Source organism: Roseinatronobacter bogoriensis DSM 18756 (genome assembly GCF_004366635.1).
GTDB lineage: Bacteria > Pseudomonadota > Alphaproteobacteria > Rhodobacterales > Rhodobacteraceae > Roseinatronobacter > Roseinatronobacter bogoriensis.
In genome coordinates this window covers 311,449-1,007,313 of record NZ_SORN01000001.1, presented here as the reverse complement: position 1 = coordinate 1,007,313, position 695,865 = coordinate 311,449, and the positions used below count along the sequence as shown (strand labels likewise).

The 695,865-nt window shown below is 59.7% G+C and carries 662 protein-coding genes, 7 tRNA genes, 1 pseudogene and 3 riboswitches; of the genes and pseudogenes, 308 read left to right on the top strand and 362 right to left on the bottom strand.

The genetic code is table 11. The features are described 5' to 3' along the window. Positions 1-872 (bottom strand): helix-turn-helix domain-containing protein (locus EV660_RS04690; protein ID WP_134047581.1); only part of this gene is annotated, 872 nt, incomplete at its 3' end. A gap of 374 nt (positions 873-1,246) precedes the next feature. On the opposite strand from EV660_RS04690, the gene EV660_RS04685 reads away from it, so the two are divergent. Beyond that, entirely contained in the window at positions 1,247-1,711 is a 465-nt protein-coding gene (locus EV660_RS04685) for an SspB family protein (protein ID WP_071481195.1), read from the top strand. A 98-nt stretch (positions 1,712-1,809) separates the two neighbouring features. After that, the gene (gene fumC, locus EV660_RS04680; RefSeq protein WP_071481196.1) at positions 1,810-3,204 is read left to right on the top strand and encodes a class II fumarate hydratase; all 1,395 of its coding nucleotides are present in this window, start codon (positions 1,810-1,812) and stop codon (positions 3,202-3,204) included. 56 nt (positions 3,205-3,260) lie between these two features. Here the strand turns inward: fumC and EV660_RS04675 are convergent, their stop codons facing one another. After that, positions 3,261-3,716, bottom strand: coding sequence for a putative pterin-binding protein (locus EV660_RS04675; RefSeq protein ID WP_134013841.1), 456 nt, complete (start codon positions 3,714-3,716; stop codon positions 3,261-3,263). A 726-nt stretch (positions 3,717-4,442) separates the two neighbouring features. Between EV660_RS04675 and EV660_RS04670 the strand changes: the two genes are divergently transcribed. Both EV660_RS04670 and EV660_RS04665 read left to right on the top strand, forming a co-directional pair. After that, on the top strand, positions 4,443-4,952 hold the full coding sequence (locus EV660_RS04670; RefSeq protein WP_244927305.1) for a phosphatidylglycerophosphatase A family protein: 510 nt from the start codon (positions 4,443-4,445) through the stop codon (positions 4,950-4,952). After that, the gene (locus EV660_RS04665) at positions 4,949-5,434 is read left to right on the top strand and encodes a CinA family protein (protein ID WP_071481198.1); all 486 of its coding nucleotides are present in this window, start codon (positions 4,949-4,951) and stop codon (positions 5,432-5,434) included. Before EV660_RS04670 ends, EV660_RS04665 begins: the two co-directional genes overlap by 4 nt. On the opposite strand, the gene EV660_RS04660 is transcribed toward EV660_RS04665, so the two are convergent. Next, a complete protein-coding gene (locus EV660_RS04660) occupies positions 5,425-5,871 on the bottom strand; it encodes a type II toxin-antitoxin system RatA family toxin (RefSeq protein WP_071481199.1) in 447 nt (148 codons plus the stop codon). The two genes, EV660_RS04665 and EV660_RS04660, sit on opposite strands and share 10 nt — an antisense overlap. Before the next feature lie 63 nt (positions 5,872-5,934). Here EV660_RS04660 and hpt point away from each other — a divergent pair, with 63 nt between their 5' ends. The 4 genes from hpt (at position 5,935) to EV660_RS04640 (ending at position 9,253) form a co-directional block, all read left to right on the top strand. After that, positions 5,935-6,471 carry a hypoxanthine phosphoribosyltransferase gene (hpt, locus tag EV660_RS04655; RefSeq protein WP_071481200.1) on the top strand — a complete coding sequence of 179 codons (537 nt, stop codon included), beginning with the start codon at positions 5,935-5,937 and terminating at the stop codon, positions 6,469-6,471. A gap of 81 nt (positions 6,472-6,552) precedes the next feature. After that, positions 6,553-7,011 carry a c-type cytochrome gene (locus EV660_RS04650; protein WP_071482201.1) on the top strand — a complete coding sequence of 153 codons (459 nt, stop codon included), beginning with the start codon at positions 6,553-6,555 and terminating at the stop codon, positions 7,009-7,011. 61 nt (positions 7,012-7,072) lie between these two features. Then, a complete protein-coding gene (locus tag EV660_RS04645; RefSeq protein WP_071481201.1) occupies positions 7,073-7,954 on the top strand; it encodes a c-type cytochrome in 882 nt (293 codons plus the stop codon). Between the two features lie 207 nt (positions 7,955-8,161). Further along, the gene (locus EV660_RS04640) at positions 8,162-9,253 is read left to right on the top strand and encodes an AI-2E family transporter (protein WP_084635126.1); all 1,092 of its coding nucleotides are present in this window, start codon (positions 8,162-8,164) and stop codon (positions 9,251-9,253) included. 3 nt (positions 9,254-9,256) lie between these two features. On the opposite strand, the gene EV660_RS04635 is transcribed toward EV660_RS04640, so the two are convergent. From EV660_RS04635 to EV660_RS04625, 3 genes are all read right to left on the bottom strand, one after another. Continuing rightward, positions 9,257-9,841: a 5-formyltetrahydrofolate cyclo-ligase gene (locus EV660_RS04635; RefSeq protein ID WP_084634946.1), complete on the bottom strand. Its 585-nt coding sequence runs from the start codon at positions 9,839-9,841 to the stop codon at positions 9,257-9,259. Between the two features lie 108 nt (positions 9,842-9,949). Continuing rightward, complete coding sequence (gmk, locus tag EV660_RS04630; RefSeq protein ID WP_071481203.1) at positions 9,950-10,597, bottom strand: guanylate kinase; 648 nt, start codon at positions 10,595-10,597, stop codon at positions 9,950-9,952. A gap of 4 nt (positions 10,598-10,601) precedes the next feature. Continuing rightward, the gene (locus EV660_RS04625) at positions 10,602-11,504 is read right to left on the bottom strand and encodes a YicC/YloC family endoribonuclease (RefSeq protein ID WP_311638411.1); all 903 of its coding nucleotides are present in this window, start codon (positions 11,502-11,504) and stop codon (positions 10,602-10,604) included. A 203-nt stretch (positions 11,505-11,707) separates the two neighbouring features. Here EV660_RS04625 and EV660_RS04620 point away from each other — a divergent pair, with 203 nt between their 5' ends. Both EV660_RS04620 and hisA read left to right on the top strand, forming a co-directional pair. Continuing rightward, positions 11,708-12,298 (top strand): PAS domain-containing protein, encoded by a 591-nt coding sequence (locus tag EV660_RS04620; protein WP_084634948.1) that lies wholly within the window; start codon positions 11,708-11,710, stop codon positions 12,296-12,298. A gap of 108 nt (positions 12,299-12,406) precedes the next feature. Further along, positions 12,407-13,129: a 1-(5-phosphoribosyl)-5-[(5-phosphoribosylamino)methylideneamino]imidazole-4-carboxamide isomerase gene (gene hisA, locus EV660_RS04615; RefSeq protein ID WP_071481206.1), complete on the top strand. Its 723-nt coding sequence runs from the start codon at positions 12,407-12,409 to the stop codon at positions 13,127-13,129. Between the two features lie 3 nt (positions 13,130-13,132). Here the strand turns inward: hisA and EV660_RS04610 are convergent, their stop codons facing one another. From EV660_RS04610 to glmU, 3 genes are read right to left on the bottom strand one after another with little or no spacing between them, the layout of a single operon-like run. After that, a complete protein-coding gene (locus EV660_RS04610; RefSeq protein ID WP_071481207.1) occupies positions 13,133-13,822 on the bottom strand; it encodes a DNA alkylation repair protein in 690 nt (229 codons plus the stop codon). Continuing rightward, entirely contained in the window at positions 13,819-15,636 is a 1,818-nt protein-coding gene (gene glmS / locus EV660_RS04605; protein WP_071481208.1) for a glutamine--fructose-6-phosphate transaminase (isomerizing), read from the bottom strand. The genes EV660_RS04610 and glmS overlap by 4 nt, the downstream gene beginning before the upstream one ends. Positions 15,637-15,641: 5 nt before the next feature. After that, positions 15,642-16,991 carry a bifunctional UDP-N-acetylglucosamine diphosphorylase/glucosamine-1-phosphate N-acetyltransferase GlmU gene (glmU, locus tag EV660_RS04600; RefSeq protein ID WP_071482203.1) on the bottom strand — a complete coding sequence of 450 codons (1,350 nt, stop codon included), beginning with the start codon at positions 16,989-16,991 and terminating at the stop codon, positions 15,642-15,644. Between the two features lie 325 nt (positions 16,992-17,316). On the opposite strand from glmU, the gene EV660_RS04595 reads away from it, so the two are divergent. The 4 genes from EV660_RS04595 (at position 17,317) to EV660_RS04580 (ending at position 20,861) form a co-directional block, all read left to right on the top strand. Then, entirely contained in the window at positions 17,317-17,730 is a 414-nt protein-coding gene (locus EV660_RS04595) for a universal stress protein (RefSeq protein ID WP_071481209.1), read from the top strand. Between the two features lie 23 nt (positions 17,731-17,753). Next, on the top strand, positions 17,754-18,170 hold the full coding sequence (locus EV660_RS04590) for a universal stress protein (RefSeq protein ID WP_071481210.1): 417 nt from the start codon (positions 17,754-17,756) through the stop codon (positions 18,168-18,170). Positions 18,171-18,319: 149 nt separating this feature from the next. Next, complete coding sequence (locus tag EV660_RS04585) at positions 18,320-18,736, top strand: universal stress protein (RefSeq protein ID WP_071482204.1); 417 nt, start codon at positions 18,320-18,322, stop codon at positions 18,734-18,736. 85 nt (positions 18,737-18,821) lie between these two features. Then, entirely contained in the window at positions 18,822-20,861 is a 2,040-nt protein-coding gene (locus tag EV660_RS04580; RefSeq protein ID WP_071481211.1) for an ASKHA domain-containing protein, read from the top strand. A gap of 417 nt (positions 20,862-21,278) precedes the next feature. Here EV660_RS04580 and EV660_RS04575 read toward each other — a convergent pair whose 3' ends face one another. Then, positions 21,279-21,914, bottom strand: a complete 636-nt coding sequence (locus EV660_RS04575; RefSeq protein ID WP_071481213.1) for a hypothetical protein — start codon at positions 21,912-21,914, stop codon at positions 21,279-21,281. 241 nt (positions 21,915-22,155) lie between these two features. Between EV660_RS04575 and infC the strand changes: the two genes are divergently transcribed. Continuing rightward, positions 22,156-22,644, top strand: coding sequence for a translation initiation factor IF-3 (gene infC / locus EV660_RS04570; RefSeq protein ID WP_246028972.1), 489 nt, complete (start codon positions 22,156-22,158; stop codon positions 22,642-22,644). 63 nt (positions 22,645-22,707) lie between these two features. Here the strand turns inward: infC and EV660_RS04565 are convergent, their stop codons facing one another. The 4 genes from EV660_RS04565 to EV660_RS04550 all read right to left on the bottom strand — a co-directional run bounded on the left by EV660_RS04565 (position 22,708) and on the right by EV660_RS04550 (position 25,832). Next, entirely contained in the window at positions 22,708-23,262 is a 555-nt protein-coding gene (locus EV660_RS04565) for a carboxymuconolactone decarboxylase family protein (RefSeq protein ID WP_071481214.1), read from the bottom strand. Next, positions 23,259-24,584, bottom strand: coding sequence for an aspartate aminotransferase family protein (locus tag EV660_RS04560; RefSeq protein ID WP_071481215.1), 1,326 nt, complete (start codon positions 24,582-24,584; stop codon positions 23,259-23,261). The genes EV660_RS04565 and EV660_RS04560 overlap by 4 nt, the downstream gene beginning before the upstream one ends. Next, on the bottom strand, positions 24,581-25,462 hold the full coding sequence (locus tag EV660_RS04555) for a MurR/RpiR family transcriptional regulator (protein ID WP_071481216.1): 882 nt from the start codon (positions 25,460-25,462) through the stop codon (positions 24,581-24,583). Before EV660_RS04555 ends, EV660_RS04560 begins: the two co-directional genes overlap by 4 nt. A gap of 70 nt (positions 25,463-25,532) precedes the next feature. Continuing rightward, positions 25,533-25,832, bottom strand: coding sequence for a hypothetical protein (locus EV660_RS04550; RefSeq protein WP_071482206.1), 300 nt, complete (start codon positions 25,830-25,832; stop codon positions 25,533-25,535). Between the two features lie 192 nt (positions 25,833-26,024). On the opposite strand from EV660_RS04550, the gene EV660_RS04545 reads away from it, so the two are divergent. The 14 genes from EV660_RS04545 (at position 26,025) to EV660_RS04480 (ending at position 36,951) form a co-directional block, all read left to right on the top strand. Further along, positions 26,025-26,891, top strand: a complete 867-nt coding sequence (locus EV660_RS04545) for an HpcH/HpaI aldolase/citrate lyase family protein (protein WP_071481217.1) — start codon at positions 26,025-26,027, stop codon at positions 26,889-26,891. Between the two features lie 5 nt (positions 26,892-26,896). Further along, positions 26,897-27,457: an NnrU family protein gene (locus EV660_RS04540; protein WP_071481218.1), complete on the top strand. Its 561-nt coding sequence runs from the start codon at positions 26,897-26,899 to the stop codon at positions 27,455-27,457. Beyond that, a complete protein-coding gene (locus EV660_RS04535) occupies positions 27,457-27,660 on the top strand; it encodes a DUF1737 domain-containing protein (RefSeq protein ID WP_084635128.1) in 204 nt (67 codons plus the stop codon). The genes EV660_RS04540 and EV660_RS04535 overlap by 1 nt, the downstream gene beginning before the upstream one ends. A 74-nt stretch (positions 27,661-27,734) precedes the next feature. Continuing rightward, positions 27,735-28,763: a MaoC family dehydratase gene (locus EV660_RS04530; RefSeq protein ID WP_071481219.1), complete on the top strand. Its 1,029-nt coding sequence runs from the start codon at positions 27,735-27,737 to the stop codon at positions 28,761-28,763. Between the two features lie 277 nt (positions 28,764-29,040). Further along, complete coding sequence (gene sdhC / locus EV660_RS04525) at positions 29,041-29,424, top strand: succinate dehydrogenase, cytochrome b556 subunit (protein ID WP_071481220.1); 384 nt, start codon at positions 29,041-29,043, stop codon at positions 29,422-29,424. Positions 29,425-29,436: 12 nt separating this feature from the next. Then, complete coding sequence (gene sdhD, locus EV660_RS04520; protein ID WP_071481221.1) at positions 29,437-29,817, top strand: succinate dehydrogenase, hydrophobic membrane anchor protein; 381 nt, start codon at positions 29,437-29,439, stop codon at positions 29,815-29,817. A gap of 9 nt (positions 29,818-29,826) precedes the next feature. Beyond that, positions 29,827-31,632 (top strand): succinate dehydrogenase flavoprotein subunit, encoded by a 1,806-nt coding sequence (gene sdhA / locus EV660_RS04515; RefSeq protein ID WP_071481222.1) that lies wholly within the window; start codon positions 29,827-29,829, stop codon positions 31,630-31,632. After that, on the top strand, positions 31,629-31,943 hold the full coding sequence (locus tag EV660_RS04510; RefSeq protein WP_084634951.1) for a hypothetical protein: 315 nt from the start codon (positions 31,629-31,631) through the stop codon (positions 31,941-31,943). Before sdhA ends, EV660_RS04510 begins: the two co-directional genes overlap by 4 nt. 10 nt (positions 31,944-31,953) lie before the next feature. Continuing rightward, a complete protein-coding gene (locus EV660_RS04505) occupies positions 31,954-32,733 on the top strand; it encodes a succinate dehydrogenase iron-sulfur subunit (protein ID WP_071481223.1) in 780 nt (259 codons plus the stop codon). 134 nt (positions 32,734-32,867) lie between these two features. After that, entirely contained in the window at positions 32,868-33,488 is a 621-nt protein-coding gene (locus tag EV660_RS04500) for a COG3904 family protein (protein ID WP_071481224.1), read from the top strand. 31 nt (positions 33,489-33,519) lie between these two features. Beyond that, positions 33,520-33,720 carry a hypothetical protein gene (locus tag EV660_RS04495; protein WP_071481225.1) on the top strand — a complete coding sequence of 67 codons (201 nt, stop codon included), beginning with the start codon at positions 33,520-33,522 and terminating at the stop codon, positions 33,718-33,720. Beyond that, positions 33,720-34,568 carry an urea carboxylase-associated family protein gene (locus EV660_RS04490; RefSeq protein WP_071481226.1) on the top strand — a complete coding sequence of 283 codons (849 nt, stop codon included), beginning with the start codon at positions 33,720-33,722 and terminating at the stop codon, positions 34,566-34,568. The genes EV660_RS04495 and EV660_RS04490 overlap by 1 nt, the downstream gene beginning before the upstream one ends. Positions 34,569-34,622: 54 nt before the next feature. After that, complete coding sequence (lepA, locus tag EV660_RS04485) at positions 34,623-36,422, top strand: translation elongation factor 4 (protein WP_071481227.1); 1,800 nt, start codon at positions 34,623-34,625, stop codon at positions 36,420-36,422. After that, positions 36,415-36,951, top strand: a complete 537-nt coding sequence (locus EV660_RS04480; protein ID WP_071481228.1) for a hypothetical protein — start codon at positions 36,415-36,417, stop codon at positions 36,949-36,951. The genes lepA and EV660_RS04480 overlap by 8 nt, the downstream gene beginning before the upstream one ends. A gap of 403 nt (positions 36,952-37,354) precedes the next feature. Here EV660_RS04480 and EV660_RS18560 read toward each other — a convergent pair. After that, a tRNA-Tyr gene (locus EV660_RS18560) sits at positions 37,355-37,438 on the bottom strand. Positions 37,439-37,594: 156 nt separating this feature from the next. Here EV660_RS18560 and rlmB point away from each other — a divergent pair. The 3 genes from rlmB to EV660_RS04465 are packed head-to-tail and all read left to right on the top strand — an operon-like array spanning position 37,595 to position 39,952. Beyond that, positions 37,595-38,383, top strand: a complete 789-nt coding sequence (rlmB, locus tag EV660_RS04475; protein ID WP_071481229.1) for a 23S rRNA (guanosine(2251)-2'-O)-methyltransferase RlmB — start codon at positions 37,595-37,597, stop codon at positions 38,381-38,383. Beyond that, a complete protein-coding gene (locus tag EV660_RS04470) occupies positions 38,352-39,374 on the top strand; it encodes an aldose epimerase family protein (protein WP_071481230.1) in 1,023 nt (340 codons plus the stop codon). The genes rlmB and EV660_RS04470 overlap by 32 nt, the downstream gene beginning before the upstream one ends. After that, positions 39,374-39,952, top strand: coding sequence for a DUF2799 domain-containing protein (locus EV660_RS04465; protein ID WP_071481231.1), 579 nt, complete (start codon positions 39,374-39,376; stop codon positions 39,950-39,952). The genes EV660_RS04470 and EV660_RS04465 overlap by 1 nt, the downstream gene beginning before the upstream one ends. Here EV660_RS04465 and purN read toward each other — a convergent pair. Both purN and purM read right to left on the bottom strand, forming a co-directional pair. Then, positions 39,936-40,529, bottom strand: a complete 594-nt coding sequence (gene purN / locus EV660_RS04460; RefSeq protein WP_071481232.1) for a phosphoribosylglycinamide formyltransferase — start codon at positions 40,527-40,529, stop codon at positions 39,936-39,938. The two genes, EV660_RS04465 and purN, sit on opposite strands and share 17 nt — an antisense overlap. Beyond that, positions 40,526-41,572 carry a phosphoribosylformylglycinamidine cyclo-ligase gene (purM, locus tag EV660_RS04455; protein WP_071481233.1) on the bottom strand — a complete coding sequence of 349 codons (1,047 nt, stop codon included), beginning with the start codon at positions 41,570-41,572 and terminating at the stop codon, positions 40,526-40,528. The genes purN and purM overlap by 4 nt, the downstream gene beginning before the upstream one ends. 139 nt (positions 41,573-41,711) lie before the next feature. Between purM and EV660_RS04450 the strand changes: the two genes are divergently transcribed. The 6 genes from EV660_RS04450 (at position 41,712) to EV660_RS04425 (ending at position 47,513) form a co-directional block, all read left to right on the top strand. Next, positions 41,712-42,599: an MBL fold metallo-hydrolase gene (locus EV660_RS04450; RefSeq protein WP_071482209.1), complete on the top strand. Its 888-nt coding sequence runs from the start codon at positions 41,712-41,714 to the stop codon at positions 42,597-42,599. A 60-nt stretch (positions 42,600-42,659) separates the two neighbouring features. Continuing rightward, positions 42,660-42,736, top strand: a tRNA-Ile gene (locus EV660_RS04445). Positions 42,737-42,999: 263 nt separating this feature from the next. After that, positions 43,000-44,019 (top strand): amino acid ABC transporter substrate-binding protein, encoded by a 1,020-nt coding sequence (locus tag EV660_RS04440; RefSeq protein WP_071481234.1) that lies wholly within the window; start codon positions 43,000-43,002, stop codon positions 44,017-44,019. A gap of 108 nt (positions 44,020-44,127) precedes the next feature. Beyond that, positions 44,128-45,399: an amino acid ABC transporter permease gene (locus EV660_RS04435; protein ID WP_071481235.1), complete on the top strand. Its 1,272-nt coding sequence runs from the start codon at positions 44,128-44,130 to the stop codon at positions 45,397-45,399. A gap of 1 nt (position 45,400) precedes the next feature. Beyond that, positions 45,401-46,699, top strand: coding sequence for an amino acid ABC transporter permease (locus EV660_RS04430; protein ID WP_071481236.1), 1,299 nt, complete (start codon positions 45,401-45,403; stop codon positions 46,697-46,699). A gap of 10 nt (positions 46,700-46,709) precedes the next feature. Then, a complete protein-coding gene (locus EV660_RS04425) occupies positions 46,710-47,513 on the top strand; it encodes an amino acid ABC transporter ATP-binding protein (protein WP_071481237.1) in 804 nt (267 codons plus the stop codon). Positions 47,514-47,767: 254 nt separating this feature from the next. Here the strand turns inward: EV660_RS04425 and EV660_RS04420 are convergent, their stop codons facing one another. Continuing rightward, the gene (locus EV660_RS04420; RefSeq protein ID WP_342773509.1) at positions 47,768-47,992 is read right to left on the bottom strand and encodes a succinate dehydrogenase assembly factor 2; all 225 of its coding nucleotides are present in this window, start codon (positions 47,990-47,992) and stop codon (positions 47,768-47,770) included. A 44-nt stretch (positions 47,993-48,036) separates the two neighbouring features. Beyond that, on the bottom strand, positions 48,037-48,456 hold the full coding sequence (locus EV660_RS04415; protein WP_071481239.1) for a helix-turn-helix domain-containing protein: 420 nt from the start codon (positions 48,454-48,456) through the stop codon (positions 48,037-48,039). Positions 48,457-48,546: 90 nt separating this feature from the next. Between EV660_RS04415 and EV660_RS04410 the strand changes: the two genes are divergently transcribed. After that, the gene (locus tag EV660_RS04410; protein WP_071481240.1) at positions 48,547-49,749 is read left to right on the top strand and encodes a pyridoxal phosphate-dependent aminotransferase; all 1,203 of its coding nucleotides are present in this window, start codon (positions 48,547-48,549) and stop codon (positions 49,747-49,749) included. A gap of 63 nt (positions 49,750-49,812) precedes the next feature. Here EV660_RS04410 and mraY read toward each other — a convergent pair whose 3' ends face one another. The 8 genes from mraY to EV660_RS04370 all read right to left on the bottom strand — a co-directional run bounded on the left by mraY (position 49,813) and on the right by EV660_RS04370 (position 59,365). Next, complete coding sequence (gene mraY / locus EV660_RS04405; RefSeq protein ID WP_071481241.1) at positions 49,813-50,898, bottom strand: phospho-N-acetylmuramoyl-pentapeptide-transferase; 1,086 nt, start codon at positions 50,896-50,898, stop codon at positions 49,813-49,815. Positions 50,899-50,901: 3 nt separating this feature from the next. Further along, positions 50,902-52,332, bottom strand: coding sequence for a UDP-N-acetylmuramoyl-tripeptide--D-alanyl-D-alanine ligase (locus tag EV660_RS04400; RefSeq protein ID WP_071481242.1), 1,431 nt, complete (start codon positions 52,330-52,332; stop codon positions 50,902-50,904). Then, complete coding sequence (locus EV660_RS04395; protein ID WP_071482210.1) at positions 52,329-53,804, bottom strand: UDP-N-acetylmuramoyl-L-alanyl-D-glutamate--2,6-diaminopimelate ligase; 1,476 nt, start codon at positions 53,802-53,804, stop codon at positions 52,329-52,331. Before EV660_RS04395 ends, EV660_RS04400 begins: the two co-directional genes overlap by 4 nt. An 87-nt stretch (positions 53,805-53,891) precedes the next feature. Further along, positions 53,892-55,673, bottom strand: a complete 1,782-nt coding sequence (locus tag EV660_RS04390) for a peptidoglycan D,D-transpeptidase FtsI family protein (protein WP_071481243.1) — start codon at positions 55,671-55,673, stop codon at positions 53,892-53,894. Beyond that, entirely contained in the window at positions 55,670-56,044 is a 375-nt protein-coding gene (gene ftsL, locus EV660_RS04385; RefSeq protein WP_071481244.1) for a cell division protein FtsL, read from the bottom strand. Before ftsL ends, EV660_RS04390 begins: the two co-directional genes overlap by 4 nt. Before the next feature lie 7 nt (positions 56,045-56,051). Next, entirely contained in the window at positions 56,052-57,044 is a 993-nt protein-coding gene (gene rsmH / locus EV660_RS04380; RefSeq protein ID WP_071481245.1) for a 16S rRNA (cytosine(1402)-N(4))-methyltransferase RsmH, read from the bottom strand. Further along, positions 57,041-57,565 carry a division/cell wall cluster transcriptional repressor MraZ gene (locus tag EV660_RS04375; protein ID WP_084634955.1) on the bottom strand — a complete coding sequence of 175 codons (525 nt, stop codon included), beginning with the start codon at positions 57,563-57,565 and terminating at the stop codon, positions 57,041-57,043. The genes rsmH and EV660_RS04375 overlap by 4 nt, the downstream gene beginning before the upstream one ends. Positions 57,566-58,294: 729 nt before the next feature. Continuing rightward, positions 58,295-59,365 (bottom strand): Mrp/NBP35 family ATP-binding protein, encoded by a 1,071-nt coding sequence (locus tag EV660_RS04370; RefSeq protein ID WP_071482211.1) that lies wholly within the window; start codon positions 59,363-59,365, stop codon positions 58,295-58,297. Positions 59,366-59,498: 133 nt separating this feature from the next. Between EV660_RS04370 and EV660_RS04365 the strand changes: the two genes are divergently transcribed. Continuing rightward, on the top strand, positions 59,499-59,924 hold the full coding sequence (locus EV660_RS04365) for an HIT family protein (RefSeq protein ID WP_071482212.1): 426 nt from the start codon (positions 59,499-59,501) through the stop codon (positions 59,922-59,924). A gap of 219 nt (positions 59,925-60,143) precedes the next feature. Continuing rightward, entirely contained in the window at positions 60,144-60,356 is a 213-nt protein-coding gene (locus tag EV660_RS04360) for a DUF1127 domain-containing protein (protein WP_100319177.1), read from the top strand. Between the two features lie 331 nt (positions 60,357-60,687). Here the strand turns inward: EV660_RS04360 and EV660_RS04355 are convergent, their stop codons facing one another. Continuing rightward, positions 60,688-63,069: an ATP-dependent helicase gene (locus EV660_RS04355; RefSeq protein WP_071481247.1), complete on the bottom strand. Its 2,382-nt coding sequence runs from the start codon at positions 63,067-63,069 to the stop codon at positions 60,688-60,690. 114 nt (positions 63,070-63,183) lie between these two features. Here EV660_RS04355 and EV660_RS04350 point away from each other — a divergent pair, with 114 nt between their 5' ends. Next, a complete protein-coding gene (locus EV660_RS04350) occupies positions 63,184-64,344 on the top strand; it encodes an alpha-hydroxy acid oxidase (protein ID WP_071481248.1) in 1,161 nt (386 codons plus the stop codon). A gap of 86 nt (positions 64,345-64,430) precedes the next feature. Continuing rightward, entirely contained in the window at positions 64,431-67,874 is a 3,444-nt protein-coding gene (locus EV660_RS04345) for a pyruvate carboxylase (protein ID WP_071481249.1), read from the top strand. A 63-nt stretch (positions 67,875-67,937) separates the two neighbouring features. Here the strand turns inward: EV660_RS04345 and fliP are convergent, their stop codons facing one another. Genes fliP through fliF form a run of 4 tightly spaced genes read right to left on the bottom strand, consistent with a single transcriptional unit; the run spans position 67,938 to position 71,116 of the window. Beyond that, positions 67,938-68,675 (bottom strand): flagellar type III secretion system pore protein FliP, encoded by a 738-nt coding sequence (gene fliP, locus EV660_RS04340; RefSeq protein ID WP_071481250.1) that lies wholly within the window; start codon positions 68,673-68,675, stop codon positions 67,938-67,940. Between the two features lie 5 nt (positions 68,676-68,680). Beyond that, positions 68,681-68,953 carry a FliM/FliN family flagellar motor switch protein gene (locus EV660_RS04335; protein ID WP_071481251.1) on the bottom strand — a complete coding sequence of 91 codons (273 nt, stop codon included), beginning with the start codon at positions 68,951-68,953 and terminating at the stop codon, positions 68,681-68,683. Next, positions 68,940-69,548, bottom strand: coding sequence for a FliH/SctL family protein (locus EV660_RS04330; RefSeq protein WP_071481252.1), 609 nt, complete (start codon positions 69,546-69,548; stop codon positions 68,940-68,942). Before EV660_RS04330 ends, EV660_RS04335 begins: the two co-directional genes overlap by 14 nt. Beyond that, positions 69,545-71,116 (bottom strand): flagellar basal-body MS-ring/collar protein FliF, encoded by a 1,572-nt coding sequence (fliF, locus tag EV660_RS04325; protein ID WP_071481253.1) that lies wholly within the window; start codon positions 71,114-71,116, stop codon positions 69,545-69,547. Before fliF ends, EV660_RS04330 begins: the two co-directional genes overlap by 4 nt. A 117-nt stretch (positions 71,117-71,233) precedes the next feature. Between fliF and EV660_RS04320 the strand changes: the two genes are divergently transcribed. The 6 genes from EV660_RS04320 to EV660_RS04295 all read left to right on the top strand — a co-directional run bounded on the left by EV660_RS04320 (position 71,234) and on the right by EV660_RS04295 (position 77,651). Next, positions 71,234-71,722: a flagellar basal body-associated FliL family protein gene (locus tag EV660_RS04320; RefSeq protein WP_071481254.1), complete on the top strand. Its 489-nt coding sequence runs from the start codon at positions 71,234-71,236 to the stop codon at positions 71,720-71,722. Positions 71,723-71,730: 8 nt separating this feature from the next. Beyond that, complete coding sequence (locus tag EV660_RS04315; protein WP_071481255.1) at positions 71,731-72,183, top strand: hypothetical protein; 453 nt, start codon at positions 71,731-71,733, stop codon at positions 72,181-72,183. Then, positions 72,180-72,752 (top strand): MotE family protein, encoded by a 573-nt coding sequence (locus EV660_RS04310; RefSeq protein ID WP_071481256.1) that lies wholly within the window; start codon positions 72,180-72,182, stop codon positions 72,750-72,752. The genes EV660_RS04315 and EV660_RS04310 overlap by 4 nt, the downstream gene beginning before the upstream one ends. A gap of 120 nt (positions 72,753-72,872) precedes the next feature. Next, positions 72,873-73,742: a flagellar motor stator protein MotA gene (gene motA / locus EV660_RS04305; RefSeq protein WP_084634960.1), complete on the top strand. Its 870-nt coding sequence runs from the start codon at positions 72,873-72,875 to the stop codon at positions 73,740-73,742. 3 nt (positions 73,743-73,745) lie between these two features. Further along, entirely contained in the window at positions 73,746-76,016 is a 2,271-nt protein-coding gene (locus tag EV660_RS04300) for a hypothetical protein (RefSeq protein WP_100319178.1), read from the top strand. Between the two features lie 294 nt (positions 76,017-76,310). Then, positions 76,311-77,651, top strand: coding sequence for an ATP-binding protein (locus EV660_RS04295; RefSeq protein WP_071481259.1), 1,341 nt, complete (start codon positions 76,311-76,313; stop codon positions 77,649-77,651). Here the strand turns inward: EV660_RS04295 and EV660_RS04290 are convergent. From EV660_RS04290 to EV660_RS04280, 3 genes are all read right to left on the bottom strand, one after another. Next, positions 77,639-79,108, bottom strand: coding sequence for a carboxypeptidase M32 (locus tag EV660_RS04290; protein ID WP_071481260.1), 1,470 nt, complete (start codon positions 79,106-79,108; stop codon positions 77,639-77,641). The genes EV660_RS04295 and EV660_RS04290 overlap by 13 nt on opposite strands. Then, positions 79,105-80,259 (bottom strand): heme A synthase, encoded by a 1,155-nt coding sequence (ctaA, locus tag EV660_RS04285; RefSeq protein ID WP_071481261.1) that lies wholly within the window; start codon positions 80,257-80,259, stop codon positions 79,105-79,107. Before ctaA ends, EV660_RS04290 begins: the two co-directional genes overlap by 4 nt. A gap of 87 nt (positions 80,260-80,346) precedes the next feature. Beyond that, on the bottom strand, positions 80,347-81,108 hold the full coding sequence (locus EV660_RS04280) for an RNA methyltransferase (RefSeq protein ID WP_100319179.1): 762 nt from the start codon (positions 81,106-81,108) through the stop codon (positions 80,347-80,349). A gap of 126 nt (positions 81,109-81,234) precedes the next feature. Here EV660_RS04280 and EV660_RS04275 point away from each other — a divergent pair, with 126 nt between their 5' ends. Continuing rightward, on the top strand, positions 81,235-81,852 hold the full coding sequence (locus EV660_RS04275) for a thiamine phosphate synthase (RefSeq protein WP_071481262.1): 618 nt from the start codon (positions 81,235-81,237) through the stop codon (positions 81,850-81,852). A 311-nt stretch (positions 81,853-82,163) separates the two neighbouring features. Here the strand turns inward: EV660_RS04275 and olsA are convergent, their stop codons facing one another. The 3 genes from olsA to EV660_RS04260 form a co-directional block, all read right to left on the bottom strand. Further along, positions 82,164-82,982, bottom strand: a complete 819-nt coding sequence (olsA, locus tag EV660_RS04270; RefSeq protein WP_232727290.1) for a lyso-ornithine lipid O-acyltransferase — start codon at positions 82,980-82,982, stop codon at positions 82,164-82,166. After that, positions 82,979-83,782: an L-ornithine N(alpha)-acyltransferase gene (gene olsB, locus EV660_RS04265; protein WP_100319180.1), complete on the bottom strand. Its 804-nt coding sequence runs from the start codon at positions 83,780-83,782 to the stop codon at positions 82,979-82,981. Before olsB ends, olsA begins: the two co-directional genes overlap by 4 nt. Before the next feature lie 118 nt (positions 83,783-83,900). Further along, complete coding sequence (locus EV660_RS04260) at positions 83,901-84,056, bottom strand: DUF3553 domain-containing protein (RefSeq protein ID WP_342773508.1); 156 nt, start codon at positions 84,054-84,056, stop codon at positions 83,901-83,903. Between the two features lie 93 nt (positions 84,057-84,149). On the opposite strand from EV660_RS04260, the gene EV660_RS04255 reads away from it, so the two are divergent. Both EV660_RS04255 and EV660_RS04250 read left to right on the top strand, forming a co-directional pair. After that, positions 84,150-84,728 (top strand): histidine phosphotransferase family protein, encoded by a 579-nt coding sequence (locus EV660_RS04255; protein WP_168800666.1) that lies wholly within the window; start codon positions 84,150-84,152, stop codon positions 84,726-84,728. A 215-nt stretch (positions 84,729-84,943) separates the two neighbouring features. Beyond that, positions 84,944-85,216, top strand: a complete 273-nt coding sequence (locus EV660_RS04250; RefSeq protein ID WP_071481264.1) for a glycine zipper 2TM domain-containing protein — start codon at positions 84,944-84,946, stop codon at positions 85,214-85,216. 67 nt (positions 85,217-85,283) lie between these two features. Here EV660_RS04250 and EV660_RS04245 read toward each other — a convergent pair whose 3' ends face one another. Both EV660_RS04245 and serB read right to left on the bottom strand, forming a co-directional pair. Beyond that, the gene (locus EV660_RS04245; protein ID WP_100319181.1) at positions 85,284-86,447 is read right to left on the bottom strand and encodes a M20 aminoacylase family protein; all 1,164 of its coding nucleotides are present in this window, start codon (positions 86,445-86,447) and stop codon (positions 85,284-85,286) included. A 114-nt stretch (positions 86,448-86,561) separates the two neighbouring features. Next, the gene (serB, locus tag EV660_RS04240) at positions 86,562-87,437 is read right to left on the bottom strand and encodes a phosphoserine phosphatase SerB (RefSeq protein ID WP_071481265.1); all 876 of its coding nucleotides are present in this window, start codon (positions 87,435-87,437) and stop codon (positions 86,562-86,564) included. Positions 87,438-87,603: 166 nt separating this feature from the next. On the opposite strand from serB, the gene EV660_RS04235 reads away from it, so the two are divergent. The 3 genes from EV660_RS04235 (at position 87,604) to EV660_RS04225 (ending at position 91,233) form a co-directional block, all read left to right on the top strand. After that, the gene (locus EV660_RS04235) at positions 87,604-88,761 is read left to right on the top strand and encodes a phosphoserine transaminase (RefSeq protein WP_071481266.1); all 1,158 of its coding nucleotides are present in this window, start codon (positions 87,604-87,606) and stop codon (positions 88,759-88,761) included. A gap of 66 nt (positions 88,762-88,827) precedes the next feature. Further along, positions 88,828-90,423 carry a phosphoglycerate dehydrogenase gene (gene serA, locus EV660_RS04230; RefSeq protein WP_071481267.1) on the top strand — a complete coding sequence of 532 codons (1,596 nt, stop codon included), beginning with the start codon at positions 88,828-88,830 and terminating at the stop codon, positions 90,421-90,423. A 72-nt stretch (positions 90,424-90,495) separates the two neighbouring features. Further along, on the top strand, positions 90,496-91,233 hold the full coding sequence (locus tag EV660_RS04225; RefSeq protein ID WP_071482215.1) for a metallophosphoesterase: 738 nt from the start codon (positions 90,496-90,498) through the stop codon (positions 91,231-91,233). On the opposite strand, the gene htpX is transcribed toward EV660_RS04225, so the two are convergent. From htpX to EV660_RS04195, 6 genes are all read right to left on the bottom strand, one after another. Further along, positions 91,230-92,117, bottom strand: a complete 888-nt coding sequence (gene htpX / locus EV660_RS04220) for a zinc metalloprotease HtpX (protein WP_071481268.1) — start codon at positions 92,115-92,117, stop codon at positions 91,230-91,232. The genes EV660_RS04225 and htpX overlap by 4 nt on opposite strands. A 116-nt stretch (positions 92,118-92,233) precedes the next feature. Next, positions 92,234-92,791, bottom strand: coding sequence for a hypothetical protein (locus EV660_RS04215; protein WP_071481269.1), 558 nt, complete (start codon positions 92,789-92,791; stop codon positions 92,234-92,236). Between the two features lie 62 nt (positions 92,792-92,853). After that, positions 92,854-93,849 (bottom strand): adenosine kinase, encoded by a 996-nt coding sequence (locus tag EV660_RS04210; protein WP_071481270.1) that lies wholly within the window; start codon positions 93,847-93,849, stop codon positions 92,854-92,856. Beyond that, a complete protein-coding gene (gene nth / locus EV660_RS04205) occupies positions 93,846-94,490 on the bottom strand; it encodes an endonuclease III (protein ID WP_071481271.1) in 645 nt (214 codons plus the stop codon). The genes EV660_RS04210 and nth overlap by 4 nt, the downstream gene beginning before the upstream one ends. A gap of 386 nt (positions 94,491-94,876) precedes the next feature. Beyond that, a complete protein-coding gene (locus EV660_RS04200; protein WP_071481272.1) occupies positions 94,877-95,641 on the bottom strand; it encodes a tRNA1(Val) (adenine(37)-N6)-methyltransferase in 765 nt (254 codons plus the stop codon). Next, positions 95,634-95,849, bottom strand: coding sequence for a putative signal transducing protein (locus tag EV660_RS04195; RefSeq protein ID WP_071481273.1), 216 nt, complete (start codon positions 95,847-95,849; stop codon positions 95,634-95,636). The genes EV660_RS04200 and EV660_RS04195 overlap by 8 nt, the downstream gene beginning before the upstream one ends. A 54-nt stretch (positions 95,850-95,903) precedes the next feature. On the opposite strand from EV660_RS04195, the gene EV660_RS04190 reads away from it, so the two are divergent. After that, on the top strand, positions 95,904-96,905 hold the full coding sequence (locus EV660_RS04190; RefSeq protein ID WP_071481274.1) for a polyprenyl synthetase family protein: 1,002 nt from the start codon (positions 95,904-95,906) through the stop codon (positions 96,903-96,905). On the opposite strand, the gene EV660_RS04185 is transcribed toward EV660_RS04190, so the two are convergent. The 3 genes from EV660_RS04185 to EV660_RS04175 form a co-directional block, all read right to left on the bottom strand. Further along, positions 96,899-97,738 carry a 4-(cytidine 5'-diphospho)-2-C-methyl-D-erythritol kinase gene (locus tag EV660_RS04185; protein ID WP_375781708.1) on the bottom strand — a complete coding sequence of 280 codons (840 nt, stop codon included), beginning with the start codon at positions 97,736-97,738 and terminating at the stop codon, positions 96,899-96,901. The genes EV660_RS04190 and EV660_RS04185 overlap by 7 nt on opposite strands. Continuing rightward, positions 97,738-99,450, bottom strand: coding sequence for a tetratricopeptide repeat protein (locus EV660_RS04180; RefSeq protein ID WP_134013844.1), 1,713 nt, complete (start codon positions 99,448-99,450; stop codon positions 97,738-97,740). The genes EV660_RS04185 and EV660_RS04180 overlap by 1 nt, the downstream gene beginning before the upstream one ends. Before the next feature lie 122 nt (positions 99,451-99,572). Continuing rightward, complete coding sequence (locus tag EV660_RS04175) at positions 99,573-101,219, bottom strand: electron transfer flavoprotein-ubiquinone oxidoreductase (protein ID WP_071481277.1); 1,647 nt, start codon at positions 101,217-101,219, stop codon at positions 99,573-99,575. 262 nt (positions 101,220-101,481) lie between these two features. On the opposite strand from EV660_RS04175, the gene greA reads away from it, so the two are divergent. The 4 genes from greA (at position 101,482) to EV660_RS04155 (ending at position 104,144) form a co-directional block, all read left to right on the top strand. Further along, positions 101,482-101,952, top strand: a complete 471-nt coding sequence (greA, locus tag EV660_RS04170) for a transcription elongation factor GreA (protein ID WP_071481278.1) — start codon at positions 101,482-101,484, stop codon at positions 101,950-101,952. A gap of 1 nt (position 101,953) precedes the next feature. Continuing rightward, positions 101,954-102,937: a hypothetical protein gene (locus tag EV660_RS04165; RefSeq protein WP_071481279.1), complete on the top strand. Its 984-nt coding sequence runs from the start codon at positions 101,954-101,956 to the stop codon at positions 102,935-102,937. A gap of 173 nt (positions 102,938-103,110) precedes the next feature. Beyond that, positions 103,111-103,818, top strand: a complete 708-nt coding sequence (locus tag EV660_RS04160; protein WP_071482216.1) for an AzlC family ABC transporter permease — start codon at positions 103,111-103,113, stop codon at positions 103,816-103,818. Further along, complete coding sequence (locus EV660_RS04155) at positions 103,815-104,144, top strand: AzlD domain-containing protein (RefSeq protein WP_071481280.1); 330 nt, start codon at positions 103,815-103,817, stop codon at positions 104,142-104,144. Before EV660_RS04160 ends, EV660_RS04155 begins: the two co-directional genes overlap by 4 nt. Here the strand turns inward: EV660_RS04155 and EV660_RS04150 are convergent. The 10 genes from EV660_RS04150 to coxB all read right to left on the bottom strand — a co-directional run bounded on the left by EV660_RS04150 (position 104,115) and on the right by coxB (position 113,184). Then, complete coding sequence (locus EV660_RS04150) at positions 104,115-105,545, bottom strand: FAD-binding oxidoreductase (RefSeq protein WP_071481281.1); 1,431 nt, start codon at positions 105,543-105,545, stop codon at positions 104,115-104,117. The two genes, EV660_RS04155 and EV660_RS04150, sit on opposite strands and share 30 nt — an antisense overlap. A gap of 108 nt (positions 105,546-105,653) precedes the next feature. Continuing rightward, complete coding sequence (locus EV660_RS04145; protein ID WP_071481282.1) at positions 105,654-106,241, bottom strand: GNAT family N-acetyltransferase; 588 nt, start codon at positions 106,239-106,241, stop codon at positions 105,654-105,656. Next, on the bottom strand, positions 106,241-107,503 hold the full coding sequence (locus tag EV660_RS04140) for a M16 family metallopeptidase (protein ID WP_071481283.1): 1,263 nt from the start codon (positions 107,501-107,503) through the stop codon (positions 106,241-106,243). Before EV660_RS04140 ends, EV660_RS04145 begins: the two co-directional genes overlap by 1 nt. Beyond that, the gene (gene thrC / locus EV660_RS04135; protein WP_071481284.1) at positions 107,500-108,888 is read right to left on the bottom strand and encodes a threonine synthase; all 1,389 of its coding nucleotides are present in this window, start codon (positions 108,886-108,888) and stop codon (positions 107,500-107,502) included. Before thrC ends, EV660_RS04140 begins: the two co-directional genes overlap by 4 nt. 14 nt (positions 108,889-108,902) lie before the next feature. Further along, complete coding sequence (locus EV660_RS04130) at positions 108,903-109,586, bottom strand: SURF1 family protein (RefSeq protein ID WP_071482217.1); 684 nt, start codon at positions 109,584-109,586, stop codon at positions 108,903-108,905. Positions 109,587-109,664: 78 nt separating this feature from the next. Next, the gene (locus EV660_RS04125; RefSeq protein WP_071481285.1) at positions 109,665-110,468 is read right to left on the bottom strand and encodes a cytochrome c oxidase subunit 3; all 804 of its coding nucleotides are present in this window, start codon (positions 110,466-110,468) and stop codon (positions 109,665-109,667) included. Positions 110,469-110,507: 39 nt separating this feature from the next. Next, positions 110,508-111,089 carry a cytochrome c oxidase assembly protein gene (locus EV660_RS04120; protein ID WP_071481286.1) on the bottom strand — a complete coding sequence of 194 codons (582 nt, stop codon included), beginning with the start codon at positions 111,087-111,089 and terminating at the stop codon, positions 110,508-110,510. Then, positions 111,086-111,286 (bottom strand): hypothetical protein, encoded by a 201-nt coding sequence (locus EV660_RS04115; protein ID WP_071481287.1) that lies wholly within the window; start codon positions 111,284-111,286, stop codon positions 111,086-111,088. The genes EV660_RS04120 and EV660_RS04115 overlap by 4 nt, the downstream gene beginning before the upstream one ends. Next, complete coding sequence (cyoE, locus tag EV660_RS04110) at positions 111,286-112,260, bottom strand: heme o synthase (protein ID WP_071481288.1); 975 nt, start codon at positions 112,258-112,260, stop codon at positions 111,286-111,288. The genes EV660_RS04115 and cyoE overlap by 1 nt, the downstream gene beginning before the upstream one ends. Before the next feature lie 48 nt (positions 112,261-112,308). Next, positions 112,309-113,184, bottom strand: coding sequence for a cytochrome c oxidase subunit II (coxB, locus tag EV660_RS04105; RefSeq protein ID WP_071482218.1), 876 nt, complete (start codon positions 113,182-113,184; stop codon positions 112,309-112,311). 228 nt (positions 113,185-113,412) lie between these two features. Here coxB and tldD point away from each other — a divergent pair, with 228 nt between their 5' ends. The 5 genes from tldD (at position 113,413) to EV660_RS04080 (ending at position 120,244) form a co-directional block, all read left to right on the top strand. Then, entirely contained in the window at positions 113,413-114,834 is a 1,422-nt protein-coding gene (tldD, locus tag EV660_RS04100) for a metalloprotease TldD (protein WP_071482219.1), read from the top strand. A gap of 97 nt (positions 114,835-114,931) precedes the next feature. Then, a complete protein-coding gene (dprA, locus tag EV660_RS04095) occupies positions 114,932-116,071 on the top strand; it encodes a DNA-processing protein DprA (RefSeq protein WP_084634968.1) in 1,140 nt (379 codons plus the stop codon). Between the two features lie 183 nt (positions 116,072-116,254). Then, a complete protein-coding gene (gene topA / locus EV660_RS04090) occupies positions 116,255-118,825 on the top strand; it encodes a type I DNA topoisomerase (protein WP_071481290.1) in 2,571 nt (856 codons plus the stop codon). A gap of 80 nt (positions 118,826-118,905) precedes the next feature. Then, the gene (locus tag EV660_RS04085; protein WP_071481291.1) at positions 118,906-119,601 is read left to right on the top strand and encodes a CoA transferase subunit A; all 696 of its coding nucleotides are present in this window, start codon (positions 118,906-118,908) and stop codon (positions 119,599-119,601) included. Between the two features lie 13 nt (positions 119,602-119,614). Beyond that, positions 119,615-120,244 (top strand): CoA transferase subunit B, encoded by a 630-nt coding sequence (locus tag EV660_RS04080; protein ID WP_071481292.1) that lies wholly within the window; start codon positions 119,615-119,617, stop codon positions 120,242-120,244. Between the two features lie 18 nt (positions 120,245-120,262). Here the strand turns inward: EV660_RS04080 and EV660_RS04075 are convergent, their stop codons facing one another. Next, entirely contained in the window at positions 120,263-121,135 is an 873-nt protein-coding gene (locus EV660_RS04075; protein WP_084634970.1) for a lytic transglycosylase domain-containing protein, read from the bottom strand. Positions 121,136-121,477: 342 nt separating this feature from the next. On the opposite strand from EV660_RS04075, the gene EV660_RS04070 reads away from it, so the two are divergent. The 12 genes from EV660_RS04070 (at position 121,478) to EV660_RS04015 (ending at position 133,420) form a co-directional block, all read left to right on the top strand. Then, positions 121,478-121,708: a Flp family type IVb pilin gene (locus EV660_RS04070; RefSeq protein ID WP_071481293.1), complete on the top strand. Its 231-nt coding sequence runs from the start codon at positions 121,478-121,480 to the stop codon at positions 121,706-121,708. A 206-nt stretch (positions 121,709-121,914) separates the two neighbouring features. Next, entirely contained in the window at positions 121,915-122,748 is an 834-nt protein-coding gene (cpaB, locus tag EV660_RS04065; protein WP_071481294.1) for a Flp pilus assembly protein CpaB, read from the top strand. A 313-nt stretch (positions 122,749-123,061) separates the two neighbouring features. Continuing rightward, on the top strand, positions 123,062-124,426 hold the full coding sequence (locus tag EV660_RS04060) for a type II and III secretion system protein family protein (protein ID WP_071481295.1): 1,365 nt from the start codon (positions 123,062-123,064) through the stop codon (positions 124,424-124,426). A gap of 37 nt (positions 124,427-124,463) precedes the next feature. Beyond that, positions 124,464-125,087, top strand: a complete 624-nt coding sequence (locus tag EV660_RS04055) for an OmpA family protein (protein WP_071482221.1) — start codon at positions 124,464-124,466, stop codon at positions 125,085-125,087. Between the two features lie 297 nt (positions 125,088-125,384). Further along, positions 125,385-126,611 (top strand): CpaE/TadZ family protein, encoded by a 1,227-nt coding sequence (locus EV660_RS04050; protein WP_071482222.1) that lies wholly within the window; start codon positions 125,385-125,387, stop codon positions 126,609-126,611. 13 nt (positions 126,612-126,624) lie between these two features. After that, complete coding sequence (locus tag EV660_RS04045; RefSeq protein ID WP_071481296.1) at positions 126,625-128,091, top strand: TadA family conjugal transfer-associated ATPase; 1,467 nt, start codon at positions 126,625-126,627, stop codon at positions 128,089-128,091. 3 nt (positions 128,092-128,094) lie between these two features. Beyond that, positions 128,095-129,063 (top strand): type II secretion system F family protein, encoded by a 969-nt coding sequence (locus EV660_RS04040; RefSeq protein WP_071481297.1) that lies wholly within the window; start codon positions 128,095-128,097, stop codon positions 129,061-129,063. 41 nt (positions 129,064-129,104) lie between these two features. Further along, positions 129,105-130,085 (top strand): type II secretion system F family protein, encoded by a 981-nt coding sequence (locus EV660_RS04035; protein ID WP_071481298.1) that lies wholly within the window; start codon positions 129,105-129,107, stop codon positions 130,083-130,085. A gap of 2 nt (positions 130,086-130,087) precedes the next feature. Beyond that, positions 130,088-130,672 (top strand): tetratricopeptide repeat protein, encoded by a 585-nt coding sequence (locus EV660_RS04030; protein ID WP_375781700.1) that lies wholly within the window; start codon positions 130,088-130,090, stop codon positions 130,670-130,672. A 20-nt stretch (positions 130,673-130,692) separates the two neighbouring features. Then, positions 130,693-131,550 (top strand): tetratricopeptide repeat protein, encoded by an 858-nt coding sequence (locus tag EV660_RS04025; protein WP_071482224.1) that lies wholly within the window; start codon positions 130,693-130,695, stop codon positions 131,548-131,550. Further along, a complete protein-coding gene (locus tag EV660_RS04020; protein ID WP_071481299.1) occupies positions 131,550-132,053 on the top strand; it encodes a prepilin peptidase in 504 nt (167 codons plus the stop codon). The genes EV660_RS04025 and EV660_RS04020 overlap by 1 nt, the downstream gene beginning before the upstream one ends. Before the next feature lie 56 nt (positions 132,054-132,109). Then, positions 132,110-133,420, top strand: coding sequence for a P-loop NTPase family protein (locus EV660_RS04015; protein WP_071481300.1), 1,311 nt, complete (start codon positions 132,110-132,112; stop codon positions 133,418-133,420). A 5-nt stretch (positions 133,421-133,425) separates the two neighbouring features. On the opposite strand, the gene EV660_RS04010 is transcribed toward EV660_RS04015, so the two are convergent. Next, positions 133,426-133,926, bottom strand: a complete 501-nt coding sequence (locus EV660_RS04010) for an Lrp/AsnC family transcriptional regulator (RefSeq protein WP_071481301.1) — start codon at positions 133,924-133,926, stop codon at positions 133,426-133,428. Between the two features lie 169 nt (positions 133,927-134,095). Here EV660_RS04010 and trxB point away from each other — a divergent pair, with 169 nt between their 5' ends. Beyond that, entirely contained in the window at positions 134,096-135,037 is a 942-nt protein-coding gene (gene trxB, locus EV660_RS04005) for a thioredoxin-disulfide reductase (protein ID WP_071482225.1), read from the top strand. A 327-nt stretch (positions 135,038-135,364) separates the two neighbouring features. Here trxB and EV660_RS04000 read toward each other — a convergent pair whose 3' ends face one another. Next, positions 135,365-135,820 (bottom strand): NUDIX domain-containing protein, encoded by a 456-nt coding sequence (locus EV660_RS04000; protein WP_071482226.1) that lies wholly within the window; start codon positions 135,818-135,820, stop codon positions 135,365-135,367. A 79-nt stretch (positions 135,821-135,899) separates the two neighbouring features. Here EV660_RS04000 and EV660_RS03995 point away from each other — a divergent pair, with 79 nt between their 5' ends. After that, a complete protein-coding gene (locus EV660_RS03995; RefSeq protein ID WP_375781701.1) occupies positions 135,900-136,610 on the top strand; it encodes an esterase/lipase family protein in 711 nt (236 codons plus the stop codon). A 17-nt stretch (positions 136,611-136,627) separates the two neighbouring features. Here EV660_RS03995 and ruvB read toward each other — a convergent pair whose 3' ends face one another. From ruvB to ruvC, 3 genes are read right to left on the bottom strand one after another with little or no spacing between them, the layout of a single operon-like run. After that, positions 136,628-137,665 carry a Holliday junction branch migration DNA helicase RuvB gene (gene ruvB / locus EV660_RS03990; RefSeq protein WP_071481303.1) on the bottom strand — a complete coding sequence of 346 codons (1,038 nt, stop codon included), beginning with the start codon at positions 137,663-137,665 and terminating at the stop codon, positions 136,628-136,630. A 3-nt stretch (positions 137,666-137,668) separates the two neighbouring features. After that, a complete protein-coding gene (gene ruvA, locus EV660_RS03985) occupies positions 137,669-138,340 on the bottom strand; it encodes a Holliday junction branch migration protein RuvA (protein ID WP_071481304.1) in 672 nt (223 codons plus the stop codon). Next, entirely contained in the window at positions 138,337-138,840 is a 504-nt protein-coding gene (gene ruvC / locus EV660_RS03980; protein WP_071482228.1) for a crossover junction endodeoxyribonuclease RuvC, read from the bottom strand. The genes ruvA and ruvC overlap by 4 nt, the downstream gene beginning before the upstream one ends. A 234-nt stretch (positions 138,841-139,074) precedes the next feature. On the opposite strand from ruvC, the gene EV660_RS03975 reads away from it, so the two are divergent. Continuing rightward, positions 139,075-139,284, top strand: a complete 210-nt coding sequence (locus EV660_RS03975) for a DUF1127 domain-containing protein (RefSeq protein ID WP_071482229.1) — start codon at positions 139,075-139,077, stop codon at positions 139,282-139,284. A gap of 124 nt (positions 139,285-139,408) precedes the next feature. On the opposite strand, the gene EV660_RS03970 is transcribed toward EV660_RS03975, so the two are convergent. From EV660_RS03970 to EV660_RS03955, 4 genes are all read right to left on the bottom strand, one after another. Then, a complete protein-coding gene (locus EV660_RS03970) occupies positions 139,409-139,801 on the bottom strand; it encodes a hypothetical protein (RefSeq protein ID WP_071481305.1) in 393 nt (130 codons plus the stop codon). A 127-nt stretch (positions 139,802-139,928) separates the two neighbouring features. Next, positions 139,929-140,795 (bottom strand): 50S ribosomal protein L11 methyltransferase, encoded by an 867-nt coding sequence (locus EV660_RS03965; RefSeq protein ID WP_071481306.1) that lies wholly within the window; start codon positions 140,793-140,795, stop codon positions 139,929-139,931. 153 nt (positions 140,796-140,948) lie between these two features. Then, complete coding sequence (msrA, locus tag EV660_RS03960) at positions 140,949-141,599, bottom strand: peptide-methionine (S)-S-oxide reductase MsrA (protein ID WP_071481307.1); 651 nt, start codon at positions 141,597-141,599, stop codon at positions 140,949-140,951. A gap of 60 nt (positions 141,600-141,659) precedes the next feature. Continuing rightward, the gene (locus EV660_RS03955; protein ID WP_184409727.1) at positions 141,660-143,858 is read right to left on the bottom strand and encodes a primosomal protein N'; all 2,199 of its coding nucleotides are present in this window, start codon (positions 143,856-143,858) and stop codon (positions 141,660-141,662) included. Between the two features lie 85 nt (positions 143,859-143,943). Between EV660_RS03955 and fsa the strand changes: the two genes are divergently transcribed. The 8 genes from fsa (at position 143,944) to queG (ending at position 150,690) form a co-directional block, all read left to right on the top strand. Then, entirely contained in the window at positions 143,944-144,597 is a 654-nt protein-coding gene (gene fsa, locus EV660_RS03950; RefSeq protein WP_071482231.1) for a fructose-6-phosphate aldolase, read from the top strand. A gap of 58 nt (positions 144,598-144,655) precedes the next feature. Continuing rightward, complete coding sequence (locus EV660_RS03945; RefSeq protein ID WP_071481308.1) at positions 144,656-145,372, top strand: DUF484 family protein; 717 nt, start codon at positions 144,656-144,658, stop codon at positions 145,370-145,372. After that, positions 145,369-146,307, top strand: coding sequence for a tyrosine recombinase XerC (locus EV660_RS03940; protein WP_071481309.1), 939 nt, complete (start codon positions 145,369-145,371; stop codon positions 146,305-146,307). The genes EV660_RS03945 and EV660_RS03940 overlap by 4 nt, the downstream gene beginning before the upstream one ends. Positions 146,308-146,430: 123 nt before the next feature. Continuing rightward, positions 146,431-147,060, top strand: a complete 630-nt coding sequence (locus tag EV660_RS03935) for a CDP-alcohol phosphatidyltransferase family protein (RefSeq protein ID WP_375781709.1) — start codon at positions 146,431-146,433, stop codon at positions 147,058-147,060. Between the two features lie 71 nt (positions 147,061-147,131). Next, the gene (locus EV660_RS03930) at positions 147,132-148,007 is read left to right on the top strand and encodes a 3-hydroxybutyryl-CoA dehydrogenase (RefSeq protein ID WP_071481310.1); all 876 of its coding nucleotides are present in this window, start codon (positions 147,132-147,134) and stop codon (positions 148,005-148,007) included. 90 nt (positions 148,008-148,097) lie between these two features. Further along, positions 148,098-148,862 carry a monofunctional biosynthetic peptidoglycan transglycosylase gene (gene mtgA, locus EV660_RS03925; protein WP_084634972.1) on the top strand — a complete coding sequence of 255 codons (765 nt, stop codon included), beginning with the start codon at positions 148,098-148,100 and terminating at the stop codon, positions 148,860-148,862. Between the two features lie 61 nt (positions 148,863-148,923). After that, positions 148,924-149,589 (top strand): FtsZ-binding protein FzlA, encoded by a 666-nt coding sequence (gene fzlA / locus EV660_RS03920; protein ID WP_071481311.1) that lies wholly within the window; start codon positions 148,924-148,926, stop codon positions 149,587-149,589. A 24-nt stretch (positions 149,590-149,613) separates the two neighbouring features. Beyond that, positions 149,614-150,690 carry a tRNA epoxyqueuosine(34) reductase QueG gene (queG, locus tag EV660_RS03915; protein WP_071481312.1) on the top strand — a complete coding sequence of 359 codons (1,077 nt, stop codon included), beginning with the start codon at positions 149,614-149,616 and terminating at the stop codon, positions 150,688-150,690. A gap of 48 nt (positions 150,691-150,738) precedes the next feature. On the opposite strand, the gene zapE is transcribed toward queG, so the two are convergent. After that, the gene (gene zapE, locus EV660_RS03910; protein WP_071482234.1) at positions 150,739-151,833 is read right to left on the bottom strand and encodes a cell division protein ZapE; all 1,095 of its coding nucleotides are present in this window, start codon (positions 151,831-151,833) and stop codon (positions 150,739-150,741) included. A gap of 124 nt (positions 151,834-151,957) precedes the next feature. On the opposite strand from zapE, the gene sseA reads away from it, so the two are divergent. Genes sseA through EV660_RS03895 form a run of 3 tightly spaced genes read left to right on the top strand, consistent with a single transcriptional unit; the run spans position 151,958 to position 154,553 of the window. After that, positions 151,958-152,803, top strand: a complete 846-nt coding sequence (sseA, locus tag EV660_RS03905; RefSeq protein WP_184409739.1) for a 3-mercaptopyruvate sulfurtransferase — start codon at positions 151,958-151,960, stop codon at positions 152,801-152,803. Further along, entirely contained in the window at positions 152,800-153,360 is a 561-nt protein-coding gene (locus EV660_RS03900; protein ID WP_071481313.1) for a GNAT family N-acetyltransferase, read from the top strand. The genes sseA and EV660_RS03900 overlap by 4 nt, the downstream gene beginning before the upstream one ends. A gap of 11 nt (positions 153,361-153,371) precedes the next feature. Next, complete coding sequence (locus EV660_RS03895; protein WP_071481314.1) at positions 153,372-154,553, top strand: amino acid aminotransferase; 1,182 nt, start codon at positions 153,372-153,374, stop codon at positions 154,551-154,553. A 176-nt stretch (positions 154,554-154,729) separates the two neighbouring features. Here EV660_RS03895 and xseA read toward each other — a convergent pair whose 3' ends face one another. After that, the gene (gene xseA / locus EV660_RS03890) at positions 154,730-156,145 is read right to left on the bottom strand and encodes an exodeoxyribonuclease VII large subunit (protein WP_071481315.1); all 1,416 of its coding nucleotides are present in this window, start codon (positions 156,143-156,145) and stop codon (positions 154,730-154,732) included. 75 nt (positions 156,146-156,220) lie between these two features. On the opposite strand from xseA, the gene purD reads away from it, so the two are divergent. After that, positions 156,221-157,483 (top strand): phosphoribosylamine--glycine ligase, encoded by a 1,263-nt coding sequence (gene purD / locus EV660_RS03885; RefSeq protein WP_071481316.1) that lies wholly within the window; start codon positions 156,221-156,223, stop codon positions 157,481-157,483. Between the two features lie 334 nt (positions 157,484-157,817). Here the strand turns inward: purD and EV660_RS03880 are convergent, their stop codons facing one another. Together EV660_RS03880 and EV660_RS03875 are read right to left on the bottom strand one after the other, a co-directional pair. After that, a complete protein-coding gene (locus EV660_RS03880) occupies positions 157,818-158,228 on the bottom strand; it encodes a hypothetical protein (RefSeq protein WP_071481317.1) in 411 nt (136 codons plus the stop codon). Next, complete coding sequence (locus EV660_RS03875; protein ID WP_071481318.1) at positions 158,225-159,259, bottom strand: alkane 1-monooxygenase; 1,035 nt, start codon at positions 159,257-159,259, stop codon at positions 158,225-158,227. The genes EV660_RS03880 and EV660_RS03875 overlap by 4 nt, the downstream gene beginning before the upstream one ends. A 150-nt stretch (positions 159,260-159,409) precedes the next feature. Here EV660_RS03875 and ftsY point away from each other — a divergent pair, with 150 nt between their 5' ends. Next, entirely contained in the window at positions 159,410-160,498 is a 1,089-nt protein-coding gene (ftsY, locus tag EV660_RS03870; RefSeq protein ID WP_071481319.1) for a signal recognition particle-docking protein FtsY, read from the top strand. Here the strand turns inward: ftsY and EV660_RS03865 are convergent. Then, a complete protein-coding gene (locus tag EV660_RS03865; RefSeq protein WP_071481320.1) occupies positions 160,489-161,067 on the bottom strand; it encodes a YqgE/AlgH family protein in 579 nt (192 codons plus the stop codon). The two genes, ftsY and EV660_RS03865, sit on opposite strands and share 10 nt — an antisense overlap. Positions 161,068-161,229: 162 nt before the next feature. Here EV660_RS03865 and EV660_RS03860 point away from each other — a divergent pair, with 162 nt between their 5' ends. Then, a complete protein-coding gene (locus EV660_RS03860; RefSeq protein WP_071482236.1) occupies positions 161,230-162,030 on the top strand; it encodes a protein-disulfide reductase DsbD domain-containing protein in 801 nt (266 codons plus the stop codon). Here the strand turns inward: EV660_RS03860 and EV660_RS03855 are convergent. The 4 genes from EV660_RS03855 to EV660_RS03840 form a co-directional block, all read right to left on the bottom strand. Further along, positions 162,006-165,431 carry an efflux RND transporter permease subunit gene (locus EV660_RS03855; RefSeq protein ID WP_071481321.1) on the bottom strand — a complete coding sequence of 1,142 codons (3,426 nt, stop codon included), beginning with the start codon at positions 165,429-165,431 and terminating at the stop codon, positions 162,006-162,008. The genes EV660_RS03860 and EV660_RS03855 overlap by 25 nt on opposite strands. Positions 165,432-165,434: 3 nt before the next feature. After that, positions 165,435-166,934, bottom strand: coding sequence for an efflux RND transporter periplasmic adaptor subunit (locus tag EV660_RS03850; protein ID WP_071481322.1), 1,500 nt, complete (start codon positions 166,932-166,934; stop codon positions 165,435-165,437). Positions 166,935-167,019: 85 nt separating this feature from the next. Continuing rightward, positions 167,020-167,562 (bottom strand): molybdenum cofactor biosynthesis protein B, encoded by a 543-nt coding sequence (moaB, locus tag EV660_RS03845; RefSeq protein ID WP_071481323.1) that lies wholly within the window; start codon positions 167,560-167,562, stop codon positions 167,020-167,022. Next, positions 167,559-168,356 carry a uracil-DNA glycosylase gene (locus tag EV660_RS03840; RefSeq protein WP_071481324.1) on the bottom strand — a complete coding sequence of 266 codons (798 nt, stop codon included), beginning with the start codon at positions 168,354-168,356 and terminating at the stop codon, positions 167,559-167,561. Before EV660_RS03840 ends, moaB begins: the two co-directional genes overlap by 4 nt. 97 nt (positions 168,357-168,453) lie before the next feature. Here EV660_RS03840 and EV660_RS03835 point away from each other — a divergent pair, with 97 nt between their 5' ends. The 5 genes from EV660_RS03835 to EV660_RS03815 all read left to right on the top strand — a co-directional run bounded on the left by EV660_RS03835 (position 168,454) and on the right by EV660_RS03815 (position 172,596). After that, entirely contained in the window at positions 168,454-169,422 is a 969-nt protein-coding gene (locus tag EV660_RS03835; protein ID WP_071481325.1) for an aspartate carbamoyltransferase catalytic subunit, read from the top strand. After that, positions 169,415-169,885: a hypothetical protein gene (locus EV660_RS03830; RefSeq protein ID WP_084634974.1), complete on the top strand. Its 471-nt coding sequence runs from the start codon at positions 169,415-169,417 to the stop codon at positions 169,883-169,885. Before EV660_RS03835 ends, EV660_RS03830 begins: the two co-directional genes overlap by 8 nt. A 38-nt stretch (positions 169,886-169,923) precedes the next feature. After that, positions 169,924-171,195, top strand: a complete 1,272-nt coding sequence (pyrC, locus tag EV660_RS03825) for a dihydroorotase (protein ID WP_232727291.1) — start codon at positions 169,924-169,926, stop codon at positions 171,193-171,195. A 3-nt stretch (positions 171,196-171,198) separates the two neighbouring features. Then, positions 171,199-171,807 (top strand): glycerol-3-phosphate 1-O-acyltransferase PlsY, encoded by a 609-nt coding sequence (gene plsY / locus EV660_RS03820; protein WP_071481326.1) that lies wholly within the window; start codon positions 171,199-171,201, stop codon positions 171,805-171,807. A 231-nt stretch (positions 171,808-172,038) separates the two neighbouring features. Continuing rightward, positions 172,039-172,596, top strand: a complete 558-nt coding sequence (locus EV660_RS03815; RefSeq protein WP_134047580.1) for a PRC-barrel domain-containing protein — start codon at positions 172,039-172,041, stop codon at positions 172,594-172,596. A gap of 453 nt (positions 172,597-173,049) precedes the next feature. Here the strand turns inward: EV660_RS03815 and truB are convergent, their stop codons facing one another. The 3 genes from truB to rbfA are packed head-to-tail and all read right to left on the bottom strand — an operon-like array spanning position 173,050 to position 175,147. Then, on the bottom strand, positions 173,050-173,958 hold the full coding sequence (gene truB / locus EV660_RS03810; RefSeq protein ID WP_071481328.1) for a tRNA pseudouridine(55) synthase TruB: 909 nt from the start codon (positions 173,956-173,958) through the stop codon (positions 173,050-173,052). Between the two features lie 30 nt (positions 173,959-173,988). Beyond that, a complete protein-coding gene (locus tag EV660_RS03805; RefSeq protein ID WP_071482239.1) occupies positions 173,989-174,741 on the bottom strand; it encodes a phosphodiester glycosidase family protein in 753 nt (250 codons plus the stop codon). Next, entirely contained in the window at positions 174,725-175,147 is a 423-nt protein-coding gene (gene rbfA, locus EV660_RS03800) for a 30S ribosome-binding factor RbfA (RefSeq protein WP_071481329.1), read from the bottom strand. The genes EV660_RS03805 and rbfA overlap by 17 nt, the downstream gene beginning before the upstream one ends. Before the next feature lie 112 nt (positions 175,148-175,259). Between rbfA and dapB the strand changes: the two genes are divergently transcribed. From dapB to EV660_RS03785, 3 genes are all read left to right on the top strand, one after another. Continuing rightward, positions 175,260-176,060, top strand: a complete 801-nt coding sequence (dapB, locus tag EV660_RS03795; protein WP_071481330.1) for a 4-hydroxy-tetrahydrodipicolinate reductase — start codon at positions 175,260-175,262, stop codon at positions 176,058-176,060. 60 nt (positions 176,061-176,120) lie between these two features. Continuing rightward, positions 176,121-176,474 (top strand): hypothetical protein, encoded by a 354-nt coding sequence (locus EV660_RS03790; protein ID WP_071481331.1) that lies wholly within the window; start codon positions 176,121-176,123, stop codon positions 176,472-176,474. 70 nt (positions 176,475-176,544) lie between these two features. After that, a complete protein-coding gene (locus tag EV660_RS03785) occupies positions 176,545-177,051 on the top strand; it encodes a DUF1643 domain-containing protein (RefSeq protein ID WP_071481332.1) in 507 nt (168 codons plus the stop codon). 384 nt (positions 177,052-177,435) lie between these two features. On the opposite strand, the gene fabA is transcribed toward EV660_RS03785, so the two are convergent. Continuing rightward, the gene (fabA, locus tag EV660_RS03780; protein WP_071481333.1) at positions 177,436-177,945 is read right to left on the bottom strand and encodes a bifunctional 3-hydroxydecanoyl-ACP dehydratase/trans-2-decenoyl-ACP isomerase; all 510 of its coding nucleotides are present in this window, start codon (positions 177,943-177,945) and stop codon (positions 177,436-177,438) included. Between the two features lie 136 nt (positions 177,946-178,081). Here fabA and irr point away from each other — a divergent pair, with 136 nt between their 5' ends. Next, positions 178,082-178,522: a Fur family transcriptional regulator Irr gene (gene irr, locus EV660_RS03775; protein WP_232727293.1), complete on the top strand. Its 441-nt coding sequence runs from the start codon at positions 178,082-178,084 to the stop codon at positions 178,520-178,522. A gap of 6 nt (positions 178,523-178,528) precedes the next feature. Here irr and EV660_RS03770 read toward each other — a convergent pair whose 3' ends face one another. After that, a complete protein-coding gene (locus tag EV660_RS03770) occupies positions 178,529-179,419 on the bottom strand; it encodes a DMT family transporter (protein ID WP_071482241.1) in 891 nt (296 codons plus the stop codon). 106 nt (positions 179,420-179,525) lie between these two features. Between EV660_RS03770 and EV660_RS03765 the strand changes: the two genes are divergently transcribed. Continuing rightward, positions 179,526-179,888 (top strand): CidA/LrgA family protein, encoded by a 363-nt coding sequence (locus tag EV660_RS03765; protein ID WP_071481334.1) that lies wholly within the window; start codon positions 179,526-179,528, stop codon positions 179,886-179,888. After that, positions 179,881-180,597 carry an LrgB family protein gene (locus EV660_RS03760; protein WP_071481335.1) on the top strand — a complete coding sequence of 239 codons (717 nt, stop codon included), beginning with the start codon at positions 179,881-179,883 and terminating at the stop codon, positions 180,595-180,597. Before EV660_RS03765 ends, EV660_RS03760 begins: the two co-directional genes overlap by 8 nt. A 78-nt stretch (positions 180,598-180,675) precedes the next feature. On the opposite strand, the gene smpB is transcribed toward EV660_RS03760, so the two are convergent. The 5 genes from smpB to EV660_RS03735 form a co-directional block, all read right to left on the bottom strand. Further along, complete coding sequence (gene smpB / locus EV660_RS03755) at positions 180,676-181,149, bottom strand: SsrA-binding protein SmpB (RefSeq protein ID WP_071481336.1); 474 nt, start codon at positions 181,147-181,149, stop codon at positions 180,676-180,678. A gap of 33 nt (positions 181,150-181,182) precedes the next feature. Further along, positions 181,183-181,890: an NYN domain-containing protein gene (locus tag EV660_RS03750; RefSeq protein ID WP_071481337.1), complete on the bottom strand. Its 708-nt coding sequence runs from the start codon at positions 181,888-181,890 to the stop codon at positions 181,183-181,185. A 68-nt stretch (positions 181,891-181,958) separates the two neighbouring features. Then, positions 181,959-182,453, bottom strand: a complete 495-nt coding sequence (locus tag EV660_RS03745; protein ID WP_071481338.1) for a GNAT family N-acetyltransferase — start codon at positions 182,451-182,453, stop codon at positions 181,959-181,961. Then, entirely contained in the window at positions 182,446-182,817 is a 372-nt protein-coding gene (locus EV660_RS03740; protein ID WP_071481339.1) for a hypothetical protein, read from the bottom strand. The genes EV660_RS03745 and EV660_RS03740 overlap by 8 nt, the downstream gene beginning before the upstream one ends. A 29-nt stretch (positions 182,818-182,846) precedes the next feature. Further along, positions 182,847-183,974: an S-(hydroxymethyl)glutathione dehydrogenase/class III alcohol dehydrogenase gene (locus EV660_RS03735; RefSeq protein WP_071482242.1), complete on the bottom strand. Its 1,128-nt coding sequence runs from the start codon at positions 183,972-183,974 to the stop codon at positions 182,847-182,849. Positions 183,975-184,119: 145 nt separating this feature from the next. Between EV660_RS03735 and EV660_RS03730 the strand changes: the two genes are divergently transcribed. The 3 genes from EV660_RS03730 to argF all read left to right on the top strand — a co-directional run bounded on the left by EV660_RS03730 (position 184,120) and on the right by argF (position 186,846). After that, positions 184,120-184,455 carry a DUF2794 domain-containing protein gene (locus tag EV660_RS03730; RefSeq protein ID WP_071481340.1) on the top strand — a complete coding sequence of 112 codons (336 nt, stop codon included), beginning with the start codon at positions 184,120-184,122 and terminating at the stop codon, positions 184,453-184,455. 213 nt (positions 184,456-184,668) lie between these two features. Further along, complete coding sequence (locus EV660_RS03725; protein WP_071481341.1) at positions 184,669-185,844, top strand: aspartate aminotransferase family protein; 1,176 nt, start codon at positions 184,669-184,671, stop codon at positions 185,842-185,844. A 75-nt stretch (positions 185,845-185,919) separates the two neighbouring features. After that, entirely contained in the window at positions 185,920-186,846 is a 927-nt protein-coding gene (argF, locus tag EV660_RS03720; RefSeq protein ID WP_071481342.1) for an ornithine carbamoyltransferase, read from the top strand. A gap of 360 nt (positions 186,847-187,206) precedes the next feature. Here argF and EV660_RS03715 read toward each other — a convergent pair whose 3' ends face one another. Then, the gene (locus EV660_RS03715) at positions 187,207-188,418 is read right to left on the bottom strand and encodes a TsoY family (seleno)protein (RefSeq protein ID WP_071481343.1); all 1,212 of its coding nucleotides are present in this window, start codon (positions 188,416-188,418) and stop codon (positions 187,207-187,209) included. 208 nt (positions 188,419-188,626) lie between these two features. On the opposite strand from EV660_RS03715, the gene smc reads away from it, so the two are divergent. Together smc and EV660_RS03705 are read left to right on the top strand one after the other, a co-directional pair. Next, the gene (gene smc, locus EV660_RS03710; RefSeq protein WP_071481344.1) at positions 188,627-192,079 is read left to right on the top strand and encodes a chromosome segregation protein SMC; all 3,453 of its coding nucleotides are present in this window, start codon (positions 188,627-188,629) and stop codon (positions 192,077-192,079) included. 62 nt (positions 192,080-192,141) lie between these two features. After that, on the top strand, positions 192,142-193,383 hold the full coding sequence (locus tag EV660_RS03705; protein ID WP_071481345.1) for an MFS transporter: 1,242 nt from the start codon (positions 192,142-192,144) through the stop codon (positions 193,381-193,383). 106 nt (positions 193,384-193,489) lie between these two features. On the opposite strand, the gene EV660_RS03700 is transcribed toward EV660_RS03705, so the two are convergent. Continuing rightward, positions 193,490-194,665, bottom strand: a complete 1,176-nt coding sequence (locus tag EV660_RS03700) for a TIGR03862 family flavoprotein (protein WP_168800277.1) — start codon at positions 194,663-194,665, stop codon at positions 193,490-193,492. 101 nt (positions 194,666-194,766) lie between these two features. On the opposite strand from EV660_RS03700, the gene EV660_RS03695 reads away from it, so the two are divergent. The 6 genes from EV660_RS03695 (at position 194,767) to lnt (ending at position 201,007) form a co-directional block, all read left to right on the top strand. Continuing rightward, a complete protein-coding gene (locus EV660_RS03695) occupies positions 194,767-195,504 on the top strand; it encodes an endonuclease/exonuclease/phosphatase family protein (protein WP_198510637.1) in 738 nt (245 codons plus the stop codon). A gap of 31 nt (positions 195,505-195,535) precedes the next feature. After that, complete coding sequence (gene miaB, locus EV660_RS03690; protein ID WP_071481347.1) at positions 195,536-196,855, top strand: tRNA (N6-isopentenyl adenosine(37)-C2)-methylthiotransferase MiaB; 1,320 nt, start codon at positions 195,536-195,538, stop codon at positions 196,853-196,855. A gap of 175 nt (positions 196,856-197,030) precedes the next feature. Further along, on the top strand, positions 197,031-198,047 hold the full coding sequence (locus EV660_RS03685; protein ID WP_071481348.1) for a PhoH family protein: 1,017 nt from the start codon (positions 197,031-197,033) through the stop codon (positions 198,045-198,047). Beyond that, positions 198,019-198,573 carry an rRNA maturation RNase YbeY gene (gene ybeY, locus EV660_RS03680; RefSeq protein WP_184409729.1) on the top strand — a complete coding sequence of 185 codons (555 nt, stop codon included), beginning with the start codon at positions 198,019-198,021 and terminating at the stop codon, positions 198,571-198,573. The genes EV660_RS03685 and ybeY overlap by 29 nt, the downstream gene beginning before the upstream one ends. A gap of 15 nt (positions 198,574-198,588) precedes the next feature. After that, positions 198,589-199,461: a transporter associated domain-containing protein gene (locus EV660_RS03675; protein WP_071481350.1), complete on the top strand. Its 873-nt coding sequence runs from the start codon at positions 198,589-198,591 to the stop codon at positions 199,459-199,461. 25 nt (positions 199,462-199,486) lie between these two features. Next, the gene (gene lnt / locus EV660_RS03670) at positions 199,487-201,007 is read left to right on the top strand and encodes an apolipoprotein N-acyltransferase (protein WP_071481351.1); all 1,521 of its coding nucleotides are present in this window, start codon (positions 199,487-199,489) and stop codon (positions 201,005-201,007) included. 41 nt (positions 201,008-201,048) lie between these two features. Here the strand turns inward: lnt and EV660_RS03665 are convergent, their stop codons facing one another. Continuing rightward, positions 201,049-202,089, bottom strand: coding sequence for a hypothetical protein (locus tag EV660_RS03665; protein ID WP_071481352.1), 1,041 nt, complete (start codon positions 202,087-202,089; stop codon positions 201,049-201,051). Between the two features lie 63 nt (positions 202,090-202,152). Next, complete coding sequence (locus tag EV660_RS03660; RefSeq protein WP_071481353.1) at positions 202,153-203,778, bottom strand: AMP-binding protein; 1,626 nt, start codon at positions 203,776-203,778, stop codon at positions 202,153-202,155. A gap of 194 nt (positions 203,779-203,972) precedes the next feature. On the opposite strand from EV660_RS03660, the gene EV660_RS03655 reads away from it, so the two are divergent. Then, the gene (locus EV660_RS03655) at positions 203,973-204,710 is read left to right on the top strand and encodes a Hint domain-containing protein (RefSeq protein WP_071481354.1); all 738 of its coding nucleotides are present in this window, start codon (positions 203,973-203,975) and stop codon (positions 204,708-204,710) included. A gap of 237 nt (positions 204,711-204,947) precedes the next feature. Beyond that, positions 204,948-205,610 carry a Hint domain-containing protein gene (locus tag EV660_RS03650; protein WP_071481355.1) on the top strand — a complete coding sequence of 221 codons (663 nt, stop codon included), beginning with the start codon at positions 204,948-204,950 and terminating at the stop codon, positions 205,608-205,610. Positions 205,611-205,646: 36 nt separating this feature from the next. Here the strand turns inward: EV660_RS03650 and EV660_RS03645 are convergent, their stop codons facing one another. From EV660_RS03645 to EV660_RS03615, 7 genes are all read right to left on the bottom strand, one after another. Continuing rightward, positions 205,647-207,842 (bottom strand): 3-hydroxyacyl-CoA dehydrogenase NAD-binding domain-containing protein, encoded by a 2,196-nt coding sequence (locus tag EV660_RS03645; RefSeq protein ID WP_071481356.1) that lies wholly within the window; start codon positions 207,840-207,842, stop codon positions 205,647-205,649. A gap of 15 nt (positions 207,843-207,857) precedes the next feature. Next, positions 207,858-209,069, bottom strand: coding sequence for an acetyl-CoA C-acetyltransferase (locus EV660_RS03640; protein WP_071481357.1), 1,212 nt, complete (start codon positions 209,067-209,069; stop codon positions 207,858-207,860). Between the two features lie 12 nt (positions 209,070-209,081). After that, positions 209,082-209,711, bottom strand: a complete 630-nt coding sequence (locus EV660_RS03635; RefSeq protein ID WP_084635134.1) for a glutathione S-transferase family protein — start codon at positions 209,709-209,711, stop codon at positions 209,082-209,084. 268 nt (positions 209,712-209,979) lie between these two features. Then, positions 209,980-210,192, bottom strand: coding sequence for a hypothetical protein (locus EV660_RS03630; protein WP_071481359.1), 213 nt, complete (start codon positions 210,190-210,192; stop codon positions 209,980-209,982). A 59-nt stretch (positions 210,193-210,251) separates the two neighbouring features. Then, positions 210,252-212,027, bottom strand: coding sequence for an acyl-CoA dehydrogenase C-terminal domain-containing protein (locus EV660_RS03625; protein ID WP_071481360.1), 1,776 nt, complete (start codon positions 212,025-212,027; stop codon positions 210,252-210,254). 12 nt (positions 212,028-212,039) lie between these two features. Beyond that, positions 212,040-212,438 (bottom strand): MerR family transcriptional regulator, encoded by a 399-nt coding sequence (locus EV660_RS03620; protein ID WP_071481361.1) that lies wholly within the window; start codon positions 212,436-212,438, stop codon positions 212,040-212,042. 118 nt (positions 212,439-212,556) lie between these two features. After that, positions 212,557-212,937 (bottom strand): MerR family transcriptional regulator, encoded by a 381-nt coding sequence (locus EV660_RS03615; RefSeq protein WP_071481362.1) that lies wholly within the window; start codon positions 212,935-212,937, stop codon positions 212,557-212,559. Between the two features lie 130 nt (positions 212,938-213,067). Here EV660_RS03615 and EV660_RS03610 point away from each other — a divergent pair, with 130 nt between their 5' ends. From EV660_RS03610 to EV660_RS03600, 3 genes are read left to right on the top strand one after another with little or no spacing between them, the layout of a single operon-like run. Continuing rightward, a complete protein-coding gene (locus EV660_RS03610) occupies positions 213,068-213,490 on the top strand; it encodes a PaaI family thioesterase (protein ID WP_071482244.1) in 423 nt (140 codons plus the stop codon). Beyond that, positions 213,487-213,990: a PaaI family thioesterase gene (locus EV660_RS03605; RefSeq protein ID WP_071481363.1), complete on the top strand. Its 504-nt coding sequence runs from the start codon at positions 213,487-213,489 to the stop codon at positions 213,988-213,990. The genes EV660_RS03610 and EV660_RS03605 overlap by 4 nt, the downstream gene beginning before the upstream one ends. Continuing rightward, positions 213,980-215,308, top strand: coding sequence for an MATE family efflux transporter (locus tag EV660_RS03600; protein ID WP_071481364.1), 1,329 nt, complete (start codon positions 213,980-213,982; stop codon positions 215,306-215,308). Before EV660_RS03605 ends, EV660_RS03600 begins: the two co-directional genes overlap by 11 nt. A gap of 52 nt (positions 215,309-215,360) precedes the next feature. Here the strand turns inward: EV660_RS03600 and EV660_RS03595 are convergent, their stop codons facing one another. From EV660_RS03595 to EV660_RS03580, 4 genes are all read right to left on the bottom strand, one after another. After that, positions 215,361-216,419, bottom strand: coding sequence for a quinone-dependent dihydroorotate dehydrogenase (locus EV660_RS03595; RefSeq protein WP_071481365.1), 1,059 nt, complete (start codon positions 216,417-216,419; stop codon positions 215,361-215,363). Next, positions 216,416-216,754, bottom strand: coding sequence for a DUF952 domain-containing protein (locus EV660_RS03590; RefSeq protein ID WP_071481366.1), 339 nt, complete (start codon positions 216,752-216,754; stop codon positions 216,416-216,418). The genes EV660_RS03595 and EV660_RS03590 overlap by 4 nt, the downstream gene beginning before the upstream one ends. 40 nt (positions 216,755-216,794) lie before the next feature. Beyond that, positions 216,795-217,250, bottom strand: a complete 456-nt coding sequence (locus EV660_RS03585) for an Lrp/AsnC family transcriptional regulator (RefSeq protein WP_071481367.1) — start codon at positions 217,248-217,250, stop codon at positions 216,795-216,797. Positions 217,251-217,335: 85 nt separating this feature from the next. After that, positions 217,336-217,794, bottom strand: coding sequence for an Lrp/AsnC family transcriptional regulator (locus EV660_RS03580; RefSeq protein WP_071481368.1), 459 nt, complete (start codon positions 217,792-217,794; stop codon positions 217,336-217,338). 132 nt (positions 217,795-217,926) lie between these two features. Here EV660_RS03580 and ilvC point away from each other — a divergent pair, with 132 nt between their 5' ends. Then, positions 217,927-218,949, top strand: a complete 1,023-nt coding sequence (gene ilvC / locus EV660_RS03575) for a ketol-acid reductoisomerase (protein WP_071481369.1) — start codon at positions 217,927-217,929, stop codon at positions 218,947-218,949. A gap of 243 nt (positions 218,950-219,192) precedes the next feature. On the opposite strand, the gene EV660_RS03570 is transcribed toward ilvC, so the two are convergent. After that, a tRNA-Leu gene (locus tag EV660_RS03570) sits at positions 219,193-219,277 on the bottom strand. Positions 219,278-219,478: 201 nt separating this feature from the next. Here EV660_RS03570 and EV660_RS03565 point away from each other — a divergent pair. Further along, positions 219,479-219,985, top strand: coding sequence for a Hint domain-containing protein (locus EV660_RS03565; protein ID WP_071481370.1), 507 nt, complete (start codon positions 219,479-219,481; stop codon positions 219,983-219,985). On the opposite strand, the gene EV660_RS03560 is transcribed toward EV660_RS03565, so the two are convergent. Beyond that, complete coding sequence (locus tag EV660_RS03560; protein ID WP_071481371.1) at positions 219,974-221,650, bottom strand: NAD(P)H-hydrate dehydratase; 1,677 nt, start codon at positions 221,648-221,650, stop codon at positions 219,974-219,976. The two genes, EV660_RS03565 and EV660_RS03560, sit on opposite strands and share 12 nt — an antisense overlap. Positions 221,651-221,835: 185 nt before the next feature. Here EV660_RS03560 and EV660_RS03555 point away from each other — a divergent pair, with 185 nt between their 5' ends. Continuing rightward, a complete protein-coding gene (locus EV660_RS03555) occupies positions 221,836-222,174 on the top strand; it encodes a P-II family nitrogen regulator (RefSeq protein ID WP_071481372.1) in 339 nt (112 codons plus the stop codon). Positions 222,175-222,234: 60 nt separating this feature from the next. After that, positions 222,235-223,641 carry a type I glutamate--ammonia ligase gene (gene glnA, locus EV660_RS03550; RefSeq protein WP_071481373.1) on the top strand — a complete coding sequence of 469 codons (1,407 nt, stop codon included), beginning with the start codon at positions 222,235-222,237 and terminating at the stop codon, positions 223,639-223,641. Positions 223,642-223,791: 150 nt separating this feature from the next. Here glnA and pheS read toward each other — a convergent pair whose 3' ends face one another. From pheS to EV660_RS03535, 3 genes are all read right to left on the bottom strand, one after another. After that, the gene (gene pheS / locus EV660_RS03545) at positions 223,792-224,874 is read right to left on the bottom strand and encodes a phenylalanine--tRNA ligase subunit alpha (protein WP_071481374.1); all 1,083 of its coding nucleotides are present in this window, start codon (positions 224,872-224,874) and stop codon (positions 223,792-223,794) included. A 68-nt stretch (positions 224,875-224,942) separates the two neighbouring features. Next, the gene (mgtE, locus tag EV660_RS03540) at positions 224,943-226,346 is read right to left on the bottom strand and encodes a magnesium transporter (protein ID WP_084634976.1); all 1,404 of its coding nucleotides are present in this window, start codon (positions 226,344-226,346) and stop codon (positions 224,943-224,945) included. Positions 226,347-226,648: 302 nt separating this feature from the next. Further along, on the bottom strand, positions 226,649-228,124 hold the full coding sequence (locus tag EV660_RS03535; protein ID WP_071481375.1) for a bifunctional diguanylate cyclase/phosphodiesterase: 1,476 nt from the start codon (positions 228,122-228,124) through the stop codon (positions 226,649-226,651). A gap of 216 nt (positions 228,125-228,340) precedes the next feature. On the opposite strand from EV660_RS03535, the gene EV660_RS03530 reads away from it, so the two are divergent. Further along, positions 228,341-229,822: an NAD-dependent succinate-semialdehyde dehydrogenase gene (locus EV660_RS03530; protein WP_071481376.1), complete on the top strand. Its 1,482-nt coding sequence runs from the start codon at positions 228,341-228,343 to the stop codon at positions 229,820-229,822. Between the two features lie 38 nt (positions 229,823-229,860). Here EV660_RS03530 and lpxK read toward each other — a convergent pair whose 3' ends face one another. The 5 genes from lpxK to phaZ all read right to left on the bottom strand — a co-directional run bounded on the left by lpxK (position 229,861) and on the right by phaZ (position 235,870). Continuing rightward, complete coding sequence (gene lpxK / locus EV660_RS03525) at positions 229,861-230,865, bottom strand: tetraacyldisaccharide 4'-kinase (RefSeq protein ID WP_071481377.1); 1,005 nt, start codon at positions 230,863-230,865, stop codon at positions 229,861-229,863. After that, positions 230,865-232,067, bottom strand: a complete 1,203-nt coding sequence (locus tag EV660_RS03520) for a 3-deoxy-D-manno-octulosonic acid transferase (RefSeq protein ID WP_071481378.1) — start codon at positions 232,065-232,067, stop codon at positions 230,865-230,867. The genes lpxK and EV660_RS03520 overlap by 1 nt, the downstream gene beginning before the upstream one ends. A gap of 182 nt (positions 232,068-232,249) precedes the next feature. Continuing rightward, positions 232,250-233,032, bottom strand: a complete 783-nt coding sequence (locus EV660_RS03515; protein ID WP_071481379.1) for an inositol monophosphatase family protein — start codon at positions 233,030-233,032, stop codon at positions 232,250-232,252. Further along, on the bottom strand, positions 233,019-234,380 hold the full coding sequence (locus EV660_RS03510; RefSeq protein ID WP_375781703.1) for a TldD/PmbA family protein: 1,362 nt from the start codon (positions 234,378-234,380) through the stop codon (positions 233,019-233,021). Before EV660_RS03510 ends, EV660_RS03515 begins: the two co-directional genes overlap by 14 nt. Positions 234,381-234,589: 209 nt before the next feature. Next, positions 234,590-235,870, bottom strand: coding sequence for a polyhydroxyalkanoate depolymerase (gene phaZ / locus EV660_RS03505; protein WP_071482247.1), 1,281 nt, complete (start codon positions 235,868-235,870; stop codon positions 234,590-234,592). 180 nt (positions 235,871-236,050) lie between these two features. Here phaZ and EV660_RS03500 point away from each other — a divergent pair, with 180 nt between their 5' ends. From EV660_RS03500 to phaR, 3 genes are all read left to right on the top strand, one after another. Further along, the gene (locus EV660_RS03500) at positions 236,051-237,811 is read left to right on the top strand and encodes a PHA/PHB synthase family protein (RefSeq protein ID WP_232727294.1); all 1,761 of its coding nucleotides are present in this window, start codon (positions 236,051-236,053) and stop codon (positions 237,809-237,811) included. A gap of 135 nt (positions 237,812-237,946) precedes the next feature. Then, positions 237,947-238,393 carry a Phasin gene (locus EV660_RS03495; protein WP_071481381.1) on the top strand — a complete coding sequence of 149 codons (447 nt, stop codon included), beginning with the start codon at positions 237,947-237,949 and terminating at the stop codon, positions 238,391-238,393. Positions 238,394-238,532: 139 nt separating this feature from the next. Then, on the top strand, positions 238,533-239,078 hold the full coding sequence (gene phaR / locus EV660_RS03490; RefSeq protein ID WP_071482248.1) for a polyhydroxyalkanoate synthesis repressor PhaR: 546 nt from the start codon (positions 238,533-238,535) through the stop codon (positions 239,076-239,078). A 56-nt stretch (positions 239,079-239,134) separates the two neighbouring features. Here the strand turns inward: phaR and EV660_RS03485 are convergent, their stop codons facing one another. From EV660_RS03485 to EV660_RS03450, 8 genes are all read right to left on the bottom strand, one after another. Next, a complete protein-coding gene (locus tag EV660_RS03485) occupies positions 239,135-240,430 on the bottom strand; it encodes an NAD(P)/FAD-dependent oxidoreductase (protein ID WP_071481382.1) in 1,296 nt (431 codons plus the stop codon). Further along, positions 240,427-241,785: a glutamine synthetase family protein gene (locus EV660_RS03480; protein ID WP_071481383.1), complete on the bottom strand. Its 1,359-nt coding sequence runs from the start codon at positions 241,783-241,785 to the stop codon at positions 240,427-240,429. Before EV660_RS03480 ends, EV660_RS03485 begins: the two co-directional genes overlap by 4 nt. After that, on the bottom strand, positions 241,782-242,486 hold the full coding sequence (locus EV660_RS03475; RefSeq protein ID WP_071482249.1) for a type 1 glutamine amidotransferase: 705 nt from the start codon (positions 242,484-242,486) through the stop codon (positions 241,782-241,784). The genes EV660_RS03480 and EV660_RS03475 overlap by 4 nt, the downstream gene beginning before the upstream one ends. Before the next feature lie 90 nt (positions 242,487-242,576). After that, on the bottom strand, positions 242,577-243,896 hold the full coding sequence (locus EV660_RS03470) for a glutamine synthetase family protein (protein ID WP_071481384.1): 1,320 nt from the start codon (positions 243,894-243,896) through the stop codon (positions 242,577-242,579). 3 nt (positions 243,897-243,899) lie between these two features. Beyond that, positions 243,900-244,751 (bottom strand): ABC transporter permease, encoded by an 852-nt coding sequence (locus EV660_RS03465; RefSeq protein ID WP_071481385.1) that lies wholly within the window; start codon positions 244,749-244,751, stop codon positions 243,900-243,902. Between the two features lie 103 nt (positions 244,752-244,854). Continuing rightward, a complete protein-coding gene (locus tag EV660_RS03460; RefSeq protein ID WP_071481386.1) occupies positions 244,855-245,736 on the bottom strand; it encodes an ABC transporter permease in 882 nt (293 codons plus the stop codon). 68 nt (positions 245,737-245,804) lie between these two features. Beyond that, on the bottom strand, positions 245,805-246,536 hold the full coding sequence (locus EV660_RS03455; RefSeq protein ID WP_071481387.1) for a transporter substrate-binding domain-containing protein: 732 nt from the start codon (positions 246,534-246,536) through the stop codon (positions 245,805-245,807). A 34-nt stretch (positions 246,537-246,570) separates the two neighbouring features. Continuing rightward, positions 246,571-247,344, bottom strand: coding sequence for an ABC transporter ATP-binding protein (locus EV660_RS03450; RefSeq protein WP_084635135.1), 774 nt, complete (start codon positions 247,342-247,344; stop codon positions 246,571-246,573). A gap of 177 nt (positions 247,345-247,521) precedes the next feature. Here EV660_RS03450 and ettA point away from each other — a divergent pair, with 177 nt between their 5' ends. The 4 genes from ettA (at position 247,522) to EV660_RS03430 (ending at position 251,022) form a co-directional block, all read left to right on the top strand. Next, complete coding sequence (gene ettA, locus EV660_RS03445; RefSeq protein ID WP_071481389.1) at positions 247,522-249,177, top strand: energy-dependent translational throttle protein EttA; 1,656 nt, start codon at positions 247,522-247,524, stop codon at positions 249,175-249,177. 7 nt (positions 249,178-249,184) lie between these two features. After that, entirely contained in the window at positions 249,185-249,877 is a 693-nt protein-coding gene (locus tag EV660_RS03440) for a hypothetical protein (protein ID WP_100319184.1), read from the top strand. A gap of 25 nt (positions 249,878-249,902) precedes the next feature. Then, positions 249,903-250,319: a BrnT family toxin gene (locus tag EV660_RS18815; protein WP_071481391.1), complete on the top strand. Its 417-nt coding sequence runs from the start codon at positions 249,903-249,905 to the stop codon at positions 250,317-250,319. 268 nt (positions 250,320-250,587) lie between these two features. Then, the gene (locus tag EV660_RS03430; protein WP_232727295.1) at positions 250,588-251,022 is read left to right on the top strand and encodes a BLUF domain-containing protein; all 435 of its coding nucleotides are present in this window, start codon (positions 250,588-250,590) and stop codon (positions 251,020-251,022) included. A gap of 6 nt (positions 251,023-251,028) precedes the next feature. On the opposite strand, the gene EV660_RS03425 is transcribed toward EV660_RS03430, so the two are convergent. Continuing rightward, the gene (locus EV660_RS03425) at positions 251,029-251,544 is read right to left on the bottom strand and encodes a D-galactarate dehydratase (protein ID WP_100319185.1); all 516 of its coding nucleotides are present in this window, start codon (positions 251,542-251,544) and stop codon (positions 251,029-251,031) included. An 83-nt stretch (positions 251,545-251,627) separates the two neighbouring features. Here EV660_RS03425 and moaA point away from each other — a divergent pair, with 83 nt between their 5' ends. Next, positions 251,628-252,632, top strand: coding sequence for a GTP 3',8-cyclase MoaA (moaA, locus tag EV660_RS03420; protein WP_071481393.1), 1,005 nt, complete (start codon positions 251,628-251,630; stop codon positions 252,630-252,632). A gap of 159 nt (positions 252,633-252,791) precedes the next feature. Here the strand turns inward: moaA and EV660_RS03415 are convergent, their stop codons facing one another. From EV660_RS03415 to dapD, 6 genes are all read right to left on the bottom strand, one after another. Continuing rightward, entirely contained in the window at positions 252,792-253,892 is a 1,101-nt protein-coding gene (locus tag EV660_RS03415; protein ID WP_071481394.1) for a pyridoxal phosphate-dependent aminotransferase, read from the bottom strand. A 45-nt stretch (positions 253,893-253,937) separates the two neighbouring features. Next, a complete protein-coding gene (locus tag EV660_RS03410; RefSeq protein WP_071481395.1) occupies positions 253,938-255,464 on the bottom strand; it encodes a cryptochrome/photolyase family protein in 1,527 nt (508 codons plus the stop codon). Next, positions 255,458-256,123 (bottom strand): SDR family oxidoreductase, encoded by a 666-nt coding sequence (locus EV660_RS03405; protein WP_071481396.1) that lies wholly within the window; start codon positions 256,121-256,123, stop codon positions 255,458-255,460. Before EV660_RS03405 ends, EV660_RS03410 begins: the two co-directional genes overlap by 7 nt. Positions 256,124-256,194: 71 nt before the next feature. Next, positions 256,195-256,407, bottom strand: a complete 213-nt coding sequence (locus EV660_RS03400; RefSeq protein ID WP_071482251.1) for a DUF2798 domain-containing protein — start codon at positions 256,405-256,407, stop codon at positions 256,195-256,197. Positions 256,408-256,489: 82 nt separating this feature from the next. Beyond that, a complete protein-coding gene (ileS, locus tag EV660_RS03395; protein WP_071481397.1) occupies positions 256,490-259,408 on the bottom strand; it encodes an isoleucine--tRNA ligase in 2,919 nt (972 codons plus the stop codon). A 201-nt stretch (positions 259,409-259,609) separates the two neighbouring features. Then, positions 259,610-260,440, bottom strand: coding sequence for a 2,3,4,5-tetrahydropyridine-2,6-dicarboxylate N-succinyltransferase (dapD, locus tag EV660_RS03390; RefSeq protein ID WP_071482252.1), 831 nt, complete (start codon positions 260,438-260,440; stop codon positions 259,610-259,612). A 90-nt stretch (positions 260,441-260,530) separates the two neighbouring features. On the opposite strand from dapD, the gene EV660_RS03385 reads away from it, so the two are divergent. The 4 genes from EV660_RS03385 to EV660_RS03370 all read left to right on the top strand — a co-directional run bounded on the left by EV660_RS03385 (position 260,531) and on the right by EV660_RS03370 (position 262,791). Beyond that, positions 260,531-261,346, top strand: coding sequence for an LOG family protein (locus EV660_RS03385; RefSeq protein ID WP_260161907.1), 816 nt, complete (start codon positions 260,531-260,533; stop codon positions 261,344-261,346). A 172-nt stretch (positions 261,347-261,518) separates the two neighbouring features. Continuing rightward, a tRNA-Thr gene (locus EV660_RS03380) sits at positions 261,519-261,594 on the top strand. Positions 261,595-261,828: 234 nt separating this feature from the next. Beyond that, the gene (locus tag EV660_RS03375) at positions 261,829-262,656 is read left to right on the top strand and encodes an MBL fold metallo-hydrolase (RefSeq protein ID WP_084634978.1); all 828 of its coding nucleotides are present in this window, start codon (positions 261,829-261,831) and stop codon (positions 262,654-262,656) included. 60 nt (positions 262,657-262,716) lie between these two features. Next, positions 262,717-262,791, top strand: a tRNA-Asn gene (locus EV660_RS03370). A gap of 115 nt (positions 262,792-262,906) precedes the next feature. Here EV660_RS03370 and EV660_RS03365 read toward each other — a convergent pair. From EV660_RS03365 to EV660_RS03245, 25 genes are all read right to left on the bottom strand, one after another. Next, the gene (locus EV660_RS03365; RefSeq protein WP_071481399.1) at positions 262,907-263,143 is read right to left on the bottom strand and encodes a hypothetical protein; all 237 of its coding nucleotides are present in this window, start codon (positions 263,141-263,143) and stop codon (positions 262,907-262,909) included. 148 nt (positions 263,144-263,291) lie between these two features. After that, complete coding sequence (locus EV660_RS03360; RefSeq protein ID WP_084634979.1) at positions 263,292-264,431, bottom strand: phage major capsid protein; 1,140 nt, start codon at positions 264,429-264,431, stop codon at positions 263,292-263,294. A gap of 22 nt (positions 264,432-264,453) precedes the next feature. Next, entirely contained in the window at positions 264,454-265,908 is a 1,455-nt protein-coding gene (locus EV660_RS03355; protein ID WP_071481400.1) for a hypothetical protein, read from the bottom strand. Continuing rightward, on the bottom strand, positions 265,905-266,045 hold the full coding sequence (locus EV660_RS18555) for a hypothetical protein (protein ID WP_157798945.1): 141 nt from the start codon (positions 266,043-266,045) through the stop codon (positions 265,905-265,907). The genes EV660_RS03355 and EV660_RS18555 overlap by 4 nt, the downstream gene beginning before the upstream one ends. Continuing rightward, entirely contained in the window at positions 266,042-266,404 is a 363-nt protein-coding gene (locus EV660_RS03350; protein WP_071481401.1) for a hypothetical protein, read from the bottom strand. Before EV660_RS03350 ends, EV660_RS18555 begins: the two co-directional genes overlap by 4 nt. 461 nt (positions 266,405-266,865) lie before the next feature. Next, a complete protein-coding gene (locus EV660_RS03345; RefSeq protein WP_232727297.1) occupies positions 266,866-268,008 on the bottom strand; it encodes an AAA family ATPase in 1,143 nt (380 codons plus the stop codon). Further along, the gene (locus EV660_RS03340) at positions 268,005-268,214 is read right to left on the bottom strand and encodes a hypothetical protein (protein WP_071481402.1); all 210 of its coding nucleotides are present in this window, start codon (positions 268,212-268,214) and stop codon (positions 268,005-268,007) included. Before EV660_RS03340 ends, EV660_RS03345 begins: the two co-directional genes overlap by 4 nt. After that, the gene (locus EV660_RS03335; RefSeq protein WP_244927306.1) at positions 268,214-268,606 is read right to left on the bottom strand and encodes a hypothetical protein; all 393 of its coding nucleotides are present in this window, start codon (positions 268,604-268,606) and stop codon (positions 268,214-268,216) included. The genes EV660_RS03340 and EV660_RS03335 overlap by 1 nt, the downstream gene beginning before the upstream one ends. Next, a complete protein-coding gene (locus EV660_RS03330; protein ID WP_071481403.1) occupies positions 268,603-268,836 on the bottom strand; it encodes a hypothetical protein in 234 nt (77 codons plus the stop codon). The genes EV660_RS03335 and EV660_RS03330 overlap by 4 nt, the downstream gene beginning before the upstream one ends. Further along, the gene (locus tag EV660_RS03325; RefSeq protein ID WP_071481404.1) at positions 268,833-269,114 is read right to left on the bottom strand and encodes a hypothetical protein; all 282 of its coding nucleotides are present in this window, start codon (positions 269,112-269,114) and stop codon (positions 268,833-268,835) included. Before EV660_RS03325 ends, EV660_RS03330 begins: the two co-directional genes overlap by 4 nt. Next, on the bottom strand, positions 269,114-269,320 hold the full coding sequence (locus EV660_RS03320; protein ID WP_157798946.1) for a helix-turn-helix domain-containing protein: 207 nt from the start codon (positions 269,318-269,320) through the stop codon (positions 269,114-269,116). The genes EV660_RS03325 and EV660_RS03320 overlap by 1 nt, the downstream gene beginning before the upstream one ends. 88 nt (positions 269,321-269,408) lie before the next feature. Beyond that, positions 269,409-270,050 (bottom strand): hypothetical protein, encoded by a 642-nt coding sequence (locus EV660_RS03315; RefSeq protein ID WP_071481406.1) that lies wholly within the window; start codon positions 270,048-270,050, stop codon positions 269,409-269,411. Then, entirely contained in the window at positions 270,047-271,381 is a 1,335-nt protein-coding gene (locus EV660_RS03310; protein WP_084634981.1) for a tyrosine-type recombinase/integrase, read from the bottom strand. Before EV660_RS03310 ends, EV660_RS03315 begins: the two co-directional genes overlap by 4 nt. Before the next feature lie 752 nt (positions 271,382-272,133). Beyond that, complete coding sequence (locus EV660_RS03300; protein ID WP_071481407.1) at positions 272,134-273,060, bottom strand: Bug family tripartite tricarboxylate transporter substrate binding protein; 927 nt, start codon at positions 273,058-273,060, stop codon at positions 272,134-272,136. Positions 273,061-273,087: 27 nt separating this feature from the next. Beyond that, on the bottom strand, positions 273,088-274,017 hold the full coding sequence (locus EV660_RS03295) for a tripartite tricarboxylate transporter substrate binding protein (RefSeq protein WP_071482259.1): 930 nt from the start codon (positions 274,015-274,017) through the stop codon (positions 273,088-273,090). A gap of 57 nt (positions 274,018-274,074) precedes the next feature. After that, positions 274,075-275,592, bottom strand: a complete 1,518-nt coding sequence (locus EV660_RS03290; RefSeq protein ID WP_071481408.1) for a tripartite tricarboxylate transporter permease — start codon at positions 275,590-275,592, stop codon at positions 274,075-274,077. 3 nt (positions 275,593-275,595) lie between these two features. Continuing rightward, positions 275,596-276,048: a hypothetical protein gene (locus tag EV660_RS03285; RefSeq protein ID WP_134013846.1), complete on the bottom strand. Its 453-nt coding sequence runs from the start codon at positions 276,046-276,048 to the stop codon at positions 275,596-275,598. 503 nt (positions 276,049-276,551) lie between these two features. After that, positions 276,552-277,976, bottom strand: coding sequence for an AMP-binding protein (locus EV660_RS03280; RefSeq protein WP_071481411.1), 1,425 nt, complete (start codon positions 277,974-277,976; stop codon positions 276,552-276,554). Further along, positions 277,969-278,814, bottom strand: coding sequence for a GNAT family N-acetyltransferase (locus EV660_RS03275; RefSeq protein ID WP_071481412.1), 846 nt, complete (start codon positions 278,812-278,814; stop codon positions 277,969-277,971). Before EV660_RS03275 ends, EV660_RS03280 begins: the two co-directional genes overlap by 8 nt. After that, positions 278,811-280,130 (bottom strand): hypothetical protein, encoded by a 1,320-nt coding sequence (locus tag EV660_RS03270; protein ID WP_071481413.1) that lies wholly within the window; start codon positions 280,128-280,130, stop codon positions 278,811-278,813. The genes EV660_RS03275 and EV660_RS03270 overlap by 4 nt, the downstream gene beginning before the upstream one ends. Continuing rightward, positions 280,127-281,227: a BtaA family protein gene (locus EV660_RS03265; protein ID WP_071481414.1), complete on the bottom strand. Its 1,101-nt coding sequence runs from the start codon at positions 281,225-281,227 to the stop codon at positions 280,127-280,129. The genes EV660_RS03270 and EV660_RS03265 overlap by 4 nt, the downstream gene beginning before the upstream one ends. Next, positions 281,214-283,631, bottom strand: a complete 2,418-nt coding sequence (locus EV660_RS03260) for a PEP/pyruvate-binding domain-containing protein (protein ID WP_071481415.1) — start codon at positions 283,629-283,631, stop codon at positions 281,214-281,216. The genes EV660_RS03265 and EV660_RS03260 overlap by 14 nt, the downstream gene beginning before the upstream one ends. Next, positions 283,631-284,536 (bottom strand): UbiA family prenyltransferase, encoded by a 906-nt coding sequence (locus EV660_RS03255; RefSeq protein WP_071481416.1) that lies wholly within the window; start codon positions 284,534-284,536, stop codon positions 283,631-283,633. The genes EV660_RS03260 and EV660_RS03255 overlap by 1 nt, the downstream gene beginning before the upstream one ends. Continuing rightward, entirely contained in the window at positions 284,533-285,720 is a 1,188-nt protein-coding gene (locus tag EV660_RS03250; RefSeq protein WP_232727299.1) for a hydroxymethylglutaryl-CoA reductase, read from the bottom strand. Before EV660_RS03250 ends, EV660_RS03255 begins: the two co-directional genes overlap by 4 nt. Positions 285,721-286,512: 792 nt before the next feature. Further along, a complete protein-coding gene (locus EV660_RS03245; protein WP_071481418.1) occupies positions 286,513-287,295 on the bottom strand; it encodes a hypothetical protein in 783 nt (260 codons plus the stop codon). Between the two features lie 336 nt (positions 287,296-287,631). Between EV660_RS03245 and EV660_RS03240 the strand changes: the two genes are divergently transcribed. Next, the gene (locus tag EV660_RS03240; RefSeq protein WP_071482260.1) at positions 287,632-288,183 is read left to right on the top strand and encodes a fasciclin domain-containing protein; all 552 of its coding nucleotides are present in this window, start codon (positions 287,632-287,634) and stop codon (positions 288,181-288,183) included. An 87-nt stretch (positions 288,184-288,270) separates the two neighbouring features. On the opposite strand, the gene EV660_RS03235 is transcribed toward EV660_RS03240, so the two are convergent. The 6 genes from EV660_RS03235 to dctP form a co-directional block, all read right to left on the bottom strand. Further along, entirely contained in the window at positions 288,271-289,245 is a 975-nt protein-coding gene (locus tag EV660_RS03235) for a quinone oxidoreductase family protein (RefSeq protein WP_071481419.1), read from the bottom strand. A 2-nt stretch (positions 289,246-289,247) separates the two neighbouring features. Further along, positions 289,248-290,762: a malonate--CoA ligase gene (locus EV660_RS03230; protein ID WP_071481420.1), complete on the bottom strand. Its 1,515-nt coding sequence runs from the start codon at positions 290,760-290,762 to the stop codon at positions 289,248-289,250. A gap of 43 nt (positions 290,763-290,805) precedes the next feature. Next, the gene (locus tag EV660_RS03225) at positions 290,806-292,089 is read right to left on the bottom strand and encodes a malonyl-CoA decarboxylase domain-containing protein (RefSeq protein ID WP_071481421.1); all 1,284 of its coding nucleotides are present in this window, start codon (positions 292,087-292,089) and stop codon (positions 290,806-290,808) included. Then, a complete protein-coding gene (locus tag EV660_RS03220; RefSeq protein WP_071481422.1) occupies positions 292,086-293,402 on the bottom strand; it encodes a TRAP transporter large permease in 1,317 nt (438 codons plus the stop codon). The genes EV660_RS03225 and EV660_RS03220 overlap by 4 nt, the downstream gene beginning before the upstream one ends. Next, positions 293,402-293,950, bottom strand: coding sequence for a TRAP transporter small permease subunit (locus EV660_RS03215; RefSeq protein ID WP_071481423.1), 549 nt, complete (start codon positions 293,948-293,950; stop codon positions 293,402-293,404). The genes EV660_RS03220 and EV660_RS03215 overlap by 1 nt, the downstream gene beginning before the upstream one ends. 73 nt (positions 293,951-294,023) lie before the next feature. Further along, positions 294,024-295,016 (bottom strand): TRAP transporter substrate-binding protein DctP, encoded by a 993-nt coding sequence (gene dctP, locus EV660_RS03210; protein ID WP_071482261.1) that lies wholly within the window; start codon positions 295,014-295,016, stop codon positions 294,024-294,026. A 184-nt stretch (positions 295,017-295,200) separates the two neighbouring features. On the opposite strand from dctP, the gene EV660_RS03205 reads away from it, so the two are divergent. The 5 genes from EV660_RS03205 to EV660_RS03185 all read left to right on the top strand — a co-directional run bounded on the left by EV660_RS03205 (position 295,201) and on the right by EV660_RS03185 (position 300,306). Beyond that, complete coding sequence (locus EV660_RS03205) at positions 295,201-295,878, top strand: GntR family transcriptional regulator (RefSeq protein ID WP_071481424.1); 678 nt, start codon at positions 295,201-295,203, stop codon at positions 295,876-295,878. Positions 295,879-296,002: 124 nt separating this feature from the next. Then, positions 296,003-297,352, top strand: coding sequence for a UDP-glucose dehydrogenase family protein (locus EV660_RS03200; RefSeq protein WP_071481425.1), 1,350 nt, complete (start codon positions 296,003-296,005; stop codon positions 297,350-297,352). Continuing rightward, positions 297,349-298,377 (top strand): SDR family NAD(P)-dependent oxidoreductase, encoded by a 1,029-nt coding sequence (locus EV660_RS03195; protein ID WP_071481426.1) that lies wholly within the window; start codon positions 297,349-297,351, stop codon positions 298,375-298,377. The genes EV660_RS03200 and EV660_RS03195 overlap by 4 nt, the downstream gene beginning before the upstream one ends. 140 nt (positions 298,378-298,517) lie before the next feature. Beyond that, positions 298,518-299,210, top strand: coding sequence for a hypothetical protein (locus EV660_RS03190; RefSeq protein ID WP_100319187.1), 693 nt, complete (start codon positions 298,518-298,520; stop codon positions 299,208-299,210). A 19-nt stretch (positions 299,211-299,229) separates the two neighbouring features. Beyond that, entirely contained in the window at positions 299,230-300,306 is a 1,077-nt protein-coding gene (locus tag EV660_RS03185) for a glycosyltransferase (RefSeq protein WP_071481428.1), read from the top strand. A 627-nt stretch (positions 300,307-300,933) separates the two neighbouring features. Here EV660_RS03185 and EV660_RS03180 read toward each other — a convergent pair. From EV660_RS03180 to bhcA, 6 genes are all read right to left on the bottom strand, one after another. After that, the gene (locus EV660_RS03180) at positions 300,934-301,752 is read right to left on the bottom strand and encodes a glycosyltransferase family 2 protein (RefSeq protein ID WP_211116204.1); all 819 of its coding nucleotides are present in this window, start codon (positions 301,750-301,752) and stop codon (positions 300,934-300,936) included. Between the two features lie 26 nt (positions 301,753-301,778). Beyond that, the gene (locus tag EV660_RS03175) at positions 301,779-302,993 is read right to left on the bottom strand and encodes a glycosyltransferase (RefSeq protein WP_071481429.1); all 1,215 of its coding nucleotides are present in this window, start codon (positions 302,991-302,993) and stop codon (positions 301,779-301,781) included. A gap of 123 nt (positions 302,994-303,116) precedes the next feature. Continuing rightward, a complete protein-coding gene (gene bhcD, locus EV660_RS03170; RefSeq protein ID WP_071481430.1) occupies positions 303,117-304,079 on the bottom strand; it encodes an iminosuccinate reductase BhcD in 963 nt (320 codons plus the stop codon). A gap of 53 nt (positions 304,080-304,132) precedes the next feature. Further along, positions 304,133-305,296, bottom strand: a complete 1,164-nt coding sequence (gene bhcC / locus EV660_RS03165) for a 3-hydroxy-D-aspartate aldolase BhcC (RefSeq protein WP_071481431.1) — start codon at positions 305,294-305,296, stop codon at positions 304,133-304,135. 15 nt (positions 305,297-305,311) lie between these two features. Further along, the gene (gene bhcB, locus EV660_RS03160; RefSeq protein WP_100319188.1) at positions 305,312-306,283 is read right to left on the bottom strand and encodes a beta-hydroxyaspartate dehydratase BhcB; all 972 of its coding nucleotides are present in this window, start codon (positions 306,281-306,283) and stop codon (positions 305,312-305,314) included. 53 nt (positions 306,284-306,336) lie between these two features. Continuing rightward, positions 306,337-307,527 (bottom strand): L-aspartate--glyoxylate aminotransferase BhcA, encoded by a 1,191-nt coding sequence (bhcA, locus tag EV660_RS03155; protein WP_071481432.1) that lies wholly within the window; start codon positions 307,525-307,527, stop codon positions 306,337-306,339. A 178-nt stretch (positions 307,528-307,705) separates the two neighbouring features. Here bhcA and bhcR point away from each other — a divergent pair, with 178 nt between their 5' ends. Further along, complete coding sequence (gene bhcR / locus EV660_RS03150; RefSeq protein ID WP_232727300.1) at positions 307,706-308,551, top strand: HTH-type transcriptional regulator BhcR; 846 nt, start codon at positions 307,706-307,708, stop codon at positions 308,549-308,551. A 99-nt stretch (positions 308,552-308,650) separates the two neighbouring features. On the opposite strand, the gene EV660_RS03145 is transcribed toward bhcR, so the two are convergent. After that, the gene (locus EV660_RS03145; protein WP_134013848.1) at positions 308,651-309,448 is read right to left on the bottom strand and encodes a hypothetical protein; all 798 of its coding nucleotides are present in this window, start codon (positions 309,446-309,448) and stop codon (positions 308,651-308,653) included. 405 nt (positions 309,449-309,853) lie between these two features. Between EV660_RS03145 and EV660_RS03140 the strand changes: the two genes are divergently transcribed. Next, positions 309,854-310,840, top strand: coding sequence for a phosphoribosyltransferase (locus EV660_RS03140; protein WP_071481434.1), 987 nt, complete (start codon positions 309,854-309,856; stop codon positions 310,838-310,840). Between the two features lie 487 nt (positions 310,841-311,327). On the opposite strand, the gene EV660_RS03135 is transcribed toward EV660_RS03140, so the two are convergent. Both EV660_RS03135 and EV660_RS03130 read right to left on the bottom strand, forming a co-directional pair. Next, entirely contained in the window at positions 311,328-312,545 is a 1,218-nt protein-coding gene (locus tag EV660_RS03135; protein WP_157798947.1) for a glycosyltransferase family 2 protein, read from the bottom strand. A 502-nt stretch (positions 312,546-313,047) separates the two neighbouring features. After that, the gene (locus tag EV660_RS03130) at positions 313,048-314,265 is read right to left on the bottom strand and encodes a glycosyltransferase family 2 protein (protein ID WP_157798948.1); all 1,218 of its coding nucleotides are present in this window, start codon (positions 314,263-314,265) and stop codon (positions 313,048-313,050) included. A gap of 224 nt (positions 314,266-314,489) precedes the next feature. Here EV660_RS03130 and EV660_RS03125 point away from each other — a divergent pair, with 224 nt between their 5' ends. Beyond that, on the top strand, positions 314,490-316,001 hold the full coding sequence (locus tag EV660_RS03125; RefSeq protein ID WP_071482264.1) for a lipopolysaccharide biosynthesis protein: 1,512 nt from the start codon (positions 314,490-314,492) through the stop codon (positions 315,999-316,001). 156 nt (positions 316,002-316,157) lie between these two features. Here the strand turns inward: EV660_RS03125 and EV660_RS03120 are convergent. Both EV660_RS03120 and EV660_RS03115 read right to left on the bottom strand, forming a co-directional pair. Next, positions 316,158-316,233 (bottom strand) — tRNA-Ala (locus EV660_RS03120). A gap of 94 nt (positions 316,234-316,327) precedes the next feature. After that, the gene (locus tag EV660_RS03115) at positions 316,328-316,636 is read right to left on the bottom strand and encodes a TIGR02300 family protein (protein WP_071482265.1); all 309 of its coding nucleotides are present in this window, start codon (positions 316,634-316,636) and stop codon (positions 316,328-316,330) included. A gap of 146 nt (positions 316,637-316,782) precedes the next feature. On the opposite strand from EV660_RS03115, the gene EV660_RS03110 reads away from it, so the two are divergent. After that, positions 316,783-317,526 carry a M48 family metallopeptidase gene (locus tag EV660_RS03110; RefSeq protein WP_246028971.1) on the top strand — a complete coding sequence of 248 codons (744 nt, stop codon included), beginning with the start codon at positions 316,783-316,785 and terminating at the stop codon, positions 317,524-317,526. On the opposite strand, the gene thpR is transcribed toward EV660_RS03110, so the two are convergent. The 4 genes from thpR to EV660_RS03090 all read right to left on the bottom strand — a co-directional run bounded on the left by thpR (position 317,487) and on the right by EV660_RS03090 (position 320,686). After that, positions 317,487-318,047: an RNA 2',3'-cyclic phosphodiesterase gene (gene thpR, locus EV660_RS03105; protein WP_071481437.1), complete on the bottom strand. Its 561-nt coding sequence runs from the start codon at positions 318,045-318,047 to the stop codon at positions 317,487-317,489. The genes EV660_RS03110 and thpR overlap by 40 nt on opposite strands. Positions 318,048-318,059: 12 nt before the next feature. After that, positions 318,060-318,383, bottom strand: coding sequence for an antibiotic biosynthesis monooxygenase family protein (locus tag EV660_RS03100; protein ID WP_071481438.1), 324 nt, complete (start codon positions 318,381-318,383; stop codon positions 318,060-318,062). A gap of 51 nt (positions 318,384-318,434) precedes the next feature. Next, positions 318,435-319,694, bottom strand: a complete 1,260-nt coding sequence (locus EV660_RS03095; RefSeq protein ID WP_071481439.1) for a vWA domain-containing protein — start codon at positions 319,692-319,694, stop codon at positions 318,435-318,437. A gap of 77 nt (positions 319,695-319,771) precedes the next feature. Beyond that, complete coding sequence (locus EV660_RS03090; protein ID WP_071482267.1) at positions 319,772-320,686, bottom strand: AAA family ATPase; 915 nt, start codon at positions 320,684-320,686, stop codon at positions 319,772-319,774. A 195-nt stretch (positions 320,687-320,881) separates the two neighbouring features. On the opposite strand from EV660_RS03090, the gene EV660_RS03085 reads away from it, so the two are divergent. From EV660_RS03085 to EV660_RS03075, 3 genes are all read left to right on the top strand, one after another. Next, on the top strand, positions 320,882-322,855 hold the full coding sequence (locus tag EV660_RS03085) for a heme lyase CcmF/NrfE family subunit (RefSeq protein ID WP_071481440.1): 1,974 nt from the start codon (positions 320,882-320,884) through the stop codon (positions 322,853-322,855). Then, on the top strand, positions 322,852-323,316 hold the full coding sequence (locus tag EV660_RS03080; protein ID WP_071481441.1) for a cytochrome c-type biogenesis protein: 465 nt from the start codon (positions 322,852-322,854) through the stop codon (positions 323,314-323,316). Before EV660_RS03085 ends, EV660_RS03080 begins: the two co-directional genes overlap by 4 nt. 69 nt (positions 323,317-323,385) lie before the next feature. After that, a complete protein-coding gene (locus EV660_RS03075; protein WP_071481442.1) occupies positions 323,386-324,162 on the top strand; it encodes an enoyl-CoA hydratase-related protein in 777 nt (258 codons plus the stop codon). Between the two features lie 212 nt (positions 324,163-324,374). Here EV660_RS03075 and ccmE read toward each other — a convergent pair whose 3' ends face one another. The 4 genes from ccmE to EV660_RS03055 form a co-directional block, all read right to left on the bottom strand. Beyond that, positions 324,375-324,842, bottom strand: coding sequence for a cytochrome c maturation protein CcmE (gene ccmE, locus EV660_RS03070; RefSeq protein WP_071481443.1), 468 nt, complete (start codon positions 324,840-324,842; stop codon positions 324,375-324,377). Positions 324,843-324,854: 12 nt separating this feature from the next. Next, on the bottom strand, positions 324,855-325,883 hold the full coding sequence (gene argC, locus EV660_RS03065) for an N-acetyl-gamma-glutamyl-phosphate reductase (RefSeq protein WP_071482268.1): 1,029 nt from the start codon (positions 325,881-325,883) through the stop codon (positions 324,855-324,857). A gap of 87 nt (positions 325,884-325,970) precedes the next feature. Then, the gene (locus EV660_RS03060; RefSeq protein WP_071481444.1) at positions 325,971-326,783 is read right to left on the bottom strand and encodes a glutamate racemase; all 813 of its coding nucleotides are present in this window, start codon (positions 326,781-326,783) and stop codon (positions 325,971-325,973) included. A gap of 72 nt (positions 326,784-326,855) precedes the next feature. Then, entirely contained in the window at positions 326,856-330,272 is a 3,417-nt protein-coding gene (locus EV660_RS03055) for an indolepyruvate ferredoxin oxidoreductase family protein (RefSeq protein ID WP_071482269.1), read from the bottom strand. Positions 330,273-330,429: 157 nt separating this feature from the next. Here EV660_RS03055 and EV660_RS03050 point away from each other — a divergent pair, with 157 nt between their 5' ends. The 4 genes from EV660_RS03050 (at position 330,430) to grxD (ending at position 334,705) form a co-directional block, all read left to right on the top strand. Next, entirely contained in the window at positions 330,430-331,323 is an 894-nt protein-coding gene (locus EV660_RS03050; protein ID WP_071481445.1) for a LysR family transcriptional regulator, read from the top strand. Positions 331,324-331,855: 532 nt separating this feature from the next. Next, positions 331,856-334,021, top strand: coding sequence for a phosphoribosylformylglycinamidine synthase subunit PurL (purL, locus tag EV660_RS03045; RefSeq protein ID WP_071481446.1), 2,166 nt, complete (start codon positions 331,856-331,858; stop codon positions 334,019-334,021). A 52-nt stretch (positions 334,022-334,073) separates the two neighbouring features. Next, the gene (locus EV660_RS03040) at positions 334,074-334,316 is read left to right on the top strand and encodes a BolA/IbaG family iron-sulfur metabolism protein (RefSeq protein WP_071481447.1); all 243 of its coding nucleotides are present in this window, start codon (positions 334,074-334,076) and stop codon (positions 334,314-334,316) included. 29 nt (positions 334,317-334,345) lie between these two features. Beyond that, positions 334,346-334,705 carry a Grx4 family monothiol glutaredoxin gene (gene grxD, locus EV660_RS03035; RefSeq protein ID WP_071481448.1) on the top strand — a complete coding sequence of 120 codons (360 nt, stop codon included), beginning with the start codon at positions 334,346-334,348 and terminating at the stop codon, positions 334,703-334,705. Positions 334,706-335,053: 348 nt separating this feature from the next. On the opposite strand, the gene EV660_RS03030 is transcribed toward grxD, so the two are convergent. Further along, complete coding sequence (locus EV660_RS03030) at positions 335,054-337,159, bottom strand: ComEC/Rec2 family competence protein (RefSeq protein ID WP_071481449.1); 2,106 nt, start codon at positions 337,157-337,159, stop codon at positions 335,054-335,056. A gap of 62 nt (positions 337,160-337,221) precedes the next feature. Between EV660_RS03030 and gltX the strand changes: the two genes are divergently transcribed. The 5 genes from gltX to EV660_RS03005 all read left to right on the top strand — a co-directional run bounded on the left by gltX (position 337,222) and on the right by EV660_RS03005 (position 342,560). Next, positions 337,222-338,622: a glutamate--tRNA ligase gene (gltX, locus tag EV660_RS03025; RefSeq protein ID WP_071481450.1), complete on the top strand. Its 1,401-nt coding sequence runs from the start codon at positions 337,222-337,224 to the stop codon at positions 338,620-338,622. A gap of 84 nt (positions 338,623-338,706) precedes the next feature. Further along, a complete protein-coding gene (locus EV660_RS03020) occupies positions 338,707-340,002 on the top strand; it encodes a citrate synthase (protein WP_071481451.1) in 1,296 nt (431 codons plus the stop codon). A gap of 350 nt (positions 340,003-340,352) precedes the next feature. Beyond that, complete coding sequence (locus EV660_RS03015) at positions 340,353-341,075, top strand: hypothetical protein (protein WP_071481452.1); 723 nt, start codon at positions 340,353-340,355, stop codon at positions 341,073-341,075. Between the two features lie 35 nt (positions 341,076-341,110). Beyond that, the gene (gene mazG, locus EV660_RS03010; RefSeq protein WP_071482270.1) at positions 341,111-341,938 is read left to right on the top strand and encodes a nucleoside triphosphate pyrophosphohydrolase; all 828 of its coding nucleotides are present in this window, start codon (positions 341,111-341,113) and stop codon (positions 341,936-341,938) included. After that, complete coding sequence (locus EV660_RS03005; protein WP_071481453.1) at positions 341,925-342,560, top strand: DUF1638 domain-containing protein; 636 nt, start codon at positions 341,925-341,927, stop codon at positions 342,558-342,560. The genes mazG and EV660_RS03005 overlap by 14 nt, the downstream gene beginning before the upstream one ends. A 64-nt stretch (positions 342,561-342,624) precedes the next feature. On the opposite strand, the gene EV660_RS03000 is transcribed toward EV660_RS03005, so the two are convergent. The 3 genes from EV660_RS03000 to EV660_RS02990 are packed head-to-tail and all read right to left on the bottom strand — an operon-like array spanning position 342,625 to position 345,903. Next, on the bottom strand, positions 342,625-342,852 hold the full coding sequence (locus EV660_RS03000; protein WP_071481454.1) for a sulfurtransferase TusA family protein: 228 nt from the start codon (positions 342,850-342,852) through the stop codon (positions 342,625-342,627). Beyond that, positions 342,849-343,103, bottom strand: a complete 255-nt coding sequence (locus tag EV660_RS02995) for a hypothetical protein (RefSeq protein ID WP_071481455.1) — start codon at positions 343,101-343,103, stop codon at positions 342,849-342,851. The genes EV660_RS03000 and EV660_RS02995 overlap by 4 nt, the downstream gene beginning before the upstream one ends. Beyond that, positions 343,087-345,903 carry a bifunctional [glutamate--ammonia ligase]-adenylyl-L-tyrosine phosphorylase/[glutamate--ammonia-ligase] adenylyltransferase gene (locus tag EV660_RS02990; RefSeq protein ID WP_071482271.1) on the bottom strand — a complete coding sequence of 939 codons (2,817 nt, stop codon included), beginning with the start codon at positions 345,901-345,903 and terminating at the stop codon, positions 343,087-343,089. The genes EV660_RS02995 and EV660_RS02990 overlap by 17 nt, the downstream gene beginning before the upstream one ends. A gap of 306 nt (positions 345,904-346,209) precedes the next feature. Here EV660_RS02990 and EV660_RS02985 point away from each other — a divergent pair, with 306 nt between their 5' ends. The 8 genes from EV660_RS02985 to EV660_RS02950 all read left to right on the top strand — a co-directional run bounded on the left by EV660_RS02985 (position 346,210) and on the right by EV660_RS02950 (position 353,308). Then, entirely contained in the window at positions 346,210-347,271 is a 1,062-nt protein-coding gene (locus tag EV660_RS02985) for a TRAP transporter substrate-binding protein (RefSeq protein ID WP_071482272.1), read from the top strand. 109 nt (positions 347,272-347,380) lie between these two features. Then, positions 347,381-347,983 (top strand): TRAP transporter small permease subunit, encoded by a 603-nt coding sequence (locus tag EV660_RS02980; protein WP_071481456.1) that lies wholly within the window; start codon positions 347,381-347,383, stop codon positions 347,981-347,983. Positions 347,984-348,041: 58 nt separating this feature from the next. Next, positions 348,042-349,397, top strand: a complete 1,356-nt coding sequence (locus EV660_RS02975) for a TRAP transporter large permease (RefSeq protein WP_071481457.1) — start codon at positions 348,042-348,044, stop codon at positions 349,395-349,397. 81 nt (positions 349,398-349,478) lie between these two features. Beyond that, positions 349,479-350,072 (top strand): LysE family translocator, encoded by a 594-nt coding sequence (locus EV660_RS02970; RefSeq protein ID WP_071481458.1) that lies wholly within the window; start codon positions 349,479-349,481, stop codon positions 350,070-350,072. 63 nt (positions 350,073-350,135) lie between these two features. After that, positions 350,136-351,458: an omega-aminotransferase AptA gene (gene aptA, locus EV660_RS02965; protein WP_071481459.1), complete on the top strand. Its 1,323-nt coding sequence runs from the start codon at positions 350,136-350,138 to the stop codon at positions 351,456-351,458. A gap of 4 nt (positions 351,459-351,462) precedes the next feature. Then, positions 351,463-351,930, top strand: a complete 468-nt coding sequence (locus EV660_RS02960) for a YbaK/EbsC family protein (protein ID WP_071481460.1) — start codon at positions 351,463-351,465, stop codon at positions 351,928-351,930. After that, complete coding sequence (locus tag EV660_RS02955) at positions 351,927-352,361, top strand: RDD family protein (RefSeq protein WP_071481461.1); 435 nt, start codon at positions 351,927-351,929, stop codon at positions 352,359-352,361. The genes EV660_RS02960 and EV660_RS02955 overlap by 4 nt, the downstream gene beginning before the upstream one ends. 89 nt (positions 352,362-352,450) lie before the next feature. After that, positions 352,451-353,308, top strand: coding sequence for an arginyltransferase (locus EV660_RS02950; RefSeq protein ID WP_071481462.1), 858 nt, complete (start codon positions 352,451-352,453; stop codon positions 353,306-353,308). Between the two features lie 48 nt (positions 353,309-353,356). Here EV660_RS02950 and EV660_RS02945 read toward each other — a convergent pair whose 3' ends face one another. The 15 genes from EV660_RS02945 to EV660_RS02875 all read right to left on the bottom strand — a co-directional run bounded on the left by EV660_RS02945 (position 353,357) and on the right by EV660_RS02875 (position 367,359). After that, on the bottom strand, positions 353,357-355,189 hold the full coding sequence (locus tag EV660_RS02945) for an SLC13 family permease (protein WP_071481463.1): 1,833 nt from the start codon (positions 355,187-355,189) through the stop codon (positions 353,357-353,359). 83 nt (positions 355,190-355,272) lie between these two features. Beyond that, positions 355,273-356,199 (bottom strand): DMT family transporter, encoded by a 927-nt coding sequence (locus EV660_RS02940; RefSeq protein ID WP_071481464.1) that lies wholly within the window; start codon positions 356,197-356,199, stop codon positions 355,273-355,275. Further along, positions 356,186-357,043 carry a TIGR00282 family metallophosphoesterase gene (locus EV660_RS02935; RefSeq protein ID WP_071481465.1) on the bottom strand — a complete coding sequence of 286 codons (858 nt, stop codon included), beginning with the start codon at positions 357,041-357,043 and terminating at the stop codon, positions 356,186-356,188. Before EV660_RS02935 ends, EV660_RS02940 begins: the two co-directional genes overlap by 14 nt. A 394-nt stretch (positions 357,044-357,437) precedes the next feature. After that, positions 357,438-358,196, bottom strand: coding sequence for an energy-coupling factor ABC transporter ATP-binding protein (locus tag EV660_RS02930; RefSeq protein ID WP_071481466.1), 759 nt, complete (start codon positions 358,194-358,196; stop codon positions 357,438-357,440). Next, entirely contained in the window at positions 358,193-358,918 is a 726-nt protein-coding gene (locus tag EV660_RS02925) for an energy-coupling factor transporter transmembrane component T family protein (RefSeq protein ID WP_071481467.1), read from the bottom strand. The genes EV660_RS02930 and EV660_RS02925 overlap by 4 nt, the downstream gene beginning before the upstream one ends. Beyond that, entirely contained in the window at positions 358,911-359,534 is a 624-nt protein-coding gene (gene cbiM / locus EV660_RS02920; protein ID WP_071481468.1) for a cobalt transporter CbiM, read from the bottom strand. Before cbiM ends, EV660_RS02925 begins: the two co-directional genes overlap by 8 nt. Next, positions 359,521-359,985, bottom strand: coding sequence for a hypothetical protein (locus tag EV660_RS02915; RefSeq protein WP_071481469.1), 465 nt, complete (start codon positions 359,983-359,985; stop codon positions 359,521-359,523). Before EV660_RS02915 ends, cbiM begins: the two co-directional genes overlap by 14 nt. Beyond that, a complete protein-coding gene (locus EV660_RS02910) occupies positions 359,969-360,688 on the bottom strand; it encodes a hypothetical protein (RefSeq protein WP_071481470.1) in 720 nt (239 codons plus the stop codon). Before EV660_RS02910 ends, EV660_RS02915 begins: the two co-directional genes overlap by 17 nt. Positions 360,689-361,169: 481 nt before the next feature. After that, positions 361,170-361,883, bottom strand: coding sequence for a bifunctional 2-polyprenyl-6-hydroxyphenol methylase/3-demethylubiquinol 3-O-methyltransferase UbiG (ubiG, locus tag EV660_RS02905; protein WP_100319191.1), 714 nt, complete (start codon positions 361,881-361,883; stop codon positions 361,170-361,172). Further along, the gene (locus tag EV660_RS02900) at positions 361,870-362,679 is read right to left on the bottom strand and encodes a methyltransferase family protein (RefSeq protein WP_071481471.1); all 810 of its coding nucleotides are present in this window, start codon (positions 362,677-362,679) and stop codon (positions 361,870-361,872) included. The genes ubiG and EV660_RS02900 overlap by 14 nt, the downstream gene beginning before the upstream one ends. Continuing rightward, a complete protein-coding gene (locus EV660_RS02895; RefSeq protein WP_232727302.1) occupies positions 362,669-363,661 on the bottom strand; it encodes an NAD(P)/FAD-dependent oxidoreductase in 993 nt (330 codons plus the stop codon). The genes EV660_RS02900 and EV660_RS02895 overlap by 11 nt, the downstream gene beginning before the upstream one ends. Positions 363,662-363,759: 98 nt before the next feature. Beyond that, a complete protein-coding gene (locus EV660_RS02890) occupies positions 363,760-364,770 on the bottom strand; it encodes a YeiH family protein (RefSeq protein ID WP_071481473.1) in 1,011 nt (336 codons plus the stop codon). A 68-nt stretch (positions 364,771-364,838) separates the two neighbouring features. Then, positions 364,839-366,020 carry a UxaA family hydrolase gene (locus tag EV660_RS02885; protein WP_071481474.1) on the bottom strand — a complete coding sequence of 394 codons (1,182 nt, stop codon included), beginning with the start codon at positions 366,018-366,020 and terminating at the stop codon, positions 364,839-364,841. Between the two features lie 11 nt (positions 366,021-366,031). Continuing rightward, positions 366,032-366,328, bottom strand: a complete 297-nt coding sequence (locus EV660_RS02880) for a UxaA family hydrolase (protein ID WP_071481475.1) — start codon at positions 366,326-366,328, stop codon at positions 366,032-366,034. 32 nt (positions 366,329-366,360) lie between these two features. Then, positions 366,361-367,359: an Ldh family oxidoreductase gene (locus tag EV660_RS02875; protein WP_071481476.1), complete on the bottom strand. Its 999-nt coding sequence runs from the start codon at positions 367,357-367,359 to the stop codon at positions 366,361-366,363. Between the two features lie 114 nt (positions 367,360-367,473). Between EV660_RS02875 and EV660_RS02870 the strand changes: the two genes are divergently transcribed. After that, a complete protein-coding gene (locus EV660_RS02870; protein WP_071481477.1) occupies positions 367,474-368,208 on the top strand; it encodes a GntR family transcriptional regulator in 735 nt (244 codons plus the stop codon). A gap of 254 nt (positions 368,209-368,462) precedes the next feature. Here the strand turns inward: EV660_RS02870 and EV660_RS02865 are convergent, their stop codons facing one another. The 8 genes from EV660_RS02865 to EV660_RS02830 all read right to left on the bottom strand — a co-directional run bounded on the left by EV660_RS02865 (position 368,463) and on the right by EV660_RS02830 (position 376,282). Further along, the gene (locus EV660_RS02865) at positions 368,463-369,452 is read right to left on the bottom strand and encodes a zinc-dependent alcohol dehydrogenase (protein ID WP_071481478.1); all 990 of its coding nucleotides are present in this window, start codon (positions 369,450-369,452) and stop codon (positions 368,463-368,465) included. A gap of 8 nt (positions 369,453-369,460) precedes the next feature. Next, positions 369,461-370,219 carry an SDR family NAD(P)-dependent oxidoreductase gene (locus EV660_RS02860; protein WP_071481479.1) on the bottom strand — a complete coding sequence of 253 codons (759 nt, stop codon included), beginning with the start codon at positions 370,217-370,219 and terminating at the stop codon, positions 369,461-369,463. Then, positions 370,206-371,417 carry a DegT/DnrJ/EryC1/StrS family aminotransferase gene (locus EV660_RS02855; protein ID WP_071481480.1) on the bottom strand — a complete coding sequence of 404 codons (1,212 nt, stop codon included), beginning with the start codon at positions 371,415-371,417 and terminating at the stop codon, positions 370,206-370,208. The genes EV660_RS02860 and EV660_RS02855 overlap by 14 nt, the downstream gene beginning before the upstream one ends. A 4-nt stretch (positions 371,418-371,421) precedes the next feature. Beyond that, complete coding sequence (gene hpsN, locus EV660_RS02850) at positions 371,422-372,741, bottom strand: sulfopropanediol 3-dehydrogenase (RefSeq protein ID WP_071481481.1); 1,320 nt, start codon at positions 372,739-372,741, stop codon at positions 371,422-371,424. 66 nt (positions 372,742-372,807) lie between these two features. After that, positions 372,808-373,854, bottom strand: coding sequence for an ABC transporter substrate-binding protein (locus EV660_RS02845; RefSeq protein WP_071481482.1), 1,047 nt, complete (start codon positions 373,852-373,854; stop codon positions 372,808-372,810). Positions 373,855-373,889: 35 nt separating this feature from the next. Beyond that, entirely contained in the window at positions 373,890-374,687 is a 798-nt protein-coding gene (locus tag EV660_RS02840; protein ID WP_071481483.1) for an ABC transporter ATP-binding protein, read from the bottom strand. Between the two features lie 22 nt (positions 374,688-374,709). After that, entirely contained in the window at positions 374,710-375,495 is a 786-nt protein-coding gene (locus tag EV660_RS02835) for an ABC transporter permease (RefSeq protein ID WP_071481484.1), read from the bottom strand. A 4-nt stretch (positions 375,496-375,499) separates the two neighbouring features. After that, positions 375,500-376,282 carry an ABC transporter permease gene (locus tag EV660_RS02830; protein ID WP_071481485.1) on the bottom strand — a complete coding sequence of 261 codons (783 nt, stop codon included), beginning with the start codon at positions 376,280-376,282 and terminating at the stop codon, positions 375,500-375,502. Between the two features lie 136 nt (positions 376,283-376,418). Here EV660_RS02830 and EV660_RS02825 point away from each other — a divergent pair, with 136 nt between their 5' ends. The 15 genes from EV660_RS02825 (at position 376,419) to EV660_RS02755 (ending at position 394,641) form a co-directional block, all read left to right on the top strand. Then, entirely contained in the window at positions 376,419-377,438 is a 1,020-nt protein-coding gene (locus EV660_RS02825) for a LacI family DNA-binding transcriptional regulator (protein WP_071481486.1), read from the top strand. A 128-nt stretch (positions 377,439-377,566) separates the two neighbouring features. Then, a complete protein-coding gene (locus EV660_RS02820) occupies positions 377,567-378,592 on the top strand; it encodes a GlxA family transcriptional regulator (RefSeq protein ID WP_232727303.1) in 1,026 nt (341 codons plus the stop codon). A gap of 199 nt (positions 378,593-378,791) precedes the next feature. Further along, positions 378,792-379,751, top strand: a complete 960-nt coding sequence (locus tag EV660_RS02815; RefSeq protein WP_071481487.1) for a PstS family phosphate ABC transporter substrate-binding protein — start codon at positions 378,792-378,794, stop codon at positions 379,749-379,751. 74 nt (positions 379,752-379,825) lie between these two features. Continuing rightward, on the top strand, positions 379,826-382,450 hold the full coding sequence (locus tag EV660_RS02810; RefSeq protein WP_071481488.1) for an ABC transporter permease subunit: 2,625 nt from the start codon (positions 379,826-379,828) through the stop codon (positions 382,448-382,450). Positions 382,451-382,471: 21 nt separating this feature from the next. Then, positions 382,472-384,220, top strand: coding sequence for a phosphate ABC transporter permease PstA (gene pstA, locus EV660_RS02805; RefSeq protein WP_084635141.1), 1,749 nt, complete (start codon positions 382,472-382,474; stop codon positions 384,218-384,220). A 9-nt stretch (positions 384,221-384,229) separates the two neighbouring features. Beyond that, the gene (pstB, locus tag EV660_RS02800; protein WP_071481489.1) at positions 384,230-385,036 is read left to right on the top strand and encodes a phosphate ABC transporter ATP-binding protein PstB; all 807 of its coding nucleotides are present in this window, start codon (positions 384,230-384,232) and stop codon (positions 385,034-385,036) included. 6 nt (positions 385,037-385,042) lie between these two features. Further along, positions 385,043-386,071: an ATP-binding protein gene (locus EV660_RS02795; RefSeq protein ID WP_071481490.1), complete on the top strand. Its 1,029-nt coding sequence runs from the start codon at positions 385,043-385,045 to the stop codon at positions 386,069-386,071. A 62-nt stretch (positions 386,072-386,133) separates the two neighbouring features. Continuing rightward, positions 386,134-386,841, top strand: coding sequence for a phosphate signaling complex protein PhoU (gene phoU / locus EV660_RS02790; RefSeq protein ID WP_071481491.1), 708 nt, complete (start codon positions 386,134-386,136; stop codon positions 386,839-386,841). A gap of 4 nt (positions 386,842-386,845) precedes the next feature. Further along, complete coding sequence (gene phoB, locus EV660_RS02785; RefSeq protein WP_071481492.1) at positions 386,846-387,538, top strand: phosphate regulon transcriptional regulator PhoB; 693 nt, start codon at positions 386,846-386,848, stop codon at positions 387,536-387,538. 258 nt (positions 387,539-387,796) lie between these two features. Beyond that, a complete protein-coding gene (locus EV660_RS02780) occupies positions 387,797-388,693 on the top strand; it encodes a class II glutamine amidotransferase (RefSeq protein ID WP_071481493.1) in 897 nt (298 codons plus the stop codon). 3 nt (positions 388,694-388,696) lie between these two features. Beyond that, positions 388,697-389,380 (top strand): GltB/FmdC/FwdC-like GXGXG domain-containing protein, encoded by a 684-nt coding sequence (locus EV660_RS02775; RefSeq protein ID WP_071481494.1) that lies wholly within the window; start codon positions 388,697-388,699, stop codon positions 389,378-389,380. Positions 389,381-389,392: 12 nt separating this feature from the next. Then, positions 389,393-390,736 (top strand): FMN-binding glutamate synthase family protein, encoded by a 1,344-nt coding sequence (locus EV660_RS02770; RefSeq protein WP_071482275.1) that lies wholly within the window; start codon positions 389,393-389,395, stop codon positions 390,734-390,736. 76 nt (positions 390,737-390,812) lie between these two features. Further along, complete coding sequence (glnT, locus tag EV660_RS02765; RefSeq protein ID WP_071481495.1) at positions 390,813-392,132, top strand: type III glutamate--ammonia ligase; 1,320 nt, start codon at positions 390,813-390,815, stop codon at positions 392,130-392,132. 126 nt (positions 392,133-392,258) lie between these two features. After that, positions 392,259-393,368 carry an AAA family ATPase gene (locus tag EV660_RS02760; RefSeq protein ID WP_071482276.1) on the top strand — a complete coding sequence of 370 codons (1,110 nt, stop codon included), beginning with the start codon at positions 392,259-392,261 and terminating at the stop codon, positions 393,366-393,368. A 1-nt stretch (position 393,369) separates the two neighbouring features. Beyond that, a complete protein-coding gene (locus tag EV660_RS02755; protein ID WP_071482277.1) occupies positions 393,370-394,641 on the top strand; it encodes a vWA domain-containing protein in 1,272 nt (423 codons plus the stop codon). On the opposite strand, the gene EV660_RS02750 is transcribed toward EV660_RS02755, so the two are convergent. Further along, positions 394,627-395,322 (bottom strand): hypothetical protein, encoded by a 696-nt coding sequence (locus tag EV660_RS02750; protein ID WP_244927310.1) that lies wholly within the window; start codon positions 395,320-395,322, stop codon positions 394,627-394,629. The two genes, EV660_RS02755 and EV660_RS02750, sit on opposite strands and share 15 nt — an antisense overlap. Positions 395,323-395,463: 141 nt before the next feature. Between EV660_RS02750 and EV660_RS02745 the strand changes: the two genes are divergently transcribed. Both EV660_RS02745 and EV660_RS02740 read left to right on the top strand, forming a co-directional pair. Beyond that, the gene (locus EV660_RS02745) at positions 395,464-396,186 is read left to right on the top strand and encodes an SDR family NAD(P)-dependent oxidoreductase (protein ID WP_071481496.1); all 723 of its coding nucleotides are present in this window, start codon (positions 395,464-395,466) and stop codon (positions 396,184-396,186) included. Continuing rightward, entirely contained in the window at positions 396,186-396,941 is a 756-nt protein-coding gene (locus EV660_RS02740; protein ID WP_071481497.1) for an SDR family NAD(P)-dependent oxidoreductase, read from the top strand. The genes EV660_RS02745 and EV660_RS02740 overlap by 1 nt, the downstream gene beginning before the upstream one ends. Before the next feature lie 81 nt (positions 396,942-397,022). On the opposite strand, the gene EV660_RS02735 is transcribed toward EV660_RS02740, so the two are convergent. From EV660_RS02735 to EV660_RS02720, 4 genes are all read right to left on the bottom strand, one after another. Continuing rightward, positions 397,023-398,315: an NAD(P)/FAD-dependent oxidoreductase gene (locus EV660_RS02735; protein ID WP_071481498.1), complete on the bottom strand. Its 1,293-nt coding sequence runs from the start codon at positions 398,313-398,315 to the stop codon at positions 397,023-397,025. Next, a complete protein-coding gene (amaB, locus tag EV660_RS02730) occupies positions 398,305-399,804 on the bottom strand; it encodes an L-piperidine-6-carboxylate dehydrogenase (protein ID WP_071482279.1) in 1,500 nt (499 codons plus the stop codon). Before amaB ends, EV660_RS02735 begins: the two co-directional genes overlap by 11 nt. A gap of 256 nt (positions 399,805-400,060) precedes the next feature. Continuing rightward, a complete protein-coding gene (locus EV660_RS02725) occupies positions 400,061-400,486 on the bottom strand; it encodes a universal stress protein (RefSeq protein WP_071482280.1) in 426 nt (141 codons plus the stop codon). Positions 400,487-400,854: 368 nt separating this feature from the next. Then, positions 400,855-401,700 carry an EAL domain-containing protein gene (locus EV660_RS02720; RefSeq protein WP_084634991.1) on the bottom strand — a complete coding sequence of 282 codons (846 nt, stop codon included), beginning with the start codon at positions 401,698-401,700 and terminating at the stop codon, positions 400,855-400,857. A gap of 179 nt (positions 401,701-401,879) precedes the next feature. Here EV660_RS02720 and argH point away from each other — a divergent pair, with 179 nt between their 5' ends. From argH to EV660_RS02700, 5 genes are all read left to right on the top strand, one after another. After that, positions 401,880-403,268 (top strand): argininosuccinate lyase, encoded by a 1,389-nt coding sequence (gene argH / locus EV660_RS02715; protein ID WP_071481499.1) that lies wholly within the window; start codon positions 401,880-401,882, stop codon positions 403,266-403,268. Beyond that, positions 403,268-403,405, top strand: coding sequence for a hypothetical protein (locus EV660_RS18550; protein WP_157798949.1), 138 nt, complete (start codon positions 403,268-403,270; stop codon positions 403,403-403,405). The genes argH and EV660_RS18550 overlap by 1 nt, the downstream gene beginning before the upstream one ends. Then, complete coding sequence (locus EV660_RS02710) at positions 403,402-403,716, top strand: DUF2834 domain-containing protein (protein ID WP_071481500.1); 315 nt, start codon at positions 403,402-403,404, stop codon at positions 403,714-403,716. Before EV660_RS18550 ends, EV660_RS02710 begins: the two co-directional genes overlap by 4 nt. Positions 403,717-403,816: 100 nt before the next feature. Beyond that, entirely contained in the window at positions 403,817-405,085 is a 1,269-nt protein-coding gene (gene lysA, locus EV660_RS02705; protein ID WP_071481501.1) for a diaminopimelate decarboxylase, read from the top strand. Positions 405,086-405,115: 30 nt separating this feature from the next. Further along, positions 405,116-407,608: a DUF4175 domain-containing protein gene (locus tag EV660_RS02700; RefSeq protein ID WP_071481502.1), complete on the top strand. Its 2,493-nt coding sequence runs from the start codon at positions 405,116-405,118 to the stop codon at positions 407,606-407,608. A gap of 246 nt (positions 407,609-407,854) precedes the next feature. Here EV660_RS02700 and rpsD read toward each other — a convergent pair whose 3' ends face one another. The 4 genes from rpsD to EV660_RS02680 form a co-directional block, all read right to left on the bottom strand. Further along, positions 407,855-408,475 (bottom strand): 30S ribosomal protein S4, encoded by a 621-nt coding sequence (gene rpsD / locus EV660_RS02695; RefSeq protein ID WP_071481503.1) that lies wholly within the window; start codon positions 408,473-408,475, stop codon positions 407,855-407,857. 185 nt (positions 408,476-408,660) lie between these two features. Beyond that, positions 408,661-409,692, bottom strand: coding sequence for a Hint domain-containing protein (locus EV660_RS02690; protein WP_071482282.1), 1,032 nt, complete (start codon positions 409,690-409,692; stop codon positions 408,661-408,663). Between the two features lie 124 nt (positions 409,693-409,816). Continuing rightward, complete coding sequence (locus tag EV660_RS02685; protein WP_071481504.1) at positions 409,817-410,455, bottom strand: response regulator transcription factor; 639 nt, start codon at positions 410,453-410,455, stop codon at positions 409,817-409,819. A gap of 23 nt (positions 410,456-410,478) precedes the next feature. After that, the gene (locus EV660_RS02680) at positions 410,479-413,361 is read right to left on the bottom strand and encodes a PAS domain-containing protein (protein WP_071481505.1); all 2,883 of its coding nucleotides are present in this window, start codon (positions 413,359-413,361) and stop codon (positions 410,479-410,481) included. A gap of 157 nt (positions 413,362-413,518) precedes the next feature. On the opposite strand from EV660_RS02680, the gene map reads away from it, so the two are divergent. Next, positions 413,519-414,331, top strand: a complete 813-nt coding sequence (gene map / locus EV660_RS02675; protein WP_071481506.1) for a type I methionyl aminopeptidase — start codon at positions 413,519-413,521, stop codon at positions 414,329-414,331. On the opposite strand, the gene EV660_RS02670 is transcribed toward map, so the two are convergent. Both EV660_RS02670 and EV660_RS02665 read right to left on the bottom strand, forming a co-directional pair. Next, the gene (locus EV660_RS02670; protein ID WP_071481507.1) at positions 414,288-415,208 is read right to left on the bottom strand and encodes a YihY/virulence factor BrkB family protein; all 921 of its coding nucleotides are present in this window, start codon (positions 415,206-415,208) and stop codon (positions 414,288-414,290) included. The two genes, map and EV660_RS02670, sit on opposite strands and share 44 nt — an antisense overlap. After that, entirely contained in the window at positions 415,205-415,516 is a 312-nt protein-coding gene (locus EV660_RS02665; protein ID WP_071481508.1) for an H-NS histone family protein, read from the bottom strand. Before EV660_RS02665 ends, EV660_RS02670 begins: the two co-directional genes overlap by 4 nt. A 435-nt stretch (positions 415,517-415,951) precedes the next feature. Between EV660_RS02665 and cobT the strand changes: the two genes are divergently transcribed. The 3 genes from cobT to EV660_RS02650 all read left to right on the top strand — a co-directional run bounded on the left by cobT (position 415,952) and on the right by EV660_RS02650 (position 422,854). Further along, positions 415,952-417,820, top strand: a complete 1,869-nt coding sequence (gene cobT, locus EV660_RS02660; protein WP_071482283.1) for a cobaltochelatase subunit CobT — start codon at positions 415,952-415,954, stop codon at positions 417,818-417,820. Between the two features lie 418 nt (positions 417,821-418,238). Next, on the top strand, positions 418,239-419,453 hold the full coding sequence (locus EV660_RS02655) for a metallophosphoesterase family protein (RefSeq protein WP_100319195.1): 1,215 nt from the start codon (positions 418,239-418,241) through the stop codon (positions 419,451-419,453). Next, positions 419,453-422,854: an ATP-binding protein gene (locus tag EV660_RS02650; RefSeq protein WP_071481509.1), complete on the top strand. Its 3,402-nt coding sequence runs from the start codon at positions 419,453-419,455 to the stop codon at positions 422,852-422,854. The genes EV660_RS02655 and EV660_RS02650 overlap by 1 nt, the downstream gene beginning before the upstream one ends. On the opposite strand, the gene EV660_RS02645 is transcribed toward EV660_RS02650, so the two are convergent. From EV660_RS02645 to EV660_RS02635, 3 genes are all read right to left on the bottom strand, one after another. Next, positions 422,849-424,060: a DUF1501 domain-containing protein gene (locus EV660_RS02645; protein ID WP_071481510.1), complete on the bottom strand. Its 1,212-nt coding sequence runs from the start codon at positions 424,058-424,060 to the stop codon at positions 422,849-422,851. The two genes, EV660_RS02650 and EV660_RS02645, sit on opposite strands and share 6 nt — an antisense overlap. A 9-nt stretch (positions 424,061-424,069) precedes the next feature. Beyond that, complete coding sequence (locus tag EV660_RS02640; RefSeq protein WP_071481511.1) at positions 424,070-425,431, bottom strand: DUF1800 domain-containing protein; 1,362 nt, start codon at positions 425,429-425,431, stop codon at positions 424,070-424,072. A gap of 373 nt (positions 425,432-425,804) precedes the next feature. Beyond that, the gene (locus EV660_RS02635) at positions 425,805-426,764 is read right to left on the bottom strand and encodes an acetyl-CoA carboxylase carboxyltransferase subunit alpha (RefSeq protein WP_071481513.1); all 960 of its coding nucleotides are present in this window, start codon (positions 426,762-426,764) and stop codon (positions 425,805-425,807) included. A gap of 127 nt (positions 426,765-426,891) precedes the next feature. On the opposite strand from EV660_RS02635, the gene EV660_RS02630 reads away from it, so the two are divergent. Next, positions 426,892-428,364, top strand: a complete 1,473-nt coding sequence (locus EV660_RS02630) for a Y-family DNA polymerase (RefSeq protein ID WP_071481514.1) — start codon at positions 426,892-426,894, stop codon at positions 428,362-428,364. Here EV660_RS02630 and EV660_RS02625 read toward each other — a convergent pair. The 12 genes from EV660_RS02625 to EV660_RS02570 all read right to left on the bottom strand — a co-directional run bounded on the left by EV660_RS02625 (position 428,346) and on the right by EV660_RS02570 (position 441,789). After that, on the bottom strand, positions 428,346-430,154 hold the full coding sequence (locus EV660_RS02625; protein WP_071481515.1) for an ABC transporter ATP-binding protein: 1,809 nt from the start codon (positions 430,152-430,154) through the stop codon (positions 428,346-428,348). The two genes, EV660_RS02630 and EV660_RS02625, sit on opposite strands and share 19 nt — an antisense overlap. Before the next feature lie 71 nt (positions 430,155-430,225). After that, the gene (locus EV660_RS02620; RefSeq protein WP_134013852.1) at positions 430,226-430,633 is read right to left on the bottom strand and encodes a hypothetical protein; all 408 of its coding nucleotides are present in this window, start codon (positions 430,631-430,633) and stop codon (positions 430,226-430,228) included. Between the two features lie 38 nt (positions 430,634-430,671). Further along, positions 430,672-431,052, bottom strand: a complete 381-nt coding sequence (gene csgH, locus EV660_RS02615) for a curli-like amyloid fiber formation chaperone CsgH (RefSeq protein ID WP_071481517.1) — start codon at positions 431,050-431,052, stop codon at positions 430,672-430,674. Between the two features lie 58 nt (positions 431,053-431,110). Beyond that, positions 431,111-431,554, bottom strand: a complete 444-nt coding sequence (locus EV660_RS02610; protein WP_100319196.1) for a hypothetical protein — start codon at positions 431,552-431,554, stop codon at positions 431,111-431,113. A 255-nt stretch (positions 431,555-431,809) separates the two neighbouring features. After that, entirely contained in the window at positions 431,810-433,225 is a 1,416-nt protein-coding gene (locus tag EV660_RS02605; protein WP_071481518.1) for a hypothetical protein, read from the bottom strand. After that, the gene (locus EV660_RS02600) at positions 433,222-434,298 is read right to left on the bottom strand and encodes a family 8 glycosyl hydrolase (protein ID WP_071481519.1); all 1,077 of its coding nucleotides are present in this window, start codon (positions 434,296-434,298) and stop codon (positions 433,222-433,224) included. Before EV660_RS02600 ends, EV660_RS02605 begins: the two co-directional genes overlap by 4 nt. After that, a complete protein-coding gene (locus EV660_RS02595; RefSeq protein ID WP_071481520.1) occupies positions 434,295-436,598 on the bottom strand; it encodes a cellulose biosynthesis cyclic di-GMP-binding regulatory protein BcsB in 2,304 nt (767 codons plus the stop codon). Before EV660_RS02595 ends, EV660_RS02600 begins: the two co-directional genes overlap by 4 nt. Next, the gene (bcsA, locus tag EV660_RS02590) at positions 436,595-439,027 is read right to left on the bottom strand and encodes a UDP-forming cellulose synthase catalytic subunit (protein WP_071481521.1); all 2,433 of its coding nucleotides are present in this window, start codon (positions 439,025-439,027) and stop codon (positions 436,595-436,597) included. Before bcsA ends, EV660_RS02595 begins: the two co-directional genes overlap by 4 nt. A gap of 16 nt (positions 439,028-439,043) precedes the next feature. After that, entirely contained in the window at positions 439,044-439,589 is a 546-nt protein-coding gene (locus EV660_RS02585) for a hypothetical protein (RefSeq protein WP_134013854.1), read from the bottom strand. Between the two features lie 544 nt (positions 439,590-440,133). Continuing rightward, on the bottom strand, positions 440,134-440,451 hold the full coding sequence (locus EV660_RS02580; protein ID WP_071481522.1) for an HPF/RaiA family ribosome-associated protein: 318 nt from the start codon (positions 440,449-440,451) through the stop codon (positions 440,134-440,136). Between the two features lie 71 nt (positions 440,452-440,522). Beyond that, positions 440,523-441,005, bottom strand: a complete 483-nt coding sequence (locus EV660_RS02575) for a dihydrofolate reductase (RefSeq protein ID WP_071481523.1) — start codon at positions 441,003-441,005, stop codon at positions 440,523-440,525. A gap of 4 nt (positions 441,006-441,009) precedes the next feature. After that, on the bottom strand, positions 441,010-441,789 hold the full coding sequence (locus EV660_RS02570; RefSeq protein ID WP_071481524.1) for a thymidylate synthase: 780 nt from the start codon (positions 441,787-441,789) through the stop codon (positions 441,010-441,012). Between the two features lie 121 nt (positions 441,790-441,910). On the opposite strand from EV660_RS02570, the gene EV660_RS02565 reads away from it, so the two are divergent. Both EV660_RS02565 and EV660_RS02560 read left to right on the top strand, forming a co-directional pair. Then, positions 441,911-442,333, top strand: a complete 423-nt coding sequence (locus tag EV660_RS02565; protein WP_071481525.1) for a VOC family protein — start codon at positions 441,911-441,913, stop codon at positions 442,331-442,333. 359 nt (positions 442,334-442,692) lie between these two features. Beyond that, positions 442,693-443,430, top strand: a complete 738-nt coding sequence (locus EV660_RS02560) for a rhomboid family intramembrane serine protease (protein ID WP_232727304.1) — start codon at positions 442,693-442,695, stop codon at positions 443,428-443,430. Between the two features lie 97 nt (positions 443,431-443,527). On the opposite strand, the gene tpiA is transcribed toward EV660_RS02560, so the two are convergent. The 11 genes from tpiA to EV660_RS02505 form a co-directional block, all read right to left on the bottom strand. After that, on the bottom strand, positions 443,528-444,268 hold the full coding sequence (tpiA, locus tag EV660_RS02555) for a triose-phosphate isomerase (RefSeq protein WP_071481527.1): 741 nt from the start codon (positions 444,266-444,268) through the stop codon (positions 443,528-443,530). Positions 444,269-444,319: 51 nt separating this feature from the next. Further along, positions 444,320-444,712, bottom strand: a complete 393-nt coding sequence (locus EV660_RS02550) for a HesB/IscA family protein (RefSeq protein ID WP_071481528.1) — start codon at positions 444,710-444,712, stop codon at positions 444,320-444,322. A gap of 4 nt (positions 444,713-444,716) precedes the next feature. Beyond that, positions 444,717-445,286, bottom strand: a complete 570-nt coding sequence (locus EV660_RS02545; RefSeq protein WP_071481529.1) for a sugar O-acetyltransferase — start codon at positions 445,284-445,286, stop codon at positions 444,717-444,719. Next, a complete protein-coding gene (locus EV660_RS02540) occupies positions 445,286-445,642 on the bottom strand; it encodes an SUF system Fe-S cluster assembly protein (RefSeq protein ID WP_071481530.1) in 357 nt (118 codons plus the stop codon). Before EV660_RS02540 ends, EV660_RS02545 begins: the two co-directional genes overlap by 1 nt. A gap of 98 nt (positions 445,643-445,740) precedes the next feature. After that, entirely contained in the window at positions 445,741-447,045 is a 1,305-nt protein-coding gene (hslU, locus tag EV660_RS02535) for an ATP-dependent protease ATPase subunit HslU (protein ID WP_071481531.1), read from the bottom strand. Next, complete coding sequence (gene hslV, locus EV660_RS02530) at positions 447,042-447,593, bottom strand: ATP-dependent protease subunit HslV (RefSeq protein WP_071481532.1); 552 nt, start codon at positions 447,591-447,593, stop codon at positions 447,042-447,044. The genes hslU and hslV overlap by 4 nt, the downstream gene beginning before the upstream one ends. A 104-nt stretch (positions 447,594-447,697) precedes the next feature. Continuing rightward, on the bottom strand, positions 447,698-448,018 hold the full coding sequence (trxA, locus tag EV660_RS02525; protein ID WP_071468372.1) for a thioredoxin: 321 nt from the start codon (positions 448,016-448,018) through the stop codon (positions 447,698-447,700). Between the two features lie 36 nt (positions 448,019-448,054). Continuing rightward, positions 448,055-451,408, bottom strand: coding sequence for a double-strand break repair helicase AddA (gene addA, locus EV660_RS02520; RefSeq protein ID WP_071482286.1), 3,354 nt, complete (start codon positions 451,406-451,408; stop codon positions 448,055-448,057). Beyond that, positions 451,398-454,331, bottom strand: a complete 2,934-nt coding sequence (locus tag EV660_RS02515; protein ID WP_071481533.1) for a PD-(D/E)XK nuclease family protein — start codon at positions 454,329-454,331, stop codon at positions 451,398-451,400. Before EV660_RS02515 ends, addA begins: the two co-directional genes overlap by 11 nt. 15 nt (positions 454,332-454,346) lie before the next feature. Then, the gene (gene tsaE, locus EV660_RS02510; RefSeq protein WP_071481534.1) at positions 454,347-454,850 is read right to left on the bottom strand and encodes a tRNA (adenosine(37)-N6)-threonylcarbamoyltransferase complex ATPase subunit type 1 TsaE; all 504 of its coding nucleotides are present in this window, start codon (positions 454,848-454,850) and stop codon (positions 454,347-454,349) included. A 55-nt stretch (positions 454,851-454,905) separates the two neighbouring features. Next, positions 454,906-456,573, bottom strand: coding sequence for a cytochrome-c peroxidase (locus tag EV660_RS02505; RefSeq protein WP_232727305.1), 1,668 nt, complete (start codon positions 456,571-456,573; stop codon positions 454,906-454,908). Positions 456,574-456,758: 185 nt separating this feature from the next. On the opposite strand from EV660_RS02505, the gene selD reads away from it, so the two are divergent. Then, the gene (gene selD / locus EV660_RS02500; RefSeq protein ID WP_071481535.1) at positions 456,759-458,927 is read left to right on the top strand and encodes a selenide, water dikinase SelD; all 2,169 of its coding nucleotides are present in this window, start codon (positions 456,759-456,761) and stop codon (positions 458,925-458,927) included. 13 nt (positions 458,928-458,940) lie between these two features. Here the strand turns inward: selD and mnmH are convergent, their stop codons facing one another. The 3 genes from mnmH to EV660_RS02485 are packed head-to-tail and all read right to left on the bottom strand — an operon-like array spanning position 458,941 to position 463,271. Next, on the bottom strand, positions 458,941-459,999 hold the full coding sequence (gene mnmH / locus EV660_RS02495) for a tRNA 2-selenouridine(34) synthase MnmH (RefSeq protein ID WP_071481536.1): 1,059 nt from the start codon (positions 459,997-459,999) through the stop codon (positions 458,941-458,943). 42 nt (positions 460,000-460,041) lie between these two features. Then, on the bottom strand, positions 460,042-462,573 hold the full coding sequence (locus tag EV660_RS02490) for an ABC transporter permease (RefSeq protein ID WP_071481537.1): 2,532 nt from the start codon (positions 462,571-462,573) through the stop codon (positions 460,042-460,044). Further along, positions 462,570-463,271 carry an ABC transporter ATP-binding protein gene (locus EV660_RS02485; protein ID WP_071482288.1) on the bottom strand — a complete coding sequence of 234 codons (702 nt, stop codon included), beginning with the start codon at positions 463,269-463,271 and terminating at the stop codon, positions 462,570-462,572. The genes EV660_RS02490 and EV660_RS02485 overlap by 4 nt, the downstream gene beginning before the upstream one ends. A 79-nt stretch (positions 463,272-463,350) precedes the next feature. On the opposite strand from EV660_RS02485, the gene EV660_RS02480 reads away from it, so the two are divergent. Continuing rightward, the gene (locus EV660_RS02480) at positions 463,351-463,989 is read left to right on the top strand and encodes an arylesterase (protein ID WP_071481538.1); all 639 of its coding nucleotides are present in this window, start codon (positions 463,351-463,353) and stop codon (positions 463,987-463,989) included. Positions 463,990-464,112: 123 nt separating this feature from the next. Then, positions 464,113-465,279: a methionine adenosyltransferase gene (gene metK / locus EV660_RS02475; protein WP_071481539.1), complete on the top strand. Its 1,167-nt coding sequence runs from the start codon at positions 464,113-464,115 to the stop codon at positions 465,277-465,279. Positions 465,280-465,389: 110 nt separating this feature from the next. Here the strand turns inward: metK and EV660_RS02470 are convergent, their stop codons facing one another. Then, positions 465,390-465,596 carry a YgaP family membrane protein gene (locus tag EV660_RS02470; RefSeq protein ID WP_071481540.1) on the bottom strand — a complete coding sequence of 69 codons (207 nt, stop codon included), beginning with the start codon at positions 465,594-465,596 and terminating at the stop codon, positions 465,390-465,392. Positions 465,597-465,866: 270 nt separating this feature from the next. Between EV660_RS02470 and copM the strand changes: the two genes are divergently transcribed. Next, on the top strand, positions 465,867-466,178 hold the full coding sequence (copM, locus tag EV660_RS02465) for a CopM family metallochaperone (protein ID WP_375781710.1): 312 nt from the start codon (positions 465,867-465,869) through the stop codon (positions 466,176-466,178). A gap of 52 nt (positions 466,179-466,230) precedes the next feature. Here the strand turns inward: copM and EV660_RS02460 are convergent, their stop codons facing one another. From EV660_RS02460 to groES, 5 genes are all read right to left on the bottom strand, one after another. Next, on the bottom strand, positions 466,231-466,740 hold the full coding sequence (locus EV660_RS02460) for a DUF2383 domain-containing protein (protein WP_071481542.1): 510 nt from the start codon (positions 466,738-466,740) through the stop codon (positions 466,231-466,233). Positions 466,741-466,799: 59 nt separating this feature from the next. After that, complete coding sequence (locus tag EV660_RS02455; RefSeq protein ID WP_071482289.1) at positions 466,800-466,973, bottom strand: DUF1328 domain-containing protein; 174 nt, start codon at positions 466,971-466,973, stop codon at positions 466,800-466,802. Positions 466,974-466,984: 11 nt separating this feature from the next. Further along, the gene (locus EV660_RS02450; protein ID WP_100319197.1) at positions 466,985-467,182 is read right to left on the bottom strand and encodes a hypothetical protein; all 198 of its coding nucleotides are present in this window, start codon (positions 467,180-467,182) and stop codon (positions 466,985-466,987) included. Positions 467,183-467,641: 459 nt separating this feature from the next. After that, positions 467,642-469,297, bottom strand: a complete 1,656-nt coding sequence (gene groL / locus EV660_RS02445) for a chaperonin GroEL (RefSeq protein WP_071481543.1) — start codon at positions 469,295-469,297, stop codon at positions 467,642-467,644. Positions 469,298-469,342: 45 nt separating this feature from the next. Then, positions 469,343-469,630, bottom strand: coding sequence for a co-chaperone GroES (gene groES, locus EV660_RS02440; RefSeq protein WP_071481544.1), 288 nt, complete (start codon positions 469,628-469,630; stop codon positions 469,343-469,345). A 240-nt stretch (positions 469,631-469,870) separates the two neighbouring features. Between groES and EV660_RS02435 the strand changes: the two genes are divergently transcribed. From EV660_RS02435 to EV660_RS02420, 4 genes are all read left to right on the top strand, one after another. Next, positions 469,871-470,788 (top strand): manganese-dependent inorganic pyrophosphatase, encoded by a 918-nt coding sequence (locus EV660_RS02435; protein ID WP_071481545.1) that lies wholly within the window; start codon positions 469,871-469,873, stop codon positions 470,786-470,788. Further along, positions 470,785-471,666 carry a TIGR01459 family HAD-type hydrolase gene (locus EV660_RS02430; RefSeq protein WP_071481546.1) on the top strand — a complete coding sequence of 294 codons (882 nt, stop codon included), beginning with the start codon at positions 470,785-470,787 and terminating at the stop codon, positions 471,664-471,666. Before EV660_RS02435 ends, EV660_RS02430 begins: the two co-directional genes overlap by 4 nt. A 236-nt stretch (positions 471,667-471,902) precedes the next feature. Next, entirely contained in the window at positions 471,903-472,346 is a 444-nt protein-coding gene (locus EV660_RS02425; RefSeq protein WP_071482290.1) for a MaoC family dehydratase, read from the top strand. Between the two features lie 30 nt (positions 472,347-472,376). Then, positions 472,377-473,294 (top strand): bifunctional riboflavin kinase/FAD synthetase, encoded by a 918-nt coding sequence (locus EV660_RS02420; protein ID WP_071481547.1) that lies wholly within the window; start codon positions 472,377-472,379, stop codon positions 473,292-473,294. A gap of 7 nt (positions 473,295-473,301) precedes the next feature. On the opposite strand, the gene EV660_RS02415 is transcribed toward EV660_RS02420, so the two are convergent. Next, positions 473,302-474,912 (bottom strand): peptide chain release factor 3, encoded by a 1,611-nt coding sequence (locus EV660_RS02415; RefSeq protein ID WP_071481548.1) that lies wholly within the window; start codon positions 474,910-474,912, stop codon positions 473,302-473,304. Between the two features lie 934 nt (positions 474,913-475,846). Next, positions 475,847-476,164, bottom strand: coding sequence for a TraR/DksA family transcriptional regulator (locus EV660_RS02410; protein WP_071481550.1), 318 nt, complete (start codon positions 476,162-476,164; stop codon positions 475,847-475,849). 112 nt (positions 476,165-476,276) lie between these two features. On the opposite strand from EV660_RS02410, the gene hisF reads away from it, so the two are divergent. The 3 genes from hisF to EV660_RS02395 all read left to right on the top strand — a co-directional run bounded on the left by hisF (position 476,277) and on the right by EV660_RS02395 (position 478,325). Continuing rightward, entirely contained in the window at positions 476,277-477,038 is a 762-nt protein-coding gene (gene hisF, locus EV660_RS02405; RefSeq protein ID WP_071482291.1) for an imidazole glycerol phosphate synthase subunit HisF, read from the top strand. Beyond that, on the top strand, positions 477,035-477,349 hold the full coding sequence (locus tag EV660_RS02400) for a phosphoribosyl-ATP diphosphatase (RefSeq protein ID WP_071481551.1): 315 nt from the start codon (positions 477,035-477,037) through the stop codon (positions 477,347-477,349). Before hisF ends, EV660_RS02400 begins: the two co-directional genes overlap by 4 nt. Positions 477,350-477,416: 67 nt before the next feature. After that, a complete protein-coding gene (locus EV660_RS02395; protein ID WP_071481552.1) occupies positions 477,417-478,325 on the top strand; it encodes an SMR family transporter in 909 nt (302 codons plus the stop codon). Here the strand turns inward: EV660_RS02395 and EV660_RS02390 are convergent. The 5 genes from EV660_RS02390 to EV660_RS02370 all read right to left on the bottom strand — a co-directional run bounded on the left by EV660_RS02390 (position 478,320) and on the right by EV660_RS02370 (position 481,886). Beyond that, positions 478,320-478,790: a CoA-binding protein gene (locus tag EV660_RS02390; RefSeq protein WP_071482292.1), complete on the bottom strand. Its 471-nt coding sequence runs from the start codon at positions 478,788-478,790 to the stop codon at positions 478,320-478,322. The two genes, EV660_RS02395 and EV660_RS02390, sit on opposite strands and share 6 nt — an antisense overlap. Before the next feature lie 216 nt (positions 478,791-479,006). Next, a complete protein-coding gene (locus EV660_RS02385; RefSeq protein WP_211116205.1) occupies positions 479,007-479,333 on the bottom strand; it encodes a nitrile hydratase accessory protein in 327 nt (108 codons plus the stop codon). Beyond that, positions 479,320-479,979 (bottom strand): nitrile hydratase subunit beta, encoded by a 660-nt coding sequence (gene nthB, locus EV660_RS02380; RefSeq protein ID WP_071481554.1) that lies wholly within the window; start codon positions 479,977-479,979, stop codon positions 479,320-479,322. The genes EV660_RS02385 and nthB overlap by 14 nt, the downstream gene beginning before the upstream one ends. Beyond that, entirely contained in the window at positions 479,976-480,584 is a 609-nt protein-coding gene (gene nthA / locus EV660_RS02375) for a nitrile hydratase subunit alpha (RefSeq protein WP_071482293.1), read from the bottom strand. The genes nthB and nthA overlap by 4 nt, the downstream gene beginning before the upstream one ends. 93 nt (positions 480,585-480,677) lie before the next feature. Beyond that, positions 480,678-481,886, bottom strand: a complete 1,209-nt coding sequence (locus EV660_RS02370; RefSeq protein ID WP_071481555.1) for a hydantoinase/carbamoylase family amidase — start codon at positions 481,884-481,886, stop codon at positions 480,678-480,680. Positions 481,887-482,107: 221 nt separating this feature from the next. Here EV660_RS02370 and EV660_RS02365 point away from each other — a divergent pair, with 221 nt between their 5' ends. From EV660_RS02365 to EV660_RS02355, 4 genes are all read left to right on the top strand, one after another. Next, complete coding sequence (locus tag EV660_RS02365; protein WP_071481556.1) at positions 482,108-482,497, top strand: hypothetical protein; 390 nt, start codon at positions 482,108-482,110, stop codon at positions 482,495-482,497. Positions 482,498-482,743: 246 nt separating this feature from the next. Further along, positions 482,744-482,914 carry a hypothetical protein gene (locus tag EV660_RS18545; protein ID WP_157798951.1) on the top strand — a complete coding sequence of 57 codons (171 nt, stop codon included), beginning with the start codon at positions 482,744-482,746 and terminating at the stop codon, positions 482,912-482,914. 514 nt (positions 482,915-483,428) lie between these two features. After that, positions 483,429-484,355 (top strand): UTP--glucose-1-phosphate uridylyltransferase, encoded by a 927-nt coding sequence (locus EV660_RS02360; RefSeq protein WP_071481557.1) that lies wholly within the window; start codon positions 483,429-483,431, stop codon positions 484,353-484,355. A 347-nt stretch (positions 484,356-484,702) separates the two neighbouring features. After that, positions 484,703-486,058 (top strand): efflux transporter outer membrane subunit, encoded by a 1,356-nt coding sequence (locus tag EV660_RS02355; RefSeq protein ID WP_071481558.1) that lies wholly within the window; start codon positions 484,703-484,705, stop codon positions 486,056-486,058. 28 nt (positions 486,059-486,086) lie between these two features. Here EV660_RS02355 and EV660_RS02350 read toward each other — a convergent pair whose 3' ends face one another. Further along, positions 486,087-487,205 (bottom strand): glycosyltransferase family 2 protein, encoded by a 1,119-nt coding sequence (locus EV660_RS02350; RefSeq protein WP_157798952.1) that lies wholly within the window; start codon positions 487,203-487,205, stop codon positions 486,087-486,089. Positions 487,206-487,305: 100 nt separating this feature from the next. Here EV660_RS02350 and EV660_RS02345 point away from each other — a divergent pair, with 100 nt between their 5' ends. Genes EV660_RS02345 through EV660_RS02335 form a run of 3 tightly spaced genes read left to right on the top strand, consistent with a single transcriptional unit; the run spans position 487,306 to position 491,574 of the window. Next, the gene (locus EV660_RS02345) at positions 487,306-489,459 is read left to right on the top strand and encodes a GumC family protein (protein WP_071481560.1); all 2,154 of its coding nucleotides are present in this window, start codon (positions 487,306-487,308) and stop codon (positions 489,457-489,459) included. Further along, positions 489,452-490,705 carry a polysaccharide biosynthesis/export family protein gene (locus tag EV660_RS02340; RefSeq protein WP_084635002.1) on the top strand — a complete coding sequence of 418 codons (1,254 nt, stop codon included), beginning with the start codon at positions 489,452-489,454 and terminating at the stop codon, positions 490,703-490,705. Before EV660_RS02345 ends, EV660_RS02340 begins: the two co-directional genes overlap by 8 nt. Further along, on the top strand, positions 490,702-491,574 hold the full coding sequence (locus EV660_RS02335; RefSeq protein WP_071481562.1) for a glycosyltransferase family 2 protein: 873 nt from the start codon (positions 490,702-490,704) through the stop codon (positions 491,572-491,574). Before EV660_RS02340 ends, EV660_RS02335 begins: the two co-directional genes overlap by 4 nt. Here the strand turns inward: EV660_RS02335 and EV660_RS02330 are convergent. Together EV660_RS02330 and EV660_RS02325 are read right to left on the bottom strand one after the other, a co-directional pair. After that, positions 491,571-492,515 (bottom strand): glycosyltransferase family 2 protein, encoded by a 945-nt coding sequence (locus tag EV660_RS02330; protein WP_071481563.1) that lies wholly within the window; start codon positions 492,513-492,515, stop codon positions 491,571-491,573. The two genes, EV660_RS02335 and EV660_RS02330, sit on opposite strands and share 4 nt — an antisense overlap. Beyond that, complete coding sequence (locus tag EV660_RS02325; RefSeq protein WP_071481564.1) at positions 492,512-493,765, bottom strand: O-antigen ligase family protein; 1,254 nt, start codon at positions 493,763-493,765, stop codon at positions 492,512-492,514. The genes EV660_RS02330 and EV660_RS02325 overlap by 4 nt, the downstream gene beginning before the upstream one ends. 147 nt (positions 493,766-493,912) lie before the next feature. Between EV660_RS02325 and EV660_RS02320 the strand changes: the two genes are divergently transcribed. Beyond that, positions 493,913-494,695, top strand: a complete 783-nt coding sequence (locus EV660_RS02320; RefSeq protein WP_071482294.1) for a family 16 glycosylhydrolase — start codon at positions 493,913-493,915, stop codon at positions 494,693-494,695. A gap of 73 nt (positions 494,696-494,768) precedes the next feature. Next, on the top strand, positions 494,769-495,458 hold the full coding sequence (locus tag EV660_RS02315) for a sugar transferase (protein ID WP_071481565.1): 690 nt from the start codon (positions 494,769-494,771) through the stop codon (positions 495,456-495,458). On the opposite strand, the gene EV660_RS02310 is transcribed toward EV660_RS02315, so the two are convergent. Together EV660_RS02310 and EV660_RS02305 are read right to left on the bottom strand one after the other, a co-directional pair. Next, positions 495,452-496,489, bottom strand: a complete 1,038-nt coding sequence (locus EV660_RS02310) for a glycosyltransferase family 2 protein (RefSeq protein ID WP_071481566.1) — start codon at positions 496,487-496,489, stop codon at positions 495,452-495,454. The two genes, EV660_RS02315 and EV660_RS02310, sit on opposite strands and share 7 nt — an antisense overlap. After that, the gene (locus EV660_RS02305; RefSeq protein ID WP_071481567.1) at positions 496,486-497,649 is read right to left on the bottom strand and encodes a glycosyltransferase family protein; all 1,164 of its coding nucleotides are present in this window, start codon (positions 497,647-497,649) and stop codon (positions 496,486-496,488) included. Before EV660_RS02305 ends, EV660_RS02310 begins: the two co-directional genes overlap by 4 nt. A 334-nt stretch (positions 497,650-497,983) precedes the next feature. On the opposite strand from EV660_RS02305, the gene sthA reads away from it, so the two are divergent. Then, on the top strand, positions 497,984-499,420 hold the full coding sequence (gene sthA / locus EV660_RS02300; RefSeq protein ID WP_071481568.1) for a Si-specific NAD(P)(+) transhydrogenase: 1,437 nt from the start codon (positions 497,984-497,986) through the stop codon (positions 499,418-499,420). 65 nt (positions 499,421-499,485) lie between these two features. Here sthA and EV660_RS02295 read toward each other — a convergent pair whose 3' ends face one another. From EV660_RS02295 to EV660_RS02265, 7 genes are all read right to left on the bottom strand, one after another. After that, entirely contained in the window at positions 499,486-500,163 is a 678-nt protein-coding gene (locus EV660_RS02295) for a 5'-methylthioadenosine/S-adenosylhomocysteine nucleosidase (RefSeq protein ID WP_232727307.1), read from the bottom strand. Further along, complete coding sequence (locus tag EV660_RS02290; protein ID WP_071481570.1) at positions 500,124-500,546, bottom strand: universal stress protein; 423 nt, start codon at positions 500,544-500,546, stop codon at positions 500,124-500,126. Before EV660_RS02290 ends, EV660_RS02295 begins: the two co-directional genes overlap by 40 nt. Before the next feature lie 94 nt (positions 500,547-500,640). Further along, the gene (locus tag EV660_RS02285; protein ID WP_071482295.1) at positions 500,641-501,798 is read right to left on the bottom strand and encodes an amidohydrolase; all 1,158 of its coding nucleotides are present in this window, start codon (positions 501,796-501,798) and stop codon (positions 500,641-500,643) included. 78 nt (positions 501,799-501,876) lie between these two features. Then, positions 501,877-502,830 (bottom strand): MBL fold metallo-hydrolase, encoded by a 954-nt coding sequence (locus tag EV660_RS02280; RefSeq protein WP_071481571.1) that lies wholly within the window; start codon positions 502,828-502,830, stop codon positions 501,877-501,879. Position 502,831: 1 nt separating this feature from the next. Further along, positions 502,832-503,746 carry an MBL fold metallo-hydrolase gene (locus EV660_RS02275; protein WP_232727308.1) on the bottom strand — a complete coding sequence of 305 codons (915 nt, stop codon included), beginning with the start codon at positions 503,744-503,746 and terminating at the stop codon, positions 502,832-502,834. A 211-nt stretch (positions 503,747-503,957) separates the two neighbouring features. Next, complete coding sequence (locus EV660_RS02270; protein ID WP_071481573.1) at positions 503,958-504,248, bottom strand: HU family DNA-binding protein; 291 nt, start codon at positions 504,246-504,248, stop codon at positions 503,958-503,960. Positions 504,249-504,401: 153 nt separating this feature from the next. Further along, the gene (locus tag EV660_RS02265; RefSeq protein ID WP_071481574.1) at positions 504,402-505,883 is read right to left on the bottom strand and encodes an AMP nucleosidase; all 1,482 of its coding nucleotides are present in this window, start codon (positions 505,881-505,883) and stop codon (positions 504,402-504,404) included. Between the two features lie 130 nt (positions 505,884-506,013). Between EV660_RS02265 and EV660_RS02260 the strand changes: the two genes are divergently transcribed. Genes EV660_RS02260 through dxs form a run of 4 tightly spaced genes read left to right on the top strand, consistent with a single transcriptional unit; the run spans position 506,014 to position 510,019 of the window. Further along, a complete protein-coding gene (locus EV660_RS02260) occupies positions 506,014-506,949 on the top strand; it encodes a histone deacetylase family protein (protein ID WP_071481575.1) in 936 nt (311 codons plus the stop codon). Beyond that, on the top strand, positions 506,946-507,185 hold the full coding sequence (locus EV660_RS02255; protein WP_071481576.1) for an exodeoxyribonuclease VII small subunit: 240 nt from the start codon (positions 506,946-506,948) through the stop codon (positions 507,183-507,185). Before EV660_RS02260 ends, EV660_RS02255 begins: the two co-directional genes overlap by 4 nt. After that, positions 507,182-508,057, top strand: coding sequence for a polyprenyl synthetase family protein (locus EV660_RS02250; RefSeq protein WP_084635006.1), 876 nt, complete (start codon positions 507,182-507,184; stop codon positions 508,055-508,057). Before EV660_RS02255 ends, EV660_RS02250 begins: the two co-directional genes overlap by 4 nt. 45 nt (positions 508,058-508,102) lie before the next feature. After that, entirely contained in the window at positions 508,103-510,019 is a 1,917-nt protein-coding gene (dxs, locus tag EV660_RS02245; RefSeq protein ID WP_071481577.1) for a 1-deoxy-D-xylulose-5-phosphate synthase, read from the top strand. Positions 510,020-510,033: 14 nt separating this feature from the next. Here dxs and EV660_RS02240 read toward each other — a convergent pair whose 3' ends face one another. Beyond that, positions 510,034-510,474 (bottom strand): winged helix DNA-binding protein, encoded by a 441-nt coding sequence (locus EV660_RS02240; RefSeq protein ID WP_071482297.1) that lies wholly within the window; start codon positions 510,472-510,474, stop codon positions 510,034-510,036. Between the two features lie 264 nt (positions 510,475-510,738). Here EV660_RS02240 and EV660_RS02235 point away from each other — a divergent pair, with 264 nt between their 5' ends. The 3 genes from EV660_RS02235 to EV660_RS02225 are packed head-to-tail and all read left to right on the top strand — an operon-like array spanning position 510,739 to position 513,289. Beyond that, a complete protein-coding gene (locus tag EV660_RS02235) occupies positions 510,739-511,497 on the top strand; it encodes a 5-oxoprolinase subunit B family protein (RefSeq protein ID WP_071482298.1) in 759 nt (252 codons plus the stop codon). Next, positions 511,497-512,516, top strand: a complete 1,020-nt coding sequence (locus EV660_RS02230) for a 5-oxoprolinase subunit C family protein (RefSeq protein WP_071481578.1) — start codon at positions 511,497-511,499, stop codon at positions 512,514-512,516. The genes EV660_RS02235 and EV660_RS02230 overlap by 1 nt, the downstream gene beginning before the upstream one ends. Then, positions 512,513-513,289 carry a LamB/YcsF family protein gene (locus EV660_RS02225; protein WP_071482299.1) on the top strand — a complete coding sequence of 259 codons (777 nt, stop codon included), beginning with the start codon at positions 512,513-512,515 and terminating at the stop codon, positions 513,287-513,289. Before EV660_RS02230 ends, EV660_RS02225 begins: the two co-directional genes overlap by 4 nt. 588 nt (positions 513,290-513,877) lie before the next feature. Here EV660_RS02225 and EV660_RS02220 read toward each other — a convergent pair. The 4 genes from EV660_RS02220 to EV660_RS02205 are packed head-to-tail and all read right to left on the bottom strand — an operon-like array spanning position 513,878 to position 518,269. After that, positions 513,878-514,705 carry a hypothetical protein gene (locus EV660_RS02220; RefSeq protein ID WP_071481579.1) on the bottom strand — a complete coding sequence of 276 codons (828 nt, stop codon included), beginning with the start codon at positions 514,703-514,705 and terminating at the stop codon, positions 513,878-513,880. A gap of 8 nt (positions 514,706-514,713) precedes the next feature. Continuing rightward, positions 514,714-516,303 (bottom strand): acyl-CoA synthetase, encoded by a 1,590-nt coding sequence (locus EV660_RS02215; RefSeq protein ID WP_071481580.1) that lies wholly within the window; start codon positions 516,301-516,303, stop codon positions 514,714-514,716. Further along, the gene (locus EV660_RS02210) at positions 516,300-517,469 is read right to left on the bottom strand and encodes an acetyl-CoA acetyltransferase (protein ID WP_071481581.1); all 1,170 of its coding nucleotides are present in this window, start codon (positions 517,467-517,469) and stop codon (positions 516,300-516,302) included. The genes EV660_RS02215 and EV660_RS02210 overlap by 4 nt, the downstream gene beginning before the upstream one ends. Next, entirely contained in the window at positions 517,466-518,269 is an 804-nt protein-coding gene (locus EV660_RS02205; RefSeq protein WP_071481582.1) for an IclR family transcriptional regulator, read from the bottom strand. Before EV660_RS02205 ends, EV660_RS02210 begins: the two co-directional genes overlap by 4 nt. Positions 518,270-518,451: 182 nt before the next feature. Here EV660_RS02205 and EV660_RS02200 point away from each other — a divergent pair, with 182 nt between their 5' ends. From EV660_RS02200 to EV660_RS02185, 4 genes are all read left to right on the top strand, one after another. Next, on the top strand, positions 518,452-519,456 hold the full coding sequence (locus EV660_RS02200) for a DctP family TRAP transporter solute-binding subunit (RefSeq protein WP_071482300.1): 1,005 nt from the start codon (positions 518,452-518,454) through the stop codon (positions 519,454-519,456). 68 nt (positions 519,457-519,524) lie between these two features. Beyond that, positions 519,525-520,013: a TRAP transporter small permease gene (locus tag EV660_RS02195; RefSeq protein WP_071481583.1), complete on the top strand. Its 489-nt coding sequence runs from the start codon at positions 519,525-519,527 to the stop codon at positions 520,011-520,013. Next, entirely contained in the window at positions 520,006-521,340 is a 1,335-nt protein-coding gene (locus tag EV660_RS02190) for a TRAP transporter large permease (RefSeq protein WP_071481584.1), read from the top strand. The genes EV660_RS02195 and EV660_RS02190 overlap by 8 nt, the downstream gene beginning before the upstream one ends. A 13-nt stretch (positions 521,341-521,353) precedes the next feature. Next, positions 521,354-522,103, top strand: coding sequence for an SDR family NAD(P)-dependent oxidoreductase (locus EV660_RS02185; protein WP_071481585.1), 750 nt, complete (start codon positions 521,354-521,356; stop codon positions 522,101-522,103). Positions 522,104-522,203: 100 nt separating this feature from the next. Here the strand turns inward: EV660_RS02185 and EV660_RS02180 are convergent, their stop codons facing one another. Further along, positions 522,204-523,046, bottom strand: coding sequence for a cobalamin B12-binding domain-containing protein (locus EV660_RS02180; RefSeq protein WP_071481586.1), 843 nt, complete (start codon positions 523,044-523,046; stop codon positions 522,204-522,206). Positions 523,047-523,184: 138 nt separating this feature from the next. Continuing rightward, positions 523,185-524,162, bottom strand: a complete 978-nt coding sequence (locus EV660_RS02175; protein WP_071481587.1) for a LysR family transcriptional regulator — start codon at positions 524,160-524,162, stop codon at positions 523,185-523,187. 108 nt (positions 524,163-524,270) lie between these two features. On the opposite strand from EV660_RS02175, the gene EV660_RS02170 reads away from it, so the two are divergent. The 11 genes from EV660_RS02170 to EV660_RS02120 all read left to right on the top strand — a co-directional run bounded on the left by EV660_RS02170 (position 524,271) and on the right by EV660_RS02120 (position 534,591). Continuing rightward, entirely contained in the window at positions 524,271-525,137 is an 867-nt protein-coding gene (locus EV660_RS02170; RefSeq protein WP_071481588.1) for an ABC transporter permease, read from the top strand. Continuing rightward, positions 525,137-525,922 (top strand): ABC transporter permease, encoded by a 786-nt coding sequence (locus EV660_RS02165; RefSeq protein WP_071481589.1) that lies wholly within the window; start codon positions 525,137-525,139, stop codon positions 525,920-525,922. The genes EV660_RS02170 and EV660_RS02165 overlap by 1 nt, the downstream gene beginning before the upstream one ends. 38 nt (positions 525,923-525,960) lie before the next feature. After that, complete coding sequence (locus EV660_RS02160) at positions 525,961-527,103, top strand: ABC transporter substrate-binding protein (RefSeq protein ID WP_071481590.1); 1,143 nt, start codon at positions 525,961-525,963, stop codon at positions 527,101-527,103. A gap of 115 nt (positions 527,104-527,218) precedes the next feature. Continuing rightward, the gene (locus EV660_RS02155; RefSeq protein ID WP_071481591.1) at positions 527,219-528,292 is read left to right on the top strand and encodes an ABC transporter ATP-binding protein; all 1,074 of its coding nucleotides are present in this window, start codon (positions 527,219-527,221) and stop codon (positions 528,290-528,292) included. A gap of 5 nt (positions 528,293-528,297) precedes the next feature. Beyond that, complete coding sequence (locus tag EV660_RS02150; RefSeq protein ID WP_071481592.1) at positions 528,298-529,632, top strand: aminotransferase family protein; 1,335 nt, start codon at positions 528,298-528,300, stop codon at positions 529,630-529,632. Between the two features lie 4 nt (positions 529,633-529,636). Continuing rightward, positions 529,637-530,566, top strand: a complete 930-nt coding sequence (gene kce, locus EV660_RS02145) for a 3,5-dioxohexanoate:acetyl-CoA acetone transferase (protein WP_071481593.1) — start codon at positions 529,637-529,639, stop codon at positions 530,564-530,566. Next, positions 530,556-531,050: a GNAT family N-acetyltransferase gene (locus EV660_RS02140; protein WP_084635007.1), complete on the top strand. Its 495-nt coding sequence runs from the start codon at positions 530,556-530,558 to the stop codon at positions 531,048-531,050. Before kce ends, EV660_RS02140 begins: the two co-directional genes overlap by 11 nt. Continuing rightward, on the top strand, positions 531,047-532,063 hold the full coding sequence (locus tag EV660_RS02135; protein ID WP_071481594.1) for a histone deacetylase family protein: 1,017 nt from the start codon (positions 531,047-531,049) through the stop codon (positions 532,061-532,063). The genes EV660_RS02140 and EV660_RS02135 overlap by 4 nt, the downstream gene beginning before the upstream one ends. Next, complete coding sequence (locus tag EV660_RS02130) at positions 532,060-533,091, top strand: dipeptide epimerase (RefSeq protein ID WP_071481595.1); 1,032 nt, start codon at positions 532,060-532,062, stop codon at positions 533,089-533,091. The genes EV660_RS02135 and EV660_RS02130 overlap by 4 nt, the downstream gene beginning before the upstream one ends. Continuing rightward, a complete protein-coding gene (locus EV660_RS02125) occupies positions 533,084-534,124 on the top strand; it encodes an N-acetyltransferase DgcN family protein (protein WP_071481596.1) in 1,041 nt (346 codons plus the stop codon). Before EV660_RS02130 ends, EV660_RS02125 begins: the two co-directional genes overlap by 8 nt. An 86-nt stretch (positions 534,125-534,210) precedes the next feature. Further along, complete coding sequence (locus EV660_RS02120; protein WP_375781705.1) at positions 534,211-534,591, top strand: winged helix-turn-helix domain-containing protein; 381 nt, start codon at positions 534,211-534,213, stop codon at positions 534,589-534,591. A 49-nt stretch (positions 534,592-534,640) separates the two neighbouring features. Here the strand turns inward: EV660_RS02120 and fnrL are convergent, their stop codons facing one another. Then, complete coding sequence (gene fnrL, locus EV660_RS02115; RefSeq protein ID WP_071481597.1) at positions 534,641-535,393, bottom strand: transcriptional regulator FnrL; 753 nt, start codon at positions 535,391-535,393, stop codon at positions 534,641-534,643. A gap of 53 nt (positions 535,394-535,446) precedes the next feature. Here fnrL and hemN point away from each other — a divergent pair, with 53 nt between their 5' ends. Further along, on the top strand, positions 535,447-536,802 hold the full coding sequence (gene hemN / locus EV660_RS02110) for an oxygen-independent coproporphyrinogen III oxidase (RefSeq protein ID WP_071481598.1): 1,356 nt from the start codon (positions 535,447-535,449) through the stop codon (positions 536,800-536,802). 325 nt (positions 536,803-537,127) lie between these two features. On the opposite strand, the gene EV660_RS02105 is transcribed toward hemN, so the two are convergent. The 6 genes from EV660_RS02105 to EV660_RS02080 all read right to left on the bottom strand — a co-directional run bounded on the left by EV660_RS02105 (position 537,128) and on the right by EV660_RS02080 (position 544,893). Further along, positions 537,128-538,342, bottom strand: coding sequence for a glycosyltransferase (locus EV660_RS02105; protein ID WP_071481599.1), 1,215 nt, complete (start codon positions 538,340-538,342; stop codon positions 537,128-537,130). A gap of 16 nt (positions 538,343-538,358) precedes the next feature. After that, a complete protein-coding gene (locus EV660_RS02100; RefSeq protein ID WP_071481600.1) occupies positions 538,359-539,963 on the bottom strand; it encodes an ABC transporter ATP-binding protein in 1,605 nt (534 codons plus the stop codon). Next, a complete protein-coding gene (locus tag EV660_RS02095; RefSeq protein WP_071482303.1) occupies positions 539,960-541,066 on the bottom strand; it encodes an ABC transporter permease in 1,107 nt (368 codons plus the stop codon). The genes EV660_RS02100 and EV660_RS02095 overlap by 4 nt, the downstream gene beginning before the upstream one ends. 105 nt (positions 541,067-541,171) lie before the next feature. Continuing rightward, complete coding sequence (locus tag EV660_RS02090; protein ID WP_071481601.1) at positions 541,172-542,260, bottom strand: microcin C ABC transporter permease YejB; 1,089 nt, start codon at positions 542,258-542,260, stop codon at positions 541,172-541,174. Positions 542,261-542,262: 2 nt separating this feature from the next. After that, positions 542,263-544,200: an extracellular solute-binding protein gene (locus EV660_RS02085; RefSeq protein WP_071481602.1), complete on the bottom strand. Its 1,938-nt coding sequence runs from the start codon at positions 544,198-544,200 to the stop codon at positions 542,263-542,265. Between the two features lie 186 nt (positions 544,201-544,386). Further along, positions 544,387-544,893: a c-type cytochrome gene (locus EV660_RS02080; RefSeq protein ID WP_071481603.1), complete on the bottom strand. Its 507-nt coding sequence runs from the start codon at positions 544,891-544,893 to the stop codon at positions 544,387-544,389. Between the two features lie 122 nt (positions 544,894-545,015). Between EV660_RS02080 and EV660_RS02075 the strand changes: the two genes are divergently transcribed. Next, the gene (locus EV660_RS02075; RefSeq protein WP_071482304.1) at positions 545,016-545,849 is read left to right on the top strand and encodes a prephenate dehydratase; all 834 of its coding nucleotides are present in this window, start codon (positions 545,016-545,018) and stop codon (positions 545,847-545,849) included. Positions 545,850-545,959: 110 nt separating this feature from the next. On the opposite strand, the gene EV660_RS02070 is transcribed toward EV660_RS02075, so the two are convergent. From EV660_RS02070 to EV660_RS02050, 5 genes are all read right to left on the bottom strand, one after another. Next, a complete protein-coding gene (locus EV660_RS02070) occupies positions 545,960-546,553 on the bottom strand; it encodes a glutathione S-transferase family protein (RefSeq protein ID WP_071481604.1) in 594 nt (197 codons plus the stop codon). A 24-nt stretch (positions 546,554-546,577) separates the two neighbouring features. Continuing rightward, positions 546,578-547,600, bottom strand: a complete 1,023-nt coding sequence (holA, locus tag EV660_RS02065; RefSeq protein ID WP_071481605.1) for a DNA polymerase III subunit delta — start codon at positions 547,598-547,600, stop codon at positions 546,578-546,580. Next, positions 547,597-548,085 (bottom strand): LPS assembly lipoprotein LptE, encoded by a 489-nt coding sequence (lptE, locus tag EV660_RS02060; RefSeq protein WP_071481606.1) that lies wholly within the window; start codon positions 548,083-548,085, stop codon positions 547,597-547,599. Before lptE ends, holA begins: the two co-directional genes overlap by 4 nt. Next, positions 548,072-550,651, bottom strand: a complete 2,580-nt coding sequence (gene leuS, locus EV660_RS02055) for a leucine--tRNA ligase (RefSeq protein ID WP_071481607.1) — start codon at positions 550,649-550,651, stop codon at positions 548,072-548,074. Before leuS ends, lptE begins: the two co-directional genes overlap by 14 nt. Before the next feature lie 82 nt (positions 550,652-550,733). Next, positions 550,734-551,243, bottom strand: a complete 510-nt coding sequence (locus EV660_RS02050; RefSeq protein ID WP_071481608.1) for a DUF3576 domain-containing protein — start codon at positions 551,241-551,243, stop codon at positions 550,734-550,736. A 292-nt stretch (positions 551,244-551,535) separates the two neighbouring features. Here EV660_RS02050 and EV660_RS02045 point away from each other — a divergent pair, with 292 nt between their 5' ends. From EV660_RS02045 to EV660_RS02035, 5 genes are all read left to right on the top strand, one after another. Then, positions 551,536-552,561 (top strand): porin, encoded by a 1,026-nt coding sequence (locus EV660_RS02045; RefSeq protein WP_071481609.1) that lies wholly within the window; start codon positions 551,536-551,538, stop codon positions 552,559-552,561. Positions 552,562-552,645: 84 nt separating this feature from the next. Beyond that, positions 552,646-552,798 (top strand): hypothetical protein, encoded by a 153-nt coding sequence (locus EV660_RS18540; RefSeq protein WP_157798953.1) that lies wholly within the window; start codon positions 552,646-552,648, stop codon positions 552,796-552,798. Positions 552,799-552,945: 147 nt separating this feature from the next. After that, positions 552,946-553,089 carry a hypothetical protein gene (locus EV660_RS18535; protein WP_157798954.1) on the top strand — a complete coding sequence of 48 codons (144 nt, stop codon included), beginning with the start codon at positions 552,946-552,948 and terminating at the stop codon, positions 553,087-553,089. 69 nt (positions 553,090-553,158) lie between these two features. Continuing rightward, complete coding sequence (locus EV660_RS02040) at positions 553,159-553,437, top strand: porin (RefSeq protein ID WP_100319198.1); 279 nt, start codon at positions 553,159-553,161, stop codon at positions 553,435-553,437. Between the two features lie 6 nt (positions 553,438-553,443). Beyond that, positions 553,444-554,091, top strand: a complete 648-nt coding sequence (locus EV660_RS02035) for a YggS family pyridoxal phosphate-dependent enzyme (RefSeq protein ID WP_071481611.1) — start codon at positions 553,444-553,446, stop codon at positions 554,089-554,091. A gap of 100 nt (positions 554,092-554,191) precedes the next feature. On the opposite strand, the gene EV660_RS02030 is transcribed toward EV660_RS02035, so the two are convergent. After that, positions 554,192-554,701: a L,D-transpeptidase family protein gene (locus tag EV660_RS02030; protein WP_071481612.1), complete on the bottom strand. Its 510-nt coding sequence runs from the start codon at positions 554,699-554,701 to the stop codon at positions 554,192-554,194. After that, positions 554,698-555,786 carry a GTP cyclohydrolase II gene (ribA, locus tag EV660_RS02025; protein ID WP_071481613.1) on the bottom strand — a complete coding sequence of 363 codons (1,089 nt, stop codon included), beginning with the start codon at positions 555,784-555,786 and terminating at the stop codon, positions 554,698-554,700. Before ribA ends, EV660_RS02030 begins: the two co-directional genes overlap by 4 nt. Positions 555,787-555,955: 169 nt before the next feature. On the opposite strand from ribA, the gene EV660_RS02020 reads away from it, so the two are divergent. From EV660_RS02020 to EV660_RS02000, 5 genes are all read left to right on the top strand, one after another. Beyond that, positions 555,956-556,642, top strand: a complete 687-nt coding sequence (locus EV660_RS02020) for a response regulator transcription factor (protein WP_071481614.1) — start codon at positions 555,956-555,958, stop codon at positions 556,640-556,642. Between the two features lie 226 nt (positions 556,643-556,868). Continuing rightward, positions 556,869-557,657, top strand: coding sequence for an exodeoxyribonuclease III (locus EV660_RS02015; RefSeq protein WP_071481615.1), 789 nt, complete (start codon positions 556,869-556,871; stop codon positions 557,655-557,657). A 64-nt stretch (positions 557,658-557,721) separates the two neighbouring features. Further along, a complete protein-coding gene (gene trxA / locus EV660_RS02010; protein WP_071481616.1) occupies positions 557,722-558,630 on the top strand; it encodes a thioredoxin in 909 nt (302 codons plus the stop codon). Between the two features lie 27 nt (positions 558,631-558,657). Further along, positions 558,658-559,299 (top strand): LON peptidase substrate-binding domain-containing protein, encoded by a 642-nt coding sequence (locus tag EV660_RS02005; RefSeq protein ID WP_071481617.1) that lies wholly within the window; start codon positions 558,658-558,660, stop codon positions 559,297-559,299. Continuing rightward, positions 559,296-559,490 (top strand): Trm112 family protein, encoded by a 195-nt coding sequence (locus tag EV660_RS02000; RefSeq protein WP_071481618.1) that lies wholly within the window; start codon positions 559,296-559,298, stop codon positions 559,488-559,490. Before EV660_RS02005 ends, EV660_RS02000 begins: the two co-directional genes overlap by 4 nt. Before the next feature lie 423 nt (positions 559,491-559,913). Here EV660_RS02000 and mutT read toward each other — a convergent pair whose 3' ends face one another. The 3 genes from mutT to EV660_RS01985 all read right to left on the bottom strand — a co-directional run bounded on the left by mutT (position 559,914) and on the right by EV660_RS01985 (position 562,549). Next, positions 559,914-560,312 (bottom strand): 8-oxo-dGTP diphosphatase MutT, encoded by a 399-nt coding sequence (mutT, locus tag EV660_RS01995; RefSeq protein ID WP_071481619.1) that lies wholly within the window; start codon positions 560,310-560,312, stop codon positions 559,914-559,916. Beyond that, a complete protein-coding gene (argJ, locus tag EV660_RS01990; protein ID WP_071482305.1) occupies positions 560,309-561,559 on the bottom strand; it encodes a bifunctional glutamate N-acetyltransferase/amino-acid acetyltransferase ArgJ in 1,251 nt (416 codons plus the stop codon). Before argJ ends, mutT begins: the two co-directional genes overlap by 4 nt. A gap of 132 nt (positions 561,560-561,691) precedes the next feature. Next, on the bottom strand, positions 561,692-562,549 hold the full coding sequence (locus EV660_RS01985) for a peptidylprolyl isomerase (RefSeq protein ID WP_071482306.1): 858 nt from the start codon (positions 562,547-562,549) through the stop codon (positions 561,692-561,694). 223 nt (positions 562,550-562,772) lie between these two features. Here EV660_RS01985 and secA point away from each other — a divergent pair, with 223 nt between their 5' ends. Together secA and EV660_RS01975 are read left to right on the top strand one after the other, a co-directional pair. Continuing rightward, positions 562,773-565,463 (top strand): preprotein translocase subunit SecA, encoded by a 2,691-nt coding sequence (secA, locus tag EV660_RS01980; protein ID WP_071481620.1) that lies wholly within the window; start codon positions 562,773-562,775, stop codon positions 565,461-565,463. A gap of 112 nt (positions 565,464-565,575) precedes the next feature. Further along, positions 565,576-566,625 carry a hypothetical protein gene (locus tag EV660_RS01975; protein ID WP_071481621.1) on the top strand — a complete coding sequence of 350 codons (1,050 nt, stop codon included), beginning with the start codon at positions 565,576-565,578 and terminating at the stop codon, positions 566,623-566,625. Between the two features lie 4 nt (positions 566,626-566,629). On the opposite strand, the gene radC is transcribed toward EV660_RS01975, so the two are convergent. Further along, positions 566,630-567,367 (bottom strand): RadC family protein, encoded by a 738-nt coding sequence (gene radC / locus EV660_RS01970; RefSeq protein ID WP_071482307.1) that lies wholly within the window; start codon positions 567,365-567,367, stop codon positions 566,630-566,632. 238 nt (positions 567,368-567,605) lie between these two features. Here radC and EV660_RS01965 point away from each other — a divergent pair, with 238 nt between their 5' ends. Further along, the gene (locus EV660_RS01965; RefSeq protein WP_071469383.1) at positions 567,606-567,902 is read left to right on the top strand and encodes a hypothetical protein; all 297 of its coding nucleotides are present in this window, start codon (positions 567,606-567,608) and stop codon (positions 567,900-567,902) included. 223 nt (positions 567,903-568,125) lie between these two features. Beyond that, positions 568,126-568,467 carry a YjfI family protein gene (locus EV660_RS01960; protein WP_071481622.1) on the top strand — a complete coding sequence of 114 codons (342 nt, stop codon included), beginning with the start codon at positions 568,126-568,128 and terminating at the stop codon, positions 568,465-568,467. Here the strand turns inward: EV660_RS01960 and dnaJ are convergent, their stop codons facing one another. Then, positions 568,468-569,628 carry a molecular chaperone DnaJ gene (gene dnaJ / locus EV660_RS01955; RefSeq protein WP_071481623.1) on the bottom strand — a complete coding sequence of 387 codons (1,161 nt, stop codon included), beginning with the start codon at positions 569,626-569,628 and terminating at the stop codon, positions 568,468-568,470. A gap of 71 nt (positions 569,629-569,699) precedes the next feature. Beyond that, positions 569,700-571,616, bottom strand: coding sequence for a molecular chaperone DnaK (dnaK, locus tag EV660_RS01950; protein WP_071481624.1), 1,917 nt, complete (start codon positions 571,614-571,616; stop codon positions 569,700-569,702). Between the two features lie 262 nt (positions 571,617-571,878). Between dnaK and EV660_RS01945 the strand changes: the two genes are divergently transcribed. After that, entirely contained in the window at positions 571,879-573,000 is a 1,122-nt protein-coding gene (locus EV660_RS01945) for a baeRF11 domain-containing protein (RefSeq protein WP_071481625.1), read from the top strand. Positions 573,001-573,051: 51 nt separating this feature from the next. Here EV660_RS01945 and EV660_RS01940 read toward each other — a convergent pair whose 3' ends face one another. Both EV660_RS01940 and EV660_RS01935 read right to left on the bottom strand, forming a co-directional pair. Then, on the bottom strand, positions 573,052-575,058 hold the full coding sequence (locus EV660_RS01940) for a M3 family metallopeptidase (protein WP_071481626.1): 2,007 nt from the start codon (positions 575,056-575,058) through the stop codon (positions 573,052-573,054). 141 nt (positions 575,059-575,199) lie between these two features. Next, entirely contained in the window at positions 575,200-575,934 is a 735-nt protein-coding gene (locus EV660_RS01935) for a FadR/GntR family transcriptional regulator (RefSeq protein WP_071482308.1), read from the bottom strand. 135 nt (positions 575,935-576,069) lie between these two features. Here EV660_RS01935 and EV660_RS01930 point away from each other — a divergent pair, with 135 nt between their 5' ends. The 3 genes from EV660_RS01930 (at position 576,070) to acuI (ending at position 578,679) form a co-directional block, all read left to right on the top strand. After that, positions 576,070-576,846 (top strand): DUF2182 domain-containing protein, encoded by a 777-nt coding sequence (locus EV660_RS01930; RefSeq protein ID WP_071481627.1) that lies wholly within the window; start codon positions 576,070-576,072, stop codon positions 576,844-576,846. Continuing rightward, positions 576,843-577,490: a DUF1326 domain-containing protein gene (locus EV660_RS01925; protein ID WP_100319199.1), complete on the top strand. Its 648-nt coding sequence runs from the start codon at positions 576,843-576,845 to the stop codon at positions 577,488-577,490. The genes EV660_RS01930 and EV660_RS01925 overlap by 4 nt, the downstream gene beginning before the upstream one ends. Positions 577,491-577,686: 196 nt before the next feature. After that, the gene (acuI, locus tag EV660_RS01920; RefSeq protein ID WP_071481629.1) at positions 577,687-578,679 is read left to right on the top strand and encodes an acryloyl-CoA reductase; all 993 of its coding nucleotides are present in this window, start codon (positions 577,687-577,689) and stop codon (positions 578,677-578,679) included. Positions 578,680-579,413: 734 nt separating this feature from the next. Here the strand turns inward: acuI and EV660_RS01915 are convergent. Continuing rightward, positions 579,414-579,881 (bottom strand): ATP-binding protein, encoded by a 468-nt coding sequence (locus EV660_RS01915; RefSeq protein WP_157798955.1) that lies wholly within the window; start codon positions 579,879-579,881, stop codon positions 579,414-579,416. An 80-nt stretch (positions 579,882-579,961) separates the two neighbouring features. Then, positions 579,962-580,318, bottom strand: coding sequence for an STAS domain-containing protein (locus EV660_RS01910; RefSeq protein ID WP_071482309.1), 357 nt, complete (start codon positions 580,316-580,318; stop codon positions 579,962-579,964). 90 nt (positions 580,319-580,408) lie between these two features. On the opposite strand from EV660_RS01910, the gene EV660_RS01905 reads away from it, so the two are divergent. From EV660_RS01905 to EV660_RS01870, 8 genes are all read left to right on the top strand, one after another. Beyond that, positions 580,409-581,587, top strand: coding sequence for an acetyl-CoA C-acyltransferase (locus EV660_RS01905; protein ID WP_071481631.1), 1,179 nt, complete (start codon positions 580,409-580,411; stop codon positions 581,585-581,587). A 95-nt stretch (positions 581,588-581,682) separates the two neighbouring features. After that, positions 581,683-582,141: a GAF domain-containing protein gene (locus EV660_RS01900; RefSeq protein WP_071481632.1), complete on the top strand. Its 459-nt coding sequence runs from the start codon at positions 581,683-581,685 to the stop codon at positions 582,139-582,141. A 13-nt stretch (positions 582,142-582,154) separates the two neighbouring features. After that, positions 582,155-582,982: an alpha/beta hydrolase gene (locus EV660_RS01895; RefSeq protein WP_071481633.1), complete on the top strand. Its 828-nt coding sequence runs from the start codon at positions 582,155-582,157 to the stop codon at positions 582,980-582,982. A gap of 70 nt (positions 582,983-583,052) precedes the next feature. Continuing rightward, positions 583,053-584,195, top strand: coding sequence for an ABC transporter substrate-binding protein (locus EV660_RS01890; protein WP_071481634.1), 1,143 nt, complete (start codon positions 583,053-583,055; stop codon positions 584,193-584,195). 64 nt (positions 584,196-584,259) lie between these two features. Continuing rightward, a complete protein-coding gene (locus EV660_RS01885; protein ID WP_071481635.1) occupies positions 584,260-585,177 on the top strand; it encodes a branched-chain amino acid ABC transporter permease in 918 nt (305 codons plus the stop codon). A gap of 1 nt (position 585,178) precedes the next feature. Beyond that, positions 585,179-586,147, top strand: coding sequence for a branched-chain amino acid ABC transporter permease (locus EV660_RS01880; RefSeq protein WP_071482310.1), 969 nt, complete (start codon positions 585,179-585,181; stop codon positions 586,145-586,147). After that, complete coding sequence (locus tag EV660_RS01875) at positions 586,140-586,895, top strand: ABC transporter ATP-binding protein (protein ID WP_071481636.1); 756 nt, start codon at positions 586,140-586,142, stop codon at positions 586,893-586,895. The genes EV660_RS01880 and EV660_RS01875 overlap by 8 nt, the downstream gene beginning before the upstream one ends. Further along, on the top strand, positions 586,892-587,581 hold the full coding sequence (locus EV660_RS01870; RefSeq protein ID WP_071481637.1) for an ABC transporter ATP-binding protein: 690 nt from the start codon (positions 586,892-586,894) through the stop codon (positions 587,579-587,581). Before EV660_RS01875 ends, EV660_RS01870 begins: the two co-directional genes overlap by 4 nt. Positions 587,582-587,632: 51 nt before the next feature. Here EV660_RS01870 and EV660_RS01865 read toward each other — a convergent pair whose 3' ends face one another. From EV660_RS01865 to nadA, 7 genes are all read right to left on the bottom strand, one after another. After that, entirely contained in the window at positions 587,633-588,499 is an 867-nt protein-coding gene (locus EV660_RS01865) for a DMT family transporter (protein WP_071482311.1), read from the bottom strand. Between the two features lie 10 nt (positions 588,500-588,509). Continuing rightward, positions 588,510-589,886 carry an MATE family efflux transporter gene (locus EV660_RS01860; RefSeq protein WP_071481638.1) on the bottom strand — a complete coding sequence of 459 codons (1,377 nt, stop codon included), beginning with the start codon at positions 589,884-589,886 and terminating at the stop codon, positions 588,510-588,512. A 41-nt stretch (positions 589,887-589,927) separates the two neighbouring features. Then, a complete protein-coding gene (locus EV660_RS01855; RefSeq protein WP_100319275.1) occupies positions 589,928-590,833 on the bottom strand; it encodes a nickel/cobalt transporter in 906 nt (301 codons plus the stop codon). After that, positions 590,833-591,492, bottom strand: coding sequence for a DUF1007 family protein (locus tag EV660_RS01850; protein ID WP_071482312.1), 660 nt, complete (start codon positions 591,490-591,492; stop codon positions 590,833-590,835). Before EV660_RS01850 ends, EV660_RS01855 begins: the two co-directional genes overlap by 1 nt. A 143-nt stretch (positions 591,493-591,635) precedes the next feature. Next, the gene (gene nadC / locus EV660_RS01845) at positions 591,636-592,484 is read right to left on the bottom strand and encodes a carboxylating nicotinate-nucleotide diphosphorylase (protein ID WP_071481640.1); all 849 of its coding nucleotides are present in this window, start codon (positions 592,482-592,484) and stop codon (positions 591,636-591,638) included. Further along, positions 592,481-594,049: an L-aspartate oxidase gene (locus EV660_RS01840; RefSeq protein WP_071481641.1), complete on the bottom strand. Its 1,569-nt coding sequence runs from the start codon at positions 594,047-594,049 to the stop codon at positions 592,481-592,483. Before EV660_RS01840 ends, nadC begins: the two co-directional genes overlap by 4 nt. A gap of 3 nt (positions 594,050-594,052) precedes the next feature. Further along, entirely contained in the window at positions 594,053-595,102 is a 1,050-nt protein-coding gene (gene nadA, locus EV660_RS01835) for a quinolinate synthase NadA (protein ID WP_071481642.1), read from the bottom strand. A gap of 307 nt (positions 595,103-595,409) precedes the next feature. Here nadA and EV660_RS01830 point away from each other — a divergent pair, with 307 nt between their 5' ends. Next, complete coding sequence (locus tag EV660_RS01830; protein ID WP_375781706.1) at positions 595,410-596,981, top strand: trimethylamine methyltransferase family protein; 1,572 nt, start codon at positions 595,410-595,412, stop codon at positions 596,979-596,981. Between the two features lie 71 nt (positions 596,982-597,052). Here the strand turns inward: EV660_RS01830 and EV660_RS01825 are convergent, their stop codons facing one another. From EV660_RS01825 to ychF, 5 genes are all read right to left on the bottom strand, one after another. Continuing rightward, positions 597,053-599,452, bottom strand: a complete 2,400-nt coding sequence (locus EV660_RS01825; protein WP_071481643.1) for a TRAP transporter permease — start codon at positions 599,450-599,452, stop codon at positions 597,053-597,055. Positions 599,453-599,552: 100 nt separating this feature from the next. After that, on the bottom strand, positions 599,553-600,527 hold the full coding sequence (locus tag EV660_RS01820; protein WP_071482314.1) for a TAXI family TRAP transporter solute-binding subunit: 975 nt from the start codon (positions 600,525-600,527) through the stop codon (positions 599,553-599,555). Positions 600,528-600,729: 202 nt separating this feature from the next. Continuing rightward, positions 600,730-602,097, bottom strand: coding sequence for a sigma-54-dependent transcriptional regulator (locus EV660_RS01815; protein ID WP_071481644.1), 1,368 nt, complete (start codon positions 602,095-602,097; stop codon positions 600,730-600,732). Next, a complete protein-coding gene (locus tag EV660_RS01810) occupies positions 602,094-603,986 on the bottom strand; it encodes a sensor histidine kinase (protein ID WP_198510641.1) in 1,893 nt (630 codons plus the stop codon). The genes EV660_RS01815 and EV660_RS01810 overlap by 4 nt, the downstream gene beginning before the upstream one ends. Before the next feature lie 88 nt (positions 603,987-604,074). Continuing rightward, on the bottom strand, positions 604,075-605,172 hold the full coding sequence (gene ychF / locus EV660_RS01805) for a redox-regulated ATPase YchF (protein ID WP_071481645.1): 1,098 nt from the start codon (positions 605,170-605,172) through the stop codon (positions 604,075-604,077). 169 nt (positions 605,173-605,341) lie between these two features. On the opposite strand from ychF, the gene trpA reads away from it, so the two are divergent. Beyond that, entirely contained in the window at positions 605,342-606,133 is a 792-nt protein-coding gene (gene trpA / locus EV660_RS01800) for a tryptophan synthase subunit alpha (protein WP_071481646.1), read from the top strand. 74 nt (positions 606,134-606,207) lie between these two features. Here trpA and dalA read toward each other — a convergent pair whose 3' ends face one another. Beyond that, positions 606,208-606,756, bottom strand: a complete 549-nt coding sequence (gene dalA, locus EV660_RS01795; RefSeq protein WP_071481647.1) for a divisome-associated lipoprotein DalA — start codon at positions 606,754-606,756, stop codon at positions 606,208-606,210. 334 nt (positions 606,757-607,090) lie between these two features. Between dalA and EV660_RS01790 the strand changes: the two genes are divergently transcribed. Beyond that, complete coding sequence (locus EV660_RS01790) at positions 607,091-607,291, top strand: hypothetical protein (protein WP_071481648.1); 201 nt, start codon at positions 607,091-607,093, stop codon at positions 607,289-607,291. Positions 607,292-607,547: 256 nt separating this feature from the next. On the opposite strand, the gene hemH is transcribed toward EV660_RS01790, so the two are convergent. Next, positions 607,548-608,651, bottom strand: a complete 1,104-nt coding sequence (gene hemH, locus EV660_RS01785; RefSeq protein ID WP_084635152.1) for a ferrochelatase — start codon at positions 608,649-608,651, stop codon at positions 607,548-607,550. 74 nt (positions 608,652-608,725) lie between these two features. Continuing rightward, the gene (locus EV660_RS01780) at positions 608,726-609,568 is read right to left on the bottom strand and encodes a methyltransferase domain-containing protein (RefSeq protein ID WP_071481649.1); all 843 of its coding nucleotides are present in this window, start codon (positions 609,566-609,568) and stop codon (positions 608,726-608,728) included. A gap of 29 nt (positions 609,569-609,597) precedes the next feature. Between EV660_RS01780 and EV660_RS01775 the strand changes: the two genes are divergently transcribed. The 4 genes from EV660_RS01775 to EV660_RS01760 are packed head-to-tail and all read left to right on the top strand — an operon-like array spanning position 609,598 to position 611,959. Further along, a complete protein-coding gene (locus EV660_RS01775; RefSeq protein ID WP_084635012.1) occupies positions 609,598-610,359 on the top strand; it encodes a ComF family protein in 762 nt (253 codons plus the stop codon). A 40-nt stretch (positions 610,360-610,399) separates the two neighbouring features. Further along, entirely contained in the window at positions 610,400-610,657 is a 258-nt protein-coding gene (gene grxC, locus EV660_RS01770; RefSeq protein ID WP_071481650.1) for a glutaredoxin 3, read from the top strand. Between the two features lie 10 nt (positions 610,658-610,667). Continuing rightward, on the top strand, positions 610,668-611,513 hold the full coding sequence (locus tag EV660_RS01765) for a carbon-nitrogen hydrolase family protein (protein WP_071482318.1): 846 nt from the start codon (positions 610,668-610,670) through the stop codon (positions 611,511-611,513). Then, entirely contained in the window at positions 611,510-611,959 is a 450-nt protein-coding gene (locus tag EV660_RS01760; RefSeq protein WP_071481651.1) for a MarR family winged helix-turn-helix transcriptional regulator, read from the top strand. The genes EV660_RS01765 and EV660_RS01760 overlap by 4 nt, the downstream gene beginning before the upstream one ends. 21 nt (positions 611,960-611,980) lie before the next feature. On the opposite strand, the gene EV660_RS01755 is transcribed toward EV660_RS01760, so the two are convergent. Then, positions 611,981-612,967 carry a complex I NDUFA9 subunit family protein gene (locus tag EV660_RS01755; protein ID WP_071481652.1) on the bottom strand — a complete coding sequence of 329 codons (987 nt, stop codon included), beginning with the start codon at positions 612,965-612,967 and terminating at the stop codon, positions 611,981-611,983. 154 nt (positions 612,968-613,121) lie between these two features. Here EV660_RS01755 and EV660_RS01750 point away from each other — a divergent pair. Continuing rightward, positions 613,122-613,208: transfer RNA gene (locus EV660_RS01750), tRNA-Leu, on the top strand. 79 nt (positions 613,209-613,287) lie between these two features. Here EV660_RS01750 and EV660_RS01745 read toward each other — a convergent pair. After that, positions 613,288-613,506: pseudogene (locus EV660_RS01745) on the bottom strand (cupin domain-containing protein); the annotation flags it as partial. Between the two features lie 191 nt (positions 613,507-613,697). Between EV660_RS01745 and EV660_RS01740 the strand changes: the two are divergent. After that, positions 613,698-614,384, top strand: a complete 687-nt coding sequence (locus EV660_RS01740) for a GntR family transcriptional regulator (protein WP_232727309.1) — start codon at positions 613,698-613,700, stop codon at positions 614,382-614,384. 98 nt (positions 614,385-614,482) lie between these two features. On the opposite strand, the gene EV660_RS01735 is transcribed toward EV660_RS01740, so the two are convergent. The 6 genes from EV660_RS01735 to EV660_RS01710 form a co-directional block, all read right to left on the bottom strand. Further along, the gene (locus EV660_RS01735) at positions 614,483-616,069 is read right to left on the bottom strand and encodes a gamma-glutamyltransferase family protein (RefSeq protein ID WP_071481654.1); all 1,587 of its coding nucleotides are present in this window, start codon (positions 616,067-616,069) and stop codon (positions 614,483-614,485) included. A 1-nt stretch (position 616,070) separates the two neighbouring features. Continuing rightward, positions 616,071-617,396, bottom strand: a complete 1,326-nt coding sequence (locus tag EV660_RS01730; protein ID WP_071481655.1) for a TRAP transporter large permease — start codon at positions 617,394-617,396, stop codon at positions 616,071-616,073. 31 nt (positions 617,397-617,427) lie between these two features. Beyond that, positions 617,428-617,943: a TRAP transporter small permease subunit gene (locus EV660_RS01725; RefSeq protein ID WP_071481656.1), complete on the bottom strand. Its 516-nt coding sequence runs from the start codon at positions 617,941-617,943 to the stop codon at positions 617,428-617,430. A gap of 5 nt (positions 617,944-617,948) precedes the next feature. Then, positions 617,949-619,037: a TRAP transporter substrate-binding protein gene (locus tag EV660_RS01720; protein ID WP_232727311.1), complete on the bottom strand. Its 1,089-nt coding sequence runs from the start codon at positions 619,035-619,037 to the stop codon at positions 617,949-617,951. A 391-nt stretch (positions 619,038-619,428) separates the two neighbouring features. Then, positions 619,429-620,679, bottom strand: a complete 1,251-nt coding sequence (locus EV660_RS01715) for a M20 family metallo-hydrolase (RefSeq protein WP_244927311.1) — start codon at positions 620,677-620,679, stop codon at positions 619,429-619,431. Continuing rightward, positions 620,654-621,316 (bottom strand): DUF1028 domain-containing protein, encoded by a 663-nt coding sequence (locus EV660_RS01710; RefSeq protein WP_071481658.1) that lies wholly within the window; start codon positions 621,314-621,316, stop codon positions 620,654-620,656. The genes EV660_RS01715 and EV660_RS01710 overlap by 26 nt, the downstream gene beginning before the upstream one ends. 105 nt (positions 621,317-621,421) lie before the next feature. Here EV660_RS01710 and EV660_RS01705 point away from each other — a divergent pair, with 105 nt between their 5' ends. The 5 genes from EV660_RS01705 (at position 621,422) to EV660_RS01685 (ending at position 627,608) form a co-directional block, all read left to right on the top strand. After that, the gene (locus EV660_RS01705; protein ID WP_071482321.1) at positions 621,422-622,999 is read left to right on the top strand and encodes an ABC transporter substrate-binding protein; all 1,578 of its coding nucleotides are present in this window, start codon (positions 621,422-621,424) and stop codon (positions 622,997-622,999) included. A 93-nt stretch (positions 623,000-623,092) separates the two neighbouring features. Further along, entirely contained in the window at positions 623,093-624,040 is a 948-nt protein-coding gene (locus EV660_RS01700) for an ABC transporter permease (protein ID WP_071481659.1), read from the top strand. Between the two features lie 13 nt (positions 624,041-624,053). Continuing rightward, positions 624,054-625,916 carry a dipeptide/oligopeptide/nickel ABC transporter permease/ATP-binding protein gene (locus EV660_RS01695; protein WP_071481660.1) on the top strand — a complete coding sequence of 621 codons (1,863 nt, stop codon included), beginning with the start codon at positions 624,054-624,056 and terminating at the stop codon, positions 625,914-625,916. Continuing rightward, complete coding sequence (locus tag EV660_RS01690) at positions 625,913-626,866, top strand: ABC transporter ATP-binding protein (protein WP_071481661.1); 954 nt, start codon at positions 625,913-625,915, stop codon at positions 626,864-626,866. The genes EV660_RS01695 and EV660_RS01690 overlap by 4 nt, the downstream gene beginning before the upstream one ends. Next, entirely contained in the window at positions 626,835-627,608 is a 774-nt protein-coding gene (locus tag EV660_RS01685; protein WP_232727312.1) for a FadR/GntR family transcriptional regulator, read from the top strand. Before EV660_RS01690 ends, EV660_RS01685 begins: the two co-directional genes overlap by 32 nt. A gap of 82 nt (positions 627,609-627,690) precedes the next feature. On the opposite strand, the gene EV660_RS01680 is transcribed toward EV660_RS01685, so the two are convergent. After that, positions 627,691-628,059, bottom strand: coding sequence for a hypothetical protein (locus tag EV660_RS01680; RefSeq protein ID WP_100319200.1), 369 nt, complete (start codon positions 628,057-628,059; stop codon positions 627,691-627,693). A gap of 54 nt (positions 628,060-628,113) precedes the next feature. Further along, positions 628,114-628,315: riboswitch (cobalamin riboswitch) on the bottom strand. A gap of 391 nt (positions 628,316-628,706) precedes the next feature. On the opposite strand from EV660_RS01680, the gene EV660_RS01675 reads away from it, so the two are divergent. Next, positions 628,707-629,261 (top strand): hypothetical protein, encoded by a 555-nt coding sequence (locus EV660_RS01675; protein ID WP_071481663.1) that lies wholly within the window; start codon positions 628,707-628,709, stop codon positions 629,259-629,261. Positions 629,262-629,388: 127 nt separating this feature from the next. Next, positions 629,389-629,820: a hypothetical protein gene (locus EV660_RS01670; protein ID WP_134047579.1), complete on the top strand. Its 432-nt coding sequence runs from the start codon at positions 629,389-629,391 to the stop codon at positions 629,818-629,820. A gap of 25 nt (positions 629,821-629,845) precedes the next feature. On the opposite strand, the gene EV660_RS01665 is transcribed toward EV660_RS01670, so the two are convergent. The 5 genes from EV660_RS01665 to glnH form a co-directional block, all read right to left on the bottom strand. Continuing rightward, positions 629,846-630,784, bottom strand: coding sequence for a MurR/RpiR family transcriptional regulator (locus tag EV660_RS01665; RefSeq protein WP_134047578.1), 939 nt, complete (start codon positions 630,782-630,784; stop codon positions 629,846-629,848). Next, the gene (locus tag EV660_RS01660) at positions 630,732-631,760 is read right to left on the bottom strand and encodes a C45 family autoproteolytic acyltransferase/hydrolase (protein WP_071481665.1); all 1,029 of its coding nucleotides are present in this window, start codon (positions 631,758-631,760) and stop codon (positions 630,732-630,734) included. Before EV660_RS01660 ends, EV660_RS01665 begins: the two co-directional genes overlap by 53 nt. Further along, positions 631,753-632,484: a glutamine ABC transporter ATP-binding protein GlnQ gene (gene glnQ / locus EV660_RS01655; protein ID WP_071481666.1), complete on the bottom strand. Its 732-nt coding sequence runs from the start codon at positions 632,482-632,484 to the stop codon at positions 631,753-631,755. Before glnQ ends, EV660_RS01660 begins: the two co-directional genes overlap by 8 nt. Further along, entirely contained in the window at positions 632,481-633,137 is a 657-nt protein-coding gene (glnP, locus tag EV660_RS01650; protein ID WP_071481667.1) for a glutamine ABC transporter permease GlnP, read from the bottom strand. The genes glnQ and glnP overlap by 4 nt, the downstream gene beginning before the upstream one ends. Before the next feature lie 92 nt (positions 633,138-633,229). Beyond that, positions 633,230-633,970 carry a glutamine ABC transporter substrate-binding protein GlnH gene (gene glnH, locus EV660_RS01645; protein WP_071481668.1) on the bottom strand — a complete coding sequence of 247 codons (741 nt, stop codon included), beginning with the start codon at positions 633,968-633,970 and terminating at the stop codon, positions 633,230-633,232. Positions 633,971-634,348: 378 nt separating this feature from the next. On the opposite strand from glnH, the gene EV660_RS01640 reads away from it, so the two are divergent. Further along, positions 634,349-634,609, top strand: coding sequence for a hypothetical protein (locus tag EV660_RS01640; RefSeq protein WP_071481669.1), 261 nt, complete (start codon positions 634,349-634,351; stop codon positions 634,607-634,609). 22 nt (positions 634,610-634,631) lie between these two features. Here EV660_RS01640 and EV660_RS01635 read toward each other — a convergent pair whose 3' ends face one another. Beyond that, the gene (locus EV660_RS01635; protein ID WP_084635015.1) at positions 634,632-635,105 is read right to left on the bottom strand and encodes a sigma-70 family RNA polymerase sigma factor; all 474 of its coding nucleotides are present in this window, start codon (positions 635,103-635,105) and stop codon (positions 634,632-634,634) included. Positions 635,106-636,225: 1,120 nt separating this feature from the next. Here EV660_RS01635 and EV660_RS01630 point away from each other — a divergent pair. Together EV660_RS01630 and EV660_RS01625 are read left to right on the top strand one after the other, a co-directional pair. After that, positions 636,226-636,609: a glycosyltransferase family A protein gene (locus tag EV660_RS01630; RefSeq protein WP_071481670.1), complete on the top strand. Its 384-nt coding sequence runs from the start codon at positions 636,226-636,228 to the stop codon at positions 636,607-636,609. A 129-nt stretch (positions 636,610-636,738) separates the two neighbouring features. Further along, entirely contained in the window at positions 636,739-637,116 is a 378-nt protein-coding gene (locus EV660_RS01625; protein WP_071481671.1) for a hypothetical protein, read from the top strand. Positions 637,117-637,150: 34 nt separating this feature from the next. On the opposite strand, the gene EV660_RS01620 is transcribed toward EV660_RS01625, so the two are convergent. From EV660_RS01620 to EV660_RS01595, 6 genes are all read right to left on the bottom strand, one after another. Continuing rightward, positions 637,151-638,065, bottom strand: coding sequence for a LysR family transcriptional regulator (locus EV660_RS01620; protein WP_071481672.1), 915 nt, complete (start codon positions 638,063-638,065; stop codon positions 637,151-637,153). Positions 638,066-638,077: 12 nt separating this feature from the next. Beyond that, on the bottom strand, positions 638,078-638,842 hold the full coding sequence (locus tag EV660_RS01615) for a sulfite exporter TauE/SafE family protein (protein ID WP_071481673.1): 765 nt from the start codon (positions 638,840-638,842) through the stop codon (positions 638,078-638,080). Positions 638,843-638,852: 10 nt separating this feature from the next. After that, complete coding sequence (locus tag EV660_RS01610) at positions 638,853-640,355, bottom strand: tripartite tricarboxylate transporter permease (protein ID WP_100319278.1); 1,503 nt, start codon at positions 640,353-640,355, stop codon at positions 638,853-638,855. 32 nt (positions 640,356-640,387) lie between these two features. Beyond that, positions 640,388-640,879 (bottom strand): tripartite tricarboxylate transporter TctB family protein, encoded by a 492-nt coding sequence (locus tag EV660_RS01605; RefSeq protein WP_071481675.1) that lies wholly within the window; start codon positions 640,877-640,879, stop codon positions 640,388-640,390. Between the two features lie 109 nt (positions 640,880-640,988). Beyond that, complete coding sequence (locus tag EV660_RS01600; protein WP_071481676.1) at positions 640,989-641,969, bottom strand: Bug family tripartite tricarboxylate transporter substrate binding protein; 981 nt, start codon at positions 641,967-641,969, stop codon at positions 640,989-640,991. A 112-nt stretch (positions 641,970-642,081) separates the two neighbouring features. Continuing rightward, positions 642,082-643,731 carry a thiamine pyrophosphate-binding protein gene (locus EV660_RS01595; RefSeq protein WP_232727313.1) on the bottom strand — a complete coding sequence of 550 codons (1,650 nt, stop codon included), beginning with the start codon at positions 643,729-643,731 and terminating at the stop codon, positions 642,082-642,084. 247 nt (positions 643,732-643,978) lie between these two features. Between EV660_RS01595 and EV660_RS01590 the strand changes: the two genes are divergently transcribed. Genes EV660_RS01590 through EV660_RS01560 form a run of 7 tightly spaced genes read left to right on the top strand, consistent with a single transcriptional unit; the run spans position 643,979 to position 649,883 of the window. Next, positions 643,979-644,710, top strand: coding sequence for a succinate dehydrogenase/fumarate reductase iron-sulfur subunit (locus EV660_RS01590; RefSeq protein ID WP_071481677.1), 732 nt, complete (start codon positions 643,979-643,981; stop codon positions 644,708-644,710). Next, entirely contained in the window at positions 644,707-645,045 is a 339-nt protein-coding gene (locus EV660_RS01585) for a succinate dehydrogenase (protein ID WP_071481678.1), read from the top strand. The genes EV660_RS01590 and EV660_RS01585 overlap by 4 nt, the downstream gene beginning before the upstream one ends. Continuing rightward, entirely contained in the window at positions 645,045-645,386 is a 342-nt protein-coding gene (sdhC, locus tag EV660_RS01580; protein WP_071481679.1) for a succinate dehydrogenase, cytochrome b556 subunit, read from the top strand. Before EV660_RS01585 ends, sdhC (EV660_RS01580) begins: the two co-directional genes overlap by 1 nt. Before the next feature lies 1 nt (position 645,387). Next, positions 645,388-647,151 (top strand): L-aspartate oxidase, encoded by a 1,764-nt coding sequence (locus EV660_RS01575; RefSeq protein WP_071481680.1) that lies wholly within the window; start codon positions 645,388-645,390, stop codon positions 647,149-647,151. Positions 647,152-647,162: 11 nt separating this feature from the next. Then, complete coding sequence (locus EV660_RS01570; protein WP_071482324.1) at positions 647,163-648,119, top strand: fumarate hydratase; 957 nt, start codon at positions 647,163-647,165, stop codon at positions 648,117-648,119. Continuing rightward, positions 648,116-648,781: a fumarate hydratase C-terminal domain-containing protein gene (locus EV660_RS01565; protein WP_071481681.1), complete on the top strand. Its 666-nt coding sequence runs from the start codon at positions 648,116-648,118 to the stop codon at positions 648,779-648,781. The genes EV660_RS01570 and EV660_RS01565 overlap by 4 nt, the downstream gene beginning before the upstream one ends. A gap of 1 nt (position 648,782) precedes the next feature. After that, entirely contained in the window at positions 648,783-649,883 is a 1,101-nt protein-coding gene (locus EV660_RS01560; protein WP_071481682.1) for a sulfite oxidase, read from the top strand. Between the two features lie 14 nt (positions 649,884-649,897). Here EV660_RS01560 and EV660_RS01555 read toward each other — a convergent pair whose 3' ends face one another. The 3 genes from EV660_RS01555 to EV660_RS01545 form a co-directional block, all read right to left on the bottom strand. Beyond that, complete coding sequence (locus tag EV660_RS01555; protein ID WP_071481683.1) at positions 649,898-650,641, bottom strand: sulfite exporter TauE/SafE family protein; 744 nt, start codon at positions 650,639-650,641, stop codon at positions 649,898-649,900. Then, positions 650,638-651,540: a LysR family transcriptional regulator gene (locus tag EV660_RS01550; protein WP_071481684.1), complete on the bottom strand. Its 903-nt coding sequence runs from the start codon at positions 651,538-651,540 to the stop codon at positions 650,638-650,640. The genes EV660_RS01555 and EV660_RS01550 overlap by 4 nt, the downstream gene beginning before the upstream one ends. Positions 651,541-651,663: 123 nt before the next feature. Continuing rightward, on the bottom strand, positions 651,664-652,059 hold the full coding sequence (locus EV660_RS01545) for a RidA family protein (protein WP_211116206.1): 396 nt from the start codon (positions 652,057-652,059) through the stop codon (positions 651,664-651,666). 573 nt (positions 652,060-652,632) lie between these two features. On the opposite strand from EV660_RS01545, the gene EV660_RS01540 reads away from it, so the two are divergent. Further along, the gene (locus EV660_RS01540) at positions 652,633-654,531 is read left to right on the top strand and encodes a calcium-binding protein (RefSeq protein WP_071481686.1); all 1,899 of its coding nucleotides are present in this window, start codon (positions 652,633-652,635) and stop codon (positions 654,529-654,531) included. 43 nt (positions 654,532-654,574) lie between these two features. Here the strand turns inward: EV660_RS01540 and cobF are convergent, their stop codons facing one another. The 6 genes from cobF to cbiE all read right to left on the bottom strand — a co-directional run bounded on the left by cobF (position 654,575) and on the right by cbiE (position 659,785). Continuing rightward, entirely contained in the window at positions 654,575-655,327 is a 753-nt protein-coding gene (gene cobF, locus EV660_RS01535; protein ID WP_071481687.1) for a precorrin-6A synthase (deacetylating), read from the bottom strand. Beyond that, the gene (gene cobA / locus EV660_RS01530; protein ID WP_071481688.1) at positions 655,324-656,049 is read right to left on the bottom strand and encodes a uroporphyrinogen-III C-methyltransferase; all 726 of its coding nucleotides are present in this window, start codon (positions 656,047-656,049) and stop codon (positions 655,324-655,326) included. The genes cobF and cobA overlap by 4 nt, the downstream gene beginning before the upstream one ends. Before the next feature lie 91 nt (positions 656,050-656,140). Beyond that, positions 656,141-657,448: a cobyrinic acid a,c-diamide synthase CobB gene (locus tag EV660_RS01525; protein ID WP_071481689.1), complete on the bottom strand. Its 1,308-nt coding sequence runs from the start codon at positions 657,446-657,448 to the stop codon at positions 656,141-656,143. Beyond that, positions 657,445-658,230, bottom strand: coding sequence for a precorrin-4 C(11)-methyltransferase (gene cobM, locus EV660_RS01520; protein WP_071481690.1), 786 nt, complete (start codon positions 658,228-658,230; stop codon positions 657,445-657,447). The genes EV660_RS01525 and cobM overlap by 4 nt, the downstream gene beginning before the upstream one ends. Continuing rightward, positions 658,227-658,604, bottom strand: a complete 378-nt coding sequence (locus EV660_RS01515; protein WP_084635019.1) for a cobalamin biosynthesis protein — start codon at positions 658,602-658,604, stop codon at positions 658,227-658,229. The genes cobM and EV660_RS01515 overlap by 4 nt, the downstream gene beginning before the upstream one ends. Further along, positions 658,586-659,785 carry a precorrin-6y C5,15-methyltransferase (decarboxylating) subunit CbiE gene (cbiE, locus tag EV660_RS01510; protein WP_071481692.1) on the bottom strand — a complete coding sequence of 400 codons (1,200 nt, stop codon included), beginning with the start codon at positions 659,783-659,785 and terminating at the stop codon, positions 658,586-658,588. Before cbiE ends, EV660_RS01515 begins: the two co-directional genes overlap by 19 nt. On the opposite strand from cbiE, the gene EV660_RS01505 reads away from it, so the two are divergent. Next, positions 659,784-660,515, top strand: a complete 732-nt coding sequence (locus EV660_RS01505) for a cobalt-precorrin-6A reductase (RefSeq protein WP_084635020.1) — start codon at positions 659,784-659,786, stop codon at positions 660,513-660,515. The genes cbiE and EV660_RS01505 overlap by 2 nt on opposite strands. A gap of 95 nt (positions 660,516-660,610) precedes the next feature. Here EV660_RS01505 and cobJ read toward each other — a convergent pair whose 3' ends face one another. The 13 genes from cobJ to EV660_RS01440 form a co-directional block, all read right to left on the bottom strand. Next, entirely contained in the window at positions 660,611-661,357 is a 747-nt protein-coding gene (gene cobJ, locus EV660_RS01500) for a precorrin-3B C(17)-methyltransferase (protein WP_071481693.1), read from the bottom strand. Beyond that, entirely contained in the window at positions 661,354-662,079 is a 726-nt protein-coding gene (cobI, locus tag EV660_RS01495) for a precorrin-2 C(20)-methyltransferase (RefSeq protein WP_071481694.1), read from the bottom strand. Before cobI ends, cobJ begins: the two co-directional genes overlap by 4 nt. Beyond that, the gene (locus EV660_RS01490; protein WP_071481695.1) at positions 662,076-662,705 is read right to left on the bottom strand and encodes a precorrin-8X methylmutase; all 630 of its coding nucleotides are present in this window, start codon (positions 662,703-662,705) and stop codon (positions 662,076-662,078) included. The genes cobI and EV660_RS01490 overlap by 4 nt, the downstream gene beginning before the upstream one ends. Then, positions 662,705-663,826 carry a cobalamin biosynthesis protein CobG gene (locus tag EV660_RS01485; RefSeq protein WP_071481696.1) on the bottom strand — a complete coding sequence of 374 codons (1,122 nt, stop codon included), beginning with the start codon at positions 663,824-663,826 and terminating at the stop codon, positions 662,705-662,707. Before EV660_RS01485 ends, EV660_RS01490 begins: the two co-directional genes overlap by 1 nt. Then, complete coding sequence (cobN, locus tag EV660_RS01480; protein WP_071481697.1) at positions 663,819-667,043, bottom strand: cobaltochelatase subunit CobN; 3,225 nt, start codon at positions 667,041-667,043, stop codon at positions 663,819-663,821. Before cobN ends, EV660_RS01485 begins: the two co-directional genes overlap by 8 nt. Before the next feature lie 6 nt (positions 667,044-667,049). Then, on the bottom strand, positions 667,050-668,087 hold the full coding sequence (gene cobW, locus EV660_RS01475; RefSeq protein WP_071481698.1) for a cobalamin biosynthesis protein CobW: 1,038 nt from the start codon (positions 668,085-668,087) through the stop codon (positions 667,050-667,052). Beyond that, entirely contained in the window at positions 668,080-668,469 is a 390-nt protein-coding gene (locus tag EV660_RS01470) for a DUF1636 family protein (protein ID WP_084635021.1), read from the bottom strand. Before EV660_RS01470 ends, cobW begins: the two co-directional genes overlap by 8 nt. 53 nt (positions 668,470-668,522) lie before the next feature. Further along, on the bottom strand, positions 668,523-669,137 hold the full coding sequence (locus tag EV660_RS01465; RefSeq protein WP_071481700.1) for a HupE/UreJ family protein: 615 nt from the start codon (positions 669,135-669,137) through the stop codon (positions 668,523-668,525). An 18-nt stretch (positions 669,138-669,155) separates the two neighbouring features. Then, positions 669,156-669,776, bottom strand: a complete 621-nt coding sequence (locus EV660_RS01460; protein WP_100319202.1) for a cytochrome c — start codon at positions 669,774-669,776, stop codon at positions 669,156-669,158. A gap of 131 nt (positions 669,777-669,907) precedes the next feature. Beyond that, positions 669,908-670,127: riboswitch (cobalamin riboswitch) on the bottom strand. 459 nt (positions 670,128-670,586) lie between these two features. Then, a complete protein-coding gene (gene bluB, locus EV660_RS01455) occupies positions 670,587-671,210 on the bottom strand; it encodes a 5,6-dimethylbenzimidazole synthase (RefSeq protein WP_071481702.1) in 624 nt (207 codons plus the stop codon). Between the two features lie 75 nt (positions 671,211-671,285). Further along, on the bottom strand, positions 671,286-672,374 hold the full coding sequence (locus EV660_RS01450; RefSeq protein ID WP_084635023.1) for a FecCD family ABC transporter permease: 1,089 nt from the start codon (positions 672,372-672,374) through the stop codon (positions 671,286-671,288). Between the two features lie 2 nt (positions 672,375-672,376). Next, positions 672,377-673,312, bottom strand: a complete 936-nt coding sequence (locus EV660_RS01445; protein WP_071481703.1) for an ABC transporter substrate-binding protein — start codon at positions 673,310-673,312, stop codon at positions 672,377-672,379. After that, entirely contained in the window at positions 673,309-674,100 is a 792-nt protein-coding gene (locus tag EV660_RS01440) for an ABC transporter ATP-binding protein (RefSeq protein ID WP_071481704.1), read from the bottom strand. The genes EV660_RS01445 and EV660_RS01440 overlap by 4 nt, the downstream gene beginning before the upstream one ends. Positions 674,101-674,234: 134 nt before the next feature. After that, a riboswitch (cobalamin riboswitch) is annotated at positions 674,235-674,431 on the bottom strand. Between the two features lie 212 nt (positions 674,432-674,643). Between EV660_RS01440 and EV660_RS01435 the strand changes: the two genes are divergently transcribed. The 8 genes from EV660_RS01435 to EV660_RS01400 all read left to right on the top strand — a co-directional run bounded on the left by EV660_RS01435 (position 674,644) and on the right by EV660_RS01400 (position 682,095). Then, on the top strand, positions 674,644-675,117 hold the full coding sequence (locus EV660_RS01435; RefSeq protein WP_198510642.1) for a putative pterin-binding protein: 474 nt from the start codon (positions 674,644-674,646) through the stop codon (positions 675,115-675,117). Then, positions 675,114-676,448, top strand: coding sequence for a sensor histidine kinase (locus EV660_RS01430; RefSeq protein ID WP_071481705.1), 1,335 nt, complete (start codon positions 675,114-675,116; stop codon positions 676,446-676,448). The genes EV660_RS01435 and EV660_RS01430 overlap by 4 nt, the downstream gene beginning before the upstream one ends. A gap of 18 nt (positions 676,449-676,466) precedes the next feature. Further along, positions 676,467-677,420 carry a response regulator gene (locus EV660_RS01425; RefSeq protein ID WP_071481706.1) on the top strand — a complete coding sequence of 318 codons (954 nt, stop codon included), beginning with the start codon at positions 676,467-676,469 and terminating at the stop codon, positions 677,418-677,420. 104 nt (positions 677,421-677,524) lie between these two features. Beyond that, positions 677,525-677,917, top strand: coding sequence for a hypothetical protein (locus tag EV660_RS01420; protein WP_071481707.1), 393 nt, complete (start codon positions 677,525-677,527; stop codon positions 677,915-677,917). A 47-nt stretch (positions 677,918-677,964) separates the two neighbouring features. After that, positions 677,965-678,924, top strand: a complete 960-nt coding sequence (locus tag EV660_RS01415; protein WP_071482329.1) for a hypothetical protein — start codon at positions 677,965-677,967, stop codon at positions 678,922-678,924. Beyond that, complete coding sequence (locus tag EV660_RS01410; RefSeq protein WP_071481708.1) at positions 678,921-680,432, top strand: DUF2259 domain-containing protein; 1,512 nt, start codon at positions 678,921-678,923, stop codon at positions 680,430-680,432. The genes EV660_RS01415 and EV660_RS01410 overlap by 4 nt, the downstream gene beginning before the upstream one ends. Before the next feature lie 107 nt (positions 680,433-680,539). Beyond that, positions 680,540-681,571, top strand: coding sequence for an OmpA family protein (locus EV660_RS01405; RefSeq protein WP_084635027.1), 1,032 nt, complete (start codon positions 680,540-680,542; stop codon positions 681,569-681,571). A gap of 164 nt (positions 681,572-681,735) precedes the next feature. Continuing rightward, the gene (locus tag EV660_RS01400; protein ID WP_071481709.1) at positions 681,736-682,095 is read left to right on the top strand and encodes a hypothetical protein; all 360 of its coding nucleotides are present in this window, start codon (positions 681,736-681,738) and stop codon (positions 682,093-682,095) included. Between the two features lie 42 nt (positions 682,096-682,137). Here the strand turns inward: EV660_RS01400 and EV660_RS01395 are convergent, their stop codons facing one another. Beyond that, positions 682,138-682,908 (bottom strand): hypothetical protein, encoded by a 771-nt coding sequence (locus EV660_RS01395; RefSeq protein WP_071481710.1) that lies wholly within the window; start codon positions 682,906-682,908, stop codon positions 682,138-682,140. 136 nt (positions 682,909-683,044) lie between these two features. Here EV660_RS01395 and EV660_RS01390 point away from each other — a divergent pair, with 136 nt between their 5' ends. The 3 genes from EV660_RS01390 (at position 683,045) to EV660_RS18530 (ending at position 690,862) form a co-directional block, all read left to right on the top strand. Further along, entirely contained in the window at positions 683,045-685,762 is a 2,718-nt protein-coding gene (locus EV660_RS01390; RefSeq protein ID WP_071481711.1) for a VWD domain-containing protein, read from the top strand. A gap of 173 nt (positions 685,763-685,935) precedes the next feature. Continuing rightward, positions 685,936-688,602, top strand: a complete 2,667-nt coding sequence (locus EV660_RS01385; protein WP_071481712.1) for a dockerin type I domain-containing protein — start codon at positions 685,936-685,938, stop codon at positions 688,600-688,602. Between the two features lie 154 nt (positions 688,603-688,756). Continuing rightward, on the top strand, positions 688,757-690,862 hold the full coding sequence (locus EV660_RS18530; RefSeq protein ID WP_071481713.1) for a dockerin type I domain-containing protein: 2,106 nt from the start codon (positions 688,757-688,759) through the stop codon (positions 690,860-690,862). A 39-nt stretch (positions 690,863-690,901) separates the two neighbouring features. Here EV660_RS18530 and EV660_RS01375 read toward each other — a convergent pair whose 3' ends face one another. Further along, the gene (locus EV660_RS01375; RefSeq protein ID WP_071481714.1) at positions 690,902-691,741 is read right to left on the bottom strand and encodes a SapC family protein; all 840 of its coding nucleotides are present in this window, start codon (positions 691,739-691,741) and stop codon (positions 690,902-690,904) included. Positions 691,742-691,775: 34 nt separating this feature from the next. After that, positions 691,776-695,759, bottom strand: a complete 3,984-nt coding sequence (locus EV660_RS01370; protein WP_071481715.1) for a hypothetical protein — start codon at positions 695,757-695,759, stop codon at positions 691,776-691,778. Between the last annotated feature and the right edge of the window lie 106 nt (positions 695,760-695,865).

Below are 695,865 nucleotides of genomic sequence, written 5' to 3'. Positions count from 1 at the left end.
GGCGCAACATATCGACCTTCCTTGATCTTCGAGGCAAAGAACGAGGCAATGTCTCTCAGCTCTGCGCCCTCAGATGACTGGATCACATTTCCGGGCCGTGACTGTGGATGCTGTGTCCAGCGACGTTCCTCGAGCCATCTGTCCGACCTTGCGAAGTAATGCCGGTCCTTCCCGATCGTCGCATTTACCCTTTCTGCGCTTGAGATAATCCATACCGGATCGACCCCTGAAACAACCGCCTCAACGAATAGCCGCTTGGACTTTTCGAAGTCTCTTGGCTTTGGATAGGTTTTCCAGAATCGATCAAAAGCTTCTGAAACATCATCACCGGCGCAGCCGGTTTCTGCCTTTGTATGTTCCATAGTATGTTCATCCTTATATAGGGGGGTGCATTTTTGCGACCTTTTAGCCGCACCAGTGCTGCCTTTATCGGCTTTCTGATTGGTGCAAATTTGCGACCTTTTTTCAGGATCATAGCGCGGCGTTTCTGCGACCTTTGAGGCCGGCTGCGACGATGGCAACGGCACCACATTGGAAGGCCCCAAAAACATGTAACCGGACTTTCGGCCGCGACCTTTGCCGACCACGCGCTCGAGTAATCCGCCCTCGATCAGATCTGCGATCGCGCGCCGCGCCTTATCCTTGTTCCATCCAAGGAAGGCGCAAATTTCACGTAATGAGGGGTTACACTGGCCGGTCTGGTCATTCGCCCATTTCACCGACAGCGCGCTTGCGAGTGTCTTTGCCCGGTCTGTAACATCGGCTTGCAGCGCACGCTTGAGCCACTCTAGGCGATGATGTGTGCGGTGTACAAGGCGCGGATCAGGCTCGGCCCGGTCTGACGCGCGCTGGATCCGGAGGGTATCGCTCATAACCGACCGCCCTTTCCGCTTGAGCAGCAAGGCTTATTGAGGTATGGATATACCGTCCTGATTGGTCTTTTCTGACCGTCCCAAACCCCTCGAGCGCTGCCCTTGCTCGAGGGGTTTTGTTTTGCCTCACTTGTTTTACAGTATCTCGGTTCGTTCTGTGCCTGTTCTGTGTCTGTCCGGAATCTGCTGAAAATCGCATCTGACTGAATAGATTTGCGATTTGCCGATTGCAGCGGAAGCCTGCACTTTCATCAATTGCATATCCAGTCAGTGCCGTCCTTGGTCGCAGTGCAGAAAACTGATGCGACCTGTCGTGTCAGGGCTTTTCTTCCGCCGGGAAACGCCTATGCTGTTCCTCAAGGAAGAGAGGGCGCATGACACGCGGAATCGATTACGGCAATCTTATGCATGATGCCATGCGTGGGCTGATCCGCAAGGTGATGGACGCAGTCGCGCAAAACGGACTGCCCGGCGATCATCATTTCTTCATAACAATCGACACAAGCCATCCAGACATGCAAATGGCGGATTGGTTGCGTGCGCGATATCCGGAAGAAATCACGCTGGTCGTCCAGCATTGGTTCGAAAACCTTGTTGTAGATGATGATGGCTTTGCAATTACCCTCAATTTCGGGAATGCGCCTGAACCGCTTTATGTGCCGTTTGACGCGATCTCGACCTTCGTTGACCCCTCAGTCGAATTCGGCCTGCGATTCGAATTGCATAGTGACGAATATGACGACGAAGACGATGAGGACGAAGAGGCGCCGATGATGGAAGACGCGCCTCAGGAAGAGAAAACTGGCGAAGTTGTCAGCCTTGACAGGTTTCGCAAGTAAATTTCATACAGCGCAGTATGCAACGGCATACTGATTGATTTCCTGTCTTGCACGGGCTAAGGACTGCATCGGATTTATGCCGCCAAGGAGCCCAACGCATGACCGCGACCCGCACAGAGACTGACAGTTTTGGCCCGCTGGAAGTACCAGCAGACAAATATTGGGGCGCACAGACACAGCGCTCTATCCTGAATTTCCCCATTGGCTGGGAACGCCAGCCTGTGCCGATCATCCGCGCACTCGGGGCAGTCAAATGGGCCTGTGCCTTGGTCAATCGCGAACAGGGCACACTGGATGCGCGTCTGGCAGATGCGATCACAAAGGCGGCTGAGGAAGTCTTTCAAGGCAAGTTCGACGATAATTTTCCGCTTGTGGTCTGGCAGACCGGATCTGGCACGCAGTCGAACATGAACGCCAATGAGGTGATCTCGAACCGCGCCATCGAGATACTGGGCGGAAAGATGGGATCGAAAGATCCGGTCCATCCGAATGATCACTGCAATATGGGGCAGTCGTCAAATGACACATTCCCCACCGCGATGCATGTCGCAATCGGGATGTTGGCGCGCGATGTGCTGCTGCCCGGTCTGCAAAAGCTTCACGCCGCACTTGCCGCCAAATCCGAGGAATTCAAGGATATCATCAAGATCGGGCGCACCCACACACAGGACGCCACCCCTTTGACTCTGGGGCAGGAATTCGGCGGCTATGCGCATCAGGTCAAGATGGGCATTGCACGTATCGAGATGTGCCTGCCCCATATCTACGAACTGGCACAGGGCGGCACAGCCGTCGGGACGGGCCTGAACACACGCAAGGGCTGGGATGTGAATGTCGCCAGTCATATCGCACAGATCACGGGCTTGCCCTTCGTCACGGCCCCCAACAAATTCGAAGCCCTTGCTGCGCATGATGCAATGGTCATGTTCTCTGGTGCGCTGAAAACCGTTGCGGCATCGCTGTTCAAGATTGCAAATGACATGCGCCTTCTGGGGTCAGGGCCGCGTTCGGGTCTGGGAGAGTTGATCCTGCCGGAGAATGAGCCCGGCTCCTCAATCATGCCCGGCAAGGTCAACCCGACGCAGGCCGAAGCGCTGACGATGGTCTGCGCGCATGTCATGGGCAATGATGCAGCAGTCGGATTTGCCGGGTCGCAGGGACATTTCGAATTGAATGTCTACAACCCGATGATGAGCTATAACGTGTTGCAAAGCATGCAGCTTTTGGGTGATGCCGCATCATCATTCACGGACAACATGGTTGTAGGCACCAAGGCAAATGTCGAACGCATTGACCGCCTGATGAAAGAGTCGCTGATGCTGGTGACAGCACTTGCCCCGACAATCGGATATGATAACGCGACAATGGTTGCCAAAACTGCCCACAAGAACGGCACAACCTTGAAGGAAGAGGCGATCCGCCTTGGCTTTGTCGATGCCGAAACATTCGATGCCGTGGTGCGCCCGGAAGACATGATCGGGCCAAAAGGTTGATTTCTCAAATGTCGCACAACACGCTATTCTCGCGTGTTGTGCGACACCCAATCTTGTCAGAAATTGATTTTCAGGCGTACGACTTGCCACACGCTTTTGGCATAATGCGTTTCTGTGCGCAGCCGCGCATCGCTATCATAATCGAAAATCAGCCAGAACGGGCCTTGGGCCCGAACAGGCATGGGCCGATGATTGCGGTGAAAGGCCAGCAACGGGCGTGCACTGAGGATGGTTTCAAAGCTTATCGTCGCTGAGTAGCCGTCCATTGCGTCAAGTGTCACAGAACCGCCGCGTGCGTTCAGTCCCACCCCCAATTCGGTCAGCAGATCAGCCAACAAGACCCCGGAATAGACATCAACGTCTTGTGTCCACACGGTGGAGGTTGCGATGTCCGTCAGGCCCAGTTCGACAAGGTCAGATACTGTCTTGACGATCGGCTGCTCTTGATCTGCAAGAAAAATCTGCAAGCTTTGCGCCGGAGCGCGGCTTGCATGTGTTCCGAACCCAAACATAATCAGAATCGGGAAAACCAGCGCAAAACTGCGCAAGAAATCTCCGTCACTGCAATCGGATTTGGATTGTAAATTCGCCAAGCGCATAGACACACCGATTACCAGCTGAGTGCTTCCCTTATGTCAGGCGGTGCAAAGTACACTCTTGCCAGTACAAATGCCATAGTAGCAGGCTTTCTTGGGCTGGCCATATAGTGTTCGGCGTCTGACTAAAGATACGAACTGACACCTTCGAGAGGGCGTTGCGGACGGTGGATGGTTTCGACGAGCCGAGAAGCGTCGGGCCGCGGTGCGTCGATCCAAGATTCAATCTGTAGCGTTTTATGCTGGCCAAATTCGCGCAAGATCAGATCGTTGCGCAGATGGCAGCCAAATCGCCGTGCCGTGGGGGCGGCCCTTTGAGTCGCGGCGGCCTTCGGCCTTTGTTCCGCGCAGCTGAATAGCTCCAATGTCCCGCAACGCGGGCCTTGCCCACTCATTGCAGCACCTTGTGTCGGTTTCAGAACAGGGACGCACGGAAAACAATTTCACCTTGAATTCACCCTTCAATCGCCCCTGAGCCGCGATGACGCATATCCGTTGGACAAGCCCAACATGGGCACAGTCACACCACACTGGCCGTTTTGTGACCGGCACTTTGGCGCCCCCATCCCTTCCAACCTTTCACTGCTTCCGCTATGGCATGCAAAACTATTTAGACTGCCTTAAACGCGGCAAGGAGATGTTATGCAAAAGGCAATGACAGCGACACGGCTGATAGCAACTTTCTTCGGCGCGGGCCTGTTGCGACCCGGGCCCGGCACTTGGGGAACAATCGCCGCTTTGCCTGTCGCGTGGGGGTTGCATCTGGCGGGGGGCTTCTGGGCGCTTGCGCTTGGAACTGCGGTTGTGTTCCTGCTTGGCTGGTGGGTCACAATCCAGGAAACGCGCGGAATGTCCGACCCCGACCCGTCAGAGATCGTGATCGACGAAGTTGCCGGAATGTGGCTGGCGCTGTGGCCGGTCTCGCTAGGGGCCATGATACAGGGCGTTCCAATCACAGCACTCTGGCCAGGTTGGGTTGTCGCATTCCTCGCGTTCCGCGCCTTTGACATCTGGAAACCCGGCCCGGTCGGATTGGCGGACCGGATGCACACACCGCTTGGCGTTATGCTTGACGACATTATCGCGGGGGCGCTTGCGGCAATGGTCGTGGCCGTCTTTGCCGTGATCGCACATGGCGTGATGGGGGTATGAGCGCGGCGCAATTGCTTCAGGCGGCCCGCGAGCGTGGGATTACGATCGCAACCGCAGAAAGCTGCACAGGCGGGCTGATCATAGCCGCGCTGACGGATATTGCGGGATCATCTGATGTCGTGGATCGTGGCTTTGTGACTTATTCAAACCGCGCCAAGCAAGAGATGCTGGGGGTCAGCGTGGCGAGTTTGCAAAAATATGGGGCCGTGTCGGAAGAAGTGGCTGCCGAAATGGCGCAAGGTGCGTTAGAGCGCGCCGACGCGGGTCTGACCATTGCCGTGACCGGAATCGCCGGTCCAGGCGGGTCCGAATTCAAGCCAGAGGGGCGCGTTTGCTTTGGCTTAGCCCATGCAGCGGGCACCCGGACGCAAACGGTTGAATTCGGGGCAATCGGGCGCGCACAAGTCCGCGCGGCGACCGTTGCACATGCCATAGGCATGATGCTGGGCGCACTCGAAAATCCGCCGCCCCCTCAGCCGTAAAGGGCCTTTGCACGGGCCTCGAACGCACCGACGACGCGCCGCATGGCCTGATCGAAGACCACACCAATCAGCTTTTGCAAGACCGGGTTGCGAAACTCGAAATCCACATGGAAATCCACAATGCAACCGGCATCTTGTGCGGGTTTGATATGCCAATGGGACAGCATGTATTTGAAAGGGCCATCCAGATAGGCGGTGTCGATCTTGCCCTGATCCGGATATAGTTTCACCCGGCTGCCAAAGCGTTCACGGAACACCTTGAAGGAAATCACCAGATCCGCCTCGATCTCTTCGCCACCCTCGATGGGCTTGCGCGAACGGATGCGGGCCGCCGCCGTCCAAGGCAGAAATTCCGGGTATCGCGCGACATCGGCAACCAGATCATAGATCTGTTCTGCGCTATAGGGCATGTGGCGATATTCGTGATGGCTGGGCATGGTCCACTCTTTCCTGTCGCGCGCACATGTCCTAAAGTCAGCGAGAAAAATCAAGGGGCTGATATGACGCAGAATGCCTATGTCATCGACAAGATGATCAGTGCGAAACAGATTGCCGCAAGAGTGGAAGAGCTTGCAAGAGAGATTTCACGCTCTTTTGCAGGCACAGAAAAGCTGGTGGTTGTGGGTTTGCTGCGCGGATCTTTCGTGTTTATCGCGGATCTTGTGCGCGAGATTGACCTTCCTGTCGAAGTCGATTTTCTGGAAGCGTCAAGTTACGGCAACGCAACACAATCCTCTCGCGAAGTGCGCATCCTGAAAGATCTCAGCGGCAAGATCGCGGGCCGCGATGTGCTGGTCGTCGAGGATATTGTCGATACCGGCTTCACACTAAGCCATGTTGTGCAGATGCTGATCGCGCGCAACCCTGCAAGGCTGGAAGTCTGCGCGCTTCTGGACAAACCTTCGCGGCGCGAAGTCGATATCAAGGCCACATGGACCGGGTTCGAAATACCTGATGAATTCGTGGTGGGATATGGCATCGATTATGCCCAACGAAACCGCAACCTGCCCTATATCGGAAAGGTGAGTTTCATCTAAAGCATTGATAACGCGCCCGTGAATATGAATTTCCCTTCGAAGGCGCTAGCGTGCCAAGATATGCAACAAGGAGAATATCATATGACATTCAGAACACTTTTGGGAAGCGCTGCACTCAGCTTGGCCGTGGCACTTCCAGCGCTTGCAGATGAAAACCCTGCCATCGAACAGCGCCAGGGGCAGTTCAAGCTATACGTGCATAACTTTGGCTTGCTTGGGGGCATGGCGCAGGGCCGCATGGATTATGATGCAGACATGGCCCAGACCGCCGCAGATAACCTGTTCCATCTGACCCGCCACGACCAAAGCCGCCTGTGGCCAGAGGGGACTGATTCGATGAGTGTGGACGGGACACGCGCGAATCCCGCCATCTGGGACGATCTGGATGATTTTGTGATGAAATTTTCAGCATTGCAGGATGCAGCGGAGAATCTGCAATCCGTTGCGGGTGATGGGCTGGATGCCATGCGCGCAGGATTTGGCCCCGTTGGACAGGCCTGTCAGGCATGCCACGAAGCCTATCGGGACGAGGCCAGCTAAGCCCGTTCCTTCGCATCTTGCCAGCCCGACCTCGGGCTGGCGCAATCAGATCGGGTGAAAAATGCGGAATTTGCTTTTGGGTGTGGCCGCCATTGGTGTGATCGGCGGCACCGCGTTATGGGCGCTCAGCGCTCCCAAGCTACTCGATGCCACCACCCTATCCAGCCTGTCAGGGGACGCCGCGCAAGGCGAGGCGATCTTTCACGCGTCCGGCTGTAGCTCTTGCCATGTTGCGCCCGAACGCGATGCAGACCCGCTTGTCCTGTCAGGCGGGCGCGAATTCGCGTCGGATTTTGGCACATTCGTTGCCCCGAACATCAGCCCTGACCCAGAACACGGCATCGGCAACTGGACAGCAGAAGAATTCATCAACGCGGTCATGCAAGGTGTCTCACCGGATGGGGCGCATTACTATCCGGCCTTCCCTTATACCAGCTATACCCGCGCAGACCCTCAGGATTTCGCGCATCTCTATGCCTTTATGATGACCCTGCCGGCGGATGCGACCCCATCGCAGCCGCATGATCTGCGCTTTCCCTTCAACATCCGTCGCAGTGTCGGGCTGTGGAAAACCCTGTTCCTGCGCGACGACTGGGTTGTGACAGGAGAGTTGAGTGCCGAAGAAGAGCGCGGGCGCTACCTGTCCGAAGCGCTTGCGCATTGCGCCGAATGCCACACGCCACGCAACGCGCTTGGCGCATTGGATCATGACCGCTGGTTTCTTGGCGCACCCAACCCATCTGGCACGGGCAGAATTCCACCCATCGCCGGAGATGCGTTTACCTGGACCGCATTTGACATCAGCGCCTATCTGGAATCGGGCCTGACACCTGACTTCGATGTTGTCGGCGGCTCGATGGCACCTGTTGTCCGAAGCTTGCAAAATCTGGAGAAATCCGAACTGGATGCGATTGCGGCCTATATCCTGCGTGCCGGTCAATAGGGCGGTGCCGCGACAAAGGTTCTGCATGAAAACCCTTCAAAATGCTGCGCATGGACTTGTGCGGACAGGTGCTGCGGACCATAGTATTGTATATGCCAGAGCCATCACGAGATCTAACGCGCCATGCCTGAAGAGAACCGATCCGCACCACTCAGCGCTGTTGCGCGTCTGACTTTCACGGAAAAGTTCCGTCTACAGACATGGTTGATGGGGATCATCGCCTTTGCAGTCGTGCTGTTCTTGCTGGTGCAGGCCAAGTTCATCCTGATCGCTTTGGCGATTGCTATCATCTTGTTCTCGCTCACGTCTGACGCGATCAACTCTATCTCCAAACTGCGCATTGGCCCGTTCCGCATTGCCAATTGGGTTGCTTCAATCGCTGCGGTGTTTCTGATCGCTTCCAGCCTGCTGACGATGGCTGGGCTTGTGATATCGCAGTTGAACACTGTTCTAAGCACCACCCTGTCCTATACCGATGACGCCCAGCGTGCGATTGCCCAGATATTCAGCTGGATGGGCGAAGATGTGGAACAATCGGTCCTTCAGACCGTGCGCAGCATCGAAATTTCCAGCTATTTACGCTCTGCTGCCGGTCAGGCAGGGACGATCTTGTCTCAGGTTGTGCTGATTATCCTGTTCGTGGGCTTTCTTTTCGCCGAACGGGTCTGGTTCGGAACCAAACTTGAGAAGCTGATGGCGGATGAGGCGCAGGCGCGCAGGGTCAGCGCGATTATCGGGTCAATCATCCGGCGGGTGAACCGCTATCTGCTAGTGAAAACGCTGATCTCATCAGTCACGGGCTTTGCCATCTTCCTGCTGCTTAGCGTGTTCAACCTGCAATTCGCCGCAGCAATGGGTCTTCTGACCTTTGTGCTGAATTACATCCCCTCGGTCGGGTCTATCATTGCGACGCTGATCGTGACGCTGGTGGCCTATATTCAGGTGCCCGAACCCCAGACCGCCGTGCTTATTTTCGTGATTGCGGGCATGACCCAATTCATGCTGGGTAATGTCATCGACCCAATGCTGATGGGCAAGACCTTGCGCCTGTCCTCCTTCGGGATCATCATTTCGCTGGCCTTCTGGGGCGCGGTCTGGGGCATTCCCGGCATGTTCCTTGCCGTGCCCTTTATGGTGGCGGTGATGATCGTGTGTTCACATATCCCCTCGGCGAGGCCCGTTGCGGTACTTCTCTCGCGTGAGGGTTTGCCTGAGGAAGAATTTCCGCTGACCCCGATCATCGCACCCACTGAGACACCGGCAGAGCGCCCCCTGAGCCGCGCAGTCGGGGCAGAGTAACCCCTACGGGACTATCACACCGGACGGTGTGACAATGGCATTCAGCGGCTGATCAGTCGCATCGCGCGGGACAAGCCCGACTTCCTGTTCGTCAAAGGCAAACCCGACAGCCAGAGCCGGACCGCGCGCGCGCAAACCCTGCAAGGTGCGGTCGTAAAACCCACCCCCATAGCCCAGCCGGTAACCGCCCCTGTCAAAGGCCAGCAAGGGCACGATCAGCACCTGAGGCGTAAGCAATTCGCGCGCAACGGGAGTCCGCGCCTTGAACTGGCCCTCGACCATCTCTGCCTCTGGGGTCCAGCGGTGAAATTCCAGCGGCTGCGCCTTTGCCACGATCACCGGAACACAAACCGGGCCGGGATGGGCTGTCATGGCCGGGATCGGGTCGATCTCACTACGCATTGGCATATAGCCAGACAGGACGACTTGCCCAAGTTCGCCTGAGAGTTGCGCCTCAAGCCATCGGGTCAGGTGCATATTCGCGCTTTCGATACGCTCTGATGCACCAGATTCATGGAACGCCTGCCCGCGCAGCTTTGCCATGCGCTGGCGCAATTCCGCCTTTTGTGTCGTGACTGTATCGATCATTTGGCACCCTCGCTTTGGGTGTCAGGCTGGCCCAGCGCTTAGCCCAGTGCAAGCGCATATCCGACCACAGACAGCCGCCCCGCGACCTGTGACCGATCAGCGCCGCTGTCAGCTATGCGCCGCTCGCGTGTCGAATTCGCGGTTCAAACCACGGACAAATTCATTCAGCCCGGTCTGACGTTCGCGCCGCAAGCGCTCTGACTGCACGATCCCGCGCAACGCTGCCTCGGTTGCATCCAGATCGTCATTGATCAGAACATAGTCATATTCGGCCCAATGGCTGATCTCATCGCGTGATTTGCGCATGCGCCCATCAATCACATCATCGCTGTCTTGTCCGCGCATCCGCAGCCGTGCATCCAATTCAGCAATCGAGGGGGGCAGCACAAAAATAGAAACGACATCCTTGCCAAGTGTCGAATTGCGCACCTGTTGCCCACCCTGCCAGTCGATATCGAACAACATGTCGCGCCCCTCTTGCAGGGCGGCGTCAACAGGCGCCTTGGGCGAACCGTAGAAGTTTCCGAACACCTCGGCATGTTCCAGCATCTCACCCTGTGCAATCATGTTTTCGAAATCATCACGCCGGGTAAAAAAATATTCCCGCCCGTCCACTTCGCCTTCACGCGGGGCGCGGGTGGTTGCGGAAACCGAAAACCGAATGGTTGGGTCCCACTCCATAAGACGGCGCGCAAGTGTGGATTTGCCAGCGCCTGAAGGGGATGAAAGGATAATCAGCAAACCACGACGCGCCATAGCCCTACTCCACATTCTGAACCTGTTCGCGCATCTGGTCGATCACAGCCTTGAGGTCAAGCCCGATGCGCGTCATCTCCAGATGCTGGGCCTTCGAACACAGCGTATTGGCTTCGCGGTTGAATTCTTGTGTAAGAAAATCCAGTTTCCGGCCGACAGGTTCATCTGCCAGCACCAATGCGTGCCCCGCCGCACAATGCGCGTCCAGCCGGTCAAGCTCTTCGGCCAGATCCGCCTTGACGGCCAAAAGCGCCAATTCCTGTTCGATGCGGGCCGGATCACTGCGGCTCTGGTCCTGAACTTGGGCCAGTGCCTTGCGAAAATGTGCAGCCATGTCAGCCGCGCGCTGGTCCAGCAATGCGCGCGCAGCTTGCGTCAGACGCGCGATTTCATCAAGTTGCGCTGAAAGCACCTGTGCCAGTGCCTGCCCCTCGCGCTGGCGCATGGTCATGAACGCATCCAACACTGTATCGAAATCTTCCAGCAAGAGGGTATCAAGACGATCTGAGGCCAGCGCGGCCAGATCTGGCCCCTGCGCCAAAACCCCGCGCCACCCCAAAAGATCCAGTGCTGTCGGCGCTTGCAGCGAAAGGCCTTTTTCCTGAGCGGACACCTGAACCTGATCCAGTGCTGCCAGCAGATCTGCGAGGATGGCAGAATCGATTCTGGCCCCAGCCTGTCCTTGTGACACGCGAAGGCGCAACCCCAGCGTCACATTGCCCCGCGCCACCCTGGCTGACAACTTGTCGCGCAGGGGCTTTTCCAGCCGCCCCAACCCTTCTGGCAAGCGCAGCCTGAAATCCAGCCCGCGCCCGTTTACCGCGCGCAGGTCCCATTCCCATTCAACGATTTCAGAATTCAGGGCCTTGGAAACAGCCCCGCCAGCATAACCTGTCATAGAATGCATGCTGTTCCTTTCCAAAACCCGAAATCATCAAGAGCGGCCCTTAACCAATTGCGCAGATTTTCGCAGAATTCGAACAAAATTTGAGGTATTAAGTCCTTGTTAAGAGCGCTCGATCTCGCGCTAAGTAAATCCTGCGGCGCAATCCGTCAACCAAGCCAAGCCAGACCGCGACCAAGAAGGCGAAAGACAAGAAGGTTAAATAAATGACTGAGAATTTGCAAAATTCCGGAACACCGTCACAAGACGGGCTTGGCAGCTATTCAATGATTTCACGCGTCTGCGCCTATTGGTCCAGCCTGCGCGAGGATGGCGCTATCCCAAAACGCAGCGCAATCGATGCCGCAGCACTTGGCGTGGCACTGCCGCATATCTTTCTTGCGGAAATGATAACGCCGCGAATAGCCAAGATGCGCATTTGCGGGCACCAGATAGAAGACCTGCAAGGGCTGGATATGCGCGGGATGCCAGTTGCCGCCTTGTTCATGAGTGAAGCGCGTGGCCAACTGTCCGAGGCGCTGGCACAAGTCGCTTTGGGTGCGCGTGTGACCTTGTCGCTGAAGTCTGCAAAGCGCATGGGTCAGCCCGAAATGACAGCAACATTGGCGCTGCTGCCCCTTGCCGACCCGGCAGGGAAAATAACCCGCGTTTTGGGCGTGCTGGAACGGCAAGGTGCCGTGGGGCAATTGCCGCGCCGTTTCGACCTGGCCACGCCATTGCAACTGACCAGAGAATTGCCCGTTACGAATGCGCCAATGCGCCCTGCATTGCGCGTTATTCAGGGCGGTAAGGTCTGAACGCTCTGCCCGCGACGCAAGAAAGCTGGCAAATCTAGGGAGAATGCGGTTTTCCTGCCTGTCGCACCGCGATAAGAGACACTTATCGCGGCAAACAAGGTAACGCTCATGATCCTCTACCCTGCAATCGACCTGAAAGACGGGCAATGTGTGCGTCTGTACAAAGGTGAAATGACCCAGGCGACGGTGTTCAACGACGACCCCGCCGCGCAGGGTCGCGCATTTGCACAGCAAGGCGCAGAATGGTTGCATCTGGTCGATCTGAATGGCGCATTCGCAGGGACGCCGGTCAATGCGCACGCGGTCGAATCCATATTGGATGCCGTCACAATCCCCTGCCAGCTTGGGGGTGGGATCCGCGATATGGCGACGATTGAAGGGTGGCTGAAACGCGGTTTGCAGCGTGTCATCCTTGGGACAGTCGCGGTCGAGAACCCGGCGCTGGTGCGCGAAGCAGCAGCCGCGTTTCCCGGTCAGGTCGCCGTGGGCATTGATGCGCGCGAAGGCCGTGTGGCAACCAAGGGGTGGGCTGAAGAAACGAATGTCAATGTCATCGATCTGGCGCGCCAGTTCGAAGATGCCGGGGTCGCAGCGATCATCTATACCGATATCAACCGCGACGGCGCGATGCAGGGACCGAATGTCGATGCAACCGCAGCGCTGGCACGCGCGGTGACGATTCCGGTCATTGCCTCGGGCGGGGTGTCACGGCTGGAAGACCTGATTGCGCTGCGCGATTGTGGTGCAAAACTGGACGGCGCCATTTCCGGGCGCGCGCTTTATGATGGCAAGCTGGATCTGGCAGAGGCGCTGGCAGTCCTGAAAGCCTAGGCGCTACTGCGCCGAAATAAGGCGCAGCGCCTCGATCTTGGCACCTTTGGTCAGGGCAGCGCCCGGCCCTTCTACAAATTGCACTACGCGATCAGGGTCGCGGCGCGACAACTCGCGCAGCCACCATCCAATGGCTTTCTGGATAAAACGGTCGCGGTCGGGGACATACCCCTCTGCCCATATCAGCACACGGTCGCGCACGGCCAGATCTTCCGCTTTCGGGTGTGGCAATCGCGCCCAAGGCAACGTCATCACCAAGGCGGCGCGGCGCGTCCACATGTTGGCGCTTTGTGTCCAACCCTCGACCTCATCCAACCGGGCAGGCGCGGCCTGTAGGCGCTTGGCCCCGGCAATCGAGGCTGCATCTGCCAGTGCCCAACTGTCAAAGCCCTGCGCCCAATCGGAGATCATCGTCCACACAGGCGCATCATCTGGCCGGATGCGCGCTTGTGTCAGCAGTTTGGCCGCCAGAATGCAGCCCTCATGCACCTCGCCTTGCCACAAGTCTTGCGCCAATGCACAGCGTGTCGGCAGATCCAGATTTGCGCGCAGACCGCGTGCCAACTCATCCAGCGCGGCGGCAGGCACCCCCAGAAACACCCGGTAAGTCTTGTGATAGGCGGCCATCTCGGCGGCTTTGGCGCTGTCGCCCATTTCGGCCAGCGTGGCGATCAGGTCTTGAGGTGTTGTCATTCCACAGTCACCGATTTCGCCAGATTGCGCGGCTGGTCCACATCCGTGCCCCTGTGCAGCGCGGTGTGATACGCAATCAGTTGCGCAGGAACCGCATAGACAATCGGCGCAATGAAATCGGGGACAGTGGGCATTTGCAGCCAGAAGGGCACATCACCCGCCGCCGCCAAGCCCTGCGCATCCGAGATGAGCAACACCTTGCCCTGTCGCGCCATGACTTCTTGCATGTTCGATACAGTCTTGTCGAACAGGGCATCATAAGGCGCAAAAACAATGACGGGCAGATCGGTGTCGATCAAGGCGATGGGTCCGTGCTTCAACTCGCCCGCAGCATAAGCTTCGGCATGTATATAGCTGATTTCCTTAAGCTTCAGCGCCCCTTCAAGCGCAAGCGGGTACATAACCCCACGCCCCAGAAACAGGACATCACGCGCTTGCGCCAAGGCCTCGGACATGCGGCGGATCTCTTCTTCGCGGTCCAGCGCTTGCGCGACAAAGCCCGGCAGCATCCGCAACTCGGCAACCCGCGCCGCAAATGCCTCGGCGCTCAGGAAGCCGCGCTCCAGCCCGGCCTTGAGGGCGAGCATAGCCAAGACCTGCAATTGCGCCGTGAACGCTTTGGTCGACGCAACGCCGATTTCTGGCCCGGCATGAATAGGCAACGCCACATCGCTTTCGCGCGCGATCGACGATGTGGGCACATTGACCACCGACAGCACTTGCGCAACATGCGGGCGGGCATGGCGCAGGGCGGCCAATGTATCTGCGGTTTCTCCTGACTGGCTAACAAATAAGGCCAGATTTGACGGGCCAAGCACCGGATCACGATAGCGAAACTCTGATGCGATATCGAGTTCGACCGCAAGCCCCGCATATCTCTCGAACCAGTACTTCGCCACCTGACAGGCATAGAATGCAGTGCCACAGGCAACCATGATCAGCCGGTCGGCCTTGGCGAAGGCAATCCCTTCGGGCAGGTCGATCCCATCCGCTTTTGGCGCGGCATAGGCGTCCATCGCCGCTTTCAGGACCGCTGGCTGTTCTGCCATTTCCTTGGCCATGAAATGCCGGTGGCCCGCCTTGTCGACGCGTGCAGTATCCACATTGATTCGCGTCATCGGACGGGCTGTCTGCTGATCTTCGGCATCGAATATCTGTGCACCCGCGCGCGTCAGAATGGCCCAGTCGCCTTCCTCCAGATAAGTGATGCGATCTGTCATCTCGGCCAAGGCAATCGCGTCCGATCCAAGATACATCTCTCCCGCGCCATGCCCGATGCATAGTGGCGAGCCGCGCCGCGCGCAGATGATCAGATCTTCTTCGCCATCAAACAGAAAGGCCAGCGCAAACGCACCTTCCAACCGCTTGAGGGTGGCGCGTGCAGCCTGCACCGGGGTCATGCCCTGATCCAGATATCGGCTGGTCAATTGAACGATGGTTTCCGTGTCGGTCTCGCTGCTGAATTCCGCGCCCTGCAAGGTCAATTCATCGCGCAGCACACGGAAATTCTCGATAATGCCGTTATGCACGACCGCAACACGCCCAGCGCGATGAGGGTGGGCATTGGCGACACTTGGCCCGCCATGCGTGGCCCAGCGCGTATGCCCGATCCCGACGCGGCCGGGCAGTGGGTCATGAACAAGCGTATCGGACAGGTTGATCAGCTTGCCAACCGCGCGGCGACGATCCAGCTTGCCACGATTAACGGTGGCAATCCCCGCACTGTCATAGCCGCGATATTCCAGCCGTTTCAGCGCATCTAGGATAAGTGGCGACACTTCATGATCACCCAGAACACCCACAATTCCACACATTCGCCCTAGCCTTTCGCTTTCGCGGCCTTGGCCGCGCGCAACCTGTCCATAAGCCGTTTGCCCAAACCCGGTTTCGTATCCTGACGCGCGCGCCCCAGCGCCAAGGCACCATCCGGCACGTCCGATGTGATCACAGAGCCGGAACCGGTCAGCGCATCCGCCCCCACGCGCACAGGCGCCACCAGCATGGTGGAAGAGCCGATAAACGCCCCCTCGCCTATTTCCGTGCGGTGTTTGAACACGCCGTCGTAATTGCAGGTCACTGTCCCGGCGCCAAGATTGGCGCGCGCGCCGATGCTTGCATCGCCCACATATGACAAGTGATTGACCTTCGCCCCCTCGCCCAGTTCGGCATTCTTGATCTCGACAAAATTGCCCACGCGCACATCCTCGGCCAGTTCTGCACCGGGGCGTAGCCGGGCATAGGGGCCGACCACGGCACCGCGACTGACATGTGCACCTTCAAGATGGCTGAAGGCGCGGATCGTGGCACCGCTCTCAACCGTGACATCTGGCCCGAATACGACGAATTGTTCCACCACTGCACCGCGCCCGATGAAAGTGTCTTGCGCGAAATAGACCGTCTCTGGCGCAAAAAGAGTCACGCCATTCTCCAACGCTTCGGCGCGGGCGCGCGTCTGAAACACGGCTTCGGCCTGTGCCAGTTCACTGCGGGTGTTGATGCCCAATGTCTCGGCCTCAAGGCAGGTTACAACACCTGCGGACAATCCTTGCGCCGCAGCCAGCGCAACGATGTCGGTCAGGTAATACTCGCCCGCTGCATTGTCATTGCCAACCTGCGCAATCAGGTCGAACAGGGTCGCGCGGTCCGCGCAAATAACGCCACTGTTGCACAGGGTGATGGCGCGCTCTGCCTCTGTTGCGTCCTTGAACTCGACGATCCGGGCCAAAGTGTCGCCATCCACGACCAGCCGACCGTAGCGGCCGGGATCTGCTGCCTCAAAACCAAGAACGACGATGTCATGGTGCTTGCGCGCCATGATCATGGCCTCCAGCGTCTCTGGCCGGATCAAGGGCGTGTCTCCATACAGCACGACCACATCGCCTGACATGGACGCCAGCGCCTCGCGCGCCTGATCGACGGCATGGGCCGTGCCAAGCTGCTTATCTTGTCGTACAACTATCGTGCTGTCGTCTTCGGCAGCGACCACTTCCGCCACTGCATCGCCGCCATGCCCGACCACCACAACCACGCGCTCCGGGTCCAGCGCGCGCCCGGCGCGCATCGCATGTAGGACCAGCGGCACAGACCCCAGCGGATGCAGCACCTTGGGCAAGTCAGACTGCATGCGACTGCCCTGCCCAGCAGCCAGAATGACAAGTGAAACCGTCATGAAATTGCGTATCCTGCCTGTAAATTCTGCTCTATTCTTGGCGCAGATACCGGCATAGTCGCAAGGGCCGCAAGGGTCACGTGTCATTTCAACCTGTAACACAGGCAAGAATGTGCCGCACTTCTTGCTTGCTGCCGTCATGACTGGCCAAGCTCGGCTTGGCGAAACCATCCCGCTTTCACAAAGCCCTTGAACCGTCACCGCGTGTCCTGTGTCATATGGCGCACAAAATACTTTAACCTTTCGGACGGTTTGACCGAAATCAACGACTGTGCTCAGCTTGATGTGCAAGATAGCTTTGCGCAACAGGAAAGGAGAGGCCAGCATGTATGGCAGAATTATCGTGGCTGTCGATCTGGAACATATCGAACAGGGCCGCGCGCTATTGGAACGCGCTGCAACATTTCTGGATGAGGGGGGCGAGATCCGGTTGCTTCATGTGCTTGAAGATGTGCCGGGCTATATCGCCGCCGAACTTCCCAGCGACATCTCGGAACGCCGCCGCGCAGAGGCCGTGGTCGAGTTGCGCGCCATGATCGACCCCAAAGCAGATATCCGCATCGCATATGAGGTGCGCCGCGGTGCGGCTTCCGGGCAGATATTACAAGCCGCCGAGGATTCGGGCGCAGAGCTGATCATGATCGCCAGCCACAAGCCGGGGCTGCGGGACTATTTTATTGGCTCGACCGCCGCGCGCGTGATACGTCATGCAAAGTGCTCGGTTCTTGTGGAACGCTGAATCATAACAACAGGAAAACCAACATGTATTCTTCCATTCTGATCGCCGCCGCCCTTTTCAACGAAGGGGCCACCACGCGCGCCGCACTTGCGAAAGCGCAAAACCTGCTGAATGAAGGCGGCAAGATCACGCTTGTCCACGTCATTGACGAGGTGCCCGGTTACGTCGCGGCCTCTATCCCCAAAGAGCATCTGAGCGCGCGCCGGCGCGAGGTTGAAGAACAGCTTGCCGTTATCGCGAAACTGGCCCCCGGTGTTGAGGTGAAAACCGTTATCCGCGAAGGCCAGCCATCGGCATCCATTCTTGGCGCCGCGAAAGAGGCAGGCGCAGACCTGATCATGATCGCCAGCCACAAGCCCGGCCTGAGTGATTATTTCATCGGTTCTACTGCGGCACGCATCGTGCGCCATGCACAAGTCTCGGTGCTGGTCACGCGCTAAGCCCGCCGCAATGCGCCATGCTTGTACCGGGCAGTTTGCTATGCCCGGCACAAGCATTGTCTTGCGGGGGGCTGCTGTGCCATGCTGCGGCTAGGGAATGCCCGCAATAGCGCCGCATGGACGCAAAAAGTATACTGAAGGGAGTGATCATGTATAAGTCAATCGTTGTGGCGGTAGCGCTGTTCAACAAGGGCGCAACCAGCCGGGCATTGATCCAGAAAGCGAACAAGCTGGTCGATCCGGATGGCTCCATCACGCTGGTGCATGTGCTTGATGAAGTCCCGGCTTATCTGGCCGCGGCGGTCGCTCGGGAACAATTGCTGCAACATCGCAAGGCCATTCGCGAACAACTCGAAGCGCTGTCTTCAGTTGCGAAGGCCAAGAATGTCGATGTCGATATTCGCGGGGGGCGCCCTTCGGAGAATATTCTGGCCTGTGCGGAAGATTGCAAAGCCGACCTGATCATGATCGCCAGCCACAAGCCGGGCATGAGCGATTACTTCATCGGCTCGACCGCAGCGCGGGTTGTGCGGCATTCTCAGGTATCGGTGCTTGTCGCGCGCTGACGGTATTTTGGCATAGTATGCCGCGATCCGGCCTTTCCTCTGGCGCTCAGACGGTTATCTGAGGGTTCAGTTCAGGAGGGACGGCATGTCAGATGCACTTGTAATCTTTACACCTTCGGGGAAACGGGGGCGCTTTGCCCTTGGAACCCCTGTCCTGACCGCTGCGCGGCAGCTTGGTGTGGATCTCGATTCGGTATGCGGCGGGCGTGGCATCTGCTCGAAATGTCAGATATCACCCGGCATTGGCGAGTATTCAAAGCACGGGGTCACAGTCGCAGCCGATGCGCTGTCAGAGTGGAATGCGGTCGAACAGCGATACCACGACAAACGTGGCCTGAAAGAAGGGCGGCGTCTGGGCTGTCAGGCCAAGGTCATGGGCGATGTTGTCATCGACGTGCCCGCTGAAAGCCAGGTGCACCGTCAAGTCGTGCGCAAGGCCGCTACAGCGCGGGCCATGACGATGGACCCAGCAACGCGGCTTTACTTCGTCGAGGTGCAGGAACCCGACATGCACGAGCCTTCGGGCGATTTCGAGCGACTGGCCAAGGCACTGCGCACAGAGTGGCAGGTGCCGGAAATCACTGCCGGACTGGATGTGCTGCGCAAATTGCAGCCCACCTTGCGCGAAGGGAAATGGCGCGTCACTGTCGCCCTGCACAAGGACCATAAACCGGGACCGCACCGCGTGCTGGACATCTGGCCCGGACTATACGAGGGCGGGTTGTATGGCCTTGCAATCGACCTTGGCTCTACCACCATCGCGGCCCATTTGACCGACCTGCGCACTGGTGAGGTTGTCACCTCCTCCGGAATCATGAACCCGCAGATCCGTTTCGGCGAAGACCTGATGAGCCGCGTCAGCTATGCCATGATGAACCCCGGCGGCGATATCGAGATGACCCGCGCCGTGCGCGAAGGCATGGATACGTTGATCGCTGCCATTACCGAAGACGCACAGATCACCGCGCGCGAGATCATGGAAGCGGTGATCGTGTGCAATCCGGTCATGCACCACCTGTTTCTGGGGATTGACCCGGTGGAACTGGGTCAGGCCCCATTTGCGCTGGCCACATCTGATGCGATTTCGCTGGATATCCGCGATCTGGGCATGAAGGCCATGAACCCCGCGGCGCGCGGCTATCTGCTGCCTTGCATTGCCGGGCATGTCGGCGCGGATGCCGCCGCTGTGGCGTTGTCCGAAAGTCCCGAAACCTCGGAAGATCTGGTACTGGTGGTGGATGTCGGCACCAATGCTGAAATCCTGTTGGGGGACAAGCGGCGGGTGCTGGCCTGTTCTTCACCGACAGGCCCGGCCTTTGAGGGGGCGCAAATCTCTTCCGGGCAGCGCGCAGCCCCCGGCGCGATTGAAAAGATAGAGATTGATCCGGTGACGAAAGAACCGCGCTTTCGGGTTATTGGCTGTGAATTATGGTCGGATGAGGCCGGATTCGACGAGGCCACCGCCCAGACCGGCATTACCGGCATTTGCGGGTCAGGCATTATCGAGGCGGTGGCAGAGATGCGCATGGCCGGGCTGGTCGATGCCTCTGGCCTGATCGGCTCTGCCGAACAGACGGGCACATGGCGTTGCCAGCCCGAAGGGCGCACCCATGCCTATCTGATCCATGACGCAACGGCCACAGGCGGGCCGCGCATAACCGTGACGCAGGGCGATATCCGCGCGATCCAACTGGCGAAATCCGCGCTCTACGCGGGCGCACGGTTATTGATGGATGAAATTGGCACGGACCACGTGGACCGCGTGGTGCTGGCAGGTGCTTTCGGGGCGCATATCAGTTCCAAACATGCCATGGTTCTGGGCATGATCCCAGATGCGCTGCTGAAAAATGTCACCAGCGCGGGCAATGCCGCCGGGACAGGGGCGCGCATGGCATTGTGCAGCATCGCAGCGCGCAACGCGATAGAGGGGACGGTGCGGCGCATCCACAAGGTCGAAACCGCAATCGAGCCGCGCTTTCAGGAGCATTTCGTCAATGCAAATGCCCTGCCCCATGCTGTCGATAAATTTCCCGAGTTAGGCAAGATCGTCACCCTGCCGGATGTCAGCTTCAACACCGGCGGGGGTGATTCTGATGGGGGCCGCCGCAGGCGCCGCAGAGGCTAGTGCTCGCCAGCTGACGAAAGGTTCCCGCTCATGATTCCGATGCTTTCACGAGAGGCGGCTATGCGGGACAAAGGGGACATAGCGAGGCCGGGTGCACAGCCGCGCAGCGCAGGGCCGCGGTGCGGCGATCCAAGGTTTACTCTGTAGCGCTTTATGCTGGCCAAGTCCCTGAAAGATCAAATCGTTGCGCAGGTGGCAGCCAAATCGCCGTGCCGAGGGGGCGGCCCGGCGATGCGCGGCGGCGCTTTGCGCCTTGTTTCCGCGCCGGTCAAAGACTGCAACGCCCTCCAAGCAGTCATCAGGTACCTTGTGTCAGGTGGCAAGCACGAGTTGCGCCTGAGGTGGTAACACGACGCGCAATCAAAAAGGCCCGGACACCAAGTGGCATCCGGGCCTTGCCTCAACATGTTGTCAAGATCAGTTGCCGGTCATCTCGCGCAAGCGCTCGACCACCTGCTCCAGCAGTTCCGGGTTTTCACCCGCAGACTGCAACAGCCCTTCGATGATGCCGCGCTCTGCGACGTTCAGATTGGCTGCATCAATCTGCGCGCGGATGGAATCCAGCGACAGATCAAGGCCAAGATCCTGCAACTCGATAGCCTCTTCGATAGCATCGGCAGTTTCTTCTGCGGCTTCATCAGACAGCGTTTCTTCCGCATCCTGCACTGCATCTTCAACGGCAGACTCGTCGATGGATTCGGCCTCATCACCGACGATGTCATCAACCATCGATTCGACAGGCTCTGTGGTTGCCTCGACTTCGCCTTCTACTGCCTCTTCGACAGTTTCAGCGGCATCTTCTGCAACATCTTCCATCAACTCGTCGGTCGTGGGCTCTTCAACCGCTTCTTCTTCAATGGCAGGCTCTTGCTCAGGTTCCGGCTCGGGCTCAGCAATTTCTGGCTCTTCAATTTCTGTTTCGGTGGTTTCCGGCGCAGGTGTTGTCTCGACGGCAGGCTCGATCACTTCGGGCCCCTGACGTGACTGTATCCCGAACCATATACCGACGGCCGCAGCAGCGGCTGCAATAGCAATTAGAAGGGATTTGTTCATGGTTCTATCCTTCTGAACATTGTTACTCTCTCGCGCGATATGACAAAAGCGGCGGCAGTTGCAATGGGCACTTCGCCGCAGGCAGAAAACAAGCACGTTATCGCCAGTAACCATTGATCTTCGCGCTTGAATTGCGCAACGCTCAGATTTAGTGTAACTCACCGATTTGAACAGAACAAGGAACGACACCATAGCCCGCAGACCGCATAATGCCCCGCCACAACGTGACACCGGACCGCGCGTGAATGACCGCATTCGCGCCACAGAGATTCGCCTGATCGGGGCCGAAGGTGAAAATCTAGGGGTTGTTACACCCGCTCAAGCGATGGCACTGGCCGATGAGGCCGGTCTTGATCTTGTTGAAATCTCTCCCAACGCTACGCCGCCTGTCTGCAAGATCATGGATTTCGGCAAATATAAGTATGAGTTGCAAAAACGCGAAGCGGAAGCGCGCAAGAAACAGCACATCATCGAGATCAAGGAAGTCAAATTCCGCCCAAATACCGACACGCATGACTATGAAGTGAAAATGCGCAACGTTTTGCGGTTTCTCGAAGGTGGCGACAAGGTCAAGGTGACCCTTCGTTTCCGTGGCCGTGAAATGGCACACCAGAACATTGGCGCAGAGCTTCTGAACCGCGTCGCAGCAGATGTCGGCGAGATCGGCAAGGTCGAGAATATGCCCAAAATGGAAGGGCGGCAGATGATCATGATGATCGCGCCGCGCTGACACTCTGCACAAACCCGATACGAAAGCCCGCAATAGAGCATTGCGGGCTTTTTCTATTCTGTTTCACACCATGAGCTCCGGTGCATTACGCGCAAGGTCATCCCGGACACTGGCATCCAGCGGACAGCCTGTCGTTTCGAGCAGAAACCCAAGCGTCAGATACATGCCTGTCGTCGCCATCAGGTCCAGAACTGCGTGCTGCCCGATCAGATCATTTAGTTCAGCCATCTGCTGGGGCGCCAGCCTGTGTTGATCCAACAGCGTGTCGACAGCGCCAGCGAGGACCGCATCTTCTGCCGCCATATCTGCAAGCGGACCGCGCAGGCTCGCGATCCGGTCCTTTGACAAACCGACCTTCAATCCGCGCGCGACATGCTGGTTCCATTCATAGCCGGATGACAGCCTGTGGGCGAGCCGCAGGATCACCACCTCTGCCCTTTCGCGGCCAAGGGCAGTGTTATTGACGATATGCTCACGCAGCCCCGACCATGCGCGCAACAGCGCTGGGTGATGGGCCATCACCCGATAGACATTCAACTGGCCCGCAAAGCCCGTGCGCATATCAGAAATTTCCGCGGGCCAGTTGGCATCTGTTATCGGGGGGAACGCCAGGGTCATGGCTGCAAGGCGGCATTCACCGCCTCGGACAGACGCCCTGTTATCTCGGCCACATCTGAAGGGGTGACGATAAAAGGCGGTGCCAGAAGCACATGATCGCCGCGTACCCCGTCAATCGTGCCCCCCATCGGATAGACCATCAGCCCACGCGCCATTGCTTCAGACTTTATGCGGGCATGAAGTTTGCGCGCGGGGTCGAATGGCGCTTTGGTCTGGCGATCCTCGACCAGCTCGATGGCCTGAAACAGCCCCCTGCCCCGAATATCGCCCACATGCGCATGTTGGCCAAAGGCGGCCTGTAATTGCTGGCGCAATTCCACGCCCATCGCCTGCACATTGGCCAGCAGATTATCCTGTTTGATGACCTTTTGCACCGCAAGCCCGGCTGCGGCGGCCATCGGATGGCCCATATAGGTGTGACCATGCTGAAAGAACCCGCTGCCCTGCGCGAATGCCTGGTAGATCTTCTCACTCAGCAGGGTCGCCCCGATGGGCTGATACCCCCCGCCAAGGCCTTTGGCGATGGTCAGAAGGTCCGGGGATATTCCATCTTGTTCACAGGCATACAGGCTGCCAGTGCGCCCCATACCGCACATGACCTCATCCAAGATCAACAACACGCCGTATTTGTCGCAAATTGCACGGATGCGCTTGTAGTAATCGCCCACTGCAGGCACCGCACCGGCCGTTGCCCCGACCACCGGCTCAGCGACAAAGGCCGCGACCGTATCGACCCCAAGTTCCAGTATCTTTGCTTCCAGCTCGCCTGCTGCGCGGGCGGCGTAATCGGCGTCTGTTTCGCCTTCCCATTGCTCGCGATAAGCGAAGCAGGGCGCGATGTGATGCGCCTCCATCAACAGTGGTTTGAACTGGGCGCGACGCCATTCATTGCCGCCTGCGGCCAATGCGCCCAAAGTGTTGCCATGATAGCTTTGCCGCCGCGCGATGATGTGGCGGCGCTGGGGCTGGCCGGTTTCGGTGAAATACTGCCGCGCCATTTTCAGCGCCGCCTCGACCGCCTCTGACCCGCCAGAGACAAGGTAAACATGACTCAAACCCGCTGGCGCATCTGCAATCAGGGTATCGGCCAATTCCTCGGCTACATCGGTGGTGAAAAAGCCGGTATGCGCATAGGCCAGCCGGTCAAGCTGGGCATGTAATGCGGCAATCACATCCGGGTGGGCATGGCCCAAGCAAGACACCGCCGCGCCGCCGGATGCGTCGATATACTGCCGCCCTTCGGAATCAGTGAAATGCAGCCCCTGTGCCGATACGGCATGACGTGGCGGCGTATGGATGGAACGGTGCAGAAGATGTGTCATTTCGAAGCCTCAAGGGGTTGAGAGATATAAGTATTCAGCGCCGCAAGCTGGCGGTCCAGCCCTTCGAGGCGCGCCAGCGTGCCGGGGTCATCTGCGCGCGCCACAAGGGCCGCCAGTATATCGGCAATCAGGAATGCAGGAGTCATCGCATGCAGAAAACTGGCGCTGTGGGTTGGAACGATCAGACCGACACCCCGCGCCGCGATCAAGGGCGACAAGCGCGAATCCGTCAAGGCAATGATCGGAATATCGCGCGCCTGCGCCTGCAATGTCGCCTCGACCACAGCGCGCGTGTACGGGGCGACACCGCAGACAAAAAGGACATCTTCTGCCCCTGCATGCCACAGCGCATCCAGACCGGTGCCGCCAATGCCATCCAGCAAACTGGCGCGCTCTGTCACCAGCGACAATGCATAATAGAGGTGCCACGCAACCGCATGGCTTGAGCGCCTGCCAAGAATATACACCCGACGCGCCCGAATCATCAATTCGGCGGCCTTGCCGAGAGAGGCAAGCATGTCACCTGCACATAATTCTGCGACCTGCCCCTGCGCCTGTGTCAGCATTTCCAACGCCTGCCCTTCTGCACTCTCTGCACAAAGTGGCAATCGGCCATCGGCCTGCCGCGCAAGCCCGGACGGCGCATGGCGCAAGGCTGCCGCATGTTCAGCGCGCAATGCCTCAAAACCGTCATAGCCAAGCGCCTGCGCAAGCCGCGTCATTGTGGCGGGTTGCACGCCTGCCATGCGCGCCTGCTCGCGCATCGACAGCAATGCGACTTCATGCGGGTTCGCCGCAATCCAGCGTGCGGCCTGTTGCATCCGTGCAGGTAGGCTATCGAGGCGCGCGGCAAGCAATCTGGTGAAGGACTGGGTCATGCGAATAGCACTTAGCACCGCCAGCGCATAAAATCAACATATGATGCATAGTGCGCAACATATGTTTCAATCAGAGTACGACTCCTTTCATCGGCACGAGTGTTTCGGCAGCCTCAAAGGCGGTGCCTGTGGCCAGCATACACATGCGGCCGTCTGCCAGGGTCACGGTGATGGTCCAGTCGGCACTGTCTGCGGCGGCAAAGACCTCCATCACCATGCGCCCCGCAAGCCCGATGGCGCGACGCGTCTGATCCTGTGCGGCCAGCATGTTCAGGACCATATCACGCGGCCCGCATTGCATGGCCTTTGCAAAAGCCGGTTGCGTTCCGGCAAAAAGGAAAAGAGCAAAACTCAAGAAGACAGGGCGCATGAAAAACTCCTCAGGCACGTGGGATGCAGACCCGCCCAGCCTGACAGATGCATGCAAAAACAAGGTTAACCCACCGGCCGGCGCATGTTAGCGCGTGACATTCCGAGAAAATGCTGCAACGCAGCGCATACCCCCTTGCCATTTGTGTCCGGAAATGATGCACAGGCGACAGAAAATTACGAAGGATGACACATGGACACGCGCCCGTTTCGGTCTGTACTTTATATTCCCGGCTCCAAGGCGCGTGCGCTGGAAAAAGCGACGACGCTGGACACCGATGCGATCATCTTCGATCTGGAGGATGCTGTCGCCATTGATGAAAAGGCACGCGCGCGGGTTTTGCTGGCCGAAACACTCGAAAGCCACGACTACGGAAAACGGGCGAAACTGGTGCGGATCAATGCCCTGTCCACCGAATGGGGGCGCGATGATCTGGATGTCATCGCCTCGGTCCGGCCAGAGGCGATCTTACTGCCCAAAGTCGATGAAGCCGTCCATATCGAAGCGCTGGCCCACCAGCTGGATGCCCGGGAAGAAACAGCGGACACCCGCATCTGGGCGATGATGGAATCGCCCAAAGGGGTGCTGAACTCTCATGCCATTGCCTGTGCGCCGCGCATGGCCGGTTTTATCATGGGCACCAATGATCTGGCCAAGGATATGGGCTGCCGCGCGCGCGCAGACCGCCTGCCGATGATGACAGCCCTGCAACTGCCCCTGATTGCGGCCAAATCCGTGGGGATCATTGCAATCGACGGGGTCTATAACGCCTTTCGGGATGAGCAGGGCTTGCGCGCAGAATGCGTCCAGGGCCGCGACATGGGCTTTGACGGAAAAACCCTGATCCACCCATCGCAGCTTGCCATTGCCAATGAGGTCTTCTCGCCGTCCGAGGCGGAAATCACACTTGCGAAACGCCAGATCGAGGCATTTGATGCGGCAACAGCGCGCGGCGAAGGGGTTGCGGTTCTCGATGGCATGATCGTCGAGAATCTGCATATTGTGACTGCAAAGCAAACCCTTGCAAAAGCGCAGGCTTTTGCGGAATTGACGGAGTAGCCAATATGGGAACCTTGATCCTGATCCTTGGGGTCGCACTTTGGGCGGGCGCGCATTTCTTCAAGCGTCTTGCCCCGGAAAAACGCGCCGAAATGGGCGAGGCAGGCAAAGGCGTTGTCGCCGTGGCGCTGCTGATCTCTATCGTGCTGATGGTGATCGGCTACCGCATGGCAGAGCCGACCGTTTTGTGGACCACCCCCTTCTGGATGGTGCATGTCAACAATCTGCTGTTGCTGCTGGCATTCTACCTTTATGCGGTTTCGGGCCTGAAAACCAATCTTCACCGGCGCATCCGGCACCCGCAACTTTCCGGGTTCAAGGCCTGGGCGGTGGGCCATCTGCTGGTTGTTGGCACACTGCAGGGATTGATCCTATTTGGCGGACTGCTGGCCTGGGCGGTGGTTTCGGTCATCCTGATAAACCGTGCCAATCGTGACTGGACCCGCCCGCCCGAGGCACCCGCATGGAAAGAAGGCGCTGCAATTGTCGGGGCATTGTTCCTGATGCTGATTGTTGGCCAGATTCACGGCTGGCTGGGGCCATGGCCCTTTGGGGGGGCTGCATGATGCGCGCCTATCGCCTGTTGACAGCCGAAGATACATCGGAGTTTTGCCATAAGGTCACACAGGCCCTTGCGCAGGGCTGGGAGCTCTATGGCTCCCCGGCCTATGCGCATGACCCTGAAAGCGGGCTGATGCGCTGCGCACAGGCCGTGATCAAGGATGCGGATGTGACCTATTCGCCCGAGCTGAAGCTCGGAAGTCTATAGGTCAGGGGGCTGCCGCCCCCGGCCGCAAGCGGCCGCCCCCGCGAGTATTTGCAAGCAAGAAAATGAGGCAGAACATGAGCAAGACGACAGCGGGGCGGTTTTTCGAGGATTATCGCATCGGGCAGATAATTACACATGCCGTGCCGCGCACTGTGTCGGGCGGGGAGCGCGCGCTGTATCATGCGCTGTATCCTGCGCGCACGGCGCTTTATTCATCGGATGAATTTGCGCGGGACTGCGGCCTTGCGCAAAGCCCGGTGGATGACCTGATCGGCTTTCACATTGTCTTTGGCAAGACAGTGCCGGATGTCAGCCTGAACGCGATTGCCAATCTGGGCTATGCGGAGGGGCGCTTTCTGCAGCCTGTCTATCCCGGCGACAGTTTGCGCAGCCATTCGGAAGTCATCGGGCTGAAGCAGAATTCCAACGGAAAAAGCGGTGTTGTCTGGGTGCGCACACGCGGCGAGAACCAGCATGGTGCCACCGTGCTGGACTATGTGCGTTGGGTCATGGTGCGCAAGCGCAACCCGGATGCGCCTGCGCCCGACCCTGTTGTGCCGGAACTGAACGCGGTGGTGGCACCGCAAGATCTGATCGTGCCAGCGGGGCTGGATTTCACGCGATATGATTTCGCGCTTGCCGGAGAGCCACATCGCTGGGGTGATTACGAAATCGGCGAGCGGATTGATCATGTTGATGGCGTGACCGTCCAAGAAGCCGAGCATATGCTGGCAACACGGTTGTGGCAAAACACCTCGAAAGTGCATTTTGATACGACCCAGCGCGCAGATGGGAAATTGCTGGTTTATGGTGGGCACGTGATTTCCATGGCGCGGGCGCTGTCGTTCAATGGCCTGGCCAATGCGCAGATGATTGCGGCGATCAACGCTGGCAGCCACGCCAACCCGTGCTTTGCCGGAGACACGATACGGGCCTGGTCGGAAGTTCTGGACCGCGCCGAGACAACTGCGCCGGGTGTTGGCGCGTTGCGGTTGCGGTTGGTGGCCACCAAGGGTGCCGCCGGGGTTTTGAAAGACGAGGGTGGCAAATACCATCCTGACGTCCTGCTTGATCTGGATTACTGGGTCTTGATGCCCGTCTGACCCGGCTTGCGCGCGGGAACAGGCATAACGGACGCCGCATGATTCCCGGCGCGACTCTGAGGTGCTTTTCCCTTGGGCTTGCCGCGATAATTTGTGATCACTTAATTCAAACGCGTGATCACAAAACCCCCAAGGAAGAGGATTTTGTCGCAAACATATGTATTTTAACCTGTGCTTTTCACCTGAGTGCGTGACATTCGCGTGAAAATCAGTATGTGAAGCGCATATAGTTCATGGCTGCCATTCCGCAGCCCTGTCGGAGCAAAGGGAGCCTTTCATGGCCGATGTGAACCGGGGCAATCGCCCATTATCGCCACATTTGCAAATATACCGCCTTCCATTGTCGGGCATCACGTCAATTCTGAATCGCATCACCGGGGTTGGCATGACGCTGGCAGCGATCCTGATTGTCTGGTGGTTCGCCGCAGGCGCATTCAGTGCGGAGTATTTCGCCACGGTTGATGGTCTGTTGACCTCGATCCTGGGCTTGCTGGTTCTGATCGGGTCATTGGCGGCACTTTGGTATCACATGCTCAATTCCATACGGCACCTAATCTGGGACACCGGACGCATGATGGATGTCGAAACGGTCGAAAAGACCAGCTATGGCGTGTTCGCTGGAACCGCTGTGCTGACGCTTTTGACCATCATCATCGTCTGAGGAGGCAGGACTATGGGTTTCAAGACAGATTACGCCCGCGTCCATGGGCATGGCGCAGCAGGCGAAGGATCGCATCACTGGTGGTCGCAGCGCGTAACATCCGTTGCGCTTATTCCGCTGACACTGCTGTTCATCTTTCCGTTCGGGCGCACATTGGGCGGTGGACATGAGGCATTTGTTGCCACCTACTCCAATCTCTGGCACGCGTTGGTGGCTGTGTTGTTCATCATCACGGTGTTTGCGCATTTGCAACAAGGTTTGCAGACTGTGATTGAGGACTACGTCCCCAACAAGGCGCAGCGCACTGCCGCGCTTTTGGCCAATACGCTGCTATGCTGGGCCTTTGGTGTGGCTGGTGTGCTGTCGGTTGCAACTGTGCTGTTCAGCGCTTGAGGGAAAGACATGTCTGCATACAAGATTGAAGAACATTTTTACGACGTTGTCGTGGTTGGCGCAGGTGGCGCTGGCTTGCGCGCGACACTGGGGATGGCCGAGCAAGGGCTGAAGACCGCTTGCGTGACCAAGGTTTTCCCGACCCGCTCGCACACAGTTGCGGCGCAGGGTGGCATTGCGGCCAGTCTGGGCAATATGGGCCCGGATAGCTGGCAGTGGCATATGTATGACACAGTCAAGGGCAGCGACTGGCTGGGTGATACGGATGCCATGGAGTACTTGGCCCGCGAAGCGCCCAAGGCCGTGTATGAACTGGAACATTACGGCGTTCCGTTTTCGCGCACCGAGGAAGGCAAGATCTACCAGCGCCCCTTTGGCGGCCATACAACCGAATATGGTGAAGGCCCGCCCGTGCAACGCACTTGCGCCGCTGCCGACCGCACGGGCCACGCCATGCTGCACACGCTCTATGGCCAGTCCGTCAAGCAGAAGGCCGAATTCTTCATCGAGTATTTCGCCACTGACCTGATCATGTCCGAAGATGGGGTGTGTCAGGGCGTGCTGGCGTGGAAGCTGGATGACGGCACGTTGCATCTGTTCAGCGCCAAGATGGTCGTGCTGGCAACAGGTGGTTATGGGCGCGCCTATTTCTCTGCCACTTCGGCGCATACCTGCACAGGCGACGGCAATGGCATGATCGCGCGGGCGGGTCTGCCGTTGCAGGACATGGAATTCGTCCAGTTCCACCCGACCGGCATCTATGGCGCGGGCTGTCTGATTACTGAGGGCGCGCGCGGCGAGGGCGGGTATCTGACCAATTCCGAGGGCGAACGCTTCATGGAGCGCTATGCCCCCACCTACAAGGATCTGGCCAGCCGCGATGTGGTGTCGCGCTGCATGACCATGGAAATCCGGGAAGGGCGCGGTGTCGGTCCGAACAAGGACCATATCCACCTGCACCTGAACCACCTGCCACCAGAGACACTGAAACTGCGCTTGCCCGGAATCTCGGAGAGTGCGCGTGTGTTTGCTGGTGTCGATGTGAACAAGGAACCGATCCCGGTTTTGCCGACCGTGCATTACAATATGGGCGGCATTCCCACGAATTACTGGGGTGAAGTGCTGAATGCCGATAGCGAGAACCCGGACCGCATTGCCCCCGGCCTGATGGCTGTTGGCGAAGCGGCCTGCGCAAGTGTGCATGGCGCCAACCGCCTTGGGTCCAATTCACTGATCGACCTTGTTGTGTTTGGCCGCGCTGCGGCCATCCGTGCCGGGCAGGTGGTCGACCCGAAAGCCGCCAACCCGACGCTGAACAAGGCGAGTGTGGACAAGGCTGTCGCGCGGTTTGACCATTTCCGCAACCTCAACGGGGCGATACCGACGGCTGAACTGCGCCTTGAGATGCAGAAAACCATGCAGGCAGATGCGGCCGTGTTCCGCACCGACAAGACCCTGGCCGAAGGCTGCACGAAAATGAAGGCCGTTGCCGCCAAGACAGCTGATCTGAAGGTCACCGACCGTTCACTGGTCTGGAACACTGATTTGATGGAAACGCTGGAACTGGACAACCTGATGCCATGTGCCCTGACCACAGTGGTCAGCGCAGAGGCGCGCAAGGAAAGCCGCGGCGCACATGCGCATGAGGATTACCCCGATCGCGACGATGCCAATTGGCGCAAGCATACGCTGGCTTGGGCTGACGGGGCAGAAGTGCGGCTGGATTACCGGCCTGTTGTCACCACGCCATTGACCGCCGAAGCCGATGGCGGGATCGACATGAAGAAGATTGCGCCAAAGGCGCGTGTCTATTGATCCGCTTTGCCGCAGTCTGGGCATTGCTGGCGCTGGTCGCTTGTGCAGATGTGCAAGACCAGTTGGCCCGCGATGCCGCGCGCAGTGCCGTGCGCCCTGCCCTGGCCGAGAACTTTCCCGGCATACCGCTGGAACCGGCCAGTCATTGCGTCATCAACAATGCCAGCGCCAGCGAATTGACACGGCTTGCGCTGGCAGCGGGGCAAAGCACTGTCAGCCCCCAGACCAGCGAGCTGGTGGTCGAGATTGCCACACGGCCCGAAACGATTAGATGTCTAGCCACAGACGGGCTTGCCCCGTTCCTGCTTTAAGGAGGCACTCATGGTCCAACTGACCCTGCCCAAGAATAGCCAGATGCGTACAGGCAAGACCTGGCCAAAGCCCGAGGGCGCCAAGAACCTGCGTAAATTCCAGATCTATCGCTGGAACCCGGATGATGGTGAAAACCCGCGCGTTGACACGTATTTTGTCGATATGGATACCTGCGGCCCGATGGTTCTGGACGCCTTGATCAAGATCAAGAGCGAGATTGACCCGACCCTGACCTTCCGCCGGTCCTGCCGCGAGGGGATTTGTGGGTCTTGCGCGATGAATATTGACGGCGGCAACAAGCTTGCCTGCATTTTCGGCATGGATGAGGTGAAGGGCGATATCAAGATCTACCCCCTGCCCCATATGCCTGTGGTCAAGGATCTGGTGCCGGATCTGACGCATTTCTACGCGCAGCATGCCAGCATCAAACCGTGGCTGGAGACTAGCTCTAACACGCCCGCGAAAGAGTGGCGGCAGTCGATCGAAGACCGTGAAAAGCTGGACGGGCTATATGAATGCGTGATGTGCGCCTGCTGCTCGACCTCCTGCCCCAGCTATTGGTGGAATGGCGACCGTTATCTTGGCCCTGCATCGCTGCTTCATGCCTATCGCTGGCTGATCGACTCGCGCGATGAAGCAACGGGCGAGCGTCTGGATGACCTGCATGATCCATTCAAGCTTTATCGCTGCCACACGATCATGAATTGCGCCAAGACCTGCCCCAAGGGGCTGAATCCGGCCAAGGCAATTTCTGAAATCAAAAAGATGATGGTCGAGCGGGTATTGTAAACCTGCTGCCCAATTGCTTCGGAAACCGCGCCCTTGCACACAGGGGCGCGGTTTTTTCGTGCTGTTTCTGACAATGGCGCTATTGCGACAAATCGACCGTAGAAAAATATGTACTTTCCGTGCATCTTGGACAGATGCATGAACGGCCAATCGATATTTATGTGTTGCGCGTCCTACTGGGGCTTGCGCTTATAGGACTTGCGATCATCGGTATTGGCATGGCCCGGACTGAAGCCTTGCCAAAACCGCAACGCATTGCCCCGCCGCCGCAATTCGAATTATCGCTGAGTGATGATGGCCAGTCTTTCGAATTCAACGGGCTGGTGGATTTTGGCATGACCGAGGCGCTTCGCAACATGGTCGCGGCACATCCTCAGATCAAGCGTATGGTGCTGGACAGCCGTGGCGGATATGTCGCCGAAGCGCGGGGCGTGGTCACAGTGTTGCGCGAACACCAGATTGCCACCCATGTCGATGGTCATTGCGCATCGGCCTGTGCCCTCATCTTTGCAGGCGGTTCTGCCCGGTCACTTTCGCCAGAGGGGCAGATCGGGCTGCACGGATATGCGCTACAGCGCGACAATCACTTCGGCATGATCGACCCGGCCGTTGAAATGCAGCGGGATCTGGCGATTTACCGTGCGCAATCCATAGACGAGAAATTTGTCGAAAGGCTGGGAACCCTGCCGCAGAACCCGATGTGGTATCCTGATCATGCCGAATTGCGCGCGGCAGGGATGGTGACAATCCCTTGACCTTGCATCCTGTGCGCCCCACAGTTGAGGCATGATCCTCGTTCTTGGCGTTCTGATTGTCGTTGCACTGATTCTGGTCCTTCAGCCGTGGAAGCGGCGTGAGTGTCGCTGGCGACAGGACACACGCAAACTGGCGGATGGCCGCGTGCTGTTTACATGTGTCGCCTGTGGCGCAGAAACGGCCCTGCCCAAGGGCCGTGAGCCGAGATATTGCCTTGCAGGAGAAAAGTGATGCCAAAGCCCCCAAAGGATGCCGAGGCGCGCCGCGCCGTCGCCCCCGTGATCTGTTATCCGAATGAGACCCTGCGCATTCCCCCGATGGAGCAATACCGCGCCGCACGAACCGGTGCCACACAGACAGGGCGCATTGTCATTCCCCCGCGCGAAGCGCGCTGCTTTTATGTCACCGCCGGTAGCTTCTTTCGCATATCCTGCCCCGAAGGCCCGCAGGTCGGTGATCTGAACCTGTTTGAGGCCCGCAATCTGGAAGAGCGCTTCTATTCCGGCAAGACCCGCGCGCTGCATGGCAGCCATATCCGCACAGGCGACAGGCTTTGGTCCTGCCTGCCCTATCTGCGCCCCATGGCGACCGTTCTGGAAGATTCACTCGACTGGTACGGGGTGGATGAACATGGCGGGCGCGTTCATGACGTGATCGGCACGCGCTGCGACCCGTATACCCACCATCTGCTGAGCGGGCAGGACTATCACCACACCTGCCATTCCAACCTGACGCGGGCATTGGCGGATGAGTTGGAAAAACCCCTGCATGAGGCAGAGGCGCTGGTCCATGATGTGCTTAACGTGTTCATGTGCACCGGCTTCACCCGCGACACCGGGCAGTATTTCATGAAGGCCAGCCCCGCGCGCAAAGGGGATTTCATCGAATTCTTTGCCGAAATAGACCTGCTATGCGCCCTGTCGGCCTGTCCGGGTGGTGATTGCGGAGCGGAACATTCGTCAGATACCGCCCAATGCCACCCGCTGGAAGTGACAATCCATGCCCCCGCGGCCGGTTCGCTGGATGGCTGGTACAGCCCATCGAACAACCGCTATTCGCGCAGGCACGCGCAGAACTGATCTGCGCGTGCAAGGCATATTGACCAGCGCCATTTTCCACTACATACGAGCATCATGACAGAGCTCGCAAATATCCGCAATTTCTCGATCGTGGCGCATATCGACCACGGTAAATCCACGCTAGCTGACCGGCTGATCCAGTCAACCGGCACAGTCGCTGATCGTGACATGAAAGAGCAGATGCTCGACGCGATGGATATTGAGCGTGAACGCGGCATCACCATCAAGGCCAACACAGTGCGCATCGACTACCGCGCCAATGACGGGCAGGATTACGTCCTGAACCTGATTGACACGCCCGGCCATGTGGACTTTGCCTATGAAGTGTCGCGCTCCATGCGGGCGGTGGAAGGCTCGCTTCTGGTGGTGGACGCCTCGCAAGGGGTCGAGGCGCAAACCTTGGCCAATGTCTACACCGCGATAGAGGCGGATCATGAGATCGTGCCCGTCCTCAACAAGATCGACCTGCCCGCGGCCGAGCCAGAGCAGGTGCGCGCGCAGATTGAAGATGTGATCGGGCTGGACGCCTCTGATGCCGTGCTGATTTCCGCAAAATCCGGCCTGGGTATTCCCGATGTGCTGGAAGCGATCGTCACCCGCCTGCCCGCCCCGCAGGGCGACCGCAACGCGCCGCTGAAAGCCATGCTGGTTGACAGTTGGTACGACCCCTATCTGGGCGTGGTGGTGCTGATCCGCGTCATGGACGGGGTCATCCGCAAGGGTGACAACATCAAGATGATGCAGACGGGCGCGAAATACGGCATCGACAAACTGGCGGTGCTGAAACCGGCGATGGTCGATGTGGCAGAGCTGGGACCGGGCGAGATTGGTGTTCTGACAGCCAGCATCAAACAGGTGCGCGACACCAAGGTGGGCGATACCATCACCCATGAGAAAAAGGGCTGCGAAACACCGCTGCCGGGGTTCAAACCCTCCGTGCCTGTGGTGTTCTGTGGGCTGTTCCCGGTCGATTCGGCGGAATTCGAAGACCTGCGCACGGCGATTGAAAAACTCGCCCTCAATGACGCGTCTTTCAGCTATGAGATGGAAAGCTCTGCCGCGCTTGGGTTTGGCTTCCGCTGTGGCTTTCTGGGCTTGCTGCATCTGGAAGTGATCCGCGACCGGCTGGAGCGCGAATATGGCATTGACCTGATCACCACAGCGCCAAGTGTGGTCTATCATGTGCATATGCGCTCGGGCGAGGTGCAGGAATTGCACAACCCCGCCGACCTGCCCGACCTGACCCATGTGGACCATATTGAAGAGCCGCGCATCAAGGCCACGATTCTGGTGCCGGATGATTACCTGGGCGATGTGCTGAAACTTTGTCAGGACCGGCGGGGCATCCAACAGGAACTGACCTATGCCGGCAGCCGCGCGATGGTGGTCTATGACCTGCCGCTCAATGAGGTGGTGTTCGATTTCTACGACCGGCTGAAATCCATCACCAAGGGCTATGCGTCCTTTGACTACGAGATTACCGGCTACCGGCAGGATAATCTGGTCAAGATGCAGATCCTTGTGAATGACGAACCCGTTGATGCGCTGTCGATGATGGTGCACCGTGACCGCGCCGAAGGGCGGGGCCGGGCGATGTGCGAGAAGCTGAAAGACCTGATCCCCCGGCACATGTTCAAGATCCCGATTCAGGCGGCCATCGGCGGCAAGGTCATCGCGCGCGAGACTTTGGCGGCGCTGCGCAAGGATGTGACCGCGAAATGCTATGGCGGCGACGTGACGCGGAAGAAGAAACTGCTGGAGAAGCAGAAGGCCGGGAAGAAGAAGATGCGCCAGTTCGGGAAAGTGGAGATTCCGCAGCAGGCGTTTATCTCGGCGTTGAAGATGGATGGATGAGTTTTTAACGAACAATGCTCTGGAACTTATACAAACGTTAGCTGCGGTATTAGCGGCAGCGCTTGCACTTTGGTCAATTCTGACTGCGCGCAAGATCGCGCAAGACAGTCACAAATTTTCGCGTGAAAACCAGTCAATGATCGATGCGTCTGAGCAGCGGCGCGCCCATGCAGCGACGATCGCAGCGTTTGATGAAGCTATCCATGCGCTAAATATTCACGCTGTTCAGCTCAAAACACGCGTCAGAGAACTGCATCGACGCCACGATAGTATGGGCAAACCCGAAACTGTGACTTCTGTTTCAATTGCAAGAATGGAAGCAATAACAGAATGCAACGATCTGGGAAGTAAGTTGCAAGGCGAGAAAGAGACTTTGTTCCAGAAATTGATTGACGACGTAGAAGACTGGAAGATTGAAGAAATCAGAGCCTTAGATCGCATAAGCGATGTTAGATTTCTATCCAAACGGCAAATCATGATGATTGAAGACATCGAAAACGAACTAAATTATATCCAAACGCGTGAGTAATTGAAGTCATGGGATGCGCTTAAACCTTGGAGTATTATCGAACGAGGTTTCAGCGCGTAATCTTACTTCCGACGACACAACCCTTTGGATGACCCTATCCCTGTAAGAGTGAGCCGCGCAGCGTCGGGCCGTGGTGCGGCGAGCCACGGGCAAAGCTATAGCGCTTTATGCCTGCCACATCCTCGCAAAATCAAAGCTGCGCGCAATGGCCAGCCAAATCGCCGTGCCGGGGGACGGCCCATTGAGGCGCGGCGGGCTGACGCCCTTGACTCCGCGCAGCGTTGTTTCGGCACCGCAAGAAAGCGCGCCGACCACCCGACACTCGGCGACTACGCGTGAGAAAATGAGCAGCGCAGACAGCACTGCCGGAACAGCCCCACCACTCTGATAATTATAGGAAAAGTGGTGGGCGACCCTGGAATCGAACCAGGCGTGGGTCTCCCCGGCGGAGTTACAGTCCGCTGCCGCACCTTGCAGCCCGTCGCCCTAGATGCAGCCCAATTATCGAAGGCACAGGCAGGCGTCAAGGGCACAAAAGCCCCCTGCCCCAACTTCTTGCGCCCCCCATTTCGCCCTTGCACCTGCCCCCCGCTCTGCGCATGCTTGGCCTCTGCCGCTGAAAGATGATGAGAGCGATTATACAATGAAGAAACCCGATTGGGTGATCGACAAGGAACGCGCCAAGCGTGCCAGTGCCGCGGCCACGATCTGGCTGTTCGGCCTGCATGCGGTCGAGGATGCGCTGAAAAACCCCGCCCGCGACAAGCGCCGCCTGATCCTGACGCGCAACGCCGCCGACAAGCTGGCCGATGCGGTCGCGGCCTCGGGCATGGAGCCGGAGATCAGCGACCCGCGCAAATTCGCAGCCCCGCTGGATGCGCAGGCCGTGCATCAGGGCGCGGCGCTGGAAGTGCGCCCGCTGGACTGGGGCGATACGCGCAGCGTCTGTGCGCCAGAAGGGGCGCGCGGGCTGGTTGTGCTGCTGGACCGTGTCAGCGACCCGCATAATGTGGGCGCCATCCTGCGCTCGGCCGAGGTTTTTGGCGCGCAGGCCGTCATTGCCACCCAGCGCCACGCCGCACCCGAAACCGGCGCATTGGCCAAGACTGCCAGCGGCGCGCTGGAACGCCAGCCCTATTTGCGTGTGCGCAATCTGGCAGAGGAGATGGAGCTGCTGAAATCGCTTGGCTATGTGATTCTGGGGCTTGATGGCACGGGCGAGGTCAGTCTGGCCGAAGGTCTCGCGCAATTCCCCCCCGGCCCTGTTGCGCTGGTGCTTGGGGCCGAAGGGCCGGGGCTGCGCGACAAGACGCGCGACACCTGTGATCTGATTGTGCGGATTCCGGCGGTTGGTGATTTCGGCTCGCTCAATGTCTCGAATGCGGCGGCGGTGGGGCTGTATGCCGCGCGCATGGCACAGGGCAACGGGTAGCCAGGTGCAGCAAGGCCAGATCACGGAATTCGGCCTTGCCCCCTGCGGCGGGCAGGCGCACAGGGTCGTGCTGCGCACGGACCAGATGGAAGTTGGCATCCTGACCCTTGGGGCGATCCTGAACAGCGTGCATCTGGCGGGGTTATCGCAATCGCTTGTGGTCGGGTTCGACCGCGCCGAGGCGTATGGCGGCCAGAATATCTATTGCGGTGCGGTTGTCGGCCCTGTTGCCGGACGGTTGCGCGGGGCCGAAGCGATGATTGCAGACCAGCTTTGGCGGTTTGTTCCCAATGACGGTGGGCAGCTTTTGCACAGCGGCCCAGAGGGCGTTCATCAGCGCCTGTGGCAGATCACGGATCTTGGGGCAGCACATGTCACGCTGTCGCTGGAACTGGCCCATTGCGAGGGCGGCTTTCCGGGCAAACGCAGGTTTGACGCATGCTACAGCGTCAGCGGCACCACGCTGGCGCTTGACCTGACAAGTCGCACGGACCGGCCCACGCTGGCCAATCTGGCCCCTCATGCCTATTGGAACCTGAGAGGGCGCGGGCCCCTTGCGGGACACCGGTTGCGCGTTGCAGCCGATCACGTGCTGCCGGTTGGCCCGGAATTATACCCGATTGCAGGGCCGGAGCCTGTTATCGGACGTCTGGACTTGCGGCAGGGTCAGCCGCTGGGACAGCCCCCCGGTTATGACCAGTGTTTTTGCCTGTCGCAGACCCGCCAGCCGATGCGCGCGGTTGCCTGGCTGGACCTGTCTGACCAGCCGAACGCTCCAAGCCTGAGTCTGTCCACGACTGAATCCGGGCTACAGGTCCATGATGGCACCACGGACACGCGCCCCTTTTATGGTGTCGCGCTGGAAAGCCAAGGTTGGCCGGATGCGCCGAACCACAACGGCTTTCCATCTATCCTGCTACGCCCGGAGGATGGTCCTTTGACCCAGAGCACAAACTGGACCCTGAACCCCATGCCTGATGGAGGGAACTGATGTTGCGTTTTGCTGCACTTATCTTGATGCTCGCAACCCTGTCTGGGTGCGCATCAATCTCGCGCGAAGACTGTCTAGAGGGCGATTGGGCCGCAGTGGGAGAGCGTGACGGCGCAGCAGGCCGCGAAAGCGAGGCACAGTTTGCCCGCCATGTCACCGCCTGCGCCAAGGTCGATGTCACACCGGAGCGCAGCTTGTGGGATCAGGGCTATGCACGCGGGCTTGTCACCTATTGCACCCCCCAAAGTGGTTTGCGCGAAGGCGAGGCAGGGCGGCGCTATCGCGATGTCTGCCCTGCTGCGAGCGAAGCGCGGTTTCTGCAAGGATATGAGCTTGGTCTGAGCGCACATCGACAGCGTGCACGGATAGTAGAAATCGGACGTGAAATTGCGCAGCTTCAGGGGCGAGGTTCCATTCTGCCACGCGGGGATTTGAGCGAATCCGAAGCAAGGGCTGCGCAGCGCGAAAGACAAGCAGCTCAAAGAGAAATCATGCTGCTGCGCCTTGATCAGAGCATGGCCCGCGCGCAGCTTTTGCGTATCGAGCGTGAAATACGTGCCTTCAGGGCAGCGTTATAAGCCCGCCCTCGCCCAAGGCCACCCGGCGCAGCACCATCGGGTAAAGCTGGTGCTCCAGCGGCAAAATCCGCGCTGCAAGCCTCTCTGGCGTATCTCCGGGCAGAATTGGCACGCGAGCCTGACCAAGAATAGGCCCGTCATCCAAGGCGGCAGTCACTTCATGCACCGTGCAACCTGCCTCGGCATCGCCTGCCTCAATCGCGCGGGCATGGGTGTTCAATCCCTTGTATTTCGGCAGAAGCGAGGGGTGAATATTCAGCATCCGCCCTTCGAATTGTGCGACGAAATCCGCGCTTAACACCCGCATGAAACCGGCAAGCGCAACCAGATCGGGCCGGGCCGCTTGCAGTGGTTTCAAAAGCTCTGCCTCAAAGGCAGTCCGGTCCCCCTTGAACGCGCGATGATCGACCACAGCCGTCGGTATGCCCATTGCCTGCGCCTTGACAAGGCCCCCGGCCTGCGTGTCATTCGACAGCACAAGGCACACCCGCGCGGGATGGTCCCCCTGCATAGACTGCGCCAGCGCCACCATGTTGGACCCCGACCCTGAAATCAGGATCGCGACGCGCTTGTTCATGCCAATCTACCAGAATAGCGGATTCCCGCGCCTTCGCTGACATGGCCCAGCCGGTGCACCTGCTCGCCCGCGTCGCGCAGCAACTCCGTCAGGGCGTCGGCCTGATCGGCGTCAACCACCAAAACCATGCCAATGCCTGCATTGAAGGTTTTCAGCATTTCGGCCTGATCCAGCCCGCCTTCGGATGCCAACCAGCCAAATACCGCGGGCATGCGCCATGAAGCCAGATCAATCTCGGCGCCCAACCCTTCAGGCAAGACGCGGGGCAGATTTTCCGTCAGCCCACCGCCTGTAATATGGGCCAAGGCATGCACCCCGCCCGCGCGGATCGCAGACAGGGCAGGTTTCACATAAAGGCGCGTGGGCGCCAGCAGATCCTGACCAAGACTGGCGGAACCGAAGGGCGATGGCGCATCCCAGCCCAGCCCCGCCAGTTCCACCACCTTGCGCACAAGGCTATAGCCATTGGAATGGATGCCATCAGACGATAGGCCAAGCAAGACATCACCCAGCCCAACCCCGGCGGGCAGATCCGCGCCGCGTTCCATTGCACCAACGGCGAAACCGGCAAGGTCAAAATCCTTGGCTTCATACATGCCCGGCATTTCCGCTGTCTCACCACCGATCAGCGCACAGCCTGACAGGCGGCACCCTTCTGCAATGCCGGTAATGATGCGTGTGGCCGCTGGCACATCCAGCTTGCCAGTCGCAAAGTAGTCGAGAAAGAACAGCGGCTCTGCCCCCTGACACACCAGATCGTTGACGCACATCGCCACCAGATCAATCCCGATTGTATCCAGATGGTCCGTATCAATGGCGATTCGCAGCTTCGTGCCAACACCATCGGTCGCAGCGACAAGGATAGGGTCCTGATAACCTGCCGCCTTCAGGTCGAACAGCGCACCGAAACCGCCCAGACCAGCCATGACACCCGGACGTGTCGTCGCCTTCGCGGCGGGCTTGATCGCATCTACCAGCGCATTGCCCGCGTCGATATCGACCCCGGCCTGCGCATAACTCAGTCCATTCTTGCTCTCTGACATGGTGACAGCCCCTTGCAGCCGGGTTCAGGTTCAGCCGCGCGATACCCGATCAAGGCTGGCAGGGCAAGCTGCCAAGCCCTTGAAGCACTCAGATGAATGCCTATTTCATATTCAAAGATTTATATTAATGAGGATCAACATGCGAGAGTCATCAGTGCCATCCCCCATCGTGCGCGCCTTCTTTGACCGCCCCACCGGCAGCCTGCAATATGTGTTTCACGACCCCAAAACCCGCCACGGCGCAATCATTGACCCGGTCTGGAACTATTACCCAGAGGCCGGGGCCGTCACCACAGAAAGTGCAGATGAAATCCTGGACTATGTCCAGGCCGAAAAACTGACCATTGACTGGATTCTGGACACACATCCACATGCCGACCATTTCAGCGCCGGGCCATACTTGAAAGAGAAACTTGGCGCACCGCATGGCATTGGCGAAAAGGTGACAGAGGTTCAGAAAATCTGGAAGAAACTGTATAACCTGTCTGATGATCTCTCGACCGATGGCAGCCAGTGGGACAGGCTGTTTGCCGAAGGTGACACATTCATGATTGGCGAAATCCCCGTGAAGGTAATGTTTTCGCCGGGTCATACCCTTGCCTCTATCACGTATGTCGCTGGGGATGCGGCCTTTGTGCATGACACACTGATGATGCCGCCCTCCGGCACCAGCCGCGCAGATTTTCCGGGCGGCAACGCGCTGGACCTGTGGAATTCCATTCGCGAGATCCTCGCACTGCCTACGCAAACACGGCTTTATATCGGGCATGACTACCCGGCTTCTGGCGATGCGCCGCAATATATGGCCACTGTCGCCGAACACAGATTGTGCAACCGCCACGTCAAGGACGGGATCAGCAAGGACGAATTCCTTGCGGCACGACAGGCACGGGATGCGACGCTGAAACTGCCCGCACGGATGCTTGAAGCCCTTCAGGTCAATATACGGGGTGGTCGCCTGCCTGCGCCCGAATCCGACGGCAACTGCTATCTCAAGAAACCGATTGGAAAGTTTTCACCGCGCTGAAAAACTGCATGCTGCGGTCTCTTGACGCCCCGCAGCTTTGCCCTTAGCACCGCATCTGGCGGGCCTGTAGCTCAATTGGTTAGAGCAGAGCGCTCATAACGCTTTGGTTGGGGGTTCGAGTCCCTCCGGGCCTACCACCTTCGGGCACAGGAATTCGTGCCCGATCAGTTGGATCCACTTCGCTTTTCTGTCACTTAGAACAAAAGCCCGATTGCCGCCCAACAAAGCGGCGATTTCTCTAACATCAAACCTCAAAACAAATCTTGACTTGACCTCGTTTAAGGAATCGGGACAAATCTAGTACCGCGTCCAGACACTTATACTGCTGGCCAGGAACTCCCACGATCTCCCGATAATCGGGGCAGACCGCCGCAAAGGCGGCGACAACAGAGAGGTTGAAATGAAAAAAACTGTATTCGTCGGCGCACTTAGCGCCGCGGCATTTAGCGCTGGTCTGGCTCATGCCCAGACGACGTTGGAAACAGTGCAGAATCGCGGTGAACTGATCTGCGGATCGAACACTGGCCAAGCCGGCTTCGGCGCACCGGATGCCAATGGCGTATGGCAAGGGTTTGATGTGGGTTTTTGCCGCGCGCTTGCTGCGGCTGTATTGAATGACCCGAATGCTGTGACCTTTGTTCCGCTGACCAGCCAGACCCGCTTCTCGGCGCTGGCATCCAGCGAGGTAGATGTCCTTGCACGCAACACGACATGGACCTTTGTGCGCGATGTGGACCTGAACCTGACATTTGTCGGCACCAACTACTACGACGGTCAGGGCTTCATGGTCACACGTGATCTTGGCGTCAGCTCGGCGCTGGAACTGGATGGTGCGACTGTCTGCATCGAGACAGGGACAACAACCGAATTGAACCTTGCCGACTATTTCCGCGTCAACAACATGAGCTACGAGCCGGTGCCGGTCGATACAGCGGCCGAAGCCCAGCAGCAGTATCTCGCCGGCGCTTGTGACGTCTACACAACTGACGTGTCGGCACTGGCCTCCAGCCGTGCTGCCTTTGCAGAGCCGGGCGATCACGCCATCCTGCCAGAGGTCATCTCTAAAGAGCCTCTCGGCCCTGTTGTGCGCCACGGCGATGACCAATGGGCTGATATCGTCCAGTGGACATTGTTCGCGCTGATCGCAGCGGAAGAACTGGGCGTAACATCGGCCAATGTCGAAGAGTTGAAGGCTGGTAGCAACAACCCCGAAATCAACCGCCTGCTCGGTGTCGAAGGCGGGTTTGGTGAAATGTTCGGTCTTGACAACGAATGGGCCGCGCGCGCCATCGCAGCGGTTGGCAATTATGGCGAACTGTTTGCAAGCACCATCGGCGACCAGACTCCGATCGGTCTTGCCCGTGGCCTGAATGCACAGTGGACCCAAGGCGGCCTGCTTTACGCACCACCTTTCCGCTGATCTGAAAAATATACGCACCCCATCACGGGGTGCGTTTTTTTCAATAATATCAAGTTGAAGCAGCGACATCTGGCGCGGGAACAACCGTGCCAATGAGTGGGGTCTTTCATGTCTAGCACAACTGATCCGCGCTTGGCGGAAGCAGCGCCAAAGAAGCGGGCCTTTCACCCAAGCATGCTGCTCTACGACCAGCGCTACCGCTCTATCACCATTCAGATCTTTGCGCTATTTCTGTTGATGCTGGGCGCTGCCTGGCTCATCGACAATGTTATCAATAATCTGCGCCTGCTGGGGCGGACATTCAGCTTCAATTTCCTCTGGCAGTCTGCGGGTTACGACATCAACCAACGCCCGATTGAATATAACAGCCAGATGACACATGGCCGGGCAGCGCTGGTCGGTTTTCTGAACACGATCATTCTGGCGATCATGGGATGCGCCCTTGCGACGATTCTGGGTGTGCTTGCCGGTGTGTTGCGCCTGTCCAGCAACTGGATCGTGTCGCGGCTTGTGACGATCTATGTCGAGATTTTCCGCAATATTCCGACCCTGATCTGGATCCTGATTTTTGGCGCCGTTATGGCCGAAAGCATGCCCGCGCCTTCGACATTCCGGGGTGATGATCCTGCATCGAGCATGCTTTTCGATGCCATCGCGATCACCAATCGAGGCGTCTATATTCCGGCCATCATGTTCACGACCGAACTGGGCGTGTTACCCCTTGGCCCCATTTCGCCCTCATGGAACTGGGTGCTTATCCTTGCCGTTCTGGTCGCCGGGGTATTTGCCAACAAGTACCTTATTGCCCATGCCACGCGCGTCCAGAATGCGACAGGCATCCGCCCCAAGACATGGTGGAAATCAATCCTCGTTCTGTTTGGGCCGGTTATCCTGATTTTCATCGGCCTTGGCGCTTATCTTGAATACCCGGAATTGCGCGGCTTCAATTTCGCGGGCGGGACACATCTGCGCAATTCATTTCTGGCAATGTGGCTGGGGCTTGGCATCTATACCGGCGCATTCATCGCAGAGATCGTGCGCGGTGGTATCCTCGCCATAAGCAAGGGTCAGACCGAAGCGGCCTTTGCCCTTGGCCTGCAACCCGGCAAAACCATGCGGCTGGTTATTCTGCCACAAGCCTTGCGGGTCATCATCCCGCCGCTGATTTCGCAATATCTGAACCTGACCAAGAACACCTCCCTTGGCCTGGCTGTCGGGTATATGGACCTGCGTTCTACACTTGGCGGAATCACTATTAACCAGACCGGTCGAGAGCTGGAGGGGATGCTATTGCTGATGGCTGTCTATCTGGCAATCAGCCTGACCATCTCGGGTTTGATGAATGTCTACAATTCCCGCGTCAAACTGAAGGAGCGATGAGATGAGCGATACCCACGCCCAAACCGTCGCCTTTGTGCGCAATGAAATGATCGCCCCCTCAGACCCGCCGGCGCGCGAAGCGGGGGCTGTGAAATGGCTGAGAGAGAACCTGTTTTCAGGTGTCCTCAATACCTTTCTGACTGTCGTTTCCTTGCTCATCGTCTGGTATGCGCTTGCCGCAATCGGGCCTTGGCTGCTGAATTCGGTCTGGACCGCAGGGTCCCTTGCCGAATGCCGCGCCATCCTTGATGGCACCAGTGGCGCCTGTTTCTCGGTCATCACGGATCGCTGGCATCAGTTGCTGTTTGGCTTCTATCCGCCGCAACATTACTGGCGGCCTGTGCTTGCACTTGCGCTGCTATTCGCCGCGCTGGCGCCTGTTCTGTTCACGGCCCTGCCGCGCAAGCTATTGCTTTTTACCGCCATCTATCCCTTCGTCGCCTATCACCTGCTCTGGGGTGGGTCGGTCTGGTTTCCTGTCTCGGTCGCATTGGGCTTTGTCGCGGGTATATTGGCCTATCTGATCGTCGCGCGCGTCAGCACCTTGATCGCCGTTTTCGCAGCCATTCTTGCGCCGGTATTCTGGTGGACCTTCGCGGCTGGAGCATTCGATCAGACCATGAGTGGCATCCTGCCGCTTGGGTTGGAGTTTGTGCGCTCTGACAGGTTTGGGGGGTTCCTGATCTCGCTGATCATCGGCATCTCCGGCATTTCGCTATCACTGCCCATCGGCATCTTGCTGGCACTTGGGCGGCAGTCAGACATGGTGTTCCTGAAATCTGTCTGCGTCGTCGTGATCGAGTTCATCCGCGGTGTGCCGCTGATTACATTGCTGTTCACGGCATCGCTTCTGCTGAACTACTTCCTGCCGCCCGGAAGTGCGTTTGACCTGATCTTGCGCGTGATCATCATGGTAACGCTCTTCGCCTCGGCCTATATGGCCGAAGTCATCCGGGGCGGGCTGGCAGCCCTGCCCAAGGGCCAGTATGAAGCGGCCGATGCGCTGGGGCTGAACTACTGGAAGGCGCAGCGCCTGATCATCATGCCCCAGGCGCTCAAGATCTCGATCCCCGGCATTGTGAACACTTTTATCGGCCTATTCAAAGACACAACGCTGGTCGTCTTCATTGGCCTTCTGGACCCGATTGGTCTGTCCAATGCCATCCGCGCGGATACCAACTGGAATGGGATTTACTGGGAATTGTTCATCTTCATCGCCGCGCTGTTTTTCATCTTCTGTTTCGGCATGTCGCGCTACTCCATGTATCTGGAGCGCAAGCTGAAAACCGACCACAGGTAAGGATATTGTCATGACCGAGATTCAGCTTGATCCAGGCATCGACCGCGAAATTGACACCAGCGCCATGAAAGTGACCGACGAGGTCGCGATCCAGATCACGGCGATGAACAAGTGGTACGGGTCTTTCCACGTGCTGCGTGACATCAACATGACCGTCAATCGTGGCGAACGGATCGTGATCTGCGGCCCCTCGGGTTCCGGGAAATCCACCCTGATCCGCTGCATCAACCGGCTGGAAGAGCATCAGGCCGGACAGATCATCGTCGATGGCACCGAATTGACAGGTGATCTGAAGAATATCGACAAGGTACGCTCTGAAGTCGGAATGGTGTTTCAGCATTTCAACCTGTTCCCGCATCTGACCATCCTGGAAAACTGCACGCTTGCGCCAATCTGGGTGCGCAAGGTGCCCAAGCGCGAAGCCGAAGAAACGGCAATGCATTTTCTGGAAAAGGTCAAGATTCCCGAACAGGCGCTGAAATATCCCGGACAGCTCTCAGGCGGGCAGCAGCAGCGCGTCGCAATTGCGCGCTCGCTGTGCATGAAGCCGCGCATCATGCTGTTTGACGAACCGACATCTGCGCTTGACCCCGAGATGATCAAGGAAGTGCTGGACACCATGATCGCGCTGGCCGAAGAGGGGATGACCATGCTGTGCGTGACCCATGAGATGGGCTTTGCGCAGGCTGTGGCAAACCGTGTGATCTTCATGGATCAGGGGCAGATCGTGGAACAGAACAAACCGCGCGAGTTCTTCAACAACCCCCAGTCGGACCGCACCAAACTGTTCCTGAGCCAAATTCTGGGGCATTGACGGCACAGGACAGGTGTGTGGCCGCTTAGCAGGTCTGTGCCCACGGCACTGTCACGGATTGGTTTTCTAGACGGTATTGCGCGGCTTTTCTGCCGATAGGTACAGACTTAGTACCTTAGGGTAGCGAAGCCGCGCAGCGATGTGCGGCGGGCTGACGCCGTTGACTCCGCGCGTGGTGGATCAATCCCAACACTCCGCCATCCCACTCCGCCAGCATAAAATCGGTCGCATCAATAGACAAACAGGGTAGGAGGCTATCGCCCCACCCCGCTTGCGCGCGCAATCTCTCCTAGCAACGGCATAAGCCGCTCTGGGCGTGTCTTTGTACCCGTGATCCAAAGATACAGATCTTGATCGTTTTCATCCAACAACCGCTCATAGGCATCGAGCTCGTCGGGGCCGAGTTGCCCAATATGCGCATCGGCATAGGGGCCAAGGATCAGGTCCATTTCCTTCATGCCCCTCCGCCATGACCGCATATGCAGTTTTTTCAAACGCGCCTCTTGTGGCGAAACCTCCATGCTCAGAACGCCTCTTTCAGGATCAGCCGCAATTGCTTCTCCGCCTTGCCCATGCGTGTCGCAAGCTGGGTCATCTGTGCACGCATCTGCTGTACGTCCTTGAGAAGCGCCTGCGCGCCCTCGGCCAGCTCCTCGGTTGAGGCAGGTTCCGGCACACCGTCCCCCTCACCCGTCAGCAGCCAGCGAATGGAGACATTCAGCAGCCCCGCCACCATCTGCAATTTATTCGCACGCGGTTCAGAGGAGTCGTTTTCCCAACCCTGCACGGTTTTCAGCTTTACCCCCAGACGGCGGGCAAGCTGGGCCTGACTTAGGCCTTGCGCATCCCGCGCGGCCGTCAGCCTGTCCCCGAATGTGGCATGGTCGCCTGAAAACCAATCCGTCACCTCGGCGCTGTCCGAAACTTGAGGTGTATCTGTCATATCGCATCCTTCCCGATTTTATTATGCTTGAATGGCTGCATGTCGCACCATATGGAATGCACGCCCGAGTTACAAACTGGAGTTTCCCTCATGGCCTTCCTGTCTGACACATTATCCCGCGTGAAGCCTTCGCCGACCATCGCTGTCACAACCAAGGCAGCCGAACTGAAAGCCGAGGGCCGCGATGTGATCGGACTCGGCGCTGGTGAGCCTGATTTTGACACGCCCCAGAACATCAAGGACGCGGCAAAAGCGGCCATTGATGCAGGGAAAACGAAATATACCGCTGTCGATGGTATTCCCGAGTTGAAAAAGGCCATCTGCGCGAAATTCAAACGCGACAACGGGCTGGACTATTCGCCCGCACAGGTGACCATCGGCACCGGCGGCAAGCAGGTGCTGTATAACGCACTGATGGCCACGCTGAATGCAGGCGATGAGGTGGTGATCCCTGCGCCATACTGGGTCAGCTACCCCGATATGGTGCTGCTGGCAGGCGGCGAGCCGGTGATTGCCGAAGCCACAGCTGAAACGGCCTATAAATTGACACCAGAGGCGCTGGAGGGCGCCATCACCCCGAAAACCAAGTGGCTGATCTTCAACTCTCCCTCCAACCCGACAGGCGCGGGGTACACATGGGACGAATTGAAGGCGCTGACCGATGTGCTGATGCGCCACCCCCATGTCTGGGTCATGTCCGATGACATGTATGAACACCTTGTCTATGACGATTTCAAATTCTGCACACCTGCTCAGGTTGAACCCGGATTGTATGAGCGGACCCTGACAGTCAATGGCGTGTCCAAAGCCTATGCGATGACAGGCTGGCGGATCGGCTATGCGGCAGGGCCGGTCGAGGTGATCAAGGCCATGGGCAAGATCCAGTCGCAATCCACGTCAAACCCTTGCTCTGTCAGCCAATGGGCGGCGGTCGAGGCGCTGAACGGCCCGCAAGACTATATTGCCGAAAACAACAAGACCTTTCAGCGCCGCCGTGACCTGGTGGTAGACATGCTGAACGCGGCTGAAGGGATTGTCTGCCCGGTGCCGGAAGGGGCGTTTTACGTCTATCCGTCGATTGCGGGCTGCATTGGCAAGACATCGGCAGGTGGCGCAAAGATCGTCGATGATGAAGCCTTTGCAACGGCACTGCTGGAAGAAACCGGCGTCGCTGTTGTCTTTGGCGCGGCCTTTGGCACATCGCCCTGTTTCCGCGTGAGCTACGCAACCTCTGACGAGGCCCTGCGCGAAGCCTGCACACGGATACAAAAATTCTGCGCCGGGCTAAGCTGATCCGGACACAGGCGGGGGCGCTGCCCCCGCACCCCCGGAGTATTTCCGGCAAGAAAATGAGGATCAGCGGATCTTCAGGGTTGCCAGTCCGATCAGCGCCAGGACCAGTGCAATGATCCAGAACCGGATTACGATCTGTGGTTCTGCCCAGCCCTTCTTTTCGAAATGATGGTGAATCGGAGCCATCAGAAAGACACGCTTTCCGGTGCGTTTGTAATAGAGCACCTGAATGATGACGGACAAAGTTTCGACCACGAAAATACCGCCGACAATACCCAGAACGATCTCATGCTTGATCACCACGGCAATCGCCCCCAGCGCGCCTCCGAGCGCGAGAGAGCCGGTATCGCCCATGAACACGGCCGCAGGCGGGGCATTATACCATAAAAAGCCCAGCCCGCCGCCACAGAGCGCGGCAACGAAGATCAGCAACTCCCCCACGCCCGGCACGTAATGGACATCCAGATATGAGGTGAAGTCGACCCGCCCGACGGCATAGGCAATCACCCCGAGCGTGCCCGCCGCGATCATCACTGGCATGATTGCCAGACCATCCAGACCATCTGTCAGATTCACGGCATTGGCGGCCCCGAGGATAACAAAGGCGGCAAAGGGCACGAAGAACCAGCCCATATTGACCAGCACCTCCTTGAATACCGGCACGGCAAGCTGGCCTGTCAATTCTGTCGGGTGCAGATACATGGCCGCCACAGCCGCAGCGATTCCGATCGTGGTGCCCATCAGCAACCGGACTTTTGCTGGCACGCCTTTCACATTGCCCTTCGAGACTTTGGACAGGTCATCCGCAAACCCGATCAGGCCGAAGCCCACCGTGACAAGCAACACAATCCAGACATAGCCATTGTCCAGCCGCGCCCAAAGCAGCGTTGACAAGGTCAGCGCAGACAGGATCAGAAGCCCGCCCATTGTGGGCGTGCCGGTCTTGGTCAGAAGATGGCTTTCGGGCCCGTCTTCGCGAATAGGCTGGCCATTGCTCTGGCGGCGGCGCAACATGTTGATCAGGGGCTTGCCGAAAATGAAACCGAACACCAAAGCTGTCAGAAACGCCGCACCCGCCCGGAAGGTAATATACCGAAACAGATTGAAGCCCGGAACAGTATCGGCAAGTTCGGTCAACCAAAAAAACATGTTCTACTTTTCCTTTGCGTTGCGCATCTTCACATCAAGATTGCGCAGACGGTCCACCACCCGCGATACGAAGCTGGATTTGGACCCTTTCACCAAAACAATATCACCCGGTGAGACAAGCATATGGACAATGCGCGCCAGATCGTCAGCTTGTGTCACCAGCCGCCCGCGTTTGCGTTGTGGCAGACTGGCATGCAGCGCTGCCATGCGCGGCCCCACACAATGCACCAGATCAACACCACTCATGGCGGGCAGGTCGCCAATCGCCTTGTGAAGGGCGGCTTCCTGTGGCCCGAGTTCCAGCATATCACCCAGAATCGCGATCCGGCGCCCCGGTTGCCCCGATTGGGCACGCGCTGGTTTCAGTGAGGCCAGAAGATCCAGCGCCGCTTCGACAGATGCCGGATTTGCATTGAACGCATCGTCAATCAGGGTGAAATGCAACTGTTCAACTGCGTCCAGCGTGATGGTTTCGCGCAGCCCACGCCCGGAGGGGGGCTGCCATCGGCCCAGCGCCATGGCCGCACGCACCAGATCAAGCCCAAGCGCTTGGGCAACGGCAAGACACCCCAATGCATTCATCCCGAAATGCGCACCGGAATTGGCCAGACGGACCGCCAGACGCGTGTCACCAATCTGGGCGCGCATGACAAGGGCTGTCTCGGTCTGGGTCATGTCATGCATGCGAACCAGATCAGCCCCCGCCCCGAACGGGTAGAGTGTCGCGCCCGCCTGCTGCGCCGCAGCTTCGAGGATGGGGCTGGTGGGCAGGTCACACGGATACACAGCATCACCACCGGGTGTTAGCCCCTTGAAGATACTGGCTTTCTCATGGGCAATTCCATCAAGATCGTCAAAGGCTTCAAGATGTGCCGCCGCGATTGTGGTGATCATGGCGAGATGCGGTTGCGCAAGGCAGGCAAGTGGCGCGATCTCGCCGGGATGGTTCATTCCGATTTCGATCACGGCAAAATCCGCCGCAGGGTCCAGCCGCGCCAGAGTGATCGGCACCCCCCAATGGTTGTTGAAACTTGCCTCGGCGGCATGTGTCTGGCCGAAATCGGACAGCATCTCGCGGAGCATTTCCTTGGTCGATGTCTTACCCGCAGACCCTGTCACGGCGATGACACGGGCCTTGGCGCGCGCACGACCAGCCGCACCAAGCGCCGTCAGCGCTGCCATGACATCTGGCACGATCAGAAGCGGTGCATCCGCGGCCACGCCTTCGGGATGGTGCGATACAAGCGCAGCCGCAGCCCCTTTTTCAAAGGCTTGCGCGACAAATTCATGCCCGTCGCGCGCTGCACTCAGCGCAACAAACAGATCGCCCGGTTGCAGGCTGCGCGTATCAATCGAAATGCCGCTTGCGTGCCAGTCTGACGTTGCGCGCCCACCCGTCGCCTGTGCCGCGTCCTGTGCACTCCATAAGCTCATGCGCGGGCCTCCAGCGCGGCGATGGCCACAGAGGCCTGCTCGACATCATCAAAGGGATAGACCGTGTCACCGACGATCTGTCCGGTTTCATGACCTTTGCCCGCAATCAAAAGCGCATCGCCCGGCCCCAAAGCATCGACCGCGCGCAAGATCGCCTCTGCCCGGTCGCCGACTTCATTCGCTTCGGGACAGGCCAGCAAGATTTCATTGCGAATGACAGCGGGATCTTCGGAGCGCGGGTTGTCGTCGGTCACATAGACCACATCGGCATTTTCAGCAGCCGCCTTGCCCATCAAGGGCCGCTTGGTGCGGTCGCGGTCACCGCCTGCACCAAAGACAACAAGAAGCCGCCCCATCACATGCGGGCGCAAGGCCTGAAGCGCGACTTCTAGCGCCGCCGGGGTATGGGCGTAATCAACAAAAACCGGGGCGCTATTGGCGCGGGTGCCCGCAAGCTGCATCCGCCCGCGCACCCCCTCCAGCCGCGACAGGCGCATTGCCACCTCTCGCATATCGGCACCACAGGCCAGCACCAGCCCGACCGCAGCCAGAACATTTTCGGCCTGAAACCCGCCAATCAGGGGCAGATGCTCTTGATACACACGCCCATCATAAGAAAAGCGTAAAACCTGTCCGGCGGCATCAAATCGTTGCCCCAGAATACGGATGTCGGCGTCTTCATCATGGCCAATCGTCAGCGTACCCTGACCACGCATCTCTGCAATTTCCAGAAATGACGCGCCGGAAGGATCATCTGTGTTAATCACCGCCACTCCGTCATCGGGCAGCACGCGGTCAAAAAGCTGCGCTTTGGCAGCCTGATATGCGGCCATTGTGGCGTGATAATCCAGATGGTCCTGCGTCAGGTTTGTAAAGGCGGCCGCGCATAGCCTTACCCCATCAAGCCTGCGCTGATCCAGCCCGTGGGAAGAGGCTTCCATCGCGGCATGTGTGACGCCGGATCGCGCCATATCGGCCAGCAAGCGGTGCAGGGTGATCGGGTCAGGGGTCGTATGTGCGAGAGGGGCAGAATAGGCCCCCTCAATCCCGGTGGTCCCGATATTCGCAGCCTCATGGCCCAGATGCGCCCAGATCTGGCGGGTAAAACTGGCGACAGATGTCTTGCCATTGGTGCCTGTCACCGCAACCATCTTCTCTGGTTGTGCGCCAAACCAAAGCGCAGCCGCACCGGCAAGCGCCGCACGTGGGTCTTCGGCCAAGACCAAAGCCACATCAGCGCCCGCCAGCACATCGCTTGCAATCTCGGCACCTTCGCGGTCCGTCAGAATGGCAGATGCGCCCATGCGCAAGGCATAGGTGATAAACTCTGCGCCATGCACACGACTGCCGGGAAGCGCGGCGAATAAGCCACCTTCTTTGATCTGGCGGCTGTCAATGGCCAGACCCGTGACAACAGCGTTCCCGCCGCGACTGGGGCTAAGACCCAGGGCCGAGAGCGGACGGGGGGGCAGATCGGTCACGCGCTGGCTCTCCTTGCCTACAAGATCGGGGTAGCGCCTGTTACCCCAGTTTGGACTGCGTGTTCAATGGCCCTGTGCTTATCTGGCAAGGCCCAATGTGGCATTTGCGACATCCAGCGAGACAGGGCGCAGACCAAGTAGTGGGGCTACGCGACGCGTGATCTCTGCCGAAACGGGAACGGCTGTCCAACCGGCAGTGCGGCGCGGCTCTGGCCCGGTGGTGTCAACCGGCTCGTCCAGTGTGACAACCAGCACATAGCGCGGCTCATGTGCGGGAAAGACGCTAGCAAAGGTCGCGAGCACAGCATCTTTCTTGTAGCCGCCCCCCCGCGGATTGGGCTTGTCGGCTGAACCGGTCTTGCCCCCGACCGGATAGCCGGAAATGCGCGCGAAAGAGGCGGTGCCTTCCTGCACAACCTGATGCAACATGACCTTTTTCTGCTCTGACGTACGCTCAGATATGATCTGCGGCCCCGTTTGCACCCTGTCCTGACGCAGCAAGGTTGGCGTCACCTTACGCCCGCCATTGACAAGCGCAGCATAGCCTGCCGCCAGTGCCAGCGGGCTGGTGGACATGCCATGCCCGTAGGAAATGGTCATCACCGACAGGTCTGACCAGCGGTCAGGCAGAAGCGGTCGCGCACGCGCGGCTTCCGCCAGTTCCAGCGGCATCGTGTCCAGCAGACCGAATTTGCGCAGGAATTCCTGCTGCCGCTCTGCCCCGATGGACTGCATGATCCGCGCTGTCCCGATATTGGACGATTTGACCATCACATCCTTGACCGACAGTTCAGGCCCGTAGTTGCGGAAATCGCGAATACGAAAGCGCCCCCATGTCAGCGGACCGCGCGTGTCGATGATCGAGTCGGGCGTGACAAACCCCTCATCCAGCCCCTGCGCGACGGCAAAGGCTTTCATGACCGACCCCAACTCGTAATACCCCTGCACCGCACGGTTGAACAACGGGCTGTCCGCCGGTTCCCCTTCAGTAGGTGGCGCAGGCCGGTTATTTGGGTCGAAATCAGGCAGCGAGACAAGGCTGATCACTTCACCGGTGAAGACATCCATCAACACCGCGGTTGCGCCGTGCGCGTTCAGCATCTGCTTGCCGCCCTCAAGCACTTCGGTAACGGTCGCTTGCACCGTCAGGTCAAGCGACAACTGCAAGGGCTGGTCAATCTGCGCCGGGTCGCGCAGCCGTTCGTCAAAAAACAACTCTGTTCCGGCAACACCGATCACCTCGGCGGCGCGCACACCTTGTTGCCCGAACGTCGCGCCCCCCAGAACATGGGCGGCCATGCGGCCATTTGGATAAAGCCGCATCTCGCGCGGGGCGAATAGCAAGCCCGGCTCGCCGATATCATGCACCGCTTGCATCTGTTCGGGCGACAACCGCGTTCTGATCCATGCGAATCGCCGGTTTGGATCGGTGAAGCGGGCGGCCATGCGCTGCGCATCAATATCAGGAAAAATCTCGGCCAGCGCATGGGCCGCGCCTTCGGGGTCAACCATACGATGCGTTTCAGCATACAGCGCATGCGTGCTCAGATTGGTTGCCAGCACGCGGCCCTCACGGTCAAGAATATCCGCGCGTGCGCTGGAAATATCTTCTGGCAGGCCACGCGCCAGCTCCAGCGGCTCGGTCGCGGCCAACAGGCCCATGCGCGCGCCAAGGACAACAAAGGCACACATGAACATCAGCGCGACCGCAAGCAAGCGTGTCTCTGCCCGACCGCGCGCCTGATCGCGCGCCGCTTCCTGCCGCAACCTGCGGTTTTCACGCTCAATCAGGTCCGGGTTTTCGCCTGTTTCCCGCGCGCGCAAGACGCGGGCCAGCGGGCGTAAGGGGGTACGGATCATGGCAGCACCTCCTCTGCATAGGCCGATAGCTGCTCAATCTCTCCCGATAGTTCAATCGTATCAAACACGTCTGTACGGGCCGCCGGCATGGGGTAGGCCACCTGACCGATTTCACCAAAATGGGTGCCGGTGATCGGCACCAGCTTCAACCGCTCGAAATTCAGATCGACCAGTTCACGCAGACGGTCAGGCCGATTCAGGTAAGCCCATTCCGCGCGCTGAATGCTGAGCGCCTCGTTCAGTGCGACGATTTCTCTTTCCAGCGCCCTTTGCGCATTCATGGCCTGCTGGGTCATGTGATTCTCACGATATGCCCACGCAGCCAGAGCGATCACTCCCAGCGCCGTGCACAGATACAGCAGACTTCTCATTCCTACCTCACCTTGATCTTTCCAGTGTCAAACGGGGAAGCCCCAGAATTTGCCGATCAACAGGTTCTGCCGGGCCGTCCAGACGTTCCGCCATGCGCAGCCGGGCAGAGCGCGCGCGCGGGTTCCGGGCAAGTTCTTCGGCATCCGCACTCACGCCGCGCCGCTCTATCAGGCGAAACCGCGGCGCTTCGGTCGGGGCTTCGGGTGCAAACCGGTTGGCACGCCCGCCCTGCCCCGCACGCGCGGCCAGAAAACGTTTGACGACACGATCTTCCATCGAATGAAAGCTGACAACGGCCAGCTTTCCGCCGGGTTTAAGGGCGCGCTCGGCCGCTTCCAGTCCTGCAACAAGGGCATCAAACTCGGCATTGACGGCGATCCGCAACGCCTGAAAGCTACGCGTGGCGGGGTGGCTTTGGCCCGGTTTCGGCCTTGGCAGGCAGCCGCTGACAATCGCCGCAAGCGTCAGCGTTGTTTCAATCGGCGCGTCCTGACGTGCGCGCGCAATCGCACGCGCTATCCGGCGTGACGCCCGTTCCTCGCCGAAATGATACAGAATATCGGCAAGTTCCCCCTCATCCAGATCATTGACCAGATCACGCGCAGACAGGCCCTCTTGCGACATGCGCATATCCAACGGGCCATCCTTGGCAAAAGAAAAGCCGCGCTCGGCCTGGTCCAACTGCATGGAAGACACACCAAGGTCCAGCACAACGCCATCAACCTGACCGCCGGCATGTTGGTCAAGCTGGGCGAAATTTCCTGCGACCAACCTTATCCGTTCCCCATAGGCCGCCGCCCAGCCCTCGGCCATTTGCAGCGCCAGCGGGTCACGGTCCAGCCCGATCACCTGATCCGCCCCTGCCTCCAGCAGGGCGCGCGCATAACCGCCAGCGCCCAGCGTGCCATCCAGCCAGACCCCGGTTATCGGCGCAAGATGCGCAAGAATGGGGTCAAGCAGGACAGGTATATGCGGGCTATCGGAATTGCTGGACATCATGGATCAAGGCGCGGACTGCGCGACGGATTGGGCAACAGGACTCGCGGATCATAATCAGGGCCTTTGCCCATCATCAGGTTCTCGGTCTGGGAACTGTAGGTTGCCTCGAAAGTGGCTTCTTTCCAGATCTGGAAATGGTCGTTGCGCCCCATAAAGCGGGCCTTTTCATCTGCGTCTAGCTCCAACTTCTCGCGCAGATAATTGGGCAGAATGATACGCCCGTCTTCGTCAATCTGCGCCTCGATGGAATTGGCGTGATAGGTCAGTTCCATCAGGCTGCGCTCGGAGGATCCGGGCTGCATCATATCAATGCGGTCCTCGATCTCTTCCATTGCGGTGATGGTGAAACAATCCAGACGTTTCTGATATTCCAGCCCGGCCACGATGATGAAGTTGGGGCGCAGGCCCTCTTTCCAATCCGGGTCGCCCTGTTCAATCACACGCCGGAAGGAGGCAGGGACCGAGACGCGGCCCTTTCCATCCACCTTCTGGTGAAACGTGCTTCTGAACCTGCGTGCCACTGCCCGGCGGTCCTTTAATCAATGCCGCGCCCGGGATTGGGTCGGCGCAAATGAAAACGGCGGATCGAGCTGCTGCCAGTGCTCGATCCGCCGACTGTCCCATCGCTGGGTGCCCGGTTGGCGCTCGCTCCTTGGGGGAAGGAGGGGGATGCTGCTCGCGAGCGCGCCGGATCTATTTTCTTCTTTGATAAAGCGGGTGCCTGTATGAATTGTCTGCCTCGGTTGGGGTCTTGCTGCCCCGTGCTGCCCGTTTATCTTGCTAACCGGAATGACATGGAACTTCATGGTCATCAAGAAAAAAGATCATGACATCCACCCACCCCAAGAGCCATGCGGTGAAGATTCAGCCACAAAATCCGGCGCGTGTAGCTAGAATATAGCTATATGTTGTGAGAACAAATTTAGAACTGACCAAAATAGGGTTAACCTGAATTCCGCGCACGGGCACAAAACTCCAGACCATAAAATTCCAACGCTATCGCGTAAACAGGCAGAATGTTGCTAATGAGCAACGGTTTTTGTGCCGAAAATATTCGAGACTCGCAGCCAAGGCCGCAAAAACATCGCTGTGAGCTTCGAATCACGCCGAATCACAGCGCAGTGATTCGGCAAAGAGGGTCTCGTGAACGGAATTTCCAATGCGGACCATGAAATCCCGGCGACCACCATCAGCGGGTGCCATGAGATTCCATGGCGTTGATCGTGGGCAAGGTTGCAGACGCTTCCAGACTAAAGACTCTCGATCACCCGTGCCGCCATACGCTCATAGGCTTTCGCAACCGGGCTGTCAGTTGCCGCGACAGGAACGCCCCCATCGCCTGCAAGGCGCACCTCCACGCTCAGGGGCAACTCGCCCAAAAACGAAAGCCCCTGCTTCTCGGCCTCAAGTCGCACACCGCCTTCCCCGAAGATATGCTCCTCGTGGCCGCATTTGGGACAGATGAAGGTGGACATATTCTCGATCAGGCCAAGGACAGGTGTTTTCAAGGTGTGGAACGCCCGCAATGCCTTGCGCGCATCCAGCAAGGCCACATCTTGCGGCGTGGATACGACAATCGCGCCACGCACGTCGAATTTGGAACACAGCGTCAGTTGAATATCACCTGTGCCCGGCGGCATATCGACGATCAATACATCCAGCGCGCCCCATTCCACCTGTGTCAAAAGCTGCTGCAAGGCCCCCATCAGCATCGGCCCGCGCCAGATCACGGCGTCATCTTCTTTCAGCATCAGCCCGATTGAGATCATGGTGACACCATGCGCCTTCAGTGGAATGATGGACTTGCCATCGGGCGATGCCGGCCTGCGGTCTACGCCCATCATACGCGGCTGGCTAGGGCCATATATATCCGCATCCAGCAACCCTACGCGCAATCCATGCCGGGCCAGGGCAACCGCAAGGTTGGAAGCAACGGTTGATTTGCCGACCCCTCCTTTGCCAGAGCCAACCGCAATAATATTCTTCACACCCGGTACAGACTGCTTGTCAGGTTGCTGTGTCGGATGCCGCCCCAACTTCAGAGAGGGCGCAGCCTTGTCCGATTTGGCCGCCGGGCCATGCGCGGTCAGGGCGACGGACACGCGGTTCACACCTTGCAGCGCGGAAATGGCGTCCTCTGCGGCCTTGCGCACCGAGGCGAGTTTCTGTGCCGCTTCCGGGCTGTCGGCCTCTATCACAAAACGCACGGCCCCTTCGTCAACAATCAGCGCGCGCACCAGATCGCGCGAGACAAGTGTGCCGCCATCAGGCAGTTCCACTTTCTCAAGCGCGGTCAAAACATGTTCGCGTGTTACTGTCATGGCGTGTTCCCCCTTATCTTTCCGGGGGAACATGGCCATTTTTGCGCCAACGGCAAGCCCACAAGCGGATCTGCGACTCAATTGCACAGCAACAATCGCTGTGCCAAAAAAGAAAAAATTCTTGGAGGGTCGCTTGGAAAACTGTCTTTTCTGCAAGATCGCCGCAGGCCAGCTTCCTGCATACAAGATATATGAGGATGCCGATATCCTCGCCTTTCTGGACTTGCACCCCATCCGTGAAGGTCATGCCCTCGTGATCCCGAAAGAACACCATGTCTGGTTCGAGGATCTGCCCCCGGCATTGGCAACCCAGATGACAACATGCGCGCAACAGATCGCCCGCGCCATGAAACAGGTTTACCAGGTAGAACGGGTCGCCATGTTCTATACCGGGATTCATGTGCCCCACGCCCATGCCCATGTCGTACCCATGCACCACGTGCATGATGTCACATCAGCCGCATACTTGCGCGAGGGGCCAGACAGCTTCACCACCCCGCCGCAAATTCCGGCCGAAACGATGGCCGAAGTCGCTGCCTTGCTGCGCAGAACCCTCTGACCGGCAGTTCGGAATGCCAAGCTACATGTTTTCTGCAAGCGCTTTGAGCGCCTTATGCGCTGTTTGACCAAATGGTAAGCAATTTAAAAATTACCTAGCGTAAACATGACGTCAGCGCATAGCCGCATTGCAGCAAATTCCATTGTGCAGTCGCAGCAAAATGTTATCTTCAACTCAACGCGGGAAAGATAGCCGCACAAAGTCGAAGGTAGCGTAACGATGACGCACACTGTTGAAAATCTAAGCGGTTTGGACGGAAATTTCAGTTTCGGGTCCCTGATGGCGCGCATGACCGACAAAATCAGCCGCCGCCGCGTATACAATAAAACCCATGCAGAGCTGAGCCAGCTCAGCACGCGGGAGTTAGATGACCTCGGGATTTCCCGGTCCATGATTTCGCGCCTCTCCTACGAGGCTGCATACGGAAAATAAGAGTTTCGGGCCTTTCTCCTCCTCCTCCCTGAAAGGCCTGAATGCGACGGTGACCCCTCCTCCTCCCTTGAGGTCACCGCCACACATTCCGGCAAGGGCCAAAAGCCCAAAACCGGAGACGAGACGTCGCCCCACTCCTCCTCCCTTGGGGTGCACGTTGGAACGATCTGGCCCTCCTCCTCCCTGGCCATGTCGTTCCGTGAATACCCGGCCTTTTGGCCGAAAAGCTTGCTAGGGCCCTTTCCTCCTCCCTAGGGTCTTGCAAAATTGGCGACAGTCCCCTCCTCCTCCCTGGGACTGTCGCCTTTTTCATTTCCAGTCTTGTGTAGGGTCAGAACGGCACGTCATCGGCCTGTTCTGCAGGGACGATGAATTTCGCCACAACATGGCGCGCACCCGATTTCTCGAATTCGATAAACAGCTTGTCCCCCTCGACCAGAGAGACGCGGCCATAGCCGAATTTCTGGTGGAAAACCCGCGCCCCAATCTCGAAGGCGGGTGCGGATGTCCCGTCAATCACCATATTGCGCGCCTCACGCGGTTGGCTGACCGGGCGTTCATTGGCCGATTGCAACCGCCGCCACCCCGGCGAATTATAGACATCGGCACGTTGCGCGCGATCTTCAATCGTGCTGGCAACATGTCCCATCCCGCCACCATACAGACCGGGCGGGGTCAACACTTCGACATGCTCGGCGGGCAATTCATCGACAAAGCGCGACGGCATCTGCGACTGCCATTGGCCATAGACGCGCCTGTTTGCGGCGAAACTGATCGTGCAAAGCTGCTCGGCACGGGTAATGCCGACATAGGCCAGCCGCCGTTCTTCCTCTAACCCCTTTAGCCCGGATTCATCCATAGAGCGTTGCGAGGGGAACAAACCGTCTTCCCATCCGGGCAGGAACACGACCGGAAATTCCAGCCCTTTGGCACCATGCAAGGTCATGATGCTGACCTTGGCCTCTGAGTCATCGCTGTCATTATCCATGATCAACGCAATATGCTCCAGAAACCCTTGCAGGTTCTCGAAGGATTCCAGCGCCTTGATCAGTTCCTTTAGGTTTTCCAGCCGCCCCGGCGCTTCGGGTGTCTTGTCGTTCAGCCACATCTCGGTATAGCCCGACTCTTCCAGAATCTGCTCTGCCAGTTCGATATGGTTTTGCGCATCTCCGTCCGGGCGCACGATCTCGATCAGGTCATCTTCCGCCTCGGCAACGCCTGTCGTGCCAACCGCCCTGTGCCAGCGCGCGATATTCTCGACCAGCGCGCGCAATTGCCCCGCGCCCTTGCCCTTGATCTCACCCGCCTCGATCGCAAGTGCCGCACCTTGGACCAGCGACACATCATGCGCTCGCGCCACGCGCTGGATTGTCTGCTGCGCCTTGTCACCCAAGCCCCGTTTGGGGGTATTGACGATACGCTCGAACGCCAGATCATCGCCCGGACTGACCGCAAGGCGGAAATACGCCATGGCATCGCGGATTTCCATGCGTTCATAAAAACGCGGCCCACCGATCACACGATACGGCAGGCCAATCGTCAGAAAACGGTCCTCGAACGCGCGCATCTGGTGGCTTGCACGCACAAGAACCGCCATCTGGTTCAAGCTGAAGTAGTTTAACCCGCGCGTGCCGCGGCTCAAATCCTCGATCTGCTCGCCGATCCAGCGCGCCTCTTCCTCGCCATCCCAATGGCCGATCAGCCGCACCTTTTCACCCGCACGCGCTTCGGTCCACAGGGTCTTGCCAAGCCGGTCCTCGTTCCCGGCGATCACTTGCGACGCTGCGGCCAGAATATGCGGGGTAGAGCGGTAATTCTGTTCCAGCCGCACGACGGTAGCGCCGGGGAAATCACGCTCAAAGCGCAGAATATTGCCCACTTCGGCCCCGCGCCAGCCATAGATCGACTGGTCATCATCGCCCACACAGCAAATATTCTTGTGCCCTTCCGCCAGCAGGCGCAGCCACAGATATTGCGCGACATTGGTGTCCTGATACTCATCGACCAGAATATAGCGAAAGCGGTCCTGATAGCTTTTCAGCACATCGGGGTGGGCCTGAAAGATCGTCACGCAATGCAGCAGCAGATCACCAAAGTCACAGGCATTCAGGGTTTTCAGCCGGTCCTGATAGGCGGCGTATAATTCTGTCCCGCGATTGTTGAACGCGTTGGCCTCAGCGCTTGGCACCTGATCGGGCCGCCATGCGCGGTTTTTCCACTGATCAATGATTGACGCCAGCAACCGCGCGGGCCAGCGCTTGTCGTCGATATTGGCCGCAGCGATCAATTGTTTAAGCAAGCGTAGCTGGTCGTCACTGTCCAGAATCGTGAAATTGGACTGCAACCCCACCAATTCCGCATGGCGGCGCAGAAGTTTTGCGCTGATCGAATGGAAGGTTCCAAGCCAGGGCATGCCCTCGACAGCCTCGCCCAGATAGCCGCCAACGCGCAGTTTCATTTCGCGCGCGGCCTTGTTGGTAAAGGTCACTGCCAGAATCCCCGAAGGATAGGCACGGCCAGAATTCAACAGATGCGCAATCCGCGCGGTCAGGGCCTTGGTCTTGCCCGTGCCTGCCCCTGCCAGCATCAGCACCGGGCCATCCAGTGTTTCGACAGCCTGACGCTGCGCCGGGTTCAACCCGTCCAGATAGGGTGCAGGGCGCGCGGCCATCGCGCGGGCGGAAAGCGGAAGATCGGCATTGAAATCTGACATGGTGCGGACTCTAGCGCGGCCAGCCCCGCAGGGGAAGCGGTGTTCTGCATGTGTTCCAGAAGATTTTGCGCATAGCCATTGGCAAGCGCTGCGCGCCGGATATAGTCGCACCTCATGAGCCCTGATCTGCGCTACCCCGCCTTGTCCGATCTGAAAGCCACGTGCAAACGCCGCGTGCCGTGGTTCGTTTGGGAATATCTGGACAGCGCAACGGGCCGCGAGTCGGTCAAGCCGCGCAACCGCGCTGAATTGGATAAGGTACTGTTTCGCCCGGCCATATTGCGCGGGGCTATCGTGCCGGACCTGAGCACCCGGTTTCTGGGGCAGGACTACGCCATGCCCGTTGGGGTCGCGCCAATTGGCATGTCCGGGCTGATCTGGCCGGGCGCAGAAGCCGCGCTGGCAGGCATGGCGCAAGGCACCCGCCTGCCCTATTGCCTGAGCACCGTTGCCACGCGCCTGCCCGAAGAGATTGGCCCTATCGCGGGCGATATGGGCTGGTTTCAGCTTTACCCACCCAAAGACCCTGCAATCCGCGCCGATATCCTGACCCGCGCGCACAAGGCGGGGTTTCGGGTGCTGGTATTGACGGTTGATCTGCCCGGCCCCTCTCGGCGCGAGCGGCAGTTGCGCGCGCAGCTTGCCATTCCCCCCAAACTGACCCCGGCGATGCTGTGGCAAATCGCGCAGCGCCCTGCTTGGGCACTGGGAACCCTGCGCCACGGCCAACCCCGCCTGCGCCTGATGGAAGATTACCTGAAACTCGATGGCAACGCCCCCTCGACCGCCCATCCCGGCTATCTGCTGCGCGCAGCCCCGGATTGGGATTATCTGCACGCCGTGCGCGCCTTGTGGGAAGGTCCGCTTGTGGTGAAGGGGGTTCTGGACCCACAAGATGCAGACCCTTTGCGCGCCGCCGGGGTCGATGCGATCTGGGTGTCCAATCATGGCGGGCGGCAATTCGACGGTGCGCCCCCCGCGCTGGATGCCCTGCGGCAAATTCGCGCGACACTCGGCCCGGAAATGCCCCTGATCTACGATGGCGGAATTGAAACGGGCCTTGATGTGCTGCGCGCACTCGCCTTTGGCGCTAATTTTACCATGATGGGACGCGGGTGGCATTACGCGCTTGGGGCCCTTGGGGCACAGGGGGGCAGCCATCTGGCACAGATCCTGCGCGACGATATGGCCAGCAACATGATGCAAATGGGCATCACCCGCCCCGAACAAGCCGCAACGCAGGGATGGGCACCCAGCCCCGCCCCTGAATCCTAACGAACTGTTGCAAATGCTTTACGATCACGCAGAAATCAGTCTAGAAACCTGACCAAGACCAGCGCTTTTTCTTCAAAGGGACACATATGGCCGCGTTCAAGAAAATTCTCATCGCCAACCGGGGTGAAATCGCCATCCGCATCATGCGGGCTGCAAATGAACTGGGCAAGCGAACTGTCGCTGTCTATGCAGAAGAGGACAAGCTTGGGTTGCATCGCTTCAAGGCAGATGAAGCCTACCGCATCGGCGAAGGGATGGGGCCGGTTGCAGCCTATCTGTCGATTGATGAGATCATAAGGGTTGCCAAAAGCTCTGGCGCGGATGCCATCCACCCCGGCTACGGTCTGCTGTCGGAGAACCCCGAACTGGTCGAAGCCTGTGTTGCGAATGGGATCACCTTTATCGGCCCCAAGGCCGAAACCATGCGCGCCCTTGGTGACAAGGCCAGCGCGCGGCGCGTTGCGATCGAGGCCGGTGTGCCGGTTATTCCTGCAACGGACCTGCTTGGCGACGATATGGACGAAATCCGCGCCATGGCCGACAAGATCGGCTATCCGCTGATGCTCAAGGCCAGCCATGGCGGCGGCGGGCGCGGTATGCGTGCGGTCAACGGCCCCGAGGAACTGGAAGCAAAGGTACGCGAGGGCCGGCGAGAGGCCGAGGCCGCCTTTGGCAATGGCGAAGGGTATCTGGAAAAGATGATCCAGCGCGCGCGCCATGTCGAGGTTCAGCTTCTGGGCGATACGCATGGCAATCTGTATCACCTGTATGAACGCGACTGCACCGTGCAGCGGCGCAACCAGAAAGTGGTCGAGCGCGCGCCCGCGCCCTATCTCAGCGAGGATCAGCGCGCCGAGATCTGCCAACTGGGTCTGAAAATCGGGCGCGCCGTCGGCTACCAGAACGCTGGAACCGTCGAATTCCTGATGGATATGGACGAAGGGAAATTCTATTTCATCGAGGTCAACCCCCGCGTTCAGGTCGAACATACCGTGACCGAAGAGGTGACGGGCATCGACATCGTCAAGGCGCAGATCCGCATCGCCGAAGGCGAAACCCTGTCCGAAGCGACAGGCACGCCCTCTCAGGGCGATGTGACCCTGTCAGGCCACGCGGTTCAATGCCGGATCACGACCGAAGACCCGCTGAACAACTTCATCCCCGATTACGGACGCCTGACCGCCTATCGCAGCGCCACAGGCATGGGCATCCGGCTTGATGGCGGCACAGCCTATGCAGGCGGCGTGATCACGCGCTATTACGATTCGCTGCTGGTCAAGGTCACAGCCTGGGCCCCGACCCCGACCGAAGCCATTGCCCGCATGGACCGCGCCTTGCGCGAATTCCGAATTCGGGGGGTCAGCACCAATATCGCCTTTGTGGAGAACCTGCTCAAACATCCGACCTTTTTGGATATGAGCTACACCACCAAATTCATCGACACGACCGAGGATCTGTTCCATTTCCGCAAACGCCGCGACCGGGCAACCAAGATCCTGACCTATATCGCGGATATTACCGTAAACGGGCATCCGGAAACTGTCGGTCGCGCAAGACCGCATGAGGGCCTGAAAACGCCTGTTGCGCCAAAGGTATCCGGCACCCCGCCACGCGGGGCCAAGCAGATTCTGGATGAACAAGGGCCTCAGGCCGTTGCCGACTGGATGGCGGCGCAAAAGCAGCTTTTGCTGACCGATACCACCATGCGCGATGCGCATCAGTCACTGCTGGCCACGCGGATGCGCTCGATCGACATGATCCGTGTTGCCCCGGCCTATGCGCATATGCTGCCGCAACTTTTCTCGGTCGAATGTTGGGGGGGCGCGACCTTTGACGTGGCCTATCGCTTCTTGCAAGAATGCCCCTGGCAGCGCCTGCGTGACCTGCGCGAACGTATGCCCAATCTGATGACGCAAATGCTGCTGCGCGCCTCGAACGGGGTGGGCTATACCAATTACCCGGACAATGTGGTGCAGTTCTTTGTGAAACAGGCCGCCGAAACCGGCGTGGATGTCTTCCGCGTTTTTGACAGCCTGAACTGGGTCGAGAACATGCGCGTGGCCATGGACGCCGTCATCGAGGCTGGCAAGGTCTGCGAAGGCACGATCTGCTACACGGGCGATATCCTGAACCCGGATCGCGCGAAATACGACCTGAAATACTATGTCGCCATGGGCAAGGATTTGCGCGATGCAGGGGCGCATGTTCTTGGGTTGAAAGACATGGCTGGCCTGCTGAAACCTGCGTCTGCCCGCATTCTGGTCAAGGCGCTGAAAGAGGAAGTGGGCCTGCCAATCCATTTCCACACCCATGATACAGGCGGGATCGCAGGTGCAACAATCCTTGCCGCCGCCGAAGCCGGTGTGGACGCAGCCGATGCGGCGATGGATTCCTTCTCTGGCAACACCTCTCAGCCAACACTCGGTTCCATCGTCGAGGCCCTGCGCTTTACAGACCGCGACACGGGTCTGGACATGAAGGCTATTCGCAAGATTTCGGATTACTGGGAAGATGTGCGACTGCATTACGCCGCGTTTGAATCTGCCCAGCAGGCCCCCTCTTCCGAAGTCTATCTGCACGAAATGCCAGGCGGGCAGTTTACCAATCTCAAGGCGCAGGCGCGCTCGATGGGGCTGGAAGAACGCTGGCCGGAAATCGCGCGGACCTATGCCGATGTGAACATGATGTTCGGCGATATCGTGAAGGTCACCCCTTCCTCCAAGGTGGTCGGCGACATGGCCCTGATGATGGTCAGCCAGGGCTTGACCCGCGCCGATGTCGAGAATCCGGACAAGGATGTCAGCTTCCCGGATTCTGTCATTGACATGCTGCGTGGCAATCTGGGCCAACCCCCCGGCGGCTGGCCAGAGAAAATTCTGCACAAGGTGCTGAAAAACGAGGCCCCGCAGACCGAACGGCCCGGAAAACACCTGCCCCCGGTTGATCTGGAAGCCGTGCGCGCAAAGCTGATCGAGGATCTTGAAGGACTCAAGGTCGACGATGAGGATCTGAACGGATACCTCATGTATCCCAAAGTATTTCTGGATTACATGGGCCGCCACCGTGTCTATGGCCCGGTGCGGACCCTGCCAACCCGAACATTCTTTTACGGAATGGAACCCGGAGAAGAGATTTCCGCCGAAATTGACCCGGGCAAGACGCTTGAAATTCGCCTTATCACCCTTGGAGAGACAACCGATGATGGTGATGCGAAAGTGTTTTTCGAATTGAACGGACAGCCACGTACAATTCGCATCCCCAATCGCGAGGTCAAGGCAAAGACTGCGCAGCGTATGAAGGCAGACCCGGCAAACCCGGACCACATCGGCGCGCCAATGCCGGGGGCGATTGCCTCTGTCGCGGTCAGCGCTGGCAAGACAGTCAAGGCGGGCGATCTGTTGCTGACGATTGAGGCCATGAAGATGGAAACGGGCCTTCATGCCGACCGCGATGCGACCGTGAAAGCGGTGCATGTGCAACCCGGTGCCCAGATCGAAGCGAAAGACCTGCTGATCGAACTGGAAGGCTAACTAAAAAGACGCGCGCGCAGCGGCCACTGGCCAAACTGCGCGCGCTATTGTGCCTGGGGTTACTTAGAAATAGCTGCGCACAAGCGCTTCTGAAATCAGTCGCCACCCATCTGCAATAACAAAGAACGACAGTTTGAAAGGCAACGAAACGATGGCTGGCGGCACCATCATCATGCCCATCGACATCAACACCGCCGCAACGACCAGATCGATAATAAGAAACGGCAGGAAAACCAGAAAGCCGATCTGAAAGGCGCGCGCCACTTCACTCAACATGAAAGAGGGCACCAGCACCGAAAGTGGCGTATCAACTGACGGGGCGGTTTCCACACCGGGGCGCAGACTGGCAAGGCTCTCGAATGTCGCGGCATCCACGCGTGCCAGCATGAAATGACGAAACGGCTCTACTACCTGCACGAAAGCTTCATCCGGACCGATTACCCCGTCATTCAAGGGCACAATCCCCGCCTGCCATGCCGCCACGAAGACAGGTTCCATCACGAAATAGGTCAGAAACAGCGCCAGTGACACGATCAGCATGTTGGGCGGCGACTGCATCAGACCCAGTGCCTGTCGCAGGATCGCAAGCACCGTGACGATGAAGGGGAAACAGGTCACCATCACAAGAATGCCCGGTGCAAGGCTCAGAAGTGTCAGAACCAGCAGCAGTTGCACCGTGCGGACACTCAGCGCGCCACCATCGCCGAAATCGACACTGATCTCCTGCGCATGTGCCGCAAGACCACCAGAAACCAGAAAGATGAAGGCCAGCAGAGCGATATGTAATATGGGGTGTCGCATGGTGCCTACAGCGCGTCACGCAAATCGATGATCTCGGTCAGCCGCACGCCAAGAAAGCCCGCCTGCTCGCCTTCCAGTTCCTGCAACATGCCGCGCGCGATCAGCTTGTCGCCGATATAGAGTTCAACCGGGTCATCAACCCTGCGATCCAGAACGAGCACCGAGTCGCGCCGCAATTTCATCAAATCGCGCACGATCGGGCGCGCGCGCCCAACGGAAATCGCGATCTCGATCGGAACCTGATTAAGAATGCCGCTGGTCAGGTCACGCTCTTCCATATGCTGTCTCCTGTTCGATATTTGTGCCGTAATGCTGCGCGAACATCTCGCGCATTTTATGAAGAAGGCCACTCAGGTCGATGTCGCGTTCCTGACTGTCCAGACGAAGTGATAGTTGAGACTCAGAGAAACTGGGTTCTTCGACCAGCTCGATCTTTATCTGGGTGCAGGATGCGACCACCTCTGCCAAACGCTCTCGGGCGCCAGGGGCGCAAACAAGCTGCACATCGGCACGCGTGTTCTGTGCGACCACGGCCGCCAGCTCTGCCGAGAGAAAAGCAGGCAAGGCAAGACGTACTGCCTCTGGCAACAGCTTTTCCAGCATCGCATGCGTCAGCGCAAGGAATGACCCGACCAGCGCCTGATGCGCTTCATTATAGCTGAAACCGATTGCCTGTAGCGCCTCTTGCGCTGCGATAGTGCGCAATTCATCTTCATTGCGCATCTGCTCCAACGCATCCTGCCAGCCTGCGGCATAGCCTTCCTCATAGGCTTGCTCACGCAGTTTTTCGGCCTGAAACCTGTCAAGCAGCGGGGCCTCGGCGTCTGCATGACCCAGATCGAAAACTTCAAGGTTCAGCATGGCTTGTTTCATGACGGTTCCTTGCGTTCGTCCATCCAGTGCCGCAACACCTGAACCGAATCGTCTCCGCGTTCCGCAATCAGACGGCGCATCCGCTCAACAGGGTCGTCTATTTGCTCAAAGGCATCGTTGCCCATCGGCTCGAATTGTGTAGGACTCGCAGTCGCAGGCTCCAACAGCGGCGGGGAAAATGGCTCGAATGGGTCTTCTGCGGCGGCATTTCCCTTCGCCTCGGTAATGGCACGCAGAATCGGGCGAAGCACAAAGAGTGCGATCACGATCAGCGCAGCAAGCAGGAATGCCCATTTGATCAATGACATAAGGTCCAGATTATTGAGCGAAAAGAACCCCGTCCGTGCCTCGGTTCCGATGGCGGCCACCGGCTCGAATGGCAGCGAGCGCAGCGTGATGACATCGCCTCGCGCTTCATCAAACCCGACAGCCGAAGCCACCAGTTCACGCAAGGCTTCCAGTTCTTCGGGCGGGCGGGGGGCCCATGAAAGCGTGCCATCCTCGGCAGGGCTGCGCACACCGTCTATCAATACCGCAACGGTCATACGGCGGATAGAACCGGGGTTGCGCTCAATCTCGCGCCGCGTTTCGGAGACTTCAAAATTCGTGCGTTGGCGGGTTTGGGTTTCGCGCGATTCTGAACTGCCATCTGCCGATGCTGCGTCGCCGTCGGGCAGATTGCTGGCAACAGTAACGCCTTGTTGACGCGAATCAGTGCTCGTGGTGCTGTTCTCTTCCACTTCACTGCTGATCGCGACGCGCGTGTCGGGGTCAATCCGGCGCTCGTGGATAATTTCCTTGTCAGTCAGCGTCTCGATGCTCAACTCGACCACGGCGCGACCATGGCCAACATGCGCTTCAAGAAGACGCTCTACATTGCGGCGTAGTTCCTGGCTGCGGTCACTGCTGGACGCTGCGGGCGAAGCATCTGTTTCGGGACCGTAGACAAGCCCACCCGCACCATCGATCACCGACACGTGGTCCGGGGTCATGCCAGCCACGGCAGAGGCGACAAGAAACCGGATCGCGCGTGCCTGCGCCCCGCTCAGCACAGCAGAGGTTGTGGTAACTGTTACCGATGCCGTCGGCACGTTGTCACGCCGGAAACCGGCAGAGCTGGCCTGCGCAATATGGACACGCGCCGTGCGGATATGAGAGCTAGCGACGATTGTTCGCGCCAACTCACCCTCTTTGGCCCGCCAATATGCAGCATCGAACATCTGCGATGTGGTGCCAAACCCGGTCAGCGACTCAAGCAGTTCATAGCCTGAATGCGAATTGGCCGGCAGTCCATTCGCCGCCAGCATAAGCCGCGTCTCGTCACGCAGCCGCGACGGCACAAAAATTGCATCCGCGCGCACATCATAGGCAATGCCCCGCGCCTCCAGCGTCTGAATGACCTCGCCCGCGGCCGCTTCTTCCAAGCCCGAATAAAGAAGCGACATGCCCGGCGCGGTCGCAACTTTCACAAGCATCATGATCGTCGCGAACATCGCGACGCTGGCGCCAATGGCCATAATGCGCCGTTTTCCATCCAATGCGTTCCACACGGATAAAAGCTGCTGCACTGCGAATCTCCTTCATATCGGCTTCTGCCGTCAAAGGGGTTTTCGCAGCCATCGCTTAACATTCGGTTAGTCACATTGTGCGAAAACAGGGAAGTCCGAAATTAATGGAAAATTGTCATGTCCGAACTCACAGACCCGACAGACGCGGCCGCAACGCAGTCGTCCAAGAAGGGAAAACTCCTGCCGATCCTGTTGGGTCTGGTGGGGGCCGCCAGCCTGGGCGGCGGGGCCTTCTATGCTGTATATACAGGGCTTGTGCTGTCACCGAATCCCGACCAGCCCACAGCGCCTGCGCATGTCGTAAAAGATTTCAGTTTTGTGCCGATCGACGTGATTACCATCTCGCTCCCCCCCCAAAGCGGCGCACGGTTTTTGCGATTCGCCGGGCAGATCGAGGTCGCGGACTCCTCTCTTGAGACGATGATGCATATGCAACCTCGGTTTATCGACCTTATAAACACCTATCTTCACGCGGTCGATATTGATGACCTCAGAGAGCCCGCTGCCCTGATACGGCTGCGCGCGCAAATCCTGCGCCGCCTCCAGATGATTGCAGGTGACGGGCATGTGCGGGATTTTCTCATTACTGAATTCATACTTGATTGAGGGATAAAATGGAGATTTTGATTGACCTTGCAGTTGCCTGTGCGGCGCTCCTTGCTGCGGCCTATTGCCTGCTTTTGTCGCGTCGACTGCGCGCTTTGACACGTCTGGACAGTGATGTGGGCAAGGCGATTGCCGTTTTGTCCAAGCAAGTAGATGATCTGACCAAGGCCCTTGTCGCGGCTGAGAAATCCAATACCTCGGCTGGGGCAGCGCTTGGCCAGCAGATTTCGAAGGCGGAAGCAACTGCCAGACAGCTTGAATTGCTGATGGCTGCCGGTCAGGCGGGCGGCCTACAGACCGCAACACGCTCAAAGGACGGGAACGACTTTCAACCTGAACACAACTCTGCATCTCCGGAAGAAGACGAGTTCAGCCCGATACACCGCACCCCGACGCGCATCGCGTCAGAGCCTCGTCGGCGTGTCCTGCGCCACCGAGAATACGCGGGAGATGGGGTATGACCGCCACATCCCAAAGCAGTCGCTCGGGTGTCATGCTGATTCTGGCGGGCTTGTTCTTCCTAGCGGGGCTCTCACGCATCGGGCTTGGCGTGGCAGAGGTTCTTGCAGCAGACACGCGCATTGAAGAGCCACCGGCAGCACTGCCGGTCGAACAGGAAGCGACCGATCCCGGCGATTTGTATGCCGCCCTTCAGGCGCGCATGGCCCAACTGGACGCCCGGGAGAAAGAGTTGCAAGAGCGCGCCAATACCCTGCGTGACGCAGAAGCAGAGTTGCGCAACAATATCGAACAACTTGTCGAAGCTGAGGCTAAACTCACGGCCACTTTGCGCCTGACCGAAACTGCGGCGGAGGATGACCTCAAACATCTGACGACAGTTTTCGAAAGCATGAAACCCCTCCAGGCCGCAGAACTTTTCTCGCAGATGGACACCGAATTTGCTGCCGGATTTGTATCAAGATTGCGGCCGGAATTCGCTGGAGAGGTGATGTCTGCGCTCGATCCGCTGACAGCCTACGGCATCAGCGCCGTCCTTGCCGGCCGGCATGCCAGAACCCCGCGCAACTGATCGGCAAAACAACCGCGCGCGGGTAAGCGCATCTTAATATTCACGTGCGAGACTTAGCTGGATGGATGAGCGCGTCTGCTCACCAATCTGACCACCCCTGCCCAGATTGATAGGTATATCGTGTTTGCGTTAGTTGGAATTCTTCTTGTCTTTGGAATGGTCTTTGGTGGCTACCTTGGTTCTGGTGGTACGATGGGCATTATCCTGAAAGCCTTGCCTTTTGAGATTGTCATGATCGGCGGCGCTGCGATTGGCGGGTTTATTCTTGGCAATGACTCTGGCACGGTCAAAGCAACGGGCCGCGATATGGGACGCATATTCAAAGGCGTCAAATGGGCGCCCGATGATTATCGCGATCTTCTCTGCCTGATGTTCGAATTGATCTGGCTGTCGAAACAGAATCCTGTCGCCGTCGAAGAACACATCGAGGCGCCAAACGACTCGAGCATTTTCTCTCGTTATCCAAAGCTTCAGGCGGATTCCGACGTGATGGAGCTGATCTGTGATACATTGCGCGCCGCCTCTATGAACTACGATGATCCACATCAGGTGGAAGAGGTTCTGGATAAACGGCTGGACGCGCGCAAGCATCACGCGCTCCATACCAGCCACGCCGTGCAGGTTGTCGCTGACGCACTGCCTGCTTTGGGAATCGTCGCCGCCGTGCTTGGCATCATCAAGACCATGGGATCGATTGATGAACCGCCTGAAATACTTGGCGCAATGATCGGCGGAGCCTTGACTGGTACATTTCTTGGCGTGTTTCTTGCGTACGGCTTTGTGGGGCCTATCGCAGGGCGCATGCGTGCAATCGTGGAAGAAGACGATCATTTCTATCAGCTTATCCGCGAAGTCATGATTGCCAACCTGCATTCCCATCCGGCAAATATCTGCATCGAGGTTGGCCGACAGAATGCGCCGCATCACTATCGTCCAGACTTCAGCGACCTCGAAGCCGCCATGCGCGAACTCAAGAAAAACGCGGCCTGACCCATGCGACGCTTTTTTCGGGTGCTGACCATATCTCTCGCAAGCCTCGTGCCTGCCGCAGCTTCGGCGCAGCCACAATCCGTGCAGGTCCAGGCCGGAGAACATGCCGATTACACAAGGCTTATCCTCAACATCCCTGCACAAAGCGACTGGAGTCTTGTCCGAGATAGCGTTTCCGCGCGACTGGAGATTGCGGGCGATGACGTGGAGTTTGATCTGTCACAGACTTTCTCACGCATACCAAGAACCAGATTACGCGACATACGCGCCTCTGAAGCCGGGCTCGACCTTTACCTGGCATGTGAGTGCGATGTTCAGGCCCGCGAAGATATCCCTCAATTCCTGATCATCGACATTATCGGGACACGGAATGATGCTGTCTACGCACCACTTACAGCCCCCCGCCCTGCTGTACGCCCGAACAACCTGATACAATCCCCGTCCGGCGACACCCCGGACCCACGACGCGCGGGCCAGATGCTTGCACGCGCACTTCGCGGCGAGACAAAGCGTTCGGGACCCGCACCAGCAACGATTGGTCTGACAGATGCGCCTGCACTGTCACGTTTGCTGGCCCAGCAGGTAACCTTGGGCGATGACACACCGCCCCAGTCACAAATCACACATGAAATCAGCCAGGTCCTTGCCAGTTCCGTGTCATCCGGAATCTTGCAACCCGTCAGTGATTTTTCGCTCGCGCCCTCACCAGCAGGCCCGCCCTTCTCCAAGGACCCGCTGGCTGATGCGCATTTCGCCGTTGTGACGGGCGATCGAACCAAGCTATCCGAAAGAGGGCAGAGCGTTACAGAATGCCCTGACAGCAGCTTTTTTGACCCGTCTGCGTGGAACATCCCGATAGACCGTTCCGAGCCATCCTTTCGGTTCCAAGACCTGTTCAACGCATTGGATCAGGTTGATGAACAACAGGTCCTGGAACTGGCAAGGGAATTCTTGTTCGTCGGCTTTGGCGCAGAGGCCCGTCTGGTCTTGTCTCTGCTTGAAGCGCCACCGGAACACACGCAGATCCTTGCTGCGATCAGCTATCTGGTGGACATCTCAGAGTTGCCGCCGATGCATGATCTTGAGAATTTGCGCGGATGCAGCCCAATGGGCAGCCTCTGGACATTCCTCAGCGCTCCAGATGACGCGCAATCCGAGGGCTTCTCCAGCGATCATCTGGTGCAAGCGCTGCAAAAGCTGCCACCGCGCCTGAGGCTGCATCTGGGCCCGGTCGTGATTCAAAGACTGGTCAGAGCAGGGTTTTCGGAGGAAGCGAAAGTTATTCATGCCGCGCTGGATCGTATCGCAGAACACGATTCTTCGGCGCTGACACTCGCCCGCGTATCGGTGGATTTGCCGAATGTCGCCCCGGAAGAGGCCCAATTTCTTGAAAGAGCGCTGTCACCTGAAAGGTCAGATGATGACCTCCTCTTTTTGCTCAATCGACGCGTAGCAAGTGAAGACCCTGTGGAAAACATAGTTTTGGAGGCCGCAACCACCCGCCTTTTTGCGCTGCGCGGATCGGAAACTGGCCGCGAAATTGCAAGGCTTGTCATCAAAGCCAAGACACAGGCAGGTGATTTTCAAGGCGCATTCGACATTCTGGATGGGCGTGATGCAGCGCTCGACCTTGCCAGCAGCCAGACCCTGCGTGCCCATATTCTTGAAAATGCGGTCACGGACGCGGATGATGTCGGGTTTGTCACGCTCATCTTTGACCAGCGCCCTTGGAGTCTGGCGTATCTGCCAGACTCTCTGGCACAAGACATTTCAGCGCGCCTGCGCCATCTGGGGTTTGATCTGCAAGCCGAATTGATCGACGATGCACAGCTCAAAACGACTTCGGACATGCAATCCACAGCGCAACCGGTGGAACATCTGACGACGACGCGGGAATCTGGCCAAGGGCCGGACGACGAAGGCTTGCCCCTCCTGACAGAGGTAGTCCCCCATGGCGACATTGCACGCGCGCGCGCGGCCCAGTCGTTGCAACGCGCCTCAGAAGAACGTGCTTCGAGGTTCAACGCCGCCCTGCCCGCCGCGGAGGCACCACCAACCGCAACGCAAGGCCTGCCGCAGCGTCCGACAGAACAGGCAGAACCAGTTCCAGAAACAGGCGAAGGGCCGTTTGCGCGCAACCCCGAAGGCCAGCCCCCAGCCCTCGACGCGCTGGCAGAACCGGGATTGTTGTCACAAGGCCGCGATGCGCTTGCACAAAGCGCCGATCTGAGAGCACGCATCCAGACACTACTGGAACCAGCCGCCACGCAATAACCGGGCACGGCAAGGCATGAAGCAAAGGTTTGCGGTGTTTCCACATATGATGGCTTGTATCACGTCGTTCTGTGAGTGATCTGATGCAACACCACACAGGCAATTGGCAAAAGTGCGAAGGCAGCGCAGGATTGCCAGTCCCGTCACCAGCGCAGAGTGACCCCCAGGTCACTCTGCGACCGGCGGCTGCGCGTTTCATTCCGCGTCAACTCAGTCGAAGATGATCGCTTACCAGCCCATATCTTTCGATCATGCTATCTTGTGGGACACATCACCCTTGCATATGGTCCGGTCATGCGGCGTCGATTTTATCAATATCTGTTTCCAGCCAGTTTTTACGGGCGCGCGATCCTGATTCTGATCATTCCGATCATCGCAATCCAGATCGTGCTGTCAGTCGTCTTCATCCAGCGGCACTACGAACGTGTTACCGCACAAATGACCACAAACATTCTGCGCGACATCAGGTTTCTGACAGAACGGCTCAATGCCAGCCCCGCCCCTCAGACCGTCATGGATGAATTGTCCGATCTTGTGGATATTTTGCAAATTGATATCCGGTTGCCATCTGACGACCTTGTTATGCCCGAGCAGGAGCAGGTCGGTCGCTTTGATCTTGCCGGAAGAGAGATCCTTCGTGTGCTGCGCGCGGATCTGTCCTCCTATCGCACGGCTGACCTGACACGGTCATCAAGTACTGTGCGGCTATGGATCGACAGCCGCCACGGCATTCTTGAAATTCAATTGCCGCGCCGTCTGGTGACAACTTCCAATCCGCATCAACTGCTTGTCATCGTGTTTCTTGCATCCGTGCTTATGACGCTGATAGCGTTTCAGTTCCTGAGGCTGCAAATCCGGCCCATTCGCAGGCTTGGTGCCGCAGCCGAGGCCTATGGACGCGGCGAAAGCGTTGCATTGCGTGCGACCGGTGCGCGCGAAATCAGGGCAGCGGCGCATGGCTTTATCGACATGCGCAACCGGATCGAACGCCAGCGCGCACAACAGAAGATCATGCTTTCCGGCGTCAGCCATGACATGCGCACCCCCCTGACGCGGATGCGCCTGATCCTGTCGATGATGCCCGAGGGTGACGATCGCACGGCGCTGGAAATTGAGATTGCCGACCTTGAGAAAAGGCTGGACGGGTTTCTGGACTATACACGCGGTCAGGCACAGGAAGAGCGTCAAGCAACAGACCCGCTGGCCCTGATCGCAAACCTGGTAGAGCGCTATCTTGCGGCGGGCCATGAAATCACATTGACACCCCCCAAAAAGCGGCCAAAGCCGGTCTTTCTGCACGCCGGGAGTATTGCGCGTGCGCTGGACAATCTGATCAGCAATGCGTTGCGACATTCAAACCGCGTGGCCGTGCAACTCTCTGTAAGCCCGGATTGGCTGGAATATTGCGTCGAGGATGACGGCCCCGGCATTCCACCAGAAGATCGCGCGCGCGCCTGCGAACCCTTTGTTCGGCTGGATGAGGCGCGCAATTCCGAGAGCGGCGGAATGGGCTTGGGCCTTGCCATCGCGGCAGAGGCCGCGCGCGCGCATGGCGGCACCCTAGGACTGGAAGACAGTGCAACCTTGGGCGGCTTGCGTGCTGTCTTGCGCCTGCCCGCACGTCAGAGCTTGTAAAGCTCTGTGAATTTGGCCTCAAGGTAATCCATCAGCGGCCCCTCATCCGGGTCAAACCCACAGGCATTGGCAATCGTCTGCCTTGGCCCATTCAAGGCCCCAAATTTTTGCAACCGCGCATTCAGCCAGCCCGTTGCCGCACTGGTATCGCCCGCACTTAACTGGGCATCCAGGTCAGGCAAATCCGCGCGCAATGTCTGGTAGAGGCAGCCAGCATAGATATTGCCCAGCGCATAGGTGGGGAAATAACCAAATAGCCCGACCGACCAATGCACATCCTGCAACACGCCATTGGCAGGCCTGTCCACCGGATAGCCGAAATCGGCCTCAAACCGGGTATTCCACGCCTCTTCCAGATCACCTGCTTCAAGCGCGCCACGGATAAGGGCGCGTTCCAGATCGAAGCGCAGCATGATATGCAGGTTATACTGCACCTCATCGGCCTCGGTCCGGATATAGCCAGTGTTCACACGGTTTGCGGCGGCATAGAAACCATCGGCATCCGCCACGCTGAGCGCGCCGAATTCCTGCTCCATCGCGCCATATAGCCAGCCGCAGAATGCCCGCGAACGGCCAAGCTGGTTTTCGTAAATCCGGCTTTGGCTTTCATGCACCCCCATAGAGACGCCGCGCCCTATCGGGGTCAGCGCATATGCAGCATCTACGCCCTGTTCATAGGCGGCATGGCCCACTTCATGGATCGTCGAATACAGGCAGTTGAAAGGCTCTTCTACAGCGACGCGGGTGGTAATGCGCACGTCATCACCGGACCCGGAAGAGAACGGGTGCACCGCAAGGTCGATACGGCCACGGGTGAAATCATAGCCAAAATGCTCCGCCAGCCTGCGCGAAATGCGCATTTGCCCTTCCTGGGCGAAGTGCCCTGTCAGCGCAGGCGGGGTGTCGGCGCCAAGAATCGCTTCGCGCAAGGCCACCAGCCGGGGGCGCATCCGGTCGAACGTTGCCGCGACCGTGTCGGAACTGGTTTGCGGCTCGTAATCATCCATCAAGGCGTCATACGGGTCGCCGCCCCCTGCAATGGCCTGCCCTTCCTCACGCCTCAGGGCGATCATCTGGGTCAGCCAAGGCAAAAAGGCCGATACATTGCCAGCAAGCCGCGCCTCTTCCCAAGCAGTTTGCGCCAAGGGCGTGATCCGCGCCAGTTCCGATGCAAGTCGCGCAGGAACCTTGGTGTTGCGCGCATAGTCCCGGCGCAATTCTCGCAGGATGGCGGCGCCCGCCTCATCCGGGGCTTCGGCCTGATCCAGCCATTCACCCAGACGCGGATCAGTGCGGCGCGCATGCAGCACCTCTTCCAATGCCGCCATTTCTTCCGAGCGTTGGGCATTCGCACCGCGCGGCATTACGGTTTGTTGATCCCATCCCAGTCGCCCCGAGATCTGGGCCAAGGCTTCGGTCTGGCGCGCAAAGGCCAATAGATCTTGATATGCACTCATGCTGTGGCTCCTTTTGTGCGCAGGCTGTCAAAGCGCGGGAATTGTGCCAGATGGCGCGCGCGAATGATGACGACCCAAAGCAATACCGCTGTTGCCTGATGTGCAATGCCCAATTGCCAGGGCGCACCATACATAACCGTCACAATACCAAGCGCGATCTGCGCGCCCATGATCAGGATCATCGTGTTAAAGGCCGCGCGCGTGGCCGAATGGCTGGATTTGCGCCCCCGCAACCAGGCGATCAGGGCAAAAATCGCCAGCAAATATCCCGCTTTGCGATGGATGAATTGCGTTGTGGCAGGGTTTTCAAAGAAATTCATCCAGAGCGGCTGCATCGCCAGCAGTTCTGGCGGCAGGAAAACGCCATTCATCAAGGGCCAGTCCGTATAGCCCCGTCCGGCGTCAATGCCTGCGACCAGCGCCCCAAGGATGATTTGCAGAAAGGCGAAATGCATCAGCCCCGTAGACATGGAATATAACTTGCCCTCGCGCGCACGGCGTGCCGCGATCAACTCTGCCTCGGGGCGGTTCAGCAGGAAGGTATACCACGCGATCAGCCCCAGAATGACGAATGCCAACCCCAGATGCACAGCCAGCCTGTAAGAGGCGACTGCAACCATCCCCTCAGTCAGGCCAGAGGCCACCATCCACCAGCCAATCGCGCCTTGCACACCGCCCAGCGCCCCCAACATCAGCAAGCGCGGCGTCCAGCCGGTCGGAATACGTTTCGTCAACCAGAACGCCAGAAACCCGATCCCCCAGACCAGCCCGATCACGCGGCCAAGCTGGCGGTGGCCCCATTCCCACCAGTAGATGATCTTGAATTCATCCAGCGTCATGCCGCGATTGACCAGTTGGTACTGGTCGATCTGGCGGTATTTCTCGAACTCTTCCTGCCACATCTCGGCATTCAGCGGCGGGATGGACCCGGTGACAGGGCGCCATTCGGTGATCGACAGGCCGCTATCAGTCAACCGCGTCATGCCGCCAACAACGATCATCAGGCACACCAGTGCAAAGAGCAACATCAGCCAGATTCTGATAGCGCCGCGCGCGCCTTTCGGGTGACGATCAATCACTCCGGTTGTCGGGGCTGTACGGGGGGTAGATGTGTCGCTGACATCTTCAAAAATCGCGCGTTTGCGGGCCATCTGGCGCTCCTGTCTCAGTCTCGCGGAAGCTAGTGTGTGCACGCCTTGGGTTCAAGACAAGAACATCACCCTGCGACAGACAGCGCGTTAGCGCTGCCCCTGCCCGCCAACCAGTTTGCGCAGCATTCCATGCAGGCTTTGCACATCTGCGCGCGTCAGTGCCAGACGCGCCCACATGTTGCGCAGGTTCAGCTTCATGTTCTCGGCCTTTGCCGCCGGAAAGAAGAAACCTGCCTCCTCCAGCCGTTGTTCGAAATGGTCACCCAGCTTCTCGCGCTCAATGGCAGTTGCGAATTCCGTGCCTGCCATCGCCATCACCTCTGGCGGGGTTTCAGCGCCAAGGCGCGCATATTCATAAGCAACCAGCAGCACACATTGTGCAAGGTTCAGCGAATAGAAGGCAGGGTTCACAGGCACAGTGATGATGGCATTGGCGCGGGCAACGTCTTCGTTTTCCAGCCCCGCGCGTTCCGGGCCAAACAGCACCGCAACGCGTTTTCCCTGTGCCGCCATGGCACGGGCCTGAACCATTGCATGTTCTGGCGTCAGCACCGGCTTGGTCAGCCCGCGCCCCCGCGCAGTTGTGGCGAAGACATAGTCACAATCGCCAACGGCTGCGGGCAGATCATCGAACACGCCTGCCCGATCCAGCACCTTATACGCCCCCGACGCCATGGCCGAGGCTTTGGGATTGGGCCAGCCGTCCCGAGGGGCCACCAAACGCATACGCGCGCATCCGAAATTCAGCATCGCGCGCGCTGCCGCGCCAATATTCTCGCCCATCTGGGGGCGCACCAGCACCATATAGGGGGTGGGCGCATCGAATAGCTGATCATCAAGCGGGGTCATGGGGCCTCTGGCTGCTGGTTCAAGACCCTGCCCTTAGCGCCCCTGCGCCGCTGCTTCAAGCGGGCGCGCTTGTTTCCCCCCATTGCGCAGGCTAAGAGGGCGCAGGACTTGCAAAAGAGGCACGCCATGAGCCCTGATAAACCGCAACTGTATCTTATCACCCCGCCCACAATTGATCTGGAGGTTTTTCCAGAAACACTGGCGCGGGTGCTGGATGCGCATGAGGTGGCTTGCCTGCGGCTGGCGCTTGCCACGCGCGATGAAGATACGATCCTGCGCACTGGCGACGCCTTGCGCGATATCGCACATGCCCATGATGTGGCGATGGTGATTTCCGATCATGTGCTGATGGTCGAGCGGCTGGGACTGGATGGCGTGCATCTCAGCGAAACGAATGCCCGCATCCGCAAGCTGCGTGACGACATGGGCAGCGATGCGATTATTGGCGCGTTTTGCGGAACATCGCGCCATGACGGGATGAGTGCAGGCGAGGCAGGCGCAGATTATATCAGCTTTGGCCCGGTCGGTCAGACAGTGCTGGGCGATGGGCAACCTGTCGCGCGCGAGATATTCGAATGGTGGTCCGAAGTCATTGAACTGCCCATTGTCGCCGAGGGCGCACTTAACCTTGACCTTGTCGAATCCTTCGCCCCTGTCACCGACTTTTTCGCCTTTGGCGAGGAAATCTGGTCAGAAGCCGACCCAGTCGCCGCCCTGTCCAGATTGACAGCCCCGCTGCGCTAGTGTTCGCCACCTGACGCAAGATTCCCGCGCCCGATCCGATGCTTTTACGAGAGAAGGCTATGCGGATATAGAGCTGCGCGGAATCAAGGCCGAAGGCCGCCGCGCATCGCCGGGCCGCCCCCACGGCACGGCGATTGGGCTGCCACCTGCGCAACGATCTGATCTTGCGAGGATTTGGCCAGCATAAAGTGCTACAGATTCAACAGTGGATCGCCGCACCGCGGCCCGACGCTGCGCGGCTTTTCGAAACCATCCACCGTCCGCAACGCCCTCCAAGCGGTCATCGGGTCTCTTGTGTCAGGTGGCAAACACTAGGCAGGTGCCGAAAATCCTGCGCGCACGGCGGCTTCGGTCGCCAGCGCGATTTCCTTTCGGTCGGCCATGCCTGCCACTTCGATGGGTTTGTGAAACACCAGTTCAACACGCCCTTGCCTGTGCTGGGCAAGAACGGCCAGCAAATGCCCTGCAAAATCCATATCGCCCCACCACCCATAGAAACGCGGGTCGGCCCCTTGCGGGGCATGGTAGGTCACACTGACCGGCTGAATATGCAGAATATCGCGCAATTCCGGCACAAAGAACGCAGCGAAAAGCGTTGATTTGAAAGGTAGAACCCGCTGCGCATCCGAACTCGTGCCCTCAGGAAAAAACAGCAGCCTGTGGCCCGCGCGCAAACGGGCCTCGAACAGCAGTTTTTGTTGGCTGGCTTCGCGGCGGTCGCGGCGAATGAAAACCGTGCCGGCCGCGCGGGCCAACCACCCGATCCCCGGCCAATCCGCCACTTCCGCTTTCGAGACGAAAAATACCCTGTCGGCAGCATTCAGCACGAAAATATCCAGCCATGACGCATGGTTTGCCACGATCGCCCCGCGCTGGCGCATGGGGTGCCCCTGTATATGCAAAGGCAACCGCATAATCACCAGCGCCAAACGGCAGACGGCCTGCGTGATCCAGGGCGTGATCGGGCGGCGCAAGCCGAACAGGGGCCGCTCGACAGCGCGGAGCACCAGTTTCAGCGCCAATCCCATAAGGATTAGGATGAACAGCGCCCCCCCGCGCCATATGACGCGCGGCCATGCACGCAGACGGATGGCGCTGCGCGGTGGGGGAATGTCCGATGTCCAGGTCACAGCAGGCTGCCCCCATCCCCCGAACGTGCCGCGAATTCCCGTGCTTGGGCCGACATGCGGGCAGTATCGAGAATGATACAGACATCAGTTGTGCGAAACTCCGGGTCCAGATACACCCCCTCACCTATCCCCCCGCCAAGACGCAGATACGCCCGAATGAGCGAGGGCATCTGCATCAAGGCAGTCCTTCGGTCCAGCAGGTCAGCGGCCATGGGTGAAAACCCGTTTTCTTGACGCGCACGCACACGAATTTCGGCCGGGGCAAGATGGTGGTGGTGAAGCCAGCCAAGCGATTGCGCCCAACGCTGCGGATCATCGCCGTGAAAACTGGCCGCGCCGAACAGAATCTCGATGTCATGCCGGATGACATATTGCGCCAGCCCCTGCCAGAGTTGCAGCATCCCGGTTCCCCCCCGGTAAAGCGGGTCAATGCAGGACCGGCCAAGTTCCAGCAAGCGGCGACCAGAGGCACGCAAGCGGCTCAGGTCGAATTCATCGTCGCAATAGAACCTGTCCGTATGCGTCAATCTGGTATCGGGCAACAGACGATACGCCCCGACCACATGATCGAATTGCGCGGCATCGCGCCCCTCGTCTATCAGCAACAGATGGTCAAAGATCGTGTCGAACCTGTCACGTTCCAGCCTGGCGTCATGATCGACAAGCGTGCCGCTGCCACCCATTTCCTCTATGAACACCCGGTAGCGCAGCCTTTGCGCGGCCAGAAGATCTACTTCGGTCTGCGCAAGGCGCACAGCCAACCGACAGGATTGCCCGGCACCCGGTCCCACCAAGCTCATCTAAATCATGTCTCCTGTATCTTTCGCGTATCAATTTCACCCAGAAGCGCCAAAGCTGAACATTTTTGCCTCAGATTCTCTCTTTAGTGAACTTGCTTGCACGTAAAAGTTGTGAAATCTACGCCTCGTCGTTATGAACAATAACAAGTGAGATTTTCGACCCGTTAATTACCTGTTTACCCATTTCGACAAAACTGACCGTAACCATTTCGCCAATACATGATTGAACCTGCCCAATCCCCCATTCTGGATACTGGGGATGGCGCACAAGCATTCCGGGAATTAGTAGATGATGGCTCATAGTGCCACTTTTAACGCCGCGCGCTTCACAGAGCAAACTGGAAACACAATTCCTAACTTGGCTGCGATGGTCGCATCCCGGATTTGCCATGATCTGGTCAGCCCGCTTGGTGCAATTGGCAACGGCCTCGAGTTGATGCAACTCTCGCCACAAGGACAAGGGGCAGAGCTGTCACTGGTCGCGGAAAGCACAGAGAATGCGAATGCCCGGTTGCGATATTACCGCATCGCCTTTGGCACCGTATCTTCCGGACAGTCGATATCGCGCGCCGAGGTTGTATCCATTCTGGATGCCTTGCAAGCGCATCAGAAACACAAAGTCATATGGGCCTGTGACTCCGAACTGTCGCGGAAACAGGTCAAACTGGTTTTCCTGTTGCTGATGTGTCTGGAATCAACAATTCCCTGGGGCGGCGAGATAGAGATAAGCACAACCCCAACCGGCGTGCAGCTTGTTGCCCACTCGCAACGTATGCGGATAGAAGACACTCTCTGGGAAGCGCTGGGAAATGGTGGCGCGATTGGCGAGATGACGTCAGCCAAAGTCCATTTTGCCGTGACAGGCGCAGAGATTGCCGCGCAAGGGTGCTATGTGTCGCTTAGCGAACGCAGCACATCCTTTCATATAGACGTAGCGCTTCAGTAAATCGCTTATCACATCGCCATCCACCCGTCTGCGCTGCTGGATATATGATGCCCAAACCCCGACCCGAGGGCGCTGTGATTGCAGCAATCTTTCGCCAAATCATCAGCTTGGCATAGGAGAGAATTCGCCCATGATCCGAACAAGATGTGACAGACGGCAAGAATCTGTTAATGTGGGGCCATAGAGGAGATGGGCCTAGCCCGAAAGGAGTGAACATGAGAAAGCTTTTCCCCATTACCGTACTTGCCGCGGCGCTGACCCTAGCAGGGTGTCAGATGACCCAGACAGAACGCAGCGTGGTTGGCGGCGTTGCGGGCGCAGCAGGTGGTCTGGCTGTAGGTAACCTGCTTGGTGCCAACACGAACTGGACCATTCTGACAACGGTTGCTGGCGCTGCAGCAGGGACATTGCTGGCGCAGAACACCCGCACTGGCCGCTGTGCCTATGCGCGCGGTGACGGCACCTATTACGAGGCAGCATGCCCCTGATCGACGCGAAATAGCATAGAAAAAGCCCCGGAAAATCCGGGGCTTTTTTTTATTGTTGGATCGATTATCAGGCGGCGGGCATGCGCTGCTCTGCCAATTCCACCCAGAAGCTGCATCCGGCGGGAATGACCGAGTCATTGAAGTCATAGGCCGGGTTGTGCACATCGGCGGTGTCACCATTCCCGACAAGAATATAAGCACCTGGACGTTCCTGTAGCATATAGGCAAAATCCTCGCCGCCCATGACCAGCGGCGCGCTGGCACATTGGCCTGATACTGCACGCGCGGCCGCTGCGGCGTGTTCCGTTTCTGTTTCGGAATTGACCATGACCGGATAACCGCGCCGGTAATCCACATGCGCCTTGGCCCCGAATGCAGCCGCGGTATGTTCGGCCAGCGCCTTGATCCGCACCTCTGCCAGATCGCGCATTTCCTGGCTGAGCGTGCGCACAGTGCCGCGCAGCGTCACATGCTGGGGAATGACATTGAAAGCCTGCGACTCGGTCACGAAAGAGGTGACTGATACCACTATTTCCATCGTCGGGTCGGCATTGCGGCTGACGATGCTTTGCATCGCGACGACCAGATGTGCAGCAGCAACGGTTGTATCAACGCATTGATGCGGCTTCGCAGCATGGCCCCCGCGCCCCTCGACTGCAATTTCGAACTGGTCGGTCGCTGCGAAAAACGCGCCCGGACGGATCGCGAATTCACCGGCTGGCGTGCCTGGCCAATTGTGCATTCCATAGACTTCCTGAATGCCGAACTGCTCCATCATTCCATCCCGGCACATCTCGTCGCCGCCGCCGCCGCCCTCTTCGGCGGGCTGGAAGATGACGACAACCGTGCCATCGAAATTGCGTGTCTCTGCCAGATATTTCGCTGCGCCCAACAGCATGGCCGTGTGCCCGTCATGGCCGCAAGCATGCATCTTGCCCGCCTCTTTCGAGGCATGCGCGACCCCGGTCGCCTCATGGATTGGCAGCGCATCCATATCTGCGCGCAAACCAACCACGCGGCCTGATGCGGTTTTCTTGCCGTGGATTACACCCACGACGCCCGTGCGCCCGATACCCTCGACCACGTCATCACAGCCGAATTCACGCAGCTTTTCAGCAACGATTCCCGCAGTGCGATGACAGTCAAACAACAATTCGGGGTGGGCATGAAAATCCTGCCGCCAGGCGGTGATTTCAGGCAGCATTTCAGAAAATCGGTTCTTTATTGGCATGTTTCTTCCCCTGTCGCGCCAGATTTGGCCGCTTGTGCCAGACACTGGGCGAAGAATGCCACAGTCAAAGGCGCACTGCCAGAAGGCAGAGCAAAAAACTTCACATGTTCACGCTTATGCGCAGAATTCATTCACCCCATAGCCTTGCAGATACAACAGCGCACTGAGATCACCATGATTGATCCGCAAGTCACACTGCGCCGCGACACTGGGTTTGGCGTGCAGGGCAACACCGGCGCCTGCGCGCGACAGCATGCCCAGATCATTCGCCCCATCGCCTACCGCCATCACATTGGCCGGGCCAAGCCCAAGCTCTGCACTGATCGTGTTCAGCGCATCTACCTTGGCCTCGCGCCCCAGAATCGGCTCTGCCACGGTGCCGGTCAATTTGCCTGCCTCAATATGCAGCGTGTTGGCGCGGTGCAGGTCGAACCCCAGCGCCTGCGCGACATGTGTGGTAAAGGCCGTAAATCCGCCCGAAACCAGCGCGGCATATCCGCCATTGGCTTTCATGGTGGCAATCAATTCGCGCCCGCCGGGGGTGAAGGTGATTCGCGTTTCCAGAACCTTGGCAATCACGCTGGCATCCAGCCCTTTCAGCAGCGCCACGCGTTCGCGCAAAGCATCTTCAAAATCCAACTCGCCATTCATCGCGCGCGCGGTGATCCCTGCGACATAGGCCCCGACACCCGCCTCATCGGCCAGTTCATCAATACATTCCTGCCCGATCATGGTGCTGTCCATATCCGCCAGCAACATTTGCTTGCGCCGCCCATCTGCCGCCTGAACCGCCAGATCAATGCCCAGCGGCTGCAAGTCCTGCCAGACCGCCCACAGGTTGCCCGGCATGGCCGCCAGGGAGAATTCGGCCGCGACACCGGGGTTCAGCCAAATGGCCTCCCCTCCGCCCCAGGCATTGCGCAGCGCCTCGACAGTGGTGGCGTCCAGCTTCGGTGTGGCGGGGTTGGTCAGCAGGGTGGCGACATACATGGGCACGGGTCCGGGCAAGTTTCCTATGGTGAACAGGCTGCGTCGTTTTTGCACGCTCAAGCGGCGCTCTAGTGCAATTTTCCATCTTGTGCCAGTCCGGATTGCGCCGTAGACGCGGTGTTGGGACACCCTTCCCCAACGAAGGGCATTTATCTGGAAGGATACCATGTCTATACCTGCTCAACCGGCAAAGCGCCCGGCCAATCCGCGCTTTTCTTCTGGCCCTTGCGCCAAAATCCCCACATTTGAATTGGCAAAGCTTGCTGATGCGCCCCTTGGCCGCTCGCACCGTGCCGCTGTGGGCAAAGCGAAACTGAAAGCCGCAATAGACGGAACACGCGAAATTCTGGGCGTGCCCGCAGACTATCGCATCGGCATTGTGCCGGCATCCGACACGGGTGCCGTGGAAATGGCGATGTGGTCGCTCTTGGGTGCGCGCAAGACCACAATGGTTGCATGGGAGAGCTTTGGCGCAGGCTGGGTCACGGATGCGGTGAAACAACTGAGACTTGATGCCGAGGTAAAGACCGCCGATTATGGCCAGATCGTCGATATGGCCAGCATCGACTATGACACGGATGTTGTCTTCACATGGAATGGCACCACATCGGGCGTGCGTATGCCCAATGGCGACATGATCCCGGATGACCGCGCGGGCCTGACCATCTGCGACGCCACATCGGCGGCCTTCGCGATGGACCTGCCCTGGGACAAACTGGATGTGGTGACCTTTTCCTGGCAAAAGGTGATGGGCGGCGAAGCGGCGCATGGCATGCTGATCCTGTCACCGCGCGCAGTGGAACGGCTGGAAAACTACACCCCGCCCTGGCCCCTGCCCAAGATTTTCCGCATGACCAAAGGCGGCAAGCTGATCGAGGGAATTTTCAAGGGTGAGACGATCAACACCCCGTCCATGCTGGCGGTGGAAGATTACCTTGTCGCGCTGGATTGGGCGCGCGAGATTGGCGGACTGCCAGCGCTTATCGCGCGGTGCGATGCCAATGCCGATGTGATCGCGCAGTTCTGCGCGACACATGACTGGATCGCCAATCTGGCCGAAGACCCGGCCACAGCCTCCACCACCAGCGTTTGCCTGAAATTCACAGACCCCGGCATTGCCGATGGCGCAGCGTTTGCCAAGGCCGTTGCAAAACGGCTTGAGGCGGAAGGTGTCGCATTGGACATTGGCGCATATCGCGATGCGCCCGCGGGCCTGCGCATCTGGTGCGGGGCCACGGTCGAGACTGCGGATATCGCAGCGCTGATGCCCTGGCTGGACTGGGGCTATCATGCCGAGCGCGCGGCACTCGCTGACGCAGCCTGAACACCCTTCAGTGGCGGGCCACCCCCGCCCCTTTTCCCCAAGTCTTTCATTCAAGGAGCCACATCAATGGCACCCAAAGTTCTCGTATCCGACAAACTCTCTGAAACCGCCGTTCAAATTTTCCGCGATCGCGGAATTGATGTCACCTTTGACCCGTCCATTGGCAAGGACAAAGACAAGCTGCGCGAAGTGATCGGGCAATATGACGGGCTTGCCATCCGGTCGGCCACCAAGGTGACCGAAAAGATCCTCGAAGCCGCCACCAACCTGAAAGTCGTGGGCCGCGCGGGCATTGGCGTGGACAATGTCGATATTCCCGCCGCGTCGAAAAAAGGGGTGATCGTGATGAACACGCCTTTCGGCAATTCGGTAACGACCGCAGAACATGCCATCTCGCTGATGATGGCCGTGGCGCGCCAGATCCCCGAAGCCAATGCCTCGACCCATGCAGGTAAATGGGAAAAGTCGCGCTTCATGGGGGTTGAGTTGACGGCCAAGACGCTGGGTGTGATCGGGGCTGGCAATATCGGCGGTATTGTCTGCGACCGTGCGCTGGGGCTGAAGATGAAGGTCGTGGCCTATGACCCGTTCCTGAGCGAAGAGCGCGCGACCAAACTGGGCGTCACCAAGGTCGATCTGGACACACTTCTGGCGCGGGCCGATTTCATCACCCTGCATGTGCCGCTGACCGACAAAACGCGCAACATCCTCTCGGCGGAAAATCTGGCCAAGACGAAAAAAGGCGTACGGATCGTCAATTGTGCACGCGGTGGTCTGATCGACGAAGATGCGCTGGCCGAAGCGCTGAAATCCGGCCATGTCGCAGGCGCCGCCTTGGATGTGTTCGCCGTTGAACCCGCCACTGAAAGCCCGCTTTTCGGCCTGCCAAATGTGGTCGTCACCCCGCATCTGGGCGCATCCACCACCGAGGCGCAGGAAAATGTTGCCTTGCAGGTTGCCGAGCAAATGTCGGATTACCTGCTGTCGGGCGCCGTGCAAAACGCGCTCAACATGCCATCAGTCACTGCCGAGGAAGCGCGGATCATGGGGCCGTGGCTGAAACTGGCCGCACATCTGGGCGCATTTGCAGGCCAGATGACGGATGAACCGATCAAGGCCATCAATATCCTCTATGATGGCAAGGTCGCGGAAATGAACCTTGACGCGCTGGGCTGCGGCGTGATCGCAGGCATCATGAAGGCCACCAACCCCGATGTGAACATGGTGTCTGCCCCCGTGGTCGCAAAAGAACGCGGCGTCCAGATTTCGACAACGACACAAGCGAAATCGGGGGTGTTTGACGCCTATATCAAACTGACCGTGGTCACCGACACGCGCGAGCGGTCGATTGCAGGCACTGTCTTCTCGGATGGCAAGCCGCGCTTCATCCAGATCAAGGGCATCACCATCGACGCCGAGGTGGGCCAACACATGCTGTACACCACGAATGAAGACACGCCCGGCATCATCGGCACGCTGGGTCAGACGATGGGCGAAAACAGCGTCAACATCGCCAACTTCACCTTGGGCCGGTCCGAGGCGGGCAAGGATGCAATCGCGCTTCTGTATCTGGACGCGCCGGCCCCCGAAGCGGTGCTGGAAAAGCTGCGCGCAACCGGCTTGTTCCAGCAAGTGCGCCCGCTTGTGTTTGATGTAGCCTAAAACAGACGCGCCCCGGTCTTGACCCGGGGCGCGCTGCCTGATTGTGTTCGCGCAAACAGAACAGAGGGTTTCATGCGCAGTTATGCAATTGGCGACATTCACGGGCAGCTTGCCTTGTTGCAGCAGGCCCATCGCTGGATCGAGGCCGACCAGAAGCGCTGCGGTGACCCGGATGCGCCCATCATTCATCTGGGCGATCTGGTGGACAGGGGGCCGGACAGTGCGGGTGTCGTCACATATCTGCGCAAAGGTCAGCAAGGCGGTGCGCCTTGGGTCGTGCTGAAGGGCAATCATGACCGGTTGTTCGAAAAATTCCTGACCGACCCCGGCTGGCACGATCCACATATGCGCGCAGGTGTCACCTATCTGCACCCTGCGATTGGCGGTGCCGAAACACTGATGTCCTACGGGCTGTTTCGCCCCACCGCGTTTCATATCAAACGCGCGCGGGAACAGGTGCTGGACGTCATCGCGCCAGAAGATATTGCATTCCTGCAAAACCTGCCGCTCTACCATAGTCACGCGGACGTGCTGCATGTCCATGCCGGAATCCGGCCCGGCGTGCCCTTGGCACAGCAAGACGAGCAGGATCTGGTCTGGATCCGTGACCCGTTCCTGATGGACACGCGCGATCACGGGCAGCTTGTTGTGCACGGTCACACAGCCATCCATGCGCCAACCCATTACCGCAACCGCGTGAACATCGACAGCCGCGCCGGGTATGGCGGCCCGCTGACGGCCATTGTTATCGAACACAGGCAGGTCTGGGTTCTGACTGACTCAGGCCGCGTGCCGCTTGCCCCGCGTTAACCCCACGGGTTCTGGTTGCGTGCGGGCATAGACGAGCGAATGCCACTGTCCTGCGCCAACCGCATCAAGGCTGCAATCCGGTTTTCAGTATTCGGATGCGTTGAAAACAGCTTGTCCCGCTTGTGCACATGCAAAGGGTTGATGATGAACATATGCGCGGTCTGCGGGTTTTCTTCGGCCTTGTCGTAATCGATGCGCGAGGCAAAGCCCTGTATCTTTTCCAGCGCAGCGGCCAGCCAGAGCGGGTTGCCACAAATCTCGGCCCCCACCCGGTCCGCCTCATACTCGCGCGAGCGTGAAATCGCCATTTGCACCACAGCGGCAGCAAGTGGCGCAAGGATCATGACGGCAATAGCAGCAATCGCCCCGCCTGCGCCCTGATTGCGGCCCCCGCGAAAGAACAGCGCGAAATTTGCCAGCATCGAAATTGCACCGGCGAAAGTTGCCGTGACTGTCATGATCAGCGTGTCGTAATTGCGGATATGCGCCAGTTCATGCGCCATCACAGCCGCCACTTCTTCGCGCGACATACGCCGCAACAAGCCGGTCGTTGCGGCCACAGCGGCGTTTTCGGGGTTGCGGCCCGTGGCAAAGGCGTTGGGCTGGTCCTGATCTATCACATAAACGCGCGGATGCGGCATACCCGCATCATCGGCGAGTTGGTGCACCATGCGCTGCAAATCCGGGTGGACCTGACTGTTGCATTCCTGCGCATTATGCATGCGCAACACCGCCTTGTCAGAATTCCAGTACGCATAGGCATTCATGCCCGCCGCGACGGCAAAGGCGATCAGCAGGCCCGCGCCGCCCCCCAACAGATAGCCAACCCCCATGAACAAGGCGGTCATTGCGGCCATCAGCATGGCTGTCTTCATATACCCCATAAACGCTCTCCATCCAGATTCCGCGCTGTCGCGACCATCATATGGGCGGCATCATCCGGCATTGCAAGCGCCGCCAGTGCGGGCATACCGTCGCGGGCGCGGGCTTTAGGAGTGGCCTAGAAATTTTCCATTGCGCGAAAATCAATCTGTTCCAGCAGCGGGATCATAAGTTCTGCATCCACGCCTTCGGCTTGAACCAGAATCCGGTTGGCGACGATGGCTTTCAGGCTTTGATCCTCGCGCAGGAACCGCACGCGGTTGATGCGTTCGACCTGCCCGCCCATCTGCGCGATCATGGTCGAACTGCCCAGCATCATGCCAAGCTGTGCGACCATCGGGTTATCGGCCATCAGGCTGAGTTCAAACCGGCCAGCATCGCCGGAATAGACGGCCTTGGCCATTGTGCCACCGCCCATGAACCCCAGCATCTGCCCGCCTTCGGTGTCGATTTCGCGCGTCCAGCCCTCGGGGGCGGGCGGCAGGAAATTCGCAAGCCCCTGCGCCTTCATTTCGCCCAGCAGGCGCTGCGCCTGCGCCAGTTCATCCTCGGCAAACTGAAAATCACCGTCCTGATAGGCCTCGATCGCTGTTTCCAACGCCTCGATGAACGGGTCGGCATGGGCAGGCAATCCCGCAAGGCAGGCGATGGCGGCAGCAGAAAGCAGGTTTTTCATGGTTTCTCCTCTGGCAAAGCTGCCCTCAGCCTGCCGCAGAGATGCCCGTCATACAAGAAAATTCAGGCCGCAATCAGCCCCGCCCGTTGAAAGGCCCCGCGCAGGTTGGTCTTGGGCCGCGCGCCAAGATGGCTGATCACCTCTGACGCGGCAATGACCCCCATACGCCCCGCCGTTTCCAGATCGCGCCCTGTGGCAAGGCCAAACAGGAACCCGGCGGCAAACTGGTCACCGGCCCCGGTTGCATCCACCGGCACTGTGCGCGTGACCGGAATTTCCAGCTTCCGCCCTTGCGCCAGTATCCAGACCGGGTCACCCGAGCGGGTGCAGACGACCAGCCCGCAATCCTGCACCGCCTGCGCCAGTGCATCATCAAGATCATTTGCCTGATAAAGCGACATCCATTCCTGTTCATTTCCGATCACGTAATCCATGTGATGGGCGACCAGATCGCGGAAATCTGTGCGGTGACGGTCCACGCAGAACGGATCAGACAGCGCGATTCCGGCCTTGCCCCCTGCCCCGCGACACGCCCGCGCCGCTTTCAGAAACGCGTCCTTGCCCTTGTCCTTGTCGAACAGATAGCCTTCCAGAAAGACAATTTCGCTATCTGCCATCACCGCCTCGTCCACATCATCCGGGCCAAGTTCGGCAGAGATGCCCAGATAGGTGTTCATCGACCGCTCACCATCCGGCGAGACAAAGATCATGCTGCGCGAGGTTGGCAATTCCCCACCCGCAACTGGCGGATTGACGAAGCGCGCGCCTGACGCGCCCGTATCAGCCGCATAAAAGCGGCCAAGATCATCATCATTCACCCGCCCGACAAAGGCCGCCTTCAAGCCCAGCTTACCAGCGCCCGCCAAGGTATTGGCGACAGACCCGCCAGATGCCTGTGCACGGTCCTGCATCGCGTCATACAATGTTTCTGCGCGCGTGCGTTCGATCAGCTGCATGATCCCCTTGTGAATATCCATCCGGTCCAGAAACCGGTCATCCACTGTTGTGATAACGTCCACAATCGCATTGCCAATACCGGCAATATCATAGGTCTTCATAGGGTTTTGTCCTCGTATTGGCATAAATCGCGGATCAGGCAGGCCGCACAGGCAGGCTTGCGCGCCTTGCAGGTGTAGCGGCCATGCAGGATCAGCCAGTGATGGGCGTGAAGCTGGTATTCGGCGGGAATGTGGTCTTCAATCGCGCGCTCGACTGCATCGACATCGCGGCCCGGACAAATGCCGGTACGGTTGCCCACGCGAAAAATATGCGTATCGACAGCCTGCGCGGGCATCCGCCACCACATGTTCAGAACAACATTGGCCGTCTTGCGCCCGACCCCCGGCAAAGATTGCAGCGCGGCCCGGCTTGACGGCACCTCGCCGCCATATTGTTCCACCAGAATACGGCTAAGCTTGATGACATTCTTGGCCTTGTTGCGAAACAGGCCAATCGTCTTAATATGCGCGATCAGGCCATCCTCGCCAAGTGCCAGCATCTTTTCCGGGGTGTCTGCAATCTGGAACAGCGCGCGTGTGGCCTTGTTCACACCCGCATCTGTCGCCTGCGCTGACAGCGCCACTGCGACGACCAATGTATAAACATTGACATGTTCCAGCTCGCCCTTCGGCTCTGGGTCCGCTGCGTGAAAGCGACGAAATATCTCGCGGATCGTGGAATAATCGAGTTGTCTGGCCATCGGCTTTCTATGCAATGGTCAGGCGGCAAGGGCAAGGGGCCGCACCATCTGAACCAAGATGCGCGATGATCACTTGGAGGATGTTCTGGATGGTAGGGCTGGGTGCCAAGCCACGCAGCGTCGGGCCGTGGTGCGGCGATCCACGGTATACTCTGTAGCGCTTTATGCTGGCCAAATCCGCGAAAGATCAAATCTATGCGCTGGTAGCAGCCCAATCGCCGTGCCGTGGGGGCGGCCCGGCGATGCGCGGCGGCGCTTTGCGCCTTGATTCCGCGCTGCTGAGAGCACCTGAACGGCGGATGTGTCGCATACTGCAGCCCTTCAAAGCGTCGACGAGCCGCCGCAAGCTGTCGCAGAAACAAAAAGCAATTTGCCGAATAACGAAATCAGCCCAGCGCCATGTCGCGCAGGTCCATTGCCGCGCAATCGCGCAAAACAGCGCGCGCGCTATCGGTGAAAAAATCTCCGTCCCCCAGATGCACGTCGCCCTGATGAATCACCAATGGCGCCAACAGCACGAAGGGCGCGCGCGCCCCCTTGCGGGCCTGCACAATAATGCGCCGCGCAGGGCGCTGCGCGCGCGCCGCCAAGGGCAGCACAATACAAGACGCCCGGCCCGCAAACCCGGCCAGCAACTCGGGCAACCGTTCGGTCAGATGGATCATGGTAATATGGCCGCCATCACGCGTGCGCCGCAGCGCCGTGTCGATCCAGCGCGCAAGCGGGGTGTCCTCGCGCAACGCCTTGTCACGGCCCGCATCCCGCGCCGAAGGGCCTTGGGCGGCGTAATAGGGCGGGTTGGCGATAACATGGTCAAACCGGCGCGCGCGCAAGTCAGTCGGCAACGCTTCCAGATCGGCTTCGACCACCGTCAACGCCGCGCCATTCTCGGCGGCATTGTTCCGTGCGAGGGCTGCATATTCGGCCTGCACCTCCAGCCCTGTGCAATCCAGCCCCGGCACGCGCGCAGCCAGACACAAAGACGCCACGCCCACACCACAGCCCAGTTCCAGAACGCTCTGACCGGCCCTCGCGGGCACACTGGCCGCCAGAAACACCGGATCAGTCGCCGCGCGGTAGCCTTCGCGCGGCTGCCATGCGATCACCTTGCCATCAAGGAAAGCATCCCGCGTCAGGCCCGGTTCAGTCATGCAAGGGGATGCCATTGTCGCGCAGGATGGATACAGCCATGAAATGATCTTCACGCCGGACCAATAGTCGGCGCGGCATCATGCCCAAGGTTGATTCCAGCGTGTGCATATGGACGTCGATATCAAACACCTCTATACCCTCGCCCTGAAGTATGGCCGTGGCGAAGGGAATGATCGTCGGGTCGGTGGTTCGGAGTAACTCTTTCATGCCGTCACCCTATGTCTTCCCACAACGGTTTGTCGAGACAGGACGCAATGCAACATGGACACGCAGCTTTTGACCCAAGCACCACATGAACGCCTGGCTGCGTATCTGGGTAATGATCTGGAACAGGTCAATGCCCTGATCCGTGCGCGCATGGCCTCGGAACATGCACCGCGAATCCCCGAAGTCACCGCACATCTGATAGAGGCAGGTGGCAAGCGAATCCGGCCCATGCTGGTTCTGGCTGCAACGCATCTGTGCAACTATCAGGGTGCGCGCCATCACCATCTGGCCGCCACTGTCGAATTTATTCATACCGCAACCCTGTTGCACGATGATGTGGTCGATGAAAGCCAGCAGCGGCGCGGGCGCGCGACCGCCAATCTACTGTGGGACAACAAATCCTCGGTTCTGGTCGGCGATTATCTGTTCGCGCGAGCGTTTCAGCTGATGGTGGAATGCGGGTCGCTACGGGTTCTGGACATTTTGTCCAACGCTTCGGCCACGATTGCCGAAGGGGAAGTGCTGCAACTCAGCACTGCACAGAATATTGCGACAACCGAAGACCAGTATCTGCGCGTGATCCGGGGCAAGACCGCCGCATTGTTTTCCGCCGCAACCGAAGCTGGCGCAGTCTTGGCAGGGGCACCCGAAGACCATGTTCAGGCCCTGTTTCAATACGGCGATGCGCTGGGAATCAGTTTCCAGATTGTGGACGATTACCTTGACTATGGCGGCGCGGGCGACGGAATTGGCAAGAATATCGGGGATGATTTCCGCGAGCGGAAGGTCACATTGCCCGTCATCCGCGCCATCTCGCAGGCCACGGGCGAAGAGCGTGAATTCTGGGCGCGGGTCATTGGGAAAGGCGTGCAGAATGATGGCGATTTCGAACATGCCTGCGCGCTGATGGCCAAGCATGGCACGTTGGAAAGCACGCGGCTTGAAGCGCTGGCATGGGCCGACCGTGCGAAAGACGCGATTGCGCTGATGCCGGAACATGACCTGCGCGACATGCTGTCAGATCTGGCCGATTACGTGGTTGCGCGGCTTTATTGAGCCGCTGCCAACCCGGTCGCAACAACCCACCAGCCGGGCGCTGCGGCTTTCAGTGATGCTGCGGCACGCTCTGCCTCAAGCTGTGAAGCGTACAGCCCGAAACAGGTTGCACCAGACCCGGACATGCGCGACAGGGCGCAGCCTTTGGTCTGGGCAAGCGCTTGCAAAACCTGCGTGATCTGCGGTGCAATCTGACATGCCGGTTCTTGCAGATCATTGCGCTGCGCGGCCAGAAATTCGAACAGATCGCCAGCTTCTCGCCATTTTGGCAAGACCGCTGGCATCGGTGCATTTTCGCGCTGCGCGAGCGCGCGAAATACCTGTGGGGTTGGCACTTCGACGCGTGGATTGACCAGAACCAACCACACAGGCGGCAGTTCTGGCACAGGGGTCACGGCCTCTCCGATCCCTTGCATCCGGCATGTTTGCGGTGTCAGGCAGACCGGCACATCCGCCCCCAGCCCCAGCACAGCGCGCGGCGCGGGCAGTGCCAACCCGCTAAGGCGCGCAACAAGGCGCAAGCAGGCAGCCGCATCAGACGACCCGCCGCCAATCCCGGAGGCCAGAGGCAAGCATTTCTCCAGTGTCAGCGCCAGATCACTGGCACCGATCAGCCGGGCGGCGCGCAGCACCAGATTATCCGCCCCTGCGCCCAGCCCCGCGCTTTCCGGCCCGGTGATGGACAAGGACAACCCCTGCAATTTGCGCGCCGTCAGCCTGTCGCCTATCGTGGTAAAGACAACCAGTGAATCCAGCAGGTGATAGCCGTCACTACGTCGTCCCGTGACATGCAAGGTCAGATTGATCTTGGCCGGGGCAAGTTCCGACGCGATCATTGCGAAATGTCAAACTCTTCTAGCGCAGGCTCTTTGCCCACTTCGAGCTTGCGACGCACCAGATCGACGTCAAGATCAGGATGGGGCGCAAAAGACAGGGCGCGGCGCCACTGAAAGCGCGCTTCGCGCTTGCGCCCGACAGCCCAATACACATCCCCCAGATGGTCATTCAGGATCGGATCACGTGGCAGCAACTCGACCGCGCGTTCCATCACTGGCACCGCCTCTTCATAGCGGCCCAACCTGTAATAGGCCCAGCCAAGCGAGTCGGTGATATAGCCGCTATCCGGCTCTCCCTCGACGGCGCGTTCGATCATGTCGAGGGCCTCATCCAGATTGCGACGCTGCTCAATCAGCGAATACCCCAGATAATTCAGCACCTGCGGCTCATCCGGGACAAATTCCAGCACACGGCGGAATTCCGGCTCTGCCAGATCCCATTCCCCCATGCGTTCGTATGCGATGGCCCGGGTGTATAACAAAACCCAGTGCCGGGCCTCGACTTCGTCAATCAGATCAATGGCGCGCGTATAGGCGGCTGCGGCCTCGTCATAACGCTCTTCACGGCGCAGCATGTCGCCCAGTGAACTGTGAACAAGAACAGAATCAGGGCGGATCTCGCTGAGTGCAACCAGACTTTCGACCGCTTCATCAACTTGCCCTGACTGATACAGCGCATTGGCGCGACCCAGTTCTGCGCCCAGATATTGCGGATTGTCTTCGGGCATCAGCTGGTAGGTCTGGTCAGCCAGTTCATATTGGCCGGACCGCTCCAGCAATTGCCCAGTCAACAGAATTGCATCGCCATGATCGGGCCGCAGCGCAAGCGCCAGTTGCCCGTATATGATCGGCAGCCAATCGCCCCGCTCTCCGACAAGGGCACTGGCCAAGGTGAAATAGACCTCGGCCATACCATCACGCGCAGACGTAACCGTGGTGAAGGGAATCGGCGCCTCTTCTTCAAGCGCGCGGATCAACAGGGCAACATCGTCGTCGGGCGTGCCGCCGAAGACATTTTCAGCAAGCTCAAGTGCCTGTTCGAACTGACCCAGTTGCGACATGATTGCCAGTTGCGCCAGAACCCCGCGCCGCGACAAGCTGACCTCGGGTCCAGCTTCGCCAGACAAAATCTCTGCCGCGCGTTCCATATCGCCGACAAAAGCATGTGCCAAAGCCTTCTGATACAATGCAAAGGGGGCCAGTTCCGCCCGCTCCGTGATCGCTGCTTCAAATGCTTCAATCGCGTCGGACATACTGCCTTTGCCCAATTCAGCCCAGGCAACCCCCATCGCATCCGTCAAGGGGCCGGAACGCCGCCCCTCGCGCAATTGTTCGACCACAGCGGAATAATCCGAACGCTTGAACTCATCGGCCTGCAAAATGACCGCCGCGACCTGAGACAAGGCGCCAGTGGCAGCGGCCTGCGCTGCCAATTCCGCCGCACGATCAAAATCGCCACTCAGCAACCGGCCCTGTAGCGCCAACTCGCGAAATGTCTCATTCTCCGGGTCGGCGTCCAGTGCCAGATCATAACTATGCGCTATGCGCGCAAAATCATCAGAAGCGACCGCAATGCGCCCGGTCAGAAACGCCGATGCAAGCCCCGGCTGAAGGCTAGCCCCGTCTTCTGCCGCAGCCGGATGAAATGCGACAGGCAGGCAGATCCCCGCAATAGCGACAATTTGCACGAATGGGCTACACAGTTTCACGAGGCATCCGCTCCGTCAGTTTGGGTTTCCCCCTAACACTAGGCCGCACACACCCCGGTGGCAATCGCATTGGCACCGAAACACAACCACAATGGCGCAATCTCACCCAATCGTCACGCGTTTTACATGTTCGGGTAGTTTGGCCCATCCCCACCCTGCGGCGTGACCCAGTGGATATTCTGGCTTGGGTCCTTGATGTCGCAAGTCTTGCAATGCACGCAATTCTGAAAGTTGATGACAAAGCGCGGGTCTTTCCCCTCTTCAGACACCACTTCATAAACGCCGGCAGGACAGTAGCGCTGCGCGGGTTCAGCATATTTTGGCAGGTTGACCGCGATCGGGATAGACGCATCCTTCAATGTCAGATGCGCAGGCTGGTTCTCTTCGTGGTTGGTAAAGGAATAGGCCACATTCGTCAGCCGGTCAAAGGACAGCACGCCATCGGGTTTGGGGTAGTCGATGGGGGCATGTTTCTTCGCTTCGCCCGTTGCGGCCGCATCGCCCTTGTTATGGCCAAGTGTGCCGAACAGTGAAAAGCCCAGCGTATTTGTCCACATGTCCAGACCACCCAGCCCCAGCGAAGAGGCCAAGCCCCATTTCGACCAGATCGGCTTGACATTGCGCACCTTTTTCAGGTCGCGCCCAATGGGGCCCGTGCGTAAAACCGTTTCATAATCGCCCAACTCATCGCCCGCGCGCCCGTCCTTGATTGCCTTATACGCGGCTTCGGCAGCGGCCTTGCCCGACAACATGGCGTTGTGGTTGCCCTTGATGCGCGGAACATTCACCAGCCCGGCCGAACAGCCCAGCAAAACGCCCCCCGGAAAGGTCACTTTCGGGATGGACTGATAGCCGCCCTCGCTGATCGCGCGCGCGCCATAAGCCACGCGCTTGCCCCCTTTCAGCAGTTCAGCAATCATGGGGTGGTGCTTGAAGCGCTGAAATTCCTGATAGGGCGACAGATAGGGATTTTCATAGTTCAGGTGGACCACAACACCCAGATAGACCTGATTGTTTTCCGCATGATAGATAAAGCTGCCGCCACCTGCATTTGAACCAAGTGGCCAGCCCATTGTATGCGTTACGGTTCCTTCGGCGTGTTTCTCTGGATCAATCTCCCAGATCTCTTTCATGCCAAGGCCGAATTTCTGCGGCTCCTTGCCCTTGGACAGATCGTATTTCGCCATCACTTCCTTGGAGAGCGACCCGCGCACCCCTTCGGACAAGAACACATATTTGCCATGCAGTTCCATGCCGGGTTCATACGCTTCGCCGGGGGTACCATCGGGGTTCTTGCCGAATTCCCCCGCGACCACGCCCTTCACCCGCTCGCCCTCATAAACCAGTTCCGAACAGGCCATGCCCGGAAAAATCTCGACACCCAGCGCTTCGGCCTGTTCCGCCATCCAGCGGCAGACATTGGCCATCGAGACGATGTAGTTGCCGTGATTGTTCATCAGCGGCGGCATTGGCCAGTTGGGAATGCGCAACTGCCCGGCCTGCCCCAGCATGTAGAAATTGTCTTTCCTGACCGGCACCTTGATCGGCGCGCCACGCTCTTTCCAATCAGGCATCAGCGCGTCCAGCCCGCAAGGGTCCAGAACCGCGCCCGACAGGATATGCGCGCCAACTTCGGACCCTTTCTCCAGCACCACGACACTCATATCAGCATCTAGCTGTTTCAGCCGGATGGCGGCCGACAGGCCCGCAGGCCCTGCACCGACGATGACAACATCATATTCCATGGCTTCGCGTTCAATGCCGGACATGGGGACTCCTGTTCTTGCGCGTGGCGGGTCATACTGGACACATTCTTTCGCGTAACCCCTAGCGCACCGGCGCAACCCTGGTCAATGCAAACGCGGCGTCGCAGCATTCGCACGCGACATAGGGCCGCAATCCTGACCCGCCAGCCGGGCACGCGCATTCCTCTTGCAATCCAATGTCAGGTGGGTTCAGATGCGAGGTGACAAAAGGACGGCCCCGGCCATTGCTGCGGGCGGTCTTTTTTATAATGCGAGGGGATACAACATGGAAAAACTGCCCCTGACCCGAACAGGTCAGCAAATGCTGGACGCAGAATTGCGCAAGCTCAAGTCCGAAGACCGGCCCGCGATCATTCGCGCCATTGCCGAGGCGCGCGAACACGGTGACCTGTCAGAAAATGCCGAATACCATGCTGCCCGCGAAAAGCAGAGCTTCATCGAAGGGCGCATCAAGGAACTCGAATCCATCCTGTCCCGCGCGGAAGTAATTGATCCGGCGAAACTCTCGGGGACCGTGAAATTTGGCGCAACGGTCAGCTTCGTGGATGAAGACACCGACGAGGAACGCAGCTACCAGATCGTGGGCGAGGCAGAGGCAGATCTGGAAAAAGGTCTGCTGAACATAAAATCTCCGCTGGCTCGCGCGCTGATCGGCAAGGATGTTGGCGACAGCGTCGAAGTGCGCAGCCCCGGTGGGGCCCGCAATTACGAGATTCTGTCCATCACCTACAAGTGACATGAGCGTTCCGCGGCCAGCCCCCTCCCTCGCATCCCCGGACAGAGGCAAGGCGCATGGGCTGACGCCGCGCATCGCGCGCGTTCTCTCGGTCGCGGTCTGGGGGGCGGCGGCTGCGGGCTTCTTGCTGATGGCCGATTTTGCGACAATGGATGCGCTGACGCTGGCCGCCTTGGCACTTGCCAGCTTCATGCCCGCCATCTTTGTGTCATTCGGGCTGCTGGTCGCGGCGGCGGTCGGCGCTCTCAGCCGCGAAGCCCACCATCTTCAGGGTGCGGTTGACGAACTGCGCCGCGCGGTCTTGCAACGCGAAGCCGAGGCCGCCGCGCTGTCGCCCCTTGCCCAAAGCCGCCTTGAAGAACTCAGATCAGCGCAGGAAGAAACGGATACCCGCCTGACCATGTTCTTCTCCCAGCGCAGCCGCGCATCTGCCGCGCCAAAAGATGCGACGGTAATCCACGATCCGCAAACCACCTTCCCGCTAGAGGAAGACGCCACGCTCAACGACGCGCCGCTGCCCCCTGCTGATCTGATCCGCGCGCTGAATTTCCCAGAGAACGAGGGTGATTCCAAAGGCTTCGACTCCTTGCAGCTTGCATTGATGACCCCGCCCGTCGCCCCACTTATCCGGACCGCACAAGATGTGCTGACACGCCTTGCGCAAGAAGGCATCTATATGGATGACCTGCGCCCCGACCGCGCGCGCCCCGAATTCTGGCGCGCCTTCGCACAAGGCAAGCGTGGCGCAATGATCGCGCCTTTGGGCGGCATCCGCGATCGCTCCTGTCTGGCAATCACATCCGCGCGCATGCGTGCTGACCCGGAATTTCGCGCCAATGCGCATCTGTTTCTGCGCGAATTCGACCGTGTTTTTTCGGCCTTCGCCCAAGATGCAGATGACAGCCAGATCACCGCCCTCGCCGACACCCGTTCAGCGCGCGCCTTCATGTTGGTGGGCCGCGTCTCCGGGGTATTTTCGCGCTGAAACACCAGCTTGCACCTGCCCGGTCACGGCGTTACATATCCTGAACATATGAACTAATCTTGGGGCATTTTCTTGCTCCAAATACTCAGACAACCGCTGCCAGATGCGCGGTGCCCAGCAAGTTGGGCATTGCATGCCTCACGCAGAACCAGACCCGCCACAAGGAGGCGCGCATGACATTGCCCAAGGACTTCTGGCAGGGCTTTCGCGATGGCACCCCTTTCATTCTGGTAATCCTGCCCTTCGGCGCAGTATTTGGCGTGGTCGCGACAGAGGCCGGGTTGAACCTTGCGCAGGTGATGGGGTTCTCGGTTCTGGTCATTGCCGGGGCTGCCCAATTCGTGGCCGTGCAGATGATGGTGGACAACGCGCCCGTGCTGATCGTACTTGCAGCCTCGCTTGCCGTGAATCTGCGCATGGCGATGTATTCGGCCTCGCTGGCGCCGCATCTGGGCAAGATTTCGTGGTGGAAACGTGGCGTCGTGTCCTATTTCATGGTCGATCAGGCCTATGCCGCCTCGATCCTGAAATATGAACACACCCCGGACATGACCCCGCAAGGCAAATTTGCCTATTATCTGGGCGTCGTCACGCCGATCTGCCCGGTCTGGTATGCGGCCACATGGGCCGGTGCCAGCCTTGGTACTGCTGTGCCTGCCGGACTGCCGATAGATTTTGCAGTGCCCATCACCTTTCTTGCGCTGATTGTGCCGATGCTGCGCAGCATGGCCCATGTCGCTGCGGCACTGGTGTCGATTATCGGGGTTCTGGTATTTGCAGCCCTGCCGTTCAATCTTGGATTGCTGGTCGCGGCCTTGCTGGCCATGATGGCAGGCGCAGAGGTCGAACGCCGGATCAGCCTGCGGCGGAACCAGCCATGAGCTTCTCGACGGTACAAATCTGGACAATCATTGTCGGGCTGGGGCTTGGCTCCTACCTGTTGCGCCTGTCCTTTCTGGGCATCATCGGCAATCGCGACCTTCCGGAATGGGTGCTGCGCCATCTGCGCTACACGGCGGTTGCGGTCATGCCGGGCATGATCACACCGCTTATCCTGTTTCCAACAGCGACCGAGGGCACATTGGACCCGGTGCGCCTTGGGGCCGCTGTGGCGACAGTCGTGATCAGCTTTCTGACCAGAAACGCAACGCTGACAATCTTCGGCGGCGCAGCAGTGTTATTCGCGCTTCATTTCCTGCTGCATTAGCACGGCACCGGGGTTCATGATCCCATGCGGGTCAAGCGCGTCCTTGATCGCGCGCATCGCGGCCAGCTTGACAGGATCGCCATATGTCACCAGATCCGCGGCCTTCATGCGCCCGATCCCATGCTCGGCACTGATAGAGCCCCCCATCTGGTGCACCAGATCATGCACAAATGTCTTTATCCTGTCGCGCAACGACTCATAGCTGGCGCGGTCACGTCCGGGCGCAGGAAAGACATTGTAATGCAGGTTGCCATCGCCCAGATGGCCAAAGCAATTCACGCGCAGCGCCTCGATCTGCGCAAGGCCCTGCCCTGCACGCTCGATAAAAGGCGCGATGGCCGATAGCGGCAACGATATGTCGTGGCTGGAAATTGCGCCAATATGGCGGTTCGCCTCGGGGATGGATTCGCGCAGATTCCAGAATTCCTTGCGCTGCGCAAGGCTTGCGGCAATCACCCCGTCATGGACCAATCCCTGATCCAGTGCCGCAGCAAACAGCCCCTCCAGCGCATCTGTCGCATTGCGATCCGCTGACAGCCCCAGATCAATCAGCACCATCCAGTCCGGCGCCGCAGCAAAGGGCTGGCGCAGATGCGGCATCGCCTCGGCCAGAAAGACAAGCCCCATCCCACCGATCAGCTCAAAGGCCGAAATACCTTCGCCCAGTCTTGCCTGCGCCAGCGCCAGCAGGCGAAGCGCAGCCTCGGGGCTGTCGACCACCATCAGCGCCGCGCCCTGCACCACCGGGCGCGAGAACAGCCGCAAACTGGCCGCTGTGATGACCCCAAGCGTGCCTTCCGACCCGATCATCAGATGGCGCAGATCATAGCCTGTATTGTCCTTGCGCAAACGGTTCAGCCCGTGCCAGATGCGCCCGTCCGGCAAGACCACCTCCAGCCCCAGAACCAGATCGCGCGCATTGCCATAACGCAGGACATTCACCCCGCCGGCGTTGCACGCCAACAGCCCGCCTATCCGCGCTGATCCTTCTGATGCCAGCGACAGGGGAAACAACCGCCCCGCGTCTTCAGCGCCCGCCTGCACATCGGCTAGAATGGCCCCGGCCTCTGCAATCAGCACATTCTCGGTGGGATAGACCTGCCTGATGGCGCTCATCCGCTCCAGCGACACAATCAGCGGCAACATGTCGCCCTGCCCCACCTGCGCCCCCACCAGCCCGGTGCCCCCGCCATAGGCAATGACCGGCACATGGGCCTCATGGCACGCGCGCAGGATCACGGAAACCTCTTCGACATTGCGCGGCAAGGCAACGGCCCCGGCCTGCCCAGTCATGCGGCCACGTGGCTCTTCCAGATAGCGCGGCGCGGGCGCGGCAAGCGTGTCCGAAGGCAACGAAGCTGAAAGCCTTTCAAGAAACGCGGCATCACATGGCCTCAACATGCTGTCTCCTTTTCCTGCGGGGCTGTGACCGGCGCAATCGCAGCGCAAGGTGCTGTGGCGGCAGCCACAGTGCCGAGGGTGGGCGGGTGGGCGCTGTGATTGTGCCGCTCACAGCCCCGCATCGGTGCGCCCGCGCCTGTCATGGCGCAGATTGGCATAAAGGACATGATTGCGCCAACGCCCGTTAATCTGCAAATAGCTTTGCGCGACGCCCTCATATTTGAACCCCGCGCGTTCCAGAACCCCGCGCGATGCAACATTTTCCGGCAGGCAGGCCGCCTCGATCCGCGACAGGTCCATCACCTTGAAAGCATGATGCACAACGCCGCCGATCGCCTCGCGCATATAGCCCTGCCGCAGATAGGGCGCGCCGACCCAATAGCCCAAGGTGCCCGCCTGTGCCGGCCCACGCCGGATATTGTCCAGCGTGATCGCCCCCAGAAGCCTGTCATCCTCCCGGCGCAGCAAAAACAGCGGCAGGGCAGTGTCGGTCTTGAAACAGCGCGTTGCCCAGGTGACTCGGTTGGTGAACGCACGGCGCGTCAGGTGGTCATCCGACCATGTCGGCTCCCACGGGGTCAGAAAGCCCGAGGACTGGCGGCGCAGGTCCGCCCATTGGCGGTAATCGCTATGCATCGGCAGACGCAGGATCAGCCGTTCAGTCTCGATCCGCAGCTTGCCACGCAGGCCCAGCATCAGGCCGCCAGCCTTTCGCTTAAATGCAGCAGACGTGGCGCGCGCTCAATCGGTCCATAGAGCGCCAGCGCCATGCGGCTGTCGCGGATCAGGTCTTGCGCATGGGCGCGCACGCCCTGCATCGTAACCGCATCAATGCGGGCAATCGCTTCGGAAATATCCGGCACGCGCCCCCAGATCGACAGCAGCTTGGCCAGTCGTTCAGCCCGCGCCGAAGGGCTTTCCAGCCCCATCAACAACCCGGCCTTCATCTGCGCACGGGCGCGCGACACTTCCGCCTCGCTCATATCTTCCGCAGCGCGCCTGATCTCGTCTATGGTCAACCCGGCCAATTCGCCGATCTCTGACCCGCCGGTTCCTGCATAGATAGTGATCATTCCAGTGTCGAAATAGGCCCCCGATTGCGCGAATACCGTATAGCACAGGCCCCGGTCCTCGCGCAGGCGCTGGAACAGGCGCGACGACATCCCCCCGCCCAATGCGCCGGTAAAGACTTGCGAGGTGTAGAACGATTCCGACCGGTAATCCGGCGCCTCGATGGCCAATGCGAAATGCGCCTGCTCCAGCCCCCGCATCTCGCGCCGCTCACCATTGTGAAAGCGTGCAGCCTCTGCCCGTTGCGGGGGCTTGGCCACCATATGCCCGAAAAGCGGTTCCGCCAGACGGACCAGCGCATCATGGTCCACCGCTCCTGCTGCAGACAGGATCATTTGCCCCGGACCGTAATGATCGGCCACAAAGCGACGCAGATCACCTTCGGAAAACCCCGAGACTTGCGCGCTGGGGCCAAGGATTGACCGTCCAATCGGCTGGCTGGGATAGGCCGTTTCCTGCAACCAATCGAAAATGATGTCATCGGGCGTATCCAGCGCCTGCCCGATTTCCTGCAAGATAACGCCGCGCTCCACCTCGATCTCTCGGGCCTCGAATGCGGGGTTCAGCACGATATCGGCCAGAACATCGACGGCAAGCGCCACATCCGCCTTGAGCACGCGCGCATAATAAGCCGTCATCTCGCGCGAGGTATAAGCGTTGATGTATCCGCCCACATCCTCAATCTCTTCCGCGATCTGCAAGGCACTGCGGCGCGCTGTGCCCTTGAAAGCCATATGCTCAAGGAAATGGGCAACGCCATTCTGCTCGGGCGCCTCATGGCGCGCGCCGGCCTCGATCCACAAACCGACCGCAGCAGAATTCAGTCCCGGCATGGGTTCGGTCACAATGCGGAACCCGTTGGGCAATGTGGTGATCTGAACGCTCATACCGAAATCCTGTCGCGTATCAGTGCCTGCACCGCGCCCAGATCATTGGGCAGACGGGTTACACGCTCTGGCCGGTCGAACAGATCGGCCATACGCGCGGGCAAGGCCGGGCGCTGGCCGGTCGCGGCCTCGACCGCATCGGGGAATTTGGCCGGGTGTGCGGTGGCCAGCGTGACCATAGGCGTGGCCGACAGGTTCTGTTCCGCCACATGCACGCCCACCGCCGAATGCGGGCACAGAACCTCACCGGTTTGCTGCGCTATACGGGTGATCGTGGCAGTGGTTTCCTCCTCCGAGGCGCGGCCCGAAGCGAAAGCCTCGCGCAGGAATTCCAGCGCACCTTGCGAAATGTGGAACCCGCCCGTTGCCTTCAATTCATCCATCAGTTGCGCCACAGCCGCCCCGTCGCGGCCATAGGCATCAAACAAGGCACGCTCGAAATTGGAACTGACCTGAATATCCATCGACGGGCTGATCGAGGGCTTGACCCCATCGGTCACATAGCCCCCCGAGGACAACGCGCGGTGCAGGATGTCGTTGTGATTTGTGGCGACAATCAGCTTTTCAATGGGCAGCCCCATCGCGCGCGCAATATAGCCCGCGAAAATGTCGCCGAAATTGCCTGTCGGAACGGTAAAGCTGACAGGCCGGTGCGGCGCGCCCAGCGATACTGCCGCCGAGAAGTAATAGACCACCTGCGCCAGAACCCGCGCCCAGTTGATCGAATTCACCCCTGCGAGGCGCACGCCATCGCGGAAATCAAAATCGTTGAACATGTCCTTGACCAGCGCCTGACAGGTGTCGAAATCACCATCAATTGCCAGCGCGTGGACATTGGCATCATCCGGCGTGGTCATCTGGCGGCGCTGCACGTCAGAGACACGGCCATACGGAAACAGGATAAACACATCCACATTTGCCAGCCCGCGAAATGCCTCTATCGCGGCAGAGCCGGTATCACCCGAAGTCGCGCCGACAATCGTCACCCGTTCGCCCGAACGCGCCAAAGCCGCCTGAAACAACTGCCCGATCAGCTGCATGGCGAAATCCTTGAAGGCCAGTGTCGGGCCGTGGAACAGCTCCAGCAGGAAATGATTGGGCCCAAGCTGTTTCAGCGGCGCGCGCGCAGGCTGTCCAAAACCGGCATAGGCACGCGCAATCAGGTCACGAAACTCTGCATCGCTGAACGTGTCACCGATAAACGGGCGCATCACCAGATAGGCCTGTTCCTCATAGCTTAGCCCGGCCAGCGCCGCGATTTCGGCCTGTGTCATGGGGGGCACATGTTCGGGCAGGTATAACCCGCCGTCACGGGCAAGCCCGGTCAGCATGGTGGCTTCAAATTCCAGAACAGGGGCCGCGCCCCGCGTCGATATATATTGCATGTTTCGCCTGATCCTCAGTCGCGTTGGGCCCTGATACGCCACAGAAAGAAAACTGTCATCCCCAGCCATGCAACTGCCATCAAAAACCATTGCACGGCATAGCCCAGATGCGGGTCGGGTATGGTGACATCATAGACCGGCACAGGGGTAATGACCGGGTCGGCGGGCGCTGCTGCGCGCAGCACAAGATGCACTTCTTCCGTATCAAGCAAAGCTGCCATTTCCGAGACGTCACGCCCGAATAACAGATTGCGCCCCGCGTCATAGCCGGGAGTATGCTGATTTATGTCACGCGGCCAATGCAGGTTACCGGCAAGACGAACTTGTTCTTCCACCTCTGGCGTAAGGCTGGCGCGTGCGGCTTCGGGCAAAAAGCCGCGCTCGACCAGAATACGCCGACCTTCCACAGTCTCGAATGCCTGAACCAGATGAAAACCCGGACCCGATGCCTTTTGCGCCGCCAGAACGAAGACATGCGCAGGCAGAAAACGGCCCTCGACCTCTACCGGAAGGTAGCGGTGCTCTTCTGCGGAAAGCTGCGCAGGCAAGGCGACCGGCGCGTCAAAGATCCGCGCCTCCAATTCCGCGATCAGCGCGGCTTTCTGATCGGCGCGGTCCAGTTGCCACAGGCCCAGCGACACCAGAATCCAGGTGCCTACGATGCCAAACAGAACAGGGGCAATCATCCGGCGCAGCATCTGTTTCCTTTCATGGCTCATATAGCAAAGACGCGCACCCTACGGTGCGCGCCTTGCAAACAATAGCGGCGTCAGGGGTTACATGCCCCAGATATAAACCGCGAAGAACAGGAACAACCACACGACATCGACGAAATGCCAATACCATGCTGCCGCCTCAAAGCCGACATGGCGTTCTGCCGTGAAATGGCCCGCACGCACGCGGAAATAGCAGACTGCCAGAAAGATAGTCCCGATGATGACATGCACCCCATGGAAACCCGTGGCCATGAAGAAATTCGCATAGAACACATCGCCCGCAAAGCTGTAGCCACGCTCGGTGATCAGATAAACGTATTCGTAGCCTTGCAGGAATGTGAAGGCGATTCCCAGCAAAACACCGATCAGCAATCCGTATTCGACATTCTTGCGGCTGCCGTTATGCACCATTTCGTGGTGCGCCCAAGTCACCGCACAGCCAGACAGCAACAGCACCAGAGTGTTGATGATCGGCAGTTCAAACGCATTCACCGCGTAAATTGCAGGCTGGACATATTCGGTGCCGACATACGTATACATCGGGTACATGGCGTGCTTGAAAAAGCTCCAGAACCACGCCGCGAAGAACATGACCTCGGACATGATGAACAGAATGAAGCCATAGCGCAGCCCGATCACCACAACAGGTGTGTGATCGCCGGAATGCGATTCAACAATCACATCCTTCCACCACTCGAACATCACATACAGAACACCCGCAAGCCCCATCAGGAACAGCCACGGGCCGCTGTCATGCATCCACAGGACCGCCCCAAACAGCATGACAAACGCGGAAACAGAGGCCACAAAGGGCCAGATAGATGGGGGCAATACGTGGTAATCGTGGTTCTTTGCATGGGCCATGGATGGTGTTCCCTCGGTTGCTCGTGTCTATGCGCGAGTTCAGTTTGTCATTGCGGGTTCCGGCGCGACATAATCGGCTGGAATATCCGTGGGGTGGAAAGTGTAGGACAGGGTGATCGTATGGGTGCCGCGCGCATCGCGGTCATCCAGAATCTCCGGGTCCACAAAATAGGTGACAGGCATCAGCACGGTTTCGCCGGGTTGCAGTACCTGCAACTCAAAGCAGAAACAGTCGATCTTGGTAAAGAAGCGACCCGCCTCATAGGGAGAAACGTTATAGCTGGCCGTGCCTGCAATCGGTTCGTCCGTTGGGTTATGCGCTTCATAGAACGCCAGGCCTACTTCACCGATGGGAAGCTCTGTCACGCGATCAACGGGTTTGAACGTCCATGGGAAATCGCGCGCGACCGAGGCATCAAAGCGCACGCGCATGGTTTGGTCCAGCACCACGCCTGTTGACGCCGTCGCGGTATTGGTTGTCCCACCATATCCGGTCACGCGGCAAAACAAGTCATATAGCGGCACCGCCGCCCAACCCATCGCGCCCATGAACAGCACAACGCCAACTGTCTGCACTGTGGTTTTCTGAATTCCGGTCAATCTTGCCCAAGTCGCGATCATCTTTGTTGAAACCTCACATTGTCAGGGTCGAGAGCGGGGCGGTAGGAATGGTCAAAGGCTTGTAATGTGCTACCGCCCGAGACTTTGGCGATGGTCAGGCCAAATACCAGCGCGATGAAAGCCATCAGCACCAGCGCCAAGCCGACATTGCGCCCGGACCGACGTCTGTGCAACTCGTGTTCGCGGGTAATCGCCATCAGAACACCTCCAGAATTTTGAATCTCAGTGCAAATTCGGCATAGGCTGGCAGGCGGGCCAGCGCGGCCTCGGCCAGAATCGCGCCAAAATGCACAAACAGATAGTAAAGCGAGAAGCGGAAAACCCGCTTTTCAACGCGGTAGGCATCGGCTTCGGCGCATTCCTCGTCGCGCCGCCAGATCGCCCACGCACCATGCAGGAACACGAGGTTCAGCGCCAGGGCCGTAGCCAGATAAACTGGCCCGCCAATGGAGGTGAACCCTGCGGCAAGTGCAAACGGAACCAGCGCGATAGTATACACCAGTATGTGCGCCCGCGTGGCCTTGCGCCCATGTGTCACTGTCAGCATCGGCACATTTGCCTTGTGGTAATCCGATTTCATGAACAGCGCCAAGGCCCAGAAATGCGGCGGGGTCCACATGAAAATCAGCATGAACATAAGGCAGGCTTCCAAGCTGATGCTGCCTGTCACGGCCACCCAACCGATCATGGGCGGGAATGCGCCCGCCGCGCCGCCGATCACGATATTCTGCGGCGTGGCCCGCTTCAGCCACATCGAATAGATCACCGCATAGAAAAAGATCGTAAAGGCCAACAGAAAGCCCGCCAGCGCATTTGTCGCCAGCCACAGCATGATGACCGACAAGCCAGACAGCGCAACGCCCAGCGCCATCGCCTCTTGCGGGGCAACCTTGCCCGCCGGGATCGGACGCCGCGCGGTGCGCTTCATCACTGCGTCAATATCGGCATCCCACCACATATTCAGCGCACCAGAGGCACCCGCCCCCAGCGCGATGAAGATTATTGCTGCCAGCCCCTCGATCGGGTGCAGCGTGCCAGGCGCGACCAGCAGCCCGACCAGCGCCGTAAACACCACCAGCGACATGACACGCGGCTTGAGCAACGCGACATAATCGCGAAACTCTGCGTCCCCGGTCTGGGCGTAGGGAATATCAGCTCTGGCATCAGACATGTCAGCTATCCAGTCTCGTTTGGCTGTCGGTGCCGCGCAACGCAGCCCTTAGTTAGAAGCGGCCAGTTCGATATGGCGCTCCATCCAGGACGGCGCACCTGCGAATTCGGCACCCTGACGCTCCAGCCACGCGATATACTCGTCCTCGCTCACAACCTTGACCGTTATGGGCATGTAAGCATGATTGATCCCGCACAGTTCCGAACACTGCCCGAAATAAATGCCTTCTTCCTCGGCATTGAACCACAGCTCTGCCAGTCGGCCCGGAATGCCGTCTTGCTTCACGCCGAATGCAGGGATGGTCCATGAATGGATCACATCACCAGCGGTCACCTGCAACACGATATTCCTGCCAACAGGCACGACCATCGCGGTATCTGTCGCCAGAAGATACAGGTCATCGGTATAGCCGTAATCAGCCAGCTCGTCGCGCTCCAGCATGAATTGCGAGAACTGAACACCGTGATCGACATATTCATAATCCCAGTACCACTGAAGGCCGGTTACCTTGATGGTCACATCAGCCTCTGGCATGATCTGCTGATGGCGCAGAGCAGGGAATGTAAACAGCGCGATGAACAGAAGGATCAGCGCGGGAACGACCGTCCATGCCACTTCGATTGGTGTGTTATGGGTAAAGCGCGCGGGCTCGGGATTGGCGCGACGATTGTGGAACACAATCACCCAGATCAGCAGCGCCGTCACAAAAATCGTGACCGGCACGATGATCCACATCAGCAGATTGTCCAGAAACACCACCTCGCGCGCCAGCGCTGTGTAGGGTGTTTGCAATGATGTGCCGTCCTGCACAGGCGCACCAAGCACAGGAAGTTGTGGCAAAAGATCATCTGCGGCAGCCTGAAACGCAGTCAGACCAGCCGTGGCAATAACAGCCGATGACGAAAGGGCTTTTGAAAGTCGCATCTTCGGTTCCCGTTCTTTTTGTTGCGGCAAAAGGCCGCGAATTGCAGCGCGACCCCACCAATGCTGCGGCATGCAATGGAATCCCGTTGAGCTTTGTATTCGTAAAACCATATTAGTCGTGACAGAACAAGCAAAACCGATGCGACAGATTGCCATTTATTGACATAGATCAACGACAGACAGGGCATGACAAGACGCAGCCGGGCAAAACCAGAAAAGGCTATAGCCATGAGTGATAACGATTTTCGACCTTTTGAGGCAGCATTTGACAAGGATGACGCGCTCAGCGTGCTGCGCGCCGCGACCGAAGGTGCAGATGACGGCGAGATTTTTGCAGAAAAGCGGGTATCCGAGTCGATCCTGCTGGATGACCAGCGCATCAAATCCGCCAGCTATAATGCGTCGGAAGGGTTCGGGCTGCGCGCCGTCCGGGGCGAAGTGACCGGCTATGCGCATTCCACACATATGAATATCAACGCTTTGCGCAGGGCTGCGGAAACGGCGCGGCTGGCCGTAACGGATGGCGGCGGCACGCTGGCCGATGCCCCACAGCGCACGAATCAGCGGCTTTATACGGATGAAGACCCCATCGCCGGTGCGGCCTTTTCCGTGAAACTGGACCTGATGCGAGAAGTTGACGACTTTCTGCGCAGCCTTGACCGGCGCGTGGTGCAGGTTTCCGTATCGATGGCCGCCTCGGTCCAGCATGTCGAGATTCTGCGCCCCGATGGCCTGCACCTGCGTGACACCCGCCCGATGAGCAGGCTCAACATCTCTGTCATTGCCGAAGAAAACGGGCGGCGCGAATCCGGCTCGGCGGGCGGTGGGGGGCGCACTGGGCTGGATGGCGTGATGACGCGCGAAACATGGCAGGGCATGGCCCGCGAAGCCTTGCGCATTGCACTTGTGAACCTGGAGGCAGAGCCCGCGCCCGCTGGCGTGATGGACGTGGTGCTTGGCCCCGGCTGGCCCGGCATCTTGCTACACGAGGCCGTGGGCCACGGCCTTGAAGGTGACTTCAACCGCAAGGGCAGTTCCGCCTTTGCCGGGCTTTTGGGCAAACAGGTGGCGTCAAAGGGCGTGACCGTGCTGGATGATGGCACAATCCCGGACCGGCGCGGGTCTATCAGCATTGATGACGAAGGCACCCCATCCGCGCGCAATGTCCTGATCGAGGACGGGGTGTTGGTCGGCTATATGCAGGACCGCCAGAACGCGCGCCTTATGGGTGTGGCCCCCACCGGCAACGGGCGGCGCGAATCCTACGCACATGCGCCCATGCCACGGATGACCAACACCTATATGCTTGGCGGTGACAGCGCGCCCGAAGATATCGTGGCCGGGCTGAAAGACGGGATTCACGCTGTCGGCTTTGGCGGCGGTCAGGTTGACATTACCAATGGCAAATTCGTCTTCTCCTGCACCGAAGCCTACCGCGTCAAGAATGGCAAAGTGGTCGCCCCGGTCAAGGGCGCGACCCTGATCGGCGATGGCGCAACCGCGCTGACGAAGATCCGCGCGTTAGGCAATGACATGGCGCTCGATCCGGGCATGGGCACCTGCGGCAAGGCGGGGCAATGGGTGCCCGTGGGTGTCGGCCAGCCGACCCTGCTGATCGGCGGGCTGACCGTCGGCGGCAGCGCGGCCTGAGGGGCGTATAAAAAAAGCCGGTGCGGCTGCATTCGCGTTTACCTTGCCTTAACCAAGTTGGGGCAAGCTGACCAAAGAATGAGGCGAGGTTGTTGGAATGGCGAAAGATTTGTTTTCTTCTCACCCACCCTTCACCCCACCCACGTCGGAGGAAGACAGGCTTTCCTGGCTTCGCCTCATTCGCTCCCCCCGCGTGGGACCGACGACTTTTCATCGGCTGATGTCCGAACACAAAAGCGCAGAAGCCGCCCTCGACGCACTGCCCGAAATTGCCAGATCTGCCGGTGCAGACCATTATGCCCCCTGCCCCAAAGAGGCTGCAGAAGCAGAGATAGATCTCGCTCGTGCGAAGGGCGCGCGTATGCTTTGTCTGGGGACAGAGGCCTATCCGAGCACGCTTGCCAGCATAAGCGACGCGCCACCGGTGTTGTGGTGCATGGGCCACCGCGCCCCGATCCTGCGCCCGATGGTGGCCCTTGTCGGCGCGCGCAACGCCTCCAGCCTTGGCACGCGCATGGCCCGCACACTGGCCGAAGGGCTGGGGCATGAAGGCTATACCATCGTTTCTGGTCTGGCGCGCGGCGTCGATGCAGCGGCACATCACGCCAGCCTGAAAACCGGGACGATCGCGGTCATGGGCGGCGGGGTAGATGTGATTTATCCCACAGAAAATGCCGTACTGGCCGCTGCAATCGCCGATCAGGGCTTGCGGATGTCCGAACAACCCATGGGCCTGCACCCACAGGCGCGCCATTTCCCCCCGCGCAATCGAATCATCTCCGGGCTGGCACTCGCAGTTGTGGTGGTCGAAGCCGCCGAAAAATCCGGCACCCTGATCACAGTGCGCGATGCCCTTGACCAGGGGCGCGAGGTGATGGCCGTCCCCGGGCACCCGGTCGATGGGCGCGCGGGCGGCTGCAACCGGCTGATCCGCGAAGGGGCAACCCTTGTGCGCCATGTCGAGGATGTCCTCGAAGTCCTGCGCAGATTGCAATCTGCCAAGACCGAAGCGCCCGAACCGGAACAAAACAGCCTGCCGCTTGCCGCACCACCTGACCCGGACAGCCAAAGCCTGCACCAGCGCATTCTGGACCTGCTCGGCCCCAGCCCGGTTGCCGAAGACCTGTTGATCCGCGATCTGAAACTTTCGGCCGCCGCGATCTCGCCCGCGCTGGTCCTGCTGGAAATGCAGGGCAGCGTGCGCCGCCATCCCGGCGGGCTGGTCAGCCGCGCCTGACCCGGTGCGTCACAATAGCATCCAGACCACGCTCAAACGCCGCTCCCGCATGGATTGAACAGCGAGAACGTCTGCCCAATAAGGCGGCGGCAATGACGCCGCGCATTGACATTGACCCCAAGCCTCACACATGTAGGGCCAGTTCAACGGGCCAAAGGTGCCCGGATTTATCAGAGGAATTTCATGGCAGTTGTCGTCGTCGAGTCGCCCGCCAAGGCAAAAACCATCAACAAATACCTTGGCACTGGCTACACTGTTCTGGCCTCTTACGGCCATGTGCGCGACCTGCCACCCAAGGATGGCTCGGTCGATACAGAGCATGAATTCGAAATGTCATGGGAAGTCGCCAGCGATTCCCGCAAGCACCTCAAGGCGATCTCGGACGCGCTGAAAGACGACAATGAGTTGATTCTTGCAACCGACCCCGACCGCGAAGGCGAGGCAATTTCCTGGCACCTGACAGAGGCATTGGCCAAGTCACGCGCGATCAAGAAAACCACCCCCGTCAAGCGTGTTGTGTTCAACGCGATCACCAAAGACGCCGTGACCGAGGCGATGAAGTCCCCCCGCGATGTGGATATGCCGCTGGTCCATGCCTATCTTGCGCGCCGCGCGCTGGACTATCTGGTGGGCTTCAACCTCAGCCCGGTACTGTGGCGCAAACTGCCCGGCGCGAAGTCGGCGGGGCGGGTACAATCGGTCTGCCTGCGCCTGATTGTCGAACGCGAAATGGAGATCGAGGCCTTTCGCGCGCAGGAATACTGGAGTGTCAGCGCCGCCCTGGCCACCCCGCGCGGGCAGGATTTCACCGCCAAGCTGGTCAGCCTTGCGGGCAAGAAGCTGGACAAGTTCGATATTGCAACCGGCGAGGCGGCGGAACTCGCCGTTCAGGCCGTGCGTTCACGTGACCTCACAGTTACTTCGGTCGAGGCGAAACCCGCCAGCCGCAACCCCTCGGCACCGTTCATGACCTCGACCTTGCAGCAGGAAGCCAGCCGCAAATTCGGCATGGGGGCGAAACATTGCATGTCTACCGCTCAGCGCCTCTATGAAGCGGGCTATATTACTTACATGCGTACAGACGGGATCGACATGGCCCCCGAGGCCGTGATGGCTGCGCGCGACGTGATCAAAGCTCGCTACGGGGCGGATTATGTGCCCAAATCCCCGCGCATGTACAAAAACAAGGCCAAGAACGCGCAGGAAGCGCATGAATGCATCCGCCCCACCGATATGGCCGTCAGCCCCGACAAGCTGAAAATCACCGATAATGACCAGCGCAAGCTTTATGACCTGATCTGGAAACGCACGATTGCAGGCCAGATGGAGGCCGCGCGGCTGGAACGCACCACGGTCGAGATTGGCAGCAAGGACGGACAAGTCGGCCTGCGCGCCACAGGGCAGGTGGTGCTGTTTGATGGCTTCCTCAAGGTCTATGAGGAAGGGCGCGATGATGTCATTGATGACGATGACAAGCGCCTGCCGCAAATGGCGCAAGGCGATGCCCTGACCAAACACAGCGTCACCCCTGAACAGCATTTCACCCAGCCCCCGCCCCGCTATACCGAGGCCACGCTGGTCAAGCGCATGGAAGAACTGGGCATTGGCCGACCATCCACCTATGCCAGCATCGTCACCACGATTCAGGATCGCGGCTATGTCACCAAGGACAAGAACCGCCTGATCGCACAGGACAAGGGGCGGCTGGTCACCATCTTTCTGGTCAATTATTTCCGCCGCTATCTGGAATATGATTTCACCGCCGATCTTGAAGCGCAGCTTGACGATGTTTCGGCGGGCGATCGTGACTACAAGGATGTTCTGGCGCGGTTCTGGCGCGACTTCTCGGCAGCAATTGCCGAAACATCCGAATTGCGCATCACCGAAGTGCTGGAAAAGATCGACGAGGTTCTGGCCCCGCATCTCTACCCCCCGCGCGAAGATGGCACCGACCCGCGCGTCTGCCCCAAATGTGGCGCAGGACGACTGAACCTGAAGACCGCGCGCTCTGGCGGCGCTTTCATCGGGTGCAACAATTACCCCGACTGCCGTTACACCCGCCCGCTCGCCGGTGAAGATGGCAATGCGGAATTGTCGGGCGATGGAAAATTGCTGGGCCATGACAATGGCGACCCGATCAGCCTGCGCACAGGCCGGTTTGGCCCTTATGTGCAGCGTGGCGAAGCAACCAAGGAAGACCCCAAGCCCCCGCGCGCCTCTCTGCCAAAGGGCTGGGAGGTGGACAGTATAGACCTGGAACGCGCGCTGATGCTGTTGTCCCTGCCCCGCCCTGTCGGCCCACACCCCGATGATGGCGAGTTGATCGAGGCAGGCATTGGCCGCTATGGCCCCTTCGTGAAGCATGGCAAGAAATATGCCAATCTGCCCGATGTGGACGAAGTCTTTACCATTGGCATGAACCGCGCCGTCGAGGTGCTGGCCTCAAAACCCGAACGCGGCCGCGCCGCCGCAGCAGAGCCGTTGAAAACCCTGGGCGACCACCCCGATGGCGGTGCGCTGGCTGTGATGAAAGGGCGCTATGGTCCCTATGTGAAATGGGAAAAGGTCAATGCAACCTTGCCCAAGGACATGGCCCCCGAAGAGATCACGCTGGAGCAGGCGATTGAACTGGTGAATGCCAAGGCCAGTGCCAAGCCAAAGAAAAAGGCCGCCGCCAAAAAACCGGCGGCGAAGAAGCCCGCAGCAAAGAAGCCGGCCGCCAAAAAGAAACCTGCGACAAAAGCTGCAAAATAAGTGATCGCAGGCGACAGGTTGACTTCGCCGCAACGCCGCGTCACTTATTCCGCAACCATGTGACATGAGGGAGTTGCGCGATGAAAAAGGTCTACGGCTCAGCGAATGAGGCCCTTGACGGGCTGCTATTCGACGGGATGACAATTGCAGCGGGCGGGTTCGGCCTGTGCGGCATTCCCGAATTGCTGATCGACGCCATCCGCGAGGCAGGCACGAAGGATATCACCATCGCATCGAACAATTGCGGGGTGGATGATTTCGGGCTGGGGGTTTTGCTGAAAACCCGCCAGATCAAGAAGATGATGTCCTCTTACGTGGGCGAGAATGCCGAATTCATGCGCCAGTATTTGTCAGGCGAGTTGGAACTGGAATTCAACCCGCAAGGCACGCTGGCTGAACGGATGCGCGCAGGTGGTGCGGGCATTGCGGGCTTTTACACCAAAACTGGCGTGGGCACAGTTATTGCCGAAGGCAAGGAACACAAGGAATTCGGCGGCGAGACCTATATTCTGGAACGCGGCATCTTTGCGGACCTGTCCATCGTCAAGGCATGGAAGGCCGACACAACCGGCAACGCGATCTTCCGCAAGACCGCGCGCAATTTCAACCCGCCCGCCGCCAAATGCGGGCGCGTCTGCGTGCTGGAGGTCGAGGAAATCGTCGAGCCGGGCACACTGGACCCCGATCACATCCATCTGCCCGGCATCTATGTGAACCGGCTGATTCAGGGCCAGCACGAAAAACGCATCGAACAGCGCACAGTGCGCACGGCTTGAGGGGGAAAGACACATGGCATGGGACCGCAACCAGATGGCCGCACGGGCGGCACAGGAATTGCAGGACGGGATGTATGTGAACCTTGGCATCGGGATTCCGACGCTGGTGGCCAATTACATCCCCGAGGGCGTGCAGGTCACGCTGCAATCGGAAAACGGAATGCTGGGCATTGGCCCCTTCCCCACCGAGAATGAAGTGGATGCCGATCTGATCAACGCAGGCAAGCAGACGGTCACGGCGCTGCCAAACACGGCCTATTTCGACAGCGCCGAATCTTTTGCGATGATTCGCGGTGGCAAGATCAACATGGCAATTCTGGGCGCGATGGAAGTGGCCGAGAATGGCGATATTGCCAACTGGATGATCCCCGGCAAGCTCGTCAAGGGCATGGGCGGCGCGATGGACCTTGTCGCCGGGGTCGAGCGTGTGATCGTAGTCATGGACCACACCAACAAGGCGGGCGAGTCCAAGCTGCTTAAGGCCTGTACCCTGCCGCTGACAGCGCAGGGCGTGGTCAAGCGCATCATCACCAATCTGGGCGTTCTGGATGTGGTCGAGGGCGGCTTGAAGATTATTGAATGCGCCGAGGGCGTCACCGAGGACGAAATCCGCGCCGCGACCGAGGCAGCAATCGTCAATTGAACCGTCGCGGGCGGGCGCTTAGCCCGCCTGCCCGATCTTGAACACACAGCCATCTGTTGGCAATTCGGGCACGGTTGCGCATAGACCCCGCGCAACCAGCCATGCGGCCAGCACCTTGGGCACGTAATCGCGCGTCTCGGCAAAGGGCGGCACGCCATTGTTGCGCCGCACGGCCCCTTCGCCAGCATTATAGCCCGCAAGCGCCAGCACCACATCATTGTCGAAATGCGTCAGCAGCCAATCCAGATACTGGATCCCGCCGCGAATATTCTCTGCGCTGTCAAAGGCGTTGGACACGCCAAACCGCTCGGCAGTGGCGGGAATAAGCTGCATCAGGCCCTGTGCGCCAGCTGAACTGACCGCTTCGACACGCCCCGCCGATTCCACCGCAATCACCGCCAGCGCTAAAGCAGGCGAGACATTCGTACCAACTGACGCGCGCAGAATATGCGCACCATGCGCACTGGCAATATCTTGCAGGAACTGCATACGCGGGGCACGCACGGAACGCCCTTCCACCGGCGAATTCAGCGCGGCGACTGCCGACAGAAAGCGGCCGGACTTATCTTCCAGCTTGGGCGAGACTGCCTCCCAGAACCACGCATAGCCCGATGCAGGCGCCTGCCCGCCCGGCGCACGCGGGACAATAACCGGAGCAACCTTGGGGGCGACGGCCAGCATGCGGGCTTGCTCTTCCGGGTCGATCTGAACTGTGATACGTGGCCCTGTCTGAGTCGGGGACACCTGCACACGCCGGAACGAAAAATCCCCCGGCGCGGGTGCAGCAACCGATGGGGGCACCTCTGCCAAGGCGGGCAGCGCCACAGGCGCACTGATGCCAAGGACCGCGCAAGAAACTGCGAGCGGGCGAGAAAGCCGCGAATACAACATCGGATTTACTGCTCTTTCATTATTTTGGGCCAATATGCCGTGTTGAAGCAGCCCTTTCCAGATTTTTCCCGCTTGGGGTGGGGATGCGTGGATTTGGTGTTGCACAGATGCATTTCCGGCGGATTCTCCGCAATGCGGAAACAATCCGGCAGTGAATCAGTAAGCCCCCGTTAATCACGAAACAAAAAAAACTATTAAGAGAGAATAAATCTCCAAATCGTCCGAAACCTGCCCCATTCTCGACACCGTTCAAGGGCTTTATTGTTCTCAGCCAGACGGTGATCCCACCATTAACCAAGTGATCCGAGGCTGAGTAGAAACGTTCAAACCTGGAGAATAAACATGACCTTCTTTGCAAATATCAAGAACTTCGCAGCAGACGAATCCGGCGCCGTGACAGTTGACTGGGTTGTCCTGACAGCCGCCATCGTGGGCCTGGGCATTGCAGTTGTCGCATCGGTGCGCGGCGGTGTGGAAGACATGGGCGAAAGAATTTCCAACTCGCTCAGCGGTGCGACCTTCGACCCAGAGTCGGGCGACCTGACGATCGGCACTGGCGAAGGTGGCAGCTGATCACCCGGACAGGGGTAATTTCCTGATGACCCCATTCAAAGGCCGCAAGCATTGCTTGCGGCCTTTTGCCATGCTGTCACCCTGCGCATCCGCACCGCCACATTCACGCCACAAACCCAGCCTCTTGTTGCCCGAATCCATTGTTATACGCGCCTTAGACTTGAATTGTTTCTGCGCACAGCGCGCAGCGCGAAAAGGATACTGTCATGCGAAGCGTCTTTGCACTTGTACTTGTTGCTGGCCTTGGCCTTGCTGGCTTCGCCGCCATGCAAACCCACAGCTATATAAGCGCCATGCAATCCGAACTGGCGCAGGCGCGTGCGAATGCCAATAATGTCGAAATGGTCAATGTCCTCGTCACGCTGAAAGACCTGCGCTACGGCGAACGCGTCAGACGTGCAGATATCGCGCTGGCCCCCTTCCCGGCCTATGCAGTGCCAGAAGGCGCGCTGACAAACATGGATGAGATGTTCCCTGCCGGAATTGATGAACGGACCGTTTTGCGCACGATGGACCGCCTTGAAATGGTCTTGCCAACGAAACTGACCGCACCGGGCAAGGCAGCAGGCATCACATCGCTTCTCAGCCCTGGCAAACGCGCTTTCACCATTGCCGTCAACCAGACCAGCGGCGTGGCGGGTTTTTTGCGCCCGGGTGATCATGTCGATATCTTCTGGACCGGGCGCAGCAGCAATTCTGGTGAAATAACACAACTGATCGACACACAGGTGCGCATCATCGCAGTGAACCAAAGCGCGGATATGGATCGGGCTGCCGTCGCAACGGACGCACGCACCGTCACGGTCGAGGCTTCGGCAGAACAGGCCGCCGCCTTGGCGCAAGCCCAGAATTCCGGGCGTCTGTCACTTGCCCTTGTCGGGGCAGATGACCGGGCAGCGACCGGCTCAATCGAAATGACCCAAGATCGGCTTCTGGGCATCGTGCGCGAAGAACGGCAGGTAGAGGTGGAGCAGAAATGCCACGTCCGCACCCGTCGCGGCAATGAAATGGTGCTGATCGAAATCCCCTGCACCAACTGATTGGAACCAGGGTTGAGCATGTCTGATTTCTGACAGAAAAGGGGCTGCACACGCTAAGGTTGCAGCCCGTCACCACAAACCAACACCCAGATCACGTGGTCAGGCCGTGATTTTTCCCCAGATATAGCAGCATTGCCAAGTCTTGTTGCGAAAACCACATCAATATCGCCGTCTAAGCACAAGATTATTGAAAAAAAATCTGCTTTGGCGCATAGTTTGGCAAAATTCGGTAAAACAGCAACGATCCGACCTGTCCAAAAATGCCCGTCAGAGGCAGGACAAAGATGAAGAGCAGTTTCAAAAGGCAGGCAACATGAAAATCATTCAAGTAGCGGCGGCAGTGCTGTTATCGGCGAGTTTGGGCGCAGGTTATGCGCCACAGGCCCACGCCCAGTCCGACACTTTCCGTGTAGCCAATGGCGCAGCTGCATCGACTTTGCGCGTTTCGATGAACCGGGCGGTTGTTGTCGAAACCGACAACCCTTTCGCCGAACTCTCCATTGCCAATCCGGGCATTGCTGACATCTCCACGCTCTCGGACAGGTCGATCTATGTTCTGGGCAAGACCCCGGGGCGCACGACGCTGACAATCCTTGGCCCCGATGGCGGACTTGTGTCGAATATAGAGGTTCAGGTCACACCCGATATTGCAGAATTCCGCGAAAGATTGCGTCAGATTCTGCCCAACGAGAAGATCGAGGTCCGCACCGCCAATGACGGGATCGTGCTGTCTGGCACTGTATCCACCGCCGCAAGGCTGGATGCGGCGATTGAACTGGCACAACGCTACGCACCGGACCGTATTTCCAACCTGATGAGCGTTGGCGGCACGCAGCAGGTCATGCTGAAGGTCAGATTTGCAGAAATGCAGCGCGGTATCGGCAAAAGCCTCGGCTCAACCGTGTCGGTCAATGCTGGTTCCACGAACTCTTTCTCGACTGGCGATACATCGACCGTCGGCGGCGCCGACAATGCAGGCGCTCTGGCCCTGCGGCTGGGTGGTGGCAGGCTGACAACGCAGGTTTTGCTGGAAGCGCTGGAAACTCAAGGGCTTTCGCGCACCCTGGCAGAACCCAACTTGACTGCCCTGTCCGGCCAGCAAGCATCGTTTCTGGCGGGTGGTGAATACCCGGTGCCAGTGCGCAACGATGGCGATGTCACCATTGAGTATCGCCCCTTCGGTGTAGAATTGGCGTTCACGCCTCGGGTGCTGGATGACAATGTCATCAACCTGCGACTGGACGCAGCCGTAAGTTCAATTGACGACACTGTTGCCAGCGCAAGATTGCCGGAAGGCGCTGTTGCATTCCGTCGCCGCGAAACCCAGACAACGGTTGAATTGCGCGATGGAGAAAGCTTCGCCATTGCTGGCCTGCTGGAAGATGATTTCCGCGCAAGCTCTCGCAGCGTGCCATGGCTGTCGGAATTGCCAGTCCTCGGTGCCCTGTTTCGCAGTGCCAACTATCAGCGCGACCAGACCGAACTGGTTATCGTGATCACGGCGCATCTGGTCACACCCACGCGCGGCGATGCCCTGATGTTGCCGACCGACCGTGTTCGCCCCCCGAGCGAGCGTGATCTGTTCCTCAGCGGCCGGCTGGCTGCGCCGGGTTCGGGCGCTTTGGGTGAAATTGCCCGCCAGGAATTCGGCGGCTCTTATGGCTATGTTCTGGACTGATCATCTCAGGCCCGAACACTCAAAAAAGGAGCCGGTTATGGCAATTGACAGACGTTTTTTCCTGATCGGAGCTGCCAGCCTTGGCCTGACAGCTTGCAGCGACCCAAAACACTCGTTCAACCGAGAGGCGGGTGCCAGCATAGATGAGGGCGGATTTGGCAATCCGACCATGCATAACACAATGCTGCAATCAGGGCAGATCAGCCTGGCAGAGGTGATGACGCGCCGCTTCCATGCCGAAGTGCCCTCGATGGTGAATTTTGCCTTTGACAGCGCCCATCTGGATGACGAAGCACGCTCAATCCTGCGGATGCAGGCGCATTGGATGCGCCAATTCCCGGAATTGCGCTTCACGATCTATGGCCATACCGATGCGGTCGGAACTGCGGCCTATAATGTCCGTCTGGGCCAACGCCGGGCCGATGCTGTGATGCGCTATCTGGTATCCCAGAATGTGCCGCGCAGCAGCATAATTGCAGTCGTATCGCGGGGTGAAACGCAGCCACTGATTGCGAGCGAGGGGTACGAGCCCGCCAACCGCCGGACAGTGACAGAGATTTCGGGTCTGGTGCGGCGTCACACACGAATGGATGGCCAGTATGCCCGGATAATCCACCGTGAATATGTCGCCAGCGCGACCGAACAGCACCGCCCAGAGTGATCTGGCTGCAAACACCCAAGGCTATCTGACTGGAAAACCCTGCGCCACGTTGTGCAGGGTTTTTCTCACACGACCAAAAGATGATGATCGCACCAGCCACATTGGCGCATTTGAACACTGCTGATGCCTTTGTGACCTCAAACAAGGCAAATCGCCGAACAAATAGAGCAATTCGGCCCAAATCTTGCCAGATTTATAAACAATCATCCGTAGCTACACAGGTGCCATCCTGTGGCAAACCCAGTTTGCAGGAATCGTCGGGTGGCACATCAATGATTGTTTCTTGAGGAATGCGACATGTCCAGCACTGGTGAAGTTGAGCTACAGAAAATCTGTGCCTGCACAATCGCCCGAGATATCCATGATTTCGATCTTCTGATCGAAGATATGGATGCCATTTTTCAAGAAGACTGGGGCAATCTGACATTCCAGGAGGCGCTGGTGTTTCTGGACACGGCCGAAGCCAAAGATCTGGAGTTTCTGGCAATTGCCCTTGATGACAATGATGAGAAAAATCTTGCGCTGATTCGCTCTGTTATCGAGAAAGCAGCGTCGCGTGGCATCCGTATCGTGCTGATCGCAGAAGCTCTGTCGCCGATCCTGCTGCACCAACTGCTTCGCGCCGGGGCACATGATTTCGTCCCCTACCCTCTCCCGGAAGGTGCGCTGAAAGACGCTGTCGAGAAGCTTGAAAAAGCAGAAGAACAGGCGCAAGCGACACCCCAGATTCAAACTCCAAGCGGCAAGAATGGCACGATTTTCGCAGTGCAATCGCTGTCGGGCGGGGTCGGCGGGACCAATTTCGCTGTGAACCTCGCATGGGAACTAAGCTGCCTTGGCCAAGACACGAAGCAGACTGTCTGCATTCTGGATTTCGACTTTCAGTCTGGCGCGGTTTCAACCTATCTGGACATCGCGCGCACCGAGAAGGTCTATGAACTGCTCTCGCAAACGGCGAGCATGGACGAAGACGCGTTTTTTGCGGCATTGCAGACATTCCGCGACAAGCTTCATGTCCTGACAGCCCCGTCGGACATGCTGCCGCTGGACCTGCTGACGCCGGACGAAATTGAACGTGTAATCGCGATGGCGCGTGATCAGTTCGATTTTGTGATTATCGACATGCCCCGGACAGTTGTTCACTGGACCGAAACAGTCCTGAACATGGCGGATCTGTATTTCGCGATGCTGGAACTTGACCTTCGGTCCGCACAAAATGCCCTGCGCATGATCCGTGCGATGAAGGCCGATGGCATATCCATGGAAAAATATCGCTTCATCCTCAGCCGCGCCCCCAAATTTACGGACCTCTCCGGCAAGGCACGTGCCAAGCGGATGGGCGAAAGCCTTGGAATCAGCTTTGCCGTGAACCTGCCCGATGGCGGCACACAGGTGCGCGATGCCAATGACCACGGGCTGCCATTGTCGGAATATGCCGCCAAGAACCCGCTTTACAAAGAAATTTCGAAATTTGCGCGTGCATTGTTCGAAGCTTCCGAATCCGCGTCAATCGCCGCTGAATGATTAGGTAAACAACATGTTCGCACGTTACCGCAAAACAACCGGAACACAGCCGATCAAATCGGTCGAAGCAGCCCCGGATCGCAACAAACCCGCTGCCGGCGGCGCTACGGTTGATCGTGCCAAGCAAGCGAAACCGCAGGCCGCGGCACCATCCCCAACCAGAATCGCGGCCCGCGCTGCGGCACCGGACCGTGCAGAACAGCGCAAACACCGGCTGAACAGCATCAAGTCGGATATGCACAAGCGCCTGCTGGAAAACCTGAACCTCGCCGCATTGGAAACGGCCAGCGAGGCAGAGCTTCGCTCTGAAATCAGCACAATCGTCGCCGAAACACTCGGCGAGATGGAAATCATCCTCAATAGCGAGGAGCGCGCGACTCTTAATCGCGAACTCTATTACGAGGTGATGGGGCTGGGCCCGCTGGAGCCGTTGCTACAGGATGACACCATCAACGATATTCTGGTGAATGGTCCGAAACAGGTCTTTATCGAACGCGCGGGCAAGCTGGAATTGTCCGATGTCACATTTCGGGACGAACGCCACCTGCTGCGCATCATCGACAAGATCGTGTCGGCAGTCGGGCGCCGTGTGGACGAATCCAATCCCTATGTTGACGCGCGCCTTGCCGATGGGTCGCGCTTTAACGCAATGGTCCCGCCTGTCGCCGTGGACGGGTCGCTTGTCTCGATCCGGAAATTCAAGAAAGAAAAACTTTCGGTCAATGATCTTGTGAACTTCGGGGCGTTTTCCCAAGAAATGGCGCTCTATCTGGAAGCGGCGGTGTCCACGCGGCTTAATGTCATCGTCTCGGGCGGGACAGGTTCGGGTAAAACGACAACGCTCAACGCATTGTCCAGTTTTATCGGAAATGAAGAACGCGTCCTCACGATCGAGGATACGGCGGAATTGCAACTTCAGCAGGTTCATGTCGGTCGCATGGAAAGCCGCCCCGCGAATATGGAAGGCAAGGGCGCCGTCACCCAGCGCGACTGTCTGCGCAACGCGCTGCGAATGCGCCCGGACCGGATTATCGTGGGCGAAACGCGGGGCGAGGAAGTTATCGACATGCTTCAGGCCATGAATACAGGTCATGACGGGTCGATGACTACGATCCACGCCAACTCTGCCCGCGACGGGATCAGCCGTCTTGAAAACATGGTGGCGATGGCAGGCATCGACATGCCGCTGCGCGCAGTGCGCAGCCAGATCGGCTCTGCGGTCAATCTGATCGTGCAGGTCTCGCGCCTGCAAGACGGCTCTCGCCGGATGATGTCAATCACCGAGATCACCGGGATGGAGGGTGACATCATCACGATGCAGGAAATCTTCCGCTTCGAGCGTACGGGCCTCGAACCCGACGGCACCATTCTGGGCCATTTCACCGGCACCGGCTTGCGCTCTGCATTCGCTGACCGCTTCAAGCGTTGGGGATATGACCTTCCCAGCAGCATCTACGACGAAGTCCTGGTGCGGAGGTAATTCATGGAACTTTCACTTAGCCCCCTGATTTACCTGTCAATTTTTGGCGCAGTGCTGCTTCTGATCCAAGGTATCTATCTGATGGTTTTTGGCAAGAGCATCGAGCACAGCTCCAAGCTCAATCGACGCCTGGACCTGATCGAAAAGGGCCGTGGCAAAAAAGATGTCATGGAACAGCTGCGCAAAGAGCGGTCAACCCATTCCAGAAAATACTCGATCCCGATCTATGGGCTGATCCAGGAACGCGCGCGCAAGGGCAATATCGCCTTCTCTCCAAACACCCTCATCTTGCTGATGTTCGCCTTGAGCGTGTTCAGCTTTGTCATGCTGACCCTTGCCTCTGATACGGAAGTATCGGCCAGAATCGCGCTGTCTATCCTGTTCGGCTTTGGCGGTGTCTTTTTCTGGATATCCAGCAAGGCAAAGAAGCGGGTGAATGCCATCGAAGAACAGCTGCCCGAAGCAATTGATCTGATGGTGCGCAGCTTGCGGGTCGGGCACCCATTCGTGGCTGCCTTGTCCATCGCCTCGGAAGAGGTGGCGGACCCGCTGGGCAGTGAACTGGGCCTTATTGCCGATGAAGTGTCCTATGGACGTGATGCAGGCGAGGCGATCGCCGATTTTGGCGAACGCGTCGATTTGCAAGACCTGCGTTTTCTTGCCGTTGCTGTGTCGATTCAGTCAAAATCCGGCGGCAACCTGGCAGAGATTCTGGATGGGCTGTCCAAGGTGGTGCGCTCACGGTTCAAACTGTTCCGCCGCGTGCGCGCCATCACGGCCGAGGCAAAGTGGTCGGGCATGTTCCTGTCCGTCTTTCCGATCGCCGCCATGATCATGATCCAGGCAATCAAGCCCGATTACTATGACGATGTTAAAGAAACCCCCCTCTATATGCCTCTGGCGGTCGTGGTCTGCATCTTTCTGATCGTAAATGTGCTGTATATGCGCAAGATGACCGCCATCAAGGTCTAGGCCGATACAGTCCGAAACACCCTACGAAAGGCTTATCGACAATGCTTGAGATGCTGAACACCCCGCTTGGACTGATCACCCTGTCGGCCGTGGGTGGTGCGCTGTTGCTGGTCGTCGGCCTGAGCGCCGTCATGAGCGGCGGGCGCGTCGATCCGATGCAGAAATTTGCCGAACAGGCCAAGCCGAAGAAAGACGCATCCGCGCCGGAAGCGGCCAAATTGCGCCGCAAGGTCGGGCGCGAGTTCAAGTCGCTTGAAAAATACGCGCGCTTTCTAGAGCCGGAAAATGCGTCGGAAATGTCCGAGGCGCGCCAGAAGATGATCCGTGCGGGGTATCTGAGCAAGACCGCTGTGCGCGACTTCGCCGCCTTGCAGTTCATTCTGGCGATCACAGGCCTGATCCTGTCTTTCCTGCTGGTTTTTGTCATCGCGCCAGAGAGTTTTGAAAGCCCGCTCATGCTGGGTATCGCCATGATCGCACCTATGGTTCTGGGATATTTCGGCCCAAGGCGCTGGCTGGAACAGCGCATCGAAGCACGCAAGGAAGAGATCATTTCCGGCTTTCCCGATGCGCTGGACATGATGCTGATCTGTGTCGAGGCGGGACAGTCGCTAGACCAGTCCATCCGCCGCGTTGCCAAGGAAATCGGGTTCGCATATCCGGCACTGAGCGAGGAATTAAGCGCGGTTGGCGAACAGGTCAAAGCGGGGCGCGAGCGCAGCGAAGTCTTGCGCGACATGGCAAAGCGCTGCGATGTCATCGACATCACCTCTTTTGTCACGGTCATGGTGCAAGCGGCGACCTATGGGACGTCCATCACCGATGCGCTTCGGGTCTTTGCAGCAGAAATGCGCGATAAACGGTTCATGCGTGCAGAAGAGAAAGCAAATACCTTGCCCACAAAGATGACTCTGGGCACAATGGCGTTTACTGTTCCGCCGCTTCTGATCATCTTGGTGGGCCCGTCTGTAGTCGGGATCATGAACGATCTGAGTGGCGGAAGCGTCATGCCTGGGATGTAAATTTGCGACCTATCGGCCTATTTCTGGGATTATGCCTGCTGGCAGCCTGCACAGGTGCAGGCCAGAACAGCCACGAAAGTTTGATTGCCAGCGCTGGCCCCGATCAGTTGGGGCCACAGGCCGGTCGTGTCGATGTCATCGAGGCAGTGGATGGGTTGATCGTCGGACACAGGGCAATGGCTGCCGGAGAGTATGAGATCGCCTTGCGGGCCTATCATCGCGCAGCAGGCTCTCAGGGGGCGACGGTCGATGTGCTGTCTGCAATCGGCTCTGCCAATCTGCGCCTTGGGCGCCTGCAACAGGCCGAACAGGACCTGCGCAGGGCGCTGGAACTGGACGAAACATTCGTCCCGGCGCATAATAACCTTGGTGTGGTATTGGCCGAACAGGGAAAATGGGGCGAAGCCAGTCTACATTTTCGCAACGCCTTTGCGTTTGACTCGGGCCGATCTGCTGAAATTCGCGATAATTTGCGTTTAGCCATCGAAAACTCTCAACAAACAGGGTATGGTGAAGAAGAGGCACTTCAGCTTTTGCTGATGCGGCGGGGCAGCGGCAGGTATCTTTTGTTGTCCACGCCACTATGATGAGCAGTGAGGACGCAAAAATGCGCCACCCTATGATATTTGCGCTGCTGGCAGGCAGCGTGTTCGCACTTGCTGGATGCGAAGACAGCAAACAGGCCAGCGTTGGTCGAGCAATCGACACTGTGACTGCAATAGACCAGCAGAATATGGCGGATCTGATGCTTGCCGCCGGCGACCCGGATGAAGCGGTTGCCTATTTCTCCACTCAGGCAGAGGCCGACCCGGAAAATATTCGCAATTTACGCGGCCTTGCCCGGTCACTTGTCCGCGCAGGTCGTACCGCAGAAGCGGTGCCGGTCTGGCAGAATGTGATCAACCACCCCGAAGCCACGAATGATGACCGCGTTTTGCTGGCCGATACCTATATCCGCGCAAATGACTGGGAACGCGCCGAGCAGACGTTGAACGCCGTCCCGCCAACGCATGAAACATTTGACAGGTACCGGCTGGAAGCCATGATCGCGGATGCCAACCAGCAATGGGCGCGCGCGGATCATTTTTATGAAACCGCCGCAGGCCTGACCACGCGTCCTTCGGGCGTTTTCAACAACTGGGGGTTTTCGAAACTGACCCGGGGCGAACCACGCGATGCCGAACGCCTGTTCACACAAGCCCTTCAGCATGACCCGGACCTGTTCACCGCCAAGAATAATCTGGCCCTCGCCCGCGCAGGGCAAGGAAATTATACCCTGCCGGTCGTGCGCATGACCCAGCAGGAACGCGCAATGCTTCTGTACACGATGGCCATCGCCGCCATCCGCAAGGGCGACGAGACCATGGGTCGGACCTTGCTGCAAGAAGCCATAGACACACATCCCCAGCATTATGACGAGGCCGTGCGCGCCATGCGCGCATTGGAAGGCGGGGGGCGTGGCTGATGCTGCTGAATGCCCAGTCGGCCATCTGGTTTTTGCCATTCGTGGCACCCATCGCCCTTTGGGTCGCCTGGAGCGACATGAAATGGATGAAAATTCATAACTACGCCGTATTGGCGCTGGTTGCTGTTTACCTTGTAATCGGCTTGATCGCCCTGCCCTTGCACTCCTGGGCCTGGGGGTGGGCAAGCCTTGCTGTTGTTCTTGTTGTAGGTTTTGTGCTGAGTTCTGTTGGCTTGCTGGGCGCAGGTGATGCGAAATTCGCCGCGGCCATGGCCCCTTTCATAGCCCTTGGTGACCTGAGCCTGTTTCTGATGATGCTGGCCTGTGTCACTCTTGTAAGCTTTGTCGCCCATCGCCTTGCGCGGCGCACCCGCCTTGTTCAGGGGCTTGTCCCTGAATGGGAAAGCCTGCACCGAAGCGAGTTTCCGATGGGTCTGGCGCTGGGTCCAAGCCTGCTGTTCTATCTTTGCCTTGCTACAATCTTCGGCAACGGGACTACCTGATCCAAGGTCGTCTTGCGTGCCGGAGTCCACACTCTCTCGTTGGTAGGGACATAATCATGAACGCCCATCCACCCCAGATCACGGCCCCCCCGGCCATTCGCAGCCTTGAAGCAACAGGCCTCGGCCAGGTCCTGATGCGTGATATTCTGTTGAAAACGATGTTCAGAATGTCGCTTTCAAGTGTCACCAAAATCTCGAAAACGCTGTGCCTGCCCATTCCCCAGACAATCGAGTTGATCGACAACGCGCGCGGCGAACAACTGATCGAAGCTGTCGCCGCAGCCAAGGTCAGCACCTCTTCAGAGGCGCGGTTCCAACTGACGGAGTCCGGCAAGGCACGCGCGCTGGATGCGCTGACACAGTCTGAGTATTATGGCGCTATGCCGGTGCCGCTGGAACAATACGAGCAGCAGATCAAACGCCAGTCCATACGCGACATTCAGATCACGCGCAGGCAGATCAAGATTGCGATGGGCGATCTTATCCTGCCCCCCAGCCTGATCGACGATCTTGGCCCCGCCGTCAGTTCCGGCCGTTCGATCCTGATGTATGGCCCCCCCGGCAACGGCAAATCCTCCATCTCGAATGGTATCCGCGCCGCGATGGGCGACCGCATCTATGTCCCTCGCGCGGTTGTTCATGCCGGACAGGTGATCAATGTCTATGACCCGATTGTTCACACTCAGGTTGAAAGTTCAGACGACAACCCGTCCCTGCTGCGCCAGACCGGAAACCGGTTCGACAACCGCTATGTCTGCTGCGAACGCCCGACCGTTATCACCGGCGGGGAATTGTCGCTTGAAATGCTAGACCTCAAATTCAACCCCGTCTCGCGCACCTATCAGGCGCCCTTGCAGTTCAAGGCAACAGGCGGCGTGTTCATCATCGACGACCTTGGCCGACAGGAAGAGCCGCCGCAAGCCATCGTCAACCGCTGGATCGTCCCGATGGAGATGAATTACGATATTCTGGCGCTACAATCGGGCGAAAAATTCATCGTACCATTCGACACGCTTGTGATCTTCTCGACCAACTTTCACCCAAATGACATTTTCGATCAGGCCGCCTTGCGCCGGATCTTTTACAAGATCAAGATCGACGGCCCCAGCCAATCGGACTTCCTGAAAATCTTTGCAATGGTTGCAAGGAAGCGCAACATGCCGATTGATGAAGAGACGGTGCTGTATCTGATCCAGAAGAAATACCCGACCATCGACAATGTCTATGCCAATTACCAACCGGTTTTCCTGATCGACCAGATGATCGCCATCTGCGATTTTGAGGGGCTGCCTAGGCACATGTCGCCCGCGCTGATCGAGCGGGCGTGGAAAAACATGTTCGTTGAGTCCGAAACCATTCTGCGCTGACGCGCTTATTCCAGTTCGGCGGCGCGTGCCTCAAGCACATCGAAGGGCACGCCCGGTTCTGCCTTGGCGCAGCGGATCACCAGTGACGTCTTGACAGTGATCACATTGTCAGCGGCCAGCAGTTCTTCCGTCAGGAAGCTCTGGAAGCTCGACAGGTCCGGCGTGACGCATTTCAGGATGAAATCAATCTCACCGTTCAACATGTGACACTCGCGCACCAACGGCCAGTCGCGGCAACGCTGTTCAAACCGCGCCAGATCGGCCTCGGCCTGCGAATTCAGGCCAACCATGGCAAAAACCTGCACTTCAAACCCCAGATCCCGCGCATTGACCTGCGCATGGTATCCGCGAATGAAGCCCTGCTCTTCCAATGCGCGCACCCGGCGCAGACAGGGCGGGGCAGAAATACCCACGCGTTTTGCCAATTCCACATTGGTCATCCGCCCATCGGCCTGCAACTCTGCAAGGATCCTCCGGTCAATCGGATCAAGCTTACCGCCTGACATGCTCTCACTCCTGCTTTTTGCACTTCTTTACGCATCATGCAGGGATTGCGCAATAATATTTCAATCATGCGCAATAAATTTAGCCCTTGCCTGCCGCGGCATTCCCCCTCTTGTGCTGGCGGCCACAGCGCTTAGATTGCGCCTGAAATCAGATTTGGGGAATGAACGCATGAGCGACTCGCGCCACACACGGCTATTGATCATCGGCTCCGGGCCTGCCGGATATACCGCTGCTGTCTACGGGGCGCGCGCCATGTTGGAACCGGTTCTGGTGCAGGGTATTCAACCGGGCGGACAACTGACCATCACAACCGAGGTCGAGAACTGGCCGGGCGATACGATGGTAACAGGGCCGGAACTGATGGTTCGCATGGAAGCCCATGCCAAGGAAATGGGCACCGAGATCATCTCGGACCATATCTCGTCGCTGGACCTGTCGCAGCGCCCCTTCACCGCAACGGGCGATAGTGGCACAACTTACACCGCCGATGCAGTGGTGCTGGCCACAGGGGCGCAAGCGCGTTGGCTGGGCCTGCCATCAGAGGAAAAGTATAAGGGCATGGGCGTATCGGCCTGTGCGACATGTGATGGTTTTTTCTATCGCGGCAAGGAAGTCGTGGTTATTGGTGGCGGCAACACAGCCGTAGAGGAAGCGCTGTTTCTGACCAATTTCGCATCAAAGGTCACGCTGGTGCACCGCCGCGACAGCCTGCGCGCAGAGAAAATCCTGCAACACCGCCTGTTCAACCACCCCAAGGTCGAAGTGATCTGGGACCATACGCTGGATCAGGTCATGGGCGACAGTGCCGCCCCCGGTGTTGAAGCCGTGCGCCTGCGCCATGTTACAGATGGCAGCACGCGCGATATCGACTGTGCGGGCGTCTTCATTGCGATTGGCCACAGCCCGGCAAGTGAACTGGTCAAGGACCAGTTGAAGATGCAAGAGGGCGGCTATGTCTGGGTCGAGCCGGGCAGCACACGAACCTCCATCCCCGGTGTCTTTGCCGCAGGCGACCTGACCGACCACACCTACCGGCAGGCCGTCACCAGCGCCGGTATGGGCTGCATGGCCGCATTGGATGCAGAGAAATTCCTCGCCGAACAGGAGTGAGCAGCTTCAAGTCGTGGCGAAGCAGGGTTTTACAGTGCCGAGTTGAACGGCTTTGTTGATGCTCGATCATCGCGGCAAGCTGCGCATCGTCGGGCCGCGGTGCGGCGATCCACGGGCAGATCTATGGCGCTTTATGCCGACCAAATCCGCGCAAGCTCAAATCTGCGCGCTGGTGGTAGCCAAATCGCCGTGCCGTGGGGGCGGCCCGGCGATGCGCGGCGGGCTTACGCCCTTGATTCCGCACAGAATAAATTAACGAATGTCGTCTTCATCCTTCAACTCGCCCCCACACACACAAATATGACCCAGCACGCGCGCCCCAAAGCGCTAGCGCACTATCGGTTCCAACGCATCATACAAAGCGCGCCCGTCCCAAGCGGGCGCGCCCCATGCGATTTCAGGCAGGCTGTCGGGCTTGTAGCGCAAGGCGCGCATGTCCCCCTCGGACACGAAGCGGCGCGAATTGACCACGCCTGCCGGATCAATCCAGCCCGGATCAATCCGCCCCCCGATGATCTCCGCACGAAAATAGATATCAACCTGATGAAACCGGCTGTCGGGATCATGGAACTCATTGATCAGACAGGGCGCACCAACCGCAATCTGCAAGCCGCATTCCTCATGGACTTCGCGGTGCAGATTGTCCGGCAAGGACTGTCCCGGCTCAACCCCACCACCGGGCGCGCACCATAGGTCACTGACACCACCAGGCCAAGCATTCACCAAAAGCAGACGGTTCTGATGCAGGATCACGGCGCGAACGGCCAATCTCGGTTTTGTCATGTCTTGCCTTGCCATTTTGCGTATCGTAACGCTGGTGATGCATTCATTCGCGCCCTATATTATAAAAATGAGAGTTTTCTTGACAGCCCTTCTTCTGGCCCCTGCCCCCGCAATCGCAGATTGTGTTGTCCTGCTACACGGGCTGGCCCGGTCAGAGCATTCCATGCGCGTCATGGAAGAAGCGCTGGACCTGCATGGTTATCAGGTCGTCAATCACGGCTACCCGTCCCGCGCGGCCCCGATCGAGGAACTGATGGAACATGTCGGCATTGCGGTCGGCAATTGTGGCGAAGGGACCGTTCATTTTGTAACCCATTCGATGGGCGGCATACTGGCGCGCGGCTGGCTGGCAAGAAACCGTCCGGAAGCTATGGGCCGCGTGGTCATGATGGCACCGCCCAATCACGGATCAGAACTGGTTGATTTCTTTTCCGATATCGAGGCGTTTTCCTGGATGAATGGTCCCGCCGGGCTGGAACTTGGCACCAAACAGGACGCAACCCCGAACATACTGCCAGAATTCCCGAATTATCAGCTTGGGATCATTGCGGGCGATGTCTCGCTCAACCCGCTGACTTCGGCGCTGATTGACGGGGATGATGATGGCAAGGTTTCGGTCGAAAGCACCAAACTGGCCGGGATGACCGACCATATCGTGCTGCCGGTGACACATACATTCATGATGAACAACCCGATGGTCATTGCCGAAACACTGGAATTCCTGCGCAACGGTGCATTTGATCACGGCATGAGCTTTGGCAACGCGCTGCGCAAACTGGCCAACCCCTGACGGGCTGTCCCCCGCGCTTACTCTTCAAATAACCGTCCCTGAGGGTTGGGCACAGGCGCGGGCAGCCCCAGATGCGCCCATGCTTTTGCCGCCAGCATCCGGCCGCGCGGCGTGCGGGCAATCAGGCCCTGTTGCAACAAGAACGGCTCGATCACCTCTTCAATCGCATCGCGCGATTCCGACAGTGCTGCCGCAATCGTCTCGACACCCACAGGCCCACCGCCATAATTCTCGGCCAGCAGGGTCAGATAGCGCCGGTCTGCCCCATCCAGCCCCAGATGATCGACCCCCAGCCGCGTCAGGGCATTATCCGCCAGCGCTTGCGTCAGGCGGCCATCACCTTCGACCAGTGCAAAATCCACCACGCGCCGCAGCAACCGGCCAGCAATACGCGGTGTGCCGCGCGCCCGCCGCGCAATTTCCAGCACGCCCGCATCCTCTGCCGCGACCCCCAACAGCCGCGCACCGCGTGCAACAATCTGGCACAGCTCTGCCTCGGTATAGAATTGCAACCGCGTCGGAATGCCGAAGCGGTCGCGCAACGGCGTTGTCAGAAGCCCGAGTCGTGTGGTTGCCCCCACCAGTGTGAAAGGCTGCAATTCAATCCGCACAGTGCGCGCCGCTGGCCCTTCGCCGATGACCAGATCAAGCTGGTAATCCTCCAGCGCCGGGTACAGCACCTCCTCCACAGCGGGGTTCAGGCGGTGGATTTCATCAATGAACAGCACATCGCGCTTTTCCAGATTGGTCAGGATCGCGGCCAGATCCCCCGCCTTGGCCAGCACCGGCCCCGAAGTCATGCGAAACCCGACCCCCAATTCGCGCGCCATGATCTGCGCCAATGTGGTTTTGCCCAGACCGGGCGGGCCATAAAACAGCGTGTGATCCATCGCCTCCCCCCGCATCCGGGCAGATTGGATGAACACCTTGAGATTGGCGCGCGCCTCGCGCTGTCCGATGAATTCATCCAGCGATTGCGGGCGCAGCGCCTTGTCCAGCTCGGGGGCGTCTTCGGGCAAGTCCTCGCCGCGCAGGCTGGGGTCGGGCGTTGTCATGGATCAGCCTTTCGGGGCAAGCAGCCGCAGGGCTGCGCGGATCAGGGTTGGCGTGTCGGCATCAGGCGTATCGGCCTGTGCCTCGGCCACGGCGCGGGCCGCGTCAGAGGGGCCATAGCCCAGATTGCCCAAGGCCGACATCGCCTCGGCCACCGCACTGGAACGCGGCGCGGGCGCAGGCGACGCAGGCCGCGGCGTCGCCACTGTCAAATCGCCCTCTGGTGCCGCGCTCTGCGCGGGGGCCGCAGGCGTCTGTTCGGATACGGCCATCAGGGCTGGCGCCTTGTCCTTCAACTCATTTGCGATGCGCAACGCCAGCTTTGGCCCAACGCCGGGCGCCTTGCGCAGCGCAGCACTGTCGCCCAGCGCAATCGCACGCGAAACCCCTTCCGGCCCCAAAGCCCCCAGAATGGCAAGCGATGCTTTCGCCCCCACCCCCTGAACCGAGGTCAGCACCCGGTGCCATTCCTTTTCCAACAGCGTGGGAAACCCAAATAGCTGCATCAGGTCCTCACGCACCACCATATCGATATACAGCGCTGCCGCCTCTCCCCTGCCTGGCAGCGCCATCAGGGTCCGCTCGGACACATACACGATATAGCCTACCCCCCGGACATCCAGCAGCACGTGATCGCTGGCACGGTGGTCAATCACTCCGGTCAGTTTGCCGATCATTGCACCCGCTCCGCCAATTGCATGGCACGCGTCGATTGTGCGTGAAACGCATGGCATATGGCAATGGCCAGCGCATCGGCAGCGTCCGGCCCCTCGATCTGCACTCCGGGCAATTGCATCCGCACCATATGGGCGACCTGCTCTTTTGCGGCCTTGCCGACACCCACGACCGCTTTCTTGACCGCATTGGGGGCATATTCCCCCACATCCAGCCCCGCTTGCGCGGGCACCAGCAGCGCGATGCCGCGCGCGCTGCCCAGTTTCAACGTGGCGACGGCGTCCTTGTTCACAAAGGTCTGCTCGACTGCAGCGGCAGCGGGCGCATAGCAGGCCATCACGCGGGTCAGTTGTTGATGCAGGTCCAGCAGACGCGCGGCCAATGTGCCTGTCGGGTCAGAATGACACACCCCATTGGCCACATGGCGCAGACGCACACCATCTGCATCAATCACCCCCCAGCCCAGATTGCGCAGCCCTGGGTCAATGCCGATTACGCGCATCGCAGCCTCTTGTTTTATTGTTGTGACCTGCTCTTGCACTCAATTAGCACGAAAGGCGAACATCTGCCAAGCGTTTCATCGCAGTCCAAGGGGCAAGACCCGATGCAAGCCATGCTGCGATTGCATAATAGGCTTGCGTTTTTTCATTCTAGTCGCGCACAGGCACTGGGCATATATGGCAAGTATCCGCACAAGATCTGTGCGGTTTGAAAACTTTACCCTATGGAGACCAAAATGGCCTATTACGCACAAAGCCGTATTCATACGGAACAGGTGCTCGCCGGTTTCCAGGGCCTGTCGCTTGGCACTTTATTCGCCACCCTCAAGACCTGGAACGACGAACGCATCACCCGGCGCGAACTGAACGCTCTCTCTGACCGCGAACTTGCCGATGTTGGCCTGTGCCGCGGCGACATTGAGAATGTTGCCAAGGGGCGCTTCTGACGCACCCGGACAGCGCAGCGCTTCTGCCACGGAATACCCCAAGCCGCCCAAATCAGGGCGGCTTTCTATTTGGGCGCAAGGCTCAAGGCAAGGCTCACGATCTGGCCATGTGCTGCATGTGCAATCAGTCTTGCGTGCCAGACATGTTCAAGGGCACGGTCATCCCTTCTGACGCAGCGGGCGCTTGCTCCGCCGAAAATAGCGGCTTGAGCAAAGCTGCAATCGCCGTGGACGCAGGATCAGGGGCGATCGCAAGCGCAATCACACCGCCTTCTGGCTGCGTTTCCATGATCGGGGCGACCATTTGCACATAGGCCTCCTGCCCCTCAAAAGCCATGATGAAGCTTTTGATCAACAGAAGCACCACGCCGAACACAACGAAACTGCCCAGAACAGAAGCCACCACAGACAAACGCCGTTTGCGCGCATACTGGCGATGTCGCGGGTCTTTCTTGATGCTGGCCTGCAAGACTGCAAGCCGGCGTTGTTCAAATTCAGCTCTCTGTGCTTCCGTCATTGTCCTGCCCCAGAAATTCGCTGCGCGCGCATAGGCGCTTCGCCATAAAGTCACGGCAATTACTAGCAGCGGAATTCGGCGAAACTGGGGCAGGCGAAGGGCGATTTCACAGCATATGCTGCGCTTTTCAGCGTTTCAGCGTCAATGTCGTCCATTCGCCAATATCTTCACGATGGTGCAATCCGAAACCCGCCGCTACATAGGCCTCAAGCACCTTTTCGGCCTGTTCCACCAGCAAGCCCGACAAGATGGCATAGCCGCCCGGCGCTGTAACCCGGCCCATTTCCGGCGCAAGCTCGATCAATGGTCCCATCAGGATATTGGCAAAAACCAGATCAAAGGGCGCTGCGGCCTGCAACTCCGGATGATCAAATCCTGTCGCCTCCAGAGAGCGGACACGGTCTGACAGGCCATTGGCCGCCATGTTCACCTGCGCAACCTCGACCGCGATGGCGTCAATATCGCTGGCAAGCACAGGTTCAGGCCAGATTTTCGCCGCCGCCATTGCAAGCACCGCCGTGCCGCAGCCGATATCGACCACATTGCGCCCCTGAAACCCCGCCATATCCAGCCGGTCAAGCGCGCGCAAACAGCCCAGCGTCGTGCCGTGATGGCCGGTTCCAAAGGCCATGGACGCCTCGATCAGCAGGCCAACGCGCCCTTCAGGCAGTTTATCTGCATCATGGCTGCCATAGACGAAGAACCGCCCCGCCTCGACCGGCGACAGGTCGCGCCGCACCTTGGCCACCCAGTCGATTTCTGGCAATTCCGACACCAGAAATGGCGTTGCCCCGAATGCCTGTGCCAGCAGGGTCAATTCGATGTCATCAGGGCATTCGGTAAAATATCCGCCCACTTCCCACAGCCCGGACCCGTCTTCCATCTCGAACACGCCCACGCCTGTGGGTTCCGGGGTCATGTTCTCCATCGCTTCTGACAGGGAATAGGCCGCCTCGGACGAGGTCAGCTTGGTGATGGCGGTGAAAGTGGGCATGGGCTGGCCTTTGCTGGTCTGCGAACAGGGGCCGCGATAGCGGGCAGGCCTGCCCCGGTCAAGCAAAAGCGAAGGCCAACAGGCGGCTGTGCCACGGCTTGGGCGCGCGCGGGTGGGCGGGTGGGCGTGCGCCCAAGCCGTGGCGCAGCCGTCTCAGGCCGACAGGCCGATGGGACAGGTCACCCCGGTTCCGCCAATCCCGCAATAGCCCGCCGGATTCTTGTGCAGATACTGCTGATGGTAATCCTCGGCAAAGAAGAATTCCGGCGCCTCCACAACCTCTGTCGTGATCGCGCCGTACCCTGCCGCCAGAAGCCGCGCCTCATAGGCTTTGCGACTGGCCTCTGCGGCTGCTTTCTGCGCGTCCGAATAGGTGTAGATGCCGGAACGGTATTGCGTGCCCCGGTCATTTCCCTGTCGCATGCCCTGTGTCGGGTCATGCCCTTCCCAGAACCGCTGCAACAGCGCCTCATAGCTGATCTGTGCCGGGTCGAATATGACGCGGACCACCTCATTATGGCCGGTCTTGCCTGTGCAGACTTCTTCATAACTCGGGTTCGGGGTGAAGCCGCCCGCATAGCCCACCATGGTCAGCCAAACGCCGGGGATTTGCCAGAAAATCCGCTCGACCCCCCAGAAACAGCCCATACCAAACATCGCCACCTGAAAGCCCTCGGGCACAGGGGCTTTCAACGGGCGCCCGAAGATGGCGTGGGCTTCTGCTGTCGCAATCGCCTCGGCGCGACCGGGAAGGGCCTGTTCCGGGGTGATCATGCGTGTTTTATCTAGGCCAAATCCGAACATCTCGACACTCCGTTTCTGCATGGGCCTTCAGATAACCCCGTTTCGCCGTTTTGCAACGGCTCAGTAAAAGCTTTGCGGGTCAATATCCACTGCAAGGCGCAGGCCGCGCGGCAGTTTGTGCGGCTTGATCCAGGCCGCAACAGCCGCCTGCAAGGCCGCGCCTTTGGGCGCCTTGACCAGCAACCTGACCCGATGCATGCCCCGAATGCGCGCAATCGGGGCGGGGGCGGGGCCAAAAACCTGCGCACCAATCGCGCGCAGGGGCGCGTCTGCCTGTGCCAGCCGCGTGCCCAGTTCAAACGCTGGCTCCATCGCCGGGGCCGACAGGATAACCCCCGCCAACCGTCCATGCGGGGGCATGCGCAGCGCTTCGCGCTGCGCGGATTCGCTTTGCCAGAACGCCTCTTCCTCGCCCGACAGGATCGCGCGAATGACCGGGTGATCGGGCTGGCTGGTCTGAACCAGCGCACGCCCCGGCTTGTCCGCGCGCCCTGCCCGCCCAGATACCTGCCGCACCAGTTGAAACACCCGCTCTGCCGCGCGCAGATCAGACCCCGACAGGCCCAGATCGGCATCAATCACCCCTACCAATGTCAAATTGGGGAAATTATGGCCCTTGGCCACGATCTGCGTGCCGATGATGATATCCGCCTCACCGCCCGCGATCACGGCGATCTGATCTTTCAACGCGCGGGCAGACCCGAACAGGTCGGATGACAGCACCGCCACCCGCGCGTCAGGCCACAGCGCGCGGGCCTCTTCCTCCAGACGCTCCACGCCCGGCCCGACCGGGGCAAGGCGATCTTCCGCACCGCAAGCCGGGCATTTCACGGGCATCGGCGCAGTTGCCCCGCATTGATGGCACACAAGCCGCTTGAGAAACCGATGCTCGACCATGCGCGCATCACAATCGCTGCACTCTACCTGATGCCCGCACGCCCGGCAAATCGTCAGCGGCGCATATCCGCGCCGGTTCAGAAACAACAACGCCTGTTCGCCCGCAGCCAGCCGCGCAGTGACCGCCTGTTGCAGCGTAGGTGACACCCAGCGGCCAGAGGGCAGGTCTTCGGCGCGCAGATCAATCGCGCGCATCTCTGGCAGGGTATTGGGGCCAAAACGCGCCGTCAGATCAAGCCGCGCGTATTTCCCGGCCCGCGCATTGGCCCATGTTTCCAGCGATGGGGTGGCCGAGGCCAGCACCACCTGCCCCCCCGACATGGCCGCGCGTAACACCGCCATGTCGCGCGCATGATACAACACCCCCTCTTCCTGCTTGTAGGAACTGTCATGTTCCTCATCGACCACAATCAACCCCAGGTCACGAAATGGAAGAAACAGGGCGGAGCGCGCGCCCACCACAAGCTGCGCCGCCCCCTGCCCCACCATATGCCAGCAGCGCCGCCGTTCGCTGAGGGTGACACCCGAATGCCATTCCGCAGGCCGCGCCCCGAAACGCTTTTCAACCCGCGTCAGGAATTCCGATGTCAGCGCGATTTCGGGCAAAAGCACCAGCGCTTGCCGCCCCTGCGCCAGACAGGCGGCGATGGCTTCCAGATACACTTCTGTCTTGCCTGACCCGGTCACCCCTTTCAGCAGCGTGGTGCCGTATGCGCCTGATTGCACCCCGGCCGCCAGCCGTGCCGCCGCCTGTGCCTGATCTTCGCTCAATTCCGCCCCGGCGCGCAGAGGGTCAAGGCGCGGATATGGCTGGTCGCGCAGCGCTTCGCGCTCCAGCAGCGCGCCCGCCTGTACCAGCCCGCGCACCACAGCGGAACTGACGCCCGCCGCCTGCGCCAATTCACCCGGTGTCAGCCCTGCCCCGCCAAAAACGTCGAACACTGCCAGCACCTTTTCGCGCGCCTCGGTGATGCGGGCGGGCGGACTGTCGCTGCGGTATAACAGCTTGCGCGTGGCAGGGCCGCTGCCAAGGTCAGGCACACGGGTTGCCAGCCGCAACATGGCGGGCAAGGGGGTCAGCGTATAGTCGGCCACCCGCGCCAGAAAGGCGCGCAATTCCGCGCGCATCGGCACCGCATCCAGCACCCGGATGATGGCGCGCAGCTTCGCACGCGGAAAACTGCCCTCTGCCGCGCCCCAGACCACCCCCATCACACGGCGCGGCCCCAGCGGCACCTCGACAAAAGCGCCGACCCAGACGCCGCCTTCGGGGGCCAGATAGTCCAGCACACGCCCCAATGGCTCTGCCGTCAGCACCCCGCAGGGCGTGCCTTCATCAAAAAAATCCAGTGAGTCGGTCATTGGCATGGGTCAAGGGGGGTTCCGGCTGGGCAACGCTTCAGGTATGACGCGGGCAAACACTGGCCGCAACCCGAAGGGGCATGACATGAAATTCTTTGTCGATACCGCAGATGTAGACGCAATCCGCGACCTGAACGATCTGGGCATGGTGGATGGCGTGACCACCAACCCCTCTCTGATCCTGAAATCAGGGCGTGACATCATCGAAGTCACACGCGAAATTTGCGGCATCGTCGAAGGCCCGGTTTCCGCCGAGGTGGTCGCACTTGAGGCCGATGCCATGATCGCCGAAGGCCGCAAACTGGCCGAGATCGCGCCGAATATCACCGTCAAACTGCCGCTGACATGGGACGGGCTGAAAGCCTGCAAGGTTCTGTCGGGCGAAGGCAAGATGGTCAATGTCACGCTGTGCTTCAGTGCAAATCAGGCGCTTCTGGCGGCCAAGGCCGGGGCAACCTTCATCTCGCCCTTCATCGGGCGTCTGGATGACATCGCGCTGGATGGCTGCGAGTTGATCGCCGATATCCGCACGATCTACGACAATTACGGGTTCGAGACGCAGATTCTTGCGGCCTCTATCCGCTCTGTGAACCATGTTCTGGATGTGGCGCGCATTGGTGCAGATGTCATGACTGCCCCCCCAGAGGTGATCCGCAAACTGGCTTCTCACCCGCTGACCGATGCCGGACTGGCACAATTCATGAAGGATTGGGAAAAAACAGGTCAAAAAATCCTGTAACCTTTGCTATAGTCCGCCCAACAATACGAACAAGAGCAGTTAACGGACAGGCAAACAGATGACAGGCACAGCACTCAGGCCCGAAGCGGTCGAGGAATTGCGCGACAGGATCCTTGCAGACCCGTCGCTTATTCTGGATGACAAGGACCTTATGCGCACGCTGGTCAGCGCCAGCGAGCGCGGCATGGGCGACAATATCGTGGACCTGCGCGGGCTGGCGATGGAACGGCTTGAAGCCCGGCTTGACCGGCTGGAAGAAACCCATCGCGCCGTGATTGCGGCGGCCTATGAGAACCTGTCTGGCACCAACCAGATCCATCGCGCGATTCTGCGCATGCTGGACCCTGACCAGTTCGAAGGGTTTTTGCGCAATCTGGGCACCGATGTCGTGCAGATCCTGAATGTCGATGCGATCAAGCTGGTTCTCGAAAGCCCCGAGGCCGGGCCAGACCCCGCATTGGAACGCATCTCGGAAGTGCTGCGCGTGGTCCCTGTCGGCTTTATCGAAACTTATATGAGTTCGGATCGCGGGCCGACCACCCGTCAGGTGCTGCTGCGCCAGTCGATCCCGCAAACCGATACGCTTTATGGCGCGAAAGCGCCCGATCTGCGGTCCGAAGCCTGTATGCGGCTGGATCTGGGCGCGCATCGTATGGCCGGAATGCTGGTCATGGCCACCGAAAACCCGCATATGTTCAAGCCCGGACAAGGCACTGATCTATTGGCGTTTTTCGCCGGAATTTTTGAAAGGTCGATGCGGCGCTGGCTGGCATGACAGCATCTGGTTTGCAGCTAAGTGCCGCAATGCGCGATGCCTTGCAGCTTTGGCTGCAAGGGCTGAAAGCCCTCGATGGCGCGTCAGAGCATACGATCACGGCATATGGCCATGATGTTGGCCAGTTTCTGGGGTTTCTGGCGCAGCATCACGGCGGCAGTGCGGGCCTGCGCCAACTGGCCGATGTGACGCAATCCGATATGCGCGCATGGATGGCATGGGAACGCGGCGCAGGGCTTGGCAGCCGCAGCCTTGCGCGCAAGCTCTCCAGCATCAAGAGTTTTGCACGCTGGCTGGCCGAGCGGGAAAATCTGGACATCTCTGCCATTCTCGCCACGCGCGCCCCGCGATTCAGCCGGAAACTTCCCCGCCCTCTCAGCGCCGAGTCAGCGCGCGAGGTGCTGGACAATGCCAGCCTGCAAAGCCGCGAAGACTGGGCAGGGCTGCGTGACACGGCGGTTCTGACACTCCTTTACGGGTGCGGATTGCGCGTCTCCGAAGCGCTTGGCCTGACCGGGCGCGACGCGCCTTTGCGCGCGGCCTTGCGCATTCACGGCAAGGGCGGCAAGGAACGCCTCGTGCCGGTCCTGCCCGTCGCACAACAGGCCGTCACGGCCTATCTGCACGCCTGCCCGCATCCGCAAACCCCTGATGCGCCACTGTTTCGTGGCCTGCGGGGCGGCCCGCTCAGCCGGCGCCATATTGCCAAGGTGATGGAACAGACGCGCCTGCAACTTGGCCTGCCCGCCACTGCCACCCCCCATGCGCTGCGCCATTCTTTTGCAACGCATCTGCTGGCCGCAGGCGGCGATCTGCGCGCGATTCAGGAACTTCTGGGCCATGCCTCGTTGCAATCGACGCAAGTCTATACCGCCGTCGATTCCGGTCGACTGATGGAGATTTATCACGCCGCACACCCCCGCGCGCATGGATGATTGAATCCCGCGCCATGCTTTGCGAAAGAGGGCGCGGAAATGACAGGAAGGAAAGCGTGCGTGTCCCCCAGCCTGAAAGCTTATTCAGTCCATCTGTTCACGGCCACAGGTGCCGTATTTGCCATGCTTGCCCTGCTAGAGGCCGTGCAGGGCGATTGGGCCATGATGTTCCTGTGGCTGGTCGTGGCCTTTATCGTGGATGGAATCGACGGCCCCCTGGCGCGCCGCTACCATGTCAAACAGAACGCGCCAACCGTTGACGGGGTGCTGCTGGACCTGATCATCGACTACCTGACCTATGTTTTCATTCCTGCATTCGCCCTGTTTCAAAGCGGGCTTCTGCCCGGCTGGACAGGCTGGATCGCGATTATCGTCATCACCTTCACCAGCGTTCTGTATTTCGCCGATACGCGGATGAAGACTGACGACAATTCTTTTCAGGGCTTTCCTGCCTGCTGGAACATGGCCGCGGTCGTCATCTTTGCGACCCGCCCGGAATTCTGGGTGATTCTGGCAATCGTGGGCTTTCTGGCCGTTGCCATGTTCACGCAATTGAAATTTATCCATCCCGTCAGAACCGAACGCTGGCGCAACCTGTCATTGCCCATCGCATTGGTCTGGACCGCACTGGCGGGCTGGGCGGCGTGGCTGAATTTCGAACAACCGCAATGGGTGACGCTTGGCCTGATCGTGACCAGCCTCTATCTGATCAGCGTGGGATTCGTGCAGCAGGTCATGCCAGCACGCCGTTAAGGCCATTCGCCCTTGCGCTAGGGCCACGGCCGGACATATGGTCTGGCCATCCAAGGACAGGAGAGCGGAAAATGGACATCAAGACTGTCGGCGTTGTGGGTGCAGGCCAGATGGGCAGTGGCATCGCCCATGTCTTTGCGCTGGCAGGCTATGACGTGCTGCTCAATGACATCTCGGAGGATGCGCTGAGAAAGGCCGTTGACCTGATCGACCGCAATATCGGGCGGCAGGTGTCACGCGGCAAGGTATCTGCCGAAGACAAGGACGCAGCCATGGCGCGGATCCGCACCACCACCAAATTGCCTGATCTTGGCCCGTCCGATCTGATCATCGAAGCCGCGACCGAGCGTGAGACAGTCAAGCAGGCCATTTTCGAAGATCTGCTGCCCCATATCCAGCCGCATACGATCCTGACCTCGAACACGTCCTCAATCTCGATCACGCGATTGGCCAGCCGCACCGACCGCCCAGAACGGTTCATGGGCTTTCATTTCATGAACCCCGTGCCGGTCATGCAACTGGTCGAACTGATCCGTGGCATTGCAACGGATGAAGCCACCTACAAGACCCTGCACGCCGTTGTGGAAAAGCTGGGCAAGACCTCTGCCAGCGCCGAAGACTTCCCCGCTTTCATCGTGAACCGCATCCTGATGCCCATGATAAACGAAGCCGTCTACACGCTGTATGAAGGGGTCGGTTCTGTCAAATCCATCGACGAGTCGCTGAAACTGGGTGCAAATCACCCGATGGGGCCTTTGGAACTGGCCGATTTCATTGGGCTGGACACATGCCTTGCGATCATGAATGTGTTGCATGACGGGTTGGCCGACACGAAATACCGCCCCTGCCCGCTGCTGACCAAATATGTCGAGGCCGGCTGGCTGGGCCGCAAGACCGAGCGCGGATTCTATGACTATCGCGGTGACGAACCCGTGCCGACGCGATAAACCGACACCAGGGCGGATTGACGGCAGCGTGCATTCTCGTCACTGACGCCGGAATGCAGCCACGAGAATCGCAAACCCCATGAGCCCGCCATGAGCCGCGCGTCCAACAAGAAAAAGGCGAAATCCTCCGCCAACGCCAAGGCACGTGCCACGTCGCGCAATGGCGTGTTGCACCGCATTGCCGACGCGCTGCGCTGGTTCAAGCGCAAGCTCTGGCGCATTCTAGGTGTCATTTTCCTGCTTTTGGTCGCTTGGGTGCTGCTCTATCGCTTTGTCCCCCCGCCCGGTGGCATCTACATGCTTCAGGAATACCGGCGCATCGGTGAAATCCAGCGCCAATGGGTGCCGATGGACCGCATCGCGCCGGTGATGGCCCGGTCTGTCATTGCTGCCGAGGATGCGAATTTCTGCCTGCATTGGGGCTTTGACATGGCCGAAATCCGCAAGGTCATCGAATCGGGCAGCACGCGCGGGGCCTCGACCCTCAGCCAACAGACAGTGAAAAATGTCTTTCTGTGGCATGGCCGCGACTGGACCCGCAAGGCGCTTGAATCGGGCCTGACCCTGATGGTCGAGCTGCTGTGGCCCAAGCGGCGCATCCTCGAAGTCTATCTTAATATTGCAGAATTTGATGATGGTGTCTTTGGGGTCGAAGCGGCCGCACAGCATTACTTTCGCGTTTCAGCAAGCGATCTAAGCGCGCTTCAGGCCGCACGGCTTGCTGCGGTTCTGCCTGCCCCGAAAAGCCGTGACGCCGCCAATCCCACACAATTTCTGCGCAGCAGAACCGCCGCGATTGTTGACGGGGCAGCAACAATCGCCCGTGACGGGCGTGCATCCTGTATCGACGGTTGAACTTCGGCGCGCCGCACGGCAAGAGGGGGTATCTGCCGCAATCAGAGGTTCAGCCCCTTTCATGGCCCGACTGTATCATGTCCCGCTCTCTCCCTTCTGTCGCAAGGTTCGTCTGACCCTTGCGGAAAAACGTATCGAAGTAGAGTTGCTGGAAGAGAAATACTGGGAACCCACGCAGGATTTCATGCGCCGCAACCCGGCGGGCAAAGTGCCGGTGCTGCGCCATGACGGCAAGATGCTCAGCGAAAGTCAGGCGATCTGCGAATATCTGGACGAAACCATCCCGAACCCGCCACTTGTGCCGAAAAATCCCGATGCCCGCTATGAAATGCGCCGTCTGTGCACATGGTTTGATGACAAGTTTCATGTCGAGGTGACGTCAAACCTGCTCTATGAGCGTGTGAACAAGAAGATCATGAATGCAGGCTATCCCGACTCGGGGCGGATCAAGATGGGTTCGGCGCGGATCAAGTTCCATCTCGACTATATGGACTGGCTGCTGGGCCAGCGCCGCTGGCTGGCGGGCAATGACATGACGCTGGCCGATTTCACGGCAGCCGCGCATCTGTCCTGCCTTGATTACATCAATGATGTGGACTGGTCGCGCTCGTCGCTGGTGCATGAATGGTATTCCAAGATCAAGTCGCGCCCGGCATTCCGCACCCTGCTGGCCGACCAGTTGCCCGGCTTGCCACCGCCCGCGCATTACACCGATCTGGATTTCTAGCGCGGTTTGGCCCATGTGAAGGGCATGTCAGCAGACCTGAAAACCGCACTTTTGACTGAGGCCCGCGCTGTCGGGTTCGATGCCTGCGCCATCACCCGTCCCGATGCCATACCGCAGGCGCCCGAACGGCTGCGCAGCTTTGTTGATCTGGGCCGTCATGGACAGATGGCGTGGATGGCAGAGCGGATGAGTTGGCGCGCCAACCCTACCGCGCTCTGGCCGCAGGCGCGCAGTATCATCATGCTGGCCGAAAGCTACACGCCGGACTACAACCCGCTTGATCTGCTGGCGCAACGCGAGCGTGGCGTGATTTCCGCCTATGCTTTGGGGCGCGATTATCACGATGTGGTCAAGAAACGGCTCAAACGGCTGGGGCGCTGGCTGATCGATCAGGCGGGGGGCGAGATCAAGGTCTTTGTCGATACCGCGCCTGTCATGGAAAAACCCCTTGCCGCAGCGGCGGGGTTGGGCTGGCAGGGCAAGCATACCAATCTTCTGTCCCGTGATCTGGGCAACTGGGTGTTTCTGGGCGCTATTTTCACCACGCATGACCTGCCCCCCGACGCGCCCGCGCAGGAGAATTGCGGCTCTTGCCGTGCCTGCCTGGATATCTGCCCCACAGATGCCTTTCCCGCGCCGTTCCAACTGGATGCACGGCGCTGCATCTCCTACCTGACGATCGAACATCATGGCCCGGTGCCGCTGGACTTGCGCGAAAAGATGGGCAACCGCATCTATGGCTGCGATGATTGTCTGGCCGTCTGCCCGTGGAACAAATTCGCGCGCTCTGCGTCCGAGGCGAAATATGCCGCGCGCGAAGGCATGGTGGCACCCGATCTGGCCGAATTGGCGGGGCTGGACGATGCGGGGTTTCGCGCGCATTTTTCCGGCTCTCCGATCAAGCGGATCGGGCGCAACCGGTTCGTGCGCAATGTGCTTTATGCAATCGGGAATTCCGGCGCGGCGCGGCTGTTGCCCGTAGCACAAGCACTGACAGACGACCCCGACCCAACCGTGGCAGAGGCCGCCAGATGGGCGGCTGAACGGTTGCAAACGCGGTCAGATGCAGCGCCGGGCGCGCCTGCGCGCCCACGATCCTGACCCCCTCGATGGGGGGAAGGATCGTGCCCCTCCAGCCCCCTCGCCACCTCAACCAGCGTGCGCCTGCCCCCAATCCGCCCCTTGCATCTCGCGCAAGCGGCTGGCCGTGCGCTCAAACTCGAACGCGCCCGCGCCTTCGGTATATAGCTGCTCCGGCACCGCCGCAGCCGAGGCGATCAGCCGCACCTTGCCTTCATACAGCGCATCAATCAGGGTCACGAAACGTTTGGCCTCGTTATAATTCGTGGCCGACAGATACGGGATATCATCCAGCATCAGCACCCGCAGCGCCTGCGCAATCGCCAGGTAATCCCCCGGCCCAAGCGGTTTGCCGCACAACTCCCAGAACCCGGCACGTCCCACCCCGTTATGCGCCTTGGACACCACCACCTCGCGCCCCTTCACCTGCAAATGCAAGGGCGCGCCGGGGTCATGGCCAGTCAATTCATCCCACATCCGCGCCATTTCCACATGCGCAGCCGCATCGGCAGGGCTGAAATAGACCTGCGCGCCTGACAGCCGGTGCTGGCGGTAATCCGTCTCTGACACCAGTTCATGCACCACCATCTGCGTCTTGATGAATTCGATGAAGGGCAGGAACAAGGCTCGGTTCAGCCCGTCCTTATACAGATCATCCGGCACCCGGTTCGACGTGGTCACAATCGCCACCCCTGCGCCCATCAGCCGCTCGAACAACCGCCCCACGATCATGGCATCGGTAATGTCGGTGATCTGCATCTCGTCAAAGGCCAGCAGCCGCACATCCGCGATGATCTTGTCTGCCACCGGGACCAGCGCATCCTCGACCCCGCGTTGACGCGCGGCATGCAGACCGGAATGCACCTCTTGCATGAACGCGTGAAAATGCACGCGACGTTTTGGAACCGCGCCCGCATGTTCGAAAAACAGGTCCATCAGCATGGATTTGCCACGCCCCACCCCGCCCCACAGGTATAGACCCGGCGCAGGGTCCGGCTTGGCGCGGCCAAACAGGCCGCGCAGCCCGCCGCTTTTGGGGGCAGGCTGCGCCAGATAGGCCATGATAGGCGCAAAGAGCGGCAGCGCCGCACGCTGCGCCGCATCAGGCCGAAGCTGGCCCGCCTCGACCCTTTTGTCATAAATCTGTGTCAGAACATCCGTCATGGCGCGCATGGTTACGCCAAAGCTGCGACAGGGGAAAGAGGGTGCAGTGATCTTGCCAGCTACGTCGCGCAAGGTTAGGGATATAGGGGAAATTACCGAACGCACACGCAGATGGGAGTGGCTGATGGACGATCCGAAAACCCTTGTGTCAACCGAATGGCTGGCCGCACATCTGAATGATCCCGATCTGCGCATCCTCGACGCCAGCTGGTATCTGCCCCAGATGGGCCGCGATGCGCGCGCGGAATATGAAACCGCGCATATCCCCGGTGCGCGCTTCTTTGACATCGACGAGATCAGCGACCACCGCTCCGCCTTGCCGCATATGGCCCCCCCGGTCGAGAAATTCATGTCGCGGATGCGCGCGATGGGTGTGGGCGATGGCCATCAGATCGTCATCTATGACGGTATGGGGCTGTTTTCAGCCGCTCGCGTCTGGTGGCTGTTTCGCCTGATGGGCAAGACCGATGTGGCAGTGCTGGATGGTGGCCTGCCCAAATGGCAAGCCGAAGGCCGCGCAATGGAAGATATGCCGCCCGTGCTGCGCGAACGCCATATCACGGTGCAGCGTCAGGCCCATATGGTCAAGGATGTCAGCCAGGTGGCCGCGGCGGTGAAGCTGCGTGACTGGCAGATCGTGGATGCCCGCGCCCCCGAACGCTTCCGCGGTGACGCGCCCGAACCGCGCGAGGGCTTGCGCGCAGGCCATATGCCCGGCGCGCTGAACCTGCCCTTTACGGCGCTTTTGAACCCCGATGGCACCATGAAACGCGGCGACGCGCTGCGCGCGGCCTTTGAAAACGCAGGCGTGGATCTGGAACGCCAGATCATCACCACCTGCGGCTCTGGTGTGACGGCGGCAGTCCTCAGCCTCGGGCTGGAGGTGCTGGGCCACCGCGCCCATGCGCTCTATGACGGGTCATGGTCGGAATGGGGCCAGTTTCCTGATCTGAAGGTCGAAACCGGATGACAACACGTCACGCGGGCGAAACCGTTCCCTATACGGTCACCTTTCTGGAAATGTCCGAACGGCCCCGCTATGGCTGGCCGCATACGCCAAATGGCATGACCGGCGCCTTGCTCAAGGCCGAAAAGCCGCCTGTATGGTATTTTCGCGCGCTCTATGACGCCGTGGGGCGCGACTATGCCTGGACCGATCTGCATAGCAGCGAAGATGACGAGATTGCCGTATGGCTGGATGATGACGATGTTGCGCTTTATTCGCTGATCGACCACGGCTGGCCACAGGGGTTTTTCCTGCTTGACTGGCGTCAGCCCGAAAGCTGCGAGCTGTGCTATTTCGGACTGGTGCCCTCCTCCGTGGGGCGTGGTCTGGGAACATGGATGCTGCGCACGGCGATCCTGACCGCCTGGGCGCGCGAAGGCGTCAAAAGCCTGAGCGTCAACACCTGCACATTGGACCATCCCCGCGCGCTGATCCAGTATCAGAAAAATGGCTTCATCCCTGTGCGTCAGGAAGAGCGGGAACGCAAACTGACCCGCGCATGGACCCCAAAACCTAGCTGAAAGCGGTTATTATGTTCGAAACCCTTCCCAAGCCGAAACTGGATGGCATCATCGCCCTGATGCAGGCCTTTGCCGACGACCCGCGCATGGGCAAGATCGACCTTGGCGTGGGCGTCTATCGCGACGAGGCAGGCCGCACGCCGGTTCTCGAAGCAGTCAAGGCCGCCGAACGGCGCTGCGTCGAGACGCAGGAAAGCAAAAGCTATCTGGCGCTGGCGGGCGATCAGGCCTTTCTGGATGTGATGGAAACCCTGCTTCTGGGCGGGGCTGTGCCAAGCGCGCGCGTGGCCGCTGTTGGCACACCCGGCGGCACCTCTGCCGTGCGCCAGATCTGCGAGTTGATCCGCAGCGCGCGCCCCGAAGCCGTTGTCTGGATCAGCGCCCAGACATGGCCCAACCACGCGCCCCTGATCGCGGCTGCCGGGCTGAAAATGCAGCCCTATCGCTATCTCGACCGTGACAGCGGCGGGCTTGACCATCTGGGCATGTTCGCAGATCTTGAACAGGTCGCAGCAGGCGATGTGGTGCTGCTGCATGGCTGCTGCCACAACCCCACAGGGGTCGATCCAAGCGCACAGGACTGGGCCGAGATTGCGGCCCTGCTGGAACGGCGCGGGGCTGTGCCCTTTGTCGATATGGCATATCAGGGCTTTGGCGAAGGGCTGGATGCCGATGCAGGCGGCCTACGCCACCTGTCCGCGCGCCTGCCCGAAGTGCTGGTCGCGGCCAGTTGCTCCAAGAATTTCGGCCTGTATCGCGAAAGGGTCGGGCTTGCGATGGCTGTGGTACCCGAAGCGCTGAAGGCCAATCTTGCCGCAGCGCTGGCGGGACTTAACCGCCAGTTCTTTGCCTTTCCACCCGATCATGGCGGGCGCGTGGTCAGCACGATTCTGGGCGACACAGACCTGCGCAGACTGTGGCAGGACGAGTTGGAAACGATGCGCGCGCGCGTCGCGCAAAACCGGCAGGCGCTGGCACAGGCGCTGCAGGCAGAAACAGGCTCTGACCGGTTTGATTGCATCACGACCCAACGCGGCATGTTTTCGCTTCTGCCCCTCTCACCCGAACAGGTCGCACGGCTGCGCGCAGAGCATGGGATCTATATGTTGGGGGATGGGCGCGCGAATCTGGCCGGGCTGAATGATTTCAGCATTCCTGTCTGTGCACAGGCCATTGCACAAGTGATGCGCTAGGTTTTTGCCGCCTGACACGAGCGACACTGTGACGGGTTTTTTGGCATTGCCAGCTTTGACCCGCACAGAATCAAGGACGCCAGTGCGCCGCGCCGCACTTATGTCAGGTTCCGAACCCCCAAGAAAAGAGGCGGGGCTCTGCCCCGCACCCCGGAGTATTTCACGCAAGAAAATGATCAGAACAAGCTGCCCTGTTGCGGTGGGGGCGGTGTGGATTTCGGCTTTTGCGCCTTGCCGGATTTTTGTGGCACTGCGACAAGATTGCCATCAGAAAATTCAATCTCCAATGTGGTGACCTTGGCCGCTGTGGTGGCGGAGGTGAGCACGCCCCCCTCTGCATCGCGCACAACCGCATAACCGCGTTGCAATGTGGCAGGGTAGCCCAGCGATTGGCGCAGCCGCTCCAGTGCCGCAAGGCGGGTGGCACGCTGTTCAAGCTGCGCCGCCATTGCGCGGATGGCGCGGGTGCTGCGATCCTCCAGCCTTTCGCGGGACTTGTCGATCTGGAAACGGATGGTGTTGGCCCGCAACCCTGCACTTGTGCTGCGCAATTCTTGCGATTTGCTGGCAATCAATGCGCGCAAAGATCCGGGAAAGCGTTCGGCCCATTGGTCAAAGCGCTGCGTTGCCGGGGCAAGAAGAGCTTCGGCGCGGGGCAGTGCGCGCGACAGATCCGCCAGCCGCTGGCGGCGTTGGCTGACCGCCTGCGCGCCTGCACGGATCAGGCGCGCATCCAGCCCGGCAAGGCCGGCTGCAAGATCGGAATGGACCGGCACGGCAATTTCAGCCGCAGCCGATGGCGTTGGCGCGCGCTGGTCAGAGGCGAAGTCGATCAGCGTGGTGTCGGTTTCATGCCCGACGGCCGATATCAGCGGTATGTCGCTGGCTGCCGTGGCGCGGATGACAATTTCTTCGTTAAACCCCCAGAGATCTTCGATCGATCCGCCCCCGCGCGCGACGATGATCACATCTGGCCGGGGGATCGCGCCGCCCTTTGGCAGGGCATTGAAGCCCGCAATCGCGCGCGCGACCTCTGCCGCGCAGGCCTGCCCCTGTACGGCTACTGGCCAGAGCAGCACATGCACCCCGAACCGGTCATGCAGCCGGTGCAGGATGTCGCGAATCACTGCCCCTTGCGGCGAAGTCACCACCCCCACCACACGCGGCAGATAGGGCAGGCGTTTCTTCCGCTCTGGCGCGAACAGCCCTTCGGCGGCCAGCGCGGCCTTGCGTTTTTCCAGCATGGCCATCAGCGCGCCAGCGCCAGCGGGTTCGATGCTTTCGACTTGAAGCTGGTATCTGGATTGCGGTGCAAATGTCGTCAGTCGGCCGGTGGCGATGACCTCCATCCCCTCCTCGGGCTTGGCCGCCATGCGCGCGACCTGCCCTTTCCAGCTGACACTGGCAATCACCGCGCGGTCATCCTTGAGGTCGAAATACATATGCCCGGTGCGCGCGACGACCACGCGCCCCACCTCGCCGCGCACCCGCACGCGGCCAAATTCCCCCTCCAGCACGCGTTTGACCGCGCCTGATATTTCGGAGACCGAGAATTCGGGTGTGTTGCTGGCGGGTTCGTCAATCAGGTCCATGTTGTGGCCTTTGCTTGTCACGGGCGCAAACCCACCCTAGAACGCGGACGCAAAGGTGCCAAGAGAGGGCGGGCAATGAATATTCTGGTTCTGGGCAGTGGCGGGCGCGAACATGCGCTGGCATGGGCAATCCTGCAAAACCCGAAATGTGACCGGCTGATCTGTGCGCCGGGCAATGCGGGCATGGCAATGATCGCGGAATGCGCGGATCTCGATATCTGCAATGGCAGCGCCGTGGCCAGTTTCTGTGACGAGAATGCGATTGATTTCGTGGTAATCGGCCCCGAAGCCCCGCTTGCGGCGGGCGTGGCCGACCGGCTGCGCGCGGTTGGGATCAGTTGCTTTGGCCCCTCGGCGGCGGCCGCACGGCTGGAAGCGTCAAAGGCCTTCACCAAGGAGATTTGCGCCGCTGTCAATGCGCCCACGGCCGGCTATGCCCATTTCACCGAGGCCGAACCCGCCCGCGCCCATATCCGAGCGCAGGGCGCACCGATTGTGGTCAAGGCGGATGGGCTGGCCGCAGGCAAGGGCGTGATCGTCGCCATGAACGAGGCCGAGGCGCTGGACGCGATTGACACCATGTTCGGCGGTGAATTTGGGGCCGCAGGTGCCGAGGTGGTGATCGAAGAATTCATGGAAGGCGAAGAAGCCAGCTTCTTCGTGCTGGTCGATGGCGAAACCTGCCTGCCCATCGGCACGGCACAAGACCACAAGCGCGTGGGCGAAGGCGATACCGGACCGAATACCGGCGGGATGGGCGCCTACTCCCCCGCACCGGTCCTGAGTGATGCGATTGCGCAAGCCGCGCTGGACCAGATCATCCGCCCCACAATGGCCGAAATGGCGCGGCGCGGCACGCCGTATCAGGGGGTTCTGTATGCGGGCCTGATGATCAAGGACGGCAAGCCACGGCTGGTGGAATATAATGCCCGTTTCGGCGACCCGGAATGTCAAGTTCTGATGATGCGGCTGGGCGCACAGGCGCTGGACCTGATGTTAGCCTGCGCCGAAGGCCGGTTGGACGAGGTTGCCGTGAACTGGGCCGAGGATCATGCCATGACCGTGGTGATGGCCGCCCAGGGCTATCCGGGTGCATATGCCAAGGGCAGCGCGATCAGCGGGCTGGAGGATTGCCCCGCAGACAGCGCGCATATGGTCTTTCACGCAGGCACAAAATCTGAGGGCGGGCGCATTCTGGCCAATGGCGGACGGGTGCTGAATGTGACCGCGCGCGGGGCCACATTGGCCCAAGCGCGCGCGCGGGCCTATGAGATGGTCGATCAGATTGACTGGCCAGAAGGGTTTTGCCGCCGCGATATCGGCTGGCGCGCGCTCTGAGCTTTTGCGCGTGACTTGACGCGCGACAGGGGGCGGGTGGCGCGCAGCGCAAGTTGCGGCTGGGTTTGCGGGACCAAGGGAACGTAGAGGTGCGCGGAATCAAGGCCGCAGGCCGCCGCGCATCGCCGCGCCGCACCCACGGCACGGCGATTTGGCTGCCCCAAGCGCAACGATCTGATCTTTTACGGATTTGGCCAGCATAAAGCGCTACAGATTTGACCGTGTATCGCCGCGCCGCGGCCCGACGTTGCGCAGCTTGTCGAAACCATCCACCGTCCTCAACGGCCAAACCAACGCGGCCCGCCTGCACGGCACGGCAAAAATCGCGCGTGCCCTAAACCCCGACCTCTGGCCCCGGACAGATCAGCGGGCGGGTGCTGCGCTGGACCTCATATAACTCTGTCGGTGCACCGTCGCCCATGAAGCGCGCATTCAGCCCCTCTTCGCCTTGCCAGAAAATCCAGCAATGCTCCTGCTCTGGCGCATCATCATAGGTGAAACATATCTGTTCGTCACGGTCGAACCACCTGCCAACGCGGCACTCTTCCCCGATGAAAGCCCATGTCGTGCGCCGTCCGGGGTGAAATTCCTCTATTCCATAGGCCATGCCATCCAACCCGAATGTCAGGGTGCGTCCGGTGACATACGCCTCGAATTCCGCAGCGCTCATCGGGGTCTGTGCCGCCAACGGCGCGCCCAGGCAGGCTATCAGGGCCAGAATGCCAATTCCCTTGATCCGCTTCATTCACCCACTCCTTGCGCCATACTCAGAACACGCTCGACACGCCGATCCATCATCCTGAACCATAGTGGCGGCACCAATGCAATCACCCCCATTGCTGGCAGGCTATAGGGCAGCATGGGCATATCTTGGGTCAGACGCAATGCCGGATAAATGCGCCCCGGATGCGCGTGGTGGTCGGAATGACGCGTCACATTCACCGCCATCAGCGCCGTGAACCAATGCGGGCTGTTCCAACTGTGATACGCCTCCAGCGGGGCATAGCGGCCATCTGGCAAGACCCGCCGCGCCAACCCGTAATGTTGCAGATAATCCACCATCGCGTGCTGGAATTGCGCATAGGCGCCAAAGCCCACCAATGCCGCTACACCCGCCCAGCCCAGCGCAAGCCAGCCCAGCGCCAGCACCCCCACAGCGCCCCCGATATAGCTGACATAGGGGTTTAGCTGCCCCGACCGGGCGGCACGCGCCGCCTCGATCCGGTAGCCTTCGGTCAGGTTGCGCCACAGGCTGCGGGGCAGATAGCGGTAGAAACTTGTGCCTTTGGGCGGAAAATTCGGGTCTTTCGGCGTGCCGACATAGGCATGATGCAACAATCGGTGCGATGTGGTGACATGGCCATAAAGCATGGAAATGAACACCCATTTGCCAAGGGTGAACAATCCCCGCTGGGTGCGGTGAATCAATTCATGCGCATTGGCAATGCTGACCTGCCCGAAATACAGCCCAAAGCCAAAAAACGCCGCCGCCCGCTCTGCACTGCCCAGCCCTGTTGCACCGGCCACAGCATAGGCCCCGATGCCCAGCAACACGAAATGGCCAAGCGCCAAAGCGACCGAAAGAGCATTGGCCAGCAGGGGGTCATCTTCGCCAGAGGCAGAGAGGGCGGCCGGCTTGATAATCTCGTCCAGAGCGAAAGCGATAACAGAAACATAGGCCAGCGCCAGCCAGACCCATAGGCCGCCCTGAACAGCACCAAGGCCAAGCAGAACAACAGGGACAAGCGCGGCAAGGGCAAAAGGCAAAATGGTCATACTGTTTCCACCGGATTAAGAACTTGCGCAACATATCACGCGTTTTGCCGCAGCACAGCGGCGCATTTTGCCACTGTTTGCGGGTCTGGGGTGCTTTCCAAATCCAACCGCATGAGGTAGCTCTGAACCACGCTAGACAAGGATCAGGGCATGTCTTTTTTCAACAAGCTGAAGGAGCGCATGTTCCGCTCGTCCTCGAAACTGGACGAGGGGCTGGAAGCGCTGGTGGAAGAGGCGGAGGACACCGCAGCGGCTGAAACACAGCCCGCGCAGACGCCCCCGCCCGAACCCACTGTGCAACCAACGCCCGCCCCTGCCCCCGCAGCGCCCGCAGCAGACCCCGAACCCGCCCCGAAACCCGGCTTTATCGGCCGGATGCTCGGGCGCGACGACTCGCCCCGCCGGGTGCTGGATGATGACATGCTAGAGCGGCTGGAAGAGCTGCTGATCCAATCCGACATGGGCGTCGAAACCGCGATGCGCGTCAGCGCCAATCTGGCCGAGGGGCGCTTTGGGCGCAAGATGTCGGTCAATGAGATCAAGACAGCTCTGGCGCAGGAAATCACCCGCATCATGGAACCCGTGGCAAAGCCCCTGCCGCTATATGGCGCGCGCCCGCAAGTGGTGCTGGTGGTGGGCGTCAATGGCGCGGGCAAGACGACGACCATCGGCAAACTGGCCAGCCAGTTCCGCGAGGCCGGGAAATCGGTTATGATCGCGGCAGGCGACACCTTCCGCGCCGCAGCCGTCGAACAATTGCAGGTCTGGGGCACCCGTGCAGGCGTGCCAGTCATGACCGCGCCCGAAGGGTCCGACCCGGCAAGTCTTGCCTATGACGCGCTGGCGCGCGCCAAGGCCGAAGGTGTGGACCTGCTGATGATCGACACGGCAGGACGGCTGCAAAACCGCGCCGACCTTATGGAGGAATTGGCAAAAATCCTGCGTGTGCTGCGCAAACTGGACCCGGACGCGCCGCATAACACGCTGCTGGTGCTGGATGCGACGACAGGGCAAAACGCTCTGAATCAGGTCGATATCTTCCGCAAACTGGCCGATGTGTCCGGTCTGGTCATGACAAAACTGGATGGCACGGCGCGCGGTGGTGTGCTGGTGGCACTGGCGGACCGCTTTGGCCTTCCCATCCATGCGATTGGTGTGGGCGAACAGATCGACGATCTACAGGCGTTTGACCCCGAAGAATTTGCCGCCGCCCTGATCGGCACCGACCTTCAGGCGTGACCCGTCGCGCCTGATAACAGGCGCGGATCAACCCCGATCTGGCCCAGTGCTGCCGACCATTTGGCGCTGTCTTCTGTGGCAAACAACATCGAGGGCGCGGCATCGGCGATCAGCCAGCCCCCTGCCTGAATTTCGCCATCCAGCTGCTCTGGCCCCCAGCCTGCATAGCCAAGCGCGACGATGGACTGCGCAGGCCCCTGCCCGCGCGCCATTTCGGCCAGCACCTCGACCGAGGTGCTCAGCACAATGCCATCCGCGATCTGCAGACTGCCCTCCGCATTGAAAAAATCGGGCGAATGCAACACGAACCCGCGTGATGTCTCGACCGGGCCGCCGAAGTGAACCGGCCCATCCGCCGGATCTTCGCCAAGGCCACGCGCATTTTCCGGCCCATCAAGGTCCAGATGCGCCAGCAGCTTGACCAAGGTCAGATCAGGCAGCGGCTTGTTGACAATAACCCCCATCGCGCCATTCTCGGAATGCGCGCATAAAAACACCACCGAATGCGCGAATCGGGGGTCCGGCATCGACGGCATGGCGATCAGCAGTTTTCCGATAAGATGGGTCATGTCACTCCAGCCGGTGATATTTACACCAACATGCCCGTCTTATCCGGCCTTGCCAAGGGGCGCAGGGCGCGGGCAAATGGGCTTTTGTGTCACAGCCTCGCCAAGTCGCGCCCTTGTGACTTCCCTTCCTGTGCGATGCGGGGAATCTAGGGCGCTATGAATATGCTCCGCTCTTTTCTTGTTGCAACTGCTCTGGTCCTGCCAATGGCGGCTCAGGCGCAAGCCCCGCGCCTGTCGGAAATCTTCGAAGCGAAGATGCGTCCGGGCTGGAAAACCGATACCGGCACCTATATCGCCGCGCTACACTTGCGCCTTGCGCAGGACTGGATCACCTATTGGCGCCATCCCGGCGAAAGCGGCATAGTCCCCACACTCGACACGTCCCGGTCGCGCAACCTGTCAAATGCACGCATTCTGTGGCCGGAACCAAGGCTGTACATCAAGGCTGGCTTTGCAAGCATCGGGTATAGCGACGAAATCGTGCTTCCGATCGAACTGACACCAGAAGATGCCGGACAGCCGGTCGAACTGGATGGCGTCCTGTCGGTCGGTGTCTGCGCAGATATCTGCATCCCGGTCGATCTGGCCCTGAATATCGTGGCGCAAGGGGCTGGCGCGCCAGATACCATGATCTCCTCTGCAATGACCCGCCGCCCGAAAGCCGCGCAAAGCGCTGGGTTGCAAGGAATGAATTGCAGCGTCACCCCCGACAAGCGCGGCTTGCGGCTGAGTGCAAGCTTGCAAATTCCACCCCAAGGGCACGAGGAATTTGTTCTGGTCGAAATGCTGGGCAGCACCATGCCCGCGCGGGTTCTGCCCACCGAACGCAATGGTGACACGCTGACCGGCCACACCCTGTTTCGCACCAAATCCGGCGGTGGGATCGACCGTTCAGCCGTGCGGATCAGCGTCATCAGTGAACATGGCACATCTGTGCATCAGGGCTGCGCCCTTTCGGACTGAGGCCCGCCTCTGGTCCCAAGCCACAGCCCCAGCGCCCCCAGACACCACGCCAGCACAAGGCCCAGCACCGCGCCGCCCATGAACAGGATCATGGCCGCGCGCATCGGGGACTCAGCCAGCGCAGCCATACCGCTTGGCACCAGCATCTCGCCGGTGACAAACACACCGCCAATGGTGGCAAGGAACCACACGCCCAGCACCAGCGCCGCGCCCAGCGGCACCAGCGAGATACCCCGCGCCGGCAATGTCAGGGCACGGCGCAAGGAAACGACCTGTCGGCGCATGTCATGCCCGATCGCCAACAAGGCGGGCACCAGCAACAACACGATGAACATGCCAAAGCCCAGCCCGTAGACCAGCGTTATCACTGTCGGCTGCAGGAATGCGGCTTGGGTCGAATTCTCGAACATCAGCGGCGTCAGGCCCAGAACAGTGGTCAGCGTCGTCAAAAGCACAGGCCGCAGGCGGTCGCAGGTCGCATCAATGATCGACGGAATCAAGCCGCGGTCGCGCGCGTATTGATCCACCGTTGTCACCAGCACGATGGAATCGTTGATGATAATGCCCGCCATGCCCATCATCCCGACAATCGAGAACATCGACATGGCCATGTTCCAGCTTGTATGCCCGTAAATCACCCCGATCAGCCCGAAGGGAATAACCGCCATGACAACCATCGGGCGCAGCCAGCTGGAAAACACCCAAGCAAGGGTCAGATAGATCAGGATCAGGCACAGGCTGATGCCGATCACTGCATCGCTCAGGAATTCGCGTTCCTGCTCTGCCTGTCCCGAAAGCCGGGTGGTGATGCCGAAATCCGCTTCAAGATCAGGCAGGATGCGTTCGGTCAGCAATCGCGTAATTTCGCGCGCGCGTGCCGGGTCATCTTCGGACAGATCACCCGTCACTGTAACAACGCGCACGCCGTTTTCACGCTGAATGCTTGAAAAACCCTGCCGCTCGGTGACAGAAACGATATCGCCCAGTGGCACAAAGCTACCCGATGCCGCGCGCATCATCATACTGTCCAGAAAATCTGCCGCCCGTTCTGACGCGGGCACTTCAACGCGAATGCGCCCTGTGCGCAGCCCGTCAGGAAAGGTCGCCGCCTCAACACCCGACAGGCGGTTGCGCAGATCACGTGACAGCCCCTCAACGGTGAAGCCCAGCGCCTGCCCCTGTGCGGTCAGTTGCAACAGCAACTCTTGCTTGTCATATGGCAGATTATCTTCCAGCCCCGTAATTTCGGGATAAGGGACAAGTGCTGCGCGCAATGCCTCCGATGCCGCTTTCAGCGTCTCGGAATCCCCGCCGCTCAGGTCCACGGACAGCGAATCCCCCCCAGGCCCCGCCCCCCAGGAGCGGAAGCTGAATTCCTCCAGCCGGGGCAGCGCCTGTACTTCGTCCTGCAAGGCCGAGGCGAAGGCGGAAGACGACACCTCGCGCAGATCGGCATCGACCAGATCAATGGAAATCGACCCCAGCAGATCGCTATCCTTGTTTTCAGCAGAAGCCAGCGCCCGCCCGGCATGGCCGCCAAGCTCTGTCATGACAAAAAGCACGGGGCTGGTACCTGTCTCTTCCTCCATGCGGCTGGACAGCGCATCGGTCGCGCGCTGCAATTCGCGCAGCATTTCCAGCGTATCGGCGCGGGTGGCGCCATCGGTCATCACAATATTGCCGGTGATTGACCCCTGCTCTGGCGGGTTGAAAAACCGAAACGGCAGATCACCACGCACCAGATGGGCCATTTGCACCGTCAACAGCGCGATCAATGCCGCCAGAACCGGATAGCGTGCAGCGATGATAAAGCTGATAAAGGGGCGAAATGCCCGCTCGCGCACCCATTGAAACCCGCGATTGACCTGTCGCGAGGGCCAATCATACCACCGCTCTTTCAACCCGCTGGCAATCGCATGATACATGTGGTTGGGCAGGATCAGGAAACATTCAACCAGTGACGCGACCAGAACCGCAATCACGGTCAGAGGAATATCGGCAATCAATGTGCCAAACCGTCCGCCCACCAGAATTAGCGCGCCAAAGGCCAGAACCGTTGTAATCGTGGCGGCAAAAACCGGCTGCGCCATGCGCGTGGCGGCATTTTCAGCGGCTTCAGCCGGGCTTTCGCCCAATTCGCGCGCGCGGTAATCGGCATGTTCGCCCACTACAATCGCATCATCCACCACAATGCCCAGCGTGATGATCAGCGCAAAAAGCGAGATCATGTTGAAACTCAGCCCCATCAGATACATGACCGCAATCGCCGCCAGCATCGCCGCCGGAATGCCTGCCGACACCCAGAAAGCCGTACGCGCATTCAGGAACAGAAACAGCAACACCACCACAAGGCCCAGACCCAGTGTTGCATTCTTGACCAGAATCATGATCCGGCCGGAAATGAACTCTGCCCGCGTCGAGACCAGCTCGAACTTGACGCCTTCGGGCAGATTGCGGTTCATCGCATCAGCCAGTGCCTGCACGCGGGCCTGTATCTCAATCGCATCGCCACGCTCGGAACGGTCCACGCGCAAGGTGATGGCCGGGTCATCGCCCACCCAGAAGGCCCTGTCACGGTCAATGCCACCCTCGCGCAGCTCCGCCACATCGCCAAGGCGCAGCACCGTGCCATCCGCCCGCGTTCGCAGCGCAATTTCCGCCACCTGCTCGGCGGTGCGTCGCTCTGCGCCCGTGCGCACACGCGCCCCGCCAGAAGCAGTCTCGCCTGACGGGTCGGTGCTGACAGTGCTGCGAATGGCCTGTGCAATATCGGCCATGCTCAGGTCATTTTCGATCAGATTGCGGGTCGGCACTTCGACCAGAACCTCGGCGCTGGCAACACCGCGGATCGTGGTGCGGGTGATCCCCTCGTTATACAGCCGCGCGGCAAATTCATCTGCAAACCGCGCCAGTTGTTCCACGGCAACAGGGCCGGTCACGACCACATTCGTGACCCTCTCGCCCCAACTGGAACGGCGCGTTACCGGATCTTCGACATCTTCGGGCAGGGTGCCAACAGCATCCAGCGCATCCTGCACATCCGTACTTGCGCGGCCCATATCCCAGCCGGTTTCAAAATCAATCGTGAAACTGGCCCGCCCCTCGCGCGAGCGCGCAGAGACATTGGTGACCCCATCCACCGCTTGCAGGGCAGGGCCAACAAGCTGGACCACACCGCGATCAAGGTCTTCCGCCCCGGCCCCCGGCCAGCGAATATCGACAGAGATATTGTCCACCACCACATCGGGGAAGAACTGCGCACGCATCTGCGGAATGGCAGCCAGCCCCGAGACGATCATGATCACCAGCAGCAGATTCGCCGCTGTCTTGTGCCGCGTGAAATACCGAAACAATCCAACGGCCTGCACAGCAAGCCTGTCCTTGGTGTCGCGCAGGATCATGGCTTATCCCCCACCCTGCATACGACCGCCCGGACCGCCGCCACCGACATTGCCACTTTCCAAACGTTCCAACATGCTGGCGGGCACGGCCTCTTCTGACAGTTGCGCAATCATGCGCGCGCGCATTGTTTCCGGCATCCGGGTATTGCCCTCGACCTGCGCGATCAATCTGGCCCGCTGTTCGGGGTCCAGCGTGACCATCTCGGGCGCCTCCTGTATCACTTCGCCGGTTGCGGTTTCACGTTGCGGGCGCACCAGAATGCCCGCGCCCAGCGAAGGGCCAATCTCGCGCACAACCTCTTGCCCGGCCAGCGCGCGTGCATCAATCAGCACATCATCCCCCTGACGGCGAAAAACTGTTACAGGTGCCGCACTCAGACGGTTATCGTCGTTGATGAGCAGCACAGACCCTGTCGCGCTGACGGCTGTTGCAGGCAGCAAGGCCACATCTTGCAGCGCGGGTTCATTCAAGCGCACAGTCACGAAATCGCCGGGCCGGAACCCGCGCGGCGCCACCAGTTCCACGAATAGCTGCCGACCGCCCTGCCCCTGTTCCACAGTGGCAGAGGCCCGCACCACCCGCCCCGGCGAAGTAATCTCAAAACCCGCAACCTCCAGCACCACTTCGGCATCGCTGCTCAGGAGGCGACCATCATCGCCGATCAGGCGCAAATACTGCGCGGTCGAGACGCGCACGGACACTTCCAGCAGATCAGGGTCGATGATGCGCCCAAGCTGTTCATTGGTGGTGACAATCCCGCCTTCGGTGATGCTGACATCGGCCAGCGTGCCGCTGAAACTTGCAAGAACGCGGGTGTCGGACAAGCGGCGCTCGGCCTCGCTCAAGGTGATGCGCTGGCGCTCCAGTGCGCTTTCGGCCTGATCGCGGCGCGCAATCGCCTGCGCCTCGGCCTGTCTGCGCCCGACTGCGGCCTGTCGCGCGGATGACAGCGCAAGCTCTGCTTCTTCCAGCGCCGCTTCGGTGGCGACACCACGATCCGCAAGCCCCTGCCGCCGCTCCAATGCGCGCACGCGCAACTCCAACTGTGCTTGTGCTGCGGCCACATCCTCGCCTGCAAGGTCCAGCGCAAGCGTGGCATCGCGCAATTCCGCTTCGGCGCGGGCCAGATCTGTTTGTGCCAGCGCCAGCGCCGATTCAGCATCCGCAGGGTCTATTCTGAACAACAGCTGACCTTCGCGCACCTCGGCCCCATCCTCGAAACCGGGGGCCACTTCCAGAACCCGGCCACCAACCGGCGCGCGCAGCTCCAACGACCGGCGGGTGCGCACTTCACCAAATGCAGACAGGATCGGCGTCACCTCTGCGGGGGTGACTGTCAGCGCGCGAACGGTAAATACCCGCTCGCGCCCTTGGCCCGGCCCGCCCGTCACCTCGGCCCGGCTCTGGATTGCGGTGACAAGCGTGTAGCCGGCATAGGCCAGCGCCGAAAAAGATACAGCCGCAAGAAATAATGCAATCAGGCTGCGGGTCAGAAAACGCATGGCTACTCCAGTTCAGGCGGTGGCGCATACGCAGATTACGCCGCTAAAGCCGCTTCAATTCAATAAACTTGAACGCAACAGCGCGTTACTTCCGTCGCAAATGTTCGTCGAGTCTTGGAAAAATTTCGACAAAATTGCAGGGACGGTGACGAAAATCGAATTGCAGCGACAAAATCTCGTCCCATGCATCCTTGCACGCGCCCGGCGATCCGGGCAGCGCGAACAAATAAGTGCCTTGCGCCACCCCGGCACAGGCGCGCGACTGGATGGCCGATGTGCCGATCTTCTGCATCGAGATGATTGTGAACACCGTGCCAAAGGCTTCGATTTCCTTCTCATACACATCACGATGCGCCTCAACAGTGACATCACGCCCGGTCAGGCCGGTGCCGCCTGTGGTCAGAATCGCGTCAATTCCGGGGTCTGCACACCAGCTGCGCAACTGCGCGGCAATCTGTTCACGTTCGTCGCGCACAATATCGCGCGCGGCCAGAACATGGCCCGCCGCTTCTATCCGCGCGGCCAGCGTGTCGCCGGATTTATCCGCGTCCAGCGTGCGTGTGTCAGACACAGTCAGCACAGCAAAGCGCACCGGCATGAAGGGTTTGGTGTCGTCAATCCGGCTCATGTCAATGTCCTTAGTCGGGCTTGCAAATCCAGCAGATCGGCCCATGCCTCGCGCTTGGCGGCAGGGTTGCGCAGCAGATAGGCCGGGTGCAGCATGGGCAAAGCGGGCCGCCCCGCCACCTCGCGCCATTGCCCGCGAATGCGGGTAATCGCTTCATTGCCTTGCAGCAGGGTGCTGGCCGAAATCCGGCCCATCAGGATCAGGATATCCGGGTCGATCAAGGCGATATGGCGCATCACAAACGGGCGGAACATGGCGCGTTCCTCTGCGCTGGGGTCGCGGTTTTGTGGGGGGCGCCAAGGCAGGATATTGGTGATATACACCGCGCGCGCCGGGTCCGGGTGGTCGCGCCGCATGTCAATCGCCGCCAGCATCCGGTCCAGCAATTGCCCCGCCTCGCCGATAAAGGGCCTGCCAGAACGGTCTTCCTCGCGCCCCGGTGCCTCGCCTACAATCATGACGCGCGCCTGTGGGGTGCCATCACAAAACACCAGATTGCGCGCGCCCAGTTTCAGGTCGCTATGCGGAAAATCTGCAATCGCCGCTTGCAGCGCGTCCAGATCGGGCGCAGCATCGGCCAAGGCCTGCGCCTCGGCCACAGGGTCAATGCTGACACTGGGGGCAGGTGCGGCCGGGGTGGCTGCGGCTTTCGGTTTCGCAATTGGGGCCGGGTCCAGCGCATATCGGTCAACCGGCGCGTCGCACATGGCCTCAACAGCGCCCATCTCGACCTGCCACTCAAGGCAGGCGCGCGCAACATGCCAATCTGTTTCCCAAGGAACCTGCGATACCATGCGCGCAACGTAATACGCGCATGACAGCGGGTAAAGCGGCCTTGTCGTCGCGGGGCACGGTTTCTATAACGGCGCTGGGGCTTCAGGCGGGGGACGCATGGCATTCAAACAGAATCATCTGCTGGGGATCGAACCGCTTCACCCGACAGAGATCACGACCATTCTGGACCTTGCGGAAGAATATGTCGCGCTGAACCGCTCTAGCGAGAAACACGGCACAACCCTTGCCGGGATGACGCAGATCAACATGTTTTTCGAGGCATCCACCCGCACACAGGCCAGTTTCGAGTTGGCAGGCAAGCGGCTTGGCGCGGATGTGATGAATATGGCAATGGCCCAGTCCAGCCTGAAAAAGGGTGAGACGCTGATCGACACCGCGCTGACGCTCAATGCCATGCACCCCGATTTGCTGGTGGTGCGCCATGGCCGGTCCGGTGCGGTCAACCTGCTGGCCGAAAAGGTGAATTGCGCGGTCCTGAATGCGGGCGATGGCAAGCATGAACACCCGACACAGGCGCTGCTGGACGCGCTGACGATCCGGCGCAAGAAAGGCCGCTTGCACCGGCTGAGCATCGCGATTTGCGGCGATATCGCCCATAGCCGCGTCGCACGGTCAAACCTGATCCTGCTGGGCAAGATGGAAAACCGCGTGCGCCTTGTCGGCCCGCCAACCCTTATGCCCAGGGACGTCGAGGAATTCGGCGTCGAGGTGTTCGACGACATGCGCGAAGGGCTGGAAGGGGCCGATGTGGTGATGATGCTGCGCCTTCAGCGCGAACGCATGGATGGCGGTTTTGTGCCGTCCGAACGCGAGTATTTCCACCGCTACGGGCTGGATGCCGAGAAACTGGCCTATGCCAAGGAAGATGCGATTGTCATGCATCCCGGCCCGATGAACCGCGGCGTCGAAATTGACGGCGCGATTGCCGATGACATCAACCGTTCAGTCATTCAGGAACAGGTCGAAATGGGCGTTGCCGTGCGCATGGCGGCAATGGACCTGCTGGCCAGAAACCTGCGCCGCGCGCGCGAACGTCAAAGACTGAGAGAGGCCGCACATGGCTGAGGAAATCCGCGAAAGCAGGCTTGCCGATACAGTGTTCGAGCCGGAACCGGGCGAGAAAATCCTGCGTGAAATCCGGTCTGACAAGGCCACCTATTGGCGCGATCACGGTGTCATGGCGGTGCTGGGCATGGGCGTGGTGGGCATGGTGCTGTCCTTTATCGGCTCTGACCATGTGGCCATCGGCAGCCTTGGCGCTGTGCTGGCGCTGGCCGTGCGCGGGCTGTGGCTGTATTCCGAACAGATGAAATTCCGCTGGGTGCTCAGCAATATGCGCCTTGTCGGGCCGGGCGGGCGACAGGTCTATCTGCTGGAACTGGAAAAGGCGCGGCGGCTGTTTGGCGATATCCAGCTGATCACCAGATCCGGCGACAAGCATCTGATCAAGCATATCGCACAGTCCGAAAATGTCGTCGCCGAAATCGAAGCCGCACGCGACAAACGCGCCAAGCGCAAGGGGGCATGATGGTGCCGCAAGCCCCCCATTCATCAAAGGACACAGATGTGATCTGGTTTCACAATGCACGATTGATCGACCCTGAACAGAGCACGGAGCGCCTGGGTAGCCTGTTGGTCGAAAATGGCGTGATCACAGAACTGGACAGCCCTTGCCCCGAGGGGGCTGATGCGGTCGATTGCGGCGGTAAATGCCTTGCCCCCGGCATTGTCGATATTGGCGTGCAGGTGGGGGAACCGGGCGCACAGCACAAGGAATCGCTGCGCACCGCCGGTCTGGCGGCAGCCAAGGGCGGCGTCACGACTATTGTCATGCGCCCCGACACAACCCCCGCCATCGACACGCCGGAAGTGCTGGAATATGTCACCCGCCGCGCCGAGGCCCGCACCCCTGTCCATATCCGCGCCATGGCCACCCTGACCCGCGCGCGCGAAGGGCGCGAAATGTCCGAGATCGGCTTTTTGCTCGATGCTGGCGCGGTGGCCTTCACCGATGGCGACAAGGTGCTGCACAACACCAAGGTTCTGGCACGCTGCATGAGCTATGCCAAGGGGCTTGGCGCGCTGATCATAGGGCACCCGCAAGATGGCGGGCTGTCTGACGGGGCTTGCGCAACCAGCGGCAAATTCGCATCTCTGCGCGGATTGCCCGCCGTCTCGCCCATGGCGGAACGGATGGGCTTTGACCGCGACATGGGACTGGTCGAGATGACGGGCGTACGCTACCACGCCGACCAGATCACCAGCGCGCGCACGCTACCCGCGCTGGAACGCGCCAAGGCCAATGGGCTGAAGGTGACTGCCGGAATCTCTATCCATCACCTGACCCTGAACGAGTTGGATGTTGGCGATTATCGCACGTTTTTCAAATTCACCCCGCCGCTGCGCAGCGAAACCGATCGCGGCGCGATGGTCCGTGCGGTGGCCGATGGGCTGATCGACATCATCTGCTCCATGCACACCCCGCAAGACGAAGAATCCAAGCGCCTGCCGTTTGAGGAAGCGGCCTCTGGCGCGGTCGGGCTGGAAACATTGCTGCCAGCGGCGATGCGGCTTTACCACTCCGAAGGGCTGGACCTACCGCAGATCTGGCGCGCCCTGTCCTTCAACCCGGCAAAACTGCTGGGGCTGGATTCGGGGCGCTTGTCAGTGGGTGCCCCTGCCGATCTTGTGCTGTTTGACCCAGATGCCCCTTTTGTGCTGGACCGTTTCGCCCTGCGCTCGAAATCCAAGAACACGCCCTTTGACGGGGCGCGCATGGAAGGGCGCGTGCTTGCCACCTATGTCGCGGGCAATTGTGTCTATGAATACAAGGACTGACCCATGCCTGAACTGCTGACACCGCTATGGCTGCTGGGGCTGACGGGGCTGGTCGGCTATATGATCGGCTCCATTCCCTTTGGCGTGGTTGTGGCGCGCGCGATGGGCTTGGGCGATCTACGTGCAATCGGGTCGGGCAATATCGGCGCCACCAATGTCATGCGCACCGGGAACAAGGCCGCAGGCATCCTGACTTTCGCGCTTGATGCGGGCAAGGGCGCAATCGTGGCGCTGATCGCATGGGCATTACTGGGCGAAGATGCGGCACAAGTTGGCGCGCTGACGGCATTTCTGGGCCATCTTTATCCGGTCTATCTGGGCTTCAGGGGCGGCAAGGGGGTCGCAACCTTTATCGGCACAGCGCTGGCGCTGGCATGGCCCGTGGCGCTTGGGGTGTGCGCAATCTGGGCGCTGGTGTTCAAGCTGGGCCGCATCTCATCCCTCGCGGCGTTGCTGGCCAGCGCGCTTAGCCCTGTGCTTGCGCTGGCCTTGGGCTATACAAGCATGGCTGTCCTGTTCGCAGTCCTGACAGCGATGATCTTTTACAAGCATATCGACAATATCCGCCGCCTGTTTTCAGGCACCGAACCCCGGTTTGAACGGAAGAAATAGGCGGCTTCGCCCCTAAATGACTGTTTATAAAACAAATCGGCCAGTGCACCTGCCCCTTGGCAGGTCGGTAAGAACGCGCGCCTTTCTGGCAAAATAGCCCCCTTGGTGGCGAATTTCCGCCCCTTCTGAAGCCCCCACAACCATTGCGGGAACCGAATCCCGCCCTTCTGCCTTCCATAGACACAAGCGTCGCAACGCGGCGCAGAAGTGAACTGTGAAACGGAGATTGACATGTTGAAGAAAATGCTTGCCACCACAGCCCTGAGTGCCCTGCTTGTTGCGCCCGCGCTGGCACAGGACACGGTGCAACCAGATGAGCCGATCGAGGCACCGGCACAGATGGATGACGCGCCCGAAACAACCACCCCGGAAACCGACCCGCTGGACGCCCCGATGGACGAACCAGACGCCGACATGCCTGAGTTTGGCGAGCCTGAAGCCGCCGACCCCGCACCAGAGGCCGACCCGCTACAGGGTGAAGACACCGGCATGCCCGCCACCGACCCGATCTTTGCCGAAGATGTCATCGGTGCCGATCTGGTGGATTTTGAAGGCGAAACCATCGCCTCTGTCGATGATGCGGTCCTAGATGCTTCCGGCAATGTCGAGGCACTGCTGGTCGATGTTGGCGGTTTCCTTGGCTTTGGGGCCCGCACAGTCGCAATCTCGATTGATGATGTGACAATGGAAACCGATCTCGATGGCAATGTGGTGCTGCGCACCGCGCTGACTGCCGACGATCTGGAGAACCTTCCCGAATACGAGGAAGAGCCCGAAGCCGAGATGTAATCCCGGCGGATCAGGTACAAATCCCCTACAGGCAGGCGGCTATCAGCCGCCTGCTTTCGTTGTGGCGGGTCGGTGTCAGACAACGCCTGCCGGATATTTACCGACAGCGACCTGACGCGAGGTATCTGACGGCGGCTTTGAGGGCCGTTGCGGGCTTCGACCGCGCGGAATCGAGGCCGAAGGCCGCCGCGCATCGCCGGGCCGCCCCCACGGCACGGCGATTTGGCTGCCACCTGCGCAACGATTTGATCTTTTAGGGACTTGGCCAGCATAAAGCGCTACAGATTAAACCTTGGATCGCCGCACCGCGGCCCGACGCTGCGCGGCTTTGTACCCAGTGCTTCAATGTCCGCAAAGTCTCGCATAGCGCGGGCACGCATCCTTGCCCAGTATACGAAACCACAAAGGATCAGCGCGCGACCCATGTGTCAGGGTCCGGCTGGCGCTTAGTCCCTAGCCTTGCACAAACACGCGGCTGGGGTGCAATTCGCCCGCCTTGTAGACCCCCACAGCCACAGCACGCCCTTCATAGCTGGCCCAGGCTTCGTCGCCATATTCAACTGATGAGGTCAGCACCATGCCGGGGTTGCCATTGCGCAGCTTCGCCGCCCCTTCCGGCGTGGCAGGCAATTCGGGCAGATCAGACAAGCCCTGCTCCAACGGGCGCAGATAAGTGTCCAGCTCGGGGCTGTGGGCCAGCGCCTCGATCTGCTCCATGCTCAGGCCCTCGCTTGCCTCAAACGGGCCGGACCATGTGCGGCGCAGCCATGCGACATGCCCGTGACACCCCAGCGCCGCCCCCAGATCCCGCGCAATGGAACGCACATACCCCCCCTTGCCGCAAACCATTTCCAACTCAACATGATCGGCATCCGGACGCGCGACAATCTCCAGCCGCTCAACCCATAGCGGGCGGGCGGCAAGCTCCATTTCATCCCCAGCGCGGGCAATGTCATAGGCACGCTCGCCTTCAACCTTGACGGCGGAAAACTGTGGCGGCACCTGCTGGATCTCGCCGCGAAACGCCCCAAGCGCGGCCTCGATCTGGGCATCGGTCGGGCGCTGGTCGGATGTGGCGACAATCGTGCCTTCCGCATCATCCGTGGTTGTAGCCTGCCCCAGACGCACCATGAACCGGTAGCATTTCAGCGCATCGGTAATGTAAGGCACGGTCTTGGTCGCCTCTCCCAAAGCCACGGCAAGAACGCCCGTCGCGGCCGGGTCCAGCGTGCCTGCATGACCGGCCTTCTGCGCCTGAAGCGCCCAGCGCACCTTGTTGACCACTGCCGTCGAAGTGATGCCCGCAGGCTTGTCGATCACCAGCCAGCCCGAAATGGCGCGGCCCTTGCGCTTGCGTCCCATGTCTGTCCCTTATTTCTGTGTCGCGGTCTGCTAGTTGGTCGGCGCAGCAAGGTCAACAACCTTGCCAACGATCGGGCCCAGCAACGTGCCCCAATCCGAGCGCCGCAATTCAGGCGCATGCAACCGCGAAACATTGCCATCAATATAAAGCGCTTGCGGCAGATCCAGATATTCGCGGAAGAACTGCGCGAATTCGTAAAAATTCACTGGCGAATTCGCAATCACAAATACCGCGCGCGTCCCATCCGCCGAAACCCCGACCCCGTTGCGAATAAGCCGTGAGTCGGAATCGCGCAGAAAGCGCGGGTGATAGGCCCCATCAATCACCAGCATCGGCCCCGATTGCGCCGCATATCTGCACTCTGGCGGTGCGGCCGCGAAACTGCGGCTTTCGATCAGGGTAAAGCGGCTTTCCTCAATGCAAAACACACCATTGGGCAAAAGCCCGAAATTGCCCGGCCCCTCGGATGTGACAATGCGCGAAATCTCTTCGCCCTGCTCGACATACAGGCCAACGGGGCGACGGTCCGGGTGATACATGCTGCCATTCATGGCAAAAGCCAGCTTCTTGCCTTCGCGCGCAAGCGCCTCGTCAATGGTTCGGAAATTGCCGTAAACCTGCGTGTCGCGCGCATATAGAAACAGGCGCATGTCATCGCTGCCCTGCGCCCGGCAATAGGTAAAGCTGTGGCCCTGATACTGGGTGTTGGCACATTGCGCGGCGGCGCCCGAGGCGCTCAGGATAAAGGCTGCAAGAACTGCAATACTATTCCTGACTCGCATCATCCTCTGACCCGGCTGCAATATCTCGCTGGACACGTTCATCTTGCAACAATCGGCGCGTTTCATCCATGCGGTCAAAGCTCTCATCCAGTTGAAAGCGCAGATCAGGTGCATATTTCAACGTCAGATCGCGCGATATCTGGTGGCGCAACTCCGATTTGTTCCGCCGCAACGCCGCCAGCGCCTCTTTCTGGCCCTTGCCCCCAAGGGGCATGACATAGGCCGTAGCAATCTTCAGGTCAGGCGAGGTGCGCACCTCGCTGACCGTGATGGCCAGACGCGACAGGTCCGGATCATGGACATCCCCACGCGCCAGCACATCCGACAAACTGCGTCGGATCAGCTCGCCCACGCGAAGCTGGCGTTGTGATGGCCCTTGAGATGTTTCAAAACGACGTGTTCCCATATCCCTCACTTAGGTGAAAGCCCGCAGTTGCGCAACGAGGCTTTGCCATTTTCCGCACCGATGGGTATGCAGACGCGGAAATGTGACTTTGCCAAAGGAATGAGGTGCCGCAATGGTCAGAATTGCCGTGATGGGGGCTTCGGGACGGATGGGGCAGATGCTGATCCGCCTTGTTGATGAGAATGACCTCACCAGCCTGTCAGCCGCGATTGAGCGGGCAGGGCATGACTGGCTGGGCCGCGATCTGGGCGAGGCGATGGGCAGTGCGGCGCGCGGGCTTGTCGTCACCGACGATCTGGATGGCGCGCTTGCCCAATCCGATGCGGTGATCGACTTCACCGCACCCGCTGTGTCAGTAGACCTTGCCGCGCGGGCAGCCGCGGCCGGGATCGTGCATGTGATCGGCACGACCGGGTTCAGCCAGGCAGATCTCAGCGCCATTGCACAAGCCGGCAGAACCGGACGGATCGTGCGCGCGGGCAATATGAGCCTTGGCGTCAATCTGCTGGTCAAGCTGACACAGCAGGTGGCCGCTGCCTTGGGCACGGAATATGACATCGAAATTGTCGAGGCCCATCATCGCCACAAGGTCGATGCGCCCTCTGGCACGGCATTGATGCTGGGCGAAGCGGCCGCCGAAGGGCGCAATATGCGCCTTGATGATGTGGCCGACCGGGGGCGCGACGGGATCACAGGCGCACGAACCCAAGGCGCGATCGGCTTTCACGCCATCCGGGGCGGTGATTACATTGGCGAACATGATGTGATCTTCGCAGGCGAGGGCGAGCGGATCGTGCTGCGCCATGTCGCCTCGGACCGGGCCTTGTTTGCACGCGGCGCGATCCGCGCCGCACTCTGGGCGCAATCGGCGGCACCGGGCGAATATTCCATGCTCGACGTTCTGGGTTTGTGAAACTAATCCGGTTTGGGTCACGTCTCGTATGACTTACGAAGTCAATACGGGGTGTATGAAATGCAAAAACTATCTGGAGTGATGCTTGCACTGCTGGTGGCTGCCACACCGGCATTTGCAGATTTCCGGCCCATACAGGAAGAGAACATGTTTCGCGCACTGGTCGAGGGGCGCGAACTGACGCGCTTTGGCGTCCGGCTGGAAGTGTTGCCGCATGGGGAAATTACCGGGCGGGGCTTTGGCATGAATGTGGGTGGCGAATGGGAATGGCGCGACGGGTATTTCTGCCGGACGCTGGAATTCGGCCAGTCTGGCGACCCGTATAACTGCCAGTTGGTCCTGCAAGACGGCAATACGCTGCGCTTCATCTCGGATCAGGGTCAGGGAGATCAGGCCGATCTGCGCATCCGCTGAACGCGCAGACGGTGCACAAATCCAGCGTTCCCCGATAGACGGCTGCGCAATCCTCCAGTATCACCCCTGCATGATCACACGCACTCATCAGAAGGGCGACGCCGCGTCTCAGGCCGTCTATTCGCCCTGCACACACTACCGCTACCTGCTGACCCGCGAATGGACAGCGGAACAGGGGCGTGTGCTGTTTGTCATGCTCAACCCCTCCACCGCGACCGAGAGGCAGAACGACCCCACAGTGGAACGCTGCGAACGCCGCGCCCGCGCGCTGGGTTTCGGGGCCTTCCGGGTGTGCAATATCTTTGCCTTTCGCGCGACAGACCCCCGCGTGATGCGCGCCGCACCCGACCCCGTCGGGCCTGCCAATGACGCGGCACTTGCCGAAAGCGCCCCCTGGGCCGACCGGATCATCTGCGCCTGGGGCACGCATGGGGCCTATCTCGACAGGGGCGCGCAAGTCGAATCCCTGCTGCGCGCAACCGGCCAGCCGTTGTGGCACCTTGGCCTGACCAAGGACGGACACCCGAAGCACCCGCTCTATATTGGCTATGCGGTGCAGCCAACGCCTTGGAGCTAGTGTTCGCCACCTGACAAATGGTTCCCGCGCCCTAGGAGAGGCAGCTATGCGGGGCGTTGCAGTTACAGCGGGTTTGGTGCAAAGCCGCGCAGCGCAGGGCCGCGGCGCGGCGATCCTCCCTTCAATCTGTAGCGCTTAATGCTGGCCAATTCCCTGAAAGATCAGATCGTTGCGCAGGTGGCAGCCAAATCGCCGTGCCGTGGGTGCGGCCCGGCGATGCGCGGCGGCCTTCGGCCTTGACTCCGCGCTGGTCTAAGCCCGCACAGTCCCCGATACTCGTCACAGGGTATCTTGTGTCAGGTGGCGAACACTAGGCCAGCCCTCTGTCCCTGACCCTCACATCAGGGCCAAGGGCGGGGCATAGCGGCCGAAAAAAGGCCAGCGTCACGCCTCTGACAGCGCGACTTTCATGTCCTTGACCTGATAGATCACATCGCCATCTGCCTCGACAATCCCATCCGCGACCCCCATCGTCAGCCGCCGCGTCTGAATGGCCTTGGTGAAATCAATCTTGTAGGTCAGCAACTTGCGGTCAGGGCGCACCATGCCGGTCAGCTTCACCTCGCCCACGCCCAGCGCATAGCCGCGCCCCTGCCAGCCACGCCAGCCCAGATTGAAGCCGGTCAATTGCCACAACCCGTCCAGCCCCAGACAGCCGGGCATGATCGGATTGCCGGGAAAATGGCATTCGAAAAACCACAGATCAGGGTGAATATCGAATTCCGCCACCACATGGCCCTTGCCATGTGCACCCCCGTCACCGGAAATTTCTGTAATCCGGTCCATCATCAGCATGGGTGGCGCGGGCAGTTGGGCATTGCCGGGGCCAAACAACTCGCCACGCGCACAGGCCAGCAGGCCCTCTTTGTCAAAGGAACTGGGGAAAGCGGACATATCACACTCCTGAAAAGGGTTTTTTATCCTCTATCACTCCGGCCAAACGGCTGACAACCCCGGCCCGCAGCACGGCCACGCATCCTGCGATTGATTTTCATTTGAAATTTGCCGCAATCATCCTTTATATAGATGCATGATGGATCAAGGTTTCGCTTCTCTCTCCGACACGGCCCTTTCAAAAGGGGCGGCTTGGCTTAGCCATGCCAAGGTGCGCCCAACACGCCAGCGCATGTCGCTTGCGGCACTTCTGGTGGGCGATGGCAGGAACCGCCATGTCACCGCCGAAGGGCTGTTTCTGGCCGCGAAATCCAGCGGCGAATCCGTCTCTCTGGCGACCGTCTACAACACGCTCAAGGCGTTTTGCGATGCCGGGCTGATGAATGAAATCACGGTAGATGCAACGCGCTCCTATTTCGACACCTGTGTTGAGGATCATCCGCATTATTTCTGGGAAGATACGCAGGAACTGACCGACGCCCCCACGGGCGAGGTTGCGTTTTCGCGCCTGCCAAAGCCGCCCGAAGGCGCTGAGATTGCGCGGGTCGATGTGATCATCCGGCTACGCCAGCGCTGAAAAAAGTCACTGTTCTGGTATCGCAGCCAGCCTTCGTTTCTGCCTGAACTGCGCCAGCATAACCAGATTTGACACCAGCAAGACGACTATCACCATACCGCCCCCCATAAGTGCCCAAGGCCCGGGATCTTCACCAATGGCAAACCAGACCAGAAGCGGTGCCAGAACCGATTCCAGCAAGATCAGCAACGACACCTCAGCCGAACTCAGGTAACGCGGCCCCAGCACCATCAGCCCGGCTGCAAAGGCAATGAACGCCCCATGCCCCAGCAAAAGCGGCCATTGTTGCGCAACCGGGGCCATGACATCGGTAAAGGGCAGCATCAGCAGCGCCGCGCCGATCATCGCAACCGGCACCGCTGGCAGCATCGACCTTGTGCGCAAGCCCCGCACTGCCGTCAGCGCCGCAGCAAATGATGCCGACACCCCCAGCGCCACGAGATCCCCCTGCCAGCTTGCCCCGGCCCGCTCATGCGACCCCCACAGGATCACCCCAAGTCCAGCAAACACCCCCAGCATCGTCCAGATCATCCGCCGAGAGATCGGTTCCCGCAGCCACAGACGACTGAAGAGCGCGGCAAAAACCGGCATAGACGCGATGATGAACACCACATTCGCCACGCTGGTCAGGGTGATCGCCAGCACAAAACCGGGCGCAGAGACGCCAAAGAACAAAATGTAGAAAAAACTGGGCCGCCCCGCGCGCAGAACCTGCCCCACAGCCCCTGCCCCTTCGCGCAGCAGCACAAAGCCCAGTATCAATACCCCCGCGATCAGCCCGCGCCAAAAGGCGATGGCCAGCGCATCGGCCTCTATCAGCCGGATGAAAAGCGAATCGGGCACAAGGAACAGCACGCCCAGCGTGGTGATCAGCAGCCCCTTGAGATGGTCTGTCATGCGCCAGCTCTGCGCCCCGGACATACCTGTGTCAAGCAGGCAAGTTTTCCCTTTCAGCCCTGAATCCGGGCCAATATGGTCAAGGCTTACAACAAGGCCAAAGCCGATGATCCATGCACTGACCCTGATTCTCGCCTGCCAGCTTGCGGGCGAAGCCCTGACCCGCCTGTTCGGCTGGCCTGCCCCCGGCCCTGTTCTGGGAATGGCGCTTCTGTTTGTCCTGATGTTGGCTTCGGGGCGCGTGGCACGGCTGGTGCAGCCAACAGGCGAAGGCATTTTGCGCCATCTGTCGCTTCTGTTCGTGCCTGCAGGTGTGGGGGTGGTTGGGCATTTGCAACAGCTTGGCACCTATGGTGCGGGGTTTGCGCTGGTGCTGGTCGTCTCAACCGTGCTGGCGCTGGCTGTGGGGGCAGGCGTCTTTGTCATTGTGGTGCGGCTGACCGGCGACAAGGACAAATCCGATGCGTGAATTTGCCGAAATCTGGTCCTATCTGGCCGCAAGCCCGCTGATCTGGCTGACCGCAACGCTGATTGCCTATGTCATCGGCGACACGCTGGCACAGGCCACAGGCCGCGCACCATTGGCCAACCCGGTGCTGATTGCGGTTATCCTGCTTGCAAGCCTGCTCTGGATAACCGGGACCAGCTACGCCACCTATTTTGAAGGGGCGCAATTCGTCCATTTCCTGCTTGGCCCGGCAACCGTCGCGCTGGCCATTCCGCTTTGGCAACAACGCCACGCCGTGCGCCGCGCGTTCGTGCCGATCTGTGCCGCACTTCTGGCCGGGTCTGTCACCGCTGTGCTGTCTGCGCTGGCAATCGGCCACGCCCTTGGCCTTAGCCCCCAGCTTCTGGCAACCCTCGCGCCCAAAAGCACCACAGCGCCGGTGGCGCTTGGCATCAGCCAAAGCCTTGGGGGATCGCCCACCCTGACAGCCGTGCTGGTGATCCTGACCGGGATGATCGGCGCCATTGTCGTCACGCCGCTGATGAATGCCCTGCGCATCCGCGACTGGCGCGCGCGTGGTTTTGCAGTGGGGGTGGCCGCACATGGGATCGGCACCGCGCGGGCCTTTCAGGTCAATCCGCAGGCGGGCGCCTTTGCCGGGATCGGAATGGCACTGAATGCCATGCTCACGGCCTTGCTCGCACCCTGGGCGCTTGGGCTGTTTTTGTGAAAACCCATTTCATCTGCCGAAAAACTATTGCGCCCCGAAAACGCCCGCAACCCTGCCTTTTTTCACTGGGTGAAAAAATCAACCATGCTCTTTGAGCAACCGGCGCTTTTGCTTATCCCAGTCTCGCTTGGCCTCTGTCGCGCGTTTGTCCGCCAGTTTCTTGCCCTTGGCGACCGCAATCTTCATCTTCACCAGCCCACGATGGTTGAAATACATCACCAGCGGTACAAGGGTCATCCCCTCTTTCGCTGTCGCCGCCCAAAGCCGCGCCAGTTCCCGCCGAGAGGCCAGCAATTTGCGCCGCCTGCGCTCTTCATGACCAAAGGTCTTGGCCTGTTTGTAGGGCGCGATATAGGAATTGACCAACCACAACTCGCCATCTTCAACCGTGGCATAGCTTTCGGCAATATTCGCCTGCCCCACCCGCAGAGATTTCACCTCTGAGCCCATCAACATGATCCCGCATTCCAGATCATATTCGATAGCATAATCATACCGCGCGCGGCGGTTTTCAGCGATGATCTTGTAATTCGGGTCTGATTTCTGGGCCATGCGCACGCAGATAAGGGGCGCAAGCCCCGCTGTCTAGGGCTTGAGCCGCACCTGCATCGTATTGCCCGATGATTTGCGCAATTCGAACACGCCCGCACGCGCCACCAACTCGCTCAATTTCGCGCAACCATAATTGCGGCTGTCAAAATCCGGATTGGCCGATACAATGAATTGTCCCAGCTGCCCCAGCGAGAACCATTCCTCATCCTTGTCGATATGCGCCATCGCGGCCTTGATCAGCGGCACCGCCTTGGACGGTGATGCTTTCTTTTCCTGTCGCGATGGGTCCGGTTCCGTTTCAGGCAGGATATTCTCGACAAAGATGAAGCGCTTGCAGGCCTTGCGAAACGCCTCGGGGGTCTTTTGCTGGCCAATGCCATACACATCCAGCCCCTGTTCGCGGATGCGGCTGGCAAGGCGGGTGAAATCGCTGTCGGAACTGACCAGCACAAACCCGTCAAACCGCCCCGAATGCAGCAGGTCCATCGCATCAATCACCAGCGCAATATCGCTTGAATTCTTGCCCACGGTATTCGCGGGCTGGTGATGGGGCACAAGGGCCAGCGTCGGCAGCTTGTCCTGCCAGCCCGACATCTGACTGCGCGAGAAATCACCATAGATCCGGCGCACGCTGGCTTCCCCCAGCGCGGCAATCTCTTCAAAAATCGCCTCGGCCCATCTGGGCGAGGAATTATCGGCATCAATCAGCACCGCTAAAAGCGGTATCCCTGCCCGCGCCATGCCTCTTTCCTTTCATCCTTGTCCAAATATCCCGGGGGAGGCCCCCTGGGGCCGGGGGCAGCGCCCCCTTACAACATCCGATACATCACCAAGGCATCGACATAGCCCTGTTTCGGGTGCCTGAACGCGCCCGGCAAACGGCCAACAACCTCGAACCCGTTGCGCTGCCACAATGCAACTGCGCGGGTGTTGGTTTCAACCACGCAGTTGAATTGCATCGCCCGGAACCCCATTGCGCGCGCTGTCTCCAGCGCATGGGCAATCATCGCCCGTGCGATGCCCTGACCCTGCGCCTCTGCCCCTGTGACAAAGCCGCAATTGCACACATGCGCGCCGCCGCCCTGCTGGTTGGGGCAGATGTAATAGCTGCCCCTCACCTTATCCTGCACTGTGGCGACATAGGCGCGGTGCTTGCCACGGCACCACCAGTCCAGCGCATCCTCCCTGGAGATTGCCGGATCAATCGCATAGGTCTCACCCGCGCGAAACACCGGCTCCAGCAGCGCCCATAGATGCGCGGAGTCCGTATCAGCAAAGGGACGGATCACAAGGTGGTCAATCATCTGCATTTTCCGGGCACTCCGCTTCTTTACGAACGATTGATGTGATCATTTCTGCCAGCGCTCGATCATCAAGATGCAGCGCAAACACGCCGCTATTGATCGGCACCTGAACCACACTTTGCGCGATCACCTTGCCGCAAACCGTGGTCACAACGCGCTCGCCGATCACAGCAGCACTGAATTCGCCAAATTTGAAGCTGTCTTTCGCAGTCATGCGAAAGAACATGCGCTTCGGTCCGCTTGTGTCCAAGGCAATTTCCATATCCTGAAGTTGGATTGCGAAACTGGCTGAAGCGGCCTGAAACCTAAGCGGGATGCCCGCCTCATCAGGGATGGCCGGGCTGGCGACCGCAAGCAAGAGCATCGCATAAAGTGCTTGCGGTCGCAGGAATATCAAAACTCCACCACCGCGCGGATGGATTTGCCCTCATGCATCAGGTCAAACCCTTCGTTGATCTGGTCCAACGTCAGTTTATGGGTGATCATCGAGTCGATCTCGATCTTGCCATTCATGTACCAATCCACGAATTTCGGCACATCGCTGCGCCCTTTCGCGCCGCCAAAGGCCGTGCCCTTCCAGACCCGCCCTGTGACCAACTGGAAGGGCCGGGTCGAGATTTCCGCGCCCGCAGGTGCCACGCCGATAATCACCGACACGCCCCAGCCCCGGTGGCTGCATTCCAGCGCATCGCGCATCACCTTGACATTGCCAGTGGCATCAAAGGAATAATCCACCCCGCCAATCGCATCATCGCCGCGCTGGGTCAGCTTGACGATCTCGGCCACCACATTGTCCACCTTCGACGGGTTGATGAAATGGGTCATGCCGAATTTGCGCGCCATCTCTTCCTTGCTGTCATTCAGGTCCACCCCGATGATCATATCCGCGCCCGCCATGCGCAGCCCCTGAATGACATTCAGGCCAATACCCCCCAGCCCGAACACCGCCGCGGTCGATCCGATCTCGACCCCTGCGGTGTTGATGACCGCGCCAATCCCTGTGGTCACACCGCAGCCGATATAGCAGATCTTGTCAAAGGGCGCGTCATCGCGCACTTTGGCCAGCGCGATTTCCGGCATCACAGTGTGATTGGCGAAGGTCGAACAGCCCATGTAATGGTAAATCGGCGTGCCATCGAGCATCGAAAACCGCGTCGTGCCATCGGGCATCAGCCCTTGACCTTGGGTGCCGCGGATGGCCGTGCACAGGTTGGTTTTGCCCGACCGGCAGGAATAGCATTCGCGGCATTCGGGCGTGTAAAGCGGAATGACGTGATCGCCCGGTTTCAGGGTGGTGACACCTTCGCCCACCTCTACCACAACACCCGCGCCCTCATGGCCCAGAATGGACGGAAACAGCCCTTCAGGGTCCGCGCCAGAACGGGTGAATTCATCCGTGTGGCAAATTCCGGTCGCCTTTATTTCGATCAGAACCTCGCCCGCTTTCGGGCCTTCAAGGTTTACTTCCATGATTTCAAGTGGTTTTCCGGCCTCAAGGGCCACGGCAGCACGTGTGCGCATTTCAGATCTCCCAATATCTTGCCCGGGCCACCTTGGCGCAAATGCAAGGCCGGGTGCAAGCACAAGAACGCCAGTTTGCCGCCCGAAACCGCCCTGCGCAGCAAAGACTTGATTTTCGGCCAGCATCGGCACACACTCCTCCATCATGAACATGCAGACACCCTTTCGCAGCACAGAACAACAGGTCAGCTTTGACCGTCGGGAACTTGGGGTGATCCTTTCGCTCTATGGCCGGATGGTCGCAGCCGGGGAATGGCGCGATTACGGGATTTCCTGCCTGCGCCGCTCTGCCGTGTTTTCAGTGTTTCGGCGCACGGCGGAACATCCGCTGTACCGGATCGAGAAGCACCCCGAGCTGCGCGGCCGTCAGGGCATGTATAGCGTGATCGGGATGGACGGACAGATCCTCAAGCGCGGGCATGATCTGGCGCAGGTGCTGAAGGTTCTGGAACGCAAGATGCTGCGTGTCATCAAGGATTAGGGGATTTACAGCGCCCCGCGCGCTTGCTAATCGGTGAGCATGATCAGTCTGTTCGCCTCTGCACCTGCCCTGCGACGCCGCTAAACGCGCGACCGATCATTCATGCGTATGTCACGGACATACTGCCCCGACCCCCTTCCTTCTTGAAAACCCGTGTTGACTTGCCCGCGCTGCTTTGGCACGTCAATACTTTGCCTGAACAGGACCTTCACCATGACTGCACCTTTTCCTGCGCTATTGCCGACTTATAACCGCACGCCGCTTAGCTTCATTCGCGGCGAAGGCAGCTGGCTGGTCGAGGCGTCGGGCGCGCGATATCTGGACCTGACCTCGGGAATCGCAGTGAATGCCCTGGGCCATGCCCATCCCGCCCTGGTCGAGGTGCTGCATGAACAGGCCCAGGCCTTGTGGCATGTGTCCAACCTCTATCGCATTCCCGCGCAAGAGGCGCTGGCGCAGGCGCTGGTCGATCAGACCTTTGCAGAGACCGCATTTTTCACCAATTCCGGCACAGAGGCCGCAGAACTGGCCATCAAGATGGTGCGCAAATACTGGTCTGACAAAGGCGACGCGCGCACGACCATCCTGACCTTTGAGGGCGCATTTCACGGCCGCTCGACCGGGGCCATCGCCGCTGCCGGGTCCGAGAAGATGACCAAGGGGTTCGGCCCGCTGATGCCCGGCTTCAAGACCCTGCCCTGGGGCGATCATGACGCGCTGCGCGCGGCCCTTGATGACACAGTCGCCGCCGTGATGATCGAACCCGTGCAGGGCGAAGGCGGCATCCGCCCGCTGCCCGATCAATGCCTCAGGGGTCTGCGCGATCTGTGTGACCAGACCGGCGCGCTGCTGGTGCTGGACGAGGTGCAATGCGGCATGGGCCGCACAGGCAAACTCTTTGCGCATGAATGGGCGGGCATCACCCCCGATATCATGATGGTCGCCAAGGGCATCGGCGGGGGGTTCCCGCTGGGCGCAGTGCTGGCCACGGCGCATGCGGCCTCTGGTATGGGGGCGGGCACGCATGGCTCCACCTATGGGGGCAACCCGCTGGCCTGCGCCGTGGGGGCCAAGGTCGTCGAGATCATCACCGCAGACGGGTTTCTGGATGCGGTCAATCGCAAAAGCGCGCTGATGCGCCAGAAGCTCGAAGGGCTGGTCGCCAGCCATCCTGACCTGTTCGAGGATGTGCGCGGTCAGGGGTTGATGCTGGGGTTGAAATGCCGCGCCCCGAATACCGACATCGTCAAGGCCGCACAGGCCGCTTTCGTGCTGACGGTGCCCGCGGCCGACAATGTCATCCGCCTGCTGCCCGCGCTGACCATCACCGAGGAGGAAATCACCGAAGCGGTGACCCGCCTCGAAAATGCAGCCCAGTCGCTGCACTGATTTCATCCTTGTAAAAATATCCCGGGAGCGCGAGGGCAGCGCCCTCGCCCCCAGCGCCGAAAGAAAGTTCAGTCGATGCCGCATTTCCTAGACATTCACACCACCGACGCCACTGCCTTGCGCAGCATGATCAATCAGGCCAAGGCGATGAAAGCCGCCCGCAATGGCAGGCCCAAGGCGACGCCGGATGACGAACAGCCGCTGAAAAACCATATGGTCGCGCTGATTTTTGAAAAACCCTCGACCCGTACCCGTGTCAGTTTCGATGTCGGTGTGCGCCAGATGGGCGGGCAGACCATGGTTTTGTCAGGCTCGGAAATGCAGTTGGGGCATGGCGAAACCATCGCCGATACGGCGCGCGTGCTGTCGCGCTATGTCGATATGATCATGATCCGCACATTCGAGGAAAGCGTGCTGCATGAACTGGCCGAATATGCGTCCGTCCCGGTCATCAACGGGCTGACCAACCGCACGCATCCTTGCCAGATCATGGCCGATATCCAGACCTTTGAGGAACATCGCGGCCCGATTGCGGGCAAGAAAGTCGTCTGGTCGGGGGATGGCAACAATGTCTGCGCGTCTTTCCTGCATGCAGCCGGTCAATTCGGTTTCGATCTGACCTTCACCGGCCCGGAGGCCCTGGACCCCGAGCCTGAATTCGTCGATCTGGCCCGCGCGGCCGGATCGAAGGTCGAGATTATCCGCGATGCGGAGCGCGCCGTCGAAGGGGCCGATCTGGTGGTCACCGACACATGGGTCAGCATGCATGACAGCCAGTCCAACCGCGAACGCCGCCACAACCTGTTGCGCCCCTATCAGGTGAATGACGCGCTGATGGCGCATGCAAAGCCGGACGCGCTGTTCATGCATTGCCTGCCCGCCCATCGTGAGGAAGAGGTGACCAATGCGGTGATGGACGGCCCGCAATCGGTTGTGTTTGACGAGGCGGAAAACCGGCTGCACGCCCAAAAGGCGATCATGCGCTATTGCCTGGGCAAATGATCTGGCAAAACTCCGCGTCGGGCAAGGCGGTGATCTGTTGGTGAGCGTCTTTGGAGATGCAGACATATCGGGCTTGACGCCAAGGCGCGCAGCGTCGGGCCGCGGTACGGCGATGCGCGGTTCAATCTATAGCGCTTTATGCTGGCCAAATCCGCGAAAGTTCAGATCGTTGCGCTGGTGGCAGCCTAATCGCCGTGCCGTGGGGGCGGCCCGGCGATGCGCGGCGGCCTTCGGCCTTGAGTCCGCGCTTCTCGTCTAGCCACATCATCCCCAAAGCCCCAGATCATCACATTGCGCATCATCCCATACATCAAAGGCCGCACCCAAAGGTGCGGCCTTTGTCCAGCGTAGGGCGTGCGGTTATTCCGCCGGAACCGCCTCGATCGTCTTGGGTGTGCCGAAATGGCGGCGGTTGAGATGCAGCACCAGCCAGATCATTGCCAGTTGCGAGGCCAGCGCCACGGCTGTCAGCACCCAGAAGGTCGGCCCGAATTTCGCGATCAGCCCGGCATCGACCAGCCCCTTGTTGACGAAGAAATGGATCAGCACCGCGAAACCGACACCGGGGCAGACCAGCGCGTAAGAGCCGGGCGAATTCTCAGTGCCGAACAAGAAGCGTTTGGCATAGCCCTGACGGATCAGGATCAGCCCGGCAAACAGCAGAAACAGCACTTGTACCGACAGGAAGCGTGCCAGCATGACCAGTGTTTCACCTGCCATCTCGGGCGATCCGAAATGTTCGCCCAGACCATGATTCTGGCGCAGGCTGAGGATGCCCAGAACGGCCAGCAGCGGCACGATGATCGACAGCGTAGGCGCGGTTTCAGGGTTGGCACCGTTTTCCATCATCGAACGCAGGCCAAGGATCATGGCGACAACGGCAATCAGGCCAGAGGTCATCAGGAAGAAGGTCGAAAGAACCAGCCCAAGCCCTGACAGCGCAGGCACTGTGCTGAGCGCGGCAGGCGCGGCAAGGCCAACCCCAACCATCGCAAAGGCAAAGGCCGGAAGCACCTGACCAAAATTGTTATTGGCCGCGCAATTAAACCCGCCTTCGGTCAGCACGCGCCCGATAAACCCGCCATAGAGTTTGAACGCAAAGACCCCGATTGCGACAAAGGCGACAAGTGCCAGCGGGAACAGGTATTCGACCACCGACCACAGCCCCGGCACGAACACCATGCCGATGATGAACAGCACATTGACCGACATCGCCAGCGCCAGTGGCATGGCCATGACCTGGCTTTGGGCGTTGGTCTTGCTGAATTTGGCGAAGGCTTCGGTTTTGGACCATGCCGCATATCGGCGCAGGTTCCAGACAAGCAGTTTCAGGTTCAGAAACGAAAATACCGCAATCCCGATCATTGCCACAACGATCATGCCTTGGGTCAGAACCGGGCCAGCGGCGAATGCTGCGGTGATATCCTCGAACACGGGCACGGTCTTGCCGGGATGGGGAATCCAGTGCATCAGCCACATGAAGAAGGTGACCGCCAGCCCCCCTGCCCCGAGAGAGGCCAGAAAATACAGGGGCGAATAGGTGTCGGATGGACGAGTGCTTTGTAAGGCCATGATCGTGGCTCCCTTTACGAATTCTATAATCTGAATATGTAGATATGTTCTATGTAATGCACCGTGGCGGGTTGTCGCAGCCTATGTGGCGCGAAATCTATATTTTGTGGGCCTTGGCGCACGACCGCCCATATGCTGCGCAAGTGTCTTGACTCAGGGGTCATCTGGATTGAGAGTGGTTGAATTCTGTAGCTGAGTCTGGAAACCCGTGCAGTTCACCCGCCTTCGCCTGAATGGCTTCAAGAGCTTTACCGACCCGACGGATCTGGTGATCCATCGGGGCCTGACAGGTGTGGTGGGGCCAAATGGCTGCGGCAAGTCCAACCTGCTGGAAGCGCTGCGCTGGGTGATGGGCGAGAACCGCCCCACCGCCATGCGCGGCGCAGGCATGGAAGATGTGATCTTTGCAGGCACCGACACGCGCGGCGGGCGTCATTTTGCCGAAGTGCATCTGCAAATCGACAATACCGAACGGCTGGCCCCTGCGGCCTTCAATGATGCCGACCAATTGGATATCGTGCGCCGCATCACCCGCGATGCGGGCAGCGCCTACAAGATCAACGGCAAGGAAGCGCGCGCGCGCGATGTGCAGATGCTGTTTGCCGATGCCTCGACCGGGGCGCATAGTCCCGCGCTGGTGCGTCAGGGCCAGATTTCGGAGCTGATCAATGCCAAGCCAAAGGCACGGCGGCGCATTCTGGAAGAGGCGGCAGGCATTTCCGGCCTGTACCAGCGCCGCCACGAGGCGGAATTGCGCCTGCGCGCGACCGAGACGAACCTCGAACGCATCAGCGATGTGATCGAACAACTGGCCGGGCAGTTGGCGCAATTGTCCCGGCAGGCGCGACAGGCTGAACGTTACCGCCAGATCGGCGCAAGGTTGCGTCAGGTCGAGGGGTTGTTGCTGTATCGGCGCTGGCGCGAGGCCGATCAGGCCCGGCAAGAGGCTGAAAACGCATTGCAAGCCGCCTTGCGTGCCAGTGGACAGGCCGAAATCGCGGCGACACAGGCAAAGGAACAGCGCGAAGCCGCAGAGGATGGCTTGCCGACCCTGCGCGAGGAAGAGGCGATTGCCGGCGCGGTGCTGCAACGGCTGGAAGTGCAACGTGACACGCTGGCCGCTGAAGAAGCCCGCGCCGCCGAGGCGCTGGAGGCGCTGGAGGCGCGAATCATTCAACTGGGCAAGGATATCGAGCGTGAAACCAGCCTGAACCATGACGCGCAGGACATGGTCACCCAGTTGGAATGGGAACAGGCCCAGATCGCCAAGGCCGCCGAAGGGCAGGACGATGCAGTTGACGAGGCGGCACAGATCGCCGCCGAAGCGGCGCAGACGCTGCAAGATCTGGAAACCGCGCTGAGCAGGGCCACCGAAGATGTCGCGCGCCTTGCTGCGCGCCACCAGTCAACCCAGCGCCAGATCAGCGACCTGCATGCCAGCATGACCAAGGCCGAAGGCGCGCGCACGCAGGCCAGCCTGACCAAGGCCGAAGCAGAAGCCGCACTGGCTGATCTGGAAGCCGAACTGGAAGCCGCGCAAGACGAGCTTGAGGCCACGCAAGCCTTGGGCGAGGAAGCAGAGACAACCCTTGTCGAGATCGAGGCCGCGCGCGCGCAGGCGCAGACAGATGAGGCCGACGCGCGCGGCGCATTGGCCGAAGCCAAGGGCGAGGCCGCGACATTGCGCGCCGAACTGGCCGCCCTGTCGCGCCTGCTGGAGCGTGATCGGGGTGATGGCACGCGGATGCTGGATCTGGTGCGCGTTGATGCCGGTTATGAACAGGCCCTTGGTGCGGCACTGGCGGATGATCTGCGCGCGCCCTTGGCGCAAGACGCGGGCTCTGGCTGGGTGGCCCTGCCCGCCTATGATGACGCGTCTGCGCTTAATGCCGGGATAGAACCGCTTGCAGCCCATGTCAGCGCCCCGGATGCGCTGGCGCGGCGTCTTGCGCAGATTGGCATTGTCGCGGCCAGTGACGGCGCACGCCTGCAACCCGGCTTGCGCCCTGGCCAGCGCCTTGTCTCGCGCGAGGGGGATGTCTGGCGCTGGGATGGCCTTTATACTGCTGCCAGCGACGCGCCCAGCGCAACTGCGCTGCGCCTGCAACAGATCAACCGGCTGGAGATCTTGCGCGATGACCTTGCACAGCTGGAGGCAAAGCGCGACACGATGCAGGCAACGCATACCAGTCGCAAGGCGCGGCTGGACGAACTGACACAGGCCGAACGCAGCGCGAGAGAGGCCCGCCGCGCCGCTGATCAACGCCTGACCGAGGCCACGCGTAGCCTGTCGCGCAGCGAAAGCGCGCGCGCGGCTGCGGTGGACCGGCTGGATGCTGCGGCAAGCCAACTGGAGCGGTTGCAACAGGAAATGACCGATCTGGAAGACCTGCTGCAGGAAGCGCACACCCAGCAGGCCGATCTGCCGGAACTGGAGGCAGAACGCGCCCGCACGGACACGTTGCGCAACAGCGTCGAGGGCGCGCGGATCGCCATGATATCACGCCGCGCGGCGGCGGATGAATTGCGCCGTGACGCCACCGCCCGCACCGCCCGCGCGCAGGAGATCACGAAATCGCTCAGCGGGTGGCGGTTGCGGCTGGAGAGTGCCGATAGCCGGATCAGTGACCTGAATGCGCGCAAGGCAAAAGCCGAAGACGACCAGAAAGCCGCGCGCATGGCCCCAGAAGACATGGCTGCAAAGCGCATCGCCCTTGGCGACGAGATTGCAAACGCGGCCCAGCGCCACACTGCCGCCAGAGACACCCTGTTTGCCGCCGAAAACGGGCTGCGCATGGCCACCGAGGCCGAGCGTATGGCCGAGCGCGCCGCCGCTGACGCGCGCGAGGAACGCGCGCGGCTGGAAGCGCGGCGCGACGCGGCGCACGAGACTGTGGCGGTTGCCTCTGACCGGATCGACGAGGAAATGGACTGCGCGCCCGATACGCTGCTGGCGCAGTTGGACACCGACCCCGAAACCATGCCCGATGCCACTGCGCTGGACGAGGAACTGATCCGCCTGCGCCGCGCGCGCGATGCACTTGGCGCGGTCAATCTGCGTGCCGAGGAAGACGCGCGCGAGGTGCAGGCGGAACATGATACGCTTGTGCAGGAAAAGGCCGATCTGGAAGCTGCGATTGCCAAGCTGCGTTCGGGCATAAATGCGCTGAACCGCGAAGGGCGCGAGCGTTTGCTGATCGCCTTTGACAAGGTCAACGCCAACTTTACCACGCTGTTCACGCATCTGTTCTCAGGCGGGGAAGCACGGCTGGTGCTGGTGGAAAGCGACGACCCGCTGGATGCGGGGCTTGAGATCATGTGCCAGCCGCCGGGCAAGAAACTGTCCACCCTGTCGCTTTTGTCGGGCGGCGAGCAGACCCTGACGGCGCTGGCGCTGATTTTCGGGGTGTTTCTGGCCAATCCTGCACCGATCTGTGTGCTGGATGAAGTGGACGCGCCGCTGGATGATGCCAATGTGGCACGGTTCTGTGACCTGCTGGATGAAATGACCCGCCGCGCCGATACGCGCTATCTGATCATCACCCATAACGCGCTGACAATGGCGCGGATGGACCGGCTGTTCGGGGTGACAATGGCCGAACGCGGCGTCAGCCAGTTGGTCAGCGTCGATCTGAAACAGGCCGAAACACTGGTTGCGTGAGCGCTTGACCCGCGCAGAATAATTTCACATGTTCAGGTCTTGATCCGCCCAGAGTATCCGACATGACCCAAGCCCGCGCGCCACTGATGACGCCTGTTTTGATTGGCGGTTGCATCATCATCATGATCAGCTTTGCCATTCGCGCCAGTTTCGGCGTGTTCCAGATACCGATTGCGGAGGAATTCGGCTGGCTGCGCGCCGAGTTTTCGCTGGCCATCGCCATTCAGAACCTGGCCTGGGGGATCGGCCAGCCCATTTTCGGCGCGATTGCCGAAAAGTTCGGTGACCGCCGCGCAATTATTCTGGGGGCGCTGGTCTATGCGGCGGGGCTGGTGCTGTCCTCTTTCGCGGTGACGCCCGGCGCGCATCAGTTTCTGGAAATTCTGGTGGGGTTTGGCATTGCGGGCACGGGTTTCGGGGTGATTCTGGCGGTTGTGGGCCGCGCGGCCTCGGACGAGAATCGCAGCCTTGCGCTGGGGATCGCCACGGCTGCCGGGTCTGCCGGGCAGGTGTTTGGCGCGCCGTTGGCAGAGGTTTTACTGTCATTTTATTCATGGCAAAGCGTGTTCATCATCTTTGCCGCGCTGGTGCTGCTCAGCCTGTTTGCCCTGCCAATGATGCGCAGCCCTGCCCCTGCCAGCCGCGGCGAGTTGGAACAAAGCATGGGCGCCGCCCTGAAACAGGCGTTTCGTGACCCCAGCTTCACGCTGATCTTTCTGGGTTTTTTCTCTTGCGGGTATCAGCTTGCCTTTGTCACAGCGCATTTTCCTGCGATGGTCACTGAGATGTGCGGCCCCATTGCGCCGGACGGGATGCTGGCGGCCTTCGGGATCACGACGACTTCGGCGCTGGGGGCGGTTGCCATCTCTCTGATCGGGCTGGCAAATATTGGTGGCACGATTGCCGCCGCATGGCTGGGCAAGCGCTACTCGAAGAAATATCTGCTCGCCTCCATCTATATGGCGCGCACGGTTGTTGCGGCGGCCTTCATCCTGTCGCCGATCACGCCTGGTTCAGTGCTGCTGTTCTCGCTGATCATGGGGGCGCTGTGGCTGGCGACAGTGCCGCTGACCTCTGGGCTGATCGCGCATATTTACGGGCTGCGCTATATGGGCACGCTGTATGGGATCGTGTTTTTCAGCCACCAGTTGGGCAGTTTTCTGGGCGTCTGGCTGGGGGGCGCGCTGTATGATCTGCATGGCGACTATACGCTGGTCTGGTGGGTGGGGGTTGGTGTGGGGCTGTTCTCGGCCATTGTGCACCTGCCTGTGCGCGAACGCGCACTGAACCTGCGCGCAGCGTGAGAGGTTGCGATCGGTCTGCACTATTTAATTGTGGGCTTTCGCCGCTGGCCGGGTTTGGGGGCGCTGCCCCCTTGCCCCCCGGAGTATTTGCAGCAAGAAAATGAGGTCAGTATTCTGATGCGTGACGGCCTGCCCAATGCCCGGTGGCAAGACAGGCGGTCAAAAGATAACCGCCGGTTGGCGCTTCCCAATCCAGCATTTCACCGGCGACGAAGACACCGGGCCATTGGGTGAGCATGAGGCGGTCATCACATGCGGCGCGGGGGATGCCGCCTGCGGTTGAGATGGCCTCATCCATCGGGTGCGGGCCTTGCAGGGGGATGGTCAGGGATTTGAGCTGAGCCGCCCATGCCTCTGGTGTGGCGGGCAAGGGGCGGGCGCATTCCATGGTGAGGGCGTGGCGCGCCCCCTCAAGGCGGAGCGCGCGGCGCAACCGGTTGGTCGTGGAGAGTTTGCGCGGCTGGCGAGTGAGGCGGGCGGATATTTCGGCGAGGGTCAGGTCAGGGAACAGGTCAAGCGTGAGGGTGGCGCCGTCGCGCAAGGCGCGCGACAGGGCATAGATGCCGCCCCCCTCGACCCCGCGCTGCGAGATCACGAATTCGGCGCGCAGGCTATGGGCCCCGGCCCTGAGGCACGCGCCTTTGATCGGCTGGCCGAAATAGGGGGCCATATGGGCGGACCACGCAACGCGAAAGCCCATATTGGCAGGCTGAAAGGGTGCAAGCGCAATGCCGCGCGCGGTGAGGTAGTCGGACCATGTGCCGTCAGAGCCAAGCCGTGCCCAGCTTGCCCCGCCAAGGGCCAGCACCGTGACATTCGGGGCGAGCGCGCGGGGGCCTTGGGGGGTGGTGAATGTGAAATCCTCCCCGGTCCAGCGCCAGCCGCGGCGCAGGCTGACGCCCTGCCCGTCCAGCCGTCCGAGCCATGCGCGCAGAAGCGGCGAGGCTTTCATCGCGCGGGGAAACACCCGGCCTGAAGTGCCGGTGAACAGGTCTTGTCTCAGCGATGTTGCCCAGTCGCGGATCTGGTCGGGACCGAAGGCGCGCAGCATCGGGGCCAGCCAGTCGGCGGCCTCGGCATAGGTGGCGATCTGCTGGTCCAGGGGCGCGGCGTTGAGCAGGTTCAGCCCGGATTTGCCCGCCATCAGGAATTTGCGCGCAGGTGAAGGTTTGGCTTCGCAAATGACGACGCGGCGGCCCGCCCGCGCGAGGGTTTCAGCGGCCATCAGCCCGGCAGGGCCTGCCCCGATCACCAGCGCGTCGATTGCCTGTTTTTCCTGCATCGCAGCCCTTAACGATTCTGTGAGGTTTGGTACATATTGTGAAACCCGCGCAAAACCCACATATTATTGAAAGAGCAGCCTAGAAACCCCGTATGAGGCCCATGTCCGATCTGATTGTCAGTTCCTACAACATACATAAGGCAGTCGGAACCGATATGCGCCGTGATCCGGCCCGCACGGTGCAGGTTATCCGCGAGATTGGCGCCGATATTGTAGCCTTGCAGGAAGTTGACCGGCGGTTTGGTGACCGCCGGGGTGTGCTGGACCCGGACATGTTGCGCCATGACACCGGGTTGGTGCCAGTGGCCCTGACCGACCGGCTGGGCGCGCGCGCACATGGCTGGCATGGCAATCTGCTGTTGCTGCGCGGCGCAGAGGTGGAAGAGGCGCGGGCCGTCACCCTGCCGGGGTTGGAGCCGAGGGGCGCGATCATTGCCGATATCCGTATCAACGACCAGCCGCTGCGCGTGATTGCCGCGCATCTGGGGCTGCTGCACCAGTCGCGGCTGTTGCAGGCGCGGTTCCTGTCCAAGGCGATTGAGGAAGGCGATGGGCGGCCCACGCTGGTGATGGGGGACTTCAACGAATGGCGGCTGGGGGCGGGCTGTTCGCTGATGCCCTTGCGGCGCGAATTGCGTGCGGTCAAACGCTCTGCCCAGACGATTGCCAGCTTTCCCGCGCAGATGCCAGTCTTGCCACTGGACCGGATTATCGGGTGCAGGCGCGCAGAAATCGGGGATTTGCGCGCGCATGACAGCATTCTGGCGCGCAAGGCGTCCGACCATCTGCCCATTCGCGCTGCGCTGAACTTGCCCCGCGCGCAAAGCGCGGTTATGTGAGCGCAAGTTCCCAAACCGCGCGAGAGGGCCCATGGCCGAAGCAAAGAAGCTTTTCATCAAGACCTATGGTTGTCAGATGAATGTCTATGACAGCGAGCGGATGGCCGAGGCGCTTGGCGCATCAGGCTATGTGACGACCGATAGCGCCGATGACGCAGACATGATCTTGCTGAATACCTGCCATATCCGCGAAAAGGCCGCAGAAAAGGTCTATTCCGAATTGGGACGGTTCAAAACCTTGAAAGCGGCCAACCCGGAGTTGAAGATTGGCGTTGCGGGCTGTGTGGCGCAGGCCGAGGGCGAAGAGATCATGCGCCGCCAGCCGCTGGTTGATCTGGTGGTGGGCCCGCAAACCTACCATCGCCTGCCCGCGATGGAACAGGCTGTGCGCGCGGGACAGCGCGCGGTTGACACCGAATTCCCCGAGGAAGACAAATTCGAGCATCTGCCCAAAGGCCCAAGGGCAATACGCGCCCCCACTGCTTTTCTGACCGTGCAGGAAGGCTGCGACAAGTTTTGTGCCTTTTGCGTGGTGCCCTATACGCGCGGTGCGGAAGTGTCGCGCCCGGTGGCGCGCATTTTGGGCGAAGCGCGTGATCTGGTCTTGCGCGGGGTGCGTGAAATCACGCTGCTGGGCCAGAATGTGAATGCCTATCACGGGGCGGGCGAGGACGGCGATTGGGGCCTTGCGCGGCTGATCCGCGAATTGGCCAAGCTCGACGGGTTGGAGCGAATCCGCTTCACCACATCGCACCCCAATGACATGGAAGAGGATCTGATTGCCGCACATGGCGATGAGCCGAAGCTGATGCCGTATCTGCATCTGCCCGTGCAATCAGGCAGTGACCGCATATTGAAGGCGATGAACCGCAAACATACGGCCGAAAGCTATATCCGGCTGATCGAGCGGTTGCGCGCGGCGCGGCCTGACCTGTTGTTGTCAGGCGATTTCATCGTGGGGTTCCCCGGTGAGAGTGATCAGGACTTTGAGGAGACAATGGCGCTGGTGCGCGCGGTTGGCTATGGGCAAGCCTATAGTTTCAAATATTCCCCCCGTCCCGGCACCCCTGCTGCGGAACGTGCGGGCGTACCTGATGAGGTGGCGTCCGAGCGGTTGCAACGCCTGCAAGCCCTGCTGACTGAGCAGCAATATGCAACGCAGGATGCCATGATCGGGCGTGAGGTTTCGGTCCTGTTTGAAAAACCGGGGCGCGAGGCGGGGCAGATGGTGGGCAAGTCCGAGTATCTGCACGCCGTGCATGTGACCAACCCAAAGGTGCAGATCGGCCAGATTGCGCGCGTGCGCGTGATGGGGCGCACATCTAATTCGCTGGCCGCTGAACTGGTGTGACACGCGCCCTTGCCTGATTCTCACGCAATATCTAGCGCCGGGCTGGCGTGATTGCGCAGAATCTGGCTGGTTCAGCACGGTGCCTTGAAATCAAAGCTTGCGTGGCCATCTGTCCCTTGGCAGCATGAAGACAGCGAGTCGCGGTTGCTTCTGACCGCATCAAAGGGAGAATTGCTTGGGCATCAGCGCCTTGACCCCCCCGCCCCCAGCGACTGGCAACGCGCCATCGCATCTTGAATTTTCCGACAATCGGCTGCTGGTCGATCTGTGTGGGGAATATGACCGCAACCTGACCCATCTGGAAAGTCATCTGGGCGTGCAGATCATCCGGCGCGGCAACCAGTTGGACATCATCGGCACAGACGAGGCGCGCGCGCAAGTCGCGCGCATTCTCGAAGCGCTGTATGAGCGGCTGGAAGAAGGCCGCAGCGTGGAGCCGGGGGATGTGGCCGCGTTGATCAAGCTTGGCACAGCGCCGGAAACCCCGGAAGGCCCGGCCGAGCAGTTGGAGATGTTCCGCACCGGACGGCTGGAAATCCGCACCCGCAAGAAGATCATCGCGCCGCGCACCAAGGCGCAGCAGGACTATACCCGCGCGCTGTTGCAGCATGAGATGAATTTCGGCATCGGCCCTGCGGGCACGGGCAAGACCTATATTGCCGTCGCGGTGGCGGTGCAGATGTTTTCGGACGGGTTGGTGGACAAGATTCTTCTGTCGCGTCCGGCGGTCGAGGCGGGCGAGCGGCTGGGCTTTTTGCCCGGTGACATGAAGGAAAAGATCGACCCGTATATGCAGCCGCTTTATGACGCGCTGAACGATTTTCTGCCCGGAAAGCAGTTGCAAAAGCTGATGGAAGAGCGCCGCATCGAGATTGCGCCGCTGGCCTTCATGCGCGGGCGCACGCTGTCCAATGCCTTCGTGGTGCTGGATGAGGCGCAGAATGCCACCGAGATGCAGATGAAGATGTTCCTGACCCGTCTGGGCGAAGGGTCGCGCATGGCAATCACGGGCGACCGCAGTCAGGTGGACTTGCCGCGCGGCATGCATTCTGGCCTGCGCGCTGCCGAGCGTATTCTGGACGGTGTTGACGGGATCGGGTTTAGCTATTTCACATCTGCCGATGTGGTCCGCCATCCGTTGGTGGCGCGGATCATTCAGGCCTATGAGCGCGACGAGGAACAGGGGGCATAAGCGCGTGCTGGTCGATGTGGTGATCGAAGACCCCCGGTGGAATGAAGACAGTTTGCAAACGCTGGCAGAGGCGGCAGCAGATGCCGCGCTGCGCAAGCTGGGGCATGACCCGTCAGGGTTTGAGGTCGTGCTTCTGGCCTGTGACGATGGGCGCATCGCCGGGCTGAATGCCGGGTTCCGGGGCAAGGCACAGCCAACCAATGTGCTGAGCTGGCCCGAATGGGACCTGTCCGCCGATGCCGAGGGCGATTTGCCGCACCCCCCTGAGGCAGGCAGCGAAGACGACCCTGAACCGCTGGGCAATATTGCGCTATCCTATGACACCTGCACGCGCGAGGCCACGGAACAAGGCAAGAATTTCGACGATCACCTGCGCCACCTGATCGTGCATTCGGTGCTGCACCTTCTGGGATATGACCATATCCGTGACAAAGATGCCGCGCTGATGGAAGAAACCGAGGTTCTGATACTTGCGCAGATTGGGGTATCGGACCCATATGAGGCCGGGGCCGAGATGCCTTTGTGACACTGGAAAGGAAAAATGGGCGATACGACGGACGGATCTAGAGCGGCGCAACGCGCGCTTGAGGATCCCAGAGAGAGTGACACGCGTGGCCTGTTTGGCCGCCTGTTTGATGCTTTGACCCCAGATGATGAGGACAACCCCGACCGGGCGCACGCTTTGGGACAAACCCTGCCGGGGCTGGCCAATCTGCAACGCCTGAAAGTCGAGGATGTTGCCATCCCCAAGGCCGAGATCATCGCGATCGAGCAAGGGGCAGAACTGGCCGATATTGTCACGGAGTTCCGTGAATCCGGTTATTCGCGCATACCTGTCTATGACGAGACGCTGGACAACCCGCTGGGCCTGTTGCTGTTGAAAGACCTTGCCCTGCGCTATGGGTTCAACGGTCATCATGCGATAGACCTGCGCGCCATTTTGCGGCCAATCCTGTATGTGCCGCCTTCCATGCCGCTGTCGGTGCTGCTGCGCAAGATGCAGGCGGAACGCACGCATTTCGCCCTTGTTATCGACGAATATGGCGGTGTTGACGGGCTTGTCACCATCGAAGACCTGCTGGAACAGGTTGTCGGTGAGATCGAGGACGAACACGACACCGAGGATGAGGCCGACATCCTGCGCGAAGGCGCGGCCTCTCTGCTGGCCAATGCCCGCGCCCCGCTGGCGGCGCTGGAAGATGAACTGGGCTTTGCGCTGACCGACCCGGAAGAAGAGGAAGAGATCGACACGCTGGGCGGTCTGGTCTTTCTGCTATCGGGCCGGGTGCCGGTGCGTGGCGAGGTGATCGCGCACCCCTCTGGTCTGGAATTCGAGGTGGTCGATGCAGAACCGCGCCGGATCAAGCGGTTAAGGGTGCATCTGCCGGAAGCCTTGCGTGATACGGCGTCATGACATCTGCTGATTTGACGGTGGGACAATGACAGCACGACTGCGCTGGTCCGAGCGCGCGCGGCTTGCCCTGATCTGTGGCGGGCTGGGTGTGCTGGCGGCCACAGGTCAGGCCCCGCTGGGCTGGTGGTGGCTGTCGTTGGCCGCGCTAGCCGCATTATTTGCCATCCTTCCGATTGACGCGCCGATACGCGCCATAGCGGGCCGGATGTGGCTGGCGGGCACCGGATATTTTGGCGCGGCCCTGTTCTGGATCATCGAGCCGTTTTTCATAGAGCCTGAGATTCACGGCTGGATGGCCCCTTTCGCGCTGGTGCTGATGGCGGGCGGCATGGCGTTGTTCTGGGGCCTTGCAGGTTGGCTTGCGGCATGGCTGGTGCAGGGCCGGATGCGGTTGGTGGCGTTAGCCACACTGATCGTCGCGCTGGAGATGTTGCGCGGCTGGGTTTTTACGGGGTTCCCTTGGGCCATGCTGGGCCACGGGCTGATCGGAACGCCGGTGATGCAGGCGGCGGCCTATCTGGGTGCAGGTGGATTAAGCCTGATTATCGTGCTGGCGGCAGTTGCGCCTGTTCTGGGCCGAAGCTGGGCGATGCGCGGGGCGGGGACAGCGGGCGCGCTGGCCGCCCTCGCCGGGTTGTGGGTCTGGGGCAGTGCGCCAACCAGCCTTCCCGAAGCGCGCGAAAATGTGGTACGACTGGCGCAGCCCAATGCCCCGCAATCCGAGAAATGGCTGGAAGAGAACCGGTTTTTGTTCTTCAATCGGCTGCTGGACCAGACCGAAAGCCCTGCCGAGGCTGCGCCAGAATTGATCCTCTGGCCTGAAACTTCAGTTCCGTTCCTGTTGGAATATGCAGGCGAAGGGCTTGAGATGATCGCAGAGGCCGCCGCACAGCACGGGCCGGACACGCGGGTCGGGTTCGGGGTGCAGCGCATCGAGGATGGCCGCTATTTCAACAGCCTTGCCGTGCTGACCACGCAGGCAGAGGTCACGCATATCTATGACAAGCACCATCTTGTGCCCTTTGGCGAATATATCCCCTTTTCCGAATTTCTGATGGGCACGCCTGTCGGCGGGCTGGCGGGGCGTGCGCTGCTGGGCTACAGCCCCGGCCCCGGCCCTGCCCTGCTGGATCTGGGGCCGCTGGGGGTGGCGCTGCCGCTGATCTGCTATGAGTCGATCTTTCCACGGCACTTGCGGACTGAAACGCGGCCGGACTGGGTGTTGCAGGTCACAAATGACGCATGGTTCGGCGAATTGACTGGCCCGTTCCAGCACTTGGCGCAAGCGCGCCTTCGCGCGGTCGAACAGGGTTTGCCGGTGTTGCGCGTGGCCAATACTGGCGTGTCTGCCTTTATTGACGCGCGCGGCGGCATCGTGGCGGAGCTGGGCTTGGGGGAAACGGGCTATGTGGACGGCACCATTCCCGGTGCCTTGCCGCCCACAGTCTATGCGCGCTTTGGTGACTGGCCCTTGCTGGGGCTGCTGGCGATTTTGCTGGGCGGTGCAGTTGCGGCCAGCCGGATCACGGCGGGCTTACGCCGATAGCATCTCTTAGGCGCGCGTGTCAGGCTGTATCGCCCGAGGGCTCAGCCGTCACAGATATTCAACAGGCTGACCCATTGCCCATCATTGAGCAGGGCTGATTGCGGTGGCTCTCCGGCCATCGGGTCGCCCGCACGCAGGGCCGGTCCAAGCTGATCCAGCGCTGGGTCCAGCGGATAGGGATTATCGACCAATGGGCGGGTGGACAGTTCGGCGCGGGCAAAACGTTCCAGCACGGCGCTTGCCTCTGGCACGGCCAGCGGTTCGCGCAACAGTGCCCGCGCATAGCCTGCCATTGCAGATTCCGGCATTTCCGCCGATGTGAGAAGCCGGAACGTCGCCACCACACCGGCATGGCGCAACAGCGGGTGCATCGGATCATCATCAGCGTTGCGTTGTGCGGCCAGAAGCAAGGCACCGGCAAGCGCTTCGGGGCTTTCAGCTTCGTCCAGCAGGCGGGCATCGAGAAGGAACAACCGCCCCATCACATGCTGGACGCGCGGCTGATCTATGGGCAGGCCGCGCATGACCACGATCTGCGCCGGGGTCTGGAACAGGCGGCGTTGCAGGCTGGCGATAGCAGGGTCGCCATAGGGGCTATGACACACCCGCGCGCCCGCGATGACCAGATCATGGCGCAACCGGTCGGCCAGTTCGACGCGTTTCGCCATTGGCACGACAGAGGCCGTATGATTGACCAGCGCAGGCGGCACGATCAGTGCTGCGGCCAGCACGACCCCAAGGCTGAGCGCGGTCAGAACCGGCCTGCGCAAGCGCGAAAACAGGCTGCGGGGCGGGGACAAGGCGGCTTGCACCACTTTCAGCGCATCAATCAGCCAGTCATCATCCAGTTCCAGCACTTCGCCCGCGTCACCTTCGGGGCTGTAAAGCGCCGGGCGCTTGCCCGGATTCAGGCGCTTCACTGCGGGAAGGGACCAATGGCTGAGCACGATCAGGCTGCGGCTGTCGGCAATGACCAATGTGGATTCGCCGAAACTGACCACCACTTCGCGCCTCTGGTCATCACCAGAGGCGGCCCATAATCCCGGACCTTCGAGTCTGCGATATTGATCGAGCGCGGTCATGCCGCCTGCCTGCTCTTGTTATTTTGCATGATCTTACATCAAGGTGATTCCCAAGACCAGCGCTCAGATATCGCGCACCTGTCCGCGCAACTCGAATTTCTGGATTTTCCCGGTCGAGGTTTTGGGCAGGTCCATGAAGATCACGCGCTTTGGTGTTTTGAACCCGGCCAGTTTGGTGCGGCAAAAGGCGATCAACTCGGCCTCGGTCACATCCACCCCGTTTTTCACCTCGATGCAGGCGCAGGGCACTTCGCCCCATTTCTCATCGGGTTTGGCGACGACTGCGGCAAGTTGCACGGCCGGGTGTTTCATCAAGACGCCCTCCACCTCTACGGAAGAGACATTCTCGCCGCCTGAGATGATGATGTCCTTGGCGCGGTCGGCGATCTTGATATAGCCGTCGCTATACTGGAAGGCGATATCGCCGGAATGGAACCAGCCACCGCGAAATGCCTCGGCGGTTGCTTCGGGGTTCTTGTAATACCCTTTCATCACGCCATTGCCGCGATGCATGATCTCGCCAAGGGCGGCGCCGTCGCGCGTGACCGGCTGCATGGTTTCGGGGGTCATGACGCAGACCCCGTCCATGAAGGGCATGGCAACGCCCGTGCGCGCCTTGACCTCGGCGCGGTCATCATCGGGCAGCGCGTCAAAGCCATCATGCCACAGGCATTCGGTTGCGGGGCCATAGGTTTCCGTCAGCCCGTAAACCTGTGTGACGTTGAAGCCCAGCGGTTCTATCGCGGCCAGCGTGGCGGCGGGCGGTGGCGCGCCTGCGGTAAAGACTTCGACCACATGATCGAAGGGCAAACGATCAGACTCCTGCGCGTTGATGATGGTCTGCAAGACGATCGGCGCGCCCCCGAAATGAGTTGCCCCTTCGGTGCTGATGGCCTGATAGATTCCCCTGGCGGTAATGTCGCGCAGGCAGATGACAGTGCCGCCCAGAACCGGGATCATCCAGGGGTGGCACCAGGCATTGCAGTGGAACATGGGCACAATAGTCAGATAGCGCGGATAAAGCGTCATCCGCCATGAGATGGGTTGTGACAGCGTGGACAGATAGGCCCCGCGATGGTGATAGACCACACCCTTGGGCCGCCCGGTTGTGCCCGATGTGTAGTTCAGCGCCAGACTTTCCCATTCATCCTGTGGCATGATCCACTCAAAACCCGGATCGCCAGAGGCAAGAAATGCCTCATATTCGGTATGTTTGCCGGAAGCGGCAAAGCCTGCCTCTGTGTCGGCAACCTCGATCAGAAGGGGCGGTTGCGAGAGGGTGGCGCAGGCGTCATGCGCAAGGTCAAGAAATTCGGTATCGACCAGCAAGACCTTGGCCCCGCCATGTTCCAGAATATAGGCGACGGTATCCGCTTCCAGCCGGGTATTGATCGCGTTCAGCACGGCCCCACAGGCGGGAATGCCGAAATGCGCCTCGGCATGGGGGGGGATATTGGGCAGAAGCGTGGCCACCACATTGCCCGGCATTACACCGGCCCCCACCAGCGCAGAGGCCAGTTGTGAGACCCTCGCGTAATATTGCGCGTAGCTGCGCCGCGTGTGCCCATATACCAACGCCTCACGCGTGGCGAACAGATCAGCGGCGCGGCGCAGATGTGTCAGGGGCGTCAGTGCCGCATGGTTTGCGGCGGTTTTCTCGAGTCCCGTTTCATTGTCCAACCAACCCATTCTTGCCCCTCCCAAAGCAATAATACCGTCATCTGTTCAGCCGCCCGGCGACCAAAATAGGTCGCAACACCCATCATTGAATCGCATGACACGAAAATGTCCAGAATATATCGCGTTTTTGCCGTTTCGCACTTGCATACAATACTCACAAAATGGGGCCATTGCCCAAAACACTGAGATAAGAGGATACGCTTATGATTTCCCTTGATCCCTCAGTACATCAGTTCGTTGCGCGTATTGGCAGCATTTTCAAAGAGACCAGCCCTGCCCCGTTCTACGAGGCGTTGCGCCCCAATACTGTGGACGACGTCTTGCTTGAAAGTGGCTTGCTTGCGGGAACACTTGTTGCAAATCAGAACGGTTGGGTGCCTGCGGACCAGATTGGTCCGGGTGATCTGGTCCTGACTTTTGACAACGGCATGCAACCTGTCGCCGCAAACCAAAGCGTAACGCTGAAGCGGGCAGACCTGTCCACAAAAAAAGCGTTTACCATGTTTGTACCCAAGGGTGCACTTGGCAACCGTGTCGACATGAACATTCTGCCGATGCAGGAAGTCATCGTCGAATCAGACCGTGCCGAAGCCCTGTATGGTGACCCCTTCGTGCTGATGCCATGCCACCTGCTGGATGGCTATAAAGGCATTCATATGCAGCAATTCGACACAGACCTGCAGTTTTCGGTGCTGCTGTTTGAAAACGAGCAGATCATCCACACCAATGGCGGAATGCTGGCGCTTGGACAAATGCTGCCACATGTGCGCTCCATGTCGGACGGCATGGCGCAATCCAACGCCATTTACCCCCGGCTGACATATGCGGAATTGCTGTATTTGGCTGAATGGCGCCCCCAAGCGTCGGAACGGCACCCGGCTTTCGCAGCACAAAGCCTTGAAGATACCTGGCTGGAGCTGAACACCAAGCTTGAAACCTAGCGCAAGCGCTCAAGCGTCAGGTTCCGGGGTGACGTTAGCGGCACTCCTACAAGGCAATTACAGCGGGCTCGTGCATATCTACGCGGTCCGCTTCTAGGCCGTTCCCCCGCAATATGCTGAACACATTGTTACCTCAATTCAGGCCAAATCTCGTCGCAACAACCTGCCAATGTCTCGGGAACTGCCAGTGTTTTTGGCACCTCTCGTTTGCAGTCCGCCAGATTCGAAGGAACGCACATGTCTTTGCTGTCATCTTCTGTCGAGATGTTCTCTGATCGTCTGAATACTATTCTGGACCTGTCTTCGCGCAGCGCCCGGCCCAAAAAGCCGGCACTGCCCACCAGTGGCGATACGCTGCGCGAGGTTGGGCTGCTGAACGGGACATTGCTTGCCACAGATACCGGATGGTGCCCGATTGAACGCGTGCGGGCGAATGATTCTGTCCTGACCTTTGACAATGGGATGCAACACGTCGTTCAGAACCGCGCAGTTGTCCTTCGCAAAGCGCAGATCCCGGCGGCCAAGGCATTTACAATGTTTGTTCCGGCCGGCGCTCTAGGCAACCTAAGGGATTTGAACATTCTGCCCATGCAGGAAGTCGTGCTTGAATCCGACATTGCCGAAGACATGTTTGGCAACGCCTTCGTGCTTGCCCCCTGCGTTTTGCTTGACGGGTACAAAGGGATCACCAAACACCCGATCATGACGGATCTTTCGCTGCATATGCTGACATTCAAGGCCGAACAAATCGTGCAGGCCGAGGGTGAGGTGCTGATGCTAGCACAAAGTGAGGGGTGCTTCTCTCCCTTTGCGGAATCGGCGATTGCGGCAGAGAGTGTTTACCCGCGCATGACGCAGGCGCAGTTGCTTAAACTCGTTCAGGCAGAAAAAGCCCATTAAAGGCTCCGCGCGACCAATGCCGCGCGGAACGCTTGCTCAGGCCGCTTCCGAGGAAGGCGCAGCATAGAAGCTGCGCCCCCTATCCGCCATTTGGCGCAACAGGACGGGTGTCGTGAATCGCGGCCCAAATCGCGCTGTCAGATCATCGCTGACAGAGGCCGCGAATTCCGCGCCCAGCATATCCAGCCAGCTGAACGGCCCCCCGGACCACGGCGCAAAGCCCCATCCAAGAATTGCGCCCACATCCCCTTCGCGGATATCGGTCAGAACCCCTTCTTCCAGCGCGCGCACGGCTTCCAGCGCTTGTGCAAACATCAGTCGGTGCTGCACAGTCAGCAGGTCGGGCTGATCATCTGCAAGCGGAAAGCGGGTGGCAAGCCCATCCCACAACCCCGCGCGCTTGCCCTTGTCATCATAGCTGTAGAACCCTGCCTTGGCCTTGCGCCCAAGGCGGCCTTGCTCGACCATCCAGAACACCACCTCATCGACATCGCCATCGGGGTAATCTTCGCCCATCGCAGCCCGTGTGGCGCGGGCAATCTTGGCACCCAGATCCAGCGAGGTTTCATCGACCAGTTGCAGCGGCCCCAACGGCATACCCATAAGACGCGCAGCATTCTCGACCAGCGCAGGCGCTACCCCCTCGCGCACCATGCGCATCCCCTCGTTCAGGTAGGGAATGATACAGCGATTGGCATAGAAAAACCGCGCATCGTTGACGACAATGGGTGTCTTGCGGATCTGGCGGACAAAATCCAGCGCCTTGGCCACGGCCCGTTCGCCGGTCTTGCGCCCTTTGATGATCTCGACCAGCAGCATCTTGTCGACCGGGCTGAAGAAATGAATGCCGATATAGTTCTCAGGACGGTCGGACGCTTTGGCCAGATCGGTGATCGGCAGGGTTGAGGTATTGGTGGCAAAGATCGCGTCTTTGCCCAGAACAGCCTCTGCCTTTGCGGTGACCTCGGCTTTCACCTTGGGGTCTTCGAACACCGCCTCGACCACCAGATCGCACCCTTCCAGCGCGGCGTAATCGGTTGTGGGGGTTATGCGGCCCAGCACCTCGGCTTTCTTCTCAGCGCTGACCTTGCCGCGTTTCATGCCCTTGTCCAGAATACCCTCGGCATGGGCCTTGCCCTTGTCGGCAGAGGTTTGTTCGGCATCGATCAGCACGACCTCTATTCCGGCATTGGCCGCAACATAGGCAATGCCAGCGCCCATCATGCCTGCGCCCAGAATGCCCAGTCTGGCAACTTTCTGGTCGTCAAGGGCGGGCCGGTTCGCCCCTTTCTCCAAGGCTTCCTTATTGATGAACAAGGACCGGATCATGGCGCTGGAACTCGGGTTCATCAGCACATGCACAAACCAGCGTGCCTCGATCTTCAGGGCGGTGTCGAAGGGGACCAAGGCCCCCTCATACACTGCCGAGAGCAGCGCCTTGGCGGCAGGGTAAACCCCTTGGGTCTTGCCGTTGATCATGGCCGAAGCGCCCACAAAGGTCATGAATCCAGCCGGGTGATAGGGCGCGCCACCGGGCATTTTATAACCTTTGGCGTCCCAGGGTTTGACCAGATCGGCATCTGCCGCGCCCAGAACCCATTCCTTCGCGCGGGACAGCAGGGTATCGGCAGGCACGACTTCATCAATCAGTCCCGCAGATTTGGCCTTTTTCGGCTCTGACAGCTTGCCCTCCAGCAAGAAGGGTGCCGCGCCCATCGCGCCAAGCTTGCGTGCCAGCCGCGTGGTGCCCCCTGCACCAGGAAAGATTCCGACCATGATTTCAGGCAGGCCGATCTTGGCCTTGGGGTTATCCGCCGCAATAATGCGGTGACAGGCCAGCGGAATCTCCAGCCCGATGCCCAGCGCCGTGCCAGGCAGGGCCGCGACGATCGGCTTGCCACCTTTCAGGGTCTTGGGGTCCATGCCCGCGCGTTCGATCTTGCGCAGGGTCTGGTGCATTGACATGATGCCTTCAAACAGCCCTTTCTCGGGGTGGTCGCCTGCCATTTCCTTCATCTTGGCAATGACATTCAGGTCCATGCCGCCCGCAAAATCCGCCTTGGCCGAGGTGATGATCACCCCTTTGACCGCGTCATCGGCAAGCGCGCTGTCGATATGCGCATCCAACTCGCGCAGACCCTCCATCGACAGGACATTCATCGACTTGTTCGGAATATCCCAGGAAACGGTGGCCACGCCATCGGCGTCGGTGGAATAGTGAAAATCACTCATCTGTCCTGCTCCCTTTTACACGCGCTCAATGAGGGTTGCGGCCCCCATGCCAGAGGCCACACAAAGCGTGGCAAGCCCGGTGCCCTTGCCGGTCCGCTCCAGCTCATCCAGCAAGGTGCCGATGATCATGGCGCCGGTCGCGCCCAGCGGATGGCCCATTGCAATCGCGCCGCCATTCACATTGACGCGGTCCTCGCTGACATCGAAGGCCTGCATGAAGCGCAACACCACGGCGGCAAAGGCTTCATTCACCTCAAACAGGTCAATGTCGGAAATCTGCATGCCAGACTCGCGCAAGATCTTCTCTGTCACCGGCACAGGGCCGGTCAGCATAATCGTGGGGTCGGTGCCGATCTTGGCCGTTGCCCGAATGCGTGCCCTTGGTTTCAAACCATATTTTTCACCGAATGCCTTGCTGCCAATCAGCACGCCCGCGGCCCCATCGACAATGCCAGAAGAATTGCCTGCATGGTGAATATGTTCGATTTGTGAAAGGTGCGGATATTTCATCAGCGCCACTTTATCGAAGCCGGGCATGGTTTCGCCCATATCCTTGAAGGCAGGCTTGAGGGCGCCAAGGCTTTGCATATCGGTGCCGGGCCGCGGGTATTCGTCGCGGTCCAGTATCGTCAACCCGTTGATATCCGTCACCGGCACGACAGAATTCGCGAAGCGCCCCTCCTCCCATGCCAGCGCCGCGCGGCGCTGACTTTCGACGGCCAATGCATCGGCCATCTCGCGGGTGAAGCCATATTCGGTTGCAATGATGTCAGCCGCTATCCCTTGCGGCACAAAATAGCCATCCATGGCGATGGACGGATCAACCGCCACAGCCGCCCCGTCAGAGCCCATGGCAACGCGGCTCATCATTTCAACCCCGCCCGCAACATAGGCCGTACCCGCCCCGCCGCGCACCTGATTGGCGGCGATGTTCACCGCCTCCATGCCCGAGGCGCAAAAGCGGTTGATCGCAAGCCCCGGCACCTGTTCATCGAAATCCGAGGCCATGACCGCCGTGCGTGCAAGGCAGCCGCCCTGCTCGCCCACTTGGGTCACATTGCCCCAGATCACATCCTCGATGGCGCGTGTGTCCAGATCATTGCGTGATTTCAGCGCGTTCAGCGTCAGTGCGGACAGGCGCACGGATGTCACCTCATGCAGGCTGCCATCCGGCCTGCCCTTGCCACGCGGTGTACGAATGGCGTCGTAAATATAGGCGTCTTGCATGTCTGCTCCTCCTCAGGTGCGGTCCGCAGGCGAACCGGGCATCAGGTCATAGGGGTGTTTCCAGCCGGGCAATTCCGCGATGCGGGCCAGCCAATGGTCGATTGCAGGCCATTCGGAACGGGTAAACCCGAACGGCTCCGGGTAATACAGGTAGCCACAGCAGGCAAAATCCGCGAGGCTCGGGGCGTTGCCAACCATCCAGTCACGCGTGGCAAGATGCGCCTCCAGTAGCTTGTAGCTGGCACCCAGCCGCGCCTGTTGAAAGGCAATCACAGCCTCGGGGCGCTTGTGGGCAGGCAGAAAATTCATGAGAAAACGGGTCGATCCAGCGAGCGCGGATAATTTGTGGTTGTCCCAGAACAGCCAGCGCAGCACCTCGCGTTGCTCTGCCTCATCCGCGCCTTTGAACTTGCCAGCGCGCTCGGCAATATGAAGTTGGATAACAGCGGATTGGGTGATGACATCGCCCTGATCTTCCAGCACCGGCACTTCACCCATTGGGTTCAGGGCCCGGAATTCCGGGCTGCGCGTTGCCCCTCCGAAAAAATCCACCCATGCGGGCTGCCACTCGATGCCAGCCATTTGCAATGTCAGCGCGGCCTTGTAGGCATTCCCGCTTTCTCCGAAACAGTGCAGAATCATGGTGCTTTCCTTCTGACGTGGCATTTGATGTCACCGGGTGGATTTGAGTATTTTTGGCAAGAAAATGATCGCGTCCTTCATCTTTGTTTAACCCCCACGCATTAACCTTAACGCACGGTACAGGCTGGAGAGCCGATGACCGTGCAAGGAAATGCCCCGCCTGTCGGCTGCCCGGAGCCGAAGGTTCCAAACAGGGCCGTCGGTCAGGCGGGGTAACATGACACCCCCATTTTCTTGCTTCAAATACTCCCGCCGGAGGCGGAAATTTTCATCTTTTGCGTTCTTCCAGATCAGAATTGAACAGTCTCAGGCGATGGCCAAGAGTGTCAGCATCGGTCACGGAGTCGAAATTTTCGAACAGGAAGGAAATTGCCTCTCCTTCATCAAGGCCAGCATCTTGCGCAAAGCGGCGCAACTTGCGGTAGCCATCTTCGGTCATGGCGATGTTGACGCGGCGTGTCAGCCGGAACCGTTTGGGCATGAGGTTTTCCTTTCACAGTGCAGAAGCGGGGCACGCTGGCCCCGCCTGCCACTTTTGCCTCAGAACTGTTCGGCGTCCAGAGCCATGACCGTGTCAGCCCCAGTTTGAATGCGCGCGAGGTGCAGCGCGGTCGCGGGCAGTTGGCGGGCCATGTAGTAGCGCCCTGTCGCGATCTTTGCCTCGTAGAAATCACGATCCGTGGCCCCGTCATCAAGGGCGGCATAGGCCGCTTTTGCCATCCGCGCCCAGACCAGCCCGAGGCAGACATGACCAAAGAGATGCATGAAATCGCTAGAGCCTGCCAGCGCATCATTCGGCGCTTTCATACCGCGCTGCATGAAGAACATGCCAGCGGCCTGCAGGTCCTTGGAGGCCGCCTTGAGCGGGACCAAGAACCCTTCCAGCCGCGCATCACCTTCGTTTTCCTTGAGGAAGGTCTTTACCATCTCGAAAAAGGCCATGACATGCTTGCCGCTGTCCTGCGCCAGTTTGCGCCCGACAAGGTCCAGCGCCTGCACGCCATTGGCCCCCTCATAGATCATGGCGATACGGGCATCGCGGGCGAATTGGGACATGCCCCATTCCTCGATATAGCCATGACCACCATAGACCTGCTGGGCCTGAATGCACATGTCAAAGCCCTTGTCGGTCAGGAAGCCCTTGATCACCGGGGTCAGCAGAGAGATCAGGCCATCTGCATCCTTGTCCTGTGCGCGGTGGGCGCGGTCGATCAGGCTGGCCCCCCAGAGGGTAAAGGCGCGCGCGCCCTCGACGAAGCTTTTCTGGTCCATGAGCATCCGGCGCACATCGGGGTGCACGATCAGCGGATCAGCCGGGCCATCGGGATTTTTCGCCCCGGTCACGTCACGCCCCTGAAGGCGGTCCAGCGCATAGCTGCGCGCGTTTTCATAGGCGACAACGGCCTGCGCATAGCCTTGCAGGCCCACACCGATGCGCGCTTCGTTCATCATGGTGAACATGGCGCGCATGCCCTTGTGCAGATCACCTATCAGGTAGCCTGTCGCATCATCATAATTCATGACACAGGTGGCATTGGCATGAATGCCCATCTTTTCTTCGATACTGCCCACCGATACGCCATTGCGCGCGCCAAGGCTGCCGTCTTCGGCCACCAGAAATTTGGGCACGATAAAGAGCGAGATGCCCTTCGTCCCTTCGCCCCCGCCCGGTGCCTTGGCCAGCACCAGATGAATCACATTCTCGGCCATGTCGTGATCGCCGGCCGAGATGAAGATTTTCTGGCCGCTAATCTTGTAGCTGCCATCATCTTGCGGTTCGGCCTTGGTGCGCATCAGTCCAAGATCGGTGCCGCAATGGGGTTCGGTCAGGTTCATCGTGCCTGTCCAATCCATCGAGATCATCTTGGGCAGATATGTCGCCTTCTGGTCGTCCGAGCCATGCGCAAGAATGGCCGAGATCGCGCCATGCGTCAGGCCCTGATACATGTTTAGTGCCATATTGGCCGAAACGAAGATTTCGCCCACCGCAGAGCCCATCAGATAGGGCAGGTTCTGACCGCCGAATTCTTCGGGCAGGTCCAGCCCGTTCCAGCCGCCTGCCTTGATCTGGTCAAATGCCTGTTTGAAGCCCTTTGGCGTGTAGACAACGCCGTTTTCGAGCCGGCATCCCTCACTGTCACCGCTGGCGTTGAGGGGCGCGAGCACATCCTGACCAAGCTTGGCAGCTTCGTCCAGAATGGCGGCGGTAAAATCGGCCTCGAGATCGGCATAGCCGGGAATGTCGGAGCGGCTGATCTGCAACAGATCATGCAGCACGAATTGCAGGTCTTTGGTAGGGGCAGTGTAGCTGGGCATGGCGGACTCCGGTTATTCGGCGGCTTTGGGGCTGTCGGCGTTGCGTAATACGCCCTCGCCCCAAGCGAGTTCTTGTTTCAGATCGGCGATGGCCTCATCAAGTTCGGCGCGCTGGCGCTCCATATCGGCCAGTCTCTCGCAGGCGATGTCATAGGTCTTGCGCAACTGCTTGAGTTCGCTGTCATCGCGGTCATACATATCCAGAAGCTGGCGCAACTCTTCGAGGCTGAAGCCGAAGCGCTTGCCGCGCAGGATCAGTTTCAGCCGTGCCTGATCGCGGCGGCTGAACAGCCTGTGCTGCCCGTCGCGTTTGGGAAACAGCAGTTCTTTCGCTTCGTAAAATCGCAGGGTCCGGGGGGTAACACCGAAATCTGCGCACATCTGGCGGATATTTTTGTATTCCAACTCCATTTCTGACCTCCGAACATGACGCCGCACCTGTGGCGGGCGGTTACATGTACATTGGTATACTGAAGTTGACGCGCACGTAAAGTTAAACGCAGCGTCACGGCAGTTTATGACGTGACGTTTAACCTGTGGGGGGAAGCAATTCCGAAGCCTCGCGGCGCAGTTTTTCCAGATCGGCTATGGTTTGTTCCAATTCCTCGGCCTGAAGGCGCAGGGCCACCAGTTGTCGGTCGGCCATGTCCAGCCAGGCGCGCAATTGCGGTTCGGTCCCTTCCTTCTGGTAGATTTCCAGCCATTGGCGGATTTCTTCCAGACTGAAGCCGAAGCGCCTACCGCGCATGATCAGCGTCATGCGCGCGACTTCGCGCGGAGTGTAGAAGCGGTTCCGACCTTCTTTCTCGGGGCTTAGCAATTCGATATATTCATAATAGCGCAAGGTGCGCGGCGTCACATCAAACTGCGCGCACATTTCTTTGAAGGTCAATCGCGTGTCAGTCGTCATTCCGGTGCTCCTTGGCGTAGGGGATAATGCTACGCGGCCTTCGGGCAAGATGCAATTTTGACAGGCGCACTTGCAAATCCCCCCTGTTCGGGCGCAGAAAGGCGCCATCCGGCAACCAGATGGCCCCGACATGAGCAAGCCTGACACGACTGATTTCATCAATGCCCTGCCCTTTGCCCGCGCGCTTGGTATGCAGCTAGAGCAGATTGGCGCTGGTGAGGCGCAGATCTCCATGCTTTGGGACGCGCGTTTTATCGGCGACCCGGCGACGGGAGTGATTCATGGTGGTGCCGTTTCGGCGCTGATGGATACCTGCGGGGGGGCCGCCGTCATGTCCTACCCCGGCGCGCTGACCACGGCGACGATTGACCTGCGCATAGATTACATGCGCGCGGCAACCCCGGGCCAGCGGATTACGGCGCGCGCGCAATGCTATCATGTGACGCGCCGCGTTGCCTTTGTGCGCGCCACAGCCCATGATGAGGATTCTGAGAACCCTGTTGCGACTGCGACCGGGGCCTTTACCTTTGATCGCAAGGAGGGCAGCGCATGAAACGCCCTGAACCCGTCCAGCAAGTCAAGCACCGCCGCGATACTGCCCTGACCACGCTGGTCAATGCCGTGCCCTATGCCGGGTTTCTGGGCATAGCCTTTGAGCGGCATGGTGACGAATTGACGGCTGTGTTGCCCTATGATGAAAAGCTGATCGGCAACCCGGTGTTGCCAGCGCTGCATGGCGGGGTGATTGCATCCTTTTTGGAGGTTGCGGCCATTATCGAGCTGAGCTGGGCAATGCTGTGGGATGAGCTGGAATCCGGCCGCCTGTCACCCGAAAGCATGGCCGAAAACCTGCCGCGCTTGCCCAAGACAATTGATTTCACAGTAGATTATCTGCGCACCGGCCTGCCGCGCGATGCCTATGCCCGCGCGCGGGTCAACCGTTCTGGCAGGCGCTATGCGTCTGTGCATGTCGAGGCGTGGCAGGATAATCGCGCGCGGCTATTCGCGCAGGCGACAGGTCATTTCCTGATGCCACAACGCAATGACGGCTAAACCACAGGCGCTGACCGACCGGCGCATTCTGAAAATTGCCATTCCCATTGTGCTGGCCAATCTGTCGGTGCCCATTCTGGGGGCGGTGGATACGGGCGTCGTGGGCCAGATGGGGGCCGCAGCCCCGATTGGCGCTGTGGGTTTGGGCGCGATTATTCTGGCCTCGATCTACTGGATTTTCGGCTTTCTGCGCATGGGCACGACCGGGTTGGTCGCACAGGCCACAGGCGCGGGCGATCTGGCGGAAAGCGGGGCCATTCTGACGCGCGGGGTCATGATCGGGCTGGTGGCAGGCCTTGTCATGGTGCTGGGGCAAGTGCTGATCATGGAAGGGGCCTTTCGCATTGCCCCTGCAAGCCCAGAGGTCGAGGGGCTGGCGCGCCAGTATCTGAGCATCCGCATCTGGGGCGCACCGGCTACGATTGCGCTTTATGCCGTGAATGGCTGGTTGATCGCGACCGAACGCACGCGCGGGGTGCTGGTGCTGCAACTGTGGATGAACGGGCTGAATATCGTGCTGGACCTGTGGTTCGTGCTGGGGCTTGGCTGGGGTGTGCAGGGGGTGGCGATTGCCACATTGATCGCAGAACTGACCGCGCTGGCGCTTGGGTTATGGCTGTGCCGCGCGGCCTTTGCAGGCGCGCAATGGCGCGATAGGGCACGCGTTTTCGACCGGGTGCGGCTGAAACGGATGTGGGTGGTCAATTCCGACATCATGCTGCGCACGATTGCCTTGCAGGCCGCTATGACAGGGTTTCTGTTCACCTCGGCCGGGTTTGGTGATGTGGAATTGGCGGGCAATCAGATATTGTGGCAATTCCTGATGATCACTGCTTATGCACTGGACGGATTTGCCTTTGCCGCCGAAGCGCTGGTCGGGCAAGCCGTGGGCGCGCGCTCTGTGGGTTTGATGCGGCAAGCCAGCATCCGCGCCTCGATCTGGGCCTTTGGGGCGGCGATGGTGATGGCGCTGGGGTTCTGGGGCGCGGGACCGTGGGTGATAGACCTGATGGCGACCGATACCGATGTGCGGGCCGCGGCGCGGGTTTTCCTGCCCTATGTGGTGGTGTTGTCGGTGCTGGGGCTGGCGGCCTATATGCTGGACGGCATTTTCATCGGCGCCACCGGCACGCGCGAGATGCGCAACACAGTCATTCTGGCCGTTGCCATTTACGGGCTGGTCATCTGGCTGGCGGTGCCGGTTTTTGGCAATCACGGCCTGTGGATGGCGCTTATCGTGCTTAATGTGCTGCGCGGGGTGTTTCTTGGCGTGCTTTATCCACGGCTGGAACGGCGTGTGGGGGCTGCGGGAGGCTAGCGGTTCCGAACCAGGCCTGTGTCTGACTTGCGTGAAGGGACAAAACCGGGGCTTACAGCCACGTGCCGCGCGCTGTGCCAATCGCGTCCGACAGCGTTGCGTGGCCATCGCGGTCCAGCAATTCCAAAAGGCCCCGATTGATCCGTTCGACCAGCGACAGCCCTTCATAGACCAGCGCGGAATAAAGCTGCACTGCAGATGCCCCGGCGCATATCTTGGCATAGGCCTGTTCAGCAGAACCAACCCCACCAACCCCTATGAGAGGCATTTTTCCATCGGTCAGATGGGACAGGCGCGCCAGAACGCGCGTAGACTTTTCGAACAATGGCGCACCAGAAAGCCCGCCTTTTTCCGAAAAACTTGCACTTTTCAAACCTTCGCGCGTGATTGTGGTGTTTGTTGCGATAATTGTATCCACACCGGCGGCTTGCGCCACCTGCGCTATCTCGCCAATCTCTGCTTCGGTCAGATCGGGGGCGATTTTCAGAAAAACCGGGATTTTCCGCGCAAGTCCAGCGCGGGCCTGCATCACACCTTGCAAAAGCGCGGCAAGCGCCTCTGCGCCCTGCAAATCGCGCAGTGCCTCGGTATTGGGTGACGAGACATTGACTGTCGCAAAATCCAGATGCGCGCCGCACAGGCGCAGCACTTCGGCGAAATCATCCGCGCGGTCGGCACTGTCCTTGTTGGCCCCAAGGTTCAACCCAAGGATCATGTCTTTGGGACGCAATGCAAGGCGCTGGACGATACGATCCGCGCCTTCATTATTGAAACCGAAACGGTTGATGACGGCGCGATCCTCTGGCAGGCGGAACAGGCGCGGTCGCGGGTTTCCCTCTTGCGGGCGGGGGGTTGCGGCACCGACTTCGACAAATCCGAACCCTGCCCGCGCAAGGCCCTTCAGCGCCTGCGCGTTCTTGTCGAACCCCGCTGCCAGCCCCACCGGATTTGGCAGATCAAGCCCCGCCAGCCGTGTGCGCAAGCGCGGAGAGTCAACAGGCTGCCCAACAGGCGCAAGTCCGGCTTGCAGCGCCTTGAGCGCCAAGCCATGCGCGGTTTCGGGGTCAAAACTGCGCAAAACAGACATACCGGCTTTTTCAAGGAAACTCATACCAGACCCTCTGGGAAAATATGGCCACTGACCCCGAGGGGCAGCGATGTGTCCCATGTAATATCGGCATGATGCAGCGCGCGATAGAGATGCGGGAATAACGCGCCCCCGCGCGAAGGTTCCCATTTCAGCTCTGCCCCAAGCGCCGTAGCGTCGCAGGCGACCAGAACAAGATCACTCTCACCCGCAAAATGTTTGGCCGCAGTCTCCATGACCTGCTGCGCGGTCGAGAAGTGAATATAGCCATCGGCCAGATCGACAGGCGCGCCCGATGTCTGACCCTGTGTGACCAGATCATTCCATTCAGCACGGCGAAAGATTTTATAGATCAACATGACCTGTCTCTTGCCCAATGCGGGCGCAGAGGTCAATCACTCACAATGGGCCGGGCAAGCGTTCTTCACTGAGCAGGACATTGGCATCCACCGCACCGACCCCCGGCAATGTCATGATGCGCCGTCGCAAAACGCGCTCGAAATCCGACAGGTCGCGGGCGACAACGCGCAGGCGGTAATCATAGAGGCCCAGAACATGCTGCACGGTCTGCACTTCGGGAATGGCGGACACTGCGCGTTCAAAATCGGCCAGACTGACGCGCCCCTTGGCGGCAAGGCTGATCCCCAGAAAGACGGTGACACCAAAACCGAGCGCCGACAGGTCAAGGTCCAGCCGTTCGCGGGCAATCGCGCCGTCTTCGCGCAAGCGCCTGAGGCGGCGCCATGTTGCGGGCTGACTCAGGCCAAGACGGCGGCCTAGCGCGCCTGCGCTTTGCGTGGAATCCAGTGCCAATGCGCGCAGCAAGGCGCGGTCGGTTTCATCCAGATCAATCATCGCTGCCCCTTGGTCTGCGTGCGCGCTCTAAGGTCTGCCCCGGCGCCCGTTGACGGCTTGATGAGTATTTGAAGCAAGAAAATGATCATATCGGCAGGCTTGCGTCTGATTTGATATCGGAAAGGTGCATCAGGGCCTCCAGATCGGCGATATGCGGCAAGGGCAAGATGCGGTCGCGGTAGATTTGCTGATAGTGGGTCATGTCGCGCGCAATGACATTGAGACGAACATCGACCCGCCCGAGGAATGTCTGGATTTCCAGCACTTCCGGGACTGCGCGGGCGGCGGTGATGAATTCATCGAAAGCGCGCGGATTGGTTTTGTCCAGGGTGATGCGCAGGCTGACCTCGACCTGCCAACCCAGCGCGCGCCAGTCGATGACCGCGCGTCTTGCGCGCAGGATGCCGCGCGCGCGCAGCCGTTCAAGACGACGCCAGCAGGTCGCCTCGGTCAGGCCCGCGCGATCGGCCACTTCTGCGGTGCTGGCATCCGGTGCGGCCATCAGTTGGCGCAAGAGGCGTCTGTCTGTATCGTCTATCTGCATGTTTCTTGCGTATTTACAAATTTTACGAATAGTTATTACGTTTTATTGCATATATCCGCGAGGATTGAAACGATTTACAGCGTCTTTTCCGTATACTGCGCCACATGAAGTTCAACCAAGGAGGGACGGCAGATGCGCGTCTATTATGATCGCGATTGCGATGTGAACCTGATCAAGGACAAGAAAGTCGCCATTCTGGGCTATGGCAGCCAGGGCCATGCCCATGCGCTGAACCTGCGCGATTCGGGGGCAAAGAATGTTGTTGTTGCCCTGCGCGAAGGGTCCGCCAGCGCCAAGAAATGCGAAGCTGAGGGCCTGAAGGTCATGGGCATTGCCGAGGCTGCCGCCTGGTGCGATGTCATCATGTTCACCATGCCTGACGAGTTGCAGGCAGAAACATACAAGAAATATGTGCATGACAATCTGCGCGAGGGCGCGGCGATTGCCTTTGCGCATGGGCTGAACGTGCATTTCGGATTGATCGAGCCGAAACCCGGCGTTGACGTGATCATGATGGCGCCCAAAGGCCCCGGCCACACCGTACGCGGCGAATACACCAAAGGCGGCGGCGTGCCCTGCCTTGTGGCGGTGCATCAGGACGCGACCGGCAAGGCGATGGAAATCGGCCTGTCCTATTGCTCGGCCATTGGTGGCGGGCGTTCGGGCATTATTGAAACCAATTTCCGGCAGGAATGTGAAACCGACCTGTTCGGCGAACAGGCTGTGCTCTGTGGTGGTCTGGTCGAGCTGATCCGTATGGGCTTCGAGACGCTGGTCGAGGCAGGCTACGAGCCGGAAATGGCCTATTTCGAGTGTCTGCATGAAGTGAAGCTGATCGTGGACCTGATCTATGAAGGCGGCATCGCCAACATGAATTACTCGATCTCGAACACGGCTGAGTATGGCGAATATGTCAGCGGCCCGCGCATTCTGCCCTATGACGAGACGAAAGCGCGCATGAAGGCCGTTTTGACCGACATCCAGCAGGGCAAGTTCGTTCGTGATTTCATGCAGGAAAACGCCGTTGGCCAGCCCTTCTTCAAGGCCACACGCCGGATCAATGACGAGCATCAGATCGAGCAGGTTGGCGCAAAACTGCGCGCCATGATGCCGTGGATCGGCGCGTCCAAAATGGTCGACAAAGACCGCAACTGACGCACCAGTTCTCGTGACAGGAAAAGCCCACATTCCGCGCGGAGTGTGGGCTGTTTCTTGTTTTGCCTGAGCGGTGAAGTTGCGAATCATACCGCATAGCGCTTTTTCAAGCGGTCTGTGACGTTGGTCGGTGGTAAAAAATTCCCGACATGTCGCAAGCGTCTGCTGAGGGCAATACGGCACACACACCCTGCTTGCCCCCGTCACATCAGGGTACCAGACTGAACCATTAAAATTACAAGATGGTGCGGGTGGAGGGACTTGAACCCCCACGCCTTGCGGCGCCAGAACCTAAATCTGGTGCGTCTGCCAATTTCGCCACACCCGCATCTAGGGCGGTTCCTATCAAACCCGTCCGACAGATGCGAGGGTAAAAACGAAGCGCCCCCAATTATTCAGGCCATTTTTGTGCCCAGTTCTTGCCCAATTCCTTTGGCATTGTCGTCCATATAGAAACAGTACTTAACCTGCGCGCGTTTACCATGTCGTCATACTTTCTCGGTAAGAGGCTCTAAAGGAGATTCGATTGATGTTTGCAGAGAGCATTTCACTTGCCCCGCCGCTGAAAGCACCCGGGAAATTCAAACCTGCTCTGACACATCCGGGCCCGCAGGGGTTTGCGGGTGAAACGGTTCTGCGCACGATTTTCGGCTTGCGCGCTGTCTCGCGGCTGGTGGCAGGTGATCTGCTGCTGGATACGCAAAACCGTATGGTGGAGCTGCGCGGCATCCGTACATATCGGGCGGCACCGGCAGAGGTTGTCCGGGTCGAGCCTTCGGCCTTTGGTTTGGGGCTTGCGCCCGGCCGACTGGACCGCGCGCTGGTTGTCGGCGCGGGGCAAAAGTTGGGGGTCTGCGACTGGCGCACGGAAATCCTGTTTTCGGCCCCTGCCCTTAGCCCGGCGTCAAGACTGGTGGACGGTGTGAACCTGCATCACGCAGATTGCCCGGTGACACTGTTCGAGCTTGCCTTTGATGATGACACGATCATCACGGCAGACGGTATCACCACAATGATCAGCGGGTCAGGCGCCTAAGCGTTGCAAGACTTTTGGCAGGATTTCCGGCAAGTCCTCGGCAATAAGGCCGGGCCCAAAAGCAATCGCCGCTTCGACATGCAGATAGGCCGCCGTTTGCGCCGCATCGAAGGGCGGCAACCCGCGCGCCAACAGACCTGCCACCAATCCTGCCAGCACATCGCCTGACCCTGCTGTGGCCAGCCAGGGTGCGGCGCGCTCACCGACCGCCGCATTGATGCAGGCGCGCCCGTCTGGCGTTGAGATCACTGTGTCCGGCCCCTTGATCAGAACCGTGCACCCAGAGCGGGCAGCAGCATCGCGGGCCGCGTCCAGCTTGGAATATGCGGGGCCTTCGACCGCCGGGGCGTGCAGACGTTCAGCAAGGTCAGGGAACAGACGGGCGAACTCTCCGGCATGGGGGGTCAGCACGCAGCGGTCATGCAGCGCAGCAAAGAGCGCCGGATCACCCGCAATCAGCGTTAACGCATCGGCGTCAAACACTGTCGCGCGCCCCGCCGTCAGCGCAGCGGCGACAAGCGCGCCTTCGCGCGTGCCCAGTCCAAGGCCGGGGCCAAGACAAAGCGCATTGATACGCGTATCTTCCAGCGTATGCGCAAGCGCCTGCGCATCCTCAAGCGGGCAGAGCATCACCGCGTCAAGCCGGGCCGCATTCTCTGGCACTGCATCGGGCGGGCAGCCGACGGTCACAAGCCCCGAGCCGCTTCGCAGCGCAGCGCGCGCGGCAAGCCGTGCAGCACCGCCACGACCCGGGCCGCCAGACAGAATCAGGGCATGGCCATGGGTGTATTTGTGACCCGCAGATTTGCATAGCTTGGGATACAGGCTGTCGGCACCAGCGAGGGCCGAAATCATGCGCGCCAACTGCGCCCCGCCTTTTGTGAAATCAATGCCATGTAGATCAGCCAAAGCACGCTGGCTTTGGTTCGAGCCGCTTTCAAGCCCAATATCTGCCACCACGACCTTGCCACACCGCTCACCCCCCTCAGCCAGAACATGCCCCGGTTTCCGTGCGTGAAAAGCCACCGTCAGATCCGCGCTTATGGCAACACCATCCCTGCCGCCCAGAATGCGCCCCGAATCGGCACAAAGCCCCGACGGAATATCTACTGCAACCACGTATGGCCGCTGACTGCACGCTTGCGCGGCTTCGTTGATCTGCAACGCTTCAAGGCTTTTGCCCAAGGCCGTGATCGGCCTGCTAAGTCCCGTCCCGAACAGCGCATCCACGATCAGCTCAGGGCCGGTCGCGCCGCTGGTCGTCCGGGTCGCCATATCAAGCGCTTTGACCTCTTCCTGTTTAGGCACCGGCATTGAAAGCCGCGCCACCAGTCCCGCCCTGCCCGAGTCAATCCAGCGCTCATATACGTGCCGCGCATCTGGTGGCAGTTTTTCCGGTGCGCCATAAAGAAACACATCCACCAGCCAGCCGCGCTCATGCAGCAGCCGCGCAATAACAAAACCGTCCCCACCATTATTGCCCGGCCCACATAGCACCAGCGCGCGGCGATGCGGGCCTTGCTCAAATTCTGGCCACTGGGCAAACATCGCGGCGACGACACCGCGCCCTGCACGCTCCATCAATTCCAGCCCGGTTACGCTGCCCGACTCGATTTGTGCGGTTTCGATGGCGCGCATTTGTGCAGATGTCAGAATTTCAGTCATCTTGAATTATTCCTCGATTCAAAACCGCCCTCTTTCTGTGCTTTTTGCACATTTTTTAATCTTTTTTGGCTTTTCCTTGATGCGCCACGCACAGCGAATACCCTATCAGATTGTCGCGCAAAGATGGAAATGATCTGAACGCATCAGACCGGCGATGCGGCTGGCAGTAATACGGGAGCGAGGGAATGAAGAAGATCGAGGCCATCATCAAGCCTTTCAAGCTGGATGAGGTGAAGGAAGCCTTGCAGGACATTGGTGTTCAGGGCCTGTCTGTCATCGAAGTCAAGGGTTTCGGTCGGCAAAAAGGCCATACAGAACTGTATCGCGGGGCCGAATATGTTGTCGATTTTCTGCCCAAGGTGAAGGTCGAGGTGGTGTTGCCTGATGAGCAGGTGGACGACGCTGTAGAGGCCATCGTGGCCGCTGCGCGCACCGATAAGATCGGCGATGGCAAGATATTTGTGTCGACCGTCGAGCAAGCAATCCGCATCCGCACCGGCGAAAGTGGCGACGACGCCCTTTAACCAACAGTCATTCCGGGGCTTTCGCTCTGAAAACAGTTCCAAAACCAAGAGGAAAGAGACATGAGTTCTGCTGACGTTCTCAAACTTATGAAAGACGAAGATGTCGCCTATCTGGACATCCGCTTTGTCGACCCGCGCGGCCGTATGCTGCATGTGACAATCATCAATGATCTGGTCGATGAAGATTTTCTTGAAGAAGGCTTCATGTTTGACGGCTCTTCCGTTCCCGGCTGGAAGGGGATCGAAGCATCTGATATGAAACTGGTTTTCGATCTGGACTCGGTCTATATCGACCCGTTCTATGCAGAAAAAACGCTAGCAATCCACGCCTCAATCGTAGAGCCGGACACGAATGAACCTTATGAGCGTGACCCGCGCGGGACAGCAGAAAAGGCCGAAGCCTATCTGAAATCCACCGGGATTGGTGATGTATCCTATTTCGGGCCGGAAGCGGAATTCTTTGTCTTTGACAATGTCAAGTTCAGCGACAAGATCAACAAGGTCAGCTTCGAGGTGGATGCCGAAGAAGCCGCTTGGAACACAGACAGCGACTATGACACTGGCAATATGGGCCACCGCCCCGGCGTCAAGGGTCACTACTTTGCCATGAACCCGATTGACGCCAATCAGGACATGCGCTCGGAAATGCTGACCACCATGAAAGACATGGGCATGAAGGTGGACAAGCACCACACCGAGGTTGCCTCTGCCCAGCATGAACTTGGCCTGATCTTCAGCTCGCTGACCAAGCAGGCTGACGAGATCATGAAATACAAATATGTCGTGCGCAATGTGGCCGATGCCTATGGCAAGACGGCAACCTTCATGCCCAAGCCTGTCAAAGGTGACAACGGCACAGGCATGCATGTGAACATGTCGATCTGGAAAGATGGTAAGCCGCTGTTTGCAGGGGACAAATATGCCGATCTGAGCCAGGAAGCGCTGTGGTTCATTGGCGGCATTCTGAAACATGCCAAATCGCTGAATGCCTTCACCAACCCGTCAACCAACAGCTACAAGCGCCTGATCCCTGGTTTTGAAGCGCCTGTGCTGCGCGCCTATTCGGCCCGCAACCGCTCTGGCTGCATTCGTATTCCGTGGACTGAAAGCCCCAAGGCAAAGCGCGTCGAAGCCCGCTTCCCTGACCCGGTTGCCAACCCCTATCTCGCCTTCTCGGCGCTGCTTATGGCTGGCCTTGACGGGATCAAGAACAAAATCGATCCGGGCCCTGCATCGGATAAGGATTTGTACGACCTTCCACCAGAGGAACTCGAAGGTATCCCAACTGTTTGCGCATCCTTGCGCGAAGCGCTGGAATCGCTTGCGGCTGACCACGACTTCCTTTTGGCCGGTGACGTGTTCACGAAAGACCAGATCCTAGCCTATATTGACCTGAAATGGGAAGAGGTCTATGCCTACGAGCATACCCCGCACCCGGTCGAATATGCGATGTATTACAGCATGTAATCCTGTGTGACTGGAATAGATAAGGCCCCTGCTTTGGCGGGGGCCTTTTCATTGGGGGGCTTGAAGGGCTGCCGCCCTTCAAACTACCCGCCTCAAGGGGGCCACGCCCCCTTGAGAAACCCCGTGGATATTTGGGCAAGAGTGAAAGGATCAGCGGCTGAGCCCTGCGGCCAAAGCTGGTTGGTCCAGTGCTGCGAAACCGTAATGGCGCAGCCAACGCAGATCAGATTCGAAAAACGCGCGCAGATCTGGAATACCGTATTTCAGCATCGCAATCCGGTCGATTCCCAGACCGAATGCAAAGCCCTGCCATTGATCGGGATCAATCCCGCCCGCACGCAGCACTTGCGGATGCACCATGCCAGAGCCGAGGATTTCAAGCCAGTCTTTGCCCTCGCCGATCTTGAGCTGGCCGCCTTCCCAGGAGCAGCGGATATCCACTTCGGCTGAGGGTTCGGTGAAGGGAAAATGCGAGGCACGGAAGCGCAACTCGACTTCGTCAACCTCGAAAAAGGCGCGGCAGAATTCTTCCAGCGTCCATTTCAGTTGCGCCATGGAGATGTCGCGGTCAATCGCCAGACCTTCGACCTGATGGAACATGGGCGTGTGGGTCTGGTCCATATCCATCCGGTAAACGCGGCCCGGCGCGATGACGCGGATCGGTGCGCCCTGAGCCTGCATGGCGCGGATCTGAACGGGGCTGGTATGGGTGCGCAGCACATGTGGCGGGCGGTTGTCACAATCGGCACGGTGCATGAAGAATGTGTCATGTTCTTGGCGCGCGGGATGTTCCGGCGCGATGTTGAGCGCGTCGAAATTATACCAATCGGATTCGATCTGTGGGCCTTCGGCGACCGCGAAGCCCATATCGGCAAAGATGGCCGTCAATTCATCCATGACCTGCGAGATGGGATGGATCGTGCCCGTCGGGCGGGGGCGGCCCGGCAGGGTAACATCCAGCCATTCCGCCTGAAGCCGCGCATCAAGAATCGCATCTTCCAGCCCGGCGCGGCGCGCCTTCAGCGCGGCATCAATCTCGGATTTCAGGCCATTCAGGGCAGGGCCGACCTGCTGGCGCGCCTCGGCATCCATCTGGCCCAGCTCGCGCATCTTGAGGCTGATCTCGCCCTTTTTACCCAGTGCGGCCAGCCGTACTGTTTCAAGCGCGTCGATATCGGCGACGGCGGCGATCTGGTCCAGATATTTGCCGCGAAGCTCTGCAATAGCGTCCATAATCTGCCCTTTGTGCCACCAATTCGTGCGGGGTCAGTTAGCCAATCCCCCCCCGGATTGCAAGCCGCCTAGAGTTCCAGCAGGCGCGCGGCGATGGTAAAGTAAATGATCACGCCCAGCACATCGGCGATGGATGTCACAAGCGGGCCAGATGCGGCAGCGGGGTCGCGGTCGATCTTGGCGAAAATAAAGGGCAGACACATGCCGATCAGCGCCCCCATCAGCACGATGGTGACCATTGCCAGCGCAACCACCAGCGCGATTTCCGGCCCGCCCCGCCAGACGCCGATCAGTGACACAGCCAGCGCCATGGTCAGGCCCAGCGCCAACGCAATCAGCACTTCGCGCGACAGCAGGCGGCCAAAATCGGCCGGGCGCACATCGCCTGTGGCCAGCGCGCGCACCATCAAGGTGGCCGATTGCGTCCCTGCATTGCCGCCAGACGCGATCAGGAGTGGCAGGAAGAACAGAAGCGAAAGATGCGCTGCAATCGTGTCTTCGAAATAGGCAATGCCCGCACCCGAAAAGATATTGCCAAAGACCAGCAGCACCAGCCAGAAGATGCGCGCGCGATAGAGCAGTGCGATAGAGGCATCGGCCACCGACATTTCCAGCGGTTGCACGATCGAGCTTTTGTAGAAATCCTCGGTCACCTCTTCTTCGGTGACGTCCATCGCGTCATCGGCGGTCACGATGCCGACAAGGCGATCACTGTTGTCCAGCACAGGCAGCGCCAGCAAGTCATAGCGGGCGACAAGGCGCGCGGCTTCTTCCTGTTCGTCATCGGCGCGAACCCAGACAGGTTCGGTATCCATGATCTCGGCCACCTGCTGGCGGGGCCGCGCGGTCAGCAGGTCGCGCAGACTGACCACCCCGATCAGGGCGCGCGCCTCGTCGATGATATAGGCATAGTAAATCGTTTCGGCCTCGATCGCCTGCGCGCGAAGTGCCTCGATTGCCTGACTGGTGGTCATCTCGGGCTTCAGCACCGCATAATCCGAAGTCATGACCGAACCAACGGTCCATTCTTCATAGGCGGCAAGGCGACGCAGATCTTCACGCTCGGCCTTGGACAGGGCGGGCAGAATTGCTTCCTGCGCTTCCTCATCAAGCTGCTTGAAAAGGTCCGCGCGCTCGTCATGGCTCATGGCGGTCATCAGGGCGACCAGTTCGCGCCGTGGAATACGGGTTGCCAGATCGACCTGCGCGCGCGGGCGCAGATAGCCCAGCATTTCCGCCTGATCGTGCAAGGGCAACAGACGCAAAACGTCCAGATCATCGCCGTCGTTCAGTTCATCAATCAGGGCAGCAATGTCGGCAAGTTCCTGACTTTCCAGAAACTCTCGGATCGCATCGGTCTGCCCTTCATGCAGCAGGCGCGCAACCTCAATCGCGATGAAGGCGGCGTCAAAGCCAGCGCCCTCGGATTCAGGGTCAAACCGAATATCGCTGAGCGGTGCGTGTTGTGTCATGGCCAACCCCTGTGCCTTGGCGCGAGGGGGGCGCTTGCGGGCCTATGCCCTGCCAGCAGCTCGTATCTCGCGCTGAATTTGTCTTTTGTGCTGCCCCGAATGCGTTATGCGCACCCGACTGGAACCACCGTCCATCTTGTATGCCGTTTCATGACGCCGACCCTCTGCGCCGACCGTGGTGTCGATATGTGGATTTGGCAAGGAAGTCAATTTGGCACAGCGCAAATTGTCCTTTTCAGGGCAAGCGCTTGCGCCTTAGGGTGTGGGCCTGCCGATTTATGCAGCAGGGCGGTCTTGTGCTGTTAGGTCTGTTCAACCCGCTCCTGCGGGCCGGACTGTGACACGACACGATTTCGCCCCTCTGCCTTGGCCCGATAGAGCGCCATGTCAGAGGCCTTCATGATTTCTTCCAGCGATGTGCCATCGCGACCGCGCAATCCAATGCCGGCGGAAACCGTGACCCCTGACAGCACCTGCCCTGATACCGTGAGTGGGATTTCAGAAATCATGACGCGCACCCGCTCTGCCAGCGCGATGGCCGCATCCTCATCGTGGTCAAGGCACAGCAGGATAAACTCCTCTCCCCCAAGCCTGCACGGCGCAACGGCCTTGTCAGACTGGGCCATCATCACCTGTGCCACTTCCTTCAGGACCATATCGCCCGTTTCGTGACCATAAGTGTCGTTGAATTGTTTGAAATGATCGACATCCAGCGAAACAAGCGCCAGGTGGTGCCCGTCACGCTCTGCCATTGCGACCTCTCGCAGGGCGTTTTCCATGAACCAGCGCCTGTTCCAAAGCCCTGTCAGCGCGTCGCGCAGGGATTTTTCCTGCAATTCCTGACGCAAGCGCACATTGGCCACGGCAAGGCTGATCTGCTCGGCGCAGATCAGCGAAATATCCCAACGGTTGCGCAGGACGTCATTGCGCATATGGCGCATTAAGCCGCCCTCTTCGAACCCATCGAACACGATATGCATCAGCCCTATGGTTTCACCATGCGCGATGATCGGCAGGCAGAAATAGGGCGTGCCGGGCTTTTTGACATGATCACACACAAATTCGATCGGTTTGAGGCCGAACGCATAGGCGCGGCCACGGCGCAGGGCCCAGCAGTCATCGGGCAGGATATGACCGGCAAAGCTGGGCAATGTGCCCCAGGATGCGACAAGTTCAAGCATGGTGCGGGACGCATCATAGACATAGAGCGCGCCATCTGCCTCGGGGATGAGGGTATGCATGGCGCGCTTGATGACCATCAACAATTCGTCAAAGGATTTGGCCGAATACAGCCATTCACTGGTCAGGGCCAGCAACTGACGCTCGGACTGGCGCAAGGCTTCGGCATGGCGCATTTCCTCGTTCTGATCTTCCAGCATCTTGCGTTCTGTGATGTCGCGCATGGTCGAGATGAAATGCGTATGCCGCCCCGTCGAATCGTAGACAGGCGTCACCCTCAGATCGACCCAGAAGGCCGCACCGGATTTGGTGTAATTCAGAATATCCACCCTGATTTCGCGGCGCTGCGCACAGGCCGCTTCGATCAGACGCGCTGTATCTGCATCCGTATCGCGGCCCTGAAGCACCGAGCCGGGTTCCTTTCCGGCAATATCGTCAACCCCGTAACCTGTCTGCGATGTGAATGCAGGATTGACCCAAAGCGCCTTGCGCTCCGGGTCCGAGATGATCACGGCGTCCGAGGAATGGCGCATCACAAGATCCGCATAGAATTGCGGTGTATCGGCAACCTGTGCCAAGCCCATATCATCGCCACGCATGTCGCAGCCCCTCACCCAATTGGAACCAGAGTGCAGTCTGACAGTTGAACATTAAGATCCTCTTGCTTTGCAGGAGCATTGCGCATGGGTGACACGCGCCTTGAAACGCGCTAGTCAGACGTTTGAGGCCAACGCGCGCGGTACTGCAACCGTGCCCCACCTTTACTGCTCTGCGTTCAGGACCGCGCGGGCATCTTCAAAAGCCAAGGAGAACATATGCTTGACCATCAATCGACCGACCTGAAATCACGCCTGAAGGACCCCTCCTTGCTGGAAACCCGCGCCTATCTGGCGGGTGAATGGGTGGGCGCAGATGATGGCGCGACATTCGATGTCATCAACCCCGCGCGCGGCGATGTTATTGCGAAAGTGGCCGATCTGGGCCGGGCCGAGACTGCACGCGCCATTGCCGCCGCCGACACGGCGCGCCGCGACTGGGCCGCGCGCACCGGCAAGGACCGCGCGGCCGTGTTGCGCAAATGGTATGAGCTGATGATGGAAAATCAGGAAGATCTGGCGCTGATCCTGACGGCCGAGATGGGCAAGCCCCTGGCCGAAGCACGCGGCGAGATTGCCTACGGCGCAAGCTTCGTTGAATGGTTCGGCGAAGAGGCCAAGCGCGTATATGGCGAAACCATCCCCGGCCACCAGCCTGACAAGCGCATCAGCGTCATCCGCCAGCCCATCGGGGTTGCGGCCTCGATCACGCCGTGGAATTTCCCCAATGCGATGATCGCGCGCAAGGTGGCCCCGGCACTGGCGGTGGGCTGCGGCTTCGTCGCGCGCCCGGCGGCTGAAACGCCGCTTTCCGCGCTGGCAATGGCGGTTCTGGCGGAACGTGCGGGCGTGCCCACGGGCGTGTTGTCGGTTATCACATCCAGCCGCGCGTCGGATATAGGCAAGGAGTTCTGTGAAAACCCGATTGTTCGGAAACTGACATTTACCGGCAGTACCGAAGTGGGCCGGATCCTGCTGCGCCAATCAGCCGATCAGGTGATGAAATGTTCAATGGAATTGGGGGGTAACGCGCCTTTCATCGTGTTTGACGATGCCGATCTGGATGCCGCCGTCCAAGGCGCGATGATGTCGAAATATCGCAATAACGGGCAGACCTGTGTCTGCGCCAACCGCATCTATGTGCAAGCCGGAATCTATGACGCCTTCGCCCAGAAACTGAAAGCGGCGGTCGAAAAACTGAATGTCGGCGACGGGCTGGCAGAGGGCAGCGACCTTGGCCCCTTGATCAATGAAGAGGCGGTCACAAAGATCGAGGATCATATCAGCGATATCGTCGCCAAGGGCGGACAGGTGCTGACCGGCGGGCGCAGGCATGGCAATGGCGGCACTTTCTTCGAGCCGACCGTTCTGACGGGTGTGACCCAAGACATGAAGGTCGCGCAGGAAGAAACCTTTGGTCCGATGGCCCCCCTGTTCCGCTTCGACACGGAGGAAGAGGTCATTGCCCATGCCAATGACACGATCTTTGGTCTGGCCTGCTATTTTTACGCCCGCGACATTGGCCGCATCACGCGGGTTCAGGAAGCGCTGGAATACGGGATTGTCGGCGTGAATACCGGCCTGATCTCTTCCGAAGTGGCCCCTTTTGGCGGGGTCAAGCAATCGGGTCTGGGCCGCGAAGGATCGCATCACGGCATCGACGACTATTTGGAGATGAAATATATCTGCCTAAGCGTGTGACCGGGCCGAACAACAGCAGGGGCATACATGCCCCTGCCCTAGTGCTGCGTGCGCGCAGCCATCAATGCGCCTAGTCGTTCGGAAAGTGGCGTCGGGTCATCAAATTCCAACCTGACAGGCATGGTCAGCACTTTCATACGGAAGCTGGCAGGCAGGCGCACGGCATCTTTTTCCGTGGTGACAAGTTGCGCGCCCAGCGCTTTTGCCTCCAATTCCAGCCGCGCCATCAGCGCATCGGTCAAGGGTTGGTGGTCGCTAAGGGCTTCGGCGCGCAGCAACTCTACCCCTTCGGCGCGCAGGGTGGCAAAAAACTTCTCGGGGCGGCCAATCCCCGCGAAAGCCAGAACGCGCAGCCCTTGCCAGCGCATCCCCATTTGCAGCGGGTGCAGTTGCGCACGCAGGATGGGCAAGCAGTCAGAGGCATAGGCCCTATCGAAACGGCGCTGCATCTCTGGCGCACCGATACTGACGATCATATCTGCACGCGCCAGCCCGACCGTCACGGGTTCGCGCAAAGGCCCGGCTGGCAAAACGCGGGCATTGCCGAACCCAATCGCTGCATCGACCACGATCAGCGACAGGTCTTTGGCCAGCGCCGGGTTCTGGAAGCCGTCATCCATAACCAACACCTCGGCCCCCGCACCAACGGCCTGCTGCGCCGCCACAGCGCGGTCCTGCGCCACCCAGACAGGGGCGAAGGCTGCCATCAACAATGGCTCGTCGCCCACATCGGCGGCGCTATGGGTCCGCGCGTCAACACTGACGGGGCCTGTCAACCGCCCCCCATACCCGCGCGAGATGACATGCGGCTGATGGCCCATTGCCTGAAGCATCTGCACAAGTGCAATGACGGTAGGGGTTTTGCCTGTGCCGCCTGCGTTCAGGTTGCCCACACAGATAACAGGAACAGGCGGGCGATAGGCGGGCGGACGCGCCACGCGCCGTGCAGTTGCTTGCGCATAAAGTGCGGCCAATGGGGCCAGAAGGCGCGCGCGCAAGGCAGGGCGGTCAGGTGCGGTAAACCAGAAGGCGGGTGCACGCATCAGCTTGCCTCCTCGCGTGCGGCAGCGGACAACACGGCATTGATAACGGTATCGGTCGCCTCTGACCCGTTTGAGATGACCTGCCACGCGCGATGCGCCTGATCTGCGGCCTGTTCCGGCCGCAAGGCTGTGCAGATGGCCGATCCAAGGGCATCCGCGCTTTGGATCATCCGGGTCGCGCGGGCTTCGCGCAACAGATCAAACGGCTCTGAGAAGCGCCCGAACATGCGGCCATGCACAATCGCGCAGCCCAAGCCCGCTGCTTCCATCGGGCTGTAGCAGGCCCCCTCGCCGCCAAGGGTGCCGCCCTGAAAACATGCAACCGCCAGCCGGTACCATAGGCCGCGCTCGCCGTCAGTATCGGCGATATAGACTTGGGTTTCCGGTGAGATCTGATCATCTTCCGAACGCAAGGCCGTGATGAAATGCTCGGAAAACATGTCACGCAGGACAGGGCCGCGCATGGGGTCGGCAGGATGCAGGATAAGGGCCAGCCGGTGGCTTTCGCGCAATGCTTCACGATGGGCGGCACGAACCGCCTCTTCTTCGCGTTCGGGCACACCTGCGGCCAACCATACCGTGCGATGACGGAAGTTCTCGGCAAGTTCCTCGCGTTCGGATTCATTGCACCCCAGCGCAACGGGCGTAGCCGATAGCCGCCCGCAAGAAATAAGGGCAGCATTTGACATCCCGGCTTCGCGCCATGCAGAACGCGCACCCTCGCTCGGCAGGCACACTGTCGAGATATGTCCAAGAACCGCGCGGGCAAACCCGGGTACGCGCCCCCAGCGCGACGCAAAGCGCGGGGCATCCGCTTCGGCAAGGATGACAGGAACACCCTCTCGCCCCAAGGCCGTAATCACACCCGCCGGGATATCCTGCGCCACGATCAGCACAGCGGCCACGCGGTGACGCGCCAGAAGTCGGCTGACGATTTCCGGTTCGTCGAAAGGCAGGGCCATACAGACACGGCCGGGCAGATCGGGCGGTTCTTCGGCCCCCTCTGGATAGCTGAGCAGCACAGTGAAGCCCGGTGCCCGTTGCAACAGTGTTTCAGACAGGGCCGACAAGACCTGCGCCGCGCGCGGCTGGTCGCAAAGCATCCAGATCACAGGGCTTGCAAGCCGGTCAAGCGCTGGCGGCATATCAAGACTGCGCCTGCGCGGCATTCGAAAAATCTGGTCGATCAGGGGTGGGGGCATAATGAACGATCAGTCTGAATGTCGAAAGGTTGCACATTTCGCGCGCCCGGCCTGACGCGGCATCAAAACATATGCCCGATGGAATGGCATTGTGAACCCTTCTGTGGCTTTGCACCGATTTTACCTTGTGATACGGCAATTCCGGTCCGGAGAGGAGAGTATTTTCTGCCGCATCTGTCTGCTCAACGGCCCCGCCTGTGGCGCATAAGCGCAGAATGCAAGCCAGAACCGGCTGCGATCACCCCATCTGCGAAAGGTTCGGGCGTGTTGAACAGCACATCTTTGCCCGCAGCATTTGTAATCAGGCCGCCTGCCTCTTCGATCAGCAGGGCGCCAGCGGCAATGTCCCAGTGCCATGTCGGGCGCAGATTGACCATGCCGTCAAACTTGCCTTCGGCCACCAGCGCCAGCCGCCATGCAAGCGAGGGGCGAAAATGCCGGTCAATCGCGGGCAGCCCCCCGGGCCAGTTTGCGCCCGTCATCTGCGCGCGCGTGGCCAGCACCCGCGCACCAGATGGCGAGGCACATGGCGTAACCTCTAGGCGCTGGTCACCAAGAAACGCCCCTTGCCCGCGCGCGGCGGTATAGGTCAGCCCCATCATTGGCAGATGGACGACCGCCGCAACAGGGCTGCCATGCTCAACCACCGCCAGCGCATGGGCAAACCCGCTCTGCCCGTCCAGAAAGGCGCGCGTTCCGTCAATCGGGTCCACAATGAAGACGCGCGCGCAGTTCAGACGGGCGGGGTTGTCGGCACTCTCTTCGGATAGCCAGCCATAGTCGGGGCGCGCGGCCATCAGACGGGCGCGCAGCATTTCGTCTATTTCCAGATCCGCCTCGGAAACCGGGCCTTGGCCTGCGCTCTTTTCCCAAGATTTCGGCCCTTCGCCAAAGTGGCGGCGCGCAATCGCTCCGGCGGCATGGGCGGCAGAGATGAGCAGGGCCAGATCGTCACTCTCCCGCAAGGGTCATCCCTTCGACCAGAAGTGACGGGACGACGCTGGACAGATGGTCGCGCGCATCATTGGCAGGGATGATGCGGGTCAGCATGTCGCGCAGATTGCCCGCGATCGTGCATTCATTGACGGGATAGGCAATCTGCCCATTCTCGACCCAGAACCCGCTGGCACCGCGCGAATAATCCCCTGTTGTGGAATTGATCGTCGATCCGATAAGCGAGGTGACCAGCAGGCCCGTGCCCATTTCCGCGATCAGATCCTCGCGCGATTTGTCGCCCTGCGTCAATATCAGGTTCGAGGTTGAGGGCGATGGCGGCGCAGAGGTGCCGCGCACGGCATTGGCGGTGCTTTCCAGCCCCAGCTTGCGCGCGGTCGCAAGATCCAGAACCCAGGACTGCAAAACCCCATCAGCAACCAGATCCTTGACGCGGCTTTGCAGCCCCTCTGCATCGAACGGGCGAGAGCCGGAACGGCGCACGCGCACCGGGTCTTCGCGCAGGGTAATCCCCTTGGGCAAGACCTGCGTGCCCATCGCATCGCGCAACCAGCTGGAACCGCGCGCGATTGCGCTGCCATTTATCGCACTCAGCAAATGCCCGATCAGACTGGAGGCGATACGCTCATCATACAGCACCGGATAAGCGCCGGTCTTGGGTCTGCGCGCACCGTGGCGTGCAACGGCGCGTTCGGCTGCCAGCAGCCCGACCGATTCCGGGTCTGGCAGGTCGGCCTGAAAAATGCGCCCTTCGCCGCACCAGTCGCGCTCCATCCCGGTGCCTTCGCCACTTATCGCAACACAGGAAATATGGCGCGAGCTGCGCCCATAGCCGCCCTGAAACCCGTTCGTGGCCGCCAGCCAGATCGCTTGTGAGCCATAGGCCGCCGAGGCGGATTGCACCTGCGTCACCCCCTTGACCGATTGCGCAGCCGCTTCGGCGCGGCGGGCATCTTCCTGCAATGTGGCAGGGTCAGGCTCTGGCGCGGGGTCGAACAGTTCCAACCCTTCGGCAGATCGCAGCATGGCAAGCTGCGCCGTATCAGCCAGCCCGGCATAGGGGTCTTCGGGGGCTTCGCGGGCCATTGCGACCGCACGCGCGGCCATTGCTTCGAGAGTTTCGGGACGCGTGTCAGATGACGAGATGCATGCCTGCCGCTGCCCGATAAAGACGCGCAGCCCGATATCCACCCCTTCGGAGCGTTCGGCCTGTTCCAACGTGCCCTTGCGCACATCAATCGAGATAGACCGCCCGTCTATGGCGACGGCATCGGCAGCATCCGCGCCTGCCGCGCGGGCCGCCTTGAGCAGGGCATTGGCAACGGGCGCGAGGGCTTTGGTCAGATCGGTGTCATGCATGCGAAAACTCGGTTTCTCTTATGATTTGGATGGCATCATCTAATGCGCATGGCCCCGAAATGAAATGCCTGCTGACGAAATTTGCGCCAGCGGTACCATCTTGCAGGATGCCAGGCGCGCAGATGCAAGACGCAACACCTTCATCCTACGGTTTGGCAAAACAAAAGGCCCCGGAACCTGTCCGGGGCCTTTTGCTTGTCTTGGGGTGCTTACCCGTTCGAGGCGGCCAGTGTCAGGCGCGCTTTCTGGCCGTCATCGCCCCCCGAATGGGCATCCATGAATTCCATGACCAGCGGGCGGATATTGTTGCGCCATGATTTACCGGCAAAGATACCGTAATGCCCGGCACCGGGTTCCAGGTGGCTGGCTTTCTGCTCTGGTTGCAGGCTTGTAAGAAGATCAAGCGCTGCAAGGCATTGCCCGGGCGCGCTGATGTCATCCTTCTCGCCTTCGACGATCTTGACGGCGACATTGGTGATTTTCGAGAAATCCACCTTGTGCCCGTCAACAACAAAGGCGTTGCGCGCAATTTCGCGGCCCTTGAAGATACGCTCGACCGTCGAAAGGTAGAATTCAGCGGTCATATCCATCACGGACAGGTATTCGTCGTAAAAACGGTTATGCTTGTCACGCTCGCCACCTTCGCCGCGCGCCTCTGCGGTTATCTTGTCGGCAAAAGCCTGCGCGTGGCGGTCCATATTCATCGAGATGAACCCGCCCAGTTGCAAAAGCCCCGGATAAACCAGTCGCCCGACACCCTTATTCTTGAAGCCCACGCGCTGGATTGCCAGATGTTCCAGTTGCCCCATTGTGACACGGCGGCCGAAATCCGTAACTTCGGTCGGTGCGGCATCGGGGTCTATCGGGCCGCCAATCAGCGTCAATGTGCGCGGCTGTGCATCAGGGTCCTGTTCTGCAAGATAAGCCGTTGCGGCCAGCGCCAGCGGCACCGGCTGGCATACAGCAATCACATGCGTATCAGGGCCCATATGACGCATGAAATCCATCAGATAGATGGAATAATCCTCAATATCGAACTTGCCTTCGGACACAGGAATGTCGCGTGCATTATGCCAGTCCGTGACCCAGACCTCGCAATCAGGCAACAGGCTGGCGACGGTCGAACGCAGAAGCGTGGAATAATGCCCCGACATCGGCGCACAGAGCAGCACGCGACGCTTCTTTTCAGGCCGTCCATGCACCTTGAAACGCAGCAGGTCACCGAAGGGGCGCGCAATATCGACCACTTCCTCGACGATATGGTCGCGCCCATCCTCGCCTACAATGCTGGTAATAGCCCAATCAGGTTTGATCACCATCCGCGCAAAGCTGCGTTCAGTCACACGCCCCCATGCGGACATGACCTTGAACATCGGGTTGGGGGCAAGACCCCATATCGGATAAGACGCGAAGGCGCGGGCAGAGGCGCCCATCCACTCATTCGTGTTTCGAATCGACTCCATCAAGTCGTAGGTCGCCATGCCCTTCATGTCTGTCCCCATTCTATACTGACAACATATTCTTCAAATAGATCAAAGAATCGTCGCTTTCATTCGTACCTATGCAAAGCTAAGATCAATGGTGGAGGGCTTTGCTGCACCTGCAAAGAATAGGGGGGATTTCATTCTATGACAACTTCTGAATATGAAGATGATCAAAAAGCAGCGCGGATGAGAGAGAATCTTGCGCGGATCGAAGAACTTACCCAACGCCTGACCGAAGCGCTGGCCCATCGCGCGCCCCCCCGACAAAGCCTGCAAGCCCCCGATTCGGACCTGTTCCTTCATGCTGCAACTGCATATTGGACAGAGATGTTCAAACAACCCTCCAAGGCGTTGGAGCAGCAGTTGGAATATTGGCGAAAGTCGCTGAAGCATCATGTCGAGGCGCAGGAAGTCTTGCGCAAGGGCAAATTACAGGCCCCCGAAGACAACACGCCAGCGGATAGGCGTTTTGCCAACCCGTTATGGAAATCGCACCCTTATTTCAATTACATCAAGCAACAATACATGATCGCAACAGAGGCGATGCACCAGACGGTGCAATCGCTCGACACGATCCCGGACCGCGAGAAGCGCCGGCTGAGCTATTTCACGCAACAGATCACCGACATGATGGCCCCGACCAATTTTTTGGCCACCAACCCGGATGCCCTGATGAAAGCCGTGGAAACCGAAGGTGAAAGCCTTGTTCGGGGCCTTGAAAACCTTGTGCGCGACATAGAGGCGAACAAGGGCGATCTGTTGGTGACACTGGCAGACAAGGATGCGTTTTCAGTCGGCGAGAATATTGCAACAACGCCGGGCAAGGTCGTGTTTCGCAACCGCATGTTCGAGTTGATCCAATATGCGCCGAGCACCGAAAAGGTCCATCGCACGCCGCTGGTGATATTCCCGCCCTGGATCAACAAGTTCTATGTCATGGACCTGAAGCCCCAGAACAGCCTGATCAAATGGATCGTGGACCAAGGCTATACGCTTTTCGTTGTGTCATGGGTCAACCCGGATGTCAGCTATTCGGATGTGGGCCTCGATACCTATGTCGAGGAAGGCTATCTGGAAGCGATCCGCGTCGCGCGCGAGATCACGGACGAGAAACAGGTCAATGTCATCGGCTATTGTATTGCCGGAACGACATTGTCGCTGGTGCTTGCCTTGATGAAGAAACGCAAGGACAAGTCTGTTCGGTCTGCCACATTGTTCACGACATTGACCGATTTCTCGGATCAGGGCGAAGTCGGTGTGTTTCTGGAAGATGATTTCGTCGATGGGATCGAGGCGGAATGCACCGAGAAAGGGTATCTCGACAGTTTCTTCATGTCGCGGACCTTTTCGTTCCTGCGCTCGAATGACCTGATATACGGGCCGGCGATCCGCAGCTACATGATGGGAGAGGCCCCACCCGCCTTTGACCTGTTGTACTGGAATGGCGACGGCACCAACCTTCCGGGGCGGATGTGTGTCGAATACTTGCGCGGCCTTTGCCAGCAAGACCGCTTTGCCAGCGCCAGCTTCCGCATTTGTGGCGAGGATGTCAGCCTGTCAGACGTGGCCCATCCCATTTTTGCCATAGCCTGCGAGACAGACCATATCGCGGCCTGGCGGTCCAGTTTCCGGGGCGTCTCGAAAATGGGCAGCCGTGACAAGACATTTGTTCTATCAGAATCGGGGCATATTGCCGGGATCATCAATCCGCCCAGCAAAAAGAAATATGGCCATTACACCGGGGCCACCCCGGCGGGTGACCCAGAGGCATGGTTGCAAGAGGCCAGTTTCAACGAGGGCAGTTGGTGGCCGCATTGGGAAGAATGGCTGCGCAGACGCTCAGGCGCGCAGATTCCGGCGCGCATTCCCGGCGATTCTTTGCACAAAGCCCTGTGTGACGCGCCGGGCACCTATGTGGTCAGTTCTAAAAACAACGCAATGTCATAGACTTGGCGGCGCTTTGGAAATAAATGCTGCGGCGCAGAAAAAAACCTTGAAATGCTGCATTGCAGCATGCATATTGTGGTCACAGGCAGAGAGCATGAGAGCGATCTGCAATGATCATACTCAAGGAGAGCTGACATGGCTGCTGCAAACACCGATTACACAAAGATGATGAAAGACATGATGGGCGCGTTCCCGATGGACACAACTGCAATGCAGGACATGTTCAAGTCGCAGGCCGCAATCGCAGAAAAGATGAGCAAGGTTGCTCTCGAAGCTGCTGAGAAGTCCACCGAAGTTTCGACCAAATGGACAAAAGCAACGCTGGCCAAAGTTGGCGAGATGTCGACCGTCAAGGACGATCCGGCTGACTACACCAAAGCAATGACCGATTTCACATCGGCTTCCGCTGAAATGGCCGCCGAGCATGTTGCCGCTTTCGCAGAAATCGCGAAAAAAGTGCAGATGGACACAGTTGAACTGATGATGGCTGCTGGCAAGGACATGCAGGAAGAAGCTTCTGCTGCTGTCAAGAAAGCAACTGACACAGCGACCAAAGCTGCAAAGACTGCTTCGGCCAAGTAATTGGCCTAGACAAACCTGGCACGATTTCCTCCCGATTGGTGCCGGAACAAAGGGCGAGCGCGTGACGCTCGCCCTTTCCTTTTGTTCAATCCTCGCCTAGTCTTGCCGCAATGCAATATTCATGGGCGAGGGGGAATCCATGTCAGACACTGCAAAGCCGCTTTTGATCAAGCGCTATGCCAGCCGCCGCCTCTACAATACCGAGACCAGCGATTACGTGACGCTGGAAGATATTGCAGGATTTATCCGCGACGGGCGCGAAGTGCAGATTGTTGATCTGAAGTCCGGTGATGACCTGACGCGGCAATATCTGCTTCAGATCATTGCCGAACATGAAAGCCGTGGCGAAAGCGTGCTGCCGATTGAAGTGCTGAATGATCTGGTGCGCAGCTATACCACGCAAGCGCAAAGCGTCGTGCCCCAGTTTCTGGCCATGTCATTCGAGATGCTGCGCGACGGGCAGTCAAAGATCGTGGAAAACATGACCCGCGCCAATCCGATGTCTGCCATGCCCGGCTTTGAGGAAATGCAACGCCAGCAACAGGCTTTCATGAAATCCATGATGGCTGGCTGGCCCGGAATGCCCAACACTGGGTCAGAGCCGGGGTCCGAGAGTGAAGAGCTGGACGAGATCAAGAAACAACTGGCCGAATTGCAGCAGAAACTGTCAACGCTGAACAAGTAAGGGGCGGCAAGGCGCTGCGCTGGATCACGCCGCACCCCTGACCAGAGGGGCGCGGCCTACAGGCCCAGGCGATCGCGCAGCGAAAACCATGTCATCGCCAGCGCCAGCAGCGGGCTGCGCAGGGCGCGCCCGCCCGGAAACCCGGGCAGATGGACGCGCGCCATTGTGTCAAACTGTTCTGACTGGCCCGCAATTGCAGCGGCTGAAATCTTGCCCGCCATCGTGGCCAGCGCCACACCATGCCCCGAATAGCCCGAGACAGAGACGACATTGGGCGCCAAGCGTAGAAAGCAGGGCAAGCGGGTCATGGTGATTGCAAGCGTCCCGCCCCAGCTATAGTCGATCCGTGTGTCCTTCAGGTGCGGGAACACTTCCAGCATCGGTTTGCGGACAGTCTTGATGATATCGGGGAAGCGGTAGCCATAGCTTTCGCCGCCGCCAAACAACAAACGGCCATCTTCTGACAGGCGGAAATAGTTGATCACAAACTTGCTGTCGGCCACAGCCACATCGCGGTGCAGCACTGTTCCGGGCGCGAGCGGTTCGGTCGCAATGATGAAATTGTTGATCGGCATGACCTTGGCCGCCACTTCTGGCACAAGCCCCCCCAGATAGCCGTTGGCGGCAACGATCACATGGTCCGCTTCAACATGTCCGGTGCGGGTTTTGACCTGCACCTTCGCGCCATGCTGAATGTCGAGGACCAGAGAGTCCTCGAATATCTGCACCCCGGCGGCCTGTGCAGCGCGCGCCAGACCAAGCGCGAAACGCAACGGGTGCAAATGCCCCGCGCCATTGTCAAGCACACCGCCCTGATAGACAGGCGCATTGACGATGGCCTGCATCGCGTCACGATCCAGCGGTGTGATGTCGGTATAGTCATAGTCCCGCGCCAGCTTTTCTGCATAGGCATGGGCATGGGGCACATCGCGCGCGTTCCAATCGGCATGAATGACGCCGGGTTTGAACGGACAATCCATCTGGTGCCGGTCAATCAGGTCGCGCACCAGATCGCGCGCTTCCAGCCCGATATCCCATAGTTTGCGCGCCTCGCTGCACCCGACCATCCGCTCGATACTGTCTTGTTCGATGCGTTGACCCGGACCTACCTGCCCGCCATTGCGCCCCGACGCGCCAAACCCGACACGATGCGCTTCCAGCACCGCAACGCTATAGCCACGTTCCGCCAGATGAAGCGCGGCAGACAGGCCCGTATACCCCGCGCCGATGATGCAAATATCCGCGCGCACCGCCCCATCAAGCGCGAGACAGCGCGCAAGCGGGGTGGCCGTCGCGGCATAGTAGCTTTGCGGGTATTCACCCGCACGGTCATTTGCAAAGAGCAGATTCATACATTCAGGAGCAGATGCTCACGCTCCCAAGGGCTGATGACTTGCAGGAATTCGTTATATTCGTCGCGCTTGACCGCACCGTAGATCTTGCAGAATTCCGAACCAAGAATGTCATGCAGCACGCTGGCCCCGTCGAACATCTCGACCGCGGCGCCCAAGGTCATGGGCAGTTCGTTGTCATCCATATAGGCATTGGTGCGACATTCCTCGCGCGGGGAAAGCTGCTCTTTCAGCCCCAGATACCCACAAGCAAGCGAGGCCGCGATGCCCAGATAGGGGTTGCAATCCATCCCTGCCAGACGGTTTTCGACACGGCGCGCGGCGGGCGAAGAGATGGGAATGCGCAATCCGGTGGTACGGTTGTCATAGCCCCATTCCAGATTGATGGGGGCCGCGAAATCCGGCACATAGCGGCGATAACTGTTCACATAGGGCGCAATCAGCGCGACAGCAGAGGGCAGATGTCGCTGTAGCCCCCCGATAAAATGCATGAATGCCTCGGTGCTTTTGCCGTCATCCGTGGAAAACAGGTTGCGCCCGGTTTTCATGTCCAGCACCGAATGGTGGATATGCATCGCACTGCCCGGCTCGCCCTCGATCGGTTTGGCCATGAAGGTTGCAAACATGTCATGGCGAAGTGCGGCTTCGCGGATCATGCGCTTGAAATAAAAGACCTGATCGGCCAGCGTCAACGGGTCGCCATGCGCCATGTTGATCTCGACCTGCCCTGCCCCACCTTCTTGCAGGATACCGTCGATTTCCAGCCCCATGGCTTCGGCAAAATCATAGATATCGTCAATGACCTTGCCATATTCATCCACTGCCGACATGGAATACGCCTGTCGTGCCGCCGCACGCCGCCCAGTGCGCCCCATTGGCGGAATGATCGGCATGTTCGGGTCTGTATTGCGGGCCACGAAGAAAAATTCCATCTCTGGCGCAATGATCGGCTGCCACCCTTCGGCGTGATACATTTCTATCACCCGCTTGAGCACGTTGCGCGGCGCTGTCGGAATGGGGTTTCCATCGGCATCTTCGGCATCATGGATGATCTGCAAGGTCCAGTCTGCCGTCCAGGGCGCGGCGGTCGCGGTCGAGAAATCGGGGCGCATGATCATGTCAGGTTCCAGATCCGCGCCATCGCGAAACTCTGCCCAGCCGCCCGTGATCGTCTGCAAGAAGATCGAGGTCGGCAGATAATAGGTGGATGCCTCGTCGAATTTGAAGGCGGGCATGGCCTTGCCGCGCGCCACACCCGCCATATCGGCAATGATGCACTCAATCTCATCCAGTCGCCTGCCAGACAGAAAATCCTGCGCTGGCTGAGGTATCATGTCTTTCCAATTACGCGTCATGGTCTCTCCGATCCGGCGGGTGCGGTGGCAAACTGTTTGAAATGCGCGGCAATGCGCTGTGCAACAAGATGAGGATGACGCGCGCCACCCTGTGTGTCCGTGGCGGCGTGCAGCAATTCATCGGGCACGACGCCACGCCCGCGTGTGTCTATCAGGCCCTGGATGAAGCTGTCATCGAATTCCGGATGTGGCTGAACGGAATAGCCCAGCGTGCCATAGGCCAGCGCGGCATGTTCGCAAAATGCGTTCTGCCCGATGGTCTGCGCCCCATCAGGGGGGGTTATGACCTGATCCTGGTGCCAGGCGTTCAGGACCAGCTTTTCGCCCTCAATCTCGTATTCCTGCGCGCCAACGGCCCAGCCACCGTCAAATTTGGCGACCTTGCCGCCCAAAGCCTGCGCCATAATCTGATGGCCGAAACAGATGCCCACAACTGGCAGGCCGGCAGCAAATGCCGCGCGGATGAACTGCTCCAACGGGGCGATGAAGGGATGATCTTCATACACGCCATGTCGAGAGCCAGTGATCAGCCAGCCATCGGCATCATGAACCGATGCGGGGAATTCCATCCCCTCGACATGCCAGGACGCGAAATCAAAGCCATGCCCGTCCAGCAAACGCTCGAACATGGCAGGATAATCGCCCTGCTGCGCCCGCAGGTCTTGCGGTGCCTGACCTGTTTGCAGAATCCCGATTTTCATACCAAGGCCATCCATAATTTGATCAAATTCTACACACCCAATCAGCCCCATGCAAGGGCCAGCCCCGCGCAGATGCAGTTTTTGCCCGCGTCAGACCGATTCCAGATACAATTCCCGCACCGCTTGGTCAGACATGTCTTTCACCCCGGCCATTTCCTGACGCTTGGTGCGGCACATGTTGTCGATCAGCATGGGAACAAAGATGCGCGTCATCTCTGGCGCATGTGAAAACAAATCCAGCGCATCGGACCATGTTGCGGGAATTTGTCGCAGGTCCAGCGCATAGGCATCCCCCGTAACGGGTGCGGGTGGTTGTGTTTGGTCTTCGATCCCGGCCAGCATTGCCCCCAGAACTGCCGCCATCATCAGATAAGGGTTCACATCGCCACCTGCCGTGCGGTGCTCCAACCTGCGCGCCTTGGGCGCGCCCAAGGGCACCCGAACTGACGCGGTGCGGTTTTCATAGGCCCAGCAAACACCCGTCGGCGCATGGGCATGCGGGACCAGACGTTCGTAGCTGTTGAAATGCGGCGCAAAGATCAGGGTCGAGGCAGGCATGGCGGCCAACACCCCGCCAATCGCATGATGCAGCATCTCGGACCCCTCTGGCCCGCCATTGTCAAACACATTGCGCCCTGCCCCATCCAGCAGCGAGGCATGGATGTGCAACCCGTTACCAGACGCACCGGGATAGGGTTTGGCCATGAAACTTGCTGCCATACCATGCTGGCGCGCCAGTCTGCGGACCAGTATCTTGAACAGCCAGGTGTCATCCGCCATTTTCAGCGGATCGACACCGTGATTCAGATTGATCTCGAACTGGCCCGGACCGGCCTCGGACGTGGCCGTGTCGGCCTCTATCCCCATCGCGTCACAGCCTGCATAAAGCGCATCGAAAAAAGCGTTGAATTCATCCAGCATCCGCATGGACAAGGTGGCCGCGCCCATGGCGCGACGCCCGGAAACCGGGCTGGCAGGTGGCAGGAATTCCGGGCCGGAATCATCAATCAGGTAGAATTCCAGCTCGGTCGCGGTCACAGGGTGCAGATCGCGCGCTTTCAGTCGCGCGACAACAGCGGCAAGGGCATGTCGCGGGTCGCCCTCGAACGGGCGGCCATCTTCATGATACATCCACATTGGCAGCATTGCAGCCTCTGGCCCGATCCAGGGCATGGGCAGAAGGCCGCGCTCGGTCGGGCGCAGATACCCGTCCGCATCGCCCGTGGCAAAAACCAGCGGACTGCCTTCGATATCATTGCCCCAGATATCAAGGTTGAGCGCGGAAAGGGGCATCTTCGCCTCTCCACGCATCATTTTGTCAAATTGTGCAGCGGGCACACGCTTGGCGCGCGCCTGCCCATTCAGATCAGGCACCGCAATTCTGATATTTTGCAACCCTTCAGGCCCCATAAGTCACCGGATATACTGTGGACGAAAACGAATGCGCTGGCGGCGTTCCTTCGGCAGATGCCGGTTCAGCCGACGGTTGACCAACCCAAACAGCCCAATAATCGTCAGGGTCAGTAAGACGAAATACCCCGCCACAATCGGGTAGGCCACAAAGGGGTTAAAGGTCTGATCGACGAAATAGCGCGCGTAATAGAATGCCTCTCCAGCCTGCTGTCGCGCAGGAAATGCGGACAGAAAGACCAGCGTGGTGGAATGCGTCAGAAAGATTGCCTCATTGGTGTAGCTGGGCCATGCCAGACGCAACATGGACGGAAACACCACGCGGCGAAACTTGGTAAAAGCGTTCATGCCATAGGCATCTGCGGCCTCCAGATCACCCTTGGGGATGGAACGCAACGCGCCATAAAACAACTCGGCGGAATAGGCGGTGGTGTTCAGGATCAGCACGATCAACCCGCCCACCTGTGCTGTGGTCAGGGCCGAGGTATTGACTGTGAGCGTGACAAACCCCAGCGGAATGTCGATGCCCGTACGCGGCAGCAATACGAAAGCGGAATAGAAGAAAAAGAACTGGATAAAGAGCGGCGAGCCACGGAACACGAAAACAAAGGTGCTGGCCGGAATGCTGAACAGGCGGTTCTCGCTGAATTTTGCCACCGCGACACCGACGGCCAGAAAAAAGCCGAACAGAATGGCCAGACCGGCGAAATAGACATTCCAGATCAGCCCGCTGGCGATCAGGAAAAGTTGGTCACACAAGGTGATGTCAAGATTGCGCGGCAACAGACGTTCGCCAAAATCGCGCCCCAGTGCGCGCAGGATATAGCCCTCGAAGCTCTCGGCGCAGGTTCTCATGTGGCTGCCCCTGACATGCCGGTTCGGGGGCGCTGCCCCCGCGCGCCAAGGCGCGCCCCCCCGGAGTATTTGGAGCAAGAAAATGCACAAGTGCCGGGGCGGGTCATGTTGCGGCCTTTCGCTGACGTTCCCCTGCCGCAGTGGCCTGCCCGCGCGAGAGGCGGTCATTCAGCCGCCCGAACGTACGTTCGGATGCCCATGTCAGGAACAGGTAAAAGCACAACAGCACAAGGAAATACCACACCCGCCAATCAGGATGGGGATATGTGTAGAGCGAGGTTTTCTGACCCCCCAATTCACGCGCCCAATAAACCGCGTCCTGAAGCCCCAGAAGAAACAGCAGCGGCGTGGCCTTGATCAGGATCTGCCAGATATTGGACAGGCCCGGGATGGCATAGACCCACATTTGTGGCAAGACGATGCGGCGAAACGCCTGTCCTCGGGTCATGCCATAAGCCTCTGCCGTCTCGATCTGGGCTTTGGGCACGGCCTGCATGGCCCCGTAAAGCGTATTTGCAGCAAAAGCGCCAAAGACCAGCGCGAAGGCAACAACCGCCATCGAGAAGGCATAGACATCGCGCACCCAGGCGGGGGCATTGACACCGGGAACTTTTGCCTCTCGGCAGACGATGAAATCATTGCCCTGCCGGATCGGCTGGTCCCAATCGGGGCATTGGATCTGGTGAAAGACCCATTCAATCCCCTGCCCCAGTGCGATGGGCACGAACATGAAGAACACGATATCAGGCACGCCGCGCACGATGTTGACATAGCCCTTGCCCAGCCAACTGACTGGCCAGATCCGCGACCGCACGGCCATGGCCCCACCCAGACCCAGCGCCAAGGCAATCGGGGCCGTGATGGCCAGCAGCAGCATGACCATCAGAAATGAGCGGTAGAACGCAAAATGTGTCGCGGTTGTCAGGTAACACGCGAACCATTGCCATTGCGGCAGCGTTGCAGGGTCAGTGCAGAATTCAAACATGTCCGGGGCCCGCGATCAGTGACCAAGGCCCGCATGGGGCGGGCCTTGGTATCAGGGTATCTACAGGCTTAGAACTTGGCGATACCGTCGCCAAACCACTCTTCGATCATCGCGTTGATCGAACCATCAGCCTTCATCTCTTCGATGATGTTGGTAAAGGTCTCGCGCAGTTCGTCATCGGACTGGCGAATACCGGCACCTGTCCCGGCACCGGGATAGAAGTCATCGCCGATGAATTCCAGCTCGCCATTCGAATCTTCGACATAGGGTGTCAGGAACGCTTTGTCGGCCAGCACGGCATCGGCCTCGCCATTGCGCACGGCAGAGATGGTTTCATCCGGCGTCGGGAATTCCAGCCCGTCAGCCGTGCCATCGGCAACCACACCAGCTTGCACAGTGTTGGACTGAACAGCGATCACGCCATTGTCGATCACCGAAGCATCGGTGCCAGCCAGACCCATATAAGCAGACGGGTCCGATGGCAGGTAGTTGGTGGTGAATGAAATCACCTGAGAACGCGCCTCGGTAATGCTCATGCCCGCCATGATCACATCATAATTGCCCGCAACCAGGTTAGGAATGATTGTGTCCCAGTCATTGAGAACCCATTCACAGGTCAGTTCCGCGCGTGCGCAGATCTCATTGCCGAGGTCAATCTCGAACCCGACCACTTCATTATTGTCATTGATGAAGTTCCAGGGGGGATAGGCCCCTTCGGTGCCGATGCGCACCACATCCTGAGCCATTGCGCCAGATGCCATAACGGCAAAGGCGGCGAGTGTGAGGGCAGTTTTCTTCATCTCTTTCTCCCGTGTTGGATTTGGATTGATTGCCTCAGTCCACAAGCGAGTGGCTGAGGAATTGGCGCAGCCGCGGGGATTGCGGCGATTTGAACAGCGACGCGGGTGGCCCCTGTTCCTCGATCCGGCCATCATGCAGGAAGACGACATGATTGGAAACATCTGCCGCAAGGCGCATGTCATGGGTCACGATCAGCATCGTGCGCCCCTCTGCCGCCAGCGCCTTGATGACGCGGATCACCTCTTGCTCCAGCTCCGGGTCCAGTGCCGAAGTGGGTTCATCGAATAGCAGCGCCTCTGGCTGCATGCACAGGGCGCGCGCAATGGCAGCGCGTTGCTGCTGGCCGCCAGACATCTGCGCGGGGTAAACATCGGCCTTGTCGCCGATGCCCACCTTGTCAAGCAAGGCGCGGGCGCGCTGCTCGACCTCGGCGACAGGCTGTCGCAGCACATGAACCGGCGCTTCCATCACATTTTGCAACACGCTCAGATGCGCCCAGAGGTTGAAGCTTTGGAACACCATCGAAAGGTTGGTGCGGATGCGCGTGACCTGCGCGCGATCGGCAGGCTGGCGGTTCAGCCCCTGCCCCTTCCAGCGCACGGGTTCACCCTTGAACAAAATCTCGCCTTGCTGGCTGTCCTCCAGCAGGTTGCAACAGCGCAGCAGCGTGGACTTGCCCGACCCCGAAGACCCTATAAGCGAGATCACATCGCCTTTCTGCGCGTTGATGCTGACCCCTTTGAGCACCTCAAGCTGCCCATAGGACTTGTGCAAATCGCGAATCTCGATAACAGGTTGGCTGGGCATGAGGGCCTTTTTGATCATGTTTCCAGTATTAGCACCGACTGGACGCGGTTTGACAAGCCTTGCCGGGCGCAAAATCTACATTTCCGTCAGGGAAAGCGGAAACTGCGCAAGCCTTGCGCGCCACGCCTGCCCCTTGTAGGGAACACAAAACCCAATTTCGCAGCGGAGTAGCGGCCAATGGCATCAAATCAGTTTGTCTATTTCATGGATGGTGTGTCCAAAACCTATCCCGGCGGCAAGAAATGCTTTGAGAATATCCGCCTGAACTTCCTTCCCGGCGTGAAGATCGGGGTTGTGGGCGTCAATGGCGCGGGCAAATCCACGCTGCTGCGGATCATGGCAGGGCAGGACAAGGATTTCACGGGCGAGGCTTGGGCCGCGAAGGGCGCGCGCGTGGGCTATCTGCCGCAAGAGCCGCAACTGGATGAAAGCCTTGATGTGCGCGGCAATGTGATGCTGGGCGTGGCCGAGAAACAGGCCAAGCTGGAGCGCTACAACGAACTGGCCATGAACTACTCGGACGAAACCGCCGAGGAAATGGCCGCGCTGCAAGATCAGATTGATGCCGAAAACCTCTGGGATCTGGACAGCCAGATTGATGTTGCAATGGAAGCGCTGCGCTGCCCGCCGGATGATGCCGCCGTCACGAACCTTTCGGGCGGAGAGAAGCGCCGCGTAGCGCTGTGCAAATTGCTGCTGGAAGCGCCCGATATGCTGCTGCTGGACGAACCGACCAACCACTTGGACGCGGAAACCATCGCCTGGCTGCAACAGCACCTGATCGACTACAAGGGCACGATCCTGATCGTGACCCATGACCGCTATTTCCTTGACGATATTACCGGCTGGATTCTGGAACTCGACCGTGGCCGCGGCATTCCCTATGAGGGCAATTATTCCAGCTGGCTGGAACAGAAGGCCAAACGTCTGGCGCAGGAAGCACGCGAAGACAAGGCGCGCCAGAAATCGCTGGAGCGTGAATTGGAATGGATCCGGGCAGGCGCGAAGGCCCGGCAGACCAAATCCAAGGCGCGGATTCAGGCCTATGAGGAAAAGGCCGGACAATCCGAGCGCGAGAAGGTCGGACGCGCGCAGATCATCATCCCCAACGGTCCGCGTCTGGGCGCCAAGGTGATCGAGATCGAGAACCTGAAAAAGGGCTATGGCGACCGCCTGCTGATCGAGGATCTGAGCTTTGCCCTGCCCCCCGGCGGGATTGTCGGCGTGATCGGCCCCAATGGTGCCGGCAAATCGACCCTGTTCCGTATGCTGACGGGGCAGGAACAGCCCGATAGCGGCACAGTCGAATTCGGCGACACGGTGAAACTGTCCTATGTGGACCAGTCGCGCGACGCGCTGGACGCCAATAAGACCGTGTGGGAAGAAATCTCTGACGGGCTGGATGTGATCATGCTGGGCGATGCGGAAGTAAACAGCCGCGCCTATGTGGGGGCGTTTAACTTCAAGGGCGGTGACCAGCAAAAGAAAGTCGGCCTGTTGTCGGGGGGGGAACGGAACCGGGTGCATATGGCGAAATTGCTGCGCTCTGGCGGCAATGTGCTATTGCTCGATGAACCGACCAACGATCTGGATGTGGAAACCCTGCAAGCGCTGGAAGCCGCGCTGGAAGATTTCGCAGGCTGCGCCGTGATCATTTCCCACGACCGCTTCTTCCTTGACCGGCTGTGTACGCATATTCTGGCCTTTGAGGGCGAGGCGCATGTGGAATGGTTCGAGGGCAATTTCGCGGCCTATGAAGAAGACAAGAAGCGCCGCCTTGGCCCGGATGCGCTGGAGCCGAAGCGGGTGAAGTATAAGAAGTTTACGAGGTGAGGGGAGAGTGAAGCTATTTCTTGCAAGTTTTACTGCACTCTTTATCACCCTCGCAGTGACTTTGTTTGTTATCAACGTCGGCGCCCCTTGGATTTGGGGCGCCGAGGAGTTTTCAGCTTTTGGAACACTACTCGGAGGAGTAGCTGGTCCACTTGCGTTAGTTTTTGCAGTCTTGCAGCTTACTGAGAATAAGCGATCTGAAATTGAAGGGCGCGCTGAGGAAAGAAAAGCGCGAGAGCTTGGAAATATTCAAGCTGCAATAGACTTGACGACCAAGCGGATTGACGCGATTCTGTCGAAAGAAGATGTAAATATTTCAACCAGTCAGAATAAGATCATACTTGTATCTTTAGAGCATTTGCTCGGGCTTACAGCAACCTCGTTGCCTAATAATCCAGTTCCCAGCTTTTCTGAGATGGAAAAGGTAGCGCAAGACGAAACTCCTCAAGATATTGCAGTCTTTAGGTCGCACCTCTTTGAACGCTGCGCAAAGTTGGCGATCCTTTTTAATCGGCTACGGCACTTGTGTATTGTTCATGATTGCGGAACGATTTCAAATATCAAATGCATGACCTATAGTGCCGAATATGATTGGCCTATGAAATCTCTAAATTTAAAGGGCTATCAAGCCCAAGTGTGGCCTCGATCGGTCGTCGAAATACAGCAAGTAGCCGAAAGCGAAGCCAAGAACACATCTTGACCGTCCGCACATTTGTACATGCATTATGATCAACTTCGCCTGGGACCACGGCAACAACAGCAAGTGCGAAAAGCACGGCCTGACCCGCGCCCAGATTGAGGCCATGTTCCGCGCAGGGCTTCACGTCGCCCCTGACCCGGAACATTCCACCACCGCTGAACAGCGCTTTATCGCTGTTGGCCTAACGCCTGAGGGCCGCGCGGACGTCGATGCCTTTTGCTGGCAGGAAGACAAAATTCTCCCCATCAGCGCCCGCTACATGCACGCCCGCGAGGTCGCCCGCTATGCCCAACCCTCCCCGAAAACCGTCCCCGTCCTGACCACAGACAAGGACGCCGAAGACTTCCTTGATCAAAACCCTTCAACCCTCGATTTCACCCAATTCAAGCCAATGCGCGACAAGTCCCTGCCGAAAACTGCCCCGCCCCCAAAGCGCCCCTAGTGTTCACCCCCTGACGCACGCCGCGCAGCGTTGGGCCGCGGTGCGGCGATCCTCGGTCAGAGCTATAGCGCTTTATGCTGGCCAAATCTGCGCAAGATCAGAGCTGTGTGCGGGTGGCAACCAAATCGCCGTGCCCGTGGGCAGCCCTTTGAGGCGCGGCGGCGCTTCGCGCCTTGATTCCGCGCCAAGACCGGATCAGTCCCACAATGCCGCGCTTGCAAGGCAGCCCCCCTATTTCCGCGTGCATCCCCCGCCCATATGCCGCAAGATGCCCCAGAGCAAAGGGAGCATTGCCACCATGCCAGTTTACCGCATCATCTATTCCTCGCGCCCGTTTGGCTATGACAGCAACATGCTCAACGGTATCCTGATGCAGGCCCGCCGCGCGAATGAACATGATGACATTACCGGCGCGCTGATCTGCCGCGAGGATATTTTTCTGCAACTTCTCGAAGGCCCAGAGGACAAGGTGAAAAACACAATCGCGCGGATCAGGCGCGATGATCGCCATATCGAGGTCCGGATGCATGTCGAAAAACACGTGCAAGAACGCATGTTCGGCAAATGGGCCATGCTGCATGACCCTGTTGCCACATGGATCTGGACCCCGGAAGAGATTGACCATGACGCGCCCGCCCGCGCCAGCGAGGCAGAGGTGACGGGGTTTTTCCAGCGTTTGCGCGATCAGGCCAAAGCGGATTAAGCGCGGTTACTGCGCAAAGACGCGCAGCCGCACCAGTTGTGTCAGCGGCAAGCCAAGACTGTTGAAGGCAGAGAGTGACAACTGGCTGCCGGACCCGGGGGCCGCGCCAGAGGGGCGCAGTTCCACACGCAACGAGGCGCTGCCATCCAGCACCTCCACCCGCCCCTGCGTCACGCTTGTCACCAGCCCTGTCTGCAACCACAGGCCAGATTGGGCGGGGCTGCCAAGGGCGGCCAGCGTTTCGCCCAAGGGCTGCGCACCTGCGGCGGCCGGGGCAAGGGCAGCGGCGCGTTCTTCGGCGCTGACCTGATCAAGCGCTTCGGGGCGCAGACCGGCCTGCCCGAGACTGGCTACCGGAGAGCGGCCCGCCCGTGCCTCTGGTCGGGCCGTGTCGCTGTCGGGGGTCTGGACAGTGGTGGCGGGGTCAGGCTGAACCGTGCGGCCAAAACCGGGGAATTGCGCACAGGCCGCCAACAAGGGCAGCATAGCGCAGAACATGACAAACGGGCGTATACCAGACATGCCCCAGACATACTTCCAAAGCAGGGGGGCGGCAATGGCCTTGCCCCTTGCCGCCGTGCATTGTGATGGTTAGTTTATTGCGCATGACAGCACCGTTGATCGACCCTTTCGCCCGCCCCATCTCATATCTGCGCGTCTCGGTGACGGACCGCTGCGATTTCCGCTGCGTCTATTGCATGGCCGAGAACATGACCTTTCTTCCCAAGAAAGAGCTTCTGACGCTGGAAGAACTGGACCGTATCAGCACCACTTTCATCCGTCTGGGTGTGGAGAAGCTGCGCATCACCGGGGGTGAGCCATTGGTGCGCAAGGGCATCATGACCTATTTTCAGGCCATGCAGCGGCATCTGGACTCTGGCGCGCTGAAGGAATTGACGCTGACCACCAATGGCAGCCAGTTGCGCCGCTTTGCCCGCGATCTGGCGGATTGCGGGGTGCGGCGGATCAATGTGTCGCTTGATACGCTGGATGACAAGAAATTTGCCGATATCACCCGCTGGGGCAGGCTGGCCCAGGTTCTGGACGGGATCGAGGCGGCACAGGACGCCGGGATGCGCGTCAAGATCAATGCCGTTGCGCTGAAAGGGTTTAACGAGGACGAGCTGTTCACCCTGCAAGACTGGTGCGCCACGCGCGGCATGGACCTGACCTTTATCGAGGTTATGCCGATGGGCGATCTGGGCAATGAAGACCGGCTGGACCAATACTGGTCGCTGAAGGACTTGCGCGCGCGACTGGCCGAGCGGTTTACCCTGACCGATCTGGCAGAGCGCACAGGCGGGCCTGCCCGCTATGTCCGGCTGGAGGAAACGGGTCAGAAAATCGGTTTCATCACGCCCATGACGCATAATTTCTGCGAAAGCTGCAATCGCGTGCGCCTGACCTGTACGGGCGAATTGTATATGTGCCTTGGGCAGGAAGATATGGCTGATCTGCGTGCGCCCTTGCGCGCAGACCCAGACAATACACTGCTGGAAGACGCCATTCGCGCGGCAATCCTGCGCAAACCCAAGGGCCATGATTTCGACTATTCCCGCCAAGCTGTGGATGGGCAAGTCTCGCGCCACATGAGCCATACCGGCGGCTGATTCATGGATTGAGGCGTGGGGGTTTTGTGCCCCTCGCAGCACCCTGCGCATTTGCCCTGAAACGCCCGAAGCGCTGCGCCTTAAATTTGAATCACGTGATCGGCGGGATGCGATGGCCGTTCCCCGCAGCGCGCAGATGCAGGAAAGCCAGCGCTACGATCAGATGTCGCGCAGGGCTTGCGGCAAGACCTCGGCAAAGACAGCCATATCGGCAGGCGGCCCCGCAGAAACGCGAATGCACCGGTCATGCGGCGCGACGAAGGGCATGCGCACAAAGACATCGCGCGCCATCAGCGCCTGCACCAGCTTGCGCGCGAAATCCCCGTCACGACCGCAATCCATTGTCACGAAATTCGTGGCCGAAGGCAGGGCATGCAGCCCGTTATCCGCCGCGATTTCTGCCAGCATCTTGCGGGCGGCAGTCAGTTCAGCTTGCACCCGCGCCAGCCAGGTCTGATCATGCAGCGCTGCCAAGGCACCGGCTTGCGCGATACGGCCCACCCCGAAATGGTTGCGGATACGGTCGAACATCGCAATCAACGGGGCCGCGCCGATGGCATAGCCGATCCGCAGCCCGGCCAGACCATAGAGTTTCGAGAAGGTGCGCAAGCGGATCACCTGCGCATTCTCGGTGTTCAGCGCCGGGGCCGTGCCTTCGGGGGCAGCGTCAATATAAGCTTCATCCAGCACCAGAAGCGTGCCCTCGGGCACCGCGTCGATCATACGCTGAACAATCCGGGCGCTGTGCCAACTGCCCATCGGATTGTCAGGATTACAGAAATACAAAAGCTTCGCGCCGACCTCTTCGGCGCGTACAAGCAGTGCGGCGGGGTCTTCGTGGTCATCGCGGTAAGGCACCTTGTGCAACGCCCCACCAAAGCCCGCAACGTGGTAATTGAACGTCGGGTAGGCCCCGTCAGAGGTGACAACCGCATCGCCGGGCGCAACCATCAGCCGCACCAGATTGCCAAGAATGCCGTCAATCCCCTCTCCCACCAGAATATTCTCGGGCGCGATCTGGTGATGGGTGGCCAGCGCCATGCGCAGATCATGACATTCACTGTCGCCATACATCCAAGCCTCGGATGCGGCAGATTGCATTGCGGAAATTGCCTTGGGCGACGGCCCGAACCCGCTTTCATTGGCCCCCAGCCGCGCGCGAAACGGGCGGCCTGTGGCGCGCATATTCGCTTCTGGCCCCACAAAGGGGACAGTGGCAGGCAGGTGCAGGGCCAGATCAGTGAAGCGGATGGTGCTCATGGCGTCATGGATAGGCGAGAGAGAAAGCCGGGGCAAGCAGCAGTTTTACACAAGCGCATCCTTGCTCATGCGCTGCAAAAACGCTTCTGCATCTGCAAGCACGGCTTCGCGGCGCGCATCATCCATCTTGTCAAAGGTGCGGTACATTTGCGCCATACGCGGATTGCCTTCAAACCGTTCGCGGTGCCGGATCAGAAAATGCCAATAGAGCAGATTGAACGGACAAGCGCTCTCGCCAGTCTTATCCTTGACCTTGTAATGACATGACTTGCAGTAATCCGACATCCGGTCGATATAGGCGCCCGAACTGACATAGGGTTTCGACCCGACCACACCCCCATCAGCAAATTGCGACATGCCGATGACATTGGGCGCTTCGACCCATTCATAGGCATCGACATAGACGGCCAGATACCACTCATGCACCTGTGCGGGATTGACCCCCGCAAGCAGCGCAAAATTGCCAGTCACCATCAGGCGCTGGATGTGGTGTGCATAGCCCAGATCGCGTGTTTGCCCAATGGCTTGCGCCATGCAGTTCATGCGCGTCTCAGCGCCCCAATACAGCGCTGGCAATTTGCGCTGATGGTTCAGCGCATTGCGCCGTGGATAGTCAGGCCCCTCCAGAAAATAGATACCGCGCATGAACTCGCGCCAGCCAATGATCTGACGGATGAAGCCTTCGACCGAATTCAGCGGCGCATGCCCGGCGCGGTAGGCGGCTTCGGCTTTCTTGCAGATTTCCAACACTGACAGCAAACCGGCATTCAGGTACAGCGAAATAACCGCGTGATAAAGATGCGGGTCATCTTGCAACATCGCATCCTGATAGGCCCCGAATTCCGGCAATGCATGCGTGATAAAATGATCCAGCGCACGCAGCGCCCCGGCCCTGTCTGTCTGATAGGGGAACGGCCGCAACCTGCCGAAATTCCCGCCAAACCGCGCATCAATCAAATCAAGAACCTCTGCCAGGACTGCATCGCCCTGTACTTTGGGCGGCCCCTTGCGAAACAGGTCTTGTTTGGCGGGCTTGCGGTTGTCATGGTCGAAATTCCATTTCCCGCCCTCGGGCTTGTCGCCCTCCATCAACAGGCCGGTCTTGCGGCGCATCTCGCGGTAGAAATACTCCATGCGCAGGGCCTTGCGCCCTTCGGCCCAAGCCTCGAATTCCTGATGCGAACACAGGAATCGGTCATCTGGCAAAATGCTTACATCCAGGGGTGTATCGCGCAGCGCATTGATCAGGCGGAATTCGCCCGGCTCGGTGGCCAAAACCGCCTTTGCGCTATACTCTTCGGCCCGGCGCAGCAGTTCCCCGGGGATGGAACCGGCATTGGCCGGATCATCCAGCTTGGTATAGGCAACCGTCCAGCCTTTCTCACGCAATTCAGCCGCGAATTTGCGCATTGCCGTGAACAGAAAGGCAATCTTCATCGGGTGATGGGGAACATATTCGGCCTCGGCCGCGACCTCGGCCATGACGACGATATCATGCGCCTTGTCGGCCTTGCGCAGCGCATGAATATCCATGCTGAGTTGATCCCCCAGCACCAGAACCAGCTTCACCATGCGACGACCTTCCCCGCCCAGTCGAAAAACTGGCCCGATTGTTCGGGCGTCAGGCCGTCCATCACGCGGGTCAGGTTGGCCGCTGCCTCTCTCGGCGCCACAGCCGGATGGCGCCCCAGATATTTTTCGGTGAATGGCGTTGCCACGGTCCCCGGGTGCAGTGCCACGCAAATGCTCTGGCGGTGCGTGCGCCCAAATTCGATCGCCGCGCCGCGAATGATCTGGTTCAGCGCCGCCTTGGACGCGCGGTAGCTGTGCCAGCCCCCTGCCCTGTTATCGCCAATAGATCCGACCCGTGCCGACAAGGCCGCCATGACACAAGGCTCATCGCGCGGCAGCAGCGCGACGGCGTGTTTCATCACCAGTGCAGGGCCGATGGTGTTCAGCGCGAATTGCAACGCCATGCCTTCGGAGGACAGGTGCTTTAGCGCCTTTTCAGGGCGATGCCCTGCAATCTCCAATGCGCCAGAGGCAATGATGATGCGATCAAACGGCCCCTCAAGCGCACCAAGGTGGTGTCTGACAGACCCCTCATCGGTGACATCCAGCCCATCTGCGCTGCGCGACAGGCCCGTGACCTGCCAACCCTGTTGTTTCATTTCCGCACAAAGCGCCTGCCCGATCCCCCCGGATGCGCCTATGACCAATGCACGCTTCATGTTTCACCCTTGCTGCCTGTTGCCGTGCAGGTAGCGCCGCGCCGTCCGGCTGCAAGTCTGTGACAGGGCGTTCAGGGCTTGACCAATCGCTCGGCCATTTTGCGCGCAATGGGTCCGACCATGACAGCCAGCGGAACAGCAATCACCCATGCCACCGCCCAGGCACGCAACCAGCGCAGCATGAAATCACCGTCCCACCCGGTATTTACCAAGGTGATGAAGCCCGACATGATGACGGACATCATCGTTCCCATCAGCAGGCCAGTGACGACACGCAGTTTCATATGTTTTCCTTCCATCCGGGTCAGATATAATCACTTATGCGAATATATCTAACCCAAAGACAGGAAGGTCAAGCGGCGTATCTTACTCCAGCGCGGCCGAACAGCGCGCGCAGGTGGCCGGGTGTTTATGTGTGCCAACATCCGGGCTGATCTTCCAGCACCGTTGACACTTCGCACCCTCGGCATGTTCAAAGATCACGCCCACACCCTGCACTTCCGGCAGACGGAAGGCTTCAGCCGGAATTGGATCTGCTGTCAGGGCAATGCCCGAAGTGATGCAGATATCGGCGAAATCCAGTGATTTCAGCGCCGCGAACACCTGATCATCGCGCACATGCACCACCGGCGCCGCCTCAAGCGAGGCACCGATCACCTTGTCGCGGCGATGGATTTCCAACGCAGCCGTCACCACGCGCCGCGCCTGCCGGACCCCAAGCCACTTCTGCGCAAGCGGCTCGTTCAGCCAGTCGGCAGGGGTGTCGGGGAAATCCTGCAAATGCACCGAGGCATCGTCACCGGGAAAACGCGACAGCCAGACATCTTCCATTGTGAACACCAGCACCGGGGCCAGCCATGTTGTCAGCCGGTGGAACAGGATATCCAGCACCGTGCGCGCAGCACGGCGGCGCAGGCTGTCGGCAGGGTCGCAATACAAGACATCCTTGCGAATGTCGAAATAGAAGGCCGACAGATCCGATGTGGCAAAGCTGAACAGCTTCTGGAACACACCCTGAAAATCATAGGCGGCATAGCCTTTGCGCACCTCTGCATCCAGTTCTGCCAACCGGTGCAGGACCCATTGTTCCAATTCAGGCATATCTGCTGGCGCAACGCGTTCGGCTTCGTCAAAGCCTGACAGATTGCCCAGCATGAAGCGCATGGTGTTGCGCAAACGGCGGTAGCTGTCGGCCACCCCTTTCAGGATCTCCTTGCCGATGCGCAGATCGACCGTGTAATCGGATTGCGCGACCCAAAGGCGCAGAATATCCGCGCCGTATTCGTCGATCACCTCTTGCGGGGCAACCGTGTTGCCAAGCGATTTGGACATTTTCATGCCCTTCTCGTCCAGCGTGAATCCGTGCGTCAACACACCATGATAGGGCGCGCGGCCCTTGGTCGCGCAGGCTTGCAGCATAGAGGAGTGGAACCAGCCACGGTGCTGGTCGGTCCCTTCCAGATACAGGTCCGCAATCCCGTCCGCCGCGCCATCTTCACGGTCGCGCAGCACGAATGCATGGGTGGACCCGCTGTCAAACCACACATCAAGAATGTCAAAAACCTGATCATAAGCTTCCGGATCATGCAGGTTTTCAAGGATACGCTCCTTGAATCCTTGCACATACCAGACATCTGCGCCCTCAACCTCAAAGGCTGCCTTGATCCGGCCATTCACCTGCGGGTCGCGCAGCAGGAAATCGGGGTCCGTAGGCTTTGCACCCTTTTTGGTGAAGCAAGTCAGCGGCACACCCCATGCGCGCTGGCGCGACAGCACCCAGTCAGGCCGCGCCTCGATCATCGAATACAGCCGGTTGCGCCCGGTCTGGGGGGTCCATTTCACCAGCCGGTCGATACTCTCCAGCGCGCGGGCGCGGATCGTGTCGCCATGCGTGCCCATGCCGTCATCAAGCGGCTTGTCGATGGCCGCGAACCATTGCGCGGTGTTGCGATAGATCAGCGGCGCCTTGGACCGCCAGCTATGCGGGTAGCTGTGGCGCAGTTTGCCCTTGGCAAACAGCGCGCCCGCATAGGCCAATTGCTTGATCACGGCGACATTCGCACCGCCTTCCTTGCCATCGGGCTTGATGATCACCCCACCCCCGAACAGCGGCAGATCGGTGCGGTAGCTGCCATCTTCCAGCACGTTATAGGTCATCGGCAGGCCATGCTTCAGGCCGATCTGATAGTCATCATCGCCATGGCTGGGGGCCGTGTGGACGAAACCTGTGCCAGCATCATCCGTCACATGATCGCCGGGCAGCATGGGGACATCAAAATCCCATTCGCCCTGTGCACCCTCGACACCCCGGAAAGGGTGGGCCAGCGTCAGGGCGGCCAACTCGTCGGCGCTGACGCTGCGCAGGCGCGTGGCGTGGACCTTCGCTGCCGTCAATGCGCTTTCAGCCAAGGCATCGGCCAGAATGATCGTCGCGCCCAACTCTTCCTTGGCCCCGTCCAGAAGCTCGGACACCTCATACAGGCCGTACTCGATGGCAGGCCCGAAACACACAGCGCGGTTTTGCGGGATGGTCCAGGGTGTGGTGGTCCAGATGACAACCGACATACCCATTTTCTTGCCAGAAATACTCAGATCCGACGCTTGAGGCCCGAAATCAGCGATTGGAAATTTCACCCAGATCGTATGCGACGTATGCTCATGATACTCGACCTCCGCCTCGGCCAGCGCGGTCTTTTCCACGGGCGACCACATTACGGGCTTGGAGCCCTGATAGAGCGACCCATTCATCACCAACTTCATGAACTCATCCGCGATCACCGCCTCGGCGTGGTAATCCATCGTCAGGTAAGGCCGGTCCCATTTCCCGGTAATGCCAAGGCGCTTGAATTCCTCGCGCTGGATGTCGATCCAGCCTTCGGCGAAGCGGCGGCATTCCTGACGGAAATCGACAATATCGACCGCGTCCTTATCCAAACCCGCCGCACGGTATTTTTCTTCGATCTTCCATTCGATCGGCAGGCCGTGACAATCCCAGCCCGGCACATAGCGCGCGTCACGCCCCAGCATCTGCTGGCTGCGGGTGATGAAATCCTTCAGCACCTTGTTCAGTGCGTGGCCGATATGCAGATGGCCGTTGGCATAAGGAGGGCCGTCATGCAGGATGAAGGGTTTGCGCGCGCCGGCAGTGGCGCGCAGGCGCTCATAGATGCCAAGCCGTTCCCAGCGCGCCAGCCATTCGGGTTCGCGCGCAGGCAGGCCTGCGCGCATCGGGAATTCGGTCTGCGGCAGGGAAAGCGTGTCTTTATAGTCAGGGGTGTCAGTCATGGTCGGATACCTTGCGAATTGGAAAAAAGATGCAGGCGCCAAGGCGGGCCCGGCACTCTGGGCGCGTCAGAGTGCCGGGACGCTAATTCGCTGGATGATCCGCAGTCCAAACATGTCGCGCGTTATAGGAGCCATGATGCAAAGGGTCCATAGGGCGCGCGCAACTTTGCAGCGCAGAGCGCGCGCGCCCCGAACCATGCTTTAGTCGCGCAGCAACTCGTTGATGCCGGTTTTTGAACGCGTCTGCGCATCCACCCGCTTCACGATCACCGCGCAATACAAGTTGATCCCGTTTTTTGACGGCATCGAGCCTGCAACCACCACCGAATAGGGCGGCACTTCGCCATACATGACAGCACCGGTTTCACGGTCCACGATCTTGGTCGATTTGCCGATGAAAACCCCCATCCCAAGGACAGAGCCTTCGCGGATGATACAGCCCTCGACCACCTCGGAACGCGCGCCGATAAAGCAGTTATCCTCGATGATCGTGGGGCCGGCCTGCATCGGTTCCAGCACGCCGCCAATGCCGACACCGCCCGACAGATGCACATTCTCACCGATCTGCGCACAGGACCCGACTGTGGCCCATGTATCGACCATTGTGCCGCGCCCGACATGAGCGCCAAGATTCACGAAAGACGGCATCAGCACCACACCGGGCGCGATATAGGCAGACTTGCGCACGACGCAATTTGGCACGGCGCGAAAGCCTGCGGCTTTCCACTGCGCCGCGTCCCAGCCCTTGAACTTGCTGTCGACCTTGTCCCACCAGCCGCTACCCTGCGGCCCGCCCTCATGCGGTTCCATATCCTTGATGCGGAACCCCAGAAGAACGGCCTTCTTGGCCCATTGATTCACATGCCATTCGCCCGACTCGCGGCGTTCAGCCACGCGCAGCGCGCCAGAATCCAGCGCGTCCAGTGTGGCCTCGATCGCGTCACGCGTCGCACCTGTGGTGGACGGGGTGATGGTGTCGCGCATATCCCATGCGGCTTCGATGGCGGTTTCCAATGCGGCAGTGTCGGTCATTGCGGGCTCCGTGGGTATGGTCATCTGTTGGCCTTCGCTATAGCGTTGCGCAAACCAAACCGCAATTGGCCCACGCCAACGGAGGCTTTTTTGACCGAACAGACCAAGAAGCGCCCCTTCCCCGATGCAAGCGAAGATATTCGCTACTGGGACGAGGCCCCCGATACCGCGCAAACCCGCCATCCTGCCTATAAACTCGCCTTCGCCGATCGCGATTTCATGCTGCGCGACGAATTGCGCCCGGTGCGGCTGCAACTGGAATTGCTCAAGCCCGAACTGCTGATGAATGAGCGCGGCATTCAGTCCACCATCGTCATGTTCGGCGGCGCGCGCATTCCCAGACCCGAGCATGCCGACAGCGCGTCGACCAAGACCCTCTCGGAATTGTCCCGCTTTTATGATGTGGCGCGCGAATTTGCGCGGCTGATGACCTTGCGCTCGGTGCAAAGCTACGGACGCGAGGATGTCATTGTCACGGGGGGCGGACCGGGCGTGATGGAAGCAGGAAACCGCGGCGCAAAAGATGGAGGTGGCGTCTCAATCGGCCTGAACATCGTGCTGCCGCACGAGCAGGCCCCGAATACCTATGTCACCCCTGATCTGTGCTTCAATTTCCATTACTTCGCGATCCGCAAGATGCATTTCCTGATGCGCGCCAAGGCGATCACGGTTTTCCCCGGCGGCTTCGGCACACTGGATGAATTGTTCGAAACCCTGACCCTGATCCAGACAGAGCGGATGCACAGAATGCCCTTCATCCTGTTTGGCCGGGAATTCTGGACGCGGATCATCAACTGGGATGCCCTTGCCGAAGCCGGGACGATTGCGCGCGAAGACCTTGAGCTGTTCCATTTCGCGGAAACCGCCGAGGAGGCCATCGCGATTATCGACGACTTCAAGGCATGATCACAGCGGTGCCAGCGCGCGTCTGGGCCATGCAAAGCCCGACAACCGCGCTGGCACCTCGTGATCTGCGTTGGAACATGACAGGCAGATGAAGAATATCTGTTTCCAGATGCAGAAATCAGGTTTTGGGCCTTTACTCAGGAAAGGAATCCGCCTACACGCTGCGCCCAAGGCCCCTATAGCTCAGCTGGTAGAGCAACTGATTTGTAATCAGTAGGTCCGCGGTTCGAGTCCGTGTGGGGGCACCATTTCACAAAATCTGATTGGTTGAATGCAAATCCGCGCGCAGCGATGGCGTGCTCTTAATGGCCATCAATGTGATCTTACGCCCAACCTACAGGCAAACAACACCCGCAAGGTGTAGAATTGAGTAAGGCGTGAGAGTGCAGTACTCTGCACTGCCTTTACAAGTAGATCTTCTGACCGTGACACACTGCCTTGAACCTGATTTGCATGTGATCCGTGCGCCAAACCCCTCTCCCATGACAGGCGAAGGGACCAACACCTATATCATCGGGACAGGTGATGTCTGCATCATCGACCCCGGCCCGGAAAGTGACGCGCATTTCCAAGCATTGCTCAACGCCCTTGCGCAGCGTGGCAGATTGCGCAAGATTCTGGTGACACATTCGCATCTTGATCACTCACCACTCGCGCGCAGGCTTGCACGCCATAGCGGCGCGCCGATTCTTGCATATGGGAACAGCTCCGCCGGGCGTACTGATCGAATGAATGGACTGGCCGATTCGGGCCAAGCAGGCGGCGGAGAAGGTGTTGATCACAGTTTCCATGCCGACAGGACCCTCAAGGACAACGAATCGATTCGGCTTGGGGCGGACGTGCTGCGCGCCATCTGGACACCTGGCCATTTCGGCAATCATCTGTGCTTTGAATGGCGCGGCGCGGTGTTCAGCGGCGATCACGTCATGGGCTGGTCCAGCACATTGGTATCCCCGCCAGACGGCGATATGGGCGCATATATGCGCTCACTGGATCGGTTGAAGGCGGAAGCGCCAAGGCGGCTTTATCCGGGCCATGGCGCTCCGGTTGATGCCCCCCGCGACCGGATCGTCGAATTGCGCCAGCATCGACAGATGCGCGAAGACGCGATCCTGACCCAACTCTTGATCGGCCCGCGCACAATCGCCCAACTGGTCGCCCAGATATATTGCGACACGCCCCCCTCGCTTCAACCCGCCGCCAGCCGGAATATTTTCGCGCATTTGATAGATTTGGAAGAACGCGGTGTGGTCAAAAGCTCTCCGGAAATGTCACCAGGCGCGATTTTCTCACGCTGCGAAAGAGAATGACATTTCGACGCGAAATCGCTCTGGACGCGCCTGATAACACTTGCTATAGCGCTCACGTGTTCCGGCGTAGCTCAGCGGTAGAGCAGTTGACTGTTAATCAATTGGTCGTAGGTTCGATCCCTACCGCCGGAGCCAAAAATCCCCAAGAAAACAAGACGATACGCCAAGCCCGCGAAAGCGGGTTTCGTCCTGTTTTCGGGCTTGTCATTGATTTGTCATTGCTGCGAAAAAATTTGTCACCAGCGCAGAATCAGGCCGCTTTCTTCGCTGTCAAAAACCTTTCCGGCCTATACGCCCGCAACACGGCTTGCGGGTCCACCTGCGCAAGATGACAGACCAGCACAAAGTCGCGTGACCTTATCCATGCCGCATCGGCTGGCGTCTTGGCCTTTGCTGCGTCATCCAATCCAGCGACCAGCACGGCCCGCCATAGGTGCAATTCAGGGTTCACCATCAACAGCCCTCCATAAAAATGGGCGGTCAGCATCCCGCCGATCCGCCCTGTTTGTTTGTGCAGTCAACGCCCTTCTGAAAAACGTCACTGCACCGCCGGGGTTTGCCCACTCACCGGCTTACGGGGTTGCTTTGGAGAATAGGAGCGTCAAAAACTCCGGGCGCAACCTGCCTTACCTCAATCACTCTGGCTCGCTGCCCAGCACCAGCACTTTCACCGCTTCGGGGTTGGTCATGGCACCACCCACGCGACGGCGCACATACCAACGGACAAAGCCCGGCTGCGAATAGATATCACGAACAATCGCAACGCCGATCCGATCAACAATGCTGTATGCCTGCGAGAAATTCCCAAACAGCACGCCGGGCGCATCCGCTGTCAGTGCTGGCATATCTTCCGAAAGCATAATCGGATACCCCAAAAGCCGATCTGGCACGCCCTCGGCCAGCGACGGCTGCAAGAGCGGTCTTGCCTCTGCATCCTTCAGCTTGCGGATACGGTTACGCATCGCGCGGGTCATCATAAAACGCGCACCGGGCAGATAGGGTGCCTTCAGGCTGTCCACCAAATCCATTAGGCTGTCGATTGCGTCGCTGTCATCAGCAGGCAACCCGCCGTCAACGCCGGTGTAAACCGCGCCAATCTCATACGTTGCCGGATCAGCGCCCCAAGTGTGATCCGCATCTGGCACAAAGTCATAATCCAAGATGCCGCGCGGCTGGCCGTTCCCGTCACCGACCATAAAGGCGGCGGCCTCCTGACGCCCAAAGCGACTTCCGATCTTGTCCTGAAGCCACGCTTCCACGTCAAAATCGCTATCCTCCAAAAGCTGAAGGGTCGATGACGGCAACGCATAGTGTTCATGCACCGCAATTTTATGGCGGGTCAGAAACGCCGCTGCGGTCGCATCACGTGGCGCAACCTCTGCAACCCAATCGGACGCGGGTTCATCCCGATCAACCAAAACTTCGATTTCATTGGATTGCGTCGCAAGCACATTTGCCACTTGGCGCATTGGGCTGAATTCGCGCACCAGCTTGAAAATCTGATCGCGCCAATCTTCGCGCACGGTCACGCCTTGGCCGTCATTCGTGACCGAAAGCGTTTTCGTGTCCAAGTCCTTGCCAGTGCGCAACCAGCTTTTCAGCGCCTTGTGTTCCACACCGCCAGCATCACCAGAAAAGCCCTTGCGGGTCCGCGCCATGACAGTTTCGGTCTGCGACAAGCGCCGGTCGAGTTCGTCAACCCGCGCGGTTTGCGATTTGGTAAACGCATCAATCGCGTTTGTAGTTTCTTCGATCATTTTTGTAACGTCGGCCATCTTTGGCCCTCCTGTATTGCAGTTAAAAGGAAACAGCCCATTCCCCGGCTTCCCGCCAGTGGTCAGACCGTGGCCCCCTGCTTCCCACAGGTGAGTCCAGACTACGGACGCGCGGCTGCGCTACCTTCGCGCCGGTTAACACCGTCACGCCCGCAATTGCGTTTGCCCGGTCGTCGTGACTGCCGGGCGGATGATCTATTATGTCCTTCGCGCGGCCTGTGCGGCGCTCAAGGCCAGCAAGCTGCCGCAACGTGGTCTGACAAGGCGGAATTTCAACACGGCCCGAATTCATCGCGGCCAGCAGTTCGATATAAAGCCCGCTGCGGTCGAGTTCGGCCACCTGATACTGAATGCCATGCTTTGCGAATTCATCGCGCGGCCAGCGTCCTGCATATTTGTCACCTGTCACGCGCGTTATATTATAACGCTTCAGGATCGGCACGAATTCTGCGACCGTCTCAGCAGGTGATCCACGACGACCAGTTACCAAGTCGATAACGGCCCCATCCTTTTCAGCGTGCGCAATCGCCATTGAAAATTCATCTCTCCCGCCGCCGCTTGGGTCCACAAAGGCAACATAGCGCGTGCCGATCTGCGCGGGCAGTTCCAAGGGCTTCGGACGTGTCGCGGCTTCGATAACTTGCGGGTCAACGAAAGATGCAATGTCTGACCTGAACATTGCTAGGTATTCCGCACATGCTCTTGCGCTGTCATCCTTCATGGCGTCATCGACAACACGCCGCGGCAATAGCGGGTTCATGGTCCGCGATGGTGCCTGCGCCACTAAAACGCGGCTTTCACTGTCATCGCCATATGCGCGCTTGAAGGTATCCCACAAAACGCCCCGCTTGGCGTAGGGGCTGGATAGCGCAATCAAACGCCCGCCCAACGTCGCCAAGGCTGGCCGAATAGCCGCGATGATTTCACGATCAGGGCTTGAGCCTTCAATATGCCAAAAGGCAATTTCATCGCAGATACACGCCGCCAGCGTATAGCCCCTGACAGAACGGTGTGACGCTGTGGTGATCTCGATCACGCAACGGTTGTTCAGTTCGATCTGTTCTGAATTCTCGCGCTCGACCATACGCCGCAACATCGGGTTTTCATTCACAAGCCCGGACGTGTAGCGCATCACGGCTCGCGCCTGCTTTCGATCAGCAGCGATGACCATGACGGTGGCAACCTCGCCGGGTGCCAGCTTGGCGCGGTAGTCCTGAAACGCTGCGAGATACACCGCCAGAAACGCCGCTGCATGGCTCTTTCCGCCCCTGCGCCCTATGGCTAACCACAACTCAAGGAAAGCCCCCTGTGGCGTCTCTGTGCGCCCTGTAAGGGCTTTGAACGTGTCCAGTTCTGTGGCGTCCAGTTCCAGACCGTCAAACGCGGCCAGCAGCGCCCGCCATGCACTGAAACTCTCGCCCCCAAAGACAGGGCCAAACAGCGCCGGGTCTGTCATCGCTTGGCGTATGTCGATCATGCGCGCCCCCTTACTGCCTGCGCCAGATCGGCCAGCAGTGTAAGCGCCGCCGGGATGGTCAGCGTCACCTGCGCTACCTCTTGCCCATCACGCCAAACATGCAGAACAGGGCCGGGTCTGATCGTGACCAGTATCATGACGCGGCCCGCCCTTTGATGTAGTCTTGCAAGCTGGTCACGTCCTTGGCGCGTCGCTCGATCCCAAGCGTCTTGAGTATGCCTTGAAGCGAATTACAGGCTTGGGTCCACTTGCCAGCGTCAAACGCCTGATAGTCACCATCGGCAAGGGCGCGTTCCTGCACATGAAGCCAATGTTCTAACCATAGCGCCCTCTCGATCAGACTGCGCTGCGAGTAGCTAAGACTGCCCTCGCCGCCCAGATCGTCAGTCATCGCTGCCCATCTTGCACGCATATCCTGTGCAATGGCCGTGCGACCATCCAGCCGGTCAATGTATCCGGCTGCAAACTTGTCGGGTATGGCGTCTATCTTGGGCATATCTAGTGACAAATCCAGTGACAAATTATAGCAGGATTATAGAAATCTGATATTTTTCAGAACCTAAAACCCCTTTGGCAATTGATAGTCTATCAGTTTGCACAAACTTTGCAACGGAATTTGCAAACTGTGAGGGTAGCGGCCCGCGAAAGTGCGTTATGTCGCGCTGAACATAACGCCCTGAATTTCAGTGAGAGAGAAAGCAAATCTTGATCCCTCGCTCCCCGCCCTTTGGTATCTCTGACCATTGGAACCATTTTATCACGCTGGCCTGATATAACTGCCTGCAAGCGTCATCCTGCCCTGCAACCTATTGCGCGCGCTCCCCTCCAAGGGGGTGCGCAGCGCATAGGGGTATGGGGATATATATAGACACACGTTGGACAGGGGGTTGGACAGGGGGTTGGACAATACTTTGGTGATAGGATGGACAAGGGGTTGGACAGGGGTTGGACACATCTTCAGCCCCCATCCGATACTGCAAGGAAGGTGCGGCGTTTGTAGCTTGGCCCATCTTCTTCAATCTTAATCTTTCCATCTGCCAACAGCTTTTCCATTGCTGCGCGCAATACACGTTTGGTGCATTTCTCTGCGTCCTGATGCTCTGAAAACAGCTTGGGTGCATATGTTGGCCCGCCTGCATGATTGACGCGGCGTCCTTGTGCTGTGAACGCCCTTAGCAGATTTAGAAAGACGCGCTCTGCCTTTGCGTTTGCTGCCATTCTATCCAGCCCGGTAACTGGCGCATCTGGCACGAAAACACCTTGACGCCACTTCAGGGATATTTCGCCCCCTATGCGCCCATAGTTTGCTTTCATGGTGCGCAGAATGCGTGCATCCGGGTCGGTTTCGTATCCTTCATCCTTCACGCGTTCCAGATACAAGCGACTGCGCACAGAGTTATTCCAGCCTGTGCTGCCACTCGTGCCAGAACCGCTATTCAGGCCAGATAATGAGGGGTGCGCAAGCATGACAACTGCGCATTCATGGCGGATCGCCAAGCCCCGCAACATGCCCACAAATTGCCGCGCCTGCGCTCTGTCGTTTTCGTTGCCGGGGAATAGATCGGCCAGGGTGTCTAGCACTATCAACGCGGGTGCATCTTCCTGCAACTTGGCGTCAAGTTCCCGATACAGGTATGAAGCCTGTAACGCGCCTGTGCGGCCATTCTGCGCGGCTAGTAGCGCATCTTCGCCCGCTAGGCTGCGAAGGGTCAGGCGGTCAAGGTCTGCGGGTGTGACGCCCTCTGCGCGGCATATGTCTGCAATTCGGCGGTGCAATTCGTCGCGGTCATCTTCGGCGCTGATATACATAGCTGTGCCGGATGCCGTTTGCAGGCCAAGCCATGCTCGTTCAAGGGCTGTGCTGGCTGCAAGCTGTAACGCCAGAAGCGACTTGCCGGTGCCACCATCCCCGCCCAATAGCGTAACAGTGCCGGACGGAATAAGCCCATTAACAAGCCATTGTCGCGCGGGTATCGGCTGGCCTTCCAGTTCTGAAGCAGAAAAGAAAACCGATTGCCTTTTAGGCACGTGGAATTCTTCTTGATATGCGTCATCCGGCGGCATGGGTGGCAGGTTATCGAATGGATCGTGCGCGTTCATGCCGCCCCCCTTGCCTGCAACTCGTCGCGGATAAGGTCGATAGCTACATTGCGCGCAATTTGGCCCGGCCCTCGGAAAACAGACAAAGCGGCGACTGCACTGCGCAAGCTCGCGTCATCAAGATCTTTCACGATCCCATAAGAATGCGCAATGCCAAGCAAGAGCGGTTGAAAGACGCAATCTGCGGGTGTGTTTCCTGTGAGCATCACGCACCCCCCTTACAAAAACGCCCATCAGCATCAACACGCGACAAAAACGCCTGTCGATCTGCGAGGGGGAAAGACTGCCACAAGGCAACAAACAGCCGCTTTCGTGCCTTGACGCCCAGCGCCCGATTGCCCAGCCGCTTCAGGGCTGATGAAAAGTAACATTCAAGTTCTGCCGGGTGCGCACAATCTGCCCACCAGTCTGCATCGCTGCGAATGTCACAGAATGGAAATGCTTTTGGCGGACTGCCTGCGGCCATATCATCCAAGGCCGCTGCCATGATCTGTTTTGCATCGTCCGGGTGGCATTCGCTGATCGCAAAGCACAGCGCTTTAGCCCATTCCGCGCGCATTCGCATCTCATGTGATTTGAAATTGTGATCGGGCTTCATTGCAGCGGCCCCCGAAAAACATCCGCTTCGACCACATCGGCCAAATCGCGCAACATGTCGATTGTCGGGATAATTCCGCACCGCTCCATGTGAAGCGTCAACATCAGTCGGATTGCAGCGGATAGCGCCACGTCCCGGTTAATGTCGCAATCATTGTATTCATCTGTGATGATTTTCTTCAGTCTTGCAGTAAGCTGATCGGCCTGATTTCGTTTTTTGGAAGCCATCATTTCTGCACCTCAGCTTCATCACTTGGATCAACGGTGAAATTTGCAAGCCATCCCGCAAATTCCGCTATGCCGCGAAGGTTCTGCGCTAGGCGTTCGACTTCGCCATGCTCAATCGAAACTTCCCATTGACTGATTTCACCATCATCGAATTCAATATCTTCAGCGCCATCGCCATAAATCATCAAGAGGCGGTCAAGGCGCTTAGCCTTTGCCTGCAAGACGGCTTCAGCATTCTTCAAAACTTCCGCTACATCATCGGGAATAAATGGGCCTTGCATCAAACAGCCCTCCTTGTGCGCGGCTGCGACTGCTCTTGCGCAATTAGCCATTCCTCAATTGCAGCTTTGCGGTAGTAAATCTTCCGCCCGATCCGAATAAATGCTGGTCCAATGCGCTGTGATCGTTCACGCTGCACGCTGCGAACGTTACGCCCGGTAAGTTCTGCATATTGCAGTTCTGTCAGTAGGTCGTTTTGAAAGTCCATGTCTTGGCGCTCCATGTGTGTTTACATGTCGCCAAGGGTAAAGTTTGTCGTTTAGCTAGTAATTGGACAAGACAACGGACAGTTTCGTTTAGCCCTCAAGCCTTTGATACCACTTATTAAATGCGTCTTGTTCGTGAATGCCATTCCCAACTTTAGGGTAAATCCCAAAGGCCGCAACGAAAGCCATCATCGGCAATCCATTTTTCCGCGCCAATGCCTTCAACTTGCTGCCTGCATCGTTTCTAATTTCGGCGGCAGACATTGGGACAACTCCATCCTGCGCCCGCTCGATCAGGTCGGCAATCGCAATCAAGCTGTCATAAGCCGCTTTCATGTGACTGCGCAATTCACCTTCCTGAATCAAGCTATCAAGATGATATGACGCTTCGTCACTCAAGGCCGCATCTAGTTGCGCTGCCATCTTTTCAGATCGGCGCTTAAGGTCATTCTTGAAGCGCCCTATCCCTTTCGTGTTCTTATTCTTGTCAGCGCTAGTTCTTGGGTTGTTCAGGAATTGAAATTGCAGCCGATAGTTCCGCATTATTCCAAGCGCCTGTGAATAAAGCGTCAAGTTTTGCGGCGCTCCGACGCTTTCCAGCGCTTCGATAACAAGGCCAGCAAGATCACTATCAAGGTTGATCTTTTCAACTGCCAAATCGACTTCCCAACCCCCTTCTGTAACGGGACAAATTTTTGGCGGCTGTCCGCCTCGCCCTGAATTGTCGATCATGCCCGCGCCCCCTCAAGTAGCACCACGTTGTCGCCCTTGGCCGCATCCGGGTCATGACCTGCAATGATCGCAGTCAAGCGGCGCTCCCAAGCCTCAAGAGCTGCGCGGCGTTCATCTGTAAAACCGTGCTGATCGTAAACCGCGACGATCCCGCGCTTAGTGTGACCTATCGTCAATTCTGCAATGTCTGGCCTGATCTTCGCGGCGCTCAAGCCTGTGCGCATGGTGCGGCGTAGGTCGTGCGGCGTCCAGTGGCCCCATTGGTCACTTGCCATATTCCCAAGCGCATCGCGGCTGCGCTCTGCGGCCCGCGCAAGGGCCGCATTGGTAATCGCTGCACCCGGTCTAGCCTCAAAAATGAAGCCGCTCCACGGCGCTCTACGGCGCTCTGACAAGCGGTCAATTTCGGCCTTTGCATCTGCGATGATCTGCATCGCGGTATCGGTCAGGTAAACCGTATGCGCGCTGTCTGTCTTGCCCCTGCGGCTGGCCGGGATAGTCCACCAGCGCCCGCTGATTTCATCCTCGCGCATCCCTGCAACTTCGCCCGGACGCTGCCCTGTGACCAACACCATCTTGAGGCAAAGCGCAGTCAGGCGGTGCAAGCCGCATGCTTCGGCATTGGCCCAGAACGCCCTGATTTCATCTGCGGTCAAGATACGCCCGCGCGCCACGGCTTTAAGCGGATCGCGTTTGCCTTCCACTTGGATTGATCCGGGCCTCAAGCCCGCAAGGGGGTTTGCCGCGATGATGTCGCGGTCTGTGGCGTAGTTCAAAAGCCTGCGCGCATATAGCAGCACTTGAGCGGCTGCGCGCGGCGCTGTCATCGCCTTGGCTTCCACCAGTTCGATCACATCGCGGCGTCGAACGTCCGTCACCTTCATGCTGCCGATGTGTGGCACAATATCATTCAGCATATAGCCGCGTATTGCGCCTTCGCTCTTGAGGCCCGTTGCGGCCTTCTTTAGCCAATCCAGCGCCAATTCCTCGACCGTAGGTTCTGCCCGCCTGCGGCGTCTTTCCTCTAGCGGGTCCGCCCCTGCATCAATTTCGCGGCGTAGCTTGCTGGCCTCAAGCCGCGCGGCCTCAAGTGTCCATGTCGGATAGTCGCCTATGGTCTTGCGGCGTTGTTTGCCTTCGGCGGTGTATTGCAGCACGAACGCCACGCCCCCCGCTTGTGTGACACGCAACCCAAAGCCGCGCGGCGCATCCCGGTGGTCATCAAAGAAAAACCGCTGGCCCTTGGCCGGGGCTTCCACAAGGTCGAGATACAAGACGCCATCCTGCGGCCCGTCTTTTTTGCTCGGTTTCTTCGTCGTGAATGTCGGCATGGCTGGCCCCTGTGTTCAAATTGACAACCCGTCTATAGGTCGGTCGCTGCGCCGCTTGTCACTGGATTTGTCACTGTTTGTCACTGCATCCAGTGTCGCCAAGTGTCGCTAACTGTCAATTGACATACGCTTACTGTCACACAAAAACAAGGGCTTGCGCATCATGCCGGAATGATTTGTCACTAAATCAGGGGCTTAAACTAGCCGAAAAAATCGCCTGTTAATCAATTGGTCGTAGGTTCGATCCCTACCGCCGGAGCCAAAAATCTCGAGAAAACATAACGTTTTCAGCTTTCGTGCAAGGGAAGCCCTAGGGGTGTTGGTGCGGTCCGGCAACGAATGAACAACCCTCCCTAATTTGCAGAAAGCGTCAGGGCAATGCCTTGAGCATGCGACAAGCTGGCACTTCGGCATGTGGCCAGAAGGCAAGAATGCGAGAATGCCCGCGTGTGATGCGGCTAACCCCCTGCGTTCCATAGAATCGGCAGGAATGGTCAAGGAAGCCGTGATATCGACTTTGTTTCTGTGGAGAAGGGTCATGTAGCCACCGCTTTGTCTGTCGAGGACGGCGACATGCAAACGGTCTAATAAAACCGGCCTTGCATGATAATGGCTATACGCAGTCTTATACACGCGTCTGCCATGAGACTAGACAAAGCCGCGCGCCGATAACGGTTTGACCTTCACCAGCGCCAGCCAACCGCAGAACACCGCCGACAGCCTATGGCTGTCGGCGGCAAGGATATATCAGATCAATCAGCCATGACTTCTTCAGTCGCTGCACGGATACGGCGCACATTGGCTTCCATCTCTTCCTGACCGATATAGACCACCGGGAAGAAGGTGTTGCCTTCGGTGATTTCCTTGAACGCGTCACTTTCGCTGGCATACTCTGCGGCGGCCATCAGGCGCTCTTTCACATTGTCCGGGGTGCCCGTGGGTACGATGATGGTGCGGTAATCCTCGATGGAATAGTCATAGCCCAGTTCCATCAGCGTCGGCACCTCCGGGTAGAAGGGGCTGCGCTCTGCGGACATGAAGGCCGCGACAACCATTTCGCCCGTCGGCGTGTATTGGGCATGAGTGCCGCCCGAATAGGCAAAATCAACCTCTTTGCCCAACACCAGTGGCGCCATACCACCACCACCACCAGTTGGAACGATGGCCAGATCAAGCCCTTCTTCTTCGGCAATCGCACTGATGATCGCCTCGTCCAGCGGGGTTTGCTGGGCATAGGTCATCTGGTTTTCTTTACCGTAAGCAATAATCTCGTCAAAGGTGCTGAAGGGCTGGTCAGCCGAAGTCACAATGGCGTTCTGACCAATCGCGACAGCTGCCAGATACTCGAAATCGTCGATTTCATATTCAACCGGCGTGATGATCGGTGTGAAGGTCAGCGCCGTGGTCCCGCCGAACAAGAAGGTATAGCCATCCGCTTCGGTATTTGCGAGGCGGGTAAAGGCCACAGCAGAGCCACCACCGGGCTGGTTGACCACATTGACCGGCTGACCAAGGAATTCTTCCATCACATTGGCCAGCACGCGGCCCTGAATATCGGTCGAACCACCCGGATTGAAGCCAATGACCATGGTCAGCGGGCGGGTGGGCCAATCATCGGCAAAGGCCATCGGGGCCGTCATCATGGTTGCGCCCAGAATGGCTGCAAATGTCTTTTTCATGTTACTCTCTCCTGTTTTTTTATGTCTTCAATCGGCCATCAGATCTTCATTCGCGGCACGAATTTCGCGGATCGTGGCCTCAGTTTCCTCTGCATCCATGAAGACGATAGGGTGCAAAGTGTTATCAACCGTAACATCGACGAATGGCTCATGCTCGACCGCAAAGCGGGCAGCATCTTCAAACGCCTGCACGATTTCATCCGGGGTGCCGCCCGGCAGAAAGAATGACCGGAAGTCATCCATGGCATAGGGGTAGCCCAGTTCGACCAGTGTTGGCACATCCGGATAGAAGGGCGAACGCTCGCGCGTCAGAAAGGCCAGCACATTCATCTCGCCCGTGGGGGTGTATTGGGCATGGGTGCCGCCGGAAAAGGCAAAATCGACCTCGCCCCCCAGCAAGAGCGGGGCCATACCGCCGCCGCCACCTGTGGGCACAATGGCCAGATCAATGCCCTCCTGATCGGCAATCAACTGCATGATGGCCTGATCCATTGGCAGTTGCTGCGCATAGGTCATGGGGTTCTCTTTGCCATAGGCGACAAGGTCCTCGAAGCTTTGGTAGGGCGCATCACCGCGCGCGACCACGCCAAACTGTCCCCCGACAAGGGTGCCCGCATAGCGGAAATCATCAATGTCATATTCGGTTTCCGTCACGATGGGCGAAAAGGTCAGGCCAAGCATAACGCCAAACATGAACGTATGGCCGTCGGGCTCTGCGTTCAAAAACCGTGTCAGCGCCACGGCCCCGCCGCCGCCCGGCTGGTTCACCACATTGACCGGCTGGCCGAAATATTCTTCGAGGCTACGCGCCAGAACACGGCCCTGAATATCGGTAGAGCCGCCAGCGGCAAAGCCGATTACCATGGTCATCGGGCGTTCGGGCTGCCAGCTATCAGCCAGCGCCATGGGTGCGCTTAGCATGGTTGCGCCCAAAATTGCGGCAAGTGTCTTTTTCATGAACGGTTCCTTCCAGAAGTGATTTTGCGCCATCGCAAGGCGCAGTCGTCTTGAAAACTATTCTGACGTTGGCGCACCGGCTGCGGCCTTGTCCGTGCGGAACGTGCGAATGATCAGGGTTATCAGCGCGATTGCCGTGCAGGCGATGAAGAACAACGCAATCGGGCGGTTCAGTAGAATCTCCCAATTCCCGCGCGACAGGATGATGCTCTGGCGCAGGTTTAGTTCCAGCATCGGGGTGATGATGAAGGCCACAAGAAAGGTGACAAAACTGTAGTCATATTTCTTCATCAGATAGCCAAGCAGCGCAAAACCCATCAGGATAACCAGACCAAAAGTGCCATAGCCTTGCAGCATCATTCCGGCCAGACAGAAGAAAATCACGATAGGTATGACCACATGCGGTGGCACGCGGGTGATCTGGGCAAAGAACATCAGCCCGTACCAGCCCAGCACCAACATGATCAGCGACGCAAGAATCATGCCTGCAAAGATTGAATACAGCAATTCAGGATTGTCGCGCAGCAGCAGCGGACCAACGGTTATACCGTGGATGGCAAAAGCCCCGATCAACAGTGCCGCCGACACATTGCCCGGAATACCCAGCCCGAATAACGGGATCAGTGCCGCCGGGATCACCGCGTTATCAGCAGATTCTGCGGCCGCAATGCCCTTTGGGTTGCCCTTGCCAAAACTTTCAGGGTCTTTCGCGGCTTTGACGGTCATGCCGTAGGACATGAAAGAGCCCACCGACGGCCCCAGCCCCGGCAGCGCGCCCACAAAGGTGCCGACCCCTGTGCCCCGCAGGATTGTGGGCACGATCTTCTTGAAGATGGGCCAGGTAATGCGGTCACTGGTGTCTTTTTGCAGGGCAACAGACATGTTTTCACGATCATATCGCAGCTTCTCGGATTGCACGAACATTTCCGACAGCGCCAATGTCCCGATCGCGACCGCAATCAGCGGCATGCCATCCATCAACTCGGTATAGCCGAATGTCAGGCGCGGCAGGCCGGTCTGGTTATCAAGGCCGATTGTGCCCAGAAATATCCCCAATCCCCCGGCGGCCAGCCCCTTGAAGACATTGCCACTCGACAGGCCTGCGATAAACACCAGCGCAAAGGCCAGAATGGCGGCCATCTCATAAGGGCCGAACAGCAGCGCAACGCGGGCAAAGGGAATAGCCACGAAAATCAGGATAATCGTGGCCAGAATATCCCCCAGCACCGACGCGATCAGACCCACCTGAAGGGCCGTCTTGGGCTTGCCCTGTTTCGCCATCGGATACCCATCAAGCGAGGTCGCCGCAGAAGACGCCTCGCCGGGCGCATTCAGCAGGATCGCAGAGACTGCGCTACCGGCAGCGGTGCCCTTTGACAACCCGATCAGAAACGAAATCGCGATAAAGGGCGACATGTAGAAGGTCATCGGAATGGCAATGGAAATCGCCACAGATCGCGACAGGCCGGGAATGACGCCGACAATATAACCCAACAGCACCCCGCCACCGATGCCGATGAAGGATGCAAGGGTTAGCGCTTCAGCGGCGGCAGCTCCGACAGCGGAAAAATCCATGTGTTACACCACCCCTACGCGCATCATGTAAACCGACAGAACATACAAAAGCACCACCGGGACGATGGAACAGCCAAGGATCATCCACCAGCGCCGTTCACCCAGCAGGATAAGCATACCGCCAATCAGGAACGCGCCGAACCATGTGATCTTGATGAAGGACATGAACCAGATCGCGACAGCCACATAGGCAAAGGGCCACGCGGCCCAAGCAACAGCCCCCCAATGCAGATCAGCCGTCAATGGAGAAATCCGTGCGCGCAGCATCTGGGCAAGGCCCTTGATGGCGACAATACCGCCGCACACCACCATCAGCCATGCCCCTATGCTAGGCACCAGTTCGGGCGGCATACGCGCAAACGGGTTCGACCCCGCGTAATTCGGGATCATCCAAAACAAGGCCAAAAGCCCAAACCCGGCCACAGCCAAGCCGGACCAGAAATCTGATCTAGGCATACACACCATCCCTAACATTTGCGACTTATATGTGTCGCATTTTCGATAGGCTTGCATATTTGCAGCAACGCACGCAACCCCTTTGTCGGCAGCGCAGCAGGTTTCCCGGTCAGATGCGCAACAATGATCTGGACGCGCACACCGAATGGCCTGGTTGTTACAAATGCGGCAACCCACCCGCCATCGCCGCAAGTTTCCACACCGGACCCGTCAGTAATGAAATGTGTCTTGCACGACTATCCCCCTACTCGATTTCTGACTGCGCGGAAACAAGGCGCAAGGCGCCGCGCTAGGTCATGGTTGTCGTGGCGGCTGCCGGGCGGGATAGCGCTGGCGCTGATTGCCTGAGCCATTCGGGACATGGTTTAGTGCGGGGCGAGAGAGACCACGCCTCAGCCAATCAGCCAGAAAAGCCGCGCGAAAGGCACCACTCCGTCCCGCTTGCCACCCGTGCGGTTCATCCCTTCCACGGCCTTGGCGCTGCGGAAAGCGCGCCGCCTTGATTAATTCAACAATGCGCACAGCGATTTGCGGTCAATCTTTGATCGGTGGCGCTTGTCCATGGGTATGGCCGGAACATGCAAGACACGGTCAATCCCCAGATCAGCGACATGGCGTTGCCAAACTGCCGCCTGCGCCTTGTCCCCTTCGATCACAAGGCAGGCGGCATCTTGCGCCGCCATCAGGGCGCATTGGCGCACACCGGGCCATTGCCGCGCGGCGACCTCGACCGCGAAAGGATAGCGCATGCGACCGCCGATTTTCACATCCGTGCCCATACGCCCCAGCAGCCACAGGCGGCCTTGCGCATCCAGACGCCCCGCATCGCCCGTGCGGTGCCAGACTGTCGCGCCATCACGGATCTTGTTTTCAGCATCATGGGCGGGTTCAAGATAGCCGCAGTTCACATGTGCACCGGCAACCTGAATTTCGTCCTTGTCGATGCGCAGGCGAATTCCCGCAACCGGATACCCGACCAGAAGCCCCTGCCCTTCGTCCATCGCTTTACGGTCGTCCCCTGTTATCTCGGTCGCGTCCAGATGGGCAATCGGCTCCGCCTCGGTCGAGCCATAGACACAGCAGACACCCAGATCAGGCCGCGCTGCCTGCATCCTGTCAATCAGTTCGGGGAAAACAGGGCCACCGCCGGTAAAAACCGTATGCAGCGGCGCATTCCCGCCCGCCTGCACCAACATCTCGCACAAGGACGGGGGGATCAGGGCGCGGGTGACGCGGTTTCGCTGCATCCAGTCGCGCAGTTGCGCAGGGTTCAGCCGGTCAAGGCGAGACATTTTCCAGTTGGGCAAAACCGATGTCTGCCCGCTGGCGATATTGATCAGCACAAAGACGGGAAACGCGACCAGATCGCGTTCGGGCTGCGCGCTGTGCAGCAGTGGCTCAATGGCGTTATGCTGCGCGGCAAGGAAATCATGGCTGCGCGCAATGGCCTTTGGTGCCCCCGTTGTGCCCGATGTGAAGGAAATAAGCGCGATATCCCTGCCCGCCGGAGGGACCATACCGGGGGGCGGCACGGCGCGCTGTTCGGGCCGCAGATGACGCAACCCCCATAATTCCGGCAAGACCCAGCGCAGCAGGCCATACAGGCCGGAGGTGCAAAAGGCGCGCGGTCTGGTGGCGCGCGCGGCATGGCGCAAACCGGCCAGCCCCATGGCCGGTTCGGGCAGCACAGCCATTGCGCCAATGGTCCAGAGCGCGGCCAGCGCGGCATAAAGGTCCGCATCCACCGTCATGGCCAGCAGAACCCTGTCGCCTGCACCAATGCCCTTGCGCTGCCACGCGCTTGCAAACCGCATCCGGCGCGCGTCCAACTCGTGATATGTGACCGCGCGCCCCTTGCCATCCACCAGCGCCACCCGGTCGGGATGGCGCGCAACAGCGGCGGCAAAGTCGCGCAGCAGGTCAGACATCCAGTTTCAGCCCAAGCAATTCATAGCGGCGAAACACCTGCCCACCTTCCTGACGGCTGCGCGCGGCAGAACGGTTGTCGTCATGGATCAGCGCATGAATCATTGTCTGGTACCCCAAGGCGCGGGCGGCGACATGGCAGGCATGCACCATATGCCGCCCCGCACCGGGCACAAAACTGGCATAGGTCTTCAGGATCACGGTTTTCGTGTCCAGCCCTTCGGCATAATTCGGGATTGCGAATAAAAACCCCGCCAAAGCCCCGTCTGGCCGCCGCGCGAAAAAGATCAACTCACGCCTCAGCAGGGGGATGACGGGTTTATACATGTCCAGAAACGCGGCTTCAGCTATGGGCATGTAAAACGCATTGCCTGCAAATGCCTGTGAAGACAGGGCAAACACCTCTCGGAACAAGGCATCCGGGTCGCGCCCGTCCCATGCCTCGACCGTGAAACCGTCAGGCGCAGGCAAGGACGCCGGATCGTTGTTTTCCAAGGACATGCGCGCCGAAAAATACCGCGCAACAGGCTGGAATCCGGCATCGGCAAAGATCAGCGGCTCGTGCGGGCGGTTGGCCGGTTCCATCAGAAAGGCGGGCGAGCCGTCGCTTTCGCTGACAAAGCGGTAGCTGTGCCATGTGTCGCCTGCCATTGGCCCCAACACCCGATCCATGCCCACCTCACGCACCCGCGCCAGTGCCTGTTCCAGCAGCGCCGCCCCCGTCTGTGGTGCCTTGAACGACACATTGCCCAGTGTTGCGGCGCACGCCCCGTCCCAGTCCGGCCCGTTCAGATGAAGGGTCAGGGACGCGCCATCGGTTTTCAGTGTCTCAATCGTCACAGGCTTCCTCCGGCTGGTGGGGGTGTGGCCCCCTGATCCATGACCGCAAGCGCATAATAGGCCAGCGGCAGGATCATGGATAATATCGTCAGCTTCAAAACCCGATGCCTGAAAAACATATCAGGCAGGGCCGCACTGACCGCAGCGCTAAGCGCCAGGCACAGGCAGGCCAGCACCAGAAGCGGTTCGGCCCATAAACTGTGCGGCGGGTTCAGCGCGGTTACAATCTGGCGAAGGGCCAGCAGCGCCGCCGCGATCACCGGCACCCAGACCAATCTGCGCCGCAAGGCCAGCGTGCCCAGCCCCATCACCAGCCCCATTGCGGTCAGGCCATAGAACTGGACCGCGTTCCACCCGACAGCATTGCCAAGCGCCAGCCAGCCGAAACTGAACAACGCCAGCCCTGCCACCATATCCAGATCACCAAAATCATCACCAGCAGGGGTGCGGGCATTGGCCCAAGGGTATGCTGCCAGCACCAGCGCGGGCAGGATCGCGTTTTGCAAATCGACCGAGGCCAGTATCAGAAATATCGCCACGACATAGACCCGCGCGGCATGGGTGGACAGGCCGAAACGCGGCCCGATTGCGCGCGCGGCAATGATGGCCAGAACAAACAGCACGGCAATCACGGCCAGATCACTTAAGTGGCTGTTGCTGTGAACCTCCAGCAGAACCAGCAATCCCAGCGGCAGGAACAGGTTGTCGAACCCCCGCCAGCTTTGGGCCTCGACCAATGCGCCGAAACCGGCGACCAGCAGGGCAAGTGTCAGGATATTCAGGGGCGGCAGGTCCGACAGAAACATCAGGCAAATCAGCGCCACCAGAAGCGTCATGACAAAAAACACCACTGTGCCCTCGACGCTTTTGACCCCCTGTTCCACCTTGAAGCGCCGCGTGCCATAGGCGCTTCCCGCCAGTGCTGCCGCCGCATCGGCCAGTGTCAGCACCGCGATGGGCAGCACATAAAACAGCGCCACACCGTCGGCCAGAAAGAAACAAAGCCCGACGGATATGGCCAACAGGAAATCCCCGTAGGACCGGCGCTCGACACTGTGCACCGCCTCGCCCAGCCGTCCTGAAATTTGCGGCATGCGCAAGATGACCATCATCACCAGTGTCAGCGCAAGGATCATGTAGACGGGCCAGCGGTCCGGGAAAAGCCACGGCAAGCCCATCGCATAGATGCCAGTGCCGACATGCACCAGCTTGCGTTTCACCTCGGCACCGAATGGCAGGCGGCGCGCCAGCGCCATCAACACCACAAGGGCGGCAACCGAGCCTAAAGCAATGACCAGTTGCACAGCGACACTCACCCGACAACTTCCTCGACCACGAAATCGGAATAGAAAAACGCCTTGTCGCGCGCTTTCAAGTCATCCTCCAAGTCGCGCAAGCGCGTCACGCGTGCGGACAGGTGCGCAGGCACCCGGCGAGGGGCCATCATGTTCCAGTAGACCAGCCGCGCATTTGGGGCGGCGGCCCCCAGAATGCTTTCATATACCTGCGCGAAAACGGGCGGGGACATGTATTCGAAAATATCCGACAGGTTGAATCCATGCGCCAACTCGCCGGTGTTTATGAACGCCTCCAACGATCCGGGCCGGATTTCAATCCGGGCGCAGCGGTCGCGGATCGTGTCATAATTCTCTGCGCGCCACGCCATTGGCAGGGCCGCGCCATGCGTGCCCGTGATGATCCAGTGCAGATAGGGGTTTTCCGACGGGTCGGTTTGCACCGCTGCGTGATGGATGCGCCGCGCCACATGCTGCGCGGGGCTGCCCTCGACATGGTCGAAAAACGCCTTGTCCCGCCCCATGCGCCCCATCACAAAGCGCGAGAAAAAGACGTTCAGCAGCGCCCGCCAGCGCCATGTGTTGAACCGCGTGTCAAAGAACGCCTGCCGCCCGTGCCGGTCGCGCGGCACAAATATGGCGTCAAGCGTGGCGCGGCTGTGCACCAGGGGCAGAAACCACGTCCGGAATATCCGGAAATAGCGTTCAAACTTGCCAACCCCGCCCGCCCCGAACCGCGCGACATCTGTGGCAAGCGCAGTCCAGAAGGCCCGCGTTTCAGGGTCAAGCGCCGCCACCACACGCGCCAGCAGCGCCTTGCGCCGCGCGGACGGGCGCGCGCCCATCAGTTCCAGAAATTCGGCATGGGTCAGGGTCGCATAGGCCGCGATGCGCAGCTTCAGGCAGGCGATCTGTGCAGGCGACAGATCGACCACCACAACCTTGGCAGGGTCCAGCAGCAGCATGGCCAGCGCATTATCCCCCGCCGCGCAGATCGACACCAGTGTTTGCCCGCTGCAATCGCCCAGGGCCGCAGTCAGGATATCCGCATCTTCCCACAGTTGGGCATAGCGGATGTGGTCAAAAGCGGCTTTCCCCTCAATCTCAGACTTCGCCAATATGCCTCTCCACCTCGCCGGTTGCACCGTCCACGGTCAGGGTTTCACCATCAGCAACCCAGTGCGTGGCCCCCTTCAGCCCGACCACGCAGGGAATGCCCAATTCGCGCGCCACGATGGCCGAATGCGACAAAAGTGATCCGCGCTCCACCACGATGGCGGATGCGTTCGAGAATACGGCAATCCAGCCCGGATCGGTATGACGCGCCACAAGTATCTCGCCTGCGGCCAGTGATTGCGTGCGCGGGTCGCGGATCACGCGGGCCACGGCGGTCACGCGCCCCGCCGAACAGCCCGTTGCCTTGCGCCGAGCGGATTGGTCTTGCGTCACCGGCACATCGGACCAGATCGGCGCAATGGCAGGGCCACGCAATTCAATACGTTCCGGCGGGTCGGGGCGCTGTGCGGCGGCGGTATCTTCGGCCTTGCGCAAATTGACCAGCGATTTCAGATCGCCCGACAGGCCAAACCCTTCGACCGCGCCCAACACTTCAGATGTGGTCAGGTGAAACACGTCGCGCGGCGACTCCAGCAGCCCGCGCGCGGCGAATTCGCGGCCAAGGGCCAGAAATACGCGGCGCGCATGGCCGAAGATGCGCGTGCGCTCAAAGCGCAGGTTTTCGCGGTCGCGCACGCGGTTTTTCGTCCATGCAATCAGGCCCTTTGCGATCATGCGCTTGAACGGGTTGGCAAACAGCGCGCGCCAATCGGGGTCTTTGGTCTTGTGCGTATCCTGCGCGCCGCGCTGCGCGCTGGCGACAATCGCGGCAAGCAGGCTGGACGGGTCGTCGCGCAAGGTCAGGCTTTCGAGTTTCAACTCCTCGGTGCAGCGGTCCCCGAATTTTTCAAGATAGCTCTCCACCTCTCGGCGCAGGTCGGGATGGGCGTCAAGGCTGGCCATGCCATCCGCGATCAGCCCCGCATCCAGCCCCGCCGCGCGCGCCATCTGTCCCATTTTCATGATGCGCTGCGCGGGTTCCGCCGAAATGATATCGCCCTGCCCGATCATCACATCATTATGCAGGGTCAAACCCTGCGGCCCCAGCCATTTTTCCAACAGATTGCGCGAGGCCCCGAAGGCAATCATGCACAGGAAGTCATTGACCAGCGGCGCATCCCAACGGTCCAGCAAGGTGCTTTCGATCTTGCGATATTCCGCCGCCAGCGCGGTGGGTCCGGCGCGCGCCACATCAACACCGCCATCCAGCGCGGCATTCAGGCGCGTATAGAACCGGCGGCGCGTGCGCGGCAGCACAATCGCCTGCCACACCAAACCGACACCCGCGCGCGCCAATCGGGCATATTCAAGAATGCGCGCGCCGCCCTTGGCCGGTGGTGGGCCAATGCTGTCGGTCACCTCTGGGGGCATGGGCGTGTCCACGCCCATCATCGTTTCCATATAGGCCCTGTTCAGCGAAAACCCGGGCAACAGCGCCAGCGCGCGGTACCAGTTGACAAGGTTGTAATACACCCGCCCGTCCACTCGGCCCAGCATATTGCCAAACACGGCAGAATTCGCGGTGATTATATGGTCCGGCACGCCCAACAAGGCCACGAAGGCCCGATAGACGCGGGCATAGACATGCACCGCAAAGGAATAGGTCAGCGGGCTGACCATGCCCGGATAGCTTTCGACAATATTGGAATTGTCGAAAATCGTCAGCGCGGTATCATCATTCGGGCGCGGCAACAGCGGTGTGGTGATGGGGCGCGATTGCAGGATATGCAGCCCTTCATCATCTATCGCCCACTCAATATCCTGCGGCGCGCCAAACACATCCTCGGCACGGCGGGCGAGTGCGGCAATCTGTTCGGCCTGCGCCACCGTCAGCACGGCAGGCACCGTGGCACATTGCGCCGTGGCCCCGATTGTCCAATCCTCGCCATCCGCTTCGCCGGACACCAGACGCTCGCCCAGTCCGGCAATGGCCGACACCACCACACGATCACGCCGCCCTGTTACGGGATCGGCGGAAAACGCCACACCGGCGGCGCGCGCATCAATCATGCGCTGGACAATCACTGCTGGCCCCTCGGCCCCTGTTTGGGCTTTCAGCGCGCGGTAGGTGGCCACTGTTTCGGAAAAGCCAGATTGCCAGACCCGTCGCGCCGCAACTTCGACCCCGCGGGCGGGCACATTCAGCAGCGTGTCAAACTGCCCGGCATGGCTGTGGGCGGCGCCATCTTCCTGCCGCGCCGAACTGCGCACGGCAAACGGCCCCGCGCCCAGTTTCTCCAGCGCGTCCGCGAAGCCCGCAAGCGGCGCGCCAGTATCGAACGCCTCGGCGCGGATGACGAAAAACGCAGGCGGCGCAAATCCGTTCTCGGCCAAACGAGACAGGGCGGCAGCCTTGCCGCCGACATCCGCGACATCGCGCGCCTGATCCTGCAGGACAATGACCATCAGAACATCCTTACAATCAGCGGCGCAAAACCCGCCAGCGCATAGCAGGCAAAGACCCAAAGCCCTGCCGCCATATCAAGGCGTTTCTGCGCCGCTATGGTGGGCGCTGCCGCATAGGCCGCCGCTGCCCGGATGCACCACAGCGCCCCCGCACCGCCCAGCAGCACCGCGACCCAGACCACACCCGTTGCCGCCCCCACACCGACCAGCAAACCCCAAGACAGCGCGACACATGCAGCCCAGATCAAGGCGCCCTTTTTCGGCCCCCACAGGCCGGAATAGCTTTCAACGCCCGCAATCTCGGATTGTGGTGCCCAAAGTTTGCGCCCGATTTCCAGCACGCAACCATTCACAAAGGACAGCGCCAGAAACAACCAGAGCCAAAAGGCCGGGCCGCCTGCGGGCAGCCATTCCATTGCCGTCAGCAGCAAATCAATCAGCGGCATGATCGCCATATGGCTGAGCAGATACAGCACCGGCCGCGCCTTCAGCCATTCCGGCGCGCCGAATTCTGCCGTCATGGCGGCCAGCCACAGCCACACCCCCCCAAGCAGCCATATAAGCGGCGGGTGCCACGCCCATGCCGCGAAGGCGGTAAGCGGCAGCGAGGCAAGCCCCAGCGACAGCACAGCGCGCAGCGAGATCAGCCCACGCGGGATGGGGCGGTCGGGGCGGTAGCGTTTGTCATCTTCCAGATCCTTGTATTCATCGCAAACCCGCATCTGGAAAAACAGCAGCATTGCCACGGCAAACCCTGCCGCAAAGGCCCCCCAGCCCGGCAGGGGCCGCCCTGCCATTTCGGCGGATACGCTAATGCTCGCGGCAGAAAACACCGCCAGCAAGGGCACGGTCCTGACCAGCGGGAAGCGTTCTTTCTGATAGGTCCAGAGCGCGGCAGGTATCATCTGTGCCGCGCCAGATTTTCATGCGCGCGGGTAAAATGCCCCGCCGCAATCGCCGCCACGATCGAGATTTCGCCGCACAGGCAGGTGGCCGCCACCACTTCGGCCAGCGCCGCGCCATGGCCTGCGCCTTTCAGCCCCAAAATGTTCAGACCCGCCGACTGGCTGGGCAGCGATGTGCCCCCACCGACTGAGCCGACAAGGATATTGGGCATGGTCACACTGCAAAACAGGTCTTGGCCGCGCGCCTCCATGCGGGTGATGCCGATCGCACTTTCGGCAACGCAGGCGGCATCCTGACCCGTCGCAAGATAAAGCGCGGCCAGCCCATTGGCGTAATGTGCCTGCGCGCCCAATTGCCCCGACAGATGCGCCCCAAGATTGGCCACCTGCCCGTAATCCAGCATGGCCTGAACGCTTGTACCAAGGCTGCGTTCCACCACGCCCGCCTTCAGCGTGACCGATGCGCTGACCTTGCGCCCGCGCCCTGTGACCAGCCCCAGAAACGAGGCTTTTTTATCTCCGGAAAAATTACCCTCGATATACCATGCCTTCAGCGCGACAGGGCAGCGCGCCACAATGTCATCGCATAAGGCATTGGTGGCGATTGTCACCATGTTCTGGCCTGCCGCATCGCCGGTCGTGTAGCGGCAGATCAGGAACACCACGTTATTGTCGATCACCGGTTCGACCGAAATCAGCTTGCCATGGCGGGTGGTGGATTCCGCTGCCGCCTTCAACTGGTCAACCTGTGACACGACCCATTCAACGAACAGGCCCGCATTGAGCAGGTTTTCCAAAACAAAGGCCGGTGTGCGGATGACCCCTTCATACAGGATAGCCGTGCTGACCCCGCCCGATTTCGTGGCCGCATAGGCGCCGCGCGCATAGGACGCGACCAGCGCCGCTTCGGTCGTGGCCATTGGCACATGAAAATCGCCATGGGCATTCAACCCGTTGATCCGCAAGGGGCCAATGATCCCGACAGGCAGTTTCACGGTGCCAATGAAGTTCTCGATATTGGCGTTGAACTGCTCTGGCATGGCCAGTGTCAGCGGGTCGGCGATGGCATCACGATCCGACGCATCTGTCGTGGTGGCCAGACGCGCCCAGTATTTCGCGACAGTGGCGCGCGTGGCCTTGCGCACAGGGCGCAGGGTGGTGAACTCCGCATCGCTTGGGAGCATGCGTTCATGCAAAGGGGTGTCGAAAAAACGGGCCCGAATTCTATTCAGCATGTCTTTGACATGAGAAGGAATAGTCATGTGAGCATACCGTTGTTGAAATGACCTGTGCCAAAATACGCACAGGCCGCAGATTGTGTCACCAAATTTCCGAAGTGACAACAAGCGCAGGTGATCCTGCGCATCAGTCGTCAGTCAGGCCCCGCAGAAAACCGGGCCGCGATGCGGCGATCCACCGATAAATCTGTAGCGCTTTATGCTGGGCAGATCCGCGAAAGATCAGATTTCGGCGCAGGTGGCAGCCTTGAAGTCAGCAAAGCCGGATTTTACAGACACAGCGAGGCCTGATGCAAAGCCGCGCAGCGTCGGGCCGCGGTACGGCGATCCACCGCATAAGCTGTAGCGCTTTATGCTTGCCAAACCCCTGCAAGATCAGATCGAAGCGCTTGGGGCAACCAAATCGCCGAGCCGTGGGGGCGGCCCTTTGAGGCACGGCGGCCTTCGGTTTTAATTCCACGCTTTGCGCCTGGCTCCGATCTCCGGGAGGCGGGACTTCGCAGACATTGCGAGGCCGGATGAAAAGCCGCGTAGCGTCGGGCCGCGGTGCGGCGATGCGCGGCGGCCTTCGGCCTCGATTCCGCGCTTTGCGCCTAGCTCCGATCTCCGCGAGGCGGGACCAAGCTGCCGCTGGCCTCTTATGCACCTTTGCTGGTTGTTATTCGATAAAATTTCATTCAATCAAACAGCAAAATAGTTGCGCATCCAAACATATCATAAGTTAAGAATAAAGCATATTTAATCCGGCTTGCTTTCCATTTGATTGGCGTCTTTTCGAACCCGTTCACGACTGTCATTTTCGAAGTTCTCATTTTTCAGCCGCCAAAAGCCAGTAGGATTTCGCTCACAATGGTAAAAATAGTGGTCCATCTTTCTTTGCTTTTCAGCTTTTTCAAGTTCTTTCGGCGAAGGCTTTGCTCTACCCCAAATCCGCAGCGACAGCATGAATGCCTTCCAAAGTACGAAGCCAAGCCCGATAAAACCTAACCACTCGGGGCCAAAAAACTCAATTAGCGCGTATCCAAGAGGGATTGCTACTAGCCATAGTATTAGTAACAATTTCAGTAATTTGACTTGCTTTACTTGTTCTGAAGCCCTCTTCCGTGCTTCTGATTTAACCTCATCATGTGTGCGAAACTTTAAGTCTGCATATACCTCTTGCCAATCAGGAGTAACAAAATACTGCTCAAGATATCTATCCAAATCATTGACGTCCCATGATTGCTTAATCTCGCCACTCTTGGGTGAAACCCAAGCGACTAAAGAACCGCGACCGGAACCAAGCGGACGGAGCATCGCCTCTGCATCATCCCAAGCACTGACCATTAATGGCACAGGATAACGCCCTAGCCAAAATCTGATTTCCTGTTCAACAAAAATACTTACTTCTTCCCAAGAAACTGATTTGAGGAATATGAGATCGAGGGTTGCGAATTTTTGGTTCGACACCGGCGGTCTATACTCTACGAAGTAGGAACCACGGTGTTCCTTGACGCATTCAAAGTGGAGATAATCAGCCATGTTGCTCGCTTCAATTCGTTATCATAAGACACTTAGATTTTCCGCTTGGATTATGCCCTATCTGTAAAACGCGGTCAGCTAAAGAGTGAGCACCAGATTTTGAGTCAATTCAACCCGTGTGTTCGCTGACATCGTATCGATAGCGACCGTCCGTTCAGCCCTCAAAGCGGCAACCTTTTTTTCTAGCATCTGCCAGCAAACACGACCCGCCATTTTCGCCCCATCACCAATCCTGACACAAAGACAGTTTTTCGCCCCCCTCTGAAACTAATCTCTCTGAACGACCGTCCCTTTTGCATCGGCGCATAAGCGCGCGTGACACAAGAGGACGCCAATATGCTCAATACCTTCAAGATAACTGCACTTGCCCTTGGTCTGGGCCTTGCGCCCGCACTGGCTGTGGCCAACCCGATGGTCGGTGGCGCGCCCATGCTGGCCGAACGCAACATTGTCGAGAATGCGATCAACTCGGCCGACCATACCACCCTCGTGGCCGCTGTGCAGGCCGCCGAACTTGCCGATGCGCTGCAAGGCCCCGGCCCGATGACTGTGTTTGCACCAGTCAATGCGGCCTTCGACGCGCTGCCGGATGGCACGGTCGACACGCTGCTCCAGCCCGAAAACCGCGCCATGCTGCAACGAATACTTACATCCCATGTTGTTGCCGGAAACCTGTCCGGCGCTGAAATCATGCGCCGGGCACGCGCCAGCCGCGATGGCTTCTTTCACATGGAAACCCTTTCCGGCGCGCCGCTCAGCGCGCAGGTCCGGGGGCGCAGCCTCTGGATTTATGATCAGTCAGGCAATGCAGGGCGGGTTACAATCAGCGATGTTAACCAGTCCAATGGCGTGATCCACGTCGTTGACAGCGTTCTGTTGCCGCGCTGATTATCCCGTCGGGCAAAGTTGGGCCCGGCGGGCAGGCCCCTCGACCACGACCAGGGTCGGGGGGCCGCTTGAACTGCGTCAATGGCGCTAGACGATCAGGACCGAGCTTCCGGTTGTGCTGCGCGCTTCCATTTGGCGATGGGCCTCTGCCACATCCTGCAAGGCGAATTCCTGCCCGATACGGATCTCGACCTTGCCGCTTTCCACCATCTCGAACAGATGCGCGGCCATTTTCTGGCATGTTTCCTGATGCGCAATATGCACGAAAAGCGTGGGGCGTGTCAGTTGCAGACAGCCCTTTGCCCCCAGAATGCCCAAATCGAATGGCGGCACCTTGCCAGAGGCATTGCCAAAGCTGATCATCATGCCGACAGGGCGCAGACAATCCAGCGACCCTTCGAATGTGGCCTTTCCAACTGAATCCATCACCACATCCACGCCGCGCCCGTCCGTCAATTCGCGCACGCGCGTCACAAAATCCTCGCGCGCGTAATTGATGACCTCTGCCGCGCCGTATTCACGGGCAAGGGCGCATTTCTCGTCTGTGCCTGCTGTGCCGATCAGCCGGATGCCCAGCGCCCGCGCCCATTGGCAGGCAATCAGGCCAACCCCACCCGCTGCGGCATGGAACAGGACCGTATCGCCTGCTTTCAGGGGAACTGTGCGGTGGAAAAGGTATTCGACCGTCAGCCCCTGCAACATCATTGCCGCGCCCGTGCGGAAATCTATGCCATCAGGCAGCCTGCACACCTGTGCCGCTGACATCACCCGCGCATCACAATATGCGCCGGGCGGTGCCGATGCATAGGCAACGCGGTCGCCCTCAGCCAGATGTTGCACCCCCTCGCCCACGGCCTCGACAATACCGGCACCTTCCATGCCCAGCCCATGCGGCAGGGGCAAAGGATAGACGCCAGAGCGCTGGTAAATGTCGATATAATTCAGCCCGCAGGCATGGTGCCGGATGCGCACTTCCCCGGGGCCCGGTTCGCCCAAGGGGCGTTCTACAAATTTCATCACCTCAGGGCCGCCGGGGGCCTCGAAAATCACCGATCGTGCCATTGTCACTGGGCTGGCTCCTTGAACTGGGTTTCATATTGCTGCCGCAAGGCGGCCTTTTGCACCTTGCCCATCGTGTTGCGGGGCAATTCAGGCAAGACGATATAGGCTTTGGGCTGCTTGTAGCGTGCAAGCTTGTCGCGCAAGGCCCCCTCGATCCCGGCAATATCCGGCGCTGTGTCGCCTTGGGCCAGCACAGCCACCACCGCCTCACCGAAATCAGGGTGCGGCAGGCCGATAACGGCGCTCTCTGCCACGCCCGGCATGTCATCCAGCACCATTTCCACTTCCTTGGGGTACACATTATACCCGCCAGAGATGATCAGATCCTTGGCCCGACCAACAATATTGACATAACCCTGATCATCGATCATTCCCAGATCGCCGGTCATGAAGAACCCGTCCTTGCGGAATTCGGCGGCGGTTTTCTCGGGCATTTGCCAATAGCCCTTGAACACATTCGGCCCGCGCACCTCGATCATGCCTGTCTCGCCCTGCGGCAGCTCTGCGCCTGTGTCGGGATCGGCAATGCGCAATTCCACCCCCGGCAGGGCATGGCCCACTGTGCCCGCACGACGCGCGCCCTCATAAGGGTTGGATGTCAGCATATTGGTTTCAGTCATGCCGTAGCGTTCCAGAATGGCGTGGCCCGTGCGCGCCGACCAGGCCACATGCGTTTCGGCCAATAGGGGCGCAGACCCGGACACGAACAACCGCATATGGCCCACCGTGTCGCGGCTCAGGCGCGGGTCGTCCAGCATACGGGTGTAAAAGGTCGGTACGCCCATCATGGTGGTGGCCCGTGGCAGTGCTGCGAAAATCTGCTCGATGTCGAATTTGGGCAGGAAGATCATGCTTGCGCCCGCCAGCAACACCACATTGCTGGCCACGAACAGCCCATGCGTGTGAAAGATCGGCAAGGCATGCAGCAGCACATCGTCCGGGGTGAAGCGCCACAGATCAACCAAGGTCTGCGCATTGGACAGCAGGTTGCGCTGGGTCAGCATCGCGCCCTTGGACCGCCCGGTTGTGCCTGAGGTATAAAGCAGGGCAGTCAGGTCATCTTCTGCGCGTGGCACAGCCGCGAAACTGTCGTCGCAGACTTGTGCGATGGCATCAAAACTGCCCCCCTCACCAAGGCTTTCCAGCCGCACACCAAGCTTGCGGGCCACTGGCGTTAGTGCCTCTATCCGCGCGGGGTCCACCAGCAGCAGGCTTGCCCCGCAATCCGAGACGAAATATTCCAGCTCTTCTGCTGTATAGGCCGTATTCAAGGGCAGAAATACCGCGCCCGCCGTGACAGCCGCGCCATAGACCGCCAGCATCCGGGGGCTTTTGGCGGCCTGCACGACAACCCGCTCGCCCGTTGCGACACCTGCCGCGCCCAGCGCATTGGCATAGCGCGCGATCATGCGATGGAACGCATCCGCACTCAGCACCGTGTCATCGTGCAAATACAGAAATGGACGGTCATTGCCCGAGAGCGGCGCGAATAACGCGTCATACAGGGGGTTTGACATCAGCGGAAACTCCTTCTCGTAAAATTCCTGTGGCACATGCCGGTCAGTCCGGCTTGACGCGTGCCAATTGGCGCATGCTTCGCGTGCTGGCGATCTTGTGCTGGGCGGCGTAGCTTTCGTGATTGGCCTCTACCTGTTCCAGATCATACAGGTAATTCACCATTGCCCCGCATGACTGGCGCAGCCCACGCGCAGAGGTATCGGCCTGTGCGTGTATTTCATGGACCAATGCGCCATTATGCAGATGAAACCGCGCAACCGGGTCGCGCGGGCGCCCCTTGTTGTCCTTGGCCTCCAGCAGATAGCGCGCACCAAAGGCGCGCAGGCTTTGGGCTGCGGCCTTGTCGGCACTGTGATCGGCCTCCAGACAGGACTGCGCGGCACTATCGCCCTGTTCGGCCAATTCACGCATCCATGCGACAAGGCCGGGAATTGGCGACAGGGTGACGAAATTGCGCAGATGCGGGAATTCCTGCTGCAACAACGCGACCACCTGCTTGATCAAGGAATTGCCAAAGCTGATCCCCTTCAACCCCACCTGACAATTTGAAATGGAATAGAAGGTCGCTGTATCGGTTTGGGCGGCATCCAGACAGGTGCGGTCGGGGGCCAGAAGGTTTTGCACCGAATTCGGTATGCCCTTGGTCAGGGCCACCTCAACAAAGATCAGCGGCTCATCAGGCATGGCCGGGTGCAGGAATGCGAAACAGCGCCTGTCCTTCGGGTCCACCCGCGCGCGCAGCGCTTCCCAATCGCCAATCGCATGGACCGCCTCATATTCGATGATCTTTTCCAACAACCGCGCAGGGCTTTCCCAGGTCACCTGTTTCAGCACCAGAAAGCCCCGATTAAACCAGGACTGAAACAGATGTGCGAAATCCAGATCAACCCGCGCAAGTTCCGGCATCTCTGGCAGCAGGCGCAACAGGTCGCGGCGCATACGCACCAACTCTCCTGTGGCACCGGGGGCATGGTTCAACCGGCGCAACAGGCTTTGTCGCTTCGGCTCTGCCGCTTCCAGCAACCATCGCAGGGTATTGGCATCACGGTCCTCGCCGTAGCGCAAAGCGGCCTGCGTGACAGCTTCGGGGGTGATGTCATACTCCTCTGCCAGAAGCGCGAAAAACGCGCGCTTCCCTGTTTCATCAAGCCGCGCATAGGACGCAAGGATATCGCCTGCAAGACGCATGGTCGAAACCTCGCCCTCGCCCGCGATCAGCGCGGCACACATTTCGCGCAGCGGCTTGTCCGATACCGCGCGCAGCGGAACAAAACGGCGTTCTGCCAACTGGCTGAGAAGATCGCCCAAATAACCTGTGCGTGTCATCTTACCGGCCCCATAACAAGATCTGGTAACCATGTGGCGATCCCCGGAAAGACGCACAAGATCACGATTGCAAGAACCATGCAGCCCACATAGGGCATGGACCCTTTGAGGATGGTTTTCAGCTTGATATCGGGCGCGATGGAACTGATCACATACAGGTTAAGCCCCACAGGCGGCGAAATCAGACCGATTTCCATGTTGATCGTCAGAATGACTGCGAACCAGTATGGGTCGAAATCCGCGGCCAGAATGATCGGCAGCAAGATCGGCGCCGCCATCAAGATCACCGCGACCGGCGGCAAAAAGAACCCTGCGATCAGCAAAAAGACATTGACCGCCCCCAGCAGAACCCAGCGGTTCACATCCAGATCGGAAATCCACATCGCGATGGATTGCGTGATGAACAGCGACGACAGCATGTAGCTGAACACGCCCGCAGCCCCGATGATGAACAGGATCATCACCGATTCCCGCGTGGAGTCGCGCAGCACCACCCAAAGCGATTTTGGCGACCACATGCGGTAGATGACAATCGCCATCAACAGACACAGAAGCGCACCGACCGCAGCGGTTTCCGACGGCGTGGCGATGCCGCCATACATGGCATAGAGCACCCCCACGATCACCAGCAGGAAGGGGATCACGCGCGGCAGGATTTCCAGCTTCTCGCGCAGCGAATAGCTGCGGGCCGACATGACAGACAGGCCCGTATTGCGCCAGGTCGAATAGACCGACCACACCATGAACAGCCCCACCAGCATCAGCCCCGGCAGCACACCCGCCAGAAACAGCCGCCCGATAGAGGTTTCCGTGGCAATGCCATAAACGATCATTGTCACCGATGGCGGGATCAGAATGCCCAGCGTCCCACCGGCGGCGATGGACCCTGCTGCCACCTCTTCCGGGTAGCCGCGCTTGCGCATCTCAGGGATACCCATCTTGCCTATGGCCGCGCAGGTCGCAGGGCTGGACCCGGACATGGCCGAAAACAGCGCACAGGCCCCAAGGTTGGACATGACCAGCCCGCCCGGCACGCGGGTCAGCCAGCGTTCCAGCGCTTCATACAGGTCCGCACCTGCCCGCGTCGAGGATATGGCCGAGCCCATGATGATGAACATCGGAATCGACAGAAGTGCAAAGGAATTCAGCTTGCCGAAGAATTTATCAGGCATCAGCTCCAGCGCCCACATCCCCTCGAACAGGACAAGGAACAGGCCGGACACAATCAGCAGGCCGGTCGCAACCGAAACACCGGAAAACAGCACGGCAATGGTCGCAACAGCAACAAGTGCGCCAAGAATAAGCGGGTCCATCAGTCAGCCTCCAGTCCGAAAGCAGTGTCGCGACCTGTCAGCAAGGCCAGCAGATCGGCCAGAAGCTGTAGGATGAAAAGCGCAAAACCCAGTGGCATTGCCAGATAAGGAATCCATAGCGGTGGTCCCCAGACGCTGGATGACCGCCAACCGCGCTGAAAGGCCGTATGCCAATGCTCAAAAGCGTAGAACCCCATGATGCCCAGCACCACAATGCCCGACAGCAGCACGACAATCGCCAGCAGCTTGCGCGGCAAGGGGCTTAGCCACAGGGGCAACAGGTCCACATTCACATGTCCGCGCAGTTTCTGCACATAGGGCAGGCCCAGCATCGTGGCCGCGATCATCAGATAGATCACGGTTTCCGTCTGCCAGATCGTTGACTGGCGCAGAACAAAGCGCACAAAGATCATCTGGCAGGTTATGAAGACTGAGGCGAGGATCATGGACGCTGCGATCCAGCCGCACAGGGTCGACAGACCCCCGATACTGCGGACAAGAAAATCTGCGCCGCGTCGCCATCCGGCGTCAACGGTCGGCAAGGCCATTAGACATGACTCCTGGTAATCTGTGAGAAAAGAAAGTGGGCGCGGCTCTCACCGCGCCCGTGTTACGGGTCGATCACTCGACCGCGAACGCCATATCGAGCAGTTCCTGACCATTCGGAACCTGATCGACGAAAGACGCATAGGCCGACTCCATCGCCAGCGCGCGCCATGCCTCGAAATCCTCGGCCGTCATCTCGGCAATCTCGACGCCGTTTTCCTGATACACTTCGACAGAACGGACATCATCCAGCTTGGCCTGTTCCAGATACCACTCCTCGGCGCGCGCAGCCGCCGCCAGAAGCACCTCCTGCTGTTCCTCGCTCAGGCCCTCGAATGTTGATTTGTTCATCAACAAGGGCTGATACATGAACCACAGCGCAATATCACCAGCCGGCGTGTAGCAATCGACCTGCTCATACAGGCGGAACGACACGAAAGACGAGGAAGAGGTGTTCACCGCATCCAGAACGCCTGTCTGCATCCCGTTATAGATCTCCGAGGATGCCATGGACGAAATGGACGCCCCTGCAGCTGCAAGCATCTGCTCAAACGCGCGGCCCGCTGCGCGGACATTGCGGCCCTCCATATGCTCTGGCCGTGTGATGCAACCGTCCTTGGCCGCAAACCCGCCCGCCAGATAGCCGTGCACCAGAACCATGACATCATCTTCGGCCATCAATTCTTCAAGCCGCTCCATGAAGGGCGAATCGTTCAGTCGCGCGCCGTGGTCATGGTTGCGTACAAGGCCGGGCATCAGTGTCAGGTTGAATTCAGGCCGCTGGCCGCCCGCGTAAGACAGCGGATAAACCGTCATATCAAGCTGGCCACGGCTGACAGGCTGGTACTGCTCAGTCGCGGAGAACAGTGATGCCGAAGGGAAGATCCGGATTGACAGGCCGACATCGGCCTCGTCCAGATCATCCGCGATCATTTGCGCAACCTGATGGCGCAGATCGGCAGTGGACCACTGATGCGACAGGCGAAGCTGTTGCGCCTGTGCCGCCTGCGATCCGACAATGGATGTGATTGCCAGTACAGACGCGGCCGCTAGTGATAAAATTCTCATCTTTTCCTCCCTGAAACTTGGGCGAAGGGTCTCCCTGCCCTTGCGCTGATTCATTGCTCCTCAACAATGTGGATACAGTGAAGGCCATTGAGAATACAAAGTCAAGATTTTTGTATACAATATTGGAATTGCGAAATACACAGTGGTATACTAAGACAAGATCAGAGAAGCTGGGGCACTAGAAATGTCATCGCGCAGAGCCGACAGCGTCCGGGAGGCGCTTGAACATATGATCGTCACCGGCGAGTTGGTGAACGGGGAAAGGCTGGATGAAATCTCGCTTTCCGAAAAATTCGGCTGCTCTCGCACGCCGTTGCGCGAAGCATTCCAAAGCCTCGCCGCGTCGGGCCTGCTGGAACTGATTCCCCATCGCGGCGCTTTTGTGCGCCACCCCGATCTAAGCGACATGATAGAGATGTTCGAGGTCATGGCCGAGCTAGAGGCATTTTGCGGCAGGCTGGCCGCGCGGCGGGTCACACAACAGGACCTTGCAGAACTGTATCGCACCGTGATCGCCTGCGAAGATGCCGTCGCCAACAACGACTCAGACCGCTATTACGCAGAGAATGAAAAGTTTCATCACCTGCTCTACAAGGCGTCGGGCAACCAGTTTCTTGCGGATCAGGCGGGTCAGTTGCACCGTCGCTTGAAACCCTATCGGCGGCTTCAATTGCGGGTCCGGGGCCGGCTGGAACAATCCTTGTCGGAACACCGCGCCATTCTGGAAGCGCTTGAAAATGGCAATGCAGACGACGTCGCTGTGGCCCTGCGCGCGCATGTCGCGGTTCAAGGCGGTAAATTCAACGACCTTATGGCAAGCTACAAAAGCTTTCAGCAAAGCGGGCAGAAATTCGGCACCTGAGCACCACCGCCGTACAGCGCAAAATCCAGCCTGCAACAGGATTAACGTCGGTTCTGGCTTATACTCTCGCACGCAGATATGATACGGGCACATCCGGTAATGCGGGGCAGCGACAGGGCGAGACATGAAAATTGCAATGATAGGTACCGGCTATGTAGGGCTTGTGTCGGGTGTGTGCTTTTCCGACTTCGGGCATGATGTGGTTTGCGTAGACAAGATGCCCGAAAAAATCGCCACGCTGGAACGCGGCGAAGTCCCGATCTACGAGCCTGGCCTTGATGCCGTCATGGCGCGCAATGTCGAAGCGGGACGGCTGACATTCACCACGGACCTCGCTGCCGCAGTCGATGGGGCCGATGCGGTGTTCATTGCGGTCGGCACACCAACCCGGCGCGGCGATGGCCATGCAGACCTGACCTATGTGATGGCAGCCGCCGCAGATATAGCGAATGCCCTGACCGGCTATGCCGTGGTGGTCACGAAATCGACCGTCCCCGTCGGCACGAACCGCAAAGTGGCCGAGGTGATCCGCAAAACCCGTCCTGACGCGGAATTTGACGTGGCCTCCAACCCCGAATTCCTGCGCGAAGGTGCCGCGATTGACGATTTCATGAAACCTGATCGCGTTGTCGTCGGTGTTGAGAGTGATCGCGCGCAAGAGGTGATGGGCGACATTTACCGCCCGCTGTTTCTACGCGATTTCCCCATCGTCTTTACCGACCTCGAATCCGCAGAGATGATCAAATATGCCGCGAATGCCTTTCTGGCCACCAAGATCAGTTTCATAAATGAAATCGCTGCCCTGTGTGAACGGGTGGGCGCAGATGTGAAATCGGTTGCCAAAGGAATGGGGCTGGACGGGCGCATCGGCAACAAATTCCTGCATGCCGGGCCGGGCTACGGCGGGTCATGCTTTCCCAAGGATACCAGCGCGCTGGCGCGGATCGGTCAGGAACATGGCGTGCCGCAGCGGATTACGGAAACCGTGATCGCAGTCAATGACCTGACCAAGCGGCGCATGATCGACAAGGTGATGGACCTGTGTGGCGGGTCTGTGAATGGCAAGACCGTCGCGGTTCTGGGCGTGACCTTCAAGCCTGAAACCGATGACATGCGCGAGGCCCCCTCGCTGACAGTCGTGCCAGCACTGGTGGGCGGCGGGGCGCGCGTGCGTGTGGTGGACCCGCATGGCCGCAAGGAAGGCGAAGCGCTTTTGCCCGGTGTGGACTGGCAGACGGACCCATACGCTGCCGCAGAGGGCGCGGATTGCCTGCTGATCCTGACGGAATGGAACCAGTTTCGCGCACTGGACCTGAAGCGACTGGCCGCGTCGATGACCACGCCCGTCATGGCCGATCTGCGCAATATCTATAGCCGCGATGACGCCCTTGCCGCAGGCTTCGTGAAATATGAAGGCGTTGGCCGCGCCACTGCCCCCGCTCCGACAGATGCGACAAAAGACGCCGCCGAATGAAGCGCGCTTTTATCACGGGAACGGCCGGGTTCATCGGCTTTCATCTGGCCGAGTTGCTGTTGCAGGAAGGCTGGCAGGTCGCGGGCTTTGACGGCATGACCGATTACTATGATGTCACGCTCAAGCGCCAGCGCCATGACATGCTGCACCAGCACGCGCATTTCACCGCAACCGAGGCCATGCTCGAAGATGCAAGCGCGCTTTCGCACGCCGTAACAGATGCCCGGCCCGACGTGATCGTTCATCTGGCAGCCCAAGCCGGGGTGCGGTATTCCATCGAGAACCCGCGCGCCTATGTCGATGCCAATATCATCGGCACGTTCAACTTGATGGAAGCCGCGCGCGAAGCTCAGCCCAAACATCTGCTGATGGCATCGACCTCATCGGTTTACGGCGCGAATACAGACATGCCCTATGCTGAGGCCCACAAGGCCGACACCCAGATGTCATTCTATGCGGCGACCAAAAAAGCCAATGAGGCCATGGCCCATTCCTGGGCACATATCCATGACCTGCCCATCACCATGTTCCGCTTCTTCACGGTCTACGGGCCGTGGGGTCGCCCAGATATGGCCCTGTTCAAATTCACCCGCGCCATTCTGGAAGGCAGCCCCATCGACGTCTATAACCACGGCGAGATGTGGCGGGACTTTACCTATGTCGATGATCTGGTGCGCGGCGTCCGCCTGCTGTTTGATGCCGTTCCGGCCGAAACCAGCCGCGTCGAAGGCGACAGCCTCTCTCCCGTCGCGCCATTCCGCGTGGTCAATATCGGCAACTCAACCAAAGTGCGGCTGGAAGATTTCATCGACCAGATCGAGGCCGCAACCGGCCTGAGTGCCACGCGCAACTATATGGAGATGCAACAAGGCGACGTGCCCGCCACATGGGCCGATAGCAGCCTGCTGATGCGCCTGACAGGCTACCGTCCTGCAACAGATATAGGCGAAGGCGTCGCCCGCTTCGTGCGCTGGTATCGGGATCATTATGTGCAGGGGTCTGATAAAGCCCAGCGCAGAGGCTAGGACGCCATGTCACTATACGCACCGAAGTCCATGCCCTCGGCACGCCCGAATGGACAACGCGCTTGCCCCTGCGCAGCAAAGCCCCTATCAGCATCGCCAGTTTCAAGGATACAGGGCAGCGCCATGTCTGGAGTGCAACAATGAGCGGCGGCTCAGGGCTCGGATATATTCAAAAGCACATCCTCTACAGGCTGCGCCTGACATGGTATCGTGTGACACGGCCCGGCTCTGTGACCAAGGGAAACCCGTACCGACAGATCTGGGTTGACCCCGATACCATCAACAGCACACTGCGCCCCAACAGTTTGAAGCAGGAAGATTATCTGGCACCGCTGCGCAATGGACGGTTTTGCAAATACCGCGCCATCGGCATGGTCGAAGATGGCGATTGGGACACCCATGTCAGGCCCTATGCCCCGCGCAAAGGACTGCTGTTCAAAGCGCTTGAGGATCGATATCACAACAGAAAACCGTGGCAGGAAACCGAGTTTTATGCGTCTGTGGTCGAAAAGGTCGAAAAGGGCCTGCGCCCTTGGAATGATTGCCGCAATCACGATGATATCCTCAACCGTTGCGAACGGGCAGATCGCTTGATCGAAAGCATCAAACGCGACGGCTTCAAGGAAAATGCGCATCCTGTTGTCATCTGTATCGGCAGGCAGGGCGAATTGATGAAATCAGGAAATGGCCAGCATCGCATCATGCTGGGGCTAATGACTGGCAGCAAGATTCCCGTCCTGCCCATCGTCAGACACAAGATATGGGAAGACATCCGTACCGGAAAATCAAAAGATCGATCCATGTATGAAGGCCACCCCGACCTAGCCCCCTAACCCCGGTCCGAGGTGCCATATGGGACATAAGAAATCACCGAGAATCGTCATCTATGTCCGCGCCATTTCTGGTGGGGCGGGCAAAAACGCGGTCAAATACGCGAATATTCTGGCAGAACATGGCAACGATGTCATTCTGACCTGCGGCCATGCCCCCAGCCTGAACCAGTACATCCCCGACCCGTCTGTTCAGCTTGAAGTCTTCGGGACAAAACGCAACCTGTCAGCAGTCGCCCCCTTGCGCCGAATTCTTGCACAACACGACCCCGATATCTGCCTTGTGGTGGATGCAAGCAATCTGCCCGCCATGCTGCTCTCGCTCTCGGCCTGCCCGTCCCGGCCAAAGCTCATCCTGCGCGAAGCGCTGTCCACTTGGGAAAGAACCCAGATGCGCGGGCTGTTCATGCGCAAGTTCAAATGGCTGGTCCACAAGTTCGGCTATCGGCAATGCGACCTTGTCATTGCCCTGACCCAGCAAATGGTCACAGAGCTTCGTAGACATTGGGGCGTACCGGAAAACCGGATCGCCTTGATCCCCAATGGAGTGAGCGTCGAAAAACACCCTGATCCAGTGTGCAACCGCGAAGCCAACAGGATTGTCTGCGTTGCAAGGCTGGAAGAACAGAAGGATATCGCAACCCTGTTGCGGGCTTTTGCGATCCTGCGCCAGGATATCACCTGCAAACTCAGCATTGCAGGCACTGGTCGGCTGGAAAAAGATCTGAAAAACCTGTCGGGAGCGCTTGGAATAGCACAGGATGTCGATTTCCTTGGTCATGTCGATGATACGGAAACGCTTTATGCTGCTGCTCATCTGGCTGTGCTGCCCTCGCTATGGGAGGGTTTTCCGAATGTCGTGATCGAGGCCCTTGCCCAAGGCACCCCCGTAGTTGCAACCAGAATACCCGGTGCAGTGGAAATCCTTGAAAACTCTGGCGCTGGCCTTCTGTGCAAGATCGGCGATCCGCATGATCTTGCAGGAAAAATCTTGCAGGCATTGTCACAAGACTGGGACAGGGCCGCAATCCACAACCGCGCCTATCTTTTTTCGAACGAAAAACTGGAGGAACGTGTATTGAAAGCTGTAAAGGCCTGAGGCCGAGAGAGTCGATGTGCCTTTCATTATTCCATTCGTTTGTGGTGATCCGCTATCGGACAAGACCCAGAACACGCGGAACGCCTCGCGCGCCCTCACAAGGTCGAAGCAGGGACTTCCAAAATCACAGCCGCCAGCAGCAAACTTGAACAATACTATACGCAACCCGCCGTCGCGCTTGTTCGCAAGCTTTACGCGAGGGATTTCGAATTGCTCGGCTATCCGGCTTTTCCCGGCCCTGTGGGGCGCTGACGTAAACCGACCCGGCCGGATTATGTGCAAAACTGGCGCAGTCCCCCACCCGCCTGCACGCCCGTCTTTTGCACCTCATAATAAATTCCGAGTAACTTCTTTCGGGACTTTGCGGACATACAGCACTGGGTACAAAGCCGCGCAGCGTTGGGCCGCGGTGCGGCGGTCCACGGTTGAATCTGTAGCGCTTTATGCTGGCCAAGTCCTTAAAAGATCAGATCTGTGCGCTGGTGGTAGCCAAATCGCCGTGCCGTGGGGGCGGCCCGGCGATGCACGGCGGGCTGACGCCCCTGACTCCGCGCCGGTCAAAGACTGCAACGCCCTCAATGCGCCCCCTCGGCGCTCTTGACCGAACCCTGTGTCGGATCGGAGGCGCTAAACCAATCCCCGAAACCGCTGCGGAATTTGTACCACCGGATCGCCCGGAATCATGCCCGGCTTGTTCAGCGCATACAGCGGACGGACCCAAGTTTGCCTGCGCCGCGCAATAGGGAAATATTTATCCCCCTCTACAGGCGTGGAATTGGTGATGATCGAGAACAGCTTCTCGCGCCGCTCAAGATGCCCCTCCCAGCCCGTTGCAAGCCGGTCCGGGTCAGCGGTCTTGCCCGTCGAGCGCGCGAAATCCACCATTCCGAAATGAAACAGAAACAGATTTCGGTCGATGCGGAAATTCCGCCCCTTGATCCGGTGCATTCCCGAACCCCAAGTCAGCGGGCGGGTGGCAATCGCCGGTTTTGTATACCGCGCCGAGACATGCGCATAGCTGCGCTGGTCCAGAAATGGCTTGTCAGGGTCCAGCGGCGCTTCGTGCCTGAGATGCTGGCCCACATCCAGCCCAAGCGCAGAAATGGCCGCAGGCGGTCGATCAAGGCCAGAGAGATAGTCGCGCAAGCCCAGCTTCAGATCCGGGTCAACCACGATGAATTCATCCACATCCGTCACGATCACCATATCGAAATAGTGAAACAGCCCGCCGGCAATCTTTGACATCACGCGCGCACGCCGCCGCATTGCCGGAACGCGCGGCAGCGGTTGATGCGGCAGGCGGATCACATTCAGAAAACCGGCATCCTCTGGCAGGGTCTGGTCATGTCCATCAAGGATCACAACAAGGTTTTCGCGCCCAAGCGCATCGCCGTAATGCCTGATCCATTTCGTCAGGAACAGGTCATCATTGCGCACGGTTGTCATGGCACATATGGACCGCATTGGCTTCGTCATCCGCGCTTTGCCCCTGAATTTGCGTCAATCTGCTGACGGATCACGGTTTCCACCTTCTGGTAAAGTCGCCGGTAGTCAACCCGTTCCAATGCCGTTTCACGAGCCCGCACGCCCATCTGACGGGTTGTTGCGGGATCAGCAAGCATGGTATTCATTGCCTCACGCATGCCAGACGCGTCCATTTCATCCACCAAGATGCCGGAAATACCCTGCTCGACCAGTTCGGGAATACCCGCGTGGCGGGTGCTCAGGGTCGCAGCACCCGCCGCCATGGCTTCCTGTATTGCACTTGGCAAGCCTTCGGTTTCGCCATCCTGTCCCGTCACAGAATGCAGCACAAATATATCGGCGCGCGACAAATGCGCCCGCACTTGCAGACTGCTTTGCCTGCCATGAAACACAACCCTGTCCCCCAGACCTGAGCTTGCAGCAAGCGCCTTGCACGCATTCAGCAACGGCCCATCCCCCACCATATCCAAACGCGCATGGGGGTGCTGACTTGCGACCGCCAGAAAGCTATCCAGCGTCAGTTTTGGGGCCTTTTTCTCAACAAACCGGCCCACGAACAGCATCTGGCCGGGCGTTTTCTCGCCCGGACTGAACGCCGCGACATCTGTGCCACTGGGCACCACATATGCGTTCGGATGCGACAGCCCCTGTGCCGCCAGATTATCCAGCAGAAACTGCGATACTGCAAACACCCCGGCCAGATTGGGCATCATACGCCGGTACCCCTCAACCCGGCTGGCGCTTTGCAGGTAGCGGCTGGCATCTCGGCCACGGAAATAGCTGAACACCGGAATCCCCATCGCCTTGCAGACAGGCCAGATCGACACCGCCTGAGAACCGAACTCAGCCAGAACAGCATCGACCCTCTCACCTTCCAGAAAGGCCACAAGCTGACGCCGCGACATGCCAAACGGCACGAATGGGGCGCGATACCGATGATAATTCTGCAATAGATGCCACGGTGCCAGCACCAGATCAGCCGGGTTCATCACAGCGCGCAAACGACTGAAAACCGGCTTGCCAAGACTGTCCTGCCCGGTACGGCGGCCACAGACAACAACTGTATTGCCCCCGAACAGCCGCTCGATATGCCGGTTGACGAAGGTTTCACCGCTGCGCAAATAGCGCCCGGTCGCAATGCATAGGCGCGGGCCGGATGCCGCTTTGGCATCTGGCCCACCATTTGATGGCGCAGCCAGCATCACCCCGCCAGCCCGTTCACGTCACGCATCACCACTGTCATTTCTCCGCTCGGGCCGCAATCGGGGTGTTATCGGATGATTTCCCCGCGCATTCAAGCGCTCGCCGGGCGGCCCGCGCCTAATTCAAAACGCAATCTGTTGCGCAAGGCCACGTTCGACAGCCAGTTCCACCGCGCGCGAGGCAACCGCCAGGTCTTGCAAGCCCACGCCTGTGCCATCGAACACAGTAATCTCTTCGGCACCCGCGCGCCCGGCATGTGCGCCGTTAATCACCGCGCCAATCTCTGTAATCGCCCCTTCACTCAGCAGCCCGGCGGCAACCGCATGTTGCGCCTCGCCAATACTGACCGATTGCGCGACCTCATCGGTAAACACCGAAGCGCGCGCCAGAATAGCGGCCTCGACCTCCTGCTTGCCCTTGGTATCCGTGCCCATACAGGCCAGATGCGTGCCGGGGCGAATATGCGCATCTTGCACGATCGCATCAAAACTCGATGTGATCGTGATGATCACATCCGCCTCGGCCCCAAGCTGCTCCAGACTGACCGCCTCAAAAGGCAACCCCAGTTCCGCCGCGGTATCAGCCAGGCGCGACAACATCTCGGGGTGATAATTCCAGCCAATCACCTTCTTGAAGCCGCGCGCCCGCACGGCGGCGCGCATCTGAAACGCACTCTGATGGCCCGCACCAACCATGCCCAACACCTCCGAATCCGCCCGCGCCAGATGCTTGATCGAAATCGCGCTGGCCGCCGCCGTGCGCAGCGCCGTCAACAGGTTGCCGCCCACCATCGCTGTGGGTTTGCCGCTATCGGGGTCGAACAGGTAAACCGTGCTCTGGTGGTTGGGGATGCCGCGCTCTGCATTGCCGGGAAAATACCCGCCCGCCTTGACACCCAGAAGCGCGCCAACCCGGTCCAGCCCCGATTTGAACCCATATTGCCGCCCCTCCCCCAACGCCTCGCGCACGACAGGGAAGTTATAGGCATCACCGCGCGACATGGCGGCAAAAGTGGCCTCGATGGCATCAAAGGCCGATTGCTCATCGACAAGGCCGGGAATGGCGGATTCTGGCACGATCCACATATGGGTATTCCTTCAATTTCAGGGATTTAAGGCCCCAGAAGGGGCCTTGAGTTTCAGTAGGCCTTGCCGCGCGCTGACACGGGCCAGAGCGTTTCCACCTTGCCGCCGCGCACGCCGACATACCAGTCATGGACATTGCAGGTCGGGTCGCAATGCCCTGGAACCAGCCGCAGCTTGTCATTGACCTTAAGCACATCGCCAAGGTCCTCAACAACGCCATGCTCATCCGAACATTTGACATATTTCACATCGTCACGCCCGAAAATCACCGGCAGGCCGCTATCCACCGACTGCGCCTTCAGGCCCGCATCGACAATCGCCTTGCCAGGCTTTGCGCGGCTCATCACGCTCGTCAGGATGAACAGCGCATTCTCCCACTCGCCCTGATCAATGCGCTTGCCATCCTTGTCCAGAATCCGGCCATAATCGGCATCCATGAAGGCATAAGACCCGCATTGCAGCTCGTTATACACCCCCGAATTACTCTCGAAATAATAGCTGCCTGTGCCACCCCCGCCAACTATATCACAGGTGATCCCTTCGGCCTTCAGCGCATCCACCGCGTCCTTGACCTGCGCCACGGCCACGTCGATCTTGGCCTTGCGGTCCTCATAGCTGTCCATATGCTGCATCGCACCCTGATAGGCTTGCAACCCTGCGAATTTCAGCCCCGGCGCCGCGTCAATCGCCTTGGCAATCTCGACCACCGCAGGCGTGGTGGTCACGCCGCAGCGCCCCGCGCCGCAATCAATCTCGACCAGACATTCAATCTGGGTGCCGTGGCGCTGCGCGGCCTCTGACAGATCTGCAACATTGGCCAGATCATCGACACAACAGATCGTGCGCGCGCCAAGCTTCGGCATCCGCGCCAGCCGGTCGATCTTGGCCGGATCACGCACTTGATTTGACACAAGAACATCCTTGATGCCTCCGCGCGCAAACACCTCTGCCTCACTGACCTTCTGGCAGCAAACGCCACAGGCCCCACCCAAAGACTCTTGCAGTTTTGCAACATCGACCGATTTATGCATCTTGCCATGCACGCGGTGGCGCATCCCATGCGCGCGCGCATAATCGCCCATCTTCTTGATGTTGCGCTCCAGCGCATCAAGATCAAGGATCAGACAAGGCGTCTGAATATCGGCCTCATCCATGCCCGGCAGCGCGGGCACGTCATAGCCCACTTCCAGCCCGTCAAACTTGGTTGGTGCATTCATGATCTGGAACTCCCCTTATTTCGTGATCCAGGGCAATGTGTCCATATCGACATTGCCACCAGTGATAATGACGCCGACCCGCTTGCCGGCAAAAACGTCCCTGTTCTTCAGGATCGTGGCCAGCGGCACGGCGCAGCTCGCCTCGATCACGATCTTCATGCGCTGCCAGGTCAGCTTCATCGCATCAATGATCTCCTGCTCTGACGCGGTCAGAATATCGGTGACATGGTTGCTCACAAAATGCCAGGTCAGGTCCTTCAGCGGCACTTTCAACCCGTCCGCTACTGTCACCGGCGCATCATCCGCGATGATATGACCCGCCTTGAAGCTGCGATAGGCATCATCCGCCTGTTCCGGCTCTGCTGCATAGATTTTGACCTGTGGCGCAATATTTGACAGCGTCAGGCATGTCCCTGATACCATGCCACCGCCCCCGATGGGCGCAATCACACAGTCCAGCCTCTCGACCTGTTCCATCAATTCCTTCGAACAGGTCGCCTGCCCCGCAATCACGCGCGGGTCATTATAGGGGTGAACAAATTCGGCCCCGGTTTCCGCCTGAACCCTTGCAAACACTTCCTCACGTGAAGTGGTCGAGGGTTCGCATTCGGTTATGATCCCGCCATAGCCGCGCACAGCATCTTTCTTGGCCTGCGGCGCGGTGCGCGGCATCACCACATGGCACGGAATCCCCCGCCGCCCGGCTGCATAGCTCAATGACAGCGCATGATTGCCGCTTGAATGCGTGGCAACGCCTTTTGCGGCCATCTCATCCGACAGGCCGAACACCGCGTTCGACGCGCCGCGCACCTTGAACGCCCCCGCTTTCTGAAAGTTCTCGCATTTGAAAAACAACTCGGCCCCGGTCAAATCATTGAAATAACTTGAGGTCAGAACCGGCGTGCGGTGGATATGCGGCGCGATCCGCGCATGGGCTGCAAGCACATCATCATAGGTCGGGATATACATATCGGTCATGTCTTTCATCTCACCCTCATTTTCTTGCGAAAAATACTCCGGGGTCCGGGGCAGCGCCCCGGTTACGCCGCTCGGGCAAGCGCAACGCCAGCAGAGTTGCGCAAATACTCCTGCGCGGCTGCAACGCCCGACCCAAGCTGCACATCCCAACCCAGATCCGCCATGCACATCTCTGCCGTGGCCAGCCCGGACAACAACATCACATCACTCAGCATTCCCAGATGCCCGATGCGGAACACCTTGCCGGCAACCTCCCCCAACCCCACACCAAAGGCGACGCCATATTTAGAAGCGGCCAGTTGCACCAGGTCGGTCCCATTGCATCCTTCGGGCACCACAACAGCGGTGACTGTATCCGAATACAGCTCCGGGGTGGCGGCACAGGGCCTCATGCCCCATGCTGCAACCGCGCGGCGGGTGGCTTCGGCCAGGCGGTGATGACGGGCATAGACATTCTCCAGCCCCTCGTCTTCCAGCATCTCTATGGCCTTGGCCAGACCTGCGATCAAACCGACCGCCGGGGTGTAGGGATAGCCCCCTGCGGCATAAGCGGCCAGCATATCGCGGAAGTCGAAGAACGTGCGCGGCAGTGTTGCTTTTTCCATTGCGTTCAAGGCCTTGGGCGACACGCCCAAAATCGCCAGACCGGCAGGCAGCATGAATCCTTTTTGCGAACCGGCAACCGCAATATCCACCCCCCAACCTGCCATATCGAAGGGCATGGACCCGATCGATGACACGCCATCGACCAACAGCAAAGCAGGGTGCCCGGCAGCATCGAGGGCGCGTCGAATGCCTGCAATGTCAGAGCGCACACCCGTTGCGGTTTCATTATGCGTTGCCAGTACAGCCTTGATTTCATGCGCGGAATCGGCGCGCAAGGCGGCCTCTATCTCGGCCAGTGGGGCGCCTTGCCCCCAAGGGGTCTCAATGATCTGCACATCCAGACCGTGGCGCTGACACAGGTCGATCCAGCGATGGCTGAACATCCCGAACCGGGGGGCTAACACCTTGTCACCGCTCGATAAAGTATTGGTGATCGCCGCTTCCCAGCCGCCAGTTCCGGTCGAGGGAAGGATGATGATTTCCCCCTGATCCATTGCCAGAACACGGCGTATTCCGGCAACTGCGGGTTTGAACAGGCGTGCAAAGGCCGGAGAGCGGTGGTCGAGAGTCGGGATGTCGCAGGCCTTGCGAATTTCTTCGGGTATATTCGTCGGTCCTGGAATGAAGACAGGGTTGTGTGTGGACATCGGGCTTACTCCTCCCCCTTGATTTATAAGGACATTATCGGCCCCGGTGCAGGGTTGCAATTTTTTTGAAATTATTTTTTACAGGGCGAAAAATACGGGTTACCCTCTGACACTATTGCAGAATTCTTTTTTCACCGGCTGAAATGCTTTTTCGGAAAACATGAAAAAGAGGCATATCATGGCAGAACCCCGAACCCGTGGCCGCCCCCGCGCCTTTCACGACAAAAGCGAACAGAACACTGTCCAGTCGCTGGACCGCGCGCTGGGTATTTTGCGGGTGCTGTCAGAGAGCAGCGGGCTGACCCTGACCGAACTGGCGCAAGCGGCTGACCAGTCGCCAGCAACGGTCTACAGGGTTCTGAGCACCTTTCAGGCACATGGCATGGTCGAGTTGGAAGCGGAAGGGCAGCGCTGGCATGTCGGCGCGGGGGCCTTCAGGGTCGGGTCTGCATTTCTGCGCCGGACCAAACTGGCGGAACGCGCGCGTGGCGCGATGCAGACGCTGATGCGCGAAACTGGCGAGACGGCCAATCTGGGGGTCGAGGAGAAGGACGAGGTCTTGTTCCTGACCCAAGTGGAAACACATGAGGCAATCCGCGCCTTCTTTCCGCCCGGCACACGCAGCCCGATGCATGTCTCAGGGATCGGCAAGGCGCTATTGGCCTATTACCCCATTACTCGGGTGGCGCGGATCATGGCACAGGGCCTGCCGGGGTTTACCGCGGCGTCCCTGACGGATGGGATCGCGCTGGAGAATGACCTGATCGACACGCGGGCACGCGGCTATGCGATCGACAATGAAGAGCGCACCGAAGGAATGCGCTGTATTGCGGCCCCCATCTTCAACGCCCATGGAGAGCCGGTTGCGGGCCTGTCCATCTCTGGCCCGGTATTCCGGCTGTCACTTGAACGCGCCAAGGATATGGGCGAGTTGGTCCGCACGGCGGCCGCCGGAGTGACAGAGGCAACGGGCGGACGGGTGCCACAAAAGGGCGCGGCGGGATCATTGGCGCGGCCCGGCTGATCTGCGGGGACGTGGCATGTGCTGGAGTTTATCAGCTAAGACAAGATACGCGATGAGCCCATTGCGGACGGTCAAGCTACATTCCAATAGTTCTCAACATTAATTGACTACGCAGTTGGTCATATCTGCATCTATCTTTTCTAGTGCGCTAAAAGGGAGAGCAGAATAATTTGGCTTATTATCCTGACGATGCCGTGCAATGATTAATGTATCTCTAGCAGCCAAAACCACAGACGCATTTATATATTCCTCACTGGTTTTAATACATACCGAATTTTCTTCGCGATGCAACCTAAGCGCGCTGCCAAAAATAAAAGATGCCAATATTAAAGATGTAACTATCCAGCTAATCTTAAATTTTGAAATCCTATCAGGTGAAGCTCCGAATGGGACTGGGGGCATAAAGAAGGTGCTCTGAACTCGGACTCGAAAAAATAGACTGTAGAGCCCCATAAAAGCTAAATACGAAATCAAAATAGTCACCAGAAACAAAGCCAAATTAACTTTTCCAAACAAAAAAATTGAAAAGAGATAGAATCCAAAAAGAACTTCAACGAAGGAACTTCTTGTTCTAAGAAATCGTCTGGAAAGATTTATCAAGTATATTATTTTCCGCCAGAATTCCTTTACTTTCTTCTTGTTCGCGCCCGGAATGTAGCCGCGACTAATGGTTAGCCAGTAGTGAAGAAAGACTCTCATCACGCGAGAAAAAAAGATTGCGGCGATTACATGGATAGAAATCCCAGAGAACAAATTCGCTGCGTCTGCTATTGATAGAAGCGGCCAAAAAGGTGTGGGTATGCCTCTTGAGAATGACCACCAGAATATTGAGACAATCCCAAGCAATGGTAAAACGAGAATGGCAGTGTCTTTAAACCTGAAAAGTGGCTGAATCAACTCATGCCTCCCCCTCGCATGTCTCGAATTTCACACTGCGTAGGCCGTTTGCTTTTTGGCACCTTGCCACTGTGATTTAGGATAAAAGAAGCTACTTGCCAACTATTGTTGTCAGAATCTTCTAAGCCACTGCTGAATGTCCGCTCCGTCCCGCAAAGCAGACCTGTGTGACTTATGGTGGCATCTTGCAACAGGCACAGAACACCATCACTTCGGCGCTGCTAGAGGCCGCCGGACAGGCGGCCATAGCCCTGCGGAGACCGGGTGTTCCAGAAAATCCGGGAACAAAGGGCGCGCGCCGAAGTTTTGAAACTTCATCACACCGCATATTCTGCGGTGACGCGCATGTCTGGCTGCGCGTTTGGCCCGGTCCATAGCCCCAAGGGGCGCAATGTGAGTTGATCTATGCATTATCGTTCTATCAGTGACATGAATGCGGCTATCGTGAAAAACATGCACCGTTTGCCGCGTGATCTTGATCTGGTCGTCGGCGTGCCCCGAAGTGGCCTGCTTGCGGCCAATTTGCTTGCGCTGGCAGGCAACATCCGCATGTCTGACCTGGACAGCTACCTTGAGGGGCGCGTCTATTCGGCCGGGACCACAAAAACCCATAGCCTGCGCAACACGACATCAGGACCGCGCAAGGTGCTGATCCTTGATGACAGCATTCGCACAGGCGAGGCCATGACCACTGTGCGCCAGCGCGTTGCGGCGGCCAATCTTGGCGATACGGTGATCTATGGCGCGGTTTACGGGGCCACGACCCAGCATCCGGAAACCGACCTTGTTTTTGAAGTCGTCCTGCAGCCCCGCATATTTCAGTGGAATTTCATGCATCATGTGGCGCTGGAACATGCCTGTGTCGATATTGATGGCGTGTTGTGTCATGACCCATCTGAAAACCAGAACGATGATGGCGCGGCCTATATCGAATTTCTGAAATCTGCCCGCCCGCTTTATCCGATGACCCGGACCATCGGGGCGCTGGTGACCAGCCGTCTGGAAAAATACCGCCCACAGACCGAAGCGTGGCTGGCCGCAACGGGCGTGCGCTACAATCAACTGGTGATGCTGGACCTGCCCAGCAAGGCCGAACGCCAGCGCCTGGCGGCGCATGGCAGTTTCAAGGCCGAATTCTACCGCAAAAGCGCTTTCGGGTTATTCATCGAAAGCGAGAACGCGCAGGCGCACAAGATTGCCCGCCTGTCGGGCAAACCGGTTCTATGTGTCGAAACACATACGCTGATCGAGCCATCGGCCGTCGCGGTTCTGTCGAGTGTTGCGCGGGCAGGGTCACTTGCGCAGGGGCGCAATACGATCAAGCGGCTTGCGCGCTCGGTTCTGGGGCATGAACGCTATGAGACGCTGAAGGACTGGCGCGCGAACCCCTGATCTGCGCTATCTTCTGCCGCGAGAAGCAAGGGGTGAGTTTTGGGTGAGCCTTCGGGTCGGGAAAATTCCACTATGCGTGCCCGTGCGCCTTGGTTTTGCGCCGGTCAAATCGGGGCAGCCCTCAAACCTGTCGTCAGGTTTCTTTTGACAGGTGCAAAATCCTCGTGCTCGCCACCTGACGAATGGCTCCCGCGCCACACGCGTTTCTTTCGCGATTGGCGGCTATGCGGGACTTTACGGACATAGCGAGGCGGGGTGCAAAGCCGCGTAGCGTCGGGCCGCGGTGCGGCGATCCAAGGCTTACTCTATAGCGCTTTATGCTGGCCAAGTCCCTGAAAGATCAGATCGTTGCGCTGGGGGCAGCCCAATCGCCGTGCCGTGGGGGCGGCCCGGCGATGCGCGGCGGCCTTCGGCCTCGACTCCGCGCAACTGAATGTCCGCAGCGCCCTCAAGCAGTCATCGGGTATCTTGTGTCAGGCGGCAAGCACTAGCTTGCGCGTGACCTTGTGGCCATCCTGCCAAGGTTACGCCCAACAGCGGATTGAAAAGCACACCATGTTGCATGCACATCCATCAGCCGGAACCATGACCTGACGGCCTGTGCCGCGCGCGTCGCATCCAGTTGACGCCACGCAATCTTGATCTCGTGCAGCAATGGGCGCGACAGGGCGGTCAGAATTCTTGTCCGGTCGTCGCGCTCAACGCTGGCTGTGTACAGCTCGTGCAGGATGTCAGGTGCCTCATGCACCTCGGAAATGCCATAGCGGCAGCCCAGCATTCCCGCCAACACATTCAGTTCATCCTGTCGCAGCGGGGTATCGCGCATGATATCGAGCGCGGCATCGAGAGAGTCGATCGCGTCTGGCCACAGTTTCTTGCGGCCCGCGATGACGGATTTCTGAATCAAGGCCATGCGCTGTTCGGCGGCGGTCAGGCGGCGTTTGCTCCAGGGTGGCGGGGCCAGATAGGCGCGTTGCGGCAGGTCAGATATCAATTTCTTCAGCAGATATGCGTCATGCGCGATCCATTTTGCGTTTCTATCGCCCTCTGCGTAGCGGAGGGTTCTGGGACCGCGAAGGCCCGGATGCTGCCTTTGCCGAAGAACCACACTGTCAACGAAAGCCACGGGCCCCTGAATCGCGACACCCAGATGCAAATAATAATCGACTGATGCCAAGACTTTGCTGTCAAAGGGTCGCATCTGTTCCAAGGCATCACGGCGCACAAGGACACATGGATGTCCGGTGATGAAACAGTCCTCCATCAGTCGGACAAGAAATGGCCTGCCATCTTCTGGGTATTCGACAACCTCTTCCCGGCTTTGGAGGGCGCCCTCGTCAAAGCGGGTCATCTTGCCATAGGTTAGCACAAGTTCAGGATTGCGGGCAAAGGGTTCGGTCAGGCGTTCCAGCGCATCGGGCGCGGCGATGTCGTCGTCATCCATGATCCAGACAAGGTCGCCGCCAGCCTTGTCCAGACCTGTCGCAATGGCTGTCAGTTTGCCTGCGTTATCTTGTCTGATATAGGTAATCAGTGCGGCAAACTGTGAACAGATTTCTGGCGTGCGGTCGGTCGAGCCATCGTCAACCACCAGAATTTCCAGCGGCGGTTTGGTCTGTTCCAGTATCGAGGTGATGGAGTCTGCTAGATATCGTTCTCGATTGAAGGTTGGCAGGATCACCGAAACGCGGAGTGACTCTTTCATCATGAATTCCCATTTGTCCGAAATTGGATATCGGCACCATAGCTTGTGTCTGTGTCATCAAATCCGCTGAAAGTGCCGCCTGAGTGTTCTGGTTAGAAATATGGTCTGGCGGCCTTCTGAAACTGCTGGAGCGTGTTGTCGCATCAATACACCTTGGCTTTTCCCTCACACGAAAATTTGGCGCTGAGATATGGGGCGTGAACCCGCGCTGTGGTGAATTGTTCCCGAACAGATTGAAACAGGTGGTCCACGGCGACAGGTTTGCGCGCCAAGCCCGAGTGTTCGCCACCTGACGAAAGGTTCCCGCGCCACACGCGATTCTGTCGCAAGGGGCGGCTTTGCCGGACAAATGGAGCATAGGGTTGCGCGGAATCAAGGCCGAAGGCCGCCGCGACTCAAAGGGCCGCACCCACGGCACGGCGCTGCGCGGCTTGTCGAAACCATCTACCCTAAACAACGCCCTCCCAACAGTCACAGTGTCTCTTGCGTCAGGTGGCGAACACTAGCCTGCGCGCGGGTTTGTCGTCTTTTTTGCAAGATTGCGTCCGAATGCCGATTTCAAAGCGCCCCATGTCGCCGGGATGCCCATCAGCCTTGACCATGATCTGATGATTTGCGCAGCGCGCGTCAGGTCACGGTCGCTGCGGGCAAGCCCGATGTCGTGCAACAGCGGTCGCGACAGGGTGACCAGAATTCTGGTCCGGTCCCTGCGCCCGGCGCAGACCTTGCGAAGACCAAGCAGGATCTCGGGGTTTTGATGCACCTCGGCAATTCCGTAGCGGCACCCCAGCATCCCCGCGAGCACGCGTGTTTCATCTGCGCTCAGGGGTGTATCGGGCAGGATGTTCATGCCCTGTTGCAATGCAGCGGTCGCTTCGGGCCATAATTTCTTGCGGCCTGCGATCACCGCTTTCTGTATCAGCGCAAGGCGCTGCTGCTCTGGGGTCAGCGCGCGCTCTTTCCAAGGGGGCGCGTTTACATAAGCCTGAAGCGGCAGGTCTGCGATCACCTGTTTGAGCAGGTATGTGTCGTGATAGATCCAGTTTGTGCCCCATTCGGCCTGTGCCTGACGGTCGCCCTTGGGGCCGCGCTGCCCCGGATGCTGGCGCTGATGCAGCACCACGCTGTCAACGAAGGCTGCCGGTCCCTGCAATGCAAGGCCCATGCTGAGGTAATAATCGACCGATGAAATAATCGAACGGTCGAAGGGCAGCATGCGCACCAGCGCATCGCGGCGCGCCAGCACACAGGGCGGACCGGCGGCAAAGCCATCTTCCATAAGCTGGACAAGAAAGGGGCGCGGATCATCGGGAGATGCGCCAGGCAGATCCGGTGCATTCTGGCCGGGCGGTTCAATGCGGATTGTATTACCATAGCTCAGGACAAGGGCGGGATTGTCGCGAAATGGTGCCGTCAACCGTTCCAGCGCATCGGATGCGGCGATGTCATCGTCATCCATGATCCAGACAAGCTCTCCCCGGCAATGTTTCAGGCCCGTGGCAATGGCGGTACGTCTGCCAGCGCTGTCCTGATGGATATAGGTGATGAAGGGGGCGAATTCGGCCTCTATGCCCGGTGTGCCGTCGGTTGAGCCGTCATCCACGACCACGATGTCAAAAGGCGGGCGGGTCTGGTCAAGCAGCGAACGGACTGCATCTGCAAGATACATATGCCGGTTGAATGTCGGAATGATCACCGAAACGCGGGGGATATCTGTCATGGTCAACTCTGCTTCCGTTTGCCTGTGGGACAAGCGCTTTGCCTGGGCCAGCTCATGACTGAACAGATGCCAGCTTACGACCGAAAACTGCCACAGCGCCGCTTTGTTCCCAATCAGTTTGGAACATTTAAGGAAATTGGGCATTAACCCTGTCCGCGATCCGAATTCGTGTGGCCAGACACCGGGCCGGTTTCTGGCAACTTGGCAACGATACAGGTTTTCTCTTGCGCCAGAATATCTTCGATCCCCCTGCCGGCTCTCTCAGGTCCAGTGTCGGGCGTGGTGCATTACATACGGCACTGTCGCAAGCCGTCATGCTGGCCACGCAGATCGGGTCGGTTGTGGTGCTGTCGCGATTGTTGGCGCCTGCCGATTTCGGCCTGATCGCGATGTGTTTGCCGATTATCGTTCTTGTCGGGATGATGCAGGATTTCGGGCTGCTTCAGGCGACAGTGCAACGCCCCAATATCCGGCAGGAAGAGGTCAGTTTTCTGTTTTGGGTCAATATTGCGGCAAGCCTGACGCTGGCCACGTTGCTGTTTCTAGCTGCCCCCATGATCGCAGCCTTCTATAACGACGACAGGATCGGCCCGCTTATTGCGGCGCTGTCGGTTATTGTGCTGATCAGCGGCGTGTCGGCGCAACATGGGGCTATTTTGCAACGCAGGATGCATTTTGGAAGGGTCGCCGCAATTTCGGCCACAGGCGCGGTCAGCGCCTTTGGTGTCGCGACGCTCTGGGCGCTGTACAGGCCGGATTACTGGGCGGTGTTTGCGGGTATGGTCGCGGGCACGCTGGTTCCCACCTTACTGACATGGATCAGCGCCGCTTGGCTGCCCAGCCGCCCCAGATGGGTATCGCAAGGGCGGTCGCTTCTGGGGTTTGGTGCGGGGGTCACGGGTTTTAACCTGAGCAATTTTGTGACCCATAACAGCGATAAGGTGCTGATCGGTCGGGCTTGGGGTGTGTTTGAGTTGGGCTTGTATGACCGCGCCTATAAATTGCTGCTTTTTCCCATGCTTCAAATGTCCAACCCGCTTAAACGGGTGATGATTCCAAGCCTGTCACGGTTGCTGGATGAACCACATCGCTATCGCAGTGCCTATCTTCGGGTACAGCGGCTGCTGCTAATCGTGTCCTTGCCGGGGGTGGCCTGTGCCATCGCGCTGGCGGATTCGGCGGTGGAGCTGGCGCTTGGCGCGCAGTGGCAGAACGCGGCACCGATCTTTCAGGCGCTGGGTTTTGCAAGCCTGCTGCATATGCTGAACAGTACATCAGAATGGCTGTTCATTTCACAGGGACGCACACGCGATTTCATGATCTGGGGGGGAATCATGGCGGGGCTGGCGCTTTGCGCCTATGTGCTCGGGTTGCCCTATGGGGCGGTTGGTGTCGCCATCGCGCTGTCTGTTGCGCAATATGTCAAAACGCCGATTCTGTGGGTCTGGCTGTGCCGCAAAGGTCCGGTGGCGTTGCGCGATGTCATTGCGTCTGCGGGGCCGTTGATGCTGGCGGCGCATTTGGCAATCGGCGGGGTGTTCCTGATCCGGCCACTGCTGCCGGAACCGCCAATCCTGACCTTGCTGACAGGTGCAGCGGTGTCATATGGGCTAACGGTTCTGGTCATCAGCGCCTTTCCGACCGGGCGTGCCACATTGCGCGAAGGATGGGAATTGCTGGTCCCGTTCCTGCCCAGAAATATGCGCCCCGCCAGCGCTGTCCCACCTGCCGAATAGGCGATGTCGGACTGGCAGCCTTGGGCCGGACCATGCAAGGCCAGACCGCAATCTGAGCAGGGTCGGAGTGTTGCAAATATCCGGCAACCCCGGCGGGTTACACAGAAAAAGCCCCGCCGGAGCGAGGCTTTTTTCTATCCGGCTTCCCGGTTTATCTGGTGGAGCCAAGCGGGATCGAACCGCTGACCTCTTGAATGCCATTCAAGCGCTCTCCCAACTGAGCTATGGCCCCACTTTTGCAACAACGTATCGTTGCGTTGCCGCCTCATACGAGAGCGCGCAGACCAGTGCAACAAAAAAAACACTGATCTGCCGCTCTCAATCACTCAGTCGTCATCATCCGATGCAACATCGGCCAGATCATCCAGCGCGACAGTATCTTCATCATCATCTTCCAGCAGTTCGTCATCGACTTCGACTGCATCATCGTCATCCACCAGCAGATCATCTTCATCCTTCTCGGATGCGGCCTTGGCTTTCAACGCGGCGGCATTCGCTTCTTCGCGACGATCATTGGTGTCGATCGTGACCACCTTGCCCGTATAGGGGCTGATGATCGGTGATTTGTTCAGGTCATAAAACCGCTTTCCGGTTTCAGGGCAGACCCGCTTAACGCCCCATTCTGGATTGGACATCGACATTTCCTTTGTTCGCGTGCCTTCCTTCAAGCTTGGTGCCGTGCCATAACTCGGTCATGCTGTAAAGACCTGTGAGGCCGGCATTGCCGCTTGCAGGGGCAAATTCCCGCATGGGACAGCCAATATGGACGATAACACCCCCGATGAGAGGGCAGATGCGGGTCGAAAACGGAATTGCGATATTGCAAGGGTCACCCGAGATTGCTGTGCAGTTGCGGCGTTCGGGACAGGCCCGGCGGTTAAGCCTGCGTGTGTCGGGGCTGGACCGGCGGATCACCCTGACCATGCCGCGCGGCGCGCATCTGAACGAGGCGCTGGAATTTTTGCAGGAACGCGAAATATGGCTGCGCACCGCGCTGACGCGACTGCCAGAGCCGACAAGGGTGGAAATTGGCGGGGACATCCTGTTCGGGGGGCGGACCCTGCGAATCACCGCAAGCACCGGGTCGCGCATCCGGGTGCGGGATGCGGAATTGCTGGTCCCGCCTGATCCGACCGGAACGCGGACGGCGCTACGGGTGGCGACCTACCTAAAAGCCAGCGCGCGCGCGGCGCTGGTTCCGGCGGCCACGCGATATGCTCAGGCACTGGGCAAGCCCTTCAGCGCGATCACCTTGCGCGACACGCGGTCGCGCTGGGGATCGTGCACCGCGCAGGGGCGGCTGATGTTCTCGTGGCGGCTGATCATGGCCCCGCCAGAGGTGTTGGACTATGTCGCGGCGCATGAGGTCGCGCATCTGGAGTACATGGATCATTCGCGGGTATTCTGGTCCTGCGTGGCGCAATTGATGCCCGATTATCAGACCTATCGCGACTGGTTGAGCAATAATGGCGCCGTGCTGCACAGCTACAGCTTCACATCGCGGCCCCTTACCGACAGGGGGTAGCGTTCAAGCACATCGTATTCGGCCCCATCCGGGCGCAGATGCGAGCGGAACAGCGCGATGTCCGACACGGTGAACGCATCGCTGCGAAAGCCCATGTCACGGGCCACCGCCGCTTCCAGTTCGGCCTGATTGAAGCTGTCGGGGCGCAGATAGGACAGGGTGACATGCGGGCTGTAGCGCCGTGCCTCCGGGGTGAAGCCTGCGCCGCGCGCCAGATGCATCAGCTTGCGGTTCAGCGCCAGCAATTCCGGCACAGGGGTTACGCGCGCATGAAGGTTATGGGGCGCGCCCTTGCCATACAGCCCCAGCCCTTCAAGGCGCAGCTCGAAATCCGCGACATCAAGGCGCGACAGTTCCTCGTCAAGCGCCTCTAGCTGCGGCATCTGCGCAGTGCCAAGAAAGACCAGCGTGATGTGGAAATTCTCGGGCGGCAGCTTGCGTTTGACCGGCAGCAGAAACTGCTGCAACACAAGCTGGCTGCGGATATGCGTGGGCAGTTCCAGCCCCAGAAAGACACGCATGCAACAGGGCTTTCACTGCGCCGGATAGGTTGCGGCGACGTCATACATCACAGGTTCGAATCGCGCGCAGAGTGCGGCGATGGCGCGGTTGCGCTCGCGCATTTCGGGGGTGCGCAGCATGGCCTGAAAATCCGCCCGCGCGCGCCAGCGCGAATAGGTGCAAATGCGCGTCTGGGCATCGTTGACGTGAAGCGCCGCGCCACGAAAGCCCGGCTGATGGCGAATGACCTTGTCATAGGCGTCTTGCAAGGCTTCGAGTACATCGGTGCAGGTGCCCGGTGTCATCTCGAATGTGGAAATGACGGTCTGCTCGTCACTGGTTGCGCTGATCTGCATCTCGCGGCCCTCCTTGAGCTGATCCTATCGTGACGCAAAGACGCGTCGAGATCAATCATTGAGCAGCGCCATCAGCCGCGCCTTCTCGCCGCGGTCCTGCGGGTCGGAGATGGCCGCCGCCAGGGCTTCGAGCGAGGCGATGGAATGGGCGGCGCGAAATGCATCGACATGGGGCAGCATGGCGCGCACACCCCGCGCGCGGGGTGCGAAATTGTCCCAGCGCAGCAAGGGGTTAAGCCAGATCAACCGGCGCGCGGACAGATGAAGGCGCTCCATCTCATGGGCCAGCAGGTCGGGATCATCGCGGTCCAGCCCGTCCGAGATCAGCAGCACCACTGCGCCCTGCCCCAGAACCCGGCGCGACCAGTCGCGGTTGAAGGCGCGCAAACACCCCCCGATGCGGGTACCGCCCTGCCAGTCCTGCGCCTGCGCGCCCGCCGCGCCCAGCGCGGCATCAACATCGCGGGTACGCAGGTGGCGGGTTATGTTGGTCAGGCGCGTGCCAAAGGTGAAGGCATGCACCTTGGCCCAGCCCTGCCCCTGCCGGTTGGCCACCGCATGGACGAAATGCAGCACCATGCGCGAATATTGCGACATTGACCCCGATATGTCGCACAGCACCACCAAGGCGGGCCAGCGGGTCGCCGGGCGGCGGTGATGCAGCTTCGTGACCTCGCCGCCCTGCCGCAAAGAGGCGCGCAGGGTGCGGCGCCAATCGGGCTGACGGCCGCGCAGATCGGGTTTCAGGCGGCGGGTGGCCAGCGGTTTGACCGGCAGCGACAGCTTTGCCAGCATGCGCCGTGCCTGCGCGGCCTCTTGCGTGGACATCTGTTCGAAATCGAGCGTGCGCAGCCGTTCTTCGCCAGAGGCGGTCTGCGAGGCGTCAATCTGGATTTCGGTATTCTCGCCCTCCTCAGGGGCCTGTGGGCGGTCGGGCGCTTCGGCCCCGTCAAGCAGCGCTTCGGCGGCGCGTTTTGCTGCGGCCTCGGCGGCCTTTTCCTCGGCTACATTGCGGATCGCGGGCAGCATCAGTGACATCATGTGTTCGAGATAGCGCGGGTCGCGCCAATACAGGCGGAAAATCTGGTTGAAGATCAGGCGCTCTTCAGGACGGTTGACGAAAACCGAATGCAGCACCCAGTAAAAATCCGGCTTGCGGTCGAAACCGGCCACGGCCACGGCCTCTATCGCGGCTTGCACCCGGCCGGGCCCGATGGGAAGCCCCGCACGGCGCAGGGCACGCGCGAAATGGGTGATATTGTCGACCAGCTTGCCGTCTTCGGGAATAGCGAGATCAGTATAGCGCGCCATCAGTCAGCGGGGGTTCAGGGGCTTTGCCCCTCTTGGCTGCGCCAATTCACCCCAGGATATTTCAGCAAGGATGAAAATCATGCAGGTTCCAGGGATTGGCGGGCTTCATCGAGGATCTTTTTCGCTTCCATGCCTTGCAGGCGGGCAATGTCATCCTGGTATTTCAGGATCGCACCGAGCGTGTCGGCGATTACTTCGGGGGAGAGTTCGAGCACATCGAGCGCCAGCAGGCATTTCGCCCAGTCGATGGTTTCGGCGACGCCGGGTTTCTTGAACAGATCTTCGCTGCGCAGGCGCTGGACAAAGGCCACCACCTCACGCGAGAGGCGGTCCGAGGCTTCGGGGGCGCGGGCGGAGAGGATTTCGAGTTCGCGCGCGAAATCGGGGTAATCGACCCAGTGATAGAGGCAGCGCCGCTTGAGCGCGTCATGCACTTCGCGGGTGCGGTTGGAGGTCAGGATGACGATGGGCGGTTCAGCGGCCTTGATGGGCCCCAATTCAGGGATGGTCACCTGATAGTCGGACAGCGCTTCGAGCAGAAATGCCTCGAAGGGTTCGTCGGTGCGGTCAATCTCGTCGATCAGCAGGACGGGCGGGCCGCCGGGCTGGGGGCGCATGGCCTGAAGCAAGGGGCGTTCGATCAGGAATTCGGGGCCGAACAGGGTTTTGCGCAACGCGCCCGTGTTGTCCTTGTCGCCCTGCGCTTCGGCGGCGCGAATGGCGATCATTTGGGAAGCGAAATTCCATTCATAGACGGCGGCGGTTGTATCCAGCCCTTCATAGCATTGCAGGCGGATCAGGCGGCGGCCCAATGCGGTGGCGATGGCCTTGGCGATTTCGGTCTTGCCGGTGCCGGGTTCGCCCTCCAGAAATATCGGGCGATTGAGGGCGAGGGCCAGAAACACCACTGTCGAGAGCGCGCGATCGGCGACATAGGATTGGTCTGACAGCAATGCCTGCACGCGCTCTATGCTTGAGCAATCCTGCGTCATGTCTGCTCCCTTCACATGGACTGGGGCAAGGCTGGCCTGCACGCGCCACAGGGTCAAGCCCGCATCGCGGCAAATGCGACCAAAGGACAAGGCCGCGCGCGCCTTGGCACAGCTGACCAATCTGTGACCGAAGGCCGCGCCCCTGATGCATCTAGGGTATTTGCCAGCCGCGCAGTTTGGGCTAGAAGCAGATTCATGATTATAGAACTCGGACATTTCGCCCTGATTCTGGCCTTTGCCGTGGCACTGGCCCAAACCGTAATTCCGCTGGTCGGTGCCCATAAAGGGTGGCGCGACTGGATGGTTGTGGCCAACCCTATGGCCACCGTCCAGTTCCTGCTGGTGGCTTTCAGCTATGCCGCGCTGACCTATGCCTTTCTGGTGTCGGATTTCTCGGTCAAGCTGGTCGTGGACAATTCCCACACGCTCAAGCCATTGATCTACAAGATTTCCGGGGTCTGGGGGAACCATGAGGGCTCGTTGCTGCTCTGGGTGCTGATCCTTGCGCTGTTTGGTGCGTCGGCGGCGTGGTTCGGGGGCAACCTGCCTGCCAGCCTGCAAGCGCGGGTGCTGGCGGTGCAATCGGGCATCACGGCGGCCTTCATGGCGTTTACGATCTTCACATCCAACCCGTTTACGCGGCTGGAATTTCCGCCCTTTGACGGCACCGACCTGAACCCGCTGCTGCAAGACCCCGGCCTCGCCTTCCACCCGCCGTTTCTGTACCTGGGCTATGTGGGGCTTTCGATGGCGTTCAGCTTTGCGGTGGCCGCGCTGATCGAAGGGCGCGTTGATGCGGCCTGGGGGCGCTGGGTGCGGCCCTGGACGCTGGCGGCCTGGGTGTTTCTGACCATCGGCATCGCAACCGGGTCCTGGTGGGCCTATTACGAGCTTGGCTGGGGCGGGTTCTGGTTCTGGGACCCGGTGGAAAATGCCAGCCTGATGCCCTGGCTGTTTGCCGCAGCGCTGCTGCATTCCGCCATCGTGGTGGAAAAGCGCGAAACGCTGAAAAGCTGGACAATCCTGCTGGCAATTCTGGGCTTCGGCTTCTCGTTGATGGGTACATTTATCGTGCGTTCTGGGCTGCTGACCTCGGTTCATGCGTTTGCAATGGACCCCGAGCGCGGTGTGTTCATCCTGATGATTCTGGCTGCGTTCATGGGCGGTGCGCTGACGCTGTTCGCCCTCCGCGCCCCGGTGCTGGAAGCAAAGGGTGTCTTTGCAACGGTGAGCCGCGAGTCTGCATTGGTGATCAATAATGTACTGCTGGCGGTGTCGTCTTTCGTGATCTTTATCGGAACCATGTGGCCGCTTGTGGCCGAGATGCTGTTTGACCGCGTGTTGTCGGTGGGCCCGCCCTTCTTCAACATGGCCTTCACCCCCTTCATGGTGGCGTTGGCGATGGTCTTGCCGATCGGGGCAATGCTGCCGTGGAAGCGCGGAAACCTGACGCGCACGATGCGCCCGCTTTGGGGGCTTGCAGCGTTTTCGGTGGCGATGGGCGCGCTGACATGGGCGCTGCAAACCGGCAATTCGCCGCTGGTGCCGATCGGACTGGCGCTTGGGCTATGGGTGGTTCTGGGGTCACTCGCTGATATCTGGAGCAGAACCGGACGTGGCGCGATAGGCAACCGGATGAAACGGCTGTCGCGCCTGCCGCGTGCGGATTGGGGCAAGTTCACAGCGCATAGTGGGCTTGGAATTTCCATCTTTGCCGTCGCCGCGCTGGTGGGCTGGGAAACCGAGGATATTCGCGTTGTCCAGATTGGCGAGAGTTTCGACAAGGGCGGCTATACGCTGACCCTGACCTCTGTGGACCGTGTTCAGGGGCCGAATTACGTTTCGACCATGGGGACGCTGGAGGCCTATCGCGACGGGCGCCTGATCACCACCTTGCAGCCCGAAAAGCGGTTTTATCCGATTGCAGGCATGCCCACGACCGAAGCGGCGATTGACTATAAAATCCACCGCGACCTGTATATCACCTTGGGCGATCCGCAGGATAACGGGGGCTGGGCGGTGCGCACCTATATCAAGCCATTTGCCAACTGGCTGTGGTTCGGGTGTTTCCTGATGGCGCTGGGCGGAATTTTCAGCCTGTCAGACCGACGCTACAGGATTGCCGCGGGCGCAGAGCGCACGCGGCCTAATGCGGTGCCGGCGGAATGATGAGATTTCGCCTGCTCCTCGCAACGGTCCTGATCGCCTTGGCCAGCCCAACCTGGGCCGTGCAGCCGGATGAGATTCTGGATGACCCGGTTCTGGAATCGCGGGCGCGCGATATTTCGGCTGGGCTGCGCTGTCTGGTGTGCCGCAACGAGTCCATCGACGAATCCAACGCGGATCTGGCGCGCGACATGCGCCTGCTGGTGCGCGAACGGCTGGTCGAGGGGGATAGCGATACAGAGGTGATGTCCTTCATCGTTGAGCGTTACGGTGAATATGTGCTGCTGCGCCCCACCACGGATGGGGTGAATATCATCCTGTGGGTTGCAGCGCCGGTTCTGTTTCTGATCGCGATGCTGTCGGCAGGGCTGTATCTGCGCCAGCGCGGCAGCGCGCCCGAACCGACAAAGGGCGGGCTGAGTGCGGAGGAAGAGAAGCGGCTGAAAGAACTTCTGAAAGACTGACGCACCGTCCGGGCTTTTCCCGGCAGCGCTGCACGGTATGATGATGCAGCAAAATGTCGGAGAATATGCATGGATTATGAAACGCTGCTTGCCCGTCATCAGGAGGGGATCGGGGTGATTACCCTGAACCGCCCTGATGTGATGAACGCCTTGAACAAGCAGATGCGCGCAGAACTGACCCACGCGCTGAAGGATTTGGGCGCGCGCACACGGGTTCTGGTGCTGACGGGCAATGGGCGGGCGTTTTGTTCCGGGCAGGATCTGGGTGACGGGGGCAATGCCGCGCAGATCGATCTGGAACGCACCCTGCGCGAAGAATACGAGCCGATGTTGCGCGCGATATATGACGCGCCTGTGCCCGTGATAGCGGCGGTCAATGGGTCTGCGGCAGGGGCCGGGGCCAATCTGGCGCTGGCGGCGGATGTGGTGATTGCGGCGCAATCGGCCAGTTTCATCCAGGCATTCAGCCGGATCGGGCTGATCCCCGATGCGGGCGGCACATGGTTTCTGCCGCGCCAGATCGGTTTTGCCCGCGCCATGGGCGCGATGCTGTTTGCCGAAAAGATCAGCGCGCAGCAGGCGGTCGAGCTGGGCATGATTTGGGAAATGGCGGAAGATGCACGCTTTGAAGCGGCATGGATGGCGCGCGCACGGGCCTTGGCCGAGGGGCCGACTGTGGCCTATCGCAACATTCGCAAAGCCCTGCGCGCCAGCCTTGCCAACACGTTGGACGGGCAACTTGTGCTGGAAGCCAAACTACAAGCCGAAGCGGGCAAGACTCGTGACTTTCAGGAAGGCGTTCTGGCGTTTCTGGAAAAGCGGCCTGCAAGTTTCGAGGGGCGCTGAGAGTTTTTCCAGCAGCCCCTTTTCAAGACGAATCTTGCGTTGAAAATCTTTGATTGGCGGGTCCAGACCGCCAGTCAGTTGCGCTTATCGAACACCAAAGATCGCCGCACTCATGAAGGTTAGGGAAGCCCCTGGAGCGATGCGGCCTGCGCTATGCAAGTTACGTCGCCACGCGACAAACCACATCGCCGATGGCCGCAGTTGCGCAATATTCAGGTTTGCGGCTCTGGCAGGCTTTGGGGGTCCGGGCCGCGCCATTCGCCCTGCTCGCGCAAGGCTTCCATCACTTCGCGCGGCATATATGTCTCGTCATGTTTGGCAAGGATTTCGCTGGCCTGAAACACACCGTCAATCAGGCGACCCGTGCCGACCATGCCTTCATTCTCGGAAAACAGGTCGGGCAGGATGCCACGGTAATGCACTTCGACCATTGCGGGGCCGTCGGTGACATGGAAACGGACTGTATCGGACTGCCCACGCACGATAGAGCCGGGAACAACCAGCCCACCGATGCGAAACACCTCTGTCGGGGCGGGCGGTTCGGCCACAACCTGTGACGGAGAGCGGAAGAAATTGATCCCGTCACGCATGGCGTAACCGATCAGCAATGTGGACAGGGTCAGTGCCACAGCGGCAACCGCGATAATCTGGATACGGCGGGTTTTCTTCAGGCTCTTCATATCATCCTCGTTTCACGGAAAGAGCGGCGCGCCCATCAGACCTGCCGCCTCGTCCAATCCCAGCATCAAGTTCGCGTTCTGGATGGCCTGCCCGCTGGACCCTTTGCACAGGTTGTCCAGCGCAGCGACCACCAGCGCCCGTCCGGGCACGCGATCCCCAACAACACCGATATGCACGAAATTAGAACCGCGCACATCATGAGTCGATGGTGTTGTGCCAAAAGGTAGCACGCAAATCATTGATTCAGCGCAATACCGGGCCTGCAAAACTTCGTGAAGGCGCGCGGCCTCGCCATCCAGCCAGGCGGTGGCCAGAATTCCGCGGTTGAGCGGGACCAGATGCGGGGTGAACTGGATATGCACCGGGCGCCCGGCAAGCGCCGAGAATTCCTGATCGAATTCACCCAAGTGCCGATGCGTTCCGCCCACGGCATAGGCCTGCGTCCCCTCGGAGAGTTCGGCATGAAGCAGGTTTTCCTTCAGCGCGCGCCCTGCCCCGCTGACCCCGCATTTCAGGTCCAGAATGATCCGGTCCAGATCAATCACCCCAGCTTCGATCAGCGGGCGCAGGATATATTGCCCGGTGGCGGCATTGCAGCCTGTGCCTGCAACCAGCCGCGCGGCACGGATCTGTTCGCGGTAGAATTCGGTCAGGCCATAGACGGCCTCGCGCTGGAGTTCCGGCGCAGCATGGGGTTTGCCATACCATTGCTCATAGGCGGCCGGATCGCGCAGCCGGAAATCGGCGGACAGGTCCACGATTTTCAGATCGCGCGGCAAATCCTTGATCACGGCCTGGCTGGTCGCATGGGGCAGCGCGCAGAAGGCCAGATCAATGCCCGCAAAATCCACATCCTCGATCCGGCACAGATCTGGCAGGTCGAGATGGCGCAGGAAGGGGAAGACCTGCGCCATGGGCAGGCCGGCCTTACGCTCGCCGGTAAGGGCCGTGATTTCCATGTCGGGATGGGTCGATATCAGCCGGACAAGTTCCGCCCCGGTATAGCCGGAAGCGCCGAGGATAGCGATTTTCTTGGTCATCTGTGAGGTCTCTCTGACAGTCGTGGCGCGGGGTGGAATATGGTCCATGCGCTCCGCGCGGGGAGTATTTAAGGCAAGAAAATGGGCTCAGGCCGCTTGAAAGGCGATCTGTCGTCGCAGGAATTGCGTGGCCTTGCGCGAGACGTTGACCGGATCACCTGTTGTCAGAAACAGGCTGTTGCGGCCCGCGCCCAGCATTTCAGGGCGGCGGGTGAGGTAGTCGTCAAGGCTGGCCGCTACAAGATCGGGCTGGGAATAGACATCGACCGATGGCCCGAGCGCTTCGCGGAAGGCATGTTCGACCAGCGGGTAATGGGTGCAGCCCAACACCGCCGCTTGCGGGCGGGGCATGCGGCGCAACAGAGCCTCGACATGGGAATGGACCAGCGCCTCGGCCAATTGCATATCGCCCTGTTCGATCGCATCGACCACACCGCCGCAAGGCTGGGCCTCGACATCGACACCGATGGCGCGGAAGGCCAGTTCGCGCTGAAAGGCGCGGCTGGAGACAGTGGCAGGGGTGGCGAAGAGCGCCACATGCTTGACGGCGACTTCGCGCGGGGGGGAATTGTCGCCCCATTGGCGTTCGGTCAGCGCCTCAATCAGGGGGACGAACACGCCCAGAACACGCTTATCAGCGGGCACCCATGTTTCCTGCATCCGCTTGAGCGCGGCGGCAGAGGCCGTGTTGCAGGCCAGAATGACCAGATCGCACCCTTCGTCCCAAAGCCGTTCAACCCCGGCGGTGGTCAGGGTATAGATGTCTTCGGCATCGCGCACGCCATAGGGCGTGTGGGCATTGTCGCCCAGATAGACAAAGGGCACATCCGGCAGGCGCGCGCTGAGTGCGCCCAGCACGGTCAGGCCACCCAGCCCCGAATCGAATACGCCTACTGCCATTGCGCCTGCCCCAGCCCGATATCTTACGCCCTGCATAAGGCGGCGAGGGGCGAAAATCCAGCCTGTTTGCGCTTATTCGGCGGCCATGCGCGCGGGCGGGTTCCGGAACAGCGCCATGAGTTCCGCGCGGCGCTGTTCGGCGGCGGCGGCATTGCGGTGTTTGACTGGCCCGAAGCCGCGAATTTGCAGCGGCAATTCTGCCAGTTCCACGGCGATTGCGTGGTTTTCTGGGCTCAGGTTTTGCAGGAGATCCTTGATCAGTGCCTCATAGTCGCGGATCAACTGGCGTTCCATGCGCCGCTCTGCCGTATAGCCGAACGGGTCGAGCGGGGTCGCGCGCAGGACTTTGAGCCTGGACAGGATCTTGAAGCCGCGCAGCATGGCAGGGCCATAGCTGCGTTTTGCGGGGCGGCCATCGGGACCGGGGCGCGCCAAAAGCGGCGCGGCCAGATGGAAGCGGGGTGTGAAATCGCCCTCAAACTCTGCGCGGGCCTTGTCGAGCGTGTCCAGATGCAGGCGCGCGACCTCGTATTCATCCTTATAGGCCAGGAGCTTGTGATAGCCCTTGGCGATGGCCGCGCGCAGCTGTGGGTCGGGGGCCTGATCGACCAGCTTGCGGTAGCGTTTGGCAAGGCGCTTGGACTGATAGGCCACCAGATGGCGTTCGCGCAGGGCGATTTTCTCGTCCAGCGAGAGCGGCTTTTGCGTGACCGTATCGGCCAGCGCCTTGGCCGCTGCCTTGGGGTGGACCACAGACCAGCGACCCAGGCTGAAAGCGCGGGTGTTGCCCTCGACCGCGGCCTTGTTCAACTCGATTGCGCGCAGAATGGCCGCTTCGGAGAGGGGCACCAGCCCCATCTGCCATGCCGCCCCCAATGCGATCATGTTCGAGTAGATGCTGTCGCCCAGCAGCCGCTTGGCCAGTTCCGAATAGTCGAACAGATGCAGCTTGTCGCCCAGCCGCGCCTGAAGCGCGATTTGCAGGTCTTCGCCCGGAATGCGGAATTCGGTGTTGCGGGTGAATTCGCCGGTCACGATCTCGTGGCTGTTGACGGCTGCGCCGGTCTGGCCGCTGCGCATGAGGCCCAAGGTTTTTGCGCCTGCGGTGACCACCAGATCACCGCCGATGACGCAATGCGCCTCTCCCACCGCGACGCGAATGGCGCTGATATCGTCTGGCTGGTTGGCAAGGCGGCAATGGATATGCACCGCGCCGCCTTTCTGGGCCAGCCCGGCCATTTCGATCATGCCAGCGCCCTTGCCATCTAGATGGGCCGCCATCGAGATAATCGCACCAATGGTCACGACGCCTGTGCCGCCGACACCAGTGATGACGATGTTATGCGTGCCTTCTATCGGTGGCAATATTGGCGCGGGCAGATCGGGCAGATCAACCGAACGGGTTGCCGCGCGTCGCGGCCTGGCCCCCTCCAGCGTCACGAAGGACGGGCAGAACCCCTTGAGGCAGGAATAATCCTTGTTGCAAGACGATTGGTCGATGGCGCGTTTGCGCCCGAATTCGGTCTCGACTGGTACGATCGAGACGCAATTCGACTGCACGCCGCAATCGCCACATCCTTCGCAGACATCTGTATTGATGAACACGCGGGTGTCGGGGTCGGGGAATTCGCCGCGCTTGCGGCGGCGGCGCTTTTCGGCGGCACAGGTCTGCACATAGACAATGGCCGAGACGCCCTGATAGGCGGCGCAGTCCTTTTGCACCTGATCCAGCGCGGCGCGCTTGTGCCAGCCTGCGGATTTCGGGAAATCGGCGCGGTGGGGTTCTTCCTTTTCGTCAAACACCACCTCGATCTTGCCCACGCCCATTGCGGCCAGTTCATGCGCGATCTGAGAGGGTGACAGATCGCCTTCGTTCTTTTGCCCACCGGTCATGGCGACCGCGTCGTTATAAAGAATCTTGTAGGTGATATTGGTGCCCGCTGCGAGGGCGGCGCGGATGGCCTGAACGCCGGAATGGTTATAGGTGCCATCGCCCAGATTCTGGAACACATGATCACGGGTGGAAAACGGCGCTTCGCCGATCCAGTTCGCACCCTCGCCGCCCATCTGGGTAAAGCCCACGGTGTTACGGTCCATCCATTGCACCATGTAATGACAGCCGATGCCCGCATAGGCGCGGTGCCCCTCAGGCACTTTGGTCGAGGTGTTGTGCGGGCAGCCCGAACAGTAATAGGGCAGACGCGCGGCAAGATCCTTGGCGTTATCGGCGCGCCTTGCTTCGGCCAGCATGGCCAGACCTGCTTTCACGCGCTCGGTACCGCGCCCTTCCTCGATCAGGATTTCACCAAGCTTTTCGGCTATCCAGATCGGGTCGAGGGCGTAGCGCGTGGGGAAGAGTTCCAGCCGCCGTCCGTTTTCCCAAGTGTCGCCCTTGTGCCAGCCATAGACGCGTCGGCCGCGACGGTCATCAAAGATGGCTTCCTTGACCTGCACCTCGATCAGTTTGCGCTTTTCTTCCACGACAACAATCAGGTCCAGCCCTTCGGCCCAGTCATGGAAGCTGTCCATATCAAGCGGGAAAGTCTGGCCGATCTTGTAGGTGGTCACCCCGAGGCGCACGGCCTCTTCCTCGCCTATTCCCAGAAGCGACAGCGCGTGCACAAGGTCTAGCCAGTTCTTGCCTGCGGCGACAAAGCCGATCCTGGCCCCCGGCTTGCCCCAGACGCGCTTGTCCATGCGGTTGGCCCGGCTGAAGGCCTCGGCGGCGAAGCGTTTGTGGTCGATCATGCGCGCTTCTTGTGCAACGGGTGTATCGACAAGGCGGATATTCAGCCCGCCCTCGGGCAGGGCCATGTCCGGCGTGACAAATTGCATCCGGTGGGGATTGCCATCGACCACGGCGGTTGCCTCGACCGTGTCTTTCATGGTCTTGAGGCCAACCCAGACCCCGGCATAGCGCGACAGCGCATAGCCATAATGGCCGTAATCAAGCAATTCCTGCACGCCTGCGGGCGACAGGACCGGCATATAGGCATCGACCATTGCCCAGTCGGATTGGTGCAGGGTTGTCGAGGATTCGCCCGTATGGTCGTCGCCCATTGCGGCCAGAACACCCCCATGCGGTGAGGTGCCCGCCATATTGGCATGGCGGAACACATCGCCTGTGCGGTCCACCCCCGGCCCCTTGCCGTACCACAGGCCGAAAACGCCATCAAAACGGCCTTCGCCGCGCAGTTCTGCCTGCTGGCTACCCCAGAGCGCGGTCGCGGCGAGGTCTTCGTTCAGCCCTTCCTGAAAGCGGATATTGGCCCCCTCAAGCAGGTCTTTGGCGCGGGTCATCTGCTGGTCCACCGCTCCGAGGGGAGAGCCGCGATAGCCGGTGACATAGCCTGCCGTGTTCAGCCCCGCCGCGCGGTCGCGCGCGGCCTGTTGCAGCATCAGGCGCACCAGCGCCTGCGTGCCGTTCAACAAGACGGGTGTTTTCCCGATGTCGAAACGATCTTTCAGCGAAATATCCTGCCGCACCATCTGCACCTCCCACAGGTTGTTGCGCATGAAACAAGCATAGGTCAATATTTCTGACCTACAAAGCAGAATTTTCGATCAAAGCGCTTTTGTGATCGGGCAAAAGGACGTAGAACGAATCGCGCATGTTACCGAAAACAGGGTTTCTGGATATTTCGTCATGGACTGGGACAAGCTTAGAATCTTTCACGCAGTTGCCGATGCTGGCAGCCTGACTCATGCGGGTGAGGTGCTGAAGCTTTCGCAATCCGCAGTCAGCCGACAGATCAGGGCGCTGGAAGAGGGGCTTGATTCGATTCTGTTCCACCGCCATGCCCGCGGCCTGATTCTGACAGAACAGGGCGAATTGCTGTTCGAGGCAACCAAGGCCATGTCGCGCACACTGGAATCCACAGCGGCGCGTATTCGGGATGCAGAAGACGAAGTGTTCGGCGAATTGCGCGTGACCACGACAACCGGCTTTGGCACCCTGTTTCTTGCCCCGCGCCTGCCATCCCTGTATGCGCAATACCCGGACCTGAAGATCGACCTGATGCTGGAAGAGCGGGTGCTTGACCTGCCCATGCGCGAGGCCGATGTGGCCATTCGCATGAAAGAGCCCAGTCAGGCGGACCTGATCCGCAAGCGCCTGATGACAGTGAACATGCGCTTATACGCAACGGCGGAATACCTGCGCGCCAATGGCACCCCCAACACATTGGAGGATCTGGCAGATTTCAGGCTGATCTCGCAAAATATCAGCTCAGCGCAGGTCAGTGTCGGCGCTCAACTTATACGCGAACTAAACGCGCGGCCAGTGCGTTCCAGCTTCACGGTGAATAATTACTTCGGGGTGCTTCAGGCTGTTGTGAACCATTTGGGGATCGGGCTTTTGCCGGATTATGTTTCAGAGGATTTCCCGGATCTGGTACATGTGCTGCCCGATGTGGCCAGCGGGGATATTCCGGTCTTTCTGGCCTATCCTGAAGAGTTGCGCCATTCGCGCCGGATCAGCGCGTTTCGCGATTTTGTGGTGGAAGAAATCGTCGCCTACAGGCGCGGTCGGCAAATCTGACGCGGCGGATATTTGCGTTATAGACGGGTTTTGCCTGAGGCATGAATGCAACGCATAGCGGCAATGTTGCACGCGCAAGATAATTTAACTTGCGTAATGGATGGGCAATAACTTAATGGATGGTCAAGGCACAAGCGACATTTGTCGTGTGTCTTACCTCCCTGTTGGACTTTGGCCGAGCATTTGCTCGGCCTTTTTTTTGGCCAACGGCATTTTTGCTGAAAACTTCCGCAAAACGCGCCCTTCTTGCGGGATTAATTGGCGAATTATGTATTGCGCCTTCACAAGACTCCCCCATGAAACCGGCCAATTCTTCACAAACTGCCTTTTTCTTGCGCACAACCACAGGCTGTGTGAAAAAACTCAGGTCTTGACTCTTCCCCCTGCCACACCCGCTCGGTCAGGCGACAACTTCGGGCTGAATTCGGAAAAATGCGCCCCTGCACGGCCTGTGGCGTGGCCGGAAAACAATTAAAGTCTTTTACCGATGCGCTGCTTTCATTATGACACGCCCAGACCAGCGGAATGAAAAATGACAGAACCTGACCTTACCCCCGACCTGATCAAGGCTCATGGCCTTTCGAATGATGAATATGACCGCATTCTGGAAATTCTGGGACGCGCGCCAAATTTCACCGAGCTTGGCATCTTCTCGGCCATGTGGAACGAACATTGTTCCTACAAATCTTCGAAAAAATGGTTGCGCACCCTGCCCACCAGTGGCCCGCAGGTGATATGCGGCCCCGGCGAGAATGCGGGTGTGGTCGATATTGGTGACGGGCAGGCAGTGATCTTCAAGATGGAGAGTCATAACCACCCCAGCTACATTGAACCCTATCAGGGGGCGGCAACGGGTGTGGGTGGCATTCTGCGCGATGTCTTTACCATGGGCGCGCGCCCGATTGCAGCCATGAACGCACTAAGCTTTGGTGAAACCAGCCATCCCAAGACCGCCCATCTGGTGCGGGGCGTGGTTGAAGGGATTGGCGGGTATGGCAACGCATTTGGCGTGCCGACCGTGGGCGGCGAGGTCCGGTTTCACAAAGCCTATAACGGCAATTGTCTGGTCAACGCCTTTGCTGCCGGTCTGGCGGATGCGGACGCGATTTTCTACTCTGCCGCCAGTGGCGTGGGTATGCCTGTGGTCTATCTGGGGGCCAAGACGGGCCGCGACGGTGTTGGCGGGGCCACGATGGCCAGCGCTGAATTTGACGACACGATCGAAGAAAAGCGCCCGACCGTGCAAGTGGGTGACCCGTTCACCGAAAAGCGCCTGCTGGAAGCCTGCCTTGAATTGATGGCATCGGGGGCCGTGATTTCCATTCAGGACATGGGCGCGGCGGGTCTGACCTGTTCGGCAGTTGAAATGGGCGACAAGGGCGGCCTTGGGATCAAGCTGCAACTGGATCAGGTGCCGCAGCGCGAACAGGCGATGACGGCCTATGAGATGATGCTCTCGGAAAGTCAGGAGCGGATGCTGATGGTGCTGAAACCCTCGATGGAGGGGGAAGCCCGCGCGATTTTCGAGAAATGGGATCTGGATTTTGCCATTGTGGGCGAAACCATTGCAGAAGATCGTTTCCTGATCCTGCAAGGCAATGATGTGAAAGCCGATCTGCCGCTGTCGAAACTGTCGTCCAGCGCGCCGGAATATGACCGCCCCTGGGTGGAGACACCGCCAGCGCCAAGCTTGGGCGATATTCCCGAGATCAGCCCCATGGACGCGTTGCGCACCCTGATTGCGGCACCGTCTTATGCGCATAAGGCCTGGGTCTGGGAACAATATGATACTCAGGTGATGGCCGACACGGTCCGCACGCCCGGCCTTGGGGCTGGCGTGGTGCGGGTGCATGGCACCGACAAGGCGCTGGCCTTTACCAGCGATGTGACGCCGCGCTACGTGCGTGCCAACCCCTATGAGGGCGGCAAGCAGGCCGTGGCAGAAGCCTATCGCAACCTGTGCGCTGTTGGCGCGCGCCCCTTGGCCAGCACTGACAACCTGAATTTCGGCAACCCCGAAAAGCCCGAGATCATGGGCCAGCTTGTCGGCGCGATAAAAGGGATCGGCGCGGCTTGTGAAGCGCTGGACATGCCCATCGTGTCGGGCAATGTCAGCCTGTATAATGAAACGGACGGCCAGCCCATTCTGCCCACCCCCACAATCGGCGCGGTCGGATTGATCGAGACGCTGGACCAGATTATTAGCGGTTTGCCGGAAAACGGTGATCTGGCGCTGCTGATCGGGGCGGGCGCTGGCCATCTGGGCCAGTCGGCCCTGCTGGCCGAAGCTTTCGGTATGGAAGAAGGCGATGCGCCCCCGGTCGATCTGGATATGGAGCGGCGCAACGGCGAATTCCTGCGCGCGAACCGCGCCTTGCTGAATGCAGCGACCGACCTGTCAGATGGCGGGCTGGCGCTTGCGGCCTTTGAAATGGCCGAGGCGGCGGGCATGGGCGTGACACTGGAGTCGGGCCGGATTGACGAATTGTTCGGCGAGGATCAGGCGCGCTATCTGGTAGCCTGCAACTTCGATCAGGCCGAGGCGTTGATGGTCGCGGCCGGTCAGGCGGGCGTTGTCCTGGCAACTGTCGGCCGCTTTGGCGGCGAGATGGTGCAATTTGGCAGCGACAGTGCAGAGTTGTCTGAATTGTCGGCCCTCTATCGCGGTGCCTTTGCCAAGGCCGTTGGTGACGCTTGATCTGTGTACATGGCAGGATTACCTTCGGGGCAGATAGAATAGGAACTGCAAGATGGCCATAACTGTTGAAGAACTCGAAACCCTGCTGAAAGAGGGTTTTCCCGCTGCAAAGATCACCATCACGGATCTGGCAGGGGATGGAAACCATTATGCAGCGGAAGTGATTGATGAGAGCTTTCGCGGCCTGAACCGGGTGCAGCAACAGCGCGCGGTCTATGCCACACTCAAGGGCAAGATGGACGGCAATCACGGCGAATTGCACGCCCTTGCCCTGACCACCAAAGCCCCGGAATAACACAAGAACCACGCCCGAAAGGACCCGAAATGAGCGCCGAAGACCAGATCAAGCAAACCGTCGAAGCCAATGATGTCGTGCTGTATATGAAAGGCACGAAAACCATGCCGCAATGCGGTTTTTCCAGCCGGGTTGCCGGTGTGCTGAACTTCATGGGTGTGGACTATACGGATGTGAATGTTCTGGCCGATGACAGCATTCGTCAGGGCATCAAGGATTACTCGGACTGGCCGACCATTCCGCAACTTTACGTCAAAGGCGAATTTGTGGGCGGCTGCGATATCATAACCGAGATGACCTTGTCGGGCGAGTTGGACCAGTTGTTCGACGCCAATGGCGTCAACTATGACAAGGACGCAGCAGAGAAAATTCGCGAAGCCAATGCCTGATTGATCGGGTGCTTTGCACCTGACGATTGGCACTTCTGGGCTGCGTTGTGCCACCGCCCGACACTGTCGGGCGGTTTGGCTGGCTGGTTGCATTGCTGGCGCGGCAGTATTGTGACAAGCCGCGCATCGCCGGGCTGCGGTGCGGCGCTCCTACCTTGGATCTATAGCGCTTTATGCTGGCCAAACCCCTGCAAGATCAGATCGACGTGCTTGGGGCAGCCCAATCGCCGTGCCGTGGGGGCGGCCCTTTGAGTCGCGGCGGCCTTCGGCCTTGATTCCGCGCTGCTGAATGGCAACTTGATTCCGCAAAGCCCCGCCGCTGTCACGTGCAGGGCGGGTGCATCAAGCTCAGGGGCGCGTCCAGTGACGGTGCCCGCTGGCCTGCGCGACACTGAGGGTTGTCACCACACCGCCCCTTTTTGATAGCGCCAAGGCCCCGCTCGCGCGCAGATCATCCGGGCTGATGATCTGGCACTGTCCCGGCCGCATGTCTGGTTCCTGTGTCACGATGACAATCCGGCCCGGCAGGCAAACGCTTTCCAATTGTGCCAAGCCGCGCTGACCGGCCAGATGCACCACATCAAACCCCGCGCCGCGCAGATGCACAAGCGTATCGCGCGGGTCAAACCCGCTGCGGGCAAAGGCTTCGGCCTGTGTTGCGCTGTCGCCATCCGCCCTAAGCCAGCTTTCAGCAGTGAAACTGCCCGCGCGCGCACGGCTGAGGATGCGTGTGCCGTCGTCCTGCATCAGCCCCACCACTTCAGCCTCGCGCGCGATCAGCAGCATCGGGCGCGGGGTTTCGGCCCAGACCAACAGGGCCAGCGCCATTACCGGCAGCCCTGCCCAGCGCGCGCGTCCTTGCCACACAATCAGCCACAAGGCCCCCAACGCCAGTGCCGGAATCACGCTGGCTGAGGGTTGCGCAACAGGCAAGACCGCCCCATCCAACGCGCTGACAAAGGCGGAGACCTGTAAAATCCAGTCGATCGCAGGTGCCATGATGCGCAAGCCGACCCATTCCAGCCCGATGGGTGCCAGCAGTGCGGCCAGCACAGCGGCAGGCATGACGACCAGCCCCATCAGCGGCACTGCCAGCAGATTGGCGATCAGCCCGTATTCCGCAATCCGATTGAAACTGGCCGCAGCGATTGGTGCAGTTGCAATGCCAGCCACGAGCGAGCAGATCACCACGCTGACGATTGGCCAGCCCCAGCGCGGAAAGCGCCCGCGCCAGCCGCGTTCCCCTGAGAGCCATCGGAACACTGCAACCAGCGCGACCGTGGCGGCAAAGCTCATTTGAAAGCCTGCCTGCACAAGTGCTTCGGGGCGCAAGAGCAAGATCAGCGTGGCGGCCATCGCCACCGAACGCAGAGAGATTGCGCGCCGGTCCAGCAGCACCGCCACCAGCATCACCGCGACCATAATATAGGCGCGCTGGGTGGCGACATTGCCGCCCGAAAGCATCAGGTAAAACGCACCCGCCGCCAGCGCGCCCAAAGCGGCGAGTTTGCGGGTTGGCGCGCGCAAGGCAAAGGCAGGCACCATCGCCATGACCAGCCGCAACAGGCCAAACACAAAGCCTGTCAGCAGCCCCATATGCAGCCCCGAAATGGCCAGCAGATGCGCGAGGTTGGAGCGGCGCAGCTCTTCCATCCGGGCCTGAGCGATGCCGGAACGGTCGCCTGTCAGGATTGCAGCGGCAAAGCCGCCTGTGTCACCGGGCAGATGCGCCTGCACTGCGCCCGAGATTTTCATGCGCAATCGGTGGATGCGCAGCCCCGCCGCGCCAGAATCCGCAGGGGCAAGTGCCAGCACCGGGACGCGGGTATAGCCGACCGCGCCGAGGCGATCAAACCAAGCAAGGCGGCGGAAATCAAAGCCGCCGGGTTCTGACGGGGCGGGTGGCGGGCCAAGATGGCCCGTGGTGGCAACCCGCATGCCCGGTTCGGGGGTAAAAAAGCCCTGCTCGCCATGCAACGATATCCGTACCCGCGCCGGGGTGCGACTGTGCGACACGCGCTCCAGCACGACCTGATCCAGCGTCAGGCGCAGTGCATCTGTGGCAGAGCGGTCGATCTGGACAATCCGCCCTTCGATTGCGCCGAAATAGCGGTATTGCAGCACCGGCGCGGAGACATGTGCCGCGCGCAACCCGGCGGCGAGAAGTCCTGCTGTGACCAAAGCGACGATGAGAACGAGAGGGGCACCCTCTTCCGGGATACGGCGTGACAGCAGCACAGATGCCACCATCAACGCGCCCAGCCCGGCCCATCCTGCGGCTGTTGGTTCGCGCGGCAGCGCAAAATAGAGGCCGATGCCAATGGCCAGCAGCACAGGCACGAACAGAAACAGGCGGCCACGCTGTTCGGCAATGGCGTGCAGCAGGGCCACGGGCAGGCGCCCGGGGCGCGGAAAGGAAAAGGTCAGCACGCGCACCCTTGTTTCCCCCCCCATCCTTGCCTAGAACCCAGTGCAGACCCTGCCGCAAAACTGGTTTCCAAAAGGTTAATCACCCCATGTCCACCCCTGTCGTGACGCGCTTTGCCCCTTCGCCCACTGGTTTTCTGCATATTGGCGGGGCGCGAACGGCGCTGTTCAACTGGCTGTATGCGCGCGGGCGTGGCGGCAAGTTTCTGCTGCGGATCGAAGATACCGACCGCGCGCGCTCTACCCCCGAGGCCACAGAGGCCATTCTGACCGGGCTGACATGGCTGGGTCTGGATTGGGACGAAGAGCCTGTCAGCCAGTTCGACCGCGCCGGCAGACATGCGGAAGTGGCGCATGAAATGCTTGCCTCTGGCCATGCCTATAAGTGTTTCAGCACGCAGGACGAGATTGAGGCATTTCGCGAATCGGCACGTGCCGAGGGGCGCTCGACTCTTTATCGGTCGCCCTGGCGCGATGCCAGCCCTGACACCCATCCCGATGCGCCTTATGCGATTCGGGTCAAGGCACCGCTGGACGGTGAGACTTTGATTGACGATCAGGTTCAGGGACAGGTGCGGATTCGCAATGACCAGCTTGATGATATGATCGTGCTACGCTCGGACGGGACGCCGACCTACATGCTGGCCGTGGTGGTGGATGATCATGACATGGGGGTGACCCATGTCATTCGCGGCGATGACCACCTGAACAACGCCGCGCGCCAGATGCTGGTCTACCGCGCGATGGGCTGGGATGTGCCGGTCTGGGCGCATATTCCCCTGATACATGGCCCCGATGGCAAGAAACTGTCCAAGCGCCACGGCGCGTTGGGGGTCGAGGAATACCAGCGCATGGGCTATCCGGCCGCGGCAATGCGCAACTACCTTGCGCGGCTAGGCTGGAGCCACGGCAATGACGAATTCTTCACCGATACGCAGGCGCAGGAGTGGTTCGATATAAGCGGGATCGGCAAATCCCCTGCACGGCTGGATTTCAAGAAGCTGGACCACCTGACCGCGCAGCATAGCAGTGTTGCCGATGATGCTGCACTGCTGCATGAATTGGAAGCCTATCTTGCCGCAACGGAAGCGCCAGCCCTGAGCGCGGCGCAGCGAGATGGCCTGTTGCGCGCCATGCCCGTGGTCAAGGAAAAGGCCAAGGGGTTTGCGCAAATTCTTGAAAAAGCACATTTTATATTAACCACTCGTCCAATAGAACCGGATGAAAAAGCTGCGGCTGCGCTTGATAATGTATCCCGTAGTATACTGAAGGAATTGACGCCGCGCCTGCGAACTGCTACGTGGGAGCGAGAAATTTTGGAAGGGATCGTCACCGAAGTCGCGCAGGCACATGGTCTGGGTCTGGGCAAGGTGGCGCAACCCCTTCGAGCCGCTCTCGCCGGGCGCACCAGCAGCCCCAGCGTCTTTGACATGATGATGATATTGGACCGCGACGAAACGCTGGGCCGACTTAATGATGCAATAACCTGAGCCGACGCGCCCTTTGGAGTCGTGGCTCGGATCTTAGACCGCCTGCGGGAAAACCGCCCTCAGGCTTTTGGGAAAGGATGAGGAATGGCGAACGGAAGCGAGACGGCAAAGCTGACCATAGGGGACAAGGTAGTTGAACTGCCGATCATAAAGCCATCAGTTGGCCCGGATGTGGTGGATATCCGCAAGCTTTACGCGCAAGGCGACGTGTTCACCTATGACCCCGGTTTTACCTCCACGGCCTCCTGTTCGTCCACCATCACCTATATTGATGGCGATGCAGGCGAATTGCTGTATCGGGGCTATGCGATCGAGGATCTGGCCGAGAAATCGCATTTTCTGGAATGCTGCTATGTGCTGCTTTACGGAGAGCTGCCCTCTGCCGCCGATCTGGAGGATTTTGAAAGCCGCGTGACGCGGCACACCATGATCCACGAGCAGATGCATAACTTCTTCCGCGGGTTCCGCCGTGACAGCCACCCGATGGCGATCATGACGGGTGTTGTGGGCGCGATGTCGGCCTTTTACCACGACTCGACTGATATTAATGACGCTTGGCAGCGCGAAGTTGCCGCCATCCGCATGATCGCGAAAATGCCGACGATTGCGGCGATGGCCTATAAATATTCCATCGGCCAGCCCTTCGTTTACCCGAAGAACAGCCTCGATTATTCGGGCAACTTCCTGCATATGTGCTTTGCTGTTCCGGCCGAGGAATATGTCGTCAACCCGATCCTGAGCCGCGCGATGGATCGGATCATGATGCTGCATGCCGATCATGAACAGAATGCCTCCACCTCGACCGTGCGGCTGGCCGGGTCATCGGGCGCGAACCCCTTTGCCTGTATTGCAGCGGGTATTGCCTGCCTTTGGGGCCCCGCACATGGCGGCGCGAATCAGGCTTGTCTGGAAATGCTGCGTGAGATTGGCACGGTGGATCGCATTCCGGAATTCATTGCCCGCGCCAAGGACAAGGACGATCCTTTCAAGCTGATGGGCTTTGGCCATCGGGTTTACAAGAATTTCGACCCGCGCGCCAAGGTGATGAAGCAATCGGCTGACGAGGTTCTGGGCCTGCTGGGAATCGAGGATAACGAGACGCTGAAAGTCGCCAAGGAGCTGGAGCGGATTGCGCTTGAGGATGAGTATTTCATCTCGAAAAAGCTTTATCCGAATGTCGATTTCTATTCCGGCATCATTCTGGAAGCGATGGGTTTCCCGACCTCGATGTTCACGCCGATCTTTGCCATGTCGCGCACAGTGGGCTGGATTTCGCAGTGGAAAGAGATGATCTCGGACCCGGAGCAGAAAATCGGACGTCCGCGCCAGCGCTACACAGGTGCGCCGCGTCGCGACTATATCGAGATCGAAGACCGCTAGGGTTTCGGTTTTCTTGCAAGGGCAAGGCATCTGGGCGGCTGACCTGCACTATGCAGCCATAGCGGCGCTACGTGGTAAGCCGCGCAGCGTCGGGCCGCGGTGCGGCGATCCGCGATCGAATCTGTAGCACTTTATGCTGGCCAAGCCCCTGAAAGATCAGATCGTTGCGCAGGTGGCAGCCCAATCGCCGTGCCGTGGGGGCGGCCCGGCGATGCGCGGCGGCCTTCGGCCTCGATTCCGCGCCCAATGTGTTTGCCCATCATCCGCACAGCCCCTAAGCTGCCCCTCTCGGGGCAGCGTCTTTATGTCCGCCCCTTGGAACCAAGCTGCGCCAAGTCTATTTGTCAGGTATGAGACAGTCGCTTCCCATCCTGACCCTGCTTGCCACCGTGGCCTTTCTGGCGTCGCCCTTTCTGGCAGACCCGTTCACCGGCTTTGACCCTGACCGCTTCCCGGTGCCCCAAATTGACCCGCCGGTGCAGCCTGCGGGCTATGCCTTTTCAATCTGGGGGCTGATTTACGCATGGCTTGCCGTCCTTGCGCTGGTGGGGGTCACGACACGGCGCAGCGATGCGGCCTGGCAGCCGATGCATCTGCCACTGATACTCAGCCTTGGGCCGGGGGCGTTGTGGCTATGGGTGGCGGGGTTTGCACCGCTGGCCGCGACTGTGCTGATTTTCTGGATGCTGGGCTGTGCGATCTGGGCGTTGCTGCGCAGCCCTGCGCAGGACCGCTGGCTGTTGCGCGTGCCAGTGGCGCTGTATGCGGGCTGGCTGACGGCGGCGGCGCATGTATCGCTGGGCGTGGCACTTGGCGGCTATGGGCTGGCCTCGGGCGAGGTGGCGGCGGTGATCGCAGTGGCAGGGGCGACGCTGGTCGCGCTGGTGGTCGGTTGGCTGCGCGCAGATGCACCAGAATACAGCTTCGCAGTGATCTGGGCCTTTGTCGCAGTCATTGTGGCGAACATGCCCGGCGCCCTGCCGGTTGCGGGGGCCACATTGGTCGCGCTTGCCTTGGTGGTGGCAATGACCGCGCGCGGGCTTTGGGCTGGACAGCAGGCAAGGCGGCTGTAACAGATAGCCCTGACACACAGACAGGAGCGCCGGATATGCCCCATGACCCCCTGATCTTTGCCCCCGATGGCAGCGTCACGCGACTGCGCGCCATCATGCGCGCCCTGCGCGACCCGCAAACCGGCTGCCCCTGGGATATAGAGCAGGATTTCGCCTCGATCGCGCCCTATACGATTGAAGAAGCCTATGAGGTCGCAGATGCCATCGCGCGGCAGGACTGGCCCGCGCTACAGGGCGAATTGGGCGATTTGCTATTACAGGTGGTGTATCATGGACAAATCGCCGAAGAGGCCGGGCATTTTTCCTTCGAGGATATAACCCGCAGCATTTCCGACAAGATGCTGGCGCGGCACCCGCATGTCTTTGGCGAGGAGAGCCGTGATAAAAGCGCCGCGCAACAGGTGGATGACTGGGAAAAGGTCAAGGCGCGCGAGCGCGCGGAGCGCGATCAGGGCGGGGTGCTGGATGATGTGGCCCTTGGCCTGCCCGCGCTGATGCGCGCGGTAAAGCTGCAAAAACGCGCGGCGCGGGTGGGGTTTGACTGGCCCCAGACCGCGCAGGTGATCGACAAGATCACCGAGGAAGCGCAGGAATTGCACGAGGCAAAGGACAGGCTGACACAGGCCGAAGTGACAGAGGAATTTGGTGATCTGCTGTTCGTCATGGCCAATCTGGCGCGACACCTTGATGTGGACCCCGAAGACGCGCTGCGCGCGGCCAATGCCAAATTCACCCGCCGCTTCCGGGCGATTGAGGCGGCGCTGGCGGATCAGAACCGTCGGCCAGAGGACAGCACGCTGGAAGAAATGTATGCTTTGTGGAATGCAGCCAAGGCACGCGAGAAACAAGATGCTACCCGATGACCATATCCTGACCGAAGAGGGGCTTGCGCCGAAGGGGCGTGGGACCATTTTGTTGCTGGCCTGCGGTGCGCTGGCGCGCGAAATTCTGGCGCTGAAGGCGGCGAATGGCTGGACGCATATGGACCTGCTCTGCCTGCCGGCCAATCTGCACCTGTGGCCCGAACGAATCCCCGATGCAGTGGAAAAGGCCGTGAAGGAACACCGCGCAGCCTATGACAGTATCTTTGTGGTCTATGCCGATTGCGGCACCGGGGGACTGTTGCAGGCGCGTTGCGCGCAATTGGGCGTCGAGATGGTGGAAGGCCCGCATTGTTATGCGTTTTTTGAAGGGGTCGAGGCATTTGCCGCCAAGGGCGACAGCGAGATGACCGCCTTTTACCTGACGGATTTTCTGGTGCGCCAGTTTGAGGCCTTTGTCTGGAAACCGATGGGCTTTGACCGCCATCCCGAACTGATCGGGATGATGTTCGGCAATTACACGCGGCTGATCTATCAGGCCCAGACGGATGACCCGGCACTGGATGCCAAAGCGCGCGAATGTGCGGCACGGTTGGGGCTGGACTATGAGCGGCGCTTTACCGGCTATGGGGATCTGGAGCGTGCGCTGGCCGCGCGGGGCTGAGGGGCGCTGCCCCTCTTGGGCCTGCGGCCCAATTCACCCCGGAGTATTTTGCGCAAGAAAATGATCACGCGTGACGGATGTAATAGGCTGTCGCCCCGTCGCGCGGCGTGCTGGAGAGCAACTCATGCCCCGATTCCGCGCAGAAATGGGGAATATCGACCACGGCTGCCGGGTCGCTGGCCAGCACGCAAAGAACCTGTCCGGTTTGCATGGATTTGAGACGCTTGCGCGCCTTGAGGACCGGCAGCGGACACAGCAAGCCGATCGCGTCGAGTTCGACATCGGCTTTCATGCGCGTCTGCGCCTGCCGCGCGGGGGGGATGAGGGGCTGCTGAGCCCTTCTTGCAGCAAAGCGGTCATGGGGTGATCCGGGCTTGAGGCGGCATATTGCTCGATCAGATCCTGCATGGCCTGATGCTGGTCGATTTCTGCGGAGAGGCTAAGCGCCCAGTCGATCAGGATCGAGCGGCATTCGCCATCGGAAATGCCTTCGATGCGGTAGCTTTCGCGGATCAGCCCCTTGGGGTCATTGGCTGGCGTCATGGTCGGTCTTGTCCTTGCACGGGCCATCATTGGCCAGGGTTGACGCTATCAGGTGCTGCGCCTGCGCGCAGCAGTCCTGCAAACGGGTGGCAAGCGCCTCGGTGCTCGGGCTACCTGCTGATGCCAAGATAAACTTCTGTCCGCCCGGGCCAAGCTGGTCAATGTCGGAAATCCTGTCAGCCAGCAAGCGTCCTGTCGCCTGCAATGTCCAGCACAGACGATAGGCGCGCAGGAGTTGTGTTTCTGCCGCAGCATCGAGGATGCCCGCCTTGACGCCTGCGCGCAGCTGCGCTTCGACCCGGCGCGCGGGGTGCCCGGCGCGCAAGGCGCAGAATTGCGCGACAAGTTCGATATCCATCAACCGCCCCGGTCCCGATTTGGCATCCCATATGCCATGCGCGGGTTTCGCCTCGGCAAGGCGCGCGCGCATATCTGCGACATCCTTGCAGACGGTGGGGCCGGTCGATTTCTCGGCCAGAAGGGCACGGCGCAGGGTTTCGATTCTATCGCCCAGCGCGACCGAGCCAGCGACGCGGCGCGCGCGGGTCAGCGCCAGATGTTCCCATGTCCAGGCTTCATTGCGCTGGTAATTCTCGAAGGCCGTGATGCTGGTGGCCACAGGCCCTTGCCGCCCCGAGGGACGCAGGCGCATGTCCACCTCATAGAGGCGGCCTTCGGCAGTGGGGGCGGTGAGCGCGGTGAGAAACGCTTTGGTCAGCCGGGCGTAGTAGCTGCGTGCATCCAGCGGGCGGCGACCTTGGGAGGTTTCCGAGGTGTCGGCGTCATAGATCACGATCAGGTCCAGATCGGACACGGCATTCAGCCGCCCTGCCCCGAGAGAGCCCATGCCAAGCACCGCCGCGCCCTGCCCCGGTGGCGGCCCGTGTTTGGCGCTGAAGTCTGCAACCACCACCGGCCAGAGCGCTGTCAGAACAGCCTCGGCGAGAGAGGCATATTCTGCGCCGGCCTCGAATGCGTCGATCAGCCCGCGCAGATGGTGCACACCGACCCGAAAGTGCCATTCCCGCGCCCAGATGCGCGCGGCATCAAGCTGGCGCTCGTAATCGTCGATCTGGGCAAGCCGGTCGGCCAGTTGCCTGTGCAATTCTGGCGTGCCCGGCCATTGCGCGAAAAAGCCCCCGCCGATCACCGCATCAAACACAGCGGCATTGCGCGATAGATAGGCTGCAAGCCGGGGTGATGTTGCGCATATGTCAACAATCAAGTCGATTAACTGTGGATTAGCCTCGAACAATGAAAAAAGCTGCACGCCCGCTGGCAAGCCGCTGAGAAAGCGGTCGAATTGGACCAGTGCGGCTTCGGGGTCGGCGGCATCGTGCAATTTGGTCAGGATGGTCGGGCGCATCCGCTTGAAGATTTCCTGCGCGCGGTTTGAGCGAAGGGCCGCATAGCTGTGCCAGCCCGCGATCATGTCCTGCGCGGCCTCGGACAGGTCCGGTTCGGCCTCGACCCCGCTGTCGGGGGCAAAGAACCCTTCGGTCAGTTCTGCCACATCCTTCAGCCGCGATTCCAGACGAGAGCGGAAAGCGTTGGTCTGCGCCTCTCCCACAAAGCGGGCGATGCGGTCGAATTCCTGCGGGCTGGAAGGAAGTTTCTGGGTCTGGGCATCCTGCACCATCTGCAAACGATGCTCGATTTCGCGATGCTCGATGTAATGGGCGGTCAGCTTTTCGGCCACGTCATGCGGAATCCAGCCTTTTGCGGCGAGGGCCGCCAGCCCTTCGACCGTGCGCGGGCTGCGCAGATCCGGGTCGCGCCCGCCTGCGATCAACTGGCGGGTCTGGGTGAAAAACTCGATCTCTCGAATACCGCCCTGCCCCAGCTTTATATCATGCCCTTCCAGCGCCAGCGCACCGCCAAGCCCCTTATGGGCCTTGATTTTCAGGCGCATGTCATGGGCATCCTGAATGGCGGCGAAATCCAGATGCTTGCGCCAGACAAAGGGGCGCAAGGTTTCCAGAAAGCGCGCGCCTGCTGCCAGATCGCCCGCGCAGGGGCGCGCCTTGATATAGGCCGCGCGTTCCCATGTGCGCCCAAGGCTTTCATAATAGCGCTCGGCCGCTTCCATCGACAGGCAGACGGGTGTGACTGAAGGGTCGGGGCGCAGGCGCAGATCGGTGCGGAAGACATAGCCTTCATCCGTGTGATCGGATAGAAGCCCGCACAGCTTGCGCGTGACGCGGATAAAGCTGGCGCGCGCGTCGTGATAGTCATCTGCGCTGTAGCGGGACTCATCGAACAGGCAGATCAGGTCGATATCGGAAGAGTAGTTCAACTCTCGCGCGCCCATCTTGCCCATTGCCAGCACAACCATGCCTGCGCCGGTCGCCGCATCCTCTGGCGTGGCCGCGGGCAGTTTCTTGCGCGCGATTTCATCGGCGACCAGCGCGGTGAGCGCGACATGGGTGGCGCGGTCGGCCAGATCGCTCAGCGCGCCTGTGACCTGATCCAGCGTCCAGACTCCGCCCAGATCGGCCAGTGCCGCCAAGAGTGCCACGCGCCGCTTGGCCTGCCGCAACCGGGCCGACAAGTTGGAGAGCGGCACCCCATCCAGCGCGGCCAGTTCGTCACTGACAGTGGCTGCCGGGTCGCGGCCAAGGGCATCTGCCAGCCAATCGCGTTCGCGCGACATGAGGGTGCGCAGATAGGGGCTGCATCCGGCCGCCCCGGCGACAAGGTCTGACAGTTCGCCCGAAAGTTCAGGAAAGCTATCGCGTGCGGAACGCCCGGATTCGGCGTCATAAGGCAGTGGCAAGCGTGTCAGGGAACCAAATGTCATTGTAAAAGAATGCACCGCCATCCGGGCAAGGTCAATTCCTGCAACTGCTTCTGCAAGCGGGAAAAACCGGAGCAGGACATATCAGTTTTAATGATTCGAGGGCCTGATGGTTGCGGTATCGGAAAGTTTTTGCTTGCCAGAATTGGTCAGTTTATTTTACCACCCTTGCAGAGGGAGGAGCGACTTGTCGAAATGAACACTGGCTTGCGCAATTTTGTTGCGCGACAAATGTGCTTTTCTCTTGACGCATCACACCCGAACAGGGTGGATATCGGGACCAAAGTCCAACAACCGGAGGAACAAAAAATGAATAAACTGCTTATCACGACGGCCTTGTCGGCCAGCCTTGTCGCAGGTGCCGTTCAGGCACAGGAGCGTATTCGCTGGCAGGTGCCGATGAGCTTTGCTTCGACTTTGACAGCGCTGGGCGACACGATGCCATGGGTTGCAGACCAGTTGCGCGCTGTTTCCGGTGGCAATATTGATCTGCGCGTGGCCGAGCCGGGCGCCGTTGTGCCGGCATTGTCCATTTTCGAGAATGTGTCCGAAGGCAATATCGATGCTGGCTATAGCTGGATGGGCTATGAATGGGGCACCGTGCCCGCCGCCGCGCTTTTTGGCGCCACGCCTTTCGGCCTTGAATCGATGGAATTCCTTGCATGGATGACCCATCACGGCGGACAAGAGCTGCTCGAGGAGACCTTCCATCAATATAACGTTCACCCTGTACTTTGCGGCACGATCAGCCCGGAGACCGCAGGTTGGTTCCGTTCGGAAATGAACACGGTCGAGGATTTGCAGGGTCTGCGTTTCCGTGCGGCAGGTGTTGGCGGTGAGATCTTTGCCGAATTCGGCATGTCCGTGACATTGCTGCCGGGTGGGGAACTGTATCAGGCGCTGGAGACAGGCAACCTTGACGGGACAGAATTCTCGCTTCCGACTGTGGACGAGCAACTTGGCTTCTATCAGGTGGCCGATTACCTGTATATGCCGGGTTGGCACCAGCCATCAACAAACCAGTTCCTGTATGTGAACCTTGACGTTTGGAACGGTCTGGAAGATCAGACCCGCGCCATGATCGAGACGACCTGCATGGCAGGCAATGCCTATGCCATCGCACGTGCCGAGGCGCTGCAAGGGGCGATCATCACCAGCTTCGAAGAACGCGGCACCAATGTGCGCACCTACTCGGAAGAACAGATCGCAGCCTTCTATGACGCAACCCAGACTGTTCTGGGCCGCTGGTCCGAACAGGACGAAATGTTCGGCCGTGTCTATTCTTCGATGATGGATTTCCAGGCCGAACTGCGTCCGTGGAAAGAACAGGGTTACCTGCCGCGTGATTGGCAGTCCCGGCTGGAAGACTGATCAAATCTGATCTGATATTGGGCCGCGCCTTTGACAGGCGCGGCCCTTTGCCGAATTATGCAGTTGGGCGAGATGCCCAAGATCGCAGCCCTCTCGAAGGAACCAACGCATGTCCCAGACCAATAGCCAATTCGAGATTGACCTTGATAAGGTCGAAGATGCTGGCGCGCGCAGTCACGGGTTGAGTTTTCCCCGGACATGGCTGTCGGACATGATCGAGACGGTCCTTGGCTCGCTCTCCTATGTCCTGAATGCAATCTGGTTCGCGCTGGTCTTGATTATCGTTGTGAACGTGACCATGCGTTACGCGCTTGGGATCAATTATGTCTGGGTCGAGGAGGTGCAGTGGCACATCTACGCTGTGGGCTTCATGTTCGGGATCGGCTATGCCGTGATGCATGATGCGCATGTCCGGGTGGATGTGCTGGCCGCCAATTTCCGCCCCACCTTGCGCGCGTGGATTGAAGCATTTTCCATTGTGGTCATCATCCTTCCGATGTGCTGGCTGATCATCAGCTACGGCATTCCCTTCGTCGAAGCCTCGTATAACCGGGGTGAGCGGTCTTCTGCACCGGGTGGGCTGGCCAATCGCTGGATGATCAAGAGCGTCATCGTACTGGCCTTTGCCTATATCGCGCTTGCTGCATTCGCGCGCTTGTTGCGAGTGAGCTGCTTTCTGTTCAACTTCCCGCGCGCTCGGGTCACAAAATAACTGACTTTTCGCCGGCCCGTCCGCGGCCTGCGCATGGTTTCATCACAGGGAATACGGGATGGAAACGAACGAAATCCTCGTTGTTACAATGCTGGTGTCATTCATTGCCTTGATCTTCACGGGTATTCCCGTGGCCTGGGCGCTGGCTGGCGTGTCAATCGCGTTCAGTTTCATTGCCATATACGGCTTTGAATGGTTCAACTGGGATACCTACTTCCTGACCGATTTCCGCATTTTCGGTATTTTTGTCCAGCGCATCTGGGGGCAGATGTCGAACTGGATTCTGGTCGCGCTGCCGATGTTCATCTTCATGGGGCTGATGCTGGAACGCTCTGGCGTGACAGAGAAGCTGATGGAGAATTTCATCCAGCTTTTTGGGCGTTTCCGGGGCGGGCTGGCCTTGGGCGTGGTGCTGATCGGCATTTTGCTGGCGGCGTCAACAGGCATTGTGGGCGCGTCGGTGGTGTTGCTGGCGCTGCTGTCCATGCCGATCATGCTGAAGCAGGGCTATAACAAGGGGTTTGCCTCCGGGGTTGTTGCTTCGGCCGGAACCTTGGGGATTCTGATTCCCCCCTCGATCATGCTGATCATCATGGCCGACCAGATGTCCGTCTCGGTGGGCAACCTGTTCATGGGCGCGTTGATACCGGGGCTGATGCTGGGGGCGTTTTACATCATCTATATTGTCGGTGCGGCGACCCTTTTCAAAAAGCTGGCCCCGGCCCCGACAGACCTGCCGCCCGTGACATTGAAGCTGGTGCTGAATACGCTGCTGGCCGTGATCCCGCCGCTGCTACTGATCTTTGCGGTGCTCGGCTCGATCTTTTTCGGCATTGCAACGCCGACCGAAGCGGCAGGCGTCGGGGCCTTTGGCGCGACCCTGCTGGCTGCGGCCAATGGGCGGCTGACGCTGGCCGTGCTGAAAGATGTGGGCATGAAAACCACGCTGACCACTTCTTTCATTTTCGGCATCTTTCTGGGGGCCACGATGTTCGCGGTCGTCATGCGCCAGTTGGGCGGGGATGAGTTCATCACCCAGTCGCTGCGCTCGTTGCCCTTTGGCCCGTCAGGCGTTGTGCTGACCATTCTGTTCATCGCATTTCTGGCCGGGTTCTTCCTCGATTGGCTGGAAATCTCGCTGATCATGCTGCCGCTGGTGGCACCGGTTGTCGTGCTGCTGGGCTTTGACCAGATCTGGTTCATTGTTCTGTTCGCGGTGGTGCTGCAAACCTCCTTCCTGACACCGCCTGTCGGCTTTTCGTTATTCTATCTGAAGGGTGTGGCCCCCCCCAGCGTGACGATCATCGACATCTACAAGGGTGTTATTCCGTTCGTGTTATTGCAGATGCTGGCAGTGATGATGGTGTTCATCTTCCCGCAATTGGTGCTGTGGTTGCCAGGGCGGCTCTTGTAAGCGCAACGAAGCAGGATTATCACATATAGACCCCGGCCTTGCGCCGGGGTCTGTTGTTTTATCCATGATCGCGAGGCCATCGTGCTGTTTGATCCGCTGCTTTACAGCTTTGTGTTTCTGGGCCTGTTCTCTCCGGGGCCAAATGTCATCATGTTGACGGCCTCGGGTGCGCGGTTCGGGTTTCAGCGGACCTTGCCGCATCTTTTCGGGGTGGTGCTGGGTGTTGGCGTCATTGCAGGGGTCACGGCGCTGGGCGTGGGGGCGCTTGTGCTGGCCAACCCCGCCTTGGGGCTGGTGCTGCAAGTGCTGGCCGCGGCATGGATTCTGTGGATGGCTTGGGGCTATTTCAACGCCACCCGCCGCCCGACCACCGATGCGCAGGATGTGGGCAACCCCATGACACTTTGGCAGGGTGCCCTGTTCCAGTGGATCAATCCCAAGGTCTGGGCCGTGGCTTTTGCCGCATCAGCCGGATATGGCGCGGGGCTTGCACCGGCATGGGAGGCGGCGCGGCTGGGGCTTTCGTTCAGCAGCGTCAATCTGGGGGTCTGCCTGTTCTGGGCCAGTGCCGGGGCGTTGCTGACGGGTCTGCTGCAATCCCCTGCGCGCTGGCGTATCTTCATGCGACTGATGGCCGGTTTGCTGGCACTTTCCGCCGTGCTGGTTTTTCGCTGAGTGCTTGCCTTGAGGCGCGAATATGATAGCGTCTTTTGATCAAATCTAGCCGGAGAAGTTATCATGGCCCTTGACCGCCCAACCCCGAATGATCTGCGTGCCTTCTGGATGCCATTCACGGCCAATCGCCAGTTCAAGCAAGCCCCGCGTATGCTGGTCGAGGCGGAGGGGATGTTCTACACCACCTCGGACGGGCGGCAGGTGCTGGATGGCACCGCTGGGCTGTGGTGCTGCAATGCAGGGCACAAGCGCCCGCGCATTGTCGAGGCGATCCAGAAACAGGCGGCAGAACTGGATTATGCGCCCGCCTTCCAGATGGGTCACCCCAAGGCGTTCGAGCTGGCAAACCGGCTGGTTGATCTGGCCCCTGATGGGATTGATCATGCGTTTTTCACCAATTCCGGGTCAGAATCGGTCGAGACTGCCCTGAAAATCGCCATCGCTTACCACCGTGCGCGGGGCGACAGTGCGCGCACCCGCCTGATCGGGCGCGAACGTGGTTATCACGGGGTGAATTTTGGCGGCATTTCCGTGGGGGGCATTGTCAATAACCGCCGTCATTTCGGCGCGATGCTGGCAGGTGTCGACCATCTGCCGCATACCCATATCCCGGAAAACCAGTGGACCAAGGGCCAGCCGGAACATGGCGCGCATCTGGCCGATGATCTGGAACGCATCGTCGCGCTACATGGCGCGGACACGATTGCCGCCGTGATTGTGGAACCTGTCGCCGGGTCAACCGGTGTGCTGATCCCGCCAAAAGGCTATCTGCAACGCCTGCGCGAGATAACGGCAAAACACGGTATCTTGCTGATCTTTGACGAGGTCATCACCGGTTTTGGCCGCCTTGGCAGCGCCTTTGGGGCGCAGCATTTCGATGTGATGCCCGATATGATCACCTGCGCCAAGGGGCTGACCAATGGCGTGATTCCAATGGGCGCGGTTTTGACCACGGGCGCGATTCATGACGCCTTCATGCAAGGGCCGGAGCATCTGATCGAGCTGTTTCACGGCTATACCTATTCGGGCAACCCGATCGCATCCGCCGCCGCCCTTGCGACACTGGAAACCTACCGCGAAGATGCGCTGTTCGAGCGCTGCGCCGAAATCGCGCCCTATTGGGAAGAGGCCGTGCATTCGCTGAAAGACCGCCGCCATGTCATCGACATTCGCAATATGGGGCTGATCGGCGCGGTGGAGTTGGAACCGATTGCCGGTGCACCCACGCAGCGCGCGTTCTCTGCCTTTCTGAAAGCCTATGAGAAGGGCATTCTGATCCGCACGACCGGCGATATCATCGCCATGTCGCCACCGCTGATTATTGAGAAGGCGCATATCGACCAGTTGATCGGCACGCTGGGCGAGGTGCTGGACAGTCTGGACTGAGGGTGTGAGCAAATCCCTGAAACGTGTGGCCCGCGTTTTGCAAGACGCGGGCCTGCCCGACACGATCATGGAAGCGGGTGATGCGCGCACAGCGGAGCTTGCGGCAGCGGCCTGCGGCTGCGAGATTGACCAGATCGTGAAATCCATCATCTTCTGCGGGCAGGAGTCCGGCGCGATCCGGCTGTTTCTGACGGCGGGCGGCAACCGCATCTGCGCTGAGAAGGCGTCCGCGCTGGCGGGCGAAGGGTTGGGACGCGCAGATGCCAACCTTGTGCGGGCGACCACAGGTTTTGCCATTGGCGGGGTGTCCCCTGTCGGGCACCTGACCCCGTCGCCCTGCTGGATTGACCCGCGCTTGCTGGATTTCGGGCAGGTCTGGGCCGCAGCGGGGACGCCGCGTCATGTGTTTGCAATTGCGCCAGCAATGCTTATCTCGCTTGCTGATGCAAAAATTGCGGATTTTGTCGAATGAGCCTGCCCGACCCAGAATTACAGCCTGAATTCTACGGTGATGTCCCGCTCAAGCGGGCCTTGGCCTGGGGGATTGATGTGGTTGTGACCCTTGCCCTGACACTCGCGGGGCTGGTGCTGACGCTTTTTGTCAGTGTGTTCTTTCTGCCTGTGCTGTTCGGCGCAGTCTCGATCGGCTACCGCACGCTTATGCTGGCGCGTTACGGGGCGACCCTGGGCATGATGGTCACCGCCCTGAAATGGCGCGGCCTTGACGGGCGCGCGCCTGACCCTGTGACCGCCTTTATCTACGCCGCCATGCATACCGGGCTTTGGACGGTGTTTCCGTTGCAAATCGCCTCTATTGTGATGATCCTGCTGACACCTTACCGACAGGGGCTGCATGATATGGTTCTGGGCACCACGATGTTGCACCGCATCGCCCCCGATTAAGAACTGCCGGATGCCCCTGTCAGGGCACTTGGCGAAAGCCGAAACCCTTGCTAATCTGCACCTATAAAAAATGATTTGAGACCTGTTTGATGCGCCATAGCTTGCCGACGATCCCGCAGTTCTATGTGACTGCCCCCCAGCCATGCCCGTATCTTGACGGGCGGATGGAGCGTAAGCTGTTCACCGCCCTGCAAGGCGAACAGGCCGAGGCGATGAATGACACCTTGTCCAAGCAGGGGTTTCGCCGGTCGCAAAACGTGCTGTACCGCCCCTCTTGCGCGGATTGTTGCGCGTGCCTGTCGGCGCGTATTCGTGTGGCCGACTTTCAGCCCTCGCGCTCGCAGCGCCGGGTGCTGAAGCGCAATAGCGCGATGCAGCGCTATGTGACCAGCGCATGGGCCACCGAAGACCAGTATGACCTGTTCCGCCGCTATCTGGACTCGCGCCATGCTGATGGTGGTATGGCCGATATGGATGTGTTCGAATTCGCCGCAATGGTCGAGGAAACACCGGTGCGCACCCGCGTTCTGGAATATATCGCGCAGGACGAGACTGGCCGACGCCAGTTGCGTGCGGTCTGCCTGAGTGATGTGCTTGATGACGGGTTGAGCCTTGTCTATTCCTTTTTCGACCCGGACCATTCGGCCCTGTCGCTGGGCAGCTACATGATTCTGGATCAGATCGCGTTGGCGCGGAAAGTTGGCCTGCCTTACGTTTATTTGGGTTACTGGGTGCCCGGCAGCCCGAAGATGGATTACAAGGCCAAGTTTTCGGCGCTTGAAATCTACCATGACGGCGCATGGCGTGATCTGGGCGACCCCAGCAGCCATAGCAGCGCAACGCATCCACTCTCTGTCAAGCCGATCGCAGAACAGGTGGCAAGCCTGAACCTTCCAAAGACACTCAGCGCACCCATCACACCCACGCGCATTATCCGCGACCTCTGACAGCGGTTGGCCGCTGATCCCGGTAGCCCCGCGCGGGGTGCAGGCAGATCAGAGCGGCCAGAAGATGGGAATGAAAAACGCGGCTGTGGGGGCCATGACCAAATGCATCGGCAGCCCCACGCGCAAGAAATCCGTGAATTTATACCCGCCCGGCCCATAAACCAAGGTGTTGGTCTGATAGCCGATTGGTGTGGCAAATGCGGCTGATGCACCCAGCATCACTGTGACCACCAGCGGGCGAGGGTCGATCCCGAGTGCCAGACCAAGGCTGATGACAATCGGGGTGAGCACCACGGCCACTGCGTTATTGGTCACCAATTCGGTAAGTGTCAGTGTCAGCATGTAAATGCACAGAATCAACAGAAATGGCGGCAGATTGGTCAGCATGGGAGAGGCACTGCCCACAATCAGTTGCACCGCGCCGGATGCTTCCAGCCCTGCCCCGACACTGAGCATGGCAAAGATCAAAGCCAATAGCCGCCCGTCGATGAAGCTGAACGCCTCATCCGCATCAATGCAGCGGGTCAGCAGAACGATGGCCACCCCCAGAAACGCCATGGGTGCAATCGGCGCGACGCCGAGTGCGGAGAGGCTCACAATCGCCGCAAGCACTGCAATCACGATCGGGGCATGTTTGCGCCTGTAGGCGCGCTCTGTCGGCTTGGTGATATCGGCCAGATTCATGTCCTGTGCCAGCCGCCCGATATCTTCGGGCGCGCCTTCGAGCAGCAGGGTATCGCCCACGCGCACCACCAGATTCTCGATATTCGTGCCGATATTCTGATTGCGGCGATGTACCGCCAGCGGGTAGACGCCATAGCGCCTGCGCAACCGCATCCCGCCCAGTCGCCGCCCCACCATGCGCGAATCCGGCGAGATGAGCACCTCGACGGTCGTCGTCTCAACCGAAGACAGGCGATCCACATCGCGTTGCGGGCCGATCAGGTCGGGGTCTTCGGCTTCTTGCGTGTTGAACTGGGTCACATCGGGGTTTTTCTTCAGCCCCAGGACTTCGGAAATCTGGGTGCGCAGAACCACACGGTCGCCTGCCTGCAACTCGATATCGGTCATCGGCCCCCAGCGCAGCGACGCATCGCCGCGCAGAACATCAATCACGCGCGCGCCTTCGCGCTTGAAGATATCGACATCTGCCAGCTTCAATCCGATCAGCCGCGACCCTTCGGGTATGGCAACTTCGGTAAAGAACTTTGTGCGCGACCGATCAGATAGCAGATCACTCATGGATTTGCGCTCTGGCAGCAGGTGGCGGCCGATCAGGGCCAGATACAGCACGCCCGCCCCGGCCATGATGATGCCAACTTTCGTAATCTCGAACACAGTAAAGGGGGCCAGCCCGTTCGCACGCGCCACACCATCGACAAGCAGGTTGGTCGATGTACCCAGCAACGTAAGCGTGCCCCCCATGATCGAAAGATAGCTGAGCGGAATCAGAACCTTGGAGGCGGAGGTGCCCAGCGTCTTGGCCAGTTTGATGAATACCGGGATCATGACCACGACAATGGGGGTGTTGTTCACAAAAGCCGACATTGCCAGCACGGTCAGGGTCAGCGTAATCAGGGTCAGGGTCGGGTGTTTCTCGACATTGCGCACGGCTGACTGGGTGATCCAGTCCAGCGTCCCCGTGCGCACCAGCGCCCCGACGATTATGAACAGGGCGGCAATGGTCCAGGGGGCAGGATTTGAGAAGGCGGCAAGTGCGGCATCCTTGGGCACAATACCCAAGACCAGCATGCAGATCGCCCCACCAATGGCTGTCACCTCAACCGGATAGGCCTCGCGCAGGAAGGCAATGAACATACCGACCACAATCAGCAAGGCGACGATTGCCTGCGTGGTCCCGCCAAGTTCAATCCCGAACATGACTGTGCCTCCGTCCCTGATGCGCCCGAAATTGGCGTATGAAACATGTGTTTGGCATATTCTGTATCAGATGCAAGTGCGCCCTAGACACCTGGCGGCACGGTTGGGGCAAGTCTGGGGCGGGGTTGCACAAGAAACAGGCCCGCGAACATCAGCAGCAGTGCCAGCCAGACCCAGGAGCCATGCCGTTCGCCCAGAAGCAGTACTGACCACAGCATTGCCCAAGCGGTCACCAGATAGGCCACCTGTGTGGCGAAAACACTGCCTGCGCGGCGCAGCAGCGCGACATATCCGGCATAGGCAAAGGCGCTGGAAGCGCCCGAGACGATCACCGCCAGCAAGGCCGGATTGGCCTGTGCAGGTATGATCGGTTGCCCCGCCGCAAGGGTGAGAGGCCCCATGAACAGCAGCGCCACCACAGACCCGCCCAGCAAGGCCTGCAACGCCCCGGCCTGCGCGCGTGACATATGCGCGACAAATGCACTTTCAATCGCATAGCACAACGGTGCCAGGGCCGAGATGAACACAAAGCCGACCGGAACCGAAGGCGGAAGGCTGCGCTCTGGCAGCACCAACAATGCGACCGCCGCAGCCCCAAGCCCCAGCCCAAGCGCGCGCAACGGGCGAAACCGTTCGATCCGCAATCCAAGCGCCAGTGCAAGTGCGAACATTGGCACAAGCGAGGTCAGCAGCGCGTGTACGCCCGCAGGAATATGGCCTAGCGCCCAGAACCCCGCCAGATGCGGCAGCACAATGCCCAGCAGCCCGACCACGGCATAGAGCAGCAATGACGCCGGGTCGCGCGGAAGCGCGGAGCGCCCGCGCAAGAGTTGCAAGATGCTAAGCATCATTAGCCCGACAGCGCTTTGCCAGAACACAACCGAAAACGTGCCCAGCCCGTCCAGTCGGGCAAAACGCACCAAGGGCGCGCCAAGCCCCCACAGCGCCCCGATCCCCACCAGCGCGGCCAGCGCAATCCCAAGGCGCAAGGGTGTGTCAGGGTTGTGCATTGGGAAAACTGGCTGGCAGATCTACTGGCGCAGGCCCTGCCTGCGGCAACCGCCCGCCAAGGCGCACCATCTCGATGCGCGTAGTCTCGCCGCTGCGGTCATCCGTTTCGATATAAGTGCCAGACACGGTGGCTGCGCCCACGGCAGGTTCAAACCGCGCCCGCGACATGCCCGTGATGAAACGGCGCATAGGTTCATCCTTGTGCATCCCGATGACACTGTCATAGTCGCCGCACATGCCCGCATCGGCCTGAAACCCGGTGCCACCACCCAGAATTTGCGCATCCGCCGTTGGAATATGCGTATGCGTGCCCACCACAAGGCTGGCGCGGCCGTCGCACCAATGGCCCATGGCGTATTTCTCGGATGTGGCTTCGCAATGCATATCCACGATCGCGGCCTGCACCATACCGCCGCGCGGATGTGCGCGCAGAACCGGATCAATTGCCGAGAAAGGGTCGGAATAGGGCTGCTTCATGAACACCTGCCCCAATGCCTGCGCGACCAGCACGCGCCGCCCGCCGGGCGCATCATAGACGCGCGCGCCAAGGCCGGGCGCACCGGATTTGGCGAAATTCAGGGGCCGCAATACACGTGGTTCGGTTGCGATGAATTCGCGCATTGGGCGTTGGTCAAAAGCGTGATCGCCCAGCGTGATGCAATCGGCGCCAGCCTCCAGCAGCGCTTTTGCATGATCGGGCGAAAGGCCCATGCCGCCGGTTGCATTCTCGCCATTGACGACCACAAATTCCAGCCGCCATGCAGCACGCAGGATCGGCAGGTATGCCGCCACTGCCGCACGCCCTGCCCGCCCCATCACATCGCCCAGAAACAGAATCCGCATGGAACATGGCTTAGGCGTCCCGCGCGGCAGGAGCAAGGCGAAAACAGCGTGACACCTGTTCAGGTCCGGGCGTGCAGGCAGCAGGGACAGTATCATTCAGGTATCAGCGGCAGGGACTTGGGGCTTTGCGGAGTTTGACCAGCGCGGAATCACAAGACCAAAGGCCCCGCGCAGCGTCGGGCCTCGGTGCGGCGATGCGCCATTCAATCTGTAGCGCATTATGCTGGCCAAATCCGCGAAAGATCCAATCTATGCGCTGGTGGCAGCCCAATCGCCGTGCCGTGGGGGCGGCCCGGCGATGCGCGGCGGCGCTTTGCGCCTTGAGCCTGCGCTTGGTGCTGTATTCAAGCGTCTGCGAAAGACACGGCGGTTATGCCGCAAAGCAGGCCACAGATCAGCGCCTTGTTTGCTGCCTGTGCTTATGGCGGGCCGTGTCGTGTGGCGTCAGGGAATGGGGCACCTCTTGCCCATGTGCAGCCATCAGCGCGGCATCGCCCAACACATCGCGCGTCGGACCGTCAGCGCAGATGCGCCCCTCATCCAGCACGATCACCCGCGCGCACAGTTCCAGCACCAATTCCAGATCATGGCTTGCAATCAGCATTGCCTGATCCATCCCTGCAAGAAGGTTGATCAAACGGCGACGGCTGCGCAGGTCCAGCGCGGCGGAAGGTTCGTCCAGCAGCAGCAGGCTGGGCTGCATGACCAGCGCACCCGCAATGCAAGCGCGGCGCTTTTCACCGCCGGACAGTTGATAGACGGGGCGCCCCTCCAGCCCGGTCAGCCCGCAGGCGTGCAGCGCATTGGCAACCCGAAGCGCGACCTCCTGCTCGGACAGGCCAAGGTTGCGCGCGCCAAAGGCGACATCTTCCCCCAAGGTCGGGCAGAAAAGCTGATCATCGGCTTGCTGAAACACAAGGGCCACTTCGGGCAGGAATTGTCCTTTGCGCAACAACTGGCCGGACAGGCACACCGTGCCGTCCTGTGGCGCAAGAATGCCTGCAATGGTATGAAACAGGCTGGTCTTGCCCGACCCGTTCGGACCCACGACACCAACACGTGCGCCGCGCGCCAACGAAAAGGTCACATCGGAAAGGACTGACTCCTGCCCTGGCCAGCCGACCGCTACGCGTGACAAGGCCAACAGGGTCATAGGCTGCGATCCAGCCAGAAAAGGGCAACCGCCAACACCGACGCGCCCGATATGCAGGCCCAGTCCAGCGGCCCAAGCGGCGCAACCGGTGCGTTCAGCCCGGCGTTATAGCCGCGCAGGCGCATCGCCGCCCAAAGCTGTTCGGACCGCAACTGCGCCCGGATCAGACTGCTTGCCACCAGAAAAGCATGATCAGGCACAGCCCGCCAGCCCGTTTTCCCACCGCGCAACCGGCGCGCCAATTGCCCACGGGACAGTTGGCCCGCTATCTCTTGCATGTAACGCAAGGTCAGAAATGCGAGATCTGCCATCAAGGACGGAACACCCAGCGCGCGCATGCCCGCCACCAGATCAAAGGGGGACACAGGTGACAACAGGGCCAGAGTCAGCGCGACGATGGCCAGCAACCGCCCGGCAATCAGCGCCCCGGCCTGTGCCCCTTCCAGATACAGGGTGACCGGGCCAAGGCTTGCCAATTCTGTCTGCCCCGAGATCAGCGGCAGGATCAGCAGAAAACCCGCCGCCAACAGCGCCGCGCCGCGCAGCCGCGCCAGATTATGCCGGATCATGCCCGATGCCAGCAAGCCCGCTGCCCCAATCGCAACAAGGACCGGCACCATGACCAGCGATTGCACAGACGCGAAACCAAAGGCCAGCACAAAGGCCACGACAAGGCGCGCGCGGGCCGATAGCAGGATGGGGCTGCATGCGGGATCAGCCATGCGGCAACAACTGCGGCGCTGTGCGGCGCAGCACCCGCAACACGACCAGAACAATAAGCCCCTCGGCCAGAACAAGCGGCAGATGTGCCAGCATGAACACCCACAGCGCTGCCTGCTCGGCGCGGGCATCCAGCGCAGCAGGCATCCCTGCCAGCACAAGCGCCGCGAAAATCACCAGCGCCAGGACCACAGCACCGCTTCCGGCGCAGAGCGCGACCAGATCCGGCCAGCGCCGCCCAGCGCTGCGCCACAGACCAAAGGCCAGCAGGGCGGGCAGCCCAAGGATCAGGCCATTGAGGCCAAGCGTCGTCAGGCCGCCATGACCAAATAGAACCGCCTGCAAGAACAGCCCCACCAGAATTGCCGGGATCGCAAACCAGCCCAGCATCACCCCCAGCAGCCCGGCCAGCATCAGATGGACTGTCGTCGGCGGCACAGGGATTGCCACCAGCGAGGCGGCAAAGAAAACCGTTGTCAGCATGGCTGCGCGCGGGACCACTGAAGAAGGGTCCGGCAGGCGTTTGATGCGCGACAGGGAAATTGTTGCCAGCAAACCGGACCCGGCATAGCCCGCCAGCGCCATTTCCACTGGCATCAGCCCATCAGGCAGATGCATCTTGTTTCCCTTTGCGGCTGCGCGCGAAAAGTGCTGTGCCCAGCGCGCCCCAAGCCACCAGCGCCACCATCAGCGCGCGCTGCGCCCATGTGTCCGGCGTGGATGAGATGGTCATTACTGGCGCATCCGCGCCGATGTCCAGATGCGCCATCACACCATGCCCCGCCTGACGGACCTGAACCGACCAGCGGCCTGCAATGGCATCGGGGATGAACTCGTAGCGCCCCTGCATATCTGCAATGCCCTGCCCCCAGACCTGCGCGGGGTCATCGGGGGCATAGATGAACACCTGTGCCTGCGACATCGGCTCGCCGGTTTCATAGAAGGCATGCAGGCGAATGGCCTGCGTGACCTCTGCCTCCATGATTGCGGCATGAGACAGGGCCGCTGGCGGCGCAGTGACCACCAGCGCCAGACCCAGCAACAGCGCAGATTTACATCGAACTGACATAGCAATGGCCTTCGCCAACATGTCCCACATGCAGATCACCAAACGAGAAATCATGAACCCCACCCGTGGCAAACCTGTCAAAGCCAAGTGCTGCGACATTCGTTTCATCTTCTGCCCCCTTGTCGGCGCGTCCGAACAGATGGTCAAGATGGAAGGTCATCTCCAGATCGCCCGCACTGTCTTCGGTCACGAAACCCTTGCGGGTATCGCCCAGATATTCACCGCAGGCGTGCATGACTGCATCCGCACTGCGCAGGGTGAAGTCCACCTCCTGCCCCTCCTTGCGCGCGACCCCTTCGAGGACCAGAGAATAGCCTTCGATTTCACCGCTTGCTGCCGGCACAAGCGCCCATGACAGCGCGTTATAATGGCCCGGCGCTGCTGGCATTGTGGCCAGTTCCACGCGGTCATCTTCATCGGCATCGATAAGGTCAACGATTACCGGGCCGGAAAAAACCAGCGCATCGCCCGAGATTTCAGGCCCGTCCGCCATGAAGGGCGGGTTTGATTGCCATGCTGTTATCTGATCGAAATTGACCAGAATGCGCGAAAACTCCAGTTCCCAGCCATCGCGCGTCAGCTTTGGCGCAGTGAAACCGGCAGTCGCCAAATCCTCGCCCGAAGCAAATAGCGTCAGGCTATCGGCGTGCAAAGCTGGTGCCATGATGCAGAAAGCTGCGGCGAGACTTGCGATTTTGTGCATGAGCGTGTTCCATTTTCCGGTGTATGAAGATTTTACAAAATCTTCATACCAGTATCGCAGCACGGGTCAAGCGGGTAGGTTTGAATGCAATCAGACACAAGCACGCGGCGGTGCTACATTTCTCCGACCAGTGTGGCGCGATCTGGTGTTTGCTGCCTGAAAGAAGACACCCCATGACTGCTTGGAGGGCGTTGCGGTCTTTGAACTGCGCGGAATCAAGGCGCAAAGCGCCGCTGCGCATCGCCGGGCCGCGGTGCGGCGATCCACGGTTGAATCTGTAGCACTTTATGCTGACCAAGCCCCTGCGAGATCAGATCATTGCGGTTGTGGCAGCCAAATCGCCGTGCCGTGGGGGCGGCCCGGCGATGCGCGGCGGCCTTCGGCCTCGACTCCGCGCAACTGATTTCCACAATGTCCCGCATAGCCGCCTCTCGCAAAGGCATCGCGTGTGGCGCGGGACCCTCTCGTCAGGTGGCGAAGACTAGGAACCGGGATGCGACAGTTTTTGCGCGCTGCCCATATAGATGACTGATGTCAACGGCAATCGCCCAAATTTCAGATCACCGCGCAGGGACATGCCGCGCGGCCCCAACCCGGTAAAGCGCCCCGGCGCCAGCCCGGCAGCCCTCAGGGCCGCGCGCAACTCTGCCGGTGTGATGAACATTTCAGGGTCATGCGTGCCCTTGGGCAAAATGCGCAGCACATCTTCAGCCATGGTGATCGTGACCAGACGCGCCAGCGGATTGCGGTTGATCGTGTCAAACAGGAACAACCCGCCCGGCACCAGCACACGCGCGACTTCTGCCATCACACGAGGCAGGTCTTGCACATGTTCCAACACGTCAACGCAGACCACGGCATCGAAACTGCCCGGCTCATAGGGCAGCGCCTCGCCGATGCCCACATCGTAGCGGATATCAAGCGCCATTTCCGTGGCATGGGCGCGTGCGGCTTCGATTGCCTGTGCGGCGGGGTCAATGCCGGTGACCTGCGCGCCGCGTGCGGCCAGTGCCTCAGCCATGAAGCCGCCTGCGCAGCCCAGATCCAGCACCCGCTTGCCTGCCCAGTCGATCTGGCGATCAAACCATGACAGTCGCCCCGGCACCATCGCTTTCAGTGTGCGGACCCAGCGAATATCATCCGACCACCATTGATCGGCCACCTTGTCATAGATCGTCAGGTCATTGCGGGTCATGTGTCGTTATCCTTGGAACTGCATAAGGGGTGCGGGCGCGGTACTGGGCAAAACCTGCGCCATATCGCGCGGCAAAGCGGCGCTCTTTCAGGCGCGGGGCCAGAAGGCAATAGGCCGTGTAGCTGACAGCCAGAAGCAATTGGTCCGGTGTCCAGACTGGCACAGTCCAGAGCGTGAGCGCGAAAGCCACATAGATCGGCTGGCGGATGATGCGAAACAACCCTCGCGTGGGCATATCGGGAAAGCGCGGCGCGATCCGGCCCATCAATGACATCCAGCCCAGCGCACCGGACTGCACCTCTGCGCCCGCATCAAAGCTGGCTTTCAGCAAGATCAGCCATGATGCCGCATAGGCCGTGCAGACCACCCAGAACTTTGCCCCCTCGGCGCGCCACCACACAATGCCCGAAGGGGTCCAGAGGGTGAAAAGCGCCAGTAATTGCAAAGATGCGATCAACGCATAGGTGGTGGTTGCCAAAGTCGCGCCATATGGGCCGGGCACCAGCCGCGCCAGCACGCGGCTGCCCTTTGCCGTCAGAAAGAGCGAATGCGCCAGCGGGAATTGAATGATCAGTGCAATATTTGCGGCCCATGCATAGGGCTGCGGTACAGTGCCGAAGCTCTCGCTCAGGCCGAAAAACATCGCCACGATCATTGCCAGCACAGCCAGCGCAAAGATGATATGCGTGCTTAGCCCAAGCACCAGCGCCAGTGCGATGCGCCCTGCCCCCGGTGGCGGCTGCATTGCGGCGCGCAACAGGCGCAGCAGTCCCGCAACGCGCGGATCATCCCACATCTGCGCCCCCCGCGATATCGCGCGCAATTGCGCGACCACTTGTCCAGGCGTCCTCGACCCGCGTGCCAAGGCACCAATCGCCCCCCAGATACAGACTGCGATCCGCGCTGCGGAGAAAAGGCTGGCCCAAAGGCTGTGCCGCGCGGGCATAGCGCCAGCGATGGGCGCTGACATGGAGCGCTGCGTCCCGATCCGTGCCGATGACATCACATAGCAGCGGCAGCATCTGCCCTGCGATCAGGTCGGGTGCCCCTTCCAGATAGGTCGCGGACCAGTCTGGCCCGGCCTGCGCAACCCATGTGACAGCCGCATCCCCACGCGCGGGTTTGGCGCTGTTCTGCGCGATCCATGCCAGCGGATGGGTGGGGTCATAACGGTGCAGGACAGGGCGGGGGCTGTCGGGGCTGAATGCGGCCATCAGTGTCAGGCATGGCTGCATCTGGATGCCCGCAACTGCCACAGAAAGCGGATGATCTGCGCCCAGAAGGCGTTCGATCTGGGGGGCAGGAATTGTCACGACCACCTGCCGCGCATGGATGTTCCCCATCGGGGTCGTTGCCGTCCAGCCTTGGCTGGTCCGCTGTAGTGCTGAAACTTCGCAGGACTGGCGTATCTCCAGCCCCTGTGCCAAAGCGCGCACCAGCGCACTCATTCCCGGTGTTCCGACCAGATGGCGCTTGGGCGCGCCGTCTTGCCAGAGCACGGCCCCGGCCTGTTCCAGCCGTTTGGCAAACTCATCGTCCCGTGCGCTGACATACTGCGCGCCATGATCGAAGCTGACCTCGCCCACCGGCAGGGTGACGCGCCTTGTGGCAATGCGCCCGCCAATCCCGCGGCCTTTGTCGAGCAGCAGAACCGACTGCCCTGCGCCGGACAGGGCCTGCGCACAACTGACCCCCGCCATGCCTGACCCGATGACAAGCACATCCCAATGATTGCGGCTGTCTTGCGCCATCTCTCCGCCTTGCAAAGCCCCTCTCATCGCGGAGCTAACGCATAGGCCAGCGCTTTCAAATACAGAAGGGCGCTGTCGGCTGCCGAGCGGTCAATCTGACGCAGCCATAGGCAAGGTCAGCCCACTCAGACGATGGCAAGGAAATAAAGCGCCGCTGAGGCCAGCACCAGCAGCACCAGCGTTTCAATGACCACAATCGCCAGATGCCCGCCGCCCACTGCCGTCAGCGCCTTGAGCGAGGTTTTCACCCCCAGCGCCGCAATCGCCGTGATCAGAAAGGCCCGCGACAGCGTGTCAACCTGCGCCACAAGCGCGCCGGGCAATTCAAACGTGCTGCCCAAAGCCACCAGCGCCAGAAACAACACCATGAACCACGGCAGAAGCGGGATCTTGCCCTGTCCGGCCCCCGGCCCTGCCACGCGCAGCACCAGCACAATGGCAATCAGCACCACAGGCAGCATGGCCACGCGAAACAGCTTGGTGATGGTTGCAATCTCGCCCGCACTGTCCGACACGGAAAAACCCGCGCCCACAACCTGCGCGACATCATGAATGGTTGCGCCAATCAGGAAGCCCTGCTGTATTTCACTGAAGCCAAGCCCCTGAAACAGCAGCGGATAGACCACCATTGCAATGGTGGATAATGCCGTGACCGCCATTACCGTGAACAGCGTGTTGCGTTCGGTCTTGTCATTGGCGGGGATGACCGCTGCAATTGCCAGCGCGGCAGAAGCCCCGCAGATTGCAACCGCGCCCCCCGTCAGCAGTGCAAACCGCCACTGGCGGCGAAACAGCGGTGCTGCCAGAAAACCTGTGCCAATTGTCAGCGCGATCAGCCCGATCAAAAGCCCCGCGCCCTGAAATCCGATCTCGGCCAGATCATCGAACACGATCCGGATGCCCAACAGGCCGACACCCAGCCGCAAAATGAATTTCGAGGCGAATTCAACGCCTGCGCGACACGGCCCATCTTCGTGCAGGAAATTGAACGCCATGCCCAGAAGCAGCGCAAACAGCATCACCGGCGCGCCGTAATGCGCGCCCAGAAAGGCCGCAGCAGCCGCGATCGTTGCAGACAGCATGACACCGGGCAGAAGCGGTGCGCCCCAGGCGCGCAGACGGGTAAGTGCAGACATGCGGTCCTCTAGCACAAGTCAAAGGGCGGGCGAAGCGCCCGCCCCCTTTTTTTCCAAGGTCAGCCAGATCAGGCCGAACGATAGAGTTTCGTCATCGAGAACTCGCGGTGGCCCAGCGCCTCGGCTGCTGTGAAGCGGCCATTTGCCGTGCGCTTGATCATCTCGATCAGTGCATCGCCGGCCTGGTCAATGGTCATGTCGCGGCGCAGAACACCGGTCACATCGACATCAATATGTTCGGACATGGTGCGCAGCGTGCGCGGGTTGCCCGAAATCTTGATGACCGGAACAATCGGGTTGCCGACCACATTGCCCTGACCTGTCGGGAAGGTGTGGATCACATAGCCCGCTGCCGCCATCAGCGTGACGCATTCTGCCGCCGCCGAAGACGTGTCCATGTAGTACAGACCATTGCCTTTGGCCGGGGCCTCTGCGGGTTCCAGCACGTCGATATAGGTGCTGGTGCGGCCAATCTTTTCCAGATTGCCCAGCGCCTTTTCCTCGATCGTGGTCAGACCGCCAAGGATATTGCCCTTGGTGGGCTGGCTGTCAGACAGGTCCGATGTCTTGAACTGTTCAATCACATCGTCCTGATAGGACTGCCATGTTTTCATGAACTTCTCGCCGACTTCCGGGCTAGCAGCACGCTTGACACAGATATGCTCGGCACCGGTGATTTCCGAAGTTTCGCCAAACACGCCATACAGGCCATGCGGCAACAGCTTGTCATACATGTTGCCCACAGTCGGGCAGGAGGACAGGCCGGTGGTGGTGTCGGATTCGCCGCATTTGGTGGACACCCACAGATCGGTCAGCGGGCAGTCTTCCTTTTGCAACTCGGTTGCCCAATGGACATATTCCTTGGCCTTCCACGACGCCTTGCGGATCGTCTCGAAGTCACCATTCTGTTCGATCCAGAACCCTTCGACGGGCTTGCCGGTCTTGGCAATGCCATCAACGATGATCTTGGTCCATTCCGGTTCAATCCCGATCACGATCACAGCGGCCACATTCGGGTTTGCGCCGGTGCCGATGATGGTGCGGAAATGCAGGTCCAGATCTTCGCCGAACTGCAAGCGGCCATAGGCGTGTGGAATTGCCATCGTGCCCTTGACGTTATTGGCCACCGCTTCGCAAGCCGCGTTGGAAATGTCATCCACCGGCAGGATCAGCACATGGTTGCGCACGCCGACACGGCCATTCTCGCGACGCCATGCCTTGACTGTTTCTTGTGTGAAATCAAAAGCCATGATTTGCCCCCTTACCAGCGCTTGGTTTTCAGATTATGGGTATGAACATGGCCGCCGACCTCTGCCGAACCGACCATCTTGCCGATGTCTTCACCATATTTGATGATGGTGTCCCCTGCTTTCAGGTCTTTCAGCGCGACCTTGTGTCCGATGGGAATATCGGCTTTCGCCGTCAGGCGAAAATCAGAGTTATCCTCGGTGCAGACACAGAGCATATCCGTGCCAGCGGTCAGCCCTTCGACCACGACGACCCCGACATTGTCGGCCTTGTCATGGACAAGCAGTTGCGGATGGGAATTTGCTTTCATGGTCCTCTCTCCTTGATTGTCAGTGTTAGTCATCAGCCGCGGGCAAGTGCCGTCAGCGTTTCGTGCAAAGGTTTTGCAACCTCGATTTCACTTTCGCGGGCAGCGCGTTCGGCCATGCGGCGCGCGCCTGGCAGCCGCGCACCGTCCTGCGCCTCGATGGCGGCGAACATCGCCTCGGCGCGGTCGGTGAAACCCGGCGCGAAGCGCGCAGGGTCCAGAACAAGGATGAAATGCGCCAGATCAGGCGCTGGCCCCTTGTCGTCGAACAGGGAGCTGGCCTCATATGCGAAATTCGCCCCCGCCAGACCAGCGGTCAGCAATTCGACCATCAGCGCCAGTGCCGCGCCCTTGGCCCCGCCCGATGGCACCATCGTGCCTGCCATTGCGGCATCTGCGTCAGTGGTGGGGTTGCCATCGGCATCTATGGCCCAGCCTTCGGGAATGGGCTTGCCAGCTTTTTGCGCCAGCATCACCTTGCCGCGCGCCACATGGCTGAGCGACAGATCAATCACCAGCGGCGCCCCGGTTGCACGCGGGGCCGCAAAGGCGATGGGGTTGGTGCCATATAGCGCGCGATTTCCGCCCCAGGGGGCCATAGCCGCTGGCGCATTCGCCAGCGCCAGTGCAATCAACCCCTCGCGGGCAAAAGGCTCAACGGCCTGCCCGGCAACACCGAAATGATGCGAATGCGTAACGGAAACGACAGCAACACCCAGATCCCGCGCCACTTTGCGCGCGGCCTGTGCGCCTGCCTCGATCGCGGCAAAGGCAAGCCCGTATTGCGCATCAACGCGGATCACGGCGCCGTCGCGGGTGACTTGGGGTGCCGCGCTGGCCTTCACCTTGCCCGCCTGCATTTGCGCCGCATAGAACGGAACACGCGCCAGACCATGCGAAGGAAGCCCCTCCTGCTCGGCCAGCACAAGCGCTTGCGCAGCAGGGCGGGCGAGGTTTTCGGGCATTCCCGATGCGGCAAAGGCCGCGATCACCAGCGAGGTTGCGTCTTGCGGCGTGATCTTCACAGTATCCATTCAGCCCGTCCAGTTCCAAAGCCATCGAGTTTTCTTGAAAACTATATAGTTTATATGATAAAGCATTGTCAATGCAGATGTCAGCCGGTTTAGGCACAAAAAGGAAGCCTGCCCATGTCGAACAGTGAACACGCCCCGCGCCCTGTGGCGCAGCCCTTGCACCGCCAGTTGCGCGATCTGATGATGGCGCGGATCGACGCGGGCGAATGGTCGCCCGGCACCTATCTGCCCCCTGAAACCCGTCTGGCCGAAGAATATGGCGTGGCTGTGGGCACGCTGCGCAAGGCGCTTTTGGACATGGCAGCCGAAGGGGTCGTTGTGCGCCGTCAGGGCAAGGGCACGGTCGTGGCCAGCCATGACAGCGATGCGGTGCTGTTTCGGTTTTTCAACCTTCGCAGGCCCGATGGCAGCACCTTGCGCCCTGAAAGCCGGGTTTTGTCACGTGCGCGGGTTCGGGGCAGCGCTGAAGATACAGCCGCATTGGGGCTGGCAGACGGGGCGGAACTGGTCTGCATCACCCGCGTGCGCGAGGCAGAGGGCGCGCCGATTCTCTATGAGCATATCCTGCTTGATGCCGCGCGTTTCAGCGCTTTGGAAACACAGCCCGAAATCCTTCCCAATACGTTGTATCAGTTGTATCAGCTGGACATGGGCGCAACTGTGCATCGTGCGCAGGAAGCGCTGCGCGCCGTGCAGGCAAAGGGCGAATGCGCGCGCGAACTTGGCGTGGCAGAGGGCGCGCCACTGCTGCATATCCGCCGGGTGGCGCTGGATTATGGCGGCGCGCCGATCGAACTGCGCGTGTCATGGGTCAATACCCAGAGCCTGCAATATGAAACGGGGGTGTGAGGCTGGGTGAGGCGTTGCGGAAGGTGGGTTATTGCGACAAGCCGTGCAGCGTCGGGCCGCGGCGCGGCGATCATCCCTGAAACCTGTAGCGCTTTATGCTGGCCAAACCCTCGCAAAATCAAATCTAAGCGCTGGAGGTAGCCAAATCGCCGTGCCGAGGGGGCGGCCCGGCGATGCGCGGCGGCCTTCGGCCTTGATTCCGCGCGGCAGAGCGACAGGCTGATCCTGCAAAGCAGCCACATCGTTCAGCAGCGCTATCGCACCTCCAGCACGATCTTTGCCGCATCCACACGCCCTGAATCGAGATCGGCAAAGGCTTGCGGTCCTTGCTCCAATGCGCGCGCCTCGACCCAGGCTAGCCGACCCAATGCCCCTTGCGCCAAGGCATTCAGTGCCGCAGCAAAATCATCCGGCGTATAGCAATAACTGCCTGTGATGGTGATTTCCTGAAGCGTGATCCGGCGAATGTCATAGCCTTCCTGCCCTGGTAGCAAGCCAACATGCACGATCACACCACCGGGGCGCACCATCCGCGATGCGGCCTGCCGCGTGGCAACAGCGCCCACAGCGTCGATCACAAGATCAAAGGCGCTTTCGCCCGGATCATGGGCCAGCGGGTCAAAGGTTTCGATCCCGTCCTCGCCCTCAAGCATGGCGCGCCGTCCGGCATGGGGTTCGGCCAGATGAATGCTGGCAGCCCCCATATGGCGGGCAATCAGCGCGGCCGCCACCCCGATGGCCCCGCCCCCTTGCACCAGAACGCGGGGGGCTGGCTGGCCCAACCGCTCCAAGCCGATGCGCATGGCGTGCCATGACACCGCGACAGGCTCGCTCAATGCCGCATCGCGCAGGCTTAGGCTGTCGGGCACGTTCAGCAGGTTGCGTTCGGGAATGGTGACATATTCGGCAAAGGCCCCAGGGCGCGGCGGCATGGAGATGATCGCACGGGTCGGGGACAGATGCGGGCGCCCGGCAAGGGCTGCCGGGCAATCCGGGTCCACCACCAGCGGGTTGATCGCCACACGCGCGCCCTTGCGCGGGCCGGATGCGATTAGCCCTGCCGCTTCATGCCCCAGCACCAGCGGCGCAGGGCGGCGGTCGTCATGGCCGTGATAGGCATGCATGTCTGACCCGCAAATGCCCACGGCATGAACGGCGACCAGCACCTCCCCCTCCCCCGGTTCGGGGCGGGGCTGGTCGGTGACGATCATCTGGTTGGGGCCGGTATAGACAAGCGCGCGCATGGTATCCCTCATTTCGCGGTAAATCCGCCATCAACAAACAGGGTCTGGCCTGTGATATAGCCCGCCGCGTCCGAGCACAGGAACACCGTCGCGCCATGCAGGTCTTCCAGCGCGCCATTGCGCCCGATCGCCGTGCGCGCGGCATTGGCCGCGGCAAGGTCCGGGTCATTGAATACAGGTGCCGTCAGCGGCGTTGGAAAGAACCCCGGCGCGATGGCATTGCAGGTGATCCCCTGCCCCGAAAACTCCTGCGCCATAGCGCGGGTCAGTTGCACAATCCCGCCCTTGGCCGCGCCATAGGGGGCGGAATTGGGAAACGCGCGGCTGGATTGCAAGGATGCCAAGTTCAGCACCCGGCCCCAGCCCCGCGCGGTCATGCCCGGTGCGAGATGTTGCAGCAGCAGAAACGGCGCGCGCAGATGCAGCGCCATATGCAGATCGAACGCGTCTGCCGTGACTTCCGCATATGGCTGGCGCAGATTGACGCCTGCCGCATTGACCAGAATATCCACGCCGCCCGTGTCGTTGGCCAGACGTTCCAGCGCGGCCGGATCGGTCAGATCGGTGGGGTGGGCGCGCGCGGTCAACCCGTCCTGCGCAAGCTGCTGGCAGGCCGCATCCAGCTTGGCGCTGTCGCGCGCGGCCAGATGCAGGCTGGCACCCTGCATCCCCAGCGCCCGCGCCATCGCCATACCGATCCCGGAATTTCCCCCTGTAACCAGCGCCTTGCGCCCTGTCAGATCGAACAGATGATCAAGCGCGCCCATGCGGGGTTCCTTCCATATCCAGTGCCGATGCGGCCTTTAACAACGTGTCGGCGATATTGTCGCAGTCGTGCGCGCTCAGCCCAAGGGGAATGCGGATGTCACATAGCGTTGCCTGAATGGCACAGGCGCGCGGCACAAGGCTGGCATCTGCCCCGATCCAATGCGGCGGCGATGAGGTGTAGCCTTCGGGCAGTTCGGTGCCAAACCATTTGACCATGACCCCGGCGCCCCGCGACGCCGCCACAAACCGCGCCATCTGGGCACCATCGGCCCCCGGCAAGCGAAACTGCAACGAGCTTTGCGCATAGGCTTCGGCCTGTGGCCGCCGGGGCAAGGCAAACGCCTGATGCGCGGCCAGTCGCGCGGCGATACGGTCATGGCTGGCATTCCAGTCCGCAACCCGCGCGGGGACCAGGGGCAATTGCGGCAGGGCAAGCGCTGCCACAAGATTGGACATGCGCAAGCTGTAATTCGCGCAGCGGGTTTTCCAATGGTCCATGACCTCAGCCGGGGGCACAGTGCCGTTTTGCGTATAGAGCATGTAGCTGCCCGAATGCAGAATGGCCTGTGCGGCCAGATCAGGGTCATCGGTGACCAGAATACCGCCTTCGCCGGTGTTGATATGCTTGGCTGACTGGAAACTGAAACACCCCGCAAGGCCAAAACTGCCCGTGGGCCGCCCCGCCCAGAATGCACCCAGCGTATGGGCGCAATCCTCGATCAATGCTATTCCTTCCGCGGTGCAGAACGCGGCCAGCGCGTTCATGTCGCAGATATGCCCGCGCATATGCGACAGCAACAAATGCCGCGCGCCACTGCTGCGCGCCTTGGCGCGCAGGTCGTCCAGATCAATGGTCAGGTCTTCGGTAATCTCGACCAGCACAGGGCGCGCGCCGATATGGTCCACTGCGCCGGGCACTGGCCCAAGTGTGAAGGCGTTCATCAGGACCGGATCGCCGGGGCGGACCCCGGCCGCTTTCAGCGCCATGAACATGGCAGAGCCGCAGGAATTCAGCGCCACCGCATAGGCACGCCCGATCAACGCGGCAAAGGCGCGTTCCAGTTGGGCAACGGGTGTGGGGTGCAAGGGGTTTTCAGCGTAACGGTGCAACCGCCCCGAGGCAAGAAGCGCTTGCATATCTGCCAACGCCTCTTGCGGGATTTCGGGCGGACGCCCAAGATCAGCAACCACACCCATCGGATTAAGAGATCGACTCGACCGGCGCGCCAAGGTCGAAATTATGACCGGGGTAGTATTTGGCCAAGCGCGCATCGGCGGTGCGGGCATGGGCTTCCATCCCTTCCAGCCGCGAAATGCGGGCCGTGCGGATGGCCAATTCCTTGCTGGCCTCGCGGTCAGCCTTTTGCCATGTCAGTGGCTTGAGGAATTTATGCACCGACAGCCCCGCCGAATAGCGCGCCGCGTATTTGGTGGGCAGGATATGATTGGGACCAGAGCATTTGTCGCCATAAGCCACGGTCGTTTCCTCGCCCACGAACAGGCTGCCATAATTGGTCAGGTTATCCATCCACCAGTCCAGATCGGCGCAATGGATTTCCAGATGCTCGGACGCGTAATCATCCGACACCTTGACCAGTTCTTCGCGCGTGTCGCACAAGACAACCTCGCCATAATCGCGCCATGCGGCATCTGCGGCCTCTCGCGCGGGTTCGGGCAGGGTTGCGATCAGTTCGGGCACACGGGCCATGACTTTTTCGGCCAAGGCGCGGTCATCGGTGAACAGCCATGCGGGCGATTCATGGCCATGCTCGGCCTGACCGACCAGATCGACGGCCACGATTTCGGGGTCTGCTGTCTTGTCAGCCAGAATGCCAATCTCGGACGGGCCGGCAAAGACATCTATGCCGACCTTGCCGAACAACATGCGCTTGGCCTCGGCCACGAATTTATTGCCCGGACCGACAATCACATCGGCGGGCTGGCCGGTGAACAGGCCATAGGCCATGCTGGCAATCGCCTGCACACCGCCCAAGGTCATGACAATATCGGCCCCTGCCTCGCGCATGGCATAGAGCACATAGGGATGCATCGCGCCGCCGCGATATGGGGTTGAACAGGCCACAACCGTTTTCACGCCTGCCGCCTTGGCTGTTGCCACTGACATGCAGGCAGAGGCGATATGTGCATAGCGCCCTGTCGGTACATAGCACCCGGCCACATTGCACGGCACCCATTTCTGCCCCGCTGTCAGGCCAGAGGGCATGGTCATCTCAAAATCGCGGACCGAATCGCGCTGTGCGAGGGCAAAGCCGCGCACCTGTTCCACAGCAAAGGCGATATCCTGCTTGACCTGTTCAGGCACCTCGGCGGCGCGGGCGTCCATTTCCTCTCGGGTGATCAGGATGGGGCCGTCCCACTTGTCCAGCGTCTTGGCATAGGCGCGCACGGCATCCTCGCCCTCGGCCTCGATCCGCGACAGCATTTCGGTGACCACAGCCTGCGCCTGTGCAGACTCGGTTTCCGGCGTTTTGTCAGCTTTTTTCAGATAGGTGATCGCCATCTTGATCTCGTCATCCTCTGGGGTTGGGACCTGCCACCCGAAACGGGCGGCAGGTCATTGAGTGCATCATTCGTTATTGGCAATGGCCCGCAATTCGGGGTCGTCCATGACCATCTGCATGAAGCTTGGGTTGATGTAATCTTCGGCAGCCGGCGTTGTCTCTGTGGTGCCCACCGAGGTCATGAAGTCGCCAATCGCTGTCAGCCACTGATCGACATCGCTATGCCCGTCCGAGCGGTCCAGAATGGCAAGTTGCTCTTCCAGATTGAAGGTCGGGCGCAGGTCGAATTCGGCGTTGATTGCGTTGTCCGAAATCTCGACCCCGCCATCAGAGTAGAAATCGACCAGATGACGGCGGGCTTCTTCGGGGTTTTCACGCGCCCAGACAACACCGCGCAGGAAGGTTGCCAGAACGGCCGCCACACGTTCGGGGTGCTCTTCGGCAAAGCCGGGGCGCACAACCAATGCGCCGGGCACAATCGCGCCCGCATCCGCACCCGAACACAGGTAGTCGCTATTGGCGCGTTCCTGCAACGTATAGGTGTTGGGTGCCCAGACGCCAGCGAGCCTGCCTTCGCCTGCGATGATGCCGGTAATCACCTGAGCCTGCGCCAGATTGACATATTCCACATCAGACTGGCTAAGCCCCCACTGTTCCAGACAAGACTGGGTCGCGAAATCGACAGTGGAGTTGGTGGTCAGCAAAATCCGCTCGCCACGGATGCTGTCAGGGTCGGCACGGAAACCCTCAATCGCGTCATTGGTGGCCATCAGCGCGTTGCCACGGCTTTCATCATTGGTGATACCCACAGTCTGAAGTCCGAAACGCGCGGCCCCCAGCACAGCCGGAACCGACCCGGTGCCACCCACATCCCAGTCATTGGCCTGCGCCGCCGCGATCTGGGGCGCACCGGCAGGGAAAGTGGTAAAGCTTGGGTCAAGGCCGACATCGGCCCACCAGCCGAATTCGGTCGCCAAATAGAAGGGCAGCGCCCAGTAGAGGGCAGGCTGATAGCTCAGGTTGATGGGGGTCAGGTCTTGGGCCTGCGCAGGTGCATGGGCCGTGAAGCTTGCCGCTGTCGCAAGGGCCAGCGCTTTGAAAGTCAGTTTCATCGGTAGTTCCTCCTCTGTTGTGGTCGTTCAATAGTTCAGGCGTGTTGAGCCGCCTTTTCCTCGCGCAGGCTGCGCCAGATATGCGTGCGCAAATGCACGAAACTTTCGAGATCCATCACATCCTCGATCTTCTCATGGCTGTCCCAGTCCTCGGCATTGCGGATGCTGGCAATGTCCAGCACTTCCTTGATCCGCCCCGGTGCCCGCGTCATGATCGCCACGCGGTCGGCAAGATAGACGGCCTCTTCAACCGCATGGGTGATAAACAGCACAGTGCGCGGGTTCTTGCGCGCAAGGCGCACCAGTTCTTCCTGCATGACCACGCGGGTCTGCGCATCCAGCGCGCCGAAGGGTTCATCCATCAGCAACACATCGGGGTCCAGCACATAGGCGCGCGCAATCGCGACGCGCTGCTGCATCCCGCCTGATAGCTGGTGCGGGAAATGTTTGGCATATTGCGTCAGGTTCATGAGGTTCAGAATGTCCGCGATCCGCGACTCGCGTTCTGACCGGCTGACATTGAGGTTACGCAAGCCCATGTCGATATTGTCATAGACCGATTTCCACGGGAACAGGGCGAATTGCTGGAACACCACAGCGCGGTCGGGGCCGGGGCGCTTGATCGGCGTGCCATCAACCGTGACCACGCCATCGGTTGCAGGCTCGAACCCGGCGACCATGCGCAGACAGGTGGTCTTGCCGCAGCCAGACGGCCCCACAATCGCGACAAATTCCTTGTCGCGTATTTCCATATTGATGTCCTGAAGGGCCTGAAACCCCGTCTCGCGCGGACCGAAGATCTTGTTCACGCCCTTGAACTGGATCACACCCATTCGATTACCCCCATTATCCCTGTCAGTTTTCCAGACCGCGCCTGCGCTGGATGATGCGTTCCACCAGCCGCAGCGCGCTGTCCAGCGCCAGCCCGACCAGCCCGATTGCGACCATCCCGGCCATCACCGTCGTCGTTGAAATATTAGCCTGCCCCTGCACCATCATGTAACCAACCCCGGCCGAAGCCACGATCAGTTCAGCCCCCACCAGCGATTGCCAGCCCAGCCCTGCCGAGACGCGCAGCCCCGAGATGATGGAGGGAACCGACGACGGCAGCAGCACTTCGCGGATCACCCGATGCGAAGGCGTGCCCAGCATGTTCGCCGCCTCGATCAGGCGCGGATCGACGAATTTCGCGCCACGATAGGCGTTGATCACGCAGGGCGGAAAGGCCCCCGCAAAGATGATCATGATCGGCCCGCCAATGCCCGTGCCGAACCACAGCGCCGCGAAGGGCACCCATGCTATCGGCGCAACAAAACGCAGCGCGTCAAACAGGGGCGAGACGATTTCATCCAGAAGCTGATACCACCCCATCAGCAGGCCCAGCGGAATGCCGATCAAGGCCGCCAGCAGGAAACCATAGGCAAAACGCTGGAAACTTGCGAAAAGATGCCCCTGCAAGGTCGCACCGGCAAAGCGACGGTCCAGCAAGGTGGTAAAGCGGTCATACACCTCTACCGGCGAAGGCAGGAAGACATTCGAAATCATCCCGCTGACAGCCAGACCATGCCATAGCCCGATAAAGCTGCCCAAGCCCAATAGCCCCAGAACGACCGATCGTGTGAAGGAGATCTGCTTTTGCATGGGATTATCCTTTCGCAGCCAGAGCGGCGGTATTCCAGCGCAGCGCATAGGCTTCGGCCACCCCCAACAGGCGGGTGGTGCCCCAACCCAGTATGGCGACCGCGATCATCCCCACCAGAATCATGCCCGGATACAAGTCTTGCTGCGCCACGTTCAGAACCCGGCCAATGCCGTAGAACGCGCCCACCAGTTCGGCCGCGACCAGCGTGGTCCATGATGCCTGAAGCGACAGCCGCAGCCCTGTAAAGATCATCGGGCTGGCACCGGGAATCAGGACTTCGCCCACAAAGCGCGTCTTTGGCATGCCCAGCATATAGGCGGCCTCAATCACAGGCCGGTCTATGTTGCGCACACCTGCATAGGTATTGATGACCGAAGGCACGAAGGCCGAAAACCAGATCACCATCATCTTGGCGGCATCACCCAGACCCAACCAGAGAATCGCCAGGGGAATCCATGCCAGCGGCGGGATCGGACGAATGATCAGGAAGATCGGGTTGATCAACGCCTCTGCCGTACGACTCCACCCCATCAGCAGGCCAAGCGGCACGCCGGTAGCAATTGCAAACAGGAAGCCCAGCACAACTAGGCGCAAAGAGTTGTAGACATGCAGCGTCAGGTCGCCACCGCCATAGCCCCGCCCGGATACATGGATGAAGGCTGACCATGTTTCTGCCGGTGACGGAAAACGACCCGAAGGGATCAGGCCCAGCCCCGTGGTCACCGCATACCAGATGACACAGACCACAAGAATCGTAATCAATCCGATTGAAACCCTGCGTGGCACGACATCCCCCCTCAAAGACTATGCAAACGCTTTCATATTTTGCATCAATCTGTCAACTTTAAAATATATATTTATTGTTTTAGCTGAAATTTAAGCTAAAAATGGTAATGTAAATTTTCATGTTTGGGATGAAATAATGTCATCAAGGCGAAAACCCACGCTCGCTGATGTGGCGCGAGAGGCGGAAACCTCTATTGCGACCGTGTCGCGTGCGATGTCGCAGCCGGGGCTGTTGCAGCCGGACACGCTGGAGCGGATTCGCCATGTGGCCGCGCGCTTAGGTTATGTGCCCAACCGCCGCGCCCGCGCGCTGGTATCGGGCCGGTCCAATACAATCGGCGTGGTAGTGCCGACGCTGAATTCACCGATCTTTTCGGCAACTTTGCAGGAAATGCAGCGCGCCTTCAGCGCTAATGGGTATCAACTGCTGATCGCGTCCCATGAATACGATTCCACCAATGAGGCAAGCGCGCTAGCCCAGCTTATCTCGCACGGGGTGGACGGGCTGATTGTCGTGGGCGGTGACAGGCCGCAATCCACCCGGACCCTGCTGGATTCCGCTGGTGTTCCCCTGATCCAGATGTGGGAAGGGCGCGCCGGATGCGACAGGGTGCTGGTCGATAGTTATCAGGCGGGCTATCTGGTCGCGCGGTATCTGATGGATCTGGGGCACAGCCGAATCGGGGTGATTTGCGGCCACCTTCGCAACAACGACCGGCAGGCCGCGCGCGTGAATGGCATCCGTGCGGCTTTGCTGGAGAATGACATCATTCTGGCGCAGACCCAGATCAGTGAGCAACCCCTGACCCTGTCGGCAGGGCGTTCAGGGTGCATGACGCTTCTGGAAATGGTGCCGCGCCCCAGTGCGATTATCGGAACAGCGGATCTGCTGGCCATTGGTGCAATGATTGAGGCGCAGGGTCGCGGCATTGATGTTCCTGAAAGCATTTCTTTTGCCGGGATCGACAATGTCGATTTCGCCGCGCATCTGGCCCCGTCGCTGACCACAGTTGACATTCCGGCCGCAAGGATCGGGGCCGAGGCTGCAGCGCTGATGCTGCTGCGGCTGGAAGCCGGGACGACAATACCCGATCGCAGCGTGCAACTGCCTGTCAATCTGGTCGTGCGCCATTCGACCGGACCTTGCAAAAACTGACATACGCGCTGGGCACGTGTGAGCACTTTGCGCTGCTGAGGTTTTGTGGAAAGCTTGATGTAACAGCGTCATGACGCAAGACCGGCGTTATGGCGCAGTGCGCTGACGGGAAACAGGAAGGTTCAGCAATGCAGCAGCACAGAAACGCGCTACGACAGACTGAAAACCCGCATGTGGGTTTTCTGATCTTTCCCGGTTTCCCCATGGCCTGCCTGACCTCGATGATAGAACCTTTGCGCGCGGCCAATGAGATATCTGGGCGCGAGGCGTTTCACTGGTCGCTGATAACGGAAGATGGCGCGCCAGTGGAAAGCAGCGCCAAGGTTGCGTTTCACCCCTCGGCCGATCTGACTGCCTTGCGCGGAATGACTCATGTGATCGTGTTGTCGCCGCCCAATGGCAGCTTTGCCAATCCGCGCGCGGGCAATGCAGCGTTGCGCGCGGCCGAACGGCACGGCACAGTGCTGGGCGGGGTCAGTGGCGGTGTGTTTCCGCTTGCGCGTGCGGGCCTGCTGGAAGGACACCTGACCTCGGTGCACTGGTGCTATGCCAATGCCTTTGCCAATGAATTCCCGAACCTTCGCACCACAGACGACGTGATCGTGGCCGAAGCGCGGCGGCTGACCGTGTCGGGTGCCGCGGCGGCCTTTGACGCGGCGCTGATGCTGATTGACCAGCGCCTTGGGCCAGAAGTGATGACCGAGGTGGCCTGCTGGTTCCAGCATCCGCTTGTGCGCGGTGCGGGCGTGCGCCAGAAAACTCCTGCCCTGCGCGCTGCGGCAACATCCGATATGCTGCCAGAACCTGTCGCCAGCGCTTTGCAGATCATGTCCGAGAATCTGGAAGACCCGATCAGCATTGCTGATATATGCGACCAGATCAGCCTGTCGCCGCGCCATCTGGAACGGTTGTTCAAGGCGCTGACCGGCAAAAGCCCCTTGAGCTATTACCGCAACCTGCGGCTGGCCGCCGCGCGGCAATTGGTGATGTATTCCAATAAATCCATGACCGAGATTGCGCTTGCCATCGGCTATGCCAGCGCTGGCCCGTTTCGCCAGCGCTATCTGGAAACCTACGGCCTGCCCCCGGATGAAGACCGGCGCAAGATCAACACGTTCCGCGTGCGCGACAACCGCCCCGTACCATCGACCTGACCCACAGATCCGCGACACGTAACCTGCCAATGGCCAGCGCTGGCGCATGCGCGCAGACCGCCGGGCGACTTGTCATATGACTGTTACAAAACCTTAGTATCCCTGTCACATCGCCGCGTTAGGGAAAGGGCGTCGTGCTGATGGTCTGCGTTGGCACGTTATTTGAAAAAACTGACGTCACCACGTGACAGGAGATGACATGACACGTTTTTCGCTGCTGCTTGCCTCAAGCGCGCTGGCCCTGACCACGGCTGCCAACGCCCAGAACGTCGACCCCAACCTGCCCGTTTATGAAGCGGCCTCGGGTGTGTCGGGTAACCTGACATCCATCGGCTCTGACACGCTCAACAACCTTATGACACTTTGGTCCGAAGGCTTCCGCAGCTTCTATCCGAATGTTGCGGTGCAGATTCAGGGTGCCGGTTCGGGCACAGCACCGCCCGCTCTGGTCGAAGGGACCGCCCAATTCGGTCCGATGTCGCGCCCGATGCGTGGCACCGAGATCGAGGAATTCGAAGCGCGTTACGGCTATGAGCCACTGCCAATGCGCGGCGCGATTGATGCAATCGGTGTCTTCGTGCACCGCGACAACCCTGTGACCTGTGTTTCGATGCAGGAAATCGACGCCATCTTCTCGTCCACACGCGCAGGCGGCGCCGATGCCCCCATCACGACATGGGGCGAATTGGGTGCAACCGGCGAATGGGCGGATCGCTCGATCTCGACCTATGGTCGTAACTCTGCCTCTGGCACCTATGGCTATTTCCGCGAAGTTGCCTTGTTTGGCGGCGATTACAGCCCCGATGTCCGCGAACAGCCCGGTTCGTCAACTGTTATTCAGGGCGTTGCCTCTGATATCGGCGGGATCGGCTATTCCGGCGTAGGCTATGGCACGGCTGATGTTCGCGCGCTGGAAATCCGCGGCGAAGATGGCACATGCTACACGACCGAAGATGCCCCGGAAGGCACATACCCGATTGCACGCTTCCTGTATGTCTACATGAATGTAGACCCCAATGCCGAGCTGGAGCCACTGCGCGCTGAATTCGTGCGCTATGTCTACAGCCAGCAGGGCCAGCAGGATGTGGTGCGCGCGGGTTTCTTCCCCGTGACGGCACGCATTGCAGATCTTGATCTGGAAGCCTTCGGCCTGAACTAAGGGTCTGATCGGATCAGGTGGGGTGGCGCGTGCTGCCCCACCCTTTTTTTGTTCTAACGGCATGGACACGCAACATGAGCGATTTGGCCCCCACCACCAGTGAGCGCGGCATGGCTGCACGCAAGCGGCGCATGACAACCCGCGCCAGTGTGAAGATTGGTGAAAACCTTGCAAAGGGGGTTATCACAGTCGGCGGGTTGATGGTGATTGTCGCCGTCCTCGGGATCATGGTGTTCCTGTTTCGTGTTGTCATGCCGCTGATGGCGGGCGGTGAGTTGCAAGGCAACACCCGCTACCAGCTGGACACACAGCAGGACGTGATCTGGATAAATGGGGATGAATTCCAGACACTTGGCATTGCTGTGGCCGCCGAAGGCCGGGTCATCGCCTATCATATCCCCACGGGCACAGAGGTCGCGCGCGAACAGTTTGATTTCGGTGGTGCAGGTGTCACAGCCGTTGCCGGCACCTTGCAGCGCGACCGCGTGGCCTTTGGCTTTGATGACGGAACGGTCCGCTTTGCAACGCTGGGTGTCGAGACAGAGACAACAGCGCGGCGCGCCCTGCCAAGCGGGTTGACACAGATCGACGCACGCGACCGGATGCTGGACGGGCGTGTGTTCACTGAAGTTGGCACAGGGGATTTCAGAACCCTGTCTGCGGTGATCGAATTAGGCGATTCGCAGCAAATCTCGGACCAGCCGATCATTGCGATTGACTACCGCATAGGCGGAACGCGCGAGAGGCCCACCATCGCATTTGCCACTGTAGATGCCGACAACCAGGTGCGGGTCAGCCAGTCGCGCGTGCAGACCAATATGATGACAGGGGAAGAAACCGTCACCACAACAACAACCGAACTGCCACCGCTTGTCGGGCTTGCGGCAGATGCGAGCGTCACCAATCTTTTGCTGTCCGGCACAGGCGACCGTGCCATCGTGTCCAGCAGCGACGGCTATGTGTTCCGCTATGACCTGCGTGACATGAATTCGCCAATGCTGGCCGAAGTGCGGCGCGTGGCCGATGATGGGATTGCGGTCACCGCCATGACCTTTCTGTCTGGTGAAGACACGCTAATCGTTGGGACCGAAGACGGCGGACTGAACGCATTCTTCCGCCTGCAAACCGGCACGGCCGGCACGACCGACGGGCGCGAGTTGATTCGCGCACGCACGCATCGCGCAATGCCAGCGGCGATTGTCGATCTGTCCGAGGCGCAGCGTCAGAAAGAATTTGTTGCCATTGATGCCGAAGGCAATGTCTGGGTCTATCACTCAACCTCTGATCAGGTGCTGTTTGAACTGGCGCGGTCCGGTGATGCCAGCACAGATTCCAGCGGGATGATCTTCCCACGCTCGAACGGTGTGATGCTGGTGTCGCAAGGCGGCGAGGTCGAGGCCTGGCAATACGTCCAGCGCCACCCCGAGGTCACGCTGGGCGTGTTGTTCGGCAAGATCTGGTACGAAGGCTATATGGAGCCGACTTTTGTCTGGCAATCCACTGCCGGGACCGACCTGGCAGAGCCGAAATACTCGCTGGTGCCGCTGATTTTCGGCACGATCAAGGCGGCGACCTATGCCATGCTGTTTGCCGTGCCCATCGCGCTGATGGCGGCAATCTACACGTCTGAATTTGTGGACAGGCGTGTGCGCGGCACCGTCAAGCCAATGATGGAGATGATGGAATCGCTGCCCACGGTGGTGCTTGGCTTCATCGCGGCGCTGGTACTGGCGCCCCTGGTGGAAGAATGGATCGGGGCAGTCTTGCTGGGCTTCTTTGCCTTGCCGACCGGGCTGATGATCGGGGCCGTTGCCTGGCAGGCGCTGCCCGCCAGCACAGCGCTGAAATATGACGGTTTCCCGAAATTCGTGCTGATGGGCCTGTCCATTCTGGTAACCGCATGGGTCGCGGCCAGCCTTGGCCCCGCTTTTGAGCGGGTATTGTTCTACGGCGATTTCAAGGCCTGGACGACAGGACGCATCGGCACTGGTACACCGTTTATGTTCCTGATTTTGCTGCCACTGTCCTATCTGATCATCGGCTGGGCGTTTCGCAAACTGTATGGCCACCACTGGCGCGATCTTATCGGCGGCATGGACCGTTCCCGCGCGGGTATGTTCGACGCGGGGCGCTGGATTGCCATGCTGTTGGGCGCAATGCTGCTGTCCTATGCTTTTGCATCCTTCCTGACACTGATCGGTTATGACCCGCGCGGGTCTTTCATCGACAGCTATCAGCAACGCAACGCACTTGTGGTCGGCTTTATCATGGCCTTTGCCGTGATCCCGAATATCTACACGCTGGCCGAAGATGCGTTGAATTCAGTGCCCGGCCATTTGCGCGCAGCATCACTCGCTTGCGGGGCGACACCGTGGCAGACCGCGCGCTGGGTCGTGCTGCCCACAGCGGCCTCGGGCGTATTCTCGGCGGTGATGATGGGCATGGGCCGGGCCGTGGGTGAGACGATGATCGTGGTCATGGCGGCAGGCAACACGCCGATTATGGAATGGAACATCTTCTCTGGCCTGCGCACGCTTTCGGCCAATATCGCGATTGAATTGCCCGAGGCAGTGAAGGACGGCACCAATTACCGCGTGCTGTTCCTTGCCGCACTCACGCTCTTCATCATGACCTTCATCATCAATACCGGCGCGGAGCTGATCCGCCAGCGCTTTCGCAAGCGCGCCTTCAATCTGTAAATCTTGGGCCTGGGGACAGATATGACCAGCTTGAACGAACAAATGCCACCCGCATCTGGCGCAGCCGGGGCTGCTGGCGTTGCCGCGAAAGACGCTGTGAAGCGCAGACGCGTGCGCCGCTTTTCGGCGGACCTGTCAGCCGCCGGAGAGCCTGCGCTATGGGGGTTTGGCGGCGCATTGGCGCTTGGAATCATCCTGATCGCGGGCTTTCTGATGATGGTGCTGTATAATGGCGCCACAACTTTCTGGCCCAAACCGATTGACAGGATAGAGTTAAGCGATGGCAGCGTCATCGCCGGTGTGGAACGCCGCGGCACGATTTTTCGCCCTGATCTGCCCCGCCTTGACCCCGAGATACGCGCCGAGGTTGAGGCCAATGACGGGTTCGCTTATCGCACTCTGTATCAGACCGCGAATTTCGACCTCTATGGCGACGACTTCCAGTGGGTTGCGGATTTTGAGACGGAAAGCGTCTCGCAGCCAGATGATTTCTATTATTTCGAGCGTCAGACCTGGGGCGTGTTTGTTGGCCGCATTGCGGGGATGCAAATCGCGGGTCAGTCCATGGACTACGACCCCACCGTATTTGCGCGTGAACAGCGCGCTGCGCGCGCGCGGTTCAACGAAATCCGTCAGATCGAACGCAATGAAATCGGGCGTCTGAACCATCTGATAGAGCGCGAACGCCTGAACCAGCGCCGCGCGCTGCTGCGTCAGGGTGAAGAGGCCGCAGCCCCCGAAATTGCCGCTTCACAGGAACGGATCGCCGAATTGCAGGCTGAATTTCAGGTCTTGCAGGCGCGTGTAAACGAAATCCGCGCCCTTGACCAAAGCTACCGCGTAACACTGGAAGAGGTGGGCGGGCGCTCGATCGAGCCGGAGATCAGCCAGATCGTGCGGTTCTTCCCGGCTAATACGATCGGGTTCACCGACAAGCTGGGCATCTATTTCTCACGCTGGTGGGAGTTTGTTTCGACCGAACCGCGCGAGGCCAACACACAAGGCGGCGTGCTACCTGCCATTTTCGGCACTGTCGCCATGACCCTGCTGATGGTGGTCTTTGTGGCGCCCTTTGGCGTGATCACCGCGCTTTACCTGCGTGAATATGCCAAACAGGGGCGCATCACGTCGATTGTACGCATATCCGTCAACAATCTAGCTGGCGTGCCCAGTATTGTTTACGGCGTTTTTGGCCTGGGTTTCTTTGCCTATACGATGGGCGGCACGATTGACCAGTTGTTCTACCCTGAAAGCCTGCCCAACCCGACCTTTGGCAAGGGTGGCATTCTGTGGGCCTCGCTGACGCTGGCACTGCTGACGGTGCCTGTGGTGATCGTGGCGACCGAAGAGGCTTTGGCCGCCGTGCCACGATCCATGCGCGAAGGGTCGCTGGCCTGTGGTGCGTCGAAATGGCAGACCATCCGCTATGTGGTGCTGCCCAAGGCGCTGCCGGGCATCATGACCGGCATGATTTTGGCGATGGCGCGCGGCGCAGGCGAAGTGGCCCCGCTGATGCTGGTGGGTGTGGTCAAACTGGCCCCTGCCCTGCCCATTGACGGCTTTTACCCCTTCATCCACCTTGACCGCAGCTTCATGCATCTGGGCTTTCATATCTTCGATGTGGGCTTTCAGTCGCGCAACTCTGAAGCGGGCAAGCCAATGGTCTTTGTCACCACGCTGCTGCTGCTGAGCCTGATCGTTGCCATGAATGCAACAGCCATCATCGTCCGCAACCGCCTGAAACGCAAATACGCAACCGGCCAGTTCTGAGAGAGCATCATGGACACGATAGAATTCGAACCAACCTCTTACCATGTCAAGAAAAGTGCCGATGGCCCTTGCCTGAGCATCGAGAATTTCAACCTGTGGTATGGTGAATCGCAGGCCCTGTATGACTGCAACATGGAAATCCAGAAAGGGCAGGTCACGGCGCTTATCGGCCCGTCCGGCTGCGGGAAATCCACCTTGCTGCGCTGCCTGAACCGGATGAATGACCTGGTCGACGGGCTAAGGATTGACGGCAGGATCACGGTGGACGGCTTCGACATTTACGGCAAGGGCGTCGATGTGATCGCGCTGCGCAAGCGCATGGGGATGGTGTTTCAAAAGCCCAACCCCTTTGCCATGTCGATTTATGACAACATCACCTACCCGCTGCGGGTGGATGGTGTGACGAAGAAATCCATCCTTGATGAAACTGTCGAACGCGCGCTGCAACAGGCTGCCTTGTGGAAAGAGGTGAAGGACCGCTTGCAGGAAAGTGCGCTGGGGCTGTCAGGTGGCCAGCAACAGCGCCTGTGCATCGCGCGCGCTGTCGCCTCTGACCCCGAAGTGCTGCTGATGGACGAGCCATGTTCCGCACTGGACCCGATTGCAACCGCGCGGATCGAGGAATTGATCGAGGAGTTGAAAGGCACCTATTCCATTGTCATGGTCACGCATTCCATGGCACAGGCCGCGCGGGTGTCGGATAATACCGCTTTCATGTATCTGGGCCGCCTGATCGAGTTTGGCGATACCGAAACGATCTTTACCAATCCGAAGAAAAGCCGCACCAATGACTATGTCACCGGGCGGTTTGGATAACCCTAGATGAACGACACGGCATTGCAGGCCCTGATTTCTGCCTTTCCCGATCCGGTCCTGCTGGCCGATTCCGAGGGGTTTGTGATCGCAGCCAATCCCCCAGCCATCGACCTGTTCGGCGTGCGCATACGCGGGGCACAGCTGCGCGCACATTTGCGCCAGCCCGAGGTATCGGCCATGCTGGAACGGGTTCTGGCCGGGTCTGATGGGGAAAGCGCCAATTTCCATTCGCATGGCGCACAGGCCGAGGCAATCTGGCAGGTCACAGCGCGGCGCATGGATGGTCGGCGAACCGTCATCACCTTGCGCGACATCTCTGATCTGGAAGCAGCCAGCGCGCAAAGACGCGATTTCGTGGCCAATGTCAGCCACGAGTTACGCTCGCCCCTGACCGTTCTGGCCGGGTTTGTCGAAACACTGCAAGGCCCGGCAGGCGACGACCCGCAGGCGCGGGCCGAATTTCTGGGCATCATGGCAGAACAGGCGTCGCGCATGACCGGGCTGGTGGCGGATTTGCTGTCTCTGTCGCGGGTGGAAAGCGTCGAGAAGATCCGGCCACGCAGCGCGGTTGCGCTGGACTCCGTCATCCGCGCAACATTGGCGGCATTGCGCCCGCAGATCGAGAATGCGGGGCTGACAGTGACATGCGATCTGCCTGACCTGCCCGAAATTCCCGGCGATTATGACCAGCTTGTTCAGGTTTATCACAATCTGATCGAGAATGCCTTGAAATACGGCGCCAGCGGCGGTCGGGTCGAGATTACGGGACAGCATCTGGCCACAATGCCCGGCTATGACAGCGCCGTTCTGCGCATTTCGATCAGGGATTACGGCGAGGGTATAGAGCCGATCTACCTGCCCCGCCTGACTGAGCGGTTTTACCGCGTGGACAAGGCGCGCTCGCGCGACAGTGGTGGCACCGGGCTTGGGCTGGCCATCGTCAAACACATTCTGGGGCGTCATCGCGGGCGCCTTGTCATTCAATCCCAGCCTGGGCAAGGGGCGCGATTTGACACTATCCTGCCCTGTAGCTGAAACTTGTCACATCCCTGTCATATCCCGGCAGTATCCCGTACTCGTGGAGAAGGACCAACACCATGAAACCGCATACGCTTTCGGCCTTTGATCGTGATCTTGAAGCCATCAGCCTGAACGTTCTGGCGATGGGCGGGCACGTCGAGGCAGCAATCATGAATGCCGCCCGCGCGCTTGAAAACCGCGACGAAGATCTTGCCGCGCAGGTTGTGCAGGGTGACAAGCTGATCGACGCCGCTGAGGAAGAAATCAACAATCAGGTCGTGCGCCTGCTGGCGCTACGCCAGCCCCATGCTGATGACCTGCGCGCCGCTGTCGCCGTGATGAAAATGGCGGGCGAGTTGGAGCGGTTGGGTGACTACGCCAAGAACATGGGCAAGCGCGTGCCCATCCTGATCAATGCGCCGATCATCGAAGGGGCGGCAGGTGCGCTGCGCCGGCAGGCGCGGCTGGTCGGGCAGATGTTGAAAGACATGCTGGACTCTTTCGCGCGGATGGATGCGGAACTTGCCCGCGATGTCATCAGCCGCGATATTGAAGTGGATGATATGACCAATGCGCTGTTTCGTGAATTCATCACCCATATGATGGAAGACCCGCGCAATATCACGCCATGTCTGCATTACGTCTTTATCGCCAAGAATATCGAACGCATGGGCGATCTGGTCACGCATGGCGCTGAACAGGTGATCTTTGTCACCGAAGGCAGACATGCCGGGCCGCGCGAAAAGGGTCATTCCACAGCGACGATTGCGGCCCCGAAGGAGTAGACTGATGTCCGATGTCGATACCCCGCTGGTTCTGATCGTCGATGACGAACCTGCACAGGTTGCGCTGCTCAGCTACAATCTGAAAGCTGCGGGATTTCGCATTGCAACCGCCAAGGACGGCGAGGAAGCCGTGTTGGCGGTGGCGGAACTAGGCCCCGATGTGATCTTGCTGGACTGGATGTTGCCGCGCCTGTCAGGGCTGGAAGCCTGCCGCCAGATCAGGGCAACACCAGAGGGGCGCGAAGCGTCAATCATCATGGTGTCTGCCCGCTCAGAAGAAGGCGACCGCGTGCGCGGGCTGGATACGGGCGCGGATGACTACATCATCAAACCCTATTCGGTGGCCGAATTGATCGCGCGCGTGCGCGCCAACCTGCGCCGTTTGCGCCCGACCAGCACAGGCCAGGCCCTGCAATATAACGACATTCGGCTTGAACCCGACAGCTACCGCGTGATGCGTGGCAATGAAAACCTGCATCTTGGGCCGACAGAGTTCCGGCTGCTTGCGGCCTTCATGGAACGGCCCGGCAAAGTCTGGACGCGAGAGGCATTGCTGGACCGGGTCTGGGGGCGCGATATTTATATCGACACGCGTACGGTTGATGTGCATGTCGGACGCCTGCGCAAGACGCTATGCGCAGCAGGCGGCGACGACCCCATACGCACTGTGCGCGGTGCTGGCTACGCAATGGGCTGAAGCCCCGCGCCGGTTTCGAACCATCCATCAAATTTACAAAACCGTCACATCAGGCGCGCGAGTCGCGCCAGTGTGGCGCTGACATGCGCCCCTCGATATTGGATTTGCGCATGCATTGCGCCTGTGCATGCAATGGTTTTGCACAAAATTCCGGCAATTTATCACCCGACAGGAAAAAATGTTTCTTGCAAGTTGAACTTATCCGCGGCTACACCTAGTCTGACGTCAAAACTCCAATCCGTAAAAGGAGCAGCACAGATGTGCGGAATTGTTGGATTGTTCCTGAAAGACAAATCTCTGGAACCTGAATTAGGCAAGTTGTTGACAGATATGCTGGTCACCATGACCGATCGTGGCCCTGACAGTGCCGGGATCGCCATCTATGGGGGCGAGACTGCGGGCCAGTCGAAGCTGACCGTGCAGTCAGATCAGGCGGATGCAGATTTTGCCACGCTCGCAGCCGATCTGGGCGCGGCCATCGGCGCGGAAGTTGACCTGCGCCGCGCAGACAGTCATGCGGTTCTAAGCCTGCCTGCCGACAAGGCCGAACATGCCCGCGCCGCCCTCGCCGATCTGCGCCCGGGCCTGCGCGTCATGAGCGATGGCACAAATGTTGAAATCTACAAGGCTGTCGGCCTGCCCAAGGATGTGGCCGCGCGCTTCAATCTGGCGGAAATGTCGGGCACGCATGGCATTGGCCATACCCGCATGGCAACCGAGTCTGCGGTCACAACGCAAGGTGCGCACCCGTTCTCGACCGGGTCGGATCAGTGCCTTGTGCATAACGGCTCGCTGTCCAACCACAACAACTGGCGGCGCAAATTGCGGCGCGAAGGGGTGCGGATCGAAAGCCAGAATGACACCGAAGTGGGCGCGGCCTATCTGACATGGAAGATGAACAACGGCGCCTCACTGGGCGAGGCGCTGGAAGGCACCCTGGACGATCTCGACGGGTTCTTTACCTTCGTTGTGGGCACCAAGGACGGATTTGGCGTGGTGCGCGACCCGATTGCCTGCAAACCCGCCGTGATGGCCGAAACCGATCAATATGTCGCCTTCGGGTCTGAATATCGCGCGCTGGTCAATCTGCCGGGGATCGAGACGGCCCGCGTCTGGGAACCCGAGCCTGCAACTGTCTATTTCTGGAGCCATTGACCCATGCAAACAATTGATCTTGCAACACAAACTCTGCGCGAGATGAACGCGACGCTTCAGGCGCAGAAGGACCAGACCAATGCAACCCAGTGGGAAATTGAAAACCCGCGTGGCGCACATGCGATTGCGGTCGGACTGGATGCCCCCATTGAGGTCACTGTACGCGGTTCCACCGGCTATTACTGCGCGGGTATGAACAAGCAGGCAACAGTCCATGTCACCGGTTCTGCCGGGCCGGGTGTGGCGGAGAACATGATGTCGGGCACAGTCATCATTGACGGTGATGCCAGCCAATATGCCGGAGCGACCGGGCGCGGCGGCCTTTTGGTCATCAAGGGCAATGCGGCATCGCGCTGCGGAATTTCGATGAAGGGCATCGACATCGTGGTGCAGGGCAATATCGGGCATATGTCGGCCTTCATGGGGCAGGCAGGCAATCTGGTCGTCTGCGGCGATGCGGGTGATGCTTTGGGCGATTCGCTGTATGAGGCGCGGCTGTTCGTGCGCGGGTCGGTCAAAAGCCTTGGGGCGGATTGCATCGAGAAGGAAATGCGCCCTGAACATCTGGAAATCCTGCGCGACCTGCTGGCGCGTGCCGGAATAGACGCCAAACCAGAAGAATTCCGCCGCTACGGTTCAGCCCGCAAGCTTTATAATTTTGATGTCGACAACGCTGCGGCTTATTAAGGATACATGGTCATGAATGAACACGACAAACGCATTCCGCAGACTGTGCCCATCCAGTCCGCGACCTTTTCAAACCCGATAAATGCCGAAATCCGGCGTGCGGCGGCGACTGGAATTTATGATATTCGCGGTGGCGGTGCCAAACGCAAGGTTCCGCATTTCGATGACCTTCTGTTTCTGGGTGCCTCGATCAGCCGCTACCCGCTGGAAGGATACCGCGAGAAATGCGACACCCGCGTGACCCTTGGCACGCGCTTTGCAAAAAAACCCATCGAGTTGGATATTCCGGTCACGATTGCAGGCATGAGCTTTGGCGCGCTGTCGGCACAGGCCAAGGAGGCGCTGGGGCGCGGCGCGTCCGCGGCGGGCACCTCAACCACCACGGGCGATGGCGGCATGACGCCTGAGGAACGCGGCCATTCCAGCAAGCTGGTCTATCAATACCTGCCGTCTCGCTATGGTATGAACCCCGATGACCTGCGCCGCGCCGATGCGATTGAAATCGTTGTGGGCCAAGGCGCGAAACCGGGCGGCGGCGGCATGTTGCTGGGCCAGAAGATTTCAGACCGCGTGGCGGAAATGCGCACCCTGCCCAAAGGGATTGACCAGCGCTCAGCCTGCCGCCACCCCGACTGGACCGGCCCGGATGATCTGGAAATCAAGATCCTGGAACTGCGCGAGATTACCGGCTGGCAGGTGCCGATCTATGTAAAGGTGGGTGGCACGCGGCCCTATTACGACACAGCGCTGGCGGTCAAGGCGGGCGCGGATGTTGTGGTCCTCGATGGGATGCAGGGCGGTACCGCCGCCACGCAGGATGTGTTCATCGAGCATGTGGGCCTGCCGACACTGGCCTGTATCCGCCCGGCCGTGCGCGCGCTGCAGGATCTGGGGATGCACCGCGAAGTGCAACTGATCGTCTCGGGCGGGATTCGCACGGGCGCGGATGTGGCCAAGGCAATGGCACTTGGCGCAGATGCCGTGGCCATCGGCACGGCCGCCTTGATTGCACTGGGGGACAATGACCCCAAATGGGAAGCAGAATATCAGAAACTGGGCACCACAACCGGCGCGTATGACGACTGGCACGAAGGCCGCGATCCGGCGGGTATTACCACGCAAGACCCCGATCTTGCCGCACGTCTGGACCCGGTCGAGGCCGGTCGCCGGTTGCGCAATTACCTGAAGGTGATGACGCTGGAAGCGCAAACCATCGCGCGCGCCTGTGGTCACAACCACCTTCACAATCTTGAACCAGAAGACCTGTGTGCCCTGACGATGGAAGCGGCGGCAATGGCGCAGGTGCCGCTGGCAGGCACAGACTGGTACCCGGGCAAGCCCGGCACTGGTTACTGAAACCCGCGCGGGTCAGACACAGGTCTGGCCCGCGTTTTCACTTGTTTAAACACGCGACCAACAGGGACAGGACAGCATGACACAAGATCTTGCAAAATTCGCAGCCGAACGCGGCGTCAAATATTTCATGATCTCTTTCACCGATCTTTTCGGCTATCAGCGCGCAAAGCTGGTGCCTGCACAGGCCATTGCCGACATGCAGGAAGATGGCGCAGGCTTTGCGGGCTTTGCCACTTGGCTGGACCTGACGCCCGCGCATCCGGACATGCTGGCGGTGCCGGACCCGGCGTCGGTCATTCAACTGCCGTGGAAGCCTGACGTGGCATGGGTCGCGGCAGATTGTGTGATGGAAGGGCAGGATGTGGCCCAGGCCCCCCGCAACGTGCTGCGCCGCCAGATTGCCGAGGCCGCGAAGGAAGGGCTGCATGTCAAGACCGGGATCGAGGCGGAGTTCTTCTTGCTGACCCCTGATGGAAAGCAGATTTCCGACCCGTTCGATACCGCCGAAAAGCCCTGCTACGACCAACAGGCCGTGATGCGCCGCTACGAGGTGATACGCGAAATCTGCGACTATATGCTGGAACTGGGCTGGAACCCCTATCAAACCGACCATGAAGACGCCAATGGCCAATTCGAAATGAACTGGGATTTTGACGATGCGCTTGTAACAGCCGACCGGCACAGTTTCTTTAAATTCATGGTCAAATCCGTGGCCGAAGCGCATGGCTTCCGCGCGACCTTCATGCCCAAACCCATTGAGGGGCTGACCGGCAATGGCTGCCATGTGCATATCTCTGTCTGGGACGATGCAGGCAAGAACGCGTTCGCCACCAATAACGGCACTGGCCCCACGGGAGAGTTGGGCCTGTCTGAGCAAGGCGCGCATTTCCTTGGCGGGATCATGAAACACGCCTCCGCCCTCGCCGCGATCACCAACCCCACAGTGAACAGCTACAAGCGCATCAATGCGCCGCGCACCATGTCCGGGGCCACATGGGCGCCCAATTCGGTGACATGGACCGGCAATAACCGCACCCATATGGTGCGTGTGCCCGGGCCGGGGCGGTTTGAATTGCGCCTGCCCGATGGCGCGGCCAACCCCTATCTGCTGCAAGCCGTCATCATCGCAGCGGGCATGAGCGGCATTCATTCCAAGGCTGACCCCGGCAAGCGCTGGGATATCGACATGTATGCCGAAGGCCATAAGGTCGAGGGCGCGCCGAAACTGCCGCTGAACATGCTGGATGCGCTGCGCGCCTATGAGGCGGATTCAGAACTGATGGAGATGATGGGCACCGACTTCTCTGCCGCCTTCCTGAAGCTGAAAAAGCGCGAATGGAATTCCTTCGTGTCCCATTTCAGCCGCTGGGAGCGTGAGAATACGCTCGATATCTGATGCGCCCGCCCCTCTCAGGCTAGCATAGCCTGAGAGGGGGCACACCCGCCAACCGCTTGCGGGGCTTGCCAAGTGGCTGGTCTGGACCAGATACTGGAGCACAGGCATTTCAGCGGGACACAAAAGATCATGGTCAACACCCCCCCTGTCGCAACGGGCCAGGCCCTCAAACTGTTGCATGCAGGCTGGGAGGCGCAGCGCCGCGACGGGTTTCTGGCCAGCTGGATGCTGCATGGCCGCCCCGGCATTGGCAAGACCGAGATTGTCCAGAAATTCGCCCATGACATTGGCGCGCGCCTGTATGACCTGCGCCTGACCACGATAGAGCCGCAAGACCTGCGCGGCCTGCCTTTCTTTGACCTTGAAGCAAAGCGCACTGTCTGGTTCCGGCCCGAAGACCTGCCCGATGACCCGGATGCGCCTTCTGTCCTGTTTCTGGATGAACTGACCGCTGCCGCGCCGCATCTTCAACCCACAGTTTACGGGTTGTTGCAGGAACGCCGCGTCGGCCCGCACAGGCTGCCCGACAGTTGTTTCCTGATTGCAGCGGGCAATATGGTCGAGGACGGGGCGATTGCCTATGAGATGGGAACGGCGCTATCTGACAGGCTGATCCACCTGCGCCTTGGGGCCAGTGCCGATGACTGGTTGCGCAACTATGCCGTGCCGAATGCGCTGGACCCTGCCGTGATCGCCTTTATCCGCACAAGGCCGGAATGTCTGGACACGATCGAGGATGCCTTGCGCCGCGGCGAGATGATCGCCTGCACGCCGCGGTCATGGGCGCGAGTGTCGGAATTGATGCGCACGATCCACGATCGCAGCCTGCGCAACACGGCAATTGCCGGGGTGCTGGGTGAAAGTGTCGCGGCAGAATTCCGGCTGATCGCCGAAGATATTGCCGCAACGGTTCAGCTAGAAGCGTTGCTGGAAACAAAAGACCGCCTGGCGCTCTATCCGGCGGCGCTGCATGGGATGACTGCGCTGGTCTATGCGTTGGTCACGCGGGCAGACGGGCAGAATTTGTCCCGGATCATCGAGATCATGGCCGAATTGCGGGGCTTGGGCAAATTACGCGGCGCGCCCTTCGATGCCATGCCGCTTGCGGAACTTGGCACACACGGGTTTGAACTGCTGATCGCAAAGGCTTTGGAACAGGGCTGGCAAGACGCCTTTCTGACCTCGCCCGCCTATGCCGCTTATGCGCGCGAACGCGATGCGGCGGGCCTTGGCTGAGATGCGCCACTCAACCCGCGCCACCGCAGCCTTGCAGGCGCTGACGGAACAAGACCCCGCGCTGGCCACACTCTCGCTGTGGTGTCAGCACCGCGATGACGACCGCATTTTACTGGCCGAAACCCGGGGCGGTGAAATCCGCTATGGCGCTGGCTTCGAAGCCCTGCCCCTGCACGAACAGATCGGGCTTGCGGGCCATCACATCCTGCATGTGGCCCTGCAACACCCCGGAAGAATGCAGGCCATGGCAGACCGCACGGGGGCGGATTTCGCGCCCGATATCTGGCAGATCGGCTGTGATGCGCTGATAAACGAGGCACTTCTTGCCGCTGGCCACGCCCTGCCCCGCCCGGCGCTGACCCTTTCGGGTCTGTTGACATCCGTGGGCACAAAGCCGGATGCAGGCAACCCGCTGGCCGAATGGGATGCGGAGCGGCTGTATCACCGCCTCAGGCAATCGGGGGGCGGTGGGGCGCAAAATGCCCGTCAGGGCGGCGATACCCAAGCCCTTGCGCGCGCCTATGCCGCGCAACAAGGGTTTCAGCCGGATTTTTCGTCTGCCGACGCTGCTGCAGAGGAAGGGTCTGCACCGGATCATGCCGATACTGGGGATTGGCGCGCGCATCTTGCCCGCGCGCTCTCTGCCGGTCGTGCTGCCGGGGTGGGTCTGGGCGCGCTGGGGCTAAGGCTGGCCGATCTGCCGCAACCGCATGTCCCGTGGGAACTGGTTCTGCGCCGGTTGCTGCTGCGCGCCACGCTTCAGCGCGCCGCCCCCAGCACCGCGCGCCCGGCGCGGCGCTGGCTGGCGCAGGCGGGGTTTGCAGTGCAAACCGGCGTGCCCCTGCCCGCATGGCAGCCCCGCCTGCAAGCCCCGCAAGCAAGCCCGTCGATTGTGGTGGCGCTGGATTGCTCTGGCTCTATCCCCGCGGAGGTCTTGCGCAGGCTGGTCGCTGAAACAGGTGGAATTGCCCGGCGGATGCAGGCCCGCGTGACGCTTCTGGTCTTTGACGAAGACATCCGTAGCGAGAGTGTGCTGGACCCCGCCAACTGGCGCAAAAGTATTGCCACGCTGGACCTGCCCGAAGATGGCGGCACGGATTTTCGCCCGGTGCTGGCGCGCGCCTCGGCGCTGTCTGCCTCGGTTCTGATCGTGTTGAGTGACCTTGACGGCCCGACCGGCGAAAGGCGCCCGAGCTGCCCGGTCATCTGGGCCAGCCCACAGGCGCAGCCGCGCGCCATGCCCTTTGGGCATGTCCTCTCACTCGCCCGCTGAACGCGCCGCCATCAGGGCCGCCATGCGCGCATGGGCGGACACCTGCACCGGCTCGAAGCTGATATCATGTATCTCGATCTTGCGGGCCAGCCCGATGCGTTGCAGCGCGCGTTCGGTCAGAGGGGGTGCGAAGAGCGTCTCCTCGATCAGGGCGCGTTCCTGTTCATCCAGCGCCAACAGCTCCGGCCCCTCGTCCGACTGGACGGATACCAGCGACAAAGGGGCCACGCGCAGCAAGTCGGATTGTTCGATCACCAGATGCAGACAGCCCGATTGCAAGCCGCGCCCGGCAGCGATTTTGGTCAGGATCGCGCGGGCGCGGGCGCGCAGCATATCCAGCCCACTATCGGCCTGTGCCTCGGACACAAGCGCCGCACGTTGCGCGGATGTGGCCCGCAGCAGGCGCGCTTCGACCAGATAGATGGCAATCAGCATCAGGATCGGCGCTTTGGCAATGATGATGGCATAGTCCTGCCAGACCAGTGCTGCGACGACAAAAGGCAGCAAGGCAAGCGCATAGCGCAACACCTCTGTTTCAAACACCACGCGCAACCACAACCGCCAGCCCCCTTTGCGCGGCCACAGGATCGTGCGCCCCAGAAAGCGCCGGGGCAGCCAGCGGATGTCCAGCGCAGTGCGATTGGCAACAGTATCGGGGCTTAGAATGAACATGATCGTCATTATGGTGCTGAATGATGCGCCATCAAGTCGGGTAATGCACCGGGCGCGCAGGTTAAGGCTGCATTGACCTTGTCTACCCCTGTCCCATCTTTGGTTCTGTGCATATACAGAACCAAATCTGTGCAAAAGGGTTGGGCTAGCATGAAGGATTCCGGGAAAACCTGCCTGCTGACAGGGGCCTCTCACGGGTTGGGGCTGGCCTTGGCGCAGGAACTGGTCGCGCGGGGGTATCAGGTGCTGGGGACCGGGCGCCGCCCCTTGCACGACCTGCCCCCGGATTACCCGGATTGCGCCTATCTTCAGGTTGATCTGAGGCAGGCAGATGCAGCAGCACGCATCGCGGAATGGACCGCGCAAGAGGTGCCGGGCCCTCTGCCGCTCGCGATTCTGAATGCAGGTGCGGGACGCTACCGCCCGCTATCCGAAGAAACAGCAGCAGAGATGGCAGAGGTGCTTCAGATCAATTTCGACGCCAATCTGCAATTGACCCAGATGCTGCACCCGAAATTGCAGGGCGGCACGCTGGGATTGATCGGCTCGGTCGCGCATCGGGGCGCGGCGGGGATGCCGGTCTATGCTGCCAGCAAGGGCGCGCTGGACGGGTTCGGCCGCGCATTGGCCGAAGAATGGCGCGGATCGGTTCGGGTGCGCGTGCTGCACCCCGGCCCGGTGGCGACTGGAATGTCAGAACGCGCGGGACGCCCGCGCGACATGATGGACAGCCTGTTTCTGTCACCACGCGCGGTGGCGATGACGCTTCTGGACCGGCTTGACACCCCGCGCGGGGCGGACAGGCAAGTGGTTTCCTTCGCTCAGGTGGGTCGAAACATGCTGTGGCGAAAACTGGCAGGGGGGCGCGCGTGATGAATATCTTGCTGACCGGGGCAGCCAGCGGTCTGGGCGCGGCGCTACTGCATGACTGCATTGCACGAGGTTACAAGATAACCGTTGTTGATATTGACGATTGCCCGCCAGAGATGCCGGACACGGTGACATGGCTGCGCCATGATCTGTCCAGCATCGACCCTGCAAGATGGGATGAGATCGGCACGGCCTTCGCACAACAAGGCCCCTTCGACCTTGCGGTGCTCAGTGCGGGCATCAGTGCAACAGGCCCATTCGAGGGCATCAGCCCACAGGCGCACCGGCAAGTCAGCCGCGTCAATCTGCATGCGCCGATGCGGTTAAGTCTGGAGTTGCAGCAGCGTCGCGCGATGGCACCGGGGGGAAGGCTGGTCTTTGTGGCCTCCTTGTCGTGTTTCACCGGCTATCCCGGCGCGGCCAGCTACGCGGCCAGCAAGGACGGATTGGCCGCATTCGCGCGTTCGCTACGCAAGCCGATGCGGCGGGCGGGCATTGCGGTACAATTGCTATGCCCCGGACCGATGGACACCCCCCATGCCACCCGCTACGCACCAAAGGGTGCCCGCGCTGACCGCCGCATAGCACCGCAAAAGGTTGCGCAGATCGTGCTTGACGCCCCGCGCGGGCGGTTCGTTCTGTTGCCGGGGGCCGGCGCCAAGCTTGCGGCCATGCTCGGTCGATTTGCGCCGGAGTTGATGACGCGGATTATGGGCCGGGTGCTATTTGCCAAGCTCAAGGGCCAGACCACGCTTTAGGCCCGGATTGTTTTGACAAGACCTGCTGCTTTGGTACGCGGAATCAAGGGCATAAGCCCGCCGCGCATCGCCGCGCCGCACTCAGGGCTGGGGCTTGCCACTGCCAAACCGGGCTGCGCCCGCATGGACCAGACTTGCACCAGCCTCGACCCAAAGCGCGCGGGGGGTGGTGAAATGCTCGATATGGCTGGTGACAGGTGCGACCGGCAAGCCCTCTGTGTCACCCCGCAAGAGCGCTTGCACAGCGTTCAGACCGAACACCGTGCCCGGGCCGATACCGCGGCCAGAATAGCCAAAACACGCCAGCGCATCCGGGCCGAAAGCGACAATTTTTGGCAAGTGATCTTTGGTCATGGCGATCCGTCCGGCCCAGCCATGGCGCAAGCTGTACCCTTTCAGCGCCGGGAACACAGCCGAAATCTTGCGCTGCGCCCAAGCGGCATGCAGACCGCCAGCCACCCCCTCACCATTGCCGATACCGCCAAGAATCAACCGCCCGGCCTGATCCATACGCATGGACGACATGACAAGCGCCGTGTCCCAACACCCCTCGCCCCCCGGCAGAATGACCTTGCGCAACGCCTCTGGTAGCGGGTCCGTGGCGTATTGGCTGTAATGCACGGGCACGAAGTGGGGCTGGAATGGCGCAGTGATGCCAAGGTGATAGGCATTGGTCGCAACCAGCACCTTGCGCGCGCGCACAGTGTGGCCGTTGCTGCGCAAGACCCATTCACCCTGCGCGCGCTCAAGGCTGGTCACCGGGCTTTGTATGTGCAGCGCGGCACCAGCCGCCTGCGCCGCCCGTGCCAGCCCCTGCACATAGGCCAGCGGCTGGATCGTGCCTGCGCGCGGGTCGAACAACGCACCGTGGAACTGATCGCTGCCCACCCTTTGCGCAGTCTCTTGCGCATCCAGCAAGCGCAATGGCGCGCCCAGCGCCACCCCCTGACGGTACCTTTCTTGCAGATCGCGCAGGCCCGCCGCAGAATGCGCCAGATGCAAAGTGCCATTGCGCGTGGCATCACACTCAATGCCTTCGCGCGCGATCAGTGCAAAGACCTGCTCTGGGGCCTGCGCCAGCGTCTGGACCAGATGCAGACCGGCTTGTTGGCCCATCTGGTCAATCACGGCTTGCGGTGGCAGCCACAGCCCGGCATTGACCAGCCCGACATTGCGCCCAGACCCACCATGGCCGATCTGCTCTGCCTCCAGCAAGCAAACCGATGCGCCCGCCCGCGCGGCCTCCAGTGCCGCCGCGCAGCCGGTGAAACCGCCGCCGATCACGGCCAGATCAACACTCAGATCATCTGATAGCGGTTGCGCATCAACGCTTTCACGGCTGGTCACCCGCCAGAGGTTCGGCTCAGATGTCAAAGCGCACCCCTTGCGCCAATGGCAATTCAGCCGAGTAGTTCACTGTGCAGGTCTGGCGGCGCATATAGCCTTTCCATGCGTCAGAACCGCTTTCGCGCCCGCCACCGGTTTCCTTTTCGCCGCCAAAGGCCCCGCCGATTTCAGCGCCTGAGGGGCCAATATTGACATTGGCAATCCCGCAATCGGACCCGGATGCCGACAGGAAGGTTTCCGCCTCGCGCAGGTTGAGGGTGAAGATGCACGAAGACAGCCCTTGTGGCACATCATTTTGCATCTCGATCGCCTCTTCCAGCGTGTCATAGCCCATCACATAAAGGATGGGGGCAAAGGTTTCCTCGCGCACGCAGTCGGTCTGGGCGGGCATGTCCACCAGTGCGGGTGTGACATAGGCGCCGCCCTGCGGCACGCCATCGGACACGCTTGCACCACCATGAACGGTGCCGCCATCGGCGCGCGCGCGGTCCAGTTGTTCCAGCATCCGCGCACGTGCGCCATTGTCCACCAGCGGGCCGACCAGCGTGCCGTCTGTGCGCGGGTCACCGACCGGCAGCGTGGCATAGGCCGCTTTCAGTTTTTCAACCAGCCCTTCGCGGATCGAGTTATGCACGATCAGGCGGCGCAGAGAAGTGCAGCGTTGCCCCGCCGTGCCCACAGCGCTGAACACGATCGCGCGCACGGCCATGTCCAGATCGGCAGAGGGGGCAACGATCATGGCGTTATTGCCGCCCAATTCCAGAATTGGCCGACCGAACCGCGCCATGACTTTTGGCCCGACAAGGCTGCCCATCCGGGTGGAGCCGGTGGCAGACACGATGGGCACATCCCGGCTATCGACAAGGGCCGCGCCAAGTTCTGGTCCGCCAATGACAAGCTGGCTTAGCCCCTCTGGGGCATCGCCAAAACGTTCCAGCGCGCGTTCCAGACATTTATGCGCGGCCATCGCGGTCAGCGGCGACTTCTCGGACGGTTTCCAGATGATCGGATTGCCGCAAACCAGCGCCAGTGCGGCATTCCATGACCAGACAGCGACCGGAAAATTGAAGGCAGAGATAATCCCGACTGGCCCCATGGGATGCCATGTTTCTGCCATGCGGTGACCGGGGCGTTCCGAGGCGATGGTCAGCCCATAAAGCTGGCGCGACAGGCCCACAGCGAAATCGCAGATGTCGATCATTTCCTGCACTTCGCCAAGGCCCTCGGATGTGATCTTGCCTGCATCCAGTGTGACCAATGCCCCCAGTTCCGCCTTTGCATTGCGCAATTCCTCGCCCAGCAGGCGGACCAATTCGCCCCGGCGCGGTGCCGGGACATTGCGCCACTGGCGAAAAGCGGATTGCGCGCGGGCAATGATGACCGCCATCTCGTCGGCGGGCGTTTCATGCAGTTGTGCCACTTCGGCCCCGTCGATCGGCGAATATACCGCAAGCGTGCCGCCTGTCAGTTCGGCCTTGGTCAGGCCAGCGGCAGCAAGGGTTGCATCATGGGTCATGGGTGTGGCTCCTTCATCTGTAACGAATAGCCGAATGCCTGTGCGAAGCGCATATTGGATGCAATCGCCTGCATGTCGGCCCTTGGACATTTTCCTGCCCGGTTTCTGGCAGGCACTGGGGCATGTTCATCATTCACATCGACAAATGACAAGCGCCGATCTGCGGCGCACGGGGCGGCGACCAGCACAGGCACGCGGGTAGAGGGCGCTTTGTCAATTGATCTGCGGGCACCCGTTGCCTAAGGCGCGGGCTCGCTTAGTCGCGCACGACATAGACGGATTGCTTTGCATGGCGGACGATCCGCGCGGCATTCGGGCCAAGCAGATAGTCTTTCGCTTCGGGGCGATGCGCGGCAAGAATGATCAGGTCCACATCCAGCTTGTCTGCGGCGCGCAATATCTCGTCATAAATATTGCCATGCAGGATGTGGGGGTGAACTTCGACCGAGCCGGGAACATTCTGTCTGACCCAGTTGCGCAGCGCCTCGCCAAACTGGTGCAGGGCAGTTTGTTCAAAGCCCGCCTTGAAAAACGTCCCCACAAGCGACAGGCCGAAATCCGGCAAGACACTGACAACATGCAATTCCCCGCCTTTGGCCAGCATCTGCTGCGCCTCGGCCAGTGGTTTTATCCATGACGCGGGTGAATTCAGGTCTATTGGCAACAAGATCTTTTTCGCCATGTTCCCCTCCGTTTGCGCTGGTCGCTGCTCCTGTCGCGCCGGGCAAGACATGCCGCCAAGCGTGTTGGCCCGATTGGACATGACACGCAGCACAGAAGCAACCCTAAACTGCGCTTGCCTCGATGTGGCGAAACCGGATGTTGCCGCTGGCACGATATGGCCGCATGGCCGCCGTCGGCGGGATGCTACTGTGGCATAGTCTGAGAGAAAGCCATATGGGCGCGGTTGTGTAGCTTTGCAAACAAAGGTCGTTAGGCGCATGGATGCGCCCAACGGTCCCGTTCGGGTCAAGTAGTTTACCCAAACACCTTAGCCAGAACTGTCCCGCAACCCCGGCAGATTGCCCCCCAAGACTGGTGGTTTTCGCGTTACCCGGTCTGGCGTGGGCGGAGTTGCGACACTTTCCACGGCTCCTGTAGAGAGGGCGCACCGAAATAGTAGCCTTGCAGGCAGTCGACGCCCATTTTGATCAGGGTTTGGGCGTCTTCTGCCGTCTCGACCGACTCGGCGACTGTGAACATGTCGAAATGGCGCGAAATCGAGACCAGAGCCTGAACCAGAATCTGATTGTCGGCCTCATGCGTGATATCGCGGATGAATGACCCGTCAATCTTGACGATATCGAAGTAGAAATCCTTCAGATAGCGAAAAGCCGTGTATCCGGCGCCGAAGTCATCCAGCGCGAAACAAATGCCCCTCTCCTGCATGTCCTGCATGAAACCTGTCACCAGATCAGGCATGAGAATCGCAGAGGATTCCGTGATCTCGAGGATCAGGCGCTCTGCCACATGGGGCCTGTTGCGCAAACCGCGTTCCAATGTGGCCAGCCATTCGGGATACCCGATCGAGCGGGCGGACATGTTGACCGACAGCCTGACCGATGGCTCGGATGCCAGCGTGGCAAGCCCCAGTTCAAGCGCCAGACAGTCGATCCGCCGACCCAATTCGTTGGTTTCGACCGCATGCATGAAATCTCCCGCTGGAATGACACGCCCGGTATGGTCGATGATTCGGATCAGCCCTTCGTAAAATGCAGCGCGCTTGGGCATTCTGGCTTGAACGACAGGCTGAAAGGCCAGCGTCGCGCGCCGTTCATCCAGCGCGGCGCGCACCATTTTCAAAGTGTCTTTGCCTTGCTCGCGCATGGCGCAGGACAGGGGCGAGGAATCAGCAATGTCAATAACGGGTTCGGTCACAAGATGGGGCATTTGCATGGAAATTCTCCGGCTTTTTCCTCACATTGTCGCTGATGCTTTAAGCCCGGGTTAATTCGGCGCCGTTGATTAAAATGCTATGTTTTTTCCCGGCACCCCGCGCCCGGTCGCATTGATTGCCTTTGAAGCATGGCAAGCGTATAGCCGTAGCGAATTTGCGTTTGCACGGGAAACTGACGATGAACACGAAATCGGCAAATACGATGTGGGGCGGGCGCTTCAGTGCGGGGCCCGATGCGATCATGGAGGCAATCAATGCCTCCATCGGCTTTGATAAACGCCTTGCACCACAAGATATCGAAGGCTCGCGCGCCCATGCCGCCATGTTGGCCGCAACCGGGATCATCCGGTCCGAAGACGCTGTCGCCATAGATGCCGGTCTTGCGCAAGTCCTGCAAGAGATCGAGGCAGGGGCGTTCACCTTCTCGACCGCGCTGGAAGATATTCACATGAATGTCGAAGCCCGCCTGAGCGAGATTATCGGCGCGCCCGCCGGGCGATTGCATACTGCGCGCTCGCGCAATGATCAGGTAGCGCTGGATTTCCGCATGTGGGTGCGCGCACAATGCGACGCCGCCATCTCGGGGCTGGATGCGCTGATCCGGGCGTTTCTTGCACAGGCGGAGGCCGGCGCGGATTGGGTCATGCCGGGATTCACCCATCTGCAAACCGCGCAGCCGGTGACCTGGGGGCACCACATGCTCGCCTATGTCGAGATGTTCGCCCGCGACAAAAGCCGCTTCGAAGATGCACGCAAGCGCATGAATGAATGCCCGCTGGGGGCCGCCGCGCTTGCAGGCACATCTTTCCCGATCGACCGCCATATAACCGCACAGGCACTGGGCTTCGACCGGCCAACAGCCAATTCGCTCGATACCGTGTCAGACCGCGATTTCGCGCTGGAATTCCTTGGCGCGGCCTCGATCTGCGCCATGCATCTGTCGCGCTTTGCCGAAGAACTGGTGATCTGGTCCTCGGCACAGTTTCGCTTCGTGCGCATGTCCGACCGCTTTTCGACCGGCTCTTCCATCATGCCGCAAAAGCGCAACCCCGACGCCGCAGAATTGCTGCGCGCAAAACTTGGCCGCATTCTCGGCGCGACAGTGGCCTTGTTCACAGTCATGAAGGGGCTGCCGCTGACCTATTCCAAGGATATGCAGGAAGACAAGGAACAGGTGTTCGATGCCGCCGATAACCTGATTCTCGGCCTTGCCGCGATGGAGGGGATGGTCCGCGACCTGACGGCCAATCGCGCTGCATTGGAACAGGCGGCCAGCGCGGGCTTTTCCACCGCAACCGATCTGGCCGACTGGCTGGTGCGCGCCTTGAACCTGCCCTTCAGAGAGGCGCATCACGTCACTGGCGCGCTGGTCAAGCTGGCCGAAGACAAGGGCTGCGATCTGCCCGACCTGACCTTGCAGGACATGCAGAAAATTCATGGCGAAATCACGCAAGAGGTCTATTCTGTATTGGGGGTGCAGAATTCGGTCGCCAGCCGGACAAGCTATGGCGGCACTGCGCCCGACAATGTGCGTGCCCAGATCGCACGCTGGAAAGAGGGACTTTGATGAAATACACAGTGCTCGCCCTTGCCCTCGCCCTTGCTGCATGCGGGGCCGAAGCGCCGCCGACCTATACAAGCCAGACATCACCCGGTGTGACTGTAAGCGGAGAGGTCATCATGGGGGTAACAACAAAACTATGAGCGCGCTTCGCCTGACATACCTTGCTCTGGCCATCTGGGGCACGATCCACCCGATGTACTGGTTCATCACATGGTTTGTGCAGAATGAATGGTCGCTGATGGCCATGGTCGATGCCTGGCACGCCAATGCCTCGACCACGGGGCTGGTCTGGGACCTGACCATTGCGGCTGTGGCTTTGACGGTCTTTGTGCTGGTGGAAACATGGCAGCGGCGCCGCTTCATCGGGCTGTTGGCCATTCCGGCCACGTTTTGCATCGGCGTGTCATGTGGCCTGCCTCTTTACCTGTTCCTGCGTTCGCGCCCTGATTGACCGGGATATTGTATCCGGGTCATTTTCTTGCGCCAAATACTCCCGCCGGAGGCTCCCGCCCTCTCCCCCCTTCCCCGCCGCCTGACTGAAAGCGCCTTTGATGGATCATTTCCAGTACAAGAATGGTATTCTGCACGCCGAGGATGTGCCCTTGCCCGATATCGCGGCTGCGGTCGGCACACCTTTTTATTGCTACTCCACCGCCACGCTCACCCGTCATTTTCGCCTGTTTGAGGAAGCGCTCTCGGGCATGAACCATCTGGTTTGCTTTGCCATCAAGTCGCTGTCCAATCAGGCGATCCTGCGCACCTTGGGCGATCTGGGTGCCGGGATGGATGTTGTGTCGGGCGGCGAGTATCGCCGCGCTTTGGCTGCGGGCATTCCCGGCGAAAGGATTGTTTTTTCCGGCGTTGGCAAGACCCGCGACGAGATGGGCTTTGCGCTGGCGCATGGCATCCGGCAATTCAATGTCGAATCGGCCGAAGAATTGCGCGTGCTGTCCGGTGTGGCGACCACTCTGGGGGCTGTGGCACCGATCACGCTGCGCGTGAACCCCGATGTGGACGCAAAAACCCATGAGAAAATCGCCACCGGGCGCAAGGAAGACAAGTTCGGTGTCCCGATTTCGCAGGCGCGCGAGATTTATCGGCTGGCCGCATCCTTGCCGGGGATAGAGGTCGTGGGGGTGGATGTGCATATCGGCAGCCAGTTGACGGATCTTGCCCCTTTCGAGGCGGCATTTACCAAAATTGCCGATCTGACCCGCCTCTTGCGCGCTGATGGCCATAGCATCCGGCGTCTGGACCTTGGCGGGGGCTTGGGCATTCCCTATACCCGCTCGAACGAGACGCCGCCCCTGCCGATGGAATATGGCGCGATGATCCAGCGTGTGCTGGGCGATCTGGATGTCGAGATCGAAATCGAACCCGGGCGGCTGATTTCCGGGAATGCCGGGATTCTGGTAGCTTCGGTCCTGTATCTGAAAAAGGGCGAAGGGCGTGACTTCCTGATCCTTGATGGGGCCATGAATGACCTGATCCGTCCGGCCATGTATGGTGCCTATCATGATATCGTACCCGTGGTCGAAGCCACCGCAGCGGTCGAACAAAGCCCGGTCGATATTGTTGGGCCAGTCTGCGAATCAGGTGATACCTTTGCAAAAGGGCGTGATATGCCGCCACTTGTTCCCGGCGATCTTGTCGTCTTCCGGTCTGCTGGCGCTTATGGTGCTGTCATGGCGTCGGAATACAACACACGCCCACTTATCCCGGAAGTTCTGGTGAAAAATGATCAATATGCTGTCATCCGGGCGCGTCCAAGCTTTGACGAGATCATTAATCGCGATACGTTGCCGAAGTGGTTGCGATAATGCCGATCCCGTAACCGCCATCGAGGACCTATGCGCAGACGGAAAGCCCGCCCAAAGACCGATCCGGCCCTGAGCCGCGCCTTGCGCGGGACTCTGGCAGGGTTATGGGCCGAACGGCTGGCGCGCGCATTCTGGCCTTTCACGACCGTTCTTCTGTTTGGCATCGCCGCGCTTGGCTTTGGTGTGCAGGACGTGTTGCCGCCTGTCTGGGCGCTGTCTGTTGTTATTGGTTTTGCTACCGCGTTGCTTGTCAGCTTCGGGCTGGGCATGTGGCGGTTGCGCCTTCCGACTTTGGCCGAGGCCGCTGACCGTCTTGACGCCTCAATGCCCGGGCGACCTATCAGCACGCTTGCAGACGAACAGGCCATCGGCGCGCAGGATACCGCGTCACGCCGCGTATGGGCCGCGCATCTGGCGCGGATGCAAGCGCGGCTGTCACAGGCCCGCGCGGTGAAAGGCGACACCCGTCTGGCGCGGTTTGACCGCTTCGGGTTGCGATATGTGGCGCTGACGGGGTTTGTCGTGGCCTTGTTGTTCGGTGCCCCGTCGCGCGTGTCGGAACTGCCGGAAATTGCCCAGCTTCCGGGGCGCGCCGAAGCGGTGGCGCTTGGCCCGTCATGGGAAGTCTGGGTGCAACCGCCCAGCTATACAGGGCGGCCCAGCCTCTATCTGAACGAAGTGGACCGCGTGCGGCTGGACCTGCCGCAGGGCAGCCGCGTGACGGTGCGGTTCTATGGTCAGCAAGGCATCATGTCGGTGCAGGAAAGCCTGTCAGATCGTGGTGAATATGACCCCACCGACATGGCGCAGGATTTCGAGATCGAGCGCTCTGGCCGCTTGAGCGTGCGTGGCCCGGCCGGGCGCGACTGGGAAGTGGTGGCGCTGGTTGACCAGCCGCCAGAAGTGGCCCTGAGAGGCCGCGCCGAACGCGAACGCGGCGGGCTGATGCGTCAGGATTTCATCGCCAGCGATGATTATGGCGTGGTCGATGGGCAGGTTCATATCGCGCTGGACCTAGAGAATGTCGAACGCCGCTTCGGTCTGGCCACAGAGCCGGAACCGCGCGCGGATCTTGCCTTGCCCTTGCCCATGCCCGCCTCTGGTTCCCGCAACGAGATTGAAGATGCCTTTATCGAGGATTTCTCGCAGCACCCATGGGCAAATCTGCCTGTGACGATTGCGCTGCAAGTCGAAGACGCGCGCGGGCAGACCGACATCACCGAGGCCACGAAGATGGTGTTGCCGGGGCGGCGCTTCTTTGACCCGATGGCGGCTGCGGTTATCGAATTGCGGCGCGATCTGCTGTGGACGCGTGAAAACGCAGCACGGATCGGCGAGGTGATGAAGGCGATCGGGCACCGGCCACAAGATGCGTTCCGTTCCAGCGAAGGGCGCATCAGGTTTTTCGAAACGCGTGACATGCTGCTGGCCAGCCTTGACCACGGCAGCATGGATGATGCGCTGCGCGATGAGCTGTCCGAGAAGATGTGGGATCTGGCTGTCTTGCTGGAGGAAGGCGAACTGGCCGACGCCCGCGAACGACTGCGCCGCGCGCAGGAAATGCTGGATGAGGCCGTGCGCAATGGCGCCGACCCGGCCGAGATTGCCGAATTGATGGATGAATTACGCGAGGCGATGCGCGATTACATGCGCCAGCTTGCCGAGCAGCCGCGCGAACGTGGCGAGCCGCCGATGGATGGCGAAAGCATGGAGATCACGCAGGACCAGATTCAGGAATTGCTCGACCGGATTCAGGAGCTGATGGAAGAAGGCCGCATGGAAGAAGCGGCAGAGCTTCTGGCCCAACTCAATGCCCTGCTGGAGAATTTGCAGGTTGCCGAAGGTCAGGGCAGCGAAGGCATGCCCGGTGATCAGGCGATGGAGGGTCTGGGTGAGACCTTGCGCGAACAACAGGATTTGTCAGACGACACGTTCAATGAATTGCAGGATGAATTCCGCAATGGTGACGACCGCGCAGAAGGCGAGCAAGGCGAAGGCGAACAGGGCGAGAGTGAAGGCGAGGGTCAGGGGGGCAGCCTGAGTGATCGGCAGCGCGGCCTGGCCGAGCAGTTGCGTGACCAGCAGCTTCAGCCCCTGCCCGGCGAAGGCACGCCTGAAGGTGATGCCGCCCTTGAAGCGCTGGAGCGGGCGCAACGCGCGATGGAAGAAGCCGCCGAAGCATTGGAGAACGGCGAGACGGGCGAGGCACTCAGCCGTCAGGCAGATGCGATGGAAGCCATGCGCGATGGAATGCGCGCCATGAACGAAGCCCGCGCGCAGGACCAGCGCGAGCAACAGGGCGATCAGGCGGCGGATGAAACTGGTGATGGCACCAGCCGCGACCCATTGGGCCGCGACCGCAACCAAGGTGGTGAGGTCGGCACGGATGACAACCTGTTGCAGGGTGAAGATGTTTATCGCCGTGCGCAAGATTTGCTGGAAGAGTTGCGCCGCCGTTCCGCCGAACTGGACCGCCCAGAGGCCGAACTGGACTATCTGCGCCGCCTTCTGGATCGGTTCTGACCGATCTGGCGGTAGCCCGTGCACAGTTTCATGCTGTTCGAGAACATGAACCTGTTCGGCTGTGAGCGGCGAGAGCGCCAGATCGAAAAAAACCTCTGCCGCCGGTGAACCATCGTCTTGCCATCACGCTTTCACGCAGCGCACCCACTGACTTGCGCATCTTTTACCGGCCCGCATTGGCGCAACAAAAAACCCCGCCAATCTGGCGGGGTTTTGCAAGACGGGTCTTGTAAATCCGGGCGAAGATCAGTTCTTCGCGTAGAATTCGACCACAAGGTTCGGTTCCATCTGAACCGGGTAAGGCACATCACCCAGCGATGGCGTGCGCACAAAGGTCGCTGTCATCTTCGAGTGATCGACTTCCAGATAATCAGGCACGTCACGCTCTGCCAGACCAACGGCTTCCAGCACGATGGCCAGTTGCTTGGACTTGTCGCGGATTGCGATCACATCGCCTTCCTTGACACGGTAGCTTGGAATGTTGACGCGTGTGCCGTTTACGGTCACGTGGCCGTGGTTCACGAACTGGCGTGCAGCAAAAACTGTCGGCACGAATTTGGCGCGGTAGATCACAGCATCAAGGCGGCGTTCCAGCAAACCGATCAGGTTTTCACCTGTATCACCCTTGACGCGCTCTGCCTCGGCATAGATGCGGCGGAACTGCTTTTCGGTCAGGTCGCCGTAATAGCCCTTCAGCTTTTGCTTGGCGCGCAGCTGGGTGCCGAAATCCGACAGTTTACCCTTGCGGCGCTGCCCGTGCTGGCCGGGACCATATTCGCGGCGGTTGACGGGGCTTTTCGGACGACCCCAGATATTTTCGCCCATACGGCGATCGAGTTTGTACTTGGCAGACGTGCGTTTGGTCACGGCTGATCTCCTTCTGTTTCTGCCCCGGAAGGGGCGATATGAAGGGCGTTGTCCTCTCCCGCTGTGGCGGGCGACAGGTTGCCTCTTGCGAGGACCCCCAACACCAATGAAATCCGGGCGCGTAGGCGCCGCAGACTGCGCGCTTATACAGAGGGTGCGGGTGGTGTCAATGCGCTATGAAGGGTTCAGGCGGCCAGAAGTGCTGCCTCTCCTGCCTCAAGGTAACGGCGCGCAACTGGTCCATAACTTTCGGGCGCTAAGACCCAGGATTCGCACACTTGCCGTAAATCACGCCTGTGCGCGCGCAATGTCTGGGCCGGGGCCATTGCCGGATGAAAGCTTTCAGTTGCAACGCCATTGGCAAAGATGATCTGATGCGACTCAAGCAGAAGGTGCATGTAGACAACACCATGCAGCGCGGGATCTTGGTTAACATTGGTATAGTCGATCATATCGCCTGCCCGCACCAGCACTTCCTCACAACCGAACAGATCGCCCGCCTTGCGACCGCTGACAACGATCCTGTGGGCTGGTGAAACACAAAGGTCTTCAACCGGGCACCCGTCACGCAAGGCACCACGCCGCAACCGGACCGGTCGCAGATGCGGATGCCTGCGCAGGGCAAGGCCGGATAAGGCGGTTTTCCCCAACCACAGCACAGGTTGCAGCCCATTGTCGCGCGTTTGCACCAAATCGCCGGGCCGAAGCCGCGCAACGGGCACGGCCCCCTGCGCCGTGGCGATTGTCGTGTCGGATGCAAAGCAGATGACATCCTGAGGCGGGACATGATCGGCCTGTTGAACCGGGTTGTGATGCGTGATCCAGCACAGCTTGCCCGGTTGCGGGGGCGGTCCTTCAAACACAACAAGCATGTGTTGACCCGAAGCAGCGATCCGGGCCGTATAGCAGGTCTCGCCGTCGGTCAGCCTGAACGCCCCGGCGGGCAATATGTCGATCTCTGACATGCCGTCCGGCGGTGGAATGGTCCCGCATAGGCGCTGCGCGATTGCGCGCGCATTCTCGCGAATATCTTTATGCGTGATCGGATGAACAAGCGGCAGACCCGCGTTGTTGCTGTCAAGCCGGATTGCTGTTCCGTGCCACAGCCAATTGGCCCCGACGCGCAACCAGGATGCGTCCAGCCCGGCCGCACCGTCAATCTGCGTCGCGTTCCATTCGATTGCATACACGCCGCCATGCGGTTTTGATGAAATCATGCCTGCCTCTCGCATGCTGCATTCTTTGGCAGCTTGCACAAAGTGTAACAAGATTTTTACCGAAAAACAAGCGGTTGTGAAATTTCCTGTCGCAGAACACTGTCCTTCGCCACACTCTGCCGGTTCAATTCAACCCTAGCGAAAGCGCGGCCATCACCGCTTGTGTCCGATTATTGACCCCCAACCTGCGACACAGGGTTTTGACATGAAGCTTGATGGTCGGCTCGCTCAGGTTCAGCAAACGCGCGATTTCCTTGTTCGTCATGCCATCACAGAGCGCTTGTAAAACCTCGCTCTCACGTGGGGTCAGGCGCGGGCGGTCTTGTACCTGTCCGGGGATGGCGGCCTGTGCCTCGGTCGCGGGTTCGGCTTCTGTCAGAAAGTCAACGGGGACATAGCGCTCTCCCAGCGCCATGAAACGAATGGCATTCAGAAGCGATTTCGCGGTCATTGTCTTGTGCACGAAGCCGCGCGCGCCCAAGCAAAAGGCCCGTTCAACGACCGCGCGCGGTGCCATGCCAGAAATCAGCGCGACCGGCGGCGCGTTGGGCATATCAAGGATGGACTTCAACCCCTCCAGTTCGTTCATGCCGGGCATGTCATAATCCAGCAAGACCAGATCAAACACTTCGGATCCTGCAATAAGCTGCGCTGCTTCCGAGATATTTCCGGCAGTGACGATCTGGATATCTTTTTCCAATTCGAGAAAAGCGCCCAGCGTGTCTCGAAGAAGCTTGTGATCGTCCGCAATCAGTAGTCGCATGTTTTTGCCTGCGCTTGCATTTGTTATTTTTTCCGCAGCTTTGCTTCATGGAGCGCTTCAACCAGTCGCAGCGCATCAACCGGCCGTTGTAGAACGACCATATTTTCATTTTGCATTTCGCCCGTTGTAAAATGCGAGTCTTTCTTGTCTGTTGTCAATACTATCTGCGTGGCGGGTGCGTAACGTAATAACATATTCACCAACTTTTTAGTGCCCGACATCCCGGTTTTGCTATTCAGTACCACGACGTTGCACAGGGATGGGTCTTCATTCAGTGAGTCAATCGCGTCTTCGGCACTCAGACAACTGACGACTTCGCCACCGGCTGCTGTCAGCATATCGGCAACTTCGGCCAAAGATGTATCATCCTGATCGACAAGCAAAATACTCATCCCACCCAGAACCGCAGCATCGACCTGTCTGGGCTGGCCCGGAATTGGCACCGGCTGGTCCGTATGAGAGGCAAGCGGCCAGAACACTTGCATACATGTCCCCTCGCCCGGCGCAGAGCAGATTTGCAACGCACCGCGATTGGCCACAAGAATTCTGGAAACAATGCTCATGCCCAACCCGGTTCCCCGCTCGCCTTTGGTCGTGAAATACGGGTCCAGAATCCTGGCTTTCACATAATCATCGAGTCCCATTCCCGTGTCGCAGATCTCGACCTGCGTATAACGCATCTGTGGACAGATGGTTCCCACATCGACATCAGGAATATTTTCTGATGGATGAATCTCGCTGACCTGCACCTCGATCCGGCGTTCAGAAGAAGTGTCGTTTGGCAATGCATCGCGTGCATTAATTAGCAGGTTCAACAAGGCCTGCATCAGTTCCGTGCGGTCACAAACGATGTGCAGGGGCTCATTGGGCAGGCTGAGCGACAGCGTTGCATCCCCACCCAGACTTGGGCGGAGCAAATCTGTCGCCTGCTCCACGATGGGACGAATATCGGTTCTTATCTGCTCGATTGCATGGCTACCAAGCTTGCTCATGTTCTGCGCCAAAGACAGAACTTGACTGGTCGCGGCCTCCATCCGTTCAAGATTGTCGGCAATATTTGGACTGACCTTGAGTTTGAGCGTTTCGATGCTGTGCATGATCACCGCAATATAATTATTGATATCATGCGTCAGGCCACTGGCAAGCTGCGCAATCTGTTGGCGGCTTTGTGCAATCTGAAGCTGCTCTCGCAATAGTGCATTGTGTTTTTCTGCTGCCTTGCGCGCAGTCGTCTCTCGTGCGATGGACAGGAAACTGCCATCGTCTTGAACCCAGATCGACAGGTCATAATACCGATCTGCCGCATCCTGCTGTGGAATGGCGAGTTCACCGCGCCATTGGCCCTGGGCATAAAGTTCCGGCAGGATTGTTTCAAAACGCTCGATCACGGATGGCGGGTTGATCATGTGCCATGTCAGCGTCTCGACAGCGGCATCTGCTGATATACTCATCATCCGGCGCATCGCCGGGTTCATATAAGAGAGATAGCCATCTGGCTGCGTGATCGAGATCGCATCCCCTGACATCTCCATCGTGTGGGCATGCTCGCGCAGGGCGCGCGCATTGGCCAGTTTATGCGCGCTCACGTCATAGGCAACGACCATATATCCCTGAATCTCGCCTTCTGCGTTGCGCAAGGGCTGAACATTCAGATCAATCCAATAAGGCAGCCCGGTCCAGCTTAAGGCAGCAATATCGCGGTTGAACTGTTCATCCAGTTCAATCTTTCTGCGTATCTCCTCAACCGGGATGCCTGTCGCCTCTGACAGGCGCAGAATATCGCAAGGGTGTTGCCCAAGCGCATCGTCAAGTGACATTCCTGTTCTTGCGACAGATGCCGGGTTCATCCAGGTCAACCGCCGTTCTTCATCTGTGAGCATGACCAGATTGTTGGAAAGCTCTGCGGCTTGTGCGAGCAGGTGCATGCGATTCGTCTGATGGTATGTCTCTGTAATGTCGCGGACGAAGAACAGATATCCTTTCATGCGCGCCGAATACCGTTTGCCGCGTCGCGTCGCATGCAAGGTGAAGCGTTTGCGCTGGCCATCAATCTCTATCGAATAGCTGAATGTCTGTGACCATTCATCCGTGTCAACCTGCGCCATCGCCTTGCGCACTATTCGCGCGACATGTGCTGGCAAGAACGCCTCTGGCGGCAGGCCGATCACTTCTTCGGGGCTGAGCGCGAAGATCAAGGACGGGCGTTGATAAAACCCGACAACGACGCCTTCCTGATCCGTTTCTATCAGCAACTCTGGCAGAGCAAGGACCATCGACGACATCTTGTCATTGGCGGTCTGGATTTCCGCGCTCAGGTGACTGCATTTTCGTTCAATCTTGCCGCGTTGAAGCGCAAGTCCGATGCTGGCGGCCAAACTGCGCAGGATCGAACTGTCGCGGGCGCTGAATGTCCGTGCAGCCTTGCAATAATCCAGTCCGATCAGGCCGGTAACCTCGTTGCCGGACCACAGTGGTGCGGCAAACATTGATTGTATTTCCTGCTGCACGATCATCTTGTGAAATTCCGACCCGGCGGGAACAGCCTTCACATCCTGCAACAGGAAGACCCCGTGTTTGCGAAATGCCGTCCATAGCATTTCGCCTATGTAATAAGGTGTCTCCTGCAAGTCGGCCTGAACAGATGTTGCCCCAGGTGCAAGCCACTCATGCGTGTTCTGGACAAACAGCATATCTTTCATCTGGAACAGATAGGCCCGATCCGCATCGAAGCTTTGCCCAAGAAGTTCAAGCACTGTCGCGATATCAGCATCCAGCCGGTCAGAGTTGCTGCGTTGCAACAACTCCTGTGCATCTGCAAGGATCTGCAAGGGGTCATCGCCGGTGTTCAGATCATCACTCCGTTCCGACTGGCTGGGGAAAACGCCCATATTCGAGTCCTGTTTCATATTTCACTTCGAGACGCTGACCGTTGCAAGAGAAGAAAAAACATTTGGTTACTTCGCATCCGATTGTGAAAATCGTAGCAAAAGGGCAAGACACGGTCTGGTTTTCCGACGGGCGACCCTCTATTTTCCCCACAAATGAACGATAAGGGGTTGCGCCATGGACGACAAGCATGATGGACGCATGACGAAAGAAGGCATCCGCCTGCATGAAAGCGCAGATTTTGCCGGAATGAACAAGGCTGGTCTGTTGGCGGCAACCATCCTCGATGAAATTGCAGAACATGTCTTTCCCGGACAGACCACGGCAGAGATTGACCGCTTGATCACCGAAAAGGTCGCTGCCGCCGGTGCGCAATCCGCGACAATTGGTTATCGTGGTTACCAGCATGCCAGCTGCATTTCGGTCAACCACGTTGTCTGTCACGGCATCCCCGGCCCGAAGGTTCTGAAATCCGGCGATATCCTGAATATCGACGTCACAGTTATTGTGGATGGATGGTTCGGGGATACATCGCGCATGTTTGTTGCGGGGGAATTGCCGCGCAAGGCCGAGCGTCTTATTCAGGTCACCTATGACGCGCTGATGCTGGGCATAGAAGCCGTGCGCCCCGGCAACACCTTTGGTGACATCGGCCATGCCATTCAGAGCTATGTCGAAAGCCAGCGTATGTCGGTTGTCCGGGATTTTTGCGGCCACGGTTTGGGGCGGGTCTTTCACGCTCCGCCAAATGTGCTGCACTATGGGCGCGCAGGACAGGGGCCACGCCTGGAAGAAGGCATGTTCTTCACAATAGAACCTATGGTCAATCTGGGGCGACCTGAAACAAAGGTGCTGGCCGATGACTGGACGGCTGTGACGCGTGACAAATCCTTGTCTGCGCAGTTCGAACACTCAATCGGCGTGACCGCGACCGGGTTCGAGATATTCACGTTGTCTCCGGCGGGCCGTTTTCACCCGACATGGGCCTGATCGGACCTTGCCACTTCATACGCGCATCTGACGCGGACTGAGCGCGGCGCATCTCTAGCGTCGCATTCAGGACAGCCCCCAAAAGCACCGCATAGGCCGAGATGTAAAACCACATCAACAGCGCGACCACGGCCCCGATAGAGCCATAAATTTCGTTATAATTTCCAAAATTGCTCAGGTAAAAGGAAAAGCCTGCCGACACGGTTACCCAAAGGCCCATCGCCAAGATCAGCCCCGGCTGCATAACCGCGTGAGAGTGATCCTCTCTGTTCGGGCCAATTCGGTAAAACACCCATATCCAAAGGGCGACCAGCCCCAATGATACAAACCAGCGCGTCACCTCTATCATAAAGGCCTGAATGCCGATTATCGGAAAGAATGCGAATAATACAGGCAGGATCAAAATTGAAAGCAAGGCAACAACCCCCACGATCAACATCCCGAATGTGATAACCGCAACGCGCAAAGCGTGCGAGAATCCTGATCTGCGCGGTGTGCCATGAATTGCGCAAAGTCCGACCAGCATGGCATCGACCCCACGGCGCGCCAGAAATAACGCCACAATGACAGAAATCGCGCTGGTCCAGCCAAGCACACCATCATTCGCCCAGACAAGCCGCGTGATCTGATTGCTCATCAATGTATAAGCCGCAGGCGGGACCAGATCCTGCAGCAAGGAAAGCTGATCTTGAATCATGAGCGGATCAGCAAAAAAGCCAAAGACAGAAACCAGCGCCGCGATACCCGGAAAAACCGCAAGAAGCGCGAAAAAAGCCACCCCGGCAGAAAGGAGGCTTATATTTCGTGCAGTCATCGCCGCATACATGTCGGTCGCGAAATTAAATATCGACCGAAAGCTTGGTATCTGTTTGATCAAATGCTCAGGTCTTCAAGCGTTTTGCCTGACTCCAATTCTTCAATGATCCAACGGGGTTTGCGCCCGCGACCTGACCATGTTTGCGACGGATCATTGGGGTTGGCATATTTCGGGGCCACAGGCGCACGTGTTGCTTTCGGGGCTTTGCCGAAAAGCTGATCAATCGTAAACCCGTGCTGGCGAACAACGGCCTCTGCCTCTGCCAGTGCTTTTTTGCGTGCACGCTCCTCATAGGACTCTATCGCCTTTGAAACGTCTTTTTGCAGTTTCTTTAACTCATCAAGTGACAGCGTGCTGAGATCAGTCATGTTTACCCTCAATCGCCATAGCGGCCATAAGTTCATCTCTTGCGACAATCGCACAGATAAAGAAATAATTGCAAGAATTGTTTTGAATCTTCAAAACAGCCTGATTTCTGGATTTTTAATATAAGAAAGCGGAATCCATGCAAATTTTGCGGAGTATTGTCTTTAGTTACCAGGCAGGTCTGAAATAGCAAAGTGGCTTGCATCAACCATGAATTGAATAACTGAAACCTTGCTATACCTGTTTACGCCGCCTTCGGTCCCAAGCTGCGAGAGGCGTTCCGGCAGCGCAAGCGTTTGTGCGACATATACTGCGGGATGTTGCGGCCCGTATTTGGCCCAGTCGTGATTTGCGGCAATAAGTGGCGCGAAATTCTTTCTTTTCCCGCTGCTCTGGTCTATCTCTCGGTCCAGACTGTACAAGCACCGGACCCGCGCATGACCCGCACCGACAACCCAGCCGATCCTTTCAAAAAGGCCCTTTCCGAGGCCGCGCGCACGATGGCAGATGCGCGAGAGATGACGGTGACCTACTCGGTTGACCCCCCCGGCATGAGCGGCGATTCGATGCGTTTGCCGCAAGTCACCCGGCGCATGACCCGCGACGAGGTCTTGCTGGCGCGCGGCACCGCCGACACGCTTGCCTTGCGCCACCGCTACCACGACGATGGCCTGCACGCCCGGTACATGCCTCAGGGGCAGATGGCGCGCGATCTGTATCAGGCCATGGAAGAGGCCCGCTGCGAGGCTGTGGGCGCGCGCCACATGCCCGGGACATCCAAAAATATCGACGCACGCATCGCGCATGAGGCAACCCGCAAAGGTTACAGCCAGATTCGCGACCGGCAGGATGCGCCGCTATCTGTCGCTGCATCCTATATGATCCGCCAATTGGCGACAGGCCGCGACTTGCCCGAAGGGGCCGGCCATGTGCTGGATCTGTGGCGCGGTTTCATCGAGGAACGCGCGGGCGGCACCCTTGACGGGTTGGAAAAGGTTCTGAACGATCAGGCCGCCTTCGCGCGGTTCGCGCGCAAGATGATCGAAGATCTTGGCTATGGCGACCAGCTGGGCGATGACCCGGATGAGACTGGTGACGAAGATGACGCCAGCGAGGATGACAGCGAAGAGCAGGCAGAAGAGCCGGAAAACCCCGACAGTCAGGGACAGGACGAACAGTCAGATGAGGACAGCGACGAGGACAGCCCCGCGCAAGACAGCGCGCAGGCCGATGTCGCGCTTGATGACGACTCGGACGACGAGATGTCTGACGAGGCGCAGATGCCAGAGGCCGACGCCCCGCTGGAACCCCCCGCCCCGCCGCCACATTCCGAAGCCAGCGCCGATTACAAAGTGTTCAGCACAGAGTTTGACGAAGAAGTGCGCGCCGAAGATCTGGCCGAACCGGCAGAACTGGAACGTTTGCGCGCCTATCTCGATCAGCAGCTTGAACCGCTGAAAGGGGCCGTATCGCGGCTGGCGAACAAATTGCAGCGCAGGCTTCAGGCGCAGCAGAACCGTTCGTGGCTGTTCGATCTGGACGAGGGCATTCTTGACGCTGGCCGTCTGGCGCGGGTGGTGGCGAACCCGACCACGCCACTGTCATTCAAGCAGGAAAAAGACACGGAGTTCCGCGACACGGTGGTGACGCTACTTCTGGACAATTCCGGTTCCATGCGGGGGCGGCCCATTTCCATTGCGGCAATCTGTGCCGATGTTCTGGCCCGCACGTTGGAGCGTTGCAATGTCAAGGTCGAGATTCTGGGCTTTACCACCCGTGCGTGGAAGGGCGGGCAATCCCGTGAACGCTGGTTGCAAGAGGGGCGCAGCCTGCAACCGGGCCGACTGAATGACCTGCGCCATATCATCTACAAACAGGCCGATGCACCGTGGCGGCGCGTGCGCCCCAATCTGGGCTTGATGATGAAAGAGGGCTTGCTGAAAGAGAATATCGACGGCGAGGCCCTGGAATGGGCGCATCGGCGCATGTTGGCCCGGCCAGAGGCGCGGCGTATCCTGATGGTCATCTCTGACGGTGCCCCAGTCGATGACTCAACCCTGTCGGTAAATGCCGCCAACTACCTTGAGAAACATCTGCGCGATGTGATCGCGATGGTCGAACGGCGCCGCGCGGTGGAGTTGCTGGCCATCGGGATCGGCCATGACGTGACGCGCTATTATGAGCGCGCGGTCACGATTACGGATGTTGAACAACTTGCAGGTGCCATGACCGAGCAGCTGGCCGCCTTGTTCGACAAGGACCCGCGCGCGCGGGCCCGGTTCCGGGGCATAAACCGCGCGGGGTAACACGGAGCAATGCAGTCACCAGAGCACTATGGCGGCGTTGCGGCTGGTTAGCTCGTGTTCGCCACCTGACAAAAGCTATACAATGACAGCTTCGAGGGTGTTGCAGTCTTTGACTGGCGCGGATTCAAGGGCGTCAGCCCACCGCGCATCGCCGGGCCGCCCCCACGGCACGGCGATTTGGCTGCCCCCAGCGCAACGATCTGATCTTTCAGGGACTTGGCCAGCATAAAGCGCTACAGAGCAAGCCTTGGATCGCCGCACCGCGGCCCGACGCTACGCGGCTTTGCACCCGGCTCCTCTATGTCTCCTTTGTCCCGCCAAGCTGCCGCTTTCAGGCAACCGTACAGCCATATTGGGCACGGCCAGAGCGTGCAGCATACCCCTTGCGGCCCTCGCCTGTGCGTTGCACAGTCGCGTCATGGCATTCCGCTTCATTCACACTGCTGATCTGCATCTTGACAGCCCGCTGCGCAGCCTTGCGCTGCGCGACCCTGATCTGGCGGAACTGATCGCGGATGCCTCTCGCAGCACCTTGCGCAATATCATCGACCTGTGCCTGTCCGAACGCGTGAACGCGCTGCTGATCGCCGGTGATCTATATGACGGCAGTCAGACCAGCATGAAAACCGCGCGATTTCTGGCGGCAGAACTCGCACGGTTGGACGCTGCGGGCATTCGCGCCTTCATCATTCGGGGCAATCACGACGCTATGTCACAGATCAGCCGTGAATTGACCCCGCCACCAAACACTCATGTTTTCGATGGCAGGGCCGGGGTGGAAACCCTCTCGCATGGCACCACCCGGATCGCGATTCACGGGCTAAGCTTCCGCGACCCGCACGCACCCGAAAGCCTGCTGCCAAAATACCGCCCCCCCGAACCCGATGCGTTGAATATCGGGCTGATGCATACCTCGCTCAACGGGGCGGCAGGGCACGACCCTTACGCACCCTGCGCCCTGTCCGACCTTCAGGCTAGCGGGTTTGACTATTGGGCGCTTGGCCATATTCACAAACGCGCCGAATATCCGGGCCAAACCTGTGTCGTCATGCCCGGTATTCCACAGGGCCGCGACATAGGCGAGCCGGGCGCGGGCAGTGTGACACTGGTGCAGGTGGATGATGCGGGGCAAATATCGCTTGAGCCGCGCATCGTATCTGTCGCGGGCTTTGCGCAGGTCAAGGTTGATCTGACCGGGGTTGAGGAATGGCGCGACCTGCAAGGCGCTATGGAACAGGCGCTGGACACGGCGCGCCTGCCATGCCCGCATCTTGTCGCGCGCTTGCGTCTGCAAGGTGACACACCACTGGCACCGCGCCTGCTGCGCGACCGCGATCTTGCACAGGCCGAAGCACAGGAGATGGCGAAAAATCTGGGCGGGGTCTGGGTCGAAAAGCTGGTTCTCGATCTGGGCGCGCGCGCACCAGTCGCTGGCGCGCTTGGGGCGCTCGCCGGGCTGATTGAGAGCGATATTCGCCCCAGTGATGCCTATGCGCAGGCGCTGGAGGGCTTGCGGCGCGATCTCGAAGCCGCCTTGCCCCCAGAGGCACGCGATGCAGTTTCGGACCTTGACCTTGCCACCATGCAAACCGGCCTGTCCGAAGTACTAGAGCGGTTGCGGGGGCAAGGCTGATGCGGATCGACAGGCTGGGGCTGGTGCGCTACGGGCATTTCACCGACACCTCAGTGGTGTTCGCGCGTCCATCTGCCGGAACGTCTGATCTGCATGTGGTCTATGGGCCGAACGAGGCAGGCAAATCCACGCTGTTTTCGGCATGGCTGGACCTGCTGTTCGGAATACCGACACGGACATCCTATAATTTCCTTCACGACAACCGCAGCTTGCGCATTGAGGGCGAAATATCCCACTCAGGTGGCACGCTGTCCATCGCGCGGCTGAAGGGCAGCACGAATACATTGCTGGATGCCGCGACCGAGGCGCCCTTGGCAGAGGCCAGTCTGGGCGCAGCGCTTGGCGGGTTGGACCGCGATGCCTATACCACAATGTTCTCGCTCGATGACGACACGTTGGAAACAGGCGGTGAGAGTATTCTGGACAGCAAGGGTGATTTGGGGCAGTTGCTGTTCTCGGCCAGTGCCGGGCTGACAGAGCTGAGCGAGGCCTTGCGCGCGCTGCATGAAGAGGGGGCCAAATGGTTCAAGCCAGCGGGGCGCAAACACCGGCTTGCCGAGTTGAAAACACGGCTGAATGACCTAACGGCACAGCGCAAAGCGGTTGATTTGCAGGTCAGCGCATGGCGCAAACTGACACAGGCACATGCGCAGGCCGAGGCCGGGTATCGCGATGCCGCCGCGCGCAGGTCGCAGACACAAGCAAAACTAGAACTGTTGCGCCGAGATCTGGATGCAGCCCCAATGCTGGCGCGGATGCAAAAACTGCAAGCGCGTCTGGCAGATCTGCCCGCTGCGCAACCGCTTCCCGCAGACTGGCGCAAGGACTTGCCCGACTGGATGCGCGAAGAGGCAGAGCTTGCCGCCCTGCTGCCAGAGATCACACAGGCCAAGGCCGAAGCCGCGCGCGCATTGGCGCAATTGAAGGATGATCCGGCAGCTTTGGCGGTTCTTCCACGACTGGACATCCTCGAAGGGCAATTCGGTGCCATCTCGCGTCAGCAAGCCGACTTGCCGAAACGACGTGATGAACTGGCAGAGTTGCACGCACGAATGACACGGCTTGCAGACCGGCTGGAGCGACCCGATGTGACCGCCGCACAGGCGGTTCTCGCCCCGAATGTCAGCCAGCGCCTGTCGGACCTGATTGAAACGCATGCTGTTCTGCTTAATGCCGAAAAAACCGCACAGACAGAGTTGGACAAGGCCCAAGCAGGGATGCAAGCCTTGCATAATGAGGCCCCGCTTGACGAAACCGCCCTTGCGCGCCTTGCCCCGCTGGTTGAGGAGTTGCGCCGCGCTGACCTTTCGCGCGCCAAGGCCGATGCTGCCGCAGCATTGGAAACCGCAAAGGGCGGCCTTGAACGTACCCTTGCAGCGCTTGTCCCGTGGCACGGCGATGCCGCGCAGCTCGCCGCGTTGGACCTGCCTTGCCCTGACAGCCTGCGCGCGCAGGACAGCGCCTTGACGCAGGCCATGCGCGACGCGCGGGATGCGCGGGCAGACTTGACCCGATTGCAAGCTGTCGTCGCGCGGCTGGAGGCAGAGCTTGGCCGCGCGGACCCCGTCAGCGCGGGGGATGCGGCTGCAACACGCGCAGCCCGCGATGCTGCATGGCAAAAGCATCTGGCGACCATGACCAAAACCAGTGCAAAGGCGTTCGAAGCCGCAATGCGCGCGGATGATGCGCTTGGGGCCGCACAACTGGAACAGGCGCGCGTGGCAGAACGGCTGGCGGTGCTGCAACAGGAACAGGCCGCCCTTGCACTGGCGGAACAGCACTGCAAAGCCGCAGATCAGCAAGTTACCCGAATGCAGGACGGCGTACGCGCGCTATGGGGCAGGCTTGGGGTCACGGAGGATAGCCGCAGCATTGCAGACCTGATCGACTGGCTGGCACGTCGCGACAAGGCCCTTGACGCCGATGCCGCCTTGCAGGCAGCACAAGCGGCACAACACGCCTTGCAAGACAGGTTGCGTGAGGCTGGAATAGCGCTTTGCGCTGCACTGAAGGGCTTGGGCCGAGAGATGCGGGAGGCAGATTATGCAACCCTTCTGGCCGAGGCAGAGGCGGTTCTTGCGGCAGCGGAAGGGATGCGGCAGGCGGCGCGATTGCGGCGCGAGCTTGAAGCGCGTCAAGCCGCCTTGAACAAGGCCCAAGCCGAACGTGAGGCATGGCAAGCCGAATGGGACAAGCTGTGTGCCACAAGCTGGATCGGCACCCCTGCACCCACACCAGCCGAGATGCGTGCTCATCTGGCGGTGGTCACAGATTTGTCAGCACTTGCCCCACAGGCAGAAACGCTGAACCGCCGGATTGCCCGCATTGAAGAGGATATCAACAGCTTTCATGCCGAACTGTCACAGATTGCACAGCACTTGAACGAAGACCCTGCGCCCGATGTCATGGTCTTGTGGCCGAAGCTGCGCCAGCGGTTGAAGCAGGCACAGGAAACCGAGGCCACCCGCGCACGGTTGCAGGCGGAAGCTGCGCGCGCGCAAAACCGGCTGGATGATCTGGCCCAGCGTCAAGCACGGCTTGCCAGCGCCATCGCCCCATTACAAGCGCATTTCGGCACAGATTCACTTGCCCAGATTGCACAGCAGATCGAGGCCATCAACCGCGCGCAGGAGTTGGCTGAGGAAATTTCCGCACTGCGCCACGATCTGGCAGCGCATCTGCGCGTCACCGATCCGGCGCCAGAAATCGCGCGGCTGGCGGCGCTCGACCCGGATCTGGCCAATGCCGAAGCTGCAACACTGGCCGCCACGCTGGACGCACAGGACGAGGCGCTGCGCACAGCCTATGCCGAACTGGCCCAGGCAGAGAAAGCGATGGAAAGCACCGGTCATGACGGCGCGGCAGCGCGGCTGGATGCAGAGCGCCAGACGCTACTGTTGCAGATCAAGGATGAGGCTGCCCAATTCATGGCGCGACAGGCAGGCGTGATTGCCGTGGAACAGGCGCTGCGGCTTTATCGGGACACGCATCGTTCTGCCATGATGGGACGCGCGGCAGATGCTTTCGCCATGCTTACCGCCGGTCGCTATACCGGGCTTTCCACCCAACCCGACGGGCGGGGCGAGGTTCTGATCGCACAACATGCGAATGGCGCAGGCAAACCGGTGGATACCTTGTCCAAAGGCACGCGGTTTCAGCTATATCTGGCGTTGCGGGCCGCGGGCTATCTGGAACTTGCCACCACGCGCCCCAGCGTTCCCTTCATCGCTGATGACATCATGGAAACATTTGATGACACGCGCGCCGAAGCGGCCTTCAGGATGCTGGCGCAGATGGCGCAGCATGGGCAGGTGATCTATCTGACGCATCACGCCCATCTGTGCGAGATTGCGCAGCGGGCTTGTGGCGATGTGCAGTTGCATGACCTGACCGCGCTATAGCAGCAATCCCGGCGACTCGCCCATATCCAGCGCGGGAAACACTACCTGCGCGACATCGGAGGCGCGCAACCCGAACAGGTCACGCATGGCCCAGGCCGAATAGGCGCGGATATCGCGCAGCGGCATCAGGTCGCGGCCCGCATACATGTCAGCCTCTGCCAGCCCCGGCCAGCCCCCGATCATACGACCGCCCCGGATCGCGCCACCTGCCAGCAGCATCGCACCGCCTGTGCCATGATCCGTCCCACGAGAGCCATTTTCACGCAATGTCCGCCCGAATTCAGTCATCGCCAGAACAGTTGTCTTGCCCCAGACCGGCCCCAGCCCCGCGCGCAGTGTCAGGATTGCCGATTGCAACCGCGCAAGTGCGGGCAGGATCGCGCGGGGTTGGGCGTGATGCGTATCCCACCCCGACAGGGAAAAGCTGGCAATCCGCGTTTCACCCAGCATTTGCCGGGCGATATAGGCGGCCAGACCGTCCGCATCGCCTGCGCTGGTCTGTGCCATCATGCTGCCCATCTCATCGTCTGGAAGCTCAGCCAGTGTTGCACCCGTCATATCCAACGCGGTCTGGCCCGCCTGTGCAAAGAGTGGGTCGGCCTGAAACAGGTGGGACAATAGCAGGCGGCTTTGCGGGCTAAGGCTCAGGTCAGTTCCGGGTTCCCATTGGGTCATGGGCGCGGTGCCTTCAAGGATCAGCATGCGTTCGCGCCCAACCGCAAAGGCCGTGCGTGCATCCGCCCCCGGCAGCAGCGTCAGCAAGCGGTTCAGCCAGCCATCGCGCGACAGCGCGGGCGGCAATTGACCGGCGGTTCCCGCTTCAAGGTGATCCTGCCCGTCAAAATGGCTGCGCCGGTCGCGGTAAGGGGTTGAAGTGGCGGGCACAAAAGCCAGCTCGCCCGCCTGCCACAGCGGCAGCAGCCCGTCCAGCGCGGGGTGCAGAGCAAAGAAATTATCCAGCGCCAGCCCCGGTACATCGGCGGGCGCGCCAAACACATGCGGACGCAGGGCGGCCAGATGCGGGTCACCCACTGGGCGCAACAGGTCCAGACCATCCATTGCGCCGCGCAAAATGATGACAACAAGGCGGTTGTCACCCGGCCCGCCCGCAAGGGCAATGGGGGTGATCAGCGGGCTTGCTGCAAGCGAACAGCCCAGCGCAAGGCTGCGCGAGAGGAAAGCACGGCGGTCGGGTCTATGTCTCATTCTTGCCCCTTACCTGCGGTTGAATTCCGGGGCGGACAGGATCAGCCCGACACCTTGAACGCGCGTCTCGGCCCCGCTGGCGGCGCGGCGCAGCGTGTCGCTGGCCGCATCGGCCATCGCGATATCGACGAAGTCGCGCGGGTCCGGCGCTGCGGGCACGCGCTGCGCCAGCGCCATGGCCCAGTCGATCCGTGCCGCCAGCCCCTGCGGGGTGACCCAATAGGCAGCATCTTCGCCATAGCCTGCGGGGCTTGGCACCTGGTCAAACGGCTCTCCCATTGCTTCCAGCGGACGCGCAAAAAAAACACGGGTCTCGCGGGTGGACATCTCGCTCAACATCTCGCGGGGCAGGTTCAACGCGCGGATGGATGCGGCCATCACCTCGAAGGGCGCGCGGGCCTTTGACAAAGGCGCGTCCCATGCCGCCGGATGTTCCAGCATCGCGCGATACAGCGCCATCAGATTACCGCTGCCATGCAGATAACTGGCCGCCATATGCGCCACAAGTTGCGGGTCAGGGGTGTCACTGATGAAATGGCGCGCCAGCTTGCTGGCCAGATGCTGCGCCGTTTCCGGTCGCAGCGCCAGATCATCCAGAAATTCGGTGATATGGCCCAGCGTCATGGGCCTGCCGCCATAGCGTTTGCCAAAGATTTCGATAAGTCCCGGCTCTGCGATGCGCGGCTCGAAGGTGAACCCTTTTTCCAGCGAGACGGACAGTCCTGTCAGAAGCCGGGCAAATTCTGTGACATCGGATTGCGTATACCCACCTGCACTGCCCAGTGTATGCAGTTCCAGCACTTCGCGGGCCATATTCTCGTTCAGGCCACGCCCGCGCCTGCGCCCCACCCGGCTGAAGGGACCGACTGACACTGTCTGATCCAGATAGACCAACATGACAGGGTGCAGCACCGCCGCGCGCAGCAGCGATTGAAAAGAGCCGGTGATATTGGGCCGGAGCGCCTCTTCGATCAGCGCGGGACGCCCTGCGCGCATGACCCCACCGCGCCGCTGGGCGGCAAAATGATTGGCCCAGAACCGCAACAGACGTTCGGCAAAGCCAGTGGGGGCATAGGCCAGCCGCGCCATCATGGCGCGCAATTCGGCAAAACTTTCGTCACGATCCTTGCGGTTGATCTCTTGCAGGCGGGCGGACAGGGCTGGGTCCTGATCCTCGCGCAGCGCGCGATTGATCATACGCCGTTCCAGCGCGCGGGCGCGTCTGATGTCCCAACTGGTTGCGGCATGATCGGGTGATGAAAGTTCCGGGTGCAAACTGTCTAACAGAGCTGCACCATCCAGCGCTGAACTATGCCCGCCTCCCAATCCGGCCCCGAAACGGATGGCCGCAAGCGTATGTTCTGAAATCATTACATCTGGCCTGCCATTAATGCTGTGATCGTGACATGTCAGGCTGCGCAGTGCAAATCACGTTTGAACAGCGAAGCGACGCGGCGGCGGGCGGCTCTTCCTGTGCCCGTTGTGACGAATCGCCTCTGCTTCTGTGCGCGGAGAGGTTTTCATCTGGACTGCGACATTGTGATGGCTTTGTAAGCGGGATCAAGCTGGCGCTCAGCAGCGCGGAATCAAGGCGCAAAGCGCCGCCGCGCATCGGCGGGCCGCCCCCACGGCACGGCGATTGGACTGCCACCAGCGCACAGATCTGATCTTGCGCGGATTTGTCTGGCATAAAGTGCTACAGATCCAATCGTGGATCGCCGCACCGCGGCCCGACGCTGCGCGGCTAAGCCGCCAACCCTTTAGAACCCATATCAAGGAATTTCTGCCGGCGGTGCTGGCGCAACTCTTCTGGTTTCTTGCCGTCGAGTTCCTTGAGCATGGCCCTGATCGCAGCGCCCACAGCCTTGATCATGGCCGCGCGATCGCGCTGCGCACCGCCCAGCGGCTCGGGGATGATCCGGTCGATGACATCAAGCTTCTTGAGGTCTTGCGCCGTCAGGCGCAGCGCTTCGGCGGCTTCGCGCATCTTTTCGGCATCTTTCCACAGGATCGAAGCGCAGCCCTCGGGCGAGATGACGGAATAGACCGAATGTTCCAGCATGGCGATGCGGTTGGCAGTGGCAAAGGCCACGGCCCCGCCCGATCCGCCCTCGCCGATAATGACCGACACCAGCGGTACCCCCAGCGACAGGCATTTCTGCGTGCAGCGCGCAATCGCTTCCGCCTGTCCGCGCTCCTCAGCCCCTTTGCCCGGATACGCGCCGGGCGTGTCAACCAGTGTAACCACAGGCAAACCAAAGCGATCCGCCAGATCCATCAGCCGGATAGCCTTGCGATACCCCTCTGGCCGCGCCATGCCGAAATTACGCCGCAGGCGTGATTGCGTGTCATGGCCCTTTTCCTGCCCCAGAACGACCACAGCGCGATCTTTCAGCCGTCCAAGCCCCCCGATCACAGCCTCATCTTCGGCAAAGCCGCGATCACCGGCAAGGGGGGTGAATTCGTCAAACAGCGCCTCGATATAGTCGCGGCAATGGGGCCGGTCGGGATGGCGCGCGACCTGACATTTGCGCCACGGCGTCAGGTTGCGGTACAGGTCAACCAGCAGTTTTTGCCCCTTCACATCAAGGGCAGCCGCTTCGCGTTCGACATCCATATCCGGGTTGGCCACGCTCAAGGCGCGCAATTCGGCGGCCTTGCCTTCGATTTCGGCCAATGGTTTTTCAAATTCAAGATAATTCATCGGGGCCTCCGGCGCGGTTTCGCGCGGTTATGCGGCAGCGCGCAGGAATTTGCAATCTGGAAGGCGCAGACTCGACTCAGCCAGCCATGCGGATTAATTGGAACACAAAGTGAACAAATGATGTGCCATGCCCCGCCGTATCCTGTCGCTCTGGTTACCCCGATTCGCATCCAGCCTGTCGCTGCGCCGCCAGCCTGCCACAGGCTGCTTCGCATTGACGGCCAAGGAACGCGGCGCGGACCGGCTGATCTGCCTGAACAGGGAAGCGATGGCGCGCGGGCTGCGGCGCGGTATGGGGCTGGCGGATGCGCGCGCATTGGTCCCCGACTTGCTGACACGCGCAGCCGACCCGATTGGCGAGCGCCAGGCAATGGATGCCCTGCGCCGCTGGGCCACGCGCTATTGCCCCTGGGTCGCGGTTGAGGGCGCCGAGGGGCTTATGCTCGACATCACCGGGGCAGCGCATCTGATCGGCGGAGAGGCTGCGCTGCTGGACGATCTGACCACCCGCCTTGCGCGGATGGGATTTGAAAGCCGCGCCGCCATTGCTGATACGCCCGGCGCGGCTTGGGCAATCGGGCGATATGGGCAGGGTGGCATTGTGCCACAGGGGGCAATAGTGCCCCGGCTGATGCCCTTGCCGCTGGCCGCGCTGCGGCTGGATGCCAGCACGCTGGAAGGGTTGGAGCGGCTTGGCCTGCGTATTATCCGCGACCTGACGCAAGTGCCGCGCGCAGGTCTGGTGCGCCGCTTCGGCACGGCCCCGTTGCTGCGGCTGGATCAGGCACTTGGCAATGTACCAGAACCCATAGCCCCTGCCCCGGAGCAGCCGGTTTTTGCCGTGCGGCTGTCGCTGCCCGAACCAATCGGCCTTATGGGCGACATTCAGGCCGGGCTGGACCGGTTGCTGGACCGGCTGTGCGACCATCTGCGCCAAGCCGAAATGGGCGCGCGGCGGTTATTGCTGGAACTTTCGCGCGTGGATGGGCAGACTATTCAGCTGGAAATCGGGCTGGCGCGCCCGATGCGCGAACCTGCGCCCATGACCCAGTTATTCACCCGCGCGCTAGAAGGGATGGATGCCGGTTTCGGCATAGAGCGGATGCGCCTGAGTGCGATTGCCGTCGATGCGCTGCCAGTCCAGCAGATCACCATCACCGGCGCGAAGGTACAGGATGATCTGGATGACCTGCTGACGCGGCTGTGCAATCGTGTGGGGTTTGAACATGTGCTGCGCTATCTGCCAGCAGACAGCAATATCCCCGAAAAGGCCTTCAGCATTGCGCCTGCCGCCTATAGCACGCCCGCGCGCGACTGGCACAACACGGCCCCGCCCCGCCCACTGACAATCTTTCAACCCGAACAGATTGCCGCCACCGGGCGCGCAGTGCCGCGCCGGTTCAAGTGGCGAGGGCTGTGGTGGGAACGTGTCGCGGCCACTGGACCAGAGCGGATCAGCCCGGAATGGTGGCTGGATGACCCGGCCTGGCGCACAGGCCTGCGCGATTACTGGCGGGTGCAAACAGACCGGGGCGCACGGTTATGGATGTATCACACCCCCCAGCGCGATGGCTGGTATGTTCAGGGCGAATTCGCCTGATCCTGTTCTTGATCCTGCTCGCCGAATTGCAACGCATAGAGCCGCGCATAAGCGCCCCCTTTGTCGAGCAACGCATCATGACTGCCCTGCTCGACCACGCGCCCGCGATCCATGACCACGATCTGGTCCGCATTGCGCACTGTCGACAGGCGATGCGCGATCACCAGCGTTGTGCGCCCTGCCGCCAGACGATCCAGCGCATCTTGCACAAAGGCTTCGGATTTCGCATCCAGCGCGCTGGTCGCTTCATCCAGCAGCAGGATCGGCGCATCGCGCAGCAAGGCGCGCGCGATGGCAACGCGCTGGCGCTGCCCCCCCGAAAGGCTGGACCCGCGCGGCCCGGCCAATGTCTCTACGCCGTTTGACAGAAGCGGCAGGAAATCATCGACATGGGCCGCGTTGAGCGCAGATTGCAAAGCCGCGTCAGAGACGCCTTTCACCCCCATCACGATATTGTCACGGATCGTTTCGTTAAACAGGGCCGTATCCTGACTGACCACTGCGAACAGTTTGCGCAGGGCGGCCAGATCCATCCTCCGCACATCCTGCCCGCCGATCAGAACCTCGCCTGAATCGACATCGGCAAGCCGTGTCAGAAGGCCGAAGACAGTCGTCTTGCCCGCCCCGGAGGGCCCGACGATCGCCGTAGTCTTGCCCGCCGGCGCGAAGAAGGACAGATCGTTCAGAACAGGCTCTGTGTCATAGGAAAAGCGGACATTGCGCAACTCGACCGAGGCATGGTTGCGATCCGGCACAGGCAAGTGCGGTGGCGGCGGGTTGGTTACCTTGGACTGCACCTGCAACAGCGCATATGTGCGTTCAAGCGAGGCAATAATACTCTGCCATTCTGCGGTCAGAGCAGTAATCCGGCGCAAGGGGTCAAACAACAGGCCCAATGCCGTGAAAAACGACATGAACTGCCCGACAGTGCGCGTACCTTCAATGATCTGCGATCCGCCATATATCAGCACCAGCGCCAACCCGATCGCGGCCCCGAAATCCATCAGCGTCGGCACGGCCGATTTTCCGATGGCCGCCCGCGTGGCCTTGCGTACGAAATTGCGCTTGATCTTGGCGAAGCGCCCAACCTCGCGCGCCTCGGATCCGGTCAGTTGCAAGGTCGCGATGCCGTGAAATGCCTCGTTCAGCCGGTTGGAACTTTCAGCCGCCGCAAGGCGCGATTCGGTACTGCGCCGCCGGATCATGCGCTGGATCGCCAGCAATGGCAGGCCCAGCAGCGGAAGGCCCAGCAATGCAATCAATGTCCATTGCCAATCTGTCCATAGCGCAACCCCGAACAGCACGATCACACTGGCACCATCACGCCCCAAACCGGTGATCAGGGACCCGAACACCTTGCGTAGGGCCGCGGAATCGCCGCGCACCCGTTCAATCAGAATGCCCGGTGCATTCAGCATGAAAAAGCCCTGATCCAGTTTGGTCAGATGCGCCAAAAGCATGGTTTGCAGATCTGCGGTCGCCGCCTCGGATTGCCAGGTGATAACGGACTGATGCGCCAGTCGCGCCAGTCCGCGTGCGAAAAAAACCAACGCAAGCGCCACAGCGATAAAGACGATTTGCCCTTGGTTACCGGCGATGAAAACATCGTCAAACATGGGCTGGATAAGATAACTGAACGCCCCCAGCGTTGCGGCCTCTATCACCATGAAAAACACGGCAATGCCAAGAAAATGCAGCCTGTTACGAACGAAGCTGGTCCATATCCAGCGCACGACAGCAGCATCAGCGCGCGCGCGGGCTTTGCGTTTGGACTCTAGGCGGTTTGACACGATCGGTTAATCCTGCTGTTGCATTACAACAGGCCATAACGCCTTTGCCGCTTGGGGAAAAGCCCTGCCATCTACCAGCCAAACTGGATCAGCACGCCGGATTGCCCCCCTGTCTGATGGACATTCGCCTGCGTATCGCGCCCGAACTGAAAGATCATCTGACTGTTATTGCCGCCTTCCTGCACCAGATTGGCACTATGGCCGCTGCCCCGCTGATGGATTTCCGCGCGGTTATTGTCCCCATCCTGACGCACCTGCGCGCTATTGTTGCGCCCCGCCCTGACCTGCCCAGAGGCCGCATGAAGCGCACAAATCTGTGCCACAGGCAGGTTAGAGGCCCGAATGGCAGGCAGATCGCGCGCCATGCAGGCATATTGCGCAAGCGAAGGTGATCTTGCCTGCACCCCGTTTGCCGAAGTGACAGCGATCAAAGCCAGCGCAAGCGCGGGGGCAAGACGTTTCAATGCATTGTCAGACATGCGAAATTTCCTTTCTTCACGGGTCAAACGCGAACAGATCACAATGTAGTGGAACGGCAGGTTTTGGTCTGACCATTTGCCTTGATGGTCAACTCGGCTTCAAACTCATCTGCCCTACCGCTGAAACGCGCCTCGCCCAGCGTCGCCTTCTCGCCTGACTTCAGGTCAAACTCGCCGCCCTGACGAATGGTAGAACGGCCATTGGCGCTGCGTTGGTCGATTTCCAACTGGTAGGTTCCGCGCAAAGGCTGCGCCGCCCGCGCAGAGGCGGTAATGGTGACCTGACGTTGGTTTTCCGACAACTCAAGCGCGCAGACCAAGGCCTCAGATGGCTTTTCCGCGCGGGACGTCGCCAAAGACGCAGTGCAGGCTGCCCCTGTCAAAACCAGCGCGGCAATCGTGTAGGGAATCGCAGACATTGGAACTCTCCTTCTTGCTTGGATGGCCAGGGGCAATAGCCCCCGGCTGGGTTTGGGATCAGTCCTGAATGATCAGCACTACATTTCCGCTGCCATGCTGGGTTGCGGTGGCTGTGTTTCCGCGCCCGGTCTGAATGACACCGACCGCATTGCGATGGCCGCCTTGGGTGACAGTCGCATCATTGCGGCAGCCCATCTGTGACACACCAACAATATTGCGCTGCCCGCCTTGCGATGTGTCGGCCGCGTTATTGCACCCCACCTGCCCGACAACGACACGGTTGCGCGCCCCGTCCTGGGTGTTGAACGATAGATTGCCCCGACCACTTTGGGTAACGGACACCCGCTGGCGGACACCGGTCTGCGATGTGGCAATCTGATTGGCGCGGCCCCACTGGTCCACGCTGACACGGTTCGATCCGGCGTCAGCAGGCAAGGCCACCAACGCGATGGCAAAAGCAAGCGCCGAGCCGGTCATTGAGGGGGAAAATGCAAAGGTCATAAGGGTAACTCCTGGCTGGTGTTTGGCATGGTGCGGGAATGATCCCGCCAAAGATCGGTCGCGGGTTTTCCGCTGTGCCAAACCTGCCGCGCATCCTTGCTGCCAGACAATATCGCCCTGCTGACAGGCGATAACATGGGGGGTGTTATGCGATAACAAAGCAGAACGCGCGCCATATGGGCGCGCGTTTGGCTGGTTTGTCTGTCTGGCCTTCCCCCCCTGAAACGCCTTTGCCGCGCTTGGGTTTATGCGGCCTTATGGCCCGCGCGTCGCGTTAATGCCCTCGCGCGTTTCGGCTGTGGCCAGTTGGGAATGCAGGCGTTCAAATTCACTGCGCGCGTGCTGCCGCTGTCCGGAATTCAGATAGGCATAGGCGCGCAAAATCGCCAGATCACGGCGCAGCGCGCCGTTCAGGTTTTCCAGGGCATTGAAATAGCCGATAGCCTGACGAAAATCGCCAGCACGATAGGCGCGCACACCGCGCTGGTCCAGCACGATCCCCTCCAACTCTTGGTGCTGGCTTTCGGACAGCCGCACCTGAGAAGCCACATGTGCTGCCTGTTCGGTCATGTTCATGGACAGATATGCCAGCGCCAGCCCGAAATGGGCATCGCGCCGCACATTCGGGCCAAGCGCGTCACCTGCCCGTGCCGCTGTCTGAAAGCCTACCAAAGCCTCGGTCGGGCGGTTGTGGCTGAACGCGCACCATGACCGTTCATAAAGCACATCCAGCGACCGCGGCGCGGTCGAGGCGGCCAGACAGCTTGCGTATTGTTCCTGTTCCTTCAGCCGGCGCACTTGCGCAATACGCCCATCACCTTGCAAGGGAAGTGCGCCCGATGCGGCAGGCGCTTGCGCGCGCGCAGGGGCTGCCGCAGGTGCAGGGCTTTGCGGTGCGGGGGCCGCAGCGGGCTGCGTGGATTGCGCTGTTTGCGGCGCGGTGGATGTGCCACCCAGCAAGCGTGCTTCCAATTCGTCAAGCTGTGGCTTTGCCCCCGGATTGAGCTGCCTTGCAACCCCGAACATCTCGCGCAATTCCGCATTCGATGCGATGGCGCTGGATTTCTCCAGTGTGGTCTGCATCTGCGCGTAGCCCTGACAGGATTGCAGGGTATTGCGATAGGTCGCAATGGCCGAACTCTGTTGGTTTGCCAGCACATACATATCGGCCAGAAGCCATGCGTTGTTGATGCGCTCACATGTCAACAGGCTGGGTGTACGGCGGGCGATACTGATCGCCTCGCCTGCGCTGCGACGGCTAACGGCCATATCAAATTCATCTTGCGCCGCGTTCGTTTCCAGCACGCGCAGCATATCTGCTGGCGGCGTCCAGCCGGTTCCGCTCTGGCGGCCCTGCTCGATCAACTGACGCGCCGCGCTGTAATTGCGCTGCTCGATCTGGCGCCAGATTGCGCCTTCATCGACACTGGCCTGTGCTGCGGGTTGTGCGAGTATCTGGTTCAGATCGGATGGGGGCTGCCAATCCGGGAAGGCAATTCTCAGGCGGCGCAGCTCTGCCTGAACCGAAGCAGAGTCGTCTTGTTGCAGATAGTAGCGCAGCGCGCGCAAATCCTCGAAGCCGGCCGTCTGCGTCAGCACAGGACCAGCGGCCAGCACGGCACAGAACACACTGATCGAGAAAATCTTCGACTGCTTCAAGCGTGGTTTCATAGCGGCACACATTCCGGCATAGTTTCATTCGCGGCAAACATAGAAAACAGTTGCAGGGTTGCCGGATAATAGGGCTGTTCGGCCGAGAATGGCGGGATCAGCGCCCCGACATCCTGCCTTGCCGAACACACCACAAGCCCTGCAACCGCCTGATATCCGGGGTCCGCGCTGGTTTCGAGGACGACGCCGGACACAGGCTCCAGCACTGTTGGCGCCTGTAATCCCGGTTGCATATTGCGTTCATAGACCGTTGCCATGCGCCGCACGGCCATATGCTGCTGAAGCCGCGACCAGATCAGAAAGAGCGGCACGCGAATTGCCTCATACCCTGCATTCGCAGACAGGGTTTCAGACGCGATGACCCCACGTTCCGAGATATCAACCCAGTCCGGCACCAGCCCGTCACGCGCGATCTCCTCCAACAGGGCCTCGCCGTGCTGGGCGCAGAGCGCCAGCGCCGTAACCCCTGTGGCGGCGGCCACATCGCGCATGGCCAGTGGCATGTAGTAAGACGGGTTCACGGACAGATGCGTGTCATGGGTGAAGCCAAAGGCCGCGGGCAGGAATATCAGTTTGTCCGACGCGCCCGGCATTGGCCGGATACAACTTGCTTCCAGCGCCTGCGCAATTTCGGCGGCACGCTGAAGGTAGCTGCGATCATTGAACCTTGCCGCAGCGCGCACCAAGGCCCACGCATAAAACAGATCACCGTCAGAGGCGTTGTTGCTGTCCGGGATCGGATTGGCCTGATCCGGCAGGAAACGCCAGGCCAACAACGCATCGGGGCGCACCGCCAGTTGCTGTTCTGTCCAGCGATACATCTGGCGAAATGCAGCCTCGTCATTGAACATTGTGGCGGCCAGCATCCCATAGCCCTGCCCTTCGGAATGGCTGGAATGCTGCTGCAATGTATCGACAACGCGCCCATCCGGTTTCAGAAAGGCGCGCATCCAGCTTTCCCAGACGGGGCGCGCAACAAGCGACAGGTCATTCTGCCCAAGCGCGGATGACTGCCCCGCCATTACAGTTGCCCCGAATGCTGCGCCTGTTGCCAGAAACCCCCGTCGGTTCATGTCTTGTGTTCCCTTGTTGAAATGACCAAGCGCAGCGCCACCAAAGCAGAGAGGGTGGCAATTCCAAGTATCAGAAGCGAATAGAAGACAGGGCGCGCAGAAACGATATTGCCCATCGCGCTACGGAAATTCCGGTGTGACCATGGTTCCAGCATGGCCGGTCTGCGGTCTGGGGCAAGCCAGCTTTCCCAATGGCCATCATGGGTCAGGACCGCAGCCTGTCCGCGCGGCCCCTGCCCATGCAGGCGCGCGCGCACAACTGCGTGGGCAATGTCGCGCATGTCGCTGTCTGGGGCGCGCAGCATCCAGATTTCATCGGGGCGTTCGGCATCAAGCTGGAAAAGGATGGCCTGTCCCCGCTGTTCGGCCAGCCATGCATTCAGCTGGTCACCACTGCTTGGGATAATCCGGTCAAGAACCCATCTGGCGCGTTCATTGACCGCGTCCCAACCGGCACTGAATGCCAGCGACATGCTGCGCCGCTCGACCCGTCTTTGCTGGAACGGGTCGCCAGGGTTTTCAGATACCGACTGCTCATCCGGGACAGTGTTTTGCGACGGCATCAAGACAACATCTTCCAGCAAACGGCGGTTCGCGCTGTAATGCGCGGTGGGAATAGACCCAAGATCGTCCAGTGCGATCAGATGCAGGGTTGAAGGGCGTATCGCAGCGCGCGTGCGCGCCAGTGCCGAACCGAGTGTCAGGATGTCCAATTGGGAATAGGCCCGCCCGCTCATCTCGTTCATGCGCAGGCTCTCGGGAGAGAGCGCCGCAAAGGCAAGGTCCATGTCCGGAATGGACATGGAGGGGCTGTAGGGCACATGCAGCGTAGAACTGTCGAGGATTTGCAGGAAGGGCGTTTCGTTCACTGCGCAGGGCAATGACGGCGGATCGCCGGGAACAAACAGCTCAAACCCCAGAACGTTGGTTCCCGGATGCATCAGCCTGGCCTCGAAATCGATGGGGAAGTTCGAGATGACCGACCCGCTCTGCCCCCCGCGCAAAGGCAACATGCGCACGATCGTGCCATTTATCTTCAACAAAACGGCTGATCCGGCTGGCAGACCGGATGCAAACGCATAATCCAGATTGATGCGCGCCTTGGCCCCGGTCAGCACCAGCCAGTCATCAGGCAGGCGGAAAGCGTGGTTTCGCTGCGCGTAGCGTTGTGAGAAGATCTCGCTCTCGACACCGAACTGCGCGAATGGGACATCACTTGCAGGGGCAATCAGCGTGGGGCGGTTGTCTTGCGCTTGCGCAGTAACGGCGGTTATGCCCGCCAGTAGTCGTTCAGGGTCGGTGCCCTGCGCGACCTCCAGCACCATGACCACGGCCCCATCGCCCGCTTGAATGAACCTGACCTGACTCTCGGCGGCTGGTATGATCGTGACACGTGCCCTGTCGCGCATGTCCGTTTGCGCTGTCCAGTAGTCAGTAAAGTTGATGACCAAAGGCGCGCCAGCAAGGGACTGGTTGAAGCGGTTGACCAGAAAACTACGCCATATCTCGGCCTCGGAGCCCAGAGTGTCGATCCCGCGCACCTCTAGCGCCTGCCCGCCTGAGACCTGCGCGGCAAGCGCCATCATGAAGCCGTCATTGCCGATCAGCGCATTCATATCGCTTCCGGGCGTGTCGGCGGCGACCACAAGGCCGCTGCGCGACAGGTCAATATCCGTCCACAAGGTATAGGACGCTTCCGGACCACAGAATATTCGATGCTGCTGGCGCAGTTCCACTTGCACATGGTTGCGCCCCGTGTGCAGAACACCCGCAGGGATGCGGAATTTTTCGATCCCGACATCTTCGATATGGGTCAGATTGCGGCGACCCAACTCTTGCCCGTTCACAATAACACGCATGTAAGAGCGTTCCGGCAGGTTATTGATCCCGGAAACGGATGCAATCTGCAACAGCGCCTCGTTTCCATCGGCACTGGAATACAGGTCGAAATTGACCCATTCGCGCTCTCCGCTGATCCGTGCAAACCCGTCTTGAACAGGGTAGCCCAGATCTGTGAGGCGCAATGCAGAAACCCAGCCGATATGGGCCGGATGCTCAGGGGTGCTGTCTAGGCGCATCGCGCGCCGTGCTGGATCGGCGCGATCGCTTACATCCAACATGGTGTCGGGGGAAGACAACGCGGCCCCATTGTCTTGCGGTAGCATGATCATGCCGCCATCGACGCCTTGCGCCTGTACAGGCGACACAGTTGAACTGAGGGCTAGCGCGATAGCGGCCATGACTGGCAGGGCCTTCCAGCCGCTTTGGGTCTTGGGGCGGGTGAATGCTGCACTGCTCATGGCCGCGGCTCCAATCCACGTGCAAGAATTTGCATCTGCCTGTGACCGACACTTGTGCCGGGGAAAGGCCCCTGTCCATCGACCCCAAGGGATGGATCAAAGCCGGGATTGGTGATGTCTGGATCAAATGCTTCCCCGAACGCAAGCAGATGGGCAGGTTGCGCCGCCTCGATCTCGCCCAGCCGCGCGCGCTCCTGTGCGGCGCGCCGCCTTGCGGGTTCTGCGCTAAGCGCCTTTACTGTGTGATAGACAGATGTAAACGCCAACCCCGCAACATAGGCCATCCCCTTTAGCAAAGGCATAGGCTTGTTGCGGTCCGCGCGCATCTTCTCCCAAACCGCGCTGTCACCAAAAATCAGATGTGCAATCGTCTCGCGCACGATCATGGGCTGCTCAGGATCATAGCGCACACCAAGAACTAGCCCGGAACTGGTGCGTTCAACATTCTTGACCTGAACGCGAATTGCATTTTCCAGATGGGGTGATTTCGGAAATTCCGGTGTGAAATAAAGCACATAACCCGGTTTGATCGCGGCCATTTCAGCCAGATCCGTATCTGGCCCGGGAATAAGTTTGAGCCCGGCCCCACTGGTAGAGGAGTCGACAATTGTCGCCGCTGAGAAGCTGAATTTGCCATCGCGACCAAAGGCGGCCACGGCAGGGACCTGCATTTCAACCCGCGGAACACCACGACGCTGCTGCCGCTCTGAAATGGCGCGCAATGACGCTGACAGGATCATGAAATTGAACACGGCCCAGCCGCCAACGACCATGAGGATGGTATGATCCCCCGGAAACAGAACCCATCGAATGCCAGCCGCAACCAACCCAAGCCCAACAATCGCCCAAACAACCAACAAGGGCTTGAAAAGTGGTGAGATGAAATTCTCTTCCAGAACCTCGTCTTTTGCGGTCACGTTGAATTTGGCCCCGCGCGGCTTCAGCAATGTCTTGATCACCACGCCTGAAAGATAGGGCGCCTGCGCGGTTTCGTAAATTTCGGACAAAAGGGGCCATCTGACACGGGCATAGAGCGCGTTTTGCACCATGAAGCTGACCGCCATATAGGCGCTCATATAGACCAGCACTTCATTTATGGTCGCAACGAATATCTCCAGCCCGAAAAACAGATAGGCGAGAGGTGCCAGGATAAACGTCATCCGCACCAGCGGAAACAGCCAGAACGTCATGGAGTTGAGGTAACACAACCTTTGGGTCAGGCTCATCCCTTTGCGGCGCAAGGGGTTTTTCAGCATCAAAAGCTGCATCATGCCCGCCGCCCAGCGCCCGCGCTGCTGGATGAAGCTGACAAAGGTTTCAGGCTGCAAGCCTGCGATCATGGCATGGTCGACATACAAGCTTTTCCATCCACGAGAATGGATTTCGAGCGCGGTTTCGGCATCTTCGGTGATCGTCTCGCCCGCAAAGCCGCCCACATCATCCAGCGCCGCACGGCGCAGAACAGAAGCAGAGCCGCAAAAGAACGCGCCGCCCCAGCGGTCAAGCCCACGATGGCCCAAGTGGTAGAACATTTCATTCTCTGGCGGACAATCCGCGCGCAACCCGATATTACGTTCGACCGGATCAGGGTTGAGGAAGAAATGCGGCGTCTGAACCAGAAACAGTTTCGGGTCTTCGACAAAATACCCGACTGTCCGGGCCAGAAAATCGCGCGAGGGGACATGGTCTGCGTCAAACACAACGACCAGATCACCATTCAACCGCTCCAGCGCCGCAGACATATTCCCGGCTTTGGCGTGCTCGTTCCTTGGACGGGTTGAATAGACGACACCCAATTCTGCACAAAGCTGTTGAAGGTCGATCCGGCGCTGGCGCGCAGCGCGCGCGATCTCGGGGTCTTCGTGATTACAACGCTGATCGGTGCCGCCATCATCACACAAAACGACTGTGCGTTTCTGTGGTGGGTAATGCATGTTCTTGGCCGCAGACAAGGTGACAGCCAGCATCTCTGTCGGTTCATTATAGCTGGGGACCAGAATATCGACTGTGGGCAGATTGGCCGCGGACACCTTGGGCGGCAGCGCGCGATCAACCGGATCGGCTGAGATGAAAGAACTGATGAAAAAGACAAATATCGCGTAGGTTTCCACCATGAACAGCGCAACCGCAATCGCGAAAGATACCGGCATATCCATTGGCGGCAGCGTTTCCAGAATACGCCAGAACCAATAGCGCAGCACAACCGCACTGGCGATCGCAAGCAGCAGGAAGCGCGCGAGGATCTTCTTTGAGCAAAATGGTTTGAGCGCGGCCACCATAAGGACCGCAAACACCCCCATTGCGCCCTGAACTAAGGTCGAGGTCGGAATGCTGGCAAGGATCACAAGCGGCACGACCAGCGCGACCCATGCGAGTGCCAGAAATATCTCATTCAGGCTGAGTTTACGGTTGGCGATAAACAAACTCATGAAACACCTGCCATCTTTACAATCCGCCCTGTGGAACGCCCAAGCCGAAGGCCGAAGGCCCCAACGGCGACAATGCTTGCTCAAGCGATCCTGAAACGCAGTTGCGCATCATCAGATCAAGCGCAGTCGCCCCCCGCGGAAGCGCACGCGCACCTGTTTGCGACCGCCGGAATGCCAGAACACAGGTGATGTCACCGCCCGGACGCGCAACTGTATAGGTAATATCGCCATATGGGTCAGAACGCGCGCTTAGCGCCCCATCCGTCACGTTGGAAAAGGGCGAAGGTGTGCCGCCAAATTGCGCCAGTACATCCCTGAGGACCAGCCGCGTCGCGCTGGCGCTGCGCGGCGATTGCGCGCGCAGCAAAATTGTATTCTCGCCCGACAACGATGTGGCATTCGGAAGGGTAATGCGCTGTTCAGTTGCATCGCCCAGATTGCGTTCCATGACCAGAACCGCGCTTGGCGCATTGATATAGGCGCGCGAGGCCGGAACAATCCGATACTCGTTCAGCGCCTCTGCAAGTTCCGTGGGGCTTGTGGTACGGTCTGGCGAAGACATCTGGCATGCGGACAAGGCCGCAACGCACAGCATCAATACCCCGGAAAGCCAAGTGGTGCGGGGCCGGGACGCCAGTTTTGAATGAATACCGCTGCTATGTCTTGTCATGCCCTGCCCGATGGACTGCACGCCACACGACTGCACCCACGCGGGACAACCCCACATGTTGCACACATGGCCAGCGATGGTCGATTGACCAGCCCATTTCCTTGCCTCTGCCTCTCGTCTGTGCCTGCTCTTTAGTGGCCGGTCACAGCTTTTTTATATCTTTAGTAATAACGTTCCTCATTAGGGATAATACATAGTCTATTAAGTTTTTACAATCTTGTCGGGGGTATAGCCCCCATTATTAAACCAACGCATCCGAAGCCTCACAACCCACCCGCGAGCAGTTTGGGACACGTCACACGCCTTCGTGGATCACATGAAAATTTAACCCAACATTTATGGGCAGTTAAAATACGATGCACCAAATACCTGAGATACTAGACTGGCAAAGCTCTGTTGCGTAATGGCCACAAAGCTTTGCCCGTTTTTTTGCTGTTCAGCGGCGCGCGCGCTGTTTTCCCAGCTCACGGTCCAGAATATTGCGCATCTTGTCCACTGCACCTGTCACCGCAGACTGGATTGTGTCAGCGGTATTGGTGGCTGTGACAGGCTGGCGTCCTTCAAGGCGCGCTTCTACCATGCAACGCTTGTCGTCCGGGCCGCTTTTTTCTGCGTTCTGGTCCTGAAGGTGCACTTCGATTCGTGTGATCTGGCCGGAAACAGGCCCCAGCTTCGATTCCAGCACGGTTTCGACAAAGCGAACCACATCCTCCCGCCCGGCGATTGTATTGTCAGTATTGACCTGAATTTGCATGGATACAGTCCTTTCTTGTTACACATTCAAGACTTATGCATTCAGGAACAAAGCTGCAATCGCAGGCCGACCTAGTTGCGTAGAAATTCGTGAATAACGCAGCGCGGCGCATCTGGCCGCAACGGCAGCCGGGCATTCAGCCGCCACTGGCTGGGGTCGATCTGTGGAAAGAACGTATCCGCGTCAGGGACATCCAGACCCACTTCTGTGATCAACAGCCTGTCCGCTTCGGGCAGAAATGCGCGATAGATGCCTGCGCCCCCAATGGCATAGTGGCGAAAATAGCCCGCCGCCCGCGCCTGCTCTACCGCCCGCTCCAAAGGTAAAAACAGCGCCTCCCCCCCCTCTTCTGCTGGACGAGAGGTGACAACGATGTTCAGCCGACGCGGCAAGGGGCGCTTGGGCAGACTATCCCATGTGTTGCGCCCCATGATGATCGCGCCGCCCAGCGTTTCGCGCTGAAAGGCGGCCAGATCCTCGGGCGCGTGCCAGGGTATTGTATTGTTCCGGCCAATGGCGCCATTGCGTGCGCGGGCAACGATCAGGGTCATCATGGCGTTACACCGCAACCGGGGCTTTTATGGCGGGGTCCGGGTCATACCCTTCAAGTTGGAAATCCTCATACCGGAAATCGAATATACTCTCGACATCACGCAGGATCCGCATTTGCGGCAACGGCTTGGGTTTGCGGGCCAGTTGCGTGCGCACCTGCTCCATATGGTTGGAATAGATATGCGCATCCCCCATCGAGTGCACGAATGTTCCCGGCTCCAGCCCGGCTACCTTTGCCAGCATCATCTGCAACAGCGCATAGGAGGCGATGTTGAACGGAACGCCCAGAAACATGTCAGCAGAGCGCTGGTAGAGTTGCAGATGCAACTTACCGCCAAGCACACGCGCCTGCCACAACGTGTGGCAGGGCGGCAGCGCCATATCAGGGACATCGGGCGGGTTCCATGCGGATACGATCATGCGGCGGCTGTCGGGGTTTTCAGCAATCAGGCGCACCAGTTCGGAAATCTGGTCCACGCCCCCGAAATCGCGCCATTGACGGCCATAGACAGGGCCAAGATCGCCTTGCGCATCGGCCCATTCATTCCAGATGGTGACGCCGTTTTCTTGCAGATAACCGATATTGGTGTTCCCTGACAGGAACCATAGCAGTTCATGAATGATAGATTTCAGATGCACGCGCTTGGTTGTGACGAGGGGAAACCCATCAGCCAGATCATAGCGCATCTGCATCCCGAAAACTGACAGCGTGCCAGTGCCTGTCCGGTCATCCGAGGGGACGCCATGATCCAGAATATGCTGCAATCCGTCCAGATACTGTTTCATTTTTCGTCGCGCCTACCAGATGATGTGGGCAGCAGCATAAGCTGGATAAGGTTGATTCTGGAACCCCCATTGAACACCGCCAAAGGCCTGTTATCTTCCCCCCAACATAAGGAGAGAGATCATGCGCTATCTGCACACAATGGTCCGGGTCAAGGATCTGGACGCCTCTATCGCGTTTTACAAGCTTCTGGGCCTGACCGAGACGCGCCGCTATGACAATGAAAACGGGCGCTTTACTCTGGTCTTCATGGCCCCGCCAGACCAGCCGGAATGCCCGGTCGAACTGACGTATAACTGGGATGGAGATGATGGCTTGCCATCCGACAGCCGCCATTTCGGGCATTTGGCGTATTCGGTCAAAGATATCTATGCAAAATGCGCAGAATTGCAGGCGGCGGGCATTACAATCAATAGGCCCCCGCGCGACGGACGGATGGCCTTCGTGCGCTCACCCGACAATATCTCGATCGAATTGTTGCAAGATGGCGATGCCCTCCCCCCGCAAGAGCCCTGGGCAAGCATGGACAGCACCGGGCATTGGTAAACGCTTCTGGCCAGTGCTGCGCGCAGCACTGGCAGAGTTGACCGGCAGCCTGCCTGATTCGTGCAGCAAGGTGTCGGGCCACTACGAATGCGGGCAATGGCCGTAATAGCAGGCGCAACGCCCTCCCCCGCTTGGAAACAAAGCTGATCTGGACAGACGCTTTGTTTCCAAGCATGACAATCTACCTGCGGAAATGCGGCATTTTCGCGGCTTTTCCTTGGCGTATCTGGCGAAATAGGGTTTCATCAGATTAACCAAGTTTCGAAAATTCATGCCGCAGCTTACGGGCGTGCTGCCTGCCCGCCCCCGGAAGCGAAAGATGCGCGGTTCAAATGGTTTGAAAGGACGGCTTGCAGAAGATGAAACTCCTGTCTCGTCAGCACGGCCCGCATAATCAGGACCTGAAGGACTTGCATCGCCTTGAGGAGAGTGTCAAAGCCGCGTTCATGGGTCCACGCAACATTACCTTGCCAACACACGCAAACGCGCCAGCAGTCATCTGGCTGGTTGGCCTGACCTGCCTTGCCGAAGTGGTGCTGACACTGGCCGAGGCTGGTGGACTTGGCGGGCTGGGGCTGCGGCGCTGGCTGGTGATGCATGGTGCCTTCTGGAACGGATTGCTGGCGGGCTGGGAGTCCCTTTATCCGCTTCAACGCGAACTGATGTTCGCGACCTATGCGCTGCTGCATGGTGGTTTGCTGCATCTGATCGGGAATATGGTCGCAGTGCTGGCGCTTGGCGGCATTGTTGTCGCGCGGATCGGGCAAAAGGGGTTCTTGTTCCTGTATCTATTCGCTGCCATCGGGGGGGCCGCTGGCTTTGCCCTGCTGTCAAACAGCGAGTCACCAATGGTCGGGGCATCGGGGGCGGTGTTTGGTCTGATCGGAGCATGGAAGTTCTGGGAATGGCAGATGCGGCGCCATCTGGGCAGCCCGATGCAGCCACTGTTGCAATTCATGCTGGGGCTGGTGGTGCTGAATGTCGTCTTGTGGCTGGCCCTGTCTGGCCTGCTGGCATGGGAAGCACATCTGGGCGGCTTCATCGCCGGGGTCGTGTTCGCGGCAATTGTGACCCCGAACATACGTTACCGGATCTAGGTCACCACATAGAATTGCATCCAGCCGGCGCCCTAAACCTGACTACACAGCGCAGCTTCTGGCCTGTATTACGCATTGCTGACTGCACGCAGCCCACTTAATCCGACGCGCCTTCTAGGGCTGCGATAATCGCCCCGAAATCAGCCGCCTTCAACGAAGCGCCGCCAACCAATGCCCCATCCACATTGGCTATGGCAAAAATCTCGGCCGCGTTGCCCGGCTTTACCGACCCGCCATAAAGCAACGAGATCCCCGCATCCGGCAGTGCAGCGCGCAAAGCATCATGCACTTCAGCAATCTGTTCCAGCGTTGGTGTGCGCCCCGTGCCAATAGCCCAGACAGGTTCATATGCGATCACCGTATTGGCCGATGTCGCCCTTTTCGGCACTGAATCCTTCAATTGTGTCAGCACAACATCAAGCGTCTGGCCGGAATCACGCTCTGCCTCTGTCTCGCCAATACAGATGATTGCAACCAGCCCTGACGCATGTGCAGCGCTGGCCTTGGCCGCAACCAGCGCAGATGTCTCGGCATGGTCTGCGCGACGTTCGGAATGGCCCAGAATAACCTGCCGCGCGCCTGCATCGGCCAGCATTGCGGCGGAAATGTCACCCGTATGTGCACCCGCGTCTTGCGCATGGCAATCCTGCCCGCCAACCATGACCGCAGAGCCAGCCAGCATATCGGCCATCGTGCGCACCAAGGTTGCAGGCGGACATAGAAGAATACCGCATTTCGGAGAGGGGAAGGCTTCGGCAATGGCCCGCGCCTGTTCAAGGTCGGCGCGCGTTCCGTTCATTTTCCAGTTTCCGGCAGCGAGTTTGCAGGCTTGCAACATGACATATCTCCTAATTCATTAAGAGATACGCCGCATGCGCGCGCGATGCAATCAACCGTTGGCCCGGCTTTGCCCCATACGCGCGGTCAATGTCTCTATATCGTCGAATTTTATCGATTCACCGCAACCGCAAGCTTCGGTCACATTGGGGTTGCGGAACTTGAACGCGCTTTCGATCAGCCCCGTCTCATAGTCTATCTCGGTGCCGAAAAGAAACATCTGCGCCATTGGCGCAATGATCACACAGGCCCCGTCCTGCTCTACCAGTTCTTCATGTTCCCGGACTTCAAGCGCTGTTTCCATGGTATATTCCATACCAGCACAGCCGCCTTTCTTGACGCCCACACGCAACCCCTTAGCACCCTCGCGCTCCATCAGGCGCCGGATCTGGCGCACTGCAGCAGGCGTCAGCGTCACAGGGGATTTTCCGGGAATTGCAAACATAGTCTTATCCTTGTCCGTCAGTCTTTGGCAGTATGCGGGCAGGGTTGCCCACCACTGTTGCACCCGCAGGCACATCGCGCGTGACCACTGCGCCCGCGCCAATGATGGCGCCGTCACTGATCGTCACACCGGGCAAAATAATCGCACCGCCCCCGATCCAGACATCGGCTCCGATGCTGATCGGGCGGCCCCATTCCTGAGCCCGAGCGCGAAGCTCCGGGTCGCGCGGGTGGTCGGCTGTCAGAATTTGTACATTTGGCCCGATCTGCGTGCGCGCGCCAATCCGTACCTCACACACATCGAGGATGACGCAGTTGAAATTGACGAAGCACCCCGGTTCAAAATGGATATGCGCGCCATAATCCACATGAAACGGCGCACGAATAACCGCCCCATTCCAACTGCCAAGAAGATCGCCCATGACCGCAGCCCGCGCGGCGTCACCATCTATCGTCTGGTTATAGGCCCGCATAAGGCCCTGCGCCTTGCGCCGGATCGCAACCAGCGTGGCATCGCCCGGATCATAGGGCGCACCTGCCAGCATCTTGTCGCGTTCCGACACGCGGCTGTCCATTACATGAACCCCAGTTCCAGCCGCGCATCGTCCGACATCATGTCCATGCCCCATTGCGGGTCAAAGGTCATTTCCACCTCAACCGATTGAACACCGGGAACAGCGCTCATCGCGTCTACCACCCAGCCCGGCATCTCGCCCGCGACAGGGCAGCCGGGGGCGGTCAGGGTCATGATCACATCGACCTTGCCCTCATCCGACACGGTGATTGTGTAGATCAGCCCCAGATCGAAGATATTGACCGGAATCTCAGGGTCATAGACCGTCTTGCAGGCCTCGACCAGCGGCTCGTAAAGCGGGTGATCGGTGCTGGAGGGCTTGATCAGCAGATCGCCTTCATTCTGTTCCATGCTCATGCGCAGCCTTTCCGCATACTTGGGCGCGGGCCGATGCCGCGCTATACCTGAGCAGTTATATAAGAAAAGAACAGCGCGCGTCCAGTGCTGTCACTTCGTTACAATACGTACCGGCTCAGATCGGCAGAGCGGGACAGATCTCCCAAGTTCTTTTCGACATAGGCCGCATCGACCATAACCTGCTCGCCACTGCGGTCAGGTGCCTGAAAGGACAGTTCCTCGAACACCCGCTCCATCACGGTATACAGCCTGCGTGCACCGATATTCTCGACCGACTGGTTCACATCGGCAGCAATCTTGGCCAGCGCGGCAATGCCGTCTTCGGTAAAGCTGACCTCCAGCCCTTCTGTGCCCATCAGGGCCGTATACTGGCGCGTCAGAGCGTTATCTGTCTCGGTCAGGATGCGCACAAAATCACCCTCAGTCAGGGCGCGCAACTCAACCCGTATCGGCAGACGCCCCTGCAATTCCGGCAACAGGTCCGAAGGTTTGGCGATATGGAACGCGCCAGAGGCGATGAACAGAATATGATCCGTCTTGACAGGCCCGTGCTTGGTGCTCACGGTCGTGCCCTCGATCAACGGCAACAGATCGCGCTGCACGCCCTCGCGGCTGACATCGCCGCCGCGCATCTCTGACCGGGCGCAGACCTTATCGATCTCATCCAGAAATACGATGCCATTCTGCTCGACCGCCTCCAGCGCAGCGGCCTTGACGGCCTCGTCATCCAGCAGTTTGTCGGCCTCTTCCGCCACCAGCAATTCATGGCTCTCGGCAACTGTGATCTTCTTGCGAACCGTGCGCCCACCCATCGCCTTGCCAAACAATTCCCCCAGATTCATCATCTGCCCGCCCTGCTGGCCGGGAATGTCGAACATCGCCCCCATCGGGTTGGAGGTATCGGCGATCTCGATCTCGATCTCGGTATCATCCAACTCACCTGCCAACAGCTTGCGGCGGAACATCTCGCGCGTACCTTCACGCGCGCCCTCACCGGCAATGGCGGCAATCACACGCTCCTCGGCGGCAGCTTGCGCGCGGGCTTTCACATCCTCGCGCATCTGCGCACGGATCATCACGATGGCGCTGTCGAGCAGGTCGCGGATGATCTGCTCCACATCACGCCCGACATAGCCCACCTCGGTGAATTTCGTAGCCTCAACTTTCAGAAACGGGGCCCGGGCGAGTTTTGCCAGACGGCGGCTGATCTCGGTCTTGCCCACGCCCGTGGGGCCGATCATGAGGATGTTCTTGGGATACACCTCTTCCTGCAGGTCGCTGGGCAGTTGTTTGCGCCGCCACCGGTTGCGCAGGGCCACCGCCACCGCGCGCTTGGCGTCCTTCTGGCCGATGATGAAACGGTCAAGCTCACTTACGATCTCTCGCGGGGTCAGGTCGGTCATGCGCTGATCTTCTCCACTGTCAAATTTCCGTTGGTGTACACGCATATATCCGCCGCAATCGCCATCGCGCGCCGCGCGACATCCTCGGCGTTCAACTCGGCCTCCATCAACCCGCGCGCAGCCGCCAGCGCGAAATTTCCACCCGACCCGATGGCGGCGACATCATGTTCCGGCTCCAGCACATCACCTGCGCCGGTGATCACGAACATGTCGCGTCCATCGCTGACAATCAGCATTGCTTCCAGTTTTTGCAGGTATTTATCCGTGCGCCAGTCTTTCGCCAATTCGACACTCGCGCGCGCCAACTGGCCGGGCGTCGCTTCCAGCTTCGCCTCCAACCGCTCCAGCAAGGTAAAGGCATCAGCGGTCGAGCCTGCAAACCCTGCCACAACATCATATCCACCGGGCGATAGCCTGCGCACCTTGCGCGCAGTGCCCTTGATCACGGTCTGGCCCAGACTGACCTGCCCGTCACCCGCCACCACCACTTCGCCGCCGCGCCGCACTGCCACGATGGTGGTGCCATGCCATCCGGGAAACTCGCTCATCGCGCCCTCATTTTCTTGCCGGAAATACTCCCGCCGGAGGCGCATCTTTCCGCACGCACTGCCGCGAGTGGTCCGGGCGCGACTAACGCCGCGCCCCTTGAAGCTTACACAGCGCTGTCGATCCAGCTTTGCAGCGCCGATTTCGGGGCAGCACCTGTCTTGTTGGACACAACCTGCCCGTCCTTGAACAGAAACAGTGCCGGAATTCCGCGAATACCCATCGAGGCCGCAGTATTGGGGTTCTCGTCAACATTGACCTTGGCGATCTTGACCCGGCCATCATATTCGGCGGCCAGTTCTTCCAGTGCCGGGCCAATCTGCTTGCAGGGGCCGCACCATTCTGCCCAGAAGTCAACGACAACAGGAATGTCGGACTGGCGCACTTCGGCATCAAAGGTGGAATCGGTGACAGCTACTGTGGGCATTGGCCCCTCCAATCTGGTTTATGGTTCGCGTTCTAACTATGCCTCGTGCGCAGCGGATTCAAGCACTCCCCGCGCAAGCGCCGTATCAACCAGCGCGGCAGGCAATTCCATCAAAGCGCCGGTCGCTGTCCATAGAAGGGCCACGCGGATCTCGCACCCCTCAAAAACTTGTGCAAGTGCACGCCGATATGCGCCCATCTGTCGCAACAGCCCCTCTGGCACCTCTTGCGGGCTGCGCGGCACCATTCGGTTTGATTTGTAGTCAACAGCCAGAACATGATCCTCGGCAACGACAAGCCGGTCAATCACACCGAACAGGGGCCGCCCCGCCAGGTCTGCCGTGATTTCAACCTCGGCAAGCGTGCCGGGGGCGAATAGCGACGCGTTGCCGGGGGTATCAAGAACCTGCATCGCTTCGCCCACCAGCGCAGCAAGGTCCGCAGGTGCCCCGTCCTCGGTGCTGGCAAGCAAATCAGTTGCAATGTCGTGCCATTGCGCGCGCGGCCATAGCGGCAGGTGTTCCAGCAGCAGATGCAATTGTGTGCCCCGCACCAGCGCCGCATCACCCGCCTCGCCCATATCGCCCGGCAAGGCCTTGGCCCCGCCCAGCGCCGAAGGCGACAGCACGCGCGGGCTTGCCTCAGGCATGGCAGCCCGTTCCCATAGCAGCGTGGGCAGGTTATCTGTGTGCGCAGCGGGCGGGCCAGATGTTTCCGTCGCGCCTGAAGGCCAGTCAAGATGCTGGTGGCGCAGCCCTTCGCCCGTGGGGAAGCGGCACGACACCGGGCCTGCATGCGCCACCCCGTCAGCGATCCGGTTATACCAGCAATCGGGGGATTTCACTGTGCCCGCCCCGGCCACGATCAGCCAGCTTTCAGCCCGCGTCATCGCCACATATAGCAGACGCGCATCTTCCTGTGCCTGAAGATCAGCAGCGGCGCTCATGGCGGTTTGCAAGGCCGCTGGCGCGTCCGTTCTGACACCGCTCCATGCAAGGACGCCATCAATTTCGTACAACTGACGCCGATCTGTCGGGTTGTAGTCAGCGGTGTCGGGCAGAATGACGACAGGCGCTTCCAGCCCTTTCGCGCCATGCACGGTCATGACCCGCAACCGCCCGCCAGCGGCATCGAGTTCACGTTTGATCTGCACATCCCCATGTTCCAGCCATGCCAGAAAACCCGTCAGGCTGGGGGTTTCCAGCCGCTCATAGGCCAGGGCCTGTGCCAGAAACGCGTCTATTCCGTCCTCGGCCTCATTGCCCAGGCGCGAAATCAGACGACGGCGCCCGTCATGGCGGGTCAGCATCCGCTCGATCAGGTCATAGGGGCGCAAATAGTCCGTCTGACGGCGCATGTCATCAAGCACATCCAGCGTCGCAGCGGCACCACTGTCGCGCAATCTGGTCCATAAAAACGCCCCTCCGCGCCCATGCGCCAGCCGAAACAGCGCATCTTCAGACCACCCCAGCAAGGGCGAGCGCAGACAGGCGGCCAGCGACAGATCATCTTCGGGGGTTGCCAGAAACGCCAGCAGCGCGGTCAGGTCGCGCACGGCCATTTCGCCGCCCAGACGCAACCTGTCTGCGCCTGCAATCTCCAGCCCCTCGGCCTTGCAGGCGGCGATGATTTCGTGAAACAGCGCATTGCGGCGGCGCACAAGGATCAGAATATCACCTTCGGTTATGGCCCGCGCGCCATTCTTGTGGGGCAGCGCAATGCGCGCGTCGATCATGGCGCGCAGTTCGGCGGCGATCTTGCGGGCAAGCCTGCGGTGATGGTGCTCTTCGGGCATCACATCGACAGGGTCGAACCAGTCCGGCTTTTCGGGGGCTTCGGGCCGCTCGATCACCGGCCACAGGTCCACCCGTCCGGGCAGTGCGGCATTGAAGGCAATATGCTGTGGCGCACCACCAAGCCCGGTATCATGCGGCGGGCGGAACGTGGCATCAACCGTGCGCAACACGGCATCAGAGGAGCGGAAGGAATGCGCCAGAAGTGCCTCATTCAGGCGCAGATCGACATGGGCCAGCCGCTCGCGGAATTGGGCTTGCATATGGTCGAACACAGCCAGATCAGCACCCTGAAAGGAATAGATCGACTGTTTCTTGTCGCCCACCACGAACAAGGTGCGGCTGGCGTCGCGCGCGCCGATGCCTGCGGTGAATTCCTGTGCCAGTTGTTCCACCACATGCCATTGACCGGGCGAGGTGTCCTGCGCCTCGTCCACAAGAATATGGTCAACCCCGCCATCGAGTTTGAACAACACCCATTGCGCCACTGAAGGATCGGTCAGCAACTGGCCTGCGCGTGCGATCAGATCATCAAAATCCAGCCATGCGCGCGCGGATTTGGCTTGCGTGTAGGCAGGCAGGAACACCCGTGCAAAACGGTGCAGCGCCATAGCACGCCCAAAGGCCACCAGCCCAAGGCGACGGCTGCGCCCCTCCTCGACCCGCGCCATCAACTGGTTCAGCGGGTCTATCAGCGCACCCAAGGCCTTTTGCGTCGCCTTGGTGGGGAAGCTGCCAAGCTTGGCGGTGAACGGCTCTTTGGCACTAGCCCCGGTCAGAAACAGCCCTTCCAAGGCCTTAAGCGCGCTCAGATCAGGCGCGCCCTGCGCGATCTGGCGCAATCTTTCGGCATTCTTCACATCTGTCGTAGACCCCGCCGCAAGAAACGGGATCATCTGGTCAAACAATGCAAATTCGCTGCCCAGAAACACATCTTCCAGAAGCTGCGCCTCGCTGTAGGCGGGCGGCAGGTCGAAGGCGCGGCGCAGCGCCTCTTCGGGCAGATCGCCCTCGAAGTTGCGCGCATGATTGCAGATGTCGCGCAGCAGATCGTCCAGCTCTGCCCCGGTGAAAACACTGGCCAATTCTGCCAGCACCGTCCTCTCTCGTCCCTCGGCCAGATGATCCAGGATCTCGGCACGCAGCGCATGGGCAGAGCGGTCGTCCATTTCGGTAAAGGCGGGCGATAGCCCCGCTTCCAGCGGAAAGCGACGCAAAAGGGCCGCGCAGAAGGAATGGATCGTCTGAATTTTCAGCCCGCCCGGTGCCTCGATCGCGCGGGCGAACAGGCGGCGTGCATCGGCCAGATTACCATCTGCGGTTTCGTCAATACGGCCCAAGGCCGCGTGCAAATCCGCTTCGGGCAGCATGGCCCATTTGCCCAGCAGGCCGAACAGGCGGTTCTGCATCTCGGAAGCGGCGGCCTTGGTATAGGTCAGGCACAGAATGCGCTGCGGCTCCACCCCGCGCAGCAAAAGACGCGCCACGCGGTCGGTCAGAACCTTGGTCTTGCCCGACCCGGCATTGGCCGACAACCAGGTTGAATCCAACGGGCTGGACGCGCGGTTTTGCGCAAGGGTTGCTTCGTCAAACTGCATCTTCATCCCCCACAGGCACAACAACAGGCGCGTCCTGCATCACCCATTCACCAAAGCGCGACAGATGGTCGTAATCCGACACCTCGCGTTCCTGCAGCAACATGCGCCGCGCAGGAAAACCTTTGTCTGGTTCCAGATAGGCGCGGATCAGGTCTTCGAACTGCGCGCGCGTCTGCGCGATCAGCGCGGGCGTGATCTGTGTCATTTCAGGTTTGGGGCTGGACCCAAGCCCCAGATAGGTGATCTGCGCCACCTCGCGCAGGCCCAACGCCTCGAACGCGCCTGCATCGGCCATCATGGCCTGAAGCAAAAGCTGTTTGTCGAAATGTTCCTGCATCTTCCTGGTCGGGGCCTGCCCTGTCTTGTAGTCGATGATATGGATGCGCCCGTCGGGCCATTCGTCGATACGGTCGGGCTTGGCCGACAGGGTAAAGGCCGGGTCTTGCGAGGTCAGCGCGCCACCCTCTTCCAGCATCAGGGCGCGTCCGGGCTGTGACAGATGGAACTGCAAAAACGCATCCGCCGCGCGTGACATGCGCGCCAGCCACAGAATGCGCGCAGCGGGCCAAGGGACTTCGCGCGCCAAAACCACTTCAGCCATGCGCATCAGTTGCGCAAACGGGTCATCTTCCAGTTCGGCGCGGGTGAAATCCTCCAGCACCTTATGCAGCACGGTGCCACGCAGCAGCGCATCGGGGGACGGGTGCAGCGGGTTGAGTTTGCGCAAGCCAAGGACATATTTGGCATAGGTTTCATAGGGATCACGGATTAGCCGATTGATGGCCGTGACCGGCAGTTGCCGTGGTCGCGCGCTGATGGGGGGCGCGGGTGCAGGGCGCGGGGCGCGCAAATCATTGCCGGGAATGGATCGGAAATCGGCATCAAACCCTTGCGCCATCTCCAGCCATGACTGGCCGCGCGCGCGCATTTGTTGCAGCGCGGCTTTCCCCTCTTCCGGCAGCCCGTCCAGCAGGTTGGTCAGACGGTTCAGCCAGCGCGAAGGCACGGTCTGCGCCTCGGAGTTGCGCACAGCGCGGCTGAGGGCAACCTCACGCGCGGCGATGGCTTGCTGAAAGTCATGTGCGGCAAGACCGATCTGGCGTTCGGGCAACAAAAGGCCTGCATCGGCGCGCATCCGGCGGTTCAGCCAGGGGTCAGGGTCAGGCGCTTTGGGCCAGACCCCTTCATTCAGGCCCGCCAGAATGACCAGATCCGCGCCTTGCACCCGCGCTTCCAACGTGCCCCAGATCATGATGCCGGGATGGGCGCTGACAGGCTCGCGCACCTCGAACCCTTGCAGATAGCTGGTAATGAAGGCGTCATAATCGGCGGGGTCCATATCTCCGCCATGGCCTGCCTCGCGCATCAGTTCCGCCATCGCGCGTTGGGCCTGAATGCCCGCGGCAGCTTCCCACAATTCCCCCGTGCCGCCCTGCGGACCGCCTGCCAGCGCCTCGGCCAGTGCCAGATGGATGGCGACATGTTCGGCCAAGGGTCTGGCGGTCGGGTCGGGCATGGGCGGCAAGGTGGCAATCAGCCACTCTGCCCAGTCAGGGCATTTGGCCGATGCGCCAAACCCGCGCAGGAAATCAGCATCCGGGAAGGCGACATTCCTGCGCCGGATACGCAATTCCAGATCGCGTGTATGCAGCAGATGGTCGCCGCGCCCCTCGGCGCTGTGGGTCAAAGGATGCTTGAGCAGCGTCAGCAGCGCCTGTCCGTCCAGCCTGTGGCGCAGGATTGCCGCGACATGGCGCAAGAACCGGCCCGGTGCGGACATGGCCAGCGGACGGCCTGCGCTGTCATCGGGGGTGATGCGCCAGTAATCCAGCGCAGCGGCGACCTGCCGCGTCAGGTCGCGGTCAGGCGTGATGAGGGCTGCGCGCTGGCCTTCCTCTGCCGCATGGCGCAGGCGCAGGGCAATGGCCTGTGCTTCCATCCGGGGGGATGGTGCCTCTATCAGGGTCAGGTTTGCACAGCCTTGGGCGATGCCCTGCAATCGGGGGCCTTCCTGCATCCACTGGTCTGTGACAGGTGCAGGGCGAAGGGCGAGTGACACAAGACGGTTGCGCGCAGGCGCGGGGGCGGCGGTCGGATCCCACACGCGCACCTGATCCGGGGGCAGGTCCAGCGCGTCGCACAGGCGCAGAAAGCGATATTGCGGGTGATCCTCGGGGGCAGTGTCTGTGCCAAGTTCTGCCCATGTGTCAGCGGACATGTCGAAATCAAACCCCGGCAACACAACGGCACCTTGCGGCAACCTTGCCACTGCCTGCATCAGCAAGGCAGTTGTGCCACGCGACCCGGTAGAACCTGCGATGATGATCGGGTCTGCGGGCGGATGAGCTTGCCAGCGCGCAATCAGCGCCTCTGCCTGTGCGCGCAGACGCCCTTCGGCGTCGGGCGCATCAGCCTGCACCACCTGTTCCGCCAGATTGATAAAGGCAAGGCTGCGCGCCCAATGGCCGGAATGGCGGCTGACATCCAGATCACGCAAGGCCGAAAGCGGAACGCCCTCGGCCTGCATTTCGGCAAACAGGCGCGCCAGACTATCGGACAGGTCATATATCGCGCTGCGCGGGGCCAGATCGGGGGCGCTGCGCAAAAGCATGTCAATCAGCCGCGCCAATTCTAGGCGTCTGCGCAGTGGCGGCATCGGCGGGGGCAAGCGGGTTGCCCCTTCAAACAATAGCGGGTCCGTGATCAGGCGAATGCGCGGCAACAGCGCGGGGCCTTGTGCCATCAACGCGTCGCGCAGACGGGTCCGCATGCGCGCCGAATTCACCAGCACTGTGACACGCGCGCGCGCCTCTGGGGGCAAGGGTTGCAAGCGCTGGTGCAATCCAGCAGCCAGAGCTTGGGGAAAATCGACACCACAGGGCAAGGCAAACAGATGCGCGGCGCGGGGGTCATCTTGAAACATGGTGCCGCTCTCCTGTCAGGTGGGTCCGGGCTGGTTGTGCGCCAGCGAGTTCAGCAGGCTGGCCCAGCGCATGTCCGTGGCTGAAAAATGTAACGCACGAAACGCAGGGTCATCTGTGGTTTCCAAAGACAAATGCAGCGCAGATGCAGGCTGAAATGCGCCCAGCCGTTCGGGCCATTCGACAAGGCAAATCGCCTCGTCAAAGGCCTGATCCAGCCCAAGTTCCAGCGCATCATGCGGGTCCGCCAGCCGGTAGAGATCCGTATGCCATAACTCGACCGTTTCCAGATCATAGGTCTGAACCAGTGTGAAACTGGGGGACGGCACATCCTCATAGCGGTCCAAAGCGGCCAGCCGGGACTGGATCAGCGCGCGGGCAAACAGGCTTTTGCCTGCACCAACCGGGCCAGAGAGCAACAGGGCATCGCCTGCACCAAGCCCTGCCCCCAGTCGCGCGGCGATTTCGGCAGTCTGTTCCGGTGAGGTACTGGTTAGTCGAAGGGTGCAGCTATTCGTCATTCCCAACTTGTGCCATGTCTGCCTGACCGCTGCCAGACCAGATTGCGCCCTGCCCCTATTCGGGAACCGGCAGGCCACTGGGCACAGCTTCAGGCACGCCCAGACGCCCTTGCAGTGCCTGCGCGTCATCCAATGCGGACAGAAACGCGATCAGCAGGTCAATTTCATCATCTTGCAAGATCACCAGCGGACGCTGCGCCATGGACCGCGCGGCGGCAGCGGAGATTTCGGCGCGCTGGTGTGCGGCCTGTATGGTCGCATAATCGTCCTCTGCGCTGGCAAGCACTGGCAAAATGGCCTGTGGCTCATAGATTGCAAGCCCCGCCACCGGGTCCAGATGGTGGTGCAGAAAGGCGCGCAAGTCAGAGAAAGCCCCCGCATGCCCCCAAGGGCCGGTTTGCATGACATTGCGCAACATCGGGGTGCGGAACGCATAGGCATCCTGCGGGTCTTGCGTGACCCCGTAGCGCCCAACATCGCGGGTATAGCCATCATCATCACGCTCCTTGCCTGGCCCGATCGGGGGCTGGCCCATCGCGTGAAACTTCTGATCGCTCAGCAACGAGCCAGAGTGACAGAACGCACAATTCGCACGCCCGAAAAACAGGCGCATGCCCTCACCCGCTTCGGACGACAAGGCAGCGACCTCGCGTAGATACTGGTCGAACGGCGTCTGATCTGCGCGAAACTCAAACTCGATAAAGGCAGCAATTGCATTTGCAATTTCGTCTATGGTCACAGGGCCGACTGCGCCGCGCCACTGCGTGAAGGCGCGGTCATATTCCGGCAGCGCATCAATGCGCGCAGCAAGCATCGCCCATGCGCCGTCATCGCCGTGGATGCGCTCTGCCGCGACCGCATCGGCAATCGGGTTTTCACCCTTCTGCCCGGCCATTTCCTCTGCCGAGAGAACCGGAAACAGGGCTTGCGCAGCCAGAAGCGAGTCGAGCGCCATGTAATCCAATGGCCCCTGAGGGGTCAGGAAAGCACCGGGGGTGCCGGGGTCCATTTCAACACGCCCATCATGGAACAGGACAGTCACATCGCGCGCGCCCAGATTCCATAGTGCAGGCGCGTTGCGCGGAATGCGCCTGCTGGCAGCATGACGGCCCACTGGTCTGCGCGCCTGCCCAAGCCCCTGCGCGCCCGCCCCCAACCCAAGCGACACACCATCGCCAGAAGCATGGCGCGGGTGGTGACATGTGGCACAGGCAACATCGCGGTTGCCCGACAGGACCGGATCAAAGAATAGCAAATGGCCGATCCGGGCAAGCTGCTCATCAGGCGCGCGGAAATCCGCATCCGTCAGGGGCGCAGGCAAACCACCCCCCGCGCCCTGTATCTGGCCGGGCGGTGCAGGCCGCGCAGCGGGCCTCGGGGCGTATAGGGGGGCATAGCTTGGGCTGACAACAGGCGGTGCAGCCACCACCTGAATTGGCGCAGGCGCGGCGGGCGCAGCTATGGTCTGTCCAGATGGCGAAAGGAACAAGTCTTGCAGCAACTGGCTGGCTTGCGGGTCGCCCGCTTGCTCCAATCTGCGCAGGGCGGAAAAGGCGGTGAAGAAATCCCCCTGCTGCATAGCTTCAAAGCCTTGGTTCAAGGTCTGCGCCCGCGCAATGGGAACCGCAAGCGCCACGATCAGGCCCGCGACAATCAGGCGGGAAACGGCGACAGCCCCCGCCTTGTTGTGAAAAATGCTTCGTGAATATCTGTTGCTGTGCATTTTGACGGAATCACTGAAATTCAACACAGAAAGTTTACCGCCAGACATGGATTTCACAAAGCCATTCCTAAAGGCTTCGCAAACCTTGGCGCGGATTTGCACAATCTGCCGCAGGAAGCGCCTCTCGTCATCCGGGGCGGGCTGGGTTAAGCAACGAAAATTCGCATGAATAACCGGAGCTGCCGATGTATATGCCTTTGCCCCTGACGCGTGATCTTGTGTTGATCGGCGGCGGGCATACGCATGCGCTGGTGCTGCATCGCTGGGCCATGCACCCTTTGCCGGGGGTGCGGCTGACGGTGATCAACCCAGACCCGGTGGCGCCCTATACTGGCATGTTGCCGGGGTTTATTGCTGGCCACTATGCGCGCGAGGAACTGGATATAGACCTTGTCCGGCTTGCGCGGCGCGCGGGCGCACGGCTGGTGCTGGGCAAGGCGCGCGGCATCGACCGCGAGGCGCGTCTGGTAAATGTGCCCGGTCGGCCCCCAATTCCCTATGACCTGGCCGCGATCGACATCGGCATCACCTCTGATCTGCCCATGATCCCCGGCTATGCGGATCACGCGGTTTCGGCCAAGCCACTTGGGCGCTATGCCCAGCAATGGGACGCGTGGCGCGCCAAGCTGGAACAGGGGGCGGTCCGCGCGCAGATAGTCGTGATCGGCGGCGGGGTCGCCGGGGTGGAACTGGCCTTGGCGATGGCCTATCGGCTGCAAGGCCGCACAGCACAGATCACCATCGTGCAATCTGGCGCATTGCTGCCCAATATCGGCGCGCAAGCGAAGGCCCGGCTGATTGGTCACCTGAAACGCTCTTCAATCACGATCCGCGAACAGGCGCAGGTGTGCGAGGTCACCCAAAAGGGCGTGACGCTGGCCGATGGAACACACATCGCGGCGAGCCTGACTCTCGGGGCGGCGGGGTCGCGGCCGCAAGACTGGCTGCGCGACACGGGGCTGGACCTTACAGACGGGTTCATCACAGTTGATCCATTCCTGCGCTCTGTCACAGATCCAGCAATTTTCGCAGTGGGCGATTGCGCGCATATGGCCCATGCGCCGCGCGCCAAGGCAGGCGTCTATGCCGTGCGTCAGGCGCCCTATCTGTTCGACAACCTGCGCGCCGCACTGGGTGTCGGGCGACTGCGCGCCTACAAGCCGCAGCGCGATTATCTGAAACTGGTGTCGCTGGGGGGCAAGACCGCGCTGGCGGACAAATGGTCGCTGCCGCTGGAAGGGCGCTGGCTTTGGGGGCTGAAAGACCGGATTGATGCCAAATTCATGGGCCAGTTCCGTGACCCGCGCCCGATGCCCCCTGCCCTGCCGCCCGCTTATGCCGTTGGGCTGGCAGAGATGCTGGGGGACAAACCCCTATGCGGCGGATGCGGCGCGAAAATGGGCGCGCAGACGCTGCGCGCCGCCCTGCCAGATGTGGCGCGCGCCGATGTCGAGGCCGGTATTGGCGATGATGCCGCAATTTTGCGTATCGGCGATGCGCGTCAGGTCATCGCAACCGACCATCTGCGCGCGCTGACAGATGACCCGTGGATGATGGCGCGGATTGCGGCCACCCACGCGCTTGGCGATATCTGGGCGATGGGCGCGCGCCCGCAAGCGGCACTGGCACAAGTGACGCTGCCGCATATGGCACCGGAATTGCAGGCCCGCACCCTGCGCGAGGTGATGGCGGGCGCGCAATCCGTGCTGGACCCTGCAGGCGTCGCGCTGATCGGCGGGCATAGCGCGATGGGGGCCGAAATGCAGTTGGGCTTTACGCTCACCGGCCTGCTGGACGGGGCCGCCACCAAAAAGGCAGGCGCGCAGCCCGGCGATGCGCTGATCCTGTGCAAGCCCTTGGGGACGGGTGTCATCATGGCAGCCGAAATGCAATGGGCCGCCCCCGGCGCTGTGGTTGCGAATGCCTTGCAGATGATGGTGCAATCCCAGGCCAAGGCGGCGGAACTGCTGGCACCACACGCCCATGCCATGACCGATGTCACCGGCTTTGGGCTGGCCGGTCATCTGGCCGAGATGCTGGCCCAAGACGGGCTGTCGGCGCAGTTGGACCTTAGTGCACTGCCGATACTGGACGGGGCCGAAGCGCTGATTGCGGCAGGGTACCATTCCAGCCTTGCCGCCGCGAACCGCGCGGCGCTGAGGGCCTTACTGGATGCAGCTGAAACACCGCGCGCGGCGCTTCTGGTTGACCCGCAGACGGCAGGCGGGTTGCTGGCCTGTGTCCCGGCCAAGCAAGCCGAAACACTTGTTGAAAAATTGCAAGCGGCAGGTTTTCAGGCTGCAACCATCGGCGAGATTACGGGCAAGGATGGGCCTCATATCGTCGCTGCGTAAGATGGCATTCGCCTCAGGTGTTTGCAGATTCAAGATATTTCAATTGCTGAAATAGCCGTTCTGCCGCGATTTTCTGCGACTTTTCCGATAAATCAGGCAGATCGAGGCTCAAGACAGGCCGTTGCCCTTTGCGCATGCGCTGATAGCTTGGGTCATAATGCGCCGCAATCAGGCTTTCGGCCAATGTCGCGAAATCACCAGTTGTTACCAACTTGTGCCACGCCTCTATCCGGGCGGCTGGCTGATAGGGGCGCAACCCTTCGATCACGGTGGCCAGCCGGTCGGGGTGCTTGGTAAAGTCGCTATAGACCCGCATGGAATAGGCCGCGCGGGCTGCGACGGGCGCATCGACACGCACACGCGGAGCCGCTTGCATGGCGTGCCACAAGGCCGGTGGCAGACGGATGTTACCGATGCGATTTGACTCTGCTTCGATCAGGACAGGGCGCGCGGGGTCCAGCGCGCAGACCGCCTGCGCCAGATGCGTTTCGAACAGTTTTTGCGACGGTTGTGGCGCCAGCCCGCCAAACAGTGACCCACGATGCCCGGCAAGCGCCTCAAGGTCCAGCACCTGTCCACCCAGCGCGGCCACATGGCCCAGAATTTCCGTCTTGGCGCTGCCGGTACCACCATCAATCAACAGGACGGGGGCCGGAAACACTCCGTCATACAAAAGCGCCTGCACTTGGCGGCGATAGCTTTTATATCCCCCCTCCAGCACCTCGACACGCCAGCCGATCTGGCGCAGGATCGTGGCGAAAGAGCCAGATCGCTGCCCCCCGCGCCAACAATAAACCAACGGCTGCCAGTCGCCGGGTTTGTCCGCCAATGGCCCGAGCAGATGCCGCGCGGCATTCTGTGCCACCAATGCCGCACCCAGCTTGCGCGCCATGAAGGGGCTGTGCTGCTTGTAGATCGTGCCGACACGGGCACGTTCCTCATCATCCAGCACCGGCAGATTGATCGCCCCGGGCAGATGATCTTCGGCAAATTCAGCAGGCGCGCGCGCATCGATAATGGTATCGAAGCGCGCGGTTTGCAGATCTTGCAACGCGTTCAGAACAAAGGCCATGCGTCCCCCCTGCCGCAGCCATGGCCGTAGCAGGTCAAAAGGTCAATCCTGCGCGCGCAGCGTCTGCGCAGGGCGCACCGCCAATGGACGCAACGCAAAGGCCAAGCCCGCCAGCAGCGTTGCGACTATACCACCGATGACAATCGCAATCGCCGAGAACGGCTCGAACTGATAGCTTGCTTCCATCACGAAGCGCATCACCGCCCAGGACGCCAGCGCGGCCGCCGCCAGCGCCACCAGCCCCGCCGCTGCCCCCATCAGCACAGAGCGCAGCGCGAAACTGGCCAGAATGCCCGCGCGCGTTGCCCCCAGGGCTTTCATCACGGCCGCTTCATAAACCCGCGCACGCTCGCCCGCCGCAGCCGCGCCGATCAGCACCACGAAGCCCGTCAGCAGCGTGGCAAGGGCGGCATAGCTGGTGGCCGTGGCCATGGTGGACAGCGCCTCGGTCACGCGCTCGGCGGCTTCGCGCACGCGAATGGCTGTGATGTTGGGGAACATGTTGGACAGGTCACGCAGGATCGCGCCCTCGGCGGCTTCCAGCGCATAGACCGTCGCAATATGGGTATGCGGCGCAGATCGCATCGGTTCTGGCGACATGATCATCACAAAGCCAATGCCCCCGGTCGAGAAATCGACCTCGCGCAGATTGGCGATTTCGGCTGTGATGTTTCGGCCCAGAATATTGACCGTGATTTCATCGCCAACGCCAATGCCCAGTTCGGCGGCCTGCTCTGCGCCGAAACTGACCAATGGCGGGCCGGAATAGTCCTCTTGCCACCAGTCGCCGGCGGTCAGGCGCGTGCCGTCGGGGATGGTCGCAGAATAGCTGATCCCACGGTCACCGCGCAGAACCCAATGACCCGCAGCAGGGTGTTCGCGCGCCGGGATACCGTTGATTTCGGACACAACGCCGCGCAACATGGGCGCTGTTTCCACACGGTCGACATTTTCATCCTCGCTCAACCGCGCCAGAAACCCCTCTAGCTGCGTATTCTGAATATCCAGAAAAAAATAGCTGGGGGCGCGGTCGGGCAGGTCCATCGTAATGGCGCGGCGCAGGTTATTGTCGATCTGTCCAACAGCTGCGAGAACCGTAAGCCCAAGACCAAGCGACAGGATAACCGCCGTGGCCCCTTCGCGCGGGTTGCCAATCGCGCCCATTGCCATGCGCAACGCGGTGCGACCGCGCAGCACACGCGACCGCGCCAGCCTGCGCGCGACAAAGCGCACCCCCAGCGCAGCAAGTGTCAGCACCGCCAAGGCCCCGATAACCCCCGCAGCCGTCGCATAGGCCAGACGCGGCACAGCAGCAAACCTCGCCGCGACCAGCACCAACCCCCCCACCAGCGCAAGCGTGACCAGCATATAGGGCCAGCGCGGCCAGCCCTTCGCGGCCTCTGCCACACCACGGAAAATTGTGGCCGCGCGGACATGTTCCGTCCGTGCCAGCGGCCAGAGGGTGAAGATAAGCGCGGTCAGTGCGCCATAAAGCGCGGCCTCGATCAGTGCGCGCGCCTGCACCGTGATTTCCAGTTCAACCGGAATCTGGTCGGCCACCAGAGGGGCCACCGCGAAGGGTACAACCGCCCCCAGCGCCAGACCCAGAACCAGACCGATCACGGTCAGCACCCCGATCTGCATCAGATACACCGCAAATATCGTGCGGCTTTCTGCGCCAAGCGTTTTGAGTGTGGCAATCACATTGGTCTTGCCGTCCAGATAGGTCCGAACAGCGGCAGAGACACCAACGCCACCAACAGCAAGCCCCGCCAACCCGACCAGCACCAGAAAGGACGAGACACGCTCGATCACGTTGCGGATCTGTGGCGCTGCATTCCGACTGTCGCGCCAGCGCACGCCTGCGCCGTCAAACTGCGTTGTGACAATGCCACGCGCCTGATCCAGCGACTGGTCGGGCAAAAGCATGCGGTAGTTCACCTCATACAGCGTGCCCGGCCCCAGCAATTCGGCATTGTCCAGCGCATCGCTGCGCACCAGCGTGCGTGGGCCAAAGCCGAAATTCGCGCCCAGCCCATCAGGTTCGCGGGTGATATGGGCGCGCAAGGTGAATTCCTGCACACCCAGCCGGAAGGTGTCGCCCATCTCCAGCCCCAAACGTTCGGCGAGGATGCGTTCCATTACCCCGCCGGGTAACCCGTCCTGCACCTCCAGCGCCTGATCCAGCGGGATGGGTGGGTCCAGCCCGACACTGCCCACCAGCGGATAGGCCGCATCCACACCTTTGACCTGCGTAACCGACCGTTCAGCCGTGTCGCCCATGCCAGCAACAGCCATGGACCGGAAATCCACGATCTCGGACACTTGCGCGGCGAACCCGTCCATCCAGTCGCGCTCCTCCGCAGTGGCGAAGCGGTAGGTCATGCGCAATTCGGCATCACCACCCAGAAGCGTGGCCCCTTCGCGCGCAAGCCCGTTATCAATCGCACCGCGTACCGACCCGACCGCGGCGATTGCGCCCACGCCCAAAGCCAGACAGGCCAGAAACACCCAGAACCCGCGCAGCCCACCGCGCAATTCGCGGCGCGCAATCTTCCATGCCACAGAGATCATTCAGCGGCCTCTTTGCGGCGTGTCTCAACGCCTGAAATGCGGCCATCGGCCAAGGTGATCACCCGGTCGCAACGCGCGGCCAGTTCGGGCGCATGGGTGACCAGCACCAGCGTCGCGCCATGGCGGTCGCGTAACCCGAATAACAAATCCATGATTGCCTGTCCGTTGGGGCCATCAAGGTTCCCGGTCGGCTCATCTGCCAGCAGGATGTCGGGGCGCGGCGCGGCGGCACGCGCCAAGGCCACACGCTGCTGCTCTCCGCCTGACATCTGGACGGGGTAATGGTCCAGCCGATGGCCAAGGCCCACGGCACGAAGTTCTTCTTCTGCACGCTCAAAAGCGTCACGTCTGCCAGCCAGTTCCAGCGGGGTTGCGACATTTTCAAGGGCAGTCATTGTCGGAATCAGGTGGAAAGACTGAAACACCACCCCCATATGTTGCCTGCGAAACCGGGCAAGTGCATCTTCGCCAAGGGCAGTCAGATCATGGCCCAGCGCCGAGACTGTTCCCGCCGTTGCACGTTCAAGCCCGCCCATGAGCATGAGGAGCGATGACTTGCCCGAGCCGGACGGCCCGATCAACCCCACGGTTTCACCCCGCGTGACATCCAGCGTGATTGCACGCAAGATATTCACTGGCCCCGCATTGCCCTGTAGGGTCAATTCCACATCCCTGAACGAGAGTACCATGTCCTTCATCCAGACTTTCCTTTTAAAAAACCATTCCCAAGCATATGGGGTTGCGTCCGCATTCGGCAACCGCTGCGCTGCGGCAATCATGTCTTTAACGCTCATTGCCGGCGGTTCTGTCGCAACTGCTGGTGAGGCGCCCATCCGGCTGGTCGCGCTTGGTGACAGCCTGACCCAAGGCTACGGCCTGCCAACCGAAGACGGTTTCGTGCCGCAACTGCAAGCCTGGCTTGATGAACAAGGCGTTGAGGTTGAGGTCATCAATGCAGGCGTGTCCGGCGATACGACCGCTGGCGGGCTGGCGCGGATGGACTGGACCTTGTCCGAACCGGTCGATGCGATGCTTGTCACCTTAGGCGGCAATGACCTGTTGCGCGGCCTGAACCCGTCCGCCAGCAAGGAAAACCTCAGCGGCATTTTGGCGCGGCTGGAACTCGAGGGGATACCCGCGATGCTGGCCGGCCTGCCCGCCCCCGGCAATTACGGGCCGGAATTTCAACTGGCATTCGAGCGTATGTATGTCGACCTGTCTGGGCAGTACAATGTCCCGCTTTACCCCAATTTCATGCAGCCAATGACGGATAAGGCAGATGCAGGGGCCAGTTTCGCAGACCTGATGCAGGACGATCACATCCACCCCAATGCCGAAGGGGTCGCCCTGATCGTCGAAGGGATCGGCCCGCAGGTGCTGGATTTCCTGCGCGGGCTGGATGCACAACCGTCCTGACGGGTGCTTTTCCACACAGTTGTGGTCCGTAACGCTTCTTGCTATGGGCCAACAGTAAAACAACCTTATGACAGGGTTGCTTAGACCAATTCGGTCGAGGCGGCGATAGCAGGCGGATGTACAATGGCAAGACAGAACTACATTTTCACTTCTGAATCCGTGTCCGAAGGACACCCCGACAAGGTTTGCGACCGCATTTCGGACGCGGTGCTTGACGCGCTTCTTGCCGAAGAAGAAACCGCGCGCGTTGCTTGCGAAACTTTTGCCACCTCTTCGCTGGTTGTCATTGGCGGAGAGGTCGGCCTGTCCGACCCGGAACGGCTGAAGGACTACATGGGGCGCATCCCGCAAATCGCGCGCGACTGCATCCGCGATATCGGCTATGAACAAGACAAGTTTCACTGGAACACCTGCCATGTTCTGAACTTCCTGCATGAACAATCTGCCCATATCTGGCAGGGCGTATCGCAGGATGGCGCTGGCGATCAGGGGATCATGTTCGGCTATGCCGTGGATGAAACACCCGAACTGATGCCCGCGCCGATCCAGTATTCACATCAGATTCTCAAACGTCTGGCTGAGGTGCGCAAATCCGGGGCCGAACCGACATTGCGCCCCGATGCAAAGACCCAGTTGTCCTTGCGCTATGAGGGCGGCAAGCCGGTAGAGGTGACACAGCTTGTGCTATCCACGCAGCATGCCAGCGAGGATCAGAAACCTGACGATATCCGCGCGATTGTCGAACCCTATATCCGGGAAGTGCTGCCTGCCGACTGGCTGACCGAAAATACCGAATGGTGGGTCAACCCGACAGGCACATTTGTGATCGGCGGCCCTGATGGCGATGCCGGACTGACCGGGCGCAAGATCATCGTCGATACATACGGGGGTTCGGCCCCGCATGGAGGGGGTGCTTTTTCGGGCAAAGACCCGACGAAGGTTGACCGCTCTGCCGCCTATGCCGCGCGCTATCTGGCCAAAAACGTGGTCGCAGCAGGCATGGCAAAGCGCTGCACCTTGCAGATTTCCTACGCCATCGGGGTGGCCAAGCCGTTGTCGATCTATGTCGATACACATGGCACCGGGCTGGTTGATGATGAAGCGATTGAACGCGCTGTTGCGCGGGTCATGGACCTGACGCCGCGCGGCATTCGCGAGCATCTGGGCCTGAACCGGCCAATCTATGCGCGCACGGCAGCCTATGGCCATTTTGGCCGCGCCCCCGAAGCAGATGGCGGCTTCTCATGGGAACGCACAGACCTGATTGATGCTTTGAAAAAAGAAGTCTGAGTGACAGGGGGGCTTTACCACTTCTGGCAAAGCCGCTTTCATCTGAACTGAACACAGCGTGTCTGGCAAAACCGCCGACACGCTGTCTTTATTTTTGGATTTGCCCCTGCTTAGGGGTTCGTGGCGCAATCGCCTTTCAGGCCAAGCTTACGAAACACCATCGCGGCGGGGCACAGCCCTGTAAAGGCAGACTGGAACATGTTCAGCCCGATGAACACGGTGAACCAGATAAAGAGTGGCGAGACGAATGTGGTCAGCAAAACGCTGATCAGCACCATCACACCGGCAAAGGCAAGGACTGCACGATCGACTGTCATGGGGATTCTCCAATATATAACCTGATTCATACTCGCATGGCCCAACATGTAATTCAAGCATATGAATGTTTGATTTCCAATCGCGGCAACACCTTTCACGCGCTCGTGACTTCCCTTCCAGCTACCGGAGCCTTCTAGAACGCTGCCGACATAAAGGAGGAACGTCACATGAAGCCAATTGCTCTTGCCATCAGCCTTGTCATTGCTGCTGGGGTCGGTGCTGGCGGCTATGCTATTGCATCCAGTCACGGTCACATGGATCACAGCCAAATGGACCATGATGATCATGCAGGCCATCAGCATGAAAGCGCCCAGAGCGCGGATCTGCCCGCCTCAACTCGTGCCTATATGGAAGCCAATGACGCTATGCATAGCGACATGATGATCGAATTCACAGGCGATGCCGATGTCGATTTCATTCGTGGCATGATTCCGCATCATGAAGGGGCCGTTGTTATGGCCGAAATCGTGCTGGAACACGGTTCAGACCCGGAAGTGGCCGAATTGGCGCGTGAAATTATCGCCGCACAGCAAGAAGAGATTGAGTGGATGCGTGCCTGGCTAGAAGCGCGCGGCCACTGAAAATGTCGGGCGCATGACGCCCGACATTCGGCACTCTAGCGCGCGCGTCGGGTCAGGTGCCATGCGCGCGCATCAGCGCATTGATTTCTTTAATATGAAAGGCCAGCATCGCATTTGCCTCGATGCTCTGCCCGGTGTTTCGAGCGTCTTCATAGCCATCAAGAACATGCTTTTCGCCTTCTGCAACGCGGTCCATCACGTTGTCGGACACGTCCTCAAACCAGGACCGTATCTCGATCAGAGAGCTGTTCACTGTGCCGAAAAATGACCCGTCTTCGCCGGGCTCGCGCCCTTGTTTGCGAAGATGCTCGGCCAACTCGCGCTCGTGTTTCTGATGGGTTGCAAGAAACGCATCAGATACCGGTTTGAACTCCGGCTCTGCCTTTTGCGACAGCTTCTTGAAACCAGCGATTGTATCGAGCACGCGAGTGTGCACTTCAGCAATCTTGTCAATCGGGTCACCATTCCCCGGATCTTGCTGCACTCCGGGCGAAGTTTCGATCGGCTCACCGGCATCTGGTGCCAGCTTTGGGTTTAAATGCTTGATATCTTTGGGGTCCATAACACTGCCTTTCTGCGTCAGAGTGAAAAGCCGGTTCTGCTGAACCGGCTTTTGACCTGTCACATCGGTGGTTGCCCTCGCACAGCACGCGCGATCATGGCGACCACAAACAGCACGAGGAAAATAACGAACAGAATTTGTGCGATTGATGACGCCGCGCCAGCAATTCCAGAGAATCCGAGCGCCGCAGCCACAAGTGCAACGATCAGAAAAGTAAGTGCCCAACCTAACATGGTGTATCCTTTCATTCAGCGTCGCATAGGCGACCATTACAAATCCAACGATCTGCCGCGCCCACGGTTCCGTTTGCCCGTAAACAAGTCAGCATGACTGACCCGAGTTCTTTCTGTTTTTCAGGTTTCTCACTGATACAAAAATCCTGCTGCATTGTTTGGTTCGCATTTGCCAGAAGTGAAACTGCGCCGCTTGCGCCTTTTTTCATGCGGGCACTTTGAGGCTAATGTTTGCCGCCAAGACACAAGATACCCGATGAATGATTGGAGGGCGTTGCAGTCTTTGAGTAGCGCGGAATCAAGGCCGAAGGCCGCCGCGACTCAAAGGGCCGCCCCCACGGCACGGCGATTTGGCTGCCCCCAGCGCAAAGATCTGATCTCTCAGGGGCTTGGCCAGCATAAAGCGCTATAGAGTAAGCCTTGGATCGCCGCACCGCGGCCCGACGCTACGCGGCTTTGCACCCGGCTTTGCTATGTCCGCAGAGTCCCGCATAGCCGCCTCTCGTGAAAGCATCGGATCGGACGCGGGAACCATTCGTCAGGTGGCGAACACTACCCACAAACCGCTTTTGTGCACCTGACCAAAACGGACGAAAACAAAAACGCCTATAGAAAAAGGGGCCGAAAAATTTCCGGCCCCTCGTTATTCGTAGTGCTGTGGCAGCAGCTTACATCATGCCGCCCATGCCACCCATGCCGCCCATATCGGGCATGCCGCCGCCTGCGCCGCCCTGGCCCTTCGGCTCTGGCTTGTCGGCGATCATGGCTTCGGTGGTGATCAGCAGACCAGCAACCGACGATGCGTCCTGAAGTGCTGTGCGCACAACTTTGGCTGGGTCGATCACGCCGAACTTGAACATGTCGCCATATTCTTCGGTCTGAGCATTGAAGCCGAACGACTTGTCGTTGCTTTCGCGGATCTTGCCCGCCACAACGGACCCGTCAACACCAGCATTCTCTGCGATCTGACGCAGCGGCGCTTCCAGTGCCTTGCGCACGATCGAGATACCAACCGTCTGGTCGTTGTTCTCGCCGGTCAGACCTTCAAGCGCTTTGCCAGCCTGGATCAGCGCCACACCACCACCGACAACGATGCCTTCCTGCACCGCTGCGCGGGTTGCGTTCAGCGCGTCATCAACGCGGTCCTTACGCTCTTTAACTTCGACTTCCGACATGCCGCCAACGCGGATCACGGCAACACCGCCAGCCAGCTTGGCCAGACGCTCTTGCAGCTTTTCGCGGTCGTAGTCAGAGGTGGTTTCTTCGATCTGCTGACGGATCTGGGAAACGCGTGCTTCGATTTCGGCTTTCTCGCCAGCACCGTCAACAATGGTTGTGTTATCCTTGTTGATCGTCACTTTCTTGGCGCTGCCAAGCATGTCCATCGTCACGCTTTCCAGCTTCATGCCCAGATCTTCGCTGATCACCTGACCGCCGGTCAGAATTGCGATATCCTGCAGCATCGCTTTGCGACGATCGCCGAAGCCCGGTGCCTTGACCGCTGCGATTTTCAGACCGCCGCGCAGTTTGTTGACAACCAGAGTTGCCAGCGCTTCGCCTTCCACATCTTCAGCAATGATCAGCAGTGGCTTTTGCGACTGGATGACCTGCTCCAGCAGCGGAACCATGGGCTGCAACGAGGACAGCTTCTTCTCGTGGATCAGGATGATTGCATCATCCAGTTCCGCAATCATCTTGTCAGGGTTGGTGACAAAATAGGGCGACAGGTAGCCACGGTCGAACTGCATACCTTCGACCACATCGGTTTCTGTGTCCAGACCCTTGTTTTCTTCAACAGTGATCACGCCTTCATTGCCGACTTTCTGCATCGCGTCCGCAATTTGGCGACCGATTTCAGCTTCGCCATTGGCGGAAATGGTGCCGACCTGAGCAACTTCTGCGCTGTCGTTGACAGGGCGTGCAGCAGCCTTGATCGATTCCACGACTTTGGTGGTTGCAAGGTCGATGCCGCGCTTCAGGTCCATCGGGTTCATGCCAGCGGCAACCGATTTCAGACCTTCGCGCACGATTGCCTGAGCCAGAACTGTTGCAGTGGTTGTGCCGTCGCCAGCTTCGTCATTGGTGCGCGAAGCCACTTCCTTGACCATCTGCGCGCCCATGTTCTCGAACTTGTCTTCCAGTTCGATTTCCTTGGCAACCGATACACCGTCCTTGGTGATGCGGGGCGCACCGAAAGATTTGTCGATAACGACATTGCGACCTTTGGGGCCAAGGGTAACCTTTACCGCATCGGCCAGAATATTTACGCCGCGCAACATACGGTCGCGGGCATTGGTGTTGAATTTGACGTCCTTAGCAGCCATCTGGGTGCCTCCTGGGTGTCTGAATTTCTACTTTGCGAAAACGATTCAGGCGATTACGCCAAGAATGTCGCTTTCTTTCATGATCAGCAGCTCTTCGCCGTCGATCGTCACTTCGGTGCCCGACCACTTGCCGAACAGAACCCGATCACCAGCCTTAACAGCCATGTCGATCAACTCGCCCGAATCCTTGCGCGCGCCTTCGCCGGTGGCGATGACTTCGCCCTCTGCGGGCTTTTCCTTGGCGCTGTCGGGAATGATCAGACCGCCCTTGGTTTTTTCTTCGCCCTCAACGCGACGGACGAGTACACGGTCATGCAGCGGTTTGAATGCCATCTGAGAACGCTCCTTTGGTTCCAGGTTGAAAATTTGTTGGCACTCGCCCTGGTCGAGTGCTAACGGCGCAGAGATAGGGATAGCAACCTGAGCTGTCAACATCATTGTGCCGAAAAAAACGCTGCCCCGGCCACAGAAATTTCACCTTGCTTGCATGGCGTGACAAGCATTTGCCGCAGGGCTATAAGCAGCGCAGAAACTGCCCCGGCAGTTACCATAACAACACACGGAATTGCAGCGATGATCAAAGTTTTCGGCCATTACTCTCCCGACACCGACTCGACCGGCTCCCCCCTGATCTGGGCGTGGTATCTGACTCATATCAGCGGCACCCCAGCCGAGGCCGTGCTGTTGGGGGAACCCAACACCGAAGCGAAATTCGTGCTAGAGCATTGGGGCTTCGATCAGCCGGAGATCCTGCAAGACCTTGCGCCCGGCACGCCTGTCGTGATCGTGGACACAAACAATCCCGACGAATTGCCCAAGGGTATTAACGACGCCGATATTCAGGGCATTATTGACCATCACAAGCTGGTCGGCGGGCTGGAAACAAAAGGCCCGATCGACATTACCATCCGTCCGCTGGCCTGCACCGCGACCATCATGTATGACTTGATTGGCAAGCATATGGCGCAGGCCCCACGCGGGGTGAAGGGGATGATGCTGTCATGCATCCTGTCCGATACGCTGGAATTCCGCTCTCCCACCACCACCCAGACCGACCGCGCTGTGGCCCATGCATTGGCAGAGGAACTGGGCGTCGATATCGGCGAGTTGGCCGCGCAAATGTTTGCTGCGAAATCTGATGTATCGGCCTTTTCAGATGCCGAATTGCTGAAGATGGATGCCAAGAAATACAAGGTTGGCGACAAGACTTTCCGCATCTCGGTGCTGGAGACCACTGCCCCCGATCAGATCCTGTCGCGCAAGGATGCGCTGGTTGCGGCCATGCCCGGCGTCGCCGCAGAAGATGGCGCGGATGAGGTCATGTTGTTTGTCATCGACATTCTGAACGAGGAAGCCACGCTTCTGGTGCCCAATGATCTGCTGCGCAAGGTCGCCGAGAAGTCCTTCAACGTGACTGTTACGGGTGACACAGTCGTGCTGCCCGGCGTCATGAGCCGCAAGAAACAGATCATCCCGGTCTTGACGCAGTGACCCGGATCATCTCGGACTTCGCCGAAATCTCGACCAATTACAATCTGGCGCTGGTCGATCTGTGGGGCTGCGTTCACAATGGGGAACGGGTCTACCCCGCCGCCGAAGCCGCACTTCAAGCATTCCGCAAAGCGGGGGGCTGCGTTGTTCTGGTGACAAACTCGCCCCGCCCCACTGCCGGGGTTCAGGCGCAACTGGATGCGATGGGCCTGTCACATGACGCCTATGATGGCATCGCCACTTCAGGTGATGCGGCGCAGGCGGGGATGCTGATGGGCGCTGTCGGGCGGCGTGTCTGGCATCTTGGCCCCGAGAAAGACGACAGCTTTTTCACCACCTTGCCAGACTGGGCGAAGGACCAGCCAGAAATCGAGCGCGTGTCATTTGATGACGCAGAGGGCATTGTCTGCACGGGCCTGTTCGACGAATGGACCGAAACCCCCGAAGAGTATCGCGGCCGATTTCTGTCGGCCAAGGCGCGCGGCTTGAAACTGCTTTGCGCCAATCCCGATATCATTGTCGATTACGGGGACAAGCGCATCTATTGTGCGGGCGCGCTGGCGCAGCTTTATGACCAGATGGGGGGCGAAAGTTTTTATTTTGGCAAACCACACCCGCCGATTTATGATCTGGCGCGCCGTATCGCGACCAGCAAGGGCGTAAAGTTTTCCGAGGATCGCGCAATAGCGATTGGTGACGGGATTGGCACAGACATCAAAGGCGGTCTAGTTGAGGGGATTGATACCCTGTTCATCACGGGCGGGCTGGCGGCGGCTGAGTTCGGTCCGGATGTGGAAAACCCGGACTCGAAGCTGCTGCAAGACTGGACTGCAACACAAGAGATAGTGCCGACATTTGCCATCGGTCGATTGCGCTGACCCCTTGTTTCACCCCAAGGCATTGCCCCATCCTGCACAAGCAGGGTGGGGTTTTTCAGTACGAAAATGCAGCAGGTGCGACATGATTGCGCGCAACATAATTACATCATTTTTACATCTTTTGCACGATTATTACCCAAGGTGGTTGCACGAAAGGCAATGATCGGCTATTGCTGCACTGCAACAACGAACTGGATTCGGGTTTCAGAAGGGTTTGAGCAATGTTGGACAACGGCATGAATGACAATCTTCCCCGGGGCACCATCTGCATCGAGGATCTAGAAATCGGTATGTCGCGCTACCTGCGCAAGGAAATCACCAACCGCGATATCGAGTTATTCGCCGAAGTCTCAACCGACCGGAACCCAGTGCATCTGGATGACGATTACGCCCAAGACACCATTTTCGAAGGACGTATCGCGCATGGAATGCTGACAGCGGGCCTGATCTCGGCAGTGATTGGCGAACAGCTTCCGGGTCACGGCACGATTTATATGGGCCAGACGCTGAAATTCATGGCCCCCGTGCGCCCCGGTGATGTGGTGCTGGCCGAAGTGACCGTGCTGACCATCGATTATGCAAAACGACGCGTCACACTTGAATGTCGTTGCACGGTGGGGGATATGACAGTCCTGAAAGGCGAAGCCACAGTGCTGGCACCAAGCCGCAAATTCGACTAAAGGCGGGGCGTATTGCCCCACAGGGGGCAAATGCAGATTTTTCACCATTGGCGCGACCCTGCCCCAACTGACAAGGGGGCCTCTGTCGCCTTGGGCAATTTCGACGGGGTCCATCGTGGGCACCAGCGCGTCATCGACCTTGCGCGCCTGCCCGATGCGCCACTTGGGATCATCTGCTTTGAACCGCACCCCCGCGAATTCTTTACCCCCGATGCGCCCCCCTTCCGGCTGATGAGTGCAGAAACCCGCGCGAATCGACTCGCGCGGCTGGGTGTCCAGCACTTGTACCAGTTGCCATTCGGGCGCGAGCTTTCCAGCCTCTCTGCTGATGAATTTGCCCGTGATGTCCTGTCACAGGGGCTTGGGGTCCGCCATGTCGTGGTGGGTGCGGATTTCTGTTTTGGCAAGGGCCGTCAAGGCACCGCTGGCGACCTGGAACGCCTCGGCCGCGATTTGGGGTTCAAGGTCACCATCGCGCCGCTGCTGGCCGAGGGGGACCGCGTTTTTTCGTCAACGGCCATTCGCCGAGCCATCACCGATGGGCGCCCGCGTGACGCCGCTGATATGCTGGGCCATTGGCACCGGATCGACGGCGAAGTGCTGCATGGCGAAAAACGCGGGCGAGAATTGGGATACCCGACCGCAAACATGTCAATCACCGGCCTGCACCCCCCGCGTTTCGGGGTCTATGCTGTGCTAGTCGATGTGCCGGATCAAGGGCAGTTCCACGGCGTCGCCTCGATCGGGGTCCGGCCCATGTTCGGAGAGAACCTGCCCAATCTTGAAAGTCATCTTTTCGACTTCAAGGGTGATCTTTATGGTCACCACCTGTCAGTGGCCCTCATTGCACATTTGCGCGACGAGATGCGGTTTGACAGCCTGGACGGGCTGATTACCCAGATGGACGCAGACAGCGCGCAGGCGCGTGCCATACTGGATGCGCTATAGCGCCCTGTCAGGTGCCGTGCATTTCCTTGATCGATGTCAGGCGAATATCGGGGTAATCGCGGGCCACGCGGTCAATATCCCATTGCAGCCGCGTCATGAACACCGGGTCGCCATCACTGTCAGTGGCCATATGCTGTTTGTTGGCGGCAGTGAATTTTTCAACCGCCAGCTTGTCACCGGCCACCCAGCGCGCCGAGGTGAATTGTGTCGGCTCGAACCGAACCGGCAGTCCATATTCCAGTTCAATCCGGCTGGCCAGCACCTCGTATTGCAACTGCCCGACAACCCCCACGATAAAGCCTGACCCGAAAACCGGCTTGAATACCTTGGCGGCCCCTTCTTCGGCGAATTGGGTCAGCGCCTTGTCCAGATGCTTGGCCTTCATCGGGTCGCCTGCGCGGCAGGCTTGCAGCAGTTCCGGCGCAAAACTGGGGATACCGGTGAAGCGCAGCGCCTCGCCTTCGGTCAGCGCATCGCCGATGCGCAATTGTCCGTGGTTGGGAATGCCGATGATATCACCCGCCCAGGCCTCTTCCGCCAGTTCGCGGTCGGCTGCCAGAAACAGCACCGGACTTGCGATGCTCATCTGCTTTTTCGACCGCACATGCAGCAGTTTCATTCCGCGCTCAAAATGGCCCGAGGCAAGACGCACAAAGGCCACGCGGTCGCGATGCTTGGGGTCCATATTGGCCTGCACCTTGAACACAAAGCCTGTGACCTTGTCTTCTTCTGGCGCGATCTGGCGATTTTCGGCCTTCTGAATCTGCGGTTGCGGCGCATAGGCGGCGATGCCGTCCATCAATTCCTTCACGCCGAATGAATTGATCGCTGACCCGAACCAGATCGGGGTCAGATGCCCTTCAAGCACGGATTTCGGGTCAAGCGGTGGCAGCAATTCGCGCGCCATCTCGACCTCTTCGCGCAGTTGCGCCAGCAAATCGGCAGGGATATGCGCTTCCATTGCCGGGTCATCCAACCCGTCCAGCACAATGGTTTCACCCACTTTGTTGCGGTCGGCGCGGTCCATCAGTTCCAGCCGGTTGCGCAGCAGATCATAACACCCTATGAACTCGGCCCCGCGCCCGATGGGCCAGCTTGCAGGGGTTACGTCAATCGCAAGGTTTTGTTGAATTTCATCAATAATATCGAAGGTTTCGCGGCTTTCACGATCCATCTTGTTGCAAAAGGTCAAGATTGGCAGGTCGCGCAACCGGCACACCTCAAACAATTTTCGGGTCTGCGATTCCACGCCCTTGGCCCCGTCAATGACCATCACCGCCGCATCAACAGCAGTTAAGGTGCGGTAGGTATCTTCAGAGAAATCAGAGTGGCCCGGCGTATCCACCAGGTTGAACCGATAGGTTCCGAAATCGAAAGACATGGCCGAAGCCGAGACCGAGATGCCACGGTCCTTTTCCATCTGCATGAAATCCGAGCGCGTGCGCCGCGCCTCACCCTTGGCGCGCACCTGCCCGGCCATCTGGATGGCCCCACCAAAGAGCAGGAATTTTTCAGTCAAAGTCGTCTTTCCCGCATCCGGATGCGAGATGATGGCAAAGGTGCGCCGCCGCGCAATTTCGGGCGGCAATTCGGGGCGGTTTTGTGCGTGATCCAACATGCTGCGCGTATAGGTTAGCGCGCAAAATTCGGCAAGACATACAATGCCAAAGGAAAATTCTCACAAAATCATGAAGTGAACCCCTGTGTTTGGACGGGTTCAATGCTGCGCGGATTTTCTAGGCCTTGGTATAGCGCACCAACGGTTGTGGGTTTTAAAACTGCCGGTCGATGGCGCGCTTAGGATACATCACGGAAGAAAGGTATCACCATGACAGGTTTCTATGTGACTTTACCCACGCTGGCGCTTGCCGCGTTTGCAACAACATCAATCGCGCAGGATGCCCCAGCGGGCGCAGGGGCAACGGGGTGCGATGTCGGCAGCTTCTCGGCAGTGGTTTCAGAAAGGACTGGCGAAGTGTTGTACTGGACAAATTCAACTTGCCCGGCAACAAGCGGCCCCTCTGACAGCCCCGCAAGCGATGATGCTCCCGCGGGCCTTGATATGGGTGACCGCAATGGTAGTGGCTCCGAGGGTGGCTCAAACGGCAGCCCCAGTGTTGAGGAAGGGGGATCCCCCGCCTGAGAATACTGATATGCCCGCAACGATAGGCATTGTGTATTTGCGGTACAGAATGCCCATCGCGGCCCTTACAGCTATGCCCTGTTCCGCATCCAACACAAACTGCCGTCAGGAGTTTTTATAGTCATCCATGCGGGACAAATCTGCCGTTCAGGTGCTCTTAACTGCGCGGAGCAAAGGCCGAAGGCCGCCGCGCATCGCCGGGCCGCACCCACGGCACGGCGATTTGGCTACCACCAGCGCAAAGATCTGATCTTTCGCGGATTTGGCCAGGATAAAGCGCTACAGATTCAACCGCGTATCGCCGCGCCGCGGCCCGACGCTACGCTACGCTACGCTACGTTGCGCTAACGTCGACCGTCCACAACGCCCTCCAAGCAGTCTTCGGGTATCTTGTGTCAGGTGCCGAACACTAGGTTGCACAATCGCGGCAGAACGGGGTGGCAGGCAACAGGTTCAGGCGTTCTTCGCTGATGTCATTGCCGCATTTCACGCAAAAGCCATACTCCCCGGCGTCGATGCGCTTCAATGCGGCATCCAGCATCAGAATTTCCCTTTGCGCCGCATTGCCCAGCGCTTCGAGGGTTTCATCCTCTTCATGTTCGACCGCATTATCTTCCCAATCCGGGCTGCCATGGGTGGCAAGCTCCTGATCGACATGGCTGATCCGCGCAATCAATTCCAGTTTGCGTTCTTTTATCTGGGCAGTGCGTGCGGCGATGTCGGTCATGATTGGCCTCTTGCTGTGTGATGGGTCGATATTCAGCCAGTTTCGCCCCCCTGTCATTGATCCGCATCAAATGCCTCTTTTCTGGCGCGTCGGTGCAGGCTATGACAACGCCATGTTGAAAACCCGCATCATCCCCTGCCTTGATGTCGCCGATGGCCGCGTGGTCAAAGGCGTGAATTTCGTAGACCTGCGCGACGCCGGCGACCCGGTGGAGGCGGCGAAAGCCTATGACGCCGCTGGCGCAGACGAATTGTGCTTTCTCGATATTCACGCCACCCATGAAAACCGCGGCACCATGTTCGATCTGGTAACCCGCACGGCGGAAAACTGCTTCATGCCGCTGACTGTTGGCGGCGGGGTGCGCAGCGTTGAGGATGTGCGCGCGTTGTTGCTGGCAGGTGCGGACAAGGTCAGTTTCAATTCCGCCGCCGTGGCCGACCCGGATGTGGTGGCCCGCGCCGCCGACAGGTTTGGCAGCCAGTGCATTGTTGTGGCGATTGATGCCAAAACCGTCAGCCCCGGCAAATGGGAGATTTTCACCCATGGCGGGCGCAAGCCGACGGGCGTTGACGCAGTTGAATTCGCCCGCACGGTTGCCGCCAAAGGCGCGGGCGAGATCCTGCTGACCTCGATGGACCGGGATGGCACGCGCGCGGGTTTCAACCTGCCGCTGACGCGCGCGATTGTCGATGCGGTGAGCATTCCGGTGATCGCCTCTGGCGGTGTGGGGACATTGGATCATCTGGTCGAGGGGGTGACAGTCGCGGGGGCCTCTGCGGTGCTGGCCGCGTCAATCTTTCATTTTGGCGAATACACAATTGGCGAGGCCAAGGCCCATATGGCTGCGGCTGGCATCCCGGTGAGGGTGTCATGAGCGCGCTGGAGCGGCTGGCCTCCACCATTGCGGCACGGCAAGCGGCGGACCCTGACTCAAGCTGGACCGCGAAACTGCTGGCCAAAGGCCCCGAGAAATGCGCCGAGAAATTCGGCGAGGAGGCCATCGAGGCCGTGATCGAGGCCGTGAAGGGCGACAAGGCGCGCCTGACATCCGAGGCGGCAGATGTCGTCTATCATCTGCTGGTCATGTGCGCGGCACGCGGGGTGACACTGGCCGAGATTGAGGCAGAGCTTGCGCGCCGCGAAGGCACCTCTGGCCTGAGCGAGAAGGCCGCGCGCCAGCCCTAAGCGCCCTTGCCCTGCCCCGCGCCTGGGTATATGCCACACATGTTAACTATCTTCGCAGGTATGCCGAATGAATGAATGGCTGCTTTCGCTTGTCGGCACGCCAGAGGGCGCGCGGCTGGCGACTTTTCTGGCGCTGACGGCTGCACTTGCCCATGCTGTCTTTGGCGCACTTCAGAAAGGCGGGCATGACCCGTGGCTCTCGCGCGGGTCCATCGACCTTTCGCTGGTCGTGCTGTCCGCGCCTATTGCGCTGTTCGTCTTTGGCCTGCCGGACCCGCATATGTGGCCCGTGCTGGTGGGTGTGGTGGTCATTCACTTCATTTACAAAATGGCGATGGCGCTGGCCTATGAAAAAGCGGCCTTTACGGTTGTCTACCCGGTGGTGCGCGGCACTGGTCCGCTAATCACTGTCATTGCCGCGATGCTGTTTTTCGGCGAACAATACACCGCGCTTCAATGGTTGGGCGTGGCGTGCCTGTCGGGGGGGATCTTGCTGCTGGCGCTACGCAACCTGTCGGAAGAACAAATTGATTTGCGCGCGCTGAAAGTGGGGCTGGTCTGGGCGCTGGCAGGCGGCGTGATGGTGGCAGTCTACACCACATATGACGCCTGGGCGATCCGGTTATCAGGCGACCCGCTTGGCTTTCTGGCGTGGTTTTTCTTTCTGTCATCAGTGGATTTCATGATTCTGGGCGCGCTGCGTTACCGCAACATGGCCCAACCGCCGCGCCCCCTGCCCCTATTGCTGCGCGGCCTTGCGGGTGCGCTGATCGCCTATATCAGCTTTGGCGCGGTCATGATCGCCACCCTGATCGGCAAAGTGGGCGAAGCGGCAGTCTTGCGCGAAACCTCGACCGTGTTCGCGGCCTTTATCGGCTGGTTCATCCTGAAGGAGCGCGTAGGCCCACGCAAGCTTGCGTTGATGTGCCTGATCGCGCTGGGGGCCGTGATCATGGAATTGGGCCGCGCGTCATAGGCGCGAGGACAGGATACCAGTATTGATGCCGCCCATCCGCAACTCTCCAAACAGGCGCTGATACTCCATCTTGGGGCACAGGTTCTGCACCACGTCCAGGCCCTGCGCCTGCGCAAGGGCAGCAGCATCGGGGTTGGTAACCCCGATCTGCATCCAGATCGTGCGCAGATTGGGCAGATGGGCCAGCGCTTCTTCAACGATTGGAGGCACATATTCGGACCGGCGGAAAATATCGACCATATCCACCTCTGGCGGGCAATCTGCCAGCGTAGCGCGGACGGTTTCGCCAAGCAGGTTTGCGCCAGCATGACCGGGATTGACCGGGATCACCCGAAAGCCCTTCAGCTTCATGTAGCGCGCCACGAAATAGCTTGCGCGCACTGGGTTTGGCGACACACCGACCACTGCGATGGTTTTGGTACGTTGCAGGATTCGTTTAAGGGTCGCGTCATTAGGTTTGGTCATAAGCGCCATGAAAGCGCGGGCAATCGCCCGGCGCAAGATAAAAAACGCCCGGTCTTGATGACCGGGCGCAGGTGCGGAACGAGGGACAGTAACAAAGAAGACGCGGATGTTCCGGTCCTGCGTCACATGTAATAGGTTGGTACGATTGCGCAAAACTTCCAGTGCCAATCGCGCAACTGTGAGAGATGCGACAAAATGCGCATGGGCCGGTAGGGCTTAATGGCCACTGACGCGGGCTTCCGGGTCGTTGTCCAGCTTGATCGGGTGTCCATGCGGTGTCGCCTGCGCTGCGCGGCGCCATGCCAAGGCAAGATCGGCGCGCTGCGCTTCGGTGGTGCCGGTCTTCTGGTCGATCAACCGTTCCAGCGCAACAACCCAGCACTGATAATACATCGCCCCGTCGCGGGTATCCGCGCCCAGCGCGTCGGAAAGCGCCGCTGTCCATTCGGCCCATGTAAACACGCCCTTTTCATGCAAGGCAAAGGTCATGGCAAATGCCTGCGCCTGCCAAGGCGCGGCAAACGGGTGTTCAGGCCGGTTCAAGGTAGCTCTCCCATGCATCGACAGAGATGTGCAGGCCCGGCTCGGCATCATCGCCCCACAGGGCGCGTCCGTCAAACACGACAGTATATAGCCGTTGCGGCGCTTCGCCCTGACCATGCGCATTTGTATCCGGGAAAACGTGGCCCCCGTGATCTGCCTCGATCATCCCCACGGCACCGCGCACATAGCGCGGCAACCTTGTGTGGCCGCGCTTGTGTATGACCTTGGCGCGCACCTTGTCGCCGGGCTGAAAGCGGGGCGCTGTCTGCAGGGGCCGGTCGGTCGGCCCGCCGCGCGCAAGGGCGGGCGCGACAGCGTCAGCGGGCAATCGCCTTGGATGCGCCGCAGCCTCGGCCACCTGCCCCGTTGCCATCTCCTCTGCGCTGATCAAGCCGTGTTTGACCAGCAGCGCTTCCAGCCCCCTGATCCATATCTCGTAATAGCTGGCCCCGTAATAGACAGCCGGCGGCAGGCTTTCACGGGCATGGCGGCTTTCATCCAGTGTCCAGCGCCCCAAGGCACCGACACAAAGCGTCAGCGCCAGCGCGCGGGCTTCCCACCCGGCATGGAAAACCGGGGCGCTCTCGCCTTCTGGATTGATGGCCCCGAACCCCATCTGGCCGCCCAGATCATGCGGGCCGTTCATGACGGCACCTGCGCAAGTCCGGCCCCGATCATGCTGTCGCGCGTGACCAGCCCGGCCAATTCTGCCTGCGACAACCCCTCGCTGCCAGCAGGCCGTTGCGGGATGACCAGATAGCGCAACTCAGCGGTCGAATCCCAGACCCGCACATTCTGGCCTTCGCGCAGGGTGACACCGAATTCCGCCAGCACCGCGCGCGGCTCATACACCGCACGCGACCGGTAAGCGGGCGATTTATACCATGTCGGGGGCAGGCCAAGGACCGGCCACGGGTAACAGGAACACAAGGTGCAGACGACAAGGTTATGCACCGCATCCGTGTTGAAAACGGCTTGCATATGTTCACCCTGACGCCCCGAAAACCCCATCGAGCCAATGGCCGCCGTGGCATCTTGGGCCAGCCAGTCGGCAAAACCCGGTTCCGACCATGCACGCGCGACGACCTGCGCGCCATTTTTCGGGCCTACATCCTCGGAATAAGTCTGGATGATCCGATCCATCGCGGCAGGGTCTACAAGACCCTTGCGCGTCAGAATTGTTTCCAGCGCACGCACGCGGGCGTCGATCGGGTCCAGATGGTTGTCATGTTCACTGTGGTCATGCGGCATGTCGGTTCCCCCTGCGCGAAGGTACTGAATCATTAAGCTTTCGCAAGTGCGATCACACCAGAAGCGCGCCGCACAGGCGGCGCGACACCCCGATCAATGACCTGCCCCTGCCAGCGCAGGAAGCGCTTGTGCCAGCACGTTCAAACCACACAGCAAATCATCCTCATCTGTGTCTTCCTCAAACGCATGGCTGATTCCGTTGATCGAGGGGACAAACATCATTGCCGCAGGCATAAGCGCCGCGACATTGGTTGCGTCATGCAAGGCGCCTGATTGCATTTCGCGCCATTTTCCAGGTGCAACCTGTTGCGCGGCATCCGCGATTGCGGCGCGCAAAGGCCGCGCCATCGCCACGGGTTCCAACCCCAGCATTTCGGAAAATGACAAGCCCATCCCCATCGTATCTGCGATTTCAGCCGCCGTATCTCGGATCACTTTTTCCATTCGCCCAAGCCGCACGGACTCGCCATCGCGCCACTGCATCGAGAACACGACCTTGCCCGGTACAATACTATGCGCGCCCGGATGCAGGTGAACATGACCGATGGTCCAGACCGATGCTGGCGTGACGACATTGCGCAGCCTGTCATTCAGTGCCGTGTTGAATGCCGAAAGCGCCTGAAACGCATCGCGCCGCAGGTGCATGGGCGTGGTGCCCGCATGGTTTTGCGCCCCTTCGAATGTGATGCGCATATCGCGTATGCCCACGATATCAGTGACCACACCGATGGATTGCCCGGCCTCATCCAGCCACGGCCCTTGTTCGATGTGACATTCGACAAAACCGCTAAACCGCGCCGGATCGACAAAATCCTGCGCCAGATGCGCCATTGCCGCACGGGCGGCCCCAAAGCTGGTTCCGGTGCTGTCGGTCAAGTGATCAGCATGCTCCAGCGACAGGCCACCCGACCAGATCGCACTGCCAGTGGTGACGCCAAAGCGCCCTTCTTCATCCTGAAAGCTGACAACAGAAACAGCTGGCCCACCCGCTTCGCGCGCCGCGCGGGCCAGTTCCAGCCCCATGACAACGCCCAAAGCACCATCCAGCCACCCGCCTTCTGGCTGGCTGTCACTGTGAGAGCCTATCAGCAGGGATTTACCCTCTGACAGCCCCCAGAGGTTGCCAACAGGGTCGAAACGAACATCAAGCCCTGCATCGCGCATACGATCGGCAAGCCATTCACGCGCGGCAATATCTGCGGACGAGTAGGCCGGACGCACGACCCCTTTGCCTGTCCCGGACGCCCCGAAACTCCGAAGCTGGTGCAAATCCTTCAGGAAGCGTTCCCCATCGACGTTCATCTTCTGACCTTTCGAAAACCCGACGCCTTTAAACCAGCGAATACCCCGATAGCCAAGCCTGCTTGAGGATATCGCGCGTTCTGACCGTCGCTTTGCGGGTGACGTGTTATTTGGGGCCAGATAAGCGGAATGCCGCGCTCATGTTGCCAATTGCAATGCCGCCCCTCGCCAAGTCGCGGGGGTATGCGTAACCTTGGCAAAAAACACAGGGGTGGCACATCATGCAGGCACTTATCCACCAGACAAGGATAGACGGGCTACAATTTGCAATTCAGGGGTCAGGTGTGACCCTTGGTCAGGACGTCGCGCTGGAATATGACCAGCAAAACCGTGTGGCTGCTTTCGTGAAATTGCCCGCGCGCTGGTCTTTTGGCTTCAGCAGGAACAAGCGCAAGCAACTTGGCTATCTGGGGCCGGATGCTGCGATGCTGATCACCCCGGCGCTTGAACGACAGGCCCCTTTGCGGGTCCGGATCGTAGAGTTGGAACCGGCACATGCGCGCGAAGAGGGAATTGATCAGGTCAGCGTGTCGATCTGGGGGCGACCCTCTGACCTGCAACCATTGACGCAAGAACAAAGCGTGCAACCGCAAGCACCTTCTGAAGATTAAGCCACCTGCCACATGGGTCCGAAATTGTTTTGACCCTCCTGAGGCGATTGGTGGGACGCGCATAGGAAACCCAAAGCCCGGCACCAGCAAGAATCAACACAACGTGATGCACATTCCCTCAAAAACGTTGGCAGGACGTTGTTTTGACAATCCCTTCGACCCCGGCCTATAAGCCGCCGCGCGCGCGATTCTCAGGCAAACGCACCAAGCAAACCATAAGAAGCTTTGAAAATAAGGCTCCAGAAGATGTCAGACCCAAATTCTCAGGACCAGAAGAAAAACGACACGGATGATGCGGCGCTTGATCGGGAATTGAGAGCGCTTTTTGAGCGCGTGGCAGAAGAACCTGTTTCTGACGAACTGAAACGCCTTGCCCGGACACTTGAAGAGCGGCTGAAGAAGCGCGCGCAGGACTGAAAGCGCCCGGACAGGAATGGCGGTCTTGCGCTCTGTGCATTGATTTAACGCGACAGAATTGCTTGCCTTTCTTAAGCGGCATCAGCAGTGCACACGCAGTTTTTTCAGGCTTTGCCAAGTGATGTGTTGCGCGCCGCTGAACAAGAACAATTACAGATCATGCGAATTTTCAGAACGCCCGAAGCTTTCTGGAACATTTCCGCAGTCTTCTGGTTCTTGGGTTGCGTGCAGTAAAGCTTGGGGAAGATATGCGAATGCGCTTGAATAGGAGTATCCGCTTTGGCAGCGGGAACAGGTCCTGGATTACCATCGTCGGCGGCACAGCAGCCAGACTGGCACCGGCGCAAACGCCAAGCAGGATCGCCAGCCTGAGTTGCACCGAAACGAACAGCACGGTGATCTGACTGGCGGGTTTTGCGCCAGAGAACCACGCCACCTTACACTTAGTATAGCGATTGCCCACACCGCATCCGGGTTGCGGCGTGCTGGGCCGTAAAACAAGGGTTTGTAGACAATGACACATTCAATAGCTTCAGTTGTAATTCCTGCAGCGGGAAAGGGCACACGTCTTTTGCCAGCAACCAAGGCCACCCCAAAAGAACTTCTGAACATCTATGACAGGCCCGCGCTGCAATTCTCTATAGATGAGGCGATTGATCTGGGTGTGCAGCGCATTGTCATCGTCATCCACCCCGACAAGGCAGGAATACGTCGCTATCTGACCCCTGATCGCGCCTTCATTGATGACCTGAATGCATCTGGCAAGACACGTCTGGGCGATGCCTTGGCCAATATCGAGGTGCCCGATCACATCGACGTGGTGTTCGCGGAACAACCGCAGCCTCTGGGTCTTGGCCATGCAGTGCTTTGCGCTGCGGAATTGACCTTGCCGGGCCCGTTTGCCGTGCTTTTGCCAGATGACCTTATCCTTGGCGAAGCTTGCCTGTCGGAAATGGCAGACCACTATACCGGCGGCCATATGATCGCAGCCATGGAGGTTCAGCCAGAAGAGACCAGCAGTTACGGGATCTTTTCGGTGACGCAAGCCTCTATCGGGCGCAGCGTGCTGGTTTCTGGCATGGTAGAGAAACCCCGCCCCGAAGAAGCACCATCACGGCTGGCCGCTGTCGGGCGCTACATTCTGGAGCCACGCATCTTTGAGACCCTGCGCGATATTCCAAAAGGCGCGGGCGGTGAAATTCAGCTAACCGATGCGATTGCGCGCGACGCCGAAAACATTGCACTTCATGCGTTCCGGTTCAGTGGCACGCGCTTTGATTGCGGTTGCCATGACGGCCTTCTGGACGCGGCGATTGCCCGCAAACACCAGGTGAAGGCCGGGCGGAACGGTATTGCGGCCAAGGGTATCTCGGCGCTTTCAATCGGAGGGAAAGTGACAGTCTCTGGTGCTGATGCCGCAGGAGTTTATCAAGCGCGATAACGCCGGATGCGCGTGGGCGAGTAGCCCGCGCGCATGCCGTCATCCGTGTCGTGGCCCGCTTTGCACAGCCAGAACGCGCGAAGAGACGTCCTGATCGGCCATATTCTTGGCATGTTGTGTGAAGTTTGTCCAACTCACCAACCGTTGCAGGGAAACATCACATCCAAACTTTCTTTGTGGCAGTGTGCGCGAGTTGCCACCTTACCCAGAGTTTTTGGCAGGATTTTCAGGAACAAAATTGACCCCCCTCATGTTGCACCGGGGATAATCCGTGGAGAAAGCGCCAAATGCCGTTCAATGCTGCCAAAGCCGTCAAGCCATCCGTAAAAATCGTAATACTTTCAGTCATGCTTGGGGCATGTGCCCAGCCGGGGCCATTCACCACAACGCGGGATTTCACTGTGCCGACTCAGTGGGCGGCCTTCGCGCAGAGCGAGCCACGCATGGTTGATAGCGGTTGGGTTGCGTCCTTCAGAAGCCCGGTGCTGAACCAACTGGTCGAAGATGCAATGAAGAGCAATCGTGATCTGCGCGCCGCTGCGGCACGACTGAGCGAAGCGCAGGCCATCGCGCGACAGGCAGGCGCTGCCGCCATGCCGACGCTGAACGCTGATCTGGGTTTGCGGCGCGATGGCGATGGCAGACCCGAGGATACGGCCAGCGGTGCGCTGCGCATGACCTGGGAAATTGACTTGTGGGGCCGTATACAAGGGCAGCGCATGGCCGCAGGCTATGAGGCCGTTGCCGCAGAGGCCATATTTGAGGCCGCGCGACAGTCGCTTGCCGCAACGGTGGCTTTGGCCTGGATTGACGTAAACGGCAGCGCCCGCTCCTTGCAAATTGCGCGTCAGGAACTTGAAGCGCGTCAAGCCTTGCTTGCCAGCGTCGAGCAACGCATCGAGGCGCAAGAAATTCTGGCCGTCGAAGGCAATTCGGCGCGTGCCGATGTTGCGCGGGCGCGTGACAGGGTTATTGCCGCCGAAGCCGCCGTGGCCAATGGACGGCGCGCGCTTGAAGTGCTGACCGGGCGCTACCCCTCTGGCCGTCTTGATGTTGTGCGCGGCCTGCCTTCTTTGCCCGGAAGTGTTCCAGTCGGCCTGCCCGCCCAGATCCTTGAGCGGCGTCCAGATATTATCGCAGCCGAACGGCGTGTGGCGGCAGCCTTTTATCGCAGCAGCGAGGCAAAGGCCGCGCGGATGCCCAGCGTCTCGTTGTCCGGTGCCATCACATCGCAGCGCGATCCAAGCCGCTTGGCCTGGTCGCTTGTAGGTAATATTTTTGCACCAATCCTTGACGGTGGGCAGCGCGCCGAACAGGTCAGAGTCCGCAATGCGCAGCAGCAAGAAGCGTTGGCACTTTATGGCGCGCGCGCATTGACCGCCTTCCGCGAAGTTGAATCCGCCATTGCCGATGAAGCCGCGCTGCGCCGCCGTCTGAGCTTGCTCAACAGCGCTGCAAGCGAATTGGAAAGCGCCGTCGCCACTGAACGCCAGCGTTTTGAAGCCGGCGAATTGGAAGCCTTTCGTTTGAATGACGTGCGTGTGCGCTATTTCGAGGCGCTGCGCGACGCGCATACAGTGCGCGTTGAGCTGCTGCGCAATCGCGTTGCGCTGCATCTGGCACTTGGTGGGTCGTTTGTCACCGAACTGCCGGCAGCAGCCCCTACACAGCAGGAAACAGCCAGTGCGAACAACACCGATTAGGCACCCTGAAAACCGCGACGGGTCCGGCTTATCCGGGCAGTTTCGACCAGTAAAGTCGGCCCGTCCCCGCGCGCAGCAAGGTTTGCGGCATCAGGCTGACCGGCGCCAGCTTCAGGGCGCGACCGACATGGCCCTTACGCAACAGCCTTGCAGCGCTGGCGGAGCGCATCTTGGCAAGATCGGAGCGGTTTTCCGGGGCAAGCCCATCGGCATCCATTTCCAGCGCGTATGCGATGAAAGTGCAATCGCGCGCTTCCAGTTCATAGGGCCGGTATCCGGCAAGTTCCATCAGCTTGGCGGCGCAGGCAATGCGCAAGTGGCGCAGCTCTGCGGGTTCAAGCCCCGTATCGGCGGCGGCATGGTCAATCATGCTGGCAAGATCACCGGCATCGCGCCAGCGCGGCTGCGCCGGAAGGATGATGTCAGCCGCGCCGCGCCCGCGGCGGCGGGCAGAAAGCGCTGCCAGTTGCGAGCACAGCGCCATCAGGCGGCCATTGACGATAGAGGCCGCAGAAATGCTGCCCGAATGCACCCGGTAAGATCCGACAATCTCGGGCAAACAGACAAGTGCACCCTGTTCGGACAGGCGCCAGTACAGATCGCTATCCTCGGACACGGGGAATGGACGGTAGCCACCAGCAGCCATAAGCGCAGTCCGGCGAACCATGAAGAAGGGCTGCGTCAGCGGCGGCTCACTGGCCGGGGCACGGGCAGGATCGGCATGGGTTTCGAAAGCAGCGCGATGAATGCGGCCGGTCAGCGTGCCATTGGCGCGGATCTCGCGATGCGCGCCGGACAGGGCGACAACATCACGATTGGCCACAAAATATGCAAGTTGCCGCGCGTGGCGGTCCGGGTCGGATATGTCGTCGGCATCAAGGCGGGCGATAACGGGATTGCTGCCAGCGGCAATCCCGGCATTCATTGCGGCCGAAATGCCCGCACCGGGCAGGCTGAGGACAGTAACACGGCTGTCTGCGGCGGCGAACTCGCGCGCGATGGCTTGGGTGCTGTCGGTACTGCCGTCATCGACGATGTACAGACACAGGTCAGGGGCGGTTTGCGCCAGAACCGAGGATACCGCTTCGCCAAGAGTCGCTGCCGCGTTTCTGGCCGGGATGATCACATCACAGGGTGGAAGGGCCATTGTGCTTCCTTCGTTGATAAAGACCAGCGGGGTTTCCGCATGAGGCATCAACATCCCTCAGCCCATTTTGTTTCAGCACTTGTCAAAGGATGGATTTGAGATGACAGGGCCAATCGGAGAAAAAGGCACAGTCTGGCAGGTGGCACCCCCAGCAGGTGCCACGCGCGAGACAGTCACGCTTGACCCCGCACGGGCAATTCGGGCGTTGCGTCGGCAATGGATCGTGATTTGCGCTGCGGCCTTCATCGGGGGGACCATTGCCCTGCTGAACGGAATGGGAACTGTCCCGCGATATGATGCAACAGTGACGATCCTGCTGGACCAGGAACGATCGGAACTGTTGCATCAGGTGTCAGCCCTGCCCAATGCCGTGGTCACGGATGCCGCAATTCAGAGCGAGATGGAAATCATCCGCTCACGCGCTTTAGCGCTTGAAGTTGTGGATGCGCTCAATCTGCATCAGGACGAGGCGTTTCTTGATCCACCAATAGATGCATCTGTGCGGATATTGGGCGCGTTGCGCGGGTTGGCAGCGCCGCTTCTGGTCGGCTCAAGGCAAGATCCGGCCTTCTCACAATCGACCGAGCCGGCAGACCTGGAGCAGTTGGCGCGCGAAGCCGCCGCTTCGATCCTTCTCAATCAGGTCATGGTCGAACGCATTGATCGCAGCTTCGTCATGCGCCTGACATTTACCGGATTTGACGCCCACCAGACAGCAATGATCGCCCGCGCCTATGGCGAAGCCTATACCCAGTTTCAGCTGGCCGGGACCACCGAGATTGCAATCAATGCCGGAAACTGGATCAGAGAACGCCTTGACACGATGGAGCGGCGCAATATCGAAGCGGCAAGCGCAGTTCAGCAGTTTCGCGTTGAAAACAACTTGTTGCAGGCACGTGGCGACCTGCTGTCAGAACAGCAGCAGTCAGAGCTTGCAAGCGCATTGGTCAGGGCCGCAACGGACACTGCCGCTTTGCGCGCCGAATTGGAAAGCTACGAAGCGCTTCTGGACGCGACCCCGGGCGAGATGGCTGCGATTTCCGCGCTCTATGCGGATGGCGATGCGAGCAATCCGCTGATTGCCTTGCGCCGGGAATACCTTGAAACACGGCGCAACCTGCTTCGGGTCACGTCGCAAGCCGGTGCGGACCATCCTCAGGCAACCCGCCTACAGAACGCATTGGACGCGCTAAGCGCGGATATTGCACTGACGCTGGAAGGCGAAGTGACTGCATTGCGCACCCGCTACAACATTGCCAAAAGCCGTGAAAATTCGCTCCGGCAGGAACTTTCCATGGTGACGGATACCGGGAATGGCAATGAAGCGGTGGGCCAGCTGGCGCAGCTGGAAGCGGTTGCCCAGACCTATGCGCAAGTCTACGCCGATTATCTGCGCCGGCATGAAACGACGATGCAGCAGCAGGGCTTTCCCATCGCATCGGTTCAGATCCTCTCGGATGCCGAAGTCCCGCGCGCGCCCTCTAGCCCGCGCAGACTGCGCTTGCTGATATCGGGCATCATGATGGGGGGGCTGATCGGACTTGTGCTTGCAGCAATGCGCGAAATGCGCACAGCCCCGCTTCGAACTGCCACCGAAGTTGCCCTGCATTCGGGCCTGCCCTGTGTGGGGTTGATCCCGCGCAACGCAGATTCCCTTGGCAAGCAGAAAGCCAACAAGGTGACACAGCGCACGGCGACCCGCATGCGTCAGGAAATCGACCGCAAGGTGCCTCTCGCCAAGGGGCGGATCGTCGGGCTGGCCGCGCTTGATGATGGTGGCGATGTCGGATCAGTGGTGGCAGCGCTATGTCAGGCGATGGTGGCACGCTCTGGCTTTGTTGCGCTGGTCGATGCGGGTGGGCTAAGCCCTGCTGCGAAAAACATGCTCTCTCATCTCGAAAATGTTGAAATCGGCAGTTTTGAAGATCTGGAGCAGTCGTTTTTCGAGAAGTATGCCCGCCGCGCCAGTGACGAGGCGCTATCCGACTGGCGCGAGCAGTGGCCATACACGCTAATCGTGATGCCGCCACTCACACATGCTGTCATACAAGACAATGTCTCCAGCATGCTGGACGCAACAGTGCTGAGCATCGCCTGGAACAAGGTGACCGCGAAACTGTTGGTTGAAGCGATGCGGGATCACCGCGACTTCAGGGCTGGTCTTGCCGCAACAGTTCTGGACAGCGCTGATCTGCGTGGCGCGCGGCGCTACATGGACCCAGGTGAATACGAAGCAAGGTTGATCAATGCGTAACATCCTGCAAGCGATACTCATGGTACTAGCCTTTGCCAGTGCCGGACAGGCCGAAAACTATGTTCTGGGGCCACAGGATGTGGTGATGATCCGGGTCGGGCATTGGGATGCAGTTGAGGGGACATATGTCTCCTGGACCGACATGAACGGCGAATATACTGTTGCCCCTGATGGGACTTTGGGGCTGCCGCTGGCGGGCCGGGTTGCGGCGGCCGGCCAGACACCCGAACAGATTTCGGTCGAAATCGCCGCCGCGTTTCGCAATCAGCTGGTCAGCCGCGAAGAGGTGCAGGTCACGGTGGATATGGTCCAGTTTCGGCCGGTCTATGTGCTGGGGGCAGTGCGCACCCCCGGCGCCTATGCCTATACACCGGGATTGACGGTATTTCAGGCCATCGGCCTTGCAGGCGGCATGGCGCAGGGGCGGGTCGAGTTTCAGCGCAATGCGCGCACCGCGCTTGCGTCCTTGGGAAACTATGAAGTACTCAATCTTGCCTTGCTGCGCAGGCTGGCCACTGAAGCGCGCCTGATTGCCGAAAATGAGGACAGCGACGAGATCGAGATCCCGACCCAGCTTCGCAATGCCAGTATCGGAAATGAGCTGATGGCGCGCGAACGCGAGATTTTTGCCGCGCGACAGGCCGCGCTGGCCTCGGCTCTGTCGCAGCTTGACGGCCTAGAGGCCCTGCTTGAACAACAGATCGAGCAGATGACAGTGCAGGTTGCCCTGCGCGAAAGACAGTTGGAGCTTGCTACCGAGGAATTGGACAATATCTCTGACCTTGTGGCGCGTGGCCTGTCGGTTGCGGGGCGTCGGATTGAACTGGAATCGCGTGTGGCAGATCAGGAAGTGCGTTTGTTGGAACTGGCGACAGCACGGCTAAACGCCGAGCAGCGCCTGAACGAGGCCGGTCGCGAGCGGCTGGACCTTGTGAATACAAGAGCGCGCGAAGTGGCCGAGCAATTGCTGACCGTGCGTAGCGAGATAGAGGAATATCGCATCCGCATCAGCACCGAAGCCGCGCTCTATGCAGAGGCAACGCAATACGAGGATGGCTATACGCAAATGGACGGTCTGGGGGCACCCGATATCATGTTGACGCGCGGTGATGCAGAACCCGTGCCGGTGACACGCACTGACAGAATGCAGCCCGGTGATGTGCTGGAACTGGTGGTGCCTTTGCCGGGGCAGGAAACAACCACGGTTGGAAGCGCGCTGCGCCAGATGCCGCTTGCCTTGCAGTGACCGGGCAGACCCAAATTGATGTGTGCATCTGCACCTTTCGTCGCGACAGCGTGACAAAGGCCATCCGGAGCGTGGCCACGCAGGTCTTGCCAAAGGACGTGACATTACGGCTGGTGGTTGCTGACAATGACGAGATGCCGTCAGCCAAGGGGCGCGTGCTGGGTTCTGGCGCGGGCATTCCAGTTGTCTATGTTCATGCCCCCGCAGGCAATATTTCGATTGCCCGAAATGCCTGTCTTGACGCGGCGCAAAGCGAGTTTGTGGCTTTTCTGGATGATGACGAAACCGCACCGCCCGATTGGATTTCCACACTCTGGACCTGCCTTCAAGAAAGCGGCGCAGACGCCGTTTTTGGCCCTGCCCGCGCGCTCTATCCGCCCGATGCGCCTGAATGGATAACCCGCAACGATTTTCTGTCCAACCAGCCGCAACAGCGCAATGGACGCGTTGAAACAGGGCATACCTGCAATGTGCTGATGCGCAAGCCACAGTTACGCTTTCGCGAAGATCTGGGGCGCTCGGGCGGAGAGGATACGGATTTCTTCTTTCGTTTCGCCAGGGACGGGGGGCGCTTTGCTATATGCCCGGATGCTGTGGTCCATGAAGTGGTCGATCCCCGCCGTTTGCGACTGCGCTGGCTGGCGGAACGCCGCTTCGCCGAAGGGCGGCATTACGGGGCGACCGCCCTGTATGGGCGCATGTCCCTGTTCACCACAAGCAGCGCCAAGGCAGTTTATTCAGCGTTGCGCGCCCTGCCCCATCTGGCCAATCCGTCCGGTCTTGCCTTCTGGGGGCTTCGATCGGTGTTTCACGCAGGTGTCTGCTTTGGCGCGCTGGCGGGGGCAACGGGGCGCCGGGCCTATGGCTAAAGGCGCTTGCTCAGGGCTTGCGACAATTGACGCACCAAACGCGGGGTTGCGCTGGGGTGATGAGATAGCACGGACAGGGCTTGCGCGATGCGGCGCTCTCGCAGGGCGGCCATGATGGTTTCGGTGGCGCAAAGTTGCTCGATCTGCGTGGCACGCTTGTACATCAGGGCGCGGATTTCCGGGTCAGATTGAGCTTCTGCAAAGGCGCGATCTACGGCGGCAAGCGCTTCCAGATGCGCCGGATCAGCCCTGTGCGACACTGACGCGTCATGGCGGAAATACAGGTAATCCGGAACCGGCGAAACCCAGACCCGTGCGCCAGCGGCGAAACACGACAAGACAAGATGGAAATCCTCTCCGTTGCGTAGGCTCTCGTTGTAGCGGATGCGGTGCCTTGAGATAAACTCAGTGGATATCAGCGGCTTCAGATAGCCATATGTCCGCCCACCCTGCCCTTCGAAATTGCCAAAGATGTAGCTGCGCAGATCGAGCGGGGCGGGTTCCGTCAGGCTGGTGATAAAGGGCTGGCCAATAGATGCGTCTTCAGATCGGTCCGACTGGCCGATGACTTCTGTCATATTACCCAGAATGACATCTGCCGGGGCAGACTGCGCCAGCGCGCACATGCGCGACAAGCGGTCCGGGCGCATCAGGTCATCCGCGTCCAGCACCGCAACCCAAGGCGCGCGAACATGGGACAGCGCAAGGTTGCGCGCGCCCGCAGGCCCGGCGTTCCGGTCCATCCGAAAGGCCCGGACGCGCGGATCGACAGTCAGCCTTGCGGCGCTGGCAAAGCTGTCATCAGGCGACGCATCGTCAACGATGATGACCTCGACCCTGACCCGCACTTGCCCAAGGGCCGAGGCCACAGCGTAAGGCAGCACGCGACCGGCGCGCCAAGATGCGATGATGACTGAAATTCTTGGCGTTTCGCCCGTCAAGGCGTGACAGCCCGCGTGTAGGAGTCCAACACCGCGCGGCGCTGATCACTCATCTGGACAATGATATATGGCACCAGAAACGATCCCACAGTGTAGGGTGTAAAAAAGTCTATCTCGACACCTGAGCGGATGAAAAAGATGACCGCCAGACCGGCGCAGATCGCCGCTTCGGCGCGCAGGCCGGTATTCATGACAATGCGCAACGTACCGAGCAGAAGCGCCAGCATCCACGCGCCGACAAGCGCTGTCCCCAAAAGGCCCAAGGCAACAAAACTTTCGATCAGGGTGTTGTGAAAGTGAAAACCAGTGCGCGCGGTTATGTAGAATTCTCGCCAGAGGTCCTCTGCTTCGGGCCTGTTGTGAACCCAGAACGCATAATATCCAAGACCCGCAATAGGTCGTTCTTCACCGAACAACACGCCTTGGTTCCAAAGGTAGGTGCGGCCCGTCAGGGTCGTATCCTTGCCGAAGACCTCGAAAACGACGTCCAGCGCGCCCACCTGCGCTGCGATGGCAGCGAGAGCAAGCGCAATACACAGCAGGATAACGATAAACTGTGCCCTTGCACTGACCACGATTTTTGTCACCCCAAGGACAACAAGCGTCGTGAACAGGCCCGCGACAAGGGCAATCGCCGAGGTCGCTGAATCTGAAAGCACAAGCGTCCAGAGAGCAAAGCCAGAGATGAGCAAGGCAACCGGGCGCAGAATGAAAGGCGTGCCGGACATGACCGCATAGGCCAAGGCCAGAAACGCCGTCAGCGACGCATAGAAGCCAAGTTGATTCTTGGATTCAAACGCCCCCTGCATCGCGTAAGATGCGTCTAGGAAGTCATAGGCATAAGCGCCTTCGGAATGCGAGTACTGCAAGATCACCAGCCCACCAAGCACTGTCCCCGCCACCAGACTTCGAACAGAGACAACCCGCGCAGCGATAAGACCACACAGAACTGTCGTGCCGTATTGAATGGACGCGCGCAGGCTAAGGGCCGGCACATCCGACCACAGCACCGACAAGGCCGCAAGGGCTGGAAGCGCCAGAACAAACAGGATCGGGCCGCGATTGACCAGCAACCGCTCCGGGGCAAGCATCAGCAGCGGAAACCAGATCGCATAGAACAACAGCACCGCTTTTTGCCCGTAGATCGTAGAATACGCAAAAACGAAAAGCGAGATCGCAATCGCTGGGACAGCGAAAATGCCGTTTGATGCGGGGTCCAGTATCCGGGCGCGGGGGATGGAAAGACTCATCAATTATCCATAGACTTGGGCCAATGCATGCGGAGGTTCCGCCAGCTAGGGTGAGTAACCTCTAAACACCCGGACTGTTCCCGCCTTTTTGACGGAACATTTCGCAAGCCCTTCTGGTTAGGGCCTCAACAGGAATTGGAGAATGATATGCGCCACGGATATTTGCTTGCAGCCGCGACCACCGCGCTTCTGGCCTTTTCAGCCGCCGCGTCAGATCAGGACGGCTTTGTGGACGAATTTGCAACCCTCGACAGCGAGCGATGGTTCGTCTCTGATGGTTGGGTGAACGGCCCGCACCAGAACTGCCTGTGGTCGCAAGATGCAGTGCTGGTGGAAAACGGTTTGCTGCATCTGTCTGTTGAACAGGCCGAAGACGGGCCGGAAGACTATATCTGCGCCGAAATACAATCGCATCAGCGGTTCGGCTATGGCGTGTATGAGGCCAGAGTTCGGGTGCCATTTGCCACTGGCACAAATTCCAACTTCTTCACATTCATTGGCCCACCGCAAGGCTTGCTGCATAACGAGATTGATTTTGAATTCCTGTCCGCAACAGAGCCGGTCTTGCAGACCAATATCTACTTTGACGGCGAGGGCGGGAACGAAGACCTGACCCCGGTCCCGAATGTTGATGACTGGCTCGATCTTGCCTTCATCTGGGAACCTGGCCGCCTACGGTGGTACATGGATGGCGCCCTGATCCGAACAGAGGAAAGCGACAGGATTCCGGCGATTGAACAGAAAATGTATCTTTCCATCTGGACGACCGATCTGTTGATCGACTGGATGGGGTTGTTCGAGTGGTCGGAGCCCCTGATTTTCCAAGTTGATTGGGTGGCCTTTACGCCCTTGGGAACCGGATGCCTGTTCGACGCATCCATCCTGTGCGATGCAGAAATCCAGTTCGGTGCTCTGAAGCGCGAAGATTAACCCTTTTTTAAGGAACAAAACGAACGGACCCGGACTTTAACCCCACTGAGGCATTCATCAGTGGGGTTTTTGTATGGAAAAGCGGCTGAATTCTTCTTCGTCCCTTCTCATTGCTCCTGCAACCGGGGCAGAGGACGCTGAGAGACCTTCACCCGATACGTTTGTGAAGCAGGTATTCGACCGCCTGATTGCCGCTGTGTCACTCCTCGCGCTCAGCCCGCTTCTTATCATGCTTGCAGTTTTCATTCGCGTAAAAGACCCCGGTCCCGTGTTGTTCGCACATCGGCGTATCGGCAAAGGCGGCAAAGCGTTTTATTGTCTCAAGTTTCGGACAATGACGGTGAACGCAGACCCCATCCTTGCCCGGCACCTTGCAGAACACCCGGAAGCCGCGCAGGAATGGCGCGAAACCCAGAAACTGCGCAACGACCCCCGCGTCACCCCGCTGGGCGCAATGCTACGCCGGACAAGCCTTGACGAACTACCGCAACTTATCAATATCCTGAAGGGCGAAATGAGCCTTGTGGGGCCACGCCCCATCGTCATGGATGAGGTAAGCCATTATGGCAGTGCCATTCGCGACTATATGGCCGTTCGTCCGGGGCTGACTGGGCTTTGGCAGGTGAGCGGGCGCAGTGATGTCGGCTACCGCGAACGTGTGATGCTGGATCAGCAATATGTCCGCCAGCGGAATTTCTGGGTCGATCTGGGAATCATCTTGCGCACTGTATCCGTGGTTCTGCGCCGACAAGGCAGCTACTGATTGCGCACAGCCGACCAGAGCCTTTGCCCGCCAAGATGGCTGGCAAGCTGGCGCAGAAAACCGGCGCTCCACCCCAGATGCATAAGCATGGCCGCTGGGCCAGCCCATAGCACCGCTGCCCGCCGTGCGTCCCACGCCAGCGCTGAGCCATAGCCAAGACATAGCGCCGCCCATAAACCCGCTGGGACGATCAGGGCCAACCAGCCCCAGGCGGGTGCAAGCATCAACCCGGCCAGCCCCACCACCGCCAGCCCCACAGAAGGCGCGACCAGAAGCGGCAAAAACTGCCGCGGGCGTGGCAGTAGGTCATGTTTCAGCAAGGTTTGCGCACGCCCTGCGCCAAAGCGGAAATACTGCAAAAACAGTGCCTTTGCTGTCTGTCTGGGGAAATAGCCCATCTGCGTGCGCCCGCTTAGCCAGATCCGGCCGCCATTGCGGGTCAGCCGGTGGTCAAACTCGGCATCCTCGTTATGGCTTTGGCGCGCATCATATCCACCAATGTCCCGAAATGCGTCCATCCTGATCAGGGCATGGTGACCATGGTCGATGAAGCGCCCACCCTTCCCCATTCGGTGCGCGGCACCACCAGTGCCAAGGCGGCTGTTTTGCGCGGCCGCCACACCTGCCACAAACCCCTGATCTGCCAGAGTGGTCATCGCCACCGTGACCGCCGTTGCGTCTGTCGCGCGCATATCCTCCAGCAAGGCCCGCACAAAGCCACGCGGATAAAGCGCATGTGCATCCGCGCGCAGAAGATGGGTCGCGCCTTCGCCGAATGCAGCAACAGCAAGGTTTATGGCCGCGCTCTGGATACGGTGGGGGTTTTCAATAAAGCGGATGCGCGGATCATCCATCTGACGCACCAGTGTCGGTGTCCCATCGGTGCTGCCCCCATCCGCCACGACCAGAATGGTGCTGGGTGGGGCATCATGCAACAGTGACTGGATGACGCCCTGAATATGGTCGGCTTCATTGAGTGTCGGGATAACAATCAGCAGCCGGTCACAGGATTGGCAGGAAGGAACCGTCATCTCATGACACCCAGTTTCTGGTTGTGGTCGGGCACATTGGCCAGCAGCCTGACAAGGTCAACACAGTCACTCTGATCGGCCATCCACATGCTACGCGGCAGGCGGCGCTGGCGCAGGACAAGGTCGCGGTAATCCTCTGCCCGCACAGACGAAAACTTGTGCGCTACTGCTTCGGCCGACAGGTCGGACAATGGAACGCCAATGTTGTGGCGCACAAGAAACCGCCCCACCTCGCAATTCATGCGCGCGATCAGAACACTTCCGTAATGCACGCTTTCATAAAGACGGTTGGGCAGCAGCCAGTCGGAATTCGCCCCGGCCTCGTAAAAATCCACCCCCCAAGCAAAATGCACACCCGCATAATGCTGGCCCAGATCATCACTGTCATATTGCCCCTCAAACCGCATATGAGCGTGACCTCGGATGAGTGCCGGGAAATCTTCGAACACAGCAGGAGAGGGGCGACCGCGAATGACGACCTCCAGCTTTCCCTGCGCAAGTCGCGCCGCTTCGGTCAGGATGTCGAGTGATTGTTTGCACCGCAGCGCGCCGAACCAGCCAATGCGCCAAGGCGGCCTGGGCATGACGTGCGGGGGCATTGGTGCAAGGCTCTTTGCCCCAAGAGCAGGTCTACCAAGCTCAAGCACACGGTTTTCCACGATGGCGATACGATCGCCAAATACTGCACCAAGATGATGTGTGACAAAAGCAGGCGAACTGGTCAGAACCAAATCGACATGGGGCGCAAGGCGCCGCTCCACGAACCGCAGAACCAGGCCCGCAGCGCCGGGATCGGTCAGCAGACGGTGGATATCAAGGCATTCGAAAACAAGCCGCGGGCGCGTGCGAAATCGCGGTAGCAAACTGACTGCAACGGCCAGCATTTCCAGATTGCGGGCAATCAGAACATTGGGCTGGCCCAGATGCGCCAGAAGTCTGGATCTCTGACGCGCAACAATATGCGCAATCTGCCGCGCCCGTTGTGCCAGTTTACCGTCTGCACTCTGCCCAAGCACAAGTGCATTGGCAAACCCTTCACGACCCGTGGCACTGCGGCTCAGACCTGCGAGAGCCACACGCGCGCCACCTGCGGTCAGCATTGTAACGCGCCGCTTGATCGCGGGGTCGCTCAGATCATGGACGAGGTAGCCAATTTCCATCAGGGCCGCTCTCCGGATTTGGGTGCAATCGTAACCGGAAATTCGATCAGATGTTCCCGAAGCGCCCCGAAGCCTGGCCCTGTGCACTGCGGGCTTTGCCAAGACCGCTCCGCGCGATTATGCGTCCCTTGCCACACGATATGCGCTGACAGTGTTGAGGGTTTTGACATGCCGGACTTGGGCGCATCCGGGCATTCAGGCAATCGCCCCTCAACTATCAGACCAGCGAAAGCCGCGATAATCCGTTCCGGCAAGCTGGCGCTCGTAGTTTTGGGCTGAACGTGACAGATAGCTATGATACGGGCTGAAACAGAAAGGTTTTTCGGGTAGGCAAATGAAAGATTATGATCTGATCATCATCGGCTCTGGCCCTGCGGGCCGGGCCGCGGCAATTCAGGCGGGCAAGTTGAAGCGCCGCGTTCTTGTCATTGACCGCAAGGACCGGCTTGGCGGTGTGTCGGTTCACACGGGCACAATCCCATCCAAGACATTGCGCGAGACGGTGTTGAACCTGTCAGGCTGGCGAGAGCGTAAATTCTATGGCCGCTCCTACCGGGTCAAGGACAAGATCGGCGCCGAAGACCTTAAGGCACGGCTGCACATGACCCTTGATCACGAAGTGGATGTGCTGGAGCATCAGTTCAACCGCAACCATGTTGATACGCTGTATGGTCTGGCACGGTTTGTAGATGCCCATACTGTGGAGGTGGACACCGAAGCGGGCGATGTCACCCGTCTGACGGCAGAGCGCTTTCTGATCTCGACCGGCACAAAGACTTTCCGTCCCGAAACCGTGCCCTTCAATGGCACCAGCATTGTCGACAGCGACGAATTTCTGGAACTGGCACGCATTCCGCGCAGTCTGATCGTGGTGGGTGCGGGTGTGATCGGTGTGGAATATGCCACCATGTTTTCGGCGCTGGATGTGCGGGTGACCCTGATTGAGCCGCGCGAGACCTTTCTGGATTTCATCGACCGGACCCTGATTCAGGATTTCACCCACCAGATCCGCGAGAATGGGGTCGATCTGCGGCTTGGCTCTGCAATCGAGAAGATTGAGGATGCAGGCGATTACGCCGAAGTCACCCTTGTGAACGGACGCCATGTGCGCGCCGAAATGCTGCTTTTCGCGGCCGGGCGTCTGGGTGCAACAAGCAGGTTGAACCTTGCGGCTGCGGGGCTGGCGACGGATCATCGCGGCCGGTTGGAGGTGGACCGCACAAGCTATCAGACGAAGGTTCCGCATATCTATGCGGCAGGCGATGTGATCGGCCATCCCAGCCTTGCGTCTACATCAGTCCAGCAGGGCCGTGTTGCCGCATGTCACGCACTGGACACGCCCACCCTGTCTGAAAGCCCGTGGTTTCCCTATGGGATATACTCGGTTCCCGAAATCTCGACCTGCGGCATGTCCGAGGAAGAAATGCAGGAACGCGGTATTCCCTATGAGGTGGGTGTTGCGCGGTTTCGTGAAACCAGCCGGGGTCATATCATGGGGCTGGAACACGGGATGCTGAAGATGCTGTTCAGCCTCAAGACGCGGCGCGTTCTGGGGGTGCAAATCGTGGGTGAAGGCGCGACAGAGTTGATCCACATCGCGCAGGCCGTGCTGAACCTGAAGGGGACAGTGGATTACTTTGTCAAAAACACCTTCAATTACCCGACATTGGCCGAAGCCTACAAAATCGCGGGGCTGGATGCGTTCAACCGGATGCCCATTCCGGAAGAATACAAGGTCAAGCGCGAGAAAGCCCAATCTGGCCAGACCTGAGTGGGCATTCCTCCCGTTCAGAAACAGAACCGTGGCACCGCGCGCAGTGTGATGGGCACATCCTCTCAGCCCGGCAGGTTTTCCGCCTCAAGCTGCGCGCGCAGCCTGTCCACAGCCTCGGCCAGACGCGCGTCGATGATATGCAGATATTCGGTCCAGCTATGCAGCCCTTCCAGCGGTGCCGCGCCATCCGATATGCCGCGCAAGGCAATCAACGGCACATCAAAGCGCTGACAGGCGCGCAGCACGGCATAGCTTTCCATATCGACCATATCTTCCGCAATCGTCCCGTACATGTCGCCAGAAACGATATTGGCGCCAGTTGACAGGCTGGCGGCGGGCAGACCGGCAATCTGGTAGGATAGCGGCAAGCGCGCGGGCAGGTCCAGAAAGGGCGTCACCCCTTTCTCGAACCCCAGCGCCGTGGCATCCATATCACGGTAAGCCAGCGTATGCGCCTGAAAGACCGCGCATTGTTCCAGCCGCGCCGACCCGGCAGAGCCAAGCGAGACGACAAGATCAGGCAGCCCTTCCGTCGCCTGCAAACCCGCCAGCGTGGCCGCTGTGGACACCGCCCCCTCGACCGGGCCAACCCCGGTCATGACCGGGGTGAATCGCGCGCGCAAGGCGGGGCCATACTCTGCCTCTGCCGCCATCAGGAACAGGACACGATAGCGCCCGAAGGACGTGATCACACATGCACTCATCTGGCCGGTGGCCTGCGCGCGACATGCACCGCGCATTGCGCACGCGCTACAACCTTGCTCGCGGTTGAGCCAAGCAACAGGTTCTGGGTGCCGGGACGATGCGAGGCGATGACGATACAATCCACCCTCTGGGCGCGCGCATGTTCCAGAATTTCATGCGCCGCGTCCCCCTCCGCCACGACAGTCGCGGCACCACTCAAACCTTCGGCCATGCGGCGCATATCGGCCTCGATCGCGTCGTGCATCTCGTCGCGCCAGCCTTCGGGCAGGTAGCTGAGTGCGAAAACAGGTGCAGGTTCCATCACATGGATCAAGGTGATCTGTCCGCCCGGTGCCAGCAGCGCTTTCGCAATCTCCAGCGATGGGGCGGCATCTTTTTCTGCCTCATAGGCGACAGTTACCAGAATGTGAGAATACATATGCGGTCCTCTCTGTGCGGGGCTTATCTCCCATTCTGAGCAGGAAAAACGCCGAATGACCAGCCCTTGCAGTTTGCACCCTGCCTTTATGCCCTTAGTTATCGTGCAAGACCTCTTGCAGCGTTCGGGAGAACACAGAAACACCCGTCGGTATCAGCGCATCAGGGAAATCATAGTCATTGTTATGCAAGGCCGGATGCCCTTCGCCCGCACCCAGAAAGAACAGGGCGGTGCGAGTGGCGCCACTCAGCGCACCAAAATCTTCCGAGGCGCGCATGGGCAAGGCAAAATCACCCCGCGCCACGCCCAAGGCTTCACAGGCGCGCGTGACATGGGTAGCGGCCTGCGGGTCATTGCGGGTTGCATTGAAATGGTCGTGGCGGCTGATTTCCAGCGACACCCCATCGGCATGTTCCTGCGCCGAGGTTGAGATGTCTTGAACAAATGCCTCCAGCCCGTTGTCGTCCACTGTGCGCAGGGTAACAAATGCCTCTGCCTGCGCGGGGGCAATCCCGAAAGCAGGCACACCCATGTTCACATGACATAATGTCGCCAGCCGGAAATCCGGCCCCATTGCCGGTGCAACAGAGTGACGCGCCACCCATGCCATAAGCCCCGCCAGTGCAGCCGCAGGAGAGGCCCCCGTTTCCGGCAGTGACGCATGTGCTTCGCGCCCCTGATAGCGAAATCGCAATCCGACCGAGGCGCAGCTTGCAGGCCCTGCCCCCACGGCAACCGAACCCAGCGCCATGCCCGGCATATTGTGCAGGGCAAAGGCCCAGTCGGGGCGCAGCGCTGCAAACCGCGGGTCATTTAACACGGCACGTGCGCCCGCGCCGGTTTCCTCGGCGGGTTGGAACAGCAAGATCACCCGCCCATGTGCTGGCCGGTTATCCGCCAGCCGTAAACCAAGCCCCGCAAGTATGGCCATATGCCCGTCATGCCCGCACAGATGAGCCACACCGGGAATAGCCGAGGCGTGGTCCAGACCTGTCTGCTCTTGGATAGGCAGGGCATCCAGTTCGGCGCGGAACAACACAGTTGGCCCCGGATGCCCACTATCATAAACAACCGCCAGACCATGCCCGCCAAGGCCCTCGATGATCTGATCGGGGGATGTTGCGCGCAGAAACTGACGAATGAGAGCAGCAGTCCCAGCTTCGTCGCCGGAAACTTCGGGATGCTGATGCAAACGACGGCGCAACGCTGTGAGCGCCGCTATCTGGGTATCTGTCAGGGTGCAGGTGTTCATGTCGCCCTGTTTCGCGCGCCCGATGGACAAAGTCCAGCAGCCCTGCGCACAAAACCTGCGCGCAGGGCCGATCGTCGGTTATTCCCACTCCATCTCGGCAAAGACAACGCCAGCATTGCGCGTTGCCAGTTCCTCAAAGGTATCAAGCTGGATATAGGGCGACTGATCGACATAATAGGCTGTCGTCAGGTCGCCTCCCTCGTCGATATGCTCGGCAATTCGGGCACGCAACCAGACCAGATAGTCATGCGTGTAGCGGCGCACCTGTGCCATGTTGGTGGGGTGGCCGTGGCCCGGAATGACATAGGTTGCGCCCAGCGGTTCAAACGCATTCTCCCATGTATCAATCCAGCACGATGTGCAGGTCCCCTCAAAGATCGGGGGCATACGTTCATGAAAGGCGATATCGCCCGCGATCACCAGCGACTGTTCGGGCAGCCAGACCTGCGTATCACCGGGGCTGTGGGCAGGGCCAAGATGCAGCACTTCGATACGAAAATCGCCCATCGTCAACTCGACCCGATCCTCGAATGTTTCGGTCGGTTGCATCGGAACGGTGCCCTCGGATTTCTCGCGCGCGTAGTTTTGCAGGCTGGCAAATGCCTGACCGGAATCTTTCTCGAACTCTGCCGCCGCATCGACATGGGCCAGAACGGGGACGCCCTGATCGATCCAGTAATTATTGCCCAGCATGGCGTGGCCCTGCCCGTTTTCAGCGACAACCAGCATGACGTCCTGATCGGTCCGAATGCGGATTTCTTCGTGAAGCGCCTGCGCAATCTGATAGGACGCGCCCGAATTGACGACCACGACGCCTTCCCCTGTGATGATGAAGCTCAGGTTATTGTTATGGCCTGAATTCTCATAAGTGGGCGGGGCTGTTGCACCAATGGATGTCCAGACATTCGGGATCACCTCTACCGGTTTGTTATAGAGGACGGACTGAGGGTACTTGTCGGGAATATCCTCTGAGGCCAGAGCAACGCCCGCCCAAAGACATGCAACGGCGCAAATCGCTGATATTGGTTTCATATTAAGCTCCTGCGTGAAAGCGATAACGGTTTTCGGCCAGCCGTTCGGCGCGGCCCATGCCCCCCTCGGGCAGATGGAAGCCAAGGATTGTCAGATCATCTGCCGTGATCCGGTCCAGCAGGCGCAGCCGTGTTTGCGCGGCCTGTTCAAGGTCATGATCAGACCCAGACAGCCATTCGGGCCGCTCAAATGCCAGATGATGGTTTACCAGCGCATCGCCAGTAACAATCAACTGCTGCCCTGCAAAGTTCAGCGCAAAGGACATATGTCCGGGCGTGTGACCGGGGGTCGATATCGCTTCGACACCCGGCAGCACTTCGGCACCATCATCGAACAGGGTCACATGATCCTGCACCTCGACCAGTCGCCGCTGTGCGCCCACCGCAAAGGATTGCCGCGCGGCACCAATGCTTTCGACCGTGTCGGGGTCCATCCAGTACTCCCATTCTGCGCGCCCCATCATTACCTCGGCATTGGGCAGCATGGGTTCATCGAAATCATCCAGCAGTCCCCAGATATGATCGGGATGCGCATGGGTTATGACCAGATGCGTAATGTCATCTGGGCTGACACCCAAGGATTCCATCGCCTGCATCATATGACCAACCGAGGGCATGAAATCCGGCCCCGCGCCAATATCAAACAGGACAACGCGCGGCCCATCGCGCAGCAGCACCAGATTGCAGGGTGGTTCAAGCTGATCGCTATTCAGGTCATAACGGGCCAGAATTTCCGCCAGTTCATCCTGTGGCATATTCTCCAGCATCATGTCCGCAGGCAATTCCAGATACCCGTCGGACAGCATGTCTATGCGCGTCCCGTCCTGTTGCCATGTGGTTCTTGCCTGAAGCTGCCGTGGCAGGGACATCGCCAGCGCCACTGCGCCAGTGCTCTGCATAAAGCTGCGTCTTTTCATTGCCTTCCTCTCCCTCATGCGCAAAGGCGCATGAACTTGTCATGCGTTGCAGTAGCGGATGCGAGGGAGAGCGCATCAAATTGTACCCCAACTGTGGTCCGTCTTTGTGACAGATGCAAGGGCCGATATATGTTGGTACGGCGGCCGAAGGGCTTTTTACGAAAAAGGCCACCCGAAACCGGGTGGCCTTTTCAAAGAATTTTATCGGGACTTAGCCGTTGACCGCGTCTTTCAGGGCTTTCGCGATTGTGACCTTCACTGCCTTGTCTGCTGCCTTGGTCATAGTCTCGCCTGTAGCGGGGTTGCGGACCTGACGCTCTGGGCGGGCGCGGCACATGATCTTGCCTATTCCGGGCAGCGTGATCGCGCCACCGGCAGACACTTCCTGCATGACCAGTTCCGCAACCGCATCCAGTGCAGCGGTAGCAGTCTTTTTGTCGGCATCCATCTTTTCTGCCAATGCTGCGACGAGTTGGGTCTTGGTCATCGGTTTAGCGGTCATCTCGTACTCCTTTGTTATTTTATTCGGCGGCAAAGCTATGCGCCACTCAACTTTATCGTTGCGGGGCGCATCTAGCCCTAGATTTCACCAACAGGCAATCACCCCATAAGCATAAAAAGTCGCTTTTTCGTAGAAAACCTCAGAAAAAATCCCCTATAGAAAGGCTGTTTCGTTAAACGAGCGCAGTTTTCTGCTGTGAATTTTCTCCAGCGGCATTTCACGCAACAGCTCCATCGCGCGAATCCCGATCTGCAAATGACGCGAAACCTGCGTCTTGTAGAAAGACGACGCCATTCCCGGTAGTTTCAACTCGCCATGCAGCGGCTTGTCCGAGACGCAGAGCAATGTGCCATAGGGCACACGAAAGCGGAAACCGTTCGCGGCAATGGTGGCACTTTCCATATCCAGCGCAATCGCGCGCGACTGGCTTAGTCGCTGGACCGGGCCGGACTGGTCGCGCAATTCCCAGTTCCGGTTGTCGATTGTGGCAACAGTGCCCGTGCGCATGATCTGCTTGAGGGCATAACCTTCCAGTTGCGTGACCTGCGCCACGGCATCCTGCAACGCAATCTGAATTTCAGCCAGCGCAGGAATCGGCACCCAGACAGGCAGATCGGCATCCAGCACATTGTCTTCGCGCAGGTAAGCATGGGCCAGCACGAAATCGCCCAGCGCCTGAGAGTTCCGCAACCCCGCGCAATGGCCCACCATCAGCCATGCATGTGGGCGCAGCACGGCGATATGGTCCGTGGCGGTTTTCGCATTCGATGGCCCGACCCCGATATTGACCAGCGTAATCCCCGCCCCATGCGGCCGCTTGAGGTGATAGGTCGGCATTTGTGGCAAGCGCGGCAGGGCGGGTATTTCGCCATCCGGGTCGGTCAGTTCGCAATTGCCGGGCGCGACAAAGGCGGTGTAGCCGCTATCGGGGTCGCGCAACTGATCCCGCGCAAAGGCCTCGAACTCGTCCACATAAAACTGATAGTTGGTAAACAGGATATGGTTCTGAAAATGCTCCGGCTCTGTCGCTGTGTAATGCGCCAGCCGCGCGAGCGAATAATCTATGCGCTGCGCCGTGAACAATGCCAGCGGGCGCGAGCCATCATCATTTTGCGCGCGCTCGCCATTGACGATGTCATCATTGGTTGTGGCCAGATCTGGCACATCGAACAGGTCCCGCAGGGAAAGCGCCAGATCCCCATTTTCAGGCAGGCTGACATCGCCGCGACCGGCCATTGCGAAATGCAGCGGAATTGGAGTCATCGAGGGGCCAATGCTGACTGGCACCCCATGATTCTGCATCAGCAATGCGATTTGTTGGCGCAAGTAATGGCGGAACAGGTCAGGGCGCGTCACGGTAGACGCATAGCTGCCCGGCTCTGACACATGGCCAAAGCTCAGGCGCGAATCGATCTGGTCATAGCGCGATGTCGAGAACCTGATCTCGGGATAGAACGCACGATACCGCGCCGAGGTTTTCTCGCCACTCACGACGCGGTTGAACGCTTCGACAAGAAACCGCGTTGCGTTGGAATAAAGCTCTTCCAGACAGGCCACCGCCTTGTCCGGGTCTGTCATGAAGCGATGCTCGGACGCGGGCGGGGTCAGGATGGACAGTGTTTTATTTGATGACATATGCGTTTCCCTTACTCTCTCCGGCGTCGTGGCCCATGTCTGACACTGGCATTCCCACGCGTAAGCGACAAGCATCAGATAGCACAGAATCGCTCTTCCCCCGCTTGTTCCAATAGATTAGCTTCACGCCATGACGACAGCATATCTTACCCACCCCGATGCCCTTAGCCACCAGACCCCCGCTGGCCACCCCGAGCAAATTGCCCGGATGACGGCGATTGCCTCTGCCCTGAATGCACCGGAATTTGCCGGGCTGATGCGGCTGGATGCGCCCCTTGGGACCGAAGACCAGCTTTTGCTGTGCCACCCCGAACAATATATCAGCCGCATTCGCAAAGCCCTGCCGGCGGCGGGAATCTACCAGCTGGATGCCGACACGCATGTTTCACCCGGTTCCATGAACGCGGCACTGCGCGGCGTTGGCGGGGCCTGCCAAGCGGTTAATCTGGTCATGGAAGGGACGGCACAAAACGCCTTTGTCGGGCTGCGCCCCCCCGGCCATCACGCAGAACGCGCCACACCGATGGGGTTTTGCCTGTTCGGGACGGTTGCGATTGCGGCGTGTCATGCGATGGAACGCCACGGGTTGCAGCGTGTCGCGGTTGTGGATTTCGATGTGCATCATGGCAATGGCACACAGGATCTGCTGTGGGATGAACAGCGCGCCTTCTTCGTGTCCAGCCATCAGATGCCGCTCTGGCCCGGCACTGGCAAGGCGGAAGAGCGTGGCGCATTCAGCAATGTGATGAATATTCCCCTACCCCCCGGCACGGACGGGGCCAGTTTTCGCCGCATCTATGAAGACATGGTCTTGCCGCAACTGGACCGTTTTGCGCCCGAACTGGTCCTTGTCTCCGCCGGGTTCGATGCACATCGCGACGACCCCTTGGCGCAGCTGGAGTTGCTGGAGGATGATTTCGCATGGGTTACCGGCGCGCTATGCGACATTGCCGCGCGCCACTGCGCGGGGCGGCTGGTTTCGGTGCTGGAAGGGGGCTATGACCTCGATGCGTTGGGCCGAAGTGTCGCAGCGCATATCCGTGTCTTGATGGAGAAGGGCGCATGAGTGACAAACCTGTTGCCGAGATGAGCTTTGAAGACGCCCTGCGCGGGTTGGAGGAAATTGTCACGCGTCTGGAACGTGGCGATGTCCCGCTGGACCAGTCGATCACGCTTTATGAACGCGGGGCAGAGTTGAAGAAACACTGCGAAACCCGCCTGAATGAGGCACAGATGCGCGTCGAGGCGATCCGCCTGTCCGAAGACGGCACCCCCAAAGGCACGGAGCCCTTCTCGGCATGAACGGGTTCACCACGGCGCTGGAAGTCGCGGCACAGCTGACCGAGGCGCGGCTTCAGGCCGAAATTGCGGCCCTGCCCGAAAGCAACGTGCGTGCGGCGATGGCCTATGCTGCGCGCGGCGGCAAGAAATTGCGCGGCTTTCTGGTGCTGGAAACCGCGCGGTTGCATAACATCCCCGCCGAAATGGCCGTTCAGGCCGCCGCCGCGATCGAGGCCATCCACGCTTATTCGCTGGTGCATGATGACCTGCCCGCCATGGATGACGACGATCTGCGCCGCGGCCAGCCCACCGTTCATGTGAAATGGGATGAAGCAACGGCTATTCTGGTGGGCGATGCGTTGCAAAGCCTTGCTTTCGGCCTGCTCGCGCGGGGCGATGCTGCGCCCACCCCTGACGCGCGGTTGGCGCTGATCGCTTCCATGGCGCAGGCCGCGGGCGGCGGCGGCATGGTACTGGGTCAGGCGCTGGATATCGCCGCTGAAACCGCATCTGCCCCCTTGTCGCTGGATGCGATCACGGCATTGCAGGCGGGTAAGACCGGCGCATTGATCGAATGGTCTGCCTGTGCGGGGGCACGGATGGCGGGGGCGGACCCGTCACATCTGGCCAATTATGCCCGCGCACTTGGGTTGGCCTTTCAAATTGCTGATGACATCCTAGATGTCGAGGGGGATGCAGCCTTGGCTGGAAAGCGCCTGAACAAGGACCAGACCGCAGGCAAAGCCACCTTCGTTTCGGAACTGGGGCTGGAGGGGGCGAAGATGCGCGCATGCGACCTGATCACGCAGGCGCAGGATGCCTTGCAAACCTACGGCGATGATGCACAGCAGTTGCGCGAGGCCGCGCAATTCGTTATCGCCCGCAGCAACTGACGGACGGGCGCGCGAATGTGACGCGTCGGGAATAAAGGTGCAAACATGGTTCAAACCCCGCTTCTGGACAAGGTCAACACACCTGCCGATCTCAAGGGTCTGAATGACCGAGAGTTGCACCAATTGGCGGACGAGCTGCGCGCCGAAACAATCTCTGTCGTGTCCGAAACTGGCGGGCATCTGGGCGCTGGCCTTGGGGTTGTCGAATTGACAGTGGCGTTGCATGCCGTGTTCGACACGCCGCGCGACCGGCTGATCTGGGATGTGTCGCACCAGTGCTACCCGCACAAGATTCTGACCGGACGGCGCGACCGGATCCGCACGCTTCGCCAGCAAGGCGGGCTTTCGGGCTTCACCAAGCGTTCTGAATCGCCCTATGACCCATTCGGCGCGGCGCATAGCTCAACCTCGATCTCGGCGGCACTTGGCTTTACTATGGCACGCGAATTGGGCGGCGCGCCGGACCCTGCACTGGGCGATGCGATTGCCGTGATCGGTGACGGCTCTATCAGCGCGGGCATGGCGTTTGAGGCACTGAACAATGCAGGCCATCTGGGCAAGCGGATGTTTGTTATCCTTAATGACAATGAAATGTCCATCGCCCCGCCAACTGGGGCAATGTCCAGCTACCTGTCGCGGATTTATGTCGACAAGCCTGCACAGGACCTGAAGCATGCAATGAAAGGGGCGCTGTCCCTTCTGCCCGGCCCCCTTCAGGAAGGTGCAAGGCGCGCGAAAGACCTGCTCAAGCATGTGACAATCGGCGGCACCTTGTTTGAAGAGCTGGGCTTCAACTACCTTGGCCCGATTGATGGGCATGATCTGGACCAGCTTCTTTGGGTGTTCCGTACGCTGCGCGAGCGTGCGGATGAACCGATGCTGGTGCATGTCCTGACCAAGAAAGGCAAGGGGTATGCCCCCGCCGAAGGCGCGGCCGATCGCGGCCATGCGCGCGCCAAGTTCGACGTTGTTACCGGCAAACAGCACAAGACACCGTCGAATGCCCCCAGCTATACCAAGGTATTCGCCGAAAGTCTGATTTCCGAAGCCCAGCGCGACGACAAGATCGTGGCTGTAACCGCCGCCATGCCCGATGGAACCGGCTTGGACCTGTTTGCCAAACATTTCCCGAAGCGCATGTTTGATGTCGCCATCGCCGAACAGCATGGGGTGACCTTCTGCGCAGGGCTGGCCGCAGGCGGAATGAAACCGTTTTGCGCGATGTATTCGACCTTCTTGCAGCGCGGGTATGATCAGGTTGTGCATGATGTGGCGATCCAGCGCCTGCCTGTGCGCTTTGCCATTGACCGTGCGGGCCTTGTCGGTGCGGATGGCGCGACGCATGCTGGCAGTTACGATGTGGCCTATCTGGCCAATCTGCCCGGTTTCGTGGTCATGGCCGCTGCCGATGAAGCAGAGCTGATGCATATGGTCGCCACGGCCGTGGCCCATGATGATGGCCCAATCGCGTTTCGCTTTCCACGCGGCGAGGGCGAGGGCATCGAGATGCCCGAACGCGGCGTGCCGCTGGAAATCGGCAAGGGCCGCATGATCAGGCAGGGCAAGCGCGTGGCGATCCTGTCCTTTGGCACCCGCCTTGGCGAAGTGCTCAAAGCCTGCGAAGCACTTGGCGCCAAAGGAGTCACGCCGACTGTCGCTGATGCGCGCTTTGCCAAGCCGTTGGACCGCGATCTGATTTTGCAGCTTGCCCGCACACACGAGGCGCTGATCACCGTGGAAGAAGGCGCAGTCGGTGGCTTTGGCAGCCATGTGGCGCAGCTACTGGCGGATGAAGGCGTGTTTGATCATGGATTGAAATTCCGCTCTATGGTGCTGCCCGATATCTTCATTGATCAGGCCAGCCCGCGCGCAATGTATGATATAGCCGCAATGAATGCCCCGCATATCGAAGCCAAGGTACTGGAAGTTCTGGGCGTTGCCAAGCTGGGCAAGCAGGCATAGCGCCTACCGCGCGATCAAAGCGCTGCGGCAGCCCTTGCGGCCTGATCATAGGCACCCGACAGGGCGCGCAAATGCGCCGCAATCCGGCTTAGGTCACCCTGATCGTGGCCCAATTGCCGCGCCGCCTGAACCAGCAGCGCTTCGCGGATTTCGCCATATCGCGTGCACAGATCAGCCCCTTTCGGCGTGATGCTGATGGCCTTTTCCTTGCCCTTTCGGCCCGATTGCACCAACCCGTGCCCCACCAGCTTGCGGATGGCATAATTTGCAAGATGGGTGTCTTCGATATTCAGGATCAAGCAAATATCGGCAAGCGTCTTGGGGCGTTCGCGGTGATTGACCAGATGCACGATCAAGATTTCCAGCGGCGACAGCCCCGGCAATCCGGCCGCTGTCATGCAGCGCACGGTCCAGCGCTGAAAGGCATGATTGGCCATTGTCAGCGCAAATTCCAACTCTGACAGCGCGGGCAGCGCTGATTGCGCCAGATGCGCAGAACTGACCACAGGACCAATATCGGGAACCTCTGCCAGCTTCCGGACAGATGGGTCAGGAACCGGGAATTCGGACATGAGGCATTCTCCACATACTCAGACAGGCTCTTGCTTGCCCGAAATCTGATTCTGATATTACATTGACAATTTGTCGATAGTTTGTAAATGTATTTTCTGCATGAACCGTTGCCCTGCATGCGCCAAACCTCTTGCTGGATTGCAGCCATGACACCCTTTCCTGACATAGCAGATACGTTGCACTGGCCGAGGGTTCACACAATCGGCGTGGACGGGATGCTGGTCTGCTTCAGTGACAGGCTTGACGAGGCGGCCAATCGCGCGGCGCTCGCATTTCGAAAGGCGCTTGAAGATGCGGATCTTCAAGGCGTTCTGGAAACCTCGACATCACTGGCATCGGTCTATTTGCGCTTTGATTTGCGCATGACGGATCACGCGGCAATGCGGGCCGCGCTGGACGCTTTGCTGCACGAGGATGACTGGTATATGGCGACACTTCCGACTGGTCGCACCCTGTGGCATGTCCCTGCGGTCTTTGGCACGGAACTTGCCCCGCAACTGGACGAAGCCGCCGCAATGGCAGGGCTTTCCCCTGATCAGGCCATTTCAGCGCTTTGTGCCGAACCGCTGCGGGTGCAGGCGATCGGCTTTGCCCCCGGCCAGCCCTATCTGGGGCAATTGCCCCCGGAATGGGACATTCCACGCCAGACGGGCCTGACCCCACAGGTGCCTGAAGGCGCGCTTGCTGTGGCCATTCGTCAGATGGTGCTGTTTTCTGTTAGCACCCCGACAGGATGGCGGCATGTGGGACAAACTGCGCTGCCCCTGTTCCGACCAGACCAGCCCGAACCCTTCACCCTGCGCCCCGGCGATGATGTCCAGTTTGTCGCTGTCACGCGCGAAGAATTCGAGAATATCCGCCGCAATGACACCTTGGGCGGCGCAACATCGCAGATGGCGGATTGATGCGCAAAATATATGTGCACCGTGCTGGCCCCGGAGTCACCGTGCAGGACTTGGGGCGCGAGGGGTGGCTGTCACAGGGCTTGTCGCGCGGGGGCGCGGCAGATCGGCTTGCCCTTGCTGAGGGGGCCGCGCTGCTGCACCAGCCCACCGAACTGGCCGCGCTGGAAATTGCGGGCAGTTTCCTTAACCTGGAGGTCAGCGCACCTGTACGAATTGCCCTGACAGGTGCCCCCATGCGCGCAGTTTGCGATGGTGCGCCACTTGTCTGGAATGCAAGCCATGCGTTGCCCGGAGGGGCGAGGCTGGAGCTGTCAGGCAGCGAAGGCGGCTACAGCTATGTCCATTTCGGCGGAGGAATTGATGCGCCAGTTATGCTGGGCGCGCGTTCGGCCCATCTGGCGGCAAAGCTCGGGCGGATGCTTGTGGCACAAGACAGCTTGGCGCTTGGTCCTGATAGCGGCAGTCGCACCGGCATGACCTTCACCCCTCTGCCCCGTTTCAACGGCGGCCTGTTGCGACTGGTCGAAACGCCACAGACAAGGCTGTTCAGCCCTGAACAGCGTAGCCGCTTCACCCAGACCGCATTTCGCAAGGATGCCCGCGCTAACCGGATGGGGCAGCGCCTTGTCTGCCCTAGCGAAGGTTTCGGAGCGGATACCGGGCTAAGCATTCTGTCGGAAACCATCGTCCCCGGCGATGTGCAGATCACAGGGGATGGTGCCCCCTTTGTCCTGTTGTCCGAATGCCAGACCACTGGCGGCTATCCCCGTATTGGCACTGTGCTGCCCTGTGATCTGCCGCGCCTTGTTCAAGCCCCCGCCCATGCGGACCTGCATTTCGCCTTTGTCAGTATGGAAGATGCAATCGCACTGGAACGTGCCGAGGCCGACCGACGCGACGGGTTGGGGCGCGCATTGCGCCCCCTGATCCGCAACCTGCATGACATACCGGACCTTCTGGCCTATCAACTTGTCAGCGGGGTGACGCGCGGGGATGAACTGGAGGGATGCAAGCCATGATCACACGGATCGACCTGAATGCAGATATGGGCGAGAGCTTTGGCCCCTGGCCTATGGGGGCAGATTCTGCCCTGCTACAAGTGATCACATCGGCGAATATCGCATGTGGTTTTCATGCTGGCGACCCTGATGTGATGGCGCAGGCGATGGCACAGGCAGTCGAGAACGGGGTGGGTATCGGGGCGCATCCGGGCCTGCCAGACCTGCAAGGCTTTGGGCGGCGGCGGATGCAGATTGCCCCATCAGAGGCCCGCAACATGGTGGCCTATCAGTTGGGGGCCGCGCAGGCGATGGCGCGCAAGGCAGACGGGCACGTGCGCCACCTGAAGCTGCATGGGGCGCTTGCGAATATGGCCGCCGAAGATGCGACATTGGCGCAGGCCTGTTATGAAGGCGCGCTTGCGGTTGACCCTGACATTATCCTGATGGTGATTTCGGGCACGCAACAGGCATTCGCGGCCAGATCGCTGGGCGCGCGCATGGCGCATGAGATCTTTGCCGACCGCACCTATGCCGAAGATGGCTTGCTGATGGATCGCCGCCTGAATGGCGCAGTGATCCATGATCCCGATCAGGTCTGCGCGCGGGTTCTGGCCATGTTGCAAGCTGGCGCGATTATCACCGCGCAAGGCACACATCTGCCCGCACAGATTGATACGATCTGCCTGCATGGCGACACGCCGCAATCTGTCACCCTCGCCAAGGCACTCCGGCGCGCGATCGAGGGCGCGGGGGTCATGCTGCGTCGCTTCGATGGCGAATATGCGTCTTGACGCTGCAACAGTTTCAGACCCGACTTTGGGTCGCGCCTGACGCGCGCTAGTGGAGAAGCTGCGCAAGCGTCATGGATGGCATAGCCCGCGCAAACCCTTCAGCATGGTGCTGCACGACCTGAAATGCGGCATTTCGGCTAGAGGGCTCGACTGGGCGGCCTCAAGTCCGAAGGCCGTCCCATATCGCCACACAATGATCGAGCACCAACTCGGCCCTGCAAGCCGTCACGTTGCACCTTGCGTCGTGCAACCAACACGAGTGTTCGCCGCCTGACACAAGGAACCCTATGGCTGCTTGGCGGGCGTTGCGGACGGTGGATGGTTTCGACAAGCCGCGCAGCGTCGGGCCGCGGTGCGGCGATCCACCGTTTAATCTGTAGCACTTTATGCTGGCCAAATCCGCGAAGGATCAGATCGTTGCGCAGGTGGCAGCCCAATTGTCGTGCCGTGGGGGCGGCCCTTTGAGTCGCGGCGGCCTTCGGCCTTGACTCCGCGCAGAGAACAATTGAGCGGCGAGATAGTCCCGCAGAGCCACCTCTCGTGAAAGCATCGCATAGGGCGCAGGAACCATGCGTCAGGTGGCCAACACTAGCCCAGATCAGGCAAGGCAATGATCAAGACTTCTGCGGTCACACAGATGGCATTCTGCCCCGCCTGCAATCGCCCTGTCTGACCTGCCCCATCGAACCCGACTGATGCGACCTGAAGCACAGTTTCGTGCCCGTGCAGCGCGCCTTCGACAATCAGCAACTCGGTCGCGTAGCTTTCAAGGCGCGTGCCCTGATCAAACACAGTCCCGACCAGACTGCCGATCCCTTCAACCCGCGCGCGCGTGATGTGGTGATCCTGCGCAATCCGTGCGAGTGCTTGGCCAATATCCTGATTTGGGCGCAGGGTTACAAGCAATGAAGCTCCGTCAACAGGCGCGCCCTCTGCCTGCGGTCGAAACAGCGTGAACTGCGTCTCGCGGTCTGGCTGCGCGACCAGCCCAGCCCCGCGCAGCCCCCAGCCCTGCACTGTGACATCCTCAGCAATCAGGCTGTCGTCACACAACACATGGCCCATCCCCTGATCCTGCCACATGGCATGACAATGCACGAAGGCTTGCCCATCCCGAACACCCAGATGCGCGCCGCCATGCTGAATCTTCGCAAGCGGCTGCGAAAATGTCTGACTGTACCAAGCCGCATGCCCGTCACCGGGGGCCGGGGCCGGTGTAACATAATGCAAGGGTGCCAGTGACACCCCGTCAAGACGCAGATACCCATTTGCATATCCCGCCTCTGCAAGCCCCTGCGTGATGGCACGGGTCAGGGTGTGGCCCGCACGCAAGGTCACCTCGATCGGGTCTGCGTGACATGGCACAACATCTGCGCGCCTGTCCGCAATCGGGCCGGGATGGGTGATGGTGCGCATGGCTAACCCTAGCCCCCTTGCTGCGGCAACTGGCCGCGCGCTTCCAACTCCTCGCGGATCATCTTCTTGGTGATCTTGCCATAGGCCGATTTTGGCAACCCATCCCAGAACACCACATGGCGCGGCATCTTATAGCGCGACAGGCGCGGCGACAGCCAGTCAAGCACCGCCTGAGATGTGGGTGCAGCCCCGGCAACCGGCACGCAGACGGCCATGCCCACCTCGCCCCAGACAGGGTCCGGCACCCCCAGCACGGCCACTTCTGACAAGTCGGGGTGCTCCAGCAATTTCTCCTCAATCTCGCGCGGGTAGATGTTGGACCCGCCAGAGATATACATGTCTGACGCGCGCCCCGTCAGGTAGACAAAGCCCTGCGCATCCATATGGCCAAGATCACCCGTCAGGAACCAGCCATTGCGAAAACTTTTCTCATTGGCCTCGGGGTTGTTGAAATACCCCGCAAAGACAGCAGGGCCAATCACGGCAATCTCGCCGGTTTCACCAAAGTCTACTTCCTCGCCTGTCTCGTTCTGGATTTGCACCTGCATCCCGGTGCGTGCAAAACCGCACGACCCGATGCGCATGGCCGCATCATCCAGATGATGATGCGCGGGCGGCAGCACCGTAATATTGCCCGTCACCTCGCCCAACCCGAAATATTGCACCAGAACCGGCCCCAGCTTTTCCAAGGCGCGGATCTGGTCAGCGCGGTACATGGGCGCGCCTGCATAAATGACATAGCGCAGGCTGGAATGGTCATGCGCATCCATGCCGGGGTGTTCGACCAGCAGCTTCACGATTGTCGGCACAGTGAACATGTTGGTCACGCGCCATTTTGACACCAGCGACCAGACCTGATCAGGGTCGAATTTCTCGCCCGCGGGCAGGATGGTTTTCACCCCATGCGCAACTTGCGCCAGTTGGTGAATTCCCGCGCCATGCGACAGGGGCGCCACCACGAGAGAGGCATCTTCCGGCCCTGTTCCCGGCATCAGATCACACAGATGGTTGGTGACAACAAAAGCCAGTTGGCCATGTGTCAGCACCGCCGCCTTGGGCTTGCCCGTGGTGCCAGAGGTGAAGAAGAACCATGCCGGATCATCGCGCTGCACCACGGCAGGCACAGGGACGGCCCCCATATGGCGGGCGACAAGCGCTTCAAATTCAGGGCCGATCAGGATCGTGGCCCTGACAAGGTCCGCGCAGGCCGCCACATGTTCGGGAAACTGCGCGCCGCACAGCAACAGCGTTGCGCCCGATGACTGCGCCAGCCCCGCCAGATCATCCGGCGACAAGCGGTAATTCGCAGGCACCCAGACCGCCCCGACACGCCAGCAGGCGAACATCGCTTCGAACATCTGGTTGCAATTTGCCGATTGCACCAACACGCGGTCACCCTTGGTGATCCCGAATTCCTGCACCAAACCGGCGGCAAAGGCGCTGGCGCGGGCCTCCATCTCGGCCCATGACCATGTTTCGTCGCCCCAAATGAACCCAACGCCATCGCCCAGCCGCCGCGCGCTTTCGGTCAGCAAATGTGACAGGTTCATCACGCGGGTCGAAACCGGTATCACCCCTTGGGACAGATCAAGGCTCATTTCACCCGCTCCAGAACCGAGACATAATTGGCCACGGCAGCGCCGCCCATATTGAACACGCCCGCAAGCTTCGCGCCGTCAATCTGCATATCGCCGGCCTCATTCATCAACTGCATCGCGGCCATGACATGCATCGACACACCTGTTGCGCCAATCGGGTGGCCCTTGGATTTCAGCCCCCCCGACGGGTTGACCGGCAGGCGCCCCGTTTTCTGCGTCACCCCGTCACGGATCACTCGGTGGCCCTGCCCTGCCTCGGCCAGGCCCATCGCCTCATATTCCAGCATTTCGGCAATGGTGAAACAGTCATGCGTTTCAACAAGGCTCAGGTCATCCAGACTGACACCGGCCTGTTCCAGTGCCTTGGCCCATGCCATACGCGCGCCGCGAAATTCCAGCACATCGCGGCGCGACAGTGCCATGATGTCATTGGCCTGTGTTCGTGCGCGAAACCCTATCGCGCGTGGCATGTTCGCCGCTGTCTCGGCATCTGCCAGAACCAGAACCGCAGCGCCATCCGACACCAGCGAACAATCGGTGCGCCGCAAGGGGCCGGCCACACGCGGGTTTTTTTCGGACACAGTGTTGCAGAACGCCAGACCGAAATCCTTGCGCATATGGGCATATGGGTTTGCCATGCCATTGGCGTGGTTCTTGGCCGCGATCATGGCCAGTTCTTCCGACCGGTCGCCATAGCGCTGGAAATAGCCTTGCGCGATCTGGCCGAACAGCCCTGCAAAGCCACCCTCGACATCGGCTTCCTCGGCGCGGTAGCTGGCGCTTAGCAGGATATCCCCCACCTCTGCGGTTGGGGTGGCGGTCATCTTCTCGGCGCCCACCACCAGTGCAATCCGCCCGCGCCCCGCCTCGATGAAATCCAGCGCGCCATGCAGCGCCGCCGATCCTGTGGCGCAGGCATTTTCAAAACGCGTGGCGGGGGTGTGGGCGAAACGCGCGTCCCCCATCGCCACAAGTGCGCCCTGAAAATCCTGTCTCGAGAAACCGTTATTGAACACACCTGCAAAAATGCCGTCCACATCCTCGGCCCCGATCTGCGCATGCGCCAGCGCTTGGGCCACAGCCTCTGCCATCAGGCTTTCAGTGTCGGGATGGTCGGATTTGCCAAAGACCGTATGCCCCCAGCCGATGATTTGTGCCTGTGTCATGTCGTTTTCTTCTGCTGGCTGCGGGTCAATCGCGCCTCGATCGCGCGGGCCGTTTCCCGCAATTTCTGTTCCAGTTCCACCCGGCGCGGGGGCCTCATACGGCTTTCCACTGCGGCGATGGATAACGCGCCCACCAACTGCCCGTCGGGGCCATGCAGGGCCACGCCCAGCCCCCATGAGTCCTCGAAAATCAGCCCGGGATTCAGGGCAATCCCCGCCTCTCGCGTTTGCGCCAATTGCGCGCGCAGGGCATCGGGGGTCAGCAGCGGGTAGTTGCTTGTCAACTCTGAGGAATTTGCCGCAATGACCGCTTCCACCTCGGAATCCGGTAACGCCGCCAGCATGGCAAGTGACCCCGCCCCCACACCAAGCGGATGATGCGCGCCGGGCATCAGCGCATAGGTGCGGATCGGATGCGCGCCATCTTCGCGGTGCAGGCACACGGAATGCAACCCGCGCCGCACAGAAATAAACGCCGCATCGCCTGTGTCGCGCGCCAGACGTTGCACCTGCTCCATCGCCTGCGACAACAACCCGTGCCGACCCTGCGCCAGCAGGCCCAACAGATAAGCGTCTTCGCCCAAATGATAGGTTCGGCTGCCCGCGTCCTGTTCGACTAGCCCCGCGCGCATCAGTGCCAGAACCAGACGCCGCACTGTGGCCTTGTTCAACTTCGAGATAGAGACAAGCCCCGACAGCGAAATGCCCGCAGCCGATTGACGCCCGATCAGCGCCAGAAGCGCAAGCGCGCGATCAACGCTTTGCGCGCCCATAGCTGATTCTGCCGGATCAAGCTTCATAATATGAACCAGTGATTTCTTTCTACACGCCACAATTAGCCTGTTTCACGGTTATATTGTTTTTTAATCAGGCATCTTGCAAGTTTTTCTTGCATTCAGAAAAAAATAAGGTCCACTATCTGGACAATTATCAGAAGCGGCCCCCTGCAGCCTTGGCCGCGACAATGGAGGAGAGGAAGATCATGAGCTTCGCACGCCTATCGGGGACAACCCTTGCCGCGGTCCTTGCGACGACATTCAGCTTTGGCGCAGTCAGCGCGGAAACGCTGCGCCTGTCGCATAACACCGGCGACACGACAACCTGGCATCAGGGCGCCGAGAAATTTGGGGAATTGCTGGCAGAGCGCACTGGCGGCGACATCGAAGTCCGTGTTTTCCCCAATGCCCAGCTTTCGGGCGGCGACCAGATGCGTCAGGCCGAAATGGTCGGGCGCGGCGCATTGGATCTGGTGGTGACATCGGCGATCAACGTGACACCGCTGGTGCCGGAAATGGCCGTTTTCTCACTGCCATATCTGTATTCCAGCTATGAACAGGTAGATGCGACCACACAAGGTGCACCCGGTGAGATGCTGTCCGAAATCCTGCTGGACAAGGGCATTGTCGTGCTGGCATGGGGTGAAAACGGCTTCCGCGAGGTGACCAACAACACCCGCCCGATCCGCAGCCCCGAAGATATGCGCGGGCTGAACATGCGTGTGGCCGGGCCAATGTATATCGACGTGATGAATGCGCTTGGCGCAAACCCGCAGCAGATGCAGTGGGGCGAGACGATGTCAGCGCTTCAGCAAGGCGTGGTTGACGGTCAGGAAAACCCCATCGGTGCCGTGATTATCCCGCAGCAGGTTTATGAAGTGCAGAAATACCTGACAGCATGGCACTATTCCTATGACCCCATCTTCCTTGGCATCTCTCGTGACAAATGGGACAGCTATGACGCCGAGATGCAGCAGATCCTGCGCGAAACGGCACAGGAAGCGATGGCCTATCAGCGCGAGATCACACGCGAAGGCACCGCTCAAGGCATCGAGTTCCTGCGCGAACAGGGCATGGAAGTCTATGAACCCACCGAAGAGGAACTGGCCGCCTTCCGCGAAGCCACACAGCCTGCATTCGACGAATGGGCCGCACGCGTCGGTGACGAGATCGTGGGCGCATTTCAGGACGCTATCGCGGCCGCAAACTAAGTCGTGACAAACCGGCCCGCACCTTGTTGACATGAGGTGCGGGCTTTTTTCATGCAAAGGCGAGGGCCATGATCCGATTGATCCTGCGTGATTTCGAGAAAATCATTTGCGCGATGCTGTTTCTCAGCATGACAGCGCTTGGCTTTGTCAATGTCGTGATCCGCTATGGCACCAATCTTTCCTTTGCCGCGACCGAAGAATTGCTGATCAACGGGTTCTTGCTGCTGACAGTCTTTGGCGCAGCCTTAGCCGCGCGGCGCGGCGAACATCTGGCCGTGACCATGGTGCACGAGCTTTTGCCGCGCCCGCTCTGGCTGCCGATCTTTCTGGTATCGGTCGCCTTGTCGGTCAGCTTGCTGGCCTTTTCGGCGTGGTTTTCATGGGAGGCCATGATGAACATTCGCCGCGTGGGGATGCGCTCCTACGCACTCGGGCTGCCTGCATGGTACTATCAGGCGGCGCTGCCCTTCGGGTTTGGTTTGATCATCATCCGCTATCTGCAATATTCTTGGGAAGCGATGCGCGCAGGCCCGAACCGGATTGTGCCCCATGTTTGAGATGATTGGCATCACCTCTGCGGGCACGCAGATGATCGTGGTCTTTTTCCTGCTGATGGCGCTGCGCGTGCCCGTGGCCTTTGCGCTGGGGCTGTCCGCACTTTACGCCATGTGGAAAATCGGCTTCGGGCTGGAACTGGCGGGCGACCTGATCGCCACCGGCATCACCAAATTCTCGCTGCTGGCTATTCCGTTCTTCATTCTTGCCGGTGTGTTGATGGGCAGCCTTGGCATTGCCGAACGCATGATCCGCTTCTTTCGCGTCGCAGTCGGCGGTTTGCCAGGGGGCATGGGCATTGTCGGCACGGTTGTGTGCCTGTTCTGGGGCGCGGTCAGCGGCTCTGGCCCTGCATCCGTGGCGGCCATTGGCCCGATGATCATCAAGGGGATGGAAGATGACGGTTATGACCGCGCCTTTGCCGCAGGGTTGGTGGTCACAGGGGCCGCGTTTTCCATTGTGATCCCGCCCTCTATCGGGTTGGTGATCTACGGCGTGATTGCCGAAACCTCAATCTCGCGCCTGTTCATCGCGGCCATCATACCGGGCATATTCATGGCGCTGACGATGGTCGCCGTCCTGCCCTTTGCACGCCGCAGAACCGCCTCTTCAGGCAGCCCAAGCCTGCTGACCCTCAGCCCAGATCCCTATGCCGGCCTGCCCCGTGGTCGCGCATTGTGGCTGTCCTTTCGTGAAAGTTTCTGGGGGCTGATGACCCCGGTGGTTATTCTGGGCGGGATTTATTCGGGCATCTTCACCCCGACCGAGGCCGCGATTGTCGCCACTGTCTACGCATTGGGCGTCGGCGGGCTGGCCTACCGCACGCTGACGCTTGCACGGCTTTATGATGCGCTGGGGGTGGCCGCGGCTTCTTCCGCGGTGGTGATGCTGATCGTGGCCTATGCCAGCCTGTTTGGCTGGGTGGTCACAGTGGATGACCTGGTGCGCAGCTATTCCGGCGCGCTCTTGGGGCTTAGCGATCAGGCATGGGTCATCTTGCTGGTGATCATGGTGATCTTGCTGATTGCAGGCATGTTCATGGACCCGGTGACGGTCATGTTCATCGCCCTGCCCATCTTTCTGCCCGTCGCGCGGCAAATGGGTTGGGACCCGGTCTGGTTCGGGGTTCTGGTCATGGTCAATCTGGCCATCGGGCTGATTACGCCACCTGTCGGGATCAACCTGTATGTTGCGGCAAATGTCACGAAACTCAGCATTGAACGGGTTGCCCGTGGCACCATGCCGTTTCTGCTGGCCTCGCTGGTGGGGATTATCGTGGTCGCAGCCGTTCCGCAAATGTCGCAACTGCTGGTAAACTGGCTGCGCTGATGAAGGACACCGCATGAAAACCGCAATCGTAACAGGGGCCGCGCGCGGTATCGGGCTGGCCACGACCAAGTTGTTTCTGGCCGAGGGGTGGCGCGTCGCCATGATCGACCGCGACGCCCCCGCATTGATGGATGCGGCGCAAGGGCTGGATCATGCGCGGCCAATCATCTGCGACGTCTCGGTCCCCGAACAGGTCAACGCCATGACAGCAGAGGTCGCCAAGGCATTCGGACAGGTGGATGCTCTGGTCAACAATGCAGGCGTCGCAGATTTCCGCCCCCTACAGGATACAGATTTCGCCATATGGCGCGAAGTCATGGCAACCAATCTTGACGGGGTTTTCCTGACCAGTCAGGCCGTAATTCCACATCTGAAGGAAACGCGCGGCGCGATTGTGAACATCGCCTCGATATCCGGGTTGCGGGCCAGCACCCTGCGCGTGGCCTATGGCACATCAAAGGCGGCGGTCATTCACTTGACCCGCCAGCAGGCGGCAGAGCTTGGGGAATGGGGCGTGCGCGCCAATTGTGTAGCCCCCGGCCCTGTGGACACCAAGCTGGCGCTGGCCGTGCATTCGCCGGAAATCCGCGCCGCCTATCACGATGCCATTCCGCTGAACCGCTATGGAACCGAGCACGAGATCGCACAAACCATCGTATTCCTGTGTTTGGACAAGGCCAGCTATGTCACGGGTCAGGTCATTGCCGCCGATGGCGGCTTTGATGCTGTCGGTGTGGGCCTGCCTGCGCTGCGCAGCCGCTAGGGCACTGAGCGGACGGACAAGACTGTCGCATCTGCCCCACTCCAATTAGATGGCGCCGAACACAGCCACCCTCTCGACAGGTTCCTGCTTCCTGCTTGCGTCAGGAGATGATGTCTGGTGACAGCATATGGCTCAATGCAGTTTGCGCCTGCTCTGCATTGGTGATGACAAGGTCAAGATCAACCAGCGCTTTCAGCAATGCCTCATCCGTGTCTTCGCCGCCTGCCACAGCGATTATAATATTCGGCAGCGCCAGCCTGATGGCGATTACAAGGCGCACCAACGGGTCAAGCCCAACCGGACTGCTAAGCGACAGCCCGATGACCGTAGGGCGGTTCGCGATGATATACTCGATCAGTTCATCATGGCTTCTGTTAAGCTGGAGGCTGATTTCCCAGCCGACATCACGAAAAACTTCGGCAGCGACGCTGACGCCCAGCGTATGCTGCTCTCCCGGCACATTTGCGAAAACTGCATTTTTCGAAGGGTTCGGATCAACATATTCAGCATCTCGATGCGCGCCCACACTTCGGACCAGCGCATACAGCTTGCCCACTGCCAAGGTGACTTGCAGATATGTCACCTCGCCGGTATCCCATCGCTCGCCCAGCTGGCGCGACGCGGCGGCAATATACTCATACAGATTGCCACGCTCTGCAACGACGGGGGAAAGTTGGTCTTCCAGAAAACGAAGCGCGATACTTGCATCGGGCGCCAGCAGGATATCGCAAAATGTTGCAACCAATTCGGGGTTGGTCGCGTTGGTGGGTTGTGGCGAATTCGCGCCATTCAAATGATCACGTTTTTGCGCCAACCGTTCAACAACTTCTCTGGCAAGCCGTTCCACAGCATCTGGCGCGAGTTTTTGACGCTTTGCAACAAACAGGCTCTGCGTTCGTGTATAGAGTGCGGGATTGATATCGAAGCTGTGCTTTGTATCCATAACTTGTCCCCCCCCAGGGTAGAAAGCATACTCAGATCGACCCCATTTCGTAAAGTATGCAGTTGCATATCGCGCCAAGCGCCATGAGGGCACGTCGTAGCGCGAATTTTGGCTTTGACCACCCCTTCTTTCGAGAAATTACAGGTCCGCTTCCGAGGGGCCGTAGGTGCGTTGTTCAATCGGAATCGCTGCGATCGCATCGCGTAATCTTTGCAGCAAAGATGCCTCTGCGCGGTTCAAAACCGCCTTTGGGTTCCAGACAAGATGCACATCAATTGCAGGCGGGTCATCATAGGGCGGCAAACGCCACAAAAGCCCATCCTGAACGTCGCGCGCCACGACATGTAACGGCAAGGGGCCAATCCCCAGGCCCGCAATCACCATGCGGCGCACCTCTTCCAGATGGCTGGAAGTGCCGATGATCTTCTCGCTCAGCTCGGATTCCGCGCGCAACAAGGTCACAGAGCGCAGCGCGTCATGCAGCCTGTCCGTTTCAAAACTGACCGCAGATTGCCCGCCGAGATCCGTCTTTTGCAGGTTTTCGCGCCCGAAAAGTGGGTGCGAAGGCCCGCAAAACAAGCCAAAGAATTCGCGGTACAGGCGCAGATATTCCAGCTTCGGGTCGCGCCTGTGGACCAGACACACAGCAAAAGACGCAGTGCGCGCCGCGACACTTGCCAACGCCTCTGATGATCCCAGTACCGACAGTGACAGCGTTGCGCGCGGGTGTTGGGCATGAAAATTGGCCAGCACCTGATCAAAAACTGGGCAGACGACATGGCTTGCCACTGCCAGCCGGACATGGCCTGTCACCTCATCCGTGACATCGCGCATCAGGGTTGACAGGCGATAGACCGCGCCATGTATTTCCAGTGACTCTCGGTATAGCAGCGCCCCTGCACGGGTCAGTTCAAACCGGCCCGGAGCGCGGTCAATCAGGCGCTTTCCAATCCGATCTTCAAGCCTTTTCAATGCAGTAGACACAGAGGGTTGCGTCAGGTGCAACCTCCGCGCGGCATCGCTGATAGACCGCGACTGCGCAATCACCACGAAACTGCGCAGCAGGTTCCAGTCCAGATCACGGGTCAGCTTGTCGGCGGTATCAACCTCAGCCATTGATAAAACCTATAGTCATAATCTTAACTATCTATTTGCCTTATGCCGATCAGCTTTGCAAGGTTTTAGCAAGTTGATTGAAACCCCCTGGCAAATTCGGAACCGCCCATGTCCGTAGAAGCCCGCGAAAAGCGGCAACCGTGGATCCTGCTGTCGCCTGCATTGGTGGCTGTGACCCTGCTTTTGCTGGTGCCGCTTCTGTTTATCGTGGTTTATTCCTTCTGGCTGCGCTCTGCGGTTGGGCCGGATATTCAGGGGTTCCACCCGGACAACTGGCAACGCGCCCTGACGGACCCTTTCTATCGCTATATCTTGCTTAACACGCTCAAGATCGCGGCCATAACCACGTTTTTCTGCGCGCTGCTGGGCTACCCGGCGGCTTATTTCATCACCCGCTCCAGCGGGAACAAGCTGATCCTGCTGCTTTTGCTGATGCTGCCCTTCTGGATCAGCTACATCATCCGCACGATGAGCTGGATCAACATTCTTGGCAGTTCGGGCGCGTTGAATACGCTTCTCATCTCAACCGGAGTAACCTCTTCACCCATTCAGATGTTGTATAACGAGGCAACGGTCATCCTTGGGCTGGTGCATTTCCTGTTACCCTTCATGGTGCTGAATATCTATGTCAGCCTTGACGGGATCGACACCAATCTGGAAGACGCCGCCACCTCTCTCGGGGCGACACGCTGGCAGGCGTTCTCGCAAGTCACCTTGCCCTTGTCATTGCCCGGACTGGCCGCAGGGGGCCTGCTGTGTTTCGTGCTGGGCGCGGGCACCTACATCACACCGCTCATCCTTGGCGGGCCGCGCGATGCCATGTTCGCCAATCTGGTGTTCGAAGCGATCATCACACAACTGAACTGGCCGATGGGGTCGGCGCTGTCACTGCTGTTGCTGCTGGTGCTGGGCGCGCTTGTGGCCATCTACAACCGGTTTCTGGGCATGTCACAACTGACAAAGGGGCTTGGATAATGGGCTGGGCTGCAATTCGCGCATATACGATTCTGGTCTATCTGTTCATGTTCCTGCCTGTGGTCGTGGTGGTGTTGCTGTCGTTCAACCAGAACCAGTTTGGCAGCTTTCCCATGACGGGCGTTTCCCTGCGCTGGTTCGAGGCATTGTGGAACAATGACGCGGTGATGCGCGCGTTTCGCACATCCTTGGTTTTGGGCCTGCTGACAGCGCTGATTTCCACAACCTTGGGCGTTCTGGCCAGCCTTGCGCTGGTGCGCTACACAATGCGCGGGAAAAACCTGATCACAACTATCCTGATCGCCCCTATTCTTGTGCCCGAAGTGGTGCTGGCAGTGGCGCTACTGCTGTTCCTGAACTGGCTGGGCATCGGCAAGAGTTTCGCGCTGCTGCTGGCAGGGCATGTCATCTTTACGCTGCCCTTTGTCATTCTGGTCGTGCAAGCGCGGCTGGTCAGTATCCGGCGTGATGTGGAAGAAGCCGCGCTCAGCCTTGGGGCCTCGCCGATACAGACCTTTTTCTCCGTCACCCTGCCATTGCTGATGCCCGCCGTTGCGGCTGGTGCGCTGTTTGCCTTCACGATTTCCTTTGATGATATCACCGGCACATTGTTCTGGAAGCCCGGCGGGGTCGAAACCGTGCCAACGCAGATCTTTTCGATGCTGCGAAACTCCATCAGCCCCGAGATCAATGCCCTTGGCACAGTGATGATCGTCATCACTGTGGGGCTGCCTTTGCTGGGTGCCGCGATTGCGCGCCAGATTTCCATAAAACGCGGCATCTAAGAACCGCAACACCCCCAACCAACAAGGAGATACGAGACATGGACAATACCAAACGTTATGAACGTCTGCTGGAACGCTACCGCAATGGCGACCTTGACCGCCGCAGCTTTCTGGGGCTGATTGGCGCGGCTGGCGTGGCTTACGGCGTGCAGACCCCCTTTGCGAAAATGGCCTTCGCGCAGGATGTGACGCAGGTGCGCTTCGACGGCTGGGGCGGCGTCGTGTCAGAGGCGTTCCGCCGGCACGCCTTCGACCCTTATACCGCAGCGACTGGCATCACCGTGGTTGATGGCACGTTTTCGGGCGGTGACGAATATCTGGCGCAGGTCCGGTCCAGTCAGGAAGGCGAATATAACATCGCCCATCTGTCAGGTGTGTTCGACTATGCGCGCTATGTGAATTTCGGGCTGGATGTCGAACTGAACCTCGACAATATCCCGAATATGGAACTGGTCATGGACGCGCTGACCAATGCATTCCGCGGTATCACGCCCGACCACCTGTCCGCCGTGCCCTATAACTATGGCACCACCGGGTTGGCCTATAACCGCGCCTATATCTCGGATGAAGAAATCCGCGAGAAGGGCGCGTCTATCCTGATCGACCCGGAATATCAGGGTAAGATCGGCGGGTGGAGCGACTGGCGCACACGGCTGTGGTATGCCGCACTGCAAACTGGCCAAAGCCCCAATGACATTCAGGATATGGAAGCCGCATGGGACGCCATTCGCACCCACCGTGACCTTGCACTGAAATACTGGGGGTCTGGTGCCGAATTGATGAGCCTGCTGGCCGAAGAAGAAATCTATGTGACCGAAGGCTGGTCAGGCCGCATTGCGGCGCTGCAAGAGCAGGGCCATGACATCGGCTATTACGACGCGCCCAACAGCTTTGGCTGGCAGGAATGTCTGTTCGTGATCAAAGGCTCGCCGGTCGAGGCTTGTGAAGAACTGCTGAACTTCATGCTGGCGCCCGAAACCTCGATCGCGGTGGCAGAGGGGCAGAACTACCCGCCTGCGCTGGATGGCACCAAGGTCGATCTGGGCGAGAAGATCCCGACCCTGCCCGCCTATGACCCGACTGGTACGCTGGAATCGCTGACCTTTGCCGACCCGGTTTACTGGAACGGGAACGAGGCCGAATGGTCGGAAACCTTTGCCCGCGTGCAGCGCGGTTTCTAAAGGAAAGGCAGGGGGGGTGCCCCCCCCTGCGCCCCCTCCGGGGGGAGTATTTCCGGCAAGAAAATGACATGTGCCGAGATCGGTCTGTCAGATGTTATGCCAAGAAAGGCAGAGTATGGGCGCGGTTAATCTGAACAACATCGTGAAGCGCTTCGGGACATTTACCGCAGTCGAAAAGACCTCGATGGACATACCCGAGGGCAGCTTTACCACGCTGCTTGGGCCATCAGGTTGTGGCAAGACAACAACGCTGCGCATGATTGCAGGGCTGCTGGACCCAACCGAGGGCGAGATCATCATCAATGGCAAACGCGTCAATGATGTGCCGATCCACAAGCGCAATCTGGGATTGGTGTTTCAGAATTACGCCCTGTTTCCGCACAAGACTGTGGCCGAGAATGTGGCCTTCGGCCTGCGCTACCGCAATGTTGCGAAGTCGGAAATCGCGCGGCGCGTGAAGGAAGCGCTGGAGCTGGTGCAACTGCCGCATCTGGGTAATCGATACCCCAAGGCGCTGTCAGGTGGGCAGCAACAGCGCATCGCTTTGGCCCGCGCCATCGTGATCGAGCCGGATGTGCTGCTGCTGGATGAACCACTTTCGGCGCTGGACGCCAATCTGCGCGAGGATATGCGCGTGGAGTTGAAGAATATTCAAGCGCGCATCGGTGTTACGACTGTATTTGTGACGCATGACCAGTCCGAAGCGCTGGCCATGTCCGACCAGATTGTTGTCATGAGCAACGGGCGGGTCGAACAGGTCGGCGCACCGCAAGAGGTGTACAACACCCCTGCCAGCGAATTTGTCGCGCGCTTTCTGGGCGCGTCAAACATCCTTGACGGGCGATGCCTGTCGCGCGGGGGAGAAGGGGCTGTTCTGGAGGTTCCCGTCTTTGGACAAATCACCGTGCCCAGCGCCAAGGCCCCGCATCTGGCAGGCGAAGGTGCCGCCAAGCTGGTGATCCGCGCCGAAAAACTGTTGCTGCGCGACAGTCCGCCCGAAGGTGGCGCGTTTTCAGCCCCTGCGACGGTCGAAACCGTCGATTACCAAGGCCAGTCCGTGCGCTATTTCGTTCGCGCAGGCGATATGCAGTTGCAAGCCATCAACATGATCGACGACCGCCCCTTTCCTGCAGGCGCGCAGGTGCATATGACACTCAGGCCGCAAGATTGCGCGGCCCTTCCCGGATAAATACCATGAGCCATCTATTCTATCAGACAAGTCAGCGCCGCCCCCTGCTGGATCAGGCGCGCGGCGTCTATATGTGGGACGTTGACGGCAAGCGCTATCTGGATGGTTCAAGCGGCGCGATGGTGTGCAATATTGGCCATTCCAACCCCAATGTGCTGGATGCCATGCGCCGCCAGATGGAGAAATCGACCTTCGGTTACCGGCTGCATTTTGAAACTGAAGCATCCGAGCAACTGGCTGCCAGAACTGCCGCGCTTTGCCCTGAAGGCATGAACAAGGTGTTTTTTGTATCGGGCGGGTCGGAAGCGGTGGAATCGGCCATCAAACTTGCGCGCCAACACGCTTTGGCCATCGGGCAAGCTGGCCGGTGGAGGGTGATCAGCCGCAGCCCGTCCTATCATGGCTGCACCTTGGGCGCGCTGGCTGTCACAGGCTACACCCCTCTGACTGACCCTTTCGCACCGATGATGCGCGAGATGCCCAAAATCCCTGCGCCACGCGCCTATCTTGACGGGCTGGACCCCACCGACCCGGCCACCGGCGCGCATTACGCCGCCATGCTGGAGACTGAAATCCTTGCCCAGGGGCCGGGGTCAGTGCTGGCCTTTATCGTGGAACCCATTGGTGGCGCCTCGACCGGCGCATTGGTGCCGCCTGTCGGCTATATGCAAGCAGTGCAGGAGATTTGCCGCCGCTACGGGGTGCTGCTGATCCTTGACGAGGTGATGACCGGCGCGGGGCGCACCGGCCGCTTTCTGGGGCTGGAACATTGGAATCTGTCGCCTGACATCGTGGTTCTGTCGAAAGGCTTTGCGGCCGGATATGTGCCCCTTGGCGCGATTGCCGCGCGCGACGATCTGGTGGGCGCAGTGCTGGAAGGGGGCGGTTTCCTGCATGGGTTCACCTATGCGGGCAATCCGCTGGCCTGTGCGGCTGGCGGGGCCGTGATTGATGAAATCGCACGGCTGGACCTTGTGCAGAATGCAGCCGTGATGGGGGCCGCGTTGCGCCATCGGCTGGATGCGCTGATGACGCGCCACCCGATTATCGGTGATGTGCGTGGTCAGGGCTTGTTGCTTGCCTTCGAGTTGATGGCCGATCCGGTGACCAAAGCCCCCTTGCCCAGCGCCTTGAACGCGCATCAGCGCCTTGTTGATATTGCCTATGAGATGGGACTGATCGTCTATTCCCGCCGCACCCGCGACGGGGTGGAAGGCGATCATATCATGGTCTGCCCGCCCCTGATCGTGACCGAGGCGCATCTGGACGAGATTGCGGACACGCTTGATGCCGCGCTGACCCGTCTGGCCGATGAACTGGCACTTGCAGAAATGGCCTGAAGACATGTCTGGAATTATCATTACCTGCGCCTTGACGGGGTCTATCCACACCCCCAGCATGTCGCCACATCTGCCTTTCACCGGTGCGGATATCGCGCGCCAAGGCATCGAGGCCGCGCACGCGGGCGCGTCCATCCTGCACCTGCATGCGCGTGATCCGGTGACGGGCCAGCCTTCGGCAGCATTGGCGCATTTCAACGGTTTTGTGCCCACACTCGCGCGCGACACGGACGCGGTGCTGAATCTGTCCACAGGCGGCAGTGCTGTCATGTCGCTGGATGACCGGCTGGCGGCGCCCTTGGAAATTGCGCCTGAAATGGCTTCGCTGAACATGGGCACGATGAATTTCGCGCTTTACCCGATGCTGGGGCGTGAGCGTGACTGGTTGCATGATTGGGAAAAACCCTTTCTGGAAAATACCGATGATCTGGTGTTCAAGAACACACCGCGCGACATTGCGCGCATCCTGACCAGCCTCGGGGCAGAGCGTGGCGCGCGGTTCGAGTTTGAATGCTATGATCTGAGCCACCTGTATATGCTGCGCCATTTCGCCGATCGCGGCCTGGTAAAGCCGCCCTTCTTCATCCAGTTCGTTTTTGGTGTGCTGGGCGGCATGGGGCCGGATGCCGAGAATCTGACCCATATGAAACGCATCGCAGACAAGCTGTTCGGGGATGATTATCTGTTTTCCGTGCTGGCGGCGGGCCGGTTCCAGATGCCGCTGATCACCCAATCTGCCGCGATGGGCGGACATGTGCGCGTGGGGCTGGAAGACAGCCTGACAATTGCGCGCGGCCAGCTTGCCCGGTCGAACGCCGAACAGGTGATGAAAATCCGCGAGATTGTCGAGCGCCTTGGCCGCAATGTCATGACCCCCGACGCGGTGCGCGCCACATTGGGGTTAAAGGGCGCGGAGCAGATCAATGCGCGATGATGTGATGATCTTTCGCAAAGTGAGCAACAGCGGCGACCTTGCACGACTGGAAGCGGCCTTGCGCGCATTGAGCGCCGAGCTATCCGAGGACTACGCCACCGACAGCGCCGTGCTAGCCCAGGCGGTTCTGGGCACAGAACCCGCCGCGCATGGGCTTTTGGCATTGCAAGGCGACAAGATCCTTGGGGCGGCGCTTTACAGCCCTGTCTTCTCGACAGTTCGCGGTGCGGCGGGGGTCTATATCTCGGATCTGTGGGTCAGCGCAGAGGCACGCGGGCAAGGTCTGGGCGCAAGGCTCTTGGCGCAAGTTGCGCGCGATGGCGCAGCGCTCTGGCAGGCAAGCTGGCTGAAACTTGCGGTCTATGACCACAGCCATTCCGCCCAACGTTTTTACCAGCGACTGGGGTTTCAGCCTGCAACCGGCATGCAGGAAATGCGCCTTGACCCGCAGCGCGTGGCAGACCTGATCAAGAGGACCGCATGAAAGCCATATTCGACGACCGCCAACGCCTGCATGACCCGCAGCATTACATGGCCAATGGGAAAACCTATCCCAGCCCCGAAGCCCCCGAACGCATCGCGCGCCTTATGGCAGGGGCACAAGCGGCGGGCTGCCAGTTTCAGGCACCCGATGATGCAGGGCTAGGCCCGATTGCCGCGATACACAGTGCGGAATACCTGCATTTCCTGCAAAACATCTACGCACGCTGGCAGCGTATCCCCGATGCAGGTCCAGAGGTGATCCCGAATATCCACCCTGCCGACCGCCGCAACAATTACCCGAAATCCGCGCTGGGTCAGGCAGGTTACCATCAGACCGACACATCCTGTCCGATTGGCGCACATACATGGAAAGCGGCCTATTGGTCCGCGCAATCAGCCATCACTGGCGCTGATCTGGTCGCGGGGGGCGAGCGTGCGGTCTATGTGCTCTCGCGCCCGCCCGGCCACCATGCCTTCACCGATCTGGCCGGGGGGTTCTGCTTTCTGAACAACTCCGGCATTGCCGCCGAACGGCTGCGTGAAAATGGCCTGCGCCCTGCCATTCTGGATGTTGATGTGCATCATGGGAATGGCACTCAGGGCATTTTCTATGCCCGCGATGATGTGCTGACAATCTCGCTGCATGCCGACCCTGACCGGTTTTATCCGTTCTATTGGGGCGCCGCGCAGGAACGCGGAGAGGGGCGCGGGATCGGCTATAACCTGAACCTGCCGCTGCCACGCGGCACAGGTGACGCAGACTATCTGAAAACCCTCGACACGGCACTGGCGCGCATTCACGCCTTTGGCGCTGATGTTATTGTCGTGGCGCTGGGGCTGGATGCGCATATTGATGACCCGTTCAAGGGGCTGGCGATCACCACACCGGGCTTTCAGGTGATGGCAGAGGCGATTGCCCGGCTTGGCCTGCCACTGGTGCTGGTGCAAGAGGGCGGCTATGTCTCTGACGCGCTGTCGGACAATCTGACTGCGTTCCTGAAAGGCGCGTCATGAAGGTTGAATTCCATTCGCTGTATCTGAAAAAACGCTTCCCGCTGCGCATTTCACGCGGTGAGATTCTGGGGGGCGAGAACCTGTTTGTTTCCGTAAGCGACGGCAAGCTGACGGGCTGGGGCGAAATGGCCCCGGGCGAGACTGAGGGCGCAGCCAGCGTGACCGAAGGCCGCGCGCAGCTTGAAGGGTTTTGCGCATCAGGTCTGGACGGTGCCATCCATGATATCTGGGCGCGCGCGCATGTGGGCGGCGTGGGCGCATGCGCATTGGCGGCGCTGGATATGGCACTGTGGGACTTGCGCGCCAAGCAGGCCAATATGCCGCTTTACCGACTGTTGGGGCTGGCGCGGCGCGGCGTGGTGTCTTCGCTGACTGTGGGCATCAACCCGCCCGATGTGGTGCGCGAACGCGTGCCGCTTTTGCTGGCGCGCGGGGCAAAGGCCCTGAAGATCAAACTGGGCAGCACCGACGGAATCGAAGCCGACAAGGCCATGTTTATCGCTGTGCAAGAAGCCGCTGCGGGCAGTGAGGCAGCACTGCGCGTTGATGCCAATGGCGGGTGGTCATTGACGGATGCGCGCCACATGATGGGCTGGCTGGCGGCAAGGGGCGTGGAATATATCGAACAGCCCCTTGTTCAAGGCGCCGAAGATCAGTTGCCCGATTTGTTCCGCGACCGCGCCCTGCCCATATTCGTCGATGAATCCTGCCGCTTTTCCAGTGATATTCCGGCCTTTGCGCATTGCGTGGACGGGGTGAACCTGAAGCTGATGAAATGCGGCGGAATTACCGAGGCGTTGCGCATCGTCGCCACCGCCCGTGCGCATGGGCTGAAGACCATGATCGGCTGCATGGGCGAAAGCTCGGTTTCGATTGCGGCAGGTGCATCGCTATCGGCACTGTTCGACTATATCGACCTCGATTCCCACCTTAACCTTGACCCAGACCCCGCGACGGGTGCGCCATTTGAGCATGGCGTAACCCTTCCCGCAGACCAGCCTGGCCACGGAGGCAGATTGCATGCTTGACCCAACCCAACCCATTGCGCTGTTTGCCGAGGCGACAATGGGCAGTCTGAACGCCAAGATGGCCGAGGGCATCTTGCGCTATGGTCGCAACCCAGTTGTGGCCGTCATCGACAGCACGCAGGCAGGCAAGCGCGTGCGCGATCTGTGCACACTGGACAGCGACATACCCATTATCGCCACCCTCGCAGAAGCGCAGGCGCTGGGTGCGCAGGTTCTGGTGCTGGGCACTGCCCCGTCAGGCGGGCGCTTGCCACAGTCTTGGGTCGCTGTGCTGGAACAGGCGATTGCCGGGGGCATGAGCCTTGTCAACGGAATGCATGACCGCTTGCAACCCATGTTTGCCGACCGCCTCCGCCCCGGTCAGTGGGTCTGGGATTTGCGCGTCCCCCAAGGCGACGCGCCACCAATTGGCATGGCCCGCGCGGCAGCGCTGGACAACACACGCGTGCTGATGGTGGGCACGGATATGGCCATCGGCAAAATGACGGCCGGATTGGAGCTGACCCGCAGTTTGCAGGAGATGGGCCATGATGCCGCATTTCTTGCCACTGGGCAGACAGGTATCGCCATCACTGGCCGTGGCATCCCGCTTGATGCAATTCGCGTCGATCATGCGGGCGGCGCGGTCGAACGTATGGTGCTTGAAGCCGCAAATCACAAGTTTGTCGTGGTTGAAGGGCAAGGCTCTCTCTTGCACCCCGGCAGCACGGCAACCCTGCCTTTGATGCGAGGCAGTGCATGTACGCATATGGTGCTGTGCCACCGCGCAGGGATGGAGACGCTGGATGAACTGGACAGCGTCCGCATTCCCCCATTGCGCGATGTAATTGCCCTGAACGAGGCCGTGGCGCGGGCTGCGGGCGCCTTGACCGCTGCCAAAGTGGTCGCGATTGCGCTGAACACAGCACGCCTCTCTCAACACGAGGCAGAGGCAGCCATTCGACAGGTCGAAGACACCACCGGCTTGCCCACGGCCGATCCTGTGCGCCAGGGCGCGCAAACGCTGGCAAAAGCGGTCACGAGCGCAATATAGCAGGGGCCGTTTGCTGTGGCTTGGCCCCTGTCAGGGTGCCAAGCTGACACTTGCACAGCCCCGCAAGATCGCGCATTCCTGTCGCCATGATGTCACATTCCAACCGCCCCCCACCCCCGACGCTTCGCATCCGCATCGTCTTTGGCAAAGATGGCATGATCGGCCCCGGCAAAGCAGAGCTTCTCGAACGCATCGACCGCTGCGGCTCTATCGCGGCGGCCGGGCGCGAGATGAACATGAGCTATAAGCGCGCGTGGGAATTGATTGGGACGTTAAATTCCATGTTCCATGACCCGGTGGTGGAAAGCACACGTGGCGGAAGCGGCGGCGGCGGTGCTGTGCTGACAGACACCGGCAAGCAGGTTCTGGCGCTGTATCGTTCTTTTGAAGCGCAATGCGCCACCGCAGGGGCGCAACAGCTTGAAAGCCTGCATGCTTTGCTCAAAGATCGTGAAGTGCAGGGCTAGAAACGCATCTTTTACCGAAGCATGCGCTGCGACGCTGCCACTGGACAGTTCAGACCAGAAATCCACCATCTGAATCGTCGCCGGTTTCTTCCAGCAGCCGGTCGAAATCAGGGATGACAATCTGGCGCTTGCCTTCTGTCACGATCAATCCTTCCTTGCGCAAGGCGGATACCTGACGGCTTACCGTTTCCAGCGTAAGGCCCAGATATTCAGACATCGCTTCGCGCGTCAGAGGCAGGTCAAAGCGCAGCTCGCCATCGCTCGCATTCAGTTGCAAGGACGCATCGCGACGCGCGATGATGCAGATCAGGCTTGCGATTTTCTCACGCGCGGTCTTGCGCCCCAATAGAAGCATCCATTCTCTGGCGGCGTCCAGTTCATCCAGCGTCATTTCCAGCAGGCGCTGACCAATATGAGGGGTGCGCAGCATCAAATCTTCGAAGGGTTTCTTGCGAAAACAGCACATGACCAGATCGGTTGCGGCCGTTACATCATAGGCAGACGTTTCACGCCCTGGACGCCCCGCAAAATCGGATGGCAGAAGCAGGCCAACCATCTGACGACGCCCATCTTCCATTGTCTGGCTGAGTGTCGCGATTCCGGTAACGACTGATGCGACGAAATCCATCTTGTCGCCCGCCCAGACAACCGTCTGGCCAGCCTCAAAACTACGATAAAATTTGATCTGCTCCAGCAGGTTAAGTTCTTCAGACTCGCACCGCGCACATACTGCGCGATGCCGTATCGGGCAATCGCCACACTCTTGTGAAATCGGTTGGATCTTCTGGGTAGCTCTGGGCATCTTATTTGATCTGTATCAAGGTGTTTCTAGTTATCTCGGCTAAACGTAACCCTATGCCGCATCTAAAGCAACTTTCAGAGTTAGGTTTGTTTGACGCTCGTGTACCCCGGTACACAAGTTACCCAACTGCTCCTCAGTTTTCCTCCGATTTGTCGGGGGACCTCTTCGCACGTTGGGTTCAACAAATCCAGCCCGGAAGCGCAATATCACTCTATCTTCATGTGCCGTTCTGCCGCAGGCTTTGCTGGTTCTGCGCCTGCCGCACACAGGGGACAAGTTCGGACGCGCCCGTTCTGGCTTATGCCGAATCGCTGCGGGTAGAGTTGGAATCATTCCGCCGAATCCTTCCTGAAGGCGTGCGCCTGTCGCGGCTGCATTGGGGCGGCGGAACGCCCACCATGTTGCCACCAGAATCGATGCGCGCACTTGCCGCGCAGGTGTTCGACATTGCACCGCTGGCCGAAGATGGTGAATTCTCGGTAGAGATTGACCCAAATGAGCTTGACGATGCGCGCCTTGATGCCTTGGCCGAAGCCGGGCTGACCCGCGCCTCTATTGGTGTGCAGGATTTTGACCCCGAAATTCAGGGCATAATCGGGCGCGATCAAAGCTTCGATATCACCAAAGCGACCGCTGATGCGCTTCGCGCACGCGGCATCAAAAGCCTGAACACTGATATTCTGTATGGACTGCCAAACCAGACACAGCGCCGCATGGCCGACTCTGTCCAGAAGCTGATGTCGCTTAACCCCGACAGGATTGCACTTTACGGGTATGCCCATGTGCCCTGGATGGCGCGCCGCCAGCAGATGATCCCATCAGACACCTTGCCCCGCCCTGAAGAACGGCTTGAACTGTTCGAAACCGCGCGCAAATTGCTGCTTTGGGACGGCTATGACGAGATTGGCATCGACCATTTCGCCCGCCCGCATGACGGATTGTCAATTGCGGCCAGAGACGGGAAGTTGCGGCGCAATTTCCAGGGCTATACCGATGACACATCGCCTGTCTTGGTCGGGCTGGGCGCGTCTTCCATCTCGCGCTTTCCACAGGGCTTTGCCCAGAATGCGCCAGCCACTGCCGCATGGAAAAAATGCGTCGAGGCGGGAAAGTTCGCAACCAGTCGTGGCCATGTCTTTACCCCTGCCGACATATGGCGCGGGCGCGCAATTGAAGCGCTGATGTGTGATTTCCGCCTGTCACGGAGCGAGTTGATCAATTCATTCGGCGCAGATGCGGACACGCTGGATGTCCTGATAGACCAGACGGCTCAACGCTTTGGTCAATTCGTCAAGAAAACTGCGGATGCGCTGGAAATAACGCTCGAAGGTCGCCCCCTGACGCGAATGATCGCAACAATGTTTGACGAATACGCGATGGACAAGGCAGGGCATAGCTCGGCAGTCTGACGTTCGGCGCCGGACATAAGGTGCTGCCCCAAAAGGCGCATGGCCGAATTGAGGGGCGTTGCGGACGGTGGATGGTTTCAACAAGCCGCGCAGCGTCGGGCCGCGGTGCGGCGATCATCCCTAGAATCTGTAGCGCTTTATGCCGGCCAGATCCTTACAAAATCAGATCTGAACGCTGGCGTCAGCCAAATCGCAGTGCCGTGGGGGCGGCCCGGCGATGCGCGGCGGCCTTCGGCCTTGATTCCGCGCAACTGACCGTCTGCAAAGTTCCGCAAACCTGCCATCGGGGGCCTTGTCACCAATAGAAAAACCTGATCACCACCCGCTACGGCTGTTCGACAAACCGGATCAGGCGGGGCAGGCAAATGCGCTTGAGGTCATAATTCTCGATGATCGTGCGCCGTGCATTCTCGCGCAGCGGTAAGAAGCGTGCGGGCGCGGCTAGTGCCGTAATCAATGTATCCGACCACCCTTCCACATCGAAGAAATCGACCAGACAGCCATTGACGCCATCCGTTATAAGCTCTTCCACCGGGCCTGTGCGCGACCCGACCACCAGTGCACCAAGGCTCATCGCTTCAATCATGGACCAGGACAGGACAAAGGGCACAGTCAGATAGGCATGCGCCCTGCCAATCTGCAACAGCGTGACGAAATCACGATAGGGAACGCGGCCCAGAAAATGCACGCGCGACAAGTCCAACCGGTCGCGCACCTCACCCAGGAACTGATCCCGATAGCTTCCATTTTTAGGTGCGGCCGAATAACTGGCCCCATCGCCGCCGATGATCACCACCTGCGCCTCTGGCCGGGCATCCAGCACATCTGGCAGGGCGCGCAGAAAAATATGCGATCCACGGTAGGGTTCGATATTGCGCGCGACATAGGTCAGCACCTCGTCGCCCACACGCAAGACCCTGCCATTGGGCAGCCGGTATTGCGCCTGCGGGTCAGGGCTTAACAGATCGGTATCTACCCCATCATGCGTGATTGTGATCTTGGTTCTGAATTCGGGTGGAAAGCTGTCGGCCTGCCATTCGGTCGGGGACAGCGCCGCATCGGCCTGCACCATCGCAAGCGCAAGATGGGCCTTGCGCACTGTGACCGACATGCGCAAGGGCAAGGTCAGTTTGCTGAATTCCGGGTCAAAGCCCACATCCAGCCCTTCGGTCGCATAGAAGAATTCCGCATAGACCAGATTGCGCGCAGTGGGCCAGACTTCGCGCAGGAACAAAGTCTCCCCCCAGCCGCAATGACCGAAAATCACATCGGGCACAAAGCCAAGCTTGTCGCGCATATGCGCTGCCGCAAGGGCAACCCGGTGGGCACGGTCGGTCATGGTGGTAAAGGTTGCCCCAAGTCGCGCCTGCCTTGGGTCAGGTTCCGAAAACGGCATCGTATAGCGATATGTGGGAATCGGGGTTTTCTGCTGGTTCCTGTCGGCCGTCAGTGCCGCCACTTTGTGGCCCCGTGCCTGCAATGCAGGGGCAAGATGTCTGAACTGGCCGGGAAAGTTCTGATGAATAAAGAGAATATTCAAAAGGCCCCCTCAGGCGTCAAGCGGCCCCAATCGCCGTAATATCAAAGGCTGCGGCCAGAAGTTGCCGCGTATATGCGCTTTTGGGGGACTGGAAGACCTGCGCACTCTCGCCCGCCTCGACCACATCGCCCTGTTTCATGACAATCACCTTATGCGACAAGGCCCGCACCACACGCAGGTCATGGCTGATGAACAGATAGGCCAGACCGTGACGGCGCTGGAGCGTGCGCAGCAATTCGACAATCTGCACTTGAACAGTCATGTCCAGCGCCGAGGTCGGCTCGTCCAGCACCACTAACTTGGGGCGCAGGATCATCGCGCGCGCAATGGCGATACGCTGACGTTGCCCGCCAGAAAACTCGTGCGGGTAGCGTTCCATCGTCAAAGGGTCCAACCCAACCTCTGCCATGATTTCGGCGACCAAGTCGCGCTGGGATTTGCCAGCAGGCACACCATGAACACCCAGCCCTTCGGCGATGATCTGTTCAACCGTCATGCGCGGCGACAGGCTGCCAAACGGGTCTTGAAAGACAATCTGCAAATGCCGGCGCAAACTGCGCAGATCAGTGGATTTGCGGCCCTGAATATCCGCGCCCTCGAAAATGATCGGTCCTTCGCTGGAGATCAGCCGCAAGATCGCCAGTGCCAGCGTGGTCTTGCCGGAGCCGGATTCGCCCACGATCCCAAGGGTTTCGCCCGCGCGCAAGGTCAAGTTGGCTTCGTTTACCGCTTTCACATGGCCAACAGTGCGGCGCAGGAAACCGCGTTGAATGGGAAACCAGATGCGCAACCCTTCGGTGCGCAGAATTTCTTGTGCGCCCTCTGGCACCGGGTCAGGCTGCCCGGTGGATTCGGCGGCCAGCAGTTTTTGCGTGTAGGGGTGCTGGGGGTTGTCGAAAATCTGGGCCGTTGGCCCTTGCTCCACAATCTCGCCGCCCTGCATGACACAGACGCGGTCGGCGAAACGGCGCACGATATTCAGATCATGCGTGATGAACAAAAGGCTCATCCCCTCAGCGCGCTTGAGGTCAACCAGCAATTCCAGAATCTGCGCCTGAATGGTCACATCCAGTGCCGTGGTCGGTTCATCTGCAACCAGCAATTCTGGCCCATTTGCCAGCGCCATCGCGATCATGACGCGCTGTCGCTGCCCACCTGAAAGCTGGTGTGGATAGGCCCCCATCCGGCTTTCGGCATCACGAATGCCCACTTTCTCCAGCAGTTCCAGAACCCGCTTGCGCGCGCTGGCACCGCCAAGCCCCTGATGCAGCGCAAGGCTTTCGGTGATCTGCGTTTCAATCGTGTGCAGCGGGTTAAGCGAGGTCATCGGCTCTTGAAAGATAAAGCTGATGTCATTGCCGCGCACTTCGCGCAGGGTCTGGTCGCGCGCGCCGATCAATTCCTGCCCCTTGAACTGGACAGAGCCGCCGATTTGCGCGGAATCCGGCAACAGCCCCACAGTTGACAGCGCGCTGACCGACTTGCCAGACCCGGATTCCCCCACCAGCGCCACCGTCTCGCCCCTGTCGACATGAAAGGACACGCCACGCACGGCGCGCACTTCGCGACCTTCCTGAAGGAAGGTCACAGACAGGTCTTTGACATCCAGAACGCGGCTCATGAGAAGGTCTTTCTGGGGTCAAAGGCATCGCGGACCCCCTCGAAGATGAACACCAGCAGCGACAGCATGATCGCAAAGGTAAAGAAGGCCGAAAAGCCCAGCCACGGCGCTTGCAGGTTGTTCTTGGCCTGAAGCGTCATTTCGCCCAGCGAAGGCGCAGAGGATGGCAGGCCAAAGCCCAGAAAATCCAATGCGGCAAGCGAGCCGATGACGCCTGTGATGATGAAAGGCAGGAATGTCAGCGTCGCCACCATTGCGTTTGGCAGCACATGGCGGAACATGATCTTGGCATTTGACACGCCCAGCGCGCGTGCTGCGCGCACATATTCGAAATTGCGCGCGCGCAGGAATTCGGCACGCACCACGCCGACAAGACCCGTCCAGCCGAACAGTGTCATCAGAAACACCAGCAGCCAGAAATTCATCACGAACATGGATGACAGGATAATGATGACATAAAGCGACGGAACAGAGTTCCACAACTCGATCACGCGCTGAAACAACAGGTCCAGCACGCCGCCGAAAAACCCCTGCACCGCACCCGCCGCAATCCCGATGATCGAGGTCATGGCCGTCACGATCAGCGCGAAGGTGATCGACAGGCGGAAGCCATAGATGATCCGCGCCAGCACATCGCGCGCTGTGTCATCGGTGCCCAGAAGATGCCGGTCATCGGGCGGTGAGGGGGCTGCACGGCCAATGTCGTTGATCGTGTTGTAGCTATAGGGGATGAGTGGCCAGACCATCCAGCCCGCCTCGATTTCCTGGCCATCAACAATGCCGGTTTCGGCCTGAAGCATCGCCTCTCTCGGGTCATCCAGACACAGTTCGGCCCCGCCTGTCTGGATCAGACAGCGCACTTCGGGGTCGCGATACACGGCCTCGGTCCGGAAATCCCCGCCAAAGGTGGTTTCGGCGTAGAAATTATGGATCGGGAAATATAGCTCCCCCCGGAAATTGACCACAATTGGCCGGTCATTGGCGATATATTCGGCAAAAAGCGACAGCCCATACAATACGCCCAAAATGATCAGCGACCAGAAGGCGCGCCGATTGGCCTTGAAGTTCCGCCAACGCCGCCGGTTCAGTGCCGAAACCGTTATTCCGAAACGCCGCCGGGGCGGTGGCATGGTGTGTGCTTCCACGCCTTCGGGCACCTGCTCGGGGCGCGGGGGGGAGACGAAAGTATCAACGCGTTGATCCATGCCTCAGGTCTCCCGCGATTCAAAGTCGATGCGGGGGTCAATCCAGACATACATCAGGTCCGAAATCAGCCCGACCACAAGACCGATCAGACCGAAGACAAACAATGTGCCGAACATGACCGGATAATCGCGCGCCACTGTCGCCTCGAATGCCAACCGGCCCAGACCGTCGAGTGAGAAGATCGTCTCGATAATCAGCGACCCGCCGAAAAACACACCGACAAACACCGCCGGAAACCCGGCAATGACGATCAGCATGGCATTGCGGAAGACATGGCCGTACAGAACCTTTTTCTCCGCCAGCCCCTTGGCACGCGCGGTCATCACGTATTGTTTGCGGATCTCGTCCAGAAAGCTGTTCTTGGTCAGCAAGGTCAGCGTCGCAAAGGCCGAAATGGTCGAGGCGATCACCGGCAGCGTGATATGCCACAGATAGTCCAGCACCTTGCCGATCGGGCTAAGCTGGTCCCACACCTCTTGTGGAGAGGTCAGACCGCGCGCCGGGAAAATCTGCCAGTAAGACCCGCCCGCGAACAATACCAGCAACAGGATTGCAAACAGGAAGCCCGGAATCGCATAGGCCACGATGATGATGCCAGAGGTGAAGGTGTCAAAACGCGACCCGTCACGCACCGCCTTGCGAATACCCAGCGGGATAGAGACGGCATAGGCAATCAGCGTGGACCATAGTCCAAGCGTGATCGAGACAGGCAGCTTTTCGATCACCAGATCCACCACCGAGATGGAGCGAAAATAGCTTTCACCGAAATCAAAGCGCATATAATTCCACATCATATGCAGGAACCGTTCCAGCGGCGGCTTGTCGAAACCGAATTCGCGTTCCAACTGCGCGATGAATTCCGGCGGCAGGCCACGCGCGCCCTGATAGCGCTCATTCTCGACCGCGCCGACATTCACATCCGCCGCGCCACCATCAAATGCGCCAAAGACATTGCCTTGCCCTTCCATCTGGGCAATCACCTGCTCGATGGGGCCGCCTGGCACGAATTGCACCAGAAAGAAATTGATGACCATCACCCCCAGCAATGTGGGGATGATCAGCGCAAGGCGTCGGGCAATATACGCGCCCATGCTTACCTCAACGCGCCAGCAGCGCGCAGTTCTGCGGCGCGGTCTGCATTGAACCACCAGAAATCCATTTCTCCGGTGGAGAAGGGCGGCGTTTCATCTGGCCGCTGGAAAATATCCCAATGCGCGACCCAGACAGTGTCATTGAACCAACCGGGGATCATGAAATGTTCATAGCGCAAAACACGGTCCAACGCCATGAGGGCGGCATCGCGCGTTTCAGGGTCTGGTGCATCCAGTGACAGGTCGATCACCGCATCGACAAGTTCACTTCGCAACCCTGCCGGGTTGAAGACATCATCTGCCGCCTCGGACCCGAAGCGCTGGTGCAGGCCGGTGCCTGTGTCCATGAAGGCGGTATATTGGTCGAAAATCATGTCGTAATCGCGATTACGCCGCCGGTCAGTGTGCTGCGCGGGATCAATGCGCTGGAACCGCGCGTCAATGCCCAGACCTTGCAGGTTCTGGGTGAATGTCTCGATGATCGAATCCATTGTGGCAGACCCGGCTGATGACACAGGAATTTCAATCGTCATCCGGTCCCCGGCCGCATTGCGCAGCACACCTGCATTATCGACCTCCCACCCGGCTTCGGCCAGCAGGGCACTGGCAGCGCGGATATTGCGCCGGTCTGTCAGGCGTGCGGGATCAGAGGCGTGGGGCATGCGCGCAGGCTCGTTCAGGACTTCGTCCGGGACAAGGTCGCCCAGCGATTGCAACAACTCCAACTCCAGCCCCTCGGGCGGGCCATCTGCCTGAAAGCGCGTGCCTTGCGAAAACGAGGCGCGCTGCTGGAACAGGCCATATTGCAGCGTGTCATTTGTCCATTCAAAATTGAAGGCCAGCGATATCGCTTCGCGCACGCGCTTGTCCTGCAAGAAATCGCGTTCCAGATTGAACACAAAGCCCGTGGGTGTGGGCGGAAAGCCAGTTGGCAATTCATCGCGCAGCACATGGCCACGGTTCAGCGCCGGAAAGTCATAGCCAGTCGCCCACTGGCGCGAGTTGTTCTCGGCGCGGAAAGTGTATTCCCCGGTCTTGAAGGCCTCGAACGCGGCGGCACCATCAGCAAAATACTCGATTCGGATTTCATCGAAATTGTGCCGACCACGGTTTTGCGGTAGGTCATTGGCCCAGTAGTCAGGATTGCGGCGGTAAGTGATGCGACGGTTCACCTCGAAACTGTCGAGCATATAGGGGCCGGACCCTGGCGAGATTTCCATCCGCGATTCGTCCAGCCGCGCGCCGGTTTCTTCATACCATGCTTGCGAGAAAACAGGCGTGGCCCCAACTTGATCAATCAGTGAACGGCGCGAGATCCCATCTGCAAAGGTGAACTTCACCGTGTGATCATCCAGCGCCTCGGCACTTGTCACCCTTGCGCTGACCGCTTGCGCATAGGATGGCAGGCCCTGCTCCAGAAACAGATTGTGCGAAAACACCACATCATGCGCGGTCAGGGGCGTGCCATCGGAAAACCGTGCTTCGGGGCGCATATGAAAGATAACCCATTCCTTGGATTCGGGATATTCGACCGTATGCGCCAACAGCCCATAGGCTTCGCCATAAACATCCGCCGGAACCAGCCCGCCGCCCATCGGCTCGGAACTTTCCAGCAGGCTTTCATAGATCGCAGAAGACAGCAGCCCAGCGCGCCCGCGCCGGGTGAAGGGATTCATCGAGTCGAAAGTACCCTGCGCCGAAATCGAGATGCTGCCGCCCTTGGGTGCATCGGGATTCACATAGGAAAAATGCTCGAACCCCTCCGGATAGGTCAGATCGCCATAAAAGGAATAGCCATGCGCCCGAATCACACCCTCTTCCTCGGCGGCAAAACCGGGGCTGACAAGCAATGCTGCAATCAGCAACCCTGCGGCAACGAACGGCATTCGCTGGCGCCCGACAGGGAAGGTCACGGGTTTTGCTATGGACTCGCGGTGCATTGGCAACTCCTCCTGTTATGGCCTGCCTTGCACAGGCTTATCTCTCTTTATTTCGTCTTTGTGCGGTGCTGTCGATACATCCGCAAGTGTTTCGCGTTTTGGACAAGGTAATTTGATTGCGCTTGATGAAAAGAAAACAGGCCGCCCGTTCTGCGGGCGGCCTGTAAAAAAGCGGTGCGTCGAAGCTCAGCTTTCGCTTTCGATATAGGCAATCAGGTTGGCGCGGTCCTGCGCGCTTGGCAGCCCACGATAGTTCATCGAGGTGCCAGGAGTGAGAGCGCTGGGGTTGAGCAGGAATTCGGCCAGAACCTCCGGGGTCCAGACCTCACCAGCCTGGGACAATGCACCCGAGTAATTGAAACCGTCGACAGATGCGATCTCGCGGTTCACAATGCCATGCAGATAGGGGCCCACGCCATTGCGCCCTTCCTCCAGAGCGTGACAGGCCCGACACTGCGACCACAGGCGCGACCCGGCAGCGGCATCGGCAACCTCGAATGCCTCCTCAAAGGTCAGCTCCGCCACAGGCTCTGCAGCGACATCATCCGCGCCTGTGTCGATTATGAACGCCTGTTGCTCACCGGCATTGCGCGGCACATACAAGCCTGATGCAGCCCAGTTGCCGAGCAGAAAGATCAACAGCGCGCCACAAAACGCAGCGACCGCCTTGGTGATTACCATCGTGTCAAACATATCGCATTCCCGTAAATCAGCGAATTTGGATGTATCTATCCGCTTCCCCTTGCAGGTTTCAAGCGGTAGTTTCCGCCACGAAATGCCCAAACCGGCGAAAACATGACTTTGTGAGCGAAAAAATGACAGGAAAGATTGCATTTCAGGGCGAACCGGGCGCGTATTCACATCAGGCCTGCCGCCTGAAGCACCCTGAAATGGAAGCGGTCCCCTGCCGCACATTCGAGGATGTCTTCGAACAGGTCCGTTCTGAACAGGCGGATCTTGCGATGCTGCCGATCGAGAATTCGACTTTCGGGCGGGTTGCAGATATTCACCATCTGCTTCCGGGCAGCGGACTGCATATTCTGGATGAAGCCTTTGTGCGGGTGCATATCAACCTGCTGGCCCTGCCGGGTGTCGAACTGGCCGATATCACCCACGCCATGAGCCACACCATGCTGCTGGGCCAGTGCAGGGCGTTTCTGAAGCAACATGGCATTCACCGCGTGACGGGGGCGGATACGGCAGGCTCTGCGCGCGAAGTGGCGCAACGCGGCGAGCCTTCGCTGGCGGCGCTGGCGTCTGAACTGGCGGGCGAAATTTACGGGCTGAATGTTCTGGCCCGCCACATCGAAGATGAAGGGACCAACACCACCCGGTTTCTTGTGATGGGACGCGAACCGGACAAATCGCGCCGCGGCGTGCATGGCATGATGACCAGCTTTCTGTTTCGGGTGCGCAACATACCGGCCGCACTGTACAAGGCAATGGGCGGATTTGCGACCAATGGCGTGAACATGGTCAAGCTGGAAAGCTATATGGTCGACGGTTCTTTCACCGCGACACAGTTCTTTGCCGAGATCGAGGGCCACCCCGAGGATGACAATGTCGCACGCGCCCTGGAAGAGTTGCGGTATTTCACCTCTTACCTGAATATTCTTGGCACATATCCCGCCGACCCTGCGCGCAGATAACTCGGTTGACCAGACTTGGAGGGCTGTCGCCCTCCAAACCTCCTACCTCAAGGGGGGCGCGCCCCCCTTGAGAAACCCCGCGAGTATTTGCAGCAAGAAAATGCCCAGCGCTAGCCCATCATCGCCAGCACCTTAGCCAGCGGCGCCCGCGCCGTCATACGGGTCAGGTAGTCGGACAGACGCGGCTCATGGATCGGGAATTTGGCCACCCGCGCCCAGATGCCGCAATGCGTCAGGATGATGTCGGGCACAGTCATATCTCGCCCCATCAGATAAGGCCCCTCCCCCATGCGATTCACCAAAGTCTTCTGACTGTTGGTAAATTCCCAGATCAAGGATTCCTTAATCGCGGATTGGCGCAGCTGCTCTGGCAACAAGAAGCTGTGACGCGCCGCCATCCACAAGGCTGCGTCGAATTCGTCCAGAAGGAATTGTGTCAGGCTGTCCTGGCGCGCGCGGTCCAGTGTTCCGGCGGGAAATGTCAGCGCGCCATGCTTGTCGGCCAGATACTGGATAATTGCGGTCGAATCTGTGATCGGTGTTCCGTCTTCGATCAGAACGGGAACCTTGCCGGCTGGGTTAAAACTGACCACACCTTCAGATTGCGGGGCCGCCGGAACATGTTCGTAATCCTGCGCCAGTTCCTCCAGCATCCAGAGTACCCGCGTTGCACGGGAATTCGCGCGACCGATTACGGTATACATGATCCCTCCGGTATTTTGCCTGTTCTAGCGCCGCACCAGCATGGCCAGCCGGATCAGCGCCCGTTCCATGACTGCCATGCTGGGGGCGTTTGAACTTGAGCGCAAGATCAGATCGGCCTCGATCAATTCACCGAGCGCCCGCTCCAAACGTGCCAGCCCCCATTTCTGCGCCTGCCCCAGCAGCCGGTCGCGGCGTGGCCCGAAAATAGGGGGCCGCATACGCTGGATACCGGCGGACGGCCCGCCGGGGTCGCAACTCATGGCGTGAAGGGCGCGGAAATGGCGCATCGACATGATCGCAAGCGTCACCGCCTGCACCCCCTGGGCCTGAAGGCGCACCAGCAATGGTCCTATCTGCGCCGATTGCCCTTCGGCCACTGCGTGCAACAGGTCGTCCACCACGGCCTCTGTACTGGAAGGTGCAACAGCGGCGATGTCTTGTGATTGGAGCGGGGTGTGATCACCATGTTTGTAAAGCGCGATCTTCTCCAGCGTCTGGCGGAAATCGCCCGGATCCAGCGCCCGCGACAACGCGACAAGGTCTTGCATCGCCGCAGAGTCGATTTGCTTCAACCCGGCCTTGTTCAGCGCCGCCTCTATTTCCTCACGCGTGGGTGGATCATCATAGAGCGCGACCGCAGCCGCATGTTTCGCGGCTTCAAACAGCTTGCGCAATTTCGAGCTTGCTTTCAGCGCACCCGCCGTCACGACAAGCTGCGCATCCCCCCCGCGCCAGTCTTGCAACGCCGCTACGAGCGCATCATGGCCCAGATCGGTCGCATCCTCGACCAGCACCACGCGCGGACCGGGAAAGAAGCCCTGCGCCTTGACCGTATCGCGCAACCCTGCGCCACCTTTGCGCAGTTCCGCCCCAGACATCCGCTCTAGCCGCATTTCGGCTTCACCTTGCGGGCCAACCATCGCCGCGACCAGTTCCTGCCGCTTCAGCGCAACGCGCATGGCGTCTTGTCCAAAGATCAGCACACCGGCAAGCTGGGGGTCGGGTTTGGAAATCAGCCGTGCCAGATCGCGCGCGTTCAGCTTCATTCAGACAGCGCCGCGATCAGTCGTGCGACCACCTGATCAGCCAGAATACGCATCAGACGCGCTTCGGCATCCTCTTTTGCCCGCAAGGTTGCAAGCTGGGTATCGGTGGTCGAATAATTTGTGAAGTTGCGCAGGCTGCCTTCGGTCACCACCCTGCCAGTTGTAGTTTCGGTCAACTCATAGGTCACTGTGCCAAGCAGGGTAATCCGGCTGTCGCCCAAGCCGGGAATGCGCGCAGCCCCGCGCTCGGACGTCGATAGGCTGTAGGTCAGGTCAAACCGCGGCGCGGCTGGCCGACCCAACCGGTCTTCCAATGCGACGACGAAATCGAAGTCCCGCGATTGGACAGGATCCGCGACACGCACCTGACCACGCAGCGCCTGCCCAGCGCCCCCCGGCGCATAGGCCGGGCTAAAGCCACAGGCCGCCGCCAATGGCAGGGCCGCGATGCTTAGCAGCAGGTTTCTGCGGTCAGACAACGACATTGACGATGCGCCCCGGCACGACGATCAGCTTCTTGGGCACGCCACCCGCCAAAGCCTTGATCACAGCATCATCTGCCAGCGCGCGTTTTTCAACCTCTTCCTTGGGCAGATCGGCCGGAACCTCGATTTCGCTGCGCCGTTTGCCATTGATCTGGATCGGCAGAATGATCGTGTCCTGCACCAGCATCGCGGGGTCAGCCTTGGGCCATGCAGCTTGCGCCACCAACCCTGCGCCGCCCTGATGCGCCCAGATATCCTCGGCCAGATGCGGGACCATGGGCGCCATAAGCTGCGCGAGCGTGCGCATGGCGGTTTTCTGCGCCGCACCACTGGCCTGCGCTTTCGACAGCGTGTTGGTGAATGCATAGAGTTCGGCAATTGCCTTGTTGAAGGCGAAATTCTCGATCGCCTTGGTGACATCGGCAATGGCGCGGTGCATGGCGCGAATCAAATCGGTGTCGGCCTCGGTCGGCGCGCCATCGGGTATCGCGGCGATTCGGTCGCACAGCATCCAGACACGGTTCAGGTGTTTATACGCGGCCTCGGCCCCTGCACTGGTCCATTCGACATCGCGTTCAGGCGGACTGTCGGACAGGACGAACCAGCGCGCTGTATCGGCCCCAAACGCCTGAATGATATTGACCGGATCGACCACATTCTTCTTGGACTTCGACATCTTGGCCGAGGGGATGATACGCACCTCTTCGCCCGTGGCCTTTAGCCTGCCATCCTCGACATCTTCCGGCAGGTGATAAACAGCACGCCCCTTGTCATCGCGTGTCTGGTAAATCTCGTGCGTGACCATCCCTTGCGTGAACAGCGCGTTGAACGGCTCTGACGCGGTTTCGGGCAGGTGCCCCGTCTTGACCATCGCGCGGGCGAAGAAACGCGAATAGAGCAGGTGCAAAATCGCGTGTTCGATCCCGCCGATATACTGGTCCACATTCATCCAATAGGCGGCATCTTCGGCATTGGTGGGTGTGTCAGCATGGGGCGAGGTGAAGCGCGCGTAATACCACGATGAGTCAACAAACGTGTCCATCGTGTCGGTCTCGCGCCGGGCGGCTGCGCCGCATTTGGGGCAGGCACAATCGCGCCAGCTTGGGTGGCGGTCCAGCGGGTTGCCGGGGACGCTGAAATCAATGGGCTTGCCATCTTCGTCATAGGGCAGCGCGACAGGCAGGTTTTCCTTGCGCTCGGGCACCACGCCACATGTGTCGCAATGCACAACCGGAATCGGGCAACCCCAGTAGCGCTGGCGCGACAATCCCCAGTCGCGCAGGCGGTAATTCGTCACCCCATGCCCCACACCGCGCGATTCGCAAAATGCGATTGCCGCCTCGACGGCCTCTGCGCCGGTCTGCACCTCTTCACCGGCAAAGCCGCGTATGTAGCGCACAGGCTCAGACTTCGGCGGGACAAAGGCCGTGTCGGTTACCGGGGTGTCATTGTCCAGCGCGAAAAACACATCCGGGTGCGCCAGGCCATATTTGCGCGCGAAATCAAGGTCGCGCTGGTCATGGGCGGGGCAGCCGAAAATCGCGCCGGTGCCGTAATCCATCAGGATGAAATTGGCGATATAGACCGGCAATTCCCAGTCATTATCAAACGGGTGGCGCACACGAATACCCGTGTCGAAGCCGCGCTTCTCGGCCTTTTCCAGCGCCTCTTCGGTGGTGCCGATCTTGCGGCACTCGGCCACAAATTCCGCGACAGCACCATCATGGCGTTCCAGATGCCGCGCCAGCGGATGGTCGGGCGAGATACCCACGAAACTGGCCCCAAGCAACGTGTCGGGGCGCGTGGTATAAACCTCGATCCGGTCAAACCCTTCGGGCGCATCGACGGTCGAGAACGCAAATTGCAGCCCGCGCGACTGGCCAATCCAGTTGCGCTGCATCAGGCGCACTTTCTCGGGCCAGTCCTTCAACCCGTCCAGCGCGGTCAGCAATTCCTCGGAATAGTCGGAAATCCGAAAGAACCATTGCGTCAACTCGCGCCGCTCGACCTCGGCGCCGGAGCGCCAGCCCTTGCCGTCGATCACCTGCTCATTGGCCAGCACGGTCATATCAACAGGGTCCCAGTTCACCACCGCATTCTTGCGGTAAACCAGCCCCGCTTCCAGCATGTCGATGAACATGGCCTGTTGCTGGCCGTAATATTCGGGGTCGCAGGTCGCAAATTCGCGCGACCAGTCAATCGACAGGCCAAGCGGCTTCATCTGCTCGCGCATCACGGCGATATTGCCATAGGTCCAGTCGCGCGGGTGGCCGCCCTGTTCCATCGCGGCATTCTCGGCGGGCATGCCGAACGCGTCCCAGCCCATCGGGTGCAGCACCGAAAACCCGACTGCGGATTTATAGCGCGCGACCACATCACCCATCGTGTAATTGCGCACATGCCCCATGTGAATCCGCCCCGAGGGGTAGGGAAACATTTCCAGCACATAATATTTCTCGCGCGCGGGGTCGCGCTGCGCCGCAAAGGCCTGCGCGTCATCCCACGCTTTTTGCCACTTTGTTTCTATCGCTTGCGGGCTGTAGCGCGCGTCATTCTGGCTGGACATCTTGTTTCCTGTGGCTGTGCAATGAAAAAGCCGGGCGCGACCGGCCCGGCATCTTTAGCGCTGTCCTGTTACAAGGTCCAGATCACAGACCGCGATCGCGCACCCGCAACTGACGGGCACGGGTCAGGATGGCATCCTCGACCGAACGAATCGTCTCGCGGCTGGCGGGGCCGCTGGCGGTCATCAGCGCCACATTCAACGACCGCGCATCCAGCGCCGGGTCATTGACCAGAATCGCCGCGCGATAGGCGCGCCCGCCGCCGGGCGGTGTGCCAAAGCCTGTAACAATCACACCAGAGAAGGGGTCAACCGACTGCACTGGCAAGAAATCCAGCACTTCCAGCGCGGCATTCCACAAATAGCGGTTCACCTCGACCGTCTGGCTGGGGGGCTGGTTGTTTGAAAACAGGTCCCAGACTGTAGACTGGCGCGCGGTGCTGTCGGCGATACGCTCCTGCGCGTGAATCTCGGCGGCAGCCGTGCGCGACCGCTCGCCGCCCTGAAAGAAATTTCCAAACCCGCCGCCGCACCCGCTCAGCACGAATGTCAGGCCCAGAACCGTGGTGACGCGCGCAGCACTTTTGTATGTCATTGCAACCATCCCTCATAGACGCGAGATTACGTCTAACTTGTTCACGCCTTTGGAACAAGAGTGTAGCATGACCTGCGCGCAACTGGCGGGCATGCGGGCCGGAATACCCCGCGCAAGGGGTCCGTCAGGGCGGTAGCGCGGGGGTTGCGTGACAAATCTGCACCACGTTTCGGCCCTTGCGAACAGGCCCATCCGCTTTGTCTTGAAAAAACCCTGCGAAAAGATGAAACAGGCTCAGACCTCGCCGCAACTGGTGAGGCGAGGAAATCCTTAAGATAACGAGGGAAAAAAGATGAAAAAGCTTCTTCTTGCTACCACAGCTCTGACACTGAGCGCAGGCGTAGCAGCAGCAGACGTGGCAGTATCGGGCGACGCTCGCATGGGTCTGGAATACAACGGTGACGACGTACAGCTGACAAGCCGCGCTCGCGTCATCTTCACCATGACCGGTGAAACAGACACAGGCCTGGCATTCGGCGCATCGTTCCGCGGCGACCAGATCGGTGGCGCAAACGGCAACACCAACATGAACGCTGGCACAGTGTTCATTTCGGGCGCTTTCGGCAAGCTGTCCTTCGGTGATGTTGGTTCGGCTGCACGTTCGGCTGTTGGCGACCTTCACGGCGTTGGCCTGACAGGTCTGGGCTTCGCAAACGAGTACCCTTTCTTGGATCGTCTGTACGAAACAGCTCAAGCAGCGGCAGCAGGCGTTGATATCTTTGATGAAGCTGCACTGGCTGCATTCGACGCTCCGTTCAGCTACAACACTGCAGCGATGTATGAATACAGCATCGACGCTCTGAGCGTTTACGCATCGGTTGGCCAGTTCAACGTAGCACGTGATTTTGCCATCGCAGGCGATAAGCTGACAGGTATGAACGCAGCTATCGGCGCTCGTTATGATTTCGGTGATTTCGGCGTATCCGCTGGCTACGAAGTGTCTCGCCTGAAGTATGATGATGGCGTTGACTCCGATTCCCTTAACGCAAATCACTTGGTCGTTGGTGTTGATGCAACATTCGAAGGCATCAACGTCAAGGCCATCTATGGCCGCGCCGGTGGCGATCTGGGCGATGCGTTGAAGGACAACTCCGACACGAGCCGTGACCAGTACGGCATCTCGATGAGCGCAAGCTTCGACGCAGTTGGTGTTTCGGCATTCGCTCACCGTGACTTCTTCCGCACCACAAACATCGGTGTTGGCGCAAGCTACGACCTGGGTGGCGGTGCACGCATCGTCGGTGGTGTTCGCAACGAGAACCCCAAAGGTTCCAGCTCGAACACAACTGCTGACTTCGGTGTAGCATTCAGCTTCTGATCTTGATCAGATACCTGATATTGAAAGAGCAGGCTTCGGCCTGCTCTTTTGTTTAAGTAAAAGCAAAAAAAGACGAGCAGCAGGATGATAGCAAAAACAACATGGATGACAGCGGCGCTTTTTGCGTTCGCGTTGGCAGGTTGCGGCACGGCATCGGGGCTGGCAGAGGGCACAGGCCGGGTGTTTGAAGGTGTCGGCGAAGATTTCCGCAGCCTTGGCGGTGCGATCCGGCGCTAAGCGCGGGCCACGCGCCCAACCCTCGCAGGCCAGATGGCGCACAAGCGGGCCTTTGCCCGCTCATTGTCATGTGACGCACTCGGGGCTTCACAGACCCCATGAAATGCGGGTAGATTTGGGAATATCCCAAATATAACAGGCAGGCAGATGAAACCCTTGAAAACCCCATTGCTTGGCATGATCCTTGGCGTCTTTCTGATCGCCGGCTGTGAAACCACCTCGGCGGCGCTGGATGGTGTTGGCGGTGTCTTTGTCGGGGCCGGTCAGGATGTGCGCAGCCTGAGCAGATAGGCAAGGCTTGCACTCTTGCAGCTTGCCCGTCACGCTGGAACGGCCACACGAATCGGAACAGAGGTCTTGATGCGCTGCGCCATATTCGCCCTTATGCTGCTTGCCCTGCCCGCCCATGCCGAAGGGCTTGGACCAAAACTCTCTGGCGATGCGCGCATGGGCTTTGTCTATGACCGTGGCCCCGACTGGGCACAGCAACGCGAAAACGGGCTGCGCATGACCGCCCGCGCCCGCCTGCAATTCGAATTTACCGGCAAAACCGATGGCGGGTTGCGGTATGGCGCCACCTTCCGGCTTGACCCTGACAGGCAGCGCCCCAGATCGCCCACTGTCTTTATCGGAGAATAGGCCCCCATGTCCCTGTCTGATATTCGCGCCCGCATCGCGGCGGCTGAAGCTGCGGCACAGCGCCCCGCAGGCAGTGTGCAACTGATCGCCGTGTCCAAGGAACAGCCCGAGGACCGCGTCTTGCCAGTGCTGGAGGCAGGCCACCGTCTGTTCGGGGAAAACCGGGTGCAGGAAGCCGCCGGAAAATGGCCCGCATGGCGCGAGAGGTTTGGCGCGGTTGATCTGCATCTGCTTGGCCCGTTGCAAAGCAACAAGGCCCGTCAGGCGATGGAGTTGTTTCAGACCATCCATTCCCTCGACCGGCCCAAATTGGCCCAGACCTTCGCGCGGCTGGCGCAGGAACTGGGGCAATGCCCGCAGCTATTTGTGCAGGTCAATACCGGGGCAGAACCGCAAAAGGCCGGTATATTGCCCGAAGATGCCGACCGTTTTATCACAGTTGCCCGCGCGCTGGACCTGCCCGTAATCGGGGTGATGTGCATCCCCCCGGTTGACGAAGACCCTGCCACGCATTTCGCCCAACTGGCCGAGATTGGCGCGCGCAACGGACTGGACGCCCTGTCGATGGGCATGAGCGATGATTTCGAAGTGGCGATTGCGCATGGTGCCACCCATGTCCGCGTCGGCTCTGCCATATTCGGGGCGCGGCGCTGACACGCTGTCTTGCATTGGCGGGCGGAGGAGTGTGTGCGACAAGCGCGGAGTCAAGGGCGACAGCCCGCCGCGCATCGGCATAATCAGGCCAAAGGCAAAGCTACCGCGCAAGCCCCTCTGGCACGATCAACCGCGTGCTGTAGCGGATCAGCGGGGCGATGGCGCGCAAATCCTGCCGCGACAGCGCGATACAGCCCGCAGTCGGCGCGCCCGGCCTGCGCCATTGGTGGATGAAGATCGCAGACCCCCGCCCGCGTTCGGCGCGCGGCCAGTTCCAGCCAGTCAGAATGATCAGATCATAGATCGGGTCCGCCCGGCACAGCCGCTCGTGGCTATGGGGGTATGGGGCGCGGACCATCAGGTTGTAATCCTCATGGCGCGGATCATCCGACCACAAATCGCGCGGACCAATGGGCAGCGCCCAATCGGCAGGCCGCGCGATGCGGTCAGGGCGGTACAGCATCCCAACCAGCCGGTGCACGCCCACAGGCGTTGCCCCGTCCCCTTCGCGCTTGTCGCGCGTCACGCCGCCGCGCCCGATGGTGCAAGGGTAAAGCCGCCCCTGAAACCGCAGCCCTTGCCGCGTCAGAACCATATCTGAGGGTGTCACAGCAAATGCCCCGATTTCGCGGCCTTGGTCGCCAGATAGGCGCGGTTCTCATCCGTCTCGCCCACGCGCAGGGCCACACGTTCCACCACGTTCAGGCCATGCGCGTCCAGCATTTCAACCTTGCGGGGGTTGTTTGTCAGCAGCCGCACCTGCCTGAACCCCATTGTCCGCAACAGGCCTGCACCGATGCGGAAATCGCGCTCATCATCCTCAAATCCAAGTCGGTGATTGGCCTCGACCGTGTCAAAGCCCTGATCCTGCAAGGAATAGGCGCGCATCTTGTTGGCAAGGCCTATGCCGCGCCCTTCCTGATTCAGATACAGCAGCACCCCTGCCCCTTCGCGCCCCATCTGGGCAAGCGCAGCCTGTAATTGCGGCCCGCAATCGCATTTCAGCGACCCCAGAACATCGCCTGTGAAACAGGCCGAATGCAGCCGCGCCAAAACGGGCTTTGTGCGGTCTGGCTGGCCAATCTCGATGGCGTAATGTTCAACCCCGCCATCGCGCGGGCGAAAGATATGTACGCGCCCGGCCTGTGCCGCCACCATCGGCAACCGCGCAGAGATAACCGGCGCAAGCACGGTTTCGCGCTGCAATTCCGCGCGCAACAGTTCAGCGTCCAACATGGTCAGGCCCAGATCCTGCACGGCCTGCATGTCGGGCAGAGGCAAGACCAGCACAGCCGGCAAAAGCTGCGCTGATTTCACCAGCGCCAGCGCCGCACGGTGCAGATCGGCCTGCCCATCGCGCTTGGTCATCAGCGGCCCCTTCATCGGGTGGCGCAAATCATCGGCCGGGTCAGCCAGCGCACGCAGCCATGCGCAATCCATTTCCTGCGGGACAATGACCCGCGCAAGGTCGCCATCATAGGCGCGGGCCTTCAGCGTCTCAGCGCGATGGCGGGTCAGGGCCAGCACAAGTTCCCCGCCCAAGCCACGCAGATCCGCCAGTCGCTGCGGTGTTGCAACCTCTGCGGCGAGTACCAGCGCCGCACCGTCGGGGCCAGACAGCAAGACCGGCACGCCCAGCCGCATATCAGCGCGCGCGCGATTGATCTTTTCAACAAGGGTCAGGGCAAATGCCATATTCAGCACCGTTTCGGAAACAAGGTTGAATGCAGATGTAGCCCGAGTTTGAAAGAAATGAAACAATCAGCCGCATTCTGACACGAGCGCGTGAGAGTTCTGTAGCAAATCTTGTTTCCTGCTGCGCGGCTCCGCATCTGTTCACAATACTACAAACGAAGGTGACACAATGGCAAAGCTGAATAAAATCCTGCTGGTAGATGATGATGATGATCTGCGCGAAGCATTGTCAGAACAGTTGGTTATGACCGATGAATTTGATGTGTTCGAGGCCGCAAATGGTGCAGAGGCCATGGATCAGGTGCGCGCAGGGCAATTTGACATGGCTATTCTGGACGTGGGCTTGCCAGATACTGACGGGCGCGAATTGTGCAAGCGGATGCGCAAGGCGGGCTTCAAATCGCCCGTGATCATGCTGACAGGTCACGACTCCGACGCGGACACGATCCTTGGGCTGGATTCAGGCGCGAATGACTATATTACCAAACCCTTCAAACTGCCGGTGCTGCTGGCACGGCTGCGCGCCCAGCTTCGCCAGCATGAACAATCGGAAAACGCTGTTTTCCAGCTTGGCCCCTATCTGTTCAAACCCGCTCAGAAAATGTTGATTGACGAGAATGAGCGCAAGATCCGTTTGACAGAGAAAGAAACCAATATCCTGAAATTCCTGTATCGCGCGCCCGATGGTGTCGTGCCCCGCGATGTGCTGTTGCACGAGGTCTGGGGATATAATGCAGGCGTGACCACCCACACACTGGAAACACATATCTACCGTCTGCGTCAAAAGATTGAGCCTGACCCCTCCAATGTAAGTTTGCTGGTCACGGAATCAGGTGGCTATCGGCTTGCCTCTTAATTGCCCGGAATCTGCCTTTTCCCGGCCAGACTGAAAGGGGATGTTAAGGTATCAAGGTTAACTCTCTTCTAGACTTCCCTCCTCCCCATTGTGCCGGGGTTAGGCACAAACTCCTCCCTGTTGGACTGCACCGGGCCTTTGGCCCGGTTTTTTTTCTGTCGGCTTTCGGGTTGTCGCGCGGGCGATGTCCGTGCATCTAGAGAGGCGGATCAAACGGAGCTTCTCAATGCGGTTTACTCTTGCGACATGGAATATCAACTCGGTGCGCTTGCGGGCGGAACTTGTGCTGAAACTCTTGCGCGAGGAAGCACCGGATATCCTGTGCTTGCAGGAATGCAAAAGCCCGGTCGAGAAAATGCCTTTCGACCTGTTTGCGCAGGCAGGCTATGGGCATTGGGTGGCACGCGGGCAAAAAGGGTATAACGGCGTGGCGATCCTGTCGCGCCTGCCGCTGGAAGATGCCGGGCATATCGACTGGTGCGGGCGTGGCGATGCCCGCCATGTCGCAGGCAGGCTGGAAAACGGCGTCACCATCCATAACTGCTACATCCCTGCTGGCGGCGATGTGCCCGACCGCAACGTGAACGAGAAATTCGGCCATAAACTGGATACGCTGACAGAAATGCGCGATCATTTTCGTGACAGCCGTCCAGCAAAGTCAATTCTTGTGGGTGACCTGAATATCGCGCCGCGTGAAGATGATGTCTGGTCGCATAAGCAACTGTTGAAAATCGTCTCGCACACCCCGATCGAAGTTGCGCATCTGGGCGATATGCAGGAGGCGGGAAACTGGGTGGATATCACACGCCAGGACATTCCCGAAGGGCAATTGTATTCGTGGTGGTCCTACCGGGCACGCGACTGGGACGCGGCAGACAAGGGCCGCAGGCTTGACCATATCTGGGCCAGCAGCGACATTTCGGCTGCCGGACACGGCTCTCGCATTATGCGACAGGCGCGCGGATGGCCACAACCTTCAGATCACGCACCCGTCTTTGCCAGCTTTGAGGTCTGACCCCTTTCCCTTTGGGCGTTCACAGCCCATATAGGCTGCAAATGAACAACCGATGAGGGTAGACATGCTGGAATTTGGGACGGGCCCTGCAAGCGAAGATGAAAATCTGATATCCGACATCTCTGAGCGCGACTTCATGGCGAAAGTCATCGAGGCCAGTCAGACCGTGCCGGTGATTGTCGATTTCTGGGCGCCGTGGTGCGGCCCTTGCAAAACGCTTGGCCCCGCGCTTGAGGCAGAAGTGCGCGCCGCCAAGGGCAAGGTGCGCATGGTCAAGATCAATGTGGATGAAAACCAGAGTATCGCAGCGCAACTGCGTGTTCAGTCAATCCCGACGGTCTATGCGTTCTTTCAGGGCCAGCCGGTCGATGCATTCCAGGGCGCGCAGCCGCCATCCGCATTGAAGGAATTTGTCAGCAAGCTAGCTGCGATGTCAGGCGACGATGGCGGTTTGGGCGCGGCACTTGATGAAGCGGACGAGATGCTGGAGCAAGGCGCCGTCACCGATGCCGCGCAGGTCTTTGCTGCCGTTCTGGCGCAAGAGGAAACCAATGCGCGCGCCTTTGGCGGGCTTGTGCGTGCACAGATCGCGGCAGGCAGTCTGGATCAGGCCGAAGCACTTTTGGCGAATGGCCACCCGGAACTTGCCAATAGCCCCGAAGTCGATGCAGCGCGTGCAAAACTGGCGCTGGCGCGGCAGGCCGAACAAGCTGGACCGGTGGAAGAGTTGCGCGCCACAGTCGAGGCAGAGCCGGATAACCATCAGGCCCGTTTCGAACTGGCGCAGGCTCTTTATGCCACTGGTCAGGTTGAAGATGCGATCGAGCATTTGCTGGAATTATTCCGCCGCGACAGAGAGTGGAATGATGCAGCCGCCAAGACGCAGCTTTTCACCATATTCGAGGCATTGAAGCCCACCGATCCGTTGGTTGCAAAAAGTCGTCGCCGTTTAAGCTCGATGATATTTGCCTGATCACCACAACGGATTAGGTTGCATGTTATGTCGCGCATAAAAGATCTGCCAGAAATAATCCCGATCTTCCCGCTTCCGGGCGCGTTGCTTCTGCCACGTGCCCGCTTGCCGTTGCATATTTTCGAGCCCCGCTATCTGGCGATGATCGAAGATTGCATGAAGACGCCACACCGATTGATAGGCATGATTCAATCGCGCGATGTGCCCGGAAAGGATGAGAAAACCTTGCACAGTATCGGCTGTGCAGGGCGTTTGACCGCGTTTTCCGAAACCGAAGATGGGCGCTATCTGATCACTCTGACAGGCATTTCCCGCTTCAGGGTCCGCGACGAGGTGTCTGGCTTCACCCCATACCGCAGGACAGAGGTGGACTGGGCAGATTTCAGCCGCGATCAGGGGCAAGAGGAAACTGACCCCGGCCTTGACCGGGACCGTTTCTTTGATCTGCTGAAACGTTTTTTCTCGATGCATCAGCTCTCGACCGACTGGGGCAGCCTCACCGATGCGGAGGATGAGTTGCTGATCAACTCGCTCTCAATGCTCTGCCCGTTCGAGCCGGATGACAAACAGGCCCTTCTCGAAGCGCCTTCGCTGGAAACGCGGCGGGAAACATTGGTGATGCTGATGGAATTTGGCCTTCATGGCGGTGACGACGAGACGGTACAATGACTGACACGCCCCCAGACACGCGGTTGGTGAACCGTATGATGCTTGAAGCGCTGGTCTGTCCGGTCACCAATGGTCGGTTAAACTACGACTCTCAACGCCAGGAATTGATCTCGAAGGCGGCACATCTGGCATTCCCTATCAGAAATGGCATTCCGATCATGCTGATAGACGAAGCGCGCGACATAGACTGACGCGCGGCCAGCTTTCTGCAAGAAGTTCAGCCGCCAGAATAGGAAACGCCCTGATCTTGCGATCAGGGCGATCCGAGTAGAAACCCACGTGCCGGTGTTCAGGCGGCACGTTTGGAGATCGGGCGTCCCGTCAGCAAATTCTGACCTGCCCGAATGACGACAAGGCCGTTTGCAAGTTTGCTTACAAACTCCCCCTGAGCGGTAATGTACTTTCCAATATAAATTGTGCAGATCATTTTCGCGCCCTGTTCTTTATGATCTCAATATGGCTTGAAATCGGCCGAGCGCCAAGGTTCTCGACATTTTTTCACTCAATTTAACCACGATCACAGCACTATTCGCATTTCATCATCGTTTTTTTCGCACAATCTGCAGTTGCCTGCGTCATTGTTTCCATAACCCGAATGCCCGCCAGCTTTTTTGTCAAAGCCAGTCGCGCAATATGGGAATCAGTGGAACATCTGCTGCGGGCATTGGATAGTTGCGCAGATCGACAGGGCGCACCCATTTCAGGGCCTGCCCTTCTCGGCTGGTCACCTGACCTTCCCATTTACGACAGATGAATAGCGGCATCAGCAGGTGGAAATCATCATAGGCATGGCTTGCAAAACTCAGCGGGGCCAGACAACTGGCCCATGTGTCGATGCCAAGTTCTTCGTGCAACTCGCGGATCAGGGCCGCTTCAGGGGTTTCGCCGGGTTCGATCTTTCCACCGGGAAATTCCCACAACCCGGCCATGGATTTTCCTTCGGGGCGTTGCGCCAGCAGGATACGCCCATCGGCATCCACCAATGCCACGGCGGCGACAAGAACCATTTTCACGACCGGTAATCCGCGTTGATTTCGATATATCGGTTCGTCAGATCGCAGGTCCAGACCGTGGCCGCCCCTGTTCCCAAACGCAGATCAACCCCGATCACCAGGTCCTGACCCTTCATATAGCTTGCGCCAAGGTCTTCTTCGTAGCTTGGGGCAACCTGGCCATTCACGGCCACCAGATGCGGGCCGAAACGGATTGACAGGCGGTCGCGGTCAGCCTCTGCACCGGATTTTCCGACGGCCATCACGATACGCCCCCAATTCGGGTCTTCACCGGCCACGGCGGTTTTGACGAGTGGCGAATTGGCAATCGAGAAGGCGACCTTGCGGGCATCCGCGTCGGACCGCGCACCGGACACTGCCACCTCGACAAATTTGGTCGCCCCTTCACCATCGCGCACAACCTGATGCGCCAGATCAAGCATGACAGCACCAAGCGCGGCATCGAAGGCCTTGGCCGCTTCACTATTTGCGACGATTTCCGGCGCATCTGCCTGTCCGGTCGCCGCCACCAGAAGCATGTCCGAGGTAGAGGTGTCACTATCCACGGTAATGCAGTTAAAGCTGCTGCCAGTTTGGCGCGACACAAGCGCTTGCAGGACGGGGCGAGAGATTTTGGCATCGGTGAAAATATAGACCAGCATCGTCGCCATATCCGGCGCGATCATGCCAGAGCCTTTTGCAATTCCCGCAATCCTGACGGGCATCCCTTCAATCTCCAGCGTGGCCGCAGCGCCTTTGGGGAATGTGTCTGTCGTCATGATGGCGCGGGCGGCAGCGGGCAAGCCGCTTTCATCCAGACCCTTCACCAGATCATCCAGCACTGTGATAATCCTTTCATGTGGCAAGGCTTCGCCAATCACACCCGTGGACGAGGTGAAAACGCGGGTTTCGGGCACGCCCAGTTTTTGCGCAACGGCAGCGCATATTTCCTTGACCGACTCTTGCCCCCGCGCCCCGGTAAAGGCGTTGGCATTGCCCGAATTGACAAGAATGCAAGCACCATCGGGACTGTCGCCCGCAATCTTGGCCTGTGCATCCTGCACAGAGGCTGCGGATGTCGCAGAGCGGGTGAACGTCCCGACCATGACGGTGCCCGGGTCTAGCTGCACCAACATGACATCCGTGCGCCCGGTGTAGCGCACACCGGCGGCCGCCGTTGCAAAGCGTGCACCCTTTACCTGAGGTAGATCGGGGAAAGCCGCGGGGGCCAAAGGCGACACAGTCACTTTCTTTACCTCAGGGGTCATCTGCGCTTTCAATGCTGCCTTCAGCGATTTTACTTTGCGTTTGAGCTTCTTCTTCGCGCCCATCTTGGTGCTCCATGACAGAACCGGCCCATGACTCAGGCCGCGATCTGCCATGTCCTACACCGCGCTGGATCAGTCGTCCAGAAGATCGCTGCGCGACAGGACGGATGTATCAACGTCTTCATAATTGCGCTCGATCGTCGCAGCATCGGTTGCGCGCGTCAGGGCCGCTTGCGCTGCCTCACGCTGAAGGTTTTCCTCCAGCGCCTCGCGCACGTCTTCCAGTTCTGGGGCAGAAGACATGCGCGTATCGTTCAACAACACAAGGTGCCAGCCGAACTGGGTTTCCAACGGGCCAAGATACTCGCCCACTTCAAGTGTCTGTACCGCTTGCTCGAATTCAGGGATCATGGCCCCCAGCCCAAACCAGCCCAGCGACCCGCCACCTGCGGCAGCACCATCGATCGAATGTTCGCGTGCAAGTTCTGCGAAATCGGCACCGTCATCCAGCTCTGCGCGCAGTGCGGCAGCTTCTTCTTCCGTCTCGACGATAATATGTGAAGCATTGAATTCAGGTGTCGGCTCGCGCCCATCGAACTCTGTCACGAAGGCAGCATAGGCTTCTTCCACATTCTCTTCGCTGATGGCAGCCATCGCCGCGCGTGTCAGCGCCGCATTGGCGATGAATGCACGCTGTTCGTTCTCGAAGGCGATTTGTTCGCGCGTGCTCAATGTGCCTTCGGCTTCCTGCATGAGGGCGGTCTGCTCGATCAACTGCTCGACCAGCGGCTGGAACAGCGCATCGCCGGGCATGTCGCGGAACTGCTCTGGCAAGCTGTCGCGCGCAGCCAGCAAGTGCCCCACGGTGATTTCAGTGCCGTTCACAGTTGCCAGCACAGTGTCCCGTGTCGGTTCTGTCTGGGCCAGCGCCGGGGTGCTCAGGGCCATCATTGCGGCCACGGCCACGCTGAATCGCGAAAATCCGACCATATTTACATCTCCTTGCAGGGCGCGGTGGGCGCGCATCGTTGACACTTTTGGGGCCGCCCATTACATCGCAGGAAGGTCTGCCTGCTTGGGGGCCGTGCGGTTCACCTGCCCTTCTATGGAAGCCTGCGCGTGCCGACAACCCCGGCGCGGGTGACAGACCATGACGAAATGGTTAGCGGCAGGGCATCTGACCGCTTTTGGATATTAAAAAGGCAGAGGGCGTATGCTGGGTCTTGGAGCGATCACGAAGAAGGTTTTTGGCACGTCAAATGACCGCAAGGTCAAGACGGTGCGCCCGCTGGTCGCGCAGATCAACGCACTGGAGCCCGACTTTCAGGCAATGTCGGATGCGGAGCTTGTCGCCAAAACCGAAGAGTTGAGAAAACGTGTGGCAGACGGCGAAACGCTGGATGCCGTGCTGCCCGAAGCTTTTGCCAATTGCCGCGAAGGGGCGCGCCGCGCGCTTGGCCTGCGCGCCTTTGACGTTCAGCTAATCGGCGGCATTTTCCTGCATCGTGGCAATATCGCTGAGATGAAGACAGGTGAAGGCAAGACGCTGGTGGCCACATTGCCCGCCTATCTGAACGCGCTGACAGGCAAAGGCGTTCATATCGTGACGGTGAACGACTATCTGGCCAAGCGCGACTCGGAATGGATGGGCAAGGTCTTTGCGCGGCTGGGCATGCGCTGTGGTGTTGTCTATTCGCAGCAACCCGATGCCGAGAAGAAAGAGGCCTATGCCGCGGATGTCACCTATGCCACGAATAACGAGCTGGGCTTTGACTATCTGCGCGACAACATGCGCCTGCGCCGCGAGGAAATGAACCAGCGCGGCCATTTCTTTGCCATCGTGGATGAAGTCGACTCGATCCTGATCGACGAGGCACGGACGCCGCTGATCATCTCTGGCCCTGCTGAGGACAAGTCAGACCTGTATGTGAAAGTAAATGGCCTGATTCCGTCACTTCAGCCCGAGCATTTCACCATTGACGAAAAAATCCGTAATGCCACCCTGACCGATGAGGGCAACGAATTCATCGAGGCGAAACTGCATGAGGCGGGTTTTCTGCCGCCGGAGCAGTCCCTCTATGACCCCGAATCCACTTCGCTGGTGCATCATGTCAACCAGGGGCTACGCGCGCATAAACTGTTCCACAAGGACCAGAATTACATCGTCCGCGACGGGCAGGTGGTCTTGATCGACGAATTCACCGGCCGCATGATGGTTGGGCGGCGCCTGTCCGAAGGCCTGCACCAGGCCATCGAGGCGAAGGAAGGTGTCGCGATCCAGCCTGAGAATGTGACCTATGCCTCTGTTACATTCCAGAATTACTTCCGGCTGTATAAAAAACTGGGCGGGATGACCGGGACGGCCTCGACCGAAGCGGATGAATTCCGCGAAATCTATAATCTTGGCGTGGTTGAAATACCGACCAATCTGCCAATCGCACGCCTGGACGAACACGATCAGGTGTACCGCACGGCTGCCGAAAAACTGGACGGGGTGTTGGAAGAAATCCGCGAGGCGAATGCCAAAGGGCAGCCGATTCTTGTCGGCACCACCTCGATCGAGAAATCCGAAGAGCTGGCGGCCATGCTGAAGAAGGCCGGAATTTCGCATAATGTCCTGAATGCGCGCCAGCATGAGCAGGAAGCGCAGATCGTTGCAGATGCGGGCCGCCTTGGGGCCGTAACCATTGCGACAAATATGGCAGGGCGCGGCACCGATATTCAGCTTGGCGGCAATGTGGAAATGCGCGTGCTACAGGCACTGGCCGCAGACCCTGACGCCGACCCAAGCGAAGTGCGCAGCCGCATTGAGAATGAGGTTGCGGACGAAAAGCAGAAGGTTCTGGCGGCAGGCGGGCTGTTTGTTCTGGCGACAGAACGCCACGAAAGCCGCCGGATCGACAACCAGTTACGCGGACGTTCGGGCCGTCAGGGCGACCCCGGGCGCTCGGTCTTCTTCCTGTCACTGGAAGATGACCTGATGCGTATTTTTGGATCGGAACGGCTGGAAAAGGTCCTGTCCACGCTTGGCATGAAAGAAGGCGAGGCGATTGTGCACCCTTGGGTGAACAAGTCGCTGGAAAAGGCACAGGGCAAGGTCGAGGCACGCAATTTCGACATTCGCAAGGAATTGCTGAAATATGACAATGTCATGAACGATCAGCGCCGCGTGATCTTTGAACAGCGCTTGGAGATCATGGAAGCGGACGATCTGTCAGAGATCGTGGATGACATGCGCCATCAGGTGATTGACGACCTGATTGACGAATACATGCCTGCAAAATCCTATGCAGAACAGTGGGACATGGAAGGGCTGCGCGAACAGGTGCGCGAAAAGCTTGGGCTGGACGTGCCCGCGCCCGAATGGGGCGAAGAAGATGGCGTGGATCAGGATGTCGTGCGCGAACGTTTGATCGAGGCCTCTGACGCCCTGATGGAAGAGAAGCAGGGATTGTTCGGCGAAGAAACCCTGCGCAATCTGGAAAAGCAGGTCTTGCTGGAAACGATCGACCGCAAGTGGCGCGAACATCTGCTTACGCTGGATCACCTGCGCTCTGCCGTTCGTTTTCGCGGGTATGCCCAGAAAGACCCGCTGAACGAATACAAGGCAGAAGGGTTCCTGCTGTTTGAGAAGATGCTTAATTCGCTGCGCGAGGACGTGACACGCTACCTGTCGCGCATTCGCCCGCTAAGCGAGGAAGAGCAAAAAGCCATGATGCAGCAGCTTGCCCTGCAACAGCAAAGCCTGAATGTCGCGCAGGAAAACGACGGGCAGTCGCCTGCGCCGCTGGTCGAGGGTTTCGATGAAACGGACCCCGCCACATGGGGCAATCCGGGACGCAATGACCCCTGCCCCTGCGGTTCGGGCAAGAAGTTCAAGCATTGTCACGGCAGCGTCTTGTAATCGGCCAGTCGCAGAGAGTTTGTTTCAAATCCTGCGAAAGTGACCGATTTGCGCCGCATTGATGCCCGAATCGATGCTTATCTCTTAACGAGAACAGCAAACGGGTGTCGTGATGGACAAGAAAATTATTCTCCGGGGTGTTGCAATTCTTTGCACCGGTATCTCGGCTTCGATTTTTGCCGTTAACCAACTCTCCGGGAATTCCAAACCGGAAGGGCATGTCGATTTTGCCCAACTGCAAGCGCAGCCTACAAAAGTGATGGGTGCAAGCCTTGTCGGTGGTAGCGCCAAGCTGAACTTGGGTGAAACTGCAGAACGGGTGGACCTGACGGTCTTGGTTGAGGGCGCGGAAGGCCCGGCCCAACCCTCTCGAAATGCAGGACCAACCGTCACCAACATCATGCAGGTTTCGCAATCAACATCAGAAGATGCGCGCGAGAAAAGCGCCATCGCGACTGCTGAAGAAGGGTGCAGCCCGACCCTCAGCGCGGCCCCGATGGTTGACGCGCTGATCGAACTGTCGCTCGATGCACCATGTCACCCTAATGAGCGTCTGGTCATCAGTCACAATGATCTGGCGTTCAGCGCATCCACCGATGAAGAGGGTCGCTTTTCAGCATATGTTCCGGCACTGGCAACAGAAGCGAAGATAGACGTGTTTCTGGCCGAAGACATTTACCTTCAAGCTGCCGCCTCAGTGCCAGAGGCTGACGACCATGTGCGGGTCGCCCTGCAATGGAGCGGCGAGGCCAGTTTCGCTTTGCACGCCTATCATGACGGTGCCAGCCATGGCGAGAACGGCCATGTTCATGCCTTGAGGCCGTTTGACCCCAATCTGGAAGAATCATTTCTGATTTCACTTGGGGAATCAGGTGGCCCAGAACCGATGGTTGCAGAAATCTATTCGGTCCCAGCGACCTTTGTTGAAAACAGCCGGCTTGAGATAGAGTTTCAATTCAATGAACAGCAATGCGGGCAGGAGTTCACGGCGTTCCTTGCAGATAACCGCACAGACGGCCTCGGCACATTGAAAGAAGTCACTTTCGCTGTCGCAGATTGCCCGACAGATGCCGGACTGGCGATCATGGAAATCGACCTTGGGCACGAGCAATCGGACACCATGCTGAACTCATCGCTGATCCCCGAACAACTGCGGGATTGACGGGTTACAGCAGGCCCTCACTGCGAAAGCTCAACTCACAAGACCTGCCGATGACGATGTGATCGTGCAAAGTGATCGAAAGCGCCTCTGCGGCCGTCCGAATGGCCTGTGTCATGATGATGTCAGCCTCCGATGGGGTAGGGTCACCAGAGGGATGGTTGTGCACGAGAATAAGCGCGGAGGCGTTCAATTCCAGCGCCCGGCGCATGATCTCACGCGGGTAAACCGGCACATGATCAACGGTTCCTTCTGCCTGCGCTTCATCTGCGACCAGAACGTTTTTTCTGTCTAGAAACAAGACCCTGAACTGTTCGGTTTCGCGGTGTGACATGGCCGTGTGGCAATAATCCAGCAAGGCGGACCAGCTTGAAAGCACGGGGCGGTTCAGCACTTTTGCACGCGCCATGCGCTGTGCGCATGCTTCAATCAGCTTGAACTCCGTGATGACGGCCGCCCCCACGCCGTCAACCGCGCGCAGCCGCGCAGGCGGGGCCGCAAGGACAGCGCTCAGGTCGCCGAAAGCATCAATCAATCGCCGCGCCAGCGGTTTGACATCTTGTCGATGCAGCGGACGAAACAAGATCATTTCAAGCAATTCATAATCAGGCATCGCAGCCGCGCCACCTGCGTCGAACCGCTCTCTCAGGCGTTGCCGATGATCCTTCATGTAGGATGGCACCTTGCCCGGGCTTACCTTGTGAGCACCGGGCGCATTGACCGTGCCCTGCGCAAAAAGGGGCATGTTCACATCTGACAGGGCGCGATCGGGACTGGACATGGCACAACAATACGCGGCCATTTCCTAACATAATATTAACTATCATGTTTTTGCTTACAGGCTTGTTGCAAGATTAAATATCTGATGCTAGCATTTTCACAAGTGTGGCATCATCTTGTGAACAAGCAAGTTTCCGCGCACTTGTTGGAGGCATTTGAGCAGTAAGAAACTTAACAAGACTTTATTCACTTGGAGGACTAAAATGAAGAAAATCGCACTCCCGGCACTTGCCTTGGCATTGGCGCCGTTCATAGCGACACCGGCGGCGGCATGGAAAGGACACGTGGTCGAATGCTTTGACAAAGTCTACGTGGCCCCGGAATACCGGACCACAAAGCACATGGTCAAGGCTGCAAAAACCACTCTTGAGTACCGCAATGGCAAGGGTGTCGAGCAGGTATATCGCATGCATTACCCTGCGATCTATGAAGAGAAAAAGCACCTTGTGCGTCCCGGGCATTATGTGATGCGCCCAGCCCCTTGCCGCAAGGGTAACTGATCTGATCGGATCAAAGCCAGCAGGATAACTGGCCAAGCGGGTAACTTGGGCCACTGTGATCCCTCGGCGAGAGCGAATCAGCCAAAACAAATTTCGACGCACAGACCTGTGCGTCGAAACATCATTTTTTATCAGGCCACATTATAACTGGGCGTATCAAGACAGGCGAAGCTGCGCCCGCAATACAAAAGCACATAACCTTGCAAAAGGGACGGAGTGGGCCATGCGGGTAATTTTTCTGATTTTTTCATCGACGCTGCTGATGGGATGCGCCGAATTTTTTAATCGCGGAAACTCTGCTCAGGACTGCCAGCAGGCCAGCCACGCCTTGCGGGTCCACGATTCCCGGATCGAGGCCGCGAGGATGCAGGGCGCCGCCGGGTTCACAACGCCGCTCGCATCGCGCGGATACAATACCTATCATTGCGTCACGGTTTCAGGTGATCAGATTGCCTGTTCTACAGTGCTGCCCGGAGTTCATGCGTCAGATACCGCGCGCCTGAACAGATTGATGCGTCAGCGCAGCACAATCGAGGCCCGCGCTGCGCGGGCCTGCCGTATCTGATCAGCTTTTCATCCCGTCCCAGAAACCCTTGACCTTGTCAAAGAACCCGCTGCTTTCAGGGTTGTTTTCCGCGCTGAGTTTCTCGAACTCTTCCAACAGCTCTTTTTGCCGCGCGGTCAGGTTTACCGGTGTTTCAACGGCCAGTTCGATCAGCATATCCCCATGCGCGCCGCCGCGAAGGGCTGGCATTCCTTTTCCGCGCAGGCGCATCTGCCGACCAGACTGGCTGCCGACAGGCACTTTCACCCGTGACCGCCCGCCGTCGATGGTTGGCACCTCGACCTCGCCCCCCAATGCGGCGCGGGCCATGCTGACAGGCACACGGCAATACAGATTGACATCGTCGCGCTTGAAGATCTGATGCTCTGCAACATTCACGAAGATATACAGATCACCCGGTGTCCCACCGCGCAAACCCGCCTCGCCTTCACCAGACAGGCGAATGCGTGTTCCGGTTTCGACCCCTGCGGGAATATTCACCGACAGGCTGGCTTCCTTCTCGACCCGCCCGGCCCCTGCGCAAGCCTTGCACGGGTTCTTGACGATCTGGCCAGAACCACCGCAGGTCGGGCAACCGCGCTCAACGGTGAAGAAACCTTGCTGCGCACGGACTTTCCCCATGCCTGAACAGGTGGGACAGGTCACGGGTTCGGCCCCGCCTTCGGCGCCAGTTCCATTGCACGAATCGCAGGCTGACAACCGCGGCACCCGGATCGTTTTCTTGGTGCCTGAATAGGCTTCTTCCAGATTGATCCGCATATTGTAGCGCAGGTCAGACCCACGGCTGGCGCGCGACCTTGGCCCACCACGCCCGCCCCCGACAAAATCGCCGAACAGGTCTTCGAACACGTCTGAGAATGCGCTGGCAAAATCAGCATTGCCGCCAAAACCACCGCCGGGCCGTGCGCCGCGTGCGCCAGCGGCACCCATCCCACCATCAAACGCAGCATGGCCAAAACGGTCATAGGCGGCCTTGCGGTCAGGGTCTTTCAGCGCGTCATAGGCTTCGTTTACTTCCTTGAACTGTGCTTCGGCGTCCGGGTTGTCAGAGTTGCGGTCAGGGTGCAGCTCTTTCGCCTTTTTGCGATAGGCTTTCTTCAACTCTTCAGCCGAAGCCGAGCGGCTGACCCCGAGCACGTCGTAGAAGTCGCGTTTTGCCATGTTGTTCTTTCCCAAAAGGGGCCGACCGGCCTGACGGTGTCAGGCCGGTCGGCCATTACAGCATCGCAAGCTTATTTGCGCTTGTCTTCGCCGATATCCTCGAAATCGGCATCGACAATATCATCATCCACGCTGCGCGGTTCATCGTCGCCACCGACATCGCCTGCATCAGCAGCCTCAGTCTGTGCCTTGTAGATCGCCTCACCCAGCTTCATGGATGCTTCGGTCACATTCTGGATGCCGGACTTGATCTTGCCTGCATCCTCGCCTTCCAAGGTATCTTTCAGCGCGGCAATCGAAAGCTCGATCGCCTCTACTGTTGTCGGGTCAACCTTGTCCTTGTGCTCTTCGACGGCTTTCTCGGTCGAATGGATCAGGCTTTCTGCCTGGTTCCGCGCTTCGACCAGTTCGCGCCGCGCCTTGTCTGCTTCGGCATTGGCTTCGGCATCCTGCACCATTTTTTCGATATCATCATCAGACAAGCCACCCGAGGCCTGAATGGTGATCTTCTGTTCCTTGCCTGTACCCTTGTCACGCGCAGAGACATTCACGATACCGTTCGCGTCGATGTCAAAGGTTACTTCGATCTGCGGCATACCACGCGGAGCAGGTGGAATATCTTCGAGGTTGAACTGACCCAGCATCTTGTTGTCAGACGCCATTTCACGCTCGCCCTGGAAAACGCGGATGGTCACGGCGTTCTGATTGTCTTCAGCCGTGCTGAACACCTGCGATTTCTTTGTCGGGATAGTGGTGTTGCGGTCGATCAGGCGGGTGAAAACACCGCCCAGCGTCTCGATCCCCAGTGACAGCGGTGTGACGTCCAGCAGGACAACATCCTTGACATCCCCTTGCAGAACACCGGCCTGAATCGCGGCGCCCATTGCGACAACCTCATCGGGGTTCACGCCTTTATGGGGTTCCTTGCCGAAGAAGCTGGTCACTTCCTCAATCACCTTGGGCATACGCGTCATACCGCCGACAAGAATGACCTCGTCAATATCGCCTTTGGACAGGCCAGCATCCTTCAATGCAGCCGCACAGGGCTTGAGCGAGTTCTTGATAAGGTCACCGACAAGCGATTCCAGCTTGGCGCGTGTCAGCTTCATGACAAGGTGCAGGGGCTGGCCTGTATTCTTGTCCATGCTGATGAAGGGCTGGTTGATCTCGGTTTGGCTGGAAGAGGACAGCTCGATCTTGGCCTTTTCCGCTGCTTCCTTCAGGCGCTGAAGCGCCATCTTGTCAGCAGTCAGGTCAACGCCATTCTCTTTCTTGAATTCGGCAGCAAGGTAATTGACGATCCGCATGTCGAAATCTTCGCCACCGAGGAAGGTGTCGCCGTTCGTCGATTTCACTTCGAACAGGCCATCGTCGATCTCCAGAATGGTGATGTCGAATGTCCCACCGCCAAGGTCATAGACCGCAATCGTGCGGCTTTCTTTCTTGTCCAGACCATAGGCCAGCGCGGCCGCTGTCGGTTCGTTGATGATGCGCAGCACTTCCAGACCGGCAATCTTGCCCGCATCCTTGGTGGCCTGACGCTGGGCGTCGTTGAAATAGGCTGGCACGGTAATGACGGCCTGAGTGACCTTCTCACCCAGATAGCTTTCGGCAGTTTCCTTCATTTTCTGAAGGATAACGGCAGATATCTGGCTGGGGCTGTATTTGTCACCGCGTGCTTCGACCCAGGCATCGCCATTGCCACCGTCAATGATTGCATAAGGGACAAGGTTCTTGTCTTTTTCAACCTCCGCATCGGTCAGCCGGCGCCCGATCAGGCGCTTGACCGCAAAGACAGTGTTGGTCGGGTTGGTGACAGCCTGTCGCTTGGCGGGCTGGCCGACAAGGCGTTCGTTTTCGGTGAAAGCGACGATCGACGGCGTTGTACGCGCGCCTTCGGCGTTTTCGATCACGCGGGGCTGGCTACCATCCATGATGGCAACGCAGGAGTTTGTTGTCCCAAGGTCGATACCAATGACTTTACCCATTTTCGTGCATCCTCTCTCTCAAGCGATGTGGCAGCGGGCTGGTCCTGTCAGGCCCCGGCCCATCTGTTCTGAAACAAACCCCAAGCGGGGTATCTTGGCGCGTATATAGGAAGGGGGTTTGAGGGCTGCAACCGTCACAGGGTCGTGAAATTCACTCAGGCGCGAATTTTCTTCTCTGGCTGGCAAGCGCGCCAGTCAACTTGCGGCTGGGTAAGGAACATGGCATGTGACCCGAAAGGTTTTTATCAGGAGTAGCAAGCAAATGCTATATGTCGACATCCCCACCCAATCCGAGATCAGCAAGCTTGTTGCCGCCCGCGGCGAGGCGTTGATCAGCATCTACCTCAAGACCACACCGGAAACGCAGCATATCGACGCGGCCCGTACCCGCCTGAAACAATTGACGAATGACGCCGTTGCCCAGCTAGAAGAGGTCGGCGTTGCCAAGCGGACCATCTGGCCGATTGAAGAACAGTTGCATGACCTGCTGGATGATGATGATTTCTGGCGCGTGCAGGCCAATTCACTGGCGCTGTTCATCACACCCGACAGCCTGCGCAGCTTTCGCCTGCCAAACCACCTGAACGAAACAGTGCAGGTTTCGGACCGCTTTCACCTTAAACCGCTGTTGCGCGCCGTATCCATGCCACAACACGCTTTTGTGCTGGCACTTGCCGAAAATGAGTTGCGCGTGATCGAGCTCCTGGGCGACCAGCCCGCACAGGAACTGCGCGTGCCCAACCTGCCCAAAGATGCCGCATCTGTGGCGGGCACTGCAAATGTCAATTCGCGCAGCTATTCGGGTCGTCAGGGCGGCGGCGAAGGGCAGAAGCACCATCTGCGCCAGTATTGCCGCCAGATCGACTCTGCGCTGCGCGGCCTGCTGTCGGGCCGGGAAGAGCCGCTGATCATCGCGGCCACCGACCCGTTGCTGTCGATGTACCGTTCAATCAACAGCTACCCGCATCTGGCCGAGGCGGCCATCAACACCAGTCCGGTGCGCATTCCGGCGCATGAATTGGGCGCGCAGGCACGCGAGATCATGGACGGCATCAACGCGGCCTCTATCGCCGATTTTGCGACGCTGTATTCCGCCCGCGAGAACGAGGGGCGTGCCACCACACAGATCGCACGCATTGCACGCGCTGCAACCTTTGGTGCAGTCGATACATTGCTGGTAGATATGGACAGCGTTGTTCCTGGTCTGGTGGATGAAGAGACGGGCGAGATCACAATCGACAAGTCGGAAAGCGCTGTCAGCTACGGTGTTGTCGACGAGATTGCGGGCCGTGTGATTGCCAATGGCGGCAAGGTCATCGCCGTGCGCCGCGCCGACATTCCGCAAGAAGCGGAACTTGCCGCCGTGTTGCGCTACACGATCTAAGCACATTGAGAGCAAATCAAAACAGGGCCGGGTTTTCCCCGGCCCTTTCTTTCAAGCCGCCAACCCGCGCCCCTTGAGCAATGCCTCTACCCCCGGCATCCGCCCGCGAAACGCTGTATAAAGGCGCTCGGCTTCATCACTCCCGCCAGCAGACAGAATGAACTCCTCCAGCCTGCTTGCGGTCGCCGGGTCAAACGCGTCACCTGCTTCACGAAACGCCTCGAAAGCGTCGGCATCCATAACTTCGGACCACATGTAACTGTAATACCCGCTGGAATACCCATCACCCGAGAAGACATGCGCGAAATGGGGCGTTGCATGGCGCATTCGGATTGCGCGCGGCATGCCCAACTCATCCAGAACTTGTGCCTGTTTTTGCATCGGGTCGCCGGGGGGCGGACCATCGTGCAATTCAAGGTCCACCAGTGCCGAGGCCACGTATTCCACCGTTGCAAAACCCTGATCGAAATTTTGCGCAGCAAGCAGACGATCAAGCATATCCTGCGGCATGGCCTCGCCTGTTTCGACATGGCGCGCATGTGTGCTGAGCACTTCGGGCACTTCCAGCCAATGTTCATAAAGCTGGCTGGGCAATTCGACGAAATCACGCGCGACTGAGGTGCCGGAAATCAACCCATAAGTCACATCTGACAGCATCTGGTGCAGCGCATGGCCAAATTCGTGAAACAGGGTGCGCGCGTCATCATAGGACAGCAATGCCGGATCGCCCTTGGCGAAGTTGCAGATATTCACCACGATGGGCCGCACCTCTCCGCCAAGTTTGCGTTGGCTGCGCATGGTCGAGCACCACGCCCCCGACCGCTTGGACGACCGCGCAAAATAATCGCCGATGAACACTGCCATATGGCGACCGTCGCGCGTGACCTCCCATGCGCGGGCGTCAGGGTGATAGAGCGGCACATCCAGCGCGCGGAATTCCAGCCCGAACAGACGATGCGCGCAGTCAAACGCGGCTGCGATCATCGCCTCAAGCGACAGGTAGGGTTTTAGCGCGGTTTCATCCAGATCATGTTCCGCGCGGCGCAGCTTGTCTGCATAGAAACGCCAGTCCCACGGCTCCAACGGGCCTGTTTGCCCATCTGCGTGCAGCATCGCTTCCAGCTTTTGCGCATCCGCAAGGGCCTTGGCGCGTGCCGGTTCCCAGACCTGCATCAGCAAATCGCGCACTGCGTCAGGGTTACCTGCCATTTCGGTTTCCAGCTTGTAGCTTGCGAAATTCGTATACCCCAAAAGGCTGGCGCGTTCCGCGCGCAGGGCCAGCACTTCAGCAGCAATTGCGCGATTGTCGGTCTTGCCGCCATTTGCACCGCGTGCTGTCCACGCTTCATAGGCTCTCTCGCGCAAATCGCGCCGGGTTGAGAATTGCAGGAATGGCACAATGAGAGAGCGGTTCAATGTCACAACATGCCCTTCGCGCCCGCGCTCCTGTGCCGCGGCCCTTGCGCTGGCAATCACGAAATCCGGCAGGCCCGACAGATCGTCGAGCGGCATCATCCAGTCACGCTCATCGGCCAGCAGATTTTGGGTGAACTGCGTGCCCAGAGTGGCAAGACGCGATTTCACCTCGGTCAGGCGCGTGGCGTTTTCACCTTCCAAGGCGGCCCCTGCCCGCACGAACATACGCCGGTACAGCATCAGCACGCGCGCCTGTTCGTCGGTCAGATCAAGGCTGTCGCGCGCGGACCACAGGGTTTCGATCCGGTCAAACAAGGCACGGTTATTGACGATTTCTGACGAATACGCCGACAGCTTTGGCGACAGGTCGCGCTGCAATTCCTCACGCGCGGGATTTGAGTCGCTGCCTGAAAGATTGAAGAACACCCCTGCCACGCGGTCCAACAGATCATCGGCCTGCTCCATCGCCTCTATCGTATTGGCAAAACTGGGCGGTTCGGGGTTATTGGCAATCGCCGCATAGGCCTTGCGACCTGCCTCCATCGCGGCATCGAAAGCAGGCGCAAAATCTTCGTCCGTCAGTAAAGCGAACGGGGGCAGTTCAAAAGGTGTTTGCCACGGGGAAAGTAGCGGATTGGTCATGCTGCACGCCTTGTATGTGATAGTAAGGGCAAGACTAAGCCCGATCCTTCACAGGTTCAATCCGCCACGCCCGAATGGGACATTTCGCGCCGAGCTAAGTTGCTGCCTGAATTGACCAGCGCGGACCCAGGCACAGGTTTTTCAACTTCTATTCCGATCACGCCGCGTTCGGATTTCACTGCCCAACTCTAATGTGTAGGCATTCAGTTCATCCATCGCCGCATTGGCTGCGGCCAAATCCCTGTCTTCCAGTGCACAGGCCAGCGCGCTATGCAACGCGATGATCTGCGCGCGCGATCTTGCGGTATATGTAATCATGTTCATCAGCGGTTGCATCGCCTCCACTGCGCCCGCCAGATGCCAAGACAAGACCGGATTATCCGCCGCATCCACCAGCGCCCGATGAAACGCCACATCTGACGCGCAAAACCCCTCATCCGTCAGCCCGTCAATGGCTTGACGCGCGATTTCAGACCGCAAACGCGCCAGATGTTCGGGGCCGCGCCGGGTGCAGGCTAGGGGCAGACAGGTCCGCTCCAGGGAAAACCGCGCTTCAACAGCGGTTTCGAAATCAACCCTATTCATGGACAGCAAAAGCGTGGCCATCGTGACCATATGTTCTTGGGCCTGTTCGAAATTCAGCCGGTTTACAAAGGCCCCACCCGTCGCACCACGCTGGGTGCGGATCAGGTTTTGGGCGGCCAGCCTTTTCAATGCCTCGCGCACTGTAGGGCGCGACACGCCAAATCGCGCAGCAAGATCCCCCTCTGAGGGCAAGCGCCCGTCAACAGGCAAGTCGCCAGCTATAATCGCATCACGGATGGTCTGCGCGATCTGCTGGGAATAGTCGCGCGCGCTGTCCAGATCAGTTTTCAAATTCATGCCCCCGGCAAATGTAAGACAATTAGTGTTTGCCAGACCATATGTGCCTTGATATGTCTGACATATAAGACTTGTGCCACCCAGCCAACCCCAGACCCGTCACGCCAGTTTCCAAGAAGGCAGGTTTTCATGCAGCTTGCATCCGGTCTGCGCAAACTCCGAGCGCCGCATTGGCTGGGGTTTTACGGGGCTGTTATTCTGGCTTGGTCGCTGCTATATGCCATGCAACTGCCGCCAGACCTGATTGCCGCTGCAAACCTATATGGGGCAGAGTTCTGGGAGGCGTTGTGCCGTATTGAACCCGGCCTTGCTGGCGCGCCCAACATCTTGCTGATGTGGGCACTCATGTCTGCGGCAATGATGGCCCCCACAGCACTTCCGGCGCTCGCCACATGGGACGATCTGGTGCAAAGCGCGAATGCGCAAGGCTTCGGGCTGCTGCTTGGCGGGTATATTCTGGTTTGGCTGGGGTTTGCGGTGCTGGCAACGGGCGCACAGCTTGCCTTGACGGGGGGTGGATTACTGAACCCCTTGGGCGAAAGCGTGAACATCTGGCTGACAGCATTGCTGCTTGCAGGGGCCGGTCTTTACCAGTTCTCGACCCTCAAGGACGCCTGCCTGTCGAAATGTCGCCGTCCGCTGACATTTTTCATCCAGCATTGGAATGAAGGACCGTGGCGTATGGGGCTGCGGCTGGGGGCGGCCTGCCTTGGCTGTTGCTGGGCATTGATGGCGCTGGCCTTTATTGGCGGAACAATGAACCTGCTGTGGATGGGGGGCGCCATGGTGCTGATGACATTGGAAAAGCTGCCCGCAATCGGGGCGATTCTGACACGCCCGTTGGGTTATCTGCTGATCGTATCTAGCGCGGCAGTCGTGTTTTTTGAACTGGGAGGATGGACATGAGCGACATACTGGACAAACCCGCGATTGGCACGGTGCCTTGGGCGATCAAAGGCGAGTTGATCCTGAACTGCAACTGCACTGTGTTTTGCCCCTGCGTGGTCAGTCTGGGCAAACATGCCCCCACCGAGGGCTATTGTCAGGCATGGGCGGGTGTGCGGATCGACACGGGCCATTATGGCGATGACGAGTTGTCCGGGCTGAATGTCGGGCTTTTGCTGGAAATTCCCGGCCTTATGGCGCGCGGCAACTGGAAGGCGGCGGCCTTCATTGACGACCGCGCCGACGATGCCGCCTATGAGGGGCTGGTCAATATCTTCTCGGGCGCAGCACGCGGCACAACGGGGTTGTTCGGGATGCTGGTCAGCGAGTTTCTGGGCGCGGAACGTGCGCCGGTCAGCTATGAGAACGAAGGCGACACGCGCCGCCTGATGGTCGGCAAGAAAATTCAGGGCGAAGTGGTGCCAGTGCGCGGAGCAGACCCGGAGCGCGAGATTGTTGTCACCAATACCGAATACTGGATGGGGCCGGACATCACTGTCGCAACCGCCACCAAGGGCCGCGTGCGCGCCTTTGGCCGTGTCTGGGATTTTGACGGCCGCAGCGCGGAAATCTGTCAGATCGACTGGAAAGGCCCCGGCAGGTGACCCTGCCCTTTCTGTGCCCATCGCGCCGTTCGCGGCGCGCCCGCTTTTCCGAGGGGGGCGAGATTGCGGAAGGCATGGAGCGTATGACCCTTTGAGAGTGGGGCACCGATCTGGTCGCGCATATGCCAGAAAGCCCCGGTCCCGCACTTATCCATGCAGAATTCCGGAACACAGACCACTAAAGAAGGAGAGAATAATGAGCTTCAACGCATTGCTGGTCACAAAGAACGATGAAGGCAAGACCCATGCCGCTGTTACGCAAATCGCCGAAGATCAACTGCCGGAAGGTGATGTGACCGTCGCGGTGGAGTACTCGACCGTGAATTACAAGGATGGGCTGTGCATCGGCCCCGGTGGCGGACTTGTGCGCAATTACCCGCATGTTCCCGGCATCGACTTTGCCGGTACGGTCGAGGCGTCGGACGACACGCGCTATAAACCCGGCGATAAGGTGGTTTTGACCGGCTGGCGCGTGGGCGAGGTGCATTGGGGCGGCTACGCGCAGAAAGCCCGTGTGAAAGCGGACTGGCTGGTCCCCCTGCCCGACGGGCTTAGCACACGGCAGGCAATGGCGGTGGGCACTGCTGGCTTTACCGCGATGCTTGCGGTCATGGCGCTTGAAGAACACCGCCTACGCCCCGGGGACGGTCCTGTGCTGGTCACCGGCGCGGCAGGCGGTGTCGGGTCGGTTGCGGTGGCCTTGCTGGCCGCGCTTGGGCACGAGGTTGCGGCTGTCACCGGGCGGCCAGAGACCGAAAGCTATCTGCGCGACCTTGGGGCCAGCCAGATCGTGCCGCGTGAGATGCTGAATGAAACCGTCAAGCGGCCCTTGGAATCGGAATTATGGGCGGGATGTATCGACGCTGTGGGCGGCGCGATGCTGGCACGCGTTCTGGGGCAGATGAAATATCGCACCTCTGTGGCGGCAGTCGGGCTTGCCGGTGGCGCAGCGCTGCCCGCCACGGTCATCCCATTCCTGCTGCGCGGTGTGAACCTGCTGGGGATCGACTCGGTGCTGCAACCCTATGACAACCGCTTGCGCGCATGGGAACGCATCGCGCGCGACCTGCCAATGGACAAACTGGAAGCAATGATCCAGCCCGCGACACTCGCTGATCTGCCGCAACTTGGCGCTGATATTCTGAAAGGTCAGGTCAAGGGGCGCGTGGTGGTTGATGTCAATACCTGAGGGCCTGCGTACCCCGCGCACCAGAGGTTAAGAAGCTGCGCTGCCCCCAATGGGGGCGCGCGTTATCCGCGCTGAATGCGCCTTCTGACCCTAGGACAAGGCCATGCGAGCAGAGTTTAAAACCGCCGATTTCGGTGCCTCGAATTTCGTGCCGCTCTCCCCCGTGTCCATTCTGAACAGGGCCAGAATCGCCTATGGTCAGAAACCGCCACAGGCAAGATCCAGAATATATCCTGCGAGAGATTGCCCAAACGCTTGGTGCCTCAGGCCAGCCCTGGCCACCGGCGTGCGCCTGACAAAAAGTGGCACAAAAAGCTGCGACAGTCGGCTTTGCGGACTTTGCGGACGGTCAGTTGCGCGGAATCAAGGCCGAAGGCCGCCGCGCATCGCCGGGCCGCCCCCACGGCACGGCGATTTGGCTGCCCCAAACGCAAAGATCTGATCTTTCGCGGATTAGGCCAGTATAAAGCGCTACAGATTTGACCGTGGATCGTCGCACCGCGGCCCGACACTGCGCGGCTTGTCAAAACCAGCCACCGTCCGCAACGCCCCTCGATGCTGTCATTGACATATCTTTACAGGTGCCGGACACCGGAACAAGCGGGTCTGTATTCCAGCAAAACCCTTACCATCACTCCGCACCCAATGGGCAACGCAAAGTGCGGACGCCGCAACCTATCGGTCAAGGCCTTGGATACACCGCGCAAGCGTGTAGTGGCCCAAACACGTTACCTTCAAGACAGGACATGCACTTCGGCGTCATCCTTTGCCATAGCCTGCATGGCAGGCACCGAAAAGCGCAGGATATTTCTGCCGCCTTCGCGCGTATAGCTGAGTTTGTTGGTAAGGCTGTGGATCAGAAACCAGCCATAGCCCCCTTCCGCCAAATCAGCAGGCTCTGGCGGGGCGCGGCCTGCGCCCGCAGGGTCAAAGCTACGCCCGGTATCGGTAATGCGGCAATCGACCGAGGTGCCTTTCACAACCAGATCGCATTCGATCACACCGCCTGCATCACCATAGCTATGCCGCACGATGTTTGTCATCGCTTCAGACAGGACAAGGTCAACATCTTCAACCAGCGCACAGGGCATACACTGAATAGACAAAAACTGGTGCACATGCTGCAAAGCCTCGCGGACGGAGAACAGCGTTCCCTCGCAGCGCAGTCGCAGATCGGCGTTCGCTTCATCCATCCAGATCATTGATTTATCCCCGCGGGCTGATCGGCTTTCTGGTTGGGCCAACAGTTCTTCACGTATGCAAATCATGTCAATCTTCCGAACTATCCGGCGATGCTGAATGTGTCTGAGTCTATGCCATCAATGGCAGGGGCATTGTCGTGAATGCGGAAAACGGTATCCATGCGTGTCAACCGAAAGAGCTTGCGCACGGCAGGCGACAGGGCGGCAATTTCCAGCGGGCGCGTTGGGCCAAGCAGTTTCATGACACCGACAATCGCCCCAAGACCACTGCTGTCAAGAAACTGTACCTGCGACAAATCCAGAATAACCCGGGTGCCGTCCTCAACCACGGTATCACGCATCATGTCTTTGAATATGATGGCCACTGCCGCATCAAGACGCGACTCGAGAATCTTGATGATAACTGCATCCTCAGTCTGAAAATGCCTTATCTGCATATCCACCCCTTTCCTGAGCTTCGATATGGCGAGACTACGCGCAAAGTGTTACCAACAGATTGTTGAACCCGTCTCCAAGGAACTGAAAACATGCATGAAGTAGCCATTCTGGGTGCCGCCCGCACGGCAATGGGCGGATTTCAGGGCGTCTTTTCCGGCTTGGGCGCCCCCAAACTTGGCGGAGCGGCCATAGCAGGCGCCCTGCGTGACGCAGGCATTGATTCGGCGCGTGTCGAGGAAGTGCTGATGGGATGTGTGCTGCCCGCCGGACAAGGACAGGCCCCTGCCCGTCAGGCCGGTTTCGCGGCGGGGCTGAGTGACGCAGTTCCGGCAACCACGCTGAACAAGATGTGCGGCTCTGGCATGAAAGCGGCGATGATCGCGCATGACCAGATTGCGCTGGGTCAGTCCGGGCTGGTGGTCGCAGGCGGCTTGGAAAGCATGTCAGATGCGCCCTATCTTTTGCCCAAAATGCGCAGCGGCGCGCGGATCGGGCATGGGCAGGTGATTGACCACATGTTTCTGGACGGGCTGGAAGATGCCTATGACAAGGGCCGTTTGATGGGCAGTTACGCCGAAGATTGCGCCGAACATTACCAGTTCACAAGAGAGGCGCAGGATGACTACGCGCTGCAATCCCTGTCAAACGCCCTGGAAGCGCAGTCAGGTGGCGCATTCGCACGCGAAATCGCGCCGGTCACCGTGAGCGGGCGCGGCGGTGAGATTGTGGTGTCGGAAGATGAGCAACCCAAATCCGCGCGACCGGAAAAGATACCCCACCTTAAACCCGCCTTTCGCAAGGGTGGCACCGTGACGGCCGCTAACAGCTCGTCCATCTCGGACGGGGCCGCAGCCCTGGTTCTGGGGTCGCGCAAGCTTGCCGAGGCACAGGGCATCGCACCACGCGCCTTTATCCGGGGCCATGCCAGCCATGCGCAGGCACCCGGCTGGTTCACAACCGCCCCGGTTCCGGCCGCGCGCAAACTGTTGGAAAGGCTGGGCTGGGCTGTGTCCGATGTTGACCTGTGGGAAGTGAATGAAGCGTTTGCAGTTGTGCCGATGGCTTTCATGCATGAGTTGGGTTTGCCGCGTGATGTGGTCAATGTGCATGGCGGGGCCTGTGCGCTTGGCCACCCGATTGGTGCGTCTGGTGCGCGGATCATGGTTACGCTTCTGAACGCATTGGAAGCGCGCGGGCTGAAGCGTGGGGTCGCCGCAATCTGTATTGGCGGCGGGGAAGGCACAGCAATCGCCATCGAGCGGCCCTGAGGCCGACCAGATGCGCCCTTGCCCCCATCGAGGGGGCCGGGCGCGTCGCAAGGCGGCGGGGCCGCTTGCTCCAGACAAGATGGAAAGGACACCGAATGCTGGATTATGATGCGCTGGCTGCGCGGATCGAGGCCCTGACCGAGGGCGAGACAGACGCAGTTGCATTAATGGCCACTGTGGCTTGCGAGGTGCATCATTCCGATGCCCGCTTCGACTGGACCGGGTTCTACCGCGTCACGGCCCCCGAAATGCTGAAGATCGGCCCCTATCAAGGTGGTCATGGCTGCCTGGTCATTCCCTTTTCGCGCGGCGTTTGCGGTGCCTGCGCACGCACGGGCGAGGTGCAGCTTGTCCCCGATGTTGAGGCTTTCGCGGGGCACATCGCCTGTGCGAGTTCCACCCGTTCGGAACTTGTGCTGCCAGTGCGCGACGGTGCAGGGCGGCTTATTGCGGTGTTTGACATCGACAGTGACCAGCCCGATGCCTTTGACGAAGGCGACGCGGCGGCGCTGGGGGCAATTCTGTCACAAGTGTTTTCAAGACCGCTGACATAGGCTGGAAGATGTTATGAGCCCTGAAATCGACTGGGATGATGCGTTTGCGAATGGCGCCTATATCGACGGGTCGGCAGAGTATCCGCCGCGCTGGGAACAGGAAGCACAGGCGTTTCGCGCCAGCGCGACACTGCGCCGCGACATCGCTTATGGTCCGCACAGGCGCGAAACCTATGACCTGTTCCTGCCCGAAGCCCCCCCGCGCGGGTTGGTGGTTATCGTGCATGGCGGCTATTGGCTGAAATTCGACAAATCCTACTGGTCACATCTGGCCGCGGGGCCAGTGGCACAAGGCTGGGCCGTGGCGCTGCCAAGCTACACCCTTTCGCCCGAGGCGCACATCCCGCAGATCACCGGCCAGATCGCGCTCGCCATAAACCATGCCGCAGCAGCGGTTGCAGGCCCTATCTGTCTGACCGGCCATTCGGCGGGCGGGCATCTGGTAACGCGCATGATCTGCGATGACACTACCCTGCCATGTCACGTTCTGGACCGGATCGCGCATGTCCTGTCTATCTCAGGGCTGCATGACCTGCGCCCCTTGCTGCACACTCAGATGAACGCAGAGCTTGGACTGACCGACGAGACCGCGCGCAGCGAAAGCGCCGCCCTGCACAACCCCTATCCCGGTATTGCCGTAACGGCATGGGTCGGCGGGCATGAGCGGCCAGAGTTCCTGCGCCAGTCTGCATTGTTGCGCGAAGCATGGGCGCGAAAGGGATGCAATGCGCACCTGCATGTCGCCCCACAGCAGCACCATTTCAATGTCATCGACGGGCTGGCACAGCCTGACAGCCCGCTGACACAGGCCCTTTTGTCGCAAACACCCCCGCTTGCGTAAGAGATTTACTTTTTGAGCGGTTCGGGGCAACACTTACGCAAAGCAATAAATCACACAGGGAGAGTGACGCATGAAAACCCTCAGGACATCTGCCTTGGCAGCCCTGACCCTTGGCGCGATGGTCGGCACGGCACAGGCAGAGACGGTCACCGTCGGCATGATTACCACATTGTCCGGCGGTGGGGCTGGTCTGGGGGTCGATGTGCGCGACGGCTTCCAACTGGCACTGGACATGGCTGGCGAGCATTCGATCAGGCTTGTGGTCGAAGATGATGCCCAGCGCCCTGAACTGGCGGTGCAGATCGCAGAGCGCATGGTCCAGTCGGAACGCGCCGATATTCTGACCGGCATCATCTGGTCAAACCTTGCAATGGCAGTCGTGCCCTCGACCGTGGCGCAAGATATCTTCTACATCTCACCCAATGCGGGCCCATCGCCACTGGCGGGCGCGAATTGTCACCCGAATTATTTCAACGCGGCATGGCAAAATGACATGCTGCACGAAGCCGCGGGCCAGCACGCAAATGTGCTGGGCTATGAGAACACCTTTATCATGGCCCCGAACTACCCGGCGGGCACAGACGCATTGACCGGTTTCAAGCGCTATTATGAGGGCGAGCTGGCGGGAGAGCTGTTCACGCAAGTCGGCCAGACCGATTATGCTGCCGAGATTGCCGAAATTCGTGCCTCTGGCGCGGACTCGGTGTTTATCTTCCTGCCCGGCGGCATGGGGATTTCATTTATGCGCCAATATGAACAATCCGGCGTTGATCTACCTATTGTTTCCGCCGGGTTCAGCTTCGATCAGGATGTCTTGCCAGCAATGGGATCTGCCGCGCTAGGCGTGATCAACACCTCGCAATGGTCGCCCGATCTGGACAATGCCGCCAACGAAGCCTTTGTCAGCGCCTTTCAGCAAGCCTATGACCGCCTGCCTTCGCTTTATGCCAGCCAGGGCTTTGACACGGCAAATCTGATCCTGTCGGCCCTGTCGAGCGCCGATATTTCGGATAGTGACGCCTTCCGCGACGCGCTGCGCGCTGCGGATTTCGCCTCGGTGCGCGGGAATTTCAGCTTTGCGCCAAATCACCACCCGGTTCAGACAGTCTATGTCCGCGAGGTGGTCGAGGTGGACGGTGTTCTGACCAATCGGATCATCGGCACAGCCTTTGAAGAACACCGCGACGTGCATGGTGAAAACTGCAACATGTAAGCGGCGCAATCCCGGCCCCGGTACTTGCCGGGGCCATGACTTCCATTCCCCAAGGTGATGTCGCATGACTCTTGCGCTGGTGCTAGAGCAGCTACTCAATGGCGTGCAATTCGGGCTGATGCTGTTTCTGATGTCCGCCGGCCTGACGCTGGTCTTCGGCGTGATGGGGCTGATCAATCTCGCGCATGGCTCACTCTATATGATCGGCGCATTCCTGTGCGCCGCCATTGCCGGGATGACAGGCAATTTCTGGCTGGGGCTGATGGCGGGCATCGCAGCAGCGGCGGCAGCGGGTGCGCTGATAGAAATTGTCGTGATCCGGCGTCTCTACGCGCGCGACCACTTGGACCAGGTGCTGGCCACTTTCGCGCTGATCCTGATCCTGTCCGAAGGGGTGCGCATGATCTTTGGCCCCTTCCCGCTTTACCTGAATGTGCCCGATATCTTGCGTGGAACAGTTCAATTGGGGATCGTGGATTACTCATTTTACCGTCTGGCGCTGATCGGCTTTGGCTTGGCTGTGGCTGTCGGTCTTTGGCTGCTAATTTCAAAAACCCGCCTTGGCATCCAGATTCGTGCAGGTGAATCCGACCGAGAGATGATCGCTGCCCTTGGGGTGAATATCCGCGCACTTTATACGATCGTCTTTGCACTGGGTGCCGCCCTTGCAGGGCTTGCCGGGGCGCTGGTCGGTGCCATCCAGTCGGTGCAGGTTGGCATGGGCGAGCCGGTGCTGATCCTTGCATTTGTTGTCATTGTGATTGGCGGGATCGGGTCGATCAAAGGCGCTATGGTCGGCGCGCTCCTGGTTGGCGTAATCGACACCATGGGCCGGTTTCTGTTGCCGCGTATCTTTGCCACCTTCATGGACACCTCGCAGGCGATGGGGGTTGGTGCGGCGCTCGCCTCGATGCTGATCTATCTGCTGATGGCGCTTGTTCTGATCTTCCGGCCCAAAGGACTTTTTCCCGCCCATGGATAACTTGCGGAAGGAATGGCTGCTCAATGCCCTGCTGGCACTCGCACTTTTCGCGGTGCCCCTCTGGGCATGGATGGCAAATGAGCCTTTCATCATCACACTGGCCACGCGCATTGCCATTCTGGCCATCGCCGGGGTGGGCCTGAATATTGCGCTGGGGCTGGGCGGCATGGTCAGCTTTGGCCATGCGCTCTACCTAGGCATTGGCGGATATGTGGCCGGGATTGCGGCCCATCATGCCTTTTCAGGCACCACGGTTCTGGGTCTGCCCGGCACCAACCAGATGCTGCCAATCTGGGCTATGGCAATGGCGCTGTCGGGGCTGATCGCGGGGATAGTCGGCGCGCTGTCCTTGCGCACCTCGGGCATTTTCTTCATCATGATCACATTGGCATTTGCGCAGATGGGGTTTTTCTTTACCCTGTCTTGGCCTGCCTATGGCGGCGAGGATGGTTTGCCCATCTTCGTCAGAAACCAGTTTCCCGGCCTGAACACAGCACGACCCTGGGAATTGTTTCTGATCGCCTATGGCGTGCTTCTGGCATCACTTGGGGTCTTTGCAATGCTGCGCGCCGCGCGTTTCGGGGCGGCGCTCATGGCCATTCGCCAGAACCCCGACCGCGCCGCTGCCATCGGCATCTCGCCTTTCGGGGTCAAGCTCGTGGCCTTTGTGCTGTCGGGCATGATCACCGGGCTGGCGGGCGCGATGATGGCCGACCTTACCCGCTTTGTCAGCCCTGCCATGATGGCATGGACCATGTCGGGCGAATTGATCGTCATCATCATTCTGGGCGGTGTGGGCCGCCTGTTTGGCCCGGTGGCTGGCGCGGCCATTCTCGTGGGGTTCGAGGTCTTTTTCGGGGGCGTGAGCGAACACTGGAAGCTCTGGCTGGGCCTTGTGCTGCTGGCGGTCGTGCTGTTTGCGCGCGGCGGGCTGATCGGGCTTATCGCAGGGAGGGCGCAGAATGTCTGACCCGGTTCTGGACCTGCGCGGTCTGTCGAAAAGCTTCGGCGCGCTCAAGGCGACCGATGATGTGAGCCTGACCTTGCAACCGGGCGAAATCCACGCGCTGATTGGCCCGAATGGCGCGGGCAAATCCACATTGATGGGACTTGTCGCAGGCAAGATCGCGCCCGATGCGGGGCACGTCAGGCTGGACGGAACAGAGATTACCACATTGTCTGTCGCCCAACGCGCTAGGGCCGGGCTGGCGCGCAGCTTTCAGGTGTCGTCCCTGATTCCCGACTATTCAGCGCTGCGCAATGTCATGCTTGCACTTCAGGCCCGACAAGGACACAGCTACCGCTTCTTGCGCCCGGTCAACCGTGACACAGCCTTGCGCGAAGGCGCGCGCGCGGCACTCGCGCGCGTCGGCCTTGGCCCCCGCGCCTCGGTCGAAGCCGCAATGCTCAGCCATGGGGAACGCAGGTTGCTGGAAATCGCAGTGGCGCTTGCGATGGCCCCGAAATGCTTTTTGCTGGACGAACCCATGGCCGGGCTGGGGTCAGAAGGGACAGCCCGCCTTGTCACTTTTCTGAACGCGTTGAAACACGAAGCCCCGATCCTGCTGATCGAACATGACATGGATGCGGTCTTCAAGCTGGCCGACCGCATATCGGTTCTGGTCTATGGCCGCATCATTGCAACAGGTGCGCCCGCCGACATCCGCGCCAACCAGCAGGTCCGCGCCGCCTATCTGGGAGAGGAGGCCGCGACATGACCCCCCTGCTCGACCTTGAGAACCTGCAAGTATTCTATGGTGCCTCACAAGCCCTGTTCGGCGTCAGCCTGCAAGTGCACGAAGGGCAGGCCGTCGCCCTGATGGGGCGCAATGGTATGGGCAAATCCACCACCATTGCCACTGCCTGCCGCATGTTGCCCTTGCGTGCGGGCACTGTGCGCTTCGGCGGGCAGGATATCACCACGGCCCCCTCGTTTCGCGCGGCCCGCCTGGGCATTGGCCTGGTCCCCGAGGGGCGGCGCTGCTTCCCCAACCTGACCGTGACGGAAAACCTGATCGCAAGTGCGCGCCCCGGCCAATGGGATCTGGCGCGCGTGCAGCGCTTTTTTCCACGACTGGCAGAACGCAAACAACAACTCGCCGCCACCCTGTCTGGCGGCGAGCAGCAGATGCTGGCCATTGGCCGCGCTCTGATGACCAACCCCCGCCTGCTGATGCTGGATGAAGCAACCGAGGGGTTGGCCCCTGTCATCCGTCAGGAAATCTGGGCCGCGATCACCGCGCTCAAATCCGATGGTCTGTCCATCCTGCTGGTGGACAAGACATTGTCAGAAATCCTGCCCTTCGCGGATCACTGCGTGATCCTTGAACGCGGGGCCGTCGCGTGGCAGGGCCAGCCAAAGGCCCTGTCCCCGGAAATTGTCGCCACTTATCTTGGCGTCTGAGCCATTTTCTTGCTGAAAATACTCAAGCAACGCAAGCCGCGCGCGCCACTGTCACGGTATGCGCGCACGCTGCACCGCCAGAATACCTGCCATGATCACCAGCACGCCAATCACGTCAAAAATGCCAAGCCTCTCGCCCAGCAGAACCGCGGCCACAGCCACGCCGAAAAACGGGTTCAGGAAGTGGAAGGTTGCCGCCTGAACCGCACCGATGCGCGCAACCAGCAGGAACCACACCCATGTTGCCGCAAGCCCCGGCACCAGCACAGTGTAGCTGAACGCCCCCACAAGCTGCCATGTCCAGTTGACCTCGGGCACTTCCAATGCCACCGCTGGCACGATCAGGATGGCCGATCCGACCAGCATTTGCATTCCCACGATTGTCAGCAGGTTGCCCCCGGTCCCAGACGCACCGCGCATGCTCAGCGTGGCCACAGTCAGCGAAACCACACCCAGAACACACAAGGCCACACCAAACAGGTCGATCCCACCAGTAATGCGCGCGCCCATAATCACGGCCACACCGGCAAACCCGGCGAACAGTCCGGCAATCGCCATGGGGCGCAGGTATTCGCGCAAGATCACCCATCCCGCCAGCGCCACCAGCAGCGGCATGGTCGAGGCGATGATGGCCGCGACCGATGCCTCCACTGTTTGCATGGCCACGAAATTCAAGCCCAAATACAGCGCATTCTGAGAGATGCCGAACAGGATTGTCGCGCGCCATTGTGCCGGGGTCAGTGACCAGCTTTGCCCCAGTGCCCGCGCGATTGCGAGGCCGATCAGACCGGATATCAGGAACCGCAGGCTCAGCGCATAAAGCGGAGGGGCATCCGCCACGATCATCCGCGCTGAGGTAAAGGCCGAGGACCACATCAGCGCAAAGGCCAGCCCCATGATGATTGCACGTATATCCAAGAAACTGCCTTTACTTTGCCCAAGGCCGGGCATCAGCCCGGCCCGGTCCGCGCCAGAAGCGCAACATCAACAACAATGCGGCCACAGACAGGCCCACAACCAGCCCGGCCCAGACCCCTTCTCCGCCCCAACCGAACATGATGCCGAACAGATAGCTTGTCGGCAGGCCAACGCCCCAATAGCTGAAGGCGGCGATCAGCATCGGCCCACGCGTGTCCTGCACACCACGCAACAATCCCATCGCCATGACCTGTGCCCCATCAGCAAGCTGAAACACCGCCGCCACGATCAGGAAAGACGCGCCGATGGCAATGATCGCTGCACGCGCTGGCTCGTCAGGGGATAGGAAAAGCCCCACCAGAAACGGACCCGCTGCGATGTAAAGAACCATCGTCGCTGTGGCGAAGGCCATCGAAACGGCCACCGCAACCTTCGCCCCCATGCGCAGCGCGTCCTGATCGCGCTGGCCGCGCGCGCGCCCGACAAGTACCGTGGCCGCGTTGGAAAAGCCCAGATGCACCATGAACAGCATCGCCGTGATCTCCAGCGCGATGCCATGCGCGGCAAGTTCATGGGTGCCAATCCAACCGACCATCACGGTCGCTGCGGAAAACAGCGCCGTTTCGGCCACAAGCGCCACGCCAATCGGCCAGCCCAGCCGCCAGACCTGCCCCATCGCTTGCCAGTCCGGCCGCCAGAAGCGCTGAAACAGCGTGTAGCGCTTCAGGGCGGGTTGGAGCGCGCAATACAGCGCCAGCGCACCGGCAGTGGCCAGATTGACCACGATCGTTGCAATGGCCGCACCGCGCACGCCCATCTCGGGCATCCCGAAATTGCCGAAAATGAACATCCAGTTCAGTCCGACATTCAGAAAGACGGCCCCGACGGTGATCCAGAATGCAACCTGTGTCCGCCCCAGCGCGGCAAGGTAATTTTTTAACACCATGACAATCAGCGCCGGGACCAGTGAAAACCCCAGCAGGCGCATATAGGCTTCGGCCAGCGGAATCACATCTTCCGGCTGGCCAAGGCCGGTCAGGATAGTGCCAGAGAACCAGAATAATGGCAGCGCGACCAGCCCGAAAGCAATAGACAACCACAGCCCCATACGGGTTGCGCGGCGCACTTCGGTTTCCTGTCCCGATGATGCCGCCGTCGCCACCATCGGCATGACAGCATTGGCAAAGCCAGAGCCGAAGGTGAAAACCGCAAAGAATAATGCCGCCCCCAGCACCCCTGCTGCAAGATCGACCACCCCATACCAGCCCAGCATGATTGTATCTGTGACCGCCAGCATGAACTGCGCCAGATGGCTGCCGGCAAGCGGCAGACCCAGCGCCAGAACCTTGCGCAGGTTCGTCCTGAAAATGGTCGGGTTTCCTGTCATCCCGCAGGGTTAGCGCCAAGCGCAAGGCGCGGCAAGACAGCTTAGAATATTTTTAACATGTTCAGCGCTACAAACAGGATGAACAGCCCGGCAAGCGCCTCCAGCGCGGGGCCAAGCAGGCGCAAACGCCCCAGATTTCGTGCCCAACCCAATGCCCCTTCGCGCGCCAGCACCGCGGTCGCGGCGACCGTAATGGTCACCGCTGCCGTACCCAGCGCCATGACAAGAACGGCAACCACTCCCTGCCAGACCAGTCCCATGCGCCAGGTCAGGATCAACACGAAAAGGGCGCCCGTACAGGGCCGTATCGCGATCGCACCGACCAGCATCGCCATGTCACGCCAGTTCTTTGCCTGTGCAACCTCGTGCATGTCCGGGCTGTGGCGGTGGCCGCAGGTTTCGCAATGGCCGTGCATGTGGTGCCCGTGCGCCTGCCCACCTCCGGTCGCCGTAACCGGCGCAGCCATTGTGTAGTGCAGCGCCTTGCGGGTCGCGCGGCTTACCAGCCACAGGCCGATCAGTGCTATGGCAATCAGACTGGCGCGTTCCAGCCAGATATCACCTGCCAGTTGCAAGGCCTCGCGAGAGGCATCAAAGATCAGCACACCGGCATACACCAGCACAATAGCGCTTGCCCCTTGCGCAAGCGAAGAGATCAACCCGATCCCGGCCATACGCCCCAGTGGCGCATCGCTGCCGGCCCCATAGGCCCCCAGAAGAAACTTGCCATGCCCGGGCCCTACGGCATGGACAAAACCATAAGCGAAACACAACCCCCAGAAGGCCATTAACGCCCCCGGGTCACCAGCGCGCAGGGCGCGCAGCCCAAGCGCCATCTGGTCCTGAAACCCACGCTGTGCAGTTTGCGCCCACTGGGTGATCTGGTCCATTCCGCCACCTGCGAGATAGAACAGAGCACTTAATCCCAGCAGGGTAACAATAACCATCAAGGCGCGGGGCATAAGATGCGAACCTCTTCTGCAAACAAGGCACCAACCGCTGGAAAATCAGCCTCTATATCACCACCAGCGCCCAACACCTCGTCCAGCGCAGCTTCCAGTTGCGAACCGGCGGCTTCCCAATCCGGTTCGAACACACGGATGGTGCAATCGCTGCGACCGCGCACCTGTGGTGTGCCGACGATGCCATAACTGGTGTAATATGTCGGATCATACACAGCGATCACCCATTCTCGGGCAGGATCGGGCGGGTCCGACAACAGCCGCAGATGGCGCGACATCAACTGCCCGTCGCGGTAATCGGACTCCCATTCGACCGGGCCACTCAAGGCCAATGGCTCGCCCTCCTGAGTGGCATGTGTATCGCCGTGATAATCCTCGATCCAGTTCATGTCGAACCCGTCCAGCGCAGTGCGTTCCTCATCGCTGATCTCTCCGGTAAAGTCAGGATCAAGCCCCATATCCGAGACAAGCAGCATGGAAAAGAGAGGGTCATAGGCCCATGAAATCCACACCCCCTCAGGCTGGCCTTCAGTGTCAAACACAATCTCCAACTCGACATCGACAAAGATATGGGGATGCGCATGCGCAAGGCTGCCCCATCCGATGGCGCAGCATGTAGCCAGAATGATCTGAAATGATCTCATCCGCCCCTCCGGTTCGGGCAAACCTACAATCTGCATGCAAGCGCCACAAGTCACGCCTCGGCGATCTGCGCCGCGCATCTGTGGCGCGCAAGGGTGGGCGGGTGGGGCGCGTCACAGATGCGCGGCGCAGATCGTCGCTTGTGCTAGAAATCCAGCCCCAGATCCAGCACTGGCGCTGAATGGGTCAAGGCCCCGACAGAGATGAAATCCACCCCCGTCGCGGCAACTTCGGCAATCCGGTCCAACCGCATGGTCCCCGATGCTTCGGTGACCAGCTGTTCCGCCACGCGCTGCACGGCGGCGGTCAGATCCGCCGTTGTCATATTGTCCAGCAAGACCACATCCGCGCCGCCCGTTTCCAGCACCTCATCCAGCTGCGCCAAGGTATCAACTTCAATCTCGATCCGGCGCATATGGCTGGCGCTTGTGCGGGCGGCACGCAAAGCTGGCGCAATACCGCCAGCGGCTGCGATATGGTTGTCCTTGATCAGGATCGCATCCGACAACCCGAAGCGATGCGCGGCCCCGCCCCCATGCAACACGGCCTGTTTCTCGACCAGTCTCAACCCCGGCGTTGTTTTGCGCGTGCAGGTAATCCGCGCGTCTGTGCCCTGCGCCTTGGCGACGAATCGCGCCGTCAGCGTTGCAACCCCGGACAACCGCCCCATGAAGTTCAATGCGACCCGTTCTGCGGCCAGAATGGACAATGCGGCACCCTCAATCGTCATGACCGCATCGCCTGCGCGCACAGTGCTGCCGTCTGGGCGATGGACTTTGACCACAAGCGACGGGTCCACCAAACGGAATGCCAGTTCCGCAAGCTGCCCCCCCGAGATCACCCCGTCTTGCCGCGCATTCAGGGTTGCGCTGTATCGCAGGTCATGTGGAATGACCGCGGCCGAGGTCACATCTCCCGATGGCCCAAGATCTTCAACAAGCGCTGCACGCACAAGCGGTTCAACCAGCAATTCCGGCAAAGGGGAATGGGTCATGTCGCCTCCGTGCAGACAGATTCGCGCAGATGCAGCGCATCGCGAAAGGTCAGGTATGAGCGTTGCGCCTTCTCAGGGTTCGGCTCCGGGTAATCATCGCGCCAATGGGCGCCACGGCTCTCGCAGCGCAAAAGTGCCGCTGCTGTGATCAGCGTGGCCGTCGTACACATATTGACGAAATCGGGCACCCCCAAATTCGCCTGTTCCAGCGCCTTTATACGGGTCAAGGCCAATTGCAGGCCCGCGCCGGTTCGGCGCACACCCACCAGATCAGTCATGAGATGACGCAGCGCAGTCACGGCGTCCGGCTGTGGGGGCACACCGCCAGACTGGAAGTGCAATGTGACCGGCGCAGCAGGCGCGTCACGCGATGACAGGTTATCGCAAATATCCAGTGCAGCCTTGCGAGCAAAAACCAGCGCCTCCAGCACCCCGTTCGAGGCAAGCCGGTTCGCCCCATGCAACCCGGTAGAGGCTGCCTCACCGCAGACCCATAGCCCGGGCAAAGACGCGCGCCCTTGCGCATCTGTGGCGACACCCCCCATATGGTAATGTGCGGCGGCTGCAACCGGGATCGGCTGCGCAACCGGGTCCAGCCCCGCCTTGCGGCAGGCCTCTGTAACTGCCGGAAATCGGTCATGGATCGCCGCGCCAATGGCTGTGCGCGTGTCCAGCGAAGGGCGTTTGCCAGCCTGTGTTTGCGCAAAGACGGCGCGGGCAACAATGTCACGCGGGGCAAGATCTGCCAGATCATGGGCCGAAGCCATGAAATACTCGCCTTCGGAATTGATCAGCCGTGCCCCCGCCCCCCTGAGCGCTTCGGTGGCAAGGGGGGCCGGGTCCAACCCCAGGTCCATCGCGGTGGGGTGAAACTGCACGAATTCCATATCCGCCATTTTCGCGCCTGCGCGCGCGGCCAGCCCCATCACCTGCCCGCGAATGCGCGGCGGGTTGGTCGTCAGCGCATACAGCCCGCCGGACCCGCCGCCCGCCAACAACACCGCTGGCGCATGCAATGCTACAGGCTTCGACACGTTATCCCCGTCCAGCCTTGCCAGCGTCACGCCCGCAACGCTCCCATCCGTGACCACAAGCTCTTGCGCCACCACGCGTTCCATCACTTGTACCGAAGGGGTTGCGCGGACGACTGCAATCAGGGTTTCCATGATCTTGCGTCCAGCCTGATCCCCCTTCACCCGCACAACACGCGCAGTCGAATGCGCAGCCTCGTGGTTCAGGACGTAATCTCCACGCGCATCGCGATCAAATGGGGTGCCCTGCGCAGTCAGGTCGAGGATGTGGCTTCGCGCCGCATCTGTCACCAATTCGGCAATTTTTGCATCCACTGTTCCCGCACCGGCAACAATGGTATCCTGTGCATGCGCCTGCGGCGTGTCGCCCTGCGCCATAGCGGCCGCGATTCCACCCTGCGCCCAAGCCGATGATGCCCCCTCGCCCAGTGTTTCGGGGGAAATGACCAGAACAGGGTGTGGGGCCAGGGCCAGGGCAGCATAAAGCCCGCCCAGACCTGCGCCCACAATCACCACGCGGTCGGTCGTGACCACAGATCAGGCCTTCGCCGCAGAAAGGTCGATCATGCGTTGCACGGCCAGACGCGCCTTGTCAGCAATATGAGAGGGAACCTCGATCTGGGTAGTCATCGTGTGCAACGACCACAGAACCTTTTCGAGGGTGATCTTCTTCATATACGGGCACATGTTGCACGGACCGATAAATTCGACATCCGGGTGCGCGTCGGAAATATTTGACGCCATCGAGCATTCTGTGACCAGCATCGCCCGCGCGGGACGCTCTGCACTGACATAGTCCAGAATTCCCTTGGTCGAGCCGGAGAAGTCGGATTCCGCCACCACTTCGGGCGGGCATTCGGGATGGGTGATGATGCGCGTGTCGGGGTTCCACTCGCGGAAATCGCGGATATCTTGCGCGGTGTATTGTTCATGCACAATGCACGACCCCTCCCACCAGACAATGCGCTTTTCCGGCACCTGGGCGGCGACGTTTTGCGCCAGATACTGGTCTGGCGTCATGATGATCGTGTCCGCATCCAATGCGCGGATAATATCGACCGCATTGGACGAGGTGCAGCAAATATCTGACGCCGCTTTTACCTCAGCCGTTGTATTGACATAGCTGACCACTGGCGCGCCGGGGTATTTGGCGCGCATCTGTTCCACGCCTTCAGCGGTGATGCTTTCAGCCAGTGAACAGCCTGCCTGCATGTCGGGCATCAGCACAATCTTTGCAGGGTTCAGGATTTTGGACGTCTCGGCCATGAAATGCACGCCGCATTGCACAATGACATCGGCACTGGTGCGCGTTGCCTCTACCGCCAGCTGCAGACTGTCGCCCACCACATCGGCGATGCCATGATAGATTTCCGGCGTCATGTAGTTATGCGCCAGAATGGTCGCATTACGTTCGCGCTTGAGCGCATTGATCGCGGCGACATAAGGCGCATGAATCGCCCAGTCCGCAGGCGAGACAACGCGCGACATGCGGGAATACTCGGCACTCATCCGCGCGGCCAAGTCGGGGTTCGGGGCAAGGTCATAGACCAGATTCAGGTCCTGACGGATGGCGGGCATATCCAGCATGGCAAGGCTCCGATCACTTTCAGCACCCCGTTATGGGCGGGCTGCATATGGGCATCACTGACGGGAGATCAAGGTAAACCTGCCTATGCAGGCCAATAACGGACAGGATGCGCTGCGCCCGTATTCGCAGATACATCGGTTGGACGGCAGATAATGCCTTCATACGCGCATGTCCAGCAAGGTGAGCACGCTTTGAATGTCGCTTTGCACCCCAGAGCGCCGCAAACTGGCCAGTCGAACGCGAATGCCACGGGTAACAAGCACCATCTAACCTGCCAATGCGCAGGGCAATCAGGAGTGTCTTATCATGGCGGAACCAGCAACCGAGATGGCGCAAGCAGCAAGTGGGGCGCGGCGCGGGCGCGCATCTGGCGGCGGGGCCGCGCGGCGCGCGGCGCGCACAGCCGTCAGCATTGAAACCGCGCGCTATATCGAACGTAACATCCCCAATCTGGACGTGCTGAACGAAGAGGCGCTTGCGATCATCGAGGCGAATGCCGAAACGGTGCTGGCCGAGATCGGTGTGAATTTCGTGGACAACCCCGAAGCCCTTGCCCGCTGGCGTGACGCGGGCGCAGAGGTAGAGGGCGAACGGGTCCGCATTCCGCGCGGGCTTGCCCGCCAGCTTTGCGCCACAGCGCCCGGAAGCTTCACCCAGCACGCCCGCAACCCGGCCCGCAATGTCGAGATTGGCGGGCGCAATCTGGTGCTGGCCCCCGTCTATGGCCCCCCATTCGTGCGCGATGCCGCTGGCGGGCGCCGCTACGCGACTATGGAAGATTTCCGTAATTTCGTGAAACTGGGTTATATGTCCAAATGGTTGCACCATTCAGGCGGCACTGTGTGCGAGCCGACCGATGTGGCCGTGAACAAGCGCCATCTGGATATGATTCAGGCGCATATGCTCTATTCAGACAAGCCCTTCATGGGGTCGGTCACCGAACCCGTGCGTGCAGCCGATTCAGTCGAGATGGCCAAAATCCTGTTCGGGTCAGAATTCGTTGACCAGAACACGGTCATGACCTCGCTGATCAACATCAACTCGCCGCTGACATTCGATTCGGTGATGATGGGGGCGCTGGAAATCTATGCACGCGCCAATCAGGCCTGCATCATCTCGCCCTTTATCGTGGGTGGGGCGATGGCACCCACCACGGTTGCAGGTACGCTGACACAGGTGTTGGCTGAAGTGCTGGCAGGTGTCGCCTATAGCCAGCTTGTCCGCCCCGGTGCACCTGTGATCATGGGCGCATTCGTGACCTCGATCGACATGAACAGCGGCGCGCCCACCTTTGGCACGCCAGAGGCCGCGCTGATCACCTACGGGGCCGGCCAACTGGCCCGGCGCCTTGGGCTGCCCTACCGGTCGGGCGGGTCGTTCTGCGGGTCCAAACTGCCGGATGCACAGGCTGCATATGAAACCGCAAACAGCCTGAACATGGCGCTGCTGGCGGGTGTGAATTTCATGCTTCATGCCTGTGGATGGCTGGAAGGCGGGCTGGTGTCATCCTACGAGAAATTCGTGATGGATGCCGACCAGCTTGGCGCGCTGCATCATCTGGCGCGCGGAATCGACATGTCGGAAAACGGGCAGGCAATGGATGCGTTGCGCGAAGTTGGGCCGGGCGGGCATTTTCTGGGCTGCGCGCATACACAGGCCAATTTCAAGGATGCGTTCTGGCGTTCTGACCTGCTGGACTACAAACCCTTCGAGACATGGGACGAAGACGGCGCACGCGACACGCAGACACTTGCAAGCCTTCGGGTTGCCAAGATGCTGGGTGATTATCAGCAACCCATGCTGGACCCCAGCATTTCCGAAGCACTGCAAAGCTATATCGACCAGCGCAAGGCATCAGAACCGGACGCCTTTGGCTAAAGCGCGGACTGGCAAAACCAAAACGGCCCCGGCATTCAGCCGGGGCCGTTTTTCTTTCAGGCGCGCCCATTTCAGGCGTTGGTGGCGCCTGCCTTGGCACCCATGGCCCGCTGATACAGGAAGACAGCGCCCGCAACAGTCAATCCGATCAGGTCCGAGGTCCAGCCACCTGCGATCATGGCCAGCGCGGCCACACCCACGATCACGCGCAATGGCCAGCCAATTACGCCGAACAGCCAACCCTGCACGGCAGAGGCCAGCAGATAGATGCCCAGAGATGCCGTGACAAAGACATGGAGGATCTCCAGCGTCTCGCCCTGCATCAGCAGGGATGAACTGTAGAAGAACATGAACGGCACGACAAAAGCCGCAAGCCCGATCTTGAACGCCTCGACGGAGGTTTTCATCGGGTCAGATTGCGCAATGGCCGCGCCCGCATAGGCCGCAAGCGCCACTGGCGGCGTGATGGCCGACATCACCGCATAGTAGAAGATGAAGAAATGCGCGGTCAGCGGTTCAATCCCCATGCGGATCAGGCCCGGCGCGATGACACTGGCCGCAACGGCATAGGCCGCGGTGGTGGGCATGCCCATGCCAAGAATGATCGCCACGCACATCGCAAAGAACAGCGCCAGCAACTGGCTTTGCCCGGCAATCGCCATCAGCACGCCCGACAGGCGCACGCCAATGCCAGTAATCGCAATAATGCCCACAATCACCCCGGCAGCAGCACAAACCGCGACCAGTTGCAGTGACATCTTGGCCGCGATCTCCAGCGCGTAGGGTATCATGCGGAAATGCTCGACCGCCTTGGCGATACCCGCCGATTTGGGCGAGTTCAGCCGCAGGGTCATCACAATACCAAAGACCGACACGATGCTGATCACGATCGAGATAACCAGTTGGAACGCCGCCCCTTCACCCCAGCCTTGCGACAGGATCTGCGCGCCAACTGCAAGCGGCATAAGCGCCAGAACACAGAGCATCAGGCCCACCAGATGGTTCCAAAGTCCATCCTCGCGCCCGTCCACAAGCACGCGGATGTAACTGACAACGAATGCCGCGACCATCGCATATGTCCCTGCGCGAATGACCGAGTAGCCGACATAAAGCGCGCCAATCAGCATGATGATGGGAATAAACAGATAAGCCTGTTTGGCCATCTCGTTGAACTTCGGCAGTTGTGCCCTTGGCAGACCCTTCATGCCTTTTTTCAGGGCTTCCTTATCCACCATGAAATAGACCGACAGGAAATACAGCACTGCCGGAATAATCGCGGCAATCACGATTTCGCGGTATTGAATGCCCGTAATCTCTGCCATGATAAAGGCACCAGCCCCCATGATGGGCGGCAGGATCTGCCCCCCGGAACTGGCCGCCGCTTCGACCGAAGCCGCTGTCTGGGGCTTGTAGCCCACCTTCTTCATCAGCGGAATTGTCAGCGAGCCAGTGGACACCACATTGCCCGCCGATGTGCCATTGATCATGCCCATCAGGCCAGATCCAAAAATCGCAACTTTCGCAGGTCCACCCCGCGCGCCGCCAGCGGCCGCAAAGGCAAAATTGATAAAATACTCACCCACCCGACTGGCCTGAAGGAAGGCGGCAAAGGTGATGAACAGGATGATATAGGTCGAGGACACCGCCGTTGTCGGCCCAAGCACCCCGATATCGGTATAGATGCGCGCGAAGAAGCGTTCAGGGCTATAACCCCGGTGGTTCAGAAAGCCCGGCAGCCACGGGCCAAGAAACCCGTATGCGATGAAGACGGCGACAATGACCACCAGCGCCAGCCCGGCAAGACGACGCGTCATCTCCAGAATCAGTACGATCCCGGCAATGGCAGCATACATGTCATTCACATGCGGAAAGACACCCGCGCGATTGCGCAAAAACCCTGCATGGGCAATGATATAAATGCCCACCGTCAGCGCGGCGAATGCAAGGATCACATCTGCCAGCGCAATCCGCGTACGGTCGCGCCCCGGAAACAGCCAGCTTGCCACCAGCGCCAGCGATGTCCCCACGATCAGTGGCCAGCCGAAGGTATATTTCATCTGGTCAGGCGGCGCGCCCATACCAACCAGATTACCCGTGGCCACGGCCCACACGATCTGGACAAAGGCCACACCCACAGCCAGAAATGCCAGCCCCACAAGGGTCATTTCCGGAAGTGAACGGCCTTTGCGATCATCCGATGTGTCCGGGAAAACTGTTGCCGAATAAATCAGAAAGCCAAGGATCAAACCGCCCGTCACATGGCTTAGGCGATAAACCCATGTTTCCAATGGATAAATGTTCATCGCACCAATATGAAACGCGGTATACAGAATACAGCACAAGGCCAGCACCCAGCCCAGCACACCCGGCGGCACGCGCTGGTTTGACATGACGATTTCCCGATCCACCCCTTCGGCAATTCTATCGGGATCAATCTCGACCGTCTCGCTCCGGTCCTGCGCTTGTGTCATGTGTCGGGCTCCATACGTATCGCAATGGTATGTATTGTGCTGTCTGCGCAAAAGGCCGCACTGGGCGGCCTTTTGTATCTTTTACCCAAGCGTCAAGCGCTTAGTCCTTCAGCTCTTCCGGAATCTCGAAACCGTTTTCCTCGAACCAGCGCACAGCACCCGGGTGGTACGGCAGGAAGCTGTTATTGACATAGTTCTCGGGCAGGGTTGCCACGGCTGCGGCATGAATCTGCATCATCCGATCGTTGTTTTCCATCACCAGCTTGGTGATTTCATAGGCCAGGCTCTCGGGCATGTCGGAATGGGCAACTGCGAAGTTCCACATTGCGACAGATTGCTGGTCTTCGTCCTGAACAGTGTAGGATCCGCCCGGAATGGTGAAGGGCGACACTTCGGGGAAGGCTTCCAGCAATGCAGCATGCTCTTCATCCGAGAAGGTGAAGGTGCGCACATCGGCCTCTGCTGCAAGCTGCGAGAAGGCCGAAATGGGGACACCGGCGGCAAAGACAAAGGCATCAATCAGGCCGTCCTGCAACTGGCTTGCCGCATCGGCCGCGCCTGCGAAGGACACGTTTGCATCGACATCCAACGCCTCAAGGAACCGTGGCCAATAAGTGCCGGGCGTGCCGCCTGCCGGGCCAACGCTGACGCGCTTGCCAGCCAGATCACCGACCGAGCTGATATTCTGGCTGGTTAGCGCGATGCCCTGAAACGGTGTTTCATACATCGGGAACAGCGCGCGCACATCGCGGTGCTCCAGCCCCGGGGCCAGTTCGCTTTCGCCGTTCCATGCTTCGAACATCGGGCCCATGGTCACAAGGCCAATATCATGTTCCTGCATTTGCAGCAGCGTCACGTTCTGCACCGGACCACCAGTCACTTCGCCGCTGGCGCTGATGCCCAGTTCTTCCGAAATGAACGATGCCAAGCCGTTACCATAGACGAAGTAAACACCGCCCTGGCTGGCAGTGCCGACTGTCAGATCAGACGGCCAACCGTCACGATCCTGTGCCTGTGCCATCGACATGGACATGACGGCTGCCGCGGCCAGAGCCGCAAAATTTGTATAACGCATTGGGACCTCCCCTGTGTTTGCGTATGTGATTGTTCGGAAAACCCCCTCCAGGGTATGCCGACGCACACCGCACGAAATGGTGCCATGAGGGTGAATGCAACCATAGTCTTCAAAAAAATGCGCTATGTTAGCGCGAACGCTATCAAGAATGTGTAGAAGCCTACACACAGGGGCTGATTGATGTGTTGAAACGCACACATTCCTACATCCCTGTCGGCGTTCCGTCCTTATTCAGGTTCAGGAAATGTGACTTGTCGATTCCGTGTTTCACCAGCTTGTCATACAGCGCCTTGCGTGACAGGCCCATGCTTTCATAAACGGGCTTCAGCACACCTTTGTGCCGGATCAACGCATTGACCAGCAACTTGCGTTCATGTGCCGCGACCTGTTCGGCCAGACTGCGCGTCTGCGTCACCGCGTCACCGTCCTGCTGGTCGCGTTCCAGCCCAAGGGCATGGCGTTCGGCAACGTTGCGCAACTCTCGTACATTGCCGGGCCAATCCGCGCGCGCAAGCTCGGCCAGAAATTCCGGGCTGACGGTGCGCGCGGGCAGGCGGTGACGGGCACATGCCTCGGACAGCAGGCGTGCGAAAAGTGCCGGAATATCCTCAACTCGCTCTGACAGGGGCGGCAGACGCAGGCTTACCGCGTTCAGACGATACAGAAGATCAGCGCGAAAGCGCCCTGCGCTGACCTCTGCCTCCAGCGGGACGCGGCTGGTGGCAATGAACCTCAGGTCCAGATCATGCTGCACATTTGACCCAAGCGGCGTGATGACTCTGTCTTGGAGAACCCGCAACAACTTGCCCTGCAGGGCCAGCGGCATGGCCCCGATATCATCCAGCAAAACCGTACCGCCGCGCGCATGGTCGAATTTGCCCATCCGCGCCCGGATCGCACCCGGAAAGGCCCCTGCTTCATGCCCAAAAAGTTCCGACTCGATCAGCGTATCGGGCAAAGCCGAACAGGTAATGGCCACAAAGGGGCGCGCTGCACGCGCAGACATATCATGCAGCGCGCGCGCGACCACTTCCTTGCCAGTGCCGGTATCGCCAATGATCAGGACATCCGCATCTGACGGCCCCACCGTGCGCAACTGACGGCGCAGGGCAATCATGGCATTGGATCGCCCAACCAGACGCGCTTCCAGATCATCCACCTGCCCTGCAACCGCGCGCAGGCGGCGGTTGTCCAGTACAAGCTGGCGATAGTTAAGGGCGCGCGCCGCTATCGTCGCCAGTTGCGCGCCCGAGAAGGGTTTTTCAATAAAATCATGCGCCCCGTCACGCATGGCGCGCACCGCAAGCGGCACATCGCCATGCCCGGTAATCAGAATGACGGGGATATCGCCATCAATCTCATGGATGCGCGTCATCAAGGTCAAGCCATCCATATCCGGCATACGGATGTCGGTGATCACAACGCCAGCAAATCCGGCGGTGATCCGTTCCAGCGCCATTTCGGGGCTGGACAGCCCTTCTACCTGTAGCCCGGCGAGATCCAGCGCCTGTTCTGTTGATGCACGCAAATCTGCGTCGTCATCGACCAATAGAACGTGCAATGCGCTCATTGTGCCGCCTCGATGCTGGCTTGCGCTGCGGCCCGCAACTCGATTGTGAATTCCGCTCCGCCTTCGGGGTGATTGCGCATCGACAACCGGCCCCCGAAATCATGCACAATGTTATAGGAAATCGACAGGCCCAGCCCCAGCCCCTTGCCCACTTCCTTGGTCGAAAAGAACGGGTCAAAAATCCGCGCCTGCACCCCTTCGGCCACGCCCGCCCCATGATCGCGCAATGTGATCTGCACCATATCACCACAAAGCCGCGCGCGCAGATGCAGTCGTTTGTCTGGCCAGTCCTCGACGGCATCTATCGCATTGCTTAGCAAATTGACCAACACCTGCTGCAAGCGCACCGCGCCGCCGGTCACGCAAAGCGCCCCATCCCCCAGATCAACTGTCAGTGTCACACCGCATTTGGTCAGACGCCAGCCCAGAAGCTCTTGCGCGGCCGCCACGGCTTCGGCGAGGGCCACAGGGCGCAATTGCTGGTTTGGTTTGCGTGCAAAATTGCGCAGATGGCGGCTAATGCGCGTCATCCGGTCGATCATGCCCACGATCCGGTCGATGTTTGAGCGCGCCTCGACATTGCGGCCCCGATCCAGCAGAAGCTGCGCATTCTCGGCGTAATTGCGCGCGGCACCAAGTGGTTGGTTGAATTCGTGACTAAGCGCAGCAGACATTTGGCCCAGCGCGGCCAGCTTGCCGGCCTGAACCAGCTCAGATTGGGTCTTGCGCAACTGCTCTTCAGTGGCGCGCCGTTCGGTCACTTCATCTTCAAGCGCCATATTCACATCGCGCAACTCGGACGTGCGAAGGGCGACGCGACGCTCCAGATCATCCTTTGCCGCCTGCTCGATAGCCAGCCGAATGGCAAGCTGACGCCGCCGTTGCCAGACGATCAGCCCCAGCAAGGCGACAATCCCTGATAGTGACAATCCGATTGCAACCGTCGCCGCCGCCTGCACCCGTGCGGCCCGTGTCGGAAGCAGAACCTGCACCTCCCAATCGGCCTGCGGCATCTCGCGGGCAACGACAAGGTATTCAGAGGCATCCGTTTCGCTGCCCGGCCCGGTCAGCAGGCGGAACCCGTGGCGGTCCGTGCGTGCGCGATATTCGATTTCGCCGATGGGGGCGTTGGCGTAGCGGCGCGTTTCTTCGGTGCGGGCCAGACGCTCCGGAGTCAATTCGCCAAAGGCATGAAACAGCCAGTCAGGGCGATTCGACAGAAAGATGATATTTTCAGGGTCCGTGACCAGAATACGCAGATCATCCGAAGCCCAGGCCTGTTCAATCTCGTCCACATCGATCTTGATCACCATGACGCCGCGCCGCTGACCCGCAACATCTATCGGCGCACCAAAATAATAGCCGCGCTTGTTCGACGTGGTGCCAAGCGCATAAAAGCGCCCCTCTCCATGGCGCATGGCGTCAAAGAAATAAGGGCGAAACGCAAAATTGCCGCCAACAAAACTATGCGGCTGGTCAAAATTCGACGCAGCCAGCGTGACACCGTCGCGATACATCACATAGACATCAGACGCGCCCAGCAATTCTGCCGTATCGCGCAGATACATATTTGCCGCGAGGATAAGATCAGAGTTCGAGGGCGATAACATCAAGGACCGGATCACACGCTGATCGGCAAGCAATTTAGGAAGGCGCTCAAAACGCGCCAATTGCCCGCGAAGGCTGGATTCGGCAAGGCTCAGCGTGTTTTGTCCGCGGTCATGCAGATCATGAAACGCTTTGGCGCGGGTCTGGTAATGGGCAAGCCAGCTAAGCCCCGCCACCACAACAAGACACAGCAGCAATACTGCCGAGAGCCTTGTGGTCGAAAGCCGTTGCATCGCCATTGCCCGTGTCACGCCCTGTTCCGACTCAGATGGCACCATCATTGTATAATGGCACAGTATTCGCAACGCTGGTCCCAAAGCAGGTCAGCGACTGGCGGCCGGATATGCAAGCAATTGTCAGAGCACCGGGTCAGGCGTTGAACAGGAAGTGCAGCACATCGCCGTCCTTGACCTCATAGGTCTTGCCCTCCACGCGGAATTTGCCCGCTTCCTTTGCGCCAGCCTCGCCGTTACAGGCCACATAATCATCATAGGCCACTGTCTCGGCGCGGATAAAGCCGCGCTCGAAATCGCCGTGGATGACGCCAGCCGCTTGCGGGGCCAGCGTGCCTTGCGGAATTGTCCAGGCGCGGGCTTCTTTCGGCCCAACCGTGAAATAGGTTTGCAGCCCCAGCAATGCATAGCCCGCGCGAATCAGCCGGTCGAGGCCCGGTTCTTCCAGCCCCATTTCGGACAGGAACATCTCGGCCTCTTCCGCGTCCAACTGGCTGATCTCTTCCTCGATCTGGGCAGAAATCACAACATGCGCCGCCCCCTGCCCTGCGGCCATTTCCGCCACGCGCGCCGACAACTCGTTGCCGGTGGCAGACGCGCTTTCTTCGACATTACAGACATAAAGCACAGGCTTCGAGGTCAGAAGCTGTAACATACGCCATTGCTTTTTCTCATCCTCGGCCACCTCGACAGTGCGCGCGGGTTTGCCCGCTTCCAGCGCTTCAAGGGCGCGGCGCAAAAGCCTGTCCTGCTCGACCGCGTCCTTTTCGCCGCCGCGGATCTTGCGCGACAGGTTGGCAAGGCGCTTTTCGATCGAATCCATATCGGCGATCATCAACTCTGTCTCGATGGTTTCAGCATCGGCGACCGGGTCAATCTTGCCTTCGACATGGGTGACATCGTCATCCTCGAAGCAGCGCAGCACATGGGCGATGGCATCCACTTCGCGGATATTGGCCAGAAACTGGTTGCCCAGCCCTTCCCCCTTGGAGGCACCGCGCACCAGCCCGGCAATATCCACAAAGGTCATGCGGGTGGGAATCACCTCGCGCGATTTGCCAATCTCGGCCAGTTTTGCCAGTCGGGCATCAGGAACCGCCACATCGCCCACATTGGGTTCGATGGTGCAGAACGGAAAATTCGCGGCCTGTGCGGCGGCCGTGCGGGTCAGCGCGTTGAACAACGTGGATTTGCCGACATTCGGCAGACCAACAATCCCCATTTTAAAGCCCATGACCTGTCCCTTTCGCCTTGTGACTGCGCCGCGCTTGTAGGGTCAGACCAACCACAAGACAAGAGCGGCCCGCCCAAACCCAAGGGGAATCGCCGATCTTGCACGCGCAAGGTTGATTCCGCGCCGTTTTTCTTTCAAACCCGATTGACGCCCAAAGGGACAGGACAAGATGACCAGAATCGACACCACTTTCGCCAAGCTGAAATCCGAGGGACGCAAGGCTTTCGTTTCCTATATCATGGGGGGGGATCCTGATCTGGAAACTTCGCTTGCGGTGATGAAGGGGCTTCCCGGTGCGGGGGTCGACATCATTGAATTGGGAGTCCCTTTCACAGACCCCATGGCCGATGGCCCAACGATTCAACTTGCCGGTCAGCGCGCACTGGAAGGCGGGCAGACATTGGCCAAGACCCTGGACATGGTCCGCCGCTTCCGCGAGGGCGACAATGAAACCCCGATCGTACTGATGGGCTATTACAACCCGATCTATAATCGCGGGGTAGAGCAGTTCCTGTCAGATGCAAAATCCGCCGGGGTGGATGGGCTGATCGTGGTTGACCTGCCGCCAGAAGAAGACAGCGAATTGTGCATCCCCGCGCAGGCCGCAGGGCTGAACTTTATCCGGCTTGCCACCCCCACCACCGATGACAAACGCCTGCCCAAGGTTTTGCAAAACACGTCTGGCTTTGTCTATTATGTGTCGATCACCGGAATTACCGGCGCGGCGGCTGCACAGGCAACCGAAGTCGGCCCAGAGGTTGCGCGCATCAAGGCCGCGACAGACCTGCCCGTGATTGTTGGTTTCGGCATCTCCACGCCCGAAACAGCACAACAGATTGCCAGCGTTGCGGATGGCTGCGTGGTCGGGTCCGCGATCGTGAAGGAAATCGCCGAGGGAAAGCCTGTGGACGAGGTTCTGAACTATGTCCGCAACCTTGCCGCAGGCGCACATCGCGGTTGACGATACGGAAAAAGCCGCACCTTTTTCGGGCGCGGCTTTTTAAGCAAAGTTGCTGATTTTGTGATGCGCAAGCGTTATCTTGCCGCCATCTGTAGATTGCCGCTCGATTCGCCCAGAACAACGGTCCACCACAACTTGCCGTTGTCATCCTGATGCCAGCCGACGCCCAGTTCGGTCGCGCGGCGGTCAAGAATGACCTGACGGGTTTCGGGTTCCGTCATCCAGGCGTTCACGGTTTCAAATTCCGTCTCGAATGTCTCGGAAATCAGCTCGCCCACAACGCTTCCGCTATAGCCTGCACGCTGCACGCGCACCATCGGGCTGGACCCGTCCGAGCCCCAATGCCAAGGACGGCTTTGGAATGACATGTCTTGCGCGTGGGTCGCGGCCGCACTTGCCAGTTGAGCATTCGCTTGCAACGGTGGCAATCCGTTTTGCGCACGCATCGTGTTCAGCCCGTCCTGCATTCTCTGACGTACACGCGGCGCGTCTGATGGGGTTATTCTATAGACGACCGGCACAGGCCTGCCATCTGCCCCCATGCGCATCGGTGTTGGGGCCGTTGCGTCACAAGCGGCCAATGTCATGGTGCTGACCATCAGCAGCGCAGTCAAACGAAACATATCTGGAATTCCTCATGTGTTGAGTCGCGTCTAAAGGGTATCTGTTTGGTTTTCAAATACAACTGCACGTGAACACGCGGATCATTGCCTGCGCCGTTGTTTTTCCGCATCGACACAAAGCCGGTCAAAAACAGGCAAGGTCATAAATGCAGATGCAAAATGGCTGTTTTACACTCAAAAGTGTTGCGAATTTGACGACGTCGAAAGAAAGCGCGTTTCCGCCACTACACATAGGATTGAACTTGCGCGCGTAACATGGTTGAGAAGAACGACGACTCATCGTCTTGGGAGTTGGCGTCATACTGGATGGCGTTAACACGTTCTGGAGGTTACCATGAAGAAAATCGCACTCGCTGCTGCCCTGTCCGTCGCTGCAACATCCGCTTTCGCGGGTGGCCACAGCAAAATGGGCAAATACTCTGAGCCGGTCATCGAGCCTGCTGTTGTTGTTGAAGAAACACGCGCATCTTCGGGCGGCATCATCGTTCCGATCATGCTGCTTCTGATTGTTGCTGCTGCTGTAGCAACACGCTAATCGGCAGATCTGCTTTTGCAGTTTCAAAGGCGGTGAGGGTTTCCTCACCGCCTTTTTTAGTTTCATAACCCTTGTTCGGCACCTGACAGCAGAAACCGGATGGTGCGATTCTGCGCGTTGCAGGCACTCTACCAGCACGACAGGCCGCGTGGCTTATTGTGTGAACGGGCTAGGCGACAGGTGCGCTGCACCATATCATGGCAAAACGGTGTCTGGCTTATCCGTCACACACTGTGGCTATTGAGAGACAGCCTTCTCAGGCTGTCCAACCTTGCAGATTCGCTTCGATCACATCGGTCAATGCTGCAATATGTGACGCATCATCATTCAGGCAGGGGATATAGGTAAACTGCTCTCCGCCTGCATCCTCGAAACTTTCGCGGATCTCTTCGTTGATTTCTTCCAACGTCTCGATGCAATCTGCCGAGAAGGCCGGCGCGATGACGGCCAGCCGCTTCACGCCCTGGCGCGCAAGATCGGCAACATGATCGACCGTATAGGGTCGCAACCATTCTTCGCGGCCAAATACGGATTGAAACGTGCTTTGCACCTTGTCCTCTTCCCAGCCCAGTTCCTCGCGCAACAGCCGGGTCGTTTTCTGGCACTGGCAATGATAGGGGTCACCCTCCAGCAAATACCGCTTCGGCATTCCGTGATAGGATGCAACCAGAACCTCGGGCTTCTCGTCCATCGCATCATACGCATGACGAACCGAATCGGCCAAAGACTTGATATAAGCAGGGTGGTCGAAATAGGGCGCCACCGTGCGCGCAGAGGGCTGCCATTTCTGTTCCATCAAGGCGCGAAAGAACTGGTCACAGGCGGTCGCCGATGTTGCCCCGGCATAATGCGGATAGAGCGGGAAAAACAAAATCCTGTCGCAGCCGGCCTTGACCATCTCATCCACCTTGGACTTGGTCGACGGGTTGCCATAGCGCATGCAGAAATCCACCATGATATCGCCGTCAATGCGCTTGGCGATCTGGTCAGCCAGCGCGGCGGTCTGGTCTTTGGTGATGGTCAGCAGCGGGCTTTCGTTCTTTTCATGGTTCCAGATCGATTTGTAATTTGCGCCAGACGTAAAAGGTCGCTTGGTCAAAATGATAAGCTGCAAAAGCGGCTGCCACAGATATGCCGGATAATCGACCACGCGCTTGTCTGACAAAAATTCGTTCAGGTAACGCCGCATCGACCAGTAGTCATAATTGTCGGGCGTCCCGAGATTCGCGATCAGAACGCCGATTTTGGCCTGCGGAACAGGTGGGTGATCTGCCTGCGCAAACTCCAGACGTCCCTCGCCGGGCTGGTCCATATGCACTGGGCAACCTGCGCTTGTGGTCTGTGGCTTTGCATCAAGCATGGCTGTATCCTTCATAGCATATCCCCCGGCGAATTACATGAATCTGTTGGCATGTAACGGGTTTTGTCAGGGAATCAATCTTTACCCGGAATTTTGATCTTGTCAGAGAGCGGAGTTTCTCGCGTTCCAAGCGCATCGGCAAGCCGCGCTGTTGCAGAACCGGGGCGAAGCGGGCGCGGCTGGCTACTGTCGGGCGCCCAGCCTGTCAGAAAGATAAGCTCAAAGCTGGCGCGCAAAAGCCCTGCGTCATCGGCAAAATGCGCGGCGTATAGTTCGGCAGCGCGGGTGAAAACCCCGCGCGGGGTGAAGCTGCGACGTCTTGCCGCAAGGGCATTTCTTTCGCCCATCATCCGCAAATCCGAAAACAGCGTGTCGATTTTGCGATAGGCGACATTCTGACCAACGCTATCGGCCACGGGCAAGGCCAGCCCCGCGCGCTGCAACAGGGCACCAAGATCGCGGATTTCCGCCATCGGCAGAACACGCGGGCTAAGGCCGCCACATATCTCGGCTTCAGCCTGCGCAAGACAGGCGCGCAACTCTGACAGCGTCTGCCCACCGGGCAAGACCGCCAGAAACAGCCCGTCAGGACATAGCGCGCGCCGCGCCTGAACCATTTGCCCCACTGGGTCTGCGGCCCAATGCAGGGCCATCGCGTGAATCACCAGATCATGCGCGCCTGCCTCCAGCGCCAGCACCGGATCGTCTGCAACCATTTGCGCCGTTGGTATCAGATCGGCCCAAAGATGCGGATGGCCCGTCACAATCGCTGGGCGCGTAAACCTTCTGTTAACCTCGGCTAGCCTTAATTCAACCTCGTCGCGCGCTAACGCATGCAGGAAGTTATCGTCCCCTGCGCGCGCGCGGTTGCGCAAGAGGGCGATACGATCAGAGATGTCTGGCGGCAGCTGGGTCATGAGCGGTATCTAGTAAAGGAGCTGGCAAAATGCAAAACCTGCTGGGCTATGCAGCGAAACACTCCAGCGCCCTTGCGCATAGCCTGTTGCGCGCAGTCTATCCACCCCAATGCCTGACCTGTGATGAACTGGTGGAACAAGAAGGTGCGCTTTGCGCGACCTGCTGGCCCCAAACCCCGTTTATTTTCGGATTGTGTTGCGACAGTTGCGGTGCCCCCCTGCCCGGTGACGACAGTGGTCGACCTGTTCACTGCGACGAATGCCTGACATTGGCGCGGCCGTGGGATCAGGGGCGCGCGGCAATGCTCTATGGCGACAAGGCGCGCCAGATTCTATTGGGGCTGAAATATTATGACAGGCTGGACTATGCCAAACCCGCCGCGCGCTGGATGGCGCGGGTGGCAGCCCCGATGTTGCGCCCTGACACGCTTGTCGCACCCGTTCCGCTACACTGGCTGCGCCTGCTGAAACGGCGCTATAACCAGTCCGCACTCCTCAGCCAAGCGCTTGCGCAACAGCTTGGGCTGGAACATTGCCCTGACCTGCTAATCCGCGCACGCTATACCGGTACGCAGGACAAAAGGGGGCGCGCAGGGCGGTTCGAAAATGTCGAGGGAGCCTTTGCCCCACATAAACGGCACATAGACCGCCTGAAAGGGCGCCACATCCTGCTGGTCGATGATGTGATGACGGCTGGCGCGACATTATCAGCGGTGGCGGACACTTGCCTTGCGCATAACGCGGCATCCGTGCGGGTTGTCGCGCTGGCACGCGTTGCAAGATCGGAATGATAGATTATAGTGCGCGCAATATCCTAAGCAGGAGCCTGTGATGCAACCGGTTGAAATATATACCTCTCCGCTCTGTGGGTTTTGCCATGCGGCAAAACGCCTGCTGTCTGTGAAGAACGCAAGCTTCACCGAAATCGACCTGTCGCGCCAACCAGAGCGACGGGCAGAAATGCTGTCACGTTCTGGCGGGGCGCGGACCGTTCCACAAATATTCATCGGGGATATTCATGTCGGTGGCTGTGACGAACTCCATGCTCTGGACCGTGCGGGCCAGCTTGATGCAATGCTGAAAGGCTAGGCACATGACCCTGACCGCCGCCCTGATCCAGATGACCTCCAGCGATGACCCTGTGGCGAATCTGGAAATGACGCGCGGCTATCTGCGGCAGGCCGCGACCCAGGGTGCAACCTTGGCCCTGACGCCAGAAGTGACCAACTGCGTCTCGACCAGCAATGCCCATCAGCAAGCTGTTCTGCAAACCGAAGAGAATGACATCACCCTTGCTGCATTGCGCGAAGACGCACGCGCGCTGGGGATCTGGGTGCTGATAGGGTCTTTGGCGCTCAAGACGAATGATCCAGATGGGCGCTTTGCCAACCGGTCATTCCTGATTGACCCGGATGGCACAATCCAAGCGCGCTATGACAAGATACATATGTTCGATGTGCAGGTGTCACCGTCGGAAACCTATCGCGAATCTGCGGGCTTTCGCCCCGGAACACATGCCGTCGTTGCGCAGACACCCCTTGCCACAATCGGCATGAGCATCTGCTATGATCTGCGCTTCCCCCATCTTTATCGCAGCCTTGCCAAGGCTGGCGCAGTTGTCCTGACAGTTCCGGCAGCCTTCAGCCCCATTACCGGGGCCGCACATTGGGAAACCCTGCTGCGTGCACGCGCCATTGAGACGGGGTGCTTTGTCCTTGCCCCCGCCCAGACAGGGCGCCATGCCGCATCCGATGGCCAGCGCGCGCGCAGCACGCATGGCCATTCGCTTGTAATTGCCCCGTGGGGCGAAGTGTTGCTGGACATGGGCACAGAACCCGGCGTGGGTATGGTCAATCTGGATCTGGCCCGCGTGGTCGAGGCTCGTGATCGTGTGCCGTCGCTGTTTCATGACCGCGACTATTCCACCATCGAAGCGCGACAATGAAGAACCCGCGCAAGGATATGGCCAATGCGCTGTTCAGCGAATTGTTGATGGCAGATCAGCTTGCGCGCAACCGCCTGTCCAAAGTACTGCCCAAGGGGATGGAACTGTCGCATTTCGGGGTGCTGAACCTGCTGGCGCGACAACAGACGGAACTCAGCCCTGCCGAATTGGCGCGCGCATTTCATGTGACGCGCGGTGCAATGACCAACACGCTCAACAAACTCGACTGGGCAGGATATGTGCATATCCGCCCGGACTGGGACGATGCGCGGCGCAAGATGGTTGCAATCAGTCCGGCCGGGCGTGCGGCGCGTGATGCAGCGCTTGCGGCGATAACCCCGCTGATTGACAATGCCGTCAAAACCTTGGGCGAAGAACGCGTGCGCATGACCATCCCGGTGCTGCGCAGCCTGCGCCAGCGCCTTGGCGAAGATGACGGTGCATAAATTCCGTCGTTCAGAACGCAGCTATTCTTTGCGCAGGCGCGCGGCTGATTCGTGGATGGCCTTGTATTGCCCACCTGGCCGGTGCACCCACAGATAGGATGGCAGAACCGTCGTCATCGGGGTTGGGGTGACGCCAAACGCTTCTAACCCGCGGGCACCCTTCGACACGACATTGTCGCGGCGCAGGTTGCGCACCTGATCGCGCGTCAGAACAGAATTGGTGAACAGCCCAAGTGTCACGGTCTGAAGGGCATCCAGCGCGCCGCCAACCAAACTGGCGATCGGGAACGGAATCGGCAAAGACACACCTTTGCGCCGGATCTCGGCCAGCATCAACGTCATCAACTCGCGGAAGGTGGCGATATCCGGGCCGCCCAGTTCGTAAACCCCCGGCGCAACATCGCCTGTAAGCGCCTTGGCCGCCGCAGCCGCGACATCTTCCACATAGACCGGCTGAAACCGTGTATTCGGCCCAACCAGCGGCAGGAACAGCGAGAATCGCGCCATCGCAGCAAATCGGTTGAAAAACTGATCTTCTGGCCCGAAAACCACCGAGGGACGCAAAATAACAGCATTTTCAAAATGCTGCATGATCAATGCTTCGCCCTTGGCCTTGCTTTGTTGGTACAGGCTGGGTGAATTCTTATCCGCACCGATTGCAGATATGTGCACCAGCTTTTCGACACCCTGTTCCGCCGCAATGCGCGCAATACGCCCCGCCCCTTCGGCCTGAACGTCAGAAAACTTGTTGCGCCCCGACTCGACCAGAATGCCAACGCAATTCACCACAGCATCTGCGCCCTGCATGACCGACCGGACTGACGCGTCATCGCGAATATTACACAAAACAGGCTCTACCTGCCCGACAGTGCCATAAGGCTTGACGTGCAAGGCTTCGTTCGGGCGTCGCACCGCCACGCGCACGCGCCAACCAGCCTGTGCCATTCGCCGCGCGATATATCGTCCGACAAATCCCGAACCACCATAGATGGTAACTAGCTTTGACATAAGCGCACTCCGCCGCATTGCTGAACGTTGCCTGAATACCTGCGCACGCGCTGTTCCACAAGGTGGATCGGTTTTTTCAATCCGAATTCAATTTTCCCATACACGCCCCGTTGACACCGCCAATCCAGCACCGTAGAGAGCGCTCACGCAACCTGCCCAGGTGGCGGAACTGGTAGACGCGCTAGCTTCAGGTGCTAGTGCTCGTAAGGGCGTGGAGGTTCGAGTCCTCTCCTGGGCACCATTTCTTCAAGCTACATGCTTGAGATGGATGATTTGGCTGGGCAGGTTGCTCACTCTCCCAAAATATGACGGCGCGGCTCTTATCCTTTCGAACCCTGACCGCGCGCATATCTGCCTTCGTAGCGGATGATATCATCCTCTTCCAGATAACTGCCATTCCGCACCTCGATCAACGCCATCGGCACTTTGCCGGGGTTTTCCAACCGATGCACAGCGCCTATCGGAATGCAGATGGACTCATTCTCGGTCAGCAAGCACACTTGCTGATCAACAGTGATGCGCGCGGTGCCTGCCACAATTGGCATGTTGTTTGGGCACGGCAATAGCGCACAGATCAAGATAACCTTGGAAATTGCGGGCCTGCGATACAAGTCGGCTTGATCTTGCCCGCGCCCCATCGGAAAAGAATTATTGGAAAACACCGCCATGCCAAGACAGCGTGTTTCTCAATGGTGAACGTGACTTGGCAAGACAGAGGTTGGAGCAGGTCTTGTCCGAAAGGCAGCGCGATATTCTAGGCCAGACAATTGCGATGAAGCTGGAAGCTGCCATCATCGCGGGAGAATTGCCTGCGGGTACACGATTGGACGAAACCGCCATTGCAGAGCGCTATGATGTCTCGCGCACCCCGGTGAGAGAGGCATTGCAGGTGCTTGTCTCGCGCGCTTTGGTTACCCGAATGCCTTATCGTGGCACCGTCGTCAGCGAGATCACGCGAGAGCGGATCAGCGAATTGTTCGAGGCGATGGGCGAGATCGAGGCGCTGTGCGGGCGCTTTGCCGCCGAACGGATGGGCATGGAAGAGCGCGCGCGCCTTGAAGCATTGCATGACGCGATGACACATATCATGAATGCAAAAGATGCGCTTGGATATGAACAGGCCAATACCGAATTTCATCAACTGCTCTATCAGGGTGCACGCAACAGCGAATTTCAGGGCATGGCTGAATCCGTGCGCCTGAAACTTGCCCCCTTTCGACGGCGTCAATTGGCAGATCAGAAGCGGATCGGCCGGTCACATGCCGAACACGCACAGATTGTCGAGGCGGTGATGCAACGCAACGGCCCAGCGGCTGACAAAGCGCTGCGCCGCCACCTGACCAGTGCAGCAAAGGCCATGTTGCTGCACTTGCCTGCGCAGAATCAAACCGACCGATCGCGGACCAAAGCATCCTGATAATCTATGCCGCTGAAGCGCTGCAAAAGGCGCGTGTGATCGGTTAGGGCGATACCCCCCTCAATGGGCGGTTTCTGCGAACCCCAGATGCGTTTTGCCTAGAAACCCAGAGCCGCCCCGTCTGCGCGCGGATCGGACGCAACCTCGATCACCCCATCGGGCCAATAGGCGACACCGCCCGCATGGCCCGCCATGTCGCTATATGCGGGGATCATCTCGACATCATGCCCTGCCGCTTTCAACGCCGCGACCAGTTCGGGGGCAAAGCGGTCTTCAAGCTTCAGGCTTGTTGTGGCATCGCCCCATGTCTTGCCCAGAAGCCAGCGCGGCGCGGTGATGGCCTGCTGCAAATCCTGCCCGAACATCGCGTAGCGGCTGAACACGGCCGCCTGTGTCTGCGGCTGCCCTTCACCGCCCATCGTGCCATAGGCAAGAACGCGGCCGTCTTTCAGCTTCGCCAAAGCGGGGTTGAGCGTATGAAACGGACGTGCGCGTGGCCGCAACTGGTTGGGGCCGGGTGCCAGGGAAAAGCCTGCACCGCGATTTTGGAAGAACACCCCTGTCTTGTCGCAAACAAGCCCGGAGCCGAATTCCCAGAACACGGACTGGATAAAGCTGACGACGCAGCCCTCACTATCCGCAGCACCCATCCAGATCGTGTCGCCGGGCTTGGCGATTTCGGGCCAGGGGCGCGCAGATGCAGTGTCGATCTGGCGGGCCAGTGCATCCAGCGCCCCGGCCTCCAGCCAGTCTTGGGCGTTGGTGGCCATATGATCGGGGTCGCCCAGTTCCGCATTGCGCCGGATAAAGGCCAGTTTTGTTGCCTCGATCAGGCCGTGCAGATGTTCGAAGCCTTCTGCATTCGTCACATTCAGTCGGTCGAACAGACCTAAAATCATCAGCGATGCCACGCCTTGCGTGGGCGGGATCATGTTCCAGAGTTGGCCTGCACGAAGCTGTGTGGTCAACGGCGCGGTCACCTCGGCGGTGAATTCCGTGAAATCGCGCAGTCGAAGCGGGCTTCCGGCAGCTTCCAGAAAATCGGAATGCGTATGGGCGATATCGCCTTGGTAGTAATCCGCCAACCCATTTCTGGCCAGATGCTCAAGTGTCTGGCCCAAGGCGGGCTGGCGCAGCCGGTGGCCCGCTTTCGGGGCTGCGCCTTCATGCAGGAACGCCTTGGCAAAGCCCGGCACATCTTTCAGCCCGTCCAGCTTCTCGGCGGTGGTGCGTGCCTGATTTTCAGTTACCGCAATGCCGTCTTGTGCCAAGGCAATCGCAGGGGCCAACAGATCGGACAATGGCGATCGGTTGCCGCGCGGGCAGAGTTTCAGCGCAGCCTCCCATCCCGCGATCGTGCCCGGTACGGTCAATGCCGCAAGCGGGCCGCGCGAAGGCAGGGCGTCTTGCACACCCTGCGCGCCATACCAGTCAACCGATGCCAGCGCCGCCGCACGCCCGCACCCTGACACAGCGACAGGCACATGGCCGGGGCGATGAATGATCCAGAACCCGTCACCACCGATCCCGTTCATATGCGGATAGGCGACCGCTATGGTTGCAGCGGCAGCAACCATAGCTTCGACAGCACTGCCGCCTGCCTCTAGAATATCGCGCCCGGCAAGGGCCGCGGCACGGTGCGGGGCCGAAACGCCGCCTTTGAATCCATAAGCAGAACTGAGCATGTCACCATCCTATTGCAGCAGGAAGCCAGGTTGCCAGACCCGGCATTACAAAGACAAGGGCAAGTGCAAGGAATTGCAAGCCAATAAACGGGATTGCGCCCTTGTAGATATCCATTGTGCTAACCCCGACAGGTGCCACCCCTTTCAGAAAGAACAGCGACCATCCAAAAGGCGGGGTCAGGAAACTGGTTTGCAGGTTCAGGCAGATCAGAATGCCCAGCCACACCGGGTCGACCCCGGCTTGTATGAAGAACGGCAGAAACAGGGGCAGCGCGATATAGGTGATCTCGATCCATTCCAGAAAGAAGCCCAGTATGAAGATCAGAAGCATCAGGAACAGAAGCGCGCCTGTCACACCGCCGGGAATCAGATCGAACATGCGCCCGACCAGATGTTCCCCGCCAAGACCACGAAAGGCCAGTCCAAACACCTGCGCACAGATCAGGATGAAGAACACCATAGCCGAGATCAGCAATGTCGAACGCGCGACCTGATACAGCATGTTCAGCGTCAGCCGCCCGGACAGCGCCACGAACAATAGCGCGCCCACAGCGCCCATGGACGCCGCTTCGGTCGGGGCCGCGATACCGCCGATGATACTGCCCAGAACCGCCACAACCAGCCCGACCGGCGGGCCAACCACCAGCACCACCTTGCGCAGCAACGCCCCCCGTGACAGCGCGCGGCGTTCATCCACCGGAATGGGTGGCATGGAACCGGGTTTCCACCACGCATAGGCCAAGATGGCGATCATATACACAGCAGCCAGCGTCAGACCGGGCACCATTGCAGCGGCAAACATGGTGCCAACCGATTCCTGCAAGATATCAGCAAGCAGGATCAGCACCAAGGATGGCGGAATGATCTGCCCCAGCGTGCCAGAGGCGCAGATCATGCCAGTTGCAATGGTCTTGGGGTATCCACGCCGCAGAAGCGTGGGCAATGTCAGCAGCCCAAGCGTCACAATGGTTGCGCCCACAATCCCCGTTGCGGCCCCCAGCAACACCCCGACAAAGATGATCGCAACGCCCATCCCGCCAGATATATTGCCGAAAAGATGGCCCACCACGTCGATCAACTCTTCTGCCAGACGTGATTTTTCCAGCATTACGCCCATAAAAACAAAGAGCGGAATTGCCATCAGCGTGTAATTGGTCACGACCCCGTAAATGCGCGAGGGCAGCAGATTGAACAGCATGGGGCCAAAGCCGACATAGCCGAAGAAGAAGGCCGAAAAGGCCAATGCAATCCCGACCGGGATTCCGATGATCAACAGCACGAAGAAAGCGGCGATCATGCCAATCGCCAACAGTTCATTGGGGCTCATGAAAGCTTACCTTGTTTTTGAGATACGCCGCTCAGGTGCCGGAGCGGGGCGGCAGGGCAAAGGCATGTCGCAGAACATGTGCCAGACCCTGTATAGCCAACAGCCCAAAACCCAGCGGGATCAGCGCCTTGAGGATGAAGCGATACGGCAGCCCGCCCGGATTGGGAGAGCCTTCGCCGCGCATATAGGACATCTCGACCCAAGGCAGCGACAGCTTGACCAGCAGCACGCCCAGCAAGATCAGCAGCAGCCCGCCCAGAATTTCGATACCGCGCTGAATGAGCGGAGAAAACCGTTCATACAGCACATCGACACGCACCTGCTCGCCCGAGAGCAGCGCATAGGACATGCCAAACAGGGCAATGGGGGAAATCAGATGCCATTGCAGTTCCTGCGCCCAGACCGCCCCTGTTCGGAACAGGTAGCGGGCGAAAACATCGCCCGCTACCAGCAGCACCAGCGCCACACAGACCCATGCAGCCAGAAAACCAAAGCCTCTGACAATGGCTTCGAGAAACTGTACAAACTGCGTCAATGCGGGTTTCATTTGCCTCACATCTCCAGAATGTCTTTGAACCACGATACTTCGCTGATTTTGGCCCAGCCATCATGATCGGCCTTGAAGGCGAAGTAGCTGTCATGCACCTTGCGCGTGATCTCGGAGGCATTGGCCTCAGTCTCCAGCGTATCAAGCGTTGCTTCGCGCAGGGCGTTGATGACATCAGTCGGAAGGGGGGCTGCCGTCACACCGTGGTTCGTCACCAGATCGGTCAGGGCTGCGCCATTGACGGATTCGGACCAAAGCAGGCTTTCAAGGCACGCCGCCTGAGAGGCCTGACGCACGATCATTTGCAGGTCCTCGGGCAGGCTGTCCCATGCCGCCTTGGAGATCAGCAATTCGCCGGTTGTTGCGGGTTCATGCCAACCGGATGTGTGGTAGAATTTGGCAGCCTGATGCAGGCCAAGCGCGCGGTCCTGATATGGGCCAACGAATTCGGCGGCATCAATCACTCCACGCTCCAATGCAGGAAAGATTTCGCCGCCCGGCAGCAGGCGGGTATCCACGCCAAGTGCGGCATAAACACGCCCGGCAAGCCCCGGAATGCGCATGCGCAACCCGTTTAACTGGCCCAATTCCTCAATCGGTTCGCGGAACCAGCCGGTCATCTGCACGCCGGTCGAATTCATCGGAAAGGCAACGAGGCCAAAGGGTTCATAAACCTCTTGCCACAACTCAAGGCCACCGCCGTGGAACAGCCATGCCATATGCCCCATATAGGACATGCCAAAGGGAACCGTGGTGAAATACTGCGCAGCAAAGACATTGCCGGACCAGAAATAACTGTTCGAGGCGTTCATCTCGACCACGCCCTGCTGGACGGCGTCGAACCCTTCAAAAGCCGGGATCAACTCTCCCGCAGCGAAATGCTGAATGTTCAAACGCCCGCCGGACATGATACCGATCTTTTCGATCATGTCGGTGGGGCTACCAGGGCCGACCGTATAGAACGGCGCAGTCGGACCATAGCTGTTGGTCATGCGCCAGTTAAAGGTATCTTGCGCGCGGGCAATGGTCGGTGCGGCCAGTCCTGCACCCATTGCAGACAGGGCCGATGCGGAAAGAAACTTGCGACGATCCAAGGCGACTTCCTTTCATGTTATCCATTCATGCAACCGCGCAGATGCGGCGCAACCCAGCCATAGATTTGCAGGATGTCGCTGTCTGGGAGCGGGCCGATTTTTTTTGGCTGCACCGCCGTATTGTATACAATAAAATCAAAACTGACCGGCTTTGAACACATTATAAGCAGCAATAAAACGCGCTTGCAGCGCCCGAAATGCGGGATAGAGAACCTTTTGTCAGAATCTGAAGGTACCGCGACCTAACGACAGGGTCTGGAACCGCGCGCCTGAGCACTTCTGGTCAAAACATGTCACGAATTACCCGCTAAACCCCTCAAGGGGACCGCGCATTGCACCAAGCAGGCCCGCAGGCCTGATTGAAGTCTTGGCAAATATCTGCGGGCAAACGTTACGCGCGCGCCATATATCCCCGGATCACTTGGCCCAACGTATCAATGGCAAGGGACATGGCATCGGTATCAACAAATTCATCGGGGTGATGACTGATCCCTTCTCGACACCGCAGAAACAGCATACCCACCGGACACAGATCCGCTATTGCAGAGGTGTCATGCGTTGCACCAGAGGGGAGATGCGGAACCTGCATCCCCAGTTCCCTTGCGGCCTGTGACAGCCGCGCGATGATCTGGTCTGCACAAGGGGTTGCAGGTTGCGCATAGGTCCGCTCGATCGCCAGCTCTAGACCGCGTCTCTTGGCGATTTCACGTGCCAGACGCGCCAGCGAAGCTCCCGCGCCTTCGCGCAGCCCATCCGAGGGGGCGCGCAACTCGACCGTCAGCGTCACCTCACCCGGCACAGCATTCACCGCGCCCGGTCTGACCTGCAAGGTGCCCACATTGGACATCAGCCCTTCTGTACCATGTGCCAAGGACTCTACCGCCAAAACAAGTTCAGCCGCACCAGCCAATGCGTCGCGCCGCAGCGCCATTGGCATTGTGCCAGCATGTGCCGCCTTGCCCGTCAGCGTTACGCTATGGCGCTCGATCCCGCAAATGGCCGTTACAATTCCAAGGGGGGCGGCGGCGTTTTCCAACACCGGCCCCTGTTCCAGATGCGCCTCGATCCATCCCAAAATCTGCGCCGGATCGCGCCCCAGATCGGGCAAAGCGGCAGGCTCAAGGCCAAATTCCTGCATGGCCGCGCGCAGCGAAACCCCTTCACGATCAACCATGTCCAGTGCGGCCATATCGAATTGACCCGCCAACACCCGCGGCCCCATCAGCGCAGTGGGGAAGCGGACGCCCTCTTCATCCGCGAAAGCAAGCACCTCAACCGCAAACGGCAACGTGGCACCTTGTCCACGCAGCTTTTGCAATGCAAGAACGGGCAGCACGACGCCCATTATTCCATCATAGGCACCGCCCTCGCGCACCGAATCCTGATGCGAGCCCATCAGCAATACTGGCGCCCCCTCCGGCCCGTCCAGCCGCCCGATCAAGGTACCCGCCGCATCCAGCGACACGCGCAGCCCTGCCTGTTCCATCAATTCGGTCAGCACCACCAGCGCCTTGCGGTGTTCCGGCGTGAAAGGCAGACGCGTGACACCTGCGCCGGGTTCCGAACATTGCGCCAGCCGATCCAACCAGTCTTGCGCCAGCGCTCCCCAATCCATTTCAGTCATGGCCGCGCTCGGGATCATTTCGGGTCGGAACCGTGGGCAGCCATGCTGCATAATCCCCACTCTGACTGCGCCGGAATAAATCATGCAAGGCATCGACAGGCGTTTCGGACCAATCCACGCGCAGACTGAGAGGTGGCGTATCATCTGACACAACAAGCAGCGCCGCCGATTGCAGCCCGCGTATATCCCCGCCCGCCGCTTCTGCGGCGCTTAATGCGGCAAGCAACCGTTGCGCAAAACTGCCACTTGCATTGACATAGGCATCGCGCAAGGCCCCCAAGACCTGTGGCCCGGCCAGCATGTTGCCCGACACGACAAACCCCGGCCCGTCCAGCACACCTTTCCAGTCAGTGTTGCGCGTACCTGTATGGCAGGCCGTGCCGCCAGCGCGGTCCAGCAAGGCCAGCTGCCGCCACTCGCGCCCGCGATCCGCCCCGACCAGATCGGTCAATGCCTCACTCGCGCTGCGGCCCTGGCGCATCCTCTCCAACGCATCTTCGCCCCAGATCGTCGAAGGGGCCGCCCCTTGCGAGGCTGAAATCCCCGCACGCGAATCGCCGCGCAAAACCCAACCGCCAACGCATAACGCGCCCGTCGCTGCCGCGCCGCCGATTGCGCCGCTGCTCAAATCTTGCGCAAGAATCGAAAAGGTCATGTGTTTGTTTCTCCCTGTCAGGGGAATTTATCATGAAAGTTTTGACCGATGCAAATTATCATGATAATTAAAAACAAATAATCATAGCAACAGGGAGTGCCGGAAATGGCCTTTACATCTACAACCCGCCGCGGCTTCGGGGTTTTGGCAGCCACCCTATTGGCCAGTTCTGCACTGGTCGCCCCCGCCAATGCCCAGACCCCGCCGGGCGTTCTTGTGGTCGGACAGATTGCCGAACCGCAAGCGCTGGACCCGCACGCCGTGACCGCTGTCAATGACTTCCGTATTCTGATGAATGTCTATGACGGGCTGGTGCGCTATGCCTCCGGCACGTTGGAAGTGGAACCCGCGCTGGCCGAATCCTGGGACATCTCGGATGATGGCACCGTCTACACCTTCAACTTACGCGAAGGTGTCACTTTCCACGATGGCAGCGCCTTTGATGCCGAAGCCGTGGTCTGGAACTTCGAGCGTATGCTGAACGAAGACCACCCCTATCACGAAACCGGCCCGTTCCCGCTGTCCTTCTTCTTCAGCGCGATCGAGACAGTTGAAGCGCTGGACGCAAACACCGTTCAATTCACACTGAACGAACCCTATGCGCCCTTCCTGTCCAATCTTGCCTATCCCACCGGGCTGATCGTGTCGCCCGCCGCCGTGATGGAGCATGGCTCTGATTTCGGGCGCAACCCGTCAGGGACCGGACCGTTCCAGTTTGCGGAATGGCGGTCAAATGAACGCGTGGTCGTGACGCGCAATGAAAACTATTGGGACGGAACCGCCGGGACCGAAGCCGTGATCTTCCGCCCGATCACAGACGCGAATACCCGCGTGGCCGAAATGCTGTCGGGCGGAATTGACGTGATGGTCGAAGTGCCCCCTGTGGCAGTGTCGCAATTCCAGGGCGACGCGCATATGGTGCATGAACAGGCAGGCCCGCATCTGTGGTTCCTGATCCTCAATGCCAAGGAAGGCCCATTCGCTGACAAACGCGTGCGTCAGGCGGCGAATTACGCGATCAACAAGGAAGCGCTGGTCAATGACGTGCTGGAAGGCACAGCCACCATCGCCGCAGGTCCGACCCCGCCCGCTTTTGCATGGGCTTATAACGAAGAGTTGGAACCCTATCCCTTCAACCCTGACCGCGCACGCGAATTGCTTGCTGAGGCCGACGCCGAAGGTGCAAGCCTGACCTTTTTTGTCACCGAGGGCGGTTCCGGCATGTTGGACCCGATCCCGATGGGCACCGCCATTCAGGCTGATCTGGCCGCTGTGGGCTTCGATGTGACGATCGAGACGTATGAATGGAACACCTTTCTGGGCCGCGTGAACCCCGGCCTGGAAGGGCAGGCAGACATGGCGCAGATGGCATGGATGACCAATGACCCCGACACGCTGCCCTTCCTTGCGCTGCGCACCGATGCCTTCCCTGATGTGGGCGGGTTCAATTCGGGGTATTATTCCAACCCCGAAGTAGACGCGCTGCTGGAAGCGGCACGTGTCGAAACCGATCAGGAAGAACGCGCACGGCTGTATCGCGAGATGCAGGTCATCGTGCAAGAGGACGCACCCTGGGTTTTCGTGGCGAACTGGATGCAGAATGCTGTCACTTCGGACGCGGTCGAGAATTTCCAGCTTGAGCCGTCATTCTTCCTGCTTTTGAAAGATGTCGTGAAGAACTGAGACGGGGAAAGGGGGCGCTCGCGCCCCCTCTTGGCCTTTGGCCAATTCACCCCCTGAGGATATTTGAGCAAGGATGAAATCAGGGGGGCGCAGATGGGCGGTTATATCCTGAAGCGATTGCTATCGGCCATTCCAGTCCTGCTGGGGATCACAGTAATCGTGTTTCTGATCATGGCGATGATCCCCGGCGATCCGGCAACGGCCATTCTGGGCAGCTATGCCACGCCAGAGAATGTCGCGCGGCTAAACCGGCATCTGGGGCTGGATGAGCCCTTGTGGAAGCAATATTTCATCTGGCTGGGCAATCTGATGCAGGGCGATTTCGGACGCTCTTTTGCGCTGAACCGGCCTGTTCTGGATGAAATCCTTGACCGTTTCTCAGCCACGCTGATCCTTGCAGGCACAGCCTTTGTGTTATGTTCGCTGCTGGGTATTCTGGCGGGAGTTGTCTCGGCGGCACGTCAATACGGGCTAGCAGACAAGGTAATCACCTTTGTGGTGATCCTTGGCATTTCGGTGCCGTCATTCTTCCTTGGCATGATGATGATCCTGCTGTTTGCAGTGCAGCTGCGCTGGTTTCCTGTCTCGGGGATGTATTCGATCTGGGGCGGGGGAGATTTGCCTGACCTGATCCGGCATCTGACCATGCCAGCGCTTGCGCTATCAGTGGTGGCCACAGGCGTGATCGCGCGGCTGTCGCGAGGTGCGATGCTGGAAGTGCTACGGCAGGATTTCATTCGCACCGCGCGCGCGAAAGGGGTGCATGAGCGCCGCGTGATCTGGGGCCATGCGCTGCGCGCGGCAATGGTCAGTATCATCCCGGTGTTGGGCATTCAGGCGGGCTTCGTGCTGTCGGGCGCGGTTTATATCGAGATGGTGTTTCAATGGCCCGGCGTGGGCCGCATGCTGGTCGATGGTATTCTGAAGCGTGACATCCTGCTGGTGCAGGGCGGCGTTGTGTTCATCGCGGCCTGTTATGTGGGCTTCAATATCATCGTCGATGTGGCGCAGGCCTGGCTCGACCCCCGGATCAAGACATGAGGGGGATCAAGGCATGAGCCTGTTTCTAAAACTTCTGTTTCGCAACAAACTGGCGGGCTTTGGGGCGGTGGTGCTGGCTGTGATTGTGGTCCTGGCGCTGCTGACCCCAATCCTGCCCCTGCATCCGCCAAATGCCACCAACACGGCAAACCGTTTCCTGCGCCCCCTGTCAGACGGGCATCTGCTGGGAACCGACCATCTGGGGCGCGATCTGCTGTCGCGGCTGATGTGGGGCACGCGGCTGTCGCTGGCTGTAGGGTTTGCCGCAGCGCTCGTCGCAGGGCTGCTGGGTGCGGCGATCGGGGTGATGGCAGGCTATTTCGGCGGGCGCACGGATAATGTGACCATGCGCGGCGTCGATATGCTGATGGCATTTCCGTATATCCTGCTGGCGCTGGCAATTGTCGCGGTGCTGGGGCCGGGCCTGCTGAATGCGCTGATCGCGGTTGCAGTGGTGAATATTCCGTTTTTCGCGCGGAATATTCGCGGGGTCACGGTCGGCATCGCGCATCGGGAATTCATTGACGCAGCGAAGCTGGCGGGCATGGGCCATACCCGCATTCTGCTGACCGAGGTGGTGCCAAATATCGTGCCGGTCGTCGTGATTGCCATGTCCACAACCATCGGCTGGATGATCCTTGAAACCGCTGGCCTGTCCTTTCTGGGCCTTGGCAGCCAGCCGCCGCAGGCTGATCTGGGCTCGATGCTGGGCGAGGCGCGCTCGGCCCTGATCACGGCACCGCATACCTCTATTGTGCCGGGCGTGATGATCCTGCTGATTGTGATGTCGGTGAACCTGTTGGGCGACGGGATACGGGACGCGCTGGACCCGCGGCTGCGCTCGGGCGCTTTGGCGCGGCCCATGGCGACGACACGGGTAGAGCGGGCAGAGGCCCCTGTCCCCAAGGGCGACGGGCTCTTGCGCATTGACGAACTTGAAACGCAGTTCCAAGTAGGGCCGCGCATCTATAAAGCTGTCAATAAGGTCTCGCTGGAGTTGAAGCCCGGCGAATGTCTGGGATTGATTGGTGAATCCGGCTCTGGCAAGTCCGTCACGGCGCTGTCGGTGATGGGGCTGGTGGCCTCTCCGCCCGGGGTGATCACCGGAGGCGCGGTGCGACTGAACGGGCAGGACCTGATCGGCGCGCCCTATGAACTGTTGCGGTCCTTGCGCGGGCGCAAGGTGGCCTATATTTTTCAGGACCCGCTTTCGACCCTGCACCCACTTTACCGCATCGGCGATCAACTGATCGAGGCGATCCGCGTGCACGAGCCTGTCAGCCATGCGCAAGCGCATAAGCGCGCAGTCAAGCTGCTGGAGGATGTGCGCATCCCGAATGCTGCTGCCCGTTTCCGTGCGTATCCGCACGAATTGTCGGGCGGAATGCGCCAGCGCGTGGGCATTGCCATGGCACTGGCCAATGACCCTGACATCATCATTGCCGATGAACCGACCACAGCCTTGGATGTGACCGTGCAGGCGCAGATTCTGGCGCTGTTGTCCGACTTACGCCGCTCGCGCGGGTTGGCGATTTTGTTCATCACACATGATTTCGGTGTGGTGGGCCAGCTTTGCGACCGCGTGGCGGTCATGTATGGCGGACGGATCGTCGAGGCAGGCCCAACAGCGGATGTGCTGGCGGCACCCGCGCACCCTTACACCGCACGACTGATTGCCTGTGTGCCGGAACTGGGGGGCGGGCGGCGCGTGATGGCGGCCATTCCCGGCCTGCCGCCTGCTGTTGATGACCTGCCACCGGGCTGCGCCTTTGCCCCGCGCTGCGAGAAGGCGCAAGCGGCCTGCCGCACAGGCGAGATCGCTTTGCAAGGTGAGGCCCGCAAAGTGCGTTGCCTGTTCCCGGAGGTGGCCCCATGACGATTGCCTTGAAATCCACCAATCTGGCAAAAACATTCGATATCGGCAAACGCCTGATTGGTCCGCCGCGCGCACAGGTTCATGCGGTTCACCCCGTATCGCTAGAGGTCAAGACAGGTGAGACACTGGGTATCGTTGGCGAATCTGGTTGCGGGAAATCGACACTGGCGCGGATGCTGGTCGGGCTGACGCCGCCCAGCGCTGGCACGATCGAGATTGAAGGAAAGGCCCTGAACCGCGCGGACCCTGCCGCATTCGGGCGGCTAATTCAGTACGTCTTTCAGGACCCGGTTTCCAGCCTGAACCCGCGCAAGACGATCCAGCAGATCATGGAAGTGCCGCTGCGCCTGCTGCACGGGTTGCGGGGCCGCGCGCTGGATGACCGGATTGCGGAACTGTTCGATGCGGTGAACCTGCGCCCCGAATTCCTGACCCGCTACCCGCATGAATTTTCCGGCGGTCAGGCGCAGCGTATCGGGATTGCCCGCGCCCTTGCGGCCAGCCCGCGCATTCTGATCCTGGATGAACCCGTTTCCGCGCTGGATGTTTCCGTGCAGGCTCAGGTTCTGAACCTGTTGGCCGCGCTGAAATCCGAATTCAACCTGACCTATCTGTTTATCAGCCATGATCTGGCTGTGGTCGAGGCCGTCAGCGACCGAATTGCAGTGCTCTATTTCGGGTCTGTGGTGGAAACCGGCCCCGCCGAAAAGGTCTTTGCAGCGCCGCGCCATCCCTATACCAAGCTTCTGGCAGACTCGGCGCCGGTCGTGGGCAAACCGCTTGGCGGTGCGCAAGCGGGCGAATTGCCTGACCCGCTGAATCCGCCACCGGGCTGCGCCTTTGCCGGGCGCTGTCCGCGCGCAACCGACCTGTGCCGCGCAGAGGTGCCGGACCTACGCCCAGTTGAAGGAGACCAGTTTGCCGCCTGCCATCATCCCCTCGATCCCTGAACGCCTGTCACGTCCACAACAGGTGGCCGAGGCGATCAAATCATGGGTCATGGAAAATGGCTGGGGGCCTGGTGACAGGTTACCTTCCGAGTTGGAACTGATCGAGCGTTTTGGCATGGCCAAAGGCACGATCCGCGAGGCCATACGCATTCTGGAAGCGCAAGGGCTGGTCAAGTCACGCACCGGGCCGGGGGGCGGGGTGTTCGTACATCAGGTCTCCGAGGAACGCGCGACTGCCCTTCTGGGCAACTACTTCTACTATCAACACCTGACAATTGATGATGTCTATCAGATCCGCACTGTATTGGAACCGGAACTGGCGGCCTCGCTTGCAGGCAAGCTGACCGAGGCGCAGCTTCGCGCCCTGGAAGAGGTGATGACCTGCTATGCCGCACCCGCCCAAACCGCACAGGAAGAGCGTGAACAACATATTGCGTCACTCAGGTTTCATGCGCTTTTGGCAGAGATGTCAGGCAACCCGCTGCTGCGCTTTCTGATACGGTTCATTGCCAATATGCTGGCGGATATTACCGTCTCTCGCAAACTCTATTCGAAGCCCAATCAGGAATTATGGTCTTCGGGGCTGGATTACCAGTCGCGCCTTGTTGCAGCCCTGCGCGCGGGCGACAGCACTGCCGCGCGGACAATCCTTGCAGAGCATATGCATAACGCGCATCGCCTGATGCGGATGCAGGAAACCGTGCTGACCCAAAGGTTTTTGCCTGAAGGCAAGATCATCTGACCCGTGAAACCTGCCTGGCGCAGCGCTATTTGACGGTGTTCCAGTTCATTCCGACGACTGCTACACCAATCGCTTTTTCTGTTCAGTAGGCCGCACGCCGCGCTTGTGCCCCCCCGCGCCGGTGACGTGGCCGCAATGTCAACGACAGGGGCGCCAAAGGCTGGCGGGTCGAGGCCACAAGCAGATCGCAAAACACAGCCACCGCAGGCGAGTTGCGGATGAACGGGGCCGCCAGCGTATAGGCGCGCATAGCCTCGGCCTGGTAGCTGGCCTGTCCGGGCAAACCGCCCAGCCATTGCAGGTAACCAAGCTGGCCCAATTCCTGCGCCCGCTCTGGCGAGACATGGCCAATATCAAGTTGCGTAAGTGTCAGTTCCAATAGCATCGCGCCCTCCGCGCAAGGGGCAAGGCGATCTGTCAACGGCGATATCGCGAGGCGTGTCTGGTCCATCACGGTCTCTCCGCACCAGGTCACCCCGCCTGGGTCAAGGTTGCTACGGCGCGAATCGTCGCGCCGGAGATGGCAGGTCTCCTGACTTGCGGATCAACGCTTGCCCGAACCTTCCCAGACCAGCGGTCCAGTGGTTTTATCGGGGTCGCTCTCCGCTTACAGTTGCGGGGGCAGTCGTGGCATTGGGCATAGCCCGCACCACGTTCCCTTTTCAGCCGGGTTGCAACACCCGGACACCATCGCACTCAAGATTACATAACAGCGCTTCCGTGTCTATCAGAGTTTGGCGACACCTTGACTGATCTGCTTACACCATCCGCGTTCACCCCGCCTTACCGGTGCAGGAAAAAGGGTCGCAGGTCTGTAACGCCAAGGCTTGCATCCAATCGGGGCTTCTCCCGGCAACGCGACCAGAAGGCAGTGCGTTCATATTGCGCCGCCCCCCAGCAGCGACATAAATTACTGACCGGCGCATACGCAAGCTTCTGTAAAACTGCGTAAATTTGATGATACTGGCTTGGCTTTAATGCGCCTGAGAAACATCTTTACAAAGCCTAGTTTTTTTATCAAGTATTCGACACCCAGCAGTCAGAGGTTCTGATAGCCCGGCAAGACAGCTTCTGTCTCACGTCTTTGCCGGAGTCCAAATGCCCCAGTCCCCACATACTTTGCACATCGAACTGCGCGGCATGAATGTCGCCGCACGTGCACATGGCTGCGGGCTGGAGCCGCGCCCGCTCGAATTGCTGCTGGACCGACATGCACAGGTTCCCGAAACCGCGACCCTGAATCTGCGCATTCGTCGGGACAGGCCACATTCGAACACACCCCATCATGAAAGCCGATGCATTTATGAACACGCGCACCCCGACAAGACAACTCAACCTCAAACTGACGCAATCACAAGGAGACGTCACATGTTCCGCACACTGGTTTCTGCCGCTTGCTGCCTGATCGCGCTGCCCGCCTTCTCGCAAGAGCAGGGGCGCTATTTCTATACCGATTTCGAAAGCTCGGTGCCACATATCGACCTTGAAGCCTGCCCTGATGGCCTGGCGACAGGCGTCGCGGATGTGATTTGCCGCGTCACAATGAATGACGATGCATTGCATGTCTATGTCTTCGAAGCGGAAGGCGATCGCCCCTTTGTTTCGGTCCACAGCTATTTCGACGAGGATTTTGAACTCGTCCTGACGCAGTAAGCCCAATCTGTCATCCCTCTGGCGGCGCTTCCGGCCGGAGGGATGATTTCCGACAAAACAACTCAAGAAAAATCTGGCGCTCAACCCAAATCCATACTATTTGTGTCGGGTAATCTTGGAGTGTCTGATGCGACAAACCGCCCTTAAACCCACCCCCAGCCTGCACGAAGCGTCGTACCGACAGGAACCGGCCCTGATGATGCTGCGAATTCTGATGCGCAAATGTCGGGCCAAGGCGCGGGTGGAGGTCTTTGAGACTTGCGCACTCTTGCTCCATGCACCGAAAGAGGGCGCGCAGGACTATGCGGATGCCTTGCTGCGCGTTCTGAGCGCCGCGCTGCCCAAAGGGCCAGTGATCTATGAAGCCACGGCGCAAGAGCGATCATTCGACGAGAGCTGGTTATTGGCCCTGTTCGCGGCCATTTCGCGGGCCGATCACCCCAGCACAAGCTTCTTGCTGCGCGCCCGCCTGCCCTTGCATCTGCGCCGCCCCGTTGGATGGTTGGCCGCCGAACTGGTCGAACGCATGAACGCGATGTCTGACACGCGCATGGCATGAGGGCCGCCACGCCTGCACGATGTGCCTATAATTCGATCTTCAACCCCGTTATCAGCCGATCCCGTTCCGCCAATGCGGCCTGTGTTTCGACCGGCCTTGCGGCCGCACATGCATTGATCAGGCACTCTGCCGCCAGAATGAATGTCGTTAGCGAATTGGACAGAAACCGCGTTTCATGCGGAACCAGAATTGCGGCCTGAGAGACTTCGATCAAGGGCGAATCCGCGCGGTCCGTGATCGCCACAATCGTCATCGGCTTTGCCGCAGCCGCTTGCGCAACTTCGGTGACCACACGCGAATACGGCGCGCAGCTTGACACGATCAGCACATCGTCCTTGTCGAGCGAGGCAATCCCCTCGGCTAGGCCCAGCGCATTTGAATCCAGCAGGTGAACGTCCGAACGGATCAGCCGAAGCCCATAGACCAGAAAAGTTGCGAAGGCGTGGAATTGCCGGATGCCATAGATCATGACCCTTGGCGCGTTTGAAATAAACGACACGGCGCTGCGAAACTGAGCGTCGTCATGCATGGAGAGAAACCGGTCAATATTGGCTTGGTTCTCGCGGCACAGATGCATCATAGCTTCTGTCGCCTGCCGCTCGCCACTGGCCAGCGCCTTTTGGGCCTGCTGGCTGTAAAATGCACCGGGCGGCGCCATGGATGCGTTCAGCAGCACTTCCTGAAACGCGCCGAACCCGGAATAGCCCAGATTCCGTGCAAGCCGCGTCAACGTCGACGGGTTCACCCCCAGTGCATTGGCAAGCGATGTAATTGACAGCAACGCCGGATTACCTTGCAGGTCCAGAATCCGCGCGAGGGCCGCGCGGGCCTTTGGCCCAAGCGCGATATCGGATTCACCACGCGATATACGCAGCATCAACTCGCGCAACTGCACCAGCGTTTGCGGCGGGTCAGGAAGCGGTGACTTCGCCAGTATAGACGGGTTCGGAGGAGGATTGGTCATAGAACTCCCAGCTTACCCCATAGTTGTTGACCGATATGATAGCCGAAGCAAGCGTGTTTTCCTGATCGGGGTCGTCACTGCATGTGCGATGTATTGGCAGTCCGGCCCCGCCCGTATCGCGCAGAATGCGCAGCGCGTCCGAGACGCCCGCATCAAGCAGGGACTGCACGCGTATTTGCCGATCCCGTGACGAGTGGGTGATCGTCTGCTGTGGCGCAGCATTATGATGTAGCGCATGATTGGCGTGGCCAGAGGCGCCCTCGATCAGCTTGTGTGAACAGGCCCCGCCACCGAATTCGACACTGTGAAGCGCCCCCTCACCCGCTTGCGCCAGCGTGAAATGAAACCCGCCACAGGCATTCTCGCGCGCAAGAAGGGCCAGCGCCTCGGTTATGGTTTTGCACTCCAGCACAGCGCGCCCCAAGACCATGCGCGGAAGCTCTGGCTGGACATTGCGCAGGCGAAGGTTGTTCACCGCTTGCGCAAGGCCAGCATTGGAAACCGCGAATGTATGGCCGGGCAGAGAGCCAGGATAGCAGCAGGCAACAAAACCAGCACCCGTCTGGCCAGTGACTTCGGCAATGAAACAACTGCCGTGCAATTCCGGCAATCCGTCTTCGTTATGCGCAAGCACAGCCGTTGGCCCCGGCAGTTGAACAGTGGTGCACCCATCGGGGACATTTGACATCAGGTCTCCGCGGCAATTCCACGCCATGACCTGCATGAACGGCAGGTCCAGCCCGTCTGCAAGCCCCTCAAGCTCGGCATAGATTTCGGGAAACAACGCCTGTGTGCGCCCCGCCAGACGGGTGACAAGCGGCTGATGCCGTTCATCCGTCACCGCGCGCCAGTATTCCAAAGGGCGCAGACGTTGTTGCACCGCCCCTCGCCCCGCGCGCCCCAGCGCAAACCCAATTTCATAGGGGCTGCCAGCGGCACGAACCCAACCAAGTTCAGCGACAACCACCTCAGACATGTTGCAGAAAATCCTTCATGCGGTCATTCGGCGGATTGTCGATCACGTCGCGCGGGGTTCCGTCCACGGCGATCTTGCCATGCTCCATGAAGATCAGGCGCGTGCCGACCTGTTTGGCAAAGCCCATCTCATGGGTGACAACCACCATTGTCATGCCTTCGGCTGCAAGGTTGCGCATGACGTTTAGCACTTCTTGTTTCAATTCCGGGTCCAGCGCCGAGGTGGGTTCGTCAAACAACATCACTTTGGGTTTGATTGCCAAGGCCCGCGCAATCGCCACACGCTGCTGTTGCCCGCCGGACAATTCAGCGGGTTCATGATTGGCTTTTTCGGCAAGCCCGACCTTTGCCAGCAACTCCTTTGCCAATGCGCGCGCTTCGCTGCGGCTCAGCCCGCGCACCTGTTGCGGCCCGAAGGCCACGTTTTGCAAGGCAGTCATCTGCGGAAACAGGTTGAACTGCTGAAACACCATGCCCGCTTCTTGCCGGATTTCGCGCATGATCTTGTTGCCGCCAAGCACGCTCATGCCATTGACGATCAGATCACCACCCGTGATCTGTTCCAACCCGTTGATGCAGCGCAAAAGCGTCGATTTTCCGGAACCCGAAGGGCCGACCAGCACGACGACCTCTCCCTTGTGGATTTCCAGATCAACCTCGTCCAGAACCTTGAGCGGGCCGAAATGCTTGGACACGTTGCGAAACTGAATGATGGTGTCGCTCATAGGATCCTCATGCGTTTTTCAATCATCCGCAGCGCCAGTGACAGCACGCCCGTCATGATCAGATACATGATCGCAACCGCCGTCCAGATTTCGACAGCGCGAAAGTTTGCGGCCATGATCTCTTGCCCTGTGCGCGTCAACTCTCCCACCCCGATCACGATGAACAGAGAGGTGTCCTTGAGGCTGACGATAAACTGGTTGCCCAAAGGCGGAATAAGCCGCCGGAACGCCAAGGGCCCCACGATATGAACAATCACTTTCCAGCGCGGCAGGCCGATGGCCAACCCGGCCTCAGTCAACCCCTTGGAGATGGACAGCACCGCCCCGCGCACAATCTCGGCGATATAGGCACCTGCATTGATGACGATGGCCAGAATGGCGGTCGTCATCGGGTCAATGCGTATAGAGGCCAGCACAGGCAGCGCGAAATACAGGAACATGACCTGTACCACGATGGGTGTGCCACGGATAACTTCGATATAGACAAAGGCAATTGCGTTGATCACGGCATTGCCATAGGCGCGCATCAGCCCAGCGATTGCGCCCAGGATAACGCCCCCCAGAAGCCCGACAACCGTGATATGGACGGTAACCTGCGCGCCCTTCAGCAGTTGCGGAATGAAATCAAGAATGATCAGCCAATTGACTTCCATAAGCTACCCTTCGTGTTGAGATTGCCGCATCGCCAGCGGGTGCGAGCAGGGCAGAAAACGTCTGCCCTGCTTCAAATGCTTCAAGAGATGGATCAGTTGGTGGGCGGCGTTGTGCCGAACCACTTCATGTAGATTTCGTCATAGCGACCATCTTCCCGCATATTGGCCAGCACCTGATTGACCGGCTCAACCAGATCAGAGCCTTTGGGGAAGCCGATGCCATATTGATGGGCCATCATCTGCTCGCCCACTGCCTTGACCTGACCATCACCCGCAGTCGCGATGTAATACAGCACATTCGGCGTGTCGTGCATGGCAGCATCAACGCGGCCTGTGCGCAGCTCCAGATAGGCGTTGTCGATATTCGGGAACTGGCGCAGCGTGGTTTCGGTGAAGTTGTCGCGCGCATAGTCCGCCGCCGAAGTGCCGGTGCGCACAGCAAGCGTCTTGCCTTCCAGATCGGCAAAGCCTTCGATATCGCTATCGACCGGAACCATGATCAGGAAACCGCTATCGTAATAGCCATCCGAGAAGTCGATGACTTCGGCGCGATCGTCACGGATCGTGATCCCGGCCAGCGCGACATCGACCTGCCCAGTCTGCAAGCCCGGAATAATGCCGTTGAAATCCATCGGGCGCAGCTCAAACTCCAGCTCAAGCTCTTCTGCAATCATGTTCCACATGTCGATATCGAAACCGACATATTCCCCATCCTGCATGAATTCAAATGGCACAAATGCCGTGTCAGTTGCGACAACCAGCTTGTCAGCCAGTGCCGAATTGGCCCCCAGCGCAAGTGCTGCGGCAGCGAAAAGTGAAAGGGTACGTTTCATGGTGACTCCCTGTTGCGTTGGCTTTGCAAATAAATCACGCAATTATTATTCGTGATGCAAATATCTTTGCACAAGCGCTTGGCAAAAGCAAAGTAAATCACACAGGCACCGCAGGGCGTGTGGGATAGTGCTTAAATCTGATGCATTCGCAACGCTGGATACTCAATGGCAGCGCCACGGGTCAGGCCGCCCCATTGCCCAGCCACCGCGGGGGCTGGAGAATCCGCACGACGCCCCAGTATATGGTAAAAAACACTAAATATGCGGCCACCTACGGGGACAGCCGCAACTTATAGCGAAGTAACAGTTGACTTTAGTTCAGACTGGGCAGTAGTGTTATAGAAATGGGACACTGATCACAGGTCTGTTTGCCAAGATATGAAAGAGCGCAAAACTCTCCCACGGCATGCAAGATCAAAACAGCCTCGCTCCGAACGGGACTGGATCAAATCTGCTGCGAAGGCTGATGATATGTTGGATCAAGGCAAATCAGACCGCGACGACCACGATGACGACCACCAGATCGACCAGGACTTGCGGGCGCTGCACACCCGCGTCGAAGCCGAACCCATATCGGATGACTTGAAACGCCTTGCCAAACAACTGGAAGAGCGCCTTAAAAAGCGTGACGAAGACTAACGAGGCGCGCGGTTACAACAGGCTAGCCCACCTCACCCAATTTGGCCTTTAGCATGTTGCGCCCCCTGTTGACGCGACTCTTTATAGTCCCGATGTCGCACTCCATGAGCCGAGAAGCGTCGATATAGCTTTCGCCCATGACCAGCACGATGACGACTGCCTCTCGATAATGAAGTGGTAAGTCCTGCAACGCCTTTGACAGCTCGCAGCCTTGAATGTGCCACTCTTGCGTCCCCGGGGTGCTGGCACTGGCAGATGCGCAATCCTCAGCGCCTGTATTTTCCCGGCGTCGCTTCTTGATATTGGTGTAAAAGCGATTGCGCATGATGGTGCACAGCCATCCCCGCATATTTGTCCCTTCGCGGTATGTCGAACTGTACTCGATCGCCCGCAGAAGGGTTTCCTGAACTAAATCTTCAGCCTCTTCTCGGCCGCCACAAAGTGCCCTGGCAAAGCTCCGCAAGGCGGCGATATGATCTAAAATATTGTCTGACACACATGGTCCCCAATGTTTGCGCCCGGCAATTTGCCTTCTGGCGTCTGTCGGATGAAAAAGGCTCGTCACTCGCGGTACGGATAGTTCAGAAACCAACTTTCCATAGAAGGCAGGCAAGCTGCCACCATTCGTCCCTGCCCAGACAGGACCGGCCCAACCTCTCATTAATCTCGGCATCGCTTCGGCCCGCGCAGGAAAAAGCAAATTTCCACTTGCCTGATCGCGCGGACACCTGTCCCTAAGCCAGCGTCATATACTCAGGTGTTACTGACGGATCGCCCGGCCTTGATTCTGGATGTCATTGCAGTGCTCCACTTAAATCGTTTCCATTGTCCAGCCGCCATCGGGGAATGAAATTCCCAAAAAACTCAGACGGTTCTCAAATGCTCGATACGGATTTGCCGTGGCTTATGTCTTATATCCTGCGCGGTCCTGCACACCGCACATGGGTAGATCAGAACATCTTGATCGCACCTGGCGACCAAATTACCGCCTACTGACCAGTGCCCGGACTGTTTCCAAGAATAACATCAAAAACACTCTCCGGCACCATCACAAAATCACATGCCCTCGAAGCGACACTTTTAGATCACAGCCAATTCCGGCCCTTAACCTAAGTTACATTTTAAGATATCTTAAGGAACGCGTCCAATTCTTTGGCGCATATTCTCCGCTTATAGCCTTGATAATTCTAGGAATCACTCACGACTCTCCGCCCCAAGTCGAGAGCCAACAACCAAAGGTTGTGAATTATCACATCAAATCCCCACAGGTTGTACTGAGAAATTTGTGTGAAAGTTCACCGAATCTCTCGGCCGACTCAGTGCGATCAAAATCGCGCATTTCAGACCGAAACAGCGCGCCACAATAGTGTTTCGCAACCAGCAACAATCCCCCGTCCAAACAGATAGGCATGTATCTGCGCGACCGTGGTGACTGGCAGCAACCTTTTCGCCTGTTCCAAATCTCAATAAGCATTTGCAGCGCACAATCATCGCGCGCCCGGCTTCGACCAAGAATACGCCGGGTATCAGGAACAAAATTGCAGTTTGCACACTTATCCTGTCTCAAAGCAATCAGACCGACCGCATGCCTGGTCACCTACAGGGAGTAGGTTCGCATGAAAGAAGTTCTGGTGATAATACCTGATCGTGACATCAACACGTTTCTTGCTCATACCCTTGTCGGTCTGATCGAACAAACGCACCGCGATGTTCGGGTAGTCACAATAGACGAACGTTCCTATGACGGCTCCTATGGCGCGCTGAATGCCGCCGATGTGCTGGCGCAGGATCACATTATTCCGATCTTTTGCGAAGATTGGGAATTGGCGGCATCCCTGAACGAGGCGCTCGCCTTCGCGGATACGGTGATCATCGCACAGATGGATGCAGAAGGGCTTGCCGTACAAGAAAAACCTGCCCCCGCACCAGAGGATCAGGATGCAAAGCCCCGGCCAGTCCTTGTGGTTAATAATTCCACCAAAGATGACAAAGGCACCTGAAGGGCGCGAACCAAACCGTATGCGCGACCGCTTCGCGTCCCGCCGTCTGTATAGATGGGGGAACAGATATGTCGTGTCGCCCCGCAATTTACCGATGCAGCCTTGCGGAAGACCTGATACGACTCCTTCATGTTTCGTTTGTTTGATCTGCTTGGCCGCTCCAGCGCGATAAGGGCGCTGGATGACGCATTTCGTGCCTCCGGCATGCACCCCCTGCTTGTGCCTGAGCCAGTCAAGCTGACACTGATCCAGCTTGTAAAAAAACACGGTCGCGGAAACCAGCAGACGGATTTCGCGCAAGCAGCGCGCTTGATGGCTTATTGCAGCCTTGGCCATGCGCAGTTCATGGACCAACATGGCGAAAGCGAGGCGCAGTCGCTTGACCTTAGCCTTGAAGACGCGCTTGATCACGGCAGCTCGCTTGATGCCAAGGTGATCTTGCTTGCCCTGCATTCCGGCCTGATGTCACCCGAAATCGCGGATCGAATTGATCTTGACGAAGACTAGGCCGGCGCTGCGACCGCCTACACTTGCCCCCCGCTTACTTGACAGGCTCGGCTGAGTCCTCGGTTATCGTCGGGACAGGCATTCCGACAGCGACCGCCTCCTTGCGCAATTCCTCACAAAGCAGGTCGCAGAACCTGCGCCGTGGCGAGGTAGGTTCGAACATAAGGCCCAGCAGGCGCAAGGGCGGTGGATTGCCAAGCGGCATGACCCTGAATTGTGGGTCTTGCAACTTCGGGTGCTCAGGAACGACCGAGACACCAAGCCCAGCCGCAACCAGCGCAAGGACACCGTCCTGAGTATCCACCTCCATGACGGTATGGACCTGAATGCCGTTCAACTCCAATGCCCGCTCGACCATCTCTCCGACGCGCGCCTGCCGGGAAAACCGCACATAGGGGTTGCTTTGCAGCAACTGACGGAAATCCTCGCCCTTGGCGCTGGCATGGGCCACAACGACCAGTCGTTGCGCGCTGATGGTGTTAAAGACATAGCCCGGCGCGATCTCTGTTGTGCCTGTCGTCAGCGCAACGTCGATCATTCCCGCGCGCAAGGCTGCGTCCAACTCATGCGCAAGGCCGGTGGTCAGACGCATTTCCAGTTTTGGATGGCTTTCGCGCAAGCGCCGCAAGGCTGCGGGCAGAAGGGCCGACACTGCCGTGTGAACCGCCCCGATCCGCAGCTTTCCAGCATTGCTGTCGCGCCGAAGGCTGTGCGAAAGGTCTTCCCAGATGGCAATCACCTCTCTCGCGCGCTCGATGAAGTCGCGCCCTTCCTGGGTCAGGACCGGCGGCCTGCGGCTGCGGTCGAACAGGCGCATATCCACATCTGCTTCAAGCCCCCGCATCTGCACGCTGATCGCAGAAGCCGAAAGGTCCAGCGCTTCGGCCGCTTGGGCAAAACTGCCATGATCGACAACCGCGATAAATGTATAAAGGGACTTTACGTCCATAAAGTTACCCTCTCAGCCACCACTGATCCCGCGCCATAGCAGATTTAACCCAAGACAGCCCAACACCACCAGCACCAATACCCGGAAGCGATGCGCCGGGACATAGGCGGCGATGCGGTTGCCCAGCCACATGCCCCCTATGGCAGCAGGTAGCGCGATTGCAGCCAAAAACAGGCGTTCTGGCGTAAAAAGACCAACCAGCAAAAACGCCCCCGATACCAACACCGCCGACAGAATGAAAAACAAGCTGAGCGCCGAGAGGAATTCTCGCCGCTCGACCCGCAGCCCGACCAAATACATCACGAATAACGGGCCGCCCACGGTCGTCAGCGCCCCCACAATCCCGCCCAATATGCCGGCTATCCAGCCGACAGGGCGTTCTTGCGCAGGGCGAAGATCAAGATTGACGGAACTGAGCGACAGCACCGAAAAGGTCACCACAACCGCGCCAAGGGCAAGCAACAGAAACTCATCCGAAAAGGCGGACACCATTGCCGTGCCCAAAGGAACCCCTATCGCGATCCCCCACAGCACGGGCGCAAACCGTGTGGCGGTTTCGCGCATCTGCCCCATTTGCAGGAACTGGGCAATATTGGTCAGGAACAGCACCACCACATTCACAGCCAGCGCGGCATCAACAGGCACAAAGAAGGGCAGGATAGCCATTGTCGTCAGTGGCAACCCGAAACCCAACGCACCCTTGACCATCCCCCCCAGAATAAAGACCGCTGCAACCAGTGCTGCATCCGCAGGGGTAATTGTCGTCAGGAAATTCATGTGTCTGCGTTCAGGTTTCGGGGCCTTGCATGGCCGATTTCTTTCCATAAGCCCCAAGCTCGCGTTTCAGACGCGCCGCCTTGACCGTGGACCGGATGATCAGAACAACCGAGATCACGGTCATGCACAAGAACAATATGGTAATCGGACCACGTGCAAAGATGCTGAAATCACCGCGCGACATCAGAAGCGCCTGCCTGAAATTGTTTTCCAGCATCGGCCCCAGAATGAACCCGATCAGAAAAGGTGCGGCGGGAAAGCGCAAGATCAGCATGATATAGCCCACCACCCCCATCAACAGCATGACCGCCACATCAAACACCGAGTTATTGACCGCATAGACCCCGAAAATGCACAGCACCAATACGCCTGGAAACAACAGGTTCGACGGCACATCGGCAATATAGCGAAACGCCCGGATCGCAACAGACCCGATAATCAGCAACAGAAATGAACTGGCAATCAGCCCGATGAACAGCGCATAGACAAGATCGGCATTATTCACAAACAGCAGTGGCCCCGGCGTTAGGTTATGGACCATGAACGCGCCGATGATGATGGCGGTGATCACATCGCCCGGAATGCCCAGCGACAGCAGCGGGATCAGCGTGGCCCCGGCGACGCCATTATTCCCAGCCTCGGCCGCAGCAACACCCTCAACCTCTCCCTTGCCGAAATTGTCGCGGTTTGGCGATGCGCGGCGGGCCTCGGAATAGGACAGAAACGCCGAAGGGGCCGCGCCAATGCCGGGAATGGCCCCCAGAAACACGCCGATTGCGCTGCCCCGAAAGATGGATTTCAACGAGCGCCTGAAATCTGCAAGCTTCAGACGTGAATAGCCCATGCCGCGCACACGATGATCCTGCGCCGCAGATTTGCGCATATAGGCGATGATTTCCGGCAGGGCGAACAAGCCAATCAGAACAGCGATGAAGTTCAGCCCCCCGCGCATATCGACTGATCCGAATGTCAACCGTTCGGTCCCGGCGATGAAATCGAGGCCAATGGTCGCCAATAGCAGGCCCAGCGCGGCAGCGACCACACCCTTGATCAGACTATCCCCCGAAACGCCTGCGATAATGGTCAGCGAGAACACGATCAGCGTGAACATTTCTGGCGGGCCGAAATTCAGCGCGAAAGAAGCAAGCCACGCAGCAAAGACGATCAGCGCAAGATTAGAGATCAGGTCCGCAATGCAGGACGCATAGAGTGACATGCTCAACGCCTCACCCGCGCGCCCCTGCTCTGCCATCGGATACCCGTCCAGGGCCGTGGCCGAAGATGCTGGCGTGCCCGGCGTCTTGATCAGGATAGCGGGAATCGACCCACCAAAGATGCCGCCCTTATAGACGCCCAGCAACAACAGGATGCCGAATATCGGTTGCAGCGCAAAGGTGAAAGGCAAGGTCAGCGCCACAGCCATTGTCGCTGACATGCCGGGGATAGCCCCGGCGACAACCCCGATGGTCACGCCAAGTGCCAGAAACAGTATACTTTCCCATTGCGCGACCATGACAAAGCCCGCGCTAAGTGCTTCGATAAATGTCACGGAAGCCTCACGATCTGGCCTTGGGGTATGGCAACCCCGGCAACCTTGGTAAAAAAGAAATACAGCAGCAGTGGCAGAACCACGGCGGCAATCATGCCCCAGATCAGATGCTTCCCGCCGCTCAGCAGCACCAGCAGCGCGAAAGCGATCATGCTGACCCAGACCATACCGACGATGGGCAATGCGAAATAGATGCCAAGCAAGATGACACCAAGCGCCAGCAAACGAAGCCCTTCAGGGCGTGTCACAGACAGGTCATCAACAACTGCATCCGGGGGCGTTGGGGCCAACACGGCTCGAACACTCAACACAGCACCGCAAAGAATGATCGTCCATGCGATGATCTTGGGCCAGAAGGCAGGAGACAAGGCCGGAATAGGAACACGCCTTGGCGTTGCGATGTAATTCGGGATGATCCACCATAAAACCGCGGCGCCAATGACCATGACGCCCAATCCGATCAGTAATTCGTCGCGTCGCGAGAGCATGTGAACTCCGTTAATGGCAAGGGATGCGGGCGCGTCGAGCACCTCAGAGGTGCCACTTGCAGTGGTTTCACTGCAAGTGGCGCTTATGCTGCATTACCTCTGGCGGGCGTCAGTCAATCTCAAGGTCAAGCGCCACGACAAGCCGACGAAAGCTCTCATAAGCGCTATTGACGAATTCGACTGACTCTTCCGGCGACATCACCTGCACGATAGAGCCGCCGGATGTCATGAAACGCTGGAAATCTTCATCCTGCGCCGCTTCTGCCAGCCATTCGCCCCATTTCTCGGCGGCTTCATCTGTCAGGTCTTCCGGGCCTGCAAGGCCGGTCCAGCCTACCAGCGCTTGCAATTCGGGCTTGCCGATTTCCTCGACAGTGGGCGCATCGAACCCGTCAAGCCGCTCTGACGATGTGACCATAAGCGGGCGCATCTGGCCACCATTGATGAAGGGCGCAGCGGGTGATGTGCTGCCGCAGTAGAAGTCTGACGTGCCCTGCAACACGGCGGTCAGCGCCTGCCCATCGCCTTCGGTCGGAATATGGATGACGTTTTCATCCAGATCGGTAATTCCAAAGGAATCCAGAACCATCAGCGCGCCAAAATGCGGCAGCGACCCAACCCCCGAAGAGCTATAGAGAATCTCGCCGGGGCGCTCGTTCACCGCATTGATCAGATCGTCGATGCTGTGAAACTCCGAGTTGCTGTTGACGACACAAGCCACGGGGTTGATCTCGTAAATTCCGACAAAGCGGAATTCATCCAGCGTATAGGGCAAATTCGGGTTCATTGCCGGGTTTACCGTATGCGATCCGACACGCGCCAGAAGCAGCGTATACCCATCGCCGGCCGCATCGCGCACCGCAACAGAACCCGTTGCACCGCCCGCGCCCGCACGGTTTGTCAGCACAATTGGCTGTGGAACGATACGCGTCAGCGGTGTGGACAACGCCCGCGCCGACAGGTCTGTCGCGCCACCAGGGCCAAACGGGATGATCATCTGGATCGCCCGCGTGGGGTATTCGGCCGCAACGGGTGCGGCCAACGCAGCAGCGGCAACGCCCATACTGAGTGCAATCAAACTGGTCTTCATCTTGTCTCCTCCCTTAAAAGATAGTGATGATAGCCTAAGCCCGGGGATCTTTCCTCTGTCCCCGGGATAACTTCAGGTGACGTGCCTCCACTCACGTCACCTACGCGGGTGGTCAATGCGTCGCCTCGGACGCGGCTGATTTGCCCTGCACGACCGGCGCCGGGGCGGGGACGATCCGCACATTGACACAGGCGGGCAGGCCAGAGGCTTGCGCTTGGTCCAGCGCGCCTTGCAGTGCGGCAGGGTCATTTGCATCGACATAGACCCCGAAACCGCCCAATGCGCTGGCCGACAAATCGTAACGGGCCTGCGACGACAATGTGCATCCATGCGTGCGATCTGCGCCAAATTCACGGATCTGGATCTGGTGCTCGGCATTCCAGAGGTTGTCATTGCCGATCACGGCGGTAAATCGCGCGCCTTCGCGGGCAGCGGTTTCATATTCAGCCAGCAAAAACCCCGCCGTTCCATCCCCCATTGCGGCAATGACGGGAACATCCGGGCAGGCAATGCTTGCGGCTATCGCATAGGCAGGCCCTGCCCCAATTGCACCTGACACCCCGTTAATCACGCGCGGGCCGTCATGACGAATGGCCTGCATCCACTGGCCGAATTCGCCGCCGTCGCAGATCAGCACAGACCCGGGCGCACGCGCCAATTGCGCCTCGATCGCTGCTCCAACCTGAATCGGGTGCAGGTGCGTTGCGGTATCGGCGGGCAAATCAGCGCGCAGGGCCAGCGCCTGCTTCGCCTCTGCCAACCATGCGGCCCGGTCGGGGGCATGTGTGGCGCAGCTTACGATCCGGCGCAGCGCGGGCAGTGCATCGGCCTGAGCTGCGACATCCAACCGGTTGCCGATACGTGCGCGCGCCCGCGCCAGTTCGGCCTCTTCCGGGGCAATGATCGCAAAGCGCGCATCTGGCGCACCCATATCCTTGCCCAGAAAGCCCGTGGTGAAATCTGCCGATTTCCCCAGTAGAAGAATCCGGTCCGCATTTCGCGTCAGGTCGATCAGCGCGCCCAGCGACGGGTCGCGCAACCCGCGCGGGCTTTCCATGCAGATCACCGGGGCATTGAGGGCAGATTCAAGTTGCGCCAGTGCACCCCCTGTCCGCGTGCGCGCCATGGCTGGCCCGACCAGCACAAGCGGGCGCTGCGCCGTGTTCATGAAGGCCAAAATGCCCTCGGCATCAGACTGGCGAAGGTCTTGTACATCTGGTGTAGCATCGAAGGTTGCAGGGCCTTCAAGCGGGCTCGTCAGAACATCGACCGGCAAGGCCAGATGCACAGGGCCGGGCCTGCCCGAGTGTGCCGTTGCAATGGCCTGCGCCAGTTCGCCGGGTAGCTGGTCTGCGGTACTGGCACGCGTTGCAAATTTGGTAATGGGCCGCGCCATCGCAACCTGATCCATTTCCTGAAACGCGCCCATTCCATCCTGCCCGCGCGGCGAATCCCCACTTAGCAGCAGGACAGGCGTTTCCGATGCGCGCGCCGAGATCAGCGCGCCAAGCGCATTTCCGAACCCTGCGCCCGCCGTCACCAGCGCCACGCCGATCTGGCCAGTCAGTTGCGCCCATGCTTCGGCCATATAGACGGCGGCAGCTTCGTGCCGGACATGAACCAGCCGGATGCCGCTGTCCAGAATCGCATCATAGACCGGCATGATCTGGTTGCCCGAAAGCGAGAAAATACACGTCACGCCAGCATCCCGCAGGCATTGAATCAGGGCGTCCGCCCCCAGAGTTGTCTGATGATCACGCAAGAAAAGTCCTCCCGCCGTCATCATTCCTATAGCGTGAATAAATTTCAAGTTATTTTTTCGTTATTGATAATTTTAATTGTTTATGCTTAGCTATTCAAAAGGTGAGGAGGCAAGGTTTTTCAAGCAAATGCAGTGTTTTACCCTTTTCAGTAAGTTTTTCTTACATTTAATCTAATTTTTTTTGGCTTTTCGTTAGCACATTATTAGAAATACAGATGCGCAATCAATCGGAGGATGGAAGCCAGACGTGTCAGAACGAGAGATCATTTCCGTAACGGTGCAGCGCGGCGGGCCAGACACTCCGCAACGCCTGCAGGTATTCGAGGTGCCCGCATTCGAGAGTCAGACCGTGCTTGATGTTGTATCATGGATTCAGCAGAACGCCGACCCGACCCTCACCTACCGCTTTGCATGTCGCGTTGGCATGTGCGGCTCATGCGCGATGATGGTGAACGGGGTGCCGCGCTGGACCTGCCGCACACATGTCAACAAGGTGCTCAACGGCGGAAAGATCGAAATCGCGCCCCTGCGCAACCTGCCGGTCATCAAGGATCTGGCTGCCGATATGGACCCATTCTTCGACAAATGGGTCGCTGCCGAAGGCCGCCACCACCCCACCCGCAGCCGGGATGATGACATAGCCGCGATCAACCCGGAGCAGCCTGAACGGGTCGTCGCAAGTTCGGGGATAGAATGTATCAACTGCTCGATCTGCTATTCTGCATGCGACACGGTCGCAGGCGACCCTGACTATCTGGGACCAGCCGCCCTGCAACGCGCCTGGACCTTGTATAATGACGCAAAGGATGCGGACAAGGACACGATACTTGACGCAGTTTCCGGCAAGGGCGGGTGCCATTCCTGCCATTCGATGGGGTCTTGCACGGCCTATTGCCCGAACGGCCTTGACCCGCTTTCTGCCATTGCCGGGCTGAAACGCGCGACGACACAGCGTTTTTTCAAAGGGAGGGCCAAATGACCCCTTTTCACCTTTATATGGCGCAACGGTTGAGTGCGTTGGTCATGGCCCCGTTTGTGTTGGTGCATCTGGGCGTCATGATCTACGCCATTCAAGGCGGGCTGACGGCGGCTGAAATTCTGGGCCGGACACAAGGTTCTGTCTTCTGGTTCCTGTTCTACGGCATGTTCGTGGTGGCTGTCTCGATCCATGCGGGTTTGGGGCTGAGGGTCGTCTTGTCAGAATGGGCGGGTTTGCGCGGGACGGCGCTGAATGCGCTAAGCGGTGTTATCGGGTTTGGCTTGTTTGCACTGGGCGCGCGCGCTGTCTGGGCCGTAACGGCGGGGGGGGTGTGATGAAAGCCGTTGCGCGCGCCCATCCCTTATGGCTGGCCTATATCCTGCATCGCATTTCTGGGATTGGCTTGGCGCTGTTCCTGCCTGTCCATTTCTGGGTGTTGTCGCTGGCGCTGAACAATGCCGCACAGCTTGATGCATTCCTGACATTGTCCGACTTGCCAATTGTGAAACTTGCGGAAACCGGGCTGGTTTTTTTGCTGGCCGTCCATATGTTCGGCGGCTTGCGGCTGATGGCGCTGGAGTGGCTGCCGTGGAACGCCGCACAAAAGACATGGGCAGCCGCGGCCACTGCGGGCGCATTCTTCATCTCAATCATATTCCTGATGCAGGCAATCTGACATGTTTACCGTAAAAGACATCGACCGGCACGACACTGACATCCTGATCCTTGGCACAGGGGGCGCGGGGTTGTTCGCGGCGTTGCACGCGTTGCAAACTGCGCCGGAAGGCACCAAGGTCACCATCGCGGTCAAGGGGCTGATCGGCAAATGCGGCTGCACGCGCATGGTGCAGGGCGGCTATAATGTTGCGGTCGGTGGCGGCGACAGTGTCGAGCGGCATTTCATGGATACGATTCAGGGCGGCAAATGGCTGCCCAATCAGGACATGGCCTGGCGCTTGTGTGAACAGGCCGTGGTGCGCATCCGCGAATTGGAGAATGAGATCGGCTGCTTCTTCGACCGCAACGCGGATGGGACGCTGCACCAGAAAGCCTTTGCCGGCCAGACAGCGGACCGCACCGTGCACAAGGGCGATCTGACCGGGATCGAGATTATCAACCGGCTGATGGAACAAGTCTTGTCCCGCCCGGTCGAGAAGTTGCAGGAACACCGCGCAATCGGCTTGATCCCGACCAAGGACGGCAGCGCGCTTGCCGGGGTGCTGATGATCGACATGCGCACCGGGCGCTTTCGGTTTGTGCGCGCGAAAACCGTGCTGATGGCCACGGGCGGCGGGCCGACAATGTACAAGTATCACACCCCCAGCGGCGACAAGACAATGGACGGGCTGGCGATGGCGCTGCGCGCGGGTCTGCCCTTGCGCGATATGGAAATGGTACAGTTTCACCCGACGGGCCTGCTGGCAGGTGACCATACCCGCATGACCGGCACCGTGCTGGAGGAGGGCTTGCGCGGCGCAGGGGGGCAATTGATCAACCACGCGGGCCAGCGTTTCATGTTCGACTATGACGCCAAGGGCGAACGCGCCACGCGTGATGTGGTTAGCCGTGGCATCTATGCCGAGATGCGCAAGAACAACAACCCGGAACAGGAAGGGGTGTTCATCTCGATGGCGCATCTTGGCCCTGAATTCGTGGCAAAGAAATTCAAGGGCATGGTCGAGCGCTGCGCCGATTGCGGCTTCGATCTGGCTGGCGGCAAGGTCGAAGTGGTACCAACGGCACATTATTTCATGGGCGGCGTTGTGGTCGATGTGGACACGCGAACCGCAATGGAGGGGCTGTATGTTGCGGGCGAAGATGCAGGTGGCGCGCATGGCTCCAACCGGCTGGGCGGGAATGGGGTTGCGAATTCCACTGTCTATGGCGGGATTGCAGGCGATGTCATGGGCACCAATATTCGCCAGATGGGCACACTGCGAGAGCCTGACGAAACCGCCCTCGAAGCTGAACTGGCCCGCGCCTGCCATCCCCTGACGCGCGCGCCGGACCTTGTGCTGCCGCTACGCAAGCAGTTGCAAAACGTCATGTGGGACGAGGTCGGCGTCATGCGGACCGAGGCCGGGCTGAAACGCGGGCTAAACGGCATTGCCGAAGTTTCTGACGCGCTGATGGATGTGGGGGTCATGCCAGATAATCTGGCCTTTAACCTGACATGGCATGACTGGCTGAACCTGCGTTCACTCTGCGACATTTCTGAAGTGATCGCCAAGGCCGCCCTTGCGCGCGACAATTCTCGCGGCGCGCATTACCGCGAGGATTACCCCGATCCCGGCGCGATGGAAGACAGCTATTTCACCGTCGCCCAGGCCAAGGCAGGCCCGGTGGAAGTGACGCGCGAAGCGGTGCAATTCACCATCGTACGACCGGGCGAGACGGTCCTGCCCGAAGGGGCGCCCGAAACGCTGGTTGCCGCACAATGACGGAGGCGCAGATGATCCCCCTCGACCTGATCCAGTCCACCGCCGAGAAGCTGATGGACAAGGCCGCCATCGAAATCCCGCAAGACTATCTTGACGGGCTGCAACAAGCGGCAAAAACCGAAGATGGCGACCTGTCGTCTTTTGTCCTGAAAGCCATGCTGGACAATTATGACGCCGCAAAAGAGGATCGCCGCGCCATGTGCGGCGATACCGGCGTGCCGCGCTGGTTTGTGAAACTGGGCAATGAGGCACAGGTGCAGGGTGGTATGGTCGCGCTTGAAGGCGCATTGCGCCGCGCGACCGCCAGCGCGACCAATGGCGTGCCGCTGCGCCCGAACCGCGTGCACCCGCTTTGGCGGACCGACCACAACAACAATGTCGGCATTGGCGCGCCTGAAATCGAATACGGGTTCGAACCGCGGGGCGACTGGATCGACCTTATCACTGTTCACAAGGGCGGGTTGTTCGGCACCGATTACCGCATGTTGTTCCCGTCAGACGGGATTCAGGGCATCAAGCGCTTCTATCTTGACAGCCTGATGGCCTTCGGGAAACGCGGGCTGGCCTGCCAGCCTGCAATCATCGGCATAGGATTGGGCGGATCGAAAGACACCTGCATGACCCTTGGCAAGCGCGCATCCGTCCTGCGCACTGTGGGCAGCCGAAATTCCGACCCACGCATCGCGGACATGGAAGATGAGTTCAAGGAATTGGGCAATTCCATCGGCATGGGGGCAATGGGGTTTGTCGGCAAGAATATGGTGATCGATTGCAATATCGAAGTGGGCTACTGCCACACCGGCGGGATGCCCATGTCCGTGCATGCGTTCTGCCTGTCGTCGCGGCGCGCGGTCGCGCGGCTCTGGCCGGATGGGCGGGTTGAATACCGCACTGACCCGGACTGGTTCACCCCCTACCAGCGCCGCGAAACTGTCGATTGGGAACCCGCACGGGAGGCCGCAGAATGAGTGTGCGCGAAATACGTCTGTCAACCACCCCGACGCCCGAAGCGATTGCCGATCTCAGGCTGGGCGATATCGTCTATCTGGACGGGCTGATGTATACGGCGCGCGAAGGTGTCTATATGCGCGCGCTTGAGGACCAGGCGAATATTCCTATGGAACTGCCGTCTGAGAGCGCGGCTAATTTCCACTGCTCGCCCGCTGCGCGGATCAATGCTGACGGGTCATTCGATATGGGCGCGGTCACCGCCACCGCCTCTTTCCGCTTTGCCAAATGGCTGCCGGAATGGATGGCAAAAACCGGCGCCAAGCTGATTATCGGCAAGGGCGGCATGACCTCGCGCGATTACAAGGACTACTTTGTGCCCAATGGCGCGGTCTATCTTTCAACAGTGGGCTATGGCACTGGCGCATTGCTGGGCCGTGGCGTGGAGAAGGTCGAGGCCGTGCACTGGAACGAGGAACTGGGCCTTGCGCAAGCGATGTGGGTCATCCGCTGCAACAAGATGGGGCCGTTCATTGTGGCGTCAGACATGAAGGGCGATTGCCTGTTCGAGCGCGAGAATGCGAAGATTGCCGAGAACATCGAGCGTGTGTATGAAGGCACCAAACCCGCCGTGCTGAAGCGATACGGCGAAAGCGATGATCGCGCAGATGAGGTGATCTGACATGACAGACAACCCTTTCCTGACCACCTCCACCCGGAACACGGTCGCCGAATTCACACGCGAAGAGGTCGCGCTTGCAAACCGCAATTCCGGCGCATTGCTGGAAACGCTGGATTGTGACGTCACACCGACCGGCCTGCATTATCTGCTGAACCATTTCGATGTGCCGGTCCTGTCTGCCGCAGACCATGTGCTGGAATTTTCGGGCGCGTTTGATGCGCCTTTCAGCCTGAGCATGGCTGAAATCATCGACCTGCCACAGATCACGCGCCCAGTCACGCTGGAATGTGCGGGCAATGGACGCGCAGGCATGACCGCGCGCCCCCTGTCGATGCCCTGGATGTATGAGGCCGTCGGCACATCAGAATGGACAGGCACCCCGCTTGCACCGCTGATCGAACGCGCAAAACCCAAGGCGGATGTGAAGGATTTCGCCTTTATCGGCGCAGATTTTGGCTATGACAAGGGTGTGCCGCATTTTTATGGGCGCAGCCTGACCCCCGACGAAATTGCACAGCTTGATGTCATGCTGGTCTGGGGCATGAATGGTGCACCGCTCTTGCCCCAGCATGGCGCACCGTTGCGGCTGATCGTGCCGGGCTGGTATGGCATGGCTTCGGTCAAATGGCTGACGCGGATCGAAGCGCTTACCTTGCGCTATCAGGGCTTTCAGCAGGTCGAAACATACCGTTTCCGCACCCATGAACACGATCTTGGCAAGCCTGTCACGCGTATTCATGTCAAATCGCTGATGAAGCCCCCGGGGGTGCCGGACTGGTTCACCCGCGCGCGCTGGCTGAAACCCGGGCCCGTCACCCTTACAGGGCGGGCATGGTCAGGCGATGGCGTGCCGATTACCAAGGTTGAGGTGCTGCTCAACGGCGTTTGGCAAGAGGCAGAGTTGTCTGCCCCGACAGACCGCTACGCGTGGTCGGCATGGCAGATCGAGTGGCAGGCGACACCGGGCCAGCACGAACTTGCCTGCCGCGCCACTGACGCTGAGGGCAATGTCCAGCCGCTGAATGCAAGCCATAACCTTGGCGGATTTGCCAATAATGTCGTGCATCGCGTCACTGTACATGTAGCCGAACCCACGGCCTGACCTGCCCGACTGGGTTACCAGAGCACATTCACCAGCAGGCCCAGCCCAAGCAGCAAGGACAGCCCGATCAGCAACCTGCGAAACGCCGTATCGCTGATCCGTCGGAACATCCACAATCCGACCTGAACAGCCAGAAATGACGCGGGCAAGGCGATCAGAAACGCCGTCATTGTGGTCGAGGTATAGACACCGCGCCACCACAACATCGCGGTGGTGGTGCCCAGAATGCTAACGTTGAACGGCTGCAATACAGCGCGGGTTTCCGCCTTGGGCCATGGGCGCATGGAACACCAGATGACCAGCAACGCGCCCGATAGCCCTGCCATGCCCCCCAGAAAACCCCCGGAAAACCCCATCATACTGTCAAGAACAGGGGTCCGGCGCTCGAATTTCGGCAGATTCCTGCGAAAGCTGAAAAACCCGCCATAAAGGATCAGCAAACCCGCAATCAGAAGTTTGAGGATTTCGGCATTGATGAATGTCAGCAGGGCTACACCGACCGGCACACCTGCCAGTCCCGGCAGAATGAAACGCATCAGCCGCGCCACATTATAGCGCAGCGCCTTGCGAATTTCCCACAGGCCCTGCATCCCGGTGACCACAGACATCAGCGTCACAACCCCGACCGCACTGATCGGGTCCAGCGCGACCATCAAGAAGCCAAGCGCGAATAGGGCTGTGCCGGTCCCGGCAAGCCCGTTGATGAATCCGCCAGCCAGCGCACCAGCGAGGATGAAGGCGATATCATGCCAACTCATTCCGTCATCTGCCCTTGCAAAGGTGCGGCGCTGTCCACGGCATGAAGAAACGCTTTGTGAATCTCCTCAATGACGCGGATCTTGGGGTTTTCCTTGCCAAAGGCCAGACTCAGGACCCGAAAGGGCGCATCCTCTCCCAAAGGCAGCCAGCGCAGGGGCAGTGCTGCCGGATTGGCCACGCAAGGGGCCGGTACGATCGACACGCCCAGATTGGCGTGAACCATGCTGGAGATCGCCTCAAGGTTTTCCAACTCCATGGTTTCAGTCACCCGCGCGCCGGTATTCTGCAACCATGTCTCGATCAGTGTTCCAACGACCGCATCGCGATTGAAACGGATGAAAGGGTGCTTTTTGAGAATCTGAATCGGGTCCGTGTCTTCAACCTCGGTCGAGGTGACCAAATGCAAGCGTTCTTGTGCTACATCCAGAAAGCGCATGCCAACAGGCAGCATCACCGGCTTGCTGACCAGCGCCACATCCAGATGCCCACGATCAATTCCATTCAGAAGCGCCGAGGTCAGGGCAGGATAGATGCGCAGCCGTAAGCCTGCGTATTTGCTGCGCAAGACTGACATGGCCATCGGGGTCAATCCGGTCAGGGTTGTCGGAACAGCGCCCAGCGCAAGCTCGCCCTGAAACCCTTCATCCCCTAAAACCGAAGGAACCAAATTGTCATAATCCTGAACGATCTTGCGTGCCCGCGCCACGACGCTGCGCCCGATCGGCGACAATTCCGGTGTGCGGCGGGTACGGTCAAACAACACCAGCCCAAGATCTTCTTCAAGCGCGCGCATTTGCTGGCTAACGGCGGCGTGGGTAATGAAAACCGCATCCGCCGCCGCACCAAAAGTCTTGTGGTCAGCAACCGCGATAAGCGTTTTCAGCAACCGGATCGACATGGCATCAGTTAAGTCTTTCTTACATTTAGCAACAATTTTGCTAAATTATGTTATGCATAACTTAACAAATAACCCAACCCCACACGCACAGCAAGACCTGAAAGGCACCAGCAACCCGCAGGATCAGGGGCGCTTGGCAACAAGATCAATCTCGACCAAGGCCCCAACCGCAAGGCCACTTACACCGATGCAGGTGCGCGCCGGAAGCTTGCCCTCTTCAAAGTAGCTTTTGTATGTTTCGTTCATCGGCGCATAATCACGGTCGAACTGCGTTAAATAAACCCGCGCCTGGACGACATTTGCCAAACTCAACCCCAGCCCCTCAAGCACAAGGATCAGATTATCCATCACACGCCGGGTCTGCGCCTCTATGCCGTCAGGCAAGGCTCGGTCTGGCTCTCCGGGCCAGGTGGGCATCTGGCCGGTCAGGAACACCCAACCGTCAATTTCCGCGGCGTGAGAGAAAGTTGCGACAGGCTGCGGTGCAGATTTGACCATGTGGAAAACCGGCAAGGGCATGAGTGTCTCCGTTCCTTGATTGTCGTGATGTGGCATAGTCTGCCTGACGCAAAGCGCGTGCTTGCAACTGAAGATCATCGAGCGTTGCAATTGCTAACCTGCCTCAGGCAACAAAACGGTAGCTTGTTTTCAGAGCATCAGAAACCACAAAGCGCGGCAACAGCCGGACCACACGCCCAAGTCCGACAGGACTGCCATCAGGATCAGCGTTAATTATCTGAAATCTTGCGGGCTGGCAGCGTTGAGGCGCCGTCCCCCGCCCATTCGCAATGACAGATGCCCAGACAGGCAATCGCCCACTTCTCCAACCCAAGCGAGGGAAATCAGGGGGGATGGCCGTCTGGTCAACCTGCGGGCGCATATCCGCGCGAAACACACGCATAACGATAATGTGATGTGACCAGTATTCAACCTTCAGTTGTATTATCGTTAAAGCGGGATGCTCGAATGTTGTACCCTATCCCGTATCACTGTGTCGGCTTACCCCCACCCCGCTTCCTGATCGGCTGACCTCATATCTTGACATGGCAGCCCGTGACGGCCCACCTCTTGGAGGGAACGATGCCTCAGGCCATGCCGATACCGGACACGATTATCCGGGATGACTTTACCACCGACAGAATCAGGGGCGGGGCTGGCAATGACCACCTGATCCACCATCGTGACCTGAGTGTAAGCGGGCATTCCAGTGTCGGCTTGATGGGGTTTTCCGGGGATGACATCCTCGAAGGGTCTGTTCCCAATAGCGGGCAGATCCACATGTATGGCGCAACCGGAAATGACTGGTTCATCCTAGATGTGACCAAGATCCCGGATGCGGGCGGCACACAGGGCCATCATGCCTATGGCGGGCATGGCATGAACACGTTTCAGTTTACCAATATCGAACAGAATTTCTCGCCCATCGTCGGGCGTCTGGATGACTTCGACCCGTCATCAGACCGCATTCTGATAGAAGGGCACGAAATTGATCTCACGGACCTGCCTCGCGTCATTGACCTGCCCGGCGGCGGGACTGTCCTCGTGCGTGTGATCGAGGCGGAACACCCTGAATTCAGCGCCGAAAACCTTGGCCCACAATACTTCCTCGCCATTGGCGACAATATTTTCTACGCGCTCGATGGTGCTAGGGATTTGCAGAACGGCACCACAGGCCTGACGGGTGAAGAGCGGCATTTCCTGCTGCCAAGCGCACTCCAGACCCTGCGAGAGGCGCAGACAGTCCAGTATGAAAACCCAAAGAATTTCGTCCCACGCGAATTCTATGCCCATCGTGAAGACGCGCTGATCCTGAATTTCGCCCCAAATGGCGAGGAAGTGTTTGCCGCCGTGGCGGAAGGTGCTTCGGTGCACATGTTTGGCGGCAAGGGTAACACTCAAGGCGACAAGGCGACCGGCGATCAGATCATGCATGGCGGCGCAGGCGACGACGTCATCGACGGCAATACCGGCAACGATACAATTTACGGTGGCGCCGGAAACAACCTGATTGCGGGCGGCCTTGACAATGATCTCATCTATGGCGGTGCCGGGGATGACATGATCTGGGGCGGCGATGGCAATGACACCCTCTATGGCGGGGCTGGCGATGATTACCTGCACGGCGGCAGAGGCAACGATTTTCTGTCCGGGGGCGAAGGCAATGACACGCTGGTTGGCGGGCGCGGCAACAACACATTGGAAGGCGGCGGCAGTGACAGCATCAACCGCTTTCATTTCGCCAAGGATGAAGGCCATGACATCATCCTCGACTTCAAACCAGAGGCAGATCTGATCACGCTGGACCATGGCATCGACCCCCTGACCGTCGAGCTATATGAGAATGAGGCAGGAAATACGGTTCTGAATTATGGCCAGATGGCCTCGGTAGAGTTGCGCGGGGTTTCCCTGCTGGCCTTCAAGGAGGCCGCAGAATTCAGGGCAGAGATAGACGATCCGATCATCACAATCACGCCTGACCCAGAGGATGAGTTGCTTCATGCGCTGCGGGTTGAGACCGGGTTCTACGGCAATGATGCGCCGCCCAGTCTTGAAGTGGACGGGCTGCTTTATGGCAATAGTGCGTTCTGGAGTGACAGTGCAGGTGGATACACTTACATAAGCCCACAGTCCGAAAGCGAAACAACTCCCGGGCCTGATAAAAGCGCAGACACCACGCCTGAGCTGCTTGCCGAGGATGACCCAGAGGCAGAAGATGACAGCGAAGAAGAGAAGGAAAAGAGCAGCAGCTCCGATGGATCATGCTTTGTCGCGACGGCAGCCTATCAAGACCCTTATCACCCCGATGTGGTGTTTCTGCGCGCATTTCGGGATCAATGGCTGGCGCATCGCGCATGGGGGCGCGGGTTTATCGCACTTTACTGGCAAATTGGTCCGGTGCTCGCCCGCCCTGTACGGCGCAATGCACGCCTTGCGTGGTCATCGAAAGCAGTGATCGCGGGAATGGTCCGCCTGCTGCGTTTGGCATGGTGATCTCGCATCGCAAACTCTTAACCGGACGTGTCGCGGCGCACGCTCAATCAAGCCGTTGCAGGATGTAGATATCCATGATCCAGCCATGCGCCGCCCGCAGGGTCGCGCGCCGATCCAGAATGTCATGCGCCACATCGGCAAGCGGACCTGCGATCAAGACCTGCTCTGACATGCCGACATATGCCCCCCACCAGATGAACACGCCATCAGGGTCCAGCACGTCGAAGGCACCGCCTGCATCCAGCATGACCGCAAGGGTCTGCGCCCCCTCTGGCCAGCCCTCGTCGCGCAAGCGCCGCCCGGTCGTTATGGTAACCGGCGCGGCCAGCCGGTTCAGCGGTATGGCATGGGCCGCAGTCAGAACCTGCAGGCTTGTGATCCCCGGCACAACATGTGTGCGAATGGGCAACCCGGCCGCGCCCAACCTCTCGGCGATGCGCAGACTGCTGTCGTACAGCGACGGGTCGCCCCAGACCATCAGCGCCACGCTCCCGCCCTGCGGCAAATGCGCCTCGATTGCCCTGCGCCAGCAATGTGCAATCGCATCATGCCAATCGGCGACAGCCCCCAGATAAGGCTGGTCACCGGCGCGGCGCGGCAGGTCGAATTCCACAATACGCCCCGGATGCTCCAGCACCTCGGCGCAAATCTCGCGGCGCAGATCAGCCAGATCGGCCTTATCCGCTCCCTTGCGCGGCAACAGGATCAGGTCGGCCCTGTTCAGCGCCTTGATCGCGGCCCGCGTCAGATGATCTGGGTTTCCGGTCCCAATACCGACAAGATGCAGATCGATCATCCCGCATCCTCGGCAAGTGGGCCATACAGGATCAGCGCAGGCGCTGCACTTGCGCTGGCACTCAACAAGGTCACAAGGCCCGCCACAGTGCTGCGCGTCAGGCGCTGGTCGGGATGGCTGACATTCTCGGCCAGAAGTGCGGGCGTATCTGGCGGCAAACCGGCATCCAGCAAGCCTTGTGCCAGCTCACCGAATGTGCGCTTGGGCATGAAAACCACTGTTGTGGCATCGGGGTCGGCGAGGGCCGCCATATGCAGCCCTTCAGGCAAGGCCCCACGAATGTCATGGCCTGTCACATATTGCACCCGCCGCGCACAGAGCCGTCGCGTCAAAGGGATGCAGGCCGCAGCGGCAGCGGCGCTGGCAGAACTGACACCGGGAATGATCTCGAACCCGATCCCTGCTGCGCGGCAGGCCGTAATCTCTTCCTCCAGCCGCCCGAATATGCCCGGATCACCCGATTTAAGCCGGACGACCCGCACCCCTGTCTTTGCATAATCCACCAGCAGCCGGCTGACATGGTCCTGCTTGGGCGAAGGGCGGCCTGCACGCTTGCCCACCGCCACCAGATCAGCCCCAGGCGCAGTATGACCTAACATCGCACCCGCAGACAGGTCATCAAATAGCACCGCTTCCGCCACCTTCAGACGCGCCACCGCTTTCAGCGTCAACAACTCGGGGTCACCGGGACCAGAGCCTATGAAGGAAACAAACCCGCTCATGTCCGTTTCATCCTTGTCAAAATATCCTCGGGGGGTGAATTTGGCCGCAGGCCAAAGAGGGGGGCAGACAGCCCCCCTTTTGCGCTTCGGGTCATGACGCGTCCTCGGCGATCAGATGAAAGAAACTTCCACTGACATGACCGCGACAGGACCCCGTCTCGGGCACCTCGTGCCCATCGGCATCGCAAACACGGGCGAGTGGGGCATCTGGCTGCTCCAGAATGGTCGAGTAATGGAATTCATGCCCGCGCAATCGCGCGCCCGGTTTGAAACCGGGCATCGGTGCAACCAACTCTGCCGCGCGATACCCCAGATGCATCTTCCGCTTTTCATAGCTGGTCACCAGTCCCAACAGACCTGCCATCTGGTGGCGCACGCCTTCCTTGTCTACAAGCGCGTCGCCCAGCGCCATGTAGCCACCGCATTCACCATGGACCGGGCGGGTCTGCGCATGGCGCACAAGCGCGGCCCGAAACCGCGTTGCAGCCGCAAGCCGTCCGGCATGCAATTCAGGGTAGCCACCGGGCAACCATACCAGATCGGCTTGCGGGTCGGGTATCTCGTCTGCCAGTGGCGAGAAGGGCAGCAACTCCGCCCCTGCACGCCGCCACCCCTCCAGAAGATGCGGGTAGGTAAATGAAAATGCCGCATCCCGCGCGATTGCGATGCGTTGTGCAGGCGGGCGCGGCAGAGTGCCGGATAGCCCTCCCTGCCTGCCCTTGGCCGCAGTTTTAAGCGCCTCCAGATTGACATGCGCACGCAGGAAATCCGCGTAATTTGCAATCGCTGCGTCAAGGTCGGGGTGCTCTGCCGCCTGCACTAGCCCCAGATGTCGTTCCGGCAGCCGCAAATCCCCCCGGCGTGGCAATGCGCCCAGAACATGCAGGCCCGCCGCATCCATGCCCAGTCGCGTCAACCGCTCGTGCCTTGGACTGGCCACCCGGTTCAGGATCACGCCAGCAAAGGGAAGATCAGGTCGGTAGCGCGCGAAGCCAAGCGCCACAGCAGCCGCCGACTGCGCCTGCCCCGAGACATCGACGACCAGAACCACGGGCCAGCCCATGCGCGCTGCCAACTCTGCGCTGGACCCGAAGCCCAGCGCGCCTTGCGTGGCAACACCGTCATACAACCCCATCGACCCTTCGGCGATGACTATATCCGCACCCTGTGCCTCGGCCGCGATCGTGTCCATCAGGCCAGCACCCATCGCCCAGCTGTCAAGGTTGAAAGACGCCCGCCCGGAGGCAGCATGATGAAAGGCAGGATCAATATAATCCGGCCCGCTCTTGAAAGGCTGCACCTTCAGCCCGCTCTCGGACAAGGCTCGAAGCAAGCCCAGCATCACGGTCGTTTTACCTGTCCCGGAGGCCGGCGCGGAAATCATCAAACCCGGTATCATTCGCGGCTTTCCTTGTAGATGCTGTCGGCACTTTGTGGCCGGAAGCGGCGGTCATAGTCTGGCGCGTATAGCGCGCTTTCCGCAAAATCTTGGGCGGCAAGGGATTGCCCCACAAGGATCAGCGCAGTCCGCTCCATGCTGCCATCGACCTTGGCGTCAACGGTTGCAAGGGTCGCGCGTATGATACGCTGATCCGGCCAGCTTGCCCGCCAGACCACGGCAACCGGACAATCCTGACCGTAATATGGGGTCAGATCGGCCACCACTTGGGCAAGATTCTGGATCGACAGATGAATCGCAAGTGTTGCGCCTGTCGCGGCAAAGGCCGTAAGTTGTTCGCCCTCGGGCATCCGGCTTGCGCGGCCCGGCGTGCGGGTCAGAACCACCGATTGCACCAGTTCCGGCAAGGTCAGCTCAGCCCCCAGAGCCGCGGCCGCTGCCGCAAAAGACGGCACACCCGGCGTCACCGTATAAGGAATGTCCAGCGCCCGCAGACGGCGCAGCTGCTCACCCAGTGCTGACCAGATCGACACATCGCCGGAATGCAGGCGCGCGACATCCTGTCCATTCGCATGGGCGCTGGCAATCTCCGCCATGATCTCATCAAGTGAAAGTGGCGCCGTATTCACCACTCGCGCCCCGTCGGGGCAATGCGCCAGCACGCCTTCTGGCACCAATGATCCCGCGTAAAGGCAGACAGGGCAGGCCGCGATCAGATCGCGCCCGCGCAAGGTCAGCAAATCCGCCGCCCCCGGCCCTGCCCCGATGAAATGAACTGTCATCCTGCATCCCCTTCTGCCAGCGCACAAGTCGCCTGCCCCATATCAGACCGGGCCCGAAATACGACGATCCGTGCTGCCCGGCCCGCCCCCAGCAAGGCGCAGGCCTCGGCCACACTGCCCGTCCCGAAGTCATCCATGACGCGGGGCGATATTGTAGGGGTAGATATGCCCCGCAGCGCCCCGCGCGGCAAGGTCAGCAGCGGAAGGTCCAGCACCTGTGCCAGGGGCGCGATCAGGGGCGCGCGCGCCTCCAGACAGACAATCCGCGCGAGCTTGCGCCCCAGTGTCATCTGCTGCAAGAGCGCTTGCATTTCTGCCAGTGTCACACGCGACGAGCAGCCAATCCCGGCGACAATCATGTGATTACCCGCCATTGCACGATCGGATAGGCCGCCCGCCAGCCATGTTTGCTGCCCAAGGGCACTGCGTCAGAAATCTCCAGCCGCATCAGCCTGCCCCCGGCGCGGGCCTGCCATTGTATCAGCAGCGCCTCGGATTCCAGCGTGACAGCATTGGCGACCAGCCGCACCCCTCTCGGCAGAATTTCCCATAGCCGGGTCAAAAGCGCCTCTGACAGCCCACCCCCGATAAAAACAGCATCCGGCAGGGGTTGGCCCTCCAGCCCCTCAGGCGCGCGCGCCTCGACCAGCTTCAATCGGTCCACCCCCAACGCAGCGGCATTGGCCAGCGCCCGCGCGGCGCGGCGCGGATCGGCCTCAAACCCGATCGCCTCCACCTGCGGATGCGCCAAGAGCCACTCAATACTGACGGAACCAGACCCAAGCCCGATATCCCACAGCAACTCACCCGGTACAGGGGCCAGCGCCGCAAGCGTAAGTGCGCGCACAGTCTGCTTGGTGATCTGCCCGTCATGATCAAAAAAATCATCAGCGCGCCCGGCCACACATGGCAGGGCCTGGCCCGCTCCGGCCACTTCCAGCCCGACCGCAACCGGATGTCCGACATCGCGCAGGGAATATTCAGCGGCTTTCATAGTGCGGGTCCGCGCACGCGGCCCACCAAGTGCCTCCATCACATGCAGCAGACTGGCCCCGAAACCACGCTGCGTCAGATACCCCGCCAACTCGCCCACTGCCGCGCCATCACGCAGCAGCACCAACACCCGCGCCCCGCGTGCCAGATAGGGGCGCAGCCGGGTCAGGGGCGCGGCATGCAAGCCCATGCATGACACCGTCTGCAACGGCCAGCCCAATGCTGCCGCCGCCAGCGAGAATGTAGACGGGGCCGGGATCGCGCACCATTCCTGCCGCGTCAGATGCTGCGTGACACTGCTGCCCGCCCCGAACCAGAACGGATCGCCCGAAGCCAGCATCACCACGCGACGCCCGCGCTGCGCCAGCAGCATATCTATCCCGTCGGCAAATGGCACCGGCCATTCCAGCACCTCACAAGACAACCCCGGCAAAAGCGCAAGATGCCGCGCCGCCCCCATGACAATTTCTGCCTGTTCCAGCGCGTCACGGCTTGCACCCGACAGCCCGTTCAGGCCATCTTCGCCCAATCCGATAATGGTCAGCCACGGGGTCTCAGCCATGCACAATATCCTTGTCCTTGGCGGCACGATCGAGGCCACGCGCCTTGTCGCGGAACTGGCCAGCGCTGGCCTGACGACGACGCTTAGCTACGCAGGCCGTGTAGAACGCCCCAAGCCTCAGCCGGTACCCGTGCGCGTGGGCGGGTTTGGCGGGGCTGAAGGGCTTGCCAGCTATCTGCGCGCGCATGCCATCACCCATCTGATCGACGCCACGCATCCATTCGCCACGCAGATCAGCCACAATGCCCTGCTGGCTGCACAGGCGACCGGCACGCCCCTCCTGGCCTTGACCCGCCCGCCCTGGCACCCGTCTTTGGGCGACAAATGGCAGCACGTGCCCGATATCCCAGCAGCAGTCGAAGCACTCACCGGTCCGCCCCGTCGCATACTTCTGGCCCTTGGTCGCATGCATCTGGCCGCGTTTGCCCACCAGCCCCAACACCACTACCTGCTGCGCCTTGTCGACCCGCCAGAAGCACCGCCCCCCCTGCCCGATCACCATATCATTCTCGACCGTGGCCCTTTTGACGCAGCTTCTGACGAAGCATTGATGCGCGCGCATCGCATCGACCTTGTGGTCTCCAAGAATGCCGGCGGCAGCGGTGCGCAGGCCAAACTGATTGCTGCGCGCAGCCTTGGGCTGCCGGTGCTGATGATTGACCGCCCCGCCCTTCCTGAACGCAGAGAGGCCCATGACCTTCCCACAGCAATCGACTGGCTCAGGGGATAAGCCTGCAACTTCATCCTTGCTCAAATATCCTCGGGGGGTGAATTGGGCGCAGCCCAAGACGGGGGCAGACAGCCCCCCTTTCTCCCGCCTGAAAATCATGCCGACCTCGGAGTATAGAGTATCGGTCCGCGCGGCGTTTGGATCACCCGCGTCAGGCTCGATCCTACAATGACCATCGTGCGCATATCCGCCATCTCGGGCCGCGCCTCGGTCAGCGGGACAATGCGCAATTCCTCCTGCGGGGTGCTGACGGCACGGGCAAACAGGACCGGACGTGCATCGGCGCATGCTTCGCGCAACACCTCAAGGGCGCGGGCAAATCCCTCGGGGCGCGAGTTAGATCGCGGGTTGTAAAACGCCATTGCGAAATCACCCTCTGCCGCCAGTCGCAGGCGTTTTTCGATCAACGCCCAGGGTTTCAGGTTATCGCTCAGGTTGATGACGCAGAAATCATGGCCCAATGGCGCGCCAGCCTTTGCGGCGGCCGCCAGCATCGCGGTAATCCCCGGCAAGACGCGGATATCCAGCGCGCGCCAATGCTGCGGCCCGGCCTCCAGTGCCTCGAACACGGCGGCTGCCATGGCAAATACACCCGGATCACCCGACGATACTACCACGACCCGCTTTCCTTCCGCTGCCATGTCCAGCGCATGGGCCGCGCGATCCAGTTCCACACGGTTGTCGCTGGCGTGCAAGGTCAGCCCGTCACGCGGGGCGACACGCGCCACATAGGGAATGTAGCCCACCACATCCGTGGCGGCCTCCAGCGCCGCACGCACTTCCGGCGTGACCAGCGCCTCATCCCCCGGCCCCAGCCCTGCAATAACGACCCAACCGCTCATGGTCTGCGCCCCTGCCCGTGGATCAGCACGATCGAGAAATAGGGCGTCACCGCGCTGGCCTCCGCCAGCCGTTGCACATTCTGGCGCGGCATCTGGGCATATTCCACGATCCACGCATCCTGCAGCCGCCCTGCCCGATCAAGCGCGCGCTTCAGCTTGGGAAGGTTGCGCCCGATCTTCATCACCACCAGCGCATCCGTGGCCGCGATCTTTTCGGCCAGCACGTCTTCGGGCAAGGTGGCCATCAGCACGGTCAGCACGTCATCGCCCCATGTGATGGGCTGGCCCGTGGCGGTCCACGCGCCCGACATGCCGGTAATAGCGGGCACCACATCCACCGGCACTGCGTCTTTCAGCCGTGTGTAGATGTGCATGAACGAGCCGTAGAAAAACGGGTCCCCCTCGCACAGGACAACAACATCTGCCCCCCCTGCGGCAAGCGCCTGCAAATGGTCGGTGCATTGCGTATAGAAGGCCGAAAGCAGCGCGTTATAGCGCGGGTCGGCCACAGGTATTTCCGTGGTAACGGGGTATTCCATCGGAAATTCTACCGCATCCGCGTGTAGCATACCCTCGACAATCGCGCGCGCCTGCCCCTTGCGTCCTGCCTTGCGGAAAAAGGCCACATGCCGCGCATTGCGCACCAGACGGTCCGCGCGCACGCTCATCAGATCCTGCGCGCCGGGGCCAAGGCCCACGCCGTAGATCGTGCCCGCACTCATTCCTTGCGGCTCGCGATAGCGTTGATGGCGGCAACCGTGATCGCGCTGCCGCCCAGACGGCCCTTGACGATGCAATTCGGCACGGGCTGCGCGGCCCAAAGCGCATCCTTGGATTCCATTGCGCCCACAAACCCGACAGGGCAGCCGATAATCGCGGCAGGGCGCGGGCAATCCGGATCTTCCAGCATGTTCAGCAAGTGGAACAACGCCGTTGGCGCATTGCCAATGGCCACAAGCGCCCCGTCCAGATGGGGCCGCCACAATTCCAGCGCGGCGGCAGAGCGCGTGTTGCCCATCTCGCGCGCCATTTGCGGCACGCGCGGGTCGCGCAGGGTGCATATGACTTCGTTACCGGTAGGCAGACGCGGGCGGGTCACCCCTTCGGACACCATATAGGCATCACACAGGATGGGCGCGCCTGCTTCCAGCGCCGCACGGGCCGCAGTCGCGAAACCGGGCGAGAAGTGAATAAACTCCTCCAGCCCGACCATACCGGCGGCATGGATCATGCGCACGGCAATGGGTTCTTCCTCAGCCGTGAAGCGGTCCAGATCAGCCTCGGCCCGGATGGTGGCAAAGGATTGCAGGTAGATTGCGGCACCATCAGTCTCATAGGTATAGGGCATTATGATCTCTCAAATCGGGTCAGTATCTGGTCTGGCGTCAGACCTGTTGCATCACTCCGCCCCTGCAAGACCAGATCAAAACGTCCATCACGACCGATCAGGGTGATATCCGCAGCGCGCACCCTTGCGCAACCCTTCGCACAGCCCGACACATGCAAACTGCCGCCGACCCGCGGCGCAAGTTCCCGCGCAAGCGCGCGGGTTTCAACACTGGCCTGCGGGCAGAGCGGCGCGCCCGCGCAGGCGTCCACGCGCAAGGCGGGGTTCTCAGGCGTGGCAATCAGGCTGTCAGGCAGCGCGGGCGCGCCAGTCAGCCCCTCCAGCACAAGGCAGCGCCAAGGTGTGACACGAACGCCCGACACATCCGTCGCGGCAAGGGCCTGTGCCAGATCCTGTGCGATGATCTGGCCGAAAGCGGCACCGACGGCCAATCCAGCAGGCGTCGAACCTGCCCTGAATGGCGCGCGCGCGGGCACAGGCGCGGCGTCCCATATGCCCCAATCCGGCAGCGCGGCATCATGGCGGGCCATTCGGCCCGATTGCGCGCCGCCCGTGTCCACAAACCAGCGGCACAGCCGTATTAGGCTGTCAATTTCGCGCCCGTGCGGCAACGCCATGCCAAACGCGCGGCCTTCGGCGCGCAGGATCAACCCGCCCTGCCCGCGTTCTATGCGAAAATCAGCCGGATCACCCGCCAGCACCGGTGCAGGGCCTGCATCCATGGCAAAGCCCATCTTGGGCGGCAGTTGGGGCAATTCCGCCAGCCGGTCTGCCAATTCGGTCCACAGCCGCGCGCTGTCATCGCCATCGCGCCAATCCGGCGCAATCAGGATATTGCGGCGGGATTCCAGATCAGGGTCGCTATCGAGCAGGTCCAAACCTGCCAAGGCATCTTGCAACGGGCCAAGCGCAGCATCGCCGACGCCGCGAATTTGCAGATTGGCGCGGTTGGTCAGGTCGATCAGCCCCGCACCATAGGTCTGCGCCGCGTCACACAGTCCCAATGCCTGCGCGCGTGTCAACCGTGCCAGACGCGGGCGCACCCGCACCACCCAGCCATCGCCCGAACGCATGGGCCGCAATGCGCCGGGGCACCACCCCTTGATTTCGATCTCAGTCATGGTTCAACCCCGCAAGAATGGAATTGCGCCGTGTCACCCACAAACCGGCCTCATGCAACGCGGCAAAACGCGCCTCCATGGCGGCCAATGCATCGGGGTTTTCGCGGGCAAGGAAATCACGCACATCCTCCTGACCCAATGTCGCATCGTGATAAAGGTCGAATAATTGCGGCGGGACCGCTTGCGCCAGATGGGCAAAGGCGGCCAGATGCTCCAGCGTGGCGGCGATCTCTGCGCCGCCACGAAACCCGTGTTTCATCATGCCTGCAATCCATGTCGGATTTGCGGCGCGGGCGCGCACCACACGCGCAATCTCTTCCGACAAGCTGCGCGCGCGCGGGTCATCCGGGCGGGTCGCATCCATATGGTACAGCGCGGCCTTGCCCCCTGTAAGCGCCTGCGCAGCCGCAAAGCCCGCCTCATGCGCGGCATAGTCCTGCGCCAGCAACAGATCGGTTTCCGGCAGATCCTGCAAATGCACAAAGGCGTCCGCCGCGGCGACGCGCGCGGCGATCCCATCAGGGTCATGCTGCCCGGTATCTATCGCATGAGACGACGCTTCAAGCCATGCGCGCCCGGCCTGTTCGCGGGCATCTGCGCTGTAATCCTCAAGCATGGACCCCATGCCAAGCCCATAACTGCCCGGCGCAGGGCCATAGACACGCGCGCCCCCCTGCCTCACAAAGGGGTTCCAGTCCGGCGCTTCATCGCGCGCAGCCAGCGCGGCGACAGCTTGCCCGAACAAGGTGGACAGCTGCGGAAACACATCGCGGAACAGGCCCGACACACGCAAGGTCACATCCAGCCGCGGGCGGTCCAGTTCCGCAATGGGCAGGATCTCCACGCCGGACACCCGCGATGAACCTTCGTCCCAGACAGGCCGCGCACCCAGCAGATGCAGCGCCATGGCAAATTCCTCGCCTGCCGTGCGCATGGTCGCACTGCCCCACAGGTCCACGACCAGCGCGCGCGGCCAGTCGCCGTGGTCCTGCAAATGGCGGCGCACCAGTTCATCGGCCAGCTTTACGCCCTGCGCATAGGCCGCGCGGGAAGGAACCGCGCGCGGGTCAGTGGTGAACATATTGCGCCCCGTGGGCAGCACATCGGACCGCCCACGATGGGGCGAGCCGGATGGGCCAGGCGGCACGAACCGGCCAGAGAGCGCGGCCTGAAGCCCTGCGCGTTCGCCCGCGCCCTGATCACCGCGCCCGAAAACATGCAACCCGTCGCCAAACTGGCTTTCCTTCACATCACACACAAAGCGGTCAATGCGGGTGATCGCCTCGGCCAGACACTCCGCGCCATCCAGCCCCAACTCAGTGCCCAGCCCCAGCGCCTCGGCCTCTGTGCGGATATCATCTTGCAACCGATCACGCCGGGCCGGGTCCAGCCCGTCGGCGTTGGAAAACTCATCCAGCAGCGCTTCCAACTGCGCCAGACCCGCGCCCGATTGCGCCGCCACCATCGGCGGGGGCACATGGCCCAGTGTCACGGCACCGATGCGGCGCTTGGCCTGCGCGGCCTCGCCCGGGTCATTGACAATGAACGGATAGATCACCGGCATGTCACGCACCAGCGCTTCGGGCCAGCAGTCATCTGACAGCGCGACGGACTTGCCCGGCAACCATTCCAACGTGCCATGCGCGCCGATATGGACCAACGCATCGGCTTGGGCGCGAAGCCACAGGTAGAACGCCACATAGCCGTGGCGCGGCGTGCGCCCAAGGTCATGATATTCATCATCGCGCAACGCAGGCGTGCCACGTTCGGGTTGCAGGGCGATTACGTTTGCCCCAATCCGCAGGGCCGCAAAGGTAAAGCCGGTGCCATCAAAGGCGGGGTCATCCTCGGGCCTGCCCCATGCGGTCGCAAGGTCATCGCGCAAGGGTTGCGGCAGGCTGTCCAGTGCCGCACGATAGTACTCTATGGGCCAATGCAGGCGATCTTGCGCCAGCCTATCGGCAAGGCTGCGTGCATCGGGGGCGTCCGCGCCCAAATCCTGCAAGATGGCGCTTGCACTTTCCAGCGCGTCCAGCCCCACCGCATGCGCCATGTTCCAGCCCTTGCCCGGATAGGTGGACAGCACCAGCGCAACGCGCTTTTGGTGTGCATCCATATCCTGCAACCGCACCCAGGCTGCCACGCGCGCAGCAATCGCATCGATGCGTGCAGGCTCGGGGCAATGCTCGGCGCGGGAGAACTGCAACTCCGGGTCGGCTTCACTGAATTCCTTGAAACTGGCGACACCTGCGAAAATCCGGCCATCAACCTCAGGCAGCACCACATGCATGGCCAGATCGGCGGGCGACAAGCCGCGCGCTGCATCACGCCAGCGCTTGCGCTCATTGGTGGCCAGCGCCACCTGAAATACCGGCACGCCCGCGGCTTCCAGAACGGCACCATCCTCACCTTGCGCAGAAAAGGCCGTCGCATTGACCACCGCCCTTGGTGAAAGCGCGCCGATCCAGCGTGTCAGCCAAGCGCGCGCCTGGGGTTCCTTCAGTGAGGGCACGAACAGCGCCAGCACGTCGAAGCCGCGCGCCTCCAGACCGGCGGCAAGCGCTCGGATCGGCGCAAGATCAGCCGCCGCCAGATAGGAGCGGTAAAACGTAATCAGGATGCGTTTTCGGGTCGCATTCAGGGCAAAGGCCGCCGGGCAGGTCACCCCCTGCGCGCCCCAGCCCCCCACTTGCGGCAGCACCCGCGCACCGCGCACCGGTGGCGCATAAAGGCCCGCAGCAAGGGCCAGTTGCTGCAACGCCGCCTGCGCAGCCACAGCACCGCCCATGTCGCACAAGTGCTTCAGTCGGCGCAGAGTGCTGATGGGCAGGGTCGATGCCGCATCCAGCGCCGGGTCATCGCGCCCGTCAGCGGGGAGGACCGCCAGCGCGAGACACTTTTGCCGCGCCATGGCTTGCACTTGCTGCAAGCCATAGGACCAATAGGGCGCGCCCCCGATCAACCGAATCAGAATGCCCTTCGCGCCCTCCAGCGTGTTCTCGACATAGGTATCGACCGAGAGCGGATGTTTGAGTGCGGCCAGATTGGCCAGCCGCACTGTCGGCAAGGCGCCTTCGGATGCGCGCCACCCTGCCGCGAAAGCGCCCAGATCACTGTCGGAAAACGACAGTACCACCAGATCAGCCGGGCTTTGGCCCAGGTCAGTGGGGGTGTCGGCTTCATCCAGACCGTAGCTTTCGCGGAAGATGACATGCATTGCAGATCAGGCCCCCAATGCGGCGCGGATTGCATCCTCGTTCACATGATCATGCTCGGCAATCACGACAAGGCGGGTCATACGCGCCTCGCCTCCCGCCCAGGGCCGGTCGAATTGGTGACGCACCCGCGCCCCCACCGCCTGCACCAGCAAGCGCATGGGTTTACCGGCCACTGCCGCATAGCCCTTCACCCGCAATATATGCTGGCTTTCGGCCAGATGCGCGATACGCGCGGCCAGATCGGCGGGATCAGCGATTTCACCCATGGTCACCATGATCGTGTCAAAATCATCATGTTCATGGTCATGATGCCCATCGTGATGGCTGGGGCGCGCGTCCAGATCATCTTCGGCCCCGGCTTCCAGCCCCAGAAGCACGGCGGCATCGATCACCCCTTCGGCAACCTCGACCACCGGCAGGGCGCGCGGGGCTTCTGCGGCGATCACTTCGCGGGCTTTCGCCACGCCCGCTGGCCCGGCAAGGTCCGGCTTGGTCAACAGCACCAGATCAGCGCAGGCAATCTGGTCTTCGAACACCTCGGACAGGGGTGTTTCATGGTCGATACTGTCATCAGCGGCGCGCTGCGCATCGACAGCGGCGACATCGGGCGCAAAACGTCCTGCCGCCACCGCCTCTGCATCGGCCAGGGCGATGACGCCGTCCACAGTAATGCGCGACCTGATGGCGGGCCAGTCAAACGCTTTCAGCAGCGGCTTGGGCAGGGCCAGCCCCGATGTCTCGATCAGGATATGGTCGGGTTTCGGGTCAAGCTTCAACAGTGCCTCGACCGTAGGAATGAAATCATCGGCTACGGTGCAGCAAATGCAGCCATTCGACAGCTCGACAATATTCTCGGCCGGGCAATCAGGAATGGCGCATGATTTCAGGATTTCGCCATCAACGCCAACGGTGCCAAACTCATTGACCACGACCGCCAACCGCCGCCCGCCCGCATTGCGGATCAGGTGGCTGATAAGTGTGGTTTTACCCGCGCCCAGAAAGCCGGTGACGATGGTGACAGGGGTTTTTGACAGGTCAGACATTCGGGGCCTCCAATGGCGGGATACGGGCGATGCAGTTCTTGCGGAAATGTTCTGGGCGTTCGCGCCACGGCACAAGGCCGTTTTCCGCGTCACGATATTTCTGCGCGCCTTCCAGAATGGTCGGCACATGGTTTTCAGGCGTCAGGTTTCCATAGACATAGGTCCATGCGCCGGGCTTGCGCAACGCAACGGTGCAGCCGCGCGAACAATTGGAAAGACACTCCACAGCCAGAACGCGCACGCTTTCGGGCGCTGCCAGTTGCAGGGCCTGCAGCAGTTCCGCGCCCGGTCGCTTTTCTGCATCCGGCGCGGCCAGAGGGTTGGCAGGGGTCGCACTGCGGCAAGTGGTGCAGACCAGAAGATCAACAGTTTCAGGGGGCATGAATAGCTCCAGTTGGGGTGGGGCAGCAAGGCGCTGCCCCACAGTCTCGACGATCAGCCAAGGATCATGTGCTCGACGGTTTCAAACAGGAAGGCAAGGCCAACGCCCATGCACACCGCCGCAGCAAGGCGCGCCTGCATCTGGCCTGCGCCTTGCTGTAGCATCTTGCCAGCGAATACCGCGACCCCGGCGGCAATCGCAAACTGGACCATGCCAAAGCCAAGCAAATAGGCGAAAACCGGCATCGGCGTAGAACCGATCACCGCCTCACCATAGGCCCAACCGTGGAAAATGCCGGCAACAGCAAAGCCCGCCAGGGCCACCGGCCCGGCGACCTGCCGCCCGGCAACCAGAAGCGCGCCCAGAACCACGACCGAGGCCATGATGACAACTTCTGCCAAGGGCAGGGCAATGCCCGCCAGATGCATAGCGGTACCAGCCAGCGTCGCCCCGATAAAGACCGCTGGCCCTGCCATCGAACGGCCTGCAAGCGCCGCTGCAAGCCCGATCAGAACAACAAAAGCCAGATGGTCCAGCCCGATCACCGGATGGGCAAGGCCGGAAATCAGGCCGTGGAAAACTGTCTGCGGCGCCTCGCCCCCCATCGGGTGATGGGCAAGGGCCGGGCTGGCCAGCAAAAGCGCAGGAAGGTAAATAATATGTTTCATCAGATCGGTCCCCTAGGTTTAGCGTTGACGAAATTCTGCGTGACAGGCAACGCAGTAATAGCGCAGATCATGCAATCCATTGACCAGATCGCCGCCCTCCCGGACAGTCCGGGCGAAGCGTGCCGTCTCTGACGCATAGGCGGCCGTGTATTGAGCAAACAACTCTGGTTGCTCCCAGATCGCGGCCAGCGCCCCCTTTTCACCCTCTGGTGCGGGGGATGTAATCTCGAACAGCTTTTCGATCTGTCCGCCCAGGGCGGCCAGCGCATCGGCATGGATTTGAAGCATGTCCTCGCCACCTGCATCGGACAGCAAACTGGCCGAAATCGCGCGAAAATGCCCCGACTGCGCACTCATGGTGCGCCGGCGCCGCTCTGTCAGGCCATCTGCGGCCGTTTCGAATACGGGCGCCTGTGGATGCCGGTCACCATGTGACCCGAAGGGACCGGTCAATTGCTCGGCCTGCGCAGCGTCAACATGCGCATGCCCGTGGCTGTGATCGTGATCATGCGCTGCCGTTTCAGATATGTGCTGTTGGGCCAGCGCATTTGGCACGGCGAGGGCGACAACTCCGGCAGCAAGCACATATGCCCCTGCCGCAACGGCCAAACCCGCCATGAATTTGCTAGAATTATTCATCTTGTCACTTTCCCGCGCGACCACCCGCCACGCGATAGAAGAGCGAGGCAATACTGGCAGGATCGACAGGGACAAAGCGCCTGTGACGATACTAGCCCACCAGTCACCCCGCTGGTTGATATGGCCCGTCAGGGGCGGCTTATGCGCTGGCAGGTCTCCCGGCTTGCGGATGTCGAGGTCTGCACCTCGGCGGTCTGCCCACCTTCCCGGCCCAAGAAGACCAGTGGTATAGGGCGACCTCTCCGGTCACGGTCGCGGGGGCGGCTGTGCTTCAGTCAGACCGGATGATCGAACGGTGTCACATTCCCTTTTCACCTGTCATGAACAGGCACCAGCATCCCCTTCATGAGCTTGTGCGCAAGACGAGTCAAGCAAGGATGCGACCACCTGACCGAAAGCTGCGTCGGCTGCCGCTGTCTGGCACGCGGACACCTCATTCAGCTCCAGGCCACCCAGCGCTCTGATTTATCTGGTTTGCCCGCGTCAGGCGTGCAGTTGGGGGCCAGCCCCCAAACCCCCGGGATATTTGGACAAGGATGAAGTTAGCGATTTGTTCACCTTTAGATGCGATGGCTAATCTGCGGTACAGGGAGGGATCCCGATGACCGCCAAGGGTGAAAGCACCGCATCTCCCCCAGAATTCTGGCCCGAGATGCGGTGCTGATCCGTGCAATTTCATCCTTGTGAAAATATCCCCGCCGGAGGCGCAGATTTGCAATCAGCGCAAGGCTGAACGCGAGGATGCGTCGCAACCTGCCCGTCAATACGGGGCGTATCGCCGGGCAGTTTGTCACCGATGAGGCGGACCAACTATCGCATTTGCCATAGGGTCGGAGTATTCTCTTGCCAGCCAACGCGGTGCAGCAGCGGGGTGTCTTCCTTGGTTTCGGGATGACCAAGGCAAAGCCAGGCCGTGAAGCACCAGCTTTCTGGTACGTCTAGAAGCTGCTCAATCGCATGCGGGTCAAGGATAGAGACCATCCCAAGGCCCAGATTTTCTGCCCGCGCCGCCAGCCAAAGCGTATGAATTGCCATGCTGGTGGACTGATGAAGGGTCTCTGGCATGGTTTGGCGGCCCAGCCCATGCCCTTCAGACGGGTTGGTATCGGTGAATACCGCCAGTTGCACTGGTGCACGATCCAGCCCCGCAAGTTTCAGCTTGTGATAGGCATCAGCCTGTGCACCGCCATATCGGTTCGCGGCACGCGCATTTTCTGACATGAAATTCGCACGCACGGCTGCGCGCAGGCTGGGCGTTTCTATGCGCAACACGCGCCACGGCCTGGCGTTGCCGACCGATGGTGAAAGATCCATTGCCATTTGCAGGCGCAACAGCACGTCTTCTTCCACCGGGTCGGTCCTGAAATGGCGAATGTCGCGGCGCCACTTCAGGATCTGCTGTAAAATCTCGCGGTGGCGGGTGTCAAACTTCACGGTTCATCCCTGTTACTCTTCTCGATAATCTTCAGCGCGGCCGGAGCGTTCGATCCGTGGTTCTTCTAGACAGCATCAACCATGCCTTCTGCGCCTGAGAAGCCAGATGAAGAACACCCCACCCACCAGTCCGGTCACAATGCCGATGGGCATATCCTCGGGGCGCATCAGGGTCCGGGCCACGATGTCAGCCCAGACAAGAAAGATGGCCCCGGCAAGCATGGCAGCGGGCAAGACACGGGCATTGTCGCCCCCGACCACAAGGCGAACGATATGGGGGATCATCAGGCCAACAAAGCCGATCACCCCCGAGAAGGCGACCATCACCCCCGTCACAAGCGCCGCGACCACGAAGCAGACAAGGCGAAACCGTGCGACAGGAATGCCAAGCGTCGAGGCGGTTTCATCTCCGATTGTCATCGCGTTCAGCGCACCGGCCACGGCCCGGAACCACAGCGCAGCGCCTGCAAGGATCAGCGCGGGCCAGACCAGATGGCCCCATTGTGCCAGACCCAGTCCGCCCAGCATCCAGAACACGACTGTATGCGCGGCCCTTGGGTCGCCCAGAAAGATCAGCACATTGGCCAAAGCCATCACGATGAAGGAAACCGCGACCCCTGTCAGCACCAGCCGGTCAGCGCTGGTTGCTTGCGCAAAGCTGGCGACAGACAGCACCAGCAAGGTCGAGCCAAGCGCGCCGATGAAGGCCAGAAGCGGCACTGTTGCAAGGCCCAGAAACATGCCCGTATGCAGCAGCGCCAGTATCGCCCCAAACGCCGCCCCCGATGAGATACCCAGCAGATGCGGGTCCGCCAGCGGGTTGCGCGTCACCGATTGCAGAACCGCGCCGACCAATGCAAGCCCGGCCCCGACCAGTGCCGCCAGCAAGGCGCGCGGCAGCCGGATTTCCCACACGATCGCCGCGCGCCCTGCCGACCATTCTGGCGTGACCAGTCCGGGCGCCAGTTTCTCCACGATCACCCCCCAGACTGTGCCCATTGGAATGGGCACAGCCCCGATGCTGACTGCGGCAGAGAGTGACAGCACCAGCCCCACCACGCCCAGCACCCACAGCCCCTGCCGGACCGGGCGCGCAAGCACAGGCGCATCCGCCTTGGCCGCAAGGATCGGCGCAGCGGTTTCGGGGCCGGGAGTGGTGCGCATGGTTACTGTCCGTGAAACGCGTCTGCCAATGCCCGGACCGCGCGGATGTTGCGCGGCCCCGGTGTGGCCTCGACATATTCGAGCACTACGAACCGATCATTGAGAACGGCATCCATGCCCGCGAAGGCCGGGTTCGACGTTATGAAATCGATCTTCTGCTCTGCGGTGACCTCGCCATAATTGACGATGATGACCACCTCGGGGTTGCGCTCGACCACCGGTTCCCACGCCACACGGGTCCAGGAACTTTCCACATCATCCATGATATTGCGCCCGCCCGCCGCTTCGATCATCGCGGTTGGCATGGCAAAGCGCCCTGCGGTGAAGGGGGTCTCCTCGCCGCTGTCATAGACGAACACGCGCAGCGGTTCACCCTCGGGGATGGTGGCGGCAATTTCCTCAAGTTCTGCCTGCCATCCGCTGATCAACTCCTCAGCGCGCGCGTCCACGCCAAAGATCGCGCCCAGATTGCGAATATCATTATACATGTCATCAATCGCAACACCGTCACGATCCATGATGTGGATGCAGCTTTCCGTCAATTCATAGACCGCGATGCCGAAGGGTTCCAGCGTGTCAGGCGTGACCTCTCCCCCCACACGCATGCCGTAATTCCAGCCAGCGAACCAGAAATCCAGATCGGCACCAATCAGCACCTCGCGCGAGGGGTAGCGTTCGGACAATTCAGGCAATTCGCCGATATCAGCACGAATTTCCTCATCCAGCTTGTTCCAACCCGAAATGCCCGTATAGCCCACCATCCGGTCATGCAGGCCAAGAACCAGCATCATTTCAGTCAGGTTCACATCATTGGACGCAGCACGGGCCGGCGGCGCGTCAAAGGTGACCTCGCGGTCGCAGGTTTGTACGGTGACGGGATGGGCCAGCGCGGGCGTGGCAAGCAAGGCTGCCAACGCGGAAAGGGGAAGGGTTCTCATGCAGATGTCTCCTGTTGCATGTCGTCGAAAAGTGAAAAATCGAATTGCGCGGGGCCGCGCGGATGGGCGCGCACACCAAAGGCACGCGCCACAAGGTCTGGGGTCAGCACCTCGGCCACCGGGCCAAAGGCCAGTGCACACCCGTCTTGCAGAACCAGCAAATCATCGGCAAAGCCCTGAACAAGATTGAGGTCGTGCAAAGAGGCGACGACCGTTGCCCCCAGCCCGCGAACCAGCCGCAACACCTCTAGCTGGTGGCGGATATCCAGATGGTTGGTCGGTTCATCCAGAACAATAAGCCCCGGTTCCTGCGCAAGTGCCCGCGCGACCATGACGCGCTGCCGCTCGCCCCCGGAAAGCGTGCCGAAGGGGCGCTGTGCAAACTCCATCAATGACAAGCGCTGCAGAGCGTGCCCGACGATATGGGCATCGCGCTCTGACGGGCCGCTAAGGGCGCGGCGATGGGGCGCGCGGCCCAGCGCTACAATTTCTGCCACGGTCAGCGCGAAATCAGTTGGCTGTTCCTGTAGCACTGCAGCGACACGCTGCGCCACGGCGCGTGCGGGAAGCGCGTGGATGTCTTGCCCATCAAGCAGCACACGTCCGGCTTGCGGTTTGTAATACCGGTATATGAGGCGCAGCAGCGTAGACTTGCCCGCACCATTTGCCCCAAGCACCGCCAGTACACGCCCCGGTCCGAGGCTTAGGCTGACAGGTTTCAGAATACCGTCCCCCCAGCTGATCTGTTCAAGCGTCAGCGATGCTGGCGGGGGTGGCGGGCAACTCATGACCCCACCCGCAAGGCCCTGCGCAACGGTAACCCGACAGATGTAGAAGGGCAGCCAAGCCGGCCGCTGCGGATGCGACGCATACGAGCACAAGCGATCATCATGTATCCTCCTCCGGACGCCCCGCCCGGGTTGGTGTTTCGATAATGATGGCAGGTCTCCTGGCTTGCGGCTGACGTGCTTCCCCACCTTCCCGAACCAATTGGCCCAGTGGCATTGAGGGGGCACACCGCTTACAGTTGCGGGGGCAGCACCGGAATAAGAGACGCGCTCTGCACCGGTTTCCCTATTCTCCCGAAATTTGTCGGGCACCATCTGACACATGCGTAGTCGAATGCGCTGCCCCGTTCAACGGCTTTCGAGACAACATCGGGATTAAAATCATGCCGCTTTTGCATAATCCGGCGCGGTTTGCCCTGCTGTCTTACGGAACCCTCGAAAAAACTTGTAAATTTGGGGATGTTTCACATCGGTTTTTCATTACTATGAGCACGATGCCTCTGATCCGAGGGCACTGTCCGAAAAGCTAACAGGAGCTCGCCGATGAAACTGCCCGGAAAACTTGCGCTTTGCCTTGCCGTTCTATTGACCGCCCCGGCGCTTGGTGCAAGCGACACTGTTCTGACACTTACCGGCGCAATCCCGAATGACGAAGTCAGCCTTACCCGCGAAGATCTGCTGGACATGCCGCAACAGAAAATGGTTACGGCCACGACGGTGACTGATGGCAGATCGACCTTCGAGGGTTTTCTGATCCGAGACTTGCTGGAAGCCCATGAGGCAGGTGGCGACATCGTGATTGCGCGCGCGCTCAATGATTACAAGATCGAAATCCCGATCTCGGATTTTGAACGCTTCGATGTGATTGGCGCGCTGTTTATGGATGGCGAACCGCTTAGCCCGCGCGACAAGGGGCCGATCTGGATCGTCTATCCACGCGACGACCACCCGGAGTTGCAGGATATCCGCTATGATACCCGCTGGGTCTGGCAGCTGGTATCGCTGCATGTTCAATGACCAGTGGCACACTGGCAGGGCAACGACCGGGCTTGGCGCAATACGCGCTTTTTCTGCCTGTTCTTGTCGTGTTTCTGGGGTCGCTGGCCTTTGCTCTGGCTAAATCTTCGGCGCTGGAACGCGACATGCGCATCGCTGCAACGCAAAACATGCTCTGGGTGGTCAGCCAGACCCAGATGGAAGCCCATGCCCTTGGGCTTGCCGTGGCGCAGCAGGACCGGGACAACAGCCATATCGAACGGCGCTTTGACCTGACAATTTCACGACTTCACTTGCTCGGACGGGGGCCGCAGGCGCGGTATCTGGAACAGATCGGGCATTTGCAGACAGTCAATGACATGGCAGAGGCCCTGCTGGAACTGGACCCACAGATTCACGGGCATGACGAAGGGCAGCATCAGGCGCTTCTGGACCTGACCGAAGCGCTGCACCCGCAAATCAACCGTATTGCAAATGATGTCATGATCGAGGATTGGGACAGGGCCGCCGCGCGCCTTGACGCCTATCGCAACACCCAACGTCTGGTTATCTTTGCTGTCATGGCGGCATTTCTTGCCGCGCTTGCAATCTCGTGGCTGCTTTTGCGCAAGCAACGCCAGTTGCACCTTGCCGATGTTCAGAACCTGCACGCCGCCAAATTGCTGGAACAGGAACGGGATGTCGCGCTGATGTATCGGGATTTTGCGGCAATTGTTTCGCATCAGTTGCGCACCCCGCTAAGCCTGATCGATAGCGCATTGCACCGGCTGGAACGCAAGGGCAATTCAGTCACGGCAGATGATGTGATCGAAAGACGCGCCGTGGTCAGCGATGCAATAGGCCGCCTGACCCGCCTGAGCGATACGGTGCTGTTGCTGGCGCGGTTGGACAATGAACAGTTGCAAGCGGATTTCGCGGCACTGGATATCAGGCAGGTTGTTGACTCCGCCATAGCCGAAGCCCAAGGCCGTCATCCGAACCGGAAACTCCAGGTATCTTGCGCCGATGGCCTATTGAAGGCGAAAGGTGATCTGCATCTTGTCAGCCATATCATTGACAACCTGCTGTCAAATGCGCTCAAGTTCAGCAATGGCGACCGGCCCGTGGAATTGCGCGTGTTCCAACAAGGCAACCGCGTGGCCTGCGCGGTAACCGATCAGGGCGACGGGATTGATGCCTGCGATCAACCGCACCTGTTTGACCGCTATTTTCGCGGCAAGACGCATAAAGAAGGCGCAGGTCTTGGGCTTGCGCTGGCCCAAGCGCTTGCCGAATTTCAAGGCGGGCAGATCAGTTTCGAGACATGGCCCGGCAAGGGCTCGGTCTTCACTCTCTGGTTGCCTGTCGCATAACAAAATTGGACGGTGTCTATGACAAAGCCCCCCCTGATCCTGTGTTGTGAAGATGAGCCGCATCTGTTGCGCGACATCGCAGACGAGTTGCTTGCCGCTGGCTACCGTGTGCAAGAGGCCAGCAATGGCGCAGACCTGCTTACTTGTCTGGAAAATTGCAGCCCGGACCTGCTTTTATGTGACATCATGATGCCGGACCTTGACGGCTATGGCGTTCTGGCCCGACTGCGGCGCGATTACCCGCATATGGCGCATGTGCCGATTGTCTTTCTGTCGGCCCTGTCCATGACCGATGCGATCATCCGGGGCAAACGCGCCGGGGCAGATGACTATCTGACCAAACCCATCAATTATGATCTGCTGTTATCCACGATCGAAGCCCGTCTGCGCCAAAGCAAGCAGGCAAGGGCCAATATCTCGCATGTTGCCGGGCTTGGTGAACATCTGCTGGAAAACCTGACTGTTGGTGTGCTGATCTTCACGCCCGATGGCACGCAGGTAAGGGCCAATGAAATTGCAGATAGTATCATGCACGAAAAAGGGGGCGACATCCGCGATGCCCTGACCGAGACCGTGCGCGCATTGGGCGCGCTGGCGCGCGCCGGTCGCGAAGATGGCAAATCCTTGCTGCTGGATGAAACCACGGCCTGCATTGCACAGGTTCATGCCTGCCCACCAGAACCGGCCACAGGTGCGCCGGCGATGGTCATGGTTTTTCTGACAAAACAGGATGCGATGGTCCCGCTCTCACAATCTGCACTAAGCGCTATGTTCGATCTGACCCCGACCGAAGCCCGCGTCGCGCGTCAACTGGCTTCTGGCTTGCGCCCGGACGAGATTGCAGAGCAGTTTCAAGTCGCCCCGACCACGATCGCGTTTCACTTGCGCAATGTGTTTGCCAAGACAGGAACCCACAGGCAGGCCGATCTTGTGGCACTTTTGCTATCGCTGCCAGTGCGCCATCTGGCCTGATCCCCCCTGTTCAGACGGGGAAACGCGGGAACATCAGCCCTAAGGTGTCAGCGATCAGGCGCGCGCCTTTGGTGTCGTGCCGCCTCGAAGCACAGGAAATTCGCATGTCACCCCGATATTTGCCCAACCTTGCCGCGTTGTCCGTTGCAGGATCGCTATTTCTGACGCTGATCCCCGTTGACCTTCAGGCGCAAACCAATCTGCAAACAGCCCAGTCCAACCACTTGCAGATTGAGGGCATCCGCGGGGAAGATACGATCACAGGTGTCCGTAACGTGCCCGGAATAGGCAAGGTCTTCTCCCCTACAGACGATATGGCACGCGCCTTTCCGGGCGATCATTTCACACCCCGTCAACGGGCCATGCTTGAAGCGCAAGGCATAAGGACAGTTGCAGATTTCGTGGCAACCGATGCAGCCATCATCGCGCGTCTTGTCGGTGCGCCGCGAACCTCTGTCAGCAAATGGCAGCGAGAAATCAAGACCAACCTGCGCTGATACGCGCCCGCCTAAACCCCACCAGACCCGAAACGAAGGATATAACCATGTGGGACTTTTCCTTTAGACGCGGCATTGGCCTGATGCTGCAAACCCTGCCATTCGTCTTGTTGCGCATGGCTGTCTATTTTGGTGCGGCACTGGCCTATGTTCTGGTCACCGGCACTGGCGCGGGTATCGGCTGGGGCATTGGCGCACTTGGCGACGAGGGCTTTCGCGCCTCGGCCACGTTTTTTGGCGGACTGTCGGGCTTCGGCATTGTCTTGATCGTCATGTACTGGCTGCGCGAGTATATCCTGTACATGGTCAAGGCCGGTCATATCGCGGTCATGGTAGAGCTGATTGATAACCGCCCCATGCCCGATGGGCGCAGCCAGATCGGCCATGCACAAGCAATGGTGCGCGAACGCTTTGGCGAGGCCAGTGTGTTGTTTGCCATTGATCAACTGGTCAAGGGCGTCTTGCGCGCGATCACCGGGCTGATCCGCGGCGTGTTCACGCTGCTGCCCATTCCGGGTGTGCGCCAGCTTGTCACCATTCTGCGCGCCTTTCTGCGTGTGGCTGTGGGTTTTATTGATGAGGTGATCCTTGCCTATGGCATGCGCACCCGCGCGACCGACCCCTGGGCCTCGGCGCGGGCAGCACTGGTGCTTTATGCGCAGAACTACCGCCCCATGCTGAAAAATGCTGCATGGATCACCTTGTTTGTCTATGGGCTGATGGCGATCCTGTTCTTCATCATGCTGGCCCCTGCGGCGCTGATCAGCAACCTCTATCCCGGCGGCATGTCGGCGATGGGAATCGTGATTGCCTTTATTCTGGCATGGTCGGTCAAACAGGCCCTGTTGGAACCCTTGGCCGTTGCCTGCCTGTTGCAAGCCTATTTCCGCACCATCGAGGGGCAGACACCAAACCCCGAATGGGACGCCAAGCTGGATGGCATGTCCAGCAAGTTCCAGAAACTGAAATCGCGCGCTGGAAAAGGGCTGACGGAGGCTGCGGAATGATGTGGCGCACGCTTGCCCTTATAGCCTGCCTGCTGGCAAAGCCGGGATTTGCAGGTGACTTCACGCATGACCGTATCATCGGGTTTTCCGAGGACGGCGCATATTTCGCCTTCAAGACCTATGGCTTGCAACGCGGCTCCGGGTTGCCCTATGCAACTGTATTTGTGGTCGATCTGGCGCAGAATGCATGGGTTTCGGGGTCGCCCTTTCGGGCAGGACGCGACGAAACCTCGATGGCAGAGGTCGAAGCCGCCCCATTTGTGGCGTTAGAGCGCGTGCGCCATGAGGCATTGGACAGCGCCGCGTCCATGCTGCAAGACCTGGGCATACGCCGCCCCGCAACCGTGCTCTATTCTGCTGGCATCGGGCAGGCGCATATGGCGCAAGAGGTCACGCGCATCTCCATCCCGAACCCCGACAATCCGACAGCGCAACCGATGCGGGAATTTGCACTCAGGCTGTCAGACATTCCCGTGCCGGCGGCCGTCGATTACTGTCTGCGCCCCGATGCACTGCGCGGCTACCGTCTGGAACTTGTGCAACCCGGCGGCGGCGCGCAAGTCCTGCATCAGGACCAGCGCATTCCGGCCTCGCGCGGCTGCGCCGAAGCCTACCGGATAGATGCGGTCCTCTCTGCCGGGTATCCGCAAGCCGACGACACTCTGGTCGCGCTGATCTCTGTCTGGCGGCAGGGCTTTGAGGGGTTGGAGCGCCATGTCATTGCAGCCCCGATCCCGCCGCGCCCCGATGCCGTGACCACCCCGGCCAATGCCCCGTCACCAACTGACCTGAACAGTTTGATCACAGAATTTCTGGGCAGTTCAGTGGCGATGGACGTGGCTGAACTGGATGCCACCTTGCCCGTGCGCCAGCAGTCCGACCCGGCAGCGCTGCGCTGGCCTGATGCCGATCTGCCGCCCCTCGCCCGCGCGGTCGAGGTTTTTGGCGCACAAGACGGCTTTGCCCTGCACGGTCGTATCCGGCTGACACAGGAACGTGTCGAGATCATCCCCGAAGGCGCAGGAGGGCCGATGCAGGTATCGCTGATCCGCCTTCAGGCTTTCAATCTGGGCGAAGCACGCCGCAATGAATTGATGGAATTTCTTGATGCCAGCGCGGTCGCCCCTCTTGAAGCTTTCGGGGCCGGGCCAGATGTTGAATGGCGTTTTGTCATGCGCCCGATTCAGGGTATGCGCGCCGATATCGTCGCCGCTGGCCGGCATGAAATCGCCCCGGATGACGCTGTTGAGTGTGGCCTTTCGGCCTGCACCTCGCCAGAGCCCTTAGATGTGGACACTCACGGCCCAACCTGCGCGGAACTGCCGCCCTCGCAGGTCAGCGGCGCCTTGACGGGGCTGGGGCAGGCATTGGCCACACGCGTCGAGGATGCGCAAGCGACAGAATGGCTGGTCGAGCATGGCCTGTGGCAAGCCGATGCAATGCAGATCCTGTCCGTGCAATCGGGCGTGCCACAGGCGTGCTGGTGGGCCAGACAGCGCCCAGATTAAGGTACAGGCTTTCAGACAAACGGCGCGCCCCCTCTGTTTGAAGGGGGAAGCCGCAAGTTTGCACGGCTAGAGTTCCGGCAACACTCACGAAACGAAGGGATTTCAGGATGTTCAGAAGCAAGGTCGCAGTCGTTTTGGCCAGTATTGTGACAGCGCTGTGCATAACGGTTGCTGCACAACCTGTCATGGCACAGCGCGCTATCGAGGGGGCGGCCCCGCACCCGATGGTGCCGCTTCCTGCCGAGGGCTATATCACCCGTGACGAATTCACCGATTTCGCAGAAATTGAATTTCCGGCCGCGCCGCATCCGGGTGGGCGTGACCCTGAATTCGAAGAGACAGTGCAAGTCGAAGGCGCATGGCGGCAGATGGAATATACTGTCGATGGGTTGGAACTGTCCCTGCTGCGCCTGTATCGTGGCTATGTTCAGCATTTCGAAAGCAGCGATTTCGAAATCATCTTCTCGGGCATAGGCGAAGAACTGAGTATCCGTGACGGGTTCACCTTCATTTCATATCAGAGCGGTTTTCTGTCGCGCACCCCCAGCACCGCATCTGAAAGCAACGCCTATATCCTTGTCCGCAGCCCTGATGAACAGAACGTCATCGCAGTGTCGTTCTTCAGCCGCCAGAATGCGCGCCGGATGATGATCAATGCGGTCGAGATTGAAGAGATGGCGCCGCTGGACCTGTTTTCCCCCACACCCGAGCCAGAGCCAGAACAGGAACCCGAACCCGAGGTCGTGTTGGTCCCGCAAGAGGTCGAGGAACTGGAATCGGGGCTGGTGCAGGATGGCCGTGTGATCGTCAATGCGATCTTGTTCGAATTCGACCGCGCAGAAATCCTGCCGGAATCCGCGCGCGCCCTTGAAACCGTCGCCGACCTGCTTCGTGGGCGGCCAGAGTTGAAGCTTCTGGTGGTGGGCCATACCGACGGTGTCGGCAGCTTTGATTACAACCTTCGCCTGTCTGTAGAGCGCGCACAGGCTGTTGTCGGCTGGCTTGCCAACAGAGGTGGAATTGACGCCTCGCGCCTGCGCGCAGCCGGGGCGGGACCAATGTCGCCGATCACCACCAACCGGACAGAAAACGGCCGCGCGCAGAACCGGCGTGTGGAACTGGTGGAAATCATCGACTAAACATGCCCCACCCGGCCAGCGCGCAGCGTTGCATTGGCCGGGCGGATTAACCCTGACTTCAGGCCGAGTATTGCCATAACGACGATTTTATTACCTATGTCGCAGTTAATAGTGCGACTCTTTTCAGTGTGCGCATATAGACCTAGAATCGAAAGGGTCTTTGTATGCAAACCTACTTCCTTGTCTGTGTGCGCGTTCCGCTGGTCGCATCAGATGTGACGACCACGCTGAAACAACTCGGCCTGGGTGTGCCTCTTGTGGCCAATTCGGCAGAAGAGGCGCTGGAAATGCTGGCCGGGCTGGAAGACGGGGCAAGCCTCGGCCATGCGCTTGTGCAGGTTGCGCCCGATACATTCGCAACAAGTGCCCTTCGTGGCGCGCTGGACCGCATGGGGGCGAAAGTTGTGCTGTTGCATGACGACCTGCCTGCTGCCGAGGATACGCTACACTTTCCTGTCCTGACCCCGCCATTCTTTACAGAAGATCTGGAAGGGGTGTTTTCCCCACTTCGGCCAAGTGCGTGAAGGCCCGCGAGCGATCTGAAACTGCGCAAGGCCGCGTTGCGGTCACGGTCGCCGCGCTTTCAAAGGCAAGACCATCTCGACCCCCCCGCGTATTCCGGCAGCATCGCGCCCGTAGTAGCGCCCTTCGGCAAAGCCACGAAGCGGCAGACGGGGCAGGCTGTAGCGGGCTTGAATTGCACCATAGGTCTGGGTCTGCTGAAACCGGCTGTCAATTTCTATGGGCAAAAAGATGTCAGTGCTGACTTTCAACCGGCTGTGAGTTCTTCTGACCCCACCCCCGGCACCAAGTTCCAGAACACCGGGCACGGGCAGCGCAAATTGCCGAAAGGCAAGCACTTCGGCTTCCAGAAAGCGGGTGCGGGCTTGCAGTGTCACCTCTTCGTCAAAAACAACGGTGGCGGCCCCTAGCGGCACGCGCAAACTGCCTGCGGGCAAAACGTAATCCACTTCGCCCTGCCCCAACCGCAACGTGCCATCCAGATACCAGCCTTCCGCAAGGGGCTGGGCCATGCCGACCACAAGCGCCACTTCCTGCCCTGCGATTTCGCGGTAGTCTATATCGGCGCTGGCCTTTTTCTTGTCAGAGCCGGACTTTTTAGACCCACCCGAACTGCCGCCGCCGCCACCGGATGCAGACGGCCCAAGGAATTCTGACACCGCATGATCAAGCGCGGCAGGGCCATAGGCCAGATCAGCCTGCGCAAGGCGCACCCCGATCTTAGCCTCTGGCGGGGCAGCGCAACCAGAAAGGATGAGTAGCACAGAAAATACTGTCGCCTTGCCCGCACAGCCTGTCTGCCAGCGCAGACTCATAAAACGGACAGGCACTTGCAATAAGCCTTGATTTGAACCAATTTCTTACGCCATAAACAAATGAATAAATTTTTAATAATTGCGCCCGGGTTTTTGAAATCGGGCACAGATTTTGCATTAAAGGATCATTTCGTATATGGCCACAATATCTTTGAATCCCGAATTTGAAGCTCTGCTGGATGGGTTGGGCAATACAAGGCTGCCGAACCTTGCATTGGAATATAGCGACCTGTTGCGGAATGTGCGGCCAGACGAAGACGATGTCGTTGGCGATATCATCCTGTCGTCAACTGGCCTTACGGCCCAGTTCGCAAGCCTTGATCCGGCAGATAGCGAAATTTACACTTTCAAAATTTCGGGCAGTGGCATCACACCTTCAAGCACGCTCCAAGGGTTGCAGCAAGCGCTCGAAAACGGCACGGCCAATGGAACGATCACCCAGATCAGCATGGACTATGGCGACCTGCGCATTGCGCAACTGGATATAGCGCCCGAAAGCCTGACACTCAGCAGCGGCAACCAGAGCCTGGAGTTGACCGGCGGCTTTCCGGTTACGCTGTCGCAACTGATCACGCTGGTCGACATTCTGGATGGCGAGGCCGAAGGGTCGCTGGAAGAATATGGGTTCACCGGTTTCAGCCTGCGCGACAATGGCGAAGTGCTGGCCAGCCTTGAGCTGGGCGATACGATAACGCTTAATCTTGATGGCTTTGTCCTGACCATGACCGGCGCGGATATCTCTGTCGCGGAACTCTTTGAGTTCATCAACCCTGCCCGCGCGCAGATCGTGCCCGAAGTCACCTTGTTCGACGCAAGTGGGAACCCCGTAGAGGGCCAAGTATTCAGCTTCTCCAATGATGAGCCTAACTCTCTGCGCATTGTATACGAGGAACTGCCGCAGGGCACATATTTCGCGCAGGTCACTGCAAGCGATGAACAGATCGTCAGCTGGCAAGCTCAGACCGGGGTCTACCAGCTTGGAGGCAGTTGGTGGGGGCCGACTGCTAACGCCAATCAATGGACCTTCGAAGATATGGGCGATGCGCCCGCGAATAGCACAACTCCTTATGTGCTGAACTCTGGCGCATCTTTCGTTGGCGAGATTGACAGGATCGGCGATGCTGATTGGGTCAGGATCGATTTCCCCAGTTTCAACGGAACCTATTCGGTCTCAGACTGGGAGTCCAACCAGTTCTTTACGTTCAAAGACCCTCTTGTTCTCGATGCTTTCGGCACCGGCCAGCCCGCCACGGAATTGCGCGATGTGCCCGGCATCAGCTTTGACAGCCTGACCATCACCGACCCCGATGGCACCGTCATCCTGTCGGCCACCGATGTCGAGAACTTCCGCAGCTTCATCGACGAACTGGACGTGGTCCTTGGCAGCTTCTTCATTCCCAGCCTGGGCGATCTAAGCCTCGCCTTCGCCACTGGCGACCCGCATCTGCTGACACATGACGGGCTGGGCTATGATTTCCACGCCGCTGGCGAATATGTGCTGATGCGCGCCACCAATGGCGAGATGTTCGAGTTGCAGTCCCGCATGTCCCCGGCTGGCGAAAACGTCACAGCAAATGTCGCAGCAGCCCTGCAACTGGGGGAAGACACGATCATGATCGCCCCGGGTGCCACGCAGCTACGCATCAATGGTGATGCGCGCGCACTGGCCGATGGCGACCTGATCCGAATGGATGCAAGTGTCATCACACGCGAGGGCAACAGCTACAAGATTTATGCGATTGCGCCAGACGACTCTCAAAGCTTGATTCAGGTCGATATCGTGGGCAGCCGAGTGGATATCGGCGTGGGGCTGTCATCCTATTGGCAAGACAATGTCGAAGGTCTGCTGGGCAATTTCAACGGCACCATAGCCGATGACCTTGTTTTTGACGGCGGGACGAAAAGCCTGCAAATCCCGCTGCAATTCGGGGATGATGCAGAGGCCGAAACCTACGGGGTTTACGGGGAATTCCGCGAATACTGGCGCGTCACGGATGACAGCACATTGTTCACTTACGCTGAGGGTGAGGGGCCGGACAGCTTCTATCTGGCCGACTATCCCACACAGATGGTCACGCTTGACGATTTCTCCGCCGAAGAAAAGGCAGAGGCCGGCGCCCTGGCAGAAGCGGCAGGTCTGACACCGGGCAGTTTTGCCTATAACAATGCTGTGCTGGACCTTCTGGTCACGCAAGATGACAGCTTTCTGGACAGCGCGTTAAGTTCTGACCAGTTTGTTCAACAGGTCACTTCGCCCGAAGCGCCGCCCCCTGTGATCGAAACGCCCGCGGTTGCGGGCGGCGGGTTGACCGACACCCTGTTAAGCCTGTCAGGCAATGTAACAACCCTTGCCGGAGACCCCCTGACAAATACGACCGTCACCTTCCGCCCTGATGGCAAATCCGTAAATCTGACACGCCAGACACGTGACAGCGACAGTTTTGAGTTTAACCTGTCCGAAAATTCAGTAGGCCGCTTGGATGCCAGCCGCGATTGGCAGACCGGCGACCCGACCGTCACGGCACTCGATGCCCTGAATGTGCTGCGCATTGCGGTAGGCGTTGCGCCATCCTTCGGCGAGGCCAGCGCACAACAACTGATCGCAGCCGATATCAACGGCGATGGCAGGGTAACGGCACTGGATGCGCTGGAAGTGTTGCGCGCGGCAGTGGGTGTTTCTTCTGCAAACGCGCCGCGTTGGGTCTTTTTCGATGCTGAAACGGATTGGGACTCGCTGGAGTTGTCTCGCGAGAATACTCTTGTCGAAACAGGGGTGAGTGTTGCCAGCCTGACCGAGAATACAGGTGGCGTTGACATGGTCGGCATTTTGCTGGGCAATATGGACACCCTTTGAATGCGCTGACACTACGATGGCCTGCGGCAGTGCTGCGGGCCATCTTGCTTTATGAGTGGGGACCGCTTCTGCCGCCCTTGTTCATCGTTTTGCGTCACCTCCATACGCGCACTGGGTTGAGGAACAGGCATTAAGTATCTCATCGTGTTTTTTGATGTTGAGGGAGTTTATTCATGCTGACCGCCCCCGAGCAGTTCTTTCTGGAGCAGTTGAACCGTGCACGGCTTAACCCTTTGGGCGAGGCCGCGCGCTTTGGCATCGGATTGAATGACCCCGACCCGACCAGCGAAACAGGCCAGCCCCCTGCGCAAACTATCGAAGACGGGGTGCGCCAGCCACTGGCGGCAAATGAAAAGCTATCTGCTGCATCCGTGGTGCATTCGCAGGCCTATCTTGACGGTCAGGTTCAGATGACAGGGCCAAATGCCGGGCACCATTGGCTGGACGGAACAACCCCGGCCGACCGCGCAGAAGATGCAGGCTACGGGTCGCGGTTTGTGGGTGAAAACCTGGCCTTTGGGGCCACAACTGCCAATTTCTCGGCAGAACAGGCCATAGTGACTGGCCCTTCGGGAATCGGGCACCATCAGGGTTTGTTCTATTCGATCACCCACCGGCCCAACCTGTTGAATGCCGACTACAAGGAAGCAGGGATCGCGCAGGTTTTTACACAAGACTATGTGGCAAATGGGGTCACGTTTAACGCATCTGTCATCACCAACAAATTCGGAAGCGAAGGGGCGTCCGACCGCTTTCTGACGGGTGTTGCCTATGACGATCTTGATGGTGACGGGTTTTATTCAATGGGCGAAGGGCGCGGCGCTGTGACGATCACAGCGCTGGGGCAAAGCATCACGACGGCGGGCGCAGGTGGCTATGCCTTGAACCTTGGCGGACAGGATGATCCGGTTGAAGTTGTGATCAACTGGCAGGGCGAGAGCTTGCGCGCCGAAGTCGATCTAAGCGCCAGCAATGTGAAACTAGATATCGTCGGCGGAAGCCGGATTCTGGCCTCCAGCGATCTGACATTGCTGGACGGGGTGGCCGAGGGCGGCTTGCTGGGCGCGGGCAATCTGGCGCTGACGGGCAACGCACTGGACAACCTGCTGCTTGTCGGGCGCGGAAACAATGTGATTGACGGCGCAGGCGGGGTCAACACGGCGCTGTTTACAGGTGCATTTGCCGACTATGCAATAACGGTAAATGCCGGCACGATCACTGTCAGCGACCAGCGCGGCAGCGCGTTGGGGGATGGTGTCAACACCTTGCAGAATATCACCTTTCTGCAATTTGCAGATGGCATTTATTCCCCTGCCGGGGTTCTGGAATCTTCCGTCGCGCAAGGAACAATCACGCTGACGCCCCCCGCCATCGGCGCCTATATGAGCGCGCAGGAACAGAGCCAAGACCTTGTTGTGACAGGCAGCACCCAGGACATGCCAAATGGCACTAGAGTGATCGTAACGCTGAATGACAAAAGCTATGAAACCCTAACAGAGTCCGGCCAGTGGTCTGTTACGATTGGCGCTGGTAGGCAGACACAGGATGGCTATGTCGCGGGCGATCTGGACGATCTGATCAACAATACCGAGTACCAGATCACAGCAGCGGCGCAGACAGCAGCAGGGCCGGTGGATGAGACATTCAGCTTCAGCACCACTTTCGACCAGCCGACACTTGGAACATTCCCCACGCCATTCTCTGCCACCTTGGGCGCAAATGACCTGCAAGACGGCGTTACATATTCGGGCGTCACCTCTGCCGAGGGGGGGGCTGTCACCATCATGCTGGCCGGTGTCGCGCATACCGCCACGATCGAAAACGGCGACTGGGCCGTCCATTTCCCCGGTTCGACACTGGCATTGCTCCAGCAGGGAAGCACCTATGCTTTACCGCTGCAACTGCGCGATCAGTTCGACAATACCTACAATTTCCAACTGAGCGGCTTCAGCGCAGATCTGGATTTTCCGGCCCCCGAACTGTCGCTGTCCCCCCTGCCCTTCGACGGACCGATGACAGCAGAGATTCGTGACGCGGGGATTCATATCACTGGCACCACCACGCACGTGCCCGACAATGTCAGCGTAACAGTCCTGCTCAATGACCAAAGCTTTCTTGCAAGTGTCGAAGACGGAGAATGGCAACTGTCGATCCCGCAGGACATGCTGCAAACCTTGCCGGACGGTGCCACCCTGACATTAAGCGCAGAGGTGACTGTTGCAGGCGACACGGCAAGCACCGAGGCAACTTTCCAGACCGATTTTGCGCCCGCAGAGCCAGAGCCAGAGCCAGACACTTACCAACTTGATCTGGTGCTGCAAGATACCGACGGTGACCCGCTGGCAATGGGAACACAGGCGCGCGTCTCGCTTCTGCCGGATGGCACCGCGCTTGACACCCAGTCTGTGGATGCGACAGGCGCTGTGACGTTTCAATTGCCAGCAGGCACAGAAGGGGCGCTACATGTGACCCGCGACTACCAGCCGGGCAGTGATCCGACCATCACGGCGCTGGATGCGCTGAATGTGTTGCGCATGGCCGTCGGCGTCAGCCCTTCTTTTGGCACGGCCACCGCCCAGCACTACATTGCCGCAGATATCAATTCTGACGGCAGGGTCACAGCGCTGGATGCGCTGGAAGTGCTGCGCGCAGCGGTTGGGGTGCCCACCGCCAATGCGCCCAGATGGGTGTATTTTGACGCCGAAACCGATTTTGCCACGATGGAACTGGACCGCACGAACGCCTTTGTGGAGTCAGGAATCGACATCGCAACGCTCGATCCCGATCAGCCCCTTGCGATGAAGGGCATCTTGTTGGGAAATCTAGAATATATCGGCTAAAAGCCTGTTCTGCCTGATACCTGCGCGCGCACGCTTTGAACTGGATTTGACGAAAATCCAAGGCAAAAGGCACTAGTTCGCCGCAATTCCGCCCCGCACCACGCCCCGCTTCACCCGGACTTTCGGCCTCGGGTGACTATACAGGTGGGGAAAGATGCGTCTGCATGAGCAGGGCCGCGTCCAGACGGGTATCGACATGTTCGACCACTCTCTGGGTGCGACAACAATCTGGCAGGATGCGCCGGACGGGCCGCTATTGCTGGTGAATTCCGGGCGCCACGGTGGCATCAGCGCATGGCGCATTAACAGCGCTGGAACATTGATTCTGCAAGACACGGTCGAATTCGGCAATACAGCGCTGAATGCCGCCCGTGACCAGCTTGAACTGGTCACGTTTCGGGGCGAAATGATCGCCTTTTTCGGATTGGGTGAAACGACATTCTGGGGCCATGTGATCAATCCCGATGGCAGTTTCGGGCCGCGTAGACTTGTCGGCTTCGACCGTGTTGAGGAAGAAATAGAAGCAGGCCATGACGGGTTCCTGCGACTCTGGGCGATGTTGCGGGAAACCGCGCCTGAAAGCGCTCCTGATAGCCCGGCCTGGTCAGGGACAAGCGGCATCAGCAGGACGCAAGATGGCGACGTGTTGATGATCAGCAAATTTCAGAATGCGCTGCAAGTCCTGCCCCCCGAGGGAGCGCCGCACCTAGCTGGTGACAGCCTAGGTCTGGCCACCCCGACAGGGATGGCGGTCTTTCACGATGCAGGCTTCGGCACCCGTGTGGTGATTGCAGGTGCAGCGGGGTCTTCGTTATCGGTACTACGCGAAGCTGCGCAGGGCTATGAAGGCGCAGATCATGTCATCGATTCAGCCAGCACTGCATTCTATCGGGTACAAGCAATCAGTGGGGCAAGCGTGCAGACCGCGAACGGTCCGCTTGATCTGGTGTTGGTGGGCGGGGCGGATCATGGCATCTCGCTGTTCGCGCTGTCGCATGAAGGCTGGCTTATCTGGCTGGACACGTTCTTCAATACACCGACTACAGGGCTATACAGCGTGGCCACGCTTCAAACTGTCGTTGTTGGGGACCAGTTGATCGTCACCACCACATCAGGACGCGATCCGGGTATCACTGTGCTCAACATGCCTTTGGCAAGGCTTGGCGGGTTGGTTTACAACGGTCAGGGCAGCGCAGATGATAACATCATCATTGCACGCGATGGTGTGACACACCTCAGCGGCGGCGGCGGTGCGAATGTTTTTGTCATTCGCCCGCAGCAAACCGCGATCACGATCACTGATTTTGCGCCTGGGCAGGACCGCCTTGACCTTTCCGCCTGGCCCATGCTGCGCCACACAAACCAGCTTGAGGTTACGCCACTTGACACAGGCGCACGCATTGCCTTTCGGGGGTATGAACTGAACTTGCACACGCTTTCAGGCCAAACCCTCACCGCGGCGGATATCTTTCCACAAGGATTGATGGGGCCAGACAGGGTGATGGTGCTCAGCCTCACGGAAATATACGGTCAATCTGAATCGATACCGGACCCCACAAGCCCAACACCAGAACCACCGCTGGAGCCAGAACCGGAGCCTGAAGCTGAACCCGAGCCAGAGCCAGAGCCGGTTCCGGAACCCGAACCCGAGCCAGAGCCAGAGCCAGAGCCGGAACCCGAGCCAGAACCTGAACCTGAACCGACACCAGAACCCCAACCGACGCCAGAACCGATCCCCACAGGATCCGGTTCAGTGACCTTGCAGGATGCCTTCGGCCAGCCACTGCCGCAGTCGGTCGTCACGTTCACGCTGGACACTGGCAGCGAAGTTCGCCTGGCTGTCAATGGGACCGGCCAAGCCGCCCTGCCAGAGTTTTCGATCCTCCGTCTGGATGCAACCCGCCCGTGGTCGCAGGGCGACCCAATCATCACTGCGCGCGATGCGCTGGATGTCTTGCGTCTGGCGGTGGGGGTTGCGCCATCATTCGGGCCTGCAAGCGCGCAGCACTTCATTGCCGCCGATATCAACCGCGATGGCAAGGTCACAGCACTGGACGCGCTGGAAGTGCTGCGCGCAGCGGTTGGTGTGCCCAGCAGCAATGCCCCGTCTTGGGTGTTTCTGGACCCCGAGCAGAACCTTGATCATATCAACGCGGGCAATGTCAGCTATCAGACCGGGTTAACCGCGCCCGATTTTTCGGCTGACCGCGATCTGGACATGACCGGCATTCTGCTTGGCCATATGGGATTGCCGACTTGAACGTGCATTGCGCCGATGCGGCGCAATCTTCAACCCGGTTCAGTTGCCAGAATTGGGCGTGAAAGCCGGGCGTATCAAACCCGCAAGTGTTGGCTCTTGTTCCTGCGCCGTGGCCAAGGCATCGAAAAAGCCGGAAATTGCAGTATCGTCGGGCCTTTCTGCGGGCGGCGCCTTAGGCGCAGCGCCAACAAGCCGGTCTTCGACATGGGCCAGCAGACCAAGGTGATGACGGCCCACCAGCGCGGCATGGACCAACCCCAGCGCGTCTGCACGGTGCAGGTCAGCCAAGGCGACCCGCCCAAGGCGCGCCAGCGCGGCCGCATCCACTTGCAACAACTCGTCAACAGGCAGCTTCCGCCCCTTTGGCGGGGCAAAAGGGGCCAGCAGCCCCGCGCGGCTGATCGCCTGCATCGCCGCACGCGTATTCCCTTCGGCCTGCACGCGCTGGCGAAAGAAATCGACCACTTGCACCAGATCAGGGGCCAGCGCACCGTCCGCTGTGAAAAACGGCGGATCGTCGGGGTCATCTGTCACAAGGCCGCTGGCCTCATCGACCAGCAAGGCAAATTCGCCGGTATTGGTGGGGCGGGCGTGGAACGGATGAACCCGCAGGATTGAGGGGACATAAGCACCGCGCCATGCACCACTTTCGGACACCAGTGCTGTCTGCGCCCCTATCCGGGTCAGTGCGACGGGCCACAAGCCAGCCTGACTTTGGCTGAACAGAATGGGCAGACAGGCGGCAACCTGTTCATGTTCCCCCAGTACAATCGGAACGACAGGATGCGCCTGAACAAATGAATAGGACGAAAAGCGCCGCCAATGCAGCGCGCCATGTCGGTCATGGCTGACCGGGGTCAGGTTCAACCCGGCGCTCATGACGCCGGGCAAAGTGATATGAGAGACACGTCCATCAGGCGTTATACTGCTCAAAGCCTATGATATTGGCAGATGAGAAGCCGCTAAGGTCGCCGATCTCCTTGAATTCCGCATAGGACTCGCCGGAGCTGGTGAATACCCTGGCCCCACTGCCGGTAACCTCAACCGCTGTCAGGATCGCATCTTCACCATTTCCGATCAGCAGATACAGATCGTCCCCGGCATTCAAATCAGACAAACCGTTCAAGGCAGCATTGATCGTCGCATTCTCGAAATTTTCAACTGCCGTTGTGAACACCAGAAAGCCGACATTCGCACCCACTGCGCCGCCATCGGTTACCTGGAAATCCGTGCCATCCCCGCGCAGACTATCCTGACCGAAGCCACCAAAGGCAATCGCGATCCGGTCCGCCAAAGCGCCGCCGAGTGTAAAGCCTGTCACCGTATCAAAACCATTCTGGCGCGACCCGCCCTCGAAGATGATCGTATTCACACCGGCAGACGAGACGTCGATTTCATCATCCCCACCACGGCCGCGGATGGCTGTGTCTCCACTGGCTGCAACAATCACATCATCATTCGATGTTCCTGTGTAGCTTACGGTCGAGCCGACGCCAATATCATTCGCGCTTGCGTTTGTCAGCCTGATCTCGATGACTGCTGAGGGGTCCAGATTCTCCATATCGAAGACATATAATGGCTCTGATGCAAAACTGGTGATCTGCCCCAGCAAACGTACCCCGAAAACTTCCGCAACCCCGTCCGGGGCTTCATTCGGGGTCCGCTCGCCCAAGGCAATAGTTGAATGCAAACCGCCACTCGCCACCAGCTCGCCCTCGACATCTGTCAGCTCGGCCGGCAACAGGCGAACAACACTTGGGTCAAATTCCATCTTCAGACTAAAGCGCTGGATCCCGCCAGAGGCGACATTATCCAGATCTGTGTAAACGAAGAAAGAACTTATGCCGCCCTCGGCACCGTCGAAAACAGCGGTGAAAACCGAAGCCTGATACGCAACCGCAGTCTCGCTCGTTGCTGCTTCGGTACCGGATGCATTGCTGACTTCGGCGCTGAAGACAAGCTCTGTACCAGGGTCGATCCCGTCAATGTCCGGTGCAAAGGTGACGGTCCAGTTGCCGTTTTCATCTACGGTTGGATTCTGGGCGGGATTGCCAAAAAGCTCATTCTTAATGTCATCCCCATTTCCGATATAGAGCGACACTTGCTGACCTTCCTGCACCCCACGGGTCGTGCCCGACAGGGTGAACTCACCGCTCGCGGCGAGATCGGCGAGGATCAACGCACCGTCTTCGCCAATTGGATCAAAGGTAATTTCCGGCGGAATATTGGTGCTGATGCCGATCTCATTTTCCACGGCCAAGGGATAAATCCCGTCGCTGACCGACACATTCAGCGTAAAATCTGTCAGATCAGGAACATCAGTCAATTGATCTGCGGGAACAAAAAACTCCCACGCGCCGTCCTGCACGGAGACAAGCTGCACGAAGGGATTGATAGAATCGTCATTGGCGGTGATCGTGATGGTCACCACCCCGGCTGCGCTGCCATCCGTTGGGTTCATTGGCCCGTTTGGCACATCGGTGGTGGTGCCGGAAATGGTGAAGCCATTCTCGAATTCATCCAGCCCGACCACGAACGCATCAGCAGGCTGAGTCACCGTGATTGTGGGAATGACCACTGAATTGGTGAAACCCGCCGTACCCGTGCCCTCGTTTCCAGCGCCATCGACAGTGCGCACTTCGATGGTTTCCAGAGCTGCCAAGGCCGATACAGGAATATCAGCGCTCCATGCCTCGCCCGTTACGGTCGGGGCCGGATCGAGGGCAAGGAGGGTGCCATTGATCAGCACTGTAACTGGTGCGCCGTCAAACGCGCCTTCGGCTGTGCCGGTCAGGACAACCGTTGCCAGCGGTTGGGCGTCGCCATCGAACAATTCGGCGGCAGTCAGGGTGCCATCTGGTTCGATCCCTGCAAGGCTGGTCACGGTGACCTCGGGCGGCGCGGTGTCGAGCGTGAATTCCAGCGCGGTGGAAGGGTCTGACTGGTTATTTGCCAGATCGGTCTGGCGCACGATCACAGAGACTTCGCCAGTGTCTTCAAGTGTGAAGCTGTCCCCTTCAACCGGGGTCCAGGTCGTGCCCCCGTCTAGCGAGTATTCGGCGACGGCACCGTCTTCCAGAGTGGTGATATTGACCGTGCCATTGCTGGTTTGACCTGCAACTGTGCCGGTGTCATCGGCAAGTTCTATGCTTGGCGTCTCAACTTCTGTGTCTTTGATAACCGTCACATCTTGCGCGGGGACCGCAACGCCCTCGATCTCGCTGGTCGCGCTGATGGTGAAAGGACCCTCGGCGGCGGGCAGATCCTCTGGGTCAAAGCTGGTTGTCCAAACCCCTTGATCATCCGCCTGAATGTTTCTTGTGGCCCCCCCCGCAAGCGTGACCGTCACAGGCGCATCCGGCAGTGTTACGCCCGCAACAACCAGCGGCTCTGCTGCCGCAGCTTCATTGATGAAATCATCTGTTGCAGGGTTGGTGATCGCCACAGGCGGGGTGGTGAAATCGGTGGTGACAGTGGTGCTGCTGCTGTCCGAATTTGCGGCGTCATCCGAGACGCTGGCGCTGACCGTAACCTGTGCCCCATCCTCAAGCGCATTGACTACCGCCGCTTCAATAAAAGCAGACCAGCTTCCATCGGCCTGCACAGTAACGCCCTCAACAGGCGTTCCGTTGAACGTGAAGGTGACAGGCTGGTCTGGCTCAACCCCGACAGTTTCGCCGCGGATCGTAACGCCGATAAAGGTATTCACCGTTTCGATCGTGAAGTCGTCAATGCTGATCTCTGCGATGAAATCAGTCTGGATTGTGGCCACATCCTCGACAGCCGGGTTGCCCGCCCGGTCCGAAACATTTGCCGTGATCACGATATCATCGCCGCTTTCCAGCCCAAGCGCGACAATATCGGCCTGTGTGATCTGAAGGGACCATGCGTTATTCGTGACCCTTGCCGTGAACTCTGTCTCGTTCAGGGTCACTGTGACCATCAGGCCGTTATCAACCCCTTCAGTGGTCCCTTCGATCATAAAGCCAGCGGCAGCTTCGGCGGCGTTCAGTATATCATCCGATGCAATCGGGGTGGTGATTTCGACCTTGGGGGCTTCGGTGTCAATATTTACCGTGATCTTGCCGGTAATCACCTCTTCTTCGCCATCTTCATTGGTGCGCGTCGCCGAAAAGTTCAGAACCTGTGTTCCTTGCGGCAAGGCTTCGCGCTGTTCCGGTGTAAGAGCTGCCAGAACCCACGCGCCTTCACCATCATTGGCGGCCTTGTCGAAGAAGGCGCTCAGCGTCTGCTCCTCGCCCTCTGGCCCAACAGTGACCGTCACGCTATCGCTTGCCAACAGCTCGCCTGCGGACGCGCCGAATACCTGCTGCAGGCTTTGCGAATTGCTGAAGGAGTCGATATTCAGCACAGGCAACGGCGCTGACCCGCCGCTGCTGTCGGTTGATGACCCGCCTGCTGCCGCTGCCGCGGCCGCCAGACTAACCCCGCCAACTGTCGCCGCAATACCACCAGCGCCAATGCCAGCACCGGCACCAGCAACGGCACCGCCACCAGCCGCACCCGATGCGGCGATCCCGGCCACGACATCAGCGACCATTTCCGCTGCCGCTGCACTGATCATCAAAGAGCCATCGGCAGCCACCTGAACCGACGACGCCGCAACCTGAACCTGCTGGCCATTCGCAAGCGTCAGTTGCACACTGCCATCAGGGTTCAGCGCGACCGAACGGACCCCTGCAATATCCAGCGCGTTGACCGCCCCCTCGACGCTTTGCGCCTGCGCCAGAAGCGGCAATGTCATCAGCGTAGCACCCAGCCCGGCGGCCATGCGGCGCTGGTTCTTTGCAATCCATTTCTGGATATAGGCCCTACGTTCTGCCGGGGACATGTCTTCGCGCAGATTCAGAGTCAAATCGGGGTTATGCTCGGTCATCGGAGCCCTCGTTCAAATATGGTTAATTTAAAAAGTTTTTCTAATTGCCCATATACTTGCATAGAGCAAAAACCATTGAAAGACCTGATGAAGCATTAAAGCTGAT

Bases quoted from the DNA above. Each gene is read 5' to 3' on its own strand.
- EV660_RS04685 (WP_071481195.1), top strand. From the start codon at position 1,247: ATGACACGCGGAATCGATTACGGCAATCTTATGCATGATGCCATGCGT.
- fumC (WP_071481196.1), top strand. From the start codon at position 1,810: ATGACCGCGACCCGCACAGAGACTGACAGTTTTGGCCCGCTGGAAGTA.
- EV660_RS04675 (WP_134013841.1), bottom strand. From the start codon at position 3,716: ATGTTTGGGTTCGGAACACATGCAAGCCGCGCTCCGGCGCAAAGCTTG.
- EV660_RS04670 (WP_244927305.1), top strand. From the start codon at position 4,443: ATGCAAAAGGCAATGACAGCGACACGGCTGATAGCAACTTTCTTCGGC.
- EV660_RS04665 (WP_071481198.1), top strand. From the start codon at position 4,949: ATGAGCGCGGCGCAATTGCTTCAGGCGGCCCGCGAGCGTGGGATTACG.
- EV660_RS04660 (WP_071481199.1), bottom strand. From the start codon at position 5,871: ATGCCCAGCCATCACGAATATCGCCACATGCCCTATAGCGCAGAACAG.
- hpt (WP_071481200.1), top strand. From the start codon at position 5,935: ATGACGCAGAATGCCTATGTCATCGACAAGATGATCAGTGCGAAACAG.
- EV660_RS04650 (WP_071482201.1), top strand. From the start codon at position 6,553: ATGACATTCAGAACACTTTTGGGAAGCGCTGCACTCAGCTTGGCCGTG.
- EV660_RS04645 (WP_071481201.1), top strand. From the start codon at position 7,073: ATGCGGAATTTGCTTTTGGGTGTGGCCGCCATTGGTGTGATCGGCGGC.
- EV660_RS04640 (WP_084635126.1), top strand. From the start codon at position 8,162: ATGGGGATCATCGCCTTTGCAGTCGTGCTGTTCTTGCTGGTGCAGGCC.
- EV660_RS04635 (WP_084634946.1), bottom strand. From the start codon at position 9,841: ATGATCGATACAGTCACGACACAAAAGGCGGAATTGCGCCAGCGCATG.
- gmk (WP_071481203.1), bottom strand. From the start codon at position 10,597: ATGGCGCGTCGTGGTTTGCTGATTATCCTTTCATCCCCTTCAGGCGCT.
- EV660_RS04625 (WP_311638411.1), bottom strand. From the start codon at position 11,504: ATGCATTCTATGACAGGTTATGCTGGCGGGGCTGTTTCCAAGGCCCTG.
- EV660_RS04620 (WP_084634948.1), top strand. From the start codon at position 11,708: ATGACTGAGAATTTGCAAAATTCCGGAACACCGTCACAAGACGGGCTT.
- hisA (WP_071481206.1), top strand. From the start codon at position 12,407: ATGATCCTCTACCCTGCAATCGACCTGAAAGACGGGCAATGTGTGCGT.
- EV660_RS04610 (WP_071481207.1), bottom strand. From the start codon at position 13,822: ATGACAACACCTCAAGACCTGATCGCCACGCTGGCCGAAATGGGCGAC.
- glmS (WP_071481208.1), bottom strand. From the start codon at position 15,636: ATGTGTGGAATTGTGGGTGTTCTGGGTGATCATGAAGTGTCGCCACTT.
- glmU (WP_071482203.1), bottom strand. From the start codon at position 16,991: ATGACGGTTTCACTTGTCATTCTGGCTGCTGGGCAGGGCAGTCGCATG.
- EV660_RS04595 (WP_071481209.1), top strand. From the start codon at position 17,317: ATGTATGGCAGAATTATCGTGGCTGTCGATCTGGAACATATCGAACAG.
- EV660_RS04590 (WP_071481210.1), top strand. From the start codon at position 17,754: ATGTATTCTTCCATTCTGATCGCCGCCGCCCTTTTCAACGAAGGGGCC.
- EV660_RS04585 (WP_071482204.1), top strand. From the start codon at position 18,320: ATGTATAAGTCAATCGTTGTGGCGGTAGCGCTGTTCAACAAGGGCGCA.
- EV660_RS04580 (WP_071481211.1), top strand. From the start codon at position 18,822: ATGTCAGATGCACTTGTAATCTTTACACCTTCGGGGAAACGGGGGCGC.
- EV660_RS04575 (WP_071481213.1), bottom strand. From the start codon at position 21,914: ATGAACAAATCCCTTCTAATTGCTATTGCAGCCGCTGCTGCGGCCGTC.
- EV660_RS04565 (WP_071481214.1), bottom strand. From the start codon at position 23,262: ATGACCCTGGCGTTCCCCCCGATAACAGATGCCAACTGGCCCGCGGAA.
- EV660_RS04560 (WP_071481215.1), bottom strand. From the start codon at position 24,584: ATGACACATCTTCTGCACCGTTCCATCCATACGCCGCCACGTCATGCC.
- EV660_RS04555 (WP_071481216.1), bottom strand. From the start codon at position 25,462: ATGACCCAGTCCTTCACCAGATTGCTTGCCGCGCGCCTCGATAGCCTA.
- EV660_RS04550 (WP_071482206.1), bottom strand. From the start codon at position 25,832: ATGCGCCCTGTCTTCTTGAGTTTTGCTCTTTTCCTTTTTGCCGGAACG.
- EV660_RS04545 (WP_071481217.1), top strand. From the start codon at position 26,025: ATGGACACGCGCCCGTTTCGGTCTGTACTTTATATTCCCGGCTCCAAG.
- EV660_RS04540 (WP_071481218.1), top strand. From the start codon at position 26,897: ATGGGAACCTTGATCCTGATCCTTGGGGTCGCACTTTGGGCGGGCGCG.
- EV660_RS04535 (WP_084635128.1), top strand. From the start codon at position 27,457: ATGCGCGCCTATCGCCTGTTGACAGCCGAAGATACATCGGAGTTTTGC.
- EV660_RS04530 (WP_071481219.1), top strand. From the start codon at position 27,735: ATGAGCAAGACGACAGCGGGGCGGTTTTTCGAGGATTATCGCATCGGG.
- sdhC (WP_071481220.1), top strand. From the start codon at position 29,041: ATGGCCGATGTGAACCGGGGCAATCGCCCATTATCGCCACATTTGCAA.
- sdhD (WP_071481221.1), top strand. From the start codon at position 29,437: ATGGGTTTCAAGACAGATTACGCCCGCGTCCATGGGCATGGCGCAGCA.
- sdhA (WP_071481222.1), top strand. From the start codon at position 29,827: ATGTCTGCATACAAGATTGAAGAACATTTTTACGACGTTGTCGTGGTT.
- EV660_RS04505 (WP_071481223.1), top strand. From the start codon at position 31,954: ATGGTCCAACTGACCCTGCCCAAGAATAGCCAGATGCGTACAGGCAAG.
- EV660_RS04500 (WP_071481224.1), top strand. From the start codon at position 32,868: ATGCATGAACGGCCAATCGATATTTATGTGTTGCGCGTCCTACTGGGG.
- EV660_RS04495 (WP_071481225.1), top strand. From the start codon at position 33,520: ATGATCCTCGTTCTTGGCGTTCTGATTGTCGTTGCACTGATTCTGGTC.
- EV660_RS04490 (WP_071481226.1), top strand. From the start codon at position 33,720: ATGCCAAAGCCCCCAAAGGATGCCGAGGCGCGCCGCGCCGTCGCCCCC.
- lepA (WP_071481227.1), top strand. From the start codon at position 34,623: ATGACAGAGCTCGCAAATATCCGCAATTTCTCGATCGTGGCGCATATC.
- EV660_RS04480 (WP_071481228.1), top strand. From the start codon at position 36,415: ATGGATGAGTTTTTAACGAACAATGCTCTGGAACTTATACAAACGTTA.
- rlmB (WP_071481229.1), top strand. From the start codon at position 37,595: ATGAAGAAACCCGATTGGGTGATCGACAAGGAACGCGCCAAGCGTGCC.
- EV660_RS04470 (WP_071481230.1), top strand. From the start codon at position 38,352: ATGCCGCGCGCATGGCACAGGGCAACGGGTAGCCAGGTGCAGCAAGGC.
- EV660_RS04465 (WP_071481231.1), top strand. From the start codon at position 39,374: ATGTTGCGTTTTGCTGCACTTATCTTGATGCTCGCAACCCTGTCTGGG.
- purN (WP_071481232.1), bottom strand. From the start codon at position 40,529: ATGAACAAGCGCGTCGCGATCCTGATTTCAGGGTCGGGGTCCAACATG.
- purM (WP_071481233.1), bottom strand. From the start codon at position 41,572: ATGTCAGAGAGCAAGAATGGACTGAGTTATGCGCAGGCCGGGGTCGAT.
- EV660_RS04450 (WP_071482209.1), top strand. From the start codon at position 41,712: ATGCGAGAGTCATCAGTGCCATCCCCCATCGTGCGCGCCTTCTTTGAC.
- EV660_RS04440 (WP_071481234.1), top strand. From the start codon at position 43,000: ATGAAAAAAACTGTATTCGTCGGCGCACTTAGCGCCGCGGCATTTAGC.
- EV660_RS04435 (WP_071481235.1), top strand. From the start codon at position 44,128: ATGTCTAGCACAACTGATCCGCGCTTGGCGGAAGCAGCGCCAAAGAAG.
- EV660_RS04430 (WP_071481236.1), top strand. From the start codon at position 45,401: ATGAGCGATACCCACGCCCAAACCGTCGCCTTTGTGCGCAATGAAATG.
- EV660_RS04425 (WP_071481237.1), top strand. From the start codon at position 46,710: ATGACCGAGATTCAGCTTGATCCAGGCATCGACCGCGAAATTGACACC.
- EV660_RS04420 (WP_342773509.1), bottom strand. From the start codon at position 47,992: ATGCGGTCATGGCGGAGGGGCATGAAGGAAATGGACCTGATCCTTGGC.
- EV660_RS04415 (WP_071481239.1), bottom strand. From the start codon at position 48,456: ATGACAGATACACCTCAAGTTTCGGACAGCGCCGAGGTGACGGATTGG.
- EV660_RS04410 (WP_071481240.1), top strand. From the start codon at position 48,547: ATGGCCTTCCTGTCTGACACATTATCCCGCGTGAAGCCTTCGCCGACC.
- mraY (WP_071481241.1), bottom strand. From the start codon at position 50,898: ATGTTTTTTTGGTTGACCGAACTTGCCGATACTGTTCCGGGCTTCAAT.
- EV660_RS04400 (WP_071481242.1), bottom strand. From the start codon at position 52,332: ATGAGCTTATGGAGTGCACAGGACGCGGCACAGGCGACGGGTGGGCGC.
- EV660_RS04390 (WP_071481243.1), bottom strand. From the start codon at position 55,673: ATGATCCGTACCCCCTTACGCCCGCTGGCCCGCGTCTTGCGCGCGCGG.
- ftsL (WP_071481244.1), bottom strand. From the start codon at position 56,044: ATGAGAAGTCTGCTGTATCTGTGCACGGCGCTGGGAGTGATCGCTCTG.
- rsmH (WP_071481245.1), bottom strand. From the start codon at position 57,044: ATGATGTCCAGCAATTCCGATAGCCCGCATATACCTGTCCTGCTTGAC.
- EV660_RS04370 (WP_071482211.1), bottom strand. From the start codon at position 59,365: ATGACAGTAACACGCGAACATGTTTTGACCGCGCTTGAGAAAGTGGAA.
- EV660_RS04360 (WP_100319177.1), top strand. From the start codon at position 60,144: ATGACGCACACTGTTGAAAATCTAAGCGGTTTGGACGGAAATTTCAGT.
- EV660_RS04355 (WP_071481247.1), bottom strand. From the start codon at position 63,069: ATGTCAGATTTCAATGCCGATCTTCCGCTTTCCGCCCGCGCGATGGCC.
- EV660_RS04350 (WP_071481248.1), top strand. From the start codon at position 63,184: ATGAGCCCTGATCTGCGCTACCCCGCCTTGTCCGATCTGAAAGCCACG.
- EV660_RS04345 (WP_071481249.1), top strand. From the start codon at position 64,431: ATGGCCGCGTTCAAGAAAATTCTCATCGCCAACCGGGGTGAAATCGCC.
- fliP (WP_071481250.1), bottom strand. From the start codon at position 68,675: ATGCGACACCCCATATTACATATCGCTCTGCTGGCCTTCATCTTTCTG.
- EV660_RS04335 (WP_071481251.1), bottom strand. From the start codon at position 68,953: ATGGAAGAGCGTGACCTGACCAGCGGCATTCTTAATCAGGTTCCGATC.
- EV660_RS04330 (WP_071481252.1), bottom strand. From the start codon at position 69,548: ATGAAACAAGCCATGCTGAACCTTGAAGTTTTCGATCTGGGTCATGCA.
- EV660_RS04320 (WP_071481254.1), top strand. From the start codon at position 71,234: ATGTCCGAACTCACAGACCCGACAGACGCGGCCGCAACGCAGTCGTCC.
- EV660_RS04315 (WP_071481255.1), top strand. From the start codon at position 71,731: ATGGAGATTTTGATTGACCTTGCAGTTGCCTGTGCGGCGCTCCTTGCT.
- EV660_RS04310 (WP_071481256.1), top strand. From the start codon at position 72,180: ATGACCGCCACATCCCAAAGCAGTCGCTCGGGTGTCATGCTGATTCTG.
- EV660_RS04300 (WP_100319178.1), top strand. From the start codon at position 73,746: ATGCGACGCTTTTTTCGGGTGCTGACCATATCTCTCGCAAGCCTCGTG.
- EV660_RS04295 (WP_071481259.1), top strand. From the start codon at position 76,311: ATGCGGCGTCGATTTTATCAATATCTGTTTCCAGCCAGTTTTTACGGG.
- EV660_RS04290 (WP_071481260.1), bottom strand. From the start codon at position 79,108: ATGAGTGCATATCAAGATCTATTGGCCTTTGCGCGCCAGACCGAAGCC.
- ctaA (WP_071481261.1), bottom strand. From the start codon at position 80,259: ATGGCCCGCAAACGCGCGATTTTTGAAGATGTCAGCGACACATCTACC.
- EV660_RS04280 (WP_100319179.1), bottom strand. From the start codon at position 81,108: ATGACCCCGCTTGATGATCAGCTATTCGATGCGCCCACCCCCTATATG.
- EV660_RS04275 (WP_071481262.1), top strand. From the start codon at position 81,235: ATGAGCCCTGATAAACCGCAACTGTATCTTATCACCCCGCCCACAATT.
- olsB (WP_100319180.1), bottom strand. From the start codon at position 83,782: ATGAGCTTGGTGGGACCGGGTGCCGGGCAATCCTGTCGGTTGGCTGTG.
- EV660_RS04260 (WP_342773508.1), bottom strand. From the start codon at position 84,056: ATGCTTGTGCGCCATCCCCAGTATCCAGAATGGGGGATTGGGCAGGTT.
- EV660_RS04255 (WP_168800666.1), top strand. From the start codon at position 84,150: ATGGTCGCATCCCGGATTTGCCATGATCTGGTCAGCCCGCTTGGTGCA.
- EV660_RS04250 (WP_071481264.1), top strand. From the start codon at position 84,944: ATGAGAAAGCTTTTCCCCATTACCGTACTTGCCGCGGCGCTGACCCTA.
- EV660_RS04245 (WP_100319181.1), bottom strand. From the start codon at position 86,447: ATGCCAATAAAGAACCGATTTTCTGAAATGCTGCCTGAAATCACCGCC.
- serB (WP_071481265.1), bottom strand. From the start codon at position 87,437: ATGTATGTCGCCACCCTGCTGACCAACCCCGCCACACCGAAGCTGGAC.
- EV660_RS04235 (WP_071481266.1), top strand. From the start codon at position 87,604: ATGTCTATACCTGCTCAACCGGCAAAGCGCCCGGCCAATCCGCGCTTT.
- serA (WP_071481267.1), top strand. From the start codon at position 88,828: ATGGCACCCAAAGTTCTCGTATCCGACAAACTCTCTGAAACCGCCGTT.
- EV660_RS04225 (WP_071482215.1), top strand. From the start codon at position 90,496: ATGCGCAGTTATGCAATTGGCGACATTCACGGGCAGCTTGCCTTGTTG.
- htpX (WP_071481268.1), bottom strand. From the start codon at position 92,117: ATGGGGTATATGAAGACAGCCATGCTGATGGCCGCAATGACCGCCTTG.
- EV660_RS04215 (WP_071481269.1), bottom strand. From the start codon at position 92,791: ATGAAAAACCTGCTTTCTGCTGCCGCCATCGCCTGCCTTGCGGGATTG.
- EV660_RS04210 (WP_071481270.1), bottom strand. From the start codon at position 93,849: ATGAAGACCTATGATATTGCCGGTATTGGCAATGCGATTGTGGACGTT.
- nth (WP_071481271.1), bottom strand. From the start codon at position 94,490: ATGGCCAGACAACTCGATTATTCCACGATCCGCGAGATATTTCGTCGC.
- EV660_RS04200 (WP_071481272.1), bottom strand. From the start codon at position 95,641: ATGACTGAACCGGGCCTGACGCGGGATGCTTTCCTTGATGGCAAGGTG.
- EV660_RS04195 (WP_071481273.1), bottom strand. From the start codon at position 95,849: ATGAAAGAGTTACTCCGAACCACCGACCCGACGATCATTCCCTTCGCC.
- EV660_RS04190 (WP_071481274.1), top strand. From the start codon at position 95,904: ATGGACACGCAGCTTTTGACCCAAGCACCACATGAACGCCTGGCTGCG.
- EV660_RS04175 (WP_071481277.1), bottom strand. From the start codon at position 101,219: ATGTCCGGCATTGAACGCGAAGCCATGGAATATGATGTTGTCATCGTC.
- greA (WP_071481278.1), top strand. From the start codon at position 101,482: ATGGAAAAACTGCCCCTGACCCGAACAGGTCAGCAAATGCTGGACGCA.
- EV660_RS04165 (WP_071481279.1), top strand. From the start codon at position 101,954: ATGAGCGTTCCGCGGCCAGCCCCCTCCCTCGCATCCCCGGACAGAGGC.
- EV660_RS04160 (WP_071482216.1), top strand. From the start codon at position 103,111: ATGACATTGCCCAAGGACTTCTGGCAGGGCTTTCGCGATGGCACCCCT.
- EV660_RS04155 (WP_071481280.1), top strand. From the start codon at position 103,815: ATGAGCTTCTCGACGGTACAAATCTGGACAATCATTGTCGGGCTGGGG.
- EV660_RS04150 (WP_071481281.1), bottom strand. From the start codon at position 105,545: ATGTTGAGGCCATGTGATGCCGCGTTTCTTGAAAGGCTTTCAGCTTCG.
- EV660_RS04145 (WP_071481282.1), bottom strand. From the start codon at position 106,241: ATGCTGGGCCTGCGTGGCAAGCTGCGGATCGAGACTGAACGGCTGATC.
- EV660_RS04140 (WP_071481283.1), bottom strand. From the start codon at position 107,503: ATGAGCGTTCAGATCACCACATTGCCCAACGGGTTCCGCATTGTGACC.
- thrC (WP_071481284.1), bottom strand. From the start codon at position 108,888: ATGCAATATATATCGACGCGGGGCGCGGCCCCTGTTCTGGAATTTGAA.
- EV660_RS04130 (WP_071482217.1), bottom strand. From the start codon at position 109,586: ATGCTGCGCCGGATGATTGCCCCTGTTCTGTTTGGCATCGTAGGCACC.
- EV660_RS04125 (WP_071481285.1), bottom strand. From the start codon at position 110,468: ATGGCCCATGCAAAGAACCACGATTACCACGTATTGCCCCCATCTATC.
- EV660_RS04120 (WP_071481286.1), bottom strand. From the start codon at position 111,089: ATGATCGCGACTTGGGCAAGATTGACCGGAATTCAGAAAACCACAGTG.
- EV660_RS04115 (WP_071481287.1), bottom strand. From the start codon at position 111,286: ATGGCGATTACCCGCGAACACGAGTTGCACAGACGTCGGTCCGGGCGC.
- cyoE (WP_071481288.1), bottom strand. From the start codon at position 112,260: ATGTCTGATGCCAGAGCTGATATTCCCTACGCCCAGACCGGGGACGCA.
- coxB (WP_071482218.1), bottom strand. From the start codon at position 113,184: ATGCGACTTTCAAAAGCCCTTTCGTCATCGGCTGTTATTGCCACGGCT.
- tldD (WP_071482219.1), top strand. From the start codon at position 113,413: ATGAGTGATAACGATTTTCGACCTTTTGAGGCAGCATTTGACAAGGAT.
- dprA (WP_084634968.1), top strand. From the start codon at position 114,932: ATGGCGAAAGATTTGTTTTCTTCTCACCCACCCTTCACCCCACCCACG.
- topA (WP_071481290.1), top strand. From the start codon at position 116,255: ATGGCAGTTGTCGTCGTCGAGTCGCCCGCCAAGGCAAAAACCATCAAC.
- EV660_RS04085 (WP_071481291.1), top strand. From the start codon at position 118,906: ATGAAAAAGGTCTACGGCTCAGCGAATGAGGCCCTTGACGGGCTGCTA.
- EV660_RS04080 (WP_071481292.1), top strand. From the start codon at position 119,615: ATGGCATGGGACCGCAACCAGATGGCCGCACGGGCGGCACAGGAATTG.
- EV660_RS04075 (WP_084634970.1), bottom strand. From the start codon at position 121,135: ATGTTGTATTCGCGGCTTTCTCGCCCGCTCGCAGTTTCTTGCGCGGTC.
- EV660_RS04070 (WP_071481293.1), top strand. From the start codon at position 121,478: ATGACCTTCTTTGCAAATATCAAGAACTTCGCAGCAGACGAATCCGGC.
- cpaB (WP_071481294.1), top strand. From the start codon at position 121,915: ATGCGAAGCGTCTTTGCACTTGTACTTGTTGCTGGCCTTGGCCTTGCT.
- EV660_RS04060 (WP_071481295.1), top strand. From the start codon at position 123,062: ATGAAAATCATTCAAGTAGCGGCGGCAGTGCTGTTATCGGCGAGTTTG.
- EV660_RS04055 (WP_071482221.1), top strand. From the start codon at position 124,464: ATGGCAATTGACAGACGTTTTTTCCTGATCGGAGCTGCCAGCCTTGGC.
- EV660_RS04050 (WP_071482222.1), top strand. From the start codon at position 125,385: ATGTCCAGCACTGGTGAAGTTGAGCTACAGAAAATCTGTGCCTGCACA.
- EV660_RS04045 (WP_071481296.1), top strand. From the start codon at position 126,625: ATGTTCGCACGTTACCGCAAAACAACCGGAACACAGCCGATCAAATCG.
- EV660_RS04040 (WP_071481297.1), top strand. From the start codon at position 128,095: ATGGAACTTTCACTTAGCCCCCTGATTTACCTGTCAATTTTTGGCGCA.
- EV660_RS04035 (WP_071481298.1), top strand. From the start codon at position 129,105: ATGCTTGAGATGCTGAACACCCCGCTTGGACTGATCACCCTGTCGGCC.
- EV660_RS04025 (WP_071482224.1), top strand. From the start codon at position 130,693: ATGCGCCACCCTATGATATTTGCGCTGCTGGCAGGCAGCGTGTTCGCA.
- EV660_RS04020 (WP_071481299.1), top strand. From the start codon at position 131,550: ATGCTGCTGAATGCCCAGTCGGCCATCTGGTTTTTGCCATTCGTGGCA.
- EV660_RS04015 (WP_071481300.1), top strand. From the start codon at position 132,110: ATGAACGCCCATCCACCCCAGATCACGGCCCCCCCGGCCATTCGCAGC.
- EV660_RS04010 (WP_071481301.1), bottom strand. From the start codon at position 133,926: ATGTCAGGCGGTAAGCTTGATCCGATTGACCGGAGGATCCTTGCAGAG.
- trxB (WP_071482225.1), top strand. From the start codon at position 134,096: ATGAGCGACTCGCGCCACACACGGCTATTGATCATCGGCTCCGGGCCT.
- EV660_RS04000 (WP_071482226.1), bottom strand. From the start codon at position 135,820: ATGACAAAACCGAGATTGGCCGTTCGCGCCGTGATCCTGCATCAGAAC.
- ruvB (WP_071481303.1), bottom strand. From the start codon at position 137,665: ATGACAACGCCCGACCCCAGCCTGCGCGGCGAGGACTTGCCCGAAGAC.
- ruvA (WP_071481304.1), bottom strand. From the start codon at position 138,340: ATGATCGGCAAACTGACCGGAGTGATTGACCACCGTGCCAGCGATCAC.
- ruvC (WP_071482228.1), bottom strand. From the start codon at position 138,840: ATGCGCGTAATCGGCATTGACCCAGGGCTGCGCAATCTGGGCTGGGGG.
- EV660_RS03975 (WP_071482229.1), top strand. From the start codon at position 139,075: ATGGCCTATTACGCACAAAGCCGTATTCATACGGAACAGGTGCTCGCC.
- EV660_RS03970 (WP_071481305.1), bottom strand. From the start codon at position 139,801: ATGACGGAAGCACAGAGAGCTGAATTTGAACAACGCCGGCTTGCAGTC.
- EV660_RS03965 (WP_071481306.1), bottom strand. From the start codon at position 140,795: ATGCCCACTTTCACCGCCATCACCAAGCTGACCTCGTCCGAGGCGGCC.
- msrA (WP_071481307.1), bottom strand. From the start codon at position 141,599: ATGTTCGGATTTGGCCTAGATAAAACACGCATGATCACCCCGGAACAG.
- EV660_RS03955 (WP_184409727.1), bottom strand. From the start codon at position 143,858: ATGACCGACTCACTGGATTTTTTTGATGAAGGCACGCCCTGCGGGGTG.
- fsa (WP_071482231.1), top strand. From the start codon at position 143,944: ATGAAATTCTTTGTCGATACCGCAGATGTAGACGCAATCCGCGACCTG.
- EV660_RS03945 (WP_071481308.1), top strand. From the start codon at position 144,656: ATGACAGGCACAGCACTCAGGCCCGAAGCGGTCGAGGAATTGCGCGAC.
- EV660_RS03940 (WP_071481309.1), top strand. From the start codon at position 145,369: ATGACAGCATCTGGTTTGCAGCTAAGTGCCGCAATGCGCGATGCCTTG.
- EV660_RS03935 (WP_375781709.1), top strand. From the start codon at position 146,431: ATGCTTGCCCTGCTAGAGGCCGTGCAGGGCGATTGGGCCATGATGTTC.
- EV660_RS03930 (WP_071481310.1), top strand. From the start codon at position 147,132: ATGGACATCAAGACTGTCGGCGTTGTGGGTGCAGGCCAGATGGGCAGT.
- mtgA (WP_084634972.1), top strand. From the start codon at position 148,098: ATGAGCCGCGCGTCCAACAAGAAAAAGGCGAAATCCTCCGCCAACGCC.
- fzlA (WP_071481311.1), top strand. From the start codon at position 148,924: ATGGCCCGACTGTATCATGTCCCGCTCTCTCCCTTCTGTCGCAAGGTT.
- queG (WP_071481312.1), top strand. From the start codon at position 149,614: ATGTCAGCAGACCTGAAAACCGCACTTTTGACTGAGGCCCGCGCTGTC.
- zapE (WP_071482234.1), bottom strand. From the start codon at position 151,833: ATGACGGATGTTCTGACACAGATTTATGACAAAAGGGTCGAGGCGGGC.
- sseA (WP_184409739.1), top strand. From the start codon at position 151,958: ATGGACGATCCGAAAACCCTTGTGTCAACCGAATGGCTGGCCGCACAT.
- EV660_RS03900 (WP_071481313.1), top strand. From the start codon at position 152,800: ATGACAACACGTCACGCGGGCGAAACCGTTCCCTATACGGTCACCTTT.
- EV660_RS03895 (WP_071481314.1), top strand. From the start codon at position 153,372: ATGTTCGAAACCCTTCCCAAGCCGAAACTGGATGGCATCATCGCCCTG.
- xseA (WP_071481315.1), bottom strand. From the start codon at position 156,145: ATGGACCTGATTGACGAACCCGCCAGCAACACACCCGAATTCTCGGTC.
- purD (WP_071481316.1), top strand. From the start codon at position 156,221: ATGAATATTCTGGTTCTGGGCAGTGGCGGGCGCGAACATGCGCTGGCA.
- EV660_RS03880 (WP_071481317.1), bottom strand. From the start codon at position 158,228: ATGAAGCGGATCAAGGGAATTGGCATTCTGGCCCTGATAGCCTGCCTG.
- EV660_RS03875 (WP_071481318.1), bottom strand. From the start codon at position 159,259: ATGACCATTTTGCCTTTTGCCCTTGCCGCGCTTGTCCCTGTTGTTCTG.
- ftsY (WP_071481319.1), top strand. From the start codon at position 159,410: ATGTCTTTTTTCAACAAGCTGAAGGAGCGCATGTTCCGCTCGTCCTCG.
- EV660_RS03865 (WP_071481320.1), bottom strand. From the start codon at position 161,067: ATGACCCATCTTATCGGAAAACTGCTGATCGCCATGCCGTCGATGCCG.
- EV660_RS03860 (WP_071482236.1), top strand. From the start codon at position 161,230: ATGCTCCGCTCTTTTCTTGTTGCAACTGCTCTGGTCCTGCCAATGGCG.
- EV660_RS03855 (WP_071481321.1), bottom strand. From the start codon at position 165,431: ATGATCCTGCGCGACACCAAGGACAGGCTTGCTGTGCAGGCCGTTGGA.
- EV660_RS03850 (WP_071481322.1), bottom strand. From the start codon at position 166,934: ATGCGTTTTCTGACCCGCAGCCTGATTGCATTATTTCTTGCGGCTGTA.
- moaB (WP_071481323.1), bottom strand. From the start codon at position 167,562: ATGAGCCGGATTGACGACACCAAACCCTTCATGCCGGTGCGCTTTGCT.
- EV660_RS03840 (WP_071481324.1), bottom strand. From the start codon at position 168,356: ATGGTATCGCAGGTTCCTTGGGAAACAGATTGGCATGTTGCGCGCGCC.
- EV660_RS03835 (WP_071481325.1), top strand. From the start codon at position 168,454: ATGGCATTCAAACAGAATCATCTGCTGGGGATCGAACCGCTTCACCCG.
- EV660_RS03830 (WP_084634974.1), top strand. From the start codon at position 169,415: ATGGCTGAGGAAATCCGCGAAAGCAGGCTTGCCGATACAGTGTTCGAG.
- plsY (WP_071481326.1), top strand. From the start codon at position 171,199: ATGCCTGAACTGCTGACACCGCTATGGCTGCTGGGGCTGACGGGGCTG.
- EV660_RS03815 (WP_134047580.1), top strand. From the start codon at position 172,039: ATGTTGAAGAAAATGCTTGCCACCACAGCCCTGAGTGCCCTGCTTGTT.
- truB (WP_071481328.1), bottom strand. From the start codon at position 173,958: ATGGGACGCAAGCGCAAGGGCCGCGCCATTTCGGGCTGGCTGGTGATC.
- EV660_RS03805 (WP_071482239.1), bottom strand. From the start codon at position 174,741: ATGCGAGTCAGGAATAGTATTGCAGTTCTTGCAGCCTTTATCCTGAGC.
- rbfA (WP_071481329.1), bottom strand. From the start codon at position 175,147: ATGGGAACACGTCGTTTTGAAACATCTCAAGGGCCATCACAACGCCAG.
- dapB (WP_071481330.1), top strand. From the start codon at position 175,260: ATGGTCAGAATTGCCGTGATGGGGGCTTCGGGACGGATGGGGCAGATG.
- EV660_RS03790 (WP_071481331.1), top strand. From the start codon at position 176,121: ATGCAAAAACTATCTGGAGTGATGCTTGCACTGCTGGTGGCTGCCACA.
- EV660_RS03785 (WP_071481332.1), top strand. From the start codon at position 176,545: ATGATCACACGCACTCATCAGAAGGGCGACGCCGCGTCTCAGGCCGTC.
- fabA (WP_071481333.1), bottom strand. From the start codon at position 177,945: ATGTCCGCTTTCCCCAGTTCCTTTGACAAAGAGGGCCTGCTGGCCTGT.
- irr (WP_232727293.1), top strand. From the start codon at position 178,082: ATGATGGATCAAGGTTTCGCTTCTCTCTCCGACACGGCCCTTTCAAAA.
- EV660_RS03770 (WP_071482241.1), bottom strand. From the start codon at position 179,419: ATGACAGACCATCTCAAGGGGCTGCTGATCACCACGCTGGGCGTGCTG.
- EV660_RS03765 (WP_071481334.1), top strand. From the start codon at position 179,526: ATGATCCATGCACTGACCCTGATTCTCGCCTGCCAGCTTGCGGGCGAA.
- EV660_RS03760 (WP_071481335.1), top strand. From the start codon at position 179,881: ATGCGTGAATTTGCCGAAATCTGGTCCTATCTGGCCGCAAGCCCGCTG.
- smpB (WP_071481336.1), bottom strand. From the start codon at position 181,149: ATGGCCCAGAAATCAGACCCGAATTACAAGATCATCGCTGAAAACCGC.
- EV660_RS03750 (WP_071481337.1), bottom strand. From the start codon at position 181,890: ATGGCGCGGGCAGGGATACCGCTTTTAGCGGTGCTGATTGATGCCGAT.
- EV660_RS03745 (WP_071481338.1), bottom strand. From the start codon at position 182,453: ATGATTGACCACCTTGTGATCCGTCCCTTTGCTGATACGGACTCCGCG.
- EV660_RS03740 (WP_071481339.1), bottom strand. From the start codon at position 182,817: ATGCTCTTGCTTGCGGTCGCCAGCCCGGCCATCCCTGATGAGGCGGGC.
- EV660_RS03735 (WP_071482242.1), bottom strand. From the start codon at position 183,974: ATGCGCACACGTGCTGCCGTGGCCCTTGAGGCCGGAAAACCACTTGAA.
- EV660_RS03730 (WP_071481340.1), top strand. From the start codon at position 184,120: ATGAACATGCAGACACCCTTTCGCAGCACAGAACAACAGGTCAGCTTT.
- EV660_RS03725 (WP_071481341.1), top strand. From the start codon at position 184,669: ATGACTGCACCTTTTCCTGCGCTATTGCCGACTTATAACCGCACGCCG.
- argF (WP_071481342.1), top strand. From the start codon at position 185,920: ATGCCGCATTTCCTAGACATTCACACCACCGACGCCACTGCCTTGCGC.
- EV660_RS03715 (WP_071481343.1), bottom strand. From the start codon at position 188,418: ATGGCCTTACAAAGCACTCGTCCATCCGACACCTATTCGCCCCTGTAT.
- EV660_RS03705 (WP_071481345.1), top strand. From the start codon at position 192,142: ATGACCCAAGCCCGCGCGCCACTGATGACGCCTGTTTTGATTGGCGGT.
- EV660_RS03700 (WP_168800277.1), bottom strand. From the start codon at position 194,665: ATGCAGGAAAAACAGGCAATCGACGCGCTGGTGATCGGGGCAGGCCCT.
- EV660_RS03695 (WP_198510637.1), top strand. From the start codon at position 194,767: ATGTCCGATCTGATTGTCAGTTCCTACAACATACATAAGGCAGTCGGA.
- miaB (WP_071481347.1), top strand. From the start codon at position 195,536: ATGGCCGAAGCAAAGAAGCTTTTCATCAAGACCTATGGTTGTCAGATG.
- ybeY (WP_184409729.1), top strand. From the start codon at position 198,019: ATGAGCGCGACGAGGAACAGGGGGCATAAGCGCGTGCTGGTCGATGTG.
- EV660_RS03675 (WP_071481350.1), top strand. From the start codon at position 198,589: ATGGGCGATACGACGGACGGATCTAGAGCGGCGCAACGCGCGCTTGAG.
- lnt (WP_071481351.1), top strand. From the start codon at position 199,487: ATGACAGCACGACTGCGCTGGTCCGAGCGCGCGCGGCTTGCCCTGATC.
- EV660_RS03665 (WP_071481352.1), bottom strand. From the start codon at position 202,089: ATGACCGCGCTCGATCAATATCGCAGACTCGAAGGTCCGGGATTATGG.
- EV660_RS03660 (WP_071481353.1), bottom strand. From the start codon at position 203,778: ATGGGTTGGTTGGACAATGAAACGGGACTCGAGAAAACCGCCGCAAAC.
- EV660_RS03655 (WP_071481354.1), top strand. From the start codon at position 203,973: ATGATTTCCCTTGATCCCTCAGTACATCAGTTCGTTGCGCGTATTGGC.
- EV660_RS03650 (WP_071481355.1), top strand. From the start codon at position 204,948: ATGTCTTTGCTGTCATCTTCTGTCGAGATGTTCTCTGATCGTCTGAAT.
- EV660_RS03645 (WP_071481356.1), bottom strand. From the start codon at position 207,842: ATGAGTGATTTTCACTATTCCACCGACGCCGATGGCGTGGCCACCGTT.
- EV660_RS03640 (WP_071481357.1), bottom strand. From the start codon at position 209,069: ATGCAAGACGCCTATATTTACGACGCCATTCGTACACCGCGTGGCAAG.
- EV660_RS03635 (WP_084635134.1), bottom strand. From the start codon at position 209,711: ATGATTCTGCACTGTTTCGGAGAAAGCGGGAATGCCTACAAGGCCGCG.
- EV660_RS03630 (WP_071481359.1), bottom strand. From the start codon at position 210,192: ATGCCCAAACGGTTCCGGCTGACACGCCGCGTCAACATCGCCATGACC.
- EV660_RS03625 (WP_071481360.1), bottom strand. From the start codon at position 212,027: ATGCCCAGCTACACTGCCCCTACCAAAGACCTGCAATTCGTGCTGCAT.
- EV660_RS03620 (WP_071481361.1), bottom strand. From the start codon at position 212,438: ATGGAGTTGGAATACAAAAATATCCGCCAGATGTGCGCAGATTTCGGT.
- EV660_RS03615 (WP_071481362.1), bottom strand. From the start codon at position 212,937: ATGACGACTGACACGCGATTGACCTTCAAAGAAATGTGCGCGCAGTTT.
- EV660_RS03610 (WP_071482244.1), top strand. From the start codon at position 213,068: ATGAGCAAGCCTGACACGACTGATTTCATCAATGCCCTGCCCTTTGCC.
- EV660_RS03605 (WP_071481363.1), top strand. From the start codon at position 213,487: ATGAAACGCCCTGAACCCGTCCAGCAAGTCAAGCACCGCCGCGATACT.
- EV660_RS03600 (WP_071481364.1), top strand. From the start codon at position 213,980: ATGACGGCTAAACCACAGGCGCTGACCGACCGGCGCATTCTGAAAATT.
- EV660_RS03595 (WP_071481365.1), bottom strand. From the start codon at position 216,419: ATGAGTTTCCTTGAAAAAGCCGGTATGTCTGTTTTGCGCAGTTTTGAC.
- EV660_RS03590 (WP_071481366.1), bottom strand. From the start codon at position 216,754: ATGTTGATCTATAAAATCTTTCGCCGTGCTGAATGGAATGATCTGGTC.
- EV660_RS03585 (WP_071481367.1), bottom strand. From the start codon at position 217,250: ATGATTGATCTGGATGAAACCGACCGCGCCTTGCTGCGCGCATTGGCA.
- EV660_RS03580 (WP_071481368.1), bottom strand. From the start codon at position 217,794: ATGCAGATAGACGATACAGACAGACGCCTCTTGCGCCAACTGATGGCC.
- ilvC (WP_071481369.1), top strand. From the start codon at position 217,927: ATGCGCGTCTATTATGATCGCGATTGCGATGTGAACCTGATCAAGGAC.
- EV660_RS03565 (WP_071481370.1), top strand. From the start codon at position 219,479: ATGTTTGCAGAGAGCATTTCACTTGCCCCGCCGCTGAAAGCACCCGGG.
- EV660_RS03560 (WP_071481371.1), bottom strand. From the start codon at position 221,650: ATGACTGAAATTCTGACATCTGCACAAATGCGCGCCATCGAAACCGCA.
- EV660_RS03555 (WP_071481372.1), top strand. From the start codon at position 221,836: ATGAAGAAGATCGAGGCCATCATCAAGCCTTTCAAGCTGGATGAGGTG.
- glnA (WP_071481373.1), top strand. From the start codon at position 222,235: ATGAGTTCTGCTGACGTTCTCAAACTTATGAAAGACGAAGATGTCGCC.
- pheS (WP_071481374.1), bottom strand. From the start codon at position 224,874: ATGGACGCTATTGCAGAGCTTCGCGGCAAATATCTGGACCAGATCGCC.
- mgtE (WP_084634976.1), bottom strand. From the start codon at position 226,346: ATGACACAACACGCACCGCTCAGCGATATTCGGTTTGACCCTGAATCC.
- EV660_RS03535 (WP_071481375.1), bottom strand. From the start codon at position 228,124: ATGCGTGGCGATGATATGGGCTTGGCACAGGTTGCCGATACACCGCAA.
- EV660_RS03530 (WP_071481376.1), top strand. From the start codon at position 228,341: ATGCTTGACCATCAATCGACCGACCTGAAATCACGCCTGAAGGACCCC.
- lpxK (WP_071481377.1), bottom strand. From the start codon at position 230,865: ATGCGTGCACCCGCCTTCTGGTTTACCGCACCTGACCGCCCTGCCTTG.
- EV660_RS03520 (WP_071481378.1), bottom strand. From the start codon at position 232,067: ATGCCCCCACCCCTGATCGACCAGATTTTTCGAATGCCGCGCAGGCGC.
- EV660_RS03510 (WP_375781703.1), bottom strand. From the start codon at position 234,380: ATGCATGACACCGATCTGACCAAAGCCCTCGCGCCCGTTGCCAATGCC.
- phaZ (WP_071482247.1), bottom strand. From the start codon at position 235,870: ATGAAGGGCATGGCGACCTACGACTTGATGGAGTCGATTCGAAACACG.
- EV660_RS03500 (WP_232727294.1), top strand. From the start codon at position 236,051: ATGAGAGAGAATCTTGCGCGGATCGAAGAACTTACCCAACGCCTGACC.
- EV660_RS03495 (WP_071481381.1), top strand. From the start codon at position 237,947: ATGGCTGCTGCAAACACCGATTACACAAAGATGATGAAAGACATGATG.
- phaR (WP_071482248.1), top strand. From the start codon at position 238,533: ATGTCAGACACTGCAAAGCCGCTTTTGATCAAGCGCTATGCCAGCCGC.
- EV660_RS03485 (WP_071481382.1), bottom strand. From the start codon at position 240,430: ATGAATCTGCTCTTTGCAAATGACCGTGCGGGTGAATACCCGCAAAGC.
- EV660_RS03480 (WP_071481383.1), bottom strand. From the start codon at position 241,785: ATGACGCGTAATTGGAAAGACATGATACCTCAGCCAGCGCAGGATTTT.
- EV660_RS03475 (WP_071482249.1), bottom strand. From the start codon at position 242,486: ATGAAAATCGGGATTCTGCAAACAGGTCAGGCACCGCAAGACCTGCGG.
- EV660_RS03470 (WP_071481384.1), bottom strand. From the start codon at position 243,896: ATGGGGCCTGAAGGGTTGCAAAATATCAGAATTGCGGTGCCTGATCTG.
- EV660_RS03465 (WP_071481385.1), bottom strand. From the start codon at position 244,751: ATGAGAACCTGCGCCGAGAGCTTCGAGGGCTATATCCTGCGCGCACTG.
- EV660_RS03460 (WP_071481386.1), bottom strand. From the start codon at position 245,736: ATGTTTGAATTCTGCACTGACCCTGCAACGCTGCCGCAATGGCAATGG.
- EV660_RS03455 (WP_071481387.1), bottom strand. From the start codon at position 246,536: ATGAAGAAAACTGCCCTCACACTCGCCGCCTTTGCCGTTATGGCATCT.
- EV660_RS03450 (WP_084635135.1), bottom strand. From the start codon at position 247,344: ATGCCCAGCCAACCTGTTATCGAGATTCGCGATTTGCACAAGTCCTAT.
- ettA (WP_071481389.1), top strand. From the start codon at position 247,522: ATGGCATCAAATCAGTTTGTCTATTTCATGGATGGTGTGTCCAAAACC.
- EV660_RS18815 (WP_071481391.1), top strand. From the start codon at position 249,903: ATGATCAACTTCGCCTGGGACCACGGCAACAACAGCAAGTGCGAAAAG.
- EV660_RS03430 (WP_232727295.1), top strand. From the start codon at position 250,588: ATGCCCCAGAGCAAAGGGAGCATTGCCACCATGCCAGTTTACCGCATC.
- EV660_RS03425 (WP_100319185.1), bottom strand. From the start codon at position 251,544: ATGTCTGGTATACGCCCGTTTGTCATGTTCTGCGCTATGCTGCCCTTG.
- moaA (WP_071481393.1), top strand. From the start codon at position 251,628: ATGACAGCACCGTTGATCGACCCTTTCGCCCGCCCCATCTCATATCTG.
- EV660_RS03415 (WP_071481394.1), bottom strand. From the start codon at position 253,892: ATGAGCACCATCCGCTTCACTGATCTGGCCCTGCACCTGCCTGCCACT.
- EV660_RS03410 (WP_071481395.1), bottom strand. From the start codon at position 255,464: ATGGTGAAGCTGGTTCTGGTGCTGGGGGATCAACTCAGCATGGATATT.
- EV660_RS03405 (WP_071481396.1), bottom strand. From the start codon at position 256,123: ATGAAGCGTGCATTGGTCATAGGCGCATCCGGGGGGATCGGGCAGGCG.
- EV660_RS03400 (WP_071482251.1), bottom strand. From the start codon at position 256,407: ATGAAACTGCGTGTCGTCACTGGCCTGCTGATGGGAACGATGATGTCC.
- ileS (WP_071481397.1), bottom strand. From the start codon at position 259,408: ATGACTGACACCCCTGACTATAAAGACACGCTTTCCCTGCCGCAGACC.
- dapD (WP_071482252.1), bottom strand. From the start codon at position 260,440: ATGACCGACACTGCCGCATTGGAAACCGCCATCGAAGCCGCATGGGAT.
- EV660_RS03375 (WP_084634978.1), top strand. From the start codon at position 261,829: ATGACAGGCGAAGGGACCAACACCTATATCATCGGGACAGGTGATGTC.
- EV660_RS03365 (WP_071481399.1), bottom strand. From the start codon at position 263,143: ATGCTGACCGCCCATTTTTATGGAGGGCTGTTGATGGTGAACCCTGAA.
- EV660_RS03360 (WP_084634979.1), bottom strand. From the start codon at position 264,431: ATGGCCGACGTTACAAAAATGATCGAAGAAACTACAAACGCGATTGAT.
- EV660_RS03355 (WP_071481400.1), bottom strand. From the start codon at position 265,908: ATGATCGACATACGCCAAGCGATGACAGACCCGGCGCTGTTTGGCCCT.
- EV660_RS18555 (WP_157798945.1), bottom strand. From the start codon at position 266,045: ATGATACTGGTCACGATCAGACCCGGCCCTGTTCTGCATGTTTGGCGT.
- EV660_RS03350 (WP_071481401.1), bottom strand. From the start codon at position 266,404: ATGCCCAAGATAGACGCCATACCCGACAAGTTTGCAGCCGGATACATT.
- EV660_RS03345 (WP_232727297.1), bottom strand. From the start codon at position 268,008: ATGAACGCGCACGATCCATTCGATAACCTGCCACCCATGCCGCCGGAT.
- EV660_RS03340 (WP_071481402.1), bottom strand. From the start codon at position 268,214: ATGCTCACAGGAAACACACCCGCAGATTGCGTCTTTCAACCGCTCTTG.
- EV660_RS03335 (WP_244927306.1), bottom strand. From the start codon at position 268,606: ATGAAGCCCGATCACAATTTCAAATCACATGAGATGCGAATGCGCGCG.
- EV660_RS03330 (WP_071481403.1), bottom strand. From the start codon at position 268,836: ATGATGGCTTCCAAAAAACGAAATCAGGCCGATCAGCTTACTGCAAGA.
- EV660_RS03325 (WP_071481404.1), bottom strand. From the start codon at position 269,114: ATGCAAGGCCCATTTATTCCCGATGATGTAGCGGAAGTTTTGAAGAAT.
- EV660_RS03320 (WP_157798946.1), bottom strand. From the start codon at position 269,320: ATGGACTTTCAAAACGACCTACTGACAGAACTGCAATATGCAGAACTT.
- EV660_RS03315 (WP_071481406.1), bottom strand. From the start codon at position 270,050: ATGATCGACAATTCAGGGCGAGGCGGACAGCCGCCAAAAATTTGTCCC.
- EV660_RS03310 (WP_084634981.1), bottom strand. From the start codon at position 271,381: ATGCCGACATTCACGACGAAGAAACCGAGCAAAAAAGACGGGCCGCAG.
- EV660_RS03300 (WP_071481407.1), bottom strand. From the start codon at position 273,060: ATGAAAAAGACATTTGCAGCCATTCTGGGCGCAACCATGATGACGGCC.
- EV660_RS03295 (WP_071482259.1), bottom strand. From the start codon at position 274,017: ATGAAAAAGACACTTGCCGCAATTTTGGGCGCAACCATGCTAAGCGCA.
- EV660_RS03290 (WP_071481408.1), bottom strand. From the start codon at position 275,592: ATGGATTTTTCCGCTGTCGGAGCTGCCGCCGCTGAAGCGCTAACCCTT.
- EV660_RS03285 (WP_134013846.1), bottom strand. From the start codon at position 276,048: ATGCCTAGATCAGATTTCTGGTCCGGCTTGGCTGTGGCCGGGTTTGGG.
- EV660_RS03280 (WP_071481411.1), bottom strand. From the start codon at position 277,976: ATGTCTGACCTGCTGCGCGACTTTGCCGCCGCTGTTGCGCGCCATCCC.
- EV660_RS03260 (WP_071481415.1), bottom strand. From the start codon at position 283,631: ATGGTCATTGTCCTGCAGGATCAGGCGCGCGATGTCGCGGATGTCGGC.
- EV660_RS03255 (WP_071481416.1), bottom strand. From the start codon at position 284,536: ATGATACCTGCCGCGCTCTGGACCTATCAGAAAGAACGCTTCCCGCTG.
- EV660_RS03250 (WP_232727299.1), bottom strand. From the start codon at position 285,720: ATGCTCCCAAGCGATGCGGAGTTCACCACCCTGCGCCCTGTGCGCAAG.
- EV660_RS03245 (WP_071481418.1), bottom strand. From the start codon at position 287,295: ATGGCTGATTATCTCCACTTTGAATGCGTCAAGGAACACCGTGGTTCC.
- EV660_RS03240 (WP_071482260.1), top strand. From the start codon at position 287,632: ATGCTCAATACCTTCAAGATAACTGCACTTGCCCTTGGTCTGGGCCTT.
- EV660_RS03235 (WP_071481419.1), bottom strand. From the start codon at position 289,245: ATGGCACGATCGGTGATTTTCGAGGCCCCCGGCGGCCCTGAGGTGATG.
- EV660_RS03230 (WP_071481420.1), bottom strand. From the start codon at position 290,762: ATGTCAAACCCCCTGTATGACGCGTTATTCGCGCCGCTCTCGGGCAAT.
- EV660_RS03225 (WP_071481421.1), bottom strand. From the start codon at position 292,089: ATGACACGCACAGGTTATTTGGGCGATCTTCTCAGCCAGTTGGCAGAA.
- EV660_RS03220 (WP_071481422.1), bottom strand. From the start codon at position 293,402: ATGGACCCGCTTATTCTTGGCGCACTTGTTGCTGTTGCGACCATTGCC.
- EV660_RS03215 (WP_071481423.1), bottom strand. From the start codon at position 293,950: ATGGCCTTGCCGACCGTTGACGCCGGATGGCGACGCGGCGCAGATTTT.
- dctP (WP_071482261.1), bottom strand. From the start codon at position 295,016: ATGAGAATTTTATCACTAGCGGCCGCGTCTGTACTGGCAATCACATCC.
- EV660_RS03205 (WP_071481424.1), top strand. From the start codon at position 295,201: ATGTCATCGCGCAGAGCCGACAGCGTCCGGGAGGCGCTTGAACATATG.
- EV660_RS03200 (WP_071481425.1), top strand. From the start codon at position 296,003: ATGAAAATTGCAATGATAGGTACCGGCTATGTAGGGCTTGTGTCGGGT.
- EV660_RS03195 (WP_071481426.1), top strand. From the start codon at position 297,349: ATGAAGCGCGCTTTTATCACGGGAACGGCCGGGTTCATCGGCTTTCAT.
- EV660_RS03190 (WP_100319187.1), top strand. From the start codon at position 298,518: ATGAGCGGCGGCTCAGGGCTCGGATATATTCAAAAGCACATCCTCTAC.
- EV660_RS03185 (WP_071481428.1), top strand. From the start codon at position 299,230: ATGGGACATAAGAAATCACCGAGAATCGTCATCTATGTCCGCGCCATT.
- EV660_RS03180 (WP_211116204.1), bottom strand. From the start codon at position 301,752: ATGACAACCGTGCGCAATGATGACCTGTTCCTGACGAAATGGATCAGG.
- EV660_RS03175 (WP_071481429.1), bottom strand. From the start codon at position 302,993: ATGCTGGCTGCGCCATCAAATGGTGGGCCAGATGCCAAAGCGGCATCC.
- bhcD (WP_071481430.1), bottom strand. From the start codon at position 304,079: ATGTGGATCGTGCCAGAATCCGCCATTCCCGGCCTTGTCGATGAGCAA.
- bhcC (WP_071481431.1), bottom strand. From the start codon at position 305,296: ATGAATGCACCAACCAAGTTTGACGGGCTGGAAGTGGGCTATGACGTG.
- bhcB (WP_100319188.1), bottom strand. From the start codon at position 306,283: ATGAAAGACATGACCGATATGTATATCCCGACCTATGATGATGTGCTT.
- bhcA (WP_071481432.1), bottom strand. From the start codon at position 307,527: ATGTCCACACACAACCCTGTCTTCATTCCAGGACCGACGAATATACCC.
- bhcR (WP_232727300.1), top strand. From the start codon at position 307,706: ATGGCAGAACCCCGAACCCGTGGCCGCCCCCGCGCCTTTCACGACAAA.
- EV660_RS03140 (WP_071481434.1), top strand. From the start codon at position 309,854: ATGCATTATCGTTCTATCAGTGACATGAATGCGGCTATCGTGAAAAAC.
- EV660_RS03135 (WP_157798947.1), bottom strand. From the start codon at position 312,545: ATGAAAGAGTCACTCCGCGTTTCGGTGATCCTGCCAACCTTCAATCGA.
- EV660_RS03130 (WP_157798948.1), bottom strand. From the start codon at position 314,265: ATGACAGATATCCCCCGCGTTTCGGTGATCATTCCGACATTCAACCGG.
- EV660_RS03115 (WP_071482265.1), bottom strand. From the start codon at position 316,636: ATGTCCAATCCAGAATGGGGCGTTAAGCGGGTCTGCCCTGAAACCGGA.
- EV660_RS03110 (WP_246028971.1), top strand. From the start codon at position 316,783: ATGAGAGGGCAGATGCGGGTCGAAAACGGAATTGCGATATTGCAAGGG.
- thpR (WP_071481437.1), bottom strand. From the start codon at position 318,047: ATGCGTGTCTTTCTGGGGCTGGAACTGCCCACGCATATCCGCAGCCAG.
- EV660_RS03100 (WP_071481438.1), bottom strand. From the start codon at position 318,383: ATGCAGATCAGCGCAACCAGTGACGAGCAGACCGTCATTTCCACATTC.
- EV660_RS03095 (WP_071481439.1), bottom strand. From the start codon at position 319,694: ATGGCGCGCTATACTGATCTCGCTATTCCCGAAGACGGCAAGCTGGTC.
- EV660_RS03090 (WP_071482267.1), bottom strand. From the start codon at position 320,686: ATGACGCAGGATTGCTCAAGCATAGAGCGCGTGCAGGCATTGCTGTCA.
- EV660_RS03085 (WP_071481440.1), top strand. From the start codon at position 320,882: ATGATTATAGAACTCGGACATTTCGCCCTGATTCTGGCCTTTGCCGTG.
- EV660_RS03080 (WP_071481441.1), top strand. From the start codon at position 322,852: ATGATGAGATTTCGCCTGCTCCTCGCAACGGTCCTGATCGCCTTGGCC.
- EV660_RS03075 (WP_071481442.1), top strand. From the start codon at position 323,386: ATGGATTATGAAACGCTGCTTGCCCGTCATCAGGAGGGGATCGGGGTG.
- ccmE (WP_071481443.1), bottom strand. From the start codon at position 324,842: ATGAAGAGCCTGAAGAAAACCCGCCGTATCCAGATTATCGCGGTTGCC.
- argC (WP_071482268.1), bottom strand. From the start codon at position 325,883: ATGACCAAGAAAATCGCTATCCTCGGCGCTTCCGGCTATACCGGGGCG.
- EV660_RS03060 (WP_071481444.1), bottom strand. From the start codon at position 326,783: ATGGCAGTAGGCGTATTCGATTCGGGGCTGGGTGGCCTGACCGTGCTG.
- EV660_RS03055 (WP_071482269.1), bottom strand. From the start codon at position 330,272: ATGGTGCGGCAGGATATTTCGCTGAAAGATCGTTTCGACATCGGGAAA.
- EV660_RS03050 (WP_071481445.1), top strand. From the start codon at position 330,430: ATGGACTGGGACAAGCTTAGAATCTTTCACGCAGTTGCCGATGCTGGC.
- purL (WP_071481446.1), top strand. From the start codon at position 331,856: ATGACAGAACCTGACCTTACCCCCGACCTGATCAAGGCTCATGGCCTT.
- EV660_RS03040 (WP_071481447.1), top strand. From the start codon at position 334,074: ATGGCCATAACTGTTGAAGAACTCGAAACCCTGCTGAAAGAGGGTTTT.
- grxD (WP_071481448.1), top strand. From the start codon at position 334,346: ATGAGCGCCGAAGACCAGATCAAGCAAACCGTCGAAGCCAATGATGTC.
- EV660_RS03030 (WP_071481449.1), bottom strand. From the start codon at position 337,159: ATGGGGGGGGAAACAAGGGTGCGCGTGCTGACCTTTTCCTTTCCGCGC.
- gltX (WP_071481450.1), top strand. From the start codon at position 337,222: ATGTCCACCCCTGTCGTGACGCGCTTTGCCCCTTCGCCCACTGGTTTT.
- EV660_RS03020 (WP_071481451.1), top strand. From the start codon at position 338,707: ATGGCGAACGGAAGCGAGACGGCAAAGCTGACCATAGGGGACAAGGTA.
- EV660_RS03015 (WP_071481452.1), top strand. From the start codon at position 340,353: ATGAGACAGTCGCTTCCCATCCTGACCCTGCTTGCCACCGTGGCCTTT.
- mazG (WP_071482270.1), top strand. From the start codon at position 341,111: ATGCCCCATGACCCCCTGATCTTTGCCCCCGATGGCAGCGTCACGCGA.
- EV660_RS03005 (WP_071481453.1), top strand. From the start codon at position 341,925: ATGCTACCCGATGACCATATCCTGACCGAAGAGGGGCTTGCGCCGAAG.
- EV660_RS03000 (WP_071481454.1), bottom strand. From the start codon at position 342,852: ATGAAAGCCGATGTCGAACTCGACGCGATCGGCTTGCTGTGTCCGCTG.
- EV660_RS02995 (WP_071481455.1), bottom strand. From the start codon at position 343,103: ATGACGCCAGCCAATGACCCCAAGGGGCTGATCCGCGAAAGCTACCGC.
- EV660_RS02990 (WP_071482271.1), bottom strand. From the start codon at position 345,903: ATGACATTTGGTTCCCTGACACGCTTGCCACTGCCTTATGACGCCGAA.
- EV660_RS02985 (WP_071482272.1), top strand. From the start codon at position 346,210: ATGAATAAACTGCTTATCACGACGGCCTTGTCGGCCAGCCTTGTCGCA.
- EV660_RS02980 (WP_071481456.1), top strand. From the start codon at position 347,381: ATGTCCCAGACCAATAGCCAATTCGAGATTGACCTTGATAAGGTCGAA.
- EV660_RS02975 (WP_071481457.1), top strand. From the start codon at position 348,042: ATGGAAACGAACGAAATCCTCGTTGTTACAATGCTGGTGTCATTCATT.
- aptA (WP_071481459.1), top strand. From the start codon at position 350,136: ATGGCCCTTGACCGCCCAACCCCGAATGATCTGCGTGCCTTCTGGATG.
- EV660_RS02955 (WP_071481461.1), top strand. From the start codon at position 351,927: ATGAGCCTGCCCGACCCAGAATTACAGCCTGAATTCTACGGTGATGTC.
- EV660_RS02950 (WP_071481462.1), top strand. From the start codon at position 352,451: ATGCGCCATAGCTTGCCGACGATCCCGCAGTTCTATGTGACTGCCCCC.
- EV660_RS02945 (WP_071481463.1), bottom strand. From the start codon at position 355,189: ATGTTCGGGATTGAACTTGGCGGGACCACGCAGGCAATCGTCGCCTTG.
- EV660_RS02940 (WP_071481464.1), bottom strand. From the start codon at position 356,199: ATGCACAACCCTGACACACCCTTGCGCCTTGGGATTGCGCTGGCCGCG.
- EV660_RS02935 (WP_071481465.1), bottom strand. From the start codon at position 357,043: ATGCGGATTCTGTTTCTGGGCGATGTGATGGGGCGGGCAGGGCGTGCG.
- EV660_RS02930 (WP_071481466.1), bottom strand. From the start codon at position 358,196: ATGACCCTGTTGGCCTTGTCACGCGTAGCGGTCGGCTGGCCAGGGCAG.
- EV660_RS02925 (WP_071481467.1), bottom strand. From the start codon at position 358,918: ATGGCTGATCCCGCATGCAGCCCCATCCTGCTATCGGCCCGCGCGCGC.
- cbiM (WP_071481468.1), bottom strand. From the start codon at position 359,534: ATGCATCTGCCTGATGGGCTGATGCCAGTGGAAATGGCGCTGGCGGGC.
- EV660_RS02915 (WP_071481469.1), bottom strand. From the start codon at position 359,985: ATGTCAGTTCGATGTAAATCTGCGCTGTTGCTGGGTCTGGCGCTGGTG.
- EV660_RS02910 (WP_071481470.1), bottom strand. From the start codon at position 360,688: ATGCACAAAATCGCAAGTCTCGCCGCAGCTTTCTGCATCATGGCACCA.
- ubiG (WP_100319191.1), bottom strand. From the start codon at position 361,883: ATGACCCGCAATGACCTGACGATCTATGACAAGGTGGCCGATCAATGG.
- EV660_RS02900 (WP_071481471.1), bottom strand. From the start codon at position 362,679: ATGTGGGATGATCCGCGCGTTGCGGGACTGCTGCGCCTGTTGCGCGCC.
- EV660_RS02895 (WP_232727302.1), bottom strand. From the start codon at position 363,661: ATGAGAGGGGCTTTGCAAGGCGGAGAGATGGCGCAAGACAGCCGCAAT.
- EV660_RS02890 (WP_071481473.1), bottom strand. From the start codon at position 364,770: ATGTCTGCACTTACCCGTCTGCGCGCCTGGGGCGCACCGCTTCTGCCC.
- EV660_RS02885 (WP_071481474.1), bottom strand. From the start codon at position 366,020: ATGGCTTTTGATTTCACACAAGAAACAGTCAAGGCATGGCGTCGCGAG.
- EV660_RS02880 (WP_071481475.1), bottom strand. From the start codon at position 366,328: ATGAAAGCAAATTCCCATCCGCAACTGCTTGTCCATGACAAGGCCGAC.
- EV660_RS02875 (WP_071481476.1), bottom strand. From the start codon at position 367,359: ATGGATACTGTGAAGATCACGCCGCAAGACGCAACCTCGCTGGTGATC.
- EV660_RS02870 (WP_071481477.1), top strand. From the start codon at position 367,474: ATGTCGAACAGTGAACACGCCCCGCGCCCTGTGGCGCAGCCCTTGCAC.
- EV660_RS02865 (WP_071481478.1), bottom strand. From the start codon at position 369,452: ATGCGCGCGCTTGTCTATACCGGCCCCAACCAGATGATCGTCACCGAC.
- EV660_RS02860 (WP_071481479.1), bottom strand. From the start codon at position 370,219: ATGGGCGCGCTTGATCATCTGTTCGATCTGACAGGGCGCAAGGCGCTG.
- EV660_RS02855 (WP_071481480.1), bottom strand. From the start codon at position 371,417: ATGGGTGTGGTTGCTGATCTTGGGCGTCCGCCCGAAATCCCGCAAGAG.
- hpsN (WP_071481481.1), bottom strand. From the start codon at position 372,741: ATGGCGATCACCTATCTGAAAAAAGCTGACAAAACGCCGGAAACCGAG.
- EV660_RS02845 (WP_071481482.1), bottom strand. From the start codon at position 373,854: ATGAAACTGACTTTCAAAGCGCTGGCCCTTGCGACAGCGGCAAGCTTC.
- EV660_RS02840 (WP_071481483.1), bottom strand. From the start codon at position 374,687: ATGGGTGTGATCCAGTTCAAGGGCGTGAACAAGATCTTCGGTCCGCGC.
- EV660_RS02835 (WP_071481484.1), bottom strand. From the start codon at position 375,495: ATGCAAAAGCAGATCTCCTTCACACGATCGGTCGTTCTGGGGCTATTG.
- EV660_RS02825 (WP_071481486.1), top strand. From the start codon at position 376,419: ATGTCATCAAGGCGAAAACCCACGCTCGCTGATGTGGCGCGAGAGGCG.
- EV660_RS02820 (WP_232727303.1), top strand. From the start codon at position 377,567: ATGCAGCAGCACAGAAACGCGCTACGACAGACTGAAAACCCGCATGTG.
- EV660_RS02815 (WP_071481487.1), top strand. From the start codon at position 378,792: ATGACACGTTTTTCGCTGCTGCTTGCCTCAAGCGCGCTGGCCCTGACC.
- EV660_RS02810 (WP_071481488.1), top strand. From the start codon at position 379,826: ATGAGCGATTTGGCCCCCACCACCAGTGAGCGCGGCATGGCTGCACGC.
- pstA (WP_084635141.1), top strand. From the start codon at position 382,472: ATGACCAGCTTGAACGAACAAATGCCACCCGCATCTGGCGCAGCCGGG.
- pstB (WP_071481489.1), top strand. From the start codon at position 384,230: ATGGACACGATAGAATTCGAACCAACCTCTTACCATGTCAAGAAAAGT.
- EV660_RS02795 (WP_071481490.1), top strand. From the start codon at position 385,043: ATGAACGACACGGCATTGCAGGCCCTGATTTCTGCCTTTCCCGATCCG.
- phoU (WP_071481491.1), top strand. From the start codon at position 386,134: ATGAAACCGCATACGCTTTCGGCCTTTGATCGTGATCTTGAAGCCATC.
- phoB (WP_071481492.1), top strand. From the start codon at position 386,846: ATGTCCGATGTCGATACCCCGCTGGTTCTGATCGTCGATGACGAACCT.
- EV660_RS02780 (WP_071481493.1), top strand. From the start codon at position 387,797: ATGTGCGGAATTGTTGGATTGTTCCTGAAAGACAAATCTCTGGAACCT.
- EV660_RS02775 (WP_071481494.1), top strand. From the start codon at position 388,697: ATGCAAACAATTGATCTTGCAACACAAACTCTGCGCGAGATGAACGCG.
- EV660_RS02770 (WP_071482275.1), top strand. From the start codon at position 389,393: ATGAATGAACACGACAAACGCATTCCGCAGACTGTGCCCATCCAGTCC.
- glnT (WP_071481495.1), top strand. From the start codon at position 390,813: ATGACACAAGATCTTGCAAAATTCGCAGCCGAACGCGGCGTCAAATAT.
- EV660_RS02755 (WP_071482277.1), top strand. From the start codon at position 393,370: ATGCGCCACTCAACCCGCGCCACCGCAGCCTTGCAGGCGCTGACGGAA.
- EV660_RS02750 (WP_244927310.1), bottom strand. From the start codon at position 395,322: ATGACGATCATGTTCATTCTAAGCCCCGATACTGTTGCCAATCGCACT.
- EV660_RS02745 (WP_071481496.1), top strand. From the start codon at position 395,464: ATGAAGGATTCCGGGAAAACCTGCCTGCTGACAGGGGCCTCTCACGGG.
- EV660_RS02740 (WP_071481497.1), top strand. From the start codon at position 396,186: ATGAATATCTTGCTGACCGGGGCAGCCAGCGGTCTGGGCGCGGCGCTA.
- amaB (WP_071482279.1), bottom strand. From the start codon at position 399,804: ATGACCCATGATGCAACCCTTGCTGCCGCTGGCCTGACCAAGGCCGAA.
- EV660_RS02725 (WP_071482280.1), bottom strand. From the start codon at position 400,486: ATGGCGAAAAAGATCTTGTTGCCAATAGACCTGAATTCACCCGCGTCA.
- EV660_RS02720 (WP_084634991.1), bottom strand. From the start codon at position 401,700: ATGCAAATGCCCCATCTTGTGACCGAACCCGTTATTGACATTGCTGAT.
- argH (WP_071481499.1), top strand. From the start codon at position 401,880: ATGAACACGAAATCGGCAAATACGATGTGGGGCGGGCGCTTCAGTGCG.
- EV660_RS18550 (WP_157798949.1), top strand. From the start codon at position 403,268: ATGAAATACACAGTGCTCGCCCTTGCCCTCGCCCTTGCTGCATGCGGG.
- EV660_RS02710 (WP_071481500.1), top strand. From the start codon at position 403,402: ATGAGCGCGCTTCGCCTGACATACCTTGCTCTGGCCATCTGGGGCACG.
- lysA (WP_071481501.1), top strand. From the start codon at position 403,817: ATGGATCATTTCCAGTACAAGAATGGTATTCTGCACGCCGAGGATGTG.
- EV660_RS02700 (WP_071481502.1), top strand. From the start codon at position 405,116: ATGCGCAGACGGAAAGCCCGCCCAAAGACCGATCCGGCCCTGAGCCGC.
- EV660_RS02690 (WP_071482282.1), bottom strand. From the start codon at position 409,692: ATGATTTCATCAAAACCGCATGGCGGCGTGTATGCAATCGAATGGAAC.
- EV660_RS02685 (WP_071481504.1), bottom strand. From the start codon at position 410,455: ATGCGACTACTGATTGCGGACGATCACAAGCTTCTTCGAGACACGCTG.
- EV660_RS02680 (WP_071481505.1), bottom strand. From the start codon at position 413,361: ATGAAACAGGACTCGAATATGGGCGTTTTCCCCAGCCAGTCGGAACGG.
- map (WP_071481506.1), top strand. From the start codon at position 413,519: ATGGACGACAAGCATGATGGACGCATGACGAAAGAAGGCATCCGCCTG.
- EV660_RS02665 (WP_071481508.1), bottom strand. From the start codon at position 415,516: ATGACTGATCTCAGCACGCTGTCACTTGATGAGTTAAAGAAACTGCAA.
- cobT (WP_071482283.1), top strand. From the start codon at position 415,952: ATGACCCGCACCGACAACCCAGCCGATCCTTTCAAAAAGGCCCTTTCC.
- EV660_RS02655 (WP_100319195.1), top strand. From the start codon at position 418,239: ATGGCATTCCGCTTCATTCACACTGCTGATCTGCATCTTGACAGCCCG.
- EV660_RS02650 (WP_071481509.1), top strand. From the start codon at position 419,453: ATGCGGATCGACAGGCTGGGGCTGGTGCGCTACGGGCATTTCACCGAC.
- EV660_RS02645 (WP_071481510.1), bottom strand. From the start codon at position 424,060: ATGAGACATAGACCCGACCGCCGTGCTTTCCTCTCGCGCAGCCTTGCG.
- EV660_RS02640 (WP_071481511.1), bottom strand. From the start codon at position 425,431: ATGATTTCAGAACATACGCTTGCGGCCATCCGTTTCGGGGCCGGATTG.
- EV660_RS02635 (WP_071481513.1), bottom strand. From the start codon at position 426,764: ATGAATTATCTTGAATTTGAAAAACCATTGGCCGAAATCGAAGGCAAG.
- EV660_RS02630 (WP_071481514.1), top strand. From the start codon at position 426,892: ATGCCCCGCCGTATCCTGTCGCTCTGGTTACCCCGATTCGCATCCAGC.
- EV660_RS02620 (WP_134013852.1), bottom strand. From the start codon at position 430,633: ATGTCTGACAATGCATTGAAACGTCTTGCCCCCGCGCTTGCGCTGGCT.
- csgH (WP_071481517.1), bottom strand. From the start codon at position 431,052: ATGTCTGCGATTCCCTACACGATTGCCGCGCTGGTTTTGACAGGGGCA.
- EV660_RS02610 (WP_100319196.1), bottom strand. From the start codon at position 431,554: ATGACCTTTGCATTTTCCCCCTCAATGACCGGCTCGGCGCTTGCTTTT.
- EV660_RS02605 (WP_071481518.1), bottom strand. From the start codon at position 433,225: ATGAAACCACGCTTGAAGCAGTCGAAGATTTTCTCGATCAGTGTGTTC.
- EV660_RS02600 (WP_071481519.1), bottom strand. From the start codon at position 434,298: ATGAACCGACGGGGGTTTCTGGCAACAGGCGCAGCATTCGGGGCAACT.
- EV660_RS02595 (WP_071481520.1), bottom strand. From the start codon at position 436,598: ATGAGCAGTGCAGCATTCACCCGCCCCAAGACCCAAAGCGGCTGGAAG.
- bcsA (WP_071481521.1), bottom strand. From the start codon at position 439,027: ATGAGTTTGTTTATCGCCAACCGTAAACTCAGCCTGAATGAGATATTT.
- EV660_RS02585 (WP_134013854.1), bottom strand. From the start codon at position 439,589: ATGTCTTCGCCAGACCGTACCACAAGCCCCACGGAACTTGCAGAGGCG.
- EV660_RS02580 (WP_071481522.1), bottom strand. From the start codon at position 440,451: ATGCAAATTCAGGTCAATACTGACAATACAATCGCCGGGCGGGAGGAT.
- EV660_RS02575 (WP_071481523.1), bottom strand. From the start codon at position 441,005: ATGATGACCCTGATCGTTGCCCGCGCACGCAATGGCGCCATTGGCCGG.
- EV660_RS02570 (WP_071481524.1), bottom strand. From the start codon at position 441,789: ATGAAACAGTATCTGGACGGATTGCAGCATATTCTGGATCATGGCGTC.
- EV660_RS02565 (WP_071481525.1), top strand. From the start codon at position 441,911: ATGCGCTATCTGCACACAATGGTCCGGGTCAAGGATCTGGACGCCTCT.
- EV660_RS02560 (WP_232727304.1), top strand. From the start codon at position 442,693: ATGAAACTCCTGTCTCGTCAGCACGGCCCGCATAATCAGGACCTGAAG.
- tpiA (WP_071481527.1), bottom strand. From the start codon at position 444,268: ATGTTGCAAGCCTGCAAACTCGCTGCCGGAAACTGGAAAATGAACGGA.
- EV660_RS02550 (WP_071481528.1), bottom strand. From the start codon at position 444,712: ATGTTTGCAATTCCCGGAAAATCCCCTGTGACGCTGACGCCTGCTGCA.
- EV660_RS02545 (WP_071481529.1), bottom strand. From the start codon at position 445,286: ATGGACAGCCGCGTGTCGGAACGCGACAAGATGCTGGCAGGTGCGCCC.
- EV660_RS02540 (WP_071481530.1), bottom strand. From the start codon at position 445,642: ATGAGCATGGAACAGAATGAAGGCGATCTGCTGATCAAGCCCTCCAGC.
- hslU (WP_071481531.1), bottom strand. From the start codon at position 447,045: ATGACCGACCTGACCCCGCGAGAGATCGTAAGTGAGCTTGACCGTTTC.
- hslV (WP_071481532.1), bottom strand. From the start codon at position 447,593: ATGAGCGAGTTTCCCGGATGGCATGGCACCACCATCGTGGCAGTGCGG.
- trxA (WP_071468372.1), bottom strand. From the start codon at position 448,018: ATGCCCACAGTAGCTGTCACCGATTCCACCTTTGATGCCGAAGTGCGC.
- addA (WP_071482286.1), bottom strand. From the start codon at position 451,408: ATGCAGTTTGACGAAGCAACCCTTGCGCAAAACCGCGCGTCCAGCCCG.
- EV660_RS02515 (WP_071481533.1), bottom strand. From the start codon at position 454,331: ATGTTTCAAGATGACCCCCGCGCCGCGCATCTGTTTGCCTTGCCCTGT.
- tsaE (WP_071481534.1), bottom strand. From the start codon at position 454,850: ATGACGAATAGCTGCACCCTTCGACTAACCAGTACCTCACCGGAACAG.
- EV660_RS02505 (WP_232727305.1), bottom strand. From the start codon at position 456,573: ATGCACAGCAACAGATATTCACGAAGCATTTTTCACAACAAGGCGGGG.
- selD (WP_071481535.1), top strand. From the start codon at position 456,759: ATGTATATGCCTTTGCCCCTGACGCGTGATCTTGTGTTGATCGGCGGC.
- mnmH (WP_071481536.1), bottom strand. From the start codon at position 459,999: ATGGCCTTTGTTCTGAACGCGTTGCAAGATCTGCAAACCGCGCGCTTC.
- EV660_RS02490 (WP_071481537.1), bottom strand. From the start codon at position 462,573: ATGATCTCTGTGGCATGGAAGATTGCGCGCCGCGAATTGCGCGGTGGG.
- EV660_RS02485 (WP_071482288.1), bottom strand. From the start codon at position 463,271: ATGAAGGACATGGTACTCTCGTTCAGGGATGTGGAATTGACCCTACAG.
- EV660_RS02480 (WP_071481538.1), top strand. From the start codon at position 463,351: ATGTCTTTAACGCTCATTGCCGGCGGTTCTGTCGCAACTGCTGGTGAG.
- metK (WP_071481539.1), top strand. From the start codon at position 464,113: ATGGCAAGACAGAACTACATTTTCACTTCTGAATCCGTGTCCGAAGGA.
- EV660_RS02470 (WP_071481540.1), bottom strand. From the start codon at position 465,596: ATGACAGTCGATCGTGCAGTCCTTGCCTTTGCCGGTGTGATGGTGCTG.
- copM (WP_375781710.1), top strand. From the start codon at position 465,867: ATGGACCATGATGATCATGCAGGCCATCAGCATGAAAGCGCCCAGAGC.
- EV660_RS02460 (WP_071481542.1), bottom strand. From the start codon at position 466,740: ATGGACCCCAAAGATATCAAGCATTTAAACCCAAAGCTGGCACCAGAT.
- EV660_RS02455 (WP_071482289.1), bottom strand. From the start codon at position 466,973: ATGTTAGGTTGGGCACTTACTTTTCTGATCGTTGCACTTGTGGCTGCG.
- EV660_RS02450 (WP_100319197.1), bottom strand. From the start codon at position 467,182: ATGAAAAAAGGCGCAAGCGGCGCAGTTTCACTTCTGGCAAATGCGAAC.
- groL (WP_071481543.1), bottom strand. From the start codon at position 469,297: ATGGCTGCTAAGGACGTCAAATTCAACACCAATGCCCGCGACCGTATG.
- groES (WP_071481544.1), bottom strand. From the start codon at position 469,630: ATGGCATTCAAACCGCTGCATGACCGTGTACTCGTCCGTCGCGTTGAG.
- EV660_RS02435 (WP_071481545.1), top strand. From the start codon at position 469,871: ATGATCAAAGTTTTCGGCCATTACTCTCCCGACACCGACTCGACCGGC.
- EV660_RS02425 (WP_071482290.1), top strand. From the start codon at position 471,903: ATGAATGACAATCTTCCCCGGGGCACCATCTGCATCGAGGATCTAGAA.
- EV660_RS02420 (WP_071481547.1), top strand. From the start codon at position 472,377: ATGCAGATTTTTCACCATTGGCGCGACCCTGCCCCAACTGACAAGGGG.
- EV660_RS02415 (WP_071481548.1), bottom strand. From the start codon at position 474,912: ATGTTGGATCACGCACAAAACCGCCCCGAATTGCCGCCCGAAATTGCG.
- EV660_RS02410 (WP_071481550.1), bottom strand. From the start codon at position 476,164: ATGACCGACATCGCCGCACGCACTGCCCAGATAAAAGAACGCAAACTG.
- hisF (WP_071482291.1), top strand. From the start codon at position 476,277: ATGTTGAAAACCCGCATCATCCCCTGCCTTGATGTCGCCGATGGCCGC.
- EV660_RS02400 (WP_071481551.1), top strand. From the start codon at position 477,035: ATGAGCGCGCTGGAGCGGCTGGCCTCCACCATTGCGGCACGGCAAGCG.
- EV660_RS02395 (WP_071481552.1), top strand. From the start codon at position 477,417: ATGAATGAATGGCTGCTTTCGCTTGTCGGCACGCCAGAGGGCGCGCGG.
- EV660_RS02390 (WP_071482292.1), bottom strand. From the start codon at position 478,790: ATGACCAAACCTAATGACGCGACCCTTAAACGAATCCTGCAACGTACC.
- nthB (WP_071481554.1), bottom strand. From the start codon at position 479,979: ATGAACGGCCCGCATGATCTGGGCGGCCAGATGGGGTTCGGGGCCATC.
- nthA (WP_071482293.1), bottom strand. From the start codon at position 480,584: ATGCCGCATGACCACAGTGAACATGACAACCATCTGGACCCGATCGAC.
- EV660_RS02370 (WP_071481555.1), bottom strand. From the start codon at position 481,886: ATGAACGTCGATGGGGAACGCTTCCTGAAGGATTTGCACCAGCTTCGG.
- EV660_RS02365 (WP_071481556.1), top strand. From the start codon at position 482,108: ATGCAGGCACTTATCCACCAGACAAGGATAGACGGGCTACAATTTGCA.
- EV660_RS18545 (WP_157798951.1), top strand. From the start codon at position 482,744: ATGTCAGACCCAAATTCTCAGGACCAGAAGAAAAACGACACGGATGAT.
- EV660_RS02360 (WP_071481557.1), top strand. From the start codon at position 483,429: ATGACACATTCAATAGCTTCAGTTGTAATTCCTGCAGCGGGAAAGGGC.
- EV660_RS02355 (WP_071481558.1), top strand. From the start codon at position 484,703: ATGCTTGGGGCATGTGCCCAGCCGGGGCCATTCACCACAACGCGGGAT.
- EV660_RS02350 (WP_157798952.1), bottom strand. From the start codon at position 487,205: ATGGCCCTTCCACCCTGTGATGTGATCATCCCGGCCAGAAACGCGGCA.
- EV660_RS02345 (WP_071481560.1), top strand. From the start codon at position 487,306: ATGACAGGGCCAATCGGAGAAAAAGGCACAGTCTGGCAGGTGGCACCC.
- EV660_RS02340 (WP_084635002.1), top strand. From the start codon at position 489,452: ATGCGTAACATCCTGCAAGCGATACTCATGGTACTAGCCTTTGCCAGT.
- EV660_RS02325 (WP_071481564.1), bottom strand. From the start codon at position 493,765: ATGAGTCTTTCCATCCCCCGCGCCCGGATACTGGACCCCGCATCAAAC.
- EV660_RS02320 (WP_071482294.1), top strand. From the start codon at position 493,913: ATGCGCCACGGATATTTGCTTGCAGCCGCGACCACCGCGCTTCTGGCC.
- EV660_RS02315 (WP_071481565.1), top strand. From the start codon at position 494,769: ATGGAAAAGCGGCTGAATTCTTCTTCGTCCCTTCTCATTGCTCCTGCA.
- EV660_RS02310 (WP_071481566.1), bottom strand. From the start codon at position 496,489: ATGACGGTTCCTTCCTGCCAATCCTGTGACCGGCTGCTGATTGTTATC.
- EV660_RS02305 (WP_071481567.1), bottom strand. From the start codon at position 497,649: ATGGAAATTGGCTACCTCGTCCATGATCTGAGCGACCCCGCGATCAAG.
- sthA (WP_071481568.1), top strand. From the start codon at position 497,984: ATGAAAGATTATGATCTGATCATCATCGGCTCTGGCCCTGCGGGCCGG.
- EV660_RS02295 (WP_232727307.1), bottom strand. From the start codon at position 500,163: ATGCGCGGTGCATGTCGCGCGCAGGCCACCGGCCAGATGAGTGCATGT.
- EV660_RS02290 (WP_071481570.1), bottom strand. From the start codon at position 500,546: ATGTATTCTCACATTCTGGTAACTGTCGCCTATGAGGCAGAAAAAGAT.
- EV660_RS02285 (WP_071482295.1), bottom strand. From the start codon at position 501,798: ATGAACACCTGCACCCTGACAGATACCCAGATAGCGGCGCTCACAGCG.
- EV660_RS02280 (WP_071481571.1), bottom strand. From the start codon at position 502,830: ATGAAACCAATATCAGCGATTTGCGCCGTTGCATGTCTTTGGGCGGGC.
- EV660_RS02275 (WP_232727308.1), bottom strand. From the start codon at position 503,746: ATGAAAAGACGCAGCTTTATGCAGAGCACTGGCGCAGTGGCGCTGGCG.
- EV660_RS02270 (WP_071481573.1), bottom strand. From the start codon at position 504,248: ATGACCGCTAAACCGATGACCAAGACCCAACTCGTCGCAGCATTGGCA.
- EV660_RS02265 (WP_071481574.1), bottom strand. From the start codon at position 505,883: ATGTCATCAAATAAAACACTGTCCATCCTGACCCCGCCCGCGTCCGAG.
- EV660_RS02260 (WP_071481575.1), top strand. From the start codon at position 506,014: ATGACGACAGCATATCTTACCCACCCCGATGCCCTTAGCCACCAGACC.
- EV660_RS02255 (WP_071481576.1), top strand. From the start codon at position 506,946: ATGAGTGACAAACCTGTTGCCGAGATGAGCTTTGAAGACGCCCTGCGC.
- EV660_RS02250 (WP_084635006.1), top strand. From the start codon at position 507,182: ATGAACGGGTTCACCACGGCGCTGGAAGTCGCGGCACAGCTGACCGAG.
- dxs (WP_071481577.1), top strand. From the start codon at position 508,103: ATGGTTCAAACCCCGCTTCTGGACAAGGTCAACACACCTGCCGATCTC.
- EV660_RS02235 (WP_071482298.1), top strand. From the start codon at position 510,739: ATGACACCCTTTCCTGACATAGCAGATACGTTGCACTGGCCGAGGGTT.
- EV660_RS02230 (WP_071481578.1), top strand. From the start codon at position 511,497: ATGCGCAAAATATATGTGCACCGTGCTGGCCCCGGAGTCACCGTGCAG.
- EV660_RS02225 (WP_071482299.1), top strand. From the start codon at position 512,513: ATGATCACACGGATCGACCTGAATGCAGATATGGGCGAGAGCTTTGGC.
- EV660_RS02220 (WP_071481579.1), bottom strand. From the start codon at position 514,705: ATGCGCACCATCACCCATCCCGGCCCGATTGCGGACAGGCGCGCAGAT.
- EV660_RS02215 (WP_071481580.1), bottom strand. From the start codon at position 516,303: ATGAGCCTTGATCTGTCCCAAGGGGTGATACCGGTTTCGACCCGCGTG.
- EV660_RS02210 (WP_071481581.1), bottom strand. From the start codon at position 517,469: ATGACACAGGCACAAATCATCGGCTGGGGGCATACGGTCTTTGGCAAA.
- EV660_RS02205 (WP_071481582.1), bottom strand. From the start codon at position 518,269: ATGAAGCTTGATCCGGCAGAATCAGCTATGGGCGCGCAAAGCGTTGAT.
- EV660_RS02200 (WP_071482300.1), top strand. From the start codon at position 518,452: ATGAGCTTCGCACGCCTATCGGGGACAACCCTTGCCGCGGTCCTTGCG.
- EV660_RS02195 (WP_071481583.1), top strand. From the start codon at position 519,525: ATGATCCGATTGATCCTGCGTGATTTCGAGAAAATCATTTGCGCGATG.
- EV660_RS02190 (WP_071481584.1), top strand. From the start codon at position 520,006: ATGTTTGAGATGATTGGCATCACCTCTGCGGGCACGCAGATGATCGTG.
- EV660_RS02185 (WP_071481585.1), top strand. From the start codon at position 521,354: ATGAAAACCGCAATCGTAACAGGGGCCGCGCGCGGTATCGGGCTGGCC.
- EV660_RS02180 (WP_071481586.1), bottom strand. From the start codon at position 523,046: ATGGATACAAAGCACAGCTTCGATATCAATCCCGCACTCTATACACGA.
- EV660_RS02175 (WP_071481587.1), bottom strand. From the start codon at position 524,162: ATGGCTGAGGTTGATACCGCCGACAAGCTGACCCGTGATCTGGACTGG.
- EV660_RS02170 (WP_071481588.1), top strand. From the start codon at position 524,271: ATGTCCGTAGAAGCCCGCGAAAAGCGGCAACCGTGGATCCTGCTGTCG.
- EV660_RS02165 (WP_071481589.1), top strand. From the start codon at position 525,137: ATGGGCTGGGCTGCAATTCGCGCATATACGATTCTGGTCTATCTGTTC.
- EV660_RS02160 (WP_071481590.1), top strand. From the start codon at position 525,961: ATGGACAATACCAAACGTTATGAACGTCTGCTGGAACGCTACCGCAAT.
- EV660_RS02155 (WP_071481591.1), top strand. From the start codon at position 527,219: ATGGGCGCGGTTAATCTGAACAACATCGTGAAGCGCTTCGGGACATTT.
- EV660_RS02150 (WP_071481592.1), top strand. From the start codon at position 528,298: ATGAGCCATCTATTCTATCAGACAAGTCAGCGCCGCCCCCTGCTGGAT.
- kce (WP_071481593.1), top strand. From the start codon at position 529,637: ATGTCTGGAATTATCATTACCTGCGCCTTGACGGGGTCTATCCACACC.
- EV660_RS02140 (WP_084635007.1), top strand. From the start codon at position 530,556: ATGCGCGATGATGTGATGATCTTTCGCAAAGTGAGCAACAGCGGCGAC.
- EV660_RS02135 (WP_071481594.1), top strand. From the start codon at position 531,047: ATGAAAGCCATATTCGACGACCGCCAACGCCTGCATGACCCGCAGCAT.
- EV660_RS02130 (WP_071481595.1), top strand. From the start codon at position 532,060: ATGAAGGTTGAATTCCATTCGCTGTATCTGAAAAAACGCTTCCCGCTG.
- EV660_RS02125 (WP_071481596.1), top strand. From the start codon at position 533,084: ATGCTTGACCCAACCCAACCCATTGCGCTGTTTGCCGAGGCGACAATG.
- EV660_RS02120 (WP_375781705.1), top strand. From the start codon at position 534,211: ATGATGTCACATTCCAACCGCCCCCCACCCCCGACGCTTCGCATCCGC.
- fnrL (WP_071481597.1), bottom strand. From the start codon at position 535,393: ATGCCCAGAGCTACCCAGAAGATCCAACCGATTTCACAAGAGTGTGGC.
- hemN (WP_071481598.1), top strand. From the start codon at position 535,447: ATGCCGCATCTAAAGCAACTTTCAGAGTTAGGTTTGTTTGACGCTCGT.
- EV660_RS02100 (WP_071481600.1), bottom strand. From the start codon at position 539,963: ATGAGCCGCGTTCTGGATGTCAAAGACCTGTCTGTGACCTTCCTTCAG.
- EV660_RS02090 (WP_071481601.1), bottom strand. From the start codon at position 542,260: ATGGGCGCGTATATTGCCCGACGCCTTGCGCTGATCATCCCCACATTG.
- EV660_RS02085 (WP_071481602.1), bottom strand. From the start codon at position 544,200: ATGCACCGCGAGTCCATAGCAAAACCCGTGACCTTCCCTGTCGGGCGC.
- EV660_RS02080 (WP_071481603.1), bottom strand. From the start codon at position 544,893: ATGTTTGACACGATGGTAATCACCAAGGCGGTCGCTGCGTTTTGTGGC.
- EV660_RS02075 (WP_071482304.1), top strand. From the start codon at position 545,016: ATGACAGGAAAGATTGCATTTCAGGGCGAACCGGGCGCGTATTCACAT.
- EV660_RS02070 (WP_071481604.1), bottom strand. From the start codon at position 546,553: ATGTATACCGTAATCGGTCGCGCGAATTCCCGTGCAACGCGGGTACTC.
- holA (WP_071481605.1), bottom strand. From the start codon at position 547,600: ATGAAGCTGAACGCGCGCGATCTGGCACGGCTGATTTCCAAACCCGAC.
- lptE (WP_071481606.1), bottom strand. From the start codon at position 548,085: ATGTCGTTGTCTGACCGCAGAAACCTGCTGCTAAGCATCGCGGCCCTG.
- leuS (WP_071481607.1), bottom strand. From the start codon at position 550,651: ATGTCCAGCCAGAATGACGCGCGCTACAGCCCGCAAGCGATAGAAACA.
- EV660_RS02050 (WP_071481608.1), bottom strand. From the start codon at position 551,243: ATGACATACAAAAGTGCTGCGCGCGTCACCACGGTTCTGGGCCTGACA.
- EV660_RS02045 (WP_071481609.1), top strand. From the start codon at position 551,536: ATGAAAAAGCTTCTTCTTGCTACCACAGCTCTGACACTGAGCGCAGGC.
- EV660_RS18540 (WP_157798953.1), top strand. From the start codon at position 552,646: ATGATAGCAAAAACAACATGGATGACAGCGGCGCTTTTTGCGTTCGCG.
- EV660_RS18535 (WP_157798954.1), top strand. From the start codon at position 552,946: ATGAAACCCTTGAAAACCCCATTGCTTGGCATGATCCTTGGCGTCTTT.
- EV660_RS02040 (WP_100319198.1), top strand. From the start codon at position 553,159: ATGCGCTGCGCCATATTCGCCCTTATGCTGCTTGCCCTGCCCGCCCAT.
- EV660_RS02035 (WP_071481611.1), top strand. From the start codon at position 553,444: ATGTCCCTGTCTGATATTCGCGCCCGCATCGCGGCGGCTGAAGCTGCG.
- ribA (WP_071481613.1), bottom strand. From the start codon at position 555,786: ATGGCATTTGCCCTGACCCTTGTTGAAAAGATCAATCGCGCGCGCGCT.
- EV660_RS02020 (WP_071481614.1), top strand. From the start codon at position 555,956: ATGGCAAAGCTGAATAAAATCCTGCTGGTAGATGATGATGATGATCTG.
- EV660_RS02015 (WP_071481615.1), top strand. From the start codon at position 556,869: ATGCGGTTTACTCTTGCGACATGGAATATCAACTCGGTGCGCTTGCGG.
- trxA (WP_071481616.1), top strand. From the start codon at position 557,722: ATGCTGGAATTTGGGACGGGCCCTGCAAGCGAAGATGAAAATCTGATA.
- EV660_RS02005 (WP_071481617.1), top strand. From the start codon at position 558,658: ATGTCGCGCATAAAAGATCTGCCAGAAATAATCCCGATCTTCCCGCTT.
- EV660_RS02000 (WP_071481618.1), top strand. From the start codon at position 559,296: ATGACTGACACGCCCCCAGACACGCGGTTGGTGAACCGTATGATGCTT.
- argJ (WP_071482305.1), bottom strand. From the start codon at position 561,559: ATGACCCCTGAGGTAAAGAAAGTGACTGTGTCGCCTTTGGCCCCCGCG.
- EV660_RS01985 (WP_071482306.1), bottom strand. From the start codon at position 562,549: ATGGTCGGATTTTCGCGATTCAGCGTGGCCGTGGCCGCAATGATGGCC.
- secA (WP_071481620.1), top strand. From the start codon at position 562,773: ATGCTGGGTCTTGGAGCGATCACGAAGAAGGTTTTTGGCACGTCAAAT.
- EV660_RS01975 (WP_071481621.1), top strand. From the start codon at position 565,576: ATGGACAAGAAAATTATTCTCCGGGGTGTTGCAATTCTTTGCACCGGT.
- radC (WP_071482307.1), bottom strand. From the start codon at position 567,367: ATGCCCCTTTTTGCGCAGGGCACGGTCAATGCGCCCGGTGCTCACAAG.
- EV660_RS01965 (WP_071469383.1), top strand. From the start codon at position 567,606: ATGAAGAAAATCGCACTCCCGGCACTTGCCTTGGCATTGGCGCCGTTC.
- EV660_RS01960 (WP_071481622.1), top strand. From the start codon at position 568,126: ATGCGGGTAATTTTTCTGATTTTTTCATCGACGCTGCTGATGGGATGC.
- dnaJ (WP_071481623.1), bottom strand. From the start codon at position 569,628: ATGGCAAAACGCGACTTCTACGACGTGCTCGGGGTCAGCCGCTCGGCT.
- dnaK (WP_071481624.1), bottom strand. From the start codon at position 571,616: ATGGGTAAAGTCATTGGTATCGACCTTGGGACAACAAACTCCTGCGTT.
- EV660_RS01945 (WP_071481625.1), top strand. From the start codon at position 571,879: ATGCTATATGTCGACATCCCCACCCAATCCGAGATCAGCAAGCTTGTT.
- EV660_RS01940 (WP_071481626.1), bottom strand. From the start codon at position 575,058: ATGACCAATCCGCTACTTTCCCCGTGGCAAACACCTTTTGAACTGCCC.
- EV660_RS01930 (WP_071481627.1), top strand. From the start codon at position 576,070: ATGCAGCTTGCATCCGGTCTGCGCAAACTCCGAGCGCCGCATTGGCTG.
- EV660_RS01925 (WP_100319199.1), top strand. From the start codon at position 576,843: ATGAGCGACATACTGGACAAACCCGCGATTGGCACGGTGCCTTGGGCG.
- acuI (WP_071481629.1), top strand. From the start codon at position 577,687: ATGAGCTTCAACGCATTGCTGGTCACAAAGAACGATGAAGGCAAGACC.
- EV660_RS01915 (WP_157798955.1), bottom strand. From the start codon at position 579,881: ATGATCTGGATGGATGAAGCGAACGCCGATCTGCGACTGCGCTGCGAG.
- EV660_RS01910 (WP_071482309.1), bottom strand. From the start codon at position 580,318: ATGCAGATAAGGCATTTTCAGACTGAGGATGCAGTTATCATCAAGATT.
- EV660_RS01905 (WP_071481631.1), top strand. From the start codon at position 580,409: ATGCATGAAGTAGCCATTCTGGGTGCCGCCCGCACGGCAATGGGCGGA.
- EV660_RS01900 (WP_071481632.1), top strand. From the start codon at position 581,683: ATGCTGGATTATGATGCGCTGGCTGCGCGGATCGAGGCCCTGACCGAG.
- EV660_RS01895 (WP_071481633.1), top strand. From the start codon at position 582,155: ATGAGCCCTGAAATCGACTGGGATGATGCGTTTGCGAATGGCGCCTAT.
- EV660_RS01890 (WP_071481634.1), top strand. From the start codon at position 583,053: ATGAAAACCCTCAGGACATCTGCCTTGGCAGCCCTGACCCTTGGCGCG.
- EV660_RS01885 (WP_071481635.1), top strand. From the start codon at position 584,260: ATGACTCTTGCGCTGGTGCTAGAGCAGCTACTCAATGGCGTGCAATTC.
- EV660_RS01875 (WP_071481636.1), top strand. From the start codon at position 586,140: ATGTCTGACCCGGTTCTGGACCTGCGCGGTCTGTCGAAAAGCTTCGGC.
- EV660_RS01870 (WP_071481637.1), top strand. From the start codon at position 586,892: ATGACCCCCCTGCTCGACCTTGAGAACCTGCAAGTATTCTATGGTGCC.
- EV660_RS01860 (WP_071481638.1), bottom strand. From the start codon at position 589,886: ATGACAGGAAACCCGACCATTTTCAGGACGAACCTGCGCAAGGTTCTG.
- EV660_RS01855 (WP_100319275.1), bottom strand. From the start codon at position 590,833: ATGGTTATTGTTACCCTGCTGGGATTAAGTGCTCTGTTCTATCTCGCA.
- EV660_RS01850 (WP_071482312.1), bottom strand. From the start codon at position 591,492: ATGAGATCATTTCAGATCATTCTGGCTACATGCTGCGCCATCGGATGG.
- nadC (WP_071481640.1), bottom strand. From the start codon at position 592,484: ATGACCCATTCCCCTTTGCCGGAATTGCTGGTTGAACCGCTTGTGCGT.
- nadA (WP_071481642.1), bottom strand. From the start codon at position 595,102: ATGCTGGATATGCCCGCCATCCGTCAGGACCTGAATCTGGTCTATGAC.
- EV660_RS01830 (WP_375781706.1), top strand. From the start codon at position 595,410: ATGGCGGAACCAGCAACCGAGATGGCGCAAGCAGCAAGTGGGGCGCGG.
- EV660_RS01825 (WP_071481643.1), bottom strand. From the start codon at position 599,452: ATGACACAAGCGCAGGACCGGAGCGAGACGGTCGAGATTGATCCCGAT.
- EV660_RS01820 (WP_071482314.1), bottom strand. From the start codon at position 600,527: ATGCGTTATACAAATTTTGCGGCTCTGGCCGCGGCAGCCGTCATGTCC.
- EV660_RS01815 (WP_071481644.1), bottom strand. From the start codon at position 602,097: ATGAGCGCATTGCACGTTCTATTGGTCGATGACGACGCAGATTTGCGT.
- EV660_RS01810 (WP_198510641.1), bottom strand. From the start codon at position 603,986: ATGATGGTGCCATCTGAGTCGGAACAGGGCGTGACACGGGCAATGGCG.
- ychF (WP_071481645.1), bottom strand. From the start codon at position 605,172: ATGGGCTTTAAAATGGGGATTGTTGGTCTGCCGAATGTCGGCAAATCC.
- trpA (WP_071481646.1), top strand. From the start codon at position 605,342: ATGACCAGAATCGACACCACTTTCGCCAAGCTGAAATCCGAGGGACGC.
- dalA (WP_071481647.1), bottom strand. From the start codon at position 606,756: ATGTTTCGTTTGACTGCGCTGCTGATGGTCAGCACCATGACATTGGCC.
- EV660_RS01790 (WP_071481648.1), top strand. From the start codon at position 607,091: ATGAAGAAAATCGCACTCGCTGCTGCCCTGTCCGTCGCTGCAACATCC.
- hemH (WP_084635152.1), bottom strand. From the start codon at position 608,651: ATGCTTGATGCAAAGCCACAGACCACAAGCGCAGGTTGCCCAGTGCAT.
- EV660_RS01780 (WP_071481649.1), bottom strand. From the start codon at position 609,568: ATGACCCAGCTGCCGCCAGACATCTCTGATCGTATCGCCCTCTTGCGC.
- EV660_RS01775 (WP_084635012.1), top strand. From the start codon at position 609,598: ATGCAAAACCTGCTGGGCTATGCAGCGAAACACTCCAGCGCCCTTGCG.
- grxC (WP_071481650.1), top strand. From the start codon at position 610,400: ATGCAACCGGTTGAAATATATACCTCTCCGCTCTGTGGGTTTTGCCAT.
- EV660_RS01760 (WP_071481651.1), top strand. From the start codon at position 611,510: ATGAAGAACCCGCGCAAGGATATGGCCAATGCGCTGTTCAGCGAATTG.
- EV660_RS01755 (WP_071481652.1), bottom strand. From the start codon at position 612,967: ATGTCAAAGCTAGTTACCATCTATGGTGGTTCGGGATTTGTCGGACGA.
- EV660_RS01735 (WP_071481654.1), bottom strand. From the start codon at position 616,069: ATGCTCAGTTCTGCTTATGGATTCAAAGGCGGCGTTTCGGCCCCGCAC.
- EV660_RS01730 (WP_071481655.1), bottom strand. From the start codon at position 617,396: ATGAGCCCCAATGAACTGTTGGCGATTGGCATGATCGCCGCTTTCTTC.
- EV660_RS01725 (WP_071481656.1), bottom strand. From the start codon at position 617,943: ATGAAACCCGCATTGACGCAGTTTGTACAGTTTCTCGAAGCCATTGTC.
- EV660_RS01715 (WP_244927311.1), bottom strand. From the start codon at position 620,679: ATGATCCCGAGCGCGGCCATGACTGAAATGGATTGGGGAGCGCTGGCG.
- EV660_RS01710 (WP_071481658.1), bottom strand. From the start codon at position 621,316: ATGACCTTTTCGATTCTTGCGCAAGATTTGAGCAGCGGCGCAATCGGC.
- EV660_RS01705 (WP_071482321.1), top strand. From the start codon at position 621,422: ATGGCCTTTACATCTACAACCCGCCGCGGCTTCGGGGTTTTGGCAGCC.
- EV660_RS01700 (WP_071481659.1), top strand. From the start codon at position 623,093: ATGGGCGGTTATATCCTGAAGCGATTGCTATCGGCCATTCCAGTCCTG.
- EV660_RS01695 (WP_071481660.1), top strand. From the start codon at position 624,054: ATGAGCCTGTTTCTAAAACTTCTGTTTCGCAACAAACTGGCGGGCTTT.
- EV660_RS01690 (WP_071481661.1), top strand. From the start codon at position 625,913: ATGACGATTGCCTTGAAATCCACCAATCTGGCAAAAACATTCGATATC.
- EV660_RS01680 (WP_100319200.1), bottom strand. From the start codon at position 628,059: ATGGACCAGACACGCCTCGCGATATCGCCGTTGACAGATCGCCTTGCC.
- EV660_RS01675 (WP_071481663.1), top strand. From the start codon at position 628,707: ATGCCCCAGTCCCCACATACTTTGCACATCGAACTGCGCGGCATGAAT.
- EV660_RS01670 (WP_134047579.1), top strand. From the start codon at position 629,389: ATGCGACAAACCGCCCTTAAACCCACCCCCAGCCTGCACGAAGCGTCG.
- EV660_RS01665 (WP_134047578.1), bottom strand. From the start codon at position 630,784: ATGACCAATCCTCCTCCGAACCCGTCTATACTGGCGAAGTCACCGCTT.
- EV660_RS01660 (WP_071481665.1), bottom strand. From the start codon at position 631,760: ATGTCTGAGGTGGTTGTCGCTGAACTTGGTTGGGTTCGTGCCGCTGGC.
- glnQ (WP_071481666.1), bottom strand. From the start codon at position 632,484: ATGAGCGACACCATCATTCAGTTTCGCAACGTGTCCAAGCATTTCGGC.
- glnP (WP_071481667.1), bottom strand. From the start codon at position 633,137: ATGGAAGTCAATTGGCTGATCATTCTTGATTTCATTCCGCAACTGCTG.
- glnH (WP_071481668.1), bottom strand. From the start codon at position 633,970: ATGAAACGTACCCTTTCACTTTTCGCTGCCGCAGCACTTGCGCTGGGG.
- EV660_RS01640 (WP_071481669.1), top strand. From the start codon at position 634,349: ATGAAAGAGCGCAAAACTCTCCCACGGCATGCAAGATCAAAACAGCCT.
- EV660_RS01630 (WP_071481670.1), top strand. From the start codon at position 636,226: ATGAAAGAAGTTCTGGTGATAATACCTGATCGTGACATCAACACGTTT.
- EV660_RS01625 (WP_071481671.1), top strand. From the start codon at position 636,739: ATGTTTCGTTTGTTTGATCTGCTTGGCCGCTCCAGCGCGATAAGGGCG.
- EV660_RS01620 (WP_071481672.1), bottom strand. From the start codon at position 638,065: ATGGACGTAAAGTCCCTTTATACATTTATCGCGGTTGTCGATCATGGC.
- EV660_RS01615 (WP_071481673.1), bottom strand. From the start codon at position 638,842: ATGAATTTCCTGACGACAATTACCCCTGCGGATGCAGCACTGGTTGCA.
- EV660_RS01610 (WP_100319278.1), bottom strand. From the start codon at position 640,355: ATGGTCGCGCAATGGGAAAGTATACTGTTTCTGGCACTTGGCGTGACC.
- EV660_RS01605 (WP_071481675.1), bottom strand. From the start codon at position 640,879: ATGCTCTCGCGACGCGACGAATTACTGATCGGATTGGGCGTCATGGTC.
- EV660_RS01600 (WP_071481676.1), bottom strand. From the start codon at position 641,969: ATGAAGACCAGTTTGATTGCACTCAGTATGGGCGTTGCCGCTGCTGCG.
- EV660_RS01585 (WP_071481678.1), top strand. From the start codon at position 644,707: ATGACCCCTTTTCACCTTTATATGGCGCAACGGTTGAGTGCGTTGGTC.
- sdhC (WP_071481679.1), top strand. From the start codon at position 645,045: ATGAAAGCCGTTGCGCGCGCCCATCCCTTATGGCTGGCCTATATCCTG.
- EV660_RS01575 (WP_071481680.1), top strand. From the start codon at position 645,388: ATGTTTACCGTAAAAGACATCGACCGGCACGACACTGACATCCTGATC.
- EV660_RS01570 (WP_071482324.1), top strand. From the start codon at position 647,163: ATGATCCCCCTCGACCTGATCCAGTCCACCGCCGAGAAGCTGATGGAC.
- EV660_RS01565 (WP_071481681.1), top strand. From the start codon at position 648,116: ATGAGTGTGCGCGAAATACGTCTGTCAACCACCCCGACGCCCGAAGCG.
- EV660_RS01560 (WP_071481682.1), top strand. From the start codon at position 648,783: ATGACAGACAACCCTTTCCTGACCACCTCCACCCGGAACACGGTCGCC.
- EV660_RS01555 (WP_071481683.1), bottom strand. From the start codon at position 650,641: ATGAGTTGGCATGATATCGCCTTCATCCTCGCTGGTGCGCTGGCTGGC.
- EV660_RS01550 (WP_071481684.1), bottom strand. From the start codon at position 651,540: ATGTCGATCCGGTTGCTGAAAACGCTTATCGCGGTTGCTGACCACAAG.
- EV660_RS01545 (WP_211116206.1), bottom strand. From the start codon at position 652,059: ATGCCCTTGCCGGTTTTCCACATGGTCAAATCTGCACCGCAGCCTGTC.
- EV660_RS01540 (WP_071481686.1), top strand. From the start codon at position 652,633: ATGCCGATACCGGACACGATTATCCGGGATGACTTTACCACCGACAGA.
- cobF (WP_071481687.1), bottom strand. From the start codon at position 655,327: ATGATCGATCTGCATCTTGTCGGTATTGGGACCGGAAACCCAGATCAT.
- cobA (WP_071481688.1), bottom strand. From the start codon at position 656,049: ATGAGCGGGTTTGTTTCCTTCATAGGCTCTGGTCCCGGTGACCCCGAG.
- EV660_RS01525 (WP_071481689.1), bottom strand. From the start codon at position 657,448: ATGATACCGGGTTTGATGATTTCCGCGCCGGCCTCCGGGACAGGTAAA.
- cobM (WP_071481690.1), bottom strand. From the start codon at position 658,230: ATGACAGTTCATTTCATCGGGGCAGGGCCGGGGGCGGCGGATTTGCTG.
- EV660_RS01515 (WP_084635019.1), bottom strand. From the start codon at position 658,604: ATGGCGGGTAATCACATGATTGTCGCCGGGATTGGCTGCTCGTCGCGT.
- EV660_RS01505 (WP_084635020.1), top strand. From the start codon at position 659,784: ATGCACAATATCCTTGTCCTTGGCGGCACGATCGAGGCCACGCGCCTT.
- cbiE (WP_071481692.1), bottom strand. From the start codon at position 659,785: ATGGCTGAGACCCCGTGGCTGACCATTATCGGATTGGGCGAAGATGGC.
- cobJ (WP_071481693.1), bottom strand. From the start codon at position 661,357: ATGAGCGGTTGGGTCGTTATTGCAGGGCTGGGGCCGGGGGATGAGGCG.
- cobI (WP_071481694.1), bottom strand. From the start codon at position 662,079: ATGAGTGCGGGCACGATCTACGGCGTGGGCCTTGGCCCCGGCGCGCAG.
- EV660_RS01490 (WP_071481695.1), bottom strand. From the start codon at position 662,705: ATGCCCTATACCTATGAGACTGATGGTGCCGCAATCTACCTGCAATCC.
- EV660_RS01485 (WP_071481696.1), bottom strand. From the start codon at position 663,826: ATGACTGAGATCGAAATCAAGGGGTGGTGCCCCGGCGCATTGCGGCCC.
- cobN (WP_071481697.1), bottom strand. From the start codon at position 667,043: ATGCATGTCATCTTCCGCGAAAGCTACGGTCTGGATGAAGCCGACACC.
- cobW (WP_071481698.1), bottom strand. From the start codon at position 668,087: ATGTCTGACCTGTCAAAAACCCCTGTCACCATCGTCACCGGCTTTCTG.
- EV660_RS01470 (WP_084635021.1), bottom strand. From the start codon at position 668,469: ATGCCCCCTGAAACTGTTGATCTTCTGGTCTGCACCACTTGCCGCAGT.
- EV660_RS01465 (WP_071481700.1), bottom strand. From the start codon at position 669,137: ATGAAACATATTATTTACCTTCCTGCGCTTTTGCTGGCCAGCCCGGCC.
- EV660_RS01460 (WP_100319202.1), bottom strand. From the start codon at position 669,776: ATGAATAATTCTAGCAAATTCATGGCGGGTTTGGCCGTTGCGGCAGGG.
- EV660_RS01450 (WP_084635023.1), bottom strand. From the start codon at position 672,374: ATGCGCACCACTCCCGGCCCCGAAACCGCTGCGCCGATCCTTGCGGCC.
- EV660_RS01445 (WP_071481703.1), bottom strand. From the start codon at position 673,312: ATGAGAACCCTTCCCCTTTCCGCGTTGGCAGCCTTGCTTGCCACGCCC.
- EV660_RS01440 (WP_071481704.1), bottom strand. From the start codon at position 674,100: ATGAGTTGCCCGCCACCCCCGCCAGCATCGCTGACGCTTGAACAGATC.
- EV660_RS01435 (WP_198510642.1), top strand. From the start codon at position 674,644: ATGAAACTGCCCGGAAAACTTGCGCTTTGCCTTGCCGTTCTATTGACC.
- EV660_RS01430 (WP_071481705.1), top strand. From the start codon at position 675,114: ATGACCAGTGGCACACTGGCAGGGCAACGACCGGGCTTGGCGCAATAC.
- EV660_RS01425 (WP_071481706.1), top strand. From the start codon at position 676,467: ATGACAAAGCCCCCCCTGATCCTGTGTTGTGAAGATGAGCCGCATCTG.
- EV660_RS01420 (WP_071481707.1), top strand. From the start codon at position 677,525: ATGTCACCCCGATATTTGCCCAACCTTGCCGCGTTGTCCGTTGCAGGA.
- EV660_RS01415 (WP_071482329.1), top strand. From the start codon at position 677,965: ATGTGGGACTTTTCCTTTAGACGCGGCATTGGCCTGATGCTGCAAACC.
- EV660_RS01410 (WP_071481708.1), top strand. From the start codon at position 678,921: ATGATGTGGCGCACGCTTGCCCTTATAGCCTGCCTGCTGGCAAAGCCG.
- EV660_RS01405 (WP_084635027.1), top strand. From the start codon at position 680,540: ATGTTCAGAAGCAAGGTCGCAGTCGTTTTGGCCAGTATTGTGACAGCG.
- EV660_RS01400 (WP_071481709.1), top strand. From the start codon at position 681,736: ATGCAAACCTACTTCCTTGTCTGTGTGCGCGTTCCGCTGGTCGCATCA.
- EV660_RS01395 (WP_071481710.1), bottom strand. From the start codon at position 682,908: ATGAGTCTGCGCTGGCAGACAGGCTGTGCGGGCAAGGCGACAGTATTT.
- EV660_RS01390 (WP_071481711.1), top strand. From the start codon at position 683,045: ATGGCCACAATATCTTTGAATCCCGAATTTGAAGCTCTGCTGGATGGG.
- EV660_RS01385 (WP_071481712.1), top strand. From the start codon at position 685,936: ATGCTGACCGCCCCCGAGCAGTTCTTTCTGGAGCAGTTGAACCGTGCA.
- EV660_RS18530 (WP_071481713.1), top strand. From the start codon at position 688,757: ATGCGTCTGCATGAGCAGGGCCGCGTCCAGACGGGTATCGACATGTTC.
- EV660_RS01375 (WP_071481714.1), bottom strand. From the start codon at position 691,741: ATGAGCGCCGGGTTGAACCTGACCCCGGTCAGCCATGACCGACATGGC.
- EV660_RS01370 (WP_071481715.1), bottom strand. From the start codon at position 695,759: ATGACCGAGCATAACCCCGATTTGACTCTGAATCTGCGCGAAGACATG.